This window comes from Cupriavidus sp. MP-37, assembly GCF_020618415.1.
GTDB lineage: Bacteria > Pseudomonadota > Gammaproteobacteria > Burkholderiales > Burkholderiaceae > Cupriavidus.
On record NZ_CP085344.1, the window covers coordinates 2177241 to 3088627 of the forward strand.

A 911387-nucleotide genomic window follows, 5' to 3' on the forward strand; every position below is an offset into this window, starting at 1 on the left:
GTCATTGAACGACGCGGTGCTGCCACTCATCGTGGCAGGGGACAAGCCGTCCCCGATCCTGCCCTTCCTGGTTTTCGCCCTGCCCGACTCGGCGGCGGGAAGCAAACGTGCCGTTGCATTGATCAAGCTGCTCGATGCACCCTACGACACCATTGGCGTTCTTGCCGAAAGGCGGAACGGCACTGACTGGAAGATCACCGCACTGATCTCGTCCGCAGACAACTGAAGACGGAAACCGTTGAAATGCCGGCTAACCTCGCCTGCGGCTCGATGCACGTACCGGGCCCCGCAAGATCTCATGCGTTACGTAGAAAAATCCCGCTGAGGTTTTGGCTGGCGTTCGCCATCGCGTGCGCTCCGACGTTGGCCGGGGCGCATGCCTGGAACATTCCATACTACCTCCCGGTGCCGTTGTGGCTGTATGCATACGCGGCCACGGGAACGCTGATCGCCACCTTCCTGGTGCTGGCGTTCGCTCCAGGCAGCGGTGTGCCGCAGGCCGGTTTGCCACCAGCCCGGCGGCGGCGGGCACTGCGAATACCTGCAGCGGCGCTGAAAGCGGGACAGATCGCCAGCGCACTGTTCCTCACGCTGTTGATCGTCTCCGGCATGGCCGGAACGCAGAACCCTTTTCAGAACATCAGCATGGCGGGATTCTGGATCTGGTTCTATCTGGGGTCCCTCTATATTAGCGCGGTGCTTGGAGACATCTACGCATTCGTCAATCCGTTCGCCTGGCTGCTGCAAGTCGCTGCACGATATTTTCCCGCCATGGAAACGGGGCGCTATCGCTATCCCCCGCGCCTCGCCTGCTACCCCGCGTTGGTCCCATATGTTGCGCTCATCGCACTGGAATTGTTCGGCGCGGGCAGGCCGAGGGATGTCAGCATATTTCTCCTCGCCTACGCAGCGTATGCAATAGCGGGATCGCTCTGCGTCGGCCGGTCGCGATGGCTCGAGCATCTCGACGCGCTGGGCATTCTGTGCCGGTTATGCGCAAAGCTCTCACCGCTACGATGGCTGCCGCTGCCGAATGGCAACGTCGGAATCAAGCTGAGAAACCCGATTGCCGACATCGCACGGGAGAAGCCCGCGCACATGAGCCTCGTGGCCTTGCAATCGTTCATGCTTTCGTCGACGGCCTACGATGCGCTGCGAGACACCGTTCCCTGGAATCGATTCTTTTGGGGCAGCGTCTATCCGCAGGTCACCCACTACTTTCCATCGCTCGGGAAGAACTATGCGTTAGCCGGCGAGGCGATTCTCACCTGGCAATGGCTGAGCTTCGCCGCAATCGGCATGGCGTACTACGTGCTTTTTCGGCTGTTCTGTACGATTCAGGCAATCTGTGCCGGCGCACCGCTGAAGGGCAAGGCGCTGAACGGCAAGGCAATCACGCAGCAGTTTTGCCTCGCGCTGCTTCCGATTGCCCTGTTCTATCACGTCTGCCATTACTTCACGCTCTTTCTCGGGCAGGGGCGGCAAGCTCTCGCGCTCGCGTCCGATCCGCTCGGACTCGGTTGGCAACTGCTGCCGGCGCTGTCCACGGCCAGTGAACCCACGCCAGCACAGTCCCTCATCAACATGGGATACATCTGGCATGCCCAGGTGCTCCTGATCCTGGCCGGGCATATCCTGAGCGTGTATGTGACCCACGCCATCGCCGCCAGGAACCGCGCTCTTGTCGGCGCCTCAGCGGTCAGCCAACTGCCACTGCTGGTCATGGCGATTGCCTTGACGATCAGCGGCCTATGGATACTTTCGCTTCCGCTCGCGTGAGGATGGCGGAAGCCGGTTTGAGCTCGGATGGCGAAATCCCCCATCGCTTGCGGAACGTCGCCGAAAAATGGCTGGCCGTTGAAAAGCCGCAGTCAAGGGCTGCCTCGGTCACGTCACATTGGCCTTGCGTGATCAGGTTGCGCGCCGCTTGCAGGCGGCTCTCGATGATGTACTGATGCGGCGTCATGCCGATGGTTTTCTTGAAGCTTCGGATAAACGAATAGACATCGCCGGGGTAGTCCACGGCACCGGCAATCGTCGACAGTGTCAACTCGCCGCGGAAATTGTCTCGGATGTACTCGGCTGCCCGTCGCATCATGGGCCCGTGCGCGTATTCCCTCGCCTGCGGCCTCGATTCCAGGTAGGCCATTCGACGCAGCGCAGCCGCCCCCAGTGCTTCCGCATACATCGGCCCCAGCGGCATTCCCGCCAGGGCATCTTCGTGGATGCTCCGGACAACGTGCATCAGCAGGTCGTCACTCAGGTCGAACCGGGGCGTCCCCGAGGCGAATCGTCCAGTTGTCTCCAGACCGGATCGAGCCAGCCATGAAGCATTGAAGTGGACGGTCACCCACTCGGCTTCCGTCGACCATCGGCTGGAAAACGAAAATCCCGGCGGAACGTACATCAACGGCGTACGAAAACGCTTCGGAGCCCACCCGCCTCCAGGTGTTCGCAACTCCAGCGCGTTCGGTTTCTTCAGGTACAGGGCGAACATCGTCCCGGTCGTCTCCAGGTCGATGATTTCCGATTCGCCCGCAATGTAGTGTTCAACCGTGACGGGGGCAAGCGAGCGCGCGATCGAACGCCTTCTCCATTTCGCTGGCGGCTGCCAGCCCATCCGGCTTCCGTCCGCAGCAATCGTGCAGACGTCGTTCATTAGCGTCTGGCCTGGCACGCTCCCCTCTTTTATCTGGATCGATAGGCGTGTTCAGTAAAGTGACCTGGTACTGCCTTGGTGTGCCAGTCGACTGTATGCGTCCACGCTTACTTGAATCTTACCCACGAGCGCTCGCATGATTGCGTCGCAGCAACGTGCTGCTGATGGCGCCAAGCAAAACGCAAGCCCTCAATCGCATGCCTTCTGTGCGCCAGCCCACATTGCCTCGCTGCGGCCCCCCCTAAGCTAGAAAAGTCCGGTGCGAATGTCCGCGCGACATTCCACCGTGAGCTCCCCGCGCGGAACGCTCCGCAGCGAGGCCTTTGCCTGTCCGGCCGGCAAGGATGACTGTTGCATCGATGCTTGCCTGCAGGCGCTCCGAGATTGCCGGAATTGGCTTTCACGCCCGGTTCCATGGCAACGCTGTCACCGCAGGAGGTGATGCAAATGCGTCAACTCACGATCTTCCGGAAAACCGTGTGGGCGTCAGTGGTTGGCTTTGCCCTGGTGGCATCGCCGACCCACGCAGCGCCCGTCAGCTTCGACAATGACGCCTGCACCAACCCTTCCGCGGAGGCCAGGCTGAGGCAACGGGAAACCGCGGTGCTCGGGCCTGCTCATGCGGATGCGCATGCCAGGGCACGCGCCAAGCAGTGTCGGGTGGCAAGAGGCCTGGAACGGGCGCCCGCGCCGGATGAACAGGTGCTGGCGGCGGCCAGGGCGCAGGCTACCAATACTGCCGGCCAATGGAGCGCACCGTTCGTCATTCCCGTGGTCGGCATCACGGCGGTGTTGCTGCACACTGGCAAGGTCCTGTTCTGGTCGTACGAGCCGACCCAGTACCATAATCCGGCGGCGTCCAACACAGGCGTTGCGTACGTCTGGGATCCCGTGACACGCACGGGACACGCCATTACACCGCCGGAGAACATCTGGTGTGCCGGCCAGACGATATTGAGCGATGGCAGGGTTTTCCTGGCGGGTGGCAATCTGCGCTACCCGGACCCGAACGCGCCGGAGGGGCAGCAGAACTTCCAGGGTGCGCTGAGCAGCTATACCTTCAATCCCCTCACCGAGACCTGGACCCAGCAGCCGAATATGTCGGTCGGCCGCTGGTATCCGACGCTGACCAAGCTGGCCGATAACAGGGTGGTGATCACCAGCGGGCTTGACGAGACGGGATCCGGCAATACCACGGGGGTGGTCGAGGTATTCACCCCTGCCGCCAGCATGGATGGCGTCGGCACGATGAGCACGGTATCGTTCCGCGATCCGTCCGGCATGTACCCGTTCCAATACCTGCTTTCTTCGGGCCAGATGATGCAGGCCGGGCCGGCTTTCTACAATACCGCGCTGTTGACGCCCGGCACCTGGTCATGGAGCAGCATCCCGAACATGCTGAGCTCGCACTATGAGTGGGCCAACGGGGTTATCTATACCGATGCCTCGGTGACACCCGTCAAGCAGGTCGTCATGATCGCGGGCGGCGCCGAAGGCGACAGTGCCTTCCGCAACAACGAATGGTTCGATGTCGGCAATCCCAACGCCGGGTGGAGACAGTTTCCGCAATGGCTGCAGCCTCGCCATAATGCCAATACCGTGATCCTGCCGGATGGCACGCTGTTTACGGTGGGCGGAAACGCGGCCAGCAACGGTTATGACAACCCGCATTTTGACAGCGAGCTCTATAACAAGCCGGCCGGCGATCCTACCGGCAGCTGGATTCCGATGAGCCCGAATACCATACAGGCGGGCTACCACTCGAGTGCCATCCTGTTGCCTGACGCCACCGTCTTGCTGTCCCAGGACGATATGAATCCTCTCGCGGCCAGCACGCACCAGGCACAGGTGTATTCGCCACCCTATCTGTTCAAGGGCGCACGCCCCAACATCACCAGCGCACCGGGTACATTGAGCCTGGGCCAAACCTTTACCGTTGGTTCAAGCACGCCCAATATTTCCAGCGTTGCCCTGGTGGCGCCGGGGGCCGTGACCCACGCCAACGACATGCATCAGCGCTATATCAAGTTGCGGCATACCAAGCAGGGCGCCAAGAACCTGAGGATCACCCTGCCCGCCTCCAGTGCGCTGGTGCCGCCGGGGTACTACATGCTGTTCATCATCGACTCGCAGGGGGTGCCTTCCGTCGCCAAATTCGTCCGTGTGTCTTGAAGCCTGTGGACCGTGCTGCATGGCGGCATGATTGTTGCAAGGGTGGGTGTGGTTATCCGTTCAGGAGACAGCCATGCCCTGCCCTGCTGATCATCAGAAACTGGAAGCCATAGGCGCACCACGCGGCGCTGGCTTTGGCAGACGCCCGCCCTTCCCTTCGCCCCGCCGTTGCACAGTCGCCGCGAACCGCGGCTGACCGTGGCTGCGGCAAGGCATCTGACGTCAGGGGAGGCGGCATCATGTGTACCAATTTCGTCCCGGCAACCGGTCCGGTGTTGCGCGATGTTTTCAGTGCCGAGCCACCAGCTGGCGGATGGAAGCCGGAAATCGGGCCTAGGCGATGCCGCACCGATCGTCCGTGCGGATGCCACCGGCCGGCGCGAGTGCCTGCTGGCCACCTTTGGCCTCGTGCCGCGCTCGCGCCACGTCCACGGTGCCCGAGATTTCGAAACCATGAATGTCCGTGCCGAGTGCGTCGGCGACAAGCGAGGCTCATGCAGCGCGTGGCACCGCACCCAGTTGTGCCTGGTGCCTGCAATGGCCATCTACGAGCCGTGCTACGTCGCCGGCCAGTGGATCCGGTATCGGATCTGGCTGCCGGACGAGCCGGCGCTCGGCATTGCCGGCTTGTGGAAACAATGGCCGGATGGATCCTATTCCTTCGCCATGTTTACCGTGACTGCGCCGGGCCATGCGGTGATGAAGCTGATGCACACGCCCGGCAAGGAGAAACGGGCGCTCGTCATGATTCCGTACCTGCAGTGGCAAGCGTGGCTCGCGTGCCGGGATCCCGAACTGGCGCGAAGCTTCATGACGCTCTACCCGGCCGAGAAGATGATGGCCGTCCCTGCGCCGCCTGTGCCCGAGCCTGCCGAAGCAACCGGTGCGGCAGCGCCATCGCAGTAGGCCGTTCAGGCAAAACGGTCATGCAGGATGGAAGCGCTCAGCTGGCGCTTCTTCCAGTACATATGGTCGATGCGCTGCTGCAGCTTGCCCAGCACCGCGGGGTCCAGGTCGCCGTAAGTCAGCAGCACGGCCGGGTGTGTGCCGTCGCCGTCTTCGTGCTCCAGGCTGTCGAATGGCGGGAAACCATACTTTTCCAGGAACGCCTGGATTTCTTCGTCCGAGGTGCCGGGGTCGATATTGGTGAGCAGCAGGCGGCTCATTTTCTCTCCCAATCTTGCAAGAGGCGTCGGGTAGCGGGCGCCTTTTTGAGGTTAGCACCTCGGCACCGTCCCTGCAGCACCGCGCGCTGATGCCATTACAGCACGCCATCGCCGTCCGGGCATATTGCACGGCCACGATTGAATGAATTCCCGTAGTCAGAACGGAAGCCTTTGCAAAACATCCATGCCCATCGCCGAATGCATCCCGGGAAAGGACGTGACTGGCGTGCCTGCCGATGCCGCGCCAAAGACAAAACCCCTCGCAGCGTTCGCTGTCGAGGGGTTTTGGGGATAAGAGCCTGGCGATGACCTACTTTCACACGGGTAATCCGCACTATCATCGGCGCGGAGTCGTTTCACGGACCTGTTCGGGATGGGAAGGGGTGGTTCCAACTCGCTATGGTCACCAGGCATGAGGGGTTGTGGCGCTGTCGGGTGGGACAGCGTCACGAATCGGGATGTAGTGTTGGTTGTGTGTGTATCGAGGCACAAGGCGATCGCTCACCAGGTGAAACACACTGGTTATAGGATCAAGCCTTACGGGCAATTAGTACTGGTTAGCTTAACGCATTACTGCGCTTCCACACCCAGCCTATCAACGTCCTGGTCTCGAACGACCCTTCAAGGAGGTCAAGCCTCCAGGGAATCCTCATCTTCAGGCGAGTTTCCCGCTTAGATGCTTTCAGCGGTTATCTCTTCCGTACATAGCTACCCTGCGATGCCTCTGGCGAGACAACAGGTACACCAGCGGTACGTCCACTCCGGTCCTCTCGTACTAGGAGCAGCCCCCGTCAAGATTCCAACGCCCACGGCAGATAGGGACCAAACTGTCTCACGACGTTTTAAACCCAGCTCACGTACCTCTTTAAATGGCGAACAGCCATACCCTTGGGACCGGCTACAGCCCCAGGATGAGATGAGCCGACATCGAGGTGCCAAACACCGCCGTCGATATGAACTCTTGGGCGGTATCAGCCTGTTATCCCCAGAGTACCTTTTATCCGTTGAGCGATGGCCCTTCCATTCAGAACCACCGGATCACTATGTCCTGCTTTCGCACCTGCTCGACTTGTCGGTCTCGCAGTTAAGCACGCTTTTGCCATTGCACTTTAGGTACGATGTCCGACCGTACCAAGCGTACCTTCGAACTCCTCCGTTACACTTTGGGAGGAGACCGCCCCAGTCAAACTGCCTACCATGCACTGTCCCCGACCCGGATTCACGGGCCAAGGTTAGAACCTCAAACAAACCAGGGTGGTATTTCAAGGACGGCTCCACGTAGACTAGCGTCCACGCTTCAAAGCCTCCCACCTATCCTACACAGATCGGTTCAAAGTCCAATGCAAAGCTACAGTAAAGGTTCATGGGGTCTTTCCGTCTAGCCGCGGGGAGATTGCATCATCACAAACACTTCAACTTCGCTGAGTCTCGGGAGGAGACAGTGTGGCCATCGTTACGCCATTCGTGCAGGTCGGAACTTACCCGACAAGGAATTTCGCTACCTTAGGACCGTTATAGTTACGGCCGCCGTTTACCGGGACTTCAATCAAGAGCTTGCACCCCATCATTTAATCTTCCGGCACCGGGCAGGCGTCACACCCTATACGTCCACTTTCGTGTTTGCAGAGTGCTGTGTTTTTATTAAACAGTCGCAGCCACCATTTTATTGCAACCCCTTCACCCTTCTGGCGCAGGCCAGTCAAGCTACCAGGGCGTACCTTATCCCGAAGTTACGGTACCAATTTGCCGAGTTCCTTCTCCCGAGTTCTCTCAAGCGCCTTAGAATACTCATCTCGCCCACCTGTGTCGGTTTGCGGTACGGTCTCGTATGACTGAAGCTTAGAGGCTTTTCTTGGAACCACTTCCAATTGCTTCGCAGCACTAGGCCGCTCGCCCCATAGCCTTGAATTACGCGCCCGGATTTGCCTAAGCGCCTTCTCCACTACAGGGACCGGGACTTCCAACACCCGGACAACCTTCCGCGATCCGTCCCCCCATCGCATCATACGACGGTGCAGGAATATTAACCTGCTTCCCATCAGCTACGCATCTCTGCCTCGCCTTAGGGGCCGACTCACCCTACGCCGATGAACGTTGCGTAGGAAACCTTGGGCTTACGGCGAGGGGGCCTTTCACCCCCTTTATCGCTACTCATGTCAGCATTCGCACTTCTGATACCTCCAGCATCCTTTACAAGACACCTTCACAGGCTTACAGAACGCTCTCCTACCACGCGTGCGCTCCTTTAAATCCACTAGCACAACCACCCACGATCATTGTTGGTGGCTTTGTCGATGCTGCGCATCGACAAGCTTGGTGCACTTAAAGGAACGCACGCGTCCGCAGCTTCGGTGACTGGCTTAGCCCCGTTACATCTTCCGCGCAGGACGACTCGATCAGTGAGCTATTACGCTTTCTTTAAAGGGTGGCTGCTTCTAAGCCAACCTCCTGACTGTTTTAGCCTTCCCACTTCGTTTCCCACTTAGCCAATCTTGGGGACCTTAGCTGGCGGTCTGGGTTGTTTCCCTCTTGACACCGGACGTTAGCACCCGATGTCTGTCTCCCGTGATTGCACTCTTCGGTATTCGGAGTTTGCTATGGCGGGGTAATCAGCAATAGACCCCCCAACCATGACAGTGCTCTACCCCCGAAGGTGAGACACGAGGCACTACCTAAATAGTTTTCGGAGAGAACCAGCTATTTCCAGATTTGTTTAGCCTTTCACCCCTATCCACAGCTCATCCCCTAACTTTTCAACGTTAGTGGGTTCGGTCCTCCAGTACGTGTTACCGCACCTTCAACCTGGCCATGGATAGATCATCTGGTTTCGGGTCTACACCCAGCGACTCAACGCCCTGTTCGGACTCGCTTTCGCTACGCCTTCCCTAATCGGTTAAGCTTGCCACTGAATGTAAGTCGCTGACCCATTATACAAAAGGTACGCCGTCACCCTGCTTCAAGGGCTCTCGCCCTTGAAGCAGGCTGCGCCGCGCTGCGCGCGCCGCACCCCTGATTCGTGGGCTATTTCACTTTGGAGTTCTTTTGTGAGCGGCGCTTGCGCGCCGCTCACAAAGTACCCGAAAGCACTTGAAGCAGGGCTCCGACTGTTTGTATGCATGCGGTTTCAGGATCTATTTCACTCCCCTCCCGGGGTTCTTTTCGCCTTTCCCTCACGGTACTGGTTCACTATCGGTCGATCACGAGTATTTAGCCTTGGAGGATGGTCCCCCCATCTTCAGACAGGATTTCACGTGTCCCGCCCTACTTGTCGCACACCTAGTTCCACAAGTCTGTTTTCGCATACAGGGCTATCACCTGCTATGGCCGGGCTTTCCATCCCGTTTTGCTAACAGTCCTGCTAAAGAGTGCAAGGCTCTTCCCATTTCGTTCGCCACTACTTTGGGAATCTCGGTTGATTTCTGTTCCTGCAGCTACTTAGATGTTTCAGTTCGCCGCGTTCGCTTCCCTTGCCTATGTATTCAGCAAGGGATGACCCATACGGGCCGGGTTTCCCCATTCGGACATCTCCGGATCAAAGCTCGTTTGCCAGCTCCCCGAAGCTTTTCGCAGGCTACCGCGTCCTTCATCGCCTGTGATCGCCAAGGCATCCACCACATGCACTTGTTCGCTTGACCCTATAACAAGTGTGTCTCAAGGACACCCTCACTACAGGTTGAGTTCTCGCATTTGTGCCGTATTCCAAGTCATCTTTCGATCACTTTAAAATACATTTGGTTGATACAATCACAACCCGGTATCGCGCTATACAACTGTGCTTCTCATCAAAGCACCGCGACACCTTTACTACATCCCATATTGTTAAAGAACAGCCGATCGTTAGATCGCTTGGCAATGCCAAATGCAAACGCTCAATGCTTAAGCGCTTGCATTTGGCCACCTGGCCTTAACCAACAAACCACCGATAAGTGTGGACGCTCAACCTTGGATGCACGCTCTGAAAGGAGGTGATCCAGCCGCACCTTCCGATACGGCTACCTTGTTACGACTTCACCCCAGTCATGAACCCTGCCGTGGTAATCGCCCTCCTTGCGGTTAGGCTAACTACTTCTGGCAAAACCCACTCCCATGGTGTGACGGGCGGTGTGTACAAGACCCGGGAACGTATTCACCGCGGCATGCTGATCCGCGATTACTAGCGATTCCAGCTTCACGTAGTCGAGTTGCAGACTACGATCCGGACTACGATGCGTTTTCTGGGATTAGCTCCCCCTCGCGGGTTGGCAACCCTCTGTACGCACCATTGTATGACGTGTGAAGCCCTACCCATAAGGGCCATGAGGACTTGACGTCATCCCCACCTTCCTCCGGTTTGTCACCGGCAGTCTCTCTAGAGTGCTCTTGCGTAGCAACTAGAGACAAGGGTTGCGCTCGTTGCGGGACTTAACCCAACATCTCACGACACGAGCTGACGACAGCCATGCAGCACCTGTGTCCACTTTCCCTTTCGGGCACCTAATGCATCTCTGCTTCGTTAGTGGCATGTCAAGGGTAGGTAAGGTTTTTCGCGTTGCATCGAATTAATCCACATCATCCACCGCTTGTGCGGGTCCCCGTCAATTCCTTTGAGTTTTAATCTTGCGACCGTACTCCCCAGGCGGTCAACTTCACGCGTTAGCTACGTTACTGAAGAAATGAATCCCCAACAACTAGTTGACATCGTTTAGGGCGTGGACTACCAGGGTATCTAATCCTGTTTGCTCCCCACGCTTTCGTGCATGAGCGTCAGTCACGTCCCAGGGGGCTGCCTTCGCCATCGGTATTCCTCCACATCTCTACGCATTTCACTGCTACACGTGGAATTCTACCCCCCTCTGACATACTCTAGCCTGACAGTCACAAGCGCCATTCCCAAGTTGAGCTCGGGGATTTCACGCCTGTCTTATCAAACCGCCTGCGCACGCTTTACGCCCAGTAATTCCGATTAACGCTCGCACCCTACGTATTACCGCGGCTGCTGGCACGTAGTTAGCCGGTGCTTATTCTTCCGGTACCGTCATCGACCCGGGGTATTAACCCAGGCCATTTCTTTCCGGACAAAAGTGCTTTACAACCCGAAGGCCTTCTTCACACACGCGGCATTGCTGGATCAGGGTTGCCCCCATTGTCCAAAATTCCCCACTGCTGCCTCCCGTAGGAGTCTGGGCCGTGTCTCAGTCCCAGTGTGGCTGATCGTCCTCTCAGACCAGCTACTGATCGTCGCCTTGGTAGGCCTTTACCCCACCAACTAGCTAATCAGACATCGGCCGCTCCTATCGCGCGAGGCCTTGCGGTCCCCCGCTTTCACCCTCGGGTCGTATGCGGTATTAGCTAATCTTTCGACTAGTTATCCCCCACGACAGGGCACGTTCCGATGTATTACTCACCCGTTCGCCACTCGCCGCCAGGCCGAAGCCCGCGCTGCCGTTCGACTTGCATGTGTAAGGCATGCCGCCAGCGTTCAATCTGAGCCAGGATCAAACTCTTCAGTTCAATCTCTGTGTGCCCCGAAGGGCTCGCTCTTTCGAGCGGTCGCTCACTCTCAGAAAACTGACTGACCAGATCCGAAGATCCAGTCACGCTTTGCTGTGCGAGCACTGTATAACTTTTTAGCTAAAAGACCGGAGTCTTTCGCATCCGCTATCAAGCGCCCACACTTATCGGTTGTTTGTTTGTTAAAGAACTTCGCCGCCCGGCTTTGCCGTTCAGCGCGCTGCGTTGTCTGCAGCGAAGGAACGAGACTTTAAAGAAATTTTTTCGATTACGCAACCGGTTTCGAAAAATTCTTTATTGCGCTGCACGCCCTCTTTCGAGTCAATTCTTGCGCGCCGTTCCTTTCCCGTTGCGCGATGCCTTGCCAACGAGGGGGCGAATCTTAATACCTTCGGCGTCGGCCTGGCAAGCACTTTTCTCGACAACAAGGAAAGAGTCGGCTGCCGCACTTACGGAAACAGCGCCATCTGCCCCGACAACAGCGTCTCGAATTCATCGTCCAGAAACGGCAGGATCGCGTCGGCAATCGGTTGCAGTTGCCGGGTCACATAATGGGCATAGTCGATCGGCGCCGAGCGCGCTTCCAGCGGTTCCGGACCGGCGACGGTCATCACATAGCTGATCCAGCCGCCGTGCTGGTACTGGCGCGGCCTGCCGTGGCGCTCGTTATAGTCGTCGGCAATGCGCGCGGCGCGCACATGCGGCGGCACGTTGCGCTGATATTCCTCGAGCCGGCGCCGCAGGCGCTTACGGTAGACCAGTTCCTCGTCCAGCTCGCCGGCCAGCGTGCGGCGCACGATGTCGCGCACATAGTCGGCATACGGTTCGCGGTTGAAGACCTTTTCATAGAGGGTCTGCTGGAAGCGCTGCGCCAGCGGCGACCAGTCGGTGCGCACCGTCTCCAGCCCCTTGAACACCATCTCGCGCTTGCCGTCCGCCCGCTCCACCTGCCCGGCATAGCGCTTCTTGCTGCCCAGGTCGGCGCCGCGGATCGTCGGCATCAGGAAGCGCCGGAAGTGGGTCTCGAACTGCAGCTCGAGCGCGCTTTCCAGCCCGTAGGCTTGCCACAGGTGATCGCGCCACCAGTCGTTGACGTAGGCGACCAGGCTGCGGCCGATCTGGGTGGCGTCGGCTTCCGTGCGGGCACGGCGCAGCCAGACGAAGGTGGAGTCGGTGTCGCCGTAGATCACCTCGTAGCCGCGGGCCTCGATCAGCGCCCGCGTCTGCCGCATGATCTCGTGCCCGCGCATGGTGATCGACGACGCCAGCCGTGCATCGAAGAAGCGGCAGCCGCTGGAGCCGAGGACGCCGTAGAACGCGTTCATGATGATCTTGAGCGCCTGCGCCAGCGGCTTGTTGCCATCGCGCTTGGCGGCATCGCGGCCCTGCCACACCCGTGCCACGATGGCCGGCAGGCAGTGTCTGGTTCGCGAAAAGCGCGCCCCGCGGAAGCCCGGCACCGCATCGGCATCGTCCGGATGCGCCAGCCCTTCGACCAGGCCGACCGGATCGATCAGGAAGGTGCGAATGATCGACGGGTACAGGCTCTTGTAGTCCAGCACCAGCACGGACTCATACAGCCCCGGCCGCGAGTCCATGACGAAGCCACCGGGGCTGGCCTCGGGCGCCTTCTCGCCCAAGTTGGGCGCGACAAAGCCCTGGCGGTGCATCAGCGGCATGTAGAGATGCGTGAAGGCTGCCACCGACCCGCCGCTGCGGTCGGCCGGCAGGCCGGTGACCGTGGCGCGCTCGAGCAGGAACGGCAGCAGCTCGGTCTTCTCGAAGATCCGCGTCACCAGTTCGCAGTCGCGCAGGTTGTAGCGCGCCAGGGCCGGCTTGTCATGGGCGAACATGCGGTCGATGGCGTCCATGCGGTCGTACGGATTGTCGATCGCCTTGCCCTCGCCGAGCAGCGCCTGCGCCACCGCTTCGAGGCTGAACGACGGAAAGCTCCAGGTGGCGGAGCGCAGCGCCTCGATGCCGTCGATGATCAGGCGCCCGGGCGCGCTGGCAAAGAAATGCTGCTGCGCGTTGTGCTCGCGCCATTCCATCTCGGCGCCGCCCCGCCCCAGCCGCAGCGGCACCTGGAACTGGCGCGCCTGCTCCTGCAACACGCGCAGGTCGAACTGCACCAGGTTCCAGCCAATGATCGCATCGGGATCGTGGTCGGCCAGCCACTGGTTGAGCCGGTGCAGCATTTCGGGCCGCGTCGCGCAGTAGGCAAGGGAGAAATCGACGTCAGCGGGCGCCTGCGGGGCCGGCCCGAGCACGTAGACCTGGCGCTGGCCGCAACCTTCGAGCGCAATCGAATAGAGTTCGCCCGCCGCGCTGGTTTCGAGATCGAGCGACACCAGGCGCAGCGCGGGCCGGTAGTCGGCCGACGGCTTCATCTGGGCGTTGCGCAGCACGCCGGCGGCATCCGGCTCGCCGTCGAACCACACCGGCGCGGTGATGAAGCGCTCCATCAGGTAGCGCTCCGGCGGACGGATATCGGCTTCATACACGTCCACGCCGGCATCGCGCAGCGACCTGGCGAGCTGGATCAGTTGCCGGTGCTGGGCGCAGTACAGGCCCAGCACCGGCCTGCGCTGGAAATCGCGCAGCCCCAGCGGGCGCAATTCGACCTCGCGTTCCCGGCACAGCAGCGCCTCGGCACGCTCCCGCTGCACCTGCGGCACAAAGGCAACCGACGTCTGCGGCGCCAGCCGCAGACGTCGCGGCCCGTCATCCGTCGCCAGCCAGAATTCGACTTCGGTTCCGCCTGGCGTATCGCGCCAGTGCCGGGTCAGGATGAAGCCTTGCTGGAGTGCCACGTTGCAGGATCAGGAAGGGAAATGCGTCGATGCGGGCGGATGCGGGACGCGCTTGCGCCGCGCACCCGCTGCATCAGCCCGGCGCCGCGTTGCCGCCGCGCCTTGCCGCCTCGATCGTGGCGATGTCGATCTTGCGCATCGTCATCATCGCGTCGAACGCGCGCTTGGCCGCGGCGCGGTCCGGGTCGGTGATCGCGGCGAGCAATGCGCGCGGCGTGATCTGCCATGACAGGCCCCAGCGGTCCTTGCACCAGCCGCATTCGCTTTCCTGGCCGCCGTTGCTGACAATGGCGTCCCACAACCGGTCGGTCTCGGCCTGGTCGTCGGTGGCGATCTGGAACGAGAACGCCTCGCTGTGCTTGAAGTGCGGCCCGCCGTTCAAGCCGACACACGGGATGCCGGCAACGGTGAACTCGACCGTCAGCACATCGCCCTCTTTCCCGTCCGGATAATCGCCCGGGGCGCGCATTACCGCGCCGACCGAGCTGTCGGGAAAGGTCTTGGCATAGAAGTTTGCGGCGTCCAGCGCATCGCGGTCGTACCACAGGCAGATCGTGTTCTTGCTAGGCATGTTGCGTCTCCTTGAAGACACGGCGCCGGGATCCGGCGCCGGGTGGGCCAGCGCGCCATTGCGACCGGCGCCGCCGGCCGGGACTCCAATGTCTCACACTCCGCGCGGCAATGCAGGCCATGGCGGCATCACATCGAGCGGAGGCCCGCTGGCATGCAGCTTCCGCCGGCGCGCGGATTCACTGGCCCTGGGCCGCGCGCACGAACGCGTCACGGGCGGTAACGCGCTTGACGTAGTCCTGGATGCAGCGGCTTTCGCCAACGCGCGGCGCACCGAACTGCCCTGCCCACGCCAGCGACGCGCCGAGATAGACGTCGGCGGCGCTGAAGCTATCGCCGAGCACGAAGGGGCCGGGAGACAGCGCTTTCTCGATCGCGTCGATGACTTCGTCATAGTCGCCCCAGCCTACCGTCTGCTTGGGCAGCGGCGACGCGGCGCGCATCATGCGGTCGGTCAGCGCGGGCTCGAAGCAGCTGCCGCAGAAGAACAGCCACCGCAGCACCGTGCCGCGCGCGGACGAGCCCGCCGGCGGCATCAGCCCGGCTTGCGGATAGGCATCGGCGAGCCAGGCGATGATGGCGCCGTTCTCGGTCAGCACGGTGCCGTCGTCCAGCACCAGCGTAGGAATCTTGCCCATCGGATTGATCGCGAGGAAAGCCGGCGAACGGCTTTCCGCCTTGGCGATATCGATGTGCTGCAACGCGTAGTCGGCGCCAACCTCCTCGAGCATCCAGCGCGCCACCGACGCGCGGCTCTGCGGGTTGTAGTAAAGCGTCATGGTCATAGCGTTCCTCCTGGCGCCTCGGCCCTGTGGATTGGAGGCAGCAGGATAGCACCGACCGTGCGCGGTCAGGCGCTGAACGCGAGCAATTGCGCTCCCTCGGAAACCTGCTCGCCGATGCCGTACAGCACCTCGCTGACCACCCCGTCGGCGGGCGCGCAGATGGTGTGCTCCATCTTCATCGCTTCCATCACCAGCAGCGGCGCACCGCGCGTGACCGAGCTGCCGGCCTCGACCATCACGGCGATGACCTTGCCCGGCATCGGCGCGGTCAGCTTGCCGCCCTCGCCTTCGGCCTCGCCGGCATGCGCCAGCGGATCGAGCCAGGCCAGCGTGGCGTGGCGGCCGCCATGGAAGACGTGGAACTCGTCGCCATCCCGATGCACCTGTCCGTGCGTGCGCCGGGTGCCGAGGTCGATGCGGATATCGTCCGCCTGGCAGGTAAAGGCGAAGGGCGCGGCCTGGTCGGCATAGATCAGCGTGCTGCCGCGTTCGTTGCTGTTCAGCGTCACGTCGAGCACCTGCTCGCCGAAGCCGAAACGCAGCGTGCGCGATACGCCGCCATTCAGCCGCCACGCGCCGGCATGGGTCCACGGCGAATGCTGGTCGGCGGCGTCGATGCGGCGCTGCTGGTGTTCGCGATCCAGCAGCGCCGCCACCGCCAGCGCAATCAGTTCCATGCCGACCGGCGCCGGCGGCGGGAACAGGACCGCCTCGTTGCGCTCGATCAGCCCGGTGTCGAGGTCGGCGGTGCGGAACGCTTCCGACTTCACCAGCCGCTGCAGGAAGGCCACGTTGGTCGACAGCCCCACCACGTGGTACGCCGCCAGCGCCTGGCGCATGCGCGCCAACGCCTCGTCGCGGTCCTTGCCCCAGACGATCAGCTTGGCGATCATCGGGTCGTAGAACGGGCTGATGGTGTCGCCCTCGCGCACGCCGGCGTCGATGCGCACCCCGGCCGGGCCATGCGAGTTTGCGTCAACCCCGTCGCCGCGCATGAACTGCACCGCCGGCGGCGTGCGCAGGAAGCGCAGCGTGCCGGTGGACGGCAGGAACTGCTTGTCGGGGTTCTCGGCGTAGATGCGCGCCTCCAGCGCATGGCCGTCGATGCGCAATTGGTCTTGCGCCAGCGGCAGCGGCTCACCGGCGGCGACGCGCAGCTGCCATTCGACCAGGTCCTGCCCGGTGATCATCTCGGTCACCGGATGCTCGACCTGCAGGCGCGTGTTCATCTCCATGAAGTAGAACGAGCCGTCCTGGTTGGCGATGAACTCGACCGTGCCGGCGCCGACATAGCCTACGGCCTTGGCGGCGGCGACGGCTGCCTCGCCCATGGCGCGGCGGCGTTCTGCCGTCATGCCCGGCGCCGGCGCTTCCTCCAGCACCTTCTGGTGCCGGCGCTGCACCGAGCAGTCGCGCTCGAACAGGTAGACGCAGTTGCCGTGGGTGTCGGCGAACACCTGGATCTCGATATGGCGCGGGCGCGTCAGGTACTTCTCGACCAGCACCTTGTCGTCGCCGAAGCTGGCCGACGCCTCGCGCTTGACCGACGCCAGCGCGGCGTCGAAGCCATCGCCGGACTCGACCACGCGCATGCCCTTGCCGCCGCCGCCGGCGCTGGCCTTGAGCAGCACCGGATAGCCGATGCGGTCGGCCTCGCGCCGCAGCAGCGCCGGATCCTGGTCCTCGCCGTGGTAGCCCGGCACCAGCGGCACCGCGGCCTTTTCCATCAGCTGCTTGGCCGCGCTCTTGCTGCCCATCGCGTGGATGGCGGATGCCGGCGGGCCGATGAAGACCAGCCCGGCCGCGGCGCAGGCCTCGGCAAAGGCCTCGTTCTCGGACAGGAAGCCGTAGCCCGGGTGGATCGCCTGGGCGCCGGTCTCCTTCGCCATCTCGATGATGTGGTCGGCGCGCAGGTAGCTGTCGCGCGCGGCGGCGCCGCCGATATGCACGGCCTCGTCGCAGAAGGCGACGTGGCGCGCCTCGGCGTCGGCATCGGAATACACCGCGACGGTGCGGATGCCCAGCCGGCGGCAGGTGGCGGCCACGCGGCAGGCGATTTCACCGCGGTTGGCGATCAGGATCTTGTTGAACATTGAGCTTCCTAGTCGTTGTGACATGCCACGATTACATGCGGAACACGCCGAACTTCATCTCGTCGATCGGCGCGTTCAGGCTGGCCGACAAGCCCAGCCCCAGCACCGTGCGCGTCTGCGCGGGATCGATCACGCCGTCGTCCCACAGCCGCGCGCTGGCGTAGTACGGATGGCCCTGGTGCTCGTACTGGTCGCGGATCGGCTGCTTGAACGCGTCTTCCTCCTGCGCGCTCCACTGCCCGCCCTTGGCTTCGATGCCATCGCGGCGCACCGTCGCCAGCACGCTCGCGGCCTGCTCGCCGCCCATCACGGAGATGCGCGCGTTCGGCCACATCCACAAGAAGCGCGGCGAATACGCGCGCCCGCACATGCCGTAGTTGCCCGCGCCGAACGAGCCGCCGATGATCACCGTGAACTTGGGTACCTGCGCGGTCGCCACCGCGGTCACCATCTTGGCGCCGTTGCGCGCGATGCCTTCGTTCTCGTACTTGCGCCCGACCATGAAGCCGGTGATGTTCTGCAGGAACACCAGCGGGATCTTGCGCTGGCAGCACAGCTCGATGAAGTGCGCGCCCTTGAGCGCCGACTCCGAGAACAGGATGCCGTTGTTGGCGACGATGCCCACCGGGTAGCCCCAGATGCGCGCGAAGCCGCACACCAGCGTGGTGCCGTAGCGGGCCTTGAACTCGTCGAACTCGGAGCCGTCGACCAGCCGCGCGATCACCTCGCGCACGTCGTACGGCTTGCGCGTATCGGTCGGGATCACGCCGTACAGCTCTTCCACCGGATACAGCGGCTCGACCGGCGCGTGCAGCCGGATCTGGTCCGGCTTGCGGCGGTTCAGGTGCTGCACGATATTGCGCGCCAGGCTGAGCGCGTGGTGGTCGTTCTGCGCAAAGTAGTCGGCCACGCCGGACAGGCGCGTATGCACGTCGGCGCCGCCCAGGTCTTCGGCGCTGACTTCCTCGCCGGTGGCGGCCTTCACCAGCGGCGGGCCGCCCAGGAAGATGGTGCCCTGGTTCTTGACGATGATCGATTCGTCGCTCATCGCCGGCACGTAGGCACCGCCCGCGGTGCACGAGCCCATCACCACCGCGATCTGCGGGATGCCGCGCTTGGACAGGTTGGCCTGGTTGTAGAAGATGCGGCCGAAGTGGTCGCGGTCGGGAAAGACCTCGTCCTGGTTGGGCAGGTTGGCGCCGCCGGAATCGACCAGGTAGATGCACGGCAGGTGGTTCTCCTCGGCGATCTCCTGCGCGCGCACATGCTTCTTGACCGTCATCGGGTAATACGTGCCGCCCTTCACGGTGGCGTCGTTGCACACGATCACGCATTCCTGCCCGGCCACGCGGCCGATGCCGGTGATGATGCCGGCGCCGGGCGCGGCATTGTCGTACATGTCGTACGCGGCCAGCTGCGACAGCTCCAGGAACGGCGTGCCGGGATCGAGCAGCTGCTGCACGCGCTCGCGCGGCAACAGCTTGCCGCGCGCCAGGTGCTTGTCGCGCGCGGCCTCGCCGCCGCCTTCGGCCAGCTTCGCGATCTTTTGCTGCAGGTCGGCAACCAGGGCCTGCATTGCCTGTGCATTGGTCCTGAACGACTCGGAACGGGCGTTCAGCTTGCTTTCAATTACCGCCATAGGGGCCTCGGGCAGGGTGATTGGTAGTAAGCGGCCTGTCGCTCAGGCCGTCCTGGATTCATCGATCTTCAGTTCACGCACCATCTGGTCGCGCATCACGAATTTCTGCACCTTGCCGGTCACGGTCAGGGGCATCTCGTCGACAAAGCGGATGTAGCGCGGGATCTTGTAGTGCGCGATCTGGTCGCGGCAGAACGCGCGGATCTCGTCTTCGGTGGCGCTCTCGCCCGGCTTGAGCACGATCCACGCGCACACCTCCTCGCCGTACTTCGGATCGGGCACGCCGAACACCTGCACCGCCTGCACCTTGGGATGGCGGAACAGGAACTCCTCGATCTCGCGCGGGTAGATGTTCTCGCCGCCGCGGATCAGCATGTCCTTGACGCGGCCGACGATATTGCAGTAGCCCTCTGCGTCGAGGGTGGCAAGGTCGCCGGTGTGCATCCAGCCGTCGCGGATGGCTTCGGCGGTGCGGGCCTCGTCGTCCCAGTAGCCCAGCATCACCGAATAGCCGCGCGTGCACAGCTCGCCCTTCTCGCCCACCGGCACGGTGGCGCCGCTGGCATCGACGATCTTGACTTCCAGATGCGGCTGGACCCGGCCTACGGTGGTGGTGCGCTTGTCGAGCGGATCGGTGGTGCTGCTCTGGAACGACACCGGACTGGTCTCGGTCATGCCATAGGCGATGGTCACCTCGGACATATGCATCTGTGCCACCACGCGCTTCATGGTCTCGATCGGGCACGGCGAGCCGGCCATGATGCCGGTGCGCAGCGAGGAGAAGTCGTAGTTGGCGAAGCGCGGGTGGTCCAGCTGCGCGATGAACATGGTCGGCACGCCGTGCAGCGCGGTGCAGCGCTCTTCGCTGACCGCGCGCATGGTGGCCTCGGGATCGAAGGCCTCGCCCGGGAACACCATCGCCGCGCCGGTCGACACGCACGCCAGCACCGACAGCACCATGCCGAAGCAATGGTAGAACGGCACCGGAATGCAGAGCTTGTCGTGCTCGGAGAAGCGCATCGCCATGGCGATGAAGCGCGCGTTGTTGACGATATTGCGATGCGTCAGCGTGGCGCCCTTGGGCGCGCCGGTGGTGCCGCTGGTGAACTGCACGTTGATCGCATCGTGGCGGTCGAGCTGCGCCGTGATGCGGTCGAGTTCCGCGCGCGCCACGCCGGCGCCGCGCGCCAGCACCTCCGCATAGCGGATCATGCCGGGCGTCTCGCCCTCGCCCATGCGGATCACCCAGCGCAGCGACGGCAGCCGCGCGGCCTGCAGCGCGCCCGGCGCGCTGGTGGCCAGCTCCGGTGCCAGCGCCTGCAGCATCTCGAGGTAGCGCGAGGTCTTGAAGGCTTCGGCGGCGACGATGGCCTTGACGCCGACCTTGTTGAGCGCGTACTCCAGCTCCGCCAGCCGGTAGGCCGGATTGATGTTGACCAGCACCAGGCCCAGCCGCGCGGTGGCGAACTGCGTCACCAGCCACTCCACACGGTTCGGCGCCCAGATGCCGACGCGGTCGCCCCGGGCCAGGCCCAGCGCATGCAGCCCGGCTGCCAGCGTATCGATGGCGTCGGCAAACTCCCGCCAGTTCCAGCGCACGCCCTGCTCGCGGAAGACCACGGCCTCGCGTTCGGGGAACGCTGCCACGGTCTGCGCCAGCAGCGCCGGCACGGTCTGCTCGGACAGCGCTATGCTGGTGTCGCCACGGACATGCGACAGCCCGCCGATCGGCAGAATGGTGGGAAGCGGCTCTCCCTGCATCGTCATCGTTGTCTCCAAAGCGCGTCGGTTTCGACTTGAGTTGAGCATAACTCAAGGTCACGAATATCGCCGGGGTGATCCACCCAGAATTCAGGGTTAACCCCGTGAAGCTGCTGTTGGTGCTGGCGGATAATCTTCCGACTTCCGCTCTCGTCACATCAGGATGACGAAAAGGTATACGGGCCGGCGGGAAAATTCAACATTAATTTGAGGCTTACTCAACTTCCGGCCAAAATGGAGTACGATGTGACGGCATCGCGCGGCAACCGCCAGGTGCGCGCTGCCGCAGGTTCCGCTCCCCCACACCGGGGCACGGCCGGTCGTTTCGCGCTTCACTTGCCGCGCCTTACTTGCCGCCCTTCACTCGCCGGGATACGACATCATGGAAGACAACGCCGCCGCTCGCCGGATCCCGTCCGGCGCCAGGGCGGAACAACGCATCCGCGACATCCTGCGCGTCAGCCGCGAGGTGTTCGCCGAACTGGGCTACGAGAAAACCACCACCACCGAGATCGCCCAGCGCCTGGGCGTGTCCGAGGCCACGGTGTTCACGTACTTCCAAAGCAAGCGCAAGCTGTGCGTGCGGGTCATCGAGGACTGGTACGACGAAATCATCGACGCGGTCGAGCGCGGCATGCCGCGCGACCAGAGCACCCGGGCGCAGCTGGCGTTCTACGTGAAGACGCACCTGCGCCTGTTCCTGATCCAGGGCACCGGGCTGTGCGCGCTGGTGCTGTCGGAAGGACGGGCCAAGGGACCGGAACTGGGACAGGAGTTCGTGCCGCTGCAGCGCCGCTATACGGCGCCGCTGATGGAGCTGCTGGCGCGCGGCCGCGAGCATGGCGAGATCCGCGCCGACCTGCCGCTGAGCCTGTTGCGCTCCGCCATCCTGGGGCCGATGGAGCATATCCTGTGGGATGCCATCGCGCGCGAGCGCGAGGTCGATATCGACAAGACCGCCGCCGACATGGTGGCCTTGCTGTGGCCCGCGCTGCAGCCGGCGAATATCGAGCTGGAGGCGCTGCGGGCCTTCCACGGCGAAGTCGGCGCGGCGCTGCGCAAGCTGGGCGACGCCTGACCGGCGCGCCGGGCGGCGCGCGCAAATTCCTTGTACGCTGGAGGAGGCGTTCATCCCCCAGCACGGAGATTGCGACATGGCCGTCCAGCTCAACCACACCATCGTCTTCTCTCGCGACAAGCGGGTCTCCGCGGACTTCCTGTGCGAGGTCCTGGGCCGCCCGCCGGCCGAGCCGTTCGGGCCCTTCCTCGGCGTAGCGCTCGACAACGGCGTCACCCTCGACTTCATGGACGCGCAAGGCGATATCGCCATGCAGCACTATGCCTTCCTGGTCAGCGACGCCGAGTTCGACCACGGTTTTGCCCGCGTCCGCGCGCACCGGCTCACGTACTGGGCCGACCCCTACCGGCGCCGCCCCGGCGAGGTCAATACCGACGACGGCGGCCGGCGCATCTATTTCGAGGATCCCAGCAAGCACTTTCTCGAGATCTTCACCAAGGGCTGAAGCCGACGCGGCTTTGGCGTGCCGTTGGCGAGACACCGCCAAGTGGCGCCGTGCTGCACTTGGTTGATGCGGTTGCGCCTCTTAGAATGAAAGGGCCTGGTTTTCGCCGCATCGAAGGACCATGCAGACCGCCGCCTCTCCCTACCAGCCCGTGCGCGAGCGGCGCACGCTGACCTGCTTCCTGCTGGCCCTGCTCATGCACTTGCTGCTGGGGGCCCTGCTGTACTACGGCGTGCGCTGGCGCAACGCCGTGCCCACCGGCGTCGCGGCGGAACTGTGGGAGCCCGTCCCCGAAGCCACCGTGCCCGAGCCCGTCGTCAAGCCGGCGCCGACGCCGCCGCCCGTCGAGGAAGAGGACGCCGATATCGCACTGCAGGAAAAGCAGCGCAAGGCCAGGCAGGCCGAGCGCGAGGCCGAGCAGGCGCGGCAGCGCGAAAGCCAGGCCCGTGCCGAAGCGGCGCGCAAGGAGGCGCAACGCCAGGCCCAGGAAGCCCAGCGCCAGGCCAGCAATGCCGAGCGCCAGGCCCAACTGGCCCGCTTGCGCGCGCAGGCCGGCGGTGCCGGCGCCGCGGCCAATACCGGGGCGGGCACGGGATCCTCGGCCAAACCGTCGTCGGGCTATGCCGAGCGCGTGCGCCAGCGGGTCAAGCCCAACATCATCTTCAACGAGGACGTCGCCGGCAACCCGGCCGCGGTGGTCGCGGTGCACATGGCGCCCGACGGCTCGCTGCTGTCGACGCGGCTGGCCAAATCCAGCGGCAATGCCGGCTGGGACAACGCGGTGCTGCGCGCGGTGCAGCGCTCGGACCCGCTGCCGCGCGACAGCAACGGCGTGGCGCCATCCAACATCCTGATCACCTTCTGGCCCAAGGACGAGGGCGGCTAGGCCCTCGCCGCCCCGGGCCGCGCCCGCATCCCGTAGCGCGCGTTATCGCACCAACGGCGAGCCGATAGAACCAAATTCCAATAAGACACGCTTTATCGGAATAGGATTACAATTCCAGCCTTCCTGGAAGGACAAATCGCATGCCTGTGCTATCGCCGGTCCCTATCATGAATAGACAAGAACAAGCCGACAAAGCCCGCCATGACGACCGCCTCTCCCATTACCGCCTCCCCTCTTGCCGCCACCCGGCCGGCCAGCGCCCCGCTCGACCGGCTCGCGCTCGACCTTGCCGACATCTTCAGCAACAGCGCGCGCCTGGTTGCCAGCCACATCGCGCAGCACCTGCCCGATACCGAAACGCTGCTGGCCGCGTTGCCGCCGGGCGCGTTGCTGGGCGCGGCCGACACCTATACCCGGCACCTGGTCTACGGCGATCCGCTGGAACGCTTCTCGGCCATGGTGCTGGTCTGGCGTCCGGGCCAGGCCAGCCCGGTGCATGGCCACCGCACCTGGTGCGCCTACCGCGTGCTGCGCGGCACGCTGACCGAGCAGCACTACCGGTGGGATCCCGCCAGACAGCAGGCGCACCATGCCAACACCGTTACGCGCAGCGCCGGCGATACCTTCAGCGTGCCGGGCGGCCTGCAGCACATCCACGCGCTCGGCAACACCAGCGACGAGATCGCGGTTTCCCTGCATCTCTACGGGGTCAGCCGCGACCACATTGCGACCGGCGTGAACCTGCTGGTGCCGGCCGACGCCTAGCCGCCGCGCGGCGCACCGGGTGCGGGCGCGCCATCCTCAACTGACCGCCACGCGCCATGGACCGCTACGACAAACAGATCCTCGCCCTGCTGCAGGAAGACGCCACCTTGCCGGTGGCGGAGATCGGCGAGCGCGTCGGCCTGAGCTCGACGCCGTGCTGGCGCCGCATCCAGAAGCTGGAAGAAGCCGGCCTGATCCGCAAGCGCGTGGCGCTGCTCGACGCCGCCAAGCTCAATGCCGGCGTCACCGTCTTCGTCTCGGTCCGCACCAGCCAGCACAACGTGAAATGGCTCAAGCAGTTCCACGGACTGGTGGCGTCGATCCCGGAAGTGACCGAGTTCTATCGCATGGCGGGCGACACCGACTACCTGCTGCGCGTGGTGGTGCCCGATATCGCCGCCTACGACCGCGTCTACAAGAAGCTGATCCAGGGTGCGGAACTCGCCGATGTCAGCTCCAGCTTCGCGATGGAACAGATCAAGTACACCACCGCGCTGCCGCTGGACTATGCCTGAGGCCGCACTTGCGCGGATCGGCCGACGCCGCTGACCCCGCCGCCGCTGGCAATTTCCGCCATTTCAGCGGCGTTCGCCGCGCTTTTTGACGCATCCTGTTGCAAATACCCCGCGTTCCGGCAGACTTGCGGCGACGCATTCCGGCCCCGGAACCTGCTGCGACGCAGCAATGGCTGTAGAATATGCGGCCCCTATTCAAACGGCCGCGGCGGACGGTTATCCGCCCCGCCCCCGCCGAACCCCACGCGAGCCTTGACAGCAGGTTGGAATCACGCGCGCCCTCGTGCGCACTGCCGTCGAAACGCGATGCACGAAGGAAACAGCAGTCAATGACAAGTGGCGCACAACGAACGGCAGCCAAAACACGAGCAGCAGCAGTCAAGGACACCGGCCAGGCCAGCCCGGCCGCGGCACACACTGATCCGACGGCCGAGGCCGCCGCGCGCAGCCAGCAGCTGCGCGCGCTGATCCAGCTGGGCAGGCAGCGCGGCTACCTGACCCACGCGGATATCAGCGACCACCTGCCGGAGAACTTCACGGATACGGCCGCGATGGAAAGCATCGTCGGCACCTTCGCCGAGATGGGCGTGAAGATCTACGAGCAGACCCCGGATGCCGAGACCCTGCTGCTGAGCGACGGCCCGGTGGTGGCCTCCGACGAGCAGGCCGAAGAGGAAGCCGAGGTCGCGCTGGCCACCGTCGATTCCGAATTCGGCCGCACCACCGACCCGGTGCGCATGTACATGCGCGAAATGAGCTCGGCCACGCTGCTGACGCGCAAGCAGGAAGTCGAGATCGCCAAGCGCATCGAGGACGGCCTCAACAACATGGTCCACGCGATCTCGGCGTGCCCGTTCACCGTTGCCACGATCCTCGAGCTGTCGGAGAAGGTGGCCGCCAACGAGATCGGCATCGACGACGTGGTCGACGGCCTGAGCGACGAGACCATCGCCGAACCGGCCGCCGCCGCCGCGGATGACGCCGACGACAGCCCCCTCGACAGCGCCGACGAGGCCGACAAGGTCGACGAAGACGCCGACGACGCCGCCGATGAAGGCAGCGGCCAGCAAAGCGCCGAGGCCGACCTGGCCCGGCTGCGCGAAGAGTGCATGAAGCGCTTCGCGCGCGTCGCCGAGCAGTTCGAGCGCATGCGCGCCGAAAGCGAAGCCGGCCGCACCGCCGCGCCCGCCTTCGCTGCCGCACGCGACGCGGTGCGCGAGGAGCTGCGCACGATCCGCTTTACCGCCCGCACCATCGAGCGCCTGTGCGCCAACGTCCAGGGCATGGTCGACGAGGTGCGCGCGATCGAGCGCCAGGTGGTCCAGCTGCTGGTCGAGCGCTGCGGCATGGAGCGCGAGGACGTGGTCGCGCGCTTCCCCGGCAATGAAACCAACCTCGCCTGGGGCCAGGGCCTGGCCGCCGAAGCGCGCCCCTACAGCGCCGCGGTGGCGCGCGCGCTGCCGGACCTGGAAGCCCATCAGCAGAAGCTGATCGACATCCAGGCCCGCGCCGCGCTGTCGCTGCCTGAGCTGAAGACCGTCAACCGCAAGATGCTGGCCGCCGAGCGCCAGATGCGCCAGGCCAAGCACGAGATGACGCAGGCCAACCTGCGCCTGGTGATCTCGATCGCCAAGAAATACACCAACCGCGGCATGCAGTTCCTGGACCTGATCCAGGAAGGCAACATCGGCCTGATGAAGGCGGTCGACAAGTTCGAATACCGCCGCGGCTGGAAATTCTCGACCTACGCCACCTGGTGGGTACGCCAGGCCGTGACGCGCGCCATCGCCGACCAGGCCCGCACCATCCGCGTGCCGGTGCACATGATCGAGCAGATCAACAAGCTCAACCGCCTGTCGCGCGAGATCATGCAGCAGACCGGCAAGGAACCCGATCCGGCGGTGCTGGCCGAGCGCCTGGACATGACCGAGGACAAGGTCCGCTCGATCATGAAGATCGCCAAGGAGCCGGTGTCGATGGAAACCCCGGTGGGCGAGGACGGCGACACCAGCCTGGGCGACATGATCGCCGACTCCGACACCGCCACCCCCGCCGACGCCGCCCTGCAGGCCGGCCTGCGCGCGGTGGTGCGCGAGATGCTCGACGAGCTTTCGCCGCGCGAAGCCAAGGTGCTGCGCATGCGTTTCGGTATCGACATGTCGACCGACTACACGCTGGAGGAAGTCGGCAAGCAGTTCGATGTCACGCGTGAGCGGATCCGCCAGATCGAAAGCAAGGCGATGAAGAAGCTGCGGCATCCCAGCCGCGCGGACCAGTTGATCACCTATCTGCGCGACGCCTGAGCGGCCAGCCGCCTCCGCGCACAGAGGAGTGTTATCCATGCCTGACCCGAACCTCTCTTTCTTTGGCCGGCTCTCGCTTGCCATGGGAACGTTCTTCGCCATCCTGGGCGACCGCGAGCTGGCCGCCGGCATCAAGCGCCTGCGCACGGGCGAAGCCGCTGTACCGGCGGCCCCGGTGCCTGCTCCGGCGCCGGCTGCCGCGCCGGTTGCCGCGCCAGTTGCAGAACCTGCGCCGGCACTGAAGGAAGCCAGCCCCGTGGCCGCGCTCCAGTTGCTCGCCCTGCTCCAGCGCGACGCCCGCTTCGTCGACTTCGTCGAGGAAGACATCGCGCGCTATGCCGATGCCGAGATCGGCGCCGCCGCGCGCCTGGTGCACGATGGCTGCCGCGCGGTGCTGCGCGAGCATTTCACCATCCGCCCGGTGCGCGAGGAAGCCGAGGGCAGCCGCGTGACGCTGGCCGACGGCTTCGACGCCGGCGCAATCCGCCTGACCGGCAACGTGGTCGGCAGCGCGCCGTTCCATGGCGCCCTCAGCCATCGCGGCTGGAAGGTCGAGGAAGTGCGCCTGCCGCGCCTGGCCGAGCGCCATGACGCCAGCGTGATCGCCCCCGCCGAGGTGGAGCTATGAGCGAGGCACGCTATGCCATCGGCATCGACCTGGGCACGACCCACAGCGCGGTCTCCTATGTCGACCTGGCCGCCAGCGATGGCGAGAAGACCAGCCAGCGCGTGCTGCCGATCACGCAGCTGACCGCGCCCGGCGCGGTCGAGGACCTCGACCTGCTGCCCTCGTTCCTGTACCTGCCGCACCCCAGCGAACTGGCACCCGGCGACCTGAACCTGCCGTGGAGCGCGGCGCGCGACTTCGCCGTCGGCGAGATGGCGCGCAGCCGCGGCGCGGGCACGCCGATCCGGCTGGTGTCGAGCGCCAAGAGCTGGCTGTGCCATGCCGGCGTCGACCGCAGCGCGGCGATCCTGCCCGCCGACGCGCCGCCGGAGGTGCCGCGCGTGTCGCCGCTGGAGGCCTCGGTACGCTACCTGACGCACCTGCGCGAAGCCTGGGACCAGGCCCATCCCGAGGCGCCGTTCGGCGAGCAGGACATCACCGTGACGATCCCCGCCTCGTTCGATCCTGCCGCGCGCGAGCTTACCGCCGAAGCCGCCGCGGCGGCCGGCTATGCCCGCATGACCCTGCTCGAGGAGCCGCAGGCCGCGCTCTACAGCTGGATCCAGAAGAGCGCCGGGCAATGGCGCAAGCAGGTCAAGGTGGGCGACATCATCCTGGTGGTGGACGTTGGCGGCGGCACCACCGACCTGTCGCTGATCGCCGTGATCGAGCGCGACGGCAACCTGGAACTGCATCGCATCGCGGTCGGCGACCACATCCTGCTGGGCGGCGACAACATGGACCTGGCGCTGGCGCACATGGTGGCGCGCAAGCTGGCCGCGCAGGGCTCGCAGGCCGATCCGTGGCAGCTGCGCGCGCTGACCTACGCCTGCCGCGCCGCCAAGGAAACGCTGCTGACCGACCCCGCCACCGACAGCGTGCCGCTGGTCGTGCCCAGCCGCGGCGCCAAGCTGATCGGCGGCTCGCTGCGCACCGAGCTGACCCGCGCCGAACTGACCCAGACCATCCTCGAAGGGTTCTTCCCGCAGGTCGACGCCTCGGCCCGCCCGGTCAGCCGGGCCCGCGCCGGCCTGACGCAGCTGGGCCTGCCCTATGCGCAGGACGCCGCCATCACGCGCCATCTGGCGGCGTTCCTGGGCCGTCAAGCGGGCGCGCTGGCCGAGATCGAAGGCCTGCCGGCCACGCAGCCGGAAGGCGCCAGCTTCCTGCGCCCCACCGCGGTGCTGTTCAATGGCGGCGTGTTCAAGTCGGGCCTGCTGGTCGAGCGCATCCTGCAGACCCTCAACGGCTGGCTCGCCGCCGAGGGCGCGGCGCCGGCGCGCCTGCTCGACGGCGCCGAGCTGGACCTCGCGGTGGCGCGCGGCGCCGCCTACTACGGCTATGTGCGGCGCGGCAAGGGCGTGCGCATCCGCGGCGGCACCGCGCGCGCCTACTACGTCGCGGTGGAATCGTCGATGCCTGCCGTGCCCGGCTTCGAGCCGCCGATCCAGGCGCTGTGCGTGGCCCCGTTCGGCATGGAAGAAGGCACCGAGGCCGAGCTGCCGCCGCAGGAGTTCGGCCTGGTGGTCGGCGAACCGGTGCACTTCCGCTTCTTCGGCTCGTCGGTGCGGCGCCAGGACCAGGTCGGCACCCTGCTCGACTACTGGGGGCCGGAGGAACTGCAGGAACTGGAAGCCATCGAGGCGACGCTGCCGGCCGAAGGCCGCACCGCCGGCGAAGTGGTGCCGGTCAGGCTGCATGCGCGCGTGACCGAGGCCGGCACGCTCGAGCTCGAAGCCGTGCCGCGCGGCAGCGGCGAACGCTGGAAGGTGCAATTCGACGTGCGCGGCAACGCCGATGCCTGATCCCGCGGCGGCGGCGATGAAGCAGTACATCGTCGGCATCGACCTTGGCACCAGCAACACGGTGGTGGCCTACGCCCGGGCCGGCGCCGACGAGATCCGCGTGTTCGACATCGACCAGCTGGTTGCCCCCGGCGAGGTCGCGGCCCGCCCGCTGCTGCCCTCGGTGCGCTACCACGCGGCGCCGGGCGAGCTCAAGGGCGATGACCTGCAGTTGCCGTGGCAATCGGCCGCCAGCGCCGCCGCGCGCCGCACCGTGTTCGGGCGCCTGGCGGCGACGCTGGGCGCGCAGGTGCCGGGCCGGCTGGTGGCCAGCGCCAAGAGCTGGCTGTCGCATGCCTCGGTCGACCGCACCGCGCCGATCCTGCCGTGGGGCGGCGAGGAGGATCTCGACAAGATTTCGCCGGTGGTCGCCAGTGCGAGCTACCTCGGCTACGTCTGCGCCGCCTGGAACCACCGCTTCCCCGACGCGCCGCTCGAACAGCAGGACGTGGTGCTCACCGTGCCGGCCTCGTTCGACGAGGGCGCGCGCGCGCTGACGCTGGAAGCCGCGCGCCTCGCGGGCCTGCCGGCGCTGCGGCTGCTGGAAGAGCCGCAGGCCGCGCTCTACGACTGGCTGTTCCACCATCGCCACACGCTGGACCAGGACCTCGCGCAAACCCGCCTGGTGCTGATCTGCGACGTCGGCGGCGGCACCACCGACCTCACGCTGATCCGCGTGGCGATGCAGGACGGTCAGCCGCAGCTGACACGCATTGGCGTGGGCAACCACCTGATGCTCGGCGGCGACAACATGGACCTGGGGCTGGCGCATCAGGTCGAAGCGCGCTTGGGCGGCGGCGCGCCGGCGCAGCCCCGCCTGTCGGCCGCCAGCCTGTCGCAGCTGGTGGCGCGCTGCCGCGCCGCCAAGGAGCAACTGTTGGGCGCGGACGCGCCCGATGCCGTCAACGTGACGCTGCTGGGCGCGGGCTCCCGGCTGGTTGGTGGCGCGCGCTCGGTGCAGGTGACGCGGCAGGAAGTCGAACAGCTGGTGGTCGACGGCTTCTTCCCCAGGGTGCCGGCCAGCGATCGGCCACGGCGCGCGCACGGCGCCATCGTCGAGTTTGGCTTGCCCTATGCCGCCGACCCCGCCGTGACCCGCCACGTCGCCGCCTTCCTGGGCCAGCATGCCGCACAAGCGCGCGCCGCGCTCGGGATGGAGGACGCGCCGGACGAGGCGCTGCCGGTGCCCGACACGCTGCTGCTCAACGGCGGCGTGTTCCGCGCGCAGGCACTGGCCGGGCGCATCGCCGAGACGCTGGGCGACTGGCGCGGCGCGCCGCTGCAGGTGCTGCACAACGCCGATCCCGACATTGCCGTGGCCCGCGGCGCGGTCGCGTACGCGCGCGCACGCGCGGGCGAGGCGCCGCGCATCGGCGGCGGCTCGGCGCGCAGCTATTTCCTGGTGCTCGACGATGGCGCCGCGGGCCAGCAAGGGATCTGCCTGCTGCCGCGCGGCACCGAGGAAGGCCACGAAATCCATCTGAGCGACCGCACCTTCGCCTTGCGGCTCGGCCATCCGGTGCAGTTCCACCTGGTTTCGTCGGTGGCCGAGACGCCCTACCAGCCCGGCGCGCTGACCGACCTGTCCGGCGGCGACTTCGTGCGCCTGCCGCCGATCGCTACCGTGGTGCCCACGCGCGGCGCCGGCGGCCCGCGCGAAACGCCGGTGCAGATCACCACCGCGCTGACCGAGGTCGGTACGCTCGAAGTCCACTGCATCAACATCGAGGATGCCGCGCAGCGCTGGCGCCTGGAGTTCCAGTTGCGCGGCAACGACGCCGCGGCGGCGCCCCCGGCGCCGACGGCTCACCCGTCGCTGCCGCAGGCGCTGGAGCTGATCGACCGCACCTTCGGCGCGCGCTCGCAGGAGGTCGGGCCGAAGGAGGTCAAGCGCCTGCGTGCGCAGCTGGAGCAGATCCTGGGCGCGCGCGAGCAATGGCACAGCGCGCTGCTGCGCGAGCTGTTCGGCGCCTTGTGGGAGCGCGCCCGGCGCCGCCGCCGCACGGCCGACCATGAGCGCCTGTGGCTAAACCTGGCCGGCTATTGCGTGCGTCCCGGCTTCGGCTATCCGCTCGACGAATGGCGCGTCGCGCAGCTCTGGTCGCAGTACGACCAGGGCATCCAGTACGTCAACGAAAGCCAGAACTGGTCGGAATGGTGGACGCTGTGGCGGCGCGCCGCCGGCGGGCTGGACGAAAGCGCGCAGCTGCGCCTGCTGGAAGACATGGCCTTCTACCTGCAGCCGCCGGGCAGCGCGCACTTCAAGAAGCCGGCCGGGCCCACCCGTGGCGGCTATGCCGACATGGTGCGGCTGGCCGGCTCGCTCGAGCGCCTGCCCGTCGATGCCAAGACCGAACTGGCCGAGTGGCTGCTGACCCGGCTGCGCAAGCCGTCCGAGAACAACCAGGGCTGGTGGGCGGTGGGCCGCATCGGCGCGCGCATGCCGTTCTACGGCAGCGCGCACAGCGTGGTGCCGGCCGACACCGCCGGCAAATGGCTGGATGCCATCCTCGCGCTCGACTGGAAAAAGGTCGAGCCGGCCGCGTTCGCCGCGGTGCAGATCGCGCGCATGACCGGCGACCGCACCCGCGACCTGCCGGACCAGATGCGCGCGAACGTGGTGCGCCGGCTGGAAGCCGCCAACGCGCCGCCAGGCTGGATCGCCATGGTGCGCGAGGTGGTGGCGCTCGATGCCGCGGACGAAGGACGGGTGTTCGGCGAGGCGCTGCCGGCGGGCCTCAAGCTGATCGCGGGATAGCCCGGCAAGCCACTTATCTGCCACTTGTCGGCGCGAATGGGGCCGATGACCTACGATGACGGTAGGCTCCCTGGGATCCATCGTGCAGCCGTCCGCCCGCCATCCCTTGTTCGCTTTGCTCGCCGTTGCCGTGGCTGCCATGGCCTCGGCCGGGCCGTGCCGCGCGGCCGACGACGCGCGGCTGAAGCAGCGCGCGGAGATGGTCAGCGAGATTGCGGCAATCGATGCCGGCGCCGGCGTGCCGAACCGCAGCCACGGCATCGCCCCGCGCGTCATGGCCGTGATGGGCGAGGTGCCCCGCCATGAGTTCGTGCCCGACCCGCAGAAGCCGCACGCCTACGAAAACCGGCCGCTACCGATCGGCCATGGCCAGACCATCTCGCAGCCGTATATCGTCGCGCTGATGACCGACCTGCTGCGGGTCCAGCCCGGCGACAGCGTGCTCGAAATCGGCACCGGCTCCGGCTACCAGGCGGCGGTGCTGAGCCAGCTGGCGCGCGCGGTCTACACCATCGAGATCATCGAGCCGCTCGGGCGCCAGGCGTGCGAGCGCCTGCAGCGGCTGGCCTACCGGCAGGTGGCGTGCAAGGTGGGCGACGGCTACTACGGCTGGGACGAGCATGCCCCCTATGACGCCATCGTCGTCACCGCCGCGGCCAGCCACGTGCCGCCGCCGCTGATCCGCCAGCTCAAGCCGGGCGGGCGCATGGTGATCCCGGTGGGCGCGCAGTTCCTGACGCAGTACCTGCTGCTGGTCGAAAAAGCCGCGGACGGCGCCGTCACCACCCGGCAGATCCTGCCGGTGCGCTTCGTGCCGCTGGTCGGCAAGCACTGAGGCGCGCCACCGGCTGGCCGCCTCATGCGATGAGCGCGATGAGCCCGATGAGCGCGATGCCACGTCCGCCGCTGTTTGCCCTGGCCCTGCTCTCCGCCGCCGCGCTCGGCTATGAAATCCTGCTGATGCGGCTGCTTTCCATCATCCTGTGGCATCACTTCGCCTACATGATGATCAGCGTGGCGCTGCTGGGCTACGGCGCCGCGGGAGCGCTGGTGGCCCTGGCGCAGCCCACGCTGGTGCGGCATTTCGTGCCGGTGTTTGCCGGCGGCGCGCTGCTGTTCGGCATCAGCGCCATGGCCTGCTTCGGGCTCGCGCAGCGGGTCGGGTTCAACCCGCTGGAAATCCTGTGGGAGCCATCGCAGCCGCTGCGCCTGGTGGTGATCTACCTGCTGCTGTTCGTGCCCTTCCTGTGCGCGGCCACCAGCGTGTGCCTGTGTTTTGCCCGCTTTTCCCTGCAGGTGCCCCGCCTCTACAGCTTCGATATCCTCGGCGCCGGGCTCGGTTCACTGGGCATCGTCGCCGCGCTGTTCGTGCTCGAGCCGATCGGTGCGCTGCGCCTGGTCAGCATGGCAGGCATGGCGGCGGCGGCGCTGGCCTGCCTGGAATGCCGCTCGCATCGCCCCTGGCTGCCGGCGCTGCTGCTGGCGGCGGCAGCCGTGCCGGCGGCGATCCCCGGCGGCTGGATGGCGTTGCGGCCGTCGGAGTACAAAGAACTGAGCCAGGCGCTGCGCATCCGCGACGCGCGCGTGGTGGCGCAGCGCTCGAGTCCCCTGGGCCTGGTCACGGTGGTCGAGAGTCCGTCGATCCCGCTGCGCCATGCGCCCGGGCTCAGCCTGAATGCCACCGCGGAACCGCCGCCGCAGCTTGCCGTGTTTACCGACGGCGACGGCCTGAGCGCGCTCAACCGCCATGACGGCCGGCCCGAGCCGCTGGCCTACCTTGGCGACCTGACCTCGGCCCTGCCGTATCACCTGTTGCACGCGCCATGCGTGCTGGTGCTGGGCAGCGGTGCCGGCGCCGACGTGCTGCAGGCGCTTTACCACGGCGCCAGCGCGGTCGATGCCGTCGAGTTGAACCCGCAGGTGATCGGGCTGGTGCAGGACCGCTTCGGCACGTTCTCCGGCAAGCCGTACAGCGCCGCCGGCGTGCAGCTGCATGTCGGCGAGGCGCGGGGCTTCCTGGCGGCCAGCAACCGGCACTACGACCTGATCCAGGTGGCGCTGCTGGACTCCTTCAGTACCTCGTCGGCGGGCCTGTATGCGCTCTCCGAAAGCTATCTCTATACCGTGGAAGCGTTCGGGGAATACCTGCGCCACTTGCGGCCCGGCGGCCTGCTGGCGATCACGCGCTGGGTCTCGCTGCCGCCGCGCGACATCCCGAAACTGTTCGCCACCGCCGTGGCGGCGATGGCACGCGCGGGCGTTCCCGATCCGTCGCGCCGGCTGGTGCTGGTGCGCGGCTGGAAGACCGCCACGCTGCTGGTGAAGCACGGCGACTTCCAGCCCGCGGACATCGACGCGCTGCGTGACTTCGCCCAGGCCCGCTCGTTCGACGTCGAATACCATCCCGGCATCCGGCCGGGCGAGGCCAACCGCTACAACGTGCTCGACCAGCCGGAATTCTTCGCCGCCGCGCAGGCCCTGCTCGGGGCGGAGCGCGAACGCTTCCTGTCGCGTTACAAGTTCGACGTGCGGCCCGCCACCGACGACCGGCCGTACTTCTTCCACTTCTTCAAATGGCGCACGCTGCCGGAGCTGATCGCGCTGAAGGCGCAGGGCGGGCTGCCCTTGCTGGACTGGGGTTATCCGGTGCTGGTGGCGACGCTGCTGCAGGCCACGGCCGCGGCGCTGCTGCTGATCGGCGTGCCGCTGCGGGTGCTGCGGCGGCGCGCGGCGGCGCCACCCATGGCGGCATGGCGCACCGGCTTCTATTTCGTCGCGGTCGGCCTGGGCTTCATGTTCGTCGAGATCGCCTTTATCCAGAAGTTCATCCTGTTCCTGAGCCACCCGCTCTATGCCGTCGCCGTGGTGCTGTGCGCGTTCCTGTGCTTTGCCGGGCTGGGCAGCCGCTATGCCCCGCGCCTGCCCGGGCACGGCCGGCACCAGGCGGCGCTGGCGATCGGCGGCATCTGTGCCGCGTCGCTGGTCTATCTCGCGGCCCTGCCGCTGGTGTTCAGGCTGCTGATCGCCTTGCCGGACCCGGCCAGGATCGGCATCGCGGTGGCGCTGATCGCGCCGCTGGCCTTCCTGATGGGCATGCCGTTCCCGCTCGCCCTGTCCAGGGTCGCGGCGCGCGACGGCACGCTGGTGCCGTGGGCCTGGGGCATCAACGCCTGCGCCTCGGTGGTGGCGGCGGTGCTGGCCACGCTGCTGGCCATCCACGCCGGGTTTACGGTGGTGGTGCTGGTGGCGCTGCTGCTGTACGCAGCGGCAGCGCTGGCGTGCCCGTGAGGTGCTGCCGTGCCGCGTCAGCCCGCGGCCGCGTTGCCCTGGGCCGCGTGCAAGGCCGTCTGGCCTGGCAGGCGCGGCACGAAGCGGTGACGGTCGATCTCGCCGCCGCGCGCCACCAGGATGGTGCCCTCGGGAATCTCTTCCCATACGCCCTGCACGTCGATCAGCGGCTCCGACAGGACCAGGAAGGCGTCGTCGCCGGCGGCGGCGATGCGCGGGTCGTCCGGATAGAGTTCGCGCAGCTGCCGGAACGAGGTGCTGTGGAACAGCGACCGCGAGTTGGTCTCGCTCGAATAGCGCACCGCCACGATCTGCCGGCCGTCGGTCACGCAGACCGTCATGTTGAGCGGAAACTGCACGTCATGGCGCCGCCCGACGTCCTCGATCAGCCCGGCCATCTGCTCCAGCGCGCCGACCGGATCGCGCTCCAGGCCGAAGGTCAGCGCCAGGAAGAACATGACCTCGGAGTCGGTCGAGCCCTCGATCCAGCGGAACAGGTGCGGCGCCACCGCCATCATCAGTTCGCGCCGCACCAGCGGATAGTCGCGGATCAGGCCATTGTGGACGAACAGCCAGCGGCCGAAGCGGAACGGATGGCAGTTGGTCTCCTGCGTCGGCGTGCCGGTGGCGGCGCGCACGTGCGCGACGAACATCGGCGCGCGCACCGCCCGGGCGGTCTCGCGCAGGTTGGTGTCGCTCCACGCCGGGTGCAGGCAGCGGTAGCGGAACGGCACCTCGGCATGGCGCCCGTACCAGCCGACGCCGAAGCCGTCGCCGTTGGTGGTGGTATGGCCGAGCCGGGAATTCAGGCTCTGGTCGATCAGCGAGTGTTCCGGCTGGAACAGCACCGTTTCCAGGGCAACGGATCTGCCCGAGTAAGCCAGCCAGCGGCACATATTGCTCCTCCTTGTCCGGTGCGGGTGCGGCGCGGTGCCCTCCGCCCCACACTCCAGTTGTAGGACGGGGCGGCGCGAACGGCAAAGAAATGATCCGTCAGGCACCTGCCGGCGCACCGGCACCCCGGCCCTCCGGGGCTCAGGTGAAGCGGTAGGCCAGCGAAATGATGACCGGCCCCAGCACCGGCAACAGCACGTTGGCGATGGCATAGGTGATGGTGTAGCCCAGCAGCGGTACCGAGCTCTGGCTGACGGCCAGGATGGCGCTGATCGCCGGGGTGCTGACATGCTGCCCCGCAATCGCGCCGACCAGCAGCGGGCCCTCGATCCTGAGCAGCTTGTGCCCGATCCACAAGGACAAGCACGCCGGTCCGAGCGACACCGCCAGCCCGATCAGCGGCAGCACCGCACCGTGCTCGCGGATCAGCGCGATCGCATCCGGCCCGGCCGACAGCCCGACGCAGGCGACGAACACCGCCAGCCCGAGGTCCTTCAGGAGCTGCACCGCGGACGCGGGAAAGGTGCCGAGCGACGGTTTCCGCCCATGGATCCAGCCGAACACCAGCCCGCTCAGCAGCGCCCCGCCGCCGCTGCCCAGCGTCAGGTGCATGCCGCCCGCATGCAGGCTCAGCGTGCCGACCAGCAAGCCCGCCAGGATCCCCACGCACAGGAACACCAGGTCGGTCGCCTCGCTGGCCCTGACCTCGACGCCGATGCCGTTGATGGCCTCGGACAGCGAAGGCTCCAGGCCGACGATGGTGATCACGTCGCCCAGCTGCAGCGGCGTCGAGCGCGTGATCGGCAGCGACAGTCCCGAGCGCCGCACTTCCAGCACCCAGACCTCGCGCAGCCGGCGCGGACCGGCCTGGCGCGCCAGCTCGCCGAGGGTCTTGCCGTTGACGCGGCGCCGGTTCACCACCACCTGCTTTTCGACCAGCTGGATGGCATCGGTGTGCGCCTCGGGCAGCAGCACTTCCGGGCCGATCAGCGCGGCGGCCTTCAGCAGGTTGCTGCGGATGCCGACCATGGCGACGATATCGCCGGCCTGCACGGCGTCGTCATCGCCCAGCTCGATGCTGGTTCCGCCCCGCAGCACCTTGACCACCGACGCCCGGCCGCCGACCTGGTGCTGCAGCTGGCTGACCGTGATGCCGGCGGCCTGCTGCACCGCGTAGGCGCGCCCGATCAGCCGCGGCAGCGCCGGCTGGGTCGCCACGTCGTCGTCGGATGCGGCCTCCATGCGCGCCGCGACCTCGCGCGCAGCCTGGCGCAGGTCGATGCCGAGCAGCGCCGGCGCGATCTGGCTGGTGAAGAACACGATGCTGATCAGCCCGACCAGGTAGGTCAGCGTATACGCGGTGGCGATATTGGCCTCGTAGCGGCCCACGGTGGCGGCGTCCAGGCCCAGGTGCTTGAGCGCTTCGGCGGCGGTGCCCACCACCGCCGACTCGGTCGCGGCGCCGGCGGCCAGCCCGGCGGCAGTGCCCGGATCGAAACCCAGGTAAGCCGCCGCGCCCAGCGAGATGGCCAGCACCACCACCGCCTCCACCACCGGCAGCACCATATAGCGCAGGCTCGAGCGGTTCAGGTTGGCAAAGAACTGCGGCCCGCCGGAATAACCCATGGCGAAGATAAACAAGGCAAAGGCCAGGTCCTTCAGTTCGCCATGCATCTGGCAGCCGGTCTGGCCCATGAACAGCGCCACGATCAGCGTGCCGCACACGCCCCCCAGCTGGATCGGTCCGACCCGCGCCTTGCCGACGAAGTAGCCGAGTCCGACGGTGATGAACAGCACCAGCAATGGGTTGGCGGCAAAGACATCAACGGTACAGGTCATGGGGGGCGCGGGTTGATGGGTCGAAACGGCGGGGTCAGGGATTGAGCGGTGGCAGCGCGGGCCGGGCCCGGCGCCGGCGCGGCGGCGTGGGCCTGGCGTGGCGGCCCAGCGCCTGGGCGAGCGGGTTGCCGTCCCAGGCGGAGCGGGCCGGCGCCGCCCCGTAGAGATGGCGCTGCAGGCCGGTGACGGCGTCGGCCAGCGCGGCATCGCCGACGGCTTCGGCCCAGGCCGCGGGCGTGGTGCCGTGGGCGGCGCGGGTCCAGCCGTCCAGCGCCTGGCTGGCGGCAGCGGCATCGCCCGCGCGGCAGGCCTGCAAGGTCGCCGCCAGGCGCGCGTCGGCGCGCCCGGCGCGGGCGCGCCGGCGCTCGGCTTGCCGTTGCCGCAGGCGTGCCAGGCGCGGCCGCAGCCGGCGCCACAGCACGGCCAGCACGGCGGCGCCGAGCAGCGCGCCCGCGCCCCACAGCAGCGTGCGCCACGGCCAGCCGCCCTCGCCCGGCACCGCGCCGGCCGGCGGCCCGCCCGGCGCCAGCGCCCCGGCGTTGCGCGCCGCGGCCACCACGACCCTGACCGCCGGCGCTTCGGACCTGGCCGGCTGCCGCGTGGCCGGATCGACCCAGTCCGCCGTGACCGCGGGCAACGTATACGTGCCGGGCCGCTCGAAGACATAGGTCAGCGCATCCACGCGCGTGCCGCCCGGTCCCGGCGCGTCGCGGGCCTGGTCGGACAGCCGCGCATCGGCGCGAAACAGGCGCACGCCGCGCGGCGCCGCGGCATGCGGCGGCACGATCCTCATCGCCTGGGTCTGCGGCGCAAAGGTGGTGACGGTGCGCACCAGCGCATCGCCCGCATGCAGCCTGACCGCGCCGTGGTCGGGGTCACGGTCCAGCGTCTGCGTCACGGTGAGCCGGGCCACCGGCAACAACGGCCCGGCCGCGCTGCCGCGCGCCGCCGGCGCGCCCGCCCCGCCGGTGCCAGCCCGGATCGTGGTGACGGGCAAGGTGACACTGCCCTCGCGCGGCGCGCCGTCATCGCCGGCGTAGGTAAAACGGATGGTCGCGGCCGGCAGCCGGAACTCGCCATCCTGCTCCGCGGTAAAGGCGTAGCTCTTGCGGATGCCGGCATAGGTCACGCCATCGATGGTCTCGGTGGAATTCACCGCGCGCGCATCCGGCAAGGTCACCATCGCGCCCGGTACTTCGAGTGCCGGGAACGCGGGCGCCGACAAGAAATAGTTGGGCGCCAGGATGGTGACATCGATGCTGACCTGCTGGCCCACCAGCAGCGGCTGGCGCGCGCCCACTTCGACGCGCACGGTGGGCGCGGCGGCGGCGCGCGCCAGCCACGGCCACAGCCACGCCGCCAGCAGCAGGAGCAGCGGCGCAACGCGGCGCAGCCACCCGCGGCGGGGCACAGCGCCGCCCCTCATCGCGACCCCTGCCCCGCTGCGGCCTGCCCGTGCTGCAGCGCGAACTTGCGCTGCAGCAGGTCGGTCGGCGTGGTCTGGATCGCGCGCATCCACATCTCGGCGTCCTGCGTCAGGACAACCTGCAGTGACTTGCCGCCGGGCGCCGACGGCTTCGCGGCGTCGTACTTGACCTGATCCGGCGGCAGGTCGGGCGGCTCTTCGCCGTCGTCGGGATCCGGCTTTTCCTGCGGCAACTGCTGCGCCAGCAGCTTTTCCATCAGCGCCAGGTTGGCGGCCGCCTCTGCCCACTGCGGCTGGCGCCTGAGCGCCTGGCGGTAGCGCGCGGCCGCCTGCCGGTACTGGCCTTGCCGCGCCAGCGCATTGCCCTGGTTGTAGTCCGCCTGCGCCGAATCGACCCGCGCGAAGCTCTGCACCGCCTGCGCGTACTGGCCGGCGCGATACTGGGCGATGCCGCGCCACATCGGGTCGTCGAACAGCGCCGCGGCGCGCGCAAAATCGCCCTGCTCGAAGGCGCGCCGGCCTTGCTGGTCATGCGTCAGCCACAGGTCGACAAAGCGCCATGGGCGTACCGCGCTGGCTTGCGTGGCTGGCGCCGATGACTGCGCGCGCGCCTCGGGCGGTGCGGCAAGCGCCAGCGCCAGCAGCAGGCCGGCGCTCCAGCGCACGGTCCAGCCCTTGCGGAACCACAGCATCGCCAGCAGCGCCAGCGGCGGCACCAGCCACCAGCCTTCATCCTTCCAGCGCGTGCGGTCGCCGGCCTGCATCCGTTCGAGATGCGACTGCACGTGGCGCTGCACCCAGGCCACGTCGTCGTCGCTGCCCGGCGTGAAGGTCGCCACCGGCACGCCGCTGTCGTCGCCGAAGCGCTCGAGCGCGGCCTCGTCCAGCCGCGCAAACACGCGCGCGCCGTCCTGCTCGACGAAGCCGCCCGCGGCATTGCGCAGCGGCCCGCCCTGCGCGGTGCCCAGCGCCAGCACCACCGGCTGGCTGCGGCCGCTGTGCACCTGCGCGCGGAACGCCGCCGCGGCGGCGGGATCGACGCCGTCGGTCAGGAACAGGATGGTGCCGGGCACCGGCTCATGCTTCAGGTCGGCGTCGATCACGCGCAGCGCCAGCGCCATGTCGCGGCCGGGTACCGGCATGATGCGGGTCTGCAGCGCGTCGGCGAAGGTCTGCAGCAGGCTGGCGTCATCGGTCAGCGGCAGCACCAGGTGGGTCGAGCCGGCGTAGGCGTAGATCGCTGTGCGCCCGCCGTCGCGGCGCGCCAGCAGCGCCTTGATCTTGAGCTTGGCGCGCTCCAGCCGCGTGGGCGTGACGTCGATGGCGTCCATGCTGGGCGACAGGTCCACGGCGATCGCCAGCGGCGCCTTGTCGTCGAGGAACGGCGGGCGCTCCTGGCGCCAGCTCGGGCCCGCCAGCGCCACCGTGCCGAGCGCCAGCAGCAGCGCGGTCAGGTGCACCGGGCGCAGCGCCAGGCGGCGGCGTTCGCCGAGCATCAGCGCGTCGAGCAGGTGCGGCGCGATGGTGTCGCGCCAGCGCCGCCGCACGTCGCCGCGGCGCCGCACCGCCCACACCAGCAGCGCGGCCGGCAGCAGCCCCAGCAGCCACCACGGGCGCAGGAAATGGAAGTGAGCGAGCGTGTCGAGCCAGGCCGGCATCAGCGCCCGCCTCCGGCGGCATCGGCCATCGCGCCCGCCGCTTCGGCCACGTCGGCCGCTTCGGCCGATTCCGCCACGTCGGCCCGGGCTGGCCTGGGCCGCGCGACCCACGCCGAATAGCCGAACATCAGCAGCTGGTACGCCAGCACCAGCGCCAGCGCCGCGCCCAGCGGCCACATGAACAGCTCGCGCCGCGGCCGCCACGACAGCGTCTTCTGGTCATGCGGCGTGATCCGGTCGAGCGTGGCGTAGATGGTCTCCAGGCCGGCCTGGTCGGCGCCGAAGAAATAGCGTCCGCCGGTCTGCGCCGCCAGGCGCTGCAGCACCTCCAGGTCGACCTTCGCTTCGCCCGCCGCGCTGGGGTCGCCAATGCCTACGGTATGCACCACCACCTTGCGTTCGCGCGCGATGCCGCCGGCGCGCTCGGGCGGCATCCGGCTGGCGGTGTCGTTGCCGTCGGTCAGCACGATCATCACCCGCTGGGGCGCGGCGCTGTGCTCGAACATCTTGATGCCGAGCCCGATGGCATCGCCCAGCGCCGTGCTCGGCCCGGCCATGCCCGGCAGCAGCCCGCCAATCAGCGTCTGCACCAGCTGGTGGTCGAGCGTGAACGGCGCCAGCGGATACGGCGCATCGCCGAACACGATCAGGCCGATGCGGTCGCCGGGGCGTTTGGCCACAAAGTCGCTCACCACCTGCCGCACCGCCTGCACGCGCGGGATCAGCGCGCCCGACGGATCGCGGAAGTCGCGTGTGTCCATCGACTGCGACAGGTCGAGCGCCAGCAGCAGGTCGCGCGCGGGCTGCACCTTCTGCACCGGCGCTTCGAGAAACTGCGGCCGCGCCAGCGCCGTCACCACCAGCACCCACGCCAGCGGCGCCAGCACCCATTGCAGCCGGTTGCGGCGCGGCACCACGGCACCAGCGGCAGGCGTCAGCCCGGCGGCACTGGCGACCTCGCCAAAGAACGGCAGCCGTACCGACGGGCTTTCCTCGCGGTACGGCGGCAGCCACCACCACAGCAGCAAGGGCAGCGGCAGCAGCGCGAACAGCCAGGGATATTCAAACTGGTACATGGTGCTCCGCGATCCAGCGCCGGCAGGCCGCGGCCACGGCCCGCACCTGGGTGTCGGGCCATTGCGCCAGCGCGGCGTCGCCGCGGTACTCGGCGTCGTGCACCAGCGCGGCCAGCTGCGGCGCGACATCCCCGGCCCTTCCCGCATGTGCCCGCAGGAATTCGGCCCAGCCGCCGCCGGCCAGGCTGGCCACCTGTGCGCGCGGCCACGCCGCCAGCGCGGTGCGCTTGAGCAGCGCCGCCATCGCGCGCAGGGCCGCGGCGCGCTGTGCGGGGTCCGGGTCCAGCGGCAGCGTTGCCAGCTCCGCCAGCGCCTCGCGCCGGTAGCGGTTGGCGCGGTAGCGCCGCCACGCGCGCCAGCCGGCCCAGGCCAGCGCCAGCAGCAGCAAGGCGCCGGCGATCGGCCAGCCGATGGTCTGCGGCAGCCACGACGGCGGCGGCGGCATGGCAAGGTCGGCCAGCGTTGCCAGGGTTGCCGGGGCGGCGCTGTGGGTCAGGCTCATGGCGCCGCCCCCGCGCGAGGCCGCAGCGGCGCCTGCTGCAGCGGCCGGCCCAGCAGCCGCCGCAGCTGCGGCGCGGTTTCCTCGGCGGCGGACAGCGGCAGCAGCGGCACGCCCATGGCACGGTGCCAGTCCAGCAGCGACCTGGCGCGCGCATCGGCAAACTCGGCGATGCCGCGCCGCGTGGCGGCGTGGCCGAAGCCCAGCTCGACCTGCAGCTCGCCGTCGCTGACCACCAGTTGCCCGGAGCCGGGCAGCTTGCCGAGGAAAGGATCGTGGACCAGGATGGTCAGCACATCGTTGTGCGTCGCCAGCGCCAGCATCAGGTCGCGGGTGCGGGCGTCATGGCCGTCGAAATCGCTGATTACGATCACCAGGCAATCGTGGCGCGCCATGCGCGCGGTGCGCTCCAGCGCCGCGTTGAGCTGCCCCGCGGCGCGGCGCGCCGGCGCATCGGCGCGCAGCGCCTGGTTGAAGCGCGCGATGCCGCCCAATAGCTGCTGCACGGCATCGCGGTGGCGGCGCGGCGCAAATGCTTCAATGCGGCCGTCGCCCAGCACCACGCCGCCGACGCGGTCGCCTTCGGCGAGCACGCGCCATGCCGCCAGCGCCACCGCTTCGGCCGCGCTGACCGATTTCATCGCGCGCCGGCTGCCGAAGAACATGTTGATGCGCTGGTCCACCACCAGCAGCACCGGGCGGTCCTTTTCCTCGGTGTAGACGCGCACATGGGGCCGGCCGGTGCGCGCGGTCACGCGCCAGTCCATGCTGCGGATATCGTCGCCGGGCAAATACAGGCGCAGTTCCTCGAAGCTCAGCCCGCGCCCGCGCACCCGCGAGGCATGGCGCCCGGCCAGCACGCTGTGCACCGGCTGGCGCGGCAGGAAATGGAAGTCGCGCGCGGCCAGTTCGAGCCGGGCCAGCGCCGCGGCATCGACGCTGACACCAGACACCGCCTGCGACGACGGCGCGTGCGCCGCCGCCGGGGCGGCGCGGGCGATGGCGCGGAATGGCAGGCGCATGGTGTTGCCCTTGCCGAGTATTCAGGCCACCGCCACCTGCTGCACCAGGCGCTCGATCACGGCATCGGCGCCGATGCCGGCGGCATGCGCCTCGTACGACAGGATCAGCCGGTGGCGGAACACATCGCCGACCACGGCCTGCACGTCCTCGGGCGTGACGAAGTCGCGCCCGTGCAGCCACGCATGCGCGCGCGCCACCTTGTCGAGCCCGATCGAGCCGCGCGGGCTCACGCCCACCTGGATCCATTGGTCGAGGTCGTCGTCGACCGGCTTGGGCGCGCGCGTGGCCTGCACCAGCGCGACGATGTAGCGCTCCACCGCCTCGCTGACGTGGATGCCATGGATCTCCGCGCGCGCGGTGAAGATCGCCTCGGGCGCCAGCCGCACCGGCGCGCTGCCGCTGGCAGCCGCGCCACCCGTCTCTTCCGCGCGCGCCAGCCTGACGATATCGGCCTCGGCATCGGCTTCCGGATAGCCCACGCTGATATGCATCAGGAACCGGTCCATCTGCGCCTCGGGCAGCGGATAGGTGCCTTCCTGCTCGATCGGGTTCTGCGTCGCCATCACCAGGAACAGCGGCTCGAGCCTGTGCGTGGTGCCGCCGACGGTGACCTGGCGCTCTTCCATCGCTTCCAGCAGCGCCGCCTGGACCTTGGCCGGCGAGCGGTTGACCTCATCGGCCAGCACCAGGTTGGCGAACACCGGGCCGGCCTGGAAGCGGAACTCGCCCTTGCCGCCTTCGGTGAAGTAGATCTCCGACCCGGTGATGTCCGCCGGCAGCAGGTCCGGGGTGAACTGGATCCGCGACAGCCGCGCATCGAGGTTGCGCGCCAGCATCTTGATGGCGCGCGTCTTGGCCAGCCCGGGCAGGCCTTCCACCAGCAGGTGGCCGTCCGCCAGCAGGCCCAGCAGCAGGCGCTCGATCATGCGCTGCTGGCCCACGATCGATTCGCCCATGCGCTGCTGCAGGGCGAGGACGTCGTCGCGTGTGCTCATGGGGCATTCCTTGGTGCGTTCCCTGGTGCGGCCGGGGCGCGGCGGCCCTGGCCGCCGACGAACCACGCATAGTAGGGATTGTCGGGATCGGCGCGCATGGCCTGCGTGATATGCGTCGCCCACGCTTCGCGGTCGCCGCGGTAGGCGTCGAGGCCGGCGCGGTAGAACGTGTGCAGGACTTCGCGCTCGTGGCGCAGCTCGCGCCAGAAGGCATCGTCGGCGCCAGCCAGCGGCGGCTCGCTTTGCAGCGACAGCAGCCTCGACAGCGATTCCGGGAAGGCGTCGGCACGGACCCAGCCGGCGTACTCGATGCGCGGGCGGTCGTCGGTCACGGCCGGCGCATCGGCGGCGTACCAGTCCAGCCCGGCCCCGTCGGTGACCCAGGTGGCCAGCAGCGCCGCCGCCGAGCGCACGCCCACCGCCTGCAGCGCCGCGGCGACCTCGGGTTGCGCAAAGCGCGCGCGGACCTGCGCCACATCCAGCGCCAGCGGCGACATCGAACCCACCAGCATCATCTCGTGCAACTCGGTGGTCCACAGCGTGGCGTGCGGGAACACGTCCAGGAAGCTGCGCACCAGCATGCGCGTGTCTGCGTCGTTCTGCGTCGGCAGCGGCAGCCACTGCGCCACCAGCCCGCCGGGCTGCAGCCGCGCCGCCGCCAGGCGGTAGAAGTCGGTCGAATACAGGTTGACCACGCCGGCGGCCGACGGCGGCGGCGGCTCCAGCGTGATCAGGTCGTACGGCTGCGGGCTCTGCAGCAGCTCGCGCCGGCCGTCGCGCAGGCGGATCTCCACGCGCGGGTCGGTGGCGACGCCGAAATTCCCCTTGAAGCTGGGCACGGCACGCGCGACCGGCGGCAGCAGCTCAGCCACCACGCGCCGCTCCAGCCCGGGCCACGCCAGCGTCGCGCCCGCCGTGATGCCGGTGCCCAGGCCGATCACCAGCGCCGACTTCGGCGTGCCGTTGTGCACGATCAACGGCAACAGCGCCTGCAGCCGCATATAGCGCTGCGAGGTCATAGCGTCGCCGGAATTGGATACGCCCTGGATATAGAGGCGCCGGAAACGGTTGGTGGCGGAGGCTTGCTCGACCACCGCCACGGTGGCGCCGCGCCCTTCCTCGTAGAACACCAGTTCGCCGCCGCGCGCCCGCGCCAGCAGCGTGGCGAGGCGGTCGGGCGGCGCCAGCGCGGCGGCGATCACCGCGAGCACGCCCAGCATCGGCACCGCCCAGCGCGCCGCGGGCCGCACCCCGCTGCCCAGCGCCACCGCCACCACGCCAACCACCGCCGCCGCGACCGCCAGCAGCGACAGCGTACGCACCAGTCCCAGGTAAGGCACCAGCACGAAGCCGGCCAGCGCCGTGCCGGCGATGCCGCCGAGCGTGTTGAGCGCGATCACGCTGCCGACGCCCGCGCCGATGCGCCGGCTGTCGACACTGACGCGCAGCACGAACGGGAACGCCGCGCCCAGCAGCAGCGTCGGCACGAACACCACCGTCAGCGCGGCCAGCGCAAAGCGCGCGCAGGCCGCCAGCAGCGGGCTGGCGGTCAGCCCCTGCACCCATGCCGACAGGCTGCCCTGCGCACGCAGCAGCCATTCGCCCAGCAGCACGAATTCCAGCAAGGCCACCAGCCCGGCCGCGGCCACCAGCAGGCCGAAGGCGCCCCATGGATCGCGCACGCGGTCGGCATGGCGCGCGGCCAGCGCGCTGCCGAGGGCCAGCCCGGCCAGATAGGTGGCCAGCACCACGGTGAAGGCGAAGGTGCGCGTGCGGAGGAACTGCACGATGGCCTGCGACCAGACCACCTCGTAGCCCAGCGCGATGCCGCCGGCGGCGGCATACAGCACCAGCGCGAGCCGGCCGTTGGCGACATCGCCGGCGACATTGCTGGCGACATTGCTGGGGGAGGCGCTGGCGGCAGCGCCACCGCTCGCCGCATGGATGCCGGCGGGAACGGACACGCTCGCGGCCCTGCGCGCCAGCAGCCACGCTGCCAGCGCGGCGACGCCGTTGAGCGTGCCCGCCGCGACGGCGCTGCCCAGGATGCCAAGCCCGGGCACCAGCACAAAGCCCGCCAGCAGCGTGCCGGCGATCGCGCCGGCGGTGTTGGCGGCGTAGAGCCGCCCGCCATGCGTGCCAACGCGGCCCGGGCGCGATCCCAGCACGCGCATCAGCACCGGCAGCGTGCCGCCCATCGCGGCCGCCGGCAGGATCACCAGCACAAAGGGCAACGCCCACGCCAGCAGGCCCGCCCGGCTCTCAAGCCAGGCAAACGGCGCGGCGGCCCGCGCCAGTGCCAGCGTCGCGCCGATGCCCAGCATCAGCACCGCGATTTCCAGCCACGCATACAGCCTGAGCGGATCACCATGGCGGTCGGCGAGGCGGCCGAAGCTCCAGCCGCCCAGCGCCAGCCCGCCGAAGAACGCGCTCACGGCAGTGGTGACGGCGTGCACCTCGACGCCCACCACCAGCGCAAGCTGCTTGATCCAGAGCACCTGGAAGATCAGCCCCGCGGTGCCCGAGGAAAAAAGCAGCAGGGCAGGCACCAGCGCGGCATCGTGCCATGCCAGCGGATCCTGCCCTGACTGCGCGGCGGCCCGGGCCGTCTGCCCGTTCGTGGCCGCCGCATGCCGCACCCTATCCTTGCCGGAGCCTGCGCCGGCGCGCGCTTCTGCCATGGTGCGATCCCTGTGGAATGGGCCAGCCGGCTCCTGCAGCGGAAGCCGGCTGGCCGGTCACGCCGGAGGCTACTTGCCGCCGGCCGCGCCCTTGTCGAGCGACGACATCACCGCCTCGGTCATCTGGTCGATGGTGAAGCTGGCCGGCCGCTGGCTGGGCGGGTAGTCCTTGAACGACTGGAGGAACGGCGCCACGCGCGAGGACGCATAACTGATCATGTAGGCGTTCTTCGCGGTCCAGTCGTAGTACTGGTCGGAAACCGTATCGGCGCGCTCATACGGGTCCATGCGCAGGTTGAATGCCTTGGGCACGCGCAGGCAGGTGAACGGGTTGGCCCAGACCTGGAAGCCGCCCGGCTGGCGCTGCTCGCAGAACACGAACTTCCAGTCGTTGTGGCGCATCGCCACCAGCTGGCCGTCATCGTTGAAGTAGAAGAAGTCCTGGCGCGGCCCGGTGTTGGTCTGCCCGGTCAGGTAGGGCAGGAAGTTATAGCCGTCCAGGTGCACCTTGAACGATTTGCCGCCGATGCTGGTGCCCTTGAGCAGGCGCTCCTTGATATCGGTATCGCCGGCCGCGGCCAGCAGCGTCGGGAACCAGTCGAGCCCGGAAATCATCGTGGTGGATACCGTGTTGGGCTTGATGCGGCCCGGCCACCGGATGATCGCCGGCACCCGGAACGCGCCTTCCCAGTTGGTGTCCTTCTCGCTGCGGAACGGCGTGGTCGCGGCATCCGGCCAGCTGAACTGGTTCGGGCCGTTGTCGGTGCTGTAGATCACGATGGTGTTGTCGGCCACCTTCAGGTCATCGAGCGCCTTGAGCAGCTTGCCGACGTGGCCGTCGTGCTCGATCATGCCGTCGGCGTACTCGTTGCCCGGCATGCCGCTCTGCCCGCGCATCGACTCGCGCACGTGGGTGAACACGTGCATGCGCGTGGTGTTCATCCACACGAAGAACGGCTTGTCGGCCTTCACCTGCTTGTCCATGAAGCCGATCGCCGCCGTGGTGGTCTCGTCGTCGATGGTCTCCATGCGCTTGCGGTTGAGCGGCCCGGTATCTTCGACCTTGCCGTCCGCGAACGAGTGAATCACGCCGCGCGGCGCGTTGGCCTTGACCCAGGCCTCGTCGTTCTTCGGATAGTACGGGCGCTCTGGCTCCTCTTCCGCGTTCAGGTGATAGAGGTTGCCGAAGAACTCGTCGAAACCGTGCGCGGTGGGCAGGTATTCGTTGCGGTCGCCCAGGTGGTTCTTGCCGAACTGGCCGGTCGCATAGCCCAGCGGCTTCAGCGCCTGCGCAATGGTCACGTTCTGCGCCTGCAGGCCGACCGGCGCGCCCGGGATGCCGACCTTCAGCAGGCCCGTGCGCAGCCCGACTTCACCGGTGATGAAGGTGGAGCGGCCCGCCGTGCAGCTGTTCTCGCCGTAGTAGTCGGTGAAGAGCATGCCCTCCTGGGCGATGCGGTCGATATTCGGGGTGCGGTAACCCACCACGCCATGGCTGTAGGCGCTGATGTTGGTCTGGCCGATGTCATCGCCAAAGATCACCAGGATGTTCGGCTTCTTGCCGGATGCCGCCGGTGCCGCCAGCGCGGGCGCGGAGGCCGCGGCCACCGGGGCGCTGGTCGCCACCGGCGGATTCTCCCTGGCCGGTGCCGGTGCGGCCGCGGACGGTGCCGGCGTCGCGGCAGGCGCCTGCGCCGCCGGCTGCTGCGCCTTGGGCGGCGTGTCCTTCTTGTCGCAGCCCGTCACCGCGACCACCACGGCGGCCACCGCCAGCATCACCAGCCTGGCACTGCGCCGTCTGACTATGCGTTTCTCAACTTGATCCATGTGCGGCCTCCGTTCGTTGCCCGTTACGGTTGGTTGACTGCCGAGCCCTGATGGTCATGGCTTGCCGGCCGGATAGACCTGCAGCCAGTCCCGCTTCATGCTGACCACTGTCCAGCCCCTGGCGCGCGCCGCGTCGAGGGCCTTGTCGAGCTTGCCCACCTTGGACTGGCGGTCATAGGCGAACTCGCGCTCGGCGTCGTCGTGATGCACCAGCACGGCCAGGCGCGCGCCGTCGCCGCCCGTGGTGTACTCGAGCATCTGCAGGTCGCCGTCGGAATTGCCCACGGCCAGGATGGGCCGGCGGCCGATATGGCGGTAGATGCCGACCGGCTTGCCCGGCCCGTCATCGATGAAATCCAGCTTGGGGTCGCGCACCAGCGCCGGCTTGCCGTCCCGCACCTGGTAGCGCACCGCCTGCGAGGAGCCGATCACCTGTTCGGGCGGGATGCCGTAGACGGCCTGGCTCCACGGCCGCATGAAGTCGATGGTGCCGCCCGAGACGATATAGGTCTTGAAGCCGTTGGCACGCAGGTAGGACAGCAGCTCCAGCTGCGGCTGGTACACCAGTTCGGTGTACGGCCGGTTGAATTTGGGATGCCGGGCTTTTGCCAGCCAGTCGCGGATGGTGCGGTCGTACTCGTCGACGGTCATGCCGCTGTTGGCTTTGGCGACCAGTGCCGCCAGCTGTTTCTCGTTGCGCATCAGGCCCTGCATGTCGTTGGCCATCAGCGCCTTGAAGGCCGGGTTGCTGCGCCACTCCGGGTGCTGCGGCGCCGCGGCGCGGACCTGGTCGAGCAGGAAGAAGAACTGGAAGTACAGCGGCTGCTCGCTCCACAGCGTGCCGTCGTTGTCGAACACCGCCACGCGCGCTTCGGGTGGGACGAAACCGGGCGAACCCGGCCGCGTCACGTCGGCAACGAATTTCAGCAGCGCCTGCCGGGCCGGACCGTCGCGCCACGACGGCAGTGCCGCCCCCGCCGGCTGCACCGCCGGCGCCGCGGCCTCCTGCGCAGCGGGCGCGGTGGCGGGGGTGGAGCAACCGGTCAGCGCCAGGCCGGCCAGCGCCAGCGTCGCGATCACCGCGCGCAGGTGGCCGGCAAGGATTGACGGGGACGCTGCCATGTTCATGTCGTTCGCTCCGGTCGCGTGCTGCCGTGGTTGAGATAAGGTGTTGCGCGCGAGGCTAGCGCGCTGGCGCGCCTGCAGTGCCGGCCATGGCCACCGGTGGCCGCCGCTGCAATTCCGCCCAGCGGCTTTCGTCCATCACCAGGCGGAAGCCGAGGTGCGACATGCTGTTGTAGGGATCGGTCCCGCGCCGTGCGCTGGGGCGGTAGCTCAGGCAGAAATCCTCGTTGCACAGGAACGAGCCACCGCGCGTGACACGCTTGGGCGCGTTGACCGGCACGCCGGGTTCGGACGGGTCCCACGACACCAGCGGCCCCACCGGGTTTTCGATCGGCTGCGCCTTGCCGGCTTCGCGCCGGAACTGGTCGGCGCGGTACCAGTCCGCTACCCACTGCCAGGCATTGCCGGTCATGTCGGCGAGGCCATAGCCGTTGGGCGGGAAGGTGCCGACCGGGCTGGTGCCGAGCGCCCCGCCGGCCTTGGGGCTGACCACGGGAAACGGCTGGTTCTGCTGGCCCTGCCAGACATTGGCCATCTGCTTGCCGCCGGGGGCAAACTGCTCGCCCCAGGCATAGGTCGCCTGCTCCAGCCCGCCGCGCGCGGCAAACTCCCATTCCGCCTCGGTCGGCAGCCGCTTGCCGGCCCACCTGGCGTAGGCCTGCGCGTCTTCATACGACACCTGCACCACCGGGTGGTTGTCCTTGCCCTCGATCGAGCTGCCCGGGCCGGTCGGATGGCGCCAGTCGGCGCCGGGCACATAGCGCCACCAGCGTGAGTAATCCTGCAGCGGCACCGGCCGCGGCGTACCGACGAAGACCATGCCGCCCGCGACCATCGCGCTGTCGGGCGGGCGCGGCGTGCCGGGCGGCAGCTGCACGCGCAGCGTCTCCCAGTCGGGCGCGCGCTCGGCCGTGGTGACGTAACCGGTGGCTTCGACAAACTTGCGGAATTCAGCGTTGGTGACGTGGTGCTGGTCCATCCAGAACGCATGCACGCGCACCTTGTGCGCCGGCTTTTCATTGGGCTGCGCCATCTTGCTGTCGCTGCCCATCAGGAACTCGCCGCCCGGCACGCGCACCATGCCGGCCGGTCCGTGCTTGCCGTCGCCGACGACAATGGCCGGCGCCGCCGCGGTACGGCCCTTCAGATACCAGTAGCTGCCGCCCAGGCCGGCGGCCAGTCCGACACCGAGCAGGGCCAGCAGCCACGCCAGTTTTCGGCTGCGCCATCCGGGCGCCCGTGCCGCTGAGCCGGAACGCCCCGCGGCTGCGGCGGGATTGCCGCCTTCACGTTGTCCGCTCATTCCATTGTCTCTGTATGCAAAAGCCGCACTGATTGAGCGCAAACAATGATGTCAGATGGGTACGGCAATCAGAAGTCAGCTTTTTATGATTTCCGCCGGCAGTGAATTAAGTTTTTTTCGCACGCACGGCCGCCTCAGCGCCAGGCGCTGCCCACCTGGATATAGAACGCGTTCTGGCCCTTGCTGTGGGCCACATCCAGGCCGATCGAAACGCCCAGCTTGCGCGCGATCATGTAGCGAAAGCCCGCGCCGACGCTGTAGATCGTGGAAGCGTCGGAAAAATCGTGCCAGCGTCCATAAGCCTTGCCGACCCCGGTGAAGCCCAGCAGCGACCAGCGCGGGGTCACGTCCCAGCGCACTTCCATTTCCGCCGCGAGCGCATTGCGGTCCTGGTAGCGCCCCTTCTGCACGCCGCGCAGGTCGACGTACGGCTGCGCATAGAACGGCACGTCGCCGCCGGAAAAGCGCGTATCGGCGCGCAGGCCCAGGATCACGGTGCGCGCCAGCGGCAGCCAGGTAAAGCCGCGCGCGTTGACCATGTCGAACGACTGGGTACTGCCAAAGGCGCCGCGCGCGAACTGCGCCTCCAGTTCGGCATAGCTGCCGCGGCTGGGGTAGAAGATGTTGTCGCGCGAGTCGTAGTCGACCACCAGCCCGGCCTTGCCGACGCGCTGGGTCCGGTTGAAGCTGCCGAGCTCGCCGGCATCGCCAAACTTAAAGGTCGCGGTGGAATCGAAGTAGACGTAGCGCGGCCCCACGTACCAGCGGGTGTCGGCGATGCGTACCAGCAATTGCTGCACCAGGAACACCCCGCGCAGCTCATAAGAACGCGGCTGGTTGCGCAAGCCGTAGTAATCGAGGTTGGCATCGACCTTGGCCAGGGCGCCGAGATAGCGGTAGCGGTCGCCGTCCCAGGTGTGGAAATGCGCAACGCCGGCGCCCCAGGTGCCATTCTCGGTATAGGCGCCGCCGATGCCGGTGATATTGGGCGGTGCCGGGCCCTTGCCGCTGGCCCGGGCGCTGGCGGCGGCGTCGGCCATCGATTGCGAGAAGAACATCAGCCCCAGTCCCGCGCCGTAGCCGACCGCCGGTTCCGTGATGATGGTGGGGACCGGCAGCGCGCCCTTGTGATTGAGCAGGAAGTCGCTCATGTCCAGCGCGCCGTCTTCCGGATCGAAGAACGACAGCGGCTGCTTGCCTGCGCCGGTCTCGGCCTGGCCGCATGCGGCGCCGCACCAGATCACAGCCAGTGTGCCAATCAGCGCGGCCAGGCTTTTGGTGGTGTCGGGACGGGTCATCGGCGCAGGCTCAAGGCTTCAGTTCGATGCAAGTCTCTGCATGCGGCGCCATCGGCCCGGCGCTCGATCAGGGACCGGCTGGCGCGCAGAGTCCGCTGCAACCATCACAGCGGAAACTGGATATTCAAACCCATGAACACCTGGAATTTCGGCACGCCATTGCCATCATGGCTGACCGTCCATTGCGGTTCCGCAAACAGGTTGTAGGTTTCCTTGCCGATTTTCCAGATCTTGCCCGCGCCGATACCGATCGGGATGTAATAGTTGCCGCGCTTGAGGTCGAAATTCCAGGTCGCGCTGCTGCGCAGGTACCAGCCTTGCGGCAGGTTATAGATGACAAAGGGCTGGGCGCTGAGGTTGTCCTGCGTGGGCCGGTCACCCTCGCCGGCAAAGGAGTGCTGCCAGGTCACCAGCCCGCCGAGCAGCCCCCACTTCTGCGGCGCGATGCCCACGCCTGCCAGGCCCGCCTGCCACTTGCCCGTCCCGGTCTGGTCGCGCGACGCGGTGGGAATGGTCAGTTGCGGCCCGATGCCCCATTCCATGCCGAGGCCCTTCACCAGCACCAGGTTGAACAGGTTGAGGTCGCCCAGCCCGGTCTTGCTGCCATCGGGCGCGAGATTGGGCGTGGTCACGACCGGCAGCGTGAAGCGCAGGATCTGCGGCAGCCCGAACAGCTTGTGCGGCACGGTGCCGCGCAGCAGCACGCTGTTGCCGTCCTCGTCGCCGAGCCCGTAATAGCGCCCCACATACTGGTCCTGCAGGTTCAGGGTAATGGTCGGGCTCAGCGGATTGTTCGACGCATTCATGTCGTCTGTCGACGGCCCTGCCGCAAGCGCAAGTGCCGGCAACATGGTTGCCGCGCAGCCGGCCGCCAGCGCTGATTTCTGCATGAACAAAATCATTGCCCCCCCGCCGTTTCCGAATAAATTCATTACCATCGCCATTCGAATATGGCGGTTGCATCATGGCAGAGCGGCTTTACCCTTGTGAAGTAAATGTTTGCGATGCCGTAATGAAAATTTTTTCGAGCCGGCGTGCGCCTGTAACAGAGGGGGTTTGCTGCTAGTATGCAAGCTCGGAAATACAGGCGGTCGGGGTGCTGCTTCACCGCGACATTTCATTGCGGCAGCCACAGGCACCGTGCCCCCGGCCCGGGCTGCACTCCATGCTCATGCCTATGCCAACGACCCTCGTCCTCCGGCTTGCCATGGCCGCCCCCCTGATGCTGGCCTGTGCCGGCGCCCACGCCACCGAAGGCGCGCTCGGACGTCCGGTCACCGGCACCAGCGTGGTCGCCAATGCGGGGATCGTGTCGCCGGAGCCTGCGCTGATCGTCAACGTCGGCGAAATCTACCTCGACGGCTCGATCGGCGGGAGCCGGACCGTGCCCGTCGCAGGCAAGGCCTCGGCCGGCATCGAAGGCAAGGTCGCCTTCACGCTGGCGACGGTGATGAAAGTGTGGGACACCGACACCGGCGCCTGGAACTTTGCCTCCAGCTTTACGCTGCCCTATGTCTGGACCAGGGTCACGGCAAACGTCAGCGTCGGCGGCCGCGGCGCCAGCACGCAGGACACCGCCTCGAACCTGTTCGACATCACCTTCGCGCCGATCATCGCCGGCTACCATTTTTCCAAGACCGAACACGTGGCGCTGAGCCTCAACGTATGGGCGCCGACCGGCAAGTACGACCCCAACGCGCTGGCCAATCCCAGCCTGAACAACTGGACCCTCATTCCGCAGGTGGCCTACACCAGGTTGTTCCCGGAACACGGGCTCGAGTTCGACGCGGTCGCCGGCATCCAGTTCTACACCCGCAACCACGCCACCAATTACCAGAACGCGCCGCTGTTCACGCTCGACACGATGCTGCTCAAGCGCTTTGCCAACGGCGCCGGCCTGGGCCTGATCGCCGGCACCACGCAGCAGCTGGGTGACGACAGCGGCCCGCTGGCGGACCGCCTGAACGGCTTCCGCGGCCACGACTGGGCGGTGGGCCCGATCGTCACCTACGACACCAAGGTCGGCGCCAGGAGCCTGCTGTCGCTGGGCCTGCGCTGGGTGCCGTCGGTGGCGAGCAAGAACCGGCTGAAGAGCACCAACACCTTCATGGGCACGGCGACGCTGGTGTTCTGAAGGCATCACGCATCAAACTGAGATACCCACGAGCCAGCGTCCGCGTTGATCAAACGCAAGCTCCAATTCCTTTCCTGCCTGCAAACTGGCGCCCATGACGACGTTGCCCTCTTCTTCCCCCGCTTCCCCCGCTTCCACCGCCTCCCCCGATGCCTCCGACGCCAGCCAGCCCACCTCCGCCGTGCCGCCGCGGCGCCGGGCGCTGGTGCCGCGCGGGCGCTTCGCCTTTGTCACCGGCATCCTGAGCTGGACCCTGCTGATCGCCAGCACGCTGTTCTGGTGCGCGCTGCTGTTTCCGCTGGCGCTGCTGAAGCTGGCGCTGCCGTTCGCCGCGGCCATGCGGCGCATCGACCCGCTGCTCAACGGCATCGCCACCGCCTGGATCTCCGGCAACACCGGCTGGTTCGCGTGGATCCAGCGCGAGCCCTGGGACATCCGCGGCAACGACGGGCTGCGCTATGCCGACTGGTACCTGGTGAACTGCAACCACCAGTCGTGGGCCGATATCTTCGTGCTGCAGCGTGCGCTGAACCGGCGCATCCCGCTGCTGAAGTTCTTCCTGAAGCAGCAGCTGATCTATGTGCCGGTGATCGGCCTGGCCTGGTGGGCACTGGATTTTCCGTTCATGAAGCGCCACGGCAAGGCCGAGCTGCGGCGCAATCCGGCCTTGCGGCGCCAGGACCAGGAAACCGCCCGGCGCGCCTGCGCAAAGTTTTCGCTGGTGCCGACCAGCGTGATGGTGTTTGCCGAAGGCACGCGCTTTACCGAGGCCAAGCGCGCCGCGCAGGCTTCGCCCTACCGCCACCTGCTCAAGCCCAAGGCCGGCGGCCTGGCGGTGGCGCTGAACGCAATGGGCAACAAGTTCCGCTCGCTGATCGATGTCACCATCGTCTACCCCGAAGGCGCGCCGGGCTTCTGGGACCTGGCCTGCGGACGCGCCGGCCCGGTGCTGGTGCGCATGCGCCAGCTGCCGGTGCCGCCGTCCTTCTGCGACGCCGACTATGGCAGCGACAAGGCCTTCCGCACCGAATTCCACCACTGGCTGGCGCGCCAGTGGGAGGCCAAGGACGCGGAGATCGAGGCGCTGACGCCGCCGCGCCAGCGCTGACCCGCTGACCCGGCGCTAGCCGGGCAGCCGCTCGATGGCGCGCTTGCCCTGCGCCACCGCCGCCGTCAGCGATGGGCTGCCGGCGTTGTCGCTGTTGGCGATGCTGATGTTGCCGACGCCGGCCAGGCCGGGCCACGCCGCGTCCGGCGCGACGTTCTCGCCGGCCAGGCTGTCGGGCATGTAGCTGTAGCCGTGCGCCCAGCGGTTGACGGTGATGCCGCGGATCACGTCTTTCGAGGCAAAGCCCTGGTGCCCCAGCATGCGGTCGAGCTGCGCGCGGATGTCGCGCTCCATCGCATCGAACGGCGTGCCCAGCAGCAAGGCGCGGCCGGCGCGGAAGCGGTCGCGCGCGGGCATGCCGCTGTCGGGCACGGCCGGCACATAGAGCATGTGCAGCACCGCCGGGTCGGACGGCTCCCTGCCCGCGGGCGGCTCCAGCCAGAGATCGGTGTAGGCCATCGCCGGCGCATGGATGCGGCGCGTGCCCAGCGCGGCAAACGCCTGCCAGTGGTCCAGCGCCACCTTGGTGTAGACCAGCGGCGCCTTGGCCTCGTTGTGCAGGATCGTCTTCTGCTGCGCCGGCAGCGACGGCAGCAGGTACGGAATCATCATGTTGTAGCCGGCCAGCACCACGTGGCGTGCCTCGAGCCGATGCAGGTTGCCGCTGAAGCCATAGGTGACGCGCGTGATCGGGCCGTCGGGCTCGACCGCGATCGCGGTGCTGTTCAGGCGCAGGCGTACCGGCTCTCCTTCGCGATCCAGGCGGCCGTAGTCGAACGCGGCCGACACCACCTGCGCCGGCGCGGCCACGCGCGCCACGCCCGGGATCAGGCTCTGCACCAGCAGCCGCGCCAGCGAGGCATTGCCATCGGCAAACCACAAGCGCGAACCGGGCGACTTGCCCAGCCGCGCATTGCCCCCCGGCACCGGCACGTTGGCGCCGGCGGGCAGGCCGATGGCGATGGCGTCGGCCACCGAGATGCCGTCGGCATCGAGCGCGTAGGCATCGAGACTGCGGCTGCGCAGGAAGCGCTGCCCGGCCAGGCCGAGGCCGGCCTTGTCGCGCAGGAAGGCGGCGTAGCGCATGGTGCGCAGCGCCGCGCTGCGTTCGGCGCCCGACAGCGCCGGCAGGTAGTCGGTGGTGCCCGCGGCCAGCCGCGCCAGCGCGGCGCGGTCCGCCGCGGGCAACGGCGCGCTGTCCAGGAAGCGCGACAAGGCCGCCGTATCCGGGCCGCCCGCGCGCGCGCCGCTGCGCGCATCGATCGCTTCGCCGAACGGGTCGCCCGCGACCCATTGGTCGCGCCCGAAGTGCTCGGCATCGAAAAACACCGCGCGGCCCATGCCGAGCGCGGCATACGGATCGGCGGTGGCGGCGGCGGGCGGATGCGCGGCATCGAGCCCGAGCCCGGCCAGCAGCTCGCGCACCGCGGCGTCGCCGGCCGCGCTGGCCGGCATCTCGGCGCTGCCGCCATAGGTCACCAGCCGCTTGCCGCGCACCGTGAACTCGTTGCGCTTGGCATGGCCGCCGAAATCGTCGTGGTTGTCGAGGATCAGGATGCGGCGCCTGGCGCCGAAGCGGCGGCGGTAGAACCACGCCGCCGCCAGGCCGCTGAGGCCGCCGCCGACCACCACCAGGTCATAGGCCTCGCGCGCCAGCACCGCGGGATACTTCGCGCCTTCGCGCGCCAGGCTGTGGGCCAGCGTGTAGGTGCCGGCGTGGTTGCCGCGCAGCCCGGTCAGCGCCGGCGGATAGGAAGCAGACGGCGCGCCCGCGCGTGGCTGCGCGTGCAGCAGCTGCGCCGGCGCCAGTCCCGCGGCAATGGCCAGCGCGGTGCCATTGAGGAAGTCTCTTCGGGTGATCGTCATCGGCGGCTCATGGTTCGGCGTCGGCTTTGCGCTGCGCGGCCAGCGCCTGGCGCCGCGCAGCCACCTCGGCCTCGGGCACCGGCGCGGCCCGGTTGCCCCAGCTGCGGCGGATAAAGGTCAGCACGTTGGCCAGTTCCTGGTCGTCCAGGGTCCAGCCATAGCCGGGCATGTGGTAGTCCGACGGCGCGGTGCCCACCCGCGCGGTCACGGCGCCGTCGAGCAGCAGGTTGACCAGCGATGCGGGATCCGGATCGGCCACGGTCGGGTTGCCGGCCAGCGGCGGAAAGACCCGGGCGAAGCCCTTGCCGTCGGCGCCGTGGCACGGCATGCAGAACACCGCGTACTGGCGAGCGCCGGGCAGGTCGAAGCGGCCCTGCCGCAGCTGCTGCGCGCTGGCGGGGTCGTGCCGGAACGGCTGGTCTTCGCCGCGCGCGCCTGGCAGCGACTTGAGGTAAGCGGCAACCGCGTCGAGGTCGGCCGCGCTCATGTACTGGGTGGCGGTGGAGACCACCGTGGACATCGGGCCGAACGAAGTCGCGTGCGCATTGCGCCCGGTACGCAGGAACTCGGCGATGTCCGCGCGCGACCAGGCGCCCAGCCCGGTGAGCTGGTCGCCGGTCAGGTTGGTGGCGGACCACCCCTCCACGCTGGCGCCGGACAGGAAATGCCGGCTGCGCTCGTCCAGGCCCTTCTCGGCGAACAGCGTGCCGCGCGGCGTATGGCAGGCGCCGCAGTGCGCCACCGCCTGCACCAGGTAGGCGCCGCGGTTCCACGCCGCGTCGCGCGCCGGGTCGGTGCGGACCGGGTCGTCATCGAGAAACAGCGCATTCCACACCGCCAGCAGGCCGCGCATGCCGAACGGCCAGCGCATCTGCGGCGCGCGATTGCGCTGCGCCACCGGCGCCACCTCGGCGCGCAGGTAGGCGTACAGGGCCGCCACGTCGTCGCCCCTCATGCGTGCATAAGAGGGGTACGGCATGGCCGGATACAGGAGCTTGCCGTCGCGCGCCACGCCGTGACGCAGGGCGCGATCGAACTCGGCCAGCGTGTAGGCGCCGATGCCGGTGCCGGCATCCGGCGTGATATTGGTCGAATACAGCGTGCCGACCGCGGTGCGGATCGGCAGCCCGCCGGCAAAGGGCTTGCCGCCTGCGCTGGTGTGGCAGGCGGCGCAGTTGGCGATGCGGGCCAGGTAGCGGCCGCGCTCGACCTGCTGCGCGTCGCCGGCGGCCTGCGCCAGGCCCGCGGGCAGCAGCAGCGCCAGCGCCAGGCCGGCCAGCTTGCGCAACACGCGGGACACAGCGAGGCCGGGCCAGTGAAAAGGAAAGCGCATGAGTGCAGTCAGGTCATGCCGCCGACACGGCCCAGTTGGCCACCAGCACCAGGCAGGCCACCAGTCCGGCGGCAACGGCCACGCCGGTCACGATCAGCGGCACCGGGCGCAGGTTGTCCAGGTCGCGCTGGTGCTCCCGGCCCTGGCGCAGGCCAAAGAAGCCCCACAGCACGGTCCGCAACAGCCTCAACGGGTTCATGGCATCTCCTGGCACAACGCCGGCGTGGACGAGACGCCGATTATGGTCCGCCCCACCTATCCATACCAGCATCAGATAACCGGAAAAACTACGTATCAGTTGGGCGCGCCCGGGCGATAATCCGGCATCGCCGCCCACGCCCCGCCCCCACGATGAAACGGTACGAAGCCCTGGCCGAAACCCTCGCCGCCGATATCCGCAACGGCAGCCTGCCGCCGGGCACGCGCCTGCCGTCGATCCGCAAGACCGTGGCGCAGTACGGCGTCAGCCCGTCGACCGCGTTCCAGGCCTATTACCGGCTCGAAGAGCGCGGGCTGGTGCGGGCGCGCGAGCGCTCCGGCTACTACGTGGCCGGGCCGGCGCGGCGCGAGCTGCCGCAGCCGCAGGCGCGCCCGTCGCGGCAGGTGTCGACGCAGGTGGACATCTCCAAGCTGGTGTTCGCCGTGCTCGAAGGCGCGCGCGACCGCGAGCTGGTGCAGTTCGGCTCGGCCTTTCCGTCGCCCGAGCTGTTCCCGTGGGAGCGGCTGCGCAAGTCGCTGGCGCGTGCCGGCCGCGCACTCGACCCGTGGTACTCGGTCAACGACCTGCCGCCCGGCAATGCCGCGCTGCGCCGCCAGATCGCGCTGCGCTACCTCGGCGCAGGCGCGCCGCAGCCGGCCGACGACCTGGTCGTCACCAACGGCGCGCTCGAGGCGCTGAACCTGTGCCTGATGGCGGTGACGCAGCCGGGCGACGTGGTCGCGATCGAATCGCCCGGCTTCTATGCCTCGCTGCAGGCGCTGGAGCGGCTGCGGCTCAAGGCCGTCGAGATCCCGGTCGACCCGGCCGAAGGCATCGACCTGGGCGCGCTCGACGCGGCGCTGTCGCGCCACCCGGTCAAGGCGTGCTGGTTCATGACGCAGTTCCAGAATCCGCTCGGCGCCAGCATGTCGGAGGACAAGAAGAAGGCGCTGGTGGCCTTGCTGGCGCGCCACCAGGTGCCGCTGATCGAGGACGACGTCTATGGCGAGCTTTACTTCGGCAACCGCTGCCCGCTGCCGGCCAAGGCCTTCGATACGCAGGGGCTGGTGATGCATTGCAGTTCGTTTTCAAAGACGCTGGCGCCGGGCTTCCGCATCGGCTGGGTCGCGCCGGGCCGCTTTGGCGAGGCGATCCAGCGGCTCAAGCTGATGACCACGCTGTCGGCCGGCGTGCCGGCGCAGGTGGCGCTGGCCGAGTACCTGCAGCATGGCGGCTACGACAAGCACCTGCGCAAGCTGCGCCATGTGCTGGAGATGCAGCAGGGCCGCATGATCGACGCGATCGGCCAGCACTTCCCGGAACCGGTGCGGGTGTCGCGGCCGGAGGGCGGGTATTTCCTGTGGGTGGAGTTTGCGGCCGGCTTCGATGCCCTGGCCTTGCACCAGGCCGCGCTGGAAGCGGGCATCGGCATCGCGCCGGGACCGATTTTTTCGGCGCGGCAGGGGTATCGCAACTGCATCCGGCTGAACTACGGCCACCTGTGGAACGACGAGGCCGAGGCCGCGGTGGCCACGCTGGGACGGCTGATCGCGCAGCAGCCAGCCGGCTAGCGCGCGCCGCGATGGCGGCGCAGCGCCCACTCCAGCGCCTCGAACGCGGCCTGCACCGCCAGCGCCAGCACCGCCGCCGGAATCGCGCCGGCGAGCAGCAGCGTGGTGTCGTTCAGCGCCAGCCCGGTGGCAATGCGCTCGCCGAAACCGCCCGCCCCGACGAACGCCGCGATCGTGGCCGTGCCCACGCTGATGATGGCCGCGGTCTTGACGCCGGCCAGCAGCACCGGCAGCGCCAGCGGCAGCTCCACGTAGCGCAGGACCTGGCCGCCGCGCAACCCGAGCGCGCGGGCCGCGTCGCGCATGCCTGTTGGCACCTGCTCCAGTCCGGTGGTGGTGTTGCGCACGATCGGCAGCAACGCATACAGGAACAGTGCCACCAGCGCGGGCCACACGCCGATGCGGCCCAGCAGCGGGATCAGCATCGCCAGCAGCGCCAGCGACGGCACGGTCTGCAGCACGCTGACGGCACCCAGCACCACCTGGCCGGTACGCCGGCGGCGCGCGGCCAGGATGCCCAGCGGCACGCCGGCCAGCGTGGCCGCACCGACCGCGCCGGCCACCAGGCCGACATGGCGCCGCGCCAGCCGATTGGTATCGGGCCCAAGCAGCGCGCCCAGCAGGCCGCGGCCGCCGGTGCCTGCCGCAGCGGCCCTGGATGCCGGCGCTGCGGCGGTTTCGGTGCCGGGGTCCGGGCCATGGGCCAGGAACTCTCGCGCGACGAGATCGAACGGCTTGCGGTCAATCTCCGCCGCGGCGTTCATCGCCACCATGTCCGCCGCGCTGATGCGGCCCGACAAGCGCTGCAGCGCCTGCCACGCCCGCGGGAAGCGCTGCGGCACGTCCAGCCGGTACACCACCACCGCGTCATAGCGCGGGAAATAGCGGCGGTCATCCTCGAGCACGCGCAGCCGGTACTTGAGGATCTTGGCGTCGGTCGAATAAATGTCGATGGCATCCACCTGCCCCGCTGCCAGCGCCTCATAGGCAACGCCGTGGTCCAGCCCGACCGGCTGCTGCGGCAGGCGATAGCGGCTGGCAAGGCCGGGCCAGCCGTCTGCCCGGCCGAGGAATTCATGCGACAGCCCCAGCCGCAGCCGCGGCTGCGCGGCCAGGTCGCTGAGCCGGCGCAGGTGGAGCGGGCGGGTATCGGAGACGGCCAGTGCGTAGGTGTTTTCGAAGCCGAGCGGGATCGTGGCGCCCAGTCCCAGCGGGGCCAGTGCCCGCTGGATCGCCTCCAGGCCAGCGCCAGGCGGCAGCTTCAGGATCTCGGCGGCGAGCGTGCCGGTGTACTCGGGATAGAGGTCGATGCTGCCGGCCTTGAGTGCCTCGAACACGATCGCGGTATTGCCCAGCCCTTGCTGGTGCTGCGCGGTGCCCGGCGGGCCGGCGGCCTGCGTCAGCAGTTCGCCAAGGATGTAGGACTCGGTAAAGCGCTTGGAGCCGACGCGCAGCGGGTCGGCGGCCTGCGCGGGCTCCGCGACCACAAGTGCCGTTGCAAGCACCCAAAGTGCCGCGCGCCACAGCGTGGGCCGTTCATTGTTCTGCCAATTGCCAGGGAACCAGGCAAACACATCCGTCCTTTTGGTGCCGTCCTTGGGGTGGGCCGGTGTGCATCCGGCATCTCGACATCATAGCTTCGGCATAGCCTTATCCCTAAATAGTATTTGCCATTTGCATGATGGACACGTCAGAATCCAGATCACACATACATCGCCAACGTCTGCCACCCCATGGAAATCCGGCAACTGGAAGCCTTCGCCGCAGTCGTCACCACCGGTAGCGTCACCGCCGCCGGGCGGCTGCTCGGGCGCTCGCAGCCGGCCATCACGCGGCTGATCCAGGAACTGGAGGCGGAACTCGGCTTTGCGCTGTTCACCCGCAGCGGCCCGCGGGTCAGCCCGACCGAGCAGGGTTTCCTGCTCTATGACGAGGTCGAGCAGACGCTGGCGGGCATGCAGCAGATCCGCACGCGCGCCGCGGCGCTGGCGCGCGGCGATGGCCGGCCGCTGCGCATTGCCGCCACCCCGGCGCTGGCCGCGGGCCTGCTGCCGCCGGCGCTGGCGCTGGCCTTCGCGCGCGGGCTGTGCGCGCCGGAGCGCGTGGCGGTGCAGAGCCAGTCGCCGGAACAGGTGGTGCACGCGGTGCTGACCGGCGCCGCCGACATCGGCCTGAACAGCCTGCCGCTGGAACACCGCGGCGTGACCGTGCACTGGATCGGCCAGTCCGCCTGCGTGGCGGCGCTGCGTGCCGACGACCCGCTCGCGGCGCGGCCCGCCATCGCGCTGCAGGACTGCCGCGGCCGCCGCCTGATCACCATGCACAACCCCTACCGGCTGCGCCGCCGCGTCGACCGCGCGCTGGCCGGCGCCGGCGTGCCGGCGGCAGGCGTGATCGACACCAATACCTCGATCAGCGCCCTGACCCTGGTGCGCGCCGGGTTGGGCATCGCGCTGCTGGAGCCGGTGACCGCGCGCGGGCTGCCGCTGACCGATATCGCGGTGCGGCCCATCGATGCCGATATTCCCTTCTTTTTCGGGGTGATCACGCCGCAGGCACGCCCTGCCAGCGCCGCCGTGCAGGGGCTGGTGCAGGCGGTGGCCGACGCCGCTGCCGCGCTGCTGCCCGACCTGGTGCGGCGCGAGCCGGCGGAGCACGGCGCGCTGCTGCAATCGCTCTATGGTGACGCTGGCGGCCCGGATGATGCCGGCGATGCCACGGACCGCCCAACCCAAGATTCCGGACTGACAAGCCATGACTGACCCCACCGTTGCGACCGCTTCCCCGCCCCCGGGCCTGGCCGCCCTCGAAGCCCGGCTGCGCCAGGACCTGTCCTGGCTGGAGCTGCCCGCCAAGGCCTGGACCATGCCGCGCTTAGTCGACGGGCACGAGGTGCTGGACGTCGCCGTGATCGGCGGCGGCATGGCGGGCCTGGCGGCGAGCGCCACGCTGACCCACCTCGGTATTCGTGTGCGCGCCTTCGATCGCGCGCCGGCGGGCTATGAGGGCCCGTGGGCCACCACCGCGCGCATGGAGACGCTGCGCTCGCCCAAGCAGCTGACCGGCCCCGCGCTGGGCCTGCCGGCCCTGACCTTCCGCGCCTGGTTCGAGGCGCAGTTCGGCGAGGCCGCCTGGCAGGCGCTGGACAAGATCCCGCGCCTGCAATGGATGGACTACCTGCGCTGGTACCGCCAGGTGCTGGCGCTCGATATCCGCAACCAGCATGAGGTCGAGCGGATCGTGCCGCGTGCCGACGGGCTGGTGGCGCTGTCGATGCGGACGCCCGCCGGCCCGCACACGGTGCTGGCGCGCCGCGTGGTGCTGGCCACCGGCCGCGACGGCCTCGGCGGCGCCTACGTGCCGCCGGTGGCGGCCGCGCTGCCGCTCCACCTGTGGGCGCATTCGTCGGATGAGATGGATTACGCCGCGCTGCGCGGCAAGCGCGTGGGCGTGGTCGGGGCCGGCGCCTCGGCCATGGACAGCGCCGCGACCGCGCTGGAGGCCGGGGCCGCCAGCGTCGAGATGCTGATCCGGCGTGCCGATATCCCGCGCGTCAACAAGAGCAAGGGCGCCGGCAACCCGGGCCTGACCTTCGGCCACTACGGCCTGCCCGACGCGTGGAAATGGCGCCTGCGCCATTACATCAACAGCCAGCAGGTGCCGCCGCCGCGCGGCAGCACGCTGCGCGTGTCGCGCCATGCCAACGCGTATTTCAACCTGGGCGCCGCGCTGGAAGCGATCGAGGCACAGGGCGACGTGCTGCGGGTGCGCACGCCGCAGGGCGAGTTCGAACTGGACTTCCTGATCTTCTCCACGGGCTTCCGCATCGCGCTGGAAACGCGCCCGGAGTTCGCTACCTTCGCCCCGCATATCCGCTTCTGGCGCGACCGCCATGCGCCGCCCGCGGGCCAGGAAGACCGCGAGCTGTCCGATTCGCCCGATCTCGGCGAAGCCTTCGAATTCCAGGAGAAGACGCCCGGCGCCTGCCCCGGCCTGACGCGCATCCACTGCTTCTGCTATCCGGCGGCACTGTCGCACGGCACCGTCTCCGGCGACATCCCGGCGATCAGCGACGGCGCGCGCCGGCTGGGCCAGGGCATTGCCGCGCGGCTGTACCAGGAAGACATCGAGCTGCACTACGCCGCGCTGCAGGCCTATGCCGAGCCCGAAGTCTTCGGCGACGAATGGGTGCCGGCATTGCCGCCGGCGCTGCGCACCGCCGAAGCTTGAATCCACCCCGACCCAACTCACGCAAGATCCCACCAGAGCCTCCGATGACCCAGCCCCCGACTTCCCCGGTCGACCTGATCGACCAGCTCACCGGCCTCGCGCCGGGCAGCGCCACCCACGCCCTGCGGCACCAGCGCGACAAGGTCGTGGCCGCCACCCAGGGCAGCTACGACGCGCTGTTCGACCCTGACCTGCCCGGCCTGTCGCTGGCCGAACGGCTGCTGGTGGCGCTGTACGCCGCCCGGCTGACGCCGTCGCCGGCGCTGGCCGCGCACTACCGGGGCCGGCTCGAACAGCTCGGCATCGATGCCGGCCAGCTCCGCGCCGCGGCCGAGGGCACGCCCGCGGACATCGCCGAGCCGCGCCTGCGCGCCATGCTGGAATTCACCCGCAAGCTGATCGAGAAACCGGTCGAGGGCGACCGGGCCGCGCTGCTGGCGCTGCCCGCCGCCGGCCTGAGCACCCCGGCGGTGGTCACGCTGGCGCAGCTGGTCGCGTTCCTCTCCTACCAGGTGCGGCTGGTGGCCGGACTGGACGCACTGAAAGCCTTGAACGACAACGGAGCCCTGGCATGAGCGAAATCATCAAGTCCCACGGCTTCACCAACGAAGTGCTCGACTGGAAGGCATGGCTGGACGTGGTCGACCTCGACCAGGCCACGCCCGAGCAGATCGCCGTGCTCGAGGAAAGCCACCCCAAGGCCAAGGTGCAGGACTACTACCGCTTCCTGGTCCACCAGCCCGAGATCCTGCGCCAGCGCTCGACCGCCTTCAACGCCATCATGTACGCCCCCGGCGGCATGCCGCGCGCCGAACGCGAGCTGTCGACCACGGTCGTGTCCCGGATCAACGGCTGCGTGTATTGCGCATCGGTGCATGCGCAGCGCTTCGAGCAGCTGGCCAAGCGCAACGACGTGATCCGCCAGGTCTTCGACGATCCCTACAGCGCCGGCACCACCGCGCGCGAACGCGCCATCGCCAAATTCTCGGCGGAACTGACCGAGCGGCCGGCCGAAGTCACCGCCGCACAGCTCGAGCCGCTGCGCGAGGCCGGTTTGAGCGATGCGGAGATCCTGGACCTGATCCACTCGATCGCAATCTTTGCGTGGGCGAACCGGTTGATGCTGAATCTCGGGGAGCCGGTGTTTCCGGATCAGGCCGGGGGCTGAGGGGGGCAATGTTTGCTCCCCTGTCCCGCTTGCTGTATAGACCGGGGACATAGGTAACAGGTGTGCCAGGACATGGGTAACACTTTTCCCGCTTAGTCAGCGGGAGGACAACGTTGCCCTGGAGCCAAAACACCGTGAAGCAGCAAAGAGAAGAGTTCGTCCGCCTGGCACGCCAGGCGGACGCCAATATTGCGGAGCTTTGCCGCCGCTTCTGCATCAGTCGCAAGACCGGTTACAAGTGGTTGAACCGAGAGGATCTGGACGACCGAACTCGGCGGCCACATAGCTCTCCCGGCCGAACTCCAGCTGCCGTCGAAGAGGGCGTGCTAGCGATCCGAGCCGAACATTCGGCCTGGGGCGCCCGCAAGATCGCACGCGTACTGGAGCGTGACCACTGCGTCCAAATCGCCCCGAGCACAGTCAATTGGGTGCTGCGCCGCCATGGCTTGATCGATCCGGCCGCCAGCTCGGCCGCTACAGCCTGGCAGCGCTTCGAGCACGACCGGCCCAATGCACTATGGCAAATTGACTTTAAAGGCCACTTCGCTACCGACACGCAGCGGTGCCACCCACTCACGGTCTTGGACGATCACTCCCGGTTCAATGTGCTGCTCAGGGCCTTGGGCAACGAACAGTTTGAATCCGTACAGGAAGCGTTAGAGAAGGCTTTTGCGCGCTATGGGCTGCCCGAGCGCATCAATGCAGACAACGGCCCGCCCTGGGGTTCTCCAGTGCCCCGTGCACTTACCACGTTGGGTGCTTGGCTGATCCGCCTGGGGGTGCGGCTCAGTCATAGCCGACCTCGCCATCCGCAGACCAACGGTAAGGACGAGCGCTTCCATCGAACCATGCAGGCAGAGCTGTTGGCCAACCAGCGCTTCCGGGATCTGGACGATGCGCAGCATCACTTCAGCCATTGGCGCCACGTGTACAACTTCAAGCGCCCACACCACGCCCTGGATATGGAGACACCCGCAAGCCGCTATGCGCCTAGTCCACGGACGATGCCGCGCGAGCTCCCGCCTATCGAGTACGGCAGCGATGACATCGTGCGAAAGGTAGGCGACGGCGGGCGCATCTGCTTCCGAGGAAAGACGTTCCGGGTCGGACGAGCCTTGGTCGGAACGCCCGTAGCGCTGCGCCCTCGCGTGGATTTGGACGGCACCTTTGATGTCTACTTCTGCCATCAGAAGGTGGCCACAATAGACCTACAGGAGGCCAATTAAACTGGAGACTGGACTGTTACCCATGTCCTGGCACATGTGTTACCCATGTCCCCGGTCCATACAGCTTGCGGGAGAGGGGCCGGGGGAGAGGGCCGGCGTGTGCAATAGCGACAGCCTTCACTTCGTTGAGGCTCCCGCCCTCTCCCCAACCCTCTCCCGCAAGCGGGAGAGGGAGCACGCAATCGAGAATTGGAAAGTTCGAAGCAATGATGCTGTCGCCGGTTGCTCTCCCGCGAGCGGGAGACAGAAGCTTATTTGCCAGCGCCGTCGTAATGCACCGCCAGCCACACCGTCGGCTGCGCTTCGTCGGTCCATGCCACGCGATGCCGGCATTGCGCGGGCAAGTGCAGCCAGTCGCCGGGCCGCATCACATGCCGGCCTGCCTTACCCTCGATCTCCAGCGCGGCACTGCCGCTGACCAGCAGCACCCACTCGGCTTGCGCGCTGTCATACCAGAACCCTTCCGGACTGGCCTGCCCGTTGGAGACGATGCGCTCGATCTTGAGGCCGGGCCGCGCCAGCAGCGGCTCGAACACTTCCTGCGCCAGGTTCACCGGCACGTCGGCCAGCAAGCTGCCATGATCGAGCGCCATCACTGCCCCCCGAAGGTAACGTTGCGTCAATCCGCCGGCCCGGGCGCCAGCACGTCGCGCGCGCCGTTGCGGCCCATCGGCGATACCAAACCGGCCGCTTCCATCTGCTCGATCAGCCGCGCCGCGCGGTTGTAGCCGATGCGCAGCTGCCGCTGCACCGCCGAGATCGACGCGCGGCGGCTGGTCAGCACGAAGCTGGCGGCTTCGTCGTAGAGCGGGTCGGCCTCGCCGTCGCCGCCGCCGTCGCCGAACAGGTCGGCGCCGCTAGCCTCGGCCGGGTCGCCGGCGAGGATGGCTTCATCGTAGTCCGGCTCGCCGAACTGCTTCCAGTGCTCGACCACGCGGTGCACCTCGTCGTCGGCGACAAAGGCGCCATGCACGCGTTGCGGATAGCCGGTGCCCGGCGGCAGGAACAGCATGTCGCCCTGGCCGAGCAGGCTCTCGGCGCCCATCTGGTCAAGGATGGTGCGCGAATCGATCTTGGACGAGACCTGGAACGCCACGCGCGTGGGGATATTGGCCTTGATCAGGCCCGTGATCACGTCGACCGAGGGGCGCTGCGTGGCCAGGATCAGGTGGATGCCGGCGGCACGCGCCTTCTGCGCCAGGCGCGCGATCAGTTCCTCGATCTTCTTGCCGGCGACCATCATCAGGTCGGCCAGCTCGTCGATCACCACCACGATCATCGGCAGGCGCGACAGCGGCTCGGGCGCGTCCGGCGTCAGCGAGAACGGGTTGGGCACCTTGTGCCCGGCGGCGTCGGCGGCGCGGATCTTCTGGTTGTAGCCGGCCAGGTTGCGCACGCCCAGCGCCGACATCAGCCGGTAGCGCTTTTCCATTTCGCCGACGCACCAGTTGAGCGCGTGCGCGGCCTGCTTCATGTCGGTGACCACCGGCGCCAGCAGGTGCGGAATGCCCTCGTAGACCGACAGCTCCAGCATCTTGGGGTCGATCATGATCAGGCGCACGTCTTCCGGCGTGGCCTTGTACAGCATCGACAGGATCATGGCATTGACCGCCACCGACTTGCCCGAGCCGGTGGTGCCAGCCACCAGCAGGTGCGGCGCGCGCGCCAGGTCGGTCACCACCGGATGGCCGGTGATGTCCTTGCCCATCGCCAGCACCAGCCGCGAATGGTGCGCCTGGAACGAGGCGGCATTGACGATTTCGGACAGCCGGATCATCTGCCGGCGCGCGTTGGGCAGCTCCAGCCCCATGCAGGTCTTGCCGGGAATGGTCTCGACCACGCGGATCGAGGTCACGCCGAGCGCGCGCGCCAGGTCCTTCATCAGCCCCACCACCTGCGCGCCGCGCACGCCCATGGCGGGCTCGACCTCGAAGCGGGTGATCACCGGGCCCGCGCCGGCGCCGACCACGGCGACCGGCACCTTGAATTCGGCCAGCCGCTGGGCGATCAGGTCGCCGGTTTCGCGCAGGCGTTCTTCCGACACCTGCTCGGCGCTGTCGACCTCGCGCTCCAGCAACTCCGCCGGCGGCAGGCGGTAGTCGACCGCCGGGCGCGGCGGAGGTGGCGCCACCGGTGCGGGCGCCGGTGCAGGCGCCGCGGCTGCAGCGGGCGGCGTCGCGGCCGCCAGCGGCACGGTGCGCCCGACCACGGCGGGCAGCACGATGCGGGGCTTGGCGGGCAGTGGCGGCGGCAGGCTGGCTGCTTCGGCTTCCGCAGGTGCCTGGGGTTCGGTGGCTGCGGCAGATTCGAAGGGCGCGGCTGCTTCCACTGCATCGGTCGCGGCGGCTACCTCGGCCGAGCCGATGGCCGGCAACGCCTCCGGCTCGACCGCTTCGCTGACCAGGTCGTTGGCATCCATCAGGGCGCTTTCGGTGCCGGCGTCTTCGGCCGGGACCAGCGCCACGTCGTCGGGCTCGGGCTCGCTGCCCTCCTCCATCGCGGAACTTGCCACGGCGTGGGCTACCGCGTCGGCGTCGTGATCAGGCGCGCTTGCTTCGCGTTCCTGGGCGGTCTCGCTCGTGCTTTCCGGCACCTCGGCCAACAGCGTTTCGGCTTCCCCTTCGATGGAGGCTTCCGCGACGTCAGCCGGCGGCTGTGTCGCAACCGGGCCGGGCTCTGCAGCGTCCGCCTCGATGGCTGGATCCGTAGCCGCTTCGGGCATGGCCACCGGCAAGGGGTCCGATGCCGGGTCAGCCGACTGCCATGTCGCGGCCTTGCCCGCCAGCGCCTGCAATTCGGCGAGCAGGTCGAGCGCTTCCTGCCGGAGCGCGGCCAGCGATGGGGCATCGCCATCCAGCGCGAGGGGTTCGGCCGGGGCGGCGGCAACAGCGTCGTCGACCGGAACGGAAGGCGTGGCCGGCGCAGCCAGCACGGTTTCCTGCTCCGGCTCAGGCGCCGGCTCAGGCGCAGCGACGGGCTGCGCCGGTGCAATGGCATCCTGAGCGGCACTGGCCGCCGCCTGCGCGGCGACAGCGATCTCGGCCGTGGCAGTGGCAGTGGCAGTGGCAGCGGCAGCGGCGGCAGGGGCCGGCACCGCGGATGCGGCGGCGGGCTTCGCGGACGCTTCCGGCAGCGTCGTGATCGCCGAACGCACCAGCGGCTGCGGCTGGCGGAACGGGCTGCTGACCACGGTGCCGCGCAACGGCTGTGCCGGCCGCGGCGCGGGGGCCGGTGCGGGCGCCGGTGTGGGGGTGCTGGCGGCCGGCTTGCGTGCCGCCGGCTGGGCGGGACGCGTTGCCGGCGCAGCGGCAGCCGGCGCTGGCTGCGGGGCACGCACCGGCCTGGCCGCGCCCGGCGCGTCGGCATGATGCAGCCAGATTTCGCCGGGCTGCGGCGGCGATTCACGGGTGCGGCGCGGCGGCTGCCAGGCGGGCTGGCGGCGCGCTGAGACGGCTTCAAAACTGCGATGGCGCGGCGCGGGCGCGCTCCAGCCGGCGTTGCCAGCGGCCGGCGCGTCGCGGCGCTCGGCCTCGCGCAGCGGCTGGGTCGCGGCAAAGGACACCGGCGCCTCGTCCGGCGCCGCGGCGGGCGTGGCGGCACGGCGCGGCTTGCGCGCGAACAGGCTGCGCCAGGTTTCGCCGAACACCATCGGCGCGGCCAGTGCCAGCACGCCCAGCATCAGCAGCAAGGCGCCGGTCCAGCCGAACAGGTTGCCGAAGCTGCCGGCCAGCGCGCGGCCGGCGGCGCCGCCGGCGCTCGAGTCGGGATCGTCCCCGCTGGTCAGCGCTTCCAGGCAGGCGCTGGCGCACAGCACCGCCAGCGTGCCCAGCCACACGCGCAGCGAGCCGGGACCGGCCAGGCGCCGCTCGCCGGCCAGCCAGCGCGTCACCAGCCGCCACAGCAGCGGTACTATCCAGAAGGTCGAAAACCCGAACCAGCCCAAACCCATTATCGACATGCCATCTTCAAAACACCGGGCAGCGATTGTAGCGGTTATGGCAGTCAGCGATTGAATCGGAAAGCGCAAATATTCGTAACGCCACGCGTTTTGCGCGCCATGGTGCAACGATGCCAGGGCGAGCGCGGGCACCTGCAGCGCCTCGCCATGACGCTGCCTGCGCGTGGCGCAGCCGCGCCGCGCTACCATTCGGCAAACCCGATCGCATTGCATACGGGCGGCCCGCCGCCCTCCCCTCCCATGCCAATCCGTTACGCCAGGCTGCGCATCCTCGTCGTTGAAGACCATCCGTTCCAGCGCGCCGCCGCCGAGGGCCTGCTGCGCCATGTCGGCGTGCAGACCCTGGCCAGCGCGCAGAACGGCACGCAGGCGGCGGAGCTGCTGGCGCGCGAGCCCTTCGACGTGGTGCTGTGCGACATCGAAATGCCGGGTTGCAATGGCCCCGAGCTGATCGCCGCGCTGCACCGGCGCGGCGCGCGCGCCTTTGCCGGCGCGCCGCCGGTGTGGGTCTGGGTCACGGCGCTGGCCGACGACATCCTCGACTCCAATCGCGGCCTGGCGCATGCCGCCGGCATCCCGCGCGTGCATGCGCTGCGCAAGCCGCTGTCGCGCGATGCGCTGGAAGTGATCCTGGCCGATGCCCTGGCGCGCCAGGATGCCGCGGCCGGCGTACCCGCCTGGACCCCCGATGCCGCGGAACTGCTCGCCGCCAGCCGCGCCGGCACCGACCTGCTGGTCATGCTGCAGCCACAGCACGACATTGCCAGCGGCCGCCTGGCCGGGGCCGAGGCGCTGGTGCGCTGGCGCCATCCCGAGCATGGCCTGGTGCCGCCCGACCATTTCATCCCGCAGCTCGAGGCCATGGACGCTGCCGACCCGGTGTTCTTCCTGGTCGCGCGCGAGTGCGCGGCGGCGCTGCAGCGCCTGCGCGCCGCCGGCATCGAGATTGCGATGGGGCTCAACGCGTCGGCGCAAACGCTGTGCCGGCCCGGCGTGCTGGAAGCGTTCGATGCGCTGGTGGCCGCCAGCGGCGTGCCGCGGCACGCCTTCACGGTGGAGCTGACCGAGAGCTGTCCGGTCCCCGACGCGCTGGCCCTGTCGGTCGCGCTGAACCGCCTGCGGCTGCTCGGTTACGGCGTGGCGATCGACGATTTCGGCGTGGGCATCGCCACGCTCAAGCTGCTAGCCGACCTGCCGTTCACGCAGCTGAAAGTGGACCGCTCGTTCGTCGCCGCAGTCGACGGGCACGGCCAGCGTGCCACGATCTGCCGCCACATGATCGGCCTGGCAAGGGAACTGGGCCTGGAGTGCGTGGCCGAGGGCGTCGAGACCGACGCCCAGCGCGCCGCGCTGCTGGCGTTGCGCTGTCCGCTGGGCCAGGGCTACCTGTGGTCGGCACCCAAGCCGGCCGAATCCTTCGTCGCGGAAGCCATCGAGCGGGCGGCGGCAAGACCGCCGGCCTGAGCGTTGGCGCCGCCGGCGCTACTGCCCGGCCCGGAACGGATACTTGGCGAAGATCTGCGCCACGGTCTTGTCGATGCGCTGCTGCGCGCTGGCCTTGTCGCCGGTGTCGACACTGCCGACCGCCACGCCTTCCCACACCAGCTTCATCTGGCGCCGGTCGACCAGGTCGATATTCACGGTGCCCTCGGTGTAGCGATAGACGTCGTTATAGAAGCCATAGCCCGGCCACGGCGCATAGAGCCCGCCGCGGTAGCCGTAGTAGCCCATCATTGGCGCGGGCGCGGGGCTGACTTCCACCTTTTCCTGCAGCTTCGCATTGAAATTGACCAGCAGGTCCGGCGCCTGCGCCGCGTAGCGGTAGCCGCGCGCGCTCAGCTCGCGCTGGACCGCGGTCTTGAAGTACTGGGTGGTCAGGCTTTCATAGCCGGCGCGGTCGGTGCCGGGACGCTCGACAAAGCCGAAGGTGCGGTAGGCGCTGAAGTCGGTGGCGCGGTTGTAGTCCGTCTTGATGTCGGGCACGCTGGCGCAGCCCGACAGCAGCAGCGCCGCGACCGCCACCGGGAAGAGTTGCCGGAACGCATTCACGATACACCTCCAGGAATTGACGGCGGCGCGCCCTGCCGCGCCGCCGCGGGGCGCTAGTTGAGCTTGCCGTTGATCCCGCCCACGCTGAACCTGCCCGCCCCCAGCAGGGCCACCGCCAGCGCCGCGCCCAGGAACATGCCCTGCAGCTCCAGGGCCCAGCCGCCGGTCTTGGACAGCATGGCGAGCTCCTTGCTGTGCACCAGCGCCACCGCGAACAGCATGTTGATGGCCACCACCAGCGCCGCCAGCCGGCTCCACAGCCCGATGATCAGCAGGATCGGCGCCACCACTTCGCCGATATACACACCGTAGGTCACCCAGGCCGGCAAGCCGGCGTCGGTGACGACCTTCGACACGAAACCGACGCCGGACTCGCCGGTCAGCTTGGCGATGCCGTGCATCAGGATGAGCACGCCAAGCACGATGCGCAGCAGCGCCTTGCCCAAGTCCTGGGAACCCTGAGAGCCACCCATGGCCATTCCTCCTTGCCGTTGTCTACCGTATTGTTTGCCGAGCCATGCGCCTTTACCCTCACGCGCAAGGTTCGCCCCTGTACCTTAGTTCGACGCGGCGTGAACGTAAAGCCGCAAATGCGCGGTGGCCGGCGGCGCCGCTGCGGCCGCCACCGCGCCTTGCGGAACGCCCACCCTGCGCTACACCACCCGGTGCATCGACGGTTGCCGCGGCTCCTGCATGCCGACCTTGTGCGCGCATTCGGGCAGCACCTCGCCCAGGAAGTCCAGGAAGCGCCGGGTCGCCGGCGTGACCCCCTTGCGCGACGGGAACACCGCGTGCAGCGTGCCGACCGGCATGTCGTACTGCGGCAGCACCAGTTCCAGCTCGCCGTTCTCCAGCGCCTCGCGGCAGAACATGCGCGGCAGCATGGCCACGCCGACCCCGGCGATGGCGGCCTCGCGCAGCAAGGCGAACTCGTCGGTGACCAGGCGCGGATCGTAGGCGATCTGGATCGCATCGCCGCTCTTGCAGCGCAGGGTCCAGGCGTGCTTGCCGTCGTGCGGCTGCTGGCCCACCCCCGGCATGCCGTCGAGCGCCTGCGGCGTGCGCGGCCGGCCGATGCTGTCGAGCAGCGCCGGACTGGCCACCAGCATCAGCTCGCTTTCGCCAAAGGTGCGCACCGCCAGGCTGGAGTCTTCCATCACCTCGCGCACGCGCAGCGCCAGGTCGAAGCCCTCGGCGATCACGTCGACGCGCCGGTTGGTGGTTTCCAGCTCGATGCGCACCGCCGGGTTGGCGCGCATGAAGTGGCCGATCGCCGGCGCCAGCAGGATCTGGGCGATGGCGATCGGGCAGCTCACCCGCAGCGTGCCGCCGGGCTGCTCGCGCGCCTGCTCGATGACCTCGCGCGCCGCCGCGGCCTCGTTGAGCATGGCGCGGCAGCGTTCGTAGAACGATTCCCCCAGCGGGGTCACGCGCACCTGGCGCGTGGTCCGGCGCAGCAGTTGCACGCCGAGGTCGCGCTCGAGCTGGGCGATGCGCCGGCTCAGGCGCGACTTGGGCACGCCGGTGGCGCGGCTGGCCGCGGAAAAACTGCCGTGCTCGACCACTTGGGCGAACAGCGACAGGTCATTGAGGTCTTGCATGGATGGCTCCGGGGTCACCCGGACGGCGCGCGCCTCCCCGCAGGGATACCGTCCGGCATGGCGTTGCATCGATAGAACAATCATTTGCATTTTGCCTCACTACCGATACCAATGGCCAGCCGCTATCTTTCCTCCATCGCAACCGCACCCTTGTGGAGAAAGACATGAACATCCTGCAGATCGATTCCAGCGTCCTCGGCGACAACTCCGTTTCGCGCAGCCTGACCGCCAGCGTGGTGGCCGACCTGGTCGCCGCCAACCCCGGCGCCACGGTGACCGTGCGCGACCTGGACCAGGATGCGCCGGCGCACCTGTCCGGCAACCTGCTGCCCGTGCTGGGCGGCCCCAAGGACGGCCTGGACGCCGTGCAGCAAGCCGAGCTGCAGCGCACCGAGCAGTGGCTGGCCGAGTTCCTGGCCGCCGATGTGCTGGTGGTGGGCGTGCCGCAGTACAACTTCAGCATCCCCAGCCAGCTCAAGGCCTGGATCGACCGCATCGCGCAGGCCGGCCGCACCTTCCAGTACACCGAGAACGGCCCGGTGGGCCTGGCCGGCGGCAAGCGCGTGATCGTGGTGTCGTCGCGCGGCGGCGTGCGCCAGGATGCCAATGAGCTGGACCTGCACGAAAAGACCGTCGACGTCGTGTTCCGCTTCCTGGGGATCACCGACATCACCTACGTGCGCGCCCACGGCCTGGCCATGGGCCCGCAGTTCCGCGAAGCCGGCCTGGCCAGCGCCCGCACCGAGATCGCGGCGCTGAACGACGCCAGCCGCCTGGCCGCCTGACGCCAGGCGACGCCGCGGCGGGCCGGGCCGGCGCTGTAGGACGGCGCCGGCTCGCCCCGGGGCCGGATCGGGTCTATGATGGTTCGGGGCGCTACGGCGCCCCGCGTGCCATGGGCGGCGCGCGGCCGCGGGCCACTGGCCGCGGCCGCGCACCGCCTGCAGTCATCGACCGATCCAACCCGGGAGCCCGCATGACTTCAGCCCTGTTGCCAGGAGCCGCCCTCCATCCGCCGCACGAACCCGCCCTGCTGTCGCAGTACCGGCATGTACGCGCCGCCACCGAAACCCTGGTGGCCGACCTGTCGGATGCCGATGCCACCGTGCAGTCGATGGACGATGCCAGCCCGGCAAAATGGCACCTGGCGCACACCACGTGGTTCTTCGAGGAATTCGTGCTGGCCGCGCGCATCCCGGACTACGAGCCGGTCGACCCGGCCTACCGCTATCTCTTCAACTCGTACTATGAAGCGGTCGGCGCGCGCCATCCGCGGCCGAGGCGCGGGCTGCTGACGCGTCCGTCGCTGGACGAAGTGCTGGCGTACCGCGAGGCCGTCGACGAAGCCATGCTGGCGCTGCTGGGCAGCGCCCAGACCGACGCCGAGGCGGCGCTGATCACGCTCGGCCTGCAGCATGAACAGCAGCACCAGGAACTGCTGCTGACCGACGTGCTGCACCTGTTCGCGCAGAACCCGCTGCGCCCCGCCTTTGCCCCGGAACTGCCCGCCCCGGTGATTGCCGACCCGCGCCCCGCGCCGGACTGGATCGGCTTTGACGGCGGACTGGTCGAAATCGGCCACCACGGCGAGACCTTCGCCTTCGATTGCGAAACGCCGCGCCACAAGGTCTACCTGGCCCCGTTCACGCTGTGCTCGCACCCGGTCAGCAACCGGCAATGGTTCGAGTTCATCGAGGATGGCGGCTACCAGAGCGCCGGGCTGTGGCTGTCGGACGGCTGGCGCTGGGTCGGCGAGCAAGGCATCCAGGCCCCGCTCTACTGGGAAGAGCGCGACGGCACCTGGTGGCAGATGACGCTGCGCGGCATGCATCCGGTCGACCCCGACAGCCCGGTGACCCACCTCAGCTTCTATGAGGCCGACGCGTTCGCGCGCTGGGCCGAGCGCCGGCTGCCGACCGAGGCGGAATGGGAGCATGCCGCCAGCCGCCTGCCGGCCACCGGGAATTTTGTCGAGGGGCGCGCGCTGCGGCCGCTGCCGGACCGGCAGAACACCGCCGGCGTGCTGCGCCAGATGTTCGGCGACGTCTGGGAATGGACCGCCAGCGCCTTCCTGCCTTATCCGGGCTTCCGCCCCAACGCCGGCACGGTGGGCGAGTACAACGGCAAGTTCATGAGCGGGCAGATGGTGCTGCGCGGCGGGTCGTGCGTCACCCCCGAATCGCATATCCGCGCGAGCTACCGCAATTTCTTCTATCCGCACCAGCGCTGGCAGTTCACCGGAGTGCGGCTGGCCGACGACGTCTAGGGCCGCGCCCAGTCTGGCGCCAGCCAGCGCCAGGCCAGCCAGGCCAGCGCGGCCCACACCAGCACGATGACCACCGCGGCCGCGCGATTGCGCGGCCGTTGCGCATGGGTGGCCTGCCAGGCGTCGGCGCGGACCCGGCATTCGTCCTTGACCTCGGCGGGAATCAGCCGCAGCGTCAGCCAGATGCCGAGCGGCACCAGCAGCACGTCATCGAGATAGCCCAGCACCGGAATGAAATCCGGGATCAGGTCGAGCGGGCTGAAGGCATAGGCCACCACCAGCGCGCCCAGCAGCCGCGCCGCCCACGGCGTCCGGGGATGGCGGCTGCAGAACCACAGCATCAGCAGGCTGCCCTTGAGCCCGCGCGCCCACTGGCGCAGGCGCGAGCCGGTCGCCATCGGCGCTGGCCCGGCTTACCAGCCCTTGCTCTGCGGCGCGGCGGGACGCTGGCCGCCGGGCTCGGCGACGGGCGGTTTCAGCGGCGGCGCCGGCACGATCGGGGTCTGCGGATACAGCTTCTGCCAGCGCGCCTTCAGGCCGCTGGCGATCTCGCCCTGGTTATAACGCTCGGCAAAGTCGATCACGGTCATGCCCTGCTGGTTCTTCAGGCGCATGTCGGCGCCTTCGTCCAGCAGCAGCTTGACGGTCTCGATATGGCCGCCGCGCGCGGCCATCATCAGCGGGGTGGTGCCGTTGGGGCTTTCGGCGTCGATATACGCGGCATGGTCGACCAGGTACTTGACCACGTCGTTGTGGCCGTTGGTGGCGGCATAGTGCAGCGGCGTCCAGCCGGTCTTGTTGATCTCGGCCTCCATGTCGTCGACCATCAGCTTGACCATGTCGAGCTGGCCCTGCAGCGCGGCCATCATCAGCGGGGTTTCGCCGGCCGGGTTGGCCTTGTCGAAGTCGATGTCCCTGGCGCGGATCAGCACCGTCGCCGCCTTCAGCGACTTCTCGCGCAGCGCCAGCACCAGCGCCGGGTTGCCGCGGTTGTCGACCACGTTGGGGTCGACGCCCTTTGCCAGCAGCTTCTTGACGGTATTGGCGTCGTCGAATTCCACCGCCTTGCGCATGTCGTCGGCCGGCGCGGCCTGCGCGAGCGTGGCGGCGGCCAGCGCAACAGCGCCGGCGGCACGTCGGACAAATTTCATGTCAAACATGAGATTTCCTGTCAATGTGCTCGAATAGATTGAAGAAATTTTCCGTCGTCTGTTCCGCGACCTGTTCCACCGGCACGCCGCGCAGCTGTGCGATGAATTCGCCCACATGGCGCACCCAGGCCGGCTCGTTGGTCTTGCCGCGATACGGCACCGGTGCCAGGTAGGGCGAATCGGTCTCGATCAGCATCCGCTCCAGCGGCACCTTGCGCGCGGTTTCCTGCAGCTCCGCCGCGCTCTTGAAGGTGACGATGCCGGAAAACGAGATATGGAAGCCCTGGTCCAGCGCCTGGCGGGCGACGTCCCAGGTTTCGGTGAAGCAGTGCATCACGCCACCGGCCTCGCCCGCGTTTTCCTCGCGCATCAGGCGCAGCGTGTCGTCGGCGGACGAGCGGGTATGGATGATCAGCGGCTTGCCGGTCTGGCGCGCGGCGCGGATATGGGTGCGGAAGCGTTCGCGCTGCCATTCCATCTCGGCGATGCTGCGGCCGTTGAGCCGGTAGTAGTCCAGCCCGGTCTCGCCGGTGCCGACCACGCGCGGGTGGGCCGACAGCGCCACCAGCCGCTCGAGCGTCGGATCCTCGCCCTCTTCGTAGTCCGGGTGCACGCCGACCGACGCGTACAGGTTGGGATGCTGCTCGGCCAGCGCCAGCACGCGCGGAAAATCTTCCAGCGTGACCGAGATGCACAGCGCATGCGTGACCTGGTTGGCGCGCATGTTGTCCAGCAGTTCGGGCAGGCGCGCGGCCAGTTCGGGGAAATCGATATGGCAGTGGGAATCGACAAACATGGGGAATCTCGGAAGCCGGCTCAGGCCGCGTCCACGCGGCGGCCGACGATGATCAGGTCGCGCTCGACGCCGTCGAGCACGGCCACGCGCGGCAGCTCGCCCCAGCGCGTGAAGCCCAGCGACGCGAACAGGCCCAGGCTGGGCGCGTTGTGGCCGAAGATAAAGCCGAGCAGCGTGTTGACCCCGACCGCGGGCGCGTGGTCGATGGCCTGCTGCAGCAGGTAGCGCCCCAGCCCCTGGCCGCGGCGCTGTGCGTCGAGGTAAATCGAGACCTCGGCGGTGGCGCCATAGGCCGGGCGCCCGTAAAAGTCGGAAAAGCTCATCCAGCCGGCCATGCTGCCGTCGGCGTCCTCGCACACCCACAGCGGGCGGCGCCCGGGCTGGTGGGCGTCGAACCAGGCCTGGCGCGAGGCCACGGTGACCGGCTCGGTGTCGGCCGTGACCATGCCCGAAGGCACGGTGCCGTTGTAGATGGCGACGATGCCCGCGAGGTCGCGGGGTTCAGCAATTCGTAGCGAGAAATTCATTGAAAATCAATAAATTGCGAGAGGTTTCTCGCAACGTTCATAAAGTTTGGGTGGGACGCCCGGACTCCAGCATCTTGCCCAGGATTTCCTCGATCGCGCGGCGCAGGTTGCGCCCGTTGTCGTCGTCGGGCAGGTGCACGCCAATGCCGGGGGTCTTCATCGGCGTGCCGGCAGGGGTGATCCAGGCGACGTGGCCGGCGATCTGGTACTTCTGCGGCCGGTCCAGCAGCGACAATACCAGGAACACCTGCTCGCCCAGCCGGAACGGCCGGTTCGACGGCACGAAGATGCCGCCGCGCGCCAGGAACGGCATATAGGCCGCGTACAGCCCGGCCTGGTCCTTGATCGACAGCGACAGCACATTGGGGCGCGACGCTGCCCCGCTGGCCGATCCACTACCCGGGGCGTTCCCTGGTCCGTTCCCCGGGGCGTTTCCGAATCCCGCCCCGGCCGGCGCCGTGCCGGCGACTGCTGTGTTCATGGTTGACCCCCTGACAATGGCGTCGCTGCTTGTTGTTATGGTTCGGGCCCGGCCGCCTGCCGCGCTAGCGGAACAGCTGCCGGTACTCCAGGAATACCGCTTCCATCACCAGCCTGGCCGCCAGCGGATGGTTCTCGCTGCGGCGGTGTGCATTCAGGCGCGCGGCGAACGCCTGCAGGCCGTGCGCATCGGTGGCGGCGGCGCAGCGCGCCAGCGCGGCACGCTCCTTGGGGAAATACCGCGGCGCGGCGCCGCCCTCCAGGCGCAATGCCAGCAGATCGTACGTCCAGCGCTGCAGGATGCCAAGCACGGCGGGCACCGGCAGCTTCTGCAGTTGCTCGGCCGCCGCGGCGGCGTCGAAGGCGGCGGCGGCGCCGAGCTGGCCGACCAGCCAGCGCTGCAGCGGCTGCTCCTCGGCCTCGGCGGCATGCAATGCGGTCAGCGGCGAGCCGCCGGCCAGCGCCAGCTGGGCCTCGGCATCCGCCACGCCCTGGCCGCGCAGCCACGCCAGCGCGGCCTCGGGCGTCGGGCGCTGGGCCGAGAACTGGCGGCAGCGCGACAGGATGGTCGGCAGGATGCGGTCCAGGCGGTCGGTCACCAGCAGGAACACGGTCGACGGCGGCGGTTCTTCCAGCGTCTTCAGCAAGGCATTGGCGCCCTCGGTCTGCAGCGCGTCGAGCGGATAGACCACCACCACGCGCAGCCCGGCGCGGTGCGTGCCGACGCCGACGGCCTCGATCAGCGCGCGCACCTGCTCCATGCGGATGATCTTGCTGGGCGCCTTCTTCTTGCCGCCCTCGTCGGTCTCCGCCTCGGCCGAGGCGTCGAGCGCCTCGGGCCGTACCACGGTGAAGTCCGGGTGGTTGCCCTGGCTGAACCAGTGGCAGGCGGCGCACTGGCCGCAGGGCTGCCCGTCCGCCCGCGGCGCCTCGCACAGCAGCCCCTGGGCGAAATGCAGCGCCAGGTCGCGCTTGCCGATGCCTTGCTGGCCGTGGATCAGCAAGGCATGCGGCAGCCGCCCGCGCAGCGCGCCAAGCCGTTGCCAATCTTCGTTCTGCCAGGGATATAGCATGTGAATCAGTGGGTTAAAGGCGGTATTGAATGTAGTTTCAAGGAGCGACATCCCTGCGGACTGCCACATCGTCCCCGCGAAAGCGGGGAACCAGCGTCTTTGCAGCACAGACGCGTTTCAAAGTCGCTGGATTCCCGCTTTCGCGGGAATGACGGTGCGGGTCTATGTCCTAATGAATCAAATAGTTGCGAGGATCTTCTCAAGCTCGTCGCGAATATCGGCAATGCTGCGCGTGGCGTCGATCACGCGGAAGCGCTGCGGCGACTGCGCCGCGCGGCGCAGGTATTCGTCCCGGGTGCGCTGGAAGAAGGCGCGCGATTCGGCCTCGAACTTGTCCGGCGTGCGCGCGGCGGCCAGGCGGGCGCTGGCGGTTTCGAGCGGCACGTCGAACAGCAGCGTCAGGTCCGGTTGCAGGCCGCCCTGGACCCAGCCTTCCAGCACTTCGAGCCGGCCGGTGGGCAGGCCCCTGCCGCCGCCCTGGTAGGCAAAGGTGGCATCGGTGAAGCGGTCGGAAATCACCCACTTGCCGCGCTCCAGCGCGGGGGCGATGACTTCGGCAATATGCTCGCGGCGGGCGGCGAACATCAGCAGCGCCTCGGTTTCCAGATGCATCTTGCGGTGCAGCAGGATCTGGCGCAGGTCTTCGCCCAGCGACGTGCCGCCGGGCTCGCGCGTGGTGACGACCCCGGCGATGTCGGCGCGCGCGCGCAGGCGGTCGGCAACCCAGTCGATGTGGGTGCTCTTGCCGGCGCCGTCGATGCCCTCGAAGGTAATGAATTTTCCGCGCATGGAATGCCTATTTGCCGCGCTGGTACTTGTCGACCGCGCGGTTGTGTTCGGGTAGCGAGTTGGAGAAATGGCTGCTGCCGTCGCCGCGGGCGACGAAGTACAGCGCGTCGGACGGCGCCGGCGTGGTCGCCGCGGCCAGCGAGGCCAGCCCCGGCAGCGCGATCGGCGTGGGCGGCAGGCCGGTGCGGGTGTAGGTATTGTACGGGGTGTCGGCCTGCAGGTCGCGCTTGCGCAGGTCGCCGTCGAAGGCCTCGCCCAGGCCGTAGATCACGGTCGGGTCGGTCTGCAGCAGCATGTTCTTCCTGAGCCGGTTGATAAACACCGCGGCGATCATCGGGCGCTCGGCGGCCTGGCCGGTTTCCTTCTCGACGATCGACGCCATCACCAGCGCCTCGTACGGGGTCTTGTACGGCAGGTCGGGCGAGCGCGCGTTCCAGGCCTCGTTCAGCCGGCGCTGCATGGCGCGGTAGGCGTGCTTGTACAGCTCGAGGTCGCTGCTGCCGCGCGCGAACAGGTAGGTGTCCGGAAAGAACAGCCCCTCGGGCGACGCCTCGGCCGCGCCGATGGCTTTCATCAGTTCGGCGTCGGACATGCCGCGGGTGTCGTGGCGCAGCGCCGGGCTGGCATCGACCGCGGCGCGCATCTTGCGGAATTCCCAGCCCTCGATCACCGTGACCACGTAGTGCGTGACCTCGCCGCGCGCCAGCTTGCCCAGGATCGACAGCGGCGTGGCGCCGGTTTCGAAGGTATAGCCGCCGGCCTTCAGGTCGGCGCCGTGTCCGGTCAGGCGCGCCAGCAGCATGAACAGCCGCGGGTCCATGCCCACGCCGCCGCGCTGGATCTGGCGGCCAACGCTGGCCACGCCGGAATTGGGCTTGATCACCACTTCGAGCGGCGACTTGCCCAGCGACACCGGGTGATTGGCCCACCACGCAAAGCCGCCCACGGCCGCCAGCGCGAACACCAGCACGGCCAGCCCAAGGCTGAGGAGTAAACGTTTCATGTATCTGTCGTAGGGACCGGCCGCCGGCACCCCCGGCGCAAGCGCGCACCGCAGCGGACCACCGGTGCCGGCCGAAAATCTCGTAGCCCCATATAATAACCGGCAGCCTGGCCCCGACCGTGAGCCGTGGCGCCGGCGCCGCCCGCGCGTCGGGCGCCACGCAGACTCGGCGCGTGCCGTTTCCTTCCCTCCCCGATTTGCCTCGACGATTGCCTCGCAATGCCAGCATTGAATCCCCAAGCCCAGGAACTCGCCGCAAACCTTGACGCGCTGCAGGCCGGCGGCGTGGTTTGCACCCCCGCCGGGCTCGGCCTCGTTCGCGTGGCGGGCGAAGACGCCGCCAGCTTCCTGCACACCCAGCTGACCAACGCGGTCGAAGACCTGGCGCCGGGCACGGCGCGCCTGGCCGGCTACTGCTCGCCCAAGGGCCGGCTGCTGGCCACCTTCCTGATGTGGCGCGACGCCGACGGCATCGTGCTGCAGCTGTCGGCCGAGATCCAGGCCGCGGTGCAGAAGCGGCTGTCGATGTTCGTGCTGCGCGCCAAGGCCAGGTTGTCCGATATCACCCCGGCCCACGCCATCCTCGGCGTTGCCGGCACCGGCGCCGCCGCGGCGCTGGCCGCGGCCGGGCTGCCCGCGCCGGAAGCCGCCTTTGCCGTGGCCACGGCCGACGGCGCCAGCGTGATCCGCCTGCCGGACAGCGCCGGCCAGCCGCGCTGGCAGCTGGTGCTGCCGGCCGAGCGCGCCGACGCGGTGCGCGCGGCGCTGTCCGCCACGCTCACCGGCGCCGCGCCGGCGTTGTGGGACTGGCTCGACGTGCAATCCGGCCTGCCCCGCATCGTCGCGGCCACGCAGGAGCAGTTCGTGCCGCAGATGATCAATTTCGAATTGGTCGGCGGCGTCAATTTCCGCAAGGGCTGCTATCCCGGCCAGGAAGTGGTGGCGCGCAGCCAGTACCGCGGCACCCTCAAGCGCCGCATGTGGCTGGTGCAGGGCGAAGGCGAAGTGCCGGCGCCCGCCGCCGAGATCTATCGCCCGGAAGACCCGGGCCAGCCTTGCGGCATGATCGTCAACGCCGCGCCCGCGCCGGATGGCGGCTGGGCCGGGCTGGCCGAGCTGAAGATCGATGCCGCCGGCAGCGCGCTGCGGCTGGGCAGCGCCGAGGGCACGGCCGTGGCCACGGCCAGCCTGCCCTACGCGGTGCCGCTGGGCGAGGCCGCCCAGGCCGCCGGCTGATTGCCACAGGACCCGCCATGAGCGATCACCTCTACGTTTATTTCCGCGTGCCGGAAGCCGTCGCCGCCGAAGCGCTGCCTCACTGGCACCGCTGGATGGAAACGGTCGCCGAAGCCACCGGAATTGGTGGTACGCTGATGCGCAGGCCGGAAACCCGCGCCGGCGTGCAGACCTGGATGGAGTGCTACGCCGACGTGCCGCCCGCGTTCGATGCCACGCTGGAAGGGCTGTGGCGCCAGAGCGGGCTGGACCAGTGGGTGGAAGGCGAGCGGCGCGCCGAACACTTTATCGACCTGGACTTGCTGTAGGCGCACTACAGACGTCGTGTGGGCGCCGTCGGACTGAAGTACGCGGGAGCCGCTGGCGCGGTCCCCCGGCAAAGGAAGCAAAACGATGTGTCTGATCCTGGTTGCCTGGCAATCGCACCCGGACTATGCCCTGGTCGTGGCCGGCAACCGCGATGAATTCTATGCCCGCCCGGCGGCGGCCGCGCACTGGTGGCAGGATGCGCCCCAGGTGCTGGCCGGCCGCGACCTCGCCGAGGTCATCGGCGAACCCGGCACGTGGATGGGCGTCAACGCCGACGGCCGCTTCGCCGCGCTGACCAACTACCGTGCCCCGTCCGAAAAACGCACCGACGCGCGCTCGCGCGGCGAGCTGGTGGCCGGCTTCCTGCGCGGCCACGCGGCGCCGTTCGACTACCTCGACGGCCTCGCCGGCGAAGACGGCGCCTACAACGGCTTCAACCTGCTCGCCAGCGACCTGCGCGAACTGTGGTGGTACAGCAACCGCTCGGCCTCGCGCCAGCCGCAACGGCTGCGTCCGGGCCTGTACGGCCTGTCCAACGCGCTGCTCGATACGCCCTGGCCCAAGGTGCGCAGCCGCGTCGGCGCGCTCGCCGAAGTGCTGGCCGCCGACAGCGGCCAGGCCACTGCCAGCGCCGAGCCCTACCTGCAGATGCTGGCCGACGAGCGCCAGGCGGCGGACTTCGAGCTGCCGTCCACCGGCGTGGCGCCGGACTGGGAAAAACTGCTGTCGTCCGCCTTTATCCGCTCGCCGATGTATGGCACGCGCGCCAGCACGGTCCTGCGCATCCGCCACGACGGGCGCTTCGACCTGAGCGAACGCAGCTTCGACGCCGATGGCCGCATCGGCGACGTCGCCTTCCACGGCACGCTCAACCTGTCGCGCGACACCGGCATCGTGCAGGCGCCGCGCTGACGGCCGCGCCGCACCGGCGCCTCAGCCGGCCAGGCGCTTGCGCATCTCCACGTGCGGGATGCCCGCCTCTTCGAATTCCGGTCCCACCTGCGCAAAACCCACGCGCGCATAGAACGGCGCCGCGTGGGTCTGCGCGTTGAGCACCAGTTCCGCATACCCCAGCTGTTCGGCCTTGCGCATCAGCGCCTCCAGCACCAGCGCGCCGACGCCGCTGCCGCGCGCCGGCTTCAGCACGGCCATGCGGCCGATATGGCCGTCGGGCAGCAGCCGTCCGGTGGCCAGCGGCGTGCCGTCGTCGGCCAGCGCCAGCGCGTGCCAGCTGGGCTCGTCCCATTCGTCCCATTCCAGTTCCACCGGCACGCCCTGCTCTTCGACAAAGACGGTGTAGCGGATGGCGCGCGCGCGATCGCGGGCTTCGGACCAGGGGCAGATCAGGACAGTGGTGGGCATGGCGGTGAATACGGCTGAGTGGAAACGGGCAAGTGAAAACGTGGGCGCCAATGATACGCCAGCCCCGACGCCATCGCAGCCGCACCAGTGTGGAGCATTGTCCGCACGGCACCCCGATTTTCTGCACCATATCAGGGTTTACCTGGGGTCGGCAGCCGTATAGCAAATTTGTATGATGACCTGATTACCGAATGACCGGGAAAGCCGCCGTGTTCCAGAAAGTCCCTGCCCGCGCCCTGACCGACAACGTGGCCGAACAGCTGCTCGACAAGATCCAGAGCGGCGCCTTTGCCCGCGGCGACAAGCTGCCCACCGAGGCGGTGCTGTCCGAAGAGTTCGGCGTCAGCCGCACCGTGGTGCGCGAGGCCATCTCTCGGCTGAAATATGAAGGCGTGGTCGAGTCGCGCCAGGGCAGCGGCGTGTTCGTGACGCTGCAGGCCGGCATCCGGCCGCTGCGCATCGACTACACCGACACCGGCACGCTGGAAGCGGTGCTGCAGATCGTCGAACTGCGCCGCGCGATCGAGGCCGAAGTGGCCGCGCAGGCGGCGCGGCGCCGTACCGATGCCTCGATGGCGGCAATCGACGCCGCGCTGGCGCGACTGGACGAGGTGGTGGCGCAGGGCGGCGACGGCGTCGCCGAGGACGTGGCGTTCCACCGCGCCATCGCCGAGGCCACCGGCAACCCCTACTTCCTCAAGACGCTGGAGTTCCTGAGCCAGTACCTGGAAGCCGCCACGCGCGTGACGCGCACCAACGAGGCGCGGCGCTCGGACTTTTCGCGGCAGGTGCGCGAGGAACACCAGGCCATCGTCGCCGCGATCCGCGCCGGCGACCCGCTGGCCGCGCGCAATGCCGCGCAGAACCATATGTACAACGCCGCGCACCGGCTGGCCCAGCTGGGCGCCGACGAAAGCGGCGCCGCGCACGGCGCCACCAACTGACGCGCCACATCGAATCATCCGTATCTGTTTCAGGGAGTCCCTATGTCCAGGAATATCGGCGTCATCGGCCTTGGTGCCATGGGCTTTGGTGTCGCGCAGTCGCTGCTGCGGGCCGGTTTCAACGTGCACGCCTGCGACCTGCGCGCCGAAGTGCTGCAGCGCTTTGCCGATGCCGGCGGCGCGCCCTGCGCCTCGCCCGCCGAGCTGGGCAGCCGCTGCGACGTGGTGCTGACGCTGGTGGTCAACGCGCAGCAGACCGAGGCCGTGCTGTTCGGCGCCGACGGTGCTGTGGCGGCAATGCAGCCGGGCAAGCTGGTGATCGCCAGCGCCACCGTGCCGCCGGGCTTTGCCGAGACCCTGGGACAGCGCCTCGCCGAAAAAGGCCTGCTGATGCTCGACGCGCCGGTCTCGGGCGGCGCCGCGCGCGCCGCCAGCGGCGAGATGACCATGATGACCTCCGGCCCGGCCGAGGCCTATGCGCTGGCCGAGGACGTGCTGGCCGCCATCGCCGGCAAGGTGTACCGCCTGGGGGCCGCGCACGGTGCCGGCTCCAAGGTCAAGATCATCAACCAGCTGCTGGCCGGCGTGCATATCGCCGCCGCCGCCGAAGCGATGGCGCTGGGCCTGCGCGAAGGCGTGGACCCGGACGCGCTCTATGACGTGATCACCCACAGCGCGGGCAACTCGTGGATGTTCGAGAACCGCGTGCCGCATATCCTGAAGGGCGACTACACGCCGCTGTCGGCGGTCGACATCTTCGTCAAGGACCTGGGCATGGTGCTCGACACCGCGCGCACCAGCAAATTCCCGCTGCCGCTGTCGGCCGCGGCGCACCAGATGTTCATGATGGCGTCGACCGCCGGCCACGGCGGCGAGGACGATTCGGCCGTGATCAAGATCTTCCCGGGCATCGAACTGCCGGGCCAGGCTGCATAAGGAGCACAGACGATGACCGCGCTCCTTGGCTGCATCGCCGACGACTTTACCGGCGCCACCGACCTCGCCAACACGCTGGTGCGCAACGGCATGCGCACCGTGCAGACCATCGGCGTGCCCGGATCCATGGCCGATATCGGCAGCGCCGACGCCGTGGTGGTCGCGCTCAAGTCGCGCACCGTGCCCGCGGCGCAGGCCGTGGCCGAGTCGCTGGCCGCGCTGCAGTGGCTGCGCGCGCAGGGCTGCCGCCAGTTCGTCTTCAAGTACTGCTCGACCTTCGATTCGACCGACGCCGGCAATATCGGTCCGGTCACCGAAGCCCTGCTGGCGGCGCTCGACAGCGACTTCACCATCGCCTGCCCGGCCTTCCCCGAGAACGGCCGCACCATTTTCCGCGGCCATCTGTTCGTCGGCGATGCGCTGCTGAATGAATCGGGCATGGAACACCATCCGCTGACGCCGATGACCGATGCCAACCTGGTGCGCGTGCTGCAGCGCCAGAGCAAGCACAAGGTGGGGCTGCTGCGCTACGACGCGGTCGCGCGCGGCGCGCAGGCCACCGCCGAGCGCATCGCCGCGCTGCGCGCCGACGGCGTGCGCATGGCGATTGCCGATGCGGTCTCCGACGCGGACCTGCTCACGCTGGGCGAGGCGTGCGCCGGCCTGCCGCTGGTCACCGGCGGCTCCGGCATCGCGCTGGGCCTGCCCGAAAATTTCCGCCGCGCCGGCCTGCTGCCGCAGCGCGGCGACGCCGCTGCGGTGCCGGCCATCGCCGGTCCCGGCGTGGTGCTGGCCGGCAGCGCCTCGCGCGCGACCAATGGCCAGGTGGCGCGCTGGCTGGAGCAAGGCCGCCCGGCGCTGCGCATCGATCCGCTCGCGCTGGCGCGCGGCGAGGCCGTGGCCGACGCGGCGCTCGCCTTCGCCGCCGCGCACGACCAGCCCGTGCTGGTCTATGCGACTTCCAGCCCCGACCAGGTCAAGGCGGTGCAGGCCGAGCTGGGCGTGGCGCGCGCCGGCCACCTGGTCGAGCAATGCCTGGCCACGGTCGCCGCCGGACTGCAGGCACGCGGCACGCGCCGCTTCGTGGTCGCGGGCGGCGAGACTTCCGGCGCAGTGGTGCAGGCATTGGGCGTGCGCGCCTTGCGCATCGGCGCGCAGATCGCCCCGGGCGTGCCGGCCACCGTCACGCTGGATGCCACGCCGCTGGCGCTGGCGCTGAAATCCGGCAACTTCGGCGGACCGGACTTTTTCGACGAAGCGCTGCGCCAGCTGGGAGGCCAGTGATGAGCACCGAAAGCCAGCTGCGCGAAGAAATCTGCCGCATCGGCGCCAGCCTGTACCAGCGCGGCTATACCGTCGGCTCGGCCGGCAACATCAGCGCACGGCTCGATGACGGCTGGCTGATCACGCCGACCGATGCCTGCCTGGGCATGATGGATCCGGCCGCGGTCGCCAAGGTCGCCGCCGACGGCAGCTGGGTCTCGGGCGACAAGCCATCGAAGACGCTGACGCTGCATCGCGCCATCTATGACAACAACCCCGGGGCGCACGCCGTGGTGCATACGCACTCGACGCACCTCGTGGCCCTGACGCTGGCCGGTGTCTGGCAACCGGACGACGTACTGCCGCCGCTCACGCCCTACTACGTGATGAAGGTCGGCCATGTCCCGCTGATTCCCTATCACCGGCCCGGCGATCCCGCGGTGGCCGCGCGCGTGGCCACGCTGGCCGCGCAGGTGCGCGGCGTGCTGCTGGAGCGCCTGGGGCCGGTGGTATGGGAGTCCAGCGTCTCGCGCGCCGCGTTCGCGCTGGAAGAACTGGAGGAGACCGCCAAGCTATGGATGACCATGAAAGACGTACCCGGCTTTGCCGCCCGCGCGGCGCTGCCCGACAGCGCCCTGGCTGAGCTGCGCGACGCCTTCCAGGCGCGCTGGTAGCACCAGACCCGCTGCTTCCCTGACCACCCCGGCCTGATCCTGGCGCGGCGGCACCGGCCACCGCGCGGGGGACGCGCACGCCTGCAATCCGCGCGTGGCCGCTGACGACAAGACCAGACCCACCACCATACCCGGAGACCACCGATGCCATCCAACCAACCGGCGGCCAGCGTGCCCGCCTTCGACAGCCTGGGCGGCAACGCCCGGCTCGACGCCGACAGCCAGATCGAGAAACGCGCCTACAGCAAGGTGTTCTGGCGCATCATGCCGTTCCTGATGCTGTGCTACGTGGTCGCCTACCTCGACCGCGTCAACGTCGGCTTCGCCAAGCTGCAGATGGGCCAGGACCTGGCCTTCTCCGAGACCGTGTTCGGCCTGGGCGCGGGCCTGTTCTTCATCGGCTATTTCCTGTTCGAACTGCCCAGCAACCTGCTGATGCACAAGATCGGCGCGCGCATCTGGATCGCGCGCATCATGATCACGTGGGGCATCATCTCGGCGCTGTTCATGTTCGTGCAGACGCCGACGCAGTTCTACGTGATGCGCTTCCTGCTCGGCCTGGCCGAAGCCGGCTTCTACCCCGGCGTGATCCTGTACCTGACCTACTGGTTCCCGGCCAACCGCCGCGCCAGGATGATCGCGCTGTTCATGTCCGGCATCCCCATCGCCGGCATGTTCGGCAACCCGCTGTCGGGCTGGATCATGGACGCGTTCAACGGCACCCACGGCATGCGCGGCTGGCAGTGGATGTTCCTGCTCGAGGCGCTGCCCGCGTTCGTGATCGGCTTGCTGACGATCTTCGTGCTGCGCGACGGCATCGACAAGGCCCCCTGGCTGGACGCCGACGAGAAGCGCGTGCTCAAGCGCAATATCGAGGAAGACCAGCGCAATGCCGGCGCCGCCGCCGGCAAGGGGCACGGCCACTCGCTCGGCGCGGTGTTCGCCGACCGCCGCGTGTGGTGGATGTGCCTGATCTACTTCTGCTTCGTCACCGGCCAGTACGCGCTGACCTTCTGGATGCCCACGCTGGTGAAGTCCAGCGGCGTGACCGGCAACTTCAATATCGGCCTGCTGTCCGCGATTCCGTTCCTCTGCGCGGTGGTGGTGATGAACCTGCTGGGCCACAGCGCCGATGCGCGCCGCGAGCGCCGCTGGCACCTGATCGTGCCGGCGCTGATGGGCGCGGCGGGCTTTGCCATCGCCGCCTCGTTCACCAGCAATACGACCGTGGCGATCGCCGCGCTGTCGCTGGCCGCCGCCGGCGTGCTGACCTGCGCGCCGCTGTTCTGGTCGCTGCCGACGTCGTTCCTGTCGGGCATCGCCGCGGCCTCGGGCATTGCGGTGGTCAACTCGGTGGGCAACCTGGCGGGCTTCGTGTCGCCGTACATGGTGGGCGCGCTGAAGGACCTGACGCAAAGCACGCAGCTGCCGATGTACGTGCTGTCGGCCATCCTGGTGGTCGGCGCCGTGCTGGTGTGGCTGACGCCCGCTAAACTGGTCAATCGCTGAACCCGCTTTCGCTTCCGGAGTTTCCCATGCCGCGCTTTGCCGCCAACCTGTCGATGATGTACCAAGAGCACGCCTTCCTGGACCGCTTTGCCGCTGCCGCGGCCGACGGCTTCCAGGCGGTCGAGTACCTGTTCCCGTACGAGCACCCCGCCGCCGAGCTGCGCGCGCGACTCGACGCGAACGGCCTCGCGCAGGCGCTGTTCAATGCCCCGCCGGGCGACTGGACGGCCGGCGAGCGTGGCCTGGCAGCACTGCCGGGACGCGAGGCGGAATTCCGCGGCAGCATCGGCCGCGCGCTCGAATACGCCGGCGTGATCGGCAACGACCGCATCCATGTGATGGCCGGCCTGGTTCCCGCCGATGCCGACCCCGCGCGCTGCCGCGCCGCCTACCTGGAGAACCTGGCCTTCGCCGCCAATGCGGCGGCCGCGCAGGGCGTGACCGTGCTGATCGAGCCGATCAACAAGCGCGACATGCCGGGCTATTTCCTCAACCGCCAGGACGACGGCCAGGCGATCTGCAAGGAGGTCGGCGCGGCCAACCTCAAGGTGCAGTTCGACTGCTACCACTGCCAGATCGTCGAGGGCGATGTCGCGATGAAGCTCAGGCGCGACTTCGCCGGCATCGGCCATATCCAGATTGCCGGCGTGCCCGAGCGCCATGAGCCGGACCTGGGCGAGCTGCACTACCCCTACCTGTTCGACGTCATCGACGCGCTCGGCTATGCCGGCTGGATCGGCTGCGAATACCGGCCGCGCGCCGGCACGTCTCAAGGCCTGGGCTGGCTCAAGCCCTACCTCGGCCGCTGATGCAAACCACTGAAGAGCTCTTGCCATGAACGTACTGATTACCGGCGGCGCCGGCTTCCTGGGCCTGCAGCTGGCCCGCCTGCTGCTGCAACGCGGCACCCTGAACCTGGACGGCCAGGCCGTGGCCTTCGAGCGCCTGACGCTGCTCGACGTGGTCGCGCCGCAAGGCCTCGACGACGCGCGCGTGCGCGTGGTCACCGGCGACCTGTCCGATCCTGCGGTGCTGCGCCAGGCGCTCGACACCGATACCGGCGCGGTGTTCCACCTCGCCGCGGTGGTCAGCGGCCAGGCCGAGGCCGATTTCGACCTGGGCATGCGCGTCAACCTGGACGCCTCGCGCGCGCTGCTCGAAACCTGCCGTGAACTGGGCCACAAGCCGCGCGTGCTGTTCACCAGCTCGGTCGCGGTCTACGGCGGCGAGCTGCCGCCGGTGGTGCAGGACGACACCGCGCTGAACCCGCAATCGTCGTATGGCGTGCAGAAGGCCATCGGCGAACTGCTGCTGTCGGACTACAGCCGCCGCGGCTTCGTCGACGGCCGCGTGCTGCGCCTGCCCACCATCAGCGTGCGCCCCGGCAAGCCCAATGCCGCGGCGTCGTCGTTCGCCAGCGGCATCATCCGCGAGCCGCTGTCGGGCATCGCGGCCAACTGCCCGGTGGCACCCGACACCAGGCTGTGGCTGCTGTCGCCGCGCGCCGCGGTAGCGGCGCTGGTCAACGGCATCGAACTGGCGGGCGAGCGCCTGGGCAACCGCCGCGTGGTGAACTTGCCGGGGCTGTCAGTCACCGCCGCGGGCATGGTCGACGCGCTGCGCCGCGTCGCGGGCGATGCGGTGGCGGACCTGGTGACGTGGGAACGCGAGGAACGCGTCGAGAAGATCGTCGGCACGTGGCCGGCGGCGTGGAATGCGGAGCGGGCCTTGTCGCTGGGGTTCCAGAGCGACGCGAGCTTTGATGCGGTGATCCGGGCCTATATGGAAGATGCGGGGCTGGCCAAGTAAGCGAATCTAGCAACCCTGCTGCGACGGCCCTGATATTTGCTGAGAGCCGGTCCCCTCTCCCGCTTGCGGGAGAGGGTTAGGGTGAGGGCCGGCTTCTCAACGAAGTCAAGCCGTCGGTATGCCACCGCCCGCCCTCACCCCCGCCCCTCTCCCGCGAGCGGGAGAGGGGAGAAAACAAGCGGAAATGGTCAGGCCGAAGCCGGCTTCACCACCTCATACCCCTCGATCACCTCCCTTACCACCCCCGGAATCGGCGCCGATTTCTGCGTCGCCGGGTCCGCGCACACATAGACGATTTCCCCGGTGATCAGGTGTTCGTCGCCGCGGTACATCTCCACCCGGAACAGCATGCTCGACCGTCCCAGCCGCGCCATGCGGCCGCGGATGTCCAGTTCATCGTCGAAGCGCGCCGAGGCGTGGTACTCCAGCGTGGACTTGACCACGAAGATATCCACGCCGTGCGCGTGCAGCACGTCTTCCGGATAGCGGATGCCCAGCGCGCGCCAGTACTCGGTCACGCAGATATCGCAATACGTCAGGTAGTGCGCATTGAAGACGATCGACTGCGGATCGACTTCGGACCAGCGCACGCGCAGCGGGATGGTATGGCGGAACTCCTCTTTGGCCATGGACGTTGGTCTCCTTGTTGATGGCCGCGGAATTACTGCGGCTTGGCCAGCCCCAGCTTTTCGATGATCGCCTTTTCCTTCTTGACGGTGTCGGCCGCGAACTGCGCGTACTGCTGGGTGTTCATGTAGAACGGCTCCATGTCGAACTTGGCCAGCGACTCGCGGTAGTTGGGCATTTCCATGGCTTTCTTGAAGGCATCGTGCAGCTTCTGCACGATCTTCGGGTCGGTGCCCTTGGGCGCGACCAGGCCGAACGGCGAAGTCTGCACGATGCCCATGCCCAGTTCCTTCAGCGTCGGCACGTTGGGGAAGCGCGCCGAGCGCTTCTCGCCCCAGGTCGACAGCAGGCGCAGCTTGCCCTGCTCCACGTACGGCGCCCATGCCGGCGTATCGGCCACCGACATCACGTGGCCGCCGAGCAGCGCCTGCATCGATTCCGAATTGCCCTTGTACGGGATGTGCGAGAACTGCACGCCCTGCTTCATCGCCAGCTCTTCCATGGTCAGGTGCAGCGTCGTCATCGAGCCGGGCGAGCCGTAGGTCAGCTTGCCGGGATTGGCCTTGGCGTAGGCAATGTAGTCCTGCATGGTCTTGATCGGCGAATCGGCCGGGACCACCAGGCCGAATGAATAGCCGGCCAGGTTGATGATGTAGCTCAGGTCCTTGACCGGGTCCCAGTTGATCTTGGTGGTGTACGGCAGGCGGTAGACCGGCATGGCCACCTGCGCCAGCGTGTAGCCGTCGGGCGCGGTGCTCTGCATCAGCTGCGCCGGCAGCACGCCGCCGGCACCCGGCTTGTTCTCGACGATCACCGGCTGGCCCAGGATCTTCGAGGCGTTGTCGGCCAGCACGCGGAACGGGATATCCGTCGAGCCGCCGGCGGTGTAGCCGATCACCAGGCGGATCGGGCGCTGCGGGAACTTGTCGGCCTGGGCCTGGGCAGGCATGGCGGCAAGACCGAGGGCCGCGGTGGCGGCGGCGATGCCCGCGCGGGCGAGGAAGTGGCGGCGTTGCATTTGACGATGTCTCCTAGTGCTGCAAATCACTGCTTGAAAGAATGTGTGGACCGGCGCGACCGCAACGCGGGGCCTAGTCCTGCGAGGTGCCGAACGCGGTGCGCAGCGCGGCGACGGCATCGGCATGCGCCTGCGCCACCGCGGGCACGAACCGGCCCAGCTTGAAAAAATCATGGATCATGCCGGGGTAGTCGGCCAGCGTGGCGGCTACGCCGGCGGCGCGCAGCTTTTCGGCGTAGGCCACGCCCTCGTCATGCAGCGGGTCGTAGCCGGCCACCGCGATCCAGGCCGGGCACACGCCGCCCACTTCGGCGCCGGTGCCGCCGCCGTCGAGCGGAGCAAAGCGCCAGTCGTCGCGGCTGGCCTCCTGGTCCAGGTACTGCGCGAAGAACCAGCGGATCATGTCCGCCGTCAGCAGGTAGCCGTCGGCCAGCGCGCGGTGCGACGGCGTATCCTGGCGCGCGCAGGTGCCGGGATAGATCAGCAGCTGCAGCACCGGCGCCAGGCCGGCATCGCGCGCCTCGACCGCGCAGGCGGCGGCCAGCGTGCCGCCGGCACTGTCGCCGCCCAGGCCGATGCGGGCCGGGTCGGCGCCGAGCTTGTCGGCTTCGGCGAAGACCCAGTGCAGCACATCGAAGGCGTCGTTGACCGCGGTCGGAAAGCGCCATTCGGGCCCGAGCCGGTAATCCACCGACAGCACCATGCAGTCGGCCTGGCCGCACAGCAGCCGGCACAGCGGATCGTGCGAATCGATGCTGCCGACGGTGAAGCCGCCGCCATGGAAGTACACCAGCAACGGCAGCGGCTCGACCCAGCTGGCTTCGCGCGGGGTGTACAGCCGCACCGGGATGGCGTGGCCGTCGCGGGCCGGCACCAGCAGGTCTTCGGCGGTATGCACCGGCGCCGGGTTGATGTCCAGGATCGGCGCGCTCTTCTCGTAGGCGATCTTGGCGTCTTCCGGCGCCATGGCGTGGATCGGCGGCCGCTTGGCGCGCGCGATCAGGGCCAGCAGCGCCGCCATCTGCGGGTCCAGCGGATGGTCCGGCAGGCCTGGCGTGGCGGATTGGGAAGACGGTGCGACAGACATAGGGCGTGATGCGGCGCGAACCCGGCGCAGGCCTCGCGCGCAGCCGTGGCGCGACGTCGGCATCGGGACAAGTTCGAATAGTGAACGATCGTTCGATTTTAGTATGATGCCAGATGTTTCCGACCCCGGGCAGTCCGAGATAACCCCGAAAAGTCCTACCTGCCACGCCACACGGCAAGTTTTTGCGCGATGATCGGCTGGAGCGCGCCGGGCGGATTGGCGGAAACGAAGCAGCAGGCCCATTGAACCCCAGCTCAGCCCACGGCGCCAGCCACGGGCCAGGCACGTGATACCGACGCATTCCAACGCTTTCCCAACGATTTCGCGGCAGATCCCAGCAGGAGACAAGCAAACATGGCGTTCATCTACTATCTGACCCACATTCACCTGGACTTCGGCGCGGTCAGCGTGCTGAAGTCGGAATGCGAGCGCATCGGCATCCGCCGGCCGCTGCTGGTGACCGACCCGGGCGTGGTCGCGGCCGGCGTGGCGCAGCGCGCCATCGACGCGCTGCAGGGCCTGCCGGTGGCGGTGTTCGACCAGACCCCGTCGAACCCGACCGAGGCCATGGTGCGCAAGGCCGCCGCCCAGTACCGCGAGCAAGGCTGCGACGGCCTGGTGGCGGTGGGCGGAGGGTCGTCGATCGACCTGGCCAAGGGCATCGCCATCCTGGCCACGCACGAGGGCGAGCTGACCACCTATGCCACCATCGAGGGCGGCAGCGGCAAGATCACCGACCAGGCCGCGCCGCTGATCGCGGTGCCTACCACCTCCGGCACCGGCAGCGAGGTCGCGCGCGGCGCCATCATCATCCTCGACGACGGCCGCAAGCTGGGCTTCCATTCCTGGCACCTGCTGCCCAAGTCGGCGGTGTGCGATCCCGAGCTGACGCTGGGCCTGCCCGCCGGCCTGACCGCCGCCACCGGCATGGACGCCATCGCCCACTGCATCGAGACCTTCCTCGCGCCCGCCTTCAACCCGCCCGCCGACGGCATCGCGCTCGACGGCCTGGAGCGCGGCTGGACCCATATCGAGCGCGCCACCCGCGACGGCAACGATCGCGATGCGCGCCTGAACATGATGAGCGCGTCGATGCAGGGCGCGATGGCGTTCCAGAAGGGACTGGGCTGCGTGCATTCGCTGTCGCACCCGCTCGGCGGGCTGAAGATCGACGGCCGCACCGGCCTGCACCACGGCACCCTCAACGCGGTGGTGATGCCGGCGGTGCTGCGCTTCAATGCCGACGCGCCTACCGTGGTGCGCGACCACCGCTACGCGCGCCTGCGCCGCGCCATGCACCTGCCCGACGGCGCCGACCTGGCGCAGGCGGTGCACGACATGACCGCACGCCTGGGCCTGCCCACCGGGCTGCGCCAGATGGGCGTCACCGAGGACATGTTCGACCAGGTGATCGCCGGCGCGCTGCGCGACCACTGCCACAAGACCAACCCGAAAGAAGCCAGCGCCGCGGATTATCGGCGTATGCTTGAGCAGTCCATGTAGCACACCGCGTAGCACCCAGCGGCTTCCCGCCGGTCGGACCGACCAAGCGGCTGTCCGGCGGCCCTCCCTCCACAGCGCAGGAGACACCATGAGCGGCGAGCACTTGCAGGTAGTCCATGGCGACATCACCCGGATGGAAGTCGATGCCATCGTCAATGCGGCCAACAGCGGCCTGATGGGCGGCGGCGGCGTCGACGGCGCCATCCACGGGGCCGGCGGCCCCGCCATCATGGAGGCCTGCCGCGCGCTCCGCGACGCGCAGGGCGGCTGCCCCACCGGCGAGGCGGTAATCACCACCGGCGGGCGCCTGCCGGCGCCGTACGTGATCCACGCAGTGGGGCCGGTCTGGCATGGCGGCGGCCAGGGCGAGGACGAACAGCTTGCCAACGCCTACCGCAACAGCATCCGCGTGGCGGCGCAGCACCACCTGCGCACGCTCGCCTTCCCCAACATCAGCACCGGCATCTACGGCTTCCCGCGCGAGCGCGCGGCGGATATCGCCATTGCCGCGGTGCGCGAAGCGCTGGTGGCTGCGCCCGAGATCGAGCAGGTCACCTTCGTCTGCTTCGATGACGAGAACTACCGCCTGTACCGCGAGCGGCTGAGCTGAAACCCGGCATGCGGGGGATTGCGGTGCCGGCGGTCAGGCCGGCAGCGCGCTGCGGATCAGCTGGTTGATCCGTTCCGGCTGCTCGTGGATCACCCAGTGGCTGCCCTCGGGAATGCGTTCCAGCCGCAGCTCGGGAACGAAATCGGCCAGCCCCTCCACCAGCGACTTCGGCAGCGCGCGGTCGCGCTCGCCCCACACCACCAGCGTCGGCACCCTGACCACGAACGCCGCCGGGTCCAGCCGGGAAATGTCCGGTGGCGGCTCGCCCTCGCCCGGCGGATGCATCGGCGAGGCCCGGTAGAAATTGACGCCGCCGGTGAGCGGATGCACGCCGGCGTCCTTGCCTTCGCCCGGCTGCGACCACGCCGCGTGGTACCGGGCGCGCGTCTCGGCGGTGTACCAGGCCGCCGGCTTGCCGTCGTCGTCGGACAGCATCCGGTCCAGCAACGCAAAGTCGTTGGCCGCCAGCGCCTGTTCCGAGCCCGGCTTGCGCAGCCAGTTCATGTAGGCGGACGCCGCCTGCTGCGCCGGATCGGTGGCCAGCGCGCGCGCGAACAGGTACGGGTGCGGCGAATTGATGATGATCAGCTGGCGCACCAGCTGCGGGAACTGGATCGCCAGGTTCCAGCAGATCGCCCCGCCCCAGTCGTGCGCCACCACCACGGCCTGGTCATAGCCCAGCGCGCCGATCAGCTGCACCAGGTCTTCGACGATATGGCGTGGCCGGTAGGCATTCACGTCGGCGGGCTTGCTCGACAGGTTGAAGCCGCGCAGGTCGGGCGCCACGGCGAAATGCGTGCGCCCGAACTCGGCCAGCTGCGCCTCCCATTCGAACCAGAATTCCGGAAAGCCGTGCACGAACAGCATCAGCGGCTTGCCGCGCTCGCCCGCGCTGGCGTAGTGCAGGCGGGTTTCATTGGGCAGCGTGGCGTACTGCAGGTGGCGGATCACGGCGGCTGGGGCTGCCATGTTGTTCTCCATATGCGGTCCCTCCTCGTTGTGGCGTGGTGCTGGCCAGCGTTGACGAACGCTGCTGGCGAGCGTCGGCTCAGCCGCGCAACGCGGCAACCAGGCCCGCGCGGACCTCGGGCTTGTCGGCAAACGGATCGCCGGGGTTGCGCTGCCCGACGATATCCTCGAAGCGCTGGCGCACGGGGGCGAGCGCCTGGGGGTGGGAATAAATATAGAAGCTTTCGTCGCGGATGGCATCGAAGGTGATCTGCGCCACTTCCGCCGCGCTAACTTTGCCGGAACCGACGGCCTTGTCCGACAAGGCCTGCGACACCAGCTGCGAGCGCGTCGGCGGCGCCTGGTTGGCCAGGCCGGCGGGCCGGTTGCGCTGCGACTGGCTGATGCCGGTCGGCACGAAGTACGGGCACAGCACCGAGCAGCGCACCTGCTGCGTCACCAGCCCCAGGTCCTGGTACAGCGTTTCGGTCAGTGCCACCACCGCGTGCTTGGACACGTTGTAGACGCCCATCGCCGGCGGATTCAGCAAGCCCGCCATCGACGCCGTGTTGACGATATGTCCCTCGAACGCCGGATCTTGCTCCGCGGCGGCCAGCATCAGCGGCGTGAAGATGCGCACGCCATGCACCACGCCGTACAGGTTGACGCCCATCACCCATTCCCAGTCCCGCTCCGAGTTTTCCCAGATCAGGCCGCCCGCGCCGACGCCGGCGTTGTTGAACAGCAGGTTGACCTGGCCGAAGGCCTCGATCGCGGCATCGGCCAGTGCCTGGACCTGCCCGGCTTGCGAGACGTCGGTGCGCAGCCCGATCACCGGCACGTTGCGCGCCTTGAATTCGGCGACGGTCGCGTCCAGCGCGTCTTCCTGCACGTCGGCCAGCACCAGCTTCATGCCGAGGTCGGCGGCGAGGCGGGCAAATTCCTTGCCGAAGCCCGAGGCGCCGCCGGTAATGACGGCCACCTTGTTGGAGAAATCCTTCATATCGTCTGTCCTGTCGCGTGAGTCGAATGGGAGGCTGTCCGCTGCATGGCGGGCATGCTGGCTCAGTCCAGCAGGTCAGGCTGTTCCTTGACGATGCGGGCATAGAGCGGCTGGAACTGGAACCAGCCCGCCTGCGCCGTGCCGACGATCGAATACGCCTGGCGTGCGGCGGCATCGGCAATCGTCTTCAGCGGCGCCTGCGTGCGCGCCGCGGCCGCCTCGGCCAGCAACTGCACCTGGCACGAGCGCTCCATGGTGATGAACCACCACGCCGCTTCGTCGACCGTCTTGCCGACGGTGAGCAGGCCATGGTTCTGCAGGATCGCGGCCTTGTTCTGCCCCAGCGCGTTGGCGATGCGCTGGCCCTCGTCCAGCTCCACCACCACGCCGCCAAAGTCGTCATAGACGGCATGGTCGTTGTAGAAGGCGCACACGTCCTGCGTCAGCGGGTCGAGCGGCCGGCCCAGCGTCGACCACGCGCGGCCATAGGTGCTGTGCGAATGCGCCGCCGCGACCGCGTCGGGGCGGGTCTGGTGCACGCGCGAATGGATGGCGAAGGCTGCGGCGTTGACCGGGTAGTCGCCCTCGACCACGTCGCCGTGGTGGTCGCAGCGGATCAGGTTCGAGACCCGGACCTGGCTGAAATGCACGCCGAAGGGATTGACCCAGAAGGTATCGGGAAACTCGGGATCGCGCGCGGTGATATGGCCGGCCACGCCTTCGTCGAAGCCGAATTTCGAGAACAGCCGGAAGGCGGCGGCCAGGCGCTGCTTGCGGTGCAGGCGCTCTTCGGCGGCGGTGGCGAACTGCGGCGGCCGCGGCAGGTTGCGGTAGCGCGCCTTGACTTCTTCGGGCAGGCCGGCGCCGATATCGTCATCAGCGGCTTGCGGGACTTGCGGGGCATTCATGGGTGTCTCCTCTTGTGTTGGCGGTCCGTCATAGACGGCAACGCTTATGGAAGTGACAAAGTTCGCGCCCGACTACGTCATTCCCGCGCAAGCGGGAATCCAGCGTCTTTCACGTCCCCTTCGGGGAGAAAGCCACTGGGTCCCCGCCTCCGCGGGGACGACGTGCTGGCTATTGGTACCTCACCAGCATGGCCGGCACTTACACCAGCTTGACCAGCTGCTTGCCGAAGTTCTTGCCCTTGAGCAGGCCCATGAAGGCTTCCGGCGCGCTGGCCAGCCCTTCGGCGATGCTCTCGCGGAACTTGAGCTTGCCCTGCGCGACCGCGGTGCCGAGCTCCTTCAGCGCCTGCGGCCAGACTTCCATGTGCTCGGAGACGATAAAGCCCTCGATGGTCAGGCGCGAGACCAGGATCAGCTGCGGGTTCTTCAGCGGCAGCGGCTGGCCGTCATAGCCCGCGATCATGCCGCACATGGCGATGCGGCCGAAGGCGTTCATGCGCGACAGCACCGCGTCGAGGATATCGCCGCCGACGTTCTCGAAGTAGCCGTCGATGCCGTCGGGCGTGGCCTCCTTGAGCATGGTGTAGAGCTCCTTGGGATCCTTGGCCGCCTTGTAGTCGATGCAGGCATCGAAACCCAGCTCGTTGACCACGTAGTCGCACTTGTCCTTGCCGCCGGCAAAGCCCACCGCGCGGCAGCCGGCCAGCTTGGCGAGCTGGCCCACCACGCTGCCGACCGCCCCCGACGCGGCGCTGACCGCGATGGTCTGGCCCGCCTTGGGCTGGATGATCTTGTTCAGGCCGTACCATGCGGTCACGCCCGGCATGCCGACCGCGCCCAGGTACGCCGACAGCGGGATATGCGTGGTGTCGACCGGCTGCAGGCCGGTGCCGTCGCTGACGCCCATTTCCTGCCAGCCGAACATGCCGACCACCTTGTCGCCGGGCTTGAACTTGCTGTTCCTGCTCTCCACCACTTCGCCGACGGTGCCGCCGATCATCACCTCATCGAGCGGCTGCGGCGCGGCGTAGGACTTGCTGTCGTTCATGCGGCCGCGCATGTACGGATCGAGCGACAGGTAATGATTGCGCACCAGCACCTGGCCGTCGGCAATCTGCGGCACGGGCACCTCTTCCAGGCGGAAATTGGCCGGCGTGACCGCGCCTTCGGGACGCGAGGCCAGAACGATGCGCTTGAACGTGTTGGACATGGTGGGTTCCTTCCAATGGGAGATGGAAACTGCATGGAAACTGCGATGCGGGGCCAGAGCCGCCCCGCCTGTCCTGGCGCCGGCGCTCAGCCGTCGGCGCCGGTATCGGCTTCACCCGGGCGCTGCGGCGGCATGCGGCGGATGTACTTGAACGTGCCCGAGCCGCGTGCCACGGTCTTGCCGTCGGCGTCGACGATCTCGCCTTCGCAGAACACCATGGTGGTGGTGCGGTGCACGGTGGTGCCGCGCGCGGTCAGGTGGCCGCGTCCCGGCGCCATGAAGCTGGTCTTCATTTCGATGGTGACCACGCCGCGGCCGTCGGCGTCGCTGCTGCGGCCGGCCACGGCCATGGCTACGTCGAGCAGCGTCATGATCACGCCGCCGTGCGCCATGTCCCAGCTGTTCTGGTGGCGCTTCTCGATCGGCAGCGCGATCTCGCTGCGTCCGCCCTCGGCAAGGCTGCAGGTCACGCCAAGATCGGCAAGGAAGGGAATGTGGGTCAGGGGGCCTTTGAACTGGTTCATGTGCGATGCAAGTCTGAAGATAAGATGCCCGCGAGGCTGCTGGCCTCGCGCCGGCCCCAAGTTTGAGGGCAATCCGGCAATCCGCCAAGCGGCGCCGGCTTGCCCTTGGGCCTCAGACCGCGCTGACGCCGCCGTCCACCGCCAGGATCTGGCCGGTGATGTGCTTGCCGGCATCGCTGGCGAACAGCAGCGCCGCGCCCTTCAGGTCTTCGTCATCGCCCAGCCGGTGCAGCGGCACGCCCGCGCACATCGCCTCGACGCCCATGCGCTCGAGCGAACCCCTGGTCATCTTCGACGGGAAGAAGCCCGGCGCCAGTGCGTTGACGGTGATGTTGTGCTCGCCCCACTCCGCCGCCAGCGTGCGCGTGAAGTTGACCACCGCGCCCTTGGAAGTGTTGTAGGCGATGGTTTCCATGGTGCCCGGCGGGTTTCCGGCCAGGCCCGCGATCGACGCCACGTTGATGATGCGGCCGTAGCGGCGCGGGATCATCGACAGCTTGCCGATGCGCTGGCTCAGCAGGAACAGGCCGCGGATATTCAGGTTCATCACCTTGTCCCACGCTTCCAGCGGATGGTCTTCCGCCGGCGCGCCCCAGGTGGCGCCGGCGTTGTTGACCAGGATGTCGACGTGGCCCAGCTTTGCGATCGCTTCGTCGGCGAGCCGCGTGATCTCGGACTCCTGCGAACCGTCGGCGGCGATCCAGTCGGCCTCGATGCCGAGCGCCTTCAGGTGCGCCTGTGCGGCCTGCAGTTCGTCGGCCTTGCGCGCCGACAGCACCAGGCGCGCGCCCTGCTCGCCCAGCGCCTCGGCAATCTGCAGGCCCAGGCCGCGCGAGCCGCCGGTGATCAGCGCGGTCTTGCCCTTCAGGTCAAACAGTTGCTGGATGGTGCGCATGTGTCTCTTCCTTGGTTGTCTTTGAATGAGGTAGCTGGCGGCCGAAGCGGCGCTCAGAACCAGGCGTCCTGCATGTCCAGCGTGGTGCGGTCGAGCGATGCCAGCAGGTCGAATTGCGGACCGACCCTGGGCAGCTCGAAGCGGAAGAAGTACGCCGCCGCGGCCAGCTTGCCGCGATAGAAGTCCTGGTCCTCGCCGCTCGCGTGCGCCAGCGCGGCTTGCGCCAGCAGCGCCTGCTCCAGCCAGATCCACGCCACCACCACATGGCCAAAGGCTTCGAGGTAGACCGAGGCGTTGGCCAGCGTCACGTTGGCATCGCCGGCGCTCCACAGGGTCTGGGTTACTTCGGCAAGGCGCTTCGTTGCGGCGCCGAGCGCGCGCGCCTGCTGCGTCAGTTCGGCATCGTCCGCGGCGAGCGCGCGGCCGATGGTGGCCTGCACGCGCTCGCCCAGCAGCTTGAACGCGGCGCCATCCTTCATCACCACCTTGCGGCCCAGCAGGTCCAGGCCCTGGATGCCGTGCGTGCCTTCGTGGATCGGGTTCAGGCGGTTGTCGCGGTAGAACTGCTCGACGTTGTATTCGCGGGTGTAGCCATAGCCGCCATGCACCTGGATCGCCAGGCTGTTGGCCTCCAGGCACCATTGCGACGGCCAGCTCTTGGCGATCGGCGTCAGGATATCGAGCAGCAGCGCCAGGCGCGCATGCGCGTCCTGGTCGCCGGCGGCGGCAGCGGCTTCTTCCTCGTCCACCAGCCGCGCGCAATACAGGTTCAGCGCCAGGCCGCCCTCGACATAGCTCTTCTGCGCCAGCAGCATGCGGCGGATATCGGCGTGCTCGACCAGCTTCACCTGCGGGCTGGCCGCATCCTTGCCGCCGGGGCCGACCGGGCGCCCTTGCGGCCGGTTGCGCGCATAGTCCAGCGCATGCAGGTAGCCGGTGTAGCCCAGCATCACCGCGCCCAGGCCCACGCCGATGCGCGCTTCATTCATCATGTGGAACATGCAGGCGAGGCCCTTGTGCGGCTCGCCCACCAGGTAGCCGATGGCGCCGGCCTTGCCGCCCGGCCGGTACTTCATGCCTTCGCCGAAATTCAGCAGGCAGTTGGTGGTGCCGCGATAGCCCATCTTGTGGTTCAGGCCGGCCAGCACCACGTCGTTGTGCTCGCCCAGCGAGCCATCTTCGTTGACCAGGTACTTGGGCACGATAAACAGCGAGATGCCCTTCACGCCCGGGATCAGCTTGCCGTCCGGACCGGGGATCTTGGCCAGCACCAGATGGACGATGTTCTCCGACAGCTCGTGCTCGCCGGCGGAAATCCACATCTTGTTGCCGCGCAGGCGGTATTGCGCGCCCAGCGGCGATTCGCCCTCGTACTCGGCGCGCGTGGTGATATCCGACAGCGACGAGCCCGCCTGGGGTTCGGACAGGCACATGGTGCCGAAGAAGCGCCCTTCCATCTCCGGCTTGACGAAGGTCTCGACCTGCGCCGGCGTGCCGTGCGTCAGCAGCAGGTTGGCGTTGCCGATGGTCAGGAACGGGTACGAGCTGGTGCCGACGTTGGCGCCCTTGAAGTAGGCGAAGCCGGCTTTCTCGACCACCACCGGCAGCTGCATGCCGCCCAGTTCGTAATCCTGGCCCGCGGCCATCAGGCCAGCGTCGCAGAAGGCCTTCAGCGCGGTGCTGACCTCGGGGATGATGCTTACGGTCTCGCCGTCGAATTCGGGTTCGTGCTGGTCGTTCTTCTTGTTGTGCGGCGCGAACAGGTCGGTGGCGATCTTCTCGCAGGTGTCCAGCGCGGCATCGAAGGTCTCGCGCGAGTGGTCGGCGTAGCGCGGGATGCGGGTCAGCTCGTCGACCTTGAGCCATTCGTACAGGATGAAGTTCAGGTCGCGGCGGGAAAGGATCATCGACATGGTGTCTCCGTGCGGCGCACTGCGTGGGGCGCTCGCGAATTGTTCTGTGACCGCGGAACGGCGTGGAGCTGGCTGGAACGCCTGGCGTTGAACGCCCAATGGGGTGCTCCCTCTCCCGCTTGCGGGAGAGGGTTGGGGTGAGGGCCGGCGTGGCCACGAAGTGCGGCGCGTCAGTACTGCAAGCGCCAGCCCTCACCCCCTGCCCCTCTCCCGCAAGCGGGAGAGGGGAGCAAACCGGCAGCGTGCCGGCATGGCTGGCGATTACAGAACTTCGAACAGCCCGGCAGCACCCTGCCCGCCACCAATGCACATCGTCACCACCACATACTTCACCCCACGGCGCTTGCCCTCGATCAGCGCATGGCCGACCAGCCGCGCGCCGGACACGCCGTACGGGTGGCCGACCGCGATCGCGCCGCCGTTGACGTTGAGGCGGTCCATCGGGATGCCGAGCGTGTCGGCGCAGTACAGCACCTGCACCGCGAAGGCTTCGTTCAGTTCCCACAGGCCGATGTCGTCGACCTTCAGGCCGGCCTTCTTCAGCAGCTTGGGCACGGCAAAGACCGGGCCGATGCCCATCTCGTCGGGCTCGCAGCCGGCCACGGCGAAGCCGCGGAACACGCCCAGCGGCTGCAGGCCCTTGGCCGCCGCCACGCGCGCATTCATCACCACCGCCGCCGACGCGCCATCCGAGAACTGCGAGGCATTGCCGGCGGTGATCACGCCGCCGGGCACCGCGCTGCGGATCTTGGCCACGCCTTCCAGCGTGGTATCCGGGCGGATGCCTTCGTCGCGGTCGATGGTGACTTCCCTGGTCACCAGCTGGCCGGTGGACTTGTCGGCAACGCCGGCGAGCACCGTCATCGGCACGATCTCGTCGTTGAACTTGCCGGCTTCCTGCGCGGCCGCGGCGCGCTGCTGGCTGCGCACGCCGTATTCGTCCTGGCGCTCCTTCGAGATGTTGTAGCGCTTGGCCACGTTCTCGGCGGTCTGCAGCATGTTCCAGTAGATTTCCGGCTTGTTCTTGGTCAGCCAGCTTTCCTGGACCATATGGCGGTTCATCTCCTGCTGCACGCACGAGATGCTCTCGACGCCGCCGGCGACGAAGATGTCGCCCTCATCGGCGATCACGCGCTGCGCCGCCATGGCGATGGTCTGCAGGCCCGACGAGCAGAAGCGGTTGACGGTGGCGCCGGGCACGGTGACCGGGCAGCCGGCGCGCAGCGCGATCTGGCGCGCGATATTGGCACCGGTGGCGCCTTCCGGGTTGGCGCAGCCCATCAGCACGTCCTCGACTTCGGCGGCTTCGATCCTGGCGCGCGCGATGGCGTGCTGGACCGCATGGCCGCCCAGCGTGGCGCCGTGGGTCATGTTGAAGGCGCCCTTCCAGCTCTTGGCCAGGCCGGTCCGTGCGGTGGATACGATGACTGCTTCGTTCATGTGTTGCTCCTCGGAATCTCTTGTGTCGTTCAGTTCGGTGGTTCGGTTCGGCCCTGGCCACTGGGCAGGTCGGCGGACATCACGCGCGCGACGCCGGCGGCGCCGAGGTCTTGCCATGCCTTCGCCAGCGACCCCTGCAGGTCGATGGCGCGGCACGCATCCTCGATCACCGCGGCGTCGAAGCCCGCGGCGCGCGCATCGAGCGCGCTCCAGGCCACGCAGTAGTCCGTCGCCAGCCCGGCGCAGAACACGCGCTTCACGCCATGCTCGCGCAGGTAGCCGGCCAGCCCGGTGCGCGTGGTGCGGTCCGCTTCCATAAAGGCGGAGTAGCTGTCCACGCCGGCATGGTGGCCCTTGCGGATCACCAGCCGCGCGTGCGGCACGTGCAGCCCCGCATGCAGCGCGGCGCCGGGCGTGTCCTGTACGCAGTGCACCGGCCACAGCACCTGCTCGCCATACGGCAGCGCCAGCGTCTGGAACGGCTGCGTGCCGGCATGGTTGGCCGCGAACGAGACGTGCGCGGCCGGATGCCAGTCCTGCGTCAGCACCACGTGCCCGAACGCGCGCGCCAGCCGGTTGATGACGGGCACGACCTCGTCGCCGTTGGGCACGGCCAGCGCGCCGCCCGGCATGAAGTCGTTCTGCACGTCGATCACCAGCAGGCAATCGTCAGGTCGGATGGTGGTGTCCATGTCAGTGCCAGGGAGAACCGTGGTGGCGCTTAGCCGTTGAAGCCCTTGCCTTCGTCGGCCAGCTTCTGCAGCAGCGGCGCAACCTGCCAGGCTTCGCCGTGGTAGCCCTTGGCGTAGCGCTTCATGGCCAGCGCCACGTTGTACAGGCCGACCTGGTCCGCGTACAGCATCGGGCCGCCGCGGAACAGCGGGAAGCCGTAGCCGGTCAGGTACACCATGTCGATATCCGAGGCCTTGGAAGCAATGCCCTCTTCCAGGATCTTGGCGCCTTCGTTGACCAGCGCGAACACCAGGCGCTCGACGATCTCTTCGTCCGAGATCTTGCGGCGCGTGATGCCCAGGTCCTTCGAATGCTGCACGATCATGTCGTTGACCTGCTGGTTCGGGTACGGCTTGCGGTCGCCCGCCTTGTAGTCGTACCAGCCAGCGCCGGTCTTCTGGCCGAAGCGGCCCATCTCGCACAGCAGGTCGGCGGTCTTCGAGTACTGGATGTCCGGCTTGTCCACCGCGCGGCGCTTGCGGATGGCCCAGCCGATGTCGTTGCCGGCGAGGTCGCCCATGCGGAACGGGCCCATGGCAAAGCCGAACTTCTCGATGGCCTTGTCGACCTGTTCCGGCAGCGCGCCTTCGTCCAGCAGGTAGCCGGCCTGGCGGCTGTACTGCTCGATCATGCGGTTGCCGATAAAGCCGTCGCACACGCCCGACACCACCGCGGTCTTCTTGATCTTCTTGGCCACCTGCATGACCGTGGCCAGCACGTCCTTGCCGGTCTTGTCGCCGCGCACCACTTCGAGCAGCTTCATCACGTTGGCCGGGCTGAAGAAGTGCATGCCGACCACGTCCTGCGGACGCCTGGTAAACGAGGCGATCTTGTTCACGTCCAGCGTGGAGGTGTTCGACGCCAGGATCGCGCCGGGCTTCATCACTTCGTCCAGCTTCTTGAACACGATTTCCTTGACGCCCATCTCTTCGAACACGGCCTCGATCACCATGTCGGCGTCCTTGATGTCGTCATAGGACAGCGTGGTGCTGAGCAGGCCCATGCGCTGCTCGACCTTCTCCTGCGTGAGCTTGCCCTTCTTGGCGCTGTTCTCGTAGTTCTTGCGGATGATGCCGACGCCGCGGTCGAGCGCTTCCTGCTTGGTTTCGAGGATCGTGACCGGGATGCCGGCGTTGAGGAAGTTCATGCTGATGCCGCCGCCCATGGTGCCGGCGCCGATCACCGCGACCTTCTCGATCTTGCGGGTCGGCGTGCCTTCGGGCACGTCGGGGATCTTGCTGGCGGCACGCTCGCCGAAGAAGGCGTGGCGCAGCGCGCGCGATTCCGGCGTGGTCACCAGGTACAAAAAGCCCTCGCGCTCCTGCTTCAGGCCCTGCTCGAACGGCTTGAGCGAGCCGGCCACGGCTTCCAGGCACTTCAGCGGCGCCGGGAAGTTCTTGGCCATCGCGGCCACGGTGTTGCGGGCGAAGCCGAGGTAGCCTTCGGCGTTCTCGTGGCGCACCTTCAGGTCGCGCACCTTCGGGTGCGGGCCGGCGGCGGCGCCAACGTTCTGCGCGAACTTGACCGCGGCGGGCAGCACGTCACCGTCGACGATTTCATCGAACAGCTTGGTGCCGGCGAACTTCTCGGACGGCACCGCGGTGCCCGACACGATCATGTTGGCCGCGGCTTCCAGGCCGATCACGCGCGGCAGGCGCTGCGTGCCGCCGGCGCCGGGCAGCAGGCCCAGCTTCACTTCCGGCAGCGCGATCTGGGCGCCCTTGGACGCGACGCGGTAGTTGCAGCCCAGCGCCAGTTCCAGGCCGCCGCCCATCGCGACCGAATGCACCGCCGCCACCACCGGCTTGGGCGAGGCTTCCAGCACGCGGATCACCGAGTGCAGCGTCGGCTCCTGCATGGCCTTGGGCGTATTGAATTCACGGATGTCGGCGCCGCCCGAGAATGCCTTGCCAGCGCCGGTGATGACGATCGCCTTGACGGCGGCATCGTCCAGCGCACGGGTCATGCCTTCGACGATGCCAAGCCGGGTGCTGTGACCCAGGCCGTTGACAGGGGGATTGTCGAGCGTGATGACGGCTACGCCGTCCTGAACCTGATACTGCGCTGTCATGCTGGTTCCTTTGGTGTCAGAAGTTGTCTCGGGATTCGAATTCTCGAATGAATGTTCTCTGCAGCGCGGGGCGTGCCGGCCGGTGCCGCGCCTGCCCCCGGGTGGCGGCCGTCACGGGCGGGTTAACCCTTGACCCGATCTGCCGCTTTCCCGCGCCCCGCAACGCCTTCCGGCGCTTGGGCGAAACAAGCATACACAAAATAGCACGGTCGTTCAATTTTAATTTCCGAACATTTCCACGACCATGCGCAATGCGAATGCGGCCCCTGATCGCGCTGCATGGAGCCGGCGCTTCACCTCCGCACGGCACCCGCCCGCGATGCCGGTTAAGGCACTTGCGAGCCTGCGCGGGCGCGGTCCCCCCAGACCAGTATCGGACTTTATTTGACCGCCACGGGAAAATCGCCGGCGCAGACGCGGTAGACTCGCGGCTTTTCGTTTTTTGCCGCTGGCCTTCACGAGATGCCAGGCGGCGGAAGGTCCAGCGACCCTGATGTCTTCCCCAACCTCTTCCTCGCCCGAGCACGCTTCCCGGCCGCAGGCACACCAGCACCCGGTGGTCGAACACGACGACCTCAAGCGCAAGCTCAAGGCGCGCCACCTGACCATGATTGCCGTCGGCGGCGCGGTCGGCACCGGCCTGTTCGTGGCGTCGGGCGCGTCGATCGCGCAGGCCGGCCCGGGCGGCGCGCTGCTGATGTACATGCTGCTCGGCGTGATGGTCTATTGCCTGATGACCAGCCTCGGCGAGCTGGCGGTGCACATGCCGGTGGCCGGCTCCTTTGTCACCTACAGCGCGCTCTATGTCGACGAAGGCTTCGGCTTCGCGCTGGGCTGGAACTACTGGTTCAGCCTGGCGGTGACCATCGCCGTCGAACTGACCGCGGCGCAGCTGGTGATGCAGTACTGGTTCCCCGACGTGCCCGGGGTGCTGTGGAGCGCCGGCTTCCTGCTGCTGATGTTCGGGCTCAACGCGTTCTCGGTGCGCGGCTTCGGCGAGGCCGAATACTGGTTCGCGCTGGTCAAGGTGATCACCGTGGTGGTGTTCCTGGGCGTGGGCCTGCTGATGATCTTCGGCATCATGCAGGGCGGCCCGCAATCCGGCTGGCATAACTTCACCACCGGCGAGGCGCCCTTCGTCGGCGGCATCCCGGCGATGTTCGGCGTGGCCATGATCGCGGGCTTCTCCTTCCTCGGCACGGAAACCGTCGGCGTCGCCGCCGGCGAAGCCGAACGGCCCGCCATCACGATTCCGCGCGCGATCCGCCAGACCTTCTGGCGCATCCTGCTGTTCTACGTGCTGGCGATCCTGGTGATCGGCGTGCTGATCCCCTATACCGACCCCAACCTGCTGCGCAACGACGTGACCGACGTGGGCGTGAGCCCGTTCGCGCTGGTGTTCCGCCACGCCGGGCTGGCTTTCGCCGCCGGGCTGATGAACGCGGTGGTGCTGACCGCGCTGCTGTCGGCCGGCACCTCCAGCATGTACGTGTCGACGCGGATCCTGTACGGCCTCGCCGTCAGCCGCCGCGCCCCGCGCGTGTTCGCCCGGCTCACGCCGAACGGCGTGCCGTTCTACGCGCTGCTGGCGACCACCGGCATCGGCGCGCTGTGCTTCCTCAGCTCGCTGCTCGGCAACAAGACCGCCTACCTGTGGCTGCTCAACACCTCGGCCATGACCGGCTTTATCGCCTGGCTCGGCATCGCCGTCAGCCACTACCGCTTCCGCCGCGGCATGGCGCACCAGGGGCACGATGTCAGCAAGCTGGCCTATCGCTCGCCGCTGTATCCGTTCGGCCCGATCTTTGCCACGGTGCTGTGCCTGGTGATCATCGGCGGGCAGAATTACCAGGCTTTCGCCGACATCCCCAACCGCTGGCCGGAGATCGTCGCCACCTATATTGGCGTGCCGGTGTTCTTGGTGCTGTGGCTGGGGTATCGGCTGGTTACGGGGTCGCGGTTGATTGCGTATGAGGATATGCCGTTTGAGTTTCCGCAGCGAGGTGAGGACAGGCGCGAGAGGGAGGCGGCGTAAGGCGTTAAGGCGTAAGGCGGAAGGGAGGCGGCGATGCTTTTGAAGCGCTCGCTTCGTGGATGCGCCGGCCCTCTCCCCCGCCCCTCTCCCGCGGGCGGGAGAGGGGAGCACACAAGCGGTATAGCGCAGGGCGGCCCCAGGGCTACACCTCCAGCCACTCCTTCCTGACCTGCCCGTTCGCCTTCAGCTCGGCCGGCGTGCCCTCGAACACGATATGCCCGTGGCCCATGACGTAGACGCGCTGCGAGATATCCAGCGCGATCGCCAGCTTCTGCTCGATCAGCAGCACGGAAACGCCGCGCTCCTTCAGCGTCTTCAGGTAATCGCCCACCAGCGCCACGATCATCGGCGCCAGGCCTTCGGTGGGCTCGTCGATCAGGACCAGGTCAGGATCGCCCATCAGCGTGCGGCACAGCGTCAGCATCTGCTGCTCGCCGCCCGAGAGCACGCCGGCCGAGGTGTGCTCGCGCTCCTTCAGCCGCGGGAACATGTGGAACATGTCCTCCACCGACCAGCGCGGTTTCGGCTGGCGCGGATTGCGTTTCTCCCCCAGCAGCAGGTTCTGCCGCACCGTCAGCGTGGGAAAGATGTCGCGGTTCTCCGGCACGTAGCCGATGCCCAGGTGCGCGATCTCGAAGGTGCGCCGGCCGAGGATCTCTTCGCCGCGGAACTTCACTGACCCTTCGGCCTTGACCATGCCGAGGATGGCCTTGGCCATGGTCGAGCGCCCCACCCCGTTGCGTCCCAGCAGCGCCACGATCTCGCCCTCGTCGATATGCGCGTCGACGCCATGCAGGATATGGCTCTTGCCGTAATAGGCGTGCAGGCCCGTGACTTCCAGCATCCGCTTGCCCATCAATGCGCTCCTTCGGTGGTGGCTTCGTCGAGCGTGGTGCCCAGGTAGGCTTCCTTGACCTTGCGGTTGTTGCGGATCGCCTGCGGGGTGTCGGTGGCGATGACTTCGCCGTAGACCAGCACCGAGATGCGGTCGGCCAGCCCGAACACCACGCTCATGTCGTGCTCGACCATCACCAGCGTCTTGCCCACCGTGACCTTGCGGATCAGTTCGACCGCGTGGTCCGATTCCGAGCGGCTCATGCCCGCGGTGGGCTCGTCCAGCAGGATCACCTCGGCGCCGCCGGCGATGGTGATGCCGATCTCCAGCGCGCGCTGCTCGGCATAGGTCAACAGGCCGGCCTGGGTATCGCGGCGATGCTGCATGCCGATCAGCTCCAGCACGTCCTCGGCGCGCTCGCGCGCGTCGCGCAGGCCGGTGAGCCGGTGCCAGAACGAATACTTGTAGCCGAGCGACCACAGCACCGCGCAGCGCAGGTTCTCGAACACCGACAGCCGGTGGAAGATATTGGTGATCTGGAAGCTGCGCGACAGCCCCATGCGGTTGATGACGAAGGGCTGCAGCCCGCCGATCTCTTCGCCGTTCAGGCGCACCGTGCCGCTGCTGGGCGCGAAGCGGCCCGAGATCAGGTTGAAGGTGGTCGACTTGCCGGCCCCGTTGGGGCCGATCAGCGCATGGCGCTCGCCCTTCGGGATGCTCAGGTTCACGCCGCGGATGATCTCCGTCTGGCCGAACTTCTTGCGTACATCGGTCAGTTCCAGTGCCGCCGCGCTCATGCCCTGCCTCCTGCGATCTCTGCCTGCACCTTGTCCCATTGCGCGCGCGACGCGCGTACCGCGAGCCGCCACGCGGCCAGCCCGACCGCCCACAGTACCGCCGCCGCCAGCCACGGGGTCCAGGTCGCGGCATCGAAGCCGATGCCGAACAGCTTCATGGCGGTGCCATTGGCGCTGTCGACCTGGACCTTGTAGACCAGTTCGACCGTGACGATCATGGCCAGCAGCAGCACCACGCCGGCGCCGCCGGCACGCGCGTAGTACGGCAGCATGCGGCCGAGCTTGCCCTTGCCCAGCAGCGGCAGCTGCATCAGCAGCAGGCTGGCCAGGCCGCCCGGCACGAACATCACCATCAGCACGAAGAACAGCCCCAGGTAGAGCAGCCAGGCCTTGGTCAGGTCCGACAGCGCCACCGCGAACAGCACGAACACCACCGCGCCGATGATCGGCCCGAAGAACACCCCGGCGCCGCCGATGAACACCGCCAGCAGCACGCCGCCCGAACGCACCGCGCTGACGTTCTCGGCCGAGACGATTTCGAAGTTGATCGCCGCCAGCGCGCCGGAAATGCCGGCGAAGAACGCCGACAGGATCAGCACCAGGTAGCGCACGCGCTGGGTGTTGTAGCCGATGAACTCGACCCGCTCGGGGTTGTCGCGCACCGCGTTGGCAATGCGCCCCAGCGGGGTCTGGGTCCAGGCGTACATCGCCACCATCGACACCAGGCACCATGCCGCGATCAGGTAGTAGACCTGGCGCCCGGGCCCGAAGCTGATGCCCAGGAACGGGTCGCCGACCACGCGGTTGGTGGAAATGCCGCCCTCGCCGCCGAAGAACTCGGGGAACATCAGCGAGCTGGCAAAGACCATCTCGCCGATGCCCATGGTGATCATGGCGAAGGTGGTGCCGGCCTTCTTGGTGGTGACGTAGCCGAAGATAACGCCGAAGAAGGCGCCGGCCAGCCCGCCCACCAGCGGCAGCATCGACACCGGCAGCCACACCTTGCCGGCGCCGACCATGTTCAGCACGTGCACGGCGATAAAGGCGCCCAGCCCGGAATACACCGCATGGCCGAACGACAGCATGCCGGTCTGCCCCAGCAGCATGTTGTACGACAGCGCGAAGATGATCATGATGCCCATCTGCGACATCAGCGTGATGGCGAAGCCCCCGGTAAACACCAGCGGCAGCACCAGCATGATGAGGATCGTCAGGCTCCAGATGATCCAGCGCGCCAGGTTCAGCGGGCGGTAGCGCAGGGTGCGGCCGGTCGACACCGGCTCGCGCGGTTGTTGCATCGCTTGCTCCATGGCGTCAGCTCTCCCGGGTTCCCATCAGTCCACGCGGGCGGAAGATCAGCATCACCACCAGCAGCAGGTATGGCAGCACCGGCGCCACCTGGGCCACCGTCAGCTTCCACAGCGAATAGAACGGCGTGGCCTCGCTCACCGCCAGGCCCAGGCTGGTCATCAGGCCCGCCAGCGAGGCGTCGATGGTGACCGCGAAGGTCTGCAGCACGCCGATCAGGATCGACGCAATGAACGCGCCCACCAGCGACCCCATGCCGCCCACCACCGCGACCACGAACACGATCGAACCGACCGCCGCGGCCATCGACGGCTCGGTGACGAAGGCATTGCCGCCGATCACCCCGGCCAGCCCGGCCAGCGCGGCACCGCCGCCGAACACCATCATAAACACGCGCGGCACGTTGTGGCCCAGCGCCTCGACCATTTCCGGATGGGTCAGCGCAGCCTGGATCACCAGTCCGATGCGGGTGCGCGTCAGCACCAGGTAGATCGCCACCAGCATGCCCAGCGACACCAGCATCATGAAGGCGCGGTACTTGGGGAACGACGAGGTGAACACCGTGAACAACGGCCCGTCGAGCTCCGCGGGAATCCGGTACGGCACCGCCGCCAGGCCCCACACCAGCTTGACGCCCTCCTCGATCAGGTAGGCCAGGCCGAAGGTGAACAGCAGCTCGGCCACGTGGCCGTACTTGTGCACCGTGCGCAAGCCGAAGCGCTCCACCAGCGCGCCCGCGCCCGCCACCAGCAGCGGCGCGAAGATCAGCGCCGGCCAGAAGCCGATCTTGCTGGCGATGGTGTAGGCAAAGTAGGCGCCCAGCATGTAGAAGCTGGCATGGGCAAAATTGAGCACACCCATCATGCTGAAGATCAGCGTAAGGCCCGACGACAGCATGAACAGCAGCAGCCCGTAGCTGATGCCGTTCAGCAGTGAGATGACGAAGAATTCCACAGCGTGTCCTTCAAGCTGGTGCCGTCATGCGCGCGCATGCCGGCGACCGTCCGGGTCGATCGAGGGTGAGCGCCTCCGCCAGGGGCGGACATCGCCCCCGGACACTCCCCGTGGTGGTCTGAGACAAAGACCGGAATGTCGGCCGGAAAGACCGGAAGTATGCCGGCCGCGCGGCCACTTTGTCAGCGTGGCCGCGCGCCGCCGCCAGGATCAGCCTGGCCGCTTCATCTGGCAGGAGGTCGGCTGCGCCGATACGTACTGGTCCATCAGTGCGTTGGTCTTCCAGCCGTAGCCAGTGTTTTCCTGGTCGTACTTGATTTCCTTGCCGTCGACCTTGGTCCAGGTGGCAACCACCAGCGGCTGCTGTGCCTGGTGGTCGGTGTTGCGCATCTCGACCGTGCCGTTCATGCTGTCGACCTTGATGCCTTCCAGCGCCTTGGCCACCTTGACCGGGTCGGTCGAGTTGGTCTCCTTCATCGCCTTGCTGAGCATGGCAATGCCGGTGTACGAGGCCATCACGTAGAAGTCGTCGTTGTACTTCTTCTTGTAGCCCTCGATGATGTCGGCGCCGCGGAAGCCCTTGTTGTTGGGGTTGTAGTAGCCGACGTACTTGACGCGGTCGGCACCGGCGGCGCCCATCGCAGTCGGCACGCCGGTGGTGCCGGCGTAGTAGGTGTAGTAGTTGGTGGTGAGGCCGGCGTCCTTGCCCGCCTTGATCAGCAGCGCCAGGTCGCTGCCCCAGTTGCCCGTGATGACCGTATCGGCGCCCGAAGCCTTGATCTTGGCGGCATATGGCGCGAAGTCCTTGACCTGGGCCAGCGGGTGCAGGTCTTCACCGACGATCTGGACGTCGGGGCGCTTGCGCTTCAGGTAGTCCTTGGCGGCCTTGGCCACCTGGTGCCCGAACGAATAGTTCTGGTTGATCAGGTAGACCTTCTTGACGTTGGGGTCCTTGGCCAGGAAGGTGGTCAGCGCCTCCATCTTCATGTCCGAGTTGGCATCGAGCCGGAAATGCCAGTAGTTGCACTTGGCATTGGTCATGTCCGGGTCCACCGCGGCGTAGTTCAGGTAGATAATCTCCTTGCCGGGGTTGCGCTCGTTGTGCTTGGCCACCGCATCCTGCAGCGCCAGGCCGACCGACGAGCCGTTGCCCTGCACCACGTAGCGGATGCCCTGGTCGACCGCCTGCTTCAGGATGGTCAGGCTTTCCTGCGGCGACAGCTTGTTGTCGAAGCCCACCACCTCGAACTTGTGCGGACCGGCCCAGCCCTTCTGGTTGGCAACCTCGGCCACGTACTGCCAGCTCTTGAGCTGGTTCTGGCCAACCGGGGCCATCAGCCCCGAGAGCGGATCGATAAAGGCGATCTTCACCGTATCCGCGAGTGCGGACCCCGAAACCAGCGCAGAACCCAGTGCGGCAAACATGGCCACACCGGCCACCAGCGGACGCATTTTGGTCATACCTGTCTCCTTCACTCTTGTCGTGGCTTGTCGTTCGATCTCGTCGATGCGGCCGGCCGCGCCGTGCCGCAAGCTGGCCCGGCGCACCGGATGCGGGCCTGCCGGCCTCAGGCAGTCGGCAGCTTGTAGTCCTTGAACTGCTCGCGCAGCCGCAGCTTCTGCATCTTGCCGGTGGCGGTCAGCGGAATCTCGGTGACGAAGGCCACGTCGTCCGGAATCCACCACTTGGCAACCTTGCCTTCGAAGAACTGCAGCAGTTGCTCGCGGCTGACTTCGGCGCCGGGCTTCTTCACCACCACCAGCAGCGGGCGCTCGTCCCACTTGGGGTGGTAGGCGGAGATGCAGGCCGCCATATGCACGGCGGGATGCGCGGCGGCGACGTTCTCGATATCGATCGACGAAATCCATTCGCCGCCGGACTTGATCACGTCCTTGCTGCGGTCGGTGATCTGCATGAAGCCGTCGGCATCGATGGTGGCGACGTCGCCGGTCGGGAACCAGCCGTCGACCAGCGGGCTGGCGTCATTGCGGAAATAGCGGTCGATGATCCACGGCCCGCGCACCAGCAGGTCGCCGAAGGCCTTGCCGTCCCACGGCAGCTCCTTGCCCTCGCCGTCGACGATCTTCATGTCGACGCCGTAGATCACGCGGCCCTGCTTTTCCTGGATCTTGTGGCGCTCGGCGTCGGGCAGGTCGTGGTGCTTGGCCAGCAGCTTGCTGGCGGTGCCCAGCGGCGACATCTCGGTCATGCCCCAGGCGTGGATCACCTCCACGTCGAGCGCCTCGAGCGCGCGGATCATCGCCGGCGGCGCGGCCGAACCGCCGATCACGGTGCGGCGGAAGGTGGAGAACTTCAGCTGGTTCGCCTGCACGTGCTGCAGCAGGCCAAGCCACACCGTCGGCACGCCGGCGGAGAAGGTCACCTTTTCCTGCTCGAACAGTTCATAGAGCGAGGCGCCGTCCAGCTTCGGTCCCGGCAGCACCAGCTTGGCGCCGACCAGCGGCACCGAATACGGCAGGCCCCAGGCATTGACGTGGAACATCGGCACCACCGGCAGGATCACGTCGCTGGCGGAGCAGCCCAGCGCATCGGGCATGGCCGACGCATAGGAGTGCAGCACCGTCGAGCGGTGCGAATACAGCGCGCCCTTCGGATTGCCGGTGGTGCCCGAGGTGTAGCACAGGCTCGACGCGAGGTTTTCGTCGAACTGCGGCCATTCGTAGTTGCCGTCCTGGGCGTCGAGCAGCTCTTCGTAGCACAGCAGCGGCACCTTGGATTCCGCCGGCATGTGCGCACGGTCCGTCATCGCCACCCAGCCCTTGACATTGGGGCAATGCGGGGCGACGCCCTCCACCAGCGGCAGGAAGGTCAGGTCGAAAAAGATATAGCCGTCTTCCGCGTGGTTGACGATATAGGCAATCTGCTCGGGGAACAGGCGCGGGTTGACGGTATGGCAGACCGCGCCCATGCCGGACACGCCGTAGTAGATCTCCAGGTGGCGGTAGCCGTTCCAGGCCAGCGTGCCGACACGCTCGCCCTGCTTCACGCCGAGCGCGCCGAGCGCCTGCGCCAGCTTGCGGGCACGCAGCTCGCAATCGCGGTACGTATAGCGATGCAGGTCGCCCTCCGTGCGCCGCGAGACGATCTCGGTGCTGCCGTAATAACGCGCGGCGTGTTTGATGATGGAGGAAATGAGCAGCGGTGCGCTCATCATTTGACCCATCAATGCCATGAACCTGCCTCCTGAATGCTGTTCTGTTCCACCGAAAAAACGAACAACCGTACTATTTTTGGACGGTCGTTCGCATGTATGGCATCGGCAAAAGAAGCCGATCCGGTCGTGCACTGCCGTACTGTCGTCGCGTCGCTGTCGTCGGGGCCGCAATTCTGCGGAAGTCCATGCACCGGATTCATGGGCTAAGTGAAGGCTGGAAATAACCTTGCGGTGCATGGCGGCATGTCCGGGCCGGGCGCGTCTCGCGCCGCGGTCTGGTACCGTTGAGGACGTACAATACTGCGTGGCATGTTGCACCTCAACATGTCGTTTTCCCTAGCCACCATCGCATTTTCGTGCCTTCTGCATGCCGCGCCGCACCGCCTCAGACGCGTGCCGCGGCGGCCCGTCGAGCGCACCGAAAGCGCACTGCCACCTGGCGCCCGAGCGCCCCTACGCGATGCCAGATACGCCCCTGCCGCACGCTTCCCAACCCGGTCCTTCCGCCGCAACCACGCCCGCGACACTGCCGGCGCCATTCGCGACCGCGCCCGGCTTTGCCGAGCTGGGCCCGCAGTTCTTCACGCGCCTGCGTCCCACCCCGCTGCCGTCGCCGTACCTGGTCAGCGTGGCGCCGGCGGCCGCGGCACTGCTTGGCTGGGACGCCAGCGTCGGCAGCCAGCCGGACTTCATCGACACCTTCATCGGCAACCAGGTGCCGGACTGGGCCGATCCGCTGGCGACGGTCTATTCCGGCCACCAGTTCGGGGTCTGGGCCGGCCAGCTCGGCGACGGCCGCGCCATCCGCCTGGCGCAGGCGCAGACCGCCACCGGCCCGTGGGAGATCCAGCTCAAGGGCGCGGGCCTGACGCCGTATTCGCGCATGGCCGACGGGCGCGCGGTGCTGCGTTCGTCGATCCGTGAGTATCTTTGCTCGGAGGCCATGGCCGCGCTCGGCGTGCCGACCACGCGCGCGCTGGCGATCATGGGCTCCGACGCGCCGGTACGGCGCGAAACCATCGAGACCGCCGCGGTCGTGACCCGGCTGTCGCCCACCTTCATACGCTTCGGGCACTTCGAGCATTTCGCCGCGCATGACGACGTGGCGGCGCTGCGCAAGCTGGCGGACTTCGTCATCGACAACTTCATGCCGGCCTGCCGCGAAGATGGCCAGCCGTACCAGGCGCTGCTGCGCGAGGTCTCGCTGCGTACCGCCGACCTGATCGCGCACTGGCAGGCGGTTGGCTTCTGCCACGGCGTGATGAACACCGACAACATGTCGATCCTCGGCCTGACCATCGACTACGGCCCGTTCGGCTTCCTCGATGCGTTCGACGCCAACCATATCTGCAACCACTCCGACACGCAGGGCCGCTACGCCTACAGCCAGCAGCCGCAGGTCGCGTTCTGGAACCTGCACTGCCTGGCGCAGGCGCTGCTGCCGTTGTGGCTGGCGCCCGAACAGGCCGACCAGGAAAGCGCGCGCGACGCCGCCGTCGAAGCCGCGCGTGCCGCGCTGGACCCGTTCCGCGACCGCTACGCCGCGGCGTTCTTCCGCCACTACCGCGCCAAGCTGGGCCTGCGCCCGCCCGCCGGCGGCGACGACAAGACCGACGAGCCGCTGCTGACCAGCCTGTTCCAGCTGCTGCACGGCCAGCGCGTCGATTACACGCTGTTCTGGCGCAAGCTGTGCGGCATTTCGTCCACCGATGCCTCGCGCGATGGTCCGGTACGCGACCTGTTCCTCGACCGCGCCGCCTTCGACGCCTGGGTGGCCGACTACCGCGTGCGCCTGCGCGCCGAGCAATCGCACGATGCCGCGCGCGAACTGGAAATGCTGGCGGTCAACCCCAAATACGTGCTGCGCAACCACCTCGCCGAGACCGCCATCCGCCGTGCCCGCGACAAGGACTTCAGCGAGGTGGACCGGTTGCTGGCGGTGCTGTCGCGCCCGTTCGACGAACAGCCCGAAGCCGAGCACTACGCGGCGCTGCCGCCGGACTGGGCCGCCGGGCTGGAAGTCAGCTGCTCGTCCTGACCACCGCGGCCGGCCGCGACGCGCTGCGCGCTTGTGCAAGCTGGCGCGGGCCGGTGTAAGGTTCGCGCAGCGCCGGCGACCAACGCGGATGAACGCCTGACCGGCAACCGACTCCAAGCAACTCCGCGAGGACAACCATGACCACCACCAAGACCGACGCCGAGTGGCGTGCCCAACTCTCCGACATTGAATACCGCGTGACCCGCGAGGCCGCCACCGAGCGCCCGTTCACCGGGCGCTACTGGGACCACTGGGACCAGGGCATCTACCACTGCGTGGGCTGCGGCACGCCGCTGTTCGAGTCGGCCACCAAGTTCGATGCCGGCTGCGGCTGGCCCAGCTATTTCCGTCCGATCAACGGCGAGGTGATTGCCGAGCATGTCGACCACAGCCACGGCATGACGCGGATCGAAGTCCGCTGCAAGGAATGCGGCAGCCACCTCGGCCACGTGTTCGAGGATGGCCCGGCGCCGACCGGCCTGCGTTATTGCATCAACTCGGCTGCGCTAAAATTCGACGATCGTGATCCGGCGCAGCGTGCGGCGGATGATGCCCACGCTGGCGACGCGCCCAAACGCGACCCGCAGCCCTGAAGCCTGAATTGCCCGGCCGCCCGCGCCGGGCACAACCTGGACCCGCATGAAATTCCTGTTCGACCTGTTCCCGGTCATCCTGTTTTTTGCCGCATTCAAGCTGGCCGACATTTACACCGCCACCGCCGTGGCCATCGGCGCCACGGTGCTGCAGATCGGCTGGGTCTGGTTCCGGCACCGCAAGGTCGAGCCGATGCAGTGGGTCAGCCTGCTGATCATCGCGGTCTTCGGCGGCGCCACGCTGGTGCTGCACAACGAGACCTTCATCAAGTGGAAGCCGACCGTGCTGTACTGGCTGTTCGCGGCCGCGCTGCTGGGCTCGGTGCTGGTGTGGCGCAAGAACCTGATCCGCGCCATGATGGAAAAGCAGGTGTCCCTGCCGGATCCGGTGTGGGCGCGGCTGAATCTCGCGTGGGCCGGCTTCTTCGCCGCCATGGGCGTGCTCAACCTGTACGTGGCCTACCAGTTCTCGACCGAGGCCTGGGTCAACTTCAAGCTGTTCGGCAGCATGGGGCTGATGCTGGTCTTCATCGTCGCGCAAAGCGTCTGGCTGTCGCGCCATATGCCCGAAAACACCCAGGACTGACGGCGCCGCCGCGCCCTGTCCCGTTCCCACGAACCGAAGGAAAACCACCGATGGCAGCCGATCCCGCTACGATCGAGGCAATGCTGCGCGCAGCGCTCGCCCCCAGCCACCTGGCCGTGCGCGACGACAGTGCGCTGCACGCCGGCCACGCCGGCGCCGCGTCCGGCGGCGGACATTACGACGTGACAATCGTCAGCGAGCGCTTTGCGGGTCACAACCGGGTTGCCCGACACCGCATGGTGTATGATGCGCTGCGCGCTCTGTTCCCCACGCAGATCCACGCCCTCGCCGTGACTGCGTTCACCGACCAAGAGTACCAATCCCGCGCACAATCCCTCGCACCCTCACGCGATTCTTCCAGCAACTCTCAGACCTGATTCCATGAAGACCACCGTCCTCTCGTTCAGCCTGGCGGCTGTGCTTGCTGCCGGCAGCCTGCCGGCCATCGCCCAGAATGCCGCCGTCGTGAATGGCAAGGCCATTCCGTCGGCAAAGCTGGACAAGTTGATCGCCGGCACCGGCCAGCCCGACAGCCCGGAGCTGCGCACGCGCGCCCGCAACATGCTGATCGATCGCGAACTGCTCGTGCAGGAAGCCAACAAGCGCGGCCTGACCCAGCGCGACGACGTGCAGGAGCAACTGGAACAGGCACGCCTGAACGTGCTGGCCGGCGCGGTGTTCGAAGACTACGTCAAGACCCACGGCGCCAGCGACGCCGAGCTGCGCAAGCAATACGACAAGATCAAGTCGCAGTTCGGCAACGGCAAGGAATACCATGCCCGCCATATCCTGGTGGAAAAGGAAGCCGACGCCAAGGCCATCATCGCCAAGATCAAGGGCGGCGCCAAGTTCGAGGACCAGGCCAAGGCCGCGTCGAAGGACCCCGGCTCGGCCGCCAACGGTGGCGACCTGGACTGGGCCAACAGCAGCAGCTACGTGCCCGAGTTCTCGGCAGCCATGACCGGCCTGAAGAAGGGCCAGATGACCGACACCCCGGTCAAGACCCAGTTCGGCTGGCACATCATCGAGCTGGTCGACGTGCGCGACGCCAAGATCCCGTCGTTCGAAGAGGTCAAGCCGCAGCTGACGCAGATGCTGATGGGCGACCAGAACTGGCAGCGCGAGCAGTTCCAGGCCATGATGAAGGCCCTCAAGGACAAGGCCAAGATCCAGTAAGCCGCGGGCCGGTCGCCCCCGCCGGCCCTGCAGCCCTCAAGGATGCAGCGCGTGCAGACGACCGGCCGCTACTGGCAGCTCTGGCATCTCTCGTCCCGGGGCCTGTGCTATTGCGCACTGGCCTGGACCACCCTGGACGGCGCCGCCCCCGGCTGGCGCCGGCTCCATCCCCACCTCCCCTTGCGGGATCGGTATTCCCCGGAAAAGACCTTGCATGCGGTCGTGGCCTATCAACGGGCCAGCGGCACGCTGGTGCCTGCGCGCGGCTATGAGGGCGCGCGGATGCTGACGTATGCGTATGTGGCCTGGAGTTCGAGGCCGCGAGGTGCGGCTGCTACCTGACGCCTGGCTTTGTGGCTCGGGTGGATGTGGATATCGGGTGGGGGCGTTTGGGATTGAGGGCCTGACTTCGTTGATGCGCCGGCCCTCACCCCCGCCCCTCTCCCGCAGGCGGGAGAGGGGAGCAAACCCTCAGCGGCATCATTTTCCTTGGGCTTTCCAACTTCCGCTTGGGTACTCCCTCTCCCGCTTGCGGGAGAGGGTTGGGGTGAGGGCGGGAATCTCAACGAAGTGAAGGCTGTCGCTATTGCCACCGCCGGCCCTCTCCCCCGGCCCCTCTCCCGCAAGCGGGAGAGGGGAGCAAACCGGCAGCGGGATCAGCGCAGCCTTACCCCACCCACTTCCTCGCATTCCGGAACATCCGCATCCACGGGCTGCCGCCGTCGGCAACCTGCTTCCACGCATCCGGCGCCCAGCTCATGGTCGCGGCGCGGAACACGCGCTCGGGGTGCGGCATCAGCACGGTGAAGCGGCCGTCGACGGTGGTCACCGAGGTGATGCCGTCCGGCGAGCCGTTCGGGTTGAGCGGATAGGTCTGCGTGACCGCGCCGTAGTTGTCGACGAAGCGCAGCGCCACATGGGCCTGGTCGATATTGCCCTGCTGCGAGAAGTCGGCAAAGCCTTCGCCGTGCGCGACCACGATGGGGATGCGGCTGCCTTCCATGCCGGCGAAGAAGATCGACGGCGACGACTGCACCTCGACCGTGACATAGCGCGCTTCGTACTGCTCCGACTGGTTGCGCGTGAACTTGGGCCAGGCGCCGGCGCCCGGGATGATCGGAGCCAGGTTGCTCATCATCTGGCAGCCGTTGCACACGCCCAGCGCGAAGGTGTCCTGGCGGTTGAAGAAGGCCGCGAACTGCTCGGCCATCTGGGCGTTGAACAGGATGGTCTTGGCCCAGCCCTCGCCGGCGCCCAGCACGTCGCCGTAGCTGAAGCCGCCGCAGGCGACGAAGCCCTGGAAGTCAGCCAGGTTGGCGCGGCCCGCGATCAGGTCGCTCATGTGCACGTCGTGCGTGTCGAAGCCGGCGCGGTCCATGCTGTACGCCATCTCGATCTGCGAGTTGACGCCCTGCTCGCGCAGGATCGCCACGCGCGGACGCGCGCCGGTGGCGATGAACGGGGCGGCGATGTCCTGTGCCGGGTCAAACGTCAGCACCGGGCTGATGCCGGGGTCGGCGGCGTCGAGCAGGCGGTCGTATTCGCTGTCGGCGCAGGCCGGGTTGTCGCGCAGGCGCGCGATGCGCCAGCTGACTTCGCTCCAGTTGCGCTGCAGGTCGGTGCGCGACGCGCCGAAGACCTTCTTGGCGTCACGGTAGATCTCGACCTGGTCGGTGGTGTTGGGCTTGCCTACCACATGGCTGCACGCTGACAGCCCGGCCTCGCGCAGCACCGCGAACACGGCGTCGCGGTCTTCCATGCGCACCTGCACCACCGCGCCCAGCTCTTCCGAGAACAGCGCGCGCAGGGTCTGGTCGTTGCGGCGCTCGGCGATCTGCTGGGCCCAGTTCTTGGCGTCGCCGTAGTCCTGCTCCTGCTGCGGATCGAGCGCCAGCATGTCGACGTTGAGCGAGATGCCGCAATGGCCGGCAAAGGCCATTTCCGCCAGCGCCGCCATGAAGCCGCCGTCGGAGCGGTCGTGGTACGCCAGCAGCTTGCCGTCGCGGTTCAGGCGCTGGATCACGTTGAAGAAGTTCTTCAGGTCCTCGGCATTGTCGACGTCCGGCGCGCTGTCGCCCACCTGCTGCGTCACCTGCGCCAGGATGCTGCCGGCCATGCGGTTCTTGCCGCGGCCCAGGTCGATGGCGATCAGCACGGTGTCGCCGGCGTCGGTGCGCAGCTGCGGCGTCAGCGTGCGGTTGACGTCGTCCACCGCGGCAAAGGCCGAGATGATCAGCGACACCGGCGCGACCACTTCCTTGTCGACGCCGTTGTCCTGCCACTTGGTGCGCATCGACAGCGAATCCTTGCCCACCGGGATGCTGATGCCCAGCGCCGGGCACAGTTCCATGCCGACGGCGTGCACGGTGTCGTACAGCTTCGCGTCCTCGCCCTCGACGCCGCAGGCCGCCATCCAGTTGGCCGACAGCTTGACCTTGCCCAGGTCCTTGACCGGTGCCGCGGCCAGGTTGGTCAGCGCCTCGCCGATCGCCATGCGGCCCGAAGCCGGGGCATCGATCACCGCCAGCGGCGTGCGTTCGCCCATGGTCATCGCCTCGCCGGCGGTGCCCTGGTAGTCCAGCGTGGTCACGGCCACGTCGGCCACCGGCACCTGCCACGGGCCGACCATCTGGTCGCGCGCGTTCATGCCGCCGACGGTGCGGTCGCCGATGCTGATCAGGAACGACTTGCTGGCCACGGTCGGGTGGCGCAGCACGTCGCGCACGGCCTGCTCCAGGCTGATGCCGGTCACGTCCACCGCCGGCAGCGGCTGCTCGACGCGCCTGACGTCGCGGTGCATGCGCGGCGGCTTGCCCAGCAGCACGTCCATCGGCATGTTGACCGCGTAGTGCTCCTTGAGCGCGGCGTCGACGCTGGCGTCGACCAGCTGCAGCTGCTTCTCTTCAGTGGCGATGCCGACCACGGCGAACGGCGAACGCTCGCGCTCGCACATGGCCTGGAACTGCGGGAAGCTGTCCGGCGCGATCGCCAGCACATAGCGCTCCTGCGACTCGTTGCACCAGATCTCCGCCGGCGACAGGCCGGACTCTTCTAGGTGCACCTGGCGCAGGTCGAAGCGCGCGCCGCGGCCGGCGCCGTCGACCAGTTCCGGGAAGGCATTGGAGATGCCGCCCGCGCCGACGTCGTGGATCGACAGGATCGGGTTGGCGTCGCCAAGCTGCCAGCAGGCGTTGATCACTTCCTGCGCGCGGCGCTCCATCTCGGGGTTGCCGCGCTGGACCGAATCGAAGTCCAGGTCGGCGGTGTTGGTGCCGGTCGCCATCGAGCTGGCGGCGCCGCCGCCCATGCCGATGCGCATGCCCGGGCCGCCCAGCTGGATCAGCAGCGTGCCGGCCGGCAGCGGGTTCTTGTGCGTGTGCGAGGCATCGATATTGCCGATGCCGCCGGCGATCATGATCGGCTTGTGGTAGCCGCGCACGGTGCCGCCGACGTTCTGCTCGTAGACGCGGAAGTAGCCGCCCAGGTTGGCGCGGCCGAATTCGTTGTTGAAGGCGGCGCCGCCGAGCGGGCCGTCGATCATGATCTGCAGCGGCGAGGCGATGCGGTCCGGCTTGCCGGTCACGCCGGGCTTGTGGTCGGGGTTGCGGTGCGCCACCGGCTGGGCCGCGTCGCGGTCGTTTTCCCATGACTCGACCGCGTCGGGCAGCATCAGGTTGGACACCGTGAAGCCGGTCAGGCCGGCCTTGGGCTTGGCGCCGCGGCCGGTCGCGCCCTCGTCGCGGATTTCACCGCCGGCGCCGGTGGAGGCGCCCGGGAACGGCGAGATCGCGGTCGGGTGGTTGTGCGTCTCGACCTTCATCAACGTATGCGTCAGCGCCTGGTGGCGGCCGTACTTGTGGTCGTCGCCGCGCGGGAACCAGCGCTCGGCCACGTCGCCTTCCATCACCGCCGAGTTGTCCGAATAGGCCACGATCGAGCCCTGCGGATTGAGCTGGTGCGTATTGCGGATCATCGCGAACAGCGACTTGTCCTGCTGCACGCCGTCGATGGTCCAGGTGGCGTTGAAGATCTTGTGGCGGCAGTGCTCGCTGTTGGCCTGCGCGAACATCATCAGCTCGACGTCGGTCGGGTTGCGCTGCAGCCTGGCGTAGGCGTCGACCAGGTAGTCGATCTCGTCCTCGGACAGCGCCAGGCCCATCTCGACGTTGGCCGCGGCCAGCGCGCTGCGGCCGGCGGAGATGTCGATAAAGCGCAGCGGCTTGGCCGGCAGCTCCTGGAACAGGCCGGCGGCATCGTCACGCGACGCGACCACGGTCTCGGTCATGCGGTCGAACAGGTGCGCGGCGACCGCGGCGCGGGTGTCCGCGTCCAGCGACTTGCGCCCGCGCAGCAGGCCCTTCTTGCAGACCACGGTGATTTCGATGCCGCGCTCGATGCGGTGGATATGCGTGAGGCCGCAGTTGTGGGCGATGTCGGTGGCCTTGCTGGCCCACGGCGAGATCGTGCCGAAGCGCGGGATCACCACGAAGCGGTCGCCCTCGGGCTGCTCGGCGAACGGTGCGCCATAGGTCAGCAGCGCCGCCACGCGCGACTGGTCGTCGGCCGACAGCGGCGTCTGCGCATCGACGAAATGCAGGAACTGGCCGTGCACCGACTCGATATCGGCGTCGATTTGCCGGAGAGCGGTGAGCAGGCGTTGCTGACGGAAGGCGGAAAGCGCCAAAGCGCCGGGGAAGCACGAGAAATGCGCCATGATCGTAGCGGTCAGGGAGGCGAGAGGTAGGGGCTGCAGCATGGCCGGCACCGCTGCATGGGGTGCCGGCTGGCGGGAAACCGCTATTGTACCTTGCCGCGCCCCGCTTTTTGCACTGCGACATCACGGCTGCGCTGTGTCAGCCTCGAGCGTGATAATGCTTATGCATCACTTGGAGGCGATGCGCGCGTCAGAGTGACGTTGCCGAGCGCGCGGCCTGCTCGTACAGGCCGGTCAGCACCCGCATCAGCCGGGCCAGCTCGCCGATCTCGGCATTCTCTTCGCTGCCTGCGGTGAAATTGCTGGTCAGGCATTGCTCGCGGATCTCGCGGTAGCGCGAACAGGCCTCGGCGCCGGCCTCGGTGGTCGAGTACGTCGCCTCCTTGCCCACGCGCTCCCCGCTCACCAGCCCCAGTCCCTGCAGCTTCTTCAGCGCATAGGTGACCAGGTGCGTGTCTTCCACATTGAGCACGAAGCAGATATCGGCGAGCCGCTTGGGCCGGCCGCGGTGGTTGACGTGGTGCAGCACCAGCACATCCAGGAAGGTCAGGTCGCGCACGCCGGCCGCGCCCATGCAGCGCACCACCCAGCGGCTGTAGGCGTTGTAGGCGGTGTTCAGGCCGAACTCGAATTCCGACAACTCGGGGCTGCGCACCGACACCAGGTGCGACGACGACACGATATTCGCGCCGGCGGCGCGCGACAGCGCGGTGGCGTGTCTGCCGGCAGGGACATCGGCGGTAGCCGCGGCGGGCGCGCTTTCGGCTGGCTTGCGTGACATGCGGGAGATTCCTTTCAATGGGGGGCTGCGCACACCGCGTACAGGCGGTTCATGGCGCCGGATTTCACCGGGCCGACCACGGTGGCAGGGGCTTTTAGCCTGGCAGTTTATCGGTGAATTACCACGAACAAAACGACATTTCGCCCCCCGCCCGGCCAGGGTATCGAATCGTGCACACCGCGTTTCGGACGCTTCTCAGACGGGCCGGAGACGCTATACTGTATATCCATACAGTATCGACCCCGAGCCCCCATGTCGCCCGAACCTGCAAACTGCCCCCTCTGCGGCGCTGCTGCCGAGCGCACGCGCGCCGCGCCCCGCGGCTACCTCTACCTCTGCCCCGGTTGCGGCGCCTATCACATCAGCCGCAGCGCCCTGGCTTGCCGCCAGGACATTCCGGCATCCGCCAGGCACGATGTCCGGCTGCTGCGCGCCTATGGCCATCAGCCGCAGATCGAGGTCTGCCGGGACGGCGTGCGCATCGTGCCCGGGCGGAGGTGAGCATGGGCAACAGCAAGCGGGCGGCGGCCTGCCACCTGCCGGCCGCCACGCCCGGGTATCCGGTGCCGGGGGCGAACGGCATCCTGGCGCAAGTGCAGGGCCACCATGTCGCCGCCGCGCTGCAGACCCTGCCGCGCGCCACGGCAGACGCGCCCAATCACCATGAAGTGCTGGTCGAAGCGGGCCATCTCGGCACGGTCCGGCTGTTTATCGTGAAGAAACTCGCGCGCCATAACCGGCACAGCCACTATTACTGGTCGGCCTACCGCGCGGAACCGGCCTGAAGCCAGGCCGGCCGGCAGCGTGCCTGGCCCCTGCCGACAATCAGCGTAAGATGGCCCCACCGTGCCTTGACGGGTTCCCCCCACTGCCGGAGCAGACATGCGACTTGCTGATTTCATCTTGCGCGACATGAGCCGCATCCTGACGGAATGGGAGGCGTTTGCCGCCACCCAGCTGCCGGCCGCCAGACACATGGATTCACTCGCGCTGCGCAATCACGCGGTGCATATCCTGCGCGCCGTGGCCAAGGACCTGGCGACCCCGCAAACCCGCCACGCCCAGCGTGAAAAATCGATGGGGCGGGCGCCGCGCCTGGCCAGTGCACCGGAAACCGCGGCCCAGACCCACGCGCTGCTGCGGGCGCGCCACGGCTTCAACATCAACCAGATGGTCGGCGAGTACCGGGCCCTGCGCGCCAGCGTGCTGCGCCTGTGGATCGATGGCTGCCATCCGGAGCCGCCGGATCTCGATGACATGATCCGTTTCAACGAGGCCATCGACCAGGCCGTCGCGGAATCGGTGGACTATTTCGATGCGCAGGTCGAGCAGGCGCGCAACCTGCTGCTCGGCATGCTCGGGCACGACATGCGCAGCCCGCTGCAGACCATCCAGACCACCGCCCAATACCTGGCCGCGCTGAATGCCGGCGAGAAAGTATCGGAAGCCGCCACCCGGCTCATCCGCAGCGGCGCCCGCATGCATTCGCTGCTGGACGACCTGTGCGATTTCAACCGGACCAAGCTTGGCCTGGGCATCAATATCGCGCCGGCCGCGATCGACCTGGCGCAGGTATTCGGCGATGCCGTGGACCAGCTGCGCGCCGCCCACCCGGACCACCGCATCGAATTCGCGGTCGATGGCAACGTGCAAGGTGTCTGGGACGGCCTGCGGCTGCAGCAGCTGCTTTCCAACCTGGTCACCAATGCGGTCACGTACGGCGCGGCGGACACGCCGGTCCGCGTGGCCGTGACGGGCGACGATGCACAGGTCCGCGTCGCGGTCTGGAACAGCGGCGCGCCGATCGATCCGCCGACATTGAGCCAGATCTTCGACCCGCTCAGGCGCGGCGAGGATCCGCACGACAGGAATGCCCCGGGCCTGGGGCTCGGGCTGTATATCGCCAGCGAGATCGCCAAGGCCCACCACGGGTCCATCGAAGCCCGCTCGGATGCGGCCGGGACCGTGTTCGAGGTATGCCTGCCGCGCCATGCCGGTGCTACCAGCGGCCCGCGCGCCCTCACATAGAGGCCATCCCTATCTGTCACCTTGCAGGGCTTCTTGCTACCCTTGAGGTTCCCAGGCTGCCCCTCCGGCGACTGCGCGGGCCGGCTCGGCGGCATTGCCCGCCCTGCCCGCGCGCGCTGCGCGCGCATCCGCCCCCATTTGCCAACCCATGCCATTGATGCTTCCCGACCTCGATACCCTCAACGCCCGCCTGCGCGACGGCACCACCAGCCGCGCGCAGATCGTCGAGCAGGCCGCGGCCCAGGCGGCCACGCCGGCGGCCGCGGCCGTGTTCCTGCACAGCACCTTCGAGGCCGCCGCGCAGGTGGCGCGCGCCGCCGATGCCGCCAGCCGGGCCGGCAAGGCGCTGCATCCGCTGGCGGGCCTGCCGGTCTCGGTCAAGGACCTGTATGACGTGGCCGGCGAGGTCACCCGCGCGGCCTCGCTGGTGCGCGCCGACGCCGCGCCGGCCGCCGCCGACGCCCCGGTGGTGGCGCGGCTGCGCGCGGCCGGCGCAGCGCTGGTCGGGCGCACCAATATGACCGAATTCGCGTTCTCGGGCGTGGGCATCAACCCCCATTACGGCACGCCCGCCAATCCGGCCGGCGGCGACGGCGCCGCGCGCATCCCGGGCGGGTCGTCGTCCGGCGCCGCGGTATCGGTGGCGCTGGGGCTGGCGGTGGCCGCGCTGGGCAGCGACACCGGCGGTTCGATCCGCATCCCGGCCGCGCTGTGCGGCATCACCGGCTTCAAGCCGACCGCGCGGCGCGTGCCGCTGGCCGGCGCGTTCCCGCTGTCGTACACGCTCGACACCGCCTGCGCCATGGCGCGCACGGTCGGCGACTGCATTGCGGTGGACAGCGTGATTGCCGACAGCGCGGTGCTGCCGCGCGTGACCGACCCCGCCGCGACGCGGCTGGCGATCCCGCGCCAGCTGCTGCTGGACGATCTCGACCCCGTGGTGGCGCGCGCCTTCGACCGCGCGCTGGGCCGGCTGTCGGCCGCCGGCGTGCGGCTGGAGCATGTCGACCTGCCCGAACTCGGCGAACTGGCCGCGCTGAACGCGCAGGGCGGCTTCAGCGCGGCCGAGGCCTATGCCATCCACCGCCACCTGCTGGCGTCCCGCCGCGACCGCTACGATGCGCGCGTGGCATCGCGCATCGACCGCGGCGCCGGCATCAGCGCCGCCGACTATATCGACCTGGGCCGCGCGCGGCTGGACTGGATCGCCCGCATGGAAGCGCGGCTGGCCGGCTTCGACGCCGTGGTCTGCCCCACCGTGCCGCTGGTGGCGCCCGAAATCGAGCCGCTGCGCACCGATGACGCGCACTTCTTCCGCGTCAATGCCCTGCTGTTGCGCAATACCTCCGCCTTCAATTTCTTCGATGGCTGCTCGGTGTCGATGCCCTGCCACGCGCCGGACGAGCTGCCGGTGGGACTGATGCTGTCGCACGGACCGATGCGCGACGCCGCGCTGCTCGGCACGGCGCTTGCATTGGAGCGCATCGTGCAACCCGGCGTGCAGCCCATGGTGTAGTCCTCAGCGCGCGACGACCGAGCCCGCCGCGCCGTTGATCTTGCGCCATGCGCGCCCGGCAGCCGGGCCTGCGCGTGGCACCAGGTAGTACGCAACCCGCTGTACAACCGCGCCCCCGCGCGCACACCAGGAGAGATCGAGATGCGAGTCCAGGCAATGATCGCGGCCACGCTGATGCTGGCCGCCGTGGCGGCACAGGCGGACACCAAGTGGGACCTGCCCACCGGCTACCCCGTCGCCAACCTGCACACCGAGAACCTGCAGCAGATGGCCAGCGACGTCGACAAGGCCACCGGCGGCAAGCTCAAGATCGTGCTGCATCCCAACGGGTCGCTGCTCAAGGCCAACGAGATCAAGCGCGGCGTGCAGACCGGCCAGGTGCAGATGGGCGAGATCCTGATGTCGCTGCTGGCCAACGAGAACCCGGTGTTCGGCGTCGACGCGGTGCCGTTCCTGGCCACCAGCTATGCCGATGCCTACAAGCTGTGGCAGGCGTCGCGCCCGGTCACCGAAAAGGTGCTGGACAAGCAGGGGCTCAAGCTGCTGTATGCGGTGGCCTGGCCGCCGCAGGGCATCTACGCCAACAAGCCGATCAATTCCGCCGCCGACATGAAGGGCCTGAAGTGGCGCGCCTACAATCCCGCCACCTCGCGCATCGCCGAACTGGTCGGTGCCCAGCCCGTGACCATCCAGGCCGCCGACCTGGCGCAGGCGCTGGCCACCGGCACTGTCAACTCCTTCATGTCGTCGGGCGCAACCGGCGTCGACACCAAGGTGTGGGAGAGCGTGAAGTATTTCTACGCCGTCGATGCCTGGCTGCCCAAGAACATGCTGGTGGTCAGCAAGAAGGCCTTCGCGGCGCTGGACAAGCCCACCCAGGACGCGCTGCTCAAGGCCGTCGCCGACGCCGAGAAGCGCGGCTGGCAGGTATCCGAGCAGAAGACCAGGGAATACCTGGCGACGCTGGCCAAGAACGGCATGACGGTGCAGCCGCCCTCGCCGCAGCTCAAGGCGGACATGCAGAAGCTGGGCCAGACCATGGTGGACGACTGGGCCAAGAGCGCGGGCCCTGACGGCAAGGCCATCCTCGACGCCTACCGCAAGTAAGCCCGCGGCACCGCATCCACCGACCTCGAGCGCCCTGCAGCGCGGCCGCGCCGGCCGCCATGCGGGGAGGCCATCCTTCCCTTGCGCCGGCCATCATGCCAACTGCCCCCTCCTCCAAGCGCTGGCTCGACCGCCTGCTGGACCTGTTCGCCGCGCTCGGCGCGCTGTGCATCCTCGCCGTCTGCGCGATCATGATCCTGATGTCGCTATCGCGTGAAACCTCGGTGATCTTCAAGGGCGGCGACGACATCGTGGCCTGGCTGTGCGCCGCCTCTGCCTTCCTGGTGCTCGGCCAGACCTTCCAGCATGGCGGCATCGTGCGCGTGGAGATGCTGCTGGGCGCGGTCGGGCCGCGCCGGCGCTGGCTGCTGGAGCTGGTCTCGCTGAGCGTGTGCCTGCTGTTCGCCGCCTATGCGGCCTGGGCGCTGGGCACCTTTGCGTGGCAGAGCTGGGAGATCGGCGATGTCTCGCAGGGCCAGATCGTGATTCCGTTGTGGATACCGCAAAGCTTCGCGGTGCTGGGCTGCACCGGTTTCCTGCTGGCGGTGGCGGATGAATGGCTGCGCGTGGTGCGGCGGCAGAAGCCGCGCTACCAGCTGGCCCAGGAAGCCAAGCTCGCCGCCGGCGATTTCGGGGAGACGGTCTGATGAGCACGGTCGTGGTTGCCCTGATCCTGCTGCTGGTGTTGATCGTCTTCCTCGCGCTGGGCGCGTGGATTCCCGTGGCCATCGCGGTCACGTCGTGGGTCGGGCTGGTGGTGTTCTCGGACCGCGAGGCGCTGGTCAGCCTGGCCAATGCGTGGTGGTCGTCGAGCGCCTCGTACACGCTGGCATCGCTGCCGCTGTTCGTGTGGATGGGCGAGATCCTGTTCCGCACCAGGCTGTCGGAGCAGATGTTCAGCGGGCTGTCGCCCTGGCTGAGCTGGCTGCCCGGGCGGCTGATGCACGTCAATATCCTGGGCTGCGGCATCTTCGGCTCGGTGTCGGGCTCGTCGGCGGCCACCTGCGCCACCATCGCCAAATCGGCGCTGCCGGAACTGACCCGGCGCGGCTACGACGAACGCGTCACGCTGGGTTCGCTGTCGTGCGCCGGCACGCTCGGCATCCTGATCCCGCCGTCGATCACGATGGTGGTGTACGCGGTCTCGGCGGACGTGTCGATCATCCGCGTTTTCCTGGCCGGCTTCATCCCGGGGCTGCTGCTGATGCTGCTATTCTCGGGCTACATCGTGGTGTGGGCGCTGGCCAACCCGGACAAGACCCCGGCGTCGGAGCATTTCGGCTGGCGCGCCCGGCTGGCGTCGATCCGGCAGCTGTTGCCGTGCATCGTGCTGATCGCCTTCATCACCTGGATCATGGTGACCGGCTACGCCACCGCCACCGAAGCCGCCGCCTATGGCGTGGTGGCGTCGCTGGCGCTGGCCTGGGCCGGCGGCTCGCTCACGCGCGCGGCATTCTGGGACAGCCTGATGTCGGCCACGCGGCTGACCGCGATGATCATGTTCGTGCTGGGCGCCACCTCGTTCCTGTCGGTGACCATGAGCTTTACCGGCATCCCGCGCGCGCTGGCCGAATGGGTGGCGGCGCTGCAGCTGTCGCCGTGGGCGCTGATCGCGGTGCTGACGGTGATCTACATCGTGCTGGGCACGGCGCTGGACGGCATCTCGATGATTGCGCTCACCACCGCCACGGTGCTGCCGATGGTGCAGGCGGCCGGCTTCGACCTGGTCTGGTTCGGCATCTTCATCGTGCTGCTCGTGGAGATTGCCGAAGTGACGCCGCCGGTGGGCTTCAACCTGTTCGTGCTGCAGAGCATGACCGGCAAGGACAGCAACTACATCGCGCGGGTCTCGCTGCCCTTCTTCATGATGATGGTGGTGGCGATCGCCATCGTCACGATCTGGCCGGCCGTGGTGACCTGGCTGCCGGACCTGGTCATGCAGCAGGAAGTCAAATAGCATGGGCGGATACCGCAACGGATTCGCACGGAGGCTGCCACACCGATGCATGTGATCGTCATCGGCGCCGGCGCGATCGGCGTCAGCTCCGCCTGGTACCTGCGGCAGGCCGGTTTCGACGTGACCGTGCTCGAGCGCCGCGGCGCGCCGGCGCAGGAAGCCAGCTTCGGCAATGCCGGCGTGATCGCGCCCGGCTACGTCACGCCATGGGCCGCGCCCGGCATGCCCGCCAAGATCCTGCGCACGCTCTTCGCGCGCGAGGCGCCGGTGCTGTTCCGGCCCGCCGCCGACCCGGCCATGTGGCGCTGGATCGCGCGCTGGCTGCGCGAATGCCGGCTGGAGCGCTACCGCGCCAACAAGCTGCGCATGCAGCGGCTGGCGTTCTACAGCCGCGCGTGCCTGCACCGGCTGCGCAGCGAGCTGGAGATCGACTACGAGCAAGCGCAGGGCTACCTGCAGCTGTTCCGCACCGCGCGCGACCTGGACCTGGCCGGGCCCGCCATCGCCCTGCTGCGCGAGAACAACGTGCCGCACCAGCTGGTCAGCGCGCAGGAATGCCGGCGGATCGAACCGGGCCTGGCCGCCGGCACGCCGCTGGCCGGCGGGCTGCATCTGCCCGAAGACGAATCCGGCAACTGCCCGATGTTCGTGCGCGCGCTGCACCGGCATGCCGAGGCCGCGGGCGTGTCGTTCCGCTTCGAGACCCGGGTCGCGCAGATCCGGCCGGGCCAGGCCGGCAAGCTCGACCTCGCGCTGGCACCCACCGGCGGCGGCGATGCCGCCCCGGTACTGAGCGCCGACCGCGTGCTGGTCGCCGCCGGCGCCGACAGCGCCGCGCTGCTGCGCCCGCTGGGCCTGCGCGTGCCGCTGTATCCGGTCAAGGGCTATTCGGTGACGGTGATGATCCGCGACGAGCTGCAGGCCCCGCTCGGTGCGCTGATGGATGAGTCCTACAAGGTTGCGATGACGCGCATGGGCAACCGGCTGCGCGTGGCCGGCACGGCCGAGCTGGGCTCGCGCCGGCTCGACCTGCGCCCCGCCGCGCTCAACACGCTGATCAAGGTCGCGCGCGACTGGTTCCCGGTGGCCGGCAACTACCAGGAAGCGACGCAATGGGCCGGCGCCCGGCCGATGCTGCCCGATGGCCCGCCGCTGATCGGCCCGACCGCGGTGCCCGGGCTGTTCCTGAACCTCGGCCATGGCTCGACGGGCTGGGCGATGAGCTGCGGATCAGGCAAGATTGCGGCTGACCAGATCGCCGCCAGCGCGGGCGCTCGCGCCGACCGCTCCGGCCGCGACGGCCCCGACATCGACATGGAAGGCCTGCTGCCGGACCGCTACGGACTGGGGCCGGCCAGATAAGCCGACATGAGCTCCTCTGCCTCCGCCGTCATCACGCCCTCTGGCCAGGGTGAAGGCTGGCATGCCCTGGATGCCGCCGCACCCGGCCCGGTGCCGCTCTACGACGTGGCCGCCATCCGCCGCCTCGAACACGCCGCGCTGGCGCAACTGCCGGCGTTCACGCTGATGTCGCGCGCCGGCACGGTGGCGGCACGCTGGCTCGCCTGCCACGCACCCGAGGGCCCGCTGCTGTTGCTCGCGGGTCCCGGCAATAACGGCGGCGATGCGCTGGTCGCCGCCACGCAGCTGCACCGCGCCGGCCGCGCGGTGCAGGTATGGCTGATTGCGGATCCGCAGCGCCTGCCTGACGATGCCGCCCGCGCATGGCAGCAGGCGCAGGCCGCGGGCGTGCCGTCGCGCGTGATGGCGGAGGTGGATACCGCGCAGGACCTGCGCTGGCCCGCCGGCACCGCCGCGATCGTCGACGGCCTGCTCGGCATCGGCCTGAACCGCCCCGCCGACGGCCGCATGGCGTGGTGGATCGCACAACTCAATCGCGGCGCGCTGCCGGTGTTTGCGCTGGACATTGCCAGCGGCCTGTCGGCCGACACCGGCGCGGGCGCGCCGGCCGTGCGTGCGCAGCGCACGCTGACCTTCATTGCCGCCAAGCCCGGCCTGCTGACGCTGGACGGGCGCGACTGCGCCGGCGCGGTCGACATCGCGCCGATCGGCCTGGACTATCCCCCGCGCGAAGCGCCGCAGGGCCTGGTGAACGGCCCCGCGCTGTTCGGTGCCGCGCTGCCGCGCCGTCGCCACGCCAGCCACAAGGGCACGCATGGCGCGCTGGCGGTCATCGGCGGCAACCTCGGCATGACCGGCGCTCCGCTGCTCGGCGCCCGCGCCGCGCAATGGCTGGGCGCGGGCAAGGTGCATATCGGCTTCCTGGCGCAGCCGGCACCGCTGTTCGATCCGCTGCATCCGGAACTGATGCTGCATGCGGTCGACGCGCTCGCGCTCGGCTCGATGTCGGCGCTGGTGATCGGCCCGGGCATGGGCACCGATGCCAACGCGCGCCAGCAGTTGGCGCGGCTGCTGCAGGCCGCGCCGCTGCCGCTGGTGCTGGATGCCGATGCCCTGAACCTGCTCGCCGCCGAGCCGGCGCTCGCCGGCGCGCTGGCCACGCGCGACGCGGCCACCGTGATCACGCCGCATCCGCTCGAAGCCGCGCGGCTGATGGGCGTGCCGGTGGCCGAGGTCCAGCGCGACCGGCCCGCCGCCGCCGCGGCGCTGGCCGCGCAATGGCGGGCCGTGGTCGTGCTGAAGGGCTCGGGCAGCGTGATCGCCGCGCCCGACGGCAGCCCGTGGACGCTGAACCCGACCGGCAACGCGGCACTGGCCAGCGCCGGCACCGGCGACGTGCTGGCCGGCATGCTGGGCGCGCTGCTGGCGCAGGGCATGGCGCCGCTGGCCGCGGCGCAGGCGGCGGTGTGGATCCACGGCCGTGCCGCCGATGTGCTGGTCGAACAGGGCACGGGCCCGGCAGGCGTCACGGCAAGCGAACTGCATGCGCCGGCGCGCGCCATATTCAACCAGTTGCTGGGTGCGGCGCGCGCGTGAGGCGCAGGTGAGGCGCACGTGGCAAGCGCGTTCCGGCACATGCCGGCGGCGGTGGCGACGCCGCCGTCAGACAACGACCGATACTCGCGCGGCGCCGCGGCTGCTATGTTGCAAGTGGTAACGATATGACGCCGCCGCACGGGTCGAGGCCGCGATGGCTGGCGATATACTTACCGCTCCGTCTTGCAAGCCGGCAACGCCACGCGGCTCGCGCCCCGCAACCCCGCTAGTCCTGCACGCTAGTCCTGCATGCCCACTGACCTTCACGCCTGGAATGCCCTGCTGCGGCACCATGACACCCTTCGCGACGCCCAGATGCGCGACTGGTTCGATCGCGAAGGCGCACAGCGCGTCGCGCAATGCTCGCTGGAGGCCGCCGGCCTCTATCTCGATTACTCGAAGAACCGCATCACGGCGCAAACCATGGGCCTGCTGATGCAGCTGGCGGCCGAGGCCGGCGTTACCCGCCGCCGCGACGCGATGTTCGCGGGCGAGCATATCAACACCACCGAAGACCGCGCAGCGCTGCATGTGGCGCTGCGCGCCACCGCCGGCGCGGGCTACAAGGTCGACGGCGAAGCGGTGGTGCCGGCCATCCAGCAGGTGCTGGCACGCATGCGCGACTTCTCCGGCCGCGTGCGCAGCGGCGCGTGGAAGGGCGCCACCGGCGAGCGCATCACCGATGTCATCAACATCGGCATCGGCGGCTCCGACCTGGGGCCGCGCATGGTGTGCCGGGCCCTGTCGCACCTGGCCGACGCCGACGGCCATACCGCACCGCGCATGCACTTCGTCTCCAATGTCGACGGCACCGACCTGGCCGAGACCCTGGTGCGGCTGGACCCGCAGCGGACCCTGGTGATCGTCTGCTCCAAGACCTTCACCACGCTGGAAACCATGGCCAACGCGCGCAGCGCGCGTGCCTGGTTTGTCGCCAGCGGCGTGGCCGAACAGGACCTGGCCAAGCATTTCGTCGCGGTCTCGACCAACACCGAGGCCGTGCGCGAATTCGGCATCGACCCGGCCAATATGTTCGAGTTCTGGGACTGGATCGGCGGGCGCTTTTCGCTGTGGTCGTCGGTCGGCCTGTCGATCACGCTGGCGGTGGGCTTCGATGCCTTTGCCGACCTGCTGGCCGGTGGCCGCGCGATGGACGAACACTTCCGCACCGCGCCGCTGGAGCGCAACATGCCGGTGATCCTCGGCATGCTGGGGATCTGGTACCGCAACTTCTGGAACCTGCCCACCAGCTGCATGGCGCCCTATTCCACCTCGCTGGAGCTGTTTCCCGCCTTCCTGCAGCAGCTGGAGATGGAAAGCAACGGCAAGTCGGTGCAGCTCGACGGGCAGCGCATCCGCACGCATACCTCGCCGGTGGTGTGGGGCACGGCCGGCACCAACGGCCAGCACGCCTACTTCCAGCAGATCCACCAGGGCTCGCAGGTGGTGCCGGTGGATTTCGTCGCGCCGCTGGTGCCGCCGCGCCGCCTGCCGGGCCATCACGCCAAGCTGCTGGCCAATTGCTTCGCGCAGGCCGAGGCGCTGATGCGCGGGCGCAGTGCCGACGAACTGCGCGCCAGCGGAATGAAAGACGAAGTGCGCATCGCGCATATGGCGTTCGACGGCAACCGCCCCAGCAACACGCTGCTGATGGAGAGCCTGACACCCAATGTGCTGGGCGCGCTGATTGCGCTGTACGAGCACCGCACCTTCGTGCAGGGCGTGGTGTGGCGGATCAACTCGTTCGACCAGTGGGGCGTCGAGCTGGGCAAGATCCTGGCGCGGCCGATCGAGGCCGAACTGGCCGGCACCGCCACCGGCCAGCACGATGCCTCTACCGCCGCGCTGATCGCGCGCGCCCGCGCGGTGCTGAAGGCGGGCGCGGCGAGCTAGCCGCTAGACCTCGGCGCCGATCCATTCGTCGCTGGCCACGCGGCCGGCGTCGATGGTCAGCACGCGCCCGCAGCGCGACGCCACCGAGCGGTCATGCGTGACCAGCACCAGCGTCGAGCCGGCGTCGCGGTTCAGCTCGAACATCAGCGCGATCACCGCTTCGCCGGTGGCGGTATCGAGGCTGCCGGTCGGTTCGTCGGCAAACAGGATGTCCGGGCGCGCGACGAAGGCGCGCGCCAGCGCCACGCGCTGCTGCTCGCCGCCCGACAGCGTGCGCGGGTAGTGGCCCAGGCGTGCGCCCAGGCCCACACGCTGCAGCATGTCGACGGCGCGCTCGCGCACCTGCGCGGTTTCGCCGCGCAGCTCCAGCGGCAGCATCACATTCTCGAGCGCGGTCAGGTGGCCCACCAGCTGGAACGACTGGAACACGAAGCCGACATGCCGGCCGCGCACCGCGGCGCGCTGGTCCTCATCCAGCGCATACAGGTCCTGGCCCTGCAGCCGCACCGTGCCGGTGCTGGGCAGGTCCAGCCCGGCCAGCAGCCCCAGCAGCGTCGACTTGCCGGATCCCGACGCGCCGACGATGGCAAGCGTTTCGCCCGGCGTGACGGAAAAGGTCACGTCGTGCAAAATCGTCAGCGAACCGGTCGTGTCGGCCACGGTCTTTCCGAGGGATTCGACTGCAAGAATGGAAGAAGACATGGATATAGGGATCCGAGGGAAAAGGCGCAGGCTGCTGCTGGCAGCCGGCATGGCGCTGGCGATATCGGCCGCGGCTCAGGCACAGGCCCCGGCCAGCGCGCCGGCAAAGGCCACGTCCCCCGCGCTGCTGGTGCTGGGCGACAGCCTGTCGGCCGAATACGGCATCGCGCGCGGCGCGGGCTGGGTCACGCTGCTGCAGGACCGGCTGCGGCAGGAGCGCTTCGATTATAGCGTCGTCAATGCCAGCATCAGCGGCGAGACCACCATCGGCGGCAAGACCCGCCTGCCCGAGCTGCTGTCGCGGCACCGCCCCGCCATCGTGGTAATCGAGCTGGGTGCCAACGACGCGCTGCGCGGCTTGCCGCTGCAGTCCACCGAGGCCAACCTGCGCAACCTGGTCACCACGGCGCAGCAGGCGGGCGCGAGCGTCTTGCTGATCGGCATGCGCATCCCGCCCAACTACGGCCAGGACTACACCGAGAAATTCGTCTCGCTCTATCCCAGGCTGGCGGGCGAATACAAGGTGCGGCTGGTGCCCTTCTTCCTCGACCAGGTGATCGCGCGGCAAGACTGGTTCCAGCCCGACCGCATCCACCCGACCGCCGCGGCGCAGCCGGCGTTGCTCGATACGGTGTGGCCGCAGCTCAAGCCACTGCTCAAGCGCGGCGCGGCGAAGTGATCGCCTGTTTTCTCCCCTCTCCTGCTTGCTGTATAGACCGGGGACATAGGTAACAGGTGTGCCAGGACATGGGTAACACTTTTCCCGCTTAGTCAGCGGGAGGACAACGTTGCCCTGGAGCCAAACCACCGTGAAGCAGCAAAGAGAAGAGTTCGTCCGCCTGGCACGCCAGGCGGACGCCAATATTGCGGAGCTTTGCCGCCGCTTCTGCATCAGTCGCAAGACCGGTTACAAGTGGTTGAACCGAGAGGATCTGGACGACCGAACTCGGCGGCCACATAGCTCTCCCGGCCGAACGCCAGCTGCCGTCGAAGAGGGCGTGCTAGCGATCCGAGCCGAACATTCGGCCTGGGGCGCCCGCAAGATCGCACGCGTACTGGAGCGTGACCACTGCGTCCAAATCGCGCCGAGCACAGTCAATTGGGTGCTGCGCCGCCATGGCTTGATCGATCCGGCCGCCAGCGCGGCCGCTACTGCCTGGCAGCGCTTCGAGCACGACCGGCCCAATGCACTATGGCAAATTGACTTTAAAGGCCACTTCGCTACCGACACGCAGCGGTGCCACCCACTCACGGTCTTGGACGATCACTCCCGGTTCAATGTGCTGCTCAGGGCCTTGGGCAACGAACAGTTTGAATCCGTACAGGAAGCGTTAGAGAAGGCTTTTGCGCGCTATGGGCTGCCCGAGCGCATCAATGCAGACAACGGCCCGCCCTGGGGTTCTCCAGTGCCCCGTGCACTTACCACGTTGGGTGCTTGGCTGATCCGCCTGGGGGTGCGGCTCAGTCATAGCCGACCTCGCCATCCGCAGACCAACGGTAAGGACGAGCGCTTCCATCGAACCATGCAGGCAGAGCTGTTGGCCAACCAGCGCTTCCGGGATCTGGACGATGCGCAGCATCACTTCAGCCATTGGCGCCACGTGTACAACTTCAAGCGCCCACACCACGCCCTGGATATGGAGACACCCGCAAGCCGCTATGCGCCTAGTCCACGGACGATGCCGCGCGAGCTCCCGCCTATCGAGTACGGCAGCGATGACATCGTGCGAAAGGTAGGCGACGGTGGGCGCATCTGCTTCCGAGGAAAGACGTTCCGGGTCGGACGAGCCTTGGTCGGAACGCCCGTAGCGCTGCGCCCTCGCGTGGATTTGGACGGCACCTTTGATGTCTACTTCTGCCATCAGAAGGTGGCCACAATAGACCTACAGGAGGCCAATTAAACTGGAGACTGGACTGTTACCCATGTCCTGGCACATGTGTTACCCATGTCCCCGGTCCATACAGCTTGCGGGAGAGGGGCGGGGGTGAGGGCCGGCGGTGGCAATCGCGACAGCCTTTACTTCGTTGACGCTCCCGCCCTCACCCCAACCCTCTCCCGCAAGCGGGAGAGGGAGTACACAAGCGGAAGCTGGAAGGCCGGAGGCAAGTGAACGTGCTGAGAGCTTGCTTGCTGCCGCCGGTTTGCTCCCCTCTCCCGCTTGCGGGAGAGGGGCGGGGGTGAGGGCCGGCGGTGGCAATCGCGACAGCCTTTACTTCGTTGACGCTCCCGCCCTCACCCCAACCCTCTCCCGCAAGCGGGAGAGGGAGTACACAAGCGGAAGCTGGAAGGCCGGAGGCAAGTGAACGTGCTGAGAGCTTGCTTGCTGCCGCCGGTTTACTCCCCTCTCCCGCTTGCGGGAGAGGGGCGGGGGTGAGGGCCGGCGGTGGCAATCGCGACAGCCTTTACTTCGTTGACGCTCCCGCCCTCACCCCAACCCTCTCCCGCAAGCGGGAGAGGGAGTACACAAGCGGAAGCTGGAAGACCGGAGGCAAATGAACGTGCTGAGAGCTTGCTTGCTGCCGCCGGTTTGCTCCCCTCTCCCGCTTGCGGGGAGAGGGGCGAGGAGGGCCGGCGGTGGCAATCGCGACAGCCTTTACTTCGTTGACGCTCCCGCCCTCACCCCAACCCTCTCCCGCAAGCGGGAGAGGGAGTACACAAGCGGAAGCTGGAACGCCGGAGGCAAGTGAACGTGCTGAGAGCTTGCTTGCTGCCGCCGGTTTGCTCCCCTCTCCCGCTTGCGGGAGAGGGGGGGGGGGTGAGGGCAGGCGGTGGCAATCGCGACAGCCTTTACTTCGTTGACGCTCCCGCCCTCACCCAACCCTCTCCCGCAAGCGGGAGAGGGAGTACACAAGCGGAAGCTGGAAGGCCGGAGGCAAATGAACGTGCTGAGAGCTTGCTTGCGGCCGCCGGTTTGCTCCCCTCTCCCGCTTGCGGGAGAGGGGCGGGGGTGAGGGCAGGCGGTGGCAATCGCGACAGCCTTTACTTCGTTGACGCTCCCGCCCTCACCCAACCCTCTCCCGCAAGCGGGAGAGGGAGTACACAAGCGGAAGCTGGAAGGCCGGAGGCAAGTGAACGTGCTGAGAGCTTGCCTGCTGCCGCCGGTTTGCTCCCCTCTCCCGCTTGCGGGAGAGGGGCGGGGGTGAGGGCCGGCGCATCCACGAAGTCAATCGCATCAATCCGTGGGCACCTGCATCATCCCCCGGAATTCCACGATGATCCATCAAAAAACCCCTGCCGCATGGCAGAGGTTTGTATTTCCTACGCGGCCGGCGTGGCGCCGTCCTGCGCGGCTCACTCCGCGCCCTGCTCCTGCGTCGCGCCTGCGGGCGCCAGCAGCTTGACCTTGGCGCGGGCCTTCAGGCTTTCATAGAAGGCCTGCAGATCGGTCTGGCCGGCCAGCTGCGCCAGCTGCTGCGCCTCGGCCTGGCGCTGCGCCGGATTGGCCTGTGCCGGCTGGCTGACCTTGGTGATGCGATAGACCGCATAGCCCTGCGCGCCCAGGTCGACACCCACCAGCGCCGGCAGCTTGGCGGCATCGGCGCGCATGACCGCTTCCACCGCCTGCGGCGCCATGCCCTCAGCCTTGGTGCGCGACACCGTCTGCACCGGGCCGAAGCCCTCGGCGCTGTCGGCCTGCTTCAGCTTGGCCAGCCGCGCTTCGCCATCCTTGCGCGCGAGTTCCGCCGCCTGCTGGGCGATATAGCCTTCGCGCACCTGCGCTTCGACGTCTTCGAACTTGCGCACGGTCGCCGGGCGGTACGCGACGATGCGCGCGGCCACCAGCGTGTTGGGCGCGACCTGCACGGCTTCGGTGTTGCGCTTGTTCTTGATGGCGTCGTCGCTGAACAGCGCCTTGAGCAGCTTCTCGTTGTTCAGCGGGCTCTGCGCGCCCAGCGCCGGATTGGGCTGGCGCGTGACGTTGTCGGCGGTCTGGATGGTCAGCTTGAACTTGTCGGCGGCGGGCTTGAGGCTGTCGGCCTGCTCGTAGACGGTATTGCCGAAGGCATCGGCCTGCTCGGCAAACTTCTTGTCGGCGAACTGCTTGCGCAGTTCGGCTTCCAGCTCGGTGCGCACCGATTCCAGCGGCCGGGTTTCCGCGGGCTTGGTGCCGGTCAGCTTGATGATGTGGTAGCCGAAGTCGGTCTCGACCACGTCGCTGATCTGGCCCTCCTTGAGCGCGTACATGGCGTCCTCGAACGGCTTGACCAGCGCGCCGCGGCCCATGAAGCCGAGGTCGCCGCCCTTCTCGGCCGAACCCGGATCCTGCGAGTTCTTGCGTGCCACCTCGGCGAAGCTGTCCGGATGCTTGCGCACCTCTTCCAGCAGCTTGGCCGCCTTGTCCTTGGCGGCCTGGCGCTGCGCGGCCGGCGCATCCTTCGGCGCGCTGATCAGGATATGGCTGGCGCGGCGCTGCTCGTCGATGCGGAAGCGCGCGATATTGCTTTCGTAGTACGACTTCAGTTCTTCCGGCGTCACCGGCTGCGACGCGGCCAGGGCCTCGCCCGACAGCACCAGGTATTCCACCTGGGCCTGCTCCGGCACCGAGAAGGCCTGCTGGTGGCTGTCATAGTAGGCCTTCAGCGCGGCGGCATCGGGCTGGACCTTGGCGCTGTAGCCGGCCGGCTTGAACAGCAGCGCCTGCACCTCGCGCTGCTGGTCACGCACCGCCATCAGGCGCTCGATCAGCGACTTCGGCACGAATGCCGTCGCGGCAACCGATGCGCCCAGCTGCTGCGTGGCCAGCTCGAAGCGCATGCGCGCATCGAACTGCTCGGGCGTCATGCCCTGCGACTGCAGCAGCTGCAGATAAGCCTTGTCGTCGATCTTGCCGTCCTTGCCGCGCGGCAGTTGCGCAATCGCCGGCAGGCTGTTGATTTCTTCGACCAGCTTGGCGTCCGACACCGTCAGGTGCTCGTTGGCCACCGCATTGGCCATCACACGCTGCTGGATCAGTTGCTCGAGTACGGCCTTGCGTGCCTCCGGGCCCTCGAACTGGCGCGGGTCATAGTTGGCGCCAAGGATCTGGCGCGCGCGCTCGCTCTGGTCGCGCACCACGTTATCGACCTCCTGCGCGCTGATGGCACGGCCATCGACCTTGGCGGCATCGTGCGAGCTGTCCATGAAGCGCGAATAGCTTTCCACGCCGAAGAACACGAACGACGGGAAAACAAGCACCAGCAGCAGCAAGAGCATCAGGCGCCGGTTGTTGCGTACGAAATCAAGCATGCGGATTCGGGTAGTGGATTGGCACGAAAGACAAACTCCGCGATTCTAGCAGGAGCCGGTGGGCAGGCATCCGTTGTGCAGGATGGCAAACATGGCGGCGGAAATGAAAAATGCCCGCTGGCGCGGGCATTCTTTTAAGACTTGGCGGAGTGGACGGGACTCGCCCACATCCTGCGGGCCGCGGCCGCGCTTGCAAGCGCGGCCCTTCGAGCCCCGCCGGAAGCCGCGCAGGCGGCTTCCTCCACTCCGCAACAATGAAAAATGCCCGCTTGCGCGGGCATTCTTTTAAGACTTGGCGGAGTGGACGGGACTCGAACCCGCGACCCCCGGCGTGACAGGCCGGTATTCTAACCGACTGAACTACCACTCCTGTGTCGGTGCCTGCTTCGGGCCGGCGTGTGTGCAGCGGGCATAAACGCTTTGAAAATCAAAGCCTTAAGAGACCCATTTGCTGCGCTGTGCCGGGCGTGCCCGAGAAGCAGGCCGCATTATATCTGTATTTCCCGGACATGCAAGGGCCCTGCTGGGGCCAGCGCATCACACCCGGAACGGGAGCCGGTCGAACCGTCAGGCACGGCGCAGCGCCAGCGCGTAGTACGACGCGCCGTCCTCGCTGCGGTTCAGCGTTGCCCGCACCGTCACCGCCAGCGCACTGCCATCCACGCCTTGCAACCCGGTGGAAAACTCCGCCCGCGGCCGGGCGCGCGTCATCCGGCGCAGGCGCGCTCCGCCATCGGCGAAGCGTCCGGCCAGCCCGTCGCCCAGCAGGGCATCGGCATCGCAGCCGACCATCTGCGCCAGCGCCGCGTTGACCGACTCGCACCGCAACGCGCCATCCAGCAGCGCCATGCCTTCCGCCGTCAGTTCGAACACCGCCTGGAAGCGCGCCTGCTGGTCGCGCAGCGACTGCTCGGCGAGCTTGCGCGCGGTATTGTCCATGCTGATGCCGACGATCTTGACGATGCGCCCGTCCAGCTCCCGCACCGGCGTGGCGCGCGACGAGATCCAGCGGATGCTGCCGTCAGGCTGGTACAGGCGGAAGTCGAATTCGTGCGCACGGCCGGTGTGTAACGACTCCTCGTAGGCAGCGTTCATCATCGGCACGTCGTCGGCATGCACATGCTTCCAGAAGCTTTCGTTGCTGACGATGCGCCAGCCGTATACGGCCTCGACGTTGGACGAGTAGGTCACGTCGTCGGTGATCAGGTTCCATTCCCACGTGACGATGCGCGCGCCCTCCTGCGCCAGCTTCATGCGCGCCTCGCTCTCCATGATCTCGGCGGTGTAGCGGCGGCGCATGTCGGTCATGGGGATTTCCACCGCGCTGGAGCTTTCGGCCTCCTGCCGCGCCTGCTCGCCATAGCGCAGCCAGATCCAGTTGACGCCAAGGAACGCCGCCAGCTTGCGCAGTTTCTCGTAGTCGATCTCGCCGCCCCTGGTCCATTTATGGACGGCCGGGCGCGACACCTCGAGCGCGTTGGCCACCGCCTGCAGCGTGAGCTTCTTGTGTTCGAGCAGTTCCTTGAGGCGGAAGGCAAAGCTGTTTTCTGTCATGTGCTGGATTCCCCGGTGGCATCGCCGAGATGCCGCATGAAAAACTCGACGCAGGCGCGCAGCCGTGCCGAGCCGGAAAGGCGCGAAGGATACACCGCCCAGATATCCGCGTCCTGCCGGTAGCCGGGCAGCACCTGCACCAGGCGGCCGGCCTTGAGGTCGGGCCCGACATCCCACATCGAGCGCAGCATGATCCCATGCCCGTCCAGGGCCCAGCCCGTGACGATCTCGCCGTGGTTGGACGACAGGCGTCCGCCGACCTTGACGTTGCGGTCGCCCTCCGGCCCGGTCAGCCGCCAGATGCCGAACGGATGGTCGCGCTCCTTGGTGACGAGGCAGTCGTGCTGTTGCAGCGCATCCAGCGTCTGCGGCGCGCCGCGCGCCGCGAGGTACGATGGCGCCGCGCACAGCACCCGCCAGTTGCGCGCCAGCCGGCGCGCGATCAGGTGCGGCGCGATGTCGTTGCCGATGCGGATGTCGAGGTCGATGCCCTCGGCCACCAGGTCGACCAGCTTGTCGAACACGTCGAAGCGGATTTCCAGCGCGGGGTACTGCCGGCACAGAGCGGAGATCAGCGGCGCGACATGGCGCCTGCCGAAGCCGACGCTGCTGCCGATCCGCACCAGCCCGCGCGGCGCGCCGCCGCCGGCGCAGACGTCGTCCATCAACTGGCCGATCTCGTCGAGCATGTGGCGCGCCCAGCGGTACACGCGCTCGCCGTTTTCCGTCAGCGACACCTGGCGCGTGCTCCGGTGCAGCAGTTGCGCGCCCATCGTCTGTTCCAGCGCCTTGACGCGCTTGCTGACATAGGCCGGCGAGCTGCCCAGCTCTTCCGCGGCGGCGACGAAGCTGGCGCGCTGGGCAACCAGGCAGAACACCCGCAGGTCTTCCAGTGGCGGCAGATTATTCACGATTCGTGTTTCCTGTATCCACGCTTGCGCGGATGATCCGCGCCCGGTTTCGCGGCATCCTCGACCGGGTCCTGACCACCAGACACGAGCGAGACACCGCCATGACCAAACCATTCCCAGCTGCGTTCCGCATCGCCGCCATCGCCGGCGACGGCATCGGCAACGAGGTCCTTCCCGAAGGGCTGCGCGTCGTCGAAGCCGCGGCGCGCAAATTCAACCTGCCGATCGAAGTGCGCCACTTCGAATGGGCCAACTGCGACTACTACCTGCGCCACGGCAAGATGATGCCGGACGACTGGAAAGCGCAGCTCGACGGCTTCGACGCGATCTATTTCGGCGCGGTGGGCTGGCCCGACAAGGTGCCCGACCACATCTCGCTGTGGGGCTCGCTGCTCAGGTTCCGCCGCGAGTTCGACCAGTACGTCAACCTGCGCCCGGTGCGCCTGCTGCCCGGCGTGCCCTGCCCGCTCGCCGGCAAGCAGCCCGGCGACATCGACTTCTACGTGGTGCGCGAGAACACCGAGGGCGAGTACAGCCCGGTCGGCGGCCGCATGTACGAGGGTACCGCGCGCGAGATCGTGATGCAGCAGTCGATCTTCAGCCGCCACGGCACCGACCGCATCCTGAAGTACGCGTTCGAGCTGGCGCAAGCGCGTCCGCGCAAGACCCTGACCTCGGCCACCAAGTCCAACGGCATTGCCGTCAGCATGCCGTGGTGGGACGAGCGCACCGCCGCCATGGGCGCACAATACCCCGACGTGACATGGGACAGCCAGCACATCGACATCCTGTGCGCCCGCTTCGTGCTGCAGCCCGAGCGTTTCGACGTGGTGGTCGCTTCCAACCTGTTCGGCGACCTGCTCTCCGACCTGGGCCCGGCCTGCACCGGCACCATCGGCCTGGCGGGTTCGGCCAACCTGAACCCCGAGCGCGAGTTTCCGTCGCTGTTCGAGCCGGTGCACGGCTCGGCGCCGGACATCTACGGCAAGCAGATCGCCAACCCCATCGGCATGATCTGGTCGGGCGCGATGATGCTCGATTTCCTCGGCGGTGCCGCGGGCAAGCAGGCGCATGACGCCATCCTCGCCGCCATCGAGACCGTGCTGCGCGAAGGCCCGCTGACACCGGATGCCGGTGGCAAGGCCGGCACGAGCGACGTCGGCAAGGCCATCGCCGAGGCCCTCTGAGGCGACATCGACGGCAGCACGTGACGCGGAATTCGCGCGCCACGTCTGCCCTGCCTTGCGCCAACAGGCCCATCGGGCACACCCGGATTTTTTTTCAGCGCGGAGCTTGTGCATCGCCGGAATTTTGCATAGAGTTTGCGTAAACCAATAGTTACTGTAAACCATTGGTTTACAAAACGCAAGACAAGAACGCGGACCTCACCGCGCCGGTTAGACAAGTTCCACCACAAAGCACCCATGCGCCAAGACGCATCGGAGGAGATCGAATTGAAAACGTCCACGCCCCGCCGCGACGGATTCCTGACCGTCTGCACGCTCACCGCCGTGCTGGTCACCGTCATTGCCATGGTCCGCTGGCCCGCCCAGGCGGCCGCCACCGCCACCCATCTGTTCGAATGGTCCACGCGCTCCTTCGGCTCGCTGGTCCAGATCTTCGTGTTCGGCTGCGTCATCGCCTGCCTCGGGCTGGCCTTCAGCAAGTACGGCAACGTGCGCCTCGGCGAAGGCAAGCCCGAGTATTCCACCCTGTCGTGGGTGTTCATGTTCATCTGCGCCGGCATGGGGTCGTCGACCATGTACTGGGGCGTGATGGAGTGGGTCTACTACTACCAGTCGCCCGGCCTGAACGTGCCCACCGGCACCCGCGAGGCGCTGGAGCACTCCATCAGCTACTCGTTCTTCCACTGGGGCCTGAGCGCCTGGGCGGTGTACGCGCTGCCCTCGCTGGCGATGGCGTACCACTTCCACGTGCGCAAGAACAAGGGGCTGAACCTGGCGTCCATCGTCGAAGCGATCACGGGCTTCCGCGCCACCGGCCCGGTGGGCCGGCTGGTGGACCTGATCTTCCTGCTGACGATGTTCGGCGCGCTGACGGTTTCGATCGCGCTGACGGCGTCGACCTTCACGCGCGGCCTGTCCGGGCTGTTCGGCGTACCCGATACCTTCGTCACGCAGCTGATCGTGATCGTCGGCGTATCGGTGCTGTTCTCGGCGAGCGCCTACATCGGCATCAACGGCGGCATGCAGCGCCTGAGCCATATGGTGTGCTGGGGCGCGCTGCTGCTGGCCGCGGTCGTGTTCGCCATCGGGCCGACCCTGTTCGCCGGCAACAACATCGTCAACGGCCTGGGCCTGATGCTGCAGAACTACGTCCATATGAGCCTGTTCACCGACCCCACCGGCGACGGCGCCTTCAGCCGCGGCTGGACGGTGTTCTACTGGCTGTGGTGGGTGTCGTACTCGCCCGGCGTGGCGATGTTCGTGGCGCGCGTGTCCAAGGGACGCAAGATCAAGGAAGTCATCTACGCACTGCTGCTGGGCGGCAGCATCGGCTGCTGGTTCTTCTTCGGCGCGCTGGAAAGCTACAGCATGCACCAGTTCATCACCGGCGCCATCGACGTGCCGCGCATCCTGAAGGAGCACGGCGGCGAGGCCGCAGTGGAGATGCTGCTGAGCGCGCTGCCGGCGGGCAAGGTCTTCCTGGCCGTGTACCTGGCGATCATGATCGTCTTCCTCGCCGCCCACGTCGACGCCGTCGCCTACGCCGTGGCCGCCACCACCACGCGCAACCTGGCCGAAGGACAGGACCCCTCGCCGACCAGCCGCGTGTTCTGGTGCGTGATGCTGACCCTGGTGCCGCTGGCGATGCTGTTCGTCAAGGCATCGCTGGAGACCATGAAGACCGCCGTCGTGCTGACCGCGATCCCGTTCCTGGTGATCCTCGGCATCAAGCTGTTCGGCCTGTTCCGCTGGCTGCTGCAGGACTACGCCGACACCCCGGCGCACCTGATCGAGGCGGCCCGGGCTGACGGCGAGCCGCGCGCCGAGACCGCCGAGCGCTCGGCCGTGGTCGCCGGCACCTGACGGATTGACGGGCAGGCAGGCCCCCCGCGGCCTGTCCTGCCCGTCGCTGACTAGCAACTTGCCCGCATCGGGCTTTTTCTTCCGCCTTGTTGTTAAACAATATTTAACGCTTAACTACAAATTAACCAAAGGAAACCCACCATGGAGAAGATCCTCGACAACGCCGCCGTCAAGCTGCCCGCCGATTTCTGCGCCGACGACGAAAACGCCTGGACCCTGCCCGCCTCGTACTACACCCGCGACGCGGTGTTCGAATACGAGAAGGAAAAGATCTTCGCCAACAGCTGGATCTGTGTGGCCCACCGCAGCGAACTGGCCGAGCCGAACGACTACGTCACCCGCGACATCATCGGCGAAAGCATCGTCGTGCTGCGCGACCGCGAAGGCGTGCTGCGCGCCTTCTACAACGTGTGCCCGCACCGCGGCCACCAGCTGCTGCAAGGCAGCGGCCGCGCCAGGAACGTCATCACCTGCCCGTACCACGCCTGGACCTTCAAGCTCGATGGCGAACTGGCGCTGGCGCGCAACTGCGACAACGTCCCCAACTTCGACAAGAGCAAATCCAGCCTGGTCCCGGTCAAGGTGGAGGAATACGCCGGCTTCGTCTTTATCAACATGAACCCGGACGCCGGCACCGTCGAGGCCCAGCTCCCCGGCCTGGAAGCCCGCATGCGCGCCGCCTGCCCGGTGATCGACGAGCTCCACCTCGGCGCCCGCTTCGTCACCGAGACGCCGGCCAACTGGAAGTCCATCGTCGACAACTACATGGAGTGCTACCACTGCGGCCCGGCCCACCCCGGCTTCTCGGACTCCGTGCAGGTCGACCGCTATACCCACACGCTGCACGAGAACTGGTCGCTGCAGTTCGGCCATGCCAAGTCGTCGGAGAAGTCTTTCAAGCTCGACGAGTCGGTCAAGGACCCCAGCTTCAGCGGCTTCTGGGCCTGGCCTTGCACCATGTTCAACGTGCCGCCGGGCGCCAACTTCATGACCGTGATCTACGAGTTCCCGGCCAGCGCCGAAGTCACGCTGCAGCACTACGACATCTATTTCCTGAACAAGGAGCTGACCGAGGACCAGAACAAGCTGGTCGAGTGGTATCGCGACGTGTTCCGCCCGGAAGACCTGCGCCTGGTCGAGAGCGTGCAGAAGGGCCTGAAGTCGCGCGGCTATCGCGGCCAGGGCCGGATCATGGTCGACCGCCAGCGCAGCGGCATCAGCGAGCACGGCATCGTGCATTTCCACCGCAAGGTGGCCAGGGAATACGAAGGCGCGTAAGCGCCGGCAGCACCCATACCGAAACGGAGACCAGACCCATGCAACTCAACGACAACACCCTGTTCCGCCAGCAAGCCCTGATCGGCGCCGAGTGGACCGACGCGCCCGACGCCGCCACCGTAGCCGTGTCCGACCCCGCCACCGGCGAGCAGGTCGGCACCGTGCCGCTGATGCGCGAGGCCGGCGCCGTCGCCGCCATCGAAGCCGCCAACGCCGCGCTGCCCGCGTGGAAGGCCCGCACCGCCAAGGAGCGCGCCGCGCTGCTGCGCAAGTGGTTCGACCTGATCATCGAGAACGAAGACGACCTCGCCGCCATCATGACCCGCGAGCAGGGCAAGCCGCTGGCCGAAGCGCGCGGCGAGGTGCGCTACGCCGCCTCGTTCATCGAGTGGTTCGGCGAGGAAGCCAAGCGCCTCTACGGTGACGTGATCCCCTCCCCGGCCGCCGACAAGCGCCTGGTGGTGGTGCGCGAGCCGATCGGCGTCTGCGCCGCCATCACGCCGTGGAACTTCCCGGCGGCGATGATCGCGCGCAAGGCTGCGCCCGCGCTGGCGGCCGGCTGCACCATGGTGGTCAAGCCCGCCAACGAAACGCCGTTCAGCGCGCTGGCGCTGGCCGACCTGGCGCTGCGCGCCGGCATCCCGGCGGGCGTGCTGAATATCGTCACCGGCGACGCGGCGGCGATCGGCAGCCAGTTCACCGGCCACCCGCTGGTGCGCAAGCTGTCGTTCACGGGCTCCACGCCGGTCGGACGCCTGCTGATGCAGCAGTGCGCCGGCACGGTCAAGAAGGTATCGCTGGAACTCGGCGGCAACGCGCCGTTCATCGTATTCGAAGACGCCGATATCGACGCGGCGGTCGAGGGCGCGATCCAGGCCAAGTACCGCAACGCCGGGCAGACCTGCGTCTGCGTCAACCGGCTCTATATCCACGACGCCGTCTACGACCAGTTTGTCGAGCGCTACGTGAGCAAGGTGGCCGGACTGCGCGTCGGCAACGGCTTCAGCGCCGGCAGCGAGATCGGCCCGCTGATCACCGAAAAGGCGGTCGCCAAGGTCAGTGAGCTGGTGGCGGATGCCGTCAGCAAGGGCGCGCGCATCGCCATCGGCGGCGGCGTCCATGACGCCGGTGCGCAGTTCTTCGCACCGACGGTGCTGGCCGACGTCAAACCCGGCATGCGCGTGCTCGACGAGGAAATCTTCGGGCCGGTCTCGCCCATCGTCCGCTTCACCTCGGAGGCCGACGTGGTGCGCATGGCCAACGACACCATCTACGGCCTGGCCGCCTACTTCTTCAGCCGCGACATCGGCCGCGTCTGGCGCGTGGCCGAACAGCTGGAATACGGCATCGTCGGCATCAACACCGGCCTGTTCTCGAACGAGGTGGCGCCGTTCGGCGGCGTGAAGCAATCGGGCCTGGGCCGCGAGGGCTCGAAGTACGGCATCGAGGACTACCTCGAAATGAAATACCTCTGCATGGCGCTGTAACGCGCGCCAGCACTCCCGGAAGACAGCAGCATGGGCAATACCTACCAGACCCTCCAGGTGCGGGTTGCGCGCATCGAGCACGTGACCCCGCTGATCAAGCGCTTCACCATGGAAGCGATGGATGGCGGCGAGCTGCCGCCCTTCACCGGCGGCAGCCACGTCATCGTGCAGATGCGCGACGGCGCGCGCCAGTACAGCAACGCCTACTCGCTGATGAGCTCGCCCGATGCGCTCGGCAGCTACCAGATCGGCGTGCGGCGCGAGGAGAAGTCCAAAGGCGGCTCCGCGTTCCTGCACGACAAGGTGGCCGAAGGCGACGCGCTCACCATCACCACGCCGAACAACCTGTTCGCGCTCGACCCTGGCGCGCATCACCACGTGCTGATCGCCGGCGGCATCGGCATCACGCCGTTCATGTCGCAGATGCATGAACTGCGCAAGCGCGGCGCCTCGCATGAGCTGCATTACGCGTTCCGCGCCGACGAGCACGGCGCGTTCCGCGACGAACTGGCGGCGCTCGCGCAGGCGTCTTCCGGGGGCCAGGTCAGCTTCTATGTCGACAGCAAGGGGCAGAAGCTGGACCTGGCTGGCTTGCTCGGCGGCATGCGGGCCGGCGCCCATGTCTATGTCTGCGGCCCGGCACCGCTGATCGACGCCGTGCGCACGGCCGCGCAAGACGTCCACCTCGATTCGTCGCGCGTGCACTGGGAGCAATTTGCCGCGCCCGAGCAGGCGGGCGACGCCTTTACCGTAGTGCTGGCGAAATCCGGCAAGACCGTGGAGGTGGCCGCCGGCGAGTCGATCCTGAAGGCGATCGAGCGCGACAGCACCGTGCCGGTCGAATGCCTGTGCCGCGAAGGCGTGTGCGGTACCTGCGAGACCCGCATCCTCGAAGGCGAAGCCGTCCACTACGACCAGTACCTGAGCGACCAGGAAAAGGCATCCCAGAAGACCATGATGATCTGCGTGTCGCGGGCCAGGGGCGGCAGGCTGGTGCTCGACCTGTAAGCCACAAGAAAGGCCGGCGCACGCGATGCCGGCCGCCATTCTCACGGAGGAGACCATATGAACAGACCAGCCGGCCTCTGGCTGCTGGCGGGCACGCTGCTGCCTGCCGCCTTCCCTTGCGCAGCGCAGGCCCAGTCGAACGTGACGCTCTATGGCGTCGTCAGCACCGCGGTGCGCTACACCTCGAACCTCGACGGCCGCCATCACGACCAGGCCGAACTCGTTGCCAGCGGCATCGGCGGCAGCCGCTGGGGCCTGAAAGGCAGCGAAGACCTCGGCGGCGGCAACCAGGCCGTGTTCCTGCTGGAAAACGGCTTCGGCACCGACGACGGCAAGACCGCCTACAACGCGCTGTTCGGCCGCCAGGCCTACGTCGGCGTCTCCGGCGACTGGGGCGCCCTGACCTTCGGCCGCCAGTACAACGCCCTGAACAACATCGGCTGGGCCTTCGACCCGCTCGACCAAAGCTGGGGCAACTTCTGGTCCGACCCGCTCTACACCGGCGGCGACATCTTCTTCCAGGGCTACCGCGTCAACAACAGCGTGGTGTACAAGAAGACGGTCGGCCCGGTCAGCGTGCAACTCGACTACGGCTTCGGCGAGCGCGCCGGCAGCATGGCGCGCGGCGCGACCTTCGGCGGCGGGGTGATGTTCCAGCAAGGACCGCTGGCGCTCGGCGTGGCCTATGACCAGCAACGCCCGGGCACCGGCGCCAACACGCTGCACAACTACTCGGTCGGCGCGTCATACGTGTTCGGCAAGGCCACCGGCTACCTCGGCTACATGGGCCGGCGCGAGGATCGGCGCGAGACCGGGCCCGACGCCCGCTTCGGCATCGCCTTCGTCGGCCTCGGCTACCAGCTCACGCCGGCCCTGCACCTGTCGGGCGCTTACTACCGCTACAAGCAGAGCGGCAACGTGACGACGCAATTCCAGGCCACGCCGATCCCGCTCGGCAGCGGCAATGCCGACGCGGTATCGGCCGTGGCGGACTATGCCCTGTCGAAGCGCACCAGCCTGTTCCTGGAGGCCGACGCCACCTTCGCCCGCGGCGGCACGGTCGGACGGGAGACCGAGTACTGGGGCGGCACGCCGGTGACCGATGTGCGCAGCACGACCCGCGTGGGGGTGATGGCCGGCGTCCGCCACCTGTTCTGAGCCCCGCCTCGCACGCCCCCTGGAAGCCCGGCAGCACACTCCGGCGCAGCCTGCCCCGAGTGGAAACTGCCGAATATGCCTCTCGTGCTATCTCCCGGAAGCAGCTTCCGGGCTGTCGTCACGAGCACGCCAGATGGCGCGGGAGGCCCTTCGCCATCCGAATCCCTGTGATCCGGCATAATGCCCGGAACACCATGGCGGTACTGGATTGAATCTGGCGATGCAAATGAAGGCGGACCTCTCTCCCCTGGAGACCTCACCCACCACGACCAGCGGCGACGACTGCCCCCTGCGCTGGTTCGACGCGGACCGCGGCGCGTTCGAATCGCTCGAGCGATTGATTGCCGAGCACCCGGCGGATTTCTTTGCCGGCGAGCATTTCGAGCCGGCCGGCGCCTGCGCCACGCGGGCAGAGCGGTTCGCGTCGGTCGAGCTGCCCGAGACGCCGACGTCGCCGCAAGCGCATGCCGATCACCTGCTCAACGACGTGTTCCGGCACGTAATGCCGGTGGCATCGCCAACCTTCGTCGGACACATGACGTCGTCGCTGCCGTCGTTCATGCCGTCCCTGGCCAAGGTGGTCACGGCGCTGAACCAGAACGTGGTCAAGCTCGAGACCTCGGGCGCGCTGACCGGGCTGGAGCGCCAGGTCATCGGCATGCTGCACAAGCTGGTCTTTGCCGGGGACCGCGCGTTCTATGCGCGATGGCTGCACGATGCCGACCACGCGCTCGGCGCGTTCTGCTCGGGCGGCACCGTCGCCAACCTCACCGCGCTCTGGGCCAGCCGCAACCAGCTGCTGGGCGCGCGTGACGGCTTCGCCGGCATCCATCACGCCGGACTGGCGGCCGCGCTGCGCCATTACGGCCATGACGGGCTCGCCATCGTGGTCTCGGAGCGCGGGCATTATTCGCTGCGCAAGGCCGCCGATGTGCTGGGCATCGGGCGCGACAATCTCGTGCCGGTCGGGGTCGATGCGGACGGCCGCATGCGCATCGGCCTGCTGCGCGACACCCTGCGCGAGCTGCAGCAGCGCAACATCCGGCCGATGGCAATCGTCGGCATCGCCGGGACCACCGAGACGGGCGCGGTCGATCCGCTCGACGCGATGGCCGACGTTGCGCAAGAGGCCGGCTGCCATTTCCACGTCGATGCCGCCTGGGGCGGCGCCACGCTGCTGTCGGAGCGCGAGCGCTGGCGCTTCGCGGGCATCGAGCGTGCCGATTCCGTGGTCATCGACGCGCACAAGCAGTTCTACGTGCCGATGGGCGCCGGCATGGTGCTGTTCCGCAGCCCCGCATGGACGCAGGACATCGTCCAGCACGCCAACTATATCGTGCGCAAGGGCTCGGTCGACCTGGGGCGCCATACGCTGGAAGGATCGCGCGGCGCGGCGGCGGTCATGCTCTATGCCAACCTGCACCTGCTCGGGCGCAAGGGGCTGGCGCAGTTGATCGAGCGCAGCATCGACAACGCGCGCTACTTTGCCGGCCTGATCGCGCAGCAGCCCGATTTCGAGCTCGACAGCCATCCGCAGCTGTGCATCCTGACCTACCGCCATGTGCCGCAGACCGTCCGCGCCGCGCTGGCCACGGCCTCGGCGGACCGGCGCGAGAAGCTCCTCGATGCGCTCGATGCGCTGACCATCAGCGTCCAGGAAATGCAGCGCGATGCCGGCCGCTCGTTCGTCTCGCGCACGCAACTGGTGTCGGCGCAATGGGGCGGGCGCCCGATCGCCGTCTTCCGGGTGGTGCTGGCCAACCCGGATACGACGCCCGCCATGCTCCAGTCCATCCTCGACGAACATCGCGCGCTGGCGGCGGCCAGCCCGTGCATGGCGCCGCTGATGGCGCTGGCGGAGGCGCAGGACGTCGGGTGAGATCTGGCGATCTCGCGCCGCGGATGGTGCACGGGATCGAACAGGGTGAGGCGTCACCCCTCATCTACGGCAACTTCCTGCCGGCCAGCGCCTCGCCGGACAAGCGCAATCCGTCCAGCAGGGCCGTGTAGAAACGCGGCCCGATGGCACCGTCGGCCACCGGATTGCCGCCAACATCTGCCGCTGCCGGATCCCCGCAAAAGATATCAGGAGTGGCAGACCAGGCCGTTCTGCAGCAGCCCCACCTCGAACCCGACATTGGCCGCGCGGCGCTCGCGTGCACCGGCAAATGCCCCGCCTGCCTTCCAATGCCGCGCAGCCAGGTCGATCCACGCCTGCGATGCCGTGTCGGGCGCGCTCAGCGCCATCTGTGCGTAAGGCGCCGGCGTCAGCCGCGCCTCGAGACGGCGATAGAAGCGCCATTCGGGCAAGCCCATCAGGCGGTCAAGCACGACCTCGTCCTCGGCGAGTGCTTCGCAGTCTCCGGCCATGAACGCCGATACGGCATGGATTGCGGATGCGTAGATCCGCGGCAGAGCGCCGGCGTAGCCAAGCTCGCTGGCATACGGGCTGCCGCTTGCCACGCATACCCGCTTGCCGGCGAGATCCGCAAGCGTATGAAGCGGACCGCCGCGCAGCGCGACCAGCCCGCCTTTCCCTCCGGTGTAGTTCGTGGACGAGGCGCTCGCCGGGCGCGCGCTGTCCATTGCGCTGCCGGCTATCACGAGATCGATCCCGGGCACGCTTGCGGCGACCTTGCCGGGCGCATCGGGCTGCAGCGCGACTACGCGCAAGCGCACATCAAGGCGAGCGGCAATATAACGCCCGAATTCCACATCGAACGCGTCAGGCTCGGGCGGCGTCGGGCGGTTCGGCGGTGCCGGACGCGGATAGGCGCGCACGCCAACTACAAGCTCGCCGCGCCTGACTGCCCCGGCAAGCACGGGGCCGGCAGGCACCGCGCGCCATTCGGGCTCGCGCGCGAGTTGCGCCAGCCAGCCTGGCCAGGGTGCCGGCAAGCGTTCCGGCATCTCGGGCATGCGCACCAGGATCGGCCCAGCCGCCAGCCTTGTCACCGCTGCCGCGAGCGCCAGCAGGATGGCGGCTGCCGCCACGTTGCGCCGGCCCGGCCGGCGCGCGCCTCGACTCCCGGCCTCTCCTTCGCGCTTGCCTCCGTACCGTACCCGAACCGCCGGCTCGGCAAGGGGCGTTCCGGAAGCCGGCAACTCAGCCATTGACGGTCAGCCCCTTGCGCCAGCGCATGAGCCGCCGCTCGACCACGGCCAGCACATAGTTCAGCGCCAGACCAACCAGCGCAAGCAGCAGGATTCCCGCGTACATCAGGGGAATCTGGAAGACCTCCTGCGAATTCAGCGTGAGAAAGCCGAGCCCGGAATGCGCGCCGATCATCTCGGCCGCTACCAGCGCGGTGACGCAGTACGTGCCGGCCAGCCGTACACCGGTGAAGATCGACGGGGACGCGGCGGGAAGCACGACCTTGCGGAACACAAAGCCGCGCGAGGCGCCCATCGATACTGCCGAGTGGATCAGCAGCTTGTCGACCTGCCTGACGCCGGCGATCGTGCTCAGAAGCACCGGCCAGAACGAGGCCCAGAAGATCAACGCAACCTTGGACAGCTCGCCGATGCCGAGAAACAGGATAAAGACCGGGAACAGCGCAAAGGCCGAAGTCTGACGGAAAAACTGCAGGATCGGATCGACAATGGCCTCGAAACGCGCGAACCATCCCATCAGCAGCCCAAGCGAAACCCCGAGCGAAATGGCCAACGCCAGCCCCCACAGCGAACGCCGCAAGCTTGCCCACAGGTGCCTGGCGAGGCTGCCGTCGCCCGCTATCTGCCAGATGGTGGCCAACACTTCCGACGGTGGACTGAGGTACGCTGCGCTGACGATGCCCGCACGCGGGACCAGTTCCCAAAGCAACAGGAACGCGACAATGCCCGCCAGGCCAAGTGCGCGATCGCCGGCCCGGGCGAACCACCGCCGGGCTGAAAAACCGGTGCTGCGCGATGCACGGGCGGTGACGGCATGCGATGTCGTCATGATGCGGCCCCCTCCCCGGCTGCATGGCGTATCACACCCTGCGCCGCCGGCGCGAGCCGGCTGTCGCTGCCGTATGGCTGACCCTTTGTGCCGGCCGACGTGGCAATGGCGGGCTCGGCTTCAAGCCGTTCGCCGGGGCTGGCGGTCGCGCCGAGCGGGCGTGGCGTAGCCGCCGGATTGGCGAACTGGACTTCATCCTTGAGAATCTCCCACGCTTGCTGGCGCAGCCCAACAAACTCCGGCGCATTGCGCAGCTCCGCTTCACGCGGACGAGGCAACGGCACGTCAAGAATCGCCTTGATCGTCCCTGGCCGGCGCGTCATCACGGCCACGCGATCGGACAGGAAGATCGCTTCGTCCAGGCTATGGGTGATAAACACGATGGTCTTGCGCCGTTGCTCCCAGATCCGCAGCAGTTCGCCCTGGAGGATTTCCCGGGTCTGGGCGTCGAGCGCGGCAAAGGGCTCGTCCATCAGCAGCACGTCCGGCTCGTAGGCAAGCGAGCGGGCAATGGCCACGCGCTGCTTCATGCCCCCGGATATCTCGTGCGGATAGCGGCTGCCGAAGCCATGGAGCCCGACCAGTTCGAGATACTCGGTCGCAATCCGTCGTCTCTGCGCCCTGCCGACGCCGCGTATCTCCAGTCCGACCTCGATGTTCTCCAGCACCGTGCGCCAGGGAAACAGTGCATAACCCTGGAACACCACCCCCTGGTTCAGATTGACGCCCTGCAGTTCCCGGCCGCTGATCAGGATGTCGCCGCCGGTGCGCTGCGCCAGGCCCGCGAGAATGCTGAGGAATGTCGACTTGCCGCAACCGGATGGTCCCAGGATCGAGAGGAATTCGCCTTCGCGCACATCGAGATCGAAGCCGTGCAGCACATCCACGGTTTCGGCAGCGCCGCGCGCGTTGCGCACGGTATAGGCCATGCTGACGTCGCGCGCCGTGATCTTCGGATTCATGGGAGCCAACGTCATGCCTTGGCCGCGGCAGTCGCGTACGGGTTGAATTCGTTGGTGTAGATGTCGCTCGCCCTGACCTTGCCTTTGGCGAGCTTGCCTTCAGCTTCCAGTACGTCGATGTAGTACTGGATCGGCGGCTCGGTGACGACCAGGTTGTCGACGTAGGCGTAGCGGTCGACAAACTCGAGCTTGAGCTTGATACGCTCGGAGATCAGCTTTCGTGCATCTTCCGGATGTGCATTGACCCAGTTGCCGGCTTTTGCCAGGGCCGTCACCACATCGCGTACCGCCTGCGGATGCTCGCGGACAAAGCGGCCGTGCGCGCTGTAGGGCTGCATGCCGCCGAGCCCCCCGTCTAGATCGAAGTCTGTCCACAGCCGCGTCAGCGACCCGGCATGATCGGCGCGGCCGGAAAACGGGGCATGGATGATGGCCAGGTCGGTGTTGCCGTTCACCAGCGTCTGCTCGGCCTGATCATCGGGAATGACCACGAAATTGATCCTGGTGACGTCGACGCCCTGCTGGCGCAGATAGGTCTTGGTAACGAACTCCGCGCAGGCGCCAAAGCTGTTGATGCCGATGGTCTTGCCCTCCAGATCCTTCGGCGAGCGAATCCCCGAAGCCTTGCGCACGAAGTACTTCATATGCGGGGCATCCCGCAGCGTCTTGTTGCCGGCGGCCACCACCTTGATGTCGGCGCCGCTTGCCACCGCGGAGATCACCAGCGGCACCATGCGGGTGCCGAAGTCGATCTCCCCGGTCCCGGTCAGCGGAATGATCTGCGGCGCGGACACCTTGCCGATGTACTTGGGCCGTGTGCTGGTGCCGTCGAAGTAGCCGAGCTGGTCGGCAAGGTAGACCAGGTCGAAGGACGGGTTGTCGGGGTACTTGAACTCGACCTTGTCGCCGGTCTTGCCGACGACCGCGGGCGCGGCCGAGCCGGCACCGGTGCTTGCGGCGGCCTTGGGTGCTTCGGCGTCATGGCGCGAGCAAGCGGCAAGCAGTCCGGTCCCGCCCATCGCGGCCAGCGTGCCGATGCGCATCAGAGCGTTACGGCGAGAAAGGTCAGCGCTTCGTTTCGACGACATTGCAGGTTCCAGATGGCAAGTGGGGCGGCCCGCGCGAACACGGGGACGCCAGGAGAAATCGGTCATGCAGGCACACCAGTATTCGGCAGACGCCACGCAAGCAGAACGAAGTTATTTGCCTATCGATATAGGGTGCGTCCGCCTGTCCATATGCCACGGCTCGCGGCAGCGTTCCAGGCGGGCCAGCCGTCCCAGTTAACGATCATGGGACTGCTGCGAGGGGCCCTGGCACGGCAGCCAGAAGCTGCCGCGTGTAGGGATGCGCAGGCCGCTCCCAGATCTGGTCGCGGCCGCCGCTCTCGACAAGCTGGCCTGAGCGCATGACCAGGATGCGGTCGGCGATATAGCGCACGACGCCAAGGTCATGCGAGATGAACAGGCACGACAGCCCATACTCCGCCTGCAGGTCGGCGAGCAGGTTCAGGACCTGCGCCTGCACCGAAACGTCGAGCGCCGACACCGGCTCATCGCACACCAGCAGGCGCGGCCTGACAATCAGTGCGCGGGCGATGCCGATGCGCTGGCGCTGGCCGCCGGAGAATTCATGCGGATAGCGGTGCAGCGCCGCGGCGGGCAAGCCCACGCGGTCGATCATTGCCGCCGCGCGTGCGCGCCGTTCGTGCCGGTCGCGCACGCCGTGTATCTGCAGCGTGCCTTCCAGCACCTCGGCGACGGTCCGGCGCGGATTGAGCGAGCTGTACGGGTCCTGGAACACGAGCTGCATGGCGCCGCGCCACGGGCGCATCCGCCGTCGCTCCACGCTGGCGATGTCGGTGCCGTCGAAGACGATGCGCCCCGCGTCATGGTCCGCCAGGCGCAGCACGGCCCGCGCGAGCGTGGATTTGCCGCAGCCCGATTCGCCGACCAGGCCCACGGTCTCGCCCGCGGCAATCGAGAACGATACGCCCTGCACGGCGGCGGTAGCGTGCGCGCCGGACCGGTGTGTCACATGGAGATCCGCGACTTCGAGCATGGCCGGCGCCAGCCCACCGCCACTGCCACTGCCGCTCGCCGCGCGCAGCGCCGGACGTTCGAGCCGGAATGCCGCCGGCGTACCGTCGTCACGACGTTCCACGCGGATCTCGGGCAAGCGGGCTTGCCGGTAATGCGGCACCACGCCGTCCGCGGCGCCCAGCGACGCGCCGAGCAGCCCGCGCGTATAGGGGTGCGCCGGCTCGCGGAACAGGGTCCGGGCAGACTGCTCCTCCACCTTGATGCCCTCGTGCATGACAGCGACGCGATCCGCCCAGCGCGCCACCACGCCGAGGTCGTGCGTGATCAGCAGCATCGCCATGCGCAGTTCGCGCCGCAGCGTATCGAGCAACTCCAGGATCTGGGCCTGCACGGTGACATCGAGCGCGGTGGTTGGCTCGTCGGCCACCAGCAGCTTCGGCGCGCACGCGATCGCCATGGCGATCATCACGCGCTGGCGCTGCCCGCCCGACAACTGGTGCGGGAAGGCATGGAAGCGCCGCTGCGGCTCGGGAATGCGGACCTGGTCCAGCAGTTCGACTGCGCGCGCACGGGCCGCCTGCGCGGATAGCGCCGTATGCAGCCGCAGCGTCTCGACCACCTGCGCGCCGATACTCAGCACCGGGTTGAGCGAGGTCATCGGTTCCTGGAAGATCATCGAAACCGCGCTGCCGCGCAGTGCGGCCATGTCGCGCTCGCGCAGCGCCAGCAGGTCGCGCCCTTCCAGCAGTAGGCGGCCGCTCACCCGCGCGGATGCCGGCAGCAGCCGCAGCAACGCCAGCGCGGTGGTGGACTTGCCGCAGCCCGACTCGCCGACGAGCGCGACCGACTCACCGGCGCCGACATCGAGGCTCAGGCCCGAGACCGCGGGCCGCGCCGCGCCGGGATAGCGGATGGAAAGATCCTGCAGCGAAAGCAACGGCTTCATGATGCCTCGGGGCCGTCAGCGTGCATGGATTTCCGCGGCCAACAGTTCGGGCTCGACCTGGATCTGCAGCGCCTCATTGAAGCGCGCGAAGAATGCGCACAGCGCCGCGCGCAGCGTCAGCTCCACGATCTGCGCCTCGGTAAAATGCTGGCGCAGTTGCGCCACCACGGTGTCGGTGACGCGTTGCGTCGTGACCTGCACGGTGTAGTCGCGCACCAGGCGCTCCACGGCATCCAGCCCCGGCACGTCGGGCTCCAGGATCCGCTCGACCGTTTCCGGCGGCACGCCCAGCGCTTCCAGCCGCGGCACATGGTGGCTGATGCAGTAGTGGCACGCGTTCAGCCGCGATGCCGTGACCAGCACGATCTCCAGATGCCTGCGCGTAATCAGCGCGTCGCGCGCGGAATCCAGCAGCAGGCCGAACAGGTGCGCTACCGCGGGCGGCCGGTGGCCAAGCACGCGCAGCATGTTGCCGAACGCGCCATATTCGCGCTCCACGCGTTCGAACGTGGTGCGGGCCTCGCCCTGCAGGGCGTCGGGATCGATGTCGTGAATGCGTGCCAAGACGCTCTCCTGTGAAGTGGGTAGATAAGGAAGCGAAGGGTGTTCAGCGGCGTTCGCGCGGATCGAAGGCGGCCGCCAGCCCGTCGCCGAGCAGGTTCAGCGCGAGCACGGTCAGCACGATCGCGAGGCCAGGCAATGCGCACACGTACCAGTCGGTGCGCAGCACCTCGCGACCCGCACCGACCATATTCCCCCAGCTCGCGACATTGGGATCGGCCAGCCCGAGGAACGCCAGGCTGGATTCAGTCAGGATCGCCGTCGCCACCATCAGCGACGCCGACACCAGTACCGGCGTGAGCGTGTTCGGCAAGATGTCCTCGAAGATGATCCGGGCGTGGCTCGCACCCGCGGCCTCGCTGGCGAGCACCATGTCGCCGTGGCGCAGGCGCAGCACTTCGGCACGCACCAGCCGTCCGAGCGCCGGCCACGACGTGATGCCGATCGCGAGGGCGATCTTCCATACCGATGGCTGTACCACCGCCACGATGGCCAGTGCGAACAGGAACGACGGGATCGTCAGGAAGAATGTCGTCAGCGCGCCGAACACGCGGTCGGCACGGCCGCCGTAGTAGCCGGCCGCCACCCCGCCCGCCACGCCAAGCACCACGGCCAGCGCCGTCGAGACCCCCGCGATCAGCAGCGAGGCGCCCGCGCCATGGAGCAGGCCCGCGAGGATGTCGCGGCCCAGCATGTCCGAGCCGAGCGGGAACGCGGCGTCCTGCCCCGGCCACAACAACGGTTCGGCCGCCATCTCGAGCGGGTCGCCAGGGTGTATCCAGCCTGCCGACAGCGCGGCCGCCAGGACCATGCCCAGCAGGACCACGCCGGCCGCCGCGCTCGGCGACGACAGCAGCCGGCGCAGCCGCTGCCGGCCCACGGATGGCGGCAGGGGCACCGGCACCTCGGCCGCAGTGCGGTGCGAACTGGACTGTTGCCGCTGCAGCGGCACGGAAATGGAGGAAGAAGGCAGGGACAAGCGACAACTCCTGTAAACACCCGGGGCTGCATCAGGCCAGCCGGATGCGCGGGTCCACGCGCGCGTAGACGGCATCGACAATCCAGTTGACCAGCACCACGACCACCGCGCTGCACAGCAGGATGCCGAGCAGCAGGTTGTAGTCGCGCTGGTAGAGCGCCTCGAACGCCATCCGTCCGAGCCCGGGCCACGAGAACACCGTCTCGACGAGCACCGCGCCGCCAATCACGGAACTGGCCTGAACACCGGCCATCGTCACCAGCGGCAGCAGCGCGTTGCGCAAGACATGGCGCGTCAGCACGCGCGCCGCGGGCGCGCCTTTGGCCACGGCCGTGCGCACGAAATCCTGCCGCCGCACCGCGATCATGCTGGCCCGCATCAGCCGCACATAGACGGCCATGTAGAACAGGCCGAGCGTCGCGGCCGGCAACACCAGGTGCCGCGCCACGTCCGCGGCGTAGGCCCAGCCCGCAAGACCGGCCTCCACCGTGAACATGCCGCCGACGGGCAGCCAGTCGAGGCGGACGGAGAACACCAGCACCAGCATCAGGCCGATCCAGAACAGCGGCGTGGCAAAGCACAGCAGCGCCACCGACGAGATCAGCGTATCCAGCGCCCGTCCGGCACGCGCCGCCGCCAGCACGCCCAGGGCCGCACCGATCAGCACCGCGAACGCAATGCTCGCGCCCATCAGCAGCAGCGTGGCGGGCAGGCGCTGCAGGATCAGGTCCAGCACCGGCATGCCCTGCCGGTACGAGTAGCCCAGGTCGAGCTGCGCCAGGTGCCACAGATACTTGCCGAACTGCACCCACCAGGGCTGGTCGAGCCCGAACTGCGAGCGCAGCGCCGCCAGGTATTCCGGCGTGGCGGCGCCCGCCTCCCCGGCCAGCACCTGCGCCGCATCGCCGGGCGCGAGCCGCAGCAGGAAGAAGTTGACGACCGCCACGCCGGCGGCGATACCGGCGAGCTGCAGCAGCCGGCGCAAGGCCGGTCGCCACGGCACGCGCGCCAGCCATGCCGGCTTGGGTCCAGGCGCGTCAGGCTTGGTCGATGGCATGGACATCGCCGATGGTCAGCGTGCTGCCTGCGCCGGGGCGACGCCGGGGGGCGTTGCGGTGGCGACGGCCGTGCCCGCGGGCGCAAGCCAGGCACGCTTGAGCGAGGCATAGACCTGGTCGACGCCGCTGACCGTATCGCGCAGGTTCGACGCCTGCACCGTGAAGAAGCGTAGCTCGAGCAGCGGGATCGACGGCAAGTCGGTCTGGACCACCGTCTGGAACTTGCGGAACAGCTCGACGCGTTCGGCCTGGCTCGGCGAGCCCTGCGCCTGGTCGATCAGCCGGTTCGCCTCGTCGCCGCGATAGCCCGACCCATTCGACCAAGGAATGTTCTTGCCGACAGTGTCGCCGCGGTAGGCGCGTGTCACGCCGACCAGCGGATCGGCAAAGCCCGCGAACCAGACCACCGCCAGGTCGAAGTCGCGATCTCCATAAACGCGCCGGGTATAGCTGGGGGTGTCCTGGGTGCGCACCGTCACGTCGATGCCGATACGCTTCAGCGCCTGCTTGATGTATTCCGCGCTGCGCTTGTAGTCGTCGCCATACGGCAGGTAGTCGATCTGGATCTTCAGGCGGCTGCCGTCGGCGCCGCGCTTGAGGCCGGCGGCGTCGAGCAGGGCTTCGGCCTTGGCCGGGTCATACGGATACTTCGGCACGTTGGGGTTGAAGAACTGCCCCAGCGTCGATACCACCGGGCTCACCGCGGGCTTGCCGAAGCCGAACCAGACCACCTTGTTGAGCGCGTTCAGGTCGATGGCATGGGCCAGCGCCTGGCGCACGCGCACGTCCTTGAAGTACGGCCGGTCGACGTTGACATCCATGAACAGCCACGGCGACAGCCATTCGTAGCCACGCGTTTCCAGCTTCAGCGAAGGCAGTTGCGACAGTCGCTGCGCGTCTTTCAGCGGCACCGGGTTGAACGGCGCGTACTGCACCTCGCCCTTCTCCAACGCCGCAGCGCGCGCGCTGGCGTCTGGGATCACCTTGAAGACGATCTTGTCCAGGTACGGCTTGCCCTTGTCCCAATAGTCGGGGTTGCGCTCGAGCACGATGTAGTTGCCCTTGCTCCATTCCTTGAAGACGAACGGTCCCGTTCCCACCGGCTTGTTGTTGTACGGGTTGTTGAGGATGTCGGTGCCTTCATACAGGTGCTTGGGCAGTACCTGCGCGCCGTTGCTGTTCAGCGAGCTAAGCACCGCCAGCGACGGCTCGGAGAAGTGCAGCACCACGGTCAGTGCATCGGGAGTCTCGACACGCGTGACCTTGCCGAACAGGATCTGGTTGCGCGGATGCAGCTTCTTCCACACGTTCTCCAGCGTCCACTTCACGTCCGCCGACGTGAACGGCTTGCCGTCATGCCATTTCACATTCGGTCGCAGGTGGAACGTGAGCGTCTTCGAATCCTTCGAGATGTCCCAGCTTTGCGCGAGCGCCGGCTTGAGCTTGAAGTCGTTGTCGTACTCGAGCAGGCCATCGAACACGTTTGCGCTGAAGAAACCGGTCGGCGCCGCGGAATTGAGCGCCGAGGTCAGGATCACCGGCTCCGGCTGGATGATGGTCGTGAGCGTGCCGCCCGCATGCGGCGCTTGCACGGACGGTGCGGCCGGCGCGGCGCTTGCCGGCGCCGCCAGCAGGCCGCCGAGCAGCGGCAGCGACAGCACTACGGGAGCCAGGAACGCGAATGGCCGGAGTATTTGCGAGGGCCGTGAAAGCGGGAGCGGGTTCTTCATGGTGACGATGGGCTGAAAGCTGGAGCGGGATCAGCGTCGGGCGACGCTGCGCGGATCCAATGTCTGCAAGGGTGACCAACTATAGAGACGCCCCGTGCTGCCCGGAACGAACGAATGCGCATGCCCTTATGCGCACGCATCGCGTATCCATAGAACGAACGCGTCGTTCGCATGGCGGCCGCGCCGCAGTATCGTCTTGGCAGCATCCCGGCCAGGCAGCACGGCAAGCCGTGCGGCTGCGGCCTCGACAACACCGACAACAGCTTCACCCTTTGCGGAGCCTCATCATGTCCAAGCCCCTGAAGATCGTTGCCGTCAACGGCAGTACCCAGCAGCCCTCGCGCACCCTCGCCCTGGTCCAGGCGCTGGTTGCCGAGCTTGACGCGCGGCTGCACGTCGACGCCCATATCATCAACCTGGCCGATATCGCCCGGCCGCTCGGCGGCGCGCTCTGGCGCACGGAACTCCCGGCCGCGATCGAGTCGGAACTGCAGGCGCTGGAATCCGCCGATCTGATCGTCGCCGCGGCGCCGGTCTATCGCGGCGCGTATCCGGGCCATTTCAAGCACCTGTTCGACCTCGTCGGCCAGGAAGCCCTGGCCGACAAGCCCGTGCTGCTGGCAGCCACCGGCGGCAGCGACCGGCACGCACTCGTGCTAGAGCACCAGTTGCGCCCGCTCTTCGGCTTCCTGCAGGCACTGACGCTGCCCATCGGCGTCTATGCGAGCCCGTCGGACTTCGAGGGCTACACGGTACAGAGTCCCGCGCTGCGCGAGCGTATCCGGCTGGCGGCCGAACGCGCTGCACCGCTGTTCGCGGCGCACCGGCGGGTCGCGTTGAAGGCAGCGTGAGCGCGCAACCGTTGACCGATGCAAGACGTCCTTACTGCTTGCGCGCCAGCCCCGGCTCCATCTCCGACGCCCGCTTGCGCCATCCCTACGCTCTCCGCGCTGGCCAAACGCGGGCTGCCTGGTCCTGCGGGCGCGCTTTCCGGCCACGTGAAAAGCCAGGGTTGTTCCTGCCACTCCCGCTTGCGGGAGCGGTGGGAAAGCACGCGCGACACCAGTCTCGCGACCGCCCATGCGGTCACCATGCCTTCGCTTCCAAGCATCCTCGGAAATATTCGTGGGAATGCCCCAGGGACGCGTGCTCCAATCAACCATCAGCCTTTCCGGTGCCAACCCGCGCCCGTGCGGCGCGCCAGCGTCCTCCCGATCCGACATGACCGATCTCTCCGACATACACGCAGCAACACCGCCCATCGCGCCCATCGTCACCGGGCGAGAACCCACCCTTCCCGACCCCGCCCGCGTACGACGCATTCGTGACGACGCCGAGGCCATCGACGCCGCGCGCGCGCTCGCCGATGCATTCCGCCCGGGCGCCTCGACGCGGGACCGCGAGCGCATCCTGCCGTGGGACGAGCTGGCGCGCTGGTCGGAGAGCGGGCTCGGCGGCATCACCGTGCCGAAGGCTTATGGCGGCGCGGACGTGTCCCATGCCACGCTGGCGGAGGTGTTCGCGATCCTCAGCGCCGCCGATGCTTCGCTGGGCCAGATCCCGCAGAACCATTTCGGCTTGCTTGGCGTACTGCGCGAGGCAGGAACCGAGGACCAGAAGCGTCGCTTCTATGGCGAAGTGCTGGCCGGGCAGCGCCTGGGCAACGCCGGACCCGAGCGGCGCTCCGCCGCGAGCCCGAACGTGCTCGAAGGCACGACGCGCCTGCACCGCACGCCGCATGGCCTGCGCCTGAGTGGCACACGCTACTACTCCACCGGCGCCCTGTTCGCACACCGTGTGCCGACGCGCGCGCTCGACGACGACGGCCGTGCGGTCCAGATCTGGGTGCCGCGCGATGCCGCCGGCCTGACCGTGGTGGATGACTGGTCATCGTTCGGCCAGCGCACCACGGCCAGCGGAACGGTGATGTTCGACCGTGTCGCGGTTTCCGCGGACGACGTGATCCCGGTCTGGCAACTCGCGGACCGGCCAGGTCTCTATGGCCCCAGATCGCAGTTGATCCAGGCCGCCATCGACCTCGGCATTGCCCAGTCCGCGTTCGACGACGCCATCGCCTTCGTGCGCGAGCACGCCCGCCCGTGGATCGATGCAGGTGTCGCGCGCGCGACCGAAGACCCGCATCTGATTGCCGACGTCGGCCGGCTGGCCGTCGATCTCGAAGCCGCCCGCGCAGTGCTGCGCGAAGCGGCACTGACGCTCGACGGCATTGCCGCGCGCCCCGTCACCGAAGCATCGAGCGCGCAGGCTTCCGTCGCGGTGGCCGAGGCCAAGGTCCTGACCACCGAGGTCGCGCTGCAGGCCAGCGAAAAGCTGTTCGAGCTGGCCGGCTCCTCCGCCACGCGCGCCGGGCACAACCTCGACCGCCACTGGCGCAATGCACGCACGCACACGCTGCACGACCCGGTGCGCTGGAAGCTGCATCTGATCGGCAACTATCAACTGAACCACGCGCTGCCAAAGCGGCATTCCTGGAACTGAATATGTCGTTGCTTTTCAATCCGCCGCCCGCTGATGGGCGGTCCCTGCCTGCGCCCGCGCCCGCCGTGGTTCCGCACCTGGTCCGCGATGATGCCGAAGCCATCGCCATCGCGCACCGCCTGGCCGCGCACTTCGCACCGGGTGCTGCCCAGCGCGACCGCGAACGGCGCCTGCCATGGGAGGAGCTCGAGGCTTTCAGCGCGAGCGGCCTGTGGGGCATTACGGTGCCACGCGAGCACGGTGGCGCGGGCGTTTCCAACACCACGCTGGCGGAGGTCATTGCCATCATCGCCGCGGCGGACGGTTCGCTCGGGCAGATTCCGCAGAACCACTTCTATGCGCTCGAAGTCCTGCGCGTCGGGGGCACGCCTGCGCAGCAGGCGTTCTTCTACCAGCGTGCGCTGGCCGGTGAGCGCTTCGGCAATGCACTGGCCGAGATCGGCCACAAGGACTTCCGGCGCCGTACGCAGCTCACCCCGGACGGTGATGGCTTGCGCATCCACGGCAAGAAGTTCTACTGCACCGGCGCGTTGTACGCGCACTGGATTCCGACCCTGGTGGTGGCCGACCAAGCCGGACGCGAAGTCACGCAGCTGGCCTTCGTGCCGCGCACGGCCGAGGGCGTCAGCGTCACCGATGACTGGGACGGCTTCGGCCAGCGCGTCACGGGCAGCGGTTCGGTGACGTTCGACAACGTGCGCGTCGAGGCAGCCTGGGTGCTGCCCTTCCTCGCATCGTTCGAGCGGCCCACGACCATCGGTCCGTTTGCGCAACTGCTGCATGCCGCCATCGATCTCGGCATCGGCCGCGGCGCACTGGCCGCCACGCTGCCCTTCCTGCGCGACCACGCGCGGCCCTGGATCGACGCAGGGGTGGCACGCGCCGTGGAAGACCCACTGACGCTCCACCATATCGGCGAGGTACGGGTACGGCTGCGCGCCGCCGAAGCGCTGGTGCGCCGTGCGGCTCGCGCCACCGACACCGCGCAGCGCTCACCGGACGAGCAGAGCGTCGCGCAGGCATCGCTGGCCGTCGCGGCGGCGCGTGCGCAGACCACCACGGCGTCGCTGCTCGCCGGCACCCGGCTGTTCGAGCTCGGTGGAACCTCGGCCACGCTCGACCACCAGGGACTGGACCGCTTCTGGCGCAACGCGCGCACGCATACGCTGCACGACCCGGTCCGCTGGAAGTACCACGCGCTCGGCAACTTCCATCTGAATGACAAGTTGCCGCCGCGGCATGGAGCGATATGATGCCGAGTCATCCGCATGCGCAGCCAAAGCAGATCCTGCTCAACGCGTTCAACATGAACTGCGTGGGCCATATCAACCACGGCCTGTGGACGCACCCGCGCGACCGCTCGGCCGAGTACAACACGCTGGAATACTGGGTCGACCAGGCCCGCACACTGGAACGCGGCCTGTTCGACGGCCTGTTCATCGCAGACATCGTCGGCGTCTACGACGTGTACCGCGGCAATGTGGACGTCACGCTGCAGGAATCGATCCAGCTTCCGGTGAACGACCCGCTGCTGCTGGTGCCGGCCATGGCCGCGGCCACGCGGCATCTCGGCTTCGGCGTCACGGTGAACCTGAGCTACGAGCAACCGTACCTGCTTGCCCGGCGCTTCTCCACGCTCGACCACCTGACGCGCGGCCGGGTCGGCTGGAACATCGTGACCGGCTACCTCGACAGCGCGGCACGCGCCATGGGCCTGGACGGGCAGCTTGCCCACGACGAGCGCTACGACCGCGCCGACGAGTGCCTCGACGTGCTCTACAAGCTCTGGGAGGGAAGCTGGCAGGACGACGCGGTGCTGCGCGACAAGGCCGCCCGCGTGTTCGCCGATCCCGCCAGGGTGCGCAAGGTCAGCCACCACGGCCACTATTACAAGGTTGACGGCTACCACCTGTCGGAGCCGTCGCCGCAACGCACGCCCGTGCTGTTCCAGGCCGGCAGCTCGGGGCGCGGCCAGCGCTTTGCCGCGCGCCACGCCGAATGCGTGTTCATTTCCCCACCGAGCAAGGAAGCGGCGCGCAAGACGGTGTCGGCGCTGCGCGAGCAGCTCGCCGCGGCGGGCCGCCGACCGGATGACGTCAAGGTCTTCATGGGCGCTGCCGTGGTCACGGGGCGCACCGAGGCCGAGGCACGCGCCAAGCATGCCGAGTACCGCGACTACGCGAGCCGCGAAGCCGGGCTCGCGCATTTCGCGGCAAGCACGGGCGTGGACTTCGCACGCTACGGCCTGGATGATCCCGTGGATTACGACGGCGGCAACGCCATCGAATCGGCCACCCGGACGGCCGCGCAGCATGGCTGGACCCGCCGCAAGCTGCTGGACCTGTTCGAGCTGGGCGGGCGCTACCCCGCCATCGTCGGGGACCCGTCGCAGGTGGCCGACACGCTGGCCGAATGGATCGACGACACCGGCATCGACGGCTTCAACCTGAGCCGCACCGTGGTGCCGGAGAGCTACGAGGATTTCGTCGACCTTGTGGTCCCCGCCTTGCAGGAGCGCGGCCGCTACAAGACCGCGTATGCCGACGGCACGCTGCGCCGCAAGCTGTTCGCCGAAGGCGACCGGCTGCCGGCGCGCCATGCCGCCGCGGCATTTCGCTACGCCTGACGGTTCCCGGTTGATTAGCTTTCCCTGTCGATCCCGTTATCCCTCCGCATTTCCATCGGACCATCATGAAGATTTCCCGCCTCGCGTGGAATCCTTCGCTACGGCAAGGCCCGATACCTTCCCCCGCCACCTCTATGCTCAGCGGGCTACGTCAATGGAACATCCATCGGCTTACTAGACGGCGATGGTCGTGACCGGCGTCCAGCGGCCTCCCTTCACCTGGTAGAGCGTCGAGGTCGGATTCTTCAGGTCGCCATTGGCATCGAAGGCAATCTTCCCGGTCACCCCCTCGTACTGCGTTGCGCGCAGCGCCGGCGTGAATTTGCCAGGCTTGGCGGAGCCTGCCTGCGTCATCGCGTTGATGGCCACCCACGCGGCATCGTAGGCGAACGGCGCATAGATGAGGCTGTCGCTGCCGAAGCGCTTGCGGAACTTCTGCATGAAAGCCTTGCCTTGTGGCAGGGTGTCGATCGGGCGCCCATATTCCCATGCCATCGCGCCTTCCGCCGCCGAACCTGCAATGTTCAGGAAAATGCTGTCGGCGATGCCGCCGCTGCCGACGAACTGGGTTCGCATGCCGAGCTCGCGCATGCGTTTCGTGATGAGCGCCGCCTGGTTGTCGAGTCCGGCGAAGAACAGCAGGCCGGCGTTGGCAGCACGGATGTTCGTGAGCTGCGCGCTGAACTCCACCGCCTTGTCGCTGGTATGTTCAGCGATCGCGATCTCGCCACCGGATGCGGTGACGGCCTTCCTGAACTCGTCCGCCGCCCCCTGGCCGAATGCCGTCCGGTCATCCATCACGGCAATACGCTGCGCCTTCATGACTCTGACCGCGTACTTGCCTGCATTGCCGGAGTTCTGTGCATCGGTCGGGATGATGCGGAATACGGCCTTCAGGCCTTGCTGCGTAATCGCCGGGTTGGTAGCCGCCGGATGGATGACGGGGATGCCTGCCCGGGCGAAAATCGGCGCGGCCGGAAGCGCGACGCCTGAATTGTAGTAGCCGACAACGACGGCCACCCCGTCATCGACCAGTTTCTGGGCCACCTGGACGCCGATGCGCGGATCGCTCTGGTCGTCCGCCGCAGCGAGCTCGAAACGCGCCACCTGGCCATCGAGCCGGATACGCTGTGCATTGGCTTCCTCTACAGCGAGGCGAACACCGTTTTCAATGTCCTTGCCATTGGCGGCATTGAGCCCGGTTAGCGGCGCGGACACGCCGATCCTCACTACTTGCTGCCGGTCGGCCCCATAAGACTGGGTGCAGGCGCAGGACAGCAGTATGACATTCACGCTCGCAACGAGCAGCCTTCCGGCAAGATTGGTCATTGATTCGTCTCCGCGACCAGATGAGTCGACGGGATTCCCTTTACGGCGGGCATAATCCCCTGCCATGGATTCTAATGGCGCAGCCGTGCGAGCGATCGCGGCTTCGCATACCGCAAAAGACACATTCATCCCCCAAGGGTACCGTCACCCTTGCTGCCGGCGTTCATGGCTGGGCGCATGGCCGAACTGTGTACGGTAGGCCTTGCTGAAATGGCACGGCGACTGGAATCCGCAGACCGCCGTCACCTGCGCGATCGACGCGTTGGTGGTGCGCAGCATATCGCGCGCGCGCTTCAAGCGCAGGGTCAGATAGTAGTGGGTCGGCGACACGTTCAGATAAAACTTGAACATGCGCTGCAAATGGCGCTGCGACAGTTGCACCAGCCGTGCCAGTTCATCGAGCGAGAGGGGTTCCTCGATGTTCGCCTCCATCAGCCGCACCACCTCGACCAGCTCCGCCCGCGACAAACCGACCCGCGCATTGACCGGGATCGGCTGCGCATCGGTGGCGCTGCGGATGCGCTCCAGAATGAACTGTTCAGAGACCTGCGCCGCAAGCTGCCGGCCGAAGCGCAAGCCAACCAGATGCAGCATCATGTCGATGGGCGCCGTGCCACCCGTGCAGGTAAGCCGGTCGCGGTCGATGACGAACAGCTCGTCGGCAAACTGCACCAGCGGGAATTCCTCGTGCAGCGACGATCGGCTTTCCCAATGCACCGCGCAGCGGTATCCGTCGAGCAGCCTGCTCGACATCAGCGCGTAGGCGCCTGTGCAGAGGCTGCCGAGCGGTATGGCCTGCGCGGCCAGCCGGGCCAGCATGGCGCGCGTAGCTTCGTTGACGGTCTCGCGGATGCCGATGCCTCCGCAGACGATCATGACGTCCGGCGGTGCCGAGTCCTCGAGCGCGCGCGTCGGCCGCACCACGATGCCGTTGCTCGCGTGCACCGGCTCGCCGTCGGTCGAATAGATCGACCACGTGTAATGATCGGCACGCCCGAGGTAGTTGGCCATGCGCAGCACTTCGACCGCGCTCGAGAACGCGATCATCGAGAAGTCAGGCAAAGTCAGGAAGCCGAAATGTGAGAGGGGCGAGAGGGGCCCAAACTGGCCAGCTGGCCCGAGGGCTGCGCTGGCCGCTATCGATGGGAAAGCGCTGTCGGTCGGCACGGTGCAACGACCCTCGGATCGGTTTCCTGGCGGCGGCCGCGGGATCAGGCTTGCGCCGTGCTGGCCTTGGCGCCGAAGAGTTGCCGGAGGCCGGAGAACAGCGGCGCCTTCGCCTCGCCCGGCGCGCGGCCGAAGCTCTCGGTGATGCGGTCCAGCACGATCGCCAGCAGCACGACCGACAGCCCGCTTTCGAAGCCCAGGCCGATATCCAGCCGCTGGATGCTCGCCAGCACTTCATTGCCCAGGCCGCCGGCGCCGACCATCGAGGCGATGATGACCATCGACAGCGCCATCATGATCGTCTGGTTCACCCCCTGCATGATCGACGGCAGCGCGTTCGGGAACTGCACCTTGTACAGCAGTTGCCACGGCGTGCAGCCGAAGGCATGGCCGGCTTCGACAATCTCCATGTTCACCTGGCGGATGCCAAGGCTGGTCAGCCGTACCGCAGGCGGCATCGCGAAGATCACCGTCGCCAGGATGCCCGGCACGCGCCCGAGGCCGAACAGCATCGCCGCGGGAATCAGGTAGACGAAGGCGGGCATGGTCTGCATCAGGTCAAGGACCGGGCGCACCGTGGCGGCGACCACCCTGCTCTTCGCCGCCCAGATGCCGAGCGGAACGCCAAGCAGCAGGCTGATGATGGTGGACGACAGCGTGAGCCCCAGCGTGATGATGGTCTGGTCCCAGAATCCGGTCGCGAAGATCACGAACAGCGACGCGGCGGTGAAGACCGCGAAGCGCCAGCCTACGCGCCACAGCCCGATGCCGATGAAGATTGCCATCATCAGCCACATCGGCACGGCTTGCAGCCCGCGCTCGATCAGTTCAGCGAGACCCCCGATGGCGCGGCCGATGGCGTCGAACGTCGCCGCGTCGTGCTCGAGCAGGTAATGGACGGATTGGTCGACCCAGCGGCCGAGGGGCAGGAGTTCAGACATGGTTACCTCGCGAACGCGTGATGGCTTTCAGGATGACGGCGCGGCTGACCGAGCCGCAGTAGCAGCCGTCGTCGTCGACGACCGGCAGCGCATTCGGGTTCGCGACCACGCGCTCGACGACATGGTCGAGCGAAGCGCTGCGCCGGATGCTTTCCACCGGTCGCACGCTGTGCGTGGCGTCGCGCGTGACGAAGCCGCGGAGCTTGCGTTGCGCATCGAGCACGAAGGCATAGTCTTCGCTGCCGTTCAGCGTCGCGGCGATGTTGGCCGCGTCGAGCCTTGACAGCGTCGGCACGGCGTTGGTCTGCATCAGGTCGCCGGCGGTCAGGTAGCGGCTGGTATCGATGCCATCGAAGAAGGTACGGACGTAGTTGTCGGCCGGATTGGCGATGATCTCCTGCGGCGTGCCGACCTGGACCAGCCGGCCGCCCTCCATGATCGCGATCCGGCTGCCGATGCGCAGTGCCTCCTCGAGGTCGTGCGAGACGAACATGATGGTGCGGCGATGCTCCTTCTGCAGCTGCAGCAGCACGTTCTGCATCTCCTTGCGCTTGAGCGGGTCGAGGGCGGAGAACGCCTCGTCCATGATCATCAGCGACGGATTGACCGCCAGCGCGCGCGCCAGGCCCACGCGCTGCTGCATGCCGCCCGACAGCTCGCGCGGCAGCTTCTGCGCGAACGTCGCCAGGCCGACCTGCTCCAGCACTTCCATGGCGCGGCGCTCGCGCTCCGTCCTGCCGACTCCCGCCACCTCCAGGCCGAAGGCGGCATTGGACAGCACGGTGCGCTGCGGCATCAGCGCGAACGACTGGAACACCATGCTCATGTCCTTGCGGCGCAGCGCGATCAGCTCGCCGCGGCTTACGGCGGCCACGTCGCGCCCGCCGATCAGAACCTTGCCGGCGGTGGGCTCGACCAGCCGGTTCACGAGGCGGATCAGGGTCGACTTGCCGGATCCCGACAGGCCCATCAGCACGAAGATTTCGCCTTCCCTGACGTCGAACGATACGTTGTGGACACCGACCACGTGGCCGGTGCGCCGGAATACCTCATCCTTCGTCGAACCGGCGGCGAGCATGTCGAGTGCCTGCTTGGGATTGCTGCCAAACACCTTGCACAGACCTTCGACCACGACCTTTGGACTATCCATCGAAACCTCTCCTGGCCCTGCGGGGACTCACTCGTCATATGGCATGCCAACGCTTTCTCACCACACGTGCGGGAAGCGCTGGCGGCGCGCTACTACCTTCCTCCCTGGAATGCCTGAGCAAACCTTGTCGTCGCCTTGCAACCTGCGTTGCGCGATTCCCTACATGGTTGCCAAGAAACGCCCGCCCCTGCCGACTAATTCCGACAAGGGCTTGCGGAAATGCGACAACGACAAACGCAACACTGATTTCTTCCGGAAATGTCGGGGGCTGAAGTGGCACATTCCGTGTCCTGGGGGTGGCCTTTCTTGCCCGCCTGTTTTCTCCCCTCTCCCGCTTGCGGGAGAGGGGCGGGGGTGAGGGCCGGCGGTGGCAATGACGACGCCCTCGACTTCGTTGGCGCTCCCGCCCTCACCCCAACCCTCTCCCGCAAGCGGGAGAGGGAGTACGCAAGCGGGAATTGGAAAGCTCGAGGAAATGTTGCCGCCGCTGGTTTTCTCCCCTCTCCCGCTTGCGGGAGAGGGGCGGGGGTGAGGGCCGGCGCTGGCAATGACGACGCGCTTCACTTCGTTGACGCTCCGCCCTCACCCCAACCCTCTCCCGCAAGCGGGAGAGGGAGTACACAAACGGGAGCTGGAAAGCTGGAGGAAATGATTCCGCCGCGCCCGCCCGGCGTGCCGACCGTGGTGGCGCGTCGATACCAGCCCGGCGGCGCTTCGGTTCTATCCGTGGCGCGCACGCCCTGCTCTACTTGGGCGCATGGCATGCGCGCGCACGAGGCGCCCGCGGCCAGTCAACCAAGAGAGGAATCCCATGCACGCGCTGTCTCCATCGCAGCAGCTCATCCTGACGCTGTCGTGCCCGAGCGCCCCAGGCCAGGTCGCCGCCACCGTCGGCCTGCTCGAGCGCCACCGCTGCTATATCGACGAACTGACGGTCTTCGACGACGACCTGAGCCACCGCTTCTTCCTGCGCTGCGTGTTCCATCCCACCGATGCGCAGCCGATGGATGTCGAGCGGCTGCGGCAGGAGTTCACACCGATCGCGCAGCGCTACGACATGCAGTGGGCGGTCCACGACGCGCACGCGCGCCCCAGAGTGATGATCATGGTGTCGAAGCTCGAGCACTGCCTGGCGGACCTGCTGTTTCGCTGGCGCATGGGCGAGCTCAAGATGGATATCGCCGGGGTCGTCTCGAACCATGCCGACCTGGAACCGCTCGCACGCCAGCATGACCTGCCGTTCCGGCACTTCCCGATCACGCCCGAGACCAAGGCCCGGCAGGAAGCGCAATGGCTGGACCTGTTCGCGTCGAGCGGTGCGGAGCTGGTGATCCTGGCCCGCTACATGCAGGTGCTGTCGGCCGCCACCAGCGCCAGGCTCGCCCACCGCGCGATCAACATCCACCATTCGTTCCTGCCCGGCTTCAAGGGTGCGAAGCCGTATCACCAGGCCCATGCGCGCGGCGTCAAGCTGATCGGCGCAACCGCGCATTTCGTCACCGACGATCTGGACGAAGGCCCCATCATCGAGCAGGCAGTCGAGCGCGTCGACCATTCGTACCGGCCGGACCAGCTGCTGGCGGTCGGGCGCGACGTCGAATGCATCACGCTGGCGCGCGCAGTCAAGGCGTTTATCGAGCGGCGGGTATTCCTGAACGGCGACCGCACGGTCGTCTTGCCGTAAGCCATCCGCATAACGACGCAGGCCACGATCGCGATGGGATCGTGGCCTGCGTCCTGTTGCGGGTAGGGCTGCAATGCCCGGCGGCGCGCTTACTGCGGATTCTCGAGCCAGGCGCTGACGCGGTCACCGTGCGCGGCAATCCACGCGTCGGCCGCCGCATCCGGTTTCGTACCGTTCTGGATCGCCAGCATCACGCTGTCGATCTCGCCCGCCTTCCACTGGAATTTCTTCAGGAAAGCCACCACCGGCCTGGCCTTGGTCTCCAGCCCCGGATTCACGATGTTGTCGACATGCTCGGAGTCCCCGAACACCTTCTTCGGGTCGTCGAGGAAGCGCAGCTTCCATTTGGCGAACATCCAGTGAGGTGCCCAGCCGGTCACCACCACCGGCTTGTTCGCGTTCATCGCGCGCGCCAGTTCGACCGTCATCGCGCTGCCCGAGCTCGGCATCAGCGTATAGCTGAGCCCGTAGCTCTTGATCGCATCCGACGCCTTGCGCATCACGCCGGCACCGGCATCGATGCCGACGATCCGTCCTTCGAACGACGCCTTCTGCGTGTTCAGCTCTTCGATGCTCCTGGCGCTGACGGAGGCGGGAACGATCAGGCCGATCCTGGCCTCGGTGAAGTTCGGTCCCAGGTTGACCACCTTGGTCTTGAACTGCTCCCAGTAGGCACCCTGCGTGACCGGCAGCCAGGCGGACAGCGTCGCGTCCAGGTCGCCGCGCGCGACGCCCTGCCACATCACACCCGCCGCCACCGGCACCAGCTGCACCGGGTACCCCAGCTTTTTCTCGATGATGCGCGCGGCCACGTTGGTGGTGGCTACGCTGTCGTCCCAGCCTTCGACGTAGCCGATCTTCAGGGTCGGCTTGGTTTCCCCGAGCGCGAGCGCGCTCCATGTCAGCATGACCGACGCGGCGCCGGTAAAGAATAGTTTCCCGAGAAGCTTCATGATTTACCCTCCTGTAATCGGCGCCGAGGCGCTCCCCTTCAGACTGCAAACCGTCGGACGCGATGGGCGCCGGACCTTACTTGTCGATCACGAGGTCCGACCGCGGCTTGCTGCAGCACAGCAGCACCATGCCCTGGTCGATCTCGCGCTGGCGGATGCCGCCGTTGTGTTTCATCTCGACCTGCCCGCTGACCAGCCTGACCTTGCAGGTACCGCACATGCCTTGCGTGCATGACGCTGGCAGGCGCACGCCCGACTGGCGCGCCGCGTCGAGCACGTTCTGTCCCGCGCCGCAGGCGATCTCCCGCGCGCTCCTGGCGAAACGGATGCTGAACTGCGCCGTGTCCGCCTCGGCCCTGGCCGCGGGTTCCGCCTCGGCGGCGTCGGCGGCGGCGTCTGCGTTCAGCGTCTCGAAGGAAAAGCTTTCCTCGTGGTATCGCCTGCGATCGAAGCCGGCTTCGTCGAGCAATCCGCGCACCGCCTTCATGTACGGGGCGGGCCCGCACGTGAAGATCTCGCGCTCCATGAAATCCGGCGCCACCAGCTTCAGCAGCGGCAGCGACAGGAAGCCGGTGACGCCGTGCCAGTTGGTGCGCGTGCCGACCCGCTCGCAGACGAATGCGGTGCGAAAGTTGGCCTGGTTCGACGCGATCAGATCGAGCTCGCGCGCGAAGATGATGTCGTCGGGCGTACGCGCACTGTGCACGAACACGATATCGCGGTCCTCGGCGAGATCGTGGTGCGCACGGCTCATCGACATCAGTGGCGTAATGCCCGAGCCGGCGGACAGGAACAGGTACTTGTGCGCCGGATGCCGCGCGCACGTGAACGCGCCGCCCGGCCCCAGCATGCGGATCGGCGTGCCGGGCCTGACGGTGTCGTGCAGCCAGTTCGAGACCTTGCCGTTTGGCACGCGCTTGACCGTGATCGAGACCGTGTGCGGCTGCGCGGGCGACGACGAGATCGTGTAGCAGCGGTTGACGGTCTCGCCGTCAATGTCGAGCTCCAGCGTGATGAACTGCCCGGGTTCAAAGACAAAGGCGCGCCCCTGCGGCGAACGAAAGAAGAAGCTCTTCACGTCGTGCGTTTCCTGCCGCACGTGGCAGCACACGAGCGTTTCCTCGACGTCGCTCGTCCAGCGCTCGGGCAGCGCGTTCCAGAACGCCGGGCGTGTCACCCGGCTCTCCGCCAGTTCGAAAGGCATCGCGTCGCGCATCATGTCGGACTCCGCTCCTAGCGGCTAGGCGCCGATCTGCTCGGCAAGACGGCGGATATACCAGGCCGAGAATTTCTCGACCAGGCCTTCCGTGAACGGCGAGTACGGCCCCGGTTCGTAGGCGCTGCTGGCCGCGCCGCGCTGGGAATACTCGACCAGTGCGCGGTCCTGGTCGTTGGTCGCGTTCCAGACCGCCGTCAGGTTCTTCACGTCGTAGTCGACGCCCTCGCGCGCATCCTTGTGCACCAGCCATTTGGTGCGCACCAGGGTCTCGCCCGCCGACAGCGGGATCACCGAGAACGTGACGATATGGTCGCTCATGAAGTGATGCCACGAGTTCGGCTGCGTCCAGAAGGAGAGCCCGCCGAGGTCGGCCTGCTCGAAACTGCCCAGCAGCTTCTTCGATGCCACCCTGGCGTCCAGCGTCTGCGATTCGCCGCTGCGGTCCAGCGGCAGGCGCTGCGTGCGAAAGCCGGTGGTCTCGAGCAGCCGCTCGATCTCGGCCGACGGCAGCTTCATCGCTTCCCATTGCGCCAGGCGCGCCTGGCAGGTGCGCTCGAACGCGTCCATGCCTTCCGCGTTGGCCGGCGAGCGCTGGTAGCCGAAGCCGTATTCGTACAGCGAGATGGTCAGCTCCGGATGGTTGGCCACGCAGTGATAGCACTCGCGGTTGTTCTCCATCGTCAGCTTCCAGTTTCCCTTCTCGATGATGTCGACCTGCGCGGCGATCTTCGCGTTCGGCAGGTCGTGCGGCAGCAGGTAGGGCTCCATGGCGGCGCGCATCGCCTCGAAGTCAGGCGGCTCCGCGGCCAGGCAGACAAAGATCAGCCCGGCAAGATTCTCCACGTGGACGGCCTTCAGGCTGTGCTTGCAGCGGTCGAACTTCTCGCCCATGTGCTCGGCGAACATCAGTTCGCCGCTCAGGTTGTAGGTCCAGCTGTGATAGGGGCACACGATGTTGCCGACCGTGCCCTTGTCTTCGTTGCACAGCCGCGCGCCGCGATGGCGGCACACGTTGTGGTACGCGCGCACCTGCATGTCGTCGTCGCGCACGATCAGGATCGAGTCCTGGCCAAGCTCGACGGTCACGTAGTCTCCCGGTTCCGGCACGTCGGGCTCGACCGCCACCTGGATCCAGTGCTGGCGGAAGATTGCCTCCATGTCGAGCGCGAAGATCTCGTCGCTCAGGTAAAAGGGCGCTTCGAGGCTGTGGCCTGCCTTGCGCCGCTCCACCAGCGCGCGAATGTCTGCCGATACTTTCATCGTTTGCTCCGGATTCCCTGCGTTCTGGTTGTTTGCCGACAGACCGGCAATGTCAGTAGTCGATGAGTTGATGCTCGCGCAAATAGGCGAGGATGACTTGTGCTTTTTCGACCGAAGTCCCACCATTTACGACGTTGCCGCCACGGCTCTCGGTGGTGGTCGCGGACAACATCCGGGCGTGGCCGGAACGCTTTTCGGCGGCCGCCAGCCTGACCGGCTTGCGCTCGACGGCGCCCAGTGTCCACGCCGCCGCGTCGTTCTGTGCCGCATCGTCGTGCACGTGCGGCGCGGGCGCCGTCCGGATCGCACCTTCGCGCAGGCGCGCGTAGGCATAGCGCGGCTGCACGTTGGCGAGCGGATGCACCGAGACCACCGCGGGCAGCGCAGCATCGACACGCCGGCGCAGCCCCTTGGGCAGGAACTGCCGCACCGCGACACGTCCGCCCTCGATGTCGAGGTCGACCGCGGCGCCGAGCAGCGGGCGGCCAAGTACCGCGGCCAGCCGGTACGGCAACATGCCGGTGTCGTAGGCGCCTTCCGCGCGCGTGCCCGTCAGCACGAGGTCGCAGTCCTCGACACGAGCCGCGAGCACGCGCGCGGCATCTGTGCCCTCCGCGCACGCCAGGACTTCCACTTCGCCCGCGCCGAGCGCGAGGTAGTCCGCAAGCGCCGGATCGGCGGCATCGCCCGCATGCAGCACGGCCAGCCGCGCGCCGTGCTTGCCCGCCAGATCCCTGCCGAGCTCCAGCGCGGCGGCGTCGTTGCGGCTGTAGCGCGGCGCGCCGCTGACCGGATGGCGGCCAATGGAGACCAGCACGGCAATGCGTTTCACTTGTCGGGGGGCGTTCATGCTGCGACTCCTGCGAGTTCCCGCGGCCGCGCCGCGGCCGCCTGCCCGCGCGCGGGGCGTGCTGCCTGCACCAGCTCCGTCAGCGCGGCGATGGTCGCGTGCGCGTCGCCGACAATGGTCAGGTTGGCGCGCTTGGCGATCGGCGCGCTGCCGTCCGTATTCACGGCGATCACATGGCGGCAATCCTTGATGCCTTGCAGGTGCTGCACCGCGCCGGAGATGCCGAACGCGATATAGACACTTGCCTCGACGGTCTTGCCGGTCGCGCCCACCTGCTTGTCGCGGGTGAAATGTCCGTTGTCCACGGCGACCCGGCTGGCGGCAATGGCCGCGCCGAACGCTCCCGCGAGCTGCTCGAAGGCGCCGATGTCGGTCACGCCGTTGCCGGCCGCGACGATGAAGTCCGCTTCCTCGAGCGCGACGCGCGCGGCATCGATCTCCTCGATGCCGAGATCGCGGTACGGATGCGTGCTGCTGCCCCTTGCACACAGGAAGTCAGGCGCGAGACGCTCGCCGGCGCCGGTGAACGGCAGCTTCGCGTCCACCGCGCCCGGCGCCAGCAGGATCACGTCGGGCAGCGCACGGGTGGCGAAGGCACGCCTGGCGTGCGCATACGTGCCGACATGGCTCGCGTCCAGCTCGACCACATGGGTCGCGACGCTGGCCCCCGCCCCGGCGGCCGCGGCGGCGTAGCGGCGACCGAGATCGCCGTCGCCGCAGGCATTGTCGGGAAGGAAGACATGCCTGGCCGACAGCGCCGTGGCGCAGGCCTGCAACGCCCGCAGTTCCGCCTCCGGGTTGAAAGTGCGGCGGTCGAACTCGGGCAGAGCGATCAGCTTGTCGGCGCCGAGGTCCGCCGCATCGTCCTTCAGTTCGCCGAACACCAGCAGCGCGACTTCGGTGTGCGCGTCCGCCAGCAGTGCCGCGGCGGCCACCGCCTGCCGCGCGTGGTCGTCGAGCGCGCCGCGTTCGCTGTGCGCGGCAACGAGCAGCACATGGCGGGCATCGCTTACCAGCCGGCGCGGCTTTGCCGCCGCGGCATGCCCGGGCGCGGGCCAGTGGGCCGCGCCGGTGTCAGCGCCGCCGCTCGCGCCGAGCGTGATGCGCCTGAGTCCCGCCGCCGTGATGATGAACGGCCGGCGCGGATCGATTCGTTTGATCGTGTCCATCAGTTCACTCCAGCGAAGCGGCAACCAGTTCGGCCACGTCGAGCACGTCCGGGCGCGGGCCGACCACGCCCTCGAGCATGGCGGTGCAGTTCGGGCATCCGACCGCGACCACCTCCGCACCCACCGCCCGCGCATCGGCGATGCGGATATCCGGGATGCGCTGCTTGCCGGGGATGTCGGTCAGCGGTGCGCCGCCGCCGCCACCGCAGCAGCGGCCGCGCATGCCGTGGCGTTCCATCTCGACCACCTGGATGCCGATGGTCTTGAGCAGCTTGCGCGGCGCCTCGGTTTCGCCGTTGTAGCGGCCGAGGTAGCACGGGTCGTGGTAGGTGGTGCGCTTCTCGCGCAGCGCCTCCACCGCCTTGGGCGCGATCAGTCCGCTCGACGCCAGCTCGGCGAGGTACGTGGTGTGGTGCTTCACCGTCACGCGCAGGCCCAGCGCGCGATACTCGTTGCGCAGGCTGTGCATCACGTGCGGGTCGGCCGTCACGATCTGCCCGAACGACAGCGCGTCGAGCGTGCCGATCAGGTGTTTGGCCAGCTGCTGGAAGGTAGCCTCGTCACCCAGCCGGCGCGCGACGTCGCCGGTGTCGGTCTCCACCTCGCCCAGCACGGCATAATCGACGCCGGCCTTGTCCAGCACCTTGACCAGCGCGCGCAGCGTGCGCTGGTAACGCATGTCGAAACCACCCTCGCCGGCTACGATCAGCACGTCCACGGCGTGGCCCGGCCGCGCGACGGGCGCGTTCAGGTCGACCGACCAGTCGTAGCGCGCGCCCTTGTCATAGCCGCCCATGGTGCCGGTCTCGCGCAGGTTGGCCAGCACTTCGGCGCCCTTGCCCGGCACGGTGCCATGCACCAGCGTCTGGTTGCGGCGCATGTCGACGATCGCATCGACATGCTCGATCAGCATCGGGCACTCCTGCACGCAGGCGCGGCAGGTGGTGCACGACCACAGCGTCTGTGCTTCGATCAGGCCCGACACGATCGGCCCGTTGGGCTCGCCGCGATGGCGGCCGACCGGAATCCCCGGGGTCGGGCTGCCGGCGTAGGCGCCGTCGCTGCCGCCCGCCATGCCGACCACCAGGTCCTGGATCAGCTTTTTCGGGTTGAGCGGCTGCCCGGCGGCGAACGCCGGACAGGCCGCCTCGCACTTGCCGCACTGCACGCAGGCGTCGAAGCTCAGCAACTGGTTCCAGCGAAACTCGACCGGCTTCGCGACACCGAATTCCTTCTGCTCGATGTCGGGCAGCCTGAGCGCGGTCGGCGGAGTCGCCGTGCCGCTGCCGGTGTACGACTCGGGCGTCGCGGCAAACCGCTCCTGGCGCGGGTGGAAGGCCAGGTGCAGCAGGCCCGCCATGGCATGCTTCATCGGTCCGCCCGTGGCGGCGCCGACCGTCATCGCGAACGCGCCGACGCCGATCAGCGCCGCGCACAGCACCGCGAACGCGCCCGACATCACCCCGGCCGGCACCATCGTGTACAGCGCCAGGCCCAGCGCGAACGAGCCGAGCAGCCACGGCAAGGTATTCCAGGGCCCCTTCGACAGGCGCGCCGGCACATCCATCGCCTGGCGGCGCCGCCACACGAACACCGCGCCGACCAGCATCGCCAGCGCGGCGACCAGGATCAGCTTGTCGAGCCACGGCGAGTAGATGGCGAGGCCGTAGTTGACGAACACCAGCGCCAGCGCCGCAATCGCGCCGCCCGCCGTGGCCACATGCGTCTTCGCGATATACGGATCGCGCGCGACCACATGGTGCAGGTCGACGAAATAGCGCTTGGGAATCGCGAACAGGTTGGCGAGGCCGAACGAGCCCGGCGTCGCCGGCCGTCCGACCCGCCAGTACGACGCGCGCCGCAGTACCGCGAAGGCCAGCCCCGCCACTGACAGCCACAGCAGGACGGTAATCAGCAAGGACGGATTCATGGTCAGAAATCCTTCACGAGCCGCAGCGCATCGTAGATCGCGCCGTGGATGTTATGCATCGAGATGCAGTCGCCGACACGGAACAGCAGGAAGCGGCCGTTGCCCAGCGTCTCCGACAGGCATGGCTGGGGCTCGGCGGCGAACAGCTTGTGCACGTCGACCTGGCCGCGGTTCAGCGATTCGGGCTTGAGCTTCCAGTAGAGCGCGTCATTCGGCGTCGAGCCGTTCTCGATCACGACCTGGTCGACCGCGCGCTCTTCCAGCTCTTCCGTGTACTCGTTGCGCAGCACCGCGATCTTCTTGCCGTCTTCCTCGTAGACGCGGTCGAGCCAGTAGTTGGGCGTGTGGATCACGCCCTGCGCGTACAGGCGGCGATAAAAGATCGGGAAGGTGGTGCCGCCGCAGTCGTCGGCAACCTTCACATCGGGCGTGACGATCTCGACCCGCGCGCCGCGGCTGGCCAGGTAGTCGGCGACGCCGGCTCCCGCATGCGTGCTGACGCCGTCGTAGACCAGCACGTTCTCCTTCGCTTCGACGCGGCCAGACAGCACTTCCCACGAACTGACCGCCAGCCCTTCGGCAACGCCCCACGCCGGCACCTGGTCCGAGTAGGCGCGGCCGCCCGTGGCCAGCACGACGATGTCGGGCTTCTCCGCCATGATCATCTTGGCGTCGGCCTCCACGCCGAGCCGGCGGTCGACGCCCAGGCGCCTGGTCTCCATGTCGAACCAGCGCACGATCCCTGCCATCTGCTCGCGCTGCGGCGCCTTCGACGCCAGCATGATCTGGCCGCCGACTTCGGCGTTCTTCTCGAACAGCACCACGTCATGGCCACGCGAGCGCGCGACGCGGGCCGCCTCCAGGCCGGCCGGGCCCGCGCCGACCACGACGACCTTGCGCCTGGGGCCGCGCGATTTCTCGATCACGTGCGGCATGGTCGCCTCGCGCGAGGTGGCCGCGTTCTGCACGCACAGCACGTCGAGGCCGTTGTACTGGCGGTCGATGCAGTAGTTGGCGCCGACGCACTGCTTGATCTCGTCCTCGCGGCCGTCGCGGATCTTGATCACCATGTGCGGGTCCGCCATCTGCGCGCGCGTCATGCCGACCAGGTCGACCATGCCGCTGGCCAGCAGCCGCTCGGCCTGGCCCGCGTCGCGGATGCTCTGGGCGTGCATCACCGGAATCCTGACCACCGACTTGATGCCCGCCGCCAGGTGCACGAACGGCTCCGGCGGCAGCGCCATCGGCGGCATGCAGTTGGCGAGCGTGTTGTGCGTATCCGCGCCCGATCCGATCACCCCGAGGTAATCGATCAGGCCCGACTCGGACATGGCCTGCGCGATCTCCTTGAGCTGCTGGTGATCGAGCCCGTCCTCGTGGAACTCGTCGCCGCACATGCGCAGGCCGACGCAGAAGTCCTTGCCGACCGCCTCGCGCACCGCCTGCAGCACCTCCACGCCGAAGCGCAGGCGGTTGTGCAGGCTGCCGCCCCATTCGTCGGTGCGGAAGTTGGTGCGCGGGCTCCAGAACTGGTCGATCAGGTGCTGGTGCGCGGCCGAGATCTCGATGCCGTCCATCCCCGCGTCCTTGACTCGCTTGGCCGCCGCGGCGAAGTCGGCGATGATGCGGCGGATCTCTTCCACCTCGATGATCTTTGCGTTGCCGCGATGCACGGGCTCGCGCACGCCAGAGGGCGACATCAGGTGAGGCCAGTGCTCGCCGTGGAACGCCGAGCGGCGGCCCATGTGGGTGGCCTGGATCATGATCTTGGCGCCGTGCCGATGCATCGTCTCCGCCAGCCGGGACAGCGGCTCGACGATCCTGTCGGTGGCCAGGTTCACCGACTTCCACCAGCCCTGGGGGCTGTCGATCGATACCGGGCTGGAGCCGCCGCAGATCGCCAGGCCGACACCGCCCTTCGCCTTTTCCTCGTAATAGCGGAGGTAGCGGTCGCCCGGCAGGCCGTCCGGTTCGGCATACACCTCGGCATGCGCGGTGCTGACGATCCGGTTGCGCAGCGTCAGCTGGTTGAGCTGCAAGGGTTTAAACAAGTGGGGATAGCGCATCGCAGGCGACCTCTGGCGTTCGTATATCTTTGCTGTTGCGGATCAGATCTGGCTCGGGACTCGGCCGGCGCTCAGTGGCCGATTGGCGATACCTCGAACACGCAATGCTCATGGCCCTCGGCCGCGCACTGCACTTCCTTCGATTGCGCGCGCGGCGCGGCCGTGCCGGCGGGCGCCGTGTCGTTGACCCAGTCCATCGCGCCGGCAAACCAGCCCGCAAACATGTAGCAGAGCTTGCCTTCCTTGCCCGGCTGCGCAAGCACGAACGACGAGTGGCGCAGTGCGATGCGCGCATGCGCCGCCGCGGGATCGGCTTCGAGCAGCGAGAACAGGCCCCAGCCGCGCTGCGACAGCCGCTTCAGGTAGTGCTCGTACACCGCCATGCCGCTGAGGCCGTGCAGCTGGGCTTCCTTGTCGCACCAGTGGTACGCGGACTTGTACCCCGCCTTGTAGAGGATCTCGGCGTATGCATCGGCGCCGAGCGCCTCTTCGACCGCGACGTGATTGTTGGTGAAGAAATGGCGCGGGACATACAGCATCGGCAGCGCGTCGGTGGTCCAGACGCCGGTGTCGGGATTGACGTCGATCGGCAGTTGCGGTTGCATCGTGGTGGCTCCGTGAGGAAGATTTCGCCGCTAGCGTCGTGGCGCAGGCGCGGCATTGCCCGCGTGCCCGCGCGGCGCGCGGGCACGTCCCGTCTTGTAGTGAATCGCTTGAAGGGTGCTGAAGCGTCTGTGGCTGCCGGCGGCGGTGCCCGCTCAGGCGCCCCAGACTTCACCGAAGACCCGCACCCAGTTCTCGCCCATGATCTTGCGGATGCGTGCGGGCTTCCAGCCGGCGCGCTCCATCGCCGCGGTCAGGTTCGGGAACTCGCCGATGGTGCGGATGCCCTCGGGATTGATCACCTTGCCGAAGTTGGTCAGGCGGCGATAGCGGCCCTTGTCGTGCGTCAGCATGTCGAAGAATTCCGTGCTGTAGCCCTGCGTAAAGTCCGTGCCAATGCCGACCGCATCCTCGCCGACCAGGTTCACGACATAGTCGATGGCTTCGATGTAGTCGTCGACCGTCGCCTCGATCCCGCGCTTCAGGAACGGTGCAAACATGGTCACGCCGACAAAGCCGCCGGCGTCGGCGATTTCCTTGAGCTGCTCGTCGCTCTTGTTGCGCGGATGTTCCTTCAGGCCCGACGGCAGGCAGTGCGAGTAGCACACCGGCTTCTTCGAGAAGGCGATCGCTTCCGACGAGGTCTTGCCGCCGACATGCGACAGGTCGACCATGATGCCGACGCGGTTCATCTCGGTGATCACCTCGCGGCCGAAGTCGGACAGCCCGCCGTCACGCTCGTAGCAGCCGGTGCCGACCAGGTTCTGCGTGTTGTAGCACAGCTGCACCACGCGCACGCCCATGTCGGCGAATGCCTCGATGTAGCCGAGATTGTCCTCGAACGCATGCGCGTTCTGGAAGCCGAGGATCACGCCGGTCTTGCCTTCCCGCTTGGCGCGGCGGATGTCGTCGGTAGTGCGCACCAGTGTCAGCAGCTCGCCGTGCTCGCGGATCTGCTGCTTCATCAGCGCGATGTTGTCGACGGTCTTGGTGAAGTTCTCCCACACCGATACGGTGCAGTTGGCGGCGGTGACGCCGCCCTTGCGCATGTCTTCGAACACCGACCGCTCGAACTTCGAGATGTTCAGGCCGTCGATGATGATGCTGTCTTCGTGCAGGGGGCTCATGGTTTGCTCCATTGCGGCCATCTTGTTGTGGCTGTCGTTGTCAGGGCTCAGTAGATCGGGAAGCGTTCGCACAGCGCGAAGATCTCGCGGCGCACCCGTTGCTCGGTGGCCGGGTCGCCTTCCGGGCTGGCGCGCAGCGCCTCGAACACTTCCAGGATGAGCCGGCCGATCTCGCGGAACTCCGCCACGCCGAAGCCGCGCGTGGTCGCGGCCGGCGCGCCGAGCCGGATGCCGGACGTGATGGTCGGCTTCTCGGTGTCAAAGGGAATGCCATTCTTGTTGCACGTGATGCCGGCGCGCTCGAGCGCCTGTTCCACCTGGGTGCCCTTGAGCCCCTTGGGACGCAGGTCCACCAGCAGCAGGTGGTTGTCGGTGCCGCCCGTCACCAGGTCGACGCCGCCCGCCTTCAGCACTTCGCCAAGCGCCTGCGCATTGGCCAGCACATTGTCGATATAGGTCTTGAACGCCGGCTCCAGCGCCTCGCCAAACGCCACCGCCTTGGCCGCGATCACATGCATCAGGGGGCCGCCCTGCAGGCCGGGAAACACCGCCGAGTTGATCTTCCTGGCGATCTCTTCGTCGTTGGTCAGCACGAAGCCGCCGCGCGGGCCGCGCAAGGTCTTGTGCGTCGTCGACGTGACCACGTGCGCATGCTCCACGGGATTCGGATGGCGGCCGGCGGCGATCACGCCGGCGATATGTGCCATGTCGACCATCAGCCTGGCGCCGACGCTGTCGGCGATGGCGCGGAAGCGCGCGAAGTCCAGCTTGCGCGGATAGGCGGAGAAACCGGCGATGATCAGGCTGGGCTTGTGCTCGTGCGCGAGGGCCTCGACCTGGTCGTAGTCGATCAGCATGGTGTCGCGGCTCACGCCGTACTGCACGGCGTTGAACCACTTGCCCGACAATGCCGGCCGGGCGCCGTGGGTCAGGTGGCCGCCGGCATCGAGCGACATGCCCAGCACGGTGTCGCCGGGCTTGGCCAGCGCCAGCATCACCGCGCCGTTGGCCTGCGCGCCGGAGTGCGGCTGCACGTTGGCGAAGCCGGCGTTGAAGAGCTGCTTGACGCGATCGATGGCGAGCGCCTCGACTTCATCGGCGAACTCGCAGCCACCGTAGTAGCGCTTGCCCGGGTAGCCCTCGGCATATTTGTTGGTCAGCACCGAGCCTTGCGCCTCGAGCACCGCGCGCGACACGATGTTTTCCGAAGCGATCATTTCGACCTGCGACTGCTGCCGCTCGAGCTCTTTCAGGAGTGCGCCGCGCACCCGCGAGTCGCGCTCGGCCAGGGACTGCGAGAAGAAAGACTTGGTGTTCGACATAGGGGTTCCGTGACTGATTGAAATGGCTGCTGACGGGGCGGGATGACCGCTGCGCCTGGGAGGATTGGCCCGGTTCCACGCAGCGTTGCCGACGGATCTATTCTTGTCGTTCGCGTTTTTCGCCGGTTGGCGAATTCAGACGCGTTCTTTTCCAATTCCGCCATTCGCGTCCGATTTGAACAAGTAGGGCGCTGGAGGCAAGCGAAGCGGTACGCACGCGCCAAGGCGCGTGACGTGTCCGCAGGCCTTCCACGCCCCGCACCGGCACGGTGCGCCCGGCACGCCAGCCGCCATGGCTAGGTCGCAAGTACGGTGCAATGCGGGCGCATTGCGGCGCTTGCGGCTGTTGCCGCGCCCATTGCTAGGGTTTCGCCGTATGGCACGTTTGTTGCGCTCGCATTATCAATAGCCCATAGACAACGGCGCCATGGCTTCCCAGGCCAGCAGAGCCGCCGGAACAGCACCAAGGAACGCCCCCATGTCCTCCGACCGAACCGCGTCGCTGTCCCACTTCGCCTTCATGCCACTGCCAAACTTCACGATGATCGCGTTTACCAACGCCATCGAAGTGCTGCGCATGGCCAACTACCTGAGCGGGCAGGAGCTGTACCGCTGGTCTGTCGTCAGTCCGGAAGGCGGTCCGGTGACGGCCAGCAACGGGCTCACCATCGATACCGCTCCGGTGGACAGCATCGGGCGGCCGGACATCCTGTTCGTCTGCGGCGGCATCGACGTCCAGCGCGCCACCGGGGCCACCCACCTGTCGACGCTGCGGCGCGCGGCGCGCGACGGCCTGATGCTCGGCAGCCTTTGCACCGGCACCTACGCGCTGGCCAGGTCAGGGTTGCTGGCCGGCTATGCCTGCGCCATCCACTGGGAGAACATGTCGGCGCTGAAGGAGGAGTTTCCCGACACCCGCTTCCTGAAGGAACTGTTCGTCATCGACCGCGACCGCGTGACCTGCACCGGCGGCGTCGCGCCGCTCGACATGATGCTGTACCTGATCGCCAGGCGCGTCGGCACCGCCCGCGTGACGCAGATCGCCGAGCAGTTCATCGTCGAACATGTGCGCGACACCAGTGCGCAGCAGAAGATGCCGCTGGTGGCGCGGCTGGGCTCGGCGAACAAGTCGCTGTTCGAGGTGATTTCGCTGATGGAGAACAACATCGAAGAACCGCTGTCGCGCGAGGAGCTCGCGCGCCTTGCCAGCATGTCGCAGCGTCAGCTGCAGCGCCTGTTCCGCGACCATCTCGGCATGACGCCGACCCACTATTACCTGACGCTGCGCCTGCGCCGCGCGCGCGAGCTGCTGCTGCAGACCGACATGTCGATCATGCACATCACCATGGCGTGCGGCTTCCAGTCCGCGTGCCATTTCAGCAAGAGCTACCGGGAGGCGTTCGGGGTCGCGCCGACGCGCGAGCGGCGGGCGCAGGCGGCACCGCTGGCCAAGCCGGCAGCCCATGCCAAGGTGCCGGTGCAGGCGTATGCGCCGGTGCTGCACGCATGAACGGACCGCAGGCGGCGGCATTGCGCTGATTCGGCGGAACCAGCGCCAATGGAAAGGGGCGGCCCATGAGCCGCCCTTCTTTCTTGGTGCCGCCTACTTTCGCGCGGCGCGCGGCCGCTCAGGCGGCCGCCAGCATCCCATGCGGGTCGATGACGAATTTGCGCGGTGCGCCGCCGTCGAACTGCTGGTAGCCTTCCGGCGCCTGGTCCAGCGAAATCACCGTGACATTGACGATTTCCGCAATGGGCAGGCGATTGTGGAGGATGGCCTGCATCAGGTTGCGGTTGTACTTCAGCACCGGCGTCTGCCCGGTGTGGAAGGAATGCGACTTGGCCCAGCCGAGGCCGAAGCGGATGCTCAGGCTGCCGCGCTGCGCCGCGGCATCCTTCGCGCCCGGATCATCGGTGACGTAAAGGCCCGGGATGCCGATCGCGCCGGCGGGACGGGTGATCTCCATCAGCGAGTTCAGTACCGTCGCGGGCGCCTCTTCCACGTGGCCTGACGCGCCATGGCCGTGGGCTTCGAAGCCGACACAGTCGACCGCGCAATCGATCTCCGGCGTGCCGAGGATGGCGGCGATCTGCTCACCCAGCGTCGCGTCCTGCGACAGGTCTACCACCTCGAATCCCATCGCCCTGGCATGGGCAAGGCGCGCCGGGTTCATGTCGCCGACGATGGTGCAGGCCGCGCCCAGCAGGCGCGCCGAGGCTGCGGCGGCCATGCCGACCGGGCCGGCGCCGGCGATGTACACGGTAGCGCCCGGCTTCACGCCTGCGGTCACGGCGCCGTGGTAGCCGGTCGGCAGGATGTCCGACAGGCAGGTGAGATCGCGGATCTTCGCCATCGCCTGGTCCCGGTCGGGAAACTTCAGCAGGTTGAAGTCGGCGTACGGCACCATCACGTATTCCGACTGCCCGCCGATCCAGCCGCCCATGTCCACGTAGCCGTACGCGCCGCCGGCGCGCGACGGATTGACGTTCAGGCAGACCCCGGTATGTTGTTCCTTGCACATGGCGCAGCGGCCGCAGGCAACGTTGAACGGCACCGAGACCAGGTCGCCGATGCGCAGCGTCTCGACGTCGCGCCCGACCTCGATCACCTCGCCGGTGATCTCGTGGCCCAGCACCAGGCCGACCGGCGCGGTGGTGCGGCCGCGCACCATGTGCTGGTCCGAGCCGCAGATATTCGTGCTGACGACCTTGAGGATCACGCCGTGGCCGATCGCGCGCCCGTTTGGATCGACCATTTCCGGATAGCCGATGTTCTGCACCTCGACCTTGCCCGGCCCAAGATAGACGACACCCCGGTTCTTGCTCATTGCCTTGTCTCCATGTCTTTTTGAGGCATGCCGCGGCCGCGCCGCCCGGCACCGCATGCGCGGCATGTGCCTTCGAGAGTAATGCGCGGCATGGCGGCGCCTTGTGCAAAATCCGACGCGCGCTTGAACGGGCCCGACATGTTTTCCGGTGCAGCTCAGAACTTGTGACGGATCGCCGCGCGCACCAGCACCTGGCTGGACGTCGAGGACGAGTCGGCCGCACCGGGTATGTAGGCCTGGTCCAGTGCCGTGCCGGTCTTGTCGCCGCGGACGCGCTGGTAGACGCCCTGCAGATAGACGTCGGTGCGCTTCGAAAAGTTGTAGTCCGCCATCAGCCCGATGCTGTGCACCCTGGGCCTGGCCTCGCCCGACGACGCCTGGAACTTCTCCGTGGTCAGCGTGTAGACCGCCCCGGCATAGAACGCCGGCGTGAACTGGTATTTGAAGTTGAACTCGAAATTCTGGAACTTGAGCGCATCGAGCGTGCCGGCCGCCGGCAGGATCGAACCCGAGATATACGAGGTCGACAACGGTTGCGTCAGGTTCGTGTTCGAGTAGGAAAAGCCGGCGGTCGCCGCGCCGAAGGTGTAGTTGACGCCCGCGCCGAAGATGCGCAGTCTCCTGGCAAGGAAGTTCTGGTCGCCGCCGCTGCTGATGGCGCCGTTCGCCGTGGCGGACGGATGGTCCGCCTGCAGGTAGGCCGCCGCCAGCAGCCATCCACCGTTCGCATACTGCATCCCCGCGCCGAACTGGCGGTTGTTGGCGAAGCTGGTGTCGTTGCTGAAGCTGTAGGTGCCTCCGAACTGGAAGCCGCCGAGCGAGGGGCTGGTGTACTTGACCGTGTTGTTGACACGGAACGAGTAGACCATGTTGTCGTTGTCGTAAGGGTGGCCGAACAGATACCCGCCCCAGTTCCCGACTACGGTCGTCGGCGCCAGGTAGTCGATCACGGAATCATACTGGCGCCCCAACGTGACGGTTCCCAGCCGGTCGTCGGCAAGCCCGACATAGGCCTGCCGGCCGAACATCGCGCCACCCTGCGCGGCCCGGCCGGTGCTGGCACTGAAGCCGTTCTCGAGCTGGAACAGCGCCTTGACGCCACCTCCCAGGTCTTCCGAGCCCTTCAGGCCCCAGCGACTCCCCTGGGCGAAGCCGCTCTGCATCTCGATCAGCCGGTCGCCGCCGACATTGTTGGTGTAGTTGATGCCTTCGTCGATGATGCCGTACAGCGTGACGCCGCTTTGGGCAAAGGCCGGCACGGAAAACAACAGGGCCGCGGCCGGCCCCAGCGTGGTTTTTTTCATTGGCTTTCCTCCTCGTATCGTTGCGCCTACGAGAGTAGTGCCCAGGGCCGTGCCGGATGCATGCAAGACGCGACGCAGGCTTGCCCTGCGCCGCCATTGCGCGGCCCCGGGGCCGCCAACCACCACACCGGCCATCGCTCAGGCCGGCTTGCCGCGGCGCTGCAGGTAGTCGGCGCGGGTCCATTCCAGCTCCACGCCGACGCGCTGCGTGCCCGGCCGGATCTTCGGCTTGTGCACCGCGAGCGCAAGCGTGTCGAGCGCGGGCCATTCGCGGAACGACAGCTCCGCGATATCCGCCACCAGCGTCTCGAGCAGGCGCGTGTGCGGCTTGCGCGCCAGATACGCCGCGACGCGGTTGCAATAGCCCTCGTAGTCGATCCATGCCGTCTGCTCGCTCGGCTCGCTGCGGTAGCCCAGGCGCGCGTCGATCACGATGGGCTGCGGGGCGTCGTGCTCGTGCGGATGGATGCCGATGCGCACCGGCACTGTCAGCGCATCGACAAACACGCTCCAGCCGCGCCCCGGCAGCAGCGCGGCACCAAGCGCGTCGCGCCCCGCCAGCGGCCCGGTGAACGCGTTCTCGACCGGCTTCATGACAGTAGCGGCGTCGCCGCGTCAAGCAGAATGCGGCAGAAGTAGTCCGCGAAGCTGCGCCGCACCACGATCTCGAAGCGGTCGTCGCCGGTCGGCACGAGTATGACCGGAGCCTTGAAGTAATGGCTCTGGGCGCATTGTCCGACCTGGAACACGCGCGGATGCAGGTCCAGGGGGCAACCCCGGGCCAGCACATCGCGCACACGATCCCCGCTGATTTCGACCACCGTGTAGCCGCTGCCGACGTCGACCGCGGTCGCATACGAGCTGGCGATGGCCGGCGCCAGCTTGTCCTCCAGCACGCCGGCCGGCACCGGCGCGTTCGAGCGCACCAGCCATTCGTCCGGGCCCAGCCACAGTACGTCGTACGCAGCACTGCGCGCACACGTGTTCGGTGCGGCCGGCGGACAGCAGCCGACCACGCCCTCGAACGCATCGACGAACGCAGCATCGGCCAACTCGCCGCGCACCATGACCAGATCGAGGAACTGCCGCTCGCGCACCGTGAAGTACATCGATCCGCGCAGGTGCGGAGCTTCCAGCAGGCTGGCCGCGCCGACCAGCGGCGACTCCAGGCGCACGTCGCGCGTGCGGGCGGTTGTTACCGGCGCGTCGGCCAATGCCGAGGCCATACCTTGTTCATTCCACATTCTGGCGCACTCCTTCGGTATCGTAGAAAACCGGGCTGGCAATCTTTGCCATCACGCGGCGGCCATTGGCCAGCGGGATGGCGACGCTCTCGCCCATCTTGCCCAGGCCGCCCTTCACCACGGCCAGCGCGATCGAGCGCTGCAGGACCGGGCTGTAATAGCTCGACGTCACGTGGCCGATCATCGGCGTCGGCTCGGTGGTCGACACCTGCGTGCCCGGCGCGATGATCTGCGCCCCCTCGGGCAGCACGAACTGCGCGTCGTCGGTCAGCAGGCCGACGAACTGCTTGCGGCCCTCCTTCGCCGTGTCCGAACGCGTCAGCGAACGCTTGCCGAGGAAGTCCTTCGATTTCGCCACCAGCCCGCCCATGCCGAGGTCGTACGGCGTGACCGAGCCGTCGGTGTCCTGGCCGACGATGATGTAGCCCTTCTCGGCACGCAGCACGTGCATGGTCTCGGTGCCGTACGGCGTGATGTCGAACTCGGCGCCGGCGGCCATCAGCGCTTCCCACACCGCGCGGCCAGCGTTGGCCGGCACGTTGACCTCGTACGCCAGCTCGCCCGAAAAGCTGATGCGCATCACGCGCGCCCTGGCGCCTGCCACGGTGCCGTTGCGGTAACTCATGAACGGGAAGGCCGCGTTGGCAAAGTCAATGTCGGCGCAGACCTTCTGCAGCACCTTGCGGCTCTTCGGCCCGACCACCGCGAACGTCGCCCAGTGGTCGGTCACGGAAGACAGGCGGACTTTCATGTCGGGCCACTCGGTCTGCAGCCACCGCTCGAGCCACGTCAGCACGCGCGCGGCGCCGCCGGTGGTCGTGGTCATCATGAAATGCTGTTCGCCGAGCCGCACGGTCACGCCGTCGTCGAACACCATGCCGTTCTCATCGAGCATCAGCCCATAGCGGCACTTGCCGACTTCGAGCTTGCTCCAGGGATTGGTGTACACCCAGTTCAGCAGCGTGACCGCGTCCGGGCCCTGGATGTCGATCTTTCCAAGCGTCGACGCGTCGAGTATGCCAACGCTGTTGCGCACCGCCAGGCATTCGCGCTTCACCGCGGCGTGCAGGTCCTCGCCCCGCTTCGGGAAATACCAGGGGCGCTTCCAGTTGCCGACGTCCTCGAACAACGCGCCTTTCGCGACATGCCATTCGTGCACGCAGGTCTTGCGCACCGGATCGAGAAACTCGCCGAGCTCGCGTCCGGCGAAGGTGCCGAACGTGACCGGCGTGTAATTGGGCCGGAACGTGGTGGTGCCAGTCTCGGGAATCGACTTGCCCAGCGCCTGCGCCAGGATCGCCATGCCGTTGATATTGCCGAGCTTGCCCTGGTCGGTGCCGAAACCCATCGCGGTGTAGCGCTTGACGTGCTCGACCGACTCGAAGCCTTCACGCGCCGCCAGCAGGATGTCCGAGGCCGCGACGTCATTCTGGAAATCGACGAACTGCTTGGGCCCGCGCGCAGCTGCCTCGCGGCTGCCGACCAGCCACAGCGGTAGCAGCGGCCCCTCGGCGACGGTGCTGACTTTGGGCGCGGCCGGCCGCTTTGCGGCCGTGAAGCCGGCGGCCTGCGCCGCCTCGGTGCCGGCTTCCACTGCCAACGGCAGGGCCAGCGCGAGGCTGAATTCGCCAGCGGCCGCGCCGACGCTGGTCTCCGCCTGCATCGACTTGCCCGGCACGAAGCAAGCTTTCTCGTCGCTCCACTGCGCCTTGCCGCCCGACTGCGCGAACAGGTGCAGCACCGGGCTGAGGCCACCCGACATCGCAACGAGGTCGCAGGCGATCCGCGACACCTTGCCGCCGACCTTGCCGTTGGCATAGGAGGCGACGTCGACCGAGCTCACGTGCGTCTTGCCGGTGGCAGCCACCACGACCGCGCCATTGATCACGTTCACGCCCTGCCGCTTCGCCGCCGCGGGCAGCGCGCCGCTGGTCGTGGCGCGCGGGTCGACGATGGTCACCTTCGCGCCGCACGCCTTCAGATCCAGCGCCGCCTGGTAGCCGCGATCGTTGTTGGTCAACACCACCGCCTCGCGACCCGGCAGCACGCTGTAGCGGTGGATGTAGGTCGACACTGCCGACGCCATCATCACGCCGGGCAGGTCGTTGTTGCCGAACACGATCGGACGCTCGTGCGCACCGGTCGCGAGGATCACGCGCCTGGCGCGGATCTTCCAGAGCAGCTCGCGCGAGCCGTGGCGCATCGATACCGACAGATGATCGGTCAGGCGCTGCGTCACGGTAACCAGGTTGTGGTCCTGGTAGCCGAAGGCATTGCTGCGCGACAGGATGGTCACGTCGGGCAGCTTGCGCAGCTTGCCCTCGATCTCGGCGACCCACTGCAGCGCAGGCTTGCCATTGATGTCGGCGCGCCCGGACAGCAGGCTGCCGCCGAGCTCGCACTGGTCGTCGACCAGGATCACGCGCGCGCCGCTCACCGCCGCGGCATGCGCGGCGGCGAGGCCGGTCGGCCCGCCGCCGACCACCAGCACGTCGCAGTGCGCGTAGCATTTGTCGTAGCGGTCGGCATCCAGCGTCGTGGGGGCCTTGCCCAGGCCGGCCGCCTCGCGGATCTTCTCCTCATACCTGGGCCACATCTTGCGCGGCCACATGAAGGTCTTGTAGTAGAAGCCGGCAGGCATGAAGCGCGCGAATTTCTGGTTGACCGCCATGCGGTCGCGTTCGAGATCCGGCTCGGCATTCACGCTGGTCGCAACCAGCCCCTGGTACAACTCGATCTCGGTCGCGCGCGCATTCGGCACCGTGTAGGCGCCGCCCTCCAGCTGCACCACCGCATTCGGCTCCGCCACGTCGGCGGTCATGATGCCGCGCGGCCTGTGGTACTTGAAGCTGCGCGCGACGAAGCGCACGCCGTTGGCGAGCAGCGCCGACGCCAGTGTGTCGCCGTGGAAACCCTGGTACACGCGCCCGTTGAAGGTAAAGGTCAGCGGCTTGCCGCGATTGATGCGGCCGCCCGTGGCGAGACGATCCTTCTGGCTCATGACTTGGCCCTTCCTTGCTGTGCGTTGGCGGCGGGCTGGCCGAAGGTCTCGTAGCCCGCGATCTCATAGGAAACGGTATCGCGCTCGACCTTGAACCAGCGGCGGCAACCCTGCGCATGGAGCCACTGTTCGCGGTGCTTGCCGCGGGTGTTGGTGCGCATGAACAGGTAGTCCCCCCATTCGCGGTCGGACAGCTTGTCGGTCTCGAGCGGGCGCGCGATATCGGCCTCGCCGCCGCAAGAGAATTCGGATTCGGCGCGCGGGCCGCACCATGGACATTGGATCAGCAGCATGTCTGTCTCCTGCTAGCGTTCAGTGCGCAACGGCGGCGGCGCCGTGCTCGTCGATCAGGTGGCCGGTATAGAAGCGGTCCAGCGAGAACGGGGCGTTCAGCGCATGCGGCTGGTCGCGCGCGATGGTGTGCGCGTATGCCCAGCCCGACCCGGGCGTCGCCTTGAACCCGCCGGTGCCCCAGCCGCAGTTGAAATAGAGGCCCTTCACGTCGGTCTTGCTGATGATCGGGCACGCGTCCGGCGAGGTGTCGACGATGCCGCCCCACTGCCGGTTCATGCGCACCCGCGAGAACACCGGGAACATCTCGACGATCGCCTGCAGCGTGCCTTCGATGACCTGGAAGCTGCCGCGCTGGCCGAAGCCGGTGTACTGGTCGATGCCCGCGCCGATGACCAGATCGCCCTTGTCGGACTGGCTGATATAGGCGTGCACCGCGTTGGACATGATCACCGAGTTGACCACCGGCTTGATCGGCTCGGACACCAGTGCCTGCAGCGGGTGGCTTTCCAGCGGCAGCCGAATGCCCGCCATGTCGGCCAGCGTGGTGGTGTTGCCTGCAGCAACGACCGCTACCTTCTTCGCCTTGATAAAGCCCTTCACCGTGTCGACGCCGACCACCGCGCCGCCGTCGCGGCGGATGCCGGTGACCTGGCAGTTCTGGATGATGTCGACACCGGCGCGATCGGCGCCGCGGGCGAAGCCCCACGCCACGGCATCGTGCCGGGCCACGCCGGCGCGCCGCTGGATCGAAGCCCCCAGCACGGGGTAGCGGCTGTTCAGGTTGATGGTCGGCTCGATCTCCTTGACCTGCGCCGGGGTCAGGAACTCGGCGTCGACGCCGTTCAGACGGTTCGCGTTCACGCGCCGCTCGGTGTCGCGCACGTCCTGCAGCGTGTGCGCCAGGTTCATCACGCCGCGCTGGCTGAACATGACGTTGTAGTTCAGGTCCTGCGACAGGCCCTCCCACAGCTTCATCGCCTTCTCATAGAGCGCCGCGGACTCGTCCCACAAGTAGTTGGAGCGCACGATCGTGGTGTTGCGCGCGGTGTTGCCGCCGCCGATCCACCCTTTCTCGAGCACGGCGACGTTGGTGATGCCGTGTTCCTTGGCAAGGTAGTATGCGGTCGCGAGCCCGTGCCCGCCGCCGCCCACGATCACCACGTCATACTCGCGTCTGGGCTCGGGACTCCTCCACTGCTTCTCCCAGTTCTCGTGGTACGACAGCCCGTTGCGGAACAGGCTGAATATCGAATAGCGGCTCATTTCCTACTCCCTTAGCATTCAATGACGTTCACGGCCAGGCCGCCGCGAGACGTCTCCTTGTATTTCGTCTTCATGTCGGCACCGGTCTCGCGCATGGTCTTGATCACCGAGTCGAGCGAAACGTAATGCTGGCCATCGCCCTTGAGCGCCATGCGCGAGGCGTTGAGCGCCTTGATCGCGCCCATCGCGTTGCGCTCGATGCAGGGAATCTGCACCAGTCCGCCGACCGGGTCGCAGGTCATGCCCAGGTTGTGCTCCATGCCGATCTCGGCTGCGTTCTCGACCTGGTCGGGCGTGCCGCCCATTACCGCGGCAAGCGCAGCCGCGGCCATCGAGCACGCCACGCCGACCTCGCCCTGGCAGCCCACCTCGGCGCCCGAGATCGACGCGGTTTCCTTGTAGATCATGCCGATCGCGGCCGCCGTCAGCAGGAAGTCGACGATGCCGTCGTGGTTCGATCCGGGCACGAACTTCACGTAGTAGTGCAGCACCGCCGGGATCACGCCGGCCGCGCCGTTGGTCGGCGCGGTGACGACGCGGCCCCCGGCGGCGTTCTCTTCATTGACCGCCATCGCGTACAGGTTGACCCAGTCGAGCATCGACAGCGGATCGCGCAGCGATTCTTCGGAGCGCGTGCGCAGCCGGTGATTGAGCTCCGCCGCGCGGCGCTTGACCCGCATCGGGCCGGGTAACTCGCCCTCGACCTTGCAGCCGCGCTCGACGCAGGCGGCCATGGCGTTCCAGATCGCCAGCAGCCCGGCGCGCACCTCTTCGGCAGGGCGCAGCGCACATTCATTGCGAAAGATCAGCTCGGCGATCGACAGCCCGCTGTCGCGGCACGCCTGCATCAGCTCGGCGCCGGTGCGGAACGGGTATGGCACCTCCGCCGCGGCGCGCACGCCGTTCACACGGTCGCCGTCGCGGTTGACGACGAAGCCGCCGCCGATCGAGTAATACTCCTTCTCGACCAGCAGCTGCCCCTGCTCGTCGAACGCCTGGAAGCGCATGCCGTTCGGATGCACGACGCCGCCGCTGCCGCTCATCAGGCGACGGTAGAAACCGAGGTGCTCCTTCTCGTCGAAGCCGATCGCGTGCTTGCCGAGCAGCAGCACGCGCTTGTCCTTGCGGATCCGCGCCAGCCGCGGCTCGATCAGGTCCGGGTCGATGCGGTCGGGCAGGCTTCCTTCCAGGCCGAGCAGCACCGCCTTGTCGGTGCCATGGCCCTTGCCGGTCGCGCCGAGCGAGCCATACAATTCCGCCCGGACGCGGCGTACGAAGCCGAGCAGGTTCGCATCCTCGAGATGGGAGACGAAGCGGCACGCGGCGATCATCGGGCCGACCGTATGCGAACTCGAGGGTCCGATGCCGATCTTGAACAGGTCGAATACGCTGACATTCATCTGGCTGCCTCGCTGCGGGTGCTGGGTTGCTGTCGTTGGAAGCCAGTACAGCAGAGCCGGGAATCTGCAGATAGAACAAAACCGGCATCAACATGGGATGCCGTCGCCAGTCACCGCCGCGGACCGCGCCGGATTTCGCTTTGGCGATGATTTGCGTCGGAATTTTGCAAGTCCGCAGCGGGTGGATCGGCGACTCTGGCTGGGACGGCATGCGTCGTGCGAGCGGGCGCAAAACGGGGCGAACTCGGCGCCGGGAGGCTCAATGGATGCAGTACGCATCACAGGCTTGCCCGAGGCCAGGGCGCTCTCCCCTGCCAGTCGACTTCCGGGCTGACCCGGAATGCGCCCGCCCGCGCGAGCCTGTCAAGATGGATGCCGCCATGACACCTGACCTTCCTGTTTCTCCTGTTGCCGAACCGGCGCCACGGCGCATCCGCTTCGGCATCGTGCTGCTGCCGAACTTCACGCTGACCGCGTTCTCCGGCTTCGTCGACATGCTGCGGCTGTCGGCGGACGATGGCGACTACAGCAAGCCGGTGCGCTGCGTGTGGAGCGTGGTCAGCCAAACCCTGGCGCCGGTGCGCGCGAGCTGCGGGATCCAGGTCGCGCCATGGGCGACCTTTGACCAGGCAGAGCCGTTCGACTACGTGGTGGTCGTCGGCGGGCTGCTCCACTCCGGGCCGCAGGCCGGTCCGGAGACGCTCGACTTCATCCGCCGCGCGGCGGGCAGCGGCGCGACCATCGTCGGCATCTGCACCGGGGTCTTTTCCATGATGCGCGCCGGCGTGCTCGATGGCCACCGGGCTTGCGTCAGCTGGTTCCACTACTGGGACTTCATCGAGCGCTTCCCGTCGGTCGATCCGGACCTGCTGGTCGCCGACCGGCTGTTCGTGATCGACCGGCGGCGCATCACGTGCTCGGGCGGGCGCGCGTCCATCGACGTCGCCGCGGCGATCCTGCTGCGCCACTTCGACCATGCCACCGTGCAGAAGGCGCTGCGGATCCTGCTGGTCGGCGAGATGCAGAAAGGCAATGCGCCGCAGCCGCATCCGCCGGGCCTCGAACCGGCGACGCACCCGAAGGTCAAGCGCGCGATCCTGCTGATGGAGCAGCACGTCGGGCGTGCCCTGCCGCTCGAGGCGCTGGCGTGCAAGCTCGACCTGTCGGCACGGCAGCTGGAGCGCCTGTTCAAGGCCGAGACCGGCAAGAGCCCGCAGGCCTTCGCCAAGCACGTGCGGCTGCGCACCGCCGCGTGGCTGCTGACCAGTTCGGACCGCGCCGTCGCCGACATCGCGCTGAGCTGCGGCTTTGCCGATGCCTCGCATCTCGGCCGCGAATTCCGCAAGCAATACGGCGTGCCTCCCGCGAGCTACCGCGACAAGGGCGCGACTGCCGCCGAATCGACGCTGGCCGAGGGCGACGGCGACGCGGCTTGCATGCTCGGCGAAAGTGAGAGCGAAAGCGAAAGCCAGCTTTGATGGTGGCCATCGGCCAACTTGGATCGGTTTTCGGACAAAAGCATGCCCGCCCCGCCCGTCACCATCGTCTGTCGCCTTATAGTCTGGCGCCACGAACCCACCGACAGAAGCAACCAATGAAAACACGCGCAGCAATTGCCTGGGGTGCGGCGAAGCCGCTGACGATCGAGGATGTGGACCTCGACGGCCCGCGCGCCGGCGAAGTGCTGGTGGAAGTGAAGGCCACCGGCATCTGCCACACCGACTACTACACGCTGTCGGGCGCCGATCCGGAAGGCATCTTCCCGGCAATCCTGGGCCATGAGGGCGCGGGCATCGTCACCGACGTCGGCCCGGGCGTGACCTCGCTCAAGCCGGGCGATCACGTGATCCCGCTGTACACGCCGGAATGCCGCCAGTGCAAGTTCTGCCTGTCGCGCAAGACCAACCTGTGCCAGGCCATCCGTGCCACCCAGGGCAAGGGCCTGATGCCGGACGGCACCTCGCGCTTCTCGCTCGACGGCAAGCCGATCTTCCACTACATGGGGACCTCGACCTTCGCCAACCACATCGTGGTGCCGGAGATCGCGCTGGCGAAGATCCGCCCGGATGCCCCCTTCGACAAGGTCTGCTACATCGGCTGCGGCGTCACCACCGGCGTGGGCGCGGTACTCTTCACCGCCAAGGTCGAGGCCGGCGCCAACGTGGTCGTGTTCGGCCTGGGCGGCATCGGCCTGAACGTGATCCAGGCGGCGAAGATGGTGGGTGCCGACAAGATCATCGGCGTCGACCTGAACCCGGCGCGCGAGGCGATGGCGCGCAAGTTCGGCATGACCCATTTCATCAACCCGAAGGATGTCGACAACGTGGTCGACCACATCATCCAGCTGACCGACGGCGGCGCCGACTATTCGTTCGAATGCATCGGCAATACGCAGGTCATGCGCCAGGCGCTGGAGTGCTGCCACAAGGGCTGGGGCAAGTCGATCATCATCGGCGTGGCCGAGGCCGGCGCGGAGATTTCCACGCGTCCGTTCCAGCTGGTGACCGGGCGCGAATGGAAAGGCTCCGCCTTCGGCGGCGCGCGCGGACGCACCGACGTGCCGAAGATCGTCGACTGGTACATGGAGGGCAAGCTCAATATCGACGACCTGATCACGCACACGCTGCCGCTGGAGCGCATCAACGAAGGCTTCGACCTGATGAAGCGCGGCGAGTCGATCCGTTCCGTAGTGTTGTATTAAGGCTGGAAAAACGCATCGCGGGAGACGCGCCAGGGTCGAAGGCGCCCGCGTTGCCGTGCCGCGTCAGGTGGCACCGGCGGCATCGTCGACGCCCGTGCCGGCGAAACGCTCGCGATAGGCGCCGGGGGTGACATTGAGCCGGCGCTGGAACGCTTGCCGCAGCTTCGCCTCCGAGCCAAAACCGCTCTCCACGGCGATCCATTTGAGCGGCTGCGTGCCGCCTTCAAGCAGCCGCCGCGCCGCATTGAGCCGGGTCTGCTCCACATAGCCCGAGGGGGTATGCCCGGTCTCCTTCAGGAACACCCGGGAGAAATTCCGCTCGCTCATCGCAAAGCGTGCCGCCAGCACTTTGACCGAGAGGTCAGCCTTCGGCGTGCGATGAATATAGTCCTGGATATCGCGCACCTTCGGATGCGCCGTCATCTGGCTGAGCAAGTGCTCGCTGAACTGCGACTGCCCACCGGGCCGCTTCAGGTAGACCACAAGATCCCGCGCCACCGACAGCGCGATGTCGCGCCCCAGGTCCTCCTCCACCATGGCCAGGACCAGGTCGAACACGGCGGTCACGCCGGCCGATGTCCAGATGTGCGCGTCGCGGACGAAGATGGCGTTTGCATCTACCTGTATCCCGGGATACCGCTGCCGCATCAATTCCGCCACGCTCCAGTGCGTGGTCGCGCGCCGGCCGTTCAGCAGACCCGCCTCGGCGAGGAAGAAGCTGCCCGAGCACAGGCCGACGATGGCCTGGATCCTGTTGGCATGCGCGCGGCACCAGTCGACGATGTCGTCGCACGCCGCCAGGACATTGAGGATGTCGCGTGCGCCGACGACCACCACCACATCGGCGGGCGGCAGGCCGGCAAGCGCCCGCGTGGCCTCGAGCGAAACCAGCGTGTCGGAGCGGATCGCGCCGGCTTGCGGCGCGACGATGCGGAGCGCGTATTTCGGCTCGCAGCCGAGCCGCTGCAGATGGGTGTTGGCATAGTCGAAGACATTGATGGCGCCGACGGCTTCGATGGCCTTGAATCCGGGATAGATGACGATGTCTACGGTAGTTCTCATTGCACGCAGCGTCGCGGTAAAGCCGGCCGCAGGGTCATGTTCCGCTACGCACGAATGGGGTGCGCACGACTCTCGCGGCGATCTTGTTGCCGTAGACCTCCACATTGACGCACGAGCCGATCCTGACCTCGGGCGCGACACGGGCCAACGCGATAGCGATCCGCAGCGTCGGACTATAGGTTGCACTGGTGACCTTGCCGATCACTGCGCCCTCGTCGCCTGTCACAGTGCTATGCGCCGGCGGGACAGCGGCGCTGCCTTCCAGCGCAAGTCCAACGAATTGCTGCGTCTGGCGACGGGCACATACGGCTGACTTGCCGAAGAAATCCCGGTCTGAATCCAGATCGACACTCCAGCCCAGACCGGCATCGAGTGGCGAAGTAAGGTGATCCATGTCCTTCCCGTTTCGATGCACGCCCGCCTCGAGCCGGAGTGTATCCCATGCTGCATGGCCCACTGCATCGATGCCCGCCGACCGCAACATGTCCCAAATGCGGCCGGCATGCCTGGCCAGCGGCAGCAATTCGAAACCATCCTCCCCGGTCTTCCCGGTTCTTGCCACCATCAACTCCCCGACTTCCGGGTCGTGCACCATGATCGAGTTGAACGGCTTCAGTTTTTCGGCTGGGCGGGCGGCCGGAATTGCGCGGAGTACCTTTTCCCGCGCCTTCGGACCTTGCACGGCGATGACCGCCAATGGCTCAACCGCTTCGGCTGGCCAATCCTGTCGTCGCGGGACCACCGTCACCTCGCCTTTCGCCTCGTCGATCTTTGACCGGATCCACGCTATGTCACCCACGGCCGTTTGCGCGTTCAGGACCACGCGGAAATGCTGCTCTCCCAGGTAATAAACAACGAGGTCATCGATCACACCGCCAGACATGTTAAGCATGCAGCTATACAGCGCCTTTCCCGGCGTCTTCAGCTTGCCAACGTCGTTTGCCAGGAGCTTGCCAAGCACGATTCGTACATCAGGACCATGCAGATCGACTACGCACATATGTGACATGTCGAACATACCGGCATCGCCGCGCACGGCGTAGTGCTCTTCGATCTGGGATCCATAGGCAACAGGAAGCTTCCAGCCATCGACGTCGCCTATACGCGCGCAAAGGAGACGGTGATGGTCATAGAGTGGAGTCTGCTGCAGGTGTAGGGAGCCCTTTGTCATCGCTTTTGCTCTGGTCGATTGGACTGTTCGCACGGAAGCCGACCATGGCCTGTCGGTCAACGCGTACTCCATGTCATGCATGGTGTGGCGTTAGCGTAAGTTCGCGCTGTTGCCTGCGAGTACATCAAATCGCTGGAAAAGCGGATAGAACGAAAGCGGCAGCAGCATGGGATGCTCCCGCCAGGAGAGGGCTATTGCAGTCGTGTGAAGCCGCTGAGCCGCTTCTAATAGCAGCACGCCTTACCTGAGCGATCCGCGCAACCAATTCCCAATTGGCCCAACGGGCTATCCCTCAACGCCACGCCTGAGTGAACTCGCTGATCACCCTCTCCAGGTGGTTGCGCATTGTCGCCCGGGCCGCTGTCGCGTCGCGCGCCATCACCGCCGCGAAGATCTGCTGATGGTCTTCCTGCGATGCCTGCCGCAGCCGCGTGGTATGGAAGTGTTCCTCGATCTTGCCCCATAGCGGATCGCTGCGCCCGCTGTCCCACAGTGCGGTGACCATATGCAGCAAGACCCTGTTGCCGGTCGATTCGGCCAGGCACAGGTGGAACTGCCGGTCCGCCGCCTCGTTGGCCTGCTTGTCGTCCATGTGCTCGCGCATCAGGCTCAGGGCCGCGAACATGCGGTCAAGGTCGCCATCCTTACGCTCGCTGGCCGCCAGGCCGGCGATTTCCGATTCGATCAGCACTCGGGCGCGCAGCGATTCTATCGGTCCCGGCCGCCAGGGCATCTCGAACGGCTCGCGACCACGCGCGGGCGCTTCTGCGCAGACGTAGATCCCGGAGCCGCCGCGCACTTCGACTAGTCCCTGCACCTCCAGCGCGATGATGGCCTCGCGCACCAGGGTACGGCTGACGCTGAACCGCTCAGCCAGCGTGCGTTCGGATGGCAGCCGCATGCCGGCGGAGAACTCTCCGGATACGATCAATGCCTGCACCTGGCTGGCCAGGCTCAGGTACGAACGGTCGCTGGCCGCTGGCGGGTTCTCGACTGGCGCACGGGTTGCAAGATCGCTGGGGGAATGTGTCATCGCAGGTTAGGCGGCATCTGCCAGGTATGAGCACCGGTTGACCACGGGCCCAAGAAGGCATATTGGACAGTGCCTGTTGCACACCATGGTAAACCATGACGGCGAAATTGGGCAACCACACGCACAATTGGTGAACCACTTAATCCATCCGGCACACCAATGCCGCGTGACCATCACGCCATGACGGGGGCGCGGGTTCAGACCAGATCGCCATTCCGCCCCTTCTGCCGCCAAAGAGTCGTCTCAAGGAAGCCCCGCCCATGAAGATGTCGTTCCGCTGGTTTGGCCCGACCGACCCGATCCCTCTCGAATACATCCGGCAGATCCCGGGCATGACCCACATCGTCTCCGCCATCTACGACGAACCGGTCGGCGAGGTATGGCCGCTGGACAAGATCCTGGCGCTCAAGTCCACTATCGAGGCGGCGGGGCTGCAGTTCAAGGTGGTGGAGTCGGTTCCGGTCCATGAGGACATCAAGCTCGGCAAGCCGACGCGCGAGCGGCTGATCGCGAACTACCAGCAGAACATCAGGAACCTGGCCGCCGCGGGCATCGAGGTCATCTGCTACAACTTCATGCCGGTGTTCGACTGGACCCGTACGGAACTGGCAAAAAAGCTCGATGACGGCTCGACCTGCCTTGCCTTCAGCAACCGCGAGGTCGAACAGGTCGACGTCAGCCAGGGTATCGCCCTGCCCGGCTGGGATTCCAGCTACGCGCCAGGAGAACTGCAGTCGCTGCTGGCCGAATATCGTGGCATCGACGAGGGCAGGCTCTGGGAGCACCTGGAGCATTTCCTGCGCGCGATCATTCCGGTGGCCCAGGCGTGCGGCATCAAAATGGCCATTCATCCGGACGATCCACCGCGCCCGATCTTCGGACTGCCGCGCATCGTCAAGAACCGCGACGACCTGGCACGCATCCTGGGGATCGTCGACACGCCGGCAAACGGTCTGACGCTGTGCTCCGGCTCGCTTGGCGCCGGCCCGCAGAACAACGTCGAGGCGCTGGTGCGCGAGTTCGGCGGCATGGGACGCATCCACTTCGCCCATATCCGCAACGTCAAGATCACGCCGGAAGGCGATTTCGAGGAAACCGCCCACCTGTCGAGTTGCGGATCGCTGGATATTGCCGCGATCGTCAAGGCGTACCACGACGTCGGCTTCCAGGGCTATTACCGCCCCGACCACGGCCGCATGATCTGGGGCGAGACGGGCAAGCCGGGATACGGCCTCTATGACCGGGCACTCGGCGCGGTCTATATCAACGGGATGTGGGAAGCGATGGAAAAGACGGCCTCAAGCGCCATGGATTGAGGTCCATTTAAAACATGATCGGAGACCTGTCATGACAATCACCAAGAAATCGCCCGTGAATTCGCGCCGTTCGGCGTTGATACTGGGCCTCGCGCTCGGCCTCGGCACGCTGGCGCCGACGGCCACTTGGGCGCAGACCGCCTGGCCAACCAAGCCGGTGACACTGCTGGTCGGCTTTCCGCCCGGTGGCCAGACCGACTTCGCGGGACGTGCGCTGCTTAACGGCCTGCAGAGTTCGCTCGGCCAGTCGTTTGTCATCGACAACAAGGCCGGCGTGAACGGCAATATCGCCTCCATCGAGGTCATGCGCGCGGCGCCCGACGGGAACAAGCTTCTGGTAGGCAACGGCTCGATGACGATCATGCCGCATGTCTACACCAAGCTTGGCATCGTCGATCCGCAGAAGCTCACGTCGATAGGCGTGATGCTGCAGTCGCCGCTGGTCCTCGTCGTGCCCGCCAGTTCGCCCATCAAGACTTACGCGCAGTTCGTCGAGGAGGTCAAGGCGCGCGACAAGTCGGGCAAGACCGTCGACTATGGCTCGGGCGGTACTGGCGCATTGCCGCATGTCACGATGGAACTGCTGCGCGAGCGCATGGGCGGTCCGAAGATGAACCATGTGCCCTACAAGGGCAGCAGCCCGGCTATGGTCGACCTGATGGCCGGACGTCTGGATGCGATGTTCGATGCCACCTCGGTCGTCGCGCCTTTCATCAAGTCGGGCCAGTTGCGGCCGCTGATGGTCACGGGACCCAAGCGCGTGGCCATGATCCCGGACGTGCCAACGGCCACCGAGAGCGGCATCAAGGACTTCACCATCATCTCGTTCATCGGCCTGTACGGACCGCCGGGCCTGAGCCCTGACATCGTCAAGAAAGCCAACGCCGCATTGAATACGGCGCTGAAGGACCCGGCCGTGGTCAAGAGCATTGTCGACCGCGGCGACGAGCCCGGCGGCGGCACGCCCGAGCAGCTCGCAACGCTGACCCGCACCCACTACAAGATGTGGGGCGAGGTGGTGAAGGCCAACAACATCACGGCTGATTAAGGCTGCGCAGGCCGGTGAATGCCGGCCTGTTTGCCGGAATTGCGAGCCAAGCGACGTTCGTGGCCGGTCAGCAGAACGACGGCTGCCTTGCCCCGCGAGGGCCATGGACCGCACGGCCGTCATCTGTCGCCAAGGCCGACCAAGCGCACCCGAGACGACTTTTTGAATAGCCGGAACCGGCTGACCCGCTTCGCTATAGTTCTGCACATCGACAGCGCGTCACGAACTCCGATATCCCGGAACCGGCATGCAAAGAAGAACCTTCCTGAAGCTGGCAGCGGCCTCCGCCCTTGCCACCCAGTTGCCCCGCTGGGCCCTTTCCGCCACCCTGCGCGAGCGCGATCTGTTCTCGCTGGGCGTGGCCAGCGGCGCGCCGGCGCCGGACGGATTCGTGCTGTGGACGCGCCTGCTCGGCGGTGCGATCCCTGGCACGCCGCAGGCCGACGCCCAGGGCACCAGGCCGCTGCAGGGACCGCTGACCGTCCGGTGGGAAGTCGCCGAGGACGAAGCATTCCGGCGCATCGTGCGCCGCGGCCAGGCGCAGGCGCTGCCAGAACTCGGCCATTCCGTTCATGTGGAGGTCGATGGGCTGCGCCCGGACCGCTGGTACTTCTACCGTTTCATGCACGGCGACGCAGTCACCGCGCCGGCGCGCACCCGCACCGCGCCGGCGTCCGACACGCTGGCGCCGCGGGTGCGCTTTGCCTTTGCCTCCTGCCAGCGCTGGGAGCAAGGCCACTACGCCGCGTACCGGCAGATGCGGCAGGAAGACCTGGACCTGGTGGTATTCCTGGGTGACTACATCTACGAAGCCGCGGTGCCGGCCAACGCGCGCGCGCGCCTGCCGCGCACGCACAGCCTGCCCACCGCGACCAGCCTGCAGGACTTCCGCGACCGCTACGCGCTGTACAAGAGCGACCCGCTGCTGCAGGCCATGCATGCCGCGTGCCCCTGGCTGGTAACCTGGGACGACCATGAAGTGCAGAACGACTATGCGGGACGCGCGGGCAGCGAGCCAGCGGCCGCGTTTCTCGCGCGGCGGACGGCCGGCTACCAGGCGTTCTACGAAAACATGCCAATCCGCGCGAGCGCGCTGGTGCATGGCATGGCAGGACTTGGCGCGCCGGATGCGCTGAGCATCCACGCGCGCCACCGCTGGGGCCGGCTGGTCGATTTCCATCTGCTGGACGACCGCCAGTATCGCGATCTCCAGCCCTGCCGCGAACCGGGGCAATTACGCAAGGGCTCCGTGTCCCCAGGCGATTGCAGCGCGCTCGGCGACCCGCGCCGCACCATGCTGGGCAGCGCGCAGGAACAATGGCTGGCACAGGGACTGGCGCAGGACCAGCGCGACCAGACGCGCTGGAGCGCGATCGCGCAGCAGACCATCTTCTCGCGGCGCAACTACAAGGCGCCGCCGCAGGAAGCCTTCCACAGCGACACCTGGGACGGCTATCCGGCCGCGCGCCAGCGCCTGCTCGACAGCATCGCGGCGGCGGCGCCGCGCAATACCGTGTTCATCGGCGGCGATATCCACCAGCACTACGCGTGCAATGTGCTGGCGGACTTCAGCGAGCCGTCATCCCAAGTGATCGCCAGCGAATTCTGCACCACCTCCATCGCCTCGGCTTCGGGCAGCAGCATGGAGAGCGCCGCAAAAATCATGGCCCACAATCCGCATATCGTGCATGCGCGGCCCGACCAGCGCGGCTACACCGTGGTCGAGGCCACGCCGGCACGATGGGCCGCCACGCTGCGCGCCGTGGAAGACGTCACGCGCGCGGACAGCGCGGTCGGCACGCAGGCGGCGTTCGTGGTGGAGGACCGGCGGCCCGGCGTGCAGCTTGTGTCAGCCAGCCAGCCTGACCGCGGATAGTGCTGCCACCAGCCCTGCGCGCCAAGCGGGACTTGCGCCGCAGCCCCGGCAACCTTAATTGCTCCCGGCAAGTTCCCCCCTCCGCGCCCGCTCGCCGTGTCAAGGTCCTAGCGCTTAATCGCCCCTGAAACCCACGGTCTGGACGATCGGCGTCCAAAATTCCACCAGCCGCTTCCTCAGCTGGGTAACTTCTTGCGGCGTCGAACCCGCGAGCGGCTCATACCCGATGTTCTGGATGCGACTTCGGACATCCGGCATGGCCAACACCTTTCGCATTGCTGCGTTCCAGCGTGACACCTGCGCTGGCGGGGTGCCGGCTGGCGCGTAGAGCGCATAGCCCGAGCCAACCACCAACGAGGCGTAGCCCTGTTCACTGAAGGTGGGAACATCGGGAAGCTGGCTGCTTCGCTGTTTGCCCGATACCGCCAGCACACGGACCTTGTTCGCCCGATGCTGTTCCACAAACACGCCGAGACCATCCACTGCCGAGCCGATCTGATTGCCGACCAGATTGGTCACCATCGCCGGGCCACCTTGGAACGGCACGATGGAGAAATCGCCCCCGGAACGCCTAGTGAACTCGAATGCAACAAAGTGCAGTGCAGAGCCGAGTCCGGACACGCCGACTGTCGCCACGTTGCGGTCGGCTTTTGCGGCCTTGACGTAGTCAGCCAGGGTTTTATACGGCGAGCTCGCGCTCACGGCCAGTCCATAGTTGAGGGCAGCCACCTCGGTAATGGGCGAGAAGTCCTTGTCGGGGTCATAGCGAAGATTGCTGTAGACCAGGGGCGCAATCACCATCGTATCGTGTAACGTCATCAGCACGGTATTGCCGTCTTGCGGCGCCTGCTTCAAGACTTCCGCCGCCACCCGCGTGCTGGCACCGGGACGGTTCTCCACGATCACGGTCTGCTTAAGCTCGCCTCTAAGCTTTTCCACCAACACGCGTGCCATGGCATCGGCGGCCCCACCGGCCGGGAACGGCACGATAAAGCGTGCCGGCGCTTCCGCATAGGCAGACTGCGTCACGCATAGGCCCACAGCCAGTCCCGCCGCTGCCAGACCGCGGATGATACGGCGCCGTCCAATTCGTTTTACTTTGCTCGACATGCTTGCTCTCCCCCATCGGTTTGCCTGGATTGCTTTTGGCGGCTAGCTACTGGACCGAGGGTCATCTGCCGGCCGCCCCCGATCCAGGCCGCGTCAGCCAATCATCGGAGGTTATTGAGGGCCCTGTCGAATCACGATTGCAAATACGCTATCACGAATGCGAACTCGCCAGATTTTGCATTCGCCCGCAACATGGGTGCCAGAGTCGATGCATCGCCGATCCTGTGCGGGGCACGGCTGCCCAACCCTATTGGCACTCACGCATGCACTCGAATCCGCATCTTCCGGCACCCTCTGTGCCGTCCTATACCAGCCCTGGCCGGATCGTCGTCGTCGGCGCTGGCATCGTCGGTCTGTGTACCGCCTTGTGGCTGCAGCGCGCGGGATGCAAAGTCACCATTTACGACACACTCGCCCCGGGAGGCGGTGCATCGTACGGCAATGCCGGGCTGATCAGCGTCGACAGCTGTGTCCCGATCGCGCTACCGGGAATGGCATGGCAATTGCCGCGCTGGCTACTGGATCCCAGCGGGCCACTTGCCATTCATCCACCGCACCTGGTACGGGCCGCCCCATGGCTGCTTGCATGGTGGCGCGCCAGCAATCGCGGGCGCGTCATACAGGCTTCACGCGCATTGGCTGCCCTGCACGCGCCAGCCTTGCAAGCCTATCGTGAACTCCTTGGCCCGGATGAATGCGACCAACTGATCAGGGCTGGCGGCCAGCTGCATCTGTGGTCAGCCAGCAACGGCCGGTCCCGGACCGACCGGTTCGTGGATGAACTGCGCCGACAGCAGGGCGTGATGTACGAAAGCCTGAGCGCGGCACAGATTCGGACGATGATGCCGGGCCTGGCCAGCCACGTGCGCGGTGGCATACGCTTCCCCAGGCACGCACACACAGTGGACCCGCTGCAACTGACTGGCGCACTGGCCGCCCGGTTCGAACGCGAAGGCGGCCGCATCCTGCAGCGGCGAATCCTGAAGCTGCAACCGGATGGCACCGGATTCCGGCTGTGGAGCAATCTTGGTGACGACCGCGCGGAGCGCGTAGTCGTGGCCGCCGGTGCATTCTCCGGCGAACTGTTGAGACCGCTCGGGATTCGACTACCTCTTGAGGCGGAACGCGGCTACCACGTGCAACTGCCCGATCCCGGCGTCACGGTGCCCTATCCCTTTATCTACAAGGATAAGGCCGTTGCCGTGACGCCAATGGACGGCGGCCTGCGGTTTGCAGGCACCGTTGAGATCGCGGGCCTGCGCCATCCGCCCGACGAGAGACGGGCAGAGACCATCCTTGCTACGGCGCGAAGCCTGTTTCCCGGCATTGCCACGAGCGGCGCCCGCAGATGGTTCGGCCTTCGTCCCTCTACACCGGATAGCGTGCCTATCATCGACGAATCCCCAGCGCATCCCGGACTTTATATTGCGACTGGCCATGGCCACACCGGACTGACCGGAGCACCAGTCACTGGCCGCCTGATCACACACCTTATGACTGGTGGCACTGCTCCAATTGACCCGCGACCATACCGGCTGGCGCGCTTTTGCTAAAGGTTCTGGCCGGCCATCTCTGCCATGATATTGCGCGCCAGTGTGACCAGCGGACCGGGATCGAAATCTGCCGCCCGCGACTTTGGCCAGTAGGCCCGGTAAGTTAGCGGACGCGATCCCGCAAACCGTCTCACACTCACGCGAGCCGGGTCGAAGATCTGTGCCGGCAGGCAATCAAACAGCGTAAAACCCATGCCCCCCGCCACCATGCCGCACGCGGCAATCGCGGCCGGGCATTCTGCCACTGGAGCCGGCTCGGCTCCGCAGCCTGCAAACGAGGCTGCCACCAGTTCCTGGATACCCTCGATACTCGAAAGGGAAATCATGGGCTCGCCCAGCAATTGGGCAGGGGTAACCTCATCCTGTCCGGCAAGCGGGTGGTCAGGCGGCAGATAGCACAGCATCGGAAGCTCGGCAATCACCACGCTCTCCACGCCCGGCACGGGCGGCACCTCAAGTGCGAAGCCAATGTCAGCCTTTCTGGAGCTGACCAAGGCGGCAACATGATGTGCATCGCGGGAATGGACTGACAGGAATACGTCCGCGAAGCGGTGCACGTACCCCGCTGCCAGCCTCGGGAATACGGCAGCAGCAAAGGCGGGGGTACAGGCAACCGACATGTGCCTGAGTTGATTGCGTTGAATACGCTCGCAACAGGCGTTGATGGCATCCAGCCCGATGAAGGAGCGCTCAATCTCCTCGAACAGCCGGTCTGCACTTGGGGTCGGCAAAAGACGTCCGCCGCGCCTCTCGAATAGCGCGAAACCAAGGCGTTCTTCCGCATCACGCAGGATGTTGCTGATCGCCGGCTGTGTAAGATGCAGGCGCGTCGATGCTCCGGTCACCGATCCAGTCAAGATGATGGCGTGGACCGTCTCAATGTGGCGAAATCCCAGTTTCCTTTTCATGGAAGGCCCGGCGACGAAAGGAAGGACATCATGTCCTCAAGACAACCTGTAAACGCTAGTAGTCTACAGGCTTCCACCGGATGGAAAGACGCGGGACCCACCCCCGCAAAGCCGACGCCCCGCGAGAGCGGGGCGTCGGCACGGCCGGGGCGAGAACGCCTCAGGCGTACGTGACCTCCGGATTGCCCGCGGCCAGCGCCTGCTCCCGGTCCGCGGCCGGCGGGTAGATCCACTGGGTATTGATCAGCAACTTGCGTGCCTTGCCTTCGGCGTGCGTCAGCTTGACCTGCCGATCCCAGCCTTCGGTGTAGACCGCGCCCCATGCGCCCAGGTCAAGGCAGGTCGCATAAAAGTCCTGCCGGTACGCGATCGTCGGCAGACCCAGCAGGTCCGCCGCCACGTTATGTCCGGCAAATCGCCCCATGTACAAGGCGTGCTGGCACGACATCAGGGAGTAGTGGCCGTCGTCGTCGGTCAGTGCGCGCACCACGTCGCCGGCGCCGAACACACCGCTTGTACCGGTCACCCGCAGGTCCGCGGTGACTTCCATGCGCCCCTGTCGGTCAAGGTGGGGCGAGACTTGCGCGGTCAAGCCACTGGCAATCATGCCACCCGTCCAGATGACCGTGCCCGCGTCGATCCGTTCACCGGTCGCGGTCACCACGCCGGCGGCATCCACCGAGACCACGCCCGCGCCAACGCGGGTTTCGATACCCAGCTGCTCCAGTGCCTGCAGGATCTGCGGGCGCGGGCCCGGCCCGAGATCCGGACCGATCGCATCTGCGCGCTCGACGATGACGATGCGGGGGCGCACGGACTCGCCCAGGATCGCGCACAGCCGCTGCGGCAGTTCAGTCGCCACCTCCAGCCCCGTAAAGCCGCCGCCGACCACGACAAAGGTATTGCGCCGCGGGCCCTCGGGCTGCGACGGCAGGCGTTCCAGATGCTCGCGCAGCGCCACCGCCTCGTGCAGCTGGTCCACCGCGAAGGCGTGTTCTGCCAGGCCCGGCAGCGGCGGACGGAACAGGCGGCTACCGCTGGCAAGGACCAGGCGCTCGTAGCCTTCGGTGCTGGTCTGGCCATCGCCCTTGGTGATCTCGACGCAATGGTCCGCCACATGGATGCGCTCGACCGAGCCTTCGATGAACTTGACGCCAACGGCATCCAGCACCGGAAGGAACGGCACCGCCATCTGCTCGGGGTGGGCCTCGTGCAGGCGCGGACGGACGTGGAGCTCCGGCCGCGGTGAAACCAGCGTGATCTCGACATCCGCCGCAGCGCTGCCTTGCATATCGACGACGCGCGCCGCGCCGAGCGCCGTCCACAGTCCGGCAAAGCCGCCGCCGACAATCAGGATCCTACGTTTCATGATGGTTACCTCGCTTCCTTCTGTTGTTGGCCTTCGGCGGCACGACGTGGCCACCGAACGGTAGATGACGCCTGGCCGCGCGGTGCAAAACCGGCAGATCCGGGGTCCGAAATCGGGGGAACCGGGCCGTGACCAGCCCGGGAGAACGGCTGCGCTAGTTCACCGGGGTGAAGACCGGCGCCCCGACCGTTTCATGGCATGACTCGGGTTGGCCTTGTCCGGCCAGCAGGCCTTGTCGGAGGACCCGGCACCATGCGCAAGGCGACGTCCAGCCGGTTCCAGCAGCTCCATGAGCATCCTGGACAGCTCGGGCGATTGCTGGAAGTCGTTGAGGCGTTGCGTCATGTTCTCTCCTGCTGAGATGACGGGGATGCTCGGCGCGTCTGCGCCGGAAGGCAAACAGCGGCCGCTTGAAGAGCATCCTAGCTGTCGGCCGGTTGCAGCGGAAGCATCATCAAAGTACCCACTCTGTTACCACACCGGCACCAATCGGTGCGCCCGCTCCCGTTCCAGATGGCTTGCAGCATCCGGGCGCGGCAGGCCCTGCCGCGGGCGCCGCGCCCTTTTCCGGGGCTGTCTGGGCGCCCGCACAGGCGGCTGTTCCGGTAGCGTGTGCAGTCATGACGAGACATGCCTGGCGTGGCGCAGCTGCACGATGCAGCGCGCCTGCGGCCAGGTGCATTGGTGCGGGCAAGGAAACGCTGAAGGCCCAGGTACGAATCTACTGCCGCATGGCCACTGCGCCTAAGCTGCTATGCATTGGCGTCTGGCCCGATCCAGTGGAGAGCATCATGTACCGCTACCGGCTTTGCATTTCGTTTGTCGGGTGGATTTCCCTCGCAACTCTCCATATCGGGCTGGCGCTCGCGCTTTGCCGCAGCGGCGTGATCTGAGCGGTCGGCTGACCGTCCCTCGGCACGATGCTCAGCGGCCGGCTGCGTCCGGCAACGCGAATGCCATTGGCGCCGGCCAGCTTGCGCAGCACGCGTATCAGCCAGTCAAGAACGAGACGAACTCGTCCAGTTCCAGCCTGCTGAGGTCCATGTTGTTCTCCGGCATACTGTTGTCCGCATAGCCCAGCGACATGCCGGCCACGATCATCTCCTCGCTGGAGATGCCAAGACTTTCCCGAAGCACCCCCGATTGCAACGACCAGATCTGCTGCGGACAGGTATCCAGCCCGCGCGCGCGTGCGGCCAGCATGATGTTCTGCAGAAAGCAGCCGTAGCAGATGAAGCTGGCCCATTCCAGGCGCCGATCCATGGTGAAGATCAGCCCCACTGGCGCATCAAAGAACCGGAACTGCCGTTCGACGTCGCGTCGGCGCCCGACGATATCGCTGCGCTGCACGCCCTGCGCATCGCCCAGCATGCCGCGAAACGTGTTGAAGCGCGAAGAGAACGGCGCGGGCAATTCTTTGGGAAAGAACGGGTATTCGGGCGCGAGCCCCGTGGGCGCGGCGCGATACGCTTCGACTGCGGCTGCCGCGATCTTGTCGCGCGCCGCTCCGGTCAGCACATAGCAGCGCCAGGGCTGCGTGTTGCTCGAACTGGGCGCGTACTTCGCCACGGACAGGATGTCCCTGACCGTCTCGATCGGCACCGTGTGGTCCAGGAAGCCGCGCTTGCTGCGGCGTCCGCGGATCAGCGCTTCCGTCAATTGGATTGCCTCCATCTTCATGTCTCCGTTCTAGTGGTGGGGGTCGCTACGCTGGAAAGGATCATAGATATCTCCACGGCCTTGTGAAGACGGCAAGCCTGGAAAGCTCCGTCCGGAATCGACGAACGACCAGCACCCGTCGGCACAGGTAGGCGTCCAGAATCCTGGACGCTGCGTTCCGCAATCCCACGGGCACGCGCGCAGCCGATTCGCCTATCTTCCTACTCGGATCGACGCCCGATCCGATACGAAAACACGGTGGAGATGTGGAATGAATCAGTTGAAATGCCTGCCGCAGGAAGAAATTGTCTGGGGACTCGACGTGCTGAAGACCGTCGCAGCGTCCATGGGGAGCTACGGCATCCGCCGTCCGATCATATTCACCGTCGAGTTCCTTGACGCATTGAACCGCGAGCACCTGCAGCCTGCCGTCGGCGACAGCGTTGGCACCTTCACCGGCCTGCCGCCGCATGTTCCCGATTTCGCCGTCCAGGACGGGCTGCGCGCCTGCATCGGTGCCCGTGCGGAATCGATCATCGCGCTCGGCGGCGGCTCCGTGCTCGACGCCGCCAAGGCGGTCTCGCACCTGCATTTCCAGCAGACCGGCCGCTACCTGCCGATCGCGGCGATTCCCACCACGCTGTCGGGTTCGGAGTTCTCCCACTATTTCGGCGTGACCGAGACGGATGGCCCGCGCAAATTCAAGCGCAGCCATGCCGTCCGCGAAACCACACCCAGGCTGGTGGTGCTCGACCCGAGGATGATCGTCGATACCCCGCGCATGCTGCTGCTGAGCTCGGCCATCAAGGGCATCGACCATGCCGTGGAAGGCATGCGCCGGGTCGACGTGGATCATCCTCACGCCATCCTCGCCGCCAGGGGCGTGGAGCGCTTCCTGGCCGTGCTGGAGAAGTGGCCGCGCAAGCTCGAAACGCGGGATGCCATCGCGGGCGGCCTGGTTTCGACCGACGACCTGATGCAGCTTCAGCTTGCCGCGTGGCAGTGCTACTTCTATCCCGCTTCGGTCATCTATGGCCTGAGCCATCGCATCGGGCACATCCTCGGCGGGACCTTCGGCGTCCCTCACAGCCTGACCTCCTGCATTGCGCTGGCGCCGGTTATCCGGGCCTGTGCCGGCGCCTATGGCCGCAAGCTCGAGATCTTCGCCATGGACCGTGGCAGCCGCACGCCTGCCGCCTTCCTCGCCGACCGCATCGAGGCAGTCGTGGACACGCTGCAACTGCCGAGCCGGCTCGCCGACCTCGATTTCGACCGGGCCAGGCTTCCCGAGATGGCGGCGCTGCTCAAGCAGAACTATCCCGCCGAGGTCGGCGACCTGGGCGACAACGCCGACACCAGGCTGGATGCGCTGCTGGAGGGGATGTGGTAATGAACCGCCAGCCCTCCGACAGCTTCCCGCACCCCGCCGGCCTGCGCAACGCGCTCGAAGCCCTGGCCAGCCGGGAGATCACCGCGACAGGCCTGGCTGAAGCGGCACTCCACCGCGCGCAGGCATGCAAACAGTCACTCAACGCGTTCGCTGCCATTGACGGGGCGCGCGCCCTGCAGGCCGCGGCGGAAAGCGACCGTCGCTACCGCGAAGGCAGCCAGCGCCCGCTGGAAGGTCTGCCGATCGCCATCAAGGACCTGATCGACACCAGGGGCATCGAAACCTTGTACGGATCGACGGCCTGCCGCGGCAATGTTCCCGCAGCCGACGCCGACATCGTGAAGATCCTGACGGATTGCGGCGCCATCGTCATCGGCAAGACCACCACCCACGAATTTGCGTGGGGCGTGACCACCGCCAGCCCCAGCTTCGGCGACACCCTGAATCCCCGCGACCACACCCGCATTCCAGGCGGCTCCAGCGGCGGCGCCGCGGCGGCGATCGCGCATGGCGCGGTCATGGCGGGCGTGGGCACCGACACCGGCGGCTCAGTGCGGATTCCGGCCGCGCTCTGCGGTGTGGTCGGCTTCAAGCCGACGCTCGGCACGCTTTCTACGCGCGGTGTGTTTCCGCTGGCGCCCACCTGCGACCATGTCGGCCTGCTGGGCTCACAGGTCGATGACGTGCGGGTGCTCGCCGAAGCCCTCGGCATCGGGAATTCCCACGCCGATGCCAGGCTGTCCCCTCGCCTCGGCATCGTCCGGCACATCGCGCCGGTGCCGCTGAGTGCGGAGATCGCCAGCGCTTTCGATGGAGCAGTTGAAAAACTGGCCCAGGACTTTGCCTGCGAGGACCTCGGCGGAAGCCGCCGGTTTGATGCCATGTTCGACACCGTGTTCGATGCCTTCGCCGCCATCGTCCTGATCGAGGGCGGCATCGAGCATCTGCGCCGCCACGAGTGGGATCGCATCGCCAGGCATTACAACCCGGAAACGGTCGATCGGCTCCGGCGCGCACAGACCATGGATCTGCGCGCCTATGCGGCAGCCCAGCAGGCGAGGCGAGAGTTCACGGCCCGGCTGCATGCGGCGATGTCGGCGTTCGACTTTCTCGTGTTGCCGACCTGCCCTTGCACCGCGCCGCGCCGCGACGCCGGCACGGTCGGCATCGGCGACTGGACCGGCACGGTTCGCGAAGCCCTGATGACCTACACCGCCCCGTTCAACCTCGCCGGCTTTCCCGCCATCTCGATTCCCCTGCCGTCCCGCAACGGCGGCCTTCCGGCGGCGTTGCAGATCGTCGCCCGGCCCGGCGGCGACGCCGCGCTGCTGCGGGTCGCGCAGCAGATGGAGTCGTTGCTGGGGACCGCCTGCGATGCACCAGACTTGCCCTGACCACCACCACGAGGAGACCAGAATGAACCCTACCGTCAAGCCCGCATCGCTGGCGCCGCCAGAAGCGCCCGCCGGCCATACGCCCTACAGCGACTGGTTGCAGACCGAGCTGCTCCACTCGCTGCAGCACCCCGTCAGCGATCATCCCGGCGAGCACGCCTGGATCGTGTCGGCGCAGGTGTCCGAGCTCTACTGGATGCTGATCATCCGGGAAATCCAGGCCGCGCAGGCGCAACTGCGTGCCGACGACCTGGCTGGCGCCTGCCGCACCTTGCGGCGCGTCGTCGCCCACCACGAGCCGCTCAATGCGACCTGGCGCTCCATTGCGTGGATGACACCGGTCGACCTGCTGGCGATCCTGTCCTGCGTTGGTCCGAAGTATGGCAAGGACACCGCGCTCCAGGGCTGGACCTTCCGCCAGATGGTCTACCTGCTCGGCATCAAGCAGGGCGAGCACCTGCAGCACTTCCTGCCGCAGCCCCACCGCTGGCAGCAACTCAGCAAGGCACTGGCAGAGCCGAGCCTGTACGACGACGTGCTTGCCCATCTGAGCCGCCAGGGCTTCGCCGTGCCGACGCCGGCACTCGACCGCGATTTCAGCATGCCCTATACCCCGGACCAGGCGGTCGAGAAGGTCTGGCGCGACGTCTACGCCGATCCGGACCAGCACCGCGAACTGCAGCAGCTCGGCGAGACGCTGGCCGATATCGCGGAGGGATTCGCCGCATGGAAACACCTGCACCTGATGGCCACGCGCCGGACCTTCGGCGCAAGGCCGGCCTACTTCGGCACCGAGGGCATTGCCTGGCTGCTGCCCACCATGAACGAGATCCCGTTCCCGGAACTCTGGTCGGCGCGCGGCTTCATCGGCGATCCACCCGCGGTGTGCCCGCACGCCCGCGGGCAGCAAGGCGGCCGGGAAATGGGACGGCGTGACTGACCATCGAGCTGGAAGACACCCATGCACAATGATTCCATAAGCAGCCTGGCAGCCTGTGCCCGCGCTGCCATCGCCGATCCTGCACGGATCACCATCGTGGGGAACGATGCAAACCCGCGCTTCGAGCTGTTCCATGCTGCGAGTTCCCTGTGCTCCCAGAAAGTACGCACGGTGCTGTTGGAAAAACGGTTGCCGTACCGATCGAACGACATGCTGATCCTGAGCGCGCTGGGTCCGGACGGCGTCATTCCGGCAGAGCACTATCACCCGCCCTACGTCCGCCTGCGGCTGATAGCCGGACAGGAAATCGGACGGGAGTTCGTCACCGGCTATAGCGGACGTCCCTCCGTGGACACCGATGGCTTCGATCCCTGCGCGGTGCCGTTGCTCGTCGACCACGAAGCCTCCCGCGTGATCGCGGATTCGCGGCGGATCTGCTCCTATCTCGACGCGGTGTCGCGCGCGCCAATCCAGCTCCTGCCCGACGATGACCAGGAGCGTGCCGCGGTAATGCGTCAAGTGGAGATTGTCGACCAGATGCCGAACGGCGCCCTGCTCTATGGCTCGCATCCCGACGCCGACCGGCGGCCCGACGCGCTCAAGGCGATCATGGAAACCGTCTACGATCACAAGATCGCCGCAATCGAGGCCATGCTCGCAGACAACGCCGAAGACAACGAACTCGTTGCCGCCTATCGCGCCAAGCTCGCCAAGGAGCGAGGCGGCCGGGCGGTGCGCCGCGATGCCGCATTCCAGCGCGCCGCGCGCCATCACGTCGAACGCGTGTTGAAGGAGCTGGAGCGTACCCTGGTGACTGCACCAGCGCAGTATGTTGCGGGACACGCGTTCTCTCTGGGGGATGTGCTTTGGGGTGTCAACCTGGTGCGGCTGGCATACCTCGGGCTCGCGCCAATGTGGGACGACCTGCCCAACGTTGCCCGCTATGTCGAGATGCTGGCCAGGCGCCCTTCGCTCTGCAGGGAGGCGATCCGCGCCACCATCGACTCGCTGCCGCCATCGCAACAGATGGACGCCCTGGGAACCTGCGTGGAGACGTCCCCGGCCTGAGCGGCAGCCATCCTGTTATCGGCCTGTGCCGATGAAGAAAAAGGGCGGAGACTGCGAGTCTCCGCCCTTTCTTGCGCCCAGGCTCTACGTTCAGGCGGCTACCGGCTCCGGCTGGACGTGCAGGGCGCGAGCAACAGTCGTGACCCTGCGGCCCTGGTACCGTGCCACGTCGAGGTGATCGTCGTCGGGCTTCACGGTGTCACGGTGCGAGACGTGAGTGGCGCCGTACGGGGTGCCAGCCTTGAACATCGCCGCGTCGGCATAGCCCAGCGGAACGATGATCAGGCCAAGGTGCGCCATGGGCGTATAGGCCGCCAGCAGCGTGGCCTCATTACCGCCGTGGCGCGAGGACGTCGTGCCGAACACCGAGCCCACCTTGCCGTTGAGCTTGCCCGCGAACCAGAGGCCGCCGAGCCCGTCGATATACGATTTGAGTTCGGCCGAGATCGTCCCGAACCGCGTCGGCGTGCCGAACACGATCGCGTCGGCCCACTCGGCATCGGCTTCGGTCGGCGCCTCATATTTCGCGTTCATCTCCGTGGCGTTCTCGAGCCAGCCCGGCGCCTGCCGCATGACATCGGGGCCGACGAATTCCCGCACACGCCGAATGCGCAGTTCGGCGCCAGCCTCGAGGGCACCCTCGGCGACAGCCCTGGCGAGCAGCTCGGTAGAGCGGTTCCGTGAATAGAAGACGATCAGTACTTTTGGCTTGCGCATATCGATCTCCGGCAACCTCATGCAGAAATGGGCTCGAGCCGGCCCAGCAGTTCGTCCTTGCGATCCACCAGCCAGGGCGGGAGCTGGAACTCTTCGCCGAAATGGCCGGGCGCTTCATCGATCGCGAAGCCGATGTCGGTGGTGGCGGCCTCGAACATGACGCCGCCGGGCATCTTGAAGTACATCGAGCGGAAGTAGTTGCGGTGCACCGACTCGGAAGTGTCGATGTAGCCCAGCGCAAACAGCCTTTCCTTCAGGGCCGCCTGCTGTTCGACGTTGTCCACGGCGAAGGCGACATGGTGGATCGTCCCTTCCCCGTAGATCGACGAGCCCTGGTGCCGGTCGGGCTCATGCAGGAACTCGACGACCTTGCCCGGGCCGCCGGTGTACGTCTCAAAGCGGTAGTACGGCCCCGCCTGGCCGACGTTGCGGAAGCCAATTGCTTCGCTCATGAAGCGGACGGATTCAGCGACATCGCGCAGCGACAGGGTGATGCTGTGCACGCCGCGGATGGCATGGATGGCGGGGATATCGCTTGCGACGCAAGCCGGACGCGGGTCGAGATCCGTTTCGACGAGATCGAACTCGATGCCACACGGATGTTCGAACCGCTGGCGGCGCTCGCCGAAGCGCTCGACGATCTCGCTGTCATACGGCACGTTCATGGCGTCGAAGCGGCTGCGCCAGAACTCGAGCGAGCCCTTGGGCACCGAGTAGTTGATGACGCGCACCTGGCCCGATCCCTGGCGTGCCATGACCCCCCGCTGGCGGAACGGAAACGACGTCACCAGCGTTCCCGGATCGCCATTCGCGTTGCCGTAGTACAGGTGGTAGATGGGATCCTCGCCGTCGAGCAGCACGGTCTTTTTCACGAGGCTCTGCCCGAGCAGCTTGACGTAGAAATCGACATCCTCCTGCGCGTGCCGCACGCCGGCAGTCAGGTGATGAAATCCCTTGAGCATTGTCATTGTCCTCTCCAGTTTAAATAGGGATGTGGAAACAGCGCACAGCCGCTCCTGCGCAACAGCTTATGACGGCAGATTCCGCTTGGGCAGCCGTCAGGGGTTGTACGCAGGGTTCGGCAAACTTGGACAATGGCGCCCTGTCGAGACGCGGAGCGTTCCGCCGGGCAGGAAAAAATGGACCCCGCGGCCGCCGCAAACGCGGCGATGCGCCAAGGGCTTGCCCGGGTGGCAGCGGGCTGCGGGCGTGGAGTATGATCCGCGTCACCCACTCGCTTCTTGACCCTCGCCGCCCCCATGGGAATGGCCGGCCAGCCTCCATGAAATGCTCGACCTAAAGGACGTTTATTACTTTGTGCAGGTGGTCGACCGTGGCGGATTCACCGCGGCCGGGGAAGCACTCCGGCTTCCGAAGTCCACGCTGAGTCACCGCGTAAAGGAACTGGAATCCTCGCTGGGCGTGCGACTGATCAACCGGACGTCGCGCCAGTTCGCGGTAACGGAGGTGGGGCAGGAGTTCTACCAGTACGCCATGGCGCTGATGCGCAGCGCCGAGCTTGCCGAGGAAGCGATGCGTCAGCGGCTGGCAGAGCCGAGCGGCGTGATCCGCGTGACGACAGCGACGGACATTGCCCAGTTCGCGCTGCGCCATGTCTTGCCGACCTTTCTCTCCGACCACCCCAAGGTCAGGATCGAAGAAACTGCCACGGACAGGGTCGTGGACATCGTCGGCGAGGGCTTCGATCTGGCGATCAGAGGCCATGTCGGCCAGCTGCAGGACTCCAACCTGGTTCAGCATCCCCTGGCCAGGACGCCGTGGTATCTCTTCGCAGGCCCGGACTATCTCGAGCGAACGTCAGTGCCGGCAGAGCCCGCGGCGCTGGAATCTCACGCCATCCTTGCCATGGCCGGCAAGAGCGCGTCGCAATGGCAATTGCTGGGCCCGGACAAGCGCGTGGCCACGGTGCAGTTTGAACCGAGGTTCCTCAGCAACAGCCTGATCTCGCTGAAAGAGGCCGCGTGTGCGAACGTGGGGGTCGCCGCGCTGCCGGTGTACGCTTGTCAGGCGGAGCTAGCGGCCGGCTCGCTCAGGCAGGTATTGCCGGATTGGATCGCGGCGGACGCTCGTATCACCGCCCTCATCCCCTATCGCACGGGCCTGCTTCCCGCGGTCCGCACGCTCGTGGATTATCTCGCCGTGGTGCTACCGAAGGTGACGGCGTTTGACCACGACTGAGCCTTCGGCGCGCTGGCTCATTTGAGCGATCCCGTCACCGGAACATGGCCACAACAAGGTTCTACCTCGTTGCGATGTCCTCAGGTCAGAGCAGCCAGCAGGCATGCCATGCGCCGCCTTGCCGGCCGGCACGGGCGGCACGGTTGCCGCGCCGGTCGGAAAGATTCGGCACCCGGCCATCGCAGGCGCTCGAGCAGTGGACTGGCGGGATCGAGCGCCCGTCGAGGGCATCCACAACACTATCAAAGTGATCAAGCGCCGGGCCTACGGCGGTCGCGACGAGGAATACTTCTTCCTCAAGATCCGCGCAGCCTTCCCCGGTATTCCTCGATGAACCCAAAAAAAAGGACCTGGATCGCTCCAAGTCCTTGATTTCATCGATCGAACGTTGGTGGGTGCTGAGGGGTTCGAACCCCCGACCTACGCCTTGTAAGGGCGCCGCTCTACCAACTGAGCTAAGCACCCGCTCGACCGTCGCAGGCTGTGTGCCTGCCACTTGCTGAACGCTCCGCACCTCGCGGCAGATGCCGTGGTTTGCGTTGCGAGGGCGCAAGTTTAATACAGTTGATTTCGGTTTGCCAAGGCCCGGGCGGACAAAAAAACGCCGCCGGGCATCGCTGCCCTGCGGCGTTTGGTTCATGCGGCCGAGCCGCTGTCAGTGATGCAGGCGCTCGACCTTGGCCGTGGCCTTGTCGGCCACCTCGGCGGGCTTGGCGTCGTCTTCCGGCAGCGCCTCGGGCTTGCGCTCGAGCGCCAGTTCCAGGACCTTGTCGATCCAGCGCACCGGCACGATCTCGATGGCGTTCTTGACGTTGTCGGGGATCTCGGCCAGGTCCTTGACGTTTTCCTCGGGGATCAGCACCAGCTTGATGCCGCCACGGTGGGCCGCCAGCAGCTTTTCCTTGAGGCCGCCGATCGGCAGCACCTCGCCGCGCAGCGTGATCTCGCCGGTCATGGCGACATCCGCGCGCACCGGGATGCCGGTCAGCACCGACACCAGCGCCGTGGTCATGGCACCGCCCGCCGACGGACCGTCCTTGGGCGTGGCGCCTTCGGGCACGTGGATGTGGATGTCGCGCTTCTCGAACATCTCATCCGTGATGCCCAGGCGGCGTGCCCGCGAACGCACCACCGAGCGCGCGGCCTCGACCGACTCCTTCATCACGTCGCCCAGCGAACCGGTACGCGTGATGTTGCCCTTGCCCGGCATGATCGCGGCTTCGATGGTCAGCAGGTCGCCGCCCACCTCGGTCCACGCCAGGCCGGTGACCTGGCCCACCTGGTTTTCCTTGCCGGCCAGGCCGAAGTCGTACTTGCGCACGCCCAGGAATTTGTCCAGGTTCTCGGAATCGACCTTGATCGTGCCCGACTCCTTCTTCAGCAGCAGCAGCTTGACCACCTTGCGGGCGATCTTGGACACCTCGCGTTCCAGCGAACGTACGCCCGCTTCGCGCGTGTAGTAGCGGATGATGTCGCGGATTGCGCTTTCGGTGACCTCGATCTCGCCTGCCTTCAGACCATTGTTCTTGATCTGCTTGGGCAGCAGGTAGCGCTGGGCGATATTGACCTTCTCGTCCTCGGTGTAACCCGACAGGCGGATCACTTCCATGCGGTCGAGCAGCGGCGGCGGGATGTTGAGCGAGTTCGACGTCGCCACGAACATCACGTCGGACAGGTCGAAGTCGACCTCGATGTAGTGGTCCTGGAAGGTGTGGTTCTGTTCCGGGTCCAGCACCTCGAGCAGCGCCGACGACGGATCGCCGCGGAAGTCCATGCCCATCTTGTCGATCTCGTCGAGCAGGAAGAGCGGATTGCGCACGCCGACCTTGGACAGGCTCTGCAGGATCTTGCCCGGCATCGAACCGATGTAGGTACGGCGGTGGCCGCGGATCTCGGCTTCGTCGCGCACGCCACCCAGTGCCATGCGCACGAACTTGCGGTTCGTCGCGCGCGCCACCGACTGGCCGAGCGAGGTCTTGCCGACGCCGGGAGGCCCGACCAGGCAGAGGATGGGCGCCTTCACCTTGTCCACGCGCTGTTGCACCGCGAGGTACTCGAGAATGCGTTCCTTGACCTTCTCCAGGCCGTAGTGGTCTTCATCCAGCACACGCTCGGCGTTGGCGAGGTCGTTGTTGACCTTGCTCTTCTTGCGCCACGGCAGGTTCACCAGCGTGTCGATGTAGTTGCGCACGACGGTGGCCTCGGCCGACATCGGCGACATCAGCTTGAGCTTCTTGAATTCGGCATCGGCCTTCTTCTTGGCTTCCTTCGGCATGCGCGCAGCCTTGATGCGCTTGTCGAGTTCTTCCAGGTCGGCGCCTTCTTCGCCCTCGCCCAGTTCCTTCTGGATGGCCTTGACCTGCTCGTTCAGGTAGTACTCGCGCTGGCTCTTCTCCATCTGGCGCTTGACGCGGCCACGGATGCGCTTTTCGACCTGCAGGATGTCGATCTCGCCCTCGAGCTGCGACAGCAGGCTTTCCAGGCGCTCGGTCACATTGACCATCTCCAGGATCTTCTGCTTCTGCTCGAGCTTGATCGGCAGGTGCGCGGCGATGGTGTCCGCCAGGCGCCCGGCCTCGTCGATGCCCGACAGCGAGGTCAGGATCTCCGGCGGGATCTTCTTGTTGAGCTTCACGTACTGGTCGAACTGCGACACGATCGCGCGGCGCAGGGCCTCGGTCTCGGCGCTTTCGCCAGGTGCGGGCGGCACGGGCACGGCTTCGCACATGAAGTGCGAATCGTCCTCGCTCACCTCGCGGATGTTGGCACGCTGCGTGCCCTCGACCAGCACCTTCACGGTACCGTCGGGCAGCTTCAGCATTTGCAGGATATTGGCGATGCAGCCGACCTCGTACAGGTCGTCGGCGGTCGGCTCGTCCTTGGCCGCCGTCTTCTGGGCCACGAGCATGATGCTCTTGCCCGCCTCCATCGCAGTCTCAAGCGCCTTGATGGACTTTGGGCGACCCACGAACAGCGGGATCACCATGTGCGGAAACACCACCACGTCGCGCAGCGGCAACAGTGGCAGGCGAATCGGCTCGGCCGGGAGGAGTTGTGTTCCGGACATCATTTTCCCCAAGTCAGTCATTTAAGGCGTAAATTGGGCCGCCCGAATCGATTACAAGATACGTGCCAATCGATTCATCAAGACAGGCAGATGCCGCTACCTGCACTTGGTGGCCCCTCTGAAACAGCATACCCGCGTTTCCTCCCTGTCGTCGGTAGAAATAAACAAAAAAAGCCGCTCGCTTCTACGCGAACGGCCTTTCCGCCCTGCTGCCGCTGTGGTTGCCGACCCCCTGGCTCACGTTGGCAGCACTCGCGTCAGTTGGACCCTGCCACTTTGGGCTGCTGCTCCTCATACATCAGCAGCGGCGGTGCATCGCCGTTGATCGTATTCTCATCGATCACGACCTTTTGTACGCCCTTGTAATTAGGCAAGTCATACATGACGTCCATCAGCGACTGCTCCAGGATCGAGCGCAGCCCGCGCGCACCGGTCTTGCGGCGGATCGCCTTGCGGGCGATGGCGCTGAGCGCACCCGGACGGATTTCCAGCTCGACGCCTTCCATCGCCAGCAGCTTCTGGTATTGCTTGACCAGCGCATTCTTGGGCTCGACCAGGATCTGCATCAGCGCGGCCTCGTCGAGCTTGGCCAGCGTCGCCACCACCGGGAGGCGGCCGATCAGTTCGGGGATCAGGCCGAACTTGATCAGGTCTTCCGGCTCGGTCTGCGGCAGCACTTCGCTGACGTCGCGCTCTTCCTTGCTCTTGACCTGCGCGGCAAAGCCGATGCCGGTCTTGTCCGAGCGCTGCATGATGACCTTCTCCAGGCCATCGAAGGCGCCGCCGCAGATGAACAGGATGTTGGTGGTATCCACCTGCAGGAAGTCCTGGTTCGGATGCTTGCGGCCACCCTGCGGCGGCACCGATGCCATGGTGCCTTCGATCAGCTTGAGCAGGGCCTGCTGCACGCCTTCGCCGGAGACGTCGCGGGTAATCGACGGGTTGTCCGACTTGCGCGAGATCTTGTCGATCTCGTCGATGTAGACAATGCCGCGCTGCGCCTTCTCGACTTCGTAATTGCAGTTCTGCAGCAGCTTCTGGATGATGTTCTCGACGTCCTCGCCGACGTAGCCGGCTTCGGTCAGCGTGGTCGCGTCGGCGATCACGAAGGGCACGTTGAGCAGGCGCGCCAGCGTCTGCGCGAGCAGCGTCTTGCCCGAGCCGGTGGGCCCGATCAGCAGGATGTTGCTCTTGGACAGCTCGACATCGTCCTTCTTGCCGAGGTGCTTGAGGCGCTTGTAGTGGTTGTAGACCGCCACGGCCAGGATCTTCTTGGCCTGTTCCTGGCCGATCACGTACTGGTCCAGGCTTTCGCGGATCTCGTGGGGCGTGGGCAGGTCGGAGCGCGCGGCCGCGGCGGCGTCTTTCTCGGATGCCGTGGCCTCATCGCGGATGATCTCGTTGCACAGGTCGATGCATTCGTCGCAAATGAACACCGACGGGCCGGCAATCAGCTTCTTGACCTCATGCTGGCTCTTGCCGCAGAAGGAGCAGTACAGAAGCTTTTCGCTGGATGAACCTTTTTTGTCCGCCATAGGAATCAGTCACTTTTGCAGTGCGCACACCGCGGGGCGACAGGCTCCTCGGCGATACGCTTCAAACGCATCATACGCCAAAACAATTGGCATCACCGGCGCTTCCCCCCGGCTGTGGGGCCAAGCCCCCGTTGCACGGGTGCCGATGCAAAAAACGAGGCACGGGGCCTCGTTCCGGTGTAGCCTTCGCCATTTGGGCCCGGCCAGCATGGCCGGCCGCCGTTGCAGCGCAGTTGCAGCATACGCCACGGCGGCGCGCAGCATCAGCCGCGGCGGGCGAGTACCTTGTCGATCAGGCCGTAGTCGACCGCCTGGTCGCCGCTCATGAAGTTGTCGCGATCGGTGTCGCGGGCAATCTTCTCGACCGGCTGGCCCGTCACTTCCGACAGGATGGTGTTGAGCCGCTCGCGCAGGTACAGGATCTCGCGCGCCTGGATCTCGATGTCAGAGGCCTGGCCGCGCGCGCCGCCCAGCGGCTGGTGGATCATGATGCGCGAGTTGGGCAGCGCCGAACGCTTGCCCTTGGCGCCGGCCGCCAGCAGGAAGGCGCCCATGCTGGCCGCCATGCCCATGCACAGCGTCGACACGTCCGGCTTGATGAACTGCATGGTGTCGTAGATGGCCAGCCCCGCCGACACCGAACCGCCCGGCGAGTTGATGTACAGCGACACGTCCTTGTCGGGGTTCTCGCTTTCCAGGAACAGCAGCTGTGCCACCACCAGGTTGGCGGTCTGGTCGTTGACCTCGCCCACCATGAACACCACGCGCTCCTTCAGCAGGCGCGAGTAGATGTCATAGGCGCGCTCGCCCCGGCCGGACTGCTCGACGACCATCGGCACCAGCCCCAGGCCCTGGGTTTCCAGTGCCGAAGCCTGCGTGGTGGCGAGACGGTCAAGCAAATCATTGCGGGTCATGCATGTTCTCCATGGATTCGTCGGATCGCAAGGCAATCCGGGTAACTCGGGAAGTCCGTGCCCCGCACCGTGGCGCGGGGCTGCCGGTCACTTCCGGCTTCAGGCTTGCTGCTGGTTGCCTTCGGCGGTGAGTTCCTCGAAGGACACCTTCTTGTCGGTGACCTTGGCCTTGCCGCACACGAAATTTACCACGTTGTTTTCGAGCACGTAGGCTTCCATTTCGGCCAGGCGCTGCTGGTCGCCGTAGTACCAGCGCATGACTTCCTTCGGGTCCTCGTAGCTCTTGGCGAAGTCTTCGATCTCGGCCTTGATCTGGTCAGCCTTGGCTTCCAGGCCGTTGGCCTTGACGATCTCGGCCAGGATCAGGCCCAGCTTGACGCGGCGCTCGGCCTGCTGCGCGAACATCTCGGCCGGGATCGGCATGTCCTTGGCGTTGGGCATGCCACGCTGTTCCAGGTCGCGGCGGGCCATTTCCACCAGGCGCTCCTGGTCCTGCTCGATCAGGGCCTTGGGCACGTCCAGCTCGCTCGCCTTCAGCAGCGCTTCCATGACCTGGTCCTTCAGCATGGCGTGCGTGCGGCGCTTCACTTCGCGCTCGAGGTTTTCGCGGATGTCGGCGCGCATCTTGTCGACGCTGCCGTCGGCGATGCCCAGCGACTTGGCGAAGGCTTCATTCACTTCCGGCAGGTGGGCCCACTCGATCTTCTTCAGGGTCACGGTGAACTCGGCGGTCTTGCCGGCCACTTCCTTGCCGTGGTAGTCGGCCGGGAAGGCCAGCGGGAAGGTCTTGCTTTCGCCGACCTTCAGGCCCAGCGCGGCCTGCTCGAACTCGGGCAGCATGCGGCCTTCGCCCAGCACGAACGGGAAGTCCTCGGCCTTACCGCCGGCGAACTCTTCGCCGTCGATCTTGCCGACGAAGTCCAGCGTCACGCGGTCGCCGTTCTGGGCGCTGACGTCGGCACCGCCGTCGCCGTGCTCGCCGGCTTCGCCGCGGGCGTGGTAGTGCACGCGCTGCTTGCGCAGGATGTCGATGGTCTTGTCGACTTCGGCATCGGTGATTTCGGTGCTGGTGCGGGTGACTTCGGCGGCCGACAGGTCGCCGATGGTCACTTCCGGGTACACCTCGAAGGTGGCGTCGAACGCCACTTCATCCTCGCCCACGCCTTCGTTCTTGATCTCGAACTTGGGCTGGCCGGCAACCTTGACGTCCTGTTCCTTGGTGATGTCGAAGAACTTGCGCGCGGCCTTGTCGAAGCGCACCTCGAACTCGACCTGCTGGCCGTACTGCTTCTCGACCATCTTCATCGGCACCTTGCCCGGACGGAAGCCCGACATCTTCACGGTCTTCGACAGGCGAACCAGGCGCTCCTGCTTTTCCTTTTCCACTTCGGCCTTGGGGATGGCCAGGGTCACCTTGCGGTCCAGCTTGCCGAGGTTCTCAATCACGTTCGACATGGTCGTAGATCCAATCCAGAAATGTAGTTGTGTTCGTAGGTGCTGCCGTCTTGTACGCGTACCGTCCGCTTTACCGCCACGTCGCCGTCACCACAGGACGGCCGGGGCAGCGCACCGGCGAACGGAAAGCTCCGCGCAAACGGAAAACGGGGATTATCGCACGGTTTTGATTCGCTTCCGGCAGATTTTGCCCGGAACGCGCGGCAACCCCGCCGGCTGGCTGCGTCGCGCTACGCTGCCTGCCCATGGCGCAGCGCGCGCAGCAGCAGGCGTGCCGGATCCACCGCATCGGCCAGGTCCGACTCCAGCGGCAAGGGCTCGCCTTCGATCTGGCTGGCCAGCAGTTCCGCGCCCAGCGCTGCCCAGGTGAGGCCGCGCGAGGCATAGGCCAGCGCCGCATAGAGCCCGGGCAGGCGCGGCAGGTCGCGCAGGTGCGCGCCGCGCAGCGAGGCCGCCTGCGCCATCGCGGCGGCCTCGTCAGGCACTTGCCCGATCAGCGGCAGCCGGTTGTGCGTGACCGTGCGCACGCCGACATAGCCCGACACGGCAGCGGGATCGATGCCGGCCACCGCACCGGCCAGGTCCGGCAGCAAGCCGGCGAGCCGGTCCAGGTTGGCGGCGTGGATCGCCGGCTGCGCCACCAGCGGGCCCGTGTCTTCGTCATAGCTGGAGCCGACGCGGCCGCTGCCGTCGGGCGCGCGCGGCAGCAGGTAGCCGGCACCGGTCACGACGCAGTCGGGCCAGCCGCCGAGCGCATCGACCTGCGCAGCCGCCAGCGTGGTCAGCTGCCCGCGCACGCGGCGCAGGGTCCAGTGTTGCTGCGGCAGCAGCTGCTGCGCCTCATGTGCGTTGGCCAACACCAGCACCGGTGCCGACGCCAGCACAGTGCCGTCCTGGGCGAGTGCGCGCCATTGGCCGTCGACGCGCGCGATCGCGCCGACCCGGCAGCCGAAGCGCGCCGTGACGGCATCGCCGGCACCTGCCAGCTGCGCCGCGCAGACATCCGGCGGCGCGACCCATCCGCCCTGCGGGAACCACAGGCCGCCGCGCGGCACGCCGGCGTGGTGCGCCGCGGCCGCCTCGGCGGCGCTCATCCAGCGCACGAACTCTTGCGGCAAGCCCATTGCCGCCAGCGCGGCGCGCTGGGCCTCGCCTTCGGCCTCGTCCTCACCGATCTGCAGCACGCCGCAGCCATGCCAGCCGACCGCATGCCCGGCCTCGGCCAGCGCCGCCCAGGCGCGCAGCGCGTACTGGTTGCCGGCACGCGACAGCCGCGACAGCAGGCTGTCGTCGGCCGAGACGTGCGCGTGCATGGCCGCGGCGCGATGCGCCGAAGTCTGCCGCGCCGGCCCGTCGTGGGTATCGAACAGGGTCACGCGCCAGCCGCGCGCGGCCAGCCGCTCGGTCACGGCGCAGCCCGCCAGTCCGGCGCCGATCACGATGGCATGGCGCTCGGGCCATTGCGCCGGCAGCGGCGGCGCGTGGCGGCGCGATTTCCATTGCGGGCGAAAGCGCGCCACCGTCATGTCACGCTTGCCCCCGAAGCCCGGCGCTTTGCTGACTTCAAAGCCGACTTCCTTCAGCCCGCGCCGCACAAAGCCCGCGGCGGTATACGTCGCCAGCGTCGCACCCGGACGCGCCAGCCGCGCCAGGCCGCGCAACACCGGCGCCGACCACATCTCGGCATTGCGCGCCGGCGAGAAGCCGTCCAGGTAGAAGGCATCGGCACCGGCGGCCAGCCGCGGCAGCATGGCTTCGGCATCGCCCAGCGCCAGCGTCAGCACCACGCGGCCCTGGTCGAACGCCAGCCGGTGCAGCCCCGGCAGCGCCAGCGGCCATTGCGCCTGCAGCGCCTGCGCCAGCGGCTGCAGCCCGTCCAGGCTGGCGTGCAGTTGCGCCAGCCCTGCGCGCGTAAACGGATGCTTTTCGATCGAGACGAAATGCAGCGTGCCGCAACGCTGCGGATCGTCGCGCCACGCCTGCCAGGTGGCGAGGAAATTCAGCCCCTGGCCGAAGCCGGTCTCGACGATGACGAACTGCCGTTGCCCGGCCCATGCCCCGGGCAGGCCATTGCCGCCGAGGAAGACATGGGCGGCCTGCGCCAGGCCGCCTTCGGTGCTGTGGTAGACGTCGTCGTAGCGGGGCGAATACGGGGTGCCCTGGGCAGACAGGATGGGCTCGGCGGGCTCTAGTGCGCGCGGCATGGGACAGGAAACTCGGAAGCGGGAATGCCCCCTGGCAGAGCACCGGGGCTTGGGAGGGGCCAGGAAGTGCAACCAGGAAGCGCAGCCAGGAAGGGCAACTGGCGGCGGATGGTAGCATAGCGCCCTTCCCGCGGACGCCGCGGTCTCCCCGCGCCGTCTGCCCATTTTGCGCCGCCAGGGCGCCCCGCTCCACATGCTCAGCTATCGTCACGCCTTCCATGCCGGCAATCATGCCGATGTCCTCAAGCACGCCGTCGTGGTGCAACTGCTCGAGCACCTGGCGCAGAAGGACAAGGCGTTCTGGTACATCGACACCCATGCCGGCGCCGGCCTCTATGCGCTGGATCACGCCTACGCGCAGAAGAAGGCCGAGTTCGAGACCGGCATCGCGCCGCTGTGGCGCGCCGCCGCAAGCGGCGCCCAGCTGCCGCCGATGCTCGACGAATACCTGGACCAGGTGCGCACGCTCAACCCGGACGGCAGCCTGCGCCACTACCCCGGCTCGCCCTGGCTGGCGTGGCAGCTGCTGCGCGAGCACGACCGCCTGCGGCTGTTCGAGCTGCACAGCACCGAGATCCAGGTCCTGCGCGACAACTTCCGCGGCGCCGGACGCCGCGTGATGCTGTATGACGGCGACGGCTTCGGCGGCATCAAGGCGATCCTGCCGCCGCCGCCGCGGCGCGCGCTGGTGCTGGTCGATCCGTCGTACGAAGACAAGCAGGACTACGCGCGCACCGTGCAGACCGTGCGCGACGGGCTGGAGCGTTTTGCCACCGGTGTCTACGCGGTCTGGTACCCGCAGGTGCAGCGGCGCGAAGCGCTGCAGCTGCCGGTGCAACTGAAGGGCCTGCCGCTCAAGAGCTGGCTGCATGTGACCCTGACCGTCAAGCGCCCGGTCGAGGGCGGGCTGGGCCTGCATGGCAGCGGCATGTTCATCGTCAATCCGCCGTGGCGGCTGCACGAGTCGCTGCAGCAGGCCATGCCCGTGCTGGTCGACCTGCTCGGACAGGACGACGGCGCCGGCTTCACGCTCGAAGCCGAGGAGCGCTGAGCCGGCGCACCAGCCAGTCCAGCGCCATGGCCGCGGCCACGCCGATGGTGTCGGCGAGCAGGTCGAGCCAGTCGGCCTCGCGGTAGCCGGTCTGCCCCTGCAGCAGTTCGATCAGGCCGCCATACGCGACCAGGCCCAGCCATAGCGGCCAGCCGCGCGCGGCGTAGGCGCGTCCACCCAATACACCGAGCACCGCAAACCCGAGCGCGTGGTTGGCCTTGTCCCAGCCGGTGGTCGGCAGCGGCTGCGTCGGCGGCATCAGCGACAGCACCAGCACGGCGGCAGCGGCGGCCCAGAACAGCAGGCGCCAGCGCAGCGGGGTCAGGGTCGGAACGGCAATCATGGGCAGGAACGAACGTTTGGAAAGCCGACAATATAGCCGCACGGGCCCGCCGGGGCGCGCAGTCGCGGCGGGGCTGGATTCCCCCCGCGCCTTGCGCTACAATCCGCAACCTCGTTGCACTGCGGGCTGCCGGCGGCAGATCCGGCAAGAAGACGGCAAAGGCGGGCACTTCCAGCCGCCTTTTTTGCTTTCGTCTCCGGCAACGAGCAGCGCGGCCGCCCGCCCGGGCAGTGCCGCAAGGACCGCGAGGGTGGCGAAATTGGTAGACGCACCAGGTTTAGGTCCTGACGCCAGCAATGGTGTAGGGGTTCGAGTCCCCTCCCTCGCACCACCCGCCTGCCATGTGGCGGGCTGACAACCTTCCCCCTTTCAGATTTCGATCAGACTTCGCTCGGCCATGCGGCCATCGGCTGCGTGTCGAAGCGATGACGCGCGCGTTCGCGGCGCTTGCCGCAGGTGGTAGAACACCTGAGCGAAGCCGCCTTTCGCGGACCCTTGCGGCGATCTATGCTGAAGATGTTGGGGCCGCCGTGCGCACGGCGCGCGCGGTTTCCAGCGTCGTCAGCTCAGCCCTGATCGGAGGGCATATGAAATTCCCTGCCTTGCTGTTGGCAGCGTCGATGGCCGCTGGCTGGACATCGTTCGCATACGCCGCCGGATGCCAGTACGACATGCAGTGCAAAGGTGAGCGGATCTGCCACCACGGGCAATGCGTCTATCCGGAAGTGGAAGAGTCGGCCGAGGCCGGCGGGCCGCCGAAGGCTGGCGCTGCCACTGCCGCGACCAGCCCCGCGGCGGAGGTCACGCCGGTGCCGACGACCTCGGTCAGCCCCAGCGCTCCTGCCACCCTGACCGGCACCACCGTCAAGCGCACCCCCGCCCCGCCACCGCCGCGCGGATGCTGCACCGTGGCCGGCAAGCTTAGGCTGTCGCCGGCCTCGGCGTCGGACACCAGCCTGGCCAGCGGCGATGCCTGCCAGGGGCTGACGGCCTCGGGCAAGCCTGTTCCCGGCACGATCTGCAACTAGGCGCAGGCTGCTTGCAGTGGCGCAGGACCATGGCGCCGGCCGTCACACGGCCACGGCGCCCGGTCCGTCTTCGGGCCGCCGGACGCGGAACCATGCCGCGTAAAGCGCCGGCAGGAACAGCAGCGTCAGCACGGTGGCGATGATCAGCCCGCCCATGATGGCCACCGCCATCGGCCCCCAGAACATCGAGCGCGACAGCGGGATCATCGCCAGCACGGCCGCGGCAGCGGTCAGCATGATCGGGCGGAAGCGGCGCACCGCGGCTTCGACGATGGCGGTCCATTGCGGCACGCCGGCGCGGATGTCCTGCTCGATCTGGTCGACCAGGATCACCGAGTTGCGGATGATCATGCCCAGCAGCGCGGTGATGCCCAGCTGCGCCACGAAACCCATCGGCGCGCGCAGCAGCAACAGCGTGGCCGCGGCGCCGATCAGCCCGAGCGGGCCGGTCAGGAACACCATGGCCGCGCGCGAGAAGCTGTGCAGCTGCAGCATCAGCAGCGTGAAGATGATGAAGATGCACAGCGGCAGCTGCGCCGCGATCGAGGCACCGGCCTTGCCGCTTTCTTCTTCCGCGCCCGCCACGGTGATGCGGTAGCCCGGCGGCAATTGCGCGCGCAGCGGGTCCAGCCTGGGATTGATCTGCGCGGTGACGGTCGGCCCCTGGATGCCGTCGACCACGTCGGCCTGCACGGTCACGCCGAAGTCGCGGTTCTCGCGCCAGACCACGCCGGGCTCGGAGCGCAGCGTCACGCGCGCCACCTGCGTCAGCGGCACCACGCGCCCGCTGTTGGTCGGCACCAGCATGTTGTTCAGGTCCGAGATCGCGTCGCGCTCGTTGCGCGGCGTGCGCATCAGGATGTCGATCAGCTTGTCGCCGTCGCGGTACTGCCCCACCGGCACGCCGCTCAGCACCGTCTGCGTGACGCGGGCGATGGCCTGGGTGGTCACGCCCAGCGCGCGCGCCTTGTCCTGGTCGATCTCCAGGCGCAGCATCTTGACGTTCTCGTTCCAGTTGTCGTTGACGCCGACGGTGTTGGGATTGGCGCGCATCTCGGCCTTGACCTGGTCGGCCAGCCGGCGCACGCCGGCGGCATCCGGCCCGATCACGCGGAACTGCACCGGGTACGCCACCGGCGGCCCGTTGGGCAGCAGCTTGACGCGCCCGCGCAGGTACGGGAACTCGGCGTCGAGCAATTGGATGATGCGCCGGCGCAGCGCGTCGCGCACTTCGGTGCTGGCCGGCATCACGATCACCTGCGCCACGTTGGTCTGCGGGAAGATCTGGTCCAGCGGCAGGTAGAAGCGCGGCGCGCCGGTGCCGACGAAGGTGGTCAGGCTGGCGACCTCCCGGTCCTTGCCGATCCGTTGCTCGAAGCGCTTGGCCTCGGTTTCCATCTGCGCAAAGCTGGTGCCCTCCGGCATCCACAGCTCCACCATCAGCTCGGGGCGGCTGGAATCCGGGAAGAACTGCTTCTCGACAAACTTGAAGGCGTAGATGCCCAGCGCGAACGCCACCAGCGTGATCGCGATCACCAGCTTGCGCCACGTGACGCACCAGTCCACCAGCCGGCGGAAGCGCGCGTAGAACGGCGTGTCGAACACCTCGTGGGCCTCGCCCGCGCCCGCGCCGCGGGTCTTGAGCAGCAGGTAGCCCAGGTAAGGCGTGAAATAGACCGCGGCCAGCCATGACAGCACCAGCGCCAGCGCCGTCACCGCGAAGATGGCGAAGGTGTACTCGCCCACCGTCGAACGTGCCAGCCCCACCGGCAGGAAGCCGGCCGCGGTGATGAGCGTGCCGGTCAGCATCGGCATCGCGGTCGAGCTATAGGCGAAGGTGGCGGCCTCCATCTTGGAGAAGCCCTCTTCCAGCTTGCGCACCATCATCTCGACCGCGATGATGGCGTCGTCGACCAGCAGGCCCAGCGCCACGATCAGCGCGCCCAGCGAGATCTTGTGCAGGCCGATGCCGAAGATGTTCATGAACAGGAACGTCACCGCCAGCACCAGCGGGATGGTCAGCGCCACCACCAGCCCCGGGCGCACATCGAGCCGCAGCGGCCGCGTGTGCAGGCCAAGCGAGACAAAGCTCACCGCCAGCACGATCACCACCGCCTCGATCAGCACCCGCACGAATTCGCCGACCGAGCGCTGCACCGCCTCGGGCTGGTCCTGCACCTGGTCCATCTCGATGCCCACCGGCAGCTGGCCGCGCAGCCGCTCGAAGGCGGCGCGCAGGTTCTGGCCCAGCTCGATGATGTCGCCGCCCTTCTGCATCGAAATGCCCAGCCCGATCACGTCCTTGCCGTTGAAGCGCATGCGCTGCTGGGTCGGATCGACATAGCCGCGATAGACGTCGGCGATGTCGCCCAGGCGGATATTGGCAATGCCGTTGGGCCCGCGCAGCACCAGGTTCTCCAGGTCTTCGACGCTGGCGAACTGGCCCGATACGCGCACCTGCAGGTTGTCGCTCGGGGTCACCAGCACGCCGCTGCCGGTCAGGTTGTTCTGCTGCGAGATCTGGTCGGCGATGGCGTTGATGTCCAGCCCCAGCTGGGCAAAGCGCGCCTGGTTGAATTCGATGTAGACCTTCTCGTCCTGCAGCCCGATCAGCGACACCTTGGCCACCGAGGGCACGCGCAGCAGCTCCTGGCGCACCAGGTCGGCATATTCGCGCAGCTCCTTGTAATTGAAGCCATCCGCCGACAGCGCGTAGATGGTGCCGTAGACGTCGCCGAACTCGTCGTTGAAGAACGGCCCGCGCACGCCGGCCGGCAAGGTCTGCTGGATGTCGCCGATCTTCTTGCGCACGGTGTACCAGACCTGCGCGGTTTCCCTGGCCGGCGACGTGTCCTTGAGCTGGAAGATCACCGTGGTCTCGCCCGGCTTGGAGAAGCTGCGGATCTTGTCCGCATAGGGCACTTCCTGCAGCTGGCGCTCGATCTTGTCGGTCACCTGGATGGCGATCTGCTCGGCGGTGGCGCCGGGCCAGAAGGCCTGCACCACCATCACGCGGAAGGTAAACGGCGGATCCTCGTCCTGGCCCAGCTGGAAAAACGCCAGCAGGCCGCCGAGCAGCAGCACCACCAGCAGGTAGCGGGTCAGCGGCTGGTGTTCGAGCGCCCAGCGCGACAGGTTGAAGCGGGAATGGTCCATCCGCTCACCCCTGCTTCGGGGTGGCGGCGGGTGCCGAGGCCGGCGCGACCGTCTGCAGCGGGCGCACCTTCTGCCCGGGGCGCAGCAGGTGCACGCCCGCGGTAACGATGGTCTGGCCCGGCGCCAGGCCCTGGCGCACTTCGATCTCATTGCCGAAGGCCTCGCCCAGCGTCACCGCCACCGGCTTGACCGTGCCGGACGCGGCGTCGTAGACCCAGACCTGGTCGCGCCCCTGCTCCTGCAGCAGCGCGGTCAGCGGCACCCGCAGCGCCGGCGCGGCACCGTTGCGCACGAAGGTCACCACCGCGGTCATGCCCAGCTTGAGGTCGGCCGGCGGGTTGGGCACGCTCACGCGGGTGGCGTAGGTGCGCGTGACCGGGTCGGCCGCGGCGGCAATCTCGCGCACGCGGCCGGGCAGCGCGCGCTGCGGCTCGGCCCAGGTATGGACGGTCACGTCGGTCAGGCCGCGCAGCAGGCCGACCTGGTCCTCGGGCAGGCCGATGGCCACTTCCTTCTCGGCCGTCTGCGCCACCCGCACCACCGGCTGGCCGGGGGTGACCACCTGGCCCACCTCGGCGTCGATGGCGGTGACCACGCCGTCGGCGTCGGCATGCAGCACGGCATACGCGGTCTGGTTGGACTGGCTGCGCAGCCCGGCCTGCGCCTGGCGCAGGCGCGCTTCGGCGGCATCGAAACTGGCCTGGCGCCGATGCTGCTCGGCTGCGCTGATAAAGCCTTTGGCAAACAGGTCGTTGTAGCGCTTCAGGTCGGCCGCGGCGAGGTCGCGGTCGGTGCGGGCGGCCTCGAACTGGGCGCGCGAGCCGGCTTCGGCCAGCGACAGGTCGGCCGGATCCAGCCGCGCCAGCGGCTGGCCCTTGCTGACCACGGCGCCGACATCGACCAGCCGCGCCGCGATCTTGCCGCCGACGCGGAAGCCCAGCCGCGACTCGACGCGCGGGCGCACGTCGCCGGAAAACTCGAAGGTGGTCTTGCCGCTGTGCGGGCTGAGCTGCATCATGCGCACCGGCCGGATCTCCGGCGCGGGCTCCTGCGGCTTGCCGCAGCCATGCAGCAGCAGCGCGCCGGCCAGCGACAGCGCCGCCACGGCCATGCCGCGGCCGGGGCGCGTGGCCTGCCGGTGCGGCTTCGTAGCGAAGGGGGTGACGGAGGTATCTGCAGCCGCAACTTCCGGCACTTGGCAAAGCACTGGCATCGGTAGGCAACGAGTCGGGATGGATACAACTGCTGGGCGGGCCGCGCTCCACCTCGTTCACGCCGCACAAGGCGGGCAGGCAGAGGGGCAGTCTGACGGGGGCCGGCGGATGGCCGGAAGCCGGCACGGGCGCTAAATAACTTGCCGGTCAGTAATATAGCGACCGCCCCGGGGTGCGTCAAACGGCAGGCGACGAAACGCCTGGAAGGAAGCTTCAGCGGCGCGCATGCGGCGGCGAACTGCGCCGGACGGGCCCGGAGCAGCCCGCCCTCGATGCTACAATCCGGCGCGCCGCTGGCACCGCGACGCGGCTGGCACCCATCGGCCTGGCAGCCCCGCTTCCCCCGCGGTTTCCCCATTTTTCCGACCCGAGACCGGCGTGACGCCCGATCAGTATTGCCAAGAGAAAGTCGCCCAGAGCGGCTCGAGCTTCTACTACAGCTTCCTGTTCCTGCCGGCCGAGCGCCGCCGCGCCATCACCGCGCTGTACGCCTGGTGCCGCGAGGTCGACGACGTGGTCGACGACACCCATGACGCCGGCCTGGCGCATCAGCAGCTGGACTGGTGGCGCGCCGAGCTGCGCCGCCTGTTCGACGGCGCCCCGACCCATCCCACCACCCAGGCCCTGCAGCCGCATGTCGCCGGCGCCGGCCTGAGCCAGGCCGAGATGGCCGAGGTGCTGGAGGGCATGGAGATGGACCTGACCCAGACCCGCTACCTGGACGAGGCCGGACTGGCCCGCTACTGCCACTGCGTGGCCGGCGTGGTGGGCACGCTCAGCGCGCGCCTGTTCGGCTACACCGATCCGCAGACGCTGGTGTTCGCCGAAAAGCTGGGCCAGTCGCTGCAACTGGTCAATATCCTGCGCGATGTCGGCGAGGACGCCCGGCGCGGGCGCATCTACCTGCCGGTCAATACGCTGCAGCAGTTCCAGGTGCCGGCCTCCGAGATCCTCAAGGGCGAGCATTCCGAGCGCTTTGTCGCCCTGATGCAGTACCACGCCGGCCGCGCCCGCGCGCTGTACCATGAGGCGCTGGCGCTGCTGCCCCGGCAGGACCGCCGCGCCCAGCGCGCCGGCCTGCTGATGGGCGCGATCTACCATGCGCTGCTGGATGAACTGGAAGCCAGCCAGTTCCAGGTGCTGAACCAGCGCATCGCGCTGACGCCGCTGCGCAAGCTGTGGATCGCCTGGAAGACCTGGGTGCGCAACAGCTAGCGCGCCGACCGCTCCGCCCTTTCCGCCCACCTGCCCCAAGCCGTACCGCCATGATGCAGACCTCCGCCACCCTCGGCGACACCATCCTCGCCCATGCCGACGAACTCGCCCGCTTCTCCGACATGGAGGGCGGCCTGACCTGCGCCTACCTGACGCCCGCCCACCGCGCCGCGCAGGCCCTGCTGGCGCAGTGGATGGAAGCAGCCGGCATGCAGGTGCGCACCGATGCCATCGGCAATGTGATCGGCCGCTATGCCGCCGATCCCGCGGCCGGCGACGCGCGCGTGCTGCTGACCGGCTCGCACTTCGACACCGTGCGCAACGGCGGGCGCTACGACGGCCGGCTCGGCATCCTGCTGCCGATCGCCGTGATCGGCGCGCTCAATCAGGCCGGCATCCGCCTGCCCTATCACGTCGACGTGGTGGCCTTCGCCGAAGAGGAAGGACTGCGCTTCAAGACCAGCTTCCTGGCCAGCAGCGTGCTGGCCGGCCGCTTCGACGCCGCGTTGCTCGAACGCCAGGACGCCGACGGCATCACGTTGCGCGAGGCGCTGGCCGCATCCGGCCTGCCCGGCGCCGGCGAGCTGCAGGCGCTGCGCGACGCGGCGCTCGACCCGGCGTCGCTGCTGGGCTTTGTCGAAGTGCATATCGAACAGGGCCCGGTGCTGCTGCACCATGGCCTGCCGCTGGGCGTGGTCACGCAGATTGCCGGCAGCAGCCGTTTCTCGGTGCGGGTGGAGGGCCTGGCCAGCCACGCCGGCACCACGCCGATGGGCATGCGCCGCGACGCCGCCGCGGGCGCGGCCGAGATGATCCTGCTGGTGGAGCAGCGCTGCGCGGCAGCGCCGACGCTGGTCGGCACGGTGGGCCAGCTGCAGGTGCCGAACGGATCGAGCAATGTCATCCCCGCGGCCTGCACCTTCTCGATGGACATTCGCGCCGGCGAGGACGCCATCCGCGAGGCCGCGATCGCCGACATCGTCGCCGGCATCGCGCAGATCGCCGCGCGCCGCGGCCTGACCGCGCAGGTGGAGCGGGTGCCGCCGGTCAACAACGCGCCGTGCGCGCGCTGGCTGATGGACCAGTTCGGGGCGGTGCTGAAGAAGCGCGGCCTGCAGGCATTCGAGCTGCCGTCCGGGGCCGGCCATGACGCCATGATGATGCAGCGGGTCACCGACGTGGCGATGCTGTTCGTGCGCTGCGGCAACGGCGGCATCAGCCACAACCCGCTGGAAACCATCACCGCCGAGGATGCGCAGCTGGCCGCCGAGGTCTTCGTGGATTTCCTGCGCCACTTCCAGCCGCGCGCCTAGCCGCCCTGGTAGATATCGCGCCCGAAGTCGTAGAGGTTCTTGCGCAGCCGGCGGCGCTCGTCCGGCGACAGCCGCGAGCCGCCGCGTTCCTCGCCGCGCCGGCGCTCTGCCTCGCGCTGTTCGGCGCGGTGGCGCTCGGCACGGGCGCGCGCTTCGCGCTGGCTGTTGCCCGGATCGCTCGCCTGCGCCGACGGGTAGCGCTTGAGCAGGTTTGCCATTCCCGCCGATTGCGCCAGCGCCGTCCCGGCCGGCATGCACAGCGCCAGCACGGCCAGCGCCAGTGCAAGGCATGCGCCGGCGCTACCATGCTGCGGATGCCCGTGCCGGGTTCGGTTCACTTTCATTGATAATGGCGGTCTTGGCTTCGCGAAAAGGCAGTGGTCGGACTGCCCTGAAGCCGGGAATTCCGGTACCCCGTCTGGCGCCGCGCCCTCTGCAAGCATTGCGCCAGCGAGCGCTGGACGGGCTGGCGGAAGCCGTGGACCGTCCGGCGAAAATGCGCGGAAAACTACCGCGCACGGCGCCGAAAAGGACGGATTGCGCAGTGTAATCGCACGATTGATGCACACTGCCATACCACGGGGTAAAGTATGTAACGTTTTGTTAAGCCATTTTGAGCGAAAGCGATAGTCGCTAAGATACCGCCATGGAAAATACCAGCCACAAGATTCTTGTCGTCGACGATGACCCGCGTCTGCGCGATCTGCTGCGCCGCTATCTGGGCGAACAGGGTTTTACCGTGCTGGTGGCGGAGAACGCCACCGCGATGAACAAGCTCTGGCTGCGCGAGCGTTTCGACCTGCTGGTGCTGGACCTGATGATGCCGGGCGAAGACGGCCTGTCGATCTGCCGCCGGCTGCGCGGCGCCAACGACCAGACCCCGATCATCATGCTCACCGCCAAGGGCGAGGACGTCGACCGCATCGTCGGCCTGGAGATGGGCGCCGACGACTACCTGCCCAAGCCGTTCAACCCGCGCGAGCTGATCGCGCGCATCCACGCGGTGCTGCGCCGCAAGGGCCCGGCCGAAGTGCCCGGCGCCCCGTCGGAAACGCCCGAGACCTTCGCCTTCGGCGACTTCGTGCTGAACCTGGCCACGCGCACGCTGACCAAGAACGACGAAGAAATCACGCTGACCACCGGCGAGTTCTCGGTGCTGAAGGTGTTCGCGCGCCATCCGCGCCAGCCGCTGTCGCGCGAAAAGCTGATGGAAATGGCGCGCGGCCGTGAATATGAAGTGTTCGACCGCAGCCTCGACGTGCAGATCTCGCGCCTGCGCAAGCTGATCGAGCCGGACCCCAGCAACCCCCGTTTCATCCAGACGGTGTGGGGCCTGGGCTACGTCTTCATTCCCGATGGCGTGAAATAACCGATTACGGCCGCTGTTCCTATCGTGGCGACCGTAATCGGCCGTACCGCAACGCGGTTCTTTGGTTCGCTGTTCTGGCGGACCTTCATGCTGATCGCCCTGCTGCTGGCCATCTCGCTGGGCATCTGGTTCCAGAGCTACCGGCTGTTCGAACGCGCCCCGCGCGCGCAGCAGATCGCGATGCAGGTGGTCAGCGTGGTCAAGCTCACGCGCGCCGCGCTGCTCTATTCCGATCCCGCGCGGCGCCGCTTCCTGCTGCTCGACCTGGTGCAGAACGAAGGCATCAAGGTCTATCCGCGCGAGAAGGACGACGACTTCGCCGCGCCCACCGCCAACCCGTTCCTGACCTCGCTGGTGCAGCAGGAGATCCGCAGCCGCCTGGGCGAGGACACCGTGCTGGCCACCACCGTCAACGACATCCCGGGCGTGTGGGTCAGCTTCGAGATCGAGGGCGACGACTACTGGGTGGCGATCAGCCCGGAACGCTTCGAGCGCGTGCCCGGGATCCAGTGGCTGTGGTGGAGTATCGCCGCGCTGCTGCTGTCGATCATCGGCGCGGCCTTTATCACCGCGCGTGTCAACTATCCGCTCAAGCGCCTGGCCAACGCCGCGCGCGCCATCGGCGCCGGCGGCGACCCGCCGCCGCTGCCCGAGCACGGCGCCAGCGAAGTGGCGCTGGCCAACCACAGCTTCAACCAGATGGTGCGCGACCTGCGCCAGCTCGACGACGACCGCGTGGTGATGCTGGCCGGCATCTCGCATGACCTGCGCACGCCGCTGACGCGGCTGCGGCTGGAGACCGAGATGTCGCCGATGGACGGCACCACGCGCGACGCCATGATCGCCGACATCGAACAGATGGACGCCATCATCGGCCAGTTCCTCAACTACGCGCGGCCGCCGCTTGAAACCGTCGAGCCGGTTGACCTGTCGGCGCTGGTGCACGATGCGGTCGGGGTCTATGCCGCGCACGACGACGTGCGCGTGCACGTGCGCGCCAACGAGCCGGTGATGGCGGTGGCCAACCGCATGGAAGTGCAGCGCATCCTCGACAACCTGGTCGAGAACGCGCGCCGCTACGCCAAGGACGAGCAGACCGGCATGGCGGTGGTGGAGATCTCCACGCGCGTCGATGACAAGGAAGCGGTGCTGACCGTGGCCGACCACGGCAACGGCGTGCCCGACGGCCAGTTGTCGCTGCTGACGCGGCCCTTCTACCGGCTCGATGCGGCGCGCAGCGAAGCCAAGGGCGCCGGGCTGGGCATGTCCATCGTCAACCGCATCATGCAGCGCAACGGCGGCCGGCTGCTGCTCGCCAACCGCGCCGCGCCGGCCACCGGGCTGGTGGTCAGCGCCTGCTTCCGGCGCGCCTGAGCCGCACAGCGGCAGCGCACGCCGCGGCGCATTGACAGGTTTTCGACAGCCGCTGATAGCCTTCTGAAAGGCTTTTGACAGGGCAATGACAGGGGCGCGGCGCACACTGGCGGCCGTCAGCAGGCCCGCGGCAAGCCCCTTCCCACGTAGCGCGGTCCCGCGCGCCTGGCTGATACCTCCCGACAATCATGCCGCCGGATCCACCGGCGGTGCCCGAGAGACAGCCATGTCAGAGACCACCGCAGCGCCCGCCGGCGCGCAGCACGGGTTCCGCACCGTGTTCCGCGTCGTCAGCGGCAACTTCCTGGAAATGTACGACTTCATGGTGTACGGCTTCTACGCCGCCGCCATCGCCAGGACGTTCTTCCCGAGCGGCAACGAGTTCGCCTCGCTGATGCTTTCGCTTGCCACCTTCGGCGCGGGCTTCCTGATGCGGCCGCTGGGCGCGATCGTGCTGGGCGCGTATATCGACCATCACGGCCGCCGCAAGGGCCTGATCCTGACGCTGGTGCTGATGGCGATGGGCACGCTGCTGATCGCCTGCGTGCCGGGCTATGCCACCATCGGCGTGGCCGCGCCGCTGCTGGTGCTGGCCGGCCGCCTGCTGCAGGGCTTCTCCGCCGGCGTGGAACTAGGCGGAGTCTCGGTCTACCTGTCCGAGATCGCCAAGCCGGGACGCAAGGGCTTCTATGTCGCGTGGCAATCCGGCAGCCAGCAGGTCGCGGTGATCTTCGCCGGCCTGCTCGGCGTGATCCTGCACGCCACGCTGGCGCCGGCGCAGATGGACCAATGGGGCTGGCGCATTCCGTTCCTGGTCGGTTGCCTGATCGTGCCGTTCCTGTTCCTGATCCGCCGTTCGCTCGAAGAGACCGAGGCCTTCAAAAGCCGCAAGCACCGCCCCGCCATCGGCGAGATCTACCGCTCGATGCTGGAGAACTGGCGCATCATCCTGGCCGGCTGCATGATGGTGGTGATGACCACGGTGTCGTTCTACATGATCACCGCATACACGCCGACCTTCGGCAAGACCGTGCTCAAGCTCGACGACACCGACAACCTCATCGTCACCATGTGCGTGGGCCTGTCCAATTTCATCTGGCTGCCGCTGATGGGCGCGCTGTCGGACCGCGTCGGGCGCAAGCCGCTGCTGCTGGGCTTCACGGTGGCGACGCTGCTGACGGCATACCCAGCGGTATCGTGGCTGGTGGCCGAACCGTCGTTCGCGCGGCTGCTGATGGTGGAACTGTGGCTGTCGTTCCTGTACGGCAGCTATAACGGCGCGATGGTGGTGGCGCTGACCGAGATCATGCCGCCGGCGGTGCGCACCACCGGCTTCTCGCTGGCCTACAGCCTCGCCACCGCGCTGTTCGGCGGCTTCACGCCGGCGATCTCCACTTACCTGATCCACGCCACCGGCAACAAGGCGGCGCCCGGACTGTGGCTGATGTTCGCGGCGCTGTGCGGGCTGGTCGCCACGCTGGTGATCTTCCGCGCGCGCCGCACCGGGGTGGCGATGCAGGCGGCTTGATTTCGGCGCCATCGTCACCAAGTTGCCAGGTGTGGTGTCATCGCGCGTGGCATACTGGCCCATCGCATCGGCGGCGCGCGGGGGCACAACCATGCGCCATATGCCTTGCCATGCTTTCCCTATCGGGCTGTTTGAGAATATCAATTAGCCCGGGCCTGGATGATGACGCATAATCACGTTTTGTCGCGGTACGCCGCCGCAGCAGCCGTTTCACCGGTCCCACGCCGGGGCACGCGGCAGCGGCACCGCTCTCATTGCAACCGTATCAGGAGAAGTCTATGAAGACCGTTGGTGACAAGCTCGAAGCCTTCCACGTCGTCGGTGTCAAGCCGGGTTTCAACAATCACGAAGAGAACGGCCAGTCGGCTTTCGAAGACATCACTGAGAAGTCGTTCGAAGGCAAGTGGAAGATCATCTACTTCTACCCGAAGGACTTCACCTTCGTGTGCCCGACCGAAATCGTGGCCTTCGCCAAGCTGAACGGCGACTTCGCCGACCGCGACGCGATCGTGCTGGGCGGCTCGACCGACAACGAGTTCGTCAAGCTGGCATGGCGCCGCGAACACAAGGACCTGAACAAGCTGAACCAGTGGCAATTCGCCGACGTGACCGGTTCGCTGATCGACCAGCTGGGCGTGCGTGACCACGCTGCCGGCGTTGCCCTGCGCGCGACCTTCATCGTCGACCCGGAAAACACCATCCAGCACGTTTCGGTGAACAACCTGAACGTCGGCCGCAACCCGGACGAAGTCCTGCGTATCCTGGACGGCCTGCAGACCGACGAGCTGTGCCCGTGCAACCGTGCCGTTGGTGGCGCCACGCTGTAATTTGCTGTCAGTCGCCAGACGCCGTGGCGATCCGCGGAGGGCCCCGCCCTCCGCAGCAAAACCCGCTTGCGCGGGTTTTTTGAGCCCCGATCGATAGGAGAAATAAATGGAATTCCTCAGCACGATTAAGAACCTCATTCCCGATTACGCCAAGGACATCCGCCTGAACGTGGACGGCACCATCGCGCGCTCTTCGCTGGAAGGCAACGATGCGGTGGGCGTGGCGCTGGCGGCGGCATTCGCGGCGCAGAGCAAGGTGCTGGTGGACGCCATCCGCAATGCCGGCGTGCTGTCGCCCGAGGAAACCAACGGCGCGCTGACCGCGGCCGCGCTGATGGGCATGAACAACACCTGGTACCCGTATGTCGAAATGGCCGACGATCCGGACCTGGCCAGCCAGCCGGCCGGGCTGCGCATGAACGCCTATGCCACCCATGGCGGCGTGGACAAGCGCCGCTTCGAAATGTACGCGCTGGCCGCATCGATCGTGGGCAAGTGCCACTTCTGCGTGAAGTCGCATTACCAGCTGCTGAAGAATGAACAGGGCATGACCGCGCAGCAGCTGCGCGACGTCGGCCGCATTGCCGCGGTGATCGTGGCCGCCGCCAACGTGATCGCGGCCCAGTAAGGCATCTGCGCGCCCCCGCGCCCTCCCCTGGCGGCCCGGCAACGGGCGCCGTAGCACAACAGCCGGCAGCTTCCCATCGGAACTTGCCGGCTGTTCCCATCCTGCAACCGTCATGGCCGCATCCTGCGCGGGCGCGGCGATCCGCCTACAATCCAGGCAGGAACCGCACTTTCAGCCTGCCATGACCCTGCCTTCGCCGACTTCCCCCCGCTTCCATTACCGCCTGGCGGCGGTGCACGACTGGGGCGATATCGCCGCCGTCACGCAACAGGCCTACGGGCAATACGAGCTGGCCATCATGGAAGATTGCCGCGCCTCGTTCCAGCGCGGCATGCAGGCCGTGCTGGCGACCAGCCACCCCGACATGGAATGGTGGGTGGCGGAGACCGATCACGGCATCATGGGCGCGGTGCTGTTCTGCCACCCGGGCGCGACACTGCCGGCACTGGACGGCAGCACCATCACCCTGACCCAGCCCGAAGCACGGCTGCTGTCGGTCAGCCCGCAGGCGCGCGGCCTGGGGCTGGGCCGCACGCTGATGCAGATCTGCATCCAGCGCGCGCGCGACATCGGCGCATCGACGCTGGTGGTGCGCACCATGCCCGAAATGGCATCGGCCAACCGGCTGTGCCAGCAGATGGGATTCACCAAGCGCACCGAGGCCGGCGCGCGCAGCGGCGCGATGGCGCGGCTGATCGACTACACCTACGCCATCCCGCCCGAAGACACGGCGCCCGACGCGCCGCGCCCCTGAGTTCAGTCCTGCGCGTCCGCCACCGAGGCACGCCAGAGCAACACCGCGGCCTGCGCCACGATGCCTTCCTGGCGCCCTTCGAAGCCCAGCTTTTCGTTGGTCTTGGCCTTGACGTTGCAGCGCCCGCGCGCAATCGCCAGGTCTTCGGCCAGGTTGGCCACCATGGCGCCGATATGCGGCGCCAGCTTGGGCGCCTGCGCGATCACGGTGGCGTCGACATTGCCGATTTCATAGCCGGCCTCGCGCACGCGGCGCGCCGCCTCGCGCAGCAGCGCGCGGCTGTCGGCGCCGGCGAACTGCGCGTCGGTGTCGGGGAAATGGCGCCCGATATCGCCCAGCGCGGCGGCGCCGAAAAGCGCGTCGGTGACCGCATGCAGCAGCGCATCGGCATCGGAATGGCCCAGCAGGCCACGGTCATGCGGGATCTCGACGCCGCCGAGGATCAGCTTGCGGCCGGGCACCAGCGCGTGGACGTCATAGCCCTGTCCCACCCGGATATCGAAAGGCATCATGCGGTCATGCTCCTTTGGCGTGGTTGCCCAGCAGCACTTCGGCCAGCGCGAAGTCCTCCGGGTAGGTCACCTTGAAATTGCGCAGCGAGCCGTTGACCAGGCGCGGATGCAGGCCCAGGCGCTCGATCGCGCTGGCCTCGTCGGTCACCACCGCGCCGGCCGCCATGGCGTCCTGCAGCGCCTGGCGCAGCACGCCCAGGCGGAACATCTGCGGCGTCTGCGCCTGCCACAGCCCTTCGCGCGGCACCGTGGCGCCAATGCGGGCATCGTCCTGGGCGCGCTTGAGCGTATCGGGCACCGGCACCGCCAGGATGCCGCCGATGGCGGCGTCCGGATCGTCGTCGCCGTCGCTTTCCACCGCGCGCACCAGCGCGTGGATCATCGCCGGGGTCAGCCCCGGGCGCGCGGCATCGTGCACCAGCACCCAGTCGGCGTCGCTCGCGCCCAGCTGCGCCAGGTGGTGCAGGCCCGCCAGCACCGAGGCATGGCGGCTGTCGCCGCCGACAAAGGCGGTATCGAAGCGCAGCCCGGCAAACGCGGCCGCGCCGAAGCGCGATTCCAGCGGCATGTCGTCGGGCGCCAGCACCAGCGCGGTGGCGTTGATGGCGTCGCACGCCGAGAACGCCGCCAGCGCGTACCAGATCATCGGCCGGCCGGCCACGGTCTGGTATTGCTTGGGCACGGCACCGCCGGCGCGGCTGCCGGTACCGGCACAGGGAATCAGGGCAAAGCGGCGAGCGGACACAGGATCGGCGTGGAGTGGAAGAAGCGCGGCCGGCGCCGGCCAGCCTGGCCAGCGGCACAACCGGTGCGCATTCTATAATACGGCCCTTGCCCGTCGCCATGCCGCATCCCCGTATCCGGCTGGCGCCACCGGCATCTGAAGTTCCCTGTTCCGACCCCCGCCCGCAATGCCGGCGGGGCGTCGTCGTTTTGAACGCCCCCTGCCGACATGCCTGACGCCAAGCCCGCCTTTCCCTTTGTCAACCTGCCGCTGGTCAAGCCGGGGCTGCGCCACAGCGTGGCCGGCCTGCGCGGCTCGGCCGATGCGCTGGCGGTGGCCGCGTATGCGCGCCAGCACCGCGAGCGCGCGCCGATGCTGGCGGTGGTGTGCTCGCACGCGGTCGATGCGCAGCGCCTGGCCGAGGAAATCCCGTGGTTTGCGCCGGAGCTGCGCGTGCGCCTGCTGCCCGACTGGGAAACCCTGCCCTACGACAGCTTTTCGCCGCACCAGGACCTGGTGTCCGAGCGCCTGGCGACGCTGCACGACATCCAGACCGGCCAGTGCGACGTGATGCTGGTGCCCGCCACCACCGCGCTGTACCGGCTCGCGCCGCCGGCCTTCCTGGCGGCCTACACCTTCTTCTTCAAGCAGGGCGAGCGGCTCGACGAGGCCGCGCTCAAGGCGCAGTTCACGCTGGCCGGCTACGAGCATGTCAGCGCGGTGATGCGGCCCGGCGAATACAGCGTGCGCGGCGGCCTGATCGATCTCTACCCGATGGGCTCGGCGCTGCCGTACCGGATCGATTTGTTCGGCGACGAGATCGAGACCATCCGCGCCTTCGATCCGGACACGCAGCGCAGCCTGTATCCGGTCAAGGAAGTCCGGCTGCTGCCCGGGCGCGAGTTCCCGCTCGACGAAGCCGCGCGCACCGCCTTCCGCGGCCGCTGGCGCGAGGTCTTCGAAGGCGACCCGAGCAAGTCGCCGATCTACAAGGACATCGGCAACGGCGTGCCGTCGGCCGGCATCGAGTATTACCTGCCGCTGTTCTTCGAGCACAGCGCCACCGTGTTCGACTACCTGCCCGCCGACACCCAGCTGGTATTCGCCGGCAATGTCGACGAGGCCATCCGCCGCTTCTGGGCCGACACCACGCAGCGCTACAACTTCATGCGCCACGACCGCGAGCGCCCGCTGCTGCCGCCGGCGGACCTGTTCCTGTCCGAGGAGCAGTTCTTCGTTGCCGCCAAGCCGATGGCGCGGCTGGTGCTGCAGGTGGAAGCCGGCGCGGACCAGCCGGCGTTCTCGGCGATCCTGCCCGACGTCGCGGTCAACCGCCGCGCCGAAGACCCGCTGGTCAACCTGGAAGCGCTGCTGCTCGACAAGCAGACCCGCGTGCTGATGTGCGCCGACTCCGCCGGCCGGCGCGAGACGCTGCTGCAGCTCTTTGCCGAAAGCGGCCTGCGGCCCCAGCCGGTCGAAGACTTTGCCGCATTCCTCGCCGGCGACGCGCATTTCTCGATCGCGGTGGCGCCGCTGCAGAGCGGCTTTGCGCTGCCGCAGGCGCAACTGGCCTTCGTCACCGAAGCCGAGCTGTACGCCGGCACCGCGCGCCGCACCGGCCGCCGCAAGCAGGAACAGGCTTCCGCCGTCGACTCGATGGTGCGCGACCTGGCCGAACTGAAGATCGGCGACCCGGTGGTGCACAGCGAGCACGGCATCGGCCGCTACCAGGGCCTGGTGACGCTCGACATGGGCCAGGGCGACGAGGAATTCCTGCACCTTGACTACGACAAGGGCAGCAAGCTCTACGTGCCGGTGCACCAGTTGCACGTGATCTCGCGCTATTCCGGCGCCGATCCCGATACCGCGCCGCTGCACCACCTGGGCTCCGGCCAGTGGGACAAGGCCAAGCGCAAGGCGGCGCAGCAGATCCGCGACACCGCCGCCGAACTGCTCAACCTGTACGCGCGCCGCGCCGCGCGCGAAGGCTTCGCCTTCCCGCTCTCGCCCAAGGACTACGAGACCTTCGCCGAAAGCTTCGGCTTCGAGGAAACCCCCGACCAGGCCGCCGCGATCGCCGCGGTGATCGCCGACATGACTTCGGGCAAGCCGATGGACCGGCTGGTGTGCGGCGACGTCGGCTTCGGCAAGACCGAGGTGGCGCTGCGCGCGGCCTTTGTCGCGGTGCTGGGCGGCAAGCAGGTGGCGATGCTGGCGCCGACCACGCTGCTCGCCGAGCAGCATTTCCAGACGCTGTCCGACCGCTTCGCCGAATGGCCGGTGCGCATCGTCGAACTGTCGCGCTTCAAGACCAAGAAAGAGATCGACGCCGCCATCAAGCAGATCAACGAGGGCAGCGTCGATATCGTCATCGGCACCCACAAGATCCTGTCCGACCAGGTGAAATTCCAGCGCCTGGGCCTGGTCATCATCGACGAGGAGCACCGCTTCGGCGTGCGCCAGAAGGAGGCGCTGAAGACGCTGCGCGCCGAGGTCGACGTGCTCACGCTGACCGCCACGCCGATCCCGCGCACGCTGGGCATGGCGCTGGAAGGCCTGCGCGATTTCTCGGTGATCGCGACCGCGCCGCAGAAGCGGCTGGCGATCAAGACCTTCGTGCGGCGCGAGGAAGACGGCGTGATCCGCGAAGCCATCCTGCGCGAGCTCAAGCGCGGCGGGCAGGTCTACTTCCTGCACAACGAGGTCGAGACCATCGAGAACAAGCGCGCGCGGCTGGCCGAGCTGGTGCCGGAAGCGCGCATCGCGGTCGCGCATGGCCAGATGCACGAGCGCGAGCTGGAACGCGTGATGCGCGATTTCGTCTCGCGCCGCGACAACATCCTGCTGTGCACCACCATCATCGAGACCGGCATCGACGTCCCCACCGCCAACACCATCCTGATCCACCGCGCCGACAAATTCGGGCTGGCGCAGCTGCACCAGCTGCGCGGCCGCGTCGGGCGCTCGCACCACCAGGCCTATGCCTACCTGCTGGTGCATGACGTCGACGGCCTGACCAAGCAGGCGCAGCGCCGGCTCGAAGCGATCCAGCAGATGGAGGAACTGGGCTCGGGCTTCTACCTGGCCATGCACGACCTGGAAATCCGCGGCGCCGGCGAGGTGCTGGGCGACAAGCAGTCGGGCGAGATCCACGAGATCGGCTTCCAGCTGTACACCGACATGCTCAACGCCGCGGTCAAGGCGCTGAAGGCGGGCAAGGAGCCGGACCTGATGGCGCCGCTGGCGGCCACCACCGAAATCAACCTGGGCACGCCGGCGCTGCTGCCGAACGACTACTGCGCCGACGTGCACGAGCGCCTGTCGCTGTACAAGCGCCTGGCCAACTGCGAGACCCCGGAGCGCGTCGACGACATCCAGGAAGAGCTGGTCGACCGCTTCGGCCGGCTGCCGGCACAGGCGCAGGCGCTGGTCGAGACCCACCGGCTGCGCATCGCCGCGGCGCCGCTGGGCGTGCGCAAGATCGACGCCGGCGAAGCCACCATCAGCGTGCAGTTCGTGCCCAACCCGCCGATCGATGCGATGCGCATCATCGACCTGGTGCAGAAGAACCGCCATATCAAGCTGGCCGGGCAGGACAAGCTGCGCATCGAGGCCAAGATGCCGGACGTGGCGGTGCGCGCGCAGACCATCAAGCATACGCTGCGGCAACTGGCGTAGCCCCCATGCCGATCGCGCATGGACGCGGCGCGCGGCCGGGTGTAGCATCGATTCCTTAACAAGTTAGTGATATCGCCCCATGCCGACCCAAGCCGCCCCAGCCGGATCTTCCCGCCAGCCCGTCACCGAAACCGCCGCCCGCGGCAGCGCGCTGGAATGGACCCAGCGGCTGGTGGCCTACGACACCACCAGCCGCAACTCCAACCTGGGCCTGATCGAGTCGGTGCGCGACCATTTCCTGGCCAAGGGGCTGAAGCCGCATCTGAGCTACAACCCGCAGCAGGACAAGGCCAACCTGTTCGTCACCGTGCCCGCCGCCAATGGCGAAACCAATGGCGGCATCGTGCTGTCGGGCCATACCGACGTGGTGCCGGTGGACGGCCAGGCCTGGACCACCGACCCGTTCAAGCCGGTGGTGCGCGACGGCAAGCTGTACGGGCGCGGCACCTGCGACATGAAAGGCTTTATCGGCACCAGCCTGTCGCTGCTGCCCGCCATCCTCGAGGCCCGGCTGCGCGAGCCGGTGCACTACGCGCTGTCGTTCGACGAAGAGATCGGCTGCATGGGCGCGCCCTACCTGCTGGCCGAGCTGCGCGAGCGCGGCGTTACCCCCGGCGGCTGCATCGTCGGCGAGCCCACCAGCATGCGCGTGATCGTCGCGCACAAGGGCATCAACGCCTACCGCTGCTGCGTGAAAGGCCAGGCCGCGCATTCGTCGCTGACCCCGCGCGGCGTCAATGCCATCGAATACGCGGCGCGCCTGATCTGCTTCATCCGCGACATCGCCGACGAGTTCAAGGCCAACGGCCCCTACGACCAGGCCTTCGACGTGCCCTACACCACCGCGCAGACCGGCACCATCCAGGGCGGCATTGCGCTCAACACGATTCCGGCGCTGTGCGAGTTCGTGTTCGAGTTCCGCAACCTGCCGGGCGTCGATCCGGAAGCGATCTACCAGCGCATCCACGGCTATGCCCATGACGTGCTGCTGCCGAAAATGCGCGCCGAGCATGCCGACGCCGACCTGACGCTGAGCAAGATCGCCGCCGCGCCGTCGCTCGACGTGGCCGAGCAGGAAGCCATCACGCAGCTGGTGCGCGCGCTGACCGCGGACCGTGACACCAACAAGGTGGCCTACGGCACCGAGGCCGGGCTGTTCCAGCGCGCGGGCATCCCCGCGGTGGTGTGCGGGCCCGGCGATATCCAGCAGGCGCACAAGCCGGACGAGTTTGTTGCGCTGGAGCAGCTGGCTGCGTGCGAGGCGTTCCTGCACAAGGTGGTGGACAGTTTGCGCGTGACGGGCTGACAAGGTCGGCGTGGCTTTGTCGCTTGCACTTCGTCGAGACGCCCGCCCTCACCCCAGCCCTCTCCCGCAAGCGGGAGAGGGAGCACGCAATCAGCGCTCGAGAGCATCGTAGCCTTCCCAATCCCGCTGGTTTGCTCCCCTCTCCCGCTTGCGGGAGAGGGGCGGGGGTGAGGGCCGGCGCCTGCAGCACTGCAAGCGCCTCGCTCACAAGCAGGCAACCATACCGCCAGCATCAAACCAACAACAACGAAGGAGATCCTGCATGGCCCCACGTCGCACCGCATCCCGTTCCACCACCCGCTTTGCCCTCGCCACCCTGGCGCTCGCCACCGGGCTGCTCTGCAACACCGTGCAGGCCCAGACGCAAGGCGCCGAAACCCTGCACGCCCAGATCGAAACCCGCGCCAAGGCCGTCGAGAAGCAGCTGATCGCCTGGCGCCGCGATATCCACCAGCATCCGGAACTGGGCAACTACGAGACCCGCACGGCCAAGCTGGTGGCGGACCACCTGCGCAAGCTCGGCATGGAGGTGAAGACCGGCGTGGCCAAGACCGGTGTGGTCGGCCTGCTCAAGGGCGGCAAGCCCGGACCGGTGGTGGCACTGCGCGCCGACATGGACGCGCTGCCGGTGAAGGAGCGCGTCGACGTGCCGTTCGCGTCGAAGGCCAAGGGCCAGTACCTGGGCAAGGAAGTCGATGTGATGCACGCCTGCGGCCATGACACGCATGTGGCGATCCTGATGGCCACCGCCGAAGTGCTGGCCGGCATGAAGGACCAGTTGCCCGGCACCGTCAAGTTCATCTTCCAGCCGGCCGAGGAAAGCCCGGCCGACTTCGAGCCCAACGGCTCGAACATGTGGGGCGCCAAGCAGATGGTGGCCGAGGGCGTGCTCGACAACCCCAAGGTCGATGCCATCTTCGGCCTGCATGTGACCAGCGGCATCGAATCGGGCAAGCTGGGCTGGCGCAGCGGCGCCTCGATGGCGGCGGCCGACCAGTTCTGGATCGACGTCAAGGGCCGCCAGACGCACGGCGCGCGGCCGTGGGGCGGGATCGACCCGATCGTGGTGGCGTCGCAGATCGTGATGGGCCTGCAGACCATCCAGAGCCGCCAGGTCAACGCCATGCTGGAACCGTCGGTGATCACCGTGGGCACCTTCCACGGCGGCAACCGCATGAACATCGTGCCGGAAAAGGTCGAGATGATGGGCACCATCCGCACCTATGACGAAGGCATGAAGAAGGACATCCATGCCCGCATGAAGCGCACCACCGAGGCCATCGCGTCCAGCGCCGGGGCCGAGGCGAATTTCCGCGTGGTCGAGCTGTACAACGCCACCATCAACCAGCCGGCGCTGACCGAGAAGATGGCGCCCACGCTGCAGCGCGTGGCCGGCGAAGGCAACTGGATGATCACGCCCAAGGCCACCGCGTCCGAGGATTTTTCGTTCTACCAGGAGAAGGTGCCGGGCCTGTTCTTCAACCTTGGCGTGACGCCCAGGGGGCAGGACGTGACCAAGGCGCCGTCGAACCACTCGCCGGAGTTCTATGTGGATGAGCCGGCGCTGATAAACGGCGTGCGCGCGCTGTCCAGCCTGACCGTCGACTACATGGTGATGGCGCAGCGCTGAACGCTTGGCCCGGGGGCGCCGCGGGGGGCTACAATAGCGCTTTTGCCGCGTTGCAGCCCCCCGCCTTGCCGACAACCGCGGCAAGCGCCCGATTCCACCCGCCATGCCCCTGATCCTGCAGAGCCTCGCCCCGCTTGTCCCCGCCGACCTCGACACCGCCCGCACCCTGGCCCGCGCCTCCGCGCTGGTGCCGCGCAGCGACACCGTGGCCGTGGCCGAGGACTGCGCGCCGCTGACGCCGGCGCTGCGCGACGCGCTCGACGACTTCTGCGGCCCGCGCGCGATCGACTGGGCAGTGGTGCCGGCCGGGCGCAAACTGTCCGACTTCCGCCTGGTGGCGATGGACATGGACTCGACCCTGATCACGATCGAGTGCATCGACGAGATCGCCGACTTCTGCGGCCTCAAGGCCGAGGTCTCCGCCATCACCGAAGCCGCCATGCGCGGCGAGATCACCGATTTCAACGAAAGCCTGCGCCGCCGCGTGGCGCTGCTCAAGGGACTCGACGCCGCCGTGCTGGAGCGCGTCTATGCCGAGCGCCTGCGGCTGTCGCCGGGCGCCGAGCGCATGCTGGAGACGGTGCGCGCGCTGGGCCTGAAGACGCTGCTGGTCTCCGGGGGCTTCGTGCACTTTACCGACCAGCTCAAGCCGCGCCTGCAGCTGGATTTCACCCGCGCCAACACGCTCGAGATCGTCGACGGCAAGCTGACCGGCAACGTGGTCGGCGAGATCGTCAACGCCGACGTCAAGGCCCGCACCGTGCAGGAAGTCTGCGCCCGGATCGGCGCCACGCCGGACCAGGCCATCGTCATGGGCGACGGCTCGAACGACCTGAAGATGATGGCCGTGGCCGGCCTGTCGGTGGCGTTCCGCGCCAAGCCGGTGGTGCGCGCGCAGGCCAGCGTCGCGTTCAACCACGTCGGGCTGGACGGGTTGCTGGCGCTGTTCCCGCACTGAGCCGATCCCGGCCGCCGCCAGGCGGCTGCCCTGCGCAGCGTCCGCGCCACGCGGACGCGCCCCTCGCGCCTTCGCCGGTGCCGTGAACTTCCCCAAAGATCACACCAGGCCCATGTAGCGCTTGCAGACTCAAATGCGAATCATTACTATTAATGTTTCGTTGATCTGACATTGCCCCATGCAAGTTCTGGCCCTCCTTGTTGGCCTGGCTGCGGCCGCGTGCCTGTACCTGGCCGCGCCCAACCAGGTGTTGCTGCGCCCCGGCACCCTTACCCGGCCTTGGGTGGCTGGCTGGCTGGGGCTGGCCCTGACCTGCGCCAGCACCTGGCTGTGGAGCCTCACCGACGGCTGGCCGGTCGCGATCGCGGCCAGCCTGGTCACGGTGCCGTGCGCGCTGTCGCTGTGGCCGTTCATCGGCACCTATGCGGCACGCAGGCGCCGCGGCAGCCGGGAGCAGCGGGCATGAGCGCGGACGCATCCGCAATGGGCACCAAGTGGCTGGCCGGCGCGCTGCTCGGGCTGCCGCTGGCGCTGGTGCTGTGCACGCTGGCGATCCTGGCGCTGCCCGGCGGCTGGCAAACCGGCATCGTCGCGGCCGTGGCCGCGTGCCTGCCGGTGTGGGTCGCCATCATCAGCGCCAGCCTGCTGTTCCGCTCCAGCCGCAGTGCCTGGCTGTGGCTGGGCGGCGCCAACCTGCTCGGCTTCGGCGTGCTTTGGGCGCTGCGGCTGGCCGGCCTGGCGCCGGCCGCGCTGGCCGCCATGTCCGCCCCCTGAGACTGCCATCATGAAAACCGCAACCCTGCGCCTGTACCAGACGCTGCATACCTGGGTCGGCCTGATGGCCGGCTGGGCCTTGTTTATCGCCTTCTTTGCCGGGGCCATCACGGTCTTCCACCACGAACTGCACGTCTGGCAGTCGCCGTCGCGGCTCAAGGGCAGCGCGCCGGTCGAGGCCAGCGCCGACCCGGCCGCGGTCGACCGCTTCATGCAGAAGCTGGTCGCGCTCCACCCCGAAGCCGCGGCCAGTGCCTACGTGATCATGCCGTCGGAGGGCGAGCCCAATATCTCGGCCTACTGGCAGGACCAGGCCGGCGAGTGGCAGATGACCACCGATGCGCGCCTGGCCGGCAACGCCGCGATGCAGCGCGACACCTCGCGCGACCACGTCATGGGCGAGCTGTCGGCGTTCCTGAACAGCCTGCACTACTCGCTCGGCATCCCGGTCGGCGGCATCTATTTCATGGGCGCGATCTCGGTGCTGTACGGGCTGGCGCTGGTGTCCGGCGTGCTGCTGCACTTGCCGCGGCTGAAAAAAGACCTGTTCGCGGTGCGTCCCGGGCGCAACCTCAAACGCTTCTGGATGGACACCCACAACGTGCTGGGACTGTTCAGCCTGCCCTTCCACCTGGTCTTTGCCATCACCGGCGCGCTGTTCTGCCTGTCGCTGGTGCTGATGATGGTGTTCAACACCCTGACCTTCAACGGCCGCCTGTTCGAGGCGGTGCCAACCGCCACCACCGCGGTGCCGGAAGTCGCCGCGGCGGGCCGCGCGGTGCCGACGCTGCCCACCGCCACGCTGATGCAGATCGCGCGCGAACACGGCGGCGAGCGCTTCACGCCGGAGTCGTTCCGCTTCCAGCGCTACGGCGACGCCAACGCCGTGGTCGAAGTGCGCGGCACCAGCACGCGGGCGCTCGGCAACCTGGGCTCGGTCGGCATCCACGCCGCCAGCGGCGAAGCCAACGCCGGCCAGCTGACGGCCAACCAGACCGCCGGCGCGCGCGACAGCAACCACGGGCTCTACAGCGCGCTGTACGCGCTGCATTTCGGCACCTTCGGCGAGTTGCCGGTGCGGCTGGTCTACCTGCTGGCCGGCCTGGCCGGCGCCTTCCTGTTCTATTCGGGCAACCTGCTGTGGATCGAATCGCGGCGCAAGATGCGCCAGGCCGAGCAGCCGCGCGTGCATCGGCTGCTGGCGCAGGCCACCGTAGGCGTATGCATCGGCTGCTGCATCGGCGTGGCATTGTGCTTCCCGGCGGCGCTGCTGTGGCCCGAGCGCGCCGTCAGCCAGACCTATTTCACCGCGTTCGGCCTGGCCTGCGCCTGGGCGCTGCTGCGCCCGCCGGTGCGCGCCGCGGTGGAGCTGCTCTATGCCGCCGCGCTGGCAGCGCTGACGGTGCCGCTGTCGAATGCGGTCCTGACCGGCGATCACCTGCTGCACAGCATTCCCAGCGGGCACTGGATCATCGCCGGCTTCGACCTGGGCGCGATCGCGCTGGCCGCGGGCTTTGTCGCCCTCGCCCGCGCCACCGCGCGCCGCGCCCGCAGCGGGCCGGCGGAGTCGGTGTGGGCCATGCCGCGGGCAGCGCGGGCGGAACAGCCGGCCAGCGCTGCCGCCGGGGCCAAGCCGATGTCCGGCACCGAGACGCGCTGAGGCACAGCGCCTGCACCATGAAAAACGGACGCCGCTGCGTCCGTTTTTTGTGGTCGTGGCTGCCCTACACTACAGAGTCCAACCACCGCGAGCCCGACCATCATGGAACCGACCTTCCACCAGTTTTCCGAACTGTTCGACCAGCTCGGCCTGGCGTCCGACGAAGCCAGCATCCGCGCCTTCATCGGCAAGCACGCGCCGCTGCCCGAGACCATCGAACTGGCCGAAGCCCCGTTCTGGACGCCCGCGCAAGCCGCGCTGCTGCGCGACGAGCTGCTCGACGACGCCGACTGGGCCGAAGTCGTCGACCAGCTCAACCTGGCGCTGAGACAGCCGGCCTGACCTCGCCGCCCGCCTACGCGGCCAGCGTGGCCTCGATCGCCTGGCGCAGGTCGGCGATCAGGTCGCGCGTGTCTTCCAGGCCGATATAAAGCCGCACCAGCTCGCCGGTATCGTGCCAGCCGGCCGGCGGCCAGGTTCCCGCCGGGCGCATGCCCTGCACGTGGTACGGCACCGCGAGGCTGTGCGCGCCGCCCCACGACCAGCCGATCGCGAACAGCTGCAGGGCCTCGACGAAGGCATCGACCTGCTGGCGCGTATAGCGCTCGCGCAGCACGATGGCGAACAGCCCGCTGGCGCCGGTGAATTCGCGCCGCCAGTTGGCATGGCCAGGACAATCCGGCAGCGCGGGATGCAGCACGCGCGCCACCTCCGGCCGCTGGCGCAGCCATTCGGCCACCTCGCGCGCGGCGCGGTCATGGGCGGCCAGGCGCACCGGCAGGCTCGGCAGCGCGCGCAGCACCAGGTGGCAGTCGTCGGCGGACACGCCCCAGCCCATCAGCATGCGGGCGCGCTTGAGCCGGCCGTGCAAGGCATCGTCGCAGGTCAGCACCGCGCCCATCAGCACGTCACTGCCGCCGGACTGGTACTTGGTCAGCGCCTGCACCGAGATGTCGATGCCCAGCTCGAACGGGCGGAAGTAGACGCCGGCCGACCAGGTATTGTCGATCGCAGTCAGCACGCCGCGCGCGCGCGCCGCGGCGACGATGGCGCCGCAGTCGGGCACCTCCATCGTCACCGAGCCCGGCGACTCCATCCAGATCAGGCGCGTGTTGGGCTGGATCAGCGCGGGCACCGCGGCGGCGTCCATGGGGTCGTAGTAGCGCACGGTCACGCCGAAGTCGCGCGCCAGCCACTCGCCGTGGTCGCGGTTGGGGCCGTAGACGTTATGCGGCACCAGCACGTCGTCGCCGCTCTTCAGCAGCGCGAAATACACCAGCGAGATCGCCGCCAGGCCCGACGGCTGCAGCAGCGTGTGGCGCGCGCCTTCGAGCAGCGCCAGGTGCTGGCACAGCGCCTCGCTGGTCGGCGTGGCGTGCAGGCCGTAGCGCCAGTAGGTGGTGGCCCCGTCGCCATGCGCGCGCAGTTCGGCCAGGTTGCGGAACACCACGGTCGAGCCGCGGTGCGTGGCCGGGGAGAATGAGGCAAAGCCGGGGGCGATGTCCAGCTCGGGCTGGACCGCGACGGTCTGCAGGTACTGGGCGGGGGATGCGGGCTTGTCGGAGGCTGAATCGGACACGGCGGTTTCCTTGCTGGCTGCCGGCCGGCCGCCGAGCGTGGCGTGCGGCACGGTCAGGCATGAGACGCGATGAGCCTACGAGCTTACCAGCAAATGCCGCCCGCGCCACCGGGAGGCTTCCGCGCGTGGCGCCGGAAAAGGCTTAGCAGCGGCTTACCAGGGGACCTACCAGCCCGAAATCGACGATTTCGGCGGCGGCGGCGCGTAGGTGACGCCGCTGTTGGGAGTCATGTCGAACGGGGGAATCACCAGCATGCCCAGCGGGCGGATAAAGAACGGCAGCACGATGGCGGGATTGAACGCGTCGGTCCAGGTGCCGCGCACGGCGCCGCTGGCGTCGATGGTGCCTTCCCAGTTGCCCGACACCCGGGTGCCGTCGTCGGACTCCTCCATCAGGAAGGCGCCGTCCTCCCACTCGCCGGCCAGCAGGCGTACCCCGGCGCCGCGGCCGCTGTACTCGCCGCGCACGCTGTCGCGCTCGTCGGGCTTGGGGCCCAGGCGCAGGCGCACCGGCTGGTCGCCGACCTTGCCGACATAGACCGGCAGCGACGCATACTCCGGCCGCGGTGCCAGCGGCCTGGCGGCACCGCTCGACAGTGTGGCGCCGCGACGGGCCTCGCCGTCGCGGATCGCCTGGTTCAGGCCCAGCGCTTCACCGCCGGCGGCGGCGCCGGTCGACAGCTCTGTGGCCGGCGCCGCCTGCGCCGCGCCCGCCAGGGCGAGCACGGCGGCGGCACCAAGGGTCGTGCAAAGTTGGGGCAGCCAGGCCACGCGCAAGGCAGTCCTCAGATCCGTTCGAAGATCGCGGCAATGCCCTGCCCGCCGCCGATGCACATCGTCACCAGCGCGTAGCGGCCCTGCACGCGGTTCAGTTCATGCAGCGCCTTCACCGTGATCAGCGCGCCGGTGGCGCCGATCGGGTGGCCCAGCGAAATGCCGGAGCCGTTCGGGTTGACCCTGGCCGGGTCCAGGCCGAGCGCCTTGGTCACGGCGCAGGCCTGCGCGGCAAAGGCCTCGTTGGCTTCGATCACGTCCAGGTCCGACACCTGCAGGCCGGCACGCTCCAGCGCGATCTTCGTCGCCGGCACCGGGCCGATGCCCATGGTCTTCGGGTCGACCCCGGCATGGCCGTAGGACACCAGGCGCGCCAGCGGCTTCAGGCCGCGGCGCTCAGCCTCGGCACGCTCCATCATCACCACCGCGGCGGCGGCGTCGTTCAGGCCCGAGGCATTGCCGGCGGTGACGGTGCCGTTTTCCTTGACGAACACCGGCCTGAGCTTGGCCATGTCGTCCATGGTGGCGTCGTGGCGCACATGCTCGTCGGTGTCGAAGGTGACATCGCCCTTGCGGCCCTTGCTCACCACCGGAACGATCTGGTCCTTGAAGTAGCCGGCCTTGATCGCGGCCGAGGCGCGGCGGTGCGACTCCAGCGCGGCCTCGTCCTGCTGCGTGCGCGAGATGTCGTATTCCTTGGCGACGTTCTCGGCGGTCACGCCCATGTGGATGCGGTGGAACGGGTCGTGCAGCGCGCCCAGCATCATGTCGACCAGGCCGGCGTCGCCCATGCGCGCACCCCAGCGTGCCGCCGGGGCCAGGTAAGGGGCGCGGCTCATGCTTTCGGCACCGCCGCCGATGGCGACGTCGGCATCGCCCAGCAGGATGGTCTGCGCGGCGCTGACGATGGCCTGCAGGCCCGAGCCGCACAGCCGGTTGACGGTCAGCGCCGGGGCGTTGATCGACACGCCGCCGTTGACGGCGGCGACGCGGCCCAGGTACATGTCGCGCGGCTCGGTCTGGATCACGTTGCCGAACACCACATGGCCGACGTCGTCGCCCGACACCTGCGCGCGGGCCAGCGCCTCGCGCACCACCAGCGCGCCCAGCTCGGCCGGCGCCACGTCCTTCAGGCTGCCGCCAAAGGTTCCGATCGCGGTGCGGACACCGCTCACTACTACGACTTCACGCGTCATGACTGTCTCCATGTGGGTTATGTTGCACCGCACAGTATAGCGGTGCCGCAGCCGAAGCGAACGATCGTACTTTTACCTAATGGCAGCCCTTCCGGCATCGTCCGGCGAGACTAGCTCAGACCTCGCCCCACAGGTCGTGGCCGTCAGCGCCGGTGATGCGCACGTCGACGAACTCCCCGGCGCGATAGCGCTGCGAGGTGCGCTGCGCCGGCGCGATATACACCAGGCCGTCGATTTCCGGCGCATCCGCCGACGAGCGGCCGATGCCGCCGTCCTGGTTGACCTCGTCGACCAGCACGCGCAGGGTCTGGCCGACCTTGCGCTGCAGGCGGCGCGCCGACACGGCCTCGGCCACTTCCATGAAGCGGGCGCGGCGTTCTTCGCGCACTTCGTCGGGCAGCGCGCCCGGCAGGTCGTTGGCGGTCGCACCCTCCACCGGCGAGTACGCGAAGCAGCCGACGCGGTCCAGTTCGGCCTCGGCAATGAAATCCAGCAGCGTCTGGAATTCGGCCTCGGTCTCGCCCGGGAAGCCGGCGATAAAGGTGCTGCGGATGGTCAGTTCCGGACAGATCTCGCGCCACGCGCGGATGCGGTCCATGGTCTTTTCGGCATTGGCCGGGCGCTTCATGCGCTTGAGCACGTCCGGGTGGGCATGCTGCAGCGGAACGTCCAGGTACGGCAGCACGTGGCCGTTGTTCATCAGCGGGATGATCTCGTCGACGTGCGGGTACGGGTAGACATAGTGCAGGCGCACCCAGGCACCGTACTGCGCCGCCAGCTCGCCCAGCGCCGCGACCAGCTCGGTCATGCGGGTCTTGAGCGGGCGGCCGTTCCAGAAGCCGGTGCGGTACTTGACATCGACGCCGTAGGCGCTGGTGTCCTGCGAGATCACCAGCAGTTCCTTGACCCCGGCCTTGAACAGGTTCTCGGCCTCCAGCATGACTTCGGCCACCGGGCGCGAGACCAGGTCGCCGCGCATCGACGGGATGATGCAGAACGAGCAGCGGTGATTGCAGCCCTCGGAGATCTTCAGGTAAGCGTAGTGCTTGGGGGTCAGCTTGATGCCGGCGGCCGGCACCAGGTCGGTAAACGGATCATGCGGCTTGGGCAGGTGCGTGTGCACCGCCTGCATCACCTCGCCCAGCGCATGCGGACCGGTCACGGCCAGCACCTTGGGATGCACCGACGACACGATGTCATGGCCCGCCGCGTCCTTCTTCGCGCCCAGGCAGCCGGTGACGATGACCTTGCCGTTCTCGGTCAGCGCTTCGCCGATCGCGTCCAGGCTTTCCTGCACGGCTTCGTCGATAAAGCCGCAGGTATTGACCACGACCAGGTCGGCGCCGTCATAGGTGCCGCTGATGGCATAGCCCTCGGCGCGCAGCTGCGTGATGATCTGCTCGGAGTCGACCAGCGCCTTCGGACAGCCAAGGGAAACGAAGCCCACACGCGGACTTTGGTCTTTCTGGTTCGTTGCTTCTGAGGGGTTTTTCACAATGGAATCCGAATGTGGGGCAAGCCGCGGCCAGTTCGTTCCCTATGGGAACGATGGCGCCAGGCGAACAGCGAATCGCGCATTTTACCCGTTTGCGGGAATTTGCCGGCGGCTGACTCACGACATCCGCAAAGGCTCGCACGTAACGTTTACGTCACGCCGGTATGAGCGCCGCGCCAGGTTGCTGCCGCAGCACCTGCTCGATCTCCCGCGAGTCCTGCATGCGCCGGATTGCCGCATGCAGCTCACCCGCCTGCGGCCAGGTCCGCTTGAGGTAGCTGAGCCACAGCTTCACGCGCCCATGCTCGTGGCACGAGGCGATGCGGGCATGCAGCTTGTCCAGGTACGCCGCGAGCTGGCCCAGCACCAGCGGCCATTCATGCTCCGATGGCGTGCCGGGCATCTCGCCGCGGATGCGCAGCGCGAGAAACGGGTCCGACACGGCGCCGCGGCCGATCATGACGTCGTCGCAACCGCTGACCTCGCGGCAGCGCGCCCAGTCCGCGACGGTCCAGACTTCGCCATTCGCAATCACGGGGATGTCGACGGCCGCCGCAATGCGCGCGATCCAGTCCCAGTGGGCCGGCGGCCGGTAGCCGTGGTCACGCGTGCGGGCATGCACCACCAGCGAGGCTGCGCCGCCTTCGGCCAGTGCGGTGGCGCAATCGATGGCCAGCGCGGTATCCGAGACCCCCAGCCGCATCTTGGCGGTCACGGGAATCTGTACCGGCACCGCGGCGCGCACGGACGCAACGATCCGGTTCAGCAGCGCCGGATTGGTCAGCAGCATCGCACCGCCGCCATGGCGGTTGACGACCTTGGCCGGGCAGCCGAAGTTCAGGTCGATGCCATGCGGCGACAAGGTCGCGGCATAGGCGGCATTGCGCGCCAGCCACTCGGGATCGCTGCCCAGCAGCTGGATCACCATCGGCGTGCCGCTGCGGGTGTAGCCGCCGGACAGGATCTCGGGCGTGTCGCGCTCATAGACCCGCGCCGGCAGCAGCGACCCCGTCACCCGCACGAACTCCGACACGCAGCCGTCGTAGCCGCCGGTCTCGGTCAGCACATCGCGCAGCACATAGTCGGCAAGCCCTTCCATCGGGGCCAGGAACAGCCGGCTCATGGCAAGCACCGCGCCGCGGGCACCGGCGCCGGACAGGAGGATTGGAGAACGAAGGACATGGGACGGCGCAAATAAGGCGAGTCCCAAACTGAGCCGCCGCTGAAGGATGCGATACAGAGGCCCCGGATGGGGCCAAGCGCGCATTCTACCTGCTTTGGGATTCGGCGGTTTTCAGGAATCAGTGATATCCGGGTTGTAGCCTACAGGCTACGGTGTGGTATGCTCAGCATCCGCACCACCCAAACGTTTGACCGCTGGTACGCCGCCTTGCGCGACAGCGCTGCCAGGATTCGCATTCAGGTCCGGATCGACCGCATGCTGAACGGAAATCCGGGCGACGTGAAAGCCCTTGGCGGTGGCATCTGTGAAATGCGGGTGGACCATGGTCCCGGCTACCGCATCTATTTTCAGCGATGCGGCGAAGTTCTTGTCATTCTCCTCTGCGGAGGCGACAAGTCGACCCAGCACGCTGATATCGGCCGGGGCACGCCACATGGCGGCGAACCTTGACCTGGAGTGAGCCATGAAAGAACCAACCCGCCCTTGGGACTCGGCCGCACAACTGCGCAACGAAACGGAAATCGCCGCCTACCTGGACACCTGCCTCGCCGAAGCCGGTGACGACGATCGTTTCATTGCCTACGCGCTCGGCGTGGTCGCGCGCGCCCGCGGCATGACGCGGCTGGCCCGCGAAACCGGCCTGTCGCGCGAAAGCCTTTACCGTTCGCTGTCCGGCGAAGGCAATCCGGAGTTCGGGACCATCTGGAAGGTGATGCGGGCGCTGGGAATTCGCCTGCATGCGAGCGTCGGCTGAGCGCCGGCCGGGAACTGATGCGCGGCGGGCGCACGGCTCGCCGCGGCTTGTTGCTACTTCTTGTCCGGCTGGTTGAACGGGAACGTGCCGAACATGTTCTTGGCCTGGTTCTGCATCTGCTCCTGCATCTGCACGAACAGGTTCTTGCTCTGCTCGATGTAGTTGCTCATCATGCCCTGCATCATCGGGCCCTGCATGTTCATGAACTGCGACCACATGTCGGGGCTGAACGCTTCGCCGGAGTACAGGCCCTTGGAGTTCTCCGCCAGCTTGTTCTGGATGTCGATGAAGGCCTGGATGTTCTTTTCCAGGTAGGTGCCCATCATGCCCTGCATGGCATGGCCGTAGAAGCGGATGATCTGCGACAGCATCGCGCTGGAGAACATCGGCACGCCGCCGGTCTCTTCTTCCAGGATGATCTGCAGCAGGATGCTGCGCGTCAGTTCGTCACCGGATTTGGCGTCGACGACCTTGAAGTCCTCGGAATCCATCACCAGCTGCTTGACGTCGGCCAGGGTGATGTAGGTGCTGGTCTGGGTATCGTAGAGCCTGCGGTTGGGATACTTTTTGATCAGTCGCTCTGCGCCTTTTTTGGTCGTGGCCATCGGTGCTCTGTCCTTGTGTCGTCGCTGATTGCGCGCTGCTGCACCGCATGGGGTGCAGTGCGCAAATCGGTACTGCCCGCGCCATCTGCTGTTATCGTGCCGGCCGTGTTGCGGCTGTTCGCGCATGGCTGCGCGCCGCGGCCCGCCGTCTCGCCCCCGCGAGGGCCATGCTGCACGACTATGGTGCTGGCTGCGCCGCTGCCCTGATTCTATGCCCAACAAAGCACTAAGAAAAGCGACGGGACTTAAGGAAAACCCGGTGAACCGGGGCGCCGACAGCTGAATAGTGAACGCCCGGAAATGATTCGCGGGCCATGACGGCCCGCGAAACCGGCGGCGAAATCCAGCATGCGCCGCCTTGTGCGCCGCGCTGGCTGCACCGCAAAACGCGGACGCCGGCGCGGCTGGCTGAACGCCAGGTCAGCCCATGTGCAGGCCGCCGTTGAGCGAGAAGTCGGCGCCGGTCGAGAAGCCGGACTCGTCCGACGCCAGCCAGGCGCAGATCGAGGCGATCTCTTCCGGCTCGCCCAGGCGCTTCACCGGGATCGTGCCGACGATCTTGTCGAGCACATCCTGGCGGATGGCCTTGACCATGTCGGTAGCGATATAGCCCGGCGAAACCGTGTTCACGGTCACGCCCTTGGTCGCCACCTCCTGTGCCAGCGCCATGGTGAAGCCGTGCAGGCCGGCCTTGGCGGTGGAGTAGTTGGTCTGGCCGAACTGGCCCTTCTGCCCGTTCACCGACGAGATATTGACGATGCGGCCCCAGCCGCGGTCGGCCATGCCGTCGATCACCTGCTTGGTGACGTTGAACAGCGAGGTCAGGTTGGTGTCGATCACCGCATCCCAGTCGGCGCGGGTCATTTTGCGGAACACCACGTCGCGCGTGATGCCGGCGTTGTTGATCAGCACATCGACTTCGCCGACCTCGGCCTTGACCTTGTCGAAGGCCGCCTTGGTCGAGTCCCAGTCGGCCACGTTGCCTTCCGAGGCGACGAAATCGAAGCCCAGGGCCTTCTGCTGCTCCAGCCACTTTTCACGGCGCGGCGAGTTGGGGCCGCAGCCGGCCACCACGCGAAAGCCATCCCTGGCCAGCCGCTGGCAAATGGCGGTCCCGATACCACCCATGCCGCCGGTCACATACGCAATGCGCTGAGTCATGTCCACTCCTTGATTGGCTTTTCGTTATTCGCCGCCGGGCCGCGCCATGCGCGCGCCCGGCGCACCCCTTCTTAATTGCGCTCGACCGCCAGCGCCACGCCCATGCCGCCGCCGATGCACAGCGACGCCAGGCCCTTGCTGGCATTGCGGCGCTTCATTTCATGCAGCAGCGTCACCAGGATACGGCAGCCCGACGCGCCGATCGGGTGGCCGATGGCGATGGCGCCACCGTTGACGTTGACCTTGGAAGTATCCCAGCCCATCTGCTGGTGCACCGCCAGCGCCTGCGCCGCGAAGGCCTCGTTGATTTCCATCAAGTCCAGGTCCTGCGGGGTCCAGCCGGCGCGCGACAGCGCGCGCTTGGACGCCGGCACCGGGCCCATGCCCATCACCTTCGGGTCCACGCCGGCGTTGGCGTAGCTCTTGATGGTCGCGAGCGGGGTCAGGCCCAGTTCCTTGGCCTTGGCGGCCGACATCACCACCACCGCGGCGGCGCCGTCGTTCAGGCCCGAAGCGTTGGCCGCGGTCACCGTGCCGGCCTTGTCGAAGGCGGGCTTGAGGCCGGCCATGCTGTCGAGCGTGGCGCCGTGGCGCACGAATTCGTCGGTCTTGAACGCGACCGGGTCGCCCTTGCGCTGCGGGATCAGCACCGGCACGATTTCTTCGTCGAACTTGCCGGCCTTCTGCGCGGCTTCGGCCTTGTTCTGCGAGCCCACCGCGAATTCGTCCTGCGCCTCGCGCGTGATGCCGTATTCCTTGGCCACGTTCTCGGCGGTGATGCCCATGTGGTACTGGTTGTACACGTCCCACAGGCCGTCGACGATCATGGTGTCGACCAGCTTGGTATCGCCCATGCGGAAGCCGTCGCGCGAGCCCGGCAGCACGTGCGGCGCGGCGCTCATGTTCTCCTGGCCGCCGGCGACCACTATCTCGGCGTCGCCCGCCATGATGGCGTTGGCGGCCAGCATCACCGCCTTCAGGCCCGAGCCGCACACCTTGTTGATGGTCATGGCCGGCACCATGGCCGGCAGGCCGGCCTTGATCGAGGCCTGGCGCGCCGGGTTCTGGCCCGAGCCGGCGGTCAGCACCTGGCCCATGATCACTTCGCTGACCTGGTCCGGCTGGATGCCGGCACGCTCGAGCGCGGCCTTGATCACCACGGCACCCAGTTCCGGCGCCGGAATCTTCGCCAGCGAGCCGCCAAATTTGCCAACCGCGGTACGGGCCGCGGATACGATGACAACGTCAGTCATGGTGTAGTCCTCTCAATGGAAACTGGAAACGGGGACCCGCGGGCCCGCCGGCGCCCGCGCGGGCGCGTCGGCGGACCTGCGGGCATCAAGCCTTGGCTTTGACGTATCGCCCAGGCGCGGGTTCGATTGCAGGGTAGCGCGCATTGCCGTATCCGGCAGGCGCGGCGCGCTTGGCGCCGGCATGGCTGGCCAGCCATGCCGACCAGTCCGGCCACCAGCTGCCGGGGTGCTCGGTGGCGCCGGCCAGCCATTGCTGCGGCGACGCCGGCAAGGCGTCGTTGGTCCAGTGGCTGCGCTTCTTCTTTGCCGGCGGATTGATCACGCCGGCAATATGGCCGGACGCGCCCAGCACGAAGCGCAGCTTGTTCTTCAGCAGCGCGGTCGAGGCATAGGCCGCGGTCCACGGCACGATATGGTCTTCGCGCGAGCCGTAGAGATAGGTCGGCACGTCGATGCTGCCCAGGTCCACCGGCGCATTGCAGACGGTCAGCTTGCCGGGCACCTTCAGCTCGTTCTGCAGGTAGGTGTGGCGCAGGTACCAGCAGTACCACGGCCCCGGCAGGTTGGTCGCGTCGCCATTCCAGAACAGCAGGTCGAACGGCACCGGGGTGTTGCCCTTCAGGTAGTTGTCGACCACGTAGTTCCACACCAGGTCGTTCGGGCGCAGGAACGAGAAGGTGTTGGCCAGCTCCAGCCCGCGCAGCAGCGCGCACGGTGCGCCGGCGCCGCCGCCCAGCGTGGCTTCGCGCAGCTGCACGTGGCCCTCGTCGACGAAGACGTCGAGGATGCCGGTGTCGGTAAAGTCCAGCAGCGTGGTCAGCAGCGTCAGGCTCGCCGCCGGATGCTGTCCGCGCGCGGACAGCACCGCGAGCGCGGTGGAAATGATGGTGCCGCCGACGCAGAAGCCGAGCACGTTGATCTGGTCCTCGCCGCTGATGTCGCGCGCGACTTCGATGGCGCGGATGGCGGCGTGTTCGATGTAGTCGTCCCAGGTGCGCGACGCCATGCTGGCATCGGGATTGCGCCACGACACCAGAAACACGGTATGGCCCTGCTCCACCGTATGCCGCACCAGCGAGCTTTCGGGCTGCAGGTCAAGGATGTAGTACTTGTTGATGCAAGGCGGCACCATCAGCAGCGGGCGCGCATGGACCTTGGCGGTGAGCGGCTTGTACTGCAGCAGCTGAAAGTATTCGTTCTCGTAGACCACCGCGCCTTCGGTGACCGCGACATTGCGGCCCACTTCGAAGGCGGTCTCGTCGGTCTGCGAGATCTTGCCGCGCGTCAGGTCTTCCATCATGTTGCGCACGCCGGCGCGCAGCGATTCGCCGCCCGATTCGATCAGCAGGCGCTGCGCTTCGGGATTGGTGGCGAGGAAGTTGGCGGGCGACATCGCGTCGACCCACTGCGAGATCGCAAAGCGGATGCGCTGGCGCGTCTTGGCATCGGCCTCGACCGCGTCGGCAAGCTCGGTCAGCGCACGCGCGTTGAGCAGGTAGAAGGCGGCGGCGTAACGGTAAGGCACGTTGTTGCGCCAGGCGTCGCCAGCGAAACGGCGGTCGTGCAGCGGGCCGGTGCCGTCGGGCTTGCCCTCGGCCAGCGCTTGCCACAGCGCCGCGAAGTCCTTCATGTAGCGCTGCTGGATGTCGGCCAGCTGCGCCGGCGCAATCTTGACGCCGGCCAGCGAATCGAGTCCCGGGATGCCGGACATCATGCCGGATGCGGCCGCGTGGCCGTTGCCTTCAGTGCCCTGCCACTGGCGGGACCATTCCAGCCAGGTGGCTGGATCGAATGGCCCCGGCGTGAACTTGCGTGGTTGGGACTTGCCTTCCTGCGTGGAAGCTGCCGCACCTTTGCCGGTCGCCATGATCAGTTTTGTCTCTCTGCCGTCACTATTCGAACCGGCTCCGGGCATTGCCCTGGCCGGCACTCTGCATGGGGAGATGCTATCCGAATGGACCCGGCTGCGGCCCTCCCCGCCACGGGAGGGCAAGCCGGCACATCTGCCCTGGAACTGGCCTGGAACCCCGGCCGCACCACGTGCGGCAAGGGCTTGCATCCATTCCGATAGCGGCTCCCTTTTATCCGGCGGGCGCGGCGCCTCGGTTGTCAGCGCCATGCGTTATGCTTGCCGGAAAAACCTGGGAATCGTCAGCGATTCCGAGACATTCGAGGCCATTGTTGCCTTGCAACGCGCGCGCTGTCAATGCGGAAATCAATGCGGAAATCCGCCCCGGCGCCGCGCGCTGCCCGACCTACCGGACGGTATGCAGCGCACGCATCTGCCGGGGCCATCGAGCATAGGCGAGAAGGATGAAATTCTGATGTACATCGTGGCCATTGGCTGGCTCTACGTCGCGCTGATGATGGCGATCACCGAGCACAACGTGGTGGCGGGCGTCGCCACCTTCCTGATGTATGGGGTCGCGCCGGTCGCGCTGGTGCTCTACATCATGGGCACGCCGGGCCGGCGCCGGCGCAAGGCCGAGGCCGAACGGGCGCAGGCCACGGCTGCCACGGCCAGCGAAGTGGCGAAGGGCGCGGACGAATAAGACCGCTGCGCTCAGTCGGCCAGCCAGACCAGGCTGGCCATGCGCCCGGTGACGCCGTCGCGCCGGTAGGAATAGAAGCGGTCGGCGTCGGCGACGGTGCAGGCAGCGCCGCCGTAAACATCGACACAGCCGGCACGGGCCAGGCGCGTGCGCGCCAGCGCGTAGATGTCGGCAAAGTACTTGCCCGGGGTCCCGGCGCGAAACGCCGCGGCAACGTCGGCGTGTTCGTGCGGGCGTGCCTGCGCGAGAAAGGCGTCGCGCACCTCGGCGCCGACCTCGAAGGCAGCGGGGCCGATCGCCGGCCCCAGCCATGCCAGCCAGCGCGTCGTAGCGCCGCCGGCGGCCGCCTGCATCCGCGCCAGCGTGGCCTCGATCACGCCGTTGCACAGGCCGCGCCAGCCCGCATGCGCGGCCCCCACCACCGTTCCCTGCGCATCGCACAGCAGCACCGGCAGGCAATCGGCCGTCATCACGGCGCAGACGTGGCCCGGCGTGAGCGCCAGGCTGGCATCGGCCTGCGGCACGGGATCGCCCGATGCGGCCACATGGTCGACCGTCGCGACCGCGCAGCCATGCACCTGCTCCAGCCATTGCGGCATCGACGGCAGGCACGCGGCCAGCCGCGCGCGGTTGCGCGCCACGTCGGCCAGATCGTCGCCAACGTGGGTGCCCAGGTTCAGGCCGCCCGGGATGCCGCCGGCGAGCCCGTACGGCCCCTGGCTGACACCGCCCTGGCGCGTGGTCGACAGCGCGCGCACGCGCGCCGGCGCGGGCCAGTCGGGGACCAGCCAGGCGGGATCAGGCGCCGCGTTCATCGCCGTCGCCGTCGTCGTCATCGTCATCATCGCCGGCGTATTCCCAGTGGGCTTCGCCGCCTTCCCACACTTCGTCCCAGGCCTCGTCTTCGTCGTCGGCCTGCGCGCTTTCAAAGTCGAGCGCATCGATCAGCGCCTGCAGGTCCTCCGGCGGCTGCGCGGTCCACGACATGTGCTTGCCGGTGACCGGATGCACCAGGCCGAGCTTGTACGCATGCAGCGCCTGGCGCGCGTAGGGCACCGGCAGCGGCACGCGGATTGCCGGACGCTGGCCGCGCTGGGTGGCGCGGAAATAGACCGGGTCGCCCACCAGCGGATGACCGATGGATTCGAAATGCACGCGGATCTGGTGGGTGCGGCCGGTCTCGAGCTTGCACATCACCATCGACACGAAGCCGCGCCCCAGCGGCACCGTCGCCAGCGTGCGGAAATGCGTGCGCGACGGCTTGCCGCTGGCGGTCTGCACGATCGCCATGCGGGTGCGCTCGCGCGGGTCGCGCCCGATCGGCGCGTCGATGGTGCCTTCGTCATAGGTGCGGCCCCACACCAGCGCGATATAGGTGCGCTTGACCGTGCGCGCCTGCAGCTGGCGCACCAGGTCGGTCTGCGCGGTCAGCGTGCGCGCCACCACCATCAGCCCGGAGGTTTCCTTGTCGAGCCGGTGCACGATGCCCGCGCGCGGCAGCGACGCGGCGCCGGGGTCGCGGTGCAGCAGGCCATTGAGCACGGTGCCGCTCCAGTTGCCGGCGGCCGGATGCACCACCAGCCCGGCGGGCTTGTTGATCACCAGCAGGGTGTCGTCCTCATAGACCACGTCCAGCGGCACGTCTTCGGGCGCGAACGCCGACGCTTCCGGCGCGGCCTGCGGCCGGACCTCGATCCGGTTGCCCATCTGCACCGCGTCGCGCGGACGGCGCACCTGGCCGTCGACGCGCACCGCGCCGCTTTCGATCCATTGCTGCAGGCGGCTGCGCGAAAACTCGCTGAAGTGACGCGCCAGCAATTTATCGAGGCGCTCGCCATGCGAGGCGCTGTCCACCTCCAGCGACAGGGTTACGGTCGCGTCGGCCGGCCCGGCAGCAACGGCCGGTGCGTCGACGGCATCGTCGAAATCTTCCGCGCTGGCCTCGAAATCGGCCACCACCGCGGCGGCGCGCACCCGTTCGGGTGGCAGTCCTCCCACGCCATCTGCGGCTTGCGGGTTGGGCTGGGGGCTTGGGCTATAATGCTTGACGCTATTTTTCTTCATCCGGGATACGATTGCCCATGCAATTGCAGAGCATGAAACGCGCGCGCTGGCGCACGACAATTGGAGCGGTTCTGCTCGCAGGCGGCTGCGTCATGCTGTCTGCATGCGGCCTGCTCGCGGACCAGCCCGACGAGACCGCCGGCTGGTCGGCCAACAAATTATATTCGGAAGCCAAGGATGCCCTGGATGGCGGCGACTACACCCGCGCCGTCAAGCTGTATGAAAAGCTCGAAGGCCGCTATCCGTTCGGCCGCTATGCGCAGCAGGCGCAGATCGACACCGCCTACGCCAACTACAAGGACGGCGAGACCGCGGCCGCGCTGGCGGCGGTGGACCGCTTCATCCAGCTGCACCCGAACCACCCCACCATCGATTACGCCTACTACCTGAAGGGGCTGATCAACTTCAACGACAACCTCGGCTGGCTGGGCCGCTTCTCGGGGCAGGACCTGAGCGAGCGCGACCCCAAGGCCGCGCGCGCCGCCTACGATGCCTTCCACACGCTGATCACGCGCTACCCGGAAAGCAAGTACACGCCGGACGCCACGCTGCGCATGCAGTACATCGTCAACTCGCTGGCCCAGCATGAAGTGCACGCGGCGCGCTACTACTACCGGCGCGGCGCCTACCTCGCCGCGGTCAACCGTGCCCAGCAGTCGCTGAAGGACTACGACGGCGCACCCGCCAACGAAGAGGCGCTGTACATCATGATCCGCTCGTACGACGCGATGGGCATGAAGGACCTGCGCGACGACACCGCGCGCGTGATGGAGAAGAACTTCCCGGAGAGCGACTTCATCAAGTACGGCGCACGCCGCAAGGACAAGTCCTGGTGGGAAGTGTTCTGACGCCGCCGCGCCGGCAGCGATAAAAAACGGGACGTGTCGCAATGACCGTCCCGTTTTTCTTTTGCCGCGGCTCGTCGTGATCAGTCGACGGCCGGATCCTCGGCACTGGCTTCGACCTGCGGCTCGGCGGGCGATCCGCGCAGCGACTCCAGGAAGCGCACCACCGTGGCCGCCTCGCGCGTGCGCGTGAACGGCGGCAGGCTCTGCCAGATCTGGCGCCCATAGGGCTTCTCGACCAGGCGCGTATCGAAGATCGCCAGCACGCCGCGGTCCGATTCCGAGCGGATCAGCCGCCCTGCCCCCTGCTTGAGCGTGATCACCGCATGCGGCAGCTGGTGCACGGCAAACGGGCTCAGGCCCTTCTTCTGCAGCACTTCCATGCGCGCGGCCAGCACCGGATCGTCGGGCGGCGCGAACGGCAGCTTGTCGATGATCACCAGCGACAGCGCCTCGCCGCGCACGTCCACGCCTTCCCAGAAACTCTGGCTGCCGACCAGCACCGCATTGCCCAGCTCGCGGAAGCGGTCCAGCAGCTCGGTACGGCTGGCCTGGCCCTGCACCAGCAGCGGCAGGTTCAGGCCGCGTTCGGCAAAGGCATCGTAGAGCAGGTCCGAGGCGCGCTGCACGGCGCGCAGCGTGGTGCACAGCAGGAAGGTGCGCCCGCCGGCCGCCTCGATCAGCGGCAGCGCCGCCTGCACCACCGCATCGGTGAACTGCGGCGACTGCGGCGCGGGCATGTCGCGCGGCACGTACAGCAGGCCCTGCTTCGCATAGTCGAACGGGCTCGGCAGCGTCAGCGAGCGGTCCTTGTCGAGCCCCAGCTGCGCGGCGTAGTGGGTGAAATTGCCCTTCACCGACAGCGTCGCCGAGGTGAAGATCCACGCGCGCGGATGGCCGCCGCGCTGCCGCGTGAAGATCGGCGCGATCGATAGCGGCGTGCGGTGCAGCTGCACGGTGTGCGAGAACACCTCGACCCAGCGCACGGTTTCCGGACCGGTGGCGGCCGCGGGCTCGCCCTGCTCCTCTCCCTCCGGTGACGGCGGTGGCGGCGCGGCCGGCGCATCGGTGCGCCAGGCGGCCAGCTTGTTGGCCAGCTCGAGCGCGCGGCGGTGGCACTGCTGCAGCGATTCGGCGCGCTCGGCCTGGCTTTCGAGCATCTCGACGAAGTCGGACAGCGCCGCGTCGAGCGCATCGAGGGTCTCGTTGAACGGTTCGGCGATGCGGCGGTCCGCCTCGATCTGGCCCAGCGCCAGGCGCGCGTTGTCCTTGCCGAAGGCCAGGCGCAGGTCGCGCGCGGCACGTTCCAGCGGCGCTGCCAGCGCCACCCAGTCGACCGCATCGCGCGCATGCGACAGGCCCTCGGCCACGGTATCGCGCGCGATCTCCAGCAGCTGGCTGGTCGACAAGGTCTCGCCGAAGAACAGCGTGGCGGTCTCGGGCAGCTGGTGCGCTTCGTCGAAGATCACGGTGTTGGCGGCGGGCAGCAGCTCGGCCATGCCGGTATCGCGCAGCACCACGTCGGCAAAGAACAGGTGGTGGTTGACCACCACCACGTCGGCCTGCTGCGCTTCCTTGCGCGCGCGCATCACGAAGCAGTCCTTGTAATACGGGCATTCCGAGCCGAGGCAGTTGTCGCGCGTCGAAGTCACCATCGACCACACCGGCGCGTTCTCCGGCACCGACGCCAGCTCCGCCTTGTCGCCGGTCGCGGTTTCCTTGATAAAGCGCCCGATCTCGCGCAGCCACGCCGCATCCTGGCGCGAGGCCAGGCGCCCGCCGGCCTGCGCGCGCTCCAGGTGGTAGTGGCAGACGTAGTTGGCGCGGCCCTTGAGCAGCGCCACCGAGACCGGCACGTTGAGCGCGTGGCGCACGGTCGGGATGTCGCGCAGGAACAGCTGGTCCTGCAGGTTCTTGGTGCCGGTGGACAGGATCACCTTGCCGCCCCACAGCATCGCCGGCACCAGGTAGGCGTAGGTCTTGCCGGTGCCGGTGCCGGCCTCGACGATGACCGAATCATTCTGCGCGATCGCGCCGGCGACGGCCTCGGCCATCTTGTGCTGCGATGCGCGCGGCCGGTAGCCGGGAATGGCCTGGGCCAGCGTGCCGGTATCGGCGAAGATGGTGGCAAGCTCGGCGCCGCGGCTGGCGGCGGCATCTGCCTGCACGGCATGGGCAGGCGGCGCGGCCTCGCTGGGGTCGCTGGCGTCGCTCGGGTCGCTCGGGTCGCTGTCCAGGGACAACTGGCGGGAATCGGGAAGATCGGACAAGGTGGGCAATGTTGTATGGGCTGCGGCAAGCCGGCAGCGATTGCCGGCCATCGCCGCGCCCGGGCGCGACGGCGCTCAGGCCGGCACGTCGGGTTCGAGCTGCAGCTGCAGCAGCGTGATGGCGTCCTTCAGCTTGAGCCGGCGCTTCTTCAGCCGGCGCAGCTGCAATTCGTCATGGACCGCATCGCCGGCCAGCCGGTCGATCAGGAAGTCGAGATCGCGGTGCTCGATCTGCAACTCCATGATGCGCCGTTCCAGGGTATTCAGGTTGCTGTCCATCTATGCCTCCGCTGCCATCACCCGGCTCAGAAGCCGAACGGACGCGGCGCCGACGCCGGGCCGCCCTGTTGCTGCTCCCTGGCCTTGGCGCGCCGCTCTTCCAGCGCCTTCTGGCGCTGCTCGAGGTCGCGCTGCTTGTCTTCGTATGCCTTCACGTTCTCCTGGCGCTGGCGGGCCTGTTCCGCGCCCTTCTGCTGCGCCTCGCGCATGCGGGCATCGAAGTCGGACTGCTTCTTTTCATAGGCCTGGGCGTTGGCGGCACGCTGCGGGGCCTCGGCCTGGCGCTGCGCGTCGCGCAGCTGCTGTTCCTGCTGCTTTTTCTCGTACGCCTCGCGGCTGGACTGCTCGCTGGCGGCGCGCTGCGGCTGGCTGGCCTCGAACTCGGCACGGCGCAAGGCCTGCTCGCGGTCGCGCTCGGCGGCGCGGTGGGCGCGCTCGGCCTCGCCCACTTCCAGCTCGCGCTTGCGCAGCACCTGCAGCTCCTCGCGCTGGATTTCCTTGGCGTTGTTGATGCAGTGGGTAACGAAGAACTTGCTGTAGCACTCGCGCTCGGCGGCGGCGAAACGGTAGTTGGTCCACGCGCGCGAATCGCCGATGGCCTTGCGCTCGGCGGCAAAGTCACGCGCGGCAGCGGGTGCGGCGCCGGCGGCGGGCGCCGAGGCCTGCGCCTGCGCCGCGCGCAGCGGCAGCAGCGCGGCACAGGCCGCCACGGCCACGGCGGCCAGGGCGCCGCGGCGGATCAGGATGAAATCGGGCACGTTGGCGAAGGTTGGCATGGCCGGGAGGGTGGCCTTGGCGGCGGCCGGGCGGGGCTTGACGATCATGTCCGGATTCTAGCATCCGGGCCGGAGCGCGGCCTGCCCCCGGCACGTGCGCACGTGCGGGCAACGCCTCCCGCGGCAGCCATGCCGCCGGCGCCGCCGGACCCCCGCGCGCTTGTGGCAAAATGCCCCGCTTTCGACTGACTGCGTCTCACGCTGCGTTCCACGATGTCCAACCTGCCCGCATCCGTCTCGCAAAAGATCGTCGCGCTCATCGCGGCCGAACTGTCCGTGCAGCCCCGCCAGGTGGCCGCGGCCGTGGCGCTGCTCGATGAAGGCGCCACCGTGCCCTTTATCGCCCGCTACCGCAAGGAAGTCACCGGCAACCTCGACGATACGCAGCTGCGCAACCTGGAAGAGCGCCTGCTGTACCTGCGCGACATGGAAGACCGCCGTGCCGCGATCCTGGCGTCGATCGAGGAACAAGGCAAGCTCACGCCCGAGCTGCAAGCCGCGATCGAAGCCGCGCAGACCAAGCAGGCGCTGGAAGACCTCTACCTGCCCTACAAGCCCAAGCGCCGCACCCGCGCGCAGATCGCGCGCGAATGCGGCCTGGAGCCGCTGGCGCTGGCCTTGCTGGCCGATCCCACGCTCGATCCGCAGGCCGAGGCGGCGAAGTACGTCAACGGCAACCCCACCGCCGACGGCGGCGTGCCCGACGTCAAGGCCGCGCTCGACGGCGCGCGCGACATCCTGTCGGAACAGTTCGGCGAAACCGCCGAACTGCTGGGCAAGCTGCGCGAGCACCTGTGGAACCACGGCGTGGTGGCGTCCTCGGTAATGGAAGGCAAGGAAACCGCGGAAGAAGAGAAATTCCGCGACTACTACAACTACAGCGAGACCCTGCGCACGGTGCCGTCGCATCGCGCGCTGGCGCTGTTCCGCGGCCGCAATGCCGGCGTGCTGATGGTCAAGCTGGGCCTGGGCGAAGAGCAGGACGCGCTGGTGCCGCATCCGTGCGAAGCCATGATCGCGCGCCATGTCGGCATCCAGCAGCTGGGCCGCCCGGCCGACAAGTGGCTGGGCGACGTGTGCCGCTGGTGCTGGCGCGTCAAGGTGCAGCCGCACCTGGAGACCGAGCTGCTGACGCAGCTGCGCGAAACCGCCGAGAGCGAGGCCATCAAGGTGTTCGGCCGCAACCTGCACGAACTGCTGCTGGCGGCGCCGGCCGGCCCCAAGGCGGTGATGGGCATCGACCCGGGCATCCGCACCGGCTGCAAGGTGGCCGTGGTCGACAGCACCGGCAAGCTGCTGGAAACCGCCACCATCTACCCGCACGAGCCGCGCCGCGACTGGAACGGCTCGCTCGCCGCGCTGGCGCGCCTGGCGAAGCAGCACAACGTGGCGCTGGTGTCGATCGGCAACGGCACCGCCAGCCGCGAGACCGACAAGCTGGTGCAGGACCTGATCAAGCAGATGCCCGAGCTCAAGCTGACCAAGATCGTGGTCAGCGAAGCCGGCGCCTCGGTCTACTCGGCGTCGGAACTGGCCGCCAAGGAATTCCCGGACCTGGATGTGTCGCTGCGCGGCGCGGTGTCGATTGCGCGCCGGCTGCAGGACCCGCTCGCCGAGCTGGTCAAGATCGATCCCAAGTCGATCGGCGTGGGCCAGTACCAGCACGATGTCAACCAGCGCGAACTGGCGCGCGCGCTCGACGCGGTGGTCGAGGACTGCGTCAACGCCGTGGGCGTCGACGTCAACACCGCCTCGGCGCCGCTGCTGGCGCGCGTGTCCGGCCTGAACTCGGTGCTGGCGCGCAATATCGTCGAGTTCCGCGACGCCAACGGCGCCTTCCCCAACCGCAATGCGCTGAAGCAGGTGCCGCGCCTGGGTGACAAGACCTTCGAGCAGGCCGCGGGCTTCCTGCGCATCAACGACGGCGACAATCCGCTGGACCGCTCGTCGGTGCACCCGGAGGCGTACCCGGTGGTGCAGCGCATCCTCGACCACGTGAAGAAGGGCCTGCGCGATGTGATGGGCAACCGCGAGGCGCTGCGCGGCCTCTCGCCCGAAAAATTCACCGACGAATCGTTCGGCCTGCCCACCGTGCGCGACATCCTGTCCGAACTGGAAAAGCCCGGCCGCGACCCGCGCCCCGAGTTCAAGACCGCGACCTTCCAGGAGGGTGTGGAGGACGTCAAGGACCTGCAGCCCGGCATGGTGCTCGAAGGCGTGGTCACCAACGTGGCGGCGTTCGGCGCGTTCGTCGATATCGGCGTGCACCAGGACGGCCTGGTCCATATCTCGGCGCTGTCGAACAAGTTCGTCAAGGACGCGCATGAAGTGGTCAAGGCCGGCCAGATCGTCAAGGTCAAGGTGATGGAGGTCGACGTCAAGCGCAACCGCATCGGCCTGTCGATGCGGCTCGATGACGAGCCCGGCCAGGCCGCGGCGCGTGCCGGTGGTAGCGGTGACCGCGGTGACCGGGGCGGCCAGCGCAACGGCGGCGGCAAGGGCTTCGGCGGCGGCCGCCGCGAGCCGGAGCCGGCCGGCGCGATGGCCGCGGCCTTCGCCAAGCTCAAGCGCTGATCGCGCCGGCCGGCGGCATGACGCCCCGCGCGGGACACCGTGCGGGGCGTTCTCTTTTCAGCCGCCGTGCGCGAGCCGCACCGCCAGCCCCGTGGCGGCGCCATCGGTGCGGTTGGCAAACGCCAGCTCCAGCCCATGCAGGCGCGCCACGCGCCGCGCGATGGAAATGCCCAGGCCGTGGCCCTGCTCGCGCTGCCCCTGGCCGCCGCGGAAGAAGCGGTCGCCCAGGCGCGCCAGCAGCTCCGGCGCAACGCCTGGGCCCTGGTCGCGCACGGTGATGCTGTCGGGCCGGAAATCGACCAGCACCAGCGCGCCCGGCGGGCTGTAGCGGATGGCGTTGTCGAGCAGGTTGCGCAGCAGCAGCGCCAGCAGGCCGGGGTCGCCCGCCACCGGCAACGGCGCCTGGCCCGGGGGCGGCCAGGCCAGTTCCACGTCGACCTGCTTCTGCTGCGCCAGCGCCAGGCAGTCGGACAGCGCCTGCTGTGCCACCGGCACCCAGTTGACCGGCTGGCGCGACGGCAGCGCGGCGGCGTCTTCGAGCCGGCTCAGCGTCAGCAGCTGCGACACCAGCCGGCCGATGCGGTCGATGCCGGCGGCGACATTGGCCCGCGCCAGCGCGCGCTCGTCGCGGTCGGGCGAGCGCTCGGCGATTTCCCACTGCGCCTTGAGCGCGGCCAGCGGCGTGCGCATCTCGTGCGCGGCATCGGCGGTCAGGCGCCGCTCGTGCTCGATCGAATCGGAAACGCGCGCCAGCAGCCGGTTCATCGCGTGCACCAGCGGCACCAGTTCGCCCGGCACGGCAGCGAGGCTGAGCGGACGGCGATCGTCCGCGGCGCGCGCTTCGATATCCGCGGACAGCGTGCGCACCGGCGCCATCGCGCGCCGCATGAAGCCGATCAGCAGGCCGATCAGCAGCGGCAGGCCCACCGCCCACGGCAACACCTGCGCGGCGATGTAGGACAGGATCAGCTCGTTGCGCTCGCCCAGTTGCTGGCCCACGCACACACGCCAGCCCGTGTCGGGATCGTCGAGGTAATAGAGCCGCCAGCGCTGCCGCTCGAGCGTGACGTCGGTAAAGCCCTTGACGCCCTCGGCGCGCGGCAGCTTGTCGCCGTCGGGATCGATATGCAGCGGCTTGCCGTCGGGCAGCCAGGCGGCGATGGCCAGGTCGCCCAGGCCGGCGTCGCCCAGGTCGCCCTCATCCAGCCGCGGCACGCGCGCGCGCGACATGCCGGCGGCGATGTCGACCAGCGGCACCACCGACTGCATCTGCAGCGCCATGCGCACCATGTCGGTGTCGTAGAGCTCGTTGATCTCGTGCCGCGCGCGCACATAGGTCATGCCGAGCGTCAGCAGCCATACCACCGGCGCGGCCACCAGCACCGCCAGCACCAGCCTGCGCTGCAGCGTCATGCGCAGTCCTCGGCCGCGCCCAGCGTGTAGCCGGCGCCGCGGAAGGTGCGCACGATCTTCGGATGGATCTTGCGGCGCAGGTGGTGGATGTGCACTTCGAGCGTGTTGCTCTCGATCCCGCCCTGCCAGTCATAGAGCTTGTCGCGCAGCACCTCGCGCGTCAGCAGACGGTTGGGGTGCGCCAGCAACAGTTCGAGCAGCATGGCTTCGCGGCTGGTCAGCTCGACCGGCCTGCCCTGCCAGTACGCCTGGCGCGCGGCCGGGTGGAAGTCCAGCGCGCCGTGGCGCCACACCGGCGCGGACATCCCCGCCGCGCGGCGCGTGACCGCGCGCAGCCGCGCGGCCAGTTCATCGAGCGCGACCGGCTTGACCAGGTAGTCGTCGGCACCGGCATCGAGTCCGCCGATGCGGCTGTCGACGGCGTCGCGCGCGGTCAGCACGATCACCGGGATGCGGCTGCCGCGCGCGCGCCAGCGCCCCAGCAGCGTCATGCCGTCCTCGCCGGGCAAGCCCAGGTCGAGCACCACGGCGTCGTAGTGGACCAGGCCGAGCGCATGGTCGGCGTCGGAGCCGCTGCGAAACCAGTCGACCGCGTAGTCGTGCAGCTGCAGGCCGCGCCGCAGGCCGTCGCCCAGCATCGGGTCGTCTTCAACAATCAGGAGTCTCATGCTCTGGAGTGGCCCGGAGATATCACGGCATGGTGCGCGCGCCGCTTAATGTGCCATTAAGGTTCGCGGATTATGCTCGGCTCACCTTTCAATTGCCTGCCCGTACAACGCGGCGCGCCTGGCCGGCGTGGACATGGCCTGGCCTGCCGCGCCGGTCCGTCGCCGGCCGCCGCATCAACGCTTCCACCAACGCCGCCACCTTCCTCCATGCAGCACCGTTCCGATCGCCTTGCCGCCGAGCCCGGGTTCCTTCCGGCCCGCGCCACCGCGCCATGGCCCGCCGCGCGCGTGGCCGGCGTTCCGGCGCTGACGCTGGCACTGGTCGTGATCGCCTTTGCGCTGCTGTGGTTCGGCACGCTCGGCATGCGCCACCTGCTGGGTCCCGACGAGGGCCGCTATGCCGAGATCGCCCGCGAGATGCTGCACAGCGGCGACTGGATCACGATCCGCTACGACGGCCTGAAGTACTTCGAGAAACCGCCGTTCCACATGTGGATGACGGCGGTCGCGTATGCGTTGTTCGGCATCGGCGACTGGCAGGCGCGGCTGTGCGTGGCGCTGGCGGGCGCAGCAGGGCTGGGGGTATCGATGCTGGCGGCGGCGCGCTGGTTCGGCGCGCGCGCCGGGCTGATGGCCGGGCTGGTGCTGGCCGGCGCGCCGATGTGGAACGTCGCGGCGCATTTCAACACGCTCGACATGACGCTGTCCGGCGCCATGGCCTGCGTGCTGGCCAGCCTGCTGCTGGCGCAGCATCCGGCGGCGACGCCCGCCGCGCGCCGCCGCTGGATGCTGGCGTGCTGGGCGGCCATGGGCGTGGCGGTGCTGACCAAGGGACTGGTTGGCGTAGCGCTGCCCGGGCTGGTGCTGGTGCTCTACACCGGCGCCACCCGCGACCTGTCGCTGTGGCGGCGCCTGCATGCGCCGGCCGGGATCGCGCTGATGCTGCTGGTGGCGGTGCCGTGGTACTGGCTGGTGGCGCAGCGCAATCCGGAATTCCTGCGTTTCTTCTTCATCCACGAGCACTGGCAGCGCTATACCTCGACCGTGCACGCGCGCACCGGCGCGCCGTGGTACTTCGTGCCGCTGCTGGCGGGGGGATTCCTGCCATGGCTGGGCCTGCTGCCGGGCATGGTGCGCGCGGTGACGCAGCGCGCCGGGGTGGCGCACGCAGCCGGCACGGGTCAGCCGTTCCAGCCCGCGCTGATGGCAGCGATATGGGCGGTGTCGATCTTCGCCTTCTTCAGCCTGTCGGGATCCAAGCTGCCGGGCTACATCGTGCCGATGTTCCCGGCGCTCGGCATCCTGGGCGGCGTGGCGCTGACGCAGATCCGTGAGCGGACCTGGAGCCGGCAATTGCGCGCCATGCTGGGGCTCGGCGCCATGGGCCTGCTGGCGAGCCCGCTGGTGGCCACGCTCGATGCCAACAACACGCCCAACGCGCTGTACCGCAACTATGCGGTCTGGGCAGCGCTGGCTTTCGCGCTGGTGACGGCAAGTGCCGCCGCGGCGTTGTGGCTGCTTCGGCGCCGCGGCCGCATGGCCAGTGTCACGGGCTATGCCTTCGGCATGCTGCTGGCCTTTTCCATCGCGCTGCTCGGCCACGAGGCCATCGGCCGCTCGGCTGCGGGCATCGACCTGGTCGTGCCGATCGCGCGCGTGCTGCGGCCCGGCATGCCGCTGTACGGCGTCGGCATGCTCGACCATACGCTGCCGTTCTACCTGCGCCATCCGCTCACCATGGTGGCGCAGGCCGACGAACTGGACTTCGGCGCCGCGCAGGAGCCGCAAAAATGGTTGCCCACCATCGACGCCTTCGTTGACGCCTGGCAGCATGGCCCGCGCGCCGTCGCGCTGCTGTCGCCGCAAGCGTTTGCCGGGCTGAGCGCGCGCGTGCCGATGCATGTGGTCGCACGCGACTGGCGCCGCGTCGCGGTGTCCAACTTTCCCTTGGCCGGCGAGCGCGAGGCGCGCCGGCTTGTTCCCGACTCCCCTGCCCTTCCCCCTGCCATTCCTTAACGCATGCCAGCCAAGAAAGTACTGATCCTCGGCGTCAACGGCTTCATCGGCCACCACCTGACGCGCCGCATCCTGGAAACCACGCCGTGGGAGGTCTACGGCATGGACATGAACACGGACCGCCTGGGCGACCTTGTCGACCACCCGCGCATGCACTTCTTCGAGGGCGACATCACCATCAACAGGGAGTGGATCGAGTACAACATCCGCAAGTGCGACGTGGTGCTGCCGCTGGTCGCCATCGCCACCCCCGCCACCTACGTGCGCCAGCCGCTGCGCGTGTTCGAGCTGGACTTCGAGGCCAACCTGCCGATCGTGCGCGCCGCGGTCAAGTACCGCAAGCACCTGGTGTTCCCGTCGACCTCCGAGGTCTACGGCATGTGCAGCGATGAAGAATTCGACCCCGAGGCCTCGCCGCTGGTCTACGGCCCGATCAACAAGCCGCGCTGGATCTACGCCTGCTCCAAGCAGCTGATGGACCGCGTGATCCACGCCTACGGCATGGAGCAGGGGCTGAACTACACGCTGTTCCGCCCCTTCAACTGGATCGGCGCGGGGCTGGACTCGATCTTCGAATCGAAGGAAGGCTCGTCGCGCGTGGTGACGCAGTTCCTCGGCCACATCGTGCGCGGCGAACCGATCAAGCTGGTCGACGGCGGCGCGCAGCAACGCGCCTTCGCCGACATCGCCGACGGCATCAGCGCGCTGATGCGCATCATCGAGAATCCGGGCGGCGTCGCCAGCGGCAAGATCTACAACATCGGCAACCCGGGCAATATCCACTCGGTGCGCGAGCTCGCCGAGATGATGCTGAAGATGGCCGCCGACTATCCGGAGTACGCGGACCAGGCCCGCAAGACGCAGATCGTCGAGACTTCGTCGGGCGACTTCTACGGCAAGGGCTACCAGGACGTGCAGCACCGCGTGCCGAAGATCGACAACACCATCGAAGAGCTGGGCTGGCGCCCCGAGATCAGCATGGAAGCGGCGCTGCGCCGCATCTTCGAGGCATACCGCGGGCATGTCGGCGATGCCCGCGTGCTGGTCAACCAGGGCTGAATGGTCGCGGCAAGAGCTCGCGGCCAAAGCAAAGCAAAACGGCGGTGCCTGGGCACCGCCGTCTTGCATCCGGGCAGGCTTAGCCCACCGAGACCTCGATCCGGCGCGGCCGCGCTTCATCGCGGCGCGGGATGGTCAGCTTCAGCACGCCGTCCTGCAGGTTGGCCTGGATGCCGGACGCGTCGAGATCCGGGCTCAGCGTAAAGGTGCGCGCGTAGCGCGGCTGCCGCACCTCGGCATGCTGCACGCGCAGGCCGGCCGGCATCGGCAGCACCGCCTCGCCCTCGATGCGCAGGTTGCTGTCGTGGACGTTGACTTCCAGCTTGTCGCGCGGCACCCCCGGCAGATCCGCCCACAGCGTGACGCCGGCGGCGGTCTCGAAGATATCGACGGCCGGCATCAGCGTCATGGCCGGCGCCTCGTCGCGGCGCTGCGCCACGGCGCCGCCCTGCCCGCCCGCACTGTCCTGGTCGCGCTGGATGACTTGATTCGAATCGGTCATGGCAATCTCCTCACATTAGCTGACGGTGATGGCACGCGGGCGCGACGCCTCGCGCTTGCCGATGCTGATCGACAGGCAACCGTTGGCGTAGCGGGCCTGCACCTTGTCGGGATCGGCTGCCTGCGGCAACTCGATCACACGGCGGAAACTGCCCGCGAAGCGCTCCTGCGCGTAGGGCCGCGCGTCGGCGTCGCCCTCGGGCTGTGCCGCGGCGCGCTCGCCGCTGATGGTCAGCAGGCCCTTGTCGACCGACACCTCGAACTGCTCCGCCTTCAGGCCCGGGGCAAACACCACGATCTCGATCGAGTCGTCGGTGGTGCCGATATTGAGCGGCGGAAACGCACCAAAACGCCCGGAGCGCAGGCTGGACGGAAAGCCGCCGAACAGGCTGGCCATCTGCCGTTGCATCCGGTCGAATTCACTGAACAGATCAGTCCCGAAAATGAAATCACTCATGGTTGGATCCTCCTTCTGTGCAGCGGGGAGGCGCACGGACGCCGGAGTTCCCCGGCCACCGGTGGCGCCGGCTGGCGGGGAAGCCACAGCGCGTTGCTGCAGCGGCTGGGCAATCCTTAATTAGTGACCGGCCCGGAGGATTTCAAGAGGGTGATGGCGCGGTGCCAGGGCGGTTGTGCCAGCGCCCGGATGCGCGCCTCAGGCGCCGGCGCGATCGAAGCCGGCCTTGCGCGCCAGCACGATGGCCTGCCCGCGGTTTTCCACTTCCAGCTTGGCGAAGATGCTGGTGATGTGGTTGCGCACGGTCTTCTCGCACAGGTCCAGGTGTGCGGCGATCTGCGCGTTGTCGCGCCCCTGCGCGATCAGCTCGACGATATCGCGCTCGCGGCGCGTCAGCGCGCTGAACGCAGGGGAGCGCGCCGGCTGCGCCGACGGCAGGAACGCGCGCACTTCTTCCAGCCAGCGGCGCCACGCGGGCTCGGTCTCCAGCAGCAGGTGATTGCCGCTCTCCAGCGGCACGAAGCGCGCGCCCGGAATCTGGCTGGCGATCAGGCGCCCTTCATCGAACGGCACGCGCGCATCGCGCACCGCGTGCAGCACCAGCGTCGGGCACGCTACGCGCGGCAGCAGCGCCACCACATCGATGTCGTTGAACACACGCATGAAGCGCGCGGCATTCAGCGGCGAGGTCGAGACCCGCTCCAGTTCGTTGAACCAGGCATGCTGCTCGGCGGTACCGCCGGGGATGAACTGGGTGGTGAAAAACTGGCGGAAGGCGGGGTTCTCCTGGCCCCAGCCGAGCTCGGCCAGCTTGTTCATCAGCTCGGCTTCCTCCAGCAGGCGCTGGCTGAGATGGTCGCGCTTGAGGCGCCCGCGCGCATAGCCGCCGTGCAGCACGAGGTGGCTGACGCGCTGCGGATGCGCGACCGCGTAGGCCACGGCGATCGATGCGCCCTGCGAGATACCCAGCAGCGGGAAATGATCCACGCCGGTGGCGTCGACGATGGTTTCGAGATCGCGCAGCCAGGCCTCGAAGGACAGGTCCTCGATATCGCGGTCGGAGAGCCCGCAACCGCGCTCGTCATAGCGGATCAGCGTATGGGTGTCGGACAGCGCCGTGATCATGTGGCTCCACACCGGGCTGCCGACGTCGAACTCCAGGTGGCTCATCCAGTTGGCCGCCTTGACCAGCGGCGCGCCGCTGCCGGTGATGGCATAGGCCAGCCGCACGCCATCGCGGCTGGTGCACAGGCGGATCTGCTGCTTGAACATCGGCATGTCGGGGCCGCGCGGGCGGAAACTGCCGCTCGGCAGCCGCGGGCCGCGGCCGCCATGCGGGCGCGCCGCGTGACTTCCCTAGCTTAGGCAAAGGACGGGCGGCGCAAAAGCGCCGCCGCGGGTTCAGGACAGGCATTCCCCGCTGCCGCGCGCATCGCTGCGCGCGCCGTCGGTATAGGGGTTGCGCGCCCCGGCGCGCGCGCCCTCGGTGAAGACATCGAAGCGGCCCACGCGCGCACCATCGGTATAGGGGTCCGGCTTGCGCATCCCGTCCTGGCCCGCTTCAAAGCCGCGCACGCGGCACACGGAAAGATTGCCGCGCGCCACCACCGGCAGCAGCGCGCTCTCCGCGGCCGGACTGCGCGCCCCCTCGGTAAAAGCGTCGCGCTGGGCGGTGTGGCGCGGCACGGCAGCGGCCAGGGCTTCGCCATAGGCGCCGGCCTGGGCCGCCTGGCTGAAGCCGGCGGCGAGTGCGGCAGCGGCAACGAGGGTGTGGGCAAGATTCCTGTGCATTGCAATCTCCAACTGCGGCGGCCGGCGGCAACTCTGCCCCGGCAATGCCGTCATTCAGGCGATCGACGATGAAACGGCGCGGCTGCACGGGATCGCCCGTGCCGTGCAAGCCATTGCCTGGCGCCGGCCGCCTGCCATCCCATCAGGGCAGCGGCGTGGCGCCGGACTCCGGGATCCGGGGTGTGCTGGGGCAGTCTGGATGCCGCCACGCCGATGAGGGAACTGCCGCAAGGCGCGGGGCGAGACAAGCTGAGGAACGTATTGTCGGAGGCGGGCAGGCTCGCCGCATGAGGCCACGGTCCCGGGTCGGGCCGCCAGGGGGCCGTTTTCCGGGACCTGTGCCCCGCTGCCGGGCTTCACGGCCCAAAGCGTTGAACCAAAGAAAAGCCCCCGGCGCGCCTGGCGGCGCGGGCCCGGGGGCTGGCGGAGCGGGTGGCGGGCGCGGGCCCGCGCGCGCTCAGATTTCGACCTTGGTGCCCAGTTCGACGACCCGGTTGGCCGGAATCTGGAAGAAGTCGGACGGCTTGGCGCCGTTCTGGTGCATCCACGCGAACAGGCTTTCGCGCCACATCGGCATGCCCGGCAGCTTGGACGGGATCACCGATTCGCGGGCGATGAAGAACGAGGTCTCCATCAGCTCGAAATGCATGTCGAGCTTGCGATCGGCCAGGTCCAGCACCTTCTGCACGTCGGGCGTTTCCTTGAAGCCGTACTCGGACTTCAGGATAAACACGCCGCCGCCCAGGTCCTTGCAGCTCAGGCGCTGGTCGTCGTCGACGTAGGGGACGTCGCGCGTGATGAAGTTCAGGAACACCACGCGCTCATGCAGCACGCGGTTGTGCTTCAGGTTGTGCAGCAGCGAGACCGGCACCGAATCGGTGTTGCCGGTCAGGAACACCGCGGTGCCTTCGACGCGGTGCGGCGGGTGCGCCAGCAGGCCGGCGATGAACGGCTCCAGGGGGATGCCGTCTTCCAGGCTGCGCGCGCGCAGCAGCTTGCGGCCGCTGTACCACGTCATCAGCAGGAAGAACGCACTGCTGCCCAGCAGCAGCGGGAACCAGCCGCCTTCGGCGACCTTGAGCAGGTTCGCCGCGAAGAACGACAAATCCACCACCAGGAAGGCCGCGCCCAGCACCGCGACCAGCGCGGGGTTCCATTTCCAGACATTGCGCATGCACACCGTCGCCAGGATGGTGGTGATGACCATGGTGGTGGTCACCGCGATGCCATAGGCAGCCGCCAGGTTCTCGGACTTCTTGAACGAGATCACGACGGCGAACACCAGCGCCAGCAGCATCCAGTTCACCACCGGCAGGTAGATCTGGCCAATCTCGGCCGCCGAGGTATAGCGCACCCGCATGCGCGGCAGGAAACCCAGCTGGATCGCCTGGCTGGTCAGCGAGTACGCGCCCGAGATGACCGCCTGCGAGGCGATCACGGTGGCGCAGGTTGCCAGCAGCACCATCGGGATCAGCAGCAGTTCCGGCACCATCAGGTAGAACGGGTTCTCGGTGCCGGCCGGGTTGTTCAGCAGCATCGCGCCCTGGCCGAAGTAGTTCAGCATCAGGCACGGCATCACCAGGATGAACCAGCCGATGCGGATCGGGCGCGCGCCGAAGTGGCCCATGTCGACATACAGGGCCTCGGCCCCGGTCAGCACCAGGAACACCGAGCCGAGCACGATAAACGCCTGCAGCGCGTGCTCGACCAGGAAGATGATGCCGTAGTAGGGATTCACCGCCTTCAGGATTTCCGGCGCCTGCACCAGGTTGTAGATGCCCAATGCGCCCAGCGCCAGGAACCACGCCGTCATCACCGGCCCGAACAGCTTGCCCACCGCCGCGGTGCCGTGGCGCTGGATCAGAAACAGCGCCGCCAGGATCACCAGCGTGATCGGTATCACAAAATGCGACAGCTGCGGCGCGGCGATCTCCAGCCCCTCCACCGCCGACAGCACCGAGATCGCCGGCGTGATCACCGCGTCGCCGTAGAACATGCAGGCACCGAAGATGCCCAGCATCATCAGCACGCGGGCCTTGCCGGAGCGCTGCGCCACGGTGCGCAGCACCAGCGCCATCAGCGCCAGCACCCCGCCTTCGCCGTCGTTGTCGGCCCGCATCACGAACACCACGTACTTGATCGAGACCACGATGATCATGGCCCAGAACAGCATGGAGATCACGCCCAGCACGGCGTCCGTGCTGAAGGCGATGCCGTGCTCCTTGCTGAAGCATTCCTTGAGGGCGTAGAGCGGGCTGGTGCCGATGTCGCCGAAGACGACGCCTACCGCGCCGAGCACCAGCGCGCGCGTGCTGGGGCTCTCGACAAAATAGTGGCTGGTTGTGGATTGGGTCATGAAGTTGGGTCTGCTCGCGCGGAGCGCCGGCAGGTTTGTTGGCTCTGCCGCGGCCTGGCCCGATCCGGCGCTACGGCTTGCTGCGCCCGGTTCCGGTGCTGGTTGCGGTGCTTATTGCATTGCACAAACGGGCGCAATTCTAGTTGAACTGTCGACTATCGACCACTGCGGCAAAAAGGGATGCCGCTTTCGTGACTTCGCAAGAATGGGAGGGAAGTGGCGGATGGTCAAGCCCCGGCGGAGCAAAACAGCGATACCTTGCGCCCGCAAGTGCCGTTGCGGCAGGGCAACAATAGTGCTTTATATCTCACTTTGTGGAGTCAGACACCCAGGTAGCGGTCCAGCGCTTCCGGCTTGCCGGCGAGATCCGATGCAGGGCCGGACAGCACCACCCGGCCCTTTTCCAGCACCACCGCACGGTCGGCGTGCGCCAGCACCGAGCGGAAATTGCGGTCGACCACCACCGAGGCGATGCCGGTGCTCCGCACGGTGGCAATGACGGCCCAGATCTCGCGCACGATGCGCGGCGCCAGTCCTTCCGTGGCCTCGTCCAGCACCAGGCAGTCGGGATTGGTCATCAGCGCGCGGCCGATCGACAGCATCTGCTGCTCGCCGCCGGACAGCTGCTGGCCGCCATGGGACAGGCGTTCCTTCAGGCGCGGGAACAGGTCTAGCACGCGCGCCTCGTCCCAGTCGTTGCGGCCATTGCAGCCCTTGCGCGCAGCCATCAGCAGGTTCTCGCGCACCGACAGGCTGGGGAAGATGCCGCGCCCCTCCGGCACGTAGGCCACGCCGAGGCGCGCCACCTCGAACGGCTGCGCGCGCGACACATCGCGGCCGGCCACCAGGATGCGGCCCTGGCGCTGGCGCACGTGGCCCAGCAGCGTGCGCAACAGCGTGCTCTTGCCCATGCCGTTGCGACCCAGCAGCCCGACCGTCTCGCCCGCGCCGACGGTGAAGTCGATGTCGCGCAGCACGTGGCTCGAGCCGTACCAGGCGTTGATGCCGGTGGCCTCGATCATCGGCGCGGCCGGGGCCGCCGCGGGGTTCGGCAGGTTCATGCGGCCTCGTCCTCTTCCTCGCCCAGGTAGGCAACCTGGACTTCATGGTTGGTGCGGATCGCCTCGGGACTGCCGGTGGCGATCACGGCGCCGTTGACCATCACGGTGATGCGGTCGGCGACCGAGAACACCGCGTCCATGTCGTGCTCCACCAGCAGGATGGCGTGGCCTTCGCGCAGGCCGCGCAGCAGTGCCAGCATCCGTGCCGACTCTTCCGCGCCCATGCCCGCCAGCGGCTCGTCCAGCAGCAGCGCGACCGGCTGCGTGGCCAGGCACATCGCCACTTCCAGCTGGCGCTTCTGCCCGTGCGCGAGGTCGCTGGCGCGCCGCTCCGCCAGGTGCTCCAGCCCGGCGCGCTCCATGGCCTCGTCGGCCAGCGTCGCGGCAGTGCGGCAGCCCTGGGCGCTTTCCCACAGCCGCCAGGCGCGCTGCGCGCGCGACTGCGCCGCCAGCCGGCAGTTCTCGCGCACCGTCAGCGGCAGGAAGATGTTGTTGCGCTGGTAGCTGCGCCCCACCCCATGGCGCGCCAGCCGCGGCTGCGACCAGCCGGTCACGTCCTCGCCCTTCAGGCGCAGGCGGCCGGAGGACGGCGGCAATTCGCCGGACAGCATATTGATCAGGGTCGACTTGCCGGCGCCATTGGTGCCGATCACGGCGTGGATCTCGTGCAGCGCCAGCGTCAGGTCGACGCCCGCCACCGCGGTCAGGCCGCCGAAGCGCCGGGTCAGCTGCTGCGCTTCGAGGATGGTGGTGGCGGGCGTGCTCATGCGGCCTCCGTATGGCTGCGCGGCTCCGCAGGGGCTTCGCCGGTGCCGGAGCCCGCATCGCCATTGCGGCGCCGACGGCGCCCGTGCCGCAGCACCGATGGCAGGCTGACCAGCCCGCGCGGCAGCAGCGCCACCGCGACAATGATGAAGCCGCCCATCAGCAGCTGCCAGTGCTTGGTCAGGGTACTGAACCACTCGGCCAGCAGCACGAACGAGAACGCGCCCAGCACCGCGCCGGCCAGGCTGCCGACACCGCCCAGGATCACCATCAGCATGGCGTTGCCCGACTGGTGCCACGACGCGATTTCCGGATTGACGAAGCCGAACTGGATCGCATAGAGAAACCCCGCCAGTCCCGCCAGCAGCCCGCCCGCGACAAAGGCGCCCAGCTGGTAGCGGTAGGTGGCATAGCCGGCCGCGCGCATGCGTTGCTCGTTATGGCGGATGCCGACCAGCGCGTGGCCGAAGCGCGAGCGCAGCACCAGCATCAGCACCGCCACGGTCGCCACCAGCCCCAGCCACACCAGCCAGTAGAAGTGCATGGGGTCGTTCACCGTCAGCAGGCGCTCGCCCGGCACGGGAAATTCCGGACGGAAGTAGATATAGGTGCCATCGCTGCCGCCCGCGACCTTGGTGTCGTGGAACACGAAGTACACCATCTGCGCGAACGCCAGCGTCACCATGATGAAATACACTCCGCGCGTGCGCAGCACCAGCGCGCCCACCACCAGCGCCAGCGCGGCCGACGCCGCCAGCGCGGCGGCCAGCAGGACCCAGCCGTTGCCGGGGCCGCTCTGCGGCGCCAGCATCGCGGTGGCGTAGGCCGCCATGGCGAAATAAGCGGCATGGCCCAGGCTGACCAGCCCGGTGTAGCCGATCAGCAGCTGCAGCGACAGCGCGAAGATCGCCATGATCATCACCTTGCTGAGCAGCTCGATATAGAACTTGTGGCTGTCCGCGGTCAGCAGCAGCGGCAGCCCGGCCAGCACCGCAAAGGCCACCACCCAGCCCAGCGCGGTGGCGAGCGTGGCGTTGCGCGCAGCGTGCCGGCGCGCCGGCAATGTCGTCGGATTCATGTCATCCCGCCTTGAACAGCCCCTGCGGCTTCCACAGCAGGATCACCGCCATCAACAGGTAGATCAGCACGCCGGCCGCCTCCTGCCAGAACACCTTGCCGAAGGTATCGACAAAACCCAGCAGCAGCGACGCCACCAGCGCGCCCTTGACCGAGCCGATGCCGCCGATCACCACCACCACGAAGCACACGATCAGCACCTGCGCGCCCATGCCCGGATACACCGACGACACCGGCGCGGCGATCATGCCGGCCAGCACCGCCAGCGCCACCCCCAGCGCAAACACGAAGCGGTACAGCACCGTGATATTGATGCCCAGCGACTGCACCATCTCGCGGTTGGTCGCGCCGGCACGGATCATCATGCCCAGGCGCGTGCGGCGGATCACGTAGTACATCGCCAGCGCCACCACCAGGCAGATGGCGGAGATGAACAGCCGGTACACCGGGTAGGTCATGTCGTTGCCGATCGGCAGCGCGCCGTCGAGCAACGCCGGCACCTGCACGCCGTGCACGTCATCGCCGACCAGGATGCTGCGCAGCTCTTCGAATACCAGGATCAGGCCGTAGGTCATCAGCACCTGCTGCAGGTGGTCGCGCTCGTACAGGTAGCTGAAGAAGGCCCACTCCAGCACATAGCCGAACGCCACCGCCAGCACGATGCCCAGCGGAATCGCAATGAACAGGTTGCCGGTCAGGCCGGCCAGCGTGAAGGCGAGGTAGGCGCCCAGCATGTAGAAGCTGCCATGAGCCAGGTTGATCACGCCCATGATGCCGAAGATCAGCGTCAGGCCGCTGGCAACCAGGAACAGCAGCAGGCCGTACTGGACGCTGTTCAGGCATTGGATGAGGAAGGAGACGATGTCCATGCGGGCACTTCTGCAAACTACGACAGGATGACGACGGTTTTGGGATGCACCAAAGCCGCCCGAACTTGCCTCAGCAAGGTGTTCTCCCTCTCCCCGCATGGGGAGAGGGTCGGGGTGAGGGGTGGTTTAGCAAGGAGCCACGCCAAGCGGGGCCAATGGTTTTGAAACTGCGGCCCTCAGCCTTTGACCCGCCTGCCCTCACCCCCGGCCCCTCTCCCGCAGGCGGGAGAGGGGAGCAAACAAGCGGGAACGATAAGTCCTTACAACCTGCACCCGCGCGCCGGATCGGCCAGCGCCTTCACCGCCACCGCGCTGACCTTGTTCTCGCGCCCGTCCACCTTGCGCAGATAAAAGTCCTGCACCGGGTTGTGCGCCTTCGACAGCGTGAAGGCCCCGCGCGGGCTGTCGATCCTGGCGCCGCCCATGGCCTTGTACAGGTCGGCCTTGCGCGTCATGTCGCCCTTCACCGCGGCCGCACCGGCCGCCAGCAGCTGGGCGGCATCGTAGCCTTGCACCGCGTACACGTCGGGCTGCAGCTTGTAGGTCTTGGCGTAGTCCAGGCGGAAGTTCTTGTCGCGCGGGTTGGTCAGGCCGTCGGCGTAATGCAGCGTGGTTTCCAGGCCCTGCGCGGCGTTGCCCTGCGCCTCGAGCGTGCCGTCGGTCAGGAAGCCCGAACCATACAGCGGGATCTTGTCCTTCAGCCCGGCCGCGGCCCAGTCCTTGACGAACTTGACCGCGCCGCCGCCGGCAAAGAACACGAACACGGCATCGGGCTTGAGCGACGCCACTTCCGTGATCAGCGCCTGGAACTCGACATTGGGGAACGGCAGGCTCAGCTCCTTCACCACCTTGCCGCCCTTGGCCTCGAACGCCTCCTTGAAGCCCTTGACCGACTGCTCGCCGGCGGCGTATTTCCAGGTCAGCGTCACCACCTTCTTCAGGCCGCGCTCGCCCAGCACCTGGCCCATGGCATAGCCCGGCTGCCAGTTCGAGAACGAGGTGCGGAAGATGTTGGGCCCGCACAGCGGCCCGGTGGCCTCGTCGACGCCGGCATTGGGAATGATCAGCAGCGTGTTGTTTTCCTTGGCCACCTTGACGATGCCCATCTGCACGCCGGAATGCACCGTGCCGACCACCACGTCGACCTGGTCGCGCTTGACCAGCTTGGTGGCGTTCTCCGGCGCCTTGGCCGGATCGGATTCGTCGTCGACCTTGAAGTATTCGATCTCGCGCCCGCCCAGCTTGCCGCCCTGCTGCTGCACGTACATGCGGAAGCCGTTCTCGATGGCGTTGCCCAGCGCGGCGTAGGTGCCGGTGTACGGCAGCATGAAGCCGATCTTGATCTTGCCGCCGGCGGGGGCGCCGGCCGCGGGGGCCGCGGGCTGCGCGGCAGCGCCGGCCATGGCAAAGACGGCGGCGGCGGCAAGGCAGGCAGGCGCGAGCCTGCGCGATGGGAAGCGACGCATGGTGTCTCCTGGTGGTCAAGCCGGTTGGCTCGCTGGACCGTTGCCGGTCACCCCTGCCCTTGCCATGGGCCGCCGGCGCATCCGGCACCGGGAACCCCTGCGCAATCGGCGGGAAGCCGAATTATTTTAGGTTTGAAGTATATGCGTTTATATGCCGAACCGCCGCCAGCGTCAACGGATCTTTTTGGTCGCGATGGGGCGCATGTCCGCATCGCGCGAGTTTAAGCAAGGTGGTCTGGGGGGCATATCGATGGATACCCTCGATCTGCGCCATGGTGCCGTACTCGTCGTCCTCGCCCTGCACCGCCAGCACCGGGCATTGGATGCCGGACAGCAGCGGCCGCAGGTCCCAGCGGCGGAATTCCGGATCGAGCCAGATATCGTTCCAGCCCCAGAAGGCGGAATCGACATCTGCGTGGTGGCGCGCCAGCCGCTCGCGCAGGTCGGTTTCGAGATAGGCCTGGCGCGTCGCCGCGATGCTGCGCACCGACAGGTCTTCGACCACGATATGCGGCGCCAGCACGGTGATGCCCGCCACGGCGCGCGGAAAGCTGGCGGCGTGGATCAGCGCGATCGAACCGCCATCGCTGTGGCCGAGCAGCCAGGGTATGCCGCGCGCGCGGCCGGGTCCGATCTCGAGCGCATCGAACAGCGCGGGCAGCGCCTCGCGCGCCTGCCGGTGCATGAAATCGGGGCGCCACTTCTCGTCGTGCGGCCGCGGCGTGGAGCGGCCGTAGCCGTAGCGGGAAAACACCAGCCCGCGGTAATCGCCGGCCTCGCAGAAGGCCAGCGGAAAGTCGCGCCACATGCTGACCGAGCCGAGGCCCTCGTGCAGGAACACCACCAGCGGACGCTGCGCGCGCTCGGGGCGCAGCCACTGGTATTCGATCTGGATGCGGCGGTTGTCGAACGGGATCTCGACCAGGCTGCTGGGCATGGACACCTTGTCTGGTTGCATCGTTTCAGGAAGCGCGATTCAGCCGCGCGCGGCCTGCTCGCGCTGGCGCAGCCGGAAGCGCTGGATCTTGCCGGTCGCGGTCTTGGGCAATTCCGGCACGCATTCGATCCGGCGCGGGTACTTGTACGGCGCCAGGCGCGACTTGACAAAGGCCTGCAGTTCCGCCGCCATGCCGTCATGCCATTGCTGGCCCGGGCGCAGCACCACGAACGCCTTGGGCTTGACCAGTTCGTCGGCATCGGTCACGCCGATCACCGCGGCTTCGAGCACGGCCGGATGCTGTGCCAGCGCGGCCTCGACCTCGAACGGCGAGACGTAGATGCCGCCGACCTTGAGCATGTCGTCGCTGCGGCCGGCGTAGGTGTAGTAGCCGTCCGCATCGCGCAGGTACTTGTCGCCGCTGCGGGTCCAGGCGCCGACAAAGGTCTCGCGGCTCTTGTCGCGGTTGCACCAGTACATCAGCGCGGCGCTCGGGCCGCGGATGTAGAGGTCGCCGATCTCGCCATCCGCGCACGGCTCGCCCTGCTCGTCGAGCAGCTTGAGTTCATAGCCCGGCACCGGCACGCCGGTGGTGCCGTAGCGCACCGCGCCCGGCCGGTTCGACAGGAAGATATGCAGCATTTCGGTGGAGCCGATGCCGTCGAGGATGTCGCAGCCGAAATGCGCCAGGAAGCGTTCGCCGATATCGCGCGGCAGCGCCTCCCCGGCCGAGGTGCACACGCGCAGGGCCACCTGCGCGCGCGCCGGCAGGTCGGGCGCCGCCAGCATGCCGGCGAACAGCGTCGGCACGCCGCAGAATACCGTCGGCTTGTGCTCGCACAGGCGTTTGAACACTGCCGCCGGCGTGGGCCGCTCGGCCATCAGCACGGTGGTGGCGCCGACCGACATCGGGAAGGTCAGCGCGTTGCCCAGCCCGTAGGCAAAGAACAGCTTGGCGGCGGAGAACACCACGTCGTCCTCGCGCATGCCCAGCACTTGGCGGGCATAGAGGTCGGCGGTATGGAACAGGTTGGCGTGGGTATGCACGGTGCCCTTGGGCCGGCCGGTGGAGCCCGACGAGTACAGCCAGAACGCCATGTCGTCGGGTCCGGTGCTGGCAGTCGGCGCCGGTGTGCGCGTGCGCGCCAGCATCGCGCCGACGCTGCACGACGGCGCGGCGCCGGGGTGCGGCGCGGCCTGGATCACGGTCGGGGCCAGCCCGCTCTGGGCGATCGCGGCCTGCATCACCGGCAGCAGCGGCTCGGACACCACCACCGCGCGCGCGCCGCTGTGGCCCAGCATGTAGGCGTAGTCGTCCGCCGTCAGCAGGGTATTGACCGCCACCGGCACCACGCCCGCCAGCAGGCAGCCGAGAAATACCACCGGAAAATCGACGGTGTCGAGCGCGCATACCAGCACGCGCTCTTCCTGGCGCAAGCCGGCCGCGCGCAGCGCGCCGGCAAAGCGGCGGGCCCGGTCATCGAGTTCGGCGTAGGTCAGCGCGGTGGTGTCGTCGCGGTATGCGGTCTTGCCGCCACGGCCTGCCGCGAGGTTGCGCGACAACAGGTCCTCGGCGGCGTTATAGCGTAACGGCAAGCGTGACGGCAGCGCCGCAATGGCACCAACGGTGCCGTCGGCAGCCGCGGCAGGGTTCGGGGGCGTCATGTCTGCACTCCTTGGGGTCGCGCGCCGCGGCCTGCCGTTGGGCGGCAGGCGCGCGCCGGCGCCAGGCCAGTCGCTGTTATCGGCACCGGCCAAGTTGCAACCGGAACCCGCTTGTTGATGCATTTTATTTCACATCAACTATTATGCAACCAAGGGAATGCACTATAGGACAGGGTTCGCCGGGCCAGCCGCCTCCGGCACCACTTGGCGCAACCCCGCTGAACGTATAATGCGCCCCTGATTTCTTTGGCCGCACCCAACCCGACCGACACCATGCGCCGCGATTCCGCACCGCTGCCCGCCGCCAGCGCCGCCGAGGCCGACCCGTCCGCCGCGCCTGCACCGGGCGCTGCCAACGCCGAACGCGACCCCTACCTGACGCGGCTGGGCGAGCGCATCCGCTCGCTGCGCGCCTCGCGCGGCATGTCGCGCAAGGACCTGGCGCGCGGCGCGGCTGTCTCCGAACGCTATCTCGCCAACCTGGAGACCGGCACCGGCAATGCCTCGGTGCTGCTGCTGCGGCAGGTGGCGCGCGCCCTCGATGTGCCGCTGCCGGTGGTGCTGGCCGAGGTGGACACGCTCAACGGCCAGCAGGCGTCCGAGTTCGCGCAGATGGTGCAATGGCTGGCACAACTGCCGGCCGGCGACCTGGCGCGCGTGCGCGAGGCCTGCCGCCATGCGCTGGCGCCGTCGGAATCCGGCGATGCGCGCCACCGCCGCATCGCGCTGATCGGCCTGCGCGGCGCCGGCAAATCGACGCTGGGACGCGCGCTCGCGGCCGTGCGCGACGTGCCTTTCGTCGAACTGAATGCCGTGATCGAGCAGGAAGCCGGCGCCAGCCTGTCCGAGATCCATTCGCTGTACGGGCAGGCCGCCTATCGCCGCTATGAAATGCGCGCGCTGGAACGGACCCTGCGCGAACACGACCGCATGGTGCTCGCCACCCCCGGCAGCCTGGTCTCGGAGCCGGCCACCTTCAACCTGCTGCTGGCGCAGTGCTACACCATCTGGGTGCGGACCTCGCCGGAAGAGCACATGGCGCGCGTGGTCGCCCAGGGCGACATGCGGCCGATGGAAGGCAACCGCGAGGCCATGGCCGACCTGCGCCGCATCCTGCAGGCGCGCGCGCCGCTGTACGACCGCGCCGACCTGTCGATCGACACCAGCGGCCAGGACGCCGCCACCTCGCTGCAGCAACTGCGCGCCCGCTTGCAGGCCGCCGGCGCCTGAGCCGGCGCCGGCGGCGCCGACAAAGACGTTGCGCCGCCCGTCTCCATGCACTATATTTCATCAAAAGCCGCAAGGCACGATAGTGCACTCAGGAGACAGCCATGTCCACGCCGGCAATCGCCCCGCACCCCGGCCCCGCAGACACGCCCGCGCCGGTCACGTTCGAGCGCCATCCCGACCAGTACCGCCACTGGAAGCTGAGCTTCAACGGCCCCATCGCCACGCTGGCGATGGATGTCGATGAAGAAGGCGGCCTGCGTCCAGGGTATGCGCTCAAGCTCAACTCCTATGACCTCGGCGTCGACATCGAACTGCACGACGCGCTGCAGCGCATCCGCTTCGAGCACCCGGAAGTCCGCACCGTGGTGCTCACCAGCGCGCGCGAGCGCATCTTCTGCTCGGGCGCCAATATCTTCATGCTGGGCCAGTCCTCGCATGCGTGGAAGGTCAACTTCTGCAAGTTCACCAACGAAACCCGCAATGCCATCGAGGACGCCAGCCGGCACTCCGGGCTGAAGTTCATCGCCGCCTGCAACGGCACCACCGCCGGCGGCGGCTACGAGCTGGCGCTGGCGTGCGACGAGATCGTGCTGGTCGACGACCGCTCGTCCGCGGTGAGCCTGCCCGAGGTGCCGCTGCTGGGCGTGCTGCCCGGCACCGGTGGCCTCACCCGCGTGACCGACAAGCGCCATGTGCGCCGCGACCACGCCGACATCTTCTGCACCACCACCGAAGGCGTGCGCGGCCAGCGCGCCAGGGACTGGAAGCTGGTCGACGAGGTGGTCAAGCCGGCGCGCTTTGCCGAATACGTGGCCGAGCGCGCCGCCGCGCTGGCGGCCACCAGCGACCGTCCGCAAGGCCACCACGGCATCACGCTGACGCCGCTGTCGCGCACCGTCGAGCCCGACGGCTATCGCTACGAGACCGTGCGCGTGCATGTCGACGCCGCCGCGCGCAAGGCCACGCTGACCGTGTTCGGGCCGGACAAGCACCAGCCCGGAGATCTTGCCGGCGTGGTCGCCGCGGGCGCGCAGTGGTGGCCGCTGAAGATGGCGCGCGAGCTCGACGACGCGATCCTGACGCTGCGCACCAACCATCTCGACCTCGGCATCTGGGTGCTGAAGACCGATGGCGACCCGGCCGCGGTGCTGGCGGCCGATAAGCTGCTGCAGGCGCACGCCGGCCACTGGTTCGTGCGCGAGACCATCGGCATGCTGCGCCGCACGCTGGCGCGGCTGGACGTGTCGTCGCGCAGCCTGATCGCGCTGATCGAGCCCGATTCCTGCTTTGCCGGCACGCTGCTGGAACTGGCGCTGGCCGCCGACCGCAGCTACATGCTGCACCTGCCCGACGCGCCCGACGATGCGCCGCGCGTGTTCGTCTCGCCGCTCAACTTCGGCCACTACCCCATGCCCAACGGCCAGACCCGGCTGGCCGCGCGCTTCTACGGCGACGAGGCCGCGCTGGGCCCGGTGCGCGACCATATCGGCGCGCCGCTGGACGCCCTCAGCGCCGACTCGCTCGGCCTGATCACCGCGGCGCCGGACGATATCGACTGGGAAGACGAGATCCGCATCGCGCTGGAGGAACGCGCCAGCCTGTCGCCGGATGCGCTGACCGGGATGGAGGCCAACCTGCGCTTCGGCGGCGCCGAGACCATGGAGACCCGCATCTTCGGCCGGCTCACCGCCTGGCAGAACTGGATCTTCCAGCGCCCCAACGCCGTCGGCGAGCATGGCGCGCTGAAGGTCTTCGGCAGCGGCAACAAGGCCCGCTTCGACTGGGACCGCGTCTAGCGCAACCACCCGACCACACAGGAGACAGCTTGTGAGCATCGACTACAGCCAGAAGATCCCCAACAACGTCAACCTGTCCGACGACCGCGCGCTGCAGCGCGCGCTGGAACACTGGCAACCGGCATTCCTGGACTGGTGGCGCGACATGGGGCCCGACGGCTCGCACGGCTACGAGGTGTACCTGCGCACCGCGGTGTCGGTCGATCCATCCGGCTGGGCGCATTTCGACCACGTCCGCATGCCCGACTACCGGTGGGGCATCTTCCTGCAGCCGGCCGATCCCGACCGCCGCATCCACTTCGGCGAGCACAAGGGCGAAGCCGCCTGGCAGGAAGTCCCGGGCGAGCACCGCGCCAACCTGCGCCGCATCATCGTGACCCAGGGCGACACCGAGCCCGCCTCGGTCGAGCAGCAGCGCCATCTCGGGCTGACCGCGCCCAGCCTGTACGACCTGCGCAACCTGTTCCAGGTCAACGTCGAAGAAGGCCGCCACCTGTGGGCGATGGTGTACCTGCTGCACCGCTATTTCGGCCGCGACGGCCGCGAGGAAGCCGAGGCGCTGCTGGAGCGCCGCTCCGGCGACCAGGACAACCCGCGCATCCTCGGCGCCTTCAACGAGCGCACGCCGGACTGGCTGTCGTTCTTCATGTTCACCTACTTCACCGACCGCGACGGCAAGTTCCAGCTGTGCGCGCTGGCCGAGTCCGGCTTCGACCCGCTGGCGCGCACCACGCGCTTTATGCTGACCGAGGAAGCGCACCATATGTTCGTCGGCGAATCCGGCGTCTCGCGCGTGATCCAGCGCACCTGCGAAGTCATGCGCGAGCGCGGCATCGAAGACCCGGCCGAGGTCCGCGCCGCCGGCGTGATCGACCTGCCGACCATCCAGCGCTACCTGAACTTCCACTACAGCGTCACCATCGACCTGTTCGGCGCCGACCAGTCGTCGAACGCGGCCACCTTCTACAGCGCCGGCCTGAAAGGACGCTTCGAGGAAGGCAAGCGCGCCGACGACCATGTGCTCAAGGGTGAGGTCTACCGCGTGCTGGAGGTGCGCGACGGCCGCCTCGGCGAGCGCGAGGTGCCGATGCTCAACGCGCTCAACGAAGTCCTGCGCGACGACTACATCAAGGACAGCATGGGCGGCGTGGCGCGCTGGAACAAGGTCATCGAGAAAGCCGGCATCCCGTTCCGGCTGACGGTGCCGCACAAGGCCTTCAACCGCAAGATCGGCACGCTGGCCAATGTCCACGTCTCGCCCGACGGCAGGCTGATCCCGGAGGCTGAATGGAAGGCCAACGAACGCGACTGGCTGGCGACCGACGAAGACCGCGCCTTCGTCGCCGCGCTGATGGGCCGCGTGACCGAGCCCGGCCAGTACGCGAACTGGATCGCCCCGCCGGCGGTGGGCATCAATCGCCAGCCGATGGATTTCGAGTACGTGCGCTTCAACTGAACCGGACCACACCAGATTGCCATGGGCGCCCCCGACATCATCAAGCAGCACCTGATCGATCCGGAAATCTGCATTCGCTGCAACACCTGCGAAGACACCTGCCCGATCGACGCCATCACCCATGACGACCGCAACTACGTGGTCCGGGCCGACGTGTGCAACGGCTGCAATGCCTGCCTGTCGCCGTGCCCGACCGGCGCCATCGACAACTGGCGCACCATGCTGCGCGGCCAGGCCTATTCGATCGAGGCGCAGTTGCTGTGGGACGAGCTGCCGGCCGAGGTGCCGCTACCGGAACTCGACAGCGCGGACCAAGCCGAGCCGGCTACCGCTGGCGGCAGCACGGCCGTGGCCGACGACGCCGCGATCCAGGCCGTGGAAACCAGCCGCCATACCTCGCCGCGGGCGCCGTGGTCGGCCGCCCATCCCTATGTGAACCTGCACGGCGTGCGCGCGCCGGTGACCGCCACCGTGGCGGGCAACTACCGGCTCACCGCCGCGGACGCCTCGAGCGACATCCACCATATCGTGCTGGATCTCGGCACGCATTTCTTCCCGATCCTGGAAGGCCAGTCGATCGGCATCGTGCCGCCGGGCACGGATGCCGCGGGCAAGCCGCACTACATCCGCATGTATTCGGTCGCCAGCCCGCGCGACGGCGAGCGCCCGGGCTATAACAATCTCGCGCTGACGGTCAAGCGGGTCGAGCAGGATCACGACGGCAAGCCGGTGCGGGGGGTGGCATCCAACTACCTGTGCGACCTGGCCAAGGGCGACGCGGTGCAGGTGGTGGGCCCGTTCGGCTCGACCTTCCTGATGCCCAACCACGCCGAAGCCAGCGTGATGATGATCTGCACCGGCACCGGCTCGGCACCGATGCGCGCCATGACCGAGCGCATGCGGCGCAACCTGGCGCAATTCAGCGGGCGCCGGCTGCTGTTCTTCGGCGCGCGCAATGCCGCCGAACTGCCCTACTTCGGCCCGCTGCTGAAGCTGCCCAGGGATTTCCTCGACATCCACTTCGCCTTCTCGCGCGACCCGGCCACGCCGCGCCGCTATGTCCAGGACGCGATCCGCGAAGCCGCGGACAGCGTCGCCGCGCTGCTGGGCGACGCCAACGGCCATGTCTATATCTGCGGCCTGAAAGGCATGGAGGACGGCGTGCTGGCCGCATTTGAAACGGTCTGCGCCGGCGCCGGTCTTAACTGGAAGGCGCTGGAAACCACCATGAAGGCCGAAGGACGGCTGCATATCGAAACCTACTAGCCGTCGCGCCCCGCGAAACTGGCGCGCGTCCCCGGCTGGATCTTCGGACCGCCCCTTCCCTTCTGAAATTCATCGCCTATAATCTTTCTGAAGAAACAGGAGCATAGGCGATGCAATCGAGGCGGATTCCGGAAACCGATCCCGCCGGCGGCCCCGACCCCGGCACCACGCTGACCAAGGCGGTCATGCGCGCCGCCGGCTTTCTGGGCATCAGCCAGGCCATGGTGGCGAGCGTGCTGGGCATCAGCACGGCTTCGGTCTCGCGCATGGCGTCGGGCGGCTATGTGCTCGACGCGCATCGCAAGGAGTGGGAATTCGGCGTCTTGTTCGTGCGCCTGTTCCGCTCGCTCGACGCCATCCTGGGCCACGGCGACCAGGCCCGGCTATGGCTCACCCACGACAACCTCGCGCTGGGCGGCAAGCCGCTCGAGCTGATCCGCACAACCGAAGGCCTGGTCCGTGTCGTTCACTACCTGGACGCCACCCGCGGTCGCATCTGAGCGCCGGCAGTTCGCGCTCACGCTGTGGCGGGCGGTGGAAGCCCAGCATGTGGTCTCGACCATGCCGCTGGTCGACAGCCTGGAGGAGCAGGCCGTACTCGAAGCCGTGCTGGACGCCGGCAAGCCGGTCGTGCCGGTCGAGGCACGCCATCTGCACTACCTGCTGTTCACCCCGTTCCGCTACCCGCCCTCGCCCTGGGGCTCGCGCTTCCGCGCCAGCCAGGATCCGGGCGTGTTCTATGGCGCCAACGAGATCCGCACCGCCTGTGCCGAGCTTGGCTACTGGCGCTGGCGCTTCCTCAACGATAGCCCGGCCCTGCCGCGCATCGACGCACGCGCGCAGACGCTGTTCGAAGTGCGCGTCGAGACCTCCGGCGTGGCGCTGGACCAGCCGCCGTTCGACCGCGACCGCGCCGCCTGGACCGACCCGGACCATCACGAGCCCTGCCAGGCGTTCGGCCGCATCGCGCGCGAAGCCGGCCTCGGCATGATCCGCTACACCTCGGTGCGCGATCCGCAGCACGGCCCCTGCGGCGCGGTGCTGACGCCGCGCGCGTTTTCGCACCCGACGCCGCTCGCCACCACCACCTGGATGCTGACCGTGCGCCGCGACCGCGTGATGTGGCAGCGCGACGACCTGCAGCAGCGCGACAGCTTCGAGTTCGAGGCCGCGCTGTGGCAGCGCACAAGCGATACCCCCGAAGCAGGCTGAACCTCTGCCCCGCCGCGGCGATCTAATCGTTATGGCACGCGGCAATGCGCATCGCTGTCAGGTTTTGTTAAACAGGTGTTGCATTGCGCAACCAGATGCCATATAATCTTTTCTTCGACGGACGCGGGGTGGAGCAGTTGGCAGCTCGTCGGGCTCATAACCCGAAGGTCGCAGGTTCAAGTCCTGCCCCCGCAACCAACCGCACAGATGCACGTCTGTGACGCCGTCAACGCAGACAAACCCGCCCTTGGCGGGTTTTTTGTTTGGTGCCGCCAGCCGGTGTCGCGGCAGTGCCGCCGCGGTATGCCGGTCCATGGTGCCCCGCCGCTCCCACGACCGGTCGGCGCGCTGAGCGAGGGTGATACACTTTCGCCATTCTCCCGGACGCCCCTCATGAAATTCTGCTCGAACTGTGGTCATGCGGTCGTGTTGCGCGTGCCTGACGGCGACAACCGCCCGCGCAGTGTCTGCGATAACTGCGGCACCATCCACTACGTCAATCCCCGCAATGTTGTCGGCACGATCCCGGTCTGGGAAGACAAGATCCTGCTGTGCAAGCGCGCGATCGAGCCCCGCTACGGCTTCTGGACGCTGCCGGCGGGCTTCATGGAGATCGGCGAGACCACCGCCCAGGCAGCCTCGCGCGAAACGCTGGAAGAAGCCGGCGCGCGCGTGCAGGTGGGCGAACTGTTCTCGATCCTGAACGTGCCGCACGTGCACCAGGTGCACCTGTTCTACCTCGCCACGCTGGACGATCTCGACATTGCGCCCGGCGAGGAAAGCCTGGAAGTGAAGCTGGTGGAAGAAGCCGATGTGCCCTGGGATGAACTGGCCTTCCCCACCGTGATCCATACCCTGCGCTGCTTCTTTGCCGACCGCGCCGCCGGCCGGCTGCAGGATGGCAGCTTCCGGCTGCACAGCCTGGACATCGACAAACCCATGCGCCCGCTGACCAGCCGGGCCACGGTCACCCCCTGAGCGGCGGGCCCGCCCCCGCACCGTCCCCCGCCCTCCGGCGCAGCCCGCATGATTGCCTGGCTGGACCCGCAAGATCCGTTTCCCCCGGTCGAGCACGCGCTCGGGCCGGATTCCGATGCCCCCGGGCTGCTCGCCGCCAGCCGCGAGCTGTCGCCGCAGCGGCTGCTGCTGGCGTATCGCCAGGGCATCTTCCCGTGGTATTCGAGCGGCCAGCCGGTGCTGTGGTGGAGCACCGATCCGCGCATGGTGCTGCCGCCGCCGGCGCTGCGCGTCTCGGCCAACCTGCGCAAGACGCTGCGGCGCGTGCTGCGCGATGCCGACTGGGAAATCCGCGTCGACCACGATTTCCTGGCCGTGATGCGCGCCTGCGCAACCACGCCGCGCGAGGGCCAGGACGGCACCTGGATCACCGATGCCATCATCGCCGCCTACGGCACCCTGCACCGCAACGGCCTGGCCCATTCGGTCGAAAGCTGGTACCGCGGCGAGCGCGTCGGCGGCCTGTACGGCGTGGCGCTGGGACGTATGTTCTTTGGCGAATCGATGTTTGCGCACCGTACCGACGCGTCCAAGATCGCGCTGGCGGCGCTGTGCGCGTTCCTCGGCAACCACGGCGTGGCGATGATAGACTGCCAGCAGGAAACCGACCACCTGGCCTCGCTGGGTGCGCGCCCCATCCCCCGCGCCGAATTCGTGGCCCATGTGCGCGCGGCAACGGCACAGCCGGCGATCAGTCCGTGGCGGTTCGACAAATCGGTGCTGGAGCGCTGGGCCGGGACACCCGCCGCGCCGGCAGGCTGAATCCTGGCACGGGTGCGGACGCCGACGCTCCGGAACACCTTGCCCATCGCGCCGTCCCGCCGGAGCCCCCAGAGTCATGAGCAAGCTGAAGGAACTACCGCTGTCCGCGCTGCAGTTCTATGCCACGGCGCCCTACGCTTGCAGCTATCTCGACGGCCGCATGGCGCGCTCCCAGGTGGCCACGCCGGCGCACCTGATCAATGCCGACGTCTACTCGCGCCTGGTGCGCGCGGGCTTCCGCCGCAGCGGCATCTTCACCTACCGGCCGTATTGCGACGATTGCCACGCCTGCACGCCGTGCCGCGTGCTGGTCGACCAGTTCACGCCGGACCGCTCGCAGCGCCGCGCGTGGAACCGCCACCAGCACCTGCAGGCGCTGGTGGCGCCGCTGACCTACGTCGAAGAGCACTATTCCCTGTACCTGCTGTACCAGTCGATGCGCCACGCCGGCGGCGGCATGGACCAGGACAGCCGCGACCAGTACGAGCAGTTCCTGCTGCAGAGCCGCGTCAACTCGCGCCTGGTGGAGTTCCGCGACCCGCCCGGCACGCCCGAGGCCGGGCGGCTGCGCATGGTCAGCATGATCGACGTGCTCGACGACGGGCTGTCGTCGGTCTACACCTTCTACGATCCGCTCGAGCACAACGCCAGCTACGGCACCTACAACATCCTGTGGCAGATCCGCCAGACCCATGCGCTGGGCCTGCCGCACCTGTACCTGGGCTACTGGATCGCCGACAGCCGCAAGATGGCGTACAAGGCGCGCTTCCGGCCGCTGCAGGTGCTGACCGGCAACCACTGGCATGCCTTCGAGGACCTCGCCGGCGAGGCCCCGGAGGCCGCCGCGCCGGTGCCGCCCGCGACGCAGCCCTAGCCAGGCCGGGCCACCGGCCGCCGCCGCGGCCGCCCTCGCGGACGGGCCAGCCGCTACAATGCCGCCCTGGTCCCGACTTCCGCGCCGCCCCGCCGGCCGCCTGCCCACGTGCTCAACGCGCTCTATCCCCTGTTTCGCCCCGCCCTGTTCTCGATGGATGCCGAGGACGCCCACCATTTCACGCTGAACAACCTGCTGCGCGCCCACCGCATGGGCCTGGGCGGCTGCATCGGCAACCGCATTGCCGATGACCCGCGCACGGTCATGGGGGTGCGCTTTCCCAACCCGGTCGGCCTGGCCGCGGGGCTGGACAAGGACGGCGCCTATATCGACGGCCTCGCCGCGCTCGGCTTCGGCTTTATCGAAGTCGGCACGGTCACGCCGCGCGCGCAGCCGGGCAACCCGCGCCCGCGCATGTTCCGGCTGCCGCAGGCGGATGCGCTGATCAACCGCATGGGTTTCAACAACGGCGGCGTCGATGCCTTCGTCGCCAATGTGCAGGCGTCGCGCTGGAAGGCTGAAGGCGGCGTGCTGGGGCTGAATATCGGCAAGAACGCCGATACCCCGATCGAGCGCGCCAACGATGACTACCTGTACTGCCTGGAGCGCGTCTATCCGCACGCCAGCTATGTGACGGTCAATATCTCCTCGCCCAACACCAAGAACCTGCGCCAGCTGCAGGGCGCGAGCGAGCTCGACAGCCTGCTGTCGTCGCTGAAGGATGCGCAGCAGCGCCTGGCCGACCAGCACAAGCGCTATGTGCCGCTGGCACTGAAGATCGCGCCGGATCTCGACGCCGACCAGATCGGCAATATCGGCGACGCGCTGGTGCGCCACAGGATCGACGGCGTGATTGCCACCAACACCACCATTTCGCGCGAGGCGGTCAAGGGCCTGCCGCATGCCGACGAAGCCGGCGGCCTGTCCGGGCGCCCGGTGTTCGAGGCCTCGACCCGCGTGGTGCGCGCGCTGCACGGCGTGGTCGGCGACGCAGTGCCGATCATCGGCGTGGGCGGCATCTTCGGCGGCGCCGACGCGCGCGCCAAGACCGACGCCGGCGCGAAGCTGGTGCAGGTCTACAGCGGCCTGATCTACCGCGGCCCGGCGCTGGTGCGCGAGTGCGCCGCGGCGCTGCGCGGCTGAGCTCGCCGGGGCGCCCACGGCCCCTGTTCGCGCCCGGCCGATGCGCCACCCGCATCGCCCGGGTGGAGGAAAACCTCGACCTCCCAGGCACGCGCAATTGCATGAAGACGCGGCCACCGCAATCGGGGTAATCCACAAGCAAACCCCGGTTCCCGCGCAATAAAATGCGCCTCGATGGCGGATAGCGGGCGTCTGACAGCATCGGATGCCCCACTTCCGCATGATGACTGTCCATTTCGTGCGCGGGAAGTGGTATCCTCGCAGGCTTATCGCTGTCGCATCCGACGCGTCCGCGCACGCTCCCTCCCGCCGCAGGAAGCCGCCGCGCCCGCCCGGACCGGCACCGTGCGCCAGCCGGCGCGCGGTCCAGGACGGCGGACCGAACCATCCGCGGCCGTATCCAATCCAGAACCGAGTTTCGGGGGAGCACACATAATGAAATCCACCAAGGGTCTCGCAGCAACCAAATCCATCCTGGGCGGCGCCGTGGCGCTGGCACTGCTGTACGGCGGCGCCGTGCAGGCCCAGACCGTCAAGGTGCTGTCGATCGTCGACCATCCCGCGCTGGACGCCATCCGCGACGGCGTGCGCGCGGAACTGAAGGCGGCCGGCTATGACGCCGACAAAAGCCTGAAGTGGGAATACCAGAGCGCCCAGGGCAACACCGGCACCGCGGCGCAGATCGCACGCAAGTTCGTCGGCGACAACCCCAACGCCATCGTCGCCATCGCCACGCCGTCGGCGCAGGCCGTGGTCGCCGCGACCAAGACCGTGCCGGTGGTGTACTCGGGCGTGACCGATCCGGTCGCGGCGCAGCTGGTCAAGAGCTGGTCGGCGTCGGGCACCAACGTCACCGGCGTGTCGGACAAGCTGCCGCTGGACAAGCAGGTTGCGCTGATCAAGCGCGTGGTGCCCAAGGCCAAGACCGTGGGCATGGTCTACAACCCGGGCGAGGCCAACTCGGTGGTGGTGGTCAAGGAGCTGAGCGCGCTGCTGGCCAAGGAAGGCCTGACGCTCAAGGAAGCCGCCGCGCCGCGCACCGTCGACATCGGCCCGGCCGCCAAGAGCCTGGTCGGCAAGGTCGACGTGATCTACACCAACACCGACAACAACGTGGTGTCGGCGTACGAGGCCCTGGTCAAGGTGGCCAATGAATCGAAGATCCCGCTGGTCGCGGCCGATACCGACAGCGTCAAGCGCGGCGCCGTGGCGGCACTGGGCGTCAACTACGGCGACCTCGGTCACCAGACCGGCAAGGTGGTGGTGCGCATCCTGAAGGGCGAGAAGCCGGGCGCGATCGCCTCGCAGACCAGCGACAACCTGGAACTGTTCGTCAACACCGGCGCTGCCGCCAAGCAAGGCGTGACGCTGTCGCCGGAGCTGGTCAAGGAAGCGAAGACGGTCATCAAGTAAGCACAGCCACGCCCTGCCATGCCGCCGCCGCAAGGCGGCGGCGGCGCCGGCCAGGCCTACCCGGCCGGGCCGGACCGACCAGGGCGAGGCGGCCGGCAGCCCCATCCAGGCGTGCCGGCGGCTCCGCCCCAAAACCGGCGCCAGGCAGACGCCGGACCCCGCAACAGGATTCCCCCATGTCCCTCTTTTCCCTTCTGGGCGCCCTGGAGATCGGCCTGATCTTCAGCCTGGTGGCGCTCGGGGTGCTGATTTCCTTCCGCATCCTCAATTTCCCCGACCTGACCGTCGACGGCAGCTTCCCGCTGGGCGGCGCCGTGGCAGCGACGCTGATCGCCGCGGGCCAGGACCCGTTTCTGGCAACCATGGTCGCGATTGCCGCCGGCGCGCTGGCCGGCTGGATCACCGGCTGGCTCAACGTGCGCCTCAAGATCATGGACCTGCTCGCCAGTATCCTGATGATGATCGCGCTGTACTCGGTCAACCTGCGCATCATGGGCCGCCCCAACGTGCCGCTGATCACCGAACCCACGCTGTTCACCGTGCTGCAGCCGGAATGGCTGCCCGACTATGTGCTGCGCCCGCTGGTGCTGTTCGTGGTGGTGGTGGTCGCCAAGGTCGGGCTGGACTGGTTCTTCAGCTCGCAGCTGGGCCTGGCGATGCGCGCCACCGGCGCCAACCCGCGCATGGCACGCGCGCAGGGTATCCCGACCGGCCGCGCCACGCTGGCCGGCATGGCGCTGTCGAATGCGCTGGTGGCACTGGCCGGCGCGCTGTTCGCGCAAACCCAGGGTGGCTCGGATATTTCGATGGGCATCGGCACCATCGTGATCGGGCTGGCGGCGGTGATCATCGGCGAGACCATCCTGCCGGCACGGCGGCTGATCTGGACCACGCTGGCCGTGGTGCTGGGCGCCATCCTGTATCGCTTCTTCATCGCGCTGGCGCTGAACAGCGACTTCATCGGCCTCAAGGCACAGGACCTGAACCTGGTCACCGCCGCGCTGGTGACGATCGCGCTGGTGCTGCCGGCGACGCGCAAGAAGCTGTTTGCCCGCAAGAACGGAGGTGCCTGAGATGCTGCGCGCACAAGACCTGAAGCTCACCTTCAACCCCGGCACCCCGATCGAGACCCGCGCGCTGCGCGGCCTCAGCCTGGAAATCCCGAGCGGCCAGTTCGTCGCCGTAATCGGTTCCAACGGCGCCGGCAAGTCGACCTTCCTGAATGCCATCAGCGGCGACCAGATGGTCGACTCCGGACGCATCACCATCGATGACACCGACGTCACGCGCAAGCCCGCCTGGGACCGCGCGCACCTGGTGGCACGCGTGTTCCAGGACCCCATGGCGGGCACCTGCGAAGCGCTGACGATCGAGGAAAACATGGCGCTGGCGATGGCGCGCGGCAGCCGCCGCGGTTTCCGCCCGGCGCTGAACCGCGCCGCGCGCGAACTGTTCCGCGAGAAGCTGCGCCTGCTCAACCTGGGCCTGGAAAACCGCCTGACCGACCGCATCGGCCTGCTCTCCGGCGGCCAGCGCCAGGCCGTGAGCCTGCTGATGGCCTCGCTGCAGCCGTCGCGCATCCTGCTGCTGGACGAGCACACCGCCGCGCTGGACCCGAAGACCGCCGCGTTCGTGCTGGAACTGACCGCGCGCATCGTCGAGGAAAGCAAGCTGACGACGATGATGGTGACGCACAGCATGCGTCAGGCGCTCGACTATGGCCAGCGCACGGTGATGCTGCACCAGGGGCAGGTGGTGCTGGATGTCTCGGGCGACAAGCGCAAGGGGCTGGACGTGCCGGACCTGCTCAAGATGTTCGAGCAGACGCGGCATGAGCAGCTGGATGACGATGCGCTGTTGCTGGGGTGACAGCGCTGGCAAGAAGAACGGGGACCATCGGCTCCCCTTTTTTTTGCTGATTGGCGCTTAAGCTTGCCCTAGGTGTGCTCCCTCTCCCGCTTGCGGGAGAGGGTTGGGGTGAGGGCCGGAGCTTCAACGAAGTAAAGCCTGTCGCCATTGCACGCGCTCGCCCTCACCCCCGCCCCTCTCCCATAAATGGGAGAGGGGAGCAAACCCGCAGCATGCAAACGACTAGTCGATCGTAATACGCCGCTGCCTGATCACCCCCGCCCACCGCACACTCTCCTTCTGGATCGCCGCCGCCAGCTGCTGCGGCGTGCCGCCCGCCGCCTCCATCCCCAGCGTCGCCAGCTTCTCCTTCAGCGCGGCATCGGCCAGCACCGCGTCGGCATGCTGGCTCAGCTTGCGCACGATCTCGGGCGGCGTACCTGCCGGCGCCATCAACGCATACCACGACACCGCCTCGAACTTCGGGAAGCCCTGCTCGGCGATCGTCGGCACCTCGGGCAGCGCCGTCGAGCGCCTGGCGCTGGCCACGCCGAGGGCGCGCAGCTTGCCAGCCTTGATATAGGGCAGCGCCGACGACAGCTGCGCGAACATCATCGTCACCTGGCCGCCGACCACATCGGTCAGCGCCGGGCTCACGCCCTTGTACGGCACATGGTTCAGCCTGACGTTGGCGTCGAGCTGCAGCAGCTCGCCGGCCAGATGCGCCTGGCTGCCGGCGCCGGGCGAGGCGAAGCTCAGCTCGCCCGGCTTCTGCGCGGCCAGCCTGAGCAGTTCTGCAAGCGACCTCGCCGGCGTGGCCGCGTTGACCACCAGCACGTTTTCAGCGGTGGCCAGCATCGCCACCGGAGCCAGGTCGGACGGCTTGTAGGGCAGGTTGGGCATCAGCGTCGGATTCACCGCGATATTGCCGACCGGCACCAGCGCGAGGGTGTAGCCGTCCGGCGCTGCCTTGGCCACCATGTCGACGCCGATGGTGCCGGCGGCGCCGGCCTTGTTCTCGACCAGCACGCTCTGGCCGGTAGCCCTGGCGATGCCCTCCCCGACCGCGCGCGCCAGCACGTCGGCCGGGCCACCCGCGGCAAAGGGCACGATCAGGCGTACCGGCTTGGCGGGATACGCTGGCGGCTGGGCCTGGGCGTACCCCGCACCGAACCATGTCGCGCAGGCCGCCGCGCAGGCGAACAGGCCATGCATGGCAAGGCGCCGGAGGTCATTCACGACAGGCGTTACAGCGGCATTTGCAGCGGCATTTGCAGCGGATTTCATGACGGTTTCCCCAAATTTGGCAGTCATCAGGCGGGACCGGTCAGCGCAAAGCTGGCGCGATCCGCTTCGTTCGCCATCGCCGGCAGGCAGGCATAGTCGGCCGGCTGCGCCGCGACGAAACGCGCCAGCCCCAACGCGGCCAGCAGCGCGCTGCCGGCGGCATCCTCGTGCATGCCCAGCAAGGCCGCGCGCACACGAGCGCACTGCTGCGGATCGGCACCCGCCGATGCGACCAGCACCGGAATCGGCGCAGGCGGCGTCAGCGCCAGCGTCTTCAGTCGCGCGGCAAGAGCGGGGTCATAGATGCGCAGCAGGTCCATCACATAGCTGTCGACAACGCCCACCTCGGCATCGCCGGCAAGCACGGCGTCGATGACCTCGCGCGGCGTCGGGGTGGCCATCGCAGCGGGCCGGTACAGCGCCTGCGTACGCGTCGGCGCCAGCCGCATCAGGTAGTGGCGCGGTGCGTTATAGCCGGAGTTCGACTCAGGCAACATGCATGCCAGTCGCCCGCCGAAGGTCTGCGCCAGCCGCTGCACCGGCGCATCGGCGCGCACGATGAACTCGGTGAAATAGACCGGCCTGCGGTGGTAGCGCGGATGCGATGGAACCGGCGCGGCCAGCAGCTGTGGCGTTACCTGCGCGCTCGCATACGGATAGCCGCACATGAACACGCAGCCGCAGTCCGGCCGCGCCCACAGCGCGCTGACCGGCGCGGGCGCGGCATGCTCGACATACGGCAACGCCACGCCGGCGCGCTCGGAGACGCGCGCCAGCAGCGCGCGCCAGGCCGCTTCGGCCTGCGGCGTTACCGCGTACATGCGGGCATTGGCAATCATGCGTACACCAGCTTCTGGCCCAGGCCGCGCTCGCGGGCCTTCTCCAGCAGGGCGTGGCCCAGCGCGATATCGCTCAGCGACAGGCCGCGGTGCCAGAACAGGTTGGTTTCGTCGTCGCTCTGGCGGCCCGGCTTGCGGCCGGCGACGATCTCGCCGAGTTCGCCGTAGAGCGTCTGTTCCGACAGCTTGCCCGCTTCGACATGCGCGCGCAGCGAGCCGAACATGCCGCCCTTGCACTGGCCCCAGTCGTCCACCACCAGCCGCGTCATGATGTCGGTCAGCGACAGCTCGACCGCGCTCATGGTGCCGTAGGGCACGACGAACGCACCGGGCTGGATCCATTCGGTCTTGAGCATCGGCGTCGGACGTTCCAGCCGCGACGCCTCGACCACGATATCGGCGCCGCGCACGCACGATTCCCAGTCCTCGGTCACCACGATCTTCTTGCCGAGGTCGCGCTCCAGCCGCGCGGCAAAGGCATTGCGGCTTTCCGGGCGGCGCGAATGCACGCGGATCTCGTCGAAGTCATAGAGGCTGTCGAGCAGGCACACGTTCCAGTACGAAGTGCCGCGCGCACCGATATGGCCCAGCACCTTGCTGTCGCGGCGTGCCAGGTGCTTCGCGCCGATCGCGGTCAGCGCGCCGGTGCGGGCGTCGGTGATGAAGGTGGCATCGATCACCGCGACGGGAATGCCGGTGCGCGGATCGAACAGGTTCAGCATGGCCATCTCCGACGGCAGGCCGAGCTTGTAGTTGTCGACGAAATCGCCCACGACCTTGACGCCGGCCAGCCCCAATGGCGCGACGTAGCCGCGCAGCACGTTGAAGTGGCCGTTGAAGGCCGGGTCCGGCATCAGGTGCACGCGCGGCTCGATCACGGTCTGGCCGTTGCCCTGCGCGACCAGCGCCTGTTCCACCGCGGCGATGATTTCGGCATCGGTCATTTCCAGCCGTGCAATATCCCGGCCGTTGAGGTAGGTGAGAAGAATGTCAGCCATGTGTTTCCCCGCGCTCCAGATCAGTGAGTGGCGTATCGATGGAGTCCAGTGTAGGTATGGCGCCATTGACTGTCATATGCTTATATGTCCGCCTGCCTTAACATCAGGTTAATGCCATGAAAATGAACCTGCGCCAGATCGAGGTGTTCCGCGCGGTGATGCTGACCGGTTCGATCAGCGGTGCGTCGAAGCTGCTCTATGTGTCACAGCCGGCGATCAGCCGGCTGATGTCGCACACCGAACAGCGGCTCGGGCTGGAACTGTTCCGCCGCACCAAAGGCCGGCTCTATCCCACGCCGGAGGCGCGGCGCCTGCTGGGCGAAGTCAATGCGGTCTATGAAGGGATCGAGCGCGTCAACGAGATCGCCGAGGATCTCGCCGCCAACCGCACCGGCAGCCTGCGCATCACCTGCAGCCCCAACCTGGGCCAGACCGTGCTGCCGCGCGCGATCGCCCGCTTCCGCGCCGCGCATCCGGCGGTGCGCGTGGTGGTGCGCACGCAGATCCCCGGCAACATGCTGCGCGCGCTGCTATCGGGACAGGTAGACCTGGCGGTGTCGAACATGCCGCTGACGCACCCCAATCTGGAGGCGCGCCTGCTGGTGAAGAACGAGATCGTGGCGCTGGTGCCGGTGGGACATCGGCTCGCCGCGCGCAAATGGGTGCGTCCCGCCGATCTGGTCGGCGAGGATCTGATCGGCTATGGGCCCGAGGTGCCGTTCGCGCTGCTGGTGCACGAGATGTTCGGCAACGATGGCGACCAGCCCGACATGCGGGTGCAGGTGGAGCAGGCCCATGTGGCGCGCGCGCTGGCGCAGGCCGGCGCCGGCATCGCGCTGGTCGATGCCATGACGGTGTTCGGCGCGAACTGGCCCAATATCGTTGCCGTGCCGATCCGCACCCGGGTCAATGCCTCGGTGCAGATCTTCCATGTGCAGACCGAGCCGCTGTCGCGGCTGTCGCTGGAATTCGTCGAGACGCTGACGGGAATGATGAAGCGATAAAGCGTTGCGCCGCGGCGGTAATTGCGAAAACGGCCGCGGCGCGTGGCGGCCTCAGGCCGTTGCGGCCTTGTCCAGCCACCGCGCCAGCTGGTCGGTGACCGCCGTGCTGGAAAACGAGCAGCTGTCCTGCGCGAACACCGCCGCCATCTCGAGCCGGCGCAGCAGTTCTTCCATGGCCTGCCCATAGACCGGCGGCAAGGCCAGCGCCTTGCCGGCATCGCGCCAATCGCGCACCAGGTCCTGCGCGGGCTTGGCGCCGGCGACGTGCTGCTCCAGCGCGGCGCGCATGCGCGCCAGCGCCTCCGAATTCGTCGCGCTCATGAACGCGCCCTCCTTTCCTTGTAGAGTTCGCGGAACGTGCGGCCCGACGGCGCCGGCATGTCGCGGGTTTCGGTCCAGCCCTTGCCGGCCAGCGGCAGGCTGGCGATGAGCCGGTTGCCACCGCCCATGCGGCCTAGCAGCCAGGCCCCGATGCGGGCGGTCAGCGCATAGAGTTCGGGCCGCTTGGCCACGTAGCCCCAGGCCTTCAGCGCAAAGCGCTCCTGCCACGGCCGCAGACCGCGTTCCATCTGCTTCTCGCGCAGCTTGCGCAGCAGGTCCGACAACGGGATCGACGCCGGGCAGACCCGATTGCACTCGCCGCACATGGTCGCCGCCTGCGGCAGGTCGACCGCATTGGCCAGGCCGACGTAGCTGGGCGTCAGCACGCTGCCCATCGGCCCGGGATAGACCCAGCCATAGGCATGGCCGCCGATCTTCTGGTAGACCGGGCAGTGGTTCATGCACGCGCCGCAGCGGATGCAGCGCAGCATCTCCTGGAACTCGCCGCCGATCAGTCCGCTGCGGCCGCCATCGACCAGCACGAAATACATGTGCTCGGGGCCATCGCGCTCGCCCTCGGCGCGCGGGCCGGTCAGCAGCGAAAAGTAGTTGGAGATCGCCTGGCCGGTGGCCGAGCGCGGCAGCAGGCGCATCACCGTGGCCAGGTCTTCCAGCGTCGGCAGCACCTTCTCGATGCCGGTCACCGCCACATGCACGCGCGGCATCACCGTGCACATGCCTTCATTGCCCTCGTTGGTGACCACCGCCACCGAGCCGGTCTCGGCGATGATGAAGTTGCCGCCGGTGACGCCCATGTCGGCGCTGAGGAATTCCGGGCGCAGCACTTCGCGCGCCTCGCGCGTCATCTCCGGGATCTCGGTCAGCCGCGGCTTGTGGTGGACCCTGGCGAACAGGTCGGCGATCTCGTCCTTGTCCTTGTGCACCACCGGCGCAATGATGTGCGACGGCGGCTCCGAGTCGTTGATCTGCAGGATGTATTCGCCCAGGTCGGTCTCGATGCTCTGCACGCCCATTTCGCCGAGCACCTGGTTCAGGCGCATTTCCTCGGTCACCATCGACTTGCTCTTGATGACCTTCTTCACGCCGTGCTTCTGCGCGATCTCGGCCACCAGCCGCGCGGCGTCGGCGGTGGTTTCGGCAAACAGCACGGTGGCGCCGCGCTGGGTGGCGTTCTCTTCGAACGTGGCGAGCCAGACGTCGAGGTTTTCCAGCGCGCGGTTGCGGCGCTCCTTCAGGGCTTCGCGGGTGGCGTCGAAATCGATATCGCGGATCGCGTCGGCGCGCGCCGTGACAAACTTGGTCGAAAGCTTTTTCAGGTTCTGCTGCAGGCGCTGGTCGGCCAGCTTCTGCCCGGCGCGCGCCTTGAATTCCATGCTGTGGACTTGCATCGTGGCGAATTCCTGAGAGTGGCGGCGCGGTCAGGCGTCGCCTGCCAGCACCTGCGCGATATGCAGCACGCGGGTGCGACTGTCGCCGGTGCGGCGCAGGCGGCCTTCGATATTGAGGATGCAGCCCAGGTCGCCCAGCACCACGGCCTCGGCGCCGGTGGCCTGGATGTTGGCGCATTTCTCGTCGACGATGGCGGTGGAGATATTGCCGTACTTGACCGAGAAGGTGCCGCCGAAACCGCAGCAGGCCTCGCAGTCCTTCATCTCGGTCAGCTCCACGCCGGGCAGGCGCGACAGCAAGGCGCGCGGCTGCTGCTTGACCCCGAGTTCGCGCAGGCCGGAACAGGAATCGTGGTAGGTGATCTGCCCCGAGAACGTTGACGGCAGGGTCTCGACCCGGGCCACGTTGGCGAGGAAATCGGTCAGCTCGAACACGCGTTCGCGCAGGCGCTCGTAGCGGCCGTTCAGCTCCGGATCGTCGCGCAGCAGGTCGGCGTAGTGGTGCCGGATCATGCCGCCGCAACTGCCCGACGGCACCACGATGTAGTCGAACATCTCGAACTCGCGCAGGAATTTCTCGGCCAGGTCGCGCGACACGGCGCGCTCCCCCGAGTTGTAGGCCGGCTGGCCGCAGCAGGTCTGCGCCTCGGGCACCATGACCTCGTAGCCGGCGGCTTCCAGAAGCTTGAGCACCGAAAAACCGATCTCCGGGCGCATCAGGTCCACCAGGCAGGTGTGGAACAGACCGACTCGCATTGTTGACTTCTCCCAGACCCTGAAACCCCGCAATTATGCGCGCTTGGCGCCGCGGGTGGCGCACAAAGCGTTCATCGGGGCCATGAATGCGGTGCCATGCACGGCACTCGGGGTGCGACATCACGGGCGGTTTCTTACCGTAATGTCATTTCACCTATTGAAATTTTCACGATGCGAGATAGAATCAGGCAGACGCTTAAAAATGCCGCAAGGCAACATTTCTACTTTTCCCAACCATGTCCGACGCAGACAAGTCACCCGGCAAGACGTCCATCCAGGTCATCGAGCGCATGATGACCCTGCTCGACGCCCTCGCCCAGCATGCCGACCCGGTCAGCCTGAAAGAGCTGTCGCTGGCCACCGGCCTGCATCCTTCCACCGCGCACCGCATCCTCAACGATATGGTCGCCTGCCGCTTTGTCGACCGCTCCGATCCGGGCAGCTACCGGCTCGGCATGCGGCTGCTGGAGCTGGGCAACCTGGTCAAGGCGCGCCTGTCGGTGCGCGACGCGGCGCTGGCGCCGATGCGCGCGCTGCACCGCGTCACCGGCCAGACCGTCAACCTGTCGGTGCGCCAGGGCGACGAGATCGTCTATATCGAGCGCGCGTACAGCGAGCGCTCGGGCATGCAGGTGGTGCGCGCCATCGGCGGCCGCGCCCCGCTGCACCTGACCTCGGTGGGCAAGCTGTTCCTGGCGGCCGACGAGTCGGCGCGCGTGCGCAACTACGCCACCCGCACCGGGCTGGCCGGCCACACCCGCACCTCGATCACCGACCTGGCCAAGCTGGAGCGTGAACTCAACTGGGTCCGCACCAACGGCTACGCCCGCGACAACGAAGAGCTGGAGCTCGGGGTGCGCTGCATCGCCGCCGGCATCTATGACGACTCACGCCGGCTGGTGGCGGGCCTGTCGTTGTCGGCACCGGCGGACCGGCTCCAGGACAGCTGGCTGCAGAACCTGAAGGACACCGCCCTGCAGATCTCGCGCGGCATGGGCTATGTGACCGAAGCCGCCGCCTGAGGCCCACCGCGCCATTTGCCGCCAACGCGCGGGCTGCCGGCAAGGCAGTCCGCGCGTTTTGCCTTCGGGGGAATGGCATCTTGATGTCAGGGTTTACCCGTTGTTTTCAGATAACCAGCAAACCTTATAATCGACGGCCATGCGAACCCGCACCGTCACCCTTACCGAACAGGTCACGCGCCAGCTGCGCGCCGAGATCGAAAGCGGCACCTACCCCGTCGGCAGCCGCCTGCCGACCGGCCGGCAGCTGGCCGAGCAATACGGCGTCAGCGCCGCCGTGATCCGCGAAGTCACCGAGCACCTGCGCTCGCAGGGCTTTGTCGAATCGCGCCAGGGGGTCGGCTGCACGGTGCGCTCGCGCACCGGCGCAGCCGGCTTCCAGCTGCCGCGCGAGCCCGAACTCGGCGCCGGCGAGCTGGCCGACCTGTACGACCTGCGCATCGACCTGGAAGGCGCCGCCGCGGAACTGGCCGCGGTGCGCCGCACCGATGACGACGTGGCCGCGCTGACGGCGCTGCTGCAGCGCCTGCAGGCGCGGCTCTACGATCCGCAGCCGGCCGCCGACCTCGACGCAGCTTTCCATATCGGCATCGCCGCCGCCACGCACAACCCGTACTACCGCCAGCTGCTGCAGTACCTGAACCTGCAGCTGCACCAGGCCGTCGCCACCGCGCGTGCCAATACGCTGCGCCAGCCAGGGCTGGCCGAGACCGTGCAGGCCGAACACGAGGCCATCGTCGCGGCGATCCGCCGCGGCGATGCCGGCGCGGCGCGTGCGGCCGCGGTGGCGCACCTGCAGAACGCCGCGCGCCGCCTCGGGCTGACGCTGCGCGCGCGCGCCGGCACAACCACGGCGGCGCGCGCTGCCACGCCCGCATCCCTTTCCTGAGACCACACCACCATCATGCAAAACGGATCCTTTGCCCAGCGGCTCACCGAAGCGCTCGGCCCCGACACCGCGCTGACCCATCCCGACGATATCGCGCCGTGGCTGTCCGACTGGCGCGGCATTTACCGCGGCCAGGCACAGGCGGTGCTGCGGCCCCGTAGCGTCGACGAGGTGTCGCGCGCGCTGGCGCTGTGCCAGCAGGCTGCGGTGCCGGTGGTGCCGCGCGGCGGCAATACCGGCCTGTGCGGCGGCGCCACGCCCGATGCGCGCGCGCAGAACGTGGTGCTGAGCCTGGACCGCATGAACGCGGTGCGCTCGCTCGACACCATCGCCAACACCATGGTGGCCGAGGCCGGCTGCATCCTGGGCAACCTGCGCCGCGCCGCGCAGGACGCCAACCGCTTGCTGCCGCTGTCGCTGGCCGCCGAGGATTCGTGCCAGATCGGCGGCAACCTGGCCACCAATGCCGGCGGCGTCAACGTGGTGCGCTATGGCATGACGCGCGAGCTGGTGCTGGGGGTCGAGGCCGTGCTGCCGAACGGCGAGGTCTTCCACGGGCTGCGCACGCTGCGCAAGGACAATACCGGCTACGACCTGAAGCAGCTGCTGATCGGCTCCGAAGGCACGCTCGGCGTGATCACAGCGGCGGCGCTGCGCCTGTTCCCGCGCACCGATACGCGCAGCGTGGTGCTGGCGGCGGTGGCCTCGCCCGCGCAGTCGCTGGCGCTCTATGAGTTGCTGTTCGAGCAATGCGGCGCACGCCTGCAGGCCTTCGAGTTCTTTACCGGCGATTGCCTGGACCTGGTGCTGACGCACGCGGAAGGCGTGCAGGAACCGTTCGCGCAGCGCTACCCGGCCTATGTGCTGGTGGAGCTGGCCGACACCACCGATGAGGCGGCGCTGAACGCGCTGCTGGAACGCGTCATCGGCGAGGCACTGGAACGTGAGCTGTGCCTCGATGCCGCGGTCTCGGCTTCGCTGGCGCAACTGCAGGCGCTGTGGAAGCTGCGCGAGGAGATCTCCGAAGCGCAGCGCGCCGATGGCCCGCACCTCAAGCACGACGTGTCGCTGCCGATCGAGCAGATCCCGGCCTTCATGGCGTCGATGCAAGCCCGGCTGCGTGCGCTCGATGGCGCGATCCGGCCCTTTGTGTTCGGGCACTTCGGCGACGGCAACCTGCACTACAACCTGTCGCGCCCGGCCGGCGCCCCCAAGGACTGGGCCGCCACGCACGGCGAAGCCGTGACCGATGCGGTGCTGGACGAGGTGATGCGTTACGGCGGCAGCATCAGCGCCGAGCATGGCATCGGCCAGCTCAAGCGCCATGCCTTCCTGGCGGTGAAGGATCCGCTGGAATTGCGCCTGATGCGCGAGATCAAGGCGGTGTTCGACCCCGCCGGCATCATGAACCCCGGCAAGCTGCTCTGACGGCTGCCGCGATCAAAGCAAAACGCGCCGCAATGCGGCGCGTTTTTTTCCGGTCGGACGTGCAGGACTCAGATGCCGCGCGATTGCTGCGAGGCCAGCACCGCATGGGCGCTGCCCGGACCCTGCGTCAGGTTCGGCGAGGACGGGAAGCCGCGCTGCGGCGACGACGGCGAATGCTCGAGCCAGTCCTTGACCCGGTTGGCATCGGCAAAGCGCGACAGCTTGCCGGCCGAATCCAGGAACACCATCACCACGTTGCGGCCGTGCACACGGGCCTGCATCACCAGGCACTGGCCGGCCTCGGAGATAAAGCCGGTCTTCTGCAGGCCGATCTCCCAGTTGCCGCCGCGCACCAGGCGGTTGGTGCTGACGTAATGCTGGGTGCGGCCCAGCACGTTGACTTCATGCTCGGTCTGGGTCGAGTACTCGCGGATGATCGGGTTGCGGTACGCGGCATTGACCATGCGCACCAGGTCGGTCGCGCTCGACACGTTACTGCTCGACAGGCCGCTGGAATCGACGAAATGGCTGTCATTCATGCCAAGCTCGCGCGCCTTGCGGTTCATGGCCTGGACAAAGGCCGGCAGGCCGCCCGGATAGTGCCGGCCCAGCGCCGAAGCGGCGCGGTTCTCGGACGACATCAAGGCCAGCAGCAGCAGTTCCTGGCGCGTCAGCTGCGTGCCGAAGCGCAGGCGCGAGCTGCTGTGCTTCTCGGTATCGCGGTCTTCCTCGGTGATGGTCAGCACCTCATCCATCGGCAGGCGCGAGTCCATCACCACCAGCGCGGTCATCAGCTTGGTGATCGAAGCAATCGGCAGCACGGCGCTGGCATTCTTCTGGAACAGTACCTCGTTGGAGTTCTGGTCCATCACCAGGGCCACGCTGGAGCGCAAGGCCAGGGCATCGTCGGTGTCGCGCAGGCCCATGGCCTCGCCCAGCGAGGGCTTGGACGGCGTAAACGCCGCCCGCACAGGGGCCGCGCGCTGCGCCACCACGACGTGGCGCTTGCCCTTCTTCAGCACCACCACCTTGCGCGCCGATCGTGCTTCGCTCTTGGCAACCTTGGCGTTGCGCGAACTTTTGGCAACTGGCCTGGCCGCAGTCTTTTTCTCGGCTTTAGCGGATTGGGCCTGCTTTTTGGTTGTTTTTTGCGTGGATGCGGCCTTGGTGGCCGCTTCGGCCACGGGCACCGCGACCATCGACACCGACACCAGTACCGCGGCGGCGACGGCGGACAAGGGTGTGGAGCCGAAGAATCTGGAGAAAATGGAATCAGACCGGAACATGATTCGTTCAGCGCATAGGAATGGCGCTAGTGTAGGAAAGAAAGAAATTGTTAGCAAGATTAAAGACTTACAGACGCTCCTTAAAGTTCGATTCACATACATTTCCACATTACGAAAAAAGTTCGTGATGCATCACGTCTGTGATCGAACACCGGCAGGCTTGACCCAAGCGCAGTCCGGTTCACCCTTGCTACCCCTTCGCAGCGACGAAGCCAATACGCACAGCCGTTGCCAGTTATCGGCCTCCATCGTTACATGTTGAAACAAATTTCACTATGAGAGAAAACGCGCAAACCCGCTGACCGGCTCCCGTTCCGTGGTGAGGCGGTTTGCGATGGCCTCCGGATCGGCGAAACCCAGCGACATGCCGCACACCACCATTTCTTCCGGTGGCAGCCGCAGGTGGCTGGCGATGATCTTGTGGAACTGCGCGAACGCCGCCTGCGGGCAGGTATCGAGCCCGCGTGCCCGGGCGGCGACCATGATGCTCTGCAGGAACATGCCGTAGTCGAGCCAGCTGCCCTGCTCCATGATGCGGTCGATGGTGAAGATGATGCCCACCGGCGCATCGAAGAAACGGAAGTTGCGCGCGTGCTGCTCATGCATGCGCGCCTTGTCCTCGCGGCTGATCTCGAGCAGCCCGTACAGGTCCCAGCCCACCTTGCGGCGCCGCGACAGATAGGGGTCGGCCCATTCGCGCGGATAGTACGGATACTCTTCCCGGTACTTGCTGTCGCGCTCGGGATCTTCATAGGCGGCCAGCACGTCGGCGCACAGCTTCGCCTTGGCTTCGCCCGACAGCACGTAGACGCGCCACGGCTGCGTATTGGTGCCGGACGGCGCCCGGCTGGCCACCGCCAGGATCTCTTCGACGGTGCTGCGCGGCACGGGCGTATCGAGAAAGGCCCGCACCGATCGCCGCGTCAGGATCGCGCGATCCACGCAGTCCACGGCCTCCTGCGAGCCGAGTTGCTTCTCGTGGGACATCTTGTTCATCTCCTGTTGCCCCGTCCTATTCCGGTGCGCCCGTCATCGCACCTGTCACCGCGCCCGCCGCCGCCAACGACAGCAGCGCTTCGCGCAACGCGCCCGGCAACGGTACCGGCCGGCGTGTCGCGCGATCGACATAGACGTGGATGAAATGCCCTTGCGCGGCAGCGACCTCGTTGTCGCCGCTGAACAGGCCGACCTCATAGCGCACGCTCGACGTGCCCAGCCTGGCTACGCGTAAACCCGCTACCACGGTCTCGGGAAAGCTGAGCGACGAGAAGTAGTTGCACTGGGTCTCGATCACCAGCCCGATGGTGTCGCCCGACGTGACATCGAGCACGCCCTGCCGGATCAGGTAGGTATTCACCACGGTGTCAAAATAACTGTAGTAGACAACGTTGTTAACGTGGCCATAGACATCGTTGTCCATCCAACGCGTAGTGATCGGTTGGAAATACGGATAGGCACTGCGCGATTCGGCTTGGGGTTTCATGGGGCGAGAAGAAGACAGGGCGCGAGACAGGACGCGAGACAGTACGAAATACGAATATTCTGAACCAGCGGCCGACGCGATACGAACGCACGGCGCCTAGCGGCGGATGACAAGCGCAACACCGAGCGCGGCCAGCACCATGCCGGCGGCCGCCAGCGGTGGGAAGCGCTCGCCGAACAGCAGCCAGGCCATCACCGCGGTAGTGGGCGGGGTCAGGTACATCAGGCTCGACACCTTGGTAGCCGCGCCCTGCCGGATCAGCAGGAACAGCAGCGAGATCGCGCCGATCGACAACGCCACCACCGACCACGCCAGCGCGCCGAGCATCGCGGCAGTCCACTGCACCTCCCGCGTCTCGAACAGGAACATGAACGGCACGCAGGCGAGCGCCGCCGCGGCGAACTGGATCACCGATCCCATGCGCAGGTCGAACACCGGGCAGAAATGCCGCTGGTAGACCGTGCCCACCGTGATGCTGAACAACGCGCCGCCGGCCAGGGCCAGGCTGGCCGGCGTCAGCCCGCTGGTGCCCAGCTTGTTCGCCACCACCAGCGCCACGCCGGCGATGCCAAGCAGCAGGCCCAGCCACTGGCGCGCGCCGATGCGCTCGCCCATGCGGGTGGCGATCAGCGCGGTCAGGATCGGCTGCATGCCGACGATCAGCGCCGATACGCCTGCCGGCATGCCGAGCTTGATCGCCGCCCAGACGCCGCCGAGATAACCGGCCTGCAGCAGCAGCCCGGCCACGGCAATATGCCCGACCGCGCGCCAGTCGGTGGCGGTCGTGCCCGTCACGCGCGGCAACGGCACGCGCGCCAGCAGCACGAACGGCACCATCAGCACCAGCACGCCGGCAAAGCGCAGGAACAGGAAGGTCATCGGCTCCGCATACGGCATGCCGTATTTGGCGACGATAAAGCCGGTGCTCCAGATCAGCACGAACAGCCACGGCATCGACGCCAACCACAGCGCGGCGCGCGGGCTGGCCGCGCCGCTGCGGCCTGACTCGATCACCTCGCTCATGATGCAAGCCGCGCGGCAAGCTGCGCGTAGCGGGCGTGATATTGCGCGGCGAGCCGCACCGTCTGCGCATGGACGGCAACGGTGTCCTCGATCTGGTTGCCGTAGCCGCCGGCCATGGTCACCGCCACCGGCAGCCGGCGTGCCTGCGCCGCGTCGAACACCAAACGGTCGCGCTGTGCCAGGCCGGCCATGGTCAGTTTCAACCGCCCGAGCCGGTCGCCCTCGTGCGGGTCCGCGCCCGCGAGGTAAATCAGCAGGTCCGGCTCGAAGCGGCGGAACAGCGTGTCCAGCGCGGCCTGCAGCGCCTGCGCGTAGGCCTCGTCGTCGCAGCCATCCGGCAGGCCGACGTCGAGGTCGCTCGCTTCCTTGCGGAAGGGGTAATTCTTCTCGCCGTGCAGCGACAGCGTGAATACCGACGGATCGCCGTGCAGGATCGAGGCGGTGCCGTTGCCCTGATGCACGTCGAGGTCGATCACCGCCACCCGGCGCACCGCACCGTCGCGCTGCAGCACCCGCGCGGCGATCGCGGCATCGTTGAAGACGCAGAAGCCGCCGCCCTTGTCCGCATACGCGTGGTGCGTGCCGCCCGCCAGGTTCACGGCAATGCCTTCGCGCAGCGCGTTGCGGCAGGCCTCGATGGTGGCGCCCGCGGAACGGCGCGAGCGCTCCACCATCGCCTCTGACCACGGAAAGCCGATCTCGCGCTGGCGCGCCGCGTCGAGCGTACCGGCGGAGGCCGCCTCGACGTATTCCGCCGTGTGCGCCAGCAATAGCGCATCGTCGCCGGCGCGCGGCGCCTCAGCCAGGCGCAGCCCCGGCACCTGTGCCGACACCGCGTCGCGCAACATGCTGTACTTGCGCATCGGGAAGCGATGTCCGGGCGGCAGCGGCAGCACGAAGTGGTCGGCGTAGAAAGCGAGCATGGAAAAAGGCCTGGGCGATTCTGTTCACATCGTGTCGGGTTCCGGCCTCGGCCGGCCGTGCCGGCGCGGGCAGCCTGGCATGGTAGCACCCCTGCCCCGCCATTGCCGGCGAGCCTGGGAATGCCTATGGAGCCACTTTCCGCAGTTCCAACAATCCGGATTTTGTGCGACGCACAAAAATCTCCTTGACATTGATTTGGTCGCCCCTACAATACGGCTTGTTGCGGCGCACAAACGAATTGGCGCCCTGACCCTCACCCACGCGCCTGGGCTGGCCGAAGCGGGCAAAACACCGTCACGGTCCTGACATCTAGGCGGCTTAACTTGCTTGACCTTGAAGTTCACCACTGGAGACCAGCAATGATCCTCACCCCGGAACAAGTCGCAGCAGCACAAAAGGCTAACCTCGAAACGCTGTTCGGCCTGACCACCAAGGCGTTTGAAGGCGTCGAAAAGCTCGTCGAACTGAACCTGCAGGTCGTCAAGACCACCTTCGCTGAAAACGTCGACAACGCCAAGAAGGCGCTGTCGGCCAAGGATGCACAGGAACTGCTGGCCATCCAGGCCGCAGCCGTGCAACCGGTCGCCGAAAAGACCCTGGCTTACACCCGTCACCTGTACGAGATCGCTTCGGAAACCCAGAGCGAATTCGCCAAGGTCGCCGAGGCCCAGCTGGCCGAAGGCTCGAAGAACGTCCAGGCCCTGGTCGAAAACTTCGCCAAGAACGCCCCGGCCGGTTCGGAATCGACCGTGGCCATCGTGAAGTCGGCGATCTCCGCCGCCAACAACGCCTACGAGTCGGTGCAGAAGGCGACCAAGCAAGCGGTCGAAATCGCTGAAACCAACTTCCAGGCCGCTGCTTCGGCTGCCACCAAGGCTGCCCAGCAAGCCAGCGCCACCGCCCGCACGGCCACGGCGAAGAAGGCCGCTGCTGCCTGATACCCTGACAGCCAGCATTGAAAACGGACCGGCTACGGCCGGTCCGTTGGCAAAGCCCATCGCCATGCGTTGCAGTGGGTTTTGCCAACGATGAAGGGAGTGCCATGACCGACCGACCGGCCCGGCGCTGCCTTGTCTGCCGATGTCTCCTCGGTACCGCGGTCTCCTTGTCCAAAGGTATCGTTAAACCCGACCTCTACCGGTCGGGTTTTTTTTGGACGCTGCACCGGCCCGCCTTCCCCTGCCAATTTTCCACTGCAAGCAGCCGGACATCGACGCAGATGAGTCATGGCGGTTAATTGCGAAACCAGCCAAAAACAAAGCCCGCCATCAAGGCGGGCGTTGTCATGACAGCGGGCAGCGCCTCAACGCTTGCGCGGCGGCGGCACGTCGGTACACGTGCCTTCGTAGATCTCGGCCGCCATGCCGATCGACTCGCCCAGCGTCGGGTGCGGATGGATGGTCTTGCCGATATCGACCGCGTCGGCGCCCATCTCGATCGCCAGGCACACTTCGCTGATCAGGTCGCCGGCATGCGTGCCAACGATGCCGCCGCCGATCACGCGATGCGTTTCCTCGTCGAAGATCAGCTTGGTGAAGCCCTCGTCGCGACCGTTGGCGATGGCGCGGCCCGAAGCCGCCCACGGGAACACGCCCTTGCTGTACTTGATGCCCTGCGCCTTGCACTCGTCCTCGGTCAGGCCGGCCCAGGCCACTTCCGGATCGGTAAAGGCCACCGACGGAATCTGCTTGGCGTCGAAGAAGGCCTTCTCGCCATGCGCGGCCTCGGCGGCGACGTGGGCTTCGTGCACGGCCTTGTGCGCCAGCATCGGCTGGCCGACGATATCGCCGATCGCGTAGATGTGCGGCACGTTGGTGCGCATCTGCTTGTCGACGTCGATAAAGCCGCGCTCGCTCACGGCAACGCCGGCCTTCTCGGCGCTGATGCGCTTGCCGTTGGGCGAGCGGCCCACCGACACCAGCACCAGGTCATAGCGCTGCGCCTCGGCCGGCGCCTGCTCGCCCTCGAACCTGACGTAGATGCCGTCCGGCTTGGCTTCCACCGCGACCGTCTTGGTGTTCAGCATCACCTTGCCGAAGCGGTCCTTGTTCTTCTTTTCCCAGACCTTGACCAGGTCGCGGTCGGCGCCGTTCATCAGCCCCGGCAGCATTTCGACGATATCGATGTCGGCGCCCAGCGTGCTGTACACCGTCGCCATTTCCAGGCCGATGATGCCGCCACCGATCACCAGCATCTTGTTGGGCACTTCCGGCAGCTCGAGCGCGCCGGTCGAGTCGACAATGCGCGGGTCTTCCGGAATGAAGGGCAGCTTCACCGCCTGGCTGCCGGCGGCGATGATGGCTTTCTCGAAGCGGATCACGGTCTTCTTGCCGGTGGTCTGCTTGCCTTCGCCTTCGGTCAGTTCCACTTCCAGGTGATGCGGGTCGAGGAAATTGCCGACGCCGCGCACTACCTGCACCTTGCGCGCCTTGGCCATGCCGGCCAGGCCGCCGGTCAGCTTGCCAACCACCTGGTTCTTGTAGTGGCGCAGGCCGTCCAGGTCGATCTTGGCTTCGCCGAACAGGATGCCGTGGGCCGCCAGCGCCTTGGCTTCGTCGATCACCGCGGCGTTGTGCAGCAGCGCCTTGGACGGGATGCAGCCGACGTTCAGGCAGACCCCGCCGAGGGTGCCGTAACGCTCCACCAGCACGGTATTCATGCCCAGGTCGGCGGCGCGGAAGGCGGCCGAGTAGCCGCCGGGACCGGCGCCCAGCACCAGCATCTCGCACTGGATATCGGCGCCGCCCGCATGGCTGGCGGCGGCGGGAGCCGGCGCCGCAGCCGGGGCCGGCGCAGCGGCCTGCGCGGGCGCCGGGGCCGGTGCGGGGGCAGGCGCGGCGGCGGCGCCAGCCTGCGCCTCGATGGTGCAGATCACGGCGCCCTGGCCCACCTTGTCGCCGACCTTGACCTTGACCTCGACCACCTTGCCGGCGGCCGACGACGGCACATCCATGCTGGCCTTGTCGGATTCCAGCACGATCAGGGACTGTTCCACCTCGACCGTGTCGCCGGCCTTGACCAGCACCTCGATCACTTCCACCGCGTCGAAATCGCCGATATCCGGCACCTTGACTTCGATCACACTCATATTTGCTCCTCTATGCGCGCCCGCCTCTCGGCTTCAGGGCGCGCCGTCGTTGTTGGTTGCTGCGTTGCCGCTCGCCGGATTGCCGCCCGCGCCATCGTCCGCGCCATCGTCCTGGTCCGGGGCCGCAGGGGCATCCTGCTCGTGCAGCCGCACGGTATGCACCTCGATCGGTCCGGACGAACTCTTGTCGAACTCCACGCCGGCATCGACGCCGATGCGCGCGATCTCGCCCGCGCCGAGGTCGGGCCGGTCATAGACCGCGTGCATCGCGCCCAGCGCATAGTTGCGGCCCGAGCCGATGCCCCAGAAGCGGTCGAACGAAAACACCTCGCGGTACGAGTAGACGCCGAAGATGCCCGCCGGATTGGCGAGCAGGCATACGATCTGCGACGACTCGTACGGATCGTCATCGTCTTCCTTGGTATTGACGAAGTAGTCCGACTTCAGCTTCTCATGCACCTTCAGGAAGGTTCGGAACACGTCGTCGCGCGAGCCCAGCCGGCATTCGTCGCCCAGCCCCGCCAGCAGCGTGCGCATGACCGGGAAGTGCGCCGTGGTCCCGGCCAGCGCGATAAAGCCGTCGCCCACCGGAAACACCTTCTGGTTGCGCTCGTACGCGCGCGACAGGCGCGTATCGCCGAAGGTCACGAGCGCGTCGGCCGCGATCGCCACCTCGGCGCCCTTCCTGACGACAACACAGGTAGTCATGGCTTGCTCCCGGTTGCGCGTGGCGCGCCGCGCGGGCCGGGCCTTCGCCCCGCCCGCGCGGCGCCACCCCGCTTAGAGCAGGATGCGGCGGAAGTCCGCCAGCAGTTGCGCGAAGTACGTGTTGAAGCGCGCGGCCTCGGCACCGTCGATGACGCGGTGGTCCCACGACAGCGACAGCGGCAGCGTCAGGCGCGGCGCGAACTGCTTGCCGTCCCACACCGGCTTCATGTACGACTTGCATACGCCCATGATGGCCACTTCGGGCGCGTTGATGATCGGCGTGAAGTACGTGCCGCCGATGCCGCCCAGCGACGAGATCGAGAAGCAGCCGCCCTGCATCTGGTCGGGCTTGAGCTTGCCGTCGCGCGCCAGCTTGGCCAGCTCGCTCATTTCCTGGCTGATCTCGAGCACGCCCTTCTTGTCGGCGTCCTTGATCACCGGCACGACCAGGCCGTTCGGGGTGTCGGCGGCGAAGCCGATGTTGAAGTATTTCTTCAGCACCAGGTTGTCACCGTCGAGCGAGGCATTGAAGTTGGGGAACTTCTTCAGCGCCGCGACCGTGGCCTTGATCATGAACGCCAGCATGGTCACCTTGATGCCGGCCTTCTCGTTTTCCTTGTTCAGCTGCACGCGGAAGGCCTCGAGCTCGGTGATGTCCGCTTCGTCATGGTTGGTGACGTGCGGGATCATGACCCAGTTGCGGTGCAGGTTGGCACCCGAGATCTTCTTGATGCGCGACAGGGCCTTGCTTTCGACCTCGCCGAAGCGGGTGAAATCGACCTTCGGCCACGGCAGCAGGCCCAGCTCGCCACCGCCGGCGCCGGCCGCGGCAGCCTGGGCCGGCGCGGCAGCCTGGCCGGTCATCACGCCCTTGACGTAGTTCTGCACGTCTTCCTGGGTGATGCGGCCCTTGGGACCGGTGCCCGGCACGCGCGAGACATCGACGCCCAGCTCGCGCGCGAACTTGCGCACCGAGGGGCTGGCATGGGCGGCCTTGCCGGTGGCACCAGCGACGGCCGGCGCGGCGGCGGCGGCAGCCGGCGCAGCGGCCGGCACGGGTGCGGCCGCCGGAGCCGGAGCCGGAGCGGGCGCGCTGGCAGCCGGTGCCGGCGCCGCTGCGGCAGCGGCCGGTGCGGCGGCAGCGCCTTCGAGGATCAGCAGCAGCGTGCCCTCGGACACGTTGTCGCCGACCTTGACCTTGACTTCCTTGACCACGCCGCCCTGCGGCGAGGGCACGTCCATGGTGGCCTTGTCCGATTCCAGCGTCACCACCGCGTCTTCGGCGCTGATGGTGTCGCCCGGCTTGACGTGGACTTCGATCACGGGCACGGCGTCGTAGTCGCCGATATCCGGCACCTTGACTTCGATGGTGCCGCCACCGCCGGCCGGCGCCGCGGCGGGAGCCGGCGCGGGCGCGGGGGCCGGCGCCGCTGCCGCAGGGGCCGGCGCGGGAGCGGGAGCAGCAGCCGGTGCGGGCGCGGGTGCGGGCGCGGCAGCGGCCTGGCCGGCCGGCTCCAGCATCACCAGCACCGAGCCTTCGGCCACGTTGTCGCCCACCTTGATCTTGACGTCCTTGACCACGCCGGCCTGCGGCGAGGGCACGTCCATGGTGGCCTTGTCCGACTCCAGCGTCACCAGCGCGTCTTCCGCGTCGATGCTGTCGCCGGGTTTCACATGCACTTCAATGACGGGAACGGCGTCATAGTCGCCGATATCCGGCACCTTGATTTCAATCGCTTGACTCATTCAGTGTCTCCTGGGCAGGCCGGCACGCGCGACGTCCGCAAGCGGCGAGATTACCTTCGCCGCCCGCTTCTGTCACGCCGCCGTGCCGCAAGGCGCCATCGGGACTGTGCCCGGGGCGCCCGCGGCACGGCGCTGCCGTACTGCGGGGGTGGGTGCAGGCTGCCGGATCAGACCGACATCGGGTTGGGCTTGTTCGGGTCGAGGTTGTACTTCTTGATGGCCTCGGCAACCTTGTCGCGGCCGATCGCGCCCTCGTCGGCCAGCGCCTTGAGCGCGGCCAGCGTGACCCAGTAGCGGTCCACTTCGAAGAAGTGGCGCAGCTTCTCGCGCGTATCCGAGCGGCCGAAGCCGTCGGTGCCCAGCACCACGTAGCGGCGCGGCACGAACGGACGGATCTGCTCGGCGAAGGCGCGCACGTAGTCGGTCGAGGCGATCACCGGGCCGCGGGCAGACTTCAGCTTCTGCGTGACAAAGGCTTCGCGCTGGGTCTCGGCCGGGTGCAGCAGGTTGAAGCGCTCGGCGGCCTGGCCGTCGCGCGCCAGTTCGGTGAAGCTCGGGCAGCCCCACAGGTCGGACTCGACGCCCCAGTCCTTCTTCAGCAGCTCGGCGGCGGCGATCACCTCGCGGAAGATCGTGCCCGAGCCCAGCAGCTGCACGCGCGGCGCGTTGCTGTTCTCGACGCCCTTGCGGAACTGGTACATGCCCTTGACGATGTCCTGCTCTACGCCAGCCGGCATTTCCGGATGCTCGTAGTTTTCGTTCATCACCGTCAGGTAGTAGTAGACGTCTTCCTGCTCGGCGTACATGCGGCGCAGGCCGTCCTGCATGATCACCGCCAGTTCGTACTGGAAGGTCGGGTCGTACGAGATGCAGTTGGGGATGACAGCGTGGAACACATGCGAATGGCCGTCTTCATGCTGCAGGCCTTCGCCGTTCAGCGTGGTGCGGCCGGCGGTGCCGCCCAGCAGGAAGCCGCGCGAGCGCATGTCGGCGGCGGCCCAGCACAGGTCGCCGATACGCTGGATGCCGAACATCGAGTAGTAGATGTAGAACGGGATCATCTGCACGCCGTGGGTCGAGTACGACGTCGCGGCGGCGATCCAGTCGCACATGGCGCCGGCTTCGTTGATGCCTTCCTGCAGCACCTGGCCAGTCTGCGATTCCTTGTAGAACATCAGCTGGTCATGGTCTTCCGGCACGTACTTCTGGCCTTCCTGGTTCCAGATGCCGACCTGGCGGAACAGGCCTTCCATGCCGAAGGTGCGCGACTCGTCCGGGACGATGGGCACCACGTGCTTGCCGATCTGCTTGTCCTTCAGCAGCGTGTTCAGGATCCGCACGAAGGCCATGGTGGTGGACACTTCGCGGCCTTCGCCGGTGGCCTTGAGCAGCGCTTCGAACGCCTTCAGCTCGGGCACCTGCAGCGCTTCGGCCTTCTGGCGGCGCGCCGGCAGGTAGCCGCCCAGGTTCATGCGCGCCTGGCGCATGTATTCCAGTTCCTTCGAGCCTTCCTCGAAGGTGATGTACGGCACTTCTTCCAGCTTGTCGTCGGCGACCGGGAGGTTGAACTGGTCGCGGAACTTGCGGATCGCATCGACCGGCATCTTCTTCTGCTGGTGCGCGACGTTCATGGCCTGGCCGGCGTCGCCCATGCCATAGCCCTTGATGGTCTTGGCCAGGATCAGCGTGGGCTGGCCCTTGTGCTCGCTGGCGGCCTTGTAGGCGGCGTAGATCTTGTGCGGGTCGTGGCCGCCGCGGTTCAGGCGCCAGATGTCCTCGTCGGACCAGTCGGCAACCATCGCCTTCAGCTCGGGCGTGTTGAAGAAGTGCTCGCGCACGTAGGCGCCGTCCTTGGCCTTCATGGTCTGGTACTCGCCGTCCACGCATTCCATCATGCGCTTCATCAGCAGGCCCTTGGTGTCGCGCGCCAGCAGCGCATCCCACTTGCTGCCCCACACCACCTTGATCACGTTCCAGCCGGCGCCGCGGAACTCGGACTCCAGTTCCTGGATGATCTTGCCGTTGCCGCGCACCGGGCCGTCCAGGCGCTGCAGGTTGCAGTTGATGACGAACACGAGGTTGTCGAGCTTCTCGCGGCCGGCCATGCCGATCGCGCCCAGCGATTCCGGTTCGTCGGTCTCGCCGTCGCCCAGGAAAGCCCAGACCTTGCGGTCGCCGGCCTTGGCCAGGCCGCGGCTGTCCAGGTACTTCATGAAGCGGGCCTGGTAGATGGCCATGATCGGGCCCAGGCCCATCGACACCGTCGGGAACTGCCAGAAGTCCGGCATCAGCCACGGGTGCGGGTACGACGAGATGCCCTTGCCGTCGACTTCCTGGCGGAAGTTGTCGAGCTGGTCGGGGGTCAGGCGGCCGAGCAGGAAGGCGCGCGAATACACGCCCGGTGCCGAGTGGCCCTGCACGAAGACCAGGTCGCCGCCGCTCTGTTCCGACGGGGCGCGCCAGAAGTGGTTGTAGCCGACGTCGTACAGCGTCGCCGCCGAGGCAAACGAGGAGATATGGCCACCGACATTGGTGTGCTTGTTGGCGCGCAGCACCATCGCCATGGCGTTCCAGCGGGTGTACGAGCGGATCCGGTGCTCGATGTCCTGGTCGCCGGGGATGCGGGCCTGCTGCTCGACCGGGATGGTGTTGATGTACTGCGTCTCGGCGTGGAACGGCTGGGTCACGCCGTTGACGCGGGCGTATTCGATCTGCTTGTCGATCAGGAAGGCGGCACGCGCCGGGCCTTCCGCGGCCAGCACGCCTTGCAGGGCGTCGAGCCATTCATGGGTTTCCTGGGGATCGGCGTCGTTGGCGCTCGAGGCGCCGAGGATCTGCTCTGGTACGGCGGACATGACTGTCTCCTGGGTGAATTCTTGGCTTCCGCGTCCGCGCTGGCAGCGCCGGACACGACTCAACGTATGACTCGCACCGACTTGCGGAGGATCGGCGCCACTGCCGCCTTGCATCGGGCCGCCGCCGGGAAACCTGTTCCGGTTTCTCCGCGCGGCAGGCGCATGGCTACCGCCCGCATTCTTGGGTCGGTCCGATTCTATGGAAGCCCAATGTCGAGCACAAGCGAAATTTTCAAATTGCGATATCGTTTTTTATAATGTGGAATTATGCGGCAACGCACCAAGAAGCACAGCCGGACCCGCATGCCCCATGCCTTCGTGCTGCCAGCGCCGGCACGCGGCGCCGGGATTTCATTGGCGCTTTCCCCAAGCGACGCACTGCAATAATCTCGGTACACTGGTCGGTCAGCCGTCAATCCCTCCCATGCCGTTTTCCAACCGCCTCGACCGTCTTTTCCGCAGCCTGCGTGCCGCCATGCTTCCCTCCGATGCGTCGGGTACAGCCAAGGCCGCGGGCGGCGAGTCCGCCCATGTCCCCCATGCGCCTTCTCCCGCGGCGGGCCTGGGGCCGATCGAGGCGCTGGGGCCGGACGACGGCGTCCCGGTAGCGCCGCCGCGCGGCCTGTGGTGGCTGCGCTGGCGCAACCTGGTCGCCACCAGCTGGTTCATGTTCATCCCGCTGGTTGCCATTGTGCTCTTCACCGTGGCGATGGGCGTGATCCTGTGGTCGCTGCACGAGACCGAACGCCAGCAGCAGCGCGACGCGCTGTACCGCGACGCGGCCTGGGCGCAGCAGCGCGTGCGCCTGTCGCTGCTGAGCAACCAGGACCAGCTGGCCTCGCTCGCGCGCGACATCGCCGCCGCGCAGCTGGAGCAAGGCGCGTACCGCACCGCGGCGCAGGAAATCCTGCGCGAGAACCCCGAGATCGTCTTCATCAACTGGCTCGACGCCACCAAGCGGGGGCGCTGGTCGCTGCCGTCGACCTCCGAGTTCGCCAGCCGCCTGCGCGAGAACCAGGACCAGCCGCTCGAACCCGAGGTGCTCGACACCTTCGACGCCGCGCGCGAGACCCAGCGCGTGGTCTACTCGCGCCCGCTGGTCAACGAGCGCGGCGACAGCTTCATGCTGATGGAAGTGCCGATCGTGCGCGACAACGAGTTCCTCGGCACGCTCGGCGCGCTCTACTCGATCAACGGCATACTGACGCACCTGCTGCCGCCCGAGCTGACCGAGCGCTACCGCTTCTCGCTGATCGACAAGAACAACCAGACCCGCGCCAGCACTTCGCTGCGGCCGGTGCCCGGCAACGCGCTGTCGTACGAGGTGCTGCTCGACCCGCCGGGCCATTCGCTGTCGCTGCGCGCCGACGCCTATCCGCCGGCGTCGAACCTGCCCAACAACATGCTGCTGTGGCTGGTGGTGGGGCTGTCCTGCTTCCTGCTGTGGAGCCTGTGGAGCATGTGGCGGCACACCAGCCGCCGCTCCGAGGCGCAGCGCGCGCTGCTGGCCGAGACCTCGTTCCGGCGCGCGATGGAAAACTCGATGCTGATCGGCCTGCGCGCGCTCGACCTGAACGGCCGCATCACCTACGTCAACCCGGCCTTCTGCCGCATGACCGGCTGGCAGGAGAACGACCTGGTCGGACGCCTGCCGCCGTTCCCCTACTGGCCGCCCAACGACCAGCAGGAGATGCAGAAGCAGATCGACCTGACGCTGCAGGGCAAGTCGCCCGCGGGCGGCTACGAGATGCGCGTGATGCGCCGCGACGGCAGCAGCTTCTACGCCCGCATGTACGTGTCGCCGCTGGTCGACAGCCGCGGCCGCCATACCGGCTGGATGAGCTCGATGACCGATATCACCGAGCCCAAGCGCGCACGCGAGGAACTCGCCGCCGCGCACGACCGCTTCACCACCGTGCTGGAAAGCCTGGACGCCGCGGTCTCGGTGCTGGCCACCGACAAGGCCGAGCTGCTGTTCGCCAACCGCTACTACCGCCAGCTGTTCGGCTGGGAGGCCGAGGGACACGTCAAGCTGGCTGGCGACGAGCTCGACAAGGACCAGGTCTCGAGCGACAACACCGACTATGTCGATGCCTATGCCGGCCTGCCGGCATCGGAACTGATGCCGTATGCGTCGGATGCGCGCGAGGTGTTCGTGCCCGACATGCAGAAATGGTTCGAAGTGCGCCGCCGCTATATCCAGTGGGTCGACGGCCACCTGGCGCAGATGCAGATCGCCACCGACATCACCGTGCGCAAGGCCGCCGAGGAAATGGCGCGCCAGCATGAAGAGCGCCTGCAGTTCACCAGCCGCCTGACCACCATGGGCGAGATGGCGTCGTCGCTGGCGCACGAGCTGAACCAGCCGCTGGCCGCGATCAACAACTACTGCATGGGTGCCGTGGCGCGGCTGCATTCGGGACGCAGCACGCCCGAGGACCTGATCCCGGTGCTGGAGAAGACCTCGGCGCAGGCGGTGCGGGCCGGCACCATCATCAGCCGCATCCGCGGCTTCGTGAAGCGCAGCCAGCCGCAGCGGCGCGAGGCGGCGCTGCACGACATCGTCGCCGATGCGGTGGGCCTGGCCGACCTCGAGGCCACGCGCCGCCGCGTCACCATCCTGACCCGCCTGCCGGCGCCGCCGCTGACGGTCTATGTCGATCCGGTGCTGATCGAGCAGGTGCTGGTGAACCTGCTCAAGAACGCGGTCGAGGCCATGGCCGGGCTGCCGGCGCTGCGCGCCGGCGGCGTGGTGCGGCTGCACGCGCGGGTCGAGTCCGGCGAGATCGGCGACAACGTCCATATCGACGTGATCGACCAAGGCCCGGGCGTCGACGAGGCCACCAAGGAGCGGCTGTTCGAGCCCTTCTTCAGCACCAAGTCCGACGGCATGGGCATGGGACTGAACATCTGCCGCTCGATCATCGAGTCGCACCAGGGCCGGCTGTGGGTCGAGAACAATGTCGACGGCATCGGTTGTACATTCAAGATCATGCTGCCGCTGCAGGCGGCGCCGGCCGAAACCCTGGCCGAATAACCAGAGCCCGCGCGCGCGGGCCACGCGCACCCTTGCGCATCATCGGATGCCTGGCGCCGGCGGCGCCGCTTCCCCTCCGAGGTGGGGGGCCTGTCTCGCCACAGAGGGCCGCTGCCGGTTACACTTCGCAGCAATGAATTGTTGTCCCGAGGAGACTACATGACCGCAACGCCAAACCCCACGCCCCACCGCGGCGAGACCGTATTCATCGTCGACGACGATGAAGCCATGCGCGACTCGCTGACCTGGCTGCTGGAGGGCAATGGCTATCAGGTGCGCAGCTTCACCAGCGCCGAGCAGTTCCTCGCCGCCTACGACGCCAGCCAGGTGTCCTGCCTGATCCTGGACGTGCGCATGCCCGGCATGAGCGGGCCGGAGCTGCAGGAGCGCATGCTGGCCGAGCAGATCGACATTCCGATCGTGTTCATCACCGGCCACGGCGACGTGCCGATGGCGGTGTCGACGATGAAGCGCGGCGCGATCGACTTTATCGAGAAGCCCTTCGACGAGTCCGAATTGCGCGCACTGGTCGAGCGCATGCTGCAGAAGGCCCGCACCGACCACTCCACCGCGCGCGAGCAGCGCGCCGCCAAGGACCTGCTGGGCAAGCTGACCACGCGCGAGCAGCAGGTGCTGGAGCGCATCGTGGCCGGCCGCCTGAACAAGCAGATTGCCGACGACCTGGGCATTTCCATCAAGACCGTGGAGGCGCACCGCGCCAACATCATGGAAAAGCTCAACGTCAACACCGTCGCCGACCTGCTGCGCCTGGCGCTGTCGCGCAACAGCTGAGCGGCGGCGTCCGCCTGCTTGCGTGGTGCGGCCCGGGGCCGCACCCGCGCCCCGCTGTGCCCTGCTGCGCCCTTCCACCACTCCTGCCGCCCACCGCTCAGCGTCCGAGGTACTCCTCGTCGCGGAAGGTCACCACCCATTGTGGCCGATAGACCACAAACACAGCGACCAGCATGCCGGTGAGGAAAGCCTCGCCGAAGGCCAGGATCACGGCCCCGAGCAGGGCGTCGGCCAGGCTCAGCGGCTGTCCCGGCATGGCCAGGTAGCGCCAGCCCGCCTGCGCCGCCCCGGCGCCCAGCGCGGCCAGGCCTGCGGTGAAATATCCGTGCCCTAGGATGAAGACGAAAGGGTGGCGCGGCAGCAGGCGCCGCATCGCCGCCTGCAGGCCCGCCGCGAGCAGCGCCGGCAGCAGCGCCAGCCACACATAGCGCACCCAAAGCGCGCTCCAGTCGAACTGGCCCCAGCCGTGCCCGGCCAGGTACTCGAGCCCCAGCAGCGAGACCACGTCCGCGGCAAACAGCGACAGCAGCGCCAGCGGCAGCCCGAACAGCGTCACCATCAGCGTGGCGCCGAGCAGCTGGATCACCATGCCGCCGGCCAGCGTCGCGCGCACCGTCCACAGCAGCGCCACCAGCAGCATCGCGCCCAGCCAGGCATTCTGCAGCGCATCGCGGCGCAGCAGCCGCCAGGGCCGGCGCGTCAGCGCCCACAGCAGTCCGCACACGGACAGCAGCACCAGCAGCGGATCGGACAGGGTCGAGGCGAGCGCGGTAGGCATGCGGCCGATGCTACCAGCGCCCGGGCGGCGCGATGGCTGCCGGTGGTCAAGCTCCGTGCGGCAGGCCTCGCGCAACCCTTATAATTCCGCCTTTGGCCCTGCCGCGCGCGAGCGCGGTCCGGCGCCGCCACCTTCTCGCCATCTTCTCGCCATCACCCGCCCTGCCTCCATGCCTGCCCAACTGATCGACGGCAACGCCCTTGCCAAGCAAATCCGCTCCGAAGCCGCCCAGCGCGCCGCCCGCCTGACCGAGCGCGGCCACCAGCCCGGCCTGGCCGTGGTCCTGGTGGGCGAAGACCCGGCCAGCCAGGTCTACGTGCGCAACAAGGTCAAGGCCTGCGAGGACAACGGCTTCCATTCGTCGCTGGACCGCTATCCGGCCGACCTGTCCGAGGCCGACCTGCTGGCCCGCATCGATGCGCTCAACCGCGATCCCCGCATCCACGGCATCCTGGTGCAGCTGCCGCTGCCCAAACACATCGACAGCCACAAGGTGCTCGAAGCGATCGCGCCGGAAAAGGACGTCGACGGCTTCCACGTGGCCAACGCCGGCGCGCTGATGACCGGCGCCCCGCTGTTCCGCCCGTGCACGCCCTATGGCTGCATGAAGATGCTGGAATCGATCCAGTACCCGCTGCGCGGCGCGCGCGCCGTGGTGGTGGGCGCCTCCAACATCGTCGGCAAGCCGATGGCGATGCTGCTGCTGCAGGCCGGCGCCACCGTCACCATCTGCAACAGCAAGACCCGCGATATCGGCGCCCACACCCGCGACGCCGACGTGGTGGTGGCCGCGGTCGGCAAGCGCAACCTGATCACGGCCGACATGGTCAAGCCCGGCGCGGTGGTGATCGATGTCGGCATGAACCGTGACGACCACGGCAAGCTGTGCGGCGATGTCGACTTCGCCGGCGTGCGTGAAGTCGCCGGCTACATCACGCCGGTGCCCGGCGGCGTGGGTCCGATGACCATCACCATGCTGCTGATCAATACGCTGGAAGCGGCCGAGCGCGCCGCGGGCTAAGCGCACGCTTTGCTGCCGGCGCACGATGCGCCACCCGGGGCACTGGAAAATCCGCCGCCCCGGCCCCATCTGCGCGAATATTGCCTGACCAAGACCAGCCCACCGAGCAGCCAACCGAGAACACGCCATGGACCACGCCGCCAACGCTACCAATCCGCTGCTGGACTTTACCGACCTGCCCCGCTTTGCCGAGATCCGGCCCGAGCACATCAGCCCCGCGCTCGACGTGCTGCTGGAGCGCGCGCAACAGGCCGTCGCCCGCGCCGAAGATCCCGCCACGCCCGCCGACTGGGCCAACGCCGTGCAGGCGCTGGAAGCCGCCACCGAGCCGCTGGGCCGCGCCTGGGGCGTGGTCAGCCACCTCAGCGCCGTCGCCGATACGCCCGAGCTGCGCCAGGCGCATGCCGACAACCTGCCGCGCATGACCGAATTCTGGTCGTCGCTCGGCCAGAGCCTGGCGCTGTATGAGAAATACAAGGCGCTGGCGGCCAGCCCCGAGTTCGCCGGCATGAGCGCGGCGCGCCACCAGCTGATCGAGAACGAGCTGCGCGGCTTCCGCCTGGGCGGCGCCGAACTGCCCGAGGACAAGAAGCCCCGCTTCGCCGAGATCCAGGAGCAGCAGGCCCAGCTGTCGAAGGCCTTCTCCGACCACGTGCTCGACGCCACCAACGCGTACGCGCTGATCATCGAAGACGAGGCCCGCCTGTCCGGCCTGCCCGACGATGCCCGCGAAGCCGCGCGCCACGCCGCGGAAAAGGACGGCAAGGCCGGCTGGAAATTCACGCTGCACTTCCCCTCTTACTTCCCCGTGCTGCAGTACGCGGACGACCGCGCACTGCGCCAGACCCTGTACGAGGCCAACGTCACGCGCGCGTCCGAGCTCGGGCCGCAGCATGGCCAGGGCCAGGCCGACTGGGACAACACCGCCAATATGCGCGAGCAGCTGGCGCTGCGCCGCGAAGAAGCGCAGATGCTGGGCTACCAGTGCTATGGCGAAGTCTCGCTGGTGCCGAAGATGGCCGAGTCGCCGGCCGAAGTGCTGAAGTTCCTCGACGAACTCGCGGTCAAGGCGCGCCCCTACGCCGAGCAGGACTGGGCCGAGCTGAAGGCCTTCGCCGCGGCCGAGCTGGGGCTGCCTGAACTCGCGCCGTGGGACGTCGCCTATGCCTCGGAGAAGCTGCGCCAGCAGCGCTATGCGTTCTCCGAGCACGAGGTCAAGCAGTATTTCCCGGAAGCCAAGGTGCTGGAAGGCCTGTTCGGCGTGGTGCAGAAGCTGTTCTCGGTGCGCATCGAGCCGGAGGCGGCGCAGACCTGGCACCCGGACGCGCGCTTCTTCCGCGTCAGCACCGCCGACGGCACGCTGCTGGCCCAGTTCTACATCGACCTGTACGCGCGCGAAGGCAAGCGCGGCGGCGCATGGATGGACGACGCCCGCGGGCGCAAGGTGCTCGAGCACGGCGGCGTGCAGACCCCGGTGGCCTACCTGACCTGCAATTTCTCGGCGCCGGTGGGCGGCAAGCCGGCGCTGTTCACGCACGACGAGGTCATCACGCTGTTCCACGAGTTCGGCCACGGCCTGCACCACATGCTGACCCAGGTCGGCGAGCTGGGCGTGTCGGGCATCAATGGCGTGGAGTGGGATGCGGTGGAACTGCCGTCGCAGTTCATGGAGAACTTCTGCTGGGAATACGAAGTACTGACCGGCATGACCCAGCACGTCGACACCGGCGAGCCGCTGCCGCGCGCGCTGTTCGACCGCATGCTGGCGGCCAAGAACTTCCAGAACGGCATGATGACGCTGCGCCAGATCGTGTTCTCGTCGTTCGACATGCACCTGCATACCGATTTCGACCCGGCCGGCGCCACCTCGGTGCTGGAGCTGTCGCGCCAGATCAACGACCGCGTGCACGTGGTGCCGCAGCATCCGCTGTCGCGCTGGCCGAACACCTTCAGCCATATCTTCGCCGGCGGCTATGCCGCGGGCTATTACAGCTACAAGTGGGCCGAAGTGCTGTCGGCCGACGTCTACGCGGCGTTCGAAGAGGCCGCGCAGCTGTCGGGCACCGTGCTCGACAGCGAAACCGGCGCGCGCTACCAGCGCGAGATCCTGTCGGTGGGCGGCAGCCGCCCGGCGATGGACTCGTTCGTGGCGTTCCGCGGCCGCGCGCCGCAGATCGACGCGCTGCTGCGCCACGGCGGGATGGCGGCATGAGCGCGCTCGGACTGCCGGGCCAGGGCCCGCTGCGCATCGCCAGCTGGAACGTCAATTCGCTGAAGGTGCGGCTGCCGCAGGTGCTGCAGTGGCTGGCCGAGCAGGACCAGGCCGGCGCGCCGATCGACGCGCTGTGCCTGCAGGAACTGAAGCTGCCCGACGACAAGTACCCGCTGGCCGAACTGGAGAACGCCGGTTTCCACAGCATCTACACCGGCCAGAAGACGTACAACGGCGTCGCCATCCTGGCGCGCGACGCGAGCATGCCCGGCCCCGTCGACGTGGTGCGCAACATCCCCGGTTTCGAGGACGCGCAGCAGCGCGTGATTGCCGCGACCTATGGCGACCTGCGCCTGGTCTGCGCCTACTTTCCCAACGGGCAGGCGCCCGATTCGGAGAAGTTCGCCTACAAGCTGCAATGGCTGGAAGCGATGACCGCGTGGCTGCGCGAGGAAATGGCCCGGCACCCGCGGCTGGCGCTGCTGGGCGACTTCAATATCGCGCCGGAAGACCGCGACGTGCACGATCCGGCCAAGTGGGAAGGCCAGAACCTGGTCTCGCCGCCGGAGCGCGCCGCTTTTGCCGCGCTGCTCGAACTGGGCCTGGCCGATGCCTTCCGCAAGTTCGAGCAGCCGGAGAAGTCGTTCTCGTGGTGGGACTACCGCATGCTGGCGTTCCGGCGCAATGCCGGGCTGCGCATCGACCATATCCTGCTGTCGCCGGCGCTGACCGAGCAGTGTTCCGCCTGCGTGATCGACCGGGTGCCGCGCACATGGGAGCAGCCGTCCGATCACACACCGGTGGTCGCGACGCTGCACTGCGGCTGACACCGCGCGGCGGGCGCGCCCGGCAGCCACGCTGGCGCGTGCCGTCGGTTCAGGCAAGCCCGGGCAAGCCCCGCTCGCCGCATGCAAACCTGCCCGCTACACTGCGGGCATGAGCCCTCCCTGCCAGGCCATGTTTCGCCATCGCAATCTCCCTCACCTGCTGCTGCAAGCGCGCGAAGCGTTGCTGGCCGGCTTCCGGCCGATCCTGCGGCAGTTCGGCGTGACCGAGCAGCAATGGCGCGTGCTGCGCACGCTCAACGAGCGCGGGCCGATGGAGCCCAACCAGCTTGCCGACGCCTGCCTGATCCTCAGCCCCAGCCTGACCCGCATGCTGGCGGGCATGGCCGACGCCGGGCTGGTGGAGCGCACCCGCTCCGCCACCGACCAGCGCCGCCAGCTGGTCAACCTGACGGCCACCGCGCACGACGTCATCGCCGGGATGGAACCGCTGATCGAGGCGCGCTACCAGCAACTCGAACAGCAGCTGGGTACCGAGCGGCTGGCCGAGGTCTATCGCGCGCTTGACGCCATGCTGGCCAGCCTCGGCCCCCAGCCTGCCCCTGTTCCTGCCGCTGCCCCACCCGCACCGCCCGCCTCCGCCGCCTTGCCACCATCCGGTCGCGGCGGCGCAGCGGGCTAGCCCCCCGTTCCTTGCCGATGCCCGCGCCTACCACCGGATCCCTGCTCTCGCGCCTGTTCCCATGGAGCCAGCGCGTCGACCCAACCACGCTGCGCGCCGACCTGGTGGCGGGGCTGCTCGGGGCGGTGCTGGTGTTGCCGCAGGGCGTGGCGTTCGCCACGCTCGCCGGCCTGCCGCCGCAATATGGCATCTACAGCGCGGTGGTGCCGTGCATCGTGGCGGCGCTGTTCGGCTCGAGCTGGCACGTCATGTCGGGGCCGACCAACGCCAACTCGCTGGCGCTGTTCGCGATGCTGAGTCCGCTCGCATTCGCGGGCAGCCCTGCCTATATCGGGCTGGCGCTGGCGGTCACCATCGTGGTGGGCGTGATGCAGCTGGCGGTGGGCACGCTGCGGCTGGGTTCGCTCGCCAACTTTATTTCGCCGTCGGTGCTGCTCGGCTTTACCTGCGGCGCGGCGACGCTGATCGGCCTGTACGCGCTCAAGGACCTGTTCGGGCTGGCGGTGCCGACCGGCACCAGCGCCTTCGGCGTGCTGCGCCACCTGCTCGAGCATGCCGGCACCATCAACTGGGACGCGGCCATGGTGGGCGCGGTCACGCTGGCGGTGACGCTGCTGTGCAAGCGGCTGTGGCGGCGGCTGCCGTTCATGCTGCTGGGCCTGCTGGCCGGCTACGGCGTGGCGCTGCTGCTGAACCAGTCTGGCGGCCACCGCGTCAACGTGGTCGGACCGATTCCTTCGGCACTGCCGCACTTCCAGGTGCCGGACATGGACTGGCGCAAGCTGCCCGACCTGCTCGGCATCGCCGCCGCGCTGACCATCGTCGCGCTGGGCCAGTCGATCTCGATCGCCAAGGCGGTGGCGCTGCGCTCCGGCCAGCATATCGATGCCAACCGCGAGTTCATCGGCCAGGGCCTGTCGAATATCGCGGGCGGCTTTTTCTCCGGCTATATCTCCTGCGGCTCGCTCAACCGCTCGGTGCCGAACTTCGAGGCCGGCGCGCGCACGCCGCTGGCGAGCGTGTTCTCGGCGCTGTGGCTGGTGGCGCTGGTCGCGGTCAGCGCCCCGCTGCTGGCCCAGATCCCGATGGCGGCGATCGCGGCAATGCTGCTGCTGGTGGCGTGGGGCCTGCTCGACCTCGCGCGGCTGCGCCGCATCTACACGCTCAGCCGCACCGAGTTCGCCATCGCCATCGGCACCTTTGCCGCCACGCTGGTGATCCGGCTGGAAATGGCGGTGCTGCTCGGCACCGTGCTGTCGCTGGTGGCCTACCTGTACCGCACCTCGCGGCCCGCCGTGCGCAGCCTGGTGCCGGATGCCGACGACCCCGGCCGCCGCTTCACGCCGCTGGACGAGCTGCGCCGCCCGCAGCCGGAATGCCCGCAGCTCAAGCTGCTGCGCATGGAGGGTGCGATCTACTTCGGCGCGGTGCAATACGTAACGGACCGCCTGCACTGGCTGCGCACTGTCAATGCCGGCCAGACCCACCTGCTGGCGATGACCAAGAGCATGAACTTCATCGACCTCGCCGGCGCGGAAATGTGGGAATACGAGCTGAGCGAGCGGCGCGCGCTCGGCGGCGACCTGTACTTCCACCGGCCGCGCACGCAGGTGCTGCAGACCTGGGCGCAGACCGGCTTTACCGACAAGCTCGGCGCCGACCACGTCTTTCCGACCAAGCGGCAGGCGCTGCACACCATCATCGGACAGCTGTCGCCGGAAGTCTGCGCCCGCTGCACCGTGCGGATCTTCGAGGAATGCGCGTCGCGGCCGGGCGGCGCTGCCGCGCCGGCCGCGTCCGCGCAGCCGTGAACGAAGCGCCTGCACCGGCGCGCTTCGCAACGATCACGGCTGCAAGACAAAAACAGGGGAAACTGGGAACTGCCTGCGCCGGCGGCGCCGGCTGGCAAGCAAGGCCGGACGGCCTATGCTCTGGTACCTGATGACAGATGGGCGCCCGCGGCTTGCCTGGGGCGTGCCGGGGCATCCATCCGCATCAGATTGGCGCCACGTGGGCGCGCTTGACGACGATAGGCTGCGGCGCGCCCTGCTCGATCAGCACCACGGCGGCGCGTTCGATGGTTTCGCGGCCGGCGCGGAATGCTTCTTCGAGTGACAGCACCTGGTCGGCGCTGAAACCTTCCCACAGTGCTTCGCGTGTCACCACGCAAGTCACCTTCTCGCCATTGACAAGTGCCTGGAACAACAAGCCTTCGTTATTGATGTCGTAGCGCTCTTGCTCTTGGAATTTGATATCCATCGGTGCAGCCCTCCATATGCAAGTGGAGAAACATCCTAACATGGCTCCGGCAAAATCGTATGGGTAGAACCCTATGCGACAGGGTTCATTCGGAAGACCACCGCGAGCGCCGTTCGGTTCCGTCGGCCACACCCTTCGCACGCGGGGCACGTGCGCGCAGCTTGCCATGGCAATTGCGTCAGGCAATTGACAGCCGCGGAAATCATGCTAAAATCTCGTTCTTCGTTGGGGCGTTAGCTCAGTTGGTAGAGCAGCGGACTCTTAATCCGTAGGTCGAGTGTTCGAGTCACTCACGCCCCACCAGCGAATACAAAAAGGCCGGAAGCAGCGATGCTTCCGGCCTTTTGCTTTGCACGTCCCGCTTTACACGGCTCAGACCGCACGCTTGCGCTGCGGCACAGGCCATCGCCCCTGCCGCAGCGGCGCTTCGTCACGCGCCCACGCTGGCCCGCTCGAACAGCGTGCGCGCCAGCGCGCGATGGCGCAGCAGCACGCCGGGCAGGTCGGCCGTGAGCAGTTCGCCGTCGCGCACCACTTCCCTGCCGTTGATCACGCTGGCCGCGACATTGGCCGGCGTGCAGAACACCAATGCCGCCACCGGGTCATGGCCGGCGCCGGCAAAGCCGACCGACGACAGGTCGAAGGCGACGAAGTCCGCCGACATGCCCGGCGCCAGCGCCCCGATATCGTCGCGGTTGAGCACCCGCGCGCCGCCCAGCGTGGCGATTTCCAGCGCCTCGCGCGCGCTCATCGCTGCCGGGCCATAGCCGACCCGCTGCAGCAGCATCGCCTGGCGCGCCTCGCCCAGCATATGCGCGCCGTCGTTCGACGCGCTGCCGTCGACGCCCAGCCCCACCGGCACCCCCGCATCGCGCATGGCGCGCACCGGCGCAATGCCCGATGCCAGCCGCATGTTCGAGCACGGGCAGTGCGCCACCCCCGTGCCGGTCCGGGCGAACAGCGCGATGCCATCGTCATCCAGCTTGACGCAGTGCGCGTGCCAGACATCGTGGCCGACCCAGCCCAGGTCCTCGGCATACTGCGCCGGCGTCAGGCCGAACTTTTCGCGCGAATAGGCAATGTCGTTGTCGTTCTCGGCCAGGTGCGTATGCAGCGACACGCCGTAGTGCCGTGCCATCACCGCCGATTCGCGCATCAGGTCGCGCGACACCGAGAACGGCGAGCACGGCGCCAGCACCACGCGCAGCATCGCGTGGCGCGCGCTGTCGTGGTACTGCTCCACCAGGCGCTGGCTGTCGCGCAGGATCGCCGCTTCGTCTTCGACCACCACGTCCGGCGGCAGGCCGCCCTTGCTGCGGCCCACGCTCATCGAGCCGCGCGCGGCATGGAAGCGCATGCCCATCTCCTGCGCCGCGGCAATCGAATCATCCAGGCGCGAACCGTTGGGAAACAGGTAGAGGTGGTCGCTGGTGGTGGTGCAGCCCGACAGCATCAGCTCGGCCATCGCGGTCTTGGTCGACACCGCGATCATTTCCGGCGTCAGGTGCGACCACAGCATGTACAGGTTGGTCAGCCACGAGAACAGCTCGGCATCCTGCGCCGCCGGCACCGCGCGCGTCAGGCTCTGGTACATGTGGTGGTGCGTGTTGACCAGCCCGGGCGTGACCACGCGGCCGCGCATGTCGAGCACCTGCGCGCTGCCGTCGTCGACCCTGCGCCGGTATTGCGGCGGCAGCTCAGAGGTGGGGCCGACCCATTGCACCGCGGGGCCTTCGGCGACCAGGGCACCGTCGCGGATCTCGCGACGCTGGGCGTCCATGGTTACCAGGACATCGGCATTGAGGGCAATCAGGGTCATGGCGGAATTCCTTCTTTGAAGCGGATGGGATGTCGGTCGGATACGATCGCCGCCAGTCTACGGCGCCACAGTGCCACGCCCCAAGCGCAGAATTCCGTGCAGCCTGTCCACAAAAAGTGGACATCTGCCGAGCCGGCTCAGCGCGCCTGCGCGAACAGCATCGCCAGCGCGTCGCCGATGCGCTCCGCCATCAGTCCGGCCGCGGCGCTGAGCCGGCCGCCGGCGCGCGCCACCAGCGTCAGCGTCTGGCCCTGCAGGTGGCGGTCGCGCAAGGGCACGTACACCAGCGCCTGGCGCGCGCGCTCCTCCATCACGTCGAGCGGATTCAGCAGCGCAATGCCTGTCCCCATCAACACCAGTTGCCGGATCAGCGCAGTCGAGGTCGACTCCGCCACCGGCGAGACTTCGATCGCATTGCGCGCAAACGCCGCATCGAGGATGCCGCGGATCGACAGCGACGGCGCCGGCAGGATCAGCGGATAACCGACGCACTCGCTCAGCAGCACCGACGGCTGCGCCGCCAGCGCGTGGTCCGGCGGCACCACCGCGCCGATCTGCCAGTCGCTGCTGGCCAGCGCGCGCAACGCCGGCAGTTCCGGCAGGTCATAGCCCAGCCCGAGATCGGCATCGCCCTGCTCCACCGCCGCGACGATGTCTGCCACCGGCAGGTCATTGACGCGCACCACGATGCCCGGATAGCGCTGGCGGAAGTCATGCACCAGCGACGGCATCAGCGAGCCCGCCAGGCCCGCCGTCACCGCCACCGTGACCTCGCCGCGGCGCGCGCCCTTGAAGTCCTCGATACGCTCGCGCAGCGCGTCGTGCTCGCGCAGGGTCTGGCGGACGTGGGCCAGCACCATCTCGCCCAACGGCGTCAGTCGCAGGCGCTTGTTGATGCGCTCGAACAGCGGCGCGCCCAGTTCCGCCTCGAGGTCCAGGATCTGCCGATTGACCGCGGTCGGCGCCACGTGCAGGTACTCGGCCGCCTTGCGGATCGAACCGCGGCGGACAACCTCGTCGAGATAGCGTAGGACTCTGGCGTGCATGGGTCTGGCAAACAGGTGGATGCCGATGCCGGGCGCGGACGCGCGCATGGCTGCGGCCTGGCATTGTAGCGGCCAGGCCCCATAAAAAATGCCGCGAAGGCTATTGCGCCGCATCCGATACCTTGCTACAATCTTTTTCTTCGTTGGGGCGTTAGCTCAGTTGGTAGAGCAGCGGACTCTTAATCCGTAGGTCGAGTGTTCGAGTCACTCACGCCCCACCAGCGAATTCAGAAAAGCCGGAAGCCTTGCTTCCGGCTTTTTGCTTTTCTGCCGCCCAATCCCTTCCGCGCGCGATCGGCAGCACGGCCGGATTCTTGATACGCGGGTTGTCACCAATTCCCCTGCACACGGTTTCCCGGTTGAATCGCTCCCGCGCCCATTGTGGAACATAGTTCCGTATCGCGGAACTATCGCAGGGCGCCGGCCGTACCGCATCCCGGCACGGCCCGGACATGCCAGCCCGGGAAAGCCTGACAGCGCGGGCGCCGGATCCGCAGCGATCCGCGGACACGCCTGCAGCCTGGCTGGAATCAGTGAAAGAAGAATGGAGGCCCTCCTTGAAAGCAGTCCTTAACGCCGGCGCAGCCGCCTGCATCGCGGCCCTCGGCCTGGCCCACGCCGGCCTGGCGCACGCCCAGTCCTACCCTGCCAAGCCGATCCGCCTGATCGTGCCGTTCGCGGCCGGCGGCACTACCGATATCGTCGCGCGCGCGGTGTCCGACGGCCTGGGCCGTGAACTGGGCCAGCCGGTGGTGGTGGAAAACCGCGGCGGCGGCGGCGGCGCCATCGGTGCCGACGCGCTGGCCAAGTCCGCGCCGGACGGCTACACGCTGGGCATCGCCACGGTCAGCACCATGGCCACCAACCCGGCCACCAACCCCAAGAATCCGTACGATCCGCTCAAGGACTTCGCGCCGATCACCAACCTGGTCAACGTGCCCAACGTGCTCACGGTGAATCCGAAGGTCCCGGCCAAGACCCTGAAGGAATTCGTGGCGATGCTGAAGGCCAACCCGGGCAAGTACAGCTACGCCTCGGCCGGCAAGGGCAGCATCTCGCATCTGGACGGGGAGCTGTTCAAGGACATCACCCAGACCGACATGGTCCACATCCCTTACCGCGGATCGGGCCCGGCGCTGAACGACACCCTGGCCGGCCAGGTCAACGCCCAGTTCGACAACCTGCCGTCGTCGATGCCGCATATCCAGGCCGGCAAGCTGCGCGCGCTGGCGGTGGCGGCGCCCAAGCGCGTCGAGGGCCTGCCCGACGTGCCGACCTTCGCCGAAGCCGGCATGAAGGACATGAACAACATGGCCTGGTACGGCCTGGTGGCGCCGGCCGGCACGCCGGCGGCGATCATCACGCGCGTGCACGACGCCGCGGTCAAGGCGCTGCAGGACCCCAACGTCAAGCGCCGCCTGGCCGACAGCGGGGCCTACACCGACGGCAACACGCCGCAGCAATACGCTGCGCAGATCAAGCGCGAGCTGGACCTGCGCAAGAAGATCGCGCGCGACCAGAACATCACGCTGGAATAAGCCGGCCTGGCGGCACGGACCGCCACCGGATCAGGAAACCGGCTGCCATGTGAACTGACCCCAAAAAGTTGGACAGTGATTGGCTAGGCTTGAGAGGGCTGAGTCCTGTACTTCACGGGACTCAGCCCTTTTAGTTTGAGTTTGATGCGGTCGTGATTGTAGTAGTGAATGTATTGGGCCAGGCCTTGCTGTAGTTTCTCGACGCTGGCGAATTTGTTCAGGTAGAAGAATTCGGACTTCAGGGTGCCGAAGAAGCTTTCCATGGCGGCGTTGTCCAGACAATTGCCCTTGCGCGACATGCTGGGACGGACGCTGCGCTTTTTGAGCATTCGCTGATAGGCCGGCATCTGATACTGCCAGCCCTGATCGGAATGCAGTACGGGTCGATCCTTCGGGCCGAGGCGGCGGAACGCCTTCTTCAGCATATTCCTCACCATCTCAAAGGCGGGCCTGCGGGCAGTCTCGTAGGCGATGATCTCGCCGTTGTACAGGTCCAGCACCGGGGAAAGGTAGAGCTTCTCGCCGGCCACGTTGAACTCGGTCACGTCGGTTACCCACTTCCGATTCGCGCGTTTGGCGTGGAATCGCCGTTGCAGAACGTTGGGCGCGACACGACCCACCATGCCCTTGTAGGATCGGTATTTCTTCGGCCGGACCAACGACTTCAATCCCATCTCGTGCATGAGCCGCTGAACCGTCTTGTGGTTGACGACCGTACCGGTTTGCCGGATCGCCGCTGTGATGCGGCGGTAGCCATAACGACCCATGTGTCGGGCGAAGAGTTCGCGAATGCGCGTTTTCAGCTCCGCATACTTGTCCTGCGCCTGGAGCACTGCCTGCTGGTAGTAGAAGGTGCTGCGCGCCAGCCCCGCCACCCTCAGCAAACCGGACAATGGGTACTGCTGCCTCAGCTCAAGCACTATTTGCGCCTTTTGGGTTGCGCAGATGTCTTGCTCGCTTGAACCAAGGCTTCGAGCTTTTTTAGGTACGCGTTCTCCATGCGCAGGTAGTTCAACTCTTCAAGGAGTTCCTCGCGTGTGCGCGTACGGTCGTCTGAAGACCGCGATGGCTTTGTCTTGGGAGTCCGTTGTGGCATCTTGCTGGGCCGCCGCCCCTTAGGCCGAGGCGTCAGAGCTTCTAAACCCCCAGCATCATACTGGCGTTCCCACACACCAATGGCGCCGATATTGCGAATGTCGTACAGTGCCGCCACTTCCCGATGCGACAAGCCTTGGCGGCGCATCCGCTCAAGCACCGAGAGCTTGAACTCGGCGCTGTAGGTCTTGTACCTGCGCCTCAGGCTGGCTTCACCGTGCAGCCGATAGGCTGCCACCCAGCGTCGCACCGTCCCGTCGTCTATTCCATGGCGCTTGGCAAGCGCACCAGCTCCTACCTGCCCGCGCAGATATTCCTTGATGACCGACAGTCTGAACTGCTCGGTGTACCTATACATGAAAACACCCCAAAAGTTGGTGTCCAACTTTTGGGGTGCAGTTCACATGGCAGCCGGTTTTTTTTATGGGCGGCGCTGCAAATGCCCGGCGCGCCACTCAGATTCTTCCGATTCCAGCGCCGCTTGATCCCGCACAGCATCCCTGCTGCGCCGGTAACGTTCAATACGTGTAGAAGAAACTTTCACTTTGCGGACACGCGCCGACTCGGTACATTTACCGGGTGCTCCGCAACCCGCGCCGGCAATCGACCGGCCCACGTCCGGCCCCAAACCCGGTTTCGCGCAGGCGCTGCGCGACCGTCATTCGCGAGGATAACAAGATGCTGAAGAAGTCCGTTCCGACCCTGATCGTTGCAGCACTGGCCGCGCTCGGCGCGACCCAGGCGTATGCGCAGAAGAACTACACCGACGGCGGCGATCTCTACAGCGGCAGCCACACCAAGAAAGCCGGCCCCAACCAGGGCGCAGCCAAGTCCGGCAAGTTCGACCCGTACACCGACGGCGCCAGGCAGTCGACCAAGTCGGAACTGACCAGCTCCGGCAAGAAGTTCGATCCGAACACCGATGGCGCCAAGTCCGGCAAGTTCGATCCGTACACCGACGGCGCCAAGGCAGGTAAGGCCGATCCCTACACCGACGGCGCCAAGGCGCCCGCCAGCCAGGGCACCAAGGCGCAGTAACGCCGGCCCTCCTTCGCCAGCCTCCATCCAGACAGCCCGCCTGCGCGGGCTGTTTTGTTTGCGCGCTCGCCTGGCCTCAGGCGGCCAGCGCCGGAGCCGGCCGCGCCGGCTGCATGGTGCCGCGGTCGCGGAAGGCGGCATGCCAGGACAGCGCCTCTTCCACCAGGTGAGGGGTCTGGCCGCCGTGCGCGCAGGCGCGGCGGAAATAATCGCCGAGCAGGTCGCGGTATTGCGGGTCGGCGCAGTTGGCAATGACGGTGCGTGCGCGTTCGCGCGGCGCCAGCCCGCGCAGGTCGGCCAGGCCGTGCTCGGTGACGATGATGTCGACGTCGTGCTCGGTATGGTCGACGTGCGCCACCATCGGCACGATGCTGGAGATATCGCCGCCCTTGGCCACCGACTTGGTCACGAACACCGACAGGTGCGCATTGCGGGCAAAGTCACCCGAGCCGCCGATGCCGTTCATCATGTGCGTGCCGCCGACATGGGTCGAGTTGACGTTGCCGTAGATGTCGCACTCGAGCGCCGTGTTGATGGTGATCAGCCCCAGCCGGCGCAGGATCTCCGGATGGTTGCTGATTTCCTGCGGCCGCAGCAGCAGGCGCGAACGGTAGCGCTCCAGGTTCGACAGGAAGCGCCGGTACACCTCACGCGTCAGCGTCACCGACGAAGCCGAGGCAAAGGCAAGGCGCCCCGCATCCAGCAGCTCGATGGTGCTGTCCTGCAGCACTTCGGAGTACATCTGCAGGTCGCGGAACGGCGACTCGACCATGCCGTGCAGCACCGCGTTGGCAATGGTGCCGATGCCGGCCTGCAGCGGCTGCAGCGACGGCGACAGCCGCCCGGCGCGGACTTCGCGCAGCAGGAATTCGTTGAGATGGCCGGCGATCTGGCTGGTATCGGCATCCGGCGGCAGCGCGTTGGACGGGCTGTCGTCCTTGGCGGTGAAGACAATGGCCGCGATCTTCTCGGGATCGATCGGGATGTACGGCAGGCCGATGCGCTGCGCGGGCGCGATCAGCGGGATCGGCTGGCGGTACGGGCGCTGCACCGGCAAATAGATGTCGTGCAGCCCTTCCAGCTCCAGCGGCATGTTCAGGTTGATCTCGACGATCACCTGGCGCGCCAGCATGGCGAAACTGGCCGAGTTGCCCACCGAGGTGCTGGGGATGATGCCGCCCTGCTCGGTGATCGCCACCGCTTCGACCACCGCGACGTCCACCGGCGCGATCTGGCCGGAGCGCAGTTGCTCGACGGTTTCGGACAGATGCTGGTCGATGAACATCACTTCGCCCGCATTGATCTTGCGGCGCAGCGTGGCATCGGACTGGAACGGCAGGCGGCGCGCGATCACGTCGGCCTCGGCCAGCACCCGGTCGATGTCGTTGCCGAGCGAGGCCCCGGTCATCAGCGTGATGCGCAGCGGTTCGGTGGCCGCCCGCCGCGCCAGCGCGAACGGCACTTCCTTGCAGTCGCCAGCGCGGGTGAAACCGCTCATGCCAACCGTCATGCCGTCGCGGATCAGCGCGGCGGCTTCGTCGGCCGAGACTACCTTGTCATGCAGCTTGGCCAGGCGAATGCGTTCCTTGTCCATCTTGATCTCCGGTCTGACGGCCGGCCCGTGCCTGCGCCGTTCGCCCCGTATTGGCCTGGCGGCCTGTCTGCGGGGTCTCCGGCAGGCAGTGTAGCCAGCCGCGGTTATTCCAGCGATGGTTTAAAGTCATTGATGCCAGTCGCTTTTTTCATAACCGGCCGGGGCGGCCGCAGGCGCAGTCCGCGCCACCCGGCCCGCGCCGCGCCTCAGGACATTCCCTCGGTTGTCACAAAATTGGCAAAAGTTTCTGTTAGTCTCGCCGTTCGGTCGACCCAGCCCGCCCCAGAGGCTGCGGCGGCCGTGCCGCCCGGGCCGGCCATGCTCCGGCCCCTTGCACCCCTGCGGGTGCCTGTGCATTGCGGTGGCGGCAAACCACAACAGGAGACGCCATTCATGCAGACAAGACCCCTCGAACCCAACGAGCCGGTTGTCCTTGCCCTGATTGACGCAGTCACCGCCTGGCAAGGCGCGCTGGACCAGACCTTGCGAGCCTCAGGCCTCAACTACCCGCAGTGGCTGCTGCTGCGGGCCATCCGCCAGGGTGCCTTCAAGCGCGGCATCTCGCTGCCCGGTCCGATGCCGATCGACGCCGCGCAATCCGAGGCCATGCTCGATGAGCTGCGCCGCGACGGCTGGATCGAGTACACCGGGACGCTGCCCCCGCGCCTCGCGGAAGGCGCTACGGTTCGGGTGCAACGTACCGCGCAGGCGCTGAGCGCGCTGCACAGCGTGTCGGTGGCGGCCTTCAACTCGCAGGAACGCGCGGCGCTGTGCAGCCTGCTGGACCGGATGAAAGCCACGCTGGAAGGCCACACCTCGCGCCAGATCCGGGCCGTCTCCGAGACCTCCCGGCAGGAACGGCACACCGAGCCACTGCCCTGCCCGGGTCTGCCGCCGGTCGCCCATCGCCCTGCCTCCTGCCCCAGCCTCGCCTCGCGCTTCTGAGCGCTGCCCCGCCCCGGTCCCGCGCATAGCCGCCCGGACCGGGCATCCCTTCCCTCGCCGTCGCCAGTACCCGCCACTTTGTTGCGCCGGGGACTCGGATTTTTCCTAAAGTATGAGCATGCCCCGGCACATGCCGCGGCGCCCGTCGACACCGCGAGGAGGGGAACATGCCGCAGGAGAACGAAGACAAGGTCGCGCACCTGCTGGACCAACTGGCCACCTTCGCACGCGGGCGGCTGCCGGCGGCGATGTTCGGCGTGGTCGAGCCCTTCCTGCTGCACTACTACGACCAGGCCGACGCCGAAGACCTGCTGCGGCGCGAAGTGGCCGACCTGTACGGTGCCGTGATGGCACACTGGCAGACGGCACAGAAGTTCACCCCCGGCAGCGCCCGCATCCGCGTCTACAACCCCAACCTGGAAGAGCACGGCTGGCACTCCGACCATACCGTGGTGGAGATCGTCAACGACGACATGCCGTTCCTGGTCGATTCCGTGACCATGGAGATCAATCGCCAGGGGCTGGCGCTGCATTCGGCCATCCATCCGGTATTCCGGGTCTGGCGCGGCGGCACCGGCATCGAGCGGATCGCCCCCGCCGGCGCCGGCGAGGCCGGCGACGGCTCGCGCCTGGAGTCCTTTATCCATTTCGAGATCGACCGCACCGGTGAAGCGTCGCGCCTCGACGCCTTGCGCAACGGCATCACGCAGGTGCTGGTCGATGTGCGCGCCGCGGTGGAAGACTGGCCGCAGATGTGCGACATCACGCGCGCCACCATCGGCGCCATGGCGCAGGCGCCGGACGCGGCCTCACCGGAAAGCGTCGAGGCACGTGCCTTCCTGGAATGGATGATGGACGACCATTTCTCCTTCCTGGGACAGCGCGACTACCAGCTGGTGGCGCGCGACGGCCGCTACTTCCTGCGCGGCGTGGCCGGCTCCGGCGCCGGCATCCTGCGCGAAAGCCTGCGCGAGCCCGACGCCGAAGACCTGACCCCGCTGCCCGCGGCCGCCACCGCGATCATCGAAGGCAGCTCGCCGATCTTCCTGACCAAGGCCAATTCGCGCGCGACCGTGCACCGGCCCGGCTATCTCGACTACGTCGGGGTCAAGCTGCTCGATGAAAACGGACAGCTGTTCGGCGAACGGCGCTTCGTCGGCCTCTACACCTCGACTGCCTACATGGCGCCGATCGCCGATATCCCGCTGGTGCGGCGCAAGTGCGCCAACATCCTGGCGCGTGCCGGGTTCCTGGCCAAGGGCCATCTGTACAAGTCGCTGGTGACCATCCTCGAGCAGTATCCGCGCGACGAACTGTTCCAGGCGACCGAGGATGAGCTGTTCGACATCACCACCGGCATCCTGCGGCTGCAGGAACACCAGCGCACGCGGCTGTTCGTGCGGCGCGACCGCTTCGACCGCTTTGTCTCGTGCCTGGTGTTCGTGCCGCGCGACAAGTACAACACCGACCTGCGCCAGAAGATCCAGAAGCTGCTGACCGCGGCCTTCCACGGCACCAGCTGCGAATTCACGCCGCTGCTGTCGGAGTCGCCGCTGGCGCGCATCCAGCTGATCGTGCGCGGCGAGCCCGGCACCATGCCGAAGGTCGACACGCAGGAACTGGAAGCGCGCATCGTGCATGCCAGCCGCCGCTGGCAGGACGACCTCGCCGAAGCGCTGCACGAAAGCCACGGCGAAGAGCAAGGCAACCGGCTGCTGCAGCGCTATGGCAGCTCGTTCCCGGCCGGCTACCGCGAAGACTATCCGGCGCGCACCGCGGTGCGCGATATCGAGCTGATGGAGCACGCGCTGCGCGGCAACGGCATGGCGATGAACCTGTACCGGCCGATCGAAGCCGCGCCCGGCGCGTTCCGCTTCAAGGTGTACCGCGCCGGCGAACCGATCGCGCTGTCGCTGAGCCTGCCGATGCTGGAGCACCTCGGCGTGCGCGTCGATGAAGAGCGTCCCTACCTGATCGAGCCCGACAGCGGCGCACCGGTATGGGTGCACGACTTCGGCCTCGAAATCGCCGATGGCGGCGGTGCGGCCGAGTTCGACATCGCGCGCGTCAAGGCACTGTTCGAGGATGCTTTCGCGCGCGCCTGGCACGGCGAGATCGAGAACGACGACCTCAACCGGCTGGTGCTGCGCGCCGAACTGGCCGCGCGCGACGTGACCATCCTGCGCGCCTACGCCCGCTACCTGCGGCAAGTGGGATCGACCTTCAGCGACGCCTATATCGAACGCGCGCTGACCGGCAACGCCGGCATCGCGGCCATGCTGGTGGCGCTGTTCGTGGCGCGCTTCGACACCTTCAGCCAGGTGGCCGCCGACACTGCGCGCCAGGCGCGCTGCGACAAGCTGCTGGCCGACATCGGCACGGCGCTGGACAAGGTTCCCAACCTCGACGAAGACCGCATCCTGCGGCTCTTCCTTGGCGTGATCAACGCCACCGTGCGCACCAATTACTTCCACCGCGACGAGGACGGCCAGCCGCGCCCGTACCTGTCTTTCAAGTTCAATCCCGCGCTGGTGCCCGGGCTGCCGGAGCCGCGCCCGATGTTCGAGATCTGGGTCTACGCGCCGCGCGTGGAAGGGGTGCACCTGCGCGGCGGGCGCGTGGCGCGTGGCGGGCTGCGCTGGTCAGACCGGCGCGAGGACTTCCGCACCGAAGTGCTGGGCCTGATGAAGGCGCAGATGGTCAAGAACACGGTGATCGTGCCGGTCGGCTCCAAGGGCGGCTTCGTGGTCAAGCGCCCGCCGCCGCCGGGCGACCGCGACGCCTTGCTGCGCGAAGGCATTGCCTGCTACCAGACCTTCCTGCGCGGACTGCTGGACCTGACCGACAACCTCGTCGCCGGCGAACTGGTGCCGCCGCCCCAGGTGGTGCGCCACGACGACAACGATCCCTACCTGGTGGTGGCCGCCGACAAGGGCACCGCCACGTTCTCGGACTTCGCCAATGCGATCTCGGCCGAGTACGGGTTCTGGCTGGGCGATGCCTTTGCGTCCGGCGGCTCGGTCGGCTATGACCACAAGAAGATGGGCATCACCGCGCGCGGCGCGTGGGAATCGGTCAAGCGGCATTTCCGCGAGATGGGCATCGACATCCAGGCCACCGACTTCACCGTGGCCGGCATCGGCGACATGTCGGGCGACGTGTTCGGCAACGGCATGCTGCTGTCGCCGCATATCCGGCTGGTGGCCGCGTTCGACCACCGCCACATCTTCCTCGATCCCGATCCGGACCCGGCACGCAGCCTGCAGGAACGTGCGCGGCTGTTCGGGCTGCCACGCTCGAGCTGGGCCGACTACGATGCCACGCTGATTTCCAGCGGCGGCGGCGTTTTTCCCCGCACGGCCAAGACCATCCCGCTGTCGCCGCAGGTGCAGAAGGTGCTCGGCATCACCGCGAGCGCGCTCGCGCCGGCCGAATTGATCCACGCCATCCTGATGGCGCCGGTGGACCTGCTCTACAACGGCGGCATCGGCACCTACGTCAAGTCCAGCCAGGAAACCCACCTGCAGGCCGGGGACCGCACCAACGACGCGGTGCGCGTCAATGGCAACGAGCTGCGCTGCAAGGTGGTCGGCGAAGGCGGCAACCTCGGCTTCACCCAGCTGGGCCGCATCGAGTTTGCGCGCAAGGGCGGCCGCATCAATACCGATGCGATCGACAACTCGGCCGGCGTCGACTGCTCCGACCACGAAGTCAACATCAAGATCCTGCTGGGACTGGTGGTCGCCGACGGCGAGATGACCGAGAAGCAGCGCAACAAGCTGCTGGCCGAGATGACCGACGAAGTCGGCCTGCTGGTGCTGCAGGACAACTACTACCAGACCCAGGCGCTGTCGGTGGCCGGCCGCAGCAGCGGCGCGCTGCTCGACGGCGAGGCGCGCCTGGTGCGCTGGCTGGAACGCGCCGGACGGCTGAACCGCGCACTGGAATTCCTGCCGTCGGACGAGGACATTGCCGAACGCAAGCTGGCCGGCGAAGGCCTGACCTCGCCCGAGCGCGCGGTGCTGCTGGCCTACAGCAAGATGTGGCTGTACGACGAACTGCTGGGCTCCGACGTGCCGGAGGACGCGCTGGTCTCCGGTCTGCTTGCGGATTACTTCCCGGTGCCGCTGCGCCAGCGCTACGGCGAGGCCATGCAGCGCCATCCGCTGCGGCGCGAAATCCTGTCGACGCACCTGACCAATATGCTGGTCAACCGCATTGGCGCCACCTTCGTGCACCGGATCATGGAAGAAACCGACGCACGACCCGCCGATATCGTGCGCGCCTGCCTGATCGCCCGCGACGTGTTCGGGCTGACGCCGCTGTGGCAGGAAATCGACGCGCTCGACAATCGCGTCGCCGACGCCGAGCAGGCCCGGATGTTCGGCTCGGTGGCACTGCTGCTGGAGCGCGCCTGCCTGTGGTTCATCCGCTATCTGCGCAGCGGCAGCAGCGCCACCGAAGAGCTGGCGCGCTTCGCGCAGGCGGCACAGTGGCTGGCGCCCCGCTTGCCGCAACTATTGCCGCAAGCGGATGCCGCGGCATTGGCCGAGCACACGCGTGCGTTGATCGAAGCGGGAGTGGGCGAGACGCTGGCCGCGCGCGTGGCCGGCAGCGAGATTTCCGCCGCCGCGCTCGACATCGCCGAAGTGGCCGCGGCGTGCGAGCGCAGCCTCGACCTGGTGGCGGGGGTGTACTTCGCGCTGGACAGCCACCTGAGCTTCAGCTGGCTGCGCGAACGCGCACTGGCGCTGCCATCGGACACCCATTGGGACCTGCTGGCACGCACTACCACGCTGGAAGACCTGGGGCGGCTCAAGCGCGCGCTGACGGTCAGCGTGCTGTCGCAGGCCAGCGGCCAAGCCTCGCCGGAAGCGATGATCGACGCCTGGCGCGCCAGCCGCCACGGCGCGCTCGAACGCTTCACGCGCATGCTGGCGGACCAGCGCGCCTCGGGTGCCGCGGGACTGTCGATGCTGTCGGTCGCGGTACGCGAGATCGGCATGCTGGAGCGAAGCTAGCCGCGCCGGATGCGTGGCGGCTTACTCGTCGGTGTCGGCGCCAGTGTCGCCACCGATGTCCGCGTCGGCGTCGGCGCTGCGCGGACGCAGCTCGAGGCCGAGCAGGATCAGCAGCTCGAAGGCATCGGACAGCAGGTGCTTCTGCCGCGGCAGCAGGCTGGCGTACGGCATGTCGTAGATCGACTGGTGCGCCGCGCGCTCGCCCTTCAGGCCGCGGTCGCGCGCAATGTCCGACAGCAGCGCGGCAAACCCGGACAGGTCCTGCGCCGCCAGCGCCGAGTTCAACACCTTCGCGATAACTTCGGGCGAAGCGTTGGCCCAGCCCATGCGTTCGGCATTGGAAGCGGGGTCGTTGGGAAGGTCGGCAAAGTCCATGTTGTGTTTAACGGTCCTGCCTAAACTAGCTTAAGCCGCCAACGATGTGAATTTGACCCCACACAGGTGGGGTAACTTGGACTGCCTCGGGGGGTGGTTACCGCGGTGCCGGCTTGGAGCCGTGCCTCGCGCGGCCCCGGACCGGTGCCTTCGCCGGCGACCTGGCTGGCCGCTTCGCCGCTGCCTTCTCTACCGCCTTTGCCGCCACCTTCGCCGCCACCTTCGCCGCCACCTTCACCGCCACCTTGGCCGGCACCTGGCGATACGTCGTGCTGCCATCCGCCGCAGTGCGCGCCTCGACATGGTTGCGGGCTCCACACTGCGGGCAGCGGAATACCAGTCCCTGCCCTTCATCGCGGATCTGCACCTCATCCTGCTCCCAGCGCGCGCCGCAAGCCTGGTTCCCACAAACAAACATGAATTCTCCTGGAGGTTTGTGCCAGACGCCGCTGGCACGAGCGCCGGCCCGCCACTGAAGCGGACCGCGCGTACGCAGGCGCGATTATCAGGCCTGTCGCCGGCCAGCGGGTCGATTTACCGCAGATTCCGCGGCTTGGACAGCAATGCGAGGCCTTTCAACCATTGCGCTGCACCCATTGCTGCGCCCAGGCAATCGCCGCGGCCCGCGCCTCGTCCGGCGTAGGGTGCGCGGTCGGCGGCGCCCCGCCCTCGAGCACCACGGCGCCCGACTCCCAGATATCGCACAGCGCCTTGAAGCGCCCCATGCCCAGCGCATGGCAGAACACGTGGATGACGAAGCCGCGGTACTCCACCACGTCGGTGGCGGCATCAGTGAGCACCTGATCCGACGTGACATCGGCAGGCAGCAGCGGCGCATCGGGCTGGCGCAGTTCGCGCTGGCCTGCGGTCGCGCGTGCCGAGCACGCCAACGCGCCGCCGGCCACCGTGCCAAGCAGCACGCCCAGGGCGAACCAGCAGGCTTTGCTTCCGCTTTCAGCCATGGCATCTCCTGTAGCGATCCGGCGGTCCCGGCAAGGCAGCGTCATGGGCGCTGTCATCGGTTTCAGGTTATACCAGGCAGCAATCAGGTACCGGCGCGCCCATGGGCGAAATTGAGAATCGGGAGGATGACCGAACCGCATGCCGCCGCTATACTGTACATCCATACAGTATCAGGACACTGCCATGCCCTTGTACCAGTCCGACTCCATCCTCCTTGAAGCCCACTACTTCGGCGACGACACCGAATCCCTCCGCCTGCGCTGCGGCAGCGTGTGCGTGAACGCCGGCGCCATCCTGGTCGACGGTATCGAGCCGCGCCAGCTGCAGTCGCTGCGCTGGACGCCGGACTTCCTGTCATTCGAGGCGCAGGGCATGCGCCACCGCTATCCGGTAAGCCGCCCGGCGCTGGTCGGCCCCGCGCAGGCGCGCTTCGCCCTGCTTTGAGCTAGCACTGGCTGCGCCACATAAAAAAAGCCCGCCGCGGCGGGGTGCGGGCGGGCTGGTGAGTACAGCCAGCGCAGTCTACTTGCATCGGCGCGGCTACCATGCCCCGAGCACCCCGGTATCCCGGCGCCTTTTCTGTTGGCGGTCCGCGGCGTCACATCGTCAATGCCGCAAGAAGCAAGCTGCGCCGCAAAAGACACCGGCACTGTCAGACGGTCACCGATACCGGCCGCAGAAAGCAGCGTGGAGACTAGGGCATCTTCCATCAAGGAGGTGCGCCATGGCGGCCAAGAACATCCACGTCGTACCGCTCGACAACGGCTGGGCCATTGAATCCGAAGACGGCGCGGGCGGGCGCCAACTCTACGCAACCCAAGAAGACGCAATCGCCGCGGGCACCGAGAAAGCCCGGCAACTCCATGCAGAACTGCTCGTCCACGGCCGCGACGGCCGCATCCGGATGCGCAACAGCTTCGGCAACGATCCCCGCGATATCCAGGGCTGACCTGACAACAGCGCGTCAGCCACCGCTGACGCGCATCCCCTCCACGCGTGAGCGCGTCGCGTAATAAGCCAGCACCAGCGATGCGGTCAGTGCCAGGCCGGCGACTGCCAATGCGATGCATGTGGTGCCGGCGATCCCGTTGCCCTTGTCGGTCATGACAGCCTCCGTGGCGATGAAGTCCGCTGTGTCATCACTATAGGTGCAACGGGCTGGATCGAAAAACAGCCAAGGCAGCGCCGCCGGATTTGGCAAAACGGCCCGCGAGCAGTTTCGCGACCCGCGCTTGTTTCTCGGGCTCCCCAGACAATGCCACCAAGCCGCCGTCGACGGCCTGCTGCCAGGCTATGCGCCCTTCGAGCAGGCCGCGCAATACCTCTTCTCCGGTCACGACCACGACATCGCCGTCGACCGGTCCGGCATCATGATCGGCATGCTCATTAGCGTTGCCTCTGCCGCCCGGCGCATAGCGCGTCCATAGCCGCGATTCGACCAGCAGCAGCGACACCGCGGGCAGCCTGGCCCTGACGACCGCCAGCCGCTGCTCCAGCAAGTGAGCGGCTTCGTCAGCGCTGAGCCGTGCATTGGCGTCCGAGACCTGCGAAGCCGGCGCCAGCATGCCCGCGTTCCGTGCATCGAAAATGGCAAAGGCCACGCCGATGGATGCAGGGTGCGCCGCCCCGACCTCATCGCCGAGTACGAAGTCGGAGCCGCATGCCGTTGCGTGCAACGGCAGTGCGAGGCAGGCGGCCGCCAGCACGGCCTTCATCAAGGGGCGGGCGAATGTCATGGCGTCACGATGTTGAACCAGAACGGGAACGAATCGAGCAGACCCAGGAATTCTCCAAGCGCCTCACGTCGCCCTTCCACTTTCATGTCGCCCTTGGCGATGGCATTCTCGATGGTCGTTTCCTTGAGCTGGATCGAATCGAGCGTTGCCTTGGAAAGCGTAATCGTGGCATCTGCCTGAGGCAGCGGCTTGCCATAGTTCAGGACCGCATTCTCCACCGCCAGGCCATACTGCTTCTTCAGGTCCGTGAAATCCAGATTGAGTGCGATCTTCTTGCCGGCTGCCTTCGGACCGTTCAGTCGCACCGCCAGGTAGTCGAACAGCATCTCTGGCGGCATCGCCTTGATAGTGTCCGGGCTGGCCACATCGGTGCCCCCAGCCTTGGGCACACCATTGCGCAACTCATAGGCACCCATCAGGTACACCGAGCGCCATGGGCCACTTTCCGCCTGGTAGCCGAGCTGCTCCAGCGAATCGGCCAGCAGGTCCTTGCCGGCCTTGCTGTTGGGGTTGGCGTACACCACGTGTTTGAGCGCCTCCGCGGTCCAGCGGTAATCGCCCTTGTCGAAGTCGGCTTTCGCCCGACGCAGCACGGCCGCCTCGCCGCCCATGTACTCGATGTATTTCTTTGCCGCCATCTCGGGCGGCAAGTTGTTGAGGTCTGACGGATTGCCGTCATACCAGCCCATATATCGCTGGTACACGGCTCGCGAGTTATGGCGCAGCGTGCCGTAATAGCCGCGGTTCGGCCAGAACTTGTCGAGTTCTGGCGGCAGCTTGATGAGCTCGGAGATCTCTTCGCCGGTGTAGCCTTTGTTCATCAGGTTGACCGACTGATCGTGCGTGTATTTGTACAGGTCTCTCTGCTTCTTCCAGTAGTCGATGATCTTGGCATTGCCCCACATGGGCCAGTGGTGAGCCTGGAACTTGAAGTCGACGTCCTTGCCGTAGAGGTCAATGGTCTCGTTCAGGTAGCTCGACCACTTGAGCGCATCGCGCACCTGCGCCCCGCGCAGGGTCAGGATGTTGTGCATCGTGTTGGTCGTGTTCTCGGCCATCCACATGCCCCGGAACTGCGGGAAGAAGGTATTCATTTCCGCGGGCGCCTCGGTGCCAGGCGTCATCTGGAATACCATCTTCACGCCGTCCACGGTGACTTCGGTGCCCGTCTTGCTGATGATGTCGGACGGCACGATCAGCCCGGCGGTGCCAGTCGACACGGTCTGCCCCAGGCCGCCATTCACACCACCGCGGTCGTTGCGAGGCAGCAGTGCACCGTACATGTACACCGCGCGTCGGCCCATCGCGTTGCCGGCAATGACGTTCTCGCTGACAGCATGTTCGGTAAAGCCTTGGGGTGCCAGGATCTTCACCTTGCCGGACCTCACATCGGCCTCGTTCACGATTCCCCGAACGCCGCCGTAGTGATCGATGTGCGAATGGCTGTAGATCACGGCAACGACAGGGCGTTGCCCGAGATTCTTGCTCACGAAGTCATACGCTGCCCTGGCCGTTTCTGCCGAGATCAGCGGGTCCAGCACGATCCAGCCCGTATCCCCCTGGACGAAGGTAACGTTGGACAAATCGAAGCCCCGCACCTGGTAGATGCGATCCGCGACCTTGAACAGACCATTCTGCATGGTCAACTGGGCATTGCGCCACAGGCTCGGATTGACGGTATCGGGGGCTGGCTTGTCGATGGCGATGTACTGCTTGTACTGCTCGAGATCCCACACCACGTCGCCTTTTGCGTTGCGGATGGTCAGCGTGTCCGGCTTGGCGATCAGCCCGCGCTGTGCGTCCTCGAAATCGGACCGGTCATTGAACGGCAATTCCTTCAGGACCGCGGCATTGGCCGCCCGCGTTGCAGCCGTAGCCGGCTTGCCACCGAGCGCTTGAGTTTGCGCATGGCTCGGCGTGGAACAGGCGATGGCTGCCCCAGTGATCAAGACCATTGTTATCCGCATCGCCTCCCTCCAGAAAATGCTTCTGCCGCATGAGCCAAGCTTGTCGCGTCAACTGGCAAGGTAAGCTCAAGGGTTGGACCGGCGGAAGTGAATCTTTCCGATAGGCGAATAAAACCGCTTCGACTTCGATCCAAATTTCCCTCGTGATTCGATGCTGAATCACCTCGCGGGCATGCTGTATATACGTACAGTATGGCAGCATGATCAACGGCCGCTGCTTGCGAAAGGCGACAGCTTCGACGGTGCGTTTGCACCTTCCCGCAGCCTGAATATTGGATGTCATCCAAAAATGCAGATAACGGCGTACCCGGCGCGGCCAATAAAAAAACCCGCTTGGCCTTTTACCAAGCGGGTTTTGTCTGGTCGGGGCGAGAGGATTTGAACCTCCGACCACCTGCACCCCATGCAGGTACGCTACCAGGCTGCGCTACGCCCCGAAGCAAAAGATTATAACAGAAGCATTTCTCGTATGACTAGCTCCTGACGTGGAAATTATCCGTGCCTGGCAATCTCGCGTAGCTGCGCCAGCAGGTGCTGCACCTCGACTAACTCATTGCGCAAGCCGGCGATGTCGACCGACAGTGCCGGCGCTTTTTCCGCGCCGGCTTCCATCGATTCCTGCGTTGCCGTGGCCGCGCTGTGATGACGGCCTTCGTCGAGGCGGTTGCGCGCGCCGTTGATGGTGAAGCCCTGCTCGTAGAGCAGCTCGCGGATGCGGCGGATCAGCAGGACTTCGTGGTGCTGGTAGTAGCGGCGGTTGCCGCGGCGCTTGACCGGCTTGAGCTGCGTGAACTCCTGCTCCCAGTAGCGCAGCACGTGCGGCTTGACGGCGCACAGCTCGCTCACCTCACCGATGGTGAAGTAGCGCTTGGCCGGGATCGGCGGCAACGCGATGCGGTCGCTGGGTTTGTCCGACATGCAGTGTGTAGACGAGCGTCAGGCCATGCCGGCCAGGAGGTTGGCGCGCGTCACGCGCGCGCCCAGAAGAATACCGATGCCGGCCTCGGGAAGCAATCCGCCGTTCGGGTGACGGGTCAGCCGGCGATGCCGGCGCGTTCTTCGACCAGGCCCTTGAGCTTCTGGCTGGCGTGGAACGTCACCACGCGGCGCGCGGTGATCGGGATGACTTCGCCGGTCTTGGGGTTGCGGCCGGGCCGCTGCGGCTTGTCGCGCAACTGGAAGTTGCCGAAGCCGGAAAGCTTGACGCTGTCGCCCTGCTCCAGCGCTTCGCGGATGACATCGAAGAAGGCCTCGACCATGTCCTTCGATTCCCGCTTGTTCAGGCCGACCTGGTCGAACAGCATCTCGGCCAGCTCGGCCTTGGTCAGCGTGGGAACTTCGGTCGCGCGGGCGTCCGGCATGGCATCGTCAAGGGAGGATGCCTGCCGGTCGCTCATCTCACCCAGTGCTGCAGCGGTCATGGAATTCGCGTCTCGATCATTCATGTCGATCGCTCGAGTGTCTGTCTGGCGATCCGCCCGGGGCGAGCCCGGGCGCCCTTTTTATCGTGCTCCGCCGGTCATGGCGACGGTTCAGCCGCGCAGCCGCGCCTGGAAGGCTTCGGCCAGCGCGTCGACCATGCAGCGCACCGCGCTGTCGACGGTTTCGTCCTGGAGGGTCGACCCAGTATCTTGCAAGGTCACCCGGAACGCAAGGCTTTTCTCGTCCGCGCCGATGGCCGTGGAAGCGCCCTTGGGACGGAACTCGTCGAACAGCACCAGGCCCTGGCAGAAGCGGCCATAACCCTGTTTTTCCAGCGCCGCGCGCATGGTGTCAAGCAGGTCCTGCACGCGCACCGACTGCTTCACGACCATGGCCAGGTCACGCACGGCGGCGGGGAATTTCGAGATCTCGGTGTACGCCGGCAGCCCGGTGCCGCGCAGCGCGTCGAGCTGCAGTTCGAACAGCACCGGCGCATGCGCCAGCTCGTATTCCTGCAGCCAGCGCGGATGCAGTTCGCCGACCACGCCGACCGGCTTGCCGTCGAGCAGCACGCGCGCGGCGCGGCCCGGGTGCAGCGCCGGGTGCGAGACCGGCTCGAAGCGCGGCACGCGCGGATGGAACAGCGCCTCGACATCGCCCTTGATGTCGAAGAAGTCGACGTTGCGCGTGGCGATGCCCCACTGCTCTTCGAACGCCGGGCCGTAGGCGATGCCGGCGGCCATCATCGGCTGCTCATACCCGGCCACGGTCAGGCCGCCGTCCTTGACCTCGGCGTCGCGATGGAACACGCGGCCGACCTCGAACAGGCGCACGCGCGCGGCCTTGCGGTTCAGGTTGTAGCGCACCTTGTCGACCAGCCCGCCGATCAGCGTCGAGCGCATCACCGCGAGCTGGCTGGCGATCGGATTCAGCAGTCGGATCGGCTTGTCGTTGGCGGCGAAGTCGCGCTCCCACTTCTCTTCGACGAAGGCGAAGTTGATCACTTCCTGGTAGTCGCGTGCGGCCACGGCATGGCGCACCACGTGGGTGGAGCGGCTGGCTTCGTTGGTCGGGCGCATTTCGCTTTCGGCAACCGGCGGGCGCGCCGGAATGCGCTCGAAACCGTAGATGCGCGCGACTTCCTCGATCAGGTCTTCCTCGATTTCGATATCGAAACGGTAGCTCGGCGGCGTGACCTCGAACACTTCGCCCTCGGCGCCCTGCGCGCGCGTGAACGGCAACTGCAGGCGCTGGAACACATCGGCGATGGCCGCCGGCGACAGCTCGATGCCGAGCACGCGCTCGGCGCGCGCCACGCGCAGGCTGACCGGCTTGCGCACCGGCAGGCTGACCACGTGGTCGTCCACCGGGCCGGCCTGGCCGCCGCAGATCTCGAGGATCAGCGCGGTGATGCGCTCGATATGCTCGACCGTGGTGGCGTAATCCACGCCGCGCTCGAAACGGTGTCCGGCATCGGTCGAGAAGTTGTAGCGGCGGCTGCGGCCCTGGATCGCGGCCGGCCACCAGAATGCGGCTTCCAGATAGATGTCGGTGGTGTCCAGCGTCACCGCGGTGCTGTCGCCGCCCATGATGCCGGCCAGGCTCTCGATCTCCTTGTCATCGGCGATCACGCCGACCTGCTCGTCGACCTCGACGGTGTTGCCGTTCAGCAGCTTGAGCTGCTCGCCCTTGCGGCCCCAGCGCACGTCCAGCCCGCCGTGGATCTTGTGCAGGTCGAACACGTGCGACGGACGGCCCAGCTCCAGCATCACGTAGTTGGAAATATCGACCAGCGCCGACACGCTGCGCTGGCCCGAACGCTCCAGCCGCTGCACCATCCACAGCGGCGTGGCGGCGCGTGCGTTGACGCCGCGGATGATACGGCCGGAGAAGCGGCCGCACAGGTCGGGCGCCGACACCTTGACCGGCAGCTTGTCCTGGATCGTCACCGGCACCGGTGTCATGTCGGGCAGGTTCAGCGCGGCCCCGGTCAGCGCCGACACTTCGCGCGCGACGCCATGGATCGACAGGCAGTCGGCCTTGTTGGGGGTCAGCTTGATGACGAAGACCTGGTCGTCGAGGTCCAGGTACTGGCGGATGTTCTGGCCGACCGGCGCATCTTCCGGCAGCACCATCAGGCCGCCGTGGTCCTCGGACAGCTTCAGTTCGCGCGCCGAGCACAGCATGCCGAAGCTGTCGACACCGCGCAGCTTGCCGACCTTGATCTCGAACGGCTTGCCGCCGTCCTCTGCCGGCGGCAGCACCGCGCCGACCAGTGCGCACGGCACCTTGATGCCGGGCTTGACGTTGGGCGCGCCGCAGACGATCTGCAGGGTCTCGCCGGTGCCGGCATCGACCTGGCACACGTTGAGGCGATCGGCGTTGGGATGGCGCTCGGTCGACAGCACGTGCGCGACCACCACCTTGTCGAACGGCGGCGCGACCGGGCCCACCTCTTCCACTTCGAGCCCGGCCATGGTCAGGCTGTGCGACAGCGCGTCGGTGGAAATCTTTTCAGGGTTGGCGAAGGTGCGAAGCCAGGATTCCGAGAATTGCATGGCGCTTCTGATCCGGTAAGTATTCTGTGTAGTCGGTGACGAGTTTGACCGCGGCCAGGAAACAGCGGCGTGTCAGGCGAACTGGCGCAGGAAGCGCACATCGCCCTCGAAGAACAGGCGCAGGTCGTTGATGCCATAGCGCAGCATGGTCAGGCGCTCGAGGCCGGAGCCGAACGCGAAACCGATATAGCGCTCGGGATCGAGGCCCATGTTGCGCAGCACGTTGGGATGCACCTGCCCCGAACCGGAGATTTCCAGCCATTTTCCATTGCCGAAGGCCATGTCGATTTCCGCCGACGGCTCGGTGAACGGGAAGTACGAAGGACGGAAGCGCACCTGGATGTCGTCACGCTCGAAGAACTTGCGCAGGAAATCGGTGTACACACCCTTCAGGTCGGCGAAGCTGACGTCCTCGCCGATCCACAGGCCTTCGACCTGGTTGAACATCGGCGAATGCGTGGCGTCGCTGTCGACGCGATAGGTACGGCCCGGGCAGATCACCTTGATCGGCGGCATCGCCTTGCCGGCGTACTTCTCCACGTGCATCTTCGCGTAGCGCACCTGCATCGGGCTGGTATGCGTGCGCAGCAGCAACAGCTTGTCGTCGCTGTCGCGGCCATCGACGTAGAAGGTGTCCTGCATCGAACGCGCCGGATGGTTGTCCGGGTTGTTCAGCGCGGTGAAGTTCATCCAGTCGGTTTCGATCTCGGGGCCGTCGGCCACGTCGAAGCCGATCGAGCCGAAGATCTGCTCGACGCGCTCCCAGGTGCGCATCACCGGATGCAGGCTGCCGCGGGACACCGCGCGGCCCGGCAGCGTGACGTCGATGGCCTCGGCGGCCAGGCGCGCGTTCATCAGCGCGTCGGCCAGCGCCTGGCGTCGCGCCTGCAGCGCGGCCTCGACCTGCTGCTTGACCTGGTTGATGCGCGCGCCCTCGCTCTTGCGCGTCTCCGGGTCGAGCTTGCCGAGGCCCTTGAGCAGTTCGGTCAGCGCGCCGGTCTTGCCGAGGAAGCGGGCCTTCTCGTTTTCCAGCGTGGCGTTGTCATTGGCGGCGGCGAAAGCGGCCTGGGCGTCGGCGACGATTTGGTCCAGATCCTGAGACATGGCGGCGGTCGTGGAGTGTTCTGGCGTCGGCGCAACCCTGTCATGCGACAAGGCCGGCCCGACGTGGGTTGGCACTTCGTGCGGTATGCGTTTCCGCATGCGGTCTCGTCAAGCAATGCAAGACGGCATGCGGAACCGCAAATAAAAACGGGGCTCGGTGAGGAGCCCCGTTTCAGCAGACCTTGCGGTCAGCGGTCGACCTTGCGGTCGGTGCTTGCCCGGCAGCGCTTGCGCGCTACCGGAGCCGGCATCAGGCAACGGTGGCTTTCACCTGGTTGACGATGGCGGCAAAGGCAGGCTTGTCGTGAATAGCCATGTCCGACAGCACCTTGCGGTCCAGTTCAATCGAGGCCTTCTTCAGACCGTTCATGAACACGCTGTAGGTCATACCATGCTCACGCGTCGCGGCATTGATACGCGCAATCCACAGCGCGCGGAACACGCGCTTCTTGTTGCGGCGATCGCGGTACGCGTACTGGCCAGCACGCATGACCGCCTGCTTGGCGATGCGATAGACATTATTGCGACGGCCGCGGTAACCCTTGGCAGCGTCGATAACCTTCTTGTGACGGGCCCGTGCAGTGACCCCACGCTTTACTCGAGGCATGTAATTCTCCTTTCGTTGTCGTCAGGGGTTATGCGTAAGGCATCATCGCGCGCACCGACTTCAGGTTCGTCTCATGGACGTCCTGAGTACCGCGCAGTTGACGCTTGTTCTTGGTGGTCTTCTTGGTCAGGATGTGACGCTTGAAGGCCTGGCCGCGCTTGAACGAACCGTTCGGACGGGCAGTAAAGCGCTTGGAAGCGCTTTTCTTCGTCTTCATCTTCGGCATGAAAAACTCCAGCTCATATGACATGCATGCAGGTGGACGGCTGACGCCGACGCTTGCAAGACCCGCATCCACTTGTTGTTGCGCGATGGTCCTGGCGGACCCCGCGCGACTTCCGCACGACACAGCGCCGGGATGACTGGCATCCCGGCCGCCGCACCGCGCAGGAATTACTTCTTCTTCTTGGGGGCGAGCACCATCACCATCTGGCGCCCTTCCATCTTCGGCATCTGCTCGACCTGGCCGATCTCTTCCAGGTCCGCCTTCAGGCGTTCGAGCATGCGCGCGCCGATTTCCTGGTGGGCCATCTCGCGACCACGGAACCGCAGCGTGATCTTGGTCTTGTCGCCATCTTCCAGGAAGCGCTTCAGGTTGCGCAGCTTGACGTTGTAGTCGCCATCATCCGTACCCGGCCGGAACTTGACTTCCTTGACCTGGATGATCTTCTGCTTCAGCTTGGCCTCGTGGGCGCGCTTGGCTTCCTCGTACTTGAACTTCCCGTAATCCATGATCCGGGCGACGGGCGGAGTCGCGTTGGGGGCGATCTCCACCAGGTCCAAGTCCTTGTCCTCAGCCAGCCGCAGAGCGTCCATGAACTTGACGATGCCGAGCTGCTCGTTATCAACCCCTACCAGGCGCAGTTCAGGTGCGCTGATTTCCCGGTTGATGCGATGACCTTTGTCCGTAGCGATGTTGCGTTACCTCAAGAAGACAAAAAAACAAGCCGTGCTCACCACCCTCAGGCTTTGCTGGCGACGTCGTGTTGCAGACGCTCAACAAACGCGGAGACGGGCATCACACCCAGATCCACGTTGCCACGGGCACGCACGGCCACTTGATTGGCATCCCGCTCCTTGTCGCCCACGACCAGCAGGTAGGGGACCTTTTGAAGCGAATGCTCGCGGATTTTATACGTAATTTTCTCGTTACGCAAATCGGCCTTAGCCCTAAACCCTTGTTTTTGCAGCAATTGCACGACGCTTTCGGCGTACTCTGCCTGCGAATCCGCAATATTCATCACCACCACCTGCTCCGGGGCCAGCCAGGCCGGCAGCGCGCCGGCGTGGTTTTCCAGCAGGATCCCCAGGAAGCGCTCGAACGAGCCCAGGATGGCGCGATGGAGCATCACCGGGCGCTTGCGCGAGTTGTCTTCGGAGACGTATTCGGCACCCAGGCGCTCCGGCAGCACCAGATCCAGCTGCAGCGTGCCGCACTGCCACGAACGGCCGATCGCGTCCTTGATGTGGTATTCCACCTTCGGGCCATAGAACGCGCCCTCGCCCGGCAGCTCTTCCCACTCCACGCCGCACGCGCGCAGCGCCAGGCGCAGGCCTTCCTCGGCGTGGTCCCAGATCTCGTCCGAGCCGGCGCGCTGGTCCGGGCGCAGCGACAGCTTGACCTTCACGTCCTTGAAGCCGAAGTCGTCATAGACCGAGAACGCCAGCTCGTTGAAGGCCTTGGCCTCGGCAACGATCTGCTCTTCCGTGCAGAAGATATGCGCATCGTCCTGCACAAAGCCGCGCACGCGCATCAGCCCGTGCAGCGCGCCCGAGGGCTCGTTGCGATGGCAGGCGCCGAACTCGGCCAGGCGCAGCGGCAGGTCGCGGTACGAGCGCAGGCCGTGGTTGAAGATCTGCACGTGGCCCGGGCAGTTCATCGGCTTGATCGCGTAGTCGCGCTTCTCCGACTCCGTGACGAACATGTTCTCCTTGTAGTTCTGCCAGTGGCCTGACTTCTCCCACAGCGAACGGTCCATCACCTGCGGCGTGCGCACCTCGTCGTAACCGGCATCCGTCAGGCGCCCGCGCATGTACTGCTCGACCGCCTGCCACACCTGCCAGCCCTTCGGATGCCAGAACACCATGCCGGGCGCCTCTTCCTGCAGGTGGAACAGGTCGAGCGTCTTGCCCAGCTTGCGGTGGTCGCGCTTCTCGGCCTCTTCCAGCATGTGCAGGTAGGCTTCCTGGTCTTCCTTCTTCGCCCACGCCGTGCCATAGATGCGCTGGAGCATCTCGTTGTTGGCGTCGCCGCGCCAGTAGGCGCCGGCCACCTTCATCAGCTTGAAGACCTTGAGCTTGCCCGTCGACGGCACGTGCGGCCCGCGGCACAGGTCGACGAAATTGCCCTCGCGGTACAGGCCGATTTCCTGGTCGGCCGGGATCGAGCCGATGATCTCGGCCTTGTACTTCTCGCCCATCGACTCGAACAGCGCCACTGCTTCGTCGCGGTTCCACACTTCGCGCGTGACCTTTTCGTCCTTGCGCGCCAGCTCCGTCATCTTCTTCTCGATGGCGGCGAGGTCTTCCGGCGTGAAGGGACGCTTGTAGGCGAAGTCGTAGTAGAAGCCGTTCTCGATCACCGGCCCGATCGTCACCTGCGCGTCCGGATACAGTTCCTTGACGGCGTAGGCCAGCAAGTGCGCGGTGGAGTGGCGGATCACGTCGACGCCGTCGGCATCCTTGTCCGTGACGATGGCCAGTTCCGCATCGCGCTCGATCCGGTAGCTGGTGTCGACCAGTTGCCCGTCCACCTTGCCGGCCAGCGCGGCCTTGGCCAGGCCGGCGCCGATGCTCTGCGCCACTTCGGCAACCGTCACCGGGCCGGGAAACTCGCGGCGGGACCCGTCCGGCAGCGTGATTGCGATCATTTCGACTCTCCAGGTTCCGCCGGCGGCGCCTTGCGCCTTGCCCGGGCGGATCAAACTGCATCTTGTGGCGCCGGCCCGCATGCCTGCGCGCCGACGATTGGTTCTTGGCTGCCCCGCCCTGCTGCACGGGAAGGCGGCAGCTTATCAGGGCGCTGGCAAGCGACGGACGAAAAAAAACGCGGCCAAGGCCGCGTTTCTCTTTGTCAAACCCGATCCAACCGGGTCGAAGGCGCACCTCGACTACTGTCGCTTGCCAGCGGTAGTAGTTCGCGGTGTCATAACCATGATGCCCTTCCGTTCCGTATGGGGTTGAATCGGACTTGCCGCACTGCTGTTACTGCTTACTGCAATTCGTTGGTAGGCTCGATTGGACTCGAACCAACGACCCCCACCATGTCAAGGTGGTGCTCTAACCAGCTGAGCTACGAGCCTAGCGAAGCCGCAAGTATAGCATCACTTTCTTTTCGCCTGCAACACCCCCTGGACTTCCTCGATCAGCAGCAGCGCGCGCTGCAGCTGCGTGGCTTCGGACACCTCGGCGGTGAACTGCATGCGCGCCACGCCCTTGCTGGACAGTGTCTTGACCCCGGTGACGTTGATCTTTTCACGCGACAGCACTTCGGAGATATCTCGCAGCAAGCCCTGCCGGTCGATCGCCTCGACGTGGATGTCGACCGGGTAGACCGCGGCGTGGCTCTTCTTGCCCCATTCGGTCTGGATCACGCGCTCCGGCGCGCGCGCCGACAACTGCTGGAAGGTGTGGCAGTTGCGGCGATGGATCGACACGCCGCGTCCGCGCGTGACAAAGCCGACGATCTCGTCCGGCGGCGCCGGCTTGCAGCAGCGCGACATCTGCGTCATCAGCGAATCCACGCCCACCACCAGCACGCCGCTCTTGGCGCCGCGCGCCACGCTGGTGGCGCGGCTCTTCTTGGTGACGGCGTCTTCCTCGCTCAGCGGCGCCTGCGCCTCGCCTTCCGGATGGCGCAGCGCGTGCTCCACATGGCGCAGGCTGAACTCGTCCTTGGCCACCGCGGCGAAGAGGTCGTCGGGCGCCTTGAAGCCCAGCCGCGTCGCCAGGTCTTCTAGCTTGACCGCGGTCTTGCCTTCGCGCTGCAGGGTCTTGTCGATCAGCGCGCGGCCCTGCGCGATGGTCTCCTGCGAGTCCATCGCGTTGAACCACGCGCGCACCTTGGCACGGGCGCGGCTGCTGGCCAGGTAGCCCAGGTCGGCATTGAGCCAGTCGCGCGACGGCCCGCCCTGCTTGACCGCGATGATCTCGACGGTCTGGCCGTTCTTGAGCGGCGTGTTCAGCGGCACCATGGTGCCGTCCACGCGCGCGCCGCGGCAGCGGTGGCCAAGGTCGCTGTGCAGGTAATAGGCGAAGTCCACCGCGGTCGCGCCCTGCGGCAGCGCCACCACGCGCGCCTGCGGCGTCAACACGTAGATGTGGTCGTCGATCGCGGCGTGCTTGATCTGCTCCCACGATTCGTCGTGCGCGACGCTGTGGTCGGCATCGTCCTTCCACGCCAGCAGCTGGCGCAGCCAGGCGATCTTCTCGTCGTAGCGCTCGCTGGCGGAGAACTGACCGGCATAGCCGCGGCTGCCCGCCTCCTTGTAGCGCCAGTGCGCAGCCACGCCGTATTCGGCGAAGTGGTGCATCTCGTGCGTGCGGATCTGCACCTCGAAGGCGCGGCCGTCGTCGCCGATCACCACCGTGTGCAGCGACTTGTAGCCGTTGGCCTTGGGCCGCGAGATGTAGTCGTCGAACTCGCGCGGGATCGGCTGCCAGATATGGTGGACGATGCCCAGCACCGTATAGCAGTCCTTGATATCGTCGACGATCACGCGGAACGCGCGCACATCGTACAGGTCGGCAAAATCCAGTTCCTTGCCGCGCATCTTCTTCCAGATGCTGTAGATATGCTTGGGGCGCCCGCTCACCTCGGCGCGGATGCCGGCGGTGGCCAGCTCGGACTGCAGCCGCGCGATCGCGCCGGCGATATAGCCTTCGCGCTCGATGCGCTTTTCATCCAGCAGGCGGGCGATGCGCTTGTAGGTATCGGGCTGCTCGAAGCGGAAGGCCAGGTCCTCAAGCTCCCACTTCATCTGCCAGATGCCGAGGCGGTTGGCCAGCGGCGCGTAGATGTCGAGCGTTTCGCGCGCCACGCCGGGCAGCGGGGCCTGCTTGGTCTCGGCCAGCCAGCGCAGCGTCTGCAGCCGCGAGGCCAGCCGCACCAGCACCACGCGGATGTCCTGCGCAAACGCCAGCAGCATCTTGCGCAGCGCCTCGACCTGCTCGTGGCGCGCCTGGGCTTCGTTCTTCGACGGCGCGGCCGACTCCGCTTCAGGGCGATTGCCGGCGATGGCGCCGATGCGCAGCAGCTGCCGCACGCCATTGACCAGCCGCGCCACTTCCTCGCCGAAACGCGGCTCGATCTCGGCTTCGGTGTCGGGCACGAATGCCGCCAGCCCGAACAGGCACGCGGCCGCGCGCGCGCAATCGTCCACGCGCAAGCCGTCGAGGATGCGCAGCATCCCCTCCGCGTGCGACTGCACGGTCTCGCCGGTGGGCAGCGCCACGCCGGCACCGTGCTCGCGCACGTACGCCAGTGCGCGCTCGACCAGCTCGGTATCCGGAATGCCCGCGACCCGGCCGGCCAGGTCGGTCGACGTCACCATGTCACAGCGCCTGCATCAGTTGAGCGCAGCGGTCACCACCACTTCGATCAGGTAATCGGGATTGGCCAGGCGGGCTTCGACGGTGGCGCGCGGCGGCGTGTTGCCTTGCGGCACCCAGGCATCCCAGACCTCGTTCATCGCGCCGATCAGGTCGATGTCGGTCAGGAAGATCTGGCACGACAGGATGCGGGTCTTGTCGCTGCCGGCCTCGGCCAGCAGGCGGTCGATATGGCCCAGCACCTCGCGCGTCTGGCCGCGGATATCGGCCTTGGGATCGACTTCGGGCACCTGGCCGGCGAGATACACCACACCGTTGTAGACCGCGTATTCGGACAGGCGCTTGCCCACGTGGGCGCGCTTCAGTTCAAGGTTACTCATGACAATGCGTTGATCGATAAAAAACAGGTCCGCCGCGAGCGACGCGCAGATTCACCCGACAAAGAACTGCCGCGCGATCGCGATCTGCGCCGGATCGACAAAGGTCGGCGCGTGCCCCACTTCAGGGACTTCGACCGAGCTCACATGCTTGCCGCGCGCCACCATCTCGGCCACGGTCTCGCGCAGCAGCAGGTCGGACTGCGCGCCGCGCACCACCAGCACCGGGGCTTCGATGGCCTCGAAGCCACGCCATAAGGCGGCCTCGCCCGCCGCCACCGCTTCGGGCGTCGACTTGCGGAACGGCACCGCGAGCTGCGGATCGTAATGCAAGCCCCATTCCAGGCCATCGGCACCCTGCACCGGCTTGATGATGGCGGCGTTGAGTTCTCGCCACTGTTCTGGCGTGTGGCGCCCGAACGAAGCGCTGATGGTCTGCAGGTAGGCCAGCCCTTCCTCGAAGGTCTTGAAGCGTACCGGCAGGCCCAGGTAGGCGCCAATGCGCTCCACCGCCGACAGCGCGATCTTCGGGCCGACGTCATTGAGCAGCAGCTTGCGCACCGGCGACTTCGGCAGCCCGGCCAGGCCCATGCCGATCAGGCCGCCCATCGAGGTGCCGAACCAGTCCACTTTCTCGACATTGAGCCGCGCAATCAGCGTGACCATGTCGGACACGTACTGCGGCACGACATAGCCGTCCGGGTTGGACAGCCATTCTGAGCGGCCGCGTCCCACCACATCGGGACAGACCACGCGATATTCGCCGCACAGCGCGCGGGCGACGGCGTCGAAGTCGCGCCCGGTGCGCGTCAGGCCATGCGCGCACACCAGCACGCGCGGATTGGCGGGGTCGCCCCACTCGTGGTAGGCCATGCGGTGCAGGCCCGCCGGACTGATGCACTGGACGAAACCGAGACGCGGACTGGCAGACATCTGGACTCCCTGGCAAACCGGACTGCACAGCGCCAGGAGACGCCGCCGCCGGAAGTTGAGCAAAGCTGGATTGTACGCCGCAGCGGGTACAATGCCACAGCACAGTGTCCGCGCCCCGCGCGCGGCCGCGCACCGCCACGGCGCGCGCCGCCCATCCGGCGGCTGGCCTGCCGTGGCATCCCCTTTCTCTCGACGGAGGCTTACATGCTCAACGGCAAGACCGCACTGGTAACTGGCTCGACCAGCGGCATCGGGCTCGGCATCGCAAAGGCGCTGGCGGCGCAGGGCGCCAACATCATCGTCAATGGCTTTGGTGACGCGGACGCCGCAAAGAACGAGATCGCGCAGGCGGGCCAGGGCATCCGCGTCGGCTACCACGGCGCCGACATGAGCAAGGCGGCCGAGATCGAGGACATGATGCGCTACGCCCAGTCCGATTTCGGCGGCGCCGACATCCTGGTCAACAACGCCGGCATCCAGCACGTCGCCACCATCGAGGATTTCCCGCCCGAGCGCTGGGACGCGATCATCGCCATCAACCTGACCTCGGCCTTCCACACCACGCGCCTGGCGCTGCCCGGCATGAAGCAGAAGAACTGGGGCCGCATCATCAACGTCGCCTCCACCCACGGGCTGGTGGCATCGGCGCAGAAATCCGCCTATGTGGCGGCCAAGCATGGCATCGTCGGTTTTACCAAGGTGACCGCGCTGGAAACCGCGCAGACCGGTGTGACCGCCAACGCGATCTGCCCGGGCTGGGTGCTGACGCCGCTGGTGCAGAAGCAGGTGGAAGCACGTGCGCAGAAGGAAGGCATCCCGGTCGAGCAGGCCAAGCGCGAGCTGGTGCTGGAGAAGCAGCCCTCGGGCCAGTTCGTCACGCCCGACGAGCTGGGCGCGCTGGCGGTGTTCCTGTCCTCCGAAGCCGCCCGCCAGGTGCGCGGCGCGATCTGGAACATGGATGGCGGCTGGGTCGCGCAGTAACGAGCAAGGAGCATTGATGCAACGACGACGTTTTCTCGGCACCCTGGGCGCGCTGGCGCTCGGCACGCTCGCCGTCGGTGTGCTCGGCCCCGCGGCCGATGCCTTCGCGCAGGCGAAGCCGCTCGCCATCGACGTCTACAAGAGTCCGCTGTGCGGTTGCTGCGAGGAATGGGTCAAGCACCTGCGCGCCAACGGCTTTACCGTGACGGTGCATGACGTCGAGGATACCGGCGAATACCGCAAGCGCTTCGGCATGCCCGAGCGCTTCGGCTCCTGCCATACCGGGCATATCGCCGGTTACGCGATCGAGGGTCACGTGCCCGCCGCCGATATCCGCAAGCTGCTGGCCAACAAACCCAAGGCGGTTGGGCTGGCAGTTCCGGGCATGCCGGTCGGCTCGCCGGGCATGGAACAGGGACCGCGCAAGGATCCCTTCGACGTGCTGCTGGTCAAGGCCGACGGCGCGGCCTCGGTGTTCAGCCGCTACAACAAGCCGGCGGCCTGACGTGCCGCCCGCCGGATGCGGCGCGGCGCATCCGGCTATGCCCTGCCCCCCGCGAGGCGCGCCAGCGCCGCCTCGACTTCCCGCCACACGGCCTCGGTCTCGCCCTCAGCCTGACTCAGATCAAACCTTGCATTTCCGGCGGCACTGGTTTATACCAGTTCAGGTATATTGCCCCGATGCCAGCCAAAGAAAGACCCCTCTTTTGGATCGGAAGAAGCAGAAAGGACCTGACGGAGCTTCCGCTCGACGTGCGCAGGTTTTTCGGCCATGCGCTGCATTTTGCCCAGCGCGGTGATCGACACGATGCGGCGAAGATTCTCAAGGGTTTTGGCAGCGCCGGGGTGCTCGAAATCCTGGAGGACGACGCTGCCGGCACCTACCGCGCGGTCTATACCGTGAAATTCGCTGAAGCGGTGTTCGTCCTTCACTGCTTCCAGAAGAAGAGCAAACGCGGCATTGCCACGCCGAAGGCAGACATCGAAATCATTCGCGCCAGGCTCAAGGTCGCAGAAGCACTGGCATGGGAGTTACGACATGGCAAAACGCAGGATTGATGGCATCGAGGTCGAGGCCAGCTCCGGCAACGTGTTTGCCGACCTGGGCGTGCCGGAGGCCGACAAGCTGAAAATCAAGTCCGGACTGGCCATCGAGATCACGCGCGCCGTACGCAGCCTTGGCCTGACCCAGGAAGAAGCAGCCCACCGCATGGGCATCCCGCAACCGAAGGTCTCCGGACTGCTTCGCGGCGACTTCGCCAACCTGTCGGAGCGCAAGCTGATGGACTGCCTGAACCGGCTTGGATACGACATCGAGATCAAGGTCAGCCCGGCGCTGGAACCGATCGGCCACCTCACGCTGAAGGTCGCCTGAAAACAAGAACCCCCTGCAGGCACACGGCATGCAGGGGGTCGCTGATGTCGGCGCGCGCGAAAACCTGCTTACAGCAGCGGCGCCCCCGTCTTGGCCTGGATTTCCTCGCGGCTGACGCCCGGCGCGGTTTCCACCAGCTTGAGGCCGTCCGCGGTCACGTCGATCACGCCCAGGTCGGTGATGATGCGGTTGACCACGCCCACGCCGGTCAGCGGCAGGTTGCACTGCTTCAGGATCTTGATGTCCTCGGTGCCATCCTTCTTCTTGGCGGTGTGTTCCATCAGCACCACCACGCGGCCGACGCCGGCGACGAGGTCCATCGCGCCGCCCATGCCCTTGACCATCTTGCCGGGGATCATCCAGTTGGCCAGGTCGCCCTTCTCGCTGACCTGCATCGCGCCCAGGATGGCCAGGTTGATGTGGCCGCCGCGGATCATCGCGAACGAGTCCGCCGACGAGAAGATCGACGAGCCCGGCAGCGTGGTCACGGTCTGCTTGCCGGCATTGATCATGTCGGCGTCGACCTCTTCCTCGGTCGGGAACGGGCCGATGCCGAGCAGGCCGTTTTCGGATTGCAGCCACACTTCCATACCTTCCGGCACCCAGTTGGCGACCAGCGTCGGCAGCCCGATGCCCAGGTTGACGTAGAAACCGTCCTGCAGCTCGGCCGCGGCGCGCGCGGCCATTTCGTCACGTGTCCATGCCATGATGGGATCTCCTTAGCTGGCCGCGCGCACGGTGCGCTGCTCGATGCGTTTCTCGGGGTTGGCGTTGAGCACCAGGCGCTGCACGAAGATGCCGGCCAGGTGGATCTCGTCGGGATCGAGCTCGCCGGTCTCGACGATCTGCTCGACCTCGGCCACGGTGACCTTGCCCGCCATCGCGCACATCGGATTGAAGTTGCGCGCGGTGCGGCGGAACACCAGGTTGCCGGCCTTGTCGGCCTTCCAGGCCTTGACCAGCGCCACGTCGGCGGTCAGCGAACGTTCCATCACGTACTTTTCGCCGTCGAATTCGCGGATTTCCTTGCCTTCGGCGACGATGGTGCCGACCCCGGTCTTGGTGAAGAACGCCGGGATGCCCGAGCCGCCGGCGCGCAGCTTTTCGGCCAGCGTGCCCTGCGGGGTGAATTCCAGTTCCAGTTCGCCGGCCAGGTACTGTCGCTCGAACTCCTTGTTCTCGCCCACGTAGGACGAGATCATCTTCTTGATCTGGCGCGTGGCCAGCAGCAGGCCCAGGCCGAAGCCGTCGACGCCGGCGTTGTTGGAGATGCAGGTCAGCTGCTTGGCGCCGCTGTCGCGCAGCGCGCCGATCAGCGCCTCGGGGATGCCGCACAGGCCGAAACCGCCCACGGCGATCGTCTGGCCGTCGCGGACGACGCCTGCAAGCGCTTCTGCGGCGCTGGCGTAGACCTTGTTCATGCTTCGCTCCTTCCTCGGTAGTCCCTGTCGATCTCCCCGCCGGCGGTTGGTGCGGCGGGCGACGCAGGGAAATTGTAACGGTACAATCGGCAACGGGCGGTCGGCCGTCGCCGTCACGCGTCCGACCGACAGCATACGCAAGCACAGCCGGCTACGCCATTACGTAAAAATACATAAGCAGATGCCCGCCATCGACTACCAGACCGCCTTCCAGCTCGCCCCCGTGGGCCTGGTGCTGTCACGCGAGCGCGTGATCGAGGACTGCAACGAAGAAGTCTGCCGCATCTTCGGCACCACGCGCGAGGCCCTGCTGGGCCAGTCGTTCCAGGTGCTCTACCCCACCGCCGACGAATTCGAGCGCACCGGCGCGCGCATCGCGCCAATCATGGGCAAGCGCGGCATGTATTCGGACGAGCGCATCATGAAGCGCGCCGGCGGAGAACTGTTCTGGTGCCACGTCACCGGCCGCGCGCTGGACCGTGCCCAGCCGCTCGGCGCCGGCATCTGGACCTTCGAGGACTTGTCGCAGAAACGGCAGGTCACCGCCGAACTGACCGCGCGCGAACGCGAGATCGCGGCGCAACTGGTGGAAGGCAAGACCAGCAAGCAGATCGGCAAGCTGCTGGCTATCAGCCCGCGCACGGTCGATATCTATCGGGCGCGGCTGATGAAGAAGTATGGGGCGAGTACGTCGGTGGATCTGGTGCAGCGGCTGGTGAACCACTGACAAACACCAATACCAATAGCAGGGAGATCGGTTTTCGGTGCGCCCAAGCGGCCCGAGCTGGCCTTAGCAAGGTGTTCTCCCTCTCCCCTCACGGGGAGAGGGCCGGGGTGAGGGGTGGCTTGACTAGGAGCCAAATCGAGCGAAGCCAACGGTGTTAACCCACGACCCTCACCCTTTGACACCCCTGCCCTCACCCCCTGCCCCTCTCCCGCAAGCGGGAGAGGGGAGCAAACCATCACCCTTCGATGATCTCCCGAATCTCCGCCGGCACCGGCACCGATTTCTCCGCCGCATAGTCGCACCACACCACCTTGGCCCCGCCCTCGGCCCATACCACCTCGGGCAGATCGGTGCGCCGGATTTCCATGCGCGTCTCGAAACTGGTCCGTCCCAGCTGCCCGGCGTAGACCCGGCACTCGATCTCGCCCGGATAGCGCAGCTGCTTCAGGAAGGTCATATGCGCATTGATGATGACCGGCCCCTGCCCGTTCGCATCCTTGCCGCCGCGCCCCAGCGACGCGAACCATTCGATGCGGGCCTGCTCCAGATACTGGAAATAGACGGTGTTGTTGACATGGCCCATCGCGTCCATGTCGCCCCAGCGGATCGGCATCACCACCGTATAGACGTGTTTCATCTCAGCCTCCAATGCAACAGGCCCGCCAACACTGGCGGGCCTGCTTCATGACTTAGCGCTTGGCGATCGCGCCTTCGGCCTTGGTGACCAGGTCGGTGCCGATCTGCTTCTTCCACTTGTCGTAGACCTTGGCGGTGGCCTTGCGGAAGGCGTCGTGCTCGGCCGGGGTCAGGTGCGTGACCTTGACGCCGTGGGCCTCCATGTCCTTCCACGCGGGCGCGCCGGCCTCGGCCAGGCCCTTGCGGGCCAGCGCGATTTCCTGCTTGCCGGCGTCGATGGCGGCCTGCTTGACGATCTCGCGGTCGGCCGGGGTCCAGCTTTCCCAGATCTGCTTGTTGACCACGAAGATCAGCGGGTCGGCGACGTAGCCCCAGGTGGTGACGTACTTCTGGCCCACGGTGTAAAGCTTGGCGGCGGCGAACACCGACTGCGGGTTCTCCTGGCCGTCGACCGCGCCCGAGGCCATCGCCGGCTGCGCGTCGGCCCAGCTCATCTGGGTCGGGTTGGCGCCCAGCGCGTTGAAGGTCTCGATGTACAGCGGCGAGCCCACCACGCGCAGCTTCAGGCCCTTGAGGTCTTCCGGCTTGCGGATCTCGCGCTTGGAGTTCGACACCTCGCGGAAGCCGTTCTCGCCCCACGCCAGCGGCACCACGCCGGCCTTCTCCAGCGTGGCGAAGATCGACTTGCCGACCTCGCCCTGCGTCAGCGCGTCGAGCGCCTTGTAGTCGGGCATCAGGAACGGCAGCGAGAACAGGTTCAGTTCCTTGACCTGCGGCGACCAGTTGATGGTCGAGCCCACCGCCATGTCGATCACGCCCTGGCGGATCGCCGAGAACTCGCGGGTCTGGTCGCCGGCCACCAGCGAGGTGCCCGGGTACAGCTTGATATTGATGCGGCCGTTGGTACGCTGCTTGACCAGGTCGGCCCAGATCTCGCCGCCCTTGCCCCACGGGAAGGCCGGGCCGAGCACCAGCGACATCTTGTACTCGGACTTGTAGGTCTGGGCCATCGCACCGGCGGGGGCGAAGGCGGAAGCGGCCAGGGCTGCGGCCGTTGCAAGCATCAGGGCACGACGTTTCATTTCATCTCCTCAGGGGAAAAGCGTCAGGTTCTTGTAGGTGAATGCAAACACGGCATCGACAGCGGTCAATAGCCGAGGTACTCCGGCAGCCACGTCGCCAGCGGCGGATAGGCCAGCACCATCAGCATGGCGATAAACATCGCCAGCAGCATCCAGATCACCCAGGGCACGGTTTCTTCCATGCGCACGCGGGCGATCCGGCACGACACCATCAGGTTCACGGCCAGCGGCGGCGTGAACTGGCCCAGCGCCACCTTCAGCGTCAGCACCACGCCGAACCACACCGGGTTCCACTGGAAGGCATTGGCGATCGGCAGCAGCAGCGGCACGAAGATCAGGAAGATCGAAATGCCGTCGAGGAACATGCCCACCGTCATCAGCAGCAGCACGATCAGCGCCAGCACGCCGTATTCGCCCAGCCCGGAGGTGGCGATCGCCTGCGCCAGCGGGTCGATCACGCCCAGCGTCGACAGCGCATAGGCAAAGATGCCGGCCAGCGCCACCACCAGCAGGATCACCGCCGAGGTCTCGGCCGCTTCCTGGAAGATCGTGAACAGGTCGCGCAGGCCGATGCTGCGGTACACCACCATGCCGACGAACAGGCCATAGACCACCGCCACCACGGCGGCTTCGGTCGGCGTGAACCAGCCGGCGCGCATGCCGCCCAGGATCAGGAACGGCGCCACCAGGCCCCAAGCGGCCTCGCGCAGGCTTTTCCAGAACGGCGGACGCGGCAGCGCGGCTTCGGCGGCGCCCATATTGTGCTTGCGCGCCAGCCACACCGCCGGCACGATCAGCGCGATGCCCGCGAGCACACCCGGGATCATGCCGGCCGCGAACAGCGCCGGCACCGACGCGCCCGGCACCAGCACGCTGTAGATGATGAACGCCACCGACGGCGGGATCAGGATGTCGGTCGCGGCCGCCGCGCCGACCACCGCCGCGCTGTACGAGCCGGGATAGCCCGCGCGCGACATCGCCGCGATCATCACGCCGCCGACCGCGGCCGCGTTGGCCGGGCCCGAGCCCGAAATGCCGCCGAGGAACATCGCCACCAGGATCGCCACCAGCGGCAGCATCCCCGGGCCGCGCCCGACCACGGCGATGGCAAAGGTCACCAGCCGCTGCGCCACGCCGGAGCGGTCGAAGATCGAGCCCACCAGCACGAACATCGGGATCGCCAGCAGCGGGTACTTGGCCAGCCCGGCGTAGAAATTCTGCGGCACCGCCAGCAGGCCGAACATCTGGGTATCGAGATTGGACAGGCCGATCGCGACCAGGCCGCCCAGCCCCAGCGACACGCCGATCGGCACCCCCAGCAGCATCAGGCCGATAAAGACCACGAACAGGATGATGGCAACCAGCGTCATTGGGTACGCTCCGTCGCCGACTGGCTCTGTTGATGCAGCGTCTTGAGCGCGCGCACGTTGCGCAACACCAGGGCCAGCGCGCGCAGCGCGATGCCGGCCGACAGCACCGGCAGCCAGATCGAGTACCACCAGCTCGGCACGCCGATGCCGGGCGAGGTTTCGCCGAAGGTGTACTCGTCCCACGTAATGCGCGCGCCCAGCACCGCCAGCGCGATGAACATCACCGCCACCGCCAGCGCCGACAGGATCGCCAGGCGCCGCTGCCGGGCCGCGCTGCCGCGCTCGAAGAAGAATTCGATGCGGATATTGCGGTCGCGCGCCACCGCGGCGCTGCCGGCGACCAGGGCCAGCACGATCATCAGGAACACCGAGAATTCCTCGGTCCAGGCGAACGACTCGTCGGTGAAATAGCGGACCACCACGTTGGCGAAGGTGATGCCCACCAGCAGCACCATCACGATCACGCCAATCCAGTCCTCGAGGCGGGGCGATACGCGGAATTCAGCGTCCTGCGCTTCGTCGGCGGCCTGCGGGATCACCGCGGAATCGACGACGTGTTGCGGCACGGCGTTGCGCCGTGCCTCGTTTTGTTGCTCCATCTCCCCGGCCTCCGGTCCAGGGCCGCTGGGGCCATGCGGCCACCGCGGCGTTCTCGCTTTGTATGTAAAGACTTAATCTGCAGACATGGCGGATTATGCCAAGTCTGGCCTGCCACGCACGAAATTTCTGAAGTTTGACGCATGCTGACGACGGCGCGCCCAAGGGGACCGGATAAGCCCAGGGTTGGCGGTCGGGTATCCCGCGGCGCTTTTGGCGCGTGGGCGGGATGCGGGGGACGTGTGCCCCCGGCGTCAGCGCACGGGGCTCAGACCATGCCGTCGTCGGCGGTGATGACGGCGCCGTTGATAAACTGCGACTGGTCCGAGGCCAGCAGCAGCAACAGGCCGTCGAGATCTTCCGGCTTGCCCAGGCGCTTGCGCGGCAGCATCTGGATCAGCTTCTGCCCGGCGTCGGAATCCCAGTGGTGGTGGTTGATATCGGTGTCGATATAGCCGGGGCAGATGGCGTTGGAATTGATGCCATGGCGCGCCCATTCCAGCGCCATGGCCTTGGTCATGTGCACCACCGCCGCCTTGCTCATGCAATAGACGCCGATCTGCGACAGCACCTTCAGCCCCGCCACCGACGCGATATTGACGATGCGCGCCTGCGGCAGCGGACTGCCGTTGCGCTCGGCGCCCTTGGCGCGCGCAATCATGCGCTTGGCGACTTCCTGCGCGACAAAAAAGGCGCCGCGGGTATTGGTGTCGAAGACGAAGTCGAAGTCTTCCGGGGCCACGTCGGTCAGCTTCTGCGTGGTCGACACGCCCGAGTTGTTGACCAGGATATCGATGGCGCCGGCTTCGGTTTCGGCGTGCGCCACCGCGGCGCGGATGCTGTCGGGATCGGTCACGTCCAGGCGCACCACATGGGCGCTGCCGCCCTCGGCCTCGATCGCGGCGCGCAGTTCCTTGAGCCGCTCGGTGCGGCGCGAGGCCAGCACCACCTTGGCACCGGCGGCGGCGAGCACCGTGGCGAAACGCGAGCCCAGCCCGCTCGAGGCGCCGGTCACCAGCGCCACCTTGCCTTCCAGATTGATCGACAAACCCATGATTACCTCTTGTGCGGGAGCCCCTCTGGCCTCATCAGGAGCAGAAGGCAGCATATCAAAAAAAAGAACGACCGTTCCAAAAAAATCCTTGCCTGTGGGTGGCGAGTCCCGGACAATGCCGGAGATTCTAAGAACTTGGCCCGCAAAGGGAAAGAGGGAAAACGCGCGATCCGGCCGTGTTCGGATGCCGTTCCAGCGTCGTCCGACCATGAATCGGCGCCGCTTCACCGCCGCGCCCGCGCGGCTCCCCCGGCGGCCCCCGCGCCGCGCCCGGGCCGGGTTCTCAGCACAACGATCACCGCATTTCCCACAATTGCCAGCTAGCAGCAAAGAAACAGAGGGTTAGAGACAAATGGATCAGCAACAGCTCCTGGAGCAGTTCGGCCCGCGCGAAGCCATGGAATACGACGTGGTCATCGTCGGCGGCGGCCCCGCCGGCCTGGCCACGGCCATCCGCCTGAAGCAACTCGCGCAGGAGAAAGGCGCCGACGTCAACGTGTGCGTGCTGGAAAAGGGCTCCGAGCCCGGCGCCCACATCCTGTCGGGCGCCATCATGGACCCGCGCGCGCTCAACGAACTGATCCCCAACTGGAAAGAGCTGGGCGCGCCGCTGAACCAGGCCGTGACCGAGGACAAGTTCCTGTTCCTGAACGAGACCGGCTCCAAGGGCACGCCGCCGGCGCTGCTGCCCGAGTGCTTCCACAACGAAGGCAACTACATCGTCAGCCTGTCGAACTTCGTGCGCTGGCTGGGCCAGCAGGCCGAGGCGCTGGGCGTGGAGATCTTCCCCGGCTTCCCCGCGGCCGAGGTGCTGTACAACGAAGACGGCTCGGTCAAGGGCGTGGCCACCGGCAACATGGGCATCAACAAGGAAGGCGAGCCGACCGACAACTTCCAGCTCGGCATGGAGCTGCATGCCAAGTACACCATCTTCGCCGAAGGCGCGCGCGGCCACCTGGGCAAGCAGCTGATCGAAAAGTTCGGCCTGGATGCCGGCAAGGATCCGCAGAGCTATGGCATCGGCCTGAAGGAACTGTGGGAGATCGACCCGGCCAGGCACAAGCCCGGCCTGGTGGTGCACACCGCCGGCTGGCCGCTCGATCCGGCCACCTACGGCGGCTCGTTCCTGTACCACATGGAAGACAACAAGGTCGCGGTCGGCTTTGTGGTCGGCCTCGACTACACCAACCCTTGGCTGTCGCCGTTCGAGGAATTCCAGCGCTTCAAGACCCATCCGGAGATCCGCCAGTACTTCGAAGGCGGCAAGCGCCTGTCGTACGGCGCGCGCGCCATCACCGCCGGCGGCCTGCTGTCGCTGCCCAAGACCGTGTTCCCGGGCGGCGCGCTGGTCGGCTGCGATGCTGGCTACCTGAACGCCTCGCGCATCAAGGGCAGCCACGCCGCGATCAAGACCGGCATGCTCGCCGCCGAGGCCGCTTACGATGCGCTGCAGGCCGGCCGCCAGCACGACGAGCTGAGCGCCTACCCGGCCGCGTTCGAGCAGAGCTGGCTGTACAAGGAACTGCTGCAGGCCAAGAACTTCAAGCAGTGGTTCAAGAAGGGCCGCACCACCGCCACGCTGATGACCGGCATCGAGCAATGGCTGCTGCCCAAGCTGGGCGTGCGCAACCCGCCGTGGACCCTGCATCGCGAGAAGCCGGACCACGTCTACCTGAAGCCGGCCGCCGAGTGCCAGAAGATCGAATACCCGAAGCCGGACGGCAAGCTGACTTTCGACCGCCTCAGCTCGGTCTTCATCAGCAATACCAACCATGAAGAGAACCAGCCGGCGCACCTGACGCTCAAGGACGCGAGCGTGCCGGTCGACATCAACCTGGACAAGTACGCCGGCCCTGAGTCGCGCTACTGCCCGGCGGGCGTGTATGAGTTCGTGCAGGACGAAACGTCCGGCAAGGAGCGCCTGCAGATCAACGCGCAGAACTGCGTGCACTGCAAGACCTGCGACATCAAGGACCCGACCCAGAATATTGTGTGGGTGACGCCGGAGGGTGGTGGCGGGCCGAATTACGTGGGGATGTAAGACACTGCCGGTTTGTTCCCTCTCCCGCCTGCGGGAGAGGGAGCACACAATCAGTTGTCGAGATGACGGCACCGATTTCACGGTGCCGTTTTTCTTGCGGCCATCGCCCTATCCACCACCTCCGCCTGCAACGCCTCGCTCGGATTATCAAAAGCCTGCCTGCGCAGCGCTTCCATCTGCTGCCGACGGTCCTGCTCCGACAACCCCGCAAACGCCTCGATCTGCGCCCGGCGCGCGGCGTAGTCGTCGTAGCGCTGCTGCCATGACTGCTCGGCCTGCGCCTGCCGTTCGTAACGCTGCGCCACGTCCGGGCCGTATGTTTGCGCCAGCGCCGCGCCGATGTCCTGGGCGCTGCGGCCGGCCGCCTGCAGGTCGGCGATGGTGGCGCTGATCGCCTGCGGCCGCGCGCTGGCCGCGCGCGCCGCGCGCAGGGCCTCGGGCAGCGTGGCGTCGAGTTCGGCCAGCCGTTGCCGCCGCTGCGCCTCATCCAGACCGGCCTGCGCCGCGATCTCCAGCCGCGCCAGCATGGCCTCGTCATAGGCTTGCTCGTCGCCGAACCAGACCTGCGCGACCTCGGGCAACCAGCGCTGCCGCGCCGCATTGCGCTGCGCCAGCAGCGCGCGCAGCTGCTGCACCTGCGCCACATCCAGCGTGCCGCCCGTATCCGCGAGCGGCTTGCGCGCGGCTTGCGGCTGGACCTCGGCCAGATAGGCCAGGTAGCGCTGCCACAACTGCCACGCCTGCCCGGCCGCGGGCTGCGGCACGTGGCGGCGGATCTCGTCGTGCACCCACGGCTCGAGCGCATCGACGCCGCCGGCGTCGTGGCGCGCGCTCAGGAAATAATCGAAATAAGTACGCAGCGCGCGCGTCAGGCGCAGGTTGCCCGCGGCATCGGCCTCAGGGCCTGCCGGAATCTCGACGCCAGTGAGCGATGGCCATGCGGCCATGCCAGTGGGCAGCGGCTCCGCCGATGGCGCGGACGGACCCGCGGTGCTGACCGCTGCCGCGCCTTGCGGCACGGGCGGCGCAGCCGGCGGCGCGGTCAGCCAATACACCGCTGCCGCCGCGGCGCCGGCCGGCAGCAGGGCCAGCCAGAGCCGCGGCGCGCCCTCAGAGCTGGTCATTGCGCAGCCGGTTGGCGTGTTGGAGGATGACCGTGCGCGGGTCGGCATCCTGGTACAGGCCAGCCATCTGGTTGACCTCGTCGAGATGGTTCCAGTAATAGCCGGTGGCCAGCACCCGGCCCCACTTGCTGCTGCAGACCGAGACCAGGCCGTCATTGGCGCCGGCGCCCTTCAGCGCCATCAGGCCCGCCGACGTCGACATCGTCACCGTGGATGGATCCAGCAGGTTGGAGCGCAGCAGGCTCAGCGGGCCGCCCTGCCCGGTCCACGAATACGCGGCCTGGGTATATGTGACGAGGTTGCCCGCGGCGTCGCGCGCCTGGCGCTGCTCGGACACGGCGCCGGCGCTGTTGCAGTCCGGGCCCAGCGCCGACTTCGTGCCCGGCACCAGCGTGGCGTCGAGCCGCGCATTCTGCTCGGCGGCGCCGCGCGTGGTCAGGCTCTTGAGCGAGGCCAGCGCATCCTGGTCCAGCGCCTGCCCGTTGCTGATGCCGTTGAACCAGCCGACCGTATCGAACACGCCCTGGATCAGGCTGACCAGCACCGGGCCGGCGATCGGGATGGTGCCGATGCCGTTGATCAGGTCGAGCACGGTGTCGGCCACTTCGCTGCCGCGGTGCGGGCTGCCGATGGTGGTGACCGAGGCCACGTCCCGCGGCGACATCGCCGCCAGCATGCGCGAGGTGGGCCCGCCCTGGCTGTGGCCGATCAGGTTGACCTTGTCGGCGCCGCTTTCCAGCTTGACCGCGCGCACATAGGCCTGCAGCGCCAGCGCGCGCTCGGCATCGCTGTTGAACGACGGCACCGTGGCCACGTAGACCTGCGCGCCATGCGCCCGCAGCACTTCGGGGATGCCATACCAGTAGTCGAGCACGCCGGCCATCTTGGCCGCGCCGGTCAGCCCGTGGACCAGCACGATCGGGTAGCGCGTCTTGGCGTAGTCGCCATTGGCGGTGACCGCCGCGACGGCGGGCGCCGGCTGCGCCAGCATCGCCACGGCGGCCAGCGCCGCGGCGGTGCCTGCCAGCCTGCGCAGGAAATTGCGGGACTGCTGCGCGCGTGCTACGGGCGTGCGTGGCCCGCACGCGTGGTGTTCGCCGTGCTCCATCTGGTCTCCTCGGTGGTGGGTCTTTTATGTTGGAAGCAGTAAAGACGGCCCGCTCCGGAGAGACAATCAAAACATTAGCGGATTTCCTCTAAACGGCTGCTACCGCGGCGGGCTGCACCGGCATGCGGGTGCTGGAAAGCAGCTGTTCGTAGATGTAGCACTGCAGCAGCGTCAGTTCGCGCTCGGCCAGGACATCGAAGGCGACGCCGAACGCGGGGAAGTCGGCATCGTCGCCGGCTGCCCCGGGTGAGGCCACGCGGACCCACCCATCGATCACCACCTCGCTGTCCAGCGACGCGGTACGCAGGTTGAAGCGCAGCCGCACGCGGCTGCCCGGCGCGGGAGCCGGCGCCGTGGTCTGCACCAATGCGCCACCGGTGCTGAGGTCGGACAGCAGCGCCAGGCGCGCCACACTGCGGTCGATGCCGTCGTCGTCGCCAGGCTCGGTCAGGTAGGCGGCGAGCCGGGTCGGCACGCGCGCGGCCTTGCGCACCGGGGTCGCGTGCTGCTGCACCGGGGCGGACAGCACCAGGTAGCGGAACGGGCTGCGGCACACGGCGGTAATGGTCGAGGTAAAGCTGTGGATGGCGTGGCCCGAGAAGCCGCGCAGCAGCACGCCATCGCCGGCCTGCAGCGGCAGGTCCCGCCCGCCCAGTTGCGGCCAGGTGACAAACAGGCCCTGCTCGATAAAGCCGATCAGGCGGCTGGCGGCCGGGCGCGCGGCCTCGCCGTCGCGCTTGATATGCAGCAGCGTGCCGACCTGCAGGCCGAGCGGCCCGGTGGCCGGACGGTGGTCATCGGCGGCGTCGGCGGCGGCATCGTCGCGGCACACCGTGCCGTGGCGGAACACCAGCGCCAGGTCGCGCGCATCGGGAATGATGTTGCCGCTGCCGAGCACCAGGTTGCCGTCGCCATCGAGCAATGACCAGGGCAGCGGGTGGCCGACGGGAAGATCGTTAGGGGTGAGCTGGATCATGGCTGTTTGCAGTTGGCCCCGGCGCAGGCGTGCTGGGGCGCGACGAGCCCTGGGCGGAACTGGCGCACGGACTCCGCCGCCTGTATTGGGCTTCTATCGGCGCCCGCGCCGCGAAATTTAGTGCCAGGCAATGGATACCGAGGCCGCATGTGTAGCATCGGCTACCTGCTGCAAGCTTGACGCGCGGCAAAGTTGCGGCCACAATCGCCAAAAGCTGTCAGACAGCCTGACATATTGAGCGACATGACCACTCTCCTGCCCCGCCCGGCTTCGCTGGCCTCCCGTATCGCGCAGACCCTGCATGACGACATCCTTGCCGGCCGCTACGGCGCGGGCGCGCGCCTGCCGGCCGAGTCCGCGCTGGCCGATGCCTTCGGCGTGAGCCGCCCGATCGTGCGCGAAGCCATTGCCCAGCTGAAGGCCGACGGCGTGCTGGTCACGCGCAAGGGCTCCGGCGCCTATGTGTCGGAGACCCCGGGCGGCCAGGCCTGGCGCGTCGCCAGCGCGCCCGACGGCGGCCCGACACTGGCCCAGCTGTTCGAGCTGCGCCGGGTGGTGGAAACCGCCTGCGCCGAAATGGCGGCGCAGCGGCGCACCGACGCCGACGTCGAGGCCATCCACGCCGCGCTGGCGGCGATGCAGGCGCAGGCCGACGGCCGCGGCGACATGGCCAGCGCCGCCGCCGCCGACATGGCCTTCCACCACGCCATTGCCGAAGCCGCGCACAACCCCTGCTTTACCGGCCTGACGGATTTCGTCGGCCAGCAGATGCTGGCCGCGCGCCAGCGTGCGTGGGAAAACACTGCGCGGCTGAGCAGCGCCACCGGCGCGCCGCGCGCCGCCGACCAGGAGCATGCCGCCCTGGCCGCGGCGATTGCCGCCGGCGACGCCACCGCCGCGCGCGACGCCGCGCAGCGGCACCTGGCGGCCGCCGCCGCGCGCCTGGGCCTGCCCGCCTGAACCCGGATTCATCGACACCCCTGAAGCAAGGAACCAAGGAACAACCATGGAAACAGTGGATTGCGTCGTGATCGGCGCCGGCGTGGTGGGACTGGCGGTCGCGCGCGCGCTGGCGCTGCAAGGCCGCGAAGTGATCATCCTGGAGGCCGAGAATGCCTTCGGCACCATCACCAGCGCGCGCAACAGCGAGGTCATCCATGCCGGCATCTACTACCCGGCCGGCTCGCTCAAGGCGCAACTGTGCGTGCGCGGCAAGGCCATGCTGTACGACTACTGCGCCAGCCGCCACGTCGCGCACCAGCGCTGCGGCAAGCTGATCGTCGCCACCAGCGCGGCCCAGGTGGCGACGCTCGAAGGCATCCGCGCCAGGGCGGCCGCCAATGGCGTGGACGACCTGCGCCTGATCAGCCGCGCCGAAGCGCAGGCGCTGGAACCTCAGCTGCAATGCCATGCGGCGCTGCTGTCGCCGTCGACCGGCATCGTCGACAGCCACGGGCTGATGACGGCGCTGCTGGGCGATGCGGAAAACGCCGGCGCAATGCTGGCGGTGCAGTCGCCGGTGCTGGGCGGCGCGGTCACGGCGGACGGCATCCGGCTGGAGATCGGCGCCGAAGACGGCAGCGCCACCACGCTGCTGGCGCGCACGGTGGTGAATTCGGCCGGGCTGACGGCACCGGAACTGGCGCGCCGCATCGACGGCATGCCGGCAGCCCGGATCCCGCCGCAGTACTACGCCAAGGGCTGCTATTTCACGCTGGCCGGCCGCGCGCCGTTCTCACGGCTGATCTATCCCGTGCCCGAGGCCGCCGGGCTGGGCGTGCACCTGACCATCGACCTGGGCGGCCAGGCGCGCTTCGGCCCCAATGTGCGCTGGATCGACGAGATCGAATACGGCGTCGATCCGGCCGACGCGGATGGTTTCTATGACGAGGTGCGCCGCTACTGGCCGGGGCTGGCCGACGGCGCGCTGCAGCCCGGCTATGCCGGCATCCGCCCCAAGATCAGCGGCCCGCACGAAGCCGCGGCGGACTTCCGCATCGACGGCCCCGCCGTGCATGGCGTGCCCGGGCTGGTTCACCTGTTCGGCATCGAATCGCCGGGGCTGACCTCGTCGCTGGCGATTGCCGAGCGGGTCTGCGCGGCGCTGGACTGAAGCGCGCCGCGGCGCCGGGTGCCACCTGCCCCGACGCCGCACGGACCAGTTGCTAGCGCGACGTGCCTTCGATAACGCGCGCGTCGACCACCAGCGCCGGCCAGTCTGCCACCGGCACCGACAGCGTCACGGCGCCGGGTGCATTGGCGGAGATGCTGCCGGCGGGCATGTCATAGACGCGGCCATCCATCATGTCGACGTAGCGCGGCGCGGCGCCGGTCGCCGCCATGGCGCTGAAGCCGATGCCGTTGCAGGACACCTGCACCACGGCGCGCGGTTCGGCCGTGTCGGCCACTGGCAGCCTGGTCATTTTCCAGACCCCGATCACGGTCGCGTCCACGCCACCCTTGCGCTGCCGCCAGGCATGCGCGGTATAACCCACGGGCGCGCTGCAGCCGTGGGCGGGAACCGGCTCCATGCGGCTGTCGAACAGCGCGGTCACGTTCTGGAACGCGCCATAGACGATCTTCTTGCCGCCAATGCGCTGGTCGCCGTTCAGGAACGGCGTATCCAGGTTCGGATCCCAGACCCCGGTAGTCAGCAATCCCTTGGTGTTCTTGGCATCGTTGTAGTGCAGGTCCGAGATCGTGAACATGCTGGTCTCGATGCCGCGCGCGAGATCGCCGAGGACGCGGCGCAGGTTGTACTTGGCCTGGTTCTTCTCGGTCCACGCCTTGGTGCCGTTGTCGCACATCGCGTAGGTCATGCACGGCGTCGACGGCGCACCGTTCTCGTCCATGCGGGGCTTGAAGCCATAGCCGCGCACCAGCGCCAGGAAGTTGTCCATGCTGCGCGCATCCCACGGATTCTGGTCGTAGTCGACGCTCGTCGTGTACGGATGGAACGCCACGTAGACGTCCTCCGACGGCACCGTGGGTCCCTTGTTGTCGTAAAAATACTTGAGCGACGTCAGGATGTAGTTGCGCGCATCCTGGACCTCGGCCGAATCATTGCAGCTCTCCAGGCACGACAGCGCGTAATGCACTGTGTACCAGGAGCCGATCGTCAGTTTGGCATTGGGCTGGATCTGCTTGATGAGCTTTGCCGTCTCCACGATCAGGGTCTTATAGGTATCGAGGTCCTTGGTCGGCTCGTTCCAGATCTGCCAGTCGGTGACCTTGTCCTTGTACCGCGTCACCGTGGCGGCGACGAACTGCAGAAAGCGCGCCTTGCCCGCTCCGGTCGGGAAGCTGCCGCCAAGACCGGCGCCGCCGCAGTCGGTACAGCCAGGGCGTACGTTGCCATATCCGAGAAACACCATGGGTTCGTGCTTTTGTTCGATGGCGCCGTCGATGATCTCGTCGAGCTTGGCGAAGTTGTAGGTGGCGGGCGTGGTGATGGCCTGTTCGATGTCGTTCCAGCCCGACTGGATGCGTACCCGGGTGGTGCCGAGCGGATTCAGATACTCGCGCCAGTTCGCGAACACGCTGAAATTGCGGTCAGTGGTCTCGCCGCCGATCATCAGGTGGCTGGTCAGGCCCTGTGCGCGCAATTCGGCGGTGGTGCGCGGCTGGATGCGGCCGAGCAGCGTGTAGCCAGGCTCGGCGACCGGTGCGAGCGCGGCATAGCTGGCCGGATCGGCATCCAGGATGGCACGCGTCGCGGCGCTGACCGGGGGATTCAGCGCGGGCGGCTCGGCCGGCTGCGCGCTGCCGGCCGGCGGGGGCGACCCGGCCGGGTCCGGGTCATCGCCGCCACAGGCGGCCAGGGTCAATGCCAGGCTCATGGCGCCGGCCAGTCTCACGTAGTCTCGAATCTTCATGCTGCTCCTCTTTCTGGTTGTAGTAGTACCGCCGCGCGCCGTCCTCCGGCGCCGCCACGGCGGTACCGGATCGCAACCCATAGCGACACGAAGAAACGGTTGGGGCGCCGCTACGTCAGCCGCAGGCGGACCGTGGCCGGTGCATCCGCGGCCAGCACGTCCGGCAGCTGGAACAGCTGGCCATCCTCGGGCCTGATGTCCTCGGGCGCCCATTGCGGGCGGACCAGCGACGTGACGAAGACCGAGCCGCGCGGGCCCGGGCAAACCATGCTGGGCGCCTGGCATGGCACCGGCAGCGTGCGGATGCGCGCGCCGGTGGGCGCATAGACGTTGATGCAGCCAGCCGACACGCCGGCCGACCAGTAATTGCCGTCCGCGTCGATGAAGGCGCCGTCGGGTCGGCCGATGCGCTCGCCGGCGGTGACCCATGGGGTGATCTCGGCAAGCGTGCCGCTTTGCGGCTGCCAGCGCGCCCGGTACACCACCCCGGCCTTGCTGTCGGAGAAGTGGAAGGTCTGCCCGTCGACCGACCAGGCGAAGCCGTTGGCGATGTGCAGGCCGTCCAGCAGCACACGGCAGCCGTGTCGCGGATGCCAGGCGTGGAGCTGTCCTGTCGGGGCGGCCGCGCCCGAGTCGTCCATCGACCCGAACACGAACCAGGCACCACAGGGCGACACGCGGCCCTCGTTGAGCCGGTTGTGCGGACGGTCCGGCTCAGGCAACGCCAGCGTGCGCAATGTCGCGCGCGCCGGGTCGAAGAGCGCCAGTTCGTCGCGCAGCGCGAGGATGACGCTGCCATCGGCGCATAGACCGTGCGCGCCGACCGGCTTCGGCAGCCTCCAGGTGGTCATGGTCGCCGAGGCCGGATCGAGCGCGTGGAGCGCGGGCGCCCGCACGTCGATCCACGTCAGGCGCCCGTCAGCCCAGATCGGACATTCCCCCACCCGGTTGCCAACCAGGAACTGCCGCCACGTCAGACCTTGAGAAGTGCTGCCCGCCAGCACCTCAACGGTCGAGGTCGAAGATGGAACGATCACGATTGAACTCCGCCGCGGCAAAGTCGCCGCCCTGGAAATGTTCTGCCAGCGGATCATCGCTGACCTTGTGCTTGAGCGCCTCGCGGTAGCGGTCCGCGGAATCCTGTGGCCGGTAGCCGAGTGCATGGGCCCGCGTGTTGTCCCACCAGCTCGCGGCGTTGTCCGACGCGCCGTAGACAATGGCCTCGTCATAGTCGGCGTCCATGCCGACGCGCACCAGCTGCGCCAGGTCGCGCGGGCTGATCCAGTGCGCCAGCATCCGTGCGTCGAGCGGCTCGGGTGAGCAGTGTCCGATGCGCATGCCGAAGCCCTTCAAACCGAACTTCTGCGCATACAGCCCCGCCACCGCTTCCATGAACACCTTGGATACGCCATAGCGCGAATCCGGCCGCGGCAGGTCGTCGCTGCCGACCGTGGTGGCGCGCGGATAGAGGCCCATGGCATGGTTGGAGCTGGCGTAGATGATGCGTTGCACCCCCGCCGCGCGCGCAGCCTCCCACAGGTTGGCGACGCTGGTGACGTTGGCCGGCAGGATCACGTCCCATGCCGCCTCGCGCGGATAGCCGGCAAAGTGGACCACCATGTCGGCGCCGGCGAGCAGCGCGGACAGCTCGCCGGCATCGTCGAGCGCGCACTGGAAAGCACGCTCGTTGACGGCCTGTGGCGTGACGGGCCGCACGTCGCAGAGCCGCACCTCGCGGCACGCGGCCGCCAGCATCGGCCGCACGTGCTGTGCCAGGCGTCCCGCGGCGCCGGTCAGCACCACAATGGGCAGGCGCGGCTCAGGCATAGCGGTGGCTCTCCCGCGCCTGCCATTGCGCGTATTCCTGCTGCAGGGCCGGGTCCAGCAGCGGATACAGCCCGGGCAGGCCCGCGCCGCCGAGGATCTTCTGGTTGACCCAGTCCTCGTACATGGTCTGCTGGACCGCTTCGCGGGCAACCTCTTCGGCCAGGTGGCGGGGAATACAGACGATGCCCTCCGCATCGGCCACCATGATGTCGCCGGGATAGATGCTGACGCCGGCACAGGCGATCGGCAGTTGCAGGTCGACGGCGTGGTGCCGGATCAGGTTGGTCGGTGCGGACGGCCGCGTGTGCCAGGCAGGGAAGTTCATTGCCGCGATCTCGGGGCTGTCGCGGAAGCCGCCGTCGGTGACCACGCCGGCACCGCCGCGATGCCACAGCCGGGTGATCAGCAGGTTGCCGGATGACGCGGCGCTGGCGTCGCCGCGGCTGTCCATCACCAGCACATGGCCGGCCGGGCATTCTTCGATGGCCACGCGCTGCGGATGGCGCGGATCCTCGAACGCCGTGATCGCGTCGAGATCTTCGCGCGCCGGGATATAGCGCAGCGTGAACGCCGGCCCGACGAAGCGGCACGCCGACGGATTCAGCGGCTTGAGGCCCTGCAGGAACACATTGCGAAAGCCGCGCTTGAACAGGATGGTGGTCAGCGTGGCGGTGGATACGCGCAACAGGATGTCGCGCGAGGCATCGGACAGAGTCATGGAAGGGTCTCCTTGCTACGATTGCGTCAGGCGTGCGCGGGTGCGCCGCGCCTGCAGATACGGGGTTTCCTGCGCGGTGCCGGGCTCCCAGCCGCCGGCCGGCAGGGCGACATTGCGCTCGCTGGGATGCTCGGCGATGAAGGCATGGTCCAGGCTGGTGCCGAGACCGGGGCCGTCGGGCACCACGATGCGGCCGTCGTCGGCCTGCAGCGTGCGGGTGACGGCCTGCGCCTTGCCCGGCCAGTCCGGCTCGAGGCGCTCCAGGATGAGGCCGCCCGGCGAGGTGGCGATCCAGTGCACCGCGGCGAATTCGGCCACCGGGCCGAGCGAGCCGGAATGCGGCGCCAGCAACAACGAACGGGCTTCGGCAAGCGCGGCAATCTTCTTGAGCTGGGTCGGCCCGCCAGTGCGGCCGGTGTCGGGCTGGACAATGTCTACCAGGCCGCTCGCCATCAGCCGGTCGAACTCGGCCAGCGTGCCGAGCCGTTCGCCGGCGGCAAGCGGCAGCGCGACACTGTCGCGCACGCGGCGCCAGCCATGGTCATCGTCGGGACCGACCGGCTCTTCCAGGAACAGCAGGTGCGCGCCTTCCAGCGCCCGCCCGACTGCCACGGCATCGGCACCGGTAAGCCAGGCCGGACCGTGCAGATCGACGATCAGGTCGATCTCCGGCCCGATGGCTTCGCGCACGGCCCACGCGCGCTCGACGATCTGCTGCGTGCCACCGACCTTGAGCGCGCGCACGCCGCGCGCCACTGCCGCCCGTGCGGTCTCGGCATCCTTGACGTGCGCGTAATAGGAGACCCGGTCACGCAGCGCCCCGCCGAGCAGCGCGTGCAGCGGGCGTCCGAGTGCCTGTGCCTTGAGGTCCCATAGCGCCGTGTCCAGTGCCGCCAGCGCGCCCGCACCGACCACGCCGGTGTGGCCGTGCCCCATCAGCGCCACGCGCAGCTTCTGGTGCAGGCGCTCGGTCTGGAACGGATCTTCGCCTGCCAGCAATGGCGCCAGGTCCGGTATGCCGGCCGCGACCACGCGCGGCCAGCCGGAACCTTCACCGGTGCCGACCAGGCCTGCGTCGGTGGCAATTTCCACGAACAGCCAGTTGCGCCCCGTCGCCAGCGCGCTCTTGCCCGCCCCGCCCCATGCCGTGTGGCTGGGGGCGCCGGCCTGCATCAGATGAACTTTGACCTGCGTGATTTTCATCGTGTCGGGCGGTTATTGCGGCTTGATGTTCGCTGCCTTGATGAACCCGCTCCAGCGCGCCAGTTCTTCCAGGTAGAGCTTCTGGAAATCCGCGGGGGTCGCGCTGGCCGTGGGCTCCATGCCCATGGCCTGGGCCCGCGCCTGCACCGCCGGCTGGCGCATGGCCGCGTTGAGCGCCGCATGCAGCTTGTCGATGACGGCGGGCGGCGTACCGGCCTTCACCGCCAGGCCCTGCCAGCTGCGGATATAGGTTTCCTTCGGCAAGCCTGCGGCCGGCGCCGGCGGTGCCTTGACGCCGCTTACCGCGGTGGCCTGCATCACCGCCAGGGGCCGCACCTTGCCTGAATCGATGTAGGACTTGAGTGTCCCCGAGCCCAGGTCGAACATCACGTCCACCTCGCCCGACATCAGGCCCTGCAATGCGGGCGTACCGCCGCGATAAGGAATATGCAGCGCCGGCATGTGCTCGGCGCGCTTGAGCAACTCGAGCGCCAGGTGCGACGACGTGCCGATGCCGCCGCTGCCGACCTTGACCCCGCCCTCCAGCTTGCGCGACGCCGCGATGACGTCGGCCGCCGACCGGTACGGCGACGACGCTGCCGCCAGCATGAAGACGGGCACGCTGGTCATCTGGCCCACCATCGCCAGATCGGTGCGCGGGTTGTAGGGCACGCCGATCATCGACGGATTGGTGGCGAGGTGGATGGCCGCGAAGATCACCGCATAGCCATCGGGCGGCGCGGCCAGCGCGGCCTGGGTGGCGATGTTGCCCGAGGCGCCGCTGCGGTTGTCCACCACCACCGGCTGGCCCAGCGTCCTGGACATTTCCTCGGCCACCGCACGCGCCATGGTGTCGGCCGCGCCGCCGGGGGCAAAGCCGACGATCAGCTGGATCGGCCGGGACGGATACGGCGCGGGGGCAGCGCCAGCCGCGTGGATCAGCCCGAAGGCTGCGGTGAATGAAAACGCTAGGCGCACGGCGCCCTTACCGAACTTCATGTCGGCTGTCTCCTGGTTCAGGTTTGGAACGGTTTCGCGGCGCCCCGCGGGCGCCGCGGCTTAGTGGGGGCTTAGTGGGGGGTTTCGATCATGCGCAGCAGGTCGTCGCGCGCCGATTCGGCGTGGTCCAGCGCGATGCGCGCCGCCAGCGCGCCGTCGCCCTTGCGCACCGCGGCTACCAGCTTGCGGTGCTGCGCAATCACCGCTTCCTTGCGCTGCGGCCCATAGCCGAGCGAGCGGCGCAGCGCATCGACCAGGCTGGAGCGCGAACCGAGCACGTCGACGGCGGGCTGGTTGCCGGCCACCTGGTTGAAGATCCGGTGGAACTCGCGGTTCGCCGCCACGCTGGCGCCAGTGTCGTCGCCGCTGACGACTTCCTCGTAGTGCAGGCGCGCCGCATCGATCCGCTCGATGTCCTGCGGCGTCGCCAGTGCCGCGACCTTGGCCGCGAGCATCTGCTCGATCGCCCCGCGCATGTCGTAGATGTTGGCGATATACGCCGCGTCGACGGTGGGGATCACCGCGCCGCGATGCATCTGCATGTCGATGATGCCCTCGCCCTGCAAATGCAGCAGCGCCTCGCGCACGGGGTTCAGGCTGACCTCGTAGCGCTCCACCATCTGCGCCAGCGTTATGTGCGCGCCAAGCGGCCAGATGCCGGCGGCAATGTCGGCGCGGATCTGTTCGCGCAGTCGGACGTAGGTGGGCGTGTTGATGCGTTGCATGGTGGGAAACCCGGTTGCGTTTGGTAAAGCACGAGCTTACTATACACTGGATTTTCCAAAATCCAAAATCCAATGCGATATCAGAACTACATCAACGGCCGCTGGGTCGACAGCGACCGGCATGAACCTAACCGCAACCCGTCCGATTTGTCGGACCACGTCGGCGAAGCTGCCCTCGCCAGCCCGGTGCTGGCGCAAGAGGCCGTTGCGGCGGCCCGCGCCGCCTTTGGCGCGTGGTCCGAAAGCCCGGTGCAGCTGCGCGCGGACATCCTCGATCGCGTCGGCCATGAAATCCTGGCGCGCAAGGAAGAGCTGGGACACCTGCTGGCGCGCGAGGAAGGCAAGACGCTGCGCGAGTCCATCGGCGAGGTCGTGCGCGCGGGACAGATCTTCAAGTACTTCGCGCAGGAAGCCCTGCGGCCGCACGGACAGCTGGTGGCATCGGTGCGGCCGGACATCGACGTGGAAGTCAGCGCCGAACCGGTCGGCGTGGTCTGCGTCATTACGCCGTGGAACTTCCCCATTGCCATCCCGGCATGGAAGATCGCGCCGGCACTGGCGTTCGGCAATTGCGTGGTGTTCAAGCCGGCCGAACTGGTGCCGGGCTCGGCCTGGGCGCTCGCCGAGATCCTGTCGCGCAGCGGCTTGCCGGACGGCGTCTTCAACATGGTCCTCGGCCACGGCGCGGAACTCGGCCCGGTATTGACGACAGCCGAAGGTGTCGCGGCAGTGTCCTTTACCGGCTCGGAAGCCACGGGACGGCGCATTGCCCGGACACTCGGCGGCACCGGCACGCGCCTGCAACTGGAGATGGGCGGCAAGAACCCGCTGGTGGTGCTGGGCGACGCGGATCTCGCCGTGGCGGTCGACGCCGCCGTGCAGGGCGCGTTCTACTCCACTGGCCAGCGTTGCACCGCGTCGTCGCGAATCATCGTGACCGACGACATCCACGACCGCTTCGCCGCGGCGCTGCTCGAGGCTACGCAGCGGCTGCGCGTCGGCCATGCGCTGGATCCGGCCACCGAAATCGGCCCGGTCGTCGACGCCAGCCAACTCGACAAGAACCTGCGCTACATCGCCATTGGCCGCGAGGAAGGCGCCGTGCTGGCGTGCGGCGGCGAGCGGCTGCAGTGCGCCAGCGACGGCTTCTATTTGTCGCCGGCGCTCTTCCTCGACTGCGACAGCGGCATGCGGATCGCTCAGGAAGAAATCTTCGGGCCGGTCGCGACCGTGCTGCGCGCGCGCGACAACGACCATGCGCTCGAGCTTGCCAACGACACCCCGTTCGGCCTGTCGGCGGGCGTGTGCACACGCTCGCTGGCGCAGGCACGCCGCTTCCGGCGCCATCTCCGCGCCGGCATGGTGATGGTCAATACGGCCACCGCCGGCGTCGACTACCACGTCCCGTTCGGCGGCACCAAGGCCTCGTCATACGGCCCGCATGAACAAGGATGGGCCGCACGCGAGTTCTTTACCGCCGGCAAGACCAGCTACATCCGCACCTGACACAAACCACGGCCACGCAGGGCCGTCCCCGCAACCCTGTGCGCAGTACCTTCCGGGGCGACCGCCGCCCCGGGATTCCTATATCCATGACGGAGACAACATGAAGAAAATCATCGTGCCGCTTTGCCTGGCGAGCGGATTCGCGGCGCCCGCGCTGGCCCAGAGCAGCATCTCGCTGTACGGGCTCGTCGACACCACCATCCGCTACACCACCCACGAGAACGCCGCCGGCGGCGGCAAGGTCCAGCTGGGCGACGGCGTGCTCACCGGCACGCGCTTCGGCATGCAAGGCACCGAAACCCTCGGCAACGGCTATCGCGCCTTCTTCGTGCTGGAAAACGGCTTCCTGCCCGACACGGGCATGGCCTCGCAGGGCGGACGGCTGTTCGGGCGCAAGGCCTTCGTCGGCCTGGGCGGGGATTTCGGCAGCCTCAAGCTGGGCCGCGACTTCACCGTGATCCACGAGGTCATTGCCAGCTATGACACCATGGCGCTGCCCAACCTGGGGCTGATCGCGTTCCAGAGCGGCAACTACACCGGCGGCGTGCGGCAGGACAACATGCTCAAGTACTCCGGCGTCTTCGGGCCGGTCACGGTCGCCGCGCAGCATGCCTTCGGCGAAGTCGCCGGCAGCTTCCCGGCGTCCTCCTCGACGGGCGCAAGCGTCACCTACAGCAGCGGCAACGTCAAGCTGGCCGGCGGCTACCAGATCATGCGCGACACTGCCACCTACTTCGGCACCGCCGTGCCCGTGAGCGACCAGCAGGTGTGGTCAGCGGGCGGCACCTACCGCTGGGGCAAGACCCTGTTCAACGCCGGCTTCACGCGCAGCACCTATGACCGGGCGGGATATCGCGACAACGCCTATTACGCCGGCCTGAAGCATGCCTTCGACGATGCCTGGACGTTCTATCTCACCGGCACCTACGACCGCATGAAGATCAACGGCGACGGCGGCAACCGCTATACCGCGGCCATGATGTTGGACTACAACCTCAGCAAACGCACCGACGTCTATATCGAAGCCGATTACTCGTCGTTGACGGGGACGTGGCGTACGCTGGCGTCGCGGCCCAACTTCGTCACGCCGTTCTTCGGCCATGGCAACCGGATTGGCGTGACCACCGGGCTGCGCCACAAGTTCTAGCCCTGTTGCCGGCGCTACCTGCCGCGGACCGAATCGCCGCGGCTGGCCGCATCGCTGGCGCCGGCCGGGCGACCTTCCGCGCGAAAGCTCATCGCGGCGCAGACGGCGCCCGCCGCCGCGGCGACGGCGGCGAGCCCGAAGGTATGCGCCGGCGCCAGCGCGTTCCAGGTCCAGCCCATCGCCAGCCCGCCCAGCGTGCCGCCGACACCGTAGGAGATGCCGGTGTACAGCGCCTGTCCGCGCCCCTGCAGCGGCCCGGCAAACCACGCCTGCAGGCGCTTCAGGCTGGCGCTGTGGTGCGCGGCGAAGGTGGCCGCGTGCAGCACCTGCACCAGCGCCATCAGCCACACCCACTGCGCGAAGTAGCCGGTCAGGCCGAAGCGCAGCGCCGCCAGCACGAAAGTGCCGGCCAGGATGGTGCGCAGCGCAAAACGCGCGAACAGCAGGCCCTGGTAGTAGAAGAAGACGATCTCGGCGACCACGCCGATGGTCCACATCGCGCCGATGGCCAGCTTGCTGTAGCCCAGCGTCTCCAGCCACAGCGAATAGAACACGTAGAGCGCGGCGTGCGCGAACATCATCAGGAAGGCCGAGGCCAGGAACCAGGCCACGTCCGGGCGGCGCAGCAGCGGCAAGGCGCGCGGCGGCGTGGTGCGCGGGCCCTCGTCGGCGGCGTCGCGCATGGTCAGCACCACCCCGGCCAGGATCGCCAGCAGCGCGCTCGCCACCCACGGGAAGGCGCGCATGCCGACCGCCTCGAACAGCGCCCCGCCGGCCAGTACCGCGCCGATAAAACCGAGCGAGCCGAACATGCGGATGCGGCCGTAGCTGTGGTCGAAGGCGCCGTGGCGGCGCAGCGTGGAAATGGTCAGGGCATCGCCCAGCGGCGACATCGCGCTGGTCAAGAGGCTCAGCGTCAGCATCATCGCCATCATGCCGCCGTAGCTGCCGACGCCGGGCAGCAGCAGGAACGCCAGCAGCGAGGTGAACGCGCTCACGCGCAGGATGCGCACGCGCGTGTGCATGACGTCGGAGAGCCAGCCCCACAGGTAGGGCCCGACGATGCGGCTGACCTGGAAGCTGGCCATCAGCACGCCGATCTGCACCGGGTCGAAACCGCGGTCGGCGAAGTACAGGCTGACGTAGGGCGAGATCAGGCCGACATAGCCGTAATAGCCCAGGTAGAACAGCCCGAAGCGGGCATAGTCGGGACCGCCGCCAGCGCCGGCGCCGCCCGCGCGGTGCGGCGTCAAGTCAGCGGGTCTGGCCGGCCTGCGCGGGGATGCGCGGCGTTTCGACGCGGACGTCGCCGCACTGGGCGCGGTGGCGCAGTGCGTGGTCGATCAGCACCAGCGCCAGCATGGCTTCGGCGATCGGCGTGGCGCGGATGCCGACGCACGGATCGTGGCGGCCGAAGGTCTCGACGGTGGCGGCATTGCCGGCCTTGTCGATCGATTCGCGCGGGGTCCGGATCGACGAGGTCGGCTTGATCGCCAGCGATACGGTCACGTCCTGGCCGGTGGAGATGCCGCCCAGCACGCCGCCGGCGTTGTTGGTGCGGAAGCCCGCGGCGGTCAGCTCGTCGCCATGGACGCTGCCGCGCTGGGCGACGCTGTCGAAGCCGGCGCCGATCTCGACGCCCTTGACCGCGTTGATGCCCATCATCGCGTGCGCGATATCGGCATCGAGCTTGTCGAACAGCGGCTCGCCCAGGCCCACCGGCACGTTGCTGGCCACCACCTCGATGCGCGCGCCGACCGAGTCGCCGTCGCGGCGCAGCGCGTCCATATAGGTTTCCAGCTCGGGGATGATGTCGGCATTGGCGGCGAAGAACGGGTTCTCCGGCACATGCGACCAGTCGGTGAACGGCACCGCGATCTCGCCCAGCTGCGACATATAGCCCCGGATCTCGGTGCCGTACTGCTCGCGCAGCCACTTCTTGGCCACCGCGCCGGCCGCCACCACCGGCGCGGTCAGGCGCGCCGACGAGCGGCCGCCGCCGCGATGGTCGCGGATGCCGTACTTCTGCCAGTAGGTGTAGTCGGCATGGCCCGGGCGGAAGGTCTCGACGATATTGCCGTAGTCCTTGCTGCGCTGGTCGGTGTTGCGGATCAGCAGGCAGATCGGGGTGCCGGTGGTCTTGCCCTCGAACACGCCGGACAGGATCTCGACCTGGTCCGGTTCCTTGCGCTGGGTGACGTGGCGCGAGGTGCCGGGCTTGCGGCGGTCCAGGTCGCCCTGGATATCGGCCTCGGTCAGCGCCAGGCCCGGCGGGCAGCCGTCCACCACCGCGCCGATGGCGGGCCCGTGCGATTCGCCGAAAGTGGTGACAGTGAAAAGCAGGCCAAGGGTGTTGCCGGACATGATGGAAACCGCACAGGAATTGGGGACGGCCTCCATTGTAAGGCCAATGGCCGGGCTCGGGCGGCCGCTGGCGGTGCCGGCAGGGTCAGGCGGCGGCGCTCTGCGGCATCGGCCGCCCGGCCAGTTCGGGGTAGAACTCGGCGCGCATCCGTTCCATATAGGCCACCAGGTTGGCATGGCCCTCGGCCGCGGTGCGGATCGGGGTGTCGAATACGGGGCACAGCAGGCTGCCGGCGAAGGCGAACAGCGTGGCATCGGCCCCGCACGGCCGGTCGCCCATCAGGTAGCGCTTGTTACCGAGGATATCGGCAATCGAGGTCACGCCCTTGTTGGCCAGCGCCACCAGCTCTTCCTCGCTATGCCGGCCCAGGCCCTGCCCCCACAGCGTCTTGCGCACCTTGTAGCGCACCAGCCGCTCGGCCAGGCCGCGCACCGGTGCCGGCACGCTGCGGAAGAACTGCGCCGGCCCCTTGTCGAAATTGGCCTGGTCCAGCCAGCGCACCCGCGCCACCGCCCAGTACAGATGGTCTTCCATCAGCTTCTCGGCGGCCCAGGCGATGCCGCGCTCGGCCGCGCTCAGGCCGTCGTCGAAATCGATGTGGTAGGTCTTCTCGATATGCCAGCGGATCATGGTGGAATCCGCCACGATCCGACCCATGTCGTCGAGGTACGGCAGCTTGCCCTTGGGCGCGCGCCGCAGGCTGCCCGGGCGCGCCGTGTACGGCAGGCCGGCCAGCTTGAGCAGCATCTCGGCCTTGGTGACGAAGGGGCTGGCATCGGGCAGGCCGAAGGCGGGGCCGAAGGTGTAGAGGGTAATCATCGGAGATCGCCTTTGCGTCAGCTAGCGCCAGTCGCCGCGCAGCGCCTGCACCATCTGCTGCAGCCCTTCCGGCGTGGCCGACTCCGGCGGCACCGGCTCGCCCACCACCAGTTCGAGCCGGTTCAGGATGCCGCGCCGGAACGGCCGCGACATCGCCGGCGCGCCCTTGCGCGAGAAAAAACTGCCCCACAGACCGCGCAGCGCCATCGGCACCACCGGCACCGGGGTGCGGCGGATGATCTGCTGCACGCCCTGCTTGAACGGATTGATGTCGCCGGTAGCGGTGATCTTGCCTTCGGGGAAGATGCAGACCAGGTCGCCGTCGTCCAGCGCCTGGGCCACGCTGTCGTAGGCGCGCCTGAGCATCTCGGGGTCCTGGTGCGCCGGCGCGATCGGGATCGCGCGTGCCTGGCGGAAGAACCACGACAGCAGCGGCACCTTGAAGATGTTGTGGTCCATCAAAAAGCGCACCGGGCGCGGGCTGCACGCCATCAGCACCACCGCGTCGGCGAAGCTGACGTGGTTGCACACCAGCACCGCCGGGCCCTCGGCGGGGATGCGCTCGGCGTTGATGCGGCGCAGCCGATAAAGCGTATGGACCAGGATCCAGGCGATAAAGCGCAGCAGGAATTCCGGCACCAGCGAGTAGATGTAGACCGCCACCACCGCATTGAGCAGCCCCACCACCAGGAACAGCTGCGGGATGGTGTAGCCCGCCTGCGTCATCGCCACGCCCAGCAGCGAGGCCGCGATCATGAAGAAGCTGTTCAGAATGTTGTTGGCGGCGATGATGCGCGCGCGGTGCGTGGGCGCGCTGCGGCTCTGGATCAGCGCGTACAGCGGCACGCTGTAGAAGCCGCCGAACATCGCCAGCAAAAACAGGTCGGCCAGCACGCGCCAGTGGTGCGGCGCGGCCAGGAAGGCGCCGATGCCGCTCAACGCGGCCGGTGCCTGCCCCTGGCTGGCAAAGTACAGGTCGACCGCGAACACGGTCATGCCGATCGAGCCGAACGGCACCAGGCCGATCTCGACATGGCGTCCCGACAGGCGCTCGCACAGCAGCGAACCGGTGCCGATGCCGAGCGAGAACACCGCCAGCAGCAGCGTCACCACATTCTGGTCGCCGCCCAGCACATCCTTGGCATAGCTGAAGAAGGAGGTCAGGAAGGTCGCGCCGAGAAACCACAGCCACGAAATGCCGAGCAGGCTCAGGAACACGGTGCGGTTGCCGCGCGCCAGCACCAGGTTGCGCCAGGTCTCGGAGAAAGGGTTCCAGTTGATGCGCAGGTCCGGCTGCGGCGCCGGCGACGCCGGGATCCGGCCTGCCATCAGCCGCCCGGCCACGGCGATGATCACGCAGGCCGCGCCCACGTACAGCGGCCCGACCATGGCGCCGCCCTGTTGCAGCCCCGCCAGCTCGCCGCCGATCAGCGTGCCGATCAGGATCGCGACGAAGGTGCCCATCTCGACCAGCCCGTTGCCGCCGACCAGTTCGCGCTCGTCCAGGTGCTGCGGCAGGTAGGCGAACTTGACCGGTCCGAACAGCGTGGAATGCAGGCCCATCAGGAAGGTGCCGGCGTACAGCAGCGGCGCGCTGTGCCACGCAAAGCCGGCCAGGCCCAGCACCATGATGGCGATCTCCAGCGACTTGACCAGCCGGATCAGCCGCGACTTCTCCAGCTTGTCGGCGATCTGCCCGCTGGTGGCCGAGAACAGCACGAACGGCGCGATAAAGATTGCCGAGATCAGGAACGCCGCGCTGCGCGCGTCGACGCCCTCGAACAGCGCCGTGTGGTAGGTCACCAGCGAGGTGAAGGCGACCTTGAACACGTTGTCGTTCATCGCCCCCAGGAACTGGGTCCAGAAGAACGGCGCGAAGCGGCGCAGGCCGAGCAGTCGGAACTGGCTGTGTTGGCTCATGAGGGGGCCGGTCGGTCGGGGGACCGCCACGGAGATGGGGACGCCGGCTAGTGTGCCGCAGCCGCGGCCTGGCCGCCACCTTGCCGCGGCCATGTCGCCGCCGATCTAGGGTATTTCCGCAAAGGGCGTCAGCCGGGGCGGCCCGGCGCCATCACTCGGCGCGCTCTTCCGGCCAGTCGCGGATATAGGCCTTGAGCATCTTGTTCTCGAAGCTCTGGTCCTCGACCACGGCCTTGGCGACGTCGTAGAAGGAGATCACGCCCATCAGCGTGCGGTTGTCGAGCACGGGCAGATAGCGAGTGTGACGCTCCAGCATCATCCGGCGGACTTCGTTGACGTCGGTCTCCATGGTGCAGGTCAGCGGCGCATCGTCCATCACCTTGCGGATGCTGCTGGTGCCGACGTTGCCGTTGTTGCGCGCCAGCGTCTCGATGATCTCGCGGAAGGTCAGCATGCCGACCAGGTCGCCGTACTCCATCACCACTAGCGAGCCGATATCGTGCTCGGCCATGGTGTGCACGGCGACCAGCAAGGAGGTGTCAGGCGTCACGGTATAGAGCGTATTGCCCTTGATCTGGAGGATGTCGCTGACTTTCATGATGGTCTCCGCTGCCTGCGCTCTGTCCGAGCTGAAACTGAGGGCATCGCCGCGGCCGCTGGCGGGGGCGATGCCGGTCACATTGTTTTCTGTCTGGGGGTGTGCGGGCGCCTTGCCCGTTGGCCGATGCTAGCCCAAACCCGCCGCCAAAGTAAAGCGGGAGGCCGGTTTGCGGGCCGCCACCGAGCGTGGGCGGGCACACGATGCTACGATGCTGGCCGGAGACAACTCAAGGCCGACCGACCATGTCCGGAACCCGCTTCGACACGCTGGCGCTGCACGCCGGCGCCGCGCCCGACCCCGCCACCGGGGCCCGCGCCACCCCCATCCACCTGACCACGTCGTTCGTGTTCCGCGACAGCGAGCACGCCGCGTCGCTGTTCAACATGGAGCGCGCGGGGCACGTCTACTCGCGTATTTCCAACCCCACCGTGGCGGTGCTCGAGGAGCGCATCGCCGCGCTCGAGAACGGCGCCGGCGCCATCGCCACGGCCTCGGGCCAGGCCGCGCTGCACCTGGCGGTGGCCACGCTGATGGGCGCGGGCTCGCATATCGTGGCGTCGTCGGCGCTGTACGGCGGCTCGCACAACCTGCTGCACTACACGCTGCGCCGCTTCGGCATCGAGACCACCTTCGTCAAGGCGCGCGACATCGATGCCTGGCGCGCGGCGATCCGGCCCGAGACCCGGCTGCTGTTCGGCGAGACGCTGGGCAACCCCGGGCTGGACGTGCTCGACATCCCGACGCTGGCGCAACTGGGCCAGGACCACGGCATCCCGCTGCTGGTCGATTCCACCTTCACCACGCCCTACCTGCTGCGTCCTTTCGACCATGGCGCCGGCCTGCTCTACCACTCGGCCACCAAGTTCCTGGGCGGCCACGGCACCACCATCGGCGGCGTGCTGGTCGAAGGCGGCACCTTCGACTTCGAAGCCTCGGGGCGCTTCCCGGAGCTGTCGGAGCCGTACGAGGGCTTCCACAACATGGTGTTCACCGAGGAAAGCACGGTGGCGCCGTTCCTGCTGCGCGCGCGCCGCGAAGGGCTGCGCGATTTCGGCGCCTGCATGAACCCGATGGCGGCGTGGCAGCTGCTGCAGGGCGTGGAGACGCTGCCGCTGCGCATGAGCCGTCATGTCGACAACACCCGCAAGGTGGTGCAGTTCCTGGTGTCGCATCCGATGGTGGAGTCGGTGTCGTACCCGGAGCTGGAATCCCACCCCGACTACGAACTGGCCAAGCGCCTGCTGCCGCGCGGCTGCGGCGCGGTGTTCAGCTTCAACCTGAAGGGCAACCGCGTTGCCGGCCAGCGCTTTATCGAAAGCCTGGCGCTGTTCTCGCACCTGGCCAACGTCGGCGACGCGCGCTCGCTGGTGATCCACCCGGCGTCGACCACGCACTTCCGCATGGACGCCGCCGCGCTGCAGTCGGCGGGCATTACCGAAGGCACGATCCGGCTGTCGGTCGGCCTGGAAGATGCCGACGACCTGATCGACGATCTCAAGCGCGGCCTGAAGGCGGCCGAGAAGGCCATGGGCGCGGGCAACAAGGGAGGGCAAGCCTGATGGAACTGAACCTTGCCGGCCAGCCGGCCTACGCCTATACCGGCGGCAAACCCTTCGACCCGGCCCTGCCGTGCGCCGTCTTTGTCCACGGGGCGCAGAACGACCACAGCGTGTGGGCGCTGCAGACGCGCTGGTTTGCCAACCATGGCTTTTCGGTGCTGGCGGTGGACCTGCCCGGCCACAACCGCAGCAAGGGCGCGCCGCTGGCCACGGTCGAGGCCATGGCCGACTGGGTCATGGCGCTGGTGGCCGCCGCCGGCGTCAAGGCGCCGGCCCTGGTGTTCGGCCACAGCATGGGCTCGCTGATCGCGCTGGAATGCGCGGCGCGGCATCCGCAGGCGGTGCGCGGCATCGGCCTGCTGGCCACGGCGTATCCGATGAAGGTATCGGATGCGCTGCTGGACGCCTCGCTCAACCGCGAGGGCGACGCCATCGCCATGGTCAATGCCTGGTCGCATTCGAGCCTCGCCAACAAGCCGTCGTCGCCGGGACCGGGCGCGTGGATGCACGGCGGCAGCCAGCGGCTGATGGAGCGCGTGTCGCGCAACAATCCGCAGGCGCATGTGTTCCACAACGATTTCTCCGCCTGCAACGCCTACGCCCATGGCGAGGAAGCCGCCGCGGCGGCGGCGTGCCCGGCGCTGTTCATCACCGGCAGCAAGGACATGATGACCTCGCCCAAAGCGGCCCAGGCACTGGCGGGCAAGATGCGCAGCGCCAGCGTGGTGACGGTGCCGTGCGGCCATGCGTTGATGGGCGAACGCCCGGACGAAGTGCTGGATGCGCTGGCAGCCTTTGCGCGCAAGGTGGTGGCAGCGGGCTGACCCCGGCCCCCGGACGGCCGGCCACGCCGGCGGCCGTCCGCACGACATCCCGGCACGGAAGGTCTACACTGCAGCAAACAAGACCTGCCGGAGACAGCCATGGCCCACGCCCGCGTGCGCGAGTTCGAGAATTTCGCGGCCTTCTATCCCTACTACCTGAGCGAACACCAGAACCGTACCTGCCGGCGGCTGCATTTCGCCGGCTCGACGGTGGCGCTGCTGTGCCTGGTGGCGCTGGTCGTGACCGGCAATGCCTGGTGGCTGCTCGCCGCGGTGGTGGCCGGCTATGCCTTCGCCTGGGTCGGGCATTTCGGCTTCGAGAAGAACCGGCCGGCTACGTTCCGGCACCCCCTCTACAGCCTGATGGGCGATTGGGTGATGTATGCCGATATCTGGCGGGGACGGATTCCGTTCTGAGGCGCTGTCCCTTACGCGATTGGGTACTCCCTCTCCCGCTTGCGGGAGAGGGTCGGGGTGAGGGCGGGAGTCTCCACGAAGTCAAGGCCGCGGCATGCCGCCGTCCACCCCGCTCACACCTGCCCATGCCACCCCGGCGGCACCACCTCCAGCGTCCGCCGCTGCAACGAACCATCCCCCTGTGCCGGCGGCAAATCCACAGGCTGCTGGCGGAACACCGCTTCCAGCGTCTGGTCCAGCTGCGGATTGTCCAGGATCGACTTGAGCGCATCGGCGCCGCGCAGATGCTGCGCCAGCGCCGTGCGCGGCAGCCGTGGCAGGTTCAGCACCAGCCGGTCATGCAGGGTGCGCAACGTCACCTGCGACGGGTCGCACAGCAGCGCCCAATGGGCCTGGCCGCGCTCCTGCTGCAGGCGGCCGACCAGGTGCATGGCCTTGAGCTTGTCGAGCAGGCTGGCCAGGTAGTCGGCCTCGACCCGCAGCTTGCGGCTCAGGTCGAGTTCGCCGACGCTGCGCGGCACTTCGTCGCGGGCGCGGTAGAGCAGCAGCAGCACGCCCAATGCGTCGAAGAACTCGCTGCCGGCGAAGCTGCGGCGGCGCCAGTAGCCCTGCCGGATCACCGGCAGGTTGGCGGCGATGGTCGCGCCCAGCAGCGTCACCAGCCAGCTCAGGTAGATCCACAGCAGGAACAGCGGCAGCGCGGCGAAGGTGCCGTAGACCGCGGTGTAGGCCGGGATCTCGGTGATGAAATAGCCGAAGCCGCGCTTGGCGAACTCGAACGCCACCGCCGCGACCAGCCCGGCGACGATGGCATCGCGCCACTCGACATAGGCGTTGGGCACCGCCGTGTACAGGAAGGCAAAGGCCAGCGCCGACAGCAGCACCGGCGCCGCGCCCACCAGCAGGCCCAGTCCCACCGGCATGGTGCCGACATAGCCGGCCGAGATCGAGATCAGGTAGGAGCTGATCGACAGGCTCGCGCCGATCAGCACCGGGCCGAAGGTCAGCACCGCCCAGAACACCAGCACCCGCTGCGCCAGCGGGCGGCGCTGCTTGACGCGCCAGATCGCGTTGAGCGCGTCTTCCACCGTCAGCATGGTCAGCACCGAGGTCACCATCAGCCCGCCCAGGCCCATCGCGGTCAGGCCGCGCGCGCTCTTGGCGAACATGCCGAGATAGCGCTGGATCGATTCGCTGACGTTGCCGGGGATCAGGTTCTGGAACAGGAACGCCTCGATGGCGTTGCGGAAGTCGCGGAACACCGGGAACGCGGCGAGCAGCGCGAAGGCCACGGTCAGCACCGGCACCACCGCCAGCACGGTGGTAAAGGTCAGGCTGGCCGAGACCTGCGGCAGCCGGTCTTCGCCGGCGCGGCGCAGCGCGTAGCGCGCCAGGGCGCGTACCTTTTGCAGGTTCCATTCCCGGCGCAGGCGGGCGACACGGGCTCCAATCATGCGCAAGCAACCTCCTGGATGTGGTTGGTCGGATCGTCTGTCGAACTTCAAAAATGGCCCCGTTGCGCGTGCCGCGCGGGACCATCGGGAGATGGCGCGGGGGGCGCATCTATAATACGCGCATTGTTGCCGGCGTCCGCCGCGCACCGCCCTTTCACCATCCTCCCAGCGTCGGCCATCCCGCTCCATGACCGAGATCCTCGTCCTGTACTACAGCCGCCACGGCAGCACCCGCAAGCTCGCCGAACTGATCGCCACCGGCATCGACAGCGTCCCCGGCGCGCAGGCCCGCCTGCGCACGGTGCCGCCGGTTTCCACCGTGTGCGAGGCCACCGCGCCGGAGATCCCCGCCGACGGCCCGCCCTATGCCGAGCTGCGCGACCTGGAGGAATGCGCCGGGCTGGCGCTGGGCAGCCCCACCCGCTTCGGCAACATGGCCGCGCCGGTGAAGTACTTCCTCGACGGCACCGTGGCCCAGTGGCTGTCGGGCGCGCTCGCCGGCAAGCCCGCCTGCGTGTTCACCGCCACCGGCAGCCTGCACGGCGGGCAGGAGACCACGCTGCTGTCGATGATGCTGCCGCTGCTGCACCACGGCATGCTGATCCTGGGCCTGCCCTATTCCGAGAAGGGGCTGATGACGACGGCCTCCGGCGGCACGCCCTACGGCCCCAGCCACCATGCCCACGGCGACAACCGCGGCCCCGTCACCGAAGACGAATCGGCGCTGGCCCTGGCCATGGGCCGCCGGCTGGCGCAGACCGCGCTGCGCCTGGCCGGAGCGCAGGCATGACGGCCGCCGCCGACAGCGACCAGGCCCTGCACAGCCCGTGGCTGTACCGGCTCAGCGTGGGCAGCCTGCTGGCGCTGCTGGTGCTGTGCATTGCCTGGGAATGGCTGCTGGCGCCGCTGCGGCCGGGCGGCTCGTGGCTGATCCTCAAGTTCCTGCCGCTGCTGCTGCCGCTGCGCGGCGTGCTCTCGCGCAACCGCTACACCATGCAGTGGTCGTCGATGCTGATCCTGCTGTTCTTCACCGAGGGCATCGTGCGCGCCACCAGCGACCGCGCGCCCTCGTCCACGCTGGCGTGGGTGGAGGTGGCGCTGACGCTGGTGTTCTTCACCAGCACCATCCTCTACCTGCGCCCGTACAAGCGCCGCGCCCGCGCCGCCGCCAAGGCCGCGCCCAAGTCCTGAACCGCGTCCACCGATCGCCATGACCTCGCCTCAAGACTCCTTCCTCGCACTGTGCCGCGCCGCGCTGGGCCCGCAGCACGTGCTGACCGACGCGGCCGACCAGGCGCCCTACCTGACCGACTGGCGCAAGCGCTATCGCGGCGAGGCGCTGGCGGTGCTGCGCCCGGGCACCACCGCGGAAGTTGCCGAAGTGGTCCACGCCTGCCACGCGCACCGGATCGCCATGGTGCCGCAGGGCGGCAACACCGGCCTGTGCGGCGGTGCCACGCCGGCAGCAGGAATGCCGCAGGTGGTGATCTCGCTGCAGCGGCTGAACCGCATCCGCCAGGTCGATCCGCTCAACAACACCATCACGGTCGAGGCCGGCGTGGTGCTGCAGCAGCTGCAGGAAGTCGCGCGCGAGCACGGCCGGCTGTTTCCGCTGAGCCTGGCGGCCGAGGGCAGCTGCACCATCGGCGGCAACCTGTCGACCAATGCCGGCGGCACCGCGGTGCTGCGCTACGGCAACACGCGCGAACTGTGCCTGGGGCTGGAAGTGGTGACGGCCTCCGGCGAAACCTGGCACGGGCTGCGCGGGCTGCGCAAGGACAACACCGGCTATGACCTGCGCGACCTGTTCATCGGCGCCGAAGGCACGCTCGGCATCATCACCGCCGCGGTAATGAAGCTGTTCCCGCTGCCGCGCGCGTCGGTCACGGCGCTGGCCGCGGTGCAAAGCCCGCGCGCGGCGCTGGCGCTGCTGGCGATCGCGCAGTCGCACGCCGGCGCCATGCTGACCGGCTTCGAGCTGATGTCGGCGCTGAGCATGACGCTGGTGACGCGGCACTTCCCGCATCTGCGCTATCCGTTCGCCGACATCCATCCGCAGCTGGTGCTGCTGGAGCTGTCCGACAGCGAAAGCGAAGCCCACGCGCGCGGCATCTTCGAGACCATGATGTCGGCCGCCTTCGACGCCGGCGTGGTCGCCGACGCGGTGGTGGCGGAGTCGGTGCAGCAGTCGCGCGACTTCTGGAACCTGCGCGAGCACATTCCGCTGGCGCAGGTGGAAGACGGCAAGAACATCAAGCACGATATCGCGGTGCCGGTATCGCGCGTCGCGGACTTTATCGAGTGCACCGACGCGCTGCTGCAGAACGCCTTTCCCGGCGCGCGCATGGTCACCTTCGGCCATCTCGGCGACGGCAACCTGCACTACAACGTGGCGCCGCCCGAAGGCGTCGACCACGATGACTTCCTGGCGCACCAGGACCAGGTCAACCGCATCGTGCACGACAGCGTGCGCTCGCATAACGGCTCGATCTCGGCCGAGCACGGCCTGGGCCAGCTCAAGCGCGAGGAAAACCGGCACTACAAGAGCGAGGTCGAACTTGCCATGATGCGGGCGATCAAGGGTGCGCTGGACCCGCTCGGGCTGATGAATCCCGGCAAGGTGGTGTGAGCGCGCCCGCGCTCAGCGGCGCAGCTCGGTGTGGCGCTGTTCGGTGTGGCGCAGTTCGGTGTGGATATATGCCGCGACGTGCTCGAGCAGCTCGTCGAGATGGCCGCGCAGCACGGCGAAGCCCGCATGCTGCGCCAGCGTGGCCTCGTCCATGTACAGCGCCCGGTTGATCTCGATCTGCAGGCTGTGCCGCCGCTGCGCCGGATCGGCATAGGCGCGGATCAGCTGCGCGCCCTTGTACGGCCAGTTGACGGCCACCTGGTAGCCCAGCCCGCGCAGGCACTCCGCCACCAGTTCGATGAATTCCGCCGAACAAGTCGCGCCGTCGCCGTTGCTGACGACGAAATCCGGCCGCGCGGCGCCGTTGTCGACGTTCATCGCATTGCCGCGCGACTTCATCGAATGGCAGTCGAGATGCCACACCGCACCCGCGCGCGCATGGTGCTGGGCCAGCAGTCCGGACAGCGCGGCATGGTACGGGTCGTAGTAGGTCTTGAGCAGGTATTCCGCCATGTGCGGCGACAGGGTCTCGGCATAGACCGGCACGCCCGGCAGCGCCAGCCGGCGCAGCACGCCCATGCCGCGGCCCGACTTGTCGCTGGGGCGCACTTCATAAGGCATGGCGCCATCGATCAGGTCGGGGTCGATATCGTCGCGGGCGCGGTTGACGTCGACCAGCCAGCGCGGGAAGTCCGCGCACAGCAAGGTGCCGCCCACCCGCGGCGCATGCGCGAACAGCTGGTCGACATAGGCGTCCCAGCCGCTCAGCAAGGCCGCGGGCGGCGCGGCCAGCGGCAGCGTCTCGGCATGCAGCAGGCCGCTGTGCGGAGAATCCACCACCAGCGGCAGCGCCGCCCCGGCCGGTTCAGTCAGGGAATACGGAAGCGTCATGGTCAGAATTTGTGCTGGATGCCCACGCCCACCGTGGTCACGGTGTCGCCGGGCTTGTGCGAGTTGGGATCCTCGCGGTCAAAGAAGACATAGGGCATGGTGCGCTTGCTCAGGCTGTAGCCGTAGCCGGCCTGCACCTTGCTGAGCCGGCCCTGCGGGTCGCGCTGCACCGCGCGCTGCATGTAGTTGACAGTGAGCTTGTGCGCGCCGTACGGCACCGAGAAGCCGACCAGCCAGTACGGCACGTCGGTGCGCGTGGCCGCGGTGCCGGCGTAGCGGTCGCGCCCGACGATGCCGTAGAGGTTGACCACGGAGAAGTCGTATGAAGCCACCGCCTGCACCTTGTCGCGGAAATCATTGGCGACCAGGCCGCCGCTCTTGGCATCGCGCGAATAGCCAAGCCCCGCCGCGAACTTGCCGGCGGCGTAGTTCAGGCCCAGGTCGAATTGCCGGAAATCGTCCTCCGCCTGCAGCGGCGGCCGGGTATTGGGCGTGGTCGAATCCGGCCCCGCCAGGTTCATGCGCGCCCGCACCGAGAAGCCGCCGAAGCTTGGCGTCATATAGCCGAGCGCATTCGACACGCGGTTGCGCGCATTCAGCACCTTGGTGCCGATCGCGGTGGCGCCGGCATCATGGATGGCGAAGTCGATGTTCTGCGTCACCTGCGAATAGATCGGCGAGCCCACGATCGTCGCCGAATCCAGCCGGCCCAGCGCGATCGCGCCGAAGCCGCCCTGCAGGCCGACGAAGGCATGGCGGAACTGCGGGTTGGTGGCGACGCCGTTGTCGGCGCCGAAGCCCTGCTCCAGGCCGAATGCCGCGCGCAGGCCGCCGCCCAGCTCTTCGTTGCCGCGCAGGCCCCAGCGCGAAGCGTTGTCGGCCATCTGCGTGGCCCGCCCGTCGGGCCCCTTCTGGTATTCGATGTCGGTGTCGATGCGGCCGTACAGCGTCACCGTGGCGTCGGCCGCGGCCGACAGCAGCGCCAGCGCGCCGCCGAAGCAGGCGCGTCCGAGTGCGCGCCTGGCGTGGATACCGTTCATGCTCCTGCTCCCTCTGCGTGGTTTCATGCAAAAAATCCCCCTCTGTGGTGCAACTGCCGCGTGGTCTGCCCGCGCAGCGCGCACGCTCCCGCCCATCCCGCGCAGGCGGGATGGGGTCGTTCGACCGGGAGCGTGAGCGCGCCGCGCCTGGCGGCGGCTATCTAGTCATTCAGGTGGCAGGCGGACAGGCGTCCGCCGATATCGCGCAGCAGCGGCACCTCCGTCTTGCAGCGTGCGCTCGCGTGCGGGCAGCGCGGATGGAAGGCGCAGCCACTTGGCGGCGCCAGCGGGCTGGGCAGCTCGCCGCGGATCGGCTGGTGCGCGGGCGGCGTCGCGCCCAGGCGCGGGGCGTCGGCCAGCAGCGCGCGCGTATAGGGATGGTTGGGCGCGGCGAACACCTCGCGCGCGGCGCCGCTTTCGACGATGCGGCCCAGGTACATGATCACCACGCGGTCCGACATATGCTCCACCACCGCCAGGTTGTGGCTGATGAAGACATAGGTCAGCGCGTGCTCGCGCCGCAGCTCCATGAACAGGTTGATGATCTGCGCCTGCACCGAGACATCGAGCGCGGACACGGCCTCGTCGCAGATCAGCAGGCGCGGGCGCAGCGCCAGCGCGCGCGCGATCGCCACGCGCTGGCGCTGGCCGCCGGAGAACTCGTGCGGATAGCGCTCGGCATAGCCGCGATCGAGTCCCACCTGCTGCAGCAGCTCGCCGGCGGTCGCGGCCGCGCGCGAGCGCTTGATCAGGCCGTGGTAGACCGCGCCTTCGGTGATGGCCTGGCCGATGCGCAGGCGCGGGTTCAGCGACGCATAGGGGTTCTGGAACACCATCTGCACCGCGCGGTGATAAGCGGCGGAAGCAATGTCGGCGCGCTGGCCCTCCCAGGCGATCTCGCCGCCGGTCTGCGGCAGCAGGCCCGCCAGCATGCGGCCCAGCGTGGACTTGCCGCAGCCGGACTCGCCGACCACGCCCAGCACCTCGCCCTGGCGCACCTGCAGCGAGACATCGTTGACGGCATGCACCGCCTGCGCCGGCTTGCCGGCCATGCGCGCGAGCAGTCCGGGCTTGAGCAGAAAGCGTTTCTGCAGGTTGTGCGCTTCGAGCATGACCGTCATGCCGCCTCCAGGGGATAAAAGCAGCGCAGCGTGCGGCCGCGCACAGTGGTTTCGACAGGAATCTGGGCGCACGCGGCGCGCGCGCGCGGGCAGCGCGGTGCGAAGGCGCAGCCTGGCGGCAGCGCGGCCAGCGCCGGCGCCGCGCCCGGAATCGCGCGCAGCGTGGCGCCGCGCATCGCCGGCGTCGGCAGCGAATCGAGCAGGCCGCGCGTGTACGGATGCAGCGGCCGCCGGATCAGCTGCTCGACGGGCCCCTGCTCCACCACCCGGCCGGCGTACATCACGCAGACGCGGTCGACCAGGTCCTTGACCACCGCCAGGTCGTGGCTGATCCAGATCGCCGCGGCGCCGGTCTCGCGCACCAGCTGCTTCATCTCGTAGAGGATCTGCGCCTGGATGGTGACGTCGAGCGCGGTGGTGGGCTCGTCGGCGATGATCAGGTCGGGCCGGTTGATCAGCGCGTTGGCGATCGCCACGCGCTGGCGCATGCCGCCGGAGAGCTCGTGCGGATAGGCGCGCATGCGCTCCTGCGGCGCCGGGATGCCGACCCGCGCCAGCGCATCGACCGCCTGCGCATGCGCCTGCGCGCGGGTGCGGCGGTGGTGCACCAGCACGGTCTCGGCCAGCTGGTCGCCGACGCGCATGACCGGGTTGAGCGACATCATCGGATCCTGGAACACCATCGCGATGCGGTCGCCGCGCAGCGCCTGCCACTGGCGCGGCGAGCACGCCAGCAGCTCTTGCCCCTTGAAGCGCACCGAACCGCCGGTGACGCGCCCGGGCGGGTCGAGCAGATTCATCAGCGAGAACGCCGTCACCGACTTGCCCGAGCCGGACTCCCCCACGATGCCCAGGATCTCGCCCGGCTCCAGCGTGAACGACACGCCGTCGACCGCCTTCACCGCACCGTGCGCGAACGCGAAGCTGGTGCTCAGTCCCGCAACTTCCAGTAGTGCCATGGCGGGCTCCTTACGCTTCCAGCCGCGGGTTGAGCACGCGGCGCAGGCGGTCGCCCACCAGGTTGATCGAGCCGATCAGCAGCACCAGGGCCACGCCCGGGAACACGCTGATCCAGTACTTGTTCGACAGCATGTATTCGAAGCCGTTGGCGATCAGCATGCCCAGCGACGGCTGCGTGCGCGGCAGGCCGATGCCGAGGAAGCTCATGGTGGCCTCGAGCGTGATCGCATGCGCGATCTGCAGCGTGCCGGTCACCACCAGCGGCGCCATGCAGTTGGGCAGGATATGGCGGAACATCACGCGCAGCGCCGGCAGCCCCTGGCCCAGCGCGGCCTCGACATACTCCTTGCGCCGCTCCACCTGCGCCGCGCCGCGCACGGTGCGGGCAAAGTAGGCCCACTGCACGATCACCAGCGCCAGCAGGGTCTTGTCGACGCCCTGCCCCAGCACTGCCAGCAGGATCAGCGCCACCAGCACCGCCGGCAGGCTCAGCTGCAGGTCGACCACGCGCATGATGGCGGCGTCGGCCACGCCGCCGAAGTAGGCCGCGGCCAGCCCCACCGCGCTGCCCACCATCAGCGCCACCACCGCGCTGATCACGCCCACGCCCACGCTGATGCGAATGCCGTAGAAGATGGCGCTGAGCAGGTCGCGCCCGGCGCCGTCGGTGCCGAGCCAGTAGTGCGCCTGGCCTTCATAGCCGGTGCTGCCCGGCGGCAGTTCGGAGTCGATCACCGACACCGTGGCAAGGTCATAGGGGTTCTGCGGGCTGAGCGCATGGGCCAGCACGGCCACCAGCAGCAGCACCAGCAGCAATGCCAGCGCGGCGGCGGAGACTCGGTTGGCGCAGAAGCGCCGCAGCAGCGAAGGTCGTGCCGGCGGCGCGGCGGCTGGCGCCGGCGCGACCGCTGGGAGCGCGGGACTGGCTTCATCGGTTTCGGACAGAGGCAGGGACATCGGTTCAGTCTCGTTCTTGGGTCTTCGATAGCGGGGAATGGAGGCGGCGCGCGGCTAGGCCGCCTTGTGCCGCAGGCGCGGGTCGAGCACCACGTACAGCAGGTCGACCACCAGGTTCAGCACGACGAACAGCAACAGCGTGACCAGCAGGTAGGCCACCACCACCGGGCGGTCCAGCGCCAGCACGGAATCGATGATCAGCTTGCCCATGCCGGGCCACGAGAACACCGACTCGGTCACCACCGAGAACGCGATCAGGTGGCCGAACTCCAGCCCGACCACGGTCACGATCGGGATCAGCACGTTGGGCACCACGTGGCGCAGCACCAGCCGCGCGCCGCCCACGCCCTTGGCGCGGGCAAACTTGATGTACTCCTGCCCCGCCACCTCGCGCGTGCCGGCCTCGGTCAGCCGCGCCACCAGCGAGATCTTGAACAGCGACAGCGTCAGCGCCGGCAGCAGCAGGAAGCGGATGCCCTCCCAGCTGGTCACCGACAGCGGCACGCCCAGCACCGTGCTGACCGGCCCGCGCCCGCCCGACGGCAGCCAGCCCAGGTTCACCGAGAACACCAGGATGCCGATCATGCCGATCCAGAACGTCGGCATGATCACGCCGCCGAGCGAAGCCGCCATCAGCATCCGCGCCAGCCGGCTGTGCGGCTTCAGGCCGGCGTAGACGCCCATCGGGATGCCGATGCCCAGCGACAGCAGCAGCGCCGTCACCGCCAGCTCCAGCGTGGCCGGCACGCGGCTGACGATCAGCTCGATCGCGGGCCGGTTGTAGACGAAGGAGTCGCCGAGGTCGCCGTGCAGCGCGCCCTCGAGAAAACGCAGGTACTGCTGCGGCACGGGCAGGTCCAGGCCGAGCGCATGGCGCGCCTCGGTGATCTCCTGCTCGGTGGCGGTGGGACTGACCAGCAGGTGCACGGGATCGCCGATCAGGTTGACCGCGCAGAACGTCAGCACCGACATGATCCAGAGCACCGCGATGCTCTGCAGCAGCCGTTTCAGTAGGGTTTCAAGCATGGTAGAAGCCGGTGGGGATGCGGATACGGGTTGGCGCGCTCAGCGTTGCGGCGCGGCCGGCGGCGCCGGGCGGATGTTGCCAGCATAGGTAAAGCCGTCGCTGCGCGGCTGCACCGCGAGCCCGTCGCGATAGGCCCAGGCCGCGCGCAGGTGATGCAGCGGCACGATGCCGGCGTCGGCCGCCAGCCGCTCTGCCGCGTCCTGCTGCGCCAGCTCGCGCGGGGCCGGCGCCATGGTGCGCATGGCCTGCTCGATCAATGCGTCGACGGCCGCGTTGGCATAGCCGCTGCGGTTGTTCGCGCCCAGGCCGGCGGCCTTGTCCTGCGCGTGCGCCACCGCCACCAGCGGCTCCAGCGAATCGCCGCTGACCGCGCCGATGCCAAGCAGGAAGGCGCTGAACTCGGGCTTGCCGCCGGCGCCGCCCGAGGTGGCGCGGGTGATATAGACCGAGTACGGCAGCGTGCGCACCTCGGTGCGGATGCCGGCGCGGGTCAGCATCTGGCCGACCGCCTCGCAGGTCTTGGCGTCGTTCAGGTAGCGGTCGTTGGGGCAATGCAGCGTCAGGCGGAAGCCCTGCGGATAGCCGGCCTGCGCCAGCAGCGAGCGCGCCCGCCCGACGTCGGCGCGCGGCGCCGGCACCTCCGGGGCAAAGCCGAAGAAGCCCTGCGGCACCATCTGCCCGGCCGGCACCGAATCGCCCTTGGTGACGCGCGCCGCGATCAGGTCGCGGTCGATCGCCAGGCTGATCGCCTGCCGCACCCGCACGTCGCGCAGCGGGTTGGCCGCCAGCGGCTGGCCGGCGTGGTCCTGCACATAGGGCGAGACCGCGCGGGCCTGGTCCAGCTGCAGGTAGTTCAGCATGTACGAGGTGGCGGAGACGACGCGGATGCGGCCGTTGGTGCGCGCGAAGGCCTCGGCAATGCTGGCCGACGAGGCGTCGATCACGTCCACCAGCCCGGACAGCAGCGCCGAGGCCCGCGCCGGCTCCTTCGGGATGAACTGGAACACCACCCGCTGCCACGGCTGCGGCCCGCCCCAGTAGCCCGGATTGCGCGACAGCGTCAGCTGCTGGCCGTGCTCCCACGCCACCAGCCGGTACGGTCCGGTGCCGATGGCGGCGCTGCCATGGGCGAAATCGGCTTCGCGCACGCCCGCGCCGAGCGAGCGCGGCAGCATCGCCACCATGCCCAGGTTCTGCGGCAGCACCGGGTTGGGCGAGCGCGTGCGCACCCGCAACACCAGCGGCCCGGTGACCTCCACCGCCGCCACCGACTTCAGGTAGGTGCGGAAGGTGCGTGCGCCGGGCAGCTTCATGGCGCGCTCGATCGAGTAGCGCGCGTCCTCGGCGGTGAACGGCTCGCCATTGCTGAAGCGCACGCCGGCACGCAGCTGGAACTCCCAGGTGCGGTCGTCCAGCTGGTGCCAGGCAGTGGCCAGCTGCGGCACCGGGCGCAGCGCGTTGTCGAGGCCGACCAGGGTCTCGTACACGTGGCCCCACAGGTTGCGCCCGGCGGCGTCGAGCACATGGGGATCCGCGGCGCTGATCTCGGCCTTGTAGCCGATGCGCAGGTCGGCCGCCCGCGCGGCGTTCGCGCCGGCAAGCAGCGCTGCGGCAGTTAGCGTGGCGAGGACGGCGGCGGCGAGGCGCGACGCCGGGTTGACGGCAGGGGTGGACATGGTGGGGTGGTTCGCTTCCCGATACATTGTTTCATTCAGTGATACCGTGTATCGAAGAATAAGACATCGAGGCCAGTCCCGGTAAGAAGGGTTTACCCCCGGGACGCGCAACAGGCAAAAAAAACGGCGCCGAAGCGCCGTTTGGGACAGGAAGTGCGCGGCACGTGGCCGCGCGATGCAGGGCTGGGGGCCAGGAGGGCTGCAGGGCTGGAGGGCTGGTTCAGCCGCCCGCGTAACCGAGCGCGCGCGACAGGTTGGCGGCCTCCGCCACCACCATCGCCACATGGCGGTCCAGCGCCTGCTGCGTGGTGCGGCTGGCCGGGCTGGCAATGCTCAGCGACGCCACCGCGGCGCCGCTGTGGTCGCGCAGCGGCGCCGCGGCGGAGATGGCGTCGGCATCGCGCTCGCCCACCGACACCGCATAGCCGGCCGCACGGATCGCCGCCAGTTCCTCGCGCAGCGCCTGCGGCTCGATGATGGTCTTGGCGGTGAAGCGTTCGAGCTGTTGCGCCAGCACGGCCTCCAGCACCTCGGGCCCGGCGAAGGCCAGCAGCAGCTTGCCGGAGGCGCCCACATGCAGCGGCCGGCGGTTGCCGATCTCGGTATGCACCCGCACCGATTGCGTCGACTCGTGCCGCGCCACGCACACCGACTCGAGCCCGTCGCGCACGCGCACGATCACGTTCTCGCCGCAGGCCGCGCCGATCGCCGCCAGCCGCGGGCCCACCAGCTTGACCAGGTCGAACTGCTCGCGCGCGGCATTGCCCACCAGCAGCGCGTTGTAGCTGAGCTTGTAGACCGCCGCCGGCGACTCGCGCGCGATCAGCCCGCGGTGCTCCAGCGTGGTCAGCAGCCGGAACGCGCGCGCCTTGGTCAGCCCGGCGCGCCGTGCCAGTTCGGTCACGCCCAGCGATGGGTGCTCGGCCACCAGCATCAGCAGGCCCAGGGCCTCGTCCACCGCTTCAACGATGTAGGTCATCGATCCTTTTCGTCTAGATTCAGAAATATCCAGCGCAGATTGTAGCGGTCGCCGCAATCGTTCGCGCTGCAAGTGCCTCGCGCCAGGCTTCAATGGCACCATCCCCGCCTGCAACGAATACACCCTTCGGCACTTCCGAATACAACGCGGCGGGCAAGCTACGCAATACTCTCGGGATCGCCGTGCCAGCCTCGCGCCCGTCCCGCCCCACCCGCCCTCGCGCTGGCACCACCTGACGCACCGAAGGAGAACAGATGAGCATCAACGGCAAGGCCTACATCGTCGGGGCCTACGAGCACCCGACCCGCAAGGCACCGGACAAGACCGTGGCGCAACTGCACGCCGAGAGCGCCAAGGGCGCGCTGCAGGACGCCGGCCTGACCCTGGCCGACGTCGACGGCTATTTCTGCGCGGGCGACGCGCCCGGGCTGGGCGCGGTCAACATGGTCGACTACCTCGGCCTGAAGGTGCGCCATGTCGATTCGACCGACACCGGCGGCTCCGCCTACCTGGTCCATGTCTCGCACGCCGCGCAGGCGATCGCCGCCGGCAAGTGCAACGTCGCGCTGATCACGCTGGCGGGCCGCCCGCGCTCGGAGGGCTCCACCGGCACGCAGGCGCGCAACTGGGGCGCCAACCTGCCCGACCTGCCGTTCGAAAGCCCGTTCAGCCCGGTCACGGTCAACCTGTACGCGATGGCGGCGATGCGCCATATGCACGAGTACGGCACCACCGCCGAGCAACTCGCCTGGGTCAAGGTGGCCGCGTCGCACCACGCGCAGCACAACCCCCACGCGATGCTGCGCGACGTGGTCACGGTCGAAGACGTGCTGAACTCGCCGATGATCTCGGACCCGCTGCACAAGCTGGATTGCTGCGTGGTGTCGGACGGCGGCGGCGCGCTGATCGTCGCCCGCCCGGAGATCGCCGCCACGCTGCAGCGGCCCAAGGTGAAGATCCGCGGCGCCGGCGAATACATCAAGGGCCAGCTCGGCGGCGAAGTCGACCTGAGCTGGTCGGGCGCGCGCTTCTCGGGCGCGACGGCGTTTGCCGAAGCGGGCGTGACCCCGGCCGACATCAAGTACGCGTCGATCTACGACAGCTTCACCATCACCGTGCTGATGCAGCTGGAAGACCTGGGCTTCTGCCAGAAGGGCGAAGGCGGCAGGTTCGTCGCCGACGGCAACCTGATCTCCGGCGTCGGCAAGCTGCCGTTCAATACCGATGGCGGCGGCCTGTGCAACAACCACCCGGCCAACCGCGGCGGCATCACCAAGGTCATCGAAGCCGTGCGCCAGCTGCGTGGCGAGGCCCACCCCGCGGTGCAGGTCGCCAATTGCGACCTCGCGCTGGCGCAGGGCACCGGCGGCTACCTGGGCTCGCGCCACGGCAGCGCCACCCTGATCCTTGAACGTGAATAAAGCGCGGGAGCACTGACATGACCACCCCACACATCCCAGCCGTCTACAAGGCGCCCGACGAACAGCCCGACAACCTGCCGTTCTGGCAGGCCGCGCGCGAGGGCAAGCTGCTGGTCAAGGTCTGCGACGACTGCGGCAAACCCCACTGGTACCCGCGCGTGCTGTGCCCGTTCTGCATGGGCACCACCTCCTGGAAGCAGGCCAGCGGCCGCGGCACCATCTATACCTACAGCGTGACGCGCCGCGCCGGCCCCAACCCGTTCTGCATCGCCTACGTCAAGCTGGATGAAGGCGTGACCATGATGACCCATATCGTCGATTGCGATCTCGACACGGTGCGGATCGGCCAGAAGGTGCAGGTCAAGTTCTCGCCCAGCGACGGCGGCGCGCCGGTGCCGACCTTTACGCTCGCCTGAAGCAGAGCGCGAGGCTAGCGGCGCGGCCGGCAGCCGGCGCTGCGCCAGCTGCCTGCCGCCAGCCGCTTACCGCTGGCCGGCGCCCATGCTGCCGAACCTGCCGCTGCTGAAGTCGCGGAACGCCTCGGCAATCTCCGCCTCGGTGTTCATCACGAACGGGCCGTGGCCGACGATGGGCTCGTCGATCGGCTCGCCGCTGAGCAGCAGCACCACCGCATCGGTGCCGGCCTCGATGCTGACGGCATCGCCGGCGCCATCCAGCACCACCATCTCGGCATCGCGCACGGTGGCCTCGGCGTTGACCGTGACCTTGCCGCGCAGCACCACCAGCGCGGTATGCCAGCCCTCGGGCAGCGCCAGCCGCGTGGCGGCGCCCTGGTTCAGGCGCATGTCCCACACATGCATCGGCGTAAAGGTGCGCGCCGGCCCACGCTTGCCTTCGTATTCGCCGGCGATCACGCGCACCGTGCCGGCGCCGTCGGGCATCGTCACCGCCGGGATATCGCGGTCGACGATGGCCTGGTAGCCCGGCGCGGCCATCTTGTCGCGCGCCGGCAGGTTGACCCACAGCTGCACCATCTCCAGCGCGCCGCCGCTTTGCGCGAACGCGGGCGAGTGGAACTCTTCGTGCAGGATGCCGGCGCCCGCCGTCATCCATTGCACGTCGCCCGGACCGATGACCCCGCCCTGCCCGGTCGAGTCGCGGTGCGCGACCTCGCCCTTGTAGACGATGGTGACGGTCTCGAAACCGCGGTGCGGATGCTGGCCCACGCCGCGCGGGCGCTGCGTCGGCGTGAAGTCGGCCGGGCCGGCGTAGTCGAGCAGCAGGAACGGGCTGAGCTGCTTGCCGTGGCTGGTGTACGAGAACATCGAACGCACCGGGAAACCATCTCCGACCCAGTGCGGACGCGGTGCGCTGTAGACACCCAGAATGCGCTTCATGTCGATCTCCGAGTATGCCCGGCTCGCATGCCAGGCAATGATCCATGAAGCGATGATAGGTGCCGCGGCCAGCGTGCGGTAGGCGGCGGGATTGCGATGCAGCGTCCTGCCGCTGGAACGATGCCGCCAGCGATCAGAAGCGGTAGCGCACGTAGCCCATGCTGAAGTTGGTGCCGGGATTGGGGTCCTGGATCCCGGCATTGGACAGGTGCTGGAAGCGGTAGCCGATCGTCAGCCGCTGCGCCTTGCCGAAGGCGACGCCGACGCCGATCATGTCGGAGAACTGGAACGCCGAGCCCATGCGATGGCCGCCGGCGATCTCGGTGTCGGTCAGCACGCGCAGGCCCACCGAGGCTTCGACGAACGGCGTGGCGTATTCCCCCGCGTAACTGAGCCGGAAGATCGGCGACACGCCGAACTCCGTCAGCTGGCTCGACGGCCGCGACGACAGCGCGCGCCAGTTGGCGACATTGACCTCGCCGTCCAGCGCCAGCGCCAGCCGGCTCGACAGCTGCCACTGCACGATCTCGTCCCAGCGCGCCGACACCTCGTATTTCTCCACGCCGTGGCGGTTGTCGCGCCCATAGCCCGCCTGCATCGAGAATGCCGCAGCGCCGGCGGCGGACGGCAGCGCCAGCAGGCCAGCCGTAATCGACACCAGAGCCGCGCGCGGCAGCCCCCCTGACAATGTGTTTTTCTTCACTGACATCCGTATCTGTCGGGCAGCGCCTGCGAGATTGACGCGCCACCGCATTGTATTGATCACGGCTCAACACGATAGCAGCGCTTCGGCATTGGAGAAGCCTCCGCCAGGCAAACACAGTGTTTCATCGCAGGAACAATATGACGATGCGCGACACGACGACGGTCACTTGACTGAACGGCATTACGGCAAGACCGTGGTCTTCCGGGGGTTCCACGCAACGCTGGCTCTGGCCCAGCGGCGGGCCACGCCGCCGATGTCAGCCCTTCAATTCCACCAGCAGGTCCTTCGCCGCCACCCGATCCCCGGCCTTCACATGCACCGCGGCAATCTCGCAATCGCGGTCCGCGGCGATATGGGTTTCCATCTTCATCGCCTCCAGCGCCAGCAGCGTGGTGCCAGCGGCCACGCGCTGGCCGGGCTGCACCGCCACCGTCACGATCGAGCCCGGCATCGGCGCGGCGACATGCAGCGGATTGTCGGGCTCGGCCACCGGCCGGCTCTGCCGCGACAGCGCGGCCTGCGCGGTGCTGCGCTGCGCGACCAGCGTGGTGCGCGACTGCCCGTTCAGCTCGAACTGGACCTTGATCTTGCCTTCGTCGGCATCGGGATGGGTGCCCTGCAGCGACAGCAGCAGGGTCTTGCCGGGTTCGATGTCGATGGCCACTTCTTCCTGCGGCTGCAGGCCGTACAGGTACGCCGGCGTGGGCACCACCGAGGTATCGCTGTACTGGCGCACATGCGCGTGGTACTCGGCGGCCTGCTTGGGATACATCAGGTACGAGGCCAGCTGGCGGTCGTCGAGCGGCTGCTCGCACGCCGCTTCACCGGCGGCGCGGGCCGCGTCGAGGTCGACCGGCGCGATCTGGTCGCCGGGGCGGTACGGCGCGGGCGGCTCGCCGCGCAGCACCTTGCGCGACAGCGCCGCGGGGAAGCCGTCGGGCGGGAAGCCGAGTTCGCCCCGGAACAGCGACACCACCGATTCCGGGAAGGCAATCTCCCTGGCCGGATCGCATACATCGGCGGCGCTCAGGTCATTGGCCACCATCATCAGCGCCAGGTCGCCGACCACCTTGGAGGTCGGCGTCACCTTGACGATATCGCCGAACATCTGGTTGACCTCGGCATAGGCGCGCGAGACCTCGGTCCAGCGGTGCTCGATGCCGAGCGAGCGCGCCTGCTCGCGCAGGTTGGTGTACTGGCCGCCTGGCATCTCGTGGCGATAGACGTCGGCGGTACCGGCGCGGATCTCGGATTCGAACGGTGCGTAGTAGCGGCGCACCCCTTCCCAGTACATCGACGCCTCGTGCAGGCGCTCCAGGTCCAGGCCGGGATCGCGCTCGCTGCCGGCCAGCGCCGCGGCGATGCTCGACAGGTTGGGCTGCGAGGTCAGCCCGCTCATCGCGTCGAGCGCGCCGTCGACCGCATCGCAGCCCGCCTCGATCGCGGCCAGCGCCGACGCGGCCGAGATGCCGCTGGTGTCGTGCGTGTGGAAATGCACCGGCAGCCCGGTCTCTTCCTTGAGCGCCCTGACCAGCGCGGCGGCGGCCTGCGGCCGGCAGATGCCGGCCATATCCTTGATGCCCAGCACGTGCACGCCGGCCTGCTGCAGCTCGCGCGCGATGCCGACGTAGTACTTCAGGTCGTACTTGGAACGCCTGGGGTCGAACAGGTCGCCGGTATAGCAGATCGCGCCTTCGCACAGCGCCCCGCTCTCGCAGACCGCATCGATCGCCACGCGCATATTGCGCACCCAGTTGAGCGAATCGAACACGCGGAACACGTCGACACCGGCGCCGGCCGCCTGGCGCACGAAGAAGCGCACCACGTTGTCGGCATAGTTGGTGTAGCCGACCGCGTTGGAGCCGCGCAGCAGCATCTGGAACAGCACGTTGGGCACGCGCTCGCGCAGTTGCTCCAGGCGCTGCCACGGGTCTTCCTTGAGGAAGCGCAGCGCCACGTCGAAGGTGGCGCCGCCCCAGCACTCCAGCGAGAACAGCTGCGACAGCTCGCGCGCATAGAACGGTGCGATCGGCAGCATGTCGGCGGTGCGCATGCGCGTGGCGAACAGCGACTGGTGCGCGTCGCGCATGGTGGTGTCGGTCAGCAGCACGCGCTTCTGTTCCAGCATCCAGCGCGAGAACTTCTCCGCGCCGAGCTCGCGCAGCCGGTCGCGCGTGCCGTAAGGCAGCGCCGCGCTGGTGTCGACGGCCGGCAGCACCGGCGCGGGCAGCGGCAGCGACGGCAGCGCGCGCCCGCGCAGTTCGGGATGCCCGTTGACGCTGATTTCGCCCAGGTAGCGCAGCAGCTTGGTGGCGCGGTCCTGGCGTCTGGCAAAGGCCAGCAGCTCCGGGGTCTTGTCGATGAAGCGCGTGGTGACGTCGCCGGCGCGGAACGCGGGATGGTTGATGACGTTCTCGAGGAACTGCAGGTTGGACGCGACGCCGCGGATGCGGAACTCGCGCAGCGCGCGGTCCATGCGCCGCATCGATTCCGGCGCGGTCGGCGCCCAGGTGGTGACCTTGACCAGCAGCGAGTCGTAGTACGGCGTGATCACCGCGCCGCCGTAGGCGGTGCCCGCATCGAGCCGCACGCCGAAGCCCGCGGCGCTGCGATACGCGGTCAGGCGCCCGTAGTCCGGCAGGAAGCCGTTCTCCGGGTCCTCGGTGGTGATCCGGCATTGCAGCGCGTGGCCGTTCAGGCGGATATCCTGCTGCACCGGCACGCCCGCGGCGCGCACCACGATCTTGCCGTCGGCATCGCGGGTGTTCTCGGTCATGCCGATATGGCCGCCCTCGGTGATGCGGATCTGCGCCTTGACGATATCGATGCCGGTAACCATCTCGGTGACCGTGTGCTCGACCTGGATGCGGGGGTTGACTTCGATGAAATAAAACTGGCCCGAGTCCGCATCCATCAGGAACTCGACCGTGCCGGCATGGGTGTAGCCGACCGCGCGCATCAGCCGCAACGCCGACCCGCACAGTGCGCTGCGGCCGGCATCGTCGAGATAAGGCGCCGGCGCGCGCTCGACCACCTTCTGGTTGCGCCGCTGCACGGTGCAGTCGCGCTCGTACAGGTGCACCAGGTTGCCGTGCGTGTCGCCCAGCACCTGCACCTCGACGTGGCGCGCGTTGCGCACCAGCTTCTCGACGTAGACCTCGTCGTTGCCGAACGCGGCCAGCGCCTCGCGCCGGGCGGCCGCAAGCGCCCCCTCCAGGTCCTGCTCGCTCTCCAGCACGCGCATGCCGCGGCCACCACCGCCCCAGCTCGCCTTGAGCATCAGCGGATAACCGATGCCGGCCGCCAGGCGCTTGCACGCGTCGAGGTCATGCGGCAGCGGATCGGTCGCCGGCATCACCGGCACGCCCGCCTCGATCGCCGCGTTGCGCGCCGCCACCTTGTTGCCAAGCTTGCGCATCACCTCGGGCGACGGGCCGATCCAGCGGATGCCGGCGTCGATCACGGCCTGCGCGAAATCCGGGTTCTCCGACAGGAAGCCGTAGCCCGGATGGATCGCGTCGACCTGCGCCTGCCGCGCAATGCGCAGGATGTCGTCGATATCGAGATAGGCCGCCAGCGGCTTCTTGCCCGCGCCGACCAGGTAGCTCTCGTCCGCCTTGAAGCGATGCAGCGCGAGGCGGTCCTCCTTCGAATAGACCGCCACCGTGCGGACGTTCATCTCGGCGGCCGCGCGCATCACGCGGATCGCGATCTCGGAGCGGTTGGCAATCAGCAGGGATTGGATCGGGCGGTAGTCCATGGCGGCAAGAAAATGGCCCTCCGTGCGCGATGACCGGAAGGTCGGGTAAGGTGGAGTTGCGGATGGCACGCGGAATACGGCTTGCGCCTGCGCCCGCAAGCCGGGCGCAAGAAACGAGCCACCGGCACGCTTGTTGATTGACAAGAGCTTTTCCACGCGGAAAGGCCTGCATGGAATTCAAAACTGAAATTCCCTGGCATTCCGCCACGACATCCGGCTATCGCGCCGCCCCAGTCTTGTCCACGTGCAGGGCGAATTCGATGCACTCGGGGCTCGGCCCGCTCCACTGCCCGAAGCCGATCCAGCCGTGACCCCTCAGCGTGACCTCGTCGCGGCGCAAAATGAATGGCTCGCCGCCGTCCATGCTGACATGGGTGCCGTTCGAGCTGCGGTCGATCAGCACGTACCGGCCGGCGCGGGGCTCGGCCATGGCCTGGAAGCGGGACGCGAGGCGGTCCGACACCACGATGGTCATGCCGGCGTCACGCCCGATGGTGACCGGCGCCGAGGCGGCGTTCATTTCGACCACCGTGTCCCGATAGCGCAGCGTCAGAAAGGCGGCGCTCGGCAACGGTTCCTTGAATTCCGCGACCAGGGTCAGGTCGGTGGCCGGTTGCCAGATCGCCTCGTACAACTCCACCGGCCGCGCCCTGCCGCGCACGTGGATCGGGTACAGGTAGCGCGTCATCTGGCGCAGCGGCGCCGGCAGGTCCGCCACCGCATCCTTGCTGGTGATGATCTGTCCGCGCGCGGCGAGCCCGGACAGCCGGGCGGCGAGGTTTACGGCATCGCCGAAGATATCGCCCGACGCATCGAACAGGATCGGGCCGTGGTGGAAGCCGATGTGGGACGACATGGTGAAGCCCGCCAACGGCGGCAGTTCGGCCACCGCGCGCTGCATCTCCAGTGCCGCCTGCAAGGCCTGCTCGGCGCAGGGAAACAGCACCATGATCTCGTCGCCGATGGTCTTGATGAGCCGGCCTTGCGAGGCCTCGGAACACGATTTCATCGCACCGAGACAACGGCCGACCGCGGCAAGGGCGGCGGCATTGCCCGCCCTTTCATAGAGCCGCGTACTGCCGCTGACATCCGCGAACAGTACCGACCCTTCCGACGCCTGGTGCAGCAGTTCCCGGCCCATGTGCATCCCGATCCGTCCCGCCAAACCCCGGGCGGCAACGCCGGCCAGATGCCGGCGCCACGCCCCGCATGCAGGGAATTCTGGCACCGGCAAAGCCGATGCTCAATATGAATCTGGAGCGTGCCGGGGAGAGGGACGCCAGGAGGGGATGCCAGGACGGGATGCCAGGAGGGGATGCCAGGACAGGCGCAAGCCAGATGGCATGCGAGGCGCGTTGCGCGGGCCCGAAAAAACAAAACCCCGGAAGACCGCGATCTTCCGGGGTTCCGCCGCCAAGGACGGTTGTCATTGGCGGAGACGGAGGGATTCGAACCCTCGATCCAGGTTTTGGCCCGGATGCTCCCTTAGCAGGGGAGTGCCTTCGACCTCTCGGCCACGTCTCCCAAACTTGCGTTGTGCGAGGGAGCCACACAACGAAGCGCGTATTCTAGCGATGCCGCTTGGGTTGGTCAATGAAAAATCGATGACTCAACACAAATTTTGCGGCCTCGCCAGAAAAGCTCACGAACGGATCACGCCTGTTCCAGTTCGAAGGCCTTGTGCAGCGCGCGCACGGCCAGTTCCATGTACTTCTCGTCGATCAGCACCGAGATCTTGATTTCCGAGGTGGAGATCATCTGGATGTTGATGCCCTCTTCCGACAGCGTGCGGAACATCTTGCTGGCGATGCCGACGTGCGAGCGCATGCCCACGCCCACCACCGACACCTTCGACACCTTGGGGTCGCCCGACACGCTGCCGGCGCCGATGTGCGCCTTCACGCCGTCGTTCAGGATCGCCAGCGCGCGCTGGTACTCGCCGCGCGGCACGGTGAAGGTGAAGTCGGTCTTGCCGTCGACGGACTGGTTCTGGATGATCATGTCGACGTCGATATTGGCGTCGGCGACCGGGCCCAGGATCTGGTAGGCGATGCCGGGCTTGTCGGGCACGCCCAGGACGGTGATCTTGGCTTCGTCGCGGGCAAAGGCGATGCCGGAGATGACAGCGGCTTCCATGGTGGAGTCTTCTTCCTCAAAAGTGATCAGCGTGCCCGAGTGCATTTCCTGCTCGAGCGGCATAAGCGGGTCGGTCAGCGACGACAGCACGCGGGTCTTGACGCGGTACTTGCCGGCGAACTCCACCGAGCGGATCTGCAGCACCTTGGAGCCCAGGCTGGCCATTTCCAGCATTTCCTCGAAGGTGATCTGGTCCAGGCGGCGCGCGTCCTCGACCACGCGCGGGTCGGTGGTGTAGACGCCGTCGACGTCGGTGTAGATCAGGCACTCGTCGGCTTCGATGGCGGCGGCGATGGCCACGGCCGAGGTGTCCGAGCCGCCGCGGCCCAGCGTGGTGATGTTGCCGTCGTCGTCGATGCCCTGGAAGCCGGTGATCACCACCACGCGGCCGGCGTCGAGGTCGGCCAGGATGCGCTCGTCGTCGATCGATTCGATGCGGGCCTTGGTGTAGGACGAATCGGTCTTCACCGGAACCTGCCAGCCGGTGTAGCTGACGGCGTCGATGTCCTCGCCGTGCAGGGCGATCGCGAGCAGCGCCACGCTGGCCTGTTCGCCGGTGGAGGCGAGCATGTCCAGTTCACGCGGATCGGGCTGGGGCGAAATTTCCTTGGCGAGTCCCAGCAGGCGATTGGTCTCGCCCGACATGGCCGAAGGCACCACGACTACGCGGTGACCGGCGCGGTGCCACTTGGCCACGCGCTTGGCGACATTCTTGATGCGTTCCGTGGAACCCATCGAAGTGCCGCCGTATTTGTGAACGATGAGAGCCATCTTCTTGTCGACGCCAGCGATTGTGCAAAGCCCTTGAAAATACACGAAGCGGCCCGGTCAGGCAAGGCACACGCGGGGTCAACGGCGCAGCGGATGTGATGCGGGCGACTGCCGGACGGCCATCGATCCGCACTTCGGCAAGGTCAGCGCGGCGGCATCGCCACGGCGGGCGCCTGCGCATGCCACGCCACGCGCCAGCGCGGCGCCGGCGCGGCATCTGGCCAGCGGCGATGCATGCCCAGGCCGGCGGCCAGCACCAGCGTGCCGCCGGCCCACAGCAGCGGCAGCCAGGCCCGGCGCCAGGCGGGAATGCCGGCTTCCTGGCAGGCCTGCTTCAGCGCCCGGGCCGGGCCGCCGGGGCGCAGCACGATGCGCTCGCCGCCGCTGCGCGCGGCCAGGCGCAACGGCTGCCGCAGCACCGCTTCGGGCACGCCGAAGGTGTCGTCGCGCACGAAACGGAGTTCGCCGCGCCAGGCCGGCACCACGATACGGGCCTCGCCGCGCCAGTCCAGCAGCACCGGCGCCGGCGCCACCGCCGGCGGCGGCACGCAGGCCAGCACGCGCTCGCGGAAGCGGCGCAGCACCAGGCCCTCGTGCGCGATCGCCGGCTCGCCGCCGGCGTGCGCCACCAGTTGCACGCGCATCGCCGCCAGCCGCGCGGTCGAGGGAGCGCGCACGCCGAGGTCGCGCAGCCACAGCCGCAGCACCGCGTCGGCCTGCGCCGCAGGCAAGGCGCGCAGGCCCGGCAGGTCGAGTTCGGACAGCGTGTCGGCGTCGCGGCCGGCACGCACCAGGGTCGCCAGCGCGGTGGCGGCCAGCTGGTCGATCAGCGCGCCGGCCTGGGCAAAATGCGCGGCCGCCTGCACCACGTTGGCGGCCAGCCCCGGAAACGCCGCCTGCAGCGCTGGCAGCTGCGCGCGCAAGGCGTTGCGCGCGTAGCGCTCATCGGCATTGGACGGATCGTCGACCCATTGCAGCCCGTTGGCGGCGCAGTAGGCCTCGATGCCGGCGCGGGGCACCTCCAGCCACGGACGCAGCAGCATCACGCCGCTGCGCGGGTCCAGCGGGCGCAGCGCCGGCATGCCCGCCATGCCGGCCACGCCGGCACCGCGGAACAGCCGCAGCAGCACGGTCTCGACCTGGTCGTCCTGGTGGTGGGCAAACAGCAGCAGGCGCGCGCCGCTGTCGGCGCACATCGCCGCCAGCGCGGCGTAGCGCGCGCGGCGCGCGGCGGCTTCGACGCCCTCGCCCGCCGCCGGCCGCACCGACACGCGCCGCACGAAATAGCCCACCTGCCACTGCGTGCACAGCGCGGCGCAGAAGCGGTCCCAGTCGTCGGCCTCGGCCTGCAAGCCGTGGTGGACGTGCAGCGCGACCACGCGCCCCCCTTCGCCCGTCCCCTCGCCCGCCCGGGCCACCGCCGCGCGCGCGGCATGCAGCAGCGCAACCGAGTCGCGCCCGCCCGACAGCGCCACCGCAATCGTCGGCGCCGCCGCCGTCGCGGCGCCAGAAACAACAAAGGCCGCACTGGCCTGCAGGGCCTGTGCGACCTTGTCGGTCAGGCGCGCGGACGGGTCAGTCCTGGGCGCCGGTTTCCTTGAACTTGCCATAGGCCAGCAGGCGCTCGTAGCGGCGCGCCTGCAACTCCTTCACGCTCATGCCCTGGAACTGGCGCAGCGACTCGGCCAGCGAGCGCTTGAGCAGCGCCGCCATGCCCTTGTAGTCGCGATGCGCGCCGCCCAGCGGCTCGCTCACGATCTTGTCGATCAGGCCCAGCGCCTTCAGCCGGTGCGCGGTCAGGCCCAGTGCCTCGGCGGCCTCGGGCGCCTTCTCGGCGGTCTTCCACAGGATCGAGGCGCAGCCTTCCGGCGAGATCACCGCGTAGGTGGCGAACTGCAGCATCTGCACCACGTCGCCCACGGCGATGGCCAGCGCGCCGCCCGAACCGCCTTCGCCGATGATGGTGGCGATCAGCGGCACCTTGAGGCCGGCCATCACATACAGGTTATGGCCGATGGCCTCGGACTGGCCGCGCTCTTCGGCGTCGATGCCGGGGAATGCGCCCGGGGTGTCGACGAAGGTGAAGATCGGCAGGCCGAACTTGTCGGCCAGTTCCATCAGGCGCTTGGCCTTGCGGTAGCCCTCGGGCTTGGGCATGCCGAAATTGCGCATGGCGCGCTCTTTCGTGTCGCGGCCCTTCTGGTGCCCGATCACCATGCACGACTGGCCATTGAAGCGCGCCAGCCCGCCGATGATCGACAGGTCGTCGGCAAAGGTGCGGTCGCCGTGCAGTTCGTGGAAATCGGTAAAGATCTCGCGCACGTAGTCCAGCGTATAGGGGCGCTGGGGGTGGCGGGCGATTTGCGCAACCTGCCACGGGGTCAGGTTGGCATAGATGTCTTTGGTCAGCTGCTGGCTCTTGCCGGCCAGCCGCGAAATCTCTTCGGAAATATCGACAGCCGAATCGTCCTGCACGAAGCGCAGTTCTTCGATCTTTGCCTCGAGTTCGGCAATGGGCTGCTCAAAATCCAGGAAGGTGGTTTTCATAAAATCACACGTACCTGTCTGTGAAGGGGCGCATTCTACCGGAATTTGGCCGCTATCTTAGCGCCTGCCGGATAGCGCGCAATGCACCCGGGGGTTAGTTTGTTGTTGCGATGCTCAATACGTCACAGGCAACGGGTCGAGGCTGCGCCACATATACCACGTGGCCACGGTGCGCCAAGGCTCCCAGTTGGCCGCCACCTCGCGCGCCTCGCTGCGCGTGACCGGTTCGCCGCTGAAGTAATTGGCGGAGATGGCGTTGATCAGCCCGACATCGTCGAGCGGCAGCACGTTGGGCCGCATCAGGTTGAACATCAGGAACATCTCGGCGGTCCAGCGCCCGATGCCGCGGATCTGCGTCAGCTCGGCGATGACGGCCTCGTCATCCATCTGCGCCCACTGCGCGACGTGCACGGTGCCCGCCTTGAAGTGCCCGGCCAGGTCGATCAGGTATTCCGCCTTGCGCTTGGACACGCCGCACCCGGCCAGCTTCTCGGTGCCGGCGCGCAGGAACTGCGCCGGTGCCAGCCGCGGACAGACCGCGTGCAGGCGCTCCCATACCGACTGCGCCGCCTTGACCGAGATCTGCTGGCCCACCACCGCGCGCGCCAGCGTGACGAACGGGTCGCCGCGCGACACCAGGTGCGCGGGCCCGTAGGTCGGGATCATCTTGCGCAGGATGCGGTCGCGCTTCATCAGGTCAGCGCACGCCTCGTCCCAGTAGGCGGGGCGCACCGCGTCGACCACGGTCTCGACCGGCAGCGGCACCGCTTGCGCCTCGGGCAGCACGGTCCTGGCGTTGCGCGCGGTCTTTGCCGCGGGCCGCGATGTGTCCTTGCCGGTGTCCTTGCCGGTGTCCTTGCCGTCCGGCAGCGGCGCCTCCCTGGCGCCGGCCTTGCCCGGACGCGGGCCGGCCGCCTTCGCCCGACCCGCGCTGGCGGGCGGCGTGGCGGCGGCGGGCTTGCGCGCGGCAGCGTTCAAGCACGCCTCCACTCGGTGGCACCGCCCGGCTTGTCTTCCAGCACGATGCCCGCTGCCAGCAACTCGGCGCGGATGCGGTCCGCCTCGGCAAAGTTGCGCGCCGCCTTGGCGGTCTTGCGCGCCGCGATCTGCTTCTCGATCTCGTCGGGCGTCGGGCCGTGGTCGGCCTTGCCGCCCTGCAGGAAGGTATGCGGATCACGCTCGAGCAGGCCCAGCGTGCCGGCCAGCCCCTTGAGCTGGCGCGCGGCCGCGGTCGAGCCGGTGCGGTTGATCTCGCTGGCCAGGTCGAACAGCACCGACATCGCGATCGGCGTGTTGAAGTCGTCGCCCATGGCCTCGGCAAAGCGCTTGGCGTGGGGCTCGTCCCAGTCCACCGCGCAGCCGCCCGGCTGGCTGTCCTTGAGCGCGGTGTACAGGCGCGTCAGGGCATGGCGCGCATCGTCCAGGTGCGCGTCGCTGTAATTGAGCGGGCTGCGGTAGTGCGCGCGCAGGATGAAGAAGCGCACGACCTCGGCGTCGTACGCCTTCAGCACTTCGCGGATGGTGAAAAAATTGCCAAGCGACTTGGACATTTTCTCGTCGTTGATGCGCACGAAGCCGTTGTGCATCCACAGGTTGACGAAGGGCTTGCCGCTGGCCCCTTCGGACTGCGCGATCTCGTTCTCGTGGTGCGGGAACTGCAGATCCGCCCCGCCGCCATGGATGTCGAAATGCTCGCCCAGCAGCGCGCAGCTCATCGCAGAGCATTCAATGTGCCAGCCCGGGCGGCCCGCGCCCCATTTGGAGTCCCACTTGCTCTCGGGCGGCTCGCTGGCCTTGGCGGACTTCCACAGCACGAAGTCGAGCGGATCCTGCTTGGCATCATTGGCGCTGACACGCTCGCCGGCGCGCAGGTCTTCCAGCGACTTGCCCGACAGCTTGCCGTAGCCGTCGAACTTGCGCACCGAGTAATTCACGTCGCCGTCGCTGGCCTGGTAGGCCAGGCCCTTGGCCTCGAGCTTGCCGATCATGTCGAGCATGTGCGGCACGTAGTCGGTGGCGCGCGGCTCGTGGTCGGGACGGATCACGCCCAGCGCCGCCGCATCCTCATGCATGTACTGGATGAAGCGCGTGGTCAGCTCGCCGATGGTCTCGCCGTTCTCGACGGCGCGGCGGATGATCTTGTCGTCGATGTCGGTGATGTTCTGCACATACGTCACCTCGTAGCCGGCCGCGCGCAGCCACCGGTGCACCATGTCGAACACCACCATCACGCGCGCGTGGCCGACGTGGCAGTAGTCGTACACGGTCATGCCGCACACATACATGCGGACCTTGCCGGGTTCGATTGGCACGAATGGCTGCTTCTCACGCGCGAGCGTGTTGTAGATGTTCAAAGGCTGCATGAAACGAAGTGAGTGGTGAGAGGAGACTGCCGGTTCCACACGGCAGGCAGCGCGGGCCGCGGCCGCCGGCGCGAACGCCGCCACTGGCGCAATGCCGTCGCGCCCCATATCTTACCGGAAGGCGGTGCGCGAGTCGGGCACGCGGCATGAGCGGCATGAGCGGCTTGCGGCCGCGCACCGGGGCTGCCGCGGCATCGCTTTCGTGCCGCCCTTGCCGCTTTGCTAGAATGCCGCGGAGTATAACGGACCCGTCCTCAATGAGCCTGCCGCTGCCCTCCCCGCTTTCCGCCGTTTCTGCCGTTTCCGCCGTCCCCGCTGCGCGCGCGTGCCGGCGCGCAGCGCGCGCCGTCCTGCCGCTGCTGGCCCTGGCCGCGGCGCTGGCGGGTCCCGCGTCCGCGCAGAACGGACCGCTGTCGCTGGCCGTGCCGACCTCGCCGGTCGGCGGCATCCAGTCGACCGACCCGGGCATGGGCGAGGCCCAGCAAGCCGCCAACGCACGCCGCTACGAGGACGCCATCAAGGGCTTCGACCGCGTGCTCGCCGCCAATCCGCGCAATGCGCAGGCCCGCTTCCAGCGCGCCTGGGCGCTGGCCCAGTCGGGCCGCGAGGACGAAGCGATCCAGGCCTTCAGCGAGATGGCGCAGGACTTTCCCGAGCTGCCCGAGCCGCACAACAACCTGGCGCTGCTCTATGCCAAGCGCGGCGACCTGAAGCGCGCCGAGGCCGAACTGCTGCTGGCCACCGAGGTCAAGCCGGCGTTTGCGGTCGGCTACACCAACCTGGGCGACGTCTACCGCCGCCTGGCCGAGCAGGCCTACACCGAAGCGCTGCGCCGCAATCCCGGCGATGCCCGCGCCAGTGCCGGCCTGCGCCAGCTGGCCCCGGCGTCCGCCGTGGCAGCGCCGCCCAAGCCGGCACCCGCGGCCACGGGCCGCAAGGCCGCGCCGGCCGGGCGCCAGTCTCCTGCCAGCGCCCCCGCCGCGAACTGACAGCATCCATCCGCAATGGCCTGGCACTGTGCGCCGGGCCGTGTCCATCCCGACTTACCGGAGTTCCCTTCATGATCCGTTCCCGTCGCATCCTCCTGGCCGGCCTTGCCGCCGGCGCCCTGGCGCTGTCCTCGTTCAGCGCGCTGGCCCAGCAGAAGGCCGCCGAGCGCGTCCAGTTCGTCACCAGCGCCGGCAAGTTCACGGTCGAGCTCTATCCCGAGGCCGCGCCCAAGACCGTTGCGAACTTCCTGGAATATGTGAAGAGCGGCTTCTACAGTGGCACCATCTTCCACCGCGTGATCAACGGCTTCATGGTGCAGGGCGGCGGCTTCGACCGCGACATGAAGGAAAAGCCGACGCGCGCGCCGATCCCGCTGGAAGCCCGCAACGGCCTGAAGAACAAGGCCGGCACGGTTGCCATGGCGCGCACCAGCAACCCGGATTCGGCCACCGCGCAGTTCTTCGTCAATGTGGTGGATAATCCGAATCTCGACTACCCGCAGCCGGACGGCAATGGCTATGCCGTCTTCGGCAAGGTGGTGGAAGGCATGGACACGATCGACAAGATCAAGGCCGTGCCGACCACCGCCTACGGCCCGATGCGCAATGTGCCGGCCGCGCCGATCGTGATCGAGTCGGCCACCGTCGTCAAATAATTACCGAACAGAGGAAACCGCCATGTCCAAGGTACAGCTGCAGACCAACAAGGGTGTGATCACCCTGGAACTCGACGCCGAGAAGGCCCCGAAAACGGTTGAGAACTTCCTGTCGTATGTCCGCAAGGGCCACTACGACAACACCATCTTCCACCGCGTGATCAAGAACTTCATGATCCAGGGCGGCGGCTTCGAGCCCGGCATGAAGCAGAAGGACACCGACGCCCCGATCGAGAACGAAGCCGGCAACGGCCTGAAGAACGACCGCTACACCGTGGCGATGGCGCGCACCAATGCGCCGCACTCGGCCACCGCGCAGTTCTTCATCAACGTGGTCGACAACGACTTCCTCAACTTCTCGTCGCCCACCCCGCAGGGCTTCGGCTATGCCGTGTTCGGCAAGGTGGTCGACGGCACCGACGTGGTCGAGCAGATCAAGGGCGTGCGCACCGGCAGCTCGGGCTTCCACCAGGACGTGCCGCTCGAAGACGTGGTGATCGAGAAGGCCGTCGTCGTCGAGTAAGCCCATGCCCGCCGATTGCGGTGCCGTGCGCGCCCGCGTGCCGGCCTTTTTCTCCCGACACCACGCATGACCGCAATCTCCCACACGCCGGTGGCCGGTCCCCTCGAGGTACAGGCGCCGGCGTGGTTCATTTCAGACCTGCATCTCACGCCCGGCATGCCCCGCACGCTGGCGGCCTTCGAGCGCACGCTCGAGCGCGCCGCCGCGCAGGCGCGCACGCTGTTTATCTTGGGCGACTTCTTTGAATTCTGGGTCGGCGACGAAGAAACCGAGGCGCCGTTCGCGCAACGCGTGACGCTGGCGCTGCGCGCGCTTGCCGCGCGCGGCGTGGCGGTGTACCTGATGCACGGCAACCGCGACTTCCTGCTGGGCCGGCGCTTTGCCGGCGCCGCCGGCGCCAAGCTGCTGGCCGACCCCACCGTGATCCACTGCGCCGGCCAGCGCGTGGTGCTGAGCCACGGCGACATGCTGTGCATCGACGACGAACGCTACAACCGCTTTCGCCGCTGGACCCGCAAGCGCTGGGTGCAGCGCGTGTTCCTGGCGCTGCCGCTGCGCGCGCGCCTGGCGGTGGCGCGCAAGCTGCGCGCCGACAGCGAAGGCAACCGCGCCAGGCAACGCCAGGCAGGTGCCGCAGTACCGGTGGTCTATGGCGACGTGGCGCCCGCCGCGGCGGCCGAGTTGCTCGGTGCCGCCGGCGCGTCGCTGCTGGTCCATGGCCACACCCACCGCCCTGCCCGCCATGAAGACGCCGCGGGCGTGCGCTGGGTGCTGACCGACTGGGACCTCGATGGCGCGCATCCGCGCGCCGCGGTGCTGCAGCTGGACCGCGACGGCTTCCGGCTGCTGCCGCAGACGGACTGAGCGGCGCCGGCCCGTTCGCCCGTTCCCGCGCGCCGTTACTTCATCAGCTTGCGCAGCTCGCTGGCATCGAACGGATCGTTCGGCGTGTTTTCCAGGTGTTCGCCAAGCCGGTCGAGCGCAGCCAGCACGGCCTCGATGCGGTCATGCTGGACCGCGGCATTGTCGATCAGGCTCTTGAGCGCCAGCGATACCGGGTCGTCCGCATTGGGCGTGATGCCATAGGCGGAGAACTCCTGTCTGGCGCCCTGCTGCACCGTGGGCGCATCGGGCAGGATGATGCGGGCGGGAATGCCGACCGCGGTCGCGCCCGGCGGCACCGGCTTGAGCACCACTGCGTTGGAGCCCACGCGCGCGCCGTCGCCCACCTCGAATCCGCCCAGCACCTTGGCGCCCGCGCTGACCACCACGCCGACACCGAGCGTCGGATGCCGCTTCTGGCCCTTGTACAGCGACGTGCCGCCCAGCGTCACGCCCTGGTAGATGGTGCAATCGTCGCCGATCTGCGCGGTCTCGCCGATGACCACGCCCATGCCGTGGTCGATGAACACGCGCCGCCCCAGCGTCGCCGCCGGATGGATCTCGATGCCGGTAAAAAAGCGCGACCAGTGCGAAATCCAGCGGCCCAGCCAGTGAAAGCCCGCGCGCCAGCAGGCGTGCGCCAGCCGGTGCAGCACCACCGCGTGCAGGCCGGGATAGCAGGTCAGGACTTCCAGGCGGCTGCGCGCGGCAGGATCGCGCAGCATGATGGTGTCGATATCTTCCTTCAGGCGAGAGAACATCTTGGTCGTGTCGTGGTGCCGCGCCGTGCGCCGCGCCACGCGGGCCAGGCCCGGGGCAGGGTCGCCGGCGCGGTCGGTGCCGGTGAAGAGGATCAGGAGTGTAAGGGATTTGCCGGCCCACCTTGCGGCGCCGGCATTTGGCCCCTGATCCGCCAGGGACATTGCTACGATGCTGCGATCAACATCGGCCGGGCATGCGCCAACCCGCGGCGGCAGGACGCCCGGTCGCGCCGCATCGGCATGCGCCGGCCTGGTCCCACATCGCATCTGTACGGGTTGCTGCCACAGTCCTTTGCTCCTGTCACCGGTCCGCTGGCGGACCAGGCTGTTTCCGCGCGGCAATCAGCATGTGCTTGGCGATGCCGCGCAGGATGTTCACTTCCTCGCGCTCCAGGCCGCTGCGTGCCAGCAGCCGGCGCAGCCGGGTCATCAGCTTGCGCGGATTGGACGGATCGAGAAAACCGATCGCCTCCAGCCCGGTCTGAAGATGCCCGAACATGGCCTCGACCTGTTCGGCCGTGGCCGGCTCGCCAGCATAGCCGATATTGGCGCCCGCGTCCGGGGCCGCCTCCAGCAGCGTCAGCCGCATCTCATAGGCGATCAACTGCACGGCCTGCGCCAGGTTCAGCGAGGCATAGGCGGGATTGGCGGGGATATGGGTCAGGGCGTTGCAGCGCTCCACCACCTCGTTGGGCAGGCCATAGCGCTCGTTGCCGAACACGAACGCCACGTCGCCGCTGCCGCACAGCGTCTGGCGCGCACGCGCGGCGGCGGCGCGCGGCAGCAGCCGGGGCGGGCCGAACTCGCGCTGGCGCGCGGTCATGGCCACGGTCAGCGCGGCTCCGGCCAGGGCCGCGTCGACCTGGTCGACGATCACGGCGGCGGCCAGCACGTCGTCGGCGCCGCTGGCCATGGCCACGGCATCCGGATGCCGCAGCACCTCCGGCTCGCGCGGCGAGACCAGCACCAGGCTGCCGAAGCCCATGGTCTTGATGGCCCGCGCCACCGAGCCCACGTTGCCGGGATGGCTGGTCTCCACCAGCACGAAGCGCACGCGGCCGAAGGCATCCCCGCCTGAGGTGGGGGTGGCGGGCTGGCTCGTATCAATTGCCGGGTTCATATACAATTCGGGGTTCTTCTTTGGCGCGGCGCCAGGTTTATGCATGCCCGCGAGACGTTCGCGACACATTTGCGAAGCGTCTTGCAGCCAGACCACTCAGCCTCGGCGACGCCCCACGTTCTTCTACAATCCGTTGTGTTGTCAGCTGCCCATGAGCGGGCGTGCGGCGCTTTGGCGCCCCGCCGCGCGGTCGTGGCCGGCCTGGAGAGATTCATGCATCCGATGCTCAATATCGCCATCAAGGCGGCCCGCAAGGCGGGATCCATCATCAACCGCGCGTCGCTCGACGTCGATCTGGTGCGCGTCTCGCGCAAGCAACACAACGATTTCGTTACCGAGGTGGACCGCGCCGCCGAAGCCGCGATCATCGAGGTCCTGCGCACGGCCTACCCGGAACACGGCATTCTAGCGGAAGAGTCCGGCCAGTCCTGGGCCGAAGACGAAGCCAGCCACGAATACACCTGGGTCATCGACCCGCTCGACGGCACCACCAACTTCATCCACGGCTTCCCGCAATACGCAGTCTCGATCGCCCAGCTGCACCGCGGCACGCCGGTGCAAGCGGTGGTCTACGACCCGACCCGCGACGAACTGTTCACCGCCACCAAGGGCGCCGGCGCCTTCCTCAACAACCGCCGCATCCGCGTCACCCGCCGCGACAAGCTGGCCGACTGCCTGATCGGCACCGGCTTCCCGTTCCGCGACCTGGAGGGCGTCGACGAGTACCTGGAGATTTTCTCGCTGATGACGCGCAGCTGCGCGGGCCTGCGCCGCCCGGGCGCCGCCGCGCTGGACCTGGCCTACGTCGCCTGCGGCCGCCTCGACGGCTTCTTCGAGCGCGGCCTGCAGCCGTGGGACATGGCCGCCGGCATGCTGCTGATCACCGAGTCGGGCGGGCTGGTCGGCAACTACGCCGGCGAGCCGCGCCAGATGGAACAAGGCGAAGTGCTGGCCGGCAACCCCAAGGCCTTCGCCCAGATGGTGCGCCTGCTGTCGCCGTACTCGCTGGACAACGCCAAGCCCGGCGCCGCCTGACGCCGGCAGCTGGCCTGACCGGCCGCGCACGAATGCCCGCCGCAACCCGGCGGGCTTTTGTTTTTCCGGGGCCGCACGCCAGTGCGTCGCGCATTGCGGCCTCATCTCATTCCCCGGCGAGCCATGATCCTGGTCAAGGCCGCGCCGCGCTGCGCTCACCAGAATGAATCCATGCGCCACGCCATGTGTGCGCGGATCCAGCCACAGGAGAGCCAGCATGTTTCCCGAGTACCGCGACCAGATCACCGCCCTGAAGACCCAGGACGCCCGCTTTGCGCGGCTGTTCCACCGCCACAATTCGCTCGACCAGGAAATCCACAACATGGAAGCCGGCCTGGTGCCGGCGTCCACCTTCGAGATCGAGCGGCTGAAAAAAGAGAAGCTGCTGCTCAAGGACCAGCTTTACCAGATCCTGCGCCGCGCCACCGCCTGACGGAGGCGCGCAGATGTCCGACCGCGACACCCTCCCCACCCATATCCCCACCTCAACGCGACCCCGCCCCACGGCCAGGGGCGATGTGCTGCCCACCCGTTCGGCGCTGTCGGCGCAGCGCAATGAAGTCGACAGCGCCGTCGACGCCGCGCTGCAACTGGCGGCAAGCAGCATGCAGGACATCCTGGCCAGCCGGGCCGGCGACGGCACCGGCATGCTTGGCGCGATCCGCACGCTGCTCGACGGCCTGGCGCCGGACGAGGCCGCGCAACTGCGCAGCCTGATCCTCGAGGGCGATCCGGCCGCCTGGCAGGCCGGCCGCCAGCGCCATCCGGACGATGAGCTCTCCGCCGGCTGGCGCGAAGGCGCGTACCCGTACCAGAACCTGATGTCGCGGCGCAACTATGAAAAGCAGAAGTACCGCCTGCAAGTGGAACTGCTCAAGTTCCAGGCCTGGGTGCGCGAGACCGGCGAGCGCGTGGTGATCCTGTTCGAAGGCCGCGACGCCGCCGGCAAGGGCGGCACCATCAAACGCTTCATGGAACACATGAACCCGCGCGGCGCGCGCGTGGTGGCACTGGAAAAGCCCACCGAAGCCGAACGCGGCCAATGGTACTTCCAGCGCTACGTGCAGCACCTGCCGTCTGCCGGAGAGATCGTGCTGTTCGACCGTTCCTGGTACAACCGCGCCGGCGTCGAGCACGTGATGGGCTTCTGTTCGACGCGGGAATACCAAGACTTCCTGCAGCAGGCCCCCGATTTCGAGCGGCACCTGGTGCGCAGCGGCATCCACCTGTTCAAGTTCTGGTTCTCGGTCAGCCAGAAGGAGCAGCGCCGGCGCTTCCGCGAGCGCGAGATCCATCCGCTCAAGCAATGGAAGCTCAGCCCGGTCGACGTCGCCTCGCTCGACAAATGGGACGACTACACCCGCGCCAAGGAAGCGATGTTCGCGCACACCGATACCGCCGATGCGCCCTGGACGGTGATCCGCTCCGATTGCAAGAAGCGCGCGCGGCTCAATGCACTGCGCTACATCCTGTCGCGCTTTCCCTATGCCAACCGCGACACCACCGCCATCGGCCAACCGGATCCGCTGATCGTCGGGCGCGCACTGGCCAACTGAGCGCCATTCGCCTCACCCCACCGAACAAGGACCTCATGTTCAAGCACATCCTGCTCCCCATCGACGGCTCGGAGCTTTCGCACCGGGCCGTCTCCGCCGCGATCCAGTTCGCCCGCACCTCGGCGGCACGGCTCACGCCGTACATGTGCGTGGAGAGCTATCCCTATGTGCTGTCCAGCGACAGCTCGCACGAAAAGCGCGACGCCTTCCAGCAGCGCGTCGAAGCCGAGGCGCGCCGGGAGCTCACCAGGGTCGAGTCCGCGGCCGCGCTGGCCGGCGTGCCGTGTACCGGCCATGTCTCCAGCGCTTCGGCGCCGTACCAGGGCATCATCCATGCCGCCCGGGATCTGGGCTGCGATGTCATCTTCATGGCCTCGCATGGCCGCCGCGGCCTCAGCGGGCTGCTGCTGGGCAGCGAAACGCAGAAGGTGCTGACCCATAGCGACATTCCGGTGCTGGTGTTCCGCTGATCCGGGGCCGGCGCAGCGGTCTGCGGCCCTTCGGCGGCAGCACCGTGCTGTACCATATCGCCCATATTCGAAAACGCCCCTTCGTGCCGCGGCCACAGGCCGCCGGACCAGCGCCCGGCCCGCCCCCGCGGCGGCGCTTTTCTTCGGCACGCAAGGTGCGCTCGGCGCGGATCGGGCGGCACGACGCAGGCCCACCGCCAGACAGGCTAAATGGCAATGGGATTGCAGAAGAAAACCGACCCTGAACAGGCACAGGCAGACGCCGCAGGCAGCCGCCACACGCCCATGATGCAACAGTATTTGCGCATCAAGGCGGACCACCCCGACACCCTGCTGTTCTACCGCATGGGTGACTTCTACGAACTCTTTCATGACGATGCCGAGAAGGCCGCGCGCCTGCTCGACATCACGCTCACCGCGCGCGGCTCGTCGAATGGCGTGCCGATCCGCATGGCCGGCATCCCCTTCCATTCGGCGGACCAGTACCTGGCGCGGCTGGTCAAGCTGGGCGAGTCGGTGGCGATCTGCGAGCAGATCGGCGACCCCGCCACCAGCAAGGGGCCGGTGGAGCGCAAGGTGGTGCGCATCGTCACCCCCGGCACGCTCACCGACGCCGCGCTGCTGCCTGACAAGGCCGATACCTTCCTGATGGCGGTGCACCAGCAGACCACGCGCCGCGGCGTCAGCAAGACCGGGCTGGCGTGGCTGAACCTGGCCAGCGGCGAACTGCGCCTGATGGAATGCGAAGCGGCGTTGCTCGGCCGCGAGCTGGAGCGTATCCGCCCGGCCGAGCTGCTGTATGCCGATGGCATCGAACTGCCCGCGCTGGCGTGCGCACGCACGCGCCTGCCGGAATGGCATTTCGACCAGGACGCCGGCACGCGCCGGCTGCGCGAGCAACTGGGCGTGGCCAGCCTGGACCCGTTCGGCTGTGCCGGGCTCGGCGCCGCGCTCGGCGCGGCCGGCGCGCTGCTGAACTACGCCGCCACCACGCAAGGCCAGTCGCTGCGCCATGTGCAGGGCGTCAAGGTGGAGCGCGAATCGGAATATGTCGGACTGGATTCCGCCACGCGGCGCAACCTGGAACTGACCGAAACGCTGCGCGGCGGCGAGTCGCCGACGCTGTTTTCGCTGCTCGACACCTGCTGCACCGCCATGGGCAGCCGCGCGCTGCGCCACTGGCTGCACCACCCGCTGCGCGACCCGGCGGTGCCGCAGGCGCGCCAGCAGGCCATCGGCGTGCTGATCGACCAGGGCACCGACGCGCTGCGCGCGGCGCTGCGCCGGCTGGCAGACGTCGAGCGCATCACCTCGCGGCTGGCGCTGCTCAACGCGCGCCCGCGCGACCTGTCGTCGCTGCGCGATACGCTGCGCGCGCTGCCGGAAGTGCAATCCTGCCTGCGCGACGACCAGGGCAGCCTGCTGCTGGCGCAGACCCTGCAGGACCTGGCCGTGCCGCAGGATTGCCTGGACCTGCTGGTGCGCGCCGTGGCCGAAGAGCCGGCCACCGTGGTGCGCGACGGCGGCGTGATCGCCCGCGGCTTCGATGCCGAGCTTGACGAGCTGCGCGATATCTCCGAGAACTGCGGCCAGTACCTGATCGACCTGGAAGCGCGCGAGCGCGCGCGCACCGGCATTGCCAACCTGCGCGTCGAATTCAACCGCGTGCACGGCTTCTATATCGAGGTCACCAACGGCCAGGCCGACAAGGTGCCCGACGACTACCGCCGCCGCCAGACCCTGAAGAACGCCGAGCGCTACATCACGCCCGAGCTGAAGGCCTTCGAGGACAAGGCGCTGTCGGCGCAGGACCGCGCGCTGGCGCGCGAGAAGCAGCTCTACGAGGGTCTGCTGCAGGCACTGCTGCCGCATATCGGCGAGCTGCAGCGCGTGGCTGGCGCGCTGGCGCGGCTGGACGTGCTGGCGGCACTGGCCGAGCGCGCGCAGACGCTGGACTGGTCGGCACCGGAGCGCGTCGCCGAGAACGTGGTCGACATCGTGCAGGGCCGGCATCCGGTGGTCGAGGGCCAGCTCGCGGCGGAGTCGGTGGCGTTCATCGCCAACGACTGCCAGCTCAACGAGGCGCGCAAGCTGTTGCTGATCACCGGCCCGAACATGGGCGGCAAGTCGACCTTCATGCGCCAGACCGCGCTGATCGTGCTGCTGGCCTGCGTCGGCGCCTATGTGCCGGCGCGGCGGGCGGTGATCGGGCCGATCGACCGCATCTTCACGCGCATCGGCGCCGCCGATGACCTCGCCGGCGGACGCTCGACCTTCATGGTCGAAATGACCGAGGCCGCCGGCATCCTGCACCACGCCACCCCGGCATCGCTGGTGCTGATGGACGAGATCGGCCGCGGCACCTCGACCTTCGACGGCCTGGCGCTGGCGTGGGCGATCGCGCGCCACCTGCTGTCGCACAACCGCAGCCATACGCTGTTCGCCACGCATTACTTCGAACTGACCCAGCTGCCGCAGGAGTTCCCGCAGGCGGCCAACGTGCACCTGTCGGCGGTCGAGCATGGCGACGGCATCGTGTTCCTGCACGCGGTGCAGGACGGCCCGGCCAGCCAGAGCTACGGCCTGCAGGTCGCGCAGCTGGCCGGCGTGCCGCAGCCGGTGATCCGCGCCGCGCGCAAGCACCTGGCCTGGCTGGAGCAGCAATCCGCCGACGCCACGCCCACGCCGCAGCTCGACCTGTTCGCCGCGCCGCCGACGCCTGACGGCGACGAGGACTGGGACGATGGCGATGGTGGCACGGCCGCGGCCGCCCTCCCCGCCGCGCTGGCGCCGGAGCAGGTGGCCGTGATCGACGCGCTGGCCGACCTCGATCCGGACACCCTGACGCCGCGCGCGGCGCTGGAGGCGCTGTACCGGCTCAAGGCGCTGGCGGGCGAGGCGGTCGATAGGGCATGAAGGCGCTGCGCCGGTCCCTGTCGACGCTGCTGCTGCCATGGCTGGGCCTGGCCGCGATCGCGGCTGCCGCGCCGCACGCGCTGGCCGCGCGGGCACCGGCCAAGCCCCAGGTAGTGCGCGTCGCGCTGATCGCCGACCTGCCGCAATGGCCCGCCGCGGAGGCCAATCTGGCGACGCTGCTCGACCACTTCGCCGAGCGCAAGCTGAACCTGGTGATCCATGCCGGCGGCATCAAGGGCGATACGGAATCGTGCAGCGACGCCGTGCTCGGCAGCCGCCAGCAGCTGCTGAACCAGTCGCCGCTGCCGCTGATCTATGTGCCGGGCGAAACCGACTGGTCCGAATGCCGGCTGCCGGTCAACGGCAGCTTCGACCCGGTCGAGCGGCTGAGCCGGCTGCGCGAACTCTTCTTTCCGGAAGACGCCACGCTCGGACGGCAGACACGGCCGCTGGTGCGGCAATCGGACCAGGCGCTGTTCCGCAGCTTCCGCGAGAACATGCGCATCAGTGTCGGCGACGTGCTGATCGTCGGCCTGAACGTGCCGGGCGACAACAACCATTACCGCGACGAAGGCGGCCGCAACAGCGAGTTCGAGGACCGGCGCGAAGCCAACCGGCAGTGGCTGGCGCGCGCGTTCTCGGTGGCGCGCCAGCGCGACCTGAACGGCATCGTCGTGGTGGCCCACGCCGATCCGCATTTCGCCAACGGCTGGGAGAAGAAGGGACGGCCCACGCTGCTCGACGGCTTCATGCGCCATCGCACGCGCGACGGCTACCTGGAATTCAAGCGGCAGCTGCGCGACCTGAGCGCGCGCTTCAACGGCCAGGTGTTGCTGGTGCACGCCGCCGGCAGCGGCGCCGACAGCGGCTTCGGCATCGACAAGCCGCTGCGCGACGCGGCCGGCAAGGTGCTGCAGAACTTCACGCGCGTGTCGCTGCCGGCCAGCTCGATATCGCAATGGGCCGAGCTGGTGATCACGCCCGCCGCGGCGTCGCCGTTCGCGGTGGTGCTGAAGGATGCCCCGGCACCGAACTGACGCGCGCGCCAAAGCAAAGAAGCCGGCAATGGCCGGCTTCCTGATGACAGCACTGCAAGCAAAAGCTTAGTGCAGCGTGCGGGGGGTATCGTCGTCCTCGTCTTCGTCCACCACTTCAACGCCCGAGGCGCCATGGGCGTGGCCATGCTCGACTTCCTCGGCGGTGGCTTCGCGCACTTCCGAAACCTTCAGCCAGAAGCGCAGCGCCATGCCGGCCAGCGGATGGTTGCCGTCCAGCACGACCTTGTCCTCGGCCACGTCGGTCACGGTGTAGATGACGGAGTCTTCTTCATCGCCGTCCTCGGGCATGCCCTCGAACTGCATGCCGACTTCGAGCGGCTCGGGAAAGCGGTTGCGCGGCTCGACCTTCACCAGGTCGGCATCGTAGTCGCCGAACGCGTCTTCCGGCTCCAGCTGCAGCTGGGTCTCGAAGCCGGTGTCATGGCCGTCGAGCGCTTCCTCGATCTTGGGGAACGTGCCATCATAGCCGCCGTGCAAATAGACCATGGCTTCATCTGACTCCTCGATCAGATTGCCTTGCGCGTCCGATAGCTTGTACATCACGGACACCACCGTGTTCTTAGCGATTTTCAATTCTTGACTCCATGAACGATTCCGCATTATACGCGCAGGCCCTGCCCCCTGGCCCCGTCGATCCAGACACTCCGCTCGACCTGCTTGGTGGCATGACGCCTGCTGCATTCATGCGGGATGTCTGGCATCGCAAGCCCTTGCTCATTCGACAGGCGGTGCCGGGAATTGTGCCGCCGGTGTCGCGCGATGCGCTTTTCGATCTCGCCGATCGCGACGAGGTCGAATCGCGCCTGGTGACGCACTTCCGCAACCGCTGGAAGCTCGCGCATGGTCCATTTGCGCGCGAAAACCTGCCCGGCGTCAAGACCCGCCAGTGGACCCTGCTGGTGCAGGGCGTCAACCTGCACGATGCCGCCGCGGCGGAACTGATGGGCCGCTTCCGCTTCGTGCCCGACGCGCGCCTCGACGACGTGATGATCAGCTACGCCACCGACGGCGGCGGCGTCGGTCCGCACTTCGACTCGTATGACGTGTTCCTGCTGCAAGTCTCGGGCCGGCGCCGCTGGCGCATTTCGTCACAGACCAGCCTCGACCTGATTCCCGACATGCCGCTGAAGATTCTTGCCGACTTCAGCGCCGAACAGGAATGGGTGCTGGAGCCGGGCGACATGCTGTACCTGCCGCCGCAATATGCCCACGATGGTATTGCCGAAGGCGAATGCATGACCTGCTCGATCGGTTTCCGCGCGCCCGCCTATCGCGAATTGGCCGGGCACTTCCTGGCGTGGCTGTCGGAAACGGTGGAAGACAACGAGGAGCTCGGCGGCCGTTATGCCGATGCCGGCGAGCGCGCCGCGACGCGTCCCGCGCAATTGCCCGCGGGCATGGCCAAGGCGGTGGCGGAACGGCTCAAGTCACTGCAATGGAACAGCCAGATGGTGTCGGAATTCCTCGGCAGCCATCTGTCCGAACCCAAACCTGGCGTTGAATTTGCAGAGATCGGTGACATGCCGTTGCGCCGTTATGCGACACTGGCGTCCCGGCATGGGGTGGTGCTGGCGCCGGCGTCGATTGCGCTTTACGACCGCGCCAATTTCTTCCTGAATGGAGAAGCCTACGAGCCGCCGGCTGAATTGATGCCATGGCTGAAGAAGTTGGCCGATAATCGGCAGCTTAGTGCCCAGGAGGTCGAGACCTGTGCCGATCTGCCCGATCTGATGGAAACCTTCCATCACTGGACCCTGGAAGGATGGTTGCAATTGGGGCCGCGGCTGTAATAATGCGTAACATTGCGAATCAGCAAATTTCGGCGCTACACAAGCCGGGAAAACGCGGATATAATCGTTGGCTGGCTAGTACTGTGGACCACTGCATATGTCGGCACCCGGGAGGGCCTAATTTTGCAGTTCAAGAGCGATAATTACCGGTAATTATTCATCGCCTGTTTTTCGTTATTACAAGTTAAAGGACGAACAATGAAGAAGTCTCTCCTGATCGCATCGCTGCTGGCCGCTGTTGCTCTCGCTGCTTGCGGCAAGAAGGAAGAAGCTGCCGCTCCGGCCGCTGACACGGCTGCTCCGGCTGCTACCGCTCCTGCTGCTGAAGCTTCGGCTCCGGCTGCTGAAGCCCCGGCCGCTCCGGCTGCTGACGCTGCTTCGGCCCCGGCTGCTGACGCCTCGGCTCCGGCTGCTGACGCTTCGGCTCCGGCTGCCAAGCAGTAATCGGTTTTTCACCGATAAAAAAACCGGCCTTCGGGCCGGTTTTTGTTTTTGGGGCCCGCCCTCCGGCGCGCCCTGTTGTCGCAGGCCTCAGGCCCGCACCGCCTGCCACGCCAGGCCTTCGTCCTGGTCCGCCACCAGCACTTCGCTCGGCCTGGCGCCCAGGGCTGCCGCCAGCGCACCGGTGGCCAGTTCACGCGTGTTGTTCTGCTTGCTCAGATGGGCCGCGACCACGCGGTTCAGCCCGTCATGCGCCACCTGCGCCAGGATGCTGGCCGCCACTTCATTGGCCAGGTGGCCAAAGTCGCCGCCGATGCGCCGCTTGAGCGAGGCCGGATAGACCGAATTGCGCAGCATCTCGCGGTCATGGTTGCATTCGAGCACCAGCGCATCCACGCCCGCCAGGCGCGCGGTCACGTAAGGCGTTTCCATGCCGGCATCGGTCAGTACGCCCAGTCGTGCCTGGCCGTCCGATAGCACGAACTGCACCGGCTCGCGCGCGTCGTGCGGCACGGTGTAGGGCAGCACCTGCAAGCCGCCGATGGCAAAGCCATGGTCGGCGCAGCAAACCCGCACGTCGGCGACGTCGGCACCGCGCAGGTGCGAGGTGGCCAGCCAGGTGCCATGGCTGGTATAGACCGTGAGGCGATGGCGCGCGGCAAACGCATAGGCCGAACCGACATGGTCGCCATGCTCGTGCGTGACCAGCACGGCGTCGAGCTGGTCCGGCGTGACGCCCAGGCGCTCCAGGCGCCGGGCGGTCTCGCGGATGCCGAAGCCGCAGTCCAGCAGCACGCGCGTGGTGGTGGTGTCTTCGCGGGATTCGATCAGCAGCGAGTTGCCCTCGCTGCCGCTGCCGAGGAAGGCGAAGCGCATCATGGCCGCGCCCTCCCCGCCAGGCACCGGCCAGGACGGCCGGCTGGCAAGCCAGCAATCATGCGCCGGCTCAGTGCAGTTGCTCGTCGAGCAGCGACAGGATGCGCTTGCCGACTTCGCCGTTCTCGGGCTGGCCGGCGTCGTTGAGCACCGTCACCAGTGTGCCGCTGCCGGTGCCCTTGAGCGAGACGCGGTACTTCTTGGCGGTCTTGGGATCGTCCGGCTTGGTGAACAGCTTGGAGAAGAAGCCGCGGTTGTCGACGGTGTTGCGCGGGTCGACATAGCGCACGTAGTACAGCCCTTGCGCGCGATCGCGGTCTTCGACGGTGAAGTTGACGCGGTCCAGCGACAGCCCGACCGAGCGCCAGGCGCGGTCGAACGGCTCGGGCAGCTGCAGCGCCGGGGCGCCGTTGACCTGGGCCAGGTACGACTTGTTCGGGGTGGCGGCGTCAGCCGGGGCGGCAGAACCGCCGGCAGCGGCACCGGCAGCGGCCGCAGCACCGGCGGCGGCGTTGCCGGCCGGCGCCGGGTTCTTGGCCATGCGGTCGGCCTGTTCCTTCTGCACGCCCAGGCGCTGGGCCAGGCGCGACAGGAATTCGGCTTCCAGCTCGGGATCGGCCGGACGCGGGGTCCACACCGTGCTCGACTTGTCGATGCCGGTCAGCTGCTCCTGCGCGCCGCGGTGGCTGATGAAGACCTCGAGCGTGCCGTTCTGCGCGCGCTCGACGCGGGTGCGGAACTTGTCGCGCTCCGAGGTCGAGTACAGCCCGTCGAAGACCTTGCCGATGGTGTTGCGGATGATGTCCTGCGGGATCTTGGCGCGGTTCTCGGCCCAGTCGGTTTCCATGATGCCGGTCTCGGGCGAGTCCTGCACCAGCAGGAAACCGCTTTCCTGCCAGAAGCCGCGCAGTTGCTGCCACAGCTGGTCGCCGCGCATGCCGTTGCTGATCACCAGCCAGCGCTGGTTGCCGTCGCGCTCCATGCGGATGCCCTGCGCCGAGGGCAGCACGTTCTCGGTCGGCGATTGCTCGCGCACCTTGGTGGCCTGGCTGTAGGTCGACAGCGTCGAGGTGCCGTTCGCATCGGGCACCGAATAACGGCGGTCGCCTTCCAGCTTGGTCAGGTCGGGCGGCACATCCAGCGTGGGGGTGCGCTTCGAGGCCGACGACTTGTAGTCGATCTTGTCGGGCTGCATGGCCTCGTTGAGGCTGCTGCAGCCGGTCATCACACCGGCGGCGAGCACGGGCACAACCAGGGCGGCGCGGCGGACTTGCGTCGCGCCGCGGCGGTTAAGCTTCAGTTTCATTGACACGCAATCCTAGTAGATAAGGCGGACAGCAGGACGCCGCGAAAAAATCAGGCCAGCAGGCCGGCGGCGGCCAGTGCCTTGCGTACGTAGTCGTGGTTGCCCTCGGACAGCGGGGTCAGCGGCAGGCGGATACCGCCTGCCATCTTGCCCATCTGCTGGAGCGCCCACTTGACGGGGATCGGATTGGCTTCGATGAACATGGCCTGGTTCAGCCCGATCAGCTCCATGTGCAGGCGGCGCGCCGTGACGACGTCGCCCTTCAGTGCCGCCGCGCACATCTCGTGCATCTTGCGCGGCGCCACGTTGGCGGTCACCGAGATATTGCCGTGGCCGCCCAGCAGGATCAGCGCCACCGCCGTGGGGTCGTCGCCGCTGTAGATGGCGAAGCCTTCCGGCGCGCCCTTGATCAGCTGCGCGGCACGGTCGATATTGCCGGTCGCTTCCTTGACGCCGACGATGCCCGGCACCTGCGCCAGGCGCAGGATGGTCTCGTTGTTCATGTCCGCGACGGTGCGGCCGGGGACGTTGTACAGCAGCACCGGCAGGTCCACCGCCTCGGCGATGGTGCGGAAATGTCGGTACATGCCTTCCTGGGTCGGCTTGTTGTAGTACGGCACGACCTGCAGCGAGGCATCGGCGCCCACCTTCTTGGCGAAGGCGGTCAGTTCGATGGCTTCCTTGGTGGAATTGCCACCGGTCCCCGCGATGATCGGAATGCGCTTGCCGGCCTGTTCGACGGCAACGCGGATCAGTTCGCAGTGCTCCTCGACGGTCACCGTCGGGGACTCGCCGGTGGTGCCCACGATCACGATGGCGTCGGTGCCTTCGGCAACGTGCCAGTCGACCAGTGCGCGCAGGGCCGGGAAGTCCAGGCTGCCGTCCTCATGCATCGGGGTAACGATGGCAACGATGCTGCCGGTAATCTGTGTCATAACGTTAGGGAATTCGGGATGCGAATAACGGGATTGTACCGGAACCGCAGGCCGCTTCGACCGCTGCCCGGACAGGGGTTGATACCAACTGTTTCAACGCGTGCGGCGCGGTTTGCGCCGACACCGCGGCGCACGCCTCAGGGATCGAGCCGGTAGCGTGGCGGCGCGGCCGCACCGGCCGCCGGCGCCGCCTCGCGCACCGCACATAGGCGCTGCACGAAGGCTGTTTTCGGCACTTCGACCACGCCATCCTCGTAGGCCACCACGCGCAGCCCGTGGGTGCGCGCGACCTCGAGCAACTCGCCCGGGCGCAGCAGGAAATCCGGCCGCGACGGCTTGCCCACGGTCTCGTTGCCGGCGGCGAAGGTTTCGTGGATCCAGTACCCGCCCGGCGCCAGCGCGGCGGCCAGGTGCGGCCATAGCGGCCGGTGCAGGTAGTTGGTGACGACGATGGCGTCGAACGGCGCTTCGCCGGCCAGCGGCCAGTCGCCCTGCTCGAGGTCGGCCACGCGCCCGGCGACACCGGCGGGCAGGCCGGCGATGGCGCCGGCATCGCGGTCGAGCGCCAGCACCTGATGGCCGCGCGCCGCCAGCCAGGCGGCATGGCGGCCGCCGCCGCAGGCCAGGTCCAGCACCCGCGCGCCCGGGCGCAGCAGACGGGCCCAGCGCGTGACCCAGGCAGACGGCGCGGCCATGCCGGCATGCGACAGCGTCATGGCAGCCCCTTCAGTTGAGCAGCAGCACGATCGGGCGCAGCAGCAGCTCGATCAGCGACATCAGCACATTGACCACCGGCGTCATCCAGATCGTGGTGATCACCCCCGCGGCCACCAGCGCCAGCACCACGAAGATGCCGTACGGCTCGATGCGCGACACCGCGCGCGCAATGCCCTGCGGCAGCAGCGCGGTCAGCACGCGGCCGCCGTCCAGCGGCGGCACCGGGAACAGGTTGAAGGCCGCCACCACCAGGTTGACGCGCACGCCGGCCAGCGCCATCTCGCCGAAAAACGGCTCGCGCACGCCGCCCCAGGTCAGGCCGATCGCCAGCAGCACCCAGACGAAGGCCTGCACCACGTTGCTGGCGGGGCCGGCCAGCGCCACCCACATGCCATGCCAGCGCGGGTTGCGCAGGCGCTCGAACACCACCGGCACCGGCTTGGCGTAGCCGAACACGAACTGGCCGCTGGTCATGATGTACAGCAGCAGCGGCACGGCGATGGTGCCAATCGGGTCGATATGGCGGATCGGGTTCAGGCTGACGCGCCCGAGGGCGTAGGCGGTGCTGTCGCCGAACAGCTTGGCCACGTAGCCGTGCGAGGCCTCGTGCAGCGTGATGGCGAACAGCACCGGCAGGGCATAGACCGCGAAGGTCTGGATAAGGGAGGAATCCATGAGCGCTATTGTAGCGGCCCGCCGGCGCCCGGGCGCACGCTGATGCACCCGACCGCAGGCGCGGCGGCGCCGCGTGTCAGAGGCCGAAGCGGGCGATGTCGCCGCGGCCGGCGCGGACCAGTTCGGGCTCGCCGCCGGACAGGTCGATCACCGTGGTCGGCTGCGCGGGGGCCGGCCCGCCGTCGACCACGAGGTCGAGCTGCTTTTCCAGCCGCGCCCGGATCTGCGCCGGATCGTTGAGCGGTTCCTCGTCGTCCGGCAGCTGCAGCGTCGCCGAGATCAGCGGCTCGCCGGTTTCGCCCAGCAGCGCCAGCGGGATCGCATGGTCGGGCACGCGCACGCCGATGGTCTTGCGCGCCGGGTGCGACAGCCGCCGCGGCACTTCCTTGGTCGCCTCGAGGATGAACACATACGGGCCTGGCGTGGCGCCCTTGAGCCAGCGGTACTGCCGGTTGTCGACGCGGGCAAAGTTGCCGAGTTCGGACAGGTCGCGGCACATCAGCGTCAGGTGGTGGCGGTCGTCGATGCCGCGCAGCCGGCGCAGGCGCTCGACCGCGGCCTTGTCGTCGAGCCGGCACGCCAGCGCATAGCTGGAGTCGGTCGGCAGCGCGACCAGCCCGCCCTTCTGCAGGATCTGGGCCGCCTGCTTGAGCAGGCGCGACTGCGGGTTGAGCGGATGGATCTCGAAGTACTGGGACATGGGCCAGGGGGCGGAGTCGGATGGAACGGAACGGCATCCGGGGGCTGGCCCCGGCCAGGACGGGCGCGCCTACCAGTCGTGCCAGACCGGCGTGACCGTGGGCGGCAGCGGCGGCAGCGTGCCGAGTTCCACCCGCCCCTCGCCGGGGCCGTGGAAGTCCGTGCCGCGCGACGCCAGCAGCCCGTAGTGGCGCGCCACCTCGGCGTAGCGGCGGTACTGGTCGGGCGTATGGCTGCCGGTCACCACCTCGACCGCGCCGCCGCCCAGCGCCTTGAATTCATCGAACAGCGCGTCGTGCTGGGTGTCGGTGTAGTGGTAGCGGCCGGGGTGCGCCATCACCGCAATGCCGCCGGCCGCGCGGATCCAGCCCACGGCTTCAGACAGGCTGGCCCAGCGGTGGCCGACATAGCCGGGGCGGCCCTCCGACAGATATTCGCTGAAGACATCGCCGATGGTGGCGCAGCGGCCCTGGTCGACCAGCCAGCGCGCAAAGTGCGTGCGCGAGATCAGGTCGGGGTTGCCCACGTACTGCAGCGCCCCTTCATAAGCACCGGGGATGCCGACCCTGGCCAGCGCCTCGGCGATATCGCGCGCGCGCCGCGCCCGGCCCGAACGGGTCTCGGTCAGGCCATCGATCAGTTCCGGACAGAACGGGTCGATCTGCAGGCCGACGACATGCACGGTCTGCCCGGCCCAGGTCACCGAGATCTCGACGCCCGGCACGTAGCGCATGCCGAATTCCTCGGCCGCCGCGCGTGCCTCGGCCTGCCCGCCCAGCTCGTCGTGGTCGGTCAGCGCCCAGAACGCAACCCCCGCGTCGCGGGCGATCTGCGCCACGGCGCGCGGCGCCAGCGTGCCGTCGGAAACGGTGGAATGGCAATGCAGGTCGGCATTGATGGCGTGGGCGTTTTGCATGGTGGCAATTCTACTCCGGTCGCCCCCGGCATGCGTGACGCCGCCGCACCTGGCCGGCCGCGCAAAGCCATGCCGGCAACGCTGGCGTCGGCGGAAAGCCGGTGGCTGCGGGGTATAGTCGGGCTTTGCACCATCGATTCGCGGGCACATGCGTGCCTGCCATGCCCATGTCCACCGCTACCCCTGCCACCGCTCCCGCCACCGCCGCCGTCACCACCACCGATGTCCTGATCGTGGGTGCCGGCCCGGTCGGCCTGTTCGCCGCGTTCCAGGCCGGCGTGCTGGGCCTGAAATGTGAACTGATCGATGTGCTCGACCGCGCCGGCGGCCAGTGCACCGAGCTGTATCCCGAGAAGCCGATCTACGACATCCCCGCCGTGCCGGGCTGTGTGGCGCAGGAGCTGGTGGACCGGCTGCTGGAGCAATGCGCCCCCTTCGCGTTCCCGATGCACTTCAGCCAGCGCGCCGAGAGCGTGTCGGAAATCCCGGCGCCGGCGGTGCAGGAAGGCCATGCCGCCCACGAACGCCTGCTGGTGACGACCGACGGCGGCAAGCGCTTCGATGTCGCCGCGGTGCTGGTCTGCGCCGGCGCGGGCGCGTTTGCGCCGCAGCGCGTGTCGCTGCCCGAGGCGCCGGCGCTGGAAGGCCGCCATGTGCACTACGCGGTGCGCGATGTGTCGCACTTCGCCGGCAAGCGCGTGGTCGTCGCCGGCGGCGGCGACTCCGCGCTGGACTGGGCGCTGGCGCTGCGCAAGGTGGCGGCGCGCGTGACGCTGCTGCACCGGCGCGAAGGCTTTCGCGCCGCGGACGGCACCGTCGCCGAGATGCGCCGCGCGGTGGCCGCGGGCGAGATGGACTTCATGGTCGGCATGCTGGGCGCGCTGCGCACCGCCGGCGAGGACGGCGCCCTCAGCGAGGTCGAGGTACGGACCCGCGACGGCAGCACCATGCTGCCCGCCGAGGAACTGGTGGCGCTGTACGGGCTGGTGTCCGAGCCCGGCCCGATCGCGCAGTGGGACCTCGACATGCGCGCCGGCCGCATCCTGGTCGACACCACCACCTACGAAAGCTCGCGCCGCGGCATCTTTGCCGCCGGCGATATCGCGTTCTACCCCAACAAGCAGAAGCTGATCCTGTCAGGCTTCCACGAGGCCGCGCTGGCGCTGCGCCGCGCCTACCACTACGCCTTCCCGGAAAAGGCGCTGGTGCACGTGCATACCAGCAACAACGCCGCGCTGAAGGAAAAGCTCACGCATGCCTGAGGCCTGAACGGCCGCGGGCGCCGGTATCACGCGCCAGCGCAGAACGCTTCCACCAGTTCCGCCACGGCGGCGGGCTGGTCGTGGTGCAGCATGTGGCCGGCGTCCTCCACCACCGCCTCGCGGAAGTCGCGAAAGGCGCGGAAGCGCTGCTTGAATTCGTCGACGGACTGCTTGTGGGCAATATGGCGCAGCGTCTCCGAATCGCGCGCTTCGACGTGCAGCACCGGCGCGGTGACCTGCTCCCACACCGCCATCACTTCATCGAGCCGGTACAGCATCGGGTTGACCAGCTTGTGCGCGGGATCGCCAAGGATCTCCCAGCGGCCTTGCGCGTTGCGGCGCGACCAGTGCGCGGCCAGGAAGGCGGCGCGCTCGTCCGGCAGGCGCGGGTTGGTCTTCTGCAGGCGCGCGGCCACGCCGTCGAGGCTGTCATAGGTCTTCAGCTCGGCTCCCGCGCGCACTTCGTCGAGCCAGCGCGCGTAGCGTTTGGGCGCATGTTCCGGCCGCGTCGCGGTCATGCCGAAACCCTCCAGGTCCACCACGCGGCGCACGCGCTGCGGGCGGATGCCGGCGTACAGGCAGATCACGTTGGCGCCCATGCTGTGGCCGACCAGGTCGACCTGGCCCGCGGGCGCATAGTGGTCGAGCAGCGCCTCCAGGTCGGCGATATAGTCGGCGAACCAGTACGACTGCGTGCCGGGATAGCGCGTGGGCCAGTCGGTCTCGCCAAAGCCGCGCCAGTCGGGCGCGATCACGTGCCAGTCGCCACGCAGGTGGTCGACCAGGAACTGGAACGACGCGGCCACGTCCATCCACCCATGCAGCATGAACAGCTTGGGCGCGCCCGGGGTGCCCCAGTGGCGCACGTGGTAGCGCAGCCCGCGCACCGTGATAAATTCAGACTGCGAGGTTTCCTTGATTGTCATTGTCTCCACCCTTGCGTCGGGATCCTTCCCGCCGAGGGCTGGCGGGGAAGCCACGACAAAATAGAACGATCGTTCGCTTGCGCGCATTATAGCGGCAGCGGCGGCCAGCGATGCTGGCCAGTTGCGGCATGCACGGGCGAACCGGACGGAGACCTGGAATGACCGCTGCTGCCTTGCCGGCAAGCCGGCGCGACGACTACCGCGCCCTGTACGAAGCCTTCCGCTGGGAGATTCCGCCGCAATTCAATATCGCCGAAGCGTGCTGCGGGCGCTGGGCGCGCGATCCGGCCACCATGGACCGCGTCGCGGTCTATACCGAGCACGAGGACGGCCGCCGCAACGCGCACAGCTTTGCCTACCTCCAGGCCGAGGCCAACCGCTTGTCGGCGGCGCTGCGCGCGCTGGGCGTGGCGCGCGGCGAGCGCGTGGCGATCGTGATGCCGCAGCGCATCGAGACCGTGATCGCGCATATGGCGATCTACCAGCTCGGCGCCATCGCCATGCCGCTGTCGATGCTGTTCGGGCCCGAGGCGCTGGCCTACCGCATCGCGCACAGCGAAGCCAGCGTCGCGATCGCCGACGAGACCTCGATCGACAACCTGCTGGCGGCGCGCCCGGAATGCCCGACGCTGGCCACCGTGATCGCCGCCGGCGACGCCCGCGGCCGCGGCGACCATGACTGGGACCTGCTGCTCGCGGCGCAGCTGCCCAGCTTCGTCGCCGAGCAGACCAAGGCCGACGAAGCCGCGGTGCTGATCTACACCAGCGGCACCACCGGCCCGCCCAAGGGCGCGCTGATCCCGCACCGCGCGCTGATCGGCAACCTGACCGGCTTTGTGTGCTCGCAGAACTGGTATCCGCAGGACGACGATGTGTTCTGGAGCCCGGCCGACTGGGCCTGGACCGGCGGGCTGTGGGACGCGCTGATGCCGGCGCTGTATTTCGGCAAGCCGATCGTCGGCTACCAGGGCCGCTTCTCCGCCGAGCGCGCGTTCGAGCTGCTGGAGCGCTATGCCGTCACCAACACCTTCCTGTTCCCGACCGCGCTCAAGCAGATGATGAAGGCCTGCGCCGAGCCGCGCCGGCATTACGACATCCGGCTGCGCGCGCTGATGAGCGCGGGCGAGGCCGTGGGCGAGACCGTGTTCGGCTGGTGCCGCGACGCGCTCGGCGTGCTCGTCAACGAGATGTTCGGCCAGACCGAAATCAATTACATCGTCGGCAACTGCACCGCGCAGAACGACGACGAACGGCTGGGCTGGCCGGCCCGGCCGGGTTCGATGGGACGTCCCTACCCCGGCCACCGCGTGCAGGTGATCGACGACGAAGGCCGCCCCTGTCCGCCGGGCGAGGACGGCGAGGTGGCGGTGTGCGCCACCGACAGCGCCGGACATCCGGATCCGGTGTTCTTCCTGGGCTACTGGAAGAACGAGGCCGCCACCGCGGCCAAGTACACCGAGCGCGACGGCCTGCGCTGGTGCCGTACCGGCGACCTCGCGCGCGTCGATGCCGACGGCTACCTGTGGTACCAGGGGCGCGCCGACGATGTGTTCAAGTCGTCGGGCTACCGCATCGGGCCCAGCGAAATCGAGAACTGCCTGCTCAAGCATCCGGCGGTATCCAACTGCGCCGTGGTGCCGTCGCCGGATCCGGAGCGCGGCGCGGTGGTCAAGGCCTTCGTGGTGCTGACCCCGTCGGTGGCGCGCTCGTTCGACGGCGACGCGGCGCTGGTCGCGGAACTGCAGGCCCATGTGCGCGGGCAGCTGGCGCCGTACGAGTACCCGAAGGCGATCGAGTTCATCGACCAGCTGCCGATGACGACGACCGGGAAGATCCAGCGGCGGGTGTTGCGGCTGCTGGAGGAGGAGCGCGCCGCCAGGCGCGCCTAGGCCCTAGGCGTGCGCCTCGTCGGCGGGAAACACCCGCGCGCAGAGGAAGTCGACCAGCGCCCGTACCTTGGGCGAGGCATGCCGGCTCGCCGGCCAGAGCACGTGGAAGGCCTTGGGCGGCCCGACATGGCCGGCCAGTACCTGGCACAGGCTGCCGTCGGCCAGCTGCTCCCGGATAGCGAAATCCGGCAGGCAGGCAATGCCCAGGCCGCGCAGCGCAAAACACAGACGCGTCTCGATGTTGTTGCAGATCATCGATGTCGGCGGCGCCAGCTCGGGCTCGCCCGGCGCGCGCCGCAGCGGCCATGCTTCGAGCTTGCCGGTGTGGGGAAAGCGGTAATGCAGGCAGGCATGGCCGGCCAGGTCGGCAGGGACCCTGGGCGCGCCACGCTGCGCCAGGTATTCGGGCGATGCCACCAACACCGCCTGGAAAGCACCCAGCCTGCGTGCCGACAGGCGCGAGTCCGCGGGCTCGCCGGTGCGGACCACCGCATCGAAGCCGTCCTCGATCACATCGACCAGTTGGTCCGTGAAATCCAGGTCCAGCTCGATGTCCGGATACGCGCGCATGAAATCGCCCAGCACGGGCAAGACCAGTGAACTGACCAGCGGCAGGCTTACGCGCAGGCGGCCGCGCGGCGCCGCGGTGGCCTGGGCCAGTTCCAGCTCCGCCGCTTCGATCTCCGCCAGCACGCGGCGGCTGCGCTCCAGGAACAGCACGCCTTCAGCGGTCAGCGTGACGCTGCGCGTGCTGCGGTGGAACAGCCGCACGCCAAGCCGTTCTTCCAGCCGCGCCACGCTCTTGCCGACGGCGGAAGCCGACACCCCCAGCAGGCGCCCCGCCGCGACAAAACTGCGGGTCTCGGCCACCTGCACAAACACCGCGAAGCCACTGAGGCTGTCCATGATGCATCCCGATTGCGGACATAAAGTTCCGGAGAAAAAGGAACTGTAGCCCACTTTTTCTTTAATGGCTGGCTCCTTATCGTGGACGGGTCGTTCATCGAAAAAGGATTTCGCTGTGTCCCACCCCGCGATCGCACCACGCCCCGGCGTGTCCCCTGCATCCCCCATGTCTGTGAAGGCGCGCGTCGACGCCGTTATCCGGCAGGCGCTGGACCAGCAGCGACTGGTCGCTCCCGCTGCCGCGCAGCCATCCCCCCGCAACGCATAACCCCTACCCAAGGCGCCAACATGACCACCGCCACCAACTCGCTTGCGAACCATGCACAGCCGGACACGCAGCCTGCGCGGCTACCTCTTCCGGCACTGCTTGCGCTCGCCGTCGCCGGCTTCATCACCGTGCTGACCGAAGCCTTGCCGGCAGGGCTGCTGCCCCAGATCGGCGCGGGCCTCTCAGTCTCCGAGCCGCTTGCCGGCCAGCTGGTCACCATCTACGCCCTCGGCTCGCTGGTGGCCGCCATGCCGCTGACGGCGGCCACGCAGGGCCTGCGGCGCCGGCCGCTGCTGGTGCTGGCGATTGCGGGATTTGCTGTCGCCAATGCCGTGACGGCCTGGTCCGGCGACTATGTCGTGACGATGGCGGCGCGCTTGCTCGCTGGCGTTTCGGCGGGTCTGCTGTGGGCCCTGCTGGCCGGCTATGCCGCACGCATGGTGCCCGATCACCTCAAGGGCCGTGCCATTGCGGTCGCGATGGTGGGCATCCCCCTGGCCCTGTCGCTGGGCGTGCCGTCCGGAACCTTCCTCGGTGCCATCATCGGCTGGCGGGCGAGCTTCGGCATCATCAGCGTGATGACGCTGGGCCTGATTGCCTGGGTGCTGGCGACCGTACCGGACTTTGCCGGCCAGCCCGTCGGCCAGCGGCTGCCGCTGGCGCGCGTCTTTACCTTGCCGGGCGTGCGCCCCGTGCTGTTCGTGACGCTTGCCTTCGTGCTCGCGCACAACATCCTCTACACCTATATCGCGCCGTACCTGCGCGCGGCAAACGCCGGGGCACGACTGGATCTGGTCCTGTTCGTGTTCGGCGTGGCCTCGCTCGCCGGCATCTGGATCACCGGCGTGCTGATCGACAAGTGGCTGCGGGCGCTGACGCTGGCCAGCACGCTGCTGTTCGGGCTCTCGGTGCTGGCGCTTGCGGCCAGTGGCGCGCACCCCGCGGTGGTCTATGGCGCCGCCGGGATCTGGGGCCTGGGCTTCGGCGGCGTTTCCACGCTGTTCCAGACGGCACTGGCAAAGACCGCCGGCAATTCCGCCGACGTGGCGCAGTCGATGCTGGTCACGGCCTGGAACATCGCGATCGCCGGCGGCGGCGTCATCGGCGGGCTGCTGCTCGATGGCTTCGGCAGCGGCGCATTCCCGCCCGTGCTGGCGGCCCTGCTCGCGGCCACATGGCTGGCGGCATGGTCGGCGCGCCAGCATGGTTTCCCGCCGCGCCGCTGAAGTGCTGGACAGCGGGCCTAGCCCGCCGATGCCTCCAGCCACGCCAGCTCATCCTCGTCGAAGCCGGCGGCGCGCCGCGCCTCGAGGTTGAACGGCCCGCGCAGCCTGGGCGCGCGGTACTGTTCGGCCAGTTGCGCATAAGTGGCGACGGGATCGAGCCCGCGCTGCGCGCACAGCCAGCGGTACCAGTGGTTGCCGATGGCGACGTGGCCCACCTCGTCGCGCAGGATGATGTCGATGATCGCCGCAGCGGCATGGTCGCCGGCGCCGGCCAGCCGCGCGCGCACCGGCGGCGAGGCATCGAGCCCGCGCGCCTCGAGCGTGCGCGGCACCAGCGCCATGCGCGCGAGCACGTCGCCGGCGGTCTTGTCGGTCATCTCCCACAGGCTGTCGTGGGCCGGGAAGTCGCCGTAGGCGGCGCCGAGCGTGCCGAGGTGGTCGGCCAGCAGCGTGAAGTGGTACGCCTCTTCGTCGGCCACGCGCAGCCAGTCGCGGTAGTACGCGGGCGGCATGCCGGCAAAGCGCCAGGCCGCGTCCAGTGCCAGGTTGATGGCATTGAACTCGATATGGCACAGCGCGTGGATCATCGCGGCGCGCCCGGCCGGGGTCTGCAGCGAGCGGCGCCGCTCGACGTGCTGGGGCGCGACCAGCAGCGGCCGCGCCGGCCGGCCGGGGATGGCATGGGCGGCCGCGGCCAGGATGGCCTCGCCGGCGCCGAGAGCATCATCGGGCAACGTCATCACGTGCCGATAAAGTGCGCGCGCCGCCACGGCCTTGTCGCGCGGATCTGTCAGGCACAGCACCGCCAGCGCCTGCTGGCGTGGCGCCGGGGACAGGTCAGGCGGCGCGGCGTCGGGTGTTTTTTCTGGCATGGGCGTAAAATCCGGGTCTGCCGCCATTGTAGGGCCTGGCCGGCGCCCGCCTGCCGTGCAGCCCGGAGCGCCACCCCGTCCCCCCGCTGGCCCTTTAAAGTCCGGCGGCAACCCCCACTTCAACAAAAGCCATTCGTGCAGGAGACCTCATGGCGCTTTACCAGCTCGGCGACGTCACGCCCAGTATCGACAGCGATGCCTACGTGGCCCCGGAAGCCACCATCATCGGCAACGTGACCCTCAAGTCCCGCGCCAGTGCCTGGCCCGGTGTCGTGATCCGCGGCGACAACGAGCCGATCGTGGTCGGCGCGGATACCAATATCCAGGAGGGCTCGGTGCTGCATACCGACCCGGGCTGCCCGCTGACGCTGGGCGACAAGGTTTCGATCGGCCACCAGGCCATGCTGCACGGCTGCACCGTGGGCGAAGGCTCGCTGATCGGGATCCAGGCCGTGGTGCTCAACCGCGCCGTGATCGGCAAGGAATGCCTGGTCGGCGCCGGCGCCGTGGTGACGGAGGGCAAGGTCTTTCCGGACCGCTCGCTGATCCTGGGCGCACCGGCCAAGGTGGTGCGCCAGCTGACCGATGCCGACGTCGCCAACCTGTACCGCAACGCCGAAACCTACGCCACGCGGCAGGCCCTGTACAAGCAACAGCTCAAGCGGATCGGCTGACGACGACCGCCGGGCCTCTACCGAAACCTCGACCGATTACTGTGACCGATACCACCACCCCCGACACCCTGCAGAAGTTCCTGTTCGACGCGGCCCCCGTGCGCGGCGAGCTGGTGCGCATGGAAGCCACCTGGCAAGAAGTGCTCGGCCGCCACAACTACCCCGCCCCGGTGCGCCGGCTGCTGGGCGAGATGATGGCTGCCGCAGCGCTGCTGTCGGCCAACCTGAAGTTCAACGGGGCGCTGGTGATGCAGCTGCACGGCGATGGCCCGGTGCGCATGCTGGTGGTGGAATGCCTGTCCGATCTGTCGATGCGCGCCACCGCCAAGCTGGCCGAAGATGCACAGCTGGCCGACGATGCCACGCTGGCGCAGATGGTCAACGCCCACGGCCACGGCCGCTTTGCCATCACGCTGGACCCGAAGGACAAGCTGCCCGGCCAGCAGCCGTACCAGGGCATCGTGCCGCTGGCCGACGCGCACGGCCCGCTGACCTCGATCAGCGCGGTGCTGGAGCACTACATGCAGGCCTCCGAGCAGCTCGACACGCGCCTGTGGCTGGCCGCCGACGACCACGTCGCCGCCGGCATGCTGCTGCAGAAGCTGCCGGCCTACGGCGGCACCGCAGAAGTCGGCGAGACCGGCGCGCCGCTGGCCAGCCATGCCCGGGCGCAGGACCTCGACACCTGGGACCGCGCGGTGCAGCTCGGCACCACGCTGAAGGCGGAAGAGCTGCTGGCCGAAACGCCCGACACGCTGCTGCGCCGCCTGTTCTGGGAAGACCTGCAGGACGCCGGCCTGCGCGTGTTTGAGCCGCTGACGCCGCATTTCCAATGCAGCTGCTCGCGCCCGAAGGTGGCCGGCATGCTGCAGTCGCTGGGCCAGGCGGAGATCGAAAGCATCATCGCCGAGCGCGGCCATGTCGAGATCCATTGCGACTTCTGCGGCCAGCGCTATGAGTTCGACCCGGTCGACTGCGCGCAGCTGTTCTCGGCCACACCGGTCGCCACCGGCGCTGGCGCGGGCGCCAGCCAGCACCACTGATCCGCCTGCGGCAGCGCCTGCGTGCGCTGCCGCACCGGCGCGGACGGTGCAGGACATCCGGCGCGCGGCGCGATGGAAACATCGGCGTTGCCGCCCGGTCCAACGGCTGTACGATGGCAGCATCCAGCTGCCCCTTCGGCTGCCCTTGCGGCAACCAAGCAGCGAGCCTGAGAACCGCCATGTCCGCCCGAGCCACTCCTTCCCTGCCTGACTTCGCATCCCGCGCCCGCCATCCGCGGCGCGGCGCCGCGGCCTGCGCCTTGCTCGGCGCGCTGCTGCTGGCCGCCGGCTGCGCGCAGATCCCGCGCGACACCAATGGCTCGCCGCCCACCGCGCGGCTGGCGCCCAACGCGGTGCCGCCGGCACCGCTGAGCGCCGAAGACAAGCAGAAGCTGGACGCGCTCAACCAGCAGGTGCTGCGCGACCAGGCCGCCGCGATCGCGCTGGACCAGCAGGCTGCGGCCGCGCGCGCGGCCTATGCCTATCCCAACACCAGCTGGAACCTGTATTACGGGGGATGGGGTGGCGGCCGCTGGGGCGGCGGCGTCGGCGTCGGCATGCCCGGCTGGGGCTGGGGCGGCTACCCGTACGGCTGGTGGTGACAAACTGCTGGCGAACTGGATTCAGACCACGAACCCTCGCATACGCTCCCCTCTCCCGCAAGCGGGAGAGGGGAGCAAACCGGCAGCAAGAATAAAGACGCCTCTTAGTGGCCGCCTCTTCCGGCGACCGAATTCGGCGGCGGCGGCAACGGCGGCGTGGCGCTGACCTTGGGCGCGGGCGCGACGAACTGCACGAAGACCTCGCCTTCGCGCACCATGCCCAGCTCGTAGCGGGCGCGTTCCTCGATGGCGCCGGTGCCGTCCTGCAGGTCGGCCACTTCCCCTTCGAGCTTGGCGTTGCGCAGCTTGAGCGTCTGGTTGCGGGCGCCCTGCTCGGTCAGCTGGCGGTTCAGGTCCCACACGCGCAGCCAGCCGCCCTTGCCTAGCCAGAGTGGGTACTGGATGGCAAGCAGCAGCACGAACAACAGCAGCGAAATCAGGCGCATGAAAGGTGGCGGACAGGAATTTCCGCACAATGATCTGCGAACTCCGCCTGGAAGGCAATTGCCAGGCAGATTTCGATACAAAAACGGCGGCGGCCGAAACGAATTCCGTGCCTACCGCCATTTTCAGAACCGCCACATCATTCCCGCGCAGGCGGGAATGACAGCCACAGGCTTCAGCGCAGGTTGTAGAACGCGCTCTTGCCCGGGTAGCTGGCGATATCGCCCAGGTCTTCCTCGATGCGCAGCAGCTGGTTGTACTTGGCGATGCGGTCCGAGCGCGACAGCGAGCCGGTCTTGATCTGGCCGGCGTTGGTGCCCACCGCGATATCCGCGATGGTGCTGTCCTCGGTTTCGCCCGAGCGGTGCGAGATCACGGCGGTGTAGCCGGCGCGCTTGGCCATCTCGATCGCGGCGAAGGTCTCGGTCAGCGTGCCGATCTGGTTGATCTTGATCAGGATCGAGTTGCCGATGCCCTTCTCGATGCCTTCCTTCAGGATCTTGGTGTTGGTGACGAACAGGTCGTCGCCCACCAGCTGCACGCGCGTGCCGAGCTTGTCGGTCAGGGTCTTCCAGCCGTCCCAGTCGCCTTCGGCCATGCCGTCCTCGATCGACACGATCGGGAACTTGTCGCACAGGTTGGCCAGGTAGTCGGCAAACTGGGTCGACGACAGCTTCAGGCCTTCGCCTTCCAGCTGGTACACGCCTTCGGCCTCGTGGTAGAACTCGCTGGCGGCGCAGTCCAGCGCCAGCAGCACGTCCTCGCCGGCGCGGTAGCCGGCCTTCTCGATGGCCTGCACGATGGTGTTCAGGCACTCTTCATTGGACGAGAAGTTGGGGGCGAAGCCGCCTTCGTCGCCCACCGCGGTGGACATGCCCTTGTCGGCCAGGATCTTCTTCAGCGCGTGGAAGATCTCGGCGCCGCAGCGCAGCGCTTCGCGGAAGCTGGTCTGCGACACCGGCATGATCATGAATTCCTGGATGTCCAGGCTGTTGTTGGCGTGCGCGCCGCCGTTGACGATGTTCATCATCGGCACCGGCAGCTGCATCGCGCCCGAACCGCCGAAGTAGCGGTACAGCGGCAGGCCGGCTTCCTCGGCGGCGGCCTTGGCCACCGCCATCGACACCGCCAGCATGGCGTTGGCGCCCAGGCGGCCCTTGTTCTCGGTGCCGTCGAGGTCGATCAGGGTGCGGTCCAGGAAGGCCTGCTCGGAGGCGTCCAGGCCCATGATGGCTTCGGAGATCTCGGTGTTGATGTGCTCGACCGCCTTCAGCACGCCCTTGCCCAGGTAGCGGCTCTTGTCGCCGTCACGCAGCTCGATGGCTTCGCGCGAACCGGTCGACGCGCCCGACGGCACCGCCGCACGGCCCATCACGCCGGATTCCAGCAGCACGTCGCACTCGACGGTGGGATTGCCGCGGGAGTCGAGAACCTCGCGACCGATGATATCTACGATTGCACTCATGAATTCCTCTCTGACTGTTGATTCTTGCTGCTGATCACTTCAACCTGCGCGCGTGTCAGGCGCATGTCACGTGCGCACGCCATGCGCGCACGACGGCCGCCCGGCGCCTGCCGGCTCAGGCGGCGCCTTCGACCACGATCATATTCATCTTCGCCGCGTGCTCGCGCGACTTGCGCGCGGCGCGGTAGGCCTCGCCGTCGTGGAAGGCCTTGGCGGCGTCATAGCTGGGGAATTTCAGCACCACCACGCGCGTCGGCGCCCATTCGCCCTCGAGCGCTTCGGTCTTGCCGCCGCGCACCAGCACCTCGGCGCCATGAATCTGCATGGCCTTGCTCGAAAGCACCTTGTATTCCTCGTACTGCTGGGGGTCGGTCACGTCGACGTAGGCGATGATAAAGCCCGCGGCCATGGAGAATCTCCCGATTTTTTGTATTGTCTTTCGATATGGTTTGTCACCGCCGGCGCGCGATCGGGCGCGGCGGCGACAAACCGGGCGGGCTCAGGCGCAGGCCGGCCAGCCGAAATTGTCTTCCAGGAAGCCGGCGCGCTTGACCAGCGTGTCCAGTTCCTTGAGCACGGAAAGCAGTTCCTTCATGCGCGACAGCGGCACCGCGTTGGGGCCGTCGGACATGGCCTTGCTCGGGTCCGGATGCGTTTCCATGAACAAGCCTGCCACGCCGGTGGCGACCGCGGCTCGCGACAGCACCGGCACGAACTCGCGCTGGCCGCCCGAGCTGGTGCCCTGCCCGCCCGGCAGCTGCACCGAGTGGGTGGCGTCGAACACCACCGGGGCGCCGGTCTCGCGCATGATCGCCAGCGAGCGCATGTCGGACACGAGATTGTTGTAGCCGAACGATACGCCGCGCTCGCAGGCCATGAAGACATCGTCGGGCAGACCGGCTTCGCGCGCGGCGTCGCGCGCCTTGTCGATCACGTTCTTCATGTCGTGCGGCGCCAGGAACTGGCCCTTCTTGATATTCACCGGCTTGCCGCTCTGTGCGCAGGCACGGATGAAATCGGTCTGGCGGCACAGGAACGCCGGCGTCTGCAGCACGTCGACCACGGCGGCGACGGGCTGGATCTCGTCGATCTCATGGATGTCGGTCAGCACCGGCACGCCGATCTCGCGCTTGACGTGGGCCAGGATCTCCAGGCCCTTCTCCATGCCCAGGCCGCGGAACGACTTGCCCGACGAGCGGTTGGCCTTGTCGAACGACGACTTGTAGATGAACGGGATGCCCAGTTCGGTGGTGATGGCCTTGAGCTCGCCCGCGGTATCCAGCGCCATCTGCTCGGACTCGATCACGCACGGACCCGCGATCAGGAAGAACGGCTGGTCGAGGCCGGCCTCGAATCCACAGAGTTTCATGACTGTCTCTCCTGCTTGCGCCGGGCCTCAGGCGCCCTTGCGCTGCTGGCTGGCCAGCGCGGCTTCGACGTAGGCCTTGAACAGCGGATGGCCGTCGCGCGGCGTCGAGGTGAATTCCGGGTGGAACTGCACGCCGACGAACCAAGGGTGCATCGACTCGGGCAGCTCCATCATTTCGGGCAGGTTCTCGGTCGGGGTGCGCGCCGAGATCACCATGCCGGCCTTTTCCAGCGTCGACACGTAGTGGTTGTTGACCTCGTAGCGATGACGATGGCGCTCGTTGACCTCGGCGCCGTAGATCGCCGCGGCCTTGGTGCCTGCCTTGACCGGCACGCGCTGCGCGCCCAGGCGCATGGTGCCGCCCAGGTCGGAATCGGCCGAGCGCTGCTCGACCTTGCCTTCGCGGTCGACCCACTCGGTGATCAGCGCGACCACCGGGTGCTCGGTTTCCAGGTTGAATTCGGTCGAGTTGGCGTCGGCCATGCCGGCCAGGTGGCGGGCAAACTCGATCACCGCCAGCTGCATGCCCAGGCAGATGCCCAGGTAAGGGATCTTGTTCTCGCGCGCGTACTGGATCGCGCGGATCTTGCCTTCGGTGCCGCGCTTGCCGAAGCCGCCCGGCACCAGGATCGCGTCGAGCGGCGCCAGCACTTCGAGGTGGCCCGATTCCAGTTCCTCGGAATCGATGTACTCGATATTGACGCGCGTGGCGGTGTGCATGCCGGCGTGGCGCAGCGCCTCGATCAGCGACTTGTACGACTCGGTCAGGTCGACGTACTTGCCGACCATGCCGATGGTGATCTCGTGCTCGGGATTTTCCTGGGCGTTGACCAGCTTCTGCCACATCGACAGGTCGGCCGGCTTGGGATCCAGGCGCAGTTCCTCGCAGATCAGGCGGTCCAGGCCCTGCTCGTTGAGCATCTGCGGAATCTTGTAGATGCTGTCCGCGTCCCACACCGAGATGACGGCGTCTTGCGGGATATTGGCGAACAGCGAAATCTTGGCGCGCTCGTCGTCCGGGATCGGGCGGTCGGCGCGGCACAGCAGCGCGGTGGGCGAGATGCCGATTTCACGCAGCTTCTGCACCGAGTGCTGGGTCGGCTTGGTCTTCAGCTCGCCGGCGCTGGCAATGAACGGCACCAGCGTCAGGTGCACGAAGGCGCAGTGGTTGCGGCCCATGCGCAGGCTCATCTGGCGCGCGGCTTCGAGGAACGGCAGCGACTCGATGTCACCCACGGTGCCGCCGATCTCGACCAGCGCGACGTCGGCCTTGCCGTCGTGCGACGCGGCCGCGCCCTTTTCGACAAACGCCTGGATCTCGTTGGTGATATGCGGGATCACCTGCACGGTCTTGCCCAGGTATTCGCCGCGGCGCTCCTTGCGGATCACCGATTCGTAGATCTGGCCGGTGGTGAAGTTGTTCGACTTGCGCATCTTGGCCGAGACGAAACGCTCGTAGTGGCCGAGATCGAGGTCGGTTTCCGCACCGTCTTCCGTGACAAACACCTCGCCATGCTGGAAGGGGCTCATCGTGCCGGGATCGACGTTGATGTAGGGATCGAGCTTGAGGAGGGTGACTTTGAGGCCGCGCGACTCAAGAATGGCCGCGAGCGAGGCAGCAGCGATGCCCTTGCCGAGAGAAGAGACGACGCCACCGGTGACGAAGACGAATTTGGTCATAAACCGAGCTTGCCGGGGAAATCGGGATTATACATGAGAGCCCGTTCCCCGCCGACCCGGAAATTGTGACAGCGGCCCTGCTGCGGCAGGCTGCGCGCCGTGCTGGGCGCCGCGCTGCGGCGCATGCGCCGCACGCCGTTTCAGCGCCCCTGCTGGCGCATCGCGCCGATCAGTTCGCGCACCAGTTGCGCGGTCTCCTGCGGCCGCTCCATCGGGTACAGATGGCCGCCTTCGATAAAGCGCAGGTTGGGCCCGACCAGCCGGCGTGTCGCGCCCAGTCCGCACTGCCGCACCTCGCGCGAGCGCGTGCCGGCAACAAAGCCCACCGGCACCGGTGCCCCGCGCGCGACCTTGCGTCCGAGGCCGGTCGGCAGCGTGCGGTAGATCCAGTATTCGACCTCGCGGTCGAAGCGCAGCCGGCGCTCGTTGTCCTTGCCGGTGGGCTCGGTGCCGTGGATGGCGTAGTCGCGCAGCACGTCCTGGTCCCATACCGCGAAGTTGGGCTTGGCGCGGAAGTGTTGCCAGACCGCCTCGGCATCGGGCCAGTGCGTGCGCCGGTTCCTGGTCACCGCCGCCGGACCGGGTTTTTCATCGATGCCGAGCATCTGCGCGGTCTTCAGCAAGGAAGCGCGCCAGCCGGCGATGATCGGCGAGTCCAGCATGACCACGCCGCGCACCCGTTCCGGGCGGCGCAGCGCCGCCATCAGCGACAAAAAGCCGCCCAGCGAATGGCCCACCAGCCACACCGGCTGGCGGTACTGACGATCGATGTCGCCCAGCAGCTCTTCCACCAGGTGAGGCCAGCCACGCGTCACCGGGAATTCCGGCTGGTGGCCGTAGCGGTCCACGGCGCGGAACTCGAACTCGCTATCGAGCTCGCCGAACAGCTTGCGGTAGGTCGTCACCGGGAAGCCGTTGGCGTGGGAAAAATGGATGATCTCGCGCATGTCTGCCGCCGCCTCAGTCCGGCTTGCGCGGATGGATGCGCTTGGCCCGCACCGGCTGGGCCCAGCGGTCGGCCTCGCCGGAGCGCGCCAGCGAGAATTCCGCGGGCCCCGCCGGGTCCCACTCGGGGTTATGGATCTCGCCGAAGACCTGGCGCAGGCGCTGCCCCCAGGTGTCGCGGATCATGCGGAAATAGGCGTTGCGCTCGTCGATATTGACAAAGCGCGTCACCTGCAGCGAATCGGCTTCATAGACCAGCAGGTCCAGCGGCAGGCCCACCGAGATATTGGACTTCAGCGTCGAGTCCATCGAGATCAGCGCGCACTTGGCGCCTTCGGCCAGCGGCAGCGACGGGTGCACGACGCGGTCGACGATGGGCTTGCCGTACTTGGCCTCGCCGATCTGGAAATAGCAGTTCTCGGGCGTGGCCTCGACGAAATTGCCGGCTGCATAGATATTGAACAGCCGCACGCGCTCGCCGCGCACCTGCCCGCCGAAGATCAGGCTGACATTGAACTCGATGCCGGCGTCGCGCAGCGCGTGGGCATCGCGCCGGTGCACCTGGCGCACCGCTTCGCCGACGATCGAGGCGGCCTCGAACATGTCGCGCGCGGTCCACAGCGAGCGCTTCTCGTCATGGTCCTCGATCAGGATCTGCCGCACCGACTGGCTGATCGCCAGGTTGCCCGCGGTCATCAGCACCATCACCCGGTCGCCGGGCTCCTCGAACACCGTCATCTTGCGCGCGGTCGAGATGGCGTCTACTCCGGCATTGGTGCGGGAATCGGACAGGAATACCAGGCCGGCATCCAGCCGCATGGCTACACAATACGTCATGGTTTGTCTTGGTGTTCTGGGTGGCGGCCGGCGTGCGCCGGCAGTGGCCTGCATCACTCCGGATTCTAGCGCCCGTGCACCGGCACAGCGCCGCGTCTGGAAGCAAGCACCTAATCAGGTCGTAAGTGGCGTGATGGTTACATTGACTTCCAGCGTCTCGCCGGCGCCGCCGTCCAGGATGCCCCGCACTGGTGCCGCCGACGCGTAATCGCGACCCACCGCCAGCCGGATATGGCGTTCGTCGGTCAGGCAGCCATGGGTGATGTCGATGCTGCACCAGATTTCGCCAGCCGGGTCCAGGCACACATCGGCCCAGGCGTGGCTGGCCAGTTCGGTCGCGGCCGGGTCGTAGAAATAGCCGCTGACATAGCGCGCCGGGATGCCCAGCGCCCGGCATGCCGCCACCATCACCTGCGCTTGGTCCTGGCACACGCCGCTGCCCAGCGCAAAGGCCTCGGCGGCCGAAGTGCCGACATCGGTGGTGTTGGGCTTGTAGCGCACCCGCTCGCCGATGCCGCGCGCCAGCGCCAGCAGCGCATCGATGTCATGCCCCGCCGCCAGGAACGGCGCGGCAAACGCCTGCATCTCGGGCGGCGCCGTGGTCAGCGGCGTGCTGCCGAGGAAGTACAGCGGCGACACCCGCGCCTCGCCATCCGGCGGCGCGTCGCAGAACGCATGGTGCCCGTCGCGGTCGAGCTCGCCATGCGGCGGCAGCACTTCGACTTCGCCGCTGGCTTCGATCGCGATGGTGGTGGCCGGCCCGGCCACCGTGAAGTTGTGCACGATGTTGCCGAAGCCGTCGCGGGCCGCCGACGGGTTGCCCGGCGTCGACAGCTGCCAGTAGTCAACGGTCTGCAGCGGACCCGAGCGCGGCTGCAGCCGCACTTCGTGCACGCTGCGCCGCACCGGTTCGGCGTAGCGGTAGACGGTATGGTGGTGGATCTTGTATTTCACGGTATCAGGGCGCGGCGGCACGGAGGCAGCCGGTGGCCCGGCTCAGGCCGCCTGCAGCGGCACCAGGAAGTCCCGGCTGATGCCGTTGCCGAGGTCGCCGATGCGCTCCAGGAAGCTGGTCAGGTACGCATGCAGGCCGACGGCAAAGATATCGTCGATACGTGCGTACTTCAGGTCGGCGTGGAGTTTACCAGCCTGCCGCTCGGTTTCCGCCGAATGCTGGTTGCGCACCGTATGCAGGATGGACACCACCTCGTCCATGCTCGACACCAGCGAACGCGGCATGTCCGGGCGCAGGATCAGCAGCTCGGCCACGCGCTGCGGCGTGATCACCGCGCGATAGACCTTGCGGTAGACCTCGAAGCCCGATACCGAACGCAGGATCGCCGCCCAGTGGTAGAAGTCGTTGGGGCCGCTCTGGTCAGGTTCGGCCCCCGGCCCGGCGCCATTCCGAGCCTCTCCGCCGTCCCCGCCGGAAGAGGTCTGGAACTTGACGTCGAGTATGCGCGCGGTATTGTCGGCGCGCTCCAGGAAGGTGCCCAGGCGCATGAAGTGGAAGGCATCATCCTTGAGCATGGTGCCGAACTGCACCCCGCGCGCCAGGTGCGAGCGGAACTTGACCCATTCGAAGAAACGCGCCGGGTCTTCCTTCAGCACGCCGTCGGCGATCAGGCGCTGCACCTCCAGCCAGGTGGTGTTGACCGTTTCCCAGACCTCGGTGGTGAGCGAGCCGCGCACCGCGCGCGCGTTCTCGCGCGCCGCGCGCAGGCAGCTCATGATGGACGAGGCATTGGTCATGTCGCGCACCATGAAGTCGATCACGTCGTCGCGCGACAGCAGGCCGTACTTGTGGTCGAAGACCTCGGTCAGTTCCGAGATATCGAGCATCGCCCACCAGCCCTGCTCTGCCACTTCCGCCGATTGCGGCAACAGCGAGGTCTGGTAGTTGACGTCGAGCATGCGCGCGGTGTTCTCGGCGCGCTCGGTGTAGCGGGCCATCCAGAACAGGTGGTCGGCGGTGCGGCTCAGCATGTGGGCTCTCCAAGATCGGCGTTCATCGTTCCAGCACCCACGTGTCCTTGGTGCCGCCCCCCTGCGAGGAATTCACCACCAGCGAACCCTCGCGCAGCGCCACGCGGGTCAGCCCGCCCGGCACCATGCGCACCTCCTTGCCCGACAGCACGAACGGGCGCAGGTCGATATGGCGCGGCGCGATGCCGGCCTCGACGTAGGTCGGGCAGGTCGACAGCGCCAGCGTGGGCTGCGCGATGTACTGCCCGGGCCGGGACCTGACCACCTCGCGGAAGGCATCGATCTCGGCGCGCGTCGCGGCCGGGCCGACCAGCATGCCGTAGCCGCCGGCGCCGTGGGTTTCCTTGACCACCAGTTCGCCCATATGGTCCAGCACGTACTGCAGGTCATCGGCGCGCCGGCACATGTAGGTCGGCACATTGCTGAGGACGGCCTCTTCGCCGAGGTAGAAGCGGATCATGTCCGGCACATACGGGTAGATCGACTTGTCGTCGGCGACGCCGGTGCCGATCGCATTGCAGATGGTCACGTTGCCGGCGCGGTAGACCGACAGCAGCCCGGCGGCGCCCAGCGCGGAATCGGGACGGAACGCGAGCGGATCGAGGAAATCGTCGTCGACGCGGCGGTAGATCACGTCGATGCGTTGCGGGCCCTGCGTGGTGCGCATGAACAGGTGGTTGTCCTCGACGAAGAGATCGCTGCCTTCGACCAGCTCCACCCCCATCTGCTGCGCCAGGAAGGCATGCTCGAAGTACGCCGAGTTGTACATGCCGGGCGTCAGCACCACCACGGTGGGATCGGCGATCGCCTGCGGCGAGACCCCGCGCAGCATGTCGAGCAGCAGGTCGGGATAGTGCGCCACCGGTGCGACGCGGTTGCGCGCGAACAGGTCCGGGAACAAGCGCATCATCATCTTGCGGTTCTCGAGCATGTACGACACGCCCGACGGCACGCGCAGGTTGTCTTCCAGCACGTAGAACTCGCCCTCGCCGGCGCGCACCACGTCGATGCCGGCAACATGCGCATAGACGTCGTGCGGCACGTTGACGCCGAGCATCTCGGGCCGGTACTGGGCGTTGTTGTAGATCTGGTCGGGCGGGATCACGCCGGCGCGGATGATGTCCTGGCCGTGGTAGATGTCATGGATGAAGCGGTTCAGCGCGGCCACGCGCTGGCGCAGGCCTTTTTCAAGCAGCGCCCATTCGCTCGCCGGGAAAATGCGCGGGATCACGTCGAACGGGATGGTGCGCTCGGTGCCGCTGTTGGCCTCGTCCTTGTCGCCGTAGACGGCAAAGGTGATACCCACGCGCCGGAACACCAGGTCGGCCTCGGCGCGCTTGTTGGCCATCGTGCCTTCGGTCTGGCGCGCCAGCCATTCGGCGAAATGCCGGTAGTGCGGGCGCACGGCGCCGTCAGGCAAGGCCTGTCCCGCGTGGATCAGCGCCGGCGCGCCGTCATTGCGCCAGTCCAGCATCTCGTCGAAGTACCGCGCCGCCATGATGGCCGCTCCTCCATGTCGCGGGCTGCCGCCGCAGCCGCGCGCGTGCGCGCCGCTGCGGGCCGCCCTGGTTGCCCTGGCTGTCGTGCCGTGCGGCGGCGCCGGTTGGCGCAGGCCGCGGTGATGCCGTCGAGTCACTGGCCCTTCCAGCATACCCGCGCCGGCGAAAGCCGCAAGGTGGCCCGGCGGGCCGCCTATACCTTCGGCATCGGCACGAAGCCAGGCTAGCAAGATGCCTGCCAGCGCACGCAAAAAAGCCGCCGGCAAGGCCGGCGGCCGCAGTTGTGCCGTAGGAAAGATGGAAGTCGCGCCCCGGACCCATGCCCCGTGGCGCGCGATGGCGGCAGGTCAGCGCGCCGCGCCGGCGCCCTGCCGTACGGTGGCTCCGAGGATGGTGTCGACTAGCACCTCGGGCGGCTGGCGGATATCGAGCGTGAGCGCGTCGCCGGGTTCTTCCAGCGTATCGAACTGGCTTTGCAGCAGCTCGGGGTTGAAGAAGTGCTCGGTGCGCGCCGACAGGCGCTGGCCGATCAGCGACGCATCGCCCTTCATGAACACGAAGGTCACGCCGCCATCGGGCGGGGTCAGCCGGTCGCGGTACGCCTGGCGCAGCGCCGAGCAGGTGAACACATGGGTGCGGCCTTCGGCCCGGGCCGAGTCGATGGCCGCGCGCATCGCCGCCAGCCACGGCCAGCGGTCTTCGTCGGTGAGCGGGATGCCGGCGTGCATCTTGGCCTTGTTGGCATCGCTGTGGAAGTCATCGGCGTCATGGAAGCCGCAGCCCAGCCGCTGCGCCAGCAACTGGCCGACCGTGGTCTTGCCGCTGCCGGAAACGCCCATCAGGATATAGATCATGTCTGCTCCGTCGGTCTTGGTATCGGATGGTGGTGCCATCCTTGTCGGTTCCTTGCGTGTCCTGATGGGTCCGGCCGAATGCGGTTACGGCGCGCCCCAAGGACCTCGCGGGGCGCTGTGGTCCCCGCGGGAAACTTCACGATAGAAAATCGGCCTCTGGCCAGGCTATTGTGCGACGGATCGCACCGCGGCGGTATCGCCGTGGTCGCCCGCGGCGCCGGCATCCATCTCGGACAGGTCGAGTGCGCTGGCGCCCTCTTCCGCGATCCGTGCGTGGCGCCGGAACAGGCCGAACAGGCCGCGCCCCAGGCTGAACTGCGCGAACCGGTCAGCCGGCGCGCGCGCCGGCGCGCGCGCCGCGAATTCGCTTTCGTCGCCCAGCCATTGCAGCGTGCCGGTTACGGCGTCGACCCGGATGCGGTCGCCATCGCGCACGCGCGCCAGCGCGCCGCCCGCCAACGCCTCCGGGCCGACGTGGATCACCGCCGGCACCTTGCCCGAGGCGCCGGACATGCGGCCGTCGGTCACCAGCGCCACCTGGTGGCCGGCGTCCTGCAGCGCGCCCAGCACGGGGGTCAGCCGGTGCAGTTCCGGCATGCCGTTGGCATTCGGCCCCTGGAAACGCACCACTGCGATCAGGTCGCCGCCCAGTTCGCCGGCATCGAACGCCGCCTGCAGCGCCTCCTGCGAATCGAACACCCGCACCGGGGCTTCGACCACGCGGTGCTCCGGCGCCACGGCCGAGACCTTGATCACGCCGCGGCCCAGGTTGCCCTGCATCAGTCGCAGGCCGCCCTCGGTGGAGAACGGCGCGGCGGCCGTCGCCAGCACCTGCGGGTCGCCGCTCTGCGCGGCGCCGTCGCGCCATTGCAGCACGCCGTCGCTCATCACGGGTTCCTGCGTGTAACGGGCCAGGCCCGGGCCGGCCACGGTCTGCACGTCCTCGTGCAGCAGGCCGGCCTGCAGCAGTTCGCGGATCACGAAGCCGGCGCCGCCGGCGGCATGGAAGTGGTTCACATCGGCCGAGCCATTGGGATAGACCCGCGCCAGCAGCGGCGTGATGCGCGACAGCAGGTCGAAGTCGTTCCAGTCGATCATGATGCCGGCGGCGCGCGCCATCGCCACCAGGTGGATGGTGTGGTTGGTGGAGCCGCCGGTGGCCAGCAGGCCGACCATGGCATTGGCGATGGCGCGTTCGTCGACGATGCGCGCCAGCGGCAGGTAGCTGTCGCCGCGCGCGCGCAGCGCGATCGCGCGCTGCGCCGCCGCGGCCGTCAGCGCGTCGCGCAGGCCGCTGTCGGGATGGACGAAGGCCGCGCCCGGCAGGTGCAGGCCCATGATTTCCATCAGGAACTGGTTGCTGTTGGCGGTGCCGTAGAAGGTGCAGGTGCCGGCGCCGTGATAGGCCTGGCATTCGGCTTCCAGCAGCGCGTCGCGTCCCACCTGGCCGGTGGCGTAGAGCTGGCGCACGCGCGCCTTTTCCTTGTTGGGCAGCCCGCTCGCCATCGGGCCCGCGGGCACGAACACCATCGGCAGGTGGCCGAACTGCAGCGCGCCCATCAGCAGCCCCGGCACGATCTTGTCGCACACCCCCAGCATCAGCGCGGCATCGAAGGTGTTGTGCGACAGCGCCACCGCGGTGCCCATGGCAATCGCATCGCGCGAGAACAGCGACAGCTCCATGCCGGCGTTGCCTTGCGTGATGCCATCGCACATCGCCGGCACGCCGCCCGCCACCTGCGCCACCGCGCCGACCGCGCGCGCGGCCTCGCGGATCACGGCGGGATAGCGCTCGTAGGGCTGGTGCGCCGACAGCATGTCGTTGTACGCGGTGACGATGCCCAGGTTGGGCGCATGGTCGACGCGCAGCTTCAGCTTGTCGCTGGCGGGGAGCGCGGCAAAGCCATGCGCCAGGTTGGCGCAGGACATGCCGCGCAGCGGCCCCAGTTCCGCCTGCGCGCGTTCGCAGCGGGCAAGGTAGGCGGCACGGCTGGCGCGGCTGCGCGCAACGATGCGGTCGGTAACGGCCTGAAGCTCGGCATGGACGGCGGAAGGCATGGCGATGACGCTCCTTGTGGGCGGAAATGAGGCGGGGCGAGGCGGCGCTTCTGCGGCACCGCCATCTGTAGATTTTCTACAACTCGGGCGCCATTATACCCAGCCCTTGCCGGCCGTCGACCCGCCGTGCCGTCACAACGACGGAGAAAATGCCGGAATCAGGGCAAACCCCGAGCCTAAGCCAAGCCTGATTTCCGGCAAGATGCCGCACGAATCGATGTAGAATCTCTACAATTTCTTTTCCACGCCGATACCGCCGCCTGCCGCCATGCGCGACCGCATTCTTGCCGTCTACGACACCCTTCGTCCTTCAGAACGCCGCCTGGCCGACTATGTCGCCCGCCACGGCGCCGCCGTGATCCGGCTGTCGATGCCGGAACTGGCCGCGCGCGCCGGCGTGTCGCAACCGACCATCGCGCGCTTCTGCGCGGCGCTGGGCTACGACGGCTTCCGCGAATTCAAGCTGCAGTTCGCGCAGAACGTCGGCGGCGGCACGCCCTTCGTGCACCAGGATGTCGCCGCCGACGACCGCCCGGCGGACATCGCCGGCAAGGTGTTCGACCGCACCATCGCCACGCTGATGAGCGTGCGCAACGCCTTGTCGGCCGACCAGATCGAGCACGGCATCCGGCTGCTCGCCGGTGCGCGGCGCATCGAGTTCTATGGCTGCGGCAACTCCGGCATCGTTGCGCTGGATATCCAGCACAAGTTCTTCCGCCTGGGCGTGCCGACCGTCGCCTATGCCGACCCGCACGTGTTCAGCATGTCGGCGGCGCTGCTGGCCCCGGGCGACGTGGCGGTGCTGGTTTCCAACAGCGGCCGCACCTGGGACATGCTGACCGCCGCCACGCTGGCGCGCAGCAGCGGCGCGAGCGTGCTGGCGCTGACCCATAGCGGCTCGCCGCTGGCCCGGCTCGCCGATGTCTGCGTGTTCTCTGACGTCGAGGAAGACAGCGAGGTCTACACGCCGATGACTTCGCGTATCAGCCATCTGGTGCTGGGCGACGTGCTCGCCGCCGGCGTCGCGCTGGCGCGTGCGGACACCGTCGCGCCGCGCCTGCAGCGCGCCAAGGCGCATCTGCGCGAGCGGCGCATCGCCGGTAGCGAGCCGGCGCCGGCCCGAAGCCGCGCGCGCACAGCGGCGGCGGGGCCCGCGGCGCGCGCCGGTCGCCGCAAGGCCGGTTGACCGTCGGCGGCACCGGCGCGCCCTAGCGCGGCGCCGGCGGCCGTTCCCGCCAGTAGCGCGGCTCGGCCTGCCGGAACATCGACAGCGTGTAACCCGCGCGCGCCGTGTCCAGGGTCACCGCGCCGGTTTCGTCAGTGCGATAGCGCGAGATGCCCGAGCGGCCAAAACGCTCCCAGACTTCGGCGTTCGGATGGCGATAGCGGTTGCCATAGCCGAGCTGGAACACCGCGGCCGCTGGCCCGACCGCCTCGATCCAGTCGGCGCCGGACGAGGTGCCGCTGCCGTGATGCGCCACCACCAGCACGTCCGCACGCAAAGCCCCGGCCGGCAGGCGCTCGATCAACGCACGCTCCTGCGCCCGGCCGATATCGCCGGTCAGCAGCAGGCTGTGCGCGCCCGTGTCGACGCGCAGCACGCAACTGCGCGCATTGCTGGGGATGGCGGCCAGCTGGGCTTCCTCAGGCAACGGATGCAGCACGGAAAAACGCACGCCGTCCCACTCCCATTGCTGACCGGCCGCGCATGGCGGCCATTGGCCCGGCGTGGCCCCGGGCTGCCGGCCACCGAGCAGCAAGTGACCGGCAGGTGCACCGGTGCTGCGCGCCGCCACGGCCACCGCCCCGACAACGTCGGCCACGCCGCCGGCATGGTCGATGTCTTCATGGCTGACCATCAGGTGATCGAGCCGCGTCACCCCCTCGGCGCGCAATCGCGGCACCACCACCTGCGCGCCCGCGCTGGCGCCCGTGGCATAGCCCGGCCCGGCGTCGTACACCAGCGCGTGCGCGCGCGTGCGCACCAGCACCGCCGTGCCCTGCCCCACGTCGAACATCACCGCGCGGAACTGGCCGTCTGCGACCGGCGGGCCGCGCGCCAGCAGCATCGGCAGCATCAGCAGCACGCCATGCCGGCGCAGGCGCGCCGAAGCCACGGGCGCCACCAGCACTGCCACGCCAAGCGCAGCCAGCATTAGCGCCACTGGCCCGGCGCTGGCGGCTTCCCACATCGCCCAGGGCAGCATGGAGAGCCATTCGAGCACGGCAGCCAGCCCCACCATCGCAAAGTGGGCGACTGCCATGACCGGCGCGGCAAGCACCACGGGCAGCGCGGCGCACAGCAGTGCCAGCGGCGTCACCAGCAGGCTGACCACCGGAATCGCCACCGCATTGGCAAGCGGCGACACCACCGAGACCTGGCCGAACAGCAGCAGCGTCAGCGGCACCAGCCCGATGGTGACAGCCCACTGGGTGCGCGCCCCCGCGGCGAGCGTGGCCCGCAGCCGTGGCCAGCGCCCCGCGATCGCGGCGTCGCGTCCGGGACGGGCGGCGAAAAAGATCACCGCGACGGCGCCGAAGGACAGCCAGAAGCCCGGCAGCATCACCGCCCACGGGTCCACCAGCAGCGCCACCAGCGCTGCCCATGCCAGCACCACCGACGCCGGCGGCGCGCGTGCCCCCCATACCGCGACTGCCGCGACGCACAGCATGGCGACGGTGCGCAGCGCCGGGATCTGCATGCCGGCCAGCATGCCGTAGTCCAGCGCGGTGGCCACGGCCATCGCCAGCGCGGCTTGCCGGGCCGGCAGCCACAGTGGCAGCGGCCGGCGCAGCCAGCGGCCGCAGCCGAACGAATGGCGCCACAACAGTCCGGCGAGCGACGCCGCCATGCCGGCCACCATGGTGATATGCAGCCCCGAAATGGCCACCAGGTGGCTCACGCCCGTGCGCCGGAACAGCTGCCAGTCCTCCGCCCCGATGGCGCGCTGGTCGCCGATCACCAGCGCGACCAGCACGGCGCCGTAGCGCGCCCCGGCCGGCAGCGCGGCGCGCAGGCGGTCGCGCACCGCGGCACGCCAGGCTTCGATGCGCCAGGCCAGCCGCTCGGATGCCGCGTCCTGCGGCGGGCCCTGGGCGCGGCGCACGTAGCCGGTCGCGCCATAGCCTTGTGCCAGCAGCCAGTAGGCGTAGTCGAAGGCGAACGGATTGGCGAGCCCGCGCGGGCGCCGCAGGCGCAAGGTCAGCGTGAAGCGCTGCCCCGGGCTCAGGTCGGGCGGCGCGTCGCGCCAGTTGAGGATGACCCGGCCGGGCAGCGGCAGATCCGGCTCGGCTGACTGCTCGACGGTGAACGCGAAACGCGTGCCGGTGGCGGTCTGGGTGGGCAGGCCGGAAACCACGCCGCGCACGTCAAGGTCACGGGCTTCCAGCGCCACCGGCAGCCATTCGCGCAGGCGCTGCTCGGCGCGCCAGGCGGCCCAGCAGAACGCAATGGCAAAGGCCAGCATCGCCAGCGCCAGGCCTTGCAGCATGGCAGGCAGGCGCCTGCGCCACAGGGCCACGCCGATGGCGCACAACGCCAGCAGCGCGGCGCCCAGGCGCAGCCCGGGCGGCTGCGGCAGCGTCGCTTGCTGCTGCAGGGTCCAGCACCCGGCCACGAATGCCACCACGAAGCGACGCACGGCACCTCCTCCGGTTGAAGTTGCATCACCGGAGTTGTACCCGCGCGCAGGCGCGCCAAGCTTGTCAGCCTGTCAAGAAGCCGTGGAAGTTGTGTGACCGCCAGCAAGCGAAGGCGCCATGGTGTCGGCAAACGCCGCCAGGCGTGGCAGCGCCGCCACCGCATTGCGCCAGGTCGCCTGTGCCAGCGCCAGGGCGTCGATGCCGCGCAGCTCCGCCATCACGCGCGCCACCCCCGCGACCTCGGCCGGCGTGTTGCGCGCCTTGTGCTGTTCACCGAACTGGTCGTCCGACAGCCACGCCGGCGCGATGTCCGGCGCATCGGTTTCCAGCACCAGCGCTTCCAGCGGCAGCTCCGTCGCCAGCCGGCGGATCTGGCGCGCGCGGCTGAAGGTGACATTGCCGCCGAAGCCCAGCTTCAGTCCCTGCTCGACGAAGCGCCGCGCCTGTTCGTGGCTGCCGTTGAAGGCATGGGCAATGCCGCGCTTCACCCCGAGCTTGCGCAAGTGCGCGCCGACCTGGTCCTGCGACTTGCGCACATGCAGCAGCACCGGCAAGTCGAACTCGCGCGCGAGCTTCAGCTGTTCGGCGTAGAGCCAGGTCTGGTGGTCCTCGTCCAGGCCCGCGACGAAGAAATCGAGCCCGATCTCGCCGATGCCGACAAAGCGCGGATCGTCCATGCTGGCGGCCACCTGGCGCCGCAGCGTGTCCAGCTCGGGCTGTCCCGCGCCCGGCGAGCACAGCGGATGGATGCCCAGCGCGTAGACGCAGCGCGCATCGCGATGCGCCAGCGCGCGCACGGTGTCGAAGTTCCACGCGGCCACCGCCGGCACCACGATGCCGCGCACGCCGGCGGCCTCGGCCGCGTCGGCGACCTGCTCGCGGTCCGCATCGAACTCGGCGGCGTCGAGGTGGCAATGGGTGTCGATCCACATGGCCGCGGCCGCCTCAGCGTTCCTGGTGCAGGTGGCCGTCGCGCAGCCGCAGCACGCGATCGCAGCGGCCGGCGAGGTCCAGGTCGTGGGTGACGATGACGAAGCTGGTGCCGAGCGTGCGCGACAGCTCCAGCATCAGGTCGTAGACGCCGCCGGCGGTGTGGTCATCGAGATTGCCGGTGGGCTCGTCGGCCAGCACGCAGGCCGGCTGGCCCACCAGCGCGCGCGCAATGGCGACGCGCTGGCGCTCGCCGCCGGACAGCTCGCCCGGCCGGTGCCGCGAGCGCCCGCCCAGCCCGACCCGCTCCAGCATCGCCTGCGCAACTTCGCGCGCGGCCGCCTGGGTCAGGCCGCGGATGCGCAGCGGCATCGCCACGTTGTCGAGCGCGGTGAATTCCGGCAGCAGGTGATGGAACTGGTAGACAAAGCCCAGCGAGCGGTTGCGCACCACGTTGCGCTCGCGCTCGCGCAGCGCCGTGAAGGGCTTGCCGAGCAGCGCGACGCGGCCGGAATCGGGCTCGTCGAGCCCACCCAGCACATGCAGCAGCGTGCTCTTGCCCGAGCCGGAGGCGCCGACGATGGCGACTTTCTCGCCGGCATTGACGCGTACGTCGACACCGCGCAGCACATCGACGTCGAGCTCGCCCTGGCGGAAGCGCTTGGTCAGGCCCTCGGCCACCAGCACCGGCGCACCGGTGCGCGGCAGCCCCGGGGCGGGCGTGGAAGTATCGGCTTGCAGCACGGCTTCACTCATAGCGCAGCGCCTCCGCCGGATTGACGCGGGCGGCGCGCCAGCTGGGATAGAGCGTGGCCAGCGTGGCCAGCACGAAAGAGATGATGCCGATGGTGGCGATGTCGTTCACGCGGGGGTCGGAAGGCAGTTGGCTGATGAAATAGATGTCGCGCGGCAGGAACTGCACGTGCAGCAGCCGCTCGATAAAGGGCACGATCACGTCGATATTGGTGGCGATCAGCGTGCCGCCGGCCACGCCCAGCAGCGTGCCGATAAAGCCGATGGCGACGCCCTGCACGATGAAGATCTTCATGATCGAGCCCGGCTGCGCGCCCATGGTGCGCAGGATGGCGATATCGGCCTGCTTGTCGGTGACGGTCATCACCAGCGTCGACACCAGGTTGAACGCGGCGACCGCGATGATCAGCGTCAGGATGATGAACATCATCCGCTTCTCGGTCTGCACCGCGGCAAACCAGTTGCGGTTCTGCTTCGACCAGTCGCGCAGGTACAGCTCGCCCGACAGGGTGCCCGCCAGCTCCTGCGCCACCAGCGGCGCGCGCTGCATGTCCTGCAGCTTCAGGCGCACGCCGGTGGGGCCGCTCAGGCGGAACAGGGTCTCGGCGTCCTGCAGGTTGACCAGCGCCAGCGCGCTGTCGAACTCGAAGTGCCCGGACGAGAACACGCCCACCACGGTGAACTGCTTGAGCCGCGGCAGCACGCCCGCCGGCGTGATGGTGCCCTGCGGCGCCAGCAGCGTGACCTTGTCGCCGACCTGGACGCCCATGGCATTGGCGAGCTCGTTCCCCAGCGCGATGCCGAAGCTGCCCGGCACCAGCGCCGCCATGGTGCCGGCGCGGAACTGGCTGCCGATCTCCGACACCTTGGGCTCCTGCGACGGCTCGACGCCGCGCAGCAGCACGCCGCGCACGGCATCGTCGCGGGTCAGCATGGCCTGCGCCGCCACGTAGGGGGCGGCACCGACCACCTCCTTGTTCTGCAAGGCCTCGGCCGCGGTCTTCTGCCAGTCGGGCAGCGCCGACGGGCCGATCACCTCGATATGCGCCAGCACCGACAGCATGCGGTCGCGCACTTCCTTCTGGAACCCGTTCATCACCGACAGCACCACGATCAGCGCGGCCACGCCGAGCGCGATCCCCAGCATCGAGATCATCGAGATAAACGAAATGAAGGTGTTGCGGCTGGCGCGCTTGCTTGCGCGGGTATATCGCCAGCCGATCTGCCACTCGTAGGGAAATTTCAAGAGGATTCCTGTTGTTTCGGAAAAGCGCCGGTGTCCGCCGGTGTCTGCCGGGAGCCGCCGGCGGCACGCAGGGCTGCCGTCGCGGGCGGCGCCACGGTCACGCCGCTGCAGCGTCCGGGACTGGCGCGGGCCAGCCGGGAGTTTACAATCTCGCCACCATGATGACGCACCTGACCCTGATTGTGCCCTTTTCCGTCCCGCCCGGCGCCGGCGACGACGGCCGCGACGACGTCGTTCCCGGTGCGCTGCTGCGGCAATTGGAGCTGCCGGCGCTCGGAAAGTTGCTGACCCGGGCCGCGCCCGGCCCGCGCGAGCGGCACGACGACCCGTTCCTGCGCAGCCTGCCGCAGGAGCGCTGGCTGGCCGGCAAGGCCGGCCTGGACACGGTGCGGGTGCCGCTGGCGCCCTATATGCGGCTGGCCGACAGCTCCGGCGCGGCCACGGCCACCCCGGCCGCCGACGGCCAGTCCTGGGCCTGCCTGCAGCCAGTGCACATCCACGCCGCCCGTGACCACCTGGTGCTGATGCCGCCCGGCCAGCTCGGCCTGCGGCCGCAGGAAGCCACCGCGCTGCGCGAGGCCATCGACGCGCTGCTGCAGGAATCCGGCATCGCGCTGGAGACGCCCTGCCCGCAGCGCTGGTACCTGCCCGAGGCCGTGTTCGGCCCGCTCGAAGCCACCACGCCGCTGCGCGCGGCGGGCCGCAATATCGACATCTGGATGCAGGCCGGCGAGCGCGCGCGCGACTGGCGCCGGCTGCAGAACGAAATCCAGATGACGTGGTTCGACCACCGCGTCAACCAGGCCCGCGAGGCCGCCGGCGAGGTGCCGGTCAACTCGGTGTGGCTGTACGGCGGCGGCGCGCTGCAGCCGGTGCCGCGGCTGGCCGACACGGTGCTGAGCAGCGACCCGTTCCTGAGCGGCCTGGCGCTGGCCGCGGGCAGCCGCGTGCTGCCGGTGCCGGCAGGCCTGGCCGGCGCGGCCGCGGCCGAGGGCTCGGTGCTGGCCATGCTCGACAGCGCCACCGAGCCGCATATCGCCGAGGATTGGGGGCTGTGGCTGGACCGCATGCACGCGCTCGATGCCGACTGGTTCGGTCCGGCGCTGGACGCGCTGGCGGCCGGCCGGATCGGCGCCATCACGCTGGTGCTGGGCGGCGAAAACCACTTTGCCGAGTTCACGGTGCGGCGCGCCGACCTGCGCAAGTTCTGGCGCGGCATGGGCCAGCGCGGCGACTGGCGCGCGCTGCTGTCCGACCTCGCCCTTGCCGCCTGAAGCCCTCGCTCCCGACCCACCACTGCCGCCCCGCCCATGACCCGGATCGCCATCCGCCAATATTCCCCCGAACACGCCAGCGCGCTGGCCGCCGCCGGCCTGCACCCGACGCTGGCGCGCATCCTGGCCGCGCGCGGCGTGGCCCGCGCGGCCGAGCTGGCCACCGACCTGCCCGAACTGGTGCCGCCCGCGGCCATGAAGGGGATCGGCCACGCCGCGGCCTACCTGGCGGACGCCATCGCCGCCGGCAAGCGCCTGTTGATCGTCGCCGACTATGACTGCGACGGCGCCACCGCCTGCGCGGTGGGCGTGCGCGGGCTGCGCATGCTGGGCGCGCGGGTCGAGTACATCGTGCCCAACCGCTTCGAGTACGGCTATGGCCTGACCCCGGAAATCGTTGCGCTGGCGGCCAGGCAGAATCCGGACGTGATCGTCACGGTCGACAACGGCATCGCCAGCGTCGACGGCGTGGCCGCGGCCAATGCGCTCGGCATCGACGTGGTGGTGACCGACCACCACCTGCCGGGCGCGGAACTGCCGCAGGCCGCGGTGATCGTCAACCCGAACCAGCCGGGCTGCGAGTTCCCCAGCAAGAACCTGGCGGGCGTCGGCGTGATGTTCTACGTGCTGCTGGCGCTGCGCGCCGAGCTGCGCCGGCGCGGCGTGTACACCCAGCAGACCCAGCCGCCGCTGCAGACGCTGCTGGACCTGGTGGCGCTGGGCACCGTGGCCGACGTGGTCAAGCTGGACACCAACAACCGCATCCTGGTGGCACAGGGCCTGCGCCGCATGCGCGCCGGGCGCATGCAGCCGGGCGTGGCCGCGCTGTTCCGCGCCGCCGGGCGCGAGGCCGCGCGCGCCAACACCTTCGACCTGGGCTTCGGCCTGGGCCCGCGGCTGAATGCGGCCGGCCGGCTGGCCGACATGTCGCTGGGCATCGAGTGCCTGCTGACCGACGATGCCAACCGCGCCTGGGAAATCGCGCAGGAGCTGGACAGCATGAACCGCGAGCGCCGCGACATCGAGGCCGGCATGCAGCAGGAAGCGCTGCGCATCCTGGAACAGCCGCTGGCCGGACCGGACCCGTCGGCACGCTTCACGGTCAGCGTGTTCAACGATACCTGGCACCAGGGCGTGATCGGCATCGTGGCGTCGCGGCTGAAAGACAAGTTCCACCGCCCCACCATCACCTTCGCGCCCGGCGATGAAGCCACGGTCAAGGGCTCGGGCCGCTCGATCCCCGGATTCCACCTGCGCGACGCGCTCGACCTGGTGTCCAAGCGCCACCCCGGCATGCTGCTCAAGTTCGGCGGCCACGCCATGGCGGCGGGGCTGACCGTGCACGCCGAACGCTTTGCCGAATTCCAGGAAGCGTTCGAGGCGGTCGGGCGCGAATGGCTGTCCGACGACCAGCTGGCGCGCGTGATCGAGACCGACGGCGATATCGAGGACCAGTGCTTCAGCCCGGAGTTCGTCACGCTGCTGGAGCAGCAGGTGTGGGGCCAGGGCTTCCCCGCGCCGACCTTCTGCGGCGAGTTCGACGTGCTGCGCCAGAGCGTGCTCAAGGGCAAGCACCTGAAGCTGCAGCTGGGGCGCGGCAGCCAGCGCTTCGACGCGATCTGGTTCAACCATGCCGACTCGCTCGGCGCCAGCGCGCAGGTGGCCTACCGGCTCGACAACAACACCTTCAACGGCGTCACCCGCGTGCAGCTGGTGATCGAGCACGCGCAGTAGCATCCCCGGAGGGGCGCGGCGCGCCCCGGCTCAGCCGCGCGACGGCAGGTAGCTGGCCGGATTCACCGGCTTGCCGTTGCCGCGCACCTCGAAGTGCAGTTCGCTCGGGCTCGCGCCCATGCGGCCCACGTCCTGCCCCGCCGACACCTGCGTGCCCTCGCTGACCAGCGGCTGGTCGAGGTTGCCGTACACGGTGAGCCAGTCGTCGTTGTGCTTGACGATCACCAGCATGCCGTAGCCGCGCAGGTTGCCGACGTGGATGGCGCGACCGGCGGCGGCGGCGCGCACCGTGCCGTTGGCCGGCACGGCGATGCTCAGGCCCTTGCTGGCGGGCGGCGAGAACCCGGCAGTGACGCGGCCGTCGGCCGGCCATTGCAGGCGGATGCTGCTGGCGGGCGGCCGCGACGCCGCGGCGCTGTCGACGCGCGGTGTATCGGTCACGGCCTGCCCGCTACCGGTCGACGCCACCGCGCCGCCGGACGCGCCTGGCGGCCGCACCCGGATCAGCTGCCCGACCTCGATCTGGCTCGGGCTGGTGATGTCGCTGTTCCAGCGGGTCAGGTCGCGCACGCTGCGGCGGTGCTTGCGCGCGATCGAATACAGCGTGTCGCCGCGCTCGACGCGGTAGTAGCCGTCCGGCACGGGCCCGCCCGTGGTGCCGCAGCCGGCCGTGATTGCCGTCGTCGCGGCGGCCAGCAGCAGGCCCAGCGCGCGGCGCCGGCCTGGCTCGATGTCATGTCTGGTTTTCGTCATGCGTCCCTGTTGTTGGTCGGTGCCGGGGGCGGCTTGCGACCCGTATTATCGCCGCGTGCGCCGGCCGGCACCGCCGGATAGACCGCGCGGGCGCGGTTCCGTTCGGTTCGCGGCCGCGCCGCGGCGGCCGGAACGCCACCGCACGGCGCCCGATCTGCCGCGCCGATCCGCTATAATTCGAGGTTTTCGAAGCGCAGGAACATCATGGAAGCAGAACGCCTCAACGCCATCTCCGGTGCCATCTCCGATCTCCGTTCCCGGACGGAAGATCTACGGGGGTATCTTTGACTACGATGTCAAGGTAGGAAGGCTGGACGAAGTCAACGGCCTGCTGGAAGATCCCGACGTCTGGAACAACCCCAAGCGGGCCCAGGACCTCGGCAAGGAAAAGAAGATGCTCGAGGGCGTGGTCGGCGTCCTGGGCAAGCTCACCGATGACCTCGTCGGTGCCGAAGAGCTGTTCGAGCTCGCCAGGGAAGAAGGCGACGACGACACCCTCGAGTCGATCGAGGCCGACGTCAAGGGCTTCGAGGCGGTGGTGGCGGACATGGAATTCCGCCGCATGTTCGCCGGCGAGATGGACCAGGCCAACGCCTTTATCGACATCCAGGCCGGCGCCGGCGGCACCGAAGCGTGCGACTGGGCCTCGATGCTGCTGCGCCAGTACCTGAAGTACTGCGAGCGCAAGGGCTTCAAGGCCGAGGTGCTGGAAGAGTCCGAAGGCGACGTCGCCGGCATCAAGAGCGCGACCATCAAGATCGAGGGCGAATACGCCTTCGGCTACCTGCGTACCGAGACCGGCGTGCACCGGCTGGTGCGCAAGTCGCCGTTCGATTCGTCGGGCGGGCGCCATACCTCGTTCTCGTCGGTGTTCGTCTACCCCGAGGTGGACGATTCGTTCGAGGTCGAGATCAACCCGGCGGACCTGCGCGTGGATACCTACCGCGCTTCGGGCGCGGGCGGCCAGCACATCAACAAGACCGATTCGGCGGTGCGGATCACGCATATCCCGACCGGGATCGTGGTGCAGTGCCAGAACGACCGCTCGCAGCACCGCAACCGCGCCGAGGCCATGTCGATGCTGAAGTCGCGCCTGTACGAGCACGAGATGCGCAAGCGCCAGGCCGAGGCCGACAAGCTCGAGGCCGGCAAGACCGACGTGGGCTGGGGCCACCAGATCCGCTCCTACGTGCTGGACCAGAGCCGCATCAAGGACCTGCGCACCAACGTGGAAATGTCCAACACCCAGAAGGTGCTGGACGGCGACCTGGACCCGTTCATCGAGGCCAGCCTCAAGCAGGGACTCTAAGACCGTTCCCGCCGCCGGCCGGCGGCGGCACAGCCATCCATCCATCGCTGTACCGCCGCCCGCGCCATGCCGGCACGACGGCCTTTCCGACCGGGGCACCATGAGCGAAGCCAATCACCTGTACATCATCACCGGCGCCTCGCGCGGGCTGGGCGCGGCACTGACCAACGCCCTGCTGGTGCCGGGCAACCGCCTGATCTGCGTGGCGCGCAGCCGCAACACCGAACTGGAACGCATCGCCACGCTCAGCGGCGTGCCGGTGGCCTGGCACCTGCAGGACCTGGCGCAGGCCGGTCCCGCCGCCACCTGGCTGGCCAGCGTGCTCGACACGCTCGACCTGCCGCCGACCAGCGCCACGCTGATCCTCAACGCCGGCGTGGTCGAGCCGATCGGGCCGGTCGCGGCGCTGCAGGAAAAGACGCTGGTGCCGCACCTGCTGACCAACCTGGCGGCGCCGATGACCATGACCGCGGCGTTCCTGGAACGCACCGAGAAGTTCGGCTGCCCGCGCAAGGTGCTGGCGATCTCGTCCGGCGCGGCGCGGCGCCCGATCGAAGGCTGGAGCGCGTACTGCGCCGGCAAGGCCGGGCTCGACATGTTCATGCGCTCGGTCAATGCCGAGTACGCCCAGGCCGAGGCGCCGCGCACCGTGCGCGCGGTGGCGCTGGCGCCGGGCGTGATCGATACCGGCATGCAGGCCACCATCCGCAATGCCGATTTTGCCCAGGTGCAGCGCTTCCGCGAGCTCAAGGCCAACCAGCAGCTCGCCTCGGCCGAGGAAACCGCCGGCCGCATCGTCGCCTACCTGCACCGCCCGGATTTCGGCAGCACCGAGCTGGACGATCTCCGCAACTACTGAAGCCACACTGAACCCGCGCGCCGCCCGGCGCGCGACCGACAAGACACCATGACCGAACCCAACCGCGCCCAGGCCCAGGCGCAGAACAAGGCCGCCGCCGACACGCCCGCCGTCGACGAAAACAAGATCATCGCGGAGCGGCGCGAGAAACTGGCCGCGCTGCGCCAGCAAGGCGTGGCCTTCCCCAACGATTTCCGCCCCACCCACCAGGCCGCCGCGCTGCAGGCGCAATACGCCGACACCGAGCAGGCCACGCTCGAGGCCGCGCCGGTCGAGGTTGCCATCGCCGGGCGCATGATGCTCAAGCGCGTGATGGGCAAGGCCAGCTTCGCCACGGTGCAGGACGGCAGCGGCCAGATCCAGTTCTACATCACCCGCGACAAGGTCGGCGAAGAGGTCTACGCGGCCTTCAAGCACTGGGACCTGGGCGACATCGTCAGCGCCCGCGGCGAGCTGTTCCGCACCAACAAGGGCGAGCTGTCGGTGCAGGTGCGCGAGCTGCGCCTGCTGTCCAAGTCGCTGCGCCCGCTGCCGGACAAGTTCCACGGCCTGGCCGACCAGGAAATGAAGTACCGCCAGCGCTATGTCGACCTGATCGTGTCGCCGGAAACGCGCAACACCTTCCGTGCGCGCACCAACGCGATCTCGTCGCTGCGCCGCCATATGGCCGACGCCGGCTTCATGGAAGTGGAAACGCCGATGCTGCACCCGATCCCGGGCGGCGCCGCGGCCAAGCCCTTCATCACGCACCACAACGCGCTCGACATGCAGATGTTCCTGCGCATCGCGCCCGAGCTGTACCTGAAGCGCCTGATCGTCGGCGGCTTCGAGCGCGTGTTCGAGATCAACCGCAACTTCCGCAACGAGGGGGTGAGCCCGCGCCACAACCCCGAGTTCACCATGATGGAGTTCTACGCGGCCTACACGGACTACCGCTGGCTGATGGACTTCACCGAGGACCTGATCCGCAAGGCCGCGATCGACGCGCGCGGCAGCGCGGTGCTGACCTACCAGGAGCGCGAGCTCGACCTGTCGAAGCCGTTCCACCGGCTGACCATCTGCCAGGCAATCCAGAAGTTCGCGCCGCAGTACACCGACGCGCAACTGGGCGATGCGGAATTCCTGCGCACCGAGCTGAAGAAGTTCGGCGTCAACACCAACGCGCCGCAGTTCCTCAACGCCGGCCTGGGCACGCTGCAGCTGGTGCTGTTCGAGGAAACCGCCGAGAGCCAGCTGTGGGAGCCGACCTTTATCGTCGACTACCCGGTCGAGGTCTCGCCGCTGGCGCGCGCCTCGGATACGGTACCGGGCATCACCGAGCGCTTCGAGCTGTTCATCACCGGCCGCGAGATCGCCAACGGCTTCTCGGAGCTGAACGATGCCGAGGACCAGGCCGACCGCTTCCGCAAGCAGGTCGAGCAGAAGGACGCCGGCGACGAGGAAGCGATGTACTTCGACGCCGACTATATCCGCGCGCTGGAATATGGCATGCCGCCGACGGGCGGCTGCGGCATCGGCATCGACCGGCTGGTGATGCTGCTGACCGATAGTCCGAATATCCGTGACGTGATCCTGTTCCCGCATTTGCGGCGGGAAGACTGATGGTTCGCTCCCCTCTCCCGCTTGCGGGAGAGGGGCCGGGGGAGAGGGCAGGCGCTCGGCAAGCATGCTAACGCCTGGACTTCGTGGTGGCTTCCGCCCTCACCCCAACCCTTATATGAACACCGCCCCGGTTGCAAGGTTTTGGAACCAGCTTGACGTCGCAGGATGGGGCTGCTGCCTTATATCCGGCCTGGAGCGAGTACTTGTTCTCGCGGGCCACAATGGAAGCTGCTGAGAACCGTCCTCAATCTCTCGCCACGGGCTTGTAAGCCGCTTGGGTTGGGGCAGGTTTGGGTTCCCACGGTCCTACCTGTTTCGTCATTGCTGTTTCTTGCCTGTGCAGCCGTGAAGGTTAATCAAGCGCTGGTTAAGGGAAGGTGATGCCCCCCGGCTCAGGCCGGGCGCAAGCTCACATGTCCGGGATCGTATTGGCGCCCATGGGCCATTAATGCCCAGGCTGTCCGGGCGATCTTGTTGGCCAGCGCCACGACCACCACGTTCTTGGGGCGCCGCTGCAGCATGGACAGTGCCCAGGCCGGCGGATGTTTGGTGCGCGTGAGCATCGTGCGTCCGGCGTTGACCAACTGTCGTCGCACGTAAGCGTCGCCGCGCTTGCTGATGTGACCGAGCCGTACGTTGCCGCCCGTGCCGGTCTGCGCGGGAACCAGTCCCAGGCTTGCAGCGAAGGCTCTGCCTGAGCGGAAGGCCTGGGCACAGCCCATGGTCGCGACCAAGGCGGTGGCGGTAATGGGGCCGACGCCGGGAATCTTCTCCACGATCTGCGCGGCCGGATCAGACCTCAGCCATTCCTGGAGGTCACGCTCAACCAGTTGGATCTGTTCGTCGAGTTCGCGCAGCGCACAGACCTGCCGCTCCAGCGCGCGCATCAACAAGGGCGGTACGACCTGAGCGACCTCAGCCCAGCGCTGGCGCAGCTCGGCCCGGAAGGCCAGCCGCCCCGTGCGGAAGTGCAGGCCATATTCGCCCAGCAGCCCGCGCATCTGGTTGCTCTGCCGGGTGCGCGTCTTGACCAGCCCGTCCCGTATACGATGCAACGAGAGCACAGCCTGCTGCGCTTCGGTCTTGACCGACACGACCGGCATGTCGGGTTGCCGGGCTGCAGTCCAGATGGCTCGGGCGTCCGCCGCGTCGTTCTTGTTCGTACGCACGAAGGCGCGTACGTAACCCGGGTTGAGCAACACCACTTCGTGGCCAAGGCTCTGGATCTTGCGCGCCCACCAGTGGGCACCGCCACAGGCCTCCAGTGCGATCTGCCCAGGCTGGCAATTGGACAGGAATTCGATGAGCGCGGTGCGGCTGAATCGCCGGTTCTGGGGCTTCCCCGTAATGGGGTCTATCCAGTACATCTGGAACACTGTCTTTGCAATGTCCAGCCCATATGTCATAGCATTCATTTGGGCTCTCCTCGACCTTGAGTGTTGGATCGAACTTTCACTCTGGCACATCGATGCCGTCGGTCAAGCGAGAGCCCCTTTGTTTTCTAGGCCGCGGCCTGGCTTGGCGGTGGATGGGCGGTGTTCATTCCATCTCTCCCGCAAGCGGGAGAGGGAGCAGATCGTCGCAGCCCCAAAGCAAAAGGCCGGCATCAAGCCGGCCTTTTGCTTATTCCTGACGTCAGGACTTTATTCCGCTTCCTCGATCCACGCCTGCTGGATCGCCTCCAGGATCTTCTCGCCCGAGCGCGCGGGATCGTCGGCAAAGCCGTCGAGTTCCAGCACCCAGCGGCGCAGGTCGGTGAAGCGCACGCCGGCCGGATCGACATCCGGGAACTTGTCGTACAGTGCTTCGGCAATGGCGTAGGTATCGGTCCACTTCATGGGCTTGTTCTCCGCTGCGTTCAGTGCCGGCCGCTCAGTGGCCTTCCTTGGCGTGGTTGATGGTGTACTTGGGGATCTCGACGGTCAGGTCTTCCTCGTCGACGATGGCCTGGCACGACAGGCGCGAATTCGGCTCCAGGCCCCAGGCCTTGTCGAGCAGGTCTTCCTCCTTCTCCTCGGCCTCGTTGAGCGAGTCGAAGCCCTCGCGCACGATCACGTGGCAGGTGGTGCAGGCACAGGACTTCTCGCACGCGTGTTCGAGATCGATGCCGTTGGAGAGCAGCGAGTCGAGCACGCTGACGCCCTTCTCGGCCTCGATGACCTTGCCTTCCGGGCAGTATTCGACGTGGGGCAAAACAATGATCTGTGGCATGTCGTTTCCTGGGGTTCTGTAGTGCGGTGCAGGCGCGGTGATCAGCCCAGTTCCTGCACCTTGCGCCCGGCCAGCGCGCTCTTGATCGAGCGGTCCATGCGCCGGGCGGCGAATTCATCGGTGCCGTGCGACAGTTTTTCCACCGCGGCGCGGATCGCGAGGTGGTCTTCACCCCTGGCGATCTCGCGCACGCCGGCGATCAGCGCTTCGACCTGTGCGCGCTCCTCGGCCGACAGCAGGTCGCCATCGGCCTCCAGCGCACGCTCGGTGGCCTCGACCAGGCGCTCGGCCTCGACGCGTTCCTCGGCCAGCGCGCGGCTCTTCATGTCGTGCTCGGCCTCGCGGAAGCTGTCCTGCAGCATGCGCGCGATATCGTCGTCGGCCAGCCCGTACGACGGCTTGACCGTGACCGAGGCCTCGACGCCCGAATGCGTCTCGCGCGCGGTCACCGACAGCAGCCCGTCGGCATCGACCTGGTAGGTCACGCGGATGCGCGCCGCGCCCGCCACCATCGGCGGAATGCCGCGCAGCTCGAAGCGCGCCAGCGAGCGGCAGTCGCTGGCGAGCTCGCGCTCGCCCTGCAGCACGTGGATCGCCATCGCGGTCTGGCCGTCCTTGAAGGTGGTGAACTCCTGCGCGCGCGCCACCGGAATAGTGCTGTTGCGCGGGATGATCTTCTCGACCAGGCCACCCATGGTCTCGACGCCCAGCGACAGCGGAATCACGTCGAGCAGCAGCCAGTCTTCGCCGGGGGCATGGTTGCCGGCCAGCAGGTTGGCCTGCATCGCCGCGCCCAGCGCCACCACGCGGTCCGGATCGAGGTTGGTGAGCGGGTTCTGGCCGAAGAAATCGCCAACGGCCTTGCGGATCGACGGCATGCGCGTGGCACCGCCGACCAGCACCACGCCCTTGACGTCCTCGGGCGTCACGCCGGCATCGCGCAGCGCCTTGCGCACCGGCGCCAGGGTCTTCTGCACCAGGTGGGCGGTGATTTGATCGAAGGTCTCGTCGGTCAGCGTCAGGTGCACGATCTCGCCGGAGTCGAGCACCGCGTCGATCACGGTGCTGTCGGCTTCCGACAGCGCTTCCTTGGCGGCGCGCGCGCGCACCATCAGCAGGCGCATGTCCTGTGCCGACAGCGGCTGCAGGCCGGCTTGCTCGACGATCCAGCACAGCAGGCGCTGGTCAAAGTCATCGCCGCCCAGCGCCGAATCGCCGCCGGTGGCCAGCACTTCGAACACGCCCTGGGTCAGTTTGAGCACCGAGATGTCGAAGGTGCCGCCACCGAGGTCATAGACCGCGTAGATGCCTTCCGCGGCGTTGTCGAGGCCGTAGGCAATGGCCGCGGCGGTGGGCTCGTTGAGCAGGCGCAGCACTTCCAGGCCGGCCAGGCGCGCGGCGTCCTTGGTCGCCTGGCGCTGGGCCTCGTCGAAATAAGCCGGCACTGTGATGACCGCGCCGACCAGGTCATCACCGAGGCTGTCTTCGGCGCGCTGGCGCAGCGTGGCCAGGATCTCGGCCGAGATCTCCACCGGGCTCTTCACGCCGGCCGCGGTCTTGATCTGCACCATGCCCGGCGCATCGACGAAGTCGTAGGGGCTGTGCTCGATATTGGCCACGTCGCGCAGGCCGCGGCCCATGAAGCGCTTGACCGAGACGATGGTGTTCTTGGGGTCGCGCACCGCTTCGTCCTGGGCCCGGTAGCCGATGTGCGCGGTACGGTCAGGCAGGTAGCGCACGACCGACGGCAGCAGCGCGCGGCCGCGCTCGTCGGCCAGCACTTCGGGAATGCTGCTGCGCACCGCGGCCACCAGCGAGTTGGTGGTGCCGAGGTCGATGCCGACGGCGAGGCGGCGTTGGTGGGGCGCCGGCGACATGCCGGGTTCGGAAATCTGGAGCAGTGCCATGGTAATTCTTCGCGGTCTTGTACGGCAGGGGAACCCGCCATGTGGGCGGATTTCGGGCCGGGCGCCATTGTGTCACGGCCCCGGCGATCTTGCCGGTCAGTCTTCCAGCCGGTCGATGGCCTCGCTGGTATCGTGCTCGATCTTCTCGATAAACATCAGTTGCCGCACCGCGCCGCCGGCCGCTTCGTTGTCGCCGGCATCGAGCAGCGCGCCCAGCGCCGCATGGCGCTCGCGCTTTTCCTGGCGCAGCTCGCGCAGCAGCGCGTCGAGGCGGGCCACATCGCGCGCTTCAACCGCGTCCTGCAGCGCCTCGCGCCATTCCATCTGCTGCATCAGGAACGCGGGCGACATCGCGGTGTTGTTCTCCGCCTGCACGTCGATGCCGCGCAGCTTCAGCAGGTAGGTCGCGCGCCGCAGCGGCTGGCGCAGCGTGCGATAGGCTTCGTTGGCATGCGCGGCCCACTGCATCGCCACGCGGCGCTCGGCATCGCCGGCCTTGGCAAAGCGGTCCGGATGCGCCTGCGACTGTACGGTGCGGTACGCCGCGTCGAGCGCGGCCTCGTCGACGCCGTACTGCACCGGCAGGCCGAACAGCGCAAAAAAATCGTCTTTCAACTGCTTCCCCAAGAAAAAAGAGCGGCCGCGCCGCCCTTCGTCCGTGCTGCCGCCGCTACCGCGCGGGCTGGCGGGCCCACTCGGCCGGCGGCTCGTTGCGGTCGCACTTCAGGCAATTCACCCGCGTGCCGATCATGGCGGCGCGGCCGGCCTCGCTCTGCGTCCACGGCCGCGACTGCCAGGGCGGGTCGTGCCGCACATGCTGGCCATGGCCGCAGTCGAGCTCGGCCACCCAGTGGCCTTCTTCGTCGCGGCGGAAGCCGACGATGCTGCGCTCCACCGGCCCGGCCCGCGCCCGCCTGCGTCAGACCGTGAACGACTCGCCGCAGCCGCACTCGTCCTTGACGTTGGGGTTGTTGAAGCGAAACCCTTCATTCAACCCTTCGCGCGCGTAGTCGAGTTCGGTGCCGTCGATATACGGCAGGCTCTTGGCGTCGACGATGACCTTGATCCCGTGCGATTCGAACACGTTGTCTTCCGGCAGCAGTTCGTCGACGTATTCCAGCTTGTAGGCCAGGCCCGAGCAGCCGGTGGTCTTCACGCCCAGGCGCAGGCCCACGCCCTTGCCGCGGCGTTCCAGGTAGCGCGCCACATGCTTGGCGGCCTTCTCGGTCATGGTGATCATCGTTGCGTTCCTTCGTCGATGCCGTGGTCAGTGCGACAGGATCAGGCGGCCTTCTGCTCGGCGCCGTGCTTCTTCTTGTAGTCTTCGACGGCGGCCTTGATCGCGTCTTCGGCCAGGATCGAGCAGTGGATCTTCACCGGCGGCAGCGCCAGTTCCTCGGCGATCTGGGTGTTCTTGATCTCCAGCGCCTGGTCCACGGTCTTGCCCTTGACCCACTCGGTCACCAGCGACGACGAGGCGATGGCCGAGCCGCAGCCATAGGTCTTGAACTTGGCGTCTTCGATCACGCCTGCCTCGTTGACCTTGATCTGCAGCTTCATCACGTCGCCGCAAGCCGGGGCGCCGACCATGCCGGTGCCGACCGCGTCGTCGTTCTTGTCGAACGAACCGACGTTGCGGGGGTTTTCATAGTGGTCGAGAACCTTCGTGCTGTATGACATTTGGCTTACCTCTTGCGTATCTTTTACGGGGGTCTTGCTGTTATTTCTGCTGGATCCTGCGGGTACCCGTTGCGCTCAGTGCGCGGCCCACTGGATCGAATTCAGGTCGACGCCGTCCTTGAACATTTCCCACAGCGGCGACAGGTCGCGCAGCTTGCCGATCTTGCTCTTGAGCAGCTCGACGGTGTAGTCGATCTCCTGCTCGGTGGTGAAGCGGCCGACCGTGAAGCGGATCGAGCTGTGCGCCAGTTCATCGTTGCGGCCCAGCGCGCGCAGCACATACGACGGCTCCAGCGAGGCCGAGGTGCAGGCCGAGCCGGACGATACCGCCACGTCCTTGATCGCCATGATCAGCGACTCGCCTTCGACGAAGTTGAAGCTGACGTTCAGGTTGTGCGGCACGCGGTGTTCCAGGTCGCCATTCAGGTAGACCTCTTCCATGTCCGACAGGCCGTTCCACAGGCGGTCGCGCAGCATGCGGATGCGCTCGTTCTCGGTCGCCATCTCTTCGCGGGCGATGCGGAAGGCTTCGCCCATGCCGACGATCTGGTGCGTGGCCAGCGTGCCCGAGCGCATGCCGCGCTCATGGCCGCCGCCGTGCATCTGCGCCTCGATGCGCACGCGCGGCTTGCGGCGCACGTACAGCGCGCCGATGCCCTTGGGGCCGTAGGTCTTGTGGGCCGAGAACGACATCAGGTCGCACTTCAGCTGGTTCAGGTCGATCGCCACCTTGCCGGTCGCCTGCGCGGCGTCGCAGTGGAAGATGATGCCCTTCTCGCGGCAGATCTCGCCGATCTGCTCGACGTCCTGGATCACGCCGATCTCGTTGTTGACCAGCATCACCGATACCAGGATGGTGTCCGGGCGCAGCGCCTGCTTGAACACGTCCATGTCGAGCAGGCCGTTGTCCTTCACGTCCAGGTAGGTCACTTCGAAGCCCTGGCGCTCCAGTTCGCGCGTGGTGTCGAGCACGGCCTTGTGCTCGGTCTTCACGGTGATGATGTGCTTGCCCTTGCCCGAATAGAAGTTGGCGGCGCCCTTGATCGCCAGGTTGTCCGATTCGGTCGCCCCCGAGGTCCACACGATCTCGCGCGGGTCGGCGCCGACCAGTGCGGCCACCTGCTCGCGCGCTTCTTCCACCGCGCGTTCCGCTTCCCAGCCGTACGCATGGCTGCGCGAGGCGGGATTGCCGAACTGCTCGCGCAGGTACGGAATCATCTTGTCCGCCACGCGCGGGTCCACCGGCGTGGTGGCCGAGTAATCCATGTAGATGGGGAAATGTGGGGTGCTCATCGTTATGACTGCCTTGTAAGGGACCGCTGATCGCTGTGTTGCTGTCTTGCCGGCGCGCTCAGGACTGCGCCAGGCTGAAAACTGAATTCACCATTCTGGCCCGGACCGGCTTTTCCTGCTTGTCGGCCTTGCCGCGCGCGGCGACGACCGGCTGCGCGGCGTCTTCGCGCATGTCGTGCAGCACGGCGGGCTGGCGCTCGCGCTGCTGGTCCACCAGGTTCTTGAGGGAAACGGAGTCGAGGTACTCGACCATCTTCTGGTTCAGCGTGGCCCACAGTTCGTGGGTCATGCAGCGCCCCGAGCCGTCATCTCCGTTACAATTGCCCTTGCCGCCGCACTGGGTCGCATCCAGGGGCTCGTCCACGGCGATGATGATGTCCGCCACGGTGACGTCCTCGGCCTTGCGCGCCAGACTGTAGCCGCCGCCCGGGCCGCGCACGCTTTCGACGATCTCGTGCCGGCGCAGCTTGCCGAACAGCTGCTCCAGGTACGACAGCGAGATTTTCTGCCGCTGGCTGATGCCGGCGAGCGTGACCGGTCCCTGGTCCTGGCGCATGGCCAGGTCGATCATCGCAGTGACCGCGAAGCGGCCTTTGGTGGTCAGTCTCATGGTGCAGGGCTCTGGGGTGAAGCGTGGGGGTGAAGCTAATACTTGATCGTTTCCGTCAAGTATAAAGGTACCCGACTAATTCAGTCAACTACCCCTGCCGCACCGCACCACCCCGCCCTCAGGCCTGGCGCCCGCCTGCAGCCGCCTGCGGACGTGCCGCGCGCGGCGGCACCAGCAGCGACAATGGCTGTTTCAGGATGCGCCGCCGCACGGCAGCGCTCAGCGCGGCGCGATCGACACGCCGCAAATTGCGTGACCGCAGCGCCATATTGAACGCGAGCGCGAAGCTGACCGCCACATTCAGCATGCCCATCAGCGCGATCCCCGCGACCGCCAGCCACAGCGCCGGCATGCGCAGCGCATCCCACCCGAGCACGCCGATCGCGGCGCCGACCGACCCGGTCGACAGCGTCACATGGCGCACTTCCATATGCGGGCCGAAAAAGCTCAGGATCTCGGGCCCCAGCCCCAGCAGCAGCCCCAGCGACACATTGGCGACGATGCCCGACAGGTTGCGTTTCCAGAAGTCCGCCACGCGGGTGGCGCCGCGCGCGCCCAGCACGTACTGCAGCCGGCGGTGGTAGGCCATCACGTCGTGCACGCGGTGCAGCGCGAACCAGTTGTCGGCCCAGCCCGCGAACAGGCTGGACAGCCACAGCAGCACGCCGGTGAAGGCCGCGTACAGCGGCGTGGGGCCCAGGATCGAGAATGACTCGATGGTGGCGATGGCCTTGGCCGGCGTGATCAGGTTGGTGCCCAGCACCCTGTGCGCCAGCCACTGGACGGCCAGCGCCACCGGGAACACCACCGCCAGGTTGCCGACGATGGCGGCGGCGTTGGAGCGGATCATGGCGACGGTGTCGTCGACGAAGATCTCGCGCCCTTCCGGCCGCCCGGCGCCATCGAGCCGATGCGCCAGCGCGGGCCCGGTCATGGCCGGCTGCTTGGTCGCCAGCGTGAAGTGCGCGAAATGGATGGCCAGGAAGCTGCCGGCGTAGTTGAGCGAGGCCAGCAGGCCTTCGCTGAACTTGTCCAGGTGCAGCCCGTAGATCAGGAACTTCAGGTACACCGTCGCCACCGAGACCAGGCCGCCGCCCGCCGCGGCGCGCACCAGCTCGGCATATTCGCGGCGGTCGCGCGTGATGTAGTGCTCGCCGGTCTCGGCCGAGCGTTCCACCACCTTGCGCGCCAGTTGCGCGAACGAGCTGCCGGCCAGATGCGCAATGCTGCGCCGCGCCTGCGTCGAGCGGATCAGTTCGGCCACCAGGTGCGCCGGCATGCCGGGCCGGCCGGGCTCGAGCCACGCCGCCAGCAGCAGCTCGATGCGGCTGAGCTGCACCTTCATGCGCTCGATCTGGAATACCACTTCGACCGATACGCCGTTTTCCTCCAGCTCTTCGTACACCTGGCGTGCGGCGGCGTGGCAGCCATCGAGCAGTCCGCGAAAATAGTTCAGGCGGTGCGCGAAGCTGTGGTCGTCGCGGCGCAGGCCCTCCTCGCGCAGCGCCTCGATGGCCTGGTCCAGGCGGAAGAACGGCGTATCCTCGACACGCCCCGCCAGCCGCGAGCGGATCGCCTGGCTCAGCCCGGTGGCGCGCACCTGGCTGACCAGCACCGCGATGCTGGTGGCCAGGGTCTGGTCCAGCGCCTCGCGATAGCGCGCCAGCCCGGCCGCCGCGCCATCGGCGTGGCCGGCTTCCAGCACCCGTGCCAGCCGCGCCATCAGCGCCTCGTCGATGGCCTCGACCCAGTCGGCATCGCCATCGCCGACGAACACCAGCGCAAACAGAGCTGCCATGTCGCTGCGGTTCGGCGGCGGTGGCAGGAAGCGGCTCTGCAGCCGGCTCACCATCTCGCTGACGAAGCCGGGATGCTGCGCCACGCCGGTATCGCAGAACAGGCCGGTGGGGTCGTTCTCGCGCACCAGGCTGCGCATCGTCTGCGCAAAGCGCCCGGCCCAGTCCGGATGCCGCTCCAGCACCTGCAGCAGGTAGCGCAGGCGCACCAGTTCCGGATGGCGGCGCGGCGCGCCGTCTTCCGGTCCGTCGGCCTCGGCGCCGAGGCCGCCGTCGCGCCGGATCCAGAAGGCCAGTTCGATCAGCCAGCCGTTGCGCTCGGCCAGCGGCGCGTCCGGATCGGCCGCGGCCAGGATGGCGTCGAGCTGCAGGCTGGCATTGCGCGACTCGCGCCACTTGCGGAACAGTTTGCGAAGCATGGATTCTCGTCGGGATCGGGCCGCCGGCCGCGGGCGCAGCGCGCCGCGGCGGGGCCGGGAAAGGCTGTGCAGCGGGCCGGATCAGGCCGCCGGATGCTGCAGGCGCTGGCGCAGTTCGGCCACCAGGCCGTCGCAGGCGTCTTCGATGTAGTCGAGCACGCGCTCGAAGCCATCGCCTTCGCCGTAATACGGGTCCGGGACCTCGTCGGCGTCGTGCCGGGTGGCGAAGCTCATCAGCAGCCGCACCTTGTCGGCCGCGTCCGGACGCAGCCGCAGCAGGCCGGCGAGATTCTCGCGGTCCATCGCCAGGATCAGGTCGAAGCGGTCGAAGTCCGGCACCCCGACCTTGCGCGCGCGCAGCGCGGACAGGTCATAGCCACGCTGCAGCGCGTGGCGCTGGGTGCGGGGATCGGGGGCGCGGCCGAGGTGGTATTCATGCGTGCCCGCCGAATCCAGTTCCACCAGCGCCGCCAGTCCGGCGGCATCGAGCTTGGCGCGCAGCACGCCCTCGGCCGTGGGGGAACGGCAGATATTCCCCATGCAACACATCAGGATGGCGTATGGCTTCATCGGATCAAGACTTGGCAAGGTGGCATGGAGGCGCGATTCTACCTGCCGCCCATTCCGCCAGCCCGGCTTGCCGCCGATCGCGACGGACCGCGGCGCTAGGCGAGCTGCTTGGCCAGCCGCTCGCCGTGCGCAAACCCGGCCACCTGCGCGGCCTCGGCCGACTTGTAGTGGTCGGTGATGCGCGAGCTGTCGGTCAGCGTGCCGGCGGCGCGGATGTTGGTGCCGGGACGGCACACGCGCACGGTGTACGACCATTCGCTCTGCGAACGCTGCCTGACCTGCACTTGCACTTCGTGGGTTTCATAGACCTTCTTCTTCCATTCGCCGATGTCGGTCATTGTGTTTTCTCCACGGGAAATGGGGGTATCCGCCGGCGCGCTAGCTGACCTCGCCCGCGTCGATCGCGCGCATGGCGCCCGCCTCCGCCAGAGCGATGGCGGCTTCAGGCGTGGGCGCGTCGCCGGCAATCGCCTCGAAGCTCGGGCCGGTCGGTTCGCCGAAGGCGTCGGCGATGCGCATCTGCGCGGCAAAGCCGCCCGCGGCATTCGGGACCGCGGTGACCACTACCGCGTAGCCGCCGTATTCAAACTGGCGTTCCATCGTGCCTCCTTTGCAGCGGTCTGTTGCCCTGCCCCGCCGGCGCCGCCGAGGATTTCACTATAGGCGAAGCGCGCCCACCGTTGCGGCGTATCAGGCAGGCGAGGCAGGCGGCAGCGCGCCCTCGCCGCTGGCGCCGAACACCTGCGCCTTGAGCTTGGCCAACTGGTCGCGCACCTGCGCGGCCTGCTCGAACTCCAGGTTGCGTGCATGGTCGAGCATGAGCTTTTCCAGCCGCTTGATCTCCCTGGAGACCTGCTTTTCGCTCATCTCCTCATAGCGCGCCTGCTCCTGCGCGGCCTGCAGCTCGGCCCTGGCGTCGCTGACGTTGTAGACGCCGTCGATGATGTCCTTGATGCGCTTGACCACGCCGCGCGGCGTAATGCCGTTGGCTTGGTTGAAGGCGATCTGCTTGGCGCGGCGGCGCTCGGTCTCGTCGATGGCCTTCTTCATCGAGTCGGTCATGCGGTCCGCGTACAGGATGGCGGTGCCGTTGACATTGCGCGCGGCGCGGCCGATGGTCTGGATCAGCGAGCGCTCGGCGCGCAGGAAGCCTTCCTTGTCCGCGTCGAGGATCGCCACCAGCGAGACTTCGGGAATATCCAGCCCCTCGCGCAGCAGGTTGATGCCCACCAGCACGTCGAAGGTGCCCAGGCGCAGGTCGCGGATGATCTCGACGCGCTCGACGGTATCGATATCCGAGTGCAGGTAGCGCACCTTGACGCCGTTCTCGGTCAGGAACTCGGTCAGCTGCTCGGCCATGCGCTTGGTCAGCGTGGTCACCAGCACGCGCTCGCCGGCGCCGACGCGGGCATGGATCTCCGACAGCAGGTCATCCACCTGCGTGGTCGCGGGGCGCACCATGATGACCGGGTCGACCAGGCCGGTCGGCCGCACCACCTGCTCCACCACCTGACCGGCATGCTCCCGCTCGAACGCCGCCGGCGTGGCGGTAACGAACATCACCTGCCGCATCTTGCGCTCGAACTCGTCGAACTTGAGCGGCCGGTTGTCCAGCGCCGACGGCAGGCGGAAGCCGTACTCGACCAGCGTGGTCTTGCGCGCGCGGTCGCCGTTGTACATGCCGTTGAGCTGGCCGATCAGCACATGCGACTCGTCGAGGAACATCAGCGCGTCGGGCGGCAGGTAGTCGACCAGCGTCGGCGGCGGGTCGCCGGGGCGCGCGCCGGACAGGTGCCGCGAATAGTTCTCGATGCCCTTGCAGAAGCCCAGCTCGGACAGCATCTCGAGGTCGAAGCGGGTGCGCTGCTCCAGCCGCTGCGCCTCCACCAGCCGGTTTTCCTTGTGGAAGAACTCCAGCCGCTCGCGCAGCTCGTCCTTGATCGCCTCGATCGCGCGCAGCACGGTCTCGCGCGGGGTCACGTAGTGGCTCGAGGGGTAGACCGTGAAGCGCGGGATCTTCTGCCGCACCCGCCCCGTCAGCGGATCGAAGAAATGCAGCGACTCGACTTCGTCGTCGAACATCTCCAGCCGCACCGCCATTTCGGCATGCTCCGCGGGGAAGATGTCGATGGTGTCGCCGCGCACGCGGAAGGTGCCGCGCTGGAAGTCGGTCTCGTTGCGGGTGTACTGCATCGCGATCAGGCGCGCGATCACGTCGCGCTGGCTGATCTTGTCGCCGGCGCGCAGCGTCAGGATCATCTGGTGGTATTCGGTCGGATTGCCGATACCGTAGATCGCTGACACGGTCGCGACGATGACCGTGTCGCGGCGCTCCAGCAGGCTCTTGGTCGCCGACAGCCGCATCTGCTCGATATGCTCGTTGATCGACGAGTCCTTCTCGATAAACAGGTCGCGCTGCGGAACGTAGGCCTCGGGCTGGTAGTAGTCGTAGTAGCTGACGAAGTACTCGACGGCATTGCGCGGGAAAAACTCGCGGAATTCCGCGTAAAGCTGCGCCGCCAGCGTCTTGTTGGGCGCGAACACGATCGCCGGCCGCCCCATGCGGGCGATCACGTTGGCCATGGTGAAGGTCTTGCCCGAACCCGTGACGCCCAGCAGGGTCTGGAACGACAGGCCGTCTTCCACCCCCTCCACCAGCTGCCGGATCGCTTCGGGCTGGTCGCCGGCGGGCGGGAACGGCTGGTACAGCTGGAACGGGGAACCGGGAAATGTGACGAATTTGTCTTCGTCCAGGGCCGGCGCGACTTCGGCAAGGTTCGTCATAGGGGCGTGACTAGGGAAATACCTGAGGAAAACGGGCGGATTACGCTAGAATCTTGGGGTTGTCAGCCCCCGCTTCAAGCCAAGAAGAGCGCGGCCGGGCCTGCCAGCCTCCAGCGCAGTACGGAGCATTCTACGCCTTCCGTTTTTCACATAGCCGACCACGAGATTCCAAATGAGTTTGTTTTCTGCCGTCGAGATGGCCCCGCGCGACCCGATCCTGGGCCTCAACGAAGCCTTCAATGCCGATACCCGCGCGACCAAGGTCAACCTGGGCGTTGGCGTGTACTTCACCGACGAAGGGAAAATCCCCCTGCTGCGCGCCGTCCAGGAGGCAGAAAAAGCCCGTCTGACCACCGCCACCCCGCGCGGCTACCTGCCGATCGAAGGCATCGCGGCCTATGACCAGGCGGTGCAGACGCTGCTGTTCGGCAAGGAATCGCCGCTGATCACGGACGGCCGCGTGGTGACGGCCCAGGCACTTGGCGGCACCGGCGCACTGAAGATCGGCGCCGACTTCCTGAAGCGCCTGTATCCGGACGCCAAGGTCGCCATCAGCGACCCGAGCTGGGAAAACCACCGCGCGCTGTTCGAATCCGCCGGCTTCCCGGTGGTCAACTACGCCTATTACGACGCCCCCAGCCACGGCCTGAACTTCGCCGGCATGGTGGCATCGCTGAAGTCGTTCCCGGCCAACACCATCGTCGTGCTGCACGCCTGCTGCCACAACCCGACCGGCGTCGACCTGTCGCCCGAGCAGTGGCAGCAGGTGGTCGAGCTGGTCAAGGAACGCAACCTGATCCCGTTCCTGGACATGGCCTACCAGGGCTTTGCCGACGGCATCGACGCCGACGGCGCCGCGGTGCGCCTGTTCGCCGATTCGGGCCTGCCGTTCTTCGTGTCGAGCTCGTTCTCGAAGAGCTTCTCGCTGTACGGCGAGCGCGTCGGCGCGCTGTCGATCGTCACCACCAGCAAGGAAGAAGCGCAGCGCGTGATGTCGCAGGTCAAGCGCGTGATCCGCACCAACTACTCCAACCCGCCGACCCACGGCGGCACCGTGGTCGCGACCGTGCTGAACAGCCCGGAACTGCGCGCCATGTGGGAACAAGAACTGGCCGAAATGCGCGACCGCATCAAGCTGATGCGCCACGCGCTGGTCGACAAGCTGGCCGCCAAGGGCGTGCCGGGCGACTTCTCTTTCGTCAAGGCCCAGCGCGGCATGTTCTCGTACTCGGGCCTGACCTCGGCGCAGGTGGACCGCCTGCGCAACGAGCATGGCATCTACGCCGTCAGCACCGGCCGCATCTGCGTGGCGGCGCTGAACAGCCGCAACATCGATGCGGTGGTCGACGCGATTGCGGCCGTGATGTAACACCGCCACCAGTTGCCGCGCCGCAACGGCAGCCAACTGGCGTGGGCATCACAATGCAATGCAAAAAAGCGGCTTCGGCCGCTTTTTTGCATTTGTTTGCGATGTTGTAGGACGTTGTCACCGAAAAATCAGGCCTATGCCTTATTGTGTTCCCCGCATAGGGAAGTACTTTAAGGTATATGCTGCAAAGCAAGATCGTTAGCACGGTCGTTCGATTCAGGCATAATCGGCGCCACACGATCCAAGGTGTATTGTCAGTACATTGTTACTTGGTGGTACGCATCCTCAGTAAGACCAGGCAGAAACGGCATGCTCTATCAACTGCATGAGTTCCAGCGCTCGATCCTGCACCCGCTGACCGCGTGGGCCCAGGCGACCGCCAAGACCTTCACCAACCCCCTCAGCCCGATGTCGCTGGTACCTGGCGCGCCGCGCCTGGCCGCCGGCTACGAGTTGCTGTACCGGCTCGGCAAGGAATACGAAAAACCGGCGTTCGATATCAAGTCGGTGCGCTCCAACGGGCGCGACATCCCCATCGTCGAGCAGACCGTGCTGGAAAAGCCCTTCTGCAAGCTGCTGCGCTTCAAGCGCTATGCCGACGACCCCGAGACCATCAAGCTGCTCAAGGACGAACCCGTGGTGCTGGTGGCCGCGCCGCTGTCCGGCCACCATGCCACGCTGCTGCGCGACACGGTGCGCACGCTGCTGCAGGACCACAAGGTCTACGTCACCGACTGGATCGACGCGCGCATGGTGCCGGTCGAGGAAGGCGCCTTCCACCTGTCCGACTACATCTACTACATCCAGGAATTCATCCGCCATATCGGCGCCGAGAACCTGCACGTGATCTCGGTGTGCCAGCCCACGGTACCGGTGCTGGCCGCGATCTCGCTGATGGCATCGGCCGGCGAGAAGACGCCGCGCACCATGACCATGATGGGCGGCCCGATCGACGCGCGCAAAAGCCCGACCGCGGTCAACTCGCTGGCGACCAACAAGTCGTACGAGTGGTTCGAGAACAACGTCATCTACACCGTGCCGGCGAACTATCCCGGCCACGGCCGCCGGGTCTACCCGGGCTTCCTGCAGCATGCCGGCTTTGTCGCGATGAACCCGGACCGGCACCTGTCGTCGCACTATGACTACTACCTGAGCCTGGTCGAGGGCGACGCCGACGACGCCGAGGCGCACGTGCGCTTCTACGACGAATACAACGCGGTGCTGGACATGGCCGCCGAGTACTACCTCGACACCATCCGCGAGGTGTTCCAGGAATTCCGCCTGGCCAACGGCACCTGGGCCATCGACGGCAAGCCGGTGCGCCCGCAGGACATCAAGGGCACGGCGCTGATGACGATCGAGGGCGAGCTCGACGATATCTCCGGCGCGGGCCAGACCGCCGCGGCGCACGACCTGTGCGCCGGCATCCCGAAAAACCGCAAGCAGCACCTGAACGCCGAGCGTTGCGGCCACTACGGGATCTTCTCGGGCCGGCGCTGGCGCGAGGACATCTACCCGCAGCTGCGCGACTTTATCCGCAAATACCACCAGGCTCCGGTGGCCGTCGCCAGCAAGTAAAAAAGAACGCCCGCGCAAGCGGGCGTTCTTGTCTGGGCAGCGCTGCGGGCGGCTCAGGGCCTCTTCAGGTAGCTCAGCAGCATGTCAGTGTGGAGTTCGGCAAAGCGCTCGTGCTCCTGCTGCGACGCCACGTCGCGGCCGATCACGGCGCTGATGGTGTAGCGGTTCGACAGCACGTAGTAGCCCAGCGCGGAAATGGTCAGGTAGAACTGCGGCACGTCGATATGGTCGCGGAACAGTCCCTGCTGCTGGCCGCGCCGGATCACGTCGGCAAGCACGTCGACCACCGGGTTGATCAGTTGCTGCAGCTGCGCGGACTTCTTCAGGTGCCGTGCCTCGTGCAGGTTCTCGCTGTTGACCAGGCGGATGAACTCGGGGTGCTCGTAGTACCAGTCCCAGACGAAGCGGGCCAGTGTGCGCACCCCCTCGACCGGGTCTTCGTCGACCAGGCGCAGTTGCTCTTCGGCGGCGCGGAAGTTCGCGTATTGCTTCTCGAGCACCGCCAGGAACAGCCCCTCCTTGCTGCCGTAGTAGTAGTACAGCATGCGCTCGTTGGTTTCCGCGCGCCGGGCAATCTGGTCGACGCGGGCGCCGGCCAGACCACCCTTGGCGAATTCCTCGGTGGCCGCAGCGAGGATGCGTCGGCGCGTCCCTTCCGGGTCGCGTTTGGTCTTGGGCTCTGTTGACATGAGGTGTGGTCGATCGTTGCGCGGATTATGGCACAGGCCGGAATGCGGCAATCCGGCTGCGCGACGCGCATCATCGCCGTTTCTGTCCGCCGGCGAAATCGGGGATAATCCTTGCGGCGCGAAAACCGCAGGGTCCGCAGAGACCCCGGTGCCGCCGGGGCCGCCAGCACATTGTCCGCCCCGTCAGGGCCGCCGTTATGTCGCCAACCGCTCACAGCATTGCGCAAATATCGTGCTTTGCCCGTGGCCGCGCCGCGCTGGTGCGGCTGCCGGTGCAGCTGCTGGCGCGCCTTTTTGACCCCGCTCTTGTCCCCTGAATTGCTGTCCGTTGTCGTGAATCCCGCCGTCAAGTCCCTCGCCGACCGTCTCGAGGCGCTGCTGCCGCAGACCCAGTGCACCAAGTGCGGCTTCAGCGGCTGCCGCCCTTATGCCGAGGCCATGGCCAGCGGCGAAGCCGCCTGCAACCGTTGCCCGCCCGGTGGCGCACAAGGGATCGCGCGCCTGGCCACGCTGCTGGGCACCGAACCGCTGCCGCTCGATCCCGAACGCGGCAGCGAGCAGCCGCGCGCGGTCGCCCGCATCGACGAGAGCCTGTGCATCGGCTGCACGCTCTGCATCCAGGCCTGCCCGGTCGACGCCATCGCCGGCGCCGCCAAGCAGATGCATACCGTAATCCCTGAGCTGTGCACCGGCTGCGACCTGTGCGTGCCGCCCTGCCCGGTCGACTGCATCGACATGGTTCCCGTTACCGGCGCGCGCACCGGCTGGGACGCGTGGTCGCAGGCGCAGGCCGATGCCGCGCACGCGCGCTACCTGGCGCGCAACGCGCGGCTGGTGCGCGAGCGCGAGGAAAACGACGCGCGCCTCGCCGCCAAGGCCGCCGCCAAGCTTGCCGCGGTGCAGGCCGAAGCGCCGGAGAACGACGCCGAGCGCGCCGCGCAGGAACGCAAGCGCGCCATCATCCAGGCCGCGATCGAACGCGCGCGGCAGAAGCAGCAGGCCGCGCGGCCGCGCAATACCGAGAACGTGTCGGCCGCGGTGCAGGCGCAGATCGACGCCGCCGAAGCGCGGCGCGCGCGCGCCGGGCTGACGCCGCAGCAGGATGACTCCGATCCCGCCAAGGATCAGGCCAACGACCAAGAAAAAGAACCATGAACGCTGCCAAGTGCCGTGCCATCTTCGAGACGCTGCGCGAAGTCAATCCGGCCCCGACCACGGAACTGGAGTACAGCTCGCCGTTCGAGCTGCTGATCGCCGTGCTGCTGTCGGCGCAGGCCACCGACGTCGGCGTGAACAAGGCCACGCGCCGCCTGTTCCCGGTTGCGCATACGCCGCGGCAGATGCTGGAGCTGGGCGAAGCCGGCCTGAGCGAATACATCAAGACCATCGGCCTGTACAAGACCAAGGCAAAGCATGTGATCGAGACCTGCCGCATCCTGGTCGAACGCCATGGCGGCAAGGTGCCGGCCGAGCGCGAAGCGCTGGAGGCGCTGCCGGGCGTGGGCCGCAAGACCGCCAACGTGGTGCTCAACACCGCGTTCGGCCAGCCCACCATCGCGGTCGACACGCATATCTTCCGCGTCTCCAACCGCACCGGCCTGGCGCCGGGCAAGAACGTCGACGTGGTCGAGCAGAAGCTGCTCAAGTGCGTGCCGCACGAATTCCTGCACGATGCCCATCATTGGCTGATCCTGCACGGCCGCTACGTGTGCAAGGCGCGCAAGCCGGAATGCTGGCATTGCGCGATCGAGCCGCTGTGCGAGTTCAGGGAGAAAACCCCGGCGCCGCAGCTGTAGCCGCGGCCGGCGCTGGGGGGGGGGGGGGGGGCGGGCCCCCCCCCCCCCCCCCCCCCAGCTGCAGCGCGGTGCGCGCCACCACGTCGACATCGGGGGTGTAGCCCTGCCGGATCCAGCGCACGGCGAGATGGACCACCCCGCCCGCCACGCCCGCCGTCAGCAGCGGATCGCGCGCGCGCCCCGGCGGCAATAGCGCTTGCGCCAGCAGCCCGCCAAATTCATCCAGCGAGTCGGCCAGCGCGCCGTCGACCAGCTTGCTGACCCCGCGGATCTCTACCAGGAACACGCGCGCCGAGCGCGGTTCGCGCTGCAGCGCGCCGAAATAGGCGCGCAGCATCGCCAGCGCCTGTTGCGCGCCATCGTTGCCGGCCGCCTCGCGCGCCTGCACCAGGATGTGCAGCAGGCGCTGGGTCACCGTTTGAAACGATGCCAGCAGCAAGGCCTCGCTGTTGGCGAATGACTCGTAGAAATAGCGTTCGGTCAGTCCCGCGGCCTCGCACACGGCCTTGACGGTGGCGTTCTGGTAACCGCGCTCGCCATAGACCTGCACGGCCGCGGCGATCAGTTGCGCGCGGCGCTGGGCACGGCGCTCTTCGGCTTCGGCGCCGCGATAGCGGCGCGCGGGAGTCAGCTCGGAGGTCATGCGCGCCATTATGGCATTCCCTATGGCCGGAAAACGCGCGGAAAACTTGCCGGATGGCTTCTGACAATCTATGTTGTCAGAAACGCCACTCGTCCGGATGCCTCCCATGCGCGATGCCAGTTCCGATGACGCAGTTCTCGATGTCCTGATCGTGGGCGCCGGCTTGTCCGGCATCGGTGCGGCGCGCCAGCTGCAACGGCGCTGCCCCGGCAAGCGCTACGCCATCCTCGAGGCGCGCGACGCCATCGGCGGCACCTGGGACCTGTTCCGCTACCCCGGCATCCGCTCGGACTCGGACATGTACACGCTGGGCTACCGCTTCAAGCCCTGGCGCGGCGCCAAGGCCATCGCCGATGGCCCGTCGATCCGCGCCTATATCCGCGAGACCGCCGCAGAAGCCGGCATCACGCGCCAGATCCGCTTCGGCCACCGCGTGGTCAGCGCGGCGTGGGACAGCGCCGAGGCTTGCTGGACCGTCGAAGCCGAACGCGGCACCGACCGCGCCCTGGTGCGGCTGCGCGCGCGCCTGCTCTATGTGTGCGCCGGCTACTACAGCTATGCCGAGGCCCACCGTCCCGCGTTCGACGGCGAGGACCGTTTTCGCGGCCGCATCGTGCATCCGCAGTTCTGGGACGAAGCGCTGGACTATGCCGGCAAGCGCGTGGTGGTGATCGGCAGCGGCGCCACCGCGGTCACGCTGGTGCCGGCGATGGCAGAGCGCGCGGCGCACGTGACCATGCTGCAGCGCTCGCCCACCTATATCGTGGCGCGCCCCGGCGAAGACGGCATCGCGCGCACGCTGCGCCGCGTGCTGCCGGAGCGGCTCGCCTACGCCGCCACGCGCTGGAAGAACGTGCTGCTCGGCATGACCTTCTTCCAGCTGGCGCGGCGCCGGCCCGAACGCGTCAAGGCGCGCCTGGTCGGCATGGCCGCGGCGCAGCTGCCAGCCGGCTTCGACGTGGCGACGCATTTCACGCCGCGCTACAAGCCCTGGGACCAGCGCCTGTGCCTGGTGCCCGACGGCGACCTGTTCCGCGCGCTGCGCGAGGGCCGCGCCTCGGTGGTCACCGACACCATCAGGCGCTTCACCGAAGGCGGCATCGAGCTGGCCAGCGGCAACTCGCTGGACGCGGATATCGTGGTGACGGCAACCGGGCTGAAGCTGAACATGCTGGGCGACATTGCGCTCACGGTCGACGGCCAGCCGCGCCGCGCCGCCGAATGCCTGGCCTACAAGGGCATGATGCTCAGCGACGTGCCCAACCTGGTGCTGGCGTTCGGCTACACCAACGCCTCGTGGACGCTCAAGGCCGACCTGACGGCCGAGTACGTGTGCCGCCTGCTGCGCCACATGGACCGCCATGGCCACCGCATCGCGGTGCCGCGCGCACCCGCCGCGGTGCAGCCGACGCCGTTCCTCGATTTCACCTCGGGCTATGTGCAGCGCGCCGCCGGCGTGCTGCCGCGGCAAGGCGACCGCAAGCCGTGGCGCGTGCACCAGAACTACCTGAAAGACCTGCTGACGATCCGGCACGGCCGCATCGCCGATGGCGTGCTGCAGTTCAGCGCCCCGCCCGCCGCGGCCCCCGCGTTGCGCGAGCGGCGCAACCAACAGGACGCAACGGGCGCCAACGCCGCCGTGGCCGCCAGCGAGGTGCAGCCATGACAGCCCTCGTCGTCGGCCTGGCCGTGCTGCTGGCGCTAGTCCTGCTGACCGGCGCCGCGCTATGGCTGTACACATGGCGTACCGCCCGGCGCATCGAAGCGGCCATGCAGCCGCCCGGCCGCTTTGTCGACGTGCCCGGCGCCCGCCTGCATGTGGTGGAGCGCGGGCAAGGCCCGGCGCTGCTGCTGGTGCATGGCCTGTCGGGCCAGCTCGAGAACTTCGGCTACGGCATGATCGCGCCGCTGGCCGAGAGCTTCCGCGTCATCGCCGTCGACCGCCCCGGCGCGGGCCATTCCACGCGCACGCCCGGCAGCGCCGCCGACCTGCCCGCGCAGGCCGACGCGCTCGCCGCACTGTGCGACCGGCTGGGCCTGGAACGGCCGCTGGTGGTCGGCCATTCGCTGGGCGGCGCGATTGCGCTGGCGCTGGCGATCCGACATCCGGAGCGCGTCGGCGGCCTCGCGCTGATCGCGCCGCTGACCCATCCGCCCAGGGAGATCTCGCCCGTGTTCCGGGCCATGACCGTGCCGCGCGCCTGGCAGCGCCGGCTGCTGGCCTGGACCGTGGTGGTGCCGATGTCGATCCGTCATCGCGCCGAGGTCATGGATATCGTGTTCGGCCCCGACCCGGTGCCGGACGACTTCCCGACCCGCGGCGGCGGCCTGCTGGCCTTGCGCCCGCGCCATTTCCTGGCGGCGTCGGAGGACCTGATCGGCGCCGCGCGGAGCCTGCCGGCGCTGCTGCGCGACTACGGCTCGCTGCGCGTGCCCGTCAGCGTGCTGTACGGCCGCGACGACCGCATCCTCGACTTCGCCGAGCATGGCGAAGCGCTGGTGGCGAAAGTGCCGGGCGCCACGCTGACCCTGGTCAGCGGCGGGCACATGCTGCCGGTCACCGCCATCGCCACCAGCGTCGATTTCGTGCGCGCCGCCGCCGCGCGGATGCAAGACTCCGCGCCGCGGCCGGCACAGTTCGCCTGATCCCGGGAGACCGCCCATGACCACCACGACGGGTTCCAACCCCTACAAGCAGGATCTCTTCGCCGCGTTCCGCGCCGTGCGCAAGCTGATGGCGGACGGCAACGACACCGAGCAGGTATTCCGCATCATGCGCGCGCTCAACGGTCCGTCGATGCCGCGCAACTTCAGCCGGCTGCTGGCCACGCACGACGGCCGCCGCATGGTCTACCAGCGCGTCGAACTGGCCGAGCGCCTGTCCGATCCCGCTTACGTGGCCGGCTTCGGGCCGGGCACGGTCGGCGCGGCCTATCGCGCGTTCCTGGAACAGACCGGCTACAGCGCGGACGGACTGGCCAAGGTGTCGAACCTCGACCAGGAACCGGTGCTCGAGGACGCCTACCTGTGGTTCGGCCGGCGCACGCGCGACATCCACGATATCTGGCACGTGCTGACCGGCTACCGCGCCGACGAAAGCCTGGGCGAAGCCGCGCTGGTGGCGTTCAGCTATGCGCAGACCGGCGGCAGGGGCTGGGCCTTCATCGCCATCGCGGCGTCGCTGAAGAGCCTGCGCGTGACCGGCAGCCTGGCCTTTGCGCGCGCGGTGCTGGAGGGCTACCGGCTGGGCCGGCGCGCACGCTGGCTGCTGGGAGAGGATTACGAGAAGCTGCTGCACGAACCGATCGACGCGGCGCGCGCGCGGCTCGGGATCGGCGAACCGCGCCGCTACCTGGCCTGCAAGCCGATGCAGCAATGGACCGCCTGAGCGGTTCCAATTGCTACCGTCATTCCCGTGAAAGCGGGAATCCAGCGTCGTTAAAAGTCACTGGGTCCCCGCTTTCGCGGGGACGACGGTCACGTACCTAACGGCATGACCACCGCGGGTCGCTTTTTATGCTTGCCGGTACCGGCCGCGTTCAGACGATGCGGCAGGCTTCGTCGAACGATAGCCGCGGGCCGCGCGGGAACAGCTTGTCGGCGACGCCATAGCCCAGGTTGCACAGGAAGTTGACCTGCCACTTGCCGTCCGGGAAGAACGCTGCGTTGACCTTGTCGGCGTCGAAGCCGCCCATCGGGCCGCAGTCCAGGCCCAGCGCGCGCGCCGCCAGGATAAAGTAGCCGCCCTGCAGCGAGCTGTTCATCAGCGCGTCGCGGGCAATCTTGGCGTCGTTGCCGGCGTACCACGAGCGGGCGTCGGCGTGCGGGAACAGCTTGGGCAGCTGGTCGTGGAAGGCGGTGTCGAAGGCGATGATCGCGGTCACCGGCGCCGAGCGCGTCTTGTCGACGTTGCCGGCCGAGACGCAGTCGACCAGGCGCGCTTTCTCGGCAGCGCTCTTGACGAACACGATGCGCGCCGGGCTGCTGTTGGCCGCGGTCGGGCCGAACTTCATCGCTTCATAGATCTGGTGCAGCACGGCGTCGTCGACATGGCGGTCCTGCCACACATTGTGGGTGCGGGCCTCGGTGAACAGCTGCGCCAGCGCGGCGTGGTCGATCTGGGACATGCGCGTCCTTTCTGTACGGGAGGTGAGAGAAGGCGCGATTGTACCCAAGCGCTGGCACACGCCACGACAGCGCCTTTGAGCAACCCGTTCAATTCCCTTGCATGTCGGCGCGCGCCGGCGCCGGCGCGCTGCCGCGGCGGGTCAGCCACAGCACGCCTGCCAGGATCAGGCCGCCGCCCACTGCCTGCGCGGCGCCGATCTGCTCGCCCAGCAGCAAGGCCGCCAGCACCACGGTGACCACCGGCTCCAGCGTCGACAGCATCGATGCCTGCGCCGCGCCCAGCCGCTGCAGCCCGGCAAAGAACGTCAGGATCGCCAGCACCGTCGACAGCAGCGCGATCCCCGCCAGCGCCAGCCAGCCGCCGGCATCGGCCGGGAACTGCGGCGGCGTGCCGGCGCCGGCGCGCAGCACGCCGACCACCCCGTAGACCAGCGCCGCCGCGGTGCAGATCACGGTGGTGGTGGCGATCGGGTTGACGCCGGCGGTCAGGCGCGCGCCGACGATGATGTAGACCGAATAGATCACCGCCGCCGCCAGCCCCAGCGCGATCCCCAGCGGCGAGCCCACGCCGCCCCCGACCGTCAGCCCGGCACCCACCGAGCACAGCACCAGCGCCACCACCGCCGCGGTGGTCAGCCGCTCCTTCAGGAAGATGGCCGCGAGGATGGTCACGAACAGCGGGTACAGGTACAGCAGCAGCGCCACCAGGCTGGCTTGCGCGTGATTGAGCGCGCTGAAGAAGCAGAACGACTGGCCGACATAGCCGATGCCCCCCATCGCCGCCAGCGCCAGCACGCGGCGCCACGGCGGCAGCGCGATGCCGCGCGTACGCATCACCCACGCCAGCGCCGCGGCGGCCAGCATGAAGCGCACCAGCAGCAGCCCATACACGTCCGCGCCGGCGGCGTAGGCAAAGCGGGCGAAGATGGCCATGGCGCCGAAGGCGCTGGCCGAGACCGCGATCAGCAGCACGCCGGCCAGCTTGTCGCGGGCGGCGGTCGGGGCGGTGGGGGCGGAAGCGCTCATCGGGCAGGCAGGGAGTCGGCGATCCCGCATTCTACTTGGCGGCATCGCCAGGGCAGCCGGCAAGGGCAGCCCCCGTCGTTTACAATGGCGCCACCATGTTCAATCCCTCCCGAGAAGAAGTCCGCCGGTTCTTCTGCGATGCCTGGCAGAAGCAGATTGCAGGCGGCGTGCTGACCCCGCTGGAAGCCATCGCCGTCGACTGGATCGGCGAGCACCCCGAGTACCACGAGCTGCTGCGCGACACCGAAGGCGCGCTGGCGCAGGACTACACCCCCGAGCAAGGCCAGACCAACCCCTTCCTGCATCTGGCGATGCACCTGTCGATTTCGGAGCAGGTCTCGGTCGACCAGCCGCGCGGCATCCGCCAGGCCTACGAGGCGCTGGCGCGCCGGCTCGATTCCCCGCACGAAGCCCAGCACCAGGTGATGGAATGCCTGGGCGAGATGCTGTGGCAGGCGCAGCGCACCGGCCAGCCCCCGGACGGCGACCACTACGTCGACTGCGTCAAGCGTCGCGCCAACCGCTGACGTTGCGCCGGTACGCGCAAAAAAGTGCAGCGTACAATTCCTCACAAGCCGTTGCAGGCGTGCGTGGTAGGCTTTGGGCTCCGAGTTTTCCCTAGTTGCGTTGCCATCACCTGGCAACGTCGCTCATCTTGATGCCCCGTACTGCCCTTTTCCCGCGGCGACGCCTGGCCCCGGCCAGCCGTGCCGTCGCCCCGCTCTGCCTGTCGCTGATGCTGGCCTGGCCGCTGGCCGGCCATGCCGGCGTGGCGCTGCTGCAGCCGCCGCGCGTGATCGACGCCAACCAGCCGCTGACCCTGACCCTGGTGGTGTCGGCCGACAACACCACACGCCGCTACCGTATTCCCGACACGCTCGAAGTGACCGCCTCCGGCGACCTGCAGGCGCCGGTACGGCTGGTGCTGTGGCGCGAAGTCTCGGGCCCGGCCGTGGTCAACCTGCGCCGCGGCGAGCATCGCGCCATCCGCTACACGGTGGCGCTGCCGCCGGTGCTGCGCGGCCAGGTGCGGCTGGATGCCACCGGCATCGACGCCGCGCCGGTGCTGGTCACGCTGAACCGGCTGCCGCAGCCGGGCGAGGCGGCCACGTCGACGCCGCCGGTGGCCAGCCAGGCGCCGGCCACAGTGGACAGCCCTGAATCCGCCGACAGCGCGCCCGTCCCGGTGACGGGCATCACCACGGCCGAGGCCGCGGCGCCCGCCCCGGCCGACCTGCGCGACAGCGCCCGGCTGTCGTTCCACGACCCGATGTATTTCATGGGCGGCGCGAACGGGGGCGCCAACGCCAAGTTCCAGTTCAGCTTCAAGTACCGCATCTTCGAGGGCGAGGACCCTGCCTCGAAGCGCCTGTTCGACAACCTCTATTTCAGCTACACCCAGTTCTCGCTGTGGGACTTGAACGACGACTCGGCACCGTTCCGCGACACCAACTACCGCCCCAGCCTGTTCTACTACCTGTCGGATACCGGCGTGCGCAACAACGTGATCAGCCGGCTGTCGCTGGCCACCGGCCTGGAGCATGAATCCAACGGCCGCGACGGCACGCAATCACGCAGCATCAATACGGTGTTCGTCAAGCCGACCTTCTATTTCGGCGACCAGAACGACTGGCACTGGCGTGTCGCGCCCAAGCTCTACGCCTACGTGGAAAAGGCCGATAACCCGGACATCGCCCACTACCGCGGCTTCATGGACCTGGGCATCGCCTACGGCCGTCCGGACTCATGGGAGTTCTCGGCGACGCTGCGCAAGGGCACGCGCAAGTGGTACGGCAGCGTCGACGCGCAGCTGACCTACCCGATGGCGCGGCTGATCCCCGGCACGGCCGGCTATTTGATGGCGGGATATTTCGTCGGCTATGGCGAGAGCCTGCTCGACTACAACCACAAGCTGCCGTGGCAGTTCCGCATCGGCTACGCGCTGACGCGCTGAAGCCGGTTCTGCGCTAGCCGGCCAGCGGCTTGCCGCTGGCCTTCAGGCGGGCATTGGCCACGGCCGCGGCAAACTGCCCGTGGCCGTGCCAGCCGGTGGCCCGGCCCAGCTTCTTGCCGTTCTGGAAGAACATGAATACCGGGATGCCGTGCAGGCCGAAGCGCCGCCCCAGCTCCGGGTGCGCATAGACGTTGGCGTGCAGCCAGTGCAGTTCCAGCGCGCGCACCGGCCCGGGATTGGCCAGCATGGCCTTCTTCGCCATTTCGCAGTTGAAGCAGTCCACGCCCCAGAAGAACACGCACACCAGCGCGTCGCCGGCGGCGGCGATGGCGCCGTCGATGGTGGCATCGTCGACCTCGCGCATGGCGAAGGCGTCAAAGGCGCGGTGGTCCAGATGCGGGGCCGCGGACGGGTCCGGCGCGCCGGCTTGCGGTTCGGTGCTCATGCTTCGCTCCTGATGCGGTTCGCTGCCAATGACGAACGCCCGGGCCGGCAGGCACCGGGCGTCGTGGCGCGACGGGCGACGGGCGCCGCCCGTCCGCGTGCCAGCGGCGACGGCTTACTTCGGCGCCGCCACCGTGACCAGCGCCGGGCGCAGCACGCGGTCGGCAATGGTGTAGCCGCGCTGGAGCACGGTCACCACGGTGTTGGGCTCCTGCTCCGCCGGCACCATCGAGATGGCCTGGTGGCGGTGCGGGTCGAACTTCTCGCCCACCGGGTTGAGTTCGACGATCTTGCCGCGCTCGAAGGCCGCGGCCAGCTGGCGCGCGGTCAGTTCCACGCCTTCGCGCAGCTTGGCGATATCGCCGGAGCCGTCGGCCAGTGCGGCCTGCAGGCTGTCCATGACCGGCAGCAGGTTGTCGGCAAAGTTCTCGATGGCGAACTTGTGCGCCTTGGCGACATCTTCCTGGGCCCGGCGGCGGATGTTCTCGCCTTCGGCAACGGCGCGCATGTACAGGTCGTAATGCTCGCTGGCCTTGGCTTCCAGCGCGGCCAGCTGGGCCGCCACGTCGTCCACGGCGGTCGCCGCGGTTTCCGGCGCGCCGGTCTCCGGGCTGGCGTTGGCTGCACTGGCCGCCGCATCGCCCGCAGGCGTCGCAGTCTGGTTGGATGGCGTCTGCTTCTGGTCTTCCATGTCGATCCGTATCAATGCAGTGTCGCGGCCCGCCGTGGGCTGGCCGCGGGTGGTAAATCGGCGTGTGTCCGATGCAGGTGGTGGCAGCTCGCCGCTTTTCAAGAGTGGCGCCGGCGCGACGCGGAAACACACGGTTACAAAGCCTGGCCTGCCGAAATCGACGCCTTATTGCTTTGCGTCATCGCGCTCACTAAGATTCTTAGTAAGAAAAATGACAAAAATGTCGAGGGCCAGGGGATGGTTCATTATTGTGCCGCTTCCGAAAGGTTGGCCATGCATAAGCTGCCAGTCGTGACGCTGTGCGTCGTGGCCGCATTGGCGGTCATGACCGTCTTTATCTGCCTGTCCGGCGCCTTCACCCCGCGCGATACCGAGTATGGCAGCGGCAAGGCGGTGTTCAAGCACTACATCGTCCCCTTCGTCAGCCAGGAAGGCTCGCAGGAATAAGCCCGGCTGGCCCGCTCATCTTGCTGTCCATGGCGCGGCGGCACCGGCAACGGTGCCGCCGCGCTGCCATGTCAGCCCTTGAAGTCGTCGATGCGGCGGCGGTCGCGCTTGGTCGGGCGCCCCTGGAGCTGGGCGGATGGCTCGGGCTGCAGGCGCCGGCGCTCGGCCTCGGCGGCGCGGCGCGACTGGCTCTCGGCACTTTCCTGGTACAGCGTCTGCGCCACCGGCGCCGGCCCGCGCGCCGCGGCGATGCCCTTCACTTCCAGCTCCCAGCGCTGCTGGTGTGCCTCCAGCGCAACCTTGTCTCCGGGCTTGACCTCGCGCGAGTTCTTGCACAGCTGGCCGTTGACCGTGACCTTGCCGCGCTCGACCGCTTCGGCCGCGAGCGAGCGCGTCTTGAAGAAACGCGCGCACCACAGCCATTTGTCGATGCGCTGGCGCGCATCCGCGTCGAAATCCACGTTCATGCCGCCGCTCCCCGCGCCTGCGCACGCGTGCGCCGCGCCTCCAGTTCATGCGGATGCGGCGTGGCGAGCGGCCAGCCCTGCAGGTGCTGCAGCGCGATCTCCGCCATCGCCGCGACCCACGGCGCGGCATCGTTCATGCACGGAATGAAATGGAAGTCCTTGCCGCCCGCGACCTTGAACTCAGTCTGGCCTTCCATGGCGATTTCTTCCAGCGTTTCAATGCAGTCCGCCGGGAAGCCCGGGCAGAACACGTCCACGCGCCCGGCGCCAACCTTGCCCAGCTCGGCCAGCGTCGGCGCCGTATAGGGCTGCAGCCACTCGGCCTTGCCGAAGCGCGACTGGAACGTCACCTGGTACTGCCCCGGCTGCAGGCCGAGCGCCTCGCCCAGCAGGCGCCCGGTCTTCAGGCACTCGCAGTGGTAGGGATCGCCCAGTTCCAGCGTGCGCCGCGGCACGCCGTGGAACGACAGGATCAGCTTGTCGCCCTGGCCGAAATCCGGCATGCCGTGCCGGCTCCAGTAGGCGCCGACCTGCTGCTGCAGCGCCGAGATATACGCGGGATGGTCATGGAAATGCTTGACCAGCCGCAGCTCCGGCTGGTTGCGCCACTGGCCCAGCACGCGGAACACCTCATCGAAGGCGGTGGCGGTGGTGGTGCCCGAGTATTGCGGATACATCGGCAGCACCAGCACCTGCTCGCAGCCCTGGCGGCGCAGCGCTTCCATCACCGAGGCGATCGAGGGGTTGCCGTAGCGCATCGCGCACGCCACCGTCACGTCGTGGCCGTTCTGGTGCAGCAGCCGCTGCAGCGCGTGCGCCTGGCGCTCGCTGTAGACCAGCAGCGGCGAGCCCGTCATATGGGCCTCGCGCAGCCAGATCGATTCGTACTTGAGCGCCGACGCGCGCGAGCGCAGCGGCAGGATCACGCCATACAGCAGCGGCAGCCACGCCGCGCGCGGGATTTCGACCACGCGCGGGTCGGACAGGAACTGCTTCAGGTAGCGCCCCACCGCCTTGGGCGTGGGGGCATCGGGCGTGCCCAGGTTGACCAGCAGGATCGCCGTGCGCGGCGCCTGGCCGTGCTGGTAGGCCGGTTCGGGAGAAAACGTCATGTCGCTTCCGGATTGGCGCGATGCCGGGATGGGGCGGGCGCGGCGCACCGGCGCCGGGCCCGCGCGGCGGGAATGGAGCCGCCGGCCGGACCGGGACGCCGGACCACTAGTTCTGGCTCAGCGCGCTCGACAGCAGCCGCGCGGTGATGTCGACGATCGGGATCACGCGCTCGTAGGCCATGCGCGTGGGGCCGATCACGCCCAGCGTGCCGACGATCTGCCCGTCGACCTCGTACGGCGCGGTGATGACCGCCATGTCTTCGATCGGCACCAGCCGGCTTTCGCCGCCGATAAAGATCTGCACGCCCTGCGCATGGCTGGACACGTCCAGCAGCTGCAGCAGGCTGGTCTTGTGCTCGAACACGTCGAACAGGCGCCGCAGCTTGTCCATGCTCGAGGCTAGGTCGTCGACTTCGAGCAGCTTGCGCTCGCCGCTGATATAGACGTGGTCGTCGTCCTCGTCCTCGGCGGTGCTGCCGGCCTCGACCGCGGCCTGCATCAACTGCGACATGTCGCGGCGCAGGTCCTGCAGCTCCAGCCGCAGGTGGTTGCGCACGGTGTCGAAGCTCATGCCGGCATAGTGTGAGTTGAAGAAATTGGCCGCCTCGATCAGCTGGGCCGGCGTGTAAGGGAGTTCGGTCTGGATGATGCGGTTCTGCACGTCGCCCTCGGGGCTGACGATGATCAGCAGGATGCGCTTGTCCGACAGCCGCATGAACTCGATCTGCCGGAACGCCTGCGCGCGGCGCGGCGTCATCACCACGCCGGCAAAGTGCGACAGGTTGGACAGCGTGCGCGCGGCCGCGGTGATCATGCGCTGCGGCCCCAGCTGCTGGCCGCCCAGCTGGTCCTGGATCTGCCCGGTCAGCTCGGCCAGGTCGGCGTTGCGCTCGAGCGGCTTGGCCGTCAGCATCGAGTCGACGAACAGCCGGTAGCCGCGCGGCGTCGGGATCCGGCCGGCCGACGTGTGCGGGCTGGAGATAAAACCCATTTCCTCGAGATCGGACATCACATTGCGGATCGTCGCCGGCGACAGGTCCAGCCCCGAGTACTTCGACAGGGTGCGGGAGCCGACCGGCTGGCCTTCGGCAATGTAGCGCTCGATCAGGGTCTTGAGCAGCGTTTTGGAGCGTTCATCCATGATGCCCCGATTTTACGCAAGTTTTGGACCTTCTGGCGGCCCGGCCGGATGGGCCGCCGGCGCCTGCTGACAACCGTCGCGGCGGTATGGTCTAATCCCGGCATGTCCGCCCCAGCCAAAGCCAGCGCCGTGCGCACTCCGTTCAAGACCGTCGCCCTGGTGGGCCGGTACTCCACCGCCGGCATCGAAGGGCCGCTGGAAGAGATCGCCTCCTACATCCTGCGCAACGGCCAGGATGTGGTGTTCGAGCGCGAGACCGCGCTGGCCACCGGGCTGACCGCCTACCCCGCCCTGTCCGCCGAGGAGATCGGCACGCAGGCCGACGTGGCGGTGGTGCTAGGCGGCGACGGCACGCTGCTGGGCCTCGCGCGCCAGCTTGCCGGCTATGACGTGCCGCTGATCGGCGTGAACCATGGGCGGCTCGGTTTCATGACCGATATTGCGCTGGAGGATGCGCACACCGTGCTGCCCGACATGCTCGACGGCCGCTACGAGTCCGAAACCCGGCTGCTGCTGGCCTCGCGCGTGGTGCGCGACGACATGGACATCTTCTCCGCGCTGGCGCTGAACGATGTGGTGGTGAACCGCTCCGGCATTTCCGGCATGGTCGAGCTGGCGGTTTCGGTCGACGGCCACTTCATGTACAACCAGCGTTCCGACGGCCTGATCGTGTCGACCGCCACCGGCTCGACCGCCTACGCGCTGTCGGCCGGAGGGCCGATCCTGCATCCCACGCTGTCGGGCGTGGTGCTGGTGCCGATCGCCCCGCACGCGCTGTCCAACCGGCCGATCGTGCTGCCGCACGACGCCGAGGTCACCATCGAGGTGGCCAGCGCGCGCGACGCCAGCGTCAACTTCGACATGCAGTCGCTGACCTCGCTGCTGCCGGGCGACCGCATCGTGGTGCGGCGCTCGCAGAAGACCATCAACCTGCTGCACCCGGTGGGCTACAACTACTACGCCACGCTGCGCAAGAAGCTGCACTGGCACGAATACCCGTCCGAAGACAACCGCCTCTGAGCGCCATCCAGCCGCCCCTCAGCCCGAGCCGACCGTTCATCGGACCGACCATCCTTCCCGCCACGATGCTGCGCAGCCTGTCCATCCGTGATTTCGTCATCGTCGACACCCTCGACCTCGACTTCGCCTCCGGCTTTACCGTGTTCACCGGCGAGACCGGCGCCGGCAAGTCGATACTGATCGACGCCCTGGCACTGGTGCTGGGCGAACGCGCCGATGCCGGCGTGGTGCGCGAAGGCGCGCCGCGCGCCAGCGTCAGCGCCACCTTCTCGACCCATGCCGCGCTCGATGCCTGGCTGGCCGAGCGCGAACTGAACAGCGAAGACGACGGCGGCGTGCCGACCGTGCTGCTGCGCCGTACCGTCGATGCCGGCGGCCGCAGCAAGGCCTTTATCAACGGCGCCGCCGCCACCCTGGCACAGCTGCGCGAAGTCGGTGACCAGCTGGTCGACATCCATGGCCAGCATGCGCACCAGCAACTGCTGCGCCCGGACGCGCAGCGGCTGCTGTTCGACGCCCACGCCGGGCTGACGCAGCAGGCCGCCGCGGTGGCCGAGGCCTGGCGCGCCTGGCGTGCCTGCGTGCGCCAGCGCGAAGCGGTCGAGCACCAGTCGCGCGAGATGCAGCTCGAGCGCGAGCGGCTCGAATGGCAAGTTGGGGAGCTGGACAAGCTCAACCCGCAGCCGGGCGAATGGGACGAGATCCAGTCCGAATACAACCGGCTCTCGCACGCCGCCGGCCTGATCGACGGCAGCCGCGCCGCGCTCGATGCGCTGTCCGAGGCCGACGGTTCGGTGCTGTCGGCGCTCAACGGCATCGTCCACCGGCTGCAGCAGCTGGCCGATGTCGATCCCGCGCTGCGCGACGTGCTGGCCGCGCTCGAGCCGGCGCAGCTGCAGGCCGAGGAAGCCGCGCACTCGCTGACGCGCTATGTCGACCGGCTCGAGCTCGACCCCGAGCGGCTGCAGGTGGTGGAAGAGCGCATGCAGGCGCTGCACGCCACCGCGCGCAAGTACCGCCTGCCGCCCGAGCAGTTGCCCGACGAGCTGATCGCGCGCCGCCAGCAGCTCGACGACCTGCAGGCCGCGCAGGACCTGAACAAGGTGATGGCGCGCGAGGCCGCGGCCAAGGCCGCCTACCTGACGCTGGCGCAGCACCTCAGCCAGGCCCGCAAGCAAGCGGCGCAGGCGCTGTCCGGCGCGGTCACCGACGCCATGCAGGGCCTGTCGATGGCGGGCGGCAGCTTTGTCGCCGCGCTCAATGCGCTCGACGAAGGCCAGAGCTACGGCCTCGAGCAGGTCGAGTTCCTGGTGGCGGGCCACGCCGGCGTCAGCGCGCGGCCGCTGGCCCGGGTGGCCTCCGGCGGCGAACTCGCGCGCATCAGCCTGGCGATCTCGGTGATCACCAGCGAAGCCTCGCCCACGCCCACGCTGATCTTCGACGAAGTCGACACCGGCATCGGCGGCGCGGTGGCCGAAGTGGTCGGCCGGCGCCTGCAGGAACTGGGCCGCGCGCGCCAGGTGCTGTGCGTGACCCACCTGCCGCAGGTAGCGGCGCAGGCCGGCACCCACCTGCTGGTGAGCAAGGAAACCACCGCCGAAGCCGAGGCATCGGTCACGCGTTCGCGCATCCGCGTGCTCGACCCTGCCGGGCGCGTGGTCGAGACCGCGCGCATGCTGGGCGGCGCCACCGTCACCAACACCACGCTGCAACATGCGCAGGAGATGCTGGCGCAGGGCATGGCCGACAGCGGCGCCGGCCAGCCCGCGCGCGCGGGCAAGGACGGCAAGCGCGCCCGCCGCGCCGCCGCCGGCTAAGGCTAAGGCTCGCGCCACTTGCGCGGCCGGCCTTGCGTGGCATCGCGCCAATTTATCAATCGACAGGAGCTTCCCCATGACCCGCCCAGCGCCGCCCACCGGCCACCGCCCGCGCGCCTCGCTGCGCGCGGTGCTGGCCATTGCCACCGCCGCCTCGGCCGCCCTGCTGGCGCTGTCCGCCTGCCAGGCCCAGCCCAAGGCCTCGGCGCCGCCGCCGGGCAGCATCAGCGATGACCGTGCGCTCGGCGACATCATGGTCCGCTTCAAGCCGCCCGCGGTGGACCTGTCCGAAGACGCCGGCAAGCTGCTGGCCGAAATCAAGGGTCCGATCCGCTATGTGGTCAAGCGGCCGATGTCGGGCGGGGTCTGGCTGGTCACGGCGATCTCGCCGTCGGCCGACGCTACCCTCGACCAGGCCGTCGACACGCTGCGCGCCACGCCGCGCATCGAGACCGCCGAACCCGACCGGCTGCTCAAGCCCAGCCGCAATATTCCAACCAGCCGCGACATGCCACCGCGCTGAGGCTGGAAATCTGTACGGAATGCCGCACTAACGAACGGGGACAAGACCAAAAACCACCCTTGCACAACCCGGCTGGATCGTATTCGCTACATAACATGCCCGCGCGCCGGCCCGGCCCGAGCGCGCCACGCCCCAGGGAGGAGAAATCCATGCCGCAATCCGCGCTGTCCGTGTTCCGCCGCAACTTCGCGGCCCGCCGCTGGCGGGCCATCACCCTGGCCGCCGCCGCTGCCTGCGGCGCGGTCCCGACCGGCACGGCACTCGCAGCCGGCGCGCAGTCCGCATCCGCCTATACCGGCCACATCATCGTGCGCTGGCGCGACGGCACCACCGCGGTCGACGGCAACGGTGCCGCCAGGTCGCCGGCTGCCGCCGAGGCCCTCAAGCAACTGAGCGAACGCACCGGCATCGCCGTCTCGGCACGCCGGGCCATGGGTGGCAACCTGCAGTTAGTGCAGATCCCCGACAGCTTCGCCGCCGACCCCGAAGCGGCGGCGGCGCGCCTGCGCCAGGATCCGCGCGTGGCCGACGCCGTGCCCGACCGCTGGCTGCGGCTGCACGACACCCTGCCCGACGATCCCGAGTTCCAGGTCAGCCAGCCGTACCTGAAGGGCACCGGCACCGCCGTCGGCGGCGCCAACCTGCCGCGCGCGTGGGACCGCACGCGCGGCAGCAACGGCATGGTGGTGGCGGTGGTGGACACCGGCATCCTGCGCCACCCCGACCTGGAGGGACGGCTGCTGTCCGGCTTCGACTTCATCAGCACCACCACGGTCTCCAATGACGGCGACGGCCGCGACGGCGACCCGACCGATGCCGGCGACAACCTGCCGGCCGGCTTCACCTGCCCGGGCAGCAGCACGCCCACGCCCGAACCGACCAACAACAGCTGGCATGGCACGCGCGTGGCCGGCGTGCTGGGGGCGCTGACCAACAACGCGCGCGATATCGCCGGCGTCGACTGGAATGCCCGCATCCTGCCGGTGCGGGTCTCGGGACGCTGCGGCGCGCTGCTGTCCGACACCGTCGACGGCATGCGCTGGGCCGGCGGCCTGCCGGTGCCGAACGTGCCGGACAACCCTAACCCGGCGCGCGTGGTCAATATCAGCCTGGGCGGCGGCACCTGCAGCAGCATCGAGCAGCAGGCGGTCAACGACCTGAACGCGCGCGGCGTGGTGGTGGTGGCCGCGGCCGGCAACAACCGCGGCGCGGTCGAGGCGCCGGCCGACTGCAGCGGCGTGATCGCGGTCACCGCGCACGCCAACGACGGCGAGAACGCCAGCTATGCCAACGTCGGCGCGCAGGTGGCGATCAGTGCGCCGGGCGGCGGCTGCGGCAACTCGCAGGTGGTCGACGGCCGCTGCACGGTCACGCCATCGGTGATCCGCACCCTCAGCAACGACGGCAAGACCTCCCTCGGCAACTACGTGGTGACGTCGTCCGCCGGCACCAGCTTTGCCACACCGATGGTATCGGGCGTGGTAGCCATGATGTTCACGCTCAACGGCTCGCTGACGCCGGCGCAGGTCACCGCCGCGCTGAAGAATTCAGCGCGCCCGCATCCGTCCGGCACGTTTTGCACCACCAATCCGGGTGTGTGCGGCGCAGGCCTGCTCGATGCCGACGGCGCGCTGCTGGCCGCGCTGGGGATGCCGCCGGTGCAGGCTGCGCCGGCACCGGCGGCGGAGGGCGGCGGTGGCGGCGGCGCGGTACCGCTGTGGAGCGCGCTGCTGCTTGCGGTGGCAGGCCTGCTCAGCTTCGCGCTGCGGCGCCGGGGCTGGTAGCAGCGCCAACGCTGACGGGCGCTCAGGCGGCGGCGCCGTTGCTGCGCGCCGGCCGCCGCGCCAGCCACCACTCCTGCAAGACCCAGCACAGCAGGCCGGCCACCGCGCCGGCCGCATGCGCCACGCGCACCACGCCGAAGCCCCACGCCGGATCGAATACCACCGGCGCCAGCCATGACTGTTCCACCCAGATCTTGGCCAGCACGCCCAGGCACAGCAGCACGCCCGTGGCGCGCGCCAGTCCCGGCGCGCGCAACAGCCCCAGCGCGCCCCATACGGCCAGCCCGTGCAGGGCGCCCGAGAGCCCGCCGTACCAGGCAATCGCCGGCAACCGCAGCAGCGCCAGCTGCACCGCGATGCCGCAAGCCACCAGCACCAGCAGCAGGCTGCGCACCCGCGCCACGCGCGCGCAGATCGCCAGCACGCCGGTGGCGGCGAGCATGTCGGCCAGCCAGTGATGGCCGTCCAGGTGCACCCACATCGCCGTGGCCAGGCGCCACCACTGCCCGTCCACCCGCACCGCATCGCGCAGGTACAGACCGTGAGCGTGCCACCACGGCAGGAAGGTGAACGCCGCCGACAGCGCCCACACCAGCGCCACCGCTGCCAGCAGGCCCGGCCACGATGCGCCGGCCGGCGCCGGCGCGCCGGAGGCGTCAGTCCTCACCGAACACGGCCCGCCACAGCGTGCGCACCGGCGCGGTATGCGCGGCCATCGATGCCGGCGCCACGCGCGCATGGGCCTGGCCATCGAGCCGCAGCTGGTGCTGGCGCGCGCGGAACAGCCGGTAGGCGTCGCCCACCGCCAGCGCCAGCGTGGCATCGATCAGGCCCAGTTCGCCGGCCTCGCGCAGCAGCGCGATATTGCCGGCGTTGCGCGTCAGCTGCGGATGGGCGCGGCTGTGCAGCAGCACCAGGTACTGCACCGTGAATTCGATATCGACCATGCCGCCGCGGTCGTGCTTCAGGTCGAACAGCTCGGTGGGATTAGGATGGCCTTCGGCCACCTTGCGCCGCATCTGCGCGATTTCGCCGCGCAGCGCCGCGGCGTCGCGCTGCTGGCACAGCACCTCGTCGCGCAGCGCCTCGAAGCGCGCGCCGATGGCGGCATCGCCGGCGCAGAAGCGCGCGCGCGTCAGCGCCTGGTGCTCCCACACCCAGGCGGTGTTGTCGCCCTCGCGCAGCTGGTAGCGGCGGAACGCATCGAAGCTGGTCACCAGCAGCCCGGCCGCGCCATTGGGCCGCAGCCGCGTGTCGACGTCGAACAGCGCGCCGGCCGCGGTATGGCTGGTGAGCCAGGTGATCAGGCGGCGCGCATAGGCGGCATAGACCTCGGGCGCGCGCTCGTGCTCGTCGTCGTACAGGAAGATGATGTCCAGGTCCGAGGCATAGCCCAGCTCCTTGCCCCCCAGCCGGCCGTACGCGATCACCGCGAAGCGCGGCACCTCGCGGTGGCGCGTGGCCAGCTGGCGCCACACCGTTTCCAGCGTCGCGTCGAGCATGGCATCGGCCAGGTCGGACAGGCGGTCGGCCACCTGCTCGACCGTCAGCATGCCCTGCAGGTCCTGCAGCAGCACGCGGAAGGTCTCGGCATGGTGCTCGCGGCGCAGGATGTCCATCTGCTGCTCGACCTGCCCCTCCGCGGCCAGCAGCCGTTCATGCAGGCGCTTGCGGAACGCGGCCCAGTCGGGCGCACCGGCCAGCGCGTCGCTGTCGAGCAGCTCGTCGAGCAGTTGCGGATGGCGCGTCAGGTAGGCCGCGGCCCAGCGCGAGGCATGCAGCGTCTGCGCGACGCGGTCCATCGCCTGCGGGTATTCGGACAGCAGCGACAGGTAGGAGGCGCGCCGGCTGATCGCCTCGAGGAAGTCGATAAAGCGCCCGATGGTGCTGTCGGGATCGTCCTGGCGCGCGGCCAGGTCGAGCGCGCGGTTGACCAGCTGGTCGAAGCGCGCGCGGCTGGCTTCGGACAGCGCGCGATAGCGCAGCGACGCGGCGATCGCGCGCAGCCGGTCCAGCAGCGCATTGCAGTCGGTAAAGCCGGCCGCCTGCAGCCGCTGGCACGGCACCGCGCTGTCGCCTTCAGCGTGCGACGGGTCGTGGGCGTTGTCCTGCGCGCGCGCGGCGCTGTCGTGGATGACGATGTCCGGCCACAGCGCCTCGCACGGGCCGGCATCCGGGTCGGAGAAGGTGGCTTCGAACTGCTGCGCGACCGGCTCCTGCAGCGCGGCCAGCCGCGCCAGCAAGGTCGGCCAGTCGGCGCAGCCCATCATCTGCGCCACGGCGTGCTGCTCGTCCGGTGACGTCGGCAGGTGGTGGGTCTGGGCATCGTCGCGGTATTGCAGCCGGTGTTCGAGCTGGCGCAGGAAGCGGTAGGCATCGCCCAGCTGTTCGGCCTGGCCGGCGGGCAGCAGGCCGCGCCCGACCGCCACCGCCAGCACCTCCAGCGTCGGCCGGATGCGCAGCGCGGGGTCCTGGCCGCCGCGAATCAGCTGGAACACCTGCGCCATGAACTCGATCTCGCGGATGCCGCCGCGGCCCAGCTTGATATTGAACGAGCGCTGGTTGACCCCATGCCCGGGCAGGCCGCCGCTGCGCTTGGCGGCCTCGCTGCGGATCTGCGCATGCAGCGAGCGGATCGCCGCGATCACGCCGTAGTCGAGGTAGCGCCGGAACACGAACGGCGAGGTCAGGCGCGCCAGCAGGCCGGCGGTGCGCTGCGCATGGGGCGAGTCCAGCGCCGACACCACGCGGCCCTTGATCCAGGCATAGCGCTCCCACTCGCGGCCCTGCACCACCAGGTATTCCTCCAGCATGCCCAGGCTGCAGGCCAGCGGGCCGGCATCGCCATTGGGACGCAGCCGCATGTCGACGCGGAACACATAGCCGTCGGCGGTCACCTCGGCGAGCAGGTTGATCAGCCGGCGGCCCAGGCGGATGAAGTACTCGTGGTTGGACAGGGTGCGCGGGCCGCCCTGGGTCTCGCCGTCCTCGTCGTAGAGAAAGATCAGGTCGATGTCGGACGAGACATTGAGCTCGCGTCCGCCCAGCTTGCCCATGCCCACCACCACCAGCTCCTGCACCTCGCCGCTGTGGGCGCCGACCGGGCGGCCGAAGGTCGCGGCAAGGTCGTCGCCCAGCACCGCCAGGCCGTGCTGGATCGCCAGTTCGGCCAGGTCGGTCATGGCGCCGGTGACCTCGCCCAGCGTTGCCAGGCCGCGCAGGTCGCGCTCGATCACCGCGCACATGACCTCGGCGCGCAGCCTGCGCAGACTCCGCTTGGCGGCGTCCTCGGCGTCGGCCGAGGGCTCGTGCAGCGCCTGCAGCCGCGCTTCCATCCAGGCGCGCGTGAGCGGCTGCGCCACCGCGGCGGCGAGGATCTCGGGCAGGTCCGGGCGGGCCTGCAGCACGCGCCGCGCGTAGTGCGAGTACGCGGCCGAGTACAATACGTCGCCGCCTGCCCCGGGGCGTTCGCCGTCCGGCTGCAGCGTCTGCGCCGCGGTGACGGCAAAGGCGCCGGCGGCCATGGTGCCGGGGCCCTGCCCCGGTGCGACGGAGGCCGCATGGGCGGGTTCCGGTGTGGCGCTCGCGCCATGTTGGTCAGCAGCGTCGCCAGCGGCGGAACTCGTCGGGTCAGAGGCAGTCATTCCAGTATTTGAAATGCGAGCAAAGGTGCGAAAGGTGCGGCCAGGGGTACCCCGCTGCTGCGCCCTCGCGCCGCGGACGCGCCATCGCCCCCGCGGTGCGCGCAGCTCGCGCATACTTGTTTCAGCAGGCCGGGCACCAGATTGGAGAGCGGCTAGTATTGTCGGATAATCTGCGCATGTCCAGCCGCGCCCCACAACCCGCTGACGGTTCTCCCCCCAATGGCGGCGCGGGCGGGCACGAGGCCGCCACCACGCTGCCTGCTTCGTCTCCCGCTTCCCTTGGTATCGACGCCCCCGGCGCCTCGCGCCGGGCCTCGGCATGGTCGCGCGCCCGCGCGCTGGCCCGCGCCGGTGCCCGCGCCGCCGCGGCAGCCGTGCGCCATCCGTTCTGGCGCGGCCTGGGGCGCGCGCTGGTGCGCCTGGCGCTGGGGCTGGCGGTGCTGGCGCTGGCGGCCGGCCTGCTGATCCGCTTCGTGCTGTGGCCGCAGGCCTCCGCCGCGCGCGAGTGGCTGGAACAGCGCGGCTCGCAGGCGTTGTCGGCGCAAGTCAGGATCGGTTCGCTCGATACCTATTGGGACGGCTGGCATCCCGCCTTCCGCGCCCGCGGCCTGAGCGCGGTGGACGCCCAGCAGCGCGCGCTGCTGTCGGCCGCCACGCTCGACGGCAAGCTGGCGTGGCGGTCGCTGGTCAGCATGAACCTGCAGTTCGTCAGCCTGAGCGCCAGCGGCACCGACATCCTGGTGCGCCGCACCCCCGAGGGCCGGCTGCTGGTCGCCGGCATGGTGGTCGACGCCACCGGCGGCCAGCCGGACGACGACCGCTTCCTCGGCTGGCTGATGTCGCAGGGGCGCGTGGCGCTGTCCGACGGCAAGCTGCGCTGGCTCGACGAAAAGGCGCGCCTGCCCCGGCTCGACATCGGCGAGATCCGCCTCGACACCCGCCGCGACGGCGCGCGCCATACCTTCCACCTGGAAGCGCGCTCGCCGGCACTGGGCCCGCGCCCGCTCGAGGTGCGCTCCAGCTTCCGCGACGACTACCTGCACAGCGCCGGCAACTGGCGCCACTGGACCGGCCAGGCCAGCTGGGACCTGGGCCAGCTGCAGCTACCGGTGCTGCAGCGCTACCTGGCGATGTTCGAGCGCGTCGCCAGCGGCACCTTCAGCACCGACGGCAGCATCGAATTCCGCCAGGGGCGCATCGTGCGCAGCCAGACCCGGCTGCGCGCCAGCGGCGTCGACCTGCAGCTGGCCGGCGCCGCCGCGCCGCTGCGGCTGGCCAATGCGCAGGCCCTGCTGCTGCACCGGACCGAGCGCGACGGCAGCAACCTGCTGACCGTCGACACGCTGCTGTGGCAGCCGCCGCAGCCCCAGCAGCCGGCGGTGCCCGACCACAGCAACGCGCCCGCGGTGGCCGACGGCAGCTGGCGCGAAGGCATGCGCAAGGTCGCCATCGGCTGGGCCCGGGCCAAGGACGGCAGCCTCAGCAAGTTCTCGCTGAAGGCGCCCTCGCTGGACCTGAACACGGTGCGCGCGCTGGCCACCTCGATGCCGATCGACACCGCGGTGCTGCGCCGGCTGCGCGCGCTGCAGCCGGCCGGCCACCTCGACAACCTCAACGTCAGCTGGAGCCGCGCGCGCGCCGGCATGCTCGAGCGCGGCGGCGGCAAGCCGCACTACAGCATCCAGGGCACGCTGCGCGAGGTCTCGGTCAACGGCCAGCCCGCGGTGCCGGCGCTGGATGCCGCCGGCCATCCGCGCCTGGGCACGCCGGGCTTCTCGCGTTTGTCCGGCACCTTCTCGCTCGACGACCAGCAGGGCAGCGCGCGCTTCGAGGGCAACGACGCGGCGCTGGTGCTGCCGGGGCTGTTCGAAGACCCGCGCCTGGCCTTCGACCAGATCGGCGGCGACGTGCGCTGGCAGCACCGCGACGGCAAGCTCGCGGTGACGCTGGAGAGCGTGCGCTTTGCCAATGCCGACGCCGCCGGCTCGGTGCGCGGCAGCTGGCGCGAAGGCGGCGATGGCGTCTCGGGCATCGCCGACCTGGCCGGCGAGATGAGCCGCGCCAACGTGGCGCGCGTGCCGCGCTACCTGCCGCTGAGCATTCCGGCCGGCACCCGCCACTACCTGTCCGGCGCGCTCACCGGCGGCGAGGCCACCGGGGTCAGCTTCGTGCTGCGCGGCGATCTGGCGCACTTCCCGTTCCAGGCGCCGCACGAGAAGGCCGGCGAATTCCGCGTCGAGGTGCCGATCGAACGCGTCAGCTACCAGATCGCCCCCCATGCCGTCCCGCACGAGCCGTCCCACGGCAGCGCGGGCGGCGCTTCGTCATGGCCGGCGTTCACCGACATCGCCGGGCGCGTGGTGTTCGACCGCGGCGGCATGACCTTCCTGGCGCGCCGCGCCACGGTGCAGGACATTGCCGGCGTCACGCTGCAGGATGTCAGCGGCCGCATCGACGACCTGAGCCCGCGCGGCAAGCTCGCCATCGACGGCAGCGCCACCGGGCCGGTGCAAGGCTTCGTGCGCTACATCAACGCCTCGCCGGTGCGCGAATGGACCGGGCACGTGGCCGACGCGGCCAAGGCCAGCGGCAATGGCGAGTTGAAGCTCAAGCTGGAGATGCCGCTGGAGCACGCCGACGCGGCCAGGGTCGACGGCCGCTTCCGCTTCCCCGGCAACGATGTCGTGCTCGGCCCGCAGATGCCGCCGCTGGGCAATGCCAGCGGCGTCATCACCTTCAACGAGCATGGCTTCGGGCTGGAGAACCTGCGCGCACGCTTTCTGGGCGGCGAATTGCGCCTCGCCGGCGGCACCCAGCCGGACGGCACCACGCGCGTCAGCGCGAGCGGCCAGGCCTCGGCCGCCGGGCTGCGCGAAGCCGCCGCGGGCACGGCGCTGGCGCCGCTGGCGGCGCGGCTGGAAGGCGCCACCGGCTACAGCGCGGTGATCGGCGTGCGCGAACGGCAGTTGCAGGTGCAGCTGAATTCCGAGCTCAACGGCATGGCGCTGCAGCTGCCGGCACCGCTGGCCAAGGCCGCCGTGCCCGCGCTGCCGCTGCGCGTGGAACTGCGCCCGACGGCGCATGCGCCCAATGCCACCCGCGCCAGCACCGACGAACTGGCGCTGCAGCTGGGCAATGTGCTCAACGCCCGCTACCTGCTGCGCCGCGATAGCGGCAATAGCGGTAACAGTGGCAGCGGCTTCGAAGTGCTGGCGGGCGGCATCGGCGTGCAGCAGGCGGCGCCGCCGCCGGCGGCTGGCGTCAGCGCCGCGGCCACCTTCGACCAGCTCGATATCGATGCCTGGCGTGCGGCCTTCGCCGGCGGCCCTGGCAACAGCGGCAGCACTGCTAGCGCGGGTGCCGACGAGCCGCCCTCGCCGTTCCTGCCGAACCGCATCGCGCTGCGCGCGCGCACGCTGCACGGCATGGGCCGCACGCTGGACGAGGTCGCGCTCGATGCCAGCCGCGAAGCCGACGGCTGGAACGCCAGGGTCGACTCGCGCCAGATCGCCGGCGCGGCGCAATGGCGCCCGGGCGCGACGCCTGCCGCCGGTTCGCTGCGGCTGCGCCTGGCGCGCCTGAACGTGCCCGATGCCAACGACGAGCACAACGTGGTCGATGCCCTGGCCAGCAGCATCGACACCTTGCCCGCGATCGATCTGGTCGCCGACCAGTTCATGCTGCGCGGCCACGACTTCGGCAAGCTCGAGGTCAAGGCGCATACGGAAACCAGCGCAGGCGGCACCGATCCGGTCTGGACCCTGGACAAGCTGCAGATCGAACAGCCCGGCGCGACCCTGACCGGCAACGGCAGCTGGCGCGTGCCGCGCCGCCTGCGCGCCGACGCCAGCGCCGAGCGCCGCACGCTGCTGTCCTTTGCCATCGACGTGCGCGATGCCGGCGCCACGCTGGACCGGCTGGGGCTGCCGCACACGCTCAGCGACGGCAAGGGCAAGCTCGAGGGCCGCGTGGCGTGGCGCGGCTCGCCGCTGTCGATCGACTACCCGACGCTGACCGGCAAGCTGTCGCTGGACCTGGAAAACGGCCAGATCCTCAGCGTCGAGCCGGGCGCGGCGCGCCTGCTGGGCGTGCTCAGCCTGCAGGGCCTGCTGCGCTTCGCCACGCTGGACTTCCGCACGCTCTCGGGGCGCGGGCTGCTGTTCGACCGCATCACCGGCAGCGGCACCATCGAGAACGGCGTCGGCACGATCCAGGACTTCCAGCTGCGCAGCCCGCAGATCATCGCCAGCATGAGCGGCACCGCCAACCTGCTGCGCGAGACCCAGGACCTGCATGTGGCGGTGGTGCCGCGCATCAATGCCACCACCACCTCGATCGCGGCGGCCTTCATCAACCCGGCGCTGGGCATCGGCACGCTCGCCGCGCAACTGCTGTTCGCCGACGAGTTCTCCAAGATGTTCACCCAGCACTACCGGATCTCGGGCAGCTGGGCCAACCCACAGGTCGGCAAAGTGGAGGACAATAAGGCGCAAGGCCCGACCTTCCAGGACCGCGCGGACCCGGCCTTCCCGCGCTAGAAGAAGATGCCGCCCCCATGATCCCAGCCACCCCAGCCAGCCCTGCCCCGTTCCGCGTTGCCGCGGTCCAGACCGTGACCGGCACCTCGCTTGACGCCAACCTGGCGCGCGCCGAGGCGCGCATCGCCGAGGCCGCCGCCGGCGGCGCCGAGCTGGTGCTGCTGCCCGAATACTTCTGCATCATGGGCCGCGCCGAATCCGACAAGGTCGCCGTGCGCGAGCACGACGGCGACGGCCCGGTGCAGCAGTTCCTGGCCGAGACCGCGCGCCGCCATGGCATCTGGCTGGTCGGCGGCACGCTGCCGATGTGGTGCGACGACCCGCAGCGCGTGTACAACACCTCGCTCGCCTTCAACCCGCGCGGCGAGCGCGTCGCGCGCTACGACAAGATCCACCTGTTCGGTTTCACCCGCGGCACCGAAAGCTATGACGAATCCCGCACCATCCTGGCCGGGCGCACGCCGGTGAGCTTCGACGCCCCGTGCGGCCGGGTTGCGATGTCGGTGTGCTACGACCTGCGCTTTCCGGAGCTGTACCGCGGCCTGGCCGCCGACGGCGGCACCAGCCTGATCCTGATGCCGGCCGCCTTCACCTACACCACCGGGCAGGCCCACTGGGAAATCCTGCTGCGCGCCCGCGCCATCGAGAACCAGTGCTATGTGCTGGCGGCGGCGCAGGGCGGCAAGCACGAGAACGGCCGGCGCACCTGGGGCCATTCGATGCTGGTCGACCCGTGGGGCGAAGTGCTGGCGATGCTGCCCGAAGGCGAAGGCGTGGTCGGCGGCGTGATCGACCCGGCGCGGCTGGAGGAAGTCCGGCAGAACCTGCCGGCATTGCGGCACCGGGTGCTGTAGCATGTACGCAAGCGCGGGGGCCGTTGGCGCCCTCGCCCACAGGATTGTTTGCCGCGCCGGCCAGCCCGCGCGGCACAAGGAAAAAAAGGACCTCTCATGAACGCCGGCGATCTCGGAATCCGCAACCTGGCCACCGCGCAGCAACTGCTGCTGGCACCGTACGGCCTGGACGAAGCCAGGCTCCAGCGCGTGCTGGCCGATATCTTCACGCACAAGGTCGACTATGCCGACCTCTACTTCCAGTACACCCGCAACGAGGCCTGGAGCCTGGAAGAAGGCATCGTCAAGTCGGGCAGCTTCAGCATCGACCAGGGCGTGGGCGTGCGCGCGGTCTCCGGCGACCGCACCGCCTTCGCCTACTCGGATGAAATCAGCCTGCCCGCGCTGTCGCAGGCGGCAGCCGCCACCCGCACCATCGGCAAGGTCGGCAGCGGCCGCGTCAAGGTCGCCGGCGAGCTGGCCACGCACGCCGGGCGCAACCTGTACGCGCCCAACGACCCGCTCGACTCCATGAGCGCGGCGGAAAAGGTCGCGCTGCTGGAGCGCATCGAACGCATGGCGCGCGCCAAGGATCCGCGCGTGGTCCAGGTCATGGCAGGCCTGGCCGGCGAGTATGACGTGGTGCTGGTGGCGCGCAGCGACGGCGTGATCGCCGCCGACGTGCGCCCGCTGGTGCGGGTCTCGGTCACGGTGATCGCCGAACAGGGCGGGCGCCGCGAGATCGGCTCGTCCGGCGGCGGCGGCCGCTATGCCTACGGCTATTTCACCGACGACCTGCTGCAGCAATACGTGGACGAAGCGGTGTCGTCGGCCCTGGTCAACCTGGATGCGCGCCCGGCCCCGGCCGGCGCCATGACGGTGGTGCTGGGCCCGGGCTGGCCGGGCGTGCTGCTGCACGAGGCGGTCGGCCACGGGCTCGAAGGCGACTTCAACCGCAAGGGCTCGTCGGCGTTCGCCGGCCGCATGGGCGAACGCGTCGCGGCCAGGGGCGTGACCGTGGTCGACGACGGCACGCTGGCCAACCGCCGCGGCTCGCTCAACCTCGACGATGAAGGCAACCCGACCCAGTGCACCACGCTGATCGAGGACGGCATCCTGCGCGGCTACATCCAGGACACGCTCAACGCGCGCCTGATGAAGATGCCGGTCACCGGCAACGCCCGCCGCGAAAGCTACGCCGCGCTGCCGATGCCGCGCATGACCAACACCTACATGCTCAACGGCGACAAGGACCCGCGGGAGATCATCGCCAGCGTCAAGAAGGGCCTGTATGCGGTCAATTTCGGCGGCGGCCAGGTCGACATCACCAACGGCAAGTTCGTGTTCTCGGCCAGCGAGGCCTACATGATCGAGGACGGCAAGATCACCTACCCGGTCAAGGGCGCAACGCTGGTCGGCAACGGCCCCGAATCGCTCAAGGACGTGACCATGATCGGCAACGACATGCGGCTGGATTCCGGCGTCGGCGTGTGCGGCAAGGAAGGCCAGAGCGTACCGGTGGGCGTGGGCCAGCCGACGCTGCGCATCGAGAATATGACGGTGGGCGGGACGGCCTGAGCAAGGTGTTCTCCCTCTCCCCTCATGTGTATAGACCGGGGACATAGGTAACAGGTGTGCCAGGACATGGGTAACACTTTTCCCGCTTAGTCAGCGGGAGGACAACGTTGCCCTGGAGCCAAAACACCGTGAAGCAGCAAAGAGAAGAGTTCGTCCGCCTGGCACGCCAGGCGGACGCCAATATTGCGGAGCTTTGCCGCCGCTTCTGCATCAGTCGCAAGACCGGTTACAAGTGGTTGAACCGAGAGGATCTGGACGACCGAACTCGGCGGCCACATAGCTCTCCCGGCCGAACTCCAGCTGCCGTCGAAGAGGGCGTGCTAGCGATCCGAGCCGAACATTCGGCCTGGGGCGCCCGCAAGATCGCACGCGTACTGGAGCGTGACCACTGCGTCCAAATCGCCCCGAGCACAGTCAATTGGGTGCTGCGCCGCCATGGCTTGATCGATCCGGCCGCCAGCTCGGCCGCTACAGCCTGGCAGCGCTTCGAGCACGACCGGCCCAATGCACTATGGCAAATTGACTTTAAAGGCCACTTCGCTACCGACACGCAGCGGTGCCACCCACTCACGGTCTTGGACGATCACTCCCGGTTCAATGTGCTGCTCAGGGCCTTGGGCAACGAACAGTTTGAATCCGTACAGGAAGCGTTAGAGAAGGCTTTTGCGCGCTATGGGCTGCCCGAGCGCATCAATGCAGACAACGGCCCGCCCTGGGGTTCTCCAGTGCCCCGTGCACTTACCACGTTGGGTGCTTGGCTGATCCGCCTGGGGGTGCGGCTCAGTCATAGCCGACCTCGCCATCCGCAGACCAACGGTAAGGACGAGCGCTTCCATCGAACCATGCAGGCAGAGCTGTTGGCCAACCAGCGCTTCCGGGATCTGGACGATGCGCAGCATCACTTCAGCCATTGGCGCCACGTGTACAACTTCAAGCGCCCACACCACGCCCTGGATATGGAGACACCCGCAAGCCGCTATGCGCCTAGTCCACGGACGATGCCGCGCGAGCTCCCGCCTATCGAGTACGGCAGCGATGACATCGTGCGAAAGGTAGGCGACGGCGGGCGCATCTGCTTCCGAGGAAAGACGTTCCGGGTCGGACGAGCCTTGGTCGGAACGCCCGTAGCGCTGCGCCCTCGCGTGGATTTGGACGGCACCTTTGATGTCTACTTCTGCCATCAGAAGGTGGCCACAATAGACCTACAGGAGGCCAATTAAACTGGAGACTGGACTGTTACCCATGTCCTGGCACATGTGTTACCCATGTCCCCGGTCCATACACTCATGGGGAGAGGGCCGGGGTGAGGGGTGGTTTAGCTAGGAACCAAGAAGCAAGGCCAACGGTTTTTTCCAACATAGCGGCTTCGGCCAACGCCCGCCCTCACCCCAACCCTCTCCCGCAAGCGGGAGAGGGAGCACCCAGGCCGCAAGCATTAAGGCCGCAGTTCACGGCCACCCCCATCACGGCCGCACCTCATACACCAGATTGAACGGCGTCTGCGCCGCCCGCCGGAAGCCGCCGAAGCCCGCCTGCTCCGCGACCGCGCGCAGGCGCGCCTCGCCCGCCTGCGCGCCCAGGCACAGGCCGACTTCCTGCGACCGCGACGCCGGCGTGCAGATGAAGGTCGACGCGGAATAAAACACCCGCCCCACCGGGTTCAGGTTCTGTTCCAGCGCATCGTTGGCAAACGGTTCGACGATCATCCAGGCGCCGTCGGCGCGCAGGGTCTCGCGCACGTGGCGCGCCGCGCCCACGGGATCGCCCATATCGTGCAGGCAGTCAAACACCGCCACCAGGTCATAGTCCTTGCCGCCGTAGTCCTTGGCGCTGGCCACCTCGAAGCGCACGCGTTCGGCCACGCCGGCGCGGCGCGCGGCCTCGGCCGCATGGCGCACCGAAGGCTCGTGGTAGTCGAAGCCGACAAAGCGCGACGCCGGAAACGCCTGCGCCATGATGATGGTCGAGGCGCCATGGCCGCAGCCGACATCGGCCACCATCGCCCCGGCCCTGAGCCGCGCAGCCATGCCGTCCAGCGCGGGAATCCATTCCGACACCAGGTGCGCCGCATAGCCGGGCCGGAAGAAGCGCTCGGTGCCGTGGAACAGCGCCGGGTCGTGTTCGTGCCAGCCCAGCCCGCGGCCGTTGCGGAAGATGTCGATCATCTTCGGAATCGCGCGGAACTGCGCCACCGCAATCTGGAATGCGCCCGGGATAAAGGCCGGGCTGCCTTCCTGCGCCAGCGCGTAGGCCTGTTCCTCGTTCAAGCTGAATTGCGCCGAAGCCGCGTCGTAGTCGACGTAGCCGCTGGCCGCCTGCGCCGACAGCCATTCGCGCAGGTAGCGCTCGTCGGTATGGGTCTTGGCCGCCAGCATGGCGACGGTCATCGGCTTTTCCGCCAGCGCCTTGTACAGGCCGAGTTCATCGCCGACGACCACGGTCGCGGCATGCATCACCGCGCCGATATCGCCGACGAATTTTTCCATGAAGGCATTCAGCCTCGCTTCATCGACGCTCATGATGCACCTCCCCGTGCGCACTGCTCCCCGCTTTCAATATAGGCACGGCCGATGCCGGGAAAAGCCCGAAAGCGGCCCGTGAATACAGGCTGGCGAGGCCGAACCCGGAACCAACCGGAGTTGGTGCGCCAGCGCACGGCATGGCTGCGGCGACACTTGCCAACCCTGGCAAAAGGCGCTATAAAGATGCTTCGTCGCGCGGCCAGCAGCCAATGCGCAACGAACAACACCGAAGCGGCGCGCAATTTCCTGCCTTTCTGCCACGCAGTGCAGCATAAATCCGGCGCCCGCGAAGAAAATCGTTTCAAGCTGACCCAAGCCAACGCCTTTTCCCGCCATGTCCGCTAAGTTTTACTTTTACTTTTTTGGCGATCTCACACCGCTGGCGGATAGGGAGGGATGGCTGTAAGCAGCGCCCCGAATACAAAAAAAACCGCCAGCGACCCTGGCGGTTTTTTTATACCCCTTTGTTTTCCCACACCCTCACGACCTCACAAGAATCCTGGAGCCATCATGCTGAAGAACACCGACGACCTGCGCATCCGCGAACTCAAGGAGCTGCTGCCGCCCGCGCACCTGATCCGCGAGTTCGGCTGCTCCGAACAGGCTTCGGACGTGATCTACGGCGCGCGCCAGGCCATGCACCGCATCCTGCACGGCATGGATGACCGGCTCATCGTCATCATCGGCCCGTGCTCGATCCACGATACCCGCGCCGCGCTCGAATACGCCAAGCTGCTCAAGGTGCAGCGCGAGCGCTTCGCCGGCGAGCTCGAGGTGGTGATGCGGGTGTACTTCGAGAAGCCGCGCACCACGGTGGGCTGGAAGGGGCTGATCAACGATCCGCACATGGACGGCAGCTTCAAGATCAACGACGGCCTGCGCACCGCGCGCGAGCTGCTGCTGACCATCAGCGAAATGGGCGTGCCCACCGGCACCGAATACCTCGACATGATCAGCCCGCAGTACATCGCCGACCTGGTCAGCTGGGGCGCGATCGGCGCGCGCACCACCGAGTCGCAGGTGCACCGCGAGCTGGCGTCGGGACTGTCGTGCCCGGTGGGCTTCAAGAACGGCACCGACGGCAACGTCAAGATCGCGGTCGACGCGATCAAGGCCGCGTCGCAGCCGCACCACTTCCTGTCGGTGACCAAGGGCGGGCATTCGGCGATCGTGTCGACCTCGGGCAACGAGGACTGCCACGTGATCCTGCGCGGCGGCAAGGCGCCCAACTACGATGCCGCCAGCGTGCAGGAAGCGTGCGACGCCATCGCCAAGGCCGGCCTGGCCTCGCGCCTGATGATCGACGCCTCGCACGCCAACAGCAGCAAGAAGCACGAGAACCAGATCCCGGTGTGCGCCGAGATCGGCCGCCAGATTGCCGCCGGCGACCAGCGCATCATCGGCGTGATGGTCGAATCGCACCTGGTCGCCGGCCGTCAGGACCACGTCCAGGGCCAGCCGGTCGAGGAACTGACCTACGGGCAGTCGGTGACCGATGCCTGCATCGGCTGGGACGACTCGGTCAAGGTGCTCGAAGGGCTGGCCGAGTCGGTGCGCCAGCGCCGCTTGGTGTCGGGCAGCGGCAACTGAAGCGGTAACTGAAGCGGCATCTGAAGCATCGACGGCGGGCGCTCAGCCCGCCGTGCTACATGCGGCTGTCGTGCATGGCGCCGCCGCTGAGGTCGGCCAGTTCCGGCGTCACCTCGGCGTAGCGCAGCAGTTTCCCGCCATGGCGCGCGGCAAAGGCGGCCGCGTCGGTCTCGGTCCTGAAGCTGGCCAGCGTCGGCCCCATCGACCCGTGGCGCCGGCTACCGGCGACATAGATGCCGGTGCTGGCGTCGAACCAGTGGCCGCGCGGCCGCTCCCAGTCGGCGCGGGCCATGTCCTGCACGAACGCCGCGCGCACCGGCCGCGCTTGCTCCGGCCGCAGCAGCGCATGGAACATCTCCACCGTATCGCAGAACCAGTGCGGGCGCGCCTCGCCTGCATAGAAGACCTGCGCCTTGGGACCGGGGTAATCGGCCAGCAGCATGCCGTCCAGCGCGCAGGCGGTGGCGGCGTCGAACTCCTGCGGCTGTGCCGCGCCTTCCGGCTTGCGGCCGCAGCCGGCGATCAGCACGGCGCTGCCGGCAAGGGTCAGCAACAGGTGGCGGCGATGCCGTGAAAATGGGGAACACAGCGGGGAACACAGCGGGGTACACATCAGCGGAAACTCCTGGCGGCAAGGCCCAGCGGCACGGCAATCCACGCCAGCAGCGCCGCACCGGTCGGCCAGGGGCTGGCCAGCGCGGGCGGCACGATGCTGGCAACGCCCCCGGCGCTGCGCAGCTGGTCCAATGAAAAGGCATTGACGATGCGGAACAGGTCGGCGGGGTTGAGCAACAGCAGCCACGCGATCCAGTCGATGGCGGCATGCTGTTCGCCCACGCCACTGCCGGCGACCAGCAAGCCGAGCAGCAGCAGGTCGAACACCAGCACGAAGAAGAACCACAGCCCGATCGCCAGCCCCGACGCCTGCGCGCGGTCGCGGCTCAGCACCGACAGCCACAGCGCCAGGCTCAGGAACGCCAGCCCAAGCAGCACGGCGCTGGCGACGAAGCCGAGGTAGTGATACAGCCCGGCCCAGCCGAACTGGTGCGCCAGCAGCAGCGCCATCAGCGCAAAGCCGCCGGCCGTGGCCAGCACCAGCGCGGCGGCCAGCCCGAGGTACTTGCCCAGCAGCAGCTCGCCGCGCGTCAGCGGCAGCGACAGCAGCAGGTCCAGCGAGCCGCGTTCGCGCTCGCCCACCACGGCGTCGAAGCCGAGCAGCAGCGCAATCATCGGCACCAGGTAGATCACCAGGCTGGCCAGGCTGGTGATGACGAACTCCAGCGAGCGCGGCCCCAGCACGCCCTGCTCCGCGCCGCCGAAGTAGCCGATCGCCAGCGACAGCGCCGTGAACACCGCCGCCACCGCCAGCACCCAGCGGTTGCGCATGCGCTCGCGGAATTCCTTGCCGGCCAGTGCAGCCACCTGCCGCGCGTCGAACCACTCGCTCATGCCTATCCCCTCATCCCGAGAAACAGGTCCTCGAGCGACGGCTCGCGGATCTGCAGGTCCAGCAGCCGGCCGGCGAGCGGCTGCACCGCGGCCAGCACCGCCATCTTGGCGGTGGGCGGGCAACGCACCGTCACGGCGCCAGGCTGCGCGCTTTCGACCTCCAGCGCAGGCAGCGCGCGCAGCCGGCGCAGCGCCTCGTCGCGCGCGCCCGCCTCGACCCGCAGCACCAGCGTCAGCGGCAGGCCGGCCCGCGCGCGCAGCGCCGCCAGGGTGCCGGCGGCCTGCAGCCGCCCCGCCGACAGGATGGCGAAGCGGTCGATGCGCTGCTGCAGCTCGGCCAGGATGTGCGAGGTGATGACGATGGTCACCCCGCTCGCGCGCAGGGCGTTCAGCATGGCGTAGAAGTCGCGGATCGCGGCGGGGTCCAGGCCGTTGGTCGGTTCATCCAGGAACAGCACGCGCGGCACGCCCAGCAGCGCCTGTGCAAACCCCAGCCGTTGCCGCATGCCCTTCGAGTACTCGCGCACCGGACGCGCGGCGGCATCCGCCAGGCCGACCTGTGCCAGCATCGGCAGGCACGCCTGCGCCGGCACGCCCTTGAGCCGCGCAAAGAAGTGCAAGGTCTCGAGTCCGCTCAGGTTGTCGTACAGGGCCAGGTGCTCGGGCAGGTAGCCGATGCGGCGGCGCGCGGCGCGGAACGCGCGCGTGCCCACGGCGGCACCGGCGACGGCCAGCGTGCCGCGAGTGGGCGGCAGCAGGCCCAGCATCATCCGGAACAGCGTGCTCTTGCCGGCGCCGTTATGGCCGATCAGCCCGAGCAGCTCGCCCTGCCCGACGCTCAGGCTGACATCGTCGACGGCGCGCAGCGCGCCGAAGCGCTTGCTGACATGGGACAGCACGATGGTGCCCATGGCCGGCTCAGCGGCTGGCGTCGGCCGGCGCATGCCATTGCCTCCAGTTGGCGCGGGCCGGACGCATGCGCGGATATTCGTCCACCACCCCGGGCGCCCGGAGCACCGGAAACTGGCGCCCGGCCAGCCGCAGCGCCTGCAACGCGGGGCTGCCGAGCAGCAGCGTCACGCCGGGGTAGCGCCAGCTGAGCCGGTCGACCAGGTCATTGGCGCGGTACGGGATATCGCCCACGCCGTCGGCATCGCGGTCCCAGCCGAGGTAGTTGCTCCAGTAGTTGCCTTGCAGTCTTTCGGAAGGATTGCGCCCGCCCCAGGCCTCGTCGCGCGCACCGACATAGCGCACCGGCTCGCGGTTGCCGATGAAGTCGTTGCCCTGCACCACGTTGCGCGTCGAGCCCGCCGACAGGTGCACGCCGATGGCGTTGCCGAGCACCAGGTTGCCGCGCAGCTGCGCATACTCGACATCGTAGATAAAGAAGCCGCGCTGGTTGTGCGCCACCACGTTGCCCTCGATCACCGAGTCCTGCAGCGTGCGCAGCATGATGCCGTGGTCGGCATTGGCCCAGGTGCGGTTGTTGCGGACGACCTGGTCGCGCACTTCCATCAGCGCCAGCCCGCCGCGGTTGCGGTAGCTGTCGTTGCCTTCCCACAGGTTGTGGTACGAGTTCATGTAATGGGTGCCGTAGCGGCTATGGTGCAGCCGGTTGCCGCGAAACACAGCGTGGTGCGACACATCGACGTAGAGCGCGTCGCGCACGAAGCTGATCTGGTTGTCGAGGATGCGTGCGCCGCGCGTGTTGTAGAGCTGCACGCCGTTGCCGCGCTGTGCCGAGTTGTAGTCGCGCTTGCCGGTGATGGTGTTGGCCTCGATGCGGACCTCGTCGGCCTTTTCGATCCACAGGCCGAACAGGTTGTAGGTCAGCTCGCAGTGGCGCACCACGGCGCGGTGCGCGCCGGGCGCGATGGTGATGCCGGCGTTCTGGTCCTTCAGGCTGTCGCCGGAGTCGCGCACGATCAGTCCTTCGACCGTCACGTCGGGCGCGGCGATGCGCAGCGTATCGCCGCGCAGCGCGCCGCTGAGAGTCGGCCGCGCGATGCCGCGCAAGACCAGCGGCTTGCCGACGGTGAAGTTGCCGGTGTAGTGGCCGCGCGCGATCTCGATGGTGTCGCCGGCGGCAGCGGCATCGATCGCCGCCTGCAGCGACTGGCCGGGCTGCACGCGCCAGGTCGCCGCCGGCGCGCCGGTCATGCCGCAGACCAGCCATAGCAACGGGATACCGGACAGCAACTTCATGCGGACAGCATCCCCATCGCCTTCAGCGCCAGGAACAGCACGGCACCGACCAGCAGGTTCTTGAAGCCGACATAGCTGAGCATGTCCATCACAGTGGCGCGACGATGGCGGCCGCGCCACCATGGCCCATCCTTGACGTAGCGCTTTGCCGACAGGCGGATCAGCACCTCGTAGAGGCTCCAGCCCAGCCACCAGCCGATCACCGCGCCGGCGCGCAGTTGTCCGCTGGCCGCCAGCGCCCACGCCACGGTTGCCGCCAGCGCCACCGCCACCCCTGCCAGCTGCAACGCGGCGGCGGAGCGCCAGCCCGGCCCGCTCCAGGGCCACAGGTGGTCCCACAGCTCGGCGATCCAGCGCGCGGCGCCGCTCGTGGCCGCGTAGGGCGGCGTCACGGGGTCGGTCGGCATGCGCGGATCGGGGCCCGGCGGCTGCGCCGCAGCGGCCGTCACCGGCACCAGCGGAATGAAATACCCGTTGCGAGCCACCGGCGTCAGCGGCAGCCCGTCGCGCTCGCGCCGCTTGCGCTCGCGCGCCAGCGGCGGGCAGCCGTGCGTATCGGTATAGAGCACCATGCAGTCGAGGCAATGCAGGCACTCGCGCGGGTCGATGCGGCCATCGGCATCGATCGCCTGCGCCCCGCACCCCGCCGCGCATGCCTTGCAGCGGTTGCAGTCGGGCTTGCGCCGCAGGCCGAACCAGCGGAACGTGCTCGGCATGGCCAGGGCCGCGCCGAGCGGGCACAGGTACTTGCAGTAAGGCCGCTCGATGAACAGCGACAGCGCCAGCAGCGCGCACGCGAACAGCCCGTAGGGCCACGCGCGGTTGGCGATGCCGACCAGGAAGGTGGTCTTGAACGGCTCGATCTCCGCCAGCCGCTCGGCCAGCCCTATCGAGAACACCGAAACCGCCAGCAGCCCGAAAAACACGCCGTACTTGACCCACTTGAGCCGGTCGTGCCAGCGCCGCGGCAACTGCCGCTGCCAGCGCTTGAGCCCGAGGAAGCCGCCGAGCTTGTAGATCGCCTCGGACAGCGAGCCGAACGGGCACAGCCAGCCGCAGAACAGCCCGCGCCCGAACAGCAGCACCGTGACGATGATGAAGATCCAGAAGCAGAAGATAAAGGGATCGCTGAGGAACAAGGCCCAGTCCCAGCGCAGCAGCAGCGCGTGGAACCACGTCAGCACCTGCGTGACCGACGGCTGCGCCATCGCGCCGAACCCCACGAACACGATGCTGATGGCCCAGGCCGTGTACTTGAACGCATTCACCGGCCACTTGTGCTTGTGGGTGGCACGGCGCGTCAGGCGGTCGCGCAGCGCGTAGACCAGCGTGACGGCGCCCAGCAGCGCCACGAACAGCGCGATGGTGCCGGCCTGCCGGCGCCAGATCTTGCGCCACGGCGCTTCCGGCACGTCGAGATGGGGTCGGCCACCCTGCAGCAGCGCCGCCGGCAGCCAGTACGGCGCGTCGAAGCTGGCAAAGCTGCGCGTGCCGGTGGCGCGGTCGACCCGGTTGCCGAGGAACGACAGCTTCCACGGATACGCCGCGGAAAAGGCCGGCGAGCGGATCACGAAGATCGCCGACTCGGTGGGCTCCGGCGCGCCCTGCGCGACCACGCCATAGAGGTTCAGGTAGTCGAGGTCGCGGAAGGTGAACGCGTCGGCGTCCTGGCGCACCTGCACCCGGTCATAGATGCCGCCACGCACGAAGCCCGAGCCCTTGAACGATTCCGTGCCCGCGGTGCGGATCACGAAGATGGCCTGCTCGCCCGGCCGCAGCTGCGCGCGCAGCCCCTGCCAGCCGGCATCGCCCAGCACGCTGCGGCCGATATCGGGATGGTTCAGGTCGCCAAACCACAGCTCGATAAACGGCGCGCCGCCGCCCGGCAGGCCGACCTGCGCGGGCTGCACCAGCAGGCGCTGCACCGCGCCCATCGCTACCAGCTGCGGCCAGCTGTAGTGCATGCCGCTTTCAACATAGCGAGCCGGCGCGCGCTGGGTTGGCGCCAGGATGCCGACCTGCCGCGCCACCGCCGCGCCCGCCGTGGTCAGCACCTGGTTCTGCGCGATCACCGTCACCGTGGCCCCGGAAATCGCATCGACCCCGACCACGCCTTCGTCGGGGCGCGACTGCCCCACTTCGATCTTGTCCGCAACCGACTTGCCGACGTACTGCCGGTTGAAATCGAGCAGCGCGGATTCCGGGATGCCCAGCAGCAGGATCGGCTCCGAATGCTTCAGCACCTTGACGCCGGCATAGCGGCCCTGCGTATCCATGCCGATCAGCGTCACCACCGGCTTGCCCGAATACGCCGGCGTATCGGTGATATCGGTGGACAGCATGACGTAGCCAAGCAGCTCGCGCTTGCCGCCGGGGCCGGTGCGATACCCCTCGACATAGGGCGGCTGCCCCATGCGCGCCGAGAACTGGGTGGCGCCGGGCAGCACCTGCGCGCACGGCACCAGCGCGCACAGGTCGGCCGCGGTGGCCAGCTGCGGCGGCAACTCGGCCTCGTAGGCGCCCGCATGCGCCGGCGACATCAGGCCGAACAGCATCAGCCACGCGGCTGCGACAGCCACGAGTCCCTGGAAGATTGCTTGCATCATGGAAAGGCCGCAGGCAAAGCATTGCGCGCGGCGCATGGGCCGCGCGCAACGCTGCGCCAGGCCGTCTCAGGCCTCGACGATCATGCGGCTGCGCATCTCGAGATGCAGCGCGTGGCAGAAGTGGGTGCAATAGCACCAGAACACACCGGGCTTGTCGGCGATAAAGGTCACCGATGCCGTCTCCTGCGGATTGACGATGAAGTTGATGTTGTACTTCGGGATAGCGAAGCCGTGCGTCAGGTCCTCGATCTTGTCCAGGTTGGTCAGGATCAGCGTGACCTCGTCGCCGCGCTTCAGCTTGATCTCGCGCAGGCTGAACACCGGTGCCTGCGAGGTGAGCTTCACCGTCACCTTGCGGCCGTTGCGGAACACGCCGGATTGCTGCGCATCCTTGACCGCCAGCGGGAAGTCGTCGAGCGCGTAGATCTGCTTCGGCCGCAGCAGCTCGCGCCGGAAGATGATGAAGTCGTGCGGTTCGCTATGCACCGGGTGGTCCGCCACCAACACCATCTTGTCGCCGGAGATGTCGATCAGCTGCTCGTTCTCGGCGTGCAGCGGACCCACCGGCAGGAAGCGGTCCTTGGAGAACTTGCAGCCCACCGCCAGCCATTTGCCGTCGGCGGCGACGGTCTCGGATTGCGAGGCATTGAGGTGGCCGGGCTGGTATTGCACGTCGAGCCGGTCCACCACGTACCTGGCGCTCTTGTCGCCGCGGTGGAAGCGGATTGCCGCGTCGATGTTCCACTTGACCACCTGGCTGTCCAGGAACAGCGTGGTGTAGGCGTTGCCGCGGCCGTCGAAAGCGGTATGCAGCGGCCCCAGCCCCAGCTCGACCTCGGCGACGATGGCGTCGTCCAGCCTGGCCAGCTTGCCGTCGAACCAGTCGAGCACCCTGGCCAGCTCGATCACCGTCCCGGTCGGCGACAGCTTGCCGGCGCAGATGAAGTATTTCTGGTCGGGGCTGGCGTTGACGCCGTGCGGGTTCTTGGGCACCGACACATAGGCGGTCAGCGCCGTGCCGGGGTCCTGGTTGGCGGCACGCGTGCCGTCGACCACCGGCACCTTCGAGTCGCCGATAGTCTTGAACTTGCCTGCCTTGACGGCAGCCTCGATGCGGGCGATGTTGAAGAACAGGCAGGCATCGCGCTCGGCCGACATCATGTCCTCGAAGCGCACGCCCATTTCCACGTTGTACTGGTTGGTCGCGGCGAGCTTGCCGTCGTACGAGGTCGCCACCAGGTCGCAGTTGCCGTCGATCAGCACCTGCCAGCGCGCCGCCATCGACTCGGCGTCGACGCAGGTGAACAGCGAGCGGTACTTGCTGCCGTCCTCGGTCGGCGTATTGGGCAGCGGCACGCCGAACTCGGCGCCGCAGAACACGCGCGTGGTGTAGTTGATGCTGGCGTCGACTGGATCGCGCTTGTCGGGGAAGATGCCGTGGAAGCCCTGCACATTGGGCAGCTCGGTGATCTTGTCGCAGATGAAGTAGTCGAGCCGGATACGCGCCAGCCTGGCATTGATCTTGTCGTTGATCCAGGCATAGCGGCCGTCGTAGTTGCCGTCCTTGTACGAGGCATGCACGTGATGGGTATCGCCGACGGTGTATTGCAGGCTGCCGTCAGGGCGCGTGCCCATCACGCGCTTCGATTCATTGGTGATGCCCCACCCCGTCAGGGCGTCCGGCACGAAGCACGGAATGCGGTGCAGCTCGCGCCCGGACGGCAAGCCCAGCACGCGCATGTCGCCGGCATGGCCACCGCTCCACAGTCCGTAATAGGTATCCAGCTCGCCCGGCTTCAGGTGCACCGCGCTGGCGGCGGTGGGGCCTGCATGGCTGGCATGGGCACCGGCGCTGCTGGCCGGCGTGGGTGCCACCGGCGCGCCGCCGTTGTCGGTGCAGGCGGCCACGCCGGCAACGCCGGCGAGCGCCGCGGTATGGATGAAGCGCCGCCGTCCCGGCGCGGCCGGCGCATCGTGGGGTGGCAGGGGATGCTGCGTATGCCTGGTCATCTTCGTTCCTCGAACCGTCATGGCAAAGGCGGAGTCCGCTCCGCCGGCTTGCTGCTTGTGTTGTCTTGTGGTGGCTTGCTGCTGCCGGCTACAGATGGTCGAAGCAGTTGGCGCGATCGAGGTTGATGATCGTCATGGTTCTCTTAAATATTCATAATCGATGCATGTTTTCCGCCGGTGGCGCGGCCAGAATGGCGGCACGGCAACGCTCACCGCCGCTTTCGCGATCGACACCACCCTCGTCATGCCCTTCAAGACCCTGTTGCGCACACAGTCTTCCATCCCCCACACCGACCGCAGGCGCCGCGCCATCCTTCGCGGCGCCGCGAGCGTGCCGCTGCTCGCCACCGGCATGTTCGTGCGGCCCGCGCTGGCCGATCCGTCCGTCACGCATGCATCGCGCCGCTTGCTGGGCACGCGCGTGGACATCGTCGTGCAAGGCGACGGCCACGGCGCGGTGCAGGCCGCCATCGCCGCGGCCTTTGCCGAGATGCTGCGGCTGCAGCAGCTGATGAGCCGCTACCGGCCCGACAGCCAGGTCAGCGCCCTGCAGCGCGCGGCCGGAAGCCATCCGGTGCGCGTGGCGCCCGAACTGATGACGGTGCTGCAGGCCGCCGCGGCAGTTTCGGCTCGATCCCGCGGCGCCTTCGATATCACGGTGGGGGCCTTCGCCGGCTGGCGCTTCGGCGCGGATGGCAACCGCGTCCCCGATGCCGCCGAACTGGCCCGCGAGCGCCGGCTGGTGGACTACCGGCAGGTCATGCTCGACGCCCGCCGCGGCGAGGCCATGCTGGCCCGCCCTGGCATGCGCCTGGACCTGGGCGGCATTGCCAAGCTGCCGATCCTGGACGCGGGCATGCAGGTGCTGCGGCGCCATGGCTTGGCCAATGCGATGGTCAACGGCGGCGGCGATGTGCTGGCCATGGGCCAGTTGCAGGGGCGCGACTGGCGCATCGGCGTGCGCGACCCGCTCGCGGCGGCGCGGCTGCTAGGCGTGCTGCAGGTGTCCGATGCCGTGGTAGCGTCGTCGGGCGATTACGAGCGCTGCTTTGTCGCCGGCGGCCGGCGCTATCACCATGTGCTCGACCCCGCCACCGGGCTGCCGTCGGCCGGGCCGCACGGCGTGACGCTGGTGGCACCGACTGCGGCGGCGGTCAACGGGCTCGGCGCAGCGCTGATGGTGGCCGGCGCGGATGCCTGGGAAAGGCTGGCCGGGGGCAGCGCCGGCGTCGATGGGCTGGTGGTTGGCGATGGCGGCCGCTGGATGTCGCCCGGCATGGCCCGCCGGCTGCGGCTGGCTTGAACGCGCGCCGCGGACGAAAAAAAGCCGCTTCCGGTGAAGCGGCTTGGTTGCGCGCAGGCGGCCGGCGCCGCCGGCCGTTGCCGTTACTTCTTCAGCACCAGGTCGCCCGGCAGCGACTCGATGTAGGCGGCCATGTCCTTCAGTTCCTTGCGCGTGAACGGACGCGGCTTGCCGTCCTTGTCGGTGACTGCCGGGTTGGCGTTGACCTGGCCGGCCATGATCGCGTTGGAGCGGCCCACCAGCGCATTGCCCGACACCTGGTAGGACATCAGCGCGTGATACAGGTAGTCGGCATGCTGGCCGGCCAGCTTGGGGTAGTCGGGCGAAATCGGCTTGTTCATGCCAGCACCGTGGCAGGCCACGCAGTTGCCCTTTTCCACCAGCGTCTTGCCGTTGGCAAGGTCGGCGGCCGAGGCCGGCAGGGCGGCAGCACCCAGCACGAGTGCGCCGAGCGCGAACGAAAGCGTCTTGAGCGTCTTCATCTGGGGTCTCTTACTTGAGGGAATTGTTCTGCGTGCCGGCGGTCTGCTGCGAGTAGTACGCCGCCACGTTGGCGATGTCCTGCTCGGTCAGCGTCGCGGCAATGCTGCGCATGGTGGGGTGCTTGCGCTCGCCCTTCTGGTAGGCCTTCAGCGCGTTCTCGATGTACTTGGCGCTCTGGCCGCCCAGCAGCGGCACTTCATAGATCTCGGGGAAGGACGCACGGTAGCCCGGAATGCCGTGGCATCCGATGCACATTGCAACCTTGTCCTTGGCAGCGTCTCCATTGCCCTTGACTTCCTGTGCCTGCACGGCCGTTGCAGCCGCGCCCAGCACCACCATCGTGAGGAGCTTTTTCATTGTCTTTGCGGATTGGAAGTTAAACCGTGTGACCTGCCCTGCCGGGCGGAGACGGTTTCAGAATGCTTCTGCGGAGCCACCAGGGCAGCCAGTCGGTTGGCCGAGGTGCAACCCGCCAGAGATGTCGCATCCGGTCGGTTTGCCGGGGTGTGGAACACCATTCTGGAACCACCTCGCGCAATCGCCGCGACCCGGAAGGGCCGCTGGGACTTCTGAACGCGGACTGCCGGATGCTGGAGAACTGGACGTGGGGGCGCGTCAAACCGCCGCATTGTACCGCAGCCGGCACCTGCCAGTCCAGCCAGCGGTCGGCGCCGGCGGAACCCTGTCTGGCCGCCCCAACACGAACCGCCAAGGTCTTTTATACTGGCCCATTCCGGGAATCCGCACGACCGTTCGCGTACGCTGCGCCAGCGGCACGCGGGCGCCCGCCACGGACCCTGTTTTCATAACGAAAGCGCGCATCACAGCGCGAAGAGACCGCGCCAAGCACGCCAACCCGGCCCTCGCCCGAGCGGCCGTCACCTCAGGTTGCCTCATGTCAAACACCGCCAACGCATCCGCCCAAGCCTCCTCCCAGCCGGTCCGCTTCGAAGGCAGCGACCAGTACGTTGCCACCGACGACCTCAAGCTGGCCGTCAATGCCGCGCGCACGCTGCAGCGCCCGCTGCTGATCAAGGGCGAACCCGGCACCGGCAAAACCATGCTGGCCGAGGAAGTCGCCGCCGCGCTGGGCATGCCGCTGCTGCAATGGCATATCAAGTCGACCACCAAGGCACAGCAGGGCCTGTACGAGTACGACGCCGTGTCGCGCCTGCGCGACTCGCAACTGGGCGACGACCGCGTCCACGACATCCGCAACTACATCGTCAAGGGCGTGCTGTGGCAGGCCTTCGAGGCCGACCAGCAGGTGGTGCTGCTGATCGACGAGATCGACAAGGCCGACATCGAATTCCCCAACGACCTGCTGCGCGAACTCGACCGCATGGAGTTCTATGTCTACGAGACCCGCGAGCTGGTCAAGGCGAAGCACCGTCCGCTGGTGATCATCACCTCGAACAACGAGAAGGAGCTGCCCGACGCCTTCCTGCGCCGCTGCTTTTTCCACTACATCAAGTTCCCCGATGCGGAGACGATGCAGCAGATCGTCGACGTGCACTATCCCGGCATCAAGCGCGAGCTGGTCGCGGCCGCGCTCGAATCGTTCTACGAGATGCGCAACCTGCCGGGCCTGAAGAAAAAGCCGTCGACGTCCGAGCTGATCGACTGGCTCAAGCTGCTGATGGCCGAGGACATCCCGCCCGAGGCCCTGAAGAGCCCGGACAAGAAGGCCGCGATCCCGCCGCTGCACGGCGCGCTGCTGAAGAACGAGCAGGACGTGCACCTGTTCGAGCGCCTGGTGTTCATGAACCGCGCCAACCGCTGAGCGCGCGGCCAGTCCGATGACCGACACGACCGATTTTGCCAAACCGGTGACCATGGTGGGCCGCCATGCCACGCTGGAACCGCTGCGCCCCGAGCACGCCGACGGCCTGCGCGCCGCCTGCGCCGACGGCGAGCTGTGGAAGCTCTGGTACACCAGCGTGCCCGCGCCCGAGCGCATGGAAGCCGAGATCGCGCGGCGCCTGGAGCTGCAGCAGCGCGGCACCATGCTGCCGTTCGCGGTGCGCGATGCGGCCGGCGAGCTGGCCGGCATGACCACCTACATGAACATCGACGCGGCCAACCGGCGCGTCGAGATCGGTTCGACCTGGTATGCGCGCCGGGTCCAGCGCACGCCGCTGAACACCGAGTGCAAGCTGATGCTGCTGGGCCATGCCTTCGACCATCTCGACTGCATCGCGGTGGAGTTCCGCACGCACTGGATGAACCAGCAAAGCCGCGCCGCCATCGCCCGCCTGGGCGCCAGGCAGGACGGCGTGCTGCGCAACCACATGCGCATGCCGGACGGCACGCTGCGCGACACCGTGGTGTTCTCGATCATCGCCAGCGAATGGCCGGCGGTGCGGCAACACCTGCAATTCCAGCTCGAGCGCCCGCGCTGACGCGCCGCGCCGACTGAAAGCGAGGCACCATGCTGATCGATTTCTTCTTCTCGCTGCGCCACGCCAAGCTGCCGGTGTCGGTCAAGGAATACCTGACCATGCTGGAAGCGCTCAAGGCGCAGGTCATCACGCCATCGATCGACGAGTTCTACTACCTGTCGCGGATGACGCTGGTCAAGGACGAGAAGCACTTCGACAAGTTCGACCAGACCTTCGCCGCCTACTTCAAGGGCGTGGAGAGCCTGGTCGACTGGAAATCCGACATTCCGCTCGACTGGCTGCAGAAGACGCTGGAGCGCGAGCTGTCGCCCGAGGAAAAGGCCAGGATCGAGGCCATGGGCGGCCTCGACAAGCTGATGGAGCGCCTGAAGCAGCTGCTCGAGGAGCAGAAGGAAAAGCACGAGGGCGGCAACAAGTGGATCGGCACCGGCGGCACCTCGCCGTTCGGCCATGGCGGCTACAACCCCGAGGGCATCCGCATCGGCGGCCCGTCCAAGGGCAACCGCACCGCGATCAAGGTGTGGGAGGCGCGCACCTACAAGGACTATGACGACCAGGTCGAACTGGGCACGCGCAACATCAAGGTCGCGCTGCGCCGGCTGCGCCGCTTCGCCCGCGAAGGCGCCGACACCGAGCTGGACCTCGACGACACCATCCACTCCACCGCGGCCAACGCCGGCCTGCTCGACATCAAGCTGCGGCCCGAGCGCCACAACAAGGTCAAGGTGCTGATGCTGATGGACGTGGGCGGCTCGATGGACGACCACATCAAGCGCGTCGAGGAACTGTTCTCGGCCACCAAGACCGAGTTCAAGCACCTCGAGTACTACTACTTCCACAACTGCCTGTACGACTACGTGTGGAAGAACAACCGCCGCCGCCACGCCGAGAAGCTGGCGACGTGGGACCTGCTGCACAAGTACACGCCCGACTACAAGATCATCTTCGTCGGCGACGCCACCATGAGCCCGTACGAGATCCTGCAGCCGGGCGGGTCGGTCGAGTACAACAATGCCGAGGCCGGCGCGGTATGGCTGAACCGGATGACCGAGCAGTTCCCGCATTTCGTCTGGCTCAACCCCGAACCCGAAGGGCTGTGGCAGTACCGGCAGTCGATCACGGTGATCAACCAGCTGATGAAGGGACGGATGTTCCCGGTCACGCTGGCGGGGCTGGAGCAGGCGATGAAGGTGCTGTCGAAATAAGGACTGCCTGGTTTGCTCCCTCTCCCGCTTGCGGGAGAGGGTTGGGGTGAGGGCGGGAGCATCAACGAAGTCAGGCTATCGATATTGCCACCGCCGGCCCTCACCCCCGCCCTCAACTGGAACCATTCACTGGTTTCTGTCGCTCCTCACCCCGGCCGCGCCAGGTCCGCCCCCTCCATCACCCACGCCCGGAACGTGCGCAGCGCCGGCAGATGCTGCTTCTGCTCCGGATAGCACAGGTAATAGCCCTTCTTGGCCAGCACCTGCGCGGGATGCGCCACCACCAGCGCGCCGGTGGCCAGCTCTTCTTCAATCAGGCAGCGCGGGATCAACGCGATGCCCAGTCCCGACAGCGCCGCCTGCGTCAGCAGTGAAAACTGGTCGAAGCGCGCGCCGCTCCAGGCGTCGCGCGTGGGCAGGCCCAGCGTGGCGAACCAGTCCGGCCACGCCTCGGGCACGGTAGTGTGGTGCAGCAGCGGATAGCGCAGCAACGCCGCCGGGGTCGGCGCGACGCCGTCGGGCTCCGACGCCAGCAGGCCCGGACGGCACACCGGCAGGACTTCGCGGCCGGTCATGTAGTCGGCCAGGCTGCCGGGCCAGACGCCGTCGCCGAAGCGGATTGCGGCATCGAGCTCCGGCTCGGAGAAATCGTAGCCCTGCGCATGCGGCACGAACTCCAGCGTCACCTCCGGATGGCGCGCGAAGAACTGCGGCAGGCGCGGGATCAGCCACTTGGCGCCCAGCGTCGGCATGCTGGCGATATGCAGCACGCCGCCCCGCCCCTGCCCCGCCATCAATTCCACCGTGGCGGCTTCCAGCTCGTTCAGGCTCGGCGCGATGCGCTCGAGGTAGCGCTCGCCCGCGGGAGTCAGGACCAGCCGCTGGCGCACCCGCTGAAACAGCTCGACGCCGAGGTAGGCCTCGAGGCTGCGCACCTGCTTGCTGACCGCGCCCTGCGTGACATGCAGCTCGCGGGCGGCTACGGTAAAGCTGTTATGGCGCGCCGCCGCCTCGAAGGCGTGCAACTCGGTCAGCGACGGACATAGGCGTCGCATAAATCACCTCTACTTCACGACCAAATGGAATGAGCTAGGGATTTTATTTCGTTTGCGGCGGTCCTGCTTGCACGAGCAGAATCGTGAAAACGCCTTTGTCTCTTCCCCGATACCTTTCGCCACCAAGATCATGCAACGTCGCCACCTTCTCCGCGTCCTCGCCGCTGCCTCGGCCGCCCTCGCCACCGGCCTGTCGTTCAGTGCCGTCGCCCAGTCCGGCTACCCCACCAAGCCGATCACGCTGGTGGTGCCGTTCCCCGCCGGCGGCACCACCGACATCGTCGCGCGCATCGTCGCCGACAAGCTCGGCCAGCAGCTGGGTCAGGCCGTGGTGGTCGACAACCGCGGCGGCGCCGGCGGCAGCATCGGCACCACCTTCCTGTCCAAGGCCGCGCCCGACGGCTACACGCTCGGCATCGCCACGGCCTCGACCCACGGCATCAATCCGGCGGTGTACCCGCGCCTGTCCTACGACGCCACCAAGGACTTCACCCCCATCACCAACCTGGCCTCGGTGCCGAACGTGATGAGCATCCACCCGTCGGTCAAGGCCACCGACATGAAGGCCTTCATCGCGCTGGCGCAGGCGCAGCCGGGCAAGCTGGCCTATGGCTCGGCCGGCAACGGCAGCGTCTCGCACATGATGGGTGAACTGTTCAAGCTGAGCAGCAAGACCGAACTGCTGCACGTGCCGTACAAGGGCGTGGGCCCGGCGCTGAACGACGCGCTCGCCGGCCAGGTGCAGGTGCTGTTCGACAACCTGCCGTCGTCGCTGCCGTTCATCGAGGGCGGCAAGCTGCGCGCACTCGCCGTGGCGGCGCCCAAGCGCGTGGCCGCGCTGCCCAATGTGCCGACCTTTGCCGAGCTCGGCCTGGGCGAGGTCAACGACGCCGCCTGGTTCGGCCTGATCGCCCCGGCCAACCTGCCGGCCGACCTGCAGAACAAGCTGCATGCGGCCGCGGTCAAGGTGCTGGCGCTGCCGGAAGTCAAGGCCAAGCTGGAGAAGCTCGGCGCCACGCCGGTGGGCGACACCCCGGCGCACTTTGCCGCCCAGATCAAGAGCGAAGTGGCCAAGAACAAGCGCGTCGCCGCCGCCGCCAAGATCTCGCTCGACTGAACGCAACGCACACCATGACCGACACCGACCGAACCATCGCGGACAGTCCGTTCTGCCTGTACCAGCCCGAGGGCGAGCCCGCGGCGCTGTTCCTGGACTCGCCGCACAGCGCGACCACGTACCCGACGGACTTCCGCCCCGATCCGGCACTGCCGCTGCCGCTGCTGCGCCAGGCCGAGGACACCTTCGTCGACGAGCTCTACGCCGGCGCCCCGGCGCGCGGCATCCCGCTGCTGTGCGCGGGCTTTCCGCGCAGCTACCTCGACGCCAACCGCGCGCTCGAAGAAATCGACGAAGCCCTGCTCGACGCACCCTGGCCCGGCGCCAGGCAGGAAACCTCCAAGACCCGGCTGGGCAAGGGCCTGGTCTGGCGCGTGCTGGACACCGGCGAAGCCATCTACGACCGCAAGCTGAGCGTGGCCGAGGTGCAGGCGCGCATCGAGCGCTGCTACCTGCCCTACTATGCGCAGCTGCAGAAGCTGGCCGAGCGCGCCGTCGCCAGCCATGGCAGCGCCTGGCATATCAACTGCCATTCGATGCCCAGCCACGCCGCCCCGTTCGCCACCGAATTCCCCGGCCTGGAGCATCCGGACTTCGTCGTCGGCGACCGCGACGGCACCACCTGCGACAAGCGCTTCACCGACCGGGTCGAGGGCGTGCTCAAGGAGATGGGCTACGAAGTCTGGCGCAACCACCCGTACAAGGGCGTCGAGATCGTGCGCGTGGTGGGCCAGCCGCAGGCCGGCCGCCACAGCCTGCAGCTGGAGGTCAACCGCAAGCTGTACATGGACGAGGCCGGCCTGACGCACAGCGCCGGCTTCGCCAAGCTGCGGCACGACCTGAACAGCCTGCTCGACGAACTGCTGCGGTTTACGCGCGCGATGCCGTCGCGCGTGGCCTGAGGCCGCGCGCCGGCGCGCGGCGTCGCGCGGTGTCGGCGCCGGGGCGCGGGTCGGACCCTTCCCACCCGCGCCGGGATCACTTCGCGCAGACGGTAGCGGGTTGGCGGTGCGTTAGAAGAATGGGTAACAAGATTTAGGAACTTTGGCAGATGGGTTTCCTCTATCATGGCAATCCTTTGCGAACCCATCCTGGCTGCCGGGCCCTGGCGCCGGCAGGCAATCCCAGGCAAGCACACACGCTCACAACGCTAACACCGTGATCCGACGAATCTCCGCAATGCTCGGCAGCCGGCTGCGCATGGTGGCCGCCGCCGTAGCCGGTGCGATCGCGCTGGCAGGCTGCGCCAACCTGCCGGACGAGGCCGCCGGCAGCGCCGGCACCGCCCCCAGCCCGGCGCCGGCTCCCGCAACCGCACCCACCCCGGTACCAGCCCGCCCCGCCGCCCTGCCCGCCCCGGCAGCTTCCGCTTCGCCTCCCACCAAGACCATCAACCTGCCCGACCGCGGCCGCGTCAGCCTGTCCGAGTACCGCGCGCGCATGCGCGAGCAGCTGATGAAGACCGAGAACGCCACCAGCGACGTGGCCGACTGCGCCGCCCACGCCAGCTGGGTGGTGCCGCGCTCGGCCACCTACGATGCCTTGAAGATCCCGACCGGCGCCCTCGCCGCGGGACAGGCCACCACCGAGCCCTGGAGCGGCCGCTTCTCGCCCGGCAAGCAGGCCGTGCCGGTCAGCTCGGTGGTCACCTTCGCCGCGACCGCGCACAAGCGCAAAGGCAGCGACGACTGGCAACCGGTCAAGGTGCGGTGCGGCTATGACGACGGCATGATGCTGGCGTACGAGCTGCTGGACAGCAGCGGCGCCACCATCAGCGAGCCTGCCGCCGCGCCGGCGGCACCCACCACCACGCGCACGTCGGCCAGCAAGAGCCGCAAGGGGGCCAAGGGCAAGAGCACGGCTTCGAAGTCCGGCAAGGCTTCGTCATCGAAGTCGGTGAAGTCGAGTTCGGCCAAGTCGACGTCGGCCAAGGCAAGCAGCAAGAGCAAGAAGAAGCAGTAGGCGCAATCAGACCACGGGCGCCCGAGTGGGGCGCTTGTGCTCTCCCCTCTCCCATTTATGGGAGAGGGGCGGGGGTGAGGGCGAGCGTTTCGACGAAGTGCTGAGGCCTCGTGCTTGCCACGCGCCTGCCCTCACCCCCTGCCCCTCTCCCGCAAGCGGGAGAGGGGAGCAAACCGATCGCCGGCCTCAGCCCAGATAATCCAATATCGCCTGCAGCATCGCCGTCCCCAGCAGCGCACTGCGCGCACCATTCCAGCCAACCGCCGGATCCGGCATATCAGCGTTGTCCTTGAACGGCATCTCCAGCGTCAGTGCCAGGCAGCCGAAGGTATGGCCGATGTACTTGGACGCCAGCTTGAGCGCATCGGCGTTGTACTTGCTGGCCGCGTAGCCGTGCACGTCCTGGAAGTCCGGCGAGGCCCGCTTGAAGGCCTCGATAAAGCGCTGCTGCTCGCGCCGGCGCGCTTCGGTGAAGCCCGGCAGCATCTCGCTGCCGGCGACGAAGTTGTACGGCAGGCCCTCGTCGCCGTGGATATCGAAGAACATGTCGCAGCCGCTGGCCTCGATCGCGCGGCGCACATGGTAGACCTCGGGGCTGGTATCCGGGCTGGGCGCCATCCACTCGCGGTTCAGGTTGGCGCCGGCGGCGTTGGTGCGCAGGTTGCCGCGCGCCGAGCCGTCGGGGTTCATGTTGGGCACGATATGGAACACCGCGCGCTCGAGCAGCTTGCGCGCGACCGGATCGCCCGCCCACATGCCGGTGCCGGTCAGCCGCTGCAGCACGCCCTCGACAAACCACTCGGCCATGCTCTCGCCCGGGTGCTGGCGCGCGATCATCCAGATGGTCGACTTGCCCGGGCCGGGCTCGCCGACGGTGACGCGCGTCATGTCGCGCCCCTCGACGGTGCTGCCCAGGTGCGACAGCCGCGCCAGCGGCGAGCGCTGGCAGCTTGCCAGCAGCGACAGGTGGCGCTCATCCGGATACGGCTCGAAATACGCGAACCAGATGCTGTCGTGCTCGGGCGTGACCTCGACGGTCAGCACCTGGCCGTCGAAGCGCGTCGGCACGCGGAACCAGTTGGCGCGGTCGTACGACGCCACCGCGCGGTAGTCGCGCCAGCCGTCCGGATAGGTGCAGTCACCGGCGTTCAGGAAATGCATGCGGCAGGCCTGCCCGGCCGCACCCTGCAGGCGGAAATGGAACCACTGGCGGAAGTCGGCGTGCGAATCGGCACGGATGCGCAGGCGGATATCGTCGGCGCGGTCGAGCGCCTCGACTTCGATGGCGCCGGAATCGAAATGCGAAGAGATATGCAGCATGGCTGGCGGGCTCGTGGCGAGGGTTTCGGGACGCGTTCTCAGTCTTCCAGGCGGCGGCGGAACACCCAGCGGGTCGCATCCGAGGCCGCCTTGTCGAAGGCATAGCCGTCTTCGGCGAAGCGCTTGAGTTTCTCCGGCTCGGTCACGCGGTGCGTCACCGCGTAGCGCGCCATGGTGCCGCGCGCCCGCTTGGCGTGGAACGAAATGATCTTGTAGCGGCCGCCCTTCCAGTCCTCGAACACCGGCGTGACGATGCGCGCCTGCAGCACCTTGGGCCGCACCACCTTGAAATACTCTTCCGAGGCCAGGTTGACCAGCACCGGCGCGCCCTCCTGCCGGAGCCCGGCCATGTCGGCGTTGAGCATCTGCGTGACGTCGTCGCCCCAGAACGCGTACAGGTCCTTGCCGGCGGCATTGTCCAGGCGCGTGCCCATTTCGAGCCGGTACGGCTGCATCCAGTCCAGCGGGCGCAGCACGCCGTACAGGCCGGACAGGATGCGCAGGTGCTTCTGCGCAAAGGCAAGCTCTTCGGGCGCCAGCGATTTCGCGTCGAGGCCGTCGTAGACATCGCCGTTGAAGGCCAGCACCGCCTGCTTGCTGTTGGCCGCGGTGAACGTCGGCGACCAGTCGGCGTAGCGCGTCACGTTGAGCACCGCGAGCTTGTCGGAGATGTCCATCAGCGCGCCCACGTCCTGCGGCGCCAGCCGGCGCAGGCGCTCGATCAGCGCGGCGGAACGGTCGATGAAGCGCGGCAGCGTGTGGGTCTTGATGCGGGCGGGAGTCTCGTAGTCCAGCGACTTGGCGGGAGACAAAACGATGAGCATGGCAAAATCGCGGCATTAGCCAAGGACAAACCAGCCCAGATTGTAGCGAATGCGCCTCGACACCACCGCAACCAACCCGCCCGCCGGCACCTCCGACCGGCCCGCCGGCGTCACATCTGCGCCGCGCGTGGTGCTCGACTCCAATATCTGGGTCGACCTGCTGGTGTTCCAGGACCCGCACGTCGAGCCGATCCGCGCCGCGCTGGAAGCCGGCACCATCGCCCCGGTGATCCGCGCCGACTGCCGCGAGGAACTGCGCCGGGTGCTGGCCTATCCGCAATTTGCCCGCTTCGACGTCGATATCGGCGCGGCGCTGGCCACCGTCGACCGCCTCGCGCGCCTGGAAGCGGCGCCGCCGCAGGCCGACAGCGACGCGATTCGCCTGCCGCGCTGCAAGGACACCGACGACCAGAAGTTCGTCGAGCTGGCCCACTTTGCCGGCGCCGCCTGCCTGGTATCGAAGGACAAGGCGGTGCTCAAGCTGCGCAGCCGGCTGCGCCGCAGCAGTGGCGTCGAGGTGATGACGCCGCCGGCCTTCGGCGCCTGGCTGGCCACGCTGGACCCGGCCGCCGATCCGCGTTAGGGCCGATCCGCTTTAGAATGGCGGCTCGCGGCGCCGCGCTGCGCGCTGCCGCACGCCTGACCGCCTACCGTTCCCATCGCATCGACACCCTGCCCCATGTCCGCAGACACCACGCTCGCCCCACTGACGCCGCCGCCGTCGCGCCTGCCCGGCGTCGGCACCACCATCTTTACCGTGATGTCGGCGCTTGCCGCCGAAAAGAACGCGGTCAACCTGGGCCAGGGCTTCCCGGACTTCGACTGCGACCCCAGCATCGTCGATGCGGTCGCCGGCGCCATGCGCGCCGGCCATAACCAGTACCCGCCGATGGCGGGCGTGCCGCGCCTGCGCCAGGCCATCGCCGCCAAGATCGCCAGCCTGTATGGCCACCAGTACAGCTGGGACACCGAGATCACGGTCACCGCGGGCGCCACCCAGGGCATCCTGACCGCGATCCTGTGCGCGGTGCATCCGGGCGACGAAGTCATCGTGCTGGAGCCGTGCTACGACAGCTACCTGCCCGCGATCGAACTGGCCGGCGCCACCGCGGTGCCGGTCGCGCTGGAAGCGCCGGCGTTCCGCGTGCCCTTCGACAAGCTCGCCGCCGCGATCACGCCGCGCACGCGCATGATCCTCGTCAACACGCCGCACAACCCCACCGGCACGATCTGGCGCGCGGCCGACATGGACCAGCTGGCGCAGATCCTCGCCGGCACCGACATCCTGCTGCTGTCGGACGAGGTCTACGAGCATATGGTCTACGACGGCCAGCAGCATGAATCGGTGTCGCGCCACCCGGAGCTGGCGCGCCGCAGCTTCGTCATCTCCAGCTTCGGCAAGACTTATCACGTGACCGGCTGGAAGGTCGGCTACGTCGCCGCGCCCGCCGCGCTGATGGCCGAGTTCCGCAAGGTGCACCAGTTCAACGTGTTCACGGTGAATACGCCGGTGCAGCACGGCCTGGCCGACTACATGGCCGATCCCGCCCCCTACCTGCAGCTGCCGGCGTTCTACCAGGCCAAGCGCGATTTTTTCCGTGCGGGGCTGGCGGGCTCGCGCTTCAAGCTGCTGCCGTCGGACGGCACGTATTTCCAGTGCGTCGATTATTCCGCCATTTCAGACCTGAGCGAGGCCGACTTCGCCATGTGGCTGACACGCGAGATCGGCGTGGCCGCGATTCCGGTCTCGGCGTTTTACTCGCAGCCGCGTGAATCGGGCGTGGTGCGGTTCTGCTTCGCGAAGAAGGAAGAGACGCTGGCGTTGGCGCTGGATAGGTTGGGGAAGCATTGAAGTGAAATGGGAACGCCCGCAGACTGCGGGCGTTTTTGCAGGTGGGAGTTCTCTCGCAAGCCGCTGGTTTGCTTCCCTCTCCCGCGCGCGGGAGAGGGGCCGGGGGTGAGGGCAGGCGGTGGCATGCCGACGACCTTTACTTCGTTGATGCTCCGGCCCTCACCCCAACCCTTATATGAACACCGCCCCGGTTGCAAGGTTTTGGAACCAGCTTGACGTCGCAGGATGGGGCTGCTGCCTTATATCCGGCCTGGAGCGAGTACTTGTTCTCGCGGGCCACAATGGAAGCTGCTGAGAACCGTCCTCAATCTCTCGCCACGGGCTTGTAAGCCGCTTGGGTTGGGGCAGGTTTGGGTTCCCACGGTCCTACCTGTTTCGTCATTGCTGTTTCTTGCCTGTGCAGCCGTGAAGGTTAATCAAGCGCTGGTTAAGGGAAGGTGATGCCCCCCGGCTCAGGCCGGGCGCAAGCTCACATGTCCGGGATCGTATTGGCGCCCATGGGCCATTAATGCCCAGGCTGTCCGGGCGATCTTGTTGGCCAGCGCCACGACCACCACGTTCTTGGGGCGCCGCTGCAGCATGGACAGTGCCCAGGCCGGCGGATGTTTGGTGCGCGTGAGCATCGTGCGTCCGGCGTTGACCAACTGTCGTCGCACGTAAGCGTCGCCGCGCTTGCTGATGTGACCGAGCCGTACGTTGCCGCCCGTGCCGGTCTGCGCGGGAACCAGTCCCAGGCTTGCAGCGAAGGCTCTGCCTGAGCGGAAGGCCTGGGCACAGCCCATGGTCGCGACCAAGGCGGTGGCGGTAATGGGGCCGACGCCGGGAATCTTCTCCACGATCTGCGCGGCCGGATCAGACCTCAGCCATTCCTGGAGGTCACGCTCAACCAGTTGGATCTGTTCGTCGAGTTCGCGCAGCGCACAGACCTGCCGCTCCAGCGCGCGCATCAACAAGGGCGGTACGACCTGAGCGACCTCAGCCCAGCGCTGGCGCAGCTCGGCCCGGAAGGCCAGCCGCCCCGTGCGGAAGTGCAGGCCATATTCGCCCAGCAGCCCGCGCATCTGGTTGCTCTGCCGGGTGCGCGTCTTGACCAGCCCGTCCCGTATACGATGCAACGAGAGCACAGCCTGCTGCGCTTCGGTCTTGACCGACACGACCGGCATGTCGGGTTGCCGGGCTGCAGTCCAGATGGCTCGGGCGTCCGCCGCGTCGTTCTTGTTCGTACGCACGAAGGCGCGTACGTAACCCGGGTTGAGCAACACCACTTCGTGGCCAAGGCTCTGGATCTTGCGCGCCCACCAGTGGGCACCGCCACAGGCCTCCAGTGCGATCTGCCCAGGCTGGCAATTGGACAGGAATTCGATGAGCGCGGTGCGGCTGAATCGCCGGTTCTGGGGCTTCCCCGTAATGGGGTCTATCCAGTACATCTGGAACACTGTCTTTGCAATGTCCAGCCCATATGTCATAGCATTCATTTGGGCTCTCCTCGACCTTGAGTGTTGGATCGAACTTTCACTCTGGCACATCGATGCCGTCGGTCAAGCGAGAGCCCCTTTGTTTTCTAGGCCGCGGCCTGGCTTGGCGGTAGATGGGCGGTGTTCATTCCATCTCTCCCGCAAGCGGGAGAGGGAGCACACAAGTGGTAGTCGAACCGATTACTTCCTGCTCCGGCTCATCATCAACTCAGTATTCGCCTTGCGGTCCGCATTGACCTTCTGCACCGACTCGCGCTGCGACAGCGTCTTCAGGTAGTCCTTGACCGGCAGGTCCGCCAGCATGTCGGTGCCGTAGATGATCTTGGTGCACGACGACACCAGCGGCAGGTGCGCCGCTGCAGCGCAATCGGCCAGCGTGAAGGTATCGCCGGCGATATACGGCGAGAACTTCGCCAGCGTGGCGAAGGCGGGGATATAGCGGCTCAGCAGCTTGTGCTGGCGCTCCTTGACGTTGTCGCTGACCTTGCCGCCGAAGAACGCCTCCGGGTACAGCTCGCGCGCGGTCAGTTCCAGGTAGAGCTCCAGGAACACGATGAGCTCGCGCACCTTGGCCGCCTGGTACGGGTCGGCCGGCAGCAGCGGCGTCTGCGGATAGGCCGCTTCCACGTATTCGGCGATGGCTTCGGACTCGCACAGCGGGCCGGATTCGGTGATGATGTAGGGCACCTTGCCCGCGGGCGTGGCCGCCGGGTCGGTCTCGCCGATCCAGGCCAGCACCTCTTCGAACGGCACGTTCTTTTCCAGCAGCGCCAGCTTCACTTTGTTGTAGTAGTTGCTGGCGGCAAATCCGCAGAGCTTCAGCATGTCGTCTGTCTCCGTTATGGGAAGGGTCCCCGCGTTGCAACGCGTGGTGCGGGGATTGTGGACCATCCGGCGTCTGCAATGTACCGGCTGGCCGATCAGCGCACGCGGCCTGCCCTGCCGGTCTGTCGCGGAAGGTGCAAAAAACGTACGATCGTGCTAATTTAACCACAACTTTTGGGACGAATGATGAGCACTTTCACCATCGATACGCTGGGTATCGTCGGCACCGGCGCCATGGGCCGGGGCATCGCGCAGATCGCCGCGCAGGCAGGCCTGACCGTCAACCTGTACGACGCCAACCCGCAGGCGGTGGAAGCCGCGCGCAAGTATCTGCAGGACACGCTGGCCAAGCTGGCCGACAAGGGCAAGCTCAGCGCCGCCGACGCCGAGGCCACGCTGGCCCGCGTCAAGCCCTGCGGCGCGCTCGAAGATCTGGCCGGCTGCGACATGGTGCTCGAAGCCATCGTCGAGAAGCTGGAAGTCAAGCGCGACCTGATCGCAAAGCTGGAAGCGATCCTGCGCGAGGACGCCATCATCGCCTCGAACACCTCGTCGCTGTCGATCACCGCGATCGCCGTGGGCGCGAAGTATCCGGGCCGCATCGCCGGCTACCACTTCTTCAACCCGGTGCCGCTGATGAAGGTGGTCGAGGTCATCGACGGCCTGTCGGGCAATCCGGCGGTGGGCGATGCGCTGATGGCGCTGTCGCGCCGCATGGGCCATACGCCGGTGCGCTGCAAGGACATGCCCGGCTTTATCGTCAACCATGCCGGCCGCGGCATGAATATCGAAGGCCTGAAGGTCGCGCAGGAAGGCGTGGCCGAGTTTGCCGATATCGACAACATCATGCGCGAGCAGGCCGGCTTCCGCATGGGGCCGTTCGAGCTGATGGACCTGACCGGGCTGGATGTGTCGCACCCGGTGATGGAATCGATCTACAACCAGTTCTACCAGGAACCGCGCTACCGTCCGTCGCCGATCACCGCGATCCGCGCGGTCGGCGGGCTGATCGGGCGCAAGGCCGGGGCCGGCTTCTATGCCTACGCCGATGGCCAGAAGCAGGTGCCGGCCGCCGCCGCGGTGCCGGGCGCGCGCCCGTCGAGCGTATGGGTCAGCCACGCCAGCGAGCGCGGCCATGCCATGGTGACCAAGCTGCTGGGCGCGCTCGGCGTGACGCCGGAAGGCGGCAACCAGCCCTCGGCCGACGCGCTGATCATCGTCACCCCGCTGGGCCTGGACGCCACCACCAGCGCGCTGCAGCAGGGCCTGGACCCGGCCCGCACCGTCGCCATCGACACGCTGCTGCCGTTCGAGGCCACCAAGCGACGCACGCTGATGACCACGCCGGCCACCAGCGCAGCCGCGCGCGATGCCGCGCATGGCTTGTTCGCCAGCGACGGCGTACCGGTCACGGTGATCCGCGACTCGGCCGGTTTTGTGGCCCAGCGCGTGCTCTGCTGCATCATCAATATCGCCAGCGATATCGCGCAGCAGCGCATCGCCACGCCGGCCGACATCGACCTCGCCGTGAACCTCGGCCTGGGCTACCCGAAGGGCCCGCTGGCGCTCGGCGACGCGGTCGGCCCGCAGCTGGTGCTGGAGACGCTGCGCAACATGGCAGCGCTGACCGGCGACATGCGCTACCGTCCGAGCCCGTGGCTGTGGCGCCGTGCCGGCCTGGGCCTGTCGCTGCTGGCCGAAGAGCAGTAACCGGCCGTCGTCCGCCCCACCCCACCGAGCCCCCGCCCATGCCCGCACAGCTGCTTTCCCGCCGCGTCGATTCGACGCTGGTGCTGACCATCTCGAACCCCGAGGCGCGCAACGCGCTGCACCCCGACATCTACGCGGCCTCGCAGCAGGCGCTGGAGCAGGCCGCGGCGGATGACTCGCTGCGCGCGGTCATCTTCACCGGCGCCGACGGCATCTTCTGCGCCGGCGGCAACCTGAACCGGCTGCTCGGCAACCGCAGCCAGCCGCCCGAGGTGCAGGCCGCCAGCATCGCGCTGCTGAACGGCTGGATCGAATCGCTGCACGCCTTTCCCAAGCCGATCATCGCAGCGGTCGAAGGCGCGGCCGCGGGCGCGGGCTTCTCGGTAGTGCTGGCGTGCGACTTCGTGGTGGCGGCGAGCGATGCCAAGTTCGTCATGGCCTACGTCTCGGTGGGGCTGACGCCCGACGGCGGCGGCTCGTACGAGATCGCGCGCGCGCTGCCGCGGCCGCTGGCCAGTGAGCTGATGATGGAAGGCAAGCCGGTCGACGCCGGCCGGCTGGCGCAGTTCGGGCTGGTCAACCGCGTCACCGAGCCGGGCCAGGCGCTGGATGAAGCGCTGCGCCTGGCGACGAGCCTGGCGCGGCAGTCGCCGCACGCGGTGGGCCGCATCAAGGCGCTGATCAACCATGCCGCCACCGCGTCTCGCGCCGAGCATCTGCTGGCCGAGCGCGACAGCTTCGTCGCCGCGCTGCACCACCCGGACGGCGGCGAAGGCATCAGCGCCTTCCTGGAGAAGCGCAAGCCGCAATACCGCTGATCCGCGCGGGCGGATCACCCACACGGCGAGCCCGCGCAGACGGGCATGCCGGCACAATGCAAGGAGACCACGCATGGAATTGCCGCCGTCCTCGCGTCGCCGCATCTACCTGATGCGGCATGGTGCGGTTTCCTACTTCGACGACGCCGGGCGCCGCACCGCGCTGCCCGAGCTGGTGCCCCTGAACGAGACCGGCCGCATGCAGGCCACCGCCGCCGGCCGCGCCTTTGCCGCCGAGCAGATCCGCTTCGACCGCGTCATCGTCAGCGGCCTGCCGCGTACGGTCGAGACCGCGGAACGCGTGCTGGCCGAGCTGCCGGAAATGGACGGCATCGTCGCCGAAGTCTGGCCGGAACTGCAGGAAATCCGCGGCGGCGACCTGTCGGCGATTGCCAGCGAAGACCTGCGCGATGCCTTTGTCGGCGCCTTCGAAGGCGAAGTGCCGGAACATAAGCAATTTCTCAACGGCGAGACCATCGGCGCCTTCCTGGACCGGGTGTTGCCCGCGCTGGCGCGCCTGCGCGACGACCCCGACTGGGATACCGTGCTGATGGTGCTGCATGGCGGCACCAACCGCGCCATCCTGTCGCAGGCCATCACCTGCGGACGGCGCGTGTTCTTCGGCTCGCTGCTGCAGACCGCCGGCTGCATCAACGTGCTCGACATGGGCGACGGCCCGCTCGACTGGGTCGTGCGCATGACCAACTATTCGCCGCCCACGCCGGTGCACAGCGGCTCGCGCCACACCACCATGGAAGTGCTGCTGCACCAGTATTTGCGCGGACGCCAGCCGCCCGGCTGAGGTTCCCGCCCCCGCTTCCCTCATCGAACCCGATCAGAAAACCAACGGAGACAGCATGACCAGCAACGTATCGCACTTCGAGGGCACGCGCCCGGTGGCCGACCAGCAGCGTTTCGACACCGCCGCGCTGGAAGCCTGGATGCGCCAGCACGTGGAGGGCTTTGCCGGCCCGCTGACCGTGGAGCAGTTCAAGGGCGGCCAGTCCAACCCGACCTTCAAGCTGGTCACGCCGGGACAGACCTACGTGATGCGCGCCAAGCCCGGCCCCAAGAGCAAGCTGCTGCCGTCGGCGCACGCAATCGAGCGCGAGTACCGCGTGATGGCTGCGCTGGCCGGCACCGATGTGCCGGTGGCGCGCATGTATGCGCTGTGCGAGGACGAATCCGTGATCGGGCGCGCCTTCTACATCATGGAATTCGTCGCCGGCCGCGTGCTGTGGGACCAGTCGCTGCCCGGCATGGGCACGGCCGAGCGCAGCGCCATCTACGACGAGATGAACCGCGTCATCGCCGCGCTGCACTCCGTCGACTACAACGCCATCGGCCTGGGCGACTATGGCAAGCCCGGCAATTACTTCCAGCGCCAGATCGAACGCTGGACCAAGCAGTACAAGCTGTCCGAGACCGAATCGATCCCGGCCATGGATGCGCTGATGGACTGGCTGCCGCAGCATATCCCGCAGCAGGACGCCGACCTGACCTCGATCGTGCATGGCGACTACCGGCTCGACAACCTGATGTTCCACCCGACCGAGCCGCGCGTGCTGGCAGTGCTGGACTGGGAGCTGTCGACGCTGGGCCACCCGATGGCCGACTTCAGCTACCACTGCATGAGCTGGCATATCGCCCCGGGCCAGTTCCGCGGCATCGCCGGCCTCGACTTCGCCGCGCTCGGCATCCCCGACGAAGCCAGCTACCGCCGCCTGTACGAGCAGCGCACCGGCCGCGCCATCACCGGCGACTGGAACTTCTACCTGGCCTTCAGCATGTTCCGCATCGCCGGCATCCTGCAGGGGATCATGAAGCGCGTGGTCGACGGCACCGCCTCGTCGGCACAGGCCACCGACGCCGGCAAGCGCGCGCGGCCGATGGCCGAGATGGGGTGGGAGTATGCGAAGAAGGCGAAGGGCTGAGGGCTGAGGGCGGCTGAGGGCTGCCCCCGGTGTACTCCCTCTCCCGCTTGCGGGAGAGGGTTGGGGTGAGGGCCGGAGCTTCTACGAAGTCAAGCCTGCGGTATGCCACCGCCTGCCCTCACCCCCTGCCCCTCTCCCGCAAGCGGGAGAGGGGAGCAAACCATCGGTGCCCGGGAGGGCAACCTAGCGTCCGCTTCAATCCCCCAGCGCCACCCCTTCCCGCCGCGGATCCGCCCCACCGGCCCACACCGTCTTCCCGTCCGGTCCCTGGCGACGCACGATGGCCTGCGTGCCACTGGTCATCTCGATCGCCGTCACCTGATGGCCGCGCGCCTGCAGCGCCTGCACCAGGCCTGGCGACACCAGGCCCTGCTCGACTTCGGTCGGGCCGTTGCGGCTGCCGAAGTTGCCCATGCCGATCGCCGCCTGCAGGTCGAGGTTCCAGTCGAGCATGCCGACCAGCGCCTTGGATACGTACTCGATGATCTGCGAGCCGCCCGGCGAACCGACCGTTGCCACCAGCTGGCCGCTCTGGCGGTCGAACACCAGCGTCGGCGCCATCGATGAACGCGGGCGCTTGCCCGGCTGAACGCGGTTGGCCACCGGCTTGCCGTTTTCGCTGGGCACGAAGGAGAAATCGGTGAGCTGGTTGTTGAGCATGAAGCCGCGCACCATCAGATGCGAGCCGAAATACGATTCGATCGTGGTGGTCATCGAGATGGCGCCGCCGCGGTCGTCGACCGCGACGATCTGCGAGGTGGAAATGCGCGGTGGCGAGCGGTCCGGCGCGTAGGCCATCGTGGCGCCCGGGGGCGTACCCGGCTGGGCCTTGCCCATGCTTTGCTCGCCGATCAGTTCGGCGCGCGCGGCGAGGTAAGACGGGTTGACCATGCCGCTGACGTCGACCGGCACGAAGTCAGCATCGGCGACGTAAAGGCCCCGGTCGGCATAGGCCAGGCGGTCGGCCTCGGCAATCGCATGGACCGCGTCGGGGTGGGCTTCCAGCTGCGCCGGCGTGTTCACCGCCTGCGGCTTGAGCGCCGCCAGCGCGTATTTGGGATTCTTGGTTTCCAGCGCCTGCAGGGTACCGAGGATCTGCGCGATGGCGATGCCGCCCGACGACGGCGGCGGCATGCCGCAGATCTTCCAGCGCTTGTAGTCGGTGCACACCGGCACGCGCTGCTTGGCGCGGTAGCTGCCCAGGTCGGCCAGCGACAGGGAGCCGGCATTGCTGCCGCTGTTCACCTTGGCCACGATATCGCGCGCGATCGGGCCGCCGTAGAGCACGCCCGCGCCGCGCCGGGCAATGTCGCGCAGCGTCTGCGCTAGCTTCGGGTTCTTCAGCACCGTGCCGGCCGGCTTGGGCTTGCCCTGGGCATCGAGGAAGTAGGCGGCCATCTCCGGCGAACCGGCCAGGAACTTGTCGGCGGCGACCTGGGTGTAGAGCCGTTGCGAGATCGGGAAGCCCTTTTCCGCCAGGTCGATGGCGGGCTGGAACAGCCTGGCCCAGGGCAGGCGGCCGTGCTTGCGGTGCACCATCTCGAGCGCGCGCAGCACGCCCGGCGTGCCGACCGAGCGCCCGCCGATCTGGGCCTCGCTGAACGACATCGGCTTGCCGTCCGGGCGCAGGAACAGGTTCTCGGTGGCGCCGGCGGGCGCGGTCTCGCGGCCGTCGAAGGCCTGCACGTTCTTGCCGTCCCAGTACATGATGAAGGCGCCGCCGCCGATGCCGGTGGCCTGCGGCTCGACCAGCGTCAGCACCGCCTGCATGGCGATGGCGGCGTCGATGGCCGAGCCGCCCTGGCGCAGCATGGCGCGCCCGGCCTCGGTGGCGAGCGGATTGGCCGCGGCCGCCATATGGCGCTGCGCGTAGACGGTGGCCATGCCCGGGCGATAGCCCGAGGCCACCTCCGGCGCCGGCGGCATCGCGGTGGGCGGAGCCGCGGCCGCCGGCGCACTGGTGGCGGCCGGCGTGTCCGTACCTGTGCCCGCGGTACCACAGGCACCGAGCAGCGCCGACAGGGCCAGCGCCAGCGCGCCGCGCCACGCCATCGAAGTAAGGTCAGGGTGAGCCATGCGATATCTCCGGGCAGATGGATCAAACGATTGTAGTGGCGATCGCGGCATCCCGCGAGGAAGGAAGTCTGGCGTTGGCCACATCTGTATCGGACGGCCGGCGGCAGAAATATTTCGCCCCGCCTCAACCCCACCGGCCCGCATCGCCCGTTACATCGACAGGCGGTCACGCCGGCGCCCTGCCCGCGGCCTTCCAGGAGAACAACATGCAACCACGCGCACCGGTCATCCTTTCCAGCCTTGCCGCAGCCCTCGCGCTGGCGCTGGCCGCATGCGGCGGCCCTTCGCAGCCGCTGCCCGAGCAGGCCTCCCAGCCGGTGTCCCCGCCGGTGTCCCCGGCAATGGCCCCGGCTCCGCACGCGGACCACGCCAGGGCAGCGCAGTCCAAACCCGTCGCGGAAATGCACAGCATCGAGCCGCACGCCACGCTGGCAATGCAGCACCCTTACCCACTGCCGGCACCCGCGCCGGAGGAGCGCGAACGCTACGGCGCCATCGAAGAGAACGGCGTCCGGCTGGTGGCGCAGGCGCCGGTATCCACCTTCAGCATCGATGTCGATACCGGCAGCTACAGCAACGTGCGGCGCCTGCTCAATGCCGGCCGGGTGCCGCCGGCCGATGCGGTGCGCGTGGAAGAACTGCTCAACTACTTCCCCTACGACTACGCCCCGCCCGCCGACGGCCGCCCGTTCGCCGTGCACACCGCGCTGGCGCCCGCGCCATGGCATCCGTCCAATGTGCTGCTGCGCATCGGCATCAAGGGCAAGGACGTCGCCAGCGGCGCGCTGCCCGCCGCCAACCTGGTGTTCCTGGTCGACGTGTCGGGCTCGATGAACTCGCCGGACAAGCTGCCGCTGCTGAAGTCCTCACTCAAGCTGCTGGTGAACCAGTTGGGCGCGCAGGACCGCATCACGCTGGTCACCTACGCCGGCAGCACGCGCGTCGCGTTGCCGCCCACGCCGGGCAGCGACAAGGCCGCCATCAGCGCCGCCATCGACCAGCTGGTGGCGGGCGGCAGCACCGCCGGCGCCAGCGGCATTGCACTGGCCTACCAGGCCGCGCAGCAGAGCTACATTACCGGCGGAATCAACCGCGTGCTGCTTGCCACCGACGGCGACTTCAACGTGGGCGTGACCGACTTCCGCCAGCTCAAGAGCATGGTCGAGGAAAAGCGCAAGTCGGGGGTGTCGCTGTCGACGCTGGGCTTCGGCACCGGCAACTACAACGAGCAGCTGATGGAGCAGCTGGCCGATGCCGGCGACGGCGCGTACTCCTACATCGACAACCTGATGGAAGGCAACAAGGTGCTGGTCAGCGAGATCAGCTCGACGCTGGCCACCATCGCGCGCGACGTGAAGATTCAAGTGGAGTTCAACCCGGCCACGGTGAGCGAGTACCGGCTGATCGGCTATGAGAACCGCATGCTGGCGCGCGAGGATTTCAACAACGACAAGGTCGATGCCGGCGATATCGGCGCGGGCCATACCGTGACCGCGCTGTACGAGCTGACGCTGGCGGGTCAGCCCGGGCTGGTCGACCCGCTGCGCTACCAGCGCGCGGCGCCGGCAACGGGGCGCGCTGGCGAACTGGCGCACGTGCGGCTGCGCTACAAGCTGCCGGCGGCCAGCACCAGCCAGTTGCTCGATGTCACCGTCGCGCGGCAGGCGCTGCGCCCGCTGGCGCAGGGCGACGACGACTTCCGCTTTGCCGCGGCGGTGGCCGGCTTCGGCCAGGTGCTGCGCGGCGGCAAGTTCACCGGCGCCTGGCGCTACGCCGATGCGCGCGCGCTGGCGCAAGGCGCGCGCGGCGCCGACCGCTTCGGCTACCGCGGCGAGTTCGTCAAGCTGGTGGACCTGGCGCAAAGCCTGGCTTCGGCAACGCCGGCCGCCTCTCATGGCAGCGCACCGGCCGGACATGCGGCACGCTGAGCCGCACCGCGGCGCACAGCCGGCGCAGGGTGGCGCGGACTGTCGTGCCGCGCTGCGCTCTCCTATACTCGGGCGCATGCAGGCTGCCGCCCCCGCCCCATCCGCTGCCCCCGCCGACGCGCTGCGTACGCTGCCGGACCACGACCTGATGCTGCTGGTCGCGGGCGGCATCATCGAGCAGCCGGTCACCGAGCTGTTCCGCCGGCATAACGCCGGCCTCTACAACTACCTGGCCTGGCTGTGCCAGGGCAATACCGGCGAAGCCGAGGACCTCGCGCAGAAGACCTGGGTCAAGCTGATGACCCGCTGCGGCGACTACCAGCCGAGCGCGGCGTTCCGCACCTTCCTGTTCCAGATCGCGCGCAATGCCTGGCTGGACCAGGTGCGCAGCGCCGATGCGCGCCAGCGCGACGCGCTGGACGACCACCTGCCCGAGCTGCCCGCCGACGACCTGTCGCCGGAAGCGGAACTGCAGCTGCGACAGCACGCGCAGCACGTCCACCGCGCGCTGCTGCAGTTGCCGGTCGCGCAGCGCGAAGTGGTGGTGCTGCGCTTCTTCAGCAATATGAGCGTCGAAGAGATTGCGGCGATGCTGGGCGAGAAGTTCGAGACCGTGAAGAGCCGGCTACGCTATGCCTTTGCACGACTGCGCGCGGATCTGGCCGGCAGCGTGCCGGAGTCGCGGCCATGAGCGCCGCTGACCGTTTCATCGCCGGCGAGGACCGGCTCTCGGCACTGCTGAAAGCCGTGCCGGCCTACCCGCCGCCACCGGCACTGGAAGCCTCCGTGCTTGCCGCCGCGCGCGCCGCGCAGCAGCAGGCCGACGGCGCCGGGCTGCCCTTTGCTGCGCCGCCGGCACTGGCCGCCGCCGTGCTGGAAGAAGCCGCGCGGCTGCAGGCCGCCCAGGCGGCGCGGCGCGATGCGGTGCTGGCGCGGGTGGCCGCGGGCGAGGCGGCGGAAGACGTGTTCGGCGCACGGCTCGGCCCGGCCGCGGCCGGGTGGCTGCAAGCCCGGGCTGCGGAATCCGCCCGGAACACCGCACCGCCATCCTCCACGCCCAGCCTCACGCCTGCCGCACGCGCGCGCCGGTGGTGGCGTTCGCTCGGGCTGGTCGCCAGCGTCGCCGCGGTGGCCGGGCTGACCACCAGCATCGTGCTGCGGCAGATCGACGATGGCGCGCTATCGCCGACGGAGACCGCCGAGATGGCGGCGGCCGAGATCGCCGCGCCCGAGCCAGCGCCGGCAGCGTCGACGGCACCATCGCCACCCTTGCCGGAGACCGCCGCGGCATCGCCCCCCAAACCCGCAGCGCCAGCCGCCAAGGCCGCTCCGCCTGCGACCCGCCCGGCATCTCGCGCAGCGCCCGGCACAGAGGCGACCCGAAGCGTTCCGCACGAACCCGCGCTGGACCGCGAGGCCCCGACACCAGCGAGCCCGGCCGCGCCGCAGGCGCCGGCTGACGCAGCCATCGCGCAAGCCGCACCATCAGCGCCCGCGCCTGCCGCACCGCCGGCCTTTGCACTCAAGGCTGCCCCAGCGATGGCTGCGCGTGCCCCGGCGGCGGCGTCCGCCCTCACCGTCTCGACCCGGGACGATCCCGCGGCCATCGCGGCGCGCCTGGGCACGGCAGCGCCGCTCGGGCTGTGGGCAGCCGAGCCCGACCATGTGGAGATCCGGGAATGGGCGCAACGGCTGTGGCAGGCGATGCCGGCGGGTCTGCGCCCGCCCGTGCCGGTTGCGGTGCAGGCCGATCCCACGCTGGCGCCTGGCCAGGTACGGATCGAGCTGCGTGGAGAGTTGCCGCCGGGCGCGCCGCAATGAGCGCGCCGCGGCATGGTGGTCAGCGCGTGGTGGTCAGCGCGTGGTGAACGACCAGCTCAGGTCCACCGGCTGCGCGCCGAGACGGCCCGTCACCCGCACGGTATAGCGCTGCTGGCTGGCCAGCGGCGCCACCGGCGTGCACACCGCCAGGCCGCGCGCCGCGCTGCTCAGGCCCGAGGAACGGCTGTCGACCTTGATGCAGTTGACGTTGTTGCCTGCCGCATCGGTGATGACGAAGTTGTCGGCATCGAACTGCAGCGAGGTATTGATCGCCTGCAGCGACACCGGGTAGCCCATGGTGCGGTTCTCATAGCCCGGCGCCGGATTGGGGCTTTCGGTGTTGACCCAGTTGACCGGCACGTCGTTCTGGCCATCGAACGGATAGGCCACCATCTGGTTGTCGCTGCCGCCGCGGACCCGGTCGGCGAGGTCGACGGTCTGGTAGTAGCTGGCCGAGGTGCCGCTGCCGTCGGCGCCCACGCGCTCGGCAAAGCCGCTGCCGGCCGAGCCATAGCTGCCCAGCAGCGCGGCGCGGTGGAACGGCGCGTCCACCAGGTCCGACACCAGCGCGTCCTTGGGCGACATCGACAGCTGCGCATTGGCCACCGAGGTCCAGCGGTTGGCGCCGGCCACCACTTCCGCGGTGGCATCGGTCGGATAGGCGGCCTGGATGCGCTCGTGGGCAGTGGCGCCGGTGTAGCCCGGATTGCCGCTGCTTTCGTCGTGCGTCAGCGTGGCGTTGGCCAGCATGTAGTCGGTATGGGCCTGCGCGGCGGCATTGAGCGGGTCGCGCGCCGCCAGCGGCGGCAGGCCCACCTGCTCGCGGCGATAGTTGGCGTAGCACAGGCCGGCGCTGCGCGGCTCCTCCAGTACGCGGTAGTTGCTGACCGCGCTGCCGCGCGCCGGCAGCAGCGAGATGCCGCTGCCCGGCGCGGCGGCCGGCGCCGGACCGCTGACGGTATAGCAGGCCCCGGCCGTGATAGTGGTTGTGGTAGAACCGGCCGGGGAGGTCGGCGACGGGGACGTGGCTGCGCTCTGGCCGCCAGCCGGCGCGCTGGCCTGCGCGCCGGACGGCGCCGATCCGCCTGGCGCGGCACTGGCGGTGGTGGCACCGTCGCCGCCATCGCCGCCGCCGCAGGCGGCCAGCGCCAGCGCCGCGGCGGTACAGAGCGCGGTCAGCGCCAGCGTGGTGTGCCGCGCGCGGCGCGACGGCATGGAGTGGCAATCAGCAGGCAGGCGTTTCCCAATCATCGGTCTGAGTCGTCGTGGTGGAGTCGGCGAATTGGTCTGCCCCGCGGGATCCGCGAGCGCGGACAGCCGGCGCGATAACCCGTCGCGGGCACCGTGCAGGACGGGCTCGCGGTGGCTGCGCCGGGGGCAGAAAGACCGGACGATGGTATGGGCCGCGACCGCGAGGGTCTAGCCCGCGAACAATTGCTTACGTGTGACCCGCGCGCGCCGCACCTGAATCGAATTGGGCCGCGGCAATGTCGGTCGAGCGCCGTCAGCCGGCAGCGGCCACGTCGCCCATGCCGCTGCCGAGCGAGGCCATCACCGCCATCAGCTGCTCGCGCAGCCAGCGGTTGGCGCCGTCGTTCTCGCCGCCCGCGTGCCAGTACAAATGCAGCTCCAGCGACGGCACCTTGAACGGCAGCGACAGCAGCCGGTTGGCATAGGGCTCGTTGGCGATGCGCGCATAGCGCAGCGGCAGCGTGGCGAGCAGGTCGGTGCAGCTGACCACGCGGCACGCCGCGGCGTAATGCTGGCAGCGCAGCCGCACGCGCCGCGTCAGGCCCATGCGATGCAGGGCCTGGTCTTCGAGCCCCGCGCCGCGGCGGCGCGACGACACATGCACGTGTTCGGCCGCGAGGTAGCGCTCCAGCGTCAGTTCCTTCTTCACCAGCGGATGGTCGCGCCGTGCCAGCACCACCATCGGGTCGGCCATGAACGGGGCATGGTGGATCGCCGGCGACACCGGCAGCAGGATGTCGAGCGCGGCGTCGATGGTGCCGGCCAGCAGCTCCGATTCCATCTCGCGCCGGTCGAAGCGGATCGCGGCGATCTCCACCTGCGGCGCCATCGCCGTGACGCGGCTCATCAGCGGCGGCAGCAGCGTCGACTCGAGCGCATCGCGCATGCCGATGGTGAAGCGGCGCACGGTGTTGGTGGGATCGAAGTGCGGCGTGTCCTGCAGCGTGCGCGCGAACGATTGCAGCGCGCTGCGGACCTCGGCCGCCAGCGAACGCGCCAGCGGCGTGGGCGCCATGCCCTGCCCGCGCCGCTCAAACAGCGGATCGTCGAACAGCGTGCGCAGCCGCCCCAGCGCGTGGCTGACCGCCGGCTGCGTCAGGTTGAGCTGGCGCGCGGCCGCGGTGATGCTGCCTTCGCTGTAGATGGCGTCGAACACGACGAAGAGGTTGAGGTCGATGCGGGAGAGCTGCATGCTGGTGATTCTGGCACGGAATGCAGGGAATTGATACTGGCAAATCCAGAAAATTCATTTTTCTAATTACCCGCTTTCAGATAGAGTGCATTCCATCGGCAAGGTATTGCCTGAAGACCCAGCCAACCGGCGCCGTCGGCAGCCGGCGCCCACCGATCCCGTAGCGAGGAGACCACATGGATTTCGCGTACAGCCCGAAGGTCAAGGAGATGCAGGCCAAGCTGCTGGCCTTCTTCGACCAGCACATCTATCCGAACGAAAAGCGCTTCGCCGAGGAGATCGACGCCAACCGCCGCGCCGGCAACGCCTGGATCCCGACCAAGGTGATCGAGGAACTGAAGCCGCTGGCGCGCGAAGCCGGCCTGTGGAACCTGTTCCTGCCGCGTTCGCCGCGCGCCCCGCAGGGCCTGTCGAACCTGGAATACGCCACCCTGTGCGAGATCATGGGCCGGGTGCCCTGGTCGGCCGAGGTCTTCAACTGCGCGGCCCCGGACACCGGCAACATGGAAACGCTGGAGCGCTACGCGTCGGAAGAACTGAAGGACCAGTGGCTGGAGCCGCTGCTGGCCGGCGAGATCCGCTCGGCCTTCCTGATGACCGAGCCGGCGGTGGCGTCGTCGGACGCGACCAACATCGAATGCCGCATCGAGCGCGATGGCGACCACTACGTGATCAACGGCACCAAGTGGTGGTCGTCGGGCGCCGGCGACCCGCGCTGCAAGGTCTACATCGTGATGGGCAAGACCGATCCCGATGCCGGCCGCCACGAGCAGCAGTCGATGGTCGTGGTGCCGGCCGATACCCCGGGCATCACCATCAAGCGCTTCCTGCCGGTGTTCGGCTACGACGACGCGCCGCACGGCCATATGGAGATCGAACTGAAGAACGTGCGCGTGCCGGTCTCGAACATCCTGCTGGGCGAAGGCCGCGGCTTCGAGATCGCGCAGGGCCGCCTCGGGCCGGGCCGCATCCACCACTGCATGCGCAGCATCGGCGTGGCCGAGCGCGCGCTGGAACTGCTGTGCAAGCGCGCGCTGTCGCGGGTGGCGTTCGGCAAGCCGGTGTCAGCCCAGGGCGTGACGCAGGAGCGCATCGCCGAAGCCCGCTGCGAGATCGAGATGGCGCGCCTGCTGACGCTCAAGGCCGCGTACATGATGGACACGGTCGGCAACAAGGTGGCCAAGGCCGAGATCGCCATGATCAAGGTGGTGGCGCCCAACGTGGCGCTGAAGGTGATCGACTGGGCCATCCAGGTCCACGGCGCCGCCGGCATTTCCAGCGACTTCCCGCTGGCCAGCTGGTGGGCGCACCAGCGCACGCTGCGCCTGGCCGACGGTCCGGACGAGGTGCACCGCAACGCCATCGCCAAGCTGGAGCTGGCCAAGCACATGAACGTCAACCCGGACACCATCAAGATGCCGGTGGCGCGCGGCTTCTGAGCGCGCGGATGTGCCGGCCGGGCTGGGCCCGGACGCGCCGGCGCGGCCCGCCCCTGCCGGCATTGTGGAAAACGCGCAGCCTGTCTGCGCGTTTTTTTCTTCTGTGCTTAAATCGCGCGGTTCGCCACGTCGGTGGTTGACGTGGCCGTTCCCATGAATGCAGCCAGGAGATCCCTGCAATGATCGACGTCTACACCTGGGCCACGCCCAATGGCCACAAAGTCCACATCATGCTGGAGGAGTGCGGACTGGAGTACAAGGTCCACCCGATCAACATCGGCGCCGGCGACCAGTTCGGCGAGGACTTCCTGAAGATCAGCCCCAACAACAAGATTCCCGCCATCGTCGACCCGGACGGCCCCGACGGCAAGCCGATCTCGCTGTTCGAATCGGGCGCGATCCTGCTCTACCTGGCCGGCAAGACCGGCAAGTTCCTGCCCGAGGACGTGCGCGGCAAGTACGAGACGCTGCAGTGGCTGATGTTCCAGATGGGCGGCGTGGGCCCGATGCTGGGCCAGGCGCACCACTTCCGCATCTATGCGCCCGAAAAGATCGAGTACGCGGTCAATCGCTACACCAATGAAGCCAGGCGCCTGTACGGCGTGATCGACACGCAGCTGTCGAAGCACGAATGGCTGGCCGGCGACCAGTACACCATCGCCGACATCGCCACCTTCCCGTGGCTGCGCAGCTGGCAGAACCAGGGCGTGGAGCTGGACGACTACCCTCACCTGAAGCGCTGGTTCAACCAGATCGCCGAGCGTCCCGCGGTCAAGCGCGGCGTGGAGGTGCTGGCCAGCGCGCGCAAGGCGCTGCAGGACGACAAGGCGCGCGAAGTGCTGTTCGGCGCCACGCAGTACAAGCGCCACTGAAGGTTGCGCGGCGGCCGGCGGCTGCGCTGTCCGCGCATGGCGCCGGTCCGCAGCCACGCCGGCCATCAGGCCAGCGCCAGCGCAGCGCGCGCCACGGCGTGGCCGCCCGCGCGCCGGCCGCCGCGCGCGGACACGCCATCATGCGGGGCGGCGTCCGCGCCGAAGCAGCACAGCAGGCCGGTGCCGGGCACCAGCACGTCGAGCCGGCATGACTCGTGCGCGTCCGGCGCGTAGAGCGCGCCGGGCTGCAGGAAGGCCATGTCGCCGCCGCCAAGCACCAGCGCCCCCTGCCAGTGCAGGGCAATGGCACCCCGGTAACACAGCGCCCAGCGCAGCCCGCGCGCCTGCAGCTGCCGGCCCCAGTCATCCACCAGGCCATCCAGCAGGACAAACTCCGGGCGCATCCCCTGCTGCGCAGGCCAGCCATCCGCATCCGGCAGGTCCGCCAGCGCATCCGGCCCGGCCACGCCATCGGTACCAGTACCGGCACCGACCGGAGCCAGGGCGCCCAGCGCGCACTGCCACGCGCCCGCGGGCATGGCCACGGGGCGCATGGCATCGCCCGGGTCTTGCGGCACCGCGCGCACCAGGATGGTGTCGGCCACCGCCTGCACCTGCATCGGGACGCCGGGCGCGGGCGCGAACAGTTCGCCGCCGCCCACCAGCAAGCTGCCGCGGCCGGGCGAGGACAGCCGCAGGCCGCCGCGCAGGCAGCCCCACCATTCATGGCAATCCGCTGAAAATTCAGGCTGGCGCTCGCCGGCGCAGAGGAAGACGTAGTCGCAGGTGCAGCCGAGACCGGCAGTGGCGGCAAGCAGGCGTGGCTGGAATCCGGGAATGAAATCCGACGGCGCGCGGCGGTCGGCATCGCTGGCGCGCATGCGCGCCTCGAACAGCGTGAAGATCTGCATGGCAATCCCCCTGCAGGGCGACAGGCGCGATGCGCCTGCCCGCGCAGCCGGCGCACGCGTGGCGGCGTGACGCTCAGTCTTGCGCAATAACCCGTCTGGCGCGGCGCTGCGATGCAGGCCGCCCGGTTGATGCCATCGTGCCGCGCCAATGCCTGGCGCGCCCCTCAATTTGCGGATCGGACACCGATAGTGAGGATGAGGATAAGTTGTCGTGGCCTCAAGGTCAAACCCTTAGCCTCAGACCACTCCGAACTTTTGTTGATCCCATGACCTCTCGAAATCTCAGACTTTTCGGATTGCATCTCGCCTGGCTACGCAAGCAACGCGGCTGGTCCCAGGAGACCCTTTCGCTCGAAAGCGGACTGTCGCGCTCCTACCTGAGCGGCATCGAAAGCGGCAAGCGCAACCTCGCGCTGGCCAACATCTGCAGGCTGGCCGAGACCCTCGCCGTACCGACCGCCGAGATGCTCGACTTCAGCCGCCACGACGCCAGCCAGCTGCAGGTCGAGCAAGCGCGCGCGCCGTTCGGCAACCGCCAGCGCGCGGCGATCGAGGCCACCGTGCACCATATGTCCGAGCTGAGCGAGCCCGAGCTGAACCTGGTAGCCGCGGTGGCGCGGGCGCTGGCGGGCAAGGGCAGCTTCCGCCCGGCGCTTGGGCACGCCGGTTCCGGCGCACGCTGCGCGCCCGATGCCGAGGCCAGTCCCGAAAGCTAGACTCCCAGCATGCCCTGCCGTTCGATGAAGCGAATCACGTCGTCCAGGCCCTGCCCCGACTTGACGCTGCCCATCACGAACGGCCGGCTGCCGCGCATCTTGCGCGCATCGCTTTCCATCACCGGCAGCGATGCGCCGACATACGGCGCCAGGTCGGTCTTGTTGATCACCAGCAGGTCGGACTTGGTGATGCCCGGCCCGCCCTTCCTAGGAATTTTCTCGCCCCCGGCGACGTCGATGACGTAGATCGTCAGATCAGAAAGTTCTGGGCTGAAGGTCGCGGCCAGGTTGTCGCCGCCGGACTCGATGAAGACCACGTCCGCATCCGGGAAGCGCGCCAGCATGCGGTCCACCGCCTCGAGGTTGATCGATGCGTCCTCGCGGATCGCGGTGTGTGGGCAGCCGCCGGTCTCCACCCCCAGGATGCGCTCAGCCGGCAGCGCGCCGGAGATCGTCAGCAGGCGCTGGTCCTCCTTGGTGTAAATGTCGTTGGTGATCGCGACCAGGTCATAGCGGTCGCGCATCGCCTTGCACAGCATTTCCAGCAACGTGGTCTTGCCGGAGCCGACGGGGCCGCCGACGCCGACGCGCAGCGGAGGGTTTTTCTTGGTACGGGCGAGGGTCATGGTGCGGGTTCGGTTCAGGATCGGAACAGCCGGGAGTACTGCGTTTCGTGGCGTGCGCACAGCAGTCCCAGCATCGGGGAAAACGTCGACAGTTGCGGCGGCGTGGCATCGGCGCGGTGCGCGGCTTCGTCGACGGTATCGAGCACCGCGCCGTGCAGACGCCGCAGCATGTGCTGCCCCGCCACCTGCCCCAGCGGCACCGCCTTGATCGCCGCGGCCACCTGGTTCTCGGCCCAGTTGAAGCAATAGGCGGCCAGGCCGTCGCGCGCGCCGATCTCCAGCGCAACGCAGGCGGCCGTGAACGCGCTCGGCAGGCATACGGGCGACAGCGTCGCGAGCGCATCGCGCAGCGACGGCGCGCCCCACTCCATCTGCGCGACCAGCCTGGCCAGCGACCAGCCCATCTGCTCGGTCTCCAGCCGTAACTCCGAGGTCTCGCGGGTGGCATGGAACCAGTCGTTCCAAGTCCGTACCTGCGCGGCGTCGCCCGCCTGCCAGTGGCGATGCAGCAGCAACCACAACGGCGCCTCGCATTGCGCCTGGACATGCCGCAGGTTGTCGCGGATCCAGCGCTCGGCGGTGGCGGCGTCATGCACGACACCGGATTCGATTGCGGCTTCGAGGCCTTGTGAATAGCTGAAGCCGCCGATGGGTAGCGACGGCGAAGCGAGGTGCAGCAGGGCGATGAGTTGGTGGAGGTTGGTCATGGCTCGCCCAGAGGAACGGTGCGCTCCAGCACAAACTGACGGATCGTTTCCAATACCGCGTCCGTCTGCCCCAGCACCTCGGAGTTCCAGAAGCGCAAAACATGGAAACCTTGCCGCCGGAACCAGGCATCGCGAGCCGCGTCCCCGGCGTCGCCGTGCTGACCTCCGTCTGCTTCGATCACAAGCTTGGCGTCGATGCAAACGAAATCGACGATGAATGGTCCTATCTGGTGTTGCCGCTTGAATTTCAACCCCATGAAGCGGCGGTCGCGTAGTTGATACCAAAGACGCTGCTCAGCGTTGGTCTGGTGCGCACGCAGCAAGCGAGCGAACGCCGGCTTCGGCATACGCTCGCCCTCACCCCCTGCCCCTCTCCCGCAAGCGGGAGAGGGGAGCAAACCCGCAGCGCCGGACAGCACTGCAGCACCTGATACTTGCCGATTGTTGGCTCCCTCTCCCGCGCGCGGGAGAGGGTTGGGGTGAGGGCCAGGAGCGTCCACAAGGTCCAGGCCAGCGGTACGTCCGCAAGCGGGCAGCACGTGCCGATGGTTGGCTCCCTCTCCCGCGCGCGGGAGAGGGCTGGGGTGAGGGCCGGGAGCGTCCACAAGGTCCAGGCTAGCGGTATGCCCGCGAGCGGAAGACGTCAGTTTGGATGCGTTGAATTCGTTATCTCTGGCCATCGTTCGCGCCCTCCCTCCACACCGACCATACACATCACAGCCGATGCCCACAATGCTCCCCATGGACATGCTCGCCATCATGACCATGCGAGTGCGAGTGCGAGTGCCCATGATGCTCATGAAACACCGCCTGCGCCGCCGCATAATCCTCCGCGAACGTCGCATCATGCCCATGCTTGTGCCCGCCGCCATAGGCGCCCGCTTCCGGCTCGAACGGCAGCTCCGCGCGCTCCGCGTGCACGCCCAGCCGCTGCAGCATGTCGGCCAGCACTGCGTCATATTCGAGCCGCAGGTAGTCGCGCCCGATCTCCACCGGGGTGTGGCGGTTGCCGAGGTGGTAGGCCGCGCGCATCAGCGCGTGCGGGTCCTGTGCGCGCACTTGCAGCACGGACTCGGCGGCGGCCTGGACCTCGATGAAACTGCCGTCCTCCGCCACCAGCAGGTCGCCGCCGCGCAGCACGGTGCCGCGCGGCAGGAACAGCGCGGCGTCGGTGCCGTTGTCGAGCACCGCGCGCAGGCGGCTCTTGCTGCGGTCGGCGAACGGCAGCACCAGCTTGGGGGCGCGGCGCACCAGCACGCTGGCGATGCCGTGCGGCGCGGTCAAATGTTTATCAATCTTCAGCATGGCAGCTCCGCCCCCATCAAAACAAGAAATAGCGCTGCGCCATCGGCAGCTCGGTGGCGGGCTCGCACATCAGCAACTGGCCGTCGGCGACGACCTGGTAAGTCTCGGGATCGACCGTGACATGGGGTTGCCAGTCGTTGTGGACCATGTCGCGCTTGCTCACGGTGCGGGTGCCGCGCACGGCTGACAGCGTCTTGGCCAGCCCGTAGCGTTCGCCGATGCCGGCCGCCAGCGCCGCCTGCGAGACGAAGGTCAGCGAGGAACGAGGCAGCGCGCCGCCGGCCGCGGCGAACATCGGCCGGTAGTGCACCGGCTGCGGCGTCGGGATCGAGGCATTGGGGTCGCCCATCGCGGCCGCGGCGATCATGCCGCCCTTCAGGATCAGGCTGGGCTTGACGCCGAAGAACGCGGGCCGCCACAGCACCAGGTCGGCCCACTTGCCGACTTCGACCGAGCCCACCTCATGCGCAATGCCATGGGTCAGCGCCGGGTTGATGGTGTACTTGGCGACATAGCGCCGGACGCGGAAGTTGTCGTGCCCGCCGCGCGCATCGTGCGGATCGCCTGGCAGCTTGCCGCGCTGCGCCGCCATCTTGTGCGCGGTCTGCCAGGTTCGGATGATGACTTCGCCGACGCGCCCCATCGCCTGCGAATCGCTCGAGATCATCGAGAACGCGCCGAGGTCGTGCAGGATGTCCTCGGCGGCGATGGTCTCGCGGCGGATGCGGCTTTCGGCGAAGGCGATGTCCTCGGCGATCGACGGGTCCAGGTGGTGGCACACCATCAGCATGTCGAGATGCTCGTCCAGCGTGTTGACGGTGTACGGGCGCGTCGGGTTGGTCGACGACGGCAGCACGTTGGCCTCGCCGCAAACCTTGATGATGTCCGGCGCGTGGCCGCCGCCCGCGCCTTCGGTGTGGTAGGTATGGATGGTGCGGCCCTTGAACGCGGCGATGGTCGCCTCGACGAAGCCGGCCTCGTTGAGCGTATCGGTGTGGATCGCTACCTGGGTGTCGGTCGCGTCCGCCACCAACAGGCAGGTGTCGATCGCGGCCGGCGTGGTGCCCCAGTCTTCATGCAGCTTCAGGCCGATGGCGCCGGCTTCGACCTGCTCCAGGATCGGCCCCGGCTGGCTGGCGTTGCCCTTGCCCAGCAGGCCGATATTCATCGGATAGGCGTCGGCCGCCTGCAGCATGCGCTCCATGTACCACGGCCCCGGCGTCACCGTGGTGGCGAAGGTGCCGGTGGCGGGCCCGGTGCCGCCGCCGATCATGGTGGTGACGCCGCTCATCAGCGCCTCGTCGATCTGCTGCGGGCAGATGAAGTGGATATGGCTGTCGATGCCGCCGGCGGTGACGATCATGCCCTCGGCCGCGATCACCTCGGTGCCCGGCCCGACCACGATGGTGACGCCGGGCTGGATGTCGGGATTGCCGGCCTTGCCGATCGCCGCGATGCGCCCGTGCTTGAGCCCGATATCGGCCTTGACGATGCCCCAGTGGTCGACGATCAGCGCATTGGTGATCACGGTGTCGACGCAGTCCTGCGCCATGCGCTGGCTCTGGCCCATGCCATCGCGGATGACTTTGCCGCCGCCGAACTTCACCTCCTCGCCGTAGATGGTGAAGTCCTGCTCGACTTCGATGGTCAGGCCCGTATCAGCCAGCCGCAGCCGGTCGCCGGTGGTGGGCCCGAACATCTCCGCATACGCCTGCCTGGAGATCGATGCCATCACAGCGCTCCCATGATCTTGCCGTTGAAGCCGTAGACGATGCGGTCGCCCGCCAGCGCCACCAGTTCCACGGTGCGCGTCTGCCCTGGCTCGAAGCGCACCGCGGTGCCCGCGGCGATGTTCAGGCGAAAGCCGCGCGCGGCCTCGCGCTCGAACGCGAGCGCGGCGTTGGTTTCGTAGAAGTGGAAGTGCGAGCCGACCTGGATCGGCCGGTCGCCGGTATTGGCCACCGTCACGCTGACGGTGGCGCGGCCGGCGTTGAGTTCGATCTCGCCTTCGGCTGGCATTAGTTCGCCGGGGATCATCGCGCTGCTCCTCAGGCCACCAGCAGGCCGGCGCCGTACAGCGCCACGCCCGCGCCGGCCGCGCGCGCGAGCCAGCCGGCGCGGCGGTGCAGCAGCGTGCCGGCGCCGATGCCCAGCAGGTGCAGCGCCATGGTGGCCGCGGCAAAGCCGCCGACGTAGGCCAGCACCGCCGGCAGCGCGCCCGCGCTGGCGGGCAGTTCCGCGCCATGCGCATAGCCGTGGAACACGGCGAAGCCGCCCACCAGCAGCGTGCCGGCCCACGCCGGCAGCCTGGCGCGCAGCGCCAGCAGCAAGCCGATCACCAGCAGCGAAGCGGCGATCATGGGCTCCACCGCAGGCAGCGCCAGGCCGGAGAGGCCGAGCGCGGCGCCCACCAGCATCAAGCCCACGAAAGCCAGCGGCAGGCGCAGCGTATCGGCGGCGGAGCGCGCTACCAGCGCGCTCCATACCCCCACCGCGGCCATTGCCAGCAGGTGGTCGGCGCCGGTGAACGGGTGCGCCAGGCCGGCCCACAGGCTGGCGCCGACGGTGGCGGCATCGTGGCCGGGATGGGCCAGCGCGGCGCCGGCGGCAACGGTCAGGGAAGCGCCCAGGGCAAGGCGCAGGCAAGCAGTACGGGTCATCGCGGTCATCGGCTTGGATTGGAACGGGTTATCGGCTTCGGTGATCAATGCGTACTCAGACAATGGGATGGTGCACGGTCACCAGCTTGGTGCCGTCCGGGAAGGTGGCCTCGACCTGGATCTCGGGAATCATCTCGGCCACGCCATCCATCACGTCGTCGCGCATCAGCACGGTAGTGCCTTCGTGCATCAGCTCGGCCACGGTGCGGCCGTCGCGCGCGCCTTCCATGATGGCGGCGGTGATCAGCGCCACCGCTTCCGGGTAGTTCAGCTTCAGCCCGCGGGCCTTGCGCCGCTCGGCCAGCAGCGCGGCGGTGAAGATCAGCAGCTTGTCTTTCTCGCGCGGCGTCAGTTCCATCTGTCGTTCCTGTCTGGTGTTCGGTTGCGTATTGACGGGCTACGTCGCCCACAGCCGCAGCGGTTGCGCGGCGACGCCATGCAGCGGCATGCGCAGCGCCTGCCAGGCGTCGGTCATGAGGTGGCGCACCGCCTCCATCTGCCGGCCCAGCACGCGCAGCAGCAGCATCGACTGGCCGTTGGCGGCAAGGCAGGTCACGCCGGCGCGCAACGCGGGCGTATAAGGCAGCCGCTCGGGCAGCCGCTCGGCCAGCGTTTCGGCAAGGTCCTGCGTGGCGCCTGCGCCGACGGCCCACAGCGTGCCGAGCACGTTCAGCCCGTCCAGCCCGGGCACGGCATTGCGCAGCGGCGATGCCGCCTCGATATGCGATTGTTCGATCCACAGCGCACGCTCGCCGGCGCCGATGCGGGTATCCAGCCACAGCGCGCCGCGCGCCCACTGCTCGCCCGACGCTTGCCGGCCCAGCACCACGGCATCCCAGCCGATCGCGCTGCCGCCCGGCGCGATGTCGAGCACGGTGGAAATCCGCGCACGCGCCTCGTCGAAGACGATGTTCTCCTGCGGCAGCCAGTCCAGCCGCGCGCCCTCGCCCACCGCCAGCCGCACCCGCTGGACCGCGTCGCGGCCGAGCGACTTGTACCACTTGGTGGCGCCCGGCGTGGCCAGCACCGCATGCGCGCCGGCCTCCACCGTCACATCGATTTCCAGGCTGTCGCCACCGGCCACGCCGGCCGGCGGATGCAGGATCACCGCGTGGCAGATGCCCCCTTCCGGATACAGCGGCTTCTGCACCAGCAGCGGGCCCTGGTGACGCCGCTCGGTCAGCGCGGTACGCTCGCCGCGCCGCGCAAAGCGCAGCTGCAGCGTCGCCTGCCACGCCGCCGGCATGGCGAGGGACGAAGGGAAATCGGGATGGCGCATGGCGAAGAATGGGCTTGCGCGCGTCCTACACGGCGATCAGCTCGCGCACGCCGTCCTGCTCCATGCTGGCGCCGGCGCCGCGCGCCACCACTTCGCCGCGGCTCATCACCACATAGTGGTCGGCAATGTGCCGCGCGAATTCGTAGTACTGCTCGACCAGCAGCACCGTCATGCCGAACTCGTCGACCAGCAGCCGCAAGGCGCGGCCGATGTCCTGGATGATCGAGGGCTGGATGCCTTCGGTCGGCTCGTCGAGGATCAGCAGTTGCGGCTCGCTCATCAGCGCGCGGCCGATCGCCAGTTGCTGCTGCTGGCCGCCGGACAGGTCGCCGCCGCGGCGCAGGCGCATGGTGCGCAGCACCGGGAACAGCTGGTAGATGCGCTCCGGCACGCCCGCCGGCCGCGCGCGGCTGGCGGCGCCGATCAGCAGGTTCTCCTCGACCGTCAGCCGCGGAAAGATCTCGCGCCCCTGCGGCACATAGGCCAGTCCGGCGGCAACGCGCTCATAAGGCGGCTTCTTCTCCAGCGGCCTGCCGTCCCACTGGATGCTGCCGCTGCGCGTCGGCACCACGCCCATCAGGCATTTCAGCAGCGTGCTCTTGCCGACGCCGTTGCGGCCGAGCAGCGTGGTCAGCTTGCCCGCCGGCACCTCGAAGCTGACGTTGCGCAGGATGTGGCTGCCGCCGTAGAACTGGTTCAGTGCATTGACCTGCAGCATGCCTATCTCCCCAGGTACGATTCGATCACGCGTTCGTCGCGCTTGACGCTGTCGAGCGTGCCTTCGGCCAGCACGCTGCCCTCGGCCAGCACCGTGACCTTGCCGGCGGCACCCGCCAGCGCGGCGACGAACTCCATGTCGTGCTCCACCACCATCATCGAGCAGCTGCCGCGCAGCCCGTTGAGCAGGCTGGCGAGCTGCATGGTCTCTTCATCGGTCATGCCGGCGACGGGTTCGTCGAGCAGCAGCAGCTGCGGCTGCTGCATCAGCAGCATGCCGATCTCCAGCCGCTGCTTCTGCCCGTGCGACAGCAGCCCGGCGGGCCGGTAGGCCTCGGCCTCCAGGCCGGTCAGCGCCAGCGTTTCTTCGATGCGGCGATGCCCGGCCGCGGTCAGCCGCGCGCGCAGCGACGACCACCAGCGCTTGTCGGCCTGCATCGCCAGCTCCAGGTTCTCCCACACCGCGTGCTGCTCGAACACGGTCGGCTTCTGGAACTTGCGGCCGATGCCGACCTGCGCGATGCGCGGCTCGGTCATCCGCATCAGGTCGATGGTCTGGCCGAGGAACACGCGCCCGCTGACGCTGGCGTTGCGCGGCCCGGTCTTGCCGGTGATGACATCCATCATGGTGGTCTTGCCGGCGCCGTTGGGGCCGATCACGCAGCGCAGTTCGCCATGGTCGATCGACAGGTTCAGCTTGTTGAGCGCGCGGAAGCCGTCGAACTGCACGGTCACGTCTTCCAGGTAGAGGATCGGGCCGTGCGACACGTCGATGGTGCCCGGCTCGACGATGCGCCCCAGGCCGGTGGCATCGCCGCTCTCGGCCTGGCTGTGTTCGACTGCGGCGTTCATGCTTCACCTCCGCTGCGGCCTGCGACCGCCGGCGTGGCATCGGGCTCTGGCGCGGCCGCCTGCGCGCGGCGCTCGCGCCAGCGCTGCCACAGCCCGGTCACGCCGTCGGGCAGGTACAGCGTCACCAGCACGAACATCGCGCCCAGCAGGAACAGCCAGTATTCGGCGAAGTGCGCGGTGAACAGCGTCTTGGCGCCGTTGACCAGGAACGCGCCGATCACCGGCCCGACCAGCGTGCCGCGCCCGCCCACGGCTACCCACACCGCCATCTCGATCGAATTGCCGGGCGACATCTCGCCCGGGTTGATGATGCCGACCTGCGGCACGTACAGCGCGCCGGCGATGCCGCACAGCACCGCCGAGAAGGTCCACACGAACAGCTTGTAGCCGAGCGGGTTGTAGCCCGAGAACATCACGCGCATCTCGGCATCGCGCACCGCCGTGACCACGCGGCCGAGCTTCGAGGTGACGATGTAGCGGCAGGCAATGAAGCCGGCCAGCAGCGCCAGGAAGGTCAGCACGAACAACGCCGTGCGCGTCTGCGGCGCGGCGATGGCAAAGCCGGCGATGCGCTTGAAGTCGGTAAAGCCGTTATTGCCGCCGAAGCCGGTCTCGTTGCGGAAGAACAGCAGCATCGCCGCATACGTCATCGCCTGCGTGATGATCGACAGGTACACGCCCTTGATGCGCGAGCGGAAGGCAAAGAAGCCGAACAGCCACGCCAGCACGCCCGGCACCAGCACCACCAGCAGCAGTGCATAGCCGAGGTGGTCGGTGCCGTGCCAGAACCACGGCAGCTCTTTCCAGTCGAGAAACACCATGAAGTCCGGCAGATCGCTCTGGTACACGCCTTCGCGCCCGATCGACCGCATCAGGTACATGCCCATGGCATAGCCGCCCAGCGCGAAAAAGAGGCCATGGCCGAGGCTGAGGATGCCGCAGTAGCCCCACACCAGGTCGAGCGCGATCGCCGCCAGCGCAAAGCACATGATCTTTCCCACCAGCGTCAGCGCATACGCCGACAGGTGCAGCGGATGGCCCTCCGGCAGCAGCAGCGCGCACACCGGCACGCCGATGCCGACGATCACCGCCAGCGCCAGCAGCGCGCTCCAGCCGCGCGGCGAAAACAGCGGCTGGCGTTCCGGCACGGCCAGCCGGAACGGTGCCGCGGAAGAATTCGATTGGAATCGATGCATCATGCCTCCGCGCTGCGCCCCTTGAGCGCGAACAGTCCCTGCGGCCGCTTCTGGATAAACAGCACGATCAGCACCAGGACCAGGATCTTGGCCAGCACCGCGCCATAGAAGGGTTCGATGAACTTGTTGAGGATGCCCAGCCCGAACGCACCGACGATGGTGCCGGCCAGTTGCCCCACCCCACCCAGCACCACCACCATGAACGAATCGATGATGTAGGCCTGGCCCAGGTCGGGGCCGACATTGCCGATCTGCGACAGCGCGCAGCCGCCGAGCCCGGCGATGCCGGCGCCGAAGGCAAAGGCGTAGCTGTCGACCTGCCAGGTGCGCACGCCCACGCACGCCGCCATGGTGCGGTTCTGCGTGGTGGCGCGCACGAACAGCCCCAGCCGCGTGCGGTTGAGCACCGCCCACGCCACCGCCACCACGGCCAGCGCGAACAGGATGATGACCACGCGGTTGTAAGGGATCACCAGCCCCGGCAGCCATTCGAAGCCGCCGCTCATCCATGCGGGATTGGACACTTCCACGTTCTGCGCGCCGAACAGCGTGCGCACTGCCTGCATCAGCAGCAGGCTCACGCCGAAGGTGGCCAGCAGCGTTTCCAGCGGGCGGCCGTACAGGTGGCGCAGCACCAGCCGCTCCAGCACGAAGCCCACCATGGCGGCGGCCAGGAACGAGGCCGGCAGCGCCGCGGGCAGATACCAGTCGAGCGCGCCCGGCGCATGGGCGCGGAACAGCGACTGCACCACGTAGGTGGCATAGGCGCCGATCATCAGGAATTCACCGTGCGCCATGTTGATCACGCCGATCAGGCCATAGGTAATGGCCAGGCCGAGCGCGGCCAGCAGCAGCACGCTGCCCAGGCTCAGCCCGGCGAACAGGTTGCCGATCACTTCGGCGCGGCGCTGGTCGGCCTGCAGCGTGTCCAGCGCCTGCTGCGCGGCTAGCCGCACGCTGCCATCGGGCTCGCGGTAGCGGCCGGCGCTGTCGCGCTCCACCAGCGGCGCCAGCTTCTGGCGGTTTTGCGGGTTGCTGTCGCGGCCCAGGATGCGGATGGCTTCGACGCGCGCCTCGCGCTCGGTGGCCTCGGGCGTGCCGGCCAGCACCAGGTTGGCCCAGATCACGTCCAGGCTGGCGCGCAGGCCGGCATCGGCCTCGGTCTTGCGCGCGGCCTCGACCGCCGCCAGCGACGCGCTTTCCGGCTGGTCGCGCAGCGTGGCCACCGCCTGCGCGCGCACCGCGATGTCCGGTGACTGCAGCAGCAGGCTGCTGGCGGCGCTGTCGACCAGCGCGCGCAGGCTGTTGTTCAGGGTCAGGGATGCGAGTTCGTCCGGCTTGACCGTGACCGGCTTGCCGGTGATGGCGTCGACCACCTTGTCGCCATCCTGGCGCACCATGCCGACCGACGGCGCGTATTGCAGGGCGTCGTCCTGCAGCGCCTTCAGGATCGGGCCGGCTTCGGCGGGCGCGGCCTTGGCCAACTCGGACAGCGCAGCGGTCTTGGCGTCGAAGTCGTCTCCGGCCAGCGGCTTCAGGTCGGTCTGCGTCAGTGCTGCTGTCCACGGCGCCGCCGTCAGCAGCAGCGCTGCCAGCAAGGCGCGCAGCCAGGGCATGGCGGTTCGGGATATCGGATAGCGCATAGGGGCTCGCCGTGACGAAAGTGGAAAACCAAGCTGAGGGTGTGCTCCCCTCTCCCACGCAGTGGGAAAGGGGCGGGGGGGCGGGGGTGAGGGCCGGCATCTATGACGAAGTGAGCGCCGTCGCATCGGTCAGCGCCCGCCCTCACCCCCTGCCCCTCTCCCGCAAGCGGGAGAGGGGAGAAAACCGGCGACGAGCGAACGCCCTACATCGCCTTGTCCGGCTTCCCTTCATTCCCCGCGATAAACGGACTCCACGGCTGCGCGCGCACCGCCTTCGGCGTCTTCCACACCACCGCGAACTGGCCGTCGGCCTTGACCTCGCCGATCATCACCGGCTTGTACAGGTGGTGGTTCTCGCCCATGGTCAGGGTGAAGCCGTCCGGTGCCTTGAAGGTCTGGCCGTACATCGCCGCACGCACCTTGTTGGTATCGGTGCTGCCGGCCTTCTTCACCGCCTGCGCCCACATGTGGATGCCCACGTAGGTGGCTTCCATCGGGTCGTTGGTCACGCGCTTGTCGCCGCCGGGCAGGTTGTTGGCCTTGACCCAGGCCGCCCACTGCTTGCGGAAGGCATCGTTCTCGGGATTCTTGACCGACATGAAGTAGTTCCACGCGGCCAGGTGGCCGACCAGCGGCTTGGTGTCGATGCCGCGCAGCTCTTCTTCGCCGACCGAGAACGCCACCACCGGCACGTCCTTGGCCTTGAGCCCGGCGTTGCCCAGTTCCTTGTAGAACGGCACGTTGGAATCGCCGTTGATGGTCGAGATCACCGCGGTCTTGCCGCCCTGCGAGAACTTCTTGATGTTGGCGACGATGGTCTGGTAGTCGCTGTGGCCGAACGGGGTGTAGACCTCTTCGATATCCTTGTCGGCCACGCCCTTGCTCTTCAAGAAGGCGCGCAGGATCTTGTTGGTGGTGCGCGGGTAGACGTAGTCGGTGCCGAGCAGGAAGAACCGCTTGACGCCGCCGCCCTCCTTGCTCATCAGGTATTCCACCGCGGGGATGGCCTGCTGGTTGGGCGCCGCGCCGGTGTAGAAGACGTTCTTCGACATTTCTTCGCCTTCATACTGCACCGGGTAGAACAGCAGCGCGTTGAGCTCTTCGTAGACCGGCAGCACCGACTTGCGCGACACCGAGGTCCAGCAGCCGAAGGTCACCGCCACCTTGTCCTTGCTGACCAGCTGGCGCGCCTTCTCGGCGAACAGCGGCCAGTTCGACGCCGGGTCCACCACCACCGGCTCCAGCTTGCGCCCGAGCACGCCGCCGCTCTTGTTGATCTCGTCGATGGTCATCAGCGCCACGTCCTTCAGCGACGTTTCCGAGATCGCCATGGTGCCGGACAGCGAATGCAGGATGCCGACCTTGATCGGCTCTTTGGACTGCGCCAGCGCCAGCGGGCTGGTACCGATCATCGCCGCGGCGGCCAGCGCCGACAGCTTCAGCATGTCACGTCGTTGCATTTGCAGCTCCCGTTTATGGTGTTGGTCAGGGACTACGCTCCCCGGGTGATGCATCTGCAACTAGCGTGCCACGGCGATATCGCACGCGCGGCGCGGCCACAGGCGGTGCGTGCGGCCGGACGCTGCCTGCGGGTCGCGGACGCACCATCGCCGTGCAAGGAAATGGCGCACTGTGACAGTGCGTGTCGGCCAGCGCGGGCAATGACGGTGCATGACGCCTGCCTGGCGTTGGACGGGCACCGTGGCGCAGTTGGCGAGTGCTAACGTGCCAGCCTGGTGGCCGCGCCAGATTAAGCAGGCGCTTAAACCCGGATTCGAATGCATGTAAATCCGTACATTCAATGATTAAGGCCCGCGCCCCGCGGCACTACGGTGGAAGATGGCCGCGGTCCCGCCCGACGACCCGGCCCTGGCATTTCCCGGACCCACACAAAAGGAAGGAGAAACCATGCCGTACGCTGCCGACCCCAACGCATCCCCCGCCGAGCCGCAGCCGCAGCCGCGCGCCACCCCGGCCTGGCGCCAGCGCCGTGGCAAGCTGGCCCTGGCGGCGCTGGCGCTGACCCTGGGCGCCTGCGGCGGCGGCGACGATCCCCCGCCTCCGCCCCCGCCACCGCCGGTCACGCCCACCGCCGGCTGCGAGCTCGACGGCAGCACCGGCGGCCAGGCCGTGGTGCTGCCGGGCGACCCCAACGCGCCGGAGCAGGCGACCGGCTACGCGCCCAAGGTCACGGTCTACAGCAAGACCTATATGGCCGTGACCAACAACCCGGTCTCGACCAAGGCGGCGTGCGACGTGCTGAAGGCCGGCGGCACCGCCATCGACGCCGCCGTGGCGGCGCAGATGGTGCTGAACCTGGTCGAGCCGCAATCGTCCGGCATCGGCGGCGGCGCCTTCATCCTGCACTACGACGCGGCAACCCGGCAGGTCACCGCCTACGACGGCCGCGAGACCGCGCCGGCCGCCGCCGACGAGAACTACCTGCGCTGGAAGTCCGCGGCCGACCAGACCGCGCCGCTGCCCAACCCCCAGCGCAGCGGCCGCTCGATCGGCACCCCCGGCACGCTGCGCGTGCTCGAGCTGGCCCACCGCGACTACGGCAAGACCGCCTGGAAGGAACTGTTCGCGCCGGCGATCAGGCTGGCCACCGACGGCTTCGCGATCCCGCCGCGCATGGCCGCCGCGATCTCCGACAGCGCCACCGTCGCCAACATCAAGCGCGATCCGGAAATGGCCGCCTACTTCCTGAATCCCGACGGCACCCCGCGCGCAGTCAACACCGTGCTGCGCAACCCCGCGCTGGCGGCGGTCTTCAGCGCCGTCGCCGCCGACGGCGCCGACGCCTTCTACAAGAACGGCCCGATCGCGCAGGCCATCGTCGCCAAGATCCAGACCACCTACGACGGCAATACCACGCCGGGCGTGACCGCGCTGGACGACCTGGCCAACTACCAGGCCAAGAAGCGCACGCCGGTGTGCACCACCTACCGGCAGTATGAGGTGTGCGGCATGCCGCCGCCGTCTTCGGGCGGGATCGCGGTGGCGCAGATCCTGGGCATCGTCGAGAACTTCGACATGGCCGCGCACAAGCCCACGCTGGTCGACCAGAACGGCGGCCGGCCCAGTGTGCTGGGCGCCCACCTGATGGGCGAGGCCGGGCACCTGGCCTATGCCGACCGCAACAAGTACGTCGCCGACACCGACTTCATCCCGTTGCCCGGCGGCACCTGGGACACCATGCTGAACAAGCCCTACCTGAGCCAGCGCGCCAGCCTGATCAGCACCACCGGCTCGATGGTCACGCCGGTGGCGGCGGGCAACCTCGGCGACGTGCCGCTGGCGCCGTCGATGGTGCAGGAGCGCGGCACCACGCACCTGTCGCTGCATGACAAGTACGGCAACGTGGTGGCGATGACCACCACCATCGAGGCCGGCCTGGGCTCGTACCACATGACCAACGGCTTCCTGCTCAACAACGAACTGACCGACTTCAATGCCGATCCTGCGCCGGGCGGCGTGCTGGTGGCCAACCGGCTGCAGCCGGGCAAGCGCCCGCGCAGCTCGATGGCGCCGACGCTGGTGTTCAAGCGCAACGGCGACGGCTCGCGCGACTTCTACATGACCACCGGCTCGCCGGGCGGCGCCACCATCATCCAGTTCGTCGCCAAGACCCTGGTGGCTTCGCTGGACTGGGGCCTGGATGCGCAGCAGGCGGTGTCGATGATCGACTTCGGCGGCTCCAACGGCGCCGGCTCGGCCATGATCGTCGGCGGCGAGCATCCCAACGTCGACACCAGCGCGCCGGCCGGCGGCCTGCCGGGCGACAACGACCCGCTGGTCAGGGGCCTGCGCAACCTCGGCCACACCGTCAACACCGCGGCGCAGTCGAGCGGGCTGAGCGCGATCATCCGCACCACCATCGGCGGCTCGGCGGTGCTGGTGGGCGGTGCCGATCCGCGCCGTGAAGGGGTCGTGCTGGGGGATACGTTCAAGCCCTGACGAAGCCGCGACCAAAGAAAAAGGGGCCCCGCAGGGCCCCTTTTTTCGATGCCAGGACGCCAGTCCTTACATCACCATCATGTTGGCGTTCAGGTTGTGCATGATCCACAGCGAACCCGCCACCACGATCACCAGGATCAGCGCCGTGAACAGCAGCGCGATCACGTTGCTGCGCTGTTCGGACGACGAGTCCAGGTGCAGGAAGTACTTCAGGTGCACGATCATCTGGACCACGGCCATGCCCAGGATGGTCCACAGGATGGTGCCCTTGTCCATGGTGCCGTCCATCACGATCTTGAACGGGATCACGGTCAGGATCACCGCCAGGATGAAGCCGATCGCGTAGCCCTTGAAGCTGGCGTGGCCGCCAGCGTGGCTGTCGTGCGCGTGCGAGTCGTGGGCGCCGTGCGCCGCCGGTGCGTTGTGTTGTGCCATCACAGATGTCCCATCAGGTAGACCACGGTAAACACGCCGATCCAGACCACGTCCAGGAAGTGCCAGAACAGCGACAGGCACATCAGGCGCTTGCTGAGCGTCGGGGTAATGCCCTTCTTGCCCAGCTGCCACATCAGCACGATCATCCACAGCATGCCGCTGGCGACGTGCAGGCCGTGGGTGCCGACCAGCGTGAAGAACGACGACAGGAACGCGCTGCGGCCCGGGCCGGCGCCTTCGGCGATCAGGTGGTGGAACTCATTGATTTCCATCGCCATGAACGCCAGGCCGAGCAGGAAGGTGATGCCGAGCCAGGTCTGCACGTGCTTGAGGCTGCGGTTCTGCAGCGAGATCATCGCCATGCCGTACGTGATCGACGAGAACAGCAGGATGAAGGTCTCCACCAGCACGTAGTTGAGCTCGAACAGCTCCTTCGCCGACGGGCCGCCTGCCACTTCGCCGCGCAGCACGGCGAAGGCCGCGAACAGCCCGGCGAAGATGATGCAGTCGCTCATCAGGTAGATCCAGAAGCCATACACCGTATTGGCACTGGTATCGTGGTGCGCATGGTCATGCGCGTCGGCGAGGGCCGATGCGCCTGCCTGCGCGGGGATGCGGTCTAGGACTTGAGTCGACATGGTTCTCAGGCTTGCGAAGCAATGCGCTGCAGATGGCGCGTTTCGATCTGCTCGACCTCGGTGGCCGGCACGTAGTAGTCGATATGGTCGTCGTTGCTGCGGTGGATGAACGCCCAGATCATGCCCACCAGGCCAACGATGGCCAGCCACCAGATATGCCAGGTCAGGGCAAAGCCGAACACCAGGCTGAAGGCGCCGATGATGAAGCCCGCGCCCGTGTTCTTGGGCATGTGGATCTTCTCGTAGCCTTCGGTCGGCAGGGTCTCGCCGCGGGCCTTCATGTCGGCGAACGCGTCCAGGTCACGCACCACCGGGGTGTGCGCGAAGTTGTAGAACGGCGGCGGCGACGAGGTGGCCCACTCCAGCGTGCGGCCGCCCCACGGGTCGCCGGTCACGTCGGCCAGCTGCTTGCGGTCGCGGATCGAGACGACGATCTGCAGCACCTGGAAGAAGATGCCCAGCGCGACGAACACCACGCCCACCACGGCCAGGTACAGCCACGGCGTCCAGGCCGGGTTGTCGGTGTGGTTCAGGCGGCGCGTCATGCCCATCAGGCCCAGCACGTACAACGGCATGAAGGCGAAGTAGAAGCCCACCAGCCAGCACCAGAACGAAGCCTTGCCCAGGCGCTCGTTCAGCTTGAAGCCGAACGCCTTCGGCCACCAGTAGGTGATGCCGGCCAGGTAGCCGAACAGCACGCCGCCGATGATCACGTTGTGGAAGTGGGCGATCAGGAACAGGCTGTTGTGCAGCACGAAGTCGGCCGCCGGCACCGCCATCAGCACGCCGGTCATGCCGCCGATCACGAAGGTGATCATGAAGCCCAGGGTCCACAGCACCGGCGAGGTCATCTGCACGCGGCCGCGGTACATGGTGAACAGCCAGTTGAAGATCTTCACCCCGGTCGGGATGGAGATGATCATGGTGGTGATGCCGAAGAACGCGTTGACGTTGGCGCCCGAGCCCATCGTGAAGAAGTGGTGCAGCCACACGATGAACGACAGCACCATGATCGCGGCGGTCGCGTACACCATGCCCTTGTAGCCGAACAGCTTCTTGCCCGAGAACGTGGCGATGACTTCAGAGAAGATGCCGAACGCCGGCAGGATCAGGATGTACACCTCGGGGTGACCCCAGATCCAGATCAGGTTCACGTACATCATGGCGTTGCCGCCACCGTCGTTCGTGAAGAAGTGCATGCCGAGGTAGCGGTCCAGGCCCAGCAGCGCCAGGGTCACGGTCAGCACCGGGAAGGCGGCGACGATCAGCACGTTGGTGCACAGCGCGGTCCAGGTGAACACCGGCATGCGCATCAGCGTCATGCCAGGCGCGCGCATGCGCAGGATCGTCACCAGGAAGTTCACGCCGGTCAGCAAGGTGCCAAGCCCCGAGATCTGCAAGCTCCAGAGGTAGTAGTCCACCCCTACGCCAGGGCTGTAGTCGATGCCCGACAGCGGCGGGTACGCCAGCCAGCCGGTCTTGGCGAACTCGCCGACGCCCAGCGAGATGTTGACCAGCATGGCGCCCGCCACGAACAGCCAGAACGACAGCGTGTTCAGGAACGGGAAGGCCACGTCGCGCGCGCCGATCTGCAGCGGCACGACCAGGTTCATCAGGCCGGTCATCAGCGGCATGGCCACGAAGAAGATCATGATCACGCCGTGGGCGGTGAAGATCTGGTCGTAGTGCTCGGGCGGCAGCACGCCGGTGGCGCCGTTGGTGGCCAGCGCCAGCTGGGTGCGCATCATGACCGCGTCGGCGAAGCCGCGCAGCAGCATGATCAGCGCCACCAGGCAGTACATCACGCCGATCTTCTTGTGGTCGACGGACGTGAACCACTCGTTCCAGAGGTAGCCCCACTTCTTGAAATACGTGATCGCGCCCAGCAGCGCGGCACCGCCCACGGCGACACCGGCCAGCACGACCATGATGATCGGCTCATGAAACGGAATCGCCGACAAACTCAACTTGCCAAACATCATTGCTCCCAGGATTACGCGCCTGCCGGCAGCGCGGCCGGCGTGGTCAAGGACAGCTGCTCTTCACCGAGGGTGTTGCGCGACGTGCAGATCGGGCCGCCCTTGAACCCGTCGGCGGCCAGTGCGGCGCCGCCGTGGCCCATGTACTTGTGCAGGATGTGGCGGAACAGCTGGTCTTCCACCTTGCCGTAGTACGCGACCGGCTCCTTCTCGCTCGGTTGTGCCAGCGTCTGGTAGCCATCGACGCCCAGTTCGGTCGACGAGGCGCGAACCTTGGCCACCCACTGGTCGAACTCGTAGTTCGACATGGCGATGGCCTTGAACTTCATGCCCGAGAAGCCGCCGCCGCTGTAGTTGGCGGACACGCCGTCATAGCTGCCGGCTTCGTTGGCGATCAGGTGGAGCTTGGTTTCCATCCCGGCCATGGCGTACACCTGGCTGCCCAGTTGCGGGATGAAGAACGAATTCATGATCGAATCCGAGGTGATCTTGAAGTTCACCGGGGTGTCGACCGGGAAGGCGATCTGGTTGACGGTGGCGATCTTCAGTTCCGGATAGATGAACAGCCACTTCCAGTTCAGCGCCACCACTTCGACCGTGACCGGCTTCTTGCTCGATTCCAGCGGCTTGTACGGGTCGAGGTCGTGCGAGGACTTCCAGGTGATGATGCCCAGCGCGATGATGATCAGGCAGGGAATCAGCCACACCACCACTTCGATGGCGGTCGAGTGCGACCAGTCGGGTTCATAGCGTGCCGAGGTATTGCTGGCGCGGTACTTCCAGGCGAACACCAGCGTCAGCACGATCACCGGCACCACCACCAGCAGCATCAGCCAGGTGGCGATCAGGATGATGCCTTTGATGTCGACGCCGACCTGCCCCTTCGGGTCGAGCAGCGTCATGTTGCAGCCGGCGAGCAGGAGCAGGCCAAGGCAAGGCAGGAACCGCGTCCACCGCGGCAGTATGGGTTTCTTCATGTCACGACTGGTTTGGTTACACCGCGCTTTGGGCAAAAGCGTGGCTAAACCGCCTGATGCTCGCGCAAGAGGCGTGGGGCTATGGGAAAACCGGAAGGACGTGTCCTTAGCTGGCGTTGCGGTCGGGCGGCGGATCTAACGCCGAAGGACCATGCGGCCTTGCAACGCCATGAACACGGAAGGACAACTGACTGCGCGCGCTGCAGGCCCTGTGGGACCTTGCCGGCGCTGCGGCACCTGGTGGCCGAAACCGCGAACGGTCCCGGCTCAGTACAGCGGCCGGGTAGCGTTGGAATACGAGGCTTTTGCGCCTCCCGACGGACCTGCCATCAGGGCAGGCGCAGTTTTCGGCCGGGGAGCGCAACACGTAAAACATCGTGGGCGCGACTGTACCGCAACGCAACATTAGGGGTAAACCCAACGCCACGGAACACACTGTTCATTTAAACGGACAATCAGCAGCTTGGTGCACTGCGCCGTCTTTGATCCACGTCAACATCACAAAAACGCAGTTAAATATGCAGAAAGCCGCGCTTTGCGCGGCTTCCCGGGGTGCGACACAACGCTGTGGCATATTGTCGCAGTGCCGCAAGCGGCGCCGCAACTTAGCCGTAGCGGCGGGTAATGGACTCGGCAATGCACACCGGCCGCTCGCTGCCCTCGCGCTCCACCGTAACCTCCCAGGTGGACTGCGCGCCGACCAGTTCGGGCGACTTCGGCAGCGGGTCAAGGCGCTCGACCTTGAGCAGCTTGATGCGCGCGCGCAGCTTGCTGCCCACCGGCACCGGTGCCGTGAAGCGCACCCGGTTCAGCCCGTAGTTGACGCCGATCTTGGACGGCATGCTGAGCGCGTTGTGCATGAACTTGGGCAGCAGCGACAGCGTCAGGAAGCCGTGGGCGATCGGGCCGCCATAGGGCGATTCCTTTTTCGCGCGCTCCACGTCGATGTGGATCCACTGGTGATCGCCGGTGGCCTCGGCGAACTGGTTGACCTGCTGCTGGGTCACCTCGATCCAGTCGCTGACCGCGACTTCCTGGCCCTGCAGCCCTTCCAGTTCTTCCAGCGTTGCGATGGTACGCATGTCAATCGTCTCCTCGTGACGGTTAAGTGTGGTTACGCCGGCCGGCGGCCGTACATGCCCATGCCCTTGACGGTGCACACCAGCTCGCCGCGCTGGTTGGTGGCCTCCCACTGGGTGTGCACGATGCCGCGGTCGGGCTTGGACTGCGACGGGCGGGTGTCGAGCACGTTCAGCACCACCGTCAGCGTGTCGCCGGCATAGACCGGCTTGAGCCAGCGGATCTCGTCGACGCCGGGCGAGCCCATGCTGGCCGACTTGCCGGTGGTGCTCAGCACCAGCAGGCGCATCATGATCGAGCATGTCATCCAGCCGCTCGAGATCAGCCCGCCGTAGATACTGTTGGCGGCGGCTTCCTTGTCGATATGGAACGGCTGCGGATCGTACTGGCGCGCGAAGTTCAGGATCTCTTCCTCGGTGACGAGGTAGGAGCCCAGCTCGCGCCGGCTGCCGACTTCAAAATCTTCGAAATACAGCATCGGTTGTCTACTCCGTTGTGGTTGGCCATGGCCTTGTGTTGAGGATGATCGCATGCCTGCCAGGACCGGATGTCCGTATTTGCCGAACCCGCCCCTAACATCTCGCAAAGAAAAAACCGCGCCAAGGCCTGGGGCCTATGGCGCGGTCAGGATGCTGGATGTAAGCCGCCGCCGCTGGCGGACGCTCCCCTCTCCCGCGAAGTGGGAGAGGGGTGGGGGTGAGGGCGGGAGCGTCGACGAAGTACCGTCCGTCGGTATGCCTGCGCCCGCCCTCACCCCCTGCCCCTCTCCCGCAAGCGGGCGAGGGGAGCAAACCAGCGGTGTGCATCGCTTCCCGGCAAACTGAGTCAGGCAGCTTCCTGGAACCCCGGCTGGGCGGCAAACCTGCCCAGGTGATGGTCCACGTCGCCGAAGGTAGTGTTGATCATGGTCAGCCGCTTGAACATGTGCGCGGCCGGCAGTTCGTTGGTCACGCCCATGCCGCCGTGGATCTGCACCGCCTCCTGGCCGACCGTGCGCGCGGCCTGCCCCACGCGCGCCTTGGCGGCGGACACGTAGCGGCGGCGCTGTTCCGGCGTCGCTTCCTCGAAGCGCGCCGCGGCCAGCAGCGTGATCGAGCGCGACTGCTCGGCGTGGATGAACATCTCGACCATGCGGTGCTGCAGCGCCTGGAAGCGCGCGATCGGCACGCCGAACTGCTGGCGCGTCTTGGCGTATTCGAGCGTCGCGGCGTTGAGCGTGTCCATCACGCCGACGGCCTCGGCACACAGCAGCACCGCGGCGTAGTCGGCCACCTGCTCGACCAGCGCGAAAGCCTTGCCGGCCTCGCCCAGCAATTGCGCCGGTGCGTCCTGGAAGGTGATATCGGCGGCGCGCAGGTTGTCGATGGTGCGGTAGTCCTTGATGCTGACGCCGGCACCCTTAGCATCCACCAGGAACAGCGAGATGCCATCCTGGTCGGCTTCGCCGCCGCTGCTGCGCGCCGACACGATCAGCCGGTCGGCCTGGCCGCCGTGCACCACCACGGTCTTGCGGCCGTTGAGCTTGCCGTCGCGGGCGGTGACGCGCACGTGGTTCAGCTCATAGCGCGCCTGCGGCTCGTTGAAGGCCACCGCCAGCTTCAGCTCGCCGCCGGCCACCTGCTCCAGCAGCGCGTCCTGGCCGCCGGCCAGGCCCAGGGCGTAGGCGCCCACCACGGTCGCGAGGTACGGCTCGACGATCAGGCCGCGGCCCAGTTCCTGCTGCACCACCATCATGTCGAGCGCCTTGCCGGCAAAGCCGCCCTGCGCTTCCGGCACCGGCAGCGCGGTCAGGCCGAGCTCGGCCAGCGCGCCCCATGCGGCCTCGCCATAGCCGGCGGCGCTCTCGTAGCGCTTCTTGCGCTCTTCGAAGCCATAGTCCTTGTCGATGAAACGGCGCACGGCGTCGGCCAGCTGCTTCTGTTCGTCGCTGAGATTGAAGTTCATGATGCGTGTCTCCTCACAGCCCCAGAATCATCTGGCTGATGATGTTCTTCTGAATTTCGTTGGACCCGCCGTAGATGGAGGTCTTGCGATAGTTGAAGTAGTACGCGGCCAGCGGCGCGGCGTCGTCGTAGCCGGTGACAGCGTGCTCGGTCTCGCACTCCAGGTACGCGGTGTCGAACGGCTGCGCGTACGGGCCGACCGCCTCGACCATCAGTTCGGTCAGCATTTGCTGGATCTCGGTGCCCTTGATCTTCAGCATCGAGGCCTCGGGGCCGGGGCCCTTGCCCGCCGCTTCGCTCGACACCACGCGCAGCACGGTGATCTCCAGCGCCATCAGTTCGATTTCCAGCGCGGCCACCTTGGCGCCGAACACCGGGTCTTCCAGCAACGGCTTGCCGTTCTTCTGCTGCTGGCGCGCCACGCGTTTGAGGAAGCCCAGCTCGCGCTTGGAATTGCCGACGCGGGCAATGCCGGTGCGCTCATGGCCGAGCAGGTACTTGGCGTAGGTCCAGCCCTTGTTCTCTTCGCCGACGCGGTTCTCGACCGGCACCTTGACGTTGTCGAAGAAGACTTCGTTCACCTCATGCTCTTCGTCGAGCATGATGATCGGGCGCACGGTGATGCCCGGGGTCTTCATGTCGATCAGCAGGAACGAGATGCCCTCCTGCTTCTTGGCCTCGGGATCGGTGCGCACCAGGCAGAAGATCATGTCGGCGTGCTGGCCGAGCGTGGTCCAGGTCTTCTGGCCGTTGACGATGTAATGCTTGCCGTCCGAAGTCAGCTCGGCGCGGGTCTTCAGCGAGGCCAGGTCGGAACCCGAGCCCGGCTCCGAATAGCCCTGGCACCACCAGTCGGTGCAGTCGAGGATGCGCGGCAGGTAGTACGACTTCTGCTGTTCGTTGCCGTACTTCATGATCACCGGCGCGACCATCGCCACGCCGAACGGCAGCACGCCGGGCGCGCCGACGCGGGCATTCTCTTCGTCCCAGATATGGCGCTGGGTGGCGTTCCAGCCGGTGCCGCCGTACTGCACCGGCCAGTGCGGCGCCGACCAGCCCTTGCCAGCCAGGATCTTGTGCCAGCGCACGAGGTCGTCGCGGTTCGGACGGCGGTGGTTGAGAATCTTGCTGCGGATGTCCGCCGGCAAGTTGGCTTCGAGCCAGCTACGCACTTCCTCGCGGAAGGCATCGTCGGACGCCGAGTAGTTGAGATCCATGCCCGTCTCCAGTGGTGCCGGCATGGCGCAGGCCGCCGGCGGTTTGTTCTGCCTGCGCGTCATGCGCCGACAGCAACGGGCACACGACGCAATTCAGTGAGCCGTCTGCTTCAGCGCATCCGGCACCACGAGCGGAAAGGTCTCGATGCCCTCCTCGGCCAGCGCCTGCACTTCTTCCGGCGAGGCCGAACCGCGGATGCCGCGTTCCGGCGCCTCGTCATAGTGCATGCGCCTTGCCTCCTCGGCAAAGCGGTCGCCAACGTCCTCGGTCTGCGCCAGCACCTGCTTCACTGCCTTCATATAGAGCGCTTGCAGTGTCACCGGTGCGGCGGCCGGCTGCGCCGGCCTGGACTTGCCCTCGCGCGCGGTCGCACCCGACAGGTTCAGGCGCGGCGCACTGGGCAGCCGGGTCACGGCGTGGTCGCCACAGACCGGGCATTGGACCAGGTCACGCGAGATTTGCGACTGCGCCTCTTCCTCCGAGGCAAACCAGCCCTCGAAACGATGGTCATGCGCGCAGCGCAGGTCGAGCACCTTCATGATCTTTCCAGCCCGTCAAAAGCTATATTATCCGCGAATCCAAATTTTGTGAACGGTCGTGCTAAATTTTTTAGAACGACCGTTCGGAACTCCGCTGCGGCGCCTTCGCCGCCCGGCTCACCATTGTGCTGTGCCATACGCCGGCATGGGTTGTTCGCCCGGCTGCCAAGCTCCCGAGATCACTTTTTCCAGCCAGAACGCCCCGATGATGGTCTTCACGTCGGTGATGCGGCCGCCGCGGACCCAGTCGATCACCTGTCCCGCCGGTGCAATGAAGGTTTCCAGGAACTCGCCGTCGTCGAGCTGCGCCTCGCCGTGCGTCAGGTCACGCGCCAGCAGGATATCGATGAACTCGGTCGAATACGAAATGACGGGATGGATGCGGGTCAGGTAGTCCCAGCGCGCGGCGCGGTAGCCGGTTTCCTCGAGCAGCTCGCGTTCGCCGCAGCGCTGCGCGCCCTCTTCGGGGTCGAGCTTGCCTGCCGGGAATTCGACCATCACCTCGCCCACCGGGTAGCGGAACTGGCGCTCCAGCAGCACGCTACCGTCGTCGAACAGCGGGATCATCATCACCGCGCCGGGATGGACCACGTACTCGCGCCCGGTCTGCTTGCCGTCGGGCAGCCTGACGATGTCCTGCTTGAGGGTAAGGAACTTGCCGCGATGGACCGTGGCCGACGCCACGCACACTTCCTTCAGTGCGTCGTCGTTCCCGGACAGGCCGGCGGATGCGGCGGGAAGTTGGGTACCGCGTTGGATCTTGTCGGTCATGGACGCTCCGGATCAGGCAGGGCCCGGCGCCGACAAGACCGGCTTCAGGCCGTTCGGTGTTTGACGAGGTATTGCCAGGTGAAGCCGGGGAAGGCAAACACCAGCATCATGCAGGCGGTGATGGCGTAGAACTGCCAGCCCTGCGCAAACGTGCCGCCCAGGTTGGCTTCCACCGCGAAGCCGGCTGCGCCGGCCACCGCGAACCAGACCACCAGTTCGAGCAGGCGCAGCCACAGCGGCTTGCGCGCCTGCCGCAGCGGGATCACCACGAACAGGCGCTGGTTGACGAACGGCAGGTTCGCACAGACCAGTGCCAGCAGGATGACAAACCAGCCGCTTGCGGAGGCGCTCATGTCGCGTGGCGGATCAGGAACCCAGGGTCGAGCGGATGGCCTGGTAGCACAGGTTCATCAGCGCGGCCGGGAACAGGCCCAGCAGGATCACGGCGGCGCCGTTCACGCTCAGCATCGAGCGCAGGCCGAAGGTGGCTTCCAGTTCCTCTTCGCCGGCGGGGGCGTCGAAGTACATCAGCTTGACGATGCGCAGGTAGTAGAACGCGCCGATCAGCGAGAACAGCACCGCTACCACCGCCAGCCACGTCATGCCGGCCTTGACCACCGCGTCGAGCACGGCCAGCTTGGCATAGAAGCCCACGGTCGGCGGGATGCCCGCCAGCGAGAACATCATCACCAGCATCAGGAAGGCAAACCACGGGTTGCGGCGCGACATGCCCTTCAGGTCTTCCAGGGTCTCGGCCTCGAAGCCCTTGCTGGTGCGCAGCAGGATGATGCCGAAGGTGCCCAGCGTGGTCAGCAGGTAGGTCACCGAGTAGAACATCGCCGAGCTGTAGGCATCGGCGGCGCCGTCCGCCTTGTTGGCGACCACGCCCGAGAGCAGGCCCAGCAGCACGAAGCCCATGTGCGAGATGGTCGAGTACGCCAGCATCCGCTTCAGGTTGCTCTGCACGATGGCGGTCAGGTTGCCGATCGCCAGCGAGATGATCGACAGCACCACCAGCATCATCTGCCAGTCGCCGGCCAGCGGCAGCAGGCCTTCCACCAGCACGCGGATGAACAGCGCGAACGCCGCCACCTTCGGGCCGCCGGCGATCAGCAGCGTCACCGCGGTCGGCGAGCCCTGGTAGATGTCCGGGATCCACATGTGGAACGGCGCGGCGCCCAGCTTGAACGACAGGCCGGCGACGATGAAGACCACGCCGAAGGCCAGCATGGTGGTGTTGATGCGGCCGGACTCGACCGCGCGGAACACCTCGCCCAGGTTCAGCGAGCCGGTGGCGCCGTACATCATCGAGATGCCGTACAGCAGGAAGCCCGAAGCCAGCGCGCCCAGCACGAAGTACTTCATTGCCGATTCGGAGGTCACGCGCGACTCGCGGCGCAGCGCCACCAGCGCGTACGACGACAGCGACAGCAGTTCCAGGCCCAGGTACAGGGTCAGGAAGTTGTTGCCGGTGATCATCACGATCTGGCCGCCCAGCGTGAACAGCGCCAGCATGTAGAACTCGCCGGCGAACATGTCGCGCTCGGCCAGGTAGCGGCGCGTATAGACCAGCGTGATGAACAGGCCGGCGGCGCAGAAGGCCGACAGCACGTTGGCCATCGGGTCGATCACGACCAGGTTGGCGAACGCGTAATGGGTCTCGCCGGTGGCGGCGTTCATGCCGAACCACACCGTCAGTACCAGCGTGGTCAGCAGCGACAGCGGATACGCCACGCTCTGCTTGCCCTTGCCCCGGGCCAGGTCGATCCAGTTGATCGCGGCGATGGCGATCGCCAGGAAGATGATCGGCGCCACGGGGGCGAGTGTCGAGGACGGTTGCATGTTGATATCTCTCCCCGATTACAGCTTCGACTGCGCCGCGTGCTGCAGCAGGTTGACCACGGACGGGTGCATCACGTCGGTAAAGGGCTTCGGGTGCAGGCCCATGTACAGCGTCATGAGGGCCAGCAGGCCGAGCATGACGAACTCACGCTTGTTCAGGTCGGCCAGCTCGCGCACGTGCTGGTGCACGACGTCGCCGAAGATCACGCGCTTGACCATCCACAGCGAGTAGGCGGCGCCCAGGATCAGCGCGGTGGCGGCCAGCAGGCCGATCCAGAAATTGAACTTGACCGCGCCCAGGATCACCATGAATTCGCCGACGAAACCCGAGGTGGCCGGCAGGCCGCAGTTGGCCATGGCGAAGAACACCGACAGCGCGGCGAACTTGGGCATGGTGTTGACCACGCCGCCGTAGTCCGCGATCTGGCGCGAATGCACGCGGTCGTACAGCACGCCGATGCACAGGAACATCGCGCCCGAGATAAAGCCGTGCGAGATCATCTGCACGATGCCGCCTTCGACGCCGATGTCGCTGAAGATGAAGAAGCCCAGCGTGACGAAGCCCATGTGGGCGATCGACGAATACGCCACCAGCTTCTTCATGTCGGCCTGCACCAGCGCCACCAGGCCGATGTAGATCACCGCGATCAGCGAGATGGTGATGATGAACGGCGCCAGGTAGTGGCTGGCGTCAGGCGCGATCGGCAGCGAGAAGCGCAGGAAGCCGTAGGCGCCCAGCTTCAGCATGATCGCGGCCAGCACCACCGAGCCGCCGGTCGGCGCCTCGACGTGGGCGTCGGGCAGCCAGGTGTGCACCGGCCACATCGGCACCTTGACCGCGAAGGCGACGAAGAAGGCCAGGAACAGCGCGATCTGCTCGTTCATCGACAGCTTGGCCTGGTGCCACTGCAGGATGTCGAAGGTGCCGGTCTTGTTGTACAGGTACAGCAGCGCGACCAGCGTCAGCAGCGAGCCCAGCAGCGTGTACAGGAAGAACTTGAAGGCCGCGTAGACGCGGTTCGGGCCGCCCCAGACGCCGATGATGATGTACATCGGGATCAGCGTGGCTTCGAAGAACACGTAGAACAGCATGCCGTCGAGCGCACAGAACACGCCCACCATCAGGCCCGACAGGATCAGGAACGACGCCATGTACTCGGCCACGCGCTCGGTGATCACTTCCCAGGCCGAGATCACCACGATCACCGTGATGAAGGCGGTCAGCACCACGAACCACATCGACAGGCCGTCAACGCCCAGCAGGTAGTGGATGTTGAAGCGCTCGATCCAGTTCGCCTTTTCGACGAACTGCATCGCCGCGGTGGCGCGGTCGAAGTTGAACACCAGCGGCAGCGTCACGACGAAGCTGGCGATCGAGCCGAACAGCGACATCCACCGCACGAAGCCCGGGCTGCGGTCCGAGCCGAAGGCCAGGATCAGCAGGCCGAAAAAGACAGGCAGCCAGATTGAGAAAGACAGAACCATTTCTATGTTTTCCTTGCTTGGTGCCTATCACTTGGTGCCGATCACGCCCGTGATCGTCAGCGTCAGCAGCACCAGCATGCCGACGATCATCGCGAACGCGTAGTGGTAGATATAGCCCGACTGCAGGTAGCGGCTGGCCGAAGCAAACGATGCCACCACGCGCGCCGCGCCGTTGACGAACAGGCCGTCGATCAGGCTCTGGTCGCCGCCCTTCCACAGGCCGGTACCGAGCAGGCGTGCGCCGCGGGCGAACACGGCCTGGTTGATGGCGTCCATGTAGTACTTGTTGTCGAGCAGCTTGTACAGGCCCGAGAAGCGGTTCTTGATCGCTTCCGGAATATCCGGGCGCTTCATGTAGAAGAACCACGACAGCACCACCCCGGCGATGGCCAGCCACAGCACGGGCGTGGTCAGCGAGTGCTGCGCCATCGCCACCCAGCCGTGGAACGCGGCCTTCAGCTCGGCCATGGCGTGGTGGTTCTCGCCGACGAAGATCACTTCCTTGAAGGCGATGCCGTTCTTGAAGAAGTCGCCGAACAGCATCGGCTCGATCGCGATCGCGCCGATGATCACAGACGGGATCGCCAGCAGCACCAGCGGCAGCGTCACCACCCACGGCGACTCGTGCGGCGTCTCGCCGGCGGCCAGGCCGTGGTGATGGTCGTGCGAGACTTCCTCGTCCTCGTGGTCGCCCTCATGGTGCTGGTGGGCGTGGTTCTGGCCCCAGCGCGACTTGCCATGGAACACCAGGAAGTACATGCGGAACGAGTAGAACGCGGTGACGAACACACCCGCCAGCACGGCGAAGTAGGCAAAGCCCGAACCGGCGATGTGCGACTCGGCCACGGCCTCGATGATCGAGTCCTTGGAGTAGAAGCCGGCGAAGAACGGCGTGCCGATCAGCGCCAGCGAACCCACCAGCGAGGTGATCCAGGTGATCGGCATGTACTTGCGCAGGCCGCCCATGTTGCGGATGTCCTGGTCGTGGTGCATGCCGATGATGACCGAGCCCGCGCCCAGGAACAGCAGCGCCTTGAAGAACGCGTGCGTCATCAGGTGGAACACCGCCACCGAGTAGGCCGAGGCGCCCAGCGCCACGGTCATGTAGCCCAGCTGCGACAGCGTCGAATACGCGACCACGCGCTTGATGTCGTTCTGGATGATGCCCAGGAAGCCCATGAACAACGCGGTGATGGCGCCGATCACCAGCACGAACGACAGCGCGGTGTCCGACAGCTCGAACAGCGGCGACATGCGCGCGACCATGAAGATGCCGGCGGTCACCATGGTTGCCGCGTGGATCAGCGCCGAGATCGGGGTCGGGCCTTCCATCGAGTCGGGCAGCCAGACGTGCAGCGGGAACTGTGCCGACTTGCCCATGGCGCCGATGAACAGGCAGATGCAGGCCACGGTGATCATCATCCAGTCGGTGCCCGGGAAGATCACGGTGGCGAGCTGGTCGCGCACGGCGAACACTTCGGTGTAGTTCATGCTGCCGGCGTAGGCCAGCAGCAGGCCGATGCCGAGGATGAAGCCGAAGTCGCCGACGCGGTTGACCAGGAACGCCTTCAGGTTGGCGAAGATCGCCGTCGGGCGGGTGTACCAGAAGCCGATCAGCAGGTACGACACCAGGCCCACCGCTTCCCAGCCGAAGAACAGCTGCAGGAAGTTGTTGCTCATCACCAGCATCAGCATCGAGAAGGTGAACAGCGAGATGTAGGCAAAGAAGCGGTTGTAGCCGGGGTCACCGTCCATGTAGCCGACGGTGTAGATATGCACCATCAGCGAGACGAAGGTCACCACCACCATCATCATCGCGGTCAGCGAGTCGACCAGGAAGCCGACCTCCATCTTCAGGCTGCCGATCGCCATCCACTCGTAGACGGTGCCGTTGTAGCCCGCGCCGTTCATCACGTCGAGCAGCACCATCACCGACAGCACGCAGGCAATGGCCACGCCGAGGATCGTCGAGGTGTGGGCCACGATCCGGCCGCCGCGCGACTCCGAGGAAAACAGGCCAAAGAACTTGGTACCGAACAGGCCGGCGATCGCGGAGCCGACTAGCGGCGCCAGCGGAATCGCAAGCAGCAGGTTGGGGTTGAGCGTGGTTGCCATAGGACGCTTAGTGGTGTGCGGTCGGTGAGTCTTGGGTATCTACGTAGTGCGCCACGGCTCAGCCCTTGAGGGTGTCGAGGTCGTCCACGTTGATCGTATCGAGGTTGCGGAACAGCACAACCAGGATGGCGAGACCGATTGCCGACTCGGCGGCGGCCACCGTGAGGATGAAGAAAACGAAAACCTGTCCTGCCAGGTCGCCCAGATAATGCGAGAAGGCGACGAAGTTGATGTTGACCGCGAGCAGCATCAGTTCAAGCGCCATCAGCAGCACGATCACGTTCTTGCGGTTCAGGAAGATGCCGACGATGCTGATCGCAAACAGGATCGCACCGAGCACGAGGAAATGAGCGAGAGAGAGCACAGCGATTTCTCCGGGCTTTAGTTCTTATTGGCGGCAGCCGCGGCTTCCGTCTGCTGGGTCTGGTCTTCGGCGGCCATCGGCACCAGGCGCACGCGTTCGTCGCGGCGGGTGCGCAGCTGCGCCGACACGTCCTGGGCCTTGACGTCCTTGCGGCGGCGCAGGGTCAGCGCCACGGCGGCGATGATCGCCACCAGCAGGATGATGCCGGCCACTTCGAAGGCGTAGATGTAGTCGGTGTAGATCAGCTTGCCGAGCGCGGCGGTGTTCGAGTAGCCCGGCTCCTGCGAGCCGCTGGCCGCCACCGGCGTGGTGGTGCCGATGAAGTTGCGCACCAGCACGATCGCCATCTCGGCGATGATCAGCGCACCGACGATCGAGGCCATCGGCACGTAGGTCCAGAAGTCGCGGCGCAGGTGCTCGATATCGATATCGATCATCATCACCACGAACAGGAACAGCACCATCACCGCGCCGACATAGACCAGCACCAGCAGGATGGCGAGGAATTCCGCCTGCAGCAGCATCCAGATCGCCGCGGCCGTGAAGAACGACAGCACGAGGAACAGTGCGGAGTGCACCGGGTTCTTCGCGGTGATGACTTTCAGTGCGGAGAGCACCAGCACCAGCGCAAAGACGTAGAAGATGGTGGTCGTGAGTTCCATGGTCCCTATCGGATCCTCTCTGGGCCGTCCGGCACAAGCCAACCCCTCGGGTGGCCCGCTCCTGCGGCATCCTTGCATTGGCCCCTGGCATTGCAGGGACCGCATTTCAATTCGGTGGCGGCGGCTGCCAGGTCTGCTGCTTGCGGCAGCCGCCAACCGGCGTTACTTCCGTGGCCGAAACTTCCGGCCGGCATCCGGCTTAGCGGTACTTCGCGTCGGCCGCCTTGGCCGCGGCGATCTGCGGCTCGTAGCGGTCGCCCACGGCCAGCAGCATGTCCTTGGTGAAGTACAGGTCGCCGCGCTTTTCGCCGTGGTATTCCAGGATCTGCGTTTCGACGATGGCGTCGACCGGGCAGGCCTCTTCGCAGAAGCCGCAGAAGATGCACTTGGTCAGGTCGATGTCATAGCGCGTGGTGCGGCGCGTGCCGTCGGCGCGCGCGTCGGACTCGATCGTGATGGCCAGCGCCGGGCACACCGCCTCGCACAGCTTGCAGGCGATGCAGCGCTCTTCCCCGTTGGGGTAGCGGCGCAGCGCGTGCAGCCCGCGGAAACGCGGCGAGATCGGCGTCTTCTCTTCCGGGAACTGGACCGTGATCTTGCGCGCGAAGAGATAGCGGCCGGTCAGGGCCATGCCCTTGAAGAGTTCCTTCAGGAGCAGGCTGTTGAAGAAGTCCTTGATGGCGAGCAGCATGATGCTTCCTAGTATTTCCACACGGTGCGCGCCCTGCCGGGCAGGCGCACCGTCGTTTGGCCGTTCAGTGCCAGATGTTCCACGGCGACTTGATCCAGATCGCCACGATGATCAGCCAGGCCACGGTCAGGGGAATGAACACCTTCCAGCCCAGGCGCATGATCTGGTCATAGCGGTAGCGCGGGAACGAGGCACGAATCCAGATGAACACGGACAGCAGCAGGAAAACCTTGATCAGCAGCCAGAAGAAGCCCGGGACCGCGTTGGTCACCACGCTCTCGAACGGAGGCGCCCAGCCGCCCAGGAACATCAGCGCGGTCATCGTCGAGATGATGATCATGTTGATGTACTCGGCCAGGAAGAACAGCGCGAAGCCCATGCCCGAGTATTCGATCATGTGGCCGGCGACGATTTCCGATTCGCCTTCGACCACGTCGAACGGGTGGCGGTTGGTTTCGGCCACGCCCGAGATGAAGTACACGCCGAACATCGGCAGCAGCGGCAGCCAGTTCCACGACAGGATGTTGATGCCCATGTCGGCGAAGTAGCCGGTGTTCTGGCCGTTGACGATGGCCGACAGGTTCAGGCTGCCGGCAACCATCAGCACCGTCACCAGGGCAAAGCCCATGGCGATTTCATACGACACCATCTGCGCCGCGGCGCGCATCGCGCCGATGAAGGCGTACTTGGAGTTCGAGGCCCAGCCGGCCAGGATCACGCCGTACACGCCGACCGAGCTGATCGCCATCACGTACAGCAGGCCGGCGTTGACGTCGGCCATCACCACCTCGGCCTGGAACGGAATCACGGCCCAGATCGCCACGGCCGGCATCAGCACCATCAGCGGGGCGATCAGGTACATGCCCCGGCTGACCTGCGTGGGCATCATGACTTCCTTGAGCAGCAGCTTCAGCACGTCGGCGATCGGCTGCAGCAGGCCCAGCGGACCGACGCGGTTCGGGCCGATGCGCACGTGCATCCAGCCGATCAGCTTGCGCTCCCACAGGATCAGGTAAGCCACGCACAGCAGCAGCGGCACCACGATGATCACGGCGCGGATCAGGATCCACAGCGGCGTCCAGTACGCGCCCAGTACGCCCTGCCCTTGCGAGGTAATCCAGTCAATCATGTCTTGTTCTCGCTCTTGTTCTTACGCCGTGGCCACGGTGCCGGTGGCCGGCGCCAGGTCAATGGCCTTCTCTACGGTGACCGTGCCGAACATCGCGCCCAGGCTCATCGCCGCCGGCGTTGCCGCCGGCACGCGCACGGTGTTGGCCGGCAGCGTGGCTTCGAGCACGGCCGGCAGCACCACGCTGCCCTGCCCTTGCGTGACCCGCACCGGATCGCCCGACTGGATGCCCAAGCTGGCGAACAGGTCGGCCGGCAGCGCGATCTGCATGGCGCGGCGCGCGGCGGCGCTCAGCTGCAGCGACTCGGCGCGGCGCACGATCGGGTCGGCATGGTAGATGGGCACGTCGGCGATGCGCTCGATGCCGTTGGCGGCCGCGGCGGACACGCGGATCGGCGCGTCGGTGGCGTTGTCCAGTTGCGCATCGACCGGGGCCGACAGCACTTCGGCGCGGACCGCCTCGGCGGTGTCGTAGTCGAAGCCGGCTACGTCGAGCAGGTTGCCCAGCACGCGCAGCACCTTCCAGCCCGGGCGCGCTTCGCCCAGCGCGCGCACCACGCCGTTGAAGCTCTGCGGCTTGCCCTCGCAGTTGATGAAGGTGCCCGCGGTTTCGGTGAACGGGGTCACCGGCAGGATTACGTCGGCATACTGCATCGCCGCTTCCGAGCGGAACGGCGACAGCACCACCACGGTGCCGGCCTGGGCCAGCGCGGCCAGCGCCTGGCGCGGGTCGGCGGCGTCGAACTCGGGTTCGGTGTTCAGCAGGATGTAGGCCTTGCGCGGCGTGGCCAGCATGGCCTGCGCATCGGCGCCGCCCTGCTTCGGCAGCGCGCCGGCGACATAGCCGCCGACGGTGTTGGCGGCTTCGGTCAGGAAGCCCAGCGTGGCGCCGGTTTCGGTGGCGATCCACTGCGCCAGCGCGTGCAGCGCCGAGAACTGCGGATGGCGCACGGCCTCGTTGCCGAGGAACACCGCGCGGCGCTCGCCCGACAGCAGCGCTTCGGCGGCCTTGGCGGCGGCATCGCCGCCGTCGAAGCCGGCGGTGGCGACCGGGGCGGCCACGCCCTTGGCGGCGGCCACGGCGCGGGCCACGCCGGCCAGCGCGGCAGTCCAGCCCGACGGCGCCACGTCGATACGGGTGGCGGGCATCAGCAGGTCTTCACCGCCGGCACCCAGCACGGTCACGCGGGCGCCCTTCTTGGTCGCCTGGCGCAGGCGCGAGGCCAGCAGCGGATGATCCTTGCGCAGCGACGAGCCGATCACCAGCGCGCGCTGCAGGTTGGTCACGTCGGCCACCGGCATGCCCAGCCACGGGGCGCCCTTCGGTGCGGCCGAGAAATCGGTCTGGCGCAGGCGGAAGTCGACATTGTCGCTGCCCAGGCCGCGCATCAGCTTGCCCAGCAGGAACAGTTCTTCCAGCGTGCTGTGCGGGCTGGCCAGGGCGGCGATCTGGTCGGCGCCATGCTCGCGCTTGATGCCGGCGAGGCCATTGGCCACGTATTCGAGCGCGGTCTGCCAGTCGGTTTCCATCCATTCGCCGCCCTGCTTCAGCAGCGGGCGGGTCAGGCGGTCGGCGCTGTTCAGGCCTTCATACGAGAAGCGGTCCTTGTCGGAGATCCAGCACTCGTTGATGTCTTCGTTTTCGAGCGGCAGCACGCGCATCACGCGCTGGTTCTTGGTCTGCACCACCAGGTTGGCGCCGAGGCCGTCGTGCGGCGACACCGACTTGCGGCGCGCCAGTTCCCAGGTGCGGGCCGAGTAGCGGAACGGCTTGCTGGTCAGCGCGCCGACCGGGCACAGGTCGATCATGTTGCCCGACAGTTCCGAATCGACGGTCTTGCCGACGAAGGTGGTGATTTCCGAGTGCTCGCCGCGGTTGAGCATGCCCAGCTCCATCACCCCGGCCACTTCCTGGCCGAAGCGCACGCAGCGGGTGCAGTGGATGCAGCGGGTCATCTCCTCCATGGAGATCAGCGGGCCCACGTTCTTGTGGAACACCACGCGCTTTTCTTCCTTGTAGCGCGACTCCGAGGCACCGTAGCCCACGGCCAGGTCCTGCAGCTGGCACTCGCCGCCCTGATCGCAGATCGGGCAATCCAGCGGGTGGTTGATCAGCAGGAATTCCATCACCGACTTCTGCGCCTTGACCGCCTTCTCCGAATTGGTGAAGACCTTCATGCCGGGGGTCACCGGCGTGGCGCAGGCAGGCAGCGCCTTCGGGGCCTTCTCGACCTCGACCAGGCACATGCGGCAGTTGGCCGCGATGGACAGTTTGCGGTGGTAGCAGAAGTGCGGGATGTAGGTGCCCAGCTTGCGGGCGGCTTCCATCACCAGGCTGCCCTCAGCAACCTCAACCTTCTTGCCGTCGATCTCTAGTTCAACCATGTTCTGCCACGCTTAGATGTAGGCCGGAACCATGCACTGCTTGTGTTCGACGTGATATTCGAACTCTTTCCAGTAGTGCTTGAGCATGCCGCGGACCGGCATCGCCGCGGCATCGCCGAGCGCGCAGATGGTGCGGCCCATGATGTTTTCCGCGACGTTGTTGAGCAGGTCCAGGTCTTCCTGGCGCCCTTCTCCGTGTTCGATGCGATTGACCATGCGGTACAGCCAGCCGGTGCCTTCGCGGCACGGCGTGCACTGGCCGCACGATTCCTCAAAGTAGAAGTACGACAGGCGCAGCAGCGAGCGGACCATGCAGCGCGTCTCGTCCATCACGATCACCGCGCCCGAGCCCAGCATCGAGCCGGCCTTGGCGATCGAGTCGTAGTCCATGTCGGACGCCATCATCAGGTCGCCCGGCACCACCGGCGCCGACGAGCCGCCCGGGATCACCGCCTTGATGCGCTTGCCGCCGCGCATGCCGCCGGCCAGTTCCAGCAGCTTGGCGAACGGCGTGCCCAGCGGGATCTCGTAGTTGCCGGGACGCTCGACGTCGCCCGAGATCGAGAAGATCTTGGTGCCGCCGTTGTTCGGCTTGCCCATCTTCAGGTAGTTCTCGGGGCCGACCGCCAGCAGGAACGGCACCGCGGCGAAGGTCTCGGTGTTGTTGATGGTGGTGGGCTTGCCGTACAGGCCGAAGCTGGCCGGGAACGGCGGCTTGAAGCGCGGCTGGCCCTTCTTGCCTTCCAGCGATTCGAGCAGCGCGGTTTCCTCGCCGCAGATATAGGCGCCGTAGCCGTGGTGGGCGTGCAGCTGGAAGCTGAAGCCCGAGCCCAGGATGTTGTCGCCCAGGAAGCCGGCGGCGCGCGCTTCTTCCAGTGCCTGCTCGAAGATCTTGTATTCGTTCCAGATCTCGCCGTGGATGTAGTTGTAGCCCACGGTGATGCCCATCGCATACGCGCCGATGGCCATGCCCTCGATCAGCGCATGCGGGTTGTAGCGGATGATGTCGCGGTCCTTGAACGTGCCGGGCTCGCCCTCGTCGGTGTTGCAGACCAGGTATTTCTGACCCGGGAAGGTGCGCGGCATGAAGCTCCACTTCAGGCCGGTCGGGAAGCCCGCACCGCCGCGGCCGCGCAGGCCCGAGGCCTTGACGTCGGCGATCACCTGCTCGGGCGGAATCTTCTCGGTCAGGATGCGCTTCAGCTGCTGGTAGCCGCCGCGCTTGACGTAGTCTTCCAGGTGCCAGTTGTTGCCGTCCAGGCCGGCCAGGATCAGCGGCTGGATATGGCGGTCGTGCAGACAGGTCATGTTACTTGCCCCCCTTGGCAGCCTCGGCCTTCAGTTCTTCGACCAGGGCGTCGAGCTTGTCGTCGCTCATCCAGCTGCACATGCGGGTGTTGTTGACGATCATCACCGGGGCGTCGCCGCAGGCGCCCATGCACTCGCCTTCCTTCAGCGTGAAGCAGCCGTCCGCGGTGGTTTCGTTGTAGTCGATGCCGAGCTTGCGCTTCAGGTAATCGCCAGCCCGCTCGCCGCCCGACAGGGCGCACGGCAGGTTGGTGCACACGGTGAGCTTGTACTTGCCCACCGGCTTGGTGTCGTACATGTTGTAGAAGGTCGCCACCTCTTCCACCCACACGGGCGGCATCTCGAGGTAGTTGGCGACGAACTGCATGACTTCGGGGGAAACCCAGCCCACCTCGCCCTGCGCCACGGCAAGCGCCGCCATCACGGCCGACTGCTTCTGGTCGGCCGGATACTTCGCGATCGCGCGATCGATTTCCTTGAGAGCTTCTGCTGATAGCATGGTCATTGCAGTAAAACGCCGGAGACAGCGCCACCGGGCGTCTCTCCGCAGGTTTGCAGCCGTCGCTGCCGTTCCGCCGGCGGGCCTGAGGCCGTGCCGGTCCGCCGCGGGTCTTCCGGGACGCTCCGCCCGGCGGAGCCCCTCGGAAAGCGCCCGGATCGTCGTCCGGGCCGGCGGTCCGTGATTAGCGGTCGATCTCGCCGAAGACGATGTCTTGCGTGCCGATGATCGTTACCGCGTCAGCAATCATGTGTCCCTTGGCCATTTCGTCCAGCGCGGCCAGGTGGGCAAAACCGGGGGCCCGGATCTTCAGGCGGTACGGCTTGTTCGCGCCGTCCGAGATCGCGTAGATGCCGAACTCGCCCTTGGGGTGTTCCACCGCTGCGTAGGCCTCGCCTTCGGGCACGTGGATGCCTTCGGTGAAGAGCTTGAAGTGGTGGATCAGTTCTTCCATGTTGGACTTCATGTCCACGCGCGAGGGCGGCGCCACCTTGTGGTTCTCGGTGATCACCGGGCCCGGGTTGCGGCGCAGCCATTCCACGCACTGCTTGATGATGCGGTTGGACTGGCGCATCTCTTCCACGCGCACCAGGTAGCGCGCGTAGCAGTCGCCGCCCACGCCCACCGGCACGTCGAAGTCCAGCTTGTCGTAGACCTCGTACGGCTGCTTCTTGCGCAGGTCCCACGCAATCCCCGAGCCGCGCAGCATCGGGCCGGTAAAGCCCATCTGCAGCGCGCGTTCCGGGCTGACCACGCCGATGTCCACCAGGCGCTGCTTCCAGATCCGGTTGTCGGTCAGCAGCGTCTCGTATTCGTCGACGTACTTCGGGAACCGGTTGGTGAAGTCCTCGATGAAATCGAGCAGCGAGCCCGAACGGGCTTCGTTCATGGCCTTGATGGCGCGCTCGTTGTGTACCTTGGACGCGCGATATTGCGGCATCGTGTCAGGCAGGTCGCGGTACACGCCGCCCGGACGGTAGTAGGCCGCGTGCATGCGCGCGCCCGACACCGCCTCGTACATGTCGAACATGTCCTCGCGTTCGCGGAACGCGTACAGGAACACCGCCATCGCGCCGACGTCGAGCGCGTGCGAGCCGATCCACATCAGGTGGTTCAGCAGGCGGGTGATTTCGTCGAACATCACACGGATGTACTGCGCGCGCACCGGCACCTCGAGGCCCAGCAGCCGCTCGATCGCCATCACGTAGGCGTGCTCGTTGACCATCATCGACACATAGTCGAGGCGGTCCATGTAGGGCACGCTCTGGATCCAGGTCTTCTGCTCGGCCAGCTTCTCGGTGGCACGGTGCAGCAGGCCGATATGCGGGTCGGCGCGCTGGATGACTTCGCCGTCCAGTTCCAGCACCAGGCGCAGCACGCCGTGCGCGGCCGGGTGCTGCGGGCCGAAGTTCAGGGTGTAATTCTTGATATCTGCCATGACGCGTTCTCAGTACTCCACGCCGCCGTACTTGTCCTCGCGGATCACGCGCGGCGTGAGTTCGCGCGGCTCGATCGTGACCGGCTGGTAGATGACCCGCTTCTGGTCGGGGTCGTAGCGCATCTCGACAAAGCCGGAAACCGGGAAGTCCTTGCGGAACGGATGGCCGACGAAACCGTAGTCGGTCAGGATGCGGCGCAGGTCCGGATGGCCGTCGAACACGATGCCGTAGAAATCGAAGGCTTCGCGCTCGAACCAGTTGACCGAATTCCACACGTTAATCAGCGACGGCAGCACCGGGAAGTCATCGTCGCTGGCGAACGCGCGCAGGCGCAGGCGCCAGTTGTGCGTGACCGACAGCAGCTGCGAGACCGCGGCAAAGCGCAGGCCGTCCCAGGCGCCATCGCCATACTCGGAATAGTCCACGCCGCACAGGTCGATCAGCTGCTCGAAGCGCAGCGACGGATCGTCGCGCAGGATCTGCGCCACTTCCAGGTAGTCGTCGGCCTTGACGATCAGCGTCAGTTCGCCGGTCGCCTCGACCAGCTTCTGCACGCGCTTGCCGAGAGCTTTCTCGAGCGCGGCTTTCAGGGTATCGAGCTTCGCCATTTCAGCCCTTGCGCGCGATGGTGTTGGTACGCTTGATCTTGTTCTGCAGCTGGATCACGCCGTAGATCAGCGCCTCGGCCGTCGGCGGGCAGCCCGGCACGTAGATGTCCACCGGCACGATGCGATCGCAGCCGCGCACCACCGAATACGAATAGTGGTAGTAGCCGCCGCCGTTGGCGCACGAGCCCATCGAGATCACCCAGCGCGGTTCCGCCATCTGGTCGTAGACCTTGCGCAGCGCGGGGGCCATCTTGTTGCACAGCGTGCCGGCCACGATCATCACGTCGGACTGGCGCGGCGACGGACGGAAGATCACGCCGAAGCGGTCCATGTCGTAGCGCGCGGCGCCGGCATGCATCATTTCCACGGCACAGCAGGCCAGGCCGAAGGTCATCGGCCACAGCGACCCGGTGCGGGTCCAGTTGATCAGCTTGTCAGCGGTAGTCGTGACAAAGCCTTCGTTGAGAACGCCTTCGATTGCCATTTCACATCACTCCCAATCGAGCGCGCCCTTTTTCCAGATGTAGACGAAGCCCACGATGAATTCCAGCAGAAACACGCCCATGGCGATGAAACCCGGCCAGCCGATATCCTTCAGGGCAACGCCCCACGGAAACAGGAAGGCGGTTTCGAGATCGAACAGGATAAACAGGATGGCGATGAGGTAGTAGCGCACGTCGAACTTCATGCGCGCGTCCTCGAACGCTTCGAAGCCGCACTCGTAGGGAGACAGCTTCGCCGGATCGGGCTTGTTCGGACCGAGGATCCGACCGATCGACATCAGTGCCACGCCAAGCACGACACCGAAGATGATGAAGATGAGAACGGGGAAGTAGGCTTCGAGATTCAAGGTACGGCCAGCCTTATCTGGAATGTTGTCAACAGCACCAGCTGAAGCGGCGTCCTGTTGCCCACCCCAGGCGCTAAGCCACGAGAATCATGGCGCGCCGCCTTGCGGACTGCCGGAGCCCCATGCGCGGGTGCATTGCCCGGCCAGGGACTCCGATCAAGTTGTTTGGTGCCGACGGCGAGACTCGAACTCGCACAGCTTTCGCCACTACCCCCTCAAGATAGCGTGTCTACCAATTTCACCACGTCGGCTGGGGGAGAAACAATATTGCCTGGCGCCGGGTTTTCAGGCCCTTCAGGTCCGTTACAAAGGCTTTCGTCTTTGCGCGGAACCCCTCGCTGGGGAATCGTTTCAAGCCTTGCATTCTAACCCAAATTTCTTGCTTTGTTCAACGCACAACTGCAAAAAAACTCAGGAATCCGCCGCAAGGCAATCGGATTATTTCGGTACGGCGGGGGCTGCGGGCGCCGATGCGTCCGCGGCGGCAGCCGGTGCTGCGGCCGGCGCCGAGGCACCGGCCACGGCGGGCGCCGATGCCGGCGCCGCGCCCATCACGCCCAGCGAGGCAGCGGGCTTGTAGTTGCCCAGCAGCGTCAGCGCCAGCGTGCAGACAAAGAACAGCGTGGCCAGCACGGCGGTGGTGCGCGACAGGAAGTTTGCCGAGCCGGTCGCGCCGAACAGGCTGCCCGACGCGCCCGAGCCGAAGGCCGCGCCCACGTCGGCGCCCTTGCCATGCTGGATCAGCACCAGGCCAATCACGCCCAGCGCCGACAACACCTGCAGCACCACCAACAAAGTCTTGAAGATTGCCATTTGATTTAAATAAGCCTTACTGGCTGGTTACTTGCCTGATCGCTCGATCGGAACGGCCGGCATTCAGGCGTTGCCGATCGCGAGAAAATCTTCCGACTTCAGCGAGGCGCCGCCGATCAGGCCCCCGTCGATATCGGTCATCGAAAACAGTTCGGCCGCATTGTCGGGCTTGACGCTGCCGCCGTACAAGATCGCCATGCGCTCGGCCACGCCCGCATCGCGCGCCGCCACCTGGCCGCGCAGGAAGGCATGCACGGCCTGCGCCTGCGCGCTGGTGGCGGTCTTGCCGGTACCGATGGCCCACACCGGCTCATACGCCAGCACCACGCGGCCCAGTTGCTCGACGGTCAGCGCCTCGAGCACGGCCTGCAGCTGCCTGCCGACCACGGCCTCGGTCTCGCCCGCCTCGCGCTGGGCCAGAGTCTCGCCCACGCAAACCACCGGCACGATACCGAACTCGAGCGCGCGCAGCGCCTTGGCCGCGACGGCCTGGTCGGTCTCGCCATGGTAGGTGCGGCGCTCGGAGTGGCCGACCAGCACATAGCTGCAGCCGAACTCGCCCAGCATCGACGCCGCCACTTCGCCGGTGAAGGCGCCGCGCGCTTCCGCCGAGACGTCTTGTGCACCCCAGGCCACTTTGGAGCCATTCAGCAGCGCCTGGCATTGTGCAAGATAGGGGAACGGCGCGCAGACCGCCAGCGTCGCGCCGGTCACACCGGCGCCAGCCTGGATGCCTTCCAGCAGAGCCGCGTTGGCAGCCAGGCTGCCGTGCATCTTCCAATTGCCGATGACGAGCTTTTGTCTCACGAGGTGCCCCTCCCAAATCAAACCCGCTATTGTAGCGTGTGGCAGGGGCAAGGCGCTACGCCCGCCGGCTTACCAGGTCAGCACGATCTTGCCGATATGCTCGCTCGACTCCATCAGCCGGTGCGCTTCGGCCGCCTGCGCGGCCGGGAACACCTGGTGGATCACCGGCTTGATCTTGCCGGCCGCCAGCAGCGGCCACACCTGCTCGTGCAGCGCCGCGGCGATCTTGCCCTTGAACGATGCCGGGCGCGGACGCAGCGTCGAGCCGGTCACGGTGATGCGCCGGCGCAGGATGTCGCCCAGAGGAATCTCGGCCTTGGCGCCGCCCAGCAGCGCGATGATAACGATACGGCCATCGTCGGCGACGCACTTGAGCTCGCGCGCCAGGTACGGGCCGGCGACCATGTCGAGAATCACGTCGACACCCTTGCCGCCGGTCAGCGCAGCGACTTCGGCGACGAAGTCCTGGGTCTTGTAGTTGATGGCGCGGTCGGCGCCGAGGTCTTCGCAGGCCTTGCACTTTTCGTCGGTACCGGCGGTGACGAATACCTTGAAGCCCAGCGCCTTGGCGATCTGGATCGCGGTGGTGCCGATGCCGCTCGAGCCGCCCTGGATCAGCAGGGTTTCATCCTTGCCGCGCGGACCCTGGCCCAGGTAGCCGCGATCGAACACATTGCTCCACACGGTGAAGAACGTCTCCGGCAGCGCCGCGGCCTCGATATCGCTCAGCCCTTGCGGCGCGGGCAGGACCTGCGCCAGCGGCGCGGTGCACAGCTGCGCGTAGCCGCCGCCCTGCACCAGCGCGCAGACGCGGTCGCCCACCTTGAGGCCGAAGCGGTTGTCGGCATGCTGGAGGTCACCACCCACTACCACGCCCGCCACCTCCAGGCCGGGCAGGTCCGATGCGCCCGGCGGCACCGGGTAGTTGCCGGTGCGCTGGAACACGTCGGGACGGTTGACGCCGGCGGCAGCCACGCGGATCAGGACTTCGCCCGCGCCCGGCACCGGGTCGGGACGCTCGGTCAGCTGGAGGACTTCGGGGGCGCCGTATTCGCGGATCTCGATGGCTTGCATGCTTGCTGCTCCTTGTCTTCTGTCGGGTCGGTGTGAGCTTGCGCTCGATTGGGTTGCCCGGCAGTGTAAACAAAAAAACGGCTGGACATGGTCCAGCCGTTTTGTGGTGGCGCCCCCATCCGGAGGCGCCGGCAGGCAAGACTGCCCGCAGGTGTTACTGCTGTTCCGAAGCGCCGGCCGGTGCTGCCGGTGCGGCGCTCTCGCCGGCGTTGATCGGGCTGATGCTGCCGCCCTCTTCGGCCAGCGCGGCCTTCAGCGACAGGCGCAGGCGGCCCTTCTCGTCGGCCTGGATCAGCTTGACGCGGACCTGCTGGCCTTCCTTCAGCCAGTCCTTGATGTCCTTGACACGCTCGTTGACGATTTCCGAGATGTGCAGCAGGCCGTCCTTGCCCGGCAGGATGTTGACGATGGCACCGAAGTCCAGCAGCTTCAGCACGGTGCCGGCGTAGATCTTGCCCACTTCGGCTTCCGCGGTGATGCCCTCGATGCGGCGCTTGGCTTCGGCCATGCCCTCGGTCGAGGTCGAGGCGATGGTGATGGTGCCGTCTTCCTGGATGTCGATGGTGGTGCCGGTTTCCTTGGTCAGCGCCTGGATGGTCGAGCCGCCCTTGCCGATCACTTCGCGGATCTTGTCCGGATGGATCTTCATGGTGATCATGCGCGGCGCGTGCGCCGACAGCTCGGTGCGGGCGTGGCCCATCGCTTCCTGCATGTTCGCCAGGATATGCAGGCGGCCTTCCTTGGCCTGCGCCAGCGCGACCTGCATGATCTCCTTGGTGATGCCCTGGACCTTGATGTCCATCTGCAGCGCGGTGATGCCGCTGTCGGTGCCGGCCACCTTGAAGTCCATGTCGCCCAGGTGGTCTTCATCGCCCAGGATGTCGGTCAGCACGGCGAACTTGTTGCCTTCCAGGATCAGGCCCATGGCCACGCCGGCCACGTGCGCCTTGACCGGAACGCCCGCGTCCATCAGCGCCAGGCAGCCGCCGCAGACCGAAGCCATCGACGACGAACCGTTGGATTCAGTGATTTCCGACACCAGGCGGATGGTGTAGGCGAATTCATCGTCCTTCGGCAGCACCGGGATCAGTGCGCGCTTGGCCAGGCGGCCGTGGCCGATTTCGCGGCGCTTCGGGCTGCCCACGCGGCCGGTTTCACCGGTGGCAAACGGGGGCATGTTGTAGTGGAGCATGAAGCGGTCGCGGTACTCGCCGGCCAGCGCGTCGATGATCTGCTCGTCGCTCTTGGTGCCGAGCGTGGCCACCACCAGCGCCTGGGTCTCGCCGCGGGTGAACAGCGCCGAGCCGTGCGCGCGCGGCAGCACCGACGAACGGATCTCGATCGGGCGCACGGTGCGGGTGTCGCGGCCGTCGATGCGCGGCTCGCCGTTCAGGATCTGGCCGCGCACGATCTTGGCTTCCAGGTCGAACATGATGTTGCCGACCTCGACCTTGTCGGCTTCGACGCCGGCTTCGGCCAGCGCGGCGGCGACGTTGGCCGACACTTCCTTCAGCTTCTGGCTGCGCGCCGACTTCTGGCGCAGCTGGTAGGCCTCCTGCAGCAGCGGCAGCGCAACTTCGGTGACCTTGGCGATCAGCGGCTCGTTCTTGGCCGCCGGGGCCCAGTCCCACTCCGGCTTGCCGCCTTCGCGCACCAGGTCATGGATGGCGTTGATGGCGATCTGCATCTGCTCGTGGCCGTAGACCACGGCGCCCAGCATCACGTCTTCGGACAGCTGGTTGGCTTCCGATTCCACCATCAGCACGGCGCGCTCGGTGCCGGCCACCACCAGGTCCAGGTCGGACGTGGCGATCTGCGAGCGGGTCGGGTTCAGCAGGTACTGGCCATCCTTGTAGCCCACGCGCGCGGCGCCGACCGGGCCGTTGAACGGGATGCCCGACACCGCCAGCGCGGCCGAGGCGCCGATCAGCGCGGGGATGTCGGCCGGGACTTCGGGGTTCAGCGAGACCACGTGCACCACCACCTGCACGTCGTTGTAGAAGCCTTCCGGGAACAGCGGACGCAGCGGACGGTCGATCAGGCGCGAGGTCAGGGTCTCGTTTTCCGACGGACGGCCTTCACGCTTGAAGAAGCCGCCGGGGATCTTGCCGGCGGCGTAGGTCTTCTCGATGTAGTCGACGGTCAGCGGGAAGAAGTCCTGGCCCGGCTTCGGGCTCTTGGCGGCGACCACGGTCGCGAGCACCACGGTGTCTTCCACATCGACCAGCACCGCACCGCCGGCCTGGCGGGCGATTTCGCCGGTCTCCATGCGGACCGTGTGCTGGCCCCACTGGAATTCCTTGACGACCTTGTTGAACATGGACATGTGCATTCCTTGACTTGCGTGCTGGCCGCGCGATCTACGCAATGACACGCGCGCGGCCGGCGACGCCTGCGTTCTCAGCCGCAGGCAAACTGCCGGGTTGCCGGTCGCGGTCGCAGGGAAGTGCTATGCCATTCCAGCGCGGCACCGGCGTGGCGATGCCGTGCTGGAATGACACAAAGCCCTGTTTCCTTGCCCGATCCGGGTGTGGGATAAAAAGAACAACTTACTCCGTTGCGCGGCTTGCCGCAACGGCGCCCGCGCCATGGACATGGCCGGGCGGTGTGAAGCGAAAATCACTCCATTCACAGCCTGCAATGCCGGCGACGCGGATTCGCCCCGCCAGAAATGCAAAATGCCTGCCCAGCAATGCTGAAGCAGGCATCGAGGCCTCACGCGAAACCGTGCAAACCCTGGAATCGCGCTGCCATCGGACGCAACCTTACTTGCGCAGACCCAGCTTTTCGATCAGGGCGCGGTAACGGTCGGCATCGTTCGACTTGAGGTAGTCCAGCAGGCGGCGACGGCGGCTCACCATGCGCAGCAGGCCGCGGCGGCTGTGGTGGTCCTTCATGTTGGCCTTGAAGTGCGGGGTCAGTTCGTTGATGCGGGTGGTCAGCAGGGCCACTTGCACTTCGGGGCTGCCGGTGTCGTTGGCGCCACGGGCGAACTGCTTGATGACTTCGGACTTGTTGATATCGGCGACTGCCATGATGATTTCCTTTCACTTGCGAACGCCACAGCGCGGGATGCGCCGCATGCGTCGTGCCATCTAATGACTGGCTGCTTGCCGCCACCGGACCAGGGGCCAGGTAACGACAGCCGCGGATTATAGCTGAAAAGCCGGCGCAGGAGTACCCGGCGCCCCGCCGCTGCTCACGGACGTTCCATCCGGCAGGTGGTCGGCAGCGTGGTCTGCGCCGCCTTGAGCTTGCGCACGGTACGGAAGCCGTAGCCGGAGCCTTCGTTGTCGAAGCGCACGGCGCCGCCCCGGTGCTCCATCACCGACACGTACAGCGGCTGCAGCACCTGGTGGTCGTCGGCCCGCACCGTGGCTTCGTGGAAGTCGTTGACGTAGCGCATGTGCTCCAGCGCGCGCGCCACCTTCACCGCATCGGTGGAGCCGGCCTGCGTGATCGCGCGCGCCAGCATCTCGACCATCATCTGCATGCGCAGGTGGACGTAGTCGTCCTTGGGCTCCGGATAGCGCGCGCGGAATTCCTGGTAGAACGCATCGGACGCCGCCCCGCCCACGTTGGGATGCCACTCGGCCACCGCCAGCACGCGCCCCACGCCGGCATCGCCCATCGCCGCCGGCGCGCCCAGGCCATTGCCGTAGAAGGTGTAGAACTTGGCCCGCAGCCCGCCCTCGCGCGCGGCCTTGACCATCAGCGTCAGGTCGTTGCCCCAGTTGCCGGTGATGACCGCGTCCGCGCCGCTGGCCTTGATCTTGGCGATATAGGGCGCGAAGTCCTTGATCTTGCCGATCGGATGGAATTCGTCGCCGACGATCTGGATATCGGGCCGGCGCGCCGCCAGCATCTCGCGCGCCGAGCGTGCCACCTGATGGCCGAAGCTGTAGTCCTGGTCGATCAGGTAGACGCGGCGCACGGACTGGTCCTGGCGGATCACCTCGGTCAGCGCCTGCATGCGCATGTCGGCGCTGGCATCGAAGCGGAAATGCCAGAAGCTGCAGTTCTCGTTGGTCAGGCTGGGATCGACCGCGGAATAGTTCAGGAACAGCACGCGCGCGTCCGGCTGGCGCGCGTTATGGCGGTTGATCGCCGACACCAGCGCCCCCGCCACCGCCGAGCTGTTGCCCTGCAGGACAAAGGGGATGCGCTTGTCGGTCAGCGCGCGCAGCTGGATCAGGCTTTCGTCGACATTGCCCTTGCTGTCGAAGGTGACCAGTTCGAGCGGGCGCGCACCTTCCGCGGTCTTGACGCCGCCGCGCGCATTGATGCGCTCGATCGCCAGGCGCAGGTTGCGCGCCACCGCTTCGCCGGCATTGGCGAACGGGCCGGACAGGCCGTCGATCATGCCCAGCCGGATCGGCTCCTGCGCCGATGCGCCCGCCGCTGCCGCCAGCAACAACCCGCCCAGCCATCCCCGCCACCGCGCCGCAACCGTCATTCGTCTCTCCTGGAAAGCGCTGGATGGTACGGCAGCGCCCGGTTACGGGCAAATATCGGCCCGCTCCAGCCCTTCGCCGCGGATTTCACGGAGAACCCGTCCGGTTATCGGCAGATCCGCACAAAAGCAGCGTCTGGCGCACACCTCGCCTGCCGCACTACACTTGCGGTATCTGCACTCCATACATCGATCGAGGTCTTGCCATGAATTCCGACATCGCCAAGGGCGCACGCCGTCTCGTGCTGGCGCTGAGCGTCGCCATGCTGTCCGCCTGCGCCACGCTGATGCCGGAGCAGGAAGGGAGCCGGCTGGTGGGCCAGCCGCAGGCCGCGGTGCAGGCCATGTTCGGGCCGCCCACCGATGTGTTCCCGCTGCGCGACGGCACCACGCGCTGGATCTACTCGAAGCAGCCGATGGGCCAGTATGCCTATGGCGCCGACTTCGACCGCAACGGCAACCTGACCGCGTTCCGCAACATGCTGTCGACGCCGGAGCTGTACAAGGCGCAGGTCAACACCTGGACCAAGCGCGACGTGGCCGAGCACTTCGGCATGACGCGGCTGCCGGTCAGCTACTACCCGCGCATGCGCAACGAGGTCTGGTCCTACCGCTTCCGCCACGAAGACGTATGGCCGTCGCTGTTCCACTTCTATTTCGACGATGCTGGCGTGCTGCGCCGGACCCAGATCACGCCCGACCCGCTCTACGACCCCGACGAGCGCCGCCTGTTCTGACTCGGGACTGTCCATCCATGAAAAAGCCCGCCATCCCCGGGTCGGGAATGGCGGGCCTGGTCCGTACGTTCGGGCCGGGTAGGCCTTCCGCCGTCTGCGCAGGAATCCGGATCAGATCTGCGGGTTGATCTTCTGCACGGCCTTGTCGTGCAGCTTGTTCAGCGCGGCCAGGTAGGCCTTGGCCGAGGCCGCGACGATATCCGGGTCGGTGCCCACGCCGTTGACGATGCGGCCGGCCTTGGACAGGCGCACCGTGACTTCGCCCTGCGCCTCGGTGCCGCCGGTGATGGCGTTCACTGAATACAGCACCATCTCGGCGCCGCTGGCCACGCGCGACTCGATCGCATGCAGGGTGGCGTCGACCGGGCCGTTGCCCTCGCCTTCGCCGCTCTGCTCCTGGCCGTCCATGCTGAACACCACGCGCGCGTGCGGACGCTCGCCGGTTTCCGAGCGCTGCGACAGCGAGATGAAGCGGAAGTGTTCGTTGGCGTCGTGCTGCGCCTCGTTCGAAACGATGGCGACGATGTCTTCGTCGAAGATCTCGGCCTTCTGGTCGGCCAGTTCCTTGAAGCGCGTGAAGGCGGCGTTGACCTCGCTCTCGCTGTCGAGTTCGATGCCCAGTTCCTGCAGGCGCTGCTTGAACGCGTTGCGGCCCGACAGCTTGCCCAGCACGATCTTGTTGGCGGTCCAGCCCACGTCTTCGGCGCGCATGATCTCGTAGGTGTCGCGCGCCTTGAGCACGCCATCCTGGTGGATGCCCGAGGCATGCGCGAAGGCGTTGGCGCCGACCACGGCCTTGTTCGGCTGCACCGCGAAGCCGGTGATCTGCGACACCAGCTTGGACGCCGGCACGATCTGCGTGGTGTCGATGCCGAGGTCCAGGTTGAAGTAGTCGCGGCGGGTCTTCACCGCCATCACCACTTCTTCGAGGCTGGTGTTGCCGGCACGTTCGCCCAGGCCGTTGATGGTGCATTCGATCTGGCGCGCGCCGGCCATCTTGACCGCGGCGAGCGAGTTGGCCACGGCCATGCCGAGGTCGTTATGGCAGTGCACCGACCAGACCGCCTTGTCCGAGTTGGGAATGCGCTCGCGCACCGAGCGGATCAGCTCGGCATAGCCTTCCGGCACGGCGTAGCCGACGGTATCGGGCAGGTTGATGGTGGTCGCGCCCTCGGCGATCACGCCTTCGAGCACGCGGCACAGGAAGTCCATGTCCGAGCGGCTGCCGTCTTCCGGCGAGAACTCGATATCGTCGGTGAACTGGCGCGCAAAGCGCACCGCCAGGCGCGCCTGCTGGTAGACCTCGTCCGGCGTCATGCGCAGTTTCTTCTCCATGTGCAGCGCGGAGGTGGCGATGAAGGTGTGGATGCGGAACGAGTTGGCGGGCTTGAGTGCCTCGGCGGCGCGGGCAATGTCCTTGTCGTTGGCGCGGGCCAGCGAGCAGATGGTGGAGTCCTTGACCACCTGCGCGATCGAGCGGATCGCTTCGAAGTCGCCATTGGAGCTCGCGGCGAAACCGGCCTCGATCACATCGACCTTCAGGCGTTCCAGCTGGCGCGCGATGCGGATCTTTTCCTCGCGGGTCATGGAGGCGCCGGGCGACTGCTCGCCGTCACGCAAGGTGGTGTCGAAAATGATGAGTTTGTCAGACATGGTGTGGAGCTCCTGATTGCTTATCGTGTGCTGTCCCCGGCATGCTGCGTCCGGGGCTTTACCGCCTGTTCCGCGCTCCACGGCTGTGGAATGCAAAACGCCCCGGCGTGCATGGAGCAGGCCGGGGCGTTGGAATTTCCTTGCGGATTTCGCGCTAAGGGGTAAGTCCGTCCTTAGCGCGCGCGCGTCCCGACCTGATGGCCTAGTAGGCCACCTAGGGTGGTGCGGGCGATTAGGACTTGGCGCGAAATCATGGCTGCGACTATAGCCGACTTGGCGCGCACGCGCAACACAGGGTTTTGCCGCACGCGCCGCGGGTCATTGCCTCAGCCCTTGGGCGGGATGCGCAGCTTCTGGCCCGGATAGATCTTGTCCGGGTGGCTCAGCATCGGCTTGTTGGCCTCGAAGATCTTGTTGTACTCGGCGCCGTTGCCGTAGGCGGCCTGCGCGATCGCCCACAGCGTGTCGCCCTTGACCACGGTGTGCCAGCCCGACTCCGCGGACTCGACGTTGACCGACATCTTGTCCTCGACCTTGTCGACGCCCTCGACATTGCCCGCGCACAGGATGATCTTCTCGCGCGTGGCCTGGTCGGGCGCGACGCCGAACACGGTGACCAGACCCTGCGAGCCGTCGACCTGCACCATCAGCCCGGTGGCATCCAGCCCCATCTTCTTGATATACGCCTCGATCGCGTCGCCCGCGGCGCGATTGGCGGCATCGACCTTCTCCGCCGATGCATCCGCCGCGGCCGCTGCCTGCGCCGCCTTGGCCTCGCCGGTGCCGAACAGCTTTTCTCCCGCTTCCTTGATGAAGTCGAACATGCCCATGACATCCTCCTGACGGTGGGTGGAAAACACTGCAGAGTGCCACGTCCGCATGGACGCGGCATGAAAACAATGGTGAACGCCGCAATGCATGAAGGGCGCCTGAGCGCCCTTCTGCGGTTTATTCCCGCGGCTTCTTCTCGATTGCCGGCTTGCCGTGCAGGGCCCGCCAGGCCCACAGCACATAGCCCGAAATCGCGTAGGCCACGAACAGCCCGAACAGCGCCACCGGCGGATCGGTCGAGACCACCACGAACAGCACCAGGACCAGCACCATCATGCCGAACGGCACGCGATAGCGCACATCGAGCGCCTTGCCGCTGTAGAACGGCGCGTTGGACACCATCGACAGCCCCGCGTACAGCGTGATGCCGAACGCCACCCACGGCATCCACAGCTCCTTGACCGGCAGCTTGTTGTCGATCACCAGCCAGACGAAGCCGGCCACCAGCGCGGCCGCGGCCGGGCTGGGCAAGCCCTGGAAGAAGCGCTTGTCGATGACGCCGATATTGGCGTTGAAGCGCGCCAGACGCAGCGCCGCGCAGGTGCAGTAGACAAAGGCGGCGATCCAGCCCCACTTGCCCAGGTCATGCAGGATCCATTCGTACATCACCAGTGCCGGCGCCACGCCGAACGAGGTCATGTCCGACAGCGAGTCGTATTGCTCGCCGAACGCGCTCTGCGTATTGGTGATGCGCGCCACGCGCCCGTCCATGCCGTCGAGCACCATGGCGGCGAAGATGGCGATGGCGGCCGCGTCGAAACGCATGTTCATCGCCTGCACGATGGCAAAGAAGCCGGCGAACAGCGCCGCGGTGGTGAAGGCGTTGGGCAGCAGGTAGATGCCGCGCCGGCGCGGGCGCTGATAGACGATGTCGTGGTCGTCGGCGGCTTCGTCGTCGAAGTCTTCGTCGGCGCCGCGCAGCTGGTTGTGGCGGAACGGCCGCAGGTGGGTCACGTTGCCGCTGGTGCCGCGCTTGTTACGTCGATGGAAGGCAACCATCACAGTCCTCCGGTCAGGCCGCCGCTCACTGCACGTCGAGTTCGGCGAGGATGGTCGACGAGGCCGACACCTTCTCGCCGATGGTCACGCGCGGGCGCGCATCGAGCGGCAGGTACACGTCGACGCGCGAGCCGAAGCGGATAAAGCCGTAGCGCTGGCCGCGCGAGAGCTTGTCGCCGACCTTGGTGTAGCACAGGATGCGGCGCGCCACCAGGCCCGCCACCTGCACCAGCGTGACCAGCTGCCCATCGGCCGCGCGCCGGATCAGCACCGCGTTGCGCTCGTTTTCGGTCGAGGCCTTGTCGAGGTCGGCATTGACGAACTTGCCGGGGAAGTATTCGACCTTCTCCACCGCGCCGTCGACCGAGACCCGGTTCGAGTGCACGTTGAAGACGTTCATGAAGACGCTGATCTTCAGCGCCTCGCGGTTGGCGTACGGATCCATGGTCTTCTCGACCACGACGATGCGGCCGTCGGCCGGCGCCAGCACGGCATTGGGCTGCGACGGGATCGGACGCGGCGGATCGCGGAAGAACTGCAGCACGAACACCGTGATGATCCACAGCGGCAGCGCCCACCAGAAGCCCGCGCTGGCGTGCACCAGCAGCGAGATGACAAAGGCGCCGGCCAGGAACGGCCAGCCTTCACGGGCGATCAGCGGATGAGGATAGTTCATGCAGTACGTGTTTCGGTGGAGTCAGGCCAAGGCAAGGCGGGCTGGCCGCGGCACGCAGGTGCCGCGCGCCCTGCCGGCCGCCGCGCGAGCAGCATCCGGCACGCCTTGCCCGAAAAGTTCGACAAGGATAACAAAAAGCCGTTCAGGTCCCGGCAATCCCCTTCCGATGATAGAAGGGCAAGGCACGGAACGCTGAACGGCTTCGGCCCGCCGCCGTGCGGCGCGGGCCATCAGCGGCCTTCAGCGGCCTTCAGCGGCCATCAGGCAGCGCTGTGAATCAGTTCTTCGACTGGTCGACCATCTTGTTCTTGGCGATCCACGGCATCATTGCGCGCAGCTTCTCGCCCACCACTTCGATTTCGTGCTCGGCGTTCAGGCGGCGGCGCGAGATCAGCGTCGGGGCTCCGGCCTTGTTCTCGAGCAGGAAGCTCTTGGCGTACTCGCCGGTCTGGATGTCCTTCAGGCACTGCTTCATCGCCTTCTTGGTCTCTTCGGTCACCACGCGCGGGCCGGTGACGTACTCACCATATTCGGCGTTATTGGAGATCGAGTAGTTCATGTTGGCGATGCCGCCTTCGTAGATCAGGTCGACGATCAGCTTCAGCTCGTGCAGGCACTCGAAGTAGGCCATTTCCGGCGCGTAGCCGGCTTCCACCAGGGTCTCGAAGCCGGCCTTGATCAGCTCGACGGTACCGCCGCACAGCACGGCCTGCTCGCCGAACAGGTCGGTTTCGGTTTCTTCGCGGAAGTTGGTCTCGATGATGCCGGCACGGCCGCCGCCGTTGGCGGTGGCGTACGACAGCGCGATGTCACGGGCGGCGCCGGACTTGTTCTGGTGCACGGCGATCAGGTGCGGCACGCCGCCACCTTGCGTGTAGGTGGCGCGCACGGTGTGGCCCGGGGCCTTCGGCGCGATCATGATCACGTCGAGGTCGGCGCGCGGGATCACGGCACCGTAGTGCACGTTGAAGCCGTGCGCGAAGGCCAGCGCGGCGCCTTCCTTGATGTTGGCGTGCACTTCGTTCTTGTAGACGTCGGCGATCTGCTCGTCCGGCAGCAGGATCATGACCACGTCGGCGTTCTTGACGGCCTCGGCCACTTCCTTGACCTGCAGGCCGGCGTTGACGGCCTTGTTCCACGACGCGCCGCTCTTGCGCAGGCCGACCGTCACGTTGACGCCCGAATCCTTCAGGTTCAGCGCGTGGGCGTGGCCCTGCGAACCGTAACCGATGATGGTGACGTTCTTGCCCTTGATCAGCGAGAGGTCGGCGTCCTTGTCGTAAAACACTTTCATGATAAATCCTTCAATCTCTGTCTTTTATATGAGGGGGGCGGCATCCTCGCGCGCATTGTGTGCGCACGGATCGCGCCGCCCGGGGATACTGCGTGAAGCCGTTGGGTGAGCCGGAGCCGGTCAGACCTTCAGGATGCGCTCGCCGCGGCCGATGCCCGAGCCGCCGGTACGGACGGTCTCCAGGATGGCGGTGCGGTCGATTGCGTCCAGGAACGCATCGAGCTTGACGCCGTTGCCGGTCAGCTCGATGGTGTAGGTCTTCTCGGTGACATCGATGATGCGGCCGCGGAAGATGTCGGCGGTGCGCTTCATTTCCTCGCGCTCCTTGCCGACCGCGCGCACCTTGACGAGCATCAGCTCGCGTTCGATGTGCGCGCCTTCGGTCAGGTCGACCACCTTGACCACTTCGACCAGGCGGTTCAGGTGCTTGGTGATCTGCTCGATCACGTCGTCCGAACCGGTGGTGACGATGGTCATGCGCGACAGCGAGGAGTCCTCGGTCGGCGCCACGGTCAGCGTCTCGATGTTGTAGCCGCGGGCCGAGAACAGGCCCACCACGCGCGACAACGCGCCGGCTTCGTTTTCCAGCAGGACCGAAATGATGTGTCGCATTTACAGGTCCTCCGCGCCGAGCAGCATTTCGGAAATGCCCTTGCCGGCCTGGACCATCGGCCAGACGTTTTCGGTGGGATCGGTCTGGAAGTCCAGGAACACGGTACGGTCCTTCAGGCGGAACGCCTCGCGCAGCGCCGGCTCGACGTCCGAGCTCTTCTCGACGCGCATGCCGACGTGGCCATAGGCCTCGGCCAGCTTGACGAAATCAGGCAGCGCATCCATGTAGGAATGCGAGTAGCGGTTGTCGTACTCGATCTCCTGCCACTGGCGCACCATGCCCAGGTAGCCGTTGTTGAGCGAGCAGATCTTCACCGGGGTGTCGTACTGCAGGCAGGTCGACAGCTCCTGGATGCACATCTGGATCGAGCCCTCGCCGGTGATGGTGACGACTTCCTTTTCCGGAAAGGCCTTCTTGATGCCCATCGCATACGGCAGGCCCACGCCCATCGTGCCCAGGCCGCCGGAATTGATCCAGCGGCGCGGCTCGTTGAACTTGTAGAACTGCGCGGCCCACATCTGGTGCTGGCCGACGTCGGAGCAGATGAAGGCGTCGCCGTGGGTCAGTTCCCAGATCTTCTCCACCACATACTGCGGCTTGATGATCTCGGAGCTGCGGTCGTACTTCAGGCAGTCGACCGAGCGCCATTGCTCGATCTGCTCCCACCACTTGGCCAGCGCTTCGCGCTTGGGCTTGATGTCGCTGGCCTTGATCTGCGCGATCAGTTCCTGCAGCACGTCCTTGACGTTGCCGACGATGGGGATGTCGACCTTGACGCGCTTGGAAATCGACGACGGATCGATGTCGATATGGATGATCTTGCGCGCCTGCGAGGTGAAGTGCGACGGGTTGCCGATCACGCGGTCGTCGAAGCGGGCACCGATGGCGATCAGCACGTCGCAGTTCTGCATCGCCATGTTGGCTTCATACGTGCCGTGCATGCCGAGCATGCCGACGAACTGCTTGTGGGTGCCGGGGAACGCGCCCAGGCCCATCAGCGTGTTGGTCACCGGGTGGCCGGTCAGCGCCGCCAGCTGGCGCAGCTCGTCGCTGGCATTGGCCAGCACCACGCCGCCGCCGCTGTAGATATACGGGCGCTCGGCGTTCTGCAGCAGCGCCACGGCCTTGCGGATCTGGCCCGAGTGGCCCTTGTTGACCGGGTTGTACGAGCGCATGTCGATCGACTTGGGGTACTCGTACTTGCAGGCATTGCGCGAGACATCCTTGGGGATGTCCACCACCACCGGGCCCGGACGGCCGGTCGAGGCAATGAAGAACGCCTTCTTGATGGTCGCGGCGAGGTCGCGCACGTCCTTCACCAGGAAGTTGTGCTTGACGATCGGACGCGTGATACCGACGGTGTCGCACTCCTGGAAGGCGTCCTGGCCGATGGCGTGGGTCGGCACGTTGCCGGTGATCACCACCATCGGGATCGAGTCGAGGTAGGCGGTGGCAATGCCCGTGACGGCATTGGTCACGCCGGGACCCGAGGTCACCAGGGCGACGCCCACCTTGCCGGTTGCGCGCGCATAGCCATCCGCGGCATGGACCGCGGCCTGCTCGTGGCGCACCAGGATGTGCTCGAACCTGGTTTGCTTGTGGAGTTCGTCGTAGATGTACAGCACTGCGCCGCCGGGATAGCCCCAGACGTACTCGACGCCTTCTTCGGCAAGTGCGTGAACGAGAATTTCCGCCCCGATCATTTCGGGCGCGGCAGATGAATTGCTGTCGGCGTGGGAGAATTCCGCGCTGGGCATGTTCATTTCAGTCCTTTGCAATTTTCGGCAAAAAATTGTTTGGATGCTCTCTGCCGAACTTGTGGCTCGGGTTCAAGCGGTGCGCGTCTGCATGGAAGACCGCCTCATAAGCGGCCGGATGAGACAACCACTGATGTCGTGTGAACCGTCGATGATACTGCAATGCACCAGCGCGGTCTACGGTTGTTTACGCTGCCGGCACCGGCAAGTTCCCCGGATCTGCGAAAAAGTTTTCCGCGGCGCCATGTATTTCTTCCCATACAAAATGGTACAGGGCGGCCAAATTTTGCTAGCATCGCAGCACCCTGGGGCGCCGCGCGCCCTCGGCAGCACATTCACCCGAACCGGGCCTTGGCCCCGGCGCAACAAGTCCCAACCGCCTGAATGGCCACCGACCAGGAACTGTCCGCCTTTCTTGCCAGCGTCGAGCGGCGCGCCTTCAAGCAGGCCGTGTTCGCCGTCCGCGACGACGAGGCCGCGCTCGACATCGTCCAGGACGCCATGATCAAGCTGGCCGAAAAGTATGGCGACAAGAGCGCCGCGGAACTCGCGCCGCTGTTCCAGCGCATCCTGCAGAACACCATCCACGACTGGTTCCGGCGCCAGAAGGTGCGCAATACCTGGGTGTCGCTGTTTTCCAGCCTGCGCGACGACCGCGACGGCGGCGACGACAACGACCTGCTGGAGACGCTCGAGGCACAGGCGGGCTCCGAATCGTCCGAGAGCAGCGCCGACAAGGTCGAGCGCGCCCAGGTCATGCATATCATCGAGCAGGAGATCCAGCGCCTGCCGACGCGTCAACGCCAGGCGTTCCTGATGCGTTACTGGGAAGATATGGACGTTGCTGAAACCGCGGCCGTGATGGGCTGTTCCGAAGGCAGCGTCAAGACGCACTGTTCCCGTGCCACGCACACACTTGCGCAGGCCCTGCGCGCACGGGGGGTCCGACTATGAGCAGAAACGACAAAGAAATCCGCGAGCGCCGCTTTGCGCATGAGGTTCGCGCGGCACTCGACGCCGGCACCGAAGCCTTGCCGGCCGACATTTCCGAACGGCTCGCCGCCGCGCGCCGGATGGCGGTCGCCCGCAAGAAGGCCGAGGCACCCGCGCTGGTGCCGCAACTTGCCATGCCGGGCGCGCACGCGCCGCTGTTCGACGACGACGCCTCGCCGCTGCACCGCGCCGGCGCCTGGCTGCGCCGGCTGGGGCTGGTCTGGACGCTGGTCGCGCTGGGCGCCGGCCTGATGGGCATCTACCACTGGCAAGAGCAGAAGCGCATCGAGGAACTGGCCGATATCGACGCCGCCATGCTGCTCGACGACCTGCCGCCCACGGCCTACGCCGACGAGGGCTTCCACGTGTTCCTCAAGCACGGGCAGTAGCATGGCGCGCCCGCTTCCCTACCCCGACGCCCCGCGCCGCCGGCTGGCCGCCCTGCTGGCCGGCGCAGCCGCCTGCTGGGCGCTGTTTCCCGCCCCGGCGCAGGCGCAGGGCGCTTCCGCGGCGGATGCAGCCGCGGCCTCCCATGCGGCCCAGCCGGTCAGCGCCAAGCCCGCCTGGACCGACCTCAGCCCGGTCAACCAGCGCATCCTGGCACCGCTGCAGCCGCTCTGGGACACCCTGCCTGAACTGAACCGCCACAAGTGGCTGCGCATCGCCGCGCGCTATCCGAAGTATTCGCCGGCCGAACAGGCCCGGCTGCAGGCACGCATGGCGGAGTGGGTCAGGATGACGCCGCAGCAACGCCGGCTGGCGCGCGAAAACTACCAGATCACCCGCTCGCTGCCGACCGAAAAGAAGGCCGAGGCCTGGGACAAGTATCAGCAGTTGCCCGAAGAGCAGAAGAAAAAGCTGGCCGCCGCCGACCACGTGCCGCGCCGCCCCGGCGCCGTCAGCGCGCTGCCCAGCGGCAAGCGCCTGCCCAGCGACACCAGCCGCCAGCTGCGCCATGAGCATAAGGCGGGCGCAGGCCACGCTGCCCACCCGGCCAGTACGCCGGCCAGTACGCCGGCCAGCGAGGGCGCGGCGCAGCCCGCAGCCCCCGCTGCCGCAGCAGCTGCCGCGGCGTCGGCGCCTGCCGTTGCCACTCCCGCAGCGGCCGCAAGCGCAGCGCTGCCCGCGGCCGCCGTGCCCGCTGCCGCCCAGCCTGCCACCGAAGCGACGGCCGCGGCGTCCGACGCCACCGTGCGCCAGTAACTCGCAGGCCATTTGGCATAATGGCCGTTTGAGGCCGGCCGGCACACGTGGGCCAGCTTCGCCAGGCCCGCGCCGGCATCCGCATGCCGGGCGCAGGCGCCCTGTCCAGAATGCCATCGATGCCCGCTGCCACCCTCGACCCCGTACCCCCTGCCGTGTCCGCGCCGGCCGCCCCGCCGCTGCGCCGCCGTATCGCCTGCATGCTTTATGAAGGCGTGCTGCTGTTCGGCGTGCTGAGCGCCTCGACCGCCGCCTACCTGGTGCTGCGGCCGCTGCTGCAGAAGCTGGGCGTGGACGGGCCGCTGGTGATCCAGCTGTGGAGCTTCCTGGTGATGGGGCTGTATTTCACCTGGTTCTGGCAGCGCAACGGCCAGACCCTGGCGATGCAGACCTGGCGCATGCGCGTCGAAAACGCCGCGGGCGTGCCGCCGCGCTGGCCGCAGGCGGCGCTGCGCTACGTGCTGGCGTGGTTGTGGCTGCCGCCATCGGCCGCCGTCGGCCATCTGCTCGGGCTGGTCAAGGGCCCGTTCGTCGGCGTGCTGTGCGCCGGCCTGCTGGTGTGGATCCTGCTGGCCTTTCTGGACCCGCGCCGCCAGTTCTTGCACGACCGCCTGGCCGGCACGCGCCTGACCGACCTGCGCGCCAAGCCATGAGCCTGGGCGCCGCCGGCATCCGCCGCGTCGCGGTGACCGTGCAGGCGGCCGCGGCGCTGGGCATTGCGGCGGCGCTGGTACACACCGCCGCCTGGCCCTGGCCCGGCGCCCTCGCCGCCGGCGCCGGGCTGATCGTGGGCGGCTTCGCCTCCGGCATTGCCATCGCCTTCGCGCTGAGCGGGCGCGGCCTGTGGGTGGAACGCGGCGATCATCCGCCCGCGCCACCGGCCGAGCTTGCCGCCACCCGCCGGCCGCTGCGGCTGGCGCAGGCATTGCGCTGCTACGGGGCGGAATGCCTGGCGGTACTGCGCATGTTCGACTGGCTGCAACCCTTCCGCGCCCGGGCACCGTTCGCGCCGGCCAGCAATGCCCGGCCCGGCCGCGATGCCCCGCCGGTGCTGCTGGTCCATGGCTACGCCTGCGGCCAGGCGATCTGGCTCGACATGCAGCCGGCCCTGGCCGCGGCCGGCTACCGCTGCCAGGGGATCGACCTGGAACCCGTGTTCGGCGACATCGACGACTACGCGCGCGCGCTGCTGGCGGCGATGCGCCGCCTCCGTGCCGAAAGCGGACGCGCGCCGCTGCTGCTCTGCCACAGCATGGGCGGGCTGGCCGCGCGCGCCGCGCTGCGGCTGGCCGGCGACGAAGACGTCTGCGCCGGCATCGTGACGCTGGGCAGCCCGCACCATGGCAGCGCGCTGGCGCGCTTTGGCGGCGGCCAAAATGCGCGCCAGATGCGTTGCGGCAGCCCCTGGCTGCGCGCGCTGGCGGCCGCCGAAACGCCGCGGCTGCGCGCCCGCATGATCTCGATCTTCAGCTGGCACGATTCGATTGCCGGGCCGCCCTGCACCGGGTGGCTCGACGGCGCCGGCCATATCCCGCTGTCCGGCATCGGCCATGTGTCGCTGCTGCGCCATCCCGCCGCGGTGCGTGCCGTGCTCGACGCCCTGGCCGAGCTGTCCGCGCGCGGCCGCTGAGCCGGTCGCGGCGGCGCCTGTCCCGCGGCCGCAACGATTCATATGACAGTCACGTTTTCGTCACGGTCGCGTCACCGTGGGCTGGCTGAATGCAGCCATCGCCGCAACCGGGACTGGCATGGTGCAAGCAATCCGATCTGCCCGCGGGTATCTGTCGAAAGCCTCGCAACTGGCGCCGTGGCGCCGCAGCGCTGACAGCGGCCCCGCCGCGCCGGTGACCGCCTTCATGGCGCCGGCGCTCGATGGCGCCGCGCTGGCGCCGCCGCGCGAGGCGCAGGAAACCTATCCGCCCGAGCCGCATCCGATCCAGCGCTACCGCGCGATCTGGCTGTCGGACATCCACCTCGGAACGCCCGGCTGCCAGGCCGATTACCTGCTCGATTTCCTCAAGCACAACGAATCCGACCAGCTCTACCTGGTCGGCGACATCATCGACGGCTGGCAGCTGCGCCGCGGCTGGTACTGGCCGCAGAGCCACAACGACGTGGTGCAGAAGCTGCTGCGCAAGGCGCGCAAGGGCACCGAGGTGATCTATGTGCCCGGCAACCACGACGAAGCCGCGCGCCAGTTCGACGGCATGGCCTTCGGCGACATCACCGTGCGCGAGGAGGCGGTCCACGTCACCGCCACCGGGCGGCGCCTGTGGGTGGTGCATGGCGACCTGTTCGACGGCGTGGTGCAGCACGCGCGCTGGCTGGCCTACCTCGGCGATTCGCTGTACACGATGATCCTGGCGCTGAACCGGCACTTCAACAGCCTGCGTGCGCGCCTGGGTTTTCCGTACTGGTCGCTGTCGCAGTACCTGAAGCACCAGGTCAAGAACGCTGTCAACTACATCGGCGCGTTCGAGAGCGCGATGGTGGACGAGGCGCGCCGCCGCGGCTGCGACGGCGTGGTCTGCGGCCATATCCACAAGGCCGAGATCCGCGAGGTCAACGGCCAGCTCTACTGCAACGACGGCGACTGGGTCGAAAGCCTGTCGGCGCTGGTGGAAACGCTGGAAGGCGAACTGAAGATCGTCTACTGGACCACGCTGCTCGACGCCCCCGCGCCCGCCCTGCGCCGCCGGCGCCGCGCCGCCGTGGCCGGCTGAGCCGCGCCATCCGCCCGGCTCCATCCGCATTGCCCTTCCACCGCGCCCAAGGAGGCTGCATGAAGATCCTGATCGTCACCGATGCCTGGGAACCGCAGGTCAATGGCGTGGTGCGCACGCTCAAGTCCACGCGCCGCGAACTCGAGGCGATGGGCCACACGGTCGAGATGATCACGCCGCTGGAATTCCGCACGGTGCCCTGCCCGACCTACCCCGAGATCCGCCTGTCGCTGCTGCCGGGCGCGCGCGTGCGGCGGCGCATCGAGGCCTTCGGCCCCGACGCCCTGCACATCGCCACCGAAGGCCCGCTCGGGCTGGCCGCGCGCAGCCATGCGCTGCGCCGCAAGCTGCCCTTCACCACGGCCTACCACACCCGCTTCCCGGAATATGTGCAGGCCCGCTTCGGCATTCCGCTGACCTGGACTTACCGCTTCCTGAGCTGGTTCCATGGCCCCGCCCAGGCGGTGATGGCGCCGACGCCGGTGGTGCTCGACGACCTGCGGCGCCACGGCATCACCAATGCCGTGCTGTGGACGCGCGGCGTCGACCTGGACGTGTTCACGCCGCAGCGCGCCAATGTGCTCAACACCGCCCACCCGATCTTCCTGTACGTGGGCCGGGTGGCGGTGGAGAAGAACGTCGAGGCGTTCCTGGCGCTGGACCTGCCCGGCTCCAAATGGGTGGTCGGCGACGGCCCGGCGCTGGCGGCGCTGCGCGCGCGCTACCCCGGCGCCAACTACCTGGGCGTGCTGAGCCAGCCCGAGCTGGCGCGGGTGTATGCTTCCGCTGACGTGTTCGTGTTCCCGAGCCGCACCGATACCTTCGGGCTGGTGCTGCTGGAAGCGCTGGCCAGCGGCTTGCCGGTGGCCGCGTATCCGGTCACGGGCCCGATCGACGTGCTCGGCGACAGCCCCGCCGGCGTGATGCACGAAGACCTGCGCGAAGCCTGCCTGGAAGCGCTGCGCATCGATCGCGCCACGGCCCGGGCCCATGCCGAGCGCTTCTCGTGGCGCGCCGCGTCCGAGCAGTTCCTGGCCCACCTGCGGCCGTTCGCCGCTGCCAGGCCAGGGCGGGGCGGCACAGCGGCCTCGGCGTCCACAATGGCCACAGCGGCCACACCCAAGCCTTCCGCCCCGCAAACCCATGCCGAAACCGCATCCGGAACTGCCGTCCGACCCGCCAATGCAGAGGCCGCCGCCGGCAATGCAGAGCGCTGACTACTCCATCGATCAGAATCCGCACAAGGGCAACCGGGGCCTGGCGCGCGCCTGGCATGCGGCGATCAATTCGCTGTCGGGGCTGCGCTACGCGGTGCTGGAGGAAAGCGCGTTCCGCCAGGAGCTAACGCTGGTGGCGATCCTGACGCCGTGCGCCTTCGTGCTGCCGGTGACGGCGGTCGAGCGCATCCTGCTGCTGGGCACGCTGCTGGTGGTGCTGATCGTGGAACTGCTCAACTCCAGCGTCGAGGCCGCGATCGACCGCATCTCGCTGGAGCGGCACAGCCTGTCCAAGCGCGCCAAGGACTTCGGCAGCGCGGCGGTGATGCTGGCGCTGGTGCTGTGCGGCGGCACCTGGGCCACCATTGCCGGGCCCCATGTGGTGCGGTGGGTGCAGGCGCTGGCCGGCTGACCCCGCCGGGCACGGGAAGCCACCCGTCCGGGCGGGATGGGGCACGGCAGGCCGATTGCTTATAATCGCTACCCTGCCCCCGACTTACCGATCGCACCGATCGCCCGGACGCCCATGGAACCGAAACCGCAAACCGGCCCCCGCCGCACCAGGGACCGCATCCTCGACGTCTCGCTGCGCCTGTTCAACGAAGTCGGCGAGCCCAACGTCACCACCACCACGATCGCGGAAGCGATGGAGATCAGCCCCGGCAATCTCTACTACCACTTCCGCAACAAGGACGACATCATCAACTCGATCTTCGTGCGCTTCGAGCAGGAGATGGAGCGCCGCCTGAAGATGCCGGACGACCACAAGGCCACGCTCGACGAAAGCTGGGGCTACCTGCAGTACATGTCCGAGTTCCTGTGGAACTACCGCTTCCTGTACCGCGACATCAACGACCTGCTGGCGCGCAACCGGATGCTGGAGACCAACTTCAAGCGCATCGTCGAGCAGAAGCAGCGCTTTGCGCACGAGATCTGCCGCCAGTTCATCGAAGACGGCGAGATGGAAGCCACGCCCGAGCAGGTCGAGGCCATCTGCACCAACATGGTGGTGATCGCCACCTACTGGCTGTCGTTCCAGTTCGTGCAGCATCCGCGCCAGTACAACGATCCCGAGCAGATCCGCGGCTACCTGCACGGCTCGAGCTACCACATCTTCTCGATCCTGGCCCCGTATCTGCGCGGCCGCGCGCGGGAGGCATTCGACCAGCTGGCGCGCGACTACGCGGCCGCCAAGGCCGCCGCCGGCGCGGCAAAGGAAGCGAAGTGAAATCCGTCTGCGTGTATTGCGGGTCCAGTCCCGGCAACCGTCCCGAATACGCCGAGGGCGCGCGCCTGCTCGGCCGCACCCTGGCCGAAAGCGGCCTGTCGCTGGTGTACGGCGGCGGCAAGGTGGGCCTGATGGGCATCGTCGCCGACGCCGTGCTGGAGCACGGCGGCAGCGCCATCGGCATCATCCCGGAAGCGCTGATGCAGAAGGAAGTCGGCCACCGCGGCCTGACCGAGCTGCACGTGGTGCGCAACATGCACGAACGCAAGCAGATGATGGCCGACCGCGCCGACGCCTTTGTCGCCATGCCCGGCGGCGTGGGTACCTTCGAGGAGCTGTTCGAGACCTTCACCTGGCTGCAGCTGGGCTACCACGCCAAGCCGGTAGGCCTGCTGAACCTGGCCGGGTTCTACGACGGCATGCTGGGCTTCCTGTCGCACGCGGTGCGCGAAGGCTTCCTGAAGCAGGTGCACGCCGAGCTGCTGCACGTGGGCGACACGCCCGCCGGCCTGCTGGCGCAACTGGCGGCCGCGCCGCGCGTGCGGGTCGACAAGTGGCAGCAGGCGCGCGAGCAGACCTGAGCGCGCGCCAGACTCCGGATCGGGTTCAGAAGGAAGAGCCCGGCTGCTGCAGGAACGCCAGTTCCCCGGCCGTACTCTGCCGGCCCAGTACCGCATTGCGGTGCGGGAAGCGGCCGAAGCGCGCGATGATCACGCGGTGCTTCTCGGCCCATTCGACGACATCCACCGCCCCGCCGCTGGCCTCGCGCAGCTGCGTCATCAGGCGCACCGCCTCATGCTGGTCTTCCAGCGACTCCGAATGCTCGAACGGCATGTAGCAGAACATGCGGTGGTAGTCGGTCGGCAGCGCGCGGTCCATGCCGGCGGCGACGATGCGCCGGGCCAGCGCCAGCGCCTGCGCATCGGTGCCGAAGCTGCGCGCATCGTTGCGGAACATGTTGCGCGGGAACTGGTCCAGCAGCACCACGCGCGCGCAGGCGCCCTCGGGCGTGGCCGACCAGTGGTCCGGCGCGCCGTCATGCGCGGCCTGCCAGTCGGGCAGGAAGCTGGCGCGCAATTGCGCGTCGAACGCGTCCGACTTGGTGAACCATTGCGGCCGCGCGGTATTCCAGGCGGCCGAGCCGGGCTGGTCGAACCAGAAATCCAGCACACGCCGGGCGTCTTCAGGCAGTTGGAGGGTCATGGGGCGGGAAGCCTGTTGCGGTAGGAAAAGAAACGCGGCGCCTCAGCGCGCCACGTTGCGCATCCAGTCGGCGGTCTGGAAGAAGGCCTGCATCAGCCGCAGCTGCAGGTCCTCGGGCAGGCCGATGTCCTGCATCGCCAGCGCCATGCAGCGCATCCACTGGTCGCGCTCGCTGACGCCGATCTCGAACGGCATATGCCGCGCGCGCAGGCGCGGATGGCCGAAGCGCTCGATAAAGTGGTTGGGGCCGCCCAGCCAGCCGCACAGGAACCAGAACAGCTTGTCGCGCGAGCCCTCGAGCGACGGCGGGTGCAGCGCGCGCAGCCCGGCGAACTGCGGCTCCAGGTCCATCAGGTCGTAGAAGCGGTCGACCAGTTCGCGCACGCGCGCCTCGCCGCCCACCAGTTCAAAGGCAGTGGCCTCGGCATTGCCGGGCTTGTCATCGGATTCAGTACTCATCACACACTCGGTCTGCGGCGGCGCCGGCACGCGGGCTCAGGCATCGCGCAAGGTCGCCAGCGCGGGCTGGCGCAGCACTTCGCGCAGGCCCAGCCAGCCGCCGGCAAAAGCGCACAGCATGCCAGAAACCACGCCGACCGGCACGATCCAGGCATTGAAGCGGTACGGGAAATCGAACACGAACTGCGACAGCCCCCAGCCCACCGCGATCGCGCCCAGGCTGGCCAGCAGGCCGGCGAGCCCGCCCACCACCAGGAATTCGGCATACTGCGTCTGCCGCACCAGCGCCGCCGAAGCGCCCAGCGCCTTGAGCAGGCCCGCGTCGCGCATGCGCTCGTCGCGCGCGCCGGACAAGGCCGCGTACAGCACCGTCACCCCGGCGGCCAGCGTGAACACGAACAGAAACTCCACCGCCGCGATCACCTGGTCGAGGATGTCCTGGATCTGGCGCAGGATCATGTCGGTGTTGACCACGGTGATGTTGGGAAAGGCGGCGATCAGCCGGTTGCCCAGCGCGGCGCTGGCGGCCGGCAAGTGGAACGAGGTGATGTAGGTCTCGGGCATGCCCTGCATCGCCCGCGGCGGCAGGATCACGAAGAAATTGACGCGCATCGAGCCCCAGTCGAGCTTGCGCAGCGAAGTCACGCGTGCCTGCACGGGCTGGCCGGCGACATCGAAGCGCAGCGTGTCGCCGAGACGGATGCCCAGGGTCTTGGCGATGCCCTCTTCCACCGACGCGCCCGCCTCGGCGCCGTCGGAACCGTTCGACCAGCGCCCGGCGATGACGCGGTTGCCCTCCGGCAGCGCATCGGTATAGGACAGGTTGAACTCGCGCTCGACCAGGTTGCGCGCGCGCCCGTCCTCGAAGCTGTCGCCGCGGATGGCGCGCGCGCCGATATGGGTCAGGCGCCCGCGCACCATCGGGTAAAGCAGGTCGGTGATGCCGGCGCCGGCCAGCATCTGGCGCAGCGGCTCGCGCTGGTCTGGCTGGATATTGATGATGAAGCGGTTGGGCGCGTCCGCCGGCGTGGCGTTGCGCCAGGAATCGACCAGGTCGTTGCGGGTCATGCCGAGCAGCAGCAGCGCCATCAGCCCCACCGCCAGCGCCACGGTCTGCAGCACCGTGACCGCGCGGCGGCGCTCCAGCACCGCCAGCGCGAAGCGCCACCCCATCGCCGCGCGCCCGCGCAGGCGTCCGCGCAGCAGCCGCGACAGCAATGTCAGCAGGCCCAGCGCCAGCACGCCGAACACCACCCCCGCGGCGACAAAGCCGCCGGCAGTGGTCAGCCCCAGCCGCAGGTCGCGCGCCGCCACCAGCAGCAGCGCGACAAAGGCGCCCAGGCCCAGCGCGTAGGCCACCCAGGCCGACACCGGCGGCAGCCCGATATCGCGCCGCAGTACCCGCAGCGGCGCGACCCGTGTCAGCGCCAGCAGCGGTGGCAGCGCAAACCCGGTCAGCAGCACCAGGCCCGCCAGCACGCCCACCAGCGCCGGCAGCAGCGACGGCTGCGGCAGCGACACCTTGAGCAGCCCGCCCAGCGACAGCAGCAGGCCGTAGTGGGCCAGGTAACCGAGCAGCACCCCGGCCAGCGCGCCGGCCGCGCCGACCAGCAGGAATTCCAGGCCGAACGCCCGCAGGATCTGCCCGCGCGACAGCCCCAGGCACTTGTAGACCGCGCAGGCATCGGTGTGGCGCTGCATGTAGCGGCGCGCCGACATCGCGATCGCCACCGCCGCGATCATCGACGACAGCACCGCCACCAGCGACAGGAAGCGCTCGGCGCGGTCCAGCGTGGCGCGCATCTGCGGCTGCCCGGATTCGAGCGACTCGACCCGCGTATTGCGCAGCCGGCGGCGTTCGATCTCGTCCTGCGCCCATTTCTGGAAGGCCGCGCCGGCGGCATCGGGGCCGGCCACCAGCAGCCGGTAAGTGACGCGGCTGCCCCAGCCGATCAGGCCGGTGCTGTCCAGGTCCGACAACGGCATCAGCACGCGCGGCGCGAAGTTCATGAAGCCGGTGCCGCGATCGAGCTCCTGCGTGATGATGCGGTCGATGCGGAAGCTGCGGCTGCCCAGCCGCAGGCTGTCGCCCACCGCCACGCCGAGCGCACCCAGCAGCGCCTCGTCGACCCATACCGTGCCCGGCGCGGGAATGCCGTCCGCAGGCGCGTCCGGCGCCCCCGGCGTGCCGGTCACCCTGAGCCGGCCGCGCAGCGGATAGCCGTCGGTCACCGCCTTGAGCGCGGCCAGCTGGCTGGGCGGCTCGGCGCCGGCCTGCCCCTTGCCCTCGGCGGTGGCCATGCTCGGGAACGTCACGGTCTGCGCCACCGCCAGCCCGGCGGCGCGGGCGCGCTGCGTGAACGCGGCATCGAACGGCTGGTCCGCCACCAGCAGCACATCGGATGCAATCATCTGGCGCGCGTCGCGCTCCAGGCCCAGCCGCATGCGGTCGGCCATGAAGCCGACGCTGGTCAGCGCGGCCACGGCCAGCACCAGCGCAAACAGCAGCAGGTAGAGCTCGCCCGCCAGCCAGTCGCGCCGGGCCATGCGCAGCGCCTGGCGCCAGGCGGAAAATCTGCCGGTGGCAGGGTGCGGTCCGGCGGGTTGGGCGGCGGTCGCAGGGACGTCGAGGGCGGACTCGGAGGGCATCGGGTGGTTGGTTCTTGGTTGCTGGCGCCGGTGCGCCTCGGGTCGGTCAGTCAATGCAAAAAAAGCGGGCGGGAGGCGACGCTAGCGTGGTACGTCATGCCGGGTCCCGCCGCGCAGGCTGGCATGCAGGCGGCGCACCCCGCGCCACAACTTCGGCAGCAGCCACACCGAGCCCAGCAGGAACACCGCCAGCAGCACCAGGAACAGTACCGGCACGAAGAACGCCAGCAGCAGGCTGCCGGTGGCGGTCAGGTCCTCGGTGAATGAGGCCGTCCAGTTGGAAAACGGTTCCGGCGACACGTTGATCAGCGCACGCGTACCCGCCTTGACCGCATGCGCGGTGCCGGCCAGCGTGCCGCCGATCAGGCCCGCGGCCACCACCCACTGGGGATCCAGCTGGCCGAACGCGGCAGCCGCCAGGATCGCCCCGGCCGGAATGCGGATGAAGGTGTGGATGCCGTCCCAGACTGAATCGAAGGCCGGCACCTTGTCCGCCACGAACTCGGCCACCGCCAGCAGCGCGGCCACGCCGATCACCCACCAGGATTCCAGCGGCTGCAGCCCGGGCGGCAGTTCCAGCCAGCCCAGCCGCGCCAGCACCCCGGCGGCGAGCACGGCCAGATAGAGGCGAAATCCGCTGGCCCAGGACATGCCCGCGGCCAGCGCGGCGGTTTCCAGCATGGCGCTCCTTGCAAGGGTCCGGCGCGGGCCGGTGCGGAGATCGGCGCGCCCTGGCAGGGAGTGTAATACGGACCCGCGCGCGCTGCGCCCGGCCGCGTGCGGTCGGGGCAAGCCAGGCCCTCAGCTGTCTTCCTTGCCGTCCACTCCGAACCAGGGCAACGCCTCTTGCGGCGTCAGGATGCCGGCCGGCTCGGCCATGGTGTAGCCGGGCAGCGCCTCGATGCGCCGGGCAAATGCGGGATCGGCCAGCAAAGCCAGCAGCCCGGCCATCCACCCGGCGGTCTGGTCGTTCTTGCGCAGCGCCAGGTAGTAGGCCTCGCGCGTGAGCGGCACGAACGCCAGCCCATGGGCCTCGGCGTTCATGCGCAGCCCGAACCCGGCCTGGGCCCGGCCGCCATGCACGGCTTCCGCCACTTTTTCGTTGCTGAACTCGGTTTCGTCGTAGCCTGCGATCTGGTCCGGATACAAGCCCTCGGCGGCCAGCAGCTGGTCGAACAGCATGCGCGTGCCCGAACTGCGCTGCCGGTTGACGAAGCGCGCCTGGCTGCGCGCCAGGCCGCGCAGGTCGTGCACCTCGCGCGCCAGCTCCGGCGCCAGGATCAGCCCCTGCTCGCGCCACGCCAGCCGCAGCAGCCGCACCGCGCCCGGCCGCAGCCACTTGCGCAAGGTCACATGCGCGACCGAGCCCGCGGTCTGCACCGGCGAGACATAGAACCCGGCCAGCTCCGACTGGCGCTCCTGCAGGCAGATCAGCCCCTCGACGCTGCCGCAGAACACCGTGTCCAGCTGCAGCGGGCTCCTGGCCGCGCCCAGCGCGGCGGCCAGCACCTCCACCGCCGGATCATGGCTGCCGGTGAAATGCACGCACGACTGCGGCTGCTGGGCATCGTCCAGGTCCGCGATGAACTCGGCCATGGCCCGCTGCACCGCCGGTTCGATCGACTCGCGCAGGCGCAGCTCGGCGCGCAGCAGGCGCTCGCCGAAGCGTGTCAGCGAGGCGCCGCGCCCGCGCTCCATATCCAGCATGCTGCGCCCGAGCATCTCTTCCCACGAGCGCATCACGCCCCAGGCGTGGCGGTACGACAGCCCGATCTCGCGCGCGGCGCGGTGCAGCGATCCGGTTTCGCGCACGGCCTTGAGCAGCTGGAACACCTTGGCATTGGCGCGCGGATTGTCGTCGGGGGCCACCACCGGAAACAGGTCGAAGCGGAAGGTCATAGGTTCTCCGCTACATATTTACTTGCCGATCTCGGCTGCACCACAATGAATACCCCATTCTTATGTTGTTTTGCCGCATTCTCACTGAGATCCCATGGCAAAATCAATTATGTCGACAAAAACATAATATCGAGGAGATCCGATATGTCCCGCCGCGCCCAGGCCTTGCGCCGCCTCGCCGGATCGCTACTCAGCATCGCCCTGCTGCCGGCGGCGCATGCCGGCGCGATCAGGCTGGCCACCACCACCAGCACCGAGAACTCGGGCCTGCTCAAGCACCTGCTGCCGCGTTTCGAAAAAAGCTCGGGCGTCACCGTGAAGGTGATCGCGGTGGGCTCGGGCAAGGCCATGAAGATGGGCGAGATGGGCGACGTCGACGTGCTGCTGGTGCACGCGCGCAAGCTCGAAGACGCCTTCGTCGCCGCCGGCTACGGCGTGAACCGGCGCGACGTGATGTACAACGATTTCATCGTGGTCGGGCCCGCCAGCGACCCGGCTGGCATTAAAGGCGGCAAGGATGTGCTGGCGGGCTTGCGCAAGCTGGCTGCCAGCGGCAGCAAGTTCATCTCGCGCGGCGACAATTCCGGCACCGACGTGATGGAGCGGGATTACTGGAAGCAACTCGGCATCCAGCCCAAGGGCCAGCCGTGGTACATCAACGCCGGCTTGGGCATGGGCGAAGTGCTGACCATGGCGGCGCAGATGCCCGCCTATACCTTGTCGGACCGCGCCACCTACGGCGCCTACCGGGCGAAAACCGGCCTGGCGATCGCCATCGAAGGCGACCCGAAGATGTTCAATCCGTACGGCATCATCGCGGTCAACCCGGCCAGGCATCCGGGCATCAACTACAAGGATGCAATGAAGCTGGTCGAGTGGATCACGTCGCGGGAAGGACAGGACGCGATTGCGGGGTTCAAGGTGGGAGGGGAGCAGCTGTTTTTTCCCACCTCTCACTCCAAGTAGCCCGGCCGCGTCCGTGCCGCCTTAGCCCGCCTTAGCCCGCCTCCGCCTCCAGCCGCGGCAACTGCGGCAGATCCGCTGCCACCTCCGCAATCATGCGCCGGATCCACATCACGTCCGGCGCGGCATGGCAGCGTTCGTGCCACAGCTGGTAGAAGCGCATGCGCGGGAACGACACCGGCGACGGCACCATGCGGATCGGCAGGTATTGCGCGTAGTGCGCGGCAAATTGCCGGCCGGTGGTGAAGACCATGTCGGTCTTCATCAGCACATACGGCACCAGTCCGAAATACGGCAGCGTGACCTGGATATTGCGCTTGTAGCCCTGCTCGGCAAGCGCCTGGTCGATCATGCTGCGCTGCATCGATGCATAGGGCGCGGGCGCCAGGTGCGGCATTTCCAGGTAATGCTTGAGCGTCAGGCCCTTGCGCGCCAGCGGGTGCTGGGCGCCCAGCATGCACACCACCTCGTCGTCGAACAGCGGCGAGATATGCAGGTGCTCGGGCGGCGACAGCCAGTTGCCGACCACGATATCGAGCTGCCCTTGCTCGAGGTCGTCGAGGAAGTCCGACGACGACGTCATCGGATGCACGAACAGCTTGGCGCCCGGCGCCAGCCGGCGCACGCGCTCGACGATATTGGGCAGGAAGAAGGCGTCCAGGTAGTCGGGGGCGCCGAGGTGGAAGGTGCGCGTGGTGGTGGCCGGGTCGAACTGCTGCGGCGGGCGCGCGATGCGGTCCATCGCCGCCAGGCTCTGCTCGGCCAGCGCCAGCAGTTCGCGGCCGCGCTCGGTGGGCACCATGCCGTTTTTGCCCCGCACCAAAATGGCGTCGCCGGTGATCTCGCGCAGGCGCTTCAGGGTATTGCTGATGGCGGGCTGCGACTGGCCCAGACGCACGGCGGTGCGGGTCACGCTCTGCTCGGTGAGCAGGGTATGGAGCACCCGCAGCAAATAGGTATCGAGATGGTCGCGTCCGTGCATGGCGATGGCGGCCCTCCGGCGGGGCCGGATGGGTGGCGTGGGGGATGGGAACGGCGCATAGTGTATGACAGGCACCCCACAATCGGTCAAATCACCCTCCCCCGAGGGGCGCCGCCCGGTGCGGCGGCGCATGTCCGCGGTGCCCGCTGATGGGGCATATCACCTGGGCCGAATATTGCTGGAAAGGCCTGGGTGCTATGTTTCCGCCATCACCAAGAGAGAGAAGACCATGGAGACGCAAACCATCCGCTTTTTCCATCGCGGCCAGGTCAAGGAAGTATCCGACGCCCCCATTACCCGCACCGTGCTGCAGTACCTGCGTGAAGACGCACGCTGCACCGGCACCAAGGAAGGCTGCGCCGAAGGCGACTGCGGCGCCTGCACCGTCGTCATCGGCGAGCTGCAGGACGGCGGCGACGTCGAATTCAAGGCAGTCAACGCCTGCATCCAGTTCCTGCCCACGCTCGACGGCAAGGCCCTGATCACGGTCGAGGACCTGCGCCAGGCCGACGGCAACCTGCACCCCGTGCAGGAAGCCATGGTCGAGTGCCACGGCTCGCAGTGCGGCTTCTGCACCCCCGGCTTCGTGATGTCGCTGTGGGCGCTGTACCAGCAGCACACGCCGGGCGGCGAGGCGCCCTCGCGCCAGACCATCTGCGATGCGCTCACCGGCAACCTGTGCCGCTGCACCGGCTACCGCCCGATCATCGACGCCGGCGAACGCATGATGGCCCTGCCCGCCCCCAGCGCGGACAAGCTCAACCCGCGCCAGATCGCCGACACGCTGCGCAACCTGAAGCGCGGCAAAACCTTCCGCTACCGCGCGCAGGGCCAGGAATTCTTCGCCCCGCGCACCGCGGCCGAGTTCGGCGCGATCAAGGCGGCACAGCCCGAGATCCGCATCCTGGCCGGCAGCACCGACGTGGGCCTGTGGGTCACCAAGCAGTTCCGCGAGCTGGGCAACCTGCTCTACGTCGGCCAGGTGGAAGACCTGAACCAGATCGAACAACGCGACGGCATGATCGAGATCGGCGCCGCGGTCACGCTGGAAAAGGCCTACGCCGCGCTCAACGCCGCGCATCCGGAGCTGGAAGAACTGTGGAAGCGCTTTGCCTCGCTGCCGATCCGCAATGCCGGCACGCTGGGCGGCAATATCGCCAACGGCTCGCCCATCGGCGATTCGATGCCGGCGCTGATCGCGCTGGGCACGGAGGTGGTGCTGCAGCACGGCGAGACGCGCCGCACGCTGCCGCTGGAAGACCTGTACCTGGCGTACCAGAAGACGGCGATGCAGCCTGGTGAATTCGTCGCCGCGCTGCGCGTGCCGGTGGCCGGCCCGCAGCACTTCCGCACCTACAAGCTGTCCAAACGCTTTGACGAGGATATTTCCGCGGTGTGCGCCGCCTTCGGCATCACCGTGCAGGACGGCATCGTCACGCAGGCCCGCGTCGCCTTCGGCGGCATGGCCGCGACGCCCAAGCGCGCCGCCGCCACCGAGGCGGCGCTGACCGGCCAGCCGTGGAACGAAGCCACCGCGCGCGCCGGCATGGCCGCGCTGGCCCAGGACTACACGCCGCTCACCGACATGCGCGCGACCGCGTCGTACCGCAGCCGCGGCGCCGCCAACCTGCTGTACCGGTTCTGGCTGGAAACCAATGCCGACGCGCTGCCCGCCGCAGCCGTCAATGTCCGCGCCCCCGGCGCCGGCATCAACGCAACCGCCACGGCCTGAGCCGGAGAACAAGGAACGAAATCGGCATGAACAAGCAAACCGAACCCTTCCTGCTCGACGCCGCCGCCGAACAGGTTCCGCAGGTCGGCATCTCGCGCCCGCACGAATCCGCCCACCTGCACGTGGCCGGCACCGCCACCTACACCGACGACATCCCCGAGCTGGCCGGCACGCTGCACGCCGCGCTCGGCATGAGCGCCCGCGCGCACGCGCGCATCCGCTCCATCTCGCTCGACAAGGTACGCGCCGCGCCGGGGGTGGTCGACGTGCTGACGGTGGACGACATCCCCGGCACCAATGACTGCGGCCCGATCATCCATGACGACCCGATCCTGGCGCGCGACGTGGTGCAGTTCGTCGGCCAGCCGGTCTTTATCGTCGTGGCGACCTCGCATGACGCCGCCCGCCGCGCCGCCCGCCTCGGCGTGATCGACTATGAAGACCTGCCGCCGGTGCTGTCGCCGCAGGCCGCGCACGAGGCCGGCAGCTATGTGCTGCCGCCGATGCACCTGACGCGCGGCGAGCCCGCCGCGCGCATTGCCGGCGCGACCCACCAGGACAGCGGCACGATCCACCTGGGCGGCCAGGAGCAGTTCTACCTCGAAGGCCAGATCTCGTACGCCGCGCCGCGCGAGAATGACGGCATGCACGTGTGGTGCTCGACCCAGCACCCGACCGAAATGCAGCACGCGGTCGCGCACATGCTGGGCTGGCATGCGCACCAGGTGCTGGTCGAATGCCGCCGCATGGGCGGCGGCTTCGGCGGCAAGGAATCGCAGTCGGCGCTGTTTGCCTGCTGCGCCGCGCTGGCGGCGTGGAAGCTGATGTGCCCGGTCAAGCTGCGCCCGGACCGCGACGACGACATGATGATCACCGGCAAGCGCCATGACTTCGTGTTCGACTACAGCGTCGGCCATGACGACGAAGGCCATATCGAAGGCGTGAAGGTGCAGATGGTGTCGCGCGCCGGCTTCTCGGCCGACCTGTCGGGCCCGGTGATGACCCGCGCCATCTGCCACTTCGACAACGCCTACTGGCTGCCGAACGTGCAGATCGACGGCTACTGCGGCAAGACCAACACGCAGAGCAATACCGCTTTCCGCGGCTTCGGCGGCCCGCAGGGCGCGTTCGCGGTCGAGTACATCCTCGACAACATCGCCCGCACGGTCGGCAAGGATTCGCTCGACGTGCGCCGCGCCAACTTCTACGGCAAGTGCGAGAACAACGTCACCCCCTACGGCCAGACCGTCGAAGACAACGTCATCCACGAGCTGATCGACGAGCTGGTGGCCAGCAGCGAATACCGCGCCCGCCGCGAGGCCACGCGCGCGTTCAATGCCACCAGCCCGGTGCTGAAGAAGGGCATCGCCATCACCCCGGTGAAGTTCGGCATCTCGTTCAACGTGGCCCACTTCAACCAGGCCGGCGCGCTGGTGCACGTCTACAACGACGGCTCGGTGCTGGTGAACCATGGCGGCACCGAAATGGGCCAGGGCCTGAACACCAAGGTGGCGATGGTGGTGGCGCACGAGCTCGGCATCCGCATGGAACGCGTGCGCGTGACCGCGACCGATACCAGCAAGGTGGCCAACACCTCGGCCACCGCGGCCTCGACCGGCGCCGACCTGAACGGCAAGGCGGCGCAGGACGCCGCCCGCCAGATCCGCGAGCGCCTGGCCGCGTTTGCCGCGCGCAAGGCCGGCGTGGAACCGTCGGAAGTGCGCTTCAACGATGACCTGGTCAGCGCCGGCGAACTGCGCCTGTCGTTCGGCGAGCTGGCGCGCGAAGCCTACGTGGCGCGCGTGCAGCTGTGGTCCGACGGCTTCTACACCACGCCCAAGCTGCACTGGGACCAGAAGACGCTGCAGGGCCGCCCGTTCTACTACTTCGCCTACGGCGCCGCGTGCTCCGAGGTGCTGGTCGACACCCTCACCGGCGAATGGAAGCTGCTGCGCGCCGACGCGCTGCACGACGCCGGCCGCTCGCTGAACCCGGCGATCGATATCGGCCAGGTCGAAGGCGCATTCATCCAGGGCATGGGCTGGCTGACCACTGAAGAACTGTGGTGGAACAAGGACGGCAAGCTGATGACGCACGCGCCGTCGACGTACAAGATCCCGACGGTCAATGACTGCCCGGAAGCCTTCAACGTGCGCCTGTTCCAGAACCGCAATGTCGAGGACAGCATCCACCGCTCCAAGGCCGTCGGCGAGCCGCCGCTGCTGCTGCCGTTCTCGGTGTTCTTCGCGATCCGCGACGCCGTGGCCGCGCTGGGCGACTACCGCATCAACCCGCCGCTGAAGGCCCCGGCCACCAGCGAGGCCATCCTCGACGCCGTCGAGGCCGTGCGCGCGGCGGCGGCGCAAGGGGCTGCGCAGGCAGCCTGAACGGTGGCAAGGAAGCGCGCGCCTGCGGGCGCCCCGGACTTTCCCCCCTCGACTGCGTTGACAGGCGAGGGGCCGGTGGCAGAAGCAGGTGCGCGCCACCACCGGCACCACCATTAGCGCCACAGCAACACCAGTCAACCCCCGCATCTCCCGAGGCCCCGACCATGCAGGACGCACCGCTCAAACCCTTCCGCTTCGCCGACGCCGCCCGCATGGTGCGCGCCGGCGTGCCGGTGGCGATGGTCACCATCGTCGAGGTCAAGGGCTCGGCGCCGCGCGAGGCCGGCATCCGCATGCTGGTCAGCGCCGACGACCTGGTCGGCACCATCGGCGGTGGTCACCTGGAGTGGCGCGGCATGGATATCGCCCGCGAGATGCTGGTGCGCGGCGAGCCACGCCGGATCGAGCGCATTCCCCTGGGTCCGGCGCTGGGACAGTGCTGTGGCGGCGTGGTGCAGCTGGCGTTCGAGGTGCTTGGCGAAGCCGACCTGGCGTGGCTGGATGCCGTGGAGCGGAAGTTCGCGGCCCACTGCTCGCTGCAGCGGCACGTTCCAGCGCACGGCGCGGTCACGTTTGCCGACAGCCGCGCCGTGCTCCCCGGCGTGGACCTGCAGCCCGACGGCAGCTGGACCGACACGCTGGTGCCCGACACCATGCATGTGGTGCTGTTCGGCGCCGGCCATGTCGGCCATGCGCTGGTCAAGGTGCTGGCCACGCTGCCGTGCCGCGTGCACTGGGTCGACGAGCGCGACACGCTGTTCCCCGGCGGCCTGCCCGACAATGTCGAGGCCGAGGCCAGCGACACGCCCGAGGCCGTGGTCGCGCAGGCGCCGGCGGGCAGCTACTTCCTGGTGATGACGCACAGCCATGCGCTCGACCAGACCCTGTGCGAGGAAATCCTCAAGCGCACCGATTTCGCCTACTTCGGCCTGATCGGCTCCAAGACCAAGCGCGCGCGCTTTGAACACCGCATGGCCGAGCACGGCATCGACCCGGCCCGGTTTGCGGAAATGACATGCCCCATGGGGGTTCCCGGGATCACCGACAAGGCTCCGGCTATGATTGCGGTTGCCATCGTCGCCCAGCTGCTCCAGGTCCGCGAACAGCGCCTTGCCGCGCTGCGTGCGGGCCGCACGGAGGCGGTGCATCCCTGAACCCGTGCCGCCGGCATTGCCGGCCGGCACAGAAAAGCCCAGAAACGAGGCCCCCATGACCATCGATGCCGCGCTCGCGGAACAGATCCGCCGCACCCCCAAGGCCGAACTGCATGTGCATATCGAAGGCACGCTCGAGCCGGAACTGATCTTCCGGCTGGCGCAGCGCAACCAGGTGGCGCTGCCCTACCCCAGCGTCGACGCGCTGCGCGCCGCCTACGCCTTCACCGACCTGCAGTCGTTCCTGGACATCTACTACGCCGGCGCCAGCGTGCTGCTGACCGAGGAAGATTTCTTCGACATGACCATGGACTACGTCAAGCGCGCCGTCGCCGACAACGTCCGCCACGCCGAGATCTTCTTCGATCCGCAGACCCACACCGCGCGCGGCGTGCCGATCGGCGTGGTGATCGACGGCATTGCCGATGCGCTGGCCCAGGCCCGCACCGAGTACGACTTCTCGAGCAGCCTGATCCTGTGCTTCCTGCGCCATCTGTCGGAGGAAGACGCGTTCGCCACGCTGGAAGCGGCGCTGCCCTACCGCGACCGCTTCGTCGGCGTCGGGCTCGATTCGTCGGAAAAAGGCAACCCGCCCGAGAAATTCGCGCGCGTGTTCGCCCGGGCGCGCGAGCTCGGCCTGCACCTGGTGGCCCACGCGGGCGAGGAAGGCCCGGCGCAGTATGTGACCGATGCGCTCGACCTCCTGAAGGCCGAGCGCATCGACCACGGCGTGCGCGCCATCGACGATCCCGCGCTGGTCGAGCGCCTGGCGCGCGAGCGCGTGGCGCTGACGGTGTGCCCGCTGTCGAACGTCAAGCTCAAGGTCTACCCCGACCTGCGCGACCACCCGCTCAAGCGCATGCTCGATGCGGGCGTGGCGATCACCCTGCATTCGGACGACCCGGCCTACTTCGGCGGTTATATGAATGCGAACTGGGAAGCCACCTTCGACGCGCTGCCGCTGGACGCGGCCGACGCGCACAAGCTCGCCCGCAACAGTTTTGAAGCGGCCTTCCTGCCTGCCATGCAGAAGGCCGAGTTCCTGGCGGAAGTCGACCACTTCTGGTCCGCCCCGCCCAAGTCCCCGCCCGCGACGGCCCCCGCGGCCTGAGCACGGCGCACGCCAATAACCCGGCCTGCTGCTCGCACCACGCGGTGCCGCGCGGGCCGGCCACGAGAGACAAACCATGACGACCCACCCCACCACTGACTCCCGTACCCGTGCCATTCGCGGCCGCGTGCTGCATTTCCTGCGCGACCCGCAATTCCATGAGGACGCGTATCAGTATTGGGACGACGGGGTGCTGATCGTCACCGACGGGCGCATCGCCGCCGCCGGCGACTACGCGCAGCTGGCGGCGCGCATCCCGGCCGGCGCCGAGGTCGTCGACCACCGCGGCAAGCTGATCGTGCCCGGCTTTATCGACACCCACGTGCACTTCCCGCAGACCGATATGATCGCGTCGCCGTCGCCGGGCCTGCTGCACTGGCTCGACACCTACACCTTCCCCGAAGAGCGCCGCTTCGCCGATCCCGACTACGCGCGCGGCGTGGCCGGCTTCTTCACCGAGGAACTGCTGCGCAACGGCACCACCAGCGCGGTGGTCTGGAGCACGGTGCACAAGGCCTCGGCCGACGCGCTCTTCGCCGAAAGCGAGGCGCGCAACCTGCGCATGGTCACCGGCAAGGTGATGATGGACCGCAACTGTCCCGAATTCCTGCGCGACACCGCCGAAAGCGGCGCCCGGGATTCGGCCGACCTGCTGTCGCGCTGGCATAACAAGGGACGCCTGTCGTACGCGATCACGCCGCGCTTCGCCCCGACCTCGACCGAGGCGCAGCTGGCCGCCTGCGGCGAGCTGGCGCGCGCCTATCCGGACGCCTTTATCCAGACCCACGTGGCGGAGAACCGCGACGAGGTCAAATGGGTGGCCGAGCTGTTCCCGGACGCGCGCAGCTACCTCGACGTCTACGACCGCTACGGCCTGCTGCGCCCGGGCGCAATGTACGGCCACGCCATCTACCTGGACCAGGACGACCGCCGCCGGCTGGCCGACAGCGGCGCCGCGGTGGCGCACTGCCCGACTTCCAACCTGTTCCTGGGCAGCGGCTTCTATGACTTCCACCAGTCCGATGCCAACCGCCTGAACGTGACGCTGGCCACCGACGTGGGCGGCGGCACCTCGTTCTCGATGTTGCGCACCATGAACGCCGCACACAAGGTGGCGCGCATGGGCGGCTACTACCTGACCGCGCTGCGCATGTTCTACCTGGCTACCCGCGCCGCGGCGGAGGCGCTGGGCTGGACCGGCCGCGTCGGCAGCTTCAGCGAAGGCTGCGAGGCCGACTTCATCGTGCTCGATCCGAAGGCCACGCCGCTGATCGCACGTCGCAGCAACCGCTCGGAAACGCTGGAAGAAGAGCTGTTCGCCTTTGCCATGCTGGGCGACGACCGCGTCATCGACAGCGTCTACGTGATGGGCGAGGCGGCAAGCGTCCCGGCCGTCTGATCCGCCACACGCCTTCACCCCGTTGCCCGCCGCGCTGCGGCGGGCACTTCCCTTACCGCTTCCGCCATCCCACCGGCTTGACGACCGTCAAGACTGCCCTCGACAAAGCCTTCTAACCTTGCGGTTCCGCCGCGGCCCGTCTGTCTTGCCGCGCACCCATACCCATCGACCGCAATCAGAAGGTTCTGCATGACCGCCTCTCACACCGCAGATTCCCCCGCCGCGCATGCCGCCCCGCCGGCCCGCGCGCGCCCCCAGGCCCCGCATGACGCGCCCCTGCCTGAACCGATCGCAGCGGATGCGCCGCTGCCCTCGCGCAAGATCATCCGCGGCTGGCTGATCCCGCTCGGCCAGCGCAGCACGCCGCGCGCGCTGATGCTGTTCGCCTTCGATTACCTGCTGTTCGGCGCCGTGCTGGCCGGCGTGGTGCTGGCGCCGCACTGGGCCGCCAAGCTGGCGCTGGGCGTGCTGGCGGGGCTGGTGATCGCACGCCTGTTTATCATCGGCCACGACGCCTGCCACCAGAGCCTGACCCCGCGCCGCGGCCTGAACAAGTGGCTGGGCCGGCTGACCTTCCTGCCGTCGCTGACGCCGTACAGCCTGTGGGAAGTCGGCCACAACGTGGTCCACCATGGCTACACCAACCTGAAGGGCTTCGACTTCGTCTGGGCGCCCTATTCGCTCGAAGAATTCAACGCGTTGCCGCGCTGGCGCCGCGTGATGGAGCGCATCTACCGCACCGGCTTCGGGCCGGGGCTGTATTACCTGGTCGAGATCTGGTGGTGCAAGCTGTTCTTCCCCAACAAGCGCCAGATGGCCACGCGCCGTCCGATCTTTACCGGCGACTGCGTGCTGGTGGCCGCGTTCGGGCTGGCATGGATCGGCGCGCTGGCGGCGCTGGCGCTGGCCACGCAGCAGTCCGTGTGGATGCTGATCGGCGCCGGCTTCGTGCTGCCCTTCCTGGTGTGGAACGTCACCGTCGGCTTCGTGCTGTACGTGCACCACACCCACACCAGTGTCGCCTGGTACGACACCAAGACGATGTGGGCCCGGGCCCAGCCGTTCGTCTCGACCACCGTGCACCTGCGCTTCCGCCACGGCATCGGCGCGGCGCTGCACCACATCATGGAACACACCGCGCACCACGTCGACATGAGCGTGCCGCTGTATCGCCTCAAGCGCGCGCAGGCACTGCTGGAACACGCGCTGCCGGGCCGCATCATCATCGAGAACTTCTCGTGGCGCTGGTATTTCGACACCGCGCGCCGCTGCAAGCTCTACGACTTCAAGGCGCTGTGCTGGACCGATTTCCGCGGCCGCCAGACCAGCGACAACGCGCCGGTACCGGCCTGATCGCGGTGCCGACCGCGGCGGTGGTGGACGATCCACCGCCGCCGCGGTTATAATCGCCGCTTCCATTGGGGAGTAGCCGCCCTGCTCTCACCGCGCCGCGCTATGCGGACTCCGGGGGACAGGGGCGTACGTCAACAGACTTGACCGCTTGCGGTTATGGCGTGCGCAGCTCCGGACCCGCCTGGCCTGCTGGCCCAGGCAGCGTCCCTGCCTGGCGAGACCGATGACCATCCCTTTCTGGCCGGGCCGGGAAAGGGTTGCGTCATTGGCATCTCGCGATGCATTGCGGCCCGGTTACCCCACAAGACCAATATGGAAGCCTTCCTCGTCTCCACAGGCATCGTCGCCCTCGCAGAAATGGGCGACAAGACGCAATTGCTGTCGCTGGTACTGGCCGCGCGCTACCGCAAGCCGGTGCCCATCATCCTCGGCATCCTGATCGCCACGCTGTTCAACCACGGCTTTGCCGGCGCGCTCGGCGGCTGGATCACGCACGTGGTCGGCGAGAGCCTGCTGCGCTGGATCCTGGGCCTCGGCTTTATCGCGATGGCCGCATGGATGCTGATCCCCGACAAGCTCGACGACGCCGAGCAGGCGCGGCCCGTCAAGGGCTTTATCGGCATCCTCGGCACCACGCTGGTCGCCTTCTTCTTTGCCGAGATGGGGGACAAGACCCAGATTGCCACGGTGGCGCTGGCGGCGCGCTTCAGTGATGCCGTGCTGGCGGTGGTCATGGGCACGACCTTCGGCATGATGATCGCCAATGCGCCGGCTGTCTTGCTGGGCGACAGGTTTGCCAACAAGATGCCGATCGGGCTGGTGCACAAGATTGCGGCGGGGATTTTTCTGGTGTTGGGGGGGTTGGTGTTGGTGAAGGTTGGGGGGTGATTTGGTTGGTGGTCGCTTTTGGTGACATGCTGTCGGCTGTTGAACCGCTTGGTTCCGCCCTGCTGGGCGGGTCACTTTTTGTCCGAGCGACAAAAAGTAACCAAAAAGCGCGTTTACTGCCCTGCGGGCGGCATGTCTTATCGTAGTGTGCGCTGGGTTCTCGTACGGGGCTACGCTTCCTCACAAAGCTGGACTGCCTGCCGCAGGGGTGCACCACGGTGGCAGGGGCGTTGAAGTGTTGGTTGAACGAGCCCAGAGCGCGGAGTGGCCCCTGCTGCCGGCCCTGTCGTAGGAACGCCTACGGCTGCGCCGCGCGCCGGCAGCATCGCAGGCCAAGGGCACTGGCACGGAACGCATCGCTGCACTCGCTTGACTACCGAACGTGCCCATTGCCACTGGTTTTCTCCCCTCTCCCGCTTGCGGGAGAGGGGCGGGGGAGAGGGCCGGCGCATCGACGAAGTCCAGCGTCCGAACCCATGCACGCCCCGACGTCGCTACGCTCGCTTGGCGCTGACGGGCGATGGGCTTGGCTGGCGAGCGAAATCGCACAACCATTTGGCTGCGCTGCGTGCACACGCTGAAAGCCCGTCGGCAACAGCCTGCGCAGGCCGCAGGCGTCCCCGCGATACCGCCGCCCGCAGATTGCCGAGCCGGGTCACCGACCTGCAGCGCCAAGCGAGCGCAGCGAGGCGGTCCGAGCCAGAGCCCCTGACCTACGATACTGCCGGCGCGCAGCGCAGCCGAAGGCGTTCCTACGATAAGGCCCGCAGCAGGCTGCCACTGTCCGCTCTGGGCTCGTTCAAACACCACTCCAACGCCCCTGCCACCGTAGTGCACCCCTGCGGCAGGCAGTCTAGCTATGTGAGGAAGCAAAGCCCCGTACGAAAACGCCCAGGCACACTACGATAAGACATGCCGCCCGCAGGGCAGAAAACGCGCTTTTTGGTTACTTTTTGGCGCTCGGCCAAAAAGTGACCCGCCCAGGAGGGCGGAACCAAGCGGTTCAACAGCCGACAGCATGTCACCAATAGCGACCAGCCAAACAAAAAACACCAATAAAAAAAACGGGACACATAGGCCCCGTCCAAACCCTCGCCGGTCCGGTAAAAACGGTTGCCAACTACTCAACCCTCCGGACCGTCGATCACCGATGCTCGGATTTCGCGGGCCGACCCTGCAAGAGCAAGCGCCGGCCCCAATGCTTTTCAACTCAAGCCACGATCAATTCGTCGTCTTGGCACCGCCTTCAAACCACTGCCCCAGCAGGGCCCGTTCGTCGTCGGTGATCTGCGTCACGTTGCCCAGCGGCATCGCCTTCTGCTGCACCGCCTGCTGGTAGATCAGCTGGGCATGCGCCTTGATGTCCTCGGGCGTCTCGAGCTTGATGCCCTTGGCCGCGGTCGGCATCATCTTCGGCTGCTCGGCGTGGCACTGCACGCAGCGCGCGTTCATCACTTCCTGCACCTTGGCAAAGCTGACGGCCGCAGCGGCCTCGCCTTCGGCCTTGGCCACGGCCGGACGCGGTTGCGGCGCGATCATCACCGCCACCACGCCCAGCGCGGCAACGCCGGCGGCGGGCCACAGCACGTTGATCTTGCCCTTGTGCTTCAGGATGAAGAACTGGCGGATCAGCACGCCCGACAGCATGATCAGGATCAGCACCACCCAGTTGTACTTGTGGGCGTAGGTCATGCTGTAGTGGTTCGACAGCATCGCGAACAGCACCGGCAGCGTGAAGTAGGTGTTGTGCACGCTGCGCTGCTTGCCGCGCTTGCCGTGGATCGGGTCGACCGGCTGGCCGGCCTTCAGCGCCGCGACCACCTTGCGCTGGCCCGGGATGATCCACGCCAGCACGTTGGCGCTCATGATCGTCGCGATCATCGCGCCGGTCAGCAGAAACGCCGCGCGGCCCGAGAAGATATGGCACGCAACGTAGGCCGCCGCCGCGATGTAGATCGCGACCAGGATGCCGACCAGGCGGTCGTTCTTGTTGAACAGGCGGCAGATGCTGTCATAAACGATCCAGCCGATCAGCAGGTACGACACCGCGAAGCCGACCGCCGCGCCGGGCGACATGTCGAACACGTTCTTGTCGATCAGGAACGTGCTGGCGTTGAACAGGTACAGCACCACCAGCAGCGCAAAGCCGCTCATCCAGGTCGAATACGACTCCCAGTAGAACCAGTGCAGGTTCTCCGGCAGCGACTTGGGCGCGGTCAGGTACTTCTGCGGGTTGTAGAAGCCGCCGCCGTGCACGGCCCACAGCTCGCCGTCGACACCCTTTTCCTTCAGGTCCGGCGCGGTGGGCTTGGTCAGGCTGTTGTCCAGCCACACGAAATAGAACGAAGAGCCGATCCATGCGATGGCGGTGATGACGTGCACCCACCGCAGCAGCATATTGGCCCAGTCGAGGATATAGCCTTCCATGTCTTGTCTCCTGTTTTCCCTATGCCACCGCTTCAGCTGCCGCGGTAGGTCGAGTACGACCAGGGCGAAACCAGGAGGGGCACGTGGTAGTGCGCGTTGACGTCGGCAATGCCGAAGCGCAGCGGCACCACGTCCAGGAAGGCCGGTTCGGGCAGCTTCACGCCCTGGGCGCGGAAATAGTCGCCGGCGGCGAATTCCAGTTCGTACACGCCCGCGGCAAGGTCGGCGCCCTCCAGCAGCGGCTGGTCGCAGCGGCCGTCGTGGTTGGTGACCACGGTCTTGAGGGTTTCGCGACGATTGTCGACAATTTTATGGAGAGTAATCGACATGCCCTGCCCGGGCGTGCCCGCAGCAGTGTCGAGAACATGGGTGGTCAAGCGTCCCATCGTATTTGTCCTTTTGCGATTGGGTTGTGAGGGGCGCCGCTGCCTTCACTAGCACCATGTGTGGGAATGGTGCCCGCTCGGTACGTCTGGTAACGCATCCCGGCGCTGGGTTGGTGCGTGGCGACAATGCGCCTGCACTTCCCCGTTGGCAATTCAGGGATTACCCTGAGTTGTCGAAAACCTGAGTTGGTTTTGTTGACAATATTGGGGCCGCAACCAAATAATTGTCAACAATTTTTGGATCACCGTAGCCTGATGTCCAGGATTCACGGTGCCCTGCCCGACCTGCTGGTGCCACGATGTCCAAGAGCCTGAAGCTGATTGCCGCCAACGCCGAATCCAAGGCCCACGCCGAAGCCGGCGAGCCGACCGAGATCCCGGGCAAGCCCGCCAAGCCCGCGCGCAAGGGCTCGGTCGAAGAGCGCATGTACCACGAGATCTACGACGCGATCATGGAGCACCGGCTGCCGCCGCGCACCAAGCTCACCGAGCATTCGCTTTGCGAGATCTATGCCACCGCGCGCCACACCGTGCGCAAGGTGCTGTCGCACCTGGCCGCGGACGGCATGGTCGACCTCGAGCCCAACCGCGGCGCCTTTATCGCCAGCCCGTCCACCGACGAAGCGCACGACATGTTCGAGCTGCGCCAGATGCTGGAGCGCGCGGTGCTGGAAAAGCTGGCCGGCATGCCCGACGTCAAGGCCGTGATCGCGCCGCTGCGCCAGATGGTGGCCAATGAGCGCCAGGCCTTCCTGACGCACGACCGCCCGAAGTGGATCCGCCTGTCCGCCGAATTCCACACCGCGCTGGCCGAACTGTCGGGCAATGCGCTGCTGGTCAACATGATGCGCCGCCTGGTGTCGCGCACCACGCTGATGATCGCCAGCGTGGAAGCGCCGGGCAACAACGCCTGCTCGTTCGACGAGCACGAAGAGATCCTCGACGCCCTGGAACAGGGCAATGCCGCACTGGCCCAGTCGCGCATGGCGCACCACCTCGGCGCCTGCGCCGACCGCGTGCAGCCGGACGAACCGGGCAGCTTCGATCTTCGCAGCGTACTAGGCCGCTCCACCTAGCACGGTGTTCCCGTCACGCCCCCGCAAGAAGAAGGCAGCAGGCCCGTCGCCAGTACCGCGCCCAGGCAGTGCAAACGAGAGCGCGGCGACGGCGGGCCCATAACAATCTATCCAAACTGCCGGCACGGACGTGGCGTTCCCATCAAACCAAAGGAGAGGAGACGCACCAATGAATTCCGCAAGCACCACGGTCCCGACGGACCTCACCAACGAGCGTTTGCCTTCCGGGCGCCTGCTCGCGCTCGGGTTGCAGCACGTTCTGGTGATGTACGCCGGCACGGTTGCCGTGCCACTGATCGTCGGTGGCGCGCTCAAGCTGCCCAAGGACCAGCTGGCGTTCCTGATCAACGCCGACCTGTTCGCCGCCGGCCTGGCCACGCTGATCCAGGCCATCGGCTTCTGGAAATTCGGCATCCGCCTGCCGGTGATGATGGGCGTGACCTTCGCCTCGGTGGCGCCGATGATCGCCATCGGCACCGATCCCAACGTCGGCCTGCTCGGCATCTACGGCGCGGTGATTGCGTCAGGGATCTTCGGCATCCTGATCTCGCCGATGATGGGACGCATGCTCGGCCTGTTTCCGCCGGTGGTGACCGGCACGGTGATCACGCTGATCGGCGTGTCGCTGATGCGCGTCGCCATCAACTGGTCGGCCGGCGGCCAGCCCACTACGCGCGCGGTCATCGACGGCGTCGCCAAGGAAGTGCCCAACCTCGCCTATGGCGACCTGGCCAACCTCGGCATCGCGGGCCTGACGCTGGTCATCATCCTGCTGCTGACCAAGTACGGCCGCGGCCTGGTGGCCAACTGCGCGGTGCTGCTGGGCATTATCGCCGGCACGCTGGTGGCGATGGCGCTGGGCAAGGTGTCGTTCGAAGGCCTCGATGAAGCCAGCTTCGTCGCCGTCATCACGCCGCTGCACTTCGGCATGCCGACCTTCGAAGTGACCGCGATCCTGTCGATGTGCATCGTCATGCTGATCACGCTGGTGGAGTCGACCGGCATGTTCCTGGCGCTGTCGGACATCACCGGCAAGAAGCTGAGCAACGAAGACCTGACCCGCGGCCTGCGCGCAGATGGCCTGGGCACGGTGATCGGCGGCATCTTCAACACCTTCCCCTACACCTCGTTCTCGCAGAACGTGGGCCTGGTGACGGTGACCGGCGTGCGCTCGCGCTACGTCGCCGCGGCCGGCGGCATCATCCTGATCGCCTTCGGCCTGTTCCCCAAGATGGCGCACGTGGTCGCCTCGGTGCCGCAGTTCGTGCTGGGCGGCGCCGGCATCGTGATGTTCGGCATGGTCGCTGCCACCGGCATCCGCATCCTGGGCTCGTGCGATTTCAACCGCAACCGCCACAACCTGTTTATCGTCGCCATCTCGATCGGCTTCGGCATGATCCCGACGCTGGCGCCGACGTTCTTCCAGTACCTGCCCAAGTGGACCAGCCCGTTCACCCACAGCGGCATCGTGCTCGGCACGATCGTCGCCGTGACGCTGAACCTGTTCTACAACGGCATCCAGTCGCGCGAAGAGGCCATGCGCAACGCCGCGGCCAACTCGCACGGCACCGAGTAATCGAAGTACCGGCAACGCGGGGCCGGTCCGCAAGCATCCGGCCCTGAAGCAGACCGGCGCCGCCGCCGGGCACGACTGGCATGTTGATTGCATGACGGTCGGCGCCTGCGGCGGGACGGCGGTGCCGGGTGGTTTTCCTGAAGCAAGCAACGACACATGACCAACGATAACTATCCACGCGATCTCATCGGTTATGGCGCCCGCCCGCCGCACGCCCGCTGGCCGGGCGGCGCGCGCGTGGCGCTGCAGTTCGTCCTCAACTATGAAGAAGGCGGCGAAAACTGCGTGCTGCACGGCGACGCCGCGTCCGAGCAGTTCCTCTCCGAGATCGTCGGCGCCGCGGCCTACCCCGACCGCCACATGAGCATGGAGGGCATCTACGAATACGGCTCGCGCGCCGGCGTCTGGCGCATCCTGCGCGAGTTCGAACAGCGCGGCCTGCCGCTGACCATCTTCGGCGTGTCGATGGCGCTGCAGCGCCATCCGGAACTGACGCGCGCCTTCGTCGAACTCGGCCACGAGATCGCCTGCCACGGCTGGCGCTGGATCCACTACCAGAACATCGACGAAGCCACCGAGCGCGAGCACATGCGCATCGGCATGCAGATCATCAAGGAGCTGACCGGCGAGCTGCCGCTGGGCTGGTACACCGGCCGCGACAGCCCCAACACGCGCCGGCTGGTGGTCGAGCACGGCGGCTTCCTCTATGACTCGGACTATTACGGCGACGACCTGCCGTTCTGGACCGAGGTCGAAGTCACCGGCGGCGAGAAGAAGCCGCACCTGGTGGTGCCGTACACGCTGGACTCGAACGACATGCGCTTCGCCACGCCGCAGGGCTTCAATACCGGCGAACAGTTCTTCCAGTACCTGAAGGATGCGTTCGACGTGCTGTACGCGGAAGGCGACCCCGGCGGCCAGGACAGCCCCAAGATGCTGTCGGTCGGCATGCACTGCCGCCTGCTCGGCCGCCCCGGCCGCTTCCGCGCGCTGCAGCGTTTCCTCGACTACGTGCAGGGGCACGACAAGGTGTGGATCTGCCGCCGTGTCGATATCGCCCGGCACTGGGCCGCAACCCACCCCTACACTCCCCGGAACCAAGCATGAGCCAGACCTACACCATCGCCCAACTCAACACCATGCCGGTCGCGGAATTCGTGCAGGTGCTGGGCGGCATCTACGAACACTCGCCCTGGTTTGCCGAGACCGCCGCCGCGCAACGGCCCTTCGCCGACGGCGCCGCGCTGGCGCAGGCGCTGCGCCAGGCGGTCGATGAAGCCGGCGAAGCGGCCCAGCTCAAGCTGGTGCGTGCCCACCCGGAGCTGGCCGGCAAGGCCGCGGTGCGCGGCGAGCTGACTGCCGAATCCACGCGCGAACAGAGCGGCGCCGGCCTGAACCAGTGCACGCCTGAGGAATTCGATCGCCTGCAGTCGCTCAACGCGGCGTACAACCAGAAGTTCGGCTTTCCGTTCATCCTGGCGGTGCGCGGCTACGACCGCCACGGCATCATCGCCGAGTTCGCGCGCCGCATTGAAAACACGCCGCAGCAAGAGTTGCAAACTTGCATCAACCAGATCCATCGCATTGCACAGTTCCGTCTCGACGACTTAGTATCCGCCTGAGCAAAAAAGCGTCACCTGTATAACAAAAAAACGCTGTACCCCGATGCCGCCGGCCTCCCATGCAACACCACACCGAGCCTCGGCCAGGCGGCACGAATAAAAGCGCAAAGACATGACAAGAACCCGTCAGGGACCCAGTACACAACGTTCCAAGCAGGATCAAAACCACGGAGGTCTAACAATGCAGAAGCAGTACAAGCCGGCGCTCAAGCTGGCGGCGGTAGCGGCTACCCTTTTTTCCGGCGCGGCCATGGCCCAGTCCAGCGTCACGCTGTACGGCCAGGCTGACATGTTCGTCGGCGGCGTGAAGAGCCCGGGCTCGGGCGAGCGCGCCTGGGTGGCCAATTCGGGCGGCATGCAGACGTCTTACTGGGGCATCAAGGGCACCGAAGACCTCGGCGGCGGCACCAAGGCCATCTTCGACCTGAACGGCTTCTTCCGCACCGACGCCGGCCGCAGCGGCCGCTTCGAAGGCGATTCGATGTTCAGCCGCAACGCCTATGTCGGCCTGCAGAACGACAAGGCCGGCACCATCAAGCTGGGCCGCAACACCACCCCGTACTTCATCTCGACCATCCTGTTCAACCCGCTGGTCGACTCGTACGTGTTCTCGCCGACCATCTTCCACACCTATTTCGGCGCAAGCAGCGGTGCCGTCGTCGATCCGGGCATCATCGGCGATTCGGGCTGGAACAACTCCGTGGTGTACAGCACGCCGAACTTCGGCGGCCTGACCGCCAACTTCATCTACGGCTTCGGCGAGCAGCCGGGTGCCGCGGGCAAGCAGAAGTTCGGCGGCAACGTGCTGTACTTCAACGGCCCGTTCGCCGCGACCGTGGCCTACCAGCAGGTGCGCTTCAACAACGTGCCGACCGACTTGTCCGACATCGGCCTGTCGCGCCAGGACGCCGCGCAGATCGGCCTGTCCTATGACTTCAAGGTGGTCAAGCTGTTCGCGCAGGGCCAGTACATCAAGACCCGCGCCACCACCGCGCCGTCGGGCGACATCAAGCACATCGACGGCCAGTTCGGCGCTTCGGTGCCGATCGGCGCCGGCAACCTGCTGGCTTCGTACGCCTACGGCAAGGTCGACAACTCGCTGGGCGACTTCAAGCGCAATACCTTTGCCGTCGCCTACGACTACAACCTGTCCAAGCGCACCGACGTGTACGCCGCCTACTACTACGACAAGATCACCGGCATCGAGCACGGCGACACCTTCGGCGTCGGCGTGCGCCACAAGTTCTGATGCACTGAGCGAGCGCGTCACCGGCAGCACTGGAGCCCGCCTTTCGGCGGGCTTTTTTCATGGCCCGCCAAGCGCATCGCGCGCCACCGGCGCACCGTCGGCATGCTGCGCTGCGCCACGCCAGCGGCGGATGAGAAACTGGCGCTCCATAGGCGGATTCAATTGGATTGGCCCCGGCGCGCTTCCTAGATTGGTGTTCCAGGCCTCAAAAACCAATGACAGCGAGGTGACACATGCGGCGATACGCGAAGACCCGGTCTGAACTGATGGCCATCCTGAACCAGTGCCTCGACAACAACCCCGAGTGCGGCGAGTGCGAGCTGCACGCGGTGCGAATGCACCAGCCTGACCATACCGGTTGCAACTGGAGCGCCGAGGTCGATTTCCCGCAGGAGTCCGTCGACAACCTGGGCCACCAGCTCGCAGCGGCAAAATCGATCATCGTAGTCATGCGCGAGCAGTACAACGTGCTGCAATAAGCACCATGCCCACCGCCCCTGGCCGCGCGAATGCGGCGGGGCAACAAACAAAAGGCCGGGTCATCGACCCGGCCTTTTGCATGGCAGAAGCCAGGCGGCGGCGAATCAGCGCACCGCGTTGCACTCGGCCACGGCGACCGCCGTCATGTTGACGATCCGGCGCGTGGTGGCCTGCGGGTTCAGGATATGCACCGGCTTGGCCGCGCCCAGCAGGATCGGGCCCACGGTCACGCCCTGCCCGCCCGTGATCTTGAGCAGGTTGAAGGCAATGTTGGCGGCGTCGAGCGTCGGCATCACCAGCAGGTTGGCGCTGCCGGCCAGCTTGGTCGACGGCAGGAAGTGGCGGCGCACGTCCTCGACCAGCGCGGCATCGCCCTGCATCTCGCCTTCGACCTCCAGGTGCGGCGCCTCGCGCGCGAGGATCTGCGCGGCCTCGCGCATCTTGCGCGCCGACGGGCGCGTCGACGAGCCGAACATCGAGTGCGACATCAGCGCCACCTTCGGCTGCAGGCCGAAGCGCGCGATCTCTTCCGCGGCCAGCTGGGTGATGGCCGCCAGCTGTTCGGCGCTGGGGTCGTCGTTGACGAAGGTGTCGGTGATGAACAGCGTGTACTTCTCCAGCATCAGCGCGTTCATCGCCGCGAACACATGCGCGCCCGGCGCCAGGCCGATCACGTCGCGCACATGCTCGAGGTGGGCCTCGAAGCGGCCCACCGTGCCGCACAGCAGCGCGTCGGCGTCGCCCATATGCATCAGCATGGTGCCGATCAGCGTGTTGGAGCGGCGCAGCGCCACCTTGGCCATGTCCGGGGTCACGCCGTCGCGGCCGCGCAGCGCGTGGTAGGCCTCGTGGTAGGCGCGGTAGCGCGGATCGTCCTCGGGGTTGATCAGCTCGAAGTCGACGCCCGGCTTCAGGCGCAGGCCGGCCTTGTCGATGCGCATCTGGATCACGTGCGGACGGCCGATCAGGATCGGACGGGCCAGGCCTTCGTCGACCACCGACTGCACCGCGCGCAGCACGCGCTCTTCCTCGCCCTCGGCATAGGCCACGCGCTTGGGCGCGGCCTTGGCGGCCGAGAACACCGGCTTCATGATCAGGCCGGTGTGGTAGACGTAGGTGGAAAGCTGCTGGCGATACGCCTCCAGGTCCTTGATCGGGCGCGTGGCCACGCCGGACTCTTCGGCCGCCTTGGCCACCGCAGGGGCGATCTTCTCGATCAGGCGCTGGTCGAACGGCGTCGGGATGATGTAGTCGGGGCCGAACTTCAGCTCGCGGCCACCGTAGGCGGCGGCCACGGCATCGTTCAGCTCGGCCTCGGCCAGCTCGGCGATGGCCTTGACGCAGGCCAGCTTCATCGCTTCCGTGATCTTGGTGGCGCCGCAATCGAGCGCGCCGCGGAAGATGTACGGGAAGCACAGCACGTTGTTGACCTGGTTCGGGTAGTCCGAACGGCCGGTGGCGATGATGCAGTCCGGACGCGCGGCCTTGGCCACTTCCGGGCGGATCTCGGGCTCGGGGTTGGCCAGCGCCAGGATGATGGGCTTGTCGGCCATGGTCTTGACCATCTCGCCGGTCAGCACGCCGGCGGTCGAGCAACCCAGGAAGACGTCGGCGCCGTTGACGATGTCGGCCAGCGTGCGCGCCGAGGTGTCCTGCGCGTAGCGGGCCTTGTTGGCTTCCATGTTGGCGTCGCGGCCGACATAGATCACGCCCTTGGAATCGACCACCGAGATGTTCTCGCGCTTCACGCCCAGGCTGACCATGGTGTCGAGGCAGGCGATCGCGGCAGCGCCGGCCCCCGACACGGCCATCTTCACCTTGGCGATGTCCTTGCCGACCACCTTCAGGCCGTTCAGCAGCGCCGCCGCCGAGATGATCGCAGTGCCATGCTGGTCGTCATGGAACACGGGAATGTTCATGCGCTCGCGCAGCTTCTGCTCGATGTAGAAGCATTCCGGCGCCTTGATGTCTTCAAGATTGACGCCGCCGAGCGTGGGTTCCAGCGCGGCGACGATCTCGACGATCTGGTCGGGGTCGCGCGCGTCGAGCTCGATGTCGAACACGTCGATGCCGGCGAACTTCTTGAACAGGCAGCCCTTGCCCTCCATCACCGGCTTGCCGGCCAGCGGGCCGATGTCGCCCAGGCCCAGCACGGCGGTGCCGTTGGTGACCACGGCCACCAGGTTGGCGCGCGAGGTGTACTCGGCGGCGGTGGCGGGATCCTTGGCGATCTCCTCGCAGGCGTACGCTACGCCGGGCGAATAGGCCAGCGACAGGTCGCGCTGGTTGGACAGCGCCTTGGTCGCGGTGACCTGGATCTTGCCCTTGGTCGGGCTGCGGTGGTATTCCAGCGCGGCGAGGCGCAGCTGCGCTTCAGGACTGTTCGGGGCATGTTGCGGTGCATCACCGCCGTTCTTGCTGCTCATTGGCTCGTCCGGAAAATGGCCCGGACCGGAAGCGCCCCTCTCCCGCCATGGTTCGACCCGGCTCAAGCGACAAGCCGGCAGCGAAGGACAAGCTCTGGCAGCGAAACTGACGACTCCGGCAGCCAGGCCGGAAAAATCGAGCAGGTATTCTAGCCCACGCGCCCGCGCAAAGTACCACCGCGGCGCCGCTGCAGGCCGCATTTGGGCGGAATCTTCCCGTTAAACAGCTTTTACCATTGGGTATGCAATGCTGGTGCAGAAGCATGCTCCTGCATGCATCCGCACGCATTGCGTCGACCGGCCAGCGCGGCGGGGTTGCGGGCCGCCTACTTGGCTTGCTTTTCCACCTCCAGCGTCACCCGGCGCGGACGGCCGCTGTCGGACGGGAAGTCAGTGAAGGCGCTGCGGATCAGGTACGGCATCATCGCCGGCAGGCTGCCGTTCTCGGTCTGGTTCTGCGCGGTGACCTGCCAGACCCGCTTGCCGCTGGCCGCGTCCTTGAAATACACCCGCAGGCTCGAGAACGTCACCGGCACGTCGCGCACCACCGTCTGCGGCGGCCAGTAGCCCGGGCCCCACGGGCCCCATGGCCCCCAGGGGCCCCACGGCCGGTAGTAGCCAGGCCCCCAGTAAGGTCCCCAGGGGCCGTACCACGGGTCCGGGTAGACCGTCTCGGCCACGCGCACCAGCCCCGGCGCGGAGTCATAGTCCATGCTGACGAGATAGCGTGCCTGCCGCGCCGGCACCTGCTCGAAGCCGACGCCCGCCAGCGCCGCCGCCAGCCACTGTTCATAGGTCTGCCGGTCGAGCTGGGCCGCCTGCTCGGCGCTGCGCTCGAAGCTGTAGGTGCGCGGCGCGTCGTTTTGCCAGCCGGGCTGGCGGAACGCCGTGACATCGGTGGTCACGGTGCTGGCGCACCCCGTCAGCAGCAGTCCCGCCAGCAGCGCCAGCGCGCCCCATATCCTGCGCAGCCCCGGCCACCGGCCCGCTGCCCCGTCATTGCCGACACCGCCTGCGCGCTGCCACATAGTGCTACCTCGCTCTTCTGTCTACTGAAACCCTGCGTGTCTCTGAGACCACGCCGAGGGCGCGGAATTCCCCGCGGCGGCTTGGTGCGGCGCCCGCCAGACCGCGCCCCGACCCCTTGGCTACAATGAGGACTTCAGCGCCATGCCTTGCTTGCAAGCAGCTGGCCGCCCCTTTTGCCAACGGTCTTCCGAAGACAGGATCCCTCCATGCTGCGCACCGACACGCCCGTTACCGTCTATCGCAAGGACTATACCCCGCCCCCGTTCGCCATCGACCATGCCGCGCTGGTGCTGGAACTCGATCCCCGGCGCACCGTGGTCACCAGCACGCTGCGCTTCGCGCGCACGGCCGGCGCCCCCGACGCGCCGCTGGTGCTGGCCGGCGAAGAACTCGAACTGATCGGCGTCAGCCTGGACGGCAAGCCCGTGGCCAACGCCACCCAGGACGGCGGCACGCTGACGCTGCCGGGCCTGCCGGCGCAGGGCACGCTCGAAATCACCACCGCGTGCCAGCCGGCGGCCAACACCTCGCTGTCGGGCCTTTATGTGTCCAACGGCAATTTCTTCACCCAGTGCGAGGCCGAGGGCTTCCGCCGCATCACCTATTTCCTCGACCGCCCCGACGTGATGGCGACCTACCGCGTCACGCTGCGCGCCGACCGCGCCGCCTATCCGGTGCTGCTGTCCAACGGCAACCTGGTGAGCCAGCGCGAACTGCCCGACGGCCGCCACGAAGCCGTGTGGGAAGACCCGTTCCCCAAGCCGTCCTACCTGTTCGCGCTGGTCGCGGGCAAGCTGGAATGCATCGAGGAACGGATCCGGTCGGCCTCCGGCAAGGAAAAGCTGCTGCAGGTGTGGGTCGAGCCGCGCGACCTCGACAAGACCCGCCACGCAATGGATTCGCTGATCCATTCGATCCGCTGGGACGAGCGCCGCTTCGGGCTGGAGCTGGACCTCGAGCGCTTCATGATCGTCGCCGTGGGCGACTTCAACATGGGCGCGATGGAAAACAAGGGCCTGAACATCTTCAACACCAAGTATGTGCTGGCCAACGCGCAGACCGCGACCGATACCGACTTCGCCAATATCGAGGCGGTGGTCGGCCACGAGTACTTCCACAACTGGACCGGCAACCGCGTGACCTGCCGCGACTGGTTCCAGCTGTCGCTGAAGGAAGGCCTGACGGTATTCCGCGACCAGGAGTTCTCGGCCGACATGATGGGCTCGGAATCGGGCCGCGCGGTCAAGCGCATCGAAGACGTGCGCGTGCTGCGCCAGGTGCAGTTCCCCGAGGACGCCGGCCCGATGGCGCATCCGGTGCGGCCCGACAGCTATGAAGAGATCAACAACTTCTACACCGTCACCGTCTACGAGAAAGGCGCCGAGGTCGTGCGCATGTACCAGACCCTGCTCGGCCGCGAAGGCTTCCGCAAGGGCATGGACCTGTACTTCCAGCGCCATGACGGCCAGGCCGTGACCTGCGACGACTTCCGCGCCGCCATGGCCGATGCCAACGGCCGCGACCTGACCCAGTTCGGCCTGTGGTACAGCCAGGCCGGCACGCCGGTAGTGACCGCGCGCACCGCGTGGAACGGCGACGATGGCAGCCTGACGCTGACGCTGTCGCAGCGCTGCCCCAAGGTCGGCATCGAAACCCGCGCCGGCACGCCCGACAAGCAGCCCTTCCATATCCCGTTCGCGCTCGGCCTGCTGGGCGCCGACGGCAACGACCTGCCGCTGCAGCTCGAGGGCGAAAGCGCGCCCGCCGGCACCACGCGCGTGCTCGACTTCACGCAGGCCGAGCAGAGCTTCCGCTTCATCAATTTGCCGCGCGGCACCGAGGCGCCGTTGCCCTCGCTGCTGCGCAACTTCTCCGCGCCGGTGATCGTCGATGCCGAGTACACCGACGCGCAGCTGACCTTCCAGCTGTCGCACGACAGCGACGCCTTCAACCGCTGGGAAGCCGGCCAGCGCCTGGCCACGCGCGCGCTGCTGCAGCTGGTGGCCGACGTGCAGGCCGGGCGCGAGCTCAAGCTCGATGCCGCGCTGGTGCGCGCCATGCGCGCGGTGCTGACCGACGACACGCTCAACCCCGCCTTCCGCGAGCAGGCGCTGGTGCTGCCCGCAGAGGCCTACCTGGCCGAGCGCATGGGCGTGGCCGATCCCGCCGCCATCCACCGCGCCCGCCAGTTCATGCGCGAAGGCCTGGCGCGCGCGCTGCAGGCCGACTGGCTCGCCGCCTATGAAACCAATGCCACGCCGGGCCCGTATTCGCCCGATGCCGCCTCGGCGGCGAAGCGCGCGCTGCGCAACCTCGCGCTCGGCTACCTGGCCGACAGCGGCGACGCCGCGATGCAGGCGCTGGCCGACCAGCAATACCAGGACGCCGACAACATGACCGACCGCTTCGCCGCGCTGTCGGCACTGGTCAACAGCTTCGCCCCCGGCCGCGAGCACGCGCTGGCGGACTTCTACCAACGCTTCGAAGACGACGCGCTGGTGATCGACAAGTGGTTCTCGCTGCAAGGCATGCAGCGCGGCAGCGTCGGCCCGCAGCCGGGCGGCCCGCACGCCGGCAAGCGCACCATCGATACCGTGCGCGCGCTGATGGAGCATCCCGCCTTCAACCTGCGCAACCCCAACCGCGCGCGCTCGCTGATCTTCAGCTTCTGCTCCGGCAACCCGGCGCAGTTCCACGCCGAGGACGGCTCGGGCTACCGCTTCTGGGCCGACCAGGTGCTGGCGCTGGACGCCATCAACCCGCAGGTGGCGGCGCGCCTGGCGCGGGTGATGGACCGCTGGCAAAAGTACGAACTGGCGTTGCGCGACCGCATGCGCGCCGAGCTGGAACGCGTCGCCGCCTGCAGCACGCTGTCGCGCGACGTGCGCGAGATCGTCGGCAAGGCGCTGGCCGGCTGAGCGCGACCGGCCGACGCCCCCGATGCCCGGCCCCGGCATGGCCGGGCATGTAGAATTGCGGCCATCCAAGGAGAACCAACCATGACTCGCATCAGCCTGACCCGCTACCTGGTCGAGGAGCAGCGCAAGCACAACACCATCCAGCCCGAACTCCGGCTGCTGATCGAAGTGGTCGCGCGTGCCTGCAAGGCCATTTCCAACGCCGTCAGCAAGGGCGCCCTCGCCGGCGTGCTGGGCTCGGCCGGCACCGGCAACGTCCAGGGCGAAACCCAGCAGAAGCTGGACGTGATCGCCAACGAAGTGCTGCTCGACGCCAACGAATGGGGCGGCCACCTGGCCGCGATGGCGTCGGAAGAAATGGAATCGTTCTACGAGATTCCCAACCGCTACCCGAAGGGCGAATACCTGCTGATGTTCGACCCGCTCGACGGCTCGTCGAACATTGACGTCAACGTCTCGATCGGCACCATCTTCTCGGTGCTGCACATGCCCAAGCCCGGCCAGACCGTGACCGAGGCCGACTTCCTGCAGCCCGGCACGCACCAGGTCGCCGCCGGCTACGCCGTGTACGGCCCGCAGACCACGCTGGTGCTGACGGTCGGCAACGGTGTGCACATGTTCACGCTCGACCGCGAAGCGGGCAGCTTCGTGCTGACCCAGTCCAACGTCACGATTCCGGAAGACACCAAGGAATTCGCCATCAACATGTCGAACATGCGCCACTGGGCCCCACCGGTGCGCAAGTACATCGACGAGTGCCTGGCCGGCGACGAAGGCCCGCGCGGCAAGAACTTCAACATGCGCTGGGTCGCCTCGATGGTCGCCGACGTGCACCGCATCCTGACCCGCGGCGGCATCTTCATGTACCCGTGGGACAAGCGCGAGCCGGAAAAGCCCGGCAAGCTGCGCCTGATGTACGAAGCGAACCCGATGGCGATGCTGGTCGAGCAGGCCGGCGGCGCCGCCACCAACGGCGAGCAGCGCATCCTCGACGTGCAGCCCACCAAGCTGCACCAGCGCGTCTCGGTGATCCTGGGCTCGAAGAACGAGGTGGAGCGCGTCACGCGCTACCACCAGGAAGCGCAAGCCAAGGCCTGATTTCAGGCCCCGCCGGCGAGACACGGGGCGCGCCGCGCCCCGTTTTCCATGCCGGCGCCGGATGGGGTCGGCGACACAAAAGGGCTTCACAAGGCCGGAAAACGCTGCTACTATTGCGGGCTGTTCCAGATCGCCGGAACATGTTGCCGAAGTAGCTCAGTCGGTAGAGCAGCTCATTCGTAATGAGAAGGTCGGGGGTTCGATTCCTCTCTTCGGCACCACAAGAATTCCAAAGTTTGACCAGCATTGCCCAGAAACCCGCACAGCGTAACGCTCTGCGGGTTTTTTGTTGCCCAACGTTGCCCAAGGTTGCCCAACTACTACAGCACTTTTTCGGGGTAGCCTTCGGGGTATGAGGTATATTTTTGGGGGTATGGACTTTTCGGGGTATCAGATGCCCAAACGAATCCTTCCCCTGACTGATGCCCAATGCCGCCAGGCCAAGTACAGCGCCGACGGCGGCAACCGGCTCCGCGATGGCGGAGGCCTCTATCTGGAGGTGCTACCCAGTGGCGCCAGGAAATGGCGGATGAAGTATCAGCGGCCGGGCACGAAGTCGGAGAACCTGCTCACGTTTGGCGACTATCCGCAGATCAGCTTGGCCGCGGCCAGGGACCGACGTGCCGAAGCAAAGCGACTGCTGGCCGACAACATCGATCCCGCCCTTCAGCGCGACATAGACCGGCAAACCGCCGCTGCCGCAGCTGCAAATACCTTCGAGGCCATCGCAAACGAATGGCTTGCCATCAAACGCAAGGGATGGAGCTCCAGCCATGACAAGCGCGTCACGGCAATCCTCAACAACGACATCTTTCCGCAGATTGGCAAGCGCCCCATTGGCAGCCTGAACGGCCCCACGGTCCTCGCGGTGCTGAGACGGATCGAACAACGCGGAGCCCATCAGATTGCCATGAAGGCTCTGGAGGCTTGTGGCGGCATATGCCGGCACGCCTGCGCAATCGGCGCCTCCGATCGAGACCGTGCCGCGCCTGGAGCGGCTTGGCCTCCAGGCCATACCTGAGCTCGAAGATGGCCGAATGCCGCCATAGTGGTGCCTTCTGCCTTAACTGCTAGGCCCGCTCTGCGCGGGCCTATCCTTTTCAGCCATACCGTCCAAAGGTTGTTCACCATCGTCCTGGTATCCCGGATGACTGTCCCACCCACATTCGCGGCAAGCCTCGAAGTAGGCCCCATCAGGCTGAATCTCGATATCAAAAAAGGTACGCACGTTGCGTGACTTGCAACGTGGGCACTGCTCGACACGATCCGTGCGTTCCCGACTTAGCAAACGGGCGTAATGCTTCACGATGGCGTCAACAGCATCAACGGCGATCAGCGCCGCAGTCTTGCTCGCGTTGCGATGATGCGTCAGCCAGTTCACGAGTGGCCATGCCTTATCGGTTGCCGCCCTCAAATAGTTGCGCAGTTCATCGTTTCTTTCGCCTGGGCATAGGTGTCCAGTCAGTAACCTATTCCATGCCACGACGTCGGCGTCTTTGGGCCTATCCCCATCCACAGGCACATCGACACGGCGCCGAACGGCGGCAACAAGCGAAATGAGGCATTCACGTAGCTGCATGCCGACCGCCTGTAGGTCAACCGCTTCCACCGCCCGTTCCAACAAATCTGTGGCTTGATTCTGACGCCGAAACACTTCATCGAAGGGGGTAGGCTCCGGCTCCCCAGCGCGTTCCGAATGACTTGCTACGCGCATCATGAGGCCAACGTGAAACGACAGCGTGTAGTCCAAGCTCGGGAAGTGGCGTTGCGAATATAGATTTGTCGGGTTAGTGATTACCCACCAACGGTCTTTGTCCGTCGACACATCCCAGATCTCGTAAGGCTGGCCCATGACGTACTCGGTCTTCACGCGCTCTACATTCTGTACTGCCTCTTCGCGCGCTTGGCTCTCTACATAGTCGGCAATGTCCTTTTCTGCGTAGTAGTCGCGTTCAGGGCTGTACCGTCCCAGTTGATCCGCAGGCAGCGGATGGTCAGGTGGCAGGACACAGTCCCCTTGTGGCTTGTCGGTTGCGGCTTCTTCGCTCATTGGAATCCAGCGTTTCGCTGTTCTAGTTGCCAGTCACTCGTCGGAATCTTCCCCACCGCCAGGGCGGCGGATCAAGCAACTTTACCAGTGCCATCGGGTGGTGCGGAATCCGAAAAAACTTGTGGGTCAGTGTAGTTTGTTCGCTAACCCTATGATTTATAAGGAAATTGACACCACAGTTTCGGTCGTTTTTGCCACGATTTGCTTTTCTTTTGCCACACCGCCATTTTGGCGACCCGCCCCTTTCTTTTCCTTTTTTCCTTTTAAAATCAAAGAGAAAGAGAAAGAAGACGGAGAAAATAGCAAACGGCAAGCTGCCACGGCTTCAGGGCGCTGCCTATTTTTTGAGCCACGGAATTGGAAGGCCGCCACGCGTAATTTCGTGGTATTCCGATGGCAAGCGATCCGTTGATTTATCAGGGCCCGCGGGCGATTGGTGAGGCCTTGCCACGGTGCCAGGGCAATTTTTGCCCGTGTCCCTCCTAGATGGCATCGGAGGGCATCCGCACCAACTCAAGTGCCGAACTCCCCAGCCCTGGGCTCTTATTTGTCGGTGACCCGCTGGCTCTTTGATCGCCGGTCGGCCTAGTCGTCGCGGATAGTAAGATTCAGATTTGTCGCTATTGCCCAGGGGGCAATAGCCCCGCCATAGGTCTCTAGTAGAGCCGAGCTTTGACTAATTGGAAAAGACGCATATGCGCTTCATCTCGGATGGCCCAGCTATACCTGACGATCTCCTCACCGCGCGCGACGCTGGTCAGGTACTGTTCTTTTGCGGTGCGGGTGTGTCGATGGGGGAAGCACGATTGCCCGACTTCACCACGCTAGCGGAACGAGTGCTAGCACTACTAGGCTCATCAATGGATAGTCCAGCACGTCGGCTATTCAATGACACACGCCGGTTTGAGAAGGAAAGCGGTCTTACCGGGATGGTTGCGACAGACCGAATCTTCGGCTTGCTCGAGCGCGAGTTTGAGGCAACTGAGGTTCGGGAGGCTGTTGCAACGGCTATACAGCCCAAGCCGGGTTATGGCCTTGGTGCGCATAGGATCCTGCTCGATCTCTCCAGATCCCGTGGAGGTGCACACCGGCTTGTCACAACCAATTTCGACCGACTCTTCGAGGAATGCGAGCCGGGATTGAGTTCCTTCAATCCGCCTCATTTACCGGACCCTAACAGAGACAATGACTTCCGGGGCATCATTCATTTGCATGGGCGTGTTGACGAAAAATATCACAGAGCTTGTGATGATGAATTTGTCCTTTCGAGCGCCGACTTCGGCCATGCCTATCTTTCGGATGGCTGGGCCACACGCTATATCCAAGCCCTGTTACAACGATTCCGAATTGTGTTCGTCGGCTATTCCGCTGACGACCCACCGGTCAGGTATCTCCTTGAAGCATTAAACCGCTTCGCGCCGCCAGCGCACGCCTTGTATGCATTCCAATCTGGAGACATTAGGGAGGCGGCAGCACAATGGGCGCATAAGGGTGTAGAGCCCATTTCTTACAACAATGCCGATCGACGGCACTCCACACTCTGGGAAACATTGGCAGCGTGGGCGGAGCGAGCGCGCGATGTGGACGGTTGGCATGATCGGCTACTTGAAAAAGCCGTAGTTGGACCAGCGATGCTGGCGCCGCATCAACGCGGAATGATCAAGCATCTCGCTTCGACACACGAAGGTACAAAGCTCCTAGCCACATCCGCTACCTTGCTACCTGCGGAGTGGTTGTTTGTCCTCGATCGGCAAGCGAGGTACGGGCGTCCAGAAAAAGCCGACCCCTACGACGAAATGAGCGTTCGCTTTGATCCGTTCGATGCGTTTGGCCTGGACAGCGATACTCTCCCCGTCAATCCCGAAAACACCTTCGAAAAGCGACAAGTGCCAGCGGATGCATGGGATGCCCTGGTAGCAACAGCCACGGATCGTGAACGGCTCCCAGTTCAGGCCACCGCTCAATTCCGAAGCGGTGCGGGAATTCCGGCATTACCGCCCCGCATTTGGAACCTTGGATGTTGGCTAGCAAGAATTGTGCATCAACCTGCCGCGCTATGGTGGGCCGCCGACCAAGCCCCCCTGCACCGCGACGTGCAACAACTCATCGAAAGTTCCCTACGCCGAGAGAAGGAACGATTTCCGCCAGCCGTACGTGATGGCTGGCGGGTTCTGCTGCAAGCCTGGCAGCAGGAGCCCGCTAAGCCGAGCCATGAGAAGTACCTGATTGAGGAAAAAGGGCGCCTCTATGGTTGGACACCTGCTCTGGTGCGCGAGGCAATAGCCCTCTATCGGCCCATCTTGGAAGTGAGGCGGGCCTTCGGAGCAAAGGCGCCACTGGCTAGTCCCCATCTAGCGGTAAAAGACATCCTTTATGCCCATGTCGAATATCCGCGACCACATGAGGCAATAGAGATTCCGCCCGACATGCTCGCACAGGCGGCGGCCCTGCTTCGGCAACAGATAGAGCACGCCATTGAACTGGAACAGGAGATCGTTGGGAGTGATGACATTTACTTTGACACACTCCAAGGCGAGGATGGAGAGCCTCCGGATGAGGACAGCTATGGTTTGACCGGCCATCTGGTCATATATACAAATATGGTGACTCGGCTTGCAGTTGTAGACAGGCAAGCCGCCCGTATTGAAATTGCTCAATGGCCCCGAAGCGATTCGGTTTCCATCCGCATGCGCATATGGGCCGCGGGACGAATCGATATGTCGACGGCAGAAGAAGCATGTCAGATTTTTCAAGCGCTTGACGGCGAGACGTTCTGGAGTGATCGGCAAGAGCGAGACCTGCTCTTTGCATTGCGTGACCGCTGGGCCGAGCTGCCACCCCACTGTGTCGCCGAAGTGGAGAAGCGCCTGCTGGAGGCACGCTTCCCATGGGGTGAGCAGCGGGAAGATCGGGAAGCACTGATTGCGTACTGCCGCCTCTGCCGCCTACATTGGTTCTGGAAGCAAGGGATCAAATTCACATTCAACTATGACTCAGTATTTGCTTCGCTACGTGCTCAAGCGCCGGATTGGACAGAGGAAGCAAGCGACCACACCGCACAGCCTAACGTTCCTAAAGTGTCCTCTATTCAGACTGACACTAACGCTAGCAGCCTGGAGCATCTGCCGCTTGGCGAAATCCTTGAGAGCGCGGAGGCCATTGGCGAGAGCCAATACGATTCGCGAGTCTTAAGACAGCCATTCCGTGGTCTCGTTAAGAAGAGGCCTACGCGAGCGCTTAGCGCGCTGACCGCCTCAGGGCGCAGGGGGAAGTTTTTTCCGTGGGCATGGAGGGCGCTACTCTCTTCCGAAGGCGGGGCGGCAACGTCACCACGCATGCTTTGTGTTATTGGAGGGCGTCTAGCGCGCCTTTCGCCCATCCAAATGAGGGAGATCATCTATCCTGCGTCGAACTGGCTCCGCACCTATAGCGAGCGACTTCTTTCCGAACGGCCACAAATTTTCGAGGTAGTTTGGAGCGCAATAATTGAAGCACTAAGAGAAGGCGATGGTACAAAAAAAGGGACCGCAGCCGGAACCCGCAGATGGGTCGATGAGAGCTTGAACCGCCCGGGCGGGTATATGGCCGACGCATTGTTTAGAAGCCCTCATGTCAGTGAGCTTACGCCCGACACTGGCTTGCCTGAGTCTTTCAAATGCCGTCTTACCCAACTGATCGGATTAGCCGATGATCCGAAGCAGCACGCCCTCGTGATAATCGCATCAAATTTCAATTGGCTTTTCCGCATTGATGCGACCTGGACGGCCGAGACACTGCTACCGATGGCGAAGAGCGCAGTCGATGACACAAGCGCATTCTGGGCTGGCTATTTATGGGCGGCCCAGACGCCCCAGCCGGCGCTATATCCTCTCCTCAAGCCTATGCTCATCGATCTTTGTTGCCGGGACACGTTGCGGCGTGAGCACGCGCGCGTCCTCGGAGGTATGCACCTCATCGTTTGGGCAAACGATCTATACGCCTCTGAGTTAGGACCGTTCTTGCCAGACGTCGAGCTTCGCGAACTTCTCATCCATGCTGGGAATGACTTCTGCGCTTCAGTCCTACAACAACTCCGACGCTGGGTTAGCCCGGCTGAATCTCATCTCAGGGAACGCCTGATCTCATTCCTCACTGAGGTCTGGCCGCGTCAACGATCACTACGCAATCCCGAAATGTCCGCGCGGCTTGCGGACCTAGCGTTCGAGGTTCCTCAGCTCTTTTCGGACATCGTGAAAGTGATATTACCAAGGCTCGTCCCAGTGAACGGAGAGTCACTTCGCATTTCCTATGCCGACTTGGACCCATGCATAGTGGCGGAGCATCCCGACGCGCTATTGGATTTGCTTTGTGCCATCCTGAGCGCGGACGCTGCCTCTTGGCCATACAAGGCCGGGAATGTCTTGAAGCTATTGGGCGAGCACGCAGCGGTTCGCGATGACCCACGACTAGCCGACCTGCGTCGCCGGGAACTAAGGCGGTAACATGCGGCAACGTGCTTGCGCCTTTGGAATACACTCAGCTTTTTGGGGTATGCAACAGGGTAAGAAGTGCGCAATAAGCGCCGACATCCATTGCAGCAAGCGGGCTTAGACGGATTTTTCGATTCCTCTCTTCCACCAGAATTTGGCAGCAGAATTCAGGGCCCAGCCCGCGCAAACCCGGAAAGCGTCACGCTCTCCGGGTTTTTTGTTGCCTGCGGTCTTGCGATGACGGCGGTGTACAGGGGGGCAGCGGCAACGGCACCGGCTGGCGCCCCAGCCGTTGCGCCCACCAGTAGCGGAAGGGGTGATCCAGATCGGGATAGAGCACCGGCTGGCTGAAGCAGCCGGCACGCTTCATCAGGAGATAGGCGGCAAGCATGGCCGCCCAGAAAGCTAGCAGTTCCACGATCACGGCCGCCGCGGATGTCGGGGTGGCCGTTTTCATTATAGGTAGCCGCTCCGGCATGGGGTCGATGACGCACCCCGTGGATACCCTAGGCACCCGGCACCGCTCAGTACACCTCCGGCACGATCATTTCCTTCGGCACCGGCTGGCGCACATAGTCCTCATGGCGCTCGCGCCCGGGCAGCACCACCGTGGGGGTCTCCACTTCGGCATACGGCACCAGGCTCAGCAAGTGATGGATGCAGTTCAGGCGCGCGCGCTTCTTGTCGTCGGCCTGCACTACCCACCACGGCGCCTCGGCGATGTGGGTGCGCTCGAGCATGATTTCCTTGGCGCGGGTGTAGTCCTCCCAGCGGCGCTGCGATTCCAGGTCCATCGGGCTGAGCTTCCATTGCTTGAGCGGATCATGGATGCGGCTGAGGAAGCGCAGGCGCTGCTCGTCGTGCGTGATCGAGAACCAGTACTTGATTACCTGGATGCCGGAGCGCACCAGCATTTTTTCGAACTCGGGCACGGAGCGGAAGAACTCCTCGTACTGGTCGTCGGTACAGAAGCCCATCACGCGCTCGACGCCGGCGCGGTTGTACCAGCTGCGGTCGAACAGCACGATCTCGCCGGCGGCGGGCAGGTGCGCAACGTAGCGCTGGAAATACCACTGGGTGCGTTCGCGGTCGTTGGGCGCGGGCAGCGCGGCGACGCGGCAGACGCGCGGGTTCAGCCGCTGGGTGATGCGCTTGATCACGCCGCCCTTGCCAGCGGCGTCGCGTCCCTCGAACAGGATCACGACCTTGTGCCCGGTGGCGGCGACCCAGCTCTGCAGCCGCACCAGTTCGCCCTGCAGCCGGAACAGCTCGCGGAAATAGCGCCGGCGGCTATCCTGCTCGGCCTGGTCGTCGAGCTGCACAGGATCGCCGAAGGCTTCGCTGGCCTCGCGGTCGTCCAGTTCCAGTTCGATCTCTTCGTCGTAGTAGTCGGCCACCTCGTTGTGGATGCGCCGCACCAGCTCTGCTTCGCCCGGTCTCATCTGATCTGCTCTCCCTGTGGATACAACGCGGTCGCGGCGATGCTGGCATGCCTGTATTGCAGCCGCGTGAAGGCGGGGCCGGCTGCGTGCCGGCCCCGCTGGTGGCGTGTGGATCCAGAATACGCCGCTTGCGCGGGTTACGCCGCGGGGTTGATGTTGTGGTTATGGCGGAACAGGTTGTCCGGATCGTAGCGCCGCTTCACTGCCACCAGCCGCTCGTAGTTCGGCCCATAGGCCGCGCCGACGCGGTCGGTCTCCTCCTGCGTCAGGAAGTTGACGTAGACGCTGCCCAGCGCGTAGGGCGCTGCGGCGCGGAACACCTCGCGCGCCCAGCCGATGCACCGGTCGTCGTCGGCGGGGCTGTCCCAGCGTCCATGCAGGTTCATGATGAACTTGGCGTCGCGATTGGCGTAGGCGGTGGCGTCGGGCGCGACGCGGTTGGTCTGCCCGCCCATGGCGCCGATAAAGACTTCGCATTGCGGCGACGGCAGCTTGCCGATCTGCTCGATCAGCATCGCGATCAGCCCGTCGTCCAGGCCCGCGAAGTTGTGCGACTTCCAGTAATTGCGCGCGCCTGGCGTCAGCAGCGGATCGAAGGCCTGCTGCCACGCGGCCAGCGGCATCGGGCCGATGTGCTCGCCATAGGGCGTGCCAAGCCTGCGCAAGGGCTCGACCAGTTCCGGCCCTTTTTCCGGCGGGCCGATATAGCAGATCGCCAGCGCCGCTACCGGCTTGCCGTGCGCCTCGGGCGGCAGGAACGGCAGCGGCGGCGCCTGGCGCAGCACCACCCACACGGTCAGCTCGTCGGGCATCGATTCATACAGCTCGCGATAGGCCGGCAGCACGCTGGCGGCCTGTTCCAGCGGATAGACGATCAGCCCGCCGTAGACCTGCGGGCCGACCGGATGCAGCCGGAACTCGAACATCGTCACCACGCCGAAGTTGCCGCCGCCGCCGCGCAGCGCCCAGAACAGGTCGGCGTTCTCGTCGCTGCTGGCGCGCACCAGCTTGCCGTCGGCGGTAACCACCTGCGCCGACACCAGATTGTCGACGGTGGTGCCGAACTTGCGGCTGAGCCAGCCGAAACCGCCGCCCAGCGTCAGCCCGGCGACGCCGGTGGTGGAGTTGATGCCGAGCGGCGTGGCCAGGCCTTGCGCCTGCGCTTCATGGTCGAAGTCGCGCAGCGTCGCCCCGGGTTCGACCCAGGCTCGCTGCGCGTGCGGATCGACCCGCACCGAGCGCATCAGCGACAGGTCGAGCACCATGCCGCCCTCGCAGATCGCCAGTCCGCCGATGTTGTGGCCGCCACCGCGTATCGACAGCAGCACGCCGTGCTCGCGCGCGAAGTGCACTGCCGCCGCGACATCGGCAGCGCCCGCCGCCTGCACGATCCATTGCGGGTGGCGATCGATCATCGCGTTCCAGATCCGCCGTGCGTCGTCGTAGCCGCCGTCGCCCGGTTGCAGCAAGCGTCCGCGCAGTTGCGCCTTGAGTGCCTCAATATGTTCCTGCGATGGCTGGGCCATGATCTGCCTCCCGATGCTGGTTGGAAACATCGGACGGCACGCGGCGTCAGGATCAAAAAAATGGCCACGAGGACCGATGACTTCATCATTTAAGGCAGGCACCGCGGGAATGTAAATGGGGCGCTGGGCCCGGCGCATACCGCATGTCCATGGCGCAAGCCGGTCGTGGGCCGCGCCATGCGCCCTATCATGAAGGCACGGCCGGCACGGTGCCCGCGCGCCGTCCCGCCTGCGCCATGGATCCAGCCAGCCAACCTCCCCTGTTCCTGTGCGGCGATGTGATGACCGGTCGCGGCATCGACCAGATCCTGGGGCATCCCAGCCAGCCGCTGCTGCATGAGTCGTACGTGCATTCCGCGCTCGACTACGTGCGCCTGGCGGAACGCAGGGCCGGCCCGATCGCGCGCCCCGTGGCGCCCGGATATCCGTGGGGCGATGCACTGGCGGAAATGGAAAGCCGCGCCGCGCGGCCGCGCATCGTCAACCTGGAAACCGCCATCACCGCCAGCGACGATGCCTGGCCCGGCAAGGCCGTGCACTACCGCATGCATCCGCGCAATGTCGATTGCCTGCAGGCCGCCGGCATCGACTGCGCGGTGCTCGCCAACAACCATGTGCTGGACTGGGGCCGCGCGGGCCTGGCCGATACGCTGGACGCGCTCGACGGCGCGCAGATCGCGCACGCCGGCGCCGGTCCTGATGAGGCCAGCGCCGCGAGCGCCGCGGTGCTGGCGCGGCCTGGCGGCGGGCGCGTGGTGGTTCTTGCCTGCGCCATGCCGAACGCCGGCACACCGGCGGCGTGGCGCGCCAGCGCGGGGCACTCGGGCGTGAACCTGCTGGACGACTGGTCCGCGGCATCGCAGGCACGCATTGCCGCTCAGGCTCGCCAGTTGCGGCGTCCCGGCGATGTGATGGTGCTGTCGATCCACTGGGGCCCGAACTGGGGCTACCACGTCGATCCCGCGCAACGCGCCTTCGCCCGCGCGCTGGTGGAGCACGACGGCATCGACATCGTGCACGGGCATTCCTCGCATCATCCGCTCGGCATCGAGCTGCATGCCGGCAAGCCGATCCTGTACGGCTGCGGCGACTTCATCAACGATTACGAGGGCATCGGCGGCTACGACAGCTACCGCCCTGACCTGGCACTGATGGCCTTCGTCAGCTTCGACGGTGGTGGCAGCGCTGACCTGCGGCTGGTGCCCTTGCGGCGCAGCCACTTCCGGCTTGCCTATGCGCGCGAAGTCGACATGGCATGGCTACAAGCCATGTTCGAAGCACAAGGACGCGCGCTCGGCACCCGCGTGGCACGCAGCGGCCTGCACGAGCTGCGGCTGTGGGCGGCATAGCCCCTTCCATGCGAAGGCCCCGATACTTGCCAAAGCGGCCTGCAGGAAAACAGAAAGGCCAGCGCGATGGCTGGCCTTCCCGTTCATTCAAGTGCCACGTGTGTCGGTTCGGTGTAACGCTTCCACAGAGTGCTGATCCGCTTCTGCATTCATTGCCCAACGCTAGCTCGGTCGCCCATCCTGCGGCACCCCAGGACATACCTGCAGGATAGTACAAATCCCCGCGGATCAAAGAAGCGCGTTTCAGCTGACCGTGATGCGGTCGTCGAGCAGGCGGATCTGGCCGCCGGGCTTGTCTTCCATCACTTTGAGCACGCGGCTGCCCACCTGCAGCGTGACCCCGCCATGGATGCGCCGCGCGGCCTCGATCACGGCATCGGCAGCGGGCTGCATCTGCTGCCCCAGTTCGGTCAGGCGCGCTTCCAGCTCGAACAGGTCGCGCGACAGCTTGAACAGCGTCGCGCGCGCCTTCTCGCGCAGGTCGCCGACGGCGCGCTCCGGATGCCTGGCAAAAAAGTCCACCAGCTGTTTGACCTTGTTCTGCTCCTCCAGCATGCGCCGGCGCTCGGCCTCGAGCGCGGCGCGCTGCGCGTCGGCATAGGGATTGAGGCCGACCTGGATACTGGTGGCGGTGCCGGCCGGCGCGCCCAGCACCGCGGCGCGCACCACCAGCAAGGCGCGGCTGCGGCCGCCGCTGATGCTGCCCTGGGTGCCGTTGCCGCCGACCACGATGCGCTGGCCCGCGGCGACATCGCTCTGGCGGATGCCGCTGTCGACGGTGACTTCGGTGCCGGCCTCGACCACCGCATTCTCGATAAAGCGCGCCTTCACCGCGCCCTTGCAGCGCACGCTGGCGCGGCTGATGCCGCCTTCGGCATGAGCGCTCTCCGACTTGCCGATAATGCCGCCCTTGACGATGACGTTGCCACCGGCCTCGACGCTGGCGGCTTCGATGGTGCCTTCGACCACCACGTCGCCGCTGACATTGACCGACATGCCGGTGCGGATGTCGCCCGACACGCGCAGCGTGCCGTCGAACGCGACATTGCCGGAGTGCAGGTCCACCGATTCCACCTGCACCACGGGGCTGACGGAGATGCCGTAGACACCGACCACCGGCGCGCCGGCAATCACCGCGCGCAGCAGTCCGGGGTCGTCCGCATCCGCCGCCGCGCCGGTCAGGCCCTCGGCAAACGGCGGGTCGTCGACCGCATCGGCGGCAATCGGCTGGCCGAACACGTCGACCCCGGCATGGCCCGGTACCGCCGCGATGCGCCGCATCAGCGGCGTGCCGGGACTGACCAGCAGCAGGTTGCCCAGCTCGCGCAGGTCGACCTTGCCGGCATCGTCGTCGCTGTGCGCCGGCTTGCGCGGCTCGAGCAGGTTGATGAAGCGCGCCGGCTCGCCCTGCCGCGGCGCAATGCCCGCGGCGATGGTGCGCAGTTCGCAGCCGCCTTCGGCCAGCGCGGCGTCCAGCGCGAGCGATTGGATCGGCGCCACCACGCCGCGCTCCGCCACGGCGCGGCGGATCTCGTCCGCACTGACCGGCCGGCCGCCTTCCGGCGGCATCAGCGTCAGCCGCACGGCCAGGCCGTCGCCGGTGATGTCGAGCTCGAACGCGCCGTCGACCAGCGCGCCGATGGTGGCATCGATCTCATGCTCGGCGCGCTGGCATTGCGCGAGGAATTGCGCCACCGCGGGCGCATCCAGCCGCGCACCGGACCAGCCCAGGTCGGCCAGGCATTGCTGCAGGCAGGACAGATCCGGCGGCAGCCGGCCCGGCTGTGGCGTGTAGCGTGCATGCACCTGCTCACCCGGCTCGGCCAACTCCAGGCGCAGTCCCGATTCATGCGTCATGCGTCCCCTGAATCGTCTGGCGGCGACGGCGGCAGCCGGCGCTCTGCTTGTTATCGATGCATCACCAACGGCAGGCGCGCCGGGAACTTTAGCGCGCAACGGCGCCGCCGCCGGCGGGTGCCGGCCGGCTTTTCGGTAAACTGTCGCCATTCCGGGGCGCGCCGCGCTCCGCCGCCTGTGCAGTCCCCAATGTCAAATACCCACGAAATCCGCCCCGGCCAGTCCATCGAGCTGCTCAAGGAACTCCACATCCTGACGCGCGACGGCAAGATGAACCAGGACAGCCGGCGCAAGCTCAAGCAGGTCTACCACCTGTTCCAGTTCATCGAACCGCTGCTGCAGGAGGTCAAGGCCGCGCGCGGCCGCGTCACGCTGGTGGACCACGGCGCCGGCAAGTCGTATCTCGGTTTCATCCTGTACGACCTGTTCTTCAAGGCGCTGCAGGACGACTCGCACATCTACGGCATCGAGACCCGTGAAGAGTTGGTGAAGACCTCGCAGGCGCTGGCCACGCGGCTGGGCTTTGCGGGGATGTCGTTCCTGAACCTGTCGGTGGCGGACTCGATCACCTCGCCGCAGCTGCCGCCCACCGTCGACGTGGTCACCGCGCTGCATGCGTGCAATACCGCCACCGACGACGCCATCCGCTTCGCGCTGGCCAAGCGCGCGCAGCACATCGTGCTGGTGCCGTGCTGCCAGGCCGAGGTGGCCAGCGTGCTGCGCAAGCACAAGGGCAAGCTGCTGGCGGGCAATCCGCTGACCGAGATCTGGCGCCACCCGCTGCATACGCGCGAGTTCGGCAGCCAGGTGACCAACGTGCTGCGCTGCCTGCAGCTGGAGGCGCATGGCTACCAGGTCAGCGTGACCGAGCTGGTGGGCTGGGAACACTCGATGAAGAACGAACTGATCATCGCGCAGTACAAGGACCTGCCGCGCCGCCGCCCGGCCGAGCGGCTGGAAGAGGTGCTGGACCGGCTGGGACTGGAAGAGCTGCGCGAGCGCTTCTTCACCGCGCCGGTCGCGGCGGCCTGACTACGCCTTGTCGGGCTCGTCCTCGCCCGCCATCCAGCGTTGCCAGCCCTCGTGGCCGAGGCGGCGCATGACCGCCTGGTTGCGCTCGTAGATGTCCGCCGCATCGGGGAAGGCCGCCGCCGCGCGCGCGATCGAGTCCTCGCGCAGCAGGTGCAGGATGGGGTACGGCGCGCGGTTGGTGTAGTTCTCGATATCGTCCGGCTCGGTCCCGGCAAACTGGTACTGCGGATGGAAGCTGGCGATCTGCAGCGTGCCTTCCAGCCCCAGGCTGGCGAGCAGGCGCTCGGCAAAGTACAGCAGGTCGTTGAAGTCGAGGAAATCGGCCACCGCGTGCGGCAGGATCAGCAGGGTGGTGTCAATCCGCGCCGGGTCGGCATCGGCCAGCAGGCGCAGCTCGCGCTCCAGCTCATCCATCACGTCGGGCGCCGCGGTGACGGGGCTGACGACGTAGCGCACCTGCTCCTTCACGTACACGCTCTTGGCGAACGGACACAGGTTGAGCCCGATCACCGCGCGTTCGAGCCAATGGCGGGTGGCGGCGATGACCGCAGCATCGGCGTCGGCGGCGTCGGCGGCGGCATCGGTGGACTGGCTGGCGGGGTGCGTGGCGGAAGACATGACGGCAAGGCGAGGCAAAGCATCATTCTAGCGCTGCCGCAGGCTCTATAATCCGCGGCGGAAACACCCCGCCCTGCCGAGCCCCCGCCAATGCCCTCTACCACCACACCCACCTCTGCCCCTGCCATTGCCGACGTCGCCGTCATCGGCGGCGGCCCGGCCGGCCTGATGGCGGCCGAAGTGCTGGCGGCACAGGGCGCCAGCGTGGCGGTCTACGACGCGATGCCGTCGGTCGGGCGCAAGTTCCTGATGGCCGGCAAGGGCGGCATGAACCTCACCCATGCCGAGCCGGAGCCGGCCTTCCTGAGCCGCTACGGTGCGCGCACGGCGCAGCTGGCGCCGATGCTGGCGGATTTTGGCGCGCAGGCACTGCGCGACTGGGTCCATGGTCTGGGCATCGAAACCTTCGTCGGCAGCTCCGGCCGCGTCTTTCCTACCGACATGAAGGCCGCGCCGATGCTGCGCGCGTGGCTGCACCGGCTGCGCGAGTCGGGCGTGCAGTTCCATATGCGGCATCGCTGGCTGGGCTGGGACGATGGCGACGGCGCGCCGCAGGCGCTGCGCTTTGCCACGCCGCACGGCGAGGCGGTCGTGCATGCGCGCGCCGTGGTGCTGGCGCTGGGCGGTGCCAGTTGGGCCAGGCTGGGCTCGGATGGCGCATGGGTGCCGCGGCTGGCCGGGCGCGGCGTCGAGATCGCGCCGCTGCGGCCGGCCAATTGCGGTTTCGACGTGGCATGGAGCGAGGCCTTCGCGGCGCGCTTTGCCGGCGCGCCGGTCAAGCCGGTGGCGATCGCGCTGAATGACCGTGACGGACACGCGCACTGCCGCCAGGGCGAATTCGTGATCAGCCGCGACGGCATCGAAGGCAGCCTGGTCTACGCGCTGTCGGCACCGATCCGCGACCGCCTCGAAGCCGATGGCGAGGCCACCATCCACCTCGACCTGCTGCCGTCGCACAGCGCCGAGCAGGTCAGCGCGCAGGTGGAGCATCCGCGCGGCTCGCGTTCGCTATCCAGCCACCTGCAAAGCCGGCTCGGCATCACCGGCGTCAAGGCCGGCCTGCTGCGCGAATGCCTGACGAAAGATGCGATGCAGGACCCCGGCACGCTGGCCGTGGCGCTGAAGGCGCTGCCGCTGCGGCTGCTGCGGCCGCGGCCGATCGACGAGGTCATCAGCAGCGCCGGGGGCGTGCGTTTCGAGGCGATGGACGAGCGCTTGATGCTGCGCGCCCTGCCCGGCGTCTTCTGCGCGGGCGAGATGCTCGACTGGGAAGCGCCCACCGGCGGCTACCTGCTGACGGCATGCTTCGCCAGCGGGCGCACCGCGGCGCTGGGCGCCGCGGCCTGGCTGCAGCAAGGGGCTTAGGCGGTGCTGCCGCCGACGATGCTGAGCGCCACCGCCTCGGCCACTTCGATGCCGTCGATCGCCGCGGAGTAGATGCCGCCGGCATAGCCCGCGCCCTCGCCCGCCGGATACAGGCCCTTGACGTTGATGCTCTGGTAGTCGTCGTGGTTGCGGCGGATGCGCAGCGGCGACGAGGTGCGCGTCTCCACTCCGGTCAGCACTGCGTCGTGCAGCGCGAAGCCCGGCAGCTTCTTGTCGATCTCGGGGATGCCTTCGCGGATCGCCTCGATCACGTAGTCGGGCAGCGACGTGCTCAGGTCCGTCGGGGTCACGCCCGGCTTGTAGGACGGCTCGACCGAGCCCAGCGACTTGGACGCGCGGCCGGCGATAAAGTCGCCGACCAGCTGGCCCGGCGCGTTGTAGTTGCCGCCGCCCAGCTCGAACGCGCGCTCTTCCCACTTGCGCTGGAACTCGATGCCGGCCAGCGGGCCGCCCGGGTAATCTTCCGGCGTGATGCCGACCACGATGCCGGCATTGGCGTTGCGCTCGGCGCGCTTGTACTGGCTCATGCCATTGGTCACCACGCGGCCCGGCTCCGATGCCGCGGCCACCACGGTGCCGCCCGGGCACATGCAGAAGCTGTACACCGAACGGCCGTTGCTGCAGTGGTGCACCACCTTGTAGTCGGCCGCGCCCAGCAGCTTGTTGCCGGCGAACTTGCCGAAGCGGCTGCGGTTGATCAGCCCCTGCGGATGCTCGATGCGGAAGCCTAGCGAAAACGGCTTGGCCTCCATGAATACGCCGCGCTCGTGCAGCATCTGGAAGGTGTCGCGCGCGCTGTGGCCCACCGCCATGATGACGTGGTCGGCTTCCAGGTATTCGCCATTCGACAGCTTCAGGCCGCGCACCCGGCCGCCGTCGATATCGATATCGTCGACGCGGGTCTCGAAGCGGATCTCGCCGCCCAGCTCGATGATCTCGGCGCGCATCTTCTCGACCATGCTCACCAGCCGGAAGGTGCCGATATGCGGGCGCGCCTTGAACAGGATGTCTTCCGGCGCGCCGGCGCGCACGAACTCGTTGAGCACCTTGCGGCCATAGTGCTTCGGGTCCTTGATCTGGCTGTACAGCTTGCCGTCCGAGAAGGTGCCGGCGCCGCCTTCGCCGAACTGCACGTTCGACTCGGGATTGAGCACGCTCTTGCGCCACAGGCCGAAGGTGTCCTTGGTGCGCTCGCGCACTTCCTTGCCGCGCTCCAGGATGATGGGGCGGAAGCCCGACTGCGCCAGGATCAGTCCGGCCAGCAGGCCGCACGGGCCCATGCCGATCACCACCGGGCGCGGATGCGCGCCGCCCTGCGGCGCGCGCGCGACGAAGTGGTACGCCATGTCGGGCGTCACGCTCCAGTTCGGCTTGCCGGCCATGCGGCGGATCGCCGCGGCCTCGTCGCGCACTTCGATATCGATGATGTAGGTCAGCTTGATATCCGAGCGCTTGCGCGCATCGTGGGCACGACGGAACACGGTATAGCTGATCAGGCCGTCTCCCTTGACGCCGATCTGCGCGGCACCGGCGCGCACGGCGGCGTCGAGGTCGCTTTCGGTATGGTCGAGCGGGAGTTTGACTTCACTTAGACGTAGCATGGGGAACCCGGGAACTGCGGCCGGGGGGTTGGGCACACCAATGTGCCAGGCCGGCCGGAGCGCAATTTTATCGTTTTTGGCGCGCGGGGTCGGGAATCCGCAGCGGGAGCGGCTGGCCGGCCGGACGCGGACGTTGCCAAGGCAATGCCAGCCGCGCCCGCAGGCGCGCCAGCCATCCCGGCGGGACCGTGACCGATAACGCCCCGTCGCGGCTCGCCGACACTGTCACCCAGCCGCGCACCGGCACGATCCAGGTGTCGCCCGCGCGCAGGCGCCGCTGCGGCACGTGGCAGTGGCCGGCAAGCCATTGCATCGGCCCGGCCAGCGCCATGTCGCCCGCCGCGGCATGCAGCACGGTGCCGGCCGCCACATGCAGCCGCAGGGCCTGGCCGCTCGTTAGCGGCATCACGGTCGGGGTGTGGTCGAGATCGCTTGGCATGGCAGGACTCCGGTAGCAGGCACAGGACTCCAGCCTATCGACCGGCTGCCGCGCGCGGGAGGCACACGGCCGCAACGCCGCGACCGGAACAGCAACGAGGATTCGCGCCTGTTACGATACAGCGCCCCCGCCTCTGTATCTGTACCGATGCGGCCGGGCGCGCCACGATGCCGCCATGGATACCACCACCCCGCTCTATCGCCAGCTTGCCGGCCACTACCGCCGCGCCATCGACGCCGGCACGCTCGCCGCCGGCGACCGCATGCCGTCGGTGCGCGCGCTGATGGCGCTGCATAACGTGAGCCTGTCGACGGCGCTGCAGGCCTGCCGGCAGCTGGAAAGCGACGGCCTGCTCGAAGCGCGGCCGCGCTCGGGCTACTTCGTTGCCGCGCCGCGGCGCGCCGTGCTGGCCGCGCTGTCCGAGCCCACCGCCGCGCTGCCCGACCCGGCCCAGTACGTCGGCATCCACCAGCGCATTTCCGGGCTGCTCGCGCGCGCCCAGCACGAGCCCGTGCACACCAACCTGGGCGGCGCCTACTGCGCGCCCTCGCTGTATCCCACCGAGGCCCTGCGCGGCGCCGCGGCGCGCGCGCTGCGCCGGCATCCGCAACTGTTCGGCGAGGGCGTCGAGCCCGATGGCTACCAGCCGCTGCGTGCCGCGATCGCACGGCAGGCGCTGCGCAACCGCGTGCAGCTGGCCCCGGAAGAGATCGTCATCACCAACGGCTGCACCGAGGCGCTGAACCTGGCGCTGCGCGCGGTGGCGGGCCCGGGCGATGTGATCGCGGTGGAGTCCCCCACCTACTACGGCCTGCTGCAGATCCTGGAAAGCCTGGGCATGCGCGCGCTGGAAATCCCGTGCAGCCCGCAGACCGGCATCTCGCTCGAGGCGCTGGAGCTGGCCGCGCAGCACTACGACAATATCCGTGCGGTCGCGGTGGTGCCGAACCTGCAGAACCCGCTCGGCTGCATCATGCCCGACGCGCACAAGGCGCGGCTGGTGCAATGGTGCGAGGCGCGCGGCATCGCGCTGATCGAGGACGACTGCTTCTCGGCCACCGCCGACAGCGATGCGCCGCTGGCCGCGGCCAAGGCCTGGGACGGCAGCGGCAACGTGATCCACTGCGCGTCGCTGCACAAGGTGCTGGCGCCCGGCATGCGGCTGGGCTGGATCGCCGCGGGCAAATGGCAGGCGCGCGTCGAGATGCTGAAGTTCGGCCTGTCGCGGCCGAACGAGATGCTGTCGCAGATGGCCGCCGCCGATTTCCTGGCATCGGGCGCGCATGACCGCCACCTGCGCCGGCTGCGCACGCGGCTGCGCGCGCAGCGCGAATGGTTCACGCAGGCCATCGCCGCCAGCTTTCCCGCCGGCACGCGGCTGGGCACGCCGCGCGGCGGCATGCACCTGTGGGTCGAGCTGCCCGCGCAGGTCTCGTCCGAGGCGGTGTTCGACCAGGCGCTGCGGGCCGGCATCCGCGTGATGCCGGGCGTGATGTTCTCCAACGCCGGGCGCTTCGACCACTGCCTGCGCATCAACTGCGGCACCCCGCGCTCCGCGCAGATCGAGCGCGCGCTCGGCACGCTCGCCACGATCGTGCAGCGGCTGGCGGGCTGATCGAGGCGGATTTCGGCGCCGGTCCTCGCGCCGCGGTCCTCGCGCCGATTTGCAACAACCCTCCCTTTTTGCGGGCGCCTCGCCTATCCTAGTGCGCGGTGTGCAGGCGCCCGTCCGGCTGGTCCCCGGCGGCCCGATCGCATCGGTTGCCCGCGGCCGCCGCGCACCTCCACAACAAGAACAAGGAGAATGGCCTTGACCAGTACATCCGTGGCGCCGTCCGCCGGCCGGGGTATCGGCGACCCTGCCGGCAACCTTCCGGACGATTACCAGACCCTGTTCCAGCTGGCGCCGGTGTCGCTGTGGCTGGAAGACTTCAGCGCGGTGCGCGAGTGCTTCGCGCAATGGCGGCAGCAGGGCATCACCGACCTGCGCGCGCACCTGCGCGCCGACCCGCGGCGGGTGGCGCAGTGTTCCGCGCTGATCCGCGTGATCGCGGTGAACCGGCGCACGCTTGAGCTGTTCCGCGCCGCCGACCTCGACGATCTGGTGAACAACCTCGACACCGTGTTCCGCGACGACATGTTCGAACAGCATGTCGAAGAGCTCGGCCAGCTGTGGGATGGCGCCAATGGCTTTGCCAGCCAGACCGTCAACTACGCGCTCGACGGCGCGCGGCTCGACATCCAGCTGGAGGCCACGGTGATGCCGGGCCACGAACAGACCTGGGAGCGCGTGCTGTTGTCGATCAAGGACATCACCCCGCGCCTGCGCACCGAGCGCGAGCTGCGCCGCAGCGAGCAGTATGCGCTAGGCCTGTTCGAGCATTCGCCGGTGTCGCTGTGGGTCGAGGACTTCAGCGCGGTCAAGGTGCTGATCGACGAGGTCCGCGCCGCCGGCATCACCGACTTCCGCACCTTCCTCAACGTCCATCCCGACTTCGTCTCGCGCTGCATGCAGGAAATCCGCGTGCTCGACGTCAACCAGCAGACCCTGCTGATGTTCGGCGCGGACAGCAAGGCCGCGCTGCTGTCGCGGCTCGGCGATGTGTTCCGCGACGACATGCGCGTCCACTTTGCCGAGCAGCTGATCGACCTGTGGCACGGGCGGCTGTGGCAGCAGCGCGAGGTCATCAACTACGCGCTCGACGGCCGCGCCGTCGATGTGTACATGCAGTGGTCGGTGTTTCCCGGGCGGGAGGCTGACTGGGACCAGGTGCTGGTGTCGCTGACCGATATCACGGCGCGCAAGAAGGCCGAGGCCTATGTCGAGTTCCTCGGCAAGCATGACGTGCTGACCAAACTCTACAACCGCGCCTACTATGAGGACGAACTGGCGCGGCTGGGGCGCAAGGGCCCGTGGCCGGTCAGCGTGGTGGCGGTCGACCTGAACGGGCTCAAGCTCGTCAACGACCAGTTCGGCCACGCCGACGGCGACAGCCTGCTGCGCCGCACCGGCGAAGTGCTGAAGAAGGCCGTGGGCGAGCAGGCCTGCGTGGCGCGCACCGGCGGCGACGAGTTCATGGTGCTGCTGCCGGGCCGCGACGAGCGCGGCGCCGCCACCGTGGTCGAGCAGATCGACAAGGTGGTGGAGCTGAACAACCAGTTCTACCCGGGCACGCGGCTGAGCTTCTCCATCGGCCACGCCACCTGCCAGGCCGGCGAACGCCTCGGCGACATCGTCAAGCTGGCCGACAGCCGCATGTACCAGGCCAAGCGCGACCACTACGCCGCGCTCGCCAACGAACGCCGCCGCGACTGAAGGCTAGCGGCTTAATCCGGCGTGCACTGGCCGCGCATCAGTGCCCACTCTTCGCACTGCTTGCCGGACGGGAAGGTGCAGATGCCGGTCTGGCCCGCCGGCGTCGTCACGATCTGCAGCTTGCCGCCGCGCTGCGCGCAGTTGACGGAGGCAGGGTTGGCCATGCCGATGGCCTGGCCGCCCGCCGGGCGCTCTGCCGGGGTGTTGCTGCAAGCGGCCATGCCAGCGACAGCCAGCAACACTGCGATACGGGTGTGCATTGGGATCTCCGCGAGACAAGAAACGGCCCGATTGTGTGCACCCTCTCCCGCAAGCGGGAGAGGGGAGCAAATCATCGGCTGCTGCTTACAGGTAGACGATCAAGCCCACGCCCAGCACGATCAGGCCGAACTTGGTCACGTAGTACAGCTGGCGGTTCCAGGCCTTGAAGCGGCGGCGATACTGGCCGCCCAGCCAGACAAAGCGGAACAGGCGGTTGATCATGCCGGTCTGGTCGTGCTCGTCGTTGGGCGAGCTGGCCGCGGTCATGACCTTGCGGCCCATCCAGTGGTTGAATTTCGCGGCCCAGCCGTAGCGCATCGGGCGCTCGATATCGCAGAACAGGATCAGCCGGTTGGCCTCGCTGCGGTTCTCGGCCCAGTGCAGGTAGGTTTCGTCGAACACCACGCCCTCGCCGTCGCGCCAGCTGTGGCGCTCGCCGTCGACTTCGATAAAGCAGCGGTCGTCGTTCGGCGTGGCCAGGCCCAGGTGATAGCGCAGCGAGCCGGCAAACGGGTCGCGGTGCGGATTGAGCTTGCCGCCCGGCGGCAGCTCGGCGAACATCGCCGCCTTGACCGTGGGCAGCTCGCGCAGCAGCGCCACGGTCTTGGGGCACAGCTGCTCGGCCGACGGGTGCTGGGCCTCGTACCACTTCAGGTAGAAGCGCTTCCAGCCGTACTTGAAGAAGGAATTGAAGCCGGCGTCGTCGTTCTTGTCGGCGGCCTTGATCTTGCGCATCGCCGCCAGTGCCAGGCCTTCATCGCGGATCTCGGGCCAGGCGGCGCGCAGCTTTTCCAGGTCGGGGAAATTGTCGACCGGGATATACGGGGTGCGCGGCACGCCCGAGAACGCGTACATGAAGCAGTTGATCGGGGCCACCAGCGCCGAATGGTCCAGCAGCTGGCGCCACAGGCGCAGGCGCACCTTGCCGCGGAAGTGCACATACAGGATGGCACCGAGGTAGCCCGCGACGATTATCCACTTGATCACCGAAATCCTCCTGGTCAGCCGCCTGCGCCGCACGGCGTGCCGCGGCCCGGCTGGGTGAAAACCCGCATTTTAGCGAAACGGCGGGGGCACCGCAGCTTGCGCCCGCTGCGGCACATGACAGGCCCGGCGGCATTGCCCGGCGGACCGCGCCTCAGGCGCCGCCGCGGGACTGGCGGGCGATGCGCTCGATCAGCGCGCGGGCGTCGCCGGGCTGGCCCTGCAGCGTCAGCAGGCGCGCGTTGAGCACCAGGTTTTCCAGCACCAGCTTGGCGGTCGAGGCCCACATCGTGGCCAGCAGCGCCTCCACCGGCAGGCCGGACGCTTCCAGCTCGCTCGAGCGCTCCGCGATCAGGCGGCACGCCAGCCGGCGCAGCGCGGCGTCGTCGAACGGCAGGTCGGCGTAGTCGATCGGGTCTTCCTTTTCGACTTCCGTCATCAGTTGCAGCAGGGTGTCTTCGGTCATGGGCAGACTCCTGGCAGGGCACGGCAAACGACACGCGGCAATCCGCGGCCATGACGACATCGAGGTGCGCCTCGCGGCGCACCATACGGCACGCAGTCGCTGCAACCAAAGCTAATGCAGCGCGCCGCGGCTTGTCAATCGACAAGCCGCGGCGCGGCAGGCGGACGTTCCCGGATGTCTCAGAGCGCCGGCGGCTGGCGGCGGAAGCCGACGCCAAAGCGGTTCCACGCATTGATGGCCGAGATCAGCAGCGTCAGGTCGGCCATTTCCTTTTCCGAGAACTGCTCGCGCAGGGCCTGGTAGTCCGCATCCGGCGCCTGGCTCTGCGGCAGCAGCGTGAGCGCCTCGGTCCACGCCAGCGCGGCGCGCTCGCGCGGGGTGAACCAGCTCACTTCGCGCCAGGCCGGCAGCAGGCTCAGGCGGCGCTCGCTTTCGCCGTGCTTGCGCGCATCGGTGATGTGCATGTCCAGGCAAAAGGCGCAGCCGTTGATCTGTGAGGCGCGGATCTTGACCAGTTCCTTCAGCGTGGTCTCGAGCGAGCAGCGCGCCAGGTAGACCTCGACGCCGACCATTGCCTTGTAGGCGTCGGGGGCCACGTCTTGCCAGTTCATCCGTTCTTCCATGATCGATCTCCGTAGACAGTTTGGTTTCAGCTGGATGGAGCGGGCGCGGTGCCGCACCCGACGGGATGAAAGATAGACACCCGCATTGGCTCCGTACACTGCCAATTTCCGGCAGAATCAGTAGACCAATCGAGATCGACGCCATCCGCCATGGAACTGCATCTGGCCCTGGACCACGCCGGCGACCTGACCGCGCAGATCGTCCACCACATCCGCGACGCGATCCAGGGCGGCCGGCTCGAAGCCGGCGCGCGCATGCCGCCCTCGCGCCTGCTCGGCACGCAACTGGGGGTCGCGCGCAAGACCGTGACCACCGCCTATGAGCGGCTGGTGGCCGAAGGCTGGCTGCACGCGCGCGTCGGCGACGGTACTTATGTCGCGCCCGGCCTGGCGCGGCCGGCGGTGCGGGTCGCCGCGGCGCCGGTACTGCCGCCGGCGGTGCAGCGCTGGCTGGCGGTGCCGACGCCATTCCTGGCCCCGGCCGGCGGCGCCCGCTACGCCTTCCAGCCAGGCCAGGCCGACACCACCCGCTTTCCGCACGAAGCCTGGTCGCGCTGCGTGCGCGCGGCGCTGGCGGCCGAGCGCACGCGCGCACCCGGCCCGGCCGACGCCGCCGGCGAGATGCCGCTGCGCCAGGCGATTGCGCGCCATATCGCCTTTACCCGCGGCGTGCAGAGCGCGCCGACCGACATCCTCGTCACCAGCGGCGCGCAGCAAGGCATCGACCTGCTGGCGCGGCTGCTGCTCGGACCGGGCGCGGTGGTGGCGATGGAGGATCCGGGCTATCCGATGGCGCGCGCCTTGTTCCAGGGCCTGGGCGCGCGCGTGGTGCCGGTGCCCGTCGATGAGGAAGGACTGGTGGTGGCGGCGCTGCCCAACGACGCCACGCTGGTCTATGTCACGCCCTCGCACCAGTCGCCGCTGGGCGTGCCGCTGAGCCTGGCGCGGCGCCAGGCCCTGCTCGACTGGGCCGCGCGCCGCCATGCGGTGATCCTGGAAGACGACTACGACAGCGAGTTCCGCTATGGCGGCCAGGCCCTCGATGCGCTGCAGACGCTGGACCGGCACGGCCGCGTGGTCTACCTGGGCACCTTCTCCAAGACCCTGGCGGCCAACCTGCGCGGCGGCTACGTGGTGGTGCCGCCCTGGCTGATGCCGGCGGCGCGCAAGGTCAAGCACCTGATGGACTGGTACACGCCGACGCTGCTGCAGCAGGCGCTGGCGCGCTTCCTGTCCGAGGGCCACCTGCTGCGCCATATCCGGCGTTCGCATGCGCGCCATGCCCAGCGCCGCGCGCGCTTGCTGGCGCGGCTGCAGGGCGACCTGTCGCCGTGGCTGGAGCCGCTGCCGGCAGTCGCCGGCTTCCACCTGGCGGCGCGGCTGCGCGTGCCGGTGGCCACCGAGGCGCTGGTGTCGATGGCCCGGCTGGCCGATCTGGAACTGGCCACGCTGGATCCCTGCTATGCCAGTCCGCCCGCCAGTTGCGCCGGGCTGCTGCTGGGCTTCGGCGCGATCGACCTGCTGGATATCGACCCTGCCCTGGACCGGCTGGCGATGGTACTCTCTGCCTTGGCTCCCATCCCGCCGCGCCCGGCGTGATCCGGCCGGCACCGGGAGACGCCAGCCAGGCTCGGCAGCAGGTGACACATCTTCGACATGACGCCCCAGTCATACTTGCCGGGCAAATTTGCTGTGAACAAAACGGATGTCCGAAAGTCTCATTCGCACTTCCAAACAACCCGAGTCGCGTTCATGACCAAGCGTTTGTTGTCCGCCATGCGTCAGTACGCATGGTTTGCAGGGGTGAAGCACCATGTCGTGCAGGGCGTCGAAGCCCTGGCGGAGCTGCTCAAGTCCCCGTCCGCCGCGGCGCGCGCCGTCGCGGCCATCGTTGCCGAAACCGAACAGGGCGTGCAGGTCTGGGTCTCGTACTTCGGCAAGCCGCTGGACCCGCACACCAACTATGTGCTGTGGCCGAACCGGGCGCTGCGTCCGGCGCGACGGCGCATCCAGCCCTCTCCCATCGAGCTGCTGCAGAGCCAGCGGCGGCGCGGCGAATAGTCGCCCCACCTGGCTGATACCACGCCGCGCGCCTGCGCAGGCGCCGGCAGCGCTCAGGCGTCGGCCCAGCGCCGCAGCAGGTTGTGATAGACACCGGTCAGGCCGATCACCGATTCGTGCGCCTGGCCGAGTTGCTGCGCCACCTGGCGGATGCGCCCGTCGAGTTCGAACAGCATGGCGCGCTGGCCGTCGTCGCGGACCATGCTCTGGATCCAGAAGAACGACGACACCCGCGCCCCGCGCGTGACCGGTGTCACGTGGTGGATGCTGGTGGCCGGGTACAGCACCATGTGCCCGGCCGGCAGTTTCACGCGCTGCTGCCCGTAGGTGTCCTCGACCACCAGTTCGCCACCGTCGTAGTCTTCCGGCTCGGTCAGGAACAGCGTTGCCGACAGGTCGCTGCGAATGCGGAAGCTGGTGCCGCGCAGATAGCGGATCGCGTTGTCGACATGGTTGGCAAAGGTATGCCCGCCCTCATAGCGGTTGAACAGCGGCGGATAGACCTTCAGCGGCAGCGCCGCCGAGAAGAACAATGCATGGTTGCCCAATGCGTCCTGGATCAGGTCGCCGACCTGCCGCGCCGCCGGCGAGCCCTCGGGCAGCTGCAGGTTGCGCTTGGCCAGCGCCGACTGGTAGCCCGAGGTTTCATTGCCATCCGTCCACGGCGCCGCGTCGATGATGTCGCGCACTTGCGCGACCTGGGCCTTGGTCAGTACGTCGGGAATCTGCAGCATCATGATGGCTTCTACGTCGGGATAAATCGGCAGGCGCCCATTGTATGGGAACCCCGCGCAAGGTCCGAACAAGAATCATTATTGTTTGATCCCGCGCAGGCGGTGCCTTCACTACAATGGTTGGTGTATGCCGCCATCGACGAGGAGCAGACATGCCGGAACCGCTACACGACGAAGCGCTGGTCAATCTCTACCTGGAACGCATCTCGGCCCTTTCGGTCAGCGCCTTCGATGGTGCCGACGTCAGCGGCGAACTCGATGCGGTGATGCGCGAAGCCGTGACCAGGTGCCAGGCCGCCGGCGGGCCGCAGGCACAGGGAACGCTGGCGGTACTCGCCGCGCGCTTGCGCGATCGCGCCGATGCCGCCGAACGCGAAGACCAGCCGCTGGTGCGCGATACCTTCAGGCTTGCGGCGCAACGCGTGCCGGCATGACGTTGAGACGTTGATGCGCTGCGATTCCATGCGTGCACTGGCCGCATTGGCATCGATGTCAAAACACTAAGGGAAGCTGGCCGGTCGGCCTGTGGAACAACGCTTGAGGGATCGCGGCGGTTGCCGCGGCTGGCTGATGCCAGGCGTTGGTTGCGGGGGCAGGACTTGAACCTGCGACCTTCGGGTTATGAGCCCGACGAGCTGCCAACTGCTCCACCCCGCGTCTGAAGGAGATGGATTATGGGCGATCCGACGGCGCATGGCAAGCACTATTTGCGTCGACGCCTCAAATCATTCGCCGCCGGGCCAAGTCGATACATCACAACGTGATATAAACCGCTGCGCGCGCGAAGGCATGCCGCACTTATTCGGCAGGTCCCAGCAGGCGATCGACCAGCGCATAGCCGGCGCCGAACGCCGCCACCTCGGCCGCATGGCGCGTGGCAAATTGCTGCGGGCCGCTGGCGAGCAGCTCGGTATCGCCCGCATCCGCCGGATCGGCACCTTCCTGCGCGACGCGCACCTCATAACTCCAGCGGCCAATGCTGCCCGGCCCCTGCGGCGACACCAGGACGTAGACGTCCATGCCGCGATATGCCTCGACGCGCCAGTCTGCGTTGTCCATGCGCATGGCTCCCGGATTCGTGATGGGTCTCTTCGAGACTAGGAGGCGCCACGCGCGACCGCAAGGTGCGGCACAGCAAGGCCGAACAGCAAGGCCGAAGCAGGCGGGAACGAAAACAAAAAGGGCTTCCGTTTCCGGAAGCCCTTTTCTTTCTGCATAGGTGGCGCGGCTGGCAGGATTCGAACCCACGACCCCTTGGTTCGTAGCCAAGTACTCTATCCAACTGAGCTACAGCCGCACGCGAGAAAAAGATTATAACCCAGTTTTCGTTTTTGTGAAGCCCCCTGCCAACTTTTTTGCGATCTTGATTGGGACGGGTCGATGCGAGCCCACCCCGGAGCAGCCCGCCAGCGGGCTTTTCCTATAATGGCAGACTGAAGAAGTGATCCGGACCATGAACAAGGCATTTGTCAAAGAGTCCTCGGGCGACGAGGACGACGACCTCCCCGAAGGCGCAGCACCGCTGCCACCCGGCACCAAGAACTACATCACCGCGCAAGGCTATGCGCGCCTGCGCGATGAGTTGATGCACCTGATCGATGTCGAGCGGCCCGACGTGGTGCAGATCGTGTCGTGGGCGGCGTCCAATGGCGACCGCTCCGAGAACGGCGACTATCTCTATGGCAAGAAGCGGCTGCGCGAGATCGACCGCCGCATCCGCTTCCTGACACGCCGCCTGGACAAGGCCGAAGTGGTCGACCCGTCCCTGCAGGGCGACAACGACCAGATCTTCTTTGGCGCCACCGTCACCTACGCCCATGCGTCGGGCGAAGAGACCACCATCACCATCGTCGGCATGGACGAGGTCGACCTCGACCACAACCACGTCAGCTGGATCTCGCCGATCGCCAAGGCGCTGCTCAAGGCGCGCGAAGGCGACACCGTGGCGTTGCGCACGCCGGCCGGCGTCGAGCAGATCGATATCCTGGAAGTTCGCTACCCGCCAGCGAAACCATGATGGAGCGGGCCGCCTAGCTGTCGTTGCGGTCGCGGAAGATGCGGATCACGTCGGGGTTGCGGCGCAGCCCGCGCATCACGTTGGCCAGGTGCAGGCGGTTCTGCACCTGGATGATGAACTGCATGTAGGTGGCTTCCTGGTGGCCGGCGTCCTGCTGCTCCATCGCCACGTGGGCAACGTTGGCATCGGCCGCGGTCAGGTCCGCCGCCACGCGCGCGACGATGCCCTTGACGTTGCGCACCATCACCTTGATCGACACATCGAAGGCACGCGTGGTCTTCTTGGCCCACATCACGTCGATCCAGTGCTCTGGATCCTTGCTGTGCAGGCGCTTGGCGATCTTGCAGTCCTGCACGTGGATCTGCAGCCCCTCGCCCTTGCCGAGGTAGCCGACGATCGAATCGCCCGGGATCGGGCGGCAGCACGCCGAGAAGATCATCGACATGCCCTCGTCGCCGGTGATCGGCACCGCGGGCGCTTCCTCGCCGGCAAAGGTCTGCACCGCCGCCAGCAGCGCGCTGTCGACGTCGCCGGACAGCTCCTGCAGCAGGATCTCCATGCGCTTGGCCACCACCGCCGGCACGCGCCGGCCCAGCGCCAGGTCGGCGAAGATGTCTTCGCGCTGCTTGTTGCCGGTCCACTGGATCATGCGGTCCCACACCGACTGCGGCACCGCCTTCAGCTCGATGCCGAGCTGGCGCGCGGATTGTTCCAGCAGCCGCTCGCCGAGCTGGATCGCTTCGTCCAGCTTGGTGGTCTTCAGGTAATGGCGGATCGCCGCGCGCGCCTTGCCGGTGCGCACGAACGACAGCCAGGCGGGATTCGGCTTGGAGTAAGGGGCCGTCACCACCTCGACGATATCGCCGCTCTTGAGCTCGGTGCGCAGCGGCAGCATCTCGTTGTTGATCTTGACCGCGACGCACTGGTTGCCCAGGTCGCTGTGCACCGCGTAGGCAAAGTCCAGCGCGGTGGCGCCGCGCGGCAGCGCGCGGATATGGCCCTTGGGCGTGAACACGTAGACCGCGTCGGGGAACAGGTCGATCTTGACGTGCTCGAGGAATTCCTGCGAATCGCCGGTCTGGCTCTGGATATCGAGCAGCGACTGCAGCCACTGGTGCGCCTGCTGCTGGATATCGTTGGCGTGGTCGGCCTGGTGCTTGTACATCCAGTGCGCGGCCACGCCCGCCTCGGCGATCTGGTGCATGTCGCGCGTGCGGATCTGGAACTCGACCGGCGTGCCGAACGGGCCCACCAGCGTGGTGTGCAGCGACTGGTAGCCGTTGATCTTGGGGATCGCGATGTAGTCCTTGAACTTGCCGGGCATCGGCTTGTACAGGCCGTGCAGCGCGCCCATCGCCATGTAGCAGTGCATCTGCGTTTCCACCACCACGCGGAACCCGTACACGTCCAGCACCTGCGAGAACGACAGCTGCTTGTCGTGCATCTTGCGGTAGATGCTGTAGAGCGTTTTCTCGCGGCCCGACAGTTCGGCCACGATGCCGGCATCGGCCAGCGCCTTCTGCGCGGCCTCGAGGATGCGCTTGACCACCTCGCGCCGGTTGCCGCGCGCGGCCTTGACGGCTTTTTCGAGCGTGGCGTAGCGGAACGGCGAGCCGACCTTGAACGACAGCTCCTGCAGCTCGCGGTAAATCGTGTTGAGACCGAGACGGTGCGCGATCGGCGCATAGATCTCCATGGTCTCGAGCGCGATGCGGCGGCGCTTCTCCGGCGGCACGAAGTCGAGCGTGCGCATGTTGTGCGTACGGTCGGCCAGCTTCACCAGGATCACGCGCACGTCGCGCGCCATCGCCAGCAGCATCTTGCGGAAGCTCTCCGCCTGCGCCTGCTCGCGGCTCTGGAATTCGAGCTTGTCCAGCTTGGTCAGGCCATCGACCAGTTCGGCGACCTTGGGACCGAATTTCTCGGCCAGCTCGCTCTTGGTGATGCCCTGGTCTTCCATCACGTCGTGCAGCAGCGCCGCCATGATGGACTGCACGTCCAGCTTCCAGTCCGCGCACAGCTCGGCCACCGCCACCGGATGGGTGATGTAGGGCTCGCCGCTCTGGCGGTACTGGCCCAGGTGGGCCTCGTCGGAAAACTGGAAGGCCTCGCGTACGCGCGCCAGGTCGGGCGCCTTCAGGTACGCAAGCTTCTCCATCAGCCGGGTGATGGAGATGACCTGCTGGCGCGGCGGCACCGCCGGCTGCGAGGTCGGGCCGAAGAAATGCCGGTATGACTGCGCCAGCACAGCATCGATAAACAGGCTGTCGGCCACCGGCGGCGCCACTTGCTGCGCCGCCGCCAGTTCGTCCGGCACGGCCGCGCCCCGCGCCTTGCCCGGCGCCAGCGCGGGCGCGACGGCGCGCTCGCCGACGACATCGTCGCCGAGCGGATCGGGAAGATTGGGAGCGCCGGTGCGCGCGTTCACGGAAGACTGGCCCGGAATGGTGCGCTTACGCGCCGCGGGCGGGGCCGCATCGCCAGGCGCCGGCACGACCGCCGTCGGCGACGGCTGGGATGGAGGCTTGGAGGGCGGATGCGGCGATGGCATGGCGGCGGCCCGGGGAATCCGGCTGGAGAGCCTGGAACAGTGCTGGCACGATGCAGGGATGAGCCATGGGCCGCCTGGTGGATCAGGTCGGGACCTTTTTCAGCATCTCGATGCCGACCTGGCCCGACGCGATCTCGCGCAGTGCCACCACGGTCGGCTTGTCCTTCGCTTCGACCTTGGGCGTGTGGCCCTGCACCAGCTGGCGCGCACGGTACGTGGCCGCCAGCGCGAGCTCGAAACGATTCGGAATGTGTTTCAGACAATCTTCGACGGTAATACGCGCCATATCAAATCCACCTTGGGACAAAACCTTACGTTGGGTTGCCATTTTACAGCACGCGGCGGAAAACGCCGGCGGCGCTCCGCGCGGCTGCCATCGGCGGGCATCGTTTCAGTGGATGCCGAGCTCGATGAACAGCTCCGCATGCCGCGCCTTCTGCGACGAAAAGCGCAGCCGCGTGGCGCTGATCACGTTGCGCAGCTGCTCCAGCGCATCGTCGAACACCTCGTTGATGATCACGTAGTCCGACTCCGAGGCGTGGGCCATTTCGCTGCCCGCGGCCAGCAGGCGGCGCACGATCACGTTGGGCTCGTCCTGGCCGCGCTTTTTCAGGCGCTCTTCGAGCGCGGTCAGCGACGGCGGCAGGATGAAGATCTCCACCGCGTTGGAAAAGCGCTGGTGCACCTGCTGCGCGCCCTGCCAGTCGATCTCCAGCAGCACGTCGTTGCCTTGCGCCATCTGCTGCTCGATCCACACGCGCGAGGTCGCGTAATAGTTGCCGTGCACCTCGGCCCATTCCAGGAAGTCGCCGCGGTCGCGCGCGGCGCGGAAGGCGTCGACGGTGACGAAGTGGTACTCGCGCCCGTCCTCCTCGCCCGGACGCGGCGCGCGCGTGGTGTGCGAGATCGACAGGCGGATGGCCGGGTCCTGCGCCAGCAGCGCGTTGACCAGCGTCGACTTGCCCGCGCCCGAGGGCGCCACCACCATGAACAGGTTGCCGGGGTAGACGGTGTCGATGGCGGTGTGGGAAGGCGCGTGGGAAGGCGCTTGGGAAGGCGGATTAGCGGCCGACGGGGAAGTTGGGCTCATGATGATTCGGTGACTGTCTTACTCTAGATTCTGGACCTGCTCGCGCATCTGCTCGATCAGCAGCTTGAGTTCCATCGAGGCATCGGCCAGTTCCTTGGCGGCGGCCTTGGAGCCGAGCGTGTTGGCCTCGCGGTTGAGCTCCTGCATCATGAAGTCCAGGCGCTTGCCGACCTGGCCGCCCTTCTTCAGGATATGGCGGGTTTCGTTCAGGTGCGCCTGCAGCCGCGACAATTCTTCGGCGATATCGATGCGGATGCCGTAGACGGTGGCTTCCTGGCGGATGCGCTCGGCGATCTCGTCGCGGCTCATCGACGGCATGCCGTTGGGCGCGGCCAGGTTGAAGGCTTCCTGCAGGCGCTCGGTCAGCTTTTCCTGGTGATGCGCGATCAGCTGCGGGATGGTCGGGGTCAGGCGCTCGACGATCGCCAGCATGGCGTCGATGCGCTCGGTCAGCGTGGCCTTGAGCGCATCGCCCTCGCGGCGGCGCGCTTCCAGCAACTGGTCGAGCGCCTCGCGCGCGGCGCCGAGCACGGCCTCGCGCAGCGCCTCCTGCGACAGCTCCGGCTCGACCAGCACGCCGGGCCAGCGCAGGATCTCGCCCATGCGCAGGGTGCCGGCGTGGCTGAAGGTGGCGGCCACGGTGGTTTCCAGCGCACGGATCTGCGCCAGCAGGCCGTCGTTCAGCGCCAGCGTGGCGCCGCCGGCATCGGTGCGCTGCAGGTTGATGCGGCATTCCAGCTTGCCGCGCGACAACTGCGCCATCAGCATCTCGCGCAACGCCGGCTCGAACGCGCGGCACTCCTCGGGGGCCCGGAACAACAGGTCGAGGAAACGCGAATTGACAGTGCGGAATTCCACCGAAACGGACGCGGTGCGCCCGCTGGGCTCGCCCTGCGCGTTGGTCAATGGCGCCTGGCGCGTCGCCAGGCCATAGCCTGTCATGCTGTGGATCATTGGTTGTTCTCGTGAATGGCGCCGCGCCAGCCTGAAGCGGCTGCGGCCTGCCGGCGGACGCCCGCCCGGCTGGCGCGGCGCAGCGTCTGGGGGCGCCCTCAAAACGTTGAAAGGCGGGCAATAACGCCCGTATTTGTGTTCTTTACAAGTGACCGATTAGCCCGGACAATCCGGAGGCAAATTCCGGAGCAAATCCGCGGGGGCAACTCCGGTCCTATTCCCATGACAGAGCCAAAGGGCACGCCACAACCGAAGAGTGCACCGCTGCCCGTCGGCACGCTGCTGTCCAACTATCGTATTGTAAAGAAGTTGGCCAGCGGGGGGTTCAGTTTCGTCTACCTGGCCACCGACGAAACCGGCGCGCCGGTCGCCATCAAGGAGTACCTGCCGTCGTCGCTGGCGCGGCGCAACCCCGGCGAACTGATCCCCGTGGTGCCCGAGGAAAACGCCGCGGCGTTCCGGCTGGGCCTGAAGTACTTCTTCGAAGAGGGCCGCTCGCTGGCCCGCATTTCCCATCCCAGCGTGGTGCGCGTGGTGAACTTCTTCCGCGAGAACGCCACCGTCTACATGGTGATGAACTACGAGCTGGGCAAGACGCTGCAGGAGCATGTGCTGGCGGCCCGGCAGCAGGGGCGCGCCAAGGTGCTGCGCGAGCATTTCATCCGCAAGGTCTTCCACGACCTGATGAGCGGCCTGCGCGAAGTGCATATCCACAAGCTGCTGCACCTGGACATCAAGCCCGGCAACATCTACCTGCGCGAGGACGAGTCGCCGATCCTGCTCGATTTCGGCGCCGCGCGGCAGACCCTGACCATGGAGGCGGCGCGCTTCCAGCCGATGTACACGCCCGGCTTTGCCGCGCCGGAACTGTACGGCAAGCACTCCGACCTGGGCCCGTGGACCGACATCTACAGCCTGGGCGCGACGCTCTACGCCTGCATGGCCGGCCTGCCGCCGCAAGAAGCCAACCAGCGCGAGAAGGACGACCGCATGGGCGAGGCGCTGATGCGGCTGCGCAGCAGCTACACCAACGGCCTGGTCGACCTGGTCGAGTGGTGCCTGCGGCTGGAGCCATCGGGCCGACCGCAGAGCGTATTCCGGCTGCAGAAGGAGTTGCGCGAGCAGACCAACGCGCTGGGCGAACAGGCGCTGTCCCCGCTGACCCAGGCGCCGGCTGCCGCCCCTGCCGCGCCGGAAAAAGCGCCCGCGACCTCGCGCTTCCTGACGCTGCTGCGCCGGCGCGACGAGCCCGCACCCGGCGCGAGCGTCGACTGAATCACATACCCGGCTCGGCGCCCCCCGTGCGCGCGGCCGGGCCACTCAACATCAAGAAAGCCAACCAGCCAACATGCGATTCTCTGTCTACCAGGAAAGCAGGAAAGGCGGCCGCCGCGTCAACCAGGACCGCATGGGCTATTGCTTCACGCGCGATGCGCTGCTGATGGTGCTGGCCGACGGCCTGGGCGGCCATGCCCACGGCGAAGTCGCCGCGCAGCAGGCGCTGCAGACGCTGGCGCGCCAGTTCCAGCTGCAGGCGCGGCCCGCGGTGCGCAACCCGGCCGAGTTCCTGCAGGACACCATCATGCTGGCGCACCGCGAAATCCACCGCTACGCCGAAGCCAACCAGATGGCCGACGTGCCGCGCACCACGGTGGTCTGCTGCCTGGTGCAGCACGGCCAGATCCACTGGGCCCACGCCGGCGATTCGCGCTACTACCTGCTGCGCAAGGGCCGGCTGCTGACGCGCACGCGCGACCACTCCAAGATCGAAAACCTGCTGCAGCAGGAGCGCGTGCTGCCGATGGAGGTGGCCAACCATCCCGAGCGCAACAAGCTCTACAACTGCCTGGGCTCCCCCAACCTGCCGCTGATCGACCTGGGCGGGCCGGTGCGGCTGGATCCGGGCGACGTCGCCCTGCTCTGCTCCGACGGCCTGTGGGGCCCGCTGGACGAGCCGGTGCTGGTGGACAAGCTGTCGCGGCTGTCGGTGGTGCAGGCGGTACCGGCGCTGATCGACCAGGCGCTGCAGCAGGCCGGAGAAGGTGCCGACAACACCACCGGCATCGCCATGATGTGGGAGCTCGACAACAACACCGCCGGCCAGGACGCGGTGATGACCGACACCCTGCCGCTCAATGCCTTCACCACCTCGATCCTGGAGCGCAACGGCACCGACAGCGACCTGCTGTCCGAGGAAGAGATCGAGCGCTCGATCGCCGAGATCCGCGCCGCCATCGACAAGACCAGCAACCTGATGCGGTGATGCGCTGCCCTGGCCGCGCCGGGGCAGCGATGCAGCGCGCATGGGCTGGCAGCGGTAGAATCGCGGTCTCCCCCGTTTCTACCCATCCGGACAATCCATCCCATGCGACCCAGCGGCCGCGCAGCCGATGCGCTGCGTTCCATCAGCCTTACCCGCCACTACACCCGCCACGCCGAGGGCTCGGTCCTGTGCGCCTTTGGCGATACCAAGGTGCTTTGCACCGCCAGCGTGCTGGCCAAAGTCCCGCCGCACAAGAAAGGCAGCGGCGAAGGCTGGGTTACGGCCGAATACGGCATGCTGCCGCGCGCCACCCACACGCGTTCCGACCGCGAGGCCGCGCGCGGCAAGCAGACCGGCCGCACCCAGGAAATCCAGCGCCTGATCGGCCGCGCCATGCGCTCGGTGTTCGACCTCGCGGCGCTGGGCGAATACACGCTGCACCTCGACTGCGACGTGCTGCAGGCCGACGGCGGCACCCGCACCGCCGCCATCACCGGCGCCTTTGTCGCCGCCCACGACGCGGTCTCGACCATGCTGCGCGACGGCCTGATCGCCGCCAGCCCGATCCGCGACCATGTCGCCGCGGTCTCCGTCGGCATGGTCGACGGCGTGCCGGTGCTGGACCTCGACTACGCCGAAGACAGCAACTGCGACACCGACATGAACGTGGTCATGACCGGCAGCGGCGGCTTTGTCGAGGTGCAAGGCACCGCCGAAGGCGCCCCCTTCAGCCGCGCCGACCTCGACGCCATGACGCGCCTGGCCGAAGCCGGCATCGGCCGCCTGGTGCAGCTCCAGCGCGAAGCGCTGGGCCTGGCCTGAGCCACGGAGCCCGCGATGCAACGCCTGGTACTGGCTTCCAACAACCCTGGCAAGCTGCGCGAATTCGGCGCGCTGCTGGCGCCGCTCGGCTTTGACGTGGTGACCCAGGGCGAGCTCGGCATCCCCGAAGCCGAGGAACCCTTCGCCACCTTCGTCGAGAACGCGCTGGCCAAGGCCCGCCATGCCAGCCGGCTCGCCGGCCTGCCCGCGCTGGCCGACGACTCCGGCATCTGCGTGCAGGCACTGGGCGGCGCGCCCGGGGTCTATTCCGCGCGCTATGCGCAGATGGCGGGGCAGGCCAAGTCGGATACCGCCAACAACGCCTACCTGGTCTCGCAGCTGGCCGGCAAACTGAACCGCCACGCGTACTACTACTGCGTGCTGGTGTTCGTGCGCCACGCCGACGACCCGTGCCCGATCATCGCCGAGGGCGTGTGGCACGGCGAGGTCGTCGACGCGCCGCGCGGCGCGGGCGGCTTCGGCTACGACCCGCACTTCCTGCTGCCGGCGCTGGGCAAGACCGCCGCCGAGCTGGCGCCGGAAGAGAAGAACCGCGTCAGCCACCGCGCCCAGGCGCTGCGCGCCCTGGTGGCCCGGCTGCAGGCCGAGGCCGCGGAGACTGCCGCCCGATGATTCCGATCGTACCGGCCTCCGCGTCCGTGCCCGTGGACAGCAACCAGCTCTGGCTCAAGCCCGGGCAGATCCGCCTGTCCGGTTCGCCGCCGCTGTCGCTGTATGTGCATGTCCCATGGTGCGTGCGCAAGTGCCCGTATTGCGATTTCAACTCGCACGCCGCGCCCGGCGCCGACAACCACGAGATCCCGGAAGACCTCTACCTGGACGCGCTGCGCGCCGACCTGGAGCAGTCGCTGCCGCTGGTATGGGGGCGTCCGGTGCATACCGTCTTTATCGGCGGCGGCACGCCCAGCCTGCTGTCGGCGGCGGGCATGGACCGGCTGCTGTCGGATATCCGCGCGCTGCTTCCGCTCGACGCCGATGCCGAGATCACGATGGAGGCCAATCCCGGCACCTTCGAAGCCGACAAGTTCGCCAGCTACCGCGCCAGCGGCATCAACCGGCTGTCGATCGGCATCCAGAGCTTCAACGACCGCCACCTGCAGGCACTGGGCCGCATCCACGGCGGCGCCGAAGCGCGCCGCGCCATCGACATCGCCCAGGCCAGCTTCGACAACATCAACCTGGACCTGATGTACGCCCTGCCCGGCCAGACGCTGCAGGAATGCCAGGCCGACGTCGAAGCTGCGCTGGCGTACGGCACCACGCACCTGTCGCTGTACCACCTGACGCTGGAGCCGAACACGCTGTTCGCGAAGTTTCCGCCGGCGCTGCCGGACGACGACAGCGCGTACGCCATGCAGGACTGGATCGAGGCGCGCACCGCCGCGGCCGGCTATCGGCACTACGAGACCTCGGCGTATGCGAAGCCGCATCGCGAGGCGCGCCACAACCTGAACTACTGGCGCTTCGGCGACTACCTGGGCATCGGTGCCGGCGCGCACGGCAAGCTGTCGTTCCCGCAGCGCGTGCTGCGCCAGATGCGGCACAAGCATCCGGCGACCTACATGGCGCAGGCCATGGCCGGCAACGCGGTGCAGGAAGCGCGCGACGTCGGCGCCGACGAACTGCCGTTCGAATTCATGCTCAACGCGCTGCGCCTGACCGACGGCGTGCCGGCGTCGAGCTTCCAGGACTATACCGGGCTGCCGCTGCACACCATCAGCAAGCAGCTGGCCGCGGCCGAGAAAAAAGGCTTGCTGGAAGCCGACCTGACCACGATCCGTCCCACCGAACTGGGCCGGCGCTTCCTCAACGACCTGCAGGAGATGTTCCTGAAGGACTGAGCGGCACGCACGCCGGCAACAAAAAAAGGCCACGCAAGCGCGTGGCCTTTTGCTTCTGGCAAACGTCAGGCTGGCAGGTCAGTACGGCGTTGCCATGTCGTTGGCCACGCGCGCGCGCATGCCCACCTGCAGGCTGCCGAGGTTGGACTGCGTCACGGTGGCGAGGCGGCCGTCATCGAGCCGCACGTTGACGCGGTAGACCGTCTGCGTATTGCTGCCCGCGCGCTTCTCGATCTGGTTGCCGGCCACGGCGCCGACCACGGCACCGCCGATGGTCGCCGCGGTCTGGCCGCGCCCGCCACCGATCTGGTGGCCCAGCAGGCCGCCCGCGGCGCCGCCGATCACGGTGCCGAGCAGGCCCGAGCTGCCCTGCGTGGTGGTGACCGGTTCGATCGATTCCACGCGGCCGTAGTACACCGCACCGGCCGGGGCCTGCGAGGTGTGTGGGGTCTGGTAGCCCGGGGGCGGCGCGTTGTAGCCGGTGTTGTAGCCCTGGTCGTAGCCGCTGCCGTACGGCGCCGCACAACCGGCCAGCGCCGCCGCCGCGGCCACCGGAACGATCAGCCATGTCTTGCTTGGGATTCGCATTTTGAGTTCTCCTCTGTTGCCAGGCAAAAAGCCGGGGTTGCGGCACACACCGCAGGGCCCGGTACGACAATATGAGCGATGGCGCGATATGAAGGTTCCGCCATGTCAGACAGAGCCCGACAGCGCGGCAGCAGATGTGGCAGGAAATTTACGGCCGCGCCCATGCCGCGGCGCAAGTCCCCATCAGGGCGCGCCGGCCTTGTATAATGCGCGGCCAGACCGTTGCGTCTGCATGCGGCAAGGCGCCGGAGGCCCCGTCCTTTCGCGCTACAATGCCCGCACTTTTCCGGAAGCGTGGCCGAGTGGTTTAAGGCAGCAGTCTTGAAAACTGCCGATGGGGTGACCCATCCGTGAGTTCGAATCTCACCGCTTCCGCCAGTTTCCCGGCCAGGGTCGCACGCGCTCCGGCGGCGGTCCGCGGCGCGCGGACGGACCGGCGCGCGTCCCGCCTACCGGGCGAGCACCAGCCGCCCATGGACCTTGCCGGCCCGCAGGCGCATCAGCGCCTCGTTGACGTCATCGAACCCGACTTCCTCGACCGGCAATGGCTCAATGCTTCCCGCGCGGAACAATGAGACCAGCTCCTTGAGCTCAGCCAGATTGCCGACGTAAGAACCCCGCAGCGAAATCGCCCGCAGCACCAGCGTCGGCAGTGGCAGCGTGATGTCTCCGCCGAATAGCCCGACGACGATACACGTGCCGCCTTTTTGCAGGACATCGACGGCAAACCGGGTGGTGGCGCTGGCGCCAACGAAATCGATGGCGGCCGCGGCGCCACCCGCCTGCGCCAGCGAGCGCGCGCCGGCGTCCGCATGGCGCGGGTCGACCGTCAGCGCCGCCCCATGCCGGCTGGCCAGCTCACGCTTGCCAGCGTCGATGTCCGCCACGGCGACCCGTTGGTAGCCCAGGCCACGGGCGATGTTGAGGGCGCTGAGGCCGACGCCGCCAAGGCCCATGATCAGCAGCAGGTCCTTCTCTTTGTCGATCTGCACCTTGCGCAGCGCGCTATAGGCGGTGACGCCGGAGCAGGCAAAGGTCGAGGCCAGCGCAGGCGCCAGCCCGGTGGCATCGACCAGGTATTTCGGATGCGGCACCACGCATTGTTCGGCGTAGCCGCCGGCACGGAACACACCAAGGCTCTGCGGCCTGGCGCAAAGGTTCTCGTCGCCCCGCCGGCACACCTCGCACACGCCGCACCCGAGCCACGGGTAGACCAGGAACGTCTTGCCGATGTCTGCGTCCGCGATCGGAGCCTCCGGCCCCCTGGCGACCAGCCGGCCGAGCACTTCGTGGCCCATGACGACCGGGGGCGTGACGCCGCGGTCCGCCAGCAGGATCTTGTTGCCGCCACCGGCATCGTAGTAGCCGTCCTGAATGTGCAGGTCGGTATGGCAGACGCCGCAGCGGGTCACCTCCACCACGACTTCCGTGCCCACGGGCCTCGCATCGGGACGGTCGACCCGTTCCAGGGGCTCGCAGAAGCAGTTGACGGCGTATGCACGCATGGCATTTCCTCACGTGGTGGCGACTGTGGCTGACTGTAGCAAGCCTGCCCGCCGTTCAGATGTCTGTTTCGCATGGTCGAATGCGCCATGATGGCGGGCCGCTTGCCGCCACGGCCGGATCGCTTCGGTCAGCGGAATGCCAGCCCCTTCTCGATCGCCCTGACCATGGCGACCAGCCGCGGACCGATGTCGGCCGTCAACTGCCCCTCGCCAAGCAGGTCATCCGGCATGCTGCAGTTGAATACCAGGATCTCGCCATCAGGCAAGGGACGCATCGGTACGGCGACGGCGTGGGTCCGCGGCTGCCAGTCGCCAAGGGAAGAACAGAACCCGTGCGCCTGGAACGCCCGGAGATTGGCTTCGATGGCCGGCTGGTACCTGGCCCACTGCTCAGGCAGCTTGACCCGCAGCTCATTGATCAGCGCAGCGCGGTCGCCCGGCGTATAAGCCGCCAGCAGTGCACGTCCCATCGCCGTGCTGGCGATGGGAAAGCTCAGGCCGACGTCGGCGGGGTTGGGCAGCGGCGCGGCACCGCGGCTGCTTTCGATGTACATGACATTGAGCCGGTCGCGCATGCCAAGCGCGACCGAACCGCTGACGGCGTCCGCCAGCGCTTGCATGAAGGGCCTGGCGACTTGCCGGATATTCAGGCTTGCCAGCAGCGGATAGCCGATCGAGAGCACCGCCGAGCCGAGCTGGTATTTGCCGTTCATGCGGTTGGCGCGAAGATAGCCCAGCCGTACCAGCGTGTACGTGAAGCGTGAGATGGTGGCCTTGGGCATCCCGGTTCGCGCCGCCAGCTCGGCGTTGCTCAGTTGCGAATCGCGGGACGTAAAGCAATGGAGTACCGCGAAGCCGCGCCCCAGCGTCATCGCGAACTGCCGGTCATCTTCGAACGCATCGAGCGTGACATGCGAAGACGCCAGCACCGGACTGGGACCGGGCCCGGCCCCGGCATCGGCATCGGCATCGGCTGGCTCGCCCTGCCCCGGCGCCGCGGCTGCAACCTGTCTGCATTGGAACGGCTCCGACATCCTTCACTCCAGGAAGGGGCATCATGGTCATTGCCCGGCAGCTTCTCGCATTGGCGGGCAATGGTTCCGGTTTGCCGAACTCTTGTTTCCTATCGCCCTCGCCTCAAGCGGCGGTATGACAGTGTGACAGGATCAGGCAGCGCGGGCAGGGCGAATCCCGCCAGACACTTGCCTCCATTTCCGCATTCTTTGCGGAAACGTCTGCGCGAGCACCAAAGCGCTGGAGATTGCGCCGGTCCGGGGCTTTCGACGGACATCGCTAATTGAATTTCACGCCGGTTGCCTTGACGAGGTCTGCCCACGTCCTGGTTTCGATGCGCATCTGCTCGGCAAACGCCGCCCGCGAAATCTGGGTGGCGTGCAAACCGAACTCCGCCACCCTGGCCTTCAGGGAGGGATCGGCAGCGGCTTCATGCGCGGCTTTCTCGAGCAGATCGACGATTGGCTCCGGTGTGTTCGCCGGGGCAAACAGGCCGAACCAGATATCGAGCTTCAACGGAATGCCGCACTCCGCGAACGTCGGGATATCCGGCAGCGCCGGTGAGCGCTCGGCGCCACTGACCGCGAGTGGCCGCAGCTTGCCGGCCTTGATCAGCGACAGCGCCGTGGTCGTGTCGGACATCCCGATCGGCAAGATGCCACCCATCACATCGGCAAGGACGGGGCTGGCGCCCTTGTACGGGACATGGCGGAGCTGGATCTTCGCCGCGACGTTGATGCTGGTGACCGCCAGGTGGCCACCGGAACCCTCGCCCCAGGAACCGTAGGCAATGTCCGCGCCGGGCTTCCGCGCCAGGGCGATCAGCTCCGGCAAGCTGTGCGCGGAAAATGCCGGATTGGCGACCAGCACGTTGCCACCGTAGGCAATGCGGGACACGGGAATGAAGTCGCGCAGCGGATCATAGGGCAGGCGCGGGAAGGTCGAAGGCGCGATGACATGCGTACCCGAGACACCGAGCAGCATGGTATAGCCGTCCGGCGCAGCTCGCGCCACCTTGTTGGCGCCAATGGTGCCGCCCGCCCCCGGGACATTCTCGACCACGATGGGCTGCTTCAGGAAGGTGCTCATGCGTGCGGCAACCATGCGCGCGAGGGCGTCGCCGCCACCGCCAGCCGTATAGGGCACGACCAGGCGGATGGGCCTGTCAGGATACGTCGCGTGCGCTGTCGAAGGCGTTGCCACCGCCATCATCGATGCGGCGATGGCAACCGCCGCCGCGCAGTATGGATGCCTGCGGGCGGCAAACCCCAGGCGTGCGTTTGCGAGCCACTTCAATTGCTGTCTCCTGTTTCTTTCTGGCATCCCGTTACCTGGCGGCTAGCGGGCCCGTTGCCGGACCCTGGCGACGGCCCGGCATGTCGAAGTCACGGCTCCACCACGGCAAAGACCGCGTCGAACGTGTCGAGACCGGCGAACAGCGCACGAACCAGCTCCTTGTCCCCCTCGACGTCGAAGCAACCTTGCTCCAGGGCCTCCAGCAGATTGCCGCCCCCGGCGAATGCCCGGGCGAGGCCGACGCGGTTGGTCCGCAGCACGGCATTGGCCCGATCGCCATGGGAACCCGGGCGGTGATTCAGCGCGCCATGGCTCAGCGTCAGGCGATGCGCGGCATCCTCGTCGGTCATTTGCCAGTCGATCCGGCCCTTGAGCGGCGCAAGCTGCGGGCCCTTCAGGTGAATGGCGATGTAATCGAGCAGCAGCGGAATGGGCAACTGGCCGATCATTCCCGCGCTGACGATATTGCCGGACACCGCCCTCCTAGGCTTGCCTTGGCGCAGCTCCCGGGCCGCGAGGACGTAGGCGTTGCGCCAGGTTGCCGATTCCGCCTGGTAGGCAAGCTGCTCGAAAGCGTCGGCGCCGAGTTCGCGGGCGTCCCGGTGGGATGGATCGGCAAAGACGGCGTGGTTCATCAACTGGGCGACCCAGCGGAATTCGCCGCGCTCGAAATCTTCGCGTGCCCTCGGCATGATGGCATCGATGCCTCCCATGTACTCGACGTACTTCATCCCCGCTTCCGTCGGAGGCAGCGGATGCAGGTTGGCCGGATTGCCGTCGTAGGGCCCCATGTACCAGGCGTAGATGGCCTGGACGTTATGCGCCACCGCGCCGTAGTAGCCGCGGGTGTGCCATTTCATCGAAATCTCGTCGGGAAAGAACAGCTTTTCCGCGATCTCGGGGGCCGTGAGCCCGTGGCTCATCCACCGCAGGGTCTGGTCGTGCAGGTAGCGATACAGGTCGCGCTGCTCGCTCAGGAAGGTCGACACGCGCTGCGTGCCCCACACCGGCCAATGATGCTGGGCGTAGACCACGTCGACCTTGTCGGCGTAGCGCTCGATCGACTCGTCCAGATAGCGGGCCCAGGCGAGCGCATCGCGGATCTTCGCGCCGCGCAACGGGCAAAGGTTGTGCATCGTATGGCAGGCGTTCTCGGCCATGTTGAGGGCACGCAGCGTGGGAAAAAAGACGTTCATCTCCGACGGCGCTTCGGTGCCCGGGGTCAGCTGGAACTCGATTTCCACGCCGTCGATCACCATGCGTTCCCCGCTCTGCCTGATCACGCGGGTCGGCGGGATCAGCCCGTAGGTACCGCGCCCTACCGCCTTGCCCAGGCCACTGTCGACATGGGAGAAGATGCCCGCCGGCAGGCCCGTACCGAACTGGAACGCGGCGCGCCGGCGCATGGGCACGCCCGCCACCACCGCTTCGGAAATGGCTTCCTCCATGAACTTGTCGGGGGCGATGATCTGCACGCGTCCTGCCTTGACGTCTGCCTCGCTGACCACGCCGCGCACGCCGCCGTAGTGGTCACGATGGCTGTGGCTGTAGCACACCGCCAGGATGTCGCGCTTGCCGCGATGCCGGGTGTAGAGCCCCAGCGCAGCGCTGGCCGCCTCTTCGAAAGTCAGCGGGTCGATCACGATGAGCCCGTGGTCGGTCTCGACAAAGGTGATATTCGCCAGGTCAAAGCCGCGCACCTGGTAAATGCGCTCGGTCACGCGGAACAGGCCGTGGACATGGTTCAGGCGCGCCATCCGCCACAGGCTCGGATTGACCGAATCCGGTGCCTCTTCACGCTCCAGGAAATCGTACTGGGACTGGTTCCAGACGATCTCGCCCTGCGCATTGCGGATGACCGGCTCGTCCAGCGTGCCGATAAAGCCGCGGTGGGCGTCGTCGAAATCCTGATTGTCCTGGAAGTCGAGCGCTTGCCTGACGCTGGCATTCAGCCTGGCCGTGATCGGATGCGCCGGCTTGGGACGCGCAGCATCGGGGGACAAGGAATTTCCGGTCATGTCAGCTCATCTGAAATGGCGAGTGCACGCAACGATCCCGCCCTGGCTCTCCCGCCGTGGCATCGCAAGGGCTTTGAGGGACTTTAGCAATCGGGGCAGCGGCGCGAAATCACTGTTTCGCAGAGTCGAACGCGGCGCCGGCGCGCGGAAAAGCAAACGGCCCGCACCAGCCACTGGTGCGGGCCGTTTCTCATTCGGCGCCGTCGTGCAGGCCTTGCTTCAGCAGCCGGTAGGCTTCGGCCTCGGAAATCCTCAGCCGGTATTTGGTGGCCAGCACGCGCGCCAGCCCGCGGGCCGCGCCCGGCGGGCTGTGGCGCAGTTGCTCGCGGTAGGCCTCGACCTCATAGCGCAGGCGCCAGCGCCGGCTGGCGAGGTAGAGCACGCCCATCAGGCCCCAGCTGCGCCAGAACTGGCGCACGTGGACTTTCTCATGCTCGATCAGTGCCTGGCTGGCGCCGGGGCGCAGCAGGATCAGCGGACCGGGCGTGAAGCCGTCAAACCCGCGCGGGATCAGCCAGCGGGTTTCGATGACCAGGCACAGGGGCGAGCGGCAGCAGCGGAGCATGCCTCTAGCATAGCGCGCCAGCCCGCAGTTGCGATGCCGGCTCGCGTGGCGCGATCAGGCGGCCGCGCGCAGCGGCGCGGCGGGTGCTGCCAGGCTCGCCGGCACGCCGGCCTGGCCGCGCGAGCGGCCCGAGCTCAGGTAGCCGGCGATGGACTCCTGCGTGACTTCGCCGAGGTAGGCGCCATCCGCCCCCATCACCGGCAGCCAGCTGGTGTTGTGCTGGTACATGCGCGACAGCACGATGCGCAGGTGCTCGTCGAACGCGGCGGTGGCGGCGAACGGGCGCATTACGTCGCTGCATGTGCCCTGGCCCGAACGCGCATCGCGGCGCGTGACGTAGCCCAGCGCCACCTGCGCGTCGTCCACCACCGGCAGGTGGCGCACGTCGGCATCGTCCATCACGCCCAGCGCCTCGGCCAGCGGCATGCCCGGGCGGCAGCTCGGCGGCATCGTGGCGGCATCGCCGGCGCGCACCAGCAGCAGCCGCTTGAGGGTGTTGTCGTGGCCGACGAAGGCCTGCACGAACTCGTCGGCCGGATGTGCCAGCAGCGCGTCGGGATGGTCGAACTGCACCAGCTTGCCGCGGCGGAACACCGCGACCTTGTCGGCCAGCTTGATCGCTTCGTCGATATCGTGCGAGACCATGATCACGGTCTTGCCGAGCTGGCGCTGCATCTGCAGGAATTCGTTCTGGATGCTCTCGCGGTTGATCGGGTCGACCGCGCCGAAGGGCTCGTCCATCAGCAGCAGCGGCGCGTCGGCCGCGAGCGCGCGGATCACGCCGATGCGCTGCTGCTGGCCGCCGGACAGCTCGCGCGGATAGCGCGACAGCAGCCGGTTGGGATCGAGCTGCACCATCGCCATCAGCTCGCGCGCGCGTTCGCGGCACTGCTTCTTGTCCCAGCCCAGCAGGCGCGGCACCACCATGATGTTCTCTTCGATGGTCATGTTGGGGAACAGGCCGATCTGCTGGATCACGTAGCCGATCTTGCGGCGCAGCGTCACGCCGTCGAGGCCGCGCGTATCCTCGCCTTCGATGCGCACCGTGCCCGAGGTCGGCTCGATCAGCCGGTTGATCATCTTCAGCGTGGTGGTCTTGCCGCAGCCCGAGGGCCCGAGGAAGACGCAGATCTCGCCGCGCGGCACCGTCAGCGACACGGCGTCGACGGCGCGCGTCTCGGTGCCGTCTTTCTGCGGGAAGGACTTGGTGAGTTGGTCGAGTTCGATCATAGCCGGATTCCTTTCGGCGTCAGCGCCCGCTGCAACCACTGCAGGAAGGCGTCCGCCACGATGGCGAGCAGGCTGACCAGGACCGCGCCCACGGCCAGCTTGCTCATGTTGCTCTGGCTGATCGCCTGCAGGATCAGCACCCCAAGGCCACCCGCGCCGATGATGGCGGCAATGGTGGCAACCCCGATATTCATCACCACGGCGGTGCGCACGCCGCCGAGGATCACCGGCACCGCCAGCGGCAGGTCGACCAGCCGCATCCGTTGCCAGGTGGTCATGCCGATGCCGCGGCCCGCTTCCTGGATGCCGGGGTCGACATTGGCCAGCGCGGTGTAGGTGTTGCGCATGATCGGCAGCAGCGAGTACAGGAACACCGCCGTCACCGCGGGCACATAGCCAAGCGCATGGCCGAAGCGCGCGAAGATCGGGATCATCAGCCCGAACAGCGCGATCGACGGCAGCGTCAGCACGATCGTCGCCAGCGCCAGCAGCGGCGTGGCCAGCGCGCGGAAGCGCGTGATCAGGATGCCCAGCGGCACCCCGATCAGGATCGCCAGCCCCACCGCCGAGCCCACCAGCGCCAGGTGCTCGCCGGTCAGCTTCAGCAGCGTGGGCCAGCTGTGTTGCAGGTATGCGAACAAGTCCATGCGGCCCTCCTCAGATCAGTCCGTGGCCGCGCAGGAAATCCTCCGCCACCTTGTCCACCGGCTGCTGGCCGATGTCCACCTTGTAGTTCATCTCGGTCATGCTCTGGTTGTCGAGCTTGGCCGCGAGCGCGTTGAGCAGGCCCGCCAGCTCCGGATGCTGGTCGAGCACGGGCTTGCGCACCACCGGCGCCGCGTTGTACGGCGGGAAGAAGTGCTGGTCGTCCTCGAGCAGCACCAGGTCGAAGCCCTTGACGCGGCCGTCGGTGGCGTACACCAGCCCCAGTTCCACCTGGTTGTTCTTCAGCGCGGTATAGACCAGGCCCGGATCGAGCTGGATCACGTCGCGGCGCGAGAACGGCAGCTGGTACAGCGCCTTGAGCGGCTCCAGCCCGTCCGGGCGCGCGGCGAATTCCATGTCGACGGCGAACGGGTGGCTGGCGTCGGCGCCGGCCTTGCGCATCTGCTCGGCAAAGGCCGACAGCGTGGTCGCGCCGCTGGCGGCGGCGCGCTCCTTCGGCATCGCCAGCGCGTAGGTGTTGTTGATGCCCGAGGGCTCGAGCCACACCAGCCCGCGCGCGCCGTCCATCTGCTTGACGCGCGCATAGCTGGCCTGCGCGTCGAGCTTCTCTTCGACCTTGTTGAACACGATCAGCGCGGTGCCGGTGTAGTCCCACACCACGTCGAGCTGGTCGTTCTCCATGGCCTGGCGCATCAGCGTGCTGCCCAGGCCGGCGGTCAGCTCGGCGTCAAAGCCCTTGGCGCGCAGGTATTTGGTGGTCATCGACGACAGCAGCAGCTGTTCGGTGAAGTTCTTGCCGCCCACGCGGATGGGCGTGCCGGCGGCCCGGGCTTCGGGCGCGGTGGCCAGCGCCAGGCCGGCGGCGAAGGCGGTGACCGCCGCCACCACCAGCACCACGCGGCGTGCGCGGCGGCGGATGTATTGCATCTGTCTTTCCATTTCGGTGTCCCCGGTTCAGCGCGCCAGGCCGCGGCGGCGCAGGTACAGCTGGCCGGCGGCGGCAAACAGCGCATCCAGCGCCAGCGCCAGCAGCGCGGTGGCGGCGGCGCCCAGCAGCAGCAGCGGCTGGTTGTTCAGGTAGATGCCCGGGAAGATCAGCTCGCCCAGGCTGTTGGCGCCGATCAGGAAGGACAGCGGCACCGTGCCCACGTTGATCACCAGCGCGATGCGGATGCCGGCCAGCATCACCGGCAGCGCGTTGGGCAGCTCCACCCGCACCAGGCGCTGGGCCGGGGTCATGCCGATGCCGCGCGCGGCTTCGAGCAGCGTGGGCGAGACATTGCGCAGGCCCTCGTAGGTGTTGCGCACGATCGGCAGCAGCGAGGCCAGCCACAGCGCCAGGATGGCGGGCCGCTCGCCGATGCCGAGCACGGCCAGCGCCAGCGCCAGCACCGCCAGCGACGGCACGGTATTGCCGACGTTGAAGACCTGCATCAGCCGGTCGGCCCAGCGGCGCATGCACGGGCGGCTCAGCGCAATGCCGGCCGGGATGCCGGTGGCCAGCGCCAGCGCCATCGACAGCACCACCAGCCGCAGATGGTCGGCCACGTCGTAGAGCAGGCGCTCCTGGTACTGGCGAATCACATCGACGCCGATCCACGCCACCAGTGCGGCCAGCGCGGCAAGCGTCAGTCCTGCCCAGGCCAGCGCCCGTGCCGATTGCTTTGACATACTCTCCCCTTTTCCAGGCCAAAAAGCGCGCAGCACGCCACTTCCCGGCGACGGAAAACAATATGGGCTGGTGCGTGCGGAGAAGGGGCGTCACCAGGCCCGGTTCAGATTGCATTGCCGCCATGACCGGCACGATTGCCGGCGGACGGTCTGTGGATTCGTCCGCCGTGGGCGGGGAATCTCGATTGACGGGATGCCGTGTTGGCGGCGGTTCCCGAAGCGGCGCAACCGGCGGTGCAAACACATCGCGGGCGGTTGGCCAGTGGCAGCGCAAGTATTGAAGTTTTCCGACGCGCCGCCGGTCCATCGGCCGTTGACTGGCAAGGGCTGGCGGGGCTTTCCCCACCCTGCTTCTCGCATCAACGGATGACAAAGAGAGCGCTATTATAGCGATCTTCATCGATCTTGTCACGTTTGCGCTTTCCGCGTGCGATTTGGCGCCGATCTTCGGCCTTCGCCTCGCGTCTCCCTAAGGCACCGGACACAACACTTGCCGCGCCGGGATCGTTCCGAAATCACCATATGAGATGCAACGACCTGGCTCACCGACAGAACAATGTGTTGCCCCGGCGCCCTCTACTCTTTCCCCGCCAAACCACTAAATTGACGAGGTAGCTGAAACGACGGACTGCCCCGGCGATCGCCGCGCCAGCCCGCCCCACAGGAGCAAGACATGGACACCCGTACCCTCGCCACCATTCCGGCCACCGCCGCGGAAACCGTGCGGCGCTCGCGCACCGTCGACCGCGTAGTGCGCGGCATCGCCACCTCGGACGGCGCCGGCGTCAAGCTGACGCGCGTGCTGACGCAAAACCTGCAGCGCCGGCTGGACCCGTTCCTGATGCTCGATGCCTTCGGCACCGACAGCAAGGACGACTACATCGGCGGCTTCCCCGATCATCCGCACCGCGGCTTCGAGACCATCACCTACATGCTGGCCGGCCGCATGCGCCATCGCGACAGCGCCGGCAACGAAGGCCTGCTGCAGAACGGCGGCGCGCAGTGGATGGTGGCGGGCGCCGGCGTGGTCCACTCGGAAATGCCCGAGCAGGAAGACGGCCGCATGGAAGGCTTCCAGCTGTGGCTGAACCTGCCGGCCGCCGACAAGATGACGGCGCCGTGGTACCGCGACCTGCCGGCCGCCGAGATCCCGACGGTGGCGCTGGAGCATGGCGCCACGGTGCGCGTGCTGGCCGGTGCCAGCCATGGCGTGGCCGGTGCGATCACGCGGCCGGTGACCGAGCCGGTCTACCTGGACGTGGCGCTGCCGGCCGGCCAGGCCTTTGCGCAGGCGCTGCCGGCCGGACACAACGCCTTTATCTACGTGTACCGGGGCGAGGTCTCGGTCGGCGCGGGTGACGAACGCGCGGTGGTCGAAGCGCAGCGCATGGGCGTGCTGGACAACGCCGGCCAGGCTGACGGCGTCATCGTCAGCGCCGAGGCCGACGCGCGCTTCCTGCTGATCGCCGGCCGCCCGCTGAACGAGCCGATCGCGCAGTACGGCCCGTTCGTGATGAACACGCAGGAGCAGATCTACCAGACCCTGGCGGATTTCCGGGATGGACGGTTTGCGACGAGCGCGGCCGGTACGGGGGCGTGACAATACCGTCTGGTGTGCTCCCCTCTCCCGCGTGCGGGAGAGGGGCTTGGGGGTGAGGGCCGGCGCCAGCAATAGCGACGGCATTGACTTCGTGGAAACTCCCGCCCTCACCCCGCCCTCTCCCATAAATGGGAGAGGGAGCCAACAATCTGAGTTTTGACCTCGACGGCAACCCATAGCCGCCGCCTCCGGCAAGGAGGCGGCGGTTTTTTTCGTCCCTCTGCCGGCATGCGACTTGCAACCACCCCGCAACCGTTGCACAGACTGGACACCGGCCCGATTCGGGCCTTCCAGCCCCCGTGCACTTATATAATTCGTCACCAATATCCGGCATCACGCATCCATGATGAATGCTGCAATGCGTCGCGGCGATGCTGCGCCACGCACTGCCGCGCTTTTCATGCATCCCGTTGCTGCCACAACAACAACCCGAGCCGCCTCAGTGACATCACAACTCCCTCCCCGGCTGGCGCTGGCCCATATCAGCAAGCGCTACCCGGGCGTCGTTGCCAACGACGACGTCAGCCTCAGCGTTGCGCCCGGCGAGATCCATGCCGTGCTGGGTGAAAACGGCGCGGGCAAATCCACCCTGATGAAGATCATTTTCGGCGCGGTCCGTCCGGATGCCGGCGAGATGCACTTCAACGGGGCGCCGGTCAGCATCGCCAGCCCGCACGACGCCCGCAACCTGGGCATCGCCATGGTGTTCCAGCATTTCTCGCTGTTCGACACGCTGACCGTGACGGAGAACATCGCGCTGGGCCTGCCGGCCGCGCAGCAGGGCAACATGAAGCAGCTGGCCGAGCGCATCCGCGCCACCGCCGAACGCTACGGCCTGCCGCTGGAGCCGAACCGCCATGTGCACACGCTGTCGGTGGGCGAGCGCCAGCGCGTCGAGATCGTGCGCGCGCTGCTGGCCAGCCCGCAGCTGCTGATCCTGGACGAGCCCACCTCGGTGCTGACGCCGCAGGCGGTGGAAACGCTGTTCGTCACGCTGCGCCAGCTGGCCGCCGAAGGCACCAGCATCCTCTACATCAGCCACAAGCTCGACGAGATCCGTGCGCTGTGCCATCACGCCACCGTGATGCGCATGGGCAAGGTCACCGGCGTCTGCGATCCGCGCCAGGAAACCGCGGCGTCGCTGTCGCGCCTGATGATCGGCGGCGAGCCGCCGCGCGAGGCCCGCGTGGCCGCGCAACGCGGGCCGGTGCGCCTGAGCGTGCAGGGCCTGTCGCTGCCGCGCGCGCATGCGTTCGCGACCGAGCTGAGCCAGGTTTCGCTCGATGTCCACGCGGGCGAGATCGTCGGCATCGCCGGGGTCTCGGGCAACGGGCAGCAGGAACTGCTGGCCGCGCTGTCCGGCGAGGACACGCGCGCCGACGCCACCTCGGTGCAGCTCGATGGCAAGCCGGCGGGCCGCCTCGATGCGCGCCAGCGCCGCCGCGCCGGGCTGGCCTTCGTGCCGGAAGAGCGCCTGGGCCGCGGCGCGGTGCCGGGCATGAGCCTGGCCACCAATATCCTGTTGTCGCACCAGACCCCGCCTTATGTCCGGCAAGGCATGATCTCGCCCGGCGCCGCCAGCGGGCTGGCGTCGGCCGTGATCGGCCGCTTCCGCGTCAAGGCCAGCGGTCCGCAGGCGCTGGCGCGCAGCCTGTCGGGCGGCAACCTGCAGAAATTCATTGTCGGCCGCGAGATCGAAAGCGGCCCGAAGGTACTGATCGTGGCCCAACCCACCTGGGGCGTCGACGTCGGCGCCGCGGCGCAGATCCATAACGAGATCCTGGCGCTGAAGGCCACCGGCTGCGCCATCCTGGTGGTGTCGGAAGAGCTCGACGAGCTGTTCGCGATCTGCGACCGGCTGCACGTGATCGCCAAGGGCCGGCTGTCGCCGTCGGTGGCAACCGAGGCCGCCACGCGCGAGCAGGTCGGGCTCTGGATGAGCGGGCTGTGGCAAGGCGGCCCGGCCCATGCCGGCGCGGAGGTGGCAAGCCATGGCTGATGTGCGTACCCTGCTGCCCCGTTCCCCCCTCACGCTGGCGCCGCGCGGCCTGCCCTCGCGCGCGATGGCCTACGCCTCGCCGCTGCTGGCGCTGGCGCTGACGCTGCTGTTCGGGGCGCTGCTGTTCCTGGCGCTCGGCAAGGATCCGGTGGCGGCGCTCAAGGTGTTCCTGGCCGATCCGCTGCGCGACCAGCGCGCGATCGGCGAGGTGCTGCTCAAGACCGTGCCGCTGGTGCTGTGCGCGCTGGGCCTGTCGGTGTGCTACCGCGCCAACGTGTGGAATATCGGCGCCGACGGCCAGCTGGTTGCCGGCGGCATCTGCGCCGGCGCGGCGGTGCTGTATTTCGATGTGCCGGGACAGACGATGAACGGCATCGTGGTGCTGGTGCTGGCGTCGCTCGCAGGCATCGCCGGCGGCATGGCGTGGGCATCGCTCACCGCGCTGCTCAAGGACCGCTTCAACGCCAACGAGATCCTGGTCTCGCTGATGCTGACCTATATCGCGCAGCAGCTGCTGCTGTGGGTGGTCAACGGGCCGCTGAAGGATCCCAACGGCATGAACTTCCCGCAATCGAAGGTGTTCTCGTCTGAATACCTGCTGCCCAACCTGATGGCGGGCTCGCGGCTGCATGCCGGCTTTGTGGTGATGCTGGTGCTGGTGGCGGTGATGACGGTGTTCGTGTTCCGCAGCTTCGCCGGCTACCGGCTGCAGGTCGGCGGCACCGCGCCGGCGGCGGCGCGCTATGCGGGTTTCTCGGCGCGCAGCGCGCTGTGGAGCGCCTTGCTGATCTCCGGCGCCACCGCCGGCCTGGCGGGCGCGTTCGAAGTGGTCGGGCCGATCGGCCAGCTGCTGCCGTCGATCTCGCCGGGCTATGGCTTCACCGCCATCATCGTCGCCTTTATCGGCCGGCTGCATCCGGTCGGCACCGTGTTCGGCGGCATCATGATGTCGCTGTTCTATATCGGCGGCGAGATGGCGCAGTCGCGCCTGGGCCTGCCGTCGGCCATCGGCTGGGTGTTCCAGGGCATGCTGCTGTTCTTCCTGCTGGCGTGCGACACGCTGATCGACAACCGCCTGCGCTGGCGCGCCACCACGGCCTGAGCGGAGCCCACCAAGAACATGGAACAACTCGCCCCCCTCATCGCCACCGCCATCAACGCCGGCACGCCGCTGCTGCTGGCGGCGCTGGGCCTGCTGATCAACGAACGCTCGGGCGTGCTCAACCTGGGCGCCGAAGGCATGATGCTGGTCGCCGCGGTGGCCGGCTTCATGGTCGGCTACCAGACCCAGTCGCCGCTGCTCGGCTTTGCCGCCGGCGCGCTGGCCGGCATGCTGATGGCCACGCTGTTCTCGTGGCTGGCGCTGGTGCTGGCCACCAACCAGGTCGCCACCGGGCTGGCGCTGTCGATCTTCGGCACCGGCCTGTCGGCCTTCATGGGCCAGCGCTTCGTCGGCTACGCCATGCCGGCGCAGGCCAAGGCCGTGCCGGGGCTGGCCGACCTGCCCTTCGTCGGCCCGGCCTTCTTCCAGCATCACTGGATGGTGTATTTCAGCCTGCTGCTGTGCTTCGCCATCATGTGGTTCCTGTTCCGCACGCGCGCCGGGCTGACGCTGCGCGCGATCGGCGAATCGCCGGAGTCCGCGCACGCGCTGGGCTACCCGGTGCGCACCATCCGCTTCGGCGCGCTGCTGTTCGGCGGCGCCTGCTGCGGGCTGGCGGGCGCCTACCTGTCGCTGGTCTACACCCCGATGTGGGTCGAGAACCTGGTGGCGGGCCGCGGCTGGATCGCGCTGGCGCTGACCACCTTTGCCACCTGGCGCCCGGGCCGCGTGCTGGTCGGCGCGTGGCTGTTCGGCGCCGTGACTATCCTGCAGTTCTACCTGCAAGGGATCGGCGTGTCGGTGCCGTCGCAGTTCCTGTCGATGCTGCCCTACGCCGCCACCATCGTGGTGCTGGCGCTGATCTCGCGCAATCCGGCGTGGATACGCCTGAACATGCCGGCGTCGCTGGGCAAGCCGTTCCGCCCCGGCAACGCCTGAACGTTTTTTTCTGACGGAAATCCCCGAGCCATCAATCATTCGCACAAGGAGAAATCATGATCGTCACGCGCAGGAAGACCCTGGCGGCGCTGGCCGCCACCGCAGTGCTGGCCCTGGCCGGCTGCGGCAAGAAGGAGGCCGACAAGCCCGCCGAACCCGCCGGTGCCGCTTCCGCGCCCGCCGCCGGGCAGGCGGCCGAGCCGCTCAAGGTGGCGTTCGTCTATATCGGCCCGGTCGGCGACGCCGGCTGGACCTTCGCGCATGACAACGGCCGCAAGGCGGTCGAAGAGAAGTTCGGCAACAAGGTCAAGACTACCTTCGTCGAGAACGTGCCCGAATCCGCCGCCGATGCCGAGCGCGTGTTCCGCGACCTGGCCAGCCAGGGCAACAAGCTGATCTTCGGCACCACCTTCGGCTACATGGAATCGATGCTAAAGGTGGCCAAGGAATTCCCGGACGTGAAGTTCGAGCACGCCACCGGCTTCAAGACCGCCGACAACCTGGCCCAGTACGACGTGCGCACCTATGAGGGCGCCTACCTCGCGGGCGTGGTCGCCGGCAAGATGAGCAAGACCGGCAAGATGGGCGTGGTGGCGTCGGTGCCCATCCCCGAGGTGATCCGCAATATCGACTCGTTCACGCTCGGCGCGCGCAGCGTCAACCCGAACGCCACGGTCAAGGTGGTGTGGGTCAACAAGTGGTTCGATCCGGGCAAGGAGCGCGAAGCCGCGACCACGCTGATCGGCCAGGGCGTCGACATGCTGATGCAGAACACCGACTCCGCCGCCGTGGTGCAGACCGCGCAGGAGAAAGGCGTGCACGCCTTCGGCTGGGACAGCGACATGACCAAGTTCGGCGCCAAGGCCCACCTGGCCGCATCGGTGATCTCGTGGGGCGTCTACTACAACAAAGTGGTCGAAGACGTGCTGAACAACCAGTGGAAGAACAGCACCACGTGGTGGGGCCTGAAGGAAGGCATGATCGACCTGAAGAGCTACAACGCCGACGTGCCGGCCGACGTCAAGGCGCTGGTAGACGAACGCAAGAAGGGCATCATCGACGGCACCGCGCCGATCTGGAAGGGCCCGATCAAGGACAACACCGGCAAGGAACAGCTGGCCAAGGACCAGGTCGCCGACGACAAATTCCTGCACGGCGTGAAGTTCTATGTCGAGGGCGTGGAGGGGAAGATTCCGGGCTAAGCCGCGCCATCGCCGCCCGGGCTTGTCCGGGCCATCTGCTCCCTCTCCCCTCATGGGGAGAGGGCCGGGGTGAGGGGTGGTTTAACTAGGAGCCACATCAAGCGAAGCCAACGGTGTTAACCCACGAACCTCAGCCTTTGTCCCTCCTGCCCTCACCCCCGGCCCCTCTCCCGCGCGCGGGAGAGTGGAGCAGACCCGCGGTGTGGAAATGCACCCAAGGCATCTCCCCGCACCCGCGGAACTTGAAGCCCGCCACACCGGCCCAATCTCCTTGCGTATGCGCCGGTGTCAGGCGCGCGCCATGTGAAGGAGGCCTCTCATGTTGAAGCGTTTTTCGGCCCTGTGGACGCTGGTTCGCCGCGACGGGCGGCTGTTCTGGTATGCGCTGCGCCACCCGGATGCCCCGGCATGGCTGAAACCCGCGGCGATCGGGCTGTTGCTGTACGCGATTTCGCCGATCGACCTCGTGCCTGACGTGGTCGCGGGGCTCGGCATCATCGACGACGTGGTGCTGATCCCGCTGGCCGTCCACCTGATCCTCAAGCGCCTGCCGCCGCATATCCTGCGCCAGGCGCAGGCGCGCGCCACCGCCACCACAGTCCGGCCGCACTGACGCCGCCAACAAAAAATCCCCGGGACACTCGGTGCCCCGGGGATTTTTCATGCCTGCGCAAAACCGCCTTCAGTGCGGCAGCAGGATGGTCGAGCCGGTGGTCTTGCGCGCTTCCAGGTCGCGGTGCGCCTGCGCCACTTCCGACAGCGCGTAGCGCTGGCGGATATCGATCTTCACCTTGCCGGTGGTGACGGCGTCGAACAGGTCGGCCACCATCGGCTCGAGCAGTTCGCGGTGCACCACGTAGGTCATCAGCGTGGGGCGAGTGAGCCGCAGCGAGCCCTTGTTGCCCAGCACCGACAGGTCGAACGGCGGCACCGGACCCGAGGCGTTGCCGAAGCTGACCATGGTGCCGCGCGGCGCCAGGCAGTCGAGCGAGCCGCGGAAGGTATCCGCGCCGATCGAGTCATAGACCGCCGGCACGCCCTTGCCGTTGGTGATCTCCCTGACGCGCTCGACGAACGACTCGCGCGTATAGACGATGGTGTGCGCGCAGCCGTTGGCGCGCGCCAGCTCGGCCTTCTCGTCGCTGCCGACGGTGCCGATCACGGTCACGCCCAGCGCCTTCAGCCACTGGCACGCGATCAGCCCGACGCCGCCCGCGGCGGCGTGCAGCAGCACGGTGTCGCCCGGCTGCACCTTGTAGCTGTCGCGAATCAGGTACTGCGCCGTCAGACCCTGCAGCATCATCGCGGCGGCGGTATCGAACGGGATCGCATCGGGCAGCCGCACCACGATGTCGGCCGGCATCACCCGCACCTGCGCATAGGCGCCGGTGGGACGGCCGGCATAGGCCACGCGGTCACCCACGGCAACGTGGCGCACGCCCTCGCCCACCGCCTCGACCACGCCGGCGCCTTCCATGCCGAGTCCGCCCGGCAGCGGCTGCTTGTACAGCCCGGTGCGGAAATAGACGTCGATATAGTTCAGGCCCACCGCCTCGTGGCGCACGCGCACCTCGCCGGGGCCGGGGTCGCCCACCTGTACATCGACCCACTGCATGACTTCGGGACCGCCGGTCTGCTCGATCCGGATGGCTTTGCTCATCTGCGTCGCTCCTTGTTTTGGTGAGGCATCGATCGGGAATGCGGGAAATTTCAGCCGGCCTGCGCCGCGCCGTTCTCGCGCGCAAGCCCCGCCAGCAGCAGCTCGGCGCTGGCGACGTTGGTCGCGCACGGCACGTTGTGCACGTCGCAGGCGCGCACCAGCGCGTTGATATCGGGTTCGTGCGGCTGCGGCGTCATCGGGTCGCGCAGGAACACCACCGCGCTGACGCGGCCTTCGGCCAGCTGCGCGCCGATCTGCAGGTCGCCGCCCCACGGGCCCGACAGCATGCGCGTGACGTCGAGCCCGACTTCATCGATCAGGCGCCCGCCGGTGGTGCCGGTGGCAAGCAGTTCGCACTGCGACAGAAAGGCGCGATGGCGCGCGGCGAAGGCGACGATGTCGTCCTTCTTGTGGTCATGGGCGATCAGCGCGATACGGGGCATAGGGGGCCGGATCATCAGGTCTTCCTGTTGCGGGATAGGGGTAATGTCACGACACGGCGGCTCAGAACGTGCCCGGGAAGGCGCCGCCGTCGAGCAGGATGTTCTGGCCGGTGATGTAGCCGGCATGGCGGCTGCACAGGAAGGCGCAGGTGGCGCCAAACTCCGCCGGTTCGCCGAAGCGGCGCGACGGGTTGGCCGCGGCGCGGCGCTGCGCCACTTCCTCGACGCTCAGGCCGGCCTTCTTGGCGCCACCCTCCATGGTCTTGAACAGGCGGTCGGTGTTGAACGGCCCCGGCAGCAGGTTGTTGATGGTCACGCCATGCTGCGCCACTTCGCGCGCCACGCCTGCGACAAAACCGGTCAGGCCGGAGCGCGCGCCGTTGGACAGGCCCAGCACGTCGATCGGCGCCTTGACCGCGCCGCTGGTGATATTGATGATGCGGCCCCACTTGCGCGCGATCATGCCGTCGACGGTGGCCTTGATCAGCTCGATCGGGGTCAGCATGTTGGCGTCGAGCGCGGCCAGCCAGTCGCTGCGCTCCCAGTCGCGGAAGTTGCCCGGCGGCGGGCCGCCGGCGTTGTTGACCAGGATGTCGAGATCGCCCAGCTTGGCGGCGGCGTCGAGCGCCGCCTTGCGGCCCTCGGGCGTGGTGATGTCGGTCGCCACCGCGATCACGCGGCGGCCATGGCGCGCGCGCAGGTCGGCCGCGGCCTTTTCCAGCGCCTCGGCGCCGCGCGCCACGATCACCACGTCGACGCCCTCGGCCGCCAGCGCATCGGCGCAGGCGAAGCCCAGGCCCTTGCTGGCGCCGCATACCAGCGCATGCTTGCCGCGCAGTCCCAGATCCATGTTGTTTCTCCCTTGTCTGTTGTCTGTGGCCGGCCCGCTCCCGGGCCGGCCCGAATCAGGTTTTCCTTGCCGACAGCAAGTACATGCCGCCCATCACCAGCGCGCTGCCGGCCAGCTGCACGCCGCTGACAGGCTCGCCGAGCAGCCAGAAGGCCAGGAACAGCGTCGACACCGGCCCGATCATGCCGGCCTGCGACGCCATCGGCGCACCGATGCGCGACACCGCGACCATGGTCAGCGACACCGGCAGCACGGTGCAGAACACCGCGTTGACCAGCGACAGCCACAGCACCGGCGCCGGCTGCGCCAGTTCCGCCAGCGGCCGGCCCAGCACCAGGTACTGGATCACGCAGCAGGCGGTCGACACGCACATGGCATACGCCACCAGCCGCAGCGAGCCGATGCGCCGCACCAGCTCGCCGCTCAGGATCAGGTAGATACCATAGGTGATGGCGCTGCCCAGCACCAGCGCGCCGCCCAGCCACACCTGGCTGCCGCTGACATCGAGGTCATGCGCGAACACCAGCACGATGCCGGCATAGGCCAGCAGCAGCGACAGCCACTGGCGCGTGCCGATCGGCCGGCGGAACACCAGCGCGGTGGCCAGCAGCACGAACGATGGCGTCAGGAACAGGATCAGCCGCTCCAGCCCGGCGGTGATGTACTGCAGGCCGATAAAGTCCAGAAAGCTGGACAGGTAGTAGCCGATAAAGCCGAGAAACACCACCCGGCCCCGGTCGGCCCACGACAGCGGCGCCAGCCGGCGCGACTGCCACCAGCCGATCGCCATGAACAGCGGCACCGCGAACAGCATGCGCAGCGTGATCACCATCACGGCATCGACGTTGTAGCGGTACATCAGCTTGGCGACGATCGCCTTGGCCGAGAACAGCACCGCGCCCACGGCGGCGATGACAAGCCCCGAGCGCTGCGGCGACGGCAGCGCGGCGGGCACGGCGAGAGACTTCTGGGAGGCGGCCACGAGGAATACGGGGGAAAGCGGGCCGGCACGGCGGCCCCGCAAAACGACCCGACGATTGTATTCGAAAAGGCGCGAGGGCATCGGACGCCGCCCCGGCCGCGCGCACGCCCTGTTCCGCGGCCTTCCTCGGTATACTCTGGGTCACCTCCAGCCACCGCGCCTGCTTCGTGCCCCAGCCCGCCGACACGCCTTCCGGCAAGCCCGCCGCCGACTACGACTTCACCGAGCAGGTGGGCCACCTGCTGCGGCGCGCCTACCAGCGCCATGTGGCGATCTTCCAGCAGACCATCCCGGATTCGCAGCTGACCGCGGCGCAGTTCGTGGTGCTGTGCGCGGTGCGCGACCGGCAGCCTTGCTCGATGAACGAAGTGGTGCGCGCCACCGCGATCGACCAGGCCACGGTGCGCGGCATCATCGACCGGCTCAAGTCGCGCAAGCTGATCGCGGTCTCGCATGATCCCAACGACCGGCGCAAGGTGGTGGTGACGGTCACGCCCGCCGGGCTGACCCTGATCGACGAGACCGTGCCGTTCGCGAAGCAGATCTCGGAGCAGACCTTCGGCAGTCTCAATCCGGCCGAGCGCGTGGCGGTGACTTACCTGCTGCGCAAGATGAGCGAGATCGATGAAGGGAATGGCGCCTAGCGCCGCATAGCGGGGCTTCGCGATACCAGCGGTTTGCTCCCCTCTCCCGCTTGCGGGAGAGGGGCGGGGGTGAGGGCGGACGTGTGGCAAGCACGAGGCGTTCGAGCTTCGTGGATGCTCCCGCCCTCACCCCAACCCTCTCCCGCAAGCGGGAGAGGGAGTACACAATCAGCCTTTCCCTGACACCATCGCCGCCAGCACCGTCTCCGGCACGAACGGCGGCCGGCGCAGGCGCACCCCCAGCGCATCGAACAGCGCATTGGCGATCGCCGGCGCGCCCGGCAGCGAGGCCGATTCGCCCGCGCCCAGCGGCGGCTCTGACTGGCGCGGCATCAGCACCACGTCGATCGGCGGGATTTCCGGGAAGGTCAAAAGCGGATAGCTGCCCCATTCGCGGCTGGCGACACCGTCGGCATTGAAGCGGACCTGTTCCTTCAGCACGCGGCTGAGCGTCTGCACCACGTTGCCGTGGACCTGGTGGCGCACGCCGTCGGGATTGACGACCATGCCGGTGTCCTGCCCCACCACCACCTTGTCGATGGCGATGCGGCCCGTGGCCGCGTCTACGGACAGGTCCACTACCCAGGCGGCCCAGGCCGCACCGAATCCGGGAAAGCGGCTGTGGATATAGCGCGCGTAGGCCACGCCCCGTCCGCGCAGCCGCCCGTCGGCATCGGGCACGCCGCGCGATCCGGCCGCGCCGCGCTGCCAGCCGGCCGCGTCGGCGACGGCCCGCAGCAATTCCGCGGCGCGTTCGTCAGGCAGGTGCCGCAGGCGGAAATCCACGGGGTCGGCGCCTGCCGCGGCCGCCAGCTCGTCGATCACGCACTCGTGCGCGAACCCATTGGGCAGCGCCGACACGCCGCGCAGCCACGACGCGCGCACGATCGCCGGCGTGTCGTCGCAGCCGATGCGGCGCGCGGCATAGGCGTAGGGCGGCACCGCGGTGCGGTCGCCCATCTCCAGCATGCGCGGGGCATTGGACACGGCACCGGTCAGCACCAGCGCCAGCGTCGGCGCGTCGTTGGACGGATAGCGGCTGGTGAAGTCGTAGCCCAGCAGCGCACCGTCGGCGCCGAGCGTGGCGCTGACATCCATCAGCTGGGCCGCGCCCTTGGGCTCCCACAGGTGTTCCTGTTCGCGCGACAACTGCACGCGCACCGGCCGCCCCACCGCGCGCGACAGCAGCGCCGCGTCGGCGCAGACATCGTCGGCGCAATTGCGCCCGTAGCAGCCGGCGGCCTCCATGCGCACGATCTCGATACGGTCCTCGCCCAGCCCGCACAGCCGGGACAGGTCGATGCGCAGCATGTGCGGGTTCTGCGTGCCCGACCATACCGTCAGGCCCTCTTCGTGCCAGTCGGCCACGGCGCAGGACGGGCCGATCGAGCCGTGCATCTGGTACGGCCACACGTAGCGACGCTGCAATACCGTGCCGGCGCCGGCGGCGGGCAGCTCGCCCTCGCTCAGCAACTCGCGCCGCGTGGCCGGGTTGGCGCGCAGCGCCGGCTCCGGGTCGTCCAGCGCCGGCAACGGCGGCACCGGTTTCCAGCGCACGCGCAGCCGGCGCGCGGCCTGGATCGCATATTCCTCGCGCTCGGCCACCACGCCGACAAAGTCGCCCTGCACCACCACGCCGACCAGGCCGGGCACATCGCGCACCGAGTCCCGGTCGACCTCCAGCAGGCTGTTGCCGACGCAGGCACCGCTGTCGCGTCCGGCATACGGCGGGCGCACCACCCGGCCATGCAGCATGCCGGGCACGCGCACGTCGTGGACAAAGGTCAGCGCCCCGCGTGCCTTGTCGGGGATATCGACGCGCGGCGCCGCGCGGCCGACGATGCGGTAGGCCTCGACCGGCTTGGCCGGCACGTCGTCGGCCAGCGGCAGTTCCACGTGCCCGCCGGCAACCAGCGCGGCATAAGCGATGCTGGCCTGCGCGCCGCGCACGCGGAAGACGCCGTCTTCCGCCTCCAGCACGGCGGCGTCCACGCCCAGCTGTAGCGCCGCGCGCGCCTGCAGCCAGGCCCGCGCCTGCGCCGCGGCGCGGCGCAATGGCAAGGCCGAGATCTGGATCGAGGCGCTGGCGATGGTCGGGCCCTGGTTGGGCGTGGCTTCGGTATGGCCCAGCACCATGCGCACGCGCGCGAGCGGCACATCGAGTTCTTCGGCGACGATCTGCGCCAGTGCCGTGCGGATGCCGGTGCCCAGGTCGACGTGACCGTTGAAGGCCAGCACCTCGCCACTGTCGCGCACGGCGATAAACAGGTCCGGCAGCGCCGGCACATAGTCCGACGCCGCGCCTGGCTGGCCCGGCGCCGGGCGCGCGGCCGCCTGCGGCGCGCGCGTCACCAGCAGCACGCCGGTGGCCTGCAGCAGCGCCAGCCGCAGCGCGCGCGGCGTGGCGGCGTCGGCTTGCGCCGGGGGTTGCAGCTGGGTTGACGTCATCGTTCCACTTGCTCCTTCATCGGCCGCCGCGCAGGTCACCGCACAGGTCACCGCGCATGTCACCGTTATACTGCCAAGCAACAGGCACACGGCAACAACATCCACCATGACCACCAAGACTGCGGCCGCGCCCGCCACCCGTCGGGCGGCTGCCGGCACCCGGGCCAGGCAAGCACAGGACAGCCGCGAGCGCATCCTCAAGGCAGCCATCAAGGTCTTCGCCCAGCGCGGCTACGACGGCGGCCGCATCGAACGGATCTCGTCGCTGGCCAAGACCTACGACCGGATGATCTACTACTACTTCGGCAGCAAGGAAAAGCTGTTCGTCGAAGTGCTGGAGACCATCTACCTGCAGCTCAACCAGGCCGAGCAGCAGCTGGAGCATGAGCTCGACGCCGCCGACCCGGTGCGCGCGCTGTCGCAGCTGATCGACTTCGTCTGGCAGTACTACCTGGACCATCCCGAGTTCGTCGCCATCCTGACCAGCGAGAACATGAGCCAGGGCAAGCACGCGAAGAAGTCGGTGCGGCTGCGCGAGATCTCCAGCTACGCGCTGTCGGTGCTCGACGGCATCCTCGCGCGCGGCAAGGCCGCCGGGCTGTTCCGCGCGGACGCCGGCGCGCGCGACGTCTATATGGTGATCGCTTCGCTCGGCTACTTCTACAACTCCAACCATCATACGCTCAGCGCCTTCCTGGGCGAGCCCATGATGAGCCCGCCCGCGCTGGCGCACTGGCGCGATGTGATCCAGCAGACCGTGCTGCGCGCAGTGGCCATGCCCGGCGCGGTGGCGCAAGCGCAGCTGCCGCCCGCCACCGCGCCGCGCAAGGCGGCACGCGGCAAACGCGCGGCGGCAGGCTGAGGCCGGCTCGGGCGCCATCGGGCTGGCTCAGGCCGCGGCCCGCGCGCCCAGAAGCTGCGCCAGCGCCTCGTCGCGCGTCAGCACCGTGGCGTATTTCTGCGCCATGTCGAACAGGTTGGCCTCATGCGGCCCGAGCGCGCGGTCACCCACGCAGTCGGACACCACCAGCGGGCGGAAGCCCAGCGACATCGCATCGACCACGCTGGCGCGCACGCAGCCGCTGGTGACGCAACCCGCCACCAGCAGCGTCTGCACGCCGCGCTGCGTCAGCCACGCTGCCAGCGACGTGCCGAAGAACGCCGACGGCACCGTCTTGCGCACCACCAGTTCACCGGCCGCCGGCGCCAGCTCGGGCACGATCTGGCTGTTGTGGCCAGCTTCCTTCAGCGTCAGCATGCCCGGCACCTTCAGCGTGAAGATGTTGTGGTCGCTGTCGTCGTCGGCAAACACGATGCGGCTGTGCGCCACCGGCCAGCCGTGCTCGCGCGCGGCACGCAGCAGCGCCTGGGTATTGCGGATGGCCTCGGGAATATTGCCGCCGCCGAATACCGCCGGATCGGCAAAGCCGTTGACGAAGTCGATGATCAGCAGCCCGTACGGCGCTTTCAGTTCCATCGCCGCGCCGAAGCCCTGGCGCTGGTAAGTCTGCACTGCGTCATCCATGGCGGGAGTCCTTGTCTGCCTGGTAGAGCGATGCGGACGGGGCATGGTGCCCGTCCATCACCTTGCCGCGCACCACCACCGGCTCGCCGTCGAGGCTGACGGTGCAATGGCGCACGGGAATATCGATATGGCAGGCGGTGGTGCGGCTGCCGCCCGCTTCGTTGTTGGGGCCGAACGAGCACAGGAAGTTGCCTTCATACGCGCGCGCATCCATGCCGATGGTGGCCTCGCGGTCGTACATCGCCAGCGCCGACCAGCTCGCGCGCGGCTGCAGGCCCCAGCCGATATGCGACATGGCATACGCCTCCGGGTCGTTGAACGAGGCCATGTAGTCGGCCAGCAGCTCGGCATCGACGCCGCCTTCGATGCGGCGCACGTAGCCCGCCTCGACCGTGATGCGGATCGGCGCCTGCAGATAGGACTTCATCGGCAGCAGGATGTCGCCGCGGTCCAGCACGATGGTGCCGTCGGTGCCGCCCTCGTCGGGCCAGGTCAGCACGAAACCGCTCGGCCAGTGGTCCCAGCGCCCGGGTTCGTCGACAAAGCCATACTCGCTGATCGCGGGGAATTCGCCCAGGCGGCAGCGCAGGTCCATGCCGGCGTCGGACACGATATGCATCTCGCGCGCCTTGCCCAGCCGCGCGCTGGCGGCCTTGACGCGGGCGCGGTCGGCCTCGGTCGGCACCAGCCGCGCCAGCACTTCGGGCGGCTCCACCGCCAGCAGGATCTTGGTGCCGCCGGACAGGATCTCGTGCTGCTCGGGCGAGAACAGCAGCGTCATCAGGTCCAGCACCAGGTCGCTCGCCTTCAACGCGGCAATCGCCGCCGGGTTGCCGGTCAGCGGGGTGGTGCCGAGGTAGGCCAGCGCATCGCGGCTCAGCGCCTTGTCGCCATTGACCGGCGGCAGGTCGAGCCGGTTGACGATGGCGCCCATCGACGCCGCCGCCACCATTGCCGTGCGCAGCGTCTGCGGATGCGTGGCGGCGCCGGTCAGCACGGTGACGGTCTGTCCGGGCTGCAGCTTCGACAGCGTCAGCACCTGCTGCCACGCAGTCGTCAGGTCGTAATCGCTTACGGGCATGTTGGCTCCTGTCAGTCCAGTGGTGCGCCGAGGAAGTCGCCGAAGGCGCGGTAGAAGCCGGCCTCGTCGTCCCACGGGATCATGTGGCCGGCATCGGCAACGTGCGCGACCAGCAATGCCGGCAGCAGCGTGCGCATCTCCTGCACGTCTTCGGCTCGGATCACGTCGCCGCGGCCGGCGGTCATCAGCAGCGCCGGCACGGCGACGTGCGGCAGGTCGGCGTGGATATCGTCCTCATGGAAACCGTTGAAGCTGGCCAGGATCGCGCGCTCGTCGCAGGTATGCAGCCATTGCGCGCGCAGGCGCAGCTGGTCTTCGGTCCAGGTCGGGCAGAAGCGGCGCATGCCCTCGGCGTCGATGCCTTGCTGCGCCAGCCGGATCGAGTCGATGTACCACGGCAGCTGCGACGGATAGGGGCGGCGTCCCGGACCCGACACCGGCGGATCGACCAGCACCAGCCGCGTCAGCCCCGCGGGCCTGGTGCGCGCGGCGCGGATGCCGATGCGCGCGCCCATCGAATGGCCGACCACGGCATAGCGCTGCAGCCCAAGTGCCGCGGCAAACGCCACCACGTCGGCGGCCTGCGCATCGAGGCTGTAGTCCAGCTCCGGCCCGGCCTGCGACAGGCCACGGCCGCGCACGTCGAGCACATAGGTGTCGAACTGCTGCCCGAAGCGCTCGCCGACAAAGCCCCAGGTCACCGCGGGGCTGGTGATGCCCGGCACGATGATGACGGCATCGCGCTGCACGCGTGCGCCCGCCTGCCCGCCATAGCGCAGGTAATGCTGGCGGATGCCGTTGGCGTGGACGTGGGCGCCGTAGAGAAAAGTGCTGTCTGCCATGGCCTGCTCCTTCAGTACGCGCCCGACAGCAGCGCGCCGGCGCCCGGCACCACCGGCTCCAGCCCCAGGCGCTTGAGCAGCGCATAGGTGGTGGCAACGGCGGCGGTGACGACCGGCTTGCCGGTCATGGCCTCGACCTTGGCCACCGCCGGCAGCGACGGCATCTGCACGCAGGCGGACAGCACGATCACGTCGGCGTCGGCGGTGTTCATCTGCGCGACGATCCCGGGCAGCTTGGCCGGGTCATGGCGGCCGACTTCGAGGTTGTCGGGGATCTCCAGCGCGCGGTAGTCGACCACCTCGTAGCCTTCGTTGCGGATGTAGTCCACCACCAGTTCGGTCAGCGGCTTCATGTACGGCGCCACCACCGCGATGCGCTTGGCGCCCATCACCTTGAGCGCATCGACCAGCGCGCCGGCGCTGGTGATCACCGGGGCGTCGCCGCCATTCGCGGCGGTATGCGCCTGCAGGCGCTGCTCGGAGACGCGGTGGTAGCCGTGGCCCATCGCCATGATCGCCACCAGGCAGGCGTAGCCGAGCACATCGACGCGGGCGTCGCTCAGCTCCACCGCGCAGCGGTCGGATTCGGCATCCATGGCCGCCAGCTCTTCCTTGACCACCTTCTTCATCCGCATCCGGCTCGAATGGAAGGTGAAGCGCTCCGGGCGCACCAGCTGGCGCGCGGCCAGCATCGCCGGGATCTCGGTTTCCATGGTGGTATTGGAGCTCGGCACGATCTGGCCGATTCGGAAAACTTTCTGCACTGTCGACTCCGTCATCTGTTTGTCTGCCCTGGGTTGCGCTGTGGTCGCGCTGTCGGTCTCGCTGCGTGCGGCGGCCGGTGGCCGGCATGCTGCGATTGATTGTAGTGTACACACTTTATCTACGCAAACAGAATCTGCGCCCGGCACGATTCACTCGTTCAGTGCATTCTGAATGAATGAATCCCTGTTTTTGCGCATGATTTCGCCATTGCAGCGCATCATTGCCGAGCCGTCACATCGTGATCAGGGTTTTCCATAGGTTCGTGGAATTTCGCCTTTACCTTGATATTTTGAGTGTGTACACTCGTTTTCAACGGTCGGCCGCGTGGCCGCCCCAGCCCCCATCGACCTTGTGTCATTGCCAGGAGAAATAACGTGCAAGGCAAACCGCGAATCGCAGTTGTCGGCGCCGGACTCGGAGGGACGGCCGCGGCCGCCCTGCTGCAGCGAGCCGGCTTCCAAGTCAGGCTGTATGAGCAGGCACCGGCGTTCTCGCGCCTGGGCGCGGGCATCCATGTCGGGCCCAACGTGATGAAGATCATGCGGCGCATCGGCATCGAGGACGCGCTCAACGACATGGGCTGCCACCCCGACTACTGGTACAGCCGCGACGGCCTCACCGGCGAGGTGATCGCGCAGATCCCGCTGGGCGACTATGCGGTGCGGCACTATGGCGCCAGCTACCTGACCGTGCATCGCGGCGACTTCCACAAGCTGCTGACCGACGCCGTCGCGCCCGGCACGCTGTTCTTCAACAAGAAGCTGGAAAGCGTCACCGACCAGGGCGACGTGGTGCAGCTGCGCTTCACCGACGGCACCGTCGAAGAGGCCGATATCGTGATCGGCGCCGACGGCGTCAACTCGCGCATCCGCGAAACGCTGCTGGGCGCCGAGCCGCCCAAGTACACCGGCTACGTCGCGCACCGCGCGGTGTTCCCGATCTCCCGCGTCAAGGGCTTCACGCACGAGCGCTGCACCAAGTGGTGGACCGACGACCGCCACATGATGGTCTACTTCGACACCAGCAAGCTCGACGAGATCTACTACGTCACCGGCGTGCCCGAGCCCGCATGGGACATGAGCAAGAGCTGGGTGCCGAGCAGCATCGAAGAGATGCGCGCGGCCTTCGACGGCTGGCACCAGGGCGTGCAATCGCTGATCGAAGGCACGGTCGAAGTGACCAAGTGGCCGCTGCTCGAGCGCGACCCGCTGCCGCTGTGGAGCCGGGGCCGCCTGGTGCTGCTGGGCGATGCCTGCCACCCGATGAAGCCGCACATGGCGCAGGGCGCAGCGATGGCGATCGAGGACGCCGCCATGCTGACGCGCTGCTTCACCGAAGCCGGCACCGACGACTACGCGGCCGCCTTCGCGCTGTACGAGGCCAACCGCGCCGAGCGCGCCGGCAAGGTGCAGCTGGTTTCGCACAACAACACCTGGCTGCGCAGCAACGAGAACCCGGACTGGTGTTTCGGCTACGATGTGTTCAACGTGCCGCTGGTGTCGGCCGGGAGCAAGCCGCTGTCCGAAGCCGCCTGACCGCCCCTGCCCGCCGCCGCTCCTCGCCACTGAAGGGGCGCGGCGCCGCGATGCGTGATGTTCAAACCGCCCCCAGCCCCCGATGAACACGCCCCGCCCCCTGACCCTGCAGGTCAACCACGCCGAGCACACGCTCGAGGTGGCGCCTGACACGCCGCTGCTCTACATCCTGCGCAACGACCTGTGCTGCAACGGGCCCAAGTATGGTTGCGGCCTGGGCCAGTGCGGCGCCTGCACGGTGCTGGTGGACGGCCTGCCCGCGCGCTCCTGCGTGCTGCCGGTCAAGGCCGTGGTGGGCCACGCGGTGACCACGCTCGAGGGGCTGGGCACGGCACAGCATCCCGACCCGGTACAGCAGGCGTTCATCGACGAGCAGGCCGCGCAATGCGGCTACTGCCTCAACGGCATGATCATGACCGCCAAGGCGCTGCTGGCGCAGAACCCCGACCCCGACGAAGCGCAGATCCGCGAAGCCTTGCGCTTCAACCTGTGCCGTTGCGGCACGCATGTGGAAATCGTGCGCGCGGTGCGGCGGGCCGCGGTGCTGCAGCGGCAGGCCGCGCAAGGGGCGGTGTCGTGAGCGCCGGCATCGTGCAAGCGACGACGCCGCGCACCGCATTGGCGGCCGGCGTGCCGCCGGGCGCCGTCGATTGCCTGGTGGCCCATGTGCTGACACCCCCGGGCCTGCGCTGGGTCGGCGGCGAGCCGCTCGCGGCGCGCCTGCTGCACGCCGAGCGCGACGCCGCGCTGGCGCTGCCCGGCATCCGCGCGGTGGTGGTCCGCAATAACTTTGCCGGCGTGGCCGCGGTGTCGGCCGCCCAGGCCGCCGAGGCGGCGCGGGCGCTGCGGGCGCGCTGGTCTGGTCCGCCGCGCGCCGGCGCCATCCCCGCGGCGCGCCACACGCTGGCGCAGCGCGGCGATGCCGCGGCTGCGCTCGAACACGCCCGCGCATCCCACACGCAGCACTACCAGTGGCCGCTGGCGGGCGGCCACGACGATGCCGGCTGCACCGTTGTCGCCGACTGGCGCGACGGCAGGCTGACCGTCTGGCTGCCCGCCACGCGCCCCGGCGCACTGCGCGCCGAACTCGCCGCGCTGCTGGGCATCGCGCCGACGCAAGTGCTGCTGGTCTGCTGGCAAGACCCGAACGACCGCGCCGACCCCGCGCTGCTGGCACCGCACGCTGCCGCCGACGCGGCCCTGCTGGCGCACGCCAGCGGGCAGCCGGTGGTGCGCCGGCTGCGCGCCGCCGAGGTGGGCCTGGCCGATGCCGCGCTCGATCTCCGCATCGATAGCGCCCGCACCGGCGCCACCGTCGACGCCTACGCCGCCACGCTGTCCGGCGCCTCGGCCCCGGTTTCACCGCTGGCGCTGTGGCTGACGCATACGCCGGCGCCGGTGACCGACAGCCTCGATGCGGGCCATGGCGGCGACGCTGCGCTGCCGCCGTATGGCATCCCCCATGCCGAGCTCGCCGTTTCCGGCGACCCGGCTGCATTGGCCGCCGCGCCGCTGACGGTAGCCCGCGCGCAGGTGTTCGCGCGCGAATCGCATCTCGACGAGCTTGCCGCCACCGCGGATGTGGATCCGGTAGCGCTGCGCCTCGCGCATCTGGACGACCTGCGCGGCGCCGCGCTGGTGCGGCAGGTGGCCGAGCGCGCCGGCTGGGACCCGGCCGCGCCGCGCGTGAGCCCGGCCGCGGGCAACGTGCGGCGCGGCCGCGGCTTTGCCTACGCCCACACCATCGACCGCGACGCCGGCCAGAGCTGGTCGGCGTGGGTGGCGGAGGTCGAGGTCGACGGCAGCACCGGCGAGTTGGCGGTCACGCGCGTCACGGTCGGGCATGACAGCGAATCGCTGCCGCCACCGCAAGCCGCCACGACCACGCGCTCGATCGAGCGGGACGTGGCCGCAACCGCGCTGCAGCTGACCGCCGCCACGCCGGGGTTCGACACCTGGCCGGCCGACGCGCGTCCTGCGAGCGAAAGCTTGCCCGCCGTGCCGGCGCAGGCGCTGCCGGAAGTGCGGCTGGCCGGCACGCTGGCCACGCACGATGCGCTGGCAGCCGGCCCCACGGACTCGATGCCGGCGGCCGCCGCCGTCGCCAATGCCATCTACGATGCCACCGGCGTGCGCCTGCGCAAGCCACCGTTCAGCGCCGAACGCATCCGCCTGGCACTGGCCGAGGCAAGTCCCGGCAACAAACGCAAGACACGCGGCTGGATCGCCGCGGCCGCCGCCGCCGCGGCCGGCGTGTGTGCCACGCTGTGGCCCTGGCGCGCGCCGATCGCGCCGGTGGCGCCGCCCGCGCCCGGCTTCTATTCCGCCGCCACGCTCGAACGCGGCCGGCTGGTGGCTGCCGCCGGCGACTGCGCGGTGTGCCATACCGCGCCGGGCGGCGTGAAGAATGCCGGCGGCCTGCCGCTTGAAACGCCCTTCGGCACGGTCTACAGCACCAACATCACGCCAGATGTGCAGACCGGCATCGGCAACTGGTCGTTCGCCGCGTTCGAGCGCGCCATGCGCGAAGGCATCCACCGCGACGGGCGGCGCCTGTATCCGGCGTTCCCGTACACCGCCTTCGCCAAGATCAGCGACGGCGACATGCAGGCGCTGTACGGCTACCTGATGTCGGCCGAGCCGGTGACATCCGCGGTGCCGCAGACGCAGCTCGCCTTCCCCTTCAACCTGCGCCCGCTGCTGGCCGGCTGGAACCTGCTGTTCCATCGCAATGAACGCTTTACGCCGGACCCGTCGCGCTCGGCGCAATGGAATCGCGGCGCGTACCTGGCCGAGGGGCTGGGCCACTGCAGCGCCTGCCATTCGCCGCGCAACGCGCTCGGCGCCGAGCAAGGCGGGCGCCGCTACCTGACCGGCGGCAGCGCCGAAGGCTGGGAAGCGCCGGCGCTGACCGCGCTGTCGCAGGCGCCGGTGCCGTGGACCGAGGCCGCGCTGTTCACCTACCTGCGCGGCGGCTATGCGCCGCACCACGGCGCCGCCGCGGGACCGATGGCGCCGGTGGTGGAAGAGCTCGCGCAACTGCCCGAGGATGACGTGCGCGCGATCGCGCATTACGTGGCCTCGTTCGGCGCGCCCGCACCGGCACCGTCGGTGCTAGCCGCGCAGGCGGCGCAGGTCGAACAACGCAGCCAGCAGGCCGCGCGCACACTGGGCGGCCCCGCCGAACGCCTGTACCAGAGCGCCTGCGCGGTCTGCCACCAGTCGGACCAGGGCATCGCGCAGTTCGGCGTGAAGCCATCGCTGGCGCTCAATACCAACCTGCACAGCAAGCTGCCGGACAACGTGATCCAGATACTGCTGCGCGGCATGCCGGCACCGCCCAACAGCGAACTGGGCGCGATGCCGGGCTATGCCGACACGCTCGACGACCAGCAGATCGCGCAGCTGGCGCAGTACCTGCGCGCGCGCTTCGCGCCCGACAAACCCGCATGGCAGGACCTGGAGAACACCGTCGCGCGGCTGCGCGCGGCACCTGCCCACTGAACCACCGGAGCACCGCGCGCGCCGCCGGCGGCGCCTTGCGCATCCGCGCCAGGCGCATGGCATGACCGTATCTGCCCAGGGCAGGACGCGCGCGGGAAAACCCCGAGGAGAGAAACCGCAATTCGGCCTTGCCCGCCAGTTTCATGTAGCTTACGCTGAACGATCATGTAGTGTGCACTACATGAGTGCCAGCGGGCACGCAGCGGTGCCTCCCCGCACAAGGACGGCGCGCCGCAAGCGGCGGACAAGAACACAAAACCATAAGACCGGCCCGATACATCACCGGACGCGCTGGCGCGGGGCTTGCATGGATCCGCCAGACCACCGGGACACCGGGCCTGACCAAACCAAGGGTAGACAACCAGGAGTGACTATGTCGTATCAGTACCAGCAAGCTGTTGCAGGCGTGCTACCGGGATAGGTCCAGCCGCGCCAGGTGGAAGCCATCGCCCCCGCGGGAGTGCCGTGCGGCGCCAGTCAGCCCGGCGCCGTTGCATTCCGCAGCCGCCGGCATCGCGTGCCGGCCCGCTTCGCTCCGCGCGTGCTTCCAAGCTCCAGAACCAGCCTATAACGAGACAGGTAGACAAACATGTCGTCATCCATTTCATCCATGGCCACCACGACCATCCCGGACGCCACGCCAGGTCTGGCCCCACAGCCCAGCGCGCGGGCCGCGTCGGCGCAGCCCATCACGATCGAGCAGGGCATCCGCGCCGCCGGCGTCGGCCGCTTCCAGTATCGGCTGTTCGTCATCTTCGGCCTGGTCTGGCTTGCCGACGCGATGCAGGTGCTGTCGATCGGCTTCACCGCGCCGTCGATTGCCGCGACTTTCGGCATTCCGGTGCCGACGGCGCTGCAGACCGGCACCATGTTCTTCGTCGGCATGCTGATCGGCGCCTTCGTGTTCGGCCGCCTGGCCGACCGCATCGGCCGCCGCCCGGTGCTGATGATGGCGGTGGTCATCGACGCCATCTGCGGCGTCGCCTCGGCGTTCGCGCCGGACTTCCAGTGGCTGTTGCTGCTGCGCTTCCTGACCGGCATCGGCGTCGGCGGCACCCTGCCGGTCGACTACACCATGATGGCGGAATTCCTGCCGTCGGACCGGCGCGGCCGCTGGCTGGTGCTGCTGGAGTCGTTCTGGGCGGTCGGCACCATCCTGCTGGCTATCCTGGCGCTGATCGCGGTGTCGCGCGGCGACGATGCCTGGCGGCTGATCTTCCTGGTCACCGGCATCCCGGCGCTGGTCGGCGTGGTGTTCCGCTTCTTCGTGCCCGAGTCGCCGCTCTACCTGAATAAATCGGGGCGCTCGGACGAGGCCCGCGCGGTGCTGCAGCGGGTGGCCGCGGCCAACCGCGTGTCGGTGGAGATCGGCGCGCTGCAGCCGCAGAAGATGGAGCGCAAATCGGTGTTTGCGCTGTTCGCGGCCGGCTGCCGGCGCCGCACCATCTGCCTGCTGGCGGCGTGGATGCTGATCTCGATCGCTTACTACGGGGTCTTCGTCTACCTGCCGGTGAAGCTGGCGGGCCAGGGCTTCGGCTTCATGCGCGGCCAGGTGTTCCTGATCGTGCTGGCGCTGGTGCAGCTGCCGGGCTTCGCGCTGGCCGCGCACGGCGTCGAGCGCTGGGGCCGCAAGCCGACCCTGATCGGCTTCCTGCTGCTGAGCGCGGCGGGCTGCATGCTGTACAGCCTGGGCCAGTCGCCGGCGCTGGTGATCGGCTCGACCCTGCTGATGAGCTTCTCGCTGCTCGGCACCTGGGGCGCGCTGTACGCCTTCACGCCCGAGGTGTACCCGACCGACCTGCGCGCCAGCGGCATGGGCACCGCGGGCGCGATGGCGCGCTTCGGCGGCCTGTTCGCCCCGTCCATCGTCGCGCCGATCATGGCCAGCCAGTTCACGCTGGCGCTGGCGCTGCTGTCGTCGTTCCTGGCCGTGGCGGCGCTCGCCATCTTCCTGGTCGATATCGAGTCGAAGGACCGCGCGCTCGACTAGCCGAAGGCGCCACGGGGTCGCCGGCGGGCGCGGCGGCCCGCTTCCATTACAATCCGGCTGCAACGGCGCGGCGCGCGAATCCATCCGATCTCCCGCGCCCGCTTCACTCGCCATCCCGCCGAGCCCTCGCCGCCAGCCATGAAACAAGACCCGCGCTTTCCCAACCTCTTCATCCTCGACCACCCGCTGATCCAGCACAAGCTCTCGCACATGCGCGACAAGGAAACGTCGACGCGCACCTTCCGCGAGTTGCTGCGCGAGATCACGCTGCTGATGGGCTACGAGATCACCCGCAACCTGCCGCTGACCACGCGCCGCATCGAAACCCCGCTGGTCGAGCTGGACGCGCCGGTGATCGCCGGCAAGAAGCTGACCATCGTGCCGGTGCTACGCGCAGGGGTGGGCATGAGCGACGGGTTGGTCGAGCTGATTCCGTCGGCGCGCATCGGCCATATCGGCGTGTACCGCGACGAGCAGCATCGCCCGGTGGAATACCTGGTGCGCCTGCCCGCGCTGGAAGACCGCAGCTTCATCCTGTGCGACCCGATGGTCGCCACCGGCTATTCGGCCGCGCACGCGGTGGAGGTGCTCAAGCGCCGCGGCGTCAAGGACGAGGCCATCACCTTCGTCGCGCTGGTGGCCGCCCCCGAGGGCGTGGAGGTGTTCCAGAAAGCGCATCCTGGGGTGAAGCTGTTCGTCGCCTCGCTCGACAGCCACCTGGACGCCGATGCGTATATCGTGCCCGGGCTGGGCGATGCCGGCGACCGGCTGTTCGGCACCAAGAACTGATTGCGCCAGAGCGGGCTGGCCGGCGCTTGACCGGCCTCAATGGCCCGCCTGAAGCGGCTCCCTACACTGGCGGCAAGCGCCGGCGCAACCACACCGCGCGCCACCATCCACACCAAGGGAGCGACGCATGGAAGCCTTCAAGATCCTGTTCAGTACCAGTACCGGGCTGATGAGCCTGGGCGTGATCGTCTTCATCATCGGCATGGGCTGGTTCTTCGCCCGCCTGTTCGCGCGCAAGATGCGCGAGGATGGTGAAGCGGCGAAGTCGAGTGAGGCGGCACAACGGCGCTGACCCATGAATGACCGCCGGTGTACTCCCTCTCCCGCTTGCGGGAGAGGGCTGGGGTGAGGGCGGGAGCTTCCACGAAGTAACGGCTGTCGCAATTGCCAGCGCCCGCCCTCACCCCCGGCCCCTCTCCCGCGCGCGGGAGAGGGGAGCAAACCGCGCAAGCCTGAACCGCCTACTTCTTCTTCCCCAGCAAGCTCCCCAGCACCCCCCTGATCAACTCGCGCCCGACCTGCGAGCCCACCGTGCGCGCGGCCGACTTGGCCATCGATTCCAGGATCGAATCGCCGCGGCCGCTCTTGCCGGTGCCCTTGGTCAGCGTGCCGAAGATGTCGCCGGCGGTGCCGAGCCAGCCGCCGTCCTGCTCGCCCGCGGGCTGGCCGGCGCTCGCGCCGCCCGCGCCCTTGCCGCCATTCGCCACCGTCGGCACGCTGCCGCGCAGCTTTTCATAGGCGGATTCGCGGTCGACGGTCTTTTCATAGGTGCCCGCCACCAGCGAGTTCGCGACCAGCTGCTTGCGTTCGTCTTCCGTCGCCGGGCCGATGCGGCTGCCCGGCGCCAGCACCCAGGCGCGCTCGGTCACGCGCGGCGTGCCCTTGGCGTCGAGGAACGACACCAGCGCCTCGCCCACGCCCAGCTCGCCGATGGCGGTCTCCAGGTCCAGCTTCGGGTTGGCGCGCATGGTGGTGGCCGCCACCTTGACCGCCTTCTGGTCGCGCGGGGTAAAGGCGCGCAGCGCATGCTGCACGCGGTTGCCCAACTGGCCCAGCACGGTGTCGGGGATATCGACCGGGTTCTGCGTGACGAAGTACACGCCCACGCCCTTGGAGCGCACCAGGCGCACCACCTGCTCGATCTTGTCGAGCAGCGCCTTGGGCGCATCGTTGAACAGCAGGTGGGCCTCGTCGAAGAAGAACACCAGCTTGGGCTTGTCGAGGTCGCCGGCCTCGGGCAACTTTTCGAACAGTTCGGACAGCATCCACAGCAGAAAGGTCGCGTACAGCCGCGGCGCGTTCATCAGCTTGTCCGCGGCCAGGATATTGACCACGCCCTGGCCCTTGTCGGTCTGGATGAAGTCTTCCAGGTTCAGCATGGGCTCGCCGAAGAAGACGTCGCCGCCCTGCGACTCCAGCGCGATCAACCCGCGCTGGATCGCGCCGACCGAGGCGGCCGAGATATTGCCGTACTCGGTGGTGAACTGGCTGGCATTGTCGCCGACGTACTGCAGCATCGCGCGCAGGTCCTTGGCGTCGAGCAGCAGCAGGCCGTTGGCGTCGGCGATGCGGAACACCAGGTTCAGCACGCCCTGCTGGGTGTCGTTCAGCTCGAGCATGCGCGACAGCAGCAGCGGCCCCATGTGCGAGACCGTGGCGCGCACCGGGTGGCCCTTCTCGCCGAACACATCCCACAGCGTGGTGGGGCAGCCGCCCCACGCCGGCTCGGGCAGGTTCAGGTCGGCCAGCCGCTGCTTGAGCTTGTCCGACGGCTGGCCCGGTTGTGAAATGCCGGTCAGGTCACCTTTGACATCCGCCATGAACACCGGCACGCCGAGGCGCGAAAACCCTTGCGCCAGCGTCTGCAGCGTGACGGTCTTGCCGGTGCCGGTGGCGCCGGTGATCAGCCCGTGCCGGTTGCCCATCTGCGGCAGCAGCACCAGTTCATGTTCGGCATTCTTGGCGATGAGGATGGGGTCGGCCATGATGTTCCTGGATTCCGTGAGGGTCGGTTGGGAGTCGAGCGAGTCCGGGCGGCGCGGGCAGGCCCGCGTGATAAAATCCTGGGCTGATTATAGCCAGCCGCCAGGCATATCCGTCACCTGGCGCGCGCCGCCCGCCCGCCTTGCCGATGCAGCCGCGGCGCGCCTGGCGACCCCGCACAACATCACCGCAGATCACCGCATTCCGCTTCGGAGAGAATCATGGCCGGTCACTCGAAATGGGCCAATATCAAACACAAGAAAGCCGCCGCAGACGCCAAGCGCGGCAAGATCTGGACCCGCCTGATCAAGGAAATCACCGTGGCCGCCAAGCTTGGCGGCGGTGATCCCGACTCCAACCCGCGCCTGCGCCTGTCCATGGACAAGGCGATGGATGCCAACATGCCCAAGGACAACATCCAGCGCGCGATCCAGCGCGGCGTGGGTGGCCTGGAAGGCGTGAACTACGAGGAAATCCGCTACGAAGGCTACGGCCTCTCCGGCGCCGCGATCATCGTCGACTGCCTGACCGACAACCGCACCCGCACCGTGGCCGAGGTGCGCCACGCCTTCTCCAAGCATGGCGGCAACATGGGCACCGAGGGCTCGGTGGCGTTCATGTTCACCCACTGCGGCCAGTTCCTGTTTGCGCCCGGCACGCCAGAAGACAAGCTGATGGAGGCCGCGCTGGAAGCCGGCGCCGACGATGTCGTCACCAACGACGACGGCTCGATCGAAGTCACCTGCCCGCCCAACGATTTTTCGGCGGTCAAGGCGGCGCTGGAAGCCGCCGGCTTCAAGGCCGAAGTCGCCGACGTGGTGATGAAGCCGCAGAACGAAGTCAGCTTCAGCGGCGACGACGCGGTCAAGATGCAGAAACTGCTCGACGCCCTGGAAAACCTGGACGACGTGCAGGAAGTCTTCACCAACGCGGTGATCGAAGACTAAAACGGTAACAAGCTCCCCAACGGCGGCAGCCCGGCTTTCAAGACCCAGCTGCCGCCTTTTTGCATGCGTTTCTTTTCTGGCAGTGGATCATGAAAGTATTGGTTGTCGGCTCGGGTGGACGTGAACACGCGCTGGCCTGGAAATTGGCCCAGTCGCCCAAGGTGCAGGTGGTGTACGTCGCGCCGGGCAACGGCGGAACCGCGCTCGACAAGCGCCTGCAGAATGTTCCGCTGACCGATCCCGAGGTCATCGCCGCCTTCGCCGAGCGCGAAGGCGTGGCCTTCACCGTGGTCGGCCCCGAGGCGCCGCTGGCCGCCGGCATCGTCGATATCTTCCGCGCCAAGGGCCTGCGCATCTTCGGGCCCACCCAGGCCGCGGCGCAGCTGGAATCGTCCAAGGATTTCGCCAAGGCGTTCATGCACCGCCACGGCATTCCCACCGCCGCCTACCAGACCTTTGCCGACGCCGCGCAGGCGCATGCCTACATCGACGCGCAGGGCGCGCCGATCGTGATCAAGGCCGACGGCCTGGCCGCGGGCAAGGGCGTGGTGGTGGCGATGACGCTGGAGGAAGCGCACCAGGCCGTCGACATGATGCTGGCCGGCAACAAGCTCGGCGACGCCGGCGCGCGCGTGGTGATCGAAGAGTTCCTCGACGGCGAGGAAGCCAGCTTCATCGTGCTGGTCGACGGCAAGAACGTGCTGGCGCTGGCCACCAGCCAGGACCACAAGCGGCTGCTCGACGGCGACGCCGGCCCCAACACCGGCGGCATGGGCGCGTATTCGCCGGCGCCGGTGGTCACGCCCGCGCTGCACGCGCGCGCGCTGCGCGAGATCATCCTGCCGACGGTGCGCGGCATGGAAAAGGACGGCATCCCGTACACCGGCTTCCTGTACGCCGGCCTGATGATCGACCAGGACGGCAACCCGAAGACGCTGGAATTCAACTGCCGCATGGGCGATCCGGAAACCCAGCCGATCCTGGCGCGCCTGAAGACCGACCTGGTCGACGTGATGGAAGCCGCCGTCTCCGGCAAGCTCGACAGCATCGAGCTGGACTGGGACCGCCGCACCGCGCTGGGCGTGGTGATGGCCGCGCACGGCTATCCGGACGACCCGCGCAAGGGCGATGCCATCACCGGCATCCCGGCCGAAACCGACGACAGCGTGACCTTCCACGCCGGCACCACGCTCAAGGACGGCACCCTGCTGACCTCGGGCGGGCGCGTGCTGTGCGTGGTCGGCCTTGCCGACACCGTCAAGGCCGCGCAGCGCGCCGCCTATGCCGCGGTCGAGCAGATCCGCTTCGACGGCATGCAGTACCGCACCGACATCGGCTACCGCGCCATCAAGCGCTGACTGGCCGCCAGCGGCCCGGAGCGACCAAGCGGCCGCCCAGCCGGTACAATCGTGACAATGCTGTGACGCAAGCGGCAGCCGACTGGCTGCCGGACTGCCATCCGGCCGGTCCCTTCGTCGGTTTATCCGATTCAGCCCACCATGATCGATTCCCAGGCAGTCCGTGCCTATCTGCTCGGTCTGCAAGACCGCATCACCGATGCCATCGGTGCCATCGACGGCCAGCCGTTCCTGACCGACGCCTGGGAGAAACCGCCCACCGAACGCCTGCGCGGCAGCGGCCGCACCCGCATCCTGGAAGGCGGCGCGGTGATGGAGCGCGCCGGCGTGGGCTTCTCGCACGTCAGCGGCGACACCCTGCCGCCGTCGGCCACGGCCAACCGGCCGGAACTGGCGGGGCGCAGCTTCGAGGCCATGGGCGTGTCGCTGGTGTTCCATCCACGCAACCCCCATGTGCCCACGGTGCATATGAATGTGCGCTGCTTCCTGGCGCTCAAGCCGGGCGCGGAACCGGTCTGGTGGTTCGGCGGCGGCATGGACCTGACGCCCTACTACGGCAACGCCGACGACTGCACGCACTTCCACCGCACCTGCCGGCAGGCGCTGGCTCCCTTCGGCGACGACCTGTATCCGCGCTTCAAGCAGTGGTGCGACGAGTATTTCTTCCTGAAGCACCGCAACGAGGCCCGCGGCATCGGCGGCATCTTCTTCGACGACTTCTCGGCGCTCGGCTTCGAACGCAGCTTTGCCATGATGCAGGCGGTCGGCGACGCCTTCCTGGACGCCTACCTGCCGATCCTGCAGGGCCGCAAGGACACGCCCTACGGCGAGCGCGAGCGCGCTTTCCAGGCCTACCGGCGCGGACGCTACGTCGAGTTCAACCTGGTGTTCGACCGCGGCACGCTGTTCGGCCTGCAATCGGGCGGGCGCGCCGAGTCGATCCTGATGTCGATGCCGCCGCTGGCGGCCTGGCGCTATGACTGGCAACCGGAACCGGGCAGCCCCGAAGCGGCGCTGTACACCGACTTCCTGCCGGCGCGCGCCTGGGCCTGACGGCTGACCCATGGCCCATCCTCCGCACCCCCGCATGCCCGCCGCCGCGGGCACCTCGCCACAGCCTGGCGCCGCCCGCCCCTACCGCCTGGGTATCCTGGGCGGCACCTTCGATCCGCCCCACGTCGGCCACCTGGCGCTGGCGCGTCTGTGCATCGACCATCTGGGCCTGGACGAGCTGGTATGGATTCCCACCGGCCAGTCCTGGCAAAAGGGCGACGACGTGACCCCAGCCGCGGACCGCCTGGCGATGACCGAACTGGCCGCCGCGGCGCTCGGCGACAGCGGCGCCAAAGTCCGGGTGAGCCGCATGGAGGTGGATCGCGCCGGCCCCAGCTACACCATCGACACGGTGCGCCAGCTGCGCGCCGAATACGGCCCCGAGGCCTCGCTGTGCTGGCTGATGGGCGCCGACCAGCTGTTGCGCCTGCACACCTGGCATGGCTGGCAGGAACTGTTCGCGCACGTGCACCTGTGCACCGCAACACGGCCGCGCTTCGCGCTTTCGGCGCTGGAGGGTCCGGTGCTGGCCGCGCTGGCCGAGCGTCAGGCCGACACGCACCTGATACAATGCACGCCCTCCGGCCGGATGTGGATCGACCAGACGCTCGCCGTCGACCTCTCTTCCACCCATCTGCGCCAGCGGCTGGCGGCCGGCCAGCCGGCAGATGACCAACTGCCGCCCGGCGTGGCACACTACATTGCCAGCCACGGGCTGTACCGCAATGCCCCGGCCCGGGCATGACCAGGGTTGCATCGACCCGGCGCCCACCCCCCAAACCGATCTGAGCTGAACAAGAAGACACCCATGGATATTCGTAAACTGCAACGCGCCATCGTCGACGGCCTCGAGGATGTCAAAGCGCAGGACATCAAGGTGTACGACACCAGCCACCTGACGGAACTGTTCGACCGGGTGGTGATTGCCAGCGGCACATCCAACCGGCAGACCAAGGCGCTGGCAGCGTCGGTGCGGGATACGGTGAAGGAAGCGGGCGGCCATATCGTTGCGGTCGAGGGCCTGGAAACCGGCGAATGGGTGCTGGTCGACTGCGGCGACGCCGTGGTCCACATCCTGCAGCCGCAACTGCGCCTGTACTACAACCTCGAAGAAATCTGGGGCGACAAGCCGGTGCGCATGAAGCTGGCCACCGGCGCCCGCCTGGCCAAGGCCAGCGAGCCCATGGACGAAGACGAGGACGAGGCCCCGGTACGCACGGTGCGCCGCGCCAGCAACCTGCGCCCGGCGCTGGCGCGCCTGCCCGAAGGCATGAAGGAGCCGTCGCCGCCGATGGGCCACGAGGACACCGACGCCGACGCCATCGCCACCATCCGCAAGCCGGCCCGCAAGAGCGCCGCCAAGACCCCGGCCAGCAAGACCGCCGGCACCCGCGCCGCTGCGCCGCGCAAGACCGCCGCCGGCACCACCGCGCGCAAGACCGCCACCAAGACCGCGGCAAAGAAGGCTCCCGCCAAGAAGGCACCGGCCAAGACCGCCGCAGCCAAGCCGGCCGCGCGCAAGCGCGCCACCCGCTCGGCCTGAGTCCGGGGGGCGGCCGTTGGGCGTCAGTCCGGCGGCCGCGCCGCATCACCGCATCGTCTGACCCATGCAACTGGTGATCGTGGCCGTCGGCCACAAGATGCCCGGCTGGATCGAAACCGGCTTCAGCGAATACGCCAAGCGCATGCCGCCCGAACTGCGCATCGAGCTGCGCGAGGTCAAGCCGGAAACACGCTCTTCCAGCAATAACGCCGCCACCGTGATGCAGCGCGAAGCCGCGCGCATCGAGTCGGTGCTGGCCAGCCTGTCGAAGCAGTGCCGCATCGTTGCGCTGGACGAGCGCGGCCGCGACTTCACCACGGTGCAACTGGCCGCGCAGCTGAGCGACTGGCAGCGCGAGGGCGGCGACGTGGCCTTCCTGATCGGCGGCGCCGACGGGCTCGATCCCGCGCTCAAGGCCCGCGCCAGCACGCTGATCCGGCTGTCCAGCCTGACCCTGCCGCACGGCATGGTGCGCGTGCTGCTGGCCGAGCAGCTGTACCGCGCGTGGTCCGTCACGCAGAACCACCCCTACCATCGGGCCTGATCCCGGCTGTCGCCGGAAGGCCCCCGCCGCGATGCCCGACACCCTGCACGCCCCCCTGCACGACTACCTCTACCTCGCCTCGCAAAGCCCGCGCCGGCGCGAGCTGCTGACCCAGCTCGGCGTGCGCTTCGAACTGCTGCTGGCCGACGACGACGAAGACGCCGAAGCGCTCGAGGCCGTGCTGCCCGGCGAAAGCCCCGACGACTATGTCCAGCGCGTGTGCGCGCTCAAGGCCGAAGCCGCGCTGCGCCGCCGCGAACGCCGCGCGCTGCCGGATGCGCCGGTGCTGACCTCGGACACCACGGTCTGCCTGGGCGGCCGCATCCTCGGCAAGCCCGCCGACGGCGCCGACGCCGCCGCCATGCTGGGCGCGCTGGGGGGCGCCACGCACCGCGTGCTGACCGCGGTGACGGTGGTGTCGGCCACCGGCATGCGCCATGCGCTGTCGGTTTCCGAAGTCACCTTCCGCCCGCTGCAGCCCGCCGAAATCGAGCGCTATGTCGCCAGCAACGAGCCGCTGGGCAAGGCCGGCGCCTACGGCATCCAGGGCCGCGCGGCCGAGTTCGTGGCGCGGATTGCGGGCAGCTATTCAGGTATCATGGGCTTGCCCTTGTTTGAGACGGCGGCGTTACTTCGCCAGGCCCGGCTGCGGTTCTGAGCGGCGCCGCCGGACAACCGTATCCCGCCGCTTATCGGGCCCGCTGGCCCCGACGATCCGGCCCGCTAATCCTGCCGTTCACCCCGCCGGGGCCACCGGCGACGCGTTTCACCCGCTATGACTGAAGACATACTCGTCAACATCACGCCCCAAGAGACCCGCGTCGCCATCGTGCAGCAGGCCGCCGTCCAGGAACTGCATGTCGAACGCACGCTCACGCGCGGGCTGGTCGGCAATATCTACCTGGGCAAGGTGGTGCGGGTGCTGCCCGGCATGCAGTCGGCCTTTATCGACATCGGGCTGGAGCGCGCCGCCTTCCTGCACGTGGCCGACATCTGGCATCCGCGCGACCCGGACCGCAACAGTTCCACCCCGCAGCTCGCCATCGAGAAGACCCTGTTCGAAGGCCAGGCGCTGATGGTGCAGGTGATCAAGGACCCGATCGGCACCAAGGGCGCGCGGCTGTCGACCCAGGTCAGCATTGCCGGCCGCACGCTGGTGTACCTGCCGCAGGACCCGCATATCGGCATCTCGCAGCGCATCGAAGGCGAAGTCGACCGCGAGGCGCTGCGCAGCCGCGTGCAGGGACTGGTGCCCGCCGACGAGCGCGGCGGCTTTATCGTGCGCACCATCGCCGAGGAAGCGACCGACGAGGAACTCGGCAACGATATCGCCTACCTGCGCAAGATCTGGGGCGCGATCCGCCAGAACGCCACTACCCTGCCCGCGCCCAACCTGCTCTACCAGGACCTGAACCTGGCCCAGCGCGTGCTGCGCGACTTCATCAACGACGCCACCGGCGTGATCCAGATCGACTCGCGCGAGAACTACCAGATGCTGCTGGAGTTCGCCAAGGAATACACGCCGGCGGTGCTGCCGCGGCTGTCGCACTACACCGGCGAGCGGCCGATCTTCGACCTGTTCAATATCGACGCCGAGATCGAGAAGGCGCTGTCGCGCCGGGTGGACCTGAAGTCTGGCGGCTACCTGATGATCGACCAGACCGAGGCGATGACGACCATCGACGTCAACACCGGCGGCTACGTGGGCGCGCGCAACTTCGACGACACCATCTTCAAGACCAACCTGGAGGCGGCCCATACCATCGCGCGCCAGCTGCGGCTGCGCAACCTCGGCGGCATCATCATCATCGACTTCATCGACATGGAGAACGCCGAGCACCGCGATGCGGTGCTGTCCGAGCTCAAGCGCGCGCTGTCGCGCGACCGCACCCGCATCACCGTCAACAGCTTCTCGCAGCTGGGCCTGGTCGAGATGACGCGCAAGCGCACGCGCGAGTCGCTGGCGCATGTGTTGTGCGAGCAATGCCCGGTCTGCCAGGGCAAGGGCCAGGTCAAGACGCCGCGCACGGTCTGCTACGACATCCTGCGCGAGATCATGCGCGAATCGCGCCAGTTCAACCCGCGCGAGTTCCGCATCCTGGCCTCGCAGGAAGTGATCGACCTGTTCCTGGAAGAGGAAAGCCAGCACCTGGCGATGCTGGGCGACTTCATCGGCAAGCCGATCTCGCTGCAGGTGGAATCGACCTTCCACCAGGAGCAGTACGACATTATCCTGATGTGAAGCGGCGGGCGCGAACGTTGCCGGCATAGCGAAACAGCCCGCCAACTGGCGGGCTGTCTTGCTTCAAGGCCGGATCACCACGTGCGGGCTGATCACCAGCGCGGGTTCGGGCTGGTAATACACCGGCGGGGGCGGCGGCTGGTACACCACCGGGCGGTCCTTGCACTTGCGCTCTTCCTTGTACTCGCCGTTGTCCTTCCACTTGCGCTTGATCTTGCAGTTGCCGACCCAGAATTCTTCCTTGTAGTCGTCGCCCTTGTAGTAGCGATCGTAGTAGCGGTCGTAGTGGCGGCCATAGTGCCGTCCATAGCGACGGTCATCGTCGTCCCAGTCGTCGTCGGCATGGGCGGCGGCGCCGAAGGCGCCGAGCAGCACGGGCAGGACCACGAGGGATACCAGGATGCGGGGCTTCATGTCGGAACGGGCAAGCAGAGGTTGGAGCGAGGCTAGCATGCGGCCGCGCATTGCAGTGTTTCAAGCTGTTTAATTACGTAACCGCGAACGTAACGCGATGCATGGACGGCGCCTGTCCGATGCCTGGCACACGCTGAATTCTGGACTCGGGAATGGCCCTAGCCCACTTCCGTTTGCCATCCGCTATAACTAAACGAAGGTAGGTCAGCGGCCTCCGCACGGTGGCCGCGCCCGGCTGTCCGCGCGCGCTGTGCCGTTGCGGCCCTGCCGGTCGGCAAGCAAGGAGTCCGGCATGAACGCCACGAACCATGGGGCCTGTGTGCTGGCCCTCCTGTTATCGGTGGCGTGCGCGCCATTGCCGATCGCCAGGCGCGCGCCGCCACCGCCCGAAGCCAAGGTCGAAGTCCCCGAGGCGCCAAAGGAGCGCGCCACGCCGATCGCGCCCAAGGTCATCAATATTGCCGCAGCCTGCAAGCGCACCGAGGAAGACGGCTTCCGCGAAGACGCGCTGATGGATGTCAGGGCCAACGAGGTGCGCGCGCTGAAATGGAAGCTGTGGGTGTCGCGGCGCGGCAGTTGCGAATTCAACCTGGTGCAGTTCCGCCAGGTCCGCGCGACCCCGCACATCGAGCTGCAGGCGATCGACGGCAGCCAGTGCAAGCTGCTGGTCTGGCAGGATCCGCGCCGCGTCACGCTGGCGCATAACCGCTGCGAGAAGTACTGCACGCCCGGCATCTACGAGCAGGCGTGGCCGGTGCTGTTCGATCCCAAGAGCGGTGCCTGCGCCGAAGTGCGCTGAGCCACCCGGCGCCGCGGCACCGCGGCGCCGCTACTTCGCATTACTTCGCGCTACTTCGCTTTCGGCACCCGGCCCATCAGGTAGAACTCGTCGTTCGGGCGCATGCCGATGGTGTTGGCCATGCGGTTGGACAGGCCGAAGAACGCCGTGATCGCGGCAATGTCCCAGGCGTCCTCGTCGCTAAAGCCGTGCGCGCGCAGCGCCTCGAAATCGGCTTCGCCGACTTCATGCGAAGCGGTGCAGACCTTCATGGCGAAGTCGAGCATGGCGCGCTGGCGCGGCGCAATGTCGGCCTTCAAGTAGTTCACCGCAACCTGGTCCGCGACCAACGGCTTCTTCTCGTAGATGCGCAGGATCGCGCCATGCGCCACCACGCAATACAGGCACTGGTTGGCGGCGGACGTGGCCACCACGATCATCTCGCGCTCGCCCTTGGTCAGGCCGCCGTCCTTGAGCATCAGCGCATCGTGATAGGCGAAGAAGGCGCGGAACTCGTCGGGACGGTGCGTCAGCGCCAGGAACACGTTGGGAACGAAGCCGGCCTTCTCCTGGACTTCCAGGATGCGCGCGCGGATATCGTCGGGGAGGTCGGCCAGCGCCGGGATGGGGTAGCGGCTGAGCGGGAATGCCGTGTCTGACATGGTGGTCTCCGGTTGGATTGGCATCATCATCGTGAGGCTTCTGCCACCAATACTAACGGATCGCGCGCCAGCCGGCGGGCCGGATGTCGACCATGGATCGCACGGACACAGGCCCGCGCGATCAGGCATACTACGCACCTTCCGAACCAGGCGGCCCCCGACCGCGCTATTGTTCCCGATGAAACGTATTCTCATCGTCAAGCTGACCTCGCTCGGCGACATGGTGTTCACCCAGCCGCTGGTGGCTGACCTGCAGCGCGCCTTTCCCGGCGTCAAGATCGACTGGATCGCCGACTCCTACTGTGCCGACGTGCCGCGCTGGAATCCCAATATCGAGCGCGTGATCGCCGCACCGCTGCGCGGGTTCAAGAAGGCGCGCAGCTGGGCCGGCCTGCGCGAGATCTTCGGTGCCCTGCGCGCCTTGCGCCGCGAGAAATACGACGCGGTGCTGGACGTCCACGGCGTCTACAAGAGCGCCATCGTCACCTTCCTCGCCCGCACGCGCCATCGCTATGGCTATCCGGTCCAGGAACTGGGCGAGAGCGGCGCGCGCTTCGCCTACAACCATGTGTTCCAGCCGTTCGTGGAAGAGGATTGCGCGCGCAACCGCATGCGCCGCGCGGTCAGCCGCGCGCTCGGCTACGACATGACCCGGGACATGGACTACGGCCTGGAAATGCCGGCGGACACGCCCGCTGCGGCCGGCAAGGGCCCCTACGCGATGCTGTTCCACGCCACTTCCAGCGAGGAAAAGAAGTGGCCGGTGGCCGACTGGATCAGCGTCGGCAGCGCCATCTCGGCGCGCGGGCTGCGCGTGCTGGTTCCCTGGGGCAATGACGCCGAGCGCCAGGAAGCCGAAACCATCGCCGCCAGCGTGCCCGGCGCCGAGGTGATGCCGCGCCTGAGCATCACCGGCGTGGCGCAGATGGTCGGCAAGGCGTCGCTGGTGGTCGGCATGGACACCGGCTTCGTGCATATTGCCGACGCGCTGCGCCGGCCGACGGTGATCCTGTTCACGACCACCTCGCGCCACCTGTACGGCGTCGATGCGCCGGGCCGCGCGGTGTCGCTGGGCGGCGGCGGCGTGGTGCCGCAACGGGACGAGGTGCTGGCCGCCATCGACGAAGTGCTGCCCCGGGTCACTTCGACCAACTGATCCCGCCGCCACGGCGACAAAAAAGGGCCGGTGCATTCGCACCGGCCCTTTTTGCTGGATAGTCCGCAACCGCCTACTGGCTGGCGAACTGGATCCGGTGCAGCCCGGCATACAGGCCATTGGCCGCGAGCAGCTGCGCGTGGGTGCCGGTCTCGGCGACGCGGCCGTGGTCGAGCACGGCGATGCGGTCGGCATTCTCGATGGTCGACAGCCGGTGCGCGATCACCAGCGTGGTGCGGCCCTTCATCAGTTCCTCCAGCGCCGCCTGCACCTGGCGCTCCGATTCCGAGTCCAGCGCCGAGGTGGCCTCGTCCAGGATCAGGATCGGCGCGTCCTTGTACAGCGCGCGCGCGATCGCCAGGCGCTGGCGCTGGCCGCCGGACAGCTTCATGCCGTTGTCGCCGATATTGGTCTGCACGCCCTCGGGCAGGCCCTTGACGGTTTCGGTCAGGTAGGCCGCCGCCAGCGCGCGCTCGACCCGCGCCATGTCGATCTCGCTGCCGGGCTGCGCGCCATAGGCCACATTGGCCGCGACCGTGTCGTTGAACAGCACCACGTCCTGGCTGACGAAAGCGATCTGGTTGCGCAGGTCCTTGAGCGCCAGCTCGGTCAGCGGCACGCCGTCGAGCAAGATGCGACCGGAGGTGGGATCGAAGAAGCGCGGCACCAGGTTGACCAGCGTGGTCTTGCCGCTGCCCGACGGGCCCACCAGCGCCACCACCTCGCCCGGGCTGACGCGCAGGTCGATGCCTTCGAGCGCGGCGCGCGGCGCCTCGCCATAGCGGAAGCCGACCTGCTCGAAGGCCAGTTCGCCGCGCGCGCGGGCGAGCGGCTTGCCGCCGTCCTGCGGCTCGACCGGTTCGTCGATCAGCCGGAAGATCATCTCGGCGGCGGTGATGCCGCGCGTCAGCGGCTGGTTGATGTCGGTCAGGTGCTTGAGCGGCGAGATCAGCAGCAGCATCGCCATCACAAAGCCGGTAAAGCCACCCACCGTGGTCTGGTTGGCCTGCGCCTGCACCATCGCGATGGTGATGATCACCGACAGCGCCAGCGCCGCCAGGAACGCCGTGACCGGCTGGTTCAGCCCGCCCGCCACCGCCATGCGCATCGAGTAGTTCTTGAGCCGCTCGGCCACGGTGCGGAAGCGCCGCAGCTCATAGGCCTCGCCGCCATGCAGCTTGACCACCTTGTAGCCGCCCACGGCCTCTTCGACCACGTAGGCGGCATTGTTGGTATAGGTCTGGTGATCGCGGTTGAGCTTGCGCAGCCGACGGTTGATCTTCGACATCAGGTAGCCGATCACCGGCAGGATCACCGCGACGATCAGCGTCAGGCGCCAGTTGGTATAGAACAGGTAGATCAGCAGCGCGACCACGGTCAGCGAATCGCGCACCAGCGTGATGAACACGCTGGTCAGGATCTGCAGCACCTGGTTGACCTCGAAGATCACCGCGTTGATCAGCGACGCCGCGGTATTGCGGTGGTAGAACGACGCCGGCGCCTGCAGCAGGCGCTCGAACATCTGCAGCCGCATCTTCAGCAGCACGCGGTTCGAGATCAGGTTGAGCAGGTAGCCCGAGGCAAACTGCGCCACGCCGCGGATCAGCGCCACGCCGGTCAGGATCGCCGGCACATGCCACAGCGTGCCGGCGTAGTCGCCGCCGAAGCCCTTGTCGAGCAGGTCGTTGACAACCTTGGGGATCACCCCTTCGCTGGCGGCCACCACTGCCATGGCGAGGATGGCACCGATAAAGATGCGCAGCTCGGGGCGCAGGTAAGACCAGAGCCGGCTGGCCATGCTGGACGGCACGGCGGCACCTGGCGAAATGGGCGGTTTGGATGTGGTCACTGAGTTTTCTTCTGGATGATGGCGGCGTTGCGGCACCAGCGCGCGGCGCTAGCCCGGCCGCTTCTGGCGCGCGACGCGCAGGAAGGGCCTGACGAAGACCTGGAACAGGAAGCGCTGGTAGACATAGCGGCGCAGATAATAGCCGACACTGCGGCGCGCCTTGTCGGTGGCGTCGAGGTCGGCGCGATGCGTTTCCAGCGACGAGGCCTCGGCCAGTTCGGTCAGGCCGATGCAATACGGGACCACGGCGCGGACCGAGACCAGCCCGCGCCGCTCGAACGCGGACCAGTAGTCGGCGGCGCACCAGGTGGGCTGCAGTCCCGCCACCAGCCGCTCGGCCGCGGCACGGGTGACGACATAGCCATGCGCGCGCCACCATTCGCCATAACGCCGCACCAGCTTGCGTCGCGGACCCAGCGCCTTGGTGCCCCAGCGGGTGAATTTGTCGACATGCGACAGCAGCACGACGTCCGGGCGGGCGGGGTCCATTTGCGCCGCCAGCGCCGCCAGCACTTCCGGCAGGTCATCGCCCAGCAGCGCATCGTCTTCCAGCACCAGCGCCAGGCCGACGCCGTCTTCGAGCATCTTGCGGTAGACCCCCAGATGGCTCAGCGCGCAGCCGATCTCGCCGCGGCTCATCGGGCGGTAGCTGGCGCTGGCGGCCCGCGCATCGTAGCGGCGCGCGAGCTCGTCCTCGGCGAGGGCGCGTCCGTTCACCGCGGCAAACACCTGGAACGGCACCCCGAGGCGCGTCAGCTGGCCGGCAATGCGCTGGCGGCGGGCTTCGGCGGCTTCGAGGTTGATCACATAGGCGCCGATCATGCCGCCACCGCCCATGCGTGCTGGCCGATACGGCGTGAAAGCGAGATCGATGCGGCACACGCCACCAGGGATAAAGCGGTTTCCATCCCTGTGAATCGGGACCAATGTGCTCGTGTCATCAATTTGGCAACTGAGAGTTGGGCTGGGCTTCGGCGCGCCCGGCGCACCCCGGCAACGAGGCGCCAGGCGGCTGCGGGGCCACTGCGCCGGTGCGGTAGAATACGCGCTCTTCCATCAGCGCCCGGCTGGCGGCGACGCCGGCGGCTGGCCGGCCTGGCCCGGACGGGGCGCGCCCCTACCTTCCATGAAAGTCTCCGCCGTCATCATTACCAGGAATGAAGCTCACAATATCGGGCCATGCCTTGAAAGCGTGTCCTGGTGCGAAGAGGCGATTATAGTGGATTGGGCCAGCACGGACGACACGGTGGCGATCGCGCGTGCCGCCGGCGCCACCGTGATCCAGACCGAGGACTGGCCAGGGTTCGGGCCGCAGAAGAACCGCGCGGTCGAGGCCGCCAGCGGCGACTGGATCCTCAGCCTGGACGCCGATGAACGCGTCACCCCCGCGCTGCGCGACGAAATCCTGCACCACTTGCAGCAAACCGATGCGCAGGCGCTGGCGCTGCCGCGCCTGTCCGCGTTCTGCGGCACCTTCGTGCGCCACGCCGGCTGGTATCCGGACTATGTCACCCGGGTCTTCCGCAAGGGCCGCGGCCGCTTCACCGACGATCTGGTGCACGAACACCTGAAGGTGGACGACCCGGTCACGCGGCTGCGCGAGCCGCTGGTGCACTACAGCTACCGCTCGCTGTCGGACGTGCTGCGCAAGATCGACAGCTATTCCAGCGCGGGCGCGCAGCAGGCCTATGCCCGCGGCAAGCGCAGCTCGGTCGCCACGGCCGCGGGCCACGGCCTGTGGGCGTTCGTGCGCACCTACCTGCTCAAGCGCGGCTTCCTCGACGGCAGCGCCGGCTTCGGCGTCGCGCTGATGAATGCGCAGGCCAGCTACTACAAGTACGCCAAGCTGGCGCAGCTGCACGCCGCGGCGGAAAACAAGGCGGCCGGCTAAAACGCTCAACGCGGTCGCGCGCCGCCCTATCCTCTACCCTCTCGATCGATGAAAGTTGGCATCTCCTGCAATCGCTTCGGCGCCGGCGGCGGCCTGGAGCGCTACGCGCTCGACATCAGCCGTGCCATGGCGCGGCGCGCCGATACCGAAGTCTCGGTCTACGCGCGCCGTTTCGACGCCGGCGTGGCCGCTTCCGCCGGGGTCGCCGCGCATCGGATCGTGGTGTCGTGGCTGCCGGGCAAGCTGCGCGACCGCTATTTCTCGTGGCGGCTGCAGGGGCTGCGCGATGCCGGCGAGGTGCTGATCGGCTGCAATCGCGTGCGCGGCTCCGATATCGCCATCTGCGGCGGCACGCATCGCGGCTACCTCGCCGCGCGGGATACGCCGGCGCGGCGCTCGGACCAGTGGCAGATCGATCTCGAAAGCGCGCAATATGCCGGCGCGCACCGCGTGGTGGCGCATTCCGCGCTGATGCGGCGCGAAGTGATCGAGCTGTACGGGATCGCGCCCGAGCGCGTCGAGCTGGTCTACCCGCCGGTCGACACGCAGCGCTTCACGCCGGTCGATGACGGCGCGCGCGCCGCGCTGCGGCGCGAGTTCGGCTTCGGCGACGACGAGATCGTGTTCCTGTTCCCGTCATCGGGCCATGCCCGCAAGGGCTTCGACCTGCTGGCCGACTACTTCTCCCGCTCGGACCTGCCGATCACGCTGGCCGTGGCCGGCCGCCCGGTCGGGCGCACCATCGCGCGCGTGCGCGAGCTGGGCTACAGCAGCCGCATCGACGCGCTCTACCGCGCCGCCGACTTCACCATCCTGGCCTCGGGCTATGAGCCGTTCGGGCTGGTGGGGGTGGAATCGGTGCTGTGCGGCACGCCGCTGGTGTTCGCCGACAATATCGCCTGCCTGGAAGTGATCCGGCCGCAAGCGGTGCATGCGTTCTCGCGCGAGCGCAGCGAAACGCTGGACCATGCCATCCGCGCCGCGGTGGAGTCGGTGCGCAGCGGCCAGGCGCGGCTGGCGAACCCGCTCGCGCTGCTCGACTACGATCCGGATATCGCGGTCCATGTCGACACCCTGCTGCGGCTCGCGGCCAACGCTCGGCGCGCCGCCTGAAGCAGCACCCGAAGCGAACTCCGGCAGAGCTTATTCGTAGACCGTGCTGACGGCATCCGCCGACAGCACCTGGCGCAGCGCAGTCAGTGCCTCGTCGGAAGGCACCACCTGCCAGTCGGGGCCGAGCATGGCCTCGCAGCTGGCGGACTTCGCCTCGTAGCGGATCCGCACCGGCAAGCCCTGCACGCCGCTGGCACGGGCCAGGTGGGGCATCAGCAGCTCGCGCAGCATGCCGGTCGAGGAATTGCCGTTCATCGACAGCCGCACCGCGCTGGCAAAGCGCACCCGCGCGGCGACCAGGTCCATCACCGATTCCGCGGTGAAGCGAACGCCGCCGGTGAAGGTATCGTGGCGCGCATTGCCGGTGGCGATCAGCAGTTCGTCCTCGCGGAACATCTGCCGGTTGGCGTCGAAGACCTCATTGAACACGGTCATCTCGACCAGGCCGGTACCGTCGTCGAGCGTGACGATCAGCATCTTGCCGCGCTGGGTCATCTGCGTGCGCATGCCGCTGATCACGCCGGCAATGGTCTTGCCGCGCACGTCACGGCCGAAGCCGCCGCCATTGCCCTGCACTTCCTTTTCCAGCCCGGCCAGCGTGCCCTTGTTGAAGCGGCGCACCTCGTCGCGGTAGGCGTCGAACAGGTGGCCCGAGAAGTAGTAGCCGAGCGCCTGCTTTTCTTCCTGCAGCATGCGCTTGGGGCTCCAGCGCGGCTCGTCGAGCAGCTCCGGGCGGTGCGCGTCGCCGGCATCTCCCATCAGGTCGAACAGCGACACCTGGTTGGCCGATTCCGCCTTCTGCTCGGCGGCCTCCATCGCGATCGGCACCGACGCGAGCAGCTGCGCGCGGTTGTCGTTGAGGCTGTCGAAGGCGCCGGCGCGGATCAGCGCCTCGATGGTGCGGCGGTTGACCTGGCGGCGGTCGACCCGCTCGCAGAAATCGAACAGGTCGGTGAACGGCCGCTCCTCGCGCGCACGCAGGATGTCTTCGATCGCGCCCTGCCCGCTGCCCTTGATGCCGCCCAGGCCGTAGCGGATGGTCTTCGGATCGGTCGGCGCGAAGCGGTATTCGCTGGCGTTGACGTCCGGCGGCAGCACCGCGATCTTGTTGAGCTTGCAGTCCTCGTAGAGGATCTTGACCTTGTCGGTGTCGTCCATGGCCAGCGACATGTTGGCTGCCATGAATTCGGCCGGATGGTGGGCCTTGAGCCACGCGGTGTAGTACGCCAGCAGCGCATAGGCGGCGGCGTGCGACTTGTTGAAGCCGTAGCCCGCGAACTTCTCCATCAGGTCGAAGATGTCGTCGGCCTGCTGCGCCGACAGCCCGTTCTTGTCGGCGCCCTCGCGGAACATCACGCGGTGCTGCGCCATCTCCTCGGGCTTCTTCTTGCCCATGGCGCGGCGCAGCAGGTCGGCGCCGCCGAGCGAGTAGCCGCCGATGATCTGCGCCATCTGCATCACCTGCTCCTGGTAGACCATGATGCCGTAGGTCTCTTTCAGGACGGGCTCGACGCGCGGATCGGGATACTCCACCTTCTCGCGGCCGTGCTTGCGCGCGCAGAAGCTGGGGATCAGGTCCATCGGGCCGGGACGGTACAGCGCCACCAGCGCGATGATGTCCTCGAAGCGGTCAGGCTTGGCATCCTTCAGCATGCCCTGCATGCCGCGGCTTTCCAGCTGGAACACGGCGACCGTGTTGGCGGTCTTGAGGATGTCGAAGGCGGGGCCGTCGTCGAGCGGGATCTGGCTGCAGTTCCAGTCGGCCTTGCTGGGATCCAGCCGGCGGATATAGCGCTCGGCCCAGTCCAGGATGGTCAGCGTGGTCAGCCCCAGAAAGTCGAACTTGACCAGGCCGGCGGCTTCGACGTCGTCCTTGTCATACTGGCTGACGACGCCGCTCATGCCGTCGTTCTGCGCGCCCTGCGTGTACAGCGGGCAGAAATCGGTCAACCTGCCGGGCGCGATCAGCACGCCGCCGGCGTGCATGCCGACGTTGCGGGTCATGCCCTCGACGCGCTGCGCCAGCTCGAGCAGCTGGCGCACTTCTTCCTCGTTGCGCTCGCGCTCGGTCAGCAGCGGCTCTTCCTTCTTGGCCTCTTCGATGGTGACCAGCTTGCCCGGCTTGAACGGGATCAGCTTGGCAATGCCGTCGACAAAGCCGTAGCCCAGGTCGAGCACGCGCCCCACGTCGCGCACCGCGGCCTTGGCCGCCATGGTGCCGAAGGTGGCGATCTGCGACACCGCATCCTTGCCGTACTTCTCCTTCACGTAGGTGATCACGCGATCGCGGCCGTGCTGGCAGAAGTCGATGTCGAAGTCGGGCATCGAGACCCGTTCCGGGTTCAGGAAACGCTCGAACAGCAGCGCGTACTTGAGCGGGTCGAGGTCGGTAATGCCGAGCGCATACGCGACCAGCGAGCCCGCGCCCGAACCGCGGCCCGGGCCCACCGGCACGCCGTTGTTCTTGGCCCAGTTGATAAAGTCCGCGACGATCAGGAAGTAGCCGGGGAAGCCCATCTTGATGATGGTGCCGGTCTCGAACTCCAGCCGCGCGTAGTATTCCGGGCGCTTGGCCTCGCGCACCGCCTCGTCGGGGAACAGCACCGCCAGGCGCTTCTCCAGGCCTTCCTTGGCCATGAAGACGAGGTAGTCGTCGAGCGACATGCCATCGGGCGTCGGGAACAGCGGCAGGCGCGGCTTGCCCAGCTCCAGCGTCAGGTTGCAGCGGCGCGCGATCTCGACCGCGTTCTCCAGCGCCGACGGAATGTCCGCGAACAGCGCGCACATCTCGTCCTGGGTCTTGAAATACTGGTCGGTGGTGAAGCGCCGGGTGCGGCGCGGGTTGGCCAGCAGCTCGCCCTCGGCGATGCAGACGCGCGCCTCGTGCGCGGTGTAGTCGTCCGGGGTCATGAACTGCACCGGATGCGTCGCCACCACCGGCAGCTGCAGCGCTGCCGCCAGTTGCACCGCCTGCTGCACGTAAGCGTCGGTGCCGGCGTGGCCGGCGCGCTGCAGTTCGATATAGAAACGCTGCGGGAACACCGTGGCCCAGTGCTGCGCGGCGCGGCGCGCGCCTTCGGCATTGCCGTTGGCGAGCGCCATGCCGATGTCGCCGCCCATCGCGCCCGACAGCGCGATCAGGCCGGTGGCCAGCGGCAGGTCGTCCTCGCCGGGTTCCTGGAACCAGGCCGGATCGATCTCGGCGCGGCCGCGGTACTGGTTGCCCAGCCATGCGCGCGACAGCAGCATGCACAGGTTCAGGTAGCCGCGCCGGTCCTGCACCAGCAGCAGCAGGCGCGCGGGCTTGTCGCGGTCCTCGGCGTTGGTCAGCCACACGTCGGCGCCGACCACCGGCTTGACGCCCTTGCCGCGCGCTTCCTTGTAGTAACGGATCAGCCCGAAGGCATTGGCAAGGTCCGTCAGGGCGAGCGCGCCCATGCCATCGGCGGCGGCGGCCTTGACGGCATCATCGAGGCGGACGATGCCGTCGACGATGGAGTATTCGGAATGCAGGCGGAGGTGTACGAAGCGGGGTGCAGACATGGGCGACATTGTACCGGCTCGGCCCGCCGGCATGCCGCCAATGTTGCGTGCCGCGGGAGCCGGCGCCCCGTGGCGCAAAGCCGATCGGCGTGCTGCGGAATGCGCCGCCGGACGCCCGCGCGCACGCTATAATTTCGCGTTTCCAATCAGGCAGTTATCGCAAGCTGTCGGCGTCCCCCGGGACGCCGCCGCGGCGGCGCAGGGTCCCATGCAGATCGTCAATATTTCCGCTTACAAGTTTGTCTCGCTGGACGACATCGAGACCCTGCGCCCGGCCATGCGCGAGCGCTGCGAGGCGGCGGGCCTGAAGGGCACGATCCTGCTCGCGCCGGAAGGCATCAACCTGTTCCTGGCCGGCCCGCGCGCAGCGATCGACGGCTTCATGGCGTGGCTGCATGCCGATGCGCGCTTTGCCGATATCGCGCCCAAGGAAAGCCTGTCGGAAAACCAGCCCTTCAAGCGCATGCTGGTGCGCGCCAAGAAGGAAATCATCACCATGAAGAGGCCGCTGATCCGCCCCGAGGCGGGCCGTGCGCCGTCGGTGCGGCCGGTGGACCTGAAGCGCTGGCTGGACCAGGGCCACGACGACGAAGGCCGTCCGGTGGTGATGCTCGATACGCGCAATGACTTCGAGGTGGCGGTCGGCACCTTCGAGGATGCGGTCGAGTACGACATCGCCAAGTTCAGCGAATTTCCCGACGCCGTCGCCGCGCACAAGGCAGAGCTTGAAGGCAAGACCGTGGTCTCGTTCTGCACCGGCGGCATCCGCTGCGAGAAGGCCGCTATCCATATGCAGGAAGTCGGCATCGAGCGTGTCTACCAGCTCGAAGGCGGCATCCTGAAGTACTTCGAGGAAGTCGGCGGCAGCCATTATCGCGGCGACTGTTTCGTCTTCGACTACCGCACCGCGCTGAACCCCAGCCTGGAGCCGGCCGGCCCCAAGCAATGCTTTGCCTGCCGCGCGGTGGTCACGCCCGAACAACAACAGAGCCCGCACTACGTGATCGGCAAGAGCTGCCCGCACTGCATCGGCGGCAAGGACCGCGCCGCCGCCTGAGCGCCGCCCGCGCGCGGCTCAGGCCGCCAGCAGGTGGTAGAGGTTGCGCAGCATGCCGGCGGTGGCGCCCCAGATAAAGCGCTGGCCGCCGTTCTCGCGCGGATAGGGCATGGCGTAGAACATGCGTTCGCCATCGACCCAGCGGAACAGGCGCCGCTCATGGTGCGACGGATCCATCAGGAAGGCCAGCGGCACTTCGAACACATCGGCCACTTCCGAAGCGTCCGGGCGCAGCGTGAAGCCATCGCGCACCAGCCCCACCACCGGGCTCACGTGGAAGCCGGTGCCGGTGATGTAATCCGGCAGTGCGCCCAGCACCTCGACGTAGTCGCGCGCCAGCCCCACTTCTTCCTCTGTTTCGCGCAGCGCCGTGTCGATGCGGTTGCGGTCCCACGACTCCTGCCGCCCGCCGGGGAAGCTGATCTGCCCGGCATGCGCGCTGAGGTTGGCATTGCGCTGCGTCAGCAGCACCGTCAGGCCATCGCTGCGCTCGACCAGCGGCACCAGCACCGCGGCGTCGCGCAGCCCGCGGCTGCGATCGTAGACCCGCGATTCGTCGGTCAGCTCGGGCGCCCACGCCGGCGGGGCCTGGAAGCGGTGGCGGATAAAGTCCACCTGCAGGCGCGGCGCGCTCAGGGCACCGTTGCGCAGGTCGGTATCGATGACGGGAAGGGATTCGGGATCGAAGGCGGGACGCATAACATCGCAAGTATGACAGAAGCGCGCCATCTGGCGCCGCAGCAAAGCGCGGCCGCGGACCCGCGCCGCCATGCAAAAAGGGCACCCTGGGGTGCCCTTCCTGAGGAAACGCTGGCCGGGTCGCCCCGGCCGGCATGTCCGGCTTACTCCGCGGCCTTGGCAGCGGCGGCAGCCTTCGACACCAGCTTTTCCTTGATACGTGCGGACTTGCCCGAACGCTGGCGCAGGTAGTACAGCTTGGCGCGACGCACGTCGCCGCGGCGCTTCACTTCGATGCCGGCGATCAGCGGCGAGTACAGCTGGAACGTACGCTCCACGCCTTCACCCGACGAGATCTTGCGCACGATGAAGGACGAGTTCAGGCCGCGGTTGCGCTTGGCAATCACGACGCCTTCGTAGGCCTGCACGCGCTTGCGGTTACCTTCGACCACGTTGACGCTGACGACGACGGTGTCGCCGGGCGCGAATGCGGGGATGGTCTTGTTCGCGGTCAGGCGCGCGATCTCTTCCTTCTCGATCTGTTCGATGAGGTTCATCGTTTCTTCTCCGTAACCATCGTGCCGGCGTTGTATGCCCCAGGACTTCCCGGGCCCCGGCAGAGGATGGGGTTTTACCTGGCGGGAGTTTCCCCCCGCCCTTCCTTCGCCGCCCATTCCGACAGGAATTTCTCGTCGGCGCGGGACAGCAAACCTTGTTCGCGGGCCGCCTCGATCAGGTCGGGGCGCTTGCGCGCGGTATTGGCCAGCGCCTGCTGGCGCCGCCATTTTTCAATCTCGGCATGATGGCCCCCAAGCAGGATGTCGGGGACCCGCACGCCTTCGTATTCTTCCGGCCGGGTGTAATGCGGGCAATCCAGCAGGCCATTGACAAAGCTGTCCTGCACCGCCGACTGCGCGTCGCCCAGCACGCCAGGCAGGTGGCGCACCACCGCGTCGATCAGCGCCATCGCCGGCAGTTCGCCGCCCGACAGCACGAAATCGCCGAGGCTGATTTCCTCGTCGACGCGGCGGTCGATCAGCCGCTGGTCGATCGCCTCGTACCTGCCGCACAGCAGCACCAGGCCCGGCCGCTGCGCCAGCTCCATGACCTTGGCATGCGTCAGCGTCTTGCCTTGCGGCGACATCAGCACCACATGCGGCTGCGGCACGCCGGCCTGCGCCTGCGCCGCCACCGCGGCATCGATGGCGTCGTCCAGCGGCTTGGCCAGCATCACCATGCCGGGACCGCCGCCATAGGGCCGGTCATCGATGGTGCGGTAGTTGTCGACGGTGAAATCACGCGGATTCCAGCTGCGCAACGCATACCGCTGCTGCTTGGCCGCCCGGCTGGTAATGCCCCAGTCGGTCAGCGCGCGAAACATTTCGGGAAACAGCGTGATCACGTCGAACTGCATCCGCTCCCTCCCTTCCTTATTTCGCAACTGCTAGTAATCGAGCCCCCAGTCCACCACGATGCGCTTGCCGGCGGTATCCACCGTGCGCAGGAACGCGTCGACAAAGGGAATCAGCCGTTCGCCGGCCTTGCCGTCGGGCTGCACGAAGGCAACCTGCAGGATCTGGTGGGCACCGTTGTCGATCAGCCCGGACACTTCGCCCAGCAACTCGCCTTGCTCGTTGCTGACGCTGCAGCCGATCAGGTCGACCCAGTAAAACTCATTGTCTTCCGGCGCCGGAAAATCCGCGCGCCGGATCCACACGCGACGGCCACGCAGCGCTTCCGCAAGATTGCGGTCGGCCACGCCGGCAGCCTGCGCCACCACGGTGCCGCTGTGCTCGCGCGACTGCGCGATCTTCACGCAGACGGGCTCGGCCCGCGCCGCGTCGGCCGCCACCAGCCCTGACTGGGGCGGGCTCAGCAGCCACCAGCGGCGGGCGTGCAGCAGCGCCGACGCGTCGTCGGCATGCGGCTGGACCTTGATCCAGCCACGGATGCCATAGGCAGCGCTGACATAGCCCACCTCCACCAGGTCTTCTGGCAGCGGCTCGGCGTACAGCAGCGCCGCAAGCAACCTGAGCGCCTTGGCGGGCTCGCCCTGCGGCCGGCTCATGGGCCGGTTCAGTGGCGGCCGCGTCGGCCGCCCGGCGTCCTGCTTTCGCTCAGTCACGGGTGCGCGTGGTCCAATGCAAACGCGCCCCGCCGGTTACGGCAGGGCGCGTTGCAGGCGGCAATCAGGCAGCAGCCTTGGCGCCTTGCTTGACCAGGCGGGCAACGGTCGGCGACAGCTGGGCGCCGACGCCTTGCCAGTAGGCCAGGCGGTCTTGCGACAGGCGCAGGCCTTCTTCACCTTCGGCAGCCAGCGGGTTGTAGAAACCAACGCGCTCGATGAAACGACCATCGCGACGGTTGCGCGAGTCGGTGGCGACGATGTTGAAGAACGGGCGCTTCTTGCTGCCGCCGCGAGCCAGACGGATAACGACCATGGAATGATTCCTCAGAAAACGGGGTGTTCAAGGGCGTTCGAACACGAAACGCAAGAGTATAGCCCAATTCCCGAGGCCAAACAAACACTTAGGCAGTTGACGCGTGAACGCGGCGCAGGCATCGTGGCAAAAACCGCGACAGGAGGCCACACATGCGCCCCGCTCTGCACTTCATGCTTGGCATGGTACCGCGTACGCTGCTGGCCGTCATGGTCCTGGCAGCGAGCCAGCCCGCGCTGGCGGCGCTGCCGCTGGACCAGCTGCGCCTGCCGCCGGGTTTCCGCATCGAAGTGCTGACTGACGACGTGCCGGGCGCGCGCGCCATGGCGATGTCGCCATCCGGCACGCTGTTCGTGGGATCGCGCAGCGAGGGCAAGCTCTATGCGGTCAGCGATGCGCTCGGCACGCGCCCGCGGGTGCGCACCGTCGCCACCGGCTTGCGCAATCCGCTCGGCGTGGCATTCCATGACGGCAGCCTGTATGCGTCCTCGGTGTCGAAGATCGTGCGGCTCGACCAGATCGAGGCCCGCCTCGACCAGCCGCCCGCGCCCAGGGTGGTGAGCGACCGCTTCCCGTCGGACGGCCACCACGGTGGCAAATTCATCGGCTTCGGCCCTGACGGCTACCTGTATGTGGCCACCGGCGCCCCCTGCAACGTGTGCGAGCCCGACGAAAGCCGCTACGCCAATATCGTCAGGATCAAGCCGGATGGCACCGGACTGCAGGTGGTGGCGCGCGGCGTGCGCAACACTGTCGGCTTCGACTGGCATCCCGCCACGCGCGAACTGTGGTTTACCGACAACGGCCGCGACCGCATGGGCGACGACGTGCCCGACGACGAACTGAACCGCGTCACCGCGCCCGGGCAGCATTTCGGCTACCCCTACTGCCATGCCGGCAACGTCGCCGACCCGGAATACGGCAGCAAGCGCCCGTGTTCCGAATTCGTGCCGCCAGTGGCCCGCCTGGGCGCGCATGTCGCCGCGCTCGGCATGCGCTTCTACACCGGCACGCAATTCCCGCCGGACTACCGCAACAACGTCTTCATCGCCGAACACGGCAGCTGGGACCGCAGCGAGCCATCCGGCTACCGGGTGGTCCGCGTGGTGCTGGACAGCGCGGGCAAGGCGGTACGCCAGGAGGTGTTCGCGCAAGGCTGGCTGCGCGGCGGCAGGGCCTGGGGCCGCCCCGCCGATGTGCTGGTCGCGCCGGACGGTTCGCTGCTGGTCAGCGACGACCATGCGGGGGCGATTTACCGCATCCGCTACCAGCCCTGAATCCGCCTGAAAGCCCCGTCCGGCGGGGCTTTGTGCAGGCGAAACAATCCGTTACACCGGTAACGGGATTGGCATAGGCGCCCCGATGCCCCATGCGTACCATGAACCCATCTTCCAACAGCAACACAGCGCGACAGGACCCTGGGAATCCGCATGCTCACCCGCTCTCTCCTGCGCGACCTGGTGGCTGGCATCCTGGTGGCCTCGGGCCTGGTCGGCGCGGTAGCCGCCAGCCATGCCCAGGTCGCGTTCTGGCAACAAGTCCGTTCCGATGGCCGGCCCGCCCGGATCCAGACCGGAGATGGCTGGCAGATGGCCAGCGTGCGCGCCGAAAGCCGTGAACACGTGCAGGCGCAGATCGACCGGATGGAGGCGCGCGCCCGGGCCGACGACCGCCTCAGCGGCCGCCGCGCCGCGCTGACCGGCGCCCGCGACGACAACCGCGGCCGCGGCCCGGAACGCAATCCCCCCAACGAGGCCCGCAGCGAGCCGCGCCAGGGCCAGATCGGGCCTGGCTGGCAGGCGCGCGGCCGCGACCACGGCCGCTGATAGCAGCCGACGCCGCTTCCCTGGCGGCCGAATACCGCGCCGCGCCCCTCGCTGCGGAACTCCGCCCCCGCCCGGCCTGTCTCTACTTAAGTGTGTGCCCCGCTTCCGGGCGCGCGCACAGGCTGCCGCCCGGCGCTGTCCGGGGCTCACAGCGTGCCGTCATGTGCGGACGGCAATCGAACTGACCTGCCTCTGCCCGACACCTCCTGCCGGGACCCGACCAAGACGGCCCGGGCGCAGCCTCCAGAATGACAATAATTCTGTGAGGTTTTGTCATGTCACCCCTGCTTAGCGACCTGGCCGAACACGCGGGCCAGCTCTCGCTGTCGATCCTGTTCATGGGCATCCTGACCCTGGTTCTCTACAGCGAAACCCATATCAGCGAGCACGCTTCCGCCTTTATCCGCGGCCTGATTGCCGGCGGCTGGCATTAGCGCCGCTGCCTGCGCCTTTTGACGCACCTCCCTTCCCTGCGCTGACTGCCGGCGTACAATGTGGGCCGGCCGGTACCCTTGTGCCGCCACTTCCGTGCCGGCGCAACGCCGGCCTGCATCCCAGGCCTGAAACCATCTTTCCGACCATGCCCGCAGCCACGCCAGCCAACCACGCCTCTCCGCTCGCCGCGCCGTCCGCGCGCGGCAAATCGAAGCTGCTGACCGTGGCGCTGGCGTTCCTGTTCGGCAGCCTGGGCGCGCACCGCTTCTACCTGGGCGGCCTGCGCGACCGGTATGGCTGGGCACACCTGCTGGCGCTGCTGGCGGGCGTCATCGGCGTGGCCTCGATGGCCACCGGCGCGGGCAGCCCGGCACTGAACTGGACCTTTGCCGTAGCCGGCGGCATTTCCGTCATCAGCGCCTTCCTGGCAGCCATCGTCTACGGGCTGCGCCCGGACGACCGATGGGATGCCCGCTTCAACCCGCACGGCAAACCCACGCGCTCGGGCTGGCCGGTGGTGATCCTGGTGATCCTGTCGCTGCTGATCGGTACCGGCCTGCTGATGGCGGGGCTGGCCATCAGCTTCCAGACCTTCTTCGAAGCGCAGGTCGAGGCCGCGCGCGAACTGTCGCAGTAAGCGCCCGCGCAGCAGGCGCCCGCGCACTCGGCGCCCGGCGCAGCGCTTGTGCGCGGTCAACGCGGCCGCAATCGTCGGTTTCCCTTTCTGCCAATTCGCCCATACTGGTAGAGCCGTCCGATCCTGGCGGCGCGACGCGCGGCGCGGCCACGGCCCGGCAGCGCAAAGGAGCAAGAATCGACATGCCAAGCTATGAGGAAGGACGCCTGGCGGCGATCGCCGTCCGGCTGGCGCTGTCCTCGGGACTGCCGCCATCGAGCGCCAAGGCGGCGCTGGAACTCGCCAGCAGCATGATCGGCGACCAGCAGGCCACGGCAGCCGCCCTGAAGGCTCAGAACAGCGAACCCTGCGGATCGTCCTTGCCGCTGGGGCCCGCCGCCGGCGGGCGAAAACGGGAAGTATCCAGTTCAAACCGGTTGTAGCGGAAGCCGAGCCGTTCGGCGGCCTTGTAAAAGCGCTGGCGCAGCAAGTCCGCCCACACGCCGGTCCCGCGCATGCGCGTGGCAAAGCTGGCATCGTAGGCTTTGCCTTCGCGCATGTCCCGCACGCGGTTCATGACGCGTTCGGCGCGGTCGGGGAAGTGCGCCTGCAGCCATTCCTCGAACAGCGGCCGGACCTCCCACGGCAGCCGCAGCACGATGTAGTTCGCATAGACGGCGCCCGCCTCGCGCGCCGCTTCCAGCACACGTTCCAGATCGGGTTCGGTGATGAAGGGGATCACCGGGGCAATGCTGACCCCGACCGGGATGCCGGCGTCGGTGAGCGTGCGGATGGTGCGCAGCCGGCGCGACGGCGTGGCCGCGCGCGGTTCGAGCGTGCGCGCAATGCCAGCGTCGAGCGTGGTGATGGTGAGTGCCGCCACTGCCAGCCGCTTGGCCGCCATCGGCGCGAGCAGGTCGATATCGCGCTCGATCAGCGACGACTTGGTGATCAGCGCCACCGGGTGGTCGCATTCGTGCAGCACTTCCAGCAGGCGGCGCGTGATGCGCTGTTCACGTTCGATCGGCTGGTACGCGTCGGTGTTGACGCCCAGCGCGATGGTCTCGCAGCGGTATGACGGCCGCGCCAGCGTCTCGCGCAGGCGCTCGGCGGCATTGGTCTTGGCATAGAGCTGGGTTTCGAAGTCCAGCCCCGGCGACAGGTCCAGGTAGGCGTGCGTCGGCCGCGCGAAGCAATAGATGCAGCCATGCTCGCAGCCGCGGTAGGGATTGAGCGAAACGTCGAACGGAACATCCGGCGAGGCATTGCGCGTCAGCACCGAGCGGGCGCGCTCGACATGGACTTCAGTGCGCAATGGCGGCAGTGGCGCGTCGTCCGCGCCCGCGATGGCTTCTGGCGCCGCAGCGGTGTCTTCCGGCACCGGGCCCCAGCCGTCGTCGAACGCCTCGCGCTGGTCGCGCTCGAAACGCCCCTGCAGGTTGCTGACGGCCCCCCGCCCCTTGCGCGCCACGGGCGGGCGCGCGCCGGCCTGCGGCGCCTGCGCGTCCGGGTCGGCCTCGCGCCGCGTGGCGCTGGCGAGGGGTCTGGCGGGGGATTTGGGTTTTGGCGGGGGGCGCTCCATGCTCTGGCCTTTGGTCACGCGGCCTGGCTCTTCTCCTCGACCGAGATGGCCAGTGTCTCCTTGATCTCTTCCATCACGACATAACTCTTCGACTGCGCGGCGCCCGGCAGCTGCAGCAGGATATCGCCCAGCAGCCGGCGGTACTCGCCGATCTCGCGGATGCGCGCCTTGATCAGGTAGTCGAAATCGCCCGACACCAGGTGGCATTCCAGCACTTCCGGAATGCGCAGCACCTCGCGGCGGAACTGCTCGAACATATTGCCCGACTTGTTGCCCAGCGAGATCTCGACGAATACGAGCAGTGCACTGCCGAGCAGCGCCGGGTTGAGCCGTGCGTAGTAGCCCATGATGACACCATCGCGCTCCAGGCGCTTGACGCGCTCGATGCACGGCGTGATGGTCAGCCCGACCGCCTCGGCCAGGTCTTTCATCGACATCCTGCCGTCGCTTTGCAGCGCGGTCAGGATCTTGCGGTCGAGCCGGTCGAGCGTGCGCTGGGGCTGGCGACTCGTTCTCATGAGTTTTTCCTGTTTTCCTGAGAAATTCGGTAACTATGACTGGAATGCATTCAATAGTATAGAGACAAATCCTCTATACCCTAGTCATCGCAGTTGGAGCCCCCGAACATGCGCGTTCTCGTACTTGGCAGTGGCGTGATTGGCGTCACCAGTGCGTGGTACCTGGCCAAGGCCGGTCACGAAGTGACCGTGGTCGACCGCGAGGCCGGCCCGGCGCTCGGCACCAGCTTTGCCAACGCGGGCCAGATCTCGCCCGGCTACGCGTCGCCGTGGGCCGCGCCCGGCGTGCCGCTCAAGGCGATCAAGTGGATGTTCCAGGAACACGCGCCGCTCAGCATCCGCCCGGACGGCACGCTGTTCCAGCTGCAATGGATGTGGCAGATGCTGCTGAACTGCAGCGCCGGGCGCTATGCCGTCAACAAGGAGCGCATGGTGCGGCTGGCCGAGTACAGCCGCGACTGCATCCGCGCGCTGCGCGCGGAAACCGGCATTGCCTACGAAGGCCGCCAGCAAGGCACGCTGCAGGTGTTCCGCACCGACGGGCAATTGCACGGCGCGGCCAAGGACATCGCGGTGCTGGAGCAGGCCGGGGTTCCCTACCAGTTGCTTTCGCGCGAAGAACTCGCCGCGAGCGAACCGGCGCTGGCCGCCGTCCGCCACAAGCTGGCCGGCGGCCTGCGCCTTCCCAATGACGAAACCGGCGACTGCGCGCTGTTCACGCAACGCCTGGCCAACATGGCGAGCACGCTCGGCGTCCGCTTCCTGTATAACCGCTCGATCGACGGCCTGATGAGCCAGGGCGATGCCGTTACCGGCGCCGTGGTCAATGGCGAGCCGATGTCGGCCGACCTGGTAGTGGTGGCGCTCGGGAGCTGGTCGACGCAGCTGGTCAAGCCGTTCCTGCGCGGCATGTCCAACCTGCCGGTGTATCCGCTCAAGGGCTTCTCGATCACCGTGCCGCTCAGCGATCCCTCGCGCGGCCCGGTCTCGACGGTGCTGGACGAGACCTACAAGGTGGCGCTGACGCGCTTCGACGACCGCATCCGCGTGGGCGGCATGGCGCAGATCGTCGGCTATGACCGCAGCCTCGACCCGGCCAAGCGCCGCACGCTCGAGCATGTGGTGACCGACCTGTTCCCGGGCGCCGGCGATGTCAGCCAGGCCACCTTCTGGACCGGCCTGCGCCCGATGACGCCGGACGGCACGCCCATCGTCGGTCCGACCCAGGTGCGCGGCCTGTGGCTGAACACCGGCCACGGCACGCTGGGCTGGACCATGGCCTGCGGCTCGGGCAAGCTGCTGTCGGACCTGGTGTCGGGCAAGTCGCCGGCGATCCGCGCCGACGACCTGTCGGTCAGCCGCTACCTGAAGCCGGCGCGCCATCACCTGGCGCCGCGCCCGGCGGCCGCCTGACACAAGCGCGGTACCCGGCAACGAAAAGGGCGACCTGTGCAGGTCGCCCTTTTTCTATCGGCGCACCGCGCGCGCCGCGCGCAACGATCAGAACTGCTCGGCGCTCAACGCATTGACCGGCGCCCCGCCGCTGACCACCGCATCGCGCAATGCCGATGCCTGCGACAGGATGTGCTCGGCAAAGAAATGCGCGGTGGCGATCTTGGCATCGTGGAAGGCCGGATCGTCGGCGCGCTTGGCGTCCGCCGCCAGCATGGCGCGGCCGAACTGCCAGCCGGAGAATACGATGCCGCACAGCTTCAGGTAAGGCACGCTGCCGGCGAACACCGCGTTCGGGTCCGACTTGGCGTTGGCCACCACGAATTCGACCACGGCTTCCAGCGCAGCACGGCCCTTCGCCAATTGCGCCTGCACCGCGGTGAACGCAGCGCCGCCGTGCCGGCCCAGCGCGGCCTCGGTCTCGGCGATCTGCGCGCAGATCGCGCGGGCGACCGCGCCGCCGTCGCGCACGGTCTTGCGGCCGACCAGGTCGTTGGCCTGGATTGCCGTGGTGCCCTCATAGATCGGCAGGATGCGGGCGTCGCGGTAGTGCTGCGCCGCGCCGGTTTCCTCGATAAAGCCCATGCCGCCATGCACCTGCACGCCGAGGCTGGTGACATCGATCGACAGCTCGGTGCTCCAGCCCTTCACCACCGGCACCATGAACTCGTAGAACGCCTGGTTGTGCCGGCGCACGGCTTCGTCGGGATGCTGGTGCGCCGTGTCGCTGGCAGCCGCGGCGACGTACGCCACCGCGCGCGCGCCTTCGGTCAGCGCGCGCATGGTCATCAGCATGCGCTTGACGTCGGGATGGTGGATGATGGTCACCGCCTCGCGCGCCGAGCCATCGACGGGGCGGCTCTGCACGCGCTCGCGCGCGTAGGCCACCGCCTGCTGGTAGGCGCGCTCGGACACCGCGATGCCCTGCATGCCGACCGAGAAACGCGCCGAGTTCATCATGATGAACATGTACTCGAGGCCGCGGTTCTCTTCGCCGACCAGCGTGCCGATCGCGCCGCCATGGTCGCCGAACTGCAGCACCGCCGTCGGGCTCGCCTTGATCCCGAGCTTGTGCTCGATCGAGACGCAATGCACGTCGTTGCGCGCCCCGGTGCTGCCATCGGCATTGACCAGGAACTTGGGCACGATGAACAGCGAGATGCCCTTCACGCCCTCGGGCGCATTGGGGGTGCGGGCCAGCACGAGATGGACGATGTTCTGCGCCATGTCGTGCTCGCCGTAGGTGATGAAGATCTTGGTGCCGAACACCTTGTAGGTGCCGTCGCCCTGCGGCTCGGCGCGGGTGCGCACCGCGGCCAGGTCCGAGCCCGCCTGCGGCTCGGTCAGGTTCATGGTGCCGGTCCACTCGCCCGAGATCAGCCTGGGCAGGAAGGTGGCCTTCTGATCGTCGGAACCTGCCGTCAGCAGCGCCTCGATGGCGCCGTCGGTCAGCAGCGGGCACAGCGCGAACGACAGGTTCGCGGTGTTCAGCATCTCGTTGCACGCCGTGGCGATCAGCTTGGGCAGTCCCTGGCCGCCGAATTCCTGCGGATGCAGCACGCCTTGCCAGCCGCCCTCGCCGAACTGGCGGAAGGCTTCCTTGAAGCCGGGCGTGGTGGTGACCACGCCATCCTTCCAGCTGCTCGGATCCAGGTCGCCGGCGCGGTTCAGCGGCGCGACCACCTGCTCGTTGAACTTGGCGGCCTCGTCGAGCACGGCCTCGGCGGTCTCGGGGGTGGCTTCTTCGAAGCCAGGCAGCTGGCTGACGGCCTCAAGGCCTGCCAGCTCGTTCATGACGAACAGCATGTCCTTGATCGGCGCACGGTAGGTCATCGATGTCTCCCAACATGTATGAAAAAGCCGTTCGCGGGTCGCCCCCGGAACGGCTCGTTGCTTGCTGCCTGCTGTTACCCGTGCCGGCCGCAGCGCGGCCGGCACGGCCGGCGCGGCATCAGCCCAGTGCTGCCACCAGCTCCGGCACCACGGTGTTCAGGTCTCCCACCAGGCCGTAGTCGGCCACCGAGAAGATCGGGGCTTCGGCATCCTTGTTGATCGCGACGATCACCTTGGAGTCCTTCATGCCGGCCAGGTGCTGGATCGCGCCCGAGATACCGACGGCGATATACAGCTGCGGCGCGACGATCTTGCCGGTCTGGCCGACCTGGTAGTCGTTCGGCACGAAGCCGGCGTCGACCGCGGCGCGCGACGCGCCCAGCGCGGCGTTGAGCTTGTCGGCCAGCGGCGTCAGCACCTTGGTGTAGTTCTCGCCCGAGCCCACGCCACGGCCACCCGAGACGATGATCTTGGCGGCGGTCAGTTCCGGACGGTCGCTCCTGGCCACTTCGCGCGAAACGAATTGCGAAACGCCCGCGTCGGCCACGGCCGGCAGGGTCTCGACGGCAGCCGAGCCACCTTCGGCAGCGGCGGCGTCGAAGGCCGTGCCGCGCACGGTGATGACCTTGATCTTGTCTTCCGACTTGACGGTGGCGATGGCGTTGCCGGCGTAGATCGGGCGCTCGAAGGTGTCAGGCGCGTCGACCTTGGAGATTTCCGAGATCTGGGCCACGTCCAGCTTGGCGGCGACGCGCGGCAGGATGTTCTTGCCGTACGGGGTGGCCGGGGCCAGGATGTGCGAGTAGTCGTTGGCGATGGCCAGCGCCTGCTCGGCCACGTTTTCGGCCAGGCCGTCGCCAAAGTACGGTGCGTCGGCCAGCAGGACCTTGGTCACGCCGGCGATCTTGGCGGCGGCGTCAGCCGCGGCCTTGGCGTTGGCACCGGCCACCAGCACGTGCACGTCGCCGCCGCACTGGGCTGCGGCGGTCACGGTGTTGAGCGTGGCGCCCTTGATCGATTGATTGTCGTGTTCAGCAATGACGAGTGCAGTCATGTTATTTCTCCCCCGCGCTCTCAGATAACCTTGGCTTCGTTCTTCAGCTTCTGCACCAGCGTCGCGACGTCCGGCACCATCACACCCGCGCTGCGCTTGGGCGGCTCGACCACTTTCAGGGTCGACAGGCGCGGCTTGACATCGACGCCGAGATCTTCCGGCTTGACGATATCCAGCGGCTTCTTCTTCGCCTTCATGATGTTCGGCAGCGTGACGTAGCGCGGCTCGTTCAGGCGCAGGTCGGTGGTGACCACTGCCGGCAGCGTGAGCGACAGCGTTTCCAGGCCGCCGTCGACTTCACGGGTGACCGAGGCCTTGCCGTCGGCCACCACCACCTTCGAGGCGAACGTGGCTTGCGGCAGGCCAGCCAGCGCGGCCACCATCTGGCCGGTCTGGTTGGAGTCGTCGTCGATGGCCTGCTTGCCCAGGATCACCAGTTGCGGCTGTTCCTTGTCGATCAGCGCCTTCAGCAGCTTGGCCACGGCCAGCGGTTGCAGGTCTTCGTTCGATTCCACCAGGATGCCGCGGTCGGCACCGATGGCCATCGCGGTGCGCAGGGTTTCCTGGCACTGCGTGACGCCGCACGACACGGCGACCACTTCGGTAACCACGCCGGCTTCCTTCAGGCGCACGGCCTCTTCCACGGCGATTTCGTCGAAGGGGTTCATGCTCATCTTCACGTTGGCCAGATCGACGCCCGAACCGTCCGCCTTGACGCGGACCTTGACGTTGTAATCCACCACCCGCTTGACTGCGACGAGTACTTTCATGCGCTCACTCCACTGATAGCTGATAGTCAGAAATTTTGTTCGCTCGTCATTATAACCACCGGGTTGGCGGCTCTCCTATTTTTCGAACGATCGTACTATTTTATCGGCAAAATGATGCCGGGCATAGGCCCGGCACCCTTTTTACCGGTTCGGAGATTGTGCCGCAAAGCCAGGCCGGCTGGCCTCGTCCGATTGGATGAAACCCTCGAGTGACGCCGGCTTACCAGGCGGTGATGACCGACTCCTTGAAGGTCGATGTGACGTATTGCTTGATTTCCGGCGAATGGTAGGCCTTCACCAGCTTGGCCACCCAGGGCTTGCCCTTGTCGGCTTCGCGGATCGCGATCAGGTTGGCGTACGGCCCCTTCGGACCTTCCATGGCGATCGCGTCCCTGGTCGGCGACAGGCCGGCCGATTCGGCGTAGTTGCCGTTGATCGCCGCGGCGTCGAGGTCATCGAGCGAACGCGGCAGCTGCGCGGCGTCTAGTTCGACGATGCGGATCTTCTTCGGGTTCTCGGCGATGTCCAGCGGCGTCGCCTTCAGGCCGGCGTTGGGCTTGAGCTTGATCACGCCCTTGCTCTGCAGCAGCAACAGGCCGCGGCCACCGTTGGTGGGGTCGTTGGGCACGCCGACGCGCGCACCCTGCTTGAGCTGGTCGAGCGACTTGATCTTCTTCGAATACACGCCCATCGGGAAGGTCACCGTGTAGGCGATATGCGTGAACTTGTAGCCGCGGTCCTTGATCTGGGCTTCCAGGTACGGCAGGTGCTGGTAGCTGTTGGCGTCGAGGTCGCCGGCGGCGAGCGCGGCGTTGGGCTGGATGTAGTCGCTGAACTCGACCACCTGGATGTTGAGGCCGTCCCTGGCGGCGACCTTCTTCACCTGTTCCATGATCTGCGCGTGCGGGCCGCCGGTGACGCCGATCTTGATCGGCTTGTCCTGGGCGATCGCGCCGGTGGCCAGCGAGGCGCCGAGGGCGGCGCCGAGCATCCATTGCAGCAGGTTGCGACGTTGCATGATGTGCGTTCCTATCTCAATAAAGTCTTGGGTTCAGCGGTGGCTGATGCGGCGGACCAGCCAGTCGCCGAAGCTCTGCACCGCCTGCACGAACACGATCAGGATCACCACCACCGCCACCATCACCTCGGTGATGTAGCGCTGGTAGCCATAGCGGATGCCCAGGTCGCCCAGGCCGCCGCCGCCGATCGCGCCGGCCATGGCCGAGTAGCCGACCAGGCTGACGAAGGTGATGGTCAGGCCGGCGACGATGCCGGGCATGGCCTCGGGCAGCAGCACCTTCCACACGATCTGGCGCGTGGTGGCGCCCATCGACTGCGCCGCCTCGACCAGGCCCTTGTCGACCTCGCGCAGCGCGCTTTCGACCAGCCGCGCGATAAACGGGATCGCCGCGATGGTCAGCGGCACGATCGCCGCGGTGGTGCCGATCGACGAGCCGACGATAAAGCGCGTGAACGGGATCACCACCACCAGCAGGATGATGAACGGGATCGAGCGCACCGCGTTGACCACCACGCCGATGGTGCGGTTGAACAGCGGGTGCGACAGCACGCCGCCGCGGTTGGTCAGGTGCAGCAGCACGCCCAGCGGCACGCCCAGCAGCGCGCCGACCACGCCCGAGATCGCCACCATCAGCAGGGTCTCGTTGAACGAGGTCAGGAACAGGTCAAACATTTCAGACCACATGCTCGAACTCCTCCACCACGACGCCTTGCGCCTGCAGGTATTCCATCGCCGCCTTCACATCGGCCAGTTCGCCCGTGGCCATGATCGCCAGCGAGCCGAAGGCCTGGCCCTGGATCTCGTCGATATGGCCGTGCAGGATGTTGAAATCCAGCCCGTAGCGGCGGATCGCCTGCGCCAGCACCGGCTGGTCGACACCCTCGCCGGTGAAGGCGAGCCGGTAGACGTGGTCGCGCCCGTTGCCGAGCCGGCTTTCGACGCGCTTGAGCACGCTCGCCGGCAGTTCCTGCGAGATGACGTCGCCGATCATGGCGCGCGTGACCTCGTGCTGCGGGCGCAGGAACACGTCGATCACGCGGCCGGTCTCGACCACCTGGCCGGCTTCGAGCACGGCCACGCGGTCGCAGACCTGTTTGATGACTTCCATCTGGTGCGTGATCATGACGATGGTCAGGCCCAGTTCGCGGTTGATCTGCTTGAGCAGGTCCAGGATGGAACGCGTGGTTTCCGGGTCCAGCGCGGAAGTGGCCTCGTCCGACAGCAGCACCTTGGGCTTGCTCGCCAGCGCGCGCGCAATGCCCACGCGTTGCTTCTGCCCGCCGCTGATCTGCGCCGGATAGCGGTCCTTCAGCGCCGCCAGGCCGACCAGGTCCAGCAACGGCAGCACGGTGGCGGCGATCTCGGCCTTGGGCTTGCCGGCCAGTTCCAGCGGCAGCGCCACGTTGTCGTAGACGGTGCGCGACGACAGCAGGTTGAAGTGCTGGAAGATCATGCCGATGTCGCGGCGGGCCAGGCGCAGCGCGCCCTGGTCCAGCGCGGTCAGGTTCTGGCCGTCGACGACCACGCGGCCGCTGGTGGGCCGGTTCAGCAGGTTGATGGCGCGAACCAGCGTGCTCTTGCCCGCGCCGCTGCGCCCGATGATGCCGAAGACTTCGCCCGCCGCAATCGACAGGCTGACGTCCCGCAATGCATGCACGTCGCCAGACGCGCCCGGGAAGCGCTGCGACAGTCCTTGCAGTTCGATCATGAAAAGGTGACCAAAAGAAAACGGCAACAGGCGAGGGATCTCCAGCGCTGTTGCCGCTCGTTATTTTTCTGAAGCGCGTATTTTATGCGATTCGCTTCATACCATAAACGACTTTTTGCCGATGTCTTTATGCGTTCCCGGCATATAAAGAGGGCAAAAGTCGATCAGGAGCCACGCCAGGACGGCGGCCGCTTGTCGATAAAGGCCTGCACGCCCTCCAGCGCGGCATCGTCCATCATGTTGCACGCCATGGTCTGCCCGGCAAGCTGGTAGGCCGCCTCGATGCCCATCTCGAGCTGGCGGTAGAACAGCCCCTTGCCGGCGGCAACGGCGGCGGCCGGCTTGGCGCAGATGCTGGCAGCCAGCCGCGCCACCTCGTCGTCCAGGCCTTCGGCCGGCACCACCCGGTTGACCAGCCCGCGCTCGCGCGCACTGGCGGCATCGATCATGTCGCCGGTCAGCAGCATCTCCATGGCCTGCTTGCGATGCAGGTTGCGCGACAGCGCCACGCCCGGGGTCGAGCAGAACAGCCCCAGGTTGACACCCGACACGGCAAAGCGCGCATCGTCCGCGGCCACGGCCAGGTCGCACATCGCTACCAGCTGGCAGCCGGCCGCGGTGGCGATACCGTGCACCCGCGCGATCACCGGCTGCGGCATCCGCTGGATCGCCATCATCATGCGCGTGCAGCGGTCGAACAGGCGCCGGTAGTAGTCGTGCGACGGCGCCGCGCGCATCTCGCGCAGGTCGTGCCCGGCGCAGAAGGCCTTGCCGGCACCCGCCAGCACCACCACGCGCACGCTGTCGTCGGCGGCCAGCCGGCGCAGCGCATCGGTCAGCGCATCCAGCAGCCCTTCGGACAAGGCGTTGAACGCCTGCGGCCGGTTCATGGTCAGGCGCGCCACGCCGGCGGCGTCGCGCGATTCGGTCAGCAGCGGCGCGTCGACGCGCGCATCGTTCTCGGCCATGGCGGCGCTCTCCTAATGTTCCAGCAGCACCTTCAGGTGGGCCAGCACGCTGCGGCCCAGCGCGCTGAGGTTGTAGCCGCCCTCGAGGCAGCTGACGATGCGGCCCTGCGCATGGGTGCGCGCCAGCTCGACCAGCTGGCCGGTGATCCAGGCGTAATCCTGCTCGACCAGGCCCATCTGGCCCAGGTCGTCCTCGCGGTGCGCGTCGAAGCCGGCCGAAATGAACAGCATCTGCGGACGGAATTCATTGAGGCGCGGCAGCCAGATGGTCTCGACCACTTCGCGCACCGCCATGCCGTTGCTGTAGGCCGGCAGCGGGATATTGACCATGTTCGGCGCCAGTTGCTCGGTGCCGCTGTAGGGATAGAACGGGTGCTGGAAGATGCTGCACATCATCACGCGCTCGTCGCCGCGGAACGCCGCTTCGGTGCCATTGCCGTGATGCACGTCGAAGTCGATGATCGCCACGCGCTCGAGCCCGTGCGCCTGCAGCGCATGGCGCGCGGCAATGGCGACGTTGTTGTAGAAGCAGAAGCCCATGGCGCGGCCCGGCTCGGCGTGGTGGCCGGGCGGACGCACGCAGCAGAATGCGTTCTCGAACTCGCCGGCGATCACCGCATCGGTGGCCGCCACCGCCGCACCCGCAGCCAGCGTCGCCGCCGCGAGCGTGTGCGCGTTCATCGAAGTGTCCGGGTCGATCGCGTGGTAGCCGCTCGACGGGCTGCAGCGTTCGAGCGCGTCGACGTGCTCCGGCCGGTGCACGCGCTCGAGCTGCTCGCGCGTCGCCGGCGGCGCCTCGCGGCGCTCCAGCAGCCCGTCCAGGCCATGCGAAATCAGGTGATCCTCGATCGCCTGCAGGCGCTCCGGACACTCGGGGTGGAAGTGCCCCATCTCGTGCCGCTGGAACTCGGGGTGCGTGTAATAGCCTGTCGGCATCTCTTATCGTCGCAATGGGTTGCAGTGCGTCGCCATGTTGTCTCCAAACGTTACGTTAGCACACGCCGGGCCAGGTCACCCAGCCGTGCCGGCGCGCCATGCGCGGGCCACCCGGGGCGGATGCCGCGGTGGCATCCGCTATACTCGGTGCGACTTGCAAAGGACACCATGACCGACACCCAGCGCTCACTGCGACGCCCCCTGCTGGGCGCCGCGCTTTCCGCTGCCGCACTCGGACTCTGCGGCCTCTCCCCCAGCCTGCTCGCCGCCGGCAAACGCCGCGTCAGCGTGCGCGAGGAAGAAATCGAACCCGGCCGCTACCGCGACAATCCGCAAGCACGTGCCTTTATCGACGAGATGGTGGCGCGCCACGGCTTTGACCGCAGCATGCTGCAGGACTGGTTCGGCCAGGCCGTCTATTCGGCCACCGTGGTACGGCTGATCATGCCGCCCGCCACCACCGGGCGCAAAAGCTGGCGCACCTACCGCTCGCGCTTTATCGAGCCGGTCCGCATCAATGCGGGCGTGCGCTTCTGGCAGGACAACCGCGATACGCTGCGCCGCGCCGAGGCCGAGTTCGGCGTGCCGGCCTCGGTCATCGTCGGCATCATCGGCGTGGAAACCATCTACGGCCGCGACATGGGCACGTTCCGCGTGCTCGATTCGCTGTCGACGCTGGCCTTCGACTACCCCGACACACCCAACCGCGCCGCGCGCTCCACGCTGTTCCGCAACCAGCTGGCCGACTACCTGCTGTGGTGCCGCGACACCCGCACCGATGTCTACTCGGTGCTGGGCTCGTATGCCGGCGCCATCGGCATCCCGCAGTTCATGCCGACCAGCCTGCGCGAATACGCCATCGACTACGACAACAACGGCCACATCGACCTGCGCAACAGCCCCACCGACGCCATCGGCAGCGTGGCCCGCTTCCTGCAGCTGCACGGCTGGGAGCCGGGCCGTCCGGTGGTGTGGCGCATCGCCCCCGACGCCGGCAGCCTCGGCGTTGCCACCGCTGCGGCCGATGGCGAGCCGTGGCCGACCCGCACCCTCAACCAGCTGACCCGCGCCGGGCTGCGCGTGGACGAGCCCATCAACCTGGCGCGGGAAGGCGAAACCGGCGTGCTGGTGGTGGACCTGCCCACGCCCGACCAGCCCACCGAGTACCTGCTGGGCCTGCGCAACTTCTATGTGCTGACGCGCTACAACCGCAGCTTCTTCTATGCGCTGGCGGTGTACCAGCTGGGCGAGGCGGTCAAGGCGGCGATGGGCTGAGCCGGCACGGCCAAAGCACAAAGGCCTCGCATGTGCGAGGCCTTTTTCTTTTTGCCGCGGCGCCGGGAATCAGGCGGGGAACACGCCGGTCGACAGGTAGCGGTCGCCGCGGTCGCACACCACGAAGACGATGGTGGCGTTCTCGACTTCCTCGGCGACGCGCAACGCCACGCACAGCGCACCGGCCGCGGAAATGCCGCAGAAGATGCCCTCTTCCGACGCCATGCGGCGCGCCATGTGCTCGGCATCGCTCTGGCTCACCGGCTCGGTGCGGTCGATGAACTTGGGATCGTAGATCTTGGGCAGATAGGCTTCGGGCCACTTGCGGATGCCCGGAATGCGCGAGCCTTCGGCCGGCTGCGCGCCGACGATCTGGATCCCGGGATTCTGCTCTTTGAGGAAGCGCGACACGCCGGTGATGGTGCCGGTGGTGCCCATCGCCGAAACGAAGTGGGTGATGCGGCCGTCGGTATCGCGCCAGATTTCGGGCCCGGTACCCTCGTAGTGCGCCTGCGGGTTGTCCGGATTGGCGAACTGGTCGAGGATCACGCCCTTGCCGTCGCGCTCCATCGAATCGGCCAGGTCACGGGCGTACTCCATGCCGCCCTTGACCGGAGTCAGGATGATCTCCGCGCCGTAGGCGGCCATGCTCTGGCGGCGCTCGAGGCTCAGGTCCTCGGGCATGATCAGCACCATCTTGTAGCCGCGGATGGCCGCTGCCATGGCCAGCGCGATGCCGGTATTGCCCGAGGTCGCTTCGATCAGCGTATCGCCCGGCTTGATGCGCCCGCGCGCTTCGGCCCCGGCGATCATCGACACCGCCGGACGGTCCTTGACCGAACCGGCCGGATTGTTGCCTTCAAGCTTGCCGAGGATCACATTGCCGCGCGCGTCGTTGGCCGCGCCGGGAATGCGCTGCAGTCTGACCAGCGGCGTATTGCCGATGGTGTCTTCAATTGTCTTGTAGGCCATGGGGGAACAAAGGTCGCAAACGGGGGATGCCGAGGGGATGCCGGGGGGATTCCAGGTGGATTCCAATTCGCCGGCCATTGTAATCCAGACCCTATCCCCTCGCCGGCAGGCGGGATTTGCACCGCCGGCCGGCTCCGCCGTGGCTCAGCCTTCCTCGCGGTTGCCTTCGCCCAGCAGGTGGTACAGCAGGATGCAGCCGAAGGTGGCGGTGCCGATACCGCCCAGCGTCATGCCGCCCAGCTTCAGCGTCAGGTCGCCGGCCGCCACCGTCAGCGTAGCGCCGACCGTGATCAGGTTGCGCGAGCTGGAGAAGTCCACATGGTTCTGCACCCAGATCCGGCCCGCGGTGGCGGCGATCAGGCCGAACACGACAATGGTCAGTCCGCCGATCACCGGCCCCGGGATGGTCAGGATCAACGCGCCGAACTTGGGCGAGAATCCCAGCAGGATGGCCACCGCGGCCGCCACCACGAAGATCAGCGTCGAATAGATCTTGGTGACCGCCATCACCCCCATGTTTTCGGCATAGGTGGTCACGCCGGTGCCGCCGCCGCTGGCCGACAGCATGGTGGCGATGCCGTCGCCGATAAAGGCGCGGCCGATGTACGGATCGAGGTTGCGGCCGGTCATCACGCCGATGGCCTTGATATGGCCGAGGTTCTCGGCCACCAGCACGATCGCCACCGGCGCGATCAGCAGCATCGCGTTGAGTTCGAAGGTCGGCGCGGTGAACGCCGGCAGGCCGAACCAGCTGGCGGTGGCCACGCCGGAAAAATCGATCGGCTTGCCCAGCCCCATCACATTGGTGCCCAGGTAGTAGGCGAGATAGCCGGCCAGGCCGCCGATCAGCACCGGCAGGCGTCCGATCATGCCGGGCGCGCGCACCGCGACCAGCCCCACCGCGACCACGGTCAGCAGCCCCACCCAGGTATCCAGCGCCGCACCGCTGACCGCCTTGACCGCCACCGGGGCCAGGTTCAGTCCGATCGCCGCGACGATGGCGCCGGTCACCACCGGCGGCATCAGCTTTTCCACCCAGGCGTAGCCCGCTGCCTGCACGATCAGCCCGATCAGCGTGTACAGCGCGCCTGCGGCGATGATGCCCCCCAGCGCCACCGGGATATTGAGGTTGGGGCCGCTGCCGGCATAGCCGGTGGCGGCGATCACCACGGCAATGAAGGCAAAGCTGGAGCCCAGGTAGCTGGGCACCCGGCCGCGCACGCACAGGAAGAAGATCAGCGTGCCGATGCCGGAAAACAGGATGGCGATATTCGGGTTGAAGCCCATCAGGATCGGCGCGATGGCGGTCGAGCCGAACATCGCCACCACGTGCTGGATCCCGGCCAGCAGCGTCTGCCCCGCGGGCAGCCGCTCATCGGGGCCGATCACGCCCCCGGTCTTGAGCCGCCATTGCGGCAGGAATCCCGCGTCCTCGCCATTCGCCATATTGTCTTGCTCCCTGTGGTCCGGGCTGGCCGCCGGATCGCGGCCGCCGCGCTTGTGCCTGGTTGTTAGGTTGTGGAATGCCGGTCGGCAGCCGCGCGGCAGGTCCTGCCTGCGCGGCGTCCGCATGATACTCCGCCGCCACGGGGCCTGCGAAGCCGGCAATCTTTAGCACAACGCGTACCAGCAACAACGAGCCACAACGAGCCACAACGCACCCGGCCGCAGCACGACCGGGCACAGGGCAGCGCGGTCAGCGCTAGCGCGCCGGCTTTGCCGGCGCGGGCGTGGCCTTTGCCCCCTTGGCGGGCGCTGCAGGCGGCGCCGCGGATGGCGCGGCGGCGCTCGTCCCCTTGCCGGCGATGGTCAGGCCAGCATCCTGCAACTTGGCCACGGACTTCGGCCCGATGCCGCTGACGCGCTCGGCCAGGTCGGCGGCGTCCTTGTACGGCCCGCGCTTGTTGCGCTCTTCGACGATGTGGCGGGCCGTGGCCGGTCCCACGCCCTTGACCGAAGTCAGCGCCGCCTCGTCCGCTGTGTTGACATCGACCGCGGCACGCGCGGTGCCGCCGGCAAGCAGGCACAAGCTTGCCGCGAGGGAGATCAGGGAAAAACGCCGGGCAAGCTGCCCGATCCAGTGCATGGCCATAAAGGCTCTCCTTTCCTGTGGATGGTCTGAGGTACCACCCCCGCCGGGGCGGCGAGGTCAGGTCAGGATAGGGTCGCGCCGCGAGCGCGGCGCATGCGGCAACAAAAGTTGACACCGGCCGCACGAAAGCGTGTCAGCCGGCGCAAGGCAGGGACGATGCGGGGACGATGCGGGTTCAGCCGTTGCGCTCGAGCAGCCAGCGGCAGTAGCGCGCCACGCCTTCCTCGACGGTCAGGAAGCGTTCGCTGTAGCCGGCGCCGCGCAGCTTGGACACATCCGACTGCGTGAAGCACTGGTACTTGCCGCGCAGCGCGTCGGGAAACTTGACGTACTCGACCAGCCCTTCCTGCACCAGGTCGTCCAGCGACAGCGGTGGCTTGCCCTCGGCCTCGCGCAGCGTGTTGACCACGGTGGCGGCGATGTCGTTGAACGGCTGGGCGCGGCCGGTGCCCAGGTTGAAGATGCCGGACTTCTCCGGATGGTCCAAGAAGAACAGGTTGACCTTGACCACGTCCTCGACCGAGATGAAATCGCGGCTCTGCATGCCAGGGCCGTAGCCACCGTATTCGCCGAACAGCTTCACCGTGCCGTCGGCGCGGAACTGGTTGAAGTTGTGGAACGCCACCGAGGCCATGCGGCCCTTGTGCGTTTCGCGCGGCCCGTACACGTTGAAGTAGCGGAAGCCGACGATCTGCGACAGTGCCGACGGCAGGCGGCGGCGCACGATCTGGTCGAACAGGAACTTGGAGTAGCCGTACACGTTGAGCGGACGCTCGAACTCGCGGTCTTCGCGGAACACCTGCGAGGCGCCGTAGGTCGCCGCCGACGACGCATAGAGGAACTGCGTGCCCTGCTCCAGGCAGCTCTCCATCAGCGACAGCGTGTAGCGGTAGTTGTTCTCCATCATGTAGCGGCCGTCGGTCTCCATGGTGTCGGAGCACGCGCCTTCATGGAACACCGCGCGGACCTTGCCGAACTCGCCGCGGGCAAAGCGCGCGAGGAAGTCCTGCTTGTCCAGGTAATCGGAGATCTCGCAATCGACCAGGTTGTGGAACTTGTCGGCGCGGGTCAGGTTGTCGACGGCGATGACATGGGTCTCGCCGCGTTCATTCAGGCCCTTGACGAGATTGCTGCCGATAAAACCCGCGGCACCGGTGACGATGATGGTCATGGTCGGATCAAAAGTGGGCGCGCGCCTCAGGCGGCGGCGCCGAACAATTCAGGATAAGTGACGACGGCGGTGCCCAGCTTGCCGACCACGATGCCGCCGGCGCGATTGGCATGCTGCACGGCTTCCTTGAGCGGCACGCCGGCACCCATCATGGTGGCGAGCGTGGCGATCACGGTGTCGCCCGCACCGGATACATCATAGACCTCGCGCGCCTGGGCGGAGACGTGCAGCACTTCGGCTTCGGTATAGAGCGTCATGCCCTCTTCCGAGCGCGTCAGCAGCAACGCTTCGAGCTGCAGTGCGCGGCGCAGGTTCTGCGCGCGGATGGTCAGGTCGGCCTCGGTCTTCCAGGCGCCGACCACGGCGCGCATCTCGGCGCGGTTGGGGGTGATCAGCGTGGCGCCGCGGTAGCGCGAGTAGTCGTCGCCCTTGGGATCGACCAGCACCTTGCGCCCGGCCGCGCGGCCGGCATCGATCATGCGCGTGACATGGGTCAGCCCGCCCTTGCCGTAGTCGGACAACACCAGCACCTGGTAATCGTTGATCAGGCCCTGGAAGCGGTCCTGTACCGCGAGCAGCACTTCATGCGCCGGCGTATTCTCGAAATCGACGCGCAGCAGCTGCTGCTGGTGCGCTACCACGCGCAGCTTGATGGTGGTGTTGATCTTGGCATCGCGGTGCAGGTAGGGCTGCACGTGGCTCTCGGCCAGCAGGGCCTCGAGCGTGCGCGCCGGCTCGTCGTCGCCGACCACGCCCAGCATGCCCACGCGCGCGCCCAGCGCCGCGGCGTTGCGGGCCACGTTGGCGGCGCCGCCCAGGCGCTCGTCGCTGCGCTTGACCTGCACCACCGGCACCGGCGCTTCGGGCGAAATGCGCTCGACGTCGCCGAACCAATAGCGGTCCAGCATCATGTCGCCGACCACCAGGATATGGGACTGCCGGATCTGCTCCTGCGGAATGACGGTCTTGTTCATGAAGATCCTTGGCAAGGTCGCGGCGGCCGCGGCCACCGCGTTAGCTTATCGGTTGATGAGTCGGTTGACCCGCCTGCGCCTCATTCGTTCGCCGGCGCTGCCTTGCGGGTCGGGCGGCCGATGGCGTGGTATTCCACGCCGGTCTCGCGCATCGCCTCGGGCTCATACAAATTGCGTCCATCGAAAATCACCGGCGACTTCAGCCGCCGCTTGATCTGCGCGAAATCGGGGCTGCGGAACACCTTCCATTCGGTCACGATCGCCAGCGCGTCGGCGCCGTCGAGGGCGTCCATCTGGTGCTGGTGGAAGCTCACGCGCGCGGCGCCGCCCGGCACGTCGGCGAGGTCGGCCTCGAGCACCCGCCGGGCCTCGGCCATCGACACCGGATCATGCACGCGCAGCGACGCACCGCGCGACACCAGCTCTCGCGCCAGCACGCGCGACGGCGCCTCGCGCATGTCATCGGTATTGGGCTTGAACGCCAGGCCCCAGACCGCGAACACGCGGCCGCTCAGGTCGTCGCCGAAACGGCGCACGATCTTCTGGCCAAGCACGCGCTTCTGCGCGCCGTTGACGGCTTCCACCGCCTCCAGCACGCGCATCGGCTTGCCGTGGTCGGCGGCGGTGCGCATCAGCGCCTGCACGTCCTTGGGAAAGCACGATCCGCCATAGCCGGCGCCGGCATACAGGAAACTGTAGCCGATGCGCGGGTCCGAGCCGATGCCCATGCGCACCAGCTCGATATCGGCGCCGACTTCGTCGGCGAGGTTGGCCAGCTCGTTCATGAACGAGATGCGCGTGGCCAGCATCGAATTGGCCGCGTACTTGGTGAACTCGGCCGAGCGCACGTCCATATAGAAGGTGCGCTCGTGATGGCGGTTGAACGGCGCGTACAGCTGCCGCATGGTGGCCTGCGCGTGGCGGCCGGCGGCGTCGGCATTGCAGCCCAGCACGATGCGGTCGGGGCGCATGAAGTCTTCGACCGCGGCGCCCTCCTTCAGGAACTCGGGGTTCGACACCACCGAGAACTGCAGGTCTTCCAGCCCGCGCGCGGCCAGTTCCTCGCGGATCGCCGCGGTGACGCGGTCGCCGGTGCCCACCGGCACGGTCGATTTGTCGACCACCACCTTGAAGCCGGTCATGTGGCGGCCGATATTGCGCGCCGCCGCCAGCACGTACTTGAGGTCGGCCGAGCCGTCCTCGTCCGGCGGCGTGCCCACGGCGATGAACTGCACGTCGGCATGCTCGACACTGGCCGCCACATCGGTGGAAAAGGTCAGGCGGCCGGCCTCGCGGTTGCGCTGGATCAGTTCCTGCAGGCCGGGCTCGTAGATCGGCACGCCGCCCGCATTGAGCAGCGCGATCTTCTGTTCGTCCAGGTCCAGGCAGAACACGTCGTTGCCCTGTTCCGCCAGGCAGGCGCCGGTGACCAGACCCACGTAGCCGCTGCCGATAATGGTGACTTTCATAGCTTCAATTCACATGCCTTGCACGGCCACCGCAATCAGCCGAGCGTTTCGGAACGCCGCGGGGCATAGGTTTCCCAGCGGTTGCAACCAGGGCACTGCCAATAGAACAGCCGCGCACGGAACCCGCATTCGCGGCAGGTATAGCGCGCCAGGTTGCGCGTGCGCAGTTGCAGCAGGTCGCGGATGGCGGTGGTTTCCTTCGCTTCGTCGCCATCTTGCGCGCCATCTTGCGCGCCTTCAGCCGGGCCAGCCGCGGCGTCGACCCCAGCGGTTTGCGCGGCGGGCGCGGCGACGGCCACTGCCGCCTGCGCCTCGAAATACTTGGTCAGCGCCAGCAGCGTGGGCTGGCGCCGCAGCTGCTCGCGCATCAGTTGCGCCGCGGCTTCCGGGCCGTTCACTTCCAGCTCGGCCTTGTACGCGGTATCGAGCACCTCGGGCGCGAGCTTGCCCTTGAGCAGGCCGCGCAGCCATTCCAGCGCCACGCCCTGCTCGTCCAGCGCGGCATAGGCCTTGACCACGCGCTCGGCCACCAGCGGCAGGAACGACGCATCCTGCCGCTCGATGCCGAGCCAGTGGCCCAGCGCCGCGCGCGCATCGCCAGCGGCCGCGGCGACGTCGCCCAGCAGGATCGGCGCGCGCACGTTGGCGGGATTTTCGGCCACCGCCTGGTTCAGCCATTTCACCGCATCTTCCGGGCGCTTGCGCTGCAGCGCGTCCTGCGCCAGCTCGCAGCAGAACTGCGCGATCTGCAGGCTGTAGCTCTTCTGCTCGAGCGTCTGCAGTTCGCGCGCGGCATCAATGGCCTTCTGCCATTCCTTTTCCACTTCATAGAGCTCGAGCAGCACGCGCTTGGCCGAGGCCGCATACGGGCCCGACATCAGCCGGCGCAGCGATTCCTCGGCACGGTCCAGCAGGCCCGCGCGCAGGTAGTCTTCGCCCAGCTCGAACAACGCATGCTCGCGCTCGGGCTCGGGCAGATCGGGGCGCGTGGCCAGGTTCTGGTGCACGCGGATGGCGCGCTCGGTTTCGCCGCGGCGCCGGAACAGCGCGCCCAGCGCAAAGTGCAGTTCGGTGGTTTCCGGGTCCAGCCGGGCCACTTCGACAAAGGCGTCGATGGCCTTGTCGGGCTGCTCGTTGAGCAGGAAATTGAGTCCCTTGAAGTAGGAGCGCGGCAAGGCGCCCTGCTCGCTGATGAGCTGGCGCACGTCGAAGCGCGCCGCCATCCAGCCCAGGCCAAAGACAAGCGGCAGCGCCAGCAGCCACCAGGTTTCGAACATCATGGATCAGACTTTCGGGCCGACTACGTTATAGGGAGACTTGCCGTCGCGCGGCACCGGGGCGGCGCTTGCCGGTGCCGTCGATGGCGCCGCCGATGGCGACGTCGATGGCGCCGTCGAGGCCCGGGCGTCCGCGAGCGCCCGGCGCAGCTTCGCCAGTTCCATGCGCTGGCGCATCATTCCGGGCGCCACCGAGGCCAGCGCGGCCACCGCCCCCAGCGCAAACGCGGCAAACAGGATCAGGATCAGCGGCGCATGCCAGACGGCATTGAAGAACAGCTGCAGCGAAGCTTCTGCGGTATTGCGCAGGGCCAGCACGAACAGCAGCACGAATACGACGATGCGGACGATCCAGGCAAACAGTTTCATGCGGGTAAGCGGCGAGGCAGCGTGGCGATGGGGCAGGCAAGCACGGAGACAGCGGGTAACACGACGCCCTGTGCGAGGCCCGGCAAAGACCCCGGCATTGTAACGGAATCACTTCACGGATTCGGTAACGTGGCGGTAACGGCGTCCCGGCTCACGCCTCGCTGGTGTCGGAGGCAGGCCGTACCGGCGATGCGGCGTGCCACCGCAAATCGCATGGACAAAAAAAAGCGCCCCAAGGAGCGCTTTTTTGACAATACAGCAACAGACTGTGAGGCAAGGCCGGTCAGGAGCGAATGAAATCCAGTCCGCTCTCATGCAAACCCGTCGGCGCGGCGGATGCCGCGCCCTGGCTGGCCTTGCCCGGCAGGGCTTGCGCCGTGCCGCCGGAATGGCCGTTGCCATTGGCGCCCGAGGGCGCCGGCTGGCTGCGGTCAACCCGTTCACGCAATTCCTTGCCCGCCTTGAAGTGCGGCACCCGTTTCTCAGGCACCAGCACCCGCTCGCCGGACTTGGGATTGCGCCCCACGCGAGGCGGACGCTTGTTCAGACCAAAACTGCCGAATCCGCGGATCTCGATGCGGTGGCCGTCGGCCAACGCTTCGGACATCGCGTCGAGTATCGTTTTCACCGAGATGTCCGCATCCCGCAGCAGCAGCTGGGGGAAGCGGGCAGCCAGTTTTTCGACAAGCTCCGACTTGGTCATGGGCATACGCGCAAGCGCGGGGGCCTGCGATTACTGGTTGTCCTGGCCGAGCTTGGCCTTCAGCAGGGCGCCGAGGTTGGTCGTGCCGGCGGTGCCGGTGTCGGCCTGGAACTTCTGCATCGCTTCCTGCTGCTCTGCGCTGTCCTTGGCCTTGATCGACAGGTTGATGTTGCGCGACTTGCGGTCGACGTTCACCACCAGGGCGGTGATCTGCTCGCCTTCCTTCAGCACGTTGCGGGCATCTTCCACGCGGTCAGCGGAGATTTCCGAAGCACGCAGGTAGCCTTCCACGTCGTCTGCCAGCTGAACCACGGCACCCTTGGCGTCAACGGCCTTGATCGTGCCCTGAACCAGCGAACCCTTGTCGTTGGCCGAGATGAAGTTGTTGAACGGATCGCCCGACAGCTGCTTGATGCCCAGCGAGATGCGTTCCTTGTCGACGTCGATGCCCAGCACCACGGCTTCGACTTCGTCGCCCTTCTTGTACTTGCGCACGGCCTCTTCGCCGGACTCTTGCCAGGACAGGTCGGACAGGTGCACCAGGCCGTCGATGCCGCCCGGCAGGCCGATGAACACGCCGAAGTCGGTGATCGACTTGATCTGGCCGCTCAGCTTGTCGCCCTTCTTGTGGTTGCGCGAGAAATCGTCCCACGGGTTGGCCTTGCACTGCTTCATGCCCAGGCTGATACGACGCTTGTCTTCGTCGATATCCAGCACCATGACTTCGACTTCGTCGCCCAGCTGGACAACCTTGGACGGGGCCACGTTCTTGTTGGTCCAGTCCATTTCCGACACGTGCACCAGGCCTTCGATGCCGGCTTCGATCTCGACGAACGCGCCGTAGTCGGTCAGGTTGGTGACCTTGCCGAACAGGCGGGTGCCTTGCGGGTAGCGGCGCGAGATGCCGACCCACGGATCTTCGCCCAGCTGCTTCACGCCCAGCGAGACGCGGTTCTTTTCCTGGTCGAACTTGAGGATCTTGGCGGTGATTTCCTGGCCAACCGACAGCACTTCGCTCGGGTGGCGGACACGGCGCCAGGCCAGGTCGGTGATGTGCAGCAGGCCGTCGATGCCGCCCAGGTCAACGAACGCACCGTAGTCGGTGATGTTCTTGACGATACCGTTGACGATGGCGCCTTCCTTCAGGGTTTCCATCAGCTTCTGGCGCTCTTCGCCCAGCGTAGCCTCGACCACGGCGCGGCGCGACAGCACAACGTTGTTGCGCTTGCGGTCCAGCTTGATGACCTTGAATTCCAGGGTCTTGCCTTCGTACGGGGTGGTGTCCTTGATCGGACGCACGTCAACCAGCGAGCCCGGCAGGAACGCGCGGATGCCGTTGACCATCACCGTCAGGCCGCCCTTGACCTTGCCGGTCACGGTACCCGAGATGATCTCGCCGTCTTCCAGTGCCTTCTCGAGGTTCAGCCACGAGGCCAGGCGCTTGGCCTTGTCGCGCGAGAGGATGGTGTCGCCATAGCCGTTCTCGAGTGCGTCGATGGCCACGGAGACGTAGTCGCCGGCCTGCACTTCGAGTTCGCCCTGGTCGTTCAGGAACTCCTCCACCGGCACAAATGCCTCGGACTTGAGGCCGGCGTTGACGACCACGAAGTTGTGGTCGATGCGCACGACTTCAGCGGAGATCACTTCGCCAGCCTTCATATTGGAGCGGGCGATCGATTCCTCGAACAGTGCGGCAAAGGATTCGTTAGTTTGCAGGTCGGACATAAACGTAAGGTGAAATCCGCAGTACGCTGGCCGGCGCGACGATCGCGCTCAGTCTGCCAGTGCAGCGGGGTCAGGTTTGACAAAAGCCAGCGCGGGCACGGGCCCGGACTGACGCCATCGGGTACGGAAGGGCGCGCCGCTTCTACCGATGCGCCCGCTGCATGTCATGCATCGGGCCGCACAGCGGCAAACCACTCCAGCACCTGCGCCACTGCCTGATCCACCGTCATGTCGGAGGTATCGAGCAGCTTTGCATCCTCGGCGGGACGCAGCGGCGCGGCGGCACGGGTGCGATCCCGCGCGTCGCGCGCCTCGAGGTCACGCAAAAGGTCTTCGATATTAGCAGAAATTCCCTTATCAATCAATTGTTTATAGCGCCTGCGCGCGCGCGCCTCGACACTTGCCGTCAGGAACACCTTGAGCTGGGCGTCCGGGAAGATCACGGTGCCCATGTCGCGGCCGTCCGCCACCAGGCCGGGCAGCTTGCGGAAGCTGCGCTGCAGCTGGGTCAGCGCGTCGCGCACCGGCTGGTGCACGGCGATGGCCGAGGCACGGTTGCCGATCGCCTCGGCGCGGATCGCCAGGCTGACTTCCTCGCCTTGCAGCCAGACGCGGTCGGGCCCGAACTTCACATCGAGGCGCGTAGCGATTCGCGCCAGGCTGTCGATATCGGCCAGGTCAACACCTGCGCGGTCGCTGGCCAGCGCTACCAGCCGGTACAGCGCGCCGCTGTCGAGCAGGTGGAAGCCCACCGCGTCGGCAACCTTGTGCGCCACCGTGCCCTTGCCAGAGGCGGTCGGCCCGTCAATGGTGATGACGTTGACGATAGTCATTGCTTATAGCACCCAGTGAAACGATTGATTGTTAATTCTATTGAGAATCATTATCATTTGATCCATGGCATCGCGCTGCGGCAAGCGCAACGCATCCCTCAGTATCGGTCGCGAGGCAATCTACCATGGCAAAAACCCTGACGTTCGGCATCATGCACCTCGGCATCGCGTTCAGCGTGACCTATGCGCTGACCGGCAGCCTGGCTGTGAGCGGTGCCGTCACCTTTATCGAGCCGGCCATCAATACCGTGGCCCACTACTTCTTCGACCGGTACTGGGACAAGCGCGAACGCCGCCAGGCCTCAGCCCCGAACGACCGCGCCGCGCAAACCGCCGGCACGGGCGCCGGCACTGGCGCCGGCACCGGGCTGGTCAGCGCGTGACGCCGGCAAACACGCTGAAATAATCCGGGAACGTCTTCGCCACGCAGCCCGGATCATTGATCCGCACCGGCAACGGACCGAATGCCGCCAGCGAGAAACACATCGCCATGCGATGGTCATCATAGGTGCCAATGCCGTCCGCCGGGGTCTGCCACGGCTGCGGCGGCGTCACGCGCAGGTAGTCGGCGCCCTCTTCCACCACCGCACCCAGCTTGCGCAGTTCGGTCGCCATCGCCGCGATGCGGTCGGTTTCCTTGACGCGCCAGCTGGCAATATTGGTCAGCGTGGTGGTGCCCTCGGCAAACAGCGCCGCCACCGCCAGCGTCATGGCCGCATCGGGGATATGGTTGCAGTCCAGCTCGATGCCGTGCAGGCGTCCGTCGTCGCGTTCCGTGCCGCGCACCTCGATCCAGTTGTCACCGGCCATCACATTGGCGCCCATGCGGTTGAGCGCGTCGGCAAAGCGCACATCGCCCTGGATGCTGGCCATGCCGACGCCTTCCACCCGCACCGGACCGCCGCCGATCGCACCGGCGGCCAGGAAATACGAAGCCGACGACGCGTCGCCCTCGACAAAGATCTCGCCCGGCGAGCGGTAAGCCGCCGCTGCGGGCAGCACGAAGCGCTCCCAGCCGTGCCGCTCCACCTCGATGCCGAAGCGTGCCAGCAGGTTCAGCGTGATCTCGATATACGGCTTCGAGATCAGCTCGCCCACCACTTCGATCTCGATGCGGCCGCTGGCGGCTTGCGCCAGCGGCAGGCTCATCAGCAGCGCGGTCAGGAACTGGCTCGAGACATCGCCGCGCACGCGGATCGGCGCGTCGATGCGCAGGCTGGCCGGCTGGATATGCAGCGGCGGAAAGCCTTCGTTGCCAAGGTAGTCGATCACCGCGCCAACCTGGCGCAAGCCATCGACGAGGTCGCCGATCGGCCGCTCGTGCATGCGCGGCACGCCGGATAGCTTGTAGCTGCCGCCTTGCAGCGCCAGCGCGGCAGTCAGCGGACGGATCGCGGTGCCGGCGTTGCCCATGAACAGTTCGGCGGACTTGGTCGGAAAGTTGCCGCCGGCGCCGGTGACGATGTAGTCGGCGCCCTCCTGGCGCCAGGCCACGCCCAGCGTGCGCAGCGCCTGCAGCATCACGCGCGTATCGTCCGAGTCGAGCAGGTCGCGCACGCGGGTCTCGCCGTCGGCCAGCGCAGCCAGCAGCAGCACGCGGTTGGAGATGCTCTTCGAGCCCGGCAGCCGCACGGTGCCGTGGGCGCGGGTCAGGGGGCCTAGCGTCAGGTGTTCCATGGATGTCTTGGGCGCCGGGGCGCCGCGGTCAGGCGATTGGCAAAAGCCATCAGGGTTCGGTCAGGGTTCGATCAGGGTTCGATATGGTTGTTGCCCGCGGCACGCTCGGCGCCCCAGGCCAGGCGGGTCTTGCTCGCACGCGTGAAGATGCGCTCGAGCGCGTCGCCGTCGCCCTTCTCGATCAGCGTCTTCAGGTGCGCCAGCACCGACTGGTAAGTATTCAATTCGCGCAGCAGCGCCTCGCGGTTGGCGACGCAGATGTCGCGCCACATTTCCGGCGACGAGGCGGCGATACGCGTGAAGTCGCGGAAGCCGCCGCCGGCGAAATCCAGCTTCAGCGCCGCGTCTTCAGCGTTGGCCACCTGCGCCACCAGCGCGTACGACAACACATGCGGCAAATGGCTGACCGCCGCGAACACCGCGTCGTGCTGCACCGCCGACATCACGTGGCAATGCGCGCCGGCGCTTTCCCACATGGCGCGCACGGCGGCGACGTCCGCGCGCGCGTTTTCCTGCAGCGGGCACAGCACGGTCTTCTTGCCCTCGTACAGGTCCGGCAAGGCGGCTTCGACGCCATTGAGCTCGCGCCCGGCGATCGGGTGGGCCGGCACGAACTGCGCGGCCTTGTCGCCCAGCGCGGTCTTGGCGGCGATGATCACGTCGGACTTGGTGCTGCCGGCATCGGTAACGATGGTGCCCGGCTGCAAGTGCGGCTCGAGCGCATGCAGCAACGCGAAGTTCTGCGCCACCGGCGCGCACAGCACGATCACGCTGGCGCCGCGCGCGGCATCGGCCAGCGTCGCGGCCTCGTCGATGACGCCCAGGTCCAGCGCTTTCTGCAGCGAAGCCGCCGAGCGTCCGACCCCGACCACCGTGCCCACCACGCCGGCGCGCTTGAGCGCCAGCGCGAGCGAGCCGCCGATCAGGCCGACGCCGAAAATGACAACACGGGAAAAATGCAATGCACTCACAATCACAGGCCGCAAGCGGCGGTAGTTCGGTTCAGACCGAGGTCAATCAAAACGTGACGAGACCCGCCAGCGTCCGCGGCGCCGGCCTCAGGCCAGCGCCCGCTCCAGCGCCGCGATAAACGCCGCGTTTTCTTCCGGCAAGCCGATGGTCACGCGCAGCCAGCGCGGCAGGTTGTAGTTGCCCACCGGCCGCACGATCACGCCCTGTTTCAGCAATGCCAGGTTGACGCGCGCGCCGGCGCCGTCATCGTCGCCGACGCGCACCAGCACGAAGTTTCCGGACGACGGCACGTATTCCAGGCCGAGCCGGTCGAACGCCTCGGTCAGCTGCCGCTTGCCGCTGCGGTTCAGCTGGGCACTGCGGCGCAGGAAATCCGTATCGGCCAGCGCGGCGATGGCCGCTGCCTGCGCCACGCTGTTGACGTTGAACGGCTGACGGATGCGGTTCAGCAGGTCGGTCAGCTCCGGCTGCGCCACCGCGTAGCCGATGCGCAGCCCCGCCAGCCCGTAGGCCTTGGAGAATGTGCGCGACACCATCAGGTTGGGGTAGCGGCGCACCCAGGCGATCGCATCGTATTGCTGGTCGGCATCGAGGTACTCGTTGTAGGCCTCGTCCAGCACTACCACGACATGGCTCGGCACCCGCTGCAGGAACGCCTCGATCCGGGCGGCCGGCAGGAAGGTGCCGGTCGGGTTGTTCGGGTTGGCGATAAAGACCAGGCGCGTATCCGGCGCGATCGCCGCGGCCATCGCGTCCAGGTCGTGGCCGTAGTCGCGCGCGCGCACCTCGATGGCACGTGCGCCGATCTCCTGCGTGGCGAGCGCGTACACCGCGAACGAGTACTCGGCATAGACGATCGACTGGCCCGGCTCCACCAGCGCATGCGCGGCCAGTTCGAGGATGTCGTTGCTGCCGTTGCCGAGGGTCAGCCAGTCGGCGGGCACGCCGAAGCGCGCCGACAGCGCCTCCTTCAACGCGAAGCCGTTGGCATCGGGATAGCGGCCCAGTTCGGCCACGGCCGCCGCCACCGCGCTGCGGGCCGATTCCGGCATGCCCAGCGGATTCTCGTTGGAGGCGAGCTTGACGATGGCGGCCTCGTCCAGGCCGAACTCGCGCGCGACTTCGGCAATCGGCTTGCCGGCCACGTATGGCGAAATCGCCCGCACATAATCCGGCCCGAATACCGATGCGCCGCCTTGCTTGCCCTGCTCTGCCATCTCGTCTCCTTGTGCTGGTCTGGGCTGCCTTACTTGCTCGACGGGTACGAGCCCAGCACCTTCAGGTAGGCGGCATTGCGGCGCAGCTCTTCGATCGCGCGCGCCACCGCCGGCTCATGCTGGTGCCCTTCCACGTCGACGTAGAAGTAGTATTCCCACGCGCCGCTGCGCGCCGGGCGCGACTCGAAGCGGCACATCGACACGCCGTTCTCGGCCAGCGGCGCCAGCAACTGGTACACCGCGCCGGCCTTGTTGGGCACCGACAGGATCAGCGAAGTCTGGTCGCTGCCCGACGGCTCGGTCTCATAGCGGCCGATCACGGCAAAGCGCGTGCGGTTGTGCGGATCGTCCTGGATATGCGTGCGCACCAGGTGCAGGTGGTAGCGGTTGGCGGCGGACTCGCCGGCAATCGCGGCCACGGTCGGGTCTTCGCTCGCCATGCGCGCCGCTTCGGCATTGCTCGACACCGCCTGGCGCTCGAGCTGCGGATAATTGGCGGTCAGCCAGTGCTGGCACTGCGCCAGCGCCTGCGCATGCGCGCGCACCACCGTGACGCCCTTCATGTCAGGGGTCGATGCCATCAGGTTGTGGTGCACCTTGAGCGCGATCTCGCCGCTGATCTTCAGCGAGGTCTGCAGGAACAGGTCGAGCGTGCGCGACACCGCGCCCTCGGTGGAATTCTCGACCGGCACCACGCCGTACTCGACCGTGCCCGCCTCGACCGCGCGGAACACTTCGTCGATGCTGGGGCAAGGCACGCCCGACACTTCGTGGCCGAAATGCGCGTACAGCGCCTGCTCGGAGAAGGTGCCGGCCGGGCCCAGGAACGCCACTTCCAGCGGCTTCTCCAGCCCGCGGCAGGCGGACATCACCTCGCGCCAGATCGCCGCCACGCTTTCGCCCAGCAGCGGGCCCGGGTTGGCGCCCTGCACCTTGCGGATGACCTGCAGCTCGCGCTCCGGACGGAACACCGGCGCGCCGTACTTCTTCTTGACCTCGCCCACTTCGAGCGCCAGCTTCGCGCGGCGGTTCAGCATCGCCAGCAGCTCGCGGTCGACGCTATCGATCTGCTCGCGCAGCGGCCCCAGCTCGACCGACAGCTTGCGCTCGGCATCACTCAGGTGGCTGTCGCCGTTCTGCGGCGCATTGGGCGGCGTCTCCTCGCGCGCGGGGGTGCGGTCTTGGCTTGTCATGTTGTATCAATCCGGTGGGCCGCCGGGCGGGGCGGCCAGGAAAACTGCCCGCGCGGGCCCGCATGCCGTGCCGGCATGCGCGCGCCCGCCAAGCGGGAATGCGCGTCAGGCGGAGGTCCGCTCGAACTCGCGCATGAATTCGATCAGCGCCATCACGCCCTCGAGCGGCATGGCGTTGTAGATGCTGGCGCGCATGCCGCCCACGGTCTTGTGCCCCTTCAGCTGCACCAGGCCGTTGGCCCGCGCCTGCTGCAGGAAGGCCTCGTTGCGCGATTCGTCGCCCAGGAAGAACGGCACGTTCATGCGCGAGCGGCAGCTGGGGTGGATTTCGTTGCGATAGAAATCGCTCTGGTCGAGGTAGTCGTACAGCGCCGACGCCTTGGCGATATTGCGCTGTTCGATCGCGGGTACGCCACCCTGGCGCTTGAGCCACTGGAACACCAGGCCGGCGACATAGATCGCATAGGTCGGCGGGGTGTTGTACATCGAGTTGTGCTCGGCCACCAGGCGCCAGTTGAATGCCGACGGGCACAGCGGATGGGCATGGCCGATCAGGTCCTCGCGCACGATCACGATGGTGACGCCGGCCGGGCCGATGTTCTTCTGCGCGCCGCCGTAGACGACCTGCACGCGCGACCAGTCGATGGGCCGCGACAGGATATGGCTGGAAGCATCCGCCACCACGACGCGGTCGCCCTTGACCTGGCCGATATCGGGAATCTGCTGGAACTCGACGCCGACGATGGTCTCGTTGGTGCACAGGTGCACGTAGCCGGCATCGTCCGACAGCTTCCACTCGGCCACGTCGGGAATGCGATGGTATTTCTGTGCCTCGCTGCTCGCCGCGATATTGACCGCGCCATAGCGGCGGGCTTCCTGCTCGGTCTTGACCGACCAGGTGCCGGTAACGACAAAGTCGGCCTTGGCTGCGTCGGCATGGCGCAGGCGCATCAGGTTCAGCGGCACGATGCCGTTTTCGCCGATGGCGCCGCCCTGCAGGAACAGCACGCGGTAGTTGGCGGGAATATGCAGCAGCTCGCGCAGGTCGGCGATGGCCTGGTTGTGGATGCCTTCGAATTCGCGGCTGCGGTGGCTCATCTCCATCACCGACACCCCGGTCCCGCGCCAGGACAGCATCTCCTCGGCGGCCTGCTGCAGCACTTCGGCGGGCAGCGCCGCCGGGCCGGGCGAGAAGTTGTAGACGCGTTCGGCCAATGCACGCTGCATCATGCCGGCAAGAGCGGGATTCTGGGGATCGTTCATGAGACGGGGGGAAAGAAAAATGGCTGCCGGTGTTACCCAAGCAGCCATTATCCCTCAAACCCGCGCCCCGTTGGGCGCCCGGGGCAGCCCCCGGGTTGCCGCGCCCGCCCGAACGCTGCCGGGCGCGCGGCAGGCGGATCCGTTGCGGATCACGCCGGCATCACTTCGAAGCGGCGGTGATTTCCTTCTCGGCGGCGTCGCGCATCGACTTGCCGACCTGCGGGCCGTACTTCTGCATCATCGAGCCCCAGATTTCCTGCGTTGCCTTGCCCTGGTTGGCCATGAACTTCTGGCCGGTCGGCGACTTCAGGAAGGTGGTCAGGTCCTTCAGTTCCTGCGTGGTGTAGTACTTGCCGAAGGCATCGTAGTGCGCCTGGATGGCATCCTTGCGGAAGCCATCGGTGGTGAACGCGGTGCCGGCGCCGTCCACGACGCGCTGGACCGCGCCGTTCTTCTTCAGCTTTTCAACCGCGGCCTGCTTCTGCTTGTCGCTCAGGGTCTTGTTTTCGACCAGCACCTGCTCGAGGACCAGCGGCGCTTCCTGCTTGGCGCCTTGCTGCCAGTTCTCGGCCTGGCCCTTTACAGCCTGGTCTGCCTGCATGACGGAAAGCAGTTCCTTGATGGCTGCCGTCTTTTCCGCGTCCTGGGCGTGGGCATGCTGCGCCATCATGAAGGTCGGGACAAAAGCAGCCAGAACAGCGATACGTCGATAGGTTTTGAGCATTGTGACTCCCTGGTAAATACGTCCGTTTTAGTCCGGACAGCCGCGAGGCGAGTTCCGGCTGGCGTCCTATTGTTGCAACAATTTACGTTTGGTCTTAAGGATTCGCGTCGGCATCCGCACCTGCGGCACCTTCAGTGCCCTCGGCGCCTTCCGCGCCCTCGGCCTCGTCCGGCTCCTCGCCATTGCCGCCGTTGTCGGCATCGCTTTCGACGATGCGCTGCAGCCCGGACAGCTTGGTGCCCTCGTCCACGTTGATCAGCGTGACACCCTGGGTGGCGCGGCCCATTTCGCGGATTTCCGCCACCCGCGTACGGATCAGCACGCCGCCAGTGGTGATCAGCATGATTTCGTCTTCGGGCGAAACCAGTGCAGCAGCCACCACACGGCCATTGCGCTCGCTCGTCTGGATCGCAATCATGCCCTTGGTGCCACGGCCGTGTCGAGTGTACTCGGCGATCGGCGTGCGCTTGCCATAGCCGTTCTCGGTCGCGGTCAGCACGCTGCCGCGCACGCCCGTGTCAGCCGTCTCTTCAGCGGTCTCGGCCGGCGCCACCAGCATCGCGATCACGGCCTGGCCGTCGTCCAGGTTCATGCCGCGCACGCCGCGCGCCTGCCGGCCCATCGGACGCACATCGTTCTCGTCGAAGCGCACGGCCTTGCCAGCGTCCGAGAACAGCATCACGTCGTGCTGGCCGTCCGTCACCGCCGCACCGATCAGATAGTCGCCCTCGTCAAGGTCGACCGCGATGATGCCGGCCTTGCGCGGATTGGAGAACTCGGTCAGCGCGGTCTTCTTGACCGTGCCGCGCGCGGTCGCCATGAAGATGAAGTGCTCGGCGTCAAACTGACGCACCGGCAGGATGACATTGATCTTCTCGCCTTCCGACAGCGGGAACATGTTGACGATCGGCCGCCCGCGCGAGTTGCGTGAACCCTGCGGCACTTCGTAGACCTTCAGCCAGTAGAGCCGGCCGCGGTTGGAGAAGCACAGGATGTAATCGTGGGTGTTGGCCACGAACAGCGTGTCGATCCAGTCGTCTTCCTTGGTCGCCGCCGCCTGCTTGCCCCGCCCGCCGCGCTTCTGGGCGCGGTATTCGGAGATCGGCTGGCTCTTCATATAGCCGCTGTGCGACAGCGTGACCACCATGTCCTGCGGGGTGATCAGGTCCTCGGTATCCAGTTCGGTCGCGTTCAGCTCGATCTGGGAACGGCGCTCATCGCCGAATTCGGCGCGGATCGACGTCAGTTCGTCGATGATGATGGTGGTAATGCGTTCCGGGCGCGCCAGGATATCGAGCAGGTCGGCGATTTCCGCCATGATGTCGCGATATTCCTGGACGATCTTGTCCTGTTCGAGGCCGGTGAGGCGTTGCAGGCGCATTTGCAGGATTTCCTGCGCCTGGCCGTCCGACAGCCGGTACAGGCCGTCGGCCTGCATGCCGAAAATCGCCGGCAATCCGTCCGGCCGGTACGAAGCGCGCCCGCCCGGGGTTTCGCCTTCCGCGCGGGCCAGCATTTCGCGGACCAGCGCCGAATCCCATGCCTTGCTCATCAGTTCCTGCTTGGCGATCGGGGGCGTCGGCGCAGCCTTGATGATGGCAATGAACTCGTCGATGTTGGCCAGCGCCACGGCCAGGCCTTCCAGCACATGGCCGCGTTCGCGGGCCTTGCGCAGCTCGAACACCGTGCGGCGGGTCACCACCTCGCGGCGGTGCGCCAGGAAGTACTCGAGCATCTGGCGCAGGTTCAGCAGGCGCGGCTGGCGGTCGACCAGCGCCACCATGTTCATGCCGAATGTGTCCTGCAGCTGGGTGTTCTTATATAGGTTGTTGAGGACGACCTCGGGCACCTCGTTGCGCTTGAGCTCGATCACCACCCGCATGCCGGACTTGTCCGACTCGTCGCGGATGTCCGAGATGCCTTCGATCTTCTTTTCGGTGACCAGCTCGGCGATGCGCTCCAGCAGGGTGCGCTTGTTGACCTGGTAAGGCAGCTCGTCGACGATGATGGCCTGGCGCTGGCCGCGGTCGATATCCTCGAAGTGCGTCTTGGCGCGCATCACCACGCGGCCGCGACCGGTGCGGTAGCCTTCGCGCACGCCCTGAATGCCATAGATAATGCCGGCGGTCGGAAAATCCGGAGCCGGAATCAATTCAATCAGCTCGTCCACGGTCGCCTGCGGATTGCGCAGCAGGTGCAGACAACCATCGACGATTTCATTCAGGTTATGCGGCGGGATATTGGTGGCCATGCCCACCGCAATACCCGACGAACCATTGATTAGCAGATTGGGAATACGCGCCGGCAGAATCGAGGGCTCTTTTTCAGAGCCGTCGTAGTTGCTGTCGAAATCGACGGTTTCCTTGTCGATGTCATGCAGCATCTCGTGGGCGATTTTCGACAGCCGGATTTCGGTATAACGCATGGCCGCGGCGTTATCGCCGTCGACGGAACCGAAATTGCCCTGGCCATCGACCAGCATGTAGCGCAGCGAGAAATCCTGCGCCATGCGCACGATGGTGTCGTAGACTGCGGTATCGCCGTGCGGATGGTACTTACCAATCACATCGCCGACGATACGGGCTGACTTCTTGTAGGCGCGGTTCCAGTCGTTATTGAGCTCGTGCATCGCATACAGCACGCGCCGGTGCACCGGTTTCAGGCCGTCCCGGACGTCAGGAAGCGCGCGCCCGACGATCACGCTCATGGCGTAATCCAGGTAGGAGCGGCGCATTTCCTCTTCTAGGGAGACCGGAAGGGTTTCTTTTGCGAATGGATCCATTGCGGCGTGGTTTATGCGGCAGGTTTAAGCGAATGACAGGCCCTTTGGCACGCGGCGCCGGTGGGCGCCTGACGGCTGGGCAACGTGCCATTCTAACATGCCGGCACCCCCTCCCCGCGGCTCTCCGGACAGGCCTCGCGGGCGCCTGCGCAGGCCCGCACTAAAACCCGGAATCCCTGATGCCACAAGGCTTTGCGGGCGACACAAGACCCATGTTGCACAAACACCACAGGCCCAAAACCCATGCGGCGAATCGAATATATTTACTTCTTAGGAAACGACCCTTGTGGCACAATTCCCCAGCGAAGAGCCAGACATTGTTCGAAGTGGAGCATCCGCCACATCGAGAATGTTATACTCCGAAGAATGTATGACTTGTTTTCGTCCATTTGCTCGCAGTAACCCTGCGGTGATCTCATCCTGAGAGGAGAAATATGAAAAAATTTGCCAAGCTCGCGCTCGTTGCAGCTACCGCAGTAATGGCTGCATCCGCTCAAGCTCAGTCCGTCCCTTATGAAAAGAAGGCAGTGAACGACAACTGGGGCAACGGTACGAGCGAGTACGTGTGGAAGAATGGCACGAACGAGCTCTGCTGGCGCGACAGCTCCTGGACCCCGGCCACGGCCAACGCGCTGTGCGACGGCGCCCTGGCTCCGGCCGTTGCGGCACCGGCCCCGGCTCCGGTGGCTCCGCCGGTCGTCTCGAGCGAGAAGGTCACTTTCGCTGCTGACACCCTGTTCGACTTCGACAAGGCTGTGCTGAAGCCCGAAGGCAAGGCCAAGCTGGACGACCTGGTCTCCAAGCTGCAAGGCATCACCCTGGAAGTCATCATCGCCGTTGGCCACACCGACTCGTTCGGCTCGGACAAGTACAACGATCGCCTGTCGATCCGCCGCGCTGAATCGGTCAAGGCTTACCTGGTGAGCAAGGGCGTTGAAGCCAACCGCGTCTACACCGAAGGCAAGGGCAAGCGCCAGCTGAAGGTTGATCCGAAGTCGTGCAAGGGCAACCGCAAGTCGCAGATCGCCTGCCAGCAGCCGAACCGCCGCGTGGAAGTCGAAGTGGTCGGCACCCGCAGCGCACGTTAATCGGAACCCTTCCGATCCAAGAAGCCCAGCGCAAGCTGGGCTTTTTTTTTGGTACAGTTGCCCGGACTGTCCCTTCCTTCACCCGCCGCGGCCAGTGCCGCCGGACCCGCATACGATGACGTTGCAATCGCAAACCCTCCCCGCAGCCGACGCCGCCAGCCAGCACCCGCCGCGCCGGAATGCCGACCCCAAGGAAATCGATAAATTCAGCGAACTGGCCCACCGCTGGTGGGATCCGCAGAGCGAGTTCAAGCCGCTGCACGAGCTGAACCCGCTGCGCCTGGGCTGGATCGATGGCATCGCCGGGCTGGCGGGCAAGCGGGTGGTCGACGTGGGCTGCGGCGGTGGCATCCTGTCCGAGAGCATGGCCCGCCTTGGCGCCACCGTGCGCGGCATCGATCTCTCCAGCAAGGCGCTGAAGGTGGCCGACCTGCACAGCCTGGAGTCCGGCGTTGCCGTGACCTACGAGGAGATCGCCGCCGAAGCACTGGCGGCGCGCGAGCCGGCCAGCGTGGATGTGGTGACTTGCATGGAAATGCTCGAACACGTGCCGGATCCGGCGTCGATCGTGCGAGCGTGCGCGACGCTGGTGCGGCCGGGTGGCCATGTGTTCTTCTCGACCATCAACCGCAACCTGAAGGCGTACCTGCTGGCCATCGTCGGCGCCGAATACGTGCTGAACATGCTGCCGCGCGGCACCCACGACTACGAAAAGTTCATCACGCCTTCCGAACTGGCCCGCTTTGCGCGCCAGGCCGGGCTGGACCTGGTCGAGATGCGCGGCATGACCTACAACCCGCTGTCGCAGGTCTATACGCTGGGCCGCGACACGGACGTAAATTACCTGATGGCGTTCCGCCGGGTGGCGGCATGAGCGCGGCGATCGCAGGGGTCTTCTTCGATCTCGACGGCACCCTCGCCGACACCGCGCCGGACCTGGCCGCCGCGGCGAACCGGCTGGTGGTCGAACGCGGCCGCCCGCCCGTGGCCTACGACAAGCTGCGCCCCGTCGCCTCGCATGGCGCGCGCGGACTGCTGGGCGCCGCCTTTGGCCTGCGCCCGGAAGACGCGGAATTCCCGGCGCTGCGCGATATCTTCCTGGATTACTACGAAGCCGACATCGCGGTGCACACCCGCCTGTTCGACGGCATGCCGCAGGTGCTGGCCGCGCTCGAGGCGGCGGGCATCCCGTGGGGGATCGTGACGAACAAGATCGCGCGCTTCACGGTGCCGCTGGTCGCCGCGATCGGCCTGGCGCCCCGCGCCAGCGCCGTGGTCAGCGGCGACACCACGCCGCACGCCAAGCCGCATCCCGCCCCGCTGCTGCATGCCGCCGCCAGCGCCGGCGTCGACCCGCGCCGCTGCGTCTATGTGGGCGACGACCTGCGCGACATCCAGGCCGGCAAGGCCGCCGGCATGATCACCGTGACCGCGGCCTATGGCTACTGCGGCGACGGCGATCCGCCCGAAGCCTGGGGTGCGGACCACCTGATCCGCCACCCTGCGGAGCTGATCCCGCTGCTGGTGCCGGCCGCGATCGCCTGAAAGTGCGCTGGCAGTATCCGGGCACCCAGCCTGGAACTCCCCAAGACAGCTTGCGTCCAACCGGGTACAATCCAGCTTCCTCACTGGGGCCGACCTGGTTTCGACGTGGGTTACAAAGCAGTGGAGGGCATACCGAGGACCCGTCACCTCGTTAATCAATGGGAATGCAATAACTGCTAACGACGAACGTTACGCACTGGCAGCCTAAGGGCCGCCGTCCTCGCACTGGCTCGCTGACGGGCTAGGGTCGCAAGACCACGCGAGGTCATTTACGTCAGATAAGCTCCGGAAGTGTCACGGGTCCGGAGACGAAAATTTAGTGACTCGCCGTCGTAGAGCGTGTTCGTCCGCGATGCGCCGGTTAAATCAAATGACAGAACTAAGTATGTAGAACTCTCTGTGGAGGGCTTGCGGACGCGGGTTCGATTCCCGCCGGCTCCACCAACATTCACTCCGGAGACCTCCTCCGAAGTCCGGAAACCCGTGATAGCCAAGGCTTCACGGGTTTTTTCTTTGCCCGGCGCCGCCCCAGACATGCGCCGGGCAAAAACAACATCCCCAGATTTGGGGATGCCGGGCGCGCCACGCCGGCCGATGATGCGATGCGGGCGATCCGCGACTCGCCCGCTGCCACTTCGAGCCCTCGTCCACCCGGCCGAGGGCTTTTTCTTTTGGTGCGCCGGCCAGGGACGGGAAAATTTCCGACCGCAAAATAAGCCAAGCCTTATCGCTTCACGAGTGAGCGAGTCCTATCGTAGCAAGGAACTTTGACCGGCATGCCGCTGGTTGTCACTGGCTGGATCCCCGCGCCCCGCGGGAGTTTGGCGACGCAAGCCGCATCCCTGACCCTGCTATGAACCGAACCCAACTGTTCCATCTCCTGCGCCGCTGGCTGGTCGTGGTGGCATGCTTCGCGGCACCGCACCTTGCCCATGCGAAATGCACCGCCACGCCATCGCTACCTTATGACCAGCCCCTCAACAGCATGGCCATCGCGGTCAACCTTGCCGAGGACAGCACGATTCCCGGAACGGTGCGCAGCTACCAGTTCAGCGGCAGCTGCACCGAGGTACTGCCCTGGGTGGTGCCCGGCGCCCCGATCATCTCGTGCTACTACGGATCCGGTACCGAAGTGAAGCCAGGCATCTATTCCACCGGCGTCCCGGGTGTCGGCATCCGCCTGCGCAATGCCGCCGGCCAGCCGATGACCAATGCTTCGGGCGTCTGGTGCGACACCCGCGCGGCCAACCTGGGCCACCTCAATCCGGACCTGACGTATTCCGTGTCGGTGACGATCGAGCTCGTCAAGACCGGGCCGATTTCGACCGGTAACCTCGACCCCGCCCAGACCCGCTTTGGTTTCGGCGTCTATAACGGGTCGGTGGAAGGCGCGCTGGGCGGCACGGGCAACCGCGACAACTACATCGGCTTTTCCGGCACCATCGCAACGCGCGAAATCGCCTGCAATGTCTTCGCCCCCACCACAGTGAACCTGCCGGCGATCAGCGCCAGAACGCTCGCCACGCAGGGCTCCGGCGGCAACACGCCGTTCGCCATCCAGCTGAGCTGCGATAGCGCGGCGATTGTCGGCGTGACGCTGGACGGCGCTGCCGGCACGCCGGTGATATCGGCCCCGGCCGGCATCCTGGGATTCAGCAATGCCGGGACCGCAGGCGCGGCGAGCGGCGCGGGCGTGCAGATCGTCAATGCCAGCGGCACCGCGCCAGTACCGCTGCAGGTGCGCAATGCCATGGGCAGCATCCAGGCCAACGTGCCCGCCACCTATCGCTTCGGCGCGCGCTATGCCAGCCTCGGCGGCACCCCTGCGCCAGGCAACGTCACCAGTTCGATGGTGTTTACGCTGGACTACCAGTAACGCTGCCAGCCAGCGCGATCGCGGCAGTGACGTACCGGAGGCATGGTTCGTCGCTACATCCCGGAATCGAAGGACTACAATAGCCCGCTGCAGTCCTTCAAGGCTTTCGCGATGTCCGACCATCCCCGCTTCACCATCAACCGCTCCATGATCGCCCTGGTCCCGGAGCAGCCGTTCCTGGACTGGATCCAGGCGGTCGACCCGCAGCCCGTGGCCGGCCTGACGCTGGAGCAGGTGCGCGAAGACCAGAGCGTGTTCCTGCTGCCCGAAGAACTCGCCGACACGCACGAGAACGCCGTGCGCTGGGTCGAGAAGCGCTGGCAGGACTTCTTCGAATTCATGCTCGGCGAATGGTTCGACGACTCGGCGTGGCCCGAGGAACTGTCGCTGCAGATGTTTCGCGAGTGGTTCAGCGTGCGCTATCACTCGATGGTGTTCGACATGGCACCCGACGTGCCGGTGATGCACGACGACTGGGACGACGACGACGATTCGTCCGAACTGCTGCACTGATCTCCCGGCCGCCCCTCAGAGGAAGCGGTCCAGTATCTTGCGGCTGTGCTTGTCCAGCGCCATCAGGTCGCGGATCAGGTAGTGGATGCCGTGCGTGTCCGAGATCAGCAGCGTGCTGCCGGCCAGGCGGCGGATCGCTTCTTCGCCGCGCAGCACCAGGTCGGTCTGGCCACGGTCGGTCTTGACCGTCCACACGCTCGGCGTGGCATAGGTCGACACACTGACGATGCGCTCGATTTCCGGCATGAACTCGCGCGAGGCCAGCTCCGCCTCGATCATGTCGCGCTCGGCGATCGGCAGGTCTTCCAGCCGCGGAATCCATACCACCTCGTGCCCGTCGGCGCTCATCATGCCGATGCCGCCTTGCGGCGCCGAGATCGGGAAGGCGCGCACCGGCACCACGCCTTCATGGACGGTGCCGTCCTCGGCGATCAGCACCAGGCGGCCGAACGGGTTGCGGTCCAGCGTGAACACAGGGGTCGGCGCAGCGGCGGCAGCGGCAATGTCATTGGGCATGGGCAGTCTCCGGGATCTGGATGGCCTCTTCGGCGTCGTCGTCTTCGGTATCGACATTGCGCGCCTGCGCCTGGTAAAGCTTGTAGTACGCGCCTTCGCGCAGCAGCAGTTCGTCGTGGCTACCCACTTCGACGATCTGGCCGCGGTCCATCACCACCAGCCGGTCGGCCTTGCGCAGCGTCGACAGGCGGTGCGCAATGGCAATGGTGGTACGGCCCTGCACCAGGTTGTCGAGCGCCTTCTGGATTTCCTTCTCGGTGGCGGTGTCGACCGACGATGTAGCCTCGTCCATGATCAGGATGCGCGGGTTGATCAGCAGCGCGCGCGCAATCGAAATACGCTGGCGTTCGCCACCGGACAGCGCCTGGCCGCGCTCGCCGACCAGCGAGTCATAGCCGTGCGGCAGCCGCAGGATGAACTCATGCGCATGCGCGGCCCGCGCTGCGGCAATGATCTGTTCACGCGTGGCGTCCGGCTTGCCGTAGGCGATGTTGTCGGCAATCGTGCCGAAGAACAGGAACGGCTCCTGCAGCACCAGGCCGATATGGCGGCGATACTCCGATACCGGCAGCGAGCGGATATCGACCCCGTCGACCCGGATCGCGCCCTCGGAGACATCGTAGAAGCGGCAGATCAGGTTGACCAGCGTGCTCTTGCCCGAGCCGCTGTGGCCGACCAGCCCGATCATCTCGCCCGGCGCAATCGACAGGTTCAGCCCGCGGATCACCGCACGGTTGCCGTAGCGGAAGCCCAGGTCGCTCATGTCGATGGCGCCCTCGACCCGGTCCAGCCGGGCCGGCCGCGCCGGCTCCGGCACGCTCGACACATGGTCGAGGATGTCGAAGATGCGCTTGGCGCCGGCGGCGGCCTTCTGCGTGACCGAGACGATCCGGCTCATCGAATCCAGCCGCGTATAGAAGCGGCTGATATAGGTCAGGAACGCCACCAGCACGCCCACGGTAATGGCGCTGTGCGATACCTGCCAGATGCCGAACACCCACACGATCAGCAGCCCGATCTCGGTCAGCAGCGTCACCGTCGGCGTGAACAGCGACCAGACCGCGTTGACGCGGTCGTTGATCGCCAGGTTGTGCTTGTTGGCCTCGCGGAAGCGCGTGACTTCGCGCTTCTCCTGTGCGAACGCCTTGACCACGCGGATGCCGGGAATGGTGTCGGCCAGCACGTTGGTGATCTCCGACCAGATCCGGTCGATCTTCTCGAAGCCATGACGCAGCCGGTCGCGCACCAGGTGGATCATCCACGCGATAAAGGGCAACGGGACCAGCGTCACCAGTGCCAGCCACGGGTTGATCGAGACCAGGATCACCGCCGTCATCAGGATCATCAGCACGTCGGTGGCGAAGTCCAGCAAATGCAGCGACAGGAACACGCAGATGCGGTCGCTTTCCGAGCCGATGCGCGCCATCAGGTCGCCGGTGCGCTTGCCGCCGAAATACTCGAGCGACAGCTTTAGCAAATGTTCATAGGTGGTGGTGCGCAGATCGGCGCCGATGCGCTCCGACACCCGCGCCAGCAGGTAGGTGCGCGCCCATCCCAGCGACCACGCCACCAGTGCCGCCACGAGCAAGCCGGCCAGGTACAGGCGCACCAGCGCATAGTCGATCGGCACGCCGTTCTGGAACGGGATCAGCACCTTGTCCATCAGCGGCATGGTCAGGTACGGCGGCACCAGCGTGGCGGCGGTCGACAGCAGTGTCAGGAAAAAACCGCCCAGCAGCTGCCAGCGGTAGGGCCGGGCAAAGCGCCACAGCCGCAGCAGTGCCCAGGTCGACGGCGGCGTCTCGAGTTCCCGGCTGCATTGAGGGCACTGTTCCTCGTCCGGTGGCAGCGGCGCCTTGCAGGTCGGGCACAGCACCTCACCCGCCACGGCGGCCGGGCGCGAACCGGCGGCATCGCGCTGGGCTTCGAACTGGTCCGCCAGCCGCAAGGCCGCGGGATTGTAACCAAGCGTGTATCGCCAGGTGGCGAGCCGGCCTGCCGGGCCGCTCAGTTCCAGCGTGCCCACCCCCGCATGGTCGGTATGCGACAGGCGCAGCGCCGGGGCGATGTTCCATTCCCGCACATTTTTTTCGCCGGGGGCGCGGGCGACGATGCGCTGGTCGGTCACAACCAGCCACCCTTGGGTAAAATGCAGCCTCGCGTCGAGGTCCAGTGCCAGTCCGGCCAGGACAGTCTCGCCGGGTCGGAGCCACGATCCGGCTTCAGCCCGCCAGGGTTCATCGGCGGCAGTGGCGGTAGGGACAGGCAGGGAGGACTGGGTCATGGATGGCGCGGCGTGCGTCCAGGGATTGCGGACATAACTTGAAACAATTTAGGCTGGGCACGCGCTGGCGGCCCGCGAATTCGCCCGCAGTATACATAACGACGAACGCGCGGGTAGCCCTGATGCATTGCACAATCACTTTTACACCAAGAAAGTCAACCCGCTTCGTGCTGTAACGTTACTGAAAGGTTAGGCTTCCATTTCTCGGGCGTTCCGCCCACTGCCTCAAGCTAATTCAATGAAAAAGAAGGACATTGAGATTTTCGATGTCATGTCGCTGCGCGGCCCGAATATGTGGACATATCGGCCCGTTCTGGAGGCATGGGTCGATATCGGGGAACTGGAGGACTTTCCCTCCAACACGATTCCGGGGTTCTACGAGCGCCTGTCGGCCTGGCTGCCATCGCTGATCGAGCACCGCTGCAGCATCGGCGAGCGCGGCGGCTTCCTGCAGCGGCTGAAGGAAGGCACCTGGCCGGGCCATATCCTGGAACACGTGACGCTTGAGCTGCAAAACCTGGCGGGGATGCCGGGCGGCTTCGGCAAGGCGCGCGAAACGCCGGTGCGCGGCGTGTACAAGGTGATCGTGCGCGCCTGGCACGAGCAAGTCACCCGCGCCGCGCTGTTCGCCGCGCGCGACCTGGTGATGGCGGCGATCGAAGACCGTCCTTACGACGTCCCCGCCACCGTGGACCACCTGCGTCGCCTGGTCGACAAGCATTGCCTGGGTCCCAGCACCGCCTGCATCGTCGATGCCGCGGACGACCGCGACATCCCGGCGATCCGCCTGTCGGACGGCAACCTGGTGCAACTGGGCTACGGCGCGCGCCAGCGCCGCATCTGGACCGCCGAGACCGACCGCACCAGCGCGATCGCCGAGAGCATCTCGCGCGACAAGGACCTGACCAAGAGCCTGCTGGAGTCCTGTGGCGTGCCGGTGCCGGAAGGCCGCCTGGTCGAGTCGCCGGAAGACGCCTGGGATGCCGCCGAGGACATCGGCGTGCCGGTGGTGGTAAAGCCCTATGACGGCAACCATGGCCGCGGCGTCTTCACCAACCTGATGACCCGCGAGGAAGTGGAAACCGCCTATGGCGTGGCCCTCGACGAAGGCAGCGGCGTCATCGTCGAGCGCTTCATCCCGGGCAACGAGCACCGCCTGCTGGTGGTGGGCGGCCGCCTGGTGGCCGCGGCCATGGGCGAGACCGCCAGCGTGGTCGGCGACGGCAAGTCCACCATCGACGAGCTGATCGAGCTGCAGATCAATTCCGATCCGCGCCGCGGCAGCACCGAGGACCACCCGCTCAACCGCGTGCGGCTGGACTCCGCCGCGCGGCTGGAGCTGAAGCGCCAGGGCATGGATGGCAGCTCGGTGCCGCCGGAAGGCCGCTCCGTGCTGATCCAGCGCAACGGCAACGTCGCCTTCGACGTCACCGACCGCGTGCACCCCAGCGTGGCCGCGCATGCGGCGCTGGCCGCGCGCGTGGTGGGGCTGGATATTGCCGGCGTCGACCTGGTGGCCGAGGACATCTCGCGCCCGCTGCACGAACAGCGCGGCGCCATCGTCGAAGTCAACGCCGGCCCCGGCCTGCTGATGCATATCAAGCCCGCCGAGGGCACGCCGCGCCCGGTGGGCCGCGCCATCGTCAACCACCTGTTCCCGGAGTCGGAAGACGACCAGGGCCGTATCCCGGTGGTGGGCGTGACCGGCACCAACGGCAAGACCGTGGTGGCACGGCTGGTAGCGCGCCTGCTGCAGCTGTCGGGCAAGCATACCGGCCTGGCCTGCAGCGACGGCCTGTTCCTGGACCGCCGCCTGGTCGAAAGCGGCGACCGCGCCAACTGGGAAGCCGGCCACCGCATCCTGATGAACCGCGCGGTCGAGGCCGCCGTGTTCGAGAACGACAGCGGCAGCATCCTGTCCGAGGGCCTGGCCTATGACCGCTGCCAGGTCGGCGTGGTCACCAACTTCGACCAGCCCGACCACCTCGGCGACTATTACGTCGAAGACGAAGACCGCATGTACAACGTGCTGCGCACCCAGGTCGACGTGGTGCTGCAGAACGGCGCCGCCGTGCTCAACGCGCGCGACGAGCGCCTGGTCGAGATGGCCGAGCTGTGCGACGGCGACGTGATCTTCTTCGGCCTGACCCCGGAGCTGCCCGCGATCGTCTCGCACCGCGCCGCGGGCAAGCGCGCGGTGTACGTGCGCGAAGGCAAGATCGTGCTGGCCACCGGCAGCAGCGAGACCGCGCTGGTCGACGTGGCCGCGGTGCCGCTGACCTACGCCGGCCGCGTCGCGTTCCAGATCGAGAACGTGCTGGCCGCCGTCGCCGCCGGCTGGGCGCTGGGCATCTCGAATGACCTGATCCGCGCCGGCGTGGTGACCTTCGATGTGGGCCAGGTCGACGTGCCGGGCCGCTTCACGCTGTTCGAGCGCAACGGCGCCACGGTGGTGGTCGACGACGCCCACAACGCCCCCGCGCTGGAAGCGCTGGCGACCGCGCTGGAGCGCTTCCCCGCCGAGCGCCGCATGGTGGTCTACGGCGCCGGCGTGCAGCGCCGCGACGACGACCTGGTGCGCCAGGGCAAGGCCCTGGGCCAGCATTTCGACCGCGTGTTCCTGTGCGAGGACCGCAGCGTCAAGCGCGCCCTGCCCGACGCCGAGGCGCGCGCGCTGCTCAAGCAGGGCCTGTACGAAGGCCGGCGCGTGACCAAGATCATCGACGAAGGCACGCGCGCCAGCGCCATCGAAGCCGCCCTGAGCCAGCTGGTGCCGGGCGACCTGCTGGTGCTGCAGTGCGACGAGGCCGCCACCGGCGCCACCGTCGACCTGGTGCACCACTGGATGGGCCAGCCTGCCCGCCGCGCCTGACGCCCCCAGCCAAACCGCGCATAGAAGACACGGAAACCGTTCTATGGAAGTCTCCCGTATCCGGGCCCTGCGGGGCCCGAACCTGTGGTGCCGCCACACCGCCATCGAGGCGATCGTGGTCTGCCAGGACACCGCCAACATGCTGTCGGCCCTGCCCGGCTTCGAAGACCGGCTGCGCGCCCGCTTCCCCGAGATCGGGCCGCTGCGCCCGGACGAGGAATCGGTCGAGCTGTCGCTGGCCCACGTGCTGGAAGTGACCGCGCTGCGCCTGCAGGCCGCCGCCGGCTGCCCGGTGACGTTCAGCCGCACCGCGCAGACGGTCGAGCCCGGCATCTACCAGGTGATCGTGCAATACAGCGAGGAAGAGGTCGGCCGGCTCGCCTTCGAGCTGGCCGAAGCGCTGTGCAATGCCGCGCGCCACGATACCCCGTTCGACCTCGCCGACGCGCTGCACCGCCTGCGCGAGCTGGACGAGGACGTGCGCCTGGGACCGAGCACCGGCTCGATCGTCTACGCCGCGGTCGCGCGCGGCATCCCGTACCGGCGCCTGACGCAGGGCTCGATGGTGCAGTTCGGCTGGGGCAGCAAGCAACGCCGCATCCAGGCGGCCGAGACCGACCGCACCAGCGCCGTGGCCGAATCGATCGCGCAGGACAAGGAACTGACCAAGAGCCTGCTGCACGCCGCCGGCGTGCCGGTGCCGCTGGGCCGCTCGGTGCGCAGCGCCGAGCAAGCCTGGGCCGCGGCGCAGGAGATCGACGCGCCGGTGGTGGTCAAGCCGCGCGACGGCAACCAGGGCAAGGGCGTGGCGGTGCGCATCCGCACCCGCGAGGAAGTGATGACGGCCTACGAGGTCGCCTCGGATATCAGCTCGGACGTGATCGTCGAGCGCTATATCCCCGGCCACGATTTCCGCCTGCTGGTGGTCGGCAAGCAGCTGGTCGCGGCGGCGCGCCGCGATCCGCCGCAGGTCATCGGCGACGGCGTGCATACCGTGCGCCAGCTGGTCGAGGAAGTTAACCGCGACCCGCGCCGCGGCGAAGGCCATGCCACCTCGCTGACCAAGATCCGCTTCGACGACATCGCGCTGGCCACGCTGGCCAAGCAGAACCTGACCGCCGATTCCGTGCCGGCCGCCGGCACGCGCGTGGTGCTGCGCAACAACGCCAACCTGTCCACCGGCGGCAGCGCCACCGACGTGACCGACGACGTCCACCCCGACATCGCCGCGCGCGCTGTTGCCGCCGCGCAGATGGTGGGCCTGGACATCGCCGGCGTCGACGCGGTCTGCGAGACCATGCTCAAGCCGTTCGAGGAACAGGCCGGCGGCATCGTCGAAGTCAACGCCGCGCCGGGCCTGCGCATGCACCTGCAGCCGTCCTACGGCAAGGGCCGCGCGGTCGGCGAAGCCATCGTCTCGACCATGTTTGCCGACGGCGACGACGGCCGCATCCCGGTGGTGGCGGTGTCGGGCACCAACGGCAAGACCACCACGGTGCGGCTGATCACCCATATCATGGCCAGCAGCGGCCTGCGCATGGGCATGACCGGCACCGACGGCGTCTATATCCAGGGCGAGCGCATCGACACCGGCGACTGCAGCGGCCCGCGCAGCGCGCGCAACGTGCTGCTGCACCCCGATGTGGACGCCGCCGTGTTCGAAACCGCGCGCGGCGGCCTGCTGCGCGAGGGCCTGGCCTTCGACCGCTGCGACGTGGCGGTGGTGACCAACGTCGGCGAAGGCGACCACCTGGGCCTGTCCTACATCAACTCGGTGGAAGACCTGGCGGTGCTCAAGAGCGTGATCGTGCAGAACGTCGCGCCGCACGGCATGGCCGTGCTCAACGCCGCCGACCCGATGGTGGTGCGCATGGCCGACGCCTGCCCCGGCAGCGTCACCTTCTTCGCGCACGATCCCGACCAGCCCGCCATGGCCACGCACCGCGCGCAGGGCAAGCGCGTGGTGTTCGTCGACGGCGCCGACATCGTCGCCGCCGAAGGCGATGCCGAAGTGCGCATCGCGCTGGCGGAGATCCCGCTAACGCGCAACGGCACCATCGGCTTCCAGGTCGAGAATGCGATGTCGTCGATCGCCGCCGCGTGGGCGCTGGGCATCGACTGGTCGGTGATCCGCCGCGGGCTGGCCACCTTCGTCAACGATGCGCAGACCGCGCCCGGACGCTTTAATGTGTTCGATTACCGCGGCGCCACGCTGATCGCCGACTACGGCCACAACCCGGATGCCATCCTGGCGCTGTGCAACGCGATCGAATCCATCCCGGCCAAGCGGCGGGTGGTGGTGATCAGCGGCGCCGGCGACCGCCGCGACGACGACATCCGCCGCCAGACCCAGATCCTGGGCGGCGTGTTCGATGAGGTCGTGCTGTACCAGGACCAGTGCCAGCGCGGCCGCGCCGACGGCGAAGTGCTGGCGCTGCTGCGCGAAGGCCTGCAGGGCGCGCAACGCGCCAGCCAGGTCGAGGAAATCCGCGGCGAATTCCTGGCCATCGATACCGCGCTGTCGCACTTGCAGCCGGGCGACCTGTGCCTGATCCTGGTGGACCAGGTGGAAGAGGCGCTGGGGCATATCGCCGGGCGCATCGCGCAGGGATAGCGACAGCACTTCGTCGACACGCTTGCCCTCACCCCAACCCTCTCCCGCAAGCGGGAGAGGGAGCACACAGCCGGGACTTGAAACGACTCGGTCATCTGAAATGGCGCTGGTTTGCTCCCCTCTCCCGCTTGCGGGAGAGGGGCGGGGGTGAGGGCGGGCGCTTCTGGTGGCGTGGTGCCTTGCTAAACCACTCCGCGCCCTGCCGTCAATGCCGCCCCGGCAGCGCCAACCTCCGCTCCAGCCGGTGCTGCAGCCCCGACAACCCCGTGCTCAACACCCAGTAAATCGCCGCGACCGCCAAATACAGCGGCAACGGCTGGTAGGTGGCGGCGATCACCTCCTGCGCCGTGCGCAGCAGTTCGGTGACGGTGATGACCGATACCAGCGAGGTATCCTTGATCAGGCTGATCAGGCTGTTCGACAGGCTCGGCACCGCCAGCCGCAGCGCCTGCGGGCCCACCACATAGCGCAGCGCCTGCGCCGGCGTCAGGCCCAGGCTGTACGCGGCCAGCCACTGCCCGCGCGCGACGCCGAGGATGGCGCCGCGCATGCTCTCCGACAAATACGCGCCGACGTTCAGGCTCAATGTCAGCACGCCCGCTGGCGTCGGTTCCAGCGCGATGCCGATGCCGGGCAGCCCGTAGTAGACCACGAAGATCTGCACCAGCAGCGGCGTGCCGCGCATGATGCTGACGTAACTGCGCGCCACCGCCTTGAGCGCACGGCTATGGCTGATGCCCATCAGCGCCACCACCGTGCCCAGCATCAGCCCGAACACCATCGACCACAACGCGAACTTGATGGTCAGCAGCGTGCCCTGCAGCAGCACGGGCAGGGAATCGATGACGAGCTGGAGAGCGGGCATGGCGGGGCGGCGGGAAAAGGATCAGCAATGAAAGACACAAAGCAAAGCGGCGCGGCAGCCATGCAGGCCGCCGCGCCGCGACATGATACCGCCCTGCTTGCCGGCCGGCTTACTTGATCGGCTTGCCGGCGGGCTTGGTCACATCGGTGCCGAACCACTTCACCGACAGCTTGCCAAGCGTGCCGTCCTTGGCCAGGTCCTCCAGCGCATGGTTGATGGCCTGCGCGAACTTGGGGTTGTCCTTGCGGAACGGGATCGCCACCTGGGTGGTGGCACCCGCCACGATCGCGCCCGGCCGCAGCGGCAGGTTGGCGGTCTTGACCAGGTACGCGACCATCAGCCGGTCGTTCAGCGCGGCGTCGACGCGCTGTGCCGCCAGGTCGCGCAGGTACTCCGGCGCGCCGGGATAGGTCTTGACCTCGATGCCGGCCACGGACTTGGCCAGGTCGTTGTAGTTGCTGCCCAGGCTGACGCCGAGCTTGTGGCCCTTCAGGTCTTCCAGCGATTTGAACTGGCGCTTGTCGTCCTTGCGCTGGATCAGTTGCGCATCCGAGTAGACATAGGGCGTGGAAAAATCGAGCACCTGCTGGCGCTGCGGGGTGACGTTGACCTGGTTGACGATCACGTCGAACTTGCCCGCCTGCAGGCCGGCGATGATGCCGCTCCATTCGGTAGTGACGAACTCCGGCTTGACGCCGAGCTTGGCCGCCACCGCCCGTGCCACGTCGACATCGAAGCCTTCCAGCTCGTTCTTTGCGCCACGGAAACCGAACGGAGGATAGGTGCCCTCCAGCCCGATCTTCAGCACGCCGGCCTGCTTGACGGTGTCGAGCAGGTCGGCGGCATGGGCCGCGGTGGCCGCCAGGCCGGCGCCGGCCACCAGGGAAGCGGCCAGCAGGGATTTGAACCAGCCAGTACGAAGCGATCGCATATGTTCTCCAGTCGATGCGGATAAGCAGTGTGGGGCAGCGCCGGCCGGCCTCTTTTGGAGGGCCGCCGGCTGTTGTGCTGCTATGAGCCTATATCGGGCTCAACACTACCGCAAACACTATCGAATGCTAAATATCGATTCATCATGGCTAAATAACCGCGAGGCCCGGTTCCGCTCCCGCCGGCTACCCCGCCCTACTGGTAGGCCTTGTCGTTGGGCGCCGCGAACAGCGCCTTCATGTCGGCCGACAGCGGATAGTTCATGTTGATGCCGCGCGGCGGAATCGGCGACATGAACCACTTGTTGTACAGCTTCTCGGCGCGGCCGCTGGTCTGCAGGTCGGCGATCACGCCGTCGGCCAGCTTCTTGAACGAAGGATCGTCCTTGCGGAACATGCAGGCGTAGTTCTCGGTCTGCAGCGGCGCGCCCACCACCACCCAGTCGGCGGCGTTCTTGGCCTTGGTGCGCTCGCCGTACAGCAGCGGCTCGTCCATCACGAACGCCGCGGCTCGGCCGGTTTCCAGGATCAGGAAGGACTGGCCGTGGTCCTTGGTGCTGATCAGGTTCATGTTCATGGCCTTCTCGCCGTTCATCTTGACCAGCAGGCGCTCGCCGGTGGTGCCGGCGGTGGTGACCACGTTGCGGTCCTTCAGGTCGGCAAACTCCTTCACGCCCGAATCCTTCTTGGTCAGCATCTTGATGCCGTAGACGAACAGGCTGTTGGAAAACGCCACCTGCTTCTGCCGCTCGAGGTTGTTGGTGGTGCTGCCGCATTCGATGTCGATGGTGCCGTTCTGCACCAGCGGGATCCGGTTCTGCGAGGTGATCGGCGTCAGCCGCACCTGCAGGTTCGGCATCTTCAGCTCGCTTTTCACCTTGTCGACGATCTGCAGCAGGATCTCATGCGAGTAGCCCATGACCTCCTTGCCGTCGGTGTACGAGAACGGGATCGACGATTCGCGATAGCCGAGCGAGATCACGCCGCTGTCCTTGATCTTCTTCAGCGTGTCGCCGTCGGCAGCATGGGCGGCGCCGGCCGCAAGCAGCAGCGTGGCGGCCGCAAGCGCGCGGCGGGTAATGGATCGGTGGGGGTGCAGCGTTTGCATGTGGCGCTCCTTGTCGTGGGGCTTGGTCATCGAGGCATGCTTCATGAACATCTTCAGGTACTGCGGACTTGCCGGTACGGCAACAACCCATGCTCGGCCGCGGCGCTAGGCGCGCGCGGCGTCGAAATCTTCTGCGTCGATGGCGGGGCGGCGCCCCGCCAGGCGGTCGGCCAGCAGGCCGGCACTGCCCATCGCCAGCGTAAACCCCAACGCGCCGTGGCCCAGGTTGAGCCACAGCCCCGATACCCGCGACGGGCCCACCAGCGGCAGGCCGTCCGGCGTGGCCGGACGCAGCCCGGCCCACGGCTGCAGTTGCGCCAGCGGCTGGTCCGGGACGATGCCGGGGAACAGCGCGCGGGTCTGCGCCACCAGCGTGCCGACCCGTTCCGGATCGATGCGGGTGCCGCCGCGCACCAGGTCGGCCATGCCCGCCACCCGCAGTGTATTGCCGATCCGGGCATAAACGATCTTGTTGGCGAAATCCGTGACGCTGATATGCGGCGCGTGCGCACCGCTGGCGAGCGGCACCGTGATGCTGTAGCCCTTGAGCGGCCACAGCATCGGCCGGACGCCCAGCGGACGCAGCAGCGGCACGCTGCCGACGCCGCCCGCCATGATCACCACGTCGGCGGGCACCACCCCGGCCGGCGTGCGCACCCCGGTGACGCGCCCGCCCCGCTGTACCAGCCCATGGACGACGGTGCCGAAGCGCATCGACACGCCGGCGTACGACCCGTCTTGCAGCAACCGTGCCAGCGACAGGCAGAAGCGATGGCAGTCGCCCACCTCTTCGCTCGGCGTATGGATGGCGCCGGCAATCTGGTCGCGGATGCCGGCCAGCGCGGGCTCCAGCGCCACGCAGGCATCGCGGTCCAGCGCCTGCTGCTCGCAGCCCAGGCTGGCCTGGTAGTCCAGCAGCCGGCAGGCCGAATCAAACGCCGCCGCGTCGCGGTGCACCACCAGCTTGCCGCGCCGCGCAAAATTGAAGCCGGCGCCGCCGTCGTCGTGCTGGTGCCGTGCCACGAAGGCCTGCATCAGGTCGCGCGAATAGAAGCCCAGCCGCAGCAGCTTGCGCGTGGTCGCTTCACTGGTGGTGCTGTTGCAGGCCGACATGAAGGCAGCCAGCCAGCGCCACTGCGCCGGATCCGCCGCCGGCCGAAAGCGCATCGGCGAATCGCGCCGCAGCAGCCAGCCCGGCACCTTGGCCATCACGCCCGGCCCCGCCAGCGGCGCCACGTAGCTGTAGCTCAGCTGCCCGCCGTTGGCAAAGCTGGTTTCCTCGCCGGGGCCGTCGTGGCGCTCGAGCACCGTCACCTGGTGGCCATCCTCGGCCAGGCGCCATGCCGTGGTCATGCCCACCACGCCCGCGCCCACGATCACCACCTGCATTGCCTTTCCTTTGCTCGCATCCATCAGGCAGAGCGTAGTGCAAGCGCGCCGGCTTGCCCAATGCGAATACGTGCCAGAATATGTCTTCAGGCTATAGATACCGGTCCCGCCTCCCAATTGACAGAGATGCCATGCGCCTGCGCCAGATCGAAGTGTTCCGCGCCGTGATGCTGACCGGCACCGTCAGCGAGGCCGCGCGCCTGCTGCATGTGTCGCAGCCGGTGGTCACGCGCGTGCTGCAGCATGCCGAGGCTTCGCTCGGCTTCCGCCTGTTCGAGCGGGTGCGCGGCCGCCTGCAGCCCACGCCCGAGGCCAACGCGCTGTCCGGGGATGTCGAAAGGCTATATGGCGAGATCGAACGCGTGCGCCGGGTCTCGGAAAGCCTGCGCCACAAGGGCGCCGGCCGGCTGCGCGTGGCCGCCACGCCGAGCCTGGCCAATCCGCTGCTGGTGCCGGCGGTGCGCAGCTTCTGCGCGCGCCACCCCGACACCCAGGTGCAGGTGCTGACGCACCATACCGACGAGATCGTCGACGCGCTGCTGGCCAACCAGATCGACCTGGGCTTTGCCTTTTCTCCGCCCCGCCACGAAGCCATCTCGAGCGAGCCGGTGGCCAGCGGCCGCATGCTGCTGGCGGTGCCGCGCGCGCAGCCGCTGCCCGCCGGCGGGCGCCGCCGCGTGGTGCCGATGCAGCGGCTGATGGAGCGCCCCTTTATCGGCTATGACGACAACAGCTCGCTCGGCCTGCTGGTGCGCCAGACCCTGGCCCGGCACGCGCTGGAACCGCATTCGACGCTGGAGGTGCAGACCTACTCGCTGGCGCTGGCGCTGGTCGACGCCGGCCTGGGCATGACGCTGCTGGACCAGTACACCGCGCTCAGCGCCAGCGCGGAGCGCGTCGCGCTGCATGACGTGGCGCCGGTGCTGCCGTTCGAGATCCAGGTGCTGCGCGCCAGCCACCGCGCCGGCTCGAGCCTGGCCGACGACCTGCGCGCGCAGTTCGCGCAGGCCGCCGCAGCGCTGGCGGCAACGCTGCCGCAGCGGCTGGAAGCGCCCACCGCCAGCTTCGACGCCGCCCCCGCCAGGCGCGGCGACTGAGCGGAGCCCAGATTGACAGCCGCGCGCGCCGTGCACCATCATCAAGCCGCCTGCAGGCACAACCTGCCAGCGCAATCCTGCCTATGTTCGTCCTGACCCTGATCCTGCTCGTCCTTGTCAGCGCCTTTTTCTCGATCTCCGAGATCGCGCTGACCGCTGCCCGCCGCACCAAGCTGCAAGTGCTGTCCGAACGCGGCGACGGCCGCGCCACGCGCGTGCTGGGGCTCAAGGAAGAGCCCGGGAATTTCTTCACCATCGTGCAGATCGGCGTCAACAGCGTCGCCATCCTGGCCGGTATCCTGGGCGAGAAGCATGTGTCCGACCTGCTGCTGGAAGCGCTGTCGCCCTACATGCAGGTGGTGCACGCCCAGCGCGCCGCCAACATCGGCTCGTTCCTGATCGTGACGCTGCTGTTTATCCAGTTTGCGGACCTGATCCCCAAGCGCATCGCCATGACCTTTCCCGAGGCCTGCGCGCTGGCCGTGATCGACCCGATGCTGACGCTGCTGCGCGTGCTCAGGCCGCTGGTCTGGATCTTCAACGCCGCCGCCGATGCCATGCTGCGGCTGCTGCGGCTGCCGACCAAGCCGGTCGACCAGATCACCACCGAGGATATCGCCGCGATGGTCGATGCCGGCGCCGAGGCCGGCGTGCTGCACAAGCATGAGCTGCACCTGATCGAGAACGTGTTCGAGCTCGACTTCAAGGGCATCACCGCGATCATGACGCCGCGCGACGAGGTGGTCTACCTGAGCCTGGACGAGCCCGCCGACAGCGTGCGCCGCAAGCTGGTGAACCAGCCGCACGCGCAATACCCGGTGTGCGGGCACGACCTGGACGACGTGCAGGGCTATATCGATTCCAAGGACATCCTGCAGCTGCTGCTGGCTGACGAAAGCGCCGCGGTGATGGGCAATATCGGCCGCTACCACGACAAGAACGTGCTGGTGATCCCCGACACGCTGACCCTGTCCGAGTCGCTGACGCGCTTCCGCGAAATGCACCAGAGCTTTGCCGTGGTCATGAACGAGTACGGGCTGGTGGTGGGCATCGTCACGCTGGACGACATCGTCGGCGCGCTGATGGGCGACATCCTCTATTCCAGCGAAGACGAGCAGATCGTGCGGCGCGACGACAGCTCGTGGCTGGTCGATGGCCTGACGCCGCTGGTCGACCTGAAGAAGGCGCTGGAGCTCGATACTTTGCCCGGCGAGGACTACGTCGATACCGCGGCCGGGCTGGTGATCTATGCGCTCAAGCGCATCCCGAAGAAGTCGGAATCGATCACCGTGGCGGGCTATCGCTTCGAAGTGCTGGACATCGACCATCACAAGATCGACCAGCTGCTGGTGTCGCGCCTGCCGCAAGCATCCGAGGCTGGAGCGGCGACGACGCCAGCGTAGCGGCGCGGGCCTGGCGATAGCGTTCGAGCGTATCCGGCAGCCGGAACCACGCCACGTAGCCGAACGCCGCCACCACCGCAAGCGCCGCCACCGCGCCGAGCCGCGACGGCGCCACCGAGCCCTGCGGTGCCGGCCCGTGCAGCGTGCGGTAGGCCGTGCCGAGCAGCGCGATCCACGCCAGCCCGAGCGCATAGCCCGCGGCCACGTCGGACAGCCAGTGCATGCCCAGGTACAGCCGCGACACGCCGATCGCCGCCACCGCGACCACGGTCAGCGCCAGCACCGGGATGCGCACGCGCCACGGCTGGCGCAGGCACATCAGCAAGGCCAGGAAGCCGTACGTGACCATGCTGCTGGTGGCGTGGCCGCTGGGGAAGGAATACGACTCCAGGCCGCTGTAGATGCTGGCCGGACGCACGCGCGCCATGCCCAGCTTGAGCGCCATCACGCAGGCGCGCGCGCCGAGCAGCGCGGCGGCCCAGTACAGCGCGACGATCCAGGCCCGGCGCCAGCACAGCCACGCGAACACCGCCACGCCCACTGCCACGGATATGCGCCCGCCCCCCAGCTCGGTGACGCCGACCATCGCCAGGTCGAGCCAGTCGCTGCGCAAGGCGCGCAGGCCCGCGTACACCTGCTGGTCGAGGCGCACCACGTCGGCGTTTTCGGCGACCTCGGCGGCGAGCCAGAACAGCGCGCTGCCGCAAGCCAGAAGCACGGCGCCGGCCAGCAACACCAGCAGCAGTTCGGCCACGTCGCGTTCCAGCACGCGCAGCGTGATCGCGTCCAGCCGCCGCGGCCGCGCGGCAACGCGCGACGACAACGCGCCGGCGCCCCACACGCGCCAGCGCTCCAGCCAGCGCACCACGGGCCGCAACAGCGCCACCAGCAGCGGCACCAGGCCCAGCAGCAGCAACGTCACCAGCGTGAACAGCGCCAGCAGCCCCAGCGCCGTGCCCGGCGTGAGCCAGGCCTGGACCAGCTCGCTCGCGCGCGCCGGCGCGTCAGTCACCGGCCGCCTCCGCCGCGGCCACGCTGCGCGCGATATTGGCGCGGGCCGGCGCCTCGCAGTCGGCGAAGGGCGCGGTCAGGAACAGTTGCGGGCGCTGCGCCAGGTGGTTCAGGAATGCCGCGCGGCGGCGCATGAACTCGGCCCACAGCGCATCGCCCTGCAAGCCGGTGCGCGCCGCCAGCAGGGCGCGGTTCTCGGCGAAGACGTCCCGGCTGTGGCTGTCGAACACATCAGGCGGCGCGGCCAGCCTGAGCAGGTCGAGGTCGAGCACGGCCTCGGCGCCCGCGCAGCTGGGTCGATGGTCGCGCGTATCGAGCACGATCTGCGCGGCACGCTCCAGCACCGCGCGCGCCGCGCCGGGCGCGATCGTCTCGATCAGGGCGGCCGAGGCGGCTTCGTTGTGCTCGCAGCCGGCCACATAGACCGCGTCGTGGCACAGCACCGCCAGCGCCTGCGCGTGGTCCAGCGCCACGCCGCGCGCGTGGGCGGCCTCGAACATCTCCAGGATATGGCGGCGGTCATGGTAGCGGCGGTATGGCGTGTCGTGCAGCGACAGCACCTCGAGCACGGCCTGGCGCGGCAGGAAATCCAGGCAGGCCAGTGCCGCGGGCCAGTTGGGCGCGAAACGCGGCACCTCGCCCTGCGGAGTGGCCACCGGTTCGCTGAACACATCGGCGCGGCGCACCCACAGCAGGGACGGATCGCGCATGGCGCGGTAGACCACCACCGGCGCCAGGTCGGCCTCGAAGCGCCCGATGCCTACCGCGGTATAGGCGCCGCCCTTGTAGTGCCGGTACGGCATGCCGTAGACAAGATCGGGATCGGCCGGCAATTCGGACGGATCGCCGTGAAAGGCCGGTGCGGTGGCGGGATTGTCGGGAGGCTGGGTCATGGTGCGGCATCCTGCGTGGCGGATCGCCATGATAGTGCACCAGCCGGCGCGTGCCGTGACCGCGGCACAAAACCGGCCGCCGAAAAAACAAAACCGACGCGCACTGTCGTGGGCGTCGGCCTGAGTTTTACTACGCTGTTGTTGCCTGCCGGTGGTCGAGACCGGGCAGCTTCTTGTCTGGCGGAGAGGGTGGGATTCGAACCCACGGTACCGTCGCCGGTACGCCTGATTTCGAGTCAGGTACATTCGACCACTCTGCCACCTCTCCGGTAACTGCTTTGCCGTGTGGCGAAACCAAGATTATAGCCACACGGCACCGGCCAGTGCAAGAGGCCGACAGCAGATTTTTACAGTTCCGGCTCCAGGCGGGTGACGCCGCCCATGTACGGCTGCAGCGCGGCCGGCACCGTGACCGAGCCGTCGGCGTTCTGGTAGTTCTCCAGGATCGCCACCAGCGTGCGGCCGACGGCCAGGCCCGAGCCGTTCAGCGTATGCACCAGTTCCGGCTTGCCCTGCCCCGCGCGCATGCGCGCCTGCATGCGGCGCGCCTGGAAGTCGCCCATGTTCGAGCACGAGCTGATCTCACGGTAGGTATTCTGCGCAGGAATCCAGACTTCGAGGTCGTAAGTCTTGGTGCTGCCGAAGCCCATGTCGCCGGTGCACAGCACGATGGTGCGGAACGGCAGTTCCAGCTTCTTCAGGATCGCCTCGGCGTGGCCGGTCAGCTCTTCCAGCGCGTCGAACGATTGCGCGGCCGGAACGATCTGCACCATCTCGACCTTGTCGAACTGGTGCTGGCGGATCATGCCGCGGGTGTCCTTGCCGTAAGAGCCCGCTTCCGAGCGGAAGCACGGCGTATGCGCGACAAAGCGCAGCGGCAGCTTCTCGCCGGCGACGATGGCGTCGCGCACGATATTGGTCAGCGGCACCTCGGCGGTCGGGATCAGGTAGAAGTTCTCGATGCGCTCGCCTTCCTCGCTACCCACCTTGCGCGGCACCTTGAACAGGTCTTCCTCGAACTTGGGCAACTGGCCGGTGCCGCGCATCGATGCGGCGTTGACGATGTACGGCACATACATCTCGGTGTAGCCGTGTTCCTGCGTATGGGTGTCGAGCATCAGTTGCACCAGCGCGCGGTGCAGGCGCGCCACGCCGCCGCGCAGCATCGAGAAGCGCGAGCCCGTCACCTTGACCGCGGTATCGAAATCCAGCCCCAGCTTTTCGCCCACGTCGACGTGGTCGCGCACGGCAAAGTCGAACTGGCGCGGCTCGCCGACGCGGCGCACCTCGACGTTCTGGGTCTCGTCATTGCCGACCGGCACGCTGTCGTGCGGCAGGTTGGGGATCGACAGCATCAGCTCGGACAGATGCGCCTGGATTTCGTCGAGCCGCGCGGCCGAGGCCTTGAGCGTGTCGCCGATGCCGCCCACCTCCGCCATCACGGCCGAGGCGTCTTCGCCCTTGCCCTTGAGCATGCCGATCTGCTTGGACAGGCTGTTGCGGCGCGCCTGCAGTTCCTCGGTCTGGGTCTGCAGTTGCTTGCGTTCGGCCTCGAGTGCCTGGAACGCCGCCACGTCGAGTTGGAAGCCGCGCGTGGCAAGGCGTTGCGCCACGGCGTCGATGTCTTTGCGGAACAGCTGGATGTCGAGCATGTTGCTAAGGTGGAGTGCAGGGCCAGCGACATGCCGGCGGACCCGCCATTTTACTGCACACACGTTTGCAAGCAGGCAATCCTACTCGCCCGACTTGCCGCCCTTGCCGCCGTCCTTCGGCTTCGCCGCGCGCTGCTCGCGATGCCAGGCATCGTCCAGTTCGCGCAGATGACGCAGCTTCTCAGCGATCTTGCCTTCCAGCCCGCGCGGCACCGGCTGGTACCAGCCCTGCGCCTTGAGGTCGTCCGGGAAGTAATGCTCGCCCGCGGCATAGGCCTCGGGCTCGTCGTGCGCGTAGCGGTAGGCGTGGCCGTAGCCCAGCTCCTTCATCAGCCGGGTCGGCGCATTGCGCAGGTGCACCGGCACCGCGCGCGACTTGTCCTTGGCGACGAAGGCACGCGCGGCGTTGTAGGCGTTGTAGCCGGCGTTGGACTTGGGCGCGACCGCCAGGTAGATCAGGGCCTGGCCCAGCGCCAGCTCGCCCTCGGGCGAGCCCAGCCGTTCATAGGTCTCGGCCGCGTCCAGCGTGATGCGCGCGGCGCGCGGATCGGCCAGGCCGATATCCTCCCACGCCATGCGAATAATGCGGCGCGCCAGGTAGCGCGGGTCGGCGCCGCCGTCGAGCATGCGGCAGAACCAGTACAGCGCGGCGTCGGGGTCCGAGCCGCGCACCGACTTGTGCAGCGCGCTGATCTGGTCGTAGAAGGCATCGCCGCCCTTGTCGAAGCGGCGCAGGTTCTCCGACAGCGCACTGCCGAGCAGCGCGGTATCGATCTGCGCGGCGCCGGCATTGCGCGCGGCGCGCGCGACGATCTCGATGTTGTTCAGCAGCTTGCGCCCGTCGCCGTCGGCCGATGCGACGATCAGCTGCAGCGCCTCATCCTGCCAGCTGATGCCGCCCAGTTCCTCGGAAGCGCGCAGCGCCAGCTGGGTCAGCTCGGCATCGTCCAGGCTCTTGAGCACGTAGACCGCGGCGCGCGACAGCAAGGCGCCGTTGACCTCGAACGACGGGTTCTCGGTGGTGGCGCCGATAAACGTGAACAGGCCGCTTTCCACGTGCGGCAGGAACGCGTCCTGCTGGCTCTTGTTGAAGCGGTGCACCTCGTCGACGAACACCAGCGTGCGCCGGCCATGGGCGCGGAACTGCTCGGCGCGCTCGACCGCCTCGCGGATGTCCTTGACGCCCGACAGCACCGCCGACAGCGCGATGAACTCGGCGTCGAACGCATCCGCCATCAGCCGCGCCAGCGTGGTCTTGCCCACGCCGGGCGGACCCCACAGGATCATCGAATGCGGCTCGCCCGACTCGAACGCCACGCGCAGCGGCTTGCCCGCGCCAAGCAGGTGCTGCTGGCCGATCACCTCGTCGATGGTGCGCGGGCGCAGGCGCTCCGCCAGCGGTTGCCGGGAACGGTCGGGAGATTCGGAGAACAGCGTGTCCGCCACGGTAGTCAGGCCCTGTGAAGGCGCAAAATGCAGAACGCCACAGTGTAGACCATCGGCGCCGGCCGCTGGCGCGCCCGCTCAGGCGGCAAACGCCACCACGTCCTCGATCTCGACGCGGATGCCGATGCGCTCGCCCACCGCGTGGTTGTGGTGCGAGGGCACCAGCGCCAGCACGCGGCCGCCGCTGGCCAGGCGCAGCGTGTACAGGATCTCCGCGCCGCGGAAGGCCTTGTGCACCACCTCGGCACGCATCGGGCTGGCGTCGTCGTGGACGATATCGTCGGGGCGCACCAGCACGTCGACCGCCGCGCCGGCCGGCAGGTCCAGCGGCACGGCCGGGCGCAGCAGTCCCAGTTCCAGTTCGATCTGCGCGGCATCGCGCATCCGCCCCGCCAGCAGCACGCCCTGGCCGATAAAGCCGGCGACAAAGCGCGTTGCCGGGCGGTGGTAAAGGTCATGCGCGCTGCCCCATTGCTCGATCACGCCGTCGTGCATCACGCCGATCTCGTCGGCCATGGCGAAGGCCTCGTGCTGGTCGTGCGTGACCAGGATGGCGGTGGTGCCCTGCGCCTTCAGGATCGCGCGCACCTCATGGCTCAGCCGTTCGCGCAGGTCCACGTCGAGGTTGGAGAAAGGCTCGTCGAGCAGCAGCAGCTCCGGGCGCGGCGCCAGCGCGCGTGCCAGCGCGACGCGCTGCTGCTGGCCGCCGGACAGTTCGTGCGGATACTGGCGGCCGGCGCCGTCCAGGCCCACCAGCTGCAGCACTTCGTCCACCCGCGCCGCGCGCTCGGCGCGGCTGGCGCGGGTCAGGCCGAAGCCGACGTTGGCCGCCACATCCAGGTGCGGAAACAGCGCGTAGTCCTGGAACACCATGCCGATGCGGCGCTGCTCCGGTGCCAGCAGCGTGCCCGACGACGACACGGTCTGCCCGTCCAGCACGATGCGGCCGTCCTGCAGCGGCTCGAAGCCGGCAATGGCCCGCAGCACGGTGGTCTTGCCGCAGCCGCTGGGGCCCAGCAGGCAGGCGATATGGCCGCGCGCCACCGAGAACGACAGGCCTTTCACGACGGCGTGGCGGCCGAAGGCGTGGCGGATACGCTCCACCTCGATGACCGCCGGGGCCGGGGCTGGGGCGGGGACGGCGACGTCCACGGCATCGGCACGGGCGGCCGGTCGGCTGCGGGCCTGGGCCCCGGGCAATCGTGAATAGGAATCGGTTCGCATGTGCGCATTATAGGGAGGTGCCGCGCTGGTGCGGCCCGTGCACGACCGGCTGCGGCGCGCCCACGGCACCGGCATTGCTAGAATGCGTCAGCCCGCACACCGCGCCGCCAGGCACAGGTCCGGCGGGCGGCACTTTGCTCACTGTTCCCGCGCATGCTCCTGTCCAGCCGCCGCCGCTTCCATCCCCTGACCCTGGCCACCGTGGCGATGGCGCTGCTGATCGCCGTGCCGGTGCTGGTGATCGCCTCGGCCGTGCTGCTGCCCGCCGGCGACACCTGGCGCCACCTGATCGACACGGTGCTGGCCGAGTACGTGCTCAATACCGTCTGGCTGCTGTGCGGCGTCGCCGCGGGCGTGCTGCTGCTGGGCGTGACCACCGCCTGGCTGGTATCGACCTACCGCTTCCCCGGCCATGCGGCGATGGAATGGGCGCTGGTGCTGCCGATGGCGATGCCGGCCTATGTGATCGCCTACGCCTACACCGACGCGCTGCAGTTCGCCGGCCCGGTGCAGGGCTGGCTGCGCGAAGTCACCGGCTGGCGCGCGCGCGACTACTGGTTTCCGGAGATCCGCTCGCTCGGCGGCGCGATCGCGCTGTTCTCGCTGGTGCTGTACCCGTACGTCTACCTGACCGCGCGCGCCGCCTTCCTGCAGCAGACCCAGAACACGCTGGAGGCGGCGCGCCTGCTCGGCCACGGTACCTGGAGCCGGCTCTGGCGCGTGGTGCTGCCGCTGGCACGCCCAGGCATCGTCGCCGGCACCGCGCTGGCGATGATGGAAACGCTGGCGGACTTCGGCACCGTGGCCTACTTCGCCATCCCGACCTTCTCCACCGGCATCTACCGCGCCTGGTTCTCGCTGGGCGACAAGAACGCCGCGGCGCAGCTGTCGGCCTGCATGCTGCTGTTCGTCGCCGCCATCCTGCTGATCGAGCGCGCCAGCCGCGGCCGCGCGCAGGTGTTCGGCAACCAGCGCCGCGCCGCGGCCTGGACCCTGGACGGCGCGCGCGGCTGGCTGGCGCTGGCGGCGTGCCTGGTGCCGGTGCTGCTGGGCTTCCTGGTGCCCGCGCTGATGCTGTGCCGCATGGCCTTTACCGATGGCGACGCGCAGTTCGGCCCGCGCTTCTTCGGCCTGGTGCGCAACAGTTTCCTGCTGGCCAGCGCCACCGCGCTGGCGGCGGTGGCGGTCGCGCTGGCGGTGGGCTACGCCGCGCGCGCGGTCAACGGCAAGCGCAGCTGGCTGATGCGCGGCCTGACGCGGGTATGCGGCATGGGCTATGCGCTGCCGGGCTCGGTCATCGCGGTGGGCGTGCTGGTGCCGGTGGCGCGGCTGGACAATGCGCTGTCGGCGTGGCTGCAGCAGCAGTTCGGGGTGTCGGCCGGGCTGCTGCTGACCGGCGGCATCGCCGCGCTGGTCTATGCGCTGCTGGTGCGTTTCCTGGGGGTGGCGCTGCAGACCGTCAACGCCGGGCTGGGCAAGATCACGCCCAGCATGGACGCCGCCGCGCGCAGCCTCGGCCACGGCCCCGGCGCCACGCTGCGGCGCGTGCATCTGCCGATGCTGCGCGGCAGCCTGCTGACCGCCGCGCTGATCGTCTTTGTCGACGTGATGAAGGAACTGCCGGCCACCTTCGTGATGCGGCCGTTCAATTTCGACACGCTCGCAGTGCAGGCCTACAACCTGGCCGCCGACGAGCGGCTGACCGAGGCCGCCACCGCCTCGCTGGTGATCGTGGCGGTGGGGCTGCTGCCGGTGATCGTGCTGTCGCGCACGATCCGCCGCCAGGCGCAGCGCTGAGCCGCCCCAGTCGCGCTAAAGTCGCGCGCGCCCCGCGCCGATAGCCTCTTATGGCCCGGCCTCCGCCCGGGCGCGACCCGCGGCATGCCCGCCGCGCAAGAGCCTATGCTGCGATATCACATCCTGCTGTTCAAGTTGAACCGGCTCAGCCGCAACAAGCTGAGCGGCGTGGAAGAAGTCTCGCTGGCCGGACAGCTGGCCGAGATGATCGGCTCGCCCGACACCGCCGCGCGCGTGATCGACGACCTGTTCGACCATGCCAACCCGCAGGTACGCCGCATCGCGCTCAATGCGGTCCGCCGCGCGCGCCAATTCTCCGCGCCCGCGCTGCAGCCGGCGCTGGTGCGCCGCATGGCCGATGCCGAGGCGGCGGTGCGCCACGACGCCGTGTGGATCGTGCAGGAGACGCGCATGGACGGCGCCGAACTGCGCGCCGCGCTGCGCCGCCTGGCCGGCAAGGTACAACTGCCGTGGGACGCCGAGCGCGCCCGCGCCAATCCGGGCGATACCGCGCTGGCGGCGCAGGTGCGGGCGCGCATGGCGCTGGACAAGCTGCTGGAAAAGAGTGCGGCAGAGCGCAACCAGGCGCTGGCGGCGATGGCGCTGGGCGCGACCCCGGACCAGCCCTATGCCGAAGGCACGGTCGGCCACAAGGGCCTGCTGCATCGGGCGCTGGTACGCAGGCAGGCGGGGCGGCGGCTGAATAGCAGCGTCAAGCTGACGTTCAGGAAGATCGAGCCGACGCAGGTGACGGGGAACAAGCGGTTCTTGCTGTAGTCCGGACCTCGGGCCGCAAGGAGAAACCGCAGGCCTTTCCCATCCCGACTGTGTACTCCCTCTCCCGCAAGCGGGAGAGGGTTGGGGTGAGGGCGGGAGCTTCCACGAAGTTCGAACGCCTCGCGCTTGCCACGCGCCCGCCCTCACCCCCGCCCCTCTCCCGCACGCGGGAGAGGGGAGCAAACCGGCAGCGGTTGGATCTGCCCGCTTACTTGAACCCCGCCCGATCCAACAGCTTCTGTGCCTGCGGCTGATACTTGCCCAGCTCCGCCACGTTGATGGCATCGGACTTGAACTCTCCCAGCGCTTCGAGCACGGGGTTGTTGACCTTCACGCCCTTCACCACCGGCCATTCGTTGTTGCCGTCGGCAAAGTAGCGCTGCGCCTCGTCGCTGGCCAGGTACTCCAGGAACTTGACCGCCGCTTCCTTGTTGGGCGCGTGCTTGAGCATGCCGCCGCCAGAGATGTTCATATGCACGCCCTGGCTCGACTGGTTGGGCCACACCACGCCCAGCTTTTCGGCCACGGCCCTGTCTTCGGGCTTGGCCGACTTCAGCAGGCGCGCGATGTAGTAGGTGTTGGCGATGGCCACGTCGCACTCGCCCGCGGCAACCGCCTTGAGCTGGTCGGTGTCGCCGCCCTTGGGCACGCGCGCCAGGTTGGCGGCGACGCCGCGCGCCCATTGCTCGGTGCGGGCCTCGCCATCGTGGGCGATCAGGCTGGATACCAGCGACAGGTTGTAGACATGGCCGCTGGAACGCGTGCAGACCTTGCCCTTCCACTTGGGATCGGCCAGGTCTTCATAGTTGGCGATGTCGCCGGCCTTGACCGCGGCCTTGTTGTAGGCGATCACGCGGCCGCGCGCCGAGAAGCCGAACCACTCGCCGTTGGGATCGCGGTAGTTGGCCGGGATGCGCGATTCCAGCACCTTCGACTTCACCGGCGCGAACACGCCGGCCTGCTGGGCGCGCCACAGGCGCCCGATATCCACCGTGATGAACACGTCCGCCGGACTGTTGGCGCCTTCATTGCGGATGCGCTCCAGCAGCGGATCTTCCTGGCCTTCGATGCGGTTGATCTTGATCCCGGTCTGCTTGGTGAAGTTGGCGTACAGCGCCTCGTCGGTCTGGTAATGCCGCGCGGTGTAGAGGTTGAGCACCTTTTCCTGCGCTGCCGCGGCAAGCGGCAGCGTCAGCAGGGCCAGTGCCGCGGCGCGCGGCAGCAAGGTTCGGATGGTGGTTTTCACGCGGTTGGCTCCCCAGCATGGTTTGGGCAGCCGCCGGGCACCCCCAAGGCCGCCCGGTGATGGATTCCGGTCAGCGGAAAACAATATTGATTCTTGTTCAGGCGGTCAAATTACATTTCTGTCATGTTGGACGGCGCTTGCCCGGGGTCAAGATGACCCCTCAACACCGGCGCCGCCGCGGCCTCAGCCGCGACGTACCCACACCACCTTGCCGGCCTGGATGCCAAGCGTGCGCCGCTGCGGGTTGTAGTCCATGGTGCCGGGAAACTGCTGGCCGTCGCGTTCGCCCAGGCGCCACGCGCAGCCTTGCAGCAGGCCGATGACTTCGGCCTCGGGCTTGCCGACCAGCGCGTCGTCGGCCAGCTTGTCGGCGGCACAGCCGGCCGGCGTGCCGCGCGAACCTTGCGGGCCGGGCGCCGGTGCGGCGGCAGCCGGCTCGGCCGGCGCGGCGGCGCAGCCGGCCAGCAAGGCGCCGCCGGCGACCACCCACAGCAGTTGATGGGTCCGGCTGCGCATCATGGCAAGCATCGCGATCATGGGATTCTCCTGTCAGGGTTGGCGAGTCTGTGGATTCTGGGACACATGGCGTCCGGGGCGGTTCAGTTTCTTTGCACCCGGATCTGAAACTTTTGGTGGATCGGCACCGGGGCGGCGCATCGGTTACCTGGCTTGCGCTTGACCTGGATAAACGGCGCTATAACCCATGCGTGCTATCAAGGTTCACGCAGGCCCGGCAAGCGCCGGGCCCGTTCGCCCAAACCGTACCCACTGGGAGAAACGCATGACCGCAATGATGAAAGCCGCCGTCTTTGTCGAACCCGGCCGCATCGAACTGGCCGACAAGCCCATCCCCGATGTCGGCCCCAACGATGCGCTGGTGCGCATCACCACCACCACGATCTGTGGCACCGACGTGCATATCCTCAAGGGCGAATACCCGGTCGCGCGAGGCCTGACGGTGGGCCACGAGCCGGTCGGCGTGATCGAGAAGCTGGGCAGCGCCGTGGCCGGATACCGCGAAGGCCAGCGCGTCATTGCCGGCGCGATCTGCCCCAACTTCAATTCCTACGCGGCGCAGGACGGCGTGGCCTCGCAGGACGGCAGCTACCTGGTGCCGCAGGGGCTGTGCGGCTGCCACGGCTACAAGGCCACCGCGGGCTGGCGCTTCGGCAACCTGATCGACGGCACGCAGGCGGAGTATGTGCTGGTGCCCGATGCGCAGGCCAACCTCGCACCGATCCCGGACGGGCTCACCGACGAACAGGTGCTGATGTGCCCGGACATCATGTCGACCGGGTTCAAGGGCGCGGAGAATGCCAACATCCGCATCGGCGACACCGTCGCGGTCTTCGCCCAGGGCCCGATCGGCCTGTGCGCGACCGCCGGTGCGCGGCTGTGCGGCGCGACCACCATCATCGCCATCGACGGCAACGACCACCGGCTCGAGATCGCGCGCAAGATGGGCGCGGACGTCGCGCTCAATTTCCGCGACTGCGATGTGGTCGATGAAATCATGAAGCTGACCGGCGGCCGCGGTGTCGATGCCTCGATCGAGGCGCTCGGCACCCAGGCAACCTTCGAGCAGGCCTTGCGCGTGCTCAAGCCTGGCGGCACGCTGTCCAGCCTGGGGGTGTACTCGGGCGACCTGACCATCCCGCTGTCGGCCTTTGCCGCAGGGCTGGGCGACCACAAGATCAACACGGCGCTGTGCCCCGGCGGCAAGGAGCGCATGCGCCGGCTGGTCAATGTGATCGAATCGGGCCGGGTGGACCTGGGCCTGCTGGTGACCCATCACTACCCGCTGGAAGATATCGTCGCGGCGTATGACCTGTTCGCCAACCAGCGCGACGGCGTGCTGAAGATCGCCATCAAGCCGCACTGAGCAGCGCCGGCCGTGGGCGGGCGCCGCGGATGCTCAGCCCCTGGCGCGGTTGGCCAGGGTCTTCATCGCATCGGCCGGCAGCGGGCCGTGGCAGGTGCGTTCGCCGCCGGCCTCGCTGACCACCAGCCATACCTGGCCGGGCTTGTCTTTCGGGTGCAGCAGCCACGCCGGGCCGCGCGCATTGCTGCTCGGCGGCAGGTCTTCCAGCACGCCGGTGCTGGCCGATTGCAGCATCACCGCGCATTCGTTGGCCGGCACGCGGGTGGCCGAGAGAAAGGCCGGATTGCCGACCACCTCGGGCAAGGCCGAGTCCGGCGCGCGCAGGAAGGCATCGACATCGAACTTGCTGGCGCCTCCGCCACTGCTGGCGCATGCCGCCAGCGCAAACACACCAGCGCCGGCCAGCAACGCCGCGCCACGGCGGCGCCGGGTTCTGCCCGATCCAGTCGACTCTTCGTGCGCATCCACCATGGCGGCCCTCATTGCTTCATCACGTCGGCGCCCTTGGGCACCGTGAACCGGAACGCATCGGCCGCCAGCGGCGGGTTCTTCTGCATGCCAGTGAAGGTCAGCAGCGTGGTGTTGCCGAACGCGTCGCGCAGCTCCATCGCCTCGAGATTGCCGGCCTTGAAGCCGATGCCGATGCGCTCGAACTGCGTGTCTTTCGCCTTGGGTGTCAGCTCCAGCCATTCCACGCCATCGCGCGTCGGCCCGTTCCTGACCACGAAGTTCTTGTCGAGGTCATTGCTGCCGAACAGGATTGCCGCCGGGCTGGAACCCAGCGCGCCGTCGAGCTTGCGCTCGGTGACCTGGTTCAGGTCCTTGTCATAGATGTACAGGGTCTGGCCGTCGGCCTGCAGCAGCTGCTCGTAGGGTTTGGTATAGCGCCAGGTGAACTTGCCCGGGCGCGAGAACACGAAGGTGCCGCTGGACGTGCCGGTCACCTTGACATTGGCGCCCTGCCCCTTGACCTGGCGCTGCGTGAATTCGCCGCGCGCGCTCTTCACGCCGGTGACAAAGCTCTGCAGCTGGTCGGTGGCGGCGGCATGGGCCGGCGCCTGCAGCGCAAACATCGCCAGCGCGGCGCAAGCCGACACGAGGATGCGGTTTCGCATGGTTCGGGTCCTGGTAGTTGTAGGGATGTTGCCGCACCCACCTCGGGCACGGGCAACCTGTCCTTTTAGAGCGGCCGGCTGCGCGGGGATTCCGCGTGCCGCGCGCCGGCGGGTAACGGGATATTACGAGGGATACTCCGCCGGCCGCGCGAGCGGCGCTCAGTCATCTTCGCGCGCGGCGCCGCCACCCTGCACCAGGATGTCGCGGTTGCCGTTGCCCGACATGGCCGAGACCAGGCCGGCCTTCTCCATGTCCTCGAGCAGCCGCGCCGCGCGGTTGTAGCCGATGCGCAGGTGGCGCTGCACCAGCGAGATCGACGCGCGTCGGTTCTTCAGCACCACCTCGACCGCCTGGTCATACAGCGGATCGGCTTCACCGCCGCCGCCGCCGATGCCGGCGCCGCCGCCGAAGCCGTCGCCACCGCCGCCGTCATCGGTCAGGCCGCCTTCCAGGATGCCCTCGATGTAGTTGGCCTCGCCGGATTCCTTGAGCTTCTCCACCACCCGGTGGACTTCTTCGTCCGAGACAAAGGCGCCGTGCACGCGCACCGGCAGGCCGGTGCCGGGCGCCAGGTAGAGCATGTCGCCCATGCCCAGCAGGGTTTCGGCGCCCTGCTGGTCGAGAATGGTGCGCGAATCGATCTTGCTGCTGACCTGGAACGCGATCCGGGTCGGCACGTTGGCCTTGATCAGGCCGGTGATCACGTCCACCGACGGGCGCTGCGTGGCCAGCACCAGGTGCAGGCCGGCGGCGCGCGCCTTCTGCGCGATGCGCGCGATCAGTTCTTCCACCTTCTTGCCGACCACCATCATCAGGTCGGCCAGCTCGTCGATGACGATGACGATGGTGGGCAGCTTTTCCAGCGGCTCGGGCGCGTCCGGGGTCAGGCTGAACGGGTTCGGGATCTTCTCTTCCCTGGCCGCGGCCTCGTCGATCTTCTTGTTGTAGCCGGCCAGGTTGCGCACGCCCAGCTTGCTCATCAGCTTGTAGCGGCGCTCCATCTCGCCGACCGCCCAGTTGAGCGCGTTGCCGGCCTGGCGCATGTCGGTCACCACCGGGCACAGCAGGTGCGGGATGCCCTCGTAGACGCTCATTTCCAGCATCTTCGGGTCGATCAGGATCAGGCGCACGCTTTCGGCCTTGGCCTTGTACAGCAGCGACAGGATCATCGCGTTGATGCCCACCGACTTGCCCGAGCCCGTGGTGCCGGCCACCATGCAATGCGGCATGCGCGCCAGGTCGGCCACCATCGGCTTGCCGGCAATGTCCTTGCCCAGCGCCATGGTCAGGCTGGACGCGCTCTCGTTGTAGACCTGCGAGCCCAGGATTTCCGACAGGCGCACGGTCTGGCGCTTCGGGTTGGGCAGCTCCAGCCCCATGTAGTTCTTGCCCGGGATGGTCTCGACCACGCGGATCGACACCAGCGACAGCGAGCGCGCCAGGTCGCGCGCCAGGTTCACCACCTGGCTGCCCTTGACCCCGGTGGCGGGCTCGATCTCGTACCGGGTGATGACCGGGCCCGGGTAGGCCGCCACCACCTTGACCTCGACGCCGAAGTCCTTGAGCTTTTTCTCGATCAGGCGCGAGGTGAATTCCAGGGTCTCGGCGCTGACGGTTTCCTGGTGCGGCGGGATCGGATCCAGCAGCGACAGCGGCGGCAGGTCCGAATCCTGGATATCGGCGAACAGCGGCTGCTGCTTCTCGCGCTCGACGCGCTCGTGCTTGGGCACCGCCTGCGGGCGCACGATCTGCACCGGCGCGGCCTCTTCGATGCGCACGCGCTGCACTTCGACGGTTTCCTTGCGCTCGGTCTTGGCGGCCTCGCCGATGATGCGGTCCTGCTTGCTTTCGCGGCGGGCCTTGAAGCCCAGGAACAAGGTCTCGACAAAGCCGCCGATCTGCTCGGCCACGCTCAGCCACGAAAAATGGAAGAACAGCGACAGCCCGATTGCCAGCAGCAGCAACAGCAGCAGCGTGGCGCCGGTAAAGCCCAGCGCCACCTGCAGCCAGCCGCCGAGCAGGTCGCCCAGCACGCCGCCGGGCGCGCGCGGCAGCGCGGCGCGCAGCGGGTACATGCGGATCGCCTCCAGGCCCATGCTGGAGAACAGGGTCAGCACGAAGCCGATCCAGCTGACGGTCACGCCCTGGCGGTGCAGGCTGTGGTCGGTGCGCTCCGGCAGCTCGGCGGTCAGCGTGCGCCAGCCGCGCCAGCAGCGGCGCACCAGCAGCACCGCCAGCCAGTAGGCGGAAAAGCCGAAGATGAAGAACAGCACATCCGCCACCCAGGCGCCGACGCGGCCGCCCAGGTTATGGATATCGGCCACCTGGTTGGCATGCGACCAGCCGGGATCGGTCTTGCTGTAGCTCGCCAGCACGCACAGGAAACCCAGCGTGACGGCCAGCAGCAGGAACCAGCGGACCTCGCCCAGCAGTTTGCCGATGCGGGATGGCAAGGCTGAGGGATCGGTGCGGGTGGTCGTGGTAGCTCGGGCCATGCCTGGTTGAAACTCGCGTGTTAGGGATTCCGGATCGGTTTCGGACCGATGCCGCCGGCGGCCGGCGTTCTCTCGCCGGGTGACGGACAGGCATCGTGGCGGCCATTTTAACGTGGCCCGGGACTATCGCACCCATTGGAATTTGCAACAGTGAGCAAATGCGGCTCCTCTTATAATGTCGCTTTCGAGCAATGCCGGTGGGCACCATGCCGCACCGGCCACAGGAACGCATCATGGCAAAACACGCAAAAGTGCTGATTCTCGGTTCCGGTCCCGCCGGCTACACCGCCGCGGTCTACGCGGCCCGCGCCAACCTGGAACCGGTGCTGATCACCGGCCTGGCCCAGGGCGGCCAGCTGATGACCACCACCGACGTCGAGAACTGGCCGGGCGATGCCAAGGGCGTCCAGGGACCCGAGCTGATGCAGCGCCTGCTCGCGCACGCCGAGGAATTCAAGACCGAAATCATCTTCGACCACATCCATACCGCCAGGCTGGTGGACGAACACGGCCAGCCGGCCCGCCCCTTCACGCTGATCGGCGACGCCGGCGAGTACACCTGCGACGCGCTGATCATCGCCACCGGCGCCTCGGCCCAGTACCTGGGCCTGCCGTCCGAAGAATCGTTCATGGGCCGCGGCGTGTCGGCCTGCGCCACCTGCGACGGCTTCTTCTACAAGAACCAGGAAGTGGCCGTGGTCGGCGGCGGCAATACCGCCGTGGAAGAAGCGCTGTACCTGTCGCATATCGCCAGCAAGGTCACCGTGATCCACCGCCGCGACAGCTTCCGCGCCGAGCCGATCCTGGTCGACCGCCTGCTCCAGCGCGAAAAGGAAGGCCGCGTGGTGATCCGCTACGACAGCGTGCTGGACGAAGTGCTGGGCGACGACTCGGGCGTGACCGGCATCCGCGTGCGCGGCACCAAGAGCGGCCAGACCGAAGAGCTGAAGCTGGCCGGGGTCTTCATCGCCATCGGCCACAAGCCCAACACCGACCTGTTCACCGGCCAGCTGGCCATGGAGAACGGCTACCTGGTGACCAAGTCGGGCCTGCAGGGCGATGCCACCGCCACCAGCGTGCCCGGCGTGTTCGCCGCGGGCGACGTGCAGGACCATGTCTACCGCCAGGCCATCACCAGCGCCGGCACCGGCTGCATGGCCGCGCTCGACGCGCAGCGCTTCGTCGAAGCCCTGAAGTAAGCAGCCCTTCCGCCGGCGGCCATGACTGCCGCCGGCGCGTCACACGGGCTGCGCCCCGCTCGCGGCCCCGCCAGTCGATATAATCGGCGCCGAGCCTCCGGAGATTTTTTCAATGACGCACGGCGCCCGCAAACCCGACCGATCGCCCCAACGCCTCGGCCTGAACGACCTTGCCAGGCTGCGCGACACCCTCAAGGCCGACACCGAGCGCCGCGAAGCCGAGCGCCTGGCCGCCGAGCAGGCGGCCGAGCGCGCCCGCGCCGAGGCCGATGTGTTCCGCACCAGCGTGGGCCAGGTCAGCCAGCTGCGCGACCGCAATCGCGCCCACCATCCCGCCAGCAAGCCCGCACCCGTGCCGGTGCAGTCACAGCGCAACGACCAGGCGGTGTTGCAGGCGTCGCTGTCCGACGAATTCGACGTGGAAAGCCTGCTCGAAACCGACGAGACGCTGTCGTTCCGCCGACCCGGCATCGGCATGGACGTGGTGCGCAAGCTGCGCCGCGGCGAATGGGTGCCGCAGGACAAGGTCGACCTGCACGGCCTGCGCAGCGACGAGGCGCGCGAGGCGCTGGCCGAGTTCCTGCGCCGCTCGGTGCGCAACGGCGTGCGCTGCGTGCGCGTGATCCACGGCAAGGGCCTGGGCTCGCCCGACAAACTGCCGGTGCTCAAGGGCAAGGTGCGCAGCTGGCTGGTGCAGAAGGAGGAAGTGCTGGCCTTCGTGCAGGCGCGCGAGGCCGAAGGCGGCGCCGGCGCGCTGATGGTGCTGCTGCGCCAGCCGCGCGCCTGACGCCGCGCCCGGATGCATCTTCCGCTCGAGTTGCTGATGGGGCGGCTGCCCCTGATCCTCCACATCATGGAGGTGATCGGCGTGCTCGCCTTCGCGGTCTCGGGCGTGGTCGACGCGCGCAAGCAGCGCCTGGACGTGGTCGGCACCTTCGTGGTGGCCTTTGCCACCGCCTTCGGCGGCGGCACCGTGCGCGACGTGCTGCTCGACCGGCGCCCGTTCTACTGGGTCGACCACGAAGGCTACGTGCTGCTGATCTTCGCGATGTCGTTCGGCGCGTCGTTGGTGCTGCGCGTGGTCAGCCGGGTGGCCTCGGACCGGGCCATGATCGTCGCCGATGCCATCGGGCTCGGACTGTTCTCGGTGACCGGCGCCTCGCTGGCGCTGGTGGCGCAGATGACGCCCACGGTGGCCGTCATGATGGGCATTATCTCGGCCGTGTTCGGCGGCGTGGTGCGCGACGTCCTGTGCAATGAAGTGCCGATGATCCTGCGCGACCGCTCGCCCTATGCCACCTGCTCGTTCGTCGGCTGCTGGATCTATATCGGGCTGACCTGGATCGAAGTGCGGCAGGAGGCGGCGCTGCTGACCGGCGCGCTGGCGATCATCGCCATGCGCCTGGCGTCGGTGCGCTACGGCTGGAAGCTGCCCAGCTGAGCGGCGCCTGAAGCGTCCGCACCAATGAAAACGCCGCCCTGCAAGGCGGCGTGTCGCTGAGCTGGCCGGTGGCTCAGACCGCGGCTTCGTCCTGCTCGCCGGTGCGGATGCGGATCACGCGCTCGATCTCGGTGACGAAGATCTTGCCGTCGCCGATCTTGCCGGTATGGGCGGCCTTGACGATGGCATCCAGCACCGTGTCGAGCTGGTTCTCGGCCACCACCACTTCAATCTTGATCTTGGGCAGGAAGTCGACCACGTACTCGGCGCCGCGGTACAGCTCGGTATGCCCTTTCTGGCGGCCAAATCCCTTTACTTCGGTCACCGTCAGCCCGGTCACGCCGACGTCAGCCAGCGCTTCACGCACCTCGTCGAGCTTGAACGGTTTGATGATGGCGGTAATCTGCTTCATGACTGGCCCCTGTTTATCGTTTGTTCACGCGCCCGGCGGCGCATCGCCGCGGACGCGGCGCTCTCCGGGGGGCATTTTAACAGCCCTTGCACGCTTGCATTTCCGCCAGAACAACAGCCGGCGCGGCCGCTGCGTGGGCTGACGCGCATCCGGAGCCGTCCGCGCCTGTGGATAACCCTGTGGGCAGCCGCTGGAGAACCTGTGCATAAACCAGCACTCAAGCGCCACACCAACCGGGCCCGGCGCTCAGTCCGGCACCTTCTCCAGGTCGGCCAGCCACACCACCGACTCCGAGTCACTGGGCGCGCGCCAGTCTCCGCGTGGCGACAGCGAGCCGCCCGACCCCACCTTGGGCGCATTCGGCACGCATGAGCGCTTGAACTGGCTGGTGCGGAAGAAGCGGTCCAGGAAGATCGCCAGGTTGCGCTTGATGTCGGGCAGGCCGTACTGGTTGCGCACCACGTGCGGGCCGTTGGGCCAGATGCCGCGCTCGCGGTCGCCCCAGGCATGCTGCGCCAGGAAGGCGATCTTCGACGGGGTAAAGCCGAAGCGCAGCGTGTAGTAGAGGTTGAAGTCCTGCAGCTCGTATGGGCCGATGGTGCTCTCGGTCTTCTGCTCGGGGCCGTGGTTGCTGTCGCCGGGGATCAACTCGGGGCTGATGTCGGTGTCGAGCACCGCCAGCAGCACGTCCGAGCCGCCGTCGCCCACCTGCCCGGTCTCGGCGACCCAGCGCACCAGGTGCGAGATCAGCGTCTTGGGCACGCTCGCGTTGACGTTGTAGTGCGACATGTGGTCGCCCACGCCATAGGTGCACCAGCCCAGCGCCAGCTCGCTCAGGTCGCCGGTGCCGATGACGATGGCATGGTGGAAGTTGGCCAGCCGGAACAGGTGGTTGGTGCGCTCGCCCGCCTGCACGTTCTCGAAGGTCACGTCGTAGATCTTCTCGCCGGCGGCATAGGGGTGGCCCAGGTCCTTCAGCATCGCCAGGCACGACGGCCGGATATCGATCTCGGTCGCGCTGCATCCCACCACCTGCATCAGCTGGCGCGCCTGCTGCAGCGTGCGGCCGCTGGTGGCGAAGCCCGGCATGGTGTACGCCAGGATATTGGCGCGCGGCAAGCCGAGCCGGTCCATCGCCTTGGCGCAGACCAGCAGCGCATGGGTGGAGTCGAGCCCGCCCGAGACGCCGATCACGACCTTGCTGATCTTGCTCGCCGACAGCCGCTGCACCAGGGCCTGCACCTGGATGTTGTAGACCTCCATGCAGCGTTCGTCGCGCTGGCGCGGATCGGCCGGCACGTACGGGAAGCGCGCCACGTTGCGCTCCAGCGGCAGCGACTTTTCCAGCGTCAGGTCGAGCGGGAAGCGCACCACGCGAAACTGCTCGACCTCGGCCTTGTGCCGCCGCACCGAGTGGCCGAAGGTCACCTGGTGCATGCGCTCGCGCGACAGCCGCTCGACGTCGATATCGGCGAACAGCAGGTGCGAGGTGTCGGCAAAGCGCTCGGACTCGGCCAGCAGCTCGCCGTTCTCGCAGATCAGCGCCTGGCCATCCCAGGCCAGGTCGGTGGTCGACTCGCCCTTGCCGGCCGAGGTGTACAGGTAGGCCGCCAGGCAGCGCGCCGATTGCTGCGACACCAGCTGGTGCCGGTAGCCCGACTTGCCGACCACGATATTCGATGCCGACAGGTTGACCAGCACCGTGGCCCCGGCCAGTGCCGCGAACGACGACGGCGGGATCGGCACCCACACGTCCTCGCAGATCTCGGCGTGGAAGCGGAAGTCGGGGATGTCTTCGAGGTCGAACAGCAGGCCGGCGCCGAACGGCACCTCCTGGCCCAGCAGCTGGATCGACGTGACCGCGGCGTTGTCGGCGGCGCTGAACTGCCGGGCCTCGTAGAACTCCCAGTAGTTGGGCAGGTAGGTCTTGGGCACCACGCCCTGGATGCGTCCGCGCGCCACCACCACGGCGCAGTTGAACAGCTGGTGCTCGACCCGCAGCGGCATGCCCACGATCAACGCCGCCGGCAGCTTGCGCGAAGCCTCGACGATGGTCGCCAGCGCCGCCTGGCAGGCATCCAGCAGCGCGCGCTGGTGGAACAGGTCATCGCAGGTGTAGGCCGACAGCCCCAGCTCCGGGAACGCGACCAGCACGGCGCCGCGCTGCGCCGCCTGCGTCGCCAGGGCGATGGTCTCGTTGGCGTTGAAGGCCGGGTCGGCCACGCGGCAGACCGGCACGCCCACCGCGACGCGCGCAAAGCCGTGCGAATACAGGTTGAAAAACAGGTTTTTCATATCGGGGCCTTGGTGTTGGGAGTCGTGCGCTGGGCCGCTGGACCAGCCGCAGGTGTGCGGGTCGCCCGGTGCATCCGTGGATGCCTGCGAAAGCACTATTGACCAGGATGCTCCATTTTACGACGCCGGCCCGGGCGCGGGGTTTCCGGTAGACTCGACCGCTCCACAGAGGAAACTGGTGCCATGCAGTCTGAATCATGCGTGCCCGGGCAGGGCCAGCCGGCACGGCAAACGCGCAACGAAGCCGGCGATGCCGCCCCGGAATACCGAACCGAGATCGTCTCCGACCTGGGCCAGATCGATGCCGCCGCCTGGGACGCCCTGGTGGCGCGCCATGCCGATGCCACGCCCTTCCTCAAGCATGCCTTCCTGCACGCGTTGCACGCCAGCGGCAGCGCCTGCGCCGAAACCGGCTGGCATCCGCGCTACCTGACCTTGTGGGCGCCGGCCACGGCGGGCTGCCCGGAACGGCTGGCCGCCGCGATGCCGCTCTACGCCAAGGCGCATTCGTATGGCGAGTATGTCTTCGACTGGGCCTGGGCCGATGCCTATGCCCGCAACGGCATCGAGTACTACCCCAAGTGGCTGGCGGCGATCCCGTTCACGCCGGTGCGCGGCGCGCGGCTGCTGGCCGAAGACGCCGAGGCGCGCCGGCTGCTGCTGCAGATGGCGCTGGCGCTGGCCGCCGACAGCCAGATGTCGTCGCTGCACATCCTGTTTCCGGACGAGGCCGAGGCCGCGCTGATGGAAGGTGCCGGCATGCTGATGCGGCACGGCGTGCAGTTCCACTGGACCAACGACGGCTATGGCAGCTTCGACGACTTTCTCGCCACGCTGTCGCAGAAAAAGCGCAAGAACATCCGCGCCGAGCGCCGCCAGGTGGCCCAGGCCGGCATCACCTTCCGCCGCCTGCGCGGCGCGCAGATCGACGACGAGGCATGGAAGTTCTTCAACCGCTGCTATCGCCAGACCTACCGCGAGCACCATTCCACGCCCTACCTGAACCTGGATTTCTTCCGCCGCATCGGCGCGGCCATGCCGCAGCACCTGCTGCTGGTGATCGCCGAGCGCGCGGGCCAGCCCATCGCCAGTTCGCTGCTGGTCTATGACGAGTCGCCCGAGGTCAGCACCCTCTACGGCCGCTACTGGGGCGCGCTGGAGTACCACGCCTGCCTCCACTTCGAGACCGCGTACTACCAGCCGCTCGAGTTCTGCATCGAACATGGCATCGGCACCTTCGAGGGCGGTGCGCAGGGCGAGCACAAGATGGCGCGCGGCTTCCTGCCGGTGGCCACGCGCTCGGCCCACTGGCTGGCGCATCCCGCCTTTGCCGATGCGGTCGAGCGCTTCCTGGCGCGCGAGCGCCAGGGCATCGACGCCTACCTGGACGAGCTGGGCGAGCGCAACCCGTTCGCGCGCGCCTGAGGCCGCGAGGTCGCGCTCAGCGCCACATGCGCCGCAGCGTGTCGTCGCCCAGCATGTAGTGGTGGAACAGCGCCGCCATCGCATGCAGGCCGATGACCAGGTAGAACGCGGTACCCAGGGTTTCGTGGATTTCCTTGACGCTGTCCTTCAGCGCCGGGTCGGGCGCGACCAGCGCGGGCACTTCGAGCCCCAGCACCGGCAGCGCCAGCAGGTGGCCGTCGGCATTCATCGCCAGCAGGCCCAGCAGCGGCTGGGCCAGGATAAACAGGTACAGCACCCAGTGCATGGCCGCGCCGGCCCGCTGCATCCAGCGCGCGCCTGGCTCCGGCGCGGGCGCCCCGTGCAGCAGGCGCCACAGCAGGCGCGGCACGGCCAGTACCAGCACCAGCGCGCCGGCCCATTCATGCACCGCCATCGCCAGCGCGCGCGGCGGCGTGCCCTTGGCGAAGTTGCCCTTCAGCTCGATCGCGGCATAGGCCAGCGCGACCAGCAGGAACACCGCCCAGTGGAAGACCACCGCCAGCCGGCCGTAGCGGCGCGACGGCGACAGGGCTTGCGGCAATGCCCGGATTTCGGTGATGGGATTCATGGGGACTCCTCTTGTCAGCACCCGCATAGCGTAGCGCAAGGCACTTGCCCGGACCCCGGCCTGCATCAAGCGCGCGGCAACAAAAAACCCCGCCGCAGCGGGGTTCATTCAGCGGCGGTGCAGCTTACTTCTTGTAGTTGGCCACGCCGTCGGTAATTTCCTTGTGGGCTTCCTCGATGCCGGCCCAGCCTTCCACCTTGACCCACTTGCCGGCCTCCAGTGCCTTGTAGTGCTCAAAGAAATGCTTGATCTGGTCGAGCAGGTTCTGCGGCACGTCGGACAGGCCCTTCATGTAGGCCGTTGCCGGCGACAGCTTGTCGACCGGAACCGCCACCAGCTTGGCGTCGACGCCGGACTCGTCGGTCATCTTCAGCATGCCGAGTGCGCGGCAGCGCACCACCGCGCCGGCCAGGATCGGGAACGGCGACAGCACCAGCACGTCCACCGGGTCGCCGTCGCCCGACAGCGTTTGCGGGATGTAGCCATAGTTGGCCGGATAGCGCATGCCGGTGCCGATGAAGCGGTCGACGAACAGCAGGCCGGTTTCCTTGTCGGCCTCGTACTTCACCGGATCGCTCTGGGCCGAGATCTCGATGATGACGTTGAAATCGTTGGGGATGTCCTTGCCCGGGGATACGAGATTGAAGCTCATGCGGTTCTCCAGATGCCTGCGGTGTGTGTTGGATGGCGGGCATTATAGCGGCTCATGCCTGACCGCAGGCTGACAGGCCGGCATGCCGCGGCGCCTTGCAGCGCGGCCGGCGTCGGCGATAATGGCGCATTCTTCAGCCGTCGCTGAATAGCGCAGCGCCCCCGCTGCCCTGCCCCTCTGTTGTTGCACCCTGCTGCCCCGGAGCCATCCATGCACGCCCAGCACTTCGTCGCCAACCGCCTGATCGCGCCCGACAACGGCCTGCGCATCAAGGTGTTCGATCCGTCCAACGGCGAGCCGTTCGCCGAGATCGCGCGCGGCAACGCCACCGATGTCAATGTCGCCGTCCATGCGGCGCGCCAGGCCGCCGACGGCGCCTGGGGCCAGATGGCCCCGGCCGAGCGGGTGCGCCTGCTCAACCGCGTCGCCGTGGCGCTGATCGCCCACGAAGAAGAGCTGGCCGCGCTCGAGGCCCGCGACACCGGCAAGCCGCTGCGCCAGGCCCGCGCCGACGCCCGCGCGGTGGCGCGCTACTTCGAGTTCTACGCCGGCGCGGTCGACAAGCTGCACGGCCAGACCATTCCCTACAACCCGGGCTACACCGTGCTGACCGTGCGCGAGCCGCACGGCGTGACCGGCCACATCATCCCGTGGAACTACCCGCTGCAGATCTTCGGGCGCAGCGTCGGCGCGGCGCTGGCCGCCGGCAACGCCTGCGTGGTCAAGCCGGCCGAGGATGCCTGCCTGTCGCTGCTGCGCGTGGCCGAGATCGCCGCCGAGGCGGGCCTGCCCGAAGGCGCGCTCAACCTCATCACCGGCTACGGCCACGAGGCCGGCGCCGCGCTGGCGCGCCATCCCGGCATCAACCACATCTCGTTCACCGGCTCGCCGCAGACCGGCAAGCTGGTGTCGCAGCTGGCCGCCGAGAACCACGTGCCGGTCACGCTGGAACTGGGCGGCAAGTCGCCGCAGATCGTGTTTGCCGATGCCGACCTCGACGCGCTGGTGCCGGTGGTGGTCAACGGCATCGTGCAGAACGCCGGCCAGACCTGCTCGGCCGGCAGCCGCCTGCTGGTCGAGCGCCCGGTCTATGACGCGCTGCTCGACCGGCTGGCGTCGGTGTTCGAATCGCTGCGCGTGGGTCCGTCCGAGCTGGACCTGGAATGCGGCCCGCTGATCAGCCGCAAGCAGCAGCAGCGCGTATGGGACTTCGTCTCGGATGCGCAGCACGCCGGCGTGGCGGTGATGGCGCAGGGCCAGATCGTCGCCGAGGCGCCCGAGGCCGGCTACTACCAGGTGCCGATGCTGTTCCGCGACGTGCCGCCCGCGCACCGGCTGGCGCAGGAAGAGGTGTTCGGCCCGCTGCTGGCGGCGATGCCGTTCGACACCGAGGCCGAAGCCATCGCGCTGGCCAACGGCACGCCCTACGGACTGGTCGCAGGGGTCTGGACCCGCGACGGCGGGCGCCAGCTGCGCCTCGCGCACAAGCTGCGCGCGGGCCAGGTCTTTATCAACAACTACGGCGCCGGCGGCGGCGTGGAGCTGCCCTTCGGCGGCAGCGGCCAGTCCGGCTACGGCCGCGAGAAGGGCTTCGAGGCCCTGTACGGATTCACCACCCTGAAAACCATCGCCATTCAACATGGGTAACATCAACTTCCTGTCCGTCGCCTTTGCCATCTTCTTTTTCTGGATGGCATGGCATGTCCGCAACAAGCGCGCCACCAATCCCTCCGGCATGCCGCGGCTGCAGGTGTTCAAGCGCAAGTGGGGCGACGTGATGGGCGACCGCGTGCACTGGTGCCTGTATGTGGCGCTGCCGTTTTTGCTGGCGCTGATGATGGTGGCGAATGCGCTGCGGGGGCGGGGGCCGTTTTCGCATTGAGGTTGTCCGCGTGGCGCGTTGCTGTCGCTGGCATGGTCTGCCGCCCGTAGCAAAGGCTCCCCTCTCCCGCGAAGTGGGAGACGGGTGGGGGTGAGGGCCGGAGCGTCAACGAAGTGAAGCGCGTCGCCCTTGCCAGCGCCCGCCCTCACCCCCGCCCCTCTCCCGCAAGCGGGAGAGGGGAGCAAACCCGCAGGACTTGATCACTCGGCAGCAAGCACAGTACCCACACCAGAAAGGAGACAAGCATGAGACTGGCCAACAAGGTAGCGATCGTCACCGGCGGCGGTTCCGGCTTCGGCGAAGGCATTGCCCACACCTTTGCGCGCGAAGGCGCCCACGTGGTGGTGGCCGACCTGCGCGAGGAAGCGGCCGAGCGTGTCGCCGCGGCGATCCGTGACGCCGGCGGGCGTGCCCGCGCGGTGCGCGCCGATGTCTCGCGCGCAGCCGACACCGAGGCCATGCGCGACGCCGCGCTGGCCACCTTCGGCGACGTGCATATCGTCGTCAACAACGCCGGCACCACCCATCGCAACAAGCCGATCCTGGAAGTCACCGAAGACGAGTTCGACCGCGTCTATGCCGTCAACGTCAAGAGCATCTACTGGTCGGCGCGCGCCTTTATCCCGCATTTCCGCCAGCGCGGCGGCGGCGTGTTCGTCAACATCGCTTCCACCGCCGGCATCCGGCCACGCCCGGGGCTGGTCTGGTACAACGGCAGCAAGGGCGCGGTGATCACCGCCAGCAAGGCCATGGCCGCGGAGCTCGGCCCGGACAATATCCGCGTCAACTGCGTCAACCCGGTGATCGGCGCCACCGCGCTGCTCGAAGAATTCATGGGCATGCCCGACACGCCCGAGAACCGCGCGAAATTCCTCGCCACCATCCCGATGGGGCGCATGTCGACGCCGCAGGACGTGGCCAACGCCTGCCTGTACCTGGCCTCGGACGAAGCGGCCTTCATCACCGGCACCTGCATCGAAGTCGACGGCGGCCGCTGCGTCTGAGCCGCGCGCCGGCCCGCCTGCCCTGTCGTACGGTAGCTGCAAGAACGCGTCACACAGAAACGCCCTTTCTTCAGGAGACAGCATGACAACGACCGCAGTGAATCCCGGCGTCAGCGACGCCGCCTTTGAAGATGCCACCTACCGCAAGGTCAGCTGGCGCCTGGTGCCCTTCCTGCTGCTGTGCTACGTGGTGGCCTACCTCGACCGCGTCAACGTGGGCTTCGCCAAGCTGCAGATGCTGAACGACCTGCAGTTCAGCGAGACCGTCTACGGCCTCGGCGCCGGCATCTTCTTCATCGGCTACTTCCTGTTCGAAGTGCCGAGCAACGTGATCCTGCACAAGGTGGGCGCGCGCATCTGGATCGCGCGCATCATGATCACCTGGGGCGCGATCTCGGCGGCGATGATGTTCGTCACCACGCCGACCATGTTCTACGTGCTGCGCTTCCTGCTGGGCATTGCCGAGGCCGGCTTCTTTCCCGGCATCATCCTGTACCTGACCTACTGGTACCCGGCCAACCGGCGCGGGCGCACCACCACCTTCTTCATGACCGCGATCGCGCTGTCGGGCGTGATCGGCGGGCCGCTGTCGGGCTGGATCATGCAGTCGTTCGACGGCCATAACGGCTGGGCCGGCTGGCAGTGGATGTTCCTGCTGGAAGGCATTCCGTCGATCCTGGTGGGGCTGTGGGTGCTGGCCTACCTGGATGACCGCATCGCCCACGCCAGGTGGCTGTCGGCCGAGGAAAAGGCGCTGCTGGAGCGCAATATCGCCAGCGAGAACGCGCACAAGGAAGACCCGCCGGTGCGCACCGTGCTGTCCAGCCCGCGCGTGTGGCTGATGAGTGCGATCTACTTCTGCTTCGTCATGGGCCTGTACGGCGTCAGCTTCTGGCTGCCGACCATCATCAAGCAGACCGGCGTCAAGGGCGCGCTCGACATCGGCCTGCTGACCGCCATCCCCTATGGCTGCGCGGTGGTCGGCATGGTGCTGGTGGCCTACAGCGCCGACCGCAGCGGCGAGCGCCGCTGGCATATCGCGCTGCCGGCGCTGGCCGGCGCGCTCGGCCTGCTGCTGTCGGTGCAATGGCACGGCGACACCACGCTGGCGATGGTGGCGCTGACGCTGGCGACGATCGGCATCCTGACCACGCTGCCGCTGTTCTGGAGCCTGCCCACCGCCTTCCTGGCCGGCACCGGCGCGGCCGCGGGCATTGCGCTGATCAACTCGCTGGGCAACCTCGCCGGCTTTCTCAGCCCGTACGCGGTGGGCTGGCTCAAGGACCTGACTCACAGCACCGATTCCGGCATGTACCTGCTGGCCGCGTGCCTGGTGGTGGGCGCGGCGCTGACGCTGTCGGTGCCGAAGCGGCTGGTGAGCCGGAAGTGAAGTCGCTCGCGCGCCGCTTGCCGGCTTGAATGCGCCGTCGGCTGACGCGGATGTAGGACCACGCCCGGCAGTGTTGCGTATTCCTGGGCCCTAGCATGAAAAAGAGACACCCGGAGTGATCCCGACGGGGTCCTCCGGGGCATCGGATTTTCAAGCTTGCCAAGGAGGCCACGATGCCGCAACTGCCCCCGTTTGCCCCTACCCGTTCGCTGAAAGTGGTCGAAGCGCGCCTGGCACGCCGCTCGCGCGTGAAGCGCCTGGTGCTCGCGCTCAGCGCCGGCGTGGTCGCGCTGCTTGCGCTGGTGCCTGCCGCCAGCCATGCGCAGGCGCCCGTGGTCGATGCCAGCGCCGTGCCGGCAACGCCTGCGGCCCCGGCCCCTGCACCAGGCACCATGGCCCCGACGCCGGGCGTCGCCACACCGCCCGCCACCACTGCACCGCCGGCCGCCACCGTGCCACCCTCGACCACGGTGCCGCCAGCGGCCCCGATGCCGCCTGCCGCCCAGCCCGCGCCCGGCATAGCGGCGCCGGCGACGGCGACACCGCCGCCGACGGCTTCACCGATGCCCGCGCCCACCGGCACGCCGCCTGCAACGCCCGCGCCGCCGCCCGTGGCAGCCCCGGCACAGCCCCGGCCGCCGCTGACCGTGCCGCCCCCGCCGCCGCCACGTGACGCGATGGTGCAGCGCCAGGCCGGCCCGGTCGCCTATATCTGCGGCGGCGTGGCGGAGGACGAGCAGGTCGCGCTGCAATCGCAGGCGCGCAAGTACAACATGAGCCTGCTGTTCACGCAGGGCGCGCGCGGCGAATACCTGTCGGATGTCGACGTCAAGCTGATGCGCGGCGGCAAGGAAGTCGCCAGCTTTGTCGCCGACGGCCCGCGCTGCCTGCTGAAGGCGCCGTCGGGCACCTACAACGTACGCGCGACGTACCAGGGCCGGACCAAGACCATGACGGTCAGCACCAACAGCAAGAATGCGCAGCTGCGGTGGTAGTGGTGCTGAAACGCGGTTGCGCTGTGCCTGACCCGCTTTGCATGACCGATTGGGTGCTCCCTCTCCCGCTGGCGGGAGAGGGTTGGGGTGAGGGCGGGAGCATCGACGAAGTGAAGGCCGACGCTATTGCCAGCGCCCGCCCTCACCCCCGCCCCTCTCCCGCAAGCGGGAGAGGGGAGCAAACCCTCACCCTCCCTGCCCATCCCCCAGCATCTGCGCCACCGAACCCGCCGTCCCCGCCGCCCGCTCACCCAGCAGCCGGTGCAGCGTCCCCAGCAGTTCATCCTCGTTATAAGGCTTGCCCAGGTACACGTTGACGCCGATTTCCTCGGCGTAGCGGCGGTGCTTGTCGGCGGTGCGCGAGGTGATCATCACCAGCGGCAGATGCGCGGTGCGCGCGTCCGAGCGCACGTTGCGCGTCAGGTCGAAGCCGTCCATGTGCGGCATCTCGATATCGACCAGCATCGCGTCCGGCATCACGTCCTGCAGCTGCTTGAGCGCGTCGACGCCGTCGCGCGCCAGCACCACGTGGTAGCCGGCGCGGCCGAGCAGGCGCTGGGTGGCTTTGCGCACGGTCAGCGAATCGTCCACCACCATCACGATAGGCTGCGCCGCCAGCCCGGGCACGGGCTCGGCGCTGCCGTCGCCCGCCAGTTCCGCCACCGCGCCCGGCTGCGGCGCGACGGCAGGCTGCTGCGCGGCTTGCCGCAGCGCCGGCGGATCGAGCGGCAGCGACCGGCCGCGCTCGCGCACGAAGCGCTGCGCCAGCACCACCGGGTTGTAGATCAGCACGATCTCGCCATCGCCGAGCGTGGTGGCGCCGGCAATGCCTTCCAGCCGCGCCAGGTGCGGGCCGATGTGCTTGACCACCACTTCGCGGTTGCCGACCACGTCGTCGACATGCACGGCAACGCGCTCGGCGCCGCTGCGCACCAGCACCACCGGCGAGTACTTGCGCCCCGCCGGCGCGGCCTCGCCGTGTTCCAGCAGCGCGCCGAAGTAGAAGAACGGCACCTCGGCGCCAGCCACGGCCAGGCGGCCGTGGTTGTACGCGTCCAGCAGCGCCGGCGCGCGCAGTTGCTGCACCTGGTCGATCATGCCGCTGGGCACCGCGAAGCGGCGCGCGCCGAGCGTGATCACCAGCACCTGCGTGATCGCCGTGGTCAGCGGCAGGTGCACGGTAAAGGTGGTGCCCTGCCCGGGCTGCGACGCCAGCGTGATGCGCCCGCCCAGCGCCACGGTCTCGGCGCGCACCACGTCCATGCCGACGCCGCGGCCGGCCAGTTCGGAGACCGCCTCCGCGGTGGAAAAGCCGGGGGTGAAGATCATCTCGGTCAGGCGTGCTTCGCTGGCGTCGTCGTCCGGCGCCAGCAGCCGGCGCTCGACCGCGCGCGCGCGGATGCGCGCGAGGTCCAGCCCGCCGCCGTCATCGATGAAATGCAGCACCACCTCGTTGCCTTCCTGCTGCACCTCCAGCGTCAGCGCGCCGGTGGCGGGCTTGCCCGCGGCGCGGCGCTGCGCGGCGGGCTCGATGCCGTGCGCCACCGCGTTGCGGATCAGGTGCTCGATCGGGCCGGCCATGCGGTCCAGCACCGAGCGGTCGATCTCCACCGTGCCGCCCTTGATCAGCAGCCGCACTTCCTTGCCGGTCTCGGCCGCGGCCTGCCGCGCCACGCGGTAGAGGCGCTCGGCCAGCGCGTCGAACTGCACCATGCGCGCCTGCATCAGCCCGCGCTGCAGCCCGCGCGTCAGCCGCGCCTGCGCGGCCAGGTCTGCGCCGGCGCGGTCGAAACCGCGCTGCAGGTTCTGCTCGACGGTGGCGACGTCGTTGACCGACTCGGCCATCATCCGCGTCAGCTCCTGGAAGCGCGTAAAGCGGTCGAACTCGAGCGGATCGAATTCCTGCTTGTGCTGCGCATCGGCAATGCGCGACGCCATCTGCGATTCGGCCTGGATCTCGATCTCGCGCAGCTGGCCGCGCAAGCGCGCGACGTTGTCGTTCAGTTCGCCCAGGTAGGCGCGCATCGCCTCCAGCTCGCTGTCCAGGCGCGCGCGCGTGGCGCCGACCTCGCCGGCCTCGTTGATCAGCGTGTCGAGCGCGCGCGCCTGCACGCGCACCAGCGCGCGCTGCGGCTCGGCCGATGCCAGCGGCGCCAGTGGCGCGGCCGGCGGCATCGGCACCATCACGTCGGCCGGTCCGGGCACCGCGGGCAGTCCGGGCGCGGCAGCCTCGGACGCGCCGGTAGCTTCGGCGGCTTCAGGCTGCGCCGTGGCGGCGTCGACCGGCGGCTCGGGATCGGCCAGTCCGTTGACCACATCGGCATCGTCGGCCGGCAGCAGGCGGCCGGCCTGCAAGGCTTCGGCATGCGCCAGGATGCGGTCGTACCAGGCGTAGAGCCGCGCGAATACCTGCGCCGCAACCGGCTGGTGCGCCTGCTCGCGCAGCGTGCTGTCGAGCAGCGTCTCCATCTCGTGCGCGGCCTGCCCCAGCGCCATCGCGCCGGCCATGCGCGCGCTGCCCTTGAGCGTATGCAGCGCGCGCAGCACCAGCCCGCCATGGCGCGCGTCGTCGGGCGCGGCTTCCCAGCCGCGCAGCAGCTTGCCCAGTTCGGGCAGCGAGCCCTGCGCCTCTTCCAGGAAGATCTGCACCAGTGCCGGGTCGGGTGCGTTGCCGGTGTCGCCGGCCGGCGCCTCGGGCGCACGCGGCGCGGTCGGCAGCGCGATCACGACCGCGTCATGCGCGGTGGCCGGCGGCGCTGCAGGGGCTTCGGCGCCTTCGTTGGCGTCGTTGGCGTCGTTGGCTTCATCGGACTCCGCCGGCGGCGGTGCGGGCACCGCCACGCGCGGGCGCAGCAGGGCGCGCTCGCCAAACTCGACCAGGCTGCGGCGCAACGCGGCATCGGCCTGCGGCCAGATGCCGGCGGCAAACTGGTGCAGCATGCCGCGCATGCGCTCGGCGGCCTGCTCCAGCAGGCGGAAATCGCCCGCATGCATCGCCACCGGATGCGCGCCCAGCTGCAGCAGCAACGCTTCCAGTGCCTCGGCGATTTCGCGCACCGGCTCCAGGCCGACGGTCGACGCGCTGCCCTGCAGCGTATGGGCGACGCGCAGCGCCAGCTCGCTCGGGCATGGATGCGCTTCATGCCGCCACTCGGAGATATCGGTGGCGAACTGGCGCAGCAGGCCGTCGGCCTCCTGCAGGTAGACGTTGTACAGCGCCAGGCCGATGCGCACCGGGCCGATGACCTTGTAATGGTCGTCCTCGTCCGACAGGCCGCCGGCCAGGCGGAACGGGATCACGTTGTCGTCGGGCGTGCCGGTGTCGGCGGGGGCGTCAGCATCGGCGTCGGTGACGGCTGCGTCCGGATGCTCGTGCGGCGCTTCGTCGCCAACCACGTCAGGCAAGGCCTGCGCCACGTCCGCGGCGGTGCCGGCATCGCGCACCGCTTCGGCGGCCGCGACCAGCGGCGCGATGTCGTGCCACGCCGCGGCATCGCCGTGCAGCCGCGCCACCCATGCCGACAGCTCGGCATGCGCGCGGCGCAGCAGCGCCAGCAGCGCCGGCGCGGGGGCGCGCGCTTCGGCAATCCACAGGTTCATCACCTGCTCCACCGCCCACGCCGCCTCGCCGTAGCGATGCAGCCCCACCATGCGGCTGGAGCCCTTGAGGGTATGGAACGCGCGCCGCACCCGGCTCAGCATGTCGGCATCGCGCAGCGCGTCGACGCCGGCGCCGAGGTCGCCGGCGATGCCGCCCAGCACCTCGTCGGCCTCGTTCAGGAAGATGTCTAGCAGCTCGGCATCGATGGCGGCGTGGTCGCCGGCCGCGGGCAGCGCCGGTGAGGTCACGCCGGCCGCGCCGGTCGGCACTGCCGCGGGCTCCGCCGGGATCGCGGCGAGCGCCATCACCAGGCGCGCGCCGGCGTCGTCGCTGCCGGCCAGCCAGGCGTTGCACTGCGTGATGGCGTCGGCGGCCTGGCGGCGCAGCGCGGCATCGTCGTCGATGGCGGCCTGGTCGGCCAGCGCCTGCAGCGCGGCACGCAGCCGCTGCGTGGCCGGCGCATCGGCGACGGCGCCGGCACGCAGGGCTTGGTCGGCGGCACTGCGCGCCGCGTCCAGCGGATGCTGCGGCGCGTGCGTGTCGTCAGCGACCACGACATCGGGCAATGCCTCGGCGTGGCCGGCCCGGCCGAACTCGAGGGCATCGGCGAACGCATGGACCACGCCCAGTTCGGCCGCCACCGCGCGCAGCAGCGCCGCACGCGCGCCGGCGTCGGCCAGCTCGCCCGCATCGGCAAGCCGTGTCTTGACGGCCTCCACGGCGGCGCAGGCCTGCGCGGCCTCGCCGGCCAGCGCACCCGGCAGCGCCGCCGACGCCTGCAGCTGCGCCAGCGTTGCCGCCAGCGCGGCGAAGGCCTGGCGCGCGTCGCGCAGGGGCGCGGCGCCGTCGGCGCGCGCCGCATTGCGGTCATAGCTGTCGAGCCAGGATTCGCCGCTGTCCAGCTGCGCGCGCAGCTGCGCCACGGCTTCGCTGCGCAGCGCCTGCGCGCGCGCGTCGTCGACCATGCGCGCCAGCCAGGCCGGCGCGGCGCCGGCATCATCCGCCAGGCAGGCGGCCAGCGCGTCGCACTGCGCGGCAAAGCGCGCCGCGGCTGGATGGGCGGACTGTCCGTGCACGCGCCACGGCAGCGCCAGCGCACGCGACAGGAACAGCGCGATGCCAGCCGCGCCGAGCGCATCGGCGGCGCCGCGCTCGCGCCCCGGCATGGCGGCCTGCGCCAGGCAGCGCTGCAGCGGCGGCTGCGCCAGCGGCAGCGCCGCCTCGGCCAGCGCCGCCAGCGCGGTCTCCCAGGCAGCCTGGTCGGCGGCGGCGGCATGCTCCAGCCCGGCCGCGGCCTGCTGCAGGTTGCGCGTGTCGATCGGGTCGAGCCAGCCGTAGTAGCGCAGCCGGAAATCGGCATTTGCCTGCGCATGGGCGGCATCGAGGCGGAACGCCGCCAGCGTGCGCGCGATCTCGGCGCGCAGCGCCGCCGCGTCGTCGTTGCCGTGCTCGGCCAGCCCGGTGCAGACCAGCAGGAACACCGCGTCGTTCAGCAACGCCTGCGGCACGCGCACATGGCCCTGCTGGTACTGGCGCAGCAGCAGGTTGGCGCGCCCGGCAAAGCGCTTGGCCAGCAGGTCCGACGGCAGCAGGCCCAGCGCCAGCGCGCGGCACACCAGCCCAAGCACGTGCCAGACACCGCGGTCGGGATGGTCAGCGGCGCGGCGCGCTTCCTGCTCGTTGGCACGCAGTTCATCCAGCGCCGTGTGCAGCGGCAGCCAGGCTTCGCGCAGCAGCGCCGCGTCGTCGCATGGCGTCGGCAGGCGCAGCGCCTTGAGCAGCGCCGACTCGAACTGCTGGCGCGCGCGCGTGACCGCGGCCGGCCCCTTCGGCGGCAGCAGCATGCCGGGCAGCATCTGCAGCTCGTCAAGCCACAGGTCGGCCGGATGCACGCGTTCTTCGCCGAGCCTGGCGAGCACGGCGGCATAGGGCTGGAACAGGCGCAGCGGAGCCTCGTCGTCGCCGGCCATCAGGTCGTCGACATACTCGGCCAGCGCCTGCACGCCGGCGCGGAATACCGCCAGCGCCTCGGGGCCGGCGGCCACGGTGCCGGCGTCGATGGCATCGAGCAGGCGGCGCAGCGCCTGGCAATACGGATCGGTGCCGCGCAGCCCGACGATATGCACCGCGCCGGCGGCCTGGTGCAGGTGCTGGCCGGCCAGCCGCAGCGAGGTGGTATCGCGCGCGCCCAGCGCCTCGGGCGCCTGGCGCACTTCGTCGACATAGTGGCCGAGCTCGGTGGCGGCGTCTTCGAGCGCGCTGCGCAGGCTGGGCGCCAGCCACGCCAGGCCGGACAGGTCGCGCGCGGTGCCGTTGTCGGGCGCCGGCACCGCGCTGGCCGGCAACGGTGCGGGCTCGGGTTCAGGCAGGGCGTCGGGGCCGGCCGGCATGCCGGCCGCGGCCGCATCGCGCGGGATCGGGGAATTCAGGGACATGACGGCTTCCAGTGCGGCGCCGGCACGGCAGCCGCAGGCCGCCCGCCGCAACGGGCGGCGGGCGCGGAGTTGGCATAAGGCGCGGGGCCGCGGTGCGCGGAAGCGGTCGCAGGCGTCATCCGGCCACTCAGGCGATCTTGAAGCGCGACACCGAGTTGCGCAGCTCCTCGCTCAGCAGCGTCAGCTGGCGCACCGACTGCGCGGTCTGGCGCGTGCCGGTGGTGGTCTGCTCGGTGACCTGCAGGATGCGTTCGATATGGCGCGCCACGGTGGTGGCCAGGTCGGCCTCGTGCGAGGTGGACTGCGAGATCTGCTCGATCAGCTCGGCCAGCTGGCGCGACACGCGCCCGATCTCGACCAGCGCGGCACCGGCGTGGTCCGACAGCCGTGCGCCCTCGACCACGCCCTGGGTGCTGCGCTCCATCGCGTGCACCGCGTCCTGGGTATCGGTCTGGATGGTGCGGATCAGCGCGCCGATCTGCTTGGTGGCCTCGCCGGAACGTTCGGCCAGCCGCTGCACTTCTTCCGCCACCACCGAGAAGCCGCGCCCGGCCTCGCCCGCCGACGCCGCCTGGATGGCGGCGTTGAGCGCCAGCACGTTGGTCTGCTCGGTAATGTCCGAGATCAGCTCGACGATCTCACCGATCTCCTGCGACGACTCGCCGAGCCGCTTGATCCGCTTGGAGGTTTCCTGGATCTGCTCGCGGATGTCGTTCATGCCGGCGATGGCGTTCTGCACCGCCTGCTGGCCTTGCTCCGCGGCCGACAGCGAGGCGCGCGCCACATTGGCGGACTCGGCCGCGCCGCGCGACACCTGCGTGATGCGGTCGGCCATCTCCACCACCGACTCGCCGGTCTGGCGGATCTGGCGCGACTGCTCTTCGGTGGTCGACACCAGCTGGGTCGAGGTGGCCTGCACCTGCCCCGACGCCTGCGTCACCTCGCCGGCGGTCTGCTGCACCCGACCGACCAGCTCGCGCAGTTCTTCCACGGTGTAGTTGACCGAGTCGGCAATGGCGCCGGTGATGTCCTCGGTCACGGTGGCCTGGCGCGTCAGGTCGCCGTCGGCAATGTCCTGCAGCTCGTTCATCAGCTGCAGAATCGCCTTCTGGGTGTTGTCGTTGTTGCGCTTTTCGTCGAGCCGGCGGGCCTCGGCCTCGCGCTCGCGCGCCTCGGCCTCGAGCGCGCGCATGCGCGAATCGCGCAGGTACAGCGCTGCCAGGCCGACCAGGCACAGCAGCGTCAGCGCCGCCGACACCACGGTCGCGCCCAGCGTCACCGGACGGCTGCGCGCCGACTCCGCGTAGGCGCGCTGCAGCGCCGACAGTTCGGCGCGCAGCGCCTCGTTGTCGTTGAAGATCTGCTGCTGCGCGCGCTTGGCGGCGATCAGCCCGGGCAGGTTCTGCAGGATGGTCTGGGTGGTCTTCTGCACCGACTCGAAGCGCTGCGACAGCTGCTGCAGGTAGCCGCGCGTTTCCTCGTCGGCGGCGGCGGACAGCCGCAGCGCCTCGCTGCCGTTGAGCAGGCCGTCCAGGGTCTCGCGGAAGGTGTTGGTGTCCTTGCCCAGCAGGAACGCGGTCTCGGGGTTGACGCCTTCGCCGGCCAGGAACTCGTTCAGGTTCTTGCCCAGGCGCTGGGTCAGCATCACCAGCTGCGCCGAGGCCGCCACCTCGCGCGCATTGGCGCCCGACTGCAGCTTGATCGCGGCCACCTGTTCGGCGGACTCGAGCAGCTCGGGGTTGGAGGCGTTGAAGATCTGCAGGGTCTGGCCGATGGTGGTCAGCACGGGCTGCTGCGCCAGTACGTCGGCGGCGCTTTTCTCGGAGCGCGCCCATGACTGCATGGCGGCCTGCAGCAGCGGTTCGGCCGCGCCGGTAGTGGCGCGCACGCGCTTCTCGTCGCTGCCTTGCTGCAGCGCGTTCAGGTCGCCCGACAGCGCGTCCCGGGACTGGCGCAGCTGCGTGAAGGCCTGCGCATTGCCCAGCAGCGCGACCGGCACCGCCTTGCCCAGGCGCTGCGAATGCATCAGCATGTCGCCGGCCACCTCGATCTGCGCGGCGGCGTTGTTGGCGATGCGGTTATCCAGGTACACCGAGCCCAGCAGCGCCACCAGCGACACCACCACGCCCACGGTCAGCAGCCGCTGCTGCGACGCGAACGGCATGCGGCCGAGCCAGCGGCCGAGGTGCTCCAGCGGCGTCGGGCCCAGCCCCGCGGCGGCGGGCGGCAAGGGCGCGGGTTCGGGGCCCCCGGCATAGTCCATGCCTGGCTCGTCGGGACCTCCGGCGAGGCTGGTGGCAGCGTCGGCGGCCGGCGTGCGCCGGCCCAGGCTGAATCTGTTGAAACCCATGGCACCCTCTTCCGTTTTATCGTTGTCATGCCCGGCGGCTCGTGCCGGGTGCGGCAGGCGCTGGCCTGCGCGCCGTCATTGTCTGTGCCTGGCGTGGCCGGCCCGCGCGCGTCAGGCGGTGGCCCGGCCGGCCTGCAGGAAGGCGGGCGCGTCCAGCAGCGCGCGCACGTCCAGCACCTGCCAGTCGCGGCCCTCGCGGTCGGCATAGCGCTGCCCCTCCCAGGGCGGCGCCGCGTCGGGATCGGATGCGGCGTCGCCGTGCGGCAAGCCCAGGTCCGCCGCATGGCGCAGGCCGGCCACGCGCGTGGCCAGGATCGCGCAGGCGCGTTCCGCGTCGCGCGACAGCACCACGATCTTGCTGCCCGGCTGCAGCGGCGTCGGCGCACCGCCGCAGAACAGGCTGAAATCGATCACCCCCAGCAGGCTGCCGCGCGCGTTGACCAGGCCGCTGTACCACGGCTGCGTCAGCGGCACCGGGCTGGGCTGGCGCAGGTCCAGCACCTCGCCGGCATCGGCCAGCGGCAGCAGCCAGTGGCGCGTGCCCACCTGCAGCGCCAGGTAGCTGTCGGCGGCCGGCAGGCTGCGCGCCTCGCGCAGGCGCCGGGCCAGCATGGCCTGGTAGTCCTGCAGGCGCGTGTGGCGGGCGCGGAGGTCTTGGCGTGGCGCGTTCATGGCGGTCCCCGGAACAGGTGGCAGTGGCTTGCCGTGCGGCCGGCGCAGGCGGCTCAGTGCGCCAGCGCGGCGATCTTGCCCAGCAGCTCTTCGCCGTCGACGGGCTTGACGATGTAGTCCGACGCGCCCTGGCGCATGCCCCAGATGCGGTCGGTGTCCAGGCCCTTGCTGGTGCACATGATCACGGGGATGTCCTTGAAGCGGTCGTCGCGCTTGATCGCGCGGGTCGCCTGGTAGCCGTTCTGGCCGGGCATCACCACGTCCATCAGGATCAGGTCGAAGGCTTCGGCCTGAAGGCGGGCGAAGGCCTGCTCGCTGTTGCTGGCGACCGCGACCTTGAAGCCGCGCTTGCCGAGCAGGTCGGACATGAACAGGGCTTCGGTCGGGGAGTCATCGACGATCAGGATCTTGTGAATGGCGGTCATGAGGTTTTCCTTCGATTCGTACACGGCGTGCCTGCAGTTCAGGCGGGCAACGCCTCGCCCGCGGGCTGGCATGGCAGGCAGGCCTGCACGGCCTGCAGCAGCGCGTCGCGGGTGAATGGCTTGGCAAGGTGGTCATGCGCGCCGACCAGGCGGCCGCGCGAACGGTCGAACACGCCGTCGCGCGAGGACAGCATGATCACGGGAATGGCGTGGAAACGCGGACTCTTCTTGATCAGCGAACAGGTCTGGTAACCGTCGAGCCGGGGCATCAGGATGTCGCAGAAGACCAGGTCGGGGTGCAGCTCGCCCACCTTGGCCAGCGCCTCGAAGCCGTCCTCGGCCAGCATCACCTGGTACCCGGCCTGCGCCAGGAAGATCTCCGCGGTACGGCGGATGGTGCTCGAGTCGTCGATGACCAGCACCTTGCGGCGCGGCGGCGCGATCTCGTGCATGAGGTCCTGCTTGATGTCCGGCGCGGTACCCGGAACAGGAACGCCAGGCGCCAGACCCTGGGCGCCGGCGGTATTGACCCGCTGGTTTTCTTCTAGATGAGCGACCCGCATGTTGTTCCCGCGACCAGCGGCTCCTGGCGGAGCGCCGGCAAGCACCAGAGAACACCCGTGCGGAGCAACGCGACCCATGCGCGCCCCGACGGACCCCCGAAATTCTATTTATTTCCCTTCCAAGGCCGGGCTGAGCCCGGCAGCGGCGATGCGTGACCCCGCATCTGCCCGCCGTCCTCCACGCCAGGGGCGAAGGGACGGCCAGTCATTTTTGCAACAGAGTGTGACAAGACGCCGGGGGGCCGTCAATCCGGTACCGCCAGGCCCTGGCGGCGTTCTGTCGCATCGGCGCGACGGGCGCGCCTGCCATGTTGTTGTTCTTCTGAATAGAGGCCGCTCAGATCGCGACCATCTCGAAATCTTCCTTGCGCGCGCCGCATTCCGGGCAGGTCCAGTTGATCGGCACGTCTTCCCAGCGGGTGCCGGGGGCGATGCCGTCTTCCGGCGCGCCAGCGGCTTCGTCGTAGATCCAGCCGCAGATCAGGCACATCCAAGTCTTGTATTCCATAACAGGCTCTGGCCACTCTCCATTAAAATCCAGCGCAGATGGTACCGAAACCGTGCCGCCGGCGCCAGCCGCGCGAGGACCGGAATCGTGCCAGTTCCGCCGTGTTCGCACCCGTTAGCGCCTTGTTAGCGCACGATTGGCGGGCAATTGCAGCGAACTCCCGCTGTTTTTGCCGCATGTCAACGCCAGGCCCGGAGGCCTGCCGAGCACGATCCCTGCAGTCCTGTCCTCACCTCAACGCCATGTCCCGTAATCAGCAGCTTTTCGACCGCGCCCAGCAGACCATTCCCGGGGGCGTCAATTCGCCCGTGCGCGCCTTCCGTTCGGTGGGGGGCACGCCGCGCTTCATCACGCGCGCCGAGGGCCCGTATATGTGGGACGCGGACGGCCAGCGCTATATCGACTACATCGGCTCGTGGGGCCCGATGATCGTCGGCCATGCCCATCCGGAGGTGGTGCGCGCGGTCCAGCAAACCGCCGCGCACAGCTTCTCGTTCGGCGCCCCGACCGAGGCCGAGATCACCATGGCCGAGGAAATCTGCAAGCTGGTGCCGTCGATCGAGCAGGTGCGCCTGGTCTCTTCGGGCACCGAAGCCACCATGAGCGCGCTGCGCCTGGCGCGCGGCTTCACCGGCCGCGACCTGATCATCAAGTTCGAGGGTTGCTACCACGGCCACGCCGACAGCCTGCTGGTCAAGGCCGGCTCCGGCCTGCTGACCTTTGCCGACACCACCCGCAACGCGCCGTCGTCGGCCGGCGTGCCGGCCGACGTGACGCGCCACACCATGGTGCTGGAGTACAACAACGTCGAGCAGCTGGAACAGGCCTTCGCCCGGCATGCCGGCGAGATCGCCGCGGTGATCGTCGAGCCGGTGGCCGGCAACATGAACCTGGTGCGCGCCAGCGCTGCCTTCCTGCAGGCCATGCGCGAACTGTGCAGCCGCGACGGCGCGGTGCTGATCTTCGACGAAGTCATGACCGGCTTCCGCGTGGCGCTGGGCGGCGCGCAGGCGCACTACGGCATCCGTCCCGACATGACCTGCCTGGGCAAGGTCATCGGCGGCGGCATGCCGGCGGCGGCCTTCGGCGGCCGGCGCGACATCATGGCCAGCCTGGCGCCGCTGGGCGGCGTGTACCAGGCCGGCACGCTGTCGGGCAACCCGCTGGCGGTGGCGGCGGGCCTGACCACGCTCAAGCTGATCCAGGCGCCCGGCTTCTATGACCGCCTGGCCGCGCAGACGCGCAAGCTGGCCGACGGCCTGGCCGAAGCCGCGCGCGCGGCGGGCGTGCCGTTCGCCGCGGATGCGGTCGGTGGCATGTTCGGCCTCTATTTCCGCGACGGCGTGCCCGGCAGCTTCGCCGAGGTCACGCAGAGCGACACCGCGCGCTTCAACCGCTTCTTCCACGCCATGCTGGACCACGGGGTCTACCTGGCGCCTTCGGCGTTCGAAGCCGGCTTCGTCTCCGCGCAGCACGACGACGCCATCCTGGACGCCACCTTCGACGCCGCGCGCAAGGCCTTCGCCGCGGCCTGAGGCGGTTCGCGGCAGGCGGCGCATGGTGCGCCGCTTGCTGCACGCCTGACCACAAGGGCGGTGCGCTACACTTGGGTTTCGTCCAATCGCCGGAGCCTCCGATGCGCGCATTCTTGTCCCCTTCGTTGCCCACTCCGCTGCCCACCCGCTCGCCCCTGTCCGTGTTGCGCTGGCTGGTGCTGGCGGTCATGGCCAGCCTGCTGTCCGCCTGCGGCTACAACGACTTCCAGGCCAAGGACGAGGCCGTCAAGGCAGCCTGGGGCGAAGTCATCAACCAGTACCAGCGCCGTGCCGACCTGATCCCCAACCTGGTCAACACCGTCAAGGGCTACGCCTCGCACGAGCGCGAGACGCTGGAAGCGGTGACCAAGGCGCGCGCCGCCGCCACCAGCATCCAGGTCTCGCCCGAGACCCTGAACGACCCCGAAGCCTTCAAGCGCTTCCAGCAGGCGCAGGGGGAATTGTCCGGGGCGCTGTCGCGCCTGCTGGCGGTGTCCGAGAACTACCCGCAGCTCAAGGCCGATGCCTCGTTCCGCGACCTGCAATCGCAGCTCGAAGGCACCGAGAACCGCATCACCGTGGCACGGCAGCGCTATATCGCCGCCGTGCAGCAGTACAACGTGCTGGCGCGCAGCTTCCCGACCAACCTGACGGCGATGATCTTCAAGTACCCGGTCAAGCCTTCGTTCACCGTGGAAAACGAGAAGGCCATCTCCACCCCGCCCGCGGTCAAGTTCTGATCGGAATGGCAGCGATGCGCCACCCCCGGCGTTGGTTCGCGCGGCACGGCTGGCTGGCCGCCGCCCTGCTGTGGCTGGGCGCCCTGCTCTACGGCCCGGCGCTGGCCGCCGACGGCTTCGTCGCGGTGCCGCCGCTGACCCAGCGCGTCACCGACCTGACCAACACGCTGACGCCGCAGCAGCGCGGCGCGCTGGAAAACGTGCTGGCCGAGTACGAGCAGCAGCGCGGCAGCCAGATCTTCGTGCTGATGGTGCCGACCACCGATCCGGAACCGATCGACGCCTACAGCATCCGCGTGGCCGACGCCTGGCGCGCCGGGCGCCAGGGCATCGACGACGGCGTGATCGTGCTGATCGCCAAGGACAACCCACCGGGCCTGCGCAAGATGCGGCTGGAGGTGGGCCGCGGCGTGCAGGGGTCGCTGACTGACGCCATGTCCAAGCGCATCCTGCAGGACGTGATGGCGCCCCACTTCCGCCAGAATGATTTCTACGGCGGGCTCGCGGCCGGCATCTCGGCAATCCAGGCCACCATCGACAAGGAGGGCCTGGCAGCGCCGCAGCGCAAGGCGCAGCAGGCCTCGGCGCTTGACGACTGGCTGCCGGCGCTGCTGCCGCTGGCGATCATCGTGTTCTTCTTCCTGAGCGCGATCCTGCGCCGGCGCGGGCCGCAGATCGTCACCACCCGGCGCGGCCGCGACGTGATCGCCGGCGGCCTCGGCGGCCTGGGCGGCTACACCATCGGGCAAGACTGGGGTCGGCGCAGCGGCGGCTGGGGTGGCGGCTTCGGCGGGGGCGGAGACAGCGGCGGCTTCGGCGGCTTTGGCGGCGGAGGCGGCGGCGGCTTCGACGGCGGCGGCGCCTCCGGCAACTGGTGACAGCACGAGGAACGACAACCATGCCGCATCTCAAACGCGCCCTGCACCATATCGCCACCACCGCCGCCACCACGCGCAAGCATTTTCCACCGGAAGCGCAGCAGCAGCTGCACCACGCCGTGCATGCCGGCGAATCCAGCCACCGCGGCGAGATCCGCGTGGTGATCGAAGCCAGCCTGCCGGTCGGCGACGCCTGGGCCGGGGTCACCCCGCGCGAGCGCGCGCGCTTCCTGTTCGGCGCGCTCGAGGTCTGGAACACTGCCGACAAGACCGGCGTGCTGCTCTACATCAACCTCGCCGACCACGCCGTCGAACTGCTGGCCGACCGCGGCATCGACGCCAGCGTGGGGCCCGTCACCTGGCGCGAACTGTGCGACGAACTGGCACAAGGGCTCAGGCAGGACCTGTCGGTGCGGCCGGTGCTGGCCACGGTGGCGCGCATCCACGGCTTGCTGGCCACGCACTTCCCGTCGGACGGAGGGCACAACCCGAACGAGCTGGACGATCGTCCGGTGTTTCTATAGTCCTTGGTACCGGTTCAGCGGGCGGCAACCGCTTCGCGGCGCCCGCGCCGCCCGCCCATCGCATACCACACCGCCGCCAGCGCCTGCAGCGCCACCAGCCCCGACCACGCCGCCAGATGTGCCACCTTCGGGTAATGGCCGCCGGTGGCAGGCCACAGGTCCAGCACGAAGCCGACGCCCACCTGGCAGGCAAAGGTCGACAGGAACACGGTCAGCGTCAGCGCCGTGGTGGCGCGGCCGATCAATGCATCGGGAAAACTGCGCGCCAGCACCGCATAGGTCAGGATGCCGCTGGAACCGAATACGCCATAGGCGGCCCACAGCAGCACCGGCGGCAGCGGCACCTGCGCCATCAGCAGCAGCTGGATCACGATAAAGCCGGTCATGCCGGCCCCGGCAAAGGCATACAGGCTCACGCCCAGGCGTTCCAGGTGGCGCGCGGCCCAGCCCGAGCCGACGCAGCCGGCCATCATGGCAAAGCCGATCACCGACACCAGCCGCGCGCCGGTGCCCGCATCGTAGCCGGACACATCGCGCAGGAAGGCACCCACCCACAGCGTCTGCACCGCCAGAAACACGCCCTGGTTGAGCAGCGTCAGCGGCACCACGCGCCAGAAGCGCTCGCTGCCCAGGATCTGGCGCGTGCCGCGCAGCTGCTCGCGCAGGCTTTCCTTGCCGACGCGGGGCTTGTCCGGCGCGCTGAACCACAGCAGCGCCGCCATTGCCAGCGACACGCCGGCCAGGCCGATGCTGACAGTGCGCCAGTCAGTCAGCGACAGCAGCCACGACAGCGGCGTGCCGACCAGCACCGCGCCCAGTCCGCCGATGGCCATCACCACGCCGTTGAGCAGGGGCATGCGCGACAGCGGGAACCACATCGACAGTGCCTGGATGGCGGCGCCCAGGCATACCGACACGCCCACGCCGATCAGCAGCCGGCCCGCGGCCAGCCCGGCCATGCCGGGCGCGAGCGCGAACACCAGCGAGCCGGCCACGGCCACCAGCAGCATCGCCGCCTCGGTGCGGCGCGGACCGTAGCGGTCCAGCAGGATGCCGGCCGGCAGTTGGGCGCAGGCAAAGCCAAGGAAATAAAAGCTGGTGAGCAGGCCCAGGTCGCCGGCATTGAGGCCGAGTTCACGCGTCAGGTGCGGCGCGAAACCCAGGTTGACGCCGCGGAACACATAGGACACCAGGAAGCCCAGCGAGAACACGACCAGCACGCGCCAGCGGGCACTGGACGCGGCAGCGGCGGCCGGTTGCGCGTGCGAGCGCTGCGAGGATGCGGAAGACAAGTTTGAAGTCGAAGTCGTCATGATGGCCTGCATTGTCTTCCCCATCCCGGGGCAAAGCCAACGAAAGATACCCGCGGCAATTGTGAGTAGAATTTGACGGCCATGGCCAAAACCCCCGCCAGATCCCCGCAACGCCCCGTCCATCTGCCGCCGCTGCAAGCGCTGCGTGCACTGGAAGCCGCCGCGCGCCACCGCAGCTTCTCGCGCGCGGCCGAGGAACTGGCCCTGACCCACAGCGCCATCAGCCACCATGTCCGCGCGCTGGAAACCAGCCTCGGCACCAAGCTGTTCCAGCGCAGCGGCAGCCAGATGGCACCCACCAGCGTGGGCGCGCGGCTGGCCGAACAGGTGCGCGGCGCGCTCGACGACATCGAAAGCGCGCTGCGCGAGGCCGGCAACAGCGCCGGGCCGCCGGTGATCCGGCTGCAGGTCAGCGTGATGGCCGACCTGGCCAATGCCTGGCTGATCCGGCGCCTGCCCAGCCTGCACGCCCAGGTGCCGTCGCTGGACCTGCACCTGCGGCTGCATGCCGAGATCACGCCGCCCGACCCGTACAGCGTCGATGTGGGGATCTGGCACCAGCGCATCGACCTGCCCGGCTTCGAGTGCCACAACCTGATCGAAGACCATGTGATCGCGGTGGCCAGCCCGGCGCTGCTGGCGCGCTACCCGGGCTTTACGCTGGCCGACGTGCCGCGCCTGCCGATGCTGCGCTTTGCGCTGCGCCCCTGGCGCGACTGGCTCGAAGCCGCCGGACTGCCCGGCGACGAACCGGAGCGCGGCCCGATCTTCCAGGACGCCGGGCTGATGCTGCAGTCCGCCGTGGCCGGGCTGGGCGTGGCCACGGCGCGCGCGCAGCTGGCGCACGACTATCTGGCCAGCGGCGAACTGGTGCAGATCGGGCCCACCCGGATCCCTTCGAGCCTGCACTACTGGGTCACCTGGCGCGAAGGCAACCCGCGCGAGAAGGCCATCCAGCAGTTCCATGCCTGGCTGCAGGAACAGGTGCGGCAGGAAGGCGCGCACGCGGATGCCGCCGCCGGCGATGCCGGGCCGTTTCATCCGTGAAATTGTTTGGCGCGGCGATGTTGGCAATACGAATCATTTTCGTCTAGGCCTGCCAAATCAAGGCCTCGGTGCCTGCGCCGCCCCCGCCGCCAACAACCATTCCAGGCATCGCCACTGCGTCGGCGCGGTGTGCCGAGTTTCACGGATGCAACCATTTTGACCAGCGTGCCAGCCGCGCTGTAAAACGTGCGGACCCCATCCAAACAGATGAGAAGCGGCTGAGACGTCCGGCCGCGATTCGTGCGAAGGCCTGTCAACACGCCGATTGTCTCCATCGCGCCGCCGCTGCCAGCGTACGTGTGGCACCAAAAGGCTGAGGTCGGCAGTGTCGCCCACTGTCAGCGAAAGATGTATGCACTTCAAATCCTTGTAACGGAAATGAAACTGCTCGAAGGGCGGTGCCGTGCAGTATCGGAGCCCTCAGCCGCGAGCGTTTCAGATTTTGCACTCCCCTCGTTCAGGTGGCCCGACGCTTCGAAAAATGGCGATCCCAACACGTCAGGCACTCATTCAGTGCCTGGGACATCGCCTGGCGCCACGGGAACTTTTTGCGTCGCAACATAAGGTTGGCGCTCGAGGTTACAGGAGCGGAACGTTTTGGCTCGCGCGTAGCCGGCAATGCGCCGCTCGCGACATTTCCTTTCCTTTCTTTTCAATGACTTAGCGCACTCTGGCACATTCGTCGCAGATATGTCGGCGCGAACAGAAGCCCGGAACAAAGGGGAAGTCTGAAACGAGAGCGGCAAACATACTGGCACGCGTTCGCCGAGGATCAGTTTCAGGACGATCCCGCAACCCAGGGCGGGGAATTGGACTGGCGCTGTAAGCGAGGGCCACGCGGCAGGAACTGGCCCGCATCGGCACCAGCCATGACATTCGGCGCCGACAAGATAAAGCGGAGGTCATTCAGGAACACGGGCCGCGAGCGCAAGCCAGCGGCCCGTGCCACCTGAATCCCGCGGCATGCCGGTCAACGCGGCGTCCCGCGGCAGCAGAACGGGGTGAAACAACAGAAATTGGGGAGCGCGCCGCGCGGCATCGCCACGATGCGGCCGGTGCAAGGCTTAGAGCCAACGGGGCGAGCGGCCGGCCATGCCGGCCGCCAGTTCCGAAAAAACAAGAATCCGGGGAAATCTCATGAGCGCGTACGCCAACCGCCCGCTGCTGTACCTGTCGCAGCACCATGACGCCACGCTGTGCCGGCTGTTCGCCCAGCGTGGCTGGAAAATCAGCTTCGCGTCGAACCTGCACGACCTGCAGGCTCTGCCGCCGGGCAACCAGCCGCTGGCCGCGTTGCTGGACCTGCAAGGCGGCTTTGGCGATGCCGAGCTGGAAGCCTTCGAGCCCTGGCTGGCGCAGCCGCATATCGGCTGGATCGGCATCGTCGCCGGCCAGCACGCGCTGAGCGAGAGCGCGCGCCGGTTGCTCGGCTTGTATTTCGTCGATTACCACACCGCCCCGCTCGAGCACCCACGCCTGGCCGAGGCCCTGGGCCATGCGCTCGGCATGGCCCGGCTGCGGCCCGGCGCGCAGCATGAGGCCCCGCGCACCGCCCGCCCCGATGGCATGATCGGCAGCTGCCCGGCGATGCAGTCGCTGTTCCGCGGCATCGAGAAGGTGTCGCGCTGGGACACGCCGGTGCTGATCTCGGGCGAGTCCGGCACCGGCAAGGAACTCGCCGCCCAGGCCATCCACCGCGCCTCGGCGCGGGCCTCGCGCCCCTTCATCGCGGTCAACTGCGCGGCGATCCCGCCCACGCTGCTGATGTCGGAACTGTTCGGCTATGAGCGCGGCGCCTTCACCGGCGCCACCAAGCGCAAGCCCGGCCGCATCGAGATGGCGCAGGGCGGCACGCTGTTCCTCGATGAAATCGGCGACATGCCGATCGAAAGCCAGACCAGCCTGCTGCGCTTCCTCGAGACCGGACGCATCGAGCGGCTGGGCGGCACCGAGTCGGTCGAGGTGGATGTGCGCATCATCTCCGCCACGCACGTCGACCTGGAAGCGGCGATCGCCGCCGAGCGCTTCCGCGGCGACCTGTATCACCGGCTGTGCGTGCTGCGCGTGCGCCAGCCCCCGCTGCGCGAGCGTGGCAGCGACATCCTGCTGATCGCCGAACATGTGCTGGACACCGTGCGCAAGCAGTCGCCGGCGCGCATCCGCGGCTTCTCGCCGATGGCGCTGCGCGCGATCCAGCTGCACACCTGGCCCGGCAATGTGCGCGAACTGATCAACCGCATCCGCCATGCCGCGGCGATGTGCGAAGACGGCGTGATCCAGCCCGAGGACCTGGAACTGGCCACGCCCGCCGACGACCGCCCGCTGACGCTGGCCGCGATCCGCGAAGCCGCCGAGCAGCATGCCATCGTCGAAGCGCTGCAGCGGCACCATGAACGGCTGATCGACGTGGCCGCCGAACTCGGCATCTCGCGAGTGACGCTGTTCCGGCTGATGCGGGATTACAAGCTGCAGGTGAAGAAGGGAGATCTGGGGTTGATCTGCGTGCAGGGCTAGCACGCGACACCTTCTCTTTTAAGGATCTCTTCATGTCCCCTGACGCCTACCTCGAGATGGCCGACACCGAAGCCAGCCACTGGTGGTTCCGTGGACGGCGCGAGATCGTCGCCGCCATCCTCGCCGGGCTGGACTTGCCGCGCCATGCGTCGATCCTCGAGATCGGCGCGGGCACCGGCGGCAACCTCGCGATGCTGTCGCAGTTCGGCAAGGTCAGCGCGGTGGAAATGGATGGCACCGCGCTGCGCCTGGCGCGCGAGAAAACCGGCGACGCCTACGACCTGCGCGCCGGCAAGTGCCCCGACGAGATGCCGTTTGCCGAGCGCAGCTTTGACCTGGTCTGCCTGCTCGACTGCCTCGAGCACATCGCCGACGATGCCGGCTCGCTCGACTGCGCCGCCAGGCTGCTGAAGGCGGGCGGCACGGTCTTTATCACCGTGCCCGCCTACCAGTGGCTGTGGAGCGCGCACGACGTCTTCCTGCATCACCAGCGCCGCTACAGCAAGCGCTCGTTGCACGCGCTGGCCAGCCGCTGCGGCCTGCGCGTGCAACGGATGTCGTACTTCAATACGATGCTGTTCCCGCTCGCGGTTGCCGCGCGCATTGGCGACCGGCTATGCGGCAGCCGCCATGCGAGCGGCGCCGGTCTCCCGCCCGCGCCCGTCAACGGCGCGCTGCACCGCGTGTTCCGCACCGAACGCCACTGGCTTGCGCGCGGGTCGCTGCCGTTCGGCATTTCGCTGATGGCCGTGCTGCGCGCATCGTGAACGCCAGCGGCACTGCGCCCGGGCTGCGCCAATTCACGCGGTTCCTGGTTTCCGGCGCCACTTCGACCGGCGTGCATGTCGCCATCACTGCGACGCTGGTGAGCGTGCTCGACGCCTCGCCCGTGGCGGCCAACGGCATCGCCTTCGTTTCCGCCACGGTGTGCTCGTACTTGCTCAATACCCTGTGGAGTTTCTCGTCACGCTTGCGCCATCGCACCCTGGGGCGCTTTGCCGGCGTCTCGCTGCTGGGGCTGGCGCTGACCGTGGGTATCTCGTGGACCGCGCAGCGGCTTGGGGCCAGCTATTGGGCAGGCCTGGCGGGTGTGGTGCTGACTGTGCCGGTGCTCACGTACCTGCTGCACCGGGCCTGGACCTACCGCGACTGATTTTGCGGCGGGGCCCAGGCGGCAGCATGCTTCAGCGGCCGTTGCTGACTTGCCCGCGGTCGATCCGGATCACGCGCCGTCCCGACGCCAGGCTCCTGCTCTGCCCGGTCTCCTGGTAGCGCCGCCGCACCAGGTAGATCGGCCGGCCCTTGGCCTCGTCGTAGATGCGGCCGACATATTCGCCGACCACGCCCAGGCCGATCAGCTGGATGCCGCCGAGAAAAAGCAGCGCCGACAGCAGCGACGCATAGCCCGGGACATCGATGCCCAGCACCAGCGTGCGCGCCACGATAAAAGCGCCGTAGCCGAACGCGCCCAGCGCGATCGCCACGCCGATATAAGTCCAGCTGCGCAGCGGCATGGTGCTGAAGCTGGTGATGCCCTCGAGCGCGAAATTCCACAGGCGCCAGCCGGAGAATTTGGAATGCCCCGCGCTGCGGGGCTCGCGCTCGTATGGCACGATCACGGTGCGGTAGCCTACCCAGGCGAACAGGCCCTTCATGAAGCGCCGGCGCTCCGGCATCTGCTTGAGCGCATTGATCACGACCCGGTCCATCAGCCTGAAATCGCCCACATTCACCGGCAGCTTCTGGTCCGACAGCTTGTTATGGACACGGTAGTACGCCCCTGCGGTCGCGCGCTTGAGCCACGAATCGCAGGCGCGGCTGCTGCGCTGCGCCAGCACCACCTCGGCGCCTTCGCGCCAGCGTCTGACCAGTTCGGGAATCAGTGAGGGCGGGTCCTGCAGGTCGGCGTCGATGGGAATCACCGCATCGCCCAGGGCCTCGTCGAGCCCCGCCGTCAGCGCTGCCTCCTTGCCGAAGTTCCGCGTCAGGTCCACCACGCGCACGCGCGGGTCGCGGTGCGAATAGGCGATCAGCTGCTCCAGCGTGTCGTCGGTGCTGCCGTCATTCACCAGCACGATCTCGAAGCGGGTCGCGTCGATCGACTCCAGCACCGGGATCACGCTGTCGAAGAATCTGCCAATGCTTTCGGACTCGTTGTAGCAGGGCACCACCAGAGACAGCAGCCTGCTTTCGTATGGACCCGACATGATGCTCTCCCCGGACGGCGTGGCGCAGGTGGACGGCGTCGTGCCCTGCGCATGGTCTTGTTATCGGCGCGGCCGCCGGATGGCACTGCACGTCGTGCGACTGCCGTCCTGCCGCGCCCTGCTGGTGGCCGCGTTGCTGTCGAAAGTGCAGCAGCGACGCATCGGTGCATTCGCTTCATTCTGGTCAGCCGACCAGGGATATACAAGCACCACGGAGATCGCTGTCCAGGCGCACCAATCCACCTTGTGCGAGCGTTTCCCGTTTGAATCACCAGCCGGTGTGGCCATGCGCCCGCACGCCGTCTGGATTCCGGCGGCTCTCGGGCGACGCCTCGCCTCCCGGCGCCCTGGTCCGCGTTTCTCCCCTGAAACGCGTTGCGCCGGCCGACACGTGCCTGGCGAGGTCCGGTCCGTCATGGCCAGGCCGCAGCTTTTCGCGGCCGGCTCCGCCAAAGGCACGGGGTGCGGCGTGATCCGGCTCATCCTTTCGGCGCAGAACCAGCGGCACATCGCCAATCTCCGTTCACAGGCCATCGTTCAACCAGAATTTAAGCACGATTCGAAGCGGAAACGACGGCCGGGATCCATCGCCATAGAACCAGGCCGCCCCCCGCGCACCGCCCCTGAAAAACCGCTTAGAACCTGGACCTTTCCGACAATGGCGCGCTCTTTGCAAGCAGGCAACGCGCCCGCGGGCCGCATTGGGGAAGTGCGCGCCGGATCGTAAGAACGGGCCAGCATCGTAGCCATCGCGAGACGCCATGAAAACCAATACCACCTGGGTCGGGGAAACCGGCACGGACAGCATGCTGCAGCAGTGCGCCAGACAGCCGTGGTTCTGGCCAGCGCTCTACGGGCTCAGCGTATTCGCGCTCCTCTCGTTTGCCGGCGCCCGCCTGCTGGTGGACGCCGATACGCTGTGGCACATCGCCGCGGGCAAATGGATGCTTGCCCACCTGGCCGTGCCGGCCACCGATCCATTCTCCTTCTCGTTTCACGGCGCCAAATGGGTGCCACATGAATGGCTGGCCGAAGTCATCCTCGCGGCCTCCCATGCCTGGCTCGGCTGGGCCGGGCCGGTGCTGGTCACCGCACTGGCGGCCGCCATCACGCTGACCGTGCTGTTGCGGTTCCTGCTGCGCTATGTCGAGCCCTTGCACGCGTTCAGCGGGACCCTGCTCACCTTCCTGACTCTGGCCCAGCATCTGGTTGCCCGCCCCCACGCCATGGCCTGGCCGCTGATGGTGATCTGGACCGCCCACCTGGTGCTGGCACGCGAACAAGGCAAGCGGCCCAGCCTTTGGGCGCTGCTCGTCATGCTGGCCTGGGCCAACCTGCATGGCAGTTTCGTGCTCGGCATCGGGCTGGCGGTTGCACTTGCCGCCGAGGCCATCCTCACCGAGAAGCAACCGGTCCAGAGCGCGAAGGCATGGGCGCCCTTCGTCGCAGGCACGATCGTCGCGGGCCTGATGACGCCGCACGGGTTGGATGGCCTGCTCTTTCCTTTCCACGTCTCCGGCATGAGCTATACGCTCAGCGTCATCGGCGAGTGGAAGGCACCGGATTTCCGCCTGGTCCAGCCGATCGAGCTGTGGCTGGGCTTTGTGCTGTTCGGCGCGCTGTACTTCGGCTTCCGCCTGCCGGCGATGCGGATCGTGATGTGCTTCGGCCTGGTCCACCTGGCGCTGATCGCGGCACGCTACGCCGAACTGCTGGGACTGCTGGCCCCGCTGCTGCTGATGCCGAGCGTTGGCCCCCAGCTGCGCGCGGCGATCCGTCCGGAGATCCGGCTGCGCCTGTCGCCACTGGTGCTTCGCACCCTTACCGCGTTATGCCTGGCACTGTTCATGTCCAGCATCATCTTGCTTGCGCGGGGCATCCAGCACGATCATCGACGCATCCAGCCCCGCGAGGCCGTCAGCGCGGCCATGGCGGCGGGCGGCGCAGGGCCGGTCTTCAACAGCTACAACTTCGGCGGCTACCTGATCTTCTCCGGCATTCCCCCACTCATCGACGGCCGCGCCGATCTCTACGGCGACGCCTTCGTGCGAAGGTACATGAAAGCGTATTCTGGCGACGCCGAGGTGCTGCAGGCCATGTTCGACGAATACCAGATCCGGTGGGCGGTTCTGGAACCCGCGAGTCCTGCATCAAAGTGGATCCATGGCCTGCCCGGCTGGCGAAAAGTGCATGAGGATGACGTTGCCGTCGCCTATGTCCGGGAACGCTAGGGGCGCCGCCAGCACGCCTGTTCGCGTATCCGGCTGACCCGGGCTGCATGGCCCCGGCGAGTCGGGCCATGGCTCAATGCCTGCGCGCCGCAGCGCTGTCTGGAACCGCTGCGCGCGCCCTGCCGCTGCCACCGTCCGCATACCGCACCCCCGCAGCCCTGCGGCACGTCAGCCGTCACTGCCTCCCCCGCTTCCCGCCTTTCGTCCTTGCGAGCGAGCATCGCAGCGCCTGGCCAACGCTCTTCGAACGCACGTCCGGCAGGCGCCGCCACGGCACGTGGCGGCACGAACGCAGGCTTTGCCACGATGCGTTTTCCCCATGCACAGGATGGCAGCCGCCTTCGCGCCCGCCTGCGATAGCAACGCAGAAGCGCACTTTCGTGCCCCATGTATCCAAGCTGAATCACGTCGCTGCGCATGGCTGCAAGGCGCGCCACACAAGGATTTCCGGGATATGCCCGGGGCCGCTGCCAGCGCTCTCGCACGCCGGCTCGTGTTCGCAACGTTTCTATCCGGAAACGCAGCCCCTTTGGCAGGCGCCCTCATCCGTCAGTCTGGCCCGCACCGGCAAAAGGCACCAGCGATGGCACGAAGTCGAACGGCCGCGGCGTACACCGGCCCGTGACCCGGACACCGCCTCATGCTTTCGGATGAAGTGGCTCCTTCTTTTCGTCAACCCGGCGCCGATACGCATGCTGCGCGATCTAGAACATGCGTAGCGTGCGCTGAAATGGTCTTGCGCGTCCCGCGTTTCCACCCAGCAACGAAGCCCCGCCGGAACGCCCCCTGCAGGCCCTCCAGCCCCGCACCGAGCACGCAGCGCCACCCGCAAACCCTTGCGGGGCAAAGGTTTGCGCTGCCCTGGCCCGCCGTTTGCCTATGTCAGGCGTCCGGCAGCGCAGTCCTGGTTGCCGCAATGCCGACGCAACGTTCGCCGGCATCGAACCAAGAACAATATGGGGAGCCTCACCATGCCAGTCGTGCGCCAACCTGCGATGTCACACCGGAATGCCGGCCACGCTGCTGCCGCCAGAGGCAGCGGCAGCGCGCCGTTCCGTTGCATGGCTCGCTCCGGCCACGTACAGCACGCCGCGCGGTGCATGCATGCGTCGGCGCAACGCCGGTTGCAGTCACGCAACCCGCGCATCGAGCACGGCGGTCCCGGCCGGTGGCCGTTTCATGCCTGCGCGATCTGCGCCCCGCCCTGTTGCCGGGTTTCCAGGCGCTGATATCCGGTGCCATCCAAAGCCCTATCGCAGTTCCGTAGTCCTGCAGTGCTTGTTCCCAACCAAAGGAGTCTGTCATGCAAAACCTGACCACCATGTTCAAGCAATTCATCCGTGACGAAGACGGCGTGACCGCCATTGAATACGGCCTGATCGCCGCACTCATCGCCGTTGTGATCATCGTTTCGGTCCGCCTGATCGGCACCAACCTGAACATCATCTTCGACTTCATCGGCGACACCCTCACCAACGCCCTGCCTGGCGCTGGCGGCTGATAGTTGGCAACGCGCGCATGGCTACCCGGCTCCGGGTAGCCATGCGGTAGGCCCATCCAAGCAACTCATCCATACAGACACCGGAGACGCCAAATGTCGAAGCTCCTCGCCAGGTCATCAGACTTTCTGCGCGACGACGACGGTGTCACGTCCATCGAATACGCATTGCTCGGCAGCCTGATCGCCATGGCCATCTTCGGCTCCGTGGTGACGCTCGGCGAGACCGTGCAAGGCATGTACGAGCGAATCGCCGGAAAGATGCCCTAAGGGACTCTATCCGGATCCGCGTCCAGCCTGCCCATACCTGACAACAACCAAGCGCCAGCGCCCATCACCATGCAAGCCGCCACCGCCCTCGCGCCCTTCATCGGTCCCGCCACGATCGGCATCGTGCTCACCGCCGCGGCCATCGACCTGAACCGGCGGCGCATTCCCAACTGGCTGACCTTCGGCGCCTGGATCGCCGCGCTGCCCGTGATGGCGGCCGTGCACGGCGTGGCGGCCGGCGGGCTGGCGTGGCTGTCGGGCTGGACGGTGGGCCTTGTGCTGTTCCTGCCCTTCTACTTGCTGCGCGGCATGGCCGCCGGCGACGTCAAGCTGATGGCCGCCGTGGGCGCCTGGCTGGGCGCCGGCATGGCCCTGAAGATCGCGCTGGCCACCTTCGTCATCGGCGGGCTGTGGGCGCTGATCCAGGTGTTTGCGACCGGACAGGGGCGCACCACCCTCGCCCGCGTGGGACACATGCTGAAAGCCTCCGTGACGCCTGTCTCCAGGTCCGCGCCGTCCCAGGCCACGGAGTCTGCCGGCTCCATGCCCTACGGCGTAGCGATTGCCGCGGGAACGCTGACCATGCTCTTTGCAGGCACATGATGCAAGCACCGCGGGCAGCGGGGCCTTCGGCAATGAGAACGAACTGACCAGGGAACGGGGGACGGCAATGAACGAGCATCACGACACAGGTCACGCACCAAGGCTTCTCGAGCCCGTGGCGACCGGCAGGAATGTTCGTGCCGAGCACGGCACGCCGCCGCTGCCGCCGTGGCATGTGCTGCCGCGCACGATCGCCGACACCGGGCTGGAGATAGCGCAATTGCTCGGGCTGCTGATGAAGGCCGCCTACCAGCACCGCACCGTCACGCTGGCGGTGCTGACCGACACCCTCAAGCTGCCGGCACTGGTGGTCAATGAAATCGCGTCGGTCGCCGTGCGCGAGCGCCTGCTGGAGATCGCGCACCGCGGCGCCAGCGACCTGGACGTGCGCTTCCGCCTGACCGATGCCGGCTATGCCCGCGCTGCCGAAGCCGCGGCGCGCTGCAGTTATGTCGGCACGGCGCCGGTCACGCTGGACGCTTACCTCGATGCCGTCAAGCACCACTCGGTCAGCCACGCCAGCGTGACCAAGGCGGACGTCACCGCGGCGTTCCATGACCTGGTGATTCCGGTGCATCTGCTGGATTCGATCGGCATGGCGCTGAACACCTGCCGCGCACTGATGATCTACGGCCCGGCCGGCAGCGGCAAGACCTACCTGGCACAACGGCTGGGTACGCTGCTGCCGGGCGCGGTGCCCGTGCCACACGCCATCACCGTGGGCGGCGAGATCATCCAGGTGTTCGACCCGCTGGTCCATGTCCCCTTCGACGACAGCGAAACATCGCTGGCGCACCGCTCGCTGGATCGCCGCTGGACGTTGTGCCACCGACCGGTGGTGCTTTCCGGCGGCGAGCTGACGCTGTCGATGCTGGACCTGCGCTATGACCGTACGTCGGGCTTCTACCAGGCGCCCCCGCACATGAAGGCCAACAACGGCATCTATATCGTCGATGACCTGGGCCGCCAGCTAGTCGGTGTCGCCGACCTCCTCAACCGGTGGATCGTGCCACTGGACCGGTCAGTCGACATGTTCACGCTGAACACGGGCGTGCGCTTCTCGGTGCCGTTCGACGTCTGGCCGGTGTTCTCGACCAATCTCGAACCGGCGGCGCTGGGCGACGATGCCTTCCTGCGCCGACTGGGCAGCAAGCTCTATGTGGGGCCGCTGTCGGTGGACGACTACCGCGAGGTGTATCACCGCACCGCCGCCGAATTCGGACTGACCAGCACCGACGCGGTCTTCGACTTCCTGGTGGACAGCCTGCACTACGCCAGCGATACGCCGCTGCTTGCCTGCATCCCGCGCGACCTGCTGCGCCTGGTGGATTCGGGCGTGCGCTACCACGGCCAGGCCACGCAAGTCACCGAGGCCGGCTTGCTGTCGGCGTGGCAGAGCTACTACGGACTGCGCAGCTCGGCCGAACCGATGCCGCACCTGGGCGCCGCCCACCGATGGGCGGACGATCACCGCGCCGCCAGCTGAACTGCACGACCGAATACTCGGAACAACTGTAGGGGAGAGTCATCATGAAAAACACACGCGCAATCCTGATGCTGCTGATCGCCCTGGTCGCCGGCGTGGCGGCAGTGGTATCGGCGTCGCGCTGGCTGGTCCAGCAGTCGTCCGGCTCCGTGAAGCAGGTAGTGGTGGCGGCCAATGACCTCAATCTGGGCCAGCCGCTCAACGGCGGCCAGCTGCGCATGGTCAGCTGGCCGGCGGGCAGCGTGCCGCCCGGCGCCTTCACCGACCTGAAGGCGCTGGAAGGACGCGTGGTCCGCACCAGCCTGCAGCGCGGCGAACCCATTCTCGACGCCAAGCTGGCCCCGGTCGGCACCAAGGGCGGGCTGTCGGCGGTGATCAACGACGGCAAGCGCGCCATCACCGTCCGCGTCAACGACGTGGTGGGCGTGGCCGGCTTCGCGCTGCCGGGCAACTACGTCGACGTGATCGTCAACACCAACGAAGAAGCGAAGACCAACCAGAACAGCAGCATCTCGAAGATCGTGCTCGAGAAGATCCTGGTGCTGGCGGTCGCGCAGCAGGTCAGCCGTGACGAAACCCAGCCCAAGGTGGTCAACGCCGTGACGCTGGAAGTCACGCCCGACCAGGCCGAGAAGCTCGACGTGGCACGCAGCGTGGGCACGCTCTCGCTGGTGCTGCGCAACCAGCTGGACGTGGCCGACATCAGCACAGGCGGCGCCACCAAGGGCACGCTGCTGGGCAAGGCACCGGAGGCACCGGCCAAGGTCGTGACCAAGACCGAGACCCGTACCGTGGTCAAGACGCGCACGGTGGCGGCAGCCCCCGCGCGCGGCAACTGCATCGGCGTACTCGCTGGCATGCAGGGCGGCGTCGAGTGCTTCTGAGCGCCGGCACCACGGCATCCAACGAATTCTGAGCTGCAACACAGCCTCTCCGGGGGGAGATTCAAAATGAACCAGACACGATCCGACGCCGCGGGCGGCACCCGCATCCTGGTGCTGGCCGCCATCCTCTGCACGCCTGTGGCCGCCGCGGCGCAGGCCGCGCTCGAGGCAGGCAACCTGACCAAGGCCACCGCACCAGCCGCCGCCAAGGCACCGCAGGGCCCGATGCAGATGACCATCAGCATGACGCCCGGCGCCGCCGCGCCGGCCGCACAAGCCCCTGCCGCGCCTGTCGCGGAGGCGCGCGGCCCCAACTGCACCGGCGCCATCCGCGGTGAATCGAGCGTGATCGTGCCGGTCGGCAAGTCGCAGCTGATCAACCTGCAGGAGCCGGTACGCAACCGGACCCTTGGCAACCCGAACGTGGTGCAGGCCACCATGGTGTCGCCGCAGACGCTCTATGTGCTGGGCCGCACCGTGGGCACCACCAACATGATCGTGCAGGGCCGCAGTGGCAGCTGCAGCATCATCAACGTGGTGGTCAACGCCGATGCCGGCGGGCTGCAGACCTCGCTCGGCCAGCTGCTGCCGGGCGAGCCCGGCATCCGCGTGACCACCGCCGCGGATAACCTCGTACTGACCGGCAGTGTCACCAACGCACAGGCGGCGCAGCAGGCCATGGAGATCGCGCAGGCCTACGCCAATGCGGCGCAGGGCGGCGATGGCAACAAGAAAGGCAGCGTGCTGAACATGCTGTCGGTCGACACGCCGCAGCAGGTGATGCTGGAAGTGAAGGTGGCCGAAGTGTCCAAGACACTGCTGAACCAGCTCGGTTCCTCGGTAAACCTGCAGGGCGGCTTCGGCTCCTGGAGCGGCGGCCTGGTGACGTCGCTGCTGACCGGCGCGTCGACAGCCATCTTCGGCAGCAAGGCCAACAACCGGCCGTTCGAGTTCGCCATCGACGCGCAGAAAAACGACAGCCTGGTCAAGATCCTGGCCGAGCCTAACCTGGTCACCATCAGCGGCCAGGAAGCCAGCTTCCTGGCGGGCGGCAAGATCTATATCCCGGTGGCGCAGGCCAACGTGCTGAACGGGGCCGGCACCGTCACGCTGCAGGAGGAAGAGTTCGGCGTGGGCCTGAAATTCACGCCCACGGTGCTGGCCAACGGCCGCATCCACCTGAAGGTTGCGCCCGAGGTATCCGAACTCTCGCCCACAGGCGCCACCATCCGTGGCGGCACGCTGTCAGGCCAGACCGTGCTGCCGGTCATTACCACCCGCCGCGCCTCCACCACGGTGCAGATGCGCGACGGCGAGAGCTTCGCCATCGGCGGCCTGCTGACCGACAGCGCGCGCGGCTCGCTCAAGGCGCTGCCGGGTGCCGGCGAAGTGCCGGTGCTGGGCACGCTGTTCCGCAGCACGCAATACCAGCAGGACCTGTCCGAGCTGGTGTTCATCATCACGCCGCGCCTGGTCAAGCCGATGCAGACCAGCAACTACCCGCTGCCGACCGACAGCTTCTCCACTCCCAACCCGCTGTCGCTGTACTTCATGGGCAATATGGAAGGCGACGGCAAGCGTCCGACCCAACCGGCCCCGGCGCCGTCGCAGCCCGCCGCGCCGGCCGCGGTGCCCGCCGCACCGCCGGCGGCACCGCGCAGCGAAGGCGCGCCGGCCACCGCGGTTTCAGCGGTGCCGACCGGCAGGCCGCTGGAGGAACCGGCGCCGGCCGCGCCGCAAGCCGCGGCGGCAGCCAGCCCGCCTCCGTCCCTGCCCTCCCCGGCGGCACCGGCCGCGCCGGCCCGCAACAGCGCGGCGGCCGCGGTGGCGACAGCACCGGCCGAAGACACCGCCGCGCGCATTGCCCGCATCGAGGCGACCGCTGCCCGCCTCGCTCAGGCCAGGGCCACGGCCACCGGCCGCACCGCATCGGGCGGCAACTGAGCGCCGCGCCAACCGCAGAACCGGAGAACGACCATGAACAAGACCCTGAAGCTTTCGCGCGGCGCCACCGTCGTGGTGCTGGGCGGCCTGGCCTGCCTCGGCCTGTCGGCGTGCATGACGACCACGCCTGTATGGGACGGCCAGCGCGGTGTGGCGCTGGCCACCGTGACGCAGATGCAGATCATCAACCCCGACGCGCCGGCCGGCCTGCCGACTGTCACCGGCACGGACGGCAAGACCGCGGTGGCGGCGATGAAGAACTTCGACCGATCGCTGTCGAAGGGCCAGCAAGGCGGATCGCCGTCCATGACCATCGATTTCGGCGCCGGCGGCTATGGCGGCGTGGGCATGGGCGGCGGCGGCCGTTGAGCATCGGAACCGCGGGAGGCAATCATGTCTGCATCGGGCTTCGCACGACCCACGCTGACGCGGCGCAAGCGCCAGCGTGGCGCAGTGGCCATCATCGTGGGGCTGTCGCTGGCCGTGCTGATCGGCTTTGTCGGGCTGGCGCTCGACCTGGGCAAGCTCTATGTGACCAAGAGCGAGCTGCAGAACAGCGTCGATGCCTGCGCGCTGGCCGCGGCGCGCGACGTCACCGGCGCCACGCCGCTGCTGGTGTCCGAGGCGGCGGGCCTGACCACCGGCTCGAGCAACGCCGCCTTGTTCCAGGGCAAGGCGGTGGAGATGTTCGAGAACCTCAACGTCTCGTACAGCGATACCCCTGACAACACCTTCTATACCAAGGACAAGGTTCCCTACTCGCTCGACAAGATCAAATACGTCAAATGCACGGCCGAGCGCACAGGCATTGCCCACTGGTTCATCCAGGTCCTCAATGCCCTGCCCGGGATGAATATCCAGCCCAGCACCGTCAACGCCATGGCGGTCGCCACCACCACCAGCGCGCAGACCGCCTGCGCCATCCCGGTCTACATCTGCACGCCGCAAACGGCGAACCCGGTCAGGACCGCGTACAACCGCGGCGACTGGATCCGATCGAAGGACGAAAAGGATCCATACGGTCCCGGCAGCTTTGGCTGGGCCGACCTGTCGCCCCCGGGAGGCGGTGCCTCCGAGCTGGCGGATCTTCTTGCAGGCTCCGGACAGTGCGACATGTCGGTGGTGGGGTCCAAGGTCGGCCAGCCGGGCAGCATCTCGGCACTGATACCCGCATGGAATACGCGCTTCGGGCTCTATACCGGCTCCTACAAGGGACCCGAGCATGGTACCCCCGACTTTGCCGGCTATGCCTACAGCGTCAAGTCATGGAACCCGCCCAACGGCGGCAACGCCTACCCGGACTTCATCCAGAAGCGCGCCG

Annotated in this window: 798 protein-coding genes, 15 tRNA genes, 3 rRNA genes, 1 other RNA gene, 1 pseudogene and 1 riboswitch (2 of these 819 cut by a window edge); of the genes and pseudogenes, 342 read left to right on the plus strand and 476 right to left on the minus strand. The window is 67.8% G+C overall.

Annotated elements, in window-relative coordinates; genetic code table 11:
• Positions 1 to 226, plus strand: partial view of a DUF6765 family protein gene (locus LIN44_RS10145; RefSeq protein WP_227311968.1) — the final stretch only. It extends 1193 nt beyond the left edge of the window; only the last 226 of its 1419 coding nucleotides appear in the window; its start codon lies beyond the left edge, outside the window; its stop codon occupies positions 224 to 226.
• Between the two features lie 17 nt (positions 227 to 243).
• Complete coding sequence (locus tag LIN44_RS10150) at positions 244 to 1779, plus strand: hypothetical protein (protein WP_227311969.1); 1536 nt, start codon at positions 244 to 246, stop codon at positions 1777 to 1779.
• Here LIN44_RS10150 and LIN44_RS10155 read toward each other — a convergent pair.
• Positions 1742 to 2659: a helix-turn-helix domain-containing protein gene (locus LIN44_RS10155; RefSeq protein WP_227311970.1), complete on the minus strand. Its 918-nt coding sequence runs from the start codon at positions 2657 to 2659 to the stop codon at positions 1742 to 1744. The genes LIN44_RS10150 and LIN44_RS10155 overlap by 38 nt on opposite strands.
• A 447-nt stretch (positions 2660 to 3106) precedes the next feature.
• Between LIN44_RS10155 and LIN44_RS10160 the strand changes: the two genes are divergently transcribed.
• Positions 3107 to 4831, plus strand: a complete 1725-nt coding sequence (locus LIN44_RS10160; protein WP_227311971.1) for a galactose oxidase early set domain-containing protein — start codon at positions 3107 to 3109, stop codon at positions 4829 to 4831.
• A 282-nt stretch (positions 4832 to 5113) separates the two neighbouring features.
• Positions 5114 to 5737: an SOS response-associated peptidase family protein gene (locus LIN44_RS10165; RefSeq protein ID WP_370641556.1), complete on the plus strand. Its 624-nt coding sequence runs from the start codon at positions 5114 to 5116 to the stop codon at positions 5735 to 5737.
• 5 nt (positions 5738 to 5742) lie between these two features.
• On the opposite strand, the gene LIN44_RS10170 is transcribed toward LIN44_RS10165, so the two are convergent.
• The 10 genes from LIN44_RS10170 to LIN44_RS10215 all read right to left on the minus strand — a co-directional run bounded on the left by LIN44_RS10170 (position 5743) and on the right by LIN44_RS10215 (position 21154).
• Positions 5743 to 5997 (minus strand): RNA-binding protein, encoded by a 255-nt coding sequence (locus LIN44_RS10170; protein ID WP_227311972.1) that lies wholly within the window; start codon positions 5995 to 5997, stop codon positions 5743 to 5745.
• 297 nt (positions 5998 to 6294) lie between these two features.
• Positions 6295 to 6408: ribosomal RNA gene (gene rrf, locus LIN44_RS10175) — 5S ribosomal RNA — on the minus strand.
• A 115-nt stretch (positions 6409 to 6523) separates the two neighbouring features.
• Positions 6524 to 9632, minus strand: a 23S ribosomal RNA gene (locus LIN44_RS10180).
• A 323-nt stretch (positions 9633 to 9955) separates the two neighbouring features.
• Positions 9956 to 11487: ribosomal RNA gene (locus tag LIN44_RS10185) — 16S ribosomal RNA — on the minus strand.
• The 16S, 23S and 5S rRNA genes sit together here, the layout of an rRNA operon.
• Positions 11488 to 11936: 449 nt before the next feature.
• Positions 11937 to 14300 carry a DNA polymerase II gene (locus LIN44_RS10190; RefSeq protein ID WP_227311973.1) on the minus strand — a complete coding sequence of 788 codons (2364 nt, stop codon included), beginning with the start codon at positions 14298 to 14300 and terminating at the stop codon, positions 11937 to 11939.
• A gap of 73 nt (positions 14301 to 14373) precedes the next feature.
• Positions 14374 to 14871 carry a VOC family protein gene (locus LIN44_RS10195; RefSeq protein WP_227311974.1) on the minus strand — a complete coding sequence of 166 codons (498 nt, stop codon included), beginning with the start codon at positions 14869 to 14871 and terminating at the stop codon, positions 14374 to 14376.
• A gap of 178 nt (positions 14872 to 15049) precedes the next feature.
• Complete coding sequence (locus LIN44_RS10200) at positions 15050 to 15655, minus strand: glutathione S-transferase family protein (protein ID WP_227311975.1); 606 nt, start codon at positions 15653 to 15655, stop codon at positions 15050 to 15052.
• A 65-nt stretch (positions 15656 to 15720) separates the two neighbouring features.
• Positions 15721 to 17748 carry an acetyl/propionyl/methylcrotonyl-CoA carboxylase subunit alpha gene (locus tag LIN44_RS10205; RefSeq protein WP_227311976.1) on the minus strand — a complete coding sequence of 676 codons (2028 nt, stop codon included), beginning with the start codon at positions 17746 to 17748 and terminating at the stop codon, positions 15721 to 15723.
• 31 nt (positions 17749 to 17779) lie between these two features.
• Positions 17780 to 19387, minus strand: a complete 1608-nt coding sequence (locus LIN44_RS10210) for a carboxyl transferase domain-containing protein (protein WP_227311978.1) — start codon at positions 19385 to 19387, stop codon at positions 17780 to 17782.
• A gap of 42 nt (positions 19388 to 19429) precedes the next feature.
• The gene (locus LIN44_RS10215; RefSeq protein ID WP_227311980.1) at positions 19430 to 21154 is read right to left on the minus strand and encodes an AMP-binding protein; all 1725 of its coding nucleotides are present in this window, start codon (positions 21152 to 21154) and stop codon (positions 19430 to 19432) included.
• A gap of 376 nt (positions 21155 to 21530) precedes the next feature.
• Here LIN44_RS10215 and LIN44_RS10220 point away from each other — a divergent pair, with 376 nt between their 5' ends.
• From LIN44_RS10220 to LIN44_RS10270, 11 genes are all read left to right on the plus strand, one after another.
• Positions 21531 to 22226, plus strand: coding sequence for a TetR/AcrR family transcriptional regulator (locus LIN44_RS10220; RefSeq protein WP_227311982.1), 696 nt, complete (start codon positions 21531 to 21533; stop codon positions 22224 to 22226).
• Between the two features lie 76 nt (positions 22227 to 22302).
• On the plus strand, positions 22303 to 22671 hold the full coding sequence (locus LIN44_RS10225) for a VOC family protein (protein ID WP_227311984.1): 369 nt from the start codon (positions 22303 to 22305) through the stop codon (positions 22669 to 22671).
• 121 nt (positions 22672 to 22792) lie between these two features.
• The gene (gene tolA / locus LIN44_RS10230) at positions 22793 to 23557 is read left to right on the plus strand and encodes a cell envelope integrity protein TolA (RefSeq protein WP_227311985.1); all 765 of its coding nucleotides are present in this window, start codon (positions 22793 to 22795) and stop codon (positions 23555 to 23557) included.
• Positions 23558 to 23758: 201 nt separating this feature from the next.
• Positions 23759 to 24322 carry a cysteine dioxygenase family protein gene (locus LIN44_RS10235; protein ID WP_227311986.1) on the plus strand — a complete coding sequence of 188 codons (564 nt, stop codon included), beginning with the start codon at positions 23759 to 23761 and terminating at the stop codon, positions 24320 to 24322.
• A gap of 56 nt (positions 24323 to 24378) precedes the next feature.
• Entirely contained in the window at positions 24379 to 24837 is a 459-nt protein-coding gene (locus LIN44_RS10240; protein ID WP_227311987.1) for an Lrp/AsnC family transcriptional regulator, read from the plus strand.
• A gap of 329 nt (positions 24838 to 25166) precedes the next feature.
• Positions 25167 to 27140: an RNA polymerase sigma factor RpoD gene (rpoD, locus tag LIN44_RS10245; protein ID WP_227311988.1), complete on the plus strand. Its 1974-nt coding sequence runs from the start codon at positions 25167 to 25169 to the stop codon at positions 27138 to 27140.
• A gap of 37 nt (positions 27141 to 27177) precedes the next feature.
• Positions 27178 to 27768: a DUF2760 domain-containing protein gene (locus tag LIN44_RS10250; protein WP_227311989.1), complete on the plus strand. Its 591-nt coding sequence runs from the start codon at positions 27178 to 27180 to the stop codon at positions 27766 to 27768.
• Complete coding sequence (locus LIN44_RS10255; RefSeq protein ID WP_227311990.1) at positions 27765 to 29612, plus strand: Hsp70 family protein; 1848 nt, start codon at positions 27765 to 27767, stop codon at positions 29610 to 29612. The genes LIN44_RS10250 and LIN44_RS10255 overlap by 4 nt, the downstream gene beginning before the upstream one ends.
• A gap of 16 nt (positions 29613 to 29628) precedes the next feature.
• The gene (locus LIN44_RS10260; protein WP_227314373.1) at positions 29629 to 32409 is read left to right on the plus strand and encodes an Hsp70 family protein; all 2781 of its coding nucleotides are present in this window, start codon (positions 29629 to 29631) and stop codon (positions 32407 to 32409) included.
• 55 nt (positions 32410 to 32464) lie between these two features.
• Positions 32465 to 33244 carry a protein-L-isoaspartate(D-aspartate) O-methyltransferase gene (locus LIN44_RS10265; RefSeq protein ID WP_227311991.1) on the plus strand — a complete coding sequence of 260 codons (780 nt, stop codon included), beginning with the start codon at positions 32465 to 32467 and terminating at the stop codon, positions 33242 to 33244.
• 56 nt (positions 33245 to 33300) lie between these two features.
• Positions 33301 to 35697, plus strand: a complete 2397-nt coding sequence (locus LIN44_RS10270; RefSeq protein ID WP_370641646.1) for a spermidine synthase — start codon at positions 33301 to 33303, stop codon at positions 35695 to 35697.
• A gap of 17 nt (positions 35698 to 35714) precedes the next feature.
• Here the strand turns inward: LIN44_RS10270 and LIN44_RS10275 are convergent, their stop codons facing one another.
• From LIN44_RS10275 to LIN44_RS10340, 14 genes are all read right to left on the minus strand, one after another.
• Entirely contained in the window at positions 35715 to 36593 is an 879-nt protein-coding gene (locus LIN44_RS10275; protein WP_227311993.1) for a class II glutamine amidotransferase, read from the minus strand.
• Between the two features lie 139 nt (positions 36594 to 36732).
• A complete protein-coding gene (gene aspT, locus LIN44_RS10280; protein ID WP_227311994.1) occupies positions 36733 to 38430 on the minus strand; it encodes an aspartate-alanine antiporter in 1698 nt (565 codons plus the stop codon).
• Between the two features lie 34 nt (positions 38431 to 38464).
• Positions 38465 to 39841 carry a BatD family protein gene (locus LIN44_RS10285; protein WP_227311995.1) on the minus strand — a complete coding sequence of 459 codons (1377 nt, stop codon included), beginning with the start codon at positions 39839 to 39841 and terminating at the stop codon, positions 38465 to 38467.
• Positions 39842 to 39852: 11 nt separating this feature from the next.
• Positions 39853 to 41514 (minus strand): VWA domain-containing protein, encoded by a 1662-nt coding sequence (locus LIN44_RS10290; protein WP_227311996.1) that lies wholly within the window; start codon positions 41512 to 41514, stop codon positions 39853 to 39855.
• Positions 41514 to 42590 (minus strand): VWA domain-containing protein, encoded by a 1077-nt coding sequence (locus LIN44_RS10295; RefSeq protein ID WP_227311997.1) that lies wholly within the window; start codon positions 42588 to 42590, stop codon positions 41514 to 41516. Before LIN44_RS10295 ends, LIN44_RS10290 begins: the two co-directional genes overlap by 1 nt.
• Positions 42577 to 43092: a DUF4381 domain-containing protein gene (locus LIN44_RS10300; protein WP_227311998.1), complete on the minus strand. Its 516-nt coding sequence runs from the start codon at positions 43090 to 43092 to the stop codon at positions 42577 to 42579. Before LIN44_RS10300 ends, LIN44_RS10295 begins: the two co-directional genes overlap by 14 nt.
• Positions 43089 to 44111: a DUF58 domain-containing protein gene (locus LIN44_RS10305; protein ID WP_227311999.1), complete on the minus strand. Its 1023-nt coding sequence runs from the start codon at positions 44109 to 44111 to the stop codon at positions 43089 to 43091. Before LIN44_RS10305 ends, LIN44_RS10300 begins: the two co-directional genes overlap by 4 nt.
• Positions 44112 to 44132: 21 nt before the next feature.
• Positions 44133 to 45107: a MoxR family ATPase gene (locus LIN44_RS10310; protein ID WP_227312000.1), complete on the minus strand. Its 975-nt coding sequence runs from the start codon at positions 45105 to 45107 to the stop codon at positions 44133 to 44135.
• A complete protein-coding gene (locus LIN44_RS10315; RefSeq protein ID WP_227312001.1) occupies positions 45104 to 47788 on the minus strand; it encodes a fused MFS/spermidine synthase in 2685 nt (894 codons plus the stop codon). Before LIN44_RS10315 ends, LIN44_RS10310 begins: the two co-directional genes overlap by 4 nt.
• Positions 47789 to 47857: 69 nt before the next feature.
• On the minus strand, positions 47858 to 49615 hold the full coding sequence (locus LIN44_RS10320; protein ID WP_227312002.1) for an arylsulfatase: 1758 nt from the start codon (positions 49613 to 49615) through the stop codon (positions 47858 to 47860).
• Between the two features lie 54 nt (positions 49616 to 49669).
• Positions 49670 to 50743 (minus strand): HAD family phosphatase, encoded by a 1074-nt coding sequence (locus LIN44_RS10325; protein ID WP_227312003.1) that lies wholly within the window; start codon positions 50741 to 50743, stop codon positions 49670 to 49672.
• Between the two features lie 55 nt (positions 50744 to 50798).
• Positions 50799 to 52043: a formylglycine-generating enzyme family protein gene (locus tag LIN44_RS10330; protein WP_227312004.1), complete on the minus strand. Its 1245-nt coding sequence runs from the start codon at positions 52041 to 52043 to the stop codon at positions 50799 to 50801.
• Positions 52044 to 52177: 134 nt separating this feature from the next.
• The gene (locus LIN44_RS10335) at positions 52178 to 53341 is read right to left on the minus strand and encodes a BamA/TamA family outer membrane protein (protein WP_227312005.1); all 1164 of its coding nucleotides are present in this window, start codon (positions 53339 to 53341) and stop codon (positions 52178 to 52180) included.
• A gap of 104 nt (positions 53342 to 53445) precedes the next feature.
• On the minus strand, positions 53446 to 54147 hold the full coding sequence (locus tag LIN44_RS10340; RefSeq protein ID WP_227312006.1) for a hypothetical protein: 702 nt from the start codon (positions 54145 to 54147) through the stop codon (positions 53446 to 53448).
• A 371-nt stretch (positions 54148 to 54518) separates the two neighbouring features.
• Between LIN44_RS10340 and LIN44_RS10345 the strand changes: the two genes are divergently transcribed.
• Positions 54519 to 55475: a transporter gene (locus LIN44_RS10345; RefSeq protein WP_370641557.1), complete on the plus strand. Its 957-nt coding sequence runs from the start codon at positions 54519 to 54521 to the stop codon at positions 55473 to 55475.
• Between the two features lie 205 nt (positions 55476 to 55680).
• On the plus strand, positions 55681 to 56583 hold the full coding sequence (locus tag LIN44_RS10350; RefSeq protein ID WP_370641647.1) for an acyltransferase: 903 nt from the start codon (positions 55681 to 55683) through the stop codon (positions 56581 to 56583).
• A gap of 15 nt (positions 56584 to 56598) precedes the next feature.
• Here the strand turns inward: LIN44_RS10350 and LIN44_RS10355 are convergent, their stop codons facing one another.
• The 3 genes from LIN44_RS10355 to LIN44_RS10365 are packed head-to-tail and all read right to left on the minus strand — an operon-like array spanning position 56599 to position 59981.
• Positions 56599 to 58449: an FAD/NAD(P)-binding protein gene (locus LIN44_RS10355; RefSeq protein WP_227312009.1), complete on the minus strand. Its 1851-nt coding sequence runs from the start codon at positions 58447 to 58449 to the stop codon at positions 56599 to 56601.
• 7 nt (positions 58450 to 58456) lie between these two features.
• Positions 58457 to 59782: a cytochrome c gene (locus LIN44_RS10360; protein ID WP_227312010.1), complete on the minus strand. Its 1326-nt coding sequence runs from the start codon at positions 59780 to 59782 to the stop codon at positions 58457 to 58459.
• Positions 59783 to 59795: 13 nt separating this feature from the next.
• Positions 59796 to 59981 (minus strand): DUF2970 domain-containing protein, encoded by a 186-nt coding sequence (locus tag LIN44_RS10365; protein ID WP_227312011.1) that lies wholly within the window; start codon positions 59979 to 59981, stop codon positions 59796 to 59798.
• Positions 59982 to 60133: 152 nt separating this feature from the next.
• On the opposite strand from LIN44_RS10365, the gene LIN44_RS10370 reads away from it, so the two are divergent.
• Complete coding sequence (locus LIN44_RS10370; protein ID WP_227312012.1) at positions 60134 to 61552, plus strand: PLP-dependent aminotransferase family protein; 1419 nt, start codon at positions 60134 to 60136, stop codon at positions 61550 to 61552.
• Here the strand turns inward: LIN44_RS10370 and LIN44_RS10375 are convergent.
• Complete coding sequence (locus LIN44_RS10375) at positions 61549 to 63057, minus strand: glycine betaine ABC transporter substrate-binding protein (RefSeq protein WP_227312013.1); 1509 nt, start codon at positions 63055 to 63057, stop codon at positions 61549 to 61551. The two genes, LIN44_RS10370 and LIN44_RS10375, sit on opposite strands and share 4 nt — an antisense overlap.
• 228 nt (positions 63058 to 63285) lie before the next feature.
• Here LIN44_RS10375 and LIN44_RS10380 point away from each other — a divergent pair, with 228 nt between their 5' ends.
• The 5 genes from LIN44_RS10380 to LIN44_RS10400 all read left to right on the plus strand — a co-directional run bounded on the left by LIN44_RS10380 (position 63286) and on the right by LIN44_RS10400 (position 68176).
• Positions 63286 to 64314, plus strand: coding sequence for a LysR family transcriptional regulator (locus LIN44_RS10380; protein ID WP_227312014.1), 1029 nt, complete (start codon positions 63286 to 63288; stop codon positions 64312 to 64314).
• Positions 64307 to 65782: an FAD-dependent oxidoreductase gene (locus tag LIN44_RS10385; protein ID WP_227312015.1), complete on the plus strand. Its 1476-nt coding sequence runs from the start codon at positions 64307 to 64309 to the stop codon at positions 65780 to 65782. The genes LIN44_RS10380 and LIN44_RS10385 overlap by 8 nt, the downstream gene beginning before the upstream one ends.
• Positions 65783 to 65826: 44 nt before the next feature.
• Entirely contained in the window at positions 65827 to 66357 is a 531-nt protein-coding gene (locus LIN44_RS10390; protein WP_227312016.1) for a CMD domain protein, read from the plus strand.
• Positions 66354 to 66950: a peroxidase-related enzyme gene (locus LIN44_RS10395; RefSeq protein ID WP_227312017.1), complete on the plus strand. Its 597-nt coding sequence runs from the start codon at positions 66354 to 66356 to the stop codon at positions 66948 to 66950. The genes LIN44_RS10390 and LIN44_RS10395 overlap by 4 nt, the downstream gene beginning before the upstream one ends.
• Before the next feature lie 113 nt (positions 66951 to 67063).
• A complete protein-coding gene (locus LIN44_RS10400; RefSeq protein ID WP_227312018.1) occupies positions 67064 to 68176 on the plus strand; it encodes an IS481 family transposase in 1113 nt (370 codons plus the stop codon).
• A gap of 251 nt (positions 68177 to 68427) precedes the next feature.
• Here LIN44_RS10400 and LIN44_RS10405 read toward each other — a convergent pair whose 3' ends face one another.
• Both LIN44_RS10405 and LIN44_RS27605 read right to left on the minus strand, forming a co-directional pair.
• On the minus strand, positions 68428 to 68769 hold the full coding sequence (locus tag LIN44_RS10405; protein WP_227312019.1) for a cupin domain-containing protein: 342 nt from the start codon (positions 68767 to 68769) through the stop codon (positions 68428 to 68430).
• Positions 68770 to 68795: 26 nt separating this feature from the next.
• On the minus strand, positions 68796 to 72125 hold the full coding sequence (locus LIN44_RS27605; protein ID WP_304524185.1) for a DNA translocase FtsK: 3330 nt from the start codon (positions 72123 to 72125) through the stop codon (positions 68796 to 68798).
• Positions 72126 to 72374: 249 nt separating this feature from the next.
• Between LIN44_RS27605 and LIN44_RS10420 the strand changes: the two genes are divergently transcribed.
• On the plus strand, positions 72375 to 73598 hold the full coding sequence (locus LIN44_RS10420; protein ID WP_227312020.1) for an EAL domain-containing protein: 1224 nt from the start codon (positions 72375 to 72377) through the stop codon (positions 73596 to 73598).
• 18 nt (positions 73599 to 73616) lie between these two features.
• Here LIN44_RS10420 and LIN44_RS10425 read toward each other — a convergent pair whose 3' ends face one another.
• The 3 genes from LIN44_RS10425 to LIN44_RS10435 form a co-directional block, all read right to left on the minus strand.
• The gene (locus LIN44_RS10425) at positions 73617 to 74183 is read right to left on the minus strand and encodes a DUF4136 domain-containing protein (RefSeq protein ID WP_227312021.1); all 567 of its coding nucleotides are present in this window, start codon (positions 74181 to 74183) and stop codon (positions 73617 to 73619) included.
• A 53-nt stretch (positions 74184 to 74236) separates the two neighbouring features.
• On the minus strand, positions 74237 to 74656 hold the full coding sequence (locus LIN44_RS10430; RefSeq protein ID WP_227312022.1) for a DoxX family protein: 420 nt from the start codon (positions 74654 to 74656) through the stop codon (positions 74237 to 74239).
• Positions 74657 to 74836: 180 nt separating this feature from the next.
• Positions 74837 to 75784, minus strand: coding sequence for a LysR family transcriptional regulator (locus tag LIN44_RS10435; RefSeq protein ID WP_227312023.1), 948 nt, complete (start codon positions 75782 to 75784; stop codon positions 74837 to 74839).
• Positions 75785 to 75948: 164 nt separating this feature from the next.
• Between LIN44_RS10435 and LIN44_RS10440 the strand changes: the two genes are divergently transcribed.
• The gene (locus tag LIN44_RS10440; protein WP_227312024.1) at positions 75949 to 76569 is read left to right on the plus strand and encodes an FMN-dependent NADH-azoreductase; all 621 of its coding nucleotides are present in this window, start codon (positions 75949 to 75951) and stop codon (positions 76567 to 76569) included.
• A 191-nt stretch (positions 76570 to 76760) separates the two neighbouring features.
• On the plus strand, positions 76761 to 78050 hold the full coding sequence (egtB, locus tag LIN44_RS10445) for an ergothioneine biosynthesis protein EgtB (protein ID WP_227312025.1): 1290 nt from the start codon (positions 76761 to 76763) through the stop codon (positions 78048 to 78050).
• Here the strand turns inward: egtB and LIN44_RS10450 are convergent.
• From LIN44_RS10450 to mltG, 8 genes are all read right to left on the minus strand, one after another.
• Positions 78047 to 78448, minus strand: a complete 402-nt coding sequence (locus LIN44_RS10450) for a YkvA family protein (protein WP_227312026.1) — start codon at positions 78446 to 78448, stop codon at positions 78047 to 78049. The genes egtB and LIN44_RS10450 overlap by 4 nt on opposite strands.
• Positions 78449 to 78463: 15 nt before the next feature.
• Positions 78464 to 79210 (minus strand): ankyrin repeat domain-containing protein, encoded by a 747-nt coding sequence (locus tag LIN44_RS10455; RefSeq protein ID WP_370641558.1) that lies wholly within the window; start codon positions 79208 to 79210, stop codon positions 78464 to 78466.
• Positions 79203 to 79997, minus strand: coding sequence for a TatD family hydrolase (locus LIN44_RS10460; RefSeq protein WP_227312027.1), 795 nt, complete (start codon positions 79995 to 79997; stop codon positions 79203 to 79205). Before LIN44_RS10460 ends, LIN44_RS10455 begins: the two co-directional genes overlap by 8 nt.
• Positions 79998 to 80017: 20 nt before the next feature.
• On the minus strand, positions 80018 to 80524 hold the full coding sequence (locus LIN44_RS10465) for a GNAT family N-acetyltransferase (protein WP_227312028.1): 507 nt from the start codon (positions 80522 to 80524) through the stop codon (positions 80018 to 80020).
• A gap of 37 nt (positions 80525 to 80561) precedes the next feature.
• The gene (locus LIN44_RS10470; protein ID WP_227312029.1) at positions 80562 to 81005 is read right to left on the minus strand and encodes a PilZ domain-containing protein; all 444 of its coding nucleotides are present in this window, start codon (positions 81003 to 81005) and stop codon (positions 80562 to 80564) included.
• 64 nt (positions 81006 to 81069) lie between these two features.
• The gene (locus LIN44_RS10475) at positions 81070 to 82077 is read right to left on the minus strand and encodes a DNA polymerase III subunit delta' (RefSeq protein WP_227312030.1); all 1008 of its coding nucleotides are present in this window, start codon (positions 82075 to 82077) and stop codon (positions 81070 to 81072) included.
• Positions 82078 to 82254: 177 nt separating this feature from the next.
• Entirely contained in the window at positions 82255 to 82866 is a 612-nt protein-coding gene (tmk, locus tag LIN44_RS10480; protein ID WP_227312031.1) for a dTMP kinase, read from the minus strand.
• Between the two features lie 7 nt (positions 82867 to 82873).
• Complete coding sequence (gene mltG / locus LIN44_RS10485; protein WP_227312032.1) at positions 82874 to 83869, minus strand: endolytic transglycosylase MltG; 996 nt, start codon at positions 83867 to 83869, stop codon at positions 82874 to 82876.
• Positions 83870 to 84088: 219 nt separating this feature from the next.
• Here mltG and LIN44_RS10490 point away from each other — a divergent pair, with 219 nt between their 5' ends.
• From LIN44_RS10490 to LIN44_RS10500, 3 genes are all read left to right on the plus strand, one after another.
• Positions 84089 to 85105: a folate-binding protein YgfZ gene (locus LIN44_RS10490; protein ID WP_227312033.1), complete on the plus strand. Its 1017-nt coding sequence runs from the start codon at positions 84089 to 84091 to the stop codon at positions 85103 to 85105.
• 17 nt (positions 85106 to 85122) lie between these two features.
• Positions 85123 to 85413 carry a DUF4936 family protein gene (locus LIN44_RS10495; protein ID WP_227312034.1) on the plus strand — a complete coding sequence of 97 codons (291 nt, stop codon included), beginning with the start codon at positions 85123 to 85125 and terminating at the stop codon, positions 85411 to 85413.
• A gap of 85 nt (positions 85414 to 85498) precedes the next feature.
• Positions 85499 to 86326 carry an NRDE family protein gene (locus LIN44_RS10500; protein WP_227312035.1) on the plus strand — a complete coding sequence of 276 codons (828 nt, stop codon included), beginning with the start codon at positions 85499 to 85501 and terminating at the stop codon, positions 86324 to 86326.
• A 21-nt stretch (positions 86327 to 86347) separates the two neighbouring features.
• On the opposite strand, the gene LIN44_RS10505 is transcribed toward LIN44_RS10500, so the two are convergent.
• Positions 86348 to 86776, minus strand: coding sequence for a GNAT family N-acetyltransferase (locus LIN44_RS10505; protein ID WP_227312036.1), 429 nt, complete (start codon positions 86774 to 86776; stop codon positions 86348 to 86350).
• Positions 86777 to 86985: 209 nt separating this feature from the next.
• Between LIN44_RS10505 and LIN44_RS10510 the strand changes: the two genes are divergently transcribed.
• From LIN44_RS10510 to denD, 7 genes are all read left to right on the plus strand, one after another.
• A complete protein-coding gene (locus LIN44_RS10510; protein WP_227314376.1) occupies positions 86986 to 87720 on the plus strand; it encodes a FadR/GntR family transcriptional regulator in 735 nt (244 codons plus the stop codon).
• A gap of 42 nt (positions 87721 to 87762) precedes the next feature.
• Positions 87763 to 88656, plus strand: coding sequence for an L-threonate dehydrogenase (ltnD, locus tag LIN44_RS10515; RefSeq protein ID WP_227312037.1), 894 nt, complete (start codon positions 87763 to 87765; stop codon positions 88654 to 88656).
• Positions 88657 to 88668: 12 nt separating this feature from the next.
• Complete coding sequence (gene otnK / locus LIN44_RS10520) at positions 88669 to 89940, plus strand: 3-oxo-tetronate kinase (RefSeq protein WP_227312038.1); 1272 nt, start codon at positions 88669 to 88671, stop codon at positions 89938 to 89940.
• The gene (locus tag LIN44_RS10525) at positions 89940 to 90593 is read left to right on the plus strand and encodes an aldolase (protein ID WP_227312039.1); all 654 of its coding nucleotides are present in this window, start codon (positions 89940 to 89942) and stop codon (positions 90591 to 90593) included. Before otnK ends, LIN44_RS10525 begins: the two co-directional genes overlap by 1 nt.
• Positions 90594 to 90737: 144 nt before the next feature.
• Positions 90738 to 92102 carry an MFS transporter gene (locus LIN44_RS10530; RefSeq protein WP_227312040.1) on the plus strand — a complete coding sequence of 455 codons (1365 nt, stop codon included), beginning with the start codon at positions 90738 to 90740 and terminating at the stop codon, positions 92100 to 92102.
• A gap of 26 nt (positions 92103 to 92128) precedes the next feature.
• Positions 92129 to 92911 carry a 2-oxo-tetronate isomerase gene (gene otnI, locus LIN44_RS10535; protein ID WP_227312041.1) on the plus strand — a complete coding sequence of 261 codons (783 nt, stop codon included), beginning with the start codon at positions 92129 to 92131 and terminating at the stop codon, positions 92909 to 92911.
• A gap of 25 nt (positions 92912 to 92936) precedes the next feature.
• Positions 92937 to 93911 carry a D-erythronate dehydrogenase gene (gene denD / locus LIN44_RS10540; RefSeq protein WP_227312042.1) on the plus strand — a complete coding sequence of 325 codons (975 nt, stop codon included), beginning with the start codon at positions 92937 to 92939 and terminating at the stop codon, positions 93909 to 93911.
• 188 nt (positions 93912 to 94099) lie between these two features.
• Here the strand turns inward: denD and LIN44_RS10545 are convergent, their stop codons facing one another.
• The 3 genes from LIN44_RS10545 to LIN44_RS10555 all read right to left on the minus strand — a co-directional run bounded on the left by LIN44_RS10545 (position 94100) and on the right by LIN44_RS10555 (position 96643).
• A complete protein-coding gene (locus tag LIN44_RS10545) occupies positions 94100 to 94540 on the minus strand; it encodes a YbgC/FadM family acyl-CoA thioesterase (protein ID WP_227312043.1) in 441 nt (146 codons plus the stop codon).
• Between the two features lie 32 nt (positions 94541 to 94572).
• Positions 94573 to 95556 carry a tripartite tricarboxylate transporter substrate binding protein gene (locus LIN44_RS10550; protein WP_111521018.1) on the minus strand — a complete coding sequence of 328 codons (984 nt, stop codon included), beginning with the start codon at positions 95554 to 95556 and terminating at the stop codon, positions 94573 to 94575.
• A 73-nt stretch (positions 95557 to 95629) separates the two neighbouring features.
• Positions 95630 to 96643, minus strand: a complete 1014-nt coding sequence (locus tag LIN44_RS10555) for an alpha/beta hydrolase (protein WP_227312044.1) — start codon at positions 96641 to 96643, stop codon at positions 95630 to 95632.
• Positions 96644 to 96997: 354 nt separating this feature from the next.
• On the opposite strand from LIN44_RS10555, the gene LIN44_RS10560 reads away from it, so the two are divergent.
• Both LIN44_RS10560 and LIN44_RS10565 read left to right on the plus strand, forming a co-directional pair.
• Positions 96998 to 98146, plus strand: a complete 1149-nt coding sequence (locus LIN44_RS10560; RefSeq protein WP_227312045.1) for an iron-containing alcohol dehydrogenase — start codon at positions 96998 to 97000, stop codon at positions 98144 to 98146.
• A gap of 88 nt (positions 98147 to 98234) precedes the next feature.
• Positions 98235 to 98756: an O-acetyl-ADP-ribose deacetylase gene (locus LIN44_RS10565; protein ID WP_227312046.1), complete on the plus strand. Its 522-nt coding sequence runs from the start codon at positions 98235 to 98237 to the stop codon at positions 98754 to 98756.
• Positions 98757 to 98789: 33 nt separating this feature from the next.
• On the opposite strand, the gene LIN44_RS10570 is transcribed toward LIN44_RS10565, so the two are convergent.
• From LIN44_RS10570 to LIN44_RS10615, 10 genes are all read right to left on the minus strand, one after another.
• A complete protein-coding gene (locus LIN44_RS10570) occupies positions 98790 to 99737 on the minus strand; it encodes an alpha/beta fold hydrolase (RefSeq protein WP_227312047.1) in 948 nt (315 codons plus the stop codon).
• A 67-nt stretch (positions 99738 to 99804) separates the two neighbouring features.
• The gene (locus LIN44_RS10575) at positions 99805 to 100707 is read right to left on the minus strand and encodes an SDR family oxidoreductase (RefSeq protein ID WP_227312048.1); all 903 of its coding nucleotides are present in this window, start codon (positions 100705 to 100707) and stop codon (positions 99805 to 99807) included.
• Positions 100708 to 100769: 62 nt separating this feature from the next.
• Positions 100770 to 101615 carry a class II aldolase/adducin family protein gene (locus tag LIN44_RS10580; protein ID WP_227312049.1) on the minus strand — a complete coding sequence of 282 codons (846 nt, stop codon included), beginning with the start codon at positions 101613 to 101615 and terminating at the stop codon, positions 100770 to 100772.
• 199 nt (positions 101616 to 101814) lie between these two features.
• Entirely contained in the window at positions 101815 to 102825 is a 1011-nt protein-coding gene (locus tag LIN44_RS10585; protein WP_227312050.1) for an NADP-dependent oxidoreductase, read from the minus strand.
• An 86-nt stretch (positions 102826 to 102911) separates the two neighbouring features.
• A complete protein-coding gene (locus tag LIN44_RS10590; RefSeq protein WP_227312051.1) occupies positions 102912 to 103349 on the minus strand; it encodes a PaaI family thioesterase in 438 nt (145 codons plus the stop codon).
• A 112-nt stretch (positions 103350 to 103461) separates the two neighbouring features.
• A complete protein-coding gene (locus LIN44_RS10595) occupies positions 103462 to 104244 on the minus strand; it encodes an SDR family oxidoreductase (RefSeq protein ID WP_227312052.1) in 783 nt (260 codons plus the stop codon).
• A 53-nt stretch (positions 104245 to 104297) separates the two neighbouring features.
• The gene (locus LIN44_RS10600) at positions 104298 to 106157 is read right to left on the minus strand and encodes an acyl-CoA dehydrogenase (RefSeq protein WP_227312053.1); all 1860 of its coding nucleotides are present in this window, start codon (positions 106155 to 106157) and stop codon (positions 104298 to 104300) included.
• A gap of 261 nt (positions 106158 to 106418) precedes the next feature.
• Positions 106419 to 107597 carry an acetyl-CoA C-acyltransferase gene (locus LIN44_RS10605; protein WP_227312054.1) on the minus strand — a complete coding sequence of 393 codons (1179 nt, stop codon included), beginning with the start codon at positions 107595 to 107597 and terminating at the stop codon, positions 106419 to 106421.
• Between the two features lie 29 nt (positions 107598 to 107626).
• A complete protein-coding gene (gene pncA / locus LIN44_RS10610; RefSeq protein ID WP_227312055.1) occupies positions 107627 to 108289 on the minus strand; it encodes a bifunctional nicotinamidase/pyrazinamidase in 663 nt (220 codons plus the stop codon).
• A gap of 29 nt (positions 108290 to 108318) precedes the next feature.
• Positions 108319 to 110400, minus strand: a complete 2082-nt coding sequence (locus tag LIN44_RS10615; protein ID WP_227312056.1) for a 3-hydroxyacyl-CoA dehydrogenase NAD-binding domain-containing protein — start codon at positions 110398 to 110400, stop codon at positions 108319 to 108321.
• A gap of 493 nt (positions 110401 to 110893) precedes the next feature.
• Here LIN44_RS10615 and LIN44_RS10620 point away from each other — a divergent pair, with 493 nt between their 5' ends.
• Positions 110894 to 112435 (plus strand): amino acid permease, encoded by a 1542-nt coding sequence (locus LIN44_RS10620; protein ID WP_227312057.1) that lies wholly within the window; start codon positions 110894 to 110896, stop codon positions 112433 to 112435.
• Between the two features lie 142 nt (positions 112436 to 112577).
• Here LIN44_RS10620 and LIN44_RS10625 read toward each other — a convergent pair whose 3' ends face one another.
• The 6 genes from LIN44_RS10625 to LIN44_RS10650 all read right to left on the minus strand — a co-directional run bounded on the left by LIN44_RS10625 (position 112578) and on the right by LIN44_RS10650 (position 119523).
• A complete protein-coding gene (locus LIN44_RS10625) occupies positions 112578 to 113291 on the minus strand; it encodes an ABC transporter ATP-binding protein (RefSeq protein WP_227312058.1) in 714 nt (237 codons plus the stop codon).
• On the minus strand, positions 113291 to 114067 hold the full coding sequence (locus tag LIN44_RS10630; RefSeq protein ID WP_062799147.1) for an ABC transporter ATP-binding protein: 777 nt from the start codon (positions 114065 to 114067) through the stop codon (positions 113291 to 113293). The genes LIN44_RS10625 and LIN44_RS10630 overlap by 1 nt, the downstream gene beginning before the upstream one ends.
• On the minus strand, positions 114064 to 115377 hold the full coding sequence (locus tag LIN44_RS10635) for a branched-chain amino acid ABC transporter permease (protein ID WP_227312059.1): 1314 nt from the start codon (positions 115375 to 115377) through the stop codon (positions 114064 to 114066). The genes LIN44_RS10630 and LIN44_RS10635 overlap by 4 nt, the downstream gene beginning before the upstream one ends.
• Before the next feature lie 4 nt (positions 115378 to 115381).
• Positions 115382 to 116329: a branched-chain amino acid ABC transporter permease gene (locus tag LIN44_RS10640; protein WP_062799143.1), complete on the minus strand. Its 948-nt coding sequence runs from the start codon at positions 116327 to 116329 to the stop codon at positions 115382 to 115384.
• A 210-nt stretch (positions 116330 to 116539) separates the two neighbouring features.
• Positions 116540 to 117790, minus strand: coding sequence for a branched-chain amino acid ABC transporter substrate-binding protein (locus LIN44_RS10645; RefSeq protein WP_227312060.1), 1251 nt, complete (start codon positions 117788 to 117790; stop codon positions 116540 to 116542).
• Between the two features lie 107 nt (positions 117791 to 117897).
• Positions 117898 to 119523 (minus strand): 3-(methylthio)propionyl-CoA ligase, encoded by a 1626-nt coding sequence (locus tag LIN44_RS10650; protein WP_227312061.1) that lies wholly within the window; start codon positions 119521 to 119523, stop codon positions 117898 to 117900.
• A 442-nt stretch (positions 119524 to 119965) separates the two neighbouring features.
• Between LIN44_RS10650 and LIN44_RS10655 the strand changes: the two genes are divergently transcribed.
• From LIN44_RS10655 to LIN44_RS10675, 5 genes are all read left to right on the plus strand, one after another.
• Positions 119966 to 121543: a YdiU family protein gene (locus LIN44_RS10655; protein ID WP_227312062.1), complete on the plus strand. Its 1578-nt coding sequence runs from the start codon at positions 119966 to 119968 to the stop codon at positions 121541 to 121543.
• A gap of 137 nt (positions 121544 to 121680) precedes the next feature.
• Positions 121681 to 122136 (plus strand): peptide-methionine (R)-S-oxide reductase MsrB, encoded by a 456-nt coding sequence (msrB, locus tag LIN44_RS10660; protein ID WP_227312063.1) that lies wholly within the window; start codon positions 121681 to 121683, stop codon positions 122134 to 122136.
• 46 nt (positions 122137 to 122182) lie between these two features.
• A complete protein-coding gene (locus LIN44_RS10665; protein ID WP_012352729.1) occupies positions 122183 to 122722 on the plus strand; it encodes a septation protein A in 540 nt (179 codons plus the stop codon).
• Positions 122723 to 122772: 50 nt separating this feature from the next.
• Positions 122773 to 123099, plus strand: coding sequence for a BolA family transcriptional regulator (locus LIN44_RS10670; protein WP_227312064.1), 327 nt, complete (start codon positions 122773 to 122775; stop codon positions 123097 to 123099).
• Positions 123100 to 123103: 4 nt separating this feature from the next.
• On the plus strand, positions 123104 to 123898 hold the full coding sequence (locus LIN44_RS10675; protein WP_062799127.1) for a peptidylprolyl isomerase: 795 nt from the start codon (positions 123104 to 123106) through the stop codon (positions 123896 to 123898).
• 667 nt (positions 123899 to 124565) lie between these two features.
• Here LIN44_RS10675 and purL read toward each other — a convergent pair.
• Positions 124566 to 128612 carry a phosphoribosylformylglycinamidine synthase gene (gene purL, locus LIN44_RS10680; protein ID WP_227314377.1) on the minus strand — a complete coding sequence of 1349 codons (4047 nt, stop codon included), beginning with the start codon at positions 128610 to 128612 and terminating at the stop codon, positions 124566 to 124568.
• Positions 128613 to 128802: 190 nt separating this feature from the next.
• Positions 128803 to 129393 carry a winged helix DNA-binding protein gene (locus LIN44_RS10685; protein WP_227312065.1) on the minus strand — a complete coding sequence of 197 codons (591 nt, stop codon included), beginning with the start codon at positions 129391 to 129393 and terminating at the stop codon, positions 128803 to 128805.
• Positions 129394 to 129645: 252 nt separating this feature from the next.
• Here LIN44_RS10685 and LIN44_RS10690 point away from each other — a divergent pair, with 252 nt between their 5' ends.
• The 10 genes from LIN44_RS10690 to pgi all read left to right on the plus strand — a co-directional run bounded on the left by LIN44_RS10690 (position 129646) and on the right by pgi (position 140852).
• Positions 129646 to 129894 (plus strand): hypothetical protein, encoded by a 249-nt coding sequence (locus LIN44_RS10690; RefSeq protein ID WP_227312066.1) that lies wholly within the window; start codon positions 129646 to 129648, stop codon positions 129892 to 129894.
• A 2-nt stretch (positions 129895 to 129896) separates the two neighbouring features.
• Entirely contained in the window at positions 129897 to 130178 is a 282-nt protein-coding gene (locus LIN44_RS10695) for a hypothetical protein (protein ID WP_227312067.1), read from the plus strand.
• Positions 130179 to 130275: 97 nt separating this feature from the next.
• Complete coding sequence (locus LIN44_RS10700) at positions 130276 to 131421, plus strand: sensor histidine kinase (protein WP_227312068.1); 1146 nt, start codon at positions 130276 to 130278, stop codon at positions 131419 to 131421.
• 148 nt (positions 131422 to 131569) lie between these two features.
• A complete protein-coding gene (locus LIN44_RS10705; protein WP_227312069.1) occupies positions 131570 to 132937 on the plus strand; it encodes an amidase in 1368 nt (455 codons plus the stop codon).
• A 141-nt stretch (positions 132938 to 133078) separates the two neighbouring features.
• Positions 133079 to 134044, plus strand: coding sequence for a TRAP transporter substrate-binding protein (locus LIN44_RS10710; RefSeq protein WP_227312070.1), 966 nt, complete (start codon positions 133079 to 133081; stop codon positions 134042 to 134044).
• 95 nt (positions 134045 to 134139) lie between these two features.
• Positions 134140 to 134691: a TRAP transporter small permease subunit gene (locus LIN44_RS10715; RefSeq protein WP_227312071.1), complete on the plus strand. Its 552-nt coding sequence runs from the start codon at positions 134140 to 134142 to the stop codon at positions 134689 to 134691.
• Positions 134691 to 136001 carry a TRAP transporter large permease gene (locus LIN44_RS10720; protein WP_227312072.1) on the plus strand — a complete coding sequence of 437 codons (1311 nt, stop codon included), beginning with the start codon at positions 134691 to 134693 and terminating at the stop codon, positions 135999 to 136001. Before LIN44_RS10715 ends, LIN44_RS10720 begins: the two co-directional genes overlap by 1 nt.
• Before the next feature lie 45 nt (positions 136002 to 136046).
• A complete protein-coding gene (locus LIN44_RS10725) occupies positions 136047 to 137363 on the plus strand; it encodes a D-amino acid dehydrogenase (RefSeq protein WP_227312073.1) in 1317 nt (438 codons plus the stop codon).
• Positions 137364 to 137369: 6 nt separating this feature from the next.
• On the plus strand, positions 137370 to 138959 hold the full coding sequence (locus tag LIN44_RS10730; protein ID WP_227312074.1) for an NAD(P)H-hydrate dehydratase: 1590 nt from the start codon (positions 137370 to 137372) through the stop codon (positions 138957 to 138959).
• Between the two features lie 249 nt (positions 138960 to 139208).
• Positions 139209 to 140852: a glucose-6-phosphate isomerase gene (gene pgi, locus LIN44_RS10735; RefSeq protein WP_227312075.1), complete on the plus strand. Its 1644-nt coding sequence runs from the start codon at positions 139209 to 139211 to the stop codon at positions 140850 to 140852.
• A gap of 3 nt (positions 140853 to 140855) precedes the next feature.
• Here the strand turns inward: pgi and LIN44_RS10740 are convergent, their stop codons facing one another.
• Positions 140856 to 141554, minus strand: a complete 699-nt coding sequence (locus LIN44_RS10740; RefSeq protein WP_062799100.1) for an ABC transporter ATP-binding protein — start codon at positions 141552 to 141554, stop codon at positions 140856 to 140858.
• On the opposite strand from LIN44_RS10740, the gene LIN44_RS10745 reads away from it, so the two are divergent.
• Together LIN44_RS10745 and LIN44_RS10750 are read left to right on the plus strand one after the other, a co-directional pair.
• Positions 141553 to 142233: an arylesterase gene (locus LIN44_RS10745; RefSeq protein ID WP_304524177.1), complete on the plus strand. Its 681-nt coding sequence runs from the start codon at positions 141553 to 141555 to the stop codon at positions 142231 to 142233. The two genes, LIN44_RS10740 and LIN44_RS10745, sit on opposite strands and share 2 nt — an antisense overlap.
• A gap of 109 nt (positions 142234 to 142342) precedes the next feature.
• Positions 142343 to 143455 carry an IS481 family transposase gene (locus tag LIN44_RS10750; protein ID WP_227312076.1) on the plus strand — a complete coding sequence of 371 codons (1113 nt, stop codon included), beginning with the start codon at positions 142343 to 142345 and terminating at the stop codon, positions 143453 to 143455.
• Positions 143456 to 144846: 1391 nt separating this feature from the next.
• Here LIN44_RS10750 and LIN44_RS10755 read toward each other — a convergent pair.
• The 4 genes from LIN44_RS10755 to LIN44_RS10770 all read right to left on the minus strand — a co-directional run bounded on the left by LIN44_RS10755 (position 144847) and on the right by LIN44_RS10770 (position 149246).
• A complete protein-coding gene (locus LIN44_RS10755) occupies positions 144847 to 146781 on the minus strand; it encodes a SurA N-terminal domain-containing protein (protein ID WP_227312077.1) in 1935 nt (644 codons plus the stop codon).
• Between the two features lie 293 nt (positions 146782 to 147074).
• Positions 147075 to 147151: transfer RNA gene (locus LIN44_RS10760), tRNA-Asp, on the minus strand.
• 197 nt (positions 147152 to 147348) lie between these two features.
• Positions 147349 to 148335, minus strand: a complete 987-nt coding sequence (locus LIN44_RS10765) for a PAS domain-containing protein (protein ID WP_227312078.1) — start codon at positions 148333 to 148335, stop codon at positions 147349 to 147351.
• The gene (locus tag LIN44_RS10770) at positions 148332 to 149246 is read right to left on the minus strand and encodes a LysR substrate-binding domain-containing protein (RefSeq protein ID WP_227312079.1); all 915 of its coding nucleotides are present in this window, start codon (positions 149244 to 149246) and stop codon (positions 148332 to 148334) included. The genes LIN44_RS10765 and LIN44_RS10770 overlap by 4 nt, the downstream gene beginning before the upstream one ends.
• A 101-nt stretch (positions 149247 to 149347) precedes the next feature.
• On the opposite strand from LIN44_RS10770, the gene LIN44_RS10775 reads away from it, so the two are divergent.
• From LIN44_RS10775 to panP, 7 genes are all read left to right on the plus strand, one after another.
• A complete protein-coding gene (locus tag LIN44_RS10775; protein ID WP_227312080.1) occupies positions 149348 to 150433 on the plus strand; it encodes a tartrate dehydrogenase in 1086 nt (361 codons plus the stop codon).
• Positions 150434 to 150700: 267 nt separating this feature from the next.
• Positions 150701 to 152296, plus strand: a complete 1596-nt coding sequence (locus tag LIN44_RS10780; RefSeq protein WP_304524178.1) for a BCCT family transporter — start codon at positions 150701 to 150703, stop codon at positions 152294 to 152296.
• A 141-nt stretch (positions 152297 to 152437) separates the two neighbouring features.
• Complete coding sequence (locus LIN44_RS10785) at positions 152438 to 153574, plus strand: aromatic ring-hydroxylating dioxygenase subunit alpha (RefSeq protein WP_227312082.1); 1137 nt, start codon at positions 152438 to 152440, stop codon at positions 153572 to 153574.
• A 38-nt stretch (positions 153575 to 153612) separates the two neighbouring features.
• Positions 153613 to 155061 carry an NAD-dependent succinate-semialdehyde dehydrogenase gene (locus LIN44_RS10790; RefSeq protein ID WP_227312083.1) on the plus strand — a complete coding sequence of 483 codons (1449 nt, stop codon included), beginning with the start codon at positions 153613 to 153615 and terminating at the stop codon, positions 155059 to 155061.
• A 30-nt stretch (positions 155062 to 155091) separates the two neighbouring features.
• Positions 155092 to 156069: a PDR/VanB family oxidoreductase gene (locus tag LIN44_RS10795; protein ID WP_227312084.1), complete on the plus strand. Its 978-nt coding sequence runs from the start codon at positions 155092 to 155094 to the stop codon at positions 156067 to 156069.
• A gap of 57 nt (positions 156070 to 156126) precedes the next feature.
• Positions 156127 to 157227, plus strand: coding sequence for a porin (locus LIN44_RS10800; RefSeq protein WP_227312085.1), 1101 nt, complete (start codon positions 156127 to 156129; stop codon positions 157225 to 157227).
• 226 nt (positions 157228 to 157453) lie between these two features.
• The gene (panP, locus tag LIN44_RS10805; protein WP_227312086.1) at positions 157454 to 159106 is read left to right on the plus strand and encodes a pyridoxal-dependent aspartate 1-decarboxylase PanP; all 1653 of its coding nucleotides are present in this window, start codon (positions 157454 to 157456) and stop codon (positions 159104 to 159106) included.
• A 206-nt stretch (positions 159107 to 159312) separates the two neighbouring features.
• Here panP and LIN44_RS10810 read toward each other — a convergent pair whose 3' ends face one another.
• From LIN44_RS10810 to LIN44_RS10850, 9 genes are all read right to left on the minus strand, one after another.
• Positions 159313 to 160221 (minus strand): ABC transporter substrate-binding protein, encoded by a 909-nt coding sequence (locus tag LIN44_RS10810; protein WP_227312087.1) that lies wholly within the window; start codon positions 160219 to 160221, stop codon positions 159313 to 159315.
• 112 nt (positions 160222 to 160333) lie between these two features.
• Positions 160334 to 161170, minus strand: coding sequence for an ABC transporter permease (locus tag LIN44_RS10815; RefSeq protein ID WP_227312088.1), 837 nt, complete (start codon positions 161168 to 161170; stop codon positions 160334 to 160336).
• Positions 161167 to 162132 carry an ABC transporter ATP-binding protein gene (locus LIN44_RS10820; protein WP_227312089.1) on the minus strand — a complete coding sequence of 322 codons (966 nt, stop codon included), beginning with the start codon at positions 162130 to 162132 and terminating at the stop codon, positions 161167 to 161169. Before LIN44_RS10820 ends, LIN44_RS10815 begins: the two co-directional genes overlap by 4 nt.
• An 11-nt stretch (positions 162133 to 162143) precedes the next feature.
• On the minus strand, positions 162144 to 163220 hold the full coding sequence (locus tag LIN44_RS10825; protein WP_227314379.1) for an ABC transporter substrate-binding protein: 1077 nt from the start codon (positions 163218 to 163220) through the stop codon (positions 162144 to 162146).
• A gap of 202 nt (positions 163221 to 163422) precedes the next feature.
• On the minus strand, positions 163423 to 165120 hold the full coding sequence (locus tag LIN44_RS10830) for an ABC transporter ATP-binding protein (RefSeq protein WP_227312090.1): 1698 nt from the start codon (positions 165118 to 165120) through the stop codon (positions 163423 to 163425).
• Between the two features lie 15 nt (positions 165121 to 165135).
• Positions 165136 to 165684: a carboxymuconolactone decarboxylase family protein gene (locus LIN44_RS10835; protein WP_227312091.1), complete on the minus strand. Its 549-nt coding sequence runs from the start codon at positions 165682 to 165684 to the stop codon at positions 165136 to 165138.
• Positions 165685 to 165727: 43 nt separating this feature from the next.
• Positions 165728 to 166492: an ABC transporter permease gene (locus tag LIN44_RS10840; RefSeq protein ID WP_370641648.1), complete on the minus strand. Its 765-nt coding sequence runs from the start codon at positions 166490 to 166492 to the stop codon at positions 165728 to 165730.
• Positions 166493 to 166691: 199 nt separating this feature from the next.
• Positions 166692 to 167723 carry an ABC transporter permease gene (locus LIN44_RS10845; RefSeq protein ID WP_227312092.1) on the minus strand — a complete coding sequence of 344 codons (1032 nt, stop codon included), beginning with the start codon at positions 167721 to 167723 and terminating at the stop codon, positions 166692 to 166694.
• Between the two features lie 9 nt (positions 167724 to 167732).
• A complete protein-coding gene (locus LIN44_RS10850; RefSeq protein ID WP_227312093.1) occupies positions 167733 to 169448 on the minus strand; it encodes an ABC transporter substrate-binding protein in 1716 nt (571 codons plus the stop codon).
• Between the two features lie 287 nt (positions 169449 to 169735).
• On the opposite strand from LIN44_RS10850, the gene msuE reads away from it, so the two are divergent.
• The 4 genes from msuE to LIN44_RS10870 all read left to right on the plus strand — a co-directional run bounded on the left by msuE (position 169736) and on the right by LIN44_RS10870 (position 174573).
• Positions 169736 to 170299: an FMN reductase gene (gene msuE / locus LIN44_RS10855; protein ID WP_227312094.1), complete on the plus strand. Its 564-nt coding sequence runs from the start codon at positions 169736 to 169738 to the stop codon at positions 170297 to 170299.
• 370 nt (positions 170300 to 170669) lie between these two features.
• Complete coding sequence (locus LIN44_RS10860; protein WP_227312095.1) at positions 170670 to 171947, plus strand: SfnB family sulfur acquisition oxidoreductase; 1278 nt, start codon at positions 170670 to 170672, stop codon at positions 171945 to 171947.
• Positions 171948 to 171949: 2 nt separating this feature from the next.
• On the plus strand, positions 171950 to 173200 hold the full coding sequence (locus LIN44_RS10865; RefSeq protein WP_227312096.1) for an SfnB family sulfur acquisition oxidoreductase: 1251 nt from the start codon (positions 171950 to 171952) through the stop codon (positions 173198 to 173200).
• Positions 173200 to 174573 carry an LLM class flavin-dependent oxidoreductase gene (locus tag LIN44_RS10870; protein ID WP_227314381.1) on the plus strand — a complete coding sequence of 458 codons (1374 nt, stop codon included), beginning with the start codon at positions 173200 to 173202 and terminating at the stop codon, positions 174571 to 174573. Before LIN44_RS10865 ends, LIN44_RS10870 begins: the two co-directional genes overlap by 1 nt.
• A gap of 174 nt (positions 174574 to 174747) precedes the next feature.
• On the opposite strand, the gene LIN44_RS10875 is transcribed toward LIN44_RS10870, so the two are convergent.
• The 4 genes from LIN44_RS10875 to LIN44_RS10890 all read right to left on the minus strand — a co-directional run bounded on the left by LIN44_RS10875 (position 174748) and on the right by LIN44_RS10890 (position 179160).
• A complete protein-coding gene (locus LIN44_RS10875) occupies positions 174748 to 175902 on the minus strand; it encodes a branched-chain amino acid ABC transporter substrate-binding protein (protein WP_227312097.1) in 1155 nt (384 codons plus the stop codon).
• Positions 175903 to 176046: 144 nt separating this feature from the next.
• Positions 176047 to 177042: a GlxA family transcriptional regulator gene (locus LIN44_RS10880; RefSeq protein WP_227314382.1), complete on the minus strand. Its 996-nt coding sequence runs from the start codon at positions 177040 to 177042 to the stop codon at positions 176047 to 176049.
• Between the two features lie 71 nt (positions 177043 to 177113).
• The gene (choW, locus tag LIN44_RS10885) at positions 177114 to 178010 is read right to left on the minus strand and encodes a choline ABC transporter permease subunit (RefSeq protein WP_227312098.1); all 897 of its coding nucleotides are present in this window, start codon (positions 178008 to 178010) and stop codon (positions 177114 to 177116) included.
• Complete coding sequence (locus LIN44_RS10890; RefSeq protein ID WP_227312099.1) at positions 178003 to 179160, minus strand: glycine betaine/L-proline ABC transporter ATP-binding protein; 1158 nt, start codon at positions 179158 to 179160, stop codon at positions 178003 to 178005. The genes choW and LIN44_RS10890 overlap by 8 nt, the downstream gene beginning before the upstream one ends.
• 811 nt (positions 179161 to 179971) lie before the next feature.
• Here LIN44_RS10890 and purU point away from each other — a divergent pair.
• Positions 179972 to 180844 (plus strand): formyltetrahydrofolate deformylase, encoded by an 873-nt coding sequence (purU, locus tag LIN44_RS10895; protein WP_227312100.1) that lies wholly within the window; start codon positions 179972 to 179974, stop codon positions 180842 to 180844.
• 89 nt (positions 180845 to 180933) lie between these two features.
• On the opposite strand, the gene LIN44_RS10900 is transcribed toward purU, so the two are convergent.
• The 10 genes from LIN44_RS10900 to LIN44_RS10945 form a co-directional block, all read right to left on the minus strand.
• Positions 180934 to 181797: a glycine betaine ABC transporter substrate-binding protein gene (locus tag LIN44_RS10900; protein ID WP_227312101.1), complete on the minus strand. Its 864-nt coding sequence runs from the start codon at positions 181795 to 181797 to the stop codon at positions 180934 to 180936.
• Positions 181798 to 181873: 76 nt separating this feature from the next.
• Positions 181874 to 183016 (minus strand): hybrid-cluster NAD(P)-dependent oxidoreductase, encoded by a 1143-nt coding sequence (locus LIN44_RS10905; protein ID WP_227312102.1) that lies wholly within the window; start codon positions 183014 to 183016, stop codon positions 181874 to 181876.
• A gap of 21 nt (positions 183017 to 183037) precedes the next feature.
• A complete protein-coding gene (locus LIN44_RS10910) occupies positions 183038 to 184276 on the minus strand; it encodes an SRPBCC family protein (protein WP_227312103.1) in 1239 nt (412 codons plus the stop codon).
• A gap of 52 nt (positions 184277 to 184328) precedes the next feature.
• On the minus strand, positions 184329 to 185126 hold the full coding sequence (locus LIN44_RS10915; protein ID WP_227312104.1) for an electron transfer flavoprotein subunit beta/FixA family protein: 798 nt from the start codon (positions 185124 to 185126) through the stop codon (positions 184329 to 184331).
• Positions 185123 to 186295, minus strand: coding sequence for an electron transfer flavoprotein subunit alpha/FixB family protein (locus tag LIN44_RS10920; protein WP_227312105.1), 1173 nt, complete (start codon positions 186293 to 186295; stop codon positions 185123 to 185125). Before LIN44_RS10920 ends, LIN44_RS10915 begins: the two co-directional genes overlap by 4 nt.
• A 4-nt stretch (positions 186296 to 186299) precedes the next feature.
• Positions 186300 to 188225 carry a (Fe-S)-binding protein gene (locus tag LIN44_RS10925; protein ID WP_227312106.1) on the minus strand — a complete coding sequence of 642 codons (1926 nt, stop codon included), beginning with the start codon at positions 188223 to 188225 and terminating at the stop codon, positions 186300 to 186302.
• Between the two features lie 2 nt (positions 188226 to 188227).
• Positions 188228 to 190291: an NADH:flavin oxidoreductase gene (locus LIN44_RS10930; protein ID WP_227312107.1), complete on the minus strand. Its 2064-nt coding sequence runs from the start codon at positions 190289 to 190291 to the stop codon at positions 188228 to 188230.
• 71 nt (positions 190292 to 190362) lie between these two features.
• Positions 190363 to 190896 (minus strand): DUF5943 domain-containing protein, encoded by a 534-nt coding sequence (locus LIN44_RS10935; RefSeq protein ID WP_227312108.1) that lies wholly within the window; start codon positions 190894 to 190896, stop codon positions 190363 to 190365.
• Positions 190897 to 191049: 153 nt separating this feature from the next.
• Entirely contained in the window at positions 191050 to 192021 is a 972-nt protein-coding gene (locus tag LIN44_RS10940) for a dipeptidase (protein WP_227312109.1), read from the minus strand.
• A gap of 47 nt (positions 192022 to 192068) precedes the next feature.
• On the minus strand, positions 192069 to 193343 hold the full coding sequence (locus LIN44_RS10945) for a serine hydroxymethyltransferase (RefSeq protein WP_227312110.1): 1275 nt from the start codon (positions 193341 to 193343) through the stop codon (positions 192069 to 192071).
• Positions 193344 to 193821: 478 nt separating this feature from the next.
• Here LIN44_RS10945 and LIN44_RS10950 point away from each other — a divergent pair, with 478 nt between their 5' ends.
• Positions 193822 to 194853: a GlxA family transcriptional regulator gene (locus LIN44_RS10950; RefSeq protein WP_227312111.1), complete on the plus strand. Its 1032-nt coding sequence runs from the start codon at positions 193822 to 193824 to the stop codon at positions 194851 to 194853.
• Between the two features lie 118 nt (positions 194854 to 194971).
• Here LIN44_RS10950 and fdhA read toward each other — a convergent pair whose 3' ends face one another.
• The 8 genes from fdhA to LIN44_RS10990 form a co-directional block, all read right to left on the minus strand.
• Complete coding sequence (fdhA, locus tag LIN44_RS10955) at positions 194972 to 196171, minus strand: formaldehyde dehydrogenase, glutathione-independent (RefSeq protein WP_227312112.1); 1200 nt, start codon at positions 196169 to 196171, stop codon at positions 194972 to 194974.
• A 155-nt stretch (positions 196172 to 196326) separates the two neighbouring features.
• Positions 196327 to 197475: a porin gene (locus LIN44_RS10960; protein ID WP_227312113.1), complete on the minus strand. Its 1149-nt coding sequence runs from the start codon at positions 197473 to 197475 to the stop codon at positions 196327 to 196329.
• A gap of 138 nt (positions 197476 to 197613) precedes the next feature.
• On the minus strand, positions 197614 to 198069 hold the full coding sequence (locus tag LIN44_RS10965) for a dihydroneopterin aldolase (RefSeq protein ID WP_227312114.1): 456 nt from the start codon (positions 198067 to 198069) through the stop codon (positions 197614 to 197616).
• Positions 198066 to 198719, minus strand: a complete 654-nt coding sequence (locus LIN44_RS10970; RefSeq protein WP_370641561.1) for a sarcosine oxidase subunit gamma — start codon at positions 198717 to 198719, stop codon at positions 198066 to 198068. Before LIN44_RS10970 ends, LIN44_RS10965 begins: the two co-directional genes overlap by 4 nt.
• On the minus strand, positions 198709 to 201720 hold the full coding sequence (locus LIN44_RS10975; protein ID WP_227312115.1) for a sarcosine oxidase subunit alpha family protein: 3012 nt from the start codon (positions 201718 to 201720) through the stop codon (positions 198709 to 198711). The genes LIN44_RS10970 and LIN44_RS10975 overlap by 11 nt, the downstream gene beginning before the upstream one ends.
• A complete protein-coding gene (locus LIN44_RS10980; RefSeq protein ID WP_227312116.1) occupies positions 201717 to 202013 on the minus strand; it encodes a sarcosine oxidase subunit delta in 297 nt (98 codons plus the stop codon). Before LIN44_RS10980 ends, LIN44_RS10975 begins: the two co-directional genes overlap by 4 nt.
• A gap of 19 nt (positions 202014 to 202032) precedes the next feature.
• The gene (locus tag LIN44_RS10985) at positions 202033 to 203277 is read right to left on the minus strand and encodes a sarcosine oxidase subunit beta family protein (protein WP_092318251.1); all 1245 of its coding nucleotides are present in this window, start codon (positions 203275 to 203277) and stop codon (positions 202033 to 202035) included.
• 11 nt (positions 203278 to 203288) lie between these two features.
• Complete coding sequence (locus tag LIN44_RS10990; protein WP_227312117.1) at positions 203289 to 204677, minus strand: L-serine ammonia-lyase; 1389 nt, start codon at positions 204675 to 204677, stop codon at positions 203289 to 203291.
• A 380-nt stretch (positions 204678 to 205057) separates the two neighbouring features.
• Between LIN44_RS10990 and LIN44_RS10995 the strand changes: the two genes are divergently transcribed.
• Both LIN44_RS10995 and LIN44_RS11000 read left to right on the plus strand, forming a co-directional pair.
• Positions 205058 to 206155: a GlxA family transcriptional regulator gene (locus tag LIN44_RS10995; RefSeq protein ID WP_227312118.1), complete on the plus strand. Its 1098-nt coding sequence runs from the start codon at positions 205058 to 205060 to the stop codon at positions 206153 to 206155.
• A 116-nt stretch (positions 206156 to 206271) separates the two neighbouring features.
• A complete protein-coding gene (locus LIN44_RS11000) occupies positions 206272 to 207378 on the plus strand; it encodes an S-(hydroxymethyl)glutathione dehydrogenase/class III alcohol dehydrogenase (RefSeq protein ID WP_227312119.1) in 1107 nt (368 codons plus the stop codon).
• Between the two features lie 63 nt (positions 207379 to 207441).
• Here the strand turns inward: LIN44_RS11000 and LIN44_RS11005 are convergent, their stop codons facing one another.
• From LIN44_RS11005 to LIN44_RS11015, 3 genes are all read right to left on the minus strand, one after another.
• Entirely contained in the window at positions 207442 to 208440 is a 999-nt protein-coding gene (locus LIN44_RS11005; protein WP_227312120.1) for a GlxA family transcriptional regulator, read from the minus strand.
• Positions 208441 to 208474: 34 nt separating this feature from the next.
• The gene (gene gcvT / locus LIN44_RS11010) at positions 208475 to 209611 is read right to left on the minus strand and encodes a glycine cleavage system aminomethyltransferase GcvT (protein ID WP_227312121.1); all 1137 of its coding nucleotides are present in this window, start codon (positions 209609 to 209611) and stop codon (positions 208475 to 208477) included.
• Positions 209612 to 209903: 292 nt separating this feature from the next.
• Entirely contained in the window at positions 209904 to 210644 is a 741-nt protein-coding gene (locus LIN44_RS11015) for a FadR/GntR family transcriptional regulator (protein WP_227312122.1), read from the minus strand.
• A gap of 260 nt (positions 210645 to 210904) precedes the next feature.
• Between LIN44_RS11015 and uxuA the strand changes: the two genes are divergently transcribed.
• The 3 genes from uxuA (at position 210905) to LIN44_RS11030 (ending at position 214884) form a co-directional block, all read left to right on the plus strand.
• Positions 210905 to 211960 carry a mannonate dehydratase gene (gene uxuA, locus LIN44_RS11020; protein WP_227312123.1) on the plus strand — a complete coding sequence of 352 codons (1056 nt, stop codon included), beginning with the start codon at positions 210905 to 210907 and terminating at the stop codon, positions 211958 to 211960.
• A 31-nt stretch (positions 211961 to 211991) separates the two neighbouring features.
• On the plus strand, positions 211992 to 213008 hold the full coding sequence (locus tag LIN44_RS11025) for a tripartite tricarboxylate transporter substrate binding protein (protein WP_227312124.1): 1017 nt from the start codon (positions 211992 to 211994) through the stop codon (positions 213006 to 213008).
• Between the two features lie 247 nt (positions 213009 to 213255).
• Entirely contained in the window at positions 213256 to 214884 is a 1629-nt protein-coding gene (locus tag LIN44_RS11030; RefSeq protein WP_227312125.1) for an alkaline phosphatase, read from the plus strand.
• A 114-nt stretch (positions 214885 to 214998) separates the two neighbouring features.
• Here LIN44_RS11030 and LIN44_RS11035 read toward each other — a convergent pair whose 3' ends face one another.
• The gene (locus LIN44_RS11035) at positions 214999 to 215994 is read right to left on the minus strand and encodes a tripartite tricarboxylate transporter substrate-binding protein (protein WP_227312126.1); all 996 of its coding nucleotides are present in this window, start codon (positions 215992 to 215994) and stop codon (positions 214999 to 215001) included.
• A gap of 263 nt (positions 215995 to 216257) precedes the next feature.
• On the opposite strand from LIN44_RS11035, the gene LIN44_RS11040 reads away from it, so the two are divergent.
• Positions 216258 to 217547 (plus strand): FAD-binding oxidoreductase, encoded by a 1290-nt coding sequence (locus tag LIN44_RS11040; protein ID WP_227312127.1) that lies wholly within the window; start codon positions 216258 to 216260, stop codon positions 217545 to 217547.
• On the opposite strand, the gene LIN44_RS11045 is transcribed toward LIN44_RS11040, so the two are convergent.
• The 4 genes from LIN44_RS11045 to LIN44_RS11060 form a co-directional block, all read right to left on the minus strand.
• The gene (locus LIN44_RS11045; protein WP_227312128.1) at positions 217544 to 218455 is read right to left on the minus strand and encodes a LysR substrate-binding domain-containing protein; all 912 of its coding nucleotides are present in this window, start codon (positions 218453 to 218455) and stop codon (positions 217544 to 217546) included. The genes LIN44_RS11040 and LIN44_RS11045 overlap by 4 nt on opposite strands.
• 160 nt (positions 218456 to 218615) lie before the next feature.
• Positions 218616 to 219824, minus strand: coding sequence for an NAD(P)/FAD-dependent oxidoreductase (locus tag LIN44_RS11050; RefSeq protein WP_227312129.1), 1209 nt, complete (start codon positions 219822 to 219824; stop codon positions 218616 to 218618).
• Between the two features lie 159 nt (positions 219825 to 219983).
• Positions 219984 to 220169, minus strand: a complete 186-nt coding sequence (locus LIN44_RS11055) for a hypothetical protein (protein WP_227312130.1) — start codon at positions 220167 to 220169, stop codon at positions 219984 to 219986.
• Positions 220170 to 220814: 645 nt separating this feature from the next.
• On the minus strand, positions 220815 to 221498 hold the full coding sequence (locus LIN44_RS11060; protein WP_227314384.1) for a nitroreductase: 684 nt from the start codon (positions 221496 to 221498) through the stop codon (positions 220815 to 220817).
• Between the two features lie 256 nt (positions 221499 to 221754).
• Between LIN44_RS11060 and LIN44_RS11065 the strand changes: the two genes are divergently transcribed.
• From LIN44_RS11065 to LIN44_RS11080, 4 genes are read left to right on the plus strand one after another with little or no spacing between them, the layout of a single operon-like run.
• Positions 221755 to 222873, plus strand: coding sequence for an iron-containing alcohol dehydrogenase (locus tag LIN44_RS11065; RefSeq protein WP_227312131.1), 1119 nt, complete (start codon positions 221755 to 221757; stop codon positions 222871 to 222873).
• Entirely contained in the window at positions 222873 to 224267 is a 1395-nt protein-coding gene (locus LIN44_RS11070) for an amidase (RefSeq protein ID WP_227312132.1), read from the plus strand. Before LIN44_RS11065 ends, LIN44_RS11070 begins: the two co-directional genes overlap by 1 nt.
• A 22-nt stretch (positions 224268 to 224289) precedes the next feature.
• Positions 224290 to 225207 carry a tryptophan 2,3-dioxygenase gene (locus LIN44_RS11075; RefSeq protein WP_227312133.1) on the plus strand — a complete coding sequence of 306 codons (918 nt, stop codon included), beginning with the start codon at positions 224290 to 224292 and terminating at the stop codon, positions 225205 to 225207.
• 21 nt (positions 225208 to 225228) lie between these two features.
• Positions 225229 to 226275: a glutathione S-transferase family protein gene (locus LIN44_RS11080; protein ID WP_227312134.1), complete on the plus strand. Its 1047-nt coding sequence runs from the start codon at positions 225229 to 225231 to the stop codon at positions 226273 to 226275.
• 90 nt (positions 226276 to 226365) lie between these two features.
• Here the strand turns inward: LIN44_RS11080 and wrbA (LIN44_RS11085) are convergent, their stop codons facing one another.
• Both wrbA (LIN44_RS11085) and LIN44_RS11090 read right to left on the minus strand, forming a co-directional pair.
• Positions 226366 to 226992 (minus strand): NAD(P)H:quinone oxidoreductase, encoded by a 627-nt coding sequence (wrbA, locus tag LIN44_RS11085; RefSeq protein ID WP_227312135.1) that lies wholly within the window; start codon positions 226990 to 226992, stop codon positions 226366 to 226368.
• A gap of 17 nt (positions 226993 to 227009) precedes the next feature.
• The gene (locus tag LIN44_RS11090; protein WP_227312136.1) at positions 227010 to 227960 is read right to left on the minus strand and encodes a ring-cleaving dioxygenase; all 951 of its coding nucleotides are present in this window, start codon (positions 227958 to 227960) and stop codon (positions 227010 to 227012) included.
• 319 nt (positions 227961 to 228279) lie between these two features.
• On the opposite strand from LIN44_RS11090, the gene LIN44_RS11095 reads away from it, so the two are divergent.
• A complete protein-coding gene (locus tag LIN44_RS11095) occupies positions 228280 to 229191 on the plus strand; it encodes a LysR substrate-binding domain-containing protein (RefSeq protein ID WP_227312137.1) in 912 nt (303 codons plus the stop codon).
• 220 nt (positions 229192 to 229411) lie between these two features.
• Positions 229412 to 229525 (plus strand): annotated as a pseudogene (locus LIN44_RS11100) (transposase); the annotation flags it as partial.
• 55 nt (positions 229526 to 229580) lie between these two features.
• Here the strand turns inward: LIN44_RS11100 and LIN44_RS11105 are convergent.
• From LIN44_RS11105 to mnmC, 6 genes are all read right to left on the minus strand, one after another.
• A tRNA-Val gene (locus tag LIN44_RS11105) sits at positions 229581 to 229656 on the minus strand.
• A 190-nt stretch (positions 229657 to 229846) separates the two neighbouring features.
• Positions 229847 to 232258 (minus strand): endopeptidase La, encoded by a 2412-nt coding sequence (gene lon / locus LIN44_RS11110; RefSeq protein ID WP_227314385.1) that lies wholly within the window; start codon positions 232256 to 232258, stop codon positions 229847 to 229849.
• Positions 232259 to 232515: 257 nt separating this feature from the next.
• Positions 232516 to 233793 (minus strand): ATP-dependent Clp protease ATP-binding subunit ClpX, encoded by a 1278-nt coding sequence (gene clpX, locus LIN44_RS11115; protein ID WP_012352668.1) that lies wholly within the window; start codon positions 233791 to 233793, stop codon positions 232516 to 232518.
• Positions 233794 to 234056: 263 nt separating this feature from the next.
• A complete protein-coding gene (clpP, locus tag LIN44_RS11120) occupies positions 234057 to 234707 on the minus strand; it encodes an ATP-dependent Clp endopeptidase proteolytic subunit ClpP (protein WP_011615108.1) in 651 nt (216 codons plus the stop codon).
• Positions 234708 to 234806: 99 nt separating this feature from the next.
• Positions 234807 to 236162 (minus strand): trigger factor, encoded by a 1356-nt coding sequence (tig, locus tag LIN44_RS11125; RefSeq protein ID WP_227312138.1) that lies wholly within the window; start codon positions 236160 to 236162, stop codon positions 234807 to 234809.
• A gap of 230 nt (positions 236163 to 236392) precedes the next feature.
• Entirely contained in the window at positions 236393 to 238366 is a 1974-nt protein-coding gene (gene mnmC, locus LIN44_RS11130) for a bifunctional tRNA (5-methylaminomethyl-2-thiouridine)(34)-methyltransferase MnmD/FAD-dependent 5-carboxymethylaminomethyl-2-thiouridine(34) oxidoreductase MnmC (protein WP_227312139.1), read from the minus strand.
• A 193-nt stretch (positions 238367 to 238559) separates the two neighbouring features.
• Here mnmC and LIN44_RS11135 point away from each other — a divergent pair, with 193 nt between their 5' ends.
• Positions 238560 to 239417: a 23S rRNA (adenine(2030)-N(6))-methyltransferase RlmJ gene (locus LIN44_RS11135; RefSeq protein WP_227312140.1), complete on the plus strand. Its 858-nt coding sequence runs from the start codon at positions 238560 to 238562 to the stop codon at positions 239415 to 239417.
• On the opposite strand, the gene LIN44_RS11140 is transcribed toward LIN44_RS11135, so the two are convergent.
• Positions 239392 to 239766 carry a VanZ family protein gene (locus LIN44_RS11140; RefSeq protein WP_227314386.1) on the minus strand — a complete coding sequence of 125 codons (375 nt, stop codon included), beginning with the start codon at positions 239764 to 239766 and terminating at the stop codon, positions 239392 to 239394. The genes LIN44_RS11135 and LIN44_RS11140 overlap by 26 nt on opposite strands.
• Positions 239767 to 240004: 238 nt before the next feature.
• On the opposite strand from LIN44_RS11140, the gene LIN44_RS11145 reads away from it, so the two are divergent.
• Positions 240005 to 240091 (plus strand) — tRNA-Leu (locus LIN44_RS11145).
• A gap of 256 nt (positions 240092 to 240347) precedes the next feature.
• Positions 240348 to 240788 (plus strand): hypothetical protein, encoded by a 441-nt coding sequence (locus LIN44_RS11150; RefSeq protein WP_227312141.1) that lies wholly within the window; start codon positions 240348 to 240350, stop codon positions 240786 to 240788.
• 42 nt (positions 240789 to 240830) lie between these two features.
• On the opposite strand, the gene LIN44_RS11155 is transcribed toward LIN44_RS11150, so the two are convergent.
• The gene (locus LIN44_RS11155) at positions 240831 to 243944 is read right to left on the minus strand and encodes an efflux RND transporter permease subunit (protein WP_227312142.1); all 3114 of its coding nucleotides are present in this window, start codon (positions 243942 to 243944) and stop codon (positions 240831 to 240833) included.
• Between the two features lie 4 nt (positions 243945 to 243948).
• Positions 243949 to 245157 (minus strand): efflux RND transporter periplasmic adaptor subunit, encoded by a 1209-nt coding sequence (locus tag LIN44_RS11160; RefSeq protein ID WP_370641562.1) that lies wholly within the window; start codon positions 245155 to 245157, stop codon positions 243949 to 243951.
• Positions 245158 to 245536: 379 nt separating this feature from the next.
• Here LIN44_RS11160 and hpnD point away from each other — a divergent pair, with 379 nt between their 5' ends.
• Together hpnD and LIN44_RS11170 are read left to right on the plus strand one after the other, a co-directional pair.
• Positions 245537 to 246373, plus strand: coding sequence for a presqualene diphosphate synthase HpnD (gene hpnD, locus LIN44_RS11165; RefSeq protein WP_227312143.1), 837 nt, complete (start codon positions 245537 to 245539; stop codon positions 246371 to 246373).
• 50 nt (positions 246374 to 246423) lie between these two features.
• Positions 246424 to 247686 (plus strand): Zn-dependent hydrolase, encoded by a 1263-nt coding sequence (locus LIN44_RS11170; RefSeq protein ID WP_227312144.1) that lies wholly within the window; start codon positions 246424 to 246426, stop codon positions 247684 to 247686.
• On the opposite strand, the gene LIN44_RS11175 is transcribed toward LIN44_RS11170, so the two are convergent.
• Positions 247683 to 248030, minus strand: a complete 348-nt coding sequence (locus LIN44_RS11175; protein ID WP_227312145.1) for a hypothetical protein — start codon at positions 248028 to 248030, stop codon at positions 247683 to 247685. The two genes, LIN44_RS11170 and LIN44_RS11175, sit on opposite strands and share 4 nt — an antisense overlap.
• Before the next feature lie 302 nt (positions 248031 to 248332).
• Here LIN44_RS11175 and ompR point away from each other — a divergent pair, with 302 nt between their 5' ends.
• The 6 genes from ompR to LIN44_RS11205 all read left to right on the plus strand — a co-directional run bounded on the left by ompR (position 248333) and on the right by LIN44_RS11205 (position 254166).
• Positions 248333 to 249055, plus strand: a complete 723-nt coding sequence (gene ompR, locus LIN44_RS11180) for a two-component system response regulator OmpR (RefSeq protein ID WP_010810107.1) — start codon at positions 248333 to 248335, stop codon at positions 249053 to 249055.
• A 24-nt stretch (positions 249056 to 249079) separates the two neighbouring features.
• Entirely contained in the window at positions 249080 to 250429 is a 1350-nt protein-coding gene (locus LIN44_RS11185) for an ATP-binding protein (RefSeq protein ID WP_018004459.1), read from the plus strand.
• Between the two features lie 226 nt (positions 250430 to 250655).
• Positions 250656 to 251957, plus strand: a complete 1302-nt coding sequence (locus tag LIN44_RS11190; protein ID WP_227312146.1) for an MFS transporter — start codon at positions 250656 to 250658, stop codon at positions 251955 to 251957.
• A gap of 278 nt (positions 251958 to 252235) precedes the next feature.
• Positions 252236 to 252784: a peroxiredoxin gene (locus tag LIN44_RS11195; RefSeq protein ID WP_092317241.1), complete on the plus strand. Its 549-nt coding sequence runs from the start codon at positions 252236 to 252238 to the stop codon at positions 252782 to 252784.
• 106 nt (positions 252785 to 252890) lie between these two features.
• Complete coding sequence (locus LIN44_RS11200; RefSeq protein WP_010810111.1) at positions 252891 to 253412, plus strand: carboxymuconolactone decarboxylase family protein; 522 nt, start codon at positions 252891 to 252893, stop codon at positions 253410 to 253412.
• A 181-nt stretch (positions 253413 to 253593) separates the two neighbouring features.
• Positions 253594 to 254166 (plus strand): GNAT family N-acetyltransferase, encoded by a 573-nt coding sequence (locus LIN44_RS11205; RefSeq protein ID WP_062799008.1) that lies wholly within the window; start codon positions 253594 to 253596, stop codon positions 254164 to 254166.
• 2 nt (positions 254167 to 254168) lie between these two features.
• Here LIN44_RS11205 and ispF read toward each other — a convergent pair whose 3' ends face one another.
• A complete protein-coding gene (gene ispF / locus LIN44_RS11210) occupies positions 254169 to 254678 on the minus strand; it encodes a 2-C-methyl-D-erythritol 2,4-cyclodiphosphate synthase (protein WP_012352652.1) in 510 nt (169 codons plus the stop codon).
• A 4-nt stretch (positions 254679 to 254682) separates the two neighbouring features.
• Complete coding sequence (gene ispD / locus LIN44_RS11215) at positions 254683 to 255423, minus strand: 2-C-methyl-D-erythritol 4-phosphate cytidylyltransferase (protein WP_227312147.1); 741 nt, start codon at positions 255421 to 255423, stop codon at positions 254683 to 254685.
• 207 nt (positions 255424 to 255630) lie between these two features.
• On the opposite strand from ispD, the gene mfd reads away from it, so the two are divergent.
• From mfd to LIN44_RS11255, 8 genes are all read left to right on the plus strand, one after another.
• Positions 255631 to 259080, plus strand: a complete 3450-nt coding sequence (gene mfd, locus LIN44_RS11220; protein WP_227312148.1) for a transcription-repair coupling factor — start codon at positions 255631 to 255633, stop codon at positions 259078 to 259080.
• Between the two features lie 79 nt (positions 259081 to 259159).
• Entirely contained in the window at positions 259160 to 260386 is a 1227-nt protein-coding gene (argE, locus tag LIN44_RS11225) for an acetylornithine deacetylase (RefSeq protein ID WP_227312149.1), read from the plus strand.
• Between the two features lie 262 nt (positions 260387 to 260648).
• Positions 260649 to 262016, plus strand: coding sequence for an amidohydrolase (locus tag LIN44_RS11230; protein WP_227312150.1), 1368 nt, complete (start codon positions 260649 to 260651; stop codon positions 262014 to 262016).
• 103 nt (positions 262017 to 262119) lie between these two features.
• Entirely contained in the window at positions 262120 to 262974 is an 855-nt protein-coding gene (serB, locus tag LIN44_RS11235; RefSeq protein ID WP_227312151.1) for a phosphoserine phosphatase SerB, read from the plus strand.
• A 178-nt stretch (positions 262975 to 263152) separates the two neighbouring features.
• Positions 263153 to 263440, plus strand: a complete 288-nt coding sequence (locus LIN44_RS11240; protein WP_227312152.1) for a hypothetical protein — start codon at positions 263153 to 263155, stop codon at positions 263438 to 263440.
• Positions 263437 to 263748 carry a hypothetical protein gene (locus tag LIN44_RS11245; protein ID WP_227312153.1) on the plus strand — a complete coding sequence of 104 codons (312 nt, stop codon included), beginning with the start codon at positions 263437 to 263439 and terminating at the stop codon, positions 263746 to 263748. Before LIN44_RS11240 ends, LIN44_RS11245 begins: the two co-directional genes overlap by 4 nt.
• A gap of 10 nt (positions 263749 to 263758) precedes the next feature.
• Positions 263759 to 265408: a PepSY domain-containing protein gene (locus tag LIN44_RS11250; RefSeq protein WP_227312154.1), complete on the plus strand. Its 1650-nt coding sequence runs from the start codon at positions 263759 to 263761 to the stop codon at positions 265406 to 265408.
• Positions 265409 to 265510: 102 nt separating this feature from the next.
• Complete coding sequence (locus LIN44_RS11255) at positions 265511 to 265750, plus strand: DUF2789 domain-containing protein (RefSeq protein ID WP_227312155.1); 240 nt, start codon at positions 265511 to 265513, stop codon at positions 265748 to 265750.
• A gap of 13 nt (positions 265751 to 265763) precedes the next feature.
• Here LIN44_RS11255 and LIN44_RS11260 read toward each other — a convergent pair whose 3' ends face one another.
• From LIN44_RS11260 to LIN44_RS11280, 5 genes are all read right to left on the minus strand, one after another.
• Positions 265764 to 266987, minus strand: a complete 1224-nt coding sequence (locus tag LIN44_RS11260) for a cystathionine beta-lyase (protein WP_227312156.1) — start codon at positions 266985 to 266987, stop codon at positions 265764 to 265766.
• A 165-nt stretch (positions 266988 to 267152) separates the two neighbouring features.
• Positions 267153 to 267764 carry a hypothetical protein gene (locus LIN44_RS11265; protein ID WP_227312157.1) on the minus strand — a complete coding sequence of 204 codons (612 nt, stop codon included), beginning with the start codon at positions 267762 to 267764 and terminating at the stop codon, positions 267153 to 267155.
• A gap of 8 nt (positions 267765 to 267772) precedes the next feature.
• Positions 267773 to 268957: a beta-ketothiolase BktB gene (gene bktB, locus LIN44_RS11270; protein ID WP_227312158.1), complete on the minus strand. Its 1185-nt coding sequence runs from the start codon at positions 268955 to 268957 to the stop codon at positions 267773 to 267775.
• 115 nt (positions 268958 to 269072) lie between these two features.
• Positions 269073 to 270452, minus strand: a complete 1380-nt coding sequence (rimO, locus tag LIN44_RS11275; RefSeq protein WP_227312159.1) for a 30S ribosomal protein S12 methylthiotransferase RimO — start codon at positions 270450 to 270452, stop codon at positions 269073 to 269075.
• 154 nt (positions 270453 to 270606) lie between these two features.
• On the minus strand, positions 270607 to 271575 hold the full coding sequence (locus LIN44_RS11280) for a tRNA-dihydrouridine synthase (RefSeq protein WP_227312160.1): 969 nt from the start codon (positions 271573 to 271575) through the stop codon (positions 270607 to 270609).
• Between the two features lie 219 nt (positions 271576 to 271794).
• Between LIN44_RS11280 and LIN44_RS11285 the strand changes: the two genes are divergently transcribed.
• Together LIN44_RS11285 and LIN44_RS11290 are read left to right on the plus strand one after the other, a co-directional pair.
• Positions 271795 to 272085: a type II toxin-antitoxin system RelE/ParE family toxin gene (locus LIN44_RS11285; RefSeq protein ID WP_227312161.1), complete on the plus strand. Its 291-nt coding sequence runs from the start codon at positions 271795 to 271797 to the stop codon at positions 272083 to 272085.
• A 13-nt stretch (positions 272086 to 272098) separates the two neighbouring features.
• The gene (locus LIN44_RS11290; protein WP_227312162.1) at positions 272099 to 272389 is read left to right on the plus strand and encodes an addiction module antidote protein; all 291 of its coding nucleotides are present in this window, start codon (positions 272099 to 272101) and stop codon (positions 272387 to 272389) included.
• A 53-nt stretch (positions 272390 to 272442) separates the two neighbouring features.
• Here LIN44_RS11290 and phaR read toward each other — a convergent pair whose 3' ends face one another.
• The 4 genes from phaR to phaC form a co-directional block, all read right to left on the minus strand.
• Positions 272443 to 272994, minus strand: coding sequence for a polyhydroxyalkanoate synthesis repressor PhaR (phaR, locus tag LIN44_RS11295; protein WP_012352635.1), 552 nt, complete (start codon positions 272992 to 272994; stop codon positions 272443 to 272445).
• 420 nt (positions 272995 to 273414) lie between these two features.
• Complete coding sequence (locus LIN44_RS11300; protein WP_227312163.1) at positions 273415 to 274155, minus strand: 3-ketoacyl-ACP reductase; 741 nt, start codon at positions 274153 to 274155, stop codon at positions 273415 to 273417.
• 71 nt (positions 274156 to 274226) lie between these two features.
• A complete protein-coding gene (locus LIN44_RS11305) occupies positions 274227 to 275408 on the minus strand; it encodes an acetyl-CoA C-acetyltransferase (RefSeq protein ID WP_227312164.1) in 1182 nt (393 codons plus the stop codon).
• An 85-nt stretch (positions 275409 to 275493) separates the two neighbouring features.
• Positions 275494 to 277275 carry a class I poly(R)-hydroxyalkanoic acid synthase gene (gene phaC / locus LIN44_RS11310; RefSeq protein WP_227312165.1) on the minus strand — a complete coding sequence of 594 codons (1782 nt, stop codon included), beginning with the start codon at positions 277273 to 277275 and terminating at the stop codon, positions 275494 to 275496.
• A gap of 457 nt (positions 277276 to 277732) precedes the next feature.
• Between phaC and LIN44_RS11315 the strand changes: the two genes are divergently transcribed.
• Complete coding sequence (locus LIN44_RS11315; protein WP_227314388.1) at positions 277733 to 277960, plus strand: hypothetical protein; 228 nt, start codon at positions 277733 to 277735, stop codon at positions 277958 to 277960.
• An 11-nt stretch (positions 277961 to 277971) separates the two neighbouring features.
• Here LIN44_RS11315 and pgeF read toward each other — a convergent pair whose 3' ends face one another.
• Complete coding sequence (gene pgeF, locus LIN44_RS11320; RefSeq protein WP_227312166.1) at positions 277972 to 278775, minus strand: peptidoglycan editing factor PgeF; 804 nt, start codon at positions 278773 to 278775, stop codon at positions 277972 to 277974.
• Positions 278759 to 280024: an RluA family pseudouridine synthase gene (locus LIN44_RS11325; protein ID WP_227312167.1), complete on the minus strand. Its 1266-nt coding sequence runs from the start codon at positions 280022 to 280024 to the stop codon at positions 278759 to 278761. Before LIN44_RS11325 ends, pgeF begins: the two co-directional genes overlap by 17 nt.
• Before the next feature lie 17 nt (positions 280025 to 280041).
• Between LIN44_RS11325 and LIN44_RS11330 the strand changes: the two genes are divergently transcribed.
• On the plus strand, positions 280042 to 280872 hold the full coding sequence (locus LIN44_RS11330) for an outer membrane protein assembly factor BamD (RefSeq protein WP_115680050.1): 831 nt from the start codon (positions 280042 to 280044) through the stop codon (positions 280870 to 280872).
• An 80-nt stretch (positions 280873 to 280952) separates the two neighbouring features.
• Here LIN44_RS11330 and LIN44_RS11335 read toward each other — a convergent pair whose 3' ends face one another.
• The 3 genes from LIN44_RS11335 to LIN44_RS11345 form a co-directional block, all read right to left on the minus strand.
• The gene (locus tag LIN44_RS11335) at positions 280953 to 283139 is read right to left on the minus strand and encodes an ATP-dependent DNA helicase (RefSeq protein ID WP_370641563.1); all 2187 of its coding nucleotides are present in this window, start codon (positions 283137 to 283139) and stop codon (positions 280953 to 280955) included.
• A gap of 75 nt (positions 283140 to 283214) precedes the next feature.
• Positions 283215 to 283418 carry a DUF465 domain-containing protein gene (locus LIN44_RS11340; RefSeq protein WP_114135277.1) on the minus strand — a complete coding sequence of 68 codons (204 nt, stop codon included), beginning with the start codon at positions 283416 to 283418 and terminating at the stop codon, positions 283215 to 283217.
• Positions 283419 to 283444: 26 nt separating this feature from the next.
• Positions 283445 to 284242: a hypothetical protein gene (locus tag LIN44_RS11345; RefSeq protein WP_227312169.1), complete on the minus strand. Its 798-nt coding sequence runs from the start codon at positions 284240 to 284242 to the stop codon at positions 283445 to 283447.
• A gap of 165 nt (positions 284243 to 284407) precedes the next feature.
• On the opposite strand from LIN44_RS11345, the gene LIN44_RS11350 reads away from it, so the two are divergent.
• The gene (locus tag LIN44_RS11350; RefSeq protein ID WP_227312170.1) at positions 284408 to 286768 is read left to right on the plus strand and encodes a Tex family protein; all 2361 of its coding nucleotides are present in this window, start codon (positions 284408 to 284410) and stop codon (positions 286766 to 286768) included.
• A gap of 57 nt (positions 286769 to 286825) precedes the next feature.
• Here LIN44_RS11350 and LIN44_RS11355 read toward each other — a convergent pair whose 3' ends face one another.
• Positions 286826 to 288181, minus strand: a complete 1356-nt coding sequence (locus LIN44_RS11355) for an ATP-binding protein (RefSeq protein WP_227312171.1) — start codon at positions 288179 to 288181, stop codon at positions 286826 to 286828.
• The gene (locus tag LIN44_RS11360; RefSeq protein ID WP_227312172.1) at positions 288178 to 288849 is read right to left on the minus strand and encodes a response regulator; all 672 of its coding nucleotides are present in this window, start codon (positions 288847 to 288849) and stop codon (positions 288178 to 288180) included. Before LIN44_RS11360 ends, LIN44_RS11355 begins: the two co-directional genes overlap by 4 nt.
• A 207-nt stretch (positions 288850 to 289056) precedes the next feature.
• Between LIN44_RS11360 and LIN44_RS11365 the strand changes: the two genes are divergently transcribed.
• On the plus strand, positions 289057 to 290865 hold the full coding sequence (locus LIN44_RS11365; RefSeq protein ID WP_227312173.1) for a glycosyltransferase family 39 protein: 1809 nt from the start codon (positions 289057 to 289059) through the stop codon (positions 290863 to 290865).
• Between the two features lie 3 nt (positions 290866 to 290868).
• Positions 290869 to 291924: a bifunctional UDP-4-keto-pentose/UDP-xylose synthase gene (locus LIN44_RS11370; RefSeq protein ID WP_227312174.1), complete on the plus strand. Its 1056-nt coding sequence runs from the start codon at positions 290869 to 290871 to the stop codon at positions 291922 to 291924.
• 79 nt (positions 291925 to 292003) lie between these two features.
• Here the strand turns inward: LIN44_RS11370 and LIN44_RS11375 are convergent, their stop codons facing one another.
• The 12 genes from LIN44_RS11375 to LIN44_RS11430 form a co-directional block, all read right to left on the minus strand.
• Positions 292004 to 292426, minus strand: a complete 423-nt coding sequence (locus LIN44_RS11375; RefSeq protein WP_227312175.1) for an Hsp20/alpha crystallin family protein — start codon at positions 292424 to 292426, stop codon at positions 292004 to 292006.
• Positions 292427 to 292441: 15 nt separating this feature from the next.
• Positions 292442 to 292882 carry an Hsp20/alpha crystallin family protein gene (locus LIN44_RS11380; RefSeq protein ID WP_227312176.1) on the minus strand — a complete coding sequence of 147 codons (441 nt, stop codon included), beginning with the start codon at positions 292880 to 292882 and terminating at the stop codon, positions 292442 to 292444.
• A 198-nt stretch (positions 292883 to 293080) separates the two neighbouring features.
• On the minus strand, positions 293081 to 294160 hold the full coding sequence (locus LIN44_RS11385; protein ID WP_227312177.1) for an alpha/beta fold hydrolase: 1080 nt from the start codon (positions 294158 to 294160) through the stop codon (positions 293081 to 293083).
• A 123-nt stretch (positions 294161 to 294283) separates the two neighbouring features.
• The gene (locus tag LIN44_RS11390) at positions 294284 to 294673 is read right to left on the minus strand and encodes a hypothetical protein (RefSeq protein WP_227312178.1); all 390 of its coding nucleotides are present in this window, start codon (positions 294671 to 294673) and stop codon (positions 294284 to 294286) included.
• Positions 294674 to 295130: 457 nt separating this feature from the next.
• Positions 295131 to 297029 (minus strand): potassium transporter Kup, encoded by a 1899-nt coding sequence (locus tag LIN44_RS11395; RefSeq protein WP_227312179.1) that lies wholly within the window; start codon positions 297027 to 297029, stop codon positions 295131 to 295133.
• A gap of 320 nt (positions 297030 to 297349) precedes the next feature.
• Positions 297350 to 298090, minus strand: a complete 741-nt coding sequence (locus tag LIN44_RS11400) for an ABC transporter ATP-binding protein (protein WP_227312180.1) — start codon at positions 298088 to 298090, stop codon at positions 297350 to 297352.
• Positions 298087 to 298857 carry an ABC transporter ATP-binding protein gene (locus LIN44_RS11405; protein WP_227312181.1) on the minus strand — a complete coding sequence of 257 codons (771 nt, stop codon included), beginning with the start codon at positions 298855 to 298857 and terminating at the stop codon, positions 298087 to 298089. The genes LIN44_RS11400 and LIN44_RS11405 overlap by 4 nt, the downstream gene beginning before the upstream one ends.
• A complete protein-coding gene (locus tag LIN44_RS11410; protein ID WP_227312182.1) occupies positions 298854 to 299933 on the minus strand; it encodes a branched-chain amino acid ABC transporter permease in 1080 nt (359 codons plus the stop codon). Before LIN44_RS11410 ends, LIN44_RS11405 begins: the two co-directional genes overlap by 4 nt.
• Position 299934: 1 nt before the next feature.
• Positions 299935 to 300801, minus strand: coding sequence for a branched-chain amino acid ABC transporter permease (locus tag LIN44_RS11415; protein ID WP_025582061.1), 867 nt, complete (start codon positions 300799 to 300801; stop codon positions 299935 to 299937).
• A 260-nt stretch (positions 300802 to 301061) separates the two neighbouring features.
• Complete coding sequence (locus LIN44_RS11420; protein WP_227312183.1) at positions 301062 to 302267, minus strand: ABC transporter substrate-binding protein; 1206 nt, start codon at positions 302265 to 302267, stop codon at positions 301062 to 301064.
• Between the two features lie 121 nt (positions 302268 to 302388).
• Positions 302389 to 303204 (minus strand): alpha/beta fold hydrolase, encoded by an 816-nt coding sequence (locus LIN44_RS11425; RefSeq protein WP_227312184.1) that lies wholly within the window; start codon positions 303202 to 303204, stop codon positions 302389 to 302391.
• A gap of 39 nt (positions 303205 to 303243) precedes the next feature.
• Entirely contained in the window at positions 303244 to 304869 is a 1626-nt protein-coding gene (locus LIN44_RS11430) for a benzoate-CoA ligase family protein (protein WP_227312185.1), read from the minus strand.
• Positions 304870 to 305142: 273 nt separating this feature from the next.
• Between LIN44_RS11430 and LIN44_RS11435 the strand changes: the two genes are divergently transcribed.
• From LIN44_RS11435 to LIN44_RS11500, 14 genes are all read left to right on the plus strand, one after another.
• Positions 305143 to 306099 carry a helix-turn-helix transcriptional regulator gene (locus LIN44_RS11435; protein ID WP_227312186.1) on the plus strand — a complete coding sequence of 319 codons (957 nt, stop codon included), beginning with the start codon at positions 305143 to 305145 and terminating at the stop codon, positions 306097 to 306099.
• A 101-nt stretch (positions 306100 to 306200) separates the two neighbouring features.
• Positions 306201 to 307895, plus strand: coding sequence for a 2,3-epoxybenzoyl-CoA dihydrolase (boxC, locus tag LIN44_RS11440; protein WP_227312187.1), 1695 nt, complete (start codon positions 306201 to 306203; stop codon positions 307893 to 307895).
• 31 nt (positions 307896 to 307926) lie between these two features.
• On the plus strand, positions 307927 to 309351 hold the full coding sequence (gene boxB, locus LIN44_RS11445; RefSeq protein WP_227312188.1) for a benzoyl-CoA 2,3-epoxidase subunit BoxB: 1425 nt from the start codon (positions 307927 to 307929) through the stop codon (positions 309349 to 309351).
• A gap of 21 nt (positions 309352 to 309372) precedes the next feature.
• Positions 309373 to 310617 (plus strand): benzoyl-CoA 2,3-epoxidase subunit BoxA, encoded by a 1245-nt coding sequence (boxA, locus tag LIN44_RS11450; protein WP_227312189.1) that lies wholly within the window; start codon positions 309373 to 309375, stop codon positions 310615 to 310617.
• A gap of 110 nt (positions 310618 to 310727) precedes the next feature.
• The gene (locus LIN44_RS11455; RefSeq protein WP_018004354.1) at positions 310728 to 311117 is read left to right on the plus strand and encodes an MbcA/ParS/Xre antitoxin family protein; all 390 of its coding nucleotides are present in this window, start codon (positions 310728 to 310730) and stop codon (positions 311115 to 311117) included.
• Positions 311077 to 311829, plus strand: coding sequence for an RES family NAD+ phosphorylase (locus LIN44_RS11460; protein WP_227312190.1), 753 nt, complete (start codon positions 311077 to 311079; stop codon positions 311827 to 311829). The genes LIN44_RS11455 and LIN44_RS11460 overlap by 41 nt, the downstream gene beginning before the upstream one ends.
• A 122-nt stretch (positions 311830 to 311951) precedes the next feature.
• Positions 311952 to 312027, plus strand: a tRNA-Met gene (locus LIN44_RS11465).
• Positions 312028 to 312222: 195 nt separating this feature from the next.
• Complete coding sequence (locus LIN44_RS11470) at positions 312223 to 312807, plus strand: NUDIX hydrolase (RefSeq protein WP_011615057.1); 585 nt, start codon at positions 312223 to 312225, stop codon at positions 312805 to 312807.
• Positions 312808 to 312855: 48 nt separating this feature from the next.
• Positions 312856 to 313608, plus strand: a complete 753-nt coding sequence (aat, locus tag LIN44_RS11475) for a leucyl/phenylalanyl-tRNA--protein transferase (protein WP_227312191.1) — start codon at positions 312856 to 312858, stop codon at positions 313606 to 313608.
• 76 nt (positions 313609 to 313684) lie between these two features.
• Complete coding sequence (locus LIN44_RS11480; protein ID WP_227312192.1) at positions 313685 to 314482, plus strand: arginyltransferase; 798 nt, start codon at positions 313685 to 313687, stop codon at positions 314480 to 314482.
• 108 nt (positions 314483 to 314590) lie between these two features.
• Positions 314591 to 315625, plus strand: coding sequence for a quinone-dependent dihydroorotate dehydrogenase (locus tag LIN44_RS11485; protein WP_227312193.1), 1035 nt, complete (start codon positions 314591 to 314593; stop codon positions 315623 to 315625).
• 435 nt (positions 315626 to 316060) lie between these two features.
• Entirely contained in the window at positions 316061 to 317038 is a 978-nt protein-coding gene (locus LIN44_RS11490; RefSeq protein WP_227312194.1) for an ABC transporter substrate-binding protein, read from the plus strand.
• 176 nt (positions 317039 to 317214) lie between these two features.
• The gene (locus LIN44_RS11495) at positions 317215 to 318111 is read left to right on the plus strand and encodes an ABC transporter permease (RefSeq protein ID WP_062798238.1); all 897 of its coding nucleotides are present in this window, start codon (positions 317215 to 317217) and stop codon (positions 318109 to 318111) included.
• A 1-nt stretch (position 318112) separates the two neighbouring features.
• A complete protein-coding gene (locus tag LIN44_RS11500; RefSeq protein WP_018004346.1) occupies positions 318113 to 318907 on the plus strand; it encodes an ABC transporter ATP-binding protein in 795 nt (264 codons plus the stop codon).
• 222 nt (positions 318908 to 319129) lie between these two features.
• Here LIN44_RS11500 and LIN44_RS11505 read toward each other — a convergent pair whose 3' ends face one another.
• The 3 genes from LIN44_RS11505 to LIN44_RS11515 all read right to left on the minus strand — a co-directional run bounded on the left by LIN44_RS11505 (position 319130) and on the right by LIN44_RS11515 (position 322010).
• Positions 319130 to 320101 carry a tripartite tricarboxylate transporter substrate binding protein gene (locus LIN44_RS11505; protein WP_370641564.1) on the minus strand — a complete coding sequence of 324 codons (972 nt, stop codon included), beginning with the start codon at positions 320099 to 320101 and terminating at the stop codon, positions 319130 to 319132.
• A gap of 98 nt (positions 320102 to 320199) precedes the next feature.
• Positions 320200 to 321012 carry a phosphate/phosphite/phosphonate ABC transporter substrate-binding protein gene (locus LIN44_RS11510; RefSeq protein WP_227312196.1) on the minus strand — a complete coding sequence of 271 codons (813 nt, stop codon included), beginning with the start codon at positions 321010 to 321012 and terminating at the stop codon, positions 320200 to 320202.
• A complete protein-coding gene (locus LIN44_RS11515) occupies positions 321009 to 322010 on the minus strand; it encodes an ornithine cyclodeaminase family protein (RefSeq protein WP_227312197.1) in 1002 nt (333 codons plus the stop codon). The genes LIN44_RS11510 and LIN44_RS11515 overlap by 4 nt, the downstream gene beginning before the upstream one ends.
• Before the next feature lie 116 nt (positions 322011 to 322126).
• On the opposite strand from LIN44_RS11515, the gene LIN44_RS11520 reads away from it, so the two are divergent.
• Complete coding sequence (locus LIN44_RS11520; protein WP_227312198.1) at positions 322127 to 323014, plus strand: LysR substrate-binding domain-containing protein; 888 nt, start codon at positions 322127 to 322129, stop codon at positions 323012 to 323014.
• A 51-nt stretch (positions 323015 to 323065) separates the two neighbouring features.
• On the opposite strand, the gene LIN44_RS11525 is transcribed toward LIN44_RS11520, so the two are convergent.
• The 3 genes from LIN44_RS11525 to LIN44_RS11535 are packed head-to-tail and all read right to left on the minus strand — an operon-like array spanning position 323066 to position 325500.
• Positions 323066 to 323335 carry a hypothetical protein gene (locus LIN44_RS11525; RefSeq protein ID WP_227312199.1) on the minus strand — a complete coding sequence of 90 codons (270 nt, stop codon included), beginning with the start codon at positions 323333 to 323335 and terminating at the stop codon, positions 323066 to 323068.
• Positions 323332 to 324744 (minus strand): LutB/LldF family L-lactate oxidation iron-sulfur protein, encoded by a 1413-nt coding sequence (locus LIN44_RS11530; protein WP_227312200.1) that lies wholly within the window; start codon positions 324742 to 324744, stop codon positions 323332 to 323334. Before LIN44_RS11530 ends, LIN44_RS11525 begins: the two co-directional genes overlap by 4 nt.
• A 30-nt stretch (positions 324745 to 324774) precedes the next feature.
• Positions 324775 to 325500 (minus strand): (Fe-S)-binding protein, encoded by a 726-nt coding sequence (locus tag LIN44_RS11535; protein ID WP_227312201.1) that lies wholly within the window; start codon positions 325498 to 325500, stop codon positions 324775 to 324777.
• Between the two features lie 236 nt (positions 325501 to 325736).
• On the opposite strand from LIN44_RS11535, the gene LIN44_RS11540 reads away from it, so the two are divergent.
• The 3 genes from LIN44_RS11540 (at position 325737) to LIN44_RS11550 (ending at position 328839) form a co-directional block, all read left to right on the plus strand.
• Positions 325737 to 326522 (plus strand): IclR family transcriptional regulator, encoded by a 786-nt coding sequence (locus tag LIN44_RS11540; protein ID WP_012352591.1) that lies wholly within the window; start codon positions 325737 to 325739, stop codon positions 326520 to 326522.
• A 139-nt stretch (positions 326523 to 326661) separates the two neighbouring features.
• Positions 326662 to 327411 carry a FadR/GntR family transcriptional regulator gene (locus tag LIN44_RS11545; protein WP_227312202.1) on the plus strand — a complete coding sequence of 250 codons (750 nt, stop codon included), beginning with the start codon at positions 326662 to 326664 and terminating at the stop codon, positions 327409 to 327411.
• 15 nt (positions 327412 to 327426) lie between these two features.
• Positions 327427 to 328839: an FAD-binding oxidoreductase gene (locus LIN44_RS11550; RefSeq protein ID WP_227312203.1), complete on the plus strand. Its 1413-nt coding sequence runs from the start codon at positions 327427 to 327429 to the stop codon at positions 328837 to 328839.
• 68 nt (positions 328840 to 328907) lie between these two features.
• Here LIN44_RS11550 and pbpG read toward each other — a convergent pair whose 3' ends face one another.
• The 5 genes from pbpG to LIN44_RS11575 all read right to left on the minus strand — a co-directional run bounded on the left by pbpG (position 328908) and on the right by LIN44_RS11575 (position 333554).
• Positions 328908 to 330125 carry a D-alanyl-D-alanine endopeptidase gene (gene pbpG / locus LIN44_RS11555; RefSeq protein WP_227312204.1) on the minus strand — a complete coding sequence of 406 codons (1218 nt, stop codon included), beginning with the start codon at positions 330123 to 330125 and terminating at the stop codon, positions 328908 to 328910.
• A gap of 273 nt (positions 330126 to 330398) precedes the next feature.
• Positions 330399 to 331121, minus strand: a complete 723-nt coding sequence (locus tag LIN44_RS11560) for a nitroreductase (protein ID WP_227312205.1) — start codon at positions 331119 to 331121, stop codon at positions 330399 to 330401.
• Positions 331122 to 331137: 16 nt separating this feature from the next.
• A complete protein-coding gene (locus LIN44_RS11565) occupies positions 331138 to 331608 on the minus strand; it encodes a thioesterase family protein (protein WP_227312206.1) in 471 nt (156 codons plus the stop codon).
• A 96-nt stretch (positions 331609 to 331704) separates the two neighbouring features.
• Entirely contained in the window at positions 331705 to 332631 is a 927-nt protein-coding gene (locus LIN44_RS11570; protein WP_227312207.1) for a DMT family transporter, read from the minus strand.
• Positions 332628 to 333554, minus strand: coding sequence for a histone deacetylase (locus tag LIN44_RS11575; protein WP_227312208.1), 927 nt, complete (start codon positions 333552 to 333554; stop codon positions 332628 to 332630). The genes LIN44_RS11570 and LIN44_RS11575 overlap by 4 nt, the downstream gene beginning before the upstream one ends.
• A gap of 360 nt (positions 333555 to 333914) precedes the next feature.
• Between LIN44_RS11575 and phaP1 the strand changes: the two genes are divergently transcribed.
• Positions 333915 to 334493: a TIGR01841 family phasin PhaP1 gene (gene phaP1 / locus LIN44_RS11580; RefSeq protein WP_227312209.1), complete on the plus strand. Its 579-nt coding sequence runs from the start codon at positions 333915 to 333917 to the stop codon at positions 334491 to 334493.
• 365 nt (positions 334494 to 334858) lie between these two features.
• Here the strand turns inward: phaP1 and lpdA are convergent, their stop codons facing one another.
• The 4 genes from lpdA to aceE form a co-directional block, all read right to left on the minus strand.
• Positions 334859 to 336643: a dihydrolipoyl dehydrogenase gene (gene lpdA / locus LIN44_RS11585; RefSeq protein WP_227312210.1), complete on the minus strand. Its 1785-nt coding sequence runs from the start codon at positions 336641 to 336643 to the stop codon at positions 334859 to 334861.
• 33 nt (positions 336644 to 336676) lie between these two features.
• Positions 336677 to 337351, minus strand: a complete 675-nt coding sequence (locus LIN44_RS11590) for an MFS transporter (protein ID WP_227312211.1) — start codon at positions 337349 to 337351, stop codon at positions 336677 to 336679.
• A 72-nt stretch (positions 337352 to 337423) separates the two neighbouring features.
• Positions 337424 to 339097, minus strand: a complete 1674-nt coding sequence (gene aceF, locus LIN44_RS11595; RefSeq protein WP_227312212.1) for a dihydrolipoyllysine-residue acetyltransferase — start codon at positions 339095 to 339097, stop codon at positions 337424 to 337426.
• 167 nt (positions 339098 to 339264) lie between these two features.
• Positions 339265 to 341952 carry a pyruvate dehydrogenase (acetyl-transferring), homodimeric type gene (aceE, locus tag LIN44_RS11600; protein ID WP_227312213.1) on the minus strand — a complete coding sequence of 896 codons (2688 nt, stop codon included), beginning with the start codon at positions 341950 to 341952 and terminating at the stop codon, positions 339265 to 339267.
• A gap of 424 nt (positions 341953 to 342376) precedes the next feature.
• Here aceE and LIN44_RS11605 point away from each other — a divergent pair, with 424 nt between their 5' ends.
• Positions 342377 to 344989, plus strand: a complete 2613-nt coding sequence (locus tag LIN44_RS11605) for a PAS domain S-box protein (protein ID WP_227312214.1) — start codon at positions 342377 to 342379, stop codon at positions 344987 to 344989.
• Between the two features lie 159 nt (positions 344990 to 345148).
• A complete protein-coding gene (locus LIN44_RS11610; RefSeq protein ID WP_012352577.1) occupies positions 345149 to 345781 on the plus strand; it encodes a response regulator transcription factor in 633 nt (210 codons plus the stop codon).
• Positions 345782 to 345878: 97 nt separating this feature from the next.
• Here LIN44_RS11610 and LIN44_RS11615 read toward each other — a convergent pair whose 3' ends face one another.
• Positions 345879 to 346559, minus strand: a complete 681-nt coding sequence (locus LIN44_RS11615; protein WP_227312215.1) for a hypothetical protein — start codon at positions 346557 to 346559, stop codon at positions 345879 to 345881.
• Between the two features lie 169 nt (positions 346560 to 346728).
• Between LIN44_RS11615 and folD the strand changes: the two genes are divergently transcribed.
• The 5 genes from folD (at position 346729) to LIN44_RS11640 (ending at position 353070) form a co-directional block, all read left to right on the plus strand.
• The gene (gene folD / locus LIN44_RS11620; RefSeq protein WP_115680008.1) at positions 346729 to 347580 is read left to right on the plus strand and encodes a bifunctional methylenetetrahydrofolate dehydrogenase/methenyltetrahydrofolate cyclohydrolase FolD; all 852 of its coding nucleotides are present in this window, start codon (positions 346729 to 346731) and stop codon (positions 347578 to 347580) included.
• A 127-nt stretch (positions 347581 to 347707) separates the two neighbouring features.
• Positions 347708 to 349792 (plus strand): M3 family metallopeptidase, encoded by a 2085-nt coding sequence (locus LIN44_RS11625; RefSeq protein ID WP_227312216.1) that lies wholly within the window; start codon positions 347708 to 347710, stop codon positions 349790 to 349792.
• Positions 349789 to 350619, plus strand: a complete 831-nt coding sequence (gene xth, locus LIN44_RS11630; protein ID WP_227312217.1) for an exodeoxyribonuclease III — start codon at positions 349789 to 349791, stop codon at positions 350617 to 350619. Before LIN44_RS11625 ends, xth begins: the two co-directional genes overlap by 4 nt.
• Before the next feature lie 130 nt (positions 350620 to 350749).
• On the plus strand, positions 350750 to 351259 hold the full coding sequence (gene hpaR, locus LIN44_RS11635) for a homoprotocatechuate degradation operon regulator HpaR (RefSeq protein WP_227312218.1): 510 nt from the start codon (positions 350750 to 350752) through the stop codon (positions 351257 to 351259).
• A gap of 17 nt (positions 351260 to 351276) precedes the next feature.
• Positions 351277 to 353070 carry a SulP family inorganic anion transporter gene (locus LIN44_RS11640; protein WP_227312219.1) on the plus strand — a complete coding sequence of 598 codons (1794 nt, stop codon included), beginning with the start codon at positions 351277 to 351279 and terminating at the stop codon, positions 353068 to 353070.
• A 184-nt stretch (positions 353071 to 353254) separates the two neighbouring features.
• On the opposite strand, the gene LIN44_RS11645 is transcribed toward LIN44_RS11640, so the two are convergent.
• The gene (locus LIN44_RS11645) at positions 353255 to 353518 is read right to left on the minus strand and encodes a DUF1488 domain-containing protein (RefSeq protein WP_018006788.1); all 264 of its coding nucleotides are present in this window, start codon (positions 353516 to 353518) and stop codon (positions 353255 to 353257) included.
• Positions 353519 to 353745: 227 nt separating this feature from the next.
• Here LIN44_RS11645 and LIN44_RS11650 point away from each other — a divergent pair.
• Positions 353746 to 353821, plus strand: a tRNA-Lys gene (locus LIN44_RS11650).
• A gap of 127 nt (positions 353822 to 353948) precedes the next feature.
• On the opposite strand, the gene LIN44_RS11655 is transcribed toward LIN44_RS11650, so the two are convergent.
• Both LIN44_RS11655 and LIN44_RS11660 read right to left on the minus strand, forming a co-directional pair.
• Positions 353949 to 355337 carry an 8-oxoguanine deaminase gene (locus LIN44_RS11655; protein WP_227312220.1) on the minus strand — a complete coding sequence of 463 codons (1389 nt, stop codon included), beginning with the start codon at positions 355335 to 355337 and terminating at the stop codon, positions 353949 to 353951.
• A 137-nt stretch (positions 355338 to 355474) separates the two neighbouring features.
• The gene (locus LIN44_RS11660; protein WP_227312221.1) at positions 355475 to 356383 is read right to left on the minus strand and encodes a LysR substrate-binding domain-containing protein; all 909 of its coding nucleotides are present in this window, start codon (positions 356381 to 356383) and stop codon (positions 355475 to 355477) included.
• Positions 356384 to 356528: 145 nt separating this feature from the next.
• On the opposite strand from LIN44_RS11660, the gene LIN44_RS11665 reads away from it, so the two are divergent.
• Together LIN44_RS11665 and LIN44_RS11670 are read left to right on the plus strand one after the other, a co-directional pair.
• Positions 356529 to 356604, plus strand: a tRNA-Lys gene (locus LIN44_RS11665).
• A 336-nt stretch (positions 356605 to 356940) separates the two neighbouring features.
• Positions 356941 to 357921 (plus strand): tripartite tricarboxylate transporter substrate binding protein BugE, encoded by a 981-nt coding sequence (locus LIN44_RS11670; RefSeq protein WP_111519754.1) that lies wholly within the window; start codon positions 356941 to 356943, stop codon positions 357919 to 357921.
• 83 nt (positions 357922 to 358004) lie between these two features.
• Here the strand turns inward: LIN44_RS11670 and LIN44_RS11675 are convergent.
• A protein-coding gene (locus LIN44_RS11675; protein ID WP_227314337.1) for an IS3 family transposase occupies positions 358005 to 359374 on the minus strand; the annotation gives its coding sequence in 2 pieces (ribosomal slippage) (positions 358005 to 358891 and positions 358891 to 359374; 1371 coding nt in all).
• Positions 359375 to 359694: 320 nt separating this feature from the next.
• On the opposite strand from LIN44_RS11675, the gene LIN44_RS11680 reads away from it, so the two are divergent.
• Positions 359695 to 360054: a hypothetical protein gene (locus LIN44_RS11680; protein WP_227312222.1), complete on the plus strand. Its 360-nt coding sequence runs from the start codon at positions 359695 to 359697 to the stop codon at positions 360052 to 360054.
• Positions 360055 to 360130: 76 nt separating this feature from the next.
• On the opposite strand, the gene LIN44_RS11685 is transcribed toward LIN44_RS11680, so the two are convergent.
• Positions 360131 to 361648, minus strand: coding sequence for an acetyl-CoA hydrolase/transferase family protein (locus tag LIN44_RS11685; RefSeq protein ID WP_227312223.1), 1518 nt, complete (start codon positions 361646 to 361648; stop codon positions 360131 to 360133).
• Between the two features lie 393 nt (positions 361649 to 362041).
• Here LIN44_RS11685 and LIN44_RS11690 point away from each other — a divergent pair, with 393 nt between their 5' ends.
• Both LIN44_RS11690 and LIN44_RS11695 read left to right on the plus strand, forming a co-directional pair.
• Positions 362042 to 362593 carry a MarR family transcriptional regulator gene (locus tag LIN44_RS11690; RefSeq protein ID WP_227312224.1) on the plus strand — a complete coding sequence of 184 codons (552 nt, stop codon included), beginning with the start codon at positions 362042 to 362044 and terminating at the stop codon, positions 362591 to 362593.
• Positions 362594 to 362760: 167 nt separating this feature from the next.
• A complete protein-coding gene (locus tag LIN44_RS11695; protein WP_227312225.1) occupies positions 362761 to 367614 on the plus strand; it encodes an NAD-glutamate dehydrogenase in 4854 nt (1617 codons plus the stop codon).
• 21 nt (positions 367615 to 367635) lie between these two features.
• Here the strand turns inward: LIN44_RS11695 and LIN44_RS11700 are convergent, their stop codons facing one another.
• From LIN44_RS11700 to LIN44_RS11710, 3 genes are all read right to left on the minus strand, one after another.
• Entirely contained in the window at positions 367636 to 367989 is a 354-nt protein-coding gene (locus LIN44_RS11700; RefSeq protein WP_227312226.1) for a hypothetical protein, read from the minus strand.
• Positions 367990 to 368086: 97 nt separating this feature from the next.
• Entirely contained in the window at positions 368087 to 368356 is a 270-nt protein-coding gene (locus LIN44_RS11705; protein WP_227312227.1) for a hypothetical protein, read from the minus strand.
• A gap of 208 nt (positions 368357 to 368564) precedes the next feature.
• Positions 368565 to 368951 (minus strand): hypothetical protein, encoded by a 387-nt coding sequence (locus tag LIN44_RS11710; RefSeq protein ID WP_227312228.1) that lies wholly within the window; start codon positions 368949 to 368951, stop codon positions 368565 to 368567.
• 184 nt (positions 368952 to 369135) lie between these two features.
• Here LIN44_RS11710 and LIN44_RS11715 point away from each other — a divergent pair, with 184 nt between their 5' ends.
• Together LIN44_RS11715 and LIN44_RS11720 are read left to right on the plus strand one after the other, a co-directional pair.
• Complete coding sequence (locus tag LIN44_RS11715) at positions 369136 to 369396, plus strand: hypothetical protein (RefSeq protein WP_227312229.1); 261 nt, start codon at positions 369136 to 369138, stop codon at positions 369394 to 369396.
• A 280-nt stretch (positions 369397 to 369676) separates the two neighbouring features.
• Positions 369677 to 369901, plus strand: a complete 225-nt coding sequence (locus tag LIN44_RS11720; RefSeq protein WP_227312230.1) for a DUF2188 domain-containing protein — start codon at positions 369677 to 369679, stop codon at positions 369899 to 369901.
• 15 nt (positions 369902 to 369916) lie between these two features.
• Here LIN44_RS11720 and LIN44_RS11725 read toward each other — a convergent pair whose 3' ends face one another.
• The 16 genes from LIN44_RS11725 to LIN44_RS11800 all read right to left on the minus strand — a co-directional run bounded on the left by LIN44_RS11725 (position 369917) and on the right by LIN44_RS11800 (position 385206).
• Positions 369917 to 370057 (minus strand): hypothetical protein, encoded by a 141-nt coding sequence (locus tag LIN44_RS11725; protein ID WP_227312231.1) that lies wholly within the window; start codon positions 370055 to 370057, stop codon positions 369917 to 369919.
• A gap of 37 nt (positions 370058 to 370094) precedes the next feature.
• Entirely contained in the window at positions 370095 to 370688 is a 594-nt protein-coding gene (locus LIN44_RS11730) for a hypothetical protein (protein WP_227312232.1), read from the minus strand.
• Positions 370685 to 372643, minus strand: a complete 1959-nt coding sequence (locus LIN44_RS11735; protein WP_227312233.1) for an alkyl/aryl-sulfatase — start codon at positions 372641 to 372643, stop codon at positions 370685 to 370687. Before LIN44_RS11735 ends, LIN44_RS11730 begins: the two co-directional genes overlap by 4 nt.
• A gap of 372 nt (positions 372644 to 373015) precedes the next feature.
• Positions 373016 to 373092 (minus strand) — tRNA-Pro (locus LIN44_RS11740).
• A gap of 55 nt (positions 373093 to 373147) precedes the next feature.
• Complete coding sequence (locus LIN44_RS11745) at positions 373148 to 373573, minus strand: MerR family transcriptional regulator (RefSeq protein WP_227312234.1); 426 nt, start codon at positions 373571 to 373573, stop codon at positions 373148 to 373150.
• A gap of 116 nt (positions 373574 to 373689) precedes the next feature.
• Positions 373690 to 374100, minus strand: coding sequence for an integration host factor subunit alpha (locus LIN44_RS11750; protein WP_026200608.1), 411 nt, complete (start codon positions 374098 to 374100; stop codon positions 373690 to 373692).
• Between the two features lie 87 nt (positions 374101 to 374187).
• The gene (gene pheT / locus LIN44_RS11755; protein ID WP_227312235.1) at positions 374188 to 376635 is read right to left on the minus strand and encodes a phenylalanine--tRNA ligase subunit beta; all 2448 of its coding nucleotides are present in this window, start codon (positions 376633 to 376635) and stop codon (positions 374188 to 374190) included.
• 72 nt (positions 376636 to 376707) lie between these two features.
• Positions 376708 to 377739 (minus strand): phenylalanine--tRNA ligase subunit alpha, encoded by a 1032-nt coding sequence (pheS, locus tag LIN44_RS11760; protein ID WP_227312236.1) that lies wholly within the window; start codon positions 377737 to 377739, stop codon positions 376708 to 376710.
• A gap of 250 nt (positions 377740 to 377989) precedes the next feature.
• A complete protein-coding gene (gene rplT / locus LIN44_RS11765) occupies positions 377990 to 378346 on the minus strand; it encodes a 50S ribosomal protein L20 (RefSeq protein WP_008650487.1) in 357 nt (118 codons plus the stop codon).
• 28 nt (positions 378347 to 378374) lie between these two features.
• On the minus strand, positions 378375 to 378572 hold the full coding sequence (gene rpmI, locus LIN44_RS11770; protein ID WP_006575466.1) for a 50S ribosomal protein L35: 198 nt from the start codon (positions 378570 to 378572) through the stop codon (positions 378375 to 378377).
• 167 nt (positions 378573 to 378739) lie between these two features.
• Positions 378740 to 379261, minus strand: coding sequence for a translation initiation factor IF-3 (infC, locus tag LIN44_RS11775; RefSeq protein WP_081479471.1), 522 nt, complete (start codon positions 379259 to 379261; stop codon positions 378740 to 378742).
• 47 nt (positions 379262 to 379308) lie between these two features.
• Complete coding sequence (thrS, locus tag LIN44_RS11780; RefSeq protein WP_227312237.1) at positions 379309 to 381216, minus strand: threonine--tRNA ligase; 1908 nt, start codon at positions 381214 to 381216, stop codon at positions 379309 to 379311.
• Between the two features lie 355 nt (positions 381217 to 381571).
• Positions 381572 to 381648, minus strand: a tRNA-Val gene (locus LIN44_RS11785).
• Positions 381649 to 381669: 21 nt separating this feature from the next.
• Entirely contained in the window at positions 381670 to 383898 is a 2229-nt protein-coding gene (locus LIN44_RS11790) for a bifunctional (p)ppGpp synthetase/guanosine-3',5'-bis(diphosphate) 3'-pyrophosphohydrolase (RefSeq protein WP_227312238.1), read from the minus strand.
• Between the two features lie 15 nt (positions 383899 to 383913).
• Entirely contained in the window at positions 383914 to 384276 is a 363-nt protein-coding gene (locus LIN44_RS11795; RefSeq protein WP_227312239.1) for a RidA family protein, read from the minus strand.
• Positions 384277 to 384327: 51 nt separating this feature from the next.
• On the minus strand, positions 384328 to 385206 hold the full coding sequence (locus LIN44_RS11800) for an alpha/beta fold hydrolase (protein WP_227312240.1): 879 nt from the start codon (positions 385204 to 385206) through the stop codon (positions 384328 to 384330).
• 204 nt (positions 385207 to 385410) lie between these two features.
• Between LIN44_RS11800 and LIN44_RS11805 the strand changes: the two genes are divergently transcribed.
• The 4 genes from LIN44_RS11805 (at position 385411) to LIN44_RS11820 (ending at position 387562) form a co-directional block, all read left to right on the plus strand.
• On the plus strand, positions 385411 to 386187 hold the full coding sequence (locus tag LIN44_RS11805; protein ID WP_112775421.1) for a 3-hydroxybutyrate dehydrogenase: 777 nt from the start codon (positions 385411 to 385413) through the stop codon (positions 386185 to 386187).
• Between the two features lie 16 nt (positions 386188 to 386203).
• Entirely contained in the window at positions 386204 to 386692 is a 489-nt protein-coding gene (locus LIN44_RS11810; protein WP_227312241.1) for a DUF411 domain-containing protein, read from the plus strand.
• Positions 386693 to 386868: 176 nt separating this feature from the next.
• Positions 386869 to 387246 (plus strand): type II toxin-antitoxin system RelE/ParE family toxin, encoded by a 378-nt coding sequence (locus LIN44_RS11815; RefSeq protein WP_227312242.1) that lies wholly within the window; start codon positions 386869 to 386871, stop codon positions 387244 to 387246.
• On the plus strand, positions 387227 to 387562 hold the full coding sequence (locus LIN44_RS11820; protein ID WP_227312243.1) for a helix-turn-helix domain-containing protein: 336 nt from the start codon (positions 387227 to 387229) through the stop codon (positions 387560 to 387562). Before LIN44_RS11815 ends, LIN44_RS11820 begins: the two co-directional genes overlap by 20 nt.
• 68 nt (positions 387563 to 387630) lie before the next feature.
• On the opposite strand, the gene LIN44_RS11825 is transcribed toward LIN44_RS11820, so the two are convergent.
• A complete protein-coding gene (locus tag LIN44_RS11825; RefSeq protein WP_227312244.1) occupies positions 387631 to 388269 on the minus strand; it encodes a CoA transferase subunit B in 639 nt (212 codons plus the stop codon).
• A gap of 12 nt (positions 388270 to 388281) precedes the next feature.
• On the minus strand, positions 388282 to 388983 hold the full coding sequence (locus LIN44_RS11830) for a CoA transferase subunit A (RefSeq protein WP_012352543.1): 702 nt from the start codon (positions 388981 to 388983) through the stop codon (positions 388282 to 388284).
• Positions 388984 to 389164: 181 nt separating this feature from the next.
• Here LIN44_RS11830 and LIN44_RS11835 point away from each other — a divergent pair, with 181 nt between their 5' ends.
• Entirely contained in the window at positions 389165 to 389710 is a 546-nt protein-coding gene (locus tag LIN44_RS11835) for a PAS and helix-turn-helix domain-containing protein (RefSeq protein WP_116356249.1), read from the plus strand.
• A 235-nt stretch (positions 389711 to 389945) separates the two neighbouring features.
• Here LIN44_RS11835 and LIN44_RS11840 read toward each other — a convergent pair whose 3' ends face one another.
• The 5 genes from LIN44_RS11840 to LIN44_RS11860 form a co-directional block, all read right to left on the minus strand.
• Positions 389946 to 390347, minus strand: a complete 402-nt coding sequence (locus tag LIN44_RS11840; protein ID WP_227312245.1) for a thioesterase family protein — start codon at positions 390345 to 390347, stop codon at positions 389946 to 389948.
• A 52-nt stretch (positions 390348 to 390399) separates the two neighbouring features.
• Positions 390400 to 391428, minus strand: coding sequence for a DctP family TRAP transporter solute-binding subunit (locus LIN44_RS11845; protein WP_227312246.1), 1029 nt, complete (start codon positions 391426 to 391428; stop codon positions 390400 to 390402).
• A 65-nt stretch (positions 391429 to 391493) separates the two neighbouring features.
• Entirely contained in the window at positions 391494 to 392798 is a 1305-nt protein-coding gene (locus tag LIN44_RS11850; protein WP_227312247.1) for a TRAP transporter large permease, read from the minus strand.
• Positions 392795 to 393397, minus strand: coding sequence for a TRAP transporter small permease (locus LIN44_RS11855; protein ID WP_227312248.1), 603 nt, complete (start codon positions 393395 to 393397; stop codon positions 392795 to 392797). The genes LIN44_RS11850 and LIN44_RS11855 overlap by 4 nt, the downstream gene beginning before the upstream one ends.
• A 266-nt stretch (positions 393398 to 393663) precedes the next feature.
• Positions 393664 to 394449, minus strand: coding sequence for an SDR family oxidoreductase (locus LIN44_RS11860; RefSeq protein ID WP_041232111.1), 786 nt, complete (start codon positions 394447 to 394449; stop codon positions 393664 to 393666).
• Between the two features lie 352 nt (positions 394450 to 394801).
• Here LIN44_RS11860 and LIN44_RS11865 point away from each other — a divergent pair, with 352 nt between their 5' ends.
• Positions 394802 to 396490, plus strand: coding sequence for an electron transfer flavoprotein-ubiquinone oxidoreductase (locus LIN44_RS11865; protein ID WP_227312249.1), 1689 nt, complete (start codon positions 394802 to 394804; stop codon positions 396488 to 396490).
• 77 nt (positions 396491 to 396567) lie between these two features.
• Here LIN44_RS11865 and LIN44_RS11870 read toward each other — a convergent pair whose 3' ends face one another.
• From LIN44_RS11870 to LIN44_RS11880, 3 genes are all read right to left on the minus strand, one after another.
• On the minus strand, positions 396568 to 397614 hold the full coding sequence (locus LIN44_RS11870) for a lipase secretion chaperone (RefSeq protein WP_227312250.1): 1047 nt from the start codon (positions 397612 to 397614) through the stop codon (positions 396568 to 396570).
• Positions 397601 to 398722, minus strand: coding sequence for a triacylglycerol lipase (locus LIN44_RS11875; RefSeq protein WP_227312251.1), 1122 nt, complete (start codon positions 398720 to 398722; stop codon positions 397601 to 397603). Before LIN44_RS11875 ends, LIN44_RS11870 begins: the two co-directional genes overlap by 14 nt.
• An 88-nt stretch (positions 398723 to 398810) precedes the next feature.
• On the minus strand, positions 398811 to 399698 hold the full coding sequence (locus LIN44_RS11880) for a flagellar brake protein (protein ID WP_227312252.1): 888 nt from the start codon (positions 399696 to 399698) through the stop codon (positions 398811 to 398813).
• 243 nt (positions 399699 to 399941) lie between these two features.
• Here LIN44_RS11880 and LIN44_RS11885 point away from each other — a divergent pair, with 243 nt between their 5' ends.
• Positions 399942 to 400658 (plus strand): FadR/GntR family transcriptional regulator, encoded by a 717-nt coding sequence (locus tag LIN44_RS11885; RefSeq protein WP_227312253.1) that lies wholly within the window; start codon positions 399942 to 399944, stop codon positions 400656 to 400658.
• Between the two features lie 46 nt (positions 400659 to 400704).
• The gene (locus LIN44_RS11890; RefSeq protein ID WP_227312254.1) at positions 400705 to 401811 is read left to right on the plus strand and encodes an NAD(P)/FAD-dependent oxidoreductase; all 1107 of its coding nucleotides are present in this window, start codon (positions 400705 to 400707) and stop codon (positions 401809 to 401811) included.
• A gap of 52 nt (positions 401812 to 401863) precedes the next feature.
• Here LIN44_RS11890 and LIN44_RS11895 read toward each other — a convergent pair whose 3' ends face one another.
• From LIN44_RS11895 to LIN44_RS11925, 7 genes are all read right to left on the minus strand, one after another.
• The gene (locus tag LIN44_RS11895; protein WP_227312255.1) at positions 401864 to 403573 is read right to left on the minus strand and encodes a hypothetical protein; all 1710 of its coding nucleotides are present in this window, start codon (positions 403571 to 403573) and stop codon (positions 401864 to 401866) included.
• A 110-nt stretch (positions 403574 to 403683) separates the two neighbouring features.
• A complete protein-coding gene (locus LIN44_RS11900) occupies positions 403684 to 404610 on the minus strand; it encodes an SMP-30/gluconolactonase/LRE family protein (protein ID WP_227312256.1) in 927 nt (308 codons plus the stop codon).
• Positions 404579 to 405400, minus strand: coding sequence for an NAD(P)-dependent oxidoreductase (locus tag LIN44_RS11905; protein WP_227312257.1), 822 nt, complete (start codon positions 405398 to 405400; stop codon positions 404579 to 404581). The genes LIN44_RS11900 and LIN44_RS11905 overlap by 32 nt, the downstream gene beginning before the upstream one ends.
• Complete coding sequence (locus LIN44_RS11910) at positions 405393 to 406118, minus strand: ribonuclease activity regulator RraA (RefSeq protein ID WP_227312258.1); 726 nt, start codon at positions 406116 to 406118, stop codon at positions 405393 to 405395. Before LIN44_RS11910 ends, LIN44_RS11905 begins: the two co-directional genes overlap by 8 nt.
• 15 nt (positions 406119 to 406133) lie before the next feature.
• Positions 406134 to 407321 (minus strand): mandelate racemase/muconate lactonizing enzyme family protein, encoded by a 1188-nt coding sequence (locus LIN44_RS11915; protein WP_227312259.1) that lies wholly within the window; start codon positions 407319 to 407321, stop codon positions 406134 to 406136.
• A 12-nt stretch (positions 407322 to 407333) separates the two neighbouring features.
• Positions 407334 to 408320, minus strand: coding sequence for a tripartite tricarboxylate transporter substrate binding protein (locus LIN44_RS11920; RefSeq protein ID WP_227312260.1), 987 nt, complete (start codon positions 408318 to 408320; stop codon positions 407334 to 407336).
• A gap of 71 nt (positions 408321 to 408391) precedes the next feature.
• Positions 408392 to 409045 (minus strand): GntR family transcriptional regulator, encoded by a 654-nt coding sequence (locus LIN44_RS11925; protein ID WP_227312261.1) that lies wholly within the window; start codon positions 409043 to 409045, stop codon positions 408392 to 408394.
• 72 nt (positions 409046 to 409117) lie between these two features.
• Here LIN44_RS11925 and LIN44_RS11930 point away from each other — a divergent pair, with 72 nt between their 5' ends.
• Together LIN44_RS11930 and LIN44_RS11935 are read left to right on the plus strand one after the other, a co-directional pair.
• On the plus strand, positions 409118 to 410551 hold the full coding sequence (locus LIN44_RS11930; RefSeq protein ID WP_227312262.1) for an aldehyde dehydrogenase family protein: 1434 nt from the start codon (positions 409118 to 409120) through the stop codon (positions 410549 to 410551).
• 100 nt (positions 410552 to 410651) lie between these two features.
• Positions 410652 to 411698, plus strand: coding sequence for a porin (locus tag LIN44_RS11935; RefSeq protein ID WP_227312263.1), 1047 nt, complete (start codon positions 410652 to 410654; stop codon positions 411696 to 411698).
• Positions 411699 to 411712: 14 nt separating this feature from the next.
• On the opposite strand, the gene LIN44_RS11940 is transcribed toward LIN44_RS11935, so the two are convergent.
• The 5 genes from LIN44_RS11940 to LIN44_RS11960 form a co-directional block, all read right to left on the minus strand.
• Entirely contained in the window at positions 411713 to 412951 is a 1239-nt protein-coding gene (locus LIN44_RS11940) for an MFS transporter (protein ID WP_227312264.1), read from the minus strand.
• 1 nt (position 412952) lies between these two features.
• Complete coding sequence (gene aroC / locus LIN44_RS11945; RefSeq protein ID WP_026164292.1) at positions 412953 to 414062, minus strand: chorismate synthase; 1110 nt, start codon at positions 414060 to 414062, stop codon at positions 412953 to 412955.
• Positions 414063 to 414147: 85 nt separating this feature from the next.
• Entirely contained in the window at positions 414148 to 414882 is a 735-nt protein-coding gene (locus LIN44_RS11950; RefSeq protein ID WP_227312265.1) for a glutathione S-transferase family protein, read from the minus strand.
• A gap of 21 nt (positions 414883 to 414903) precedes the next feature.
• Positions 414904 to 416802 carry an MFS transporter gene (locus LIN44_RS11955; protein ID WP_227312266.1) on the minus strand — a complete coding sequence of 633 codons (1899 nt, stop codon included), beginning with the start codon at positions 416800 to 416802 and terminating at the stop codon, positions 414904 to 414906.
• A gap of 151 nt (positions 416803 to 416953) precedes the next feature.
• A complete protein-coding gene (locus LIN44_RS11960) occupies positions 416954 to 417400 on the minus strand; it encodes a CBS domain-containing protein (RefSeq protein WP_012352517.1) in 447 nt (148 codons plus the stop codon).
• 245 nt (positions 417401 to 417645) lie between these two features.
• Between LIN44_RS11960 and LIN44_RS11965 the strand changes: the two genes are divergently transcribed.
• The 3 genes from LIN44_RS11965 to LIN44_RS11975 all read left to right on the plus strand — a co-directional run bounded on the left by LIN44_RS11965 (position 417646) and on the right by LIN44_RS11975 (position 420203).
• Positions 417646 to 418962: an O-acetylhomoserine aminocarboxypropyltransferase gene (locus LIN44_RS11965; RefSeq protein WP_227312267.1), complete on the plus strand. Its 1317-nt coding sequence runs from the start codon at positions 417646 to 417648 to the stop codon at positions 418960 to 418962.
• Positions 418962 to 419786, plus strand: coding sequence for an alpha/beta fold hydrolase (locus tag LIN44_RS11970; protein ID WP_227312268.1), 825 nt, complete (start codon positions 418962 to 418964; stop codon positions 419784 to 419786). Before LIN44_RS11965 ends, LIN44_RS11970 begins: the two co-directional genes overlap by 1 nt.
• A gap of 99 nt (positions 419787 to 419885) precedes the next feature.
• A complete protein-coding gene (locus LIN44_RS11975; protein ID WP_227312269.1) occupies positions 419886 to 420203 on the plus strand; it encodes an Mpo1-like protein in 318 nt (105 codons plus the stop codon).
• A gap of 113 nt (positions 420204 to 420316) precedes the next feature.
• On the opposite strand, the gene LIN44_RS11980 is transcribed toward LIN44_RS11975, so the two are convergent.
• The gene (locus LIN44_RS11980) at positions 420317 to 421657 is read right to left on the minus strand and encodes a YihY family inner membrane protein (protein WP_227312270.1); all 1341 of its coding nucleotides are present in this window, start codon (positions 421655 to 421657) and stop codon (positions 420317 to 420319) included.
• A 187-nt stretch (positions 421658 to 421844) separates the two neighbouring features.
• On the opposite strand from LIN44_RS11980, the gene wrbA (LIN44_RS11985) reads away from it, so the two are divergent.
• Genes wrbA (LIN44_RS11985) through LIN44_RS11995 form a run of 3 tightly spaced genes read left to right on the plus strand, consistent with a single transcriptional unit; the run spans position 421845 to position 424286 of the window.
• A complete protein-coding gene (gene wrbA, locus LIN44_RS11985; protein WP_092313672.1) occupies positions 421845 to 422447 on the plus strand; it encodes an NAD(P)H:quinone oxidoreductase in 603 nt (200 codons plus the stop codon).
• On the plus strand, positions 422444 to 422848 hold the full coding sequence (locus LIN44_RS11990) for a DUF2069 domain-containing protein (RefSeq protein ID WP_227312271.1): 405 nt from the start codon (positions 422444 to 422446) through the stop codon (positions 422846 to 422848). Before wrbA (LIN44_RS11985) ends, LIN44_RS11990 begins: the two co-directional genes overlap by 4 nt.
• A gap of 19 nt (positions 422849 to 422867) precedes the next feature.
• A complete protein-coding gene (locus tag LIN44_RS11995) occupies positions 422868 to 424286 on the plus strand; it encodes an FAD-binding oxidoreductase (protein ID WP_227312272.1) in 1419 nt (472 codons plus the stop codon).
• A gap of 12 nt (positions 424287 to 424298) precedes the next feature.
• Here LIN44_RS11995 and LIN44_RS12000 read toward each other — a convergent pair whose 3' ends face one another.
• From LIN44_RS12000 to LIN44_RS12035, 8 genes are all read right to left on the minus strand, one after another.
• A complete protein-coding gene (locus LIN44_RS12000; RefSeq protein ID WP_227312273.1) occupies positions 424299 to 425177 on the minus strand; it encodes an N-formylglutamate amidohydrolase in 879 nt (292 codons plus the stop codon).
• Positions 425178 to 425179: 2 nt separating this feature from the next.
• Positions 425180 to 426217 carry a porin gene (locus tag LIN44_RS12005; RefSeq protein WP_227312274.1) on the minus strand — a complete coding sequence of 346 codons (1038 nt, stop codon included), beginning with the start codon at positions 426215 to 426217 and terminating at the stop codon, positions 425180 to 425182.
• A gap of 161 nt (positions 426218 to 426378) precedes the next feature.
• A complete protein-coding gene (locus LIN44_RS12010) occupies positions 426379 to 427338 on the minus strand; it encodes an ABC transporter ATP-binding protein (protein WP_227312275.1) in 960 nt (319 codons plus the stop codon).
• Positions 427335 to 428297, minus strand: coding sequence for an ABC transporter ATP-binding protein (locus tag LIN44_RS12015; RefSeq protein WP_227312276.1), 963 nt, complete (start codon positions 428295 to 428297; stop codon positions 427335 to 427337). Before LIN44_RS12015 ends, LIN44_RS12010 begins: the two co-directional genes overlap by 4 nt.
• Positions 428298 to 428307: 10 nt before the next feature.
• Entirely contained in the window at positions 428308 to 429255 is a 948-nt protein-coding gene (locus LIN44_RS12020) for an ABC transporter permease (protein WP_227312277.1), read from the minus strand.
• Between the two features lie 54 nt (positions 429256 to 429309).
• A complete protein-coding gene (locus LIN44_RS12025; RefSeq protein ID WP_012352504.1) occupies positions 429310 to 430281 on the minus strand; it encodes an ABC transporter permease in 972 nt (323 codons plus the stop codon).
• Positions 430282 to 430320: 39 nt separating this feature from the next.
• On the minus strand, positions 430321 to 431958 hold the full coding sequence (locus tag LIN44_RS12030; protein WP_227312278.1) for an ABC transporter substrate-binding protein: 1638 nt from the start codon (positions 431956 to 431958) through the stop codon (positions 430321 to 430323).
• A 220-nt stretch (positions 431959 to 432178) separates the two neighbouring features.
• Positions 432179 to 432937, minus strand: coding sequence for an IclR family transcriptional regulator (locus LIN44_RS12035; RefSeq protein ID WP_227312279.1), 759 nt, complete (start codon positions 432935 to 432937; stop codon positions 432179 to 432181).
• Between the two features lie 254 nt (positions 432938 to 433191).
• Here LIN44_RS12035 and LIN44_RS12040 point away from each other — a divergent pair, with 254 nt between their 5' ends.
• Both LIN44_RS12040 and LIN44_RS12045 read left to right on the plus strand, forming a co-directional pair.
• Entirely contained in the window at positions 433192 to 434358 is a 1167-nt protein-coding gene (locus LIN44_RS12040; protein WP_227312280.1) for a thiolase domain-containing protein, read from the plus strand.
• Positions 434359 to 434375: 17 nt separating this feature from the next.
• Positions 434376 to 434774, plus strand: a complete 399-nt coding sequence (locus LIN44_RS12045) for a Zn-ribbon domain-containing OB-fold protein (RefSeq protein ID WP_116382429.1) — start codon at positions 434376 to 434378, stop codon at positions 434772 to 434774.
• Positions 434775 to 434840: 66 nt separating this feature from the next.
• Here the strand turns inward: LIN44_RS12045 and LIN44_RS12050 are convergent, their stop codons facing one another.
• From LIN44_RS12050 to cysS, 10 genes are all read right to left on the minus strand, one after another.
• A complete protein-coding gene (locus LIN44_RS12050) occupies positions 434841 to 435716 on the minus strand; it encodes a pirin family protein (RefSeq protein ID WP_227312281.1) in 876 nt (291 codons plus the stop codon).
• Between the two features lie 133 nt (positions 435717 to 435849).
• Positions 435850 to 436425 (minus strand): acyloxyacyl hydrolase, encoded by a 576-nt coding sequence (locus tag LIN44_RS12055; RefSeq protein WP_227312282.1) that lies wholly within the window; start codon positions 436423 to 436425, stop codon positions 435850 to 435852.
• Between the two features lie 253 nt (positions 436426 to 436678).
• On the minus strand, positions 436679 to 440182 hold the full coding sequence (locus LIN44_RS12060; RefSeq protein WP_227314389.1) for a pyruvate carboxylase: 3504 nt from the start codon (positions 440180 to 440182) through the stop codon (positions 436679 to 436681).
• Positions 440183 to 440399: 217 nt separating this feature from the next.
• The gene (locus LIN44_RS12065; protein WP_227312283.1) at positions 440400 to 441329 is read right to left on the minus strand and encodes an adenylate/guanylate cyclase domain-containing protein; all 930 of its coding nucleotides are present in this window, start codon (positions 441327 to 441329) and stop codon (positions 440400 to 440402) included.
• Between the two features lie 283 nt (positions 441330 to 441612).
• A tRNA-Ser gene (locus LIN44_RS12070) sits at positions 441613 to 441706 on the minus strand.
• A 129-nt stretch (positions 441707 to 441835) separates the two neighbouring features.
• On the minus strand, positions 441836 to 443089 hold the full coding sequence (locus LIN44_RS12075) for an aspartate kinase (protein ID WP_012352495.1): 1254 nt from the start codon (positions 443087 to 443089) through the stop codon (positions 441836 to 441838).
• Between the two features lie 143 nt (positions 443090 to 443232).
• On the minus strand, positions 443233 to 444699 hold the full coding sequence (gene tilS, locus LIN44_RS12080) for a tRNA lysidine(34) synthetase TilS (RefSeq protein WP_370641565.1): 1467 nt from the start codon (positions 444697 to 444699) through the stop codon (positions 443233 to 443235).
• Positions 444665 to 445636, minus strand: coding sequence for an acetyl-CoA carboxylase carboxyltransferase subunit alpha (locus tag LIN44_RS12085; protein ID WP_025582220.1), 972 nt, complete (start codon positions 445634 to 445636; stop codon positions 444665 to 444667). The genes tilS and LIN44_RS12085 overlap by 35 nt, the downstream gene beginning before the upstream one ends.
• A 114-nt stretch (positions 445637 to 445750) precedes the next feature.
• Entirely contained in the window at positions 445751 to 446614 is an 864-nt protein-coding gene (locus tag LIN44_RS12090) for a DNA-3-methyladenine glycosylase (RefSeq protein WP_227312284.1), read from the minus strand.
• The gene (gene cysS / locus LIN44_RS12095; protein WP_227312285.1) at positions 446611 to 447999 is read right to left on the minus strand and encodes a cysteine--tRNA ligase; all 1389 of its coding nucleotides are present in this window, start codon (positions 447997 to 447999) and stop codon (positions 446611 to 446613) included. The genes LIN44_RS12090 and cysS overlap by 4 nt, the downstream gene beginning before the upstream one ends.
• Before the next feature lie 257 nt (positions 448000 to 448256).
• Here cysS and LIN44_RS12100 point away from each other — a divergent pair, with 257 nt between their 5' ends.
• From LIN44_RS12100 to LIN44_RS12115, 4 genes are all read left to right on the plus strand, one after another.
• Positions 448257 to 448988, plus strand: coding sequence for a tetratricopeptide repeat protein (locus tag LIN44_RS12100; protein ID WP_227312286.1), 732 nt, complete (start codon positions 448257 to 448259; stop codon positions 448986 to 448988).
• A 71-nt stretch (positions 448989 to 449059) separates the two neighbouring features.
• Positions 449060 to 449644: a peptidylprolyl isomerase gene (locus LIN44_RS12105; protein ID WP_227312287.1), complete on the plus strand. Its 585-nt coding sequence runs from the start codon at positions 449060 to 449062 to the stop codon at positions 449642 to 449644.
• Between the two features lie 22 nt (positions 449645 to 449666).
• Positions 449667 to 450167 carry a peptidylprolyl isomerase gene (locus LIN44_RS12110; protein WP_012352488.1) on the plus strand — a complete coding sequence of 167 codons (501 nt, stop codon included), beginning with the start codon at positions 449667 to 449669 and terminating at the stop codon, positions 450165 to 450167.
• A gap of 66 nt (positions 450168 to 450233) precedes the next feature.
• On the plus strand, positions 450234 to 451031 hold the full coding sequence (locus tag LIN44_RS12115; RefSeq protein WP_227312288.1) for a UDP-2,3-diacylglucosamine diphosphatase: 798 nt from the start codon (positions 450234 to 450236) through the stop codon (positions 451029 to 451031).
• A 35-nt stretch (positions 451032 to 451066) separates the two neighbouring features.
• Here LIN44_RS12115 and cysE read toward each other — a convergent pair whose 3' ends face one another.
• A complete protein-coding gene (gene cysE / locus LIN44_RS12120) occupies positions 451067 to 451810 on the minus strand; it encodes a serine O-acetyltransferase (protein WP_227314391.1) in 744 nt (247 codons plus the stop codon).
• 301 nt (positions 451811 to 452111) lie between these two features.
• Positions 452112 to 452930: an RNA methyltransferase gene (locus LIN44_RS12125; protein WP_370641567.1), complete on the minus strand. Its 819-nt coding sequence runs from the start codon at positions 452928 to 452930 to the stop codon at positions 452112 to 452114.
• A gap of 213 nt (positions 452931 to 453143) precedes the next feature.
• Here LIN44_RS12125 and LIN44_RS12130 point away from each other — a divergent pair, with 213 nt between their 5' ends.
• The 6 genes from LIN44_RS12130 (at position 453144) to LIN44_RS12155 (ending at position 459944) form a co-directional block, all read left to right on the plus strand.
• Entirely contained in the window at positions 453144 to 453965 is an 822-nt protein-coding gene (locus LIN44_RS12130; protein WP_227312290.1) for an inositol monophosphatase family protein, read from the plus strand.
• A 217-nt stretch (positions 453966 to 454182) separates the two neighbouring features.
• Positions 454183 to 454398, plus strand: a complete 216-nt coding sequence (locus tag LIN44_RS12135; RefSeq protein WP_183283545.1) for a YdcH family protein — start codon at positions 454183 to 454185, stop codon at positions 454396 to 454398.
• A gap of 13 nt (positions 454399 to 454411) precedes the next feature.
• A complete protein-coding gene (gene ppk2 / locus LIN44_RS12140) occupies positions 454412 to 455521 on the plus strand; it encodes a polyphosphate kinase 2 (protein WP_227312291.1) in 1110 nt (369 codons plus the stop codon).
• Positions 455522 to 455556: 35 nt separating this feature from the next.
• The gene (locus LIN44_RS12145) at positions 455557 to 455991 is read left to right on the plus strand and encodes a universal stress protein (RefSeq protein ID WP_227312292.1); all 435 of its coding nucleotides are present in this window, start codon (positions 455557 to 455559) and stop codon (positions 455989 to 455991) included.
• 216 nt (positions 455992 to 456207) lie between these two features.
• On the plus strand, positions 456208 to 458907 hold the full coding sequence (gene mutS, locus LIN44_RS12150; RefSeq protein WP_227314392.1) for a DNA mismatch repair protein MutS: 2700 nt from the start codon (positions 456208 to 456210) through the stop codon (positions 458905 to 458907).
• Positions 458904 to 459944 carry a hypothetical protein gene (locus tag LIN44_RS12155; RefSeq protein ID WP_227312293.1) on the plus strand — a complete coding sequence of 347 codons (1041 nt, stop codon included), beginning with the start codon at positions 458904 to 458906 and terminating at the stop codon, positions 459942 to 459944. Before mutS ends, LIN44_RS12155 begins: the two co-directional genes overlap by 4 nt.
• Before the next feature lie 66 nt (positions 459945 to 460010).
• Here LIN44_RS12155 and LIN44_RS12160 read toward each other — a convergent pair whose 3' ends face one another.
• Complete coding sequence (locus LIN44_RS12160; RefSeq protein ID WP_025582242.1) at positions 460011 to 460538, minus strand: peptidylprolyl isomerase; 528 nt, start codon at positions 460536 to 460538, stop codon at positions 460011 to 460013.
• A gap of 11 nt (positions 460539 to 460549) precedes the next feature.
• On the opposite strand from LIN44_RS12160, the gene LIN44_RS12165 reads away from it, so the two are divergent.
• Positions 460550 to 461755, plus strand: coding sequence for a cupin domain-containing protein (locus LIN44_RS12165; RefSeq protein ID WP_227312294.1), 1206 nt, complete (start codon positions 460550 to 460552; stop codon positions 461753 to 461755).
• A 198-nt stretch (positions 461756 to 461953) separates the two neighbouring features.
• Positions 461954 to 462199, plus strand: a complete 246-nt coding sequence (locus LIN44_RS12170; RefSeq protein WP_082818866.1) for a hypothetical protein — start codon at positions 461954 to 461956, stop codon at positions 462197 to 462199.
• 87 nt (positions 462200 to 462286) lie between these two features.
• Here the strand turns inward: LIN44_RS12170 and LIN44_RS12175 are convergent, their stop codons facing one another.
• The 7 genes from LIN44_RS12175 to LIN44_RS12205 all read right to left on the minus strand — a co-directional run bounded on the left by LIN44_RS12175 (position 462287) and on the right by LIN44_RS12205 (position 468320).
• Positions 462287 to 463075, minus strand: a complete 789-nt coding sequence (locus LIN44_RS12175) for an MBL fold metallo-hydrolase (RefSeq protein ID WP_227312295.1) — start codon at positions 463073 to 463075, stop codon at positions 462287 to 462289.
• 67 nt (positions 463076 to 463142) lie between these two features.
• Positions 463143 to 464378, minus strand: coding sequence for an outer membrane protein assembly factor BamC (bamC, locus tag LIN44_RS12180; protein WP_227312296.1), 1236 nt, complete (start codon positions 464376 to 464378; stop codon positions 463143 to 463145).
• Between the two features lie 50 nt (positions 464379 to 464428).
• On the minus strand, positions 464429 to 465313 hold the full coding sequence (gene dapA, locus LIN44_RS12185) for a 4-hydroxy-tetrahydrodipicolinate synthase (protein ID WP_018006873.1): 885 nt from the start codon (positions 465311 to 465313) through the stop codon (positions 464429 to 464431).
• A 137-nt stretch (positions 465314 to 465450) separates the two neighbouring features.
• Positions 465451 to 466029: a bifunctional 2-polyprenyl-6-hydroxyphenol methylase/3-demethylubiquinol 3-O-methyltransferase UbiG gene (locus tag LIN44_RS12190; protein WP_227312297.1), complete on the minus strand. Its 579-nt coding sequence runs from the start codon at positions 466027 to 466029 to the stop codon at positions 465451 to 465453.
• Positions 466030 to 466039: 10 nt separating this feature from the next.
• Complete coding sequence (locus LIN44_RS12195) at positions 466040 to 466705, minus strand: site-2 protease family protein (RefSeq protein WP_012352471.1); 666 nt, start codon at positions 466703 to 466705, stop codon at positions 466040 to 466042.
• Between the two features lie 76 nt (positions 466706 to 466781).
• Entirely contained in the window at positions 466782 to 467405 is a 624-nt protein-coding gene (locus LIN44_RS12200; RefSeq protein ID WP_227312298.1) for an L-threonylcarbamoyladenylate synthase, read from the minus strand.
• Between the two features lie 69 nt (positions 467406 to 467474).
• On the minus strand, positions 467475 to 468320 hold the full coding sequence (locus LIN44_RS12205) for a 3',5'-nucleoside bisphosphate phosphatase (RefSeq protein ID WP_227312299.1): 846 nt from the start codon (positions 468318 to 468320) through the stop codon (positions 467475 to 467477).
• A 167-nt stretch (positions 468321 to 468487) separates the two neighbouring features.
• Here LIN44_RS12205 and LIN44_RS12210 point away from each other — a divergent pair, with 167 nt between their 5' ends.
• Positions 468488 to 469582 (plus strand): NAD(P)/FAD-dependent oxidoreductase, encoded by a 1095-nt coding sequence (locus LIN44_RS12210; RefSeq protein ID WP_227312300.1) that lies wholly within the window; start codon positions 468488 to 468490, stop codon positions 469580 to 469582.
• A gap of 26 nt (positions 469583 to 469608) precedes the next feature.
• Here the strand turns inward: LIN44_RS12210 and LIN44_RS12215 are convergent, their stop codons facing one another.
• A complete protein-coding gene (locus LIN44_RS12215; RefSeq protein WP_227312301.1) occupies positions 469609 to 470508 on the minus strand; it encodes an alpha/beta fold hydrolase in 900 nt (299 codons plus the stop codon).
• Positions 470509 to 470666: 158 nt separating this feature from the next.
• Between LIN44_RS12215 and LIN44_RS12220 the strand changes: the two genes are divergently transcribed.
• Entirely contained in the window at positions 470667 to 472397 is a 1731-nt protein-coding gene (locus LIN44_RS12220; RefSeq protein WP_227312302.1) for an acyl-CoA synthetase, read from the plus strand.
• A 3-nt stretch (positions 472398 to 472400) separates the two neighbouring features.
• Here LIN44_RS12220 and LIN44_RS12225 read toward each other — a convergent pair whose 3' ends face one another.
• Positions 472401 to 473303: a LysR family transcriptional regulator gene (locus tag LIN44_RS12225; RefSeq protein ID WP_227312303.1), complete on the minus strand. Its 903-nt coding sequence runs from the start codon at positions 473301 to 473303 to the stop codon at positions 472401 to 472403.
• A gap of 288 nt (positions 473304 to 473591) precedes the next feature.
• Here LIN44_RS12225 and LIN44_RS12230 point away from each other — a divergent pair, with 288 nt between their 5' ends.
• Positions 473592 to 474797, plus strand: a complete 1206-nt coding sequence (locus LIN44_RS12230; protein WP_227312304.1) for an MFS transporter — start codon at positions 473592 to 473594, stop codon at positions 474795 to 474797.
• A gap of 17 nt (positions 474798 to 474814) precedes the next feature.
• On the opposite strand, the gene LIN44_RS12235 is transcribed toward LIN44_RS12230, so the two are convergent.
• Positions 474815 to 475696: a ferritin-like domain-containing protein gene (locus tag LIN44_RS12235; RefSeq protein ID WP_370641569.1), complete on the minus strand. Its 882-nt coding sequence runs from the start codon at positions 475694 to 475696 to the stop codon at positions 474815 to 474817.
• Positions 475697 to 475818: 122 nt separating this feature from the next.
• On the opposite strand from LIN44_RS12235, the gene LIN44_RS12240 reads away from it, so the two are divergent.
• The 3 genes from LIN44_RS12240 to LIN44_RS12250 all read left to right on the plus strand — a co-directional run bounded on the left by LIN44_RS12240 (position 475819) and on the right by LIN44_RS12250 (position 477988).
• Complete coding sequence (locus LIN44_RS12240) at positions 475819 to 476343, plus strand: gamma carbonic anhydrase family protein (protein ID WP_227312306.1); 525 nt, start codon at positions 475819 to 475821, stop codon at positions 476341 to 476343.
• A gap of 41 nt (positions 476344 to 476384) precedes the next feature.
• The gene (locus LIN44_RS12245; protein ID WP_227312307.1) at positions 476385 to 477386 is read left to right on the plus strand and encodes an Hsp33 family molecular chaperone HslO; all 1002 of its coding nucleotides are present in this window, start codon (positions 476385 to 476387) and stop codon (positions 477384 to 477386) included.
• Positions 477387 to 477565: 179 nt separating this feature from the next.
• The gene (locus LIN44_RS12250) at positions 477566 to 477988 is read left to right on the plus strand and encodes a hypothetical protein (protein ID WP_227312308.1); all 423 of its coding nucleotides are present in this window, start codon (positions 477566 to 477568) and stop codon (positions 477986 to 477988) included.
• 104 nt (positions 477989 to 478092) lie between these two features.
• Here LIN44_RS12250 and ftsB read toward each other — a convergent pair whose 3' ends face one another.
• From ftsB to edd, 12 genes are all read right to left on the minus strand, one after another.
• Entirely contained in the window at positions 478093 to 478434 is a 342-nt protein-coding gene (ftsB, locus tag LIN44_RS12255) for a cell division protein FtsB (RefSeq protein ID WP_025582264.1), read from the minus strand.
• A 173-nt stretch (positions 478435 to 478607) separates the two neighbouring features.
• Complete coding sequence (eno, locus tag LIN44_RS12260; protein ID WP_227312309.1) at positions 478608 to 479897, minus strand: phosphopyruvate hydratase; 1290 nt, start codon at positions 479895 to 479897, stop codon at positions 478608 to 478610.
• Between the two features lie 115 nt (positions 479898 to 480012).
• Complete coding sequence (locus LIN44_RS12265; RefSeq protein WP_092313810.1) at positions 480013 to 480306, minus strand: DUF1330 domain-containing protein; 294 nt, start codon at positions 480304 to 480306, stop codon at positions 480013 to 480015.
• Between the two features lie 90 nt (positions 480307 to 480396).
• Positions 480397 to 481266, minus strand: a complete 870-nt coding sequence (gene kdsA, locus LIN44_RS12270; protein WP_018006888.1) for a 3-deoxy-8-phosphooctulonate synthase — start codon at positions 481264 to 481266, stop codon at positions 480397 to 480399.
• Between the two features lie 27 nt (positions 481267 to 481293).
• Positions 481294 to 482946 carry a CTP synthase gene (locus LIN44_RS12275; protein WP_227312310.1) on the minus strand — a complete coding sequence of 551 codons (1653 nt, stop codon included), beginning with the start codon at positions 482944 to 482946 and terminating at the stop codon, positions 481294 to 481296.
• A 140-nt stretch (positions 482947 to 483086) separates the two neighbouring features.
• Positions 483087 to 483893 carry an alpha/beta fold hydrolase gene (locus LIN44_RS12280; protein WP_227312311.1) on the minus strand — a complete coding sequence of 269 codons (807 nt, stop codon included), beginning with the start codon at positions 483891 to 483893 and terminating at the stop codon, positions 483087 to 483089.
• Positions 483894 to 483906: 13 nt separating this feature from the next.
• Positions 483907 to 484728, minus strand: coding sequence for a peptidase (locus LIN44_RS12285; protein WP_227312312.1), 822 nt, complete (start codon positions 484726 to 484728; stop codon positions 483907 to 483909).
• A gap of 114 nt (positions 484729 to 484842) precedes the next feature.
• Positions 484843 to 485682 carry a transglutaminase family protein gene (locus tag LIN44_RS12290; protein WP_227312313.1) on the minus strand — a complete coding sequence of 280 codons (840 nt, stop codon included), beginning with the start codon at positions 485680 to 485682 and terminating at the stop codon, positions 484843 to 484845.
• A gap of 42 nt (positions 485683 to 485724) precedes the next feature.
• Positions 485725 to 486714, minus strand: coding sequence for an alpha-E domain-containing protein (locus LIN44_RS12295; protein WP_227312314.1), 990 nt, complete (start codon positions 486712 to 486714; stop codon positions 485725 to 485727).
• A gap of 22 nt (positions 486715 to 486736) precedes the next feature.
• A complete protein-coding gene (locus LIN44_RS12300; RefSeq protein ID WP_227312315.1) occupies positions 486737 to 488212 on the minus strand; it encodes a circularly permuted type 2 ATP-grasp protein in 1476 nt (491 codons plus the stop codon).
• Between the two features lie 348 nt (positions 488213 to 488560).
• Entirely contained in the window at positions 488561 to 489067 is a 507-nt protein-coding gene (locus LIN44_RS12305) for a gluconokinase (protein WP_227314393.1), read from the minus strand.
• 165 nt (positions 489068 to 489232) lie between these two features.
• Positions 489233 to 491125, minus strand: coding sequence for a phosphogluconate dehydratase (edd, locus tag LIN44_RS12310; RefSeq protein WP_227312316.1), 1893 nt, complete (start codon positions 491123 to 491125; stop codon positions 489233 to 489235).
• A 268-nt stretch (positions 491126 to 491393) separates the two neighbouring features.
• Here edd and LIN44_RS12315 point away from each other — a divergent pair, with 268 nt between their 5' ends.
• Positions 491394 to 492311 carry a MurR/RpiR family transcriptional regulator gene (locus tag LIN44_RS12315; protein WP_227312317.1) on the plus strand — a complete coding sequence of 306 codons (918 nt, stop codon included), beginning with the start codon at positions 491394 to 491396 and terminating at the stop codon, positions 492309 to 492311.
• A gap of 22 nt (positions 492312 to 492333) precedes the next feature.
• Here the strand turns inward: LIN44_RS12315 and LIN44_RS12320 are convergent, their stop codons facing one another.
• The 4 genes from LIN44_RS12320 to LIN44_RS12335 form a co-directional block, all read right to left on the minus strand.
• Complete coding sequence (locus tag LIN44_RS12320; protein ID WP_227312318.1) at positions 492334 to 494766, minus strand: DNA internalization-related competence protein ComEC/Rec2; 2433 nt, start codon at positions 494764 to 494766, stop codon at positions 492334 to 492336.
• 72 nt (positions 494767 to 494838) lie between these two features.
• On the minus strand, positions 494839 to 495699 hold the full coding sequence (locus LIN44_RS12325) for a TatD family hydrolase (protein WP_227312319.1): 861 nt from the start codon (positions 495697 to 495699) through the stop codon (positions 494839 to 494841).
• 13 nt (positions 495700 to 495712) lie between these two features.
• Positions 495713 to 496453: a lipoprotein-releasing ABC transporter ATP-binding protein LolD gene (lolD, locus tag LIN44_RS12330; protein WP_227312320.1), complete on the minus strand. Its 741-nt coding sequence runs from the start codon at positions 496451 to 496453 to the stop codon at positions 495713 to 495715.
• Positions 496446 to 497696: a lipoprotein-releasing ABC transporter permease subunit gene (locus tag LIN44_RS12335; RefSeq protein WP_227312321.1), complete on the minus strand. Its 1251-nt coding sequence runs from the start codon at positions 497694 to 497696 to the stop codon at positions 496446 to 496448. Before LIN44_RS12335 ends, lolD begins: the two co-directional genes overlap by 8 nt.
• A gap of 158 nt (positions 497697 to 497854) precedes the next feature.
• Here LIN44_RS12335 and LIN44_RS12340 point away from each other — a divergent pair, with 158 nt between their 5' ends.
• Together LIN44_RS12340 and recJ are read left to right on the plus strand one after the other, a co-directional pair.
• Positions 497855 to 498970, plus strand: a complete 1116-nt coding sequence (locus LIN44_RS12340; RefSeq protein WP_227312322.1) for a hypothetical protein — start codon at positions 497855 to 497857, stop codon at positions 498968 to 498970.
• Positions 498971 to 499006: 36 nt separating this feature from the next.
• Positions 499007 to 500704, plus strand: a complete 1698-nt coding sequence (recJ, locus tag LIN44_RS12345) for a single-stranded-DNA-specific exonuclease RecJ (RefSeq protein WP_227312323.1) — start codon at positions 499007 to 499009, stop codon at positions 500702 to 500704.
• A 30-nt stretch (positions 500705 to 500734) separates the two neighbouring features.
• Here recJ and LIN44_RS12350 read toward each other — a convergent pair whose 3' ends face one another.
• A complete protein-coding gene (locus LIN44_RS12350; protein ID WP_227312324.1) occupies positions 500735 to 501457 on the minus strand; it encodes a peptidoglycan DD-metalloendopeptidase family protein in 723 nt (240 codons plus the stop codon).
• 204 nt (positions 501458 to 501661) lie between these two features.
• On the opposite strand from LIN44_RS12350, the gene prfB reads away from it, so the two are divergent.
• The 3 genes from prfB (at position 501662) to lysS (ending at position 505227) form a co-directional block, all read left to right on the plus strand.
• A protein-coding gene (prfB, locus tag LIN44_RS12355; protein WP_150124062.1) for a peptide chain release factor 2 occupies positions 501662 to 502766 on the plus strand; the annotation gives its coding sequence in 2 pieces (ribosomal slippage) (positions 501662 to 501742 and positions 501744 to 502766; 1104 coding nt in all).
• A 100-nt stretch (positions 502767 to 502866) separates the two neighbouring features.
• Entirely contained in the window at positions 502867 to 503625 is a 759-nt protein-coding gene (locus LIN44_RS12360; protein WP_227312325.1) for an SDR family oxidoreductase, read from the plus strand.
• A 48-nt stretch (positions 503626 to 503673) separates the two neighbouring features.
• Positions 503674 to 505227 (plus strand): lysine--tRNA ligase, encoded by a 1554-nt coding sequence (lysS, locus tag LIN44_RS12365; protein WP_227312326.1) that lies wholly within the window; start codon positions 503674 to 503676, stop codon positions 505225 to 505227.
• 392 nt (positions 505228 to 505619) lie between these two features.
• On the opposite strand, the gene LIN44_RS12370 is transcribed toward lysS, so the two are convergent.
• The 15 genes from LIN44_RS12370 to uvrB form a co-directional block, all read right to left on the minus strand.
• Positions 505620 to 506642 (minus strand): IS110 family transposase, encoded by a 1023-nt coding sequence (locus LIN44_RS12370; protein WP_227312327.1) that lies wholly within the window; start codon positions 506640 to 506642, stop codon positions 505620 to 505622.
• Between the two features lie 228 nt (positions 506643 to 506870).
• Positions 506871 to 507065, minus strand: coding sequence for a Fe-S cluster assembly protein IscX (iscX, locus tag LIN44_RS12375; protein WP_018006908.1), 195 nt, complete (start codon positions 507063 to 507065; stop codon positions 506871 to 506873).
• Positions 507066 to 507099: 34 nt separating this feature from the next.
• Positions 507100 to 507438 carry an ISC system 2Fe-2S type ferredoxin gene (fdx, locus tag LIN44_RS12380; protein ID WP_115679907.1) on the minus strand — a complete coding sequence of 113 codons (339 nt, stop codon included), beginning with the start codon at positions 507436 to 507438 and terminating at the stop codon, positions 507100 to 507102.
• A 41-nt stretch (positions 507439 to 507479) separates the two neighbouring features.
• Positions 507480 to 509345 (minus strand): Fe-S protein assembly chaperone HscA, encoded by a 1866-nt coding sequence (gene hscA, locus LIN44_RS12385; protein WP_227312328.1) that lies wholly within the window; start codon positions 509343 to 509345, stop codon positions 507480 to 507482.
• 96 nt (positions 509346 to 509441) lie between these two features.
• Complete coding sequence (gene hscB / locus LIN44_RS12390) at positions 509442 to 509960, minus strand: Fe-S protein assembly co-chaperone HscB (RefSeq protein ID WP_227312329.1); 519 nt, start codon at positions 509958 to 509960, stop codon at positions 509442 to 509444.
• A gap of 55 nt (positions 509961 to 510015) precedes the next feature.
• Positions 510016 to 510240 (minus strand): DUF3565 domain-containing protein, encoded by a 225-nt coding sequence (locus LIN44_RS12395; RefSeq protein WP_227312330.1) that lies wholly within the window; start codon positions 510238 to 510240, stop codon positions 510016 to 510018.
• Positions 510241 to 510264: 24 nt separating this feature from the next.
• Positions 510265 to 510585 carry an iron-sulfur cluster assembly protein IscA gene (gene iscA / locus LIN44_RS12400; RefSeq protein WP_012352433.1) on the minus strand — a complete coding sequence of 107 codons (321 nt, stop codon included), beginning with the start codon at positions 510583 to 510585 and terminating at the stop codon, positions 510265 to 510267.
• A 41-nt stretch (positions 510586 to 510626) separates the two neighbouring features.
• Positions 510627 to 511025 carry a Fe-S cluster assembly scaffold IscU gene (gene iscU, locus LIN44_RS12405; protein ID WP_010809025.1) on the minus strand — a complete coding sequence of 133 codons (399 nt, stop codon included), beginning with the start codon at positions 511023 to 511025 and terminating at the stop codon, positions 510627 to 510629.
• Between the two features lie 75 nt (positions 511026 to 511100).
• The gene (locus LIN44_RS12410) at positions 511101 to 512324 is read right to left on the minus strand and encodes an IscS subfamily cysteine desulfurase (protein ID WP_304524186.1); all 1224 of its coding nucleotides are present in this window, start codon (positions 512322 to 512324) and stop codon (positions 511101 to 511103) included.
• 52 nt (positions 512325 to 512376) lie between these two features.
• Positions 512377 to 512928: a Fe-S cluster assembly transcriptional regulator IscR gene (gene iscR / locus LIN44_RS12415; protein WP_227312332.1), complete on the minus strand. Its 552-nt coding sequence runs from the start codon at positions 512926 to 512928 to the stop codon at positions 512377 to 512379.
• Positions 512929 to 513046: 118 nt separating this feature from the next.
• Positions 513047 to 515143 carry a site-specific recombinase gene (locus LIN44_RS12420; RefSeq protein ID WP_227312333.1) on the minus strand — a complete coding sequence of 699 codons (2097 nt, stop codon included), beginning with the start codon at positions 515141 to 515143 and terminating at the stop codon, positions 513047 to 513049.
• A gap of 81 nt (positions 515144 to 515224) precedes the next feature.
• Positions 515225 to 515713, minus strand: coding sequence for a low molecular weight protein-tyrosine-phosphatase (locus LIN44_RS12425; RefSeq protein ID WP_227312334.1), 489 nt, complete (start codon positions 515711 to 515713; stop codon positions 515225 to 515227).
• A gap of 95 nt (positions 515714 to 515808) precedes the next feature.
• Positions 515809 to 516051, minus strand: a complete 243-nt coding sequence (locus tag LIN44_RS12430) for a hypothetical protein (protein ID WP_062797958.1) — start codon at positions 516049 to 516051, stop codon at positions 515809 to 515811.
• A gap of 40 nt (positions 516052 to 516091) precedes the next feature.
• Positions 516092 to 516313, minus strand: coding sequence for a hypothetical protein (locus LIN44_RS12435; RefSeq protein WP_111519641.1), 222 nt, complete (start codon positions 516311 to 516313; stop codon positions 516092 to 516094).
• A gap of 90 nt (positions 516314 to 516403) precedes the next feature.
• Positions 516404 to 518497, minus strand: coding sequence for an excinuclease ABC subunit UvrB (uvrB, locus tag LIN44_RS12440; protein ID WP_227312335.1), 2094 nt, complete (start codon positions 518495 to 518497; stop codon positions 516404 to 516406).
• 172 nt (positions 518498 to 518669) lie between these two features.
• Here uvrB and LIN44_RS12445 point away from each other — a divergent pair, with 172 nt between their 5' ends.
• On the plus strand, positions 518670 to 519866 hold the full coding sequence (locus LIN44_RS12445) for an amino acid aminotransferase (protein ID WP_227312336.1): 1197 nt from the start codon (positions 518670 to 518672) through the stop codon (positions 519864 to 519866).
• 309 nt (positions 519867 to 520175) lie between these two features.
• Complete coding sequence (locus LIN44_RS12450; protein WP_062797953.1) at positions 520176 to 521444, plus strand: polyhydroxyalkanoate depolymerase; 1269 nt, start codon at positions 520176 to 520178, stop codon at positions 521442 to 521444.
• 53 nt (positions 521445 to 521497) lie between these two features.
• Here LIN44_RS12450 and LIN44_RS12455 read toward each other — a convergent pair whose 3' ends face one another.
• Positions 521498 to 522133 carry a TetR family transcriptional regulator gene (locus tag LIN44_RS12455; protein WP_227312337.1) on the minus strand — a complete coding sequence of 212 codons (636 nt, stop codon included), beginning with the start codon at positions 522131 to 522133 and terminating at the stop codon, positions 521498 to 521500.
• 333 nt (positions 522134 to 522466) lie between these two features.
• On the opposite strand from LIN44_RS12455, the gene rsxB reads away from it, so the two are divergent.
• Together rsxB and nth are read left to right on the plus strand one after the other, a co-directional pair.
• A complete protein-coding gene (gene rsxB / locus LIN44_RS12460; protein ID WP_227312338.1) occupies positions 522467 to 523288 on the plus strand; it encodes an electron transport complex subunit RsxB in 822 nt (273 codons plus the stop codon).
• Positions 523285 to 523929 carry an endonuclease III gene (gene nth / locus LIN44_RS12465; RefSeq protein WP_227312339.1) on the plus strand — a complete coding sequence of 215 codons (645 nt, stop codon included), beginning with the start codon at positions 523285 to 523287 and terminating at the stop codon, positions 523927 to 523929. The genes rsxB and nth overlap by 4 nt, the downstream gene beginning before the upstream one ends.
• On the opposite strand, the gene LIN44_RS12470 is transcribed toward nth, so the two are convergent.
• Positions 523898 to 524581, minus strand: coding sequence for a TetR/AcrR family transcriptional regulator (locus LIN44_RS12470; RefSeq protein WP_227312340.1), 684 nt, complete (start codon positions 524579 to 524581; stop codon positions 523898 to 523900). The genes nth and LIN44_RS12470 overlap by 32 nt on opposite strands.
• A 97-nt stretch (positions 524582 to 524678) precedes the next feature.
• Between LIN44_RS12470 and LIN44_RS12475 the strand changes: the two genes are divergently transcribed.
• The 3 genes from LIN44_RS12475 to LIN44_RS12485 are packed head-to-tail and all read left to right on the plus strand — an operon-like array spanning position 524679 to position 527960.
• The gene (locus tag LIN44_RS12475; RefSeq protein ID WP_227312341.1) at positions 524679 to 526238 is read left to right on the plus strand and encodes an NAD(P)/FAD-dependent oxidoreductase; all 1560 of its coding nucleotides are present in this window, start codon (positions 524679 to 524681) and stop codon (positions 526236 to 526238) included.
• Positions 526235 to 527218, plus strand: coding sequence for an alpha/beta fold hydrolase (locus LIN44_RS12480; protein ID WP_227312342.1), 984 nt, complete (start codon positions 526235 to 526237; stop codon positions 527216 to 527218). Before LIN44_RS12475 ends, LIN44_RS12480 begins: the two co-directional genes overlap by 4 nt.
• A gap of 16 nt (positions 527219 to 527234) precedes the next feature.
• Entirely contained in the window at positions 527235 to 527960 is a 726-nt protein-coding gene (locus tag LIN44_RS12485) for a ubiquinone biosynthesis protein COQ4 (protein ID WP_227312343.1), read from the plus strand.
• Between the two features lie 151 nt (positions 527961 to 528111).
• Here LIN44_RS12485 and LIN44_RS12490 read toward each other — a convergent pair whose 3' ends face one another.
• Positions 528112 to 528699 (minus strand): malonic semialdehyde reductase, encoded by a 588-nt coding sequence (locus tag LIN44_RS12490; protein WP_227312344.1) that lies wholly within the window; start codon positions 528697 to 528699, stop codon positions 528112 to 528114.
• 88 nt (positions 528700 to 528787) lie between these two features.
• A complete protein-coding gene (locus tag LIN44_RS12495; RefSeq protein WP_227312345.1) occupies positions 528788 to 529726 on the minus strand; it encodes a DMT family transporter in 939 nt (312 codons plus the stop codon).
• A gap of 95 nt (positions 529727 to 529821) precedes the next feature.
• Between LIN44_RS12495 and LIN44_RS12500 the strand changes: the two genes are divergently transcribed.
• On the plus strand, positions 529822 to 530253 hold the full coding sequence (locus tag LIN44_RS12500; RefSeq protein WP_227312346.1) for a DUF1841 family protein: 432 nt from the start codon (positions 529822 to 529824) through the stop codon (positions 530251 to 530253).
• Positions 530254 to 530384: 131 nt separating this feature from the next.
• Complete coding sequence (locus LIN44_RS12505) at positions 530385 to 531680, plus strand: phospholipase A (protein WP_227312347.1); 1296 nt, start codon at positions 530385 to 530387, stop codon at positions 531678 to 531680.
• A gap of 13 nt (positions 531681 to 531693) precedes the next feature.
• Here LIN44_RS12505 and LIN44_RS12510 read toward each other — a convergent pair whose 3' ends face one another.
• Both LIN44_RS12510 and grpE read right to left on the minus strand, forming a co-directional pair.
• A complete protein-coding gene (locus LIN44_RS12510) occupies positions 531694 to 532125 on the minus strand; it encodes a thioredoxin family protein (RefSeq protein ID WP_116312359.1) in 432 nt (143 codons plus the stop codon).
• A gap of 114 nt (positions 532126 to 532239) precedes the next feature.
• Positions 532240 to 532815, minus strand: a complete 576-nt coding sequence (grpE, locus tag LIN44_RS12515) for a nucleotide exchange factor GrpE (protein ID WP_227312348.1) — start codon at positions 532813 to 532815, stop codon at positions 532240 to 532242.
• A gap of 273 nt (positions 532816 to 533088) precedes the next feature.
• Between grpE and LIN44_RS12520 the strand changes: the two genes are divergently transcribed.
• Positions 533089 to 533262 (plus strand): hypothetical protein, encoded by a 174-nt coding sequence (locus LIN44_RS12520; protein ID WP_227312349.1) that lies wholly within the window; start codon positions 533089 to 533091, stop codon positions 533260 to 533262.
• A 71-nt stretch (positions 533263 to 533333) separates the two neighbouring features.
• On the opposite strand, the gene LIN44_RS12525 is transcribed toward LIN44_RS12520, so the two are convergent.
• The 3 genes from LIN44_RS12525 to hrcA form a co-directional block, all read right to left on the minus strand.
• On the minus strand, positions 533334 to 533729 hold the full coding sequence (locus LIN44_RS12525) for an RNA-binding S4 domain-containing protein (protein WP_227312350.1): 396 nt from the start codon (positions 533727 to 533729) through the stop codon (positions 533334 to 533336).
• Positions 533726 to 534841 carry a ferrochelatase gene (gene hemH / locus LIN44_RS12530; RefSeq protein ID WP_227312351.1) on the minus strand — a complete coding sequence of 372 codons (1116 nt, stop codon included), beginning with the start codon at positions 534839 to 534841 and terminating at the stop codon, positions 533726 to 533728. The genes LIN44_RS12525 and hemH overlap by 4 nt, the downstream gene beginning before the upstream one ends.
• Before the next feature lie 106 nt (positions 534842 to 534947).
• Positions 534948 to 535982 (minus strand): heat-inducible transcriptional repressor HrcA, encoded by a 1035-nt coding sequence (hrcA, locus tag LIN44_RS12535; protein WP_227312352.1) that lies wholly within the window; start codon positions 535980 to 535982, stop codon positions 534948 to 534950.
• Positions 535983 to 536084: 102 nt separating this feature from the next.
• Between hrcA and LIN44_RS12540 the strand changes: the two genes are divergently transcribed.
• The 4 genes from LIN44_RS12540 (at position 536085) to mprA (ending at position 541126) form a co-directional block, all read left to right on the plus strand.
• The gene (locus LIN44_RS12540) at positions 536085 to 537002 is read left to right on the plus strand and encodes an NAD kinase (RefSeq protein WP_227312353.1); all 918 of its coding nucleotides are present in this window, start codon (positions 536085 to 536087) and stop codon (positions 537000 to 537002) included.
• 65 nt (positions 537003 to 537067) lie between these two features.
• The gene (gene recN / locus LIN44_RS12545) at positions 537068 to 538819 is read left to right on the plus strand and encodes a DNA repair protein RecN (protein WP_227312354.1); all 1752 of its coding nucleotides are present in this window, start codon (positions 537068 to 537070) and stop codon (positions 538817 to 538819) included.
• A gap of 76 nt (positions 538820 to 538895) precedes the next feature.
• The gene (locus LIN44_RS12550; RefSeq protein WP_112775335.1) at positions 538896 to 539342 is read left to right on the plus strand and encodes a hypothetical protein; all 447 of its coding nucleotides are present in this window, start codon (positions 538896 to 538898) and stop codon (positions 539340 to 539342) included.
• A 149-nt stretch (positions 539343 to 539491) separates the two neighbouring features.
• The gene (gene mprA / locus LIN44_RS12555) at positions 539492 to 541126 is read left to right on the plus strand and encodes an MprA protease, GlyGly-CTERM protein-sorting domain-containing form (RefSeq protein WP_227312355.1); all 1635 of its coding nucleotides are present in this window, start codon (positions 539492 to 539494) and stop codon (positions 541124 to 541126) included.
• Positions 541127 to 541148: 22 nt separating this feature from the next.
• On the opposite strand, the gene rrtA is transcribed toward mprA, so the two are convergent.
• Complete coding sequence (gene rrtA, locus LIN44_RS12560) at positions 541149 to 541793, minus strand: rhombosortase (protein WP_227312356.1); 645 nt, start codon at positions 541791 to 541793, stop codon at positions 541149 to 541151.
• Positions 541783 to 544770, minus strand: coding sequence for a bifunctional [glutamate--ammonia ligase]-adenylyl-L-tyrosine phosphorylase/[glutamate--ammonia-ligase] adenylyltransferase (gene glnE, locus LIN44_RS12565; protein WP_227312357.1), 2988 nt, complete (start codon positions 544768 to 544770; stop codon positions 541783 to 541785). The genes rrtA and glnE overlap by 11 nt, the downstream gene beginning before the upstream one ends.
• 176 nt (positions 544771 to 544946) lie before the next feature.
• On the opposite strand from glnE, the gene LIN44_RS12570 reads away from it, so the two are divergent.
• The 4 genes from LIN44_RS12570 to LIN44_RS12585 all read left to right on the plus strand — a co-directional run bounded on the left by LIN44_RS12570 (position 544947) and on the right by LIN44_RS12585 (position 552939).
• The gene (locus LIN44_RS12570; protein ID WP_227312358.1) at positions 544947 to 549308 is read left to right on the plus strand and encodes a YhdP family protein; all 4362 of its coding nucleotides are present in this window, start codon (positions 544947 to 544949) and stop codon (positions 549306 to 549308) included.
• A gap of 17 nt (positions 549309 to 549325) precedes the next feature.
• Positions 549326 to 550162 (plus strand): carbon-nitrogen hydrolase family protein, encoded by an 837-nt coding sequence (locus LIN44_RS12575; protein WP_227312359.1) that lies wholly within the window; start codon positions 549326 to 549328, stop codon positions 550160 to 550162.
• 96 nt (positions 550163 to 550258) lie between these two features.
• Positions 550259 to 551719 carry a metalloprotease TldD gene (gene tldD / locus LIN44_RS12580; protein WP_227312360.1) on the plus strand — a complete coding sequence of 487 codons (1461 nt, stop codon included), beginning with the start codon at positions 550259 to 550261 and terminating at the stop codon, positions 551717 to 551719.
• 107 nt (positions 551720 to 551826) lie between these two features.
• Positions 551827 to 552939: an IS481 family transposase gene (locus tag LIN44_RS12585; RefSeq protein ID WP_227312018.1), complete on the plus strand. Its 1113-nt coding sequence runs from the start codon at positions 551827 to 551829 to the stop codon at positions 552937 to 552939.
• A 243-nt stretch (positions 552940 to 553182) separates the two neighbouring features.
• Here the strand turns inward: LIN44_RS12585 and LIN44_RS12590 are convergent, their stop codons facing one another.
• Positions 553183 to 554238, minus strand: a complete 1056-nt coding sequence (locus LIN44_RS12590; protein WP_227312361.1) for a trans-aconitate 2-methyltransferase — start codon at positions 554236 to 554238, stop codon at positions 553183 to 553185.
• 186 nt (positions 554239 to 554424) lie between these two features.
• On the opposite strand from LIN44_RS12590, the gene LIN44_RS12595 reads away from it, so the two are divergent.
• On the plus strand, positions 554425 to 554586 hold the full coding sequence (locus LIN44_RS12595) for a hypothetical protein (RefSeq protein WP_227312362.1): 162 nt from the start codon (positions 554425 to 554427) through the stop codon (positions 554584 to 554586).
• 165 nt (positions 554587 to 554751) lie between these two features.
• A complete protein-coding gene (aroG, locus tag LIN44_RS12600; RefSeq protein ID WP_062797899.1) occupies positions 554752 to 555831 on the plus strand; it encodes a 3-deoxy-7-phosphoheptulonate synthase AroG in 1080 nt (359 codons plus the stop codon).
• Positions 555832 to 555886: 55 nt separating this feature from the next.
• Here the strand turns inward: aroG and LIN44_RS12605 are convergent, their stop codons facing one another.
• The 6 genes from LIN44_RS12605 to nosZ all read right to left on the minus strand — a co-directional run bounded on the left by LIN44_RS12605 (position 555887) and on the right by nosZ (position 564101).
• Entirely contained in the window at positions 555887 to 556444 is a 558-nt protein-coding gene (locus LIN44_RS12605) for a nitrous oxide reductase accessory protein NosL (RefSeq protein WP_227312363.1), read from the minus strand.
• Positions 556444 to 557280 carry an ABC transporter permease gene (locus tag LIN44_RS12610; protein WP_227312364.1) on the minus strand — a complete coding sequence of 279 codons (837 nt, stop codon included), beginning with the start codon at positions 557278 to 557280 and terminating at the stop codon, positions 556444 to 556446. Before LIN44_RS12610 ends, LIN44_RS12605 begins: the two co-directional genes overlap by 1 nt.
• A gap of 2 nt (positions 557281 to 557282) precedes the next feature.
• Entirely contained in the window at positions 557283 to 558191 is a 909-nt protein-coding gene (locus LIN44_RS12615; RefSeq protein WP_227312365.1) for an ABC transporter ATP-binding protein, read from the minus strand.
• Positions 558192 to 558198: 7 nt separating this feature from the next.
• Entirely contained in the window at positions 558199 to 559485 is a 1287-nt protein-coding gene (locus tag LIN44_RS12620) for a nitrous oxide reductase family maturation protein NosD (protein ID WP_227312366.1), read from the minus strand.
• The gene (locus LIN44_RS12625; protein ID WP_227314394.1) at positions 559482 to 562088 is read right to left on the minus strand and encodes a 4Fe-4S binding protein; all 2607 of its coding nucleotides are present in this window, start codon (positions 562086 to 562088) and stop codon (positions 559482 to 559484) included. The genes LIN44_RS12620 and LIN44_RS12625 overlap by 4 nt, the downstream gene beginning before the upstream one ends.
• Before the next feature lie 69 nt (positions 562089 to 562157).
• Positions 562158 to 564101, minus strand: coding sequence for a TAT-dependent nitrous-oxide reductase (nosZ, locus tag LIN44_RS12630; protein WP_227312367.1), 1944 nt, complete (start codon positions 564099 to 564101; stop codon positions 562158 to 562160).
• Between the two features lie 244 nt (positions 564102 to 564345).
• On the opposite strand from nosZ, the gene LIN44_RS12635 reads away from it, so the two are divergent.
• Positions 564346 to 565404 carry an FAD:protein FMN transferase gene (locus tag LIN44_RS12635; RefSeq protein ID WP_370641570.1) on the plus strand — a complete coding sequence of 353 codons (1059 nt, stop codon included), beginning with the start codon at positions 564346 to 564348 and terminating at the stop codon, positions 565402 to 565404.
• A gap of 83 nt (positions 565405 to 565487) precedes the next feature.
• Here LIN44_RS12635 and LIN44_RS12640 read toward each other — a convergent pair whose 3' ends face one another.
• Both LIN44_RS12640 and LIN44_RS12645 read right to left on the minus strand, forming a co-directional pair.
• Entirely contained in the window at positions 565488 to 565886 is a 399-nt protein-coding gene (locus LIN44_RS12640; protein ID WP_227312368.1) for a c-type cytochrome, read from the minus strand.
• 10 nt (positions 565887 to 565896) lie between these two features.
• A complete protein-coding gene (locus tag LIN44_RS12645) occupies positions 565897 to 566244 on the minus strand; it encodes a c-type cytochrome (protein ID WP_018005502.1) in 348 nt (115 codons plus the stop codon).
• A 538-nt stretch (positions 566245 to 566782) separates the two neighbouring features.
• Here LIN44_RS12645 and LIN44_RS12650 point away from each other — a divergent pair.
• The 3 genes from LIN44_RS12650 to LIN44_RS12660 are packed head-to-tail and all read left to right on the plus strand — an operon-like array spanning position 566783 to position 569494.
• On the plus strand, positions 566783 to 567670 hold the full coding sequence (locus LIN44_RS12650; protein ID WP_012352393.1) for a MoxR family ATPase: 888 nt from the start codon (positions 566783 to 566785) through the stop codon (positions 567668 to 567670).
• A 16-nt stretch (positions 567671 to 567686) separates the two neighbouring features.
• Positions 567687 to 568289, plus strand: coding sequence for a GNAT family N-acetyltransferase (locus tag LIN44_RS12655; protein ID WP_227312369.1), 603 nt, complete (start codon positions 567687 to 567689; stop codon positions 568287 to 568289).
• A 29-nt stretch (positions 568290 to 568318) separates the two neighbouring features.
• Positions 568319 to 569494 carry a VWA domain-containing protein gene (locus LIN44_RS12660; protein ID WP_227312370.1) on the plus strand — a complete coding sequence of 392 codons (1176 nt, stop codon included), beginning with the start codon at positions 568319 to 568321 and terminating at the stop codon, positions 569492 to 569494.
• A gap of 146 nt (positions 569495 to 569640) precedes the next feature.
• Here LIN44_RS12660 and LIN44_RS12665 read toward each other — a convergent pair whose 3' ends face one another.
• A complete protein-coding gene (locus LIN44_RS12665; protein ID WP_227312371.1) occupies positions 569641 to 570549 on the minus strand; it encodes a LysR substrate-binding domain-containing protein in 909 nt (302 codons plus the stop codon).
• A gap of 130 nt (positions 570550 to 570679) precedes the next feature.
• On the opposite strand from LIN44_RS12665, the gene LIN44_RS12670 reads away from it, so the two are divergent.
• The 3 genes from LIN44_RS12670 (at position 570680) to LIN44_RS12680 (ending at position 573628) form a co-directional block, all read left to right on the plus strand.
• Entirely contained in the window at positions 570680 to 571666 is a 987-nt protein-coding gene (locus tag LIN44_RS12670; protein ID WP_227312372.1) for a tripartite tricarboxylate transporter substrate binding protein BugE, read from the plus strand.
• Between the two features lie 14 nt (positions 571667 to 571680).
• On the plus strand, positions 571681 to 572568 hold the full coding sequence (locus LIN44_RS12675; RefSeq protein WP_227312373.1) for an N-formylglutamate amidohydrolase: 888 nt from the start codon (positions 571681 to 571683) through the stop codon (positions 572566 to 572568).
• A 256-nt stretch (positions 572569 to 572824) separates the two neighbouring features.
• Positions 572825 to 573628: a BspC domain-containing protein gene (locus tag LIN44_RS12680; RefSeq protein ID WP_370641571.1), complete on the plus strand. Its 804-nt coding sequence runs from the start codon at positions 572825 to 572827 to the stop codon at positions 573626 to 573628.
• 186 nt (positions 573629 to 573814) lie between these two features.
• Here the strand turns inward: LIN44_RS12680 and LIN44_RS12685 are convergent, their stop codons facing one another.
• Both LIN44_RS12685 and yaaA read right to left on the minus strand, forming a co-directional pair.
• Positions 573815 to 574948: a M14-type cytosolic carboxypeptidase gene (locus LIN44_RS12685; protein WP_227312374.1), complete on the minus strand. Its 1134-nt coding sequence runs from the start codon at positions 574946 to 574948 to the stop codon at positions 573815 to 573817.
• Positions 574949 to 574986: 38 nt separating this feature from the next.
• Complete coding sequence (gene yaaA / locus LIN44_RS12690; RefSeq protein WP_227312375.1) at positions 574987 to 575772, minus strand: peroxide stress protein YaaA; 786 nt, start codon at positions 575770 to 575772, stop codon at positions 574987 to 574989.
• A gap of 49 nt (positions 575773 to 575821) precedes the next feature.
• Between yaaA and LIN44_RS12695 the strand changes: the two genes are divergently transcribed.
• Positions 575822 to 576355, plus strand: coding sequence for a putative toxin-antitoxin system toxin component, PIN family (locus LIN44_RS12695; RefSeq protein WP_227312376.1), 534 nt, complete (start codon positions 575822 to 575824; stop codon positions 576353 to 576355).
• Positions 576356 to 576451: 96 nt separating this feature from the next.
• Entirely contained in the window at positions 576452 to 577624 is a 1173-nt protein-coding gene (locus LIN44_RS12700) for a pyridoxal phosphate-dependent aminotransferase (RefSeq protein WP_227312377.1), read from the plus strand.
• Between the two features lie 452 nt (positions 577625 to 578076).
• On the opposite strand, the gene LIN44_RS12705 is transcribed toward LIN44_RS12700, so the two are convergent.
• Together LIN44_RS12705 and LIN44_RS12710 are read right to left on the minus strand one after the other, a co-directional pair.
• Positions 578077 to 579099: an IS110 family transposase gene (locus LIN44_RS12705; RefSeq protein ID WP_227312327.1), complete on the minus strand. Its 1023-nt coding sequence runs from the start codon at positions 579097 to 579099 to the stop codon at positions 578077 to 578079.
• Between the two features lie 180 nt (positions 579100 to 579279).
• Positions 579280 to 579924, minus strand: a complete 645-nt coding sequence (locus LIN44_RS12710; RefSeq protein WP_227312378.1) for a glutathione S-transferase — start codon at positions 579922 to 579924, stop codon at positions 579280 to 579282.
• 186 nt (positions 579925 to 580110) lie between these two features.
• Here LIN44_RS12710 and LIN44_RS12715 point away from each other — a divergent pair, with 186 nt between their 5' ends.
• The 4 genes from LIN44_RS12715 (at position 580111) to LIN44_RS12730 (ending at position 584386) form a co-directional block, all read left to right on the plus strand.
• Positions 580111 to 581634: a 3-hydroxyacyl-CoA dehydrogenase gene (locus LIN44_RS12715; RefSeq protein ID WP_227314397.1), complete on the plus strand. Its 1524-nt coding sequence runs from the start codon at positions 580111 to 580113 to the stop codon at positions 581632 to 581634.
• Positions 581635 to 581672: 38 nt separating this feature from the next.
• On the plus strand, positions 581673 to 582452 hold the full coding sequence (locus LIN44_RS12720; protein ID WP_227312379.1) for an oxepin-CoA hydrolase, alternative type: 780 nt from the start codon (positions 581673 to 581675) through the stop codon (positions 582450 to 582452).
• A 73-nt stretch (positions 582453 to 582525) separates the two neighbouring features.
• Complete coding sequence (locus LIN44_RS12725) at positions 582526 to 583254, plus strand: histidine phosphatase family protein (protein WP_227312380.1); 729 nt, start codon at positions 582526 to 582528, stop codon at positions 583252 to 583254.
• A gap of 55 nt (positions 583255 to 583309) precedes the next feature.
• Positions 583310 to 584386 (plus strand): phosphotransferase, encoded by a 1077-nt coding sequence (locus tag LIN44_RS12730; RefSeq protein WP_227312381.1) that lies wholly within the window; start codon positions 583310 to 583312, stop codon positions 584384 to 584386.
• A gap of 195 nt (positions 584387 to 584581) precedes the next feature.
• Here LIN44_RS12730 and ggt read toward each other — a convergent pair whose 3' ends face one another.
• A complete protein-coding gene (gene ggt, locus LIN44_RS12735) occupies positions 584582 to 586462 on the minus strand; it encodes a gamma-glutamyltransferase (protein ID WP_227312382.1) in 1881 nt (626 codons plus the stop codon).
• Between the two features lie 206 nt (positions 586463 to 586668).
• On the opposite strand from ggt, the gene LIN44_RS12740 reads away from it, so the two are divergent.
• From LIN44_RS12740 to LIN44_RS12750, 3 genes are all read left to right on the plus strand, one after another.
• Positions 586669 to 588390 (plus strand): VWA domain-containing protein, encoded by a 1722-nt coding sequence (locus tag LIN44_RS12740; protein ID WP_227312383.1) that lies wholly within the window; start codon positions 586669 to 586671, stop codon positions 588388 to 588390.
• Between the two features lie 76 nt (positions 588391 to 588466).
• Positions 588467 to 589081, plus strand: coding sequence for a sigma-70 family RNA polymerase sigma factor (locus LIN44_RS12745; RefSeq protein ID WP_227312384.1), 615 nt, complete (start codon positions 588467 to 588469; stop codon positions 589079 to 589081).
• Positions 589078 to 590211, plus strand: a complete 1134-nt coding sequence (locus LIN44_RS12750; protein ID WP_227314427.1) for a hypothetical protein — start codon at positions 589078 to 589080, stop codon at positions 590209 to 590211. The genes LIN44_RS12745 and LIN44_RS12750 overlap by 4 nt, the downstream gene beginning before the upstream one ends.
• 33 nt (positions 590212 to 590244) lie before the next feature.
• Here LIN44_RS12750 and LIN44_RS12755 read toward each other — a convergent pair whose 3' ends face one another.
• Positions 590245 to 591462 (minus strand): CAP domain-containing protein, encoded by a 1218-nt coding sequence (locus LIN44_RS12755; RefSeq protein WP_370641572.1) that lies wholly within the window; start codon positions 591460 to 591462, stop codon positions 590245 to 590247.
• A gap of 253 nt (positions 591463 to 591715) precedes the next feature.
• Complete coding sequence (locus LIN44_RS12760) at positions 591716 to 592654, minus strand: LysR family transcriptional regulator (RefSeq protein WP_227312386.1); 939 nt, start codon at positions 592652 to 592654, stop codon at positions 591716 to 591718.
• A gap of 176 nt (positions 592655 to 592830) precedes the next feature.
• On the opposite strand from LIN44_RS12760, the gene LIN44_RS12765 reads away from it, so the two are divergent.
• The gene (locus LIN44_RS12765) at positions 592831 to 594093 is read left to right on the plus strand and encodes an acyl-CoA dehydrogenase family protein (RefSeq protein ID WP_227312387.1); all 1263 of its coding nucleotides are present in this window, start codon (positions 592831 to 592833) and stop codon (positions 594091 to 594093) included.
• Between the two features lie 179 nt (positions 594094 to 594272).
• A complete protein-coding gene (locus LIN44_RS12770) occupies positions 594273 to 594965 on the plus strand; it encodes a glutathione binding-like protein (protein ID WP_227312388.1) in 693 nt (230 codons plus the stop codon).
• 65 nt (positions 594966 to 595030) lie between these two features.
• Here the strand turns inward: LIN44_RS12770 and LIN44_RS12775 are convergent, their stop codons facing one another.
• Positions 595031 to 595876 carry a hypothetical protein gene (locus LIN44_RS12775; protein WP_227312389.1) on the minus strand — a complete coding sequence of 282 codons (846 nt, stop codon included), beginning with the start codon at positions 595874 to 595876 and terminating at the stop codon, positions 595031 to 595033.
• Positions 595877 to 596172: 296 nt separating this feature from the next.
• Here LIN44_RS12775 and LIN44_RS12780 point away from each other — a divergent pair, with 296 nt between their 5' ends.
• Positions 596173 to 596592, plus strand: coding sequence for a helix-turn-helix domain-containing protein (locus LIN44_RS12780; RefSeq protein WP_255638000.1), 420 nt, complete (start codon positions 596173 to 596175; stop codon positions 596590 to 596592).
• Here the strand turns inward: LIN44_RS12780 and ureG are convergent.
• The 14 genes from ureG to urtA all read right to left on the minus strand — a co-directional run bounded on the left by ureG (position 596589) and on the right by urtA (position 609037).
• A complete protein-coding gene (ureG, locus tag LIN44_RS12785; protein ID WP_227312391.1) occupies positions 596589 to 597218 on the minus strand; it encodes an urease accessory protein UreG in 630 nt (209 codons plus the stop codon). The genes LIN44_RS12780 and ureG overlap by 4 nt on opposite strands.
• A gap of 14 nt (positions 597219 to 597232) precedes the next feature.
• The gene (locus tag LIN44_RS12790; protein ID WP_227312392.1) at positions 597233 to 597925 is read right to left on the minus strand and encodes an urease accessory protein UreF; all 693 of its coding nucleotides are present in this window, start codon (positions 597923 to 597925) and stop codon (positions 597233 to 597235) included.
• A complete protein-coding gene (locus LIN44_RS12795) occupies positions 597922 to 598272 on the minus strand; it encodes an endonuclease domain-containing protein (protein ID WP_227312393.1) in 351 nt (116 codons plus the stop codon). The genes LIN44_RS12790 and LIN44_RS12795 overlap by 4 nt, the downstream gene beginning before the upstream one ends.
• A gap of 367 nt (positions 598273 to 598639) precedes the next feature.
• Positions 598640 to 599230: an urease accessory protein UreE gene (ureE, locus tag LIN44_RS12800; RefSeq protein ID WP_227312394.1), complete on the minus strand. Its 591-nt coding sequence runs from the start codon at positions 599228 to 599230 to the stop codon at positions 598640 to 598642.
• A 16-nt stretch (positions 599231 to 599246) separates the two neighbouring features.
• Positions 599247 to 600962: an urease subunit alpha gene (gene ureC / locus LIN44_RS12805; protein WP_227312395.1), complete on the minus strand. Its 1716-nt coding sequence runs from the start codon at positions 600960 to 600962 to the stop codon at positions 599247 to 599249.
• A complete protein-coding gene (locus LIN44_RS12810) occupies positions 600962 to 601267 on the minus strand; it encodes an urease subunit beta (protein WP_227312396.1) in 306 nt (101 codons plus the stop codon). The genes ureC and LIN44_RS12810 overlap by 1 nt, the downstream gene beginning before the upstream one ends.
• An 11-nt stretch (positions 601268 to 601278) precedes the next feature.
• A complete protein-coding gene (locus LIN44_RS12815) occupies positions 601279 to 601890 on the minus strand; it encodes a HupE/UreJ family protein (RefSeq protein ID WP_227312397.1) in 612 nt (203 codons plus the stop codon).
• 55 nt (positions 601891 to 601945) lie between these two features.
• Positions 601946 to 602248: an urease subunit gamma gene (locus LIN44_RS12820; protein ID WP_227312398.1), complete on the minus strand. Its 303-nt coding sequence runs from the start codon at positions 602246 to 602248 to the stop codon at positions 601946 to 601948.
• 39 nt (positions 602249 to 602287) lie between these two features.
• The gene (locus LIN44_RS12825; protein WP_227312399.1) at positions 602288 to 603169 is read right to left on the minus strand and encodes an urease accessory protein UreD; all 882 of its coding nucleotides are present in this window, start codon (positions 603167 to 603169) and stop codon (positions 602288 to 602290) included.
• 25 nt (positions 603170 to 603194) lie between these two features.
• Complete coding sequence (urtE, locus tag LIN44_RS12830) at positions 603195 to 603887, minus strand: urea ABC transporter ATP-binding subunit UrtE (RefSeq protein WP_227312400.1); 693 nt, start codon at positions 603885 to 603887, stop codon at positions 603195 to 603197.
• Between the two features lie 2 nt (positions 603888 to 603889).
• A complete protein-coding gene (gene urtD, locus LIN44_RS12835) occupies positions 603890 to 604738 on the minus strand; it encodes an urea ABC transporter ATP-binding protein UrtD (RefSeq protein ID WP_227312401.1) in 849 nt (282 codons plus the stop codon).
• The gene (gene urtC, locus LIN44_RS12840) at positions 604735 to 605934 is read right to left on the minus strand and encodes an urea ABC transporter permease subunit UrtC (RefSeq protein ID WP_227314398.1); all 1200 of its coding nucleotides are present in this window, start codon (positions 605932 to 605934) and stop codon (positions 604735 to 604737) included. The genes urtD and urtC overlap by 4 nt, the downstream gene beginning before the upstream one ends.
• Positions 605934 to 607577: an urea ABC transporter permease subunit UrtB gene (gene urtB, locus LIN44_RS12845; protein ID WP_227312402.1), complete on the minus strand. Its 1644-nt coding sequence runs from the start codon at positions 607575 to 607577 to the stop codon at positions 605934 to 605936. Before urtB ends, urtC begins: the two co-directional genes overlap by 1 nt.
• 203 nt (positions 607578 to 607780) lie before the next feature.
• Positions 607781 to 609037 (minus strand): urea ABC transporter substrate-binding protein, encoded by a 1257-nt coding sequence (urtA, locus tag LIN44_RS12850; RefSeq protein ID WP_227312403.1) that lies wholly within the window; start codon positions 609035 to 609037, stop codon positions 607781 to 607783.
• Positions 609038 to 609485: 448 nt separating this feature from the next.
• Here urtA and LIN44_RS12855 point away from each other — a divergent pair, with 448 nt between their 5' ends.
• Positions 609486 to 611537, plus strand: coding sequence for a gamma-glutamyltransferase family protein (locus LIN44_RS12855; protein ID WP_227312404.1), 2052 nt, complete (start codon positions 609486 to 609488; stop codon positions 611535 to 611537).
• A 66-nt stretch (positions 611538 to 611603) separates the two neighbouring features.
• Here the strand turns inward: LIN44_RS12855 and cyoD are convergent, their stop codons facing one another.
• The 32 genes from cyoD to LIN44_RS13015 all read right to left on the minus strand — a co-directional run bounded on the left by cyoD (position 611604) and on the right by LIN44_RS13015 (position 643644).
• Positions 611604 to 611972 carry a cytochrome o ubiquinol oxidase subunit IV gene (gene cyoD, locus LIN44_RS12860; protein ID WP_012352352.1) on the minus strand — a complete coding sequence of 123 codons (369 nt, stop codon included), beginning with the start codon at positions 611970 to 611972 and terminating at the stop codon, positions 611604 to 611606.
• On the minus strand, positions 611972 to 612610 hold the full coding sequence (cyoC, locus tag LIN44_RS12865) for a cytochrome o ubiquinol oxidase subunit III (protein WP_227312405.1): 639 nt from the start codon (positions 612608 to 612610) through the stop codon (positions 611972 to 611974). The genes cyoD and cyoC overlap by 1 nt, the downstream gene beginning before the upstream one ends.
• Before the next feature lie 5 nt (positions 612611 to 612615).
• Positions 612616 to 614589, minus strand: coding sequence for a cytochrome o ubiquinol oxidase subunit I (cyoB, locus tag LIN44_RS12870; protein ID WP_227314399.1), 1974 nt, complete (start codon positions 614587 to 614589; stop codon positions 612616 to 612618).
• A gap of 14 nt (positions 614590 to 614603) precedes the next feature.
• Positions 614604 to 615566 (minus strand): ubiquinol oxidase subunit II, encoded by a 963-nt coding sequence (cyoA, locus tag LIN44_RS12875; RefSeq protein WP_227312406.1) that lies wholly within the window; start codon positions 615564 to 615566, stop codon positions 614604 to 614606.
• A 605-nt stretch (positions 615567 to 616171) separates the two neighbouring features.
• Positions 616172 to 616648 carry a MaoC family dehydratase gene (locus tag LIN44_RS12880; RefSeq protein ID WP_062797794.1) on the minus strand — a complete coding sequence of 159 codons (477 nt, stop codon included), beginning with the start codon at positions 616646 to 616648 and terminating at the stop codon, positions 616172 to 616174.
• A 32-nt stretch (positions 616649 to 616680) separates the two neighbouring features.
• The gene (locus LIN44_RS12885) at positions 616681 to 617124 is read right to left on the minus strand and encodes a MaoC family dehydratase (RefSeq protein WP_227312407.1); all 444 of its coding nucleotides are present in this window, start codon (positions 617122 to 617124) and stop codon (positions 616681 to 616683) included.
• 347 nt (positions 617125 to 617471) lie between these two features.
• Positions 617472 to 618590 carry an acyl-CoA dehydrogenase family protein gene (locus LIN44_RS12890; protein WP_227312408.1) on the minus strand — a complete coding sequence of 373 codons (1119 nt, stop codon included), beginning with the start codon at positions 618588 to 618590 and terminating at the stop codon, positions 617472 to 617474.
• Positions 618591 to 618603: 13 nt separating this feature from the next.
• Complete coding sequence (locus LIN44_RS12895) at positions 618604 to 619806, minus strand: acyl-CoA dehydrogenase family protein (protein WP_227312409.1); 1203 nt, start codon at positions 619804 to 619806, stop codon at positions 618604 to 618606.
• Positions 619807 to 619899: 93 nt separating this feature from the next.
• On the minus strand, positions 619900 to 620346 hold the full coding sequence (locus tag LIN44_RS12900) for a DUF1178 family protein (RefSeq protein WP_227312410.1): 447 nt from the start codon (positions 620344 to 620346) through the stop codon (positions 619900 to 619902).
• Positions 620347 to 620463: 117 nt separating this feature from the next.
• Entirely contained in the window at positions 620464 to 621117 is a 654-nt protein-coding gene (locus tag LIN44_RS12905; RefSeq protein WP_227312411.1) for an NUDIX domain-containing protein, read from the minus strand.
• A 44-nt stretch (positions 621118 to 621161) separates the two neighbouring features.
• Positions 621162 to 621470, minus strand: coding sequence for a DUF2818 family protein (locus tag LIN44_RS12910; RefSeq protein WP_227312412.1), 309 nt, complete (start codon positions 621468 to 621470; stop codon positions 621162 to 621164).
• 13 nt (positions 621471 to 621483) lie between these two features.
• Entirely contained in the window at positions 621484 to 622959 is a 1476-nt protein-coding gene (gene nuoN, locus LIN44_RS12915; RefSeq protein ID WP_227312413.1) for an NADH-quinone oxidoreductase subunit NuoN, read from the minus strand.
• Between the two features lie 18 nt (positions 622960 to 622977).
• The gene (locus LIN44_RS12920) at positions 622978 to 624444 is read right to left on the minus strand and encodes an NADH-quinone oxidoreductase subunit M (protein WP_116294697.1); all 1467 of its coding nucleotides are present in this window, start codon (positions 624442 to 624444) and stop codon (positions 622978 to 622980) included.
• 27 nt (positions 624445 to 624471) lie between these two features.
• Entirely contained in the window at positions 624472 to 626559 is a 2088-nt protein-coding gene (nuoL, locus tag LIN44_RS12925) for an NADH-quinone oxidoreductase subunit L (protein WP_227312414.1), read from the minus strand.
• A 58-nt stretch (positions 626560 to 626617) separates the two neighbouring features.
• The gene (nuoK, locus tag LIN44_RS12930; RefSeq protein ID WP_018005450.1) at positions 626618 to 626923 is read right to left on the minus strand and encodes an NADH-quinone oxidoreductase subunit NuoK; all 306 of its coding nucleotides are present in this window, start codon (positions 626921 to 626923) and stop codon (positions 626618 to 626620) included.
• Positions 626924 to 626940: 17 nt separating this feature from the next.
• Positions 626941 to 627585, minus strand: coding sequence for an NADH-quinone oxidoreductase subunit J (locus LIN44_RS12935; protein ID WP_227312415.1), 645 nt, complete (start codon positions 627583 to 627585; stop codon positions 626941 to 626943).
• A 199-nt stretch (positions 627586 to 627784) separates the two neighbouring features.
• Positions 627785 to 628276, minus strand: a complete 492-nt coding sequence (gene nuoI, locus LIN44_RS12940; protein ID WP_010809124.1) for an NADH-quinone oxidoreductase subunit NuoI — start codon at positions 628274 to 628276, stop codon at positions 627785 to 627787.
• A gap of 64 nt (positions 628277 to 628340) precedes the next feature.
• Positions 628341 to 629405 carry an NADH-quinone oxidoreductase subunit NuoH gene (gene nuoH / locus LIN44_RS12945; RefSeq protein WP_227312416.1) on the minus strand — a complete coding sequence of 355 codons (1065 nt, stop codon included), beginning with the start codon at positions 629403 to 629405 and terminating at the stop codon, positions 628341 to 628343.
• 21 nt (positions 629406 to 629426) lie between these two features.
• Positions 629427 to 631790 (minus strand): NADH-quinone oxidoreductase subunit NuoG, encoded by a 2364-nt coding sequence (nuoG, locus tag LIN44_RS12950; protein ID WP_227312417.1) that lies wholly within the window; start codon positions 631788 to 631790, stop codon positions 629427 to 629429.
• Positions 631791 to 631802: 12 nt separating this feature from the next.
• The gene (gene nuoF, locus LIN44_RS12955; RefSeq protein WP_062797760.1) at positions 631803 to 633098 is read right to left on the minus strand and encodes an NADH-quinone oxidoreductase subunit NuoF; all 1296 of its coding nucleotides are present in this window, start codon (positions 633096 to 633098) and stop codon (positions 631803 to 631805) included.
• A 1-nt stretch (position 633099) separates the two neighbouring features.
• Entirely contained in the window at positions 633100 to 633597 is a 498-nt protein-coding gene (gene nuoE, locus LIN44_RS12960) for an NADH-quinone oxidoreductase subunit NuoE (RefSeq protein WP_026164101.1), read from the minus strand.
• Positions 633598 to 633781: 184 nt separating this feature from the next.
• Positions 633782 to 635035: an NADH-quinone oxidoreductase subunit D gene (locus LIN44_RS12965; protein ID WP_227312418.1), complete on the minus strand. Its 1254-nt coding sequence runs from the start codon at positions 635033 to 635035 to the stop codon at positions 633782 to 633784.
• A gap of 9 nt (positions 635036 to 635044) precedes the next feature.
• On the minus strand, positions 635045 to 635644 hold the full coding sequence (locus LIN44_RS12970) for an NADH-quinone oxidoreductase subunit C (protein ID WP_227312419.1): 600 nt from the start codon (positions 635642 to 635644) through the stop codon (positions 635045 to 635047).
• A gap of 1 nt (position 635645) precedes the next feature.
• Positions 635646 to 636128 carry an NADH-quinone oxidoreductase subunit B family protein gene (locus LIN44_RS12975; protein ID WP_008643342.1) on the minus strand — a complete coding sequence of 161 codons (483 nt, stop codon included), beginning with the start codon at positions 636126 to 636128 and terminating at the stop codon, positions 635646 to 635648.
• Positions 636129 to 636134: 6 nt separating this feature from the next.
• A complete protein-coding gene (locus LIN44_RS12980; RefSeq protein WP_012352330.1) occupies positions 636135 to 636494 on the minus strand; it encodes an NADH-quinone oxidoreductase subunit A in 360 nt (119 codons plus the stop codon).
• A gap of 166 nt (positions 636495 to 636660) precedes the next feature.
• Positions 636661 to 636745 (minus strand) — tRNA-Leu (locus LIN44_RS12985).
• A 187-nt stretch (positions 636746 to 636932) separates the two neighbouring features.
• Positions 636933 to 637307 carry a preprotein translocase subunit SecG gene (gene secG, locus LIN44_RS12990; RefSeq protein WP_010809132.1) on the minus strand — a complete coding sequence of 125 codons (375 nt, stop codon included), beginning with the start codon at positions 637305 to 637307 and terminating at the stop codon, positions 636933 to 636935.
• Between the two features lie 63 nt (positions 637308 to 637370).
• Entirely contained in the window at positions 637371 to 638081 is a 711-nt protein-coding gene (gene tpiA, locus LIN44_RS12995) for a triose-phosphate isomerase (protein ID WP_255638344.1), read from the minus strand.
• A 102-nt stretch (positions 638082 to 638183) separates the two neighbouring features.
• A complete protein-coding gene (locus LIN44_RS13000; RefSeq protein WP_227312421.1) occupies positions 638184 to 639188 on the minus strand; it encodes an NAD(P)H-quinone oxidoreductase in 1005 nt (334 codons plus the stop codon).
• A 154-nt stretch (positions 639189 to 639342) separates the two neighbouring features.
• Positions 639343 to 641514 (minus strand): polyribonucleotide nucleotidyltransferase, encoded by a 2172-nt coding sequence (gene pnp, locus LIN44_RS13005; RefSeq protein WP_227312422.1) that lies wholly within the window; start codon positions 641512 to 641514, stop codon positions 639343 to 639345.
• A 439-nt stretch (positions 641515 to 641953) separates the two neighbouring features.
• On the minus strand, positions 641954 to 642223 hold the full coding sequence (gene rpsO / locus LIN44_RS13010) for a 30S ribosomal protein S15 (protein WP_010809136.1): 270 nt from the start codon (positions 642221 to 642223) through the stop codon (positions 641954 to 641956).
• Positions 642224 to 642387: 164 nt separating this feature from the next.
• Complete coding sequence (locus LIN44_RS13015; RefSeq protein ID WP_227312423.1) at positions 642388 to 643644, minus strand: branched-chain amino acid ABC transporter substrate-binding protein; 1257 nt, start codon at positions 643642 to 643644, stop codon at positions 642388 to 642390.
• 203 nt (positions 643645 to 643847) lie between these two features.
• Between LIN44_RS13015 and LIN44_RS13020 the strand changes: the two genes are divergently transcribed.
• Complete coding sequence (locus LIN44_RS13020) at positions 643848 to 644378, plus strand: hypothetical protein (protein ID WP_227312424.1); 531 nt, start codon at positions 643848 to 643850, stop codon at positions 644376 to 644378.
• 111 nt (positions 644379 to 644489) lie between these two features.
• Here LIN44_RS13020 and LIN44_RS13025 read toward each other — a convergent pair whose 3' ends face one another.
• The 7 genes from LIN44_RS13025 to LIN44_RS13055 form a co-directional block, all read right to left on the minus strand.
• Complete coding sequence (locus tag LIN44_RS13025; RefSeq protein WP_111519555.1) at positions 644490 to 646031, minus strand: 2-isopropylmalate synthase; 1542 nt, start codon at positions 646029 to 646031, stop codon at positions 644490 to 644492.
• Positions 646032 to 646357: 326 nt separating this feature from the next.
• On the minus strand, positions 646358 to 646861 hold the full coding sequence (gene lysM / locus LIN44_RS13030) for a peptidoglycan-binding protein LysM (protein ID WP_116294687.1): 504 nt from the start codon (positions 646859 to 646861) through the stop codon (positions 646358 to 646360).
• A 118-nt stretch (positions 646862 to 646979) separates the two neighbouring features.
• Positions 646980 to 647861 (minus strand): CDP-diacylglycerol--serine O-phosphatidyltransferase, encoded by an 882-nt coding sequence (pssA, locus tag LIN44_RS13035; protein ID WP_227312425.1) that lies wholly within the window; start codon positions 647859 to 647861, stop codon positions 646980 to 646982.
• A 25-nt stretch (positions 647862 to 647886) separates the two neighbouring features.
• Positions 647887 to 648537 (minus strand): phosphatidylserine decarboxylase, encoded by a 651-nt coding sequence (locus tag LIN44_RS13040; protein WP_227312426.1) that lies wholly within the window; start codon positions 648535 to 648537, stop codon positions 647887 to 647889.
• A 277-nt stretch (positions 648538 to 648814) separates the two neighbouring features.
• Positions 648815 to 649831: a ketol-acid reductoisomerase gene (ilvC, locus tag LIN44_RS13045; RefSeq protein ID WP_012352318.1), complete on the minus strand. Its 1017-nt coding sequence runs from the start codon at positions 649829 to 649831 to the stop codon at positions 648815 to 648817.
• Positions 649832 to 649951: 120 nt separating this feature from the next.
• Complete coding sequence (gene ilvN / locus LIN44_RS13050; protein WP_012352317.1) at positions 649952 to 650443, minus strand: acetolactate synthase small subunit; 492 nt, start codon at positions 650441 to 650443, stop codon at positions 649952 to 649954.
• Positions 650444 to 652207, minus strand: coding sequence for an acetolactate synthase 3 catalytic subunit (locus tag LIN44_RS13055; RefSeq protein WP_227312427.1), 1764 nt, complete (start codon positions 652205 to 652207; stop codon positions 650444 to 650446).
• 378 nt (positions 652208 to 652585) lie between these two features.
• On the opposite strand from LIN44_RS13055, the gene LIN44_RS13060 reads away from it, so the two are divergent.
• The 10 genes from LIN44_RS13060 (at position 652586) to LIN44_RS13105 (ending at position 660146) form a co-directional block, all read left to right on the plus strand.
• Positions 652586 to 653155, plus strand: a complete 570-nt coding sequence (locus LIN44_RS13060) for an RNA polymerase sigma factor (protein ID WP_227312428.1) — start codon at positions 652586 to 652588, stop codon at positions 653153 to 653155.
• Positions 653152 to 653583: a DUF3619 family protein gene (locus LIN44_RS13065; protein ID WP_227312429.1), complete on the plus strand. Its 432-nt coding sequence runs from the start codon at positions 653152 to 653154 to the stop codon at positions 653581 to 653583. Before LIN44_RS13060 ends, LIN44_RS13065 begins: the two co-directional genes overlap by 4 nt.
• A gap of 1 nt (position 653584) precedes the next feature.
• Positions 653585 to 654397, plus strand: coding sequence for a DUF3106 domain-containing protein (locus tag LIN44_RS13070; protein ID WP_227312430.1), 813 nt, complete (start codon positions 653585 to 653587; stop codon positions 654395 to 654397).
• Between the two features lie 119 nt (positions 654398 to 654516).
• Positions 654517 to 655050: an RDD family protein gene (locus LIN44_RS13075; RefSeq protein ID WP_227312431.1), complete on the plus strand. Its 534-nt coding sequence runs from the start codon at positions 654517 to 654519 to the stop codon at positions 655048 to 655050.
• A complete protein-coding gene (locus LIN44_RS13080) occupies positions 655047 to 656027 on the plus strand; it encodes a triacylglycerol lipase (RefSeq protein WP_227312432.1) in 981 nt (326 codons plus the stop codon). The genes LIN44_RS13075 and LIN44_RS13080 overlap by 4 nt, the downstream gene beginning before the upstream one ends.
• A 118-nt stretch (positions 656028 to 656145) precedes the next feature.
• Entirely contained in the window at positions 656146 to 657120 is a 975-nt protein-coding gene (locus tag LIN44_RS13085) for a UDP-2,3-diacylglucosamine diphosphatase (RefSeq protein WP_227312433.1), read from the plus strand.
• Positions 657121 to 657179: 59 nt separating this feature from the next.
• Complete coding sequence (locus LIN44_RS13090) at positions 657180 to 658337, plus strand: glycosyltransferase family 1 protein (RefSeq protein WP_227312434.1); 1158 nt, start codon at positions 657180 to 657182, stop codon at positions 658335 to 658337.
• Positions 658264 to 658749: a diacylglycerol kinase gene (locus LIN44_RS13095; RefSeq protein ID WP_370641573.1), complete on the plus strand. Its 486-nt coding sequence runs from the start codon at positions 658264 to 658266 to the stop codon at positions 658747 to 658749. The genes LIN44_RS13090 and LIN44_RS13095 overlap by 74 nt, the downstream gene beginning before the upstream one ends.
• A 114-nt stretch (positions 658750 to 658863) precedes the next feature.
• Positions 658864 to 659565, plus strand: coding sequence for a TetR/AcrR family transcriptional regulator (locus tag LIN44_RS13100; protein ID WP_227312436.1), 702 nt, complete (start codon positions 658864 to 658866; stop codon positions 659563 to 659565).
• Positions 659562 to 660146: a TIGR00730 family Rossman fold protein gene (locus LIN44_RS13105; RefSeq protein ID WP_227312437.1), complete on the plus strand. Its 585-nt coding sequence runs from the start codon at positions 659562 to 659564 to the stop codon at positions 660144 to 660146. The genes LIN44_RS13100 and LIN44_RS13105 overlap by 4 nt, the downstream gene beginning before the upstream one ends.
• A gap of 25 nt (positions 660147 to 660171) precedes the next feature.
• Here the strand turns inward: LIN44_RS13105 and LIN44_RS13110 are convergent, their stop codons facing one another.
• The 5 genes from LIN44_RS13110 to LIN44_RS13130 form a co-directional block, all read right to left on the minus strand.
• A complete protein-coding gene (locus LIN44_RS13110; protein ID WP_227312438.1) occupies positions 660172 to 660768 on the minus strand; it encodes a DUF924 family protein in 597 nt (198 codons plus the stop codon).
• Between the two features lie 42 nt (positions 660769 to 660810).
• Positions 660811 to 661227: a group II truncated hemoglobin gene (locus tag LIN44_RS13115; protein WP_227312439.1), complete on the minus strand. Its 417-nt coding sequence runs from the start codon at positions 661225 to 661227 to the stop codon at positions 660811 to 660813.
• Positions 661228 to 661263: 36 nt separating this feature from the next.
• Positions 661264 to 663876, minus strand: a complete 2613-nt coding sequence (locus tag LIN44_RS13120) for an ABC transporter permease (RefSeq protein ID WP_227312440.1) — start codon at positions 663874 to 663876, stop codon at positions 661264 to 661266.
• 81 nt (positions 663877 to 663957) lie between these two features.
• Positions 663958 to 664557, minus strand: coding sequence for a DUF4126 domain-containing protein (locus LIN44_RS13125; protein ID WP_227312441.1), 600 nt, complete (start codon positions 664555 to 664557; stop codon positions 663958 to 663960).
• A 120-nt stretch (positions 664558 to 664677) separates the two neighbouring features.
• Complete coding sequence (locus LIN44_RS13130; RefSeq protein ID WP_227312442.1) at positions 664678 to 665775, minus strand: substrate-binding domain-containing protein; 1098 nt, start codon at positions 665773 to 665775, stop codon at positions 664678 to 664680.
• A 144-nt stretch (positions 665776 to 665919) separates the two neighbouring features.
• Between LIN44_RS13130 and LIN44_RS13135 the strand changes: the two genes are divergently transcribed.
• Positions 665920 to 666741, plus strand: coding sequence for a substrate-binding domain-containing protein (locus LIN44_RS13135; RefSeq protein WP_227312443.1), 822 nt, complete (start codon positions 665920 to 665922; stop codon positions 666739 to 666741).
• Between the two features lie 31 nt (positions 666742 to 666772).
• On the opposite strand, the gene LIN44_RS13140 is transcribed toward LIN44_RS13135, so the two are convergent.
• The gene (locus LIN44_RS13140; protein WP_010809162.1) at positions 666773 to 667720 is read right to left on the minus strand and encodes a LysR substrate-binding domain-containing protein; all 948 of its coding nucleotides are present in this window, start codon (positions 667718 to 667720) and stop codon (positions 666773 to 666775) included.
• A 229-nt stretch (positions 667721 to 667949) separates the two neighbouring features.
• Here LIN44_RS13140 and xdhA point away from each other — a divergent pair, with 229 nt between their 5' ends.
• The 7 genes from xdhA (at position 667950) to LIN44_RS13175 (ending at position 677744) form a co-directional block, all read left to right on the plus strand.
• Positions 667950 to 669452, plus strand: coding sequence for a xanthine dehydrogenase small subunit (gene xdhA, locus LIN44_RS13145; RefSeq protein WP_227312444.1), 1503 nt, complete (start codon positions 667950 to 667952; stop codon positions 669450 to 669452).
• Positions 669453 to 669478: 26 nt separating this feature from the next.
• A complete protein-coding gene (gene xdhB, locus LIN44_RS13150; protein ID WP_227312445.1) occupies positions 669479 to 671839 on the plus strand; it encodes a xanthine dehydrogenase molybdopterin binding subunit in 2361 nt (786 codons plus the stop codon).
• 164 nt (positions 671840 to 672003) lie between these two features.
• Entirely contained in the window at positions 672004 to 672993 is a 990-nt protein-coding gene (gene xdhC, locus LIN44_RS13155) for a xanthine dehydrogenase accessory protein XdhC (protein WP_227312446.1), read from the plus strand.
• A 55-nt stretch (positions 672994 to 673048) separates the two neighbouring features.
• Positions 673049 to 674104, plus strand: a complete 1056-nt coding sequence (locus tag LIN44_RS13160) for an adenosine deaminase (protein WP_227312447.1) — start codon at positions 673049 to 673051, stop codon at positions 674102 to 674104.
• 76 nt (positions 674105 to 674180) lie between these two features.
• The gene (gene guaD, locus LIN44_RS13165; RefSeq protein WP_227312448.1) at positions 674181 to 675503 is read left to right on the plus strand and encodes a guanine deaminase; all 1323 of its coding nucleotides are present in this window, start codon (positions 674181 to 674183) and stop codon (positions 675501 to 675503) included.
• Between the two features lie 189 nt (positions 675504 to 675692).
• Complete coding sequence (locus LIN44_RS13170; RefSeq protein ID WP_227312449.1) at positions 675693 to 676856, plus strand: fatty acid desaturase; 1164 nt, start codon at positions 675693 to 675695, stop codon at positions 676854 to 676856.
• 49 nt (positions 676857 to 676905) lie between these two features.
• A riboswitch (yybP-ykoY riboswitch) is annotated at positions 676906 to 677140 on the plus strand.
• Positions 677141 to 677168: 28 nt separating this feature from the next.
• On the plus strand, positions 677169 to 677744 hold the full coding sequence (locus tag LIN44_RS13175) for a TMEM165/GDT1 family protein (protein ID WP_227312450.1): 576 nt from the start codon (positions 677169 to 677171) through the stop codon (positions 677742 to 677744).
• A 1221-nt stretch (positions 677745 to 678965) separates the two neighbouring features.
• Here LIN44_RS13175 and LIN44_RS13180 read toward each other — a convergent pair.
• Together LIN44_RS13180 and uraH are read right to left on the minus strand one after the other, a co-directional pair.
• Positions 678966 to 680171, minus strand: coding sequence for a urate hydroxylase PuuD (locus LIN44_RS13180; RefSeq protein ID WP_227312451.1), 1206 nt, complete (start codon positions 680169 to 680171; stop codon positions 678966 to 678968).
• A gap of 32 nt (positions 680172 to 680203) precedes the next feature.
• Positions 680204 to 680557, minus strand: a complete 354-nt coding sequence (uraH, locus tag LIN44_RS13185) for a hydroxyisourate hydrolase (RefSeq protein WP_012352291.1) — start codon at positions 680555 to 680557, stop codon at positions 680204 to 680206.
• A 299-nt stretch (positions 680558 to 680856) separates the two neighbouring features.
• Between uraH and LIN44_RS13190 the strand changes: the two genes are divergently transcribed.
• From LIN44_RS13190 to LIN44_RS13215, 6 genes are all read left to right on the plus strand, one after another.
• Positions 680857 to 681633, plus strand: coding sequence for a GntR family transcriptional regulator (locus tag LIN44_RS13190; RefSeq protein WP_227312452.1), 777 nt, complete (start codon positions 680857 to 680859; stop codon positions 681631 to 681633).
• Positions 681634 to 681802: 169 nt separating this feature from the next.
• A complete protein-coding gene (locus LIN44_RS13195; RefSeq protein ID WP_227312453.1) occupies positions 681803 to 683209 on the plus strand; it encodes a nucleobase:cation symporter-2 family protein in 1407 nt (468 codons plus the stop codon).
• A 156-nt stretch (positions 683210 to 683365) separates the two neighbouring features.
• Entirely contained in the window at positions 683366 to 684316 is a 951-nt protein-coding gene (gene puuE, locus LIN44_RS13200) for an allantoinase PuuE (RefSeq protein WP_227312454.1), read from the plus strand.
• The gene (gene uraD, locus LIN44_RS13205) at positions 684313 to 684831 is read left to right on the plus strand and encodes a 2-oxo-4-hydroxy-4-carboxy-5-ureidoimidazoline decarboxylase (protein WP_092308361.1); all 519 of its coding nucleotides are present in this window, start codon (positions 684313 to 684315) and stop codon (positions 684829 to 684831) included. The genes puuE and uraD overlap by 4 nt, the downstream gene beginning before the upstream one ends.
• A 181-nt stretch (positions 684832 to 685012) precedes the next feature.
• A complete protein-coding gene (locus LIN44_RS13210) occupies positions 685013 to 686080 on the plus strand; it encodes a porin (RefSeq protein ID WP_227312455.1) in 1068 nt (355 codons plus the stop codon).
• Between the two features lie 233 nt (positions 686081 to 686313).
• On the plus strand, positions 686314 to 686559 hold the full coding sequence (locus tag LIN44_RS13215) for a hypothetical protein (protein ID WP_012352285.1): 246 nt from the start codon (positions 686314 to 686316) through the stop codon (positions 686557 to 686559).
• 105 nt (positions 686560 to 686664) lie between these two features.
• Here LIN44_RS13215 and LIN44_RS13220 read toward each other — a convergent pair whose 3' ends face one another.
• Both LIN44_RS13220 and LIN44_RS13225 read right to left on the minus strand, forming a co-directional pair.
• On the minus strand, positions 686665 to 688986 hold the full coding sequence (locus LIN44_RS13220; protein WP_227312456.1) for an NADP-dependent malic enzyme: 2322 nt from the start codon (positions 688984 to 688986) through the stop codon (positions 686665 to 686667).
• Between the two features lie 326 nt (positions 688987 to 689312).
• Positions 689313 to 689936 carry a DUF4136 domain-containing protein gene (locus LIN44_RS13225; RefSeq protein WP_227314400.1) on the minus strand — a complete coding sequence of 208 codons (624 nt, stop codon included), beginning with the start codon at positions 689934 to 689936 and terminating at the stop codon, positions 689313 to 689315.
• 285 nt (positions 689937 to 690221) lie between these two features.
• Here LIN44_RS13225 and pepN point away from each other — a divergent pair, with 285 nt between their 5' ends.
• From pepN to LIN44_RS13245, 4 genes are all read left to right on the plus strand, one after another.
• A complete protein-coding gene (gene pepN, locus LIN44_RS13230) occupies positions 690222 to 692933 on the plus strand; it encodes an aminopeptidase N (RefSeq protein ID WP_227312457.1) in 2712 nt (903 codons plus the stop codon).
• Between the two features lie 81 nt (positions 692934 to 693014).
• Positions 693015 to 694031: a class 1 fructose-bisphosphatase gene (locus tag LIN44_RS13235; protein WP_018006958.1), complete on the plus strand. Its 1017-nt coding sequence runs from the start codon at positions 693015 to 693017 to the stop codon at positions 694029 to 694031.
• Between the two features lie 145 nt (positions 694032 to 694176).
• Positions 694177 to 694252 (plus strand) — tRNA-Thr (locus tag LIN44_RS13240).
• 173 nt (positions 694253 to 694425) lie between these two features.
• Entirely contained in the window at positions 694426 to 695052 is a 627-nt protein-coding gene (locus LIN44_RS13245) for an integrase arm-type DNA-binding domain-containing protein (protein WP_227312458.1), read from the plus strand.
• Positions 695053 to 695094: 42 nt separating this feature from the next.
• On the opposite strand, the gene LIN44_RS13250 is transcribed toward LIN44_RS13245, so the two are convergent.
• Positions 695095 to 696081, minus strand: coding sequence for a hypothetical protein (locus tag LIN44_RS13250; protein WP_227312459.1), 987 nt, complete (start codon positions 696079 to 696081; stop codon positions 695095 to 695097).
• Between the two features lie 156 nt (positions 696082 to 696237).
• The gene (locus LIN44_RS13255; RefSeq protein ID WP_227312460.1) at positions 696238 to 696453 is read right to left on the minus strand and encodes a hypothetical protein; all 216 of its coding nucleotides are present in this window, start codon (positions 696451 to 696453) and stop codon (positions 696238 to 696240) included.
• Positions 696454 to 696776: 323 nt separating this feature from the next.
• Here LIN44_RS13255 and LIN44_RS13260 point away from each other — a divergent pair, with 323 nt between their 5' ends.
• Positions 696777 to 700562 (plus strand): SIR2 family protein, encoded by a 3786-nt coding sequence (locus LIN44_RS13260; RefSeq protein WP_227312461.1) that lies wholly within the window; start codon positions 696777 to 696779, stop codon positions 700560 to 700562.
• Positions 700563 to 700749: 187 nt separating this feature from the next.
• Here the strand turns inward: LIN44_RS13260 and LIN44_RS13265 are convergent, their stop codons facing one another.
• From LIN44_RS13265 to LIN44_RS13275, 3 genes are all read right to left on the minus strand, one after another.
• Positions 700750 to 701007 (minus strand): hypothetical protein, encoded by a 258-nt coding sequence (locus LIN44_RS13265; protein WP_227312462.1) that lies wholly within the window; start codon positions 701005 to 701007, stop codon positions 700750 to 700752.
• 67 nt (positions 701008 to 701074) lie between these two features.
• A complete protein-coding gene (ppk2, locus tag LIN44_RS13270) occupies positions 701075 to 701992 on the minus strand; it encodes a polyphosphate kinase 2 (protein ID WP_227312463.1) in 918 nt (305 codons plus the stop codon).
• Positions 701993 to 702129: 137 nt separating this feature from the next.
• A complete protein-coding gene (locus LIN44_RS13275; protein WP_227312464.1) occupies positions 702130 to 703518 on the minus strand; it encodes an FAD-binding oxidoreductase in 1389 nt (462 codons plus the stop codon).
• Between the two features lie 236 nt (positions 703519 to 703754).
• Here LIN44_RS13275 and LIN44_RS13280 point away from each other — a divergent pair, with 236 nt between their 5' ends.
• Positions 703755 to 704867, plus strand: coding sequence for a CapA family protein (locus LIN44_RS13280; RefSeq protein ID WP_227312465.1), 1113 nt, complete (start codon positions 703755 to 703757; stop codon positions 704865 to 704867).
• A 243-nt stretch (positions 704868 to 705110) separates the two neighbouring features.
• Here the strand turns inward: LIN44_RS13280 and LIN44_RS13285 are convergent, their stop codons facing one another.
• On the minus strand, positions 705111 to 706724 hold the full coding sequence (locus LIN44_RS13285) for a DUF342 domain-containing protein (RefSeq protein ID WP_227312466.1): 1614 nt from the start codon (positions 706722 to 706724) through the stop codon (positions 705111 to 705113).
• 189 nt (positions 706725 to 706913) lie between these two features.
• Here LIN44_RS13285 and LIN44_RS13290 point away from each other — a divergent pair, with 189 nt between their 5' ends.
• Entirely contained in the window at positions 706914 to 707756 is an 843-nt protein-coding gene (locus LIN44_RS13290; protein ID WP_227312467.1) for an SAM-dependent methyltransferase, read from the plus strand.
• Here LIN44_RS13290 and LIN44_RS13295 read toward each other — a convergent pair whose 3' ends face one another.
• Positions 707757 to 708374 (minus strand): DUF1415 domain-containing protein, encoded by a 618-nt coding sequence (locus LIN44_RS13295; RefSeq protein ID WP_227312468.1) that lies wholly within the window; start codon positions 708372 to 708374, stop codon positions 707757 to 707759.
• 90 nt (positions 708375 to 708464) lie between these two features.
• Between LIN44_RS13295 and LIN44_RS13300 the strand changes: the two genes are divergently transcribed.
• Positions 708465 to 709739, plus strand: a complete 1275-nt coding sequence (locus LIN44_RS13300) for a TIGR03862 family flavoprotein (RefSeq protein WP_227312469.1) — start codon at positions 708465 to 708467, stop codon at positions 709737 to 709739.
• Here LIN44_RS13300 and LIN44_RS13305 read toward each other — a convergent pair.
• Positions 709736 to 711361, minus strand: coding sequence for an NAD(P)/FAD-dependent oxidoreductase (locus LIN44_RS13305; protein ID WP_227312470.1), 1626 nt, complete (start codon positions 711359 to 711361; stop codon positions 709736 to 709738). The two genes, LIN44_RS13300 and LIN44_RS13305, sit on opposite strands and share 4 nt — an antisense overlap.
• A gap of 67 nt (positions 711362 to 711428) precedes the next feature.
• A complete protein-coding gene (locus LIN44_RS13310; protein WP_227312471.1) occupies positions 711429 to 711800 on the minus strand; it encodes a hypothetical protein in 372 nt (123 codons plus the stop codon).
• 175 nt (positions 711801 to 711975) lie between these two features.
• Here LIN44_RS13310 and LIN44_RS13315 point away from each other — a divergent pair, with 175 nt between their 5' ends.
• Positions 711976 to 713415 (plus strand): PLP-dependent aminotransferase family protein, encoded by a 1440-nt coding sequence (locus tag LIN44_RS13315; protein WP_227312472.1) that lies wholly within the window; start codon positions 711976 to 711978, stop codon positions 713413 to 713415.
• A 189-nt stretch (positions 713416 to 713604) separates the two neighbouring features.
• Positions 713605 to 715116, plus strand: coding sequence for a sensor domain-containing diguanylate cyclase (locus LIN44_RS13320; protein ID WP_227312473.1), 1512 nt, complete (start codon positions 713605 to 713607; stop codon positions 715114 to 715116).
• 11 nt (positions 715117 to 715127) lie between these two features.
• On the opposite strand, the gene LIN44_RS13325 is transcribed toward LIN44_RS13320, so the two are convergent.
• The 4 genes from LIN44_RS13325 to LIN44_RS13340 all read right to left on the minus strand — a co-directional run bounded on the left by LIN44_RS13325 (position 715128) and on the right by LIN44_RS13340 (position 717450).
• Positions 715128 to 715376 carry a DUF333 domain-containing protein gene (locus tag LIN44_RS13325; RefSeq protein ID WP_227312474.1) on the minus strand — a complete coding sequence of 83 codons (249 nt, stop codon included), beginning with the start codon at positions 715374 to 715376 and terminating at the stop codon, positions 715128 to 715130.
• 85 nt (positions 715377 to 715461) lie between these two features.
• The gene (gene lpxO, locus LIN44_RS13330) at positions 715462 to 716364 is read right to left on the minus strand and encodes a lipid A hydroxylase LpxO (RefSeq protein WP_227312475.1); all 903 of its coding nucleotides are present in this window, start codon (positions 716362 to 716364) and stop codon (positions 715462 to 715464) included.
• A 151-nt stretch (positions 716365 to 716515) separates the two neighbouring features.
• Entirely contained in the window at positions 716516 to 716827 is a 312-nt protein-coding gene (locus LIN44_RS13335) for a hypothetical protein (RefSeq protein WP_116336440.1), read from the minus strand.
• A gap of 179 nt (positions 716828 to 717006) precedes the next feature.
• Entirely contained in the window at positions 717007 to 717450 is a 444-nt protein-coding gene (locus LIN44_RS13340; protein ID WP_062797494.1) for a carboxymuconolactone decarboxylase family protein, read from the minus strand.
• A gap of 150 nt (positions 717451 to 717600) precedes the next feature.
• On the opposite strand from LIN44_RS13340, the gene LIN44_RS13345 reads away from it, so the two are divergent.
• Both LIN44_RS13345 and LIN44_RS13350 read left to right on the plus strand, forming a co-directional pair.
• Positions 717601 to 719049 (plus strand): PLP-dependent aminotransferase family protein, encoded by a 1449-nt coding sequence (locus tag LIN44_RS13345; RefSeq protein WP_227312476.1) that lies wholly within the window; start codon positions 717601 to 717603, stop codon positions 719047 to 719049.
• A gap of 153 nt (positions 719050 to 719202) precedes the next feature.
• Positions 719203 to 719511: a hypothetical protein gene (locus tag LIN44_RS13350; protein ID WP_227312477.1), complete on the plus strand. Its 309-nt coding sequence runs from the start codon at positions 719203 to 719205 to the stop codon at positions 719509 to 719511.
• A gap of 53 nt (positions 719512 to 719564) precedes the next feature.
• Here the strand turns inward: LIN44_RS13350 and LIN44_RS13355 are convergent, their stop codons facing one another.
• Positions 719565 to 720248 carry a Fe2+-dependent dioxygenase gene (locus LIN44_RS13355; RefSeq protein WP_227312478.1) on the minus strand — a complete coding sequence of 228 codons (684 nt, stop codon included), beginning with the start codon at positions 720246 to 720248 and terminating at the stop codon, positions 719565 to 719567.
• Positions 720249 to 720397: 149 nt separating this feature from the next.
• Here LIN44_RS13355 and LIN44_RS13360 point away from each other — a divergent pair, with 149 nt between their 5' ends.
• Positions 720398 to 720679 carry a hypothetical protein gene (locus LIN44_RS13360; protein ID WP_227312479.1) on the plus strand — a complete coding sequence of 94 codons (282 nt, stop codon included), beginning with the start codon at positions 720398 to 720400 and terminating at the stop codon, positions 720677 to 720679.
• Positions 720680 to 720826: 147 nt separating this feature from the next.
• On the opposite strand, the gene LIN44_RS13365 is transcribed toward LIN44_RS13360, so the two are convergent.
• The 3 genes from LIN44_RS13365 to LIN44_RS13375 form a co-directional block, all read right to left on the minus strand.
• Positions 720827 to 720902 (minus strand) — tRNA-Met (locus LIN44_RS13365).
• A gap of 141 nt (positions 720903 to 721043) precedes the next feature.
• Positions 721044 to 721304: a hypothetical protein gene (locus LIN44_RS13370; protein ID WP_227312480.1), complete on the minus strand. Its 261-nt coding sequence runs from the start codon at positions 721302 to 721304 to the stop codon at positions 721044 to 721046.
• Positions 721305 to 721465: 161 nt separating this feature from the next.
• Positions 721466 to 721542: transfer RNA gene (locus LIN44_RS13375), tRNA-Arg, on the minus strand.
• A gap of 156 nt (positions 721543 to 721698) precedes the next feature.
• On the opposite strand from LIN44_RS13375, the gene greB reads away from it, so the two are divergent.
• Entirely contained in the window at positions 721699 to 722262 is a 564-nt protein-coding gene (gene greB / locus LIN44_RS13380) for a transcription elongation factor GreB (protein WP_227312481.1), read from the plus strand.
• 13 nt (positions 722263 to 722275) lie between these two features.
• Here greB and LIN44_RS13385 read toward each other — a convergent pair whose 3' ends face one another.
• The 4 genes from LIN44_RS13385 to LIN44_RS13400 all read right to left on the minus strand — a co-directional run bounded on the left by LIN44_RS13385 (position 722276) and on the right by LIN44_RS13400 (position 726857).
• Positions 722276 to 724690 carry a bifunctional (p)ppGpp synthetase/guanosine-3',5'-bis(diphosphate) 3'-pyrophosphohydrolase gene (locus tag LIN44_RS13385; RefSeq protein WP_227312482.1) on the minus strand — a complete coding sequence of 805 codons (2415 nt, stop codon included), beginning with the start codon at positions 724688 to 724690 and terminating at the stop codon, positions 722276 to 722278.
• A gap of 205 nt (positions 724691 to 724895) precedes the next feature.
• On the minus strand, positions 724896 to 725099 hold the full coding sequence (gene rpoZ, locus LIN44_RS13390) for a DNA-directed RNA polymerase subunit omega (protein WP_006578656.1): 204 nt from the start codon (positions 725097 to 725099) through the stop codon (positions 724896 to 724898).
• A 105-nt stretch (positions 725100 to 725204) separates the two neighbouring features.
• A complete protein-coding gene (gmk, locus tag LIN44_RS13395; protein ID WP_227312483.1) occupies positions 725205 to 725903 on the minus strand; it encodes a guanylate kinase in 699 nt (232 codons plus the stop codon).
• Positions 725904 to 725921: 18 nt separating this feature from the next.
• Positions 725922 to 726857: a YicC/YloC family endoribonuclease gene (locus LIN44_RS13400; protein WP_227312484.1), complete on the minus strand. Its 936-nt coding sequence runs from the start codon at positions 726855 to 726857 to the stop codon at positions 725922 to 725924.
• Positions 726858 to 727079: 222 nt separating this feature from the next.
• Here LIN44_RS13400 and LIN44_RS13405 point away from each other — a divergent pair, with 222 nt between their 5' ends.
• From LIN44_RS13405 to hemW, 5 genes are all read left to right on the plus strand, one after another.
• On the plus strand, positions 727080 to 728132 hold the full coding sequence (locus tag LIN44_RS13405) for a serine/threonine-protein kinase (protein WP_227312485.1): 1053 nt from the start codon (positions 727080 to 727082) through the stop codon (positions 728130 to 728132).
• A gap of 73 nt (positions 728133 to 728205) precedes the next feature.
• A complete protein-coding gene (locus tag LIN44_RS13410) occupies positions 728206 to 729120 on the plus strand; it encodes a PP2C family serine/threonine-protein phosphatase (RefSeq protein WP_227312486.1) in 915 nt (304 codons plus the stop codon).
• Between the two features lie 102 nt (positions 729121 to 729222).
• Positions 729223 to 729942 carry a ribonuclease PH gene (gene rph / locus LIN44_RS13415; RefSeq protein ID WP_227312487.1) on the plus strand — a complete coding sequence of 240 codons (720 nt, stop codon included), beginning with the start codon at positions 729223 to 729225 and terminating at the stop codon, positions 729940 to 729942.
• A 15-nt stretch (positions 729943 to 729957) separates the two neighbouring features.
• Entirely contained in the window at positions 729958 to 730575 is a 618-nt protein-coding gene (gene rdgB / locus LIN44_RS13420; RefSeq protein ID WP_227312488.1) for an RdgB/HAM1 family non-canonical purine NTP pyrophosphatase, read from the plus strand.
• Positions 730572 to 731804 carry a radical SAM family heme chaperone HemW gene (hemW, locus tag LIN44_RS13425; RefSeq protein ID WP_227312489.1) on the plus strand — a complete coding sequence of 411 codons (1233 nt, stop codon included), beginning with the start codon at positions 730572 to 730574 and terminating at the stop codon, positions 731802 to 731804. The genes rdgB and hemW overlap by 4 nt, the downstream gene beginning before the upstream one ends.
• 78 nt (positions 731805 to 731882) lie before the next feature.
• Here hemW and LIN44_RS13430 read toward each other — a convergent pair whose 3' ends face one another.
• Positions 731883 to 732392: a glycine zipper 2TM domain-containing protein gene (locus LIN44_RS13430; RefSeq protein ID WP_227312490.1), complete on the minus strand. Its 510-nt coding sequence runs from the start codon at positions 732390 to 732392 to the stop codon at positions 731883 to 731885.
• Positions 732393 to 732680: 288 nt separating this feature from the next.
• Between LIN44_RS13430 and LIN44_RS13435 the strand changes: the two genes are divergently transcribed.
• Positions 732681 to 732770, plus strand: a tRNA-Ser gene (locus LIN44_RS13435).
• A gap of 71 nt (positions 732771 to 732841) precedes the next feature.
• Here LIN44_RS13435 and LIN44_RS13440 read toward each other — a convergent pair.
• The 9 genes from LIN44_RS13440 to LIN44_RS13480 form a co-directional block, all read right to left on the minus strand.
• Entirely contained in the window at positions 732842 to 733897 is a 1056-nt protein-coding gene (locus LIN44_RS13440) for an alcohol dehydrogenase (protein ID WP_227312491.1), read from the minus strand.
• 128 nt (positions 733898 to 734025) lie between these two features.
• A complete protein-coding gene (locus tag LIN44_RS13445) occupies positions 734026 to 734931 on the minus strand; it encodes an IclR family transcriptional regulator (RefSeq protein ID WP_227312492.1) in 906 nt (301 codons plus the stop codon).
• A gap of 259 nt (positions 734932 to 735190) precedes the next feature.
• Positions 735191 to 736207 (minus strand): tripartite tricarboxylate transporter substrate binding protein, encoded by a 1017-nt coding sequence (locus LIN44_RS13450; RefSeq protein WP_227312493.1) that lies wholly within the window; start codon positions 736205 to 736207, stop codon positions 735191 to 735193.
• Positions 736208 to 736296: 89 nt separating this feature from the next.
• Positions 736297 to 738225: an alkyl/aryl-sulfatase gene (locus LIN44_RS13455; protein ID WP_227312494.1), complete on the minus strand. Its 1929-nt coding sequence runs from the start codon at positions 738223 to 738225 to the stop codon at positions 736297 to 736299.
• A 190-nt stretch (positions 738226 to 738415) separates the two neighbouring features.
• Positions 738416 to 738790, minus strand: coding sequence for a hypothetical protein (locus LIN44_RS13460; RefSeq protein WP_227312495.1), 375 nt, complete (start codon positions 738788 to 738790; stop codon positions 738416 to 738418).
• Between the two features lie 54 nt (positions 738791 to 738844).
• On the minus strand, positions 738845 to 740020 hold the full coding sequence (locus LIN44_RS13465; RefSeq protein WP_227312496.1) for a betaine/proline/choline family ABC transporter ATP-binding protein: 1176 nt from the start codon (positions 740018 to 740020) through the stop codon (positions 738845 to 738847).
• Complete coding sequence (locus LIN44_RS13470) at positions 740017 to 740667, minus strand: ABC transporter permease (RefSeq protein ID WP_012352190.1); 651 nt, start codon at positions 740665 to 740667, stop codon at positions 740017 to 740019. The genes LIN44_RS13465 and LIN44_RS13470 overlap by 4 nt, the downstream gene beginning before the upstream one ends.
• 10 nt (positions 740668 to 740677) lie before the next feature.
• Complete coding sequence (locus tag LIN44_RS13475; RefSeq protein ID WP_227312497.1) at positions 740678 to 741613, minus strand: glycine betaine ABC transporter substrate-binding protein; 936 nt, start codon at positions 741611 to 741613, stop codon at positions 740678 to 740680.
• Between the two features lie 27 nt (positions 741614 to 741640).
• Positions 741641 to 742357, minus strand: a complete 717-nt coding sequence (locus LIN44_RS13480; RefSeq protein WP_227312498.1) for an ABC transporter permease — start codon at positions 742355 to 742357, stop codon at positions 741641 to 741643.
• Between the two features lie 673 nt (positions 742358 to 743030).
• Here LIN44_RS13480 and LIN44_RS13485 point away from each other — a divergent pair.
• The 6 genes from LIN44_RS13485 (at position 743031) to LIN44_RS13510 (ending at position 749812) form a co-directional block, all read left to right on the plus strand.
• Positions 743031 to 743957, plus strand: a complete 927-nt coding sequence (locus tag LIN44_RS13485) for a pirin family protein (RefSeq protein WP_227312499.1) — start codon at positions 743031 to 743033, stop codon at positions 743955 to 743957.
• A 442-nt stretch (positions 743958 to 744399) separates the two neighbouring features.
• Positions 744400 to 745956: an ABC transporter ATP-binding protein gene (locus LIN44_RS13490; protein ID WP_227312500.1), complete on the plus strand. Its 1557-nt coding sequence runs from the start codon at positions 744400 to 744402 to the stop codon at positions 745954 to 745956.
• Positions 745949 to 747058: an ABC transporter permease gene (locus LIN44_RS13495; RefSeq protein WP_227312501.1), complete on the plus strand. Its 1110-nt coding sequence runs from the start codon at positions 745949 to 745951 to the stop codon at positions 747056 to 747058. The genes LIN44_RS13490 and LIN44_RS13495 overlap by 8 nt, the downstream gene beginning before the upstream one ends.
• Before the next feature lie 18 nt (positions 747059 to 747076).
• Positions 747077 to 747997: an ABC transporter permease gene (locus LIN44_RS13500; protein WP_227312502.1), complete on the plus strand. Its 921-nt coding sequence runs from the start codon at positions 747077 to 747079 to the stop codon at positions 747995 to 747997.
• 56 nt (positions 747998 to 748053) lie between these two features.
• The gene (locus tag LIN44_RS13505) at positions 748054 to 749199 is read left to right on the plus strand and encodes a BMP family ABC transporter substrate-binding protein (protein ID WP_227312503.1); all 1146 of its coding nucleotides are present in this window, start codon (positions 748054 to 748056) and stop codon (positions 749197 to 749199) included.
• 319 nt (positions 749200 to 749518) lie between these two features.
• Positions 749519 to 749812: a YkvA family protein gene (locus tag LIN44_RS13510; RefSeq protein ID WP_062797448.1), complete on the plus strand. Its 294-nt coding sequence runs from the start codon at positions 749519 to 749521 to the stop codon at positions 749810 to 749812.
• Positions 749813 to 749881: 69 nt separating this feature from the next.
• Here the strand turns inward: LIN44_RS13510 and LIN44_RS13515 are convergent, their stop codons facing one another.
• The 4 genes from LIN44_RS13515 to LIN44_RS13530 are packed head-to-tail and all read right to left on the minus strand — an operon-like array spanning position 749882 to position 753095.
• Positions 749882 to 750859, minus strand: a complete 978-nt coding sequence (locus LIN44_RS13515; RefSeq protein WP_227312504.1) for a quinone oxidoreductase — start codon at positions 750857 to 750859, stop codon at positions 749882 to 749884.
• A 50-nt stretch (positions 750860 to 750909) separates the two neighbouring features.
• Complete coding sequence (locus tag LIN44_RS13520; protein ID WP_227312505.1) at positions 750910 to 751317, minus strand: methylglyoxal synthase; 408 nt, start codon at positions 751315 to 751317, stop codon at positions 750910 to 750912.
• Between the two features lie 46 nt (positions 751318 to 751363).
• Entirely contained in the window at positions 751364 to 752152 is a 789-nt protein-coding gene (locus LIN44_RS13525) for an SDR family oxidoreductase (RefSeq protein WP_012352178.1), read from the minus strand.
• A 55-nt stretch (positions 752153 to 752207) separates the two neighbouring features.
• Positions 752208 to 753095, minus strand: coding sequence for a DMT family transporter (locus LIN44_RS13530; protein WP_227314401.1), 888 nt, complete (start codon positions 753093 to 753095; stop codon positions 752208 to 752210).
• Positions 753096 to 753301: 206 nt separating this feature from the next.
• On the opposite strand from LIN44_RS13530, the gene LIN44_RS13535 reads away from it, so the two are divergent.
• Positions 753302 to 753778, plus strand: a complete 477-nt coding sequence (locus LIN44_RS13535) for a MarR family winged helix-turn-helix transcriptional regulator (RefSeq protein ID WP_227312506.1) — start codon at positions 753302 to 753304, stop codon at positions 753776 to 753778.
• Between the two features lie 168 nt (positions 753779 to 753946).
• Here LIN44_RS13535 and LIN44_RS13540 read toward each other — a convergent pair whose 3' ends face one another.
• Positions 753947 to 756226 (minus strand): molybdopterin cofactor-binding domain-containing protein, encoded by a 2280-nt coding sequence (locus LIN44_RS13540; protein ID WP_227312507.1) that lies wholly within the window; start codon positions 756224 to 756226, stop codon positions 753947 to 753949.
• 106 nt (positions 756227 to 756332) lie between these two features.
• On the opposite strand from LIN44_RS13540, the gene LIN44_RS13545 reads away from it, so the two are divergent.
• The gene (locus LIN44_RS13545; protein ID WP_227312508.1) at positions 756333 to 757088 is read left to right on the plus strand and encodes a TetR/AcrR family transcriptional regulator; all 756 of its coding nucleotides are present in this window, start codon (positions 756333 to 756335) and stop codon (positions 757086 to 757088) included.
• A gap of 27 nt (positions 757089 to 757115) precedes the next feature.
• Here LIN44_RS13545 and LIN44_RS13550 read toward each other — a convergent pair whose 3' ends face one another.
• From LIN44_RS13550 to LIN44_RS13565, 4 genes are read right to left on the minus strand one after another with little or no spacing between them, the layout of a single operon-like run.
• Entirely contained in the window at positions 757116 to 757751 is a 636-nt protein-coding gene (locus tag LIN44_RS13550; protein ID WP_227312509.1) for an N-carbamoylsarcosine amidohydrolase, read from the minus strand.
• Positions 757744 to 758832 (minus strand): 2,5-dihydroxypyridine 5,6-dioxygenase, encoded by a 1089-nt coding sequence (locus LIN44_RS13555; protein WP_227312510.1) that lies wholly within the window; start codon positions 758830 to 758832, stop codon positions 757744 to 757746. The genes LIN44_RS13550 and LIN44_RS13555 overlap by 8 nt, the downstream gene beginning before the upstream one ends.
• A gap of 11 nt (positions 758833 to 758843) precedes the next feature.
• Positions 758844 to 759674: an alpha/beta fold hydrolase gene (locus tag LIN44_RS13560; protein WP_227312511.1), complete on the minus strand. Its 831-nt coding sequence runs from the start codon at positions 759672 to 759674 to the stop codon at positions 758844 to 758846.
• A gap of 11 nt (positions 759675 to 759685) precedes the next feature.
• Positions 759686 to 760438, minus strand: coding sequence for an Asp/Glu racemase (locus LIN44_RS13565; protein WP_112773518.1), 753 nt, complete (start codon positions 760436 to 760438; stop codon positions 759686 to 759688).
• 375 nt (positions 760439 to 760813) lie between these two features.
• Between LIN44_RS13565 and LIN44_RS13570 the strand changes: the two genes are divergently transcribed.
• The 6 genes from LIN44_RS13570 to LIN44_RS13595 all read left to right on the plus strand — a co-directional run bounded on the left by LIN44_RS13570 (position 760814) and on the right by LIN44_RS13595 (position 768549).
• Positions 760814 to 761974, plus strand: a complete 1161-nt coding sequence (locus tag LIN44_RS13570; protein ID WP_227312512.1) for an FAD-dependent monooxygenase — start codon at positions 760814 to 760816, stop codon at positions 761972 to 761974.
• An 82-nt stretch (positions 761975 to 762056) separates the two neighbouring features.
• Entirely contained in the window at positions 762057 to 762554 is a 498-nt protein-coding gene (locus tag LIN44_RS13575; protein ID WP_227312513.1) for a (2Fe-2S)-binding protein, read from the plus strand.
• Positions 762551 to 765478 (plus strand): cytochrome c, encoded by a 2928-nt coding sequence (locus tag LIN44_RS13580; protein ID WP_227312514.1) that lies wholly within the window; start codon positions 762551 to 762553, stop codon positions 765476 to 765478. Before LIN44_RS13575 ends, LIN44_RS13580 begins: the two co-directional genes overlap by 4 nt.
• 589 nt (positions 765479 to 766067) lie before the next feature.
• On the plus strand, positions 766068 to 767468 hold the full coding sequence (locus tag LIN44_RS13585; RefSeq protein ID WP_227312515.1) for an MFS transporter: 1401 nt from the start codon (positions 766068 to 766070) through the stop codon (positions 767466 to 767468).
• 138 nt (positions 767469 to 767606) lie between these two features.
• Positions 767607 to 768257, plus strand: a complete 651-nt coding sequence (upp, locus tag LIN44_RS13590) for a uracil phosphoribosyltransferase (protein WP_012352165.1) — start codon at positions 767607 to 767609, stop codon at positions 768255 to 768257.
• A gap of 127 nt (positions 768258 to 768384) precedes the next feature.
• Complete coding sequence (locus LIN44_RS13595) at positions 768385 to 768549, plus strand: DUF3149 domain-containing protein (protein WP_227312516.1); 165 nt, start codon at positions 768385 to 768387, stop codon at positions 768547 to 768549.
• 169 nt (positions 768550 to 768718) lie between these two features.
• Here the strand turns inward: LIN44_RS13595 and LIN44_RS13600 are convergent, their stop codons facing one another.
• Positions 768719 to 770242: a helicase HerA-like C-terminal domain-containing protein gene (locus LIN44_RS13600; RefSeq protein WP_227312517.1), complete on the minus strand. Its 1524-nt coding sequence runs from the start codon at positions 770240 to 770242 to the stop codon at positions 768719 to 768721.
• A 219-nt stretch (positions 770243 to 770461) separates the two neighbouring features.
• Between LIN44_RS13600 and LIN44_RS13605 the strand changes: the two genes are divergently transcribed.
• The 8 genes from LIN44_RS13605 (at position 770462) to rng (ending at position 777927) form a co-directional block, all read left to right on the plus strand.
• Complete coding sequence (locus tag LIN44_RS13605; RefSeq protein ID WP_062797414.1) at positions 770462 to 771187, plus strand: YebC/PmpR family DNA-binding transcriptional regulator; 726 nt, start codon at positions 770462 to 770464, stop codon at positions 771185 to 771187.
• An 89-nt stretch (positions 771188 to 771276) separates the two neighbouring features.
• Positions 771277 to 772545 carry a phosphoribosylamine--glycine ligase gene (purD, locus tag LIN44_RS13610; protein ID WP_227312518.1) on the plus strand — a complete coding sequence of 423 codons (1269 nt, stop codon included), beginning with the start codon at positions 771277 to 771279 and terminating at the stop codon, positions 772543 to 772545.
• Between the two features lie 141 nt (positions 772546 to 772686).
• Positions 772687 to 773598, plus strand: coding sequence for an oxygen-dependent coproporphyrinogen oxidase (hemF, locus tag LIN44_RS13615; RefSeq protein ID WP_227312519.1), 912 nt, complete (start codon positions 772687 to 772689; stop codon positions 773596 to 773598).
• Between the two features lie 34 nt (positions 773599 to 773632).
• A complete protein-coding gene (locus LIN44_RS13620; RefSeq protein WP_227312520.1) occupies positions 773633 to 774343 on the plus strand; it encodes a nicotinate-nucleotide adenylyltransferase in 711 nt (236 codons plus the stop codon).
• Positions 774344 to 774406: 63 nt separating this feature from the next.
• Complete coding sequence (rsfS, locus tag LIN44_RS13625; RefSeq protein ID WP_227312521.1) at positions 774407 to 775141, plus strand: ribosome silencing factor; 735 nt, start codon at positions 774407 to 774409, stop codon at positions 775139 to 775141.
• A gap of 64 nt (positions 775142 to 775205) precedes the next feature.
• Positions 775206 to 775685 (plus strand): 23S rRNA (pseudouridine(1915)-N(3))-methyltransferase RlmH, encoded by a 480-nt coding sequence (gene rlmH / locus LIN44_RS13630; RefSeq protein ID WP_227312522.1) that lies wholly within the window; start codon positions 775206 to 775208, stop codon positions 775683 to 775685.
• Between the two features lie 31 nt (positions 775686 to 775716).
• Positions 775717 to 776343, plus strand: a complete 627-nt coding sequence (locus LIN44_RS13635) for a nucleoside triphosphate pyrophosphatase (protein WP_227312523.1) — start codon at positions 775717 to 775719, stop codon at positions 776341 to 776343.
• Between the two features lie 117 nt (positions 776344 to 776460).
• Complete coding sequence (rng, locus tag LIN44_RS13640) at positions 776461 to 777927, plus strand: ribonuclease G (RefSeq protein WP_227312524.1); 1467 nt, start codon at positions 776461 to 776463, stop codon at positions 777925 to 777927.
• 63 nt (positions 777928 to 777990) lie between these two features.
• Here the strand turns inward: rng and LIN44_RS13645 are convergent, their stop codons facing one another.
• On the minus strand, positions 777991 to 778341 hold the full coding sequence (locus LIN44_RS13645; RefSeq protein WP_227312525.1) for a hypothetical protein: 351 nt from the start codon (positions 778339 to 778341) through the stop codon (positions 777991 to 777993).
• 292 nt (positions 778342 to 778633) lie between these two features.
• Between LIN44_RS13645 and LIN44_RS13650 the strand changes: the two genes are divergently transcribed.
• Positions 778634 to 779140 carry a hypothetical protein gene (locus LIN44_RS13650; protein ID WP_227312526.1) on the plus strand — a complete coding sequence of 169 codons (507 nt, stop codon included), beginning with the start codon at positions 778634 to 778636 and terminating at the stop codon, positions 779138 to 779140.
• 50 nt (positions 779141 to 779190) lie between these two features.
• Here LIN44_RS13650 and LIN44_RS13655 read toward each other — a convergent pair whose 3' ends face one another.
• The gene (locus LIN44_RS13655) at positions 779191 to 779781 is read right to left on the minus strand and encodes a peroxidase-related enzyme (RefSeq protein WP_227312527.1); all 591 of its coding nucleotides are present in this window, start codon (positions 779779 to 779781) and stop codon (positions 779191 to 779193) included.
• Between the two features lie 178 nt (positions 779782 to 779959).
• Here LIN44_RS13655 and waaC point away from each other — a divergent pair, with 178 nt between their 5' ends.
• Positions 779960 to 780937: a lipopolysaccharide heptosyltransferase I gene (gene waaC / locus LIN44_RS13660; RefSeq protein ID WP_227312528.1), complete on the plus strand. Its 978-nt coding sequence runs from the start codon at positions 779960 to 779962 to the stop codon at positions 780935 to 780937.
• 73 nt (positions 780938 to 781010) lie between these two features.
• Here the strand turns inward: waaC and msbA are convergent, their stop codons facing one another.
• Together msbA and LIN44_RS13670 are read right to left on the minus strand one after the other, a co-directional pair.
• Complete coding sequence (gene msbA, locus LIN44_RS13665) at positions 781011 to 782735, minus strand: lipid A export permease/ATP-binding protein MsbA (protein WP_174549309.1); 1725 nt, start codon at positions 782733 to 782735, stop codon at positions 781011 to 781013.
• Between the two features lie 99 nt (positions 782736 to 782834).
• Complete coding sequence (locus LIN44_RS13670; RefSeq protein WP_227312529.1) at positions 782835 to 783608, minus strand: glycosyltransferase family 25 protein; 774 nt, start codon at positions 783606 to 783608, stop codon at positions 782835 to 782837.
• Positions 783609 to 783912: 304 nt separating this feature from the next.
• Here LIN44_RS13670 and LIN44_RS13675 point away from each other — a divergent pair, with 304 nt between their 5' ends.
• Together LIN44_RS13675 and LIN44_RS13680 are read left to right on the plus strand one after the other, a co-directional pair.
• Positions 783913 to 784677, plus strand: coding sequence for a glycosyltransferase family 2 protein (locus LIN44_RS13675; protein WP_227312530.1), 765 nt, complete (start codon positions 783913 to 783915; stop codon positions 784675 to 784677).
• A 48-nt stretch (positions 784678 to 784725) separates the two neighbouring features.
• Positions 784726 to 785790 carry a glycosyltransferase family 4 protein gene (locus tag LIN44_RS13680; protein ID WP_227312531.1) on the plus strand — a complete coding sequence of 355 codons (1065 nt, stop codon included), beginning with the start codon at positions 784726 to 784728 and terminating at the stop codon, positions 785788 to 785790.
• 30 nt (positions 785791 to 785820) lie between these two features.
• Here the strand turns inward: LIN44_RS13680 and dnaE are convergent, their stop codons facing one another.
• The gene (gene dnaE, locus LIN44_RS13685; protein ID WP_227312532.1) at positions 785821 to 789333 is read right to left on the minus strand and encodes a DNA polymerase III subunit alpha; all 3513 of its coding nucleotides are present in this window, start codon (positions 789331 to 789333) and stop codon (positions 785821 to 785823) included.
• A 208-nt stretch (positions 789334 to 789541) separates the two neighbouring features.
• Between dnaE and LIN44_RS13690 the strand changes: the two genes are divergently transcribed.
• On the plus strand, positions 789542 to 790390 hold the full coding sequence (locus LIN44_RS13690) for a sulfurtransferase (protein ID WP_227312533.1): 849 nt from the start codon (positions 789542 to 789544) through the stop codon (positions 790388 to 790390).
• 18 nt (positions 790391 to 790408) lie between these two features.
• Here the strand turns inward: LIN44_RS13690 and LIN44_RS13695 are convergent, their stop codons facing one another.
• The 5 genes from LIN44_RS13695 to rpsP form a co-directional block, all read right to left on the minus strand.
• Positions 790409 to 791089, minus strand: coding sequence for a CoA pyrophosphatase (locus LIN44_RS13695; protein ID WP_227312534.1), 681 nt, complete (start codon positions 791087 to 791089; stop codon positions 790409 to 790411).
• 143 nt (positions 791090 to 791232) lie between these two features.
• Complete coding sequence (gene rplS / locus LIN44_RS13700; RefSeq protein ID WP_012352117.1) at positions 791233 to 791625, minus strand: 50S ribosomal protein L19; 393 nt, start codon at positions 791623 to 791625, stop codon at positions 791233 to 791235.
• 74 nt (positions 791626 to 791699) lie between these two features.
• Positions 791700 to 792482, minus strand: a complete 783-nt coding sequence (gene trmD / locus LIN44_RS13705; protein WP_227312535.1) for a tRNA (guanosine(37)-N1)-methyltransferase TrmD — start codon at positions 792480 to 792482, stop codon at positions 791700 to 791702.
• A 30-nt stretch (positions 792483 to 792512) separates the two neighbouring features.
• Positions 792513 to 793136, minus strand: a complete 624-nt coding sequence (gene rimM / locus LIN44_RS13710; protein WP_227312536.1) for a ribosome maturation factor RimM — start codon at positions 793134 to 793136, stop codon at positions 792513 to 792515.
• Positions 793137 to 793257: 121 nt separating this feature from the next.
• On the minus strand, positions 793258 to 793509 hold the full coding sequence (rpsP, locus tag LIN44_RS13715) for a 30S ribosomal protein S16 (protein WP_018007036.1): 252 nt from the start codon (positions 793507 to 793509) through the stop codon (positions 793258 to 793260).
• A gap of 152 nt (positions 793510 to 793661) precedes the next feature.
• Here rpsP and LIN44_RS13720 point away from each other — a divergent pair, with 152 nt between their 5' ends.
• The 4 genes from LIN44_RS13720 to LIN44_RS13735 all read left to right on the plus strand — a co-directional run bounded on the left by LIN44_RS13720 (position 793662) and on the right by LIN44_RS13735 (position 796407).
• Positions 793662 to 794786 carry a sorbosone dehydrogenase family protein gene (locus tag LIN44_RS13720; protein ID WP_227312537.1) on the plus strand — a complete coding sequence of 375 codons (1125 nt, stop codon included), beginning with the start codon at positions 793662 to 793664 and terminating at the stop codon, positions 794784 to 794786.
• Between the two features lie 153 nt (positions 794787 to 794939).
• Positions 794940 to 795335, plus strand: coding sequence for a hypothetical protein (locus LIN44_RS13725; protein WP_227312538.1), 396 nt, complete (start codon positions 794940 to 794942; stop codon positions 795333 to 795335).
• 275 nt (positions 795336 to 795610) lie between these two features.
• A complete protein-coding gene (locus tag LIN44_RS13730; protein WP_165835196.1) occupies positions 795611 to 795769 on the plus strand; it encodes a hypothetical protein in 159 nt (52 codons plus the stop codon).
• A 146-nt stretch (positions 795770 to 795915) separates the two neighbouring features.
• Positions 795916 to 796407 carry a TM2 domain-containing protein gene (locus LIN44_RS13735; protein ID WP_227312539.1) on the plus strand — a complete coding sequence of 164 codons (492 nt, stop codon included), beginning with the start codon at positions 795916 to 795918 and terminating at the stop codon, positions 796405 to 796407.
• A gap of 331 nt (positions 796408 to 796738) precedes the next feature.
• Here LIN44_RS13735 and LIN44_RS13740 read toward each other — a convergent pair whose 3' ends face one another.
• Both LIN44_RS13740 and LIN44_RS13745 read right to left on the minus strand, forming a co-directional pair.
• Positions 796739 to 797968 carry a PA0069 family radical SAM protein gene (locus LIN44_RS13740; RefSeq protein WP_370641649.1) on the minus strand — a complete coding sequence of 410 codons (1230 nt, stop codon included), beginning with the start codon at positions 797966 to 797968 and terminating at the stop codon, positions 796739 to 796741.
• 14 nt (positions 797969 to 797982) lie between these two features.
• A complete protein-coding gene (locus LIN44_RS13745) occupies positions 797983 to 798486 on the minus strand; it encodes an Lrp/AsnC ligand binding domain-containing protein (RefSeq protein WP_012352108.1) in 504 nt (167 codons plus the stop codon).
• Positions 798487 to 798594: 108 nt separating this feature from the next.
• Between LIN44_RS13745 and LIN44_RS13750 the strand changes: the two genes are divergently transcribed.
• The gene (locus LIN44_RS13750) at positions 798595 to 799899 is read left to right on the plus strand and encodes a D-amino acid dehydrogenase (RefSeq protein ID WP_227312541.1); all 1305 of its coding nucleotides are present in this window, start codon (positions 798595 to 798597) and stop codon (positions 799897 to 799899) included.
• 87 nt (positions 799900 to 799986) lie between these two features.
• On the opposite strand, the gene LIN44_RS13755 is transcribed toward LIN44_RS13750, so the two are convergent.
• The 8 genes from LIN44_RS13755 to LIN44_RS13790 form a co-directional block, all read right to left on the minus strand.
• Positions 799987 to 801771: an acyl-CoA dehydrogenase gene (locus tag LIN44_RS13755; RefSeq protein WP_227312542.1), complete on the minus strand. Its 1785-nt coding sequence runs from the start codon at positions 801769 to 801771 to the stop codon at positions 799987 to 799989.
• A gap of 118 nt (positions 801772 to 801889) precedes the next feature.
• Positions 801890 to 802825, minus strand: a complete 936-nt coding sequence (locus tag LIN44_RS13760) for an electron transfer flavoprotein subunit alpha/FixB family protein (RefSeq protein ID WP_227312543.1) — start codon at positions 802823 to 802825, stop codon at positions 801890 to 801892.
• A 20-nt stretch (positions 802826 to 802845) separates the two neighbouring features.
• On the minus strand, positions 802846 to 803595 hold the full coding sequence (locus LIN44_RS13765) for an electron transfer flavoprotein subunit beta/FixA family protein (protein WP_227312544.1): 750 nt from the start codon (positions 803593 to 803595) through the stop codon (positions 802846 to 802848).
• A 220-nt stretch (positions 803596 to 803815) separates the two neighbouring features.
• Entirely contained in the window at positions 803816 to 804613 is a 798-nt protein-coding gene (locus LIN44_RS13770; RefSeq protein WP_227312545.1) for a MetQ/NlpA family ABC transporter substrate-binding protein, read from the minus strand.
• A 33-nt stretch (positions 804614 to 804646) separates the two neighbouring features.
• Positions 804647 to 805300 carry a methionine ABC transporter permease gene (locus LIN44_RS13775; RefSeq protein WP_092308203.1) on the minus strand — a complete coding sequence of 218 codons (654 nt, stop codon included), beginning with the start codon at positions 805298 to 805300 and terminating at the stop codon, positions 804647 to 804649.
• The gene (locus LIN44_RS13780; RefSeq protein ID WP_227312546.1) at positions 805290 to 806324 is read right to left on the minus strand and encodes a methionine ABC transporter ATP-binding protein; all 1035 of its coding nucleotides are present in this window, start codon (positions 806322 to 806324) and stop codon (positions 805290 to 805292) included. Before LIN44_RS13780 ends, LIN44_RS13775 begins: the two co-directional genes overlap by 11 nt.
• A 164-nt stretch (positions 806325 to 806488) precedes the next feature.
• Positions 806489 to 807292, minus strand: a complete 804-nt coding sequence (locus tag LIN44_RS13785; protein WP_227312547.1) for an enoyl-CoA hydratase — start codon at positions 807290 to 807292, stop codon at positions 806489 to 806491.
• Positions 807293 to 807304: 12 nt separating this feature from the next.
• Entirely contained in the window at positions 807305 to 808228 is a 924-nt protein-coding gene (locus LIN44_RS13790) for a histone deacetylase family protein (RefSeq protein WP_227312548.1), read from the minus strand.
• A 168-nt stretch (positions 808229 to 808396) separates the two neighbouring features.
• On the opposite strand from LIN44_RS13790, the gene mltB reads away from it, so the two are divergent.
• Complete coding sequence (gene mltB, locus LIN44_RS13795) at positions 808397 to 809503, plus strand: lytic murein transglycosylase B (protein WP_227312549.1); 1107 nt, start codon at positions 808397 to 808399, stop codon at positions 809501 to 809503.
• Between the two features lie 69 nt (positions 809504 to 809572).
• Here the strand turns inward: mltB and cysM are convergent, their stop codons facing one another.
• The 11 genes from cysM to cmk form a co-directional block, all read right to left on the minus strand.
• Positions 809573 to 810475 (minus strand): cysteine synthase CysM, encoded by a 903-nt coding sequence (cysM, locus tag LIN44_RS13800; RefSeq protein ID WP_227312550.1) that lies wholly within the window; start codon positions 810473 to 810475, stop codon positions 809573 to 809575.
• Between the two features lie 144 nt (positions 810476 to 810619).
• On the minus strand, positions 810620 to 811921 hold the full coding sequence (locus LIN44_RS13805; RefSeq protein ID WP_227312551.1) for a solute carrier family 23 protein: 1302 nt from the start codon (positions 811919 to 811921) through the stop codon (positions 810620 to 810622).
• 256 nt (positions 811922 to 812177) lie between these two features.
• Positions 812178 to 812567, minus strand: coding sequence for a helix-hairpin-helix domain-containing protein (locus tag LIN44_RS13810; protein ID WP_227312552.1), 390 nt, complete (start codon positions 812565 to 812567; stop codon positions 812178 to 812180).
• 175 nt (positions 812568 to 812742) lie between these two features.
• The gene (rfaD, locus tag LIN44_RS13815; RefSeq protein ID WP_227312553.1) at positions 812743 to 813738 is read right to left on the minus strand and encodes an ADP-glyceromanno-heptose 6-epimerase; all 996 of its coding nucleotides are present in this window, start codon (positions 813736 to 813738) and stop codon (positions 812743 to 812745) included.
• A 26-nt stretch (positions 813739 to 813764) separates the two neighbouring features.
• Positions 813765 to 814712: a D-glycero-beta-D-manno-heptose-7-phosphate kinase gene (gene rfaE1 / locus LIN44_RS13820; protein ID WP_012352093.1), complete on the minus strand. Its 948-nt coding sequence runs from the start codon at positions 814710 to 814712 to the stop codon at positions 813765 to 813767.
• Positions 814713 to 814792: 80 nt separating this feature from the next.
• Positions 814793 to 816181, minus strand: a complete 1389-nt coding sequence (locus LIN44_RS13825; RefSeq protein ID WP_227312554.1) for a UDP-glucose/GDP-mannose dehydrogenase family protein — start codon at positions 816179 to 816181, stop codon at positions 814793 to 814795.
• 35 nt (positions 816182 to 816216) lie between these two features.
• A complete protein-coding gene (lapB, locus tag LIN44_RS13830) occupies positions 816217 to 817461 on the minus strand; it encodes a lipopolysaccharide assembly protein LapB (RefSeq protein ID WP_227312555.1) in 1245 nt (414 codons plus the stop codon).
• A gap of 3 nt (positions 817462 to 817464) precedes the next feature.
• The gene (locus tag LIN44_RS13835) at positions 817465 to 817827 is read right to left on the minus strand and encodes a lipopolysaccharide assembly LapA domain-containing protein (RefSeq protein ID WP_227312556.1); all 363 of its coding nucleotides are present in this window, start codon (positions 817825 to 817827) and stop codon (positions 817465 to 817467) included.
• A 283-nt stretch (positions 817828 to 818110) separates the two neighbouring features.
• Entirely contained in the window at positions 818111 to 818530 is a 420-nt protein-coding gene (locus LIN44_RS13840) for an integration host factor subunit beta (protein WP_227312557.1), read from the minus strand.
• A gap of 30 nt (positions 818531 to 818560) precedes the next feature.
• The gene (gene rpsA / locus LIN44_RS13845) at positions 818561 to 820255 is read right to left on the minus strand and encodes a 30S ribosomal protein S1 (protein WP_012352088.1); all 1695 of its coding nucleotides are present in this window, start codon (positions 820253 to 820255) and stop codon (positions 818561 to 818563) included.
• Between the two features lie 164 nt (positions 820256 to 820419).
• Positions 820420 to 821088: a (d)CMP kinase gene (cmk, locus tag LIN44_RS13850; protein WP_227312558.1), complete on the minus strand. Its 669-nt coding sequence runs from the start codon at positions 821086 to 821088 to the stop codon at positions 820420 to 820422.
• Between the two features lie 125 nt (positions 821089 to 821213).
• On the opposite strand from cmk, the gene LIN44_RS13855 reads away from it, so the two are divergent.
• The gene (locus tag LIN44_RS13855; RefSeq protein ID WP_227312559.1) at positions 821214 to 821471 is read left to right on the plus strand and encodes a DUF2061 domain-containing protein; all 258 of its coding nucleotides are present in this window, start codon (positions 821214 to 821216) and stop codon (positions 821469 to 821471) included.
• Here the strand turns inward: LIN44_RS13855 and aroA are convergent.
• The 7 genes from aroA to gyrA form a co-directional block, all read right to left on the minus strand.
• Positions 821461 to 822765 carry a 3-phosphoshikimate 1-carboxyvinyltransferase gene (aroA, locus tag LIN44_RS13860; RefSeq protein WP_227312560.1) on the minus strand — a complete coding sequence of 435 codons (1305 nt, stop codon included), beginning with the start codon at positions 822763 to 822765 and terminating at the stop codon, positions 821461 to 821463. The two genes, LIN44_RS13855 and aroA, sit on opposite strands and share 11 nt — an antisense overlap.
• 71 nt (positions 822766 to 822836) lie before the next feature.
• Positions 822837 to 823736 carry a prephenate dehydrogenase/arogenate dehydrogenase family protein gene (locus tag LIN44_RS13865; RefSeq protein WP_227312561.1) on the minus strand — a complete coding sequence of 300 codons (900 nt, stop codon included), beginning with the start codon at positions 823734 to 823736 and terminating at the stop codon, positions 822837 to 822839.
• A gap of 87 nt (positions 823737 to 823823) precedes the next feature.
• Positions 823824 to 824954, minus strand: a complete 1131-nt coding sequence (gene hisC / locus LIN44_RS13870; protein ID WP_227312562.1) for a histidinol-phosphate transaminase — start codon at positions 824952 to 824954, stop codon at positions 823824 to 823826.
• A gap of 29 nt (positions 824955 to 824983) precedes the next feature.
• Positions 824984 to 826147, minus strand: a complete 1164-nt coding sequence (pheA, locus tag LIN44_RS13875) for a prephenate dehydratase (RefSeq protein ID WP_227312563.1) — start codon at positions 826145 to 826147, stop codon at positions 824984 to 824986.
• 105 nt (positions 826148 to 826252) lie between these two features.
• Positions 826253 to 827410: a 3-phosphoserine/phosphohydroxythreonine transaminase gene (gene serC / locus LIN44_RS13880; protein WP_227312564.1), complete on the minus strand. Its 1158-nt coding sequence runs from the start codon at positions 827408 to 827410 to the stop codon at positions 826253 to 826255.
• 160 nt (positions 827411 to 827570) lie between these two features.
• A complete protein-coding gene (locus LIN44_RS13885) occupies positions 827571 to 828134 on the minus strand; it encodes a DUF2059 domain-containing protein (RefSeq protein WP_092308167.1) in 564 nt (187 codons plus the stop codon).
• Positions 828135 to 828228: 94 nt separating this feature from the next.
• Positions 828229 to 830916, minus strand: coding sequence for a DNA gyrase subunit A (gene gyrA / locus LIN44_RS13890; RefSeq protein ID WP_227312565.1), 2688 nt, complete (start codon positions 830914 to 830916; stop codon positions 828229 to 828231).
• A gap of 434 nt (positions 830917 to 831350) precedes the next feature.
• On the opposite strand from gyrA, the gene ompA reads away from it, so the two are divergent.
• From ompA to LIN44_RS13920, 6 genes are all read left to right on the plus strand, one after another.
• A complete protein-coding gene (gene ompA / locus LIN44_RS13895; protein ID WP_012352078.1) occupies positions 831351 to 832004 on the plus strand; it encodes an outer membrane protein OmpA in 654 nt (217 codons plus the stop codon).
• Positions 832005 to 832119: 115 nt separating this feature from the next.
• Positions 832120 to 832878, plus strand: coding sequence for a bifunctional 2-polyprenyl-6-hydroxyphenol methylase/3-demethylubiquinol 3-O-methyltransferase UbiG (ubiG, locus tag LIN44_RS13900; RefSeq protein ID WP_227312566.1), 759 nt, complete (start codon positions 832120 to 832122; stop codon positions 832876 to 832878).
• Positions 832875 to 833549, plus strand: a complete 675-nt coding sequence (gph, locus tag LIN44_RS13905; protein ID WP_227312567.1) for a phosphoglycolate phosphatase — start codon at positions 832875 to 832877, stop codon at positions 833547 to 833549. Before ubiG ends, gph begins: the two co-directional genes overlap by 4 nt.
• Positions 833550 to 833634: 85 nt before the next feature.
• Positions 833635 to 833993: a transfer-messenger RNA gene (gene ssrA, locus LIN44_RS13910) on the plus strand.
• Positions 833994 to 834402: 409 nt separating this feature from the next.
• Entirely contained in the window at positions 834403 to 835425 is a 1023-nt protein-coding gene (locus tag LIN44_RS13915) for a fimbrial protein (protein WP_227312568.1), read from the plus strand.
• A gap of 111 nt (positions 835426 to 835536) precedes the next feature.
• Positions 835537 to 835938 carry a hypothetical protein gene (locus tag LIN44_RS13920; RefSeq protein ID WP_227314402.1) on the plus strand — a complete coding sequence of 134 codons (402 nt, stop codon included), beginning with the start codon at positions 835537 to 835539 and terminating at the stop codon, positions 835936 to 835938.
• A 15-nt stretch (positions 835939 to 835953) separates the two neighbouring features.
• Here LIN44_RS13920 and LIN44_RS13925 read toward each other — a convergent pair whose 3' ends face one another.
• Entirely contained in the window at positions 835954 to 836454 is a 501-nt protein-coding gene (locus LIN44_RS13925; protein WP_227312569.1) for a DUF1854 domain-containing protein, read from the minus strand.
• The gene (locus tag LIN44_RS13930; protein ID WP_227312570.1) at positions 836444 to 838738 is read right to left on the minus strand and encodes an ABC transporter ATP-binding protein; all 2295 of its coding nucleotides are present in this window, start codon (positions 838736 to 838738) and stop codon (positions 836444 to 836446) included. Before LIN44_RS13930 ends, LIN44_RS13925 begins: the two co-directional genes overlap by 11 nt.
• 238 nt (positions 838739 to 838976) lie before the next feature.
• On the opposite strand from LIN44_RS13930, the gene cphA (LIN44_RS13935) reads away from it, so the two are divergent.
• Positions 838977 to 841610, plus strand: a complete 2634-nt coding sequence (gene cphA / locus LIN44_RS13935) for a cyanophycin synthetase (RefSeq protein ID WP_227312571.1) — start codon at positions 838977 to 838979, stop codon at positions 841608 to 841610.
• 43 nt (positions 841611 to 841653) lie between these two features.
• A complete protein-coding gene (gene cphA / locus LIN44_RS13940) occupies positions 841654 to 844224 on the plus strand; it encodes a cyanophycin synthetase (protein WP_227312572.1) in 2571 nt (856 codons plus the stop codon).
• Positions 844225 to 844429: 205 nt separating this feature from the next.
• On the opposite strand, the gene LIN44_RS13945 is transcribed toward cphA (LIN44_RS13940), so the two are convergent.
• From LIN44_RS13945 to LIN44_RS13960, 4 genes are all read right to left on the minus strand, one after another.
• Positions 844430 to 845089 carry an amino acid ABC transporter permease gene (locus LIN44_RS13945; RefSeq protein ID WP_092308151.1) on the minus strand — a complete coding sequence of 220 codons (660 nt, stop codon included), beginning with the start codon at positions 845087 to 845089 and terminating at the stop codon, positions 844430 to 844432.
• Positions 845090 to 845198: 109 nt separating this feature from the next.
• Complete coding sequence (locus LIN44_RS13950; protein WP_227312573.1) at positions 845199 to 846020, minus strand: transporter substrate-binding domain-containing protein; 822 nt, start codon at positions 846018 to 846020, stop codon at positions 845199 to 845201.
• A 194-nt stretch (positions 846021 to 846214) separates the two neighbouring features.
• Positions 846215 to 847126 carry a glutamate/aspartate ABC transporter substrate-binding protein gene (locus tag LIN44_RS13955; protein ID WP_227314403.1) on the minus strand — a complete coding sequence of 304 codons (912 nt, stop codon included), beginning with the start codon at positions 847124 to 847126 and terminating at the stop codon, positions 846215 to 846217.
• Positions 847127 to 847231: 105 nt separating this feature from the next.
• Positions 847232 to 848515 carry a D-amino acid dehydrogenase gene (locus LIN44_RS13960; protein WP_227312574.1) on the minus strand — a complete coding sequence of 428 codons (1284 nt, stop codon included), beginning with the start codon at positions 848513 to 848515 and terminating at the stop codon, positions 847232 to 847234.
• Between the two features lie 131 nt (positions 848516 to 848646).
• On the opposite strand from LIN44_RS13960, the gene LIN44_RS13965 reads away from it, so the two are divergent.
• Both LIN44_RS13965 and LIN44_RS13970 read left to right on the plus strand, forming a co-directional pair.
• Positions 848647 to 849612, plus strand: coding sequence for a LysR family transcriptional regulator (locus LIN44_RS13965; protein WP_227312575.1), 966 nt, complete (start codon positions 848647 to 848649; stop codon positions 849610 to 849612).
• An 83-nt stretch (positions 849613 to 849695) separates the two neighbouring features.
• Complete coding sequence (locus LIN44_RS13970; RefSeq protein WP_227312576.1) at positions 849696 to 851015, plus strand: hemolysin family protein; 1320 nt, start codon at positions 849696 to 849698, stop codon at positions 851013 to 851015.
• On the opposite strand, the gene LIN44_RS13975 is transcribed toward LIN44_RS13970, so the two are convergent.
• From LIN44_RS13975 to LIN44_RS14000, 6 genes are all read right to left on the minus strand, one after another.
• The gene (locus LIN44_RS13975; RefSeq protein WP_227312577.1) at positions 850897 to 852027 is read right to left on the minus strand and encodes a phosphatase PAP2 family protein; all 1131 of its coding nucleotides are present in this window, start codon (positions 852025 to 852027) and stop codon (positions 850897 to 850899) included. The two genes, LIN44_RS13970 and LIN44_RS13975, sit on opposite strands and share 119 nt — an antisense overlap.
• Positions 852020 to 852949, minus strand: a complete 930-nt coding sequence (locus LIN44_RS13980) for a DUF1653 domain-containing protein (protein ID WP_227312578.1) — start codon at positions 852947 to 852949, stop codon at positions 852020 to 852022. The genes LIN44_RS13975 and LIN44_RS13980 overlap by 8 nt, the downstream gene beginning before the upstream one ends.
• 148 nt (positions 852950 to 853097) lie before the next feature.
• Positions 853098 to 853187: transfer RNA gene (locus LIN44_RS13985), tRNA-Ser, on the minus strand.
• A 79-nt stretch (positions 853188 to 853266) separates the two neighbouring features.
• Complete coding sequence (gene serS / locus LIN44_RS13990; RefSeq protein ID WP_227312579.1) at positions 853267 to 854571, minus strand: serine--tRNA ligase; 1305 nt, start codon at positions 854569 to 854571, stop codon at positions 853267 to 853269.
• Positions 854572 to 854652: 81 nt separating this feature from the next.
• Complete coding sequence (locus LIN44_RS13995; protein ID WP_227312580.1) at positions 854653 to 856017, minus strand: replication-associated recombination protein A; 1365 nt, start codon at positions 856015 to 856017, stop codon at positions 854653 to 854655.
• 78 nt (positions 856018 to 856095) lie between these two features.
• On the minus strand, positions 856096 to 857241 hold the full coding sequence (locus LIN44_RS14000) for an ABC transporter ATP-binding protein (RefSeq protein ID WP_227312581.1): 1146 nt from the start codon (positions 857239 to 857241) through the stop codon (positions 856096 to 856098).
• Positions 857242 to 857394: 153 nt separating this feature from the next.
• On the opposite strand from LIN44_RS14000, the gene LIN44_RS14005 reads away from it, so the two are divergent.
• Positions 857395 to 859038: an iron ABC transporter permease gene (locus tag LIN44_RS14005; protein ID WP_227312582.1), complete on the plus strand. Its 1644-nt coding sequence runs from the start codon at positions 857395 to 857397 to the stop codon at positions 859036 to 859038.
• A 105-nt stretch (positions 859039 to 859143) separates the two neighbouring features.
• On the plus strand, positions 859144 to 859815 hold the full coding sequence (locus LIN44_RS14010; RefSeq protein WP_227312583.1) for a hypothetical protein: 672 nt from the start codon (positions 859144 to 859146) through the stop codon (positions 859813 to 859815).
• Between the two features lie 208 nt (positions 859816 to 860023).
• Here LIN44_RS14010 and LIN44_RS14015 read toward each other — a convergent pair whose 3' ends face one another.
• Positions 860024 to 861061 (minus strand): Fe(3+) ABC transporter substrate-binding protein, encoded by a 1038-nt coding sequence (locus LIN44_RS14015; protein ID WP_227312584.1) that lies wholly within the window; start codon positions 861059 to 861061, stop codon positions 860024 to 860026.
• A 183-nt stretch (positions 861062 to 861244) separates the two neighbouring features.
• Positions 861245 to 861598: a hypothetical protein gene (locus LIN44_RS14020; RefSeq protein ID WP_227312585.1), complete on the minus strand. Its 354-nt coding sequence runs from the start codon at positions 861596 to 861598 to the stop codon at positions 861245 to 861247.
• Positions 861599 to 861842: 244 nt separating this feature from the next.
• Between LIN44_RS14020 and LIN44_RS14025 the strand changes: the two genes are divergently transcribed.
• Positions 861843 to 862943, plus strand: coding sequence for an NAD(P)-dependent alcohol dehydrogenase (locus tag LIN44_RS14025; RefSeq protein ID WP_227312586.1), 1101 nt, complete (start codon positions 861843 to 861845; stop codon positions 862941 to 862943).
• Between the two features lie 33 nt (positions 862944 to 862976).
• On the opposite strand, the gene LIN44_RS14030 is transcribed toward LIN44_RS14025, so the two are convergent.
• The 3 genes from LIN44_RS14030 to LIN44_RS14040 all read right to left on the minus strand — a co-directional run bounded on the left by LIN44_RS14030 (position 862977) and on the right by LIN44_RS14040 (position 866554).
• Complete coding sequence (locus LIN44_RS14030) at positions 862977 to 863414, minus strand: hypothetical protein (protein ID WP_227312587.1); 438 nt, start codon at positions 863412 to 863414, stop codon at positions 862977 to 862979.
• Positions 863415 to 863422: 8 nt separating this feature from the next.
• Positions 863423 to 864058 (minus strand): outer membrane lipoprotein chaperone LolA, encoded by a 636-nt coding sequence (gene lolA / locus LIN44_RS14035; RefSeq protein ID WP_018007095.1) that lies wholly within the window; start codon positions 864056 to 864058, stop codon positions 863423 to 863425.
• Positions 864059 to 864217: 159 nt separating this feature from the next.
• Positions 864218 to 866554, minus strand: a complete 2337-nt coding sequence (locus LIN44_RS14040) for a DNA translocase FtsK (RefSeq protein WP_227312588.1) — start codon at positions 866552 to 866554, stop codon at positions 864218 to 864220.
• Between the two features lie 233 nt (positions 866555 to 866787).
• On the opposite strand from LIN44_RS14040, the gene trxB reads away from it, so the two are divergent.
• The 3 genes from trxB (at position 866788) to LIN44_RS14055 (ending at position 869194) form a co-directional block, all read left to right on the plus strand.
• Positions 866788 to 867753, plus strand: a complete 966-nt coding sequence (gene trxB / locus LIN44_RS14045) for a thioredoxin-disulfide reductase (protein WP_227312589.1) — start codon at positions 866788 to 866790, stop codon at positions 867751 to 867753.
• A gap of 112 nt (positions 867754 to 867865) precedes the next feature.
• Entirely contained in the window at positions 867866 to 868540 is a 675-nt protein-coding gene (locus LIN44_RS14050) for a Smr/MutS family protein (protein ID WP_116336342.1), read from the plus strand.
• Positions 868541 to 868552: 12 nt separating this feature from the next.
• Positions 868553 to 869194: a trimeric intracellular cation channel family protein gene (locus LIN44_RS14055; RefSeq protein ID WP_227312590.1), complete on the plus strand. Its 642-nt coding sequence runs from the start codon at positions 868553 to 868555 to the stop codon at positions 869192 to 869194.
• Between the two features lie 73 nt (positions 869195 to 869267).
• Here LIN44_RS14055 and glnK read toward each other — a convergent pair whose 3' ends face one another.
• Both glnK and LIN44_RS14065 read right to left on the minus strand, forming a co-directional pair.
• Positions 869268 to 869606 (minus strand): P-II family nitrogen regulator, encoded by a 339-nt coding sequence (glnK, locus tag LIN44_RS14060; RefSeq protein ID WP_006162803.1) that lies wholly within the window; start codon positions 869604 to 869606, stop codon positions 869268 to 869270.
• 246 nt (positions 869607 to 869852) lie between these two features.
• Positions 869853 to 871901, minus strand: coding sequence for an NAD(+) synthase (locus LIN44_RS14065; protein WP_227312591.1), 2049 nt, complete (start codon positions 871899 to 871901; stop codon positions 869853 to 869855).
• Between the two features lie 183 nt (positions 871902 to 872084).
• On the opposite strand from LIN44_RS14065, the gene LIN44_RS14070 reads away from it, so the two are divergent.
• Positions 872085 to 873326: a GNAT family N-acetyltransferase gene (locus LIN44_RS14070; RefSeq protein WP_227312592.1), complete on the plus strand. Its 1242-nt coding sequence runs from the start codon at positions 872085 to 872087 to the stop codon at positions 873324 to 873326.
• A gap of 16 nt (positions 873327 to 873342) precedes the next feature.
• Here the strand turns inward: LIN44_RS14070 and LIN44_RS14075 are convergent, their stop codons facing one another.
• Entirely contained in the window at positions 873343 to 873915 is a 573-nt protein-coding gene (locus LIN44_RS14075) for a cytochrome b (protein ID WP_227312593.1), read from the minus strand.
• Between the two features lie 124 nt (positions 873916 to 874039).
• Positions 874040 to 874567: an inorganic diphosphatase gene (gene ppa, locus LIN44_RS14080; RefSeq protein WP_012352043.1), complete on the minus strand. Its 528-nt coding sequence runs from the start codon at positions 874565 to 874567 to the stop codon at positions 874040 to 874042.
• A 210-nt stretch (positions 874568 to 874777) separates the two neighbouring features.
• Between ppa and LIN44_RS14085 the strand changes: the two genes are divergently transcribed.
• From LIN44_RS14085 to LIN44_RS27645, 5 genes are all read left to right on the plus strand, one after another.
• A complete protein-coding gene (locus LIN44_RS14085; protein ID WP_227312594.1) occupies positions 874778 to 876214 on the plus strand; it encodes an aldehyde dehydrogenase family protein in 1437 nt (478 codons plus the stop codon).
• Positions 876207 to 876449 (plus strand): hypothetical protein, encoded by a 243-nt coding sequence (locus tag LIN44_RS14090; RefSeq protein WP_115214959.1) that lies wholly within the window; start codon positions 876207 to 876209, stop codon positions 876447 to 876449. Before LIN44_RS14085 ends, LIN44_RS14090 begins: the two co-directional genes overlap by 8 nt.
• Before the next feature lie 245 nt (positions 876450 to 876694).
• Complete coding sequence (locus LIN44_RS14095) at positions 876695 to 877453, plus strand: SDR family oxidoreductase (RefSeq protein ID WP_227312595.1); 759 nt, start codon at positions 876695 to 876697, stop codon at positions 877451 to 877453.
• An 82-nt stretch (positions 877454 to 877535) separates the two neighbouring features.
• Positions 877536 to 878843, plus strand: coding sequence for an MFS transporter (locus LIN44_RS14100; protein WP_227312596.1), 1308 nt, complete (start codon positions 877536 to 877538; stop codon positions 878841 to 878843).
• Between the two features lie 563 nt (positions 878844 to 879406).
• Positions 879407 to 879838 (plus strand): hypothetical protein, encoded by a 432-nt coding sequence (locus LIN44_RS27645; protein WP_370641650.1) that lies wholly within the window; start codon positions 879407 to 879409, stop codon positions 879836 to 879838.
• 186 nt (positions 879839 to 880024) lie between these two features.
• On the opposite strand, the gene LIN44_RS14110 is transcribed toward LIN44_RS27645, so the two are convergent.
• From LIN44_RS14110 to LIN44_RS14135, 6 genes are all read right to left on the minus strand, one after another.
• On the minus strand, positions 880025 to 885874 hold the full coding sequence (locus LIN44_RS14110; protein WP_227312598.1) for an Hpt domain-containing protein: 5850 nt from the start codon (positions 885872 to 885874) through the stop codon (positions 880025 to 880027).
• Positions 885875 to 886001: 127 nt separating this feature from the next.
• Positions 886002 to 888224 (minus strand): methyl-accepting chemotaxis protein, encoded by a 2223-nt coding sequence (locus LIN44_RS14115; RefSeq protein ID WP_227312599.1) that lies wholly within the window; start codon positions 888222 to 888224, stop codon positions 886002 to 886004.
• A gap of 111 nt (positions 888225 to 888335) precedes the next feature.
• Positions 888336 to 888896, minus strand: coding sequence for a chemotaxis protein CheW (locus tag LIN44_RS14120; RefSeq protein ID WP_227312600.1), 561 nt, complete (start codon positions 888894 to 888896; stop codon positions 888336 to 888338).
• 53 nt (positions 888897 to 888949) lie between these two features.
• Positions 888950 to 889321: a PleD family two-component system response regulator gene (locus tag LIN44_RS14125; RefSeq protein ID WP_012352035.1), complete on the minus strand. Its 372-nt coding sequence runs from the start codon at positions 889319 to 889321 to the stop codon at positions 888950 to 888952.
• A gap of 38 nt (positions 889322 to 889359) precedes the next feature.
• Positions 889360 to 889884, minus strand: a complete 525-nt coding sequence (locus tag LIN44_RS14130) for a response regulator (protein ID WP_304524180.1) — start codon at positions 889882 to 889884, stop codon at positions 889360 to 889362.
• 337 nt (positions 889885 to 890221) lie between these two features.
• Positions 890222 to 890392 (minus strand): rubredoxin, encoded by a 171-nt coding sequence (locus LIN44_RS14135; protein ID WP_010813017.1) that lies wholly within the window; start codon positions 890390 to 890392, stop codon positions 890222 to 890224.
• 242 nt (positions 890393 to 890634) lie between these two features.
• Here LIN44_RS14135 and hemL point away from each other — a divergent pair, with 242 nt between their 5' ends.
• The 4 genes from hemL to LIN44_RS14155 all read left to right on the plus strand — a co-directional run bounded on the left by hemL (position 890635) and on the right by LIN44_RS14155 (position 894069).
• A complete protein-coding gene (hemL, locus tag LIN44_RS14140) occupies positions 890635 to 891927 on the plus strand; it encodes a glutamate-1-semialdehyde 2,1-aminomutase (RefSeq protein WP_227312602.1) in 1293 nt (430 codons plus the stop codon).
• Between the two features lie 101 nt (positions 891928 to 892028).
• Positions 892029 to 892667 carry a LemA family protein gene (locus tag LIN44_RS14145; RefSeq protein WP_227312603.1) on the plus strand — a complete coding sequence of 213 codons (639 nt, stop codon included), beginning with the start codon at positions 892029 to 892031 and terminating at the stop codon, positions 892665 to 892667.
• Between the two features lie 14 nt (positions 892668 to 892681).
• On the plus strand, positions 892682 to 893545 hold the full coding sequence (locus LIN44_RS14150; protein ID WP_227312604.1) for a YgcG family protein: 864 nt from the start codon (positions 892682 to 892684) through the stop codon (positions 893543 to 893545).
• A gap of 20 nt (positions 893546 to 893565) precedes the next feature.
• Positions 893566 to 894069 carry a TPM domain-containing protein gene (locus LIN44_RS14155; RefSeq protein WP_227312605.1) on the plus strand — a complete coding sequence of 168 codons (504 nt, stop codon included), beginning with the start codon at positions 893566 to 893568 and terminating at the stop codon, positions 894067 to 894069.
• 14 nt (positions 894070 to 894083) lie between these two features.
• Here the strand turns inward: LIN44_RS14155 and LIN44_RS14160 are convergent, their stop codons facing one another.
• Positions 894084 to 895382, minus strand: coding sequence for a nitrate/nitrite transporter (locus tag LIN44_RS14160; protein WP_370641575.1), 1299 nt, complete (start codon positions 895380 to 895382; stop codon positions 894084 to 894086).
• Positions 895383 to 895463: 81 nt separating this feature from the next.
• Between LIN44_RS14160 and LIN44_RS14165 the strand changes: the two genes are divergently transcribed.
• From LIN44_RS14165 to LIN44_RS14180, 4 genes are all read left to right on the plus strand, one after another.
• Positions 895464 to 896429: a LysR substrate-binding domain-containing protein gene (locus tag LIN44_RS14165; RefSeq protein ID WP_227312607.1), complete on the plus strand. Its 966-nt coding sequence runs from the start codon at positions 895464 to 895466 to the stop codon at positions 896427 to 896429.
• 1137 nt (positions 896430 to 897566) lie between these two features.
• Positions 897567 to 898943 carry a sigma-54 dependent transcriptional regulator gene (locus tag LIN44_RS14170; protein ID WP_227312608.1) on the plus strand — a complete coding sequence of 459 codons (1377 nt, stop codon included), beginning with the start codon at positions 897567 to 897569 and terminating at the stop codon, positions 898941 to 898943.
• 32 nt (positions 898944 to 898975) lie between these two features.
• Complete coding sequence (locus LIN44_RS14175) at positions 898976 to 899710, plus strand: bifunctional 2-polyprenyl-6-hydroxyphenol methylase/3-demethylubiquinol 3-O-methyltransferase UbiG (protein WP_227312609.1); 735 nt, start codon at positions 898976 to 898978, stop codon at positions 899708 to 899710.
• On the plus strand, positions 899707 to 900096 hold the full coding sequence (locus LIN44_RS14180) for a GtrA family protein (protein ID WP_227312610.1): 390 nt from the start codon (positions 899707 to 899709) through the stop codon (positions 900094 to 900096). Before LIN44_RS14175 ends, LIN44_RS14180 begins: the two co-directional genes overlap by 4 nt.
• Before the next feature lie 31 nt (positions 900097 to 900127).
• Here LIN44_RS14180 and LIN44_RS14185 read toward each other — a convergent pair whose 3' ends face one another.
• A complete protein-coding gene (locus LIN44_RS14185) occupies positions 900128 to 901150 on the minus strand; it encodes a glycosyltransferase family 2 protein (protein WP_227312611.1) in 1023 nt (340 codons plus the stop codon).
• Here LIN44_RS14185 and LIN44_RS14190 point away from each other — a divergent pair.
• The 10 genes from LIN44_RS14190 to LIN44_RS14235 form a co-directional block, all read left to right on the plus strand.
• Positions 901149 to 901877 (plus strand): hypothetical protein, encoded by a 729-nt coding sequence (locus LIN44_RS14190; RefSeq protein WP_227312612.1) that lies wholly within the window; start codon positions 901149 to 901151, stop codon positions 901875 to 901877. The two genes, LIN44_RS14185 and LIN44_RS14190, sit on opposite strands and share 2 nt — an antisense overlap.
• Before the next feature lie 34 nt (positions 901878 to 901911).
• A complete protein-coding gene (locus LIN44_RS14195) occupies positions 901912 to 903381 on the plus strand; it encodes a hypothetical protein (protein WP_227312613.1) in 1470 nt (489 codons plus the stop codon).
• Positions 903382 to 904684: 1303 nt separating this feature from the next.
• Positions 904685 to 904882 carry a Flp family type IVb pilin gene (locus LIN44_RS14200; protein ID WP_227312614.1) on the plus strand — a complete coding sequence of 66 codons (198 nt, stop codon included), beginning with the start codon at positions 904685 to 904687 and terminating at the stop codon, positions 904880 to 904882.
• A 93-nt stretch (positions 904883 to 904975) separates the two neighbouring features.
• On the plus strand, positions 904976 to 905149 hold the full coding sequence (locus LIN44_RS14205; protein WP_227312615.1) for a Flp family type IVb pilin: 174 nt from the start codon (positions 904976 to 904978) through the stop codon (positions 905147 to 905149).
• Between the two features lie 69 nt (positions 905150 to 905218).
• Entirely contained in the window at positions 905219 to 905752 is a 534-nt protein-coding gene (locus LIN44_RS14210; RefSeq protein WP_227312616.1) for a prepilin peptidase, read from the plus strand.
• Between the two features lie 67 nt (positions 905753 to 905819).
• Complete coding sequence (locus tag LIN44_RS14215) at positions 905820 to 907238, plus strand: ATP-binding protein (RefSeq protein ID WP_227312617.1); 1419 nt, start codon at positions 905820 to 905822, stop codon at positions 907236 to 907238.
• 44 nt (positions 907239 to 907282) lie between these two features.
• Positions 907283 to 908122 (plus strand): Flp pilus assembly protein CpaB, encoded by an 840-nt coding sequence (gene cpaB, locus LIN44_RS14220; RefSeq protein ID WP_227312618.1) that lies wholly within the window; start codon positions 907283 to 907285, stop codon positions 908120 to 908122.
• A gap of 66 nt (positions 908123 to 908188) precedes the next feature.
• Positions 908189 to 910066, plus strand: coding sequence for a type II and III secretion system protein family protein (locus tag LIN44_RS14225; RefSeq protein ID WP_227312619.1), 1878 nt, complete (start codon positions 908189 to 908191; stop codon positions 910064 to 910066).
• Positions 910067 to 910099: 33 nt separating this feature from the next.
• The gene (locus LIN44_RS14230) at positions 910100 to 910435 is read left to right on the plus strand and encodes a hypothetical protein (RefSeq protein WP_227312620.1); all 336 of its coding nucleotides are present in this window, start codon (positions 910100 to 910102) and stop codon (positions 910433 to 910435) included.
• A gap of 24 nt (positions 910436 to 910459) precedes the next feature.
• Positions 910460 to 911387, plus strand: partial view of a pilus assembly protein TadG-related protein gene (locus LIN44_RS14235; RefSeq protein ID WP_227312621.1) — the 5' portion only. 329 nt of this gene lie beyond the right edge of the window; the window shows 928 of its 1257 coding nt (coding positions 1-928); the start codon lies at positions 910460 to 910462; its stop codon lies off the right edge, out of view.

What these genes read in the sequence shown, in the direction of transcription:
- LIN44_RS10150 (WP_227311969.1), top strand. Translation starts at nt 244, where the DNA reads ATGCCGGCTAACCTCGCCTGCGGCTCGATGCACGTACCGGGCCCCGCA.
- LIN44_RS10155 (WP_227311970.1), bottom strand. Translation starts at nt 2,659, where the DNA reads ATGAACGACGTCTGCACGATTGCTGCGGACGGAAGCCGGATGGGCTGG.
- LIN44_RS10160 (WP_227311971.1), top strand. Translation starts at nt 3,107, where the DNA reads ATGCGTCAACTCACGATCTTCCGGAAAACCGTGTGGGCGTCAGTGGTT.
- LIN44_RS10165 (WP_370641556.1), top strand. Translation starts at nt 5,114, where the DNA reads ATGTTTTCAGTGCCGAGCCACCAGCTGGCGGATGGAAGCCGGAAATCG.
- LIN44_RS10170 (WP_227311972.1), bottom strand. Translation starts at nt 5,997, where the DNA reads ATGAGCCGCCTGCTGCTCACCAATATCGACCCCGGCACCTCGGACGAA.
- LIN44_RS10195 (WP_227311974.1), bottom strand. Translation starts at nt 14,871, where the DNA reads ATGCCTAGCAAGAACACGATCTGCCTGTGGTACGACCGCGATGCGCTG.
- LIN44_RS10200 (WP_227311975.1), bottom strand. Translation starts at nt 15,655, where the DNA reads ATGACCATGACGCTTTACTACAACCCGCAGAGCCGCGCGTCGGTGGCG.
- LIN44_RS10205 (WP_227311976.1), bottom strand. Translation starts at nt 17,748, where the DNA reads ATGTTCAACAAGATCCTGATCGCCAACCGCGGTGAAATCGCCTGCCGC.
- LIN44_RS10210 (WP_227311978.1), bottom strand. Translation starts at nt 19,387, where the DNA reads ATGGCGGTAATTGAAAGCAAGCTGAACGCCCGTTCCGAGTCGTTCAGG.
- LIN44_RS10215 (WP_227311980.1), bottom strand. Translation starts at nt 21,154, where the DNA reads ATGACGATGCAGGGAGAGCCGCTTCCCACCATTCTGCCGATCGGCGGG.
- LIN44_RS10220 (WP_227311982.1), top strand. Translation starts at nt 21,531, where the DNA reads ATGGAAGACAACGCCGCCGCTCGCCGGATCCCGTCCGGCGCCAGGGCG.
- LIN44_RS10225 (WP_227311984.1), top strand. Translation starts at nt 22,303, where the DNA reads ATGGCCGTCCAGCTCAACCACACCATCGTCTTCTCTCGCGACAAGCGG.
- tolA (WP_227311985.1), top strand. Translation starts at nt 22,793, where the DNA reads ATGCAGACCGCCGCCTCTCCCTACCAGCCCGTGCGCGAGCGGCGCACG.
- LIN44_RS10235 (WP_227311986.1), top strand. Translation starts at nt 23,759, where the DNA reads ATGACGACCGCCTCTCCCATTACCGCCTCCCCTCTTGCCGCCACCCGG.
- LIN44_RS10240 (WP_227311987.1), top strand. Translation starts at nt 24,379, where the DNA reads ATGGACCGCTACGACAAACAGATCCTCGCCCTGCTGCAGGAAGACGCC.
- rpoD (WP_227311988.1), top strand. Translation starts at nt 25,167, where the DNA reads ATGACAAGTGGCGCACAACGAACGGCAGCCAAAACACGAGCAGCAGCA.
- LIN44_RS10250 (WP_227311989.1), top strand. Translation starts at nt 27,178, where the DNA reads ATGCCTGACCCGAACCTCTCTTTCTTTGGCCGGCTCTCGCTTGCCATG.
- LIN44_RS10255 (WP_227311990.1), top strand. Translation starts at nt 27,765, where the DNA reads ATGAGCGAGGCACGCTATGCCATCGGCATCGACCTGGGCACGACCCAC.
- LIN44_RS10260 (WP_227314373.1), top strand. Translation starts at nt 29,629, where the DNA reads ATGAAGCAGTACATCGTCGGCATCGACCTTGGCACCAGCAACACGGTG.
- LIN44_RS10265 (WP_227311991.1), top strand. Translation starts at nt 32,465, where the DNA reads ATGACGGTAGGCTCCCTGGGATCCATCGTGCAGCCGTCCGCCCGCCAT.
- LIN44_RS10270 (WP_370641646.1), top strand. Translation starts at nt 33,301, where the DNA reads ATGCCACGTCCGCCGCTGTTTGCCCTGGCCCTGCTCTCCGCCGCCGCG.
- LIN44_RS10275 (WP_227311993.1), bottom strand. Translation starts at nt 36,593, where the DNA reads ATGTGCCGCTGGCTGGCTTACTCGGGCAGATCCGTTGCCCTGGAAACG.
- aspT (WP_227311994.1), bottom strand. Translation starts at nt 38,430, where the DNA reads ATGACCTGTACCGTTGATGTCTTTGCCGCCAACCCATTGCTGGTGCTG.
- LIN44_RS10290 (WP_227311996.1), bottom strand. Translation starts at nt 41,514, where the DNA reads ATGCCGGCCTGGCTCGACACGCTCGCTCACTTCCATTTCCTGCGCCCG.
- LIN44_RS10295 (WP_227311997.1), bottom strand. Translation starts at nt 42,590, where the DNA reads ATGTACCAGTTTGAATATCCCTGGCTGTTCGCGCTGCTGCCGCTGCCC.
- LIN44_RS10300 (WP_227311998.1), bottom strand. Translation starts at nt 43,092, where the DNA reads ATGAGCCTGACCCACAGCGCCGCCCCGGCAACCCTGGCAACGCTGGCC.
- LIN44_RS10305 (WP_227311999.1), bottom strand. Translation starts at nt 44,111, where the DNA reads ATGCGCCTGCCATTCCGCGCCATCGCCCGCGCCGCCCCGGCGGCGGCG.
- LIN44_RS10310 (WP_227312000.1), bottom strand. Translation starts at nt 45,107, where the DNA reads ATGAGCACACGCGACGACGTCCTCGCCCTGCAGCAGCGCATGGGCGAA.
- LIN44_RS10315 (WP_227312001.1), bottom strand. Translation starts at nt 47,788, where the DNA reads ATGGCAGAAGCGCGCGCCGGCGCAGGCTCCGGCAAGGATAGGGTGCGG.
- LIN44_RS10320 (WP_227312002.1), bottom strand. Translation starts at nt 49,615, where the DNA reads ATGGATCAAGTTGAGAAACGCATAGTCAGACGGCGCAGTGCCAGGCTG.
- LIN44_RS10325 (WP_227312003.1), bottom strand. Translation starts at nt 50,743, where the DNA reads ATGAACATGGCAGCGTCCCCGTCAATCCTTGCCGGCCACCTGCGCGCG.
- LIN44_RS10330 (WP_227312004.1), bottom strand. Translation starts at nt 52,043, where the DNA reads ATGAGCGGACAACGTGAAGGCGGCAATCCCGCCGCAGCCGCGGGGCGT.
- LIN44_RS10335 (WP_227312005.1), bottom strand. Translation starts at nt 53,341, where the DNA reads ATGACCCGTCCCGACACCACCAAAAGCCTGGCCGCGCTGATTGGCACA.
- LIN44_RS10340 (WP_227312006.1), bottom strand. Translation starts at nt 54,147, where the DNA reads ATGAATGCGTCGAACAATCCGCTGAGCCCGACCATTACCCTGAACCTG.
- LIN44_RS10345 (WP_370641557.1), top strand. Translation starts at nt 54,519, where the DNA reads ATGCCAACGACCCTCGTCCTCCGGCTTGCCATGGCCGCCCCCCTGATG.
- LIN44_RS10355 (WP_227312009.1), bottom strand. Translation starts at nt 58,449, where the DNA reads ATGACGATCACCCGAAGAGACTTCCTCAATGGCACCGCGCTGGCCATT.
- LIN44_RS10360 (WP_227312010.1), bottom strand. Translation starts at nt 59,782, where the DNA reads ATGCGCTTTCCTTTTCACTGGCCCGGCCTCGCTGTGTCCCGCGTGTTG.
- LIN44_RS10365 (WP_227312011.1), bottom strand. Translation starts at nt 59,981, where the DNA reads ATGAACCCGTTGAGGCTGTTGCGGACCGTGCTGTGGGGCTTCTTTGGC.
- LIN44_RS10370 (WP_227312012.1), top strand. Translation starts at nt 60,134, where the DNA reads ATGAAACGGTACGAAGCCCTGGCCGAAACCCTCGCCGCCGATATCCGC.
- LIN44_RS10380 (WP_227312014.1), top strand. Translation starts at nt 63,286, where the DNA reads ATGGAAATCCGGCAACTGGAAGCCTTCGCCGCAGTCGTCACCACCGGT.
- LIN44_RS10385 (WP_227312015.1), top strand. Translation starts at nt 64,307, where the DNA reads ATGACTGACCCCACCGTTGCGACCGCTTCCCCGCCCCCGGGCCTGGCC.
- LIN44_RS10390 (WP_227312016.1), top strand. Translation starts at nt 65,827, where the DNA reads ATGACCCAGCCCCCGACTTCCCCGGTCGACCTGATCGACCAGCTCACC.
- LIN44_RS10395 (WP_227312017.1), top strand. Translation starts at nt 66,354, where the DNA reads ATGAGCGAAATCATCAAGTCCCACGGCTTCACCAACGAAGTGCTCGAC.
- LIN44_RS10405 (WP_227312019.1), bottom strand. Translation starts at nt 68,769, where the DNA reads ATGGCGCTCGATCATGGCAGCTTGCTGGCCGACGTGCCGGTGAACCTG.
- LIN44_RS27605 (WP_304524185.1), bottom strand. Translation starts at nt 72,125, where the DNA reads ATGGGTTTGGGCTGGTTCGGGTTTTCGACCTTCTGGATAGTACCGCTG.
- LIN44_RS10420 (WP_227312020.1), top strand. Translation starts at nt 72,375, where the DNA reads ATGCCAATCCGTTACGCCAGGCTGCGCATCCTCGTCGTTGAAGACCAT.
- LIN44_RS10430 (WP_227312022.1), bottom strand. Translation starts at nt 74,656, where the DNA reads ATGGGTGGCTCTCAGGGTTCCCAGGACTTGGGCAAGGCGCTGCTGCGC.
- LIN44_RS10435 (WP_227312023.1), bottom strand. Translation starts at nt 75,784, where the DNA reads ATGCAAGACCTCAATGACCTGTCGCTGTTCGCCCAAGTGGTCGAGCAC.
- LIN44_RS10440 (WP_227312024.1), top strand. Translation starts at nt 75,949, where the DNA reads ATGAACATCCTGCAGATCGATTCCAGCGTCCTCGGCGACAACTCCGTT.
- egtB (WP_227312025.1), top strand. Translation starts at nt 76,761, where the DNA reads ATGACTTCAGCCCTGTTGCCAGGAGCCGCCCTCCATCCGCCGCACGAA.
- LIN44_RS10450 (WP_227312026.1), bottom strand. Translation starts at nt 78,448, where the DNA reads ATGGCGACCGGCTCGCGCCTGCGCCAGTGGGCGCGCGGGCTCAAGGGC.
- LIN44_RS10455 (WP_370641558.1), bottom strand. Translation starts at nt 79,210, where the DNA reads ATGTTTGACATGAAATTTGTCCGACGTGCCGCCGGCGCTGTTGCGCTG.
- LIN44_RS10460 (WP_227312027.1), bottom strand. Translation starts at nt 79,997, where the DNA reads ATGTTTGTCGATTCCCACTGCCATATCGATTTCCCCGAACTGGCCGCG.
- LIN44_RS10465 (WP_227312028.1), bottom strand. Translation starts at nt 80,524, where the DNA reads ATGAATTTCTCGCTACGAATTGCTGAACCCCGCGACCTCGCGGGCATC.
- LIN44_RS10470 (WP_227312029.1), bottom strand. Translation starts at nt 81,005, where the DNA reads ATGAACACAGCAGTCGCCGGCACGGCGCCGGCCGGGGCGGGATTCGGA.
- LIN44_RS10475 (WP_227312030.1), bottom strand. Translation starts at nt 82,077, where the DNA reads ATGCTATATCCCTGGCAGAACGAAGATTGGCAACGGCTTGGCGCGCTG.
- tmk (WP_227312031.1), bottom strand. Translation starts at nt 82,866, where the DNA reads ATGCGCGGAAAATTCATTACCTTCGAGGGCATCGACGGCGCCGGCAAG.
- mltG (WP_227312032.1), bottom strand. Translation starts at nt 83,869, where the DNA reads ATGAAACGTTTACTCCTCAGCCTTGGGCTGGCCGTGCTGGTGTTCGCG.
- LIN44_RS10490 (WP_227312033.1), top strand. Translation starts at nt 84,089, where the DNA reads ATGCCAGCATTGAATCCCCAAGCCCAGGAACTCGCCGCAAACCTTGAC.
- LIN44_RS10495 (WP_227312034.1), top strand. Translation starts at nt 85,123, where the DNA reads ATGAGCGATCACCTCTACGTTTATTTCCGCGTGCCGGAAGCCGTCGCC.
- LIN44_RS10500 (WP_227312035.1), top strand. Translation starts at nt 85,499, where the DNA reads ATGTGTCTGATCCTGGTTGCCTGGCAATCGCACCCGGACTATGCCCTG.
- LIN44_RS10505 (WP_227312036.1), bottom strand. Translation starts at nt 86,776, where the DNA reads ATGCCCACCACTGTCCTGATCTGCCCCTGGTCCGAAGCCCGCGATCGC.
- ltnD (WP_227312037.1), top strand. Translation starts at nt 87,763, where the DNA reads ATGTCCAGGAATATCGGCGTCATCGGCCTTGGTGCCATGGGCTTTGGT.
- otnK (WP_227312038.1), top strand. Translation starts at nt 88,669, where the DNA reads ATGACCGCGCTCCTTGGCTGCATCGCCGACGACTTTACCGGCGCCACC.
- LIN44_RS10525 (WP_227312039.1), top strand. Translation starts at nt 89,940, where the DNA reads ATGAGCACCGAAAGCCAGCTGCGCGAAGAAATCTGCCGCATCGGCGCC.
- LIN44_RS10530 (WP_227312040.1), top strand. Translation starts at nt 90,738, where the DNA reads ATGCCATCCAACCAACCGGCGGCCAGCGTGCCCGCCTTCGACAGCCTG.
- otnI (WP_227312041.1), top strand. Translation starts at nt 92,129, where the DNA reads ATGCCGCGCTTTGCCGCCAACCTGTCGATGATGTACCAAGAGCACGCC.
- denD (WP_227312042.1), top strand. Translation starts at nt 92,937, where the DNA reads ATGAACGTACTGATTACCGGCGGCGCCGGCTTCCTGGGCCTGCAGCTG.
- LIN44_RS10545 (WP_227312043.1), bottom strand. Translation starts at nt 94,540, where the DNA reads ATGGCCAAAGAGGAGTTCCGCCATACCATCCCGCTGCGCGTGCGCTGG.
- LIN44_RS10550 (WP_111521018.1), bottom strand. Translation starts at nt 95,556, where the DNA reads ATGCAACGCCGCCACTTCCTCGCCCGCGCGGGCATCGCCGCCGCCACC.
- LIN44_RS10555 (WP_227312044.1), bottom strand. Translation starts at nt 96,643, where the DNA reads ATGTCTGTCGCACCGTCTTCCCAATCCGCCACGCCAGGCCTGCCGGAC.
- LIN44_RS10560 (WP_227312045.1), top strand. Translation starts at nt 96,998, where the DNA reads ATGGCGTTCATCTACTATCTGACCCACATTCACCTGGACTTCGGCGCG.
- LIN44_RS10565 (WP_227312046.1), top strand. Translation starts at nt 98,235, where the DNA reads ATGAGCGGCGAGCACTTGCAGGTAGTCCATGGCGACATCACCCGGATG.
- LIN44_RS10570 (WP_227312047.1), bottom strand. Translation starts at nt 99,737, where the DNA reads ATGGAGAACAACATGGCAGCCCCAGCCGCCGTGATCCGCCACCTGCAG.
- LIN44_RS10575 (WP_227312048.1), bottom strand. Translation starts at nt 100,707, where the DNA reads ATGAAGGATTTCTCCAACAAGGTGGCCGTCATTACCGGCGGCGCCTCG.
- LIN44_RS10580 (WP_227312049.1), bottom strand. Translation starts at nt 101,615, where the DNA reads ATGAATGCCCCGCAAGTCCCGCAAGCCGCTGATGACGATATCGGCGCC.
- LIN44_RS10585 (WP_227312050.1), bottom strand. Translation starts at nt 102,825, where the DNA reads ATGTCCAACACGTTCAAGCGCATCGTTCTGGCCTCGCGTCCCGAAGGC.
- LIN44_RS10590 (WP_227312051.1), bottom strand. Translation starts at nt 103,349, where the DNA reads ATGAACCAGTTCAAAGGCCCCCTGACCCACATTCCCTTCCTTGCCGAT.
- LIN44_RS10595 (WP_227312052.1), bottom strand. Translation starts at nt 104,244, where the DNA reads ATGCGCACCATCCAGCAACTGTTTGACCTGAAGGGCAAGACCGCGCTG.
- LIN44_RS10600 (WP_227312053.1), bottom strand. Translation starts at nt 106,157, where the DNA reads ATGTCGATGATCCTTTCCCGCCGCGACCTGAACTTCATCCTGTACGAA.
- LIN44_RS10605 (WP_227312054.1), bottom strand. Translation starts at nt 107,597, where the DNA reads ATGAACGAAGCAGTCATCGTATCCACCGCACGGACCGGCCTGGCCAAG.
- pncA (WP_227312055.1), bottom strand. Translation starts at nt 108,289, where the DNA reads ATGGACACCACCATCCGACCTGACGATTGCCTGCTGGTGATCGACGTG.
- LIN44_RS10615 (WP_227312056.1), bottom strand. Translation starts at nt 110,400, where the DNA reads ATGACAGCGCAGTATCAGGTTCAGGACGGCGTAGCCGTCATCACGCTC.
- LIN44_RS10620 (WP_227312057.1), top strand. Translation starts at nt 110,894, where the DNA reads ATGTCTTCCCCAACCTCTTCCTCGCCCGAGCACGCTTCCCGGCCGCAG.
- LIN44_RS10625 (WP_227312058.1), bottom strand. Translation starts at nt 113,291, where the DNA reads ATGGGCAAGCGGATGCTGGAAGTCACGGGCCTGCACGCCTATTACGGC.
- LIN44_RS10630 (WP_062799147.1), bottom strand. Translation starts at nt 114,067, where the DNA reads ATGAGCGCGGCGGCACTGGAACTGACCGATGTACGCAAGAAGTTCGGC.
- LIN44_RS10635 (WP_227312059.1), bottom strand. Translation starts at nt 115,377, where the DNA reads ATGGAGCAAGCGATGCAACAACCGCGCGAGCCGGTGTCGACCGGCCGC.
- LIN44_RS10645 (WP_227312060.1), bottom strand. Translation starts at nt 117,790, where the DNA reads ATGACCAAAATGCGTCCGCTGGTGGCCGGTGTGGCCATGTTTGCCGCA.
- LIN44_RS10650 (WP_227312061.1), bottom strand. Translation starts at nt 119,523, where the DNA reads ATGGCATTGATGGGTCAAATGATGAGCGCACCGCTGCTCATTTCCTCC.
- LIN44_RS10655 (WP_227312062.1), top strand. Translation starts at nt 119,966, where the DNA reads ATGCCAGATACGCCCCTGCCGCACGCTTCCCAACCCGGTCCTTCCGCC.
- msrB (WP_227312063.1), top strand. Translation starts at nt 121,681, where the DNA reads ATGACCACCACCAAGACCGACGCCGAGTGGCGTGCCCAACTCTCCGAC.
- LIN44_RS10665 (WP_012352729.1), top strand. Translation starts at nt 122,183, where the DNA reads ATGAAATTCCTGTTCGACCTGTTCCCGGTCATCCTGTTTTTTGCCGCA.
- LIN44_RS10670 (WP_227312064.1), top strand. Translation starts at nt 122,773, where the DNA reads ATGGCAGCCGATCCCGCTACGATCGAGGCAATGCTGCGCGCAGCGCTC.
- LIN44_RS10675 (WP_062799127.1), top strand. Translation starts at nt 123,104, where the DNA reads ATGAAGACCACCGTCCTCTCGTTCAGCCTGGCGGCTGTGCTTGCTGCC.
- purL (WP_227314377.1), bottom strand. Translation starts at nt 128,612, where the DNA reads ATGGCGCATTTCTCGTGCTTCCCCGGCGCTTTGGCGCTTTCCGCCTTC.
- LIN44_RS10685 (WP_227312065.1), bottom strand. Translation starts at nt 129,393, where the DNA reads ATGTCACGCAAGCCAGCCGAAAGCGCGCCCGCCGCGGCTACCGCCGAT.
- LIN44_RS10690 (WP_227312066.1), top strand. Translation starts at nt 129,646, where the DNA reads ATGTCGCCCGAACCTGCAAACTGCCCCCTCTGCGGCGCTGCTGCCGAG.
- LIN44_RS10695 (WP_227312067.1), top strand. Translation starts at nt 129,897, where the DNA reads ATGGGCAACAGCAAGCGGGCGGCGGCCTGCCACCTGCCGGCCGCCACG.
- LIN44_RS10700 (WP_227312068.1), top strand. Translation starts at nt 130,276, where the DNA reads ATGCGACTTGCTGATTTCATCTTGCGCGACATGAGCCGCATCCTGACG.
- LIN44_RS10705 (WP_227312069.1), top strand. Translation starts at nt 131,570, where the DNA reads ATGCCATTGATGCTTCCCGACCTCGATACCCTCAACGCCCGCCTGCGC.
- LIN44_RS10710 (WP_227312070.1), top strand. Translation starts at nt 133,079, where the DNA reads ATGCGAGTCCAGGCAATGATCGCGGCCACGCTGATGCTGGCCGCCGTG.
- LIN44_RS10715 (WP_227312071.1), top strand. Translation starts at nt 134,140, where the DNA reads ATGCCAACTGCCCCCTCCTCCAAGCGCTGGCTCGACCGCCTGCTGGAC.
- LIN44_RS10720 (WP_227312072.1), top strand. Translation starts at nt 134,691, where the DNA reads ATGAGCACGGTCGTGGTTGCCCTGATCCTGCTGCTGGTGTTGATCGTC.
- LIN44_RS10725 (WP_227312073.1), top strand. Translation starts at nt 136,047, where the DNA reads ATGCATGTGATCGTCATCGGCGCCGGCGCGATCGGCGTCAGCTCCGCC.
- LIN44_RS10730 (WP_227312074.1), top strand. Translation starts at nt 137,370, where the DNA reads ATGAGCTCCTCTGCCTCCGCCGTCATCACGCCCTCTGGCCAGGGTGAA.
- pgi (WP_227312075.1), top strand. Translation starts at nt 139,209, where the DNA reads ATGCCCACTGACCTTCACGCCTGGAATGCCCTGCTGCGGCACCATGAC.
- LIN44_RS10745 (WP_304524177.1), top strand. Translation starts at nt 141,553, where the DNA reads ATGGATATAGGGATCCGAGGGAAAAGGCGCAGGCTGCTGCTGGCAGCC.
- LIN44_RS10740 (WP_062799100.1), bottom strand. Translation starts at nt 141,554, where the DNA reads ATGTCTTCTTCCATTCTTGCAGTCGAATCCCTCGGAAAGACCGTGGCC.
- LIN44_RS10755 (WP_227312077.1), bottom strand. Translation starts at nt 146,781, where the DNA reads ATGCTTGATTTCGTACGCAACAACCGGCGCCTGATGCTCTTGCTGCTG.
- LIN44_RS10765 (WP_227312078.1), bottom strand. Translation starts at nt 148,335, where the DNA reads ATGACAGAAAACAGCTTTGCCTTCCGCCTCAAGGAACTGCTCGAACAC.
- LIN44_RS10775 (WP_227312080.1), top strand. Translation starts at nt 149,348, where the DNA reads ATGACCAAACCATTCCCAGCTGCGTTCCGCATCGCCGCCATCGCCGGC.
- LIN44_RS10785 (WP_227312082.1), top strand. Translation starts at nt 152,438, where the DNA reads ATGGAGAAGATCCTCGACAACGCCGCCGTCAAGCTGCCCGCCGATTTC.
- LIN44_RS10790 (WP_227312083.1), top strand. Translation starts at nt 153,613, where the DNA reads ATGCAACTCAACGACAACACCCTGTTCCGCCAGCAAGCCCTGATCGGC.
- LIN44_RS10795 (WP_227312084.1), top strand. Translation starts at nt 155,092, where the DNA reads ATGGGCAATACCTACCAGACCCTCCAGGTGCGGGTTGCGCGCATCGAG.
- LIN44_RS10800 (WP_227312085.1), top strand. Translation starts at nt 156,127, where the DNA reads ATGAACAGACCAGCCGGCCTCTGGCTGCTGGCGGGCACGCTGCTGCCT.
- panP (WP_227312086.1), top strand. Translation starts at nt 157,454, where the DNA reads ATGAAGGCGGACCTCTCTCCCCTGGAGACCTCACCCACCACGACCAGC.
- LIN44_RS10815 (WP_227312088.1), bottom strand. Translation starts at nt 161,170, where the DNA reads ATGACGACATCGCATGCCGTCACCGCCCGTGCATCGCGCAGCACCGGT.
- LIN44_RS10820 (WP_227312089.1), bottom strand. Translation starts at nt 162,132, where the DNA reads ATGAATCCGAAGATCACGGCGCGCGACGTCAGCATGGCCTATACCGTG.
- LIN44_RS10825 (WP_227314379.1), bottom strand. Translation starts at nt 163,220, where the DNA reads ATGTCGTCGAAACGAAGCGCTGACCTTTCTCGCCGTAACGCTCTGATG.
- LIN44_RS10830 (WP_227312090.1), bottom strand. Translation starts at nt 165,120, where the DNA reads ATGAAGCCGTTGCTTTCGCTGCAGGATCTTTCCATCCGCTATCCCGGC.
- LIN44_RS10840 (WP_370641648.1), bottom strand. Translation starts at nt 166,492, where the DNA reads ATGGTCCTGGCGGCCGCGCTGTCGGCAGGCTGGATACACCCTGGCGAC.
- LIN44_RS10845 (WP_227312092.1), bottom strand. Translation starts at nt 167,723, where the DNA reads ATGTCCATGCCATCGACCAAGCCTGACGCGCCTGGACCCAAGCCGGCA.
- LIN44_RS10850 (WP_227312093.1), bottom strand. Translation starts at nt 169,448, where the DNA reads ATGAAGAACCCGCTCCCGCTTTCACGGCCCTCGCAAATACTCCGGCCA.
- msuE (WP_227312094.1), top strand. Translation starts at nt 169,736, where the DNA reads ATGTCCAAGCCCCTGAAGATCGTTGCCGTCAACGGCAGTACCCAGCAG.
- LIN44_RS10860 (WP_227312095.1), top strand. Translation starts at nt 170,670, where the DNA reads ATGACCGATCTCTCCGACATACACGCAGCAACACCGCCCATCGCGCCC.
- LIN44_RS10865 (WP_227312096.1), top strand. Translation starts at nt 171,950, where the DNA reads ATGTCGTTGCTTTTCAATCCGCCGCCCGCTGATGGGCGGTCCCTGCCT.
- LIN44_RS10870 (WP_227314381.1), top strand. Translation starts at nt 173,200, where the DNA reads ATGCCGAGTCATCCGCATGCGCAGCCAAAGCAGATCCTGCTCAACGCG.
- LIN44_RS10875 (WP_227312097.1), bottom strand. Translation starts at nt 175,902, where the DNA reads ATGACCAATCTTGCCGGAAGGCTGCTCGTTGCGAGCGTGAATGTCATA.
- choW (WP_227312098.1), bottom strand. Translation starts at nt 178,010, where the DNA reads ATGTCTGAACTCCTGCCCCTCGGCCGCTGGGTCGACCAATCCGTCCAT.
- LIN44_RS10890 (WP_227312099.1), bottom strand. Translation starts at nt 179,160, where the DNA reads ATGGATAGTCCAAAGGTCGTGGTCGAAGGTCTGTGCAAGGTGTTTGGC.
- purU (WP_227312100.1), top strand. Translation starts at nt 179,972, where the DNA reads ATGCACGCGCTGTCTCCATCGCAGCAGCTCATCCTGACGCTGTCGTGC.
- LIN44_RS10900 (WP_227312101.1), bottom strand. Translation starts at nt 181,797, where the DNA reads ATGAAGCTTCTCGGGAAACTATTCTTTACCGGCGCCGCGTCGGTCATG.
- LIN44_RS10905 (WP_227312102.1), bottom strand. Translation starts at nt 183,016, where the DNA reads ATGATGCGCGACGCGATGCCTTTCGAACTGGCGGAGAGCCGGGTGACA.
- LIN44_RS10910 (WP_227312103.1), bottom strand. Translation starts at nt 184,276, where the DNA reads ATGAAAGTATCGGCAGACATTCGCGCGCTGGTGGAGCGGCGCAAGGCA.
- LIN44_RS10915 (WP_227312104.1), bottom strand. Translation starts at nt 185,126, where the DNA reads ATGAACGCCCCCCGACAAGTGAAACGCATTGCCGTGCTGGTCTCCATT.
- LIN44_RS10920 (WP_227312105.1), bottom strand. Translation starts at nt 186,295, where the DNA reads ATGGACACGATCAAACGAATCGATCCGCGCCGGCCGTTCATCATCACG.
- LIN44_RS10925 (WP_227312106.1), bottom strand. Translation starts at nt 188,225, where the DNA reads ATGAATCCGTCCTTGCTGATTACCGTCCTGCTGTGGCTGTCAGTGGCG.
- LIN44_RS10930 (WP_227312107.1), bottom strand. Translation starts at nt 190,291, where the DNA reads ATGCGCTATCCCCACTTGTTTAAACCCTTGCAGCTCAACCAGCTGACG.
- LIN44_RS10935 (WP_227312108.1), bottom strand. Translation starts at nt 190,896, where the DNA reads ATGCAACCGCAACTGCCGATCGACGTCAATCCCGACACCGGCGTCTGG.
- LIN44_RS10940 (WP_227312109.1), bottom strand. Translation starts at nt 192,021, where the DNA reads ATGAGCCCCCTGCACGAAGACAGCATCATCATCGACGGCCTGAACATC.
- LIN44_RS10945 (WP_227312110.1), bottom strand. Translation starts at nt 193,343, where the DNA reads ATGTCGAACACCAAGTCTTTCTTCTCGCAGTCCCTGGCCGAGCGCGAC.
- LIN44_RS10950 (WP_227312111.1), top strand. Translation starts at nt 193,822, where the DNA reads ATGTCCTCCGACCGAACCGCGTCGCTGTCCCACTTCGCCTTCATGCCA.
- fdhA (WP_227312112.1), bottom strand. Translation starts at nt 196,171, where the DNA reads ATGAGCAAGAACCGGGGTGTCGTCTATCTTGGGCCGGGCAAGGTCGAG.
- LIN44_RS10960 (WP_227312113.1), bottom strand. Translation starts at nt 197,475, where the DNA reads ATGAAAAAAACCACGCTGGGGCCGGCCGCGGCCCTGTTGTTTTCCGTG.
- LIN44_RS10965 (WP_227312114.1), bottom strand. Translation starts at nt 198,069, where the DNA reads ATGAAGCCGGTCGAGAACGCGTTCACCGGGCCGCTGGCGGGGCGCGAC.
- LIN44_RS10970 (WP_370641561.1), bottom strand. Translation starts at nt 198,719, where the DNA reads ATGTGGAATGAACAAGGTATGGCCTCGGCATTGGCCGACGCGCCGGTA.
- LIN44_RS10975 (WP_227312115.1), bottom strand. Translation starts at nt 201,720, where the DNA reads ATGAGCCAGAAGGATCGTCTCGCCACGGGCGGCCGCATCAATCGCGGC.
- LIN44_RS10980 (WP_227312116.1), bottom strand. Translation starts at nt 202,013, where the DNA reads ATGCTGCTGATCCAATGTCCATGGTGCGGCCCGCGCGCCGAATCCGAA.
- LIN44_RS10985 (WP_092318251.1), bottom strand. Translation starts at nt 203,277, where the DNA reads ATGAGCCGCTATTCGATATTCAGCCTGTTCCGCAACGGGCTGTCGTAC.
- LIN44_RS10990 (WP_227312117.1), bottom strand. Translation starts at nt 204,677, where the DNA reads ATGAATGTCAGCGTATTCGACCTGTTCAAGATCGGCATCGGACCCTCG.
- LIN44_RS10995 (WP_227312118.1), top strand. Translation starts at nt 205,058, where the DNA reads ATGACACCTGACCTTCCTGTTTCTCCTGTTGCCGAACCGGCGCCACGG.
- LIN44_RS11000 (WP_227312119.1), top strand. Translation starts at nt 206,272, where the DNA reads ATGAAAACACGCGCAGCAATTGCCTGGGGTGCGGCGAAGCCGCTGACG.
- LIN44_RS11005 (WP_227312120.1), bottom strand. Translation starts at nt 208,440, where the DNA reads ATGAGAACTACCGTAGACATCGTCATCTATCCCGGATTCAAGGCCATC.
- gcvT (WP_227312121.1), bottom strand. Translation starts at nt 209,611, where the DNA reads ATGACAAAGGGCTCCCTACACCTGCAGCAGACTCCACTCTATGACCAT.
- LIN44_RS11015 (WP_227312122.1), bottom strand. Translation starts at nt 210,644, where the DNA reads ATGACACATTCCCCCAGCGATCTTGCAACCCGTGCGCCAGTCGAGAAC.
- uxuA (WP_227312123.1), top strand. Translation starts at nt 210,905, where the DNA reads ATGAAGATGTCGTTCCGCTGGTTTGGCCCGACCGACCCGATCCCTCTC.
- LIN44_RS11025 (WP_227312124.1), top strand. Translation starts at nt 211,992, where the DNA reads ATGACAATCACCAAGAAATCGCCCGTGAATTCGCGCCGTTCGGCGTTG.
- LIN44_RS11030 (WP_227312125.1), top strand. Translation starts at nt 213,256, where the DNA reads ATGCAAAGAAGAACCTTCCTGAAGCTGGCAGCGGCCTCCGCCCTTGCC.
- LIN44_RS11035 (WP_227312126.1), bottom strand. Translation starts at nt 215,994, where the DNA reads ATGTCGAGCAAAGTAAAACGAATTGGACGGCGCCGTATCATCCGCGGT.
- LIN44_RS11040 (WP_227312127.1), top strand. Translation starts at nt 216,258, where the DNA reads ATGCACTCGAATCCGCATCTTCCGGCACCCTCTGTGCCGTCCTATACC.
- LIN44_RS11045 (WP_227312128.1), bottom strand. Translation starts at nt 218,455, where the DNA reads ATGAAAAGGAAACTGGGATTTCGCCACATTGAGACGGTCCACGCCATC.
- LIN44_RS11050 (WP_227312129.1), bottom strand. Translation starts at nt 219,824, where the DNA reads ATGAAACGTAGGATCCTGATTGTCGGCGGCGGCTTTGCCGGACTGTGG.
- LIN44_RS11055 (WP_227312130.1), bottom strand. Translation starts at nt 220,169, where the DNA reads ATGACGCAACGCCTCAACGACTTCCAGCAATCGCCCGAGCTGTCCAGG.
- LIN44_RS11060 (WP_227314384.1), bottom strand. Translation starts at nt 221,498, where the DNA reads ATGGAGGCAATCCAATTGACGGAAGCGCTGATCCGCGGACGCCGCAGC.
- LIN44_RS11065 (WP_227312131.1), top strand. Translation starts at nt 221,755, where the DNA reads ATGAATCAGTTGAAATGCCTGCCGCAGGAAGAAATTGTCTGGGGACTC.
- LIN44_RS11070 (WP_227312132.1), top strand. Translation starts at nt 222,873, where the DNA reads ATGAACCGCCAGCCCTCCGACAGCTTCCCGCACCCCGCCGGCCTGCGC.
- LIN44_RS11075 (WP_227312133.1), top strand. Translation starts at nt 224,290, where the DNA reads ATGAACCCTACCGTCAAGCCCGCATCGCTGGCGCCGCCAGAAGCGCCC.
- LIN44_RS11080 (WP_227312134.1), top strand. Translation starts at nt 225,229, where the DNA reads ATGCACAATGATTCCATAAGCAGCCTGGCAGCCTGTGCCCGCGCTGCC.
- wrbA (WP_227312135.1), bottom strand. Translation starts at nt 226,992, where the DNA reads ATGCGCAAGCCAAAAGTACTGATCGTCTTCTATTCACGGAACCGCTCT.
- LIN44_RS11090 (WP_227312136.1), bottom strand. Translation starts at nt 227,960, where the DNA reads ATGACAATGCTCAAGGGATTTCATCACCTGACTGCCGGCGTGCGGCAC.
- LIN44_RS11095 (WP_227312137.1), top strand. Translation starts at nt 228,280, where the DNA reads ATGCTCGACCTAAAGGACGTTTATTACTTTGTGCAGGTGGTCGACCGT.
- lon (WP_227314385.1), bottom strand. Translation starts at nt 232,258, where the DNA reads ATGTCCGGAACACAACTCCTCCCGGCCGAGCCGATTCGCCTGCCACTG.
- clpX (WP_012352668.1), bottom strand. Translation starts at nt 233,793, where the DNA reads ATGGCGGACAAAAAAGGTTCATCCAGCGAAAAGCTTCTGTACTGCTCC.
- clpP (WP_011615108.1), bottom strand. Translation starts at nt 234,707, where the DNA reads ATGACCCGCAATGATTTGCTTGACCGTCTCGCCACCACGCAGGCTTCG.
- tig (WP_227312138.1), bottom strand. Translation starts at nt 236,162, where the DNA reads ATGTCGAACGTGATTGAGAACCTCGGCAAGCTGGACCGCAAGGTGACC.
- mnmC (WP_227312139.1), bottom strand. Translation starts at nt 238,366, where the DNA reads ATGCCGCGCGCACTAGAGCCCGCCGAGCCCATCCTGTCTGCCCAGGGC.
- LIN44_RS11135 (WP_227312140.1), top strand. Translation starts at nt 238,560, where the DNA reads ATGCTCAGCTATCGTCACGCCTTCCATGCCGGCAATCATGCCGATGTC.
- LIN44_RS11150 (WP_227312141.1), top strand. Translation starts at nt 240,348, where the DNA reads ATGAAATTCCCTGCCTTGCTGTTGGCAGCGTCGATGGCCGCTGGCTGG.
- LIN44_RS11155 (WP_227312142.1), bottom strand. Translation starts at nt 243,944, where the DNA reads ATGGACCATTCCCGCTTCAACCTGTCGCGCTGGGCGCTCGAACACCAG.
- LIN44_RS11160 (WP_370641562.1), bottom strand. Translation starts at nt 245,157, where the DNA reads ATGCCAGTGCTTTGCCAAGTGCCGGAAGTTGCGGCTGCAGATACCTCC.
- LIN44_RS11170 (WP_227312144.1), top strand. Translation starts at nt 246,424, where the DNA reads ATGATGCAGACCTCCGCCACCCTCGGCGACACCATCCTCGCCCATGCC.
- LIN44_RS11175 (WP_227312145.1), bottom strand. Translation starts at nt 248,030, where the DNA reads ATGAAAGTGAACCGAACCCGGCACGGGCATCCGCAGCATGGTAGCGCC.
- ompR (WP_010810107.1), top strand. Translation starts at nt 248,333, where the DNA reads ATGGAAAATACCAGCCACAAGATTCTTGTCGTCGACGATGACCCGCGT.
- LIN44_RS11190 (WP_227312146.1), top strand. Translation starts at nt 250,656, where the DNA reads ATGTCAGAGACCACCGCAGCGCCCGCCGGCGCGCAGCACGGGTTCCGC.
- LIN44_RS11195 (WP_092317241.1), top strand. Translation starts at nt 252,236, where the DNA reads ATGAAGACCGTTGGTGACAAGCTCGAAGCCTTCCACGTCGTCGGTGTC.
- LIN44_RS11200 (WP_010810111.1), top strand. Translation starts at nt 252,891, where the DNA reads ATGGAATTCCTCAGCACGATTAAGAACCTCATTCCCGATTACGCCAAG.
- LIN44_RS11205 (WP_062799008.1), top strand. Translation starts at nt 253,594, where the DNA reads ATGACCCTGCCTTCGCCGACTTCCCCCCGCTTCCATTACCGCCTGGCG.
- ispF (WP_012352652.1), bottom strand. Translation starts at nt 254,678, where the DNA reads ATGATGCCTTTCGATATCCGGGTGGGACAGGGCTATGACGTCCACGCG.
- mfd (WP_227312148.1), top strand. Translation starts at nt 255,631, where the DNA reads ATGCCTGACGCCAAGCCCGCCTTTCCCTTTGTCAACCTGCCGCTGGTC.
- argE (WP_227312149.1), top strand. Translation starts at nt 259,160, where the DNA reads ATGCCGACCCAAGCCGCCCCAGCCGGATCTTCCCGCCAGCCCGTCACC.
- LIN44_RS11230 (WP_227312150.1), top strand. Translation starts at nt 260,649, where the DNA reads ATGGCCCCACGTCGCACCGCATCCCGTTCCACCACCCGCTTTGCCCTC.
- serB (WP_227312151.1), top strand. Translation starts at nt 262,120, where the DNA reads ATGCCCCTGATCCTGCAGAGCCTCGCCCCGCTTGTCCCCGCCGACCTC.
- LIN44_RS11240 (WP_227312152.1), top strand. Translation starts at nt 263,153, where the DNA reads ATGCAAGTTCTGGCCCTCCTTGTTGGCCTGGCTGCGGCCGCGTGCCTG.
- LIN44_RS11245 (WP_227312153.1), top strand. Translation starts at nt 263,437, where the DNA reads ATGAGCGCGGACGCATCCGCAATGGGCACCAAGTGGCTGGCCGGCGCG.
- LIN44_RS11250 (WP_227312154.1), top strand. Translation starts at nt 263,759, where the DNA reads ATGAAAACCGCAACCCTGCGCCTGTACCAGACGCTGCATACCTGGGTC.
- LIN44_RS11255 (WP_227312155.1), top strand. Translation starts at nt 265,511, where the DNA reads ATGGAACCGACCTTCCACCAGTTTTCCGAACTGTTCGACCAGCTCGGC.
- bktB (WP_227312158.1), bottom strand. Translation starts at nt 268,957, where the DNA reads ATGACGCGTGAAGTCGTAGTAGTGAGCGGTGTCCGCACCGCGATCGGA.
- LIN44_RS11280 (WP_227312160.1), bottom strand. Translation starts at nt 271,575, where the DNA reads ATGAGCCGGCTGTTCCTGGCCCCGATGGAAGGGCTTGCCGACTATGTG.
- LIN44_RS11285 (WP_227312161.1), top strand. Translation starts at nt 271,795, where the DNA reads ATGCTCAGCATCCGCACCACCCAAACGTTTGACCGCTGGTACGCCGCC.
- LIN44_RS11290 (WP_227312162.1), top strand. Translation starts at nt 272,099, where the DNA reads ATGAAAGAACCAACCCGCCCTTGGGACTCGGCCGCACAACTGCGCAAC.
- phaR (WP_012352635.1), bottom strand. Translation starts at nt 272,994, where the DNA reads ATGGCCACGACCAAAAAAGGCGCAGAGCGACTGATCAAAAAGTATCCC.
- LIN44_RS11300 (WP_227312163.1), bottom strand. Translation starts at nt 274,155, where the DNA reads ATGACTCAGCGCATTGCGTATGTGACCGGCGGCATGGGTGGTATCGGG.
- LIN44_RS11305 (WP_227312164.1), bottom strand. Translation starts at nt 275,408, where the DNA reads ATGACTGACGTTGTCATCGTATCCGCGGCCCGTACCGCGGTTGGCAAA.
- phaC (WP_227312165.1), bottom strand. Translation starts at nt 277,275, where the DNA reads ATGGCGACCGGCAAAGGTGCGGCAGCTTCCACGCAGGAAGGCAAGTCC.
- LIN44_RS11315 (WP_227314388.1), top strand. Translation starts at nt 277,733, where the DNA reads ATGTACATCGTGGCCATTGGCTGGCTCTACGTCGCGCTGATGATGGCG.
- pgeF (WP_227312166.1), bottom strand. Translation starts at nt 278,775, where the DNA reads ATGAACGCGGCGCCTGATCCCGCCTGGCTGGTCCCCGACTGGCCCGCG.
- LIN44_RS11325 (WP_227312167.1), bottom strand. Translation starts at nt 280,024, where the DNA reads ATGAAGAAAAATAGCGTCAAGCATTATAGCCCAAGCCCCCAGCCCAAC.
- LIN44_RS11330 (WP_115680050.1), top strand. Translation starts at nt 280,042, where the DNA reads ATGCAATTGCAGAGCATGAAACGCGCGCGCTGGCGCACGACAATTGGA.
- LIN44_RS11340 (WP_114135277.1), bottom strand. Translation starts at nt 283,418, where the DNA reads ATGGACAGCAACCTGAATACCCTGGAACGGCGCATCATGGAGTTGCAG.
- LIN44_RS11345 (WP_227312169.1), bottom strand. Translation starts at nt 284,242, where the DNA reads ATGATCGTCAAGCCCCGCCCGGCCGCCGCCAAGGCCACCCTCCCGGCC.
- LIN44_RS11350 (WP_227312170.1), top strand. Translation starts at nt 284,408, where the DNA reads ATGTCCAACCTGCCCGCATCCGTCTCGCAAAAGATCGTCGCGCTCATC.
- LIN44_RS11355 (WP_227312171.1), bottom strand. Translation starts at nt 288,181, where the DNA reads ATGACGCTGCAGCGCAGGCTGGTGCTGGCGGTGCTGGTGGCCGCGCCG.
- LIN44_RS11360 (WP_227312172.1), bottom strand. Translation starts at nt 288,849, where the DNA reads ATGAGACTCCTGATTGTTGAAGACGACCCGATGCTGGGCGACGGCCTG.
- LIN44_RS11365 (WP_227312173.1), top strand. Translation starts at nt 289,057, where the DNA reads ATGCAGCACCGTTCCGATCGCCTTGCCGCCGAGCCCGGGTTCCTTCCG.
- LIN44_RS11370 (WP_227312174.1), top strand. Translation starts at nt 290,869, where the DNA reads ATGCCAGCCAAGAAAGTACTGATCCTCGGCGTCAACGGCTTCATCGGC.
- LIN44_RS11375 (WP_227312175.1), bottom strand. Translation starts at nt 292,426, where the DNA reads ATGACCGATTCGAATCAAGTCATCCAGCGCGACCAGGACAGTGCGGGC.
- LIN44_RS11380 (WP_227312176.1), bottom strand. Translation starts at nt 292,882, where the DNA reads ATGAGTGATTTCATTTTCGGGACTGATCTGTTCAGTGAATTCGACCGG.
- LIN44_RS11385 (WP_227312177.1), bottom strand. Translation starts at nt 294,160, where the DNA reads ATGCCGATGTTCAAGCAGCAGATCCGCCTGTGCACCAGCCGCGATGGC.
- LIN44_RS11390 (WP_227312178.1), bottom strand. Translation starts at nt 294,673, where the DNA reads ATGCACAGGAATCTTGCCCACACCCTCGTTGCCGCTGCCGCACTCGCC.
- LIN44_RS11395 (WP_227312179.1), bottom strand. Translation starts at nt 297,029, where the DNA reads ATGACCCAATCCACAACCAGCCACTATTTTGTCGAGAGCCCCAGCACG.
- LIN44_RS11400 (WP_227312180.1), bottom strand. Translation starts at nt 298,090, where the DNA reads ATGAACCTGCCGAACCCCGCGGCGGCCCCGGCCGCGCCGATGATCGAG.
- LIN44_RS11405 (WP_227312181.1), bottom strand. Translation starts at nt 298,857, where the DNA reads ATGAGCACGCCCGCCACCACCATCCTCGAAGCGCAGCAGCTGACCCGG.
- LIN44_RS11410 (WP_227312182.1), bottom strand. Translation starts at nt 299,933, where the DNA reads ATGAATCCGACGACATTGCCGGCGCGCCGGCACGCTGCGCGCAACGCC.
- LIN44_RS11415 (WP_025582061.1), bottom strand. Translation starts at nt 300,801, where the DNA reads ATGGACATCGTCTCCTTCCTCATCCAATGCCTGAACAGCGTCCAGTAC.
- LIN44_RS11420 (WP_227312183.1), bottom strand. Translation starts at nt 302,267, where the DNA reads ATGCGTCGCTTCCCATCGCGCAGGCTCGCGCCTGCCTGCCTTGCCGCC.
- LIN44_RS11425 (WP_227312184.1), bottom strand. Translation starts at nt 303,204, where the DNA reads ATGCCCAGCAGCCTGGTCGAGATCCCGTTCGACAACCGCCGCATCCAG.
- LIN44_RS11430 (WP_227312185.1), bottom strand. Translation starts at nt 304,869, where the DNA reads ATGACGCCCCCGAACCCTGCCGCGGCTGCCGACGGCACCGTTGGTGCC.
- LIN44_RS11435 (WP_227312186.1), top strand. Translation starts at nt 305,143, where the DNA reads ATGCGCCGCGATTCCGCACCGCTGCCCGCCGCCAGCGCCGCCGAGGCC.
- boxC (WP_227312187.1), top strand. Translation starts at nt 306,201, where the DNA reads ATGTCCACGCCGGCAATCGCCCCGCACCCCGGCCCCGCAGACACGCCC.
- boxA (WP_227312189.1), top strand. Translation starts at nt 309,373, where the DNA reads ATGGGCGCCCCCGACATCATCAAGCAGCACCTGATCGATCCGGAAATC.
- LIN44_RS11455 (WP_018004354.1), top strand. Translation starts at nt 310,728, where the DNA reads ATGCAATCGAGGCGGATTCCGGAAACCGATCCCGCCGGCGGCCCCGAC.
- LIN44_RS11470 (WP_011615057.1), top strand. Translation starts at nt 312,223, where the DNA reads ATGAAATTCTGCTCGAACTGTGGTCATGCGGTCGTGTTGCGCGTGCCT.
- aat (WP_227312191.1), top strand. Translation starts at nt 312,856, where the DNA reads ATGATTGCCTGGCTGGACCCGCAAGATCCGTTTCCCCCGGTCGAGCAC.
- LIN44_RS11480 (WP_227312192.1), top strand. Translation starts at nt 313,685, where the DNA reads ATGAGCAAGCTGAAGGAACTACCGCTGTCCGCGCTGCAGTTCTATGCC.
- LIN44_RS11490 (WP_227312194.1), top strand. Translation starts at nt 316,061, where the DNA reads ATGAAATCCACCAAGGGTCTCGCAGCAACCAAATCCATCCTGGGCGGC.
- LIN44_RS11495 (WP_062798238.1), top strand. Translation starts at nt 317,215, where the DNA reads ATGTCCCTCTTTTCCCTTCTGGGCGCCCTGGAGATCGGCCTGATCTTC.
- LIN44_RS11500 (WP_018004346.1), top strand. Translation starts at nt 318,113, where the DNA reads ATGCTGCGCGCACAAGACCTGAAGCTCACCTTCAACCCCGGCACCCCG.
- LIN44_RS11505 (WP_370641564.1), bottom strand. Translation starts at nt 320,101, where the DNA reads ATGCATGGCCTGTTCGCCTGCGCGGCGGCCTGCGCGACATGGTTCGGT.
- LIN44_RS11510 (WP_227312196.1), bottom strand. Translation starts at nt 321,012, where the DNA reads ATGATTGCCAATGCCCGCATGTACGCGGTAACGCCGCAGGCCGAAGCG.
- LIN44_RS11515 (WP_227312197.1), bottom strand. Translation starts at nt 322,010, where the DNA reads ATGGCTGACATTCTTCTCACCTACCTCAACGGCCGGGATATTGCACGG.
- LIN44_RS11520 (WP_227312198.1), top strand. Translation starts at nt 322,127, where the DNA reads ATGAAAATGAACCTGCGCCAGATCGAGGTGTTCCGCGCGGTGATGCTG.
- LIN44_RS11525 (WP_227312199.1), bottom strand. Translation starts at nt 323,335, where the DNA reads ATGAGCGCGACGAATTCGGAGGCGCTGGCGCGCATGCGCGCCGCGCTG.
- LIN44_RS11530 (WP_227312200.1), bottom strand. Translation starts at nt 324,744, where the DNA reads ATGCAAGTCCACAGCATGGAATTCAAGGCGCGCGCCGGGCAGAAGCTG.
- LIN44_RS11535 (WP_227312201.1), bottom strand. Translation starts at nt 325,500, where the DNA reads ATGCGAGTCGGTCTGTTCCACACCTGCCTGGTGGACCTGATGCGCCCG.
- LIN44_RS11540 (WP_012352591.1), top strand. Translation starts at nt 325,737, where the DNA reads ATGTCCGACGCAGACAAGTCACCCGGCAAGACGTCCATCCAGGTCATC.
- LIN44_RS11545 (WP_227312202.1), top strand. Translation starts at nt 326,662, where the DNA reads ATGCGAACCCGCACCGTCACCCTTACCGAACAGGTCACGCGCCAGCTG.
- LIN44_RS11550 (WP_227312203.1), top strand. Translation starts at nt 327,427, where the DNA reads ATGCAAAACGGATCCTTTGCCCAGCGGCTCACCGAAGCGCTCGGCCCC.
- pbpG (WP_227312204.1), bottom strand. Translation starts at nt 330,125, where the DNA reads ATGTTCCGGTCTGATTCCATTTTCTCCAGATTCTTCGGCTCCACACCC.
- LIN44_RS11560 (WP_227312205.1), bottom strand. Translation starts at nt 331,121, where the DNA reads ATGAACAAGATGTCCCACGAGAAGCAACTCGGCTCGCAGGAGGCCGTG.
- LIN44_RS11565 (WP_227312206.1), bottom strand. Translation starts at nt 331,608, where the DNA reads ATGAAACCCCAAGCCGAATCGCGCAGTGCCTATCCGTATTTCCAACCG.
- LIN44_RS11570 (WP_227312207.1), bottom strand. Translation starts at nt 332,631, where the DNA reads ATGAGCGAGGTGATCGAGTCAGGCCGCAGCGGCGCGGCCAGCCCGCGC.
- LIN44_RS11575 (WP_227312208.1), bottom strand. Translation starts at nt 333,554, where the DNA reads ATGCTCGCTTTCTACGCCGACCACTTCGTGCTGCCGCTGCCGCCCGGA.
- phaP1 (WP_227312209.1), top strand. Translation starts at nt 333,915, where the DNA reads ATGATCCTCACCCCGGAACAAGTCGCAGCAGCACAAAAGGCTAACCTC.
- lpdA (WP_227312210.1), bottom strand. Translation starts at nt 336,643, where the DNA reads ATGAGTGTGATCGAAGTCAAGGTGCCGGATATCGGCGATTTCGACGCG.
- LIN44_RS11590 (WP_227312211.1), bottom strand. Translation starts at nt 337,351, where the DNA reads ATGACTACCTGTGTTGTCGTCAGGAAGGGCGCCGAGGTGGCGATCGCG.
- aceF (WP_227312212.1), bottom strand. Translation starts at nt 339,097, where the DNA reads ATGAGTCAAGCGATTGAAATCAAGGTGCCGGATATCGGCGACTATGAC.
- aceE (WP_227312213.1), bottom strand. Translation starts at nt 341,952, where the DNA reads ATGTCCGCCGTACCAGAGCAGATCCTCGGCGCCTCGAGCGCCAACGAC.
- LIN44_RS11605 (WP_227312214.1), top strand. Translation starts at nt 342,377, where the DNA reads ATGCCGTTTTCCAACCGCCTCGACCGTCTTTTCCGCAGCCTGCGTGCC.
- LIN44_RS11610 (WP_012352577.1), top strand. Translation starts at nt 345,149, where the DNA reads ATGACCGCAACGCCAAACCCCACGCCCCACCGCGGCGAGACCGTATTC.
- LIN44_RS11615 (WP_227312215.1), bottom strand. Translation starts at nt 346,559, where the DNA reads ATGCCTACCGCGCTCGCCTCGACCCTGTCCGATCCGCTGCTGGTGCTG.
- folD (WP_115680008.1), top strand. Translation starts at nt 346,729, where the DNA reads ATGCCTGCCCAACTGATCGACGGCAACGCCCTTGCCAAGCAAATCCGC.
- LIN44_RS11625 (WP_227312216.1), top strand. Translation starts at nt 347,708, where the DNA reads ATGGACCACGCCGCCAACGCTACCAATCCGCTGCTGGACTTTACCGAC.
- xth (WP_227312217.1), top strand. Translation starts at nt 349,789, where the DNA reads ATGAGCGCGCTCGGACTGCCGGGCCAGGGCCCGCTGCGCATCGCCAGC.
- hpaR (WP_227312218.1), top strand. Translation starts at nt 350,750, where the DNA reads ATGTTTCGCCATCGCAATCTCCCTCACCTGCTGCTGCAAGCGCGCGAA.
- LIN44_RS11640 (WP_227312219.1), top strand. Translation starts at nt 351,277, where the DNA reads ATGCCCGCGCCTACCACCGGATCCCTGCTCTCGCGCCTGTTCCCATGG.
- LIN44_RS11645 (WP_018006788.1), bottom strand. Translation starts at nt 353,518, where the DNA reads ATGGATATCAAATTCCAAGAGCAAGAGCGCTACGACATCAATAACGAA.
- LIN44_RS11655 (WP_227312220.1), bottom strand. Translation starts at nt 355,337, where the DNA reads ATGACCCTGATTGCCCTCAATGCCGATGTCCTGGTAACCATGGACGCC.
- LIN44_RS11660 (WP_227312221.1), bottom strand. Translation starts at nt 356,383, where the DNA reads ATGCACGCCAGAGTCCTACGCTATCTCGACGAGGTTGTCCGCCGCGGT.
- LIN44_RS11680 (WP_227312222.1), top strand. Translation starts at nt 359,695, where the DNA reads ATGCTGAAGAAGTCCGTTCCGACCCTGATCGTTGCAGCACTGGCCGCG.
- LIN44_RS11685 (WP_227312223.1), bottom strand. Translation starts at nt 361,648, where the DNA reads ATGGACAAGGAACGCATTCGCCTGGCCAAGCTGCATGACAAGGTAGTC.
- LIN44_RS11690 (WP_227312224.1), top strand. Translation starts at nt 362,042, where the DNA reads ATGCAGACAAGACCCCTCGAACCCAACGAGCCGGTTGTCCTTGCCCTG.
- LIN44_RS11695 (WP_227312225.1), top strand. Translation starts at nt 362,761, where the DNA reads ATGCCGCAGGAGAACGAAGACAAGGTCGCGCACCTGCTGGACCAACTG.
- LIN44_RS11700 (WP_227312226.1), bottom strand. Translation starts at nt 367,989, where the DNA reads ATGGACTTTGCCGACCTTCCCAACGACCCCGCTTCCAATGCCGAACGC.
- LIN44_RS11710 (WP_227312228.1), bottom strand. Translation starts at nt 368,951, where the DNA reads ATGGCTGAAAGCGGAAGCAAAGCCTGCTGGTTCGCCCTGGGCGTGCTG.
- LIN44_RS11715 (WP_227312229.1), top strand. Translation starts at nt 369,136, where the DNA reads ATGCCCTTGTACCAGTCCGACTCCATCCTCCTTGAAGCCCACTACTTC.
- LIN44_RS11720 (WP_227312230.1), top strand. Translation starts at nt 369,677, where the DNA reads ATGGCGGCCAAGAACATCCACGTCGTACCGCTCGACAACGGCTGGGCC.
- LIN44_RS11725 (WP_227312231.1), bottom strand. Translation starts at nt 370,057, where the DNA reads ATGACCGACAAGGGCAACGGGATCGCCGGCACCACATGCATCGCATTG.
- LIN44_RS11730 (WP_227312232.1), bottom strand. Translation starts at nt 370,688, where the DNA reads ATGACATTCGCCCGCCCCTTGATGAAGGCCGTGCTGGCGGCCGCCTGC.
- LIN44_RS11735 (WP_227312233.1), bottom strand. Translation starts at nt 372,643, where the DNA reads ATGGTCTTGATCACTGGGGCAGCCATCGCCTGTTCCACGCCGAGCCAT.
- LIN44_RS11745 (WP_227312234.1), bottom strand. Translation starts at nt 373,573, where the DNA reads ATGTCGGACAAACCCAGCGACCGCATCGCGTTGCCGCCGATCCCGGCC.
- LIN44_RS11750 (WP_026200608.1), bottom strand. Translation starts at nt 374,100, where the DNA reads ATGAATGATCGAGACGCGAATTCCATGACCGCTGCAGCACTGGGTGAG.
- pheT (WP_227312235.1), bottom strand. Translation starts at nt 376,635, where the DNA reads ATGCAATTCTCGGAATCCTGGCTTCGCACCTTCGCCAACCCTGAAAAG.
- pheS (WP_227312236.1), bottom strand. Translation starts at nt 377,739, where the DNA reads ATGTCTCAGGATCTGGACCAAATCGTCGCCGACGCCCAGGCCGCTTTC.
- rplT (WP_008650487.1), bottom strand. Translation starts at nt 378,346, where the DNA reads ATGCCTCGAGTAAAGCGTGGGGTCACTGCACGGGCCCGTCACAAGAAG.
- rpmI (WP_006575466.1), bottom strand. Translation starts at nt 378,572, where the DNA reads ATGCCGAAGATGAAGACGAAGAAAAGCGCTTCCAAGCGCTTTACTGCC.
- thrS (WP_227312237.1), bottom strand. Translation starts at nt 381,216, where the DNA reads ATGATCGCAATCACGCTGCCGGACGGGTCCCGCCGCGAGTTTCCCGGC.
- LIN44_RS11790 (WP_227312238.1), bottom strand. Translation starts at nt 383,898, where the DNA reads ATGGTGACGTCGACCGACCTGGCCGGCCGGGTCGCGGGCATTCCGGAT.
- LIN44_RS11795 (WP_227312239.1), bottom strand. Translation starts at nt 384,276, where the DNA reads ATGAGTAACCTTGAACTGAAGCGCGCCCACGTGGGCAAGCGCCTGTCC.
- LIN44_RS11800 (WP_227312240.1), bottom strand. Translation starts at nt 385,206, where the DNA reads ATGTCTGCCAGTCCGCGTCTCGGTTTCGTCCAGTGCATCAGTCCGGCG.
- LIN44_RS11805 (WP_112775421.1), top strand. Translation starts at nt 385,411, where the DNA reads ATGCTCAACGGCAAGACCGCACTGGTAACTGGCTCGACCAGCGGCATC.
- LIN44_RS11810 (WP_227312241.1), top strand. Translation starts at nt 386,204, where the DNA reads ATGCAACGACGACGTTTTCTCGGCACCCTGGGCGCGCTGGCGCTCGGC.
- LIN44_RS11815 (WP_227312242.1), top strand. Translation starts at nt 386,869, where the DNA reads ATGCCAGCCAAAGAAAGACCCCTCTTTTGGATCGGAAGAAGCAGAAAG.
- LIN44_RS11820 (WP_227312243.1), top strand. Translation starts at nt 387,227, where the DNA reads ATGGCAAAACGCAGGATTGATGGCATCGAGGTCGAGGCCAGCTCCGGC.
- LIN44_RS11825 (WP_227312244.1), bottom strand. Translation starts at nt 388,269, where the DNA reads ATGGCATGGACACGTGACGAAATGGCCGCGCGCGCCGCGGCCGAGCTG.
- LIN44_RS11830 (WP_012352543.1), bottom strand. Translation starts at nt 388,983, where the DNA reads ATGAACAAGGTCTACGCCAGCGCCGCAGAAGCGCTTGCAGGCGTCGTC.
- LIN44_RS11835 (WP_116356249.1), top strand. Translation starts at nt 389,165, where the DNA reads ATGCCCGCCATCGACTACCAGACCGCCTTCCAGCTCGCCCCCGTGGGC.
- LIN44_RS11840 (WP_227312245.1), bottom strand. Translation starts at nt 390,347, where the DNA reads ATGAAACACGTCTATACGGTGGTGATGCCGATCCGCTGGGGCGACATG.
- LIN44_RS11845 (WP_227312246.1), bottom strand. Translation starts at nt 391,428, where the DNA reads ATGAAACGTCGTGCCCTGATGCTTGCAACGGCCGCAGCCCTGGCCGCT.
- LIN44_RS11850 (WP_227312247.1), bottom strand. Translation starts at nt 392,798, where the DNA reads ATGACGCTGGTTGCCATCATCCTGTTCGTGGTCTTTATCGGCCTGATG.
- LIN44_RS11855 (WP_227312248.1), bottom strand. Translation starts at nt 393,397, where the DNA reads ATGGAGCAACAAAACGAGGCACGGCGCAACGCCGTGCCGCAACACGTC.
- LIN44_RS11860 (WP_041232111.1), bottom strand. Translation starts at nt 394,449, where the DNA reads ATGGGTTTGTCGATCAATCTGGAAGGCAAGGTGGCGCTGGTGACCGGC.
- LIN44_RS11865 (WP_227312249.1), top strand. Translation starts at nt 394,802, where the DNA reads ATGGATCAGCAACAGCTCCTGGAGCAGTTCGGCCCGCGCGAAGCCATG.
- LIN44_RS11870 (WP_227312250.1), bottom strand. Translation starts at nt 397,614, where the DNA reads ATGACCAGCTCTGAGGGCGCGCCGCGGCTCTGGCTGGCCCTGCTGCCG.
- LIN44_RS11875 (WP_227312251.1), bottom strand. Translation starts at nt 398,722, where the DNA reads ATGGAGCACGGCGAACACCACGCGTGCGGGCCACGCACGCCCGTAGCA.
- LIN44_RS11880 (WP_227312252.1), bottom strand. Translation starts at nt 399,698, where the DNA reads ATGATCCAGCTCACCCCTAACGATCTTCCCGTCGGCCACCCGCTGCCC.
- LIN44_RS11885 (WP_227312253.1), top strand. Translation starts at nt 399,942, where the DNA reads ATGACCACTCTCCTGCCCCGCCCGGCTTCGCTGGCCTCCCGTATCGCG.
- LIN44_RS11890 (WP_227312254.1), top strand. Translation starts at nt 400,705, where the DNA reads ATGGAAACAGTGGATTGCGTCGTGATCGGCGCCGGCGTGGTGGGACTG.
- LIN44_RS11895 (WP_227312255.1), bottom strand. Translation starts at nt 403,573, where the DNA reads ATGAAGATTCGAGACTACGTGAGACTGGCCGGCGCCATGAGCCTGGCA.
- LIN44_RS11905 (WP_227312257.1), bottom strand. Translation starts at nt 405,400, where the DNA reads ATGCCTGAGCCGCGCCTGCCCATTGTGGTGCTGACCGGCGCCGCGGGA.
- LIN44_RS11910 (WP_227312258.1), bottom strand. Translation starts at nt 406,118, where the DNA reads ATGACTCTGTCCGATGCCTCGCGCGACATCCTGTTGCGCGTATCCACC.
- LIN44_RS11915 (WP_227312259.1), bottom strand. Translation starts at nt 407,321, where the DNA reads ATGAAAATCACGCAGGTCAAAGTTCATCTGATGCAGGCCGGCGCCCCC.
- LIN44_RS11920 (WP_227312260.1), bottom strand. Translation starts at nt 408,320, where the DNA reads ATGAAGTTCGGTAAGGGCGCCGTGCGCCTAGCGTTTTCATTCACCGCA.
- LIN44_RS11925 (WP_227312261.1), bottom strand. Translation starts at nt 409,045, where the DNA reads ATGCAACGCATCAACACGCCCACCTACGTCCGACTGCGCGAACAGATC.
- LIN44_RS11930 (WP_227312262.1), top strand. Translation starts at nt 409,118, where the DNA reads ATGCGATATCAGAACTACATCAACGGCCGCTGGGTCGACAGCGACCGG.
- LIN44_RS11935 (WP_227312263.1), top strand. Translation starts at nt 410,652, where the DNA reads ATGAAGAAAATCATCGTGCCGCTTTGCCTGGCGAGCGGATTCGCGGCG.
- aroC (WP_026164292.1), bottom strand. Translation starts at nt 414,062, where the DNA reads ATGTCCGGCAACACCCTTGGCCTGCTTTTCACTGTCACCACTTTCGGC.
- LIN44_RS11950 (WP_227312265.1), bottom strand. Translation starts at nt 414,882, where the DNA reads ATGATTACCCTCTACACCTTCGGCCCCGCCTTCGGCCTGCCCGATGCC.
- LIN44_RS11955 (WP_227312266.1), bottom strand. Translation starts at nt 416,802, where the DNA reads ATGAGCCAACACAGCCAGTTCCGACTGCTCGGCCTGCGCCGCTTCGCG.
- LIN44_RS11960 (WP_012352517.1), bottom strand. Translation starts at nt 417,400, where the DNA reads ATGAAAGTCAGCGACATCCTCCAGATCAAGGGCAATACGCTCTATACC.
- LIN44_RS11965 (WP_227312267.1), top strand. Translation starts at nt 417,646, where the DNA reads ATGTCCGGAACCCGCTTCGACACGCTGGCGCTGCACGCCGGCGCCGCG.
- LIN44_RS11970 (WP_227312268.1), top strand. Translation starts at nt 418,962, where the DNA reads ATGGAACTGAACCTTGCCGGCCAGCCGGCCTACGCCTATACCGGCGGC.
- LIN44_RS11975 (WP_227312269.1), top strand. Translation starts at nt 419,886, where the DNA reads ATGGCCCACGCCCGCGTGCGCGAGTTCGAGAATTTCGCGGCCTTCTAT.
- LIN44_RS11980 (WP_227312270.1), bottom strand. Translation starts at nt 421,657, where the DNA reads ATGATTGGAGCCCGTGTCGCCCGCCTGCGCCGGGAATGGAACCTGCAA.
- wrbA (WP_092313672.1), top strand. Translation starts at nt 421,845, where the DNA reads ATGACCGAGATCCTCGTCCTGTACTACAGCCGCCACGGCAGCACCCGC.
- LIN44_RS11990 (WP_227312271.1), top strand. Translation starts at nt 422,444, where the DNA reads ATGACGGCCGCCGCCGACAGCGACCAGGCCCTGCACAGCCCGTGGCTG.
- LIN44_RS11995 (WP_227312272.1), top strand. Translation starts at nt 422,868, where the DNA reads ATGACCTCGCCTCAAGACTCCTTCCTCGCACTGTGCCGCGCCGCGCTG.
- LIN44_RS12000 (WP_227312273.1), bottom strand. Translation starts at nt 425,177, where the DNA reads ATGACGCTTCCGTATTCCCTGACTGAACCGGCCGGGGCGGCGCTGCCG.
- LIN44_RS12005 (WP_227312274.1), bottom strand. Translation starts at nt 426,217, where the DNA reads ATGAACGGTATCCACGCCAGGCGCGCACTCGGACGCGCCTGCTTCGGC.
- LIN44_RS12010 (WP_227312275.1), bottom strand. Translation starts at nt 427,338, where the DNA reads ATGACGGTCATGCTCGAAGCGCACAACCTGCAGAAACGCTTTCTGCTC.
- LIN44_RS12015 (WP_227312276.1), bottom strand. Translation starts at nt 428,297, where the DNA reads ATGGCACTACTGGAAGTTGCGGGACTGAGCACCAGCTTCGCGTTCGCG.
- LIN44_RS12020 (WP_227312277.1), bottom strand. Translation starts at nt 429,255, where the DNA reads ATGTCCCTGCCTCTGTCCGAAACCGATGAAGCCAGTCCCGCGCTCCCA.
- LIN44_RS12025 (WP_012352504.1), bottom strand. Translation starts at nt 430,281, where the DNA reads ATGCTTGAAACCCTACTGAAACGGCTGCTGCAGAGCATCGCGGTGCTC.
- LIN44_RS12030 (WP_227312278.1), bottom strand. Translation starts at nt 431,958, where the DNA reads ATGTCCACCCCTGCCGTCAACCCGGCGTCGCGCCTCGCCGCCGCCGTC.
- LIN44_RS12035 (WP_227312279.1), bottom strand. Translation starts at nt 432,937, where the DNA reads ATGACCTACATCGTTGAAGCGGTGGACGAGGCCCTGGGCCTGCTGATG.
- LIN44_RS12040 (WP_227312280.1), top strand. Translation starts at nt 433,192, where the DNA reads ATGAGCATCAACGGCAAGGCCTACATCGTCGGGGCCTACGAGCACCCG.
- LIN44_RS12045 (WP_116382429.1), top strand. Translation starts at nt 434,376, where the DNA reads ATGACCACCCCACACATCCCAGCCGTCTACAAGGCGCCCGACGAACAG.
- LIN44_RS12050 (WP_227312281.1), bottom strand. Translation starts at nt 435,716, where the DNA reads ATGAAGCGCATTCTGGGTGTCTACAGCGCACCGCGTCCGCACTGGGTC.
- LIN44_RS12055 (WP_227312282.1), bottom strand. Translation starts at nt 436,425, where the DNA reads ATGTCAGTGAAGAAAAACACATTGTCAGGGGGGCTGCCGCGCGCGGCT.
- LIN44_RS12060 (WP_227314389.1), bottom strand. Translation starts at nt 440,182, where the DNA reads ATGGACTACCGCCCGATCCAATCCCTGCTGATTGCCAACCGCTCCGAG.
- LIN44_RS12065 (WP_227312283.1), bottom strand. Translation starts at nt 441,329, where the DNA reads ATGCACATGGGCCGGGAACTGCTGCACCAGGCGTCGGAAGGGTCGGTA.
- LIN44_RS12075 (WP_012352495.1), bottom strand. Translation starts at nt 443,089, where the DNA reads ATGGCTCTCATCGTTCACAAATACGGCGGCACTTCGATGGGTTCCACG.
- tilS (WP_370641565.1), bottom strand. Translation starts at nt 444,699, where the DNA reads ATGGCAAGTTCAAGGAAACCGGCGCCCAGGACTGACCCGTCCGCGCGC.
- LIN44_RS12085 (WP_025582220.1), bottom strand. Translation starts at nt 445,636, where the DNA reads ATGAAAACCACCTTCCTGGATTTTGAGCAGCCCATTGCCGAACTCGAG.
- cysS (WP_227312285.1), bottom strand. Translation starts at nt 447,999, where the DNA reads ATGCAGCCTTTGAACATCTACAACACGCTCGCGCGTGAGAAGCAGCCA.
- LIN44_RS12100 (WP_227312286.1), top strand. Translation starts at nt 448,257, where the DNA reads ATGAGCCTGCCGCTGCCCTCCCCGCTTTCCGCCGTTTCTGCCGTTTCC.
- LIN44_RS12105 (WP_227312287.1), top strand. Translation starts at nt 449,060, where the DNA reads ATGATCCGTTCCCGTCGCATCCTCCTGGCCGGCCTTGCCGCCGGCGCC.
- LIN44_RS12110 (WP_012352488.1), top strand. Translation starts at nt 449,667, where the DNA reads ATGTCCAAGGTACAGCTGCAGACCAACAAGGGTGTGATCACCCTGGAA.
- LIN44_RS12115 (WP_227312288.1), top strand. Translation starts at nt 450,234, where the DNA reads ATGACCGCAATCTCCCACACGCCGGTGGCCGGTCCCCTCGAGGTACAG.
- cysE (WP_227314391.1), bottom strand. Translation starts at nt 451,810, where the DNA reads ATGTTCTCTCGCCTGAAGGAAGATATCGACACCATCATGCTGCGCGAT.
- LIN44_RS12125 (WP_370641567.1), bottom strand. Translation starts at nt 452,930, where the DNA reads ATGAACCCGGCAATTGATACGAGCCAGCCCGCCACCCCCACCTCAGGC.
- LIN44_RS12130 (WP_227312290.1), top strand. Translation starts at nt 453,144, where the DNA reads ATGCATCCGATGCTCAATATCGCCATCAAGGCGGCCCGCAAGGCGGGA.
- LIN44_RS12135 (WP_183283545.1), top strand. Translation starts at nt 454,183, where the DNA reads ATGTTTCCCGAGTACCGCGACCAGATCACCGCCCTGAAGACCCAGGAC.
- ppk2 (WP_227312291.1), top strand. Translation starts at nt 454,412, where the DNA reads ATGTCCGACCGCGACACCCTCCCCACCCATATCCCCACCTCAACGCGA.
- LIN44_RS12145 (WP_227312292.1), top strand. Translation starts at nt 455,557, where the DNA reads ATGTTCAAGCACATCCTGCTCCCCATCGACGGCTCGGAGCTTTCGCAC.
- mutS (WP_227314392.1), top strand. Translation starts at nt 456,208, where the DNA reads ATGGGATTGCAGAAGAAAACCGACCCTGAACAGGCACAGGCAGACGCC.
- LIN44_RS12155 (WP_227312293.1), top strand. Translation starts at nt 458,904, where the DNA reads ATGAAGGCGCTGCGCCGGTCCCTGTCGACGCTGCTGCTGCCATGGCTG.
- LIN44_RS12165 (WP_227312294.1), top strand. Translation starts at nt 460,550, where the DNA reads ATGAACGATTCCGCATTATACGCGCAGGCCCTGCCCCCTGGCCCCGTC.
- LIN44_RS12170 (WP_082818866.1), top strand. Translation starts at nt 461,954, where the DNA reads ATGAAGAAGTCTCTCCTGATCGCATCGCTGCTGGCCGCTGTTGCTCTC.
- LIN44_RS12175 (WP_227312295.1), bottom strand. Translation starts at nt 463,075, where the DNA reads ATGATGCGCTTCGCCTTCCTCGGCAGCGGCAGCGAGGGCAACTCGCTG.
- bamC (WP_227312296.1), bottom strand. Translation starts at nt 464,378, where the DNA reads ATGAAACTGAAGCTTAACCGCCGCGGCGCGACGCAAGTCCGCCGCGCC.
- dapA (WP_018006873.1), bottom strand. Translation starts at nt 465,313, where the DNA reads ATGACACAGATTACCGGCAGCATCGTTGCCATCGTTACCCCGATGCAT.
- LIN44_RS12190 (WP_227312297.1), bottom strand. Translation starts at nt 466,029, where the DNA reads ATGACGCTGTCGCATGCCGGCATGGCCGCGCCGTCTGCCTGGGTCACG.
- LIN44_RS12195 (WP_012352471.1), bottom strand. Translation starts at nt 466,705, where the DNA reads ATGGATTCCTCCCTTATCCAGACCTTCGCGGTCTATGCCCTGCCGGTG.
- LIN44_RS12200 (WP_227312298.1), bottom strand. Translation starts at nt 467,405, where the DNA reads ATGTCCCAGTACTTCGAGATCCATCCGCTCAACCCGCAGTCGCGCCTG.
- LIN44_RS12205 (WP_227312299.1), bottom strand. Translation starts at nt 468,320, where the DNA reads ATGCAAAACGCCCACGCCATCAATGCCGACCTGCATTGCCATTCCACC.
- LIN44_RS12210 (WP_227312300.1), top strand. Translation starts at nt 468,488, where the DNA reads ATGTCCACCGCTACCCCTGCCACCGCTCCCGCCACCGCCGCCGTCACC.
- LIN44_RS12215 (WP_227312301.1), bottom strand. Translation starts at nt 470,508, where the DNA reads ATGACAATCAAGGAAACCTCGCAGTCTGAATTTATCACGGTGCGCGGG.
- LIN44_RS12220 (WP_227312302.1), top strand. Translation starts at nt 470,667, where the DNA reads ATGACCGCTGCTGCCTTGCCGGCAAGCCGGCGCGACGACTACCGCGCC.
- LIN44_RS12225 (WP_227312303.1), bottom strand. Translation starts at nt 473,303, where the DNA reads ATGGACAGCCTCAGTGGCTTCGCGGTGTTTGTGCAGGTGGCCGAGACC.
- LIN44_RS12230 (WP_227312304.1), top strand. Translation starts at nt 473,592, where the DNA reads ATGACCACCGCCACCAACTCGCTTGCGAACCATGCACAGCCGGACACG.
- LIN44_RS12235 (WP_370641569.1), bottom strand. Translation starts at nt 475,696, where the DNA reads ATGGCGGCAGACCCGGATTTTACGCCCATGCCAGAAAAAACACCCGAC.
- LIN44_RS12240 (WP_227312306.1), top strand. Translation starts at nt 475,819, where the DNA reads ATGGCGCTTTACCAGCTCGGCGACGTCACGCCCAGTATCGACAGCGAT.
- LIN44_RS12250 (WP_227312308.1), top strand. Translation starts at nt 477,566, where the DNA reads ATGTCCGCCCGAGCCACTCCTTCCCTGCCTGACTTCGCATCCCGCGCC.
- ftsB (WP_025582264.1), bottom strand. Translation starts at nt 478,434, where the DNA reads ATGCGCCTGATTTCGCTGCTGTTGTTCGTGCTGCTGCTTGCCATCCAG.
- eno (WP_227312309.1), bottom strand. Translation starts at nt 479,897, where the DNA reads ATGAGTGCAATCGTAGATATCATCGGTCGCGAGGTTCTCGACTCCCGC.
- LIN44_RS12265 (WP_092313810.1), bottom strand. Translation starts at nt 480,306, where the DNA reads ATGGCCGCGGGCTTTATCATCGCCTACGTCGACGTGACCGACCCCCAG.
- kdsA (WP_018006888.1), bottom strand. Translation starts at nt 481,266, where the DNA reads ATGAAACTCTGTGGATTCGAGGCCGGCCTCGACCAGCCGTTCTTCCTG.
- LIN44_RS12275 (WP_227312310.1), bottom strand. Translation starts at nt 482,946, where the DNA reads ATGACCAAATTCGTCTTCGTCACCGGTGGCGTCGTCTCTTCTCTCGGC.
- LIN44_RS12280 (WP_227312311.1), bottom strand. Translation starts at nt 483,893, where the DNA reads ATGCGCGAGATCATCCATTTTTCCCACGCCAACGGCTTCCCGGTGACG.
- LIN44_RS12285 (WP_227312312.1), bottom strand. Translation starts at nt 484,728, where the DNA reads ATGACGTATTGTGTAGCCATGCGGCTGGATGCCGGCCTGGTATTCCTG.
- LIN44_RS12295 (WP_227312314.1), bottom strand. Translation starts at nt 486,714, where the DNA reads ATGCTGAGCCGCACCGCCGACCACCTGTTCTGGATGGCCCGCTACACC.
- LIN44_RS12300 (WP_227312315.1), bottom strand. Translation starts at nt 488,212, where the DNA reads ATGGCGGCGCGGTACTTCGACGAGATGCTGGACTGGCGCAATGACGGC.
- LIN44_RS12305 (WP_227314393.1), bottom strand. Translation starts at nt 489,067, where the DNA reads ATGATCTATATCCTGATGGGCGTTTCCGGCAGCGGCAAGACCACGGTC.
- edd (WP_227312316.1), bottom strand. Translation starts at nt 491,125, where the DNA reads ATGCCTTCCGCCGTCCATGCCGAGCTTCAGGCCGTTACCGACCGCATC.
- LIN44_RS12315 (WP_227312317.1), top strand. Translation starts at nt 491,394, where the DNA reads ATGCGCGACCGCATTCTTGCCGTCTACGACACCCTTCGTCCTTCAGAA.
- LIN44_RS12325 (WP_227312319.1), bottom strand. Translation starts at nt 495,699, where the DNA reads ATGTGGATCGACACCCATTGCCACCTCGACGCCGCCGAGTTCGATGCG.
- lolD (WP_227312320.1), bottom strand. Translation starts at nt 496,453, where the DNA reads ATGAGTGAAGCCGTGCTGCAAGCCGATACTTCCACGCCCGCCCCGGGG.
- LIN44_RS12340 (WP_227312322.1), top strand. Translation starts at nt 497,855, where the DNA reads ATGATGACGCACCTGACCCTGATTGTGCCCTTTTCCGTCCCGCCCGGC.
- recJ (WP_227312323.1), top strand. Translation starts at nt 499,007, where the DNA reads ATGACCCGGATCGCCATCCGCCAATATTCCCCCGAACACGCCAGCGCG.
- LIN44_RS12350 (WP_227312324.1), bottom strand. Translation starts at nt 501,457, where the DNA reads ATGACGAAAACCAGACATGACATCGAGCCAGGCCGGCGCCGCGCGCTG.
- LIN44_RS12360 (WP_227312325.1), top strand. Translation starts at nt 502,867, where the DNA reads ATGAGCGAAGCCAATCACCTGTACATCATCACCGGCGCCTCGCGCGGG.
- lysS (WP_227312326.1), top strand. Translation starts at nt 503,674, where the DNA reads ATGACCGAACCCAACCGCGCCCAGGCCCAGGCGCAGAACAAGGCCGCC.
- LIN44_RS12370 (WP_227312327.1), bottom strand. Translation starts at nt 506,642, where the DNA reads ATGAATGCTATGACATATGGGCTGGACATTGCAAAGACAGTGTTCCAG.
- iscX (WP_018006908.1), bottom strand. Translation starts at nt 507,065, where the DNA reads ATGAAGTGGACCGATACCTACGCCATTGCCGAAGCACTGTACGACAAG.
- fdx (WP_115679907.1), bottom strand. Translation starts at nt 507,438, where the DNA reads ATGCCACAGATCATTGTTTTGCCCCACGTCGAATACTGCCCGGAAGGC.
- hscA (WP_227312328.1), bottom strand. Translation starts at nt 509,345, where the DNA reads ATGGCACTGCTCCAGATTTCCGAACCCGGCATGTCGCCGGCGCCCCAC.
- iscA (WP_012352433.1), bottom strand. Translation starts at nt 510,585, where the DNA reads ATGATCACCATGACCGAGAAGGCCGCCAAGCATGTGGCGCGCTACCTG.
- iscU (WP_010809025.1), bottom strand. Translation starts at nt 511,025, where the DNA reads ATGTCATACAGCACGAAGGTTCTCGACCACTATGAAAACCCCCGCAAC.
- iscR (WP_227312332.1), bottom strand. Translation starts at nt 512,928, where the DNA reads ATGAGACTGACCACCAAAGGCCGCTTCGCGGTCACTGCGATGATCGAC.
- LIN44_RS12420 (WP_227312333.1), bottom strand. Translation starts at nt 515,143, where the DNA reads ATGCTTCGCAAACTGTTCCGCAAGTGGCGCGAGTCGCGCAATGCCAGC.
- LIN44_RS12425 (WP_227312334.1), bottom strand. Translation starts at nt 515,713, where the DNA reads ATGAAGCCATACGCCATCCTGATGTGTTGCATGGGGAATATCTGCCGT.
- LIN44_RS12430 (WP_062797958.1), bottom strand. Translation starts at nt 516,051, where the DNA reads ATGACCGACATCGGCGAATGGAAGAAGAAGGTCTATGAAACCCACGAA.
- LIN44_RS12435 (WP_111519641.1), bottom strand. Translation starts at nt 516,313, where the DNA reads ATGGAACGCCAGTTTGAATACGGCGGCTACGCGGTAGTGGTCACCGCG.
- uvrB (WP_227312335.1), bottom strand. Translation starts at nt 518,497, where the DNA reads ATGACGAACCTTGCCGAAGTCGCGCCGGCCCTGGACGAAGACAAATTC.
- LIN44_RS12445 (WP_227312336.1), top strand. Translation starts at nt 518,670, where the DNA reads ATGAGTTTGTTTTCTGCCGTCGAGATGGCCCCGCGCGACCCGATCCTG.
- LIN44_RS12450 (WP_062797953.1), top strand. Translation starts at nt 520,176, where the DNA reads ATGCTCTATCAACTGCATGAGTTCCAGCGCTCGATCCTGCACCCGCTG.
- LIN44_RS12455 (WP_227312337.1), bottom strand. Translation starts at nt 522,133, where the DNA reads ATGTCAACAGAGCCCAAGACCAAACGCGACCCGGAAGGGACGCGCCGA.
- nth (WP_227312339.1), top strand. Translation starts at nt 523,285, where the DNA reads ATGAACGCTGCCAAGTGCCGTGCCATCTTCGAGACGCTGCGCGAAGTC.
- LIN44_RS12470 (WP_227312340.1), bottom strand. Translation starts at nt 524,581, where the DNA reads ATGGCGCGCATGACCTCCGAGCTGACTCCCGCGCGCCGCTATCGCGGC.
- LIN44_RS12475 (WP_227312341.1), top strand. Translation starts at nt 524,679, where the DNA reads ATGCGCGATGCCAGTTCCGATGACGCAGTTCTCGATGTCCTGATCGTG.
- LIN44_RS12480 (WP_227312342.1), top strand. Translation starts at nt 526,235, where the DNA reads ATGACAGCCCTCGTCGTCGGCCTGGCCGTGCTGCTGGCGCTAGTCCTG.
- LIN44_RS12485 (WP_227312343.1), top strand. Translation starts at nt 527,235, where the DNA reads ATGACCACCACGACGGGTTCCAACCCCTACAAGCAGGATCTCTTCGCC.
- LIN44_RS12490 (WP_227312344.1), bottom strand. Translation starts at nt 528,699, where the DNA reads ATGTCCCAGATCGACCACGCCGCGCTGGCGCAGCTGTTCACCGAGGCC.
- LIN44_RS12495 (WP_227312345.1), bottom strand. Translation starts at nt 529,726, where the DNA reads ATGAGCGCTTCCGCCCCCACCGCCCCGACCGCCGCCCGCGACAAGCTG.
- LIN44_RS12500 (WP_227312346.1), top strand. Translation starts at nt 529,822, where the DNA reads ATGTTCAATCCCTCCCGAGAAGAAGTCCGCCGGTTCTTCTGCGATGCC.
- LIN44_RS12505 (WP_227312347.1), top strand. Translation starts at nt 530,385, where the DNA reads ATGCCCCGTACTGCCCTTTTCCCGCGGCGACGCCTGGCCCCGGCCAGC.
- LIN44_RS12510 (WP_116312359.1), bottom strand. Translation starts at nt 532,125, where the DNA reads ATGAGCACCGAACCGCAAGCCGGCGCGCCGGACCCGTCCGCGGCCCCG.
- grpE (WP_227312348.1), bottom strand. Translation starts at nt 532,815, where the DNA reads ATGGAAGACCAGAAGCAGACGCCATCCAACCAGACTGCGACGCCTGCG.
- LIN44_RS12520 (WP_227312349.1), top strand. Translation starts at nt 533,089, where the DNA reads ATGCATAAGCTGCCAGTCGTGACGCTGTGCGTCGTGGCCGCATTGGCG.
- LIN44_RS12525 (WP_227312350.1), bottom strand. Translation starts at nt 533,729, where the DNA reads ATGAACGTGGATTTCGACGCGGATGCGCGCCAGCGCATCGACAAATGG.
- hemH (WP_227312351.1), bottom strand. Translation starts at nt 534,841, where the DNA reads ATGACGTTTTCTCCCGAACCGGCCTACCAGCACGGCCAGGCGCCGCGC.
- hrcA (WP_227312352.1), bottom strand. Translation starts at nt 535,982, where the DNA reads ATGGATGAACGCTCCAAAACGCTGCTCAAGACCCTGATCGAGCGCTAC.
- LIN44_RS12540 (WP_227312353.1), top strand. Translation starts at nt 536,085, where the DNA reads ATGTCCGCCCCAGCCAAAGCCAGCGCCGTGCGCACTCCGTTCAAGACC.
- recN (WP_227312354.1), top strand. Translation starts at nt 537,068, where the DNA reads ATGCTGCGCAGCCTGTCCATCCGTGATTTCGTCATCGTCGACACCCTC.
- LIN44_RS12550 (WP_112775335.1), top strand. Translation starts at nt 538,896, where the DNA reads ATGACCCGCCCAGCGCCGCCCACCGGCCACCGCCCGCGCGCCTCGCTG.
- mprA (WP_227312355.1), top strand. Translation starts at nt 539,492, where the DNA reads ATGCCGCAATCCGCGCTGTCCGTGTTCCGCCGCAACTTCGCGGCCCGC.
- glnE (WP_227312357.1), bottom strand. Translation starts at nt 544,770, where the DNA reads ATGACTGCCTCTGACCCGACGAGTTCCGCCGCTGGCGACGCTGCTGAC.
- LIN44_RS12570 (WP_227312358.1), top strand. Translation starts at nt 544,947, where the DNA reads ATGTCCAGCCGCGCCCCACAACCCGCTGACGGTTCTCCCCCCAATGGC.
- LIN44_RS12575 (WP_227312359.1), top strand. Translation starts at nt 549,326, where the DNA reads ATGATCCCAGCCACCCCAGCCAGCCCTGCCCCGTTCCGCGTTGCCGCG.
- tldD (WP_227312360.1), top strand. Translation starts at nt 550,259, where the DNA reads ATGAACGCCGGCGATCTCGGAATCCGCAACCTGGCCACCGCGCAGCAA.
- LIN44_RS12590 (WP_227312361.1), bottom strand. Translation starts at nt 554,238, where the DNA reads ATGAGCGTCGATGAAGCGAGGCTGAATGCCTTCATGGAAAAATTCGTC.
- LIN44_RS12595 (WP_227312362.1), top strand. Translation starts at nt 554,425, where the DNA reads ATGCTTCGTCGCGCGGCCAGCAGCCAATGCGCAACGAACAACACCGAA.
- aroG (WP_062797899.1), top strand. Translation starts at nt 554,752, where the DNA reads ATGCTGAAGAACACCGACGACCTGCGCATCCGCGAACTCAAGGAGCTG.
- LIN44_RS12605 (WP_227312363.1), bottom strand. Translation starts at nt 556,444, where the DNA reads ATGTGTACCCCGCTGTGTTCCCCGCTGTGTTCCCCATTTTCACGGCAT.
- LIN44_RS12610 (WP_227312364.1), bottom strand. Translation starts at nt 557,280, where the DNA reads ATGAGCGAGTGGTTCGACGCGCGGCAGGTGGCTGCACTGGCCGGCAAG.
- LIN44_RS12615 (WP_227312365.1), bottom strand. Translation starts at nt 558,191, where the DNA reads ATGGGCACCATCGTGCTGTCCCATGTCAGCAAGCGCTTCGGCGCGCTG.
- LIN44_RS12620 (WP_227312366.1), bottom strand. Translation starts at nt 559,485, where the DNA reads ATGAAGTTGCTGTCCGGTATCCCGTTGCTATGGCTGGTCTGCGGCATG.
- LIN44_RS12625 (WP_227314394.1), bottom strand. Translation starts at nt 562,088, where the DNA reads ATGCAAGCAATCTTCCAGGGACTCGTGGCTGTCGCAGCCGCGTGGCTG.
- nosZ (WP_227312367.1), bottom strand. Translation starts at nt 564,101, where the DNA reads ATGACCAGGCATACGCAGCATCCCCTGCCACCCCACGATGCGCCGGCC.
- LIN44_RS12635 (WP_370641570.1), top strand. Translation starts at nt 564,346, where the DNA reads ATGCCCTTCAAGACCCTGTTGCGCACACAGTCTTCCATCCCCCACACC.
- LIN44_RS12640 (WP_227312368.1), bottom strand. Translation starts at nt 565,886, where the DNA reads ATGAAGACGCTCAAGACGCTTTCGTTCGCGCTCGGCGCACTCGTGCTG.
- LIN44_RS12645 (WP_018005502.1), bottom strand. Translation starts at nt 566,244, where the DNA reads ATGAAAAAGCTCCTCACGATGGTGGTGCTGGGCGCGGCTGCAACGGCC.
- LIN44_RS12650 (WP_012352393.1), top strand. Translation starts at nt 566,783, where the DNA reads ATGTCAAACACCGCCAACGCATCCGCCCAAGCCTCCTCCCAGCCGGTC.
- LIN44_RS12655 (WP_227312369.1), top strand. Translation starts at nt 567,687, where the DNA reads ATGACCGACACGACCGATTTTGCCAAACCGGTGACCATGGTGGGCCGC.
- LIN44_RS12660 (WP_227312370.1), top strand. Translation starts at nt 568,319, where the DNA reads ATGCTGATCGATTTCTTCTTCTCGCTGCGCCACGCCAAGCTGCCGGTG.
- LIN44_RS12665 (WP_227312371.1), bottom strand. Translation starts at nt 570,549, where the DNA reads ATGCGACGCCTATGTCCGTCGCTGACCGAGTTGCACGCCTTCGAGGCG.
- LIN44_RS12670 (WP_227312372.1), top strand. Translation starts at nt 570,680, where the DNA reads ATGCAACGTCGCCACCTTCTCCGCGTCCTCGCCGCTGCCTCGGCCGCC.
- LIN44_RS12675 (WP_227312373.1), top strand. Translation starts at nt 571,681, where the DNA reads ATGACCGACACCGACCGAACCATCGCGGACAGTCCGTTCTGCCTGTAC.
- LIN44_RS12685 (WP_227312374.1), bottom strand. Translation starts at nt 574,948, where the DNA reads ATGCTGCATATCTCTTCGCATTTCGATTCCGGCGCCATCGAAGTCGAG.
- yaaA (WP_227312375.1), bottom strand. Translation starts at nt 575,772, where the DNA reads ATGCTCATCGTTTTGTCTCCCGCCAAGTCGCTGGACTACGAGACTCCC.
- LIN44_RS12695 (WP_227312376.1), top strand. Translation starts at nt 575,822, where the DNA reads ATGCGCCTCGACACCACCGCAACCAACCCGCCCGCCGGCACCTCCGAC.
- LIN44_RS12700 (WP_227312377.1), top strand. Translation starts at nt 576,452, where the DNA reads ATGTCCGCAGACACCACGCTCGCCCCACTGACGCCGCCGCCGTCGCGC.
- LIN44_RS12705 (WP_227312327.1), bottom strand. Translation starts at nt 579,099, where the DNA reads ATGAATGCTATGACATATGGGCTGGACATTGCAAAGACAGTGTTCCAG.
- LIN44_RS12710 (WP_227312378.1), bottom strand. Translation starts at nt 579,924, where the DNA reads ATGCTGAAGCTCTGCGGATTTGCCGCCAGCAACTACTACAACAAAGTG.
- LIN44_RS12715 (WP_227314397.1), top strand. Translation starts at nt 580,111, where the DNA reads ATGAGCACTTTCACCATCGATACGCTGGGTATCGTCGGCACCGGCGCC.
- LIN44_RS12720 (WP_227312379.1), top strand. Translation starts at nt 581,673, where the DNA reads ATGCCCGCACAGCTGCTTTCCCGCCGCGTCGATTCGACGCTGGTGCTG.
- LIN44_RS12725 (WP_227312380.1), top strand. Translation starts at nt 582,526, where the DNA reads ATGGAATTGCCGCCGTCCTCGCGTCGCCGCATCTACCTGATGCGGCAT.
- LIN44_RS12730 (WP_227312381.1), top strand. Translation starts at nt 583,310, where the DNA reads ATGACCAGCAACGTATCGCACTTCGAGGGCACGCGCCCGGTGGCCGAC.
- ggt (WP_227312382.1), bottom strand. Translation starts at nt 586,462, where the DNA reads ATGGCTCACCCTGACCTTACTTCGATGGCGTGGCGCGGCGCGCTGGCG.
- LIN44_RS12740 (WP_227312383.1), top strand. Translation starts at nt 586,669, where the DNA reads ATGCAACCACGCGCACCGGTCATCCTTTCCAGCCTTGCCGCAGCCCTC.
- LIN44_RS12745 (WP_227312384.1), top strand. Translation starts at nt 588,467, where the DNA reads ATGCAGGCTGCCGCCCCCGCCCCATCCGCTGCCCCCGCCGACGCGCTG.
- LIN44_RS12750 (WP_227314427.1), top strand. Translation starts at nt 589,078, where the DNA reads ATGAGCGCCGCTGACCGTTTCATCGCCGGCGAGGACCGGCTCTCGGCA.
- LIN44_RS12755 (WP_370641572.1), bottom strand. Translation starts at nt 591,462, where the DNA reads ATGATTGGGAAACGCCTGCCTGCTGATTGCCACTCCATGCCGTCGCGC.
- LIN44_RS12760 (WP_227312386.1), bottom strand. Translation starts at nt 592,654, where the DNA reads ATGCAGCTCTCCCGCATCGACCTCAACCTCTTCGTCGTGTTCGACGCC.
- LIN44_RS12765 (WP_227312387.1), top strand. Translation starts at nt 592,831, where the DNA reads ATGGATTTCGCGTACAGCCCGAAGGTCAAGGAGATGCAGGCCAAGCTG.
- LIN44_RS12770 (WP_227312388.1), top strand. Translation starts at nt 594,273, where the DNA reads ATGATCGACGTCTACACCTGGGCCACGCCCAATGGCCACAAAGTCCAC.
- LIN44_RS12775 (WP_227312389.1), bottom strand. Translation starts at nt 595,876, where the DNA reads ATGCAGATCTTCACGCTGTTCGAGGCGCGCATGCGCGCCAGCGATGCC.
- ureG (WP_227312391.1), bottom strand. Translation starts at nt 597,218, where the DNA reads ATGACCCTCGCCCGTACCAAGAAAAACCCTCCGCTGCGCGTCGGCGTC.
- LIN44_RS12790 (WP_227312392.1), bottom strand. Translation starts at nt 597,925, where the DNA reads ATGACCAACCTCCACCAACTCATCGCCCTGCTGCACCTCGCTTCGCCG.
- LIN44_RS12795 (WP_227312393.1), bottom strand. Translation starts at nt 598,272, where the DNA reads ATGCCGAAGCCGGCGTTCGCTCGCTTGCTGCGTGCGCACCAGACCAAC.
- ureE (WP_227312394.1), bottom strand. Translation starts at nt 599,230, where the DNA reads ATGCTGAAGATTGATAAACATTTGACCGCGCCGCACGGCATCGCCAGC.
- ureC (WP_227312395.1), bottom strand. Translation starts at nt 600,962, where the DNA reads ATGGCATCGATCTCCAGGCAGGCGTATGCGGAGATGTTCGGGCCCACC.
- LIN44_RS12810 (WP_227312396.1), bottom strand. Translation starts at nt 601,267, where the DNA reads ATGATCCCCGGCGAACTAATGCCAGCCGAAGGCGAGATCGAACTCAAC.
- LIN44_RS12815 (WP_227312397.1), bottom strand. Translation starts at nt 601,890, where the DNA reads ATGACCCGTACTGCTTGCCTGCGCCTTGCCCTGGGCGCTTCCCTGACC.
- LIN44_RS12820 (WP_227312398.1), bottom strand. Translation starts at nt 602,248, where the DNA reads ATGGAACTGACGCCGCGCGAGAAAGACAAGCTGCTGATCTTCACCGCC.
- LIN44_RS12825 (WP_227312399.1), bottom strand. Translation starts at nt 603,169, where the DNA reads ATGCGCCATCCCGATTTCCCTTCGTCCCTCGCCATGCCGGCGGCGTGG.
- urtE (WP_227312400.1), bottom strand. Translation starts at nt 603,887, where the DNA reads ATGCTGCAGGTCAATGCACTGAACCAGTTCTACGGCGGCAGCCACATC.
- urtD (WP_227312401.1), bottom strand. Translation starts at nt 604,738, where the DNA reads ATGAACGCCGCAGTCGAACACAGCCAGGCCGAGAGCGGCGATGCCACC.
- urtC (WP_227314398.1), bottom strand. Translation starts at nt 605,934, where the DNA reads ATGCATCGATTCCAATCGAATTCTTCCGCGGCACCGTTCCGGCTGGCC.
- urtB (WP_227312402.1), bottom strand. Translation starts at nt 607,577, where the DNA reads ATGCGCTATCCGATATCCCGAACCGCCATGCCCTGGCTGCGCGCCTTG.
- urtA (WP_227312403.1), bottom strand. Translation starts at nt 609,037, where the DNA reads ATGCAACGACGTGACATGCTGAAGCTGTCGGCGCTGGCCGCCGCGGCG.
- LIN44_RS12855 (WP_227312404.1), top strand. Translation starts at nt 609,486, where the DNA reads ATGCCGTACGCTGCCGACCCCAACGCATCCCCCGCCGAGCCGCAGCCG.
- cyoD (WP_012352352.1), bottom strand. Translation starts at nt 611,972, where the DNA reads ATGGCACAACACAACGCACCGGCGGCGCACGGCGCCCACGACTCGCAC.
- cyoC (WP_227312405.1), bottom strand. Translation starts at nt 612,610, where the DNA reads ATGTCGACTCAAGTCCTAGACCGCATCCCCGCGCAGGCAGGCGCATCG.
- cyoB (WP_227314399.1), bottom strand. Translation starts at nt 614,589, where the DNA reads ATGTTTGGCAAGTTGAGTTTGTCGGCGATTCCGTTTCATGAGCCGATC.
- cyoA (WP_227312406.1), bottom strand. Translation starts at nt 615,566, where the DNA reads ATGAAGAAACCCATACTGCCGCGGTGGACGCGGTTCCTGCCTTGCCTT.
- LIN44_RS12880 (WP_062797794.1), bottom strand. Translation starts at nt 616,648, where the DNA reads ATGCGTACCATCGCAACGCTGGAAGAACTGGAAGGGCTGCAGGGCCAG.
- LIN44_RS12885 (WP_227312407.1), bottom strand. Translation starts at nt 617,124, where the DNA reads ATGCTGTATTTCGAAGATTTTGAAGTCGGCAGCCGGCGCGAGCTGGGC.
- LIN44_RS12890 (WP_227312408.1), bottom strand. Translation starts at nt 618,590, where the DNA reads ATGAACTTCAATCTCAGCGACGAACAGAAGCAGCTGGCCGACGCCGTG.
- LIN44_RS12895 (WP_227312409.1), bottom strand. Translation starts at nt 619,806, where the DNA reads ATGGATCTCAACTACTCGGCGTCCGACGATGCCTTCCGCGAGGAAGTG.
- LIN44_RS12900 (WP_227312410.1), bottom strand. Translation starts at nt 620,346, where the DNA reads ATGAAGGTGCTCGACCTGCGCTGCGCGCATGACCATCGTTTCGAGGGC.
- LIN44_RS12905 (WP_227312411.1), bottom strand. Translation starts at nt 621,117, where the DNA reads ATGACCGACAAGATCCAACGCGGTACCCAACTTCCCGCCGCATCCGCC.
- LIN44_RS12910 (WP_227312412.1), bottom strand. Translation starts at nt 621,470, where the DNA reads ATGAGCGCCTCCGCAAGCGGCTGGTTTGTCATCCTGCTGGCACTGGTC.
- nuoN (WP_227312413.1), bottom strand. Translation starts at nt 622,959, where the DNA reads ATGCAACCGTCCTCGACACTCGCCCCCGTGGCGCCGATCATCTTCCTG.
- LIN44_RS12920 (WP_116294697.1), bottom strand. Translation starts at nt 624,444, where the DNA reads ATGGTTCTGTCTTTCTCAATCTGGCTGCCTGTCTTTTTCGGCCTGCTG.
- nuoL (WP_227312414.1), bottom strand. Translation starts at nt 626,559, where the DNA reads ATGGCAACCACGCTCAACCCCAACCTGCTGCTTGCGATTCCGCTGGCG.
- LIN44_RS12935 (WP_227312415.1), bottom strand. Translation starts at nt 627,585, where the DNA reads ATGGAACTCACGACCACCATCTTCTACGTCTTTGCGCTGGTGCTGGTG.
- nuoI (WP_010809124.1), bottom strand. Translation starts at nt 628,276, where the DNA reads ATGCTGCTCGCCATCAAGGACTTCTTCAACAGCCTGCTCCTGAAGGAA.
- nuoH (WP_227312416.1), bottom strand. Translation starts at nt 629,405, where the DNA reads ATGATTGACTGGATTACCTCGCAAGGGCAGGGCGTACTGGGCGCGTAC.
- nuoG (WP_227312417.1), bottom strand. Translation starts at nt 631,790, where the DNA reads ATGGTTGAACTAGAGATCGACGGCAAGAAGGTTGAGGTTGCTGAGGGC.
- nuoF (WP_062797760.1), bottom strand. Translation starts at nt 633,098, where the DNA reads ATGACCTGTCTGCACGACCGCCATATCCAGCCGCTGATCCTGGCCGGC.
- nuoE (WP_026164101.1), bottom strand. Translation starts at nt 633,597, where the DNA reads ATGCTATCAGCAGAAGCTCTCAAGGAAATCGATCGCGCGATCGCGAAG.
- LIN44_RS12965 (WP_227312418.1), bottom strand. Translation starts at nt 635,035, where the DNA reads ATGGCAGATATCAAGAATTACACCCTGAACTTCGGCCCGCAGCACCCG.
- LIN44_RS12970 (WP_227312419.1), bottom strand. Translation starts at nt 635,644, where the DNA reads ATGGCGAAGCTCGATACCCTGAAAGCCGCGCTCGAGAAAGCTCTCGGC.
- LIN44_RS12975 (WP_008643342.1), bottom strand. Translation starts at nt 636,128, where the DNA reads ATGGCAATCGAAGGCGTTCTCAACGAAGGCTTTGTCACGACTACCGCT.
- secG (WP_010809132.1), bottom strand. Translation starts at nt 637,307, where the DNA reads ATGGCAATCTTCAAGACTTTGTTGGTGGTGCTGCAGGTGTTGTCGGCG.
- tpiA (WP_255638344.1), bottom strand. Translation starts at nt 638,081, where the DNA reads ATGCACGGCAGCCTGGCTGCCAACGCGGCTCTGCTGGAAGGCATCCAG.
- LIN44_RS13000 (WP_227312421.1), bottom strand. Translation starts at nt 639,188, where the DNA reads ATGCAAGCCATCGAGATCCGCGAATACGGCGCCCCCGAAGTCCTCCAG.
- pnp (WP_227312422.1), bottom strand. Translation starts at nt 641,514, where the DNA reads ATGTCCATGTTCAACAAGGTCGTCAAGGAATTCCAGTGGGGCCAGCAC.
- rpsO (WP_010809136.1), bottom strand. Translation starts at nt 642,223, where the DNA reads ATGGCAGTCGCCGATATCAACAAGTCCGAAGTCATCAAGCAGTTCGCC.
- LIN44_RS13015 (WP_227312423.1), bottom strand. Translation starts at nt 643,644, where the DNA reads ATGACGGTTGCGGCGCGGTGGCGGGGATGGCTGGGCGGGTTGTTGCTG.
- LIN44_RS13020 (WP_227312424.1), top strand. Translation starts at nt 643,848, where the DNA reads ATGAATTCCGACATCGCCAAGGGCGCACGCCGTCTCGTGCTGGCGCTG.
- LIN44_RS13025 (WP_111519555.1), bottom strand. Translation starts at nt 646,031, where the DNA reads ATGTCTGACAAACTCATCATTTTCGACACCACCTTGCGTGACGGCGAG.
- lysM (WP_116294687.1), bottom strand. Translation starts at nt 646,861, where the DNA reads ATGGGCATGTTCGACTTCATCAAGGAAGCGGGAGAAAAGCTGTTCGGC.
- pssA (WP_227312425.1), bottom strand. Translation starts at nt 647,861, where the DNA reads ATGGTTGCCTTCCATCGACGTAACAAGCGCGGCACCAGCGGCAACGTG.
- LIN44_RS13040 (WP_227312426.1), bottom strand. Translation starts at nt 648,537, where the DNA reads ATGAACTATCCTCATCCGCTGATCGCCCGTGAAGGCTGGCCGTTCCTG.
- ilvC (WP_012352318.1), bottom strand. Translation starts at nt 649,831, where the DNA reads ATGAAAGTGTTTTACGACAAGGACGCCGACCTCTCGCTGATCAAGGGC.
- ilvN (WP_012352317.1), bottom strand. Translation starts at nt 650,443, where the DNA reads ATGCGACACATCATTTCGGTCCTGCTGGAAAACGAAGCCGGCGCGTTG.
- LIN44_RS13055 (WP_227312427.1), bottom strand. Translation starts at nt 652,207, where the DNA reads ATGAACATGCCCAGCGCGGAATTCTCCCACGCCGACAGCAATTCATCT.
- LIN44_RS13060 (WP_227312428.1), top strand. Translation starts at nt 652,586, where the DNA reads ATGGCCACCGACCAGGAACTGTCCGCCTTTCTTGCCAGCGTCGAGCGG.
- LIN44_RS13065 (WP_227312429.1), top strand. Translation starts at nt 653,152, where the DNA reads ATGAGCAGAAACGACAAAGAAATCCGCGAGCGCCGCTTTGCGCATGAG.
- LIN44_RS13070 (WP_227312430.1), top strand. Translation starts at nt 653,585, where the DNA reads ATGGCGCGCCCGCTTCCCTACCCCGACGCCCCGCGCCGCCGGCTGGCC.
- LIN44_RS13075 (WP_227312431.1), top strand. Translation starts at nt 654,517, where the DNA reads ATGCCCGCTGCCACCCTCGACCCCGTACCCCCTGCCGTGTCCGCGCCG.
- LIN44_RS13080 (WP_227312432.1), top strand. Translation starts at nt 655,047, where the DNA reads ATGAGCCTGGGCGCCGCCGGCATCCGCCGCGTCGCGGTGACCGTGCAG.
- LIN44_RS13085 (WP_227312433.1), top strand. Translation starts at nt 656,146, where the DNA reads ATGGTGCAAGCAATCCGATCTGCCCGCGGGTATCTGTCGAAAGCCTCG.
- LIN44_RS13090 (WP_227312434.1), top strand. Translation starts at nt 657,180, where the DNA reads ATGAAGATCCTGATCGTCACCGATGCCTGGGAACCGCAGGTCAATGGC.
- LIN44_RS13095 (WP_370641573.1), top strand. Translation starts at nt 658,264, where the DNA reads ATGCCGAAACCGCATCCGGAACTGCCGTCCGACCCGCCAATGCAGAGG.
- LIN44_RS13100 (WP_227312436.1), top strand. Translation starts at nt 658,864, where the DNA reads ATGGAACCGAAACCGCAAACCGGCCCCCGCCGCACCAGGGACCGCATC.
- LIN44_RS13110 (WP_227312438.1), bottom strand. Translation starts at nt 660,768, where the DNA reads ATGACCCTCCAACTGCCTGAAGACGCCCGGCGTGTGCTGGATTTCTGG.
- LIN44_RS13115 (WP_227312439.1), bottom strand. Translation starts at nt 661,227, where the DNA reads ATGAGTACTGAATCCGATGACAAGCCCGGCAATGCCGAGGCCACTGCC.
- LIN44_RS13120 (WP_227312440.1), bottom strand. Translation starts at nt 663,876, where the DNA reads ATGCCCTCCGAGTCCGCCCTCGACGTCCCTGCGACCGCCGCCCAACCC.
- LIN44_RS13125 (WP_227312441.1), bottom strand. Translation starts at nt 664,557, where the DNA reads ATGCTGGAAACCGCCGCGCTGGCCGCGGGCATGTCCTGGGCCAGCGGA.
- LIN44_RS13130 (WP_227312442.1), bottom strand. Translation starts at nt 665,775, where the DNA reads ATGACCTTCCGCTTCGACCTGTTTCCGGTGGTGGCCCCCGACGACAAT.
- LIN44_RS13135 (WP_227312443.1), top strand. Translation starts at nt 665,920, where the DNA reads ATGTCCCGCCGCGCCCAGGCCTTGCGCCGCCTCGCCGGATCGCTACTC.
- LIN44_RS13140 (WP_010809162.1), bottom strand. Translation starts at nt 667,720, where the DNA reads ATGCACGGACGCGACCATCTCGATACCTATTTGCTGCGGGTGCTCCAT.
- xdhA (WP_227312444.1), top strand. Translation starts at nt 667,950, where the DNA reads ATGGAGACGCAAACCATCCGCTTTTTCCATCGCGGCCAGGTCAAGGAA.
- xdhB (WP_227312445.1), top strand. Translation starts at nt 669,479, where the DNA reads ATGAACAAGCAAACCGAACCCTTCCTGCTCGACGCCGCCGCCGAACAG.
- xdhC (WP_227312446.1), top strand. Translation starts at nt 672,004, where the DNA reads ATGCAGGACGCACCGCTCAAACCCTTCCGCTTCGCCGACGCCGCCCGC.
- LIN44_RS13160 (WP_227312447.1), top strand. Translation starts at nt 673,049, where the DNA reads ATGACCATCGATGCCGCGCTCGCGGAACAGATCCGCCGCACCCCCAAG.
- guaD (WP_227312448.1), top strand. Translation starts at nt 674,181, where the DNA reads ATGACGACCCACCCCACCACTGACTCCCGTACCCGTGCCATTCGCGGC.
- LIN44_RS13170 (WP_227312449.1), top strand. Translation starts at nt 675,693, where the DNA reads ATGACCGCCTCTCACACCGCAGATTCCCCCGCCGCGCATGCCGCCCCG.
- LIN44_RS13175 (WP_227312450.1), top strand. Translation starts at nt 677,169, where the DNA reads ATGGAAGCCTTCCTCGTCTCCACAGGCATCGTCGCCCTCGCAGAAATG.
- LIN44_RS13180 (WP_227312451.1), bottom strand. Translation starts at nt 680,171, where the DNA reads ATGGAAGGCTATATCCTCGACTGGGCCAATATGCTGCTGCGGTGGGTG.
- uraH (WP_012352291.1), bottom strand. Translation starts at nt 680,557, where the DNA reads ATGGGACGCTTGACCACCCATGTTCTCGACACTGCTGCGGGCACGCCC.
- LIN44_RS13190 (WP_227312452.1), top strand. Translation starts at nt 680,857, where the DNA reads ATGTCCAAGAGCCTGAAGCTGATTGCCGCCAACGCCGAATCCAAGGCC.
- LIN44_RS13195 (WP_227312453.1), top strand. Translation starts at nt 681,803, where the DNA reads ATGAATTCCGCAAGCACCACGGTCCCGACGGACCTCACCAACGAGCGT.
- puuE (WP_227312454.1), top strand. Translation starts at nt 683,366, where the DNA reads ATGACCAACGATAACTATCCACGCGATCTCATCGGTTATGGCGCCCGC.
- uraD (WP_092308361.1), top strand. Translation starts at nt 684,313, where the DNA reads ATGAGCCAGACCTACACCATCGCCCAACTCAACACCATGCCGGTCGCG.
- LIN44_RS13210 (WP_227312455.1), top strand. Translation starts at nt 685,013, where the DNA reads ATGCAGAAGCAGTACAAGCCGGCGCTCAAGCTGGCGGCGGTAGCGGCT.
- LIN44_RS13215 (WP_012352285.1), top strand. Translation starts at nt 686,314, where the DNA reads ATGCGGCGATACGCGAAGACCCGGTCTGAACTGATGGCCATCCTGAAC.
- LIN44_RS13220 (WP_227312456.1), bottom strand. Translation starts at nt 688,986, where the DNA reads ATGAGCAGCAAGAACGGCGGTGATGCACCGCAACATGCCCCGAACAGT.
- pepN (WP_227312457.1), top strand. Translation starts at nt 690,222, where the DNA reads ATGCTGCGCACCGACACGCCCGTTACCGTCTATCGCAAGGACTATACC.
- LIN44_RS13235 (WP_018006958.1), top strand. Translation starts at nt 693,015, where the DNA reads ATGACTCGCATCAGCCTGACCCGCTACCTGGTCGAGGAGCAGCGCAAG.
- LIN44_RS13245 (WP_227312458.1), top strand. Translation starts at nt 694,426, where the DNA reads ATGCCCAAACGAATCCTTCCCCTGACTGATGCCCAATGCCGCCAGGCC.
- LIN44_RS13250 (WP_227312459.1), bottom strand. Translation starts at nt 696,081, where the DNA reads ATGAGCGAAGAAGCCGCAACCGACAAGCCACAAGGGGACTGTGTCCTG.
- LIN44_RS13260 (WP_227312461.1), top strand. Translation starts at nt 696,777, where the DNA reads ATGCGCTTCATCTCGGATGGCCCAGCTATACCTGACGATCTCCTCACC.
- LIN44_RS13265 (WP_227312462.1), bottom strand. Translation starts at nt 701,007, where the DNA reads ATGAAAACGGCCACCCCGACATCCGCGGCGGCCGTGATCGTGGAACTG.
- ppk2 (WP_227312463.1), bottom strand. Translation starts at nt 701,992, where the DNA reads ATGAGACCGGGCGAAGCAGAGCTGGTGCGGCGCATCCACAACGAGGTG.
- LIN44_RS13275 (WP_227312464.1), bottom strand. Translation starts at nt 703,518, where the DNA reads ATGGCCCAGCCATCGCAGGAACATATTGAGGCACTCAAGGCGCAACTG.
- LIN44_RS13280 (WP_227312465.1), top strand. Translation starts at nt 703,755, where the DNA reads ATGGATCCAGCCAGCCAACCTCCCCTGTTCCTGTGCGGCGATGTGATG.
- LIN44_RS13285 (WP_227312466.1), bottom strand. Translation starts at nt 706,724, where the DNA reads ATGACGCATGAATCGGGACTGCGCCTGGAGTTGGCCGAGCCGGGTGAG.
- LIN44_RS13290 (WP_227312467.1), top strand. Translation starts at nt 706,914, where the DNA reads ATGTCAAATACCCACGAAATCCGCCCCGGCCAGTCCATCGAGCTGCTC.
- LIN44_RS13295 (WP_227312468.1), bottom strand. Translation starts at nt 708,374, where the DNA reads ATGTCTTCCGCCACGCACCCCGCCAGCCAGTCCACCGATGCCGCCGCC.
- LIN44_RS13300 (WP_227312469.1), top strand. Translation starts at nt 708,465, where the DNA reads ATGCCCTCTACCACCACACCCACCTCTGCCCCTGCCATTGCCGACGTC.
- LIN44_RS13305 (WP_227312470.1), bottom strand. Translation starts at nt 711,361, where the DNA reads ATGCTACGTCTAAGTGAAGTCAAACTCCCGCTCGACCATACCGAAAGC.
- LIN44_RS13310 (WP_227312471.1), bottom strand. Translation starts at nt 711,800, where the DNA reads ATGCCAAGCGATCTCGACCACACCCCGACCGTGATGCCGCTAACGAGC.
- LIN44_RS13315 (WP_227312472.1), top strand. Translation starts at nt 711,976, where the DNA reads ATGGATACCACCACCCCGCTCTATCGCCAGCTTGCCGGCCACTACCGC.
- LIN44_RS13320 (WP_227312473.1), top strand. Translation starts at nt 713,605, where the DNA reads ATGGCCTTGACCAGTACATCCGTGGCGCCGTCCGCCGGCCGGGGTATC.
- LIN44_RS13325 (WP_227312474.1), bottom strand. Translation starts at nt 715,376, where the DNA reads ATGCACACCCGTATCGCAGTGTTGCTGGCTGTCGCTGGCATGGCCGCT.
- LIN44_RS13335 (WP_116336440.1), bottom strand. Translation starts at nt 716,827, where the DNA reads ATGACCGAAGACACCCTGCTGCAACTGATGACGGAAGTCGAAAAGGAA.
- LIN44_RS13340 (WP_062797494.1), bottom strand. Translation starts at nt 717,450, where the DNA reads ATGGAAGAACGGATGAACTGGCAAGACGTGGCCCCCGACGCCTACAAG.
- LIN44_RS13345 (WP_227312476.1), top strand. Translation starts at nt 717,601, where the DNA reads ATGGAACTGCATCTGGCCCTGGACCACGCCGGCGACCTGACCGCGCAG.
- LIN44_RS13350 (WP_227312477.1), top strand. Translation starts at nt 719,203, where the DNA reads ATGACCAAGCGTTTGTTGTCCGCCATGCGTCAGTACGCATGGTTTGCA.
- LIN44_RS13355 (WP_227312478.1), bottom strand. Translation starts at nt 720,248, where the DNA reads ATGATGCTGCAGATTCCCGACGTACTGACCAAGGCCCAGGTCGCGCAA.
- LIN44_RS13360 (WP_227312479.1), top strand. Translation starts at nt 720,398, where the DNA reads ATGCCGGAACCGCTACACGACGAAGCGCTGGTCAATCTCTACCTGGAA.
- LIN44_RS13370 (WP_227312480.1), bottom strand. Translation starts at nt 721,304, where the DNA reads ATGGACAACGCAGACTGGCGCGTCGAGGCATATCGCGGCATGGACGTC.
- greB (WP_227312481.1), top strand. Translation starts at nt 721,699, where the DNA reads ATGAACAAGGCATTTGTCAAAGAGTCCTCGGGCGACGAGGACGACGAC.
- rpoZ (WP_006578656.1), bottom strand. Translation starts at nt 725,099, where the DNA reads ATGGCGCGTATTACCGTCGAAGATTGTCTGAAACACATTCCGAATCGT.
- gmk (WP_227312483.1), bottom strand. Translation starts at nt 725,903, where the DNA reads ATGAGCCCAACTTCCCCGTCGGCCGCTAATCCGCCTTCCCAAGCGCCT.
- LIN44_RS13400 (WP_227312484.1), bottom strand. Translation starts at nt 726,857, where the DNA reads ATGATCCACAGCATGACAGGCTATGGCCTGGCGACGCGCCAGGCGCCA.
- LIN44_RS13405 (WP_227312485.1), top strand. Translation starts at nt 727,080, where the DNA reads ATGACAGAGCCAAAGGGCACGCCACAACCGAAGAGTGCACCGCTGCCC.
- LIN44_RS13410 (WP_227312486.1), top strand. Translation starts at nt 728,206, where the DNA reads ATGCGATTCTCTGTCTACCAGGAAAGCAGGAAAGGCGGCCGCCGCGTC.
- rph (WP_227312487.1), top strand. Translation starts at nt 729,223, where the DNA reads ATGCGACCCAGCGGCCGCGCAGCCGATGCGCTGCGTTCCATCAGCCTT.
- rdgB (WP_227312488.1), top strand. Translation starts at nt 729,958, where the DNA reads ATGCAACGCCTGGTACTGGCTTCCAACAACCCTGGCAAGCTGCGCGAA.
- hemW (WP_227312489.1), top strand. Translation starts at nt 730,572, where the DNA reads ATGATTCCGATCGTACCGGCCTCCGCGTCCGTGCCCGTGGACAGCAAC.
- LIN44_RS13430 (WP_227312490.1), bottom strand. Translation starts at nt 732,392, where the DNA reads ATGCGAATCCCAAGCAAGACATGGCTGATCGTTCCGGTGGCCGCGGCG.
- LIN44_RS13440 (WP_227312491.1), bottom strand. Translation starts at nt 733,897, where the DNA reads ATGCGTGCATACGCCGTCAACTGCTTCTGCGAGCCCCTGGAACGGGTC.
- LIN44_RS13445 (WP_227312492.1), bottom strand. Translation starts at nt 734,931, where the DNA reads ATGTCGGAGCCGTTCCAATGCAGACAGGTTGCAGCCGCGGCGCCGGGG.
- LIN44_RS13455 (WP_227312494.1), bottom strand. Translation starts at nt 738,225, where the DNA reads ATGACCGGAAATTCCTTGTCCCCCGATGCTGCGCGTCCCAAGCCGGCG.
- LIN44_RS13460 (WP_227312495.1), bottom strand. Translation starts at nt 738,790, where the DNA reads ATGCTCCGCTGCTGCCGCTCGCCCCTGTGCCTGGTCATCGAAACCCGC.
- LIN44_RS13465 (WP_227312496.1), bottom strand. Translation starts at nt 740,020, where the DNA reads ATGATCGAACTCGACCAACTCACCAAGTCCTTCCCGCAGAAAGACGGC.
- LIN44_RS13470 (WP_012352190.1), bottom strand. Translation starts at nt 740,667, where the DNA reads ATGGACTTGTTCGCATACCTGCAACACAGCTGGCCCACGCTGCTGAAG.
- LIN44_RS13475 (WP_227312497.1), bottom strand. Translation starts at nt 741,613, where the DNA reads ATGCAATACATCCGCCGCCGCGCACGCCGCGTGGTGCTGGTGGTGGCG.
- LIN44_RS13480 (WP_227312498.1), bottom strand. Translation starts at nt 742,357, where the DNA reads ATGTCAAAGCAATCGGCACGGGCGCTGGCCTGGGCAGGACTGACGCTT.
- LIN44_RS13485 (WP_227312499.1), top strand. Translation starts at nt 743,031, where the DNA reads ATGGACACCCGTACCCTCGCCACCATTCCGGCCACCGCCGCGGAAACC.
- LIN44_RS13495 (WP_227312501.1), top strand. Translation starts at nt 745,949, where the DNA reads ATGGCTGATGTGCGTACCCTGCTGCCCCGTTCCCCCCTCACGCTGGCG.
- LIN44_RS13500 (WP_227312502.1), top strand. Translation starts at nt 747,077, where the DNA reads ATGGAACAACTCGCCCCCCTCATCGCCACCGCCATCAACGCCGGCACG.
- LIN44_RS13505 (WP_227312503.1), top strand. Translation starts at nt 748,054, where the DNA reads ATGATCGTCACGCGCAGGAAGACCCTGGCGGCGCTGGCCGCCACCGCA.
- LIN44_RS13510 (WP_062797448.1), top strand. Translation starts at nt 749,519, where the DNA reads ATGTTGAAGCGTTTTTCGGCCCTGTGGACGCTGGTTCGCCGCGACGGG.
- LIN44_RS13515 (WP_227312504.1), bottom strand. Translation starts at nt 750,859, where the DNA reads ATGAGCAAAGCCATCCGGATCGAGCAGACCGGCGGTCCCGAAGTCATG.
- LIN44_RS13520 (WP_227312505.1), bottom strand. Translation starts at nt 751,317, where the DNA reads ATGATCCGGCCCCCTATGCCCCGTATCGCGCTGATCGCCCATGACCAC.
- LIN44_RS13525 (WP_012352178.1), bottom strand. Translation starts at nt 752,152, where the DNA reads ATGGATCTGGGACTGCGCGGCAAGCATGCGCTGGTATGCGGCGCCAGC.
- LIN44_RS13540 (WP_227312507.1), bottom strand. Translation starts at nt 756,226, where the DNA reads ATGACGTCAACCCAGCTGCAACCCCCGGCGCAAGCCGACGCCGCCACG.
- LIN44_RS13545 (WP_227312508.1), top strand. Translation starts at nt 756,333, where the DNA reads ATGACCACCAAGACTGCGGCCGCGCCCGCCACCCGTCGGGCGGCTGCC.
- LIN44_RS13550 (WP_227312509.1), bottom strand. Translation starts at nt 757,751, where the DNA reads ATGGATGACGCAGTGCAGACTTACCAGCGCCAGGGCTTCGGCGCGGCG.
- LIN44_RS13555 (WP_227312510.1), bottom strand. Translation starts at nt 758,832, where the DNA reads ATGCCCGTAAGCGATTACGACCTGACGACTGCGTGGCAGCAGGTGCTG.
- LIN44_RS13560 (WP_227312511.1), bottom strand. Translation starts at nt 759,674, where the DNA reads ATGGCAGACAGCACTTTTCTCTACGGCGCCCACGTCCACGCCAACGGC.
- LIN44_RS13575 (WP_227312513.1), top strand. Translation starts at nt 762,057, where the DNA reads ATGAACACGCCCCGCCCCCTGACCCTGCAGGTCAACCACGCCGAGCAC.
- LIN44_RS13585 (WP_227312515.1), top strand. Translation starts at nt 766,068, where the DNA reads ATGTCGTCATCCATTTCATCCATGGCCACCACGACCATCCCGGACGCC.
- upp (WP_012352165.1), top strand. Translation starts at nt 767,607, where the DNA reads ATGAAACAAGACCCGCGCTTTCCCAACCTCTTCATCCTCGACCACCCG.
- LIN44_RS13595 (WP_227312516.1), top strand. Translation starts at nt 768,385, where the DNA reads ATGGAAGCCTTCAAGATCCTGTTCAGTACCAGTACCGGGCTGATGAGC.
- LIN44_RS13600 (WP_227312517.1), bottom strand. Translation starts at nt 770,242, where the DNA reads ATGGCCGACCCCATCCTCATCGCCAAGAATGCCGAACATGAACTGGTG.
- LIN44_RS13605 (WP_062797414.1), top strand. Translation starts at nt 770,462, where the DNA reads ATGGCCGGTCACTCGAAATGGGCCAATATCAAACACAAGAAAGCCGCC.
- purD (WP_227312518.1), top strand. Translation starts at nt 771,277, where the DNA reads ATGAAAGTATTGGTTGTCGGCTCGGGTGGACGTGAACACGCGCTGGCC.
- hemF (WP_227312519.1), top strand. Translation starts at nt 772,687, where the DNA reads ATGATCGATTCCCAGGCAGTCCGTGCCTATCTGCTCGGTCTGCAAGAC.
- LIN44_RS13620 (WP_227312520.1), top strand. Translation starts at nt 773,633, where the DNA reads ATGCCCGCCGCCGCGGGCACCTCGCCACAGCCTGGCGCCGCCCGCCCC.
- rsfS (WP_227312521.1), top strand. Translation starts at nt 774,407, where the DNA reads ATGGATATTCGTAAACTGCAACGCGCCATCGTCGACGGCCTCGAGGAT.
- rlmH (WP_227312522.1), top strand. Translation starts at nt 775,206, where the DNA reads ATGCAACTGGTGATCGTGGCCGTCGGCCACAAGATGCCCGGCTGGATC.
- LIN44_RS13635 (WP_227312523.1), top strand. Translation starts at nt 775,717, where the DNA reads ATGCCCGACACCCTGCACGCCCCCCTGCACGACTACCTCTACCTCGCC.
- rng (WP_227312524.1), top strand. Translation starts at nt 776,461, where the DNA reads ATGACTGAAGACATACTCGTCAACATCACGCCCCAAGAGACCCGCGTC.
- LIN44_RS13645 (WP_227312525.1), bottom strand. Translation starts at nt 778,341, where the DNA reads ATGAAGCCCCGCATCCTGGTATCCCTCGTGGTCCTGCCCGTGCTGCTC.
- LIN44_RS13650 (WP_227312526.1), top strand. Translation starts at nt 778,634, where the DNA reads ATGAACGCCACGAACCATGGGGCCTGTGTGCTGGCCCTCCTGTTATCG.
- LIN44_RS13655 (WP_227312527.1), bottom strand. Translation starts at nt 779,781, where the DNA reads ATGTCAGACACGGCATTCCCGCTCAGCCGCTACCCCATCCCGGCGCTG.
- waaC (WP_227312528.1), top strand. Translation starts at nt 779,960, where the DNA reads ATGAAACGTATTCTCATCGTCAAGCTGACCTCGCTCGGCGACATGGTG.
- msbA (WP_174549309.1), bottom strand. Translation starts at nt 782,735, where the DNA reads ATGGCCAGCCGGCTCTGGTCTTACCTGCGCCCCGAGCTGCGCATCTTT.
- LIN44_RS13670 (WP_227312529.1), bottom strand. Translation starts at nt 783,608, where the DNA reads ATGATCGGCGCCTATGTGATCAACCTCGAAGCCGCCGAAGCCCGCCGC.
- LIN44_RS13675 (WP_227312530.1), top strand. Translation starts at nt 783,913, where the DNA reads ATGAAAGTCTCCGCCGTCATCATTACCAGGAATGAAGCTCACAATATC.
- LIN44_RS13680 (WP_227312531.1), top strand. Translation starts at nt 784,726, where the DNA reads ATGAAAGTTGGCATCTCCTGCAATCGCTTCGGCGCCGGCGGCGGCCTG.
- dnaE (WP_227312532.1), bottom strand. Translation starts at nt 789,333, where the DNA reads ATGTCTGCACCCCGCTTCGTACACCTCCGCCTGCATTCCGAATACTCC.
- LIN44_RS13690 (WP_227312533.1), top strand. Translation starts at nt 789,542, where the DNA reads ATGCAGATCGTCAATATTTCCGCTTACAAGTTTGTCTCGCTGGACGAC.
- LIN44_RS13695 (WP_227312534.1), bottom strand. Translation starts at nt 791,089, where the DNA reads ATGCGTCCCGCCTTCGATCCCGAATCCCTTCCCGTCATCGATACCGAC.
- rplS (WP_012352117.1), bottom strand. Translation starts at nt 791,625, where the DNA reads ATGAACCTCATCGAACAGATCGAGAAGGAAGAGATCGCGCGCCTGACC.
- trmD (WP_227312535.1), bottom strand. Translation starts at nt 792,482, where the DNA reads ATGCAGTTCGACGTGATCACGCTGTTTCCCGAAATGTTTCGCGCGCTG.
- rimM (WP_227312536.1), bottom strand. Translation starts at nt 793,136, where the DNA reads ATGAGCCGGCCGCAGGGCGAGCCCGCCAAGGCGCTCAGGTTGCTTGCG.
- rpsP (WP_018007036.1), bottom strand. Translation starts at nt 793,509, where the DNA reads ATGGTCGTTATCCGTCTGGCTCGCGGCGGCAGCAAGAAGCGCCCGTTC.
- LIN44_RS13720 (WP_227312537.1), top strand. Translation starts at nt 793,662, where the DNA reads ATGCGCCCCGCTCTGCACTTCATGCTTGGCATGGTACCGCGTACGCTG.
- LIN44_RS13725 (WP_227312538.1), top strand. Translation starts at nt 794,940, where the DNA reads ATGCTCACCCGCTCTCTCCTGCGCGACCTGGTGGCTGGCATCCTGGTG.
- LIN44_RS13730 (WP_165835196.1), top strand. Translation starts at nt 795,611, where the DNA reads ATGTCACCCCTGCTTAGCGACCTGGCCGAACACGCGGGCCAGCTCTCG.
- LIN44_RS13735 (WP_227312539.1), top strand. Translation starts at nt 795,916, where the DNA reads ATGCCCGCAGCCACGCCAGCCAACCACGCCTCTCCGCTCGCCGCGCCG.
- LIN44_RS13740 (WP_370641649.1), bottom strand. Translation starts at nt 797,968, where the DNA reads ATGGAGCGCCCCCCGCCAAAACCCAAATCCCCCGCCAGACCCCTCGCC.
- LIN44_RS13745 (WP_012352108.1), bottom strand. Translation starts at nt 798,486, where the DNA reads ATGAGAACGAGTCGCCAGCCCCAGCGCACGCTCGACCGGCTCGACCGC.
- LIN44_RS13750 (WP_227312541.1), top strand. Translation starts at nt 798,595, where the DNA reads ATGCGCGTTCTCGTACTTGGCAGTGGCGTGATTGGCGTCACCAGTGCG.
- LIN44_RS13755 (WP_227312542.1), bottom strand. Translation starts at nt 801,771, where the DNA reads ATGACCTACCGTGCGCCGATCAAGGACATGCTGTTCGTCATGAACGAG.
- LIN44_RS13760 (WP_227312543.1), bottom strand. Translation starts at nt 802,825, where the DNA reads ATGACTGCACTCGTCATTGCTGAACACGACAATCAATCGATCAAGGGC.
- LIN44_RS13765 (WP_227312544.1), bottom strand. Translation starts at nt 803,595, where the DNA reads ATGAAAGTACTCGTCGCAGTCAAGCGGGTGGTGGATTACAACGTCAAG.
- LIN44_RS13770 (WP_227312545.1), bottom strand. Translation starts at nt 804,613, where the DNA reads ATGCAACGTCGCAACCTGCTGCAATGGATGCTCGGCGCCGCCCTCGGC.
- LIN44_RS13775 (WP_092308203.1), bottom strand. Translation starts at nt 805,300, where the DNA reads ATGTGGTCTGAAATGTTTGACCTGTTCCTGACCTCGTTCAACGAGACC.
- LIN44_RS13780 (WP_227312546.1), bottom strand. Translation starts at nt 806,324, where the DNA reads ATGATCGAACTGCAAGGACTGTCGCAGCGCTTCCCGGGCGCGTCTGGC.
- LIN44_RS13785 (WP_227312547.1), bottom strand. Translation starts at nt 807,292, where the DNA reads ATGGCCGAGAACGATGCGCGCGTCGACGCGCCGCTGCTGACCGAATCG.
- LIN44_RS13790 (WP_227312548.1), bottom strand. Translation starts at nt 808,228, where the DNA reads ATGCCGACAGGCTATTACACGCACCCCGAGTTCCAGCGGCACGAGATG.
- mltB (WP_227312549.1), top strand. Translation starts at nt 808,397, where the DNA reads ATGACCGACACCCAGCGCTCACTGCGACGCCCCCTGCTGGGCGCCGCG.
- cysM (WP_227312550.1), bottom strand. Translation starts at nt 810,475, where the DNA reads ATGGCCTACAAGACAATTGAAGACACCATCGGCAATACGCCGCTGGTC.
- LIN44_RS13805 (WP_227312551.1), bottom strand. Translation starts at nt 811,921, where the DNA reads ATGGCGAATGGCGAGGACGCGGGATTCCTGCCGCAATGGCGGCTCAAG.
- LIN44_RS13810 (WP_227312552.1), bottom strand. Translation starts at nt 812,567, where the DNA reads ATGGCCATGCACTGGATCGGGCAGCTTGCCCGGCGTTTTTCCCTGATC.
- rfaD (WP_227312553.1), bottom strand. Translation starts at nt 813,738, where the DNA reads ATGACCATCATCGTCACCGGTGCCGCGGGTTTTATCGGCAGCAATCTC.
- rfaE1 (WP_012352093.1), bottom strand. Translation starts at nt 814,712, where the DNA reads ATGAACAAGACCGTCATTCCGCAGGAGCAGATCCGGCAGTCCCATATC.
- LIN44_RS13825 (WP_227312554.1), bottom strand. Translation starts at nt 816,181, where the DNA reads ATGAAAGTCACCATTATCGGCAGCGGCTACGTGGGTCTGGTCACCGGC.
- lapB (WP_227312555.1), bottom strand. Translation starts at nt 817,461, where the DNA reads ATGATGTTCGAAACCTGGTGGCTGCTGGCGCTGCCGCTTGTCTTTGGC.
- LIN44_RS13835 (WP_227312556.1), bottom strand. Translation starts at nt 817,827, where the DNA reads ATGAAACTGTTTGCCTGGATCGTCCGCATCGTCGTATTCGTGCTGCTG.
- LIN44_RS13840 (WP_227312557.1), bottom strand. Translation starts at nt 818,530, where the DNA reads ATGACCAAGTCGGAGCTTGTCGAAAAACTGGCTGCCCGCTTCCCCCAG.
- rpsA (WP_012352088.1), bottom strand. Translation starts at nt 820,255, where the DNA reads ATGTCCGACCTGCAAACTAACGAATCCTTTGCCGCACTGTTCGAGGAA.
- cmk (WP_227312558.1), bottom strand. Translation starts at nt 821,088, where the DNA reads ATGACTATCGTCAACGTCATCACCATTGACGGGCCGACCGCCTCTGGC.
- LIN44_RS13855 (WP_227312559.1), top strand. Translation starts at nt 821,214, where the DNA reads ATGGCAAAAACCCTGACGTTCGGCATCATGCACCTCGGCATCGCGTTC.
- aroA (WP_227312560.1), bottom strand. Translation starts at nt 822,765, where the DNA reads ATGGAACACCTGACGCTAGGCCCCCTGACCCGCGCCCACGGCACCGTG.
- hisC (WP_227312562.1), bottom strand. Translation starts at nt 824,954, where the DNA reads ATGGCAGAGCAGGGCAAGCAAGGCGGCGCATCGGTATTCGGGCCGGAT.
- pheA (WP_227312563.1), bottom strand. Translation starts at nt 826,147, where the DNA reads ATGACAAGCCAAGACCGCACCCCCGCGCGCGAGGAGACGCCGCCCAAT.
- serC (WP_227312564.1), bottom strand. Translation starts at nt 827,410, where the DNA reads ATGAACGATCCCCAGAATCCCGCTCTTGCCGGCATGATGCAGCGTGCA.
- LIN44_RS13885 (WP_092308167.1), bottom strand. Translation starts at nt 828,134, where the DNA reads ATGCTCAAAACCTATCGACGTATCGCTGTTCTGGCTGCTTTTGTCCCG.
- gyrA (WP_227312565.1), bottom strand. Translation starts at nt 830,916, where the DNA reads ATGGATCCATTCGCAAAAGAAACCCTTCCGGTCTCCCTAGAAGAGGAA.
- ompA (WP_012352078.1), top strand. Translation starts at nt 831,351, where the DNA reads ATGAAAAAATTTGCCAAGCTCGCGCTCGTTGCAGCTACCGCAGTAATG.
- ubiG (WP_227312566.1), top strand. Translation starts at nt 832,120, where the DNA reads ATGACGTTGCAATCGCAAACCCTCCCCGCAGCCGACGCCGCCAGCCAG.
- gph (WP_227312567.1), top strand. Translation starts at nt 832,875, where the DNA reads ATGAGCGCGGCGATCGCAGGGGTCTTCTTCGATCTCGACGGCACCCTC.
- LIN44_RS13915 (WP_227312568.1), top strand. Translation starts at nt 834,403, where the DNA reads ATGAACCGAACCCAACTGTTCCATCTCCTGCGCCGCTGGCTGGTCGTG.
- LIN44_RS13920 (WP_227314402.1), top strand. Translation starts at nt 835,537, where the DNA reads ATGTCCGACCATCCCCGCTTCACCATCAACCGCTCCATGATCGCCCTG.
- LIN44_RS13925 (WP_227312569.1), bottom strand. Translation starts at nt 836,454, where the DNA reads ATGCCCAATGACATTGCCGCTGCCGCCGCTGCGCCGACCCCTGTGTTC.
- LIN44_RS13930 (WP_227312570.1), bottom strand. Translation starts at nt 838,738, where the DNA reads ATGACCCAGTCCTCCCTGCCTGTCCCTACCGCCACTGCCGCCGATGAA.
- cphA (WP_227312571.1), top strand. Translation starts at nt 838,977, where the DNA reads ATGAAAAAGAAGGACATTGAGATTTTCGATGTCATGTCGCTGCGCGGC.
- cphA (WP_227312572.1), top strand. Translation starts at nt 841,654, where the DNA reads ATGGAAGTCTCCCGTATCCGGGCCCTGCGGGGCCCGAACCTGTGGTGC.
- LIN44_RS13945 (WP_092308151.1), bottom strand. Translation starts at nt 845,089, where the DNA reads ATGCCCGCTCTCCAGCTCGTCATCGATTCCCTGCCCGTGCTGCTGCAG.
- LIN44_RS13950 (WP_227312573.1), bottom strand. Translation starts at nt 846,020, where the DNA reads ATGCGATCGCTTCGTACTGGCTGGTTCAAATCCCTGCTGGCCGCTTCC.
- LIN44_RS13955 (WP_227314403.1), bottom strand. Translation starts at nt 847,126, where the DNA reads ATGCAAACGCTGCACCCCCACCGATCCATTACCCGCCGCGCGCTTGCG.
- LIN44_RS13960 (WP_227312574.1), bottom strand. Translation starts at nt 848,515, where the DNA reads ATGCAGGTGGTGATCGTGGGCGCGGGCGTGGTGGGCATGACCACGGCA.
- LIN44_RS13965 (WP_227312575.1), top strand. Translation starts at nt 848,647, where the DNA reads ATGCGCCTGCGCCAGATCGAAGTGTTCCGCGCCGTGATGCTGACCGGC.
- LIN44_RS13970 (WP_227312576.1), top strand. Translation starts at nt 849,696, where the DNA reads ATGTTCGTCCTGACCCTGATCCTGCTCGTCCTTGTCAGCGCCTTTTTC.
- LIN44_RS13980 (WP_227312578.1), bottom strand. Translation starts at nt 852,949, where the DNA reads ATGGCGATCCGCCACGCAGGATGCCGCACCATGACCCAGCCTCCCGAC.
- serS (WP_227312579.1), bottom strand. Translation starts at nt 854,571, where the DNA reads ATGCTCGACATCCAGCTGTTCCGCAAAGACATCGACGCCGTGGCGCAA.
- LIN44_RS14000 (WP_227312581.1), bottom strand. Translation starts at nt 857,241, where the DNA reads ATGCGAACCGATTCCTATTCACGATTGCCCGGGGCCCAGGCCCGCAGC.
- LIN44_RS14005 (WP_227312582.1), top strand. Translation starts at nt 857,395, where the DNA reads ATGCTCCTGTCCAGCCGCCGCCGCTTCCATCCCCTGACCCTGGCCACC.
- LIN44_RS14010 (WP_227312583.1), top strand. Translation starts at nt 859,144, where the DNA reads ATGCTGCGATATCACATCCTGCTGTTCAAGTTGAACCGGCTCAGCCGC.
- LIN44_RS14020 (WP_227312585.1), bottom strand. Translation starts at nt 861,598, where the DNA reads ATGATCGCGATGCTTGCCATGATGCGCAGCCGGACCCATCAACTGCTG.
- LIN44_RS14025 (WP_227312586.1), top strand. Translation starts at nt 861,843, where the DNA reads ATGACCGCAATGATGAAAGCCGCCGTCTTTGTCGAACCCGGCCGCATC.
- LIN44_RS14030 (WP_227312587.1), bottom strand. Translation starts at nt 863,414, where the DNA reads ATGGTGGATGCGCACGAAGAGTCGACTGGATCGGGCAGAACCCGGCGC.
- lolA (WP_018007095.1), bottom strand. Translation starts at nt 864,058, where the DNA reads ATGCGAAACCGCATCCTCGTGTCGGCTTGCGCCGCGCTGGCGATGTTT.
- LIN44_RS14040 (WP_227312588.1), bottom strand. Translation starts at nt 866,554, where the DNA reads ATGGCCCGAGCTACCACGACCACCCGCACCGATCCCTCAGCCTTGCCA.
- trxB (WP_227312589.1), top strand. Translation starts at nt 866,788, where the DNA reads ATGGCAAAACACGCAAAAGTGCTGATTCTCGGTTCCGGTCCCGCCGGC.
- LIN44_RS14050 (WP_116336342.1), top strand. Translation starts at nt 867,866, where the DNA reads ATGACGCACGGCGCCCGCAAACCCGACCGATCGCCCCAACGCCTCGGC.
- LIN44_RS14055 (WP_227312590.1), top strand. Translation starts at nt 868,553, where the DNA reads ATGCATCTTCCGCTCGAGTTGCTGATGGGGCGGCTGCCCCTGATCCTC.
- glnK (WP_006162803.1), bottom strand. Translation starts at nt 869,606, where the DNA reads ATGAAGCAGATTACCGCCATCATCAAACCGTTCAAGCTCGACGAGGTG.
- LIN44_RS14065 (WP_227312591.1), bottom strand. Translation starts at nt 871,901, where the DNA reads ATGAAAAACCTGTTTTTCAACCTGTATTCGCACGGCTTTGCGCGCGTC.
- LIN44_RS14070 (WP_227312592.1), top strand. Translation starts at nt 872,085, where the DNA reads ATGCAGTCTGAATCATGCGTGCCCGGGCAGGGCCAGCCGGCACGGCAA.
- LIN44_RS14075 (WP_227312593.1), bottom strand. Translation starts at nt 873,915, where the DNA reads ATGAATCCCATCACCGAAATCCGGGCATTGCCGCAAGCCCTGTCGCCG.
- ppa (WP_012352043.1), bottom strand. Translation starts at nt 874,567, where the DNA reads ATGAGCTTCAATCTCGTATCCCCGGGCAAGGACATCCCCAACGATTTC.
- LIN44_RS14085 (WP_227312594.1), top strand. Translation starts at nt 874,778, where the DNA reads ATGCACGCCCAGCACTTCGTCGCCAACCGCCTGATCGCGCCCGACAAC.
- LIN44_RS14090 (WP_115214959.1), top strand. Translation starts at nt 876,207, where the DNA reads ATGGGTAACATCAACTTCCTGTCCGTCGCCTTTGCCATCTTCTTTTTC.
- LIN44_RS14095 (WP_227312595.1), top strand. Translation starts at nt 876,695, where the DNA reads ATGAGACTGGCCAACAAGGTAGCGATCGTCACCGGCGGCGGTTCCGGC.
- LIN44_RS14100 (WP_227312596.1), top strand. Translation starts at nt 877,536, where the DNA reads ATGACAACGACCGCAGTGAATCCCGGCGTCAGCGACGCCGCCTTTGAA.
- LIN44_RS27645 (WP_370641650.1), top strand. Translation starts at nt 879,407, where the DNA reads ATGCCCGCGCCCACCGGCACGCCGCCTGCAACGCCCGCGCCGCCGCCC.
- LIN44_RS14110 (WP_227312598.1), bottom strand. Translation starts at nt 885,874, where the DNA reads ATGTCCCTGAATTCCCCGATCCCGCGCGATGCGGCCGCGGCCGGCATG.
- LIN44_RS14115 (WP_227312599.1), bottom strand. Translation starts at nt 888,224, where the DNA reads ATGGGTTTCAACAGATTCAGCCTGGGCCGGCGCACGCCGGCCGCCGAC.
- LIN44_RS14120 (WP_227312600.1), bottom strand. Translation starts at nt 888,896, where the DNA reads ATGAACGCGCCACGCCAAGACCTCCGCGCCCGCCACACGCGCCTGCAG.
- LIN44_RS14125 (WP_012352035.1), bottom strand. Translation starts at nt 889,321, where the DNA reads ATGACCGCCATTCACAAGATCCTGATCGTCGATGACTCCCCGACCGAA.
- LIN44_RS14130 (WP_304524180.1), bottom strand. Translation starts at nt 889,884, where the DNA reads ATGCGGGTCGCTCATCTAGAAGAAAACCAGCGGGTCAATACCGCCGGC.
- LIN44_RS14135 (WP_010813017.1), bottom strand. Translation starts at nt 890,392, where the DNA reads ATGGAATACAAGACTTGGATGTGCCTGATCTGCGGCTGGATCTACGAC.
- hemL (WP_227312602.1), top strand. Translation starts at nt 890,635, where the DNA reads ATGTCCCGTAATCAGCAGCTTTTCGACCGCGCCCAGCAGACCATTCCC.
- LIN44_RS14145 (WP_227312603.1), top strand. Translation starts at nt 892,029, where the DNA reads ATGCGCGCATTCTTGTCCCCTTCGTTGCCCACTCCGCTGCCCACCCGC.
- LIN44_RS14150 (WP_227312604.1), top strand. Translation starts at nt 892,682, where the DNA reads ATGCGCCACCCCCGGCGTTGGTTCGCGCGGCACGGCTGGCTGGCCGCC.
- LIN44_RS14155 (WP_227312605.1), top strand. Translation starts at nt 893,566, where the DNA reads ATGCCGCATCTCAAACGCGCCCTGCACCATATCGCCACCACCGCCGCC.
- LIN44_RS14160 (WP_370641575.1), bottom strand. Translation starts at nt 895,382, where the DNA reads ATGACGACTTCGACTTCAAACTTGTCTTCCGCATCCTCGCAGCGCTCG.
- LIN44_RS14165 (WP_227312607.1), top strand. Translation starts at nt 895,464, where the DNA reads ATGGCCAAAACCCCCGCCAGATCCCCGCAACGCCCCGTCCATCTGCCG.
- LIN44_RS14170 (WP_227312608.1), top strand. Translation starts at nt 897,567, where the DNA reads ATGAGCGCGTACGCCAACCGCCCGCTGCTGTACCTGTCGCAGCACCAT.
- LIN44_RS14175 (WP_227312609.1), top strand. Translation starts at nt 898,976, where the DNA reads ATGTCCCCTGACGCCTACCTCGAGATGGCCGACACCGAAGCCAGCCAC.
- LIN44_RS14190 (WP_227312612.1), top strand. Translation starts at nt 901,149, where the DNA reads ATGATGCTCTCCCCGGACGGCGTGGCGCAGGTGGACGGCGTCGTGCCC.
- LIN44_RS14185 (WP_227312611.1), bottom strand. Translation starts at nt 901,150, where the DNA reads ATGTCGGGTCCATACGAAAGCAGGCTGCTGTCTCTGGTGGTGCCCTGC.
- LIN44_RS14195 (WP_227312613.1), top strand. Translation starts at nt 901,912, where the DNA reads ATGAAAACCAATACCACCTGGGTCGGGGAAACCGGCACGGACAGCATG.
- LIN44_RS14200 (WP_227312614.1), top strand. Translation starts at nt 904,685, where the DNA reads ATGCAAAACCTGACCACCATGTTCAAGCAATTCATCCGTGACGAAGAC.
- LIN44_RS14205 (WP_227312615.1), top strand. Translation starts at nt 904,976, where the DNA reads ATGTCGAAGCTCCTCGCCAGGTCATCAGACTTTCTGCGCGACGACGAC.
- LIN44_RS14210 (WP_227312616.1), top strand. Translation starts at nt 905,219, where the DNA reads ATGCAAGCCGCCACCGCCCTCGCGCCCTTCATCGGTCCCGCCACGATC.
- LIN44_RS14215 (WP_227312617.1), top strand. Translation starts at nt 905,820, where the DNA reads ATGAACGAGCATCACGACACAGGTCACGCACCAAGGCTTCTCGAGCCC.
- cpaB (WP_227312618.1), top strand. Translation starts at nt 907,283, where the DNA reads ATGAAAAACACACGCGCAATCCTGATGCTGCTGATCGCCCTGGTCGCC.
- LIN44_RS14225 (WP_227312619.1), top strand. Translation starts at nt 908,189, where the DNA reads ATGAACCAGACACGATCCGACGCCGCGGGCGGCACCCGCATCCTGGTG.
- LIN44_RS14230 (WP_227312620.1), top strand. Translation starts at nt 910,100, where the DNA reads ATGAACAAGACCCTGAAGCTTTCGCGCGGCGCCACCGTCGTGGTGCTG.